At 70.6% G+C, this 909,293-nt stretch carries 868 protein-coding genes, 9 tRNA genes, 1 other RNA gene, 24 pseudogenes and 3 riboswitches; of the genes and pseudogenes, 601 read left to right on the top strand and 301 right to left on the bottom strand.

Going from position 1 to position 909,293, the window contains the following annotated elements:
• The first annotated feature begins 339 nt into the window (after positions 1 to 339).
• Positions 340 to 1,029, top strand: coding sequence for a lytic transglycosylase domain-containing protein (locus tag CFI00_RS18755; protein WP_207082501.1), 690 nt, complete (start codon positions 340 to 342; stop codon positions 1,027 to 1,029).
• A 12-nt stretch (positions 1,030 to 1,041) separates the two neighbouring features.
• Here CFI00_RS18755 and CFI00_RS18750 read toward each other — a convergent pair whose 3' ends face one another.
• Together CFI00_RS18750 and CFI00_RS18745 are read right to left on the bottom strand one after the other, a co-directional pair.
• Positions 1,042 to 1,557 carry a DUF4396 domain-containing protein gene (locus tag CFI00_RS18750; protein ID WP_207082500.1) on the bottom strand — a complete coding sequence of 172 codons (516 nt, stop codon included), beginning with the start codon at positions 1,555 to 1,557 and terminating at the stop codon, positions 1,042 to 1,044.
• A gap of 197 nt (positions 1,558 to 1,754) precedes the next feature.
• Positions 1,755 to 3,170: a class II fumarate hydratase gene (locus CFI00_RS18745; protein WP_207082499.1), complete on the bottom strand. Its 1,416-nt coding sequence runs from the start codon at positions 3,168 to 3,170 to the stop codon at positions 1,755 to 1,757.
• Here CFI00_RS18745 and CFI00_RS18740 point away from each other — a divergent pair.
• Positions 3,169 to 5,058, top strand: a complete 1,890-nt coding sequence (locus tag CFI00_RS18740; protein ID WP_207082498.1) for a penicillin-binding transpeptidase domain-containing protein — start codon at positions 3,169 to 3,171, stop codon at positions 5,056 to 5,058. The genes CFI00_RS18745 and CFI00_RS18740 overlap by 2 nt on opposite strands.
• Positions 5,059 to 5,062: 4 nt before the next feature.
• Here the strand turns inward: CFI00_RS18740 and CFI00_RS18735 are convergent, their stop codons facing one another.
• The gene (locus CFI00_RS18735; protein ID WP_242532499.1) at positions 5,063 to 5,743 is read right to left on the bottom strand and encodes a hypothetical protein; all 681 of its coding nucleotides are present in this window, start codon (positions 5,741 to 5,743) and stop codon (positions 5,063 to 5,065) included.
• Positions 5,744 to 5,847: 104 nt separating this feature from the next.
• Here CFI00_RS18735 and CFI00_RS18730 point away from each other — a divergent pair, with 104 nt between their 5' ends.
• The gene (locus tag CFI00_RS18730) at positions 5,848 to 6,726 is read left to right on the top strand and encodes a MerR family transcriptional regulator (protein ID WP_207082497.1); all 879 of its coding nucleotides are present in this window, start codon (positions 5,848 to 5,850) and stop codon (positions 6,724 to 6,726) included.
• A 5-nt stretch (positions 6,727 to 6,731) separates the two neighbouring features.
• On the opposite strand, the gene CFI00_RS18725 is transcribed toward CFI00_RS18730, so the two are convergent.
• Entirely contained in the window at positions 6,732 to 6,968 is a 237-nt protein-coding gene (locus tag CFI00_RS18725) for a hypothetical protein (protein ID WP_207082496.1), read from the bottom strand.
• Positions 6,969 to 7,068: 100 nt separating this feature from the next.
• On the opposite strand from CFI00_RS18725, the gene CFI00_RS18720 reads away from it, so the two are divergent.
• Entirely contained in the window at positions 7,069 to 7,932 is an 864-nt protein-coding gene (locus tag CFI00_RS18720; protein WP_207082495.1) for a MerR family transcriptional regulator, read from the top strand.
• 4 nt (positions 7,933 to 7,936) lie between these two features.
• Here the strand turns inward: CFI00_RS18720 and CFI00_RS18715 are convergent, their stop codons facing one another.
• Together CFI00_RS18715 and CFI00_RS18710 are read right to left on the bottom strand one after the other, a co-directional pair.
• Positions 7,937 to 9,658, bottom strand: coding sequence for a fumarate hydratase (locus CFI00_RS18715; RefSeq protein WP_207082494.1), 1,722 nt, complete (start codon positions 9,656 to 9,658; stop codon positions 7,937 to 7,939).
• A gap of 44 nt (positions 9,659 to 9,702) precedes the next feature.
• Entirely contained in the window at positions 9,703 to 10,428 is a 726-nt protein-coding gene (locus CFI00_RS18710; protein WP_207082493.1) for a PLD nuclease N-terminal domain-containing protein, read from the bottom strand.
• 251 nt (positions 10,429 to 10,679) lie between these two features.
• Here CFI00_RS18710 and CFI00_RS18705 point away from each other — a divergent pair, with 251 nt between their 5' ends.
• The 4 genes from CFI00_RS18705 (at position 10,680) to CFI00_RS18690 (ending at position 14,519) form a co-directional block, all read left to right on the top strand.
• The gene (locus tag CFI00_RS18705) at positions 10,680 to 11,804 is read left to right on the top strand and encodes an ABC transporter substrate-binding protein (RefSeq protein ID WP_242532498.1); all 1,125 of its coding nucleotides are present in this window, start codon (positions 10,680 to 10,682) and stop codon (positions 11,802 to 11,804) included.
• A gap of 74 nt (positions 11,805 to 11,878) precedes the next feature.
• Entirely contained in the window at positions 11,879 to 12,682 is an 804-nt protein-coding gene (locus CFI00_RS18700) for an ABC transporter permease subunit (protein ID WP_242532497.1), read from the top strand.
• Positions 12,679 to 13,473, top strand: a complete 795-nt coding sequence (locus CFI00_RS18695) for an ABC transporter permease subunit (protein WP_207082492.1) — start codon at positions 12,679 to 12,681, stop codon at positions 13,471 to 13,473. Before CFI00_RS18700 ends, CFI00_RS18695 begins: the two co-directional genes overlap by 4 nt.
• Positions 13,470 to 14,519 carry an ABC transporter ATP-binding protein gene (locus tag CFI00_RS18690; RefSeq protein WP_207082491.1) on the top strand — a complete coding sequence of 350 codons (1,050 nt, stop codon included), beginning with the start codon at positions 13,470 to 13,472 and terminating at the stop codon, positions 14,517 to 14,519. Before CFI00_RS18695 ends, CFI00_RS18690 begins: the two co-directional genes overlap by 4 nt.
• A 7-nt stretch (positions 14,520 to 14,526) precedes the next feature.
• On the opposite strand, the gene CFI00_RS18685 is transcribed toward CFI00_RS18690, so the two are convergent.
• Positions 14,527 to 15,288 carry an isocitrate lyase/phosphoenolpyruvate mutase family protein gene (locus tag CFI00_RS18685; RefSeq protein ID WP_207082490.1) on the bottom strand — a complete coding sequence of 254 codons (762 nt, stop codon included), beginning with the start codon at positions 15,286 to 15,288 and terminating at the stop codon, positions 14,527 to 14,529.
• Positions 15,289 to 15,334: 46 nt separating this feature from the next.
• Here CFI00_RS18685 and CFI00_RS18680 point away from each other — a divergent pair, with 46 nt between their 5' ends.
• Genes CFI00_RS18680 through CFI00_RS18670 form a run of 3 tightly spaced genes read left to right on the top strand, consistent with a single transcriptional unit; the run spans position 15,335 to position 18,870 of the window.
• A complete protein-coding gene (locus tag CFI00_RS18680) occupies positions 15,335 to 16,423 on the top strand; it encodes an NAD(P)/FAD-dependent oxidoreductase (protein WP_242532496.1) in 1,089 nt (362 codons plus the stop codon).
• A gap of 58 nt (positions 16,424 to 16,481) precedes the next feature.
• Positions 16,482 to 18,176: a CapA family protein gene (locus CFI00_RS18675; protein ID WP_207082489.1), complete on the top strand. Its 1,695-nt coding sequence runs from the start codon at positions 16,482 to 16,484 to the stop codon at positions 18,174 to 18,176.
• Between the two features lie 46 nt (positions 18,177 to 18,222).
• A complete protein-coding gene (locus CFI00_RS18670) occupies positions 18,223 to 18,870 on the top strand; it encodes a DUF1707 domain-containing protein (protein WP_207082488.1) in 648 nt (215 codons plus the stop codon).
• A 15-nt stretch (positions 18,871 to 18,885) separates the two neighbouring features.
• Here the strand turns inward: CFI00_RS18670 and CFI00_RS18665 are convergent, their stop codons facing one another.
• Positions 18,886 to 19,974, bottom strand: a complete 1,089-nt coding sequence (locus CFI00_RS18665) for a LacI family DNA-binding transcriptional regulator (protein ID WP_207082487.1) — start codon at positions 19,972 to 19,974, stop codon at positions 18,886 to 18,888.
• Positions 19,975 to 20,012: 38 nt separating this feature from the next.
• On the opposite strand from CFI00_RS18665, the gene CFI00_RS18660 reads away from it, so the two are divergent.
• Positions 20,013 to 21,395, top strand: coding sequence for a GH1 family beta-glucosidase (locus CFI00_RS18660; protein ID WP_242532495.1), 1,383 nt, complete (start codon positions 20,013 to 20,015; stop codon positions 21,393 to 21,395).
• On the opposite strand, the gene CFI00_RS18655 is transcribed toward CFI00_RS18660, so the two are convergent.
• The 3 genes from CFI00_RS18655 to CFI00_RS18645 form a co-directional block, all read right to left on the bottom strand.
• Positions 21,385 to 22,332, bottom strand: coding sequence for a carbohydrate ABC transporter permease (locus CFI00_RS18655; RefSeq protein ID WP_207082485.1), 948 nt, complete (start codon positions 22,330 to 22,332; stop codon positions 21,385 to 21,387). The two genes, CFI00_RS18660 and CFI00_RS18655, sit on opposite strands and share 11 nt — an antisense overlap.
• Entirely contained in the window at positions 22,329 to 23,318 is a 990-nt protein-coding gene (locus CFI00_RS18650) for a sugar ABC transporter permease (RefSeq protein WP_207082484.1), read from the bottom strand. Before CFI00_RS18650 ends, CFI00_RS18655 begins: the two co-directional genes overlap by 4 nt.
• A 71-nt stretch (positions 23,319 to 23,389) precedes the next feature.
• Entirely contained in the window at positions 23,390 to 24,718 is a 1,329-nt protein-coding gene (locus CFI00_RS18645; protein WP_242532906.1) for an ABC transporter substrate-binding protein, read from the bottom strand.
• 367 nt (positions 24,719 to 25,085) lie between these two features.
• Between CFI00_RS18645 and ugpC (CFI00_RS18640) the strand changes: the two genes are divergently transcribed.
• Together ugpC (CFI00_RS18640) and CFI00_RS18635 are read left to right on the top strand one after the other, a co-directional pair.
• The gene (ugpC, locus tag CFI00_RS18640) at positions 25,086 to 26,171 is read left to right on the top strand and encodes a sn-glycerol-3-phosphate ABC transporter ATP-binding protein UgpC (protein ID WP_207082482.1); all 1,086 of its coding nucleotides are present in this window, start codon (positions 25,086 to 25,088) and stop codon (positions 26,169 to 26,171) included.
• Between the two features lie 84 nt (positions 26,172 to 26,255).
• Positions 26,256 to 28,109, top strand: coding sequence for an alpha-amylase family protein (locus CFI00_RS18635; RefSeq protein ID WP_207082481.1), 1,854 nt, complete (start codon positions 26,256 to 26,258; stop codon positions 28,107 to 28,109).
• 94 nt (positions 28,110 to 28,203) lie between these two features.
• On the opposite strand, the gene ugpC (CFI00_RS18630) is transcribed toward CFI00_RS18635, so the two are convergent.
• The 4 genes from ugpC (CFI00_RS18630) to CFI00_RS18615 are packed head-to-tail and all read right to left on the bottom strand — an operon-like array spanning position 28,204 to position 32,539.
• A complete protein-coding gene (gene ugpC / locus CFI00_RS18630; RefSeq protein ID WP_207082480.1) occupies positions 28,204 to 29,469 on the bottom strand; it encodes a sn-glycerol-3-phosphate ABC transporter ATP-binding protein UgpC in 1,266 nt (421 codons plus the stop codon).
• A gap of 7 nt (positions 29,470 to 29,476) precedes the next feature.
• Complete coding sequence (locus tag CFI00_RS18625) at positions 29,477 to 30,316, bottom strand: carbohydrate ABC transporter permease (RefSeq protein WP_207082479.1); 840 nt, start codon at positions 30,314 to 30,316, stop codon at positions 29,477 to 29,479.
• A gap of 1 nt (position 30,317) precedes the next feature.
• The gene (locus CFI00_RS18620; RefSeq protein WP_242532494.1) at positions 30,318 to 31,265 is read right to left on the bottom strand and encodes a sugar ABC transporter permease; all 948 of its coding nucleotides are present in this window, start codon (positions 31,263 to 31,265) and stop codon (positions 30,318 to 30,320) included.
• Positions 31,262 to 32,539: an extracellular solute-binding protein gene (locus CFI00_RS18615; RefSeq protein WP_207082478.1), complete on the bottom strand. Its 1,278-nt coding sequence runs from the start codon at positions 32,537 to 32,539 to the stop codon at positions 31,262 to 31,264. The genes CFI00_RS18620 and CFI00_RS18615 overlap by 4 nt, the downstream gene beginning before the upstream one ends.
• 165 nt (positions 32,540 to 32,704) lie before the next feature.
• On the opposite strand from CFI00_RS18615, the gene galK reads away from it, so the two are divergent.
• Complete coding sequence (gene galK / locus CFI00_RS18610; RefSeq protein WP_207082477.1) at positions 32,705 to 33,817, top strand: galactokinase; 1,113 nt, start codon at positions 32,705 to 32,707, stop codon at positions 33,815 to 33,817.
• 67 nt (positions 33,818 to 33,884) lie between these two features.
• Here the strand turns inward: galK and CFI00_RS18605 are convergent, their stop codons facing one another.
• Complete coding sequence (locus CFI00_RS18605; RefSeq protein WP_207082476.1) at positions 33,885 to 34,808, bottom strand: alpha/beta hydrolase; 924 nt, start codon at positions 34,806 to 34,808, stop codon at positions 33,885 to 33,887.
• Between the two features lie 91 nt (positions 34,809 to 34,899).
• On the opposite strand from CFI00_RS18605, the gene CFI00_RS18600 reads away from it, so the two are divergent.
• Positions 34,900 to 35,733 (top strand): alpha/beta fold hydrolase, encoded by an 834-nt coding sequence (locus CFI00_RS18600; protein WP_207082475.1) that lies wholly within the window; start codon positions 34,900 to 34,902, stop codon positions 35,731 to 35,733.
• On the opposite strand, the gene glpX is transcribed toward CFI00_RS18600, so the two are convergent.
• From glpX to CFI00_RS18575, 5 genes are read right to left on the bottom strand one after another with little or no spacing between them, the layout of a single operon-like run.
• Positions 35,698 to 36,702, bottom strand: a complete 1,005-nt coding sequence (glpX, locus tag CFI00_RS18595; protein ID WP_207082474.1) for a class II fructose-bisphosphatase — start codon at positions 36,700 to 36,702, stop codon at positions 35,698 to 35,700. The two genes, CFI00_RS18600 and glpX, sit on opposite strands and share 36 nt — an antisense overlap.
• A 30-nt stretch (positions 36,703 to 36,732) precedes the next feature.
• A complete protein-coding gene (locus CFI00_RS18590) occupies positions 36,733 to 37,683 on the bottom strand; it encodes an ATP-binding cassette domain-containing protein (RefSeq protein ID WP_207085607.1) in 951 nt (316 codons plus the stop codon).
• Positions 37,683 to 38,465 carry a molybdate ABC transporter permease subunit gene (gene modB / locus CFI00_RS18585; RefSeq protein WP_242532492.1) on the bottom strand — a complete coding sequence of 261 codons (783 nt, stop codon included), beginning with the start codon at positions 38,463 to 38,465 and terminating at the stop codon, positions 37,683 to 37,685. The genes CFI00_RS18590 and modB overlap by 1 nt, the downstream gene beginning before the upstream one ends.
• A complete protein-coding gene (gene modA / locus CFI00_RS18580; protein ID WP_207082473.1) occupies positions 38,462 to 39,235 on the bottom strand; it encodes a molybdate ABC transporter substrate-binding protein in 774 nt (257 codons plus the stop codon). Before modA ends, modB begins: the two co-directional genes overlap by 4 nt.
• Positions 39,232 to 39,639, bottom strand: coding sequence for a helix-turn-helix transcriptional regulator (locus tag CFI00_RS18575; protein ID WP_207082472.1), 408 nt, complete (start codon positions 39,637 to 39,639; stop codon positions 39,232 to 39,234). The genes modA and CFI00_RS18575 overlap by 4 nt, the downstream gene beginning before the upstream one ends.
• A 110-nt stretch (positions 39,640 to 39,749) precedes the next feature.
• Here CFI00_RS18575 and CFI00_RS18570 point away from each other — a divergent pair, with 110 nt between their 5' ends.
• Positions 39,750 to 40,292, top strand: coding sequence for a DUF4245 domain-containing protein (locus CFI00_RS18570; protein WP_207082471.1), 543 nt, complete (start codon positions 39,750 to 39,752; stop codon positions 40,290 to 40,292).
• On the opposite strand, the gene CFI00_RS18565 is transcribed toward CFI00_RS18570, so the two are convergent.
• Positions 40,289 to 40,513, bottom strand: coding sequence for an exodeoxyribonuclease VII small subunit (locus CFI00_RS18565; protein ID WP_207082470.1), 225 nt, complete (start codon positions 40,511 to 40,513; stop codon positions 40,289 to 40,291). The two genes, CFI00_RS18570 and CFI00_RS18565, sit on opposite strands and share 4 nt — an antisense overlap.
• Complete coding sequence (gene xseA, locus CFI00_RS18560; protein WP_207082469.1) at positions 40,506 to 41,771, bottom strand: exodeoxyribonuclease VII large subunit; 1,266 nt, start codon at positions 41,769 to 41,771, stop codon at positions 40,506 to 40,508. The genes CFI00_RS18565 and xseA overlap by 8 nt, the downstream gene beginning before the upstream one ends.
• 57 nt (positions 41,772 to 41,828) lie before the next feature.
• Here xseA and CFI00_RS18555 point away from each other — a divergent pair, with 57 nt between their 5' ends.
• Together CFI00_RS18555 and CFI00_RS18550 are read left to right on the top strand one after the other, a co-directional pair.
• Positions 41,829 to 42,827, top strand: a complete 999-nt coding sequence (locus CFI00_RS18555) for a 4-hydroxy-3-methylbut-2-enyl diphosphate reductase (protein ID WP_207082468.1) — start codon at positions 41,829 to 41,831, stop codon at positions 42,825 to 42,827.
• Between the two features lie 14 nt (positions 42,828 to 42,841).
• Positions 42,842 to 43,465 (top strand): L-threonylcarbamoyladenylate synthase, encoded by a 624-nt coding sequence (locus CFI00_RS18550; protein WP_207082467.1) that lies wholly within the window; start codon positions 42,842 to 42,844, stop codon positions 43,463 to 43,465.
• A gap of 131 nt (positions 43,466 to 43,596) precedes the next feature.
• On the opposite strand, the gene CFI00_RS18545 is transcribed toward CFI00_RS18550, so the two are convergent.
• From CFI00_RS18545 to CFI00_RS18535, 3 genes are all read right to left on the bottom strand, one after another.
• Entirely contained in the window at positions 43,597 to 44,043 is a 447-nt protein-coding gene (locus CFI00_RS18545) for a DUF6542 domain-containing protein (RefSeq protein WP_207082466.1), read from the bottom strand.
• A gap of 22 nt (positions 44,044 to 44,065) precedes the next feature.
• Positions 44,066 to 45,223 carry a DNA recombination protein RmuC gene (locus CFI00_RS18540; protein WP_242532491.1) on the bottom strand — a complete coding sequence of 386 codons (1,158 nt, stop codon included), beginning with the start codon at positions 45,221 to 45,223 and terminating at the stop codon, positions 44,066 to 44,068.
• A gap of 65 nt (positions 45,224 to 45,288) precedes the next feature.
• The gene (locus CFI00_RS18535) at positions 45,289 to 46,236 is read right to left on the bottom strand and encodes an aldo/keto reductase (RefSeq protein ID WP_207082465.1); all 948 of its coding nucleotides are present in this window, start codon (positions 46,234 to 46,236) and stop codon (positions 45,289 to 45,291) included.
• A gap of 164 nt (positions 46,237 to 46,400) precedes the next feature.
• On the opposite strand from CFI00_RS18535, the gene CFI00_RS18530 reads away from it, so the two are divergent.
• Positions 46,401 to 47,729, top strand: coding sequence for an MFS transporter (locus CFI00_RS18530; protein WP_242532490.1), 1,329 nt, complete (start codon positions 46,401 to 46,403; stop codon positions 47,727 to 47,729).
• On the opposite strand, the gene CFI00_RS18525 is transcribed toward CFI00_RS18530, so the two are convergent.
• A complete protein-coding gene (locus tag CFI00_RS18525; protein ID WP_207082464.1) occupies positions 47,722 to 48,501 on the bottom strand; it encodes an exodeoxyribonuclease III in 780 nt (259 codons plus the stop codon). The two genes, CFI00_RS18530 and CFI00_RS18525, sit on opposite strands and share 8 nt — an antisense overlap.
• 197 nt (positions 48,502 to 48,698) lie before the next feature.
• On the opposite strand from CFI00_RS18525, the gene CFI00_RS18520 reads away from it, so the two are divergent.
• Both CFI00_RS18520 and CFI00_RS18515 read left to right on the top strand, forming a co-directional pair.
• Positions 48,699 to 49,511 (top strand): M57 family metalloprotease, encoded by an 813-nt coding sequence (locus CFI00_RS18520; RefSeq protein ID WP_207082463.1) that lies wholly within the window; start codon positions 48,699 to 48,701, stop codon positions 49,509 to 49,511.
• A gap of 96 nt (positions 49,512 to 49,607) precedes the next feature.
• Positions 49,608 to 51,401: an acyl-CoA dehydrogenase gene (locus CFI00_RS18515; protein WP_207082462.1), complete on the top strand. Its 1,794-nt coding sequence runs from the start codon at positions 49,608 to 49,610 to the stop codon at positions 51,399 to 51,401.
• A gap of 13 nt (positions 51,402 to 51,414) precedes the next feature.
• On the opposite strand, the gene CFI00_RS18510 is transcribed toward CFI00_RS18515, so the two are convergent.
• Positions 51,415 to 52,926 (bottom strand): PH domain-containing protein, encoded by a 1,512-nt coding sequence (locus CFI00_RS18510; protein WP_207082461.1) that lies wholly within the window; start codon positions 52,924 to 52,926, stop codon positions 51,415 to 51,417.
• Positions 52,923 to 53,426 (bottom strand): PH domain-containing protein, encoded by a 504-nt coding sequence (locus CFI00_RS18505; RefSeq protein WP_207082460.1) that lies wholly within the window; start codon positions 53,424 to 53,426, stop codon positions 52,923 to 52,925. The genes CFI00_RS18510 and CFI00_RS18505 overlap by 4 nt, the downstream gene beginning before the upstream one ends.
• Before the next feature lie 111 nt (positions 53,427 to 53,537).
• Between CFI00_RS18505 and ychF the strand changes: the two genes are divergently transcribed.
• The 3 genes from ychF to CFI00_RS18490 all read left to right on the top strand — a co-directional run bounded on the left by ychF (position 53,538) and on the right by CFI00_RS18490 (position 55,380).
• Complete coding sequence (ychF, locus tag CFI00_RS18500) at positions 53,538 to 54,614, top strand: redox-regulated ATPase YchF (RefSeq protein ID WP_207082459.1); 1,077 nt, start codon at positions 53,538 to 53,540, stop codon at positions 54,612 to 54,614.
• Positions 54,615 to 54,872: 258 nt separating this feature from the next.
• On the top strand, positions 54,873 to 55,121 hold the full coding sequence (locus tag CFI00_RS18495) for a type II toxin-antitoxin system prevent-host-death family antitoxin (protein ID WP_224274431.1): 249 nt from the start codon (positions 54,873 to 54,875) through the stop codon (positions 55,119 to 55,121).
• Between the two features lies 1 nt (position 55,122).
• Complete coding sequence (locus tag CFI00_RS18490; RefSeq protein WP_207082458.1) at positions 55,123 to 55,380, top strand: Txe/YoeB family addiction module toxin; 258 nt, start codon at positions 55,123 to 55,125, stop codon at positions 55,378 to 55,380.
• A 118-nt stretch (positions 55,381 to 55,498) separates the two neighbouring features.
• Here the strand turns inward: CFI00_RS18490 and CFI00_RS18485 are convergent, their stop codons facing one another.
• Positions 55,499 to 56,569, bottom strand: coding sequence for a helix-turn-helix domain-containing protein (locus CFI00_RS18485; RefSeq protein WP_207082457.1), 1,071 nt, complete (start codon positions 56,567 to 56,569; stop codon positions 55,499 to 55,501).
• A gap of 36 nt (positions 56,570 to 56,605) precedes the next feature.
• A complete protein-coding gene (locus tag CFI00_RS18480) occupies positions 56,606 to 57,580 on the bottom strand; it encodes an alpha/beta hydrolase (protein WP_207082456.1) in 975 nt (324 codons plus the stop codon).
• A gap of 201 nt (positions 57,581 to 57,781) precedes the next feature.
• Between CFI00_RS18480 and CFI00_RS18475 the strand changes: the two genes are divergently transcribed.
• The gene (locus tag CFI00_RS18475) at positions 57,782 to 58,957 is read left to right on the top strand and encodes a serine hydrolase domain-containing protein (protein WP_207082455.1); all 1,176 of its coding nucleotides are present in this window, start codon (positions 57,782 to 57,784) and stop codon (positions 58,955 to 58,957) included.
• Between the two features lie 628 nt (positions 58,958 to 59,585).
• Here the strand turns inward: CFI00_RS18475 and CFI00_RS18470 are convergent.
• Positions 59,586 to 60,527 carry a helix-turn-helix domain-containing protein gene (locus CFI00_RS18470; protein ID WP_207082454.1) on the bottom strand — a complete coding sequence of 314 codons (942 nt, stop codon included), beginning with the start codon at positions 60,525 to 60,527 and terminating at the stop codon, positions 59,586 to 59,588.
• Positions 60,528 to 60,634: 107 nt separating this feature from the next.
• Here CFI00_RS18470 and CFI00_RS18465 point away from each other — a divergent pair, with 107 nt between their 5' ends.
• From CFI00_RS18465 to CFI00_RS18450, 4 genes are all read left to right on the top strand, one after another.
• Complete coding sequence (locus tag CFI00_RS18465; RefSeq protein ID WP_006247389.1) at positions 60,635 to 60,946, top strand: antibiotic biosynthesis monooxygenase; 312 nt, start codon at positions 60,635 to 60,637, stop codon at positions 60,944 to 60,946.
• 874 nt (positions 60,947 to 61,820) lie between these two features.
• Entirely contained in the window at positions 61,821 to 62,066 is a 246-nt protein-coding gene (locus tag CFI00_RS18460; protein WP_207082453.1) for a hypothetical protein, read from the top strand.
• Positions 62,063 to 62,380 carry a type II toxin-antitoxin system RelE/ParE family toxin gene (locus tag CFI00_RS18455; protein ID WP_207082452.1) on the top strand — a complete coding sequence of 106 codons (318 nt, stop codon included), beginning with the start codon at positions 62,063 to 62,065 and terminating at the stop codon, positions 62,378 to 62,380. The genes CFI00_RS18460 and CFI00_RS18455 overlap by 4 nt, the downstream gene beginning before the upstream one ends.
• 351 nt (positions 62,381 to 62,731) lie before the next feature.
• A complete protein-coding gene (locus CFI00_RS18450) occupies positions 62,732 to 63,580 on the top strand; it encodes an alpha/beta fold hydrolase (protein WP_207082451.1) in 849 nt (282 codons plus the stop codon).
• Here the strand turns inward: CFI00_RS18450 and CFI00_RS18445 are convergent.
• Positions 63,566 to 64,135, bottom strand: a complete 570-nt coding sequence (locus CFI00_RS18445) for a GNAT family protein (RefSeq protein ID WP_207082450.1) — start codon at positions 64,133 to 64,135, stop codon at positions 63,566 to 63,568. The genes CFI00_RS18450 and CFI00_RS18445 overlap by 15 nt on opposite strands.
• Complete coding sequence (locus tag CFI00_RS18440; protein ID WP_207082449.1) at positions 64,132 to 64,548, bottom strand: VOC family protein; 417 nt, start codon at positions 64,546 to 64,548, stop codon at positions 64,132 to 64,134. Before CFI00_RS18440 ends, CFI00_RS18445 begins: the two co-directional genes overlap by 4 nt.
• A 32-nt stretch (positions 64,549 to 64,580) precedes the next feature.
• Between CFI00_RS18440 and CFI00_RS18435 the strand changes: the two genes are divergently transcribed.
• Positions 64,581 to 64,868 carry a glutaredoxin domain-containing protein gene (locus CFI00_RS18435; RefSeq protein WP_207082448.1) on the top strand — a complete coding sequence of 96 codons (288 nt, stop codon included), beginning with the start codon at positions 64,581 to 64,583 and terminating at the stop codon, positions 64,866 to 64,868.
• A 2-nt stretch (positions 64,869 to 64,870) separates the two neighbouring features.
• Here CFI00_RS18435 and CFI00_RS18430 read toward each other — a convergent pair whose 3' ends face one another.
• Both CFI00_RS18430 and CFI00_RS18425 read right to left on the bottom strand, forming a co-directional pair.
• A complete protein-coding gene (locus CFI00_RS18430) occupies positions 64,871 to 65,776 on the bottom strand; it encodes a pseudouridine-5'-phosphate glycosidase (protein ID WP_207082447.1) in 906 nt (301 codons plus the stop codon).
• Positions 65,773 to 66,675, bottom strand: a complete 903-nt coding sequence (locus CFI00_RS18425; protein WP_242532489.1) for a carbohydrate kinase family protein — start codon at positions 66,673 to 66,675, stop codon at positions 65,773 to 65,775. The genes CFI00_RS18430 and CFI00_RS18425 overlap by 4 nt, the downstream gene beginning before the upstream one ends.
• A gap of 46 nt (positions 66,676 to 66,721) precedes the next feature.
• On the opposite strand from CFI00_RS18425, the gene CFI00_RS18420 reads away from it, so the two are divergent.
• Entirely contained in the window at positions 66,722 to 66,922 is a 201-nt protein-coding gene (locus tag CFI00_RS18420) for a hypothetical protein (protein WP_207082445.1), read from the top strand.
• Here the strand turns inward: CFI00_RS18420 and CFI00_RS18415 are convergent, their stop codons facing one another.
• Together CFI00_RS18415 and CFI00_RS18410 are read right to left on the bottom strand one after the other, a co-directional pair.
• Positions 66,923 to 68,131, bottom strand: coding sequence for an MFS transporter (locus CFI00_RS18415; RefSeq protein ID WP_207082444.1), 1,209 nt, complete (start codon positions 68,129 to 68,131; stop codon positions 66,923 to 66,925). It lies immediately after the preceding gene.
• The gene (locus tag CFI00_RS18410) at positions 68,118 to 68,465 is read right to left on the bottom strand and encodes a DUF3054 domain-containing protein (protein WP_207082443.1); all 348 of its coding nucleotides are present in this window, start codon (positions 68,463 to 68,465) and stop codon (positions 68,118 to 68,120) included. The genes CFI00_RS18415 and CFI00_RS18410 overlap by 14 nt, the downstream gene beginning before the upstream one ends.
• A 52-nt stretch (positions 68,466 to 68,517) precedes the next feature.
• Here CFI00_RS18410 and CFI00_RS18405 point away from each other — a divergent pair, with 52 nt between their 5' ends.
• The 4 genes from CFI00_RS18405 (at position 68,518) to CFI00_RS18390 (ending at position 73,018) form a co-directional block, all read left to right on the top strand.
• Positions 68,518 to 69,804 carry a cytochrome P450 gene (locus CFI00_RS18405; protein WP_242532488.1) on the top strand — a complete coding sequence of 429 codons (1,287 nt, stop codon included), beginning with the start codon at positions 68,518 to 68,520 and terminating at the stop codon, positions 69,802 to 69,804.
• Positions 69,805 to 69,833: 29 nt separating this feature from the next.
• Positions 69,834 to 70,883 carry a glycoside hydrolase family 43 protein gene (locus CFI00_RS18400; RefSeq protein ID WP_207082441.1) on the top strand — a complete coding sequence of 350 codons (1,050 nt, stop codon included), beginning with the start codon at positions 69,834 to 69,836 and terminating at the stop codon, positions 70,881 to 70,883.
• A 25-nt stretch (positions 70,884 to 70,908) separates the two neighbouring features.
• Positions 70,909 to 71,715, top strand: coding sequence for a thioesterase family protein (locus tag CFI00_RS18395; protein ID WP_207082440.1), 807 nt, complete (start codon positions 70,909 to 70,911; stop codon positions 71,713 to 71,715).
• 223 nt (positions 71,716 to 71,938) lie between these two features.
• Positions 71,939 to 73,018 carry an IS110 family transposase gene (locus tag CFI00_RS18390; RefSeq protein ID WP_242532487.1) on the top strand — a complete coding sequence of 360 codons (1,080 nt, stop codon included), beginning with the start codon at positions 71,939 to 71,941 and terminating at the stop codon, positions 73,016 to 73,018.
• 284 nt (positions 73,019 to 73,302) lie between these two features.
• Here CFI00_RS18390 and CFI00_RS18385 read toward each other — a convergent pair whose 3' ends face one another.
• Positions 73,303 to 74,409 (bottom strand): hypothetical protein, encoded by a 1,107-nt coding sequence (locus tag CFI00_RS18385; protein WP_207082439.1) that lies wholly within the window; start codon positions 74,407 to 74,409, stop codon positions 73,303 to 73,305.
• A gap of 42 nt (positions 74,410 to 74,451) precedes the next feature.
• Here CFI00_RS18385 and CFI00_RS18380 point away from each other — a divergent pair, with 42 nt between their 5' ends.
• The 4 genes from CFI00_RS18380 to CFI00_RS18365 are packed head-to-tail and all read left to right on the top strand — an operon-like array spanning position 74,452 to position 77,788.
• Positions 74,452 to 74,754 (top strand): hypothetical protein, encoded by a 303-nt coding sequence (locus CFI00_RS18380; protein WP_242532486.1) that lies wholly within the window; start codon positions 74,452 to 74,454, stop codon positions 74,752 to 74,754.
• Between the two features lie 5 nt (positions 74,755 to 74,759).
• Positions 74,760 to 75,662: an N-acetyl-1-D-myo-inositol-2-amino-2-deoxy-alpha-D-glucopyranoside deacetylase gene (mshB, locus tag CFI00_RS18375; protein WP_207082438.1), complete on the top strand. Its 903-nt coding sequence runs from the start codon at positions 74,760 to 74,762 to the stop codon at positions 75,660 to 75,662.
• Positions 75,659 to 76,024 carry a hypothetical protein gene (locus CFI00_RS18370; RefSeq protein ID WP_207082437.1) on the top strand — a complete coding sequence of 122 codons (366 nt, stop codon included), beginning with the start codon at positions 75,659 to 75,661 and terminating at the stop codon, positions 76,022 to 76,024. Before mshB ends, CFI00_RS18370 begins: the two co-directional genes overlap by 4 nt.
• A gap of 9 nt (positions 76,025 to 76,033) precedes the next feature.
• Positions 76,034 to 77,788, top strand: coding sequence for a VanW family protein (locus CFI00_RS18365; RefSeq protein WP_207082436.1), 1,755 nt, complete (start codon positions 76,034 to 76,036; stop codon positions 77,786 to 77,788).
• A gap of 18 nt (positions 77,789 to 77,806) precedes the next feature.
• Here CFI00_RS18365 and CFI00_RS18360 read toward each other — a convergent pair whose 3' ends face one another.
• Positions 77,807 to 78,685: a GNAT family N-acetyltransferase gene (locus tag CFI00_RS18360; RefSeq protein WP_207082435.1), complete on the bottom strand. Its 879-nt coding sequence runs from the start codon at positions 78,683 to 78,685 to the stop codon at positions 77,807 to 77,809.
• A 93-nt stretch (positions 78,686 to 78,778) separates the two neighbouring features.
• Here CFI00_RS18360 and fdxA point away from each other — a divergent pair, with 93 nt between their 5' ends.
• Both fdxA and dapC read left to right on the top strand, forming a co-directional pair.
• Positions 78,779 to 79,105 carry a ferredoxin gene (gene fdxA / locus CFI00_RS18355; protein ID WP_056604759.1) on the top strand — a complete coding sequence of 109 codons (327 nt, stop codon included), beginning with the start codon at positions 78,779 to 78,781 and terminating at the stop codon, positions 79,103 to 79,105.
• Positions 79,102 to 80,253, top strand: coding sequence for a succinyldiaminopimelate transaminase (gene dapC / locus CFI00_RS18350; protein WP_277988320.1), 1,152 nt, complete (start codon positions 79,102 to 79,104; stop codon positions 80,251 to 80,253). The genes fdxA and dapC overlap by 4 nt, the downstream gene beginning before the upstream one ends.
• Positions 80,254 to 80,257: 4 nt before the next feature.
• Here the strand turns inward: dapC and CFI00_RS18345 are convergent, their stop codons facing one another.
• From CFI00_RS18345 to CFI00_RS18335, 3 genes are read right to left on the bottom strand one after another with little or no spacing between them, the layout of a single operon-like run.
• On the bottom strand, positions 80,258 to 81,226 hold the full coding sequence (locus CFI00_RS18345; protein ID WP_207082434.1) for a hypothetical protein: 969 nt from the start codon (positions 81,224 to 81,226) through the stop codon (positions 80,258 to 80,260).
• A gap of 2 nt (positions 81,227 to 81,228) precedes the next feature.
• The gene (gene dapD, locus CFI00_RS18340) at positions 81,229 to 82,158 is read right to left on the bottom strand and encodes a 2,3,4,5-tetrahydropyridine-2,6-dicarboxylate N-succinyltransferase (RefSeq protein WP_207082433.1); all 930 of its coding nucleotides are present in this window, start codon (positions 82,156 to 82,158) and stop codon (positions 81,229 to 81,231) included.
• A gap of 43 nt (positions 82,159 to 82,201) precedes the next feature.
• Positions 82,202 to 82,747, bottom strand: coding sequence for a DinB family protein (locus CFI00_RS18335; RefSeq protein WP_207082432.1), 546 nt, complete (start codon positions 82,745 to 82,747; stop codon positions 82,202 to 82,204).
• 364 nt (positions 82,748 to 83,111) lie between these two features.
• Between CFI00_RS18335 and ileS the strand changes: the two genes are divergently transcribed.
• The 8 genes from ileS to CFI00_RS18295 are packed head-to-tail and all read left to right on the top strand — an operon-like array spanning position 83,112 to position 92,099.
• Positions 83,112 to 86,327, top strand: coding sequence for an isoleucine--tRNA ligase (gene ileS / locus CFI00_RS18330; RefSeq protein ID WP_207082431.1), 3,216 nt, complete (start codon positions 83,112 to 83,114; stop codon positions 86,325 to 86,327).
• Positions 86,328 to 86,355: 28 nt separating this feature from the next.
• The gene (locus tag CFI00_RS18325; RefSeq protein ID WP_207082430.1) at positions 86,356 to 87,621 is read left to right on the top strand and encodes a hypothetical protein; all 1,266 of its coding nucleotides are present in this window, start codon (positions 86,356 to 86,358) and stop codon (positions 87,619 to 87,621) included.
• Positions 87,618 to 88,316 (top strand): hypothetical protein, encoded by a 699-nt coding sequence (locus tag CFI00_RS18320; RefSeq protein WP_207082429.1) that lies wholly within the window; start codon positions 87,618 to 87,620, stop codon positions 88,314 to 88,316. The genes CFI00_RS18325 and CFI00_RS18320 overlap by 4 nt, the downstream gene beginning before the upstream one ends.
• On the top strand, positions 88,316 to 89,521 hold the full coding sequence (locus tag CFI00_RS18315) for a hypothetical protein (protein WP_207082428.1): 1,206 nt from the start codon (positions 88,316 to 88,318) through the stop codon (positions 89,519 to 89,521). Before CFI00_RS18320 ends, CFI00_RS18315 begins: the two co-directional genes overlap by 1 nt.
• An 8-nt stretch (positions 89,522 to 89,529) precedes the next feature.
• The gene (dapE, locus tag CFI00_RS18310; RefSeq protein ID WP_207082427.1) at positions 89,530 to 90,588 is read left to right on the top strand and encodes a succinyl-diaminopimelate desuccinylase; all 1,059 of its coding nucleotides are present in this window, start codon (positions 89,530 to 89,532) and stop codon (positions 90,586 to 90,588) included.
• Positions 90,585 to 91,355 carry a TIGR00730 family Rossman fold protein gene (locus tag CFI00_RS18305; RefSeq protein WP_207082426.1) on the top strand — a complete coding sequence of 257 codons (771 nt, stop codon included), beginning with the start codon at positions 90,585 to 90,587 and terminating at the stop codon, positions 91,353 to 91,355. Before dapE ends, CFI00_RS18305 begins: the two co-directional genes overlap by 4 nt.
• Entirely contained in the window at positions 91,352 to 91,660 is a 309-nt protein-coding gene (locus tag CFI00_RS18300) for a DivIVA domain-containing protein (protein WP_242532485.1), read from the top strand. Before CFI00_RS18305 ends, CFI00_RS18300 begins: the two co-directional genes overlap by 4 nt.
• Positions 91,661 to 91,676: 16 nt before the next feature.
• The gene (locus CFI00_RS18295; protein ID WP_207082425.1) at positions 91,677 to 92,099 is read left to right on the top strand and encodes a hypothetical protein; all 423 of its coding nucleotides are present in this window, start codon (positions 91,677 to 91,679) and stop codon (positions 92,097 to 92,099) included.
• Between the two features lie 51 nt (positions 92,100 to 92,150).
• Here the strand turns inward: CFI00_RS18295 and CFI00_RS18290 are convergent, their stop codons facing one another.
• Positions 92,151 to 92,948 (bottom strand): enoyl-CoA hydratase-related protein, encoded by a 798-nt coding sequence (locus tag CFI00_RS18290; RefSeq protein ID WP_207082424.1) that lies wholly within the window; start codon positions 92,946 to 92,948, stop codon positions 92,151 to 92,153.
• A 184-nt stretch (positions 92,949 to 93,132) separates the two neighbouring features.
• Between CFI00_RS18290 and CFI00_RS18285 the strand changes: the two genes are divergently transcribed.
• Genes CFI00_RS18285 through CFI00_RS18275 form a run of 3 tightly spaced genes read left to right on the top strand, consistent with a single transcriptional unit; the run spans position 93,133 to position 95,190 of the window.
• On the top strand, positions 93,133 to 93,300 hold the full coding sequence (locus CFI00_RS18285) for a DUF3117 domain-containing protein (protein WP_082587569.1): 168 nt from the start codon (positions 93,133 to 93,135) through the stop codon (positions 93,298 to 93,300).
• Between the two features lie 2 nt (positions 93,301 to 93,302).
• Positions 93,303 to 94,835 (top strand): leucyl aminopeptidase family protein, encoded by a 1,533-nt coding sequence (locus CFI00_RS18280; protein ID WP_207082423.1) that lies wholly within the window; start codon positions 93,303 to 93,305, stop codon positions 94,833 to 94,835.
• Between the two features lie 16 nt (positions 94,836 to 94,851).
• Positions 94,852 to 95,190, top strand: a complete 339-nt coding sequence (locus CFI00_RS18275) for a hypothetical protein (RefSeq protein ID WP_207082422.1) — start codon at positions 94,852 to 94,854, stop codon at positions 95,188 to 95,190.
• Positions 95,191 to 95,211: 21 nt separating this feature from the next.
• Here CFI00_RS18275 and CFI00_RS18270 read toward each other — a convergent pair whose 3' ends face one another.
• A complete protein-coding gene (locus CFI00_RS18270; protein ID WP_231250078.1) occupies positions 95,212 to 95,871 on the bottom strand; it encodes an O-methyltransferase in 660 nt (219 codons plus the stop codon).
• Positions 95,872 to 96,062: 191 nt separating this feature from the next.
• Here CFI00_RS18270 and sigE point away from each other — a divergent pair, with 191 nt between their 5' ends.
• Genes sigE through CFI00_RS18255 form a run of 3 tightly spaced genes read left to right on the top strand, consistent with a single transcriptional unit; the run spans position 96,063 to position 98,718 of the window.
• A complete protein-coding gene (gene sigE, locus CFI00_RS18265) occupies positions 96,063 to 96,686 on the top strand; it encodes an RNA polymerase sigma factor SigE (RefSeq protein ID WP_207085599.1) in 624 nt (207 codons plus the stop codon).
• A complete protein-coding gene (locus tag CFI00_RS18260; RefSeq protein ID WP_207082421.1) occupies positions 96,683 to 97,198 on the top strand; it encodes a zf-HC2 domain-containing protein in 516 nt (171 codons plus the stop codon). Before sigE ends, CFI00_RS18260 begins: the two co-directional genes overlap by 4 nt.
• Positions 97,195 to 98,718, top strand: a complete 1,524-nt coding sequence (locus CFI00_RS18255) for a trypsin-like peptidase domain-containing protein (RefSeq protein WP_207082420.1) — start codon at positions 97,195 to 97,197, stop codon at positions 98,716 to 98,718. Before CFI00_RS18260 ends, CFI00_RS18255 begins: the two co-directional genes overlap by 4 nt.
• Here the strand turns inward: CFI00_RS18255 and CFI00_RS18250 are convergent, their stop codons facing one another.
• Positions 98,719 to 98,970, bottom strand: coding sequence for a helix-turn-helix domain-containing protein (locus tag CFI00_RS18250; protein ID WP_207082419.1), 252 nt, complete (start codon positions 98,968 to 98,970; stop codon positions 98,719 to 98,721). It lies immediately after the preceding gene.
• A gap of 100 nt (positions 98,971 to 99,070) precedes the next feature.
• On the opposite strand from CFI00_RS18250, the gene CFI00_RS18245 reads away from it, so the two are divergent.
• Genes CFI00_RS18245 through CFI00_RS18235 form a run of 3 tightly spaced genes read left to right on the top strand, consistent with a single transcriptional unit; the run spans position 99,071 to position 102,014 of the window.
• Entirely contained in the window at positions 99,071 to 99,790 is a 720-nt protein-coding gene (locus CFI00_RS18245; protein WP_207082418.1) for a hypothetical protein, read from the top strand.
• Between the two features lie 4 nt (positions 99,791 to 99,794).
• Positions 99,795 to 101,072, top strand: coding sequence for a hypothetical protein (locus CFI00_RS18240; protein ID WP_207082417.1), 1,278 nt, complete (start codon positions 99,795 to 99,797; stop codon positions 101,070 to 101,072).
• A 60-nt stretch (positions 101,073 to 101,132) separates the two neighbouring features.
• Positions 101,133 to 102,014 (top strand): calcium-binding protein, encoded by an 882-nt coding sequence (locus CFI00_RS18235; protein WP_207082416.1) that lies wholly within the window; start codon positions 101,133 to 101,135, stop codon positions 102,012 to 102,014.
• On the opposite strand, the gene CFI00_RS18230 is transcribed toward CFI00_RS18235, so the two are convergent.
• Both CFI00_RS18230 and CFI00_RS18225 read right to left on the bottom strand, forming a co-directional pair.
• Complete coding sequence (locus CFI00_RS18230) at positions 101,993 to 103,327, bottom strand: hypothetical protein (protein WP_242532483.1); 1,335 nt, start codon at positions 103,325 to 103,327, stop codon at positions 101,993 to 101,995. The genes CFI00_RS18235 and CFI00_RS18230 overlap by 22 nt on opposite strands.
• The gene (locus CFI00_RS18225) at positions 103,324 to 103,791 is read right to left on the bottom strand and encodes a hypothetical protein (protein ID WP_207082415.1); all 468 of its coding nucleotides are present in this window, start codon (positions 103,789 to 103,791) and stop codon (positions 103,324 to 103,326) included. The genes CFI00_RS18230 and CFI00_RS18225 overlap by 4 nt, the downstream gene beginning before the upstream one ends.
• 149 nt (positions 103,792 to 103,940) lie before the next feature.
• On the opposite strand from CFI00_RS18225, the gene CFI00_RS18220 reads away from it, so the two are divergent.
• Genes CFI00_RS18220 through CFI00_RS18205 form a run of 4 tightly spaced genes read left to right on the top strand, consistent with a single transcriptional unit; the run spans position 103,941 to position 107,630 of the window.
• Positions 103,941 to 105,371 (top strand): wax ester/triacylglycerol synthase family O-acyltransferase, encoded by a 1,431-nt coding sequence (locus CFI00_RS18220; protein WP_207082414.1) that lies wholly within the window; start codon positions 103,941 to 103,943, stop codon positions 105,369 to 105,371.
• Positions 105,368 to 105,712 (top strand): hypothetical protein, encoded by a 345-nt coding sequence (locus tag CFI00_RS18215; RefSeq protein WP_207082413.1) that lies wholly within the window; start codon positions 105,368 to 105,370, stop codon positions 105,710 to 105,712. The genes CFI00_RS18220 and CFI00_RS18215 overlap by 4 nt, the downstream gene beginning before the upstream one ends.
• 45 nt (positions 105,713 to 105,757) lie before the next feature.
• A complete protein-coding gene (gene pruA, locus CFI00_RS18210) occupies positions 105,758 to 107,386 on the top strand; it encodes an L-glutamate gamma-semialdehyde dehydrogenase (protein ID WP_207082412.1) in 1,629 nt (542 codons plus the stop codon).
• Between the two features lie 37 nt (positions 107,387 to 107,423).
• A complete protein-coding gene (locus CFI00_RS18205) occupies positions 107,424 to 107,630 on the top strand; it encodes a hypothetical protein (RefSeq protein ID WP_207082411.1) in 207 nt (68 codons plus the stop codon).
• On the opposite strand, the gene CFI00_RS18200 is transcribed toward CFI00_RS18205, so the two are convergent.
• On the bottom strand, positions 107,620 to 108,087 hold the full coding sequence (locus CFI00_RS18200; RefSeq protein ID WP_207082410.1) for a DUF2505 domain-containing protein: 468 nt from the start codon (positions 108,085 to 108,087) through the stop codon (positions 107,620 to 107,622). The two genes, CFI00_RS18205 and CFI00_RS18200, sit on opposite strands and share 11 nt — an antisense overlap.
• 74 nt (positions 108,088 to 108,161) lie before the next feature.
• On the opposite strand from CFI00_RS18200, the gene CFI00_RS18195 reads away from it, so the two are divergent.
• Positions 108,162 to 113,027, top strand: a complete 4,866-nt coding sequence (locus tag CFI00_RS18195) for an NAD-glutamate dehydrogenase (RefSeq protein ID WP_242532482.1) — start codon at positions 108,162 to 108,164, stop codon at positions 113,025 to 113,027.
• A gap of 78 nt (positions 113,028 to 113,105) precedes the next feature.
• Here the strand turns inward: CFI00_RS18195 and CFI00_RS18190 are convergent, their stop codons facing one another.
• Complete coding sequence (locus CFI00_RS18190; protein ID WP_207082408.1) at positions 113,106 to 113,876, bottom strand: sulfite exporter TauE/SafE family protein; 771 nt, start codon at positions 113,874 to 113,876, stop codon at positions 113,106 to 113,108.
• A 268-nt stretch (positions 113,877 to 114,144) separates the two neighbouring features.
• On the opposite strand from CFI00_RS18190, the gene CFI00_RS18185 reads away from it, so the two are divergent.
• Positions 114,145 to 115,320, top strand: a complete 1,176-nt coding sequence (locus CFI00_RS18185) for a CoA transferase (protein ID WP_207082407.1) — start codon at positions 114,145 to 114,147, stop codon at positions 115,318 to 115,320.
• Complete coding sequence (locus CFI00_RS18180; RefSeq protein WP_242532481.1) at positions 115,317 to 116,762, top strand: acetyl-CoA carboxylase carboxyltransferase subunit alpha/beta; 1,446 nt, start codon at positions 115,317 to 115,319, stop codon at positions 116,760 to 116,762. Before CFI00_RS18185 ends, CFI00_RS18180 begins: the two co-directional genes overlap by 4 nt.
• 25 nt (positions 116,763 to 116,787) lie before the next feature.
• Here the strand turns inward: CFI00_RS18180 and CFI00_RS18175 are convergent, their stop codons facing one another.
• Complete coding sequence (locus tag CFI00_RS18175) at positions 116,788 to 117,738, bottom strand: Ku protein (protein WP_207082406.1); 951 nt, start codon at positions 117,736 to 117,738, stop codon at positions 116,788 to 116,790.
• A gap of 16 nt (positions 117,739 to 117,754) precedes the next feature.
• Here CFI00_RS18175 and CFI00_RS18170 point away from each other — a divergent pair, with 16 nt between their 5' ends.
• The 14 genes and pseudogenes from CFI00_RS18170 (at position 117,755) to CFI00_RS18110 (ending at position 134,108) form a co-directional block, all read left to right on the top strand.
• Entirely contained in the window at positions 117,755 to 118,684 is a 930-nt protein-coding gene (locus CFI00_RS18170; RefSeq protein WP_207082405.1) for an RNA ligase family protein, read from the top strand.
• The gene (gene ligD / locus CFI00_RS18165; RefSeq protein WP_207082404.1) at positions 118,681 to 119,586 is read left to right on the top strand and encodes a non-homologous end-joining DNA ligase; all 906 of its coding nucleotides are present in this window, start codon (positions 118,681 to 118,683) and stop codon (positions 119,584 to 119,586) included. Before CFI00_RS18170 ends, ligD begins: the two co-directional genes overlap by 4 nt.
• A gap of 121 nt (positions 119,587 to 119,707) precedes the next feature.
• A complete protein-coding gene (locus CFI00_RS18160) occupies positions 119,708 to 119,854 on the top strand; it encodes a hypothetical protein (RefSeq protein ID WP_207082403.1) in 147 nt (48 codons plus the stop codon).
• 25 nt (positions 119,855 to 119,879) lie between these two features.
• Complete coding sequence (locus CFI00_RS18155) at positions 119,880 to 120,569, top strand: response regulator transcription factor (protein ID WP_207085596.1); 690 nt, start codon at positions 119,880 to 119,882, stop codon at positions 120,567 to 120,569.
• Between the two features lie 149 nt (positions 120,570 to 120,718).
• A complete protein-coding gene (locus CFI00_RS23710; protein WP_242532479.1) occupies positions 120,719 to 121,423 on the top strand; it encodes a hypothetical protein in 705 nt (234 codons plus the stop codon).
• Positions 121,323 to 123,011, top strand: coding sequence for a recombinase family protein (locus tag CFI00_RS18150; protein WP_242532905.1), 1,689 nt, complete (start codon positions 121,323 to 121,325; stop codon positions 123,009 to 123,011). The genes CFI00_RS23710 and CFI00_RS18150 overlap by 101 nt, the downstream gene beginning before the upstream one ends.
• 762 nt (positions 123,012 to 123,773) lie before the next feature.
• Positions 123,774 to 124,514 carry a hypothetical protein gene (locus tag CFI00_RS18145; RefSeq protein WP_207082401.1) on the top strand — a complete coding sequence of 247 codons (741 nt, stop codon included), beginning with the start codon at positions 123,774 to 123,776 and terminating at the stop codon, positions 124,512 to 124,514.
• A 405-nt stretch (positions 124,515 to 124,919) separates the two neighbouring features.
• Positions 124,920 to 126,860 (top strand): AAA family ATPase, encoded by a 1,941-nt coding sequence (locus CFI00_RS18140; protein WP_207082400.1) that lies wholly within the window; start codon positions 124,920 to 124,922, stop codon positions 126,858 to 126,860.
• A gap of 410 nt (positions 126,861 to 127,270) precedes the next feature.
• A pseudogene (locus CFI00_RS18135) lies at positions 127,271 to 128,244 on the top strand (IS3 family transposase); the annotation flags it as partial.
• Between the two features lie 290 nt (positions 128,245 to 128,534).
• On the top strand, positions 128,535 to 129,734 hold the full coding sequence (locus tag CFI00_RS18130) for an IS30 family transposase (protein ID WP_207082267.1): 1,200 nt from the start codon (positions 128,535 to 128,537) through the stop codon (positions 129,732 to 129,734).
• Between the two features lie 7 nt (positions 129,735 to 129,741).
• Positions 129,742 to 130,032 (top strand): annotated as a pseudogene (locus CFI00_RS18125) (integrase core domain-containing protein); the annotation flags it as partial.
• Between the two features lie 541 nt (positions 130,033 to 130,573).
• The gene (locus CFI00_RS18120; protein ID WP_207082399.1) at positions 130,574 to 131,992 is read left to right on the top strand and encodes a hypothetical protein; all 1,419 of its coding nucleotides are present in this window, start codon (positions 130,574 to 130,576) and stop codon (positions 131,990 to 131,992) included.
• A gap of 62 nt (positions 131,993 to 132,054) precedes the next feature.
• A complete protein-coding gene (locus CFI00_RS18115; protein ID WP_207082398.1) occupies positions 132,055 to 133,056 on the top strand; it encodes an IS481 family transposase in 1,002 nt (333 codons plus the stop codon).
• A gap of 176 nt (positions 133,057 to 133,232) precedes the next feature.
• Positions 133,233 to 134,108, top strand: coding sequence for an AAA family ATPase (locus CFI00_RS18110; protein WP_207082397.1), 876 nt, complete (start codon positions 133,233 to 133,235; stop codon positions 134,106 to 134,108).
• Positions 134,109 to 134,389: 281 nt separating this feature from the next.
• Here the strand turns inward: CFI00_RS18110 and CFI00_RS18105 are convergent, their stop codons facing one another.
• Both CFI00_RS18105 and CFI00_RS18100 read right to left on the bottom strand, forming a co-directional pair.
• A complete protein-coding gene (locus CFI00_RS18105) occupies positions 134,390 to 135,451 on the bottom strand; it encodes a hypothetical protein (protein WP_207082396.1) in 1,062 nt (353 codons plus the stop codon).
• A gap of 259 nt (positions 135,452 to 135,710) precedes the next feature.
• On the bottom strand, positions 135,711 to 136,235 hold the full coding sequence (locus tag CFI00_RS18100; RefSeq protein WP_207082395.1) for a hypothetical protein: 525 nt from the start codon (positions 136,233 to 136,235) through the stop codon (positions 135,711 to 135,713).
• Between the two features lie 132 nt (positions 136,236 to 136,367).
• Between CFI00_RS18100 and CFI00_RS18095 the strand changes: the two genes are divergently transcribed.
• The 21 genes from CFI00_RS18095 to CFI00_RS17995 all read left to right on the top strand — a co-directional run bounded on the left by CFI00_RS18095 (position 136,368) and on the right by CFI00_RS17995 (position 158,483).
• Positions 136,368 to 137,801, top strand: a complete 1,434-nt coding sequence (locus tag CFI00_RS18095; protein WP_207082367.1) for an IS1380 family transposase — start codon at positions 136,368 to 136,370, stop codon at positions 137,799 to 137,801.
• A 302-nt stretch (positions 137,802 to 138,103) separates the two neighbouring features.
• The gene (locus CFI00_RS18090) at positions 138,104 to 139,261 is read left to right on the top strand and encodes an acyl-CoA dehydrogenase family protein (protein ID WP_006901483.1); all 1,158 of its coding nucleotides are present in this window, start codon (positions 138,104 to 138,106) and stop codon (positions 139,259 to 139,261) included.
• A 23-nt stretch (positions 139,262 to 139,284) separates the two neighbouring features.
• Positions 139,285 to 140,955, top strand: a complete 1,671-nt coding sequence (locus CFI00_RS18085) for a class I adenylate-forming enzyme family protein (RefSeq protein WP_006901482.1) — start codon at positions 139,285 to 139,287, stop codon at positions 140,953 to 140,955.
• A gap of 3 nt (positions 140,956 to 140,958) precedes the next feature.
• A complete protein-coding gene (locus CFI00_RS18080; RefSeq protein ID WP_207082394.1) occupies positions 140,959 to 142,557 on the top strand; it encodes a carboxyl transferase domain-containing protein in 1,599 nt (532 codons plus the stop codon).
• 5 nt (positions 142,558 to 142,562) lie between these two features.
• On the top strand, positions 142,563 to 144,575 hold the full coding sequence (locus CFI00_RS18075; RefSeq protein WP_207082393.1) for a biotin carboxylase N-terminal domain-containing protein: 2,013 nt from the start codon (positions 142,563 to 142,565) through the stop codon (positions 144,573 to 144,575).
• A 50-nt stretch (positions 144,576 to 144,625) separates the two neighbouring features.
• Positions 144,626 to 145,465: an SDR family oxidoreductase gene (locus CFI00_RS18070; protein ID WP_157211707.1), complete on the top strand. Its 840-nt coding sequence runs from the start codon at positions 144,626 to 144,628 to the stop codon at positions 145,463 to 145,465.
• Positions 145,462 to 146,823 carry an acyclic terpene utilization AtuA family protein gene (locus CFI00_RS18065; RefSeq protein ID WP_235738380.1) on the top strand — a complete coding sequence of 454 codons (1,362 nt, stop codon included), beginning with the start codon at positions 145,462 to 145,464 and terminating at the stop codon, positions 146,821 to 146,823. The genes CFI00_RS18070 and CFI00_RS18065 overlap by 4 nt, the downstream gene beginning before the upstream one ends.
• A gap of 4 nt (positions 146,824 to 146,827) precedes the next feature.
• Positions 146,828 to 147,166, top strand: a complete 339-nt coding sequence (locus tag CFI00_RS18060; RefSeq protein WP_207082391.1) for a hypothetical protein — start codon at positions 146,828 to 146,830, stop codon at positions 147,164 to 147,166.
• A complete protein-coding gene (locus CFI00_RS18055) occupies positions 147,163 to 147,984 on the top strand; it encodes an enoyl-CoA hydratase-related protein (protein WP_207082390.1) in 822 nt (273 codons plus the stop codon). The genes CFI00_RS18060 and CFI00_RS18055 overlap by 4 nt, the downstream gene beginning before the upstream one ends.
• Positions 147,981 to 148,808, top strand: a complete 828-nt coding sequence (locus CFI00_RS18050; protein WP_051997243.1) for an IclR family transcriptional regulator — start codon at positions 147,981 to 147,983, stop codon at positions 148,806 to 148,808. The genes CFI00_RS18055 and CFI00_RS18050 overlap by 4 nt, the downstream gene beginning before the upstream one ends.
• Positions 148,805 to 149,890, top strand: a complete 1,086-nt coding sequence (locus CFI00_RS18045; protein WP_207082389.1) for a CoA transferase — start codon at positions 148,805 to 148,807, stop codon at positions 149,888 to 149,890. The genes CFI00_RS18050 and CFI00_RS18045 overlap by 4 nt, the downstream gene beginning before the upstream one ends.
• A gap of 11 nt (positions 149,891 to 149,901) precedes the next feature.
• Positions 149,902 to 150,627, top strand: coding sequence for an SDR family NAD(P)-dependent oxidoreductase (locus tag CFI00_RS18040; protein WP_207082388.1), 726 nt, complete (start codon positions 149,902 to 149,904; stop codon positions 150,625 to 150,627).
• 20 nt (positions 150,628 to 150,647) lie between these two features.
• Positions 150,648 to 151,109 (top strand): MaoC/PaaZ C-terminal domain-containing protein, encoded by a 462-nt coding sequence (locus tag CFI00_RS18035; RefSeq protein ID WP_207082387.1) that lies wholly within the window; start codon positions 150,648 to 150,650, stop codon positions 151,107 to 151,109.
• A complete protein-coding gene (locus CFI00_RS18030) occupies positions 151,106 to 152,251 on the top strand; it encodes an acyl-CoA dehydrogenase family protein (protein ID WP_207082386.1) in 1,146 nt (381 codons plus the stop codon). Before CFI00_RS18035 ends, CFI00_RS18030 begins: the two co-directional genes overlap by 4 nt.
• A 21-nt stretch (positions 152,252 to 152,272) precedes the next feature.
• Positions 152,273 to 153,439 (top strand): thiolase family protein, encoded by a 1,167-nt coding sequence (locus CFI00_RS18025; protein WP_207082385.1) that lies wholly within the window; start codon positions 152,273 to 152,275, stop codon positions 153,437 to 153,439.
• Positions 153,440 to 153,498: 59 nt separating this feature from the next.
• Entirely contained in the window at positions 153,499 to 154,278 is a 780-nt protein-coding gene (locus CFI00_RS18020; protein ID WP_204144775.1) for a citryl-CoA lyase, read from the top strand.
• Positions 154,279 to 154,280: 2 nt separating this feature from the next.
• A complete protein-coding gene (locus tag CFI00_RS18015) occupies positions 154,281 to 155,048 on the top strand; it encodes an enoyl-CoA hydratase-related protein (protein WP_204144776.1) in 768 nt (255 codons plus the stop codon).
• A 22-nt stretch (positions 155,049 to 155,070) separates the two neighbouring features.
• Entirely contained in the window at positions 155,071 to 156,738 is a 1,668-nt protein-coding gene (locus CFI00_RS18010) for a class I adenylate-forming enzyme family protein (protein WP_207082384.1), read from the top strand.
• A gap of 127 nt (positions 156,739 to 156,865) precedes the next feature.
• A complete protein-coding gene (locus CFI00_RS18005; protein ID WP_006901466.1) occupies positions 156,866 to 157,564 on the top strand; it encodes a transglutaminase-like domain-containing protein in 699 nt (232 codons plus the stop codon).
• Positions 157,561 to 157,998 carry a hypothetical protein gene (locus tag CFI00_RS18000; RefSeq protein ID WP_242532477.1) on the top strand — a complete coding sequence of 146 codons (438 nt, stop codon included), beginning with the start codon at positions 157,561 to 157,563 and terminating at the stop codon, positions 157,996 to 157,998. Before CFI00_RS18005 ends, CFI00_RS18000 begins: the two co-directional genes overlap by 4 nt.
• A 152-nt stretch (positions 157,999 to 158,150) precedes the next feature.
• Entirely contained in the window at positions 158,151 to 158,483 is a 333-nt protein-coding gene (locus CFI00_RS17995) for a PaaI family thioesterase (protein ID WP_242532476.1), read from the top strand.
• A gap of 363 nt (positions 158,484 to 158,846) precedes the next feature.
• Here CFI00_RS17995 and CFI00_RS17990 read toward each other — a convergent pair whose 3' ends face one another.
• The 3 genes and pseudogenes from CFI00_RS17990 to CFI00_RS17975 all read right to left on the bottom strand — a co-directional run.
• Positions 158,847 to 159,470 (bottom strand): ATP-binding protein, encoded by a 624-nt coding sequence (locus tag CFI00_RS17990; protein WP_006901463.1) that lies wholly within the window; start codon positions 159,468 to 159,470, stop codon positions 158,847 to 158,849.
• Between the two features lie 132 nt (positions 159,471 to 159,602).
• Positions 159,603 to 160,673 (bottom strand): annotated as a pseudogene (locus tag CFI00_RS17980) (IS110 family transposase).
• A 313-nt stretch (positions 160,674 to 160,986) separates the two neighbouring features.
• Positions 160,987 to 162,195, bottom strand: a pseudogene (locus CFI00_RS17975) (ISL3 family transposase); the annotation flags it as partial.
• Between the two features lie 236 nt (positions 162,196 to 162,431).
• Between CFI00_RS17975 and CFI00_RS17970 the strand changes: the two are divergent.
• Positions 162,432 to 163,865 (top strand): IS1380 family transposase, encoded by a 1,434-nt coding sequence (locus CFI00_RS17970; RefSeq protein WP_207081531.1) that lies wholly within the window; start codon positions 162,432 to 162,434, stop codon positions 163,863 to 163,865.
• An 87-nt stretch (positions 163,866 to 163,952) separates the two neighbouring features.
• Here the strand turns inward: CFI00_RS17970 and CFI00_RS17965 are convergent, their stop codons facing one another.
• Positions 163,953 to 164,216 carry a hypothetical protein gene (locus CFI00_RS17965; RefSeq protein ID WP_207082382.1) on the bottom strand — a complete coding sequence of 88 codons (264 nt, stop codon included), beginning with the start codon at positions 164,214 to 164,216 and terminating at the stop codon, positions 163,953 to 163,955.
• A gap of 244 nt (positions 164,217 to 164,460) precedes the next feature.
• Between CFI00_RS17965 and CFI00_RS17960 the strand changes: the two genes are divergently transcribed.
• A complete protein-coding gene (locus CFI00_RS17960; RefSeq protein WP_207082381.1) occupies positions 164,461 to 164,808 on the top strand; it encodes a sulfate permease in 348 nt (115 codons plus the stop codon).
• A 214-nt stretch (positions 164,809 to 165,022) separates the two neighbouring features.
• Here CFI00_RS17960 and CFI00_RS17955 read toward each other — a convergent pair whose 3' ends face one another.
• Both CFI00_RS17955 and CFI00_RS17950 read right to left on the bottom strand, forming a co-directional pair.
• Positions 165,023 to 166,012: a DUF4192 domain-containing protein gene (locus CFI00_RS17955; RefSeq protein ID WP_277988382.1), complete on the bottom strand. Its 990-nt coding sequence runs from the start codon at positions 166,010 to 166,012 to the stop codon at positions 165,023 to 165,025.
• Between the two features lie 346 nt (positions 166,013 to 166,358).
• Entirely contained in the window at positions 166,359 to 166,904 is a 546-nt protein-coding gene (locus tag CFI00_RS17950; RefSeq protein WP_207082379.1) for a TetR/AcrR family transcriptional regulator, read from the bottom strand.
• Positions 166,905 to 167,126: 222 nt separating this feature from the next.
• On the opposite strand from CFI00_RS17950, the gene CFI00_RS17945 reads away from it, so the two are divergent.
• Complete coding sequence (locus CFI00_RS17945; RefSeq protein WP_166191369.1) at positions 167,127 to 168,425, top strand: cytochrome P450; 1,299 nt, start codon at positions 167,127 to 167,129, stop codon at positions 168,423 to 168,425.
• Here the strand turns inward: CFI00_RS17945 and CFI00_RS17940 are convergent.
• Positions 168,415 to 169,545: a helix-turn-helix domain-containing protein gene (locus tag CFI00_RS17940; protein WP_207082378.1), complete on the bottom strand. Its 1,131-nt coding sequence runs from the start codon at positions 169,543 to 169,545 to the stop codon at positions 168,415 to 168,417. The genes CFI00_RS17945 and CFI00_RS17940 overlap by 11 nt on opposite strands.
• A 104-nt stretch (positions 169,546 to 169,649) precedes the next feature.
• Here CFI00_RS17940 and CFI00_RS17935 point away from each other — a divergent pair, with 104 nt between their 5' ends.
• The 4 genes from CFI00_RS17935 to CFI00_RS17920 all read left to right on the top strand — a co-directional run bounded on the left by CFI00_RS17935 (position 169,650) and on the right by CFI00_RS17920 (position 173,046).
• On the top strand, positions 169,650 to 169,970 hold the full coding sequence (locus tag CFI00_RS17935; RefSeq protein WP_166191373.1) for a 2Fe-2S iron-sulfur cluster-binding protein: 321 nt from the start codon (positions 169,650 to 169,652) through the stop codon (positions 169,968 to 169,970).
• 22 nt (positions 169,971 to 169,992) lie between these two features.
• Positions 169,993 to 171,393, top strand: a complete 1,401-nt coding sequence (locus tag CFI00_RS17930; RefSeq protein ID WP_166191375.1) for a cytochrome P450 — start codon at positions 169,993 to 169,995, stop codon at positions 171,391 to 171,393.
• On the top strand, positions 171,390 to 172,592 hold the full coding sequence (locus CFI00_RS17925; protein ID WP_207082377.1) for an FAD-dependent oxidoreductase: 1,203 nt from the start codon (positions 171,390 to 171,392) through the stop codon (positions 172,590 to 172,592). Before CFI00_RS17930 ends, CFI00_RS17925 begins: the two co-directional genes overlap by 4 nt.
• 226 nt (positions 172,593 to 172,818) lie before the next feature.
• Complete coding sequence (locus CFI00_RS17920) at positions 172,819 to 173,046, top strand: 1-acyl-sn-glycerol-3-phosphate acyltransferase (protein WP_242532474.1); 228 nt, start codon at positions 172,819 to 172,821, stop codon at positions 173,044 to 173,046.
• A gap of 9 nt (positions 173,047 to 173,055) precedes the next feature.
• Here the strand turns inward: CFI00_RS17920 and CFI00_RS17915 are convergent, their stop codons facing one another.
• Complete coding sequence (locus CFI00_RS17915) at positions 173,056 to 173,727, bottom strand: transglutaminase family protein (RefSeq protein WP_207082376.1); 672 nt, start codon at positions 173,725 to 173,727, stop codon at positions 173,056 to 173,058.
• The gene (locus CFI00_RS17910) at positions 173,727 to 174,803 is read right to left on the bottom strand and encodes a BtrH N-terminal domain-containing protein (protein ID WP_207082375.1); all 1,077 of its coding nucleotides are present in this window, start codon (positions 174,801 to 174,803) and stop codon (positions 173,727 to 173,729) included. Before CFI00_RS17910 ends, CFI00_RS17915 begins: the two co-directional genes overlap by 1 nt.
• 123 nt (positions 174,804 to 174,926) lie before the next feature.
• On the opposite strand from CFI00_RS17910, the gene CFI00_RS17905 reads away from it, so the two are divergent.
• Positions 174,927 to 175,553, top strand: a complete 627-nt coding sequence (locus tag CFI00_RS17905; RefSeq protein ID WP_242532473.1) for a TetR family transcriptional regulator — start codon at positions 174,927 to 174,929, stop codon at positions 175,551 to 175,553.
• 337 nt (positions 175,554 to 175,890) lie between these two features.
• Here CFI00_RS17905 and CFI00_RS17900 read toward each other — a convergent pair.
• The 6 genes and pseudogenes from CFI00_RS17900 to istA (CFI00_RS17875) all read right to left on the bottom strand — a co-directional run.
• Positions 175,891 to 176,520: pseudogene (locus tag CFI00_RS17900) on the bottom strand (transposase); the annotation flags it as partial.
• Entirely contained in the window at positions 176,505 to 177,164 is a 660-nt protein-coding gene (locus CFI00_RS17895; RefSeq protein WP_207082374.1) for a transposase family protein, read from the bottom strand. The gene CFI00_RS17895 and the pseudogene CFI00_RS17900, both read right to left, overlap by 16 nt.
• 102 nt (positions 177,165 to 177,266) lie before the next feature.
• Positions 177,267 to 178,127, bottom strand: a complete 861-nt coding sequence (locus CFI00_RS17890) for an IS3 family transposase (RefSeq protein WP_207082373.1) — start codon at positions 178,125 to 178,127, stop codon at positions 177,267 to 177,269.
• Positions 178,127 to 178,414 (bottom strand): transposase, encoded by a 288-nt coding sequence (locus CFI00_RS17885; protein ID WP_166191394.1) that lies wholly within the window; start codon positions 178,412 to 178,414, stop codon positions 178,127 to 178,129. The genes CFI00_RS17890 and CFI00_RS17885 overlap by 1 nt, the downstream gene beginning before the upstream one ends.
• 286 nt (positions 178,415 to 178,700) lie before the next feature.
• On the bottom strand, positions 178,701 to 179,480 hold the full coding sequence (istB, locus tag CFI00_RS17880; RefSeq protein WP_242532459.1) for an IS21-like element helper ATPase IstB: 780 nt from the start codon (positions 179,478 to 179,480) through the stop codon (positions 178,701 to 178,703).
• Entirely contained in the window at positions 179,477 to 181,054 is a 1,578-nt protein-coding gene (istA, locus tag CFI00_RS17875; protein WP_242532858.1) for an IS21 family transposase, read from the bottom strand. The genes istB (CFI00_RS17880) and istA (CFI00_RS17875) overlap by 4 nt, the downstream gene beginning before the upstream one ends.
• 893 nt (positions 181,055 to 181,947) lie before the next feature.
• Between istA (CFI00_RS17875) and CFI00_RS17870 the strand changes: the two genes are divergently transcribed.
• Positions 181,948 to 182,562 carry a TetR/AcrR family transcriptional regulator gene (locus CFI00_RS17870; RefSeq protein ID WP_166191397.1) on the top strand — a complete coding sequence of 205 codons (615 nt, stop codon included), beginning with the start codon at positions 181,948 to 181,950 and terminating at the stop codon, positions 182,560 to 182,562.
• 71 nt (positions 182,563 to 182,633) lie between these two features.
• Here the strand turns inward: CFI00_RS17870 and CFI00_RS23705 are convergent, their stop codons facing one another.
• The gene (locus CFI00_RS23705) at positions 182,634 to 182,771 is read right to left on the bottom strand and encodes a hypothetical protein (RefSeq protein ID WP_242532472.1); all 138 of its coding nucleotides are present in this window, start codon (positions 182,769 to 182,771) and stop codon (positions 182,634 to 182,636) included.
• Between the two features lie 9 nt (positions 182,772 to 182,780).
• Here CFI00_RS23705 and CFI00_RS23700 point away from each other — a divergent pair, with 9 nt between their 5' ends.
• From CFI00_RS23700 to istB (CFI00_RS17850), 5 genes and pseudogenes are all read left to right on the top strand, one after another.
• Positions 182,781 to 183,122 (top strand): hypothetical protein, encoded by a 342-nt coding sequence (locus tag CFI00_RS23700; protein WP_242532471.1) that lies wholly within the window; start codon positions 182,781 to 182,783, stop codon positions 183,120 to 183,122.
• A gap of 73 nt (positions 183,123 to 183,195) precedes the next feature.
• A pseudogene (locus CFI00_RS23695) lies at positions 183,196 to 183,567 on the top strand (BtrH N-terminal domain-containing protein); the annotation flags it as partial.
• Between the two features lie 68 nt (positions 183,568 to 183,635).
• Positions 183,636 to 184,283 carry a DUF4872 domain-containing protein gene (locus CFI00_RS23690; protein WP_242532470.1) on the top strand — a complete coding sequence of 216 codons (648 nt, stop codon included), beginning with the start codon at positions 183,636 to 183,638 and terminating at the stop codon, positions 184,281 to 184,283.
• A gap of 685 nt (positions 184,284 to 184,968) precedes the next feature.
• Positions 184,969 to 186,615, top strand: a complete 1,647-nt coding sequence (gene istA / locus CFI00_RS17855) for an IS21 family transposase (protein WP_207082371.1) — start codon at positions 184,969 to 184,971, stop codon at positions 186,613 to 186,615.
• A complete protein-coding gene (gene istB, locus CFI00_RS17850; RefSeq protein WP_207082265.1) occupies positions 186,612 to 187,415 on the top strand; it encodes an IS21-like element helper ATPase IstB in 804 nt (267 codons plus the stop codon). The genes istA (CFI00_RS17855) and istB (CFI00_RS17850) overlap by 4 nt, the downstream gene beginning before the upstream one ends.
• Before the next feature lie 752 nt (positions 187,416 to 188,167).
• Here the strand turns inward: istB (CFI00_RS17850) and CFI00_RS17845 are convergent.
• A complete protein-coding gene (locus CFI00_RS17845) occupies positions 188,168 to 190,486 on the bottom strand; it encodes an MMPL family transporter (RefSeq protein WP_207082370.1) in 2,319 nt (772 codons plus the stop codon).
• Between the two features lie 43 nt (positions 190,487 to 190,529).
• Positions 190,530 to 191,132: a TetR/AcrR family transcriptional regulator gene (locus CFI00_RS17840; RefSeq protein WP_207082369.1), complete on the bottom strand. Its 603-nt coding sequence runs from the start codon at positions 191,130 to 191,132 to the stop codon at positions 190,530 to 190,532.
• Between the two features lie 185 nt (positions 191,133 to 191,317).
• On the opposite strand from CFI00_RS17840, the gene CFI00_RS17835 reads away from it, so the two are divergent.
• Positions 191,318 to 191,776, top strand: a complete 459-nt coding sequence (locus CFI00_RS17835; protein ID WP_207082368.1) for a MarR family transcriptional regulator — start codon at positions 191,318 to 191,320, stop codon at positions 191,774 to 191,776.
• Positions 191,777 to 192,398: 622 nt separating this feature from the next.
• Here CFI00_RS17835 and CFI00_RS17830 read toward each other — a convergent pair.
• Positions 192,399 to 193,832: an IS1380 family transposase gene (locus tag CFI00_RS17830; protein WP_207082367.1), complete on the bottom strand. Its 1,434-nt coding sequence runs from the start codon at positions 193,830 to 193,832 to the stop codon at positions 192,399 to 192,401.
• Positions 193,833 to 193,945: 113 nt separating this feature from the next.
• Here CFI00_RS17830 and CFI00_RS17820 point away from each other — a divergent pair.
• The 3 genes and pseudogenes from CFI00_RS17820 to CFI00_RS17810 all read left to right on the top strand — a co-directional run.
• A pseudogene (locus tag CFI00_RS17820) lies at positions 193,946 to 194,865 on the top strand (IS3 family transposase); the annotation flags it as partial.
• Positions 194,866 to 195,155: 290 nt separating this feature from the next.
• Positions 195,156 to 196,355 carry an IS30 family transposase gene (locus CFI00_RS17815; protein ID WP_207082267.1) on the top strand — a complete coding sequence of 400 codons (1,200 nt, stop codon included), beginning with the start codon at positions 195,156 to 195,158 and terminating at the stop codon, positions 196,353 to 196,355.
• Between the two features lie 7 nt (positions 196,356 to 196,362).
• Positions 196,363 to 196,653 (top strand): annotated as a pseudogene (locus CFI00_RS17810) (IS3 family transposase); the annotation flags it as partial.
• On the opposite strand, the gene CFI00_RS17805 reads toward CFI00_RS17810, so the two are convergent.
• Genes CFI00_RS17805 through CFI00_RS17795 form a run of 3 tightly spaced genes read right to left on the bottom strand, consistent with a single transcriptional unit; the run spans position 196,622 to position 198,376 of the window.
• The gene (locus CFI00_RS17805) at positions 196,622 to 196,936 is read right to left on the bottom strand and encodes a hypothetical protein (RefSeq protein WP_207082364.1); all 315 of its coding nucleotides are present in this window, start codon (positions 196,934 to 196,936) and stop codon (positions 196,622 to 196,624) included. The pseudogene CFI00_RS17810 and the gene CFI00_RS17805 overlap by 32 nt on opposite strands.
• A 38-nt stretch (positions 196,937 to 196,974) precedes the next feature.
• Positions 196,975 to 198,153: a cytochrome P450 gene (locus CFI00_RS17800; protein WP_166196714.1), complete on the bottom strand. Its 1,179-nt coding sequence runs from the start codon at positions 198,151 to 198,153 to the stop codon at positions 196,975 to 196,977.
• A 22-nt stretch (positions 198,154 to 198,175) separates the two neighbouring features.
• Positions 198,176 to 198,376: an MMPL family transporter gene (locus CFI00_RS17795; RefSeq protein ID WP_235738417.1), complete on the bottom strand. Its 201-nt coding sequence runs from the start codon at positions 198,374 to 198,376 to the stop codon at positions 198,176 to 198,178.
• A gap of 142 nt (positions 198,377 to 198,518) precedes the next feature.
• Between CFI00_RS17795 and CFI00_RS17790 the strand changes: the two genes are divergently transcribed.
• On the top strand, positions 198,519 to 199,139 hold the full coding sequence (locus CFI00_RS17790) for a TetR/AcrR family transcriptional regulator (protein ID WP_166196716.1): 621 nt from the start codon (positions 198,519 to 198,521) through the stop codon (positions 199,137 to 199,139).
• A 190-nt stretch (positions 199,140 to 199,329) separates the two neighbouring features.
• Here CFI00_RS17790 and CFI00_RS17785 read toward each other — a convergent pair whose 3' ends face one another.
• On the bottom strand, positions 199,330 to 200,760 hold the full coding sequence (locus tag CFI00_RS17785; protein ID WP_207082363.1) for a hypothetical protein: 1,431 nt from the start codon (positions 200,758 to 200,760) through the stop codon (positions 199,330 to 199,332).
• Positions 200,757 to 202,085 (bottom strand): DUF4365 domain-containing protein, encoded by a 1,329-nt coding sequence (locus CFI00_RS17780; protein WP_207082362.1) that lies wholly within the window; start codon positions 202,083 to 202,085, stop codon positions 200,757 to 200,759. The genes CFI00_RS17785 and CFI00_RS17780 overlap by 4 nt, the downstream gene beginning before the upstream one ends.
• Positions 202,086 to 203,156: 1,071 nt before the next feature.
• Between CFI00_RS17780 and CFI00_RS17770 the strand changes: the two genes are divergently transcribed.
• From CFI00_RS17770 to CFI00_RS17710, 13 genes are all read left to right on the top strand, one after another.
• A complete protein-coding gene (locus CFI00_RS17770; protein WP_207082361.1) occupies positions 203,157 to 203,831 on the top strand; it encodes an SAF domain-containing protein in 675 nt (224 codons plus the stop codon).
• 3 nt (positions 203,832 to 203,834) lie between these two features.
• Entirely contained in the window at positions 203,835 to 204,674 is an 840-nt protein-coding gene (locus CFI00_RS17765) for a hypothetical protein (RefSeq protein WP_207082360.1), read from the top strand.
• A complete protein-coding gene (locus CFI00_RS17760) occupies positions 204,671 to 206,350 on the top strand; it encodes a CpaF/VirB11 family protein (protein ID WP_207082359.1) in 1,680 nt (559 codons plus the stop codon). Before CFI00_RS17765 ends, CFI00_RS17760 begins: the two co-directional genes overlap by 4 nt.
• Positions 206,347 to 207,276 carry a type II secretion system F family protein gene (locus CFI00_RS17755; protein WP_207082358.1) on the top strand — a complete coding sequence of 310 codons (930 nt, stop codon included), beginning with the start codon at positions 206,347 to 206,349 and terminating at the stop codon, positions 207,274 to 207,276. Before CFI00_RS17760 ends, CFI00_RS17755 begins: the two co-directional genes overlap by 4 nt.
• Positions 207,273 to 208,190 (top strand): type II secretion system F family protein, encoded by a 918-nt coding sequence (locus CFI00_RS17750; protein ID WP_207082357.1) that lies wholly within the window; start codon positions 207,273 to 207,275, stop codon positions 208,188 to 208,190. The genes CFI00_RS17755 and CFI00_RS17750 overlap by 4 nt, the downstream gene beginning before the upstream one ends.
• A gap of 74 nt (positions 208,191 to 208,264) precedes the next feature.
• On the top strand, positions 208,265 to 208,468 hold the full coding sequence (locus CFI00_RS17745; protein ID WP_011755675.1) for a hypothetical protein: 204 nt from the start codon (positions 208,265 to 208,267) through the stop codon (positions 208,466 to 208,468).
• A 6-nt stretch (positions 208,469 to 208,474) separates the two neighbouring features.
• Entirely contained in the window at positions 208,475 to 208,870 is a 396-nt protein-coding gene (locus tag CFI00_RS17740; protein ID WP_056680593.1) for a TadE family protein, read from the top strand.
• Positions 208,867 to 209,325 (top strand): TadE/TadG family type IV pilus assembly protein, encoded by a 459-nt coding sequence (locus CFI00_RS17735; protein WP_166196732.1) that lies wholly within the window; start codon positions 208,867 to 208,869, stop codon positions 209,323 to 209,325. The genes CFI00_RS17740 and CFI00_RS17735 overlap by 4 nt, the downstream gene beginning before the upstream one ends.
• Positions 209,322 to 209,774, top strand: a complete 453-nt coding sequence (locus tag CFI00_RS17730) for a pilus assembly protein TadG-related protein (RefSeq protein ID WP_207082356.1) — start codon at positions 209,322 to 209,324, stop codon at positions 209,772 to 209,774. The genes CFI00_RS17735 and CFI00_RS17730 overlap by 4 nt, the downstream gene beginning before the upstream one ends.
• Positions 209,771 to 213,031: a LysM peptidoglycan-binding domain-containing protein gene (locus tag CFI00_RS17725; protein WP_207082355.1), complete on the top strand. Its 3,261-nt coding sequence runs from the start codon at positions 209,771 to 209,773 to the stop codon at positions 213,029 to 213,031. Before CFI00_RS17730 ends, CFI00_RS17725 begins: the two co-directional genes overlap by 4 nt.
• Positions 213,032 to 213,053: 22 nt before the next feature.
• Positions 213,054 to 213,329: a hypothetical protein gene (locus tag CFI00_RS17720; protein ID WP_207082354.1), complete on the top strand. Its 276-nt coding sequence runs from the start codon at positions 213,054 to 213,056 to the stop codon at positions 213,327 to 213,329.
• 26 nt (positions 213,330 to 213,355) lie between these two features.
• A complete protein-coding gene (locus tag CFI00_RS17715) occupies positions 213,356 to 213,892 on the top strand; it encodes a hypothetical protein (protein WP_207082353.1) in 537 nt (178 codons plus the stop codon).
• A gap of 47 nt (positions 213,893 to 213,939) precedes the next feature.
• On the top strand, positions 213,940 to 214,782 hold the full coding sequence (locus tag CFI00_RS17710) for a hypothetical protein (RefSeq protein WP_207082352.1): 843 nt from the start codon (positions 213,940 to 213,942) through the stop codon (positions 214,780 to 214,782).
• Positions 214,783 to 215,049: 267 nt separating this feature from the next.
• On the opposite strand, the gene CFI00_RS17705 is transcribed toward CFI00_RS17710, so the two are convergent.
• Positions 215,050 to 215,892 carry a hypothetical protein gene (locus CFI00_RS17705; RefSeq protein ID WP_207082351.1) on the bottom strand — a complete coding sequence of 281 codons (843 nt, stop codon included), beginning with the start codon at positions 215,890 to 215,892 and terminating at the stop codon, positions 215,050 to 215,052.
• A 354-nt stretch (positions 215,893 to 216,246) separates the two neighbouring features.
• Here CFI00_RS17705 and CFI00_RS17700 point away from each other — a divergent pair, with 354 nt between their 5' ends.
• From CFI00_RS17700 to CFI00_RS17640, 13 genes are all read left to right on the top strand, one after another.
• Complete coding sequence (locus tag CFI00_RS17700; RefSeq protein ID WP_207082350.1) at positions 216,247 to 216,558, top strand: hypothetical protein; 312 nt, start codon at positions 216,247 to 216,249, stop codon at positions 216,556 to 216,558.
• On the top strand, positions 216,551 to 217,429 hold the full coding sequence (locus CFI00_RS17695; RefSeq protein ID WP_207082349.1) for a hypothetical protein: 879 nt from the start codon (positions 216,551 to 216,553) through the stop codon (positions 217,427 to 217,429). The genes CFI00_RS17700 and CFI00_RS17695 overlap by 8 nt, the downstream gene beginning before the upstream one ends.
• 71 nt (positions 217,430 to 217,500) lie before the next feature.
• Positions 217,501 to 220,446, top strand: a complete 2,946-nt coding sequence (locus CFI00_RS17690; RefSeq protein ID WP_207082348.1) for a UvrD-helicase domain-containing protein — start codon at positions 217,501 to 217,503, stop codon at positions 220,444 to 220,446.
• 443 nt (positions 220,447 to 220,889) lie between these two features.
• Entirely contained in the window at positions 220,890 to 221,843 is a 954-nt protein-coding gene (locus tag CFI00_RS17685; protein WP_207082347.1) for a hypothetical protein, read from the top strand.
• Between the two features lie 61 nt (positions 221,844 to 221,904).
• Positions 221,905 to 222,126, top strand: a complete 222-nt coding sequence (locus CFI00_RS17680; RefSeq protein ID WP_207082346.1) for a hypothetical protein — start codon at positions 221,905 to 221,907, stop codon at positions 222,124 to 222,126.
• Entirely contained in the window at positions 222,123 to 222,971 is an 849-nt protein-coding gene (locus CFI00_RS17675) for a hypothetical protein (protein WP_207082345.1), read from the top strand. Before CFI00_RS17680 ends, CFI00_RS17675 begins: the two co-directional genes overlap by 4 nt.
• Before the next feature lie 48 nt (positions 222,972 to 223,019).
• On the top strand, positions 223,020 to 223,304 hold the full coding sequence (locus tag CFI00_RS17670; RefSeq protein WP_041547548.1) for a hypothetical protein: 285 nt from the start codon (positions 223,020 to 223,022) through the stop codon (positions 223,302 to 223,304).
• Positions 223,304 to 224,170, top strand: coding sequence for a hypothetical protein (locus CFI00_RS17665; RefSeq protein ID WP_207082344.1), 867 nt, complete (start codon positions 223,304 to 223,306; stop codon positions 224,168 to 224,170). Before CFI00_RS17670 ends, CFI00_RS17665 begins: the two co-directional genes overlap by 1 nt.
• Positions 224,170 to 224,943: a hypothetical protein gene (locus CFI00_RS17660; protein WP_207082343.1), complete on the top strand. Its 774-nt coding sequence runs from the start codon at positions 224,170 to 224,172 to the stop codon at positions 224,941 to 224,943. Before CFI00_RS17665 ends, CFI00_RS17660 begins: the two co-directional genes overlap by 1 nt.
• The gene (locus CFI00_RS23905; protein ID WP_207082342.1) at positions 224,940 to 226,901 is read left to right on the top strand and encodes a type IV secretion system protein; all 1,962 of its coding nucleotides are present in this window, start codon (positions 224,940 to 224,942) and stop codon (positions 226,899 to 226,901) included. Before CFI00_RS17660 ends, CFI00_RS23905 begins: the two co-directional genes overlap by 4 nt.
• Positions 226,902 to 226,975: 74 nt before the next feature.
• The gene (locus tag CFI00_RS17650) at positions 226,976 to 228,481 is read left to right on the top strand and encodes an SCO6880 family protein (protein ID WP_207082341.1); all 1,506 of its coding nucleotides are present in this window, start codon (positions 226,976 to 226,978) and stop codon (positions 228,479 to 228,481) included.
• On the top strand, positions 228,481 to 230,016 hold the full coding sequence (locus tag CFI00_RS17645) for an ATP-binding protein (RefSeq protein WP_242532469.1): 1,536 nt from the start codon (positions 228,481 to 228,483) through the stop codon (positions 230,014 to 230,016). Before CFI00_RS17650 ends, CFI00_RS17645 begins: the two co-directional genes overlap by 1 nt.
• Positions 230,017 to 230,409: 393 nt before the next feature.
• On the top strand, positions 230,410 to 230,670 hold the full coding sequence (locus CFI00_RS17640) for a hypothetical protein (protein ID WP_207082340.1): 261 nt from the start codon (positions 230,410 to 230,412) through the stop codon (positions 230,668 to 230,670).
• 18 nt (positions 230,671 to 230,688) lie between these two features.
• On the opposite strand, the gene CFI00_RS17635 is transcribed toward CFI00_RS17640, so the two are convergent.
• From CFI00_RS17635 to CFI00_RS17600, 8 genes are read right to left on the bottom strand one after another with little or no spacing between them, the layout of a single operon-like run.
• The gene (locus tag CFI00_RS17635; protein WP_207082339.1) at positions 230,689 to 231,753 is read right to left on the bottom strand and encodes an MBL fold metallo-hydrolase; all 1,065 of its coding nucleotides are present in this window, start codon (positions 231,751 to 231,753) and stop codon (positions 230,689 to 230,691) included.
• Complete coding sequence (locus tag CFI00_RS17630) at positions 231,750 to 232,157, bottom strand: acyl-CoA dehydrogenase family protein (protein WP_277988319.1); 408 nt, start codon at positions 232,155 to 232,157, stop codon at positions 231,750 to 231,752. Before CFI00_RS17630 ends, CFI00_RS17635 begins: the two co-directional genes overlap by 4 nt.
• Before the next feature lie 20 nt (positions 232,158 to 232,177).
• Positions 232,178 to 233,323: a thiolase family protein gene (locus tag CFI00_RS17625; protein ID WP_207082337.1), complete on the bottom strand. Its 1,146-nt coding sequence runs from the start codon at positions 233,321 to 233,323 to the stop codon at positions 232,178 to 232,180.
• Positions 233,316 to 233,735, bottom strand: coding sequence for a zinc ribbon domain-containing protein (locus CFI00_RS17620; protein ID WP_207082336.1), 420 nt, complete (start codon positions 233,733 to 233,735; stop codon positions 233,316 to 233,318). Before CFI00_RS17620 ends, CFI00_RS17625 begins: the two co-directional genes overlap by 8 nt.
• A 43-nt stretch (positions 233,736 to 233,778) precedes the next feature.
• On the bottom strand, positions 233,779 to 234,549 hold the full coding sequence (locus CFI00_RS17615; RefSeq protein WP_207082335.1) for an SDR family NAD(P)-dependent oxidoreductase: 771 nt from the start codon (positions 234,547 to 234,549) through the stop codon (positions 233,779 to 233,781).
• A 37-nt stretch (positions 234,550 to 234,586) separates the two neighbouring features.
• Positions 234,587 to 235,723, bottom strand: a complete 1,137-nt coding sequence (locus tag CFI00_RS17610) for an acyl-CoA dehydrogenase family protein (RefSeq protein ID WP_207082334.1) — start codon at positions 235,721 to 235,723, stop codon at positions 234,587 to 234,589.
• Complete coding sequence (locus CFI00_RS17605; RefSeq protein WP_207082333.1) at positions 235,720 to 236,535, bottom strand: enoyl-CoA hydratase/isomerase family protein; 816 nt, start codon at positions 236,533 to 236,535, stop codon at positions 235,720 to 235,722. Before CFI00_RS17605 ends, CFI00_RS17610 begins: the two co-directional genes overlap by 4 nt.
• Positions 236,532 to 238,115 carry an AMP-binding protein gene (locus tag CFI00_RS17600; RefSeq protein WP_207082332.1) on the bottom strand — a complete coding sequence of 528 codons (1,584 nt, stop codon included), beginning with the start codon at positions 238,113 to 238,115 and terminating at the stop codon, positions 236,532 to 236,534. Before CFI00_RS17600 ends, CFI00_RS17605 begins: the two co-directional genes overlap by 4 nt.
• A 128-nt stretch (positions 238,116 to 238,243) precedes the next feature.
• Here CFI00_RS17600 and CFI00_RS17595 point away from each other — a divergent pair, with 128 nt between their 5' ends.
• Together CFI00_RS17595 and CFI00_RS17590 are read left to right on the top strand one after the other, a co-directional pair.
• Complete coding sequence (locus tag CFI00_RS17595; RefSeq protein WP_207082331.1) at positions 238,244 to 238,729, top strand: MaoC/PaaZ C-terminal domain-containing protein; 486 nt, start codon at positions 238,244 to 238,246, stop codon at positions 238,727 to 238,729.
• A gap of 32 nt (positions 238,730 to 238,761) precedes the next feature.
• On the top strand, positions 238,762 to 239,361 hold the full coding sequence (locus CFI00_RS17590; RefSeq protein ID WP_207082330.1) for a TetR/AcrR family transcriptional regulator: 600 nt from the start codon (positions 238,762 to 238,764) through the stop codon (positions 239,359 to 239,361).
• A 918-nt stretch (positions 239,362 to 240,279) separates the two neighbouring features.
• Here CFI00_RS17590 and CFI00_RS17585 read toward each other — a convergent pair.
• From CFI00_RS17585 to CFI00_RS17575, 3 genes are read right to left on the bottom strand one after another with little or no spacing between them, the layout of a single operon-like run.
• A complete protein-coding gene (locus tag CFI00_RS17585; protein ID WP_207082329.1) occupies positions 240,280 to 242,073 on the bottom strand; it encodes a hypothetical protein in 1,794 nt (597 codons plus the stop codon).
• Between the two features lie 47 nt (positions 242,074 to 242,120).
• The gene (locus tag CFI00_RS17580) at positions 242,121 to 242,477 is read right to left on the bottom strand and encodes a helix-turn-helix transcriptional regulator (RefSeq protein ID WP_207082328.1); all 357 of its coding nucleotides are present in this window, start codon (positions 242,475 to 242,477) and stop codon (positions 242,121 to 242,123) included.
• A gap of 49 nt (positions 242,478 to 242,526) precedes the next feature.
• Positions 242,527 to 243,612, bottom strand: a complete 1,086-nt coding sequence (locus CFI00_RS17575; RefSeq protein WP_207082327.1) for a tyrosine-type recombinase/integrase — start codon at positions 243,610 to 243,612, stop codon at positions 242,527 to 242,529.
• Positions 243,613 to 243,816: 204 nt separating this feature from the next.
• On the opposite strand from CFI00_RS17575, the gene CFI00_RS17570 reads away from it, so the two are divergent.
• The 7 genes from CFI00_RS17570 (at position 243,817) to CFI00_RS17540 (ending at position 251,390) form a co-directional block, all read left to right on the top strand.
• On the top strand, positions 243,817 to 246,960 hold the full coding sequence (locus CFI00_RS17570) for a peptidoglycan DD-metalloendopeptidase family protein (protein ID WP_207082326.1): 3,144 nt from the start codon (positions 243,817 to 243,819) through the stop codon (positions 246,958 to 246,960).
• Positions 246,961 to 247,037: 77 nt separating this feature from the next.
• Complete coding sequence (locus CFI00_RS17565) at positions 247,038 to 247,640, top strand: hypothetical protein (protein WP_207082325.1); 603 nt, start codon at positions 247,038 to 247,040, stop codon at positions 247,638 to 247,640.
• Entirely contained in the window at positions 247,637 to 247,918 is a 282-nt protein-coding gene (locus CFI00_RS17560; protein ID WP_207082324.1) for a hypothetical protein, read from the top strand. The genes CFI00_RS17565 and CFI00_RS17560 overlap by 4 nt, the downstream gene beginning before the upstream one ends.
• On the top strand, positions 247,915 to 249,393 hold the full coding sequence (locus tag CFI00_RS17555) for a TraM recognition domain-containing protein (protein WP_242532468.1): 1,479 nt from the start codon (positions 247,915 to 247,917) through the stop codon (positions 249,391 to 249,393). The genes CFI00_RS17560 and CFI00_RS17555 overlap by 4 nt, the downstream gene beginning before the upstream one ends.
• Positions 249,390 to 250,091 carry a hypothetical protein gene (locus CFI00_RS17550; protein ID WP_207082322.1) on the top strand — a complete coding sequence of 234 codons (702 nt, stop codon included), beginning with the start codon at positions 249,390 to 249,392 and terminating at the stop codon, positions 250,089 to 250,091. The genes CFI00_RS17555 and CFI00_RS17550 overlap by 4 nt, the downstream gene beginning before the upstream one ends.
• A gap of 5 nt (positions 250,092 to 250,096) precedes the next feature.
• On the top strand, positions 250,097 to 250,444 hold the full coding sequence (locus tag CFI00_RS17545; protein ID WP_207082321.1) for a hypothetical protein: 348 nt from the start codon (positions 250,097 to 250,099) through the stop codon (positions 250,442 to 250,444).
• Positions 250,445 to 250,586: 142 nt separating this feature from the next.
• Positions 250,587 to 251,390 (top strand): M48 family metalloprotease, encoded by an 804-nt coding sequence (locus CFI00_RS17540; RefSeq protein WP_207082320.1) that lies wholly within the window; start codon positions 250,587 to 250,589, stop codon positions 251,388 to 251,390.
• Between the two features lie 464 nt (positions 251,391 to 251,854).
• On the opposite strand, the gene mobF (CFI00_RS17535) is transcribed toward CFI00_RS17540, so the two are convergent.
• The gene (mobF, locus tag CFI00_RS17535) at positions 251,855 to 257,764 is read right to left on the bottom strand and encodes a MobF family relaxase (RefSeq protein WP_207082319.1); all 5,910 of its coding nucleotides are present in this window, start codon (positions 257,762 to 257,764) and stop codon (positions 251,855 to 251,857) included.
• Positions 257,765 to 258,075: 311 nt separating this feature from the next.
• On the opposite strand from mobF (CFI00_RS17535), the gene CFI00_RS17530 reads away from it, so the two are divergent.
• Positions 258,076 to 258,459: a hypothetical protein gene (locus CFI00_RS17530; protein WP_207619304.1), complete on the top strand. Its 384-nt coding sequence runs from the start codon at positions 258,076 to 258,078 to the stop codon at positions 258,457 to 258,459.
• Positions 258,437 to 258,964: a hypothetical protein gene (locus tag CFI00_RS17525; RefSeq protein WP_207082318.1), complete on the top strand. Its 528-nt coding sequence runs from the start codon at positions 258,437 to 258,439 to the stop codon at positions 258,962 to 258,964. The genes CFI00_RS17530 and CFI00_RS17525 overlap by 23 nt, the downstream gene beginning before the upstream one ends.
• A 65-nt stretch (positions 258,965 to 259,029) precedes the next feature.
• Here CFI00_RS17525 and CFI00_RS17520 read toward each other — a convergent pair whose 3' ends face one another.
• From CFI00_RS17520 to CFI00_RS17490, 7 genes are all read right to left on the bottom strand, one after another.
• On the bottom strand, positions 259,030 to 259,380 hold the full coding sequence (locus CFI00_RS17520; RefSeq protein WP_207082317.1) for a hypothetical protein: 351 nt from the start codon (positions 259,378 to 259,380) through the stop codon (positions 259,030 to 259,032).
• Positions 259,377 to 259,619 (bottom strand): hypothetical protein, encoded by a 243-nt coding sequence (locus CFI00_RS17515; RefSeq protein WP_010832688.1) that lies wholly within the window; start codon positions 259,617 to 259,619, stop codon positions 259,377 to 259,379. Before CFI00_RS17515 ends, CFI00_RS17520 begins: the two co-directional genes overlap by 4 nt.
• Positions 259,616 to 259,918, bottom strand: coding sequence for a hypothetical protein (locus tag CFI00_RS17510; RefSeq protein ID WP_207082316.1), 303 nt, complete (start codon positions 259,916 to 259,918; stop codon positions 259,616 to 259,618). The genes CFI00_RS17515 and CFI00_RS17510 overlap by 4 nt, the downstream gene beginning before the upstream one ends.
• Positions 259,915 to 260,166, bottom strand: a complete 252-nt coding sequence (locus CFI00_RS17505; RefSeq protein WP_207082315.1) for a hypothetical protein — start codon at positions 260,164 to 260,166, stop codon at positions 259,915 to 259,917. The genes CFI00_RS17510 and CFI00_RS17505 overlap by 4 nt, the downstream gene beginning before the upstream one ends.
• Positions 260,163 to 260,459, bottom strand: coding sequence for a hypothetical protein (locus tag CFI00_RS17500; protein WP_207082314.1), 297 nt, complete (start codon positions 260,457 to 260,459; stop codon positions 260,163 to 260,165). The genes CFI00_RS17505 and CFI00_RS17500 overlap by 4 nt, the downstream gene beginning before the upstream one ends.
• A 76-nt stretch (positions 260,460 to 260,535) precedes the next feature.
• A complete protein-coding gene (locus CFI00_RS17495; RefSeq protein ID WP_207082313.1) occupies positions 260,536 to 261,540 on the bottom strand; it encodes a DUF932 domain-containing protein in 1,005 nt (334 codons plus the stop codon).
• 116 nt (positions 261,541 to 261,656) lie between these two features.
• Positions 261,657 to 263,246: a ParB N-terminal domain-containing protein gene (locus tag CFI00_RS17490; protein WP_207082312.1), complete on the bottom strand. Its 1,590-nt coding sequence runs from the start codon at positions 263,244 to 263,246 to the stop codon at positions 261,657 to 261,659.
• Positions 263,247 to 263,556: 310 nt separating this feature from the next.
• On the opposite strand from CFI00_RS17490, the gene CFI00_RS17485 reads away from it, so the two are divergent.
• Together CFI00_RS17485 and brxC are read left to right on the top strand one after the other, a co-directional pair.
• Positions 263,557 to 264,012, top strand: a complete 456-nt coding sequence (locus CFI00_RS17485; protein WP_207082311.1) for a hypothetical protein — start codon at positions 263,557 to 263,559, stop codon at positions 264,010 to 264,012.
• Positions 264,013 to 264,285: 273 nt separating this feature from the next.
• On the top strand, positions 264,286 to 265,671 hold the full coding sequence (brxC, locus tag CFI00_RS17480; RefSeq protein WP_207082310.1) for a BREX system P-loop protein BrxC: 1,386 nt from the start codon (positions 264,286 to 264,288) through the stop codon (positions 265,669 to 265,671).
• On the opposite strand, the gene CFI00_RS17475 is transcribed toward brxC, so the two are convergent.
• From CFI00_RS17475 to CFI00_RS17460, 4 genes and pseudogenes are all read right to left on the bottom strand, one after another.
• The gene (locus CFI00_RS17475; RefSeq protein WP_242532467.1) at positions 265,668 to 266,906 is read right to left on the bottom strand and encodes an MFS transporter; all 1,239 of its coding nucleotides are present in this window, start codon (positions 266,904 to 266,906) and stop codon (positions 265,668 to 265,670) included. The genes brxC and CFI00_RS17475 overlap by 4 nt on opposite strands.
• Complete coding sequence (locus CFI00_RS17470) at positions 266,903 to 267,304, bottom strand: MarR family transcriptional regulator (protein WP_207082309.1); 402 nt, start codon at positions 267,302 to 267,304, stop codon at positions 266,903 to 266,905. The genes CFI00_RS17475 and CFI00_RS17470 overlap by 4 nt, the downstream gene beginning before the upstream one ends.
• Positions 267,305 to 268,174: 870 nt before the next feature.
• Positions 268,175 to 268,960, bottom strand: a pseudogene (locus CFI00_RS17465) (IS3 family transposase); the annotation flags it as partial.
• A 177-nt stretch (positions 268,961 to 269,137) separates the two neighbouring features.
• Positions 269,138 to 269,719: pseudogene (locus CFI00_RS17460) on the bottom strand (transposase); the annotation flags it as partial.
• 165 nt (positions 269,720 to 269,884) lie between these two features.
• On the opposite strand from CFI00_RS17460, the pseudogene CFI00_RS17455 reads away from it, so the two are divergent.
• Positions 269,885 to 270,870, top strand: a pseudogene (locus CFI00_RS17455) (IS1380 family transposase); the annotation flags it as partial.
• A 409-nt stretch (positions 270,871 to 271,279) separates the two neighbouring features.
• Here the strand turns inward: CFI00_RS17455 and CFI00_RS17450 are convergent.
• Together CFI00_RS17450 and CFI00_RS17445 are read right to left on the bottom strand one after the other, a co-directional pair.
• Positions 271,280 to 271,516, bottom strand: a pseudogene (locus CFI00_RS17450) (tyrosine-type recombinase/integrase); the annotation flags it as partial.
• Between the two features lie 255 nt (positions 271,517 to 271,771).
• Positions 271,772 to 273,745 (bottom strand): NAD(P)/FAD-dependent oxidoreductase, encoded by a 1,974-nt coding sequence (locus CFI00_RS17445; protein WP_242532901.1) that lies wholly within the window; start codon positions 273,743 to 273,745, stop codon positions 271,772 to 271,774.
• A 349-nt stretch (positions 273,746 to 274,094) separates the two neighbouring features.
• On the opposite strand from CFI00_RS17445, the gene CFI00_RS17440 reads away from it, so the two are divergent.
• The 17 genes from CFI00_RS17440 to CFI00_RS17360 all read left to right on the top strand — a co-directional run bounded on the left by CFI00_RS17440 (position 274,095) and on the right by CFI00_RS17360 (position 292,034).
• Positions 274,095 to 275,399, top strand: coding sequence for an ABC transporter substrate-binding protein (locus tag CFI00_RS17440; protein WP_277988381.1), 1,305 nt, complete (start codon positions 274,095 to 274,097; stop codon positions 275,397 to 275,399).
• A 55-nt stretch (positions 275,400 to 275,454) separates the two neighbouring features.
• Complete coding sequence (locus tag CFI00_RS17435; protein WP_207082305.1) at positions 275,455 to 276,627, top strand: acyl-CoA dehydrogenase family protein; 1,173 nt, start codon at positions 275,455 to 275,457, stop codon at positions 276,625 to 276,627.
• 48 nt (positions 276,628 to 276,675) lie between these two features.
• The gene (locus CFI00_RS17430) at positions 276,676 to 277,824 is read left to right on the top strand and encodes a thiolase (RefSeq protein WP_207082304.1); all 1,149 of its coding nucleotides are present in this window, start codon (positions 276,676 to 276,678) and stop codon (positions 277,822 to 277,824) included.
• A 123-nt stretch (positions 277,825 to 277,947) separates the two neighbouring features.
• A complete protein-coding gene (locus CFI00_RS17425) occupies positions 277,948 to 278,247 on the top strand; it encodes an OB-fold domain-containing protein (protein ID WP_242532900.1) in 300 nt (99 codons plus the stop codon).
• A 284-nt stretch (positions 278,248 to 278,531) separates the two neighbouring features.
• The gene (locus tag CFI00_RS17420; protein ID WP_207082302.1) at positions 278,532 to 279,176 is read left to right on the top strand and encodes a cyclase family protein; all 645 of its coding nucleotides are present in this window, start codon (positions 278,532 to 278,534) and stop codon (positions 279,174 to 279,176) included.
• 53 nt (positions 279,177 to 279,229) lie between these two features.
• Positions 279,230 to 280,384, top strand: coding sequence for an acyl-CoA dehydrogenase family protein (locus CFI00_RS17415; protein WP_207082301.1), 1,155 nt, complete (start codon positions 279,230 to 279,232; stop codon positions 280,382 to 280,384).
• Entirely contained in the window at positions 280,381 to 281,124 is a 744-nt protein-coding gene (locus tag CFI00_RS17410; protein ID WP_347401885.1) for an ATP-binding cassette domain-containing protein, read from the top strand. The genes CFI00_RS17415 and CFI00_RS17410 overlap by 4 nt, the downstream gene beginning before the upstream one ends.
• Before the next feature lie 21 nt (positions 281,125 to 281,145).
• Entirely contained in the window at positions 281,146 to 281,856 is a 711-nt protein-coding gene (locus CFI00_RS17405; RefSeq protein WP_207082299.1) for an ABC transporter ATP-binding protein, read from the top strand.
• Between the two features lie 9 nt (positions 281,857 to 281,865).
• Complete coding sequence (locus CFI00_RS17400) at positions 281,866 to 282,729, top strand: branched-chain amino acid ABC transporter permease (protein WP_207082298.1); 864 nt, start codon at positions 281,866 to 281,868, stop codon at positions 282,727 to 282,729.
• Between the two features lie 14 nt (positions 282,730 to 282,743).
• Positions 282,744 to 283,721: a branched-chain amino acid ABC transporter permease gene (locus CFI00_RS17395; protein ID WP_207082297.1), complete on the top strand. Its 978-nt coding sequence runs from the start codon at positions 282,744 to 282,746 to the stop codon at positions 283,719 to 283,721.
• Positions 283,718 to 284,827 (top strand): CaiB/BaiF CoA-transferase family protein, encoded by a 1,110-nt coding sequence (locus CFI00_RS17390; protein ID WP_277988318.1) that lies wholly within the window; start codon positions 283,718 to 283,720, stop codon positions 284,825 to 284,827. The genes CFI00_RS17395 and CFI00_RS17390 overlap by 4 nt, the downstream gene beginning before the upstream one ends.
• Positions 284,824 to 285,654, top strand: a complete 831-nt coding sequence (locus tag CFI00_RS17385) for a CoA-transferase (protein WP_207082295.1) — start codon at positions 284,824 to 284,826, stop codon at positions 285,652 to 285,654. The genes CFI00_RS17390 and CFI00_RS17385 overlap by 4 nt, the downstream gene beginning before the upstream one ends.
• 464 nt (positions 285,655 to 286,118) lie before the next feature.
• Positions 286,119 to 286,526: a hypothetical protein gene (locus CFI00_RS17380; protein WP_207082294.1), complete on the top strand. Its 408-nt coding sequence runs from the start codon at positions 286,119 to 286,121 to the stop codon at positions 286,524 to 286,526.
• Between the two features lie 86 nt (positions 286,527 to 286,612).
• Positions 286,613 to 288,736, top strand: a complete 2,124-nt coding sequence (locus CFI00_RS17375; protein ID WP_207082293.1) for an acetate--CoA ligase family protein — start codon at positions 286,613 to 286,615, stop codon at positions 288,734 to 288,736.
• Positions 288,737 to 288,919: 183 nt separating this feature from the next.
• Positions 288,920 to 290,089, top strand: coding sequence for an acetyl-CoA hydrolase/transferase C-terminal domain-containing protein (locus CFI00_RS17370; protein WP_207082292.1), 1,170 nt, complete (start codon positions 288,920 to 288,922; stop codon positions 290,087 to 290,089).
• A 148-nt stretch (positions 290,090 to 290,237) separates the two neighbouring features.
• Entirely contained in the window at positions 290,238 to 290,708 is a 471-nt protein-coding gene (locus CFI00_RS17365; RefSeq protein ID WP_207082291.1) for a MaoC family dehydratase, read from the top strand.
• A gap of 132 nt (positions 290,709 to 290,840) precedes the next feature.
• The gene (locus tag CFI00_RS17360; RefSeq protein ID WP_207082290.1) at positions 290,841 to 292,034 is read left to right on the top strand and encodes an acyl-CoA dehydrogenase family protein; all 1,194 of its coding nucleotides are present in this window, start codon (positions 290,841 to 290,843) and stop codon (positions 292,032 to 292,034) included.
• A gap of 66 nt (positions 292,035 to 292,100) precedes the next feature.
• Here the strand turns inward: CFI00_RS17360 and CFI00_RS17355 are convergent, their stop codons facing one another.
• Both CFI00_RS17355 and CFI00_RS17350 read right to left on the bottom strand, forming a co-directional pair.
• Positions 292,101 to 293,297 (bottom strand): IS110 family transposase, encoded by a 1,197-nt coding sequence (locus CFI00_RS17355; RefSeq protein WP_277988380.1) that lies wholly within the window; start codon positions 293,295 to 293,297, stop codon positions 292,101 to 292,103.
• Between the two features lie 5 nt (positions 293,298 to 293,302).
• On the bottom strand, positions 293,303 to 294,484 hold the full coding sequence (locus CFI00_RS17350; RefSeq protein ID WP_207082288.1) for an IS30 family transposase: 1,182 nt from the start codon (positions 294,482 to 294,484) through the stop codon (positions 293,303 to 293,305).
• Positions 294,485 to 294,531: 47 nt separating this feature from the next.
• Between CFI00_RS17350 and CFI00_RS17345 the strand changes: the two are divergent.
• A pseudogene (locus tag CFI00_RS17345) lies at positions 294,532 to 295,567 on the top strand (IS3 family transposase); the annotation flags it as partial.
• Positions 295,568 to 295,612: 45 nt separating this feature from the next.
• Here the strand turns inward: CFI00_RS17345 and CFI00_RS17340 are convergent.
• Positions 295,613 to 295,774 (bottom strand): annotated as a pseudogene (locus CFI00_RS17340) (transposase); the annotation flags it as partial.
• Between the two features lie 129 nt (positions 295,775 to 295,903).
• Between CFI00_RS17340 and CFI00_RS17335 the strand changes: the two are divergent.
• Positions 295,904 to 296,161 (top strand): annotated as a pseudogene (locus CFI00_RS17335) (transposase); the annotation flags it as partial.
• 106 nt (positions 296,162 to 296,267) lie between these two features.
• On the opposite strand, the gene CFI00_RS17330 reads toward CFI00_RS17335, so the two are convergent.
• Positions 296,268 to 296,924: a tyrosine-type recombinase/integrase gene (locus CFI00_RS17330; RefSeq protein ID WP_242532465.1), complete on the bottom strand. Its 657-nt coding sequence runs from the start codon at positions 296,922 to 296,924 to the stop codon at positions 296,268 to 296,270.
• Between the two features lies 1 nt (position 296,925).
• Here CFI00_RS17330 and CFI00_RS17325 point away from each other — a divergent pair.
• The 5 genes and pseudogenes from CFI00_RS17325 to CFI00_RS17305 form a co-directional block, all read left to right on the top strand.
• A pseudogene (locus CFI00_RS17325) lies at positions 296,926 to 297,711 on the top strand (IS256 family transposase); the annotation flags it as partial.
• A gap of 111 nt (positions 297,712 to 297,822) precedes the next feature.
• Entirely contained in the window at positions 297,823 to 298,413 is a 591-nt protein-coding gene (locus CFI00_RS17320; protein ID WP_347401884.1) for a hypothetical protein, read from the top strand.
• Positions 298,414 to 298,537: 124 nt separating this feature from the next.
• Positions 298,538 to 298,888, top strand: a pseudogene (locus tag CFI00_RS17315) (TetR/AcrR family transcriptional regulator C-terminal domain-containing protein); the annotation flags it as partial.
• A 236-nt stretch (positions 298,889 to 299,124) separates the two neighbouring features.
• Positions 299,125 to 299,892 carry an enoyl-CoA hydratase-related protein gene (locus CFI00_RS17310; protein ID WP_207082285.1) on the top strand — a complete coding sequence of 256 codons (768 nt, stop codon included), beginning with the start codon at positions 299,125 to 299,127 and terminating at the stop codon, positions 299,890 to 299,892.
• A 61-nt stretch (positions 299,893 to 299,953) separates the two neighbouring features.
• Positions 299,954 to 300,691: an FCD domain-containing protein gene (locus tag CFI00_RS17305; RefSeq protein WP_207082284.1), complete on the top strand. Its 738-nt coding sequence runs from the start codon at positions 299,954 to 299,956 to the stop codon at positions 300,689 to 300,691.
• A gap of 80 nt (positions 300,692 to 300,771) precedes the next feature.
• Here the strand turns inward: CFI00_RS17305 and CFI00_RS17300 are convergent, their stop codons facing one another.
• From CFI00_RS17300 to CFI00_RS17290, 3 genes are read right to left on the bottom strand one after another with little or no spacing between them, the layout of a single operon-like run.
• Complete coding sequence (locus tag CFI00_RS17300; RefSeq protein WP_207082283.1) at positions 300,772 to 301,548, bottom strand: crotonase/enoyl-CoA hydratase family protein; 777 nt, start codon at positions 301,546 to 301,548, stop codon at positions 300,772 to 300,774.
• The gene (locus CFI00_RS17295) at positions 301,545 to 302,312 is read right to left on the bottom strand and encodes an SDR family oxidoreductase (RefSeq protein WP_207082282.1); all 768 of its coding nucleotides are present in this window, start codon (positions 302,310 to 302,312) and stop codon (positions 301,545 to 301,547) included. The genes CFI00_RS17300 and CFI00_RS17295 overlap by 4 nt, the downstream gene beginning before the upstream one ends.
• Before the next feature lie 31 nt (positions 302,313 to 302,343).
• Positions 302,344 to 303,534: an acyl-CoA dehydrogenase family protein gene (locus tag CFI00_RS17290; protein ID WP_242532463.1), complete on the bottom strand. Its 1,191-nt coding sequence runs from the start codon at positions 303,532 to 303,534 to the stop codon at positions 302,344 to 302,346.
• 149 nt (positions 303,535 to 303,683) lie between these two features.
• Here CFI00_RS17290 and CFI00_RS17285 point away from each other — a divergent pair, with 149 nt between their 5' ends.
• The 7 genes from CFI00_RS17285 to CFI00_RS17255 all read left to right on the top strand — a co-directional run bounded on the left by CFI00_RS17285 (position 303,684) and on the right by CFI00_RS17255 (position 311,135).
• Positions 303,684 to 304,829, top strand: coding sequence for an acyl-CoA dehydrogenase family protein (locus CFI00_RS17285; protein ID WP_242532462.1), 1,146 nt, complete (start codon positions 303,684 to 303,686; stop codon positions 304,827 to 304,829).
• Entirely contained in the window at positions 304,826 to 305,881 is a 1,056-nt protein-coding gene (locus CFI00_RS17280; RefSeq protein WP_207082281.1) for an acyl-CoA dehydrogenase family protein, read from the top strand. Before CFI00_RS17285 ends, CFI00_RS17280 begins: the two co-directional genes overlap by 4 nt.
• Positions 305,882 to 305,895: 14 nt before the next feature.
• Entirely contained in the window at positions 305,896 to 307,083 is a 1,188-nt protein-coding gene (locus CFI00_RS17275) for an OB-fold domain-containing protein (RefSeq protein ID WP_207082280.1), read from the top strand.
• Positions 307,080 to 308,240 (top strand): thiolase family protein, encoded by a 1,161-nt coding sequence (locus tag CFI00_RS17270; protein ID WP_207082279.1) that lies wholly within the window; start codon positions 307,080 to 307,082, stop codon positions 308,238 to 308,240. Before CFI00_RS17275 ends, CFI00_RS17270 begins: the two co-directional genes overlap by 4 nt.
• 19 nt (positions 308,241 to 308,259) lie before the next feature.
• Positions 308,260 to 308,988, top strand: coding sequence for an SDR family NAD(P)-dependent oxidoreductase (locus CFI00_RS17265; RefSeq protein WP_207082278.1), 729 nt, complete (start codon positions 308,260 to 308,262; stop codon positions 308,986 to 308,988).
• 157 nt (positions 308,989 to 309,145) lie between these two features.
• Complete coding sequence (locus CFI00_RS17260) at positions 309,146 to 310,741, top strand: AMP-binding protein (RefSeq protein ID WP_207082277.1); 1,596 nt, start codon at positions 309,146 to 309,148, stop codon at positions 310,739 to 310,741.
• Positions 310,725 to 311,135, top strand: a complete 411-nt coding sequence (locus CFI00_RS17255; RefSeq protein WP_207082276.1) for a PaaI family thioesterase — start codon at positions 310,725 to 310,727, stop codon at positions 311,133 to 311,135. Before CFI00_RS17260 ends, CFI00_RS17255 begins: the two co-directional genes overlap by 17 nt.
• Positions 311,136 to 311,418: 283 nt before the next feature.
• Here CFI00_RS17255 and CFI00_RS17250 read toward each other — a convergent pair whose 3' ends face one another.
• On the bottom strand, positions 311,419 to 311,907 hold the full coding sequence (locus CFI00_RS17250) for a transposase (protein WP_207082275.1): 489 nt from the start codon (positions 311,905 to 311,907) through the stop codon (positions 311,419 to 311,421).
• Between CFI00_RS17250 and CFI00_RS17245 the strand changes: the two are divergent.
• The 4 genes and pseudogenes from CFI00_RS17245 (at position 311,906) to CFI00_RS23895 (ending at position 316,316) form a co-directional block, all read left to right on the top strand.
• Positions 311,906 to 313,016 (top strand): annotated as a pseudogene (locus tag CFI00_RS17245) (IS3 family transposase). The gene CFI00_RS17250 and the pseudogene CFI00_RS17245 sit on opposite strands and share 2 nt — an antisense overlap.
• A 129-nt stretch (positions 313,017 to 313,145) precedes the next feature.
• A protein-coding gene (locus CFI00_RS17240; RefSeq protein WP_207082274.1) for an IS3 family transposase occupies positions 313,146 to 314,404 on the top strand; the annotation gives its coding sequence in 2 pieces (ribosomal slippage) (positions 313,146 to 313,491 and positions 313,491 to 314,404; 1,260 coding nt in all).
• A gap of 729 nt (positions 314,405 to 315,133) precedes the next feature.
• Positions 315,134 to 315,892 (top strand): annotated as a pseudogene (locus CFI00_RS23900) (IS30 family transposase); the annotation flags it as partial.
• Positions 315,855 to 316,316, top strand: coding sequence for an IS30 family transposase (locus CFI00_RS23895; protein WP_277988316.1), 462 nt, complete (start codon positions 315,855 to 315,857; stop codon positions 316,314 to 316,316). The pseudogene CFI00_RS23900 and the gene CFI00_RS23895, both read left to right, overlap by 38 nt.
• A 58-nt stretch (positions 316,317 to 316,374) precedes the next feature.
• On the opposite strand, the pseudogene istB (CFI00_RS17225) reads toward CFI00_RS23895, so the two are convergent.
• The 3 genes and pseudogenes from istB (CFI00_RS17225) to CFI00_RS17210 form a co-directional block, all read right to left on the bottom strand.
• Positions 316,375 to 316,958: pseudogene (gene istB, locus CFI00_RS17225) on the bottom strand (IS21-like element helper ATPase IstB); the annotation flags it as partial.
• A 9-nt stretch (positions 316,959 to 316,967) separates the two neighbouring features.
• Positions 316,968 to 318,011, bottom strand: a pseudogene (istA, locus tag CFI00_RS17220) (IS21 family transposase); the annotation flags it as partial.
• Between the two features lie 446 nt (positions 318,012 to 318,457).
• On the bottom strand, positions 318,458 to 318,691 hold the full coding sequence (locus CFI00_RS17210; protein ID WP_207082271.1) for a hypothetical protein: 234 nt from the start codon (positions 318,689 to 318,691) through the stop codon (positions 318,458 to 318,460).
• A 656-nt stretch (positions 318,692 to 319,347) separates the two neighbouring features.
• Between CFI00_RS17210 and CFI00_RS17205 the strand changes: the two genes are divergently transcribed.
• The 4 genes and pseudogenes from CFI00_RS17205 (at position 319,348) to CFI00_RS17195 (ending at position 322,966) form a co-directional block, all read left to right on the top strand.
• Positions 319,348 to 320,106 carry an SDR family NAD(P)-dependent oxidoreductase gene (locus CFI00_RS17205; RefSeq protein WP_207082270.1) on the top strand — a complete coding sequence of 253 codons (759 nt, stop codon included), beginning with the start codon at positions 319,348 to 319,350 and terminating at the stop codon, positions 320,104 to 320,106.
• Positions 320,107 to 320,262: 156 nt separating this feature from the next.
• A pseudogene (locus CFI00_RS23675) lies at positions 320,263 to 320,493 on the top strand (SDR family NAD(P)-dependent oxidoreductase); the annotation flags it as partial.
• A 100-nt stretch (positions 320,494 to 320,593) separates the two neighbouring features.
• A complete protein-coding gene (locus tag CFI00_RS23670) occupies positions 320,594 to 320,890 on the top strand; it encodes an SDR family oxidoreductase (RefSeq protein ID WP_242532461.1) in 297 nt (98 codons plus the stop codon).
• Between the two features lie 858 nt (positions 320,891 to 321,748).
• Positions 321,749 to 322,966, top strand: a complete 1,218-nt coding sequence (locus CFI00_RS17195) for an acetyl-CoA C-acetyltransferase (RefSeq protein ID WP_207082269.1) — start codon at positions 321,749 to 321,751, stop codon at positions 322,964 to 322,966.
• Positions 322,967 to 323,274: 308 nt separating this feature from the next.
• On the opposite strand, the gene CFI00_RS23665 is transcribed toward CFI00_RS17195, so the two are convergent.
• From CFI00_RS23665 to istA (CFI00_RS17180), 3 genes are all read right to left on the bottom strand, one after another.
• Complete coding sequence (locus tag CFI00_RS23665) at positions 323,275 to 323,955, bottom strand: acetyl-CoA hydrolase/transferase C-terminal domain-containing protein (RefSeq protein ID WP_242532460.1); 681 nt, start codon at positions 323,953 to 323,955, stop codon at positions 323,275 to 323,277.
• A 1,414-nt stretch (positions 323,956 to 325,369) separates the two neighbouring features.
• Positions 325,370 to 326,149: an IS21-like element helper ATPase IstB gene (gene istB / locus CFI00_RS17185; protein WP_242532459.1), complete on the bottom strand. Its 780-nt coding sequence runs from the start codon at positions 326,147 to 326,149 to the stop codon at positions 325,370 to 325,372.
• Positions 326,146 to 327,723, bottom strand: coding sequence for an IS21 family transposase (gene istA, locus CFI00_RS17180; protein ID WP_242532858.1), 1,578 nt, complete (start codon positions 327,721 to 327,723; stop codon positions 326,146 to 326,148). The genes istB (CFI00_RS17185) and istA (CFI00_RS17180) overlap by 4 nt, the downstream gene beginning before the upstream one ends.
• A 529-nt stretch (positions 327,724 to 328,252) precedes the next feature.
• Between istA (CFI00_RS17180) and CFI00_RS17175 the strand changes: the two genes are divergently transcribed.
• From CFI00_RS17175 to istB (CFI00_RS17150), 6 genes and pseudogenes are all read left to right on the top strand, one after another.
• Complete coding sequence (locus CFI00_RS17175; RefSeq protein WP_207082268.1) at positions 328,253 to 329,017, top strand: transposase; 765 nt, start codon at positions 328,253 to 328,255, stop codon at positions 329,015 to 329,017.
• A 64-nt stretch (positions 329,018 to 329,081) separates the two neighbouring features.
• Positions 329,082 to 330,055 (top strand): annotated as a pseudogene (locus tag CFI00_RS17170) (IS3 family transposase); the annotation flags it as partial.
• 290 nt (positions 330,056 to 330,345) lie between these two features.
• Positions 330,346 to 331,545, top strand: coding sequence for an IS30 family transposase (locus CFI00_RS17165; RefSeq protein WP_207082267.1), 1,200 nt, complete (start codon positions 330,346 to 330,348; stop codon positions 331,543 to 331,545).
• A gap of 7 nt (positions 331,546 to 331,552) precedes the next feature.
• Positions 331,553 to 331,843 (top strand): annotated as a pseudogene (locus tag CFI00_RS17160) (integrase core domain-containing protein); the annotation flags it as partial.
• Positions 331,844 to 331,905: 62 nt separating this feature from the next.
• Positions 331,906 to 332,772, top strand: coding sequence for a hypothetical protein (locus CFI00_RS17155; RefSeq protein WP_207082266.1), 867 nt, complete (start codon positions 331,906 to 331,908; stop codon positions 332,770 to 332,772).
• The gene (gene istB / locus CFI00_RS17150) at positions 332,769 to 333,572 is read left to right on the top strand and encodes an IS21-like element helper ATPase IstB (RefSeq protein ID WP_207082265.1); all 804 of its coding nucleotides are present in this window, start codon (positions 332,769 to 332,771) and stop codon (positions 333,570 to 333,572) included. The genes CFI00_RS17155 and istB (CFI00_RS17150) overlap by 4 nt, the downstream gene beginning before the upstream one ends.
• Before the next feature lie 518 nt (positions 333,573 to 334,090).
• Here istB (CFI00_RS17150) and CFI00_RS17140 read toward each other — a convergent pair.
• On the bottom strand, positions 334,091 to 335,344 hold the full coding sequence (locus CFI00_RS17140; RefSeq protein ID WP_277988315.1) for a TetR family transcriptional regulator: 1,254 nt from the start codon (positions 335,342 to 335,344) through the stop codon (positions 334,091 to 334,093).
• A complete protein-coding gene (locus CFI00_RS17135) occupies positions 335,308 to 335,841 on the bottom strand; it encodes an RNA polymerase sigma factor (protein ID WP_207082262.1) in 534 nt (177 codons plus the stop codon). The genes CFI00_RS17140 and CFI00_RS17135 overlap by 37 nt, the downstream gene beginning before the upstream one ends.
• 638 nt (positions 335,842 to 336,479) lie before the next feature.
• Here CFI00_RS17135 and CFI00_RS17130 point away from each other — a divergent pair.
• Genes CFI00_RS17130 through CFI00_RS17100 form a run of 7 tightly spaced genes read left to right on the top strand, consistent with a single transcriptional unit; the run spans position 336,480 to position 340,625 of the window.
• Positions 336,480 to 337,262 (top strand): CpaF/VirB11 family protein, encoded by a 783-nt coding sequence (locus CFI00_RS17130; RefSeq protein ID WP_242532457.1) that lies wholly within the window; start codon positions 336,480 to 336,482, stop codon positions 337,260 to 337,262.
• Complete coding sequence (locus CFI00_RS17125; RefSeq protein WP_207082261.1) at positions 337,262 to 338,116, top strand: type II secretion system F family protein; 855 nt, start codon at positions 337,262 to 337,264, stop codon at positions 338,114 to 338,116. The genes CFI00_RS17130 and CFI00_RS17125 overlap by 1 nt, the downstream gene beginning before the upstream one ends.
• The gene (locus CFI00_RS17120) at positions 338,113 to 339,054 is read left to right on the top strand and encodes a type II secretion system F family protein (protein ID WP_242532456.1); all 942 of its coding nucleotides are present in this window, start codon (positions 338,113 to 338,115) and stop codon (positions 339,052 to 339,054) included. Before CFI00_RS17125 ends, CFI00_RS17120 begins: the two co-directional genes overlap by 4 nt.
• A gap of 52 nt (positions 339,055 to 339,106) precedes the next feature.
• Complete coding sequence (locus CFI00_RS17115; protein ID WP_207082260.1) at positions 339,107 to 339,304, top strand: hypothetical protein; 198 nt, start codon at positions 339,107 to 339,109, stop codon at positions 339,302 to 339,304.
• Between the two features lie 9 nt (positions 339,305 to 339,313).
• Entirely contained in the window at positions 339,314 to 339,715 is a 402-nt protein-coding gene (locus CFI00_RS17110) for a TadE/TadG family type IV pilus assembly protein (protein WP_207082259.1), read from the top strand.
• Entirely contained in the window at positions 339,712 to 340,179 is a 468-nt protein-coding gene (locus CFI00_RS17105) for a hypothetical protein (RefSeq protein ID WP_207082258.1), read from the top strand. Before CFI00_RS17110 ends, CFI00_RS17105 begins: the two co-directional genes overlap by 4 nt.
• Entirely contained in the window at positions 340,176 to 340,625 is a 450-nt protein-coding gene (locus CFI00_RS17100; protein ID WP_207082257.1) for a pilus assembly protein TadG-related protein, read from the top strand. The genes CFI00_RS17105 and CFI00_RS17100 overlap by 4 nt, the downstream gene beginning before the upstream one ends.
• Positions 340,626 to 340,974: 349 nt before the next feature.
• On the opposite strand, the gene CFI00_RS17095 is transcribed toward CFI00_RS17100, so the two are convergent.
• Positions 340,975 to 342,381, bottom strand: a complete 1,407-nt coding sequence (locus CFI00_RS17095) for a matrixin family metalloprotease (protein ID WP_207082256.1) — start codon at positions 342,379 to 342,381, stop codon at positions 340,975 to 340,977.
• 636 nt (positions 342,382 to 343,017) lie between these two features.
• Between CFI00_RS17095 and CFI00_RS17090 the strand changes: the two genes are divergently transcribed.
• The 14 genes from CFI00_RS17090 to CFI00_RS17025 all read left to right on the top strand — a co-directional run bounded on the left by CFI00_RS17090 (position 343,018) and on the right by CFI00_RS17025 (position 359,771).
• On the top strand, positions 343,018 to 344,040 hold the full coding sequence (locus tag CFI00_RS17090) for a carboxypeptidase-like regulatory domain-containing protein (protein ID WP_207082255.1): 1,023 nt from the start codon (positions 343,018 to 343,020) through the stop codon (positions 344,038 to 344,040).
• A gap of 101 nt (positions 344,041 to 344,141) precedes the next feature.
• Positions 344,142 to 346,322, top strand: coding sequence for a glycogen debranching protein GlgX (gene glgX / locus CFI00_RS17085; protein ID WP_207082254.1), 2,181 nt, complete (start codon positions 344,142 to 344,144; stop codon positions 346,320 to 346,322).
• Positions 346,319 to 348,628, top strand: a complete 2,310-nt coding sequence (gene treY, locus CFI00_RS17080) for a malto-oligosyltrehalose synthase (RefSeq protein ID WP_242532455.1) — start codon at positions 346,319 to 346,321, stop codon at positions 348,626 to 348,628. Before glgX ends, treY begins: the two co-directional genes overlap by 4 nt.
• Before the next feature lie 5 nt (positions 348,629 to 348,633).
• A complete protein-coding gene (treZ, locus tag CFI00_RS17075; protein ID WP_207082253.1) occupies positions 348,634 to 350,358 on the top strand; it encodes a malto-oligosyltrehalose trehalohydrolase in 1,725 nt (574 codons plus the stop codon).
• Positions 350,359 to 350,430: 72 nt separating this feature from the next.
• Positions 350,431 to 351,210: a hypothetical protein gene (locus CFI00_RS17070; RefSeq protein ID WP_207082252.1), complete on the top strand. Its 780-nt coding sequence runs from the start codon at positions 350,431 to 350,433 to the stop codon at positions 351,208 to 351,210.
• 139 nt (positions 351,211 to 351,349) lie between these two features.
• A complete protein-coding gene (gene prfB, locus CFI00_RS17065) occupies positions 351,350 to 352,465 on the top strand; it encodes a peptide chain release factor 2 (RefSeq protein ID WP_207082251.1) in 1,116 nt (371 codons plus the stop codon).
• A 61-nt stretch (positions 352,466 to 352,526) separates the two neighbouring features.
• Positions 352,527 to 353,216 carry a cell division ATP-binding protein FtsE gene (ftsE, locus tag CFI00_RS17060; protein WP_207082250.1) on the top strand — a complete coding sequence of 230 codons (690 nt, stop codon included), beginning with the start codon at positions 352,527 to 352,529 and terminating at the stop codon, positions 353,214 to 353,216.
• Positions 353,217 to 353,278: 62 nt separating this feature from the next.
• Complete coding sequence (ftsX, locus tag CFI00_RS17055) at positions 353,279 to 354,190, top strand: permease-like cell division protein FtsX (RefSeq protein ID WP_207082249.1); 912 nt, start codon at positions 353,279 to 353,281, stop codon at positions 354,188 to 354,190.
• Positions 354,191 to 354,244: 54 nt separating this feature from the next.
• Entirely contained in the window at positions 354,245 to 355,528 is a 1,284-nt protein-coding gene (locus tag CFI00_RS17050) for a M23 family metallopeptidase (protein WP_207082248.1), read from the top strand.
• Between the two features lie 31 nt (positions 355,529 to 355,559).
• Positions 355,560 to 356,039, top strand: a complete 480-nt coding sequence (gene smpB, locus CFI00_RS17045) for an SsrA-binding protein SmpB (RefSeq protein WP_191196367.1) — start codon at positions 355,560 to 355,562, stop codon at positions 356,037 to 356,039.
• 4 nt (positions 356,040 to 356,043) lie between these two features.
• A complete protein-coding gene (locus CFI00_RS17040) occupies positions 356,044 to 356,922 on the top strand; it encodes an amidohydrolase family protein (protein ID WP_207082247.1) in 879 nt (292 codons plus the stop codon).
• Between the two features lie 35 nt (positions 356,923 to 356,957).
• A complete protein-coding gene (locus tag CFI00_RS17035; RefSeq protein ID WP_207082246.1) occupies positions 356,958 to 358,718 on the top strand; it encodes a hemolysin family protein in 1,761 nt (586 codons plus the stop codon).
• Between the two features lie 76 nt (positions 358,719 to 358,794).
• Positions 358,795 to 359,164, top strand: a transfer-messenger RNA (tmRNA) gene (ssrA, locus tag CFI00_RS17030).
• A gap of 115 nt (positions 359,165 to 359,279) precedes the next feature.
• Positions 359,280 to 359,771 carry a GNAT family N-acetyltransferase gene (locus CFI00_RS17025; protein WP_242532454.1) on the top strand — a complete coding sequence of 164 codons (492 nt, stop codon included), beginning with the start codon at positions 359,280 to 359,282 and terminating at the stop codon, positions 359,769 to 359,771.
• 6 nt (positions 359,772 to 359,777) lie between these two features.
• Here CFI00_RS17025 and CFI00_RS17020 read toward each other — a convergent pair whose 3' ends face one another.
• The gene (locus CFI00_RS17020; protein WP_207082245.1) at positions 359,778 to 361,064 is read right to left on the bottom strand and encodes a glycosyltransferase; all 1,287 of its coding nucleotides are present in this window, start codon (positions 361,062 to 361,064) and stop codon (positions 359,778 to 359,780) included.
• A gap of 13 nt (positions 361,065 to 361,077) precedes the next feature.
• On the bottom strand, positions 361,078 to 363,189 hold the full coding sequence (locus tag CFI00_RS17015) for a glycosyltransferase (protein ID WP_207082244.1): 2,112 nt from the start codon (positions 363,187 to 363,189) through the stop codon (positions 361,078 to 361,080).
• Between the two features lie 89 nt (positions 363,190 to 363,278).
• On the opposite strand from CFI00_RS17015, the gene CFI00_RS17010 reads away from it, so the two are divergent.
• A complete protein-coding gene (locus CFI00_RS17010) occupies positions 363,279 to 363,770 on the top strand; it encodes a GNAT family N-acetyltransferase (protein ID WP_207082243.1) in 492 nt (163 codons plus the stop codon).
• A 7-nt stretch (positions 363,771 to 363,777) separates the two neighbouring features.
• Here the strand turns inward: CFI00_RS17010 and CFI00_RS17005 are convergent, their stop codons facing one another.
• The 5 genes from CFI00_RS17005 to CFI00_RS16985 all read right to left on the bottom strand — a co-directional run bounded on the left by CFI00_RS17005 (position 363,778) and on the right by CFI00_RS16985 (position 369,109).
• Positions 363,778 to 364,965, bottom strand: coding sequence for a glycoside hydrolase family 6 protein (locus CFI00_RS17005; RefSeq protein WP_207082242.1), 1,188 nt, complete (start codon positions 364,963 to 364,965; stop codon positions 363,778 to 363,780).
• Positions 364,966 to 365,030: 65 nt separating this feature from the next.
• A complete protein-coding gene (locus tag CFI00_RS17000) occupies positions 365,031 to 366,182 on the bottom strand; it encodes a hypothetical protein (protein WP_207082241.1) in 1,152 nt (383 codons plus the stop codon).
• 1 nt (position 366,183) lies between these two features.
• Positions 366,184 to 366,750 (bottom strand): SigE family RNA polymerase sigma factor, encoded by a 567-nt coding sequence (locus tag CFI00_RS16995; RefSeq protein ID WP_242532453.1) that lies wholly within the window; start codon positions 366,748 to 366,750, stop codon positions 366,184 to 366,186.
• Positions 366,751 to 366,865: 115 nt separating this feature from the next.
• Positions 366,866 to 367,738 (bottom strand): cobalamin-binding protein, encoded by an 873-nt coding sequence (locus tag CFI00_RS16990; RefSeq protein ID WP_207082240.1) that lies wholly within the window; start codon positions 367,736 to 367,738, stop codon positions 366,866 to 366,868.
• A 9-nt stretch (positions 367,739 to 367,747) separates the two neighbouring features.
• Entirely contained in the window at positions 367,748 to 369,109 is a 1,362-nt protein-coding gene (locus CFI00_RS16985; RefSeq protein ID WP_207082239.1) for a hypothetical protein, read from the bottom strand.
• 110 nt (positions 369,110 to 369,219) lie between these two features.
• Between CFI00_RS16985 and uvrA the strand changes: the two genes are divergently transcribed.
• Both uvrA and CFI00_RS16975 read left to right on the top strand, forming a co-directional pair.
• Positions 369,220 to 371,646 (top strand): excinuclease ABC subunit UvrA, encoded by a 2,427-nt coding sequence (uvrA, locus tag CFI00_RS16980; protein ID WP_207082238.1) that lies wholly within the window; start codon positions 369,220 to 369,222, stop codon positions 371,644 to 371,646.
• Positions 371,647 to 371,662: 16 nt separating this feature from the next.
• The gene (locus CFI00_RS16975) at positions 371,663 to 372,079 is read left to right on the top strand and encodes an HIT family protein (protein ID WP_207082237.1); all 417 of its coding nucleotides are present in this window, start codon (positions 371,663 to 371,665) and stop codon (positions 372,077 to 372,079) included.
• Here CFI00_RS16975 and CFI00_RS16970 read toward each other — a convergent pair.
• Positions 372,076 to 373,122 carry a phosphatase PAP2 family protein gene (locus CFI00_RS16970; RefSeq protein WP_207082236.1) on the bottom strand — a complete coding sequence of 349 codons (1,047 nt, stop codon included), beginning with the start codon at positions 373,120 to 373,122 and terminating at the stop codon, positions 372,076 to 372,078. The two genes, CFI00_RS16975 and CFI00_RS16970, sit on opposite strands and share 4 nt — an antisense overlap.
• A 71-nt stretch (positions 373,123 to 373,193) precedes the next feature.
• Between CFI00_RS16970 and fabG the strand changes: the two genes are divergently transcribed.
• The 3 genes from fabG to CFI00_RS16955 all read left to right on the top strand — a co-directional run bounded on the left by fabG (position 373,194) and on the right by CFI00_RS16955 (position 376,006).
• On the top strand, positions 373,194 to 373,961 hold the full coding sequence (gene fabG, locus CFI00_RS16965) for a 3-oxoacyl-ACP reductase FabG (RefSeq protein WP_207082235.1): 768 nt from the start codon (positions 373,194 to 373,196) through the stop codon (positions 373,959 to 373,961).
• A 199-nt stretch (positions 373,962 to 374,160) separates the two neighbouring features.
• A riboswitch (cyclic di-AMP (ydaO/yuaA leader) is annotated at positions 374,161 to 374,330 on the top strand.
• Between the two features lie 5 nt (positions 374,331 to 374,335).
• Entirely contained in the window at positions 374,336 to 374,908 is a 573-nt protein-coding gene (locus tag CFI00_RS16960; RefSeq protein ID WP_207082234.1) for a C40 family peptidase, read from the top strand.
• A gap of 87 nt (positions 374,909 to 374,995) precedes the next feature.
• Entirely contained in the window at positions 374,996 to 376,006 is a 1,011-nt protein-coding gene (locus tag CFI00_RS16955) for a DUF3048 domain-containing protein (protein WP_207082233.1), read from the top strand.
• Here CFI00_RS16955 and CFI00_RS16950 read toward each other — a convergent pair.
• On the bottom strand, positions 375,990 to 376,613 hold the full coding sequence (locus CFI00_RS16950; RefSeq protein WP_242532452.1) for a TetR/AcrR family transcriptional regulator: 624 nt from the start codon (positions 376,611 to 376,613) through the stop codon (positions 375,990 to 375,992). The genes CFI00_RS16955 and CFI00_RS16950 overlap by 17 nt on opposite strands.
• Before the next feature lie 121 nt (positions 376,614 to 376,734).
• Between CFI00_RS16950 and CFI00_RS16945 the strand changes: the two genes are divergently transcribed.
• From CFI00_RS16945 to CFI00_RS16925, 5 genes are all read left to right on the top strand, one after another.
• Complete coding sequence (locus CFI00_RS16945) at positions 376,735 to 377,262, top strand: hypothetical protein (protein WP_207082231.1); 528 nt, start codon at positions 376,735 to 376,737, stop codon at positions 377,260 to 377,262.
• A gap of 118 nt (positions 377,263 to 377,380) precedes the next feature.
• Positions 377,381 to 377,935 carry a YqgE/AlgH family protein gene (locus tag CFI00_RS16940; RefSeq protein WP_347401883.1) on the top strand — a complete coding sequence of 185 codons (555 nt, stop codon included), beginning with the start codon at positions 377,381 to 377,383 and terminating at the stop codon, positions 377,933 to 377,935.
• 23 nt (positions 377,936 to 377,958) lie between these two features.
• The gene (locus tag CFI00_RS16935; protein ID WP_207082229.1) at positions 377,959 to 378,240 is read left to right on the top strand and encodes a DUF3039 domain-containing protein; all 282 of its coding nucleotides are present in this window, start codon (positions 377,959 to 377,961) and stop codon (positions 378,238 to 378,240) included.
• Entirely contained in the window at positions 378,237 to 380,015 is a 1,779-nt protein-coding gene (locus CFI00_RS16930) for a DEAD/DEAH box helicase (RefSeq protein WP_207082228.1), read from the top strand. The genes CFI00_RS16935 and CFI00_RS16930 overlap by 4 nt, the downstream gene beginning before the upstream one ends.
• Before the next feature lie 55 nt (positions 380,016 to 380,070).
• Positions 380,071 to 380,706: a helix-turn-helix domain-containing protein gene (locus CFI00_RS16925; RefSeq protein ID WP_207082227.1), complete on the top strand. Its 636-nt coding sequence runs from the start codon at positions 380,071 to 380,073 to the stop codon at positions 380,704 to 380,706.
• A 60-nt stretch (positions 380,707 to 380,766) separates the two neighbouring features.
• On the opposite strand, the gene CFI00_RS16920 is transcribed toward CFI00_RS16925, so the two are convergent.
• Positions 380,767 to 381,252 carry an Lrp/AsnC family transcriptional regulator gene (locus CFI00_RS16920; RefSeq protein WP_207082226.1) on the bottom strand — a complete coding sequence of 162 codons (486 nt, stop codon included), beginning with the start codon at positions 381,250 to 381,252 and terminating at the stop codon, positions 380,767 to 380,769.
• A gap of 82 nt (positions 381,253 to 381,334) precedes the next feature.
• On the opposite strand from CFI00_RS16920, the gene hppD reads away from it, so the two are divergent.
• The 4 genes from hppD (at position 381,335) to CFI00_RS23655 (ending at position 384,424) form a co-directional block, all read left to right on the top strand.
• Positions 381,335 to 382,567: a 4-hydroxyphenylpyruvate dioxygenase gene (gene hppD, locus CFI00_RS16915; RefSeq protein ID WP_242532451.1), complete on the top strand. Its 1,233-nt coding sequence runs from the start codon at positions 381,335 to 381,337 to the stop codon at positions 382,565 to 382,567.
• Positions 382,568 to 382,727: 160 nt separating this feature from the next.
• Positions 382,728 to 383,360, top strand: a complete 633-nt coding sequence (locus CFI00_RS16910; protein WP_207082225.1) for a DUF2975 domain-containing protein — start codon at positions 382,728 to 382,730, stop codon at positions 383,358 to 383,360.
• Positions 383,360 to 383,614 carry a helix-turn-helix transcriptional regulator gene (locus CFI00_RS23890; protein ID WP_207082224.1) on the top strand — a complete coding sequence of 85 codons (255 nt, stop codon included), beginning with the start codon at positions 383,360 to 383,362 and terminating at the stop codon, positions 383,612 to 383,614. The genes CFI00_RS16910 and CFI00_RS23890 overlap by 1 nt, the downstream gene beginning before the upstream one ends.
• Positions 383,615 to 383,626: 12 nt before the next feature.
• Positions 383,627 to 384,424, top strand: coding sequence for a helix-hairpin-helix domain-containing protein (locus tag CFI00_RS23655; RefSeq protein WP_242532450.1), 798 nt, complete (start codon positions 383,627 to 383,629; stop codon positions 384,422 to 384,424).
• Positions 384,425 to 384,438: 14 nt separating this feature from the next.
• Here the strand turns inward: CFI00_RS23655 and CFI00_RS16895 are convergent, their stop codons facing one another.
• A complete protein-coding gene (locus CFI00_RS16895; RefSeq protein WP_207082223.1) occupies positions 384,439 to 385,038 on the bottom strand; it encodes a LysE family transporter in 600 nt (199 codons plus the stop codon).
• Between the two features lie 72 nt (positions 385,039 to 385,110).
• Here CFI00_RS16895 and CFI00_RS16890 point away from each other — a divergent pair, with 72 nt between their 5' ends.
• The 3 genes from CFI00_RS16890 (at position 385,111) to CFI00_RS16880 (ending at position 387,515) form a co-directional block, all read left to right on the top strand.
• Entirely contained in the window at positions 385,111 to 386,022 is a 912-nt protein-coding gene (locus CFI00_RS16890; RefSeq protein WP_207082222.1) for a LysR family transcriptional regulator ArgP, read from the top strand.
• A 110-nt stretch (positions 386,023 to 386,132) separates the two neighbouring features.
• A complete protein-coding gene (locus tag CFI00_RS16885) occupies positions 386,133 to 386,939 on the top strand; it encodes a hypothetical protein (RefSeq protein WP_207082221.1) in 807 nt (268 codons plus the stop codon).
• Between the two features lie 36 nt (positions 386,940 to 386,975).
• Positions 386,976 to 387,515, top strand: a complete 540-nt coding sequence (locus CFI00_RS16880) for a DUF1697 domain-containing protein (RefSeq protein WP_207082220.1) — start codon at positions 386,976 to 386,978, stop codon at positions 387,513 to 387,515.
• 3 nt (positions 387,516 to 387,518) lie between these two features.
• Here the strand turns inward: CFI00_RS16880 and CFI00_RS16875 are convergent, their stop codons facing one another.
• Together CFI00_RS16875 and CFI00_RS16870 are read right to left on the bottom strand one after the other, a co-directional pair.
• Entirely contained in the window at positions 387,519 to 388,094 is a 576-nt protein-coding gene (locus CFI00_RS16875; protein WP_207082219.1) for an isochorismatase family protein, read from the bottom strand.
• 9 nt (positions 388,095 to 388,103) lie between these two features.
• Entirely contained in the window at positions 388,104 to 389,417 is a 1,314-nt protein-coding gene (locus CFI00_RS16870) for a nicotinate phosphoribosyltransferase (protein ID WP_207082218.1), read from the bottom strand.
• Between the two features lie 62 nt (positions 389,418 to 389,479).
• Here CFI00_RS16870 and clpS point away from each other — a divergent pair, with 62 nt between their 5' ends.
• The 3 genes from clpS to CFI00_RS16855 are packed head-to-tail and all read left to right on the top strand — an operon-like array spanning position 389,480 to position 391,528.
• Entirely contained in the window at positions 389,480 to 389,740 is a 261-nt protein-coding gene (gene clpS / locus CFI00_RS16865; RefSeq protein WP_242532894.1) for an ATP-dependent Clp protease adapter ClpS, read from the top strand.
• A gap of 1 nt (position 389,741) precedes the next feature.
• Positions 389,742 to 390,332 (top strand): DUF2017 domain-containing protein, encoded by a 591-nt coding sequence (locus CFI00_RS16860; RefSeq protein ID WP_207082216.1) that lies wholly within the window; start codon positions 389,742 to 389,744, stop codon positions 390,330 to 390,332.
• A complete protein-coding gene (locus tag CFI00_RS16855; protein WP_207082215.1) occupies positions 390,329 to 391,528 on the top strand; it encodes a DUF429 domain-containing protein in 1,200 nt (399 codons plus the stop codon). Before CFI00_RS16860 ends, CFI00_RS16855 begins: the two co-directional genes overlap by 4 nt.
• Here CFI00_RS16855 and CFI00_RS16850 read toward each other — a convergent pair.
• Both CFI00_RS16850 and CFI00_RS16845 read right to left on the bottom strand, forming a co-directional pair.
• The gene (locus tag CFI00_RS16850; RefSeq protein ID WP_207082214.1) at positions 391,515 to 392,072 is read right to left on the bottom strand and encodes a hypothetical protein; all 558 of its coding nucleotides are present in this window, start codon (positions 392,070 to 392,072) and stop codon (positions 391,515 to 391,517) included. The two genes, CFI00_RS16855 and CFI00_RS16850, sit on opposite strands and share 14 nt — an antisense overlap.
• Before the next feature lie 161 nt (positions 392,073 to 392,233).
• On the bottom strand, positions 392,234 to 393,484 hold the full coding sequence (locus CFI00_RS16845) for an MFS transporter (RefSeq protein WP_207082213.1): 1,251 nt from the start codon (positions 393,482 to 393,484) through the stop codon (positions 392,234 to 392,236).
• Between the two features lie 86 nt (positions 393,485 to 393,570).
• Between CFI00_RS16845 and CFI00_RS16840 the strand changes: the two genes are divergently transcribed.
• From CFI00_RS16840 to CFI00_RS16825, 4 genes are all read left to right on the top strand, one after another.
• The gene (locus CFI00_RS16840) at positions 393,571 to 394,023 is read left to right on the top strand and encodes a M67 family metallopeptidase (protein WP_207082212.1); all 453 of its coding nucleotides are present in this window, start codon (positions 393,571 to 393,573) and stop codon (positions 394,021 to 394,023) included.
• Positions 394,023 to 394,319 (top strand): MoaD/ThiS family protein, encoded by a 297-nt coding sequence (locus CFI00_RS16835; protein WP_207082211.1) that lies wholly within the window; start codon positions 394,023 to 394,025, stop codon positions 394,317 to 394,319. Before CFI00_RS16840 ends, CFI00_RS16835 begins: the two co-directional genes overlap by 1 nt.
• Positions 394,319 to 395,284, top strand: coding sequence for a pyridoxal-phosphate dependent enzyme (locus CFI00_RS16830; protein WP_207082210.1), 966 nt, complete (start codon positions 394,319 to 394,321; stop codon positions 395,282 to 395,284). Before CFI00_RS16835 ends, CFI00_RS16830 begins: the two co-directional genes overlap by 1 nt.
• A 112-nt stretch (positions 395,285 to 395,396) precedes the next feature.
• Positions 395,397 to 396,941, top strand: coding sequence for a CotH kinase family protein (locus CFI00_RS16825; RefSeq protein WP_207082209.1), 1,545 nt, complete (start codon positions 395,397 to 395,399; stop codon positions 396,939 to 396,941).
• A 21-nt stretch (positions 396,942 to 396,962) separates the two neighbouring features.
• Here the strand turns inward: CFI00_RS16825 and CFI00_RS16820 are convergent, their stop codons facing one another.
• The gene (locus CFI00_RS16820) at positions 396,963 to 398,009 is read right to left on the bottom strand and encodes an alkaline phosphatase family protein (RefSeq protein ID WP_207082208.1); all 1,047 of its coding nucleotides are present in this window, start codon (positions 398,007 to 398,009) and stop codon (positions 396,963 to 396,965) included.
• Positions 398,010 to 398,112: 103 nt separating this feature from the next.
• Here CFI00_RS16820 and murI point away from each other — a divergent pair, with 103 nt between their 5' ends.
• Both murI and CFI00_RS16810 read left to right on the top strand, forming a co-directional pair.
• Positions 398,113 to 398,925 (top strand): glutamate racemase, encoded by an 813-nt coding sequence (gene murI / locus CFI00_RS16815; RefSeq protein ID WP_207085584.1) that lies wholly within the window; start codon positions 398,113 to 398,115, stop codon positions 398,923 to 398,925.
• Positions 398,922 to 399,692, top strand: coding sequence for an MBL fold metallo-hydrolase (locus CFI00_RS16810; RefSeq protein ID WP_207082207.1), 771 nt, complete (start codon positions 398,922 to 398,924; stop codon positions 399,690 to 399,692). Before murI ends, CFI00_RS16810 begins: the two co-directional genes overlap by 4 nt.
• 1 nt (position 399,693) lies before the next feature.
• Here CFI00_RS16810 and CFI00_RS16805 read toward each other — a convergent pair whose 3' ends face one another.
• Both CFI00_RS16805 and CFI00_RS16800 read right to left on the bottom strand, forming a co-directional pair.
• On the bottom strand, positions 399,694 to 400,362 hold the full coding sequence (locus CFI00_RS16805) for a response regulator transcription factor (protein WP_207082206.1): 669 nt from the start codon (positions 400,360 to 400,362) through the stop codon (positions 399,694 to 399,696).
• Positions 400,341 to 401,510, bottom strand: coding sequence for a histidine kinase (locus tag CFI00_RS16800; protein ID WP_242532449.1), 1,170 nt, complete (start codon positions 401,508 to 401,510; stop codon positions 400,341 to 400,343). Before CFI00_RS16800 ends, CFI00_RS16805 begins: the two co-directional genes overlap by 22 nt.
• A 232-nt stretch (positions 401,511 to 401,742) precedes the next feature.
• Here CFI00_RS16800 and rph point away from each other — a divergent pair, with 232 nt between their 5' ends.
• Positions 401,743 to 402,483: a ribonuclease PH gene (gene rph / locus CFI00_RS16795; protein WP_207082205.1), complete on the top strand. Its 741-nt coding sequence runs from the start codon at positions 401,743 to 401,745 to the stop codon at positions 402,481 to 402,483.
• A complete protein-coding gene (rdgB, locus tag CFI00_RS16790; RefSeq protein WP_207082204.1) occupies positions 402,480 to 403,094 on the top strand; it encodes an RdgB/HAM1 family non-canonical purine NTP pyrophosphatase in 615 nt (204 codons plus the stop codon). Before rph ends, rdgB begins: the two co-directional genes overlap by 4 nt.
• Here the strand turns inward: rdgB and CFI00_RS16785 are convergent.
• The 3 genes from CFI00_RS16785 to bcp all read right to left on the bottom strand — a co-directional run bounded on the left by CFI00_RS16785 (position 403,086) and on the right by bcp (position 404,569).
• Entirely contained in the window at positions 403,086 to 403,958 is an 873-nt protein-coding gene (locus CFI00_RS16785) for a bile acid:sodium symporter family protein (protein WP_207082203.1), read from the bottom strand. The genes rdgB and CFI00_RS16785 overlap by 9 nt on opposite strands.
• Before the next feature lie 54 nt (positions 403,959 to 404,012).
• Positions 404,013 to 404,088, bottom strand: a tRNA-Leu gene (locus CFI00_RS16780).
• Between the two features lie 10 nt (positions 404,089 to 404,098).
• Positions 404,099 to 404,569, bottom strand: a complete 471-nt coding sequence (gene bcp, locus CFI00_RS16775) for a thioredoxin-dependent thiol peroxidase (protein ID WP_207082202.1) — start codon at positions 404,567 to 404,569, stop codon at positions 404,099 to 404,101.
• Between the two features lie 168 nt (positions 404,570 to 404,737).
• Between bcp and CFI00_RS16770 the strand changes: the two genes are divergently transcribed.
• The 9 genes from CFI00_RS16770 (at position 404,738) to CFI00_RS16730 (ending at position 409,974) form a co-directional block, all read left to right on the top strand.
• The gene (locus CFI00_RS16770) at positions 404,738 to 405,427 is read left to right on the top strand and encodes an energy-coupling factor ABC transporter permease (protein WP_207085582.1); all 690 of its coding nucleotides are present in this window, start codon (positions 404,738 to 404,740) and stop codon (positions 405,425 to 405,427) included.
• The gene (locus tag CFI00_RS16765; RefSeq protein WP_207082201.1) at positions 405,424 to 405,765 is read left to right on the top strand and encodes a PDGLE domain-containing protein; all 342 of its coding nucleotides are present in this window, start codon (positions 405,424 to 405,426) and stop codon (positions 405,763 to 405,765) included. The genes CFI00_RS16770 and CFI00_RS16765 overlap by 4 nt, the downstream gene beginning before the upstream one ends.
• On the top strand, positions 405,765 to 406,448 hold the full coding sequence (cbiQ, locus tag CFI00_RS16760; protein WP_207082200.1) for a cobalt ECF transporter T component CbiQ: 684 nt from the start codon (positions 405,765 to 405,767) through the stop codon (positions 406,446 to 406,448). The genes CFI00_RS16765 and cbiQ overlap by 1 nt, the downstream gene beginning before the upstream one ends.
• The gene (locus CFI00_RS16755; protein WP_207082199.1) at positions 406,445 to 407,200 is read left to right on the top strand and encodes an ABC transporter ATP-binding protein; all 756 of its coding nucleotides are present in this window, start codon (positions 406,445 to 406,447) and stop codon (positions 407,198 to 407,200) included. Before cbiQ ends, CFI00_RS16755 begins: the two co-directional genes overlap by 4 nt.
• Positions 407,197 to 407,445, top strand: a complete 249-nt coding sequence (locus tag CFI00_RS16750; RefSeq protein ID WP_207082198.1) for a DUF3618 domain-containing protein — start codon at positions 407,197 to 407,199, stop codon at positions 407,443 to 407,445. Before CFI00_RS16755 ends, CFI00_RS16750 begins: the two co-directional genes overlap by 4 nt.
• 17 nt (positions 407,446 to 407,462) lie before the next feature.
• On the top strand, positions 407,463 to 407,762 hold the full coding sequence (locus tag CFI00_RS16745; RefSeq protein ID WP_207082197.1) for a co-chaperone GroES: 300 nt from the start codon (positions 407,463 to 407,465) through the stop codon (positions 407,760 to 407,762).
• Between the two features lie 31 nt (positions 407,763 to 407,793).
• Positions 407,794 to 409,167 carry an NAD(P)-binding domain-containing protein gene (locus CFI00_RS16740; RefSeq protein WP_207082196.1) on the top strand — a complete coding sequence of 458 codons (1,374 nt, stop codon included), beginning with the start codon at positions 407,794 to 407,796 and terminating at the stop codon, positions 409,165 to 409,167.
• Positions 409,154 to 409,714, top strand: coding sequence for a 1-acyl-sn-glycerol-3-phosphate acyltransferase (locus CFI00_RS16735; RefSeq protein ID WP_242532448.1), 561 nt, complete (start codon positions 409,154 to 409,156; stop codon positions 409,712 to 409,714). Before CFI00_RS16740 ends, CFI00_RS16735 begins: the two co-directional genes overlap by 14 nt.
• 116 nt (positions 409,715 to 409,830) lie before the next feature.
• Positions 409,831 to 409,974: a GPGG-motif small membrane protein gene (locus CFI00_RS16730; RefSeq protein ID WP_207082194.1), complete on the top strand. Its 144-nt coding sequence runs from the start codon at positions 409,831 to 409,833 to the stop codon at positions 409,972 to 409,974.
• Positions 409,975 to 410,049: 75 nt separating this feature from the next.
• Here CFI00_RS16730 and CFI00_RS16725 read toward each other — a convergent pair whose 3' ends face one another.
• From CFI00_RS16725 to CFI00_RS16685, 9 genes are all read right to left on the bottom strand, one after another.
• On the bottom strand, positions 410,050 to 411,588 hold the full coding sequence (locus CFI00_RS16725) for a PTS ascorbate transporter subunit IIC (RefSeq protein WP_207082193.1): 1,539 nt from the start codon (positions 411,586 to 411,588) through the stop codon (positions 410,050 to 410,052).
• Between the two features lie 19 nt (positions 411,589 to 411,607).
• Entirely contained in the window at positions 411,608 to 412,432 is an 825-nt protein-coding gene (locus CFI00_RS16720; RefSeq protein WP_207082192.1) for a PTS sugar transporter subunit IIA, read from the bottom strand.
• Complete coding sequence (locus CFI00_RS16715) at positions 412,429 to 413,712, bottom strand: zinc-binding dehydrogenase (RefSeq protein WP_207082191.1); 1,284 nt, start codon at positions 413,710 to 413,712, stop codon at positions 412,429 to 412,431. The genes CFI00_RS16720 and CFI00_RS16715 overlap by 4 nt, the downstream gene beginning before the upstream one ends.
• On the bottom strand, positions 413,699 to 415,177 hold the full coding sequence (locus CFI00_RS16710) for a PTS mannitol transporter subunit IICB (RefSeq protein WP_207082190.1): 1,479 nt from the start codon (positions 415,175 to 415,177) through the stop codon (positions 413,699 to 413,701). Before CFI00_RS16710 ends, CFI00_RS16715 begins: the two co-directional genes overlap by 14 nt.
• Entirely contained in the window at positions 415,177 to 415,935 is a 759-nt protein-coding gene (locus CFI00_RS16705; protein WP_207082189.1) for a nucleoside/nucleotide kinase family protein, read from the bottom strand. Before CFI00_RS16705 ends, CFI00_RS16710 begins: the two co-directional genes overlap by 1 nt.
• 144 nt (positions 415,936 to 416,079) lie before the next feature.
• Positions 416,080 to 417,015, bottom strand: a complete 936-nt coding sequence (locus CFI00_RS16700; protein WP_207082188.1) for a sugar-binding domain-containing protein — start codon at positions 417,013 to 417,015, stop codon at positions 416,080 to 416,082.
• Between the two features lie 75 nt (positions 417,016 to 417,090).
• A tRNA-Lys gene (locus CFI00_RS16695) sits at positions 417,091 to 417,166 on the bottom strand.
• A gap of 55 nt (positions 417,167 to 417,221) precedes the next feature.
• Entirely contained in the window at positions 417,222 to 418,793 is a 1,572-nt protein-coding gene (locus tag CFI00_RS16690) for an NAD(P)/FAD-dependent oxidoreductase (protein WP_207082187.1), read from the bottom strand.
• A 52-nt stretch (positions 418,794 to 418,845) separates the two neighbouring features.
• Positions 418,846 to 419,910 (bottom strand): NAD(P)-dependent alcohol dehydrogenase, encoded by a 1,065-nt coding sequence (locus CFI00_RS16685; RefSeq protein WP_207082186.1) that lies wholly within the window; start codon positions 419,908 to 419,910, stop codon positions 418,846 to 418,848.
• Between the two features lie 159 nt (positions 419,911 to 420,069).
• On the opposite strand from CFI00_RS16685, the gene CFI00_RS16680 reads away from it, so the two are divergent.
• Complete coding sequence (locus CFI00_RS16680) at positions 420,070 to 420,996, top strand: universal stress protein (RefSeq protein WP_207082185.1); 927 nt, start codon at positions 420,070 to 420,072, stop codon at positions 420,994 to 420,996.
• A 131-nt stretch (positions 420,997 to 421,127) separates the two neighbouring features.
• Here the strand turns inward: CFI00_RS16680 and CFI00_RS16675 are convergent, their stop codons facing one another.
• The 5 genes from CFI00_RS16675 to CFI00_RS16655 are packed head-to-tail and all read right to left on the bottom strand — an operon-like array spanning position 421,128 to position 426,115.
• Positions 421,128 to 421,313 carry a hypothetical protein gene (locus tag CFI00_RS16675; protein ID WP_207082184.1) on the bottom strand — a complete coding sequence of 62 codons (186 nt, stop codon included), beginning with the start codon at positions 421,311 to 421,313 and terminating at the stop codon, positions 421,128 to 421,130.
• A gap of 49 nt (positions 421,314 to 421,362) precedes the next feature.
• The gene (locus CFI00_RS16670) at positions 421,363 to 423,549 is read right to left on the bottom strand and encodes an MMPL family transporter (protein ID WP_207082183.1); all 2,187 of its coding nucleotides are present in this window, start codon (positions 423,547 to 423,549) and stop codon (positions 421,363 to 421,365) included.
• 39 nt (positions 423,550 to 423,588) lie between these two features.
• The gene (locus CFI00_RS16665) at positions 423,589 to 424,410 is read right to left on the bottom strand and encodes a sulfite exporter TauE/SafE family protein (RefSeq protein WP_207082182.1); all 822 of its coding nucleotides are present in this window, start codon (positions 424,408 to 424,410) and stop codon (positions 423,589 to 423,591) included.
• Positions 424,407 to 425,798: an MBL fold metallo-hydrolase gene (locus CFI00_RS16660; protein ID WP_207082181.1), complete on the bottom strand. Its 1,392-nt coding sequence runs from the start codon at positions 425,796 to 425,798 to the stop codon at positions 424,407 to 424,409. Before CFI00_RS16660 ends, CFI00_RS16665 begins: the two co-directional genes overlap by 4 nt.
• Complete coding sequence (locus tag CFI00_RS16655) at positions 425,798 to 426,115, bottom strand: rhodanese-like domain-containing protein (protein WP_207082180.1); 318 nt, start codon at positions 426,113 to 426,115, stop codon at positions 425,798 to 425,800. The genes CFI00_RS16660 and CFI00_RS16655 overlap by 1 nt, the downstream gene beginning before the upstream one ends.
• Before the next feature lie 117 nt (positions 426,116 to 426,232).
• Between CFI00_RS16655 and trxA the strand changes: the two genes are divergently transcribed.
• The 4 genes from trxA to CFI00_RS16635 all read left to right on the top strand — a co-directional run bounded on the left by trxA (position 426,233) and on the right by CFI00_RS16635 (position 428,472).
• Positions 426,233 to 426,607, top strand: a complete 375-nt coding sequence (gene trxA / locus CFI00_RS16650) for a thioredoxin (RefSeq protein ID WP_207082179.1) — start codon at positions 426,233 to 426,235, stop codon at positions 426,605 to 426,607.
• Positions 426,607 to 427,017, top strand: a complete 411-nt coding sequence (locus CFI00_RS16645; protein WP_207082178.1) for a DUF302 domain-containing protein — start codon at positions 426,607 to 426,609, stop codon at positions 427,015 to 427,017. The genes trxA and CFI00_RS16645 overlap by 1 nt, the downstream gene beginning before the upstream one ends.
• Positions 427,017 to 427,280, top strand: a complete 264-nt coding sequence (locus tag CFI00_RS16640; protein WP_207082177.1) for a metal-sensitive transcriptional regulator — start codon at positions 427,017 to 427,019, stop codon at positions 427,278 to 427,280. Before CFI00_RS16645 ends, CFI00_RS16640 begins: the two co-directional genes overlap by 1 nt.
• Before the next feature lie 76 nt (positions 427,281 to 427,356).
• Positions 427,357 to 428,472 carry an aromatic acid exporter family protein gene (locus tag CFI00_RS16635; RefSeq protein WP_207082176.1) on the top strand — a complete coding sequence of 372 codons (1,116 nt, stop codon included), beginning with the start codon at positions 427,357 to 427,359 and terminating at the stop codon, positions 428,470 to 428,472.
• Positions 428,473 to 428,539: 67 nt separating this feature from the next.
• Here CFI00_RS16635 and CFI00_RS16630 read toward each other — a convergent pair.
• Positions 428,540 to 428,615: transfer RNA gene (locus CFI00_RS16630), tRNA-His, on the bottom strand.
• 47 nt (positions 428,616 to 428,662) lie between these two features.
• A complete protein-coding gene (gene orn / locus CFI00_RS16625; protein ID WP_207082175.1) occupies positions 428,663 to 429,307 on the bottom strand; it encodes an oligoribonuclease in 645 nt (214 codons plus the stop codon).
• Between the two features lie 75 nt (positions 429,308 to 429,382).
• Here orn and CFI00_RS16620 point away from each other — a divergent pair, with 75 nt between their 5' ends.
• The 3 genes from CFI00_RS16620 to CFI00_RS16610 are packed head-to-tail and all read left to right on the top strand — an operon-like array spanning position 429,383 to position 431,709.
• The gene (locus CFI00_RS16620; protein WP_207082174.1) at positions 429,383 to 429,931 is read left to right on the top strand and encodes a MauE/DoxX family redox-associated membrane protein; all 549 of its coding nucleotides are present in this window, start codon (positions 429,383 to 429,385) and stop codon (positions 429,929 to 429,931) included.
• Positions 429,897 to 430,670, top strand: coding sequence for a thioredoxin domain-containing protein (locus CFI00_RS16615; RefSeq protein ID WP_207082173.1), 774 nt, complete (start codon positions 429,897 to 429,899; stop codon positions 430,668 to 430,670). The genes CFI00_RS16620 and CFI00_RS16615 overlap by 35 nt, the downstream gene beginning before the upstream one ends.
• Positions 430,671 to 430,692: 22 nt before the next feature.
• Entirely contained in the window at positions 430,693 to 431,709 is a 1,017-nt protein-coding gene (locus tag CFI00_RS16610) for an adenosine deaminase (RefSeq protein WP_207082172.1), read from the top strand.
• Between the two features lie 165 nt (positions 431,710 to 431,874).
• Here CFI00_RS16610 and CFI00_RS23885 read toward each other — a convergent pair whose 3' ends face one another.
• From CFI00_RS23885 to CFI00_RS16600, 3 genes are all read right to left on the bottom strand, one after another.
• On the bottom strand, positions 431,875 to 432,006 hold the full coding sequence (locus CFI00_RS23885) for a hypothetical protein (RefSeq protein WP_277988314.1): 132 nt from the start codon (positions 432,004 to 432,006) through the stop codon (positions 431,875 to 431,877).
• A 217-nt stretch (positions 432,007 to 432,223) separates the two neighbouring features.
• Positions 432,224 to 432,299, bottom strand: a tRNA-Arg gene (locus tag CFI00_RS16605).
• Between the two features lie 61 nt (positions 432,300 to 432,360).
• The gene (locus CFI00_RS16600; protein WP_207082171.1) at positions 432,361 to 433,758 is read right to left on the bottom strand and encodes a dicarboxylate/amino acid:cation symporter; all 1,398 of its coding nucleotides are present in this window, start codon (positions 433,756 to 433,758) and stop codon (positions 432,361 to 432,363) included.
• 276 nt (positions 433,759 to 434,034) lie between these two features.
• Here CFI00_RS16600 and CFI00_RS16595 point away from each other — a divergent pair, with 276 nt between their 5' ends.
• The 4 genes from CFI00_RS16595 (at position 434,035) to CFI00_RS16580 (ending at position 438,246) form a co-directional block, all read left to right on the top strand.
• Complete coding sequence (locus CFI00_RS16595) at positions 434,035 to 434,637, top strand: hypothetical protein (RefSeq protein WP_207082170.1); 603 nt, start codon at positions 434,035 to 434,037, stop codon at positions 434,635 to 434,637.
• A gap of 110 nt (positions 434,638 to 434,747) precedes the next feature.
• Positions 434,748 to 435,716, top strand: coding sequence for a TIGR03885 family FMN-dependent LLM class oxidoreductase (locus CFI00_RS16590; protein ID WP_207082169.1), 969 nt, complete (start codon positions 434,748 to 434,750; stop codon positions 435,714 to 435,716).
• Positions 435,717 to 435,718: 2 nt separating this feature from the next.
• Positions 435,719 to 437,392 (top strand): alpha-amylase family protein, encoded by a 1,674-nt coding sequence (locus tag CFI00_RS16585; protein WP_207082168.1) that lies wholly within the window; start codon positions 435,719 to 435,721, stop codon positions 437,390 to 437,392.
• Positions 437,393 to 437,454: 62 nt separating this feature from the next.
• On the top strand, positions 437,455 to 438,246 hold the full coding sequence (locus CFI00_RS16580) for an SDR family oxidoreductase (protein WP_207082167.1): 792 nt from the start codon (positions 437,455 to 437,457) through the stop codon (positions 438,244 to 438,246).
• 3 nt (positions 438,247 to 438,249) lie between these two features.
• On the opposite strand, the gene rlmC is transcribed toward CFI00_RS16580, so the two are convergent.
• Together rlmC and CFI00_RS16570 are read right to left on the bottom strand one after the other, a co-directional pair.
• On the bottom strand, positions 438,250 to 439,365 hold the full coding sequence (gene rlmC / locus CFI00_RS16575) for a 23S rRNA (uracil(747)-C(5))-methyltransferase RlmC (protein WP_207082166.1): 1,116 nt from the start codon (positions 439,363 to 439,365) through the stop codon (positions 438,250 to 438,252).
• Between the two features lie 29 nt (positions 439,366 to 439,394).
• Positions 439,395 to 440,789, bottom strand: a complete 1,395-nt coding sequence (locus tag CFI00_RS16570) for an aminopeptidase P family protein (RefSeq protein ID WP_242532447.1) — start codon at positions 440,787 to 440,789, stop codon at positions 439,395 to 439,397.
• 107 nt (positions 440,790 to 440,896) lie between these two features.
• Here CFI00_RS16570 and CFI00_RS16565 point away from each other — a divergent pair, with 107 nt between their 5' ends.
• From CFI00_RS16565 to CFI00_RS16550, 4 genes are all read left to right on the top strand, one after another.
• The gene (locus CFI00_RS16565) at positions 440,897 to 442,006 is read left to right on the top strand and encodes a PrsW family intramembrane metalloprotease (RefSeq protein ID WP_207082165.1); all 1,110 of its coding nucleotides are present in this window, start codon (positions 440,897 to 440,899) and stop codon (positions 442,004 to 442,006) included.
• The gene (locus CFI00_RS16560) at positions 442,003 to 443,796 is read left to right on the top strand and encodes a GTPase domain-containing protein (protein ID WP_242532446.1); all 1,794 of its coding nucleotides are present in this window, start codon (positions 442,003 to 442,005) and stop codon (positions 443,794 to 443,796) included. Before CFI00_RS16565 ends, CFI00_RS16560 begins: the two co-directional genes overlap by 4 nt.
• 43 nt (positions 443,797 to 443,839) lie before the next feature.
• Positions 443,840 to 445,495: a YfjP family GTPase gene (locus CFI00_RS16555; protein ID WP_207082164.1), complete on the top strand. Its 1,656-nt coding sequence runs from the start codon at positions 443,840 to 443,842 to the stop codon at positions 445,493 to 445,495.
• A 160-nt stretch (positions 445,496 to 445,655) separates the two neighbouring features.
• Positions 445,656 to 446,066: a single-stranded DNA-binding protein gene (locus tag CFI00_RS16550; RefSeq protein WP_207082163.1), complete on the top strand. Its 411-nt coding sequence runs from the start codon at positions 445,656 to 445,658 to the stop codon at positions 446,064 to 446,066.
• 2 nt (positions 446,067 to 446,068) lie between these two features.
• On the opposite strand, the gene CFI00_RS16545 is transcribed toward CFI00_RS16550, so the two are convergent.
• Positions 446,069 to 446,941 carry a hypothetical protein gene (locus CFI00_RS16545; protein ID WP_207082162.1) on the bottom strand — a complete coding sequence of 291 codons (873 nt, stop codon included), beginning with the start codon at positions 446,939 to 446,941 and terminating at the stop codon, positions 446,069 to 446,071.
• Positions 446,938 to 447,459, bottom strand: coding sequence for a SigE family RNA polymerase sigma factor (locus CFI00_RS16540; RefSeq protein ID WP_207082161.1), 522 nt, complete (start codon positions 447,457 to 447,459; stop codon positions 446,938 to 446,940). Before CFI00_RS16540 ends, CFI00_RS16545 begins: the two co-directional genes overlap by 4 nt.
• 137 nt (positions 447,460 to 447,596) lie before the next feature.
• On the opposite strand from CFI00_RS16540, the gene ettA reads away from it, so the two are divergent.
• Complete coding sequence (gene ettA / locus CFI00_RS16535) at positions 447,597 to 449,279, top strand: energy-dependent translational throttle protein EttA (RefSeq protein WP_207082160.1); 1,683 nt, start codon at positions 447,597 to 447,599, stop codon at positions 449,277 to 449,279.
• Between the two features lie 59 nt (positions 449,280 to 449,338).
• On the opposite strand, the gene CFI00_RS16530 is transcribed toward ettA, so the two are convergent.
• Positions 449,339 to 449,833 (bottom strand): MarR family transcriptional regulator, encoded by a 495-nt coding sequence (locus CFI00_RS16530; protein WP_207082159.1) that lies wholly within the window; start codon positions 449,831 to 449,833, stop codon positions 449,339 to 449,341.
• Between the two features lie 35 nt (positions 449,834 to 449,868).
• Positions 449,869 to 451,083, bottom strand: a complete 1,215-nt coding sequence (locus CFI00_RS16525) for an acetyl-CoA C-acetyltransferase (RefSeq protein WP_207082158.1) — start codon at positions 451,081 to 451,083, stop codon at positions 449,869 to 449,871.
• Between the two features lie 154 nt (positions 451,084 to 451,237).
• Between CFI00_RS16525 and CFI00_RS16520 the strand changes: the two genes are divergently transcribed.
• Complete coding sequence (locus CFI00_RS16520; protein ID WP_207082157.1) at positions 451,238 to 452,086, top strand: thioesterase family protein; 849 nt, start codon at positions 451,238 to 451,240, stop codon at positions 452,084 to 452,086.
• Here CFI00_RS16520 and CFI00_RS16515 read toward each other — a convergent pair.
• Together CFI00_RS16515 and CFI00_RS16510 are read right to left on the bottom strand one after the other, a co-directional pair.
• Positions 452,070 to 452,447, bottom strand: a complete 378-nt coding sequence (locus CFI00_RS16515) for a globin (protein WP_207082156.1) — start codon at positions 452,445 to 452,447, stop codon at positions 452,070 to 452,072. The two genes, CFI00_RS16520 and CFI00_RS16515, sit on opposite strands and share 17 nt — an antisense overlap.
• A gap of 43 nt (positions 452,448 to 452,490) precedes the next feature.
• Complete coding sequence (locus CFI00_RS16510) at positions 452,491 to 453,615, bottom strand: mechanosensitive ion channel family protein (protein ID WP_207082155.1); 1,125 nt, start codon at positions 453,613 to 453,615, stop codon at positions 452,491 to 452,493.
• 31 nt (positions 453,616 to 453,646) lie between these two features.
• Between CFI00_RS16510 and CFI00_RS16505 the strand changes: the two genes are divergently transcribed.
• Positions 453,647 to 454,048: a hypothetical protein gene (locus CFI00_RS16505; RefSeq protein ID WP_207082154.1), complete on the top strand. Its 402-nt coding sequence runs from the start codon at positions 453,647 to 453,649 to the stop codon at positions 454,046 to 454,048.
• Complete coding sequence (locus tag CFI00_RS16500; RefSeq protein WP_207082153.1) at positions 454,035 to 454,418, top strand: DUF5130 family protein; 384 nt, start codon at positions 454,035 to 454,037, stop codon at positions 454,416 to 454,418. Before CFI00_RS16505 ends, CFI00_RS16500 begins: the two co-directional genes overlap by 14 nt.
• 133 nt (positions 454,419 to 454,551) lie before the next feature.
• Here the strand turns inward: CFI00_RS16500 and pepN are convergent, their stop codons facing one another.
• Entirely contained in the window at positions 454,552 to 457,107 is a 2,556-nt protein-coding gene (gene pepN, locus CFI00_RS16495; RefSeq protein ID WP_207082152.1) for an aminopeptidase N, read from the bottom strand.
• Positions 457,108 to 457,186: 79 nt separating this feature from the next.
• Between pepN and CFI00_RS16490 the strand changes: the two genes are divergently transcribed.
• The 15 genes from CFI00_RS16490 to CFI00_RS16420 all read left to right on the top strand — a co-directional run bounded on the left by CFI00_RS16490 (position 457,187) and on the right by CFI00_RS16420 (position 469,533).
• The gene (locus CFI00_RS16490; RefSeq protein WP_207082151.1) at positions 457,187 to 457,786 is read left to right on the top strand and encodes a DsbA family protein; all 600 of its coding nucleotides are present in this window, start codon (positions 457,187 to 457,189) and stop codon (positions 457,784 to 457,786) included.
• A 66-nt stretch (positions 457,787 to 457,852) separates the two neighbouring features.
• Positions 457,853 to 458,116 (top strand): hypothetical protein, encoded by a 264-nt coding sequence (locus tag CFI00_RS16485; RefSeq protein WP_207082150.1) that lies wholly within the window; start codon positions 457,853 to 457,855, stop codon positions 458,114 to 458,116.
• 66 nt (positions 458,117 to 458,182) lie between these two features.
• Positions 458,183 to 459,985: a methionine--tRNA ligase gene (gene metG / locus CFI00_RS16480; protein ID WP_207082149.1), complete on the top strand. Its 1,803-nt coding sequence runs from the start codon at positions 458,183 to 458,185 to the stop codon at positions 459,983 to 459,985.
• 13 nt (positions 459,986 to 459,998) lie between these two features.
• Entirely contained in the window at positions 459,999 to 460,580 is a 582-nt protein-coding gene (locus CFI00_RS16475; RefSeq protein WP_242532445.1) for a hypothetical protein, read from the top strand.
• Positions 460,580 to 461,473 carry an alpha/beta hydrolase gene (locus tag CFI00_RS16470; protein ID WP_207082148.1) on the top strand — a complete coding sequence of 298 codons (894 nt, stop codon included), beginning with the start codon at positions 460,580 to 460,582 and terminating at the stop codon, positions 461,471 to 461,473. Before CFI00_RS16475 ends, CFI00_RS16470 begins: the two co-directional genes overlap by 1 nt.
• A 21-nt stretch (positions 461,474 to 461,494) precedes the next feature.
• Complete coding sequence (locus CFI00_RS16465; protein ID WP_207082147.1) at positions 461,495 to 462,031, top strand: ribose-5-phosphate isomerase; 537 nt, start codon at positions 461,495 to 461,497, stop codon at positions 462,029 to 462,031.
• Positions 462,024 to 462,914: an Fpg/Nei family DNA glycosylase gene (locus CFI00_RS16460; RefSeq protein ID WP_207082146.1), complete on the top strand. Its 891-nt coding sequence runs from the start codon at positions 462,024 to 462,026 to the stop codon at positions 462,912 to 462,914. The genes CFI00_RS16465 and CFI00_RS16460 overlap by 8 nt, the downstream gene beginning before the upstream one ends.
• Positions 462,911 to 463,999 carry a PP2C family protein-serine/threonine phosphatase gene (locus CFI00_RS16455; protein ID WP_242532444.1) on the top strand — a complete coding sequence of 363 codons (1,089 nt, stop codon included), beginning with the start codon at positions 462,911 to 462,913 and terminating at the stop codon, positions 463,997 to 463,999. The genes CFI00_RS16460 and CFI00_RS16455 overlap by 4 nt, the downstream gene beginning before the upstream one ends.
• Positions 464,000 to 464,095: 96 nt before the next feature.
• Positions 464,096 to 464,169, top strand: a tRNA-Gly gene (locus CFI00_RS16450).
• A 46-nt stretch (positions 464,170 to 464,215) separates the two neighbouring features.
• Positions 464,216 to 464,288, top strand: a tRNA-Pro gene (locus tag CFI00_RS16445).
• A 137-nt stretch (positions 464,289 to 464,425) separates the two neighbouring features.
• The gene (gene tig / locus CFI00_RS16440) at positions 464,426 to 465,847 is read left to right on the top strand and encodes a trigger factor (RefSeq protein ID WP_207082144.1); all 1,422 of its coding nucleotides are present in this window, start codon (positions 464,426 to 464,428) and stop codon (positions 465,845 to 465,847) included.
• A gap of 229 nt (positions 465,848 to 466,076) precedes the next feature.
• Positions 466,077 to 466,664 (top strand): ATP-dependent Clp protease proteolytic subunit, encoded by a 588-nt coding sequence (locus tag CFI00_RS16435; protein ID WP_269209741.1) that lies wholly within the window; start codon positions 466,077 to 466,079, stop codon positions 466,662 to 466,664.
• 1 nt (position 466,665) lies between these two features.
• Positions 466,666 to 467,274 (top strand): ATP-dependent Clp protease proteolytic subunit, encoded by a 609-nt coding sequence (locus CFI00_RS16430; protein WP_207082143.1) that lies wholly within the window; start codon positions 466,666 to 466,668, stop codon positions 467,272 to 467,274.
• Positions 467,275 to 467,420: 146 nt separating this feature from the next.
• Positions 467,421 to 468,701 carry an ATP-dependent Clp protease ATP-binding subunit ClpX gene (clpX, locus tag CFI00_RS16425; protein ID WP_207082142.1) on the top strand — a complete coding sequence of 427 codons (1,281 nt, stop codon included), beginning with the start codon at positions 467,421 to 467,423 and terminating at the stop codon, positions 468,699 to 468,701.
• Between the two features lie 169 nt (positions 468,702 to 468,870).
• Positions 468,871 to 469,533 carry a hypothetical protein gene (locus tag CFI00_RS16420; protein ID WP_207082141.1) on the top strand — a complete coding sequence of 221 codons (663 nt, stop codon included), beginning with the start codon at positions 468,871 to 468,873 and terminating at the stop codon, positions 469,531 to 469,533.
• Positions 469,534 to 469,630: 97 nt separating this feature from the next.
• On the opposite strand, the gene valS is transcribed toward CFI00_RS16420, so the two are convergent.
• Positions 469,631 to 472,249: a valine--tRNA ligase gene (valS, locus tag CFI00_RS16415; RefSeq protein WP_207082140.1), complete on the bottom strand. Its 2,619-nt coding sequence runs from the start codon at positions 472,247 to 472,249 to the stop codon at positions 469,631 to 469,633.
• A gap of 77 nt (positions 472,250 to 472,326) precedes the next feature.
• Here valS and CFI00_RS16410 point away from each other — a divergent pair, with 77 nt between their 5' ends.
• From CFI00_RS16410 to CFI00_RS16355, 12 genes are all read left to right on the top strand, one after another.
• Complete coding sequence (locus CFI00_RS16410; RefSeq protein ID WP_207082139.1) at positions 472,327 to 473,232, top strand: GNAT family N-acetyltransferase; 906 nt, start codon at positions 472,327 to 472,329, stop codon at positions 473,230 to 473,232.
• Positions 473,233 to 473,266: 34 nt separating this feature from the next.
• Complete coding sequence (locus tag CFI00_RS16405) at positions 473,267 to 474,652, top strand: cyanophycin synthetase (RefSeq protein WP_207082138.1); 1,386 nt, start codon at positions 473,267 to 473,269, stop codon at positions 474,650 to 474,652.
• Positions 474,649 to 475,065, top strand: coding sequence for a DUF4233 domain-containing protein (locus CFI00_RS16400; protein ID WP_242532443.1), 417 nt, complete (start codon positions 474,649 to 474,651; stop codon positions 475,063 to 475,065). Before CFI00_RS16405 ends, CFI00_RS16400 begins: the two co-directional genes overlap by 4 nt.
• A 37-nt stretch (positions 475,066 to 475,102) precedes the next feature.
• Entirely contained in the window at positions 475,103 to 475,534 is a 432-nt protein-coding gene (gene ndk / locus CFI00_RS16395) for a nucleoside-diphosphate kinase (protein WP_207082137.1), read from the top strand.
• Positions 475,535 to 475,703: 169 nt separating this feature from the next.
• The gene (locus CFI00_RS16390) at positions 475,704 to 476,747 is read left to right on the top strand and encodes a rod shape-determining protein (RefSeq protein WP_207082136.1); all 1,044 of its coding nucleotides are present in this window, start codon (positions 475,704 to 475,706) and stop codon (positions 476,745 to 476,747) included.
• Entirely contained in the window at positions 476,747 to 477,685 is a 939-nt protein-coding gene (mreC, locus tag CFI00_RS16385) for a rod shape-determining protein MreC (RefSeq protein WP_207082135.1), read from the top strand. The genes CFI00_RS16390 and mreC overlap by 1 nt, the downstream gene beginning before the upstream one ends.
• Positions 477,682 to 478,194, top strand: a complete 513-nt coding sequence (gene mreD, locus CFI00_RS16380; RefSeq protein ID WP_207082134.1) for a rod shape-determining protein MreD — start codon at positions 477,682 to 477,684, stop codon at positions 478,192 to 478,194. The genes mreC and mreD overlap by 4 nt, the downstream gene beginning before the upstream one ends.
• Entirely contained in the window at positions 478,191 to 480,323 is a 2,133-nt protein-coding gene (mrdA, locus tag CFI00_RS16375) for a penicillin-binding protein 2 (RefSeq protein ID WP_207082133.1), read from the top strand. The genes mreD and mrdA overlap by 4 nt, the downstream gene beginning before the upstream one ends.
• A gap of 64 nt (positions 480,324 to 480,387) precedes the next feature.
• Positions 480,388 to 481,530 carry a rod shape-determining protein RodA gene (rodA, locus tag CFI00_RS16370; RefSeq protein ID WP_207082132.1) on the top strand — a complete coding sequence of 381 codons (1,143 nt, stop codon included), beginning with the start codon at positions 480,388 to 480,390 and terminating at the stop codon, positions 481,528 to 481,530.
• A gap of 115 nt (positions 481,531 to 481,645) precedes the next feature.
• Positions 481,646 to 483,619 (top strand): TIGR03960 family B12-binding radical SAM protein, encoded by a 1,974-nt coding sequence (locus CFI00_RS16365; protein ID WP_207082131.1) that lies wholly within the window; start codon positions 481,646 to 481,648, stop codon positions 483,617 to 483,619.
• Between the two features lie 97 nt (positions 483,620 to 483,716).
• A complete protein-coding gene (locus tag CFI00_RS16360) occupies positions 483,717 to 484,766 on the top strand; it encodes a class I SAM-dependent methyltransferase (RefSeq protein ID WP_207082130.1) in 1,050 nt (349 codons plus the stop codon).
• Complete coding sequence (locus CFI00_RS16355) at positions 484,763 to 486,391, top strand: glycosyltransferase (protein WP_207082129.1); 1,629 nt, start codon at positions 484,763 to 484,765, stop codon at positions 486,389 to 486,391. Before CFI00_RS16360 ends, CFI00_RS16355 begins: the two co-directional genes overlap by 4 nt.
• A 25-nt stretch (positions 486,392 to 486,416) precedes the next feature.
• Here CFI00_RS16355 and CFI00_RS16350 read toward each other — a convergent pair whose 3' ends face one another.
• The 4 genes from CFI00_RS16350 to CFI00_RS16335 are packed head-to-tail and all read right to left on the bottom strand — an operon-like array spanning position 486,417 to position 492,898.
• Positions 486,417 to 487,607: a glycosyltransferase gene (locus CFI00_RS16350; protein ID WP_207082128.1), complete on the bottom strand. Its 1,191-nt coding sequence runs from the start codon at positions 487,605 to 487,607 to the stop codon at positions 486,417 to 486,419.
• Positions 487,597 to 489,381, bottom strand: coding sequence for a hypothetical protein (locus CFI00_RS16345; protein ID WP_207082127.1), 1,785 nt, complete (start codon positions 489,379 to 489,381; stop codon positions 487,597 to 487,599). The genes CFI00_RS16350 and CFI00_RS16345 overlap by 11 nt, the downstream gene beginning before the upstream one ends.
• A gap of 53 nt (positions 489,382 to 489,434) precedes the next feature.
• A complete protein-coding gene (locus tag CFI00_RS16340) occupies positions 489,435 to 491,546 on the bottom strand; it encodes an acyltransferase family protein (protein ID WP_207082126.1) in 2,112 nt (703 codons plus the stop codon).
• Positions 491,543 to 492,898: a glycosyltransferase family 39 protein gene (locus tag CFI00_RS16335; RefSeq protein ID WP_207082125.1), complete on the bottom strand. Its 1,356-nt coding sequence runs from the start codon at positions 492,896 to 492,898 to the stop codon at positions 491,543 to 491,545. The genes CFI00_RS16340 and CFI00_RS16335 overlap by 4 nt, the downstream gene beginning before the upstream one ends.
• Before the next feature lie 90 nt (positions 492,899 to 492,988).
• Between CFI00_RS16335 and CFI00_RS16330 the strand changes: the two genes are divergently transcribed.
• From CFI00_RS16330 to CFI00_RS16320, 3 genes are read left to right on the top strand one after another with little or no spacing between them, the layout of a single operon-like run.
• The gene (locus CFI00_RS16330) at positions 492,989 to 493,864 is read left to right on the top strand and encodes a class I SAM-dependent methyltransferase (RefSeq protein WP_207082124.1); all 876 of its coding nucleotides are present in this window, start codon (positions 492,989 to 492,991) and stop codon (positions 493,862 to 493,864) included.
• Positions 493,865 to 493,874: 10 nt separating this feature from the next.
• Complete coding sequence (locus CFI00_RS16325) at positions 493,875 to 495,125, top strand: hypothetical protein (protein WP_207082123.1); 1,251 nt, start codon at positions 493,875 to 493,877, stop codon at positions 495,123 to 495,125.
• Positions 495,122 to 496,228 carry a glycosyltransferase family 1 protein gene (locus CFI00_RS16320; protein WP_207082122.1) on the top strand — a complete coding sequence of 369 codons (1,107 nt, stop codon included), beginning with the start codon at positions 495,122 to 495,124 and terminating at the stop codon, positions 496,226 to 496,228. Before CFI00_RS16325 ends, CFI00_RS16320 begins: the two co-directional genes overlap by 4 nt.
• A 3-nt stretch (positions 496,229 to 496,231) precedes the next feature.
• Here CFI00_RS16320 and CFI00_RS16315 read toward each other — a convergent pair whose 3' ends face one another.
• From CFI00_RS16315 to CFI00_RS16305, 3 genes are read right to left on the bottom strand one after another with little or no spacing between them, the layout of a single operon-like run.
• The gene (locus CFI00_RS16315; RefSeq protein ID WP_207082121.1) at positions 496,232 to 497,119 is read right to left on the bottom strand and encodes a glycosyltransferase; all 888 of its coding nucleotides are present in this window, start codon (positions 497,117 to 497,119) and stop codon (positions 496,232 to 496,234) included.
• Positions 497,112 to 497,528 (bottom strand): DUF2304 domain-containing protein, encoded by a 417-nt coding sequence (locus tag CFI00_RS16310; RefSeq protein ID WP_207082120.1) that lies wholly within the window; start codon positions 497,526 to 497,528, stop codon positions 497,112 to 497,114. The genes CFI00_RS16315 and CFI00_RS16310 overlap by 8 nt, the downstream gene beginning before the upstream one ends.
• Positions 497,528 to 498,205: a glycosyltransferase family 2 protein gene (locus CFI00_RS16305; protein ID WP_207082119.1), complete on the bottom strand. Its 678-nt coding sequence runs from the start codon at positions 498,203 to 498,205 to the stop codon at positions 497,528 to 497,530. The genes CFI00_RS16310 and CFI00_RS16305 overlap by 1 nt, the downstream gene beginning before the upstream one ends.
• Positions 498,206 to 498,269: 64 nt before the next feature.
• On the opposite strand from CFI00_RS16305, the gene CFI00_RS16300 reads away from it, so the two are divergent.
• The 8 genes from CFI00_RS16300 to CFI00_RS16265 all read left to right on the top strand — a co-directional run bounded on the left by CFI00_RS16300 (position 498,270) and on the right by CFI00_RS16265 (position 508,555).
• Entirely contained in the window at positions 498,270 to 498,995 is a 726-nt protein-coding gene (locus CFI00_RS16300) for a TIGR03936 family radical SAM-associated protein (protein WP_207082118.1), read from the top strand.
• Positions 498,996 to 499,319: 324 nt separating this feature from the next.
• On the top strand, positions 499,320 to 502,652 hold the full coding sequence (locus CFI00_RS16295; protein WP_207082117.1) for an Rne/Rng family ribonuclease: 3,333 nt from the start codon (positions 499,320 to 499,322) through the stop codon (positions 502,650 to 502,652).
• 185 nt (positions 502,653 to 502,837) lie between these two features.
• Positions 502,838 to 503,137 (top strand): 50S ribosomal protein L21, encoded by a 300-nt coding sequence (rplU, locus tag CFI00_RS16290; RefSeq protein WP_207082116.1) that lies wholly within the window; start codon positions 502,838 to 502,840, stop codon positions 503,135 to 503,137.
• A gap of 56 nt (positions 503,138 to 503,193) precedes the next feature.
• Entirely contained in the window at positions 503,194 to 503,448 is a 255-nt protein-coding gene (rpmA, locus tag CFI00_RS16285) for a 50S ribosomal protein L27 (RefSeq protein WP_135840891.1), read from the top strand.
• An 87-nt stretch (positions 503,449 to 503,535) separates the two neighbouring features.
• Positions 503,536 to 505,101: a GTPase ObgE gene (gene obgE / locus CFI00_RS16280; protein ID WP_242532442.1), complete on the top strand. Its 1,566-nt coding sequence runs from the start codon at positions 503,536 to 503,538 to the stop codon at positions 505,099 to 505,101.
• Positions 505,091 to 506,215, top strand: coding sequence for a glutamate 5-kinase (gene proB, locus CFI00_RS16275; RefSeq protein WP_207082115.1), 1,125 nt, complete (start codon positions 505,091 to 505,093; stop codon positions 506,213 to 506,215). Before obgE ends, proB begins: the two co-directional genes overlap by 11 nt.
• Positions 506,216 to 506,605: 390 nt before the next feature.
• Positions 506,606 to 507,868: an HNH endonuclease signature motif containing protein gene (locus tag CFI00_RS16270; RefSeq protein WP_207082114.1), complete on the top strand. Its 1,263-nt coding sequence runs from the start codon at positions 506,606 to 506,608 to the stop codon at positions 507,866 to 507,868.
• 75 nt (positions 507,869 to 507,943) lie between these two features.
• Positions 507,944 to 508,555 (top strand): hypothetical protein, encoded by a 612-nt coding sequence (locus tag CFI00_RS16265; protein WP_207082113.1) that lies wholly within the window; start codon positions 507,944 to 507,946, stop codon positions 508,553 to 508,555.
• Positions 508,556 to 508,605: 50 nt separating this feature from the next.
• Here the strand turns inward: CFI00_RS16265 and CFI00_RS16260 are convergent, their stop codons facing one another.
• Both CFI00_RS16260 and CFI00_RS16255 read right to left on the bottom strand, forming a co-directional pair.
• Positions 508,606 to 508,827, bottom strand: a complete 222-nt coding sequence (locus CFI00_RS16260; protein ID WP_207082112.1) for a MazG nucleotide pyrophosphohydrolase domain-containing protein — start codon at positions 508,825 to 508,827, stop codon at positions 508,606 to 508,608.
• A gap of 115 nt (positions 508,828 to 508,942) precedes the next feature.
• On the bottom strand, positions 508,943 to 509,419 hold the full coding sequence (locus CFI00_RS16255; protein WP_207082111.1) for an HIT family protein: 477 nt from the start codon (positions 509,417 to 509,419) through the stop codon (positions 508,943 to 508,945).
• Between the two features lie 40 nt (positions 509,420 to 509,459).
• On the opposite strand from CFI00_RS16255, the gene CFI00_RS16250 reads away from it, so the two are divergent.
• Positions 509,460 to 510,119, top strand: a complete 660-nt coding sequence (locus CFI00_RS16250; protein WP_207082110.1) for a hypothetical protein — start codon at positions 509,460 to 509,462, stop codon at positions 510,117 to 510,119.
• A 6-nt stretch (positions 510,120 to 510,125) separates the two neighbouring features.
• Here CFI00_RS16250 and CFI00_RS16245 read toward each other — a convergent pair whose 3' ends face one another.
• Positions 510,126 to 511,373, bottom strand: a complete 1,248-nt coding sequence (locus tag CFI00_RS16245; protein WP_207082109.1) for a hypothetical protein — start codon at positions 511,371 to 511,373, stop codon at positions 510,126 to 510,128.
• A gap of 73 nt (positions 511,374 to 511,446) precedes the next feature.
• Here CFI00_RS16245 and CFI00_RS16240 point away from each other — a divergent pair, with 73 nt between their 5' ends.
• Genes CFI00_RS16240 through CFI00_RS16225 form a run of 4 tightly spaced genes read left to right on the top strand, consistent with a single transcriptional unit; the run spans position 511,447 to position 515,675 of the window.
• Positions 511,447 to 512,628 carry a cysteine desulfurase family protein gene (locus tag CFI00_RS16240; protein ID WP_207082108.1) on the top strand — a complete coding sequence of 394 codons (1,182 nt, stop codon included), beginning with the start codon at positions 511,447 to 511,449 and terminating at the stop codon, positions 512,626 to 512,628.
• A gap of 10 nt (positions 512,629 to 512,638) precedes the next feature.
• Positions 512,639 to 513,742 carry a tRNA 2-thiouridine(34) synthase MnmA gene (gene mnmA, locus CFI00_RS16235; protein WP_207082107.1) on the top strand — a complete coding sequence of 368 codons (1,104 nt, stop codon included), beginning with the start codon at positions 512,639 to 512,641 and terminating at the stop codon, positions 513,740 to 513,742.
• On the top strand, positions 513,739 to 514,689 hold the full coding sequence (locus CFI00_RS16230) for a serine hydrolase domain-containing protein (protein ID WP_207082106.1): 951 nt from the start codon (positions 513,739 to 513,741) through the stop codon (positions 514,687 to 514,689). Before mnmA ends, CFI00_RS16230 begins: the two co-directional genes overlap by 4 nt.
• Positions 514,686 to 515,675 (top strand): methionine synthase, encoded by a 990-nt coding sequence (locus CFI00_RS16225; protein WP_207082105.1) that lies wholly within the window; start codon positions 514,686 to 514,688, stop codon positions 515,673 to 515,675. The genes CFI00_RS16230 and CFI00_RS16225 overlap by 4 nt, the downstream gene beginning before the upstream one ends.
• Before the next feature lie 48 nt (positions 515,676 to 515,723).
• Here the strand turns inward: CFI00_RS16225 and CFI00_RS16220 are convergent, their stop codons facing one another.
• The 3 genes from CFI00_RS16220 to CFI00_RS16210 are packed head-to-tail and all read right to left on the bottom strand — an operon-like array spanning position 515,724 to position 518,691.
• Positions 515,724 to 516,362: an alpha/beta fold hydrolase gene (locus tag CFI00_RS16220; RefSeq protein ID WP_207082104.1), complete on the bottom strand. Its 639-nt coding sequence runs from the start codon at positions 516,360 to 516,362 to the stop codon at positions 515,724 to 515,726.
• A gap of 50 nt (positions 516,363 to 516,412) precedes the next feature.
• Positions 516,413 to 518,032 (bottom strand): MFS transporter, encoded by a 1,620-nt coding sequence (locus CFI00_RS16215; protein ID WP_207082103.1) that lies wholly within the window; start codon positions 518,030 to 518,032, stop codon positions 516,413 to 516,415.
• Between the two features lie 44 nt (positions 518,033 to 518,076).
• A complete protein-coding gene (locus tag CFI00_RS16210) occupies positions 518,077 to 518,691 on the bottom strand; it encodes a TetR/AcrR family transcriptional regulator (protein WP_242532441.1) in 615 nt (204 codons plus the stop codon).
• 174 nt (positions 518,692 to 518,865) lie between these two features.
• On the opposite strand from CFI00_RS16210, the gene ligA reads away from it, so the two are divergent.
• The 11 genes from ligA to CFI00_RS16155 all read left to right on the top strand — a co-directional run bounded on the left by ligA (position 518,866) and on the right by CFI00_RS16155 (position 533,997).
• Positions 518,866 to 521,028: an NAD-dependent DNA ligase LigA gene (gene ligA, locus CFI00_RS16205; protein WP_207082102.1), complete on the top strand. Its 2,163-nt coding sequence runs from the start codon at positions 518,866 to 518,868 to the stop codon at positions 521,026 to 521,028.
• 91 nt (positions 521,029 to 521,119) lie between these two features.
• Positions 521,120 to 522,367 carry a calcium-binding protein gene (locus CFI00_RS16200; RefSeq protein WP_207082101.1) on the top strand — a complete coding sequence of 416 codons (1,248 nt, stop codon included), beginning with the start codon at positions 521,120 to 521,122 and terminating at the stop codon, positions 522,365 to 522,367.
• A gap of 108 nt (positions 522,368 to 522,475) precedes the next feature.
• Entirely contained in the window at positions 522,476 to 522,775 is a 300-nt protein-coding gene (gatC, locus tag CFI00_RS16195) for an Asp-tRNA(Asn)/Glu-tRNA(Gln) amidotransferase subunit GatC (RefSeq protein ID WP_207082100.1), read from the top strand.
• Complete coding sequence (gene gatA, locus CFI00_RS16190; RefSeq protein ID WP_207082099.1) at positions 522,775 to 524,316, top strand: Asp-tRNA(Asn)/Glu-tRNA(Gln) amidotransferase subunit GatA; 1,542 nt, start codon at positions 522,775 to 522,777, stop codon at positions 524,314 to 524,316. The genes gatC and gatA overlap by 1 nt, the downstream gene beginning before the upstream one ends.
• A complete protein-coding gene (gene gatB, locus CFI00_RS16185; protein ID WP_207082098.1) occupies positions 524,313 to 525,821 on the top strand; it encodes an Asp-tRNA(Asn)/Glu-tRNA(Gln) amidotransferase subunit GatB in 1,509 nt (502 codons plus the stop codon). Before gatA ends, gatB begins: the two co-directional genes overlap by 4 nt.
• 157 nt (positions 525,822 to 525,978) lie before the next feature.
• On the top strand, positions 525,979 to 527,388 hold the full coding sequence (locus tag CFI00_RS16180) for a prenyltransferase/squalene oxidase repeat-containing protein (RefSeq protein WP_207082097.1): 1,410 nt from the start codon (positions 525,979 to 525,981) through the stop codon (positions 527,386 to 527,388).
• Positions 527,389 to 527,491: 103 nt separating this feature from the next.
• Positions 527,492 to 527,631: riboswitch (cobalamin riboswitch) on the top strand.
• A 75-nt stretch (positions 527,632 to 527,706) separates the two neighbouring features.
• Entirely contained in the window at positions 527,707 to 529,431 is a 1,725-nt protein-coding gene (locus CFI00_RS16175; RefSeq protein ID WP_207082096.1) for a hypothetical protein, read from the top strand.
• 5 nt (positions 529,432 to 529,436) lie between these two features.
• Positions 529,437 to 530,471 (top strand): hypothetical protein, encoded by a 1,035-nt coding sequence (locus CFI00_RS16170; RefSeq protein WP_207082095.1) that lies wholly within the window; start codon positions 529,437 to 529,439, stop codon positions 530,469 to 530,471.
• Positions 530,472 to 530,477: 6 nt separating this feature from the next.
• Positions 530,478 to 531,590, top strand: a complete 1,113-nt coding sequence (locus CFI00_RS16165; protein WP_207082094.1) for an energy-coupling factor transporter transmembrane component T — start codon at positions 530,478 to 530,480, stop codon at positions 531,588 to 531,590.
• The gene (locus CFI00_RS16160) at positions 531,587 to 533,179 is read left to right on the top strand and encodes an ABC transporter ATP-binding protein (RefSeq protein WP_207082093.1); all 1,593 of its coding nucleotides are present in this window, start codon (positions 531,587 to 531,589) and stop codon (positions 533,177 to 533,179) included. The genes CFI00_RS16165 and CFI00_RS16160 overlap by 4 nt, the downstream gene beginning before the upstream one ends.
• A complete protein-coding gene (locus CFI00_RS16155) occupies positions 533,176 to 533,997 on the top strand; it encodes an ECF transporter S component (RefSeq protein ID WP_347401876.1) in 822 nt (273 codons plus the stop codon). The genes CFI00_RS16160 and CFI00_RS16155 overlap by 4 nt, the downstream gene beginning before the upstream one ends.
• Before the next feature lie 15 nt (positions 533,998 to 534,012).
• On the opposite strand, the gene CFI00_RS16150 is transcribed toward CFI00_RS16155, so the two are convergent.
• From CFI00_RS16150 to CFI00_RS16140, 3 genes are read right to left on the bottom strand one after another with little or no spacing between them, the layout of a single operon-like run.
• Entirely contained in the window at positions 534,013 to 535,158 is a 1,146-nt protein-coding gene (locus tag CFI00_RS16150; protein ID WP_207082092.1) for a PQQ-dependent sugar dehydrogenase, read from the bottom strand.
• Complete coding sequence (locus CFI00_RS16145; protein WP_242532440.1) at positions 535,155 to 536,066, bottom strand: EamA family transporter; 912 nt, start codon at positions 536,064 to 536,066, stop codon at positions 535,155 to 535,157. The genes CFI00_RS16150 and CFI00_RS16145 overlap by 4 nt, the downstream gene beginning before the upstream one ends.
• A gap of 9 nt (positions 536,067 to 536,075) precedes the next feature.
• Positions 536,076 to 536,657, bottom strand: coding sequence for a PadR family transcriptional regulator (locus CFI00_RS16140; protein ID WP_207082091.1), 582 nt, complete (start codon positions 536,655 to 536,657; stop codon positions 536,076 to 536,078).
• Positions 536,658 to 536,731: 74 nt separating this feature from the next.
• On the opposite strand from CFI00_RS16140, the gene CFI00_RS16135 reads away from it, so the two are divergent.
• From CFI00_RS16135 to CFI00_RS16105, 7 genes are all read left to right on the top strand, one after another.
• Positions 536,732 to 537,835 (top strand): exo-alpha-sialidase, encoded by a 1,104-nt coding sequence (locus tag CFI00_RS16135; protein ID WP_207082090.1) that lies wholly within the window; start codon positions 536,732 to 536,734, stop codon positions 537,833 to 537,835.
• A gap of 294 nt (positions 537,836 to 538,129) precedes the next feature.
• Entirely contained in the window at positions 538,130 to 538,750 is a 621-nt protein-coding gene (locus CFI00_RS16130) for a helix-turn-helix transcriptional regulator (protein WP_207082089.1), read from the top strand.
• 54 nt (positions 538,751 to 538,804) lie between these two features.
• A complete protein-coding gene (ilvD, locus tag CFI00_RS16125; RefSeq protein WP_207082088.1) occupies positions 538,805 to 540,496 on the top strand; it encodes a dihydroxy-acid dehydratase in 1,692 nt (563 codons plus the stop codon).
• 55 nt (positions 540,497 to 540,551) lie between these two features.
• Complete coding sequence (kynU, locus tag CFI00_RS16120) at positions 540,552 to 541,757, top strand: kynureninase (RefSeq protein WP_207082087.1); 1,206 nt, start codon at positions 540,552 to 540,554, stop codon at positions 541,755 to 541,757.
• A 14-nt stretch (positions 541,758 to 541,771) separates the two neighbouring features.
• Entirely contained in the window at positions 541,772 to 542,506 is a 735-nt protein-coding gene (locus CFI00_RS16115) for a GNAT family protein (RefSeq protein WP_242532439.1), read from the top strand.
• Complete coding sequence (locus tag CFI00_RS16110) at positions 542,507 to 542,923, top strand: VOC family protein (RefSeq protein WP_207082085.1); 417 nt, start codon at positions 542,507 to 542,509, stop codon at positions 542,921 to 542,923.
• Positions 542,920 to 543,360, top strand: a complete 441-nt coding sequence (locus CFI00_RS16105; RefSeq protein WP_207082084.1) for a deaminase — start codon at positions 542,920 to 542,922, stop codon at positions 543,358 to 543,360. The genes CFI00_RS16110 and CFI00_RS16105 overlap by 4 nt, the downstream gene beginning before the upstream one ends.
• Here CFI00_RS16105 and CFI00_RS16100 read toward each other — a convergent pair whose 3' ends face one another.
• Positions 543,361 to 543,804, bottom strand: a complete 444-nt coding sequence (locus CFI00_RS16100) for a hypothetical protein (protein ID WP_207082083.1) — start codon at positions 543,802 to 543,804, stop codon at positions 543,361 to 543,363.
• A gap of 25 nt (positions 543,805 to 543,829) precedes the next feature.
• Here CFI00_RS16100 and CFI00_RS16095 point away from each other — a divergent pair, with 25 nt between their 5' ends.
• The 7 genes from CFI00_RS16095 to CFI00_RS16065 all read left to right on the top strand — a co-directional run bounded on the left by CFI00_RS16095 (position 543,830) and on the right by CFI00_RS16065 (position 551,623).
• Complete coding sequence (locus CFI00_RS16095) at positions 543,830 to 544,846, top strand: S66 peptidase family protein (RefSeq protein ID WP_242532438.1); 1,017 nt, start codon at positions 543,830 to 543,832, stop codon at positions 544,844 to 544,846.
• 49 nt (positions 544,847 to 544,895) lie between these two features.
• The gene (locus tag CFI00_RS16090; protein ID WP_207082082.1) at positions 544,896 to 545,588 is read left to right on the top strand and encodes a 4a-hydroxytetrahydrobiopterin dehydratase; all 693 of its coding nucleotides are present in this window, start codon (positions 544,896 to 544,898) and stop codon (positions 545,586 to 545,588) included.
• A gap of 231 nt (positions 545,589 to 545,819) precedes the next feature.
• The gene (locus CFI00_RS16085) at positions 545,820 to 547,577 is read left to right on the top strand and encodes an acetolactate synthase large subunit (protein ID WP_207082081.1); all 1,758 of its coding nucleotides are present in this window, start codon (positions 545,820 to 545,822) and stop codon (positions 547,575 to 547,577) included.
• Positions 547,577 to 548,128, top strand: coding sequence for an acetolactate synthase small subunit (gene ilvN, locus CFI00_RS16080; protein ID WP_207082080.1), 552 nt, complete (start codon positions 547,577 to 547,579; stop codon positions 548,126 to 548,128). The genes CFI00_RS16085 and ilvN overlap by 1 nt, the downstream gene beginning before the upstream one ends.
• Positions 548,129 to 548,204: 76 nt before the next feature.
• Positions 548,205 to 549,233, top strand: coding sequence for a ketol-acid reductoisomerase (gene ilvC / locus CFI00_RS16075; protein WP_277988306.1), 1,029 nt, complete (start codon positions 548,205 to 548,207; stop codon positions 549,231 to 549,233).
• Between the two features lie 92 nt (positions 549,234 to 549,325).
• Positions 549,326 to 550,798 carry a cytosine permease gene (locus tag CFI00_RS16070; protein WP_207082079.1) on the top strand — a complete coding sequence of 491 codons (1,473 nt, stop codon included), beginning with the start codon at positions 549,326 to 549,328 and terminating at the stop codon, positions 550,796 to 550,798.
• 108 nt (positions 550,799 to 550,906) lie between these two features.
• The gene (locus CFI00_RS16065; protein ID WP_207082078.1) at positions 550,907 to 551,623 is read left to right on the top strand and encodes a DsbA family oxidoreductase; all 717 of its coding nucleotides are present in this window, start codon (positions 550,907 to 550,909) and stop codon (positions 551,621 to 551,623) included.
• 15 nt (positions 551,624 to 551,638) lie between these two features.
• Here CFI00_RS16065 and CFI00_RS16060 read toward each other — a convergent pair whose 3' ends face one another.
• Complete coding sequence (locus CFI00_RS16060; protein WP_207082077.1) at positions 551,639 to 552,214, bottom strand: YdeI/OmpD-associated family protein; 576 nt, start codon at positions 552,212 to 552,214, stop codon at positions 551,639 to 551,641.
• Positions 552,215 to 552,393: 179 nt separating this feature from the next.
• Between CFI00_RS16060 and serA the strand changes: the two genes are divergently transcribed.
• Positions 552,394 to 553,989 (top strand): phosphoglycerate dehydrogenase, encoded by a 1,596-nt coding sequence (serA, locus tag CFI00_RS16055; RefSeq protein WP_207082076.1) that lies wholly within the window; start codon positions 552,394 to 552,396, stop codon positions 553,987 to 553,989.
• Between the two features lie 12 nt (positions 553,990 to 554,001).
• Here the strand turns inward: serA and CFI00_RS16050 are convergent, their stop codons facing one another.
• Entirely contained in the window at positions 554,002 to 555,462 is a 1,461-nt protein-coding gene (locus CFI00_RS16050) for a PLP-dependent aminotransferase family protein (RefSeq protein WP_207082075.1), read from the bottom strand.
• Positions 555,463 to 555,523: 61 nt separating this feature from the next.
• On the opposite strand from CFI00_RS16050, the gene CFI00_RS16045 reads away from it, so the two are divergent.
• Positions 555,524 to 556,201 (top strand): hypothetical protein, encoded by a 678-nt coding sequence (locus CFI00_RS16045; protein WP_207082074.1) that lies wholly within the window; start codon positions 555,524 to 555,526, stop codon positions 556,199 to 556,201.
• Between the two features lie 3 nt (positions 556,202 to 556,204).
• Here CFI00_RS16045 and CFI00_RS16040 read toward each other — a convergent pair whose 3' ends face one another.
• The 4 genes from CFI00_RS16040 to CFI00_RS16025 all read right to left on the bottom strand — a co-directional run bounded on the left by CFI00_RS16040 (position 556,205) and on the right by CFI00_RS16025 (position 560,569).
• Positions 556,205 to 557,695 carry a signal peptidase I gene (locus tag CFI00_RS16040; protein ID WP_207082073.1) on the bottom strand — a complete coding sequence of 497 codons (1,491 nt, stop codon included), beginning with the start codon at positions 557,693 to 557,695 and terminating at the stop codon, positions 556,205 to 556,207.
• A 20-nt stretch (positions 557,696 to 557,715) separates the two neighbouring features.
• On the bottom strand, positions 557,716 to 558,324 hold the full coding sequence (locus tag CFI00_RS16035) for a hypothetical protein (RefSeq protein WP_207082072.1): 609 nt from the start codon (positions 558,322 to 558,324) through the stop codon (positions 557,716 to 557,718).
• 160 nt (positions 558,325 to 558,484) lie between these two features.
• Positions 558,485 to 559,960 carry a gamma-glutamyltransferase gene (locus CFI00_RS16030; protein ID WP_207082071.1) on the bottom strand — a complete coding sequence of 492 codons (1,476 nt, stop codon included), beginning with the start codon at positions 559,958 to 559,960 and terminating at the stop codon, positions 558,485 to 558,487.
• Between the two features lie 18 nt (positions 559,961 to 559,978).
• Positions 559,979 to 560,569, bottom strand: a complete 591-nt coding sequence (locus tag CFI00_RS16025) for a class I SAM-dependent methyltransferase (RefSeq protein ID WP_347401875.1) — start codon at positions 560,567 to 560,569, stop codon at positions 559,979 to 559,981.
• A gap of 373 nt (positions 560,570 to 560,942) precedes the next feature.
• Here CFI00_RS16025 and CFI00_RS16020 point away from each other — a divergent pair, with 373 nt between their 5' ends.
• The 4 genes from CFI00_RS16020 to CFI00_RS16005 all read left to right on the top strand — a co-directional run bounded on the left by CFI00_RS16020 (position 560,943) and on the right by CFI00_RS16005 (position 564,066).
• Positions 560,943 to 561,083 (top strand): hypothetical protein, encoded by a 141-nt coding sequence (locus tag CFI00_RS16020; protein ID WP_207082070.1) that lies wholly within the window; start codon positions 560,943 to 560,945, stop codon positions 561,081 to 561,083.
• A gap of 10 nt (positions 561,084 to 561,093) precedes the next feature.
• Complete coding sequence (locus tag CFI00_RS16015; protein ID WP_207082069.1) at positions 561,094 to 562,185, top strand: 3-isopropylmalate dehydrogenase; 1,092 nt, start codon at positions 561,094 to 561,096, stop codon at positions 562,183 to 562,185.
• Between the two features lie 14 nt (positions 562,186 to 562,199).
• Entirely contained in the window at positions 562,200 to 563,273 is a 1,074-nt protein-coding gene (locus CFI00_RS16010; RefSeq protein ID WP_207082068.1) for a branched-chain amino acid aminotransferase, read from the top strand.
• 133 nt (positions 563,274 to 563,406) lie between these two features.
• A complete protein-coding gene (locus CFI00_RS16005; protein WP_207082067.1) occupies positions 563,407 to 564,066 on the top strand; it encodes a DUF2306 domain-containing protein in 660 nt (219 codons plus the stop codon).
• A 9-nt stretch (positions 564,067 to 564,075) separates the two neighbouring features.
• On the opposite strand, the gene CFI00_RS16000 is transcribed toward CFI00_RS16005, so the two are convergent.
• On the bottom strand, positions 564,076 to 565,800 hold the full coding sequence (locus CFI00_RS16000; RefSeq protein ID WP_242532437.1) for a DEAD/DEAH box helicase: 1,725 nt from the start codon (positions 565,798 to 565,800) through the stop codon (positions 564,076 to 564,078).
• 41 nt (positions 565,801 to 565,841) lie between these two features.
• Positions 565,842 to 566,183, bottom strand: coding sequence for a TraR/DksA C4-type zinc finger protein (locus CFI00_RS15995; RefSeq protein ID WP_207082066.1), 342 nt, complete (start codon positions 566,181 to 566,183; stop codon positions 565,842 to 565,844).
• Between the two features lie 77 nt (positions 566,184 to 566,260).
• Between CFI00_RS15995 and CFI00_RS15990 the strand changes: the two genes are divergently transcribed.
• The 4 genes from CFI00_RS15990 (at position 566,261) to CFI00_RS15975 (ending at position 570,582) form a co-directional block, all read left to right on the top strand.
• Positions 566,261 to 567,976 carry a serine/threonine-protein kinase gene (locus tag CFI00_RS15990; RefSeq protein ID WP_207082065.1) on the top strand — a complete coding sequence of 572 codons (1,716 nt, stop codon included), beginning with the start codon at positions 566,261 to 566,263 and terminating at the stop codon, positions 567,974 to 567,976.
• Between the two features lie 59 nt (positions 567,977 to 568,035).
• Complete coding sequence (locus tag CFI00_RS15985) at positions 568,036 to 568,350, top strand: HNH endonuclease (RefSeq protein ID WP_207082064.1); 315 nt, start codon at positions 568,036 to 568,038, stop codon at positions 568,348 to 568,350.
• 260 nt (positions 568,351 to 568,610) lie between these two features.
• Complete coding sequence (gene cimA / locus CFI00_RS15980; RefSeq protein WP_207082063.1) at positions 568,611 to 570,203, top strand: citramalate synthase; 1,593 nt, start codon at positions 568,611 to 568,613, stop codon at positions 570,201 to 570,203.
• Between the two features lie 19 nt (positions 570,204 to 570,222).
• A complete protein-coding gene (locus tag CFI00_RS15975) occupies positions 570,223 to 570,582 on the top strand; it encodes a DUF6264 family protein (RefSeq protein WP_207082062.1) in 360 nt (119 codons plus the stop codon).
• 21 nt (positions 570,583 to 570,603) lie between these two features.
• Here CFI00_RS15975 and CFI00_RS15970 read toward each other — a convergent pair whose 3' ends face one another.
• Complete coding sequence (locus tag CFI00_RS15970) at positions 570,604 to 571,191, bottom strand: helix-turn-helix domain-containing protein (protein WP_242532436.1); 588 nt, start codon at positions 571,189 to 571,191, stop codon at positions 570,604 to 570,606.
• 71 nt (positions 571,192 to 571,262) lie between these two features.
• Between CFI00_RS15970 and CFI00_RS15965 the strand changes: the two genes are divergently transcribed.
• A complete protein-coding gene (locus tag CFI00_RS15965; protein WP_207082061.1) occupies positions 571,263 to 571,853 on the top strand; it encodes an NAD(P)H-dependent oxidoreductase in 591 nt (196 codons plus the stop codon).
• On the top strand, positions 571,835 to 573,244 hold the full coding sequence (locus tag CFI00_RS15960) for an amidase (protein WP_207082060.1): 1,410 nt from the start codon (positions 571,835 to 571,837) through the stop codon (positions 573,242 to 573,244). Before CFI00_RS15965 ends, CFI00_RS15960 begins: the two co-directional genes overlap by 19 nt.
• 3 nt (positions 573,245 to 573,247) lie before the next feature.
• Here the strand turns inward: CFI00_RS15960 and CFI00_RS15955 are convergent, their stop codons facing one another.
• Genes CFI00_RS15955 through CFI00_RS15945 form a run of 3 tightly spaced genes read right to left on the bottom strand, consistent with a single transcriptional unit; the run spans position 573,248 to position 575,169 of the window.
• On the bottom strand, positions 573,248 to 573,859 hold the full coding sequence (locus CFI00_RS15955; protein WP_242532435.1) for a CbiQ family ECF transporter T component: 612 nt from the start codon (positions 573,857 to 573,859) through the stop codon (positions 573,248 to 573,250).
• Entirely contained in the window at positions 573,856 to 574,554 is a 699-nt protein-coding gene (locus tag CFI00_RS15950; RefSeq protein ID WP_207082059.1) for an ABC transporter ATP-binding protein, read from the bottom strand. Before CFI00_RS15950 ends, CFI00_RS15955 begins: the two co-directional genes overlap by 4 nt.
• A 6-nt stretch (positions 574,555 to 574,560) precedes the next feature.
• Entirely contained in the window at positions 574,561 to 575,169 is a 609-nt protein-coding gene (locus CFI00_RS15945) for a biotin transporter BioY (RefSeq protein ID WP_207082058.1), read from the bottom strand.
• A 97-nt stretch (positions 575,170 to 575,266) separates the two neighbouring features.
• On the opposite strand from CFI00_RS15945, the gene CFI00_RS15940 reads away from it, so the two are divergent.
• On the top strand, positions 575,267 to 575,818 hold the full coding sequence (locus CFI00_RS15940) for a TetR family transcriptional regulator (protein WP_207082057.1): 552 nt from the start codon (positions 575,267 to 575,269) through the stop codon (positions 575,816 to 575,818).
• A 5-nt stretch (positions 575,819 to 575,823) separates the two neighbouring features.
• On the opposite strand, the gene CFI00_RS15935 is transcribed toward CFI00_RS15940, so the two are convergent.
• Positions 575,824 to 576,432 (bottom strand): pentapeptide repeat-containing protein, encoded by a 609-nt coding sequence (locus CFI00_RS15935; protein WP_207082056.1) that lies wholly within the window; start codon positions 576,430 to 576,432, stop codon positions 575,824 to 575,826.
• Positions 576,433 to 576,474: 42 nt separating this feature from the next.
• Here CFI00_RS15935 and CFI00_RS15930 point away from each other — a divergent pair, with 42 nt between their 5' ends.
• Together CFI00_RS15930 and CFI00_RS15925 are read left to right on the top strand one after the other, a co-directional pair.
• Positions 576,475 to 577,116 (top strand): sulfotransferase family 2 domain-containing protein, encoded by a 642-nt coding sequence (locus CFI00_RS15930; RefSeq protein WP_207082055.1) that lies wholly within the window; start codon positions 576,475 to 576,477, stop codon positions 577,114 to 577,116.
• A 69-nt stretch (positions 577,117 to 577,185) separates the two neighbouring features.
• Positions 577,186 to 577,596 (top strand): hypothetical protein, encoded by a 411-nt coding sequence (locus CFI00_RS15925; protein WP_207082054.1) that lies wholly within the window; start codon positions 577,186 to 577,188, stop codon positions 577,594 to 577,596.
• Here the strand turns inward: CFI00_RS15925 and CFI00_RS15920 are convergent.
• A complete protein-coding gene (locus tag CFI00_RS15920; RefSeq protein ID WP_207082053.1) occupies positions 577,593 to 578,459 on the bottom strand; it encodes a 3-methyladenine DNA glycosylase in 867 nt (288 codons plus the stop codon). The genes CFI00_RS15925 and CFI00_RS15920 overlap by 4 nt on opposite strands.
• 112 nt (positions 578,460 to 578,571) lie before the next feature.
• On the opposite strand from CFI00_RS15920, the gene CFI00_RS15915 reads away from it, so the two are divergent.
• From CFI00_RS15915 to CFI00_RS15890, 6 genes are all read left to right on the top strand, one after another.
• Positions 578,572 to 579,384, top strand: a complete 813-nt coding sequence (locus tag CFI00_RS15915; protein WP_207082052.1) for a fumarylacetoacetate hydrolase family protein — start codon at positions 578,572 to 578,574, stop codon at positions 579,382 to 579,384.
• A gap of 6 nt (positions 579,385 to 579,390) precedes the next feature.
• Positions 579,391 to 580,857, top strand: a complete 1,467-nt coding sequence (gene gltX, locus CFI00_RS15910) for a glutamate--tRNA ligase (protein ID WP_207082051.1) — start codon at positions 579,391 to 579,393, stop codon at positions 580,855 to 580,857.
• A gap of 7 nt (positions 580,858 to 580,864) precedes the next feature.
• Positions 580,865 to 581,866 carry a CPBP family intramembrane glutamic endopeptidase gene (locus CFI00_RS15905; RefSeq protein WP_207082050.1) on the top strand — a complete coding sequence of 334 codons (1,002 nt, stop codon included), beginning with the start codon at positions 580,865 to 580,867 and terminating at the stop codon, positions 581,864 to 581,866.
• Positions 581,867 to 581,938: 72 nt separating this feature from the next.
• A tRNA-Gln gene (locus CFI00_RS15900) sits at positions 581,939 to 582,010 on the top strand.
• Positions 582,011 to 582,096: 86 nt separating this feature from the next.
• Positions 582,097 to 582,172: transfer RNA gene (locus CFI00_RS15895), tRNA-Glu, on the top strand.
• A 114-nt stretch (positions 582,173 to 582,286) separates the two neighbouring features.
• Entirely contained in the window at positions 582,287 to 582,700 is a 414-nt protein-coding gene (locus CFI00_RS15890) for a hypothetical protein (RefSeq protein WP_207082049.1), read from the top strand.
• An 80-nt stretch (positions 582,701 to 582,780) separates the two neighbouring features.
• Here CFI00_RS15890 and CFI00_RS15885 read toward each other — a convergent pair whose 3' ends face one another.
• Positions 582,781 to 583,188, bottom strand: coding sequence for a universal stress protein (locus CFI00_RS15885; protein ID WP_207082048.1), 408 nt, complete (start codon positions 583,186 to 583,188; stop codon positions 582,781 to 582,783).
• On the bottom strand, positions 583,185 to 584,531 hold the full coding sequence (locus CFI00_RS15880) for a tripartite tricarboxylate transporter permease (protein WP_277988305.1): 1,347 nt from the start codon (positions 584,529 to 584,531) through the stop codon (positions 583,185 to 583,187). The genes CFI00_RS15885 and CFI00_RS15880 overlap by 4 nt, the downstream gene beginning before the upstream one ends.
• Between CFI00_RS15880 and CFI00_RS15875 the strand changes: the two genes are divergently transcribed.
• The 3 genes from CFI00_RS15875 to CFI00_RS15865 all read left to right on the top strand — a co-directional run bounded on the left by CFI00_RS15875 (position 584,513) and on the right by CFI00_RS15865 (position 587,056).
• Positions 584,513 to 584,983, top strand: a complete 471-nt coding sequence (locus CFI00_RS15875) for a hypothetical protein (protein ID WP_207082047.1) — start codon at positions 584,513 to 584,515, stop codon at positions 584,981 to 584,983. The genes CFI00_RS15880 and CFI00_RS15875 overlap by 19 nt on opposite strands.
• Positions 584,984 to 585,045: 62 nt before the next feature.
• A complete protein-coding gene (locus CFI00_RS15870) occupies positions 585,046 to 586,572 on the top strand; it encodes an Ada metal-binding domain-containing protein (protein ID WP_207082046.1) in 1,527 nt (508 codons plus the stop codon).
• 1 nt (position 586,573) lies between these two features.
• Positions 586,574 to 587,056, top strand: coding sequence for a methylated-DNA--[protein]-cysteine S-methyltransferase (locus tag CFI00_RS15865; protein WP_207082045.1), 483 nt, complete (start codon positions 586,574 to 586,576; stop codon positions 587,054 to 587,056).
• A gap of 12 nt (positions 587,057 to 587,068) precedes the next feature.
• Here CFI00_RS15865 and CFI00_RS15860 read toward each other — a convergent pair whose 3' ends face one another.
• Both CFI00_RS15860 and CFI00_RS15855 read right to left on the bottom strand, forming a co-directional pair.
• On the bottom strand, positions 587,069 to 587,470 hold the full coding sequence (locus tag CFI00_RS15860; protein WP_207082044.1) for a hypothetical protein: 402 nt from the start codon (positions 587,468 to 587,470) through the stop codon (positions 587,069 to 587,071).
• A 56-nt stretch (positions 587,471 to 587,526) separates the two neighbouring features.
• On the bottom strand, positions 587,527 to 588,249 hold the full coding sequence (locus tag CFI00_RS15855; RefSeq protein WP_207082043.1) for an IclR family transcriptional regulator: 723 nt from the start codon (positions 588,247 to 588,249) through the stop codon (positions 587,527 to 587,529).
• Positions 588,250 to 588,329: 80 nt separating this feature from the next.
• Between CFI00_RS15855 and leuC the strand changes: the two genes are divergently transcribed.
• The 3 genes from leuC to CFI00_RS15840 all read left to right on the top strand — a co-directional run bounded on the left by leuC (position 588,330) and on the right by CFI00_RS15840 (position 591,165).
• The gene (gene leuC, locus CFI00_RS15850) at positions 588,330 to 589,742 is read left to right on the top strand and encodes a 3-isopropylmalate dehydratase large subunit (RefSeq protein WP_207082042.1); all 1,413 of its coding nucleotides are present in this window, start codon (positions 588,330 to 588,332) and stop codon (positions 589,740 to 589,742) included.
• Positions 589,743 to 589,744: 2 nt separating this feature from the next.
• Positions 589,745 to 590,344, top strand: a complete 600-nt coding sequence (gene leuD / locus CFI00_RS15845) for a 3-isopropylmalate dehydratase small subunit (protein ID WP_207082041.1) — start codon at positions 589,745 to 589,747, stop codon at positions 590,342 to 590,344.
• Positions 590,345 to 590,460: 116 nt separating this feature from the next.
• On the top strand, positions 590,461 to 591,165 hold the full coding sequence (locus CFI00_RS15840) for an HU family DNA-binding protein (protein ID WP_207082040.1): 705 nt from the start codon (positions 590,461 to 590,463) through the stop codon (positions 591,163 to 591,165).
• Positions 591,166 to 591,198: 33 nt separating this feature from the next.
• Here CFI00_RS15840 and cofC read toward each other — a convergent pair whose 3' ends face one another.
• On the bottom strand, positions 591,199 to 591,873 hold the full coding sequence (cofC, locus tag CFI00_RS15835; RefSeq protein WP_207082039.1) for a 2-phospho-L-lactate guanylyltransferase: 675 nt from the start codon (positions 591,871 to 591,873) through the stop codon (positions 591,199 to 591,201).
• A 120-nt stretch (positions 591,874 to 591,993) separates the two neighbouring features.
• On the opposite strand from cofC, the gene CFI00_RS15830 reads away from it, so the two are divergent.
• Together CFI00_RS15830 and CFI00_RS15825 are read left to right on the top strand one after the other, a co-directional pair.
• Positions 591,994 to 592,770 (top strand): lysophospholipid acyltransferase family protein, encoded by a 777-nt coding sequence (locus CFI00_RS15830; protein ID WP_207082038.1) that lies wholly within the window; start codon positions 591,994 to 591,996, stop codon positions 592,768 to 592,770.
• Positions 592,767 to 593,768, top strand: coding sequence for an NAD(P)H-dependent glycerol-3-phosphate dehydrogenase (locus CFI00_RS15825; protein WP_207082037.1), 1,002 nt, complete (start codon positions 592,767 to 592,769; stop codon positions 593,766 to 593,768). The genes CFI00_RS15830 and CFI00_RS15825 overlap by 4 nt, the downstream gene beginning before the upstream one ends.
• Positions 593,769 to 593,796: 28 nt before the next feature.
• Here the strand turns inward: CFI00_RS15825 and CFI00_RS15820 are convergent, their stop codons facing one another.
• From CFI00_RS15820 to CFI00_RS15810, 3 genes are read right to left on the bottom strand one after another with little or no spacing between them, the layout of a single operon-like run.
• Positions 593,797 to 594,408, bottom strand: a complete 612-nt coding sequence (locus tag CFI00_RS15820) for a hypothetical protein (RefSeq protein WP_207082036.1) — start codon at positions 594,406 to 594,408, stop codon at positions 593,797 to 593,799.
• A complete protein-coding gene (locus tag CFI00_RS15815) occupies positions 594,405 to 594,962 on the bottom strand; it encodes an RNA polymerase sigma factor (protein ID WP_207082035.1) in 558 nt (185 codons plus the stop codon). Before CFI00_RS15815 ends, CFI00_RS15820 begins: the two co-directional genes overlap by 4 nt.
• Positions 594,963 to 595,014: 52 nt before the next feature.
• Complete coding sequence (locus tag CFI00_RS15810) at positions 595,015 to 596,088, bottom strand: PLP-dependent transferase (RefSeq protein ID WP_207082034.1); 1,074 nt, start codon at positions 596,086 to 596,088, stop codon at positions 595,015 to 595,017.
• 32 nt (positions 596,089 to 596,120) lie between these two features.
• Here CFI00_RS15810 and CFI00_RS15805 point away from each other — a divergent pair, with 32 nt between their 5' ends.
• Positions 596,121 to 597,254: a D-alanine--D-alanine ligase family protein gene (locus CFI00_RS15805; RefSeq protein WP_207082033.1), complete on the top strand. Its 1,134-nt coding sequence runs from the start codon at positions 596,121 to 596,123 to the stop codon at positions 597,252 to 597,254.
• Between the two features lie 10 nt (positions 597,255 to 597,264).
• Here the strand turns inward: CFI00_RS15805 and CFI00_RS15800 are convergent, their stop codons facing one another.
• Together CFI00_RS15800 and CFI00_RS15795 are read right to left on the bottom strand one after the other, a co-directional pair.
• Positions 597,265 to 597,771, bottom strand: coding sequence for a DUF3515 domain-containing protein (locus CFI00_RS15800; RefSeq protein ID WP_207082032.1), 507 nt, complete (start codon positions 597,769 to 597,771; stop codon positions 597,265 to 597,267).
• 20 nt (positions 597,772 to 597,791) lie between these two features.
• Complete coding sequence (locus CFI00_RS15795) at positions 597,792 to 598,028, bottom strand: Lrp/AsnC ligand binding domain-containing protein (RefSeq protein WP_091196254.1); 237 nt, start codon at positions 598,026 to 598,028, stop codon at positions 597,792 to 597,794.
• Positions 598,029 to 598,144: 116 nt separating this feature from the next.
• On the opposite strand from CFI00_RS15795, the gene CFI00_RS15790 reads away from it, so the two are divergent.
• A complete protein-coding gene (locus CFI00_RS15790) occupies positions 598,145 to 599,095 on the top strand; it encodes a thiamine-phosphate kinase (RefSeq protein WP_207082031.1) in 951 nt (316 codons plus the stop codon).
• A gap of 172 nt (positions 599,096 to 599,267) precedes the next feature.
• Here CFI00_RS15790 and rpmB read toward each other — a convergent pair whose 3' ends face one another.
• Positions 599,268 to 599,453 (bottom strand): 50S ribosomal protein L28, encoded by a 186-nt coding sequence (gene rpmB / locus CFI00_RS15785; RefSeq protein WP_056602600.1) that lies wholly within the window; start codon positions 599,451 to 599,453, stop codon positions 599,268 to 599,270.
• Between the two features lie 242 nt (positions 599,454 to 599,695).
• Between rpmB and CFI00_RS15780 the strand changes: the two genes are divergently transcribed.
• The 10 genes from CFI00_RS15780 (at position 599,696) to CFI00_RS15735 (ending at position 608,774) form a co-directional block, all read left to right on the top strand.
• Positions 599,696 to 601,354, top strand: a complete 1,659-nt coding sequence (locus tag CFI00_RS15780) for a DAK2 domain-containing protein (protein WP_207082030.1) — start codon at positions 599,696 to 599,698, stop codon at positions 601,352 to 601,354.
• A 9-nt stretch (positions 601,355 to 601,363) separates the two neighbouring features.
• Positions 601,364 to 603,571, top strand: a complete 2,208-nt coding sequence (locus CFI00_RS15775; RefSeq protein WP_207082029.1) for an ATP-dependent DNA helicase RecG — start codon at positions 601,364 to 601,366, stop codon at positions 603,569 to 603,571.
• A 10-nt stretch (positions 603,572 to 603,581) separates the two neighbouring features.
• Positions 603,582 to 604,151, top strand: coding sequence for a 16S rRNA (guanine(966)-N(2))-methyltransferase RsmD (rsmD, locus tag CFI00_RS15770; protein ID WP_207082028.1), 570 nt, complete (start codon positions 603,582 to 603,584; stop codon positions 604,149 to 604,151).
• A 31-nt stretch (positions 604,152 to 604,182) separates the two neighbouring features.
• Positions 604,183 to 604,668 (top strand): pantetheine-phosphate adenylyltransferase, encoded by a 486-nt coding sequence (gene coaD / locus CFI00_RS15765; RefSeq protein ID WP_207082027.1) that lies wholly within the window; start codon positions 604,183 to 604,185, stop codon positions 604,666 to 604,668.
• A gap of 88 nt (positions 604,669 to 604,756) precedes the next feature.
• A complete protein-coding gene (locus CFI00_RS15760; RefSeq protein WP_207082026.1) occupies positions 604,757 to 605,344 on the top strand; it encodes a YceD family protein in 588 nt (195 codons plus the stop codon).
• Positions 605,345 to 605,410: 66 nt separating this feature from the next.
• On the top strand, positions 605,411 to 605,596 hold the full coding sequence (rpmF, locus tag CFI00_RS15755) for a 50S ribosomal protein L32 (RefSeq protein WP_207082025.1): 186 nt from the start codon (positions 605,411 to 605,413) through the stop codon (positions 605,594 to 605,596).
• Complete coding sequence (rnc, locus tag CFI00_RS15750) at positions 605,593 to 606,324, top strand: ribonuclease III (protein ID WP_347401903.1); 732 nt, start codon at positions 605,593 to 605,595, stop codon at positions 606,322 to 606,324. The genes rpmF and rnc overlap by 4 nt, the downstream gene beginning before the upstream one ends.
• 3 nt (positions 606,325 to 606,327) lie before the next feature.
• Positions 606,328 to 607,185: a bifunctional DNA-formamidopyrimidine glycosylase/DNA-(apurinic or apyrimidinic site) lyase gene (gene mutM / locus CFI00_RS15745; protein WP_207082023.1), complete on the top strand. Its 858-nt coding sequence runs from the start codon at positions 606,328 to 606,330 to the stop codon at positions 607,183 to 607,185.
• A 100-nt stretch (positions 607,186 to 607,285) separates the two neighbouring features.
• The gene (locus CFI00_RS15740; protein WP_207082022.1) at positions 607,286 to 607,480 is read left to right on the top strand and encodes a hypothetical protein; all 195 of its coding nucleotides are present in this window, start codon (positions 607,286 to 607,288) and stop codon (positions 607,478 to 607,480) included.
• 49 nt (positions 607,481 to 607,529) lie between these two features.
• Entirely contained in the window at positions 607,530 to 608,774 is a 1,245-nt protein-coding gene (locus tag CFI00_RS15735) for an MFS transporter (RefSeq protein WP_207082021.1), read from the top strand.
• 14 nt (positions 608,775 to 608,788) lie between these two features.
• Here the strand turns inward: CFI00_RS15735 and CFI00_RS15730 are convergent, their stop codons facing one another.
• Together CFI00_RS15730 and CFI00_RS15725 are read right to left on the bottom strand one after the other, a co-directional pair.
• On the bottom strand, positions 608,789 to 609,946 hold the full coding sequence (locus CFI00_RS15730; RefSeq protein ID WP_207082020.1) for a methyltransferase domain-containing protein: 1,158 nt from the start codon (positions 609,944 to 609,946) through the stop codon (positions 608,789 to 608,791).
• 9 nt (positions 609,947 to 609,955) lie between these two features.
• The gene (locus tag CFI00_RS15725; RefSeq protein ID WP_207082019.1) at positions 609,956 to 611,200 is read right to left on the bottom strand and encodes a methyltransferase domain-containing protein; all 1,245 of its coding nucleotides are present in this window, start codon (positions 611,198 to 611,200) and stop codon (positions 609,956 to 609,958) included.
• Positions 611,201 to 611,283: 83 nt separating this feature from the next.
• On the opposite strand from CFI00_RS15725, the gene CFI00_RS15720 reads away from it, so the two are divergent.
• The 3 genes from CFI00_RS15720 (at position 611,284) to CFI00_RS15710 (ending at position 614,331) form a co-directional block, all read left to right on the top strand.
• Positions 611,284 to 612,645, top strand: coding sequence for an FAD-linked oxidase C-terminal domain-containing protein (locus tag CFI00_RS15720; RefSeq protein ID WP_207082018.1), 1,362 nt, complete (start codon positions 611,284 to 611,286; stop codon positions 612,643 to 612,645).
• Between the two features lie 28 nt (positions 612,646 to 612,673).
• A complete protein-coding gene (locus CFI00_RS15715; RefSeq protein WP_207082017.1) occupies positions 612,674 to 613,762 on the top strand; it encodes an alanine--glyoxylate aminotransferase family protein in 1,089 nt (362 codons plus the stop codon).
• An 83-nt stretch (positions 613,763 to 613,845) separates the two neighbouring features.
• Entirely contained in the window at positions 613,846 to 614,331 is a 486-nt protein-coding gene (locus CFI00_RS15710) for a DUF1707 domain-containing protein (RefSeq protein WP_207082016.1), read from the top strand.
• A 25-nt stretch (positions 614,332 to 614,356) separates the two neighbouring features.
• On the opposite strand, the gene CFI00_RS15705 is transcribed toward CFI00_RS15710, so the two are convergent.
• Entirely contained in the window at positions 614,357 to 614,995 is a 639-nt protein-coding gene (locus tag CFI00_RS15705) for a hypothetical protein (protein ID WP_207082015.1), read from the bottom strand.
• A 141-nt stretch (positions 614,996 to 615,136) separates the two neighbouring features.
• Here CFI00_RS15705 and smc point away from each other — a divergent pair, with 141 nt between their 5' ends.
• The 16 genes from smc (at position 615,137) to ftsY (ending at position 634,366) form a co-directional block, all read left to right on the top strand.
• Positions 615,137 to 618,691, top strand: coding sequence for a chromosome segregation protein SMC (smc, locus tag CFI00_RS15700; protein ID WP_207082014.1), 3,555 nt, complete (start codon positions 615,137 to 615,139; stop codon positions 618,689 to 618,691).
• On the top strand, positions 618,688 to 619,182 hold the full coding sequence (uraD, locus tag CFI00_RS15695) for a 2-oxo-4-hydroxy-4-carboxy-5-ureidoimidazoline decarboxylase (protein ID WP_207082013.1): 495 nt from the start codon (positions 618,688 to 618,690) through the stop codon (positions 619,180 to 619,182). The genes smc and uraD overlap by 4 nt, the downstream gene beginning before the upstream one ends.
• 140 nt (positions 619,183 to 619,322) lie before the next feature.
• The gene (uraH, locus tag CFI00_RS15690) at positions 619,323 to 619,643 is read left to right on the top strand and encodes a hydroxyisourate hydrolase (RefSeq protein WP_207082012.1); all 321 of its coding nucleotides are present in this window, start codon (positions 619,323 to 619,325) and stop codon (positions 619,641 to 619,643) included.
• 1 nt (position 619,644) lies between these two features.
• Positions 619,645 to 620,553 carry a factor-independent urate hydroxylase gene (gene pucL, locus CFI00_RS15685; protein WP_242532434.1) on the top strand — a complete coding sequence of 303 codons (909 nt, stop codon included), beginning with the start codon at positions 619,645 to 619,647 and terminating at the stop codon, positions 620,551 to 620,553.
• Positions 620,553 to 621,917 (top strand): allantoinase AllB, encoded by a 1,365-nt coding sequence (gene allB, locus CFI00_RS15680; RefSeq protein WP_207082010.1) that lies wholly within the window; start codon positions 620,553 to 620,555, stop codon positions 621,915 to 621,917. The genes pucL and allB overlap by 1 nt, the downstream gene beginning before the upstream one ends.
• Positions 621,918 to 621,943: 26 nt before the next feature.
• On the top strand, positions 621,944 to 623,164 hold the full coding sequence (locus CFI00_RS15675; protein WP_242532433.1) for an alanine--glyoxylate aminotransferase family protein: 1,221 nt from the start codon (positions 621,944 to 621,946) through the stop codon (positions 623,162 to 623,164).
• On the top strand, positions 623,161 to 624,411 hold the full coding sequence (locus tag CFI00_RS15670; protein ID WP_207082009.1) for an allantoate amidohydrolase: 1,251 nt from the start codon (positions 623,161 to 623,163) through the stop codon (positions 624,409 to 624,411). The genes CFI00_RS15675 and CFI00_RS15670 overlap by 4 nt, the downstream gene beginning before the upstream one ends.
• Complete coding sequence (locus CFI00_RS15665; RefSeq protein WP_207082008.1) at positions 624,408 to 625,247, top strand: MurR/RpiR family transcriptional regulator; 840 nt, start codon at positions 624,408 to 624,410, stop codon at positions 625,245 to 625,247. The genes CFI00_RS15670 and CFI00_RS15665 overlap by 4 nt, the downstream gene beginning before the upstream one ends.
• A 76-nt stretch (positions 625,248 to 625,323) precedes the next feature.
• Positions 625,324 to 626,796, top strand: a complete 1,473-nt coding sequence (locus CFI00_RS15660; RefSeq protein WP_207082007.1) for an FAD binding domain-containing protein — start codon at positions 625,324 to 625,326, stop codon at positions 626,794 to 626,796.
• Positions 626,793 to 629,228, top strand: a complete 2,436-nt coding sequence (xdhB, locus tag CFI00_RS15655; RefSeq protein WP_207082006.1) for a xanthine dehydrogenase molybdopterin binding subunit — start codon at positions 626,793 to 626,795, stop codon at positions 629,226 to 629,228. Before CFI00_RS15660 ends, xdhB begins: the two co-directional genes overlap by 4 nt.
• Entirely contained in the window at positions 629,228 to 630,082 is an 855-nt protein-coding gene (xdhC, locus tag CFI00_RS15650) for a xanthine dehydrogenase accessory protein XdhC (RefSeq protein ID WP_207082005.1), read from the top strand. The genes xdhB and xdhC overlap by 1 nt, the downstream gene beginning before the upstream one ends.
• On the top strand, positions 630,079 to 631,425 hold the full coding sequence (gene guaD / locus CFI00_RS15645) for a guanine deaminase (RefSeq protein WP_207082004.1): 1,347 nt from the start codon (positions 630,079 to 630,081) through the stop codon (positions 631,423 to 631,425). Before xdhC ends, guaD begins: the two co-directional genes overlap by 4 nt.
• A 10-nt stretch (positions 631,426 to 631,435) precedes the next feature.
• Positions 631,436 to 631,933, top strand: a complete 498-nt coding sequence (locus CFI00_RS15640) for a thioesterase family protein (RefSeq protein WP_242532432.1) — start codon at positions 631,436 to 631,438, stop codon at positions 631,931 to 631,933.
• Positions 631,934 to 632,035: 102 nt separating this feature from the next.
• The gene (locus CFI00_RS15635; protein WP_207082003.1) at positions 632,036 to 632,212 is read left to right on the top strand and encodes a hypothetical protein; all 177 of its coding nucleotides are present in this window, start codon (positions 632,036 to 632,038) and stop codon (positions 632,210 to 632,212) included.
• Between the two features lie 74 nt (positions 632,213 to 632,286).
• Positions 632,287 to 633,198 carry a methyltransferase domain-containing protein gene (locus CFI00_RS15630; RefSeq protein ID WP_207082002.1) on the top strand — a complete coding sequence of 304 codons (912 nt, stop codon included), beginning with the start codon at positions 632,287 to 632,289 and terminating at the stop codon, positions 633,196 to 633,198.
• A 13-nt stretch (positions 633,199 to 633,211) separates the two neighbouring features.
• Positions 633,212 to 634,366 carry a signal recognition particle-docking protein FtsY gene (ftsY, locus tag CFI00_RS15625; protein ID WP_207082001.1) on the top strand — a complete coding sequence of 385 codons (1,155 nt, stop codon included), beginning with the start codon at positions 633,212 to 633,214 and terminating at the stop codon, positions 634,364 to 634,366.
• Between the two features lie 144 nt (positions 634,367 to 634,510).
• Here the strand turns inward: ftsY and CFI00_RS15620 are convergent, their stop codons facing one another.
• Positions 634,511 to 637,498, bottom strand: a complete 2,988-nt coding sequence (locus tag CFI00_RS15620) for a glycosyltransferase (protein ID WP_207082000.1) — start codon at positions 637,496 to 637,498, stop codon at positions 634,511 to 634,513.
• Positions 637,488 to 638,432 (bottom strand): rhamnan synthesis F family protein, encoded by a 945-nt coding sequence (locus CFI00_RS15615; RefSeq protein WP_207081999.1) that lies wholly within the window; start codon positions 638,430 to 638,432, stop codon positions 637,488 to 637,490. The genes CFI00_RS15620 and CFI00_RS15615 overlap by 11 nt, the downstream gene beginning before the upstream one ends.
• A gap of 203 nt (positions 638,433 to 638,635) precedes the next feature.
• On the opposite strand from CFI00_RS15615, the gene CFI00_RS15610 reads away from it, so the two are divergent.
• From CFI00_RS15610 to CFI00_RS15590, 5 genes are all read left to right on the top strand, one after another.
• Positions 638,636 to 639,943, top strand: coding sequence for an ammonium transporter (locus CFI00_RS15610; protein WP_242532431.1), 1,308 nt, complete (start codon positions 638,636 to 638,638; stop codon positions 639,941 to 639,943).
• Positions 639,940 to 640,278, top strand: coding sequence for a P-II family nitrogen regulator (locus CFI00_RS15605; protein ID WP_121138992.1), 339 nt, complete (start codon positions 639,940 to 639,942; stop codon positions 640,276 to 640,278). The genes CFI00_RS15610 and CFI00_RS15605 overlap by 4 nt, the downstream gene beginning before the upstream one ends.
• A gap of 25 nt (positions 640,279 to 640,303) precedes the next feature.
• Entirely contained in the window at positions 640,304 to 642,526 is a 2,223-nt protein-coding gene (locus CFI00_RS15600; RefSeq protein ID WP_207081997.1) for a [protein-PII] uridylyltransferase, read from the top strand.
• 126 nt (positions 642,527 to 642,652) lie between these two features.
• Complete coding sequence (gene ffh / locus CFI00_RS15595; protein ID WP_207081996.1) at positions 642,653 to 644,224, top strand: signal recognition particle protein; 1,572 nt, start codon at positions 642,653 to 642,655, stop codon at positions 644,222 to 644,224.
• Complete coding sequence (locus CFI00_RS15590) at positions 644,221 to 644,580, top strand: hypothetical protein (protein ID WP_207081995.1); 360 nt, start codon at positions 644,221 to 644,223, stop codon at positions 644,578 to 644,580. Before ffh ends, CFI00_RS15590 begins: the two co-directional genes overlap by 4 nt.
• A gap of 65 nt (positions 644,581 to 644,645) precedes the next feature.
• Here CFI00_RS15590 and CFI00_RS15585 read toward each other — a convergent pair whose 3' ends face one another.
• The gene (locus CFI00_RS15585; protein WP_207081994.1) at positions 644,646 to 645,284 is read right to left on the bottom strand and encodes a hypothetical protein; all 639 of its coding nucleotides are present in this window, start codon (positions 645,282 to 645,284) and stop codon (positions 644,646 to 644,648) included.
• Between the two features lie 169 nt (positions 645,285 to 645,453).
• Between CFI00_RS15585 and CFI00_RS15580 the strand changes: the two genes are divergently transcribed.
• Positions 645,454 to 646,527, top strand: a complete 1,074-nt coding sequence (locus CFI00_RS15580) for an amidohydrolase family protein (RefSeq protein WP_207081993.1) — start codon at positions 645,454 to 645,456, stop codon at positions 646,525 to 646,527.
• On the opposite strand, the gene CFI00_RS15575 is transcribed toward CFI00_RS15580, so the two are convergent.
• Complete coding sequence (locus tag CFI00_RS15575) at positions 646,511 to 647,392, bottom strand: VanW family protein (protein ID WP_207081992.1); 882 nt, start codon at positions 647,390 to 647,392, stop codon at positions 646,511 to 646,513. The two genes, CFI00_RS15580 and CFI00_RS15575, sit on opposite strands and share 17 nt — an antisense overlap.
• 116 nt (positions 647,393 to 647,508) lie before the next feature.
• Complete coding sequence (locus CFI00_RS15570) at positions 647,509 to 648,084, bottom strand: hypothetical protein (RefSeq protein ID WP_207081991.1); 576 nt, start codon at positions 648,082 to 648,084, stop codon at positions 647,509 to 647,511.
• A gap of 167 nt (positions 648,085 to 648,251) precedes the next feature.
• On the opposite strand from CFI00_RS15570, the gene CFI00_RS15565 reads away from it, so the two are divergent.
• From CFI00_RS15565 to CFI00_RS15505, 13 genes are all read left to right on the top strand, one after another.
• Complete coding sequence (locus CFI00_RS15565; protein WP_207081990.1) at positions 648,252 to 648,908, top strand: GNAT family protein; 657 nt, start codon at positions 648,252 to 648,254, stop codon at positions 648,906 to 648,908.
• 170 nt (positions 648,909 to 649,078) lie between these two features.
• The gene (gene rpsP, locus CFI00_RS15560; RefSeq protein WP_207081989.1) at positions 649,079 to 649,612 is read left to right on the top strand and encodes a 30S ribosomal protein S16; all 534 of its coding nucleotides are present in this window, start codon (positions 649,079 to 649,081) and stop codon (positions 649,610 to 649,612) included.
• Positions 649,613 to 649,617: 5 nt separating this feature from the next.
• Positions 649,618 to 649,860, top strand: coding sequence for an RNA-binding protein (locus tag CFI00_RS15555; protein ID WP_121139827.1), 243 nt, complete (start codon positions 649,618 to 649,620; stop codon positions 649,858 to 649,860).
• Positions 649,861 to 650,058: 198 nt separating this feature from the next.
• Positions 650,059 to 650,643 carry a ribosome maturation factor RimM gene (gene rimM / locus CFI00_RS15550; RefSeq protein ID WP_242532430.1) on the top strand — a complete coding sequence of 195 codons (585 nt, stop codon included), beginning with the start codon at positions 650,059 to 650,061 and terminating at the stop codon, positions 650,641 to 650,643.
• Complete coding sequence (trmD, locus tag CFI00_RS15545) at positions 650,640 to 651,818, top strand: tRNA (guanosine(37)-N1)-methyltransferase TrmD (protein ID WP_207081988.1); 1,179 nt, start codon at positions 650,640 to 650,642, stop codon at positions 651,816 to 651,818. The genes rimM and trmD overlap by 4 nt, the downstream gene beginning before the upstream one ends.
• A 197-nt stretch (positions 651,819 to 652,015) precedes the next feature.
• Positions 652,016 to 652,366, top strand: coding sequence for a 50S ribosomal protein L19 (gene rplS / locus CFI00_RS15540; protein WP_207081987.1), 351 nt, complete (start codon positions 652,016 to 652,018; stop codon positions 652,364 to 652,366).
• 58 nt (positions 652,367 to 652,424) lie between these two features.
• A complete protein-coding gene (lepB, locus tag CFI00_RS15535; RefSeq protein ID WP_207081986.1) occupies positions 652,425 to 653,222 on the top strand; it encodes a signal peptidase I in 798 nt (265 codons plus the stop codon).
• A gap of 29 nt (positions 653,223 to 653,251) precedes the next feature.
• Positions 653,252 to 654,004 carry a ribonuclease HII gene (locus CFI00_RS15530; RefSeq protein ID WP_207085563.1) on the top strand — a complete coding sequence of 251 codons (753 nt, stop codon included), beginning with the start codon at positions 653,252 to 653,254 and terminating at the stop codon, positions 654,002 to 654,004.
• A complete protein-coding gene (locus CFI00_RS15525) occupies positions 654,001 to 654,309 on the top strand; it encodes a DUF2469 domain-containing protein (protein ID WP_207081985.1) in 309 nt (102 codons plus the stop codon). Before CFI00_RS15530 ends, CFI00_RS15525 begins: the two co-directional genes overlap by 4 nt.
• 142 nt (positions 654,310 to 654,451) lie before the next feature.
• Complete coding sequence (locus CFI00_RS15520) at positions 654,452 to 654,853, top strand: YraN family protein (protein ID WP_207081984.1); 402 nt, start codon at positions 654,452 to 654,454, stop codon at positions 654,851 to 654,853.
• Positions 654,853 to 656,457: a YifB family Mg chelatase-like AAA ATPase gene (locus CFI00_RS15515; RefSeq protein ID WP_207081983.1), complete on the top strand. Its 1,605-nt coding sequence runs from the start codon at positions 654,853 to 654,855 to the stop codon at positions 656,455 to 656,457. Before CFI00_RS15520 ends, CFI00_RS15515 begins: the two co-directional genes overlap by 1 nt.
• Before the next feature lie 29 nt (positions 656,458 to 656,486).
• On the top strand, positions 656,487 to 657,623 hold the full coding sequence (gene dprA / locus CFI00_RS15510; protein ID WP_207081982.1) for a DNA-processing protein DprA: 1,137 nt from the start codon (positions 656,487 to 656,489) through the stop codon (positions 657,621 to 657,623).
• A gap of 28 nt (positions 657,624 to 657,651) precedes the next feature.
• The gene (locus CFI00_RS15505) at positions 657,652 to 658,605 is read left to right on the top strand and encodes a tyrosine recombinase XerC (RefSeq protein ID WP_207081981.1); all 954 of its coding nucleotides are present in this window, start codon (positions 657,652 to 657,654) and stop codon (positions 658,603 to 658,605) included.
• Between the two features lie 35 nt (positions 658,606 to 658,640).
• Here the strand turns inward: CFI00_RS15505 and CFI00_RS15500 are convergent, their stop codons facing one another.
• Positions 658,641 to 659,231 carry a M23 family metallopeptidase gene (locus CFI00_RS15500; RefSeq protein ID WP_207081980.1) on the bottom strand — a complete coding sequence of 197 codons (591 nt, stop codon included), beginning with the start codon at positions 659,229 to 659,231 and terminating at the stop codon, positions 658,641 to 658,643.
• Between the two features lie 447 nt (positions 659,232 to 659,678).
• Between CFI00_RS15500 and rpsB the strand changes: the two genes are divergently transcribed.
• The 10 genes from rpsB (at position 659,679) to CFI00_RS15450 (ending at position 667,483) form a co-directional block, all read left to right on the top strand.
• A complete protein-coding gene (rpsB, locus tag CFI00_RS15495; protein WP_207081979.1) occupies positions 659,679 to 660,710 on the top strand; it encodes a 30S ribosomal protein S2 in 1,032 nt (343 codons plus the stop codon).
• A gap of 130 nt (positions 660,711 to 660,840) precedes the next feature.
• The gene (gene tsf, locus CFI00_RS15490) at positions 660,841 to 661,653 is read left to right on the top strand and encodes a translation elongation factor Ts (protein ID WP_207081978.1); all 813 of its coding nucleotides are present in this window, start codon (positions 660,841 to 660,843) and stop codon (positions 661,651 to 661,653) included.
• 154 nt (positions 661,654 to 661,807) lie between these two features.
• On the top strand, positions 661,808 to 662,521 hold the full coding sequence (gene pyrH / locus CFI00_RS15485; RefSeq protein WP_207081977.1) for a UMP kinase: 714 nt from the start codon (positions 661,808 to 661,810) through the stop codon (positions 662,519 to 662,521).
• Between the two features lie 51 nt (positions 662,522 to 662,572).
• Positions 662,573 to 663,127 carry a ribosome recycling factor gene (frr, locus tag CFI00_RS15480; RefSeq protein ID WP_207085562.1) on the top strand — a complete coding sequence of 185 codons (555 nt, stop codon included), beginning with the start codon at positions 662,573 to 662,575 and terminating at the stop codon, positions 663,125 to 663,127.
• 10 nt (positions 663,128 to 663,137) lie between these two features.
• Positions 663,138 to 664,046, top strand: a complete 909-nt coding sequence (locus CFI00_RS15475) for a phosphatidate cytidylyltransferase (protein ID WP_207081976.1) — start codon at positions 663,138 to 663,140, stop codon at positions 664,044 to 664,046.
• 8 nt (positions 664,047 to 664,054) lie between these two features.
• A complete protein-coding gene (locus CFI00_RS15470) occupies positions 664,055 to 664,378 on the top strand; it encodes a hypothetical protein (RefSeq protein ID WP_207081975.1) in 324 nt (107 codons plus the stop codon).
• Positions 664,348 to 664,566: a histidine phosphatase family protein gene (locus CFI00_RS15465; protein ID WP_242532429.1), complete on the top strand. Its 219-nt coding sequence runs from the start codon at positions 664,348 to 664,350 to the stop codon at positions 664,564 to 664,566. Before CFI00_RS15470 ends, CFI00_RS15465 begins: the two co-directional genes overlap by 31 nt.
• 72 nt (positions 664,567 to 664,638) lie before the next feature.
• Positions 664,639 to 664,986, top strand: coding sequence for a hypothetical protein (locus CFI00_RS15460; protein ID WP_207081973.1), 348 nt, complete (start codon positions 664,639 to 664,641; stop codon positions 664,984 to 664,986).
• A gap of 46 nt (positions 664,987 to 665,032) precedes the next feature.
• On the top strand, positions 665,033 to 666,181 hold the full coding sequence (gene rlmN / locus CFI00_RS15455) for a 23S rRNA (adenine(2503)-C(2))-methyltransferase RlmN (protein ID WP_207081972.1): 1,149 nt from the start codon (positions 665,033 to 665,035) through the stop codon (positions 666,179 to 666,181).
• Positions 666,182 to 666,274: 93 nt separating this feature from the next.
• The gene (locus CFI00_RS15450) at positions 666,275 to 667,483 is read left to right on the top strand and encodes a glycosyltransferase family 1 protein (RefSeq protein ID WP_242532428.1); all 1,209 of its coding nucleotides are present in this window, start codon (positions 666,275 to 666,277) and stop codon (positions 667,481 to 667,483) included.
• Here the strand turns inward: CFI00_RS15450 and CFI00_RS15445 are convergent.
• Positions 667,446 to 668,558: a Rossmann fold nucleotide-binding protein gene (locus CFI00_RS15445; RefSeq protein ID WP_207081971.1), complete on the bottom strand. Its 1,113-nt coding sequence runs from the start codon at positions 668,556 to 668,558 to the stop codon at positions 667,446 to 667,448. The genes CFI00_RS15450 and CFI00_RS15445 overlap by 38 nt on opposite strands.
• A 60-nt stretch (positions 668,559 to 668,618) precedes the next feature.
• The gene (locus CFI00_RS15440) at positions 668,619 to 669,512 is read right to left on the bottom strand and encodes an RIO1 family regulatory kinase/ATPase (protein ID WP_207081970.1); all 894 of its coding nucleotides are present in this window, start codon (positions 669,510 to 669,512) and stop codon (positions 668,619 to 668,621) included.
• Between the two features lie 212 nt (positions 669,513 to 669,724).
• Between CFI00_RS15440 and CFI00_RS15435 the strand changes: the two genes are divergently transcribed.
• From CFI00_RS15435 to CFI00_RS15400, 8 genes are all read left to right on the top strand, one after another.
• Positions 669,725 to 671,152, top strand: a complete 1,428-nt coding sequence (locus CFI00_RS15435; protein ID WP_207081969.1) for a M1 family metallopeptidase — start codon at positions 669,725 to 669,727, stop codon at positions 671,150 to 671,152.
• A 3-nt stretch (positions 671,153 to 671,155) separates the two neighbouring features.
• Positions 671,156 to 671,752, top strand: a complete 597-nt coding sequence (locus CFI00_RS15430; RefSeq protein ID WP_207081968.1) for an AMP-binding protein — start codon at positions 671,156 to 671,158, stop codon at positions 671,750 to 671,752.
• A gap of 49 nt (positions 671,753 to 671,801) precedes the next feature.
• Positions 671,802 to 672,896 carry a 1-deoxy-D-xylulose-5-phosphate reductoisomerase gene (gene dxr, locus CFI00_RS15425; protein WP_207081967.1) on the top strand — a complete coding sequence of 365 codons (1,095 nt, stop codon included), beginning with the start codon at positions 671,802 to 671,804 and terminating at the stop codon, positions 672,894 to 672,896.
• Between the two features lie 57 nt (positions 672,897 to 672,953).
• Complete coding sequence (locus CFI00_RS15420) at positions 672,954 to 674,300, top strand: M50 family metallopeptidase (protein WP_207081966.1); 1,347 nt, start codon at positions 672,954 to 672,956, stop codon at positions 674,298 to 674,300.
• Between the two features lie 93 nt (positions 674,301 to 674,393).
• Complete coding sequence (gene ispG, locus CFI00_RS15415) at positions 674,394 to 675,545, top strand: flavodoxin-dependent (E)-4-hydroxy-3-methylbut-2-enyl-diphosphate synthase (RefSeq protein WP_207081965.1); 1,152 nt, start codon at positions 674,394 to 674,396, stop codon at positions 675,543 to 675,545.
• Between the two features lie 55 nt (positions 675,546 to 675,600).
• Entirely contained in the window at positions 675,601 to 676,458 is an 858-nt protein-coding gene (locus CFI00_RS15410) for a GNAT family N-acetyltransferase (RefSeq protein ID WP_242532427.1), read from the top strand.
• A gap of 90 nt (positions 676,459 to 676,548) precedes the next feature.
• Entirely contained in the window at positions 676,549 to 677,142 is a 594-nt protein-coding gene (locus CFI00_RS15405) for a sigma-70 family RNA polymerase sigma factor (protein WP_207081964.1), read from the top strand.
• Positions 677,139 to 677,600, top strand: a complete 462-nt coding sequence (locus tag CFI00_RS15400; RefSeq protein ID WP_207081963.1) for a hypothetical protein — start codon at positions 677,139 to 677,141, stop codon at positions 677,598 to 677,600. The genes CFI00_RS15405 and CFI00_RS15400 overlap by 4 nt, the downstream gene beginning before the upstream one ends.
• A gap of 24 nt (positions 677,601 to 677,624) precedes the next feature.
• Here the strand turns inward: CFI00_RS15400 and CFI00_RS15395 are convergent, their stop codons facing one another.
• Positions 677,625 to 678,905: a S8/S53 family peptidase gene (locus tag CFI00_RS15395; RefSeq protein ID WP_207081962.1), complete on the bottom strand. Its 1,281-nt coding sequence runs from the start codon at positions 678,903 to 678,905 to the stop codon at positions 677,625 to 677,627.
• An 83-nt stretch (positions 678,906 to 678,988) separates the two neighbouring features.
• On the opposite strand from CFI00_RS15395, the gene CFI00_RS15390 reads away from it, so the two are divergent.
• On the top strand, positions 678,989 to 681,577 hold the full coding sequence (locus tag CFI00_RS15390) for a CHAT domain-containing protein (RefSeq protein WP_207081961.1): 2,589 nt from the start codon (positions 678,989 to 678,991) through the stop codon (positions 681,575 to 681,577).
• 9 nt (positions 681,578 to 681,586) lie between these two features.
• On the opposite strand, the gene CFI00_RS15385 is transcribed toward CFI00_RS15390, so the two are convergent.
• On the bottom strand, positions 681,587 to 681,910 hold the full coding sequence (locus CFI00_RS15385; RefSeq protein WP_207081960.1) for a hypothetical protein: 324 nt from the start codon (positions 681,908 to 681,910) through the stop codon (positions 681,587 to 681,589).
• Positions 681,911 to 681,970: 60 nt separating this feature from the next.
• A complete protein-coding gene (locus CFI00_RS15380; RefSeq protein WP_207081959.1) occupies positions 681,971 to 682,942 on the bottom strand; it encodes a hypothetical protein in 972 nt (323 codons plus the stop codon).
• A 128-nt stretch (positions 682,943 to 683,070) separates the two neighbouring features.
• Between CFI00_RS15380 and CFI00_RS15375 the strand changes: the two genes are divergently transcribed.
• Positions 683,071 to 684,849: a proline--tRNA ligase gene (locus CFI00_RS15375; RefSeq protein WP_242532426.1), complete on the top strand. Its 1,779-nt coding sequence runs from the start codon at positions 683,071 to 683,073 to the stop codon at positions 684,847 to 684,849.
• A gap of 2 nt (positions 684,850 to 684,851) precedes the next feature.
• Here CFI00_RS15375 and CFI00_RS15370 read toward each other — a convergent pair whose 3' ends face one another.
• Positions 684,852 to 685,787, bottom strand: coding sequence for a hypothetical protein (locus tag CFI00_RS15370; RefSeq protein ID WP_207081958.1), 936 nt, complete (start codon positions 685,785 to 685,787; stop codon positions 684,852 to 684,854).
• Positions 685,784 to 686,296 carry a SigE family RNA polymerase sigma factor gene (locus CFI00_RS15365; RefSeq protein WP_242532425.1) on the bottom strand — a complete coding sequence of 171 codons (513 nt, stop codon included), beginning with the start codon at positions 686,294 to 686,296 and terminating at the stop codon, positions 685,784 to 685,786. Before CFI00_RS15365 ends, CFI00_RS15370 begins: the two co-directional genes overlap by 4 nt.
• Before the next feature lie 76 nt (positions 686,297 to 686,372).
• Between CFI00_RS15365 and CFI00_RS15360 the strand changes: the two genes are divergently transcribed.
• The gene (locus CFI00_RS15360) at positions 686,373 to 687,089 is read left to right on the top strand and encodes an HAD family hydrolase (RefSeq protein WP_207081956.1); all 717 of its coding nucleotides are present in this window, start codon (positions 686,373 to 686,375) and stop codon (positions 687,087 to 687,089) included.
• Positions 687,090 to 687,339: 250 nt separating this feature from the next.
• On the opposite strand, the gene CFI00_RS15355 is transcribed toward CFI00_RS15360, so the two are convergent.
• The gene (locus CFI00_RS15355; protein WP_207081955.1) at positions 687,340 to 687,768 is read right to left on the bottom strand and encodes a DUF4439 domain-containing protein; all 429 of its coding nucleotides are present in this window, start codon (positions 687,766 to 687,768) and stop codon (positions 687,340 to 687,342) included.
• Positions 687,765 to 688,259, bottom strand: a complete 495-nt coding sequence (locus CFI00_RS15350) for a hypothetical protein (protein ID WP_207081954.1) — start codon at positions 688,257 to 688,259, stop codon at positions 687,765 to 687,767. Before CFI00_RS15350 ends, CFI00_RS15355 begins: the two co-directional genes overlap by 4 nt.
• Positions 688,260 to 688,374: 115 nt before the next feature.
• On the opposite strand from CFI00_RS15350, the gene rimP reads away from it, so the two are divergent.
• The 8 genes from rimP to CFI00_RS15310 all read left to right on the top strand — a co-directional run bounded on the left by rimP (position 688,375) and on the right by CFI00_RS15310 (position 696,567).
• Entirely contained in the window at positions 688,375 to 688,863 is a 489-nt protein-coding gene (gene rimP, locus CFI00_RS15345) for a ribosome maturation factor RimP (protein ID WP_207081953.1), read from the top strand.
• Positions 688,863 to 689,852 (top strand): transcription termination factor NusA, encoded by a 990-nt coding sequence (nusA, locus tag CFI00_RS15340; protein WP_207081952.1) that lies wholly within the window; start codon positions 688,863 to 688,865, stop codon positions 689,850 to 689,852. Before rimP ends, nusA begins: the two co-directional genes overlap by 1 nt.
• Before the next feature lie 46 nt (positions 689,853 to 689,898).
• Positions 689,899 to 690,243, top strand: coding sequence for a YlxR family protein (locus tag CFI00_RS15335; protein ID WP_347401873.1), 345 nt, complete (start codon positions 689,899 to 689,901; stop codon positions 690,241 to 690,243).
• A 97-nt stretch (positions 690,244 to 690,340) separates the two neighbouring features.
• Positions 690,341 to 693,136, top strand: coding sequence for a translation initiation factor IF-2 (gene infB, locus CFI00_RS15330; RefSeq protein WP_207081951.1), 2,796 nt, complete (start codon positions 690,341 to 690,343; stop codon positions 693,134 to 693,136).
• A 135-nt stretch (positions 693,137 to 693,271) separates the two neighbouring features.
• The gene (gene rbfA, locus CFI00_RS15325) at positions 693,272 to 693,751 is read left to right on the top strand and encodes a 30S ribosome-binding factor RbfA (RefSeq protein WP_207081950.1); all 480 of its coding nucleotides are present in this window, start codon (positions 693,272 to 693,274) and stop codon (positions 693,749 to 693,751) included.
• On the top strand, positions 693,751 to 694,626 hold the full coding sequence (gene truB / locus CFI00_RS15320; RefSeq protein ID WP_207081949.1) for a tRNA pseudouridine(55) synthase TruB: 876 nt from the start codon (positions 693,751 to 693,753) through the stop codon (positions 694,624 to 694,626). Before rbfA ends, truB begins: the two co-directional genes overlap by 1 nt.
• A 47-nt stretch (positions 694,627 to 694,673) precedes the next feature.
• Positions 694,674 to 695,612 (top strand): bifunctional riboflavin kinase/FAD synthetase, encoded by a 939-nt coding sequence (locus CFI00_RS15315; protein WP_207081948.1) that lies wholly within the window; start codon positions 694,674 to 694,676, stop codon positions 695,610 to 695,612.
• Positions 695,605 to 696,567, top strand: a complete 963-nt coding sequence (locus CFI00_RS15310; protein WP_207081947.1) for a hypothetical protein — start codon at positions 695,605 to 695,607, stop codon at positions 696,565 to 696,567. The genes CFI00_RS15315 and CFI00_RS15310 overlap by 8 nt, the downstream gene beginning before the upstream one ends.
• Before the next feature lie 87 nt (positions 696,568 to 696,654).
• Here CFI00_RS15310 and CFI00_RS15305 read toward each other — a convergent pair whose 3' ends face one another.
• The 4 genes from CFI00_RS15305 to CFI00_RS15290 are packed head-to-tail and all read right to left on the bottom strand — an operon-like array spanning position 696,655 to position 700,799.
• On the bottom strand, positions 696,655 to 696,897 hold the full coding sequence (locus tag CFI00_RS15305; protein ID WP_129425779.1) for an HPr family phosphocarrier protein: 243 nt from the start codon (positions 696,895 to 696,897) through the stop codon (positions 696,655 to 696,657).
• Between the two features lie 37 nt (positions 696,898 to 696,934).
• Complete coding sequence (locus tag CFI00_RS15300; RefSeq protein WP_207081946.1) at positions 696,935 to 699,085, bottom strand: fructose-specific PTS transporter subunit EIIC; 2,151 nt, start codon at positions 699,083 to 699,085, stop codon at positions 696,935 to 696,937.
• Positions 699,082 to 700,035: a 1-phosphofructokinase family hexose kinase gene (locus tag CFI00_RS15295; RefSeq protein ID WP_207081945.1), complete on the bottom strand. Its 954-nt coding sequence runs from the start codon at positions 700,033 to 700,035 to the stop codon at positions 699,082 to 699,084. Before CFI00_RS15295 ends, CFI00_RS15300 begins: the two co-directional genes overlap by 4 nt.
• Positions 700,032 to 700,799, bottom strand: coding sequence for a DeoR/GlpR family DNA-binding transcription regulator (locus tag CFI00_RS15290; protein WP_207081944.1), 768 nt, complete (start codon positions 700,797 to 700,799; stop codon positions 700,032 to 700,034). The genes CFI00_RS15295 and CFI00_RS15290 overlap by 4 nt, the downstream gene beginning before the upstream one ends.
• A gap of 86 nt (positions 700,800 to 700,885) precedes the next feature.
• Here CFI00_RS15290 and ptsP point away from each other — a divergent pair, with 86 nt between their 5' ends.
• The 4 genes from ptsP to CFI00_RS15270 all read left to right on the top strand — a co-directional run bounded on the left by ptsP (position 700,886) and on the right by CFI00_RS15270 (position 706,591).
• A complete protein-coding gene (ptsP, locus tag CFI00_RS15285; protein ID WP_207081943.1) occupies positions 700,886 to 702,565 on the top strand; it encodes a phosphoenolpyruvate--protein phosphotransferase in 1,680 nt (559 codons plus the stop codon).
• 58 nt (positions 702,566 to 702,623) lie between these two features.
• Positions 702,624 to 704,360, top strand: coding sequence for an alcohol dehydrogenase catalytic domain-containing protein (locus CFI00_RS15280; protein ID WP_207081942.1), 1,737 nt, complete (start codon positions 702,624 to 702,626; stop codon positions 704,358 to 704,360).
• A gap of 140 nt (positions 704,361 to 704,500) precedes the next feature.
• Positions 704,501 to 706,030, top strand: a complete 1,530-nt coding sequence (locus CFI00_RS15275) for a PTS transporter subunit EIIC (protein ID WP_207081941.1) — start codon at positions 704,501 to 704,503, stop codon at positions 706,028 to 706,030.
• 129 nt (positions 706,031 to 706,159) lie between these two features.
• The gene (locus tag CFI00_RS15270; protein ID WP_207081940.1) at positions 706,160 to 706,591 is read left to right on the top strand and encodes a PTS sugar transporter subunit IIA; all 432 of its coding nucleotides are present in this window, start codon (positions 706,160 to 706,162) and stop codon (positions 706,589 to 706,591) included.
• A 101-nt stretch (positions 706,592 to 706,692) separates the two neighbouring features.
• Here CFI00_RS15270 and CFI00_RS15265 read toward each other — a convergent pair whose 3' ends face one another.
• Positions 706,693 to 708,834, bottom strand: a complete 2,142-nt coding sequence (locus CFI00_RS15265; protein WP_207081939.1) for a molybdopterin-dependent oxidoreductase — start codon at positions 708,832 to 708,834, stop codon at positions 706,693 to 706,695.
• A 113-nt stretch (positions 708,835 to 708,947) separates the two neighbouring features.
• Between CFI00_RS15265 and CFI00_RS15260 the strand changes: the two genes are divergently transcribed.
• The 4 genes from CFI00_RS15260 to CFI00_RS15245 all read left to right on the top strand — a co-directional run bounded on the left by CFI00_RS15260 (position 708,948) and on the right by CFI00_RS15245 (position 713,585).
• The gene (locus tag CFI00_RS15260) at positions 708,948 to 709,214 is read left to right on the top strand and encodes a DUF6458 family protein (RefSeq protein WP_207081938.1); all 267 of its coding nucleotides are present in this window, start codon (positions 708,948 to 708,950) and stop codon (positions 709,212 to 709,214) included.
• A gap of 170 nt (positions 709,215 to 709,384) precedes the next feature.
• Positions 709,385 to 709,660: a 30S ribosomal protein S15 gene (gene rpsO, locus CFI00_RS15255; RefSeq protein WP_135840703.1), complete on the top strand. Its 276-nt coding sequence runs from the start codon at positions 709,385 to 709,387 to the stop codon at positions 709,658 to 709,660.
• A gap of 295 nt (positions 709,661 to 709,955) precedes the next feature.
• Entirely contained in the window at positions 709,956 to 712,190 is a 2,235-nt protein-coding gene (locus CFI00_RS15250; protein ID WP_207081937.1) for a polyribonucleotide nucleotidyltransferase, read from the top strand.
• Between the two features lie 87 nt (positions 712,191 to 712,277).
• The gene (locus tag CFI00_RS15245; RefSeq protein WP_207081936.1) at positions 712,278 to 713,585 is read left to right on the top strand and encodes a pitrilysin family protein; all 1,308 of its coding nucleotides are present in this window, start codon (positions 712,278 to 712,280) and stop codon (positions 713,583 to 713,585) included.
• A gap of 161 nt (positions 713,586 to 713,746) precedes the next feature.
• Here the strand turns inward: CFI00_RS15245 and CFI00_RS15240 are convergent, their stop codons facing one another.
• Positions 713,747 to 714,262, bottom strand: a complete 516-nt coding sequence (locus CFI00_RS15240; RefSeq protein WP_207081935.1) for a class I SAM-dependent methyltransferase — start codon at positions 714,260 to 714,262, stop codon at positions 713,747 to 713,749.
• Between the two features lie 115 nt (positions 714,263 to 714,377).
• Between CFI00_RS15240 and dapB the strand changes: the two genes are divergently transcribed.
• Positions 714,378 to 715,121 (top strand): 4-hydroxy-tetrahydrodipicolinate reductase, encoded by a 744-nt coding sequence (gene dapB, locus CFI00_RS15235; protein WP_207085557.1) that lies wholly within the window; start codon positions 714,378 to 714,380, stop codon positions 715,119 to 715,121.
• Positions 715,122 to 715,150: 29 nt separating this feature from the next.
• On the opposite strand, the gene CFI00_RS15230 is transcribed toward dapB, so the two are convergent.
• The 5 genes from CFI00_RS15230 to CFI00_RS15210 all read right to left on the bottom strand — a co-directional run bounded on the left by CFI00_RS15230 (position 715,151) and on the right by CFI00_RS15210 (position 717,702).
• Positions 715,151 to 715,447: an AzlD domain-containing protein gene (locus tag CFI00_RS15230; RefSeq protein WP_207081934.1), complete on the bottom strand. Its 297-nt coding sequence runs from the start codon at positions 715,445 to 715,447 to the stop codon at positions 715,151 to 715,153.
• Positions 715,447 to 716,178, bottom strand: a complete 732-nt coding sequence (locus CFI00_RS15225; protein ID WP_207081933.1) for an AzlC family ABC transporter permease — start codon at positions 716,176 to 716,178, stop codon at positions 715,447 to 715,449. The genes CFI00_RS15230 and CFI00_RS15225 overlap by 1 nt, the downstream gene beginning before the upstream one ends.
• A 52-nt stretch (positions 716,179 to 716,230) precedes the next feature.
• A complete protein-coding gene (locus tag CFI00_RS15220) occupies positions 716,231 to 716,458 on the bottom strand; it encodes an OapA N-terminal domain-containing protein (protein ID WP_207081932.1) in 228 nt (75 codons plus the stop codon).
• A gap of 105 nt (positions 716,459 to 716,563) precedes the next feature.
• Positions 716,564 to 717,124 (bottom strand): GNAT family N-acetyltransferase, encoded by a 561-nt coding sequence (locus CFI00_RS15215; RefSeq protein WP_207081931.1) that lies wholly within the window; start codon positions 717,122 to 717,124, stop codon positions 716,564 to 716,566.
• Positions 717,121 to 717,702 (bottom strand): DUF3043 domain-containing protein, encoded by a 582-nt coding sequence (locus CFI00_RS15210; protein ID WP_207081930.1) that lies wholly within the window; start codon positions 717,700 to 717,702, stop codon positions 717,121 to 717,123. Before CFI00_RS15210 ends, CFI00_RS15215 begins: the two co-directional genes overlap by 4 nt.
• A 150-nt stretch (positions 717,703 to 717,852) precedes the next feature.
• Here CFI00_RS15210 and CFI00_RS15205 point away from each other — a divergent pair, with 150 nt between their 5' ends.
• From CFI00_RS15205 to CFI00_RS15185, 5 genes are read left to right on the top strand one after another with little or no spacing between them, the layout of a single operon-like run.
• Positions 717,853 to 718,653, top strand: a complete 801-nt coding sequence (locus CFI00_RS15205; protein ID WP_207081929.1) for a PspA/IM30 family protein — start codon at positions 717,853 to 717,855, stop codon at positions 718,651 to 718,653.
• Entirely contained in the window at positions 718,650 to 718,928 is a 279-nt protein-coding gene (locus tag CFI00_RS15200) for a hypothetical protein (RefSeq protein WP_207081928.1), read from the top strand. The genes CFI00_RS15205 and CFI00_RS15200 overlap by 4 nt, the downstream gene beginning before the upstream one ends.
• Before the next feature lie 10 nt (positions 718,929 to 718,938).
• The gene (gene htpX / locus CFI00_RS15195; RefSeq protein ID WP_207081927.1) at positions 718,939 to 719,847 is read left to right on the top strand and encodes a zinc metalloprotease HtpX; all 909 of its coding nucleotides are present in this window, start codon (positions 718,939 to 718,941) and stop codon (positions 719,845 to 719,847) included.
• A gap of 6 nt (positions 719,848 to 719,853) precedes the next feature.
• Complete coding sequence (locus CFI00_RS15190; protein ID WP_207081926.1) at positions 719,854 to 720,426, top strand: hypothetical protein; 573 nt, start codon at positions 719,854 to 719,856, stop codon at positions 720,424 to 720,426.
• Positions 720,423 to 721,607, top strand: a complete 1,185-nt coding sequence (locus CFI00_RS15185; RefSeq protein ID WP_207081925.1) for a GAF domain-containing sensor histidine kinase — start codon at positions 720,423 to 720,425, stop codon at positions 721,605 to 721,607. Before CFI00_RS15190 ends, CFI00_RS15185 begins: the two co-directional genes overlap by 4 nt.
• Here the strand turns inward: CFI00_RS15185 and CFI00_RS15180 are convergent.
• Together CFI00_RS15180 and nadA are read right to left on the bottom strand one after the other, a co-directional pair.
• The gene (locus CFI00_RS15180) at positions 721,604 to 722,800 is read right to left on the bottom strand and encodes a winged helix DNA-binding domain-containing protein (protein ID WP_242532424.1); all 1,197 of its coding nucleotides are present in this window, start codon (positions 722,798 to 722,800) and stop codon (positions 721,604 to 721,606) included. The genes CFI00_RS15185 and CFI00_RS15180 overlap by 4 nt on opposite strands.
• Positions 722,801 to 722,806: 6 nt before the next feature.
• Entirely contained in the window at positions 722,807 to 723,985 is a 1,179-nt protein-coding gene (gene nadA / locus CFI00_RS15175) for a quinolinate synthase NadA (RefSeq protein ID WP_207081924.1), read from the bottom strand.
• A gap of 90 nt (positions 723,986 to 724,075) precedes the next feature.
• On the opposite strand from nadA, the gene CFI00_RS15170 reads away from it, so the two are divergent.
• The gene (locus CFI00_RS15170; RefSeq protein ID WP_207081923.1) at positions 724,076 to 725,317 is read left to right on the top strand and encodes a sugar phosphate nucleotidyltransferase; all 1,242 of its coding nucleotides are present in this window, start codon (positions 724,076 to 724,078) and stop codon (positions 725,315 to 725,317) included.
• A gap of 16 nt (positions 725,318 to 725,333) precedes the next feature.
• Here the strand turns inward: CFI00_RS15170 and CFI00_RS15165 are convergent, their stop codons facing one another.
• Both CFI00_RS15165 and CFI00_RS15160 read right to left on the bottom strand, forming a co-directional pair.
• Positions 725,334 to 726,197: a GNAT family N-acetyltransferase gene (locus tag CFI00_RS15165; RefSeq protein WP_207081922.1), complete on the bottom strand. Its 864-nt coding sequence runs from the start codon at positions 726,195 to 726,197 to the stop codon at positions 725,334 to 725,336.
• Positions 726,198 to 726,217: 20 nt separating this feature from the next.
• On the bottom strand, positions 726,218 to 726,649 hold the full coding sequence (locus CFI00_RS15160) for an SRPBCC domain-containing protein (RefSeq protein WP_207081921.1): 432 nt from the start codon (positions 726,647 to 726,649) through the stop codon (positions 726,218 to 726,220).
• 38 nt (positions 726,650 to 726,687) lie between these two features.
• Here CFI00_RS15160 and CFI00_RS15155 point away from each other — a divergent pair, with 38 nt between their 5' ends.
• Entirely contained in the window at positions 726,688 to 727,770 is a 1,083-nt protein-coding gene (locus CFI00_RS15155) for a glycerate kinase (RefSeq protein WP_207081920.1), read from the top strand.
• Positions 727,771 to 727,858: 88 nt separating this feature from the next.
• Positions 727,859 to 728,218 carry an iron-sulfur cluster insertion protein ErpA gene (gene erpA, locus CFI00_RS15150; protein WP_207081919.1) on the top strand — a complete coding sequence of 120 codons (360 nt, stop codon included), beginning with the start codon at positions 727,859 to 727,861 and terminating at the stop codon, positions 728,216 to 728,218.
• 57 nt (positions 728,219 to 728,275) lie between these two features.
• Here erpA and CFI00_RS15145 read toward each other — a convergent pair whose 3' ends face one another.
• Positions 728,276 to 728,518 carry a hypothetical protein gene (locus tag CFI00_RS15145; protein WP_207081918.1) on the bottom strand — a complete coding sequence of 81 codons (243 nt, stop codon included), beginning with the start codon at positions 728,516 to 728,518 and terminating at the stop codon, positions 728,276 to 728,278.
• A 64-nt stretch (positions 728,519 to 728,582) separates the two neighbouring features.
• Between CFI00_RS15145 and CFI00_RS15140 the strand changes: the two genes are divergently transcribed.
• On the top strand, positions 728,583 to 729,569 hold the full coding sequence (locus CFI00_RS15140) for a carbohydrate kinase family protein (RefSeq protein WP_207081917.1): 987 nt from the start codon (positions 728,583 to 728,585) through the stop codon (positions 729,567 to 729,569).
• Positions 729,570 to 729,584: 15 nt separating this feature from the next.
• Here the strand turns inward: CFI00_RS15140 and CFI00_RS15135 are convergent, their stop codons facing one another.
• Both CFI00_RS15135 and CFI00_RS15130 read right to left on the bottom strand, forming a co-directional pair.
• Positions 729,585 to 729,824 (bottom strand): sulfurtransferase TusA family protein, encoded by a 240-nt coding sequence (locus tag CFI00_RS15135; protein ID WP_242532423.1) that lies wholly within the window; start codon positions 729,822 to 729,824, stop codon positions 729,585 to 729,587.
• 1 nt (position 729,825) lies between these two features.
• On the bottom strand, positions 729,826 to 730,953 hold the full coding sequence (locus tag CFI00_RS15130) for an aminotransferase class V-fold PLP-dependent enzyme (protein ID WP_242532422.1): 1,128 nt from the start codon (positions 730,951 to 730,953) through the stop codon (positions 729,826 to 729,828).
• A 176-nt stretch (positions 730,954 to 731,129) separates the two neighbouring features.
• Between CFI00_RS15130 and coxB the strand changes: the two genes are divergently transcribed.
• The 5 genes from coxB (at position 731,130) to CFI00_RS15105 (ending at position 736,835) form a co-directional block, all read left to right on the top strand.
• Positions 731,130 to 732,005 carry a cytochrome c oxidase subunit II gene (coxB, locus tag CFI00_RS15125; protein ID WP_224279485.1) on the top strand — a complete coding sequence of 292 codons (876 nt, stop codon included), beginning with the start codon at positions 731,130 to 731,132 and terminating at the stop codon, positions 732,003 to 732,005.
• A complete protein-coding gene (gene ctaD / locus CFI00_RS15120; RefSeq protein WP_207081915.1) occupies positions 732,002 to 733,768 on the top strand; it encodes a cytochrome c oxidase subunit I in 1,767 nt (588 codons plus the stop codon). The genes coxB and ctaD overlap by 4 nt, the downstream gene beginning before the upstream one ends.
• Positions 733,765 to 734,163: a cytochrome c oxidase subunit 4 gene (locus tag CFI00_RS15115; protein WP_207081914.1), complete on the top strand. Its 399-nt coding sequence runs from the start codon at positions 733,765 to 733,767 to the stop codon at positions 734,161 to 734,163. The genes ctaD and CFI00_RS15115 overlap by 4 nt, the downstream gene beginning before the upstream one ends.
• Positions 734,164 to 734,268: 105 nt before the next feature.
• On the top strand, positions 734,269 to 735,495 hold the full coding sequence (locus CFI00_RS15110) for an Ig-like domain-containing protein (RefSeq protein WP_207081913.1): 1,227 nt from the start codon (positions 734,269 to 734,271) through the stop codon (positions 735,493 to 735,495).
• A 332-nt stretch (positions 735,496 to 735,827) separates the two neighbouring features.
• Positions 735,828 to 736,835 carry a hypothetical protein gene (locus CFI00_RS15105; protein WP_207081912.1) on the top strand — a complete coding sequence of 336 codons (1,008 nt, stop codon included), beginning with the start codon at positions 735,828 to 735,830 and terminating at the stop codon, positions 736,833 to 736,835.
• A 264-nt stretch (positions 736,836 to 737,099) separates the two neighbouring features.
• Here the strand turns inward: CFI00_RS15105 and CFI00_RS15100 are convergent, their stop codons facing one another.
• The 4 genes from CFI00_RS15100 to CFI00_RS15085 all read right to left on the bottom strand — a co-directional run bounded on the left by CFI00_RS15100 (position 737,100) and on the right by CFI00_RS15085 (position 741,489).
• The gene (locus CFI00_RS15100; RefSeq protein WP_242532889.1) at positions 737,100 to 738,773 is read right to left on the bottom strand and encodes a ubiquinol-cytochrome c reductase cytochrome b subunit; all 1,674 of its coding nucleotides are present in this window, start codon (positions 738,771 to 738,773) and stop codon (positions 737,100 to 737,102) included.
• Positions 738,774 to 738,850: 77 nt separating this feature from the next.
• Entirely contained in the window at positions 738,851 to 739,969 is a 1,119-nt protein-coding gene (locus CFI00_RS15095) for a Rieske 2Fe-2S domain-containing protein (RefSeq protein ID WP_242532421.1), read from the bottom strand.
• Complete coding sequence (locus tag CFI00_RS15090; RefSeq protein ID WP_242532888.1) at positions 739,966 to 740,829, bottom strand: cytochrome c; 864 nt, start codon at positions 740,827 to 740,829, stop codon at positions 739,966 to 739,968. Before CFI00_RS15090 ends, CFI00_RS15095 begins: the two co-directional genes overlap by 4 nt.
• Before the next feature lie 54 nt (positions 740,830 to 740,883).
• Entirely contained in the window at positions 740,884 to 741,489 is a 606-nt protein-coding gene (locus CFI00_RS15085) for a heme-copper oxidase subunit III (protein ID WP_268929053.1), read from the bottom strand.
• A 107-nt stretch (positions 741,490 to 741,596) separates the two neighbouring features.
• Between CFI00_RS15085 and CFI00_RS15080 the strand changes: the two genes are divergently transcribed.
• The 3 genes from CFI00_RS15080 to trpD are packed head-to-tail and all read left to right on the top strand — an operon-like array spanning position 741,597 to position 744,058.
• Complete coding sequence (locus CFI00_RS15080) at positions 741,597 to 742,529, top strand: cytochrome c oxidase assembly protein (RefSeq protein ID WP_242532419.1); 933 nt, start codon at positions 741,597 to 741,599, stop codon at positions 742,527 to 742,529.
• Between the two features lie 29 nt (positions 742,530 to 742,558).
• On the top strand, positions 742,559 to 742,969 hold the full coding sequence (locus tag CFI00_RS15075; protein WP_207081908.1) for a response regulator transcription factor: 411 nt from the start codon (positions 742,559 to 742,561) through the stop codon (positions 742,967 to 742,969).
• A gap of 42 nt (positions 742,970 to 743,011) precedes the next feature.
• Positions 743,012 to 744,058, top strand: a complete 1,047-nt coding sequence (gene trpD, locus CFI00_RS15070) for an anthranilate phosphoribosyltransferase (RefSeq protein WP_207081907.1) — start codon at positions 743,012 to 743,014, stop codon at positions 744,056 to 744,058.
• On the opposite strand, the gene CFI00_RS15065 is transcribed toward trpD, so the two are convergent.
• The 7 genes from CFI00_RS15065 to CFI00_RS15035 form a co-directional block, all read right to left on the bottom strand.
• Positions 744,040 to 744,663 (bottom strand): hypothetical protein, encoded by a 624-nt coding sequence (locus CFI00_RS15065; RefSeq protein ID WP_207081906.1) that lies wholly within the window; start codon positions 744,661 to 744,663, stop codon positions 744,040 to 744,042. The genes trpD and CFI00_RS15065 overlap by 19 nt on opposite strands.
• A 393-nt stretch (positions 744,664 to 745,056) precedes the next feature.
• A protein-coding gene (locus CFI00_RS15060) for an IS3 family transposase (RefSeq protein WP_242532418.1) occupies positions 745,057 to 746,246 on the bottom strand; the annotation gives its coding sequence in 2 pieces (ribosomal slippage) (positions 745,057 to 745,965 and positions 745,968 to 746,246; 1,188 coding nt in all).
• Positions 746,247 to 746,277: 31 nt separating this feature from the next.
• Entirely contained in the window at positions 746,278 to 746,766 is a 489-nt protein-coding gene (locus tag CFI00_RS15055) for a hypothetical protein (protein ID WP_207081905.1), read from the bottom strand.
• Positions 746,767 to 746,924: 158 nt separating this feature from the next.
• Entirely contained in the window at positions 746,925 to 747,884 is a 960-nt protein-coding gene (locus tag CFI00_RS15050; protein WP_207085551.1) for an IS481 family transposase, read from the bottom strand.
• A 63-nt stretch (positions 747,885 to 747,947) separates the two neighbouring features.
• A complete protein-coding gene (locus tag CFI00_RS15045) occupies positions 747,948 to 749,252 on the bottom strand; it encodes a hypothetical protein (protein WP_207081904.1) in 1,305 nt (434 codons plus the stop codon).
• Between the two features lie 192 nt (positions 749,253 to 749,444).
• Positions 749,445 to 749,723 carry an Lrp/AsnC ligand binding domain-containing protein gene (locus CFI00_RS15040; RefSeq protein WP_207081903.1) on the bottom strand — a complete coding sequence of 93 codons (279 nt, stop codon included), beginning with the start codon at positions 749,721 to 749,723 and terminating at the stop codon, positions 749,445 to 749,447.
• A 9-nt stretch (positions 749,724 to 749,732) separates the two neighbouring features.
• Positions 749,733 to 751,523 carry a DEDD exonuclease domain-containing protein gene (locus CFI00_RS15035; protein WP_207081902.1) on the bottom strand — a complete coding sequence of 597 codons (1,791 nt, stop codon included), beginning with the start codon at positions 751,521 to 751,523 and terminating at the stop codon, positions 749,733 to 749,735.
• 115 nt (positions 751,524 to 751,638) lie between these two features.
• On the opposite strand from CFI00_RS15035, the gene CFI00_RS15030 reads away from it, so the two are divergent.
• The 6 genes from CFI00_RS15030 (at position 751,639) to CFI00_RS15005 (ending at position 757,369) form a co-directional block, all read left to right on the top strand.
• Positions 751,639 to 751,926, top strand: a complete 288-nt coding sequence (locus CFI00_RS15030) for a hypothetical protein (RefSeq protein WP_207081901.1) — start codon at positions 751,639 to 751,641, stop codon at positions 751,924 to 751,926.
• A gap of 10 nt (positions 751,927 to 751,936) precedes the next feature.
• The gene (locus CFI00_RS15025) at positions 751,937 to 753,175 is read left to right on the top strand and encodes an NYN domain-containing protein (protein ID WP_207081900.1); all 1,239 of its coding nucleotides are present in this window, start codon (positions 751,937 to 751,939) and stop codon (positions 753,173 to 753,175) included.
• Complete coding sequence (locus tag CFI00_RS15020) at positions 753,172 to 754,557, top strand: hypothetical protein (RefSeq protein WP_207081899.1); 1,386 nt, start codon at positions 753,172 to 753,174, stop codon at positions 754,555 to 754,557. Before CFI00_RS15025 ends, CFI00_RS15020 begins: the two co-directional genes overlap by 4 nt.
• Positions 754,558 to 754,637: 80 nt before the next feature.
• Positions 754,638 to 754,844: a hypothetical protein gene (locus CFI00_RS15015; RefSeq protein ID WP_207081898.1), complete on the top strand. Its 207-nt coding sequence runs from the start codon at positions 754,638 to 754,640 to the stop codon at positions 754,842 to 754,844.
• 106 nt (positions 754,845 to 754,950) lie between these two features.
• Positions 754,951 to 755,111, top strand: a riboswitch (cyclic di-AMP (ydaO/yuaA leader).
• Positions 755,112 to 755,139: 28 nt separating this feature from the next.
• Entirely contained in the window at positions 755,140 to 756,129 is a 990-nt protein-coding gene (locus CFI00_RS15010; RefSeq protein ID WP_207081897.1) for a C40 family peptidase, read from the top strand.
• Between the two features lie 61 nt (positions 756,130 to 756,190).
• A complete protein-coding gene (locus CFI00_RS15005; RefSeq protein WP_207081896.1) occupies positions 756,191 to 757,369 on the top strand; it encodes a hypothetical protein in 1,179 nt (392 codons plus the stop codon).
• Positions 757,370 to 757,806: 437 nt separating this feature from the next.
• On the opposite strand, the gene CFI00_RS15000 is transcribed toward CFI00_RS15005, so the two are convergent.
• The 10 genes from CFI00_RS15000 to CFI00_RS14955 form a co-directional block, all read right to left on the bottom strand.
• Positions 757,807 to 757,977, bottom strand: a complete 171-nt coding sequence (locus CFI00_RS15000; RefSeq protein WP_207081895.1) for a Flp family type IVb pilin — start codon at positions 757,975 to 757,977, stop codon at positions 757,807 to 757,809.
• Between the two features lie 306 nt (positions 757,978 to 758,283).
• The gene (locus CFI00_RS14995; RefSeq protein ID WP_207081894.1) at positions 758,284 to 758,457 is read right to left on the bottom strand and encodes a Flp family type IVb pilin; all 174 of its coding nucleotides are present in this window, start codon (positions 758,455 to 758,457) and stop codon (positions 758,284 to 758,286) included.
• A gap of 180 nt (positions 758,458 to 758,637) precedes the next feature.
• The gene (locus CFI00_RS14990; protein ID WP_207081893.1) at positions 758,638 to 759,285 is read right to left on the bottom strand and encodes a response regulator transcription factor; all 648 of its coding nucleotides are present in this window, start codon (positions 759,283 to 759,285) and stop codon (positions 758,638 to 758,640) included.
• On the bottom strand, positions 759,260 to 760,837 hold the full coding sequence (locus tag CFI00_RS14985) for a histidine kinase (RefSeq protein WP_207081892.1): 1,578 nt from the start codon (positions 760,835 to 760,837) through the stop codon (positions 759,260 to 759,262). The genes CFI00_RS14990 and CFI00_RS14985 overlap by 26 nt, the downstream gene beginning before the upstream one ends.
• A 7-nt stretch (positions 760,838 to 760,844) precedes the next feature.
• A complete protein-coding gene (locus CFI00_RS14980; protein ID WP_207081891.1) occupies positions 760,845 to 761,780 on the bottom strand; it encodes a type II secretion system F family protein in 936 nt (311 codons plus the stop codon).
• A 1-nt stretch (position 761,781) separates the two neighbouring features.
• Positions 761,782 to 763,623 carry a type II secretion system F family protein gene (locus CFI00_RS14975; RefSeq protein ID WP_207081890.1) on the bottom strand — a complete coding sequence of 614 codons (1,842 nt, stop codon included), beginning with the start codon at positions 763,621 to 763,623 and terminating at the stop codon, positions 761,782 to 761,784.
• Positions 763,624 to 763,667: 44 nt separating this feature from the next.
• The gene (locus CFI00_RS14970) at positions 763,668 to 765,110 is read right to left on the bottom strand and encodes a CpaF family protein (RefSeq protein WP_242532417.1); all 1,443 of its coding nucleotides are present in this window, start codon (positions 765,108 to 765,110) and stop codon (positions 763,668 to 763,670) included.
• A gap of 1 nt (position 765,111) precedes the next feature.
• The gene (locus tag CFI00_RS14965; RefSeq protein ID WP_207081888.1) at positions 765,112 to 766,371 is read right to left on the bottom strand and encodes a P-loop NTPase; all 1,260 of its coding nucleotides are present in this window, start codon (positions 766,369 to 766,371) and stop codon (positions 765,112 to 765,114) included.
• Entirely contained in the window at positions 766,368 to 767,150 is a 783-nt protein-coding gene (gene cpaB / locus CFI00_RS14960) for a Flp pilus assembly protein CpaB (RefSeq protein WP_207081887.1), read from the bottom strand. Before cpaB ends, CFI00_RS14965 begins: the two co-directional genes overlap by 4 nt.
• A gap of 239 nt (positions 767,151 to 767,389) precedes the next feature.
• Complete coding sequence (locus tag CFI00_RS14955; protein WP_207081886.1) at positions 767,390 to 769,186, bottom strand: AMP-dependent synthetase/ligase; 1,797 nt, start codon at positions 769,184 to 769,186, stop codon at positions 767,390 to 767,392.
• Between the two features lie 151 nt (positions 769,187 to 769,337).
• Here CFI00_RS14955 and CFI00_RS14950 point away from each other — a divergent pair, with 151 nt between their 5' ends.
• Genes CFI00_RS14950 through CFI00_RS14940 form a run of 3 tightly spaced genes read left to right on the top strand, consistent with a single transcriptional unit; the run spans position 769,338 to position 771,345 of the window.
• Positions 769,338 to 769,775: an SRPBCC family protein gene (locus CFI00_RS14950; RefSeq protein WP_207081885.1), complete on the top strand. Its 438-nt coding sequence runs from the start codon at positions 769,338 to 769,340 to the stop codon at positions 769,773 to 769,775.
• A 14-nt stretch (positions 769,776 to 769,789) separates the two neighbouring features.
• Complete coding sequence (locus CFI00_RS14945) at positions 769,790 to 770,962, top strand: ArsA family ATPase (protein ID WP_207081884.1); 1,173 nt, start codon at positions 769,790 to 769,792, stop codon at positions 770,960 to 770,962.
• Complete coding sequence (locus CFI00_RS14940; protein ID WP_207081883.1) at positions 770,959 to 771,345, top strand: hypothetical protein; 387 nt, start codon at positions 770,959 to 770,961, stop codon at positions 771,343 to 771,345. The genes CFI00_RS14945 and CFI00_RS14940 overlap by 4 nt, the downstream gene beginning before the upstream one ends.
• A 10-nt stretch (positions 771,346 to 771,355) precedes the next feature.
• On the opposite strand, the gene CFI00_RS14935 is transcribed toward CFI00_RS14940, so the two are convergent.
• Entirely contained in the window at positions 771,356 to 772,648 is a 1,293-nt protein-coding gene (locus tag CFI00_RS14935; RefSeq protein ID WP_277988304.1) for a TadE/TadG family type IV pilus assembly protein, read from the bottom strand.
• Positions 772,639 to 773,055 (bottom strand): TadE/TadG family type IV pilus assembly protein, encoded by a 417-nt coding sequence (locus CFI00_RS14930; RefSeq protein ID WP_207081881.1) that lies wholly within the window; start codon positions 773,053 to 773,055, stop codon positions 772,639 to 772,641. Before CFI00_RS14930 ends, CFI00_RS14935 begins: the two co-directional genes overlap by 10 nt.
• Positions 773,056 to 773,268: 213 nt before the next feature.
• On the opposite strand from CFI00_RS14930, the gene CFI00_RS14925 reads away from it, so the two are divergent.
• The gene (locus CFI00_RS14925) at positions 773,269 to 774,228 is read left to right on the top strand and encodes an ROK family protein (RefSeq protein WP_242532416.1); all 960 of its coding nucleotides are present in this window, start codon (positions 773,269 to 773,271) and stop codon (positions 774,226 to 774,228) included.
• Here CFI00_RS14925 and CFI00_RS14920 read toward each other — a convergent pair.
• Both CFI00_RS14920 and CFI00_RS14915 read right to left on the bottom strand, forming a co-directional pair.
• Complete coding sequence (locus tag CFI00_RS14920; protein ID WP_207081879.1) at positions 774,213 to 775,448, bottom strand: TIGR00300 family protein; 1,236 nt, start codon at positions 775,446 to 775,448, stop codon at positions 774,213 to 774,215. The two genes, CFI00_RS14925 and CFI00_RS14920, sit on opposite strands and share 16 nt — an antisense overlap.
• 75 nt (positions 775,449 to 775,523) lie before the next feature.
• Entirely contained in the window at positions 775,524 to 776,003 is a 480-nt protein-coding gene (locus CFI00_RS14915; RefSeq protein WP_207081878.1) for a hypothetical protein, read from the bottom strand.
• Between the two features lie 83 nt (positions 776,004 to 776,086).
• On the opposite strand from CFI00_RS14915, the gene CFI00_RS14910 reads away from it, so the two are divergent.
• From CFI00_RS14910 to CFI00_RS14890, 5 genes are read left to right on the top strand one after another with little or no spacing between them, the layout of a single operon-like run.
• Complete coding sequence (locus CFI00_RS14910) at positions 776,087 to 776,899, top strand: alpha/beta fold hydrolase (protein ID WP_242532415.1); 813 nt, start codon at positions 776,087 to 776,089, stop codon at positions 776,897 to 776,899.
• 9 nt (positions 776,900 to 776,908) lie between these two features.
• Positions 776,909 to 777,661: a lysophospholipid acyltransferase family protein gene (locus CFI00_RS14905; protein WP_207081877.1), complete on the top strand. Its 753-nt coding sequence runs from the start codon at positions 776,909 to 776,911 to the stop codon at positions 777,659 to 777,661.
• Positions 777,658 to 778,812: a DUF5931 domain-containing protein gene (locus tag CFI00_RS14900; RefSeq protein WP_207085549.1), complete on the top strand. Its 1,155-nt coding sequence runs from the start codon at positions 777,658 to 777,660 to the stop codon at positions 778,810 to 778,812. Before CFI00_RS14905 ends, CFI00_RS14900 begins: the two co-directional genes overlap by 4 nt.
• A gap of 4 nt (positions 778,813 to 778,816) precedes the next feature.
• The gene (locus CFI00_RS14895) at positions 778,817 to 779,326 is read left to right on the top strand and encodes a flavin reductase (RefSeq protein WP_207081876.1); all 510 of its coding nucleotides are present in this window, start codon (positions 778,817 to 778,819) and stop codon (positions 779,324 to 779,326) included.
• Between the two features lie 36 nt (positions 779,327 to 779,362).
• Entirely contained in the window at positions 779,363 to 780,010 is a 648-nt protein-coding gene (locus CFI00_RS14890) for a response regulator transcription factor (protein WP_207081875.1), read from the top strand.
• Positions 780,011 to 780,027: 17 nt separating this feature from the next.
• On the opposite strand, the gene CFI00_RS23880 is transcribed toward CFI00_RS14890, so the two are convergent.
• On the bottom strand, positions 780,028 to 780,153 hold the full coding sequence (locus tag CFI00_RS23880; RefSeq protein WP_277988303.1) for a hypothetical protein: 126 nt from the start codon (positions 780,151 to 780,153) through the stop codon (positions 780,028 to 780,030).
• A 162-nt stretch (positions 780,154 to 780,315) separates the two neighbouring features.
• Here CFI00_RS23880 and CFI00_RS14885 point away from each other — a divergent pair, with 162 nt between their 5' ends.
• From CFI00_RS14885 to CFI00_RS14875, 3 genes are read left to right on the top strand one after another with little or no spacing between them, the layout of a single operon-like run.
• Positions 780,316 to 781,218, top strand: coding sequence for an arylamine N-acetyltransferase (locus CFI00_RS14885; RefSeq protein ID WP_207081874.1), 903 nt, complete (start codon positions 780,316 to 780,318; stop codon positions 781,216 to 781,218).
• The gene (locus CFI00_RS14880; protein WP_207081873.1) at positions 781,215 to 781,670 is read left to right on the top strand and encodes a GNAT family N-acetyltransferase; all 456 of its coding nucleotides are present in this window, start codon (positions 781,215 to 781,217) and stop codon (positions 781,668 to 781,670) included. The genes CFI00_RS14885 and CFI00_RS14880 overlap by 4 nt, the downstream gene beginning before the upstream one ends.
• A 9-nt stretch (positions 781,671 to 781,679) precedes the next feature.
• The gene (locus CFI00_RS14875) at positions 781,680 to 782,585 is read left to right on the top strand and encodes a hypothetical protein (protein ID WP_207081872.1); all 906 of its coding nucleotides are present in this window, start codon (positions 781,680 to 781,682) and stop codon (positions 782,583 to 782,585) included.
• Between the two features lie 13 nt (positions 782,586 to 782,598).
• Here the strand turns inward: CFI00_RS14875 and glpK are convergent, their stop codons facing one another.
• On the bottom strand, positions 782,599 to 784,068 hold the full coding sequence (gene glpK, locus CFI00_RS14870) for a glycerol kinase GlpK (protein WP_207081871.1): 1,470 nt from the start codon (positions 784,066 to 784,068) through the stop codon (positions 782,599 to 782,601).
• On the bottom strand, positions 784,065 to 784,910 hold the full coding sequence (locus tag CFI00_RS14865) for a DUF1028 domain-containing protein (protein ID WP_207081870.1): 846 nt from the start codon (positions 784,908 to 784,910) through the stop codon (positions 784,065 to 784,067). The genes glpK and CFI00_RS14865 overlap by 4 nt, the downstream gene beginning before the upstream one ends.
• A 68-nt stretch (positions 784,911 to 784,978) precedes the next feature.
• Here CFI00_RS14865 and CFI00_RS14860 point away from each other — a divergent pair, with 68 nt between their 5' ends.
• Complete coding sequence (locus CFI00_RS14860; RefSeq protein ID WP_207081869.1) at positions 784,979 to 786,217, top strand: MFS transporter; 1,239 nt, start codon at positions 784,979 to 784,981, stop codon at positions 786,215 to 786,217.
• 209 nt (positions 786,218 to 786,426) lie between these two features.
• On the opposite strand, the gene CFI00_RS14855 is transcribed toward CFI00_RS14860, so the two are convergent.
• Positions 786,427 to 787,623, bottom strand: a complete 1,197-nt coding sequence (locus CFI00_RS14855) for a pyrophosphate--fructose-6-phosphate 1-phosphotransferase (protein WP_207081868.1) — start codon at positions 787,621 to 787,623, stop codon at positions 786,427 to 786,429.
• A 167-nt stretch (positions 787,624 to 787,790) separates the two neighbouring features.
• Between CFI00_RS14855 and CFI00_RS14850 the strand changes: the two genes are divergently transcribed.
• Positions 787,791 to 789,254, top strand: a complete 1,464-nt coding sequence (locus CFI00_RS14850) for an APC family permease (protein WP_207081867.1) — start codon at positions 787,791 to 787,793, stop codon at positions 789,252 to 789,254.
• A gap of 79 nt (positions 789,255 to 789,333) precedes the next feature.
• The gene (locus CFI00_RS14845; RefSeq protein WP_207081866.1) at positions 789,334 to 790,773 is read left to right on the top strand and encodes a metallophosphoesterase; all 1,440 of its coding nucleotides are present in this window, start codon (positions 789,334 to 789,336) and stop codon (positions 790,771 to 790,773) included.
• 27 nt (positions 790,774 to 790,800) lie between these two features.
• On the opposite strand, the gene CFI00_RS14840 is transcribed toward CFI00_RS14845, so the two are convergent.
• Entirely contained in the window at positions 790,801 to 792,033 is a 1,233-nt protein-coding gene (locus CFI00_RS14840; RefSeq protein ID WP_207081865.1) for a helix-turn-helix domain-containing protein, read from the bottom strand.
• A gap of 191 nt (positions 792,034 to 792,224) precedes the next feature.
• Here CFI00_RS14840 and CFI00_RS14835 point away from each other — a divergent pair, with 191 nt between their 5' ends.
• The 8 genes from CFI00_RS14835 to CFI00_RS14800 all read left to right on the top strand — a co-directional run bounded on the left by CFI00_RS14835 (position 792,225) and on the right by CFI00_RS14800 (position 801,686).
• Positions 792,225 to 793,013, top strand: a complete 789-nt coding sequence (locus CFI00_RS14835) for an ABC transporter ATP-binding protein (protein WP_207081864.1) — start codon at positions 792,225 to 792,227, stop codon at positions 793,011 to 793,013.
• Positions 793,010 to 793,804 (top strand): ABC transporter ATP-binding protein, encoded by a 795-nt coding sequence (locus CFI00_RS14830; protein WP_207081863.1) that lies wholly within the window; start codon positions 793,010 to 793,012, stop codon positions 793,802 to 793,804. The genes CFI00_RS14835 and CFI00_RS14830 overlap by 4 nt, the downstream gene beginning before the upstream one ends.
• The gene (locus tag CFI00_RS14825) at positions 793,801 to 795,633 is read left to right on the top strand and encodes an AMP-binding protein (protein WP_242532413.1); all 1,833 of its coding nucleotides are present in this window, start codon (positions 793,801 to 793,803) and stop codon (positions 795,631 to 795,633) included. Before CFI00_RS14830 ends, CFI00_RS14825 begins: the two co-directional genes overlap by 4 nt.
• On the top strand, positions 795,630 to 796,541 hold the full coding sequence (locus CFI00_RS14820; RefSeq protein ID WP_207081862.1) for a branched-chain amino acid ABC transporter permease: 912 nt from the start codon (positions 795,630 to 795,632) through the stop codon (positions 796,539 to 796,541). The genes CFI00_RS14825 and CFI00_RS14820 overlap by 4 nt, the downstream gene beginning before the upstream one ends.
• On the top strand, positions 796,538 to 797,710 hold the full coding sequence (locus CFI00_RS14815) for a branched-chain amino acid ABC transporter permease (RefSeq protein ID WP_242532412.1): 1,173 nt from the start codon (positions 796,538 to 796,540) through the stop codon (positions 797,708 to 797,710). Before CFI00_RS14820 ends, CFI00_RS14815 begins: the two co-directional genes overlap by 4 nt.
• Before the next feature lie 29 nt (positions 797,711 to 797,739).
• Entirely contained in the window at positions 797,740 to 799,029 is a 1,290-nt protein-coding gene (locus CFI00_RS14810; RefSeq protein ID WP_242532411.1) for an ABC transporter substrate-binding protein, read from the top strand.
• Positions 799,030 to 799,122: 93 nt separating this feature from the next.
• Complete coding sequence (locus tag CFI00_RS14805; RefSeq protein ID WP_207081861.1) at positions 799,123 to 800,511, top strand: 3-deoxy-7-phosphoheptulonate synthase class II; 1,389 nt, start codon at positions 799,123 to 799,125, stop codon at positions 800,509 to 800,511.
• A 173-nt stretch (positions 800,512 to 800,684) separates the two neighbouring features.
• On the top strand, positions 800,685 to 801,686 hold the full coding sequence (locus CFI00_RS14800; RefSeq protein ID WP_207081860.1) for a GntG family PLP-dependent aldolase: 1,002 nt from the start codon (positions 800,685 to 800,687) through the stop codon (positions 801,684 to 801,686).
• Here CFI00_RS14800 and CFI00_RS14795 read toward each other — a convergent pair.
• The 5 genes from CFI00_RS14795 to CFI00_RS14775 form a co-directional block, all read right to left on the bottom strand.
• Positions 801,664 to 802,665 (bottom strand): zinc ribbon domain-containing protein, encoded by a 1,002-nt coding sequence (locus CFI00_RS14795; RefSeq protein ID WP_207081859.1) that lies wholly within the window; start codon positions 802,663 to 802,665, stop codon positions 801,664 to 801,666. The genes CFI00_RS14800 and CFI00_RS14795 overlap by 23 nt on opposite strands.
• 71 nt (positions 802,666 to 802,736) lie before the next feature.
• The gene (locus CFI00_RS14790; protein ID WP_207081858.1) at positions 802,737 to 803,636 is read right to left on the bottom strand and encodes a DMT family transporter; all 900 of its coding nucleotides are present in this window, start codon (positions 803,634 to 803,636) and stop codon (positions 802,737 to 802,739) included.
• A 17-nt stretch (positions 803,637 to 803,653) separates the two neighbouring features.
• Positions 803,654 to 805,816, bottom strand: a complete 2,163-nt coding sequence (locus CFI00_RS14785) for a PASTA domain-containing protein (RefSeq protein ID WP_207081857.1) — start codon at positions 805,814 to 805,816, stop codon at positions 803,654 to 803,656.
• 131 nt (positions 805,817 to 805,947) lie between these two features.
• A complete protein-coding gene (locus CFI00_RS14780) occupies positions 805,948 to 806,742 on the bottom strand; it encodes a transglycosylase SLT domain-containing protein (RefSeq protein WP_207081856.1) in 795 nt (264 codons plus the stop codon).
• A 172-nt stretch (positions 806,743 to 806,914) separates the two neighbouring features.
• On the bottom strand, positions 806,915 to 807,715 hold the full coding sequence (locus tag CFI00_RS14775; RefSeq protein WP_207081855.1) for a glycoside hydrolase family 16 protein: 801 nt from the start codon (positions 807,713 to 807,715) through the stop codon (positions 806,915 to 806,917).
• Between the two features lie 113 nt (positions 807,716 to 807,828).
• Between CFI00_RS14775 and CFI00_RS14770 the strand changes: the two genes are divergently transcribed.
• From CFI00_RS14770 to CFI00_RS14760, 3 genes are read left to right on the top strand one after another with little or no spacing between them, the layout of a single operon-like run.
• Positions 807,829 to 808,233 (top strand): Rv2175c family DNA-binding protein, encoded by a 405-nt coding sequence (locus tag CFI00_RS14770; RefSeq protein ID WP_207081854.1) that lies wholly within the window; start codon positions 807,829 to 807,831, stop codon positions 808,231 to 808,233.
• Positions 808,233 to 808,736 carry a ribonuclease domain-containing protein gene (locus CFI00_RS14765; RefSeq protein ID WP_242532410.1) on the top strand — a complete coding sequence of 168 codons (504 nt, stop codon included), beginning with the start codon at positions 808,233 to 808,235 and terminating at the stop codon, positions 808,734 to 808,736. The genes CFI00_RS14770 and CFI00_RS14765 overlap by 1 nt, the downstream gene beginning before the upstream one ends.
• Positions 808,733 to 809,167 (top strand): barstar family protein, encoded by a 435-nt coding sequence (locus CFI00_RS14760; RefSeq protein ID WP_207081853.1) that lies wholly within the window; start codon positions 808,733 to 808,735, stop codon positions 809,165 to 809,167. The genes CFI00_RS14765 and CFI00_RS14760 overlap by 4 nt, the downstream gene beginning before the upstream one ends.
• Before the next feature lie 13 nt (positions 809,168 to 809,180).
• On the opposite strand, the gene CFI00_RS14755 is transcribed toward CFI00_RS14760, so the two are convergent.
• Entirely contained in the window at positions 809,181 to 810,245 is a 1,065-nt protein-coding gene (locus CFI00_RS14755) for a polyprenyl synthetase family protein (RefSeq protein WP_242532409.1), read from the bottom strand.
• Between the two features lie 64 nt (positions 810,246 to 810,309).
• Between CFI00_RS14755 and metF the strand changes: the two genes are divergently transcribed.
• Together metF and CFI00_RS14745 are read left to right on the top strand one after the other, a co-directional pair.
• Positions 810,310 to 811,200: a methylenetetrahydrofolate reductase [NAD(P)H] gene (gene metF / locus CFI00_RS14750; RefSeq protein WP_207081851.1), complete on the top strand. Its 891-nt coding sequence runs from the start codon at positions 810,310 to 810,312 to the stop codon at positions 811,198 to 811,200.
• A 36-nt stretch (positions 811,201 to 811,236) separates the two neighbouring features.
• Complete coding sequence (locus tag CFI00_RS14745) at positions 811,237 to 811,845, top strand: SIMPL domain-containing protein (protein ID WP_207081850.1); 609 nt, start codon at positions 811,237 to 811,239, stop codon at positions 811,843 to 811,845.
• Between the two features lie 9 nt (positions 811,846 to 811,854).
• Here CFI00_RS14745 and CFI00_RS14740 read toward each other — a convergent pair whose 3' ends face one another.
• The 3 genes from CFI00_RS14740 to CFI00_RS14730 are packed head-to-tail and all read right to left on the bottom strand — an operon-like array spanning position 811,855 to position 814,284.
• Positions 811,855 to 813,156, bottom strand: coding sequence for an FAD-dependent oxidoreductase (locus CFI00_RS14740; RefSeq protein ID WP_207081849.1), 1,302 nt, complete (start codon positions 813,154 to 813,156; stop codon positions 811,855 to 811,857).
• Between the two features lie 9 nt (positions 813,157 to 813,165).
• Positions 813,166 to 813,768 carry a DUF4126 domain-containing protein gene (locus CFI00_RS14735; RefSeq protein ID WP_207081848.1) on the bottom strand — a complete coding sequence of 201 codons (603 nt, stop codon included), beginning with the start codon at positions 813,766 to 813,768 and terminating at the stop codon, positions 813,166 to 813,168.
• Positions 813,769 to 813,771: 3 nt separating this feature from the next.
• Positions 813,772 to 814,284 carry a YbaK/EbsC family protein gene (locus CFI00_RS14730; protein WP_207081847.1) on the bottom strand — a complete coding sequence of 171 codons (513 nt, stop codon included), beginning with the start codon at positions 814,282 to 814,284 and terminating at the stop codon, positions 813,772 to 813,774.
• A 45-nt stretch (positions 814,285 to 814,329) separates the two neighbouring features.
• On the opposite strand from CFI00_RS14730, the gene CFI00_RS14725 reads away from it, so the two are divergent.
• The 6 genes from CFI00_RS14725 (at position 814,330) to CFI00_RS14700 (ending at position 818,361) form a co-directional block, all read left to right on the top strand.
• Positions 814,330 to 814,797 (top strand): hypothetical protein, encoded by a 468-nt coding sequence (locus CFI00_RS14725; RefSeq protein WP_207081846.1) that lies wholly within the window; start codon positions 814,330 to 814,332, stop codon positions 814,795 to 814,797.
• Between the two features lie 168 nt (positions 814,798 to 814,965).
• A complete protein-coding gene (locus CFI00_RS14720) occupies positions 814,966 to 815,292 on the top strand; it encodes a DUF6504 family protein (RefSeq protein ID WP_207081845.1) in 327 nt (108 codons plus the stop codon).
• Between the two features lie 9 nt (positions 815,293 to 815,301).
• A complete protein-coding gene (locus CFI00_RS14715; protein ID WP_207081844.1) occupies positions 815,302 to 815,715 on the top strand; it encodes an SAV_6107 family HEPN domain-containing protein in 414 nt (137 codons plus the stop codon).
• A 116-nt stretch (positions 815,716 to 815,831) separates the two neighbouring features.
• On the top strand, positions 815,832 to 816,584 hold the full coding sequence (locus CFI00_RS14710) for a methyltransferase domain-containing protein (RefSeq protein ID WP_207081843.1): 753 nt from the start codon (positions 815,832 to 815,834) through the stop codon (positions 816,582 to 816,584).
• A gap of 24 nt (positions 816,585 to 816,608) precedes the next feature.
• A complete protein-coding gene (dinB, locus tag CFI00_RS14705; RefSeq protein WP_242532408.1) occupies positions 816,609 to 817,787 on the top strand; it encodes a DNA polymerase IV in 1,179 nt (392 codons plus the stop codon).
• Between the two features lie 127 nt (positions 817,788 to 817,914).
• Entirely contained in the window at positions 817,915 to 818,361 is a 447-nt protein-coding gene (locus tag CFI00_RS14700) for a DUF3040 domain-containing protein (protein ID WP_207081842.1), read from the top strand.
• Between the two features lie 193 nt (positions 818,362 to 818,554).
• On the opposite strand, the gene CFI00_RS14695 is transcribed toward CFI00_RS14700, so the two are convergent.
• The 3 genes from CFI00_RS14695 to CFI00_RS14685 are packed head-to-tail and all read right to left on the bottom strand — an operon-like array spanning position 818,555 to position 823,174.
• Positions 818,555 to 820,924, bottom strand: a complete 2,370-nt coding sequence (locus tag CFI00_RS14695) for a DUF3488 and transglutaminase-like domain-containing protein (RefSeq protein WP_207081841.1) — start codon at positions 820,922 to 820,924, stop codon at positions 818,555 to 818,557.
• Positions 820,921 to 822,189, bottom strand: coding sequence for a DUF58 domain-containing protein (locus CFI00_RS14690; RefSeq protein WP_207081840.1), 1,269 nt, complete (start codon positions 822,187 to 822,189; stop codon positions 820,921 to 820,923). Before CFI00_RS14690 ends, CFI00_RS14695 begins: the two co-directional genes overlap by 4 nt.
• On the bottom strand, positions 822,182 to 823,174 hold the full coding sequence (locus CFI00_RS14685; protein ID WP_207081839.1) for a MoxR family ATPase: 993 nt from the start codon (positions 823,172 to 823,174) through the stop codon (positions 822,182 to 822,184). Before CFI00_RS14685 ends, CFI00_RS14690 begins: the two co-directional genes overlap by 8 nt.
• A 364-nt stretch (positions 823,175 to 823,538) precedes the next feature.
• Between CFI00_RS14685 and mraZ the strand changes: the two genes are divergently transcribed.
• From mraZ to CFI00_RS14545, 28 genes are all read left to right on the top strand, one after another.
• On the top strand, positions 823,539 to 823,967 hold the full coding sequence (gene mraZ / locus CFI00_RS14680) for a division/cell wall cluster transcriptional repressor MraZ (protein WP_056607086.1): 429 nt from the start codon (positions 823,539 to 823,541) through the stop codon (positions 823,965 to 823,967).
• 262 nt (positions 823,968 to 824,229) lie between these two features.
• A complete protein-coding gene (locus CFI00_RS14675; protein ID WP_207081838.1) occupies positions 824,230 to 824,388 on the top strand; it encodes a hypothetical protein in 159 nt (52 codons plus the stop codon).
• 4 nt (positions 824,389 to 824,392) lie between these two features.
• Positions 824,393 to 825,385 (top strand): 16S rRNA (cytosine(1402)-N(4))-methyltransferase RsmH, encoded by a 993-nt coding sequence (gene rsmH, locus CFI00_RS14670; protein ID WP_207081837.1) that lies wholly within the window; start codon positions 824,393 to 824,395, stop codon positions 825,383 to 825,385.
• Positions 825,382 to 825,942 (top strand): hypothetical protein, encoded by a 561-nt coding sequence (locus CFI00_RS14665; protein ID WP_207081836.1) that lies wholly within the window; start codon positions 825,382 to 825,384, stop codon positions 825,940 to 825,942. Before rsmH ends, CFI00_RS14665 begins: the two co-directional genes overlap by 4 nt.
• Before the next feature lie 90 nt (positions 825,943 to 826,032).
• Positions 826,033 to 827,814 carry a penicillin-binding protein 2 gene (locus CFI00_RS14660; RefSeq protein ID WP_242532407.1) on the top strand — a complete coding sequence of 594 codons (1,782 nt, stop codon included), beginning with the start codon at positions 826,033 to 826,035 and terminating at the stop codon, positions 827,812 to 827,814.
• 17 nt (positions 827,815 to 827,831) lie between these two features.
• On the top strand, positions 827,832 to 829,376 hold the full coding sequence (locus tag CFI00_RS14655; protein ID WP_242532406.1) for a UDP-N-acetylmuramoyl-L-alanyl-D-glutamate--2,6-diaminopimelate ligase: 1,545 nt from the start codon (positions 827,832 to 827,834) through the stop codon (positions 829,374 to 829,376).
• Positions 829,373 to 830,761, top strand: coding sequence for a UDP-N-acetylmuramoyl-tripeptide--D-alanyl-D-alanine ligase (gene murF, locus CFI00_RS14650; protein WP_207081835.1), 1,389 nt, complete (start codon positions 829,373 to 829,375; stop codon positions 830,759 to 830,761). Before CFI00_RS14655 ends, murF begins: the two co-directional genes overlap by 4 nt.
• Entirely contained in the window at positions 830,758 to 831,870 is a 1,113-nt protein-coding gene (gene mraY, locus CFI00_RS14645; protein ID WP_207081834.1) for a phospho-N-acetylmuramoyl-pentapeptide-transferase, read from the top strand. The genes murF and mraY overlap by 4 nt, the downstream gene beginning before the upstream one ends.
• Positions 831,871 to 831,936: 66 nt before the next feature.
• Positions 831,937 to 833,418 carry a UDP-N-acetylmuramoyl-L-alanine--D-glutamate ligase gene (murD, locus tag CFI00_RS14640; protein ID WP_207081833.1) on the top strand — a complete coding sequence of 494 codons (1,482 nt, stop codon included), beginning with the start codon at positions 831,937 to 831,939 and terminating at the stop codon, positions 833,416 to 833,418.
• Positions 833,419 to 833,444: 26 nt separating this feature from the next.
• Positions 833,445 to 834,761, top strand: a complete 1,317-nt coding sequence (ftsW, locus tag CFI00_RS14635; RefSeq protein ID WP_207081832.1) for a putative lipid II flippase FtsW — start codon at positions 833,445 to 833,447, stop codon at positions 834,759 to 834,761.
• A 10-nt stretch (positions 834,762 to 834,771) separates the two neighbouring features.
• Entirely contained in the window at positions 834,772 to 835,857 is a 1,086-nt protein-coding gene (murG, locus tag CFI00_RS14630) for an undecaprenyldiphospho-muramoylpentapeptide beta-N-acetylglucosaminyltransferase (RefSeq protein ID WP_207081831.1), read from the top strand.
• A complete protein-coding gene (murC, locus tag CFI00_RS14625; RefSeq protein WP_207081830.1) occupies positions 835,854 to 837,266 on the top strand; it encodes a UDP-N-acetylmuramate--L-alanine ligase in 1,413 nt (470 codons plus the stop codon). The genes murG and murC overlap by 4 nt, the downstream gene beginning before the upstream one ends.
• Positions 837,267 to 838,001 (top strand): FtsQ-type POTRA domain-containing protein, encoded by a 735-nt coding sequence (locus CFI00_RS14620; RefSeq protein WP_207081829.1) that lies wholly within the window; start codon positions 837,267 to 837,269, stop codon positions 837,999 to 838,001.
• 209 nt (positions 838,002 to 838,210) lie between these two features.
• Positions 838,211 to 839,485 (top strand): cell division protein FtsZ, encoded by a 1,275-nt coding sequence (gene ftsZ, locus CFI00_RS14615; protein ID WP_207081828.1) that lies wholly within the window; start codon positions 838,211 to 838,213, stop codon positions 839,483 to 839,485.
• A gap of 4 nt (positions 839,486 to 839,489) precedes the next feature.
• Positions 839,490 to 840,176, top strand: a complete 687-nt coding sequence (locus tag CFI00_RS14610; protein WP_207081827.1) for a polyphenol oxidase family protein — start codon at positions 839,490 to 839,492, stop codon at positions 840,174 to 840,176.
• Positions 840,173 to 840,874 carry a YggS family pyridoxal phosphate-dependent enzyme gene (locus CFI00_RS14605; protein ID WP_207081826.1) on the top strand — a complete coding sequence of 234 codons (702 nt, stop codon included), beginning with the start codon at positions 840,173 to 840,175 and terminating at the stop codon, positions 840,872 to 840,874. The genes CFI00_RS14610 and CFI00_RS14605 overlap by 4 nt, the downstream gene beginning before the upstream one ends.
• A 61-nt stretch (positions 840,875 to 840,935) precedes the next feature.
• Positions 840,936 to 841,421: a cell division protein SepF gene (gene sepF / locus CFI00_RS14600; protein WP_207081825.1), complete on the top strand. Its 486-nt coding sequence runs from the start codon at positions 840,936 to 840,938 to the stop codon at positions 841,419 to 841,421.
• A gap of 14 nt (positions 841,422 to 841,435) precedes the next feature.
• Positions 841,436 to 841,732 carry a YggT family protein gene (locus CFI00_RS14595; protein ID WP_207081824.1) on the top strand — a complete coding sequence of 99 codons (297 nt, stop codon included), beginning with the start codon at positions 841,436 to 841,438 and terminating at the stop codon, positions 841,730 to 841,732.
• Positions 841,733 to 841,840: 108 nt separating this feature from the next.
• Positions 841,841 to 842,596 carry a DivIVA domain-containing protein gene (locus CFI00_RS14590; RefSeq protein WP_207081823.1) on the top strand — a complete coding sequence of 252 codons (756 nt, stop codon included), beginning with the start codon at positions 841,841 to 841,843 and terminating at the stop codon, positions 842,594 to 842,596.
• Positions 842,597 to 842,765: 169 nt separating this feature from the next.
• Positions 842,766 to 843,656, top strand: a complete 891-nt coding sequence (locus CFI00_RS14585; protein WP_207081822.1) for a TraR/DksA family transcriptional regulator — start codon at positions 842,766 to 842,768, stop codon at positions 843,654 to 843,656.
• Positions 843,629 to 844,180, top strand: a complete 552-nt coding sequence (lspA, locus tag CFI00_RS14580) for a signal peptidase II (RefSeq protein ID WP_207081821.1) — start codon at positions 843,629 to 843,631, stop codon at positions 844,178 to 844,180. The genes CFI00_RS14585 and lspA overlap by 28 nt, the downstream gene beginning before the upstream one ends.
• Positions 844,177 to 845,115 carry an RluA family pseudouridine synthase gene (locus CFI00_RS14575; RefSeq protein ID WP_207081820.1) on the top strand — a complete coding sequence of 313 codons (939 nt, stop codon included), beginning with the start codon at positions 844,177 to 844,179 and terminating at the stop codon, positions 845,113 to 845,115. The genes lspA and CFI00_RS14575 overlap by 4 nt, the downstream gene beginning before the upstream one ends.
• Before the next feature lie 28 nt (positions 845,116 to 845,143).
• Positions 845,144 to 845,875, top strand: a complete 732-nt coding sequence (locus tag CFI00_RS14570) for a GNAT family N-acetyltransferase (protein WP_207081819.1) — start codon at positions 845,144 to 845,146, stop codon at positions 845,873 to 845,875.
• 48 nt (positions 845,876 to 845,923) lie between these two features.
• Positions 845,924 to 846,436: a DUF6886 family protein gene (locus CFI00_RS14565; RefSeq protein ID WP_207081818.1), complete on the top strand. Its 513-nt coding sequence runs from the start codon at positions 845,924 to 845,926 to the stop codon at positions 846,434 to 846,436.
• Positions 846,437 to 846,466: 30 nt separating this feature from the next.
• Positions 846,467 to 847,429 (top strand): DUF2332 domain-containing protein, encoded by a 963-nt coding sequence (locus CFI00_RS14560; protein WP_207081817.1) that lies wholly within the window; start codon positions 846,467 to 846,469, stop codon positions 847,427 to 847,429.
• Between the two features lie 158 nt (positions 847,430 to 847,587).
• On the top strand, positions 847,588 to 851,157 hold the full coding sequence (gene dnaE / locus CFI00_RS14555) for a DNA polymerase III subunit alpha (protein ID WP_207081816.1): 3,570 nt from the start codon (positions 847,588 to 847,590) through the stop codon (positions 851,155 to 851,157).
• Entirely contained in the window at positions 851,154 to 851,723 is a 570-nt protein-coding gene (locus CFI00_RS14550; RefSeq protein ID WP_207081815.1) for a hypothetical protein, read from the top strand. Before dnaE ends, CFI00_RS14550 begins: the two co-directional genes overlap by 4 nt.
• Before the next feature lie 68 nt (positions 851,724 to 851,791).
• Positions 851,792 to 853,516 (top strand): DUF3352 domain-containing protein, encoded by a 1,725-nt coding sequence (locus CFI00_RS14545; protein ID WP_207081814.1) that lies wholly within the window; start codon positions 851,792 to 851,794, stop codon positions 853,514 to 853,516.
• A gap of 15 nt (positions 853,517 to 853,531) precedes the next feature.
• On the opposite strand, the gene ybaK is transcribed toward CFI00_RS14545, so the two are convergent.
• Both ybaK and CFI00_RS14535 read right to left on the bottom strand, forming a co-directional pair.
• Positions 853,532 to 854,020, bottom strand: coding sequence for a Cys-tRNA(Pro) deacylase (gene ybaK, locus CFI00_RS14540; protein WP_207081813.1), 489 nt, complete (start codon positions 854,018 to 854,020; stop codon positions 853,532 to 853,534).
• Between the two features lie 29 nt (positions 854,021 to 854,049).
• Entirely contained in the window at positions 854,050 to 854,715 is a 666-nt protein-coding gene (locus CFI00_RS14535) for an LON peptidase substrate-binding domain-containing protein (RefSeq protein WP_207081812.1), read from the bottom strand.
• A gap of 78 nt (positions 854,716 to 854,793) precedes the next feature.
• Here CFI00_RS14535 and hisD point away from each other — a divergent pair, with 78 nt between their 5' ends.
• The 5 genes from hisD to CFI00_RS14510 all read left to right on the top strand — a co-directional run bounded on the left by hisD (position 854,794) and on the right by CFI00_RS14510 (position 859,489).
• Complete coding sequence (gene hisD, locus CFI00_RS14530) at positions 854,794 to 856,116, top strand: histidinol dehydrogenase (RefSeq protein ID WP_207081811.1); 1,323 nt, start codon at positions 854,794 to 854,796, stop codon at positions 856,114 to 856,116.
• A complete protein-coding gene (locus tag CFI00_RS14525) occupies positions 856,113 to 857,243 on the top strand; it encodes a histidinol-phosphate transaminase (protein ID WP_207081810.1) in 1,131 nt (376 codons plus the stop codon). The genes hisD and CFI00_RS14525 overlap by 4 nt, the downstream gene beginning before the upstream one ends.
• Positions 857,240 to 857,848, top strand: a complete 609-nt coding sequence (gene hisB, locus CFI00_RS14520; RefSeq protein ID WP_207081809.1) for an imidazoleglycerol-phosphate dehydratase HisB — start codon at positions 857,240 to 857,242, stop codon at positions 857,846 to 857,848. Before CFI00_RS14525 ends, hisB begins: the two co-directional genes overlap by 4 nt.
• Positions 857,845 to 858,483 (top strand): imidazole glycerol phosphate synthase subunit HisH, encoded by a 639-nt coding sequence (gene hisH / locus CFI00_RS14515; protein WP_207081808.1) that lies wholly within the window; start codon positions 857,845 to 857,847, stop codon positions 858,481 to 858,483. Before hisB ends, hisH begins: the two co-directional genes overlap by 4 nt.
• A gap of 67 nt (positions 858,484 to 858,550) precedes the next feature.
• Entirely contained in the window at positions 858,551 to 859,489 is a 939-nt protein-coding gene (locus CFI00_RS14510; RefSeq protein WP_242532405.1) for an L-lactate dehydrogenase, read from the top strand.
• On the opposite strand, the gene CFI00_RS14505 is transcribed toward CFI00_RS14510, so the two are convergent.
• The gene (locus CFI00_RS14505) at positions 859,486 to 859,977 is read right to left on the bottom strand and encodes a hypothetical protein (RefSeq protein ID WP_207081806.1); all 492 of its coding nucleotides are present in this window, start codon (positions 859,975 to 859,977) and stop codon (positions 859,486 to 859,488) included. The two genes, CFI00_RS14510 and CFI00_RS14505, sit on opposite strands and share 4 nt — an antisense overlap.
• Positions 859,978 to 860,210: 233 nt before the next feature.
• Between CFI00_RS14505 and CFI00_RS14500 the strand changes: the two genes are divergently transcribed.
• The 11 genes from CFI00_RS14500 to CFI00_RS14450 all read left to right on the top strand — a co-directional run bounded on the left by CFI00_RS14500 (position 860,211) and on the right by CFI00_RS14450 (position 871,765).
• Positions 860,211 to 861,653 carry an HNH endonuclease signature motif containing protein gene (locus CFI00_RS14500; protein ID WP_207081805.1) on the top strand — a complete coding sequence of 481 codons (1,443 nt, stop codon included), beginning with the start codon at positions 860,211 to 860,213 and terminating at the stop codon, positions 861,651 to 861,653.
• A 229-nt stretch (positions 861,654 to 861,882) separates the two neighbouring features.
• Positions 861,883 to 862,713 (top strand): PRC and DUF2382 domain-containing protein, encoded by an 831-nt coding sequence (locus tag CFI00_RS14495; protein ID WP_207081804.1) that lies wholly within the window; start codon positions 861,883 to 861,885, stop codon positions 862,711 to 862,713.
• Positions 862,710 to 863,372, top strand: coding sequence for a hypothetical protein (locus CFI00_RS14490; protein WP_207081803.1), 663 nt, complete (start codon positions 862,710 to 862,712; stop codon positions 863,370 to 863,372). The genes CFI00_RS14495 and CFI00_RS14490 overlap by 4 nt, the downstream gene beginning before the upstream one ends.
• 113 nt (positions 863,373 to 863,485) lie before the next feature.
• Positions 863,486 to 864,235, top strand: a complete 750-nt coding sequence (priA, locus tag CFI00_RS14485; protein WP_207081802.1) for a bifunctional 1-(5-phosphoribosyl)-5-((5-phosphoribosylamino)methylideneamino)imidazole-4-carboxamide isomerase/phosphoribosylanthranilate isomerase PriA — start codon at positions 863,486 to 863,488, stop codon at positions 864,233 to 864,235.
• Positions 864,232 to 864,684, top strand: coding sequence for an NUDIX hydrolase (locus CFI00_RS14480; RefSeq protein WP_207081801.1), 453 nt, complete (start codon positions 864,232 to 864,234; stop codon positions 864,682 to 864,684). The genes priA and CFI00_RS14480 overlap by 4 nt, the downstream gene beginning before the upstream one ends.
• Positions 864,681 to 865,472 carry an imidazole glycerol phosphate synthase subunit HisF gene (gene hisF, locus CFI00_RS14475; RefSeq protein ID WP_207081800.1) on the top strand — a complete coding sequence of 264 codons (792 nt, stop codon included), beginning with the start codon at positions 864,681 to 864,683 and terminating at the stop codon, positions 865,470 to 865,472. The genes CFI00_RS14480 and hisF overlap by 4 nt, the downstream gene beginning before the upstream one ends.
• Before the next feature lie 9 nt (positions 865,473 to 865,481).
• Positions 865,482 to 866,387: an ABC transporter substrate-binding protein gene (locus tag CFI00_RS14470; RefSeq protein WP_207081799.1), complete on the top strand. Its 906-nt coding sequence runs from the start codon at positions 865,482 to 865,484 to the stop codon at positions 866,385 to 866,387.
• Positions 866,387 to 867,262: an amino acid ABC transporter permease gene (locus CFI00_RS14465; protein ID WP_207081798.1), complete on the top strand. Its 876-nt coding sequence runs from the start codon at positions 866,387 to 866,389 to the stop codon at positions 867,260 to 867,262. Before CFI00_RS14470 ends, CFI00_RS14465 begins: the two co-directional genes overlap by 1 nt.
• Positions 867,259 to 868,005 (top strand): amino acid ABC transporter ATP-binding protein, encoded by a 747-nt coding sequence (locus CFI00_RS14460; protein WP_277988302.1) that lies wholly within the window; start codon positions 867,259 to 867,261, stop codon positions 868,003 to 868,005. The genes CFI00_RS14465 and CFI00_RS14460 overlap by 4 nt, the downstream gene beginning before the upstream one ends.
• Before the next feature lie 131 nt (positions 868,006 to 868,136).
• On the top strand, positions 868,137 to 869,960 hold the full coding sequence (locus tag CFI00_RS14455; protein ID WP_242532404.1) for an ABC transporter ATP-binding protein: 1,824 nt from the start codon (positions 868,137 to 868,139) through the stop codon (positions 869,958 to 869,960).
• Positions 869,957 to 871,765 (top strand): ABC transporter ATP-binding protein, encoded by a 1,809-nt coding sequence (locus CFI00_RS14450; protein ID WP_207081797.1) that lies wholly within the window; start codon positions 869,957 to 869,959, stop codon positions 871,763 to 871,765. The genes CFI00_RS14455 and CFI00_RS14450 overlap by 4 nt, the downstream gene beginning before the upstream one ends.
• A 20-nt stretch (positions 871,766 to 871,785) precedes the next feature.
• Here CFI00_RS14450 and CFI00_RS14445 read toward each other — a convergent pair whose 3' ends face one another.
• Complete coding sequence (locus CFI00_RS14445; RefSeq protein ID WP_207081796.1) at positions 871,786 to 872,220, bottom strand: SsgA family sporulation/cell division regulator; 435 nt, start codon at positions 872,218 to 872,220, stop codon at positions 871,786 to 871,788.
• Positions 872,221 to 872,424: 204 nt separating this feature from the next.
• Between CFI00_RS14445 and CFI00_RS14440 the strand changes: the two genes are divergently transcribed.
• Complete coding sequence (locus CFI00_RS14440) at positions 872,425 to 872,922, top strand: PGPGW domain-containing protein (RefSeq protein ID WP_207081795.1); 498 nt, start codon at positions 872,425 to 872,427, stop codon at positions 872,920 to 872,922.
• Between the two features lie 61 nt (positions 872,923 to 872,983).
• A tRNA-Val gene (locus tag CFI00_RS14435) sits at positions 872,984 to 873,055 on the top strand.
• 155 nt (positions 873,056 to 873,210) lie between these two features.
• Here the strand turns inward: CFI00_RS14435 and CFI00_RS14430 are convergent.
• The 4 genes from CFI00_RS14430 to CFI00_RS23650 form a co-directional block, all read right to left on the bottom strand.
• A complete protein-coding gene (locus CFI00_RS14430) occupies positions 873,211 to 873,408 on the bottom strand; it encodes a helix-turn-helix domain-containing protein (RefSeq protein ID WP_191279129.1) in 198 nt (65 codons plus the stop codon).
• Positions 873,401 to 873,640 (bottom strand): hypothetical protein, encoded by a 240-nt coding sequence (locus tag CFI00_RS14425; protein WP_191279128.1) that lies wholly within the window; start codon positions 873,638 to 873,640, stop codon positions 873,401 to 873,403. Before CFI00_RS14425 ends, CFI00_RS14430 begins: the two co-directional genes overlap by 8 nt.
• 191 nt (positions 873,641 to 873,831) lie before the next feature.
• Positions 873,832 to 876,393 carry a MobF family relaxase gene (mobF, locus tag CFI00_RS14420; RefSeq protein ID WP_242532403.1) on the bottom strand — a complete coding sequence of 854 codons (2,562 nt, stop codon included), beginning with the start codon at positions 876,391 to 876,393 and terminating at the stop codon, positions 873,832 to 873,834.
• The gene (locus CFI00_RS23650; RefSeq protein WP_242532942.1) at positions 876,303 to 876,590 is read right to left on the bottom strand and encodes a hypothetical protein; all 288 of its coding nucleotides are present in this window, start codon (positions 876,588 to 876,590) and stop codon (positions 876,303 to 876,305) included. The genes mobF (CFI00_RS14420) and CFI00_RS23650 overlap by 91 nt, the downstream gene beginning before the upstream one ends.
• Positions 876,591 to 877,507: 917 nt before the next feature.
• On the opposite strand from CFI00_RS23650, the gene CFI00_RS14415 reads away from it, so the two are divergent.
• From CFI00_RS14415 to CFI00_RS14370, 10 genes are all read left to right on the top strand, one after another.
• Complete coding sequence (locus tag CFI00_RS14415; protein WP_068324862.1) at positions 877,508 to 878,596, top strand: calcium/sodium antiporter; 1,089 nt, start codon at positions 877,508 to 877,510, stop codon at positions 878,594 to 878,596.
• A 43-nt stretch (positions 878,597 to 878,639) separates the two neighbouring features.
• Positions 878,640 to 881,378, top strand: coding sequence for a hydrogen gas-evolving membrane-bound hydrogenase subunit E (mbhE, locus tag CFI00_RS14410; RefSeq protein WP_207081794.1), 2,739 nt, complete (start codon positions 878,640 to 878,642; stop codon positions 881,376 to 881,378).
• Positions 881,375 to 881,731 carry an NADH-quinone oxidoreductase subunit K gene (locus CFI00_RS14405; protein WP_179661762.1) on the top strand — a complete coding sequence of 119 codons (357 nt, stop codon included), beginning with the start codon at positions 881,375 to 881,377 and terminating at the stop codon, positions 881,729 to 881,731. Before mbhE ends, CFI00_RS14405 begins: the two co-directional genes overlap by 4 nt.
• On the top strand, positions 881,728 to 883,308 hold the full coding sequence (locus CFI00_RS14400; RefSeq protein WP_207081793.1) for a monovalent cation/H+ antiporter subunit D family protein: 1,581 nt from the start codon (positions 881,728 to 881,730) through the stop codon (positions 883,306 to 883,308). Before CFI00_RS14405 ends, CFI00_RS14400 begins: the two co-directional genes overlap by 4 nt.
• The gene (locus CFI00_RS14395) at positions 883,305 to 883,688 is read left to right on the top strand and encodes a Na+/H+ antiporter subunit E (RefSeq protein WP_277988301.1); all 384 of its coding nucleotides are present in this window, start codon (positions 883,305 to 883,307) and stop codon (positions 883,686 to 883,688) included. The genes CFI00_RS14400 and CFI00_RS14395 overlap by 4 nt, the downstream gene beginning before the upstream one ends.
• 5 nt (positions 883,689 to 883,693) lie before the next feature.
• Positions 883,694 to 883,966, top strand: coding sequence for a monovalent cation/H+ antiporter complex subunit F (locus CFI00_RS14390; RefSeq protein ID WP_207081791.1), 273 nt, complete (start codon positions 883,694 to 883,696; stop codon positions 883,964 to 883,966).
• Positions 883,963 to 884,289: a monovalent cation/H(+) antiporter subunit G gene (gene mnhG, locus CFI00_RS14385; RefSeq protein WP_056885376.1), complete on the top strand. Its 327-nt coding sequence runs from the start codon at positions 883,963 to 883,965 to the stop codon at positions 884,287 to 884,289. The genes CFI00_RS14390 and mnhG overlap by 4 nt, the downstream gene beginning before the upstream one ends.
• Before the next feature lie 444 nt (positions 884,290 to 884,733).
• Positions 884,734 to 885,420 (top strand): universal stress protein, encoded by a 687-nt coding sequence (locus CFI00_RS14380; protein WP_068324856.1) that lies wholly within the window; start codon positions 884,734 to 884,736, stop codon positions 885,418 to 885,420.
• Positions 885,421 to 886,168: 748 nt separating this feature from the next.
• A complete protein-coding gene (locus tag CFI00_RS14375) occupies positions 886,169 to 886,588 on the top strand; it encodes a DUF2784 domain-containing protein (RefSeq protein WP_207081790.1) in 420 nt (139 codons plus the stop codon).
• The gene (locus tag CFI00_RS14370; RefSeq protein ID WP_191279126.1) at positions 886,588 to 888,156 is read left to right on the top strand and encodes a hypothetical protein; all 1,569 of its coding nucleotides are present in this window, start codon (positions 886,588 to 886,590) and stop codon (positions 888,154 to 888,156) included. The genes CFI00_RS14375 and CFI00_RS14370 overlap by 1 nt, the downstream gene beginning before the upstream one ends.
• 15 nt (positions 888,157 to 888,171) lie before the next feature.
• Here CFI00_RS14370 and heR read toward each other — a convergent pair whose 3' ends face one another.
• Positions 888,172 to 888,972 carry a heliorhodopsin HeR gene (gene heR, locus CFI00_RS14365; protein ID WP_169701888.1) on the bottom strand — a complete coding sequence of 267 codons (801 nt, stop codon included), beginning with the start codon at positions 888,970 to 888,972 and terminating at the stop codon, positions 888,172 to 888,174.
• A gap of 216 nt (positions 888,973 to 889,188) precedes the next feature.
• Between heR and CFI00_RS14360 the strand changes: the two genes are divergently transcribed.
• The 18 genes from CFI00_RS14360 to CFI00_RS14275 all read left to right on the top strand — a co-directional run bounded on the left by CFI00_RS14360 (position 889,189) and on the right by CFI00_RS14275 (position 906,827).
• Entirely contained in the window at positions 889,189 to 890,160 is a 972-nt protein-coding gene (locus tag CFI00_RS14360) for a TerC family protein (protein ID WP_068324852.1), read from the top strand.
• Complete coding sequence (locus tag CFI00_RS14355) at positions 890,157 to 891,290, top strand: hypothetical protein (protein WP_169701887.1); 1,134 nt, start codon at positions 890,157 to 890,159, stop codon at positions 891,288 to 891,290. The genes CFI00_RS14360 and CFI00_RS14355 overlap by 4 nt, the downstream gene beginning before the upstream one ends.
• Positions 891,291 to 891,546: 256 nt before the next feature.
• On the top strand, positions 891,547 to 892,233 hold the full coding sequence (locus CFI00_RS14350) for a V-type ATP synthase subunit D (protein WP_068324850.1): 687 nt from the start codon (positions 891,547 to 891,549) through the stop codon (positions 892,231 to 892,233).
• Positions 892,230 to 892,637 carry a hypothetical protein gene (locus CFI00_RS14345; RefSeq protein WP_068324849.1) on the top strand — a complete coding sequence of 136 codons (408 nt, stop codon included), beginning with the start codon at positions 892,230 to 892,232 and terminating at the stop codon, positions 892,635 to 892,637. The genes CFI00_RS14350 and CFI00_RS14345 overlap by 4 nt, the downstream gene beginning before the upstream one ends.
• Positions 892,634 to 894,727 carry a V-type ATPase 116kDa subunit family protein gene (locus CFI00_RS14340; RefSeq protein ID WP_068324848.1) on the top strand — a complete coding sequence of 698 codons (2,094 nt, stop codon included), beginning with the start codon at positions 892,634 to 892,636 and terminating at the stop codon, positions 894,725 to 894,727. The genes CFI00_RS14345 and CFI00_RS14340 overlap by 4 nt, the downstream gene beginning before the upstream one ends.
• Before the next feature lie 5 nt (positions 894,728 to 894,732).
• Entirely contained in the window at positions 894,733 to 894,954 is a 222-nt protein-coding gene (locus CFI00_RS14335; protein ID WP_053208071.1) for an ATPase, read from the top strand.
• A gap of 1 nt (position 894,955) precedes the next feature.
• On the top strand, positions 894,956 to 895,588 hold the full coding sequence (locus tag CFI00_RS14330; RefSeq protein ID WP_056886718.1) for a hypothetical protein: 633 nt from the start codon (positions 894,956 to 894,958) through the stop codon (positions 895,586 to 895,588).
• A complete protein-coding gene (locus CFI00_RS14325) occupies positions 895,585 to 896,469 on the top strand; it encodes a V-type ATPase subunit (protein WP_207081789.1) in 885 nt (294 codons plus the stop codon). The genes CFI00_RS14330 and CFI00_RS14325 overlap by 4 nt, the downstream gene beginning before the upstream one ends.
• Before the next feature lie 29 nt (positions 896,470 to 896,498).
• Positions 896,499 to 896,882 (top strand): hypothetical protein, encoded by a 384-nt coding sequence (locus CFI00_RS14320; protein WP_207081788.1) that lies wholly within the window; start codon positions 896,499 to 896,501, stop codon positions 896,880 to 896,882.
• Positions 896,879 to 898,729, top strand: coding sequence for a V-type ATP synthase subunit A (locus CFI00_RS14315; RefSeq protein WP_169701885.1), 1,851 nt, complete (start codon positions 896,879 to 896,881; stop codon positions 898,727 to 898,729). Before CFI00_RS14320 ends, CFI00_RS14315 begins: the two co-directional genes overlap by 4 nt.
• The gene (locus tag CFI00_RS14310) at positions 898,726 to 900,276 is read left to right on the top strand and encodes a V-type ATP synthase subunit B (RefSeq protein ID WP_207081787.1); all 1,551 of its coding nucleotides are present in this window, start codon (positions 898,726 to 898,728) and stop codon (positions 900,274 to 900,276) included. Before CFI00_RS14315 ends, CFI00_RS14310 begins: the two co-directional genes overlap by 4 nt.
• Complete coding sequence (locus CFI00_RS14305) at positions 900,273 to 902,996, top strand: HAD-IC family P-type ATPase (protein WP_191279123.1); 2,724 nt, start codon at positions 900,273 to 900,275, stop codon at positions 902,994 to 902,996. The genes CFI00_RS14310 and CFI00_RS14305 overlap by 4 nt, the downstream gene beginning before the upstream one ends.
• A gap of 47 nt (positions 902,997 to 903,043) precedes the next feature.
• Positions 903,044 to 903,337 carry a winged helix-turn-helix domain-containing protein gene (locus CFI00_RS14300; protein WP_191279122.1) on the top strand — a complete coding sequence of 98 codons (294 nt, stop codon included), beginning with the start codon at positions 903,044 to 903,046 and terminating at the stop codon, positions 903,335 to 903,337.
• Positions 903,338 to 903,534: 197 nt separating this feature from the next.
• Entirely contained in the window at positions 903,535 to 903,732 is a 198-nt protein-coding gene (locus CFI00_RS14295; protein ID WP_191279121.1) for a hypothetical protein, read from the top strand.
• Between the two features lie 632 nt (positions 903,733 to 904,364).
• Complete coding sequence (locus CFI00_RS14290) at positions 904,365 to 904,508, top strand: hypothetical protein (RefSeq protein WP_207081785.1); 144 nt, start codon at positions 904,365 to 904,367, stop codon at positions 904,506 to 904,508.
• Positions 904,509 to 904,605: 97 nt separating this feature from the next.
• Positions 904,606 to 905,739, top strand: a complete 1,134-nt coding sequence (locus tag CFI00_RS14285) for a hypothetical protein (RefSeq protein WP_207081784.1) — start codon at positions 904,606 to 904,608, stop codon at positions 905,737 to 905,739.
• A gap of 211 nt (positions 905,740 to 905,950) precedes the next feature.
• A complete protein-coding gene (locus CFI00_RS14280; protein ID WP_191279119.1) occupies positions 905,951 to 906,259 on the top strand; it encodes a hypothetical protein in 309 nt (102 codons plus the stop codon).
• Positions 906,260 to 906,365: 106 nt separating this feature from the next.
• Positions 906,366 to 906,827, top strand: coding sequence for a YqhA family protein (locus CFI00_RS14275; protein ID WP_191279118.1), 462 nt, complete (start codon positions 906,366 to 906,368; stop codon positions 906,825 to 906,827).
• Positions 906,828 to 907,009: 182 nt separating this feature from the next.
• On the opposite strand, the gene CFI00_RS14270 is transcribed toward CFI00_RS14275, so the two are convergent.
• The gene (locus tag CFI00_RS14270) at positions 907,010 to 908,020 is read right to left on the bottom strand and encodes a site-specific integrase (RefSeq protein WP_207081783.1); all 1,011 of its coding nucleotides are present in this window, start codon (positions 908,018 to 908,020) and stop codon (positions 907,010 to 907,012) included.
• A gap of 542 nt (positions 908,021 to 908,562) precedes the next feature.
• A complete protein-coding gene (locus CFI00_RS14265; protein ID WP_207081782.1) occupies positions 908,563 to 908,856 on the bottom strand; it encodes a hypothetical protein in 294 nt (97 codons plus the stop codon).
• A 159-nt stretch (positions 908,857 to 909,015) separates the two neighbouring features.
• Between CFI00_RS14265 and CFI00_RS14260 the strand changes: the two genes are divergently transcribed.
• Positions 909,016 to 909,207, top strand: coding sequence for a hypothetical protein (locus CFI00_RS14260; RefSeq protein WP_207081781.1), 192 nt, complete (start codon positions 909,016 to 909,018; stop codon positions 909,205 to 909,207).
• The last annotated feature ends 86 nt before the right edge of the window (positions 909,208 to 909,293 follow it).

Here is a 909,293-nt window from a genome sequence, read left to right as displayed (position 1 = left end):
TGATTCCGTAGGTTGTCAGGCTCTGCAAAGGCCGACAACGTGCGGGATCACCGGCCGACCGGGGATCCCGAAGGCGCGCCCCGGACCGCGCACCGAGGGGCGGATGGGGTCGGAGCGACCCCAGGGGCCCATGTGACGGATGACGCGTGAGCAGTTGTGGGGTTCGGTTTGCACGGCCTCCGCGCCTCATGCATGGTTGCTCGTGACCGTTTCGTGATCTTGGTCGTCGGCAGGGTCGGGGGACCGTGCCAGCACCTCGTTCCGTCGCCCGGGGCCGGGACGGTCGACCGCGCGTCCTCGTGGCGCGTGCACCCCCGTCGTCGACCCCCGTGAGCTCTCGTGCCCAAGCCCGACACGTACGTCCCCACGCACCGCGCCCCTGGCAAGCACAAGGCCGCGCGTGCCCCGCGCCGAGCCCTGCGCACCGGCCTCGTCCTGTCCGGCCTCGCGGCCGCGGCGACCGGCGTGAGCGTCAGCGGCGGCCTGGCTGCGCAGGACCCCGACGTGCTCACCCCGGCTGCTGCCGACGTCGCCGAGCCGACGGCCGCCGAGGTCTCCAGTGGTACGCAGGCCACCGACGGGTCCGGTGTGGCCGGCGGCGGCGCGGCCGGAGCCGAGCAGCCCCGGGAGCGCACGACGGTCTCCCGCTCCGCGCGCCGGACCGACGCCACCAAGGCCACGGCCCTCGCGATGTCCGCGGGCTCCGCAGTGACCCGCTCCGAGACGCTGTCCGAGGGCGACCCGCGCGACATCGCCCGCGCGCTGCTGCCGGCGTACGGTTTCTCCTCCGACCAGTTCTCCTGCCTCGACTCGCTCTACGTCAGCGAGTCCGACTGGCGCGTTGACGCCGACAACCCGACGTCGTCGGCGTACGGCATCCCGCAGGCGCTGACGCAGCTCCACGACCTGCCGGCCGACTACATGACCTCCGCGGAGTCCCAGATCCGGTGGGGGCTGGAGTACATCCAGGACACCTACGGCACCCCGTGCAGCGCGTGGAGCTTCAAGCAGGGCAACAACTGGTACTGATCGGGACGGTCCTCATCGGAGCGCGGACGCCGAGTGCGGCGACGTCGGCTCCGCGTCCAGGTCGTCGGCGACGGAGACCACGAGCCCGCCGAGCATGAAGGCCGTGATGGCGGCCACCAGCGTCGGCGTCGCCAGGTCGGGGATGAAGCGACGGGCCCCGCTGGGCTCGGCGCCGTGGTACTCGTGGGTCAGCGCGTGGCCCTTGCCGCGGGCCAGCAGGTAGCGGTTGACCGGCCACGCCGCGAAGAAGGCCACGGTCAGCGCGAGCATCATCGACAGCCAGAAGACCGGGTTGACCAGGCCCGCCTCCATCGCGCCGGGCACCAGGGCCATGACGGAGTTGTCGACCAGCTCCATCGTCGCGATCGAGAGCGTGTCGGCGGCGAGCACGATGCCGAGCGCGGCGCCGACGCCGAGCCCGGCCCGCAGCAGCGGCAGCGTCGACAGGACGTAGCCGAAGAGGAAGGCCAGGCCCACCGCGATCCCGATCGTGGCCCACGTGCCCAGTCCGAGCGCGGTGCCGATCATCAGGCCGAGGATCTCGCCGATGGCGCAGCCGGTGAGGCAGCAGGGTTGCGGAGAGCGCCATGGCGTTGGTGCCCATGTCGTGGTGCATGTCGTGGTGCGAGTCGTGGTCCCCCTCGGGGTGCACGTCGTGGCGGGTGGTGTGTTCCATGGTTCGGAACATACCCCCGGGGGGTATGAAGGTCAAGAGGAAGAGCGGTTCAGCGTCCGGTCATCGAGTCCACGTCGAGTGCTGCGTCGAGCTGTTCCTCGGTGAGCTCGCCGCGCTGGACGAAGCCCATCGCGATCACCGTCTCGCGGATGGTCGCGCCGTCGGCGAGCGCCTTCTTCGCCACCGTGGCGGCCTGCTCGTAGCCGATGTGCGCGTTGAGCGGCGTCACGACCGACGGCGACGACTCGGCGTAGCGCCGCATCCGCTCGCTGTCGGCAGTGATGCCGTCGACGCAGCGCTCGGCGAGCAGGACCGTCGACGTGGACAGGACGTGGACCGACTCCAGGAGCGCGTGCGCCATCACCGGCATCATCACGTTGAGCTCGAAGCTGCCCGACGCGCCGGCCCACGCGATCGTCGCGTCGTTGCCGACCACCCGGGCGCAGACCATGAGGGTCGCCTCGGGCAGGACCGGGTTCACCTTGCCGGGCATGATGCTCGACCCGGGCTGCAGGTCGGGCAGGTGGATCTCGGCCAGGCCCGTGGTCGGTCCCGACGACATCCAGCGCAGGTCGTTGCAGATCTTGGTCAGGCCGACCGCGACCGTGCGCAGCACCCCGGACAGCTCGACGAGCGAGTCGCGGGTGCCCTGGGCCTCGAAGTGGTCGCGAGCCTCGGTGAAGGGTTGCCCGGTGCGCTCCGCCAGCGCAGCGATGGCGCGCTCGGCAAAGGCGGCGGGGGTGTTGATCCCGGTGCCGACCGCGGTGCCGCCCAGCGGCAGCTCGCGCACGCGCGGCAGCACCGCCTCGAGCCGTTCGACGCCGAGGCGCAGCGTGGCGGCGTACGCCCCCATCTCCTGGCCGAGGGTCACCGGGGTGGCGTCCATGAGGTGGGTGCGCCCGGCCTTGACCGTGTCGGCGAACTCCTCGGCCTTCGCCTCGAACGACGACGCGAGGCGCTCCAGGGCCGGGACGAGGTCGTCGACCACGGCCAGCGTCGCCGCGACGTGGATGCTCGTCGGGAAGGTGTCGTTGCTGCTCTGCGAGGCGTTGACGTGGTCGTTGGGGTGCACCTCGACGCCGGCCTGCGCGGCGAGGGTGGCGATCACCTCGTTGGCGTTCATGTTGGAGCTGGTGCCCGAGCCGGTCTGGAACACGTCGAGGGGGAACTCGCCGTCGTGCTCCCCGGCGACGATCGCGTCGGCGGCCGCCACGATCGCATGGGCCTGCTCGTGGCTGACGACGCCGAGCGCGGCGTTCGCGCTCGCGGCCGCCGCCTTCACGTGCGCCAGCGCCTGGACGTGGCGCGGCTGGAGGGTCAGGCCACTGATCGGGAAGTTCTCGATCGCGCGCTGCGTCTGCGCCCGCCAGAGTGCCTCGCGAGGAACCTCGACCTCGCCCATCGAGTCGTGCTCGGTGCGTGTCTCGCTCACGACATCGACCGTACCCCGGCACGATGGAGCCATGCGCTCACTCCGTCTCGGGATGACCGCCGTGCTCGTGGGGGTCGCCTCGGCCTGCTCCGCGCTCGGCGGCGACGACACCGACCCCGCCGCCGACCTCGCCGACGACCTCGCCGCGGCGCTCTCGGAGCACTCGCTGGGTGAGGTGCCGCTGGGTGACGAGGCGCAGAGGACCGCCTTCGCCGAGCTGGTCGCGCCACTCGACGAGGTGCCGGTCGCCGTCGAGGCCACCTCGGTCGAGGTGGTCGAGGAGGAGGGCTGGGCCGACGTCACGCTCGCGTGGCGGTGGGACGTGACCGCCGACGCGCCCTGGGAGTACGACACCTCCGTACGCCTCGCGCAGGGCGGCGAGGACCCCCAGGAGTGGCGGGTCGAGTGGTCTCCCGAGGCGTTCGCCCCCGGGCTCGCCGAGGGCGAGACGGTCGGGTTGCGGACGCTGACGTCCCAGCGCGGTGACATCACCGGCGACGGGGGAGCGGTGCTCGTCACCGAGCGCCCGGTCCTGCGCTACGGCCTCGACAAGACGAAGGTCGAGGGCCCGCAGGTCGCGCGCAGCGCGCGGCGGATCGCCCGCATCCTCGACGTCGACGCGGCGGCGTACGCCGAGCGCGCGGAGGCGATGGGGGCAGAGGCCTTCGTCGAGGCGGTGGTGCTCCGCGAGGACGACGCCCTCGACGTGCTGCCCGCCTTCCGTCGGGTGCCCGGCGCCCTCGCGGTGCGCGACACCCTCCCGCTGGCCCCGACCCGCGAGTTCGCCGCAGCCCTGCTCGGCCGCGTGGGCCCCGCGACCGCCGAGGTGGTCGAGGAGTCCGGTGGCAGCATCGTCGCCGGCGACGAGGTCGGGCTGTCCGGCCTCCAGGCGCGCTACGACGACCAGCTGCGCGGCAGTCCCGGCACGGCCGTGGTCGCCCGGGGCGCCGACGACGTGCTCCGCACGCTCTTCGAGGTGCCGGCCACCGATGGCGCCGACCTGGTCACCACGCTGTCCCCGGACCTCCAGCAGCGTGCAGAGGACGCGCTCGCCACCCTCGGCGCCGGTGCTCCGGCTGCGGCGCTGGTCGCGATCCGTCCCTCGGACGGGGCGATCCTCGCCACCGCCAACGGCGAGGGCGCCGCCGGCGCCGACCTCGCCGCGACCGGGCAGTACGCCCCGGGCTCGACCTTCAAGGTGGTCAGCTCGCTGGCGCTGCTGCGCAGCGGGCTCGCCGTCGACGACACCGTGTCCTGCCCGGCGACCACGGTGGTCGACGGCCGCTCCTTCAAGAACTACGACGACTACCCGTCCTCCGCGCTCGGCGACATCCCCTTCGTCCAGGCGATCGCGCAGTCGTGCAACACCGCCCTCATCGCCAACGCCGACCGCCTCGGCCCGGGCGACCTCTCCGCCGCGGCGGCCGCGCTGGGGCTCGGGGTCGACCACGACCTCGGCTTCGGCGTCTACTTCGGCCAGGTGCCGCCGGCCGAGACCGAGACCGGCGCTGCGGCCGACCTGATCGGCCAGGGGACGGTGCTCGCCAGCCCGTTCGCGATGGCCACCGTCGCCTCCTCCGTCGCCGCGGGCCGCACGGTCCTGCCGGTCCTGCTGCCGGACCACGAGGTGCAGCAGGTGGCGCCGGAGGTGCCGCTGACCGGCCAGGAGGCCGGCACCCTCCGCGGGCTGATGCGGGCCGTGGTGACCACGGGCTCGGGGCGGTTCCTGCTCGACGTACCGGGGGAGGTCGGGGCCAAGACCGGCACCGCGGAGTACGGCGAGCCCGGTGCGGCCGGTGACCTGCCCACCCACGCCTGGATGATCGCCACCCGCGGCGACCTCGCGGTGGCGGTGTTCGTGGAGACCGGCGTCTCGGGGTCGCAGACCGCCGGCCCGGTGCTGGAGGCGTTCCTGCGCTGAGGCCTCAGGTGCGGCGTGCGAGGTAGAGGAAGTAGTCCTCGGGACGGTCCTGGAGCAGCACGTGGTGGGCCTGCTCCTCGGCTGCTCCGAAGACGTCGCGCAGCACTGCCAGCAGCTCCGGTGCGGCGCTGGCCGACCACACCACGAGCACCCCGCCGGGGCTCAGCAGCTCGCGGCAGCGGGTGAGGAACTCGGCCTCGTAGACCGACTCGTTGCCGTCGTGGACGAGGTAGCCCGGTCCGTTGTCGACGTCGAGCAGCACGAGGTCGTAGGTCGAGCGGGCCTCGGCGATCGCCATCGTGATGTCGGCGTTGAGCACCGTCGCGCGGGTGTCGGCGAGCACCGCGGGGCCGTGGGGCACGGTGCCGTCGCGCATCCAGCGGACGAGGACCTCCTCGATCTCGACCACCACCGCGCGCTCCACGCGGGGGTCGGCGAGGACACGCTGGAGGGTGAAGCCCAGCCCCAGACCGCCGATGAGCACCGACGAGGGCTGCTCGACGAGGGCGAGCGCCTGCGCGGCCAGCTCGATCTCGCTGGTCGTCTCGAGGGTGTCCATCACGAAGACGCCGTTGACGCGCAGCTCCAGCACGTCGGCGGCGCTGTCGGACGTACGACGGCGCAGCACGACCTCTCCGCGCTCGGTCTCGGCCCGGGCGATCTCGACGCTGTCCACACTGTCCACTCCGCCATCCTGCCCACGTCGCGGCGGTGGGGCCTCACCCCGGGGTGCTGGCGGACGGTGCGAAAGTCCTTCTCGCGGGGCCGTTCGCGTTCTACGGTGGTCAGGTGTACACCGTCGGGAGGACCGCTGAGCTCACCGGCGTGCCGACCGGCACGCTGCGCAAGTGGGAGCAGCGCTACGGCGTGGTGGTCCCGCAGCGGTCCGCGGGCAACTACCGGCTCTACAACGACGACGCGGTGCGCCGCCTCAGCGTCATGCGCAGCCTGGTCGACGCCGGGTGGTCGGCGCAGGAGGCCGCGCGGCACGTGGTCGAGGACCCGGCGGCGGCTGAGGCGCAGCTGCCCCGCCGGGAGGCGACCAGCACCGACGCGCGCGTCGAGGAGCTCGTGGCGTGCGCGGTCGACTTCGACGTCCCGCGGCTGGAGCGGCTGCTCGCCGGCGCCTTCGCCGACCCCTACCTCGCTCGCGTCGTCGACGACTGGCTGATGCCGGCGTTGGGTGGCCTGGGGCGGGCGTGGCAGCGCGGCGAGGTGTCGGTGGCCGGCGAGCACTTCGTGACGGCTGCGGTGCACCGCAGGCTCGGCCTGCTCTTCCAGACGCTCCCGCCTGCTCCTCCTGCGAGTCCTCGCGTGGTCGTCGGCCTGGCGCGCGGGTCCCGGCACGAGATGGGTGTCCTCGCCTTCGCGACGGTGCTCCGCTCGCGTGGCGTCGCGGTCACCTACCTCGGCGCGGACCTGCCGCTGGAGGCCTGGCTCGGGGCGGTCGGGCTGATCGAGCCCGCAGCCGCCGTGCTCGCCGTGCCGTCGGTGGAGGACCTGCCCGCGGTGCGCGAGGCGGCGGAGGCCCTCGGGGCGTTGACGCAGGTGCTGCTCGGCGGGGCCCACCAGGACGCGGTGGCCGCGGGGGAGCACCTCGGCCACCTGCCGGGTGCGGCGGCCGTGGCGCTGGCACACCGGCTCAGCGGCATCCCTGTGCGGGCCTGACGACTTCAGTTCGCGGCGCTCTCCGCGGCTCCCTCTGCTGCGTCCTCGCAGCCCTGGCCGGTCCAGGCGTCGCCGACGACCTTGATCTGGCAGGTGCTGTCGGTGCCGGGCACCTCGGAGGCGGCCGGGTGGGCGTAGAGGACCGAGCCGAGGGCAGCGGCGGCGATGACTGTGATGCCGGCGGAGCGCAGCCACACGCCGAGGCGCTGGTCCTCTGCGGTGAGCTGGTAGGTGTCCGACATGTCGCGCTCCCGGGTTGTCCACAGTTTGTCCACTGTTGTGGGTAAGCTGAACGTAGAGGGTATGTACAGGGTTTGTCCAACGTGGTGTACCTTTTGGGGTGTGTACACCGTCGGCCGCACCTCGCAGCTCACCGGCGTACCCCGCGAGACGCTCCGCAAGTGGGAGCAGCGCTACGGGGTCGTCGAGCCCGTGCGCTCCGAGGGCAACTACCGCCTGTACGACGACGAGGCGGTGCGGCGACTGGCCGTTATGCGTGACCTCGTCGACTCCGGGTGGGCCCCGCGCGAGGCCGCCAGGAGGGTCCTCGAGGACCGGTCGGGCGCCATCGCCGGCGCCGCACCGCCCCCGGGCTCGCCGCTGTCGCACCTCGACGAGCTCGTGACCTGCGGGCAGGGCTTCGACCTCGTGCGCCTCGAGAGCACCCTGGACAAGGTCTTCGCGCAGGCCGACCTCGCCGACGTGGTGGACGAGTGGCTGATGCCCTCGCTGGTGCGGCTGGGCGAGGCCTGGCAGCGCGGTGACGTGACGGTGGCCGGGGAGCACTTCGTCAGCGCCGCGGTGCTGCGACGCCTCTCGCAGGCCTTCCACCAGCTCCCGCACCCCGACGGTGAGTCGCCTCGTGTGCTGGTCGGGCTGGCGCGCGGCTCGCGTCACGAGCTCGGCGTGATGGGCTTCGCGATGGTGCTCCGCAGCCGCGGGGTGCAGGTCACCTACCTCGGGGCCGACCTGCCCGTCGAGGCCTGGGTCGAGACCGTGCGCGAGCTGGGCCCGGACGCCGTGGTGCTCGCCGTCCCGACGGTCGAGGACCTCCCGGCGGTCCGCGAGGCGGTGGAGGCGATCTGCACCTCGACGACCGTCCTCCTCGGTGGTGCCCACCAGGGGCGCATCGAGGGTGCCGAGGCGCTCGGCCACCAGCCCGGCGCGGCGGCCGCGTCACTGGCCGACCGCCTCACCGCGGGCTGAGGGACTACTCCGCCGAGCGCACCCGGATCCCGGCTCCGGTCAACGAGCTCAGCGGCACGGTCACGGCTCCGGACGGGTCGGTGAAGAAGTCGTTGCCCTTGTCGTCGACGACGATGAAGGCGGGGAAGTCCTCGACCTCGATCTTCCAGACCGCCTCCATGCCGAGCTCCTCGTACTCCACGACCTCCACGGACCGGATGCAGTCCTGGGCGAGGCGGGCGGCCGGGCCACCGATGGAGCCGAGGTAGAAGCCGCCGTGCGTGCCGCACGCCTCGGTGACCTGTTTGGAGCGGTTGCCCTTGGCGAGCATCACCATCGAGCCGCCCGCGGCCTGGAACTGCTCGACGTAGGAGTCCATGCGTCCGGCGGTGGTCGGGCCGAACGAGCCCGACGGCATGCCCTCAGGGGTCTTGGCCGGACCGGCGTAGTAGACCGGGTGGTCCTTCAGGTAGGCCGGCATCTCCTCGCCGGCGTCGAGGCGCTCCTTGATCTTGGCGTGCGCGATGTCGCGCGCCACGACGAGCGGCCCGGTCAGCGAGAGGCGGGTCTTGACCGGGTGCTTCGACAGCTCGGCGAGGATGTCCGGCATCGGCTGGTTGAGGTCGATCGGCACGACCGCGCCGCCCTCGATGTCGTGGGCGAGGCCGGCGTCGGGCATGTAGTGCGCCGGGTCGGTCTCGAGCTGCTCGAGGAAGACGCCCTCCGGCGTGATCCTGCCGAGCGCCTGCCGGTCCGCCGAGCACGAGACGGCGATCGCGACGGGGCACGAGGCGCCGTGGCGGGGCAGGCGCACGACCCGGACGTCGTGGCAGAAGTACTTGCCGCCGAACTGCGCGCCGATGCCGAAGGACTGGGTCAGCTCGAAGACCTTCTCCTCCAGCTCGACGTCGCGGATGCCGTGCGCGCTCATCGACCCCTCGGTCGGGAGGTCGTCGAGGTAGTGCGCGGAGGCGTACTTCGCGGTCTTGAGCGCGAACTCCGCGCTCGTGCCGCCGATGACGACGGCGAGGTGGTAGGGCGGGCAGGCGGCGGTGCCGAGGGAGCGGATCTTCTCGTCGAGGAACTCCATCAGGCGCGTCGGGTTGAGGACGGCCTTGGTCTCCTGGAAGAGGAACGACTTGTTGGCCGACCCGCCGCCCTTGGCCATGAAGAGGAACTTGTACTCCGGCACGTCCTTCGCGGGGGTGGAGTAGAGCTCGATCTGGGCCGGGAGGTTGGTGCCGGTGTTCTTCTCCTCGAAGGTCGTCAGCGGCGCGAGCTGGGAGTAGCGGAGGTTGAGCCGGGTGTAGGCGTCGTACACGCCGCGGCTGATCGCCTCGCCGTCGTCGGCGCCGGTCAGCACGCCCTCGGACTTCTTGCCCATCACGATCGCGGTGCCGGTGTCCTGGCACATCGGCAGCACGCCGCCGGCGGAGATGTTGACGTTCTTGAGCAGGTCGAGCGCGACGAAGCGGTCGTTGCCCGAGGCCTCGGGGTCGTCGATGATCTTGCGCAGCTGCGCGAGGTGGCCGGGGCGCAGGTAGTGGCTGATGTCGTGCATCGCCTCCTCGGTGAGCCGGCGGATCGCCTCGGGCTCGACCTTCAGGAAGGTGCGTCCGTCGACCTCGGTCGTGGAGACGCCCTCGGTGGTGATCAACCGGTAGGGGGTCTCGTCCGCGCCGTTGGACCCGGCGGTGGGGAGGAGGTCGGAGTAGTGGAACTCGGGGCCGGCGGCAGCGGTCGTCACGGGACCTGAGCGTACGCCGCGCTCGGGCCGTGGTGCGACGCGGCTCAGGTCCCGTCGTGCTCCCGGACGTGCACGCTCGCCCCGAGCTTCCTGAGCTCCTCGCGCAGGATCCGGCGCATCGTCTCTCCCATGGCGGGATCGATCCCGCCCTTGCAGTCGACGTAGCCGCGGACGCCGGCATCGGTCACGACCGGGTCGGCGGTGTAGTTGGGGGTGTAGAGGTCCCCCTCGTCGTGGGCCTCGAACGCGGCGTCGAGCGCCGCGCCGTCGGCGTGCTCGCGCCCTAGCTCGTCCACGAGCATGAACCGGTCGTTGGCCCGCCTGATCGCTGCGACCACGGCCGACTCCGGGGCGGCGCTGGAGACCAGGAAGGACTCCGACTCCGCGTCCAGGACGCCCTCGTCGATGACGACCTGCGGCGCCGGTGCCGGCTCCGGCTTCGCCGTGCCGCGCCGCTGGCTCTCCGCGCGCTCACTCACCTTCCGCAGGAACTCCTCGTCCGCAGCCGGGTCCGATGCCGCGAAACGACCGGGACGGTCGTACTCGGGGTAGGCGCTCGCTGCCTGCTGGTGGGGACCGTGGTGGCGCGGGCCGCGCTGCGGTCGTCCGGCGACGAGCCAGGCGACCGACCCGACGACGGGGAAGAACAGGATCAGCAGGACCCACCACGTCTTCTGGAGGTGGCGCACCTCGTCGTCGCGGCTGGTGATTGCGTCGACGAGGCAGTAGATGCCCAGCACGAGTGGGACGAGGAACAGCACGATCCGCATGTCAGGACCCCCGCAGGTCGGCCCTGCCGGGGCCGCGGACGCCGACGACGGTCCAGCGCGGCGGCAGCCTAGCGCTCAGGGGTCGTCGCCAGTGGCTCATCCGCGCGCCCGGACCGGTGCGACCGAGGACCGGGTGTTCACTGGTCGGACGCGTGGCGGCCATCCGGGAGTAGCCTCCGCAACGACGGGACCTACGAGGCTCCGCGCGGCACACCCCGCCGATCCCCCGGCAGATGCTCACTGGAGGTCCGATGAACACCCGCAAGATGCTCGTCTCGCTCACGGCGACGGCCACGCTCATGTCCGTGGCGGCCTGCGCCGCTCCCGAGGAGGAGAACGACACCACCACCGAGAGCGGGGTGGACGCTGCGGCGGCCACGTCGGCCGAGGACTTCGGTGGCATGGACGAGCTCGTCCGGGCCGCCCAGGACGAGGGCGAGCTCAACGTCATCGCCCTCCCGCCGGACTGGGCCAACTACGGCGAGGTGATCTCGACCTTCGAGGAGAAGTACGACATCGAGGTCAACTCCGCCCAGCCCGACGCCGCCTCGCAGGACGAGATCAATGCCGCCAACGAGCTCGCCGGCACCGACCGCGCGCCCGACGTCTTCGACCTCGGCCAGTCGGTCGCCCTCGCCAACACCGACATGTTCGCGCCCTACCAGGTCGAGACCTGGGACGACATCCCCGACGAGTTCAAGGACGCGGACGGCGCCTGGGTCAACGACTACGGCGGCTACATGTCGATCGGCTACGACTCGGCCGTGGTCCCCGAGGTGACGTCGCTGTCCGACCTGCTGGGGCCCGAGTTCGAGGGCAAGGTCGCCCTCAACGGTGACCCGACGCAGGCAGGCGCGGCCTTCAGCGGCGTGATGATGGCGGCCATCGCCAACGGCGGGTCCGCCGACGACATCGCACCCGGCGTGGACTTCTTCACCGAGCTCAAGGAGGCCGGCAACTTCCTCACCGTCGACCCCGACTCGACCACCATCGAGCAGGGCACGACGCCGGTCGTCATCGACTGGGACTACCTCGGCGCGGCCGCCGCGGCCAACGTCGACACCTGGAGGACCGTGGTCCCTGAGGAGGCCGTCGTCGCCGGCTACTACTTCCAGGCCATCAACGCCGACGCGCCGAACCCGGCCGCCGCGCGGCTGTGGCAGGAGTTCCTCTACAGCGACGAGGGGCAGAACCTCTGGCTCGAGGGCGGCGCCCGCCCGGTCCGCGGCGACGCGATGGCCGAGGCCGGCACGATCGACGCCGAGCTCTGGGGTGCCCTCCCGGAGGTCAGCGGCGACCCGGTGGTCCCGACCGACGAGCAGACCGTCACGGCCGGTGAGTACCTCGCAGCGAACTGGTCCAAGGCCATCCGCTGAGCACGCCGACCACTTCTGAGGGGCGGGGACGACGGCTCGCCGTCGCTCCCGCCCTTCCGCTGCTGCCGTTCCTCGTGTTCGTCCTGGTGTTCCTCGTCGTCCCGACGCTCACCGTCGTCCTCGGCGCGTTCCAGGACGAGGACGGCGCGCTGACGCTGGGCAACCTCGACGCCCTGACGGGCGACGCGGCCGTCTCGGCGCTGAAGGGGTCGCTGATCCTGTCGGCGTCCACAGCGGTGATCGGCGCCGTGCTCGGCGCGCTCCTCGCCTACCTCATCGTCTCGATGCCCGCGCACAGCCTGCCGCGCCGAGCCACGCTCGCCGTGAGCGGCGTGCTCGCCCAGTTCGGCGGTGTCGTCCTCGCCTTCGCCTGGATCGCGACCATCGGCCCGGTGGGTGTCGTCACCAACGCGGTCATGGAGCTCACCGGCGTCGATCTCTACGGTTCTGGCTGGCTCTTCGGGCTTCCCGGGCTGGTCGTCGTCTACAGCTACTTCCAGATCCCGCTCATGGTGATCGTCTTCGCTCCCGCCTTCGAGGGCCTGCGCCCGCAGTGGCGCGAGGCCGCGGTCAACCTCGGCGCGAGCACGTGGGCCTACTGGAGGCACGTGGCGATCCCCCTGCTGACCCCCGCCTTCCTCGGCGCGTTGCTGCTGCTCTTCGCCAACGCCTTCGCGGCCTACGCCACTGCCGCCGTGCTGGTCAGCCAGGGGCAGCCGATCGTGCCGCTCCTCATCCGCCAGGCCATCACGAGCGAGGTCCTCCTGGGCCAGGCCAACGTGGGCTACGCGCTCGCGCTGGAGATGATCGTCGTGGTGACCATGGTGATGGTGGCCTACAACCTGCTCCTCAGGCGCACGTCGAGGTGGATGCGATGAAGGCGTCGCCCGTCTCCCGCGTCGTCCGCGCAGTGCTGCTGCTGGCGTTCGCGGCCTACTTCTTCGTCCCGCTGCTGGCGATGTTCGACTTCTCCACCCAGGTCCGCGGAAGCGCCCCGGGGCGCACGTGGGACAACTGGACCTTCATGTTCCGCGACGAGGACCTGCGCTCGTCGATCGTCGCCTCGCTCCTGCTCGCGCTCTTCACCGTCGTGCTGATGGTCGCCCTGCTGGTGCCGACGATGGTGTGGGTCCGGCTGCGCGTCCCCCGCGCGAAGGGGCTGATCGAGTTCCTGTGCCTGCTCCCGCTGACCATCCCGGCGCTGGTGATCGTGGTGGGCATCGGCAACGTCTACTCGTGGGTGACCTACCTGCTGGGCGACAGCGCGCTGGTGCTGACCTTCGCCTACGTCGTGCTGGTGCTGCCCTACTCGTTCCGCGCCGTGGACGCCTCGCTCTCGGGGATCGATGCGACCACGCTGTCGGAGGCGGCCCGGTCGCTCGGCGCCGGGTGGTTCACCGTCATCGTGCGGGTCATCATGCCCAACATCGCCGGCGGCATCCTCGGTGCCGCGTTCATCTCAGTCGCCCTGGTGCTCGGGGAGTACGTCTTCGCCTCGCTGCTCCGCTTCGACACCCTGCCGGTGGCGATGGCCGCCCTCTACAAGAGCAACGGGCCCGCTGCCATGGCCGCCGCGCTGGCCTCGATGCTGCTGGTGTCCGTGCTGCTCGTCGGCCTCACCTTCCTCAGCCGTGACCGGCACCGGCGCAACCAAGGAGTCTCCTCATGACCGACCAGACCTCGTCGCGCGGTCTCGCCGTCGCCCTGTCCGACCTCACCCGCGTCTACGGTCCCGTGAAGGCGTTGGACGGGTTCACCCTGGACCTCGCGCCCGGCGAGCTCGTCGCCCTGCTCGGCCCCTCCGGCTGCGGCAAGACCACGGCGCTGCGCATCCTTGCGGGGCTCGACCGTGCCACGTCGGGCACGGTGTCGGTTGGCGGCAAGGACCTGACCCGGGTGCCGGCCAGCAAGCGCGACATGGGGATGGTGTTCCAGGCCTACAGCCTCTTCCCGCACATGACGGTGATCGACAACGTCGCCTTCGGCCTCAAGATGCGCGGGCGCGACGGCGCCACCCGTCGTGGGCGCGCGGGCGACATGCTCGAGCTGGTGGGCCTCGGCGAGCACGCAGACCGCTACGCCCACCAGCTCTCCGGCGGCCAGCAGCAGCGGGTGGCCCTGGCCCGGGCGCTGGCGATCGAGCCGTCCGTCCTGCTCCTCGACGAGCCGCTGTCGGCCCTCGACGCCAAGGTGCGGGTGCAGCTGCGCGACGAGATCAGGCGCGTCCAGATCGAGGTCGGCACCACGACGCTCTTCGTCACCCACGACCAGGAGGAGGCGCTCGCCGTCGCCGACCGGGTCGGAGTGATGAACGCAGGCCGCCTCGAGCAGCTGGCTCCGCCTGCCGAGCTCTACTCCGCCCCGGCCAGCCGCTTCGTGGGGGAGTTCGTCGGACTCAGCAACCGGCTTCCGGCCCAGGTGAGGGACGGTGTCGCCGCGGTGCTGGGGCGCGAGGTGCCGGTCCTGCCCGGGTCGACGACCGGTGCGGGACATGCGCTCGTCCGGCCCGAGTCGGTGTCGGTGGTGGCGGACGCTGCCGGCACCGCCACCGTGGCGACCGTGATGTTCCTCGGCCCGCTGTCGCGCGTCACCAGCACCCTGGCCGACGGGACGGACGTCGTCGCCCAGCTGGCCAGCCCGGACGCGCTGCGGCTGCAGCCGGGCGACGCCGTACGCCTCGAGGTGGCTGCGGTGCCCGTCCTGGTCGTGGCCTGACGGCGTCCTACGCCCAGGGGGCGACGAGCGCGGCGAGGTCGGGCGCCAGCTCTTTCTGCAGCAGCGGCCCGAAGGTGACCCGGTGCACGCCCATGACCTGGAGGTCCTCCAGCGAGCCGGCCGCCGAGCCCGTGCGGGGGTTGGCGATGACGTTCACCGGCCCGGACAGGGCGTCGAGGATCCGCTGGAGGGAAGCGGCATCGGGGACCTTGACGGGGTAGACGCATCGGGCGCCCGCCTCCTCGCAGGCCCGGAGCCGGGTGATCGCCTCGGCCACCGGGTCCTCGAAGCGGTCGGCCTTGATGAAGGCGTCGGTGCGGGCGTTGACCACGAGGTCGACCCCTGCCGCGTCGGCCGCCTGGCGCAGCCCACCGATGTAGTCGGCGTGCTCGGCGACCGACCGCAGCCGGCCACCCTCGGAGTGCACGGTGTCCTCGACGTTGAGGCCGACGGCCCCGGCCTCGAGCAGCCGCTCGACCAGCTCGGCGGGGGAGACGCCGTAGCCGGCCTCCATGTCGGCGGTGACCGGCACGTCGGGCACCGCCGAGCAGATGCGGCGTACGCCGTCGAGGGCGTCGTCGAGCGTCATGTCCTCGTTGTCGCCCTGCCCCCGCGAGTCGGCGAGCGGGTGGCTGCCGATGCTCAGGGCGGCGAAGCCGGCGTCGGCGACGACGCGCGCCGACCAGGCGTCCCAGACGTTGGGCAGGACCAGCGTGGAGCCGGTGTGGTGGAGCTCGAGGAGGGTGGTGGCGCGAGTGGCGGTGTCCATGCCCCGAGGCTGCCACGGTGCTGGGCGCGGCGACAGGCGGGCATAGATGCTCCTCGCCGGGCGTTCTGCCGGCGTGGAGGTCTGGGACTCGCTCGTCGTCGGCGCCGGACAGGCCGGCCTCGCGTCGTCGTACTTCCTGCGTCGCCGCGGGATCGAGCACCGGGTGCTCGACGCCAACCCGCGTGCCGGGGGCGCCTGGCAGCACCGTTGGGAGTCGCTCGGCATGGACGACGTGCACGGTGTCGCGGACCTCCCCGGCTCCGAGGCGCCGCAGGTCTCACGGCTGCCGGCCAACGTCGTGGTGCCGGACTGGTTCGACGACTACGAGCGACGTCACGACCTGCCGGTGGTGCGTCCGGTGCGCGTCGATCGCGTCGACAGCGAGGACGACCTGCTGGTCGTGCGGACCGACCGCGGGGAGTGGCGGACCCGCACGCTGGTCAACGCCACCGGCACCTGGACCCGGCCGTTCGTGCCCTACTACCCGGGCATCGACACCTTCGCGGGCGAGCAGGTGCACACCGCCGACTACCCCGGGCCCGCGCACTTCCGCGGCCGGAGGGTGCTGGTGGTGGGCGGTGGTGCGTCCGCGGTGCAGCACCTCGGCGAGCTCGCGCCGGTGGCCGACACCCTGTGGGTGACGCGGCGCGAGCCGGTGTGGAGGGACGGCTTCGACGCCGCCGCCGGGCTCGCCGCGGTGACCGCGGTCGAGGAGCGCGTACGCCGCGGGCTGCCGCCGGCCAGCGTGGTCAGCGTGACCGGTCTGGCGCTGCGGCCCCAGGAGCAGGAGGCGGCCCGGCTCGGGGCGTACGACCGGCTGCCGGTGTTCGCGCGCATCGAGGCCGACGGCGTGCGCTGGGCAGACGGCCGCTTCGAGGCGGTCGACGCGATCGTGTGGGCCACCGGCTTCCGTCCCGCGCTCGACCACCTGGCCCCGCTGGGCCTGCGTTCGGCCGCTGGCGGGATCGCCCTCGAGCCGGTGCGCGGCAACGTGCAGGGCGCGACCACGGCCGTGCGGGACCCGCGGGTGCAGCTGGTCGGCTACGGGCCCTCGGCCAGCACCGTCGGTGCATCCCGCGCGGGTCGCCAGGCGGCTCTCGCGGTGTCGCGACACCTGGCCGCGGCCGCCGCCTGAGGCGGAGCCCGAGCAAGGCTGGACAAACCTTCAACCACCCCCGGGGCACAATCGAGGGATGGAGGGACGGGGTCGTCACCGTGCAGCAGTGGTGGTGTGCGCGCTCGCGCTCTCGGCCTGCACCTCGGCCACGCCCGCCGACACCCGCACCGGGGAAGATGACCCCGCCCGGGTGGCCGAAGACGTGGCCGCGGCCCCGGCGACGCCGTCGGGCGAGGTGACCCTGGCCTTCGGGGGCGACGTCCACTTCGAGGCGCACGTGGGCGCCCTGCTGCGGCGCGGCCTCGGCCCGATCGCGCGGACGCTGCGCTCGGCCGACGTGGCGATGGTGAACCTCGAGACGCCGGTCACCGAGCGGGGACGCCGCGACCCCAAGGAGCTGGAGTTCGCCACCGACCGCTACTACTTCCGCACCCCGCCCCGCGCGCTGGGCGCGCTGGCCGACGCCGGCATCGACGTGGTGACCGTCGCCAACAACCACGCCGGCGACTACGGACAGGTGGGGCTGGCGGACACGATCCGGGCCGCCCGACGCAACCGGGTCGCGGTGGTCGGTGGCGGGCGAGACGCCGCGGAGGCGTTCGCGCCGCACGTGGTCCGGGTCGACGGCCTCGACGTGGCCTTCCTCGGCGCCGACACCGTGCAGCGCGAGGGCGGCAGTGACGTGTGGTCCGCCGGCCCGGACACCCCCGGCATCGCCGCGGCCCGCGGAAGTCGTACCGACCAGCTCCTCGGCGCCGTCGAGAAGGCGTCCGTGCGCCAGGACCTGGTGGTCGTCTACCTCCACTGGGGCCGGGAGAACGAGGCCTGCCCGACCCAGAGCCAGCGGGAGCTCTCGCGCGACCTAGCGGCCGCGGGGGCCGACGTCGTCGTCGGCAGCCACTCCCACGTGGTCGGCGGCGCCGGCTTCTCCGGCGACACCTACGTCTCCTACGGCCTGGGAAACTTCGTCTGGTACCACTCGCGCCAGCCCGACACCGGCGTGCTGGTGCTGCGCCTCGACGCCGACGGCGTGGTCGAGGAGGAGTGGGTGCCGGCGCGCATCGCCGCTGACGGCCGTCCGCTGCCCGTGACGGGAGCGGCGCGGTCCGCGGCCGTCCGCGACTGGCGGGCCGGTGCGCGGTGCGCCGGCCTGGGCGCCGAGCGCGGCGAGGCGCAGACCGACGACCCGGAGTACGCAGCGACCATCGCGCCGATCGACGCCGAGCTCGCCGCCCGGATGCGAGGCAGCAGCCACCGGGCGGGCTGCCCGGTCAGGCTGGCCGACCTGCGCCACCTCACCATGACCTACCGCGGGTTCGGCGGCCTGGCCCGCACCGGCGAGATGGTGGTGCACCGCCGCTTCGCCCGCGACGTGACCGAGGTCTTCGGCAGGTTGTACGACGTGGGCTACCCGATCGCACGGATGCGGCTCGTCGACCACTACGACGGCGACGACGACGCGTCGATGGCCGACAACAACACCTCGGGCTACAACTGCCGACGCGTCGCGGGCCAGACGAGCTGGTCCGACCACGCGCGCGGGGCGGCCATCGACATCAACCCGGTGCAGAACCCCTACGTCCGCGCGGGCTCGATCGACCCGCCGGCCGGTCGCCGCTACGCCTTCATCGACCGCGGCCGCTCGGCGCCGGTGCCGACGGGGGTGATCCGCGAGGGCGACCTGCTGGTCCGCGAGTTCGACCGCATCGGCTGGGAGTGGGGCGGCTCATGGGTCAGCTCCAAGGACTACCAGCACTTCGCAGGCCCCTGACGACTGTCACGGAGCAGTCCCGCGCGGCCTCGCTATCCTGACCGGCATGGGGGAGATCGAGAACCGCCCGTACGACCCGTCGCAGATGCGCATCTCCGACGCCGACCGCCAGCGCGTGGCCGACGTGCTGCGCGACGCCGCGGGAGAGGGACGCATCGACCTCGACGAGCTCGAGGAGCGGCTGGAGCTGACCTGGCAGGCCAAGACCTACGGCGAGCTGGTGCCCATCACCCTCGACCTGCAGGCCGCCGGACCGGTCGCGCCCCCGGCTGCGGCTCCCGTGCGGCGTACGCCGTCCGGGGTGCCCGCCGTCGGCCACGCCTCGTCCGTCGCGATCATGGGCGACTGCAAGCGGCGCGGCGTGTGGCACGTCCCCGAGAACCACTCGGCGTTCTCCCTGATGGGCAGCGTCGTGCTCGACCTGCGCGAGGCGATCCTGGCCGGACCGCACACCCAGATCAACGCCAGCGCGATCATGGGCGACGTGAAGATCCCGGTCCCCGCGCACATGCACGTGGTCGTCGACGGCACGCCCATCATGGGCGACTACGGCGAGGCCAAGGACCGGGTGCCGGCCGAGCTGGGACCCGACTCGCCGACCGTGCGGGTGCGCGGCGTCGCGCTCATGGGCTCGGTCCAGGTGCAGCGCCTGCCCGCGCCCGGCACGCCCCGCAAGTACCTCGGCACCTACTGAGGGACCGCGCGCGGGCTAGTGGCGGACCTGCTGGCGTCCGCTGCTGCGCGAGCGCGCCGGCGCCGCGGTGGACCCGCGCACGACCAGGTGGGTGGGGAGCGTGAGGCGGTCCTGGGCGAGGTCGTGTCCGGCGAGGAGGTCCAGCACCATCGTGCTCGCGGCCCGCGCCTGCTCGACGACGTGCTGGTCGATGGTGGTCAGGTCGAAGAGGGCGCCGAGGGCGTGGCCGTCGACACCGACGAGCGACATGTCCTCCGGCACCCGCAGCCCGTGGTGGCGCAGCGACGTGGTCGCGGCGACCGCGATGTCGTCGGAGTAGCAGAAGACCGCGGTCGGCGGGTCGGGAAGCGCCAGCAGCTGCTCCATGCCCACGGCGCCCGCGTCCACGCCGTAGGCGGCCGTCACGACGAGCGCCGGGTCGAGCGGCAGTCCGTGGCGCGCCAGCGCCTCGAGGTAGCCGGCGCGCCGGTGCGCGTCGCTGGCCCACGTGGCGCCGTCGGTGTCGCTGGTGCGGATCATGCCGATGCGGGTGTGGCCCAGCGCGACCAGGTGTTCGACCGCCTCACGGCCGATCGCCACGTCGTCGACGCTGACCGAGGGGAAGTCGCGCAGCCGTGACCCCGCCACGACGACCTCGACGCCCATCAGGTCGAGCCGCTCCTCCTCCTCGGCACGGATCGGCAGGGTGATCAGCACGACCGCGTCGACCTTGCGGCGGGTGGGCAGGTCGCGGAAGAAGTGGCTGCGCTTCTCCTCGGTGCCGACCTGGTAGACGAGCACGTCGAGGTCGGCCTGCCGCAGCGTCGACTCGACGGTGGCGAGCATCGTGGAGGAGAACCAGCTGTCGAGGCGGGGGAGCACGACCGCGACCCGACGCGTCGCGCCGCGCAGCGAGGACGCGGCGGGGGAGACGACGTAGTCGAGCTCCTCGACCGTGGACAGCACCCGGCTGCGGGTGCGCGGGCTGACACCGGGCAGCCCGCGCAGGGCACGCGAGACGGTGGCGATCGACACCCCCGCCCGACGCGCCACGTCGGCCATGTTCACCTGGCTGGTGACCTGGCCGGTGTGCGTGCCGGGGGCGGGATCTGGCTCGCCGGTCATCAGCGTCCGCTCTTCCGCCGCGCCACTAGGGTGTGAGCGTGAACACGCCCACCACTCCGTCCCCGCTGTCCCTCGGCGTCGCCACGGCGTCCTACCAGATCGAGGGAGCGGTGGCCGAGGACGGCCGCGGCCCGTCGATCTGGGACACCTTCACCGCCGAGCCCGGCCGGGTCGTCGGCGGCGACGACGGTGCCGAGGCGTGCGACTCCTACCACCGCGTCGAGGACGACATCGCGCTCATCCGCGGCCTGGGGGTGGACGCCTACCGCTTCTCCCTGGCGTGGCCGCGCATCCTTCCCGAGGGCCGTGGCCGCGTCGAGACGCGCGGCCTCGACTACTACGAGCGCCTCGTCGACGGGCTGCTGGAGGCCGGCATCGAGCCGGTCGCCACGCTCTACCACTGGGACCTGCCCCAGGCGCTCGAGGACGAGGGCGGCTGGCTCGAGCGGCGGACCGCCGAGGCGTTCGTCGAGTACGCCGGCGTGGTGCACCAGCGACTCGGCGACCGGGTGACGTCGTGGGCGACCCACAACGAGCCGTGGTGCGCGGCCTACCTCGGCTACGCCGCCGGCGTGCACGCGCCGGGCCGCAGCGAGGGCGCGGCCGGGCACCGGGCCGCCCACCACCTGCTGCTGGGCCACGCCTGGGCCCGCGAGGCGCTGCCGGGCGCCCACGTCGGGATCGTGCTCAACCTGGCGCCCGTCTGGCCGGAGTCGCCCGAGGCCGCGGACGTCGCCGACGGCGTCGACGCCATCCGCAACCGCGTGTGGCTGGGGCCGCTGGTCGACGGGGCGTACGACGAGCGCCTGCTCGCGATCGCGCCCGTCCTGTCCGACCCCGAGCTGGTCCGCCCCGGCGACCTCGACGCGATCAAGGGCTCCGCCGACTGGCTCGGCATCAACTACTACACGCCGATCCGGCCCGCGCTGGGGACCGGCGAGGGCGAGCACCCCGAGCAGGGTGCCTACCCCGGCGTCGAACGACTCGACCTGGCGGTGCGCGAGCCGCGCACCGACATCGGCTGGGAGGTCGAGCCCCGCGGGCTCGAGGAGCTGCTGGTCGACACCCACCGCCGCACCGGGCTGCCGCTGGTGATCACCGAGAACGGCGCCGCGTGCGCCGACACCGACGTCGTCGACGGCCGGGTCGAGGACACCGACCGCATCGACTACCTGCGCGGCCACCTGGCCGCGGTGGACCGGGCACGCGACGCCGGCGCCGACGTGCGTGGCTACTTCGTGTGGACCCTCCTCGACAACTTCGAGTGGGCCGAGGGGTACGCCAAGACGTTCGGCCTGGTCCACGTCGACCGCTCCTCTCCGTCTCTCACGCGGACGCCCAAGGCGTCCTACCACTGGTTCGCCGAGCAGGTGGCGGCGCCCGCTCAGGGGCGAGGCGCCGCCGGCCTGCTCACCCCTTGACGCTGCCGGCCAGCAGGCCGCGCACGAAGTAGCGCTGCAGCGACAGGAACACGATCAGCGGGACCACCAGGGAGACGAACGCGCCTGCCGACAGCAGGTGCCAGTCCTCTCCCCGCTGGCCGGCCAGGGCCGCCAGGCGCACCGTCAACGGCGACACCGACGGGTTGCCGCCGGCGAAGACGAGCGCGACCAGGAGGTCGTTCCAGACCCACAGGAACTGGAAGATGCCGAACGCCGCGATCGCCGGCGTCATCAGCGGGAGCATGATCTTCGAGAAGATCTGCACGTGCCCGGCGCCGTCGACGCGGGCCGACTCGATCAGCTCCCCGGGGATCTCCCGCATGAAGTTGTGCAGCAGGAAGATCGCCAGCGGCAGCGCGAAGATCGTGTGCGAGAGCCACACGGTGTAGAAGCCGCCCCCCGGGGCATCGTTGCCCGCCAGCGGCATCAGGTTGAACGGCGGGTCCACGTAGAGGCGCAGCAGCGGGATCATCGTCACCTGGATGGGGACGATCTGCAGCGCGAAGACCGCGACGAAGAGCGTGTCACGGCCCTTGAACGGGATCCACGCAAAGGCGTAGGCCGCCATCACCGCCAGGCTGATCGGGATCAGGACCGCGGGGATCGTGATGACCACCGAGTTGATCAGATAGGTGGCCAGGTCGATGTCCGCGCCGCTGATGACCTGCCGGTAGGAGTCGAGCGTGAACTGCGGGTCGGTGACGGCGTTCCACCAGCCGTTGGTCTTGACCTCTCCCTCCGGGCGGAACGAGGAGACCAGGAGGCCGAAGGTGGGCAGGGTCCAGAGCACGGCGATCACGATCGCCGCGGCCGAGGCCCACCGTCCGGACAGGCTCTCCCGGGCCGCGCTGCTCGCGCTCCTGGGGGGAGCGGTCTTGAGCCCGGCCTGCGGAGCCGTGGGTGTCGTGGTGGTCATCGTGCCTCCAGGCGACGCATCTGACGGATGTTGTAGACGACGATCGGGGTCACCAGGACGAAGATCAGCGTCGCGAGCGCCGCACCCAGCCCGAAGTCGAAGGAGCGGAAGCTCTGGACGTAGAACTCGTAGGCCAGGACGCTCGTGCCGAACTGGCCGCCCGTGGCGGTGCGGACGATGTCGAACACCTTCAGGGTGGTGATGCTGATCGTGGTGAGCACGACGATCAGCGAAGGCCGGATGCTGGGGACCGTGATGTAGCGGAACAGCTTGAGCCCGTTGACGCCGTCGAGCTTGGCCGCCTCGACGATGTCGTCGGGGATCGCCTTGATCGCCGCGGAGAGGATCGTCATGGCGAAGCCGGCCTGGACCCAGACGATGATCACGATCAGGAAGAACGTGTTCCACGGCTCGGTGAGCAGGAAGCGGTAGGTGTCGAAACCGACGGCCTTGAGCAGGGCGTTGAGGACGCCGAGCTGGTCCTGGTCGGTGCCCTTGTAGTCGTACATGAACTTCCAGATGATCGACGCACCGACCAGGGAGATCGCCATCGGCAGGAAGATCAGCGCCTTGGCGACCTTCTCGAAGCGCGAGCGGTCGATGAGCACCGCGTAGACCAGCCCGATGGTCGTCGCCACCAGCGGTGTCAGCACCACCCACAAGGCAGTGTTCTGCAGGACCTGGAGCAGGTCGCCGTTGGTGAAGATCCTGCGGTAGTTGTCCAGGCCGACGAAGTTGCCCTCGTTACCGCCGCCGAGGATCGGTTGGTAGGACGAGCCGAAGAAGGACTGGTAGATGGTGCCGACCGCCGGGTAGAGCAGCCCCACGGCGATCAGCAGGAGCGAGGGGGCGATGAAGGCGGCGGCCTGGACCCGCTCCCCGTTGCGCGAGCGCAGCCGGGCGGTGAGGACCAGGATCAGGCCGGTCACGGCGAAGAAGAGCACGACGGCGATCGCCATCTGGATGAGCTTGTCAGTGGATGTCATCCGGACCTCCTGGGTCGGGGGAGAGAGGGAACGGGGCGCCCGGGCCTGGCCCGAGCGCCCCGTTCACCTGGTCAGCTCGGCCAGGAGTCCTCGATGTTGTCGAGGGTGGCCTGGGTCTCCGCCCCCGTGATCCAGTTGGTCATCTCGGACCAGAAGGACCCGGCACCCACGGCACCCGGCATCTGGTCGGAGCCGTCGAAGCGGAAGACCGCCTCGGGGTCCTGCAGGATCTCCGCCGACAGCTGGTCGATCGGGCTCTTCAGGTTGGCGATGTCGAGGCCGGTGTTGGCGCTCACCCAGCCGCCCGGCGTCGCGATGGCCTTCTCGTTGGCCCAGACGTCGGAGGACAGGTAGGTCTGGAACGCCTGGACCTCCGGCTCGTCGGAGAACGCCGCCACGAACTCGCCGCCGCCGAGGACCGGGGTGCCGAACTCGTCGCTGGTGGTCGGCAGGTAGAAGGCGAACACGTCGCCGGTCTCCGACACGTCGGTGCCCTCGGGCCACTGCGCGGCGTAGAAGGACGCCTGGCGGTGCAGGCCGCACTCACCGTCGAGGATCGGCAGGCCGCCCTCCTGGAACGCGGTGGTCGCGATCGACTTCACGTCGCCGATGCCGCCGTTGACGTAGTCCTCGTTCTTGAGGATGCCGCCGACGCGGTCGAGCGACTCGACGATCGCCGGGTCGTTGAAGGGGATGTCGTGGTTGACCCACTGGTCGTAGACGTCCGGGCCGGCGTCGCGCAGGACCGCGTCCTCGAGCCAGTCGGTGGCCGGCCAGCCGGTCGCGTCGCCGGACTCGATGCCCGCGCACCAGGGCTTGACGCCCGCGTCGACCATCTCGTCGGACAGGGCGAGCATGTCGTCCCAGGTCTCGGGGACCTCCCAGCCGTTCTCCTCGAACTGGCTGGGGGAGTACCACACGAAGGACTTCACGTTGGCGCCGAGCGGCGCGGCGTAGAAGGTGTCGTCGACCGTGCCGTAGGCCTTCCAGTCCTCGCCGAAGAACTCGTCGACGTTCTCGGACACGCTGTCGGGCGCTGCGACCACGGCGTCGGTGTCGCGCACCAACGTCTGGAGCAGGCCGGGCTGCGGGATGTAGGCGATGTCGGGGGCGTTGCCGCCCTGGACGCGCACGACCAGCTGGGCCTCGAACTCCGAGGAGCCCTCGTAGGCGACGGTCGCGCCGGTGCACTCCTCGAAGACCTTGTAGGACTCCTTGTGGACGGCGTCCTCCGGGGCGATGATCGAGGTGTAGACGCTCACCTCGCGACCGCTCAGGTCGCCGAACTCCTCGAGCTGGGCGCACTCCTCGCGCCCAGCACCGGGGGCGGTGCCGCCGGCTTCGTTGCTGCCGCCGTCGCTGCTGTCGTCGGCGCATGCGGCGAGTCCGAGTCCGGACATCGCCACGACTGCGATCGTCGCGATGCCCTTTCGGGTCCGAATGTTTCTCATGTCGCGGTTTCCCTCTCCTCTGGGTGCGGCCACGGCGGGATCTGCGCCCCGGCTCCTGGTCTGCGCGGGTGGCCGTCCCTGGATGTGACAGCCGTCACCGAAGATGAAAACGTTTGCGTGACGGTACGTCAACGCTGGGCGATGTCACGGTTGGATAACTCTGGACCAGTGGGAGTCCGTCGGGCCACCGCCCGATGACGGCGGCGCCGGTGGGGGCTAGGGTGTCGGCACGTGTGACACGCATCACGCGCGTCCACGCCACACCTTCCACTCGGATCGTCCGGCACGTGCCTGCCGGTGAAGGAGAAGAACAGCTATGGCAACAGTGACGTTCGACAAGGCCCAGCGGTGGTATCCCGGGGCCGACGAGCCGGCAGTCCCCGGCATCAGCCTCGAGATCAAGGACGGCGAGTTCATGGTGCTCGTCGGCCCGTCGGGCTGCGGCAAGTCCACCACGCTGCGCATGCTCGCGGGCCTCGAGGAGGTCAACGAGGGGCACATCTACATCGGTGACCGCGACGTCACCAACGTCCCGCCCAAGGACCGCGACATCGCGATGGTGTTCCAGAACTACGCCCTCTACCCGCACATGTCGGTCGAGGAGAACATGGCGTTCTCGCTCAAGATGGCCAAGGTCCCTACCGAGGAGCGCAAGCAGCGCGTCGCGAAGGCCGCCGAGATCCTCGGCCTGACCGAGTTCCTCCAGCGCAAGCCCAAGGCGCTCTCGGGCGGTCAGCGCCAGCGCGTGGCGATGGGCCGTGCGATCGTGCGCGCCCCACAGGTCTTCTGCATGGACGAGCCGCTGTCCAACCTCGACGCGAAGATGCGCGTGCAGACCCGCACCGACATCGCGCGCCTCCAGCAGGACCTCGGCGTCACCACCGTCTACGTCACCCACGACCAGGTCGAGGCGATGACGATGGGCGACCGCGTGGCCGTCATGAAGCTCGGCGTGCTCCAGCAGGTCGACACCCCGCTCAAGCTCTACGACAAGCCCGCCAACCTCTTCGTCGCCAGCTTCATCGGCTCGCCGCAGATGAATCTCCTCGAGGGCGTCGCTGCCGAGGACGGCACCGTCAAGGTCGGCGGCTACGCCGTGCCGGTGGACCCCGCGGCGGAGAAGAAGATGCGCGGCAAGGTGACCGTCGGCGTACGCCCCGAGAACTGGCGCCTGGTCACGCCCGAGGAGGGCGGTCTGCCTGTCAAGGTCACGGTCGTGGAGGAGCTCGGCGCCGACAGCTTCGTCTACGGCACCTGCGACGTGGAGGGCGTGCCCTCCAACGTGATCGTCCGGATCGCCGGGCGCCACCACCCGCAGAAGGGCGAGATGCTCCACGTCACCACCGACCCCGAGCACGTCCACGCGTTCGACACCGAGACCGGTGAGCGCCTGTCGGACTGAGCGTCCCCGGTCCGTGGCGCGCGGGTCCCAGCGACCAGCGCGCCACGACCCGGCGCCACCGGACAGCGCGTCCCCTCCGCTCCCGTGACCACCCCTGACCCGGGTCCCGACCCGGCCTTCGCCGCCCGGCTCCAGGCCCACCTGCCCGACCTCCGCGCCACCCTCGAGCGGGTCTACGGCGACGCCGCACCCGACGTCGCCGAGCGCCTGGTCGCGATCGCGCGCGCGGCCCATGCCGAGCGCCCCGACGACCTGCGCGCGCTCGATGACCAGCGGCTGCGCCAGCCGGACTGGTTCCAGCGACCCTCGATGGTCGGCTACGCCGCCTACGCGGACCGCTTCGCCGGCACGCTGCGCGGCGTGGGCGAGCGCACGGCGTACCTCCGCGACCTGGGGGTGGGCTACCTCCACCTGATGCCGCTGCTGACGCCGCGGCCGGCCCCCAACGACGGCGGCTACGCCGTCATGGACTACCGCTCCGTGCGCCCCGACCTCGGCGACGTCGACGACCTGCGCGCGCTCGCCACGACCCTGCGCGCCGAGGGCATCAGCCTGTGCCTGGACCTGGTGCTCAACCACGTGGCCCGCGAGCACGCCTGGGCCGCGGCCGCGCGCGCCGGCGACCGGGACCGTCGCGCCTACTTCCACGTCCACGAGGACCGGGCCGTGCCCGATGCCTACGAGGCCACGCTGCCGGAGGTGTTCCCGGACTTCGCGCCCGGAAGCTTCACCTTCGACGACGAGCTCGACGCCTGGGTGTGGACCACCTTCAACGACTACCAGTGGGACCTCGACTGGTCGAACCCCGCCGTGCTGTGCGAGTTCGCCGACATCATCCTGGCTCTGGCCAACGTCGGCGTCGAGGTGTTCCGCCTCGACGCGATCGCCTTCCTCTGGAAGCGGCTGGGCACCGACTGCCAGAACCAGCCGGAGGTGCACGAGCTGACCCGGGCGCTGCGCACGGTGGCCCGGGTGGCCGCGCCCGCAGTGGCCTTCAAGGCCGAGGCGATCGTCGGTCCTGCTGACCTGCCGGCCTACCTCGGTGTCGGCGAGCACGCCGGTCGGGTGAGCGACCTGGCCTACCACAACGGGCTGATGGTCCAGGTCTGGTCGATGCTCGCCTCGGGGGAGGTGCGCCTCGCCACCCACGCCCTCCAGCGGCTCCCGCAGCCGCCCTCCACCACCGCCTGGATCACCTACGTCCGCTGCCACGACGACATCGGTTGGGCGATCGCCGACGACGACGCGCGCGCGGTCGGCATCGACCCGTCCGCGCACCGCCGCTTCCTGTCCGACTGGTACAGCGGGTCCTTCCCGGGCTCGTGGGCGCGCGGCCTGGTCTTCCAGCACAACGAGACGACCGGCGACCGTCGTATCTCCGGCAGCACCGCGTCCCTCGCCGGCCTCGAGGCCGGCGACCCGGGGGCGGCGGCGCGGATCCTGCTGGCGTACGCCGTGGTGTGCTCCTTCGGCGGCATCCCCGTGGTCTGGATGGGCGACGAGCTCGGCCTGCTCAACGACCCCGACTGGGCCGACGACCCGGCGCGCGCCGACGACAACCGCTGGGTGCACCGCCCCCGGATGCCGTGGGACGTCGTCGCGGCGGGGGAGGACCCGCACGGCATCACGGCCGGCCTGCGGCACCTGCTCGACGTACGTGCTCGCCTGCCGCAGCTGCACGCGGCCTCGCCCACCGAGGTCTGGGACCCCCGCGACCCGCGGGTGCTGCTGGTCGTGCGCCGCCACCCCGACGGTCCCCTGCTGGCCGCGCACAACGTGTCGGGCGAGGAGGCCTGGGTGGCCGCCGACGTCCTGCTGTGGCTCGGCCTCGACCCGGATGACCTGCACGACGCGCTGACGGGTGCGGCGCCCTCGGTGCACGAAGGGGCCGTGCGACTCGCACCGTACGCCGCCGCCTGGCTGCACGCGGGCTCCTGACGCGGCTCCCGACGTGGCGGGGCCCCGCGAGCAGCGCTCGCGGGGCCCCGGTTCCGCGCCGACCTGCGGGGCCGGACGTCGTCGTGCGGTGGGGTCAGCTCGTGGCCTGCTCGGACGCGGGCTTGACGTCGTCCTGCTCGTGCCCGACCTCCTCGGCCTTCGCCATCGCGTTGCCGCCGGGGATGATCCCGGCGTTGTCGAGGTCGATGGTGAGGTTGTCACCCGTCGCCGGGTCGAAGAGGTGCATCTTGCGGGCATCGACCCAGATGGTGGCCTCGTCACCCTCGGCGACCCGGCTGGCGCCGTCGAGCGACACCACCAGCTGGGTGCGCAGCGACTCGCCGTCGAGGTCCTTCTCCAGCTGCGCCAGCTGTTCGCGGACCTCGTCGGGTGCCTCGAACGGGATGTAGGCGTAGGCCTCGTTGCCGAGCCACTCCACGACGTCGATGGTGGCCTTGAAGGTCGCCTCGTCGGTGACCTTGTCGGGGTCCACGACGCTCGCGTCCTCGAAGTGCTCGGGACGGATGCCGGCGATCAGCAGGTCCTTGCCCTGGGCCTTGGCGGCCCGCTCCTCGGGGATCGTCACCGTGCCGAACGGCAGCTCGACCCGGTTGCCCTCGACCCTCGCCGGCAGGAAGTTCATCGGCGGCGAGCCGATGAAGCCGGCGACGAAGAGGTTGGCGGGGTTCTCGTAGAGCTCGCGCGGGGTGGCGTGCTGCTGGAGCACACCGCGCTTGAGCACCGCGACCCGGTCGCCCAGCGTCATCGCCTCGGTCTGGTCGTGCGTGACGTAGACCGTGGTGATGCCCAGGCGCTTCTGCAGGCGGGAGATCTCGGTGCGCATCTGCCCGCGGAGCTTGGCGTCGAGGTTGGACAGCGGCTCGTCGAAGAGGAACGCCTCCGCGTCTCGCACGATCGCGCGGCCCATCGCCACGCGCTGGCGCTGACCTCCCGACAGGTTGCCGGGCTTGCGCTCGAGGTGCTCGTCGAGCTCGAGCGTCTTGGACGCCTCGCGCACCTTCTCGTCGACCTCGGCGTCCGACTTGTTGGCCAGCCGCAGCGGGAAGGCGATGTTCTCGTAGACGGTGAGGTGGGGGTAGAGCGCGTAGTTCTGGAACACCATCGACAGGTTGCGCTCACGCGGGGCGAGGTCGTTGACCTTCTTTCCACCGATCATCATGTCGCCGTCGGTGATGTCCTCCAGTCCCACGATCATCCGCAACAGGGTCGACTTCCCGCACCCCGAGGGCCCGACCAGGATCAGGAACTCGCCGTCCTCCACGTCGATGCTCACGTCGTTGACGGCGGGGAAGCCGTCGCCGTACTGCTTGACGATGTTCTTCATCTCGATGCCAGCCATGAGCTGATCACCCCTTCACTGCGCCGGAGGTGAGGCCGGCGACGATCTTGCGCTGGAACAGCAGGACAATGACGATGATCGGAATCGTCGAGACGACGGCTCCTGCGGCCAGCAGCGAGGCGGGCCGGTTGAACGGGTCGGAGCCGACGAAGAACGACAGCGCCGCCGGGATCGGCCGCGCGTTCTCCGTGGACGTCAGCGAGATGCCGAAGACGAAGTCGTTCCACGCGAAGAAGAACGTGAGGATCGCCGCGGTGAACACCCCCGGCGCAGCCAGGGGGACGATCACCTTCCGGAACGCCTGCCACGACGTGGCGCCGTCGACCTGCGCCGCCTGCTCCATCTCCCACGGGATCTCGCGGAAGAAGGCCGACAGCGTCCAGATCGCCAGCGGGAGGGTGAAGGACATGTAGGGGATGATCAGTCCCGGCCACGTGTCGTAGATGCCGAAGGTGCGCCACATGTCGAACAGCGGACCCACCAGCGACACCACGGGGAACATCGCGATGACCAGCGCGAGCGTCAGCACGAACTTCTTGCCGGTGAACTCCAGGCGCGCGACGGCGTACGCCGCCAGGGTGGCGATGATCACCGAGAGCAGCGTGGCGATCAGCGAGATGCCGATCGAGTTCAGGATCGCGCGCAGGAACTGGTCGTCGGCCAGCACGTCACGGTAGTTCTGCCAGCCGGCCCCGCCACCCTCGGACGGGAAGAAGCCGGGGCTGCCGTTGGTGATGGCCGCCTGGCTCTTGAACGACAGCGAGATGATCCACGCGACGGGCAGCAGGCACCACACGAGGATGAGCACGGCACCGACGACGATGCCGATCTTGTTCTTGGCAGACATGTCATCCCTCCTGTCGGGCCGAGGCCAGGTCGACGCGGAATATCTTGACGATCAGGAACGCGATGATCAGCACCGAGATGAACAACAGCACCGACAGCGCCGACCCGATCCCGAGCTGGAACTGCTCGATGACTTGTCGATAGGTCAGGAACGAGATCGACTCGGTGCCCTGGGCGCCCGCGGTCATGACGTAGATGTTGTCGAAGATGCGGTAGGCGTCGAGGGCACGGAAGAGCACCGCGACCATGATCGCCGAGCGCATGTTGGGCAGGATCACCTTCCACAGCCGCTGCCACCAGGTGGCTCCGTCGACCTTGGCCGCCTCGAGCATGTCCTCGGAGACCTGGGCCAGGCCGGCCAGGAGCAGCAGCGACATGAAGGGCGTCGTCTTCCAGATCTCCGAGACCATGATCGCCGCCATGGCCGAGCCGTACTGGCCGAACCAGTTGAAGCCGTCCTCGACGAACGGCAGCCACGCGTTGACGAAGCCGTTGTTGTTGCTGAACGCGAACTGCCAGGCGAAGCCCGAGACGACGGTGATGATGCCGTAGGGGATCAGGATCGAGGTGCGGATGATGCCGCGCGCGAAGATCACCCGGTGCATCACCATCGCGAAGGCGAAGCCGATCACGAGCTCGAACGCGACCGTCACGACCATGATGAAGACCGTGTTGAGGGTCGTCTCCCAGAACAGCGGGTCGGTCAGGGCCGTCCAGTAGTTGGCCAGCCCGAGGAACTCACGCTCCTCGGGTGAGGTGAGGCTGTAGTCGAAGAGACTGAGGTAGAGCGCGCGCAGCATGGGGAACGCAGTCACCAGCAGCATCAGGAAGATGGCCGGGGCCACCAGCTTCATGCCGAGGTTGTTCTCCGCCTTGGACCGGTCGCTGGCAGCGACCTTGTTGGCCTTGCGCACCTCGCGCTTGTCGTCGGGTGCCACGGTCGTGCTCACAGCAGTCTCCTTCCGGCGAGGACGTCGGTGAGGAACTCGGCCGACTCCTCCGGGGTCGAGTCGGGGTCGACCGACGTCGGCGAGTGCCAGACCGACTGCACGGCACTGGAGATCTGGCTGTAGAACGGGCTCTTGGGGCGAGGCCCGCCCTCGTCGACGCTGGTGCGGTAGAGCTCGAGGAGGTCCTCGGGGAACTCGCCGCTGGCCGCGACCTCGTCATAGGCGGAGTTGGTCGACGGCATCAGGCCGTCGTTGATCGCCAGGTCGACCTGCGCCTCGGTCGAGGTGATGCACTGGGCCGCCTCCATGGCCCAGTCGGCGTTCTCGGAGAACGCACCGACGCCGATGTCGATCCCGCCGATCGGCGGCCTGGACGTCTCGCCCTCGACCGTCTGGGGGTAGCGCGCCCAGCCGAGGTCCTCGAACTCCTGCTCGTCCGCAGGACCGCCGGGGGAGCCGACGAGACCCTTGTAGTTGGCGTAGACGAAGGTCCAGTTCACCATGAACTCCCCGGGGCCCTCCTCGGGGAACATCTGGCCCAGGCTGGTGCCCTCGTTGGAGACCGTGAGGTCGGTCTGGGCGGCCTCGCTGTCGGCGAGCTTCTGGATGATCGCCGCCGCCTGCTGGCCGGCCTCGCTGTCGAGCTCGACGTTCGCCTCGCGACCGGCCTCGGTGTCGGTGACGATCGCGCCGCCCGCGCCCTGCATCAGCGCGTTGATCCACACGACGTAGGCCTCGTAGCGGTTGGCCTGCACACCGACGGTGCCGCCCTCGGCGGCCGCGGCCTCGATGACCTGGTCCCAGGTGACGGGGTTGCCCATGTCGAGGCCGGCGGCCTCGGCGAGCGACTTGCGGTACCAGAGGACCTGCGTGTTGGCCCAGAGCGGGATCGCGTAGACGGTCTCGTCCCACACGACGGTGTCCGCAGCGCCCTCGAGGTAGTCGTCACCGTCGGTGATCTTCGAGGCGAGCTCCTCAGGCACTTCCTCGAGCCAGCCGGCGTTGGCGAACTCCGCGACGAAGACCGGGTCCAGGTTCATCAGGTCGGTCGAGGAGTCCTCGGCCGCCAGGCGCCGCGCGAGCTGGGTGCGCTGGTCGGTCGCGCTGGCCGGCAGCTGCTGGACCGCGATGTCGTACTGGTCGGTGCTGCACTCCTCGGCATAGGTGCGGAAGGTGTCCACCCCGTCGGGGTTGACGTACCAGTTCAGGCTCGCCTTGCCGCCGTCGCCTCCGCAGGCGGCGAGCAGGCTGCTCGCAAGGGCGAGCGCGGCCACCGACCCTCCGATCCGCCTCGCTCCTGGTCGACCTCGTGTGCGGGTCGTGGATCGGGATGTCATGCGTCCTCCTCATGAGTGACTCGGGTCACTGGTCTAGCGGCTGGCGATAGGGTTTGGCAACCGCACCACCGCCCTTCGCATGAGCCCCCGGAAGGACCTGTCGTGAGTCGCTGGATCGCGCCCGGACGCATCAACCTCATCGGTGAGCACACCGACTACAACGACGGCTTCGTCCTGCCCTTCGCCCTCGAGGCCGGGTGCACCGCCACGGTGACCGACGCGTCCGACGGCTGGGCGGTCTCCTCCGCACAGGCGGCCGGCGACGTGGTCGTGCGGCCCTCCGGTCTGTCCGGCCGGCAGTCGGTCCCGGACTGGGCGGCGTACGTCCTCGGTGCACTGTGGCTGCTGCACGACGACGGCGTGGACGTCCCGGCGCTGCGCATCGAGGTCGACTCCGACGTCCCGACCGGCGCCGGCCTGTCGTCCTCGGCCGCGCTGGTCTGCTCGGTCGTGTGTGCGCTCGACGACCACCTCGGCCTCGACCTCGGCCCCGACGGCCGGCTCTCGCTGAGCCGCCGGGTGGAGAACGACGCCGTCGGTGCGCCCACCGGCGGGATGGACCAGCTGGCCAGCCTGCGCGGAGAGGCCGGCCACGTGCTCTTCTGCGACATGCGCGACCTCACGTCGGAGTCCGTGCCCTTCGACCCCGCGGCCTCGGGGCTCGCGGTGCTGGTCGTCGACACCCGCGCACCGCACCGCCACGCCGACGGGGAGTACGCCGCGCGCCGCGACGGCTGCGAGGAGGCTGCTCGCCGCCTCGGCGTGCCGGCGCTGCGCGACGTGGGCGAGGCCGACCTCGACGCCGCGCTCGCCGAGCTGAACGACGACGAGCTGCGGCGCTACGTCCGCCACGTCGTGACCGAGGACGCGCGGGTCCTCGCGGCCGTCGAGGTGCTGCGCGAGGGTCGTGTGGAGGACCTCGGCCCACTGCTGAGCGCCTCCCACGTCTCGATGCGCGAGGACTTCCGCATCACCGTGCCCGAGGTCGACACCGCGGTCGACGCCCTCCACGAGTCGGGGGCGCTCGGCGCCCGGATGACCGGCGGCGGGTTCGGCGGCTGCGTGATCGGCCTGGTGCCCGACACGCTGCTCGACGCGGCCGGCGACGGCGTACGCCGTGCCTTCGCGGAGGCCGGCTTCGGCGAGCCGAGCCTGTTCACCGCGGCGCCCGCGGCGGGGGCGCGGTCGCTTTCCCCGGATATCCGGGGAAACTGAAGCCTCACCCCCGAAACTTCGCACTGGAACCTCCAGAGTCCCCGGATATCCGGGGATCCCTCGAGGGTCAGGACGCCCGGTCGGCGGTCCGCGCGATCGCCTCGACGAACGTCTCGAACAGCTCCGCCGGCAGGTCGTGGCCCATGCCGTCGACCAGCAGCAGCTCGGCGCCGGGGATCGCGGAGGCGGTGGAGCGGCCGCCGCTGACGTGGACCATCTTGTCGGCCGTCCCGTGGATCACGAGTGCCGGGACCCGCAGGCTGCGCAGCCGCGGGGTGCGGTCGTCCTGGGTCAGGATGGCCAGCATCTGGCGCACCGCACCGCTGGCGCTGACGCCGCGGTCGAAGGTGGCCTCCGCCCGGGTGCGCAGCACGTCGGGGTCCGAGGCATAGGCGGCGGAGCCGATCAGCGACCACATCGCCAGGCTGCTCTCGACGTAGGCGTCGCGCCCGGCCTTGCGGGGGGCGATGAGGCGGGGCAGCAGCGAGGGATGCTGCCATCCGACCGTCCGGCGACCCGTCGTGGAGCTGATGCTCGTCAGGGAGCGCACCCGGGCGTTGTGCTCGATGGCGACGGTCTGGGCGATCATCCCGCCCATCGACACGCCCACGAGGTGCGCCGACTCCAGGCCGAGGTGGTCGAGCAGCGCGACGGCGTCGGCGGCCAGGTCCGACATCGTGTACGGCGTGCTGGCCCGGCCGGTGGCGAACGCCTTGACCAGCTGGTCCGGGCGGGCCGGCGCGTTGATCCGCGAGGAGCGGCCGGTGTCGCGGTTGTCGTAGCGCACCACGTGGAAGCCGGCCGCGGCGAGGTGGGCGCAGAAGGCCTCGTCCCACCACGTCATAGGTCCGCTGAGGCCCATCACGAGCAGCAGCGGCTCGCCGTCGGGGTCCCCGAAGGTCTGGTAGCACAGCTCGACCTCGCTGCCGACGGGCGCGAACAGCTCCGCCGAGACGGAAGGATCCTCGGTGCTGGGGCGACGCGGTGACATGCCTCCAGTGAACACGACGCATCACCCCAACAGGGGGAAGAGTGACCCACGTCCCCCGTTCCTTGCGGGTTCTGGGCTAGGTTCGATGATTGTGACCCAGCGCACAGTGGCGTCGTTCCTGACACCGGAAGGCTTCTCCCAGCCGTCGGTGGCAGCGGTGCTGCGCGAGGGGTCGCTGGTGACAGAGGCCTCGCGCTACGCCGTGCAGGCCCTCACGACACGCGGTGCCCGACGGCGTACGCCCTACGGCTCGCGCCCGGTGCGCGTCGGCGAGCCCGTGCTGCTGGTCCCGGGCTTCCTCGCCGGCGACTCCTCGCTCGCGCCGATGAGCCGCACCCTGCGCCATGCGGGCTTCCGCACCTACCGCGCCGACATCCGCGCCAACGTCGGGTGCACCCTGGCGGCCGCGGCCCAGCTCGAGGAACGGCTGGAGGAGATCTCCCAGCGCCGTGGCTCGCGGGTGCGCGTCGTGGGCCACAGCCTCGGCGGCATGCTCGCGCGCGGCGTCGCGGCCCGGCGCCCGGACCTCGTGTCCGGCATCGTGACCATGGGCAGCCCGATGCTCGCTCCCGGCGCGCACCACGCGTCGCTGGCGCGCAGCGTCGACCTGCTGGTGCGGCTCAACCGTGCGGGCCTGCGCAACCTGATGGCCGAGGACTGCGTCGCCGGACAGTGCGCGCAGGAGAGCTTCGAGCAGGCACGCGCGGTGCTCGTCGCCGACGTCGACTTCACCGCGATCTTCTCGCGCCGCGACGGCATCGTCGACTGGCGCGCGTGCGTCGACCCCGCGGCCGTCGCCGTCGAGGTCCGCTCGTCCCACGTGGGCATGGCCTTCGACCCGGTGGTGATCACCGCGGTCGCGGCCGCGCTGCGGCCGGTCGGCGTGGCTTCAGTTGTCGAAGTCGATCGTGGAGAGATCGCGTAGCTTCGAGAGCCGGTGCTCGGCGGTGATCGAGCGGACGGTGCCGCTGCGCGAGCGCATCACCAGCGAGTGCGTCGTGACGCCCTCGCCGCGGTAGCGCACACCGCGCATCAGCTCGCCGTCGGTGATGCCGGTCGCCACGAAGAAGGCGTCGTCGCCGGTCACGAGGTCGTCGGTGCCGAGCACGAAGTCGGCGTCGAGGTTGTGTCCCGCGTCCAGCGCGCGCTGGCGCTCGTCGTCGTCCTGCGGCCACAGCTTGCCCTGGATCTTGCCGCCGATGCACTTCATCGCGCAGGCCGCGATGATGCCCTCCGGTGTGCCGCCGACGCCGAGCATCAGGTCGACGCCGGTGTCGGGGCGGGCCGCCATGATCGCTCCGGCCACGTCGCCGTCGGTGATGTACTTGATGCGGGCGCCGGTCTCGCGGATGTCCTCCACCAGCCTTGCGTGGCGCGGGCGGTCGAGCAGCACGACGGTGACGTCGTGGATCGAGAGGCCCTTGGCCTTCGCCACGCGGGCGATGTTCTCCTTCACCGGAAGGCGGATGTCGACGACGTCGGCGGCCTCGGGCCCGGCGACCAGCTTGTCCATGTAGAAGACCGCGCTGGGGTCGTACATCGTGCCTCGCGGCGACACCGCGAGCACGGCGATGGCGTTGTTCATGCCCTTGGCGGTCAGCGTGGTGCCGTCGATCGGGTCGACCGCGACGTCGCACTCGGGGCCGGTGCCGTCGCCGACCTCCTCGCCGTTGAAGAGCATCGGGGCGTTGTCCTTCTCGCCCTCGCCGATCACGACGGTGCCGCGCATGCCGATGGTGGAGATCATCTCGCGCATCGCCTCGACGGCCACGCCGTCGGCGTCGTTCTTGTCGCCGCGGCCCACCCAGCGGCCCGCAGCCATGGCGGCGGCCTCGGTGACCCGCACCAGCTCGAGGGCGAGGTTGCGGTCGGGCTTGCCTGCAGAGGGGCTCATGGGGCGCATGTTATCGACCGTTCGCCGCGGTCAGGAACGGGCTCCGTAGCGGCTCACCGCCGTCGCCTTGGCCGACAGCCAGACCTCGCGCCCGGGCGCGAGGCCCAGCTCGGCCGCCGCGGCCGGGGTGAGGTCGGCGAGCAGGTCGGGGGAGGCGTGCACCAGCAGGCGTACGGCGTCCCCGTGCGGCGCGAGGGTGGCGACCGTGCCGCGCCAGCGAAGCCGCGACGACCCCTCCGGCTCCGTCAGCGACACCGTGACCGCGTCGGGGGTGAAGGCGATCAGCTCGTCACCGTCGCGGACGAGGTTGAGCCCGACCAGGCGGGCGACGTGGGGCGTACGCGGTTCGGCGGCGACCTCGACCGGAGGTCCGACCTGGGCCACCCGGCCCCCGTCGAGCACGAGCACCCGGTCGGCCAGGGTGACGGCGTCGATCGCGTCGTGGCTGACGAGCAGGGTGACGCCGGCGAAGTCGCGAAGATGCTCGCCGAGCTCGTTGCGCAGCGCCATCTGCGCCGACACGTCGAGGCCGGTGAAGGGCTCGTCGAGGAGCAGCACGTCCGGGTCGGTGGCCAGTGCCCGGGCGATGGCCACGCGCTGCGCCTGGCCGCCGGAGAGCTCACGCGGTCGGCGACCGGCGAGGTCGGCGATCCCGAAGCGCTCCAGCCACGCGCGGGCGGCGGCGTCGGCCTCGCGCCGGCTGCGCCCGCGCGCCCGCGGTCCGAAGGCGACGTTGTCGAGGGCCGAGAGGTGCGGGAAGAGGCTCTGGTCCTGGAAGACGTAGCCCACCCGGCGTCGGGGGACGTCGCGGTCGGTCCAGTCGTCGTCCCCGACCCGGACCCGTCCGGGCTCGAGGCCGGCGATCGCGCGCAGCAGGGTGGACTTGCCGGCGCCGTTGGGTCCGATGACCACCAGCACCTCACCGGCAGCGGCGCTCACCCCGGCGCACACCCGACCCGGGAGGTCGACCTCGACGTGCATCACCGGCCCACCGCCCAGCGCTCGCGCAGCAGCACCAGCACGCCGACCGACAGCACCAGCAGGATCAGGCTGAGGGTGCGTGCGACCGTGGGGTCGGAGTTGAGGGCGACGTAGATCAGGCTCGGCATCGTCTGGGTGGTGCCGGGGTAGTTGCCCGCGAAGGTGATCGTCGCGCCGAACTCGCCAAGGCTGCGCGCCCACGCCAGCGCGCTGCCCGCGAGCACCCCCGGCAGCGCGAGCGGCAGGGTGACGCGGCGGAAGGCGGTCCACCGGTCGGCGCCCAGCGTCGCGGCCACGACGTCGTACGAGGCCCCGTGGGTGCGCAACGCCCCCTCCACGGCGAGCACGTAGAACGGGAGGGACACGAAGGTGTGGGCCACGACGACGCCGGCGGTCGTGTAGGGGAGCGTGAACGGCAGGTGCTGCCCGATGAGTCCGCTGCGCCCGAGCGCGGTGACCAGCGCGACGCCCGCCACGACCGGGGGCAGGACCAGGGGGACCAGCACGAGGGCACGCACGACGCGTCGGCCGCGGAAGTCGACGCGGGCCAGCAGCCAGGCCAGGGGGGTGCCGAGCAGGACGCACGCCACCACGGTCAGGAGGCTGCTGAGCGCGGTGATCACCAGCGCCTCGCGCACCACCCGTGACCCGAGGTGCTCGGGCAGGGTGCGCCACGGGGTGGTCAGGACGAGGGTGGCCAGTGGCACCACGAGCAGCGCGACGCCGACCACGGCAGGGATGAGCAGGACCGCGGGTGCGCGGCCGAGGCGGGGGCCGGTCACGTGCGCGCGACCCCACCGAAGCCGGCGTCGGTGAAGACCTCGAGTGCCGCGTTGCTGCGCACGAGAGTGACGAACTCGGCGGCCAGGTCGGCGCGCTGCGCGTCGTCCGACACCAGCGGGGCGACGAAGTAGTTGGTGGCGTAGGCGGCTGCGTAGTCGTCGATGTCCGAGCCCGAGACCTCGGTGACGTCGTCGCCGGCCGCCACGGCGTCCGTGCGGTAGACCAGCCCCGCGTCGGCCTCCCCCTGGACGACGCGAGCCAGCACGGCCCTGACGTCGACCTCCTCGCTGGCCGGGCTGGCACTGACTCCCGCGTCCTCCAGGACCGCAACGGCGACGGCCCCGCAGGGGGCGGTGTCAGCGCACACGACGTAGTCGACGTCCGGGTCGTCGAGGTCGGCCAGGGACTCGACCCCGGCGGGGTTGCCGGGCGGGGTGATGAGTGCGATCCGGTTGCTGACGAAGCTGTCGGGGACCTCCGCGAGGGCGTTGCCGTCCTCAGCGAGCGTCATCGACATCTCGTCGGCGGTGGCCAGGACGTCGCCCGGCGCGCCGTCGGCCGCCTGCTCGGCGAGCATGGTCGACGAGCCGAGGACGAGCTGCACGTCGACCCCGGGGTGCTCGTCCTCGAAGGTCTCGGCCAGCTCGGTGAACGTCTCGGTGAGGCTGGCGGCGGCGAGCACGGTCAGGGTCTGCCCGTCGTCGCCGTCCCCGCCGCAGGCGGCGAGCGGCAGGAGCAGCAGAAGCCCGGGGAGCGCCGCCTTCCTCACGAAGGGACCTCGACGATCACGTTGGTCGACTTCACGCTGGCGATGGCCCGGACGCCCGGCTCGAGCCCGAGCTCGTCGGAGGCGTCGCTGCTCATCAGGGACACCACGCGGTAGGGCCCGCAGATCATCTCGACCTGGGCCATCACGTGGTCGCGCTTGACCCGGGTCACGATGCCGCTCATCCGGTTGCGGGCGCTCACCGAGCTGGCCCGGGTCCGGTCGCGCTCGGCGACCTCGCCGGTCTCGGCCAGGTGCTCGGCCAGCTCCGCGAGGTCCGTCCCGGCCACCGTGGTGCGCCCGCCGTCGCGCTGGGAGGGGAGCCGGCCGGCGTCCACCCAGCGGCGTACGGTGTCGTCGCTGACCGCCAGGATCTCCGCGGCTTCCGCGATTCGGTAGGTGATCACGCTGCCAGTATGCCGCACGTGCGGGTCCAAGGGCAGGGATCGCTCCGTGCCTGCGCATCCACGTCGCCCCGCTGCCCTCCGGACTACCGGGGGGCTGGGAGGATGAGCCCGTGAGTGCGCAAGGACAGCCGGGCAGGTACAACCGTTCCTTCGGCGGCATGACCGGCGCACTGATCGTGACCGTGCTCTTCGTGCTCGCGTTCGTGACCTGGCGGGGGCTGTTCCGCGGCGAGGTCGACGACACCCCGGTGGCCGTCGACTGGCGCGACAGCGTGCAGGTCGCCGAGCAGGCGAACCTGTCCGTCGTGCACCCGCGCGACCTGCCAGCCGGGTGGACGGCCACGAGCGTCGACCTGTCCGCCGGCGACGACCCGCGGTGGGGTCTCGGGGTGCTCACCGACGAGGGCGACTTCGTCGGCATCCGCCAGCAGGACACCTCGGTCGACGACCTCGTGGAGCTGTACGTCGACGAGGACGCGGACGCCGGGGACGAGGCGAGCGTGACCTCCGACATCAGTGACACCTGGCAGACCTTCACCGACGACGGCGGGGACACCGGCTACGCCACGGAGATCGGGGACGAGGCGGTGCTGGTCTACGGCTCCGCGCCGGCGGGGGACATCGAGACGTTCATGGGGCTGCTGACCCGTTAGTCCTCGGGCTCGTTGCCGATTGCCTCGTCGAGCCGGGTGCGGGCGCCGTCGAGCCAGGACTGGCAGACCTTGGCGAGCGCCTCGCCGCGCTCCCACAGGGCGAGCGACTCCTCGAGGGTCGTGCCGCCGGCCTCGAGGGTGCGGACCACCTCGATGAGCTCCTCGCGTGCCTCCTCGTAGCTGAGCTGGTCCGGGGCGGGCTGGGCGGGAGCGTCACTCATCGGGGTCCTCCTGGGCGGGGTCTGACGTGCGGGCGTCGGGCTCGACGCGGTCGGTGGTGGCGTGGATCCGGCCGTCGGCGACCCGGACCGAGACGTCCGCGCCCGCGGTGGCCTGCGCGACGGACGTGACGACGTGACCGTCGGCGTCCTGGAGCACGGCGTAGCCCCGCTGGAGGGTGGCGAGCGGCGAGAGGGCCTGGGCCCGGGCGCGCTGGTGGCCGATGTCGTCGGCAGCGCGGTCGAGGCGGTGCGAGAGCGTACGCCGGGCGCGCGCCAGCAGCTCGTCGACCTCGTCGGACCGCACGGCGAGCAGGTTGCGCGGGTCGGCCATCGCCGGGCGCGAGCGGACCTGGACGAGCCACTCCTGCTCGCGCGCGATGCGCTGGGTGATGACCTGCCGCAGGCGCTCGCGCGCCCAGGTGACGCCCTGCGCCTCCTCGGCCATGTCGGGCACGACCAGCTTGGCGGCGTCGGTGGGGGTGGAGGCGCGCACGTCGGCGACGAGGTCGAGCAGCGGCTGGTCGGGCTCGTGGCCGATGGCCGACACGACCGGGGTGCGCATGGCGTGGACCGCGCGGATGACGGCCTCGTCGGAGAAGGGCAGCAGGTCCTCGATCGAGCCGCCGCCGCGGGCGACCACGACGACGTCGACGTCTGCGTTGCGCTCGAGCCGCTGCAGTGCCTCGATCACCTCGGCCGCGCACCGCTGGCCCTGCATCGCGGCGTAGGCCACCTCGAACTGCACGGCCGGCCAGCGGCGGCGCGCATTCTCCAGGACGTCGCGCTCTGCAGCGCTGTTGGGCGCGGTCACCAGGCCGACCCGGCCGGGGAGGAACGGCAGGTCCCGCTTGAGCTCGGGGGCGAAGAGCCCCTCGGCGGCCAGCAGCTGGCGGCGGCGCTCGAGACGGGCGAGGAGCTCGCCGAGGCCGACCATCTTGATCTCGCGCGCGGCCAGCGAGAAGGAACCGCGGTTGGCGTAGAAGCTGGGGCGGGCGTGGACCACGACGCTCGCCCCTTCGACCAGGGGCGGGTTCATCGAGTCGAAGAGCGATCGCGCGCACGTGAGCGTCACCGAGATGTCGGCGACGGTGTCGCGCAGGGTCATGAAGACGGTGTTGACCCCGGGCCGCCGGTTGACCTGGGCGATCTGTCCCTCCACCCATACGCCGCCGAGCTTGTCGATCCACTGGGCCACCGCGTTGGCCACCGCGCGCACCGGGGCCGGGGACTCGGCCGTGGCGTCGCGGAGTGAGGGCACGCGGCGAGGATAGGCGAGGGGAGGGACAGTGGCGGGTGGGCCCGTAGACTCGCACCCATGAGCACCGACCTCGGCCTTCCTCCCGTCCTCGACCCCGAGAGCGCGAAGAACGTGCTGCTGGCGGCCCCCCGCGGCTACTGCGCCGGCGTGGACCGGGCCGTCATCACCGTGGAGAAGGCACTCGACCTCTACGGCGCGCCGGTCTACGTCCGCAAGCAGATCGTGCACAACAAGCACGTCGTGGCCAACCTCGAGTCCCGCGGGGCGATCTTCGTCGAGGAGCTCGACGAGGTGCCGGAGGGCCAGACCGTGGTGTTCTCCGCCCACGGCGTCTCGCCCGCCGTCCACGCGCAGGCCGCGGAGCGCAGTCTCAAGACCATTGACGCCACGTGCCCGCTGGTGACCAAGGTCCACCACGAGGCGCGTCGCTTCGCCTCCGACGACTACGACATCCTGCTCATCGGCCACGAGGGGCACGAGGAGGTGGAGGGCACCGCGGGCGAGGCTCCCGACCACATCCAGCTGGTGCAGAGCCCCGACGACGTGGACGGCATCGTCGTACGCGACCCGGCGAAGGTCGCCTGGCTCTCGCAGACCACGCTGAGCGTCGACGAGACCCTCGAGACGGTGGCGGCGATCCGCAAGAAGTTCCCGCTGCTGCTCGACCCGCCGAGCGACGACATCTGCTACGCCACCCAGAACCGCCAGCTCGCGGTGAAGGAGATCTCGCCGGCCGCCGACCTCGTGATCGTGGTCGGCTCACGCAACTCGTCGAACTCGGTGCGCCTGGTCGAGGTGGCCCTCGAGGCCGGCGCGAAGGCGTCCTACCTCGTCGACGACCACACCGAGATCGACGAGGCGTGGCTCGACGGCGTCGAGACGGTGTCGGTGACCTCGGGCGCATCGGTGCCGGAGGACCTCGTCGAGGGCGTGCTCGCCTACCTCTCCGAGCGCGGCTACCCCGACGCCAAGGCGGTGCACTCCGCGGAGGAGTCGCTGATCTTCGCGCTGCCCCCGGAGCTGCGCCGCGACATGCGCGCCGCCCAGAAGGCCTGAGCGAGGAGCCGGTCATGGCCCGCTTCGTCGACATCCACCCCGACAACCCGCAGCCGCGGCTCGTGACCCAGGTCGTCGACGCGCTCCGCGACGACCAGCTCATCGCCTATCCCACCGACTCCGGCTACGCCCTCGGTGCGCGGCTCGGCAACCGGGACGGGCGCGACCGCATCCTCCGCATCCGCGAGCTCGACGACCGCCACCACTTCACCCTGATGTGCAAGGACTTCTCCCAGCTCGGGCAGTTCGTCCACGTCGACAACGCCGCGTTCCGCGCGATCAAGGCGGCCACGCCGGGGCCTTACACCTTCATCCTGCCCGCCACCACCGAGGTGCCGAAGCGGCTGATGCACCCCAAGAAGCGCACCGTCGGGGTCCGCATCCCCGACCACACGCTCGTGTGCGCCCTGCTCGAGGAGCTCGGCGAGCCGATCCTCACCAGCACGCTGATCCTGCCGGGCGAGACCGAGGCGCGGACCATGGGCTGGGAGATCAAGGAGGACCTCGACCACGTCGTCGACGTGGTGGTCGAGTCCGGCGAGGTCACCGCCGAGCCGACCTCGGTCATCGACTGGTCGGAGGCCGAGCCTGTCGTCGTACGCCGCGGGGCGGGCGACGTGGAGCGCTTCGAGGCCTGAGCCCGAGCGGGCACCTCCTCGCGCTGGGACCCGCCGAGCGGGCACTTCCTCGCGAAACGGATCGCCCGGTCGACCGGGTGCACCGCCACGAAGTGCCCGGTCGGCCAGGTTCAGCGCCACGAAGCGCCCGGTCAGCCGGTCGGCTGGGTCAGCTCGCGCTCGAGCTCGGTGGCGATGTCGGCCTCGCCCTCGCGGTGCAGGCGCCAGGCGAGCCAGCCCAGGCACAACGCGTAGCCGACGCCGAGGGCGATGCCGTGGGTGGCGACCCCGGAGATGACGGCCTGCAGCACGCTGTCGCTGGGGTCGGCGATCGCGTCGCGGGCCACCAGCGCCATGAAGCCGAAGACGGCCGTCAGCAGCGCGGGCGGCAGCAGCGCCACCATGAAGAAGTCGCGCCGGCGCACCAGCGCGGCCAGGCCCAAGCAGAGCACCATGAAGCACAGGTCGAAGAACAGCGTCAGCCGTCCGACGAGCAGCACGTCGATGCTCACCGCGGTGAGGGTGACGGCGACGCCGAGGGACACCACCTGACGGCCGGGCTCGCGCCCGACCTGCCACCACGCCTCGGCCAGTGTCACGTCCTTCAACCTAGGACCGGTCTCACGCTCCCCGGGCGCGGCGCGCCGGGGGCTCCGTGGCCTGCTGGGAGAGCAGGTCGTCGATCGTGGGCTCCTGCGTCGCACCTCGTACGCCGTCGAGCGCGGCCAGCTCGGGGGCCGCGGCCGAGCGCGGGACGGTCTCGACCTGGCGCGGCTCGTCGAGCGGCTCCGAGGTGACGCCGAGCTCGGCGAAGCGGCGTGCGGACACCAGCACACGCCCCTCGAGGGAGCCCATCGCCTGGTTGTAGGCGACGACGCTCGCGTTGAGGGACCGGCCGACCTTGTCGAGGTGGCCGGCCATCGAGCCGAGCCGGGCGTGGAGCTCCTGGCCGAGCCGCTGCACGGCCTGGGCCTGCTCGTTGAGCACCTCGTGCTGCCAGCCCTGGGCCACGGTGCGCAGCAGCGCGATGAGGGTGGACGGCGTGGCCAGCACGACGTTCTTCGCCGAGGCCTGCTCGACCAGGTCGGGCACCGCCTGCAGCGCCGCCTGGAGGATCGCCTCGCCGGGCACGAACAGCACGACGAACTCCGGCGTGCCGGCCAGCGCCTCCCAGTAGCGGCGCGAGCCGAGGTCGGTGATGTGGGTGCGCATGTGCTCGCCGAGCCGGGCGAGCGCCCGGTCGTGCTCGGCCGCGTCGTCGGTCGCGGTGAGGTCGAGGAACGCGGCGAGCGGCGCCTTGGCGTCGACGGCGATGGTGCGCCCGCCGGCGAGGGTCACCACGAGGTCGGGTCGCAGGCGTCCGTCGTCCATCCGCACCTGCTCGGCGAAGTCGCAGTGGTCCACCAGCCCGGCCAGCTCGACGGTGCGGCGCAGGTGCAGCTCGCCCCACTGGCCGCGCACCTGCGGCTTGCGCAGAGCGGTGGCGAGGGAGGTCGTCTCGCGGCGCAGCGTCTCGGTGGACAGCCGCATGTCGGCGACCTGCTGGTGCAGCTGGGCCTGCCACGCGACCCGGTCGTGGGCGAGGTCGCTGAGCTGGTCCTGGAGCCGCTCGAGGCCGTCCTGCACCACCGCGTGGTCGGCCACCCGTTGCTCGAGCGCGGCGACGGCAGCGTCGTCGCCGGGGCGGCTGCGGGCCCACAGCACGCCGATCAGCGCACCGAGGGCGAGACCGACCGCCAGGACCAGGGCCAGGACCATCAGGAGGGGGAAGGTGTCCATGGGCCCAGCATGGATGGGCCCACCGACATCACGGCGTCACCATGCGGCAGCCGTCCCTCGCGGCGTCAGCCGAGAGGGACGGACGCCGCGCCCAGGAGGGCGAGCTCGGCAGGGCTCAGCACGACCGTGCTCGAGGCGACCAGCTGGTCCAGCTGGTCTCCGTCAGTGGCCGACGCCAGGGGTGCGACCACGTGGGGCTGCTGCCTGAGCCAGGCCACCGCGACGCTCGCCGCTGCGACCCCGTGGTCACGCGCGACCGCCTCGACGACGTCGAGCAGGCGCAGGCCGTCCGCGGTCAGGAGTGGTGCCACGTTGGCGCCGCGGGCCCTTCCCTCAGTGTCTGCGGGGGTCCGGTACTTGCCGGACAGGAACCCGCCTCCGAGCGCACGATAGGGAAGCACAGCGAGGTCGGAGGCGGCCGCGACGGTGGCCAGCCCGGTCTCGAACGGCTGTCGGTGCACCAGGCTGTAATGGGGCTGCAGAGCGACGGGCGCCGCAAGTCCGCCGTCGTAGGCCGCCTGGACCCAGGCTGCGGCCGTGTCGACGTCGAAGTTCGACAACCCGATGGCACGGACCTTGCCGGAGCGGACCAGCGCGTCGAACGCCGCAGCGCTCTCCTCGACGGGCGTCCGGTCGTCCTGGTAGTGGGCGAAGCAGAGGTCGACGTGGTCGGTGTCGAGGCGGCGCAACGACTCCTCGACCGCTGCCGTCACCACGGGAGCGGACAGTCCGTCGAAGCGCGAATGGTTGCCGACCTTGGTCGCCACGACCATCTGGTCGCGATTGCCCCGCTGTCGCATCCACGTGCCGAGGATCGACTCCGCGGCCCCGTCGGAGTAGGTGTCCGCAGTGTCCACCAGCGTGCCGCCCGCGGACGCGAAGCTGTCGAGGACGGCATGGGAGGCGGCGGCGTCGGTCGTCCTGCCGAAGGTGTTGGTGCCCAGCCCCAGGGGGAGCTCGAGCGCCTCCTCCCACAGCCGGTCGGAGCGGTCGCTCGGGCGCGGCCAGGTCATGTGGTCTCCTCGGGGATCGGCATGCGCCACACCACACCACACGGCACCGACAGCTCCTTGCGGGGCGGCGGGCTCGTCACGCGACGACAGATGGCCGAAACCGTTCCCCGGGTGGCAGTTCGGGCACTCGCGACCGAGCGTGGTCGTGGCCGACACTGATCGACGTGACGACCACGAGTGCCTCCACGCCCGCCTCCCCGGGGCCCGCGGACCCCGACCAGCGTGTGCACTGGGCGTGGGTGGTGGCGGGCGTCGCCTTCGTCACCCTCGTCGGTGCCGCGGCCTTCCGCTCGGTCCCGGGGGTGCTGATCGAGCCGCTGAACGAGGAGTTCGGCTGGTCCCACGGCCTGATCGGCTCGGCGGTCTCGCTCAACCTCATGCTCTTCGGCCTGATGTCGCCGTTCGCGGCCGCGCTCATGGACCGCTTCGGCGTACGCCGGGTCGTCACCGTCGCGCTCACCCTCGTCGCGCTCGGAAGCGGCCTGACCGTGTTCATGACCGAGCCCTGGCAGCTGATCCTGTGCTGGGGACTGCTCGTCGGGCTGGGCACCGGCTCCATGTCGATGGCCTTCGTCGCCACGATCACCAGCCGCTGGTTCGTCGCTCGCCGTGGACTGGTCAGCGGCATCCTGACCGCCGGCAACGCGACCGGCCAGCTGGTCTTCCTGCCGGTCGTGGCCTGGCTGGCGACCGAGCACGGCTGGCGTACGGCGGCGCTCCTCGCGGCCGTCGCCGCGCTGGCAGTGATCCCACTGGTGCTGCTGCTCCTGCGCAACCACCCGGCCGACCTCGGCCTGCGTGCCTACGGTGCCACCGACGCCGACCGCGGCCCGCCGCCGCACCAGCAGGTAGGGTCCAGCGCCGGACGCGCGCTCGGCGTGCTGCGCGACGTCGCGCGGAGTCGTACGTTCTGGCTGCTGTCCGGTGGCTTCGCGATCTGCGGGATGACCACCAACGGCCTCATCGCCACCCACTTCGTGCCTGCCGCGCACGACCACGGCATGCCGGCCACGACCGCGGCGTCGCTCCTGGCGGTGGTCGGGATCTTCGACGTCGTGGGCACGATCGCGTCGGGCTGGCTCACCGACAAGATCGACCCGCGACTGCTGCTCGTCGGCTACTACGTCCTGCGCGGGGTCGGCCTGATGACGCTGCCGGCCCTGATGTCGCCGCACGTGCAGCCCACCATGTGGGTCTTCATCATCGTCTACGGCCTCGACTGGGTCGCGACCGTGCCGCCGACCGTGGCGCTGTGCCGGGAGTGGTTCGGCGCGTCCGCCGGGCCGATCGTCTTCGGCTGGGTCTTCGCCAGCCACCAGGTCGGCGCCGCGATCGCCGCGACCGGAGCCGGAGTCGTCCGCGACGTCACGGGCGGCTACGACCCGGCGTTCTACGCAGCCGCCGGTCTCTGCGCGCTCGCCGCGGTGATGTCGTACGCCATCCGCCGCACGCCGGTGCCGGAGGCCGCGCGACCCCCGGCCGCGGTCATGTGAGGTCGACGACCACCGGGGCGTGGTCCGACGGCGAGCCCGTGCCCTGGGCCGGGTCGCGCTCGTCGCGGTCGATGAACGCGCCGGTGACGCGCGAGGCCAGTGCCGGCGAACCGAGGACGAAGTCGATCTTCAGCCCGCGGTCGCGCTCGAAGCGCTGGCGGTAGTAGTCCCAGTAGGTGTAGCCCGGCGCGTGGGCGCGGGTCGTCTCCACCCACCCGTCGTCGAGGAAGCCCTGGAAGGCGGCGCGCTCGGGCGGGGTCACGTGGGTCGACTTCGCGAACTGGCGGACGTCGAAGACGTCGTCGTCGGTCGGGCAGATGTTCCAGTCGCCGACGAGCGCGGTGGGCACGTCGAGCCAGTCGCGGGCACTCGCGCGCAACCGGGCCAGCCAGTCGAGCTTGTAGGCGTAGTGCGGGTCGTCGGGCTTGCGCCCGTTGGGGACGTACAGCGACCACACACGCACCCCGCCGCAGGTGGCCCCGATCGCGCGCGCCTCTGCGGCGGCAGGGTCGCCGTACGGTGGCATGTCGGCGAAGCCGACCTCGACGTCCTCGAGCCCGACCCGCGAGAGCAGCGCGACGCCGTTCCACTGGTTCAGCCCGGCCACGGCGACCTCGTAGCCGAGGGCCTGGAGGCCCATCAGCGGTAGCTGGTCCTCGCGCGCCTTGGTCTCCTGCAGGGCGAGGACGTCGACCTCGTGACGCTGGAGGAACGCCTCGACGCGGTCGATGCGGGAGCGGAGGGAGTTGACGTTCCAGGTGGCGATGCGCACCGCTCCACCCTAGGGAAGGGGTCCCGCGCCGGACATCACGGGGCAGATGAGGCTTTGTGCAGGAAACCCTTTACAGATGCGGCCCCCGTGGGGGAGGTTCATCCGCAACGCACTGGTCTCGGGAACTCGTGCCCACCTGCTCGACCCTTTCCGAGATGGCGTGTGTCCACATCCCCCCATCTAGGAGAACAACCACCATGCAGCGCACTCGACTCGGGGCGATCGCCCTCGGTGCAACGGCCCTCCTCGGCACCGCCCTGGCCCCCTCGGCCGTGGCGGGCACGGACCCGGAGATCCCGACGTTCCAGCAGTTCCAGTCCTCGACGTTCAAGGACACCGACCAGCAGTACATCGTCAACGGCGACGAGCCCATCTCCAACAGCGGTGACCTGAAGGCCTACTACGACCGCATGATCCACGGTTCGGAGGAGGCCATGGAGGAGGGCCTGGTCGTCAACACCGTCTACGGCGTGGACGACAAGTGGTCGACCTCGCAGGTCGGCAACCTGACCTACTGCGTGAGCACCAAGTTCGGCTCGCGCTACACCGACGTCGTCAACGCGATGGCGGCCGGCGCCCAGCTGTGGGAGGACGCCTCCTCGCGCATCGACTACGTCCACCTGCCGTCGCAGGACGCGAGCTGCACCACGCGCAACAAGTCGGTGTTGTTCTCCGTCGAGCCCGTGCAGACCACGCAGTACATCGCCCGCGCGTTCTTCCCGAGCACGCCCAAGCGCTCGCGCAACGTCCTGGTCGACGACTCGATCTGGACCTCGGGCTCCTGGACCCCGGCGAACATCATGGGCCACGAGCTCGGCCACACGCTCGGCTTCCGCCACGAGCACACCCGTCCCGAGTCCGGCACCTGCTTCGAGGACAACAACTGGCGCCCGCTGACGCCTTACGACTCCTCCTCGATCATGCACTACCCCCAGTGCAACGGCACGTCGGACAACCTGAGCATGACCGCGACGGACCGTCAGGGCGCAGCCGCCCTCTACGGCGCCTGATCGGCTAGGCTCGACCGTAGTCGCGAACGCCCCTTTCGTCCCGAGCGGAGGGGGCGTTCGTCATGTCCGCACCACCGCGGCCGGTAGCGTCGTCGCGTGTCCACCATCCTCTCCGCCCGTGACCTGGAGTTCCTCCTCTTCGAGTGGCTCCACGTCGAGGACCTCAGCGCGCGCCCGCGCTTCGCCGAGCACGACCGTGAGTCGTACGACGCCCTGCTCGGGCTGTGCGAGGAGATCGCCACCGAGCACTTCGCCCCCCACTACCGCAAGAGCGACACCGAGGAGCCGGTGTTCGACGGCGAGAAGGTGCGGCTGATCCCCGAGATCGAGTCCGCGCTGCAGAAGTTCGCCCAGGCAGACCTCATGGGGCTCACCATCGACGAGGAGCACGGCGGGCTCCAGCTGCCGCACGCGGTGGCCTCGGCCTGCATGGCGTGGTTCACCGCGGCCAACATCGGCACCGCGGCGTACTCCTTCCTCACCGTCGCCAACGCCGGGCTGCTGCTGGCCCACGGCACGCCCGAGCAGGTCGAGCGCTACGTCCAGCCGATGCTCGAGGGCCGCTTCTTCGGCACCATGACGCTCTCGGAGCCGCACGCCGGCTCGAGCCTGGGCGACGTGACCACCCGCGCGGTGCCCGCCGACGACGGCACCCACCGCATCTTCGGCAGCAAGATGTGGATCTCCGGCGGCGACCACGAGATGGGCGACAACATCGTCCACCTGGTGCTAGCCAAGCTGCCCGACGCCCCAGCCGGGTCGCGCGGCATCTCCCTCTTCATCGTGCCCAAGCACCTCGTCGGCGAGGACGGCTCGATCGGGGAGCGCAACGACGTCGTGCTCGCCGGCATCAACCACAAGCTCGGCAGCCGCGGCACGGTCAACACCGCGCCGGTCTTCGGCAGCGGCGCCTTCTCGCCGGGCGGGGCCGCCGGCGCGGTCGGCTACCTCGTCGGCGAGCCCCACAAGGGCCTGTCCTACATGTTCCACATGATGAACGCCGCTCGCCTCGGCGTGGGCATGTCGGCGACCACGACGGCCTACACGGCCTACCTGAAGTCGCTGGACTACGCCCGCACCCGGCCGCAGGGCCGCTCGCTGACCGCCGCCGACCCGGCAGGCCCGCAGGTGCCGATCATCCAGCACGCCGACGTGCGCCGGATGCTGCTGGCGCAGAAGTCCTACGTCGAGGGCGCGCTGGCGCTGAACCTCTACTGCTCGCGCCTGCTCGACGAGCAGGCGAGCGCCGAGGACGACGCCGAGCGTCTCGCGACGGGTCAGCTGCTCGACGTGCTGACGCCGATCGCCAAGTCGTGGCCCTCGCAGTGGGGGCAGGAGAGCTGCAGCCTCGCGATCCAGGTGCTCGGCGGCTCTGGCTACACCCGCGACCACGACCTCGAGGCCCACTGGCGCGACCAGCGGCTCAACCCGATCCACGAGGGCACCCACGGCATCCAGGCGCTCGACCTGCTGGGTCGAAAGATCCTCGGCGGGGGAGGCGTCGCGCTGATGGCCCTCGCCGGGCGGATCGAGCAGACCGTCGCCCGCGCGGGCGACCTGGGCGGGGAGCCGGCGGCGTACGCCGACGCGCTGAAGGCCGCGGTCGACCGCCTCGGCGAGGTCACCATGGGCCTGGCCGGCCTCGGCGACCCGGACCGGATGCTCGCCAACGCCACCGTCTACCTCGAGGCCGCCGGTCACGTGGTGATCGCCTGGATGTGGCTCGAGCAGCTGGTGGCCGTGGGGGAGCGGACCGGCGACTTCTACGACGGCAAGCGGGCGGCCGCGCGCTACTTCTTCCGCTGGGAGCTGCCGAAGGTGGCGCCCCAGCTCGACCTGCTCGCCTCCGGCGACACCACGACGCTGGAGATGCGCGAGGACTGGTTCTAGGCAGGCCCGAGCTCTAGACGGGCTCGAGGAAGTCGGTGAGCAGCCCGGGCGTCGCCCGGTCGGCGAGCGCGACGGCCACGTCGAGACGTACGTCCCGCACGAGCACCCGCTCGGTGCCGGCAGCGGTGGTGGCGATCAGGTCGGCCAGGCCGATCCGGCGCTGCCACCACGACTGGGAGACCACCCAGCCGATGATGCCGTCGGTCTCGAGCACGGTGCGCACCCGCGCCAGCGTGCCGCTGCCCGCCACGAGGTGCCGCTCGTGCAGGGCGTGTCCGAGGTGGCGGTACGACGCCTCGCCCGCCGCCGCGGCAAGGAGCAGCGCGGTGACGGCGACGCCGAGCACCCACAGCCACGAGAAGTCGAGGAACCACCAGGCGACCGCCACCACGACCGTGACGTCGACGGCGTTGACGAGCTGGCGGAACCACGCCCGGCGGTGGGCGCGGGGCCCGTGCTCGACGAGCGGCGCGGTCAGCGGGCCCGGCTGGTCGAGCACCGACTCGCCGACGCCGACCGCGACCTCGCGCGGGCACGGAGGCAGCACCTGGGTGACGCCGTCCTCCACGCCCGTGGCGAGGGTGGAGAGCTCCGCTCCGCCCACGAGGCGCATCAGGAGCGGGTCGACCAGCTCGACACCGCGCACCTTGGCCTCCTCGACGGTGATCGAGCGGGTCGTGAAGAGCCCGGAGGTCAGGTGGAGCGAGCCGTGCTCACGCACCAGGCGGAAGCCCCACCACTGCACGACGTAGCCCGCCACGGACACGACGAGCCACAGGACGAGCCCGCCCACGGCGAGCGCGAGGGCGACCATCGCGACAGCGAACTGGGTCACCCACTGCCACGCCGACGTCGCGGTCTCCTCGTTCCAGATGGGCAGGTCGTCGCCGAACTGCGCCACCACGCCGACGGCTCCGGCGAGCAGGACGAGGCGCGCGAGGCTGAAGGGCGCGAAGCGCAGCCAGGACCAGTCGATGCGCGCGAGCAGGGCGGGCGCCGGCACCGGGGCCACGGGTGCGGGGGCGACGGTGCCGTCCTCGGCTGCCGGGACGGGGGCCTGCTGCTCGGCCTCGCGCCGGCGCAGGAGCGTCGTACGCAGTGCCTGGGCGTCGGCGAGCCTCAGGGCATCGAGGGTGATCCGGTCGTCATCGACGCCGGTGCCGACCTGCACCTTCTGCAGGCCCAGGACGCGGTGGAGCAGGGAGGCCTCGAGGTCGACGCTGCGCACCCGGTCGAGCGGCGCGGTCGACGTCGTCTTGTTGAGCACCCCGCTGCGCACCTGGATCTGCGAGTCGGTGAGCCGGTAGTGCGTGGTGAGCCAGGGCAGGGCGCCGAACAGGAGCGGCGCGATGACCACGAGGGGGAAGACGAACGGCCAGAAGCGGGTGTCGCTCTGGCTGATCCCGATCAGCGCGACCACCACGGGCACGATCGCCTGGCCGATCGCCTTGACCGGGTCGAGCAGGAGCTTGCGGGGGCTGAGCCTCGACCACCCTTCGCCCGGCGAGCCGGGGGCGGGGATCACGTCGCGTCGTCCTCGGTCGTGGCGGTGATCGCCGTCAGCCGCGCCACGACGTGGCGTGCGGTGTCGGCGTCGAGGCAGTCGACGGTGATGGGGCCCGCGGCCGACGCAGTTGTGACGGTGATCGACGCGAGGCCGAACATCCGTTGCAGCGCGCCCTGCCGCGAGTCGACGGTCTGCACCCGGCTGATCGGTGCGATCCGGGTCTGCCGGCCGATCCAGCCCTCGCGGGTGTGGACGGCGGTGTCCGTGACTTCCCAGCGGTGCACGCGGAAGCGGATCCGCGGCATCAGCACGACGTGGGCGACCGCGACGACGGCGAGCAGGAGGACCACGAGCCCGACCCAGCCCGGCGCGCCCGGGACGACCAGCCAGGCGACGAGCGCGCCGAGGACCAGCAGCCCGTCGCCGATGACCGCCGACACCGTCCAGAAGCCGATCGCCTGCGGCGAGACCTGGTGCGCCGGCTCCCGCAGGACCGGCGTACCCCCCACGTGACTCATGGGGCGAGTCTTGCAGGTGGCCGTGGAGGGCCGTCACTGCGCCGGCGGCCCCTCCGCGGCGCCGGGGCACGTTTCGTCCGGGGGAGCGCCACGCCCGTAGACTCCCCGCCCGTGGCTCTCACCATCGGCATCGTCGGTCTCCCCAACGCGGGCAAGTCGACGCTCTTCAACGCACTGACCAAGAACGACGTCCTCGCGGCGAACTACCCGTTCGCGACGATCGAGCCCAACGTGGGCGTCGTGGGGGTCCCCGACGAGCGGCTGCCGCAGCTTGCGGAGGTGTTCGAGTCGGCCAAGCAGCTGCCGGCCACCGTCGAGTTCGTCGACATCGCGGGCATCGTCCGCGGCGCCTCGCAGGGCGAGGGCCTGGGCAACAAGTTCCTCGCCCACATCCGCGAGTCCGCCGCGATCTGCCAGGTCACGCGCGTCTTCCGCGACGAGGACGTCACCCACGTCGACGGCGAGGTCAACCCCGCCAACGACATCTCGACCATCCAGACCGAGCTGATCTTCGCCGACCTCGAGACCGTCGAGAAGGCCATCGCCCGCCTGGAGAAGGAGTCGCGCAAGGTCAAGGACCTCGTCGCGAACCTCGAGGCCGCGAAGGCCGCCAAGGACGCGCTGGAGTCCGGCACCCCGGTCATCGCCACCGACATCGACCGCTCCCTGCTGCGCGAGCTGTCGCTGCTGACGGCCAAGCCGTTCATCTACGTCTTCAACTGCGACGCCGACGAGCTCGCCGACGAGGCCCTCAAGGACAAGATGCGCGCGATCATCGCGCCGGCCGAGGCGATCTTCCTCGACGCCAAGTTCGAGGCCGACCTCGCCGAGATGGACGACGACGAGATGGCGCACGAGATGCTCGCGGAGATGGGCATCACCGAGTCCGGCCTCGACCAGCTCGCCCGCGTCGGCTTCGACACCCTCGGCCTCCAGACCTACCTGACCGCCGGCCCCAAGGAGACGCGGGCCTGGACGATCAGGAAGGGCGCCACCGCCCCGGAGGCCGCCGGTGTCATCCACACCGACTTCCAGAAGGGCTTCATCAAGGCCGAGGTCGTCTCCTTCGACGACCTGATGGCTGCCGGCTCCATGCTCAAGGCCAAGGAGGCCGGCAAGGTGCGCATGGAGGGCAAGGACTACGTCATGGCCGACGGCGACGTGGTGGAGTTCCGCTTCAACGTCTGAATCGACGCAAAACTGCAGGTCGGGCGGGGTGTGACCGCTTCCAGTCCGCACAGAGTCCGCAACAATCCTGGCGTGATGGGCTCGAGCTGGCCGCTCGGAGGGCCGATCCGGACCCCGGGTGCTGCCAGTGACCCACCCGCGAGGTGCCTCTCTGGCGACGGATTCGGCGCCGCGGTCGAGCAGGGCTGACCAATCGGCTTGCCGCTACGCCAACACGGACGTACACTTTTCTGTACAGAAAGGTGGACCATGAAGACGATGAGCTACACCGAGTCCCGAGCCCGCTACGCCGAGGTACTCGACAGCGTCACCGACGACCGTGAAGAGGTCGTCATCACCCGCGCCGGTCACGAGCCCGTTGTCATCGTCTCGCTCGAGGACTACGAGTCCCTGCGCGAAACTGCCTACCTGATGCGCTCACCTGCGAATGCTCGACGACTCCTGGATGCGATGGAGAGGTTGGAAGCCGGTCACGGCGAAGCTCACGACCTGCTCGAGACCGACTGACGTGCTGCTCGTCTGGGACGAGAACGCCCGGCAGGACTACCTGTGGTGGCAGGCACAGGATCGCAAGGTCCTCAAACGGATCAACACCCTCCTCGCAGACATCCAGCGCAACGGCAACCAGGGCATCGGCAAGCCGGAGCCGCTCAAGCACGATTTCGCCGGCTACTGGTCGCGACGCATAACCGATGAACACCGTCTGGTGTACAAGATCGCGGATCAGGAAGTGCGCATAGCCGCGTGTCGCTACCACTATGGATAGCGCCCCGGGCCCTGTGACAACCAGGCCCCACCGCCGCTGACATTCACTCGGGACCGGTCCGATCGCGGCGGAAAGACGCAATAGCCGGGGGCGTTCAGATACCGGTGTGATCGCGGATCTAGCCGAACCGACCGTCAGAACCCTCAGGTGTGGCGGTGGGCGCGGGTAGGTCCAAGACGCGCGAGTGGCGCAGGCGCCAGACGAGGTACGCCGTTCCAAGGCGTGTGCGCCCGTAGCCCTCGAATGGGTCGAACCCGAGGGTCGCGTTCACGGTCTCGAGGCGCGACTGCATCGTGCTGTGGTGCACGCCGGCTTCGCGAGCTGCCTGCCGCAACGAGTGCGACCGGACGACCGAAGCCAAGGTCTCCGCGCCCCACGCATAGGCCATCACCGCGTCGACCAGCGCGACGTCGGGCTGGAAGGAGCCGTCCGGCGCGTCGGCGAGCAGCCCGATCAGTCCGCCGAAGTCGTCGGCCAGGACCGACCCGACCGCCGGCGGATCGCACAGCCGCAGCGCGACGAGAGCTGTGCGGAAGGAGTGGTGAAGGTCCTCCACCTCGGTGGCCACCCCGACCCCGCTGGGTACAGCGCTCACCTCGTGTGCACTGGCCGGTAGGACCAGCGCGTGGATTGCACCGAAACGCGTTGCAACGACGTCCTCGGGGCCCTGCGGGTGCTCGGGCCACACGGCGAAGAGCGGCGCACAGACCACTCGGTAGCGCGTCCCCGGACGCAGTCCGAGGGTGATCGCCGAGACGCAGCGGGCCTGAACGTCCACGTCGGGATCGAGCAGCAGGCTCAGGTCGCGGCGGTGGTCGCTCTCACGCCCGCGGCCGTGCCGCATGCGAACCGCCAGGGCGAGTCGCTCCAGCACGATGGCGTCGTTGGGCTGCCGCGCCCCGTTCCGCTCCAACCACACTGTCAGTCCGTCGCTCACATCCTGCTGGAAGGCCGGGTCCACCTCCGGTCGTACGCCGTCCGCGTGATGGCCGCGGTGATCGATGCGCACGGTCCGGGCCGGCGTCTCGGAGTGGAAGCCAGCGACGCAGCCAGAGAGCGATGCGGCAGCGGCAAGCAGCGCGCGCGTGTTGACGTTGCCGACCATGAGCTCGTCGAAGCAGGCGATGACGCGCAGCCCGAGGCTCGCGCTCGGGTCGAGCCGGGCAATGCGGCCGAGCAGCTCCTGCACGACGACCTCCTTCTGCGAGCGAGCGTAGTCCGGTTCTCAGTCGGCGATGATCCGCTCGACCCAGTCGTTCCTAGCCCGGATCATGGCGCGGCCGACGGAGGTATGGGCGGCAAAGATGTCGCATGCGTGGAAGGCCCCCGACCACACGTGCAGCTCCGCGTCACCGCCCGCACGCCAGATCCCGTCTGCGTAGGCGATCGCCTCGTCGCGGAAGATCTCGGCGGCACCCACGTCGATGAACGCCGGAGGCAGGCCCGAGAGGTCCCTTGCGCGGGCGGGGGCGGCGTATTCTGACACCGCCTCGGTGCCGCGGGCGTCGCCGAGCAGAGCGGTCCAGCCGGTCTCGTTGCTGACGCGGTCCCACACGCCGATGCCGTCGAACTGGTGGGTCGAGGCCGTGGTGCCGCGGTCGTCGAGCATCGGGTAGTCGAGTACCTGACCCCGTAGCGCCGGTCCGTCCCGGTCGCGGGCTGCGAGCGCAAGGCCTGCTGCGAGCCCACCTCCGGCGCTCGCTCCTGCGACCACGAGGCGGTCACGCCGCAGGCCCCAATCCCCTGCACGCGAGGCAGCGGCCTCGAGCGCGGTGTACATGTCGTCGAAGGGGTACGGGTGCCGGTGCTCGGGTGCCAAGCGATACTCCACTGTCACGAGGACCGCGCCGAAGTCGGACACCCAGTCGAGGACCAGGTCGATCCCGCTGAAGCGGTCGCCGAACATCAGCCCGCCCGAGTGCGCATACACCACGCCCGGGCGCTCACCAGGCGCATCCTTGGGACGCAGCACCGACACGGCGACCTCATGCCCGTCCGGAGCGACGACCACGTCGTCGGTGCAGACGATGCCCTTGGCAAGGAGGAGGTCATCGATCGGCGGCGCCGCGTAGGACGTACGCATGAAATCAATGAGGTCGGGCGTGATCGTCGGCGGGAACATGCCGCCGACCACCGTCAGGCCGGCCCGCAGCTCGGCGTCGAACGGCGGGCGCGCGACGGGCTGCACCTCGGCTGTCACAGGTCTCTCCGCATCTTGTGCAATCAGCGAATCGCAGTTTGGGCGTCTCAGTAGATCGGCTGGCTCGCCAGCCTGCCACCGCCATGTGGCGGTCGTCACTCCTCCGACCCAGACGTCTTGTCGGTTCCCACTCGCCACCGGTTGGAAGACGGTGGTCGGCAGCCGGACGGAGAAACCGTCCCCGCATTCTGAGGAGCAGCCATGGCCACACACATCGACGGATCCGGGATCGACCGCGTGCTCGCCGACGCCGTGTCGGACGGCGCAGTGCCGCACGTCGCAGCGATCGTCGCCGACCGCGACGGCGTCCTTTACGAGGGCGGCGCCGGGATCCGCATAGCGGGAGAGTCTGATGACCCGGTCGGCACCTCCACCCACTTCCGCATCATGTCGATGACCAAGATGGTCTGCACCGTCGCTGCGCTGCAGCAGAAGGAACGTGGCGAGCTCGACTTCGACGCTCCGGTGGAGGAGTACGTCCCGGACTTCGCCGACGTCAAGGTGCTCGAGGGGTTCGACGGGGACGAGCCCATCCTGGTCGAGCCGCGCACGAAGGCCACGGTTCACCACCTCGTGACGCACACCTCTGGCCTGGGGTACTGGTTCTGGAACGACCAGCTCGTGAAGTACGAAGCGGCGACTGGCGTCCCGAACGTCGTACCCGGGTCGATGGCCGCCTTCGGTGCGCCCATGACGGCGCACCCCGGGGAGAAGTACGTGTACGGCATCAACACCGACTGGCTCGGCCGCGTCGTGGAGGCCGTCGCCGGCAAGAAGCTGGACGCAGTCATTGACGAGGGCATCGCTGGCCCGCTCGGCATGAGCAGCACCACATTTCACCCGGACCAGACGCAGATGGACAACGCCGTCACCGTCCACGTGAAGGGCGAGGACGGCACATGGGCGTCTGCTGGCAACATCCTCAACCCCGAACCCGACTGGTGGGCGGGCGGCCACGGCCTCTTCTCCACCCCCCGCGACTACATCCGCTTCGAGCAGGCGCTCCTGCGAGGTGGCGAGCTCAACGGCATGCGCATCCTGGACGAAGCCACGGTCGACGCCGCCTTCACCAACCAAATCGGCGACCTCGACTTCCCCGCCGAGATCCCGACTGCCGACCCGCCGATCACCGACACGATGTATGCCGGACCCGGCCACAAATGGGGCTACGGACTCCTGCTCAACAGCCACGACATCCCTGGCCGCCGCCGCGCCGGCACCGGGTCGTGGGCAGGGCTCTTCAACACCCACTTCTTCATCGACCGCACGACCGGTATCTGCGCCTCGATCTACACCAACTCGCTGCCCTTCATCACGCGTCACGAGGCCTGGAAGCTCTACGGAGACTTTGAGGAGGCGGTGTACGCCGCGCTCTGATCGGACCGAGCGTGGAACCCATGATGCTCGGGGGTAAGGGAAAGACCGAGGCTCTCGTGCACGTCTATCGCCCTAGCCGCCTAGCCGCCTGGTGTAGCGGCGACGTCACCACTCGCCGACTCGCTCGTGGTGAAACCTGGAGAGGTAAGAATGGTCCAGTCGCGAAAGACCGAGTCCTCGAGGAGATTGGCCGACCGTCGCGCACTCATGCCGGCAGGTCCAGAAGCTGCGAGCGTCCCCGACAGGCGGCGCTGTGACGTGACACCGGCTCACGCGCGGGCGACGTGCGTCTGCGATCAGGGGCCACGGCTCACTCGGCCGGACTCGTCACCAACCTGACCGGGTCCGCGGTTGGCTCGCCGAGCGACGCGGCCATGATCGACTCTGCCGCCTTCCTCGTACGGTCCTCGGCAGTCGGCCAGAGGTGTGCGTAGGTGTTCAGCGTCGTGGTTGCCTTCGCGTGGCCGAGCGAACGTTGGACGGTGACCACGTCGCACCCGGCCGCGATGAGGGGTGCTGCGGGCGTGTCGAGTGGGCCGTCCAGGGGCGACGCAGGAGCGTCGACGCGACGTGCTGAGAGGTGGTTCCAACCGGGCGCTAGGACACCGGCTACAGGCATGGCGATAGGTCAGGAACGGCGTCGCTCCCTGCGCAGGAGGGAGCGCAGAGTCTCGGCGTTCGCGTAGCCGACCCGTAGCGCGATCTCGGCGGAGGTGAGGTCCGTGGTTGCTGAGAGGTGCCGAGCTCGTTCGATGCGAAGCCGTTGGACGAAGCCGAGCGGAGTGAGGTTGAGCGCCGCACGGACTCGTCGTTCGAGGGTGCGCCGGCTGGTGCCGAGCGACTGCGCGACGAAGGCGACGTTGAACGGTTCGTCCAGGCGGGCGCGCACGAAGCGTTCGAACTCGACGACGATCGGGTCATCGTGCCGGAGATGTTCGTAGGCGACGAAGGCCGCCTGCGACGGACGCTCGTCGATGAGGAGGAGCTTGGCGACATGTTGGGCCAGGTCGGGGCTGATCGATCGCACGAGTGAGAGCGCGAGGTCGATGTGGGCGAACGCGGCGCCGGCGGTGACGAGGTTCCCGTCCACGACGACCATGGTGTCGAGATCGAGGGCGACGGTCGGATAGCGCTTCAGGAACTCCGGTCCCAGGAACCAGCTGGTCGTCGCCCGCCGATGATGCATCCGTCCGGTCTCGGCGACGGCGAACACGCCGGTGCACGCCGCGGCGATCCGGGTGGTCGCGTCGTCGAGGCGCCCGAGCGAGGCGATGACCGAACGAGCATCTCGGCTCTGGAGGGCGTCGTTGGTAGCGGCGGCCGTGAGGGTTCCAAGCGCAGGGACGACGACCACGTCGAACTCTCCGGACGCCGACAGCGGGTGGTCAACCGACAGGGTCATCGATGCCGTCGTGGTCACTCGCCGTTTCGGTCCGAGGATGGCGAGTTCGATCGGGTCGATCCGCGGGTCGATATCGCCGCGGGCTCCGTCGGCCACCCGCACGATGTCGATGACCGACGCGACAGCCGAACCGAAGCAGCCGTCGATCGCGATCAGTCCGATACGCATGGCGCGAACAATAGCAATACTGTCGTATACGCCACTCCCCATCGGCCCTCGCTCGTCATACGCTGAACTCGCCCCACGAAGAACCCCGACTTCAAGGAGAACCCCTCATGTCCACACCCGCATCACTTCCGTATGCCTTCGTCGCCAAGATCGTCGCGGCCGATGGACAGCACGACGCGCTCGCCGATCTGCTCGCCGGCGCTGTCGCACTCGCCAACGAAGAAGTGGGAACGATTGTCTGGTTCGCGGCTAGAACCCACGCCGACACCTTTTGGATCTTCGATGCATTCCCCGACGAGGCCGCTCGCGACGCCCACGCCAACGGCGCCATCGTCGCAGCCCTGATGGCCAACCAGCACCTCCTCGGCGCAGCACCCGAGATCCTGGCGGCCGACGTCCTCGCGTCCAAGCTCCCGTAGTCCGCCAACGCACGAGACGATCGCGCCCCGCCGAGCCGTCGGACCCGACCGCCTTGACACCCGCACCACGTTGACGATCCCCGACGGGCCGATCACGAGGGGGGCCAGGCAACACCAGGCGCAAGCCTGGAGCGGCACTGGTTCACCGGTGGTCATCGAGAGAGCCAGCGCGGTTCCATGGCAGCGCAACTGTGTCAACTTGCCCTCCGTCCCGCTAGGCGCCGTGGGCGGGTCTTGGTTGCGATCCGTTGCCGTGACGGGAGACGCGTTGCGCGTCGCAGCGATGACGGGGCGTTGGCGTTCCGGGGCGTTGCGTTCGTGCGCGTCGCCCGTGCGGCATGGAACATCTCGCTGCGCACACAACGATCGCTGCGCCGACGCACCGTTGACACCTCGCACGTCCAGGTCGCGACACAACGCCACGCCGCGTTGCCGAGCGGAGCGAGGCCTATCGGCACACGGACAGGATGCCGGCCGCGAGCGCTCAGCCGGCGAGGGGTCCGTCGCAGAGGAGAGCGACGTCGGTGTCGGGCAGAGCCGTGAGGCCAGCGCATCGCGCGACCACCAGAACCGAACCGCCCCTGCCCTGCGTTTCCGCAGGTCAGGGGCTGTTCGCCAGAGCCGCCTGTCGGAATCGAACCGACGACCTAATCACGTCGGCTTTGCGTCTATCGCTTGATGCGCCCACTGGGCGAACGAGCCGCTGACCTGCGCAAACGCCGAGAGTGGGGGGCGCCGCCATCCGGTGGTGACCGACGACGACCGACCAGTACCGACCGTTTCACCGGAGGTCGAGGCCCTACTGGACCACATCAGCAGCAGCGGCGTCCCGATCTTCTGGGGCTGACCTCGGCGCTCGGAGTAATCTGACGTCATGGCGCTGAGCGAATCGGAGTTCTACGAGGCCGGGATGTCCCTGCCTCCTGACGTGCGCAAGCACGTCGCTCTCCGATTGCTCGAATCAGTCGACCCGCAGGAGGCGTTCGACCTTGGCTCGGATTCGTGGCTGCACTCCGAGGCCGCCGCCGCCTACGACGGGCTTAAGGCGGACCCATCCAAAGCGATCCCTGCTGAGACCGTCCGTGCCAGCTTCGCGGCCAAGTGGGCCGCCCGTCTATGACGGGCCGGATCAACTACACCCCTCAGGCCCAGCAGCAGCTGCACGCTCTCGACGCATGGATCACCGAGAAGGCGTCGCCGGACGTGGCAGAGCGCTTCGTCTCGGCGATCCTCGATTACATCGACGGCATCCTCGTCTTCCCTCGCGCTGGCCGAGCGCGCGACGACGTCAGACCGGGCATGCGGACGACCACCTTCAAGCAGCGCACGCTGATGGCCTACGAAGTCGACGAGTCCTCCGGTGGGCTCGTGGTGAACGTCCTCGGTGTGTTCCACGGCGGCCAGGATTGGGAGGCGTCGCTCCGCCACGAATGAACCGCCACGGCCGCCGACTTTCGACCAGATCCGGAGGGTCTCGGGTCGTCCAGCGGTCCGCAAATAGTCCGCAAGAAGTCCGGCGGAGACCGATTCTCACCGACGACGTCCAACGGTCTCGCAAACGCGTTTCCGCAGGTCAGACCGCCTTCTCCGGTCTCAACCAGCGGTGACCGTCAACACCCGAAACCCCCGGTTTTCGTTCCGCTTCAACGTGTGAGGGACGCGGGAGGACGGGGCCAGCCCCGGTGACAGGTCTGGGGAACGCTCGGGTTGCCCAGGTCGGAGGTCCACGACCCGACGGTTCCCCGCTACCGTGGAGTAACCACCCACGACCGCAAGGACCCCACGATGACCCGACTGGCGCCGGACACGGTCGTGCTCCACGGCCACGAGCTCTCGTACGTCGACAGCGGCGAGGGTCCCGCTGTCCTCTTCATCCACGGCATCCTCGGCTCGCAGCGGCAGTGGGCCCACCTGGTCGACGAGGTCGACGAGGACCACCGCGTGGTGGTGCCGGACCTCTTCGGCCACGGCGCCTCGGCGAAGCCGACCGGCGACTACTCGCTGAGCTCGCACGCCGCCACGCTGCGCGACCTGCTCGACCACCTCGGCATCGACCGCGTCACCCTCGTCGGGCACTCGCTCGGCGGCGGGATCGCGATGCAGTTCTACTACCTCTTCCCCGAGCGGGTGGACCGCCTGGTGCTCGTCTCGAGCGGCGGCCTCGGGCGCGAGGTCAACCTCGTGCTGCGCTCGGCGACCCTCCCCGGCGCCGAGCAGGTGCTGAGCGTGATCGCGTCGGCGCCGGTGCTCGACAAGGTGGAGGCGGTGGGCCGCAGCGCGCAGAAGGTCGGCTGGAAGCCGGGCGCCGACATCGGCGCGATCTGGCGCGGCTTCACCTCCCTCGGCGACCGCCAGAGCCGCCGCGCCTTCCTGGCCACCACCCGCGCGGTGATCGACTTCGGTGGGCAGAGCATCAGCGCCCACGACCACCTCGGCGCGGTGACCCCGCCGCCGACGCTGATCGTGTGGGGGTCGAAGGACCGGATGATCCCCGCCTGGCACGCGCTCAGCGCGCAGCGGGCCGTGCCGGGCTGCCGGGTCGAGCTGTTCGAGGGGGCCGGGCACTTCCCGCACCTCGACGACCCCGACCGCTTCGCGCGGGTGCTGCGGGAGTTCATGTCAGCCGACGGCTGAGGGCTCGCGCCAGTCGTCCTCCAGGAGGGCGAACACCAGCTGGGTGGCCCAGACGCCCTTGAAGTGCGCGCCGTCGACGTGGCGCGCCTCCTGGCGGAACCCGAGGCGACCGAGCAGACGGGCGGACGCGTCGTTGCCCTCGATGACGACGGCGCTGACGCGGTGGAACCCCAGCCCGTCGAAGGCGAGGTCGAGCACCGCGGTCGCGGCCTCGGCGGCGTACCCCTGCCCGTGGACGTCGTGGGCGAAGGCGAAGCCCAGCTCGCCCTGGCGCTCGGAGGCCCACTTCAGCAGCACCTCGCCGATGACGCGGCCGGTCTCGCGCTGCTCGACGGCCAGCACCAGCCACTGCCCGGGCTCGCGCAGCTCGGCCTGGTCGAGCTTGACCGCCAGCGTCTCGCCGGTGGCCACGCGGTCGCGCACCGGCCAGGGGACGAATCGGACCACGTCCGGATCGCTGTGGAAGGCCAGGAGGTCATCGAGGTCGTCCGGACCGTGCGCTCGCAGGAGCAGCCGCTCGGTCGCGATGGGCAGCGGCACGTCGAGCGGGCTCACAGGGCGAAGTGCCCCGGCGCCAGGCTGCGCAGCACGCAGAACTCGTTGCCCTCCGGGTCGGCCAGCACCACCCACGACTCCTCGCCCGTCTGCCCGACGTCGGCGTGGGTGGCGCCCAGCGCCAGCAGCCGCTCGACCTCCTCGTCGCGCGAGCGGTCGACGGGGGAGAGGTCGAGGTGCATCCGGTTCTTCGCCACCTTGTCCTCGGCGACCGCGGCCAGGAACATCGTCGGCGGCACCGGCCCGGTGCGTACGGCGTCGAGCAGGGCCTGGTCGCTCGCGCGCGCCGGACCGATCTCCACCAGCCCGGGCTCCCGGTCGAGCACCACCCAGTCGAGGGCCGCGGTCCAGAAGTCGGCGAGCCGGTCGGGGTCGTGGCAGTCGAGGGAGATCTCGGTCAGTCGGGAGGCCATGGGTCGATCCAAGCACGGCGCATACTGGTCGGGTGTTCGCCCGCAAGCCCGCCTCCGTGTCCGCCGCCGAGGGCGCCCGCGCGGCCGACGAGGGCCGCGTCGTCGTCTACTGGCGCAAGGGCTGCCCGTTCTGCAAGCGGCTCCAGCTCGCCCTGGGTCGCAGGGTGCGCGACGTGGTGTGGGTCGACGTGTGGGCCGACGACGAGGCCTCGGCCTACGTCAGGAGCGTGAACGGCGGCGACGAGGTCGTGCCGACCGTCGTCATCGCCGGCGCGCCGCACACGAACCCGCCGCCTCGAGAGGTGCTCGCCGCGCTCTGAGGTCAACCAGCCGCGTACTCCCGCGCGATCGCCGCGCCGAGGCGCGCGTTGTGCTCCACGAGCGCGATGTTGGCCGTCAGCGAGCTGCCCTCGGTGATCTCGACGATCCTCCCCAGGAGGTAGGGGGTCGCGTCCTTGCCGCGAATGCCGAGGGCGTCCATGTCGGCGAGCGCGCGGTCGATGATCGCGCCGATGTCCTCGGCCGGGATCTCCGACTCCTCCGGGATCGGGTTGGCGACGACGACTCCGCCGGCCAGCCCGAGGTCCCACTTGGCGCGCATCAGCGCGGCGACGTCGGCGGGGGAGTCGAGGCGCATCGGCGCTGCGAAGCCCGACCAGCGGGAGAAGAACGACGGGAAGTCGTCGGTGCCGTAGCCGACCACCGGCACGCCGAGGGTCTCGAGCTTCTCCAGTGTGAGCCCGATGTCGAGGATGCTCTTCACACCGGCGCAGACCACGGCCACCGACGTGGTGGAGAGCTCGGTGAGGTCGGCCGAGACGTCGTACGTCGTCTCCGCGCCGCGGTGCACCCCGCCCAGCCCGCCGGTGACGAAGACGCCGATGCCGGCCAGGGCCGCGAGCCGCATCGTCGAGGCGACGGTCGTCGCGCCGTGCAGGCCGCGCGAGACGACGTAGGGCAGGTCGCGGATGGAGACCTTGATGACCGAGTCGTCGGAGGCGAGGAGCTCGAGGTCGTCGGCGGACAGCCCGATGGTGGGCCGACCGCGCAGGACGGCGATCGTCGCGGGGACGGCCCCGCCCTCGCGGACGATGTTCTCGACGGTGCGGGCCATCTCGACGTTCTGCGGGTAGGGCATGCCGTGGCTGATGATGGTGCTCTCCAGCGCGACGACGGGCTGCCCGGACGCGAGTGCGTCGCGGACCTCGTCGGTGACGGTCAGGTTCAACGGTGCTCCCTCGTGAGGTGGTGCATGGCCTCGGCCAGGTCCGGCCGGACGGTGTGGGGGCTCTCGATGGTCGCGGCTGCGGCCCGGTGGCCGTCGCGTGCCGCCTCGACGGGGTCGTCGCCACGCAGCCAGGCCGCGACCCAGGCGGCGAGCATCGCATCACCGGCGCCGGTGACGTCGACGACCTCGGCCGGGGCGGCGGGCAGGTGCACCGGGTCGTTCCCGCGGCTGCACATCCACGAGCCGTCGGCCCCGTGGCGGACCCACACGTGCTCGACGCCGCGGGCGTGGAGGTCGGCGACCGAGTCGCGCCAGTCGGTCGCGGCGCGGCCGGTCAGCGCCGCGAGCTCGTCGGTGTTCGGCGTGACGAGGAAGAGGTCGTGCACCAGGTCGGCCAGCCGGGCGGCCTTCGCCACCGAGACCGGCTCGAAGGCCAGCGGCACCCCTGCCTGCGCGGCGGCCGCGACCACGCGCGTGGCCTGGCCGTGCGCGAGGTTGCCGTCGAGGACGACGAGCGCCGCGTCGGTGAGGTGCACGGTCTCGAGGACCAGCTCGTCGACCACCGCCATGTCGGACACCGCGGCCACCAGCTCGCCGCGGTCGTCGAGGACCGCGGTGTAGGTGCCGGTCGCGCCCGGTGCCCGGCGTACGGCCGCCACGTCCGCGCCGCACGCCGCGGTGACCCGCAGCGCCTCGTCGCCGAAGGTGTCGTCGCCGACCGCCGACACCAGTCGCACCGGCGCGCCGAGCAGGCCGAGGCAGGCGGCGATGTTGCGCCCGACCCCGCCGGGGGAGATGCGGGTGCGGCCCGGGTTGCTGGTCGCGGGGACGAGCGGGGCGGACGTGCGCGCGACGACGTCCATGTTGGTGCCGCCGACGACCACCACCCACTGCTTCACGACGCAGATCCTGACAGACGCCACCCGTCGGCGTACGGTCGCTGACATGGTCTGGCTCGGAGTGGCCCTCTTGGTCGCAGCACTCGTCGCGGTGGTCAGCGAGCGGCGACGCAGGCGGGACTGGCAGGACCTCACGCGACCCGGCATGCCGGCGCGCCGACGGCAGCAGGACCGTGGCGTCGGCCACCTCGGCGAGGCGCCCGTCGCGATCCACCACCGGCTCGGCGGCCGCAGCAGCGACGACTGATCAGATCTCGTCGTCGACGTACGCCGGGCTCGCCACGCGCAGTCCGGCGAGGGTCAGCGGCACCGAGGTCAGCGCGAGCAGCACGAGCACCAGCTGCCAGTCGCCCGTCGCGTCGTGGAGCAGCCCGACCGCGAAGGGGCCGACCGCGGCGAGCGCGTAGCCGATGGGCTGCACGAATCCGGAGAGCTGCGCGGTGACGGACGGGTGGCGGGTGCGCGCGGTGATCAGGGCGATCGCGGTCGGGAAGGCCAGGCCGGAGAAGCCGAGGGCCAGCGCCCACAGCCACGGGACGGTGGCCGGGGCGACGAGCAGCCCGGCGTACCCCAGGAAGAGCATGACGCCGAAGGACACCATCCAGGCGTGCAGCCCGCGGTCCCGGGCGATCACCGTCGGCATGGCCAGGGCGCCGAGGATGCCGACCCCCGACAGCAGCGCCTGCAGGGCGCCCGCGGAGGAGGCGGACATGCCCGCGTCGCGGTAGATCTGGGGCAGCCAGCCGAACTGGACGTAGGCGTGCATCGACTGGATGCCGAAGAGCACGGTCAACGCGACCGCGGTGCGCGAGTGGGCGATCCGCCCGCTCGGGGCGGGACCGCTGCTGACGCGGTGCTCGGCAGGGGAGCGCCGCTCGCGCAGGGCCAACCACCCCCACAGCGGGGCCGCCACCAGCAGGACCAGCCCCCACATGCCCAGCCCGGCACGCCAGGAGCCGGTCGCCTCGGTCACCGGCGCGGTGGCGAGCGAGCCGAGGGTGGCGCCGACGACGAGGCCGGTGCCGTAGACGGTCATCAGCACCACGGCGTGCCCGTGGGCCTTGATCCACCCCGGGACGATCACGTTGCACACCGCCATGCCGGCCAGTGCCAGCACGGTGAGGACGAGAAAGAGCGGCACGCTGTCGGTCGTCACCCGCAGCAACAGGCCGACCCCGGCGGCGGCGAGGCCGACCGCGACGGCCGCGGTCATGCCGACCCGGCGCGCGAACCCGACGGCCAGCGCCCCGACCAGGCCGAAGCACAGGCCCGGCAGGCCGGTCATCGCCCCGGCCACGCCGGCGGTCATGCCCAGGCCCGCGCGCAGCTCCTCCAGGACCGGTCCGGGCGAGGACGCGCCGGCGCGCAGGTTGAGCGAGACGAGGACGACGGCGACGAGGAGGAGCCCGAAGGGGACGGCGGCGGTGCGGGTGGGGCGGGTGTCAGCGTCGGGCACGTGCACCGACACTAGACAGCACCGGTCGGGGCAGCACCAGCAGTGCGCCCAGGACGAGGGTCGCGACGACCACGAAGGCCGTCGCCGTGCCCTGCCCGGCGACCTGCCGCAGCACCATGCCGCCGAGGAGCGCGCCGAGCCAGACCACCACCCCGGAGGTCAGGGCCGCAGGCGAGCGTCTCGTCGCGACCAGGAGCGCCCAGCCGAGCAGTGCGCCGACGAGGAACGGCCACGCCGTCGACCACCAGCCACCGACGGTGAGGGCGCCGTAGTGGCTGAGCCGGCCGACGACCGCGAAGACGCCGACGAGCAGGAGGTCGATCAGCAGCCACATGCGAGCAAGCCTAGGCAGGACGCGGATAGTGTCGGTGCATGAGGTGGGGCGCATGAGGTCGACGGTCCACTGGGGTGTGGCACACGGCCTGCCGACGCTCCTGCTGCGCCGAGCCGCCGACCGCGGCGACCTCCAGGCGCAGCTCATCCGGGTCGGCTCACTCGGCACCGACGACGTCTTCGACCTCGTCGAGGAGATCCGGTCGCGCGGCCCGCTCTACCGCTCGCGGATCGGCCACGTCGCCACCAGCCACGCCGCCGTGCGCCACGTGCTCACCAGCGACGACTTCCGCACCGGCCTGCCGACGACGCAGGGCCCGATCGGGCGGATCTCGCGGTGGGCGGCGCCGACCACCCTCCACCCGGTCGAGCCGCCGTCGCTGCTGGTCACCGAGCCCCCGGACCACACCCGCTACCGCAGGCTGGTCACACGGGTCTTCACGATGCGCGCCGTCGAGCGGCTGCGCGAGCGCACCGAGGAGATCGCCGCGGACCTGCTCGACGCCCTGGAGCCGCGCGCGGCCGGCCCGGTGGACCTCGTCGAGGCCTACTGCGCGCAGCTGCCGGTCACCGTCATCGCCGAGGTCCTCGGGGTGCCCGAGCGCGACCGCGCCCGCGTCCTGGACTTCGGTTCGGCCGCGGCGCCCAGCCTCGACCTGGGGCTCGGGCTGCGGCGGTACCGCTCGGTGTCGCGGGCGCTGGCGGAGTTCGACGCCTGGCTGGGACACCACCTCGACCACCTGCGGCGCCACCCCGGCGACGACCTCCTCAGCCAGCTGGTCGCCGTACGCGACGACGGTGCCGGCCTGAGCGAGACCGAGCTCAAGGCCACGGCGGGCCTCGTGCTCGCCGCGGGCTTCGAGACCACGGTCAACCTGCTGGGCAACGGCATCGCGCTGCTCCACGACCACCCCGACGAGCGGGCGCAGGTGGTCGCCGACCCGTCGCTGTGGACCAACGTCGTCGAGGAGGCCCTGCGCCTCGACCCGCCGGTGCTGCTCACCGGCCGGATGGCCGTGCGCGACACCGAGGTGGCCGGGCAGCCGGTGCGCGCGGGCTCGATGGTCACCGCGATCCTCGCCGGCGCCAACCGCGACCCCGAGGTCTTCGCCGACCCGACCCGGTTCGACGTGGCGCGCGCCAACGCGCGCGAGCACATCTCCTTCTCCGCCGGACGCCACCACTGCCTCGGTGCGCAGCTGGCGCGGATGGAGGGGGAGGTGGGGCTGCGGGCGATCTGGCAGCGCTTCCCCGACCTGCGCCTCGAGGCGGGGGCGCGGCGCCGCGAGACCCGCATCCTGCGCGGCTTCGAGACCCTTCCCGCCACGTTGCGACCCTGAGGGACCACCCGACGGGGTAGGTTCCCCCGGTGCCGATCCGGGGAGCAGTACGCCTGCTCGTGCTGCTGCTGACCGCTGGGGTCCTGTCCGTCGCGGGTCCCGCGACGGCTGTCGACCCCGTCCCGCGCCCCGTCCTCGACGTCGACTTCCCGGACCCCGCGGTCGTGTCCGCGCCGGGCGGGCTGGTGGCGTACGCGACCGGCGACCGGGTGCCGCACGCGTGGTCGCGCAGCGCCGACGGGCCGTGGCGGCGCGGCGGTGGGCTGCTATCCCACCGTCCCTCGTGGTCGCGCGACGGCGGCATCTGGGCCGTCGACGTGGCGCGGGTGCGGGGGCGCTGGCTGCTCTACTACGCCACCCCGGTGAAGGGGATGGGGGAGCACGGGCGCTGCATCGGAGTCGCCCGCTCGCGCTCGGCTCGTGGCCCGTTCCGCCCGGTCGGCCGCGGCCCGCTCGTCTGCCCGTCCTACGCCGGCACGCCGACCGCCCAGGACCCGCTGCTGCCGCGCGACCCCACGCTGCCGCGTGCCGGCGTGATCGACCCGTCCTTCTTCCGCGACGTCGACGGGACGGCGTACCTGCTCTACAAGACCGACCGGATCCCCTCCACGCTGCGGATCGTGGCGCTGACGCGCGACGGGCAGTCGGTGGGCAGGGGCGCGACGAGCGTGGAGCTGGTGCGCTCCGCCGGCGTCATCGAGAACCCCGTGCTCACGCCGCGCCCCGAGGGCTACGTGCTGCTCGCCTCGGAGGGTGACTGGACCCGGTGTGGCTACCGCACCCGCTGGCTGCGCTCGACGTCGCTGCTCGACTGGACGCTCGCGGAGAGCGGGACCCTTCTCGACACCGCCACGACCGGGCTGTGCGGCCCCGGCGGCGCGGACTTGGTCGAGACGCCCGACGGGCGCACGCTCGCCTTCCTGCACGGCTGGACCTGCCGTGGCACCACGCTCCCGTGCGCCGGCACCGGCAAGTGGGACCACAAGCCGCGCCAGCGCGGCCGCCGGTCGATGTACGCCGCCCGCCTCGACTGGGTCGGCGGACTGCCCGTGGTCGCGGAGTGGCTCCGCGCCCGCTGAGGCTCCCTCGACCTAGGCTCGGGCCATGGCCTCCGAGTGGGACACCCACACCGCCCTGACCACGACTGCCGACGGAACCCACACCGCCGAGCTCGATGCCGGGTGGGTCGTCGGCGGCGGCGTCAACGGTGGCTACCTCCTCGGCGTGGTCGGCACGGCGATCGCGGAGGCGTTGCCGGCCAAGCCGCACCCGCTCGCGGTGAGCGCCTACTACCTGTCTGCCGCGCGGCCGGGACCGGCGCAGGTCTCGACGGAGGTGCTGCGCGAGGGCGGCTCCGTCGCGACCGTGTCCGCCGAGCTCGCCCAGGACGGGGTCGCCCGCATCCGCGTCCTGGCGACGTACGGCGACCTGCGTGCGATGCCGTCCGACGTCGCCACCACGGCTGAGCCCCCGCAGCTTCCCCCGGTCGAGGAGTGCGTGGCCGGCTCGCTCGCACCGGAGGAGACGCGGCGGGTGGCTCCGGTGATGGAGCGCTTCGACATGCGGTTCGACCCGGCGTGCATCGGCTGGGCCATGGGTGCCCCCAGCGGTCGCGGGCACATCCAGGCCTGGTTCCGGATGGTCGACGGCCACGACGTCGACCCGGTCGGCCTGCTCATGGTCTGCGACGCGCTGCCGCCGGTCACCTTCGACCTGGGGCGGCCGGGCTGGGCCCCGACGCTCGAGCTCACCGTCCACGTCCGTGCCGTCCCGGCGCCGGGGTGGCTGCGGGTCTCGCACCGGACCCGCAACATCGCCGGTGGCATGTTCGAGGAGGACTGCGAGGTCTGGGACTCGACCGGCCGCCTGGTCGCGCAGAGCCGCCAGCTGGCGATGCAGCCACGCGCCTGACCTGCACCCTTGCGGTTGAGTCGCTCAGAGACTCAACCTGCATCCCGGGCGTGTCGCGGCGGACTCGCCCCTGAGTCTCCCAGCGACTCAACGCCGAGTCAGACGGTATGACGTGACCGCCTCGGCGTGAGGGGGTTGCGGGCCGGGGCCTCTCACATGCATGTACGTGGGTTGTCGGGCAGGAGTGGCCTGCTCGACCTATCCACAGGCATAGGAGGCCCCGGTGATTTCTGAGCGTACGAGCGTCGGGCTCGATGTGCACGCACGATCGGTGATGGCAGCCGGTCTTGACGCAATGACCGGTGAGGTGTTCAAGCAGAAGCTCGTCCCGGCCAGCGAGGTGGTCGTGGACTGGTTGCGGGGGCTGCCGGGCCCGGTGGCGGTGACCTATGAGGCCGGACCGACCGGATTCGGCCTCTACCGGGCGATCACCGCAGCCGGGATCCGCTGCGAAGTGGCTGCGCCATCGAAGCTGAACCGGCCGCCCGGGGATCGCGTCAAGACCGACGCCAAGGACGCCCTGCTCCTCGCGCAACTGCTCCAAGTCGGACAGATCGTTCCGGTCAGGGTTCCCACCATCACCGAGGAAGCCGCCCGCGACCTGGTCCGGGCTCGTGAAGATGTCCGCGGCGACCTGATGCGGGCCCGGCACCGAGTCTCGAAGTTGCTGCTGCGCCACGGCCACGTCTACTACGGCGGGAACGCCTGGACCGGCAAGCACCAGGCGTGGCTGCACGGCATCCGGTTCGACCAGCCCGGCACTCGCGCCGCCTACGAGGCCGACCTCGAAGCGGTCGAGTTCACCCTGGCCCGCCGCAACCGGCTCGACGCTGCGATCACCGCGATGGCTGCCGACAGCGAGTTCACCGACCTGACCCGACGCCTGTGCTGCCTACGGGGGATCTCCACCCTGACCGGGTTCGCACTCGCGGTCGAACTGGGCGACTGGACCAGGTTCACCGGCTCCAGCATCGGCGCCTACCTCGGTCTGGTGCCCTCCGAGCACTCCAGCGGCGACTCGCGCAGGCAGGGTGGAATCACCAAGACCGGCAACACCCACGCCCGCCGTCTGCTGATCGAGGCCGCATGGCACCACCAGCCCCGCTACACCGTCGGGCCCACCATGCAGGCCCGGTGGGAACAGGCCACCCCCGCCGCCAGAGTCCGCGGACACGCCGGCAACCAGCGGCTGCACCACCAATGGGCCAAGTACACGGCCCGGAAGAAGAAGCACACCGTGGCCAACACCGCGATCGCCCGCGAACTCGCCGGCTGGTGCTGGTCACTGGCCACCCTCGAGTAGCCACACCCCTGACTTGATCTGGAACCGGTCCCTGCGTGCAGCGCGAGGAGCCGACCCGCGATTCGACTGTGAGCCACGAGCCCGACTCGTGACGCTCGACCTCAGAGAAGCGGAGCGCTCCTGCCGAACGCCGTCCTGCGGTACCCAACCCGCGCATATCAGTCTCGACCGCGCGTCGCGAAGACACGCTGCGCAGACGACCAGATCCAGACCAAGCGAGGCGCCGTCAGGCCACCCAGGCCCGACGGCGCCTCACCCTGCCCTTGACAGGCGCGCCCTACATATCAGTCGAACCAGGCCCGGTCCATCGCGACGATCCAGCGCCGCCGCGGGTGCTCGGTGAGCGACCAGATCCGGTCGGTGGAGGGCCAGTAGGACAGGTCCTCCGGACCCATCGGCAGCACCCAGCGCCGCTGCCGCATCGACCCCGGCCGTCCGGCGTACACGCTGCCGGGCATCCAGGGTCCGTGGGAGACGGTGGCGTGGTAGCGGCCGGCGGCGATCACCGCACCCTGCATCTGCCGCACCCCGCCGTCGTCGAGGGCCAGGGGCCGGGAGAACCCGTCGTCGCCGGTGGAGAGCTGCCACGTCGTCGGGTCGAGGGGGTAGCGGGCCAGGCGCGTGGTGGCGCCGGCGCGGAGGGCGTACTCGCCCGCCACGAGCGCCGGCGGGTCCGAGCCCCGATCGAGCGACATGAAGGAGTAGCGGAGCTTCTCGTGCCCCTCGTCGGTGAAGGCCTGGTGGGTGAAGCGCACCGGCAGGACGTAGCGGTGGCCGAAGGAGTGGACCGCGGTGCCCTCGACGCCGAGCTTCTCCGGGTGGTCGTCGTCGCCGGGGACCCGCATGATGTCGTCGACGCGCGCGGTGACGAACCCGCGGCTGGTGGCCGCGACGTGGAGGTAGGGCCCGGCCCACACGATGCCGCCGGCGTGGATGTTCATCGGCCGCAGCACCAGCCGGCCGTCCTCGTCGAGCACCGGCGAGACCAGCAGCACGTGGCGGTAGGTGCCTGAGTCGAGGTCGACGAAGGTCACCCGCGACCCGCGCTTGATGCCGTCGCGGCCGGTCGAGTACCACGTCGTGACCAGCACCCGGCGGCCGTCGACGTCCTCGGTGTCGGAGGCGTCGGCGCTCGTCGAGATGCCCTGGGGGTACCACTGCTCGTCCCGCTCGTCGTAATCGTCCCAGCGCCACGCCTCCCGCACCGCGCGCCCGAGCAGCCGGGGCAGCACCCGGGCGCGCCGGACGCGGTACTTCAGGTCACCGAGGAGCCCCCCGAGGCCGGCGGCCTCGCCGAGGAGCTCGGCGAGGGCGGCGATCTCGCGCACGTTCTCGTCCGTGCGCTGCAGGTGCACGCCCTCGACGTACGGCATCTCCGACGCGGTGGACATGGGGTGACCATAGCCAGCCGGGGGAGGGGCACAATCACCCCCGTGAGGGCGATCTTCTTCGACGAGGACGACGCGCAGGCGGTCGTCGCGCGGCTACGCGCGGACGGCTTCGAGGCGCGCGTGGAGCGCGAGCGACTGGCCGGCGAGGACGACGACGAGGACCACCCGTGGGCAGTGGTGAGCGACGCCCCGGGGTTCATGCTGGAGGTCCTGGTGGACACCCACGACGGCTGGCTCGACGAGGACGACGGAGGTCCCGCCACGGGGGAGGAACACGGTGACCCCCTGCCGCCGTTGCACCTCCCGACCGCGCCGAAGCGCATCAAGCGCCCCGACCTAGGCTGAGGAACATGACCGACCGCCGCATCCTGCTCGTCCACGCCCACCCCGACGACGAGTGCATCGGCACCGGAGCCACCATGGCCCGCTACGTCGACGAGGGCGTCGGCGTCACCCTCGTCACCTGCACCGCCGGTGAGATGGGGGAGGTGCTGGTGCCGGACCTGTCCCACCTGGCCTACGACGAGTCGGGCGGGCTGGGCGAGCACCGTCGCGGCGAGCTCGACGAGGCGATGAAGGTCCTCGGCGTCACCGACCACCGCTTCCTCGGCGGCTTCGGCCGCTTCCACGACTCCGGCATGGCCTGGCACGCCGACGGTCATGCGGTCGCGGCCGAGAAGATCCCCGACAACGCCTTCTGGACCGCTGACCTCAACGAGGCCGCCGACGAGCTGGTGACGGTGATCCGCGAGGTCCGTCCCCAGGTGCTGGTGACCTACGACCAGTTCGGCGGCTACGGCCACCCCGACCACATCCAGGCCCACCGCGTCGCGATGTACGCCGCCCAGCTGGCGGCCGCGCCCTCCTACAAGCGTGAGCTCGGCGAACCCCATGACATCGCGAAGATCTACTGGACGGCGATGAGCGAGTCGCGGATGCGCGCGAGCCTGCGGGCGCTGCGCGAGTCCGGCGACACCGAGACCTTCAAGGGCATGGAGCCCGACGGCAAGCTGCCTGCCTTCGTGACCCCGGACGAGCTCATCAGCGCCCGCGTCGACGGCTCCAAGACCGTCCAGCGCAAGATGGACGCCCTCGCCAAGCACGACACGCAGGTGGAGACGGACGGGGGCTTCTTCTCAGGCGCCGAGAGCGGCCACGCGTGGTGGTCGGAGGAGTTCTACCGCCTCGTCAAGGGCACCCCCGGCCCGATCGACGCGGACGGCTTCGAGGACGACCTGTTCGCAGGTCTGTGAGGCCGCTGGCCGCTGTCCCGGCCGCGCTCCTCGTCGGCGCCGTCTCCGGTGCCGCAGGGACGCTGCTGCACCAGCAGTGGTGGGGACTATCCCTCGCCATGGTCACCGGTCTGGTCGTGCTGGCCTGGCTGCCGCCCGGGGTGGTCCGCCTCGCCTTCGCCCTCGGGTGGTGGGTCCCCGTCGCCCGCGGGGCTCTGGAGCGCCCGGCCGGCGGCTTCCTGATCTCCGCCGATACCGCCGGCTGGTCCTTCCTCGCCGGCTCCGCGGTCCTGCTCCTCGCCGCCCTCGCGACGGTCGCGTCGGGTCGTCGGCGCCCCGCGGACCGTTCCGGGGATCACGGGGTTCGGCGCACGGCGACCTAAACTCGCGGCGTGCCGAAGAACCAGCAGCGTCCCGACGGCCAGCCCCGCGACAAGGCTGGCGCCTCTGTCGTCGTGTGGCTGCTGCTCGGCCTCGTGGTCCTGTTCGGCGGGCTCTACGTCGCCGCGCACTACGTCGCGGGCGACAAGGTGCCGCGCAACACCACCGTGTCCGGCGTACGCATCGGCGGGCACCCGCAGGGCGAGGCCGCGCAGCGCCTGCAGGCAGGGCTCGCGGACCGGGTGAACCGGCCCATCGCCACCACCATCGAGGGCGAGCAGGTCGCGATCGACCCGGCCCGCGCGGGCCTGGCGGTCGACTACGACGCCTCGGTCGCCGAGGCCGGCGGCGAGCGCAGCTGGGACCCGGTGCGCCTGTGGAACTACTTCACCGGCGGCGACGCCTTCGAGGCCGAGGTGGAGGTCGACGAGACGGCGTACGACGCCCAGCTCGCCGAGCTCGACCAGCAGCACGGCGCCACGCCCCGCGACGGCGCCGTCACCTTCGACGGCATCGACATCCGCACCACCAAGGCGCGCACGGGCAAGGCGCTCGACCCGAGCGAGACCCTCGCCGCGCTGCAGGAGGCCTACCTCGAGGACTCCCCGGAGGTCGTCGCGCTCGAGATGTCGGAGGTCTCCCCCGACATCGACGCCGGTGACGTGCAGGAGGCGCTCGACGGCTTCGCCTCACCCGCTGTCGCGGCGCCGGTGACGCTGGTGTTCGAGGGCTCCGAGGTCAAGGTCTTCCCCGAGGACTACACCGCCGCGCTGAGCCTGGTCGCCACCGACGGTGAGCTCGTGCCCACCCTGGACGCGAAGGCGCTGACCGCGGTCGTCGACACCCGGGTCACCAGCGGCGCCCCGGTCGACGCGACCGTCGCCCTCGTCGACGGGCGCCCGCAGGTGGTGCCGGCCCGTCCGGGCGTGACCTTCGACCCCGCCGAGCTCGAGGCAGGCTTCCTCGACGCGGTCGCCCGTCCGCAGGGCGAGCGCCGCATCGACCTCACCGCCACGGTCGCGAAGCCGGACTTCACCACCAAGGAGGCGCGGGCGCTGAAGGTCCGCGAGGAGGTCTCGTCCTTCACCACCTACTTCCCCTACGCGGAGTACCGCAACATCAACATCGGCCGCGCCGCGGAGATCATCGACGGCACCCTGCTGAAGCCGGGCGAGACCTTCTCGATGAACGACATCGTCGGGGAGCGCACCGAGGCCAACGGCTTCACCGAGGGTTTCGTCATCAACGACGGCATCCTCGTGGAGGACCTCGGTGGCGGTGTCTCCCAGATGGCGACCACGCTGTTCAACGCGATGTTCTTCGCCGGCCTCGAGGACGTCGAGCACAAGCCGCACTCCTTCTACATCGACCGCTACCCGGTCGGCCGCGAGGCCACGGTCGCGTGGGGGGCCATCGACCTGCGCTTCACCAACGACACCCCCTACGGCGTGCTGGTCGACACCTCGTTCACGAACTCGACCCCGTCGTCGTCGGGAGCGGTGACCGTGACGATGTACTCCACGAAGTACTGGGACGTCACGACCACCACAGGCGAGCGCTACAACATCACCAAGCCCGAGACCCGGCGCATCGACGACCTCACCTGCCACCCCAACGAGGGCTACGGCGGCTTCGACATCGACGTCGTGCGCTACTTCACCCCGGTCAACGGCAACCGCGAGACCCGCGACGACGAGGTCTTCAGCACGACCTACACGCCGAGCGACACCGTCATCTGCACCAACCCCGACGCCGTCGACGAGTAGGCAGGTGGTCGGCCTCCCTCAGCGCGCGACGAGGTAGCGGCTGGTGTGGTGGGTGGTGAAGCCGTGCTGCTCGTAGAGCGCGAGTGCGCCCGCGTTGTCGGTCTCGACGTGCAGCAGCGCCGTGGTGGCGCCGAGCGAGGCGCCCCAGTCGAGGACCTCCGCCAGCACGGCGGTGGCCAGACCGCGGCGCCGACTGCCCGGGTCCACGAGGAGCGACTCGACGAGCAGCCAGTCCCCGGACAGCACCCCGCGCCCGGAGGCCGCACCTCCGTCGAGGGACACCACCACGGAGCCCGGCACCTCCTCGAGCTCGGCCGGGACGTCCGGAGCGACCGACCGCACCGACCGCAGGGCGCGCGCCACGGACGCCAGCTGGGCGTGCGCGTCGCCGTCACCCATCGGCGCGAAGCCGAGGGGGGCCAGCGTCTGCTCGACGTGCGAGCCGCGCTGCACCTGGACCGTCGGCACCTGGTCGAGGGCGTCGTAGAAGCGGCGTACGCCCCATGCCGCGTCCGCCCACCCGATGCCCGGGTCGTCCATCGCGAGCGCGGAGTTGCCGCGTCGGCGCAGCCGCCCGCCGTGCGGGGGAGAGGCCCGCAGCTGCCACTGCCCCAGCGGCTCGGTGGTGATCGACGTCCAGAGCGCCGCGACGTGCTGCTCGACCTCCTGGGCGGCGACGCGGGCGCGCACCGACGCGCGCGGCGGCACGGGCTTTCCAGTGACCACCTCGGCCAGCGGGATCGTCACGGGACCGTGCCCCTCCCGGTCGACCGTGAGCGAGTCCGCGCCCCACTCCGTGCAGGTGCCGAGGACGTCGGTGGCGCGGCCGTCAGGGAGCAGGTGGCGCACCACGACGCGCTGCCCGACGACGTGGGGACCGAGGCCGTGCCTGCCCATGCCAGTCTCGTGTGACTGGGGTTCCGGCGCATCGGTCATGGCGAGATACTAAGGTTGCCCGCGTCCCACCCCGTGCCCCCTCAGGAGGATCCGGTGACCTACGTCATCGCCCAGCCGTGCGTCGACCTCAAGGACCGCGCGTGCGTCGACGAGTGCCCCGTCGACTGCATCTACGAGGGCAAGCGGATGCTCTACATCCACCCCGACGAGTGCGTCGACTGCGGCGCCTGTGAGCCGGTCTGCCCGGTCGAGGCGATCTTCTACGAGGACGACACCCCGGAGGAGTGGAAGGGCTACTACGACGCCAACGTGCACTTCTTCGACGACCTCGGCTCGCCCGGTGGCGCGGCCAAGATGGGCGTCATCGACAAGGACCACGAGCTCGTCGCCGCGCTGCCCCCGCAGGAGCACGACGAGTGACCGACCTTCCGTTGGTCGAGGAGGTCGCCCCGCGACCGTCACGAGACCACCGGAAGGTCTCGCAGCGGCTCCCGGACTTCCCCTGGGACAAGCTCACCACTCACGGGGCCACGGCCCGCTCGCACCCCGACGGGGTGTGCGACCTGTCGGTGGGCACCCCGGTCGACCCGACTCCGCAGGTCGTCCAGGACGCGCTGCGCGAGGCCGCGGACTCCCCGGGCTACCCGACGACCATCGGCCTCGAGGCCACCCGTCGGGCAGCGATCGACTGGCTGGCCCGCCGCCACGGCGTGAGCGGGCTCGGGCTCGACGGCGTGCTGCCGGTGATCGGCTCCAAGGAGCTCATCGCCTCGATGGCGGTGCACCTCGGCATCGGTGCCGGCGACCTGGTCGGCTACCCGGCGCTGGCCTATCCGACGTACGAGGTCGGCGCGGCGCTCGCGGGCGCCGAGAGCCTCGCCACCGACTCGCTGACCGCGTTCGGCCCGCGCACCCCGCGGCTGCTGTGGATCAACAGCCCGGCCAACCCCAGCGGCCGGGTGCTGCCCCTGGAGCACCTGCGCAAGGTGGTCGACTGGTGCCGCGAGCGCGGCACGCTCCTGGTCTCCGACGAGTGCTACCTCGAGTGCGCCTGGGAGGGTGACGCGCCGCTGTCGGTCCTCGACCCGCAGGTCAACGGCGGCTCGCTGGACGGCATCCTCGCCGTCCACTCGCTGTCCAAGCGGTCCAACCTCGCGGGCTACCGGTGCGCCTTCGTCGCCGGTGACCCGGCGGTCGTGGGTGAGCTGCTCGCGGTCCGCAAGAACCTCGGCCTCCAGATGCCCGCACCCCAGCAGCGCGCGATGATCGCCGCGCTGGAGGACGACGACCACGTCGCCGAGCAGCACGCCCGCTACGCCGCGCGGCGCGCGACCCTGCGGACGGCGCTGGAGTCGGCGGGCTTCCGCATCGACCACTCCGAGGCCTCGCTCTACCTCTGGGCGACCCGCGGCCAGGACTGCTGGACGACCGTGTCCGAGCTGGCCGAGCAAGGGATCCTCGTGGCTCCCGGCGAGTTCTACGGACGGGCCGGGCACGAGCACGTACGCGTCGCCTTCACCGCCACCGACGAACGGGTCGAGGCGGCCGCCGCGCGTCTGCGCGGCTGAGGAGTCAGTCGAAGACGTCCACGTGGACGTGGTCGCGGTGCTCGAGGATCGCCCGGTCGCCGCCCGACGACGACGGCACGCGGTAGTCGCGCCACCCGTCGCCCGCCCACGACCCGGCCCGCCAGATGCGGTCGTCGAAGATGATGGTCCGGATGTCGAGGCGGTCGGCGTTGGCGACGAGGTAGGAGGCGATCGCCCAGCCCCGCTTGGTGTTCTCGGCGTTGATCGGGCGGAAGAACACGTCGACCGCGCGACCCTCGTAGTGCGCCGACCCCTCCATGTGGCCGCTCGAGACGCCGCCGGGCTCGAAGCCGCCGAGCGACAGCGGGCCGAAGCGCTGCTCGAGGTCACGGCGTACGACGGTCGCGCGCGGCACCAGGCCGGTCTCGTCGAGCCCGTCGCCGGCCTCCTCGGCGTCCCCCGGCACGTCGCACCACAGCGCGCCCGGCGAGTTGCCCGTCAGCGCGGAGGCGAGGGTGCGGCCGTCCTTCTCGTGGTCTGCGTAGGCGTCGGGGTAGGCCGAGCGCTGCACCTCCTGCGCGGCGACCGTGATCTCCATCGTGTCGTAGCCGTCGACCTGCGCGAGGGCGTCGTAGAAGGCGTTCGTGGCGTAGACGGGATCCGTCAGCTGCTCGACGGTGCCCCAGCCCTGCGACGGCCGCTGCTGGAACAGGCCGACGGAGTCGCGGTCGCCGTAGTCGATGTTGTAGAGCTTCGACTCCTGGTAGGCCGTGGCCAGCGCGATGCTCGCGGCGCGCGCGGGCATGCCGCGCTCGACCGCCACGGCCGTGATGAGCGCGGCGTTCTCGGCCTGCTCGAGGTCGACCTCGACGGTGTGGCCGTCGACCTCCGCGGTGCACCCTTTGGTGTCGAGGATCGACGGCACCCCGCCGCGGTCGACCACGACGAGCGCGGTCGCCACCGCGCCGGCGGCCACGACCGCGCCGATCGCGGCCTGGCGCAGGGACGGCATGGCTAGTTGGCGTGCAGGGCGGCGTTGAGGGCGATCCCGTCGCCCTTCCACGGCACTGCCTCGATGGCGCCGCTGACCGAGTTGCGACGGAAGAGGATGTTGTCGACCCCCGAGAGCGTGGCCGCCTTGACCACCTGCGGCTTGCCGTCGATGTCGTCGACGGTGACCTTGGTGCCGGCCGTGACGTAGCAGCCGGCCTCGACGACGCAGTCGTCACCGAGGGAGATGCCGATCCCGGCGTTCGCGCCGAGCAGGCAGCGCTCGCCGACGGAGATGACCTCCTTGCCGCCTCCCGACAGCGTGCCCATGATCGAGGACCCGCCGCCGACGTCGGAGCCGTCACCGACGAGCACGCCGGCGGAGATGCGGCCCTCGACCATCGACGTGCCGAGGGTGCCGGCGTTGAAGTTGACGAAGCCCTCGTGCATGACGGTGGTGCCCTCGGCGAGGTGGGCGCCGAGCCGGACGCGGTCCGCGTCGGCGATGCGTACGCCGCTGGGCACGACGTAGTCGACCAGCCGGGGGAACTTGTCGACCCCGAAGACGGTGACGTGCTGGCCCGAGGCACGCAGCCGGGAGCGGGTCGTCTCGAATCCCTCGACCGCGCAGGGCCCGGCAGACGTCCACACGACGTTGGTGAGCAGGCCGAAGACGCCGTCCATCGACATGCCGTGCGGCTTCACCAGCCGCGTCGAGAGCAGGTGCAGCCGCAGCCACACGTCCTCGGTCGTGGCCGGGGCGTCGTCGAGGTCGGCGATCTCGACCAGTCGCACCTCACGGCGTACGCCGCGGGCCTCGTCGTCGCCCTCGAGCACGGTCAGCTCCGCAGGCGCCTCGCCCTCGGTGGCGCCGAGGACGGGGGAGGGGAACCACGCGTCGAGGACGGTGTCGCCGTGCAGGGTCACGAGGCCGTAGCCGGAAGCAGCAGTCACGCCGCAAGGGTACGGAAGCGGCCCCACCCGGCCGGGTGGAGGGCTACTGCCCGGCGCGGCCGTCCACGCACTCGCGCACGAGGTCGGCGTGCCCGCAGTGGCGGGCGTACTCCTCGATCATGTGGACCACGATGTCGCGCACCTCGACGGGATCACCGTGCACGTCGACCACCCGGTCGAGGTCGGTGCGCGCGAGGACCTCGCGGGCGTGGGCGACCTCGTCCTGCCAGAGCGCGTGCGACTCACGCACCAGCTCGTCGTCGGCCTCGGGGAAGGTGAACCCGGCGTCCTCGGCCTCGTCGCCGAACAGCCGTGGCAGGTCCATCCGCGCCTCGATCACCCGGCGGAACCAGCTCTGCTCGACCCGCGCCATGTGCCGCACCAGCCCGAGCAGCGAGATGTTCGACGGCGGCACCGCCTTCGTCGCCAGCTGCGCGGCGTCGAGGCCGTCGCACTTCAGCGCCAGCGTCTGGCGGTAGTGCTCGAGGTAGCCGACCAGGCACTCGCGCTCGCCGCGCGTCGGCCCCATCTGCATCCGGGGGTCCTGGTCGGTGGGGAGCCACATGCCGTCGTACCCGGGGTTCGCCATGGGCCCAGCCAAGCGGGTCCCCGGCTCGATCCGCAATCGGGTGGTCGCGACAGTGGAGCCCGGGGCCGCTAGGTCCGGTCGGGGGCTCCACTGTCGCTCGTCCGCCAACTGATTCGCGCGTGCCCGAGCACACGCCGTACGATCGCCGCAGGCGTCTGAGCCGTCATCAGCGGCGAGCCTCGGGAAGAACGGGTACGGCGATCCGGCCGCGGCCCCACTAGACCCCGACGGGTGCGGCCCGACACAGCCGGAACGAGCGGTCGTCTCCCCGCCGGGGAGCGGCAAGCGAGGTGGTACCGCGGTCTGCAGATCGTCCTCGTGGTGAAGACCCGAGACGTACGACGCACCGCGAGGAGCACCCCAGATGGCCTACCCCAAGGTCTCGCACACCGACGCCACGACCGTCGCGAGCAGCCCCCGCTTCCCCGAGATCGAGGAGGCCGTGCTGGCCTACTGGGAGGCCGACGACACCTTCCGCGCGAGCGTCGAGCAGCGCGAGGCGGGCGCGAGCGGCGACAACGAGTTCGTCTTCTACGACGGCCCGCCCTTCGCCAACGGCCTGCCGCACTACGGCCACCTGCTCACCGGCTACGTCAAGGACCTCATCCCGCGCTACCAGACGATGCGCGGCAAGCGCGTCGAGCGCCGCTTCGGGTGGGACACCCACGGCCTGCCGGCCGAGCTGGAGGCGATGCGCCTCAACGGCATCAAGACCACCGACGAGATCGTCGAGCTGGGCATCGAGAAGTTCAACGAGGCCTGCCGCCAGAGCGTGCTGAAGTACACCGGCGAGTGGCGCGACTACGTCACCCGCCAGGCGCGCTGGGTCGACTTCGACAACGACTACCGCACGATGAACCCCGAATTCATGGAGTCGGTCATCTGGGCCTTCAAGCAGCTGCACGACAAGGGCCTGGTCTACGAGGGCTTCCGCGTCCTGCCCTACTGCTGGCAGGACGAGACGCCGCTCTCCAACCACGAGCTGCGCATGGACGACGACGTCTACCAGATGCGCCAGGACCCGGCCGTCACCGTCGGCTACGACGTCACCACGGACGGACCGTTCAGGGGCGTCAAGGTCCTCGTCTGGACGACGACCCCGTGGACCCTGCCGTCCAACCTCGCGGTGATGGTCGGCGAGGACATCGACTACGTCGTCGTCACCTCCGACGGACCCACCGGCAGCCCCGAGCGCTACCTCATCGCCGAGGCCCGCCTGGCGTCGTACGCCCGCGAGCTGGGGGAGGCGCCCGAGGTCACCTGGCGTGGGACGGGCGCCGACCTCGTCGGCCTCGAGTACGCCCCGCCGTTCAGCTACTACGCCGGCCACGAGCGCGCCTTCCGCCTCGTGCCCGCCGAGTTCGTCACGACCACGGACGGCACCGGGCTGGTGCACACCGCCGGCGCGTTCGGTGAGGACGACAAGGTCGTCACCGACCGCGAGGGCATCGAGGCGGTCATGCCGGTCGGCAAGGACGGGCGCTTCACGTTCCCGGTCACCGACTACGAGGGCATGCAGGTCTTCGACGCCAACCTCCACGTCATCGACCACCTCAAGGCCGCCACGCGCGGCGACGGCCCCACCGGCTCCGTCACCCCCGGCACCGTCCTCGTGCGCCGCGAGACCTACGACCACTCCTACCCGCACTGCTGGCGCTGCCGGCAGCCCCTGATCTACAAGGGCGTCTCGTCGTGGTTCGTCGAGGTGACCAAGGTCAAGGAGCGCCTCATGGCGCTCAACCAGGACATCCGCTGGGTGCCCGACCACATCAAGGACGGCCAGTTCGGCAAGTGGCTGGAGAACGCCCGTGACTGGTCGATCACCCGCAACCGCTTCTGGGGCAGCCCGGTCCCGGTGTGGAAGTCCGACGACGAGCACCACCCGCGCATCGACGTCTACGGCTCCTTCGAGGAGATCGAGCGCGACTTCGGCACCCTGCCCCGCGACAAGGACGGCAACCCCGACCTCCACCGCCCGTTCGTCGACGAGCTGACGCGTCCCAACCCGGACGACCCGACCGGGAAGTCCACGATGCGTCGCGTCACCGACGTCCTCGACGTGTGGTTCGACTCGGGCTCGATGAGCTTCGCGCAGGTGCACTACCCGTTCGAGAACAAGGACTGGTTCGACCACCACTTCCCCGGCGACTTCATCGTCGAGTACATCGGCCAGACCCGCGGCTGGTTCTACACGATGCACGTCCTGGCCGGCGCGATCTTCGACCGACCGGCCTTCTCGACGTGCCTGAGCCACGGCATCGTCCTGGGCAACGACGGCCAGAAGATGTCGAAGTCCCTGCGCAACTACCCCGACGTCCGCGAGGTCTTCGACCGCGACGGCGCCGACGCGATGCGGTGGTTCCTGATGTCGAGCCCGATCCTGCGCGGCGGCAACCTCGTCGTCACCGAGCAGGGAATCCGCGACTCGGTGCGGCAGGTGCTGATCCCGCTGTGGAACAGCTGGTCCTTCTTCACCCTGTACGCGAACGCGGCGGGCGGCGGCGCCGGCCACGAGGCCCGGAGTGTGCTGGGGCGCACCGACGCCATGTCGAACCCGATCGACCGCCACATCCTGGCCAAGCTGCGCGACTACGTCGCCGCGATGACCGACCAGCTCGACAACTACGAGGTGGCGGCGGCGTGCGACTCCACGCGCAGCTTCCTCGACGTGCTGACCAACTGGTACATCCGTCGCTCCCGCGAGCGGTTCTGGGACGAGGACGCCGACGCCTTCGACACCCTCTACACCGTGCTCGAGGTCGTCTGCCGGGTCACCGCGCCGCTGATGCCGCTCACGACCGAGGAGGTCTGGCGCGGCCTCACCGGCGAGCGCTCGGTGCACCTGGCCGACTGGCCCGCCGCCGAGGACCTGCCGGCCGACGAGGCGCTGGTCGCGTCGATGGACACCGTCCGCGACGTCTGCTCGGCCGGATCGGCGCTGCGCAAGGCCGCCCACCTCCGCAACCGGCTGCCGCTCTCGCGCCTGACGGTGGTCACCGAGGCCGACCTCACCGGCTTCGAGTCGCTGGTGGCCGACGAGCTCAACCTCAAGTCCGTCGAGCTCTTCGCGACCGACGCGCCCGAGGCGGCGGCGTACGGCGTCTCGCAGCGGCTCACCGTCAACGCCCGCGCGGCCGGTCCGCGCCTGGGCAAGGACGTCCAGCTCGCGATCAAGGGCTCCAAGTCCGGTGACTGGTCGGTGGCGGAGGACGGCACCGTCACCGCCGGCGGGCTCACGCTCGTCGAGGGGGAGTACGCCCTGGAGACCGTGGCCGGCTCGTCGGCCGACGACACCGCCATCGGCATGCTGCCGCGTGGCGGCTTCGTCGTCCTCGACACCGCCGTGACGCCCGAGCTGGAGGCGGAGGGCACCGCCCGCGACCTGGTGCGGGCGGTCCAGCAGGCCCGCAAGGACGCCGGGCTCCAGGTGAGCGACCGGATCGTGCTGACGATCTCGGCGCCCGTCAGCACCCTGGACGCCGCGCGGACCCACGAGGCCCTGATCGCGGAGGAGACGCTCGCCACCAGCGTTGCGTACGCCGACGCCGACGAGGTGGCCGTCGAGGTCGCCCGGGCCTGACGCACACGACATCTCGGGGAGCTGCAGCATGGACGGACCGACCGACATCGACGCGCTGGCGGAGGCGCTGCGCGAGGACGGCGTGGTCATCGACCGCGCCATGGGCAGCGGCGAGGCGCAGGAGTCCGAGGACCGCATCTCCGCGCTCGTGCGGGAGGTGCCGTTCCCGGTGTACGTCGCGCTCGTCGAGACTCCGGAGGGACTGCCCGACGACGGGCCTGCGGCGAGCGACGCGCTGGCCGGTCTGCTCAACCGCCGGCTGGGCGACGGCCTCTACGTGATCCGGCTCCCGCTGGCCGGGCAGCAGGTCTGGTCCTACGGACTGGGCGCCGACCCGTCCCGGCTGAGCCTGGCGGACTACGCCAACCGCGACGTCCTCGAGGCGTCGATCGCCGAGCTGGCCGGCCCGCGCGGCACCGAGGACTATGTCTCCGCGCCACCGGCGGTCGTGGCAGAGGTGTCCGCGCTCACCGCCGAGGACATCGTCGAGGTGGGACGCCAGGAGCCGAGCAGCGGCTACCCCGCGACCCTGGACCAGGTCGCCGCCGATCGCCTCGCCGAGCGGGCGGTGGAGCTCGCCGCGTCGGCGAGCTGGCGGCCCGGGCGCGACGACTACGTCCCGGTGCGGACCGCGTCCGCCGGGCTGTCCGCTGTGGTCGGCGGTCTCGTCGGTCTCTGCGTCGCGCTCCTGCTCGGCCAGACGCTGGTCGGCTGGCCCCGCCGTCGCCGCGCCGCGGAGCCCGAGCCGCCGGCGAAGGTCGTCGCGCCGCCGCCACCGCCGCCCGACGTGCACGCCGAGCGCCGGATCGCCCGGTCGCAGGCCGATGCCCTCGCGAAGGCGCTCTCCGACACCGACTGGAACGCCGTGCGCGACCGTGACACCGCCGGGCGCGCGCTCACGGCACGGGACGCGGTGGAGCAGCTGCTGACCTCGCGCGACGTGGCCGACCTGGTCGGTGCGCAGGTGGTGGCCCGCGCCGGCTCGCGCGACCTCTCCCGCGGTCGTCGCGGGACGGGCGAGTCCCTCCGCACCTGCTTCTTCGATCCCCGCCACTCCGGGGCCACCGCCACGGCGAGCTGGCGCCTGGGCGACGGCGACGTCGAGGTGCCCTGCTGCGCGGTCTGCGCGAGCGCGGTGGCCGAGGGCGAGGTCCCGGCACACCTGCGCCTTGCGACCCGTCGCGGATCCCAGCCCTACTGGGAGCGCGACGACGTGTGGGCCCGGACGGGCTTCGGCGCCATCAGCGACTTCCTCGCTCGTGACGTGCTGGCCGATCGCGAGGCTTCCCGGTGACGCCCCGGTCGCGGCGGATCGCGGGCTGGAGCACCGGAGCCCTGGTCGGCGTCGTCGCAGGCGTGCTGCTGGGCACCGCGACGCACGACTGGCAGGAGGAGCGCGAGGCGCGCGACATCGAGCTCCGGGCCGAGGAGTTCGCGCGCACCGACGTGGTGCCGCCGCCGGGCGACGCCGTACGCGCGCTGGTCGAGCAGGACGCGCTCGTCGCTGTCGACCCGCTCCTAGTCGACCGCGTGCCCGAGGACGACGTACGCCGCGCCGAGGCGATCCTCGAGGAGGCGTCGGTGCCGGCACGGATCGCCTACCTGACCTACCCGGACACCAGCGACGCCGGCTACACACCGGGCGGAGCGCCGGTCCAGTGGAGCACCGCGGTCGGCGAGGAGGGCCACTACGTCGTGCTCTGGGACAACGGGACGAACACCTCCGTGGCGGTCGGTCTCGAGCCGCCCTACCTCGAGGCCGGCACCCAGGGCCAGCCCGGTCCGGCCCTGGTCCGCATCGCTGCGGAGATGGCCGCCTGGGAGGCCGAGCCCCTCCCGACGGCGCCCGAGGAGCCGAGCGACTTCGACTACTACGACGGCATCGGCGGCGGCATCACGGCGGCGCTCCTGTTCGGCGCCCTCGGCGTCGTGCCGGCCTTCCTCCTGCTCCGGTGGTTCGTGGGATCCCGACGACGAGAGGTCGCGTGATGGACCAGATCAGTGACGCCACGATCACCGAGATCGAGGAGGAGCTCGCCGGCGACGGGGTGTGGATCGATCCCGCCTTCGCGCGGAGCCAGGACATCTCCGCCGACGACGAGGCCCGCATCGAGGAGGCGGTCGCCTCCGCGGAGCAGGCCGACCTCAAGGTGGTGCTCGTCGAGGTCGACACCCAGGACGAACGCTTCCAGGGCAGCTTCTCCAGCCTCACCGCCTGGCTGCAGGACAGCACGGGTGGCCGCCACACGACGTACGTCGGTTGGCAGGACTACAGCGAGCCGGCGCTCCAGGTGGACGCCTACGGCGACCAGCCCGACACGACGTACGTCGACAACGTGGCTGCCCACGAGAACCCCGACGACTTCGTCGACCAGGTCGTCCGGGTGCAGGAGCTGCTCGACGACGGCAACGCCGACGCGCTGTGGGACGAGGTCCCCGACGACGAGAAGTACTCCTGGACCGCCGACGAGGGCGTGCAGGCCTCCGAGGTCGTCGGTGGGTTCGGCATCGTCGTGGCCCTCGCGGTGGTCGTGGCCGGGATCGTGGCATGGCGTCGCCGGCGCCGCGCCCGCCCTGCCGGTTTCACCCTTCCCGCCACCGTGCTGCACACGGTGCGCGCCGCGGAGGACCGGCGGCTGCGCCAGCAGGCCGACGCCGAGGTGCTCGCGCTGGGGGAGGCGATCGGTCGCGGCGAGCCGCGTGGGTCCGCCGACGCGCTGGCCGCGTGGCAGCAGGCGCTGGACCACTACGCCGCCGCGCGCTCGATCCTGTCGCAGGGCGCGGCGCCGGCCGACGTCGTCGGGGCGCTCGTCCTGACCCGCCGGGGCGAGGACGCCCGCGCGAGCGCCCAGGACACGTCGTCGTCGACCTGGGAGCCGCTGCCGGGATGCTGGTTCAATCCGCTGCACGACGGCCCGACCACCAGGGCCACGTGGCGGGAGGAGGGGCACGCGGTCGACGTACCCTCCTGCCGCGCCTGTGCGGCGGACGTGCGCGCCGGACGCGAGCCGCGCGACGTCCTCGACTTCATCGAGGGTGACCGGACCGTGCACTACTTCCGCCTCGACCTCGGTCCGTGGAGCCGGACCGGCTACGGCACGCTCGAGCCCGACCTGCTCGGCGCGCTCGGCTCGAGCCGGAGCAGCGCGCTGCGCGGCCGGGGGACGCGGGCCCGCCGCGGCCCGACTGGTTGAATCGAGCCATGGCCCACCTCGACCTGTCCGCCGACGTCGTCACCCTGACCCAGCAGCTCGTCGACATCTTCTCGGTGTCCCACGAGGAGGAAGAGATCGCCGACGCGGTCGAGTCCGCCCTGCGCGGGCTCCCGCACCTCACCGTCACCCGGCGCGGCCACACGATCGTGGCGCGCACCGACCTCGGCCGCGGCGAGCGCGTCGTCATCGCGGGTCACATCGACACCGTTCCGCTCAACGACAACCTGCCCTCGCGCCAGGAGGACGGCGTCCTCCACGGCCTCGGCAGCTGCGACATGAAGGGCGGCGACGCGGTGATGCTCAAGCTCGCCGCCGACGTGACCGAGCCCAACCGCGACCTGACCTTCGTCTTCTACGAGGCCGAGGAGGTCGACTCGGTCCACAACGGCCTGCGCAAGCTCACCGAGAGCGACCCGCACCTGCTGGAGGCCGACTTCGCGATCCTCATGGAACCCAGCAACGCCGCCGTCGAGGCCGGCTGCCAGGGCACCCTGCGCGTCGACGTCCGCACCACCGGCGAGCGCTCCCACAGCGCGCGGAGCTGGAAGGGTGTCAACGCCATCCACCTCGCCGGGCCGGTGCTGGCGCGGCTCAACGACTACGTCGCGCGGGAGCCGGAGATCGACGGACTGACCTACCACGAGGGTCTCAACGCCACCGGGATCCGCGGCGGCGTCGCCGGCAACGTGATCCCCGACGAGTGCGTCGTCGAGGTCAACTTCCGTTTCGCCCCCGACCGCAGCGAGGCCGACGCCGAGGCCTTCGTCCGCGACTTCTTCGAGGGCTACGACGTCACGGTGACCGACCTGGCCGCCGGGGCGTTGCCCGGGCTCGACCGCCCGGCTGCCAAGGCGTTCGTCGAGGCGGTCGGCGGGGAGGTGGCGCCGAAGTTCGGCTGGACCGACGTCGCGCAGTTCACGAAGCTCGGGATCCCGGCGGTGAACTTCGGTCCCGGCGACCCGATGTTCGCCCACAAGCAGGACGAGCACGTGCCCATCGAGCACATCGAGCGCTGCGAGCGCCTGCTGAAGGACTGGCTGGCATGAGTGACCGCTCGCACGACCGGATGAAGGGTCCGGTCATGACGCGCCGCAGCCAGGTCGAGGAGGGCACCACCACCGACCAGCGCCTGCTCGACTCGCGCGGGCCCAGCGACTGGGTCCACACCGACCCGTGGCGCGTGCTCCGCATCCAGGCCGAGTTCGTCGAGGGCTTCGGCGCGCTCGCCGAGCTCGGGCCGGCGATCGCCGTCTTCGGCTCGGCCCGCACCCCGGCCGACCACCCGTTCTACGCGATCGGCGAGGAGGCGGGCCGCAAGCTGGTCGAGGCCGGCTTCGCGGTGATCACCGGTGGCGGCCCCGGCGCGATGGAGGCGGCCAACAAGGGCGCCTGCGAGGCCGGGGGAGTCAGCGTGGGTCTCGGCATCGAGCTGCCCTTCGAGTCCGGCCTCAACCAGTGGGTCGACAAGGGCATCAACTTCCGCTACTTCTTCGCCCGCAAGACCATGTTCGTCAAGTACTCCCAGGGCTTCGTGGTGCTGCCCGGCGGGCTCGGCACCTTCGACGAGCTGTTCGAGGCGCTCACGCTGGTGCAGACCCGGAAGGTCACCTCGTTCCCGATCGTGCTGATCGGCAGGTCCTACTGGCAGGGTCTGCTCGACTGGCTGCGCGGCACGGTGCTCGCCGAGGGCAAGATCAACGCTGCGGACCTCGACATGCTCGTGGTGACCGACGACGTCGACGAGGCCGTGGCGCTGATGGTCGCCGCCCGCCAGGACCGCTTCCCCACGCCGCCCCCGGAGCGTCCCGAATGATGTGGCTGTTCGCGGCGCTGATCGTCCTCGCCATGGCCGGCGTGGCGATGGTGGCCTCCGGCCACGGTGGGTCCATGGCACCGGCGTACGGCGACCGCCCCGACCTCGCGCTGCCCCAGGACCGGTCCCTGGAGGCGCGGGACCTGCGCCGGGTGCGGTTCCCCCTCGCGCTGCGCGGCTACCGGATGTCCGACGTCGACGCGCTGCTCGCGCGCCTGGCCACCGAGCTCGAGGACCGGCGTGAGGACCGGACCGACCACGGCCCCACCGCCGACGGCTCGTCTGGCGAGCCGGCTCGCGACTAGGGCAGACTGCACGGCCATGTCGTTCCCGATCGTCGTGTGGATCCTCACGGCACTCGCCGCCGTGGCGATCGTGCTGACCCGCCTCCGCCTGCGGAATGACGCGGCGGCCGGGCAGTTCGCGATCAGCAGGCGGGTGCCGCTCGCCCACTTCGTGTCCGGCACGCTCGCGCTGGTGCTGTGGCTGGGGGTGCTCGTGGCCCCGGAGGACTCGTTCGTCGGCGGTCCGTTCGTGGGCATCCTGGCGATCGCCTGCTGGTGGGTGACCGCCATCTGCGGACTGCTGGTCCTGGCGCGCTGGCTGCCGTCGCGTGGTCGGCACGTGCCCGCCGCGGCGGGCGACAGCTGGAGCGACGGGCCCGGCCTCTCCCTGCTGGCCCACCTCGGCATGGTGGTCGGCGTGCTGGTCTTCACCTACGCCTACCTCACCGCAGCGGTCTGATGGCCCGCAGCCGGTGCCGGGACCGGACCGCGCGCGGCTGACCCCCTCGCATCAGCAGCCCCGGAAGACCGGCTTCTCCTTGGCCATGAAGGCCGTGACGGCGGCGAGGTGGTCCTCGGTGCCGCCAGTGAGCGCCATCTTCTCCGCCTCGAAGGTCAGGGCCTCCTCGAGCGGGTGCGAGGCGGCGTACGCCACTGCCTGCCGGATCGAGCCGAACGCGACGGTCGGTCCCGCGGCGAGGCGCGCCGCGAGCTGCCCGACAGTGGCGGCCAGCTCGGCCTCCGGCACGACCTGCGTGGCCAGGCCGAGCTCGAGCGCCTCGGCGGCCGGGACGGTGCGGGGGAAGTAGAGCAGCTCCATCGCCCTGGCGCGGCCGACCAGGCGAGGCAGCGTCCAGCTCGACCCGGTGTCGCAGGACAGCGCGACCCCGGCGAAGGAGGTGTTGTAGCCGGCCGTGTCGACCAGGATCCGGAAGTCGGCGGCGAATGCCAGGCTCGCCCCGGCGCCTGCGGCGACGCCGTTGACCGCGGCGATCACGGGCTTCGGCATCGTGGACAGCGCCAGCATGATCGGGTTGTAGTGCTTCTCCACCGTGTCCGACAGCGGCACGTCGGCCTCTCCGGTGAGGCCCGCGAGGTGCTCCTTGAGGTCCTGCCCGACGCAGAACGCGCGGCCGCTGCCGGTGAGCACGACGCAGCGCACGGCCGGGTCGTCGGCGACGCGTCGCACGGTCTCGAGGAGCAGGTCCTTGGTGGCGACGTCGAGGCCGTTCATCGCCTCGGGCCGGTTGAGGGTGATGGTCGCGACGGCGTCGGAGACGTCGAGGAGGACGGGAGCAGGGCTGGTCATGGGGGCAGTCTGCCCGACGCAGTTCGCCTGTCCGGGTGCCCTGTGGTGCCGATCACCCCGTTCATGGGGGATAATGGAGGAGTACGACGCCGATCGAGGTGGCCAGGCACGACTCAGCCGCCTCGATTCGCATGTGATGAGCCACCATCGCCGAACCGATGGCAGAACAGGAAGAGGTGCGCCGATGGCCGCCATGAAGCCCCGCACGGGCGACGGACCCCTCGAGGTCACCAAGGAGGGGCGCGGCATCGTCATGCGCGTCCCGCTCGAGGGCGGTGGGCGTCTGGTCGTCGAGCTGAACGCCGACGAGGCACGCGCTCTCGGCGACGCCCTCAAGGACGTCGTCGGCTGATCGTGGCCATCCCCCAGCTGCCGACGCAGGTCTCCCCGCCCGAGTTCGCCCTCAGCCCGGCGCTTCCCCACCAGGTCGGTGGCGCCGAGGTCTGGGCCTTCCCGGTCCTCCCCGGCGACGACGGACCCCTGCTCGGGCCCGGCGCCGACGAGGCCTCGGAGCTCCTCGGGACCGACCTCCTCGCCGCGCTCGAGGCCGCCCGGGCCACCGGGCGCACGGGTGAGGTCACCACGGTCCCCGTGGCCGGTCTCCCGTCGGCCGACGACGTGAGCGTCGTGCTCCTCGTCGGTGTGGGTGAGGCCTCGGTGACCGACTTCCGGCGCGCCGGCGCCGCCCTGGCGCGGGCGACCAAGGACCGCGTCAGCGTCGTCACCTCGGTCGCGGCGATCGCGCCCGAGGACGGGCTCGGTGCCTTCGTGGTCGGGGCCATGCTCGGCTCGTTCGCCTTCCACTGGCGCTCCACCGGACCGCGTGAGCGGCCGGTCGCGCGCATCGTGCTGGCCGACGTCACCGACGACGGTGCCGACGACGAGCTCGCCCGGGCGATCGCCCTCGGCGGGGCCGGGTGGCGCTCGCGGGCGCTGGCCACGGTCCCGGCGAACCTGAAGACACCCGCGTGGCTGGCCGAGCAGGCCGTCGAGGTCGGCGAGGCCGCAGGCCTCGAGGTGCGCGTCTGGGACACCGACCAGCTCGCCGCCGAGGGGTTCGGCGGCATCCTCGCCGTCGGCGGCGCCTCGGCCCACGGACCGCGCCTGATCCGCATGGACTACACCCCCCGCGGGGCGACGAAGAAGGTCCCCACCGTCGTCCTCGTCGGCAAGGGCATCACCTTCGACACCGGTGGTCTCGACATCAAGCCCAGCGAGGGCATGCTGACGATGAAGCGCGACATGAGCGGCGGCGGCGCGGTCATCGCCGCCATGGGCGCCCTGCGCGACGTCGACTGCCCGGTGCGCGTCATCGGTCTGGTCCCGGCGGCCGAGAACGCCGTCAGCGGCACGGCCATGCGCCCCGGTGACGTGATCACCCACTTCGGCGGACGCACCTCCGAGGTCAACAACACCGACGCCGAGGGCCGTCTCGTCCTCGCCGACGCGATGGCGTACGCCGTCTCCGAGCTCGCGCCGACCGTCCTGGTCGACGTCGCCACCCTGACCGGCGCGATGAAGGTCTCGCTCGGGCAGTGGACCGGCGGCTACTTCGCCAACCACGAGGGCCTCGCCGCGCAGGTCGAGGCAGCCGCGTCCGCCTCGGGCGAGAGCGTCTGGCGGATGCCGCTGGTCAAGGACTACGAGGAGCGCGTCGCGTCCAAGATCGCCGACGGCGACAACGCCGCCGGGGGCGCGGGCGCGATCACCGCGGCCCTGTTCCTCCAGCACTTCGCCGGCGACGTCCCCTGGGCGCACGTCGACTTCGCCTCTGCCGCCGAGTCCCCGGCCGACCGTCACGAGTGGACGGCCGGACCCAGCGGCTTCGGGCCCCGGCTGCTGCTCGCCTGGCTGGGCTCCGAGGACCCCCTGGCCGGGATCGCCTGATGCAGGGCCTCGGCTGATGCTGGGCCTCACGGTCCGCTGGTCGCTCGTCGACGCCGCCGAGGGCGTGGAGCAGGAGCTCGCGACCTACGTCGCGGAGACCTCGCACGCGCGCTTCACCGGCATGTCCGGGCTGCGCTTCAAGACGTGGCGGTGCGTGCCGGGGGAGTGGTTCGAGGGCTGCTACGTCTTCGCGACCGACGAGGCGCGCGAGGAGTTCCAGCGCACCTTCACCGCGGGCGCGGACGAGTCGCCGGGGTCGCGCATCATCGGCTCGTCGCCGGTCCTCGTCGAGGCGTGCGACATCGTCGCGGTCGCCGAGGGCTGGGACGGCTTCGTCGCCGCACCGCGCGCCTGAGCGCCGCCCAGGGGCCCGGGGTCAGGCCTCCGGCGCCCACTCCTTCTTGGCCGCCAGCAGGCCGTCGCCGACGGGCAGCAGCACCGGCACCAGCGCCTCGTGCTCGAGGATCGTGCGACCGAGCTCGCGGATGGTGACGGTCTCGTCGTCGCGCTGCGCCGGGTCCGCGACGCGGTCGTGCCACAGGGCGTTGTCGAAGGCCACGATGCCCCCGGGGCGCAGCAGGCGCAGGGCCTCCTTGAGGTAGGCGGCGTACTCACGCTTGTCGCCGTCGCAGAAGACGAGGTCGTAGTGGCCATCGGTGAGGCGGGGGAGCACGTCGAGCCCGGCACCGGCGATGGTGCGGGCACGGTTGCCGGGGATCCCGGCCTCGGTGAACGTCTCCTTGGCCAGGCGCTGGTGCTCGGCCTCGATGTCCACCGTCGTCAGCACGCCGTCGGCGCGCATGCCGCGCAGCAGCCAGAGCCCGGAGACGCCCGTGCCGGTGCCGATCTCCACGACGGCGCGGGCGTCGAGCACGGAGGCCAGGAAGCGCAACGCGGCTCCCACGCCGGGACCGACGGGCGAGACGCCCACCTCGTCGGCACGGCTGCGGGCGGCGGCCAGGATCTCGTCCTCGGCCACGAACGACTCGGCGTAGGACCAGCTCGCGGGCTTGATCGGGGTGGTGTGGTGGGGCACGGGCGGACTCTATCGCGCGCCCGGCGTCGCGCGTGGCCGGGAACACACGCACCACCCCGCTCGTTGGAGGCAGTGCGCCCGCGACACCGCGGGTGGCCGGACCCCCGAAGTTCTTGGGTGGACCGCATGAGGTTCACAGGGAACTCTCAGGCGTGACGCCTAGCGTCAGGAAGGACAGCGAACCGTTGCAGCTGCGGTCGAGGAAGTCGAGCCAGGGAGCGCCCGTGGGCGAGCAGGTCGGCACCACCACGAGTCAGGTCCCGACCTGGGACGAGGTCGTCGAGCAGCACTCCGACCGCGTCTTCCGCCTGGCCTACCGCCTCACCGGCAACCGGCCCGACGCCGAGGACCTCACGCAGGAGGTCTTCGTGCGCGTGTTCCGGTCGCTCGACACCTACACCCCCGGCACGTTCGAGGGCTGGCTGCACCGCATCACCACCAACCTCTTCCTCGACGGTGCGCGTCGCAAGCAGCGGATCCGCTTCGACCCGCTGTCCGACGAGCGCGCCGCCCGGCTCACCAGCACCACCCCGGCCCCGGAGCTGGCCTTCGCCGACCGGACCTTCGACGACGACATCGAGACCGCGCTCGCCACGCTGCCGCCGGACTTCCGCGCCGCCGTCGTGCTGTGCGACGTGGAGGGCCTGAGCTACGAGGAGATCGCCGAGATCATGGGCGCCAAGCTCGGCACGGTCCGCTCCCGCATCCACCGCGGCCGCACCATGCTGCGCACTGCCCTCGCGCATCGCGAGCCCACCGAGGGACGGCAGCGCTACTCCGGTCCTCACCACCCGCGTGGGACGGTGTCGGGATGAGCCACCTCGGATCCCGGGTCAGCGCCCTCCTCGACGGCCGCCTAGCGCCGGAGGAGGAGGAGCGGTGCTGGAGCCACGTCCATGGCTGCCACAGCTGCCGCGACCTCGTCGAGCAGGAGGGCTGGGTCAAGACCCAGCTCGCCCAGCTCTCGATGGGCGACTCGTCGGCCTCCCACGACTTCAAGACCTCGCTGCTTGGTCGCTGCGCCGCGGCCTCCGGCTCGCCGCTGACGCCCGCCGCCTTCCCGGTCGCGGGCCACCGTCCGCGCCGTGGACTGGTGGCCATCGGCGGCGGCGCGGCGAGCGCCTGTGTCGTCGGTGTCCTCGTCCTCGGGGCCGCCGGTGCGCCCCGCGTGGACCCGCGACCGCCGACCACCGACCTCAGCCGCCCGAGCATGCCGGCGACCCCGGTGGTCAGCGCCGACGACCGGTCCGCCCGCGGACCCGTCTCACCCTCCCGGACGCCCCTGGCCGAGCGCCTCGTGGCGATCCGGGAGAAGATTGCTCCGTGAGCGACGAGCGCGAGCCGGACGACCAGGCGTACGACGACCCGACCCACGACGGGACGGAGCCGACGCAGCCCCTCGCGGGGTGGCGCGACCCCGCGTCGCGGACCGAGGAGCCCGCGCCCCGCGCTGAGCCCGCGCCCCGGGCCGAGCCCGCGCCCCGGGCCGAGCCCGCGCTCGATGCCGAGCCGGCGGTGCAGCCCGACGGCCTGCCCTACGGCCACGACGAGGCGATGCTCGCCGGACCGCCCCCGTCCGTCGCGCAGCCTCCCCACGAGCCGACCGCGCCGACCGTCCCGATGCGGCAGGGCCCCGGCCCGTGGTTCGGTCCGGGCCCCAGCCCTTCCGGCCAGGCTCCGTACGGTCAGGCTCCGTACGGCCAGTCGCCCTACGCGCGTTCTCCCTACGCCCGGGCCGCGTCCACGCGCCGGCTCTCGCTGTGGGTGTGGCCGGCCGTCGCGTGCCTCGCCCTCGTCGTGGGCATCCTCGGCGGCCTCGCCGGCGGCGCGCTCCAGGACGAGCTGGCCTCGCCGCGCGGCACCAACGACAACGGGCTCGGGGGAGTGCGCACCCAGGCTGCGGCGCCGCTCGAGGCGGACAACGGCTCGGTCTCGGCCGTCGCGCAGGCGCTGCTCCCGAGCACGGTGCAGATCCTCGCCGAGCTCGACGGCCGGGTCGCCGGCGCCACCGGCTCCGGGTTCGTGCTGGACCGCGACGGCCACGTGGTCACCAACAACCACGTCGTCGCGTCGGCTGCCGCCGACGGCGGGTCGATCATCGTCATCGACCAGGCGGGTGAGCGCCGCGAGGCGACCGTGCTGGGCCGCAGTGCGGTCTACGACCTCGCCGTGCTGAACGTCGAGGACGCCGGGTCGCTGGAGCCCGCCGCGCTCGGGGCGTCCCAGGTGCTGCGCGTCGGTGAGTCCGTCGTCGCCTTCGGTGCCCCGCTCGGCCTGAGCCAGACCGTCACCTCCGGCATCGTCAGCGCCCTCAACCGGCCGGTCACCACGTCGGGCGAGTCCGACGACGAGTCGTCGTACATCAACGCCGTGCAGACCGACGCCGCGATCAACCCGGGCAACTCCGGCGGTCCGCTGGTCAACCTCGCCGGGGAGGTGGTGGGGGTCAACTCCGCCATCGCGACCACCGGTGGTGCGTCCGGCGAGTCGGGCAACATCGGCGTGGGCTTCGCAATCCCGATCGAGCAGGTCCGCACGACGGTGGACCAGATCCTGCGCACCGGCAAGGCGGAGTACCCCGTCATCGGGGCCCAGGTCCGCACCGGCGGCGAGCCCGACGCGGAGGGCGCGACCATCACCGAGGTCGTGCCCGACACCCCGGCCGAGCGCGCCGGCCTCCAGCAGGACGACGTCATCACCTCGGTCGACGACCAGCCGGTCAACGACGGCATCGCCCTCATCGTGGCGATCCGTACGCACCTGCCGGGCGAGACCGTCGAGATGTCGGTCCTGCGAGGTGGCGAGGAGCGGGTCGTGCAGGTCGAGCTCGACGGCAAGGTCGGCTAATCAGTCCTTGGCCGGGTCCGTCCCGGCGTCCGCCTCGACGAACGGGTGCTGGTCGACGAAGCTGCGCGTCTCGGCGTACATCCGCTGGATGAAGTCCTCGAGCTGCACCCGCTCCACGCGCCACTGGCCGCGCCCGCCGATCTTGATCGCCGGCAGGTCGCCGCGACGCACGAGCGCGTAGACCTGCGCGCTCGAGGTGTTGAGCACCTCGGCCACGTCGGCGAGCGTCAGGAAGCGGGGGTCGTCGGCCATGGGGTCATGGTGCCACCGAGACGGTCGCGCCCGTGCCCGACCTCCCGGGGCCTGTGGAGAGACAGGTGTGAACTCGGCCCGGCGTGGCAATGATGGCCCTGTGTCTCGGAACCTGTCTCGGAACCTGTCTCGGAACTCCTCCCACGACCCCGCCCGCACCTCCGGGGGCCTCGACGTGCCGCCGGCGACGCGTGCCACCCGTCCGGGCTGGCGTGACCCGCGGTTGTGGATCGGTGTCGCCCTCGTCACCGGCTCGGTCGTGGCCGGCGCCCGGATCCTCGCCGGCGCCGACGACATGACCCAGGTCTGGTCGGCCTCCACCGACCTCGTCGCCGGCCAGACGGTGGACGCCGACGACCTCGAGGCGACACGGATCCGCTTCGGCGACGACCTCGACCGTGAGCGCTACCTCGCGGTCGATGACGAGCTCCCTGCCTCCCTGACGCTGACCCGCCCGCTGGCGGCCGGCGAGCTCGTGCCGGCGGCCGCGCTGGGGGAGGCCACCGACGAGGACGCGGTGGCGGTGTCGATCGCCGTGGCCGCCGAGCACGTGCCGCCCGACGTGGTCCGCGGCTCACGAGTCGACGTCTGGGTGATCGGTGACCGCACCGTCGGCGTCGGCGGGGGACGACGCGGAGCGGGTGCCGAGGCGGTGCTCGAGGACATCGTCGTGCTCGACGCACCCGTCGTCTCGGACTCGTTCGCCTCCGCGACCAGCCGGCAGCTGGTGCTGTCGGTCCCCGCGGACGAGGACGAGTCGCTCGGCCTCGTCCTCGCGGCCAGCGGCGACGACCGCGTGCGGGTCGTCGGCCGGGGGTGAGGTCGTGATCTGCGTGCTCGTCATGGCCGCGGGCGAGGCCTGGGAGTCGCCCGCCCTGGCCGACCTCGAGGCCCGCTCGGGCGTCGTCGTGCTCAAGCGCTGCGTCGACGTGGACGACCTTCTCGCGGCCGTGTCCAGCGGGCAGGCCGACGTGGCGGTCGTGTCCCTCGACGCTCCCGGGCTGGACCCCGCGTCGGTGTCGCACCTGCGCCGCCACGCCGTGCGTCCGGTCGCCGTGACCACGTCCGCCTCGAGCGACGTCGACGTGCGCGAGCGCGCCCAGCGGCTGGGCGTCGCCGCGGTGATCGGCTCGGGGGAGCTCGCGACACTGCCCGACGTCGTGGTGGCGGTCGACGACCTGTCGGACACCAGGGTGCGACCCGCCGACCCCGCACCCGACCGGCCGACGGCCGAACCCGTCCCTGAAGGGTCCGCGAGGGCAGCAGGCCGGGTGGTGGCCGTGTGGGGCCCCGCCGGCGCCCCCGGACGGACGACCGTCGCCACCCACCTCGCCTGCGAGCTCGCCGGTCGTGGGACAGACGTGGTCCTGGCGGACCTCGACCCCTACGGCGGCGCGGTCGCCCAGCAGCTCGGGATCCTCGACGAGGTCTCGGGCCTGCTCTCGGCCGCGCGACTGGCGGCGGCCGGGCACCTCGCCGAGCGGTTCACCTCGGTGTGCCGCGGGGTGGGCGACCACCTCGCGGTGGTCACCGGCCTGCCACGGGCGGACCGGTGGCGCGAGGTCCGGGCAGCGCAGGCCGAGCAGCTGCTCGAGCGCTCACGCGACCTCGGCCACGTCGTGGTCGACACGGGCTTCTGCCTCGAGGACGACACGACCTCCGACTTCGGCGGGCGTCCCAGCCGCAATGCCCTGACGCTGACCGCCCTCGAGCAGGCCGACGAGATCGTGGTGGTGGGCGCCGCCGACCCGGTCGGCCTCGCGCGGCTGGCACGCGGGCTGGTCGACCTGCGTGCGCAGGCGTACGCCGCCCCGGTGCGGGTCGTCGTCAACCGGATGCGCCCCTCGATCGGCTGGTCGGAGAAGGAGATCGCTGGCATGGTCGAGGGGTTCACGCGGGCCGCGGGGCTGCACTTCCTGCCCGAGGACCGGCCCGGTCTGGACCGCGCGCTGGTCGCGGGGCTGCCCGTGCGCGACGTCGGGGACTCCGCGCTGGGCAGGGCCCTCGCCACGCTCGCCGATGCGGTGTTCGCGGAATCGGTCGTGCCCGAGCAGGGCCGGAACAGGAGGAGCTCCCAGGCACGCCGGAGACGAACCCGGTAGAAATGGTGCTAAACCTCAAGATTCAACCTAGATTGGGTTCTGATTCCAAGGAGAACCCACGTGATTTCTACTCCCCGCGCCGGCGTCCTCGCCCTGACGGCGCTTGCCCTGACCGCCACGCCCGCCCTCGCGGCCCCCGTGGCGCGCGGCACGACGACCAACGACGTCATCGTGGGCCGGGCCAAGGCGGACCGGATCATGTCGCTCGGCGGGCGCGACCGCGTGCGCGGCTACGGTGGCGACGACACCATCTACGCCGGCAAGGGCCACGACGTCGTCTACGGCGACGGCGGCAATGACTGGATCACCCTCCAGCCGGGCGACGACTGGGTCGCGGGCGGCCTCGGCAACGACAAGGTCGACGGCGGCCAGGGCGACGACGTGATGTACGGCGGCGAGGGCGACGACCTCCTTGCCTCCAGCATCGGCAACGACGTCGTCTACGGCGAGGCCGGCAACGACATCGTCGGCGGCAACGACGGCGAGGACCGACTCTTCGGCGGCGAGGGCTCCGACAAGCACATCGGCGGAGCCGGCAACGACTGGATCGACGGCGGAGCCGGGGACGACGGCGCGATCCAGGGCGGTCCCGGTGATGACGTGCTCATCGACGGTGACGGCAACGACATGGCGATCAAGGGCGACGAGGGCAACGACGTCGTCTTCCTCGGCCCGGGCGCCGACAAGGTCTTCACCGAGCAGGGCAACGACACCATCTACGTCCTGGCCGACGGGTTCGTCGACAAGATCCACTGCGACGACCCGACGCAGAGCGACAACGGTGACAGCGACCGGGTGGTCTTCGTCGGCCAGCGCGACCCGCTCGACGTGATCGACTACCGCGGATCCTGCGAGTTCGTCATGAACGTGACCGACCTGCCCGCCGGCTGGCCCTACGGCCCGGTCGCCCCGCCTGCGCGTCAGGCTGCGAACAACAGGTAGAGCCCGCCCACGGTGAAGCCGACCATGGCCACGAGCAGCGGGAGCTGACCGGTCAGCTGGTGGCGCCGGGGGAGCAGCTTGACGGCGCGGTCGTGCGCTGCGACGACACCGACGACGTGCCCGAGCGCGACCGCCACGACCTTCGTCACGGCGAGGAACGTCGGGTGCATCGAGAGCCAGTAGTTGATCTGCAGGTCGGCCGTGCCGAGGTAGTCGTCACCGCGGCTGAACGGGTCGCTCAGCTGGATCAGCGTCTGCTGGCCGTACTCGACGAAGTAGGTCAGGTAGTGGGCGACGATGTAGCCCACGATGATCGGCACGACCGAGTGGGCGAAGAGGTCGGGCAGGGCCCGGCGTGGGGTCTCGCTGGTGACGCCGGTGGCCATCGTGGCCAGCGTCAGCACGAGCGCGACGCCGGCGGAGAAGCACACCAGGGCCAGGGTGTCGGGCAGCACCCGTGACGACGACATCGACTGCACGAGCTTGAGCCACGGCGACGACTCGCGGAAGGAGTCGAAGGCCGTGCTGCCGAAGAGGATGCCGACGACGGCGACCAGGCCCGGGCGCGCGACCAGGGTGTCGAGGTTGGCCAGCGGGCTGCGGATCACGACCGTTCCGTTGCGCCGTCCCCAGACCGACAGCTTCGCGACGAGCGAGGAGTAGACCTCGAAGGGGTCGGCGCGGGCGAGGAACGTCGTGCCCCACACCGCGGAGCCGATCAGCATGATGCCCAGGTAGGCCGCGACCCACAGCCGTACGGGGCCGAGGTCGGTGGAGGCGGGATAGACCAGCTCGAGCCACACGAAGGCGAAGAGCCCCGCCGCCGCGGGCCAGTAGCCCAGGCGCGCCGGGTAGGCGTACAGGCCCTGCCCCTCCGGGACGCCGGAGACCCTGGCGAAGAGCATCGCGATCGTGCGCACCGGGCTCACGGCCTTGAAGAACTCGCCGAACAGCAGGGAGGCGGGCACCAGCCCGACCCACAGCAGCACGTAGAAGGTGCCGAGGAACGGGTTGATGAGGCTGTCCTTGCCGAAGACGGCCGCGGCCCCGACGTAGAGGAAGAACGCCATGCCCAGCACCCGCGCCGCGACGGCCAGCGCCCGGGACGACACGAGCCGGTCGAGCCAGGCGGGTGCGGGCCTGCCGCTGGTCGCGGCGTCGTAGCGCGGTTCGCGCCACGCGACCGCCAGGACGGTGAAGGAGATGACCAGCGCGGCGACCGCGCCGGCGATGGCCAGCTCGGAGGGGATCGGGAGGTCCTTGGCGCCGCCCAGCCCGTGGGCCGAGATCGCGCCGCCGGCGCCCGGGCTCAACGGACTTCGAGCTGGAGCACGATCGAGTCGGGGTCGTGGCTCTCGACCTCGACCACGCCGGGACGGTCGACGGTGATCTCGTGCTCGGAGGTGCCGGCGTCGTAGGCCAGGTCCTGCTCCGGCGTGCTGTGGACGTGGAGCTCGCCGGCCTCGTCGGCGGTGACCTGCAGGACGAGCGTCTGGCCGACGGCGAGCTCGACGCGCTCACCGTTCGGCGTGAAGGTGTCGCCCTCGCGGGTCAGCTCGAGGGTCACGGTGTCGTCCGCGGCGTCGTCGCTGCCGGACTCGTCCTCGGGGCCCGAGGAGCTGGGGGAAGAGCTGGGGGAAGAGCTGGGCGAGGAGCTGGGAGACTCGCTCGCCGCCGTGCTGCCGGTCGAGGGATCGGCGTCGTCACCGCAGGCGCTGAGGCTCCCGGCGAGGACGAGGACGAGGGGGACGAGGCGCGCGAGACCGCGACCGGACACAGGTTTCTCCTTCAGGCTGTTCCACGAATGACGGTGGCCACGGCTCACGCCGTGCCAGCGCCTCTGCCAGAATCCCATGCGGGACAAGCCAACGACGACTCGGCCTCAGGAAGGGGCGAACCCCATGAGCGAGCGCAGCGAGCACGTGCATGAGTGATCGGCTCGGGCCGCGGGACCTGGCGATCCTGGCCGCCGAGTCCCCGACGACGCCCATGCACAACGCCACGGTCGAGATCTTCGACCCGGGCGACTCCGGCTTCGACCACGACCGGCTGGTCGAGCTGATCGCCGACCGCATCGCGTTCGTGCCGCGCTACCGCCAGCGGCTCCAGCTGGTGCCGGGACGGCTGGCCAACCCGGCCTGGGTGGACGACGAGAACTTCGACCTCGGCTACCACGTACGCCGCTCCGCGCTGCCGCGCCCGGGCACGATGGACCAGCTCCGTGAGCTCGTCGCCCGCATCGCCTCGCGCCCGCTCGACCGCAGCCGTCCGCTGTGGGAGTGCTACTTCGTCGAGGGCCTCGCCCACGGACGCATCGCGCTGCTCACCAAGAGCCACCAGATCCTCGTCGACGGTCGCGAGACCGTCGACATCGGGCAGGTGCTGCTCGACACCTCGCCCGACCGCTCGACCCTCGGGCACGACGACGACTGGCGCCCCCGTCGTCCGGCCGGTCCGGTGGCGACCGCTCTCACCGCCGTCACCGACAGCCTGGAGAGCCCCCGCACGCTGTGGTCGACGACCCGCGCCAACGCCGAGGCGGTCGGGCGGCAGGCCTCGGCCTCCGGAGCCCGCGTCGCGGAGGTCGCGAGCGCGCTCGCCGGGCGGGGCCCGGTGCACTCCACGCCGCTGCACCGCAAGCTCTCGCAGCAGCGCCGCTTCGTCGCCGTACGCACCGAGCTGGCCGACTACCGCGCGATCCGCGAGGTCCACGGGGGCACCGTCAACGACGTCGTCCTCGCCACGATCACCGGCGGTCTGCGCGGCTGGCTGATGGCGCGCGCGGAGTCGATGGCGGGACTGCGGACCATCAAGGCGATCGTGCCGATGTCGGTCATCGACGACGAGCTCGAGGCCACCTCCCTCGGGACGCAGATCACCGGCCACCTCGTGAACCTCCCGGTCAGCGAGCCGAGCCCGGTCGTGCGCCTGCACCAGGTGAGCTACGACCTCAAGGCGCACCGCGACAACGGTCGCAACGTCTCGGCCCGGCGGCTCTCGGGCATCGCCGGCTTCGCCCCCACGACGTTCCACGCGCTCGGGTCGCGGCTGGCCGCGGCCGAGCTGCGCAACGGGTTCCACGTCTCGATCACCAACGTGCCGGGCCCGCAGTTCCCCCTCTACGCGGACGGTGCGCGGATGCTGGAGTCCTACCCCGTCCACCCGCTCCTGCCCGACCACCCGCTGGCCATCGGCGTGACGTCCTACGACGGAGGGGTGTTCTACGGCATCACCGCCGACCGCGACGCCGTCGCAGACGCCGACACGCTCGGCCAGTGCGTGCTCGAGTCGTTGGAGGAGCTCAAGGACTCCGCCTCCGACTCACGCCCGCGCGCACCGCGAGGACGCAAGAAGTGACCCGCCGCTACGTGCCGAGCACCCTGCCCCGCCTGGCCGAGGACTGGGAGCGCGAGGGCCCGTCCCTGCTCGACCCCGTCCTCGCCGGGGACGAGGGCGAGGAGACGGAGTACGCCGCCCTGATGACCGCCGCGGACGCGTCGGCGGAGCTCGTGGCGGGCCTTCCCGACGGCCGGCGCCGCCGGGTGGTGGTGGTCGTCGAGACGGCCGGCCCCGACGGGCCCGCGACGTGGCGCGACGTGGTGGCCGTCCACGTCGACGACCGTGACGACGCGCACCCCGACGACGACCTGGCCTGGTGGGCGACGCAGGAGGTGGGCGGCCTCCTCGCGGGTCCCTAGCCAGGCACTTTGAGGCGCACGTCAGTCTCTGACACGATCAGCGGCATGGACGCGATCACCTTCCCGCCGGCCCCGACGAACGAACCCAACCTCACCTACGCCCCCGGCAGCCCGGAGCGCGAGGACCTGGTCGCGGAGCTGGCGCGGCTCGAGGGGGAGGAGCGCAGCTTCCCGGCCGTCATCGGCGGGGAGCACCGCGACGGTGGCGGCGCGGAGGTCGAGGTCGTGCAGCCCCACGACCACGCGCACGTGCTCGGCACGCTGAAGAACTCCACGACCTCGGACGCCGAGGCGGCGGTCAGGGCCGCGGCCGACGCCGCGCCCGCCTGGCAGGCGATGCCGTTCGACGAGCGCTGCGCGATCCTGCTCAAGGCCGCCGACCTGCTCGCTGGGCCGTGGCGCCAGCGCCTGAACGCCGCGACCATGCTCGGTCAGTCCAAGACGGCCTTCCAGGCCGAGATCGACGCGGCCTGCGAGCTGATCGACTTCTGGCGCTTCAACGTCCACTACGCCAAGCAGATCCTCACCGACCAGCCGATCGCCAACAGCCCCGGCATCTGGAACCGCACCGACCACCGCCCGCTCGAGGGCTTCGTCTACGCGATCACGCCGTTCAACTTCACCGCGATCGCCGGCAACCTGCCCACCGCCCCGGCGCTGATGGGCAACACGGTCATCTGGAAGCCGTCGCCGACCCAGCAGCTCGCTGCGTCGTTGACGATGGAGCTGCTCGAGGAGGCCGGCATGCCGCCGGGCGTCATCAACATGCTGCCCGGTGACGGCCTCGACGTGTCGAAGGTGGTCATGCCGCACCGCGACCTGGCCGGCATCCACTTCACCGGCTCGACGCCGACGTTCCAGCACCTGTGGCGCACCATCGGGGAGAACATCGAGGGCTACCGCGCCTACCCGCGGATCGTCGGCGAGACCGGCGGCAAGGACTTCATCGTCGCGCACCCCTCCGCCGACCCCGACGTGCTGCGCGTGGCGATGATGCGCGGTGCGTTCGAGTTCCAGGGCCAGAAGTGCTCGGCCGCGTCGCGCGCCTACGTCCCGCGCTCGGTCTGGGTGCGGATCAAGGACCAGCTGATCGCCGACACCGAGGCGCTGTCGATGGGCGACGTCACCGACCTGTCCCACTTCATGGGCGCGGTGATCGACCAGCGGGCCTTCGACAAGCACAAGACGGCCATCGAGCGGGCCCGGGCCACCGACGGCCTCGACATCCTGACCGGCGGCCAGGTCGACGACTCGGAGGGCTTCTTCGTGCGCCCCACGATCGTCGAGGGCGGCGACCCGACCGACGAGATGTTCAGCACCGAGTACTTCGGCCCGATCCTCGCCGTCCACGTCTACGACGACGCCGACTTCGAGCAGGTCGTGGCGCAGATGGAGTCGTTCGCGCCCTACGCCCTCACCGGGGCGATCATCGCCCAGGACCGTGCGGCCGTCGCGTGGGCGCGCAAGACGCTGCGCTTCGCGGCCGGCAACTTCTACATCAACGACAAGCCGACCGGTGCGGTCGTGGGCCAGCAGCCGTTCGGCGGTGGCCGGGCGTCGGGCACCAACGACAAGGCCGGCGCCGCGGTCAACCTGCTGCGGTGGACCTCACCGCGCTCGATCAAGGAGACGTTCGTGCCGCCGAAGGACCACCTCTACCCGCACCAGGGCTGAGGTCGCCCTCCCCGACGCGGTGGGGGAGGATGGGGTCGTGATCGACCCCGTCCTCCGCCCGCTGTGGCACATGGGTGCCCTGCACCCCTTCGAGCAGGCACTGACGTTGCTGCTGGCCTTCGGGCCGTTCGTGGTGCTGTGGCTCGTCGTCCGGGCGCGCCGGCGCGAGGACGCAGCCGAGGAGGCGCGTGAGGCGCGTGAGGCGCTCGCGCCTGACGACGCCCGGCCCGACGTCAGCGGCTGAGCCACTCCACGCCGACCTGGTGCTCGACGTCGAGCGCGTGGCCGACCATGTCGGCGATCATCGCCTCGATCTTGCCGCCGACCAGGGGGATCCGCACACTGACGTCGAGCTCGACGGTCTCGGTGGTCGTGTCGCCGGACTCGACGAGCACGAGCGTGCCGACGGCCTCGCCGGGCTTGCCGGGGATCGCGAGCTCCACGTCGGCGCCGTGGGCGGAGGTCCACGTCTCGGTCTGCACGATCACGATCTCGTCGCCGACGAACTTCCGCGCGAAGGACGGGATGTCGTCGCCGGAGCGCACCTGCTCGATCCGCGCCACGTCGCCGTCGATGGCGACGGTGCCGCGCTTGACGCGCTGGCGCTCGAGGACCGCCTCGCGGAACGCGGGGTCGTCGAGCATGGCGGCCACGGCGTCGGCGGAGGCGTCGTAGGTGAGCTGCTTGGAGAGCTTCTTCATGGCACCCATCATGGCCCAGCAACAGCCTCCACCCCCCTGTTGTGAGCGTCACACGCGGGTCCTATGGTCGGAGCGTGGCCACGCCCGAGGAGACCAAGGACCAGCAGCTCGACGCCGCGACCCGGGCACGCCCCGCATGGGGTGACCTGCTCCGCGCCTACTACCGGCACGTCGCGCCGGAGGAGGTCGCCGAGCGCTCGCCCGAGGACCTGCTCGGCGCCGTCGCGTCGCACCACGAGCTGGCCACCTCCCGGCCGCAGGGCACCGCCGCGGTCCGCGTCGTCACCCCCACCAGCGCCGACTCCGGCTGGTCGGCCTCGGGCCGCTCGGTCGTCGAGGTCGTGACCGACGACATGCCGTTCCTCGTCGACTCGGTGACGATGGAGCTCAACCGCCAGGGCCACAACGTGCACGCGGTGATCCACCCGCAGTTCACGGTCGAGCGCGACATCACCGGCGAGCTGCAGGAGGTGGCGGTCCACGTGGTCGAGCCGCGTGCCGGCACGGCCGAGTCCGGCGCCGAGTCCTGGATGCACGTCGAGATCGACCGCACCGACGACGACGAGGCCGCGGAGATCACCGAGGGCGTGCAGCGGGTGCTGCGCGACGTACGCGAGTCGGTGGAGGACTGGGCCAAGATGCACGCCCAGGTGCTGACGGTGGTCGACCAGCTCGACCAGGACCCGCCGCCGCTGGCGGACGCCGAGCTGCGCGAGGGCCGCGACTTCCTCACCTGGCTGGCCGACGACCACTTCACGTTCCTCGGCTACCGCGAGTACCTCCTCGAGGCCGAGGAGGGGGCCCCGGACGAGTGCGGGCTGCGTGCCGTGCCCGGCTCCGGGCTCGGCATCCTGCGCAGCGACCAGGACCTGTCGAGCTCCTTCGCCAAGCTGCCGCCGCTGGCGAAGGCCAAGGCACGCGAGAAGACGCTGCTGGTGCTGGCCAAGGCCAACTCGCGGGCGACCGTGCACCGTCCGGCGTACCTCGACTACGTCGGCGTCAAGACCTTCGGCGCGGGCGGCGAGGTCGTCGGCGAGCGCCGCTTCCTCGGCCTGTTCTCCAGCGCGGCCTACACCGAGTCCGTCACCCGCATCCCGGTGCTGCGCGAGAAGGTCAACGAGGTCATGCGCCACGCCGGCTTCGACCCGCGAAGCCACGCCGGCAAGGCGCTGATGGACACCCTGGAGAACTACCCCCGCGACGAGCTGTTCCACACCTCGCCCGACGAGCTCGCCCCGATCGCGCAGGACGTGATGTTCGCCCGCGAGCGACGGCAGCTGCGCGCCTTCGTGCGCCGCGACACCTACGGTCGCTACGTCTCCGTCCTCGTCTACCTGCCGCGCGACCGCTACAGCACCGCCGTGCGCGAGCGCTTCTCCGACATCCTGCGCGAGGACCTCGGCGGCGAGCACGTCGAGTTCACCGCCCGGGTCAACGAGTCCACCACCGCGCGCGTGCACTTCGTGGTCCACCCGCCCAAGGGCGACCACATCCCCGAGATCAACGTCGCCGACCTCGAGCGTCGCCTGACGGAGGCGTCGCGCTCGTGGCGCGACGACTTCATGACGGCCGTGGTGAGCGAGTACGGCGAGGACCGCGGGTCGCGGCTGGCCCGGGCCTGGGCCGATGCGTTCCCCGAGGCCTACAAGGAGGACTACCACCCCCAGCGCGGGTCCGCCGACCTCGGACGCATCGAGGCGATCGAGGGCCCGGTGGGCATCGACCTCGCGCTCTTCGACCAGGACCAGCAGTCCGGCCACTACCGCCGCGGCGAGTCGCGCCTCAAGGTCTTCCGCGTCGGGGAGCCGCTGTCGCTGAGCACGATGCTCCCGATGCTCACCTCGATGGGCGTCGAGGTCGTCGACGAGCGCCCCTACGAGCTCTCGGGCCTGGGCCGGCCCACCTACATCTACGAGTTCGGCCTGCGCCACGGGCGCACGCTCCCGCCGCACGAGCGCACCCTCTTCGCCGAGGCGCTGCGGGCGGTGTGGGACGGCTACAACGAGATCGACGGGTTCAACCAGCTCGTCCTGGCCGCCGGACTGACGTGGCGCCAGGCCACGGTGCTCCGCGCCTACGCGAAGTACCTCAAGCAGGGCAACTCGCCCTTCGCCCTCGACTACATCGAGGAGGCGCTGCGCAACAACGTCGACATCACCCGGCTGCTCGTCGAGCTGTTCGAGGCACGCTTCGACCCGGGCCGCACCGAGGGCCGGGTCCTCGCGGCGGACGCGGAGGCGCGCACCGCCAAGGTGGAGGCGATCGAGGAGCGGTTGGCCAAGGCGCTCGACGACGTCGTGAGCCTCGACCACGACCGCATCCTGCGCTCCTACCGCACGCTCGTGCGCGCCACGCTCCGCACGAACTTCTTCCAGCGCACCGCCGCGGGGCAGGTGCACCCCTACATCTCCTTCAAGCTCGAGCCGTCGGCGATCCCAGACCTGCCCGAGCCGCGCCCGCGCTACGAGATCTTCGTCTACAGCCCGCGCGTGGAGGGCTCGCACCTGCGCTTCGGCGCCGTCGCCCGCGGTGGCCTGCGCTGGTCCGACCGCCGCGACGACTTCCGCACCGAGGTGCTCGGCCTGGTCAAGGCGCAGATGGTGAAGAACACCGTGATCGTCCCGGTCGGTGCGAAGGGCGCGTTCTTCTGCAAGCAGCTGCCTGACCCCTCCGACCGCGACGCGTGGCTGGCCGAGGGCGTGGCCTGCTACAAGACCTTCATCTCCGGTCTGCTCGACATCACCGACAACCTCGTCGACGGCAAGAGCGTGCCGCCGACCGGGGTGGTGCGCCACGACGGCGACGACTCCTACCTCGTGGTGGCCGCCGACAAGGGCACCGCGACCTTCTCCGACATCGCCAACGGCGTGGCCAAGGACTACGGCTTCTGGCTCGGCGACGCCTTCGCCTCCGGCGGCTCCGTGGGCTACGACCACAAGGCGATGGGCATCACCGCCCGCGGCGCGTGGGTCTCGGTGCAGCGACACTTCCGCGAGATGGGCATCGACTGCCAGCGTGAGGACTTCACCGCGGTCGGCATCGGCGACATGTCCGGCGACGTCTTCGGCAACGGCATGCTCTGCTCCGAGCACACCCGGCTGGTCGCGGCGTTCGACCACCGCGACATCTTCATCGACCCGGCGCCCGACGCCGCGTCGTCGTACGCCGAGCGGCGCCGCCTCTTCGACCTCCCGCGCTCGAGCTGGAAGGACTACGACGCCTCGCTGATCTCCGAGGGCGGCGGCGTGTGGCCGCGCTCGGCGAAGTCGATCCCGATCTCGGCGCAGGTGCGCGAGGTGCTCGGCCTCGGCTCCGGCGTCACCGCGCTCACGCCCGCCGAGCTGATGAAGGCGATCCTGCTGGCGCCGGTCGACCTGCTGTGGAACGGCGGCATCGGCACCTACGTGAAGTCGTCGGAGGAGACCGACGCCGACGCCGGCGACAAGGCCAACGACGCCATCCGCGTCAACGGCGGGGACCTGCGCGCCCGCTGCATCGGCGAGGGCGGCAACCTCGGCTTCACCCAGCTCGGCCGGGTCGAGTACGCGCGCTACGGCGCCGGCGGCAAGGGCGGGCGGATGAACACCGACTTCATCGACAACTCCGCCGGCGTGGACACCTCGGACCACGAGGTCAACATCAAGATCCTGCTCGACCGCGTGGTGCGCTCGGAAGCGATGGACGAGCCGTCGCGGAACGAGCTGCTCGCCGCGATGACCGACGAGGTCGGCGCGCTGGTGCTGCGCGACAACTACGAGCAGAACCTCGCGCTCGCCAACGCCGAGGCCCACGCGCCGTCGCTGCTGCACGTGCACGAGGACTGGATGCGCGCGCTCGAGCGGCGCGGGGTGCTCAACCGCGACCTCGAGGGCCTGCCCAGCACCCGCCAGGTCAAGCGCCGCCTCGACCGCAAGCAGGCGCTGTCGGCGCCCGAGCTGTCGGTGCTGATGGCGTGGACCAAGATCGTGCTGGCCGACGAGCTGATCGGCTCGGACCTGCCGGACGACCCCTACCTGCGCGAGGACCTGCTGGCCTACTTCCCGAAGCAGATGGTGCCGGACCTCCAGCAGGCGATCGAGGACCACCCGCTGCGTCGCGAGATCATCGTGACCCAGGTCGTCAACGACCTGGTCAACGGTGCCGGGATGACCTTCTGGCCGCGCCTGCAGGGCGAGACGGGCGCCAGCCCGGCCGAGCTGACGCGTGCCAACTTCGTCGCGCGCGAGATCTTCGGGTCGCTGCCGCTGCGCCAGGAGATCGCCGCCCTCGACAACCAGGTGCCGGCCGAGCGCCAGACCCGGATGCGCATCGAGATGCGCACCCTCGTCGAGCGCGCCTCGCGCTGGCTGGTCACCAACCGCCGGCCTCCGCTCGACTCGAGTGCGACCGTCGAGTTCTTCCGCGGTCCGGTGCAGACGGTGATGGCCGAGCTGCCCGGCATCATGAGCGGGCGTGAGCTCGACGACTACCGCGCCCGGGAGAAGCGGCTCACCGACCACGGAGTGCCCGCCGACCTCGCCTCGCGCGTGGCGGTGCTCGCGTCGGCGTACGCCCTGCTCGGGATCGTGGAGACCGCCGACCGGCTCGGCCTCGCCCCGGTCGAGGTGGCCCGCGTCCACTTCGCCCTCGGCGAACGGCTCGGCCTGCCCGCGCTGGTCGAGCGGATCTTCGCCCTGCCGCGCGACGACCGCTGGCAGACCATGGCCCGCGCCGCGGTGCGCGACGACCTCTACGGCGTGCACCAGCAGCTCACCGCCCAGGTGCTGGAGTCGACGAGCGCCGACGACAGCGCACCGGCCCGGGTCGCTGCGTGGGAGGACTCCGAGGAGGAGCTGGTCGCCCGTGCGGCTGCCACCCTCGAGGAGATCTGCCGCGAGGAGACCGCGGAGCTGGCCCGGCTGTCGGTCGGCCTGCGGGTAGTGCGCGGCCTGCTCTCCTGACGTACGCCCCGACGTGAGCCCCGGACGTCATGGCGGGTGGTCGTCCGGGCGACCACCCGCCATGACGTCCGGCGCGGGTCAGAAGAGCAGCAGTGCGGCGACGACCCCGGCAGCCACGACGGCCCAGCGGAAGACCGCGTCGGGCAGCTTGCGCCCGATGCGGGCGCCGACGTAGCCGCCGACCAGGGAGCCTGCGGCGAGCGTCACCACGACGTCCCAGCGCGGCTCGGCCACGACGATGAAGATGAGGCCGGCGACGACGTTGCCGACCATCAGCGACAGCGTCTTGAGGCCGTTCACGACCCGGAGCTCGAGGTCGGTGCCGAGCCCGAGGACGGCGACCATCATGACGCCGGCACCGGCGCCGAAGTAGCCGCCGTAGACGCCGGTCATCGTGGCGAACGCCGTCGTGGCAGGGGACATGTGGCGGCGCTCGGCGCGGGCCTCGCCGTGGTGTGCCTCGTGCCGCTGGCGCAGCCACCGGGCGACCCGGGGCTGCACACCGACCAGCAGGCAGGTGAAGAGGATCAGCCACGGCACGATCGCCTCGAAGACGCCGGGCGGCAGGCCGATCAGCAGCGCGGCACCGGCGATGGCGCCCAGGGCGCAGACGAGGACGATCGCCCGGGCGATCGGACCGGCCTCGCGGACCTCGTCGCGATAGCCCAGGACGCCGCCCAGCCCGCCGGGGATCAGGCCGAGGGTGTTGGAGACGTTGGCGACGACCGGCGGCAGCCCGAGGGCGACCAGGACCGGGAAGCTGAGCAGGGAGGCGACCCCGACCGTGGATGACAGCACGCCGGCGCCGAATCCGGTCGCGACGACCAGGATCCCTTCGAGCAGGGTCACTGCGTGCTGCGGGCCGGTGGCGGGCAGAGAACTCCCGCTACCAACACACTGTGGAGTGCGGGGTCGAGGTCACGCCAAGAGCGTCGCAAGGACGACCAGCGCCAGTGTCGTGAAGACCTTCATGGTGAACCCCCGAGTGGTTTGTGTGTGAGCTTGATCCTAGGGACTGCGCACGCGTGCGGGGAAGCCGTTTTGCCAGTCACGGGTGTCCGGTCGCGTCGGAAGTTGCCGTGGCAGCCCTCGGAGACCCTGCGGGAGGATGGCCCGCATGACCGGCCCCCTCTCCGACCTGCTCGTCGTCGACCTCACCCGCGCGCTCGCCGGACCGCACGCCACGCAGATGCTGGGCGACCTCGGTGCCCGCGTGATCAAGGTGGAGGCGCCCGGCACCGGCGACGACACCCGCGGCTGGGGCCCGCCGTTCGTCGGCGAGCCCGACGCGCGCCAGTCGACCTACTTCCTGTGCACCAACCGCAACAAGGAGTCCATCGCCCTCGACCTCAAGGATGCGACCGACAAGGACGTCCTGGTCGGGCTCGTCGAGCGCGCCGACGTGCTCGTCGAGAACTTCCGCACCGGCGTGCTCGAGCGCCTCGGCCTGGGGATCGAGGAGCTGATGCGCCGCAACCCGCGCCTGGTCGTCCTCTCGATCACCGGCTTCGGCCACGACGGTCCGGAGGGTGGTCGCGCCGGCTACGACCAGATCGCGCAGGGCGAGGCCGGCCTGATGTCGCTGACCGGCTCGGGTCCCGACGACCCGCAGCGCGTCGGCGTACCGATCGCGGACCTGCTGTCGGGGATGTACGGCGCCTACGGCGTGATGGCGGCGCTGCACGAGCGCGAGCGCACCGGCAAGGGCACCGTGGTGCGTACGTCGCTGCTGGCCTCGGTCGTCGGGGTGCACGCCTTCCAGGGCACCCGCTGGACCGTGGCCGGCGAGGTCGGCCGTGCGCAGGGCAACCACCACCCCTCGATCGCGCCCTACGGCCTGTTCCACTGCCGCGACGGCGCGGTGCAGATCGCGCTCGGCAGCGAGGGGCTATGGAAGAAGTTCTGCGCGGGCTTCGGGCTCGACCCCGACGCCGAGGGCCTGGCCACCAACGGCGAGCGCGTCGCGCGCCGCGAGGACGTCATCGCGCTCGTCGAGCAGGCCTTCGCCGACTGGGACGCCGAGCCGCTGCTGGCCCGCCTGGCCGAGATCGGGATCCCCGCGGGCAAGGTGCGCAGCCTCGACGAGGTCTACGAGTGGGACCAGGTCGCCAGCCAGGGCCTGCTCGTCGACGTCGAGCACCCCACGCTCGGCGAGATCACCCTGCCGGGCCCGCCCCTGCGCTTCTTCGACGCCGACGGCGCCGAGGTCACGCGGCGCGACCACGTCGCCCCGCCTCTGCTCGACCAGCACGCCGACGAGATCCGCGCGTGGGTCGGCGGAGGTGGCGCGTGAAGCGCTGGACCTCCCACGAGATGCTCGACCTGGTGCTCGACGAGGGCACCTTCACCTCCTGGGACTTACCGATCGACCTCTCCGGGGTCGACCCGGCCTACCGCGCGGTGCTCGAGGCCGCCGCGCAGAAGGCCGGCACCGACGAGTCGGTGGTGACCGGCCGCGGTGAGGTGCGCGGGCGCCCCGTGGCCGTCGTGGTCAACGAGTTCGCCTTCCTCGCCGGCTCCATCGGCCGCGCCGCCGCGGACCGCATCACCGCAGCCGTACGCCGCGCGACGGCCGAGGGGCTCCCGCTCCTGGCCAGCACCGCGTCGGGTGGCACCCGGATGCAGGAGGGCACGCCCGCCTTCGTCCGGATGGTCGAGATCTCGCGGGCGCTGATGGACCACCGCGCCGCCGGGCTGCCCTACCTCGTGCACCTGCGCCACCCCACGACCGGTGGCGTCTACGCTTCCTGGGGCTCGCTGGGCCACGTCACCGTGGCCGAGCCGGGCGCACTGGTCGGCTTCCTCGGACCGAAGGTCTACGAAGCGCTCAACGGCCGGCCCTTCCGGCCCGGCGTCCAGGTCGCGGAGAACCTCGCCGCGGCCGGTGTCATCGACGGCGTCGTCGGCGCCGAGGACCTGCCCGCGATGGTCGACGCGGCCCTCGCCGTGCTCGTCGACGGCCCCGGCCCCGGTCTGCTCGAGCCGCGGGCGCCGCGCACGGTCGGGGACCACGCCGCCTGGGACAGCGTCGAGCGCACGCGGCGTACGGACCGGGCGGGTGTGCGCGACCTGCTCGCCCACGGCGCCACCGGCACCCTCCAGCTGCGCGGCACCGACGAGGGCGAGCGCGACTCCACCGTGCTCGTGGCGCTGACCCGCCTCGACGGCCAGCCGTGCGTCGTGATCGGGCAGGACCGCTCCCGCCAGACACCGGGCCACGCCATGGGTCCCGGCGCGCTCCGCGAGGCGCGACGCGGCATGCGCCTGGCCGAGGAGCTCGGGCTGCCGCTGGTCAGCGTCATCGACACCCCGGGCGCCGAGCTGTCGCCGGAGGCTGAGGAGCGCGCCATCGCCGGCGAGATCGCCCGCTGCATCGCGACCCTGACCACCATGACGGTGCCGACGGTGTCGGTGATCCTGGGTCAGGGCTGCGGGGGAGGGGCGCTGGCGTTCCTGCCGGCCCGGGCGGTGGTCGCCACCGAGCACGCGTGGCTCTCGCCGCTGCCGCCCGAGGGCGCGAGCGTCATCGTCCACGGCGACGTCACCCACGCCGCCGAGATGGCGCAGCGCCAGCGGGTGCGCGCCACGGACCTGCTCGCCGACGGCGTCGTGCACCGCGTGGTGCCCGAGATCGACGGGGAATCGCCGCGCGAGCTGGCGGTCGCCGTCGCCGCCGAGGTGTCCGCGCTGCTGCGCGAGCTCACCGGGCGTACGCCGGTCGCTGCCGCGAGCTGAGCTCTGTGGCACGACGTGCGGGCCGCTAGCTGGCCTTCTTCGCCCGCTTCTTCGTAGCGGTCTTCTTGGCGGGAGCCTTCTTCGCAGCAGTGGTCTTCTTGGCCGCAGCCTTCTTGGCGGGAGCCTTCTTCGCGGGAGCCTTCTTCGCGGCAGCCGACTTCTTGGCCGGAGCCGTCTTCGCCGCGGGTTCGTCGGCCTCCTCGCCGCGGGCGGACTTCGCCGCCGCCACCGACTTCTGGAGCGCCGCGAGCAGGTCGACGACCTCGCCGGAGGTCTTGGTGGAGGTCTCGGTGCGCTTGATCTCGCCGCCCTCGATCTTCGACTTCACCAGGGCCTCGACGGCGCCGGCGTAGTCGTCCTCGAACTCGCTGGCGTCGAAGTCGCCGGCGAGCGTCTCGACGAGCATGTGGGCCATCTTGACCTCGGAGTCCTTGACGTCGCCGGCCTCGACCGAGAAGTCGGGGGTGCGGATCTCGTCGGGCCACATCATGGTCTGCAGCACGATCACGTCGTCCTTGACCCGCAGCACCGCGATGCTGGTGCGCTGGCGCAGCGCCACGGTCACGACCGCCATCCGGTCGGCGTCGAGCAGCGCCTGGCGCAGCAGGGCGTACGGCTTGGCGCCGGCGCCCTCGGGCTCGAGGTAGTAGGACTTCTCGAAGAGCAGCGGGTCGATCTGGTCGCGCGGGACGAACTTCTCCACCGCGATCTCGCGCGACGACGTCGACGGCAGCTCGGCCATGTCGTCGTCGGTGAGGATGACCATCTCGCCGTCCTCGGTCTCATAGCCCTTGGCGATGTCGGCGTACGCCACCTCCTCGCCGTCGAGGGAGCAGACGCGCTGGTACTTGATGCGACCGCCGTCCTTGGCGTGCACCTGGCGGAACGAGACGTCGTGGCTCTCGGTCGCGGCGTAGAGCTTGACCGGCACCGACACCAGGCCGAAGGAGACTGCGCCCTTCCAGATGGCTCGCATGGGGTAAGCATGTCCCATGCGTCCCATGCTCGCCACCAAGGGAGACGTCGTCCCCACGGGCGACGAGTGGTCCCACGAGGTCAAGTGGGACGGCGTACGCATGCTCGCCGACGTGCCGGCAGGCGGCGACCGGGCCCGGCTGACCACCCGCAACGGCAACGACGCCACTGTCGCGTGGCCCGACCTCAGCCCCGCCCCGATGGGTGGGCGCGACCTCCTCGTCGACGGCGAGGTCATCGGCATCAACGACGCAGGGGTGCCGGACTTCGCGGTGATCCAGGAGCGGATGCACGTCCGCTCCGCGACGACCGCGGCCCGGCTCGCGAAGAGCGTGCCGGCGACCTTCATGGTGTTCGACGTGATGCGCCTCGACGGCCGCGACCTGACCGGGCTGCCGCTGGCGGAGCGCCGCGAGATCCTCGAGGGGCTCGACCTCGGCGGTTGGCAGGTGCCGCCGACGTACGACGACGGGGCGATGCTGCGCGAGGCCACGCTGACGCAGGGGCTCGAGGGGATCGTGTCGAAGCGGCTGACCTCGACCTACCAGCCCGGGGTGCGGAGCAAGGCGTGGCTGAAGTTCGCCCACCGGCACCGCTTCTCCTTCGTCGTCGGCGGCTGGCGCCCGCAGGAGGGGACCAAGGACCGCCTCGCCGCGCTGCTGGTGGGGAAGCCGACCGCGGAGGGGCTGCTCTACCGCGGGCGCGTCGGCAGCGGCATCGGCGGCGCCGCGAGCCGGCTGCTCGGTGAGCAGCTCGCGGGCCGGGAGGTCGGGGTCAGCCCCTTCGCCGACGACGTGCCGGCCGCGGACGCGCGCGGCACGCGGTGGGTGGAGCCGTTCCTCGTCGTCGACGTCGACTCGCTGAACAAGATGCCCGTCACCCGCCTGCGGCAGCCGTCCTACCGCGGCGTCCGCACCGACATCGGACCCGAGGACGTGAGCGGATGACCGAGGTCCAGGTCGACGTCGAGGGCCGCACGCTGACGATCAGCAACCTCGACAAGGTGCTCTACCCACGCACGGGCACGACGAAGGGGGAGGTGCTCAACTACTACGCCCAGGTCTCGCCGGTGCTCCTGCCGCACCTCAGGGACCGCGCCGTCACCCGCATCCGCTGGCCGCACGGCGTGGAGGGGTCGAGCTTCTTCGAGAAGAACGCCCCGCCCGGCACCCCGTCGTGGGTGCGCACCGTCGAGGTGCCGACCACCGGCTCGCGATCCGGCAAGGGCGACGGCACCATCCGCTTCCCGATCTGCGACGACCTCGCGACGCTCACGTGGCTGGCCAACCTCGCCGCCCTCGAGCTGCACGTCCACCAGTGGCGGGTCGACCCCGACGGCACGCCGCGCCACCCCGACCGGCTGGTCATCGACCTCGACCCCGGCGAGCCCGCCGGTCTCCACGAGTGCGCGCAGGTCGCACTCATGGTCCGCGAGGCGCTCGCTGAGCGCGACCTGGTCTGTACGCCGGTCACCAGCGGCAGCAAGGGCCTGCACCTCTACGCCCACCTGCCGGCCACTGGACGGTCGAGCCTCGACAGCGACGGCACCACGGCGCTGGCCAAGGAGGTGGCCGAGGGGCTCCAGAAGGAGCACCCCGACCTGGTGACGGCGACCATGACCAAGGCGAAGCGCCCCGGCAAGGTGTTCCTCGACTGGTCGCAGAACTCCGGGTCCAAGACGACGGTCTCGCCCTACTCCCTGCGCGGGCGCGAGCGGCCCACCGTGGCGACCCCGCTCACCTGGGACGAGGTCGAGGCCGGGGCCGAGGACGAGCTCGCCCTTGAGCAGCTCACGCTCGAGCAGGTGCTCGCCCGGGTGGGGGAGCTGGGCGACGTCTTCGACGCGTGATCGGCGCACCGGAACCGTCACCCCCGGTTACACCCACTTGTGACCGTTCAGGTTTCAAGTATTCCCCTTGTGTGACCGCTCTGAGGATCCGGTGTGGATGTGTCCGCCACATGCTTTACCCATGTCCCGCATCCTCCTGGTCCCCGTCGCAGTCCTCCTGGCTGCCGGTGGCGTCGTGCTCGGCCCGGGCGAGCAGGCCCCGGCGCAGCCCGCCACCACGGTGGTCTCGACGACGGTCGACTCGGGCGTTCAGTCCACCAACCGCTGACCCTGCCTCTATGCTCGCTTGCATGGTGCAGGACGTGTTGGTGGTTGAGGACGAGGAAGACATCGCAGTACCCCTCATGCGCACCCTCGAGCGTGAGGGCTACGAGGTCAGCCGCGCCTCCGGCGGCGCCGAGGCGGTGTCCTTCGCCGTCGCCAACGACCCGGCGGTCGTGATCCTCGACCTGGGCCTGCCCGACATGGACGGCCTCGACGTGTGCCGTCAGATGCGCTCCGGCGGCTACGAGGGCGGGATCATCATGGTCACCGCCCGTGCCGGCGAGCTCGACCGCGTGGTCGGCCTCGACGTCGGCGCCGACGACTACCTCGCCAAGCCCTTCGGCCTCGCCGAGCTGCTGGCCCGGGTGCGTGCCCTGCTGCGCCGCAGCGGTACGCCGACCGCGACCGGCGACACGACCGTGACCACGTCCTCTGGGCTGCGCATCGACGCCGGCTCGCGCCGCGTCCACCTCAACGAGCGCGAGATCGCGCTGACGGCCAAGGAGTTCGACGTCCTGGCCGTGCTGGCGTCCAACCACGACAAGGTCGTGCCGCGCGAGACGCTGATGAACCAGGTGTGGGACCAGAACTGGTACGGCTCGACCAAGACGCTGGACGTCACCATCGGTCGCCTGCGCAGCAAGCTCGAGGCGGCCGACGCCGGCGAGAAGGTCGTCGCCATCCGCGGCGTCGGCTTCCGCCTCGAGACCGGCACCTGAGAGCGCGTCCTCCCCGCGGGGTGCGGACTGCGACCCACGAGGTCCGCGTCCGCCCGATGGTTGTCCACAACCTTTACCGGTGACCTGTTTTCGGCCCCGTCCTGCTGGGTAGCGTCCCCAGTGCACGATCTCGGGGAAGCAGGTAGGCCATGGCAGTGGACCGTCTGGCGGTCGATCGACCGCACGAGCGCACGCCCGTGCGCGACGACCTCGTCGAACGCCTCGACGCGTCGGTGCGCGAGCGGGTTCGGCGCGAGGGCGTCGACCCGCAGCGCGAGGCACTCGTCGTGCGCCGCATCGCTGAGGACGTGGTCCGCGACCACGACCAGCTCAGCCTGACCGGCGCCGTCGCGCCGATCGCCGACGACGAGGCGATGGTGGGCGAGCTGGTCGCTCGGGTGTCCGGCTTCGGCCCGCTCCAGCCCTTCCTCGACGACCCCGAGGTGGAGGAGGTCTGGATCAACTCCCCGGAGCGGGTCTTCATCGCGCGTCGCGGTCGCCACGAGCTGACCAACCTGCGCCTCGACGCCGCCCAGGTGGACGAGCTGGTCGAGCGGATGCTGAAGTCGAGCGGGCGCCGCCTCGACATCAGCACGCCCTTCGTGGACGCGATGCTGCCCGAGGGGCACCGTCTCCACGTCGTGCTCGAGGGCATCACGCGCGGCTTCACGGCCGTCAAGACCGCAGTGATGAAAACCACTGCTATAGTCAGATTGTATGGCACACCCGCGCGGAGTTCCTCAAGCGCCTGCTATCTACGCGCGAATCAGCCTCGACCGCACAGGGCAAGCGCTCGGCGTTCAGAGGCAAGTCGAGGAGTGCCGAGAACGATGCCGGTCGCTCGGCTGGCCTGAGCCGAAGGTCTACTCCGACAACGACATTTCGGCACGCTCGGGCAAACGGCGGCCGAGCTTCGAGCAGCTTCTGCTCGATGTCGAGTCCGGATACGTCGATGGGATCGTCGCGTGGCACCTCGACCGGGTGTTGCGACGAGTCGTCGACCTTGAGCGAGTGCTCGACGCAATCGAGTCGCAGAAGGCTGCGGTCCCCGTGGTCTTTCTTCAAGCTGGTGAGATCGACTTGATGACACCTTCTGGGCGCCTCCTCGCTCGAATACTCGCTGCAGTCGCCGCCAATGAAGGTGACGTGAAGTCCGCACGCCTATCTGCACAGCGGGCGCAGGCCGCACAGTCAGGCCAGGCCCATGGGCCGCTCGGCTACGGATACGACGACCATCAGCGAATCATTCCGGAGGAAGCAGAAGTCATCCGAGAGGTCGCACAGCGCGTTCTCGACCGTGAGACGCTTTACTCGATCGCCTCTGACCTCAACGCTCGCGGCGTCGCCACCCCCGGGAGTGGCCGATGGGACGCGAGGCGCGTCGATCGCGCGGTTGAGCGCAATCAGCGCCCCGAGGTAGTAGCGGTCATCGCCGCGGTGCGTGGCAACGCCGCGGTCGCCGCTGGCGCGCTCGCCCGGATGTTGCGAAGGGCTGGTGGGACGCCGGCGCTCTGCACGGCTGCGTGGGTGCGTGACCAGCCTTGGGTGGACCACGTCAGTTCCGGGGACCATGGGCTGGATGACTCCACCGTTGCACGCCTGCTTGCGTCCGCTGGAATTCCGGCGGACCGTTCGTACTGGCGAGCCGCGAACGTCCGAGCGATGGTTCGCCGCGGATCGCTCTGCGGGTGGCGTGAGTTCAGCCCTGGCCAGCGTGGGGGATACGGAGAACTGGTTTCGCAAGGAGATTGGACGCCAATTCTCTCGAAGGCAGTGATTGAGGACATCCGGCGCATTACAGACCGGCCGTCTGCGAGGAGGGGCCGTGAGCCGAAGTACCTCCTGGCAGGAATCTTGAAGTGCGGGAAGTGCGGCTCCAGCCTGGCCGGCTCGCCGACCGGCAACGGCGGTTTCCGTTATGCGTGTTCGAAACAGCCTGGTCGATCCCATACGTGCGGTGGTCTCACGATAACGGGACCTCAGACTGACGTGGTCATCTCCATGGCGATCATCGACGCAGTCGCGGAAGCCAAGGTTCGATCAGGTGCGATCAAGCGTCGTAGTGGCAACGGCAGCGCCGCTGCCGTTGCCGCCGCAGAGACCGAGATCGTTGAACTGGCTCGACTTCGCAAGCACTACGGTCTCGAGTTCGCAGCGAATCGGCTTCACGAAGATGAGTGGGATGCTCTGAGGGAAGGGTGGGCGATCCGGCAGCGTGAGGCCGAGCGGGTGCTTGGGCAGTGGACCCCAAACTTGCATGCTGTCCTGTCGGACGTGCCAAAGAAGCGAGCCGACATCGAGTCATGGTGGAACACGGCGCCGATGCGGCGGCGCCGGGACATCGTGCGGGCGCTGGTTGAGAGCATCGAGATCGCGCCGCGTGGTAAGTCGAACAACCGGTTCGATGACTCGCGGATAGGCGAGCCGATATGGCGAGCCTAAGCGGCGGGCTGATCCTCCGGCCGGACAGCGGGGACTTCAGCGGCCATGATCTCTGCGATTCGGTTGAGAACGTTGGCGCCCGCGATCACGGGTGGCTTGCCCTGCTCGACTCGGGCTTTCCGCGCCCGCCGTGAGTAGGCGTCTGCCATCTCACGAAGCGAGCGCTGTTGATCCGCCTGAGCACTCCCTCCTTTAGCGCCGTGTAGTTGCTCGTTCATTGCGTGGCTCCCGAGGTGACTAGTGGGTGGCTAGTCACCTAGGTGTCTCTACGGCTCGGCTGCGATCAGTCTTCAGCGACCTATTTCGCACGGAGTGCACCGACATGAGACTGACGGCTTGAACCGCCCACTCTCTCCCGGGCCGGTCCGGGGATGGCGGTCAGTCAGATGTCGTAAGTCTGACTGGCTCACTCGCCTTGACCTGCGGAAACGCCGCCATCCGGGCTGCTGGTGACACACTGGTGACACATTCCGGTCCGCTAGATCTACTTGGTCTTGGTCAGTGGACATCTTGATCGGGATCGCGCCGGGCCAACCCTCAGCCTGGCCGGGCTCTCGGCATGCCGTCCGTCTAGATATCAGTAGGTACACGGGTTCCGCCGACGAGTCGAGGCGCACAAGCATTAATAGACGCACGACGTTCTCAGGCTTCACTTTGACAGACTGGTCGTCCGCAAGTGTGGGCGAATGGACCGCTTCAGCAGGCTCAGTGTTGCTCTGTTTGTGCCTACGTAACAAGAGACCACGTACACGAGAGGCAAGCATGTTCGAGAGCACAGCAACATATCCCGCCGCCTACGTCTCCGACAACGTCGAACCGGCAGAGGCGCTTCGATTGGCATTGGCCTGGGTGGCGGATCAATCGGGCGTGAAGCCGCTCATCCTCATGCACGCCAAGAAGATGAAGGGCAACGATCCGCAGGTTGCGAAGATTATCGACAGGCACGGCCTGAGCGTTGAGTCACCGAATTCTAGTGCCGCTGGTCAGCATTCCGCTCCCGTCATTGCCATCTGGCCGAGCGATGCGGTCATCGAGCACATCGACTCGCGTCACCGACGCACGCCCGCGGCTGTGTGCCTCATCAAGTCTTCTCGTCCGGGCGCGCAGGATGGCTGGATCGCTGCTCATCAGGCCGTTGACTTGGTGTCGGGCGGGGCAGCCGAGCGTCCCACGCTCGCAGACCCTGTGGTGGAGCACGCCATGCGCCAAGCGGGGAACGACATCAACCACAACAACATGCTTGTCACGCAAGACGATAAGGCATACGTGGTGCGGACTCTTCAGGAACTCGACCGCAGCGGACACACGTTCGATGTCGAACCGCTGTGCTCCTGGGCGCTTGCCAACGGATGGCCTGGGGACGAGGTGGCCGAGCTCCGCAAGATCGCTATCCGAGTGAAGGCGGGTTCAAAGTTTGTCCTTCGAGACACCTGGGGTCCCAAGGCGGGCGCTGCAAGACAGTGGGAGGCGGAGGTGCATAACGGCGCCGGTGGCGGAGCCTGACCGGCTTGTCGTAGGCGCGGTGCAACTGACAGGGACGTCTTCGCTGGGTGACGGCACGAATCGGGATTCGCGCAGACACTCGTAAAGACGCGGGGACGTCACCTCGCACGGCTGCGGAGTTCCTTCCGGCCCAGCTATCCCTCAGATAGAAGCTCGGGTGGCCTTGACCTCGTTTGGTGGACACCGGACTACGGAGCAAGAGTCGACCTTCCGGGGCAGTCCGACGCCACGTCTGGATCGACTGCTCCGAACTCCCTCGCTGCGTCGGATCCCGTCGGTAGAGTTGTCAGTGAGCCAGGAGGGTTCCAGAGCCGGACGCTCCGACGCTGCCCCAATCGCGAGCTGAACGTCCACGCCAAATCGGGAGGATGTGACCGACCAGCCCAACGGACCGGAGGACGTTGTATGAGACTCATCTCCGCACGAGTCCGCGGCGCCGGCCGACTCCTCGATACAACGATCAAGCTCGACCAGAAGCTCGTCGCGATCGTTGGACCAAACGAAGCAGGCAAGACGACGCTCCTCAAAGCACTTGCCTACGTGGAGGCATCCGAAGCTCTTCCTCCGGCACAGCGGTCGCGCGCATCGGCGGGTGTCGCCGACTCCACTCCAGTCGTCAGCTTGCGCTACCGCGTCAGCGACGAGGACCGCAAGGAGCTGGAAGATCTCGGACTCGAGGAAGCTCCAACCGAGTTCTTCGTCAGCCGTCGCGCCGACGGCGACGGCCCCAACTTCACGGTCAAGCCCGCGCCTCGCAAGTCCGAGGCGGCACTGAAGCAACTGGCAGTCGAACTGAGCGAGGCTCTGGCAGTGACCATCGTCCTAGAGCCACTTCCCATCGACGTGAACGAGGACGAAGAAGCACCCGAACCGCCCGATGGCGCACCGCTGCTCGGCGAGCTTCGCCTGCTACAGCAAGACCTCGATACCTACCTCGCCGCCCCGGTCGGTGAACGAGATCCGATCGACAACTTGCGCGAACGCGCCGATGAGGACATCGAAGCACTGAAGGCATTCACCGGCACCGACGTCCTGCAGCGGCTGCTCTCATCACTCGGGGCGTGGATCGATCGTGAGGACCCCGCGGAGACGACCAAGAAGGAACTCTGGAAGCTCACCCCCGACGTGGTGATGTTCACCGAGGCCGACCGCACGCTGGCCTCTACTTACACCCTCGATGATGCCCTGCTTGGCGACGTGCCAGCAGCGCTCGCGAACCTGGCTCGGCTGGCCGACCTTGACCTGAATGCCCTAACCCAGGCGGTGCAGACCGGCCAGGTATCTCGACGAGACACCATCAAGAACAAGGCGAACATCACGCTCGCCAACTACTTCAAGAACGCGTGGCAGCAGTCCGACCTAAAGGTCGAGCTGAACGTTGAGAACAAGCTTCTCCGGATCGGTCTCGTCGAAGATGGCGTACACGCATCAGTCTTCGACGAACGAAGCGCCGGGCTCCGGATGTTCGTCGCTTTGACCTCCTTCCTCGCTGCGCGAGACACCGGACGTGCGACGATCCTCTTGATCGACGAGGCCGAGACCCACCTTCACATTGACGCTCAGGCCGACCTCGTGCAGATGTTCGCCAAACAGGACAAAGCCGACAAGATCATCTACACCACTCACTCGCCGGGCTGCCTGCCCGCCGATCTTGGTGTCGGTATCCGCGCCGTCGTGCCCGACAGTGAGGAGACGAGCCACGTAGAGAACAGCTTCTGGCGGCAAGAGGGCGGCGGATTCACCTCCCTGATGTTCGCGATGGGAGCTTCGGCCGCAGCGTTTACGCCGGCACGTTGCGCGGTCATCGCGGAAGGTGCCACCGACATGATCTTGCTCCCGACCTTGATGCGCGCTGCTACTGGACAAGACAGCCTGCCGTACCAGGTGGCACCCGGCCTCTCGGAGATGCCCAAGGACTCCTACCCGGACCTGGACTTCCAGGCGGCCAAGGTCGCGTTCCTCGTCGACGGTGACGGCGGCGGACAAAGGCTTGCCGAGACCATCGGTCGCGCCATACCTGACGACCGGGTCGTCACCCTCGACGTCCACGGCATTGAGAACACCCTGGACCCAGACCTCTACCGGGACACTTTTACCGCGCAGCTCCGCGATCTCAACGCCACCGTCACCATCGGCGACCCACCAACTCTGCCCGATGCGACGGCTGGACCGTGGTCTACGACTCTGGACACCTGGGCTGCCAGCCAGGGATGGCGGGCGCCAACGAAGCAGGAGATCGCGAACCACCTCATTGAACTCGACGAGGTGGTGCTGAGCCCGCACGGCCTCCTCGCGCTGAAACAGGCCCATGCTGCGCTGCTCGCCGCATTGGGGATCACATCGTGACACCCGCGAACGCCCTGGCGACCTGGGTGGCTGAACGCACCGCGCTCAGCATCAGCCGGCGACTGACCTTCGCTGGTACGGGCCCGACGTTCATCGACGCTGACAACGCCAGCAGGGGGTCCGGGTTTCCCCGTCTTGTCTGCCAGGCCGTCACCGCCCGAGCCAAGGGCTCGTCGAGCACGATCGATGTCCCGGGTTGCGTCCCGCGGCAGCAACAGCTGAGCCCGGACGAAGCAGGCCGATACATCCACTCCCAGCAGTTCAAACCTCCGACGAGCCGCTCAGTCAGAGAGTTGGGTACCCGGTGAAGTCGCAAGCGGATCCACGAGGCGCGGTGGGGGCCTGACCCCGGTTCTTGGACACGCTGAATCCAGCATCTGGTGCTGGGGAAGCGAGATGATCCGAGAATCATGGCCAGGAAGAACTACTCCGAGGAGTTCCGTCGTCAGGCCGTCGACTTGTACGAGTCCACCCCGGGCGCCACGGTCCGCGGCATCACCGATGACCTCGGCATCGTGCGCGGCACGCTGCGGCACTGGCTCGAGGCCTACGGGACCGGCAAGAAGACCGCCGCTGACGGGACGCTGACCTCCAGCCCACTGCAGTCCAAGAGCTCGTCCAGGAGCCCGTCGGCGGCGCCCGAGGAGACACCGGAACAGAAGATCGCCCGGCTTCAGGCCCGGGTGAACGAGCTCGAGGTCGAGACAACCAAGCTCACCACCGAGCGCGAGATCCTCCAACGGGCGGCCAAATATTTCGCCGGGGAGACGCGCTGGTGAGTCGCTTCCAGTTCGTCGCCGACAACTCCACCACCTTCGAGGTGAAGCGACTGTGCGAGCTCGTCGAGATCGAGCGCTCGTCCTACTACGCCTGGCTCAAGGCGGCCCCAGCACGCGAGGAGCGCACCCGAGCCGATGCCGAGCTCGCGGAACGGATCAGAGCGGTGCATGCCGAGGACAGCACCCAGGGTGCGCCACGGATCACCGCTGAGCTCAACGACGGCGCACCTGCCGGCGACCGCGTGAACCACAAGCGCGTCGCCCGGGTGATGCGCCTTGAGGGCATCCGTGGCTATGTGAAGAAGCGTCGAGTGCGGACCACGATCCCCGAGCCATCGGGGCAGAAGTACCCCGACCTGCTCAACCGGGACTTCACCGCCGAAGCCCCGAACGAACGCTACGTCGGGGACATCACCTACCTGCCGTTGGCCGACGGGACGAACCTGTACCTGGCGACCGTCATCGACTGCTACTCACGTCGCCTCGCCGGCTGGGCCGTCGCCGACCACATGCGCACCGAGCTCGTCGAGGACGCCTTGAAGGCTGCTGCCGGAACCCGCGGCACCCTCAAGGGCGCGATCTTCCACAGCGACCACGGGTCGGTCGGCGAAATCAACCGGTCGTCGCAACACCTTGAGTTCGGAGGTGTTCGAGCATGGCGACAGCGGACTGGAGCAAGAAGACCAGCGACGCGCCAGAGGAGCTTCGCCGGCAGTGGCGTGCTGACCGGGCGTTGCGGCCAGCGATGCGCTCGCCCGGGCGTCCTGACCCGTCCCGAGCGGTGCAACGGCAGTTCTGGCGGCTGATCGCCACGGGCATCACGTCGGCAGAAGCGGCGCTGGCGGTCGGTGTGTCAGTGCCGGTTGGGACCCGCTGGTTTCGCCACGCTGGCGGCATGCCGCCCATTTCGCTGGCCGAGCCCACCGGCCGCTATCTGAGCTTCGAGGAACGTGAGGAGATCGCCATCCTGCACGCCCAGGACAAGGGCGTTCGCGAGATCGCCCGCGCGATCGGGCGTGATCCCGGAACGGTCTCACGCGAGTTGCGCCGCAACGCTGCGACTCGTGGGGGGAAGCAGGAGTACCGGGCCACCGTGGCGCAGTGGAAGGCACAGCAGGCGGCCAAGCGCCCCAAGACCGCGAAGCTGCTCGAGAACCCGAAACTGCGGGAGTACGTCCAAGATCGGCTCGCCGGCAACGTTCGCCGGCCCGACGGCACGATCGTCACTGGCCCCACACCGGCCCCCTGGAAGGGGCTGAACAAGCCGCACCGTGCCGACCGGCGTTGGTCGCTGGCCTGGAGCCCGGAGCAGATCGCACAGCGGTTGAAGGTCGACTTCCCCGATGATGAGTCCATGCGCATCAGCCACGAGGCGATCTACCAGTCGCTGTTCATTGAGGGGCGTGGTGCGCTCAAGCGCGAGCTGGTCACGTGTCTGCGCACCGGACGTGCGCTACGGCAGCCGAGGGCCCGATCGCAGAACAAGCCCGGTGGGCATGTCACGGCCGATGTGGTTCTCAGCGAGCGCCCCGCTGAAGCCGAAGACCGCGCCGTCCCGGGTCACTGGGAGGGCGACCTGATCATCGGCACTGGCCGGTCGGCGATCGGGACGATCGTTGAGCGCAGCAGCCGCTCAACGATCCTGGTCCACCTGCCACGCATGGAGGGCTGGGGCGAGAAGCCCTACGTGAAGAACGGTCCATCGCTCGGCGGCTACGGGGCCGTCGCGATGAACGCGGCGCTGAGTGCGTCGATCACCAAGCTGCCCGAGCAGCTGCGCAAGACCCTGACCTGGGATCGCGGCAAGGAGCTCTCGGGTCACGCGCAGTTCGCGTTGGAGACCGGCACGAAGGTGTTCTTCGCCGACCCCCACTCGCCGTGGCAGCGGCCGAGCAACGAGAACACCAACGGCCTGCTGCGCCAGTACTTCCCCAAAGGCACGGACCTGTCGCGTTGGTCCGCCGAGGACCTCGAGGCCGTCGCTCACGCGCTCAACAACCGGCCCCGCAAGATCCTTGGGTGGAAGACACCTGCCGAGGTGTTCGATGAGCAACTACGCTCGCTTCAACAACCCAGTGTTGCATCGACTGGTTGAACCCAAGGTCTACTGCTCGAAGGACTACGCCAAGCTCTGCAAGAGGCTCGGCGTCACCCAGTCGATGGGTGCGGTCGGCTCCTCGGCCGACAACGCGTTGGCGGAGTCGTTCAACGCCACGATGAAGCGCGAGATCCTCCAAGACGCCGCCTGCTGGAGCGACGAGGCGACGTGTCGCCGGCAGGTCTTCAAGTGGCTCGTGCGCTACAACACCCGCCGACGCCATTCCTGGTGCCGCTACCTGTCCCCGTCCACCTACGAGTCCAACTACGCCGCTACGCTGCAACCCGCTGCGTAATCACACCCTGTGTCCAAGATCCGGGGGCAGGGCCCGTGTGGCGTCGATGGGACCCGCACATCCACACGCCAGGTACCGCCATGAACAACCAGTTCGGGCAGGATGCTTGGGACGCCTACCTCACACGCATAGAACAGGAAGAGCCGAAGATCGAGGCCCTCGGCGTTACGGACTATTGCAGTATTGACGAGTACGAGAAAGTGCGCGAGTTCCAGACGGCGGGCCGTCTTCCCGATGTGGGCCTTGTCTTCCCGAACATCGAGCTGCGTCTACCGACTGCCACGAAGAACGACCACCCCGTCAATATCCACCTGCTCGTTTCACCAGAGGACCCCAATCACGTCGAAGAGGCACGACGATTCCTGCGGACGCTCAAGTTTTCGGCGGGACGAGAGTCGTACGTATGTGACCCGGCCGACTTGATCCGCCTTGGCAAAGCTCACGACTCGTCGATCAAGGATGATGGTGCCGCACGGGCGGCCGGTACCAACCTCTTCAAAGTATCGCTTGACAACCTCAAGCAGTCGCTGGGCGAGAGCGCTTGGCACAACAGAACATCATCATCGGGGTGGCAGCCGGTAGTACCGATGGCACCTCCGGTGTTCGTGATGACGGCGGCTCGCTCGAAGCCGTTCGTGTTGAGATCGAGCGTCTGGCTCGCGTGATCTTCGCGAGTTCGCCAGCGCAGCGCACCTTCTGGTTGGGCGAGGGTGCGTTGAGTATCGACAAGCTCACCAAGAAGTATGACGGGCGCAAGGTGTGCCTGCATGGCAGCGACGCCCACAAGCTCGACCGCGTGGGGAAACCGGATGGTGATCGCTACACGTGGATCAAGGGGGACGCGACTTTCGAGAGCCTTCGACAAGCCTGCCTCGAACCGAAGGAGCGGGCGATCGTTGGTGAGCAGCCACAGAAGGGCGCACTCGACTACCGGGTCATCGAACGCATCATCGTGTCCGATGCGGACTGGATGGCGACGCCTGAAATTGAGCTTGCTCCCGGACTGGTCGCGATCATCGGGGCCAGGGGATCCGGCAAGACCGCGCTGGCAGATCTCATCGCTGCCGGCGCCGGAGCCGCGAGCACCAACGAGTCCGACCAGACTTTCTTGCAGCGTGCTCGAAGTCATCTCGCCGGGAGCAAGGTCGAGCTGACGTGGGCTGACGGCGAGACCTCTGACACCGAGCTTCCGCCCAACTTCTCCTTCGATCACGACGTGCCGCGTGTCCAGTATCTATCGCAGCAGTTCGTTGAACGCCTCTGCTCGTCCGAAGGAATCACCGATGAGCTGCTGGCCGAAATCGAGCGGGTCATCTTCGAGGCGCATCTCTACGAGGACCGGCTCGGGGCATCGAGCTTCCGCGAGCTTCTCGATCTGCGGGCGAGTCACGGACGCGACCTTCGGCGGTTCGCCCAGAACGAGATGGAGGACCTCGCAGAGCAGATCGAGACCGAACGCGTCGCGGGTGACGAACTGCCAGGTCTCAAGAAGGAGCAGGTGCGACTCACTGCCTTGCTAGCGGAGGACAAGCGGGCACGTGGGGGTTTGGTCGTCGTCGGTGGCGAGGCCCGAGCCCAGCGCCTCGAAGCCGTTAACGGCGCAGTCGTGGCAAAACAGGCAGAGGTCGATGCCCTCAAGCGACGCGATAAGTCGCTCTCGGACCTGGCTGACGCCATCAAGGATGTCACCGATCGGCGGCTACCCGCGATCCGCGTAGAGCTGGAACGTGACTATGCAAGTGCGGGTCTTACCACAACCGAATGGCAGAACTTCGACCTTCGCTTCACCGGCGATCCTGCGTCGATCGTTGAGCAGCGCCTGACTGCGGTACATAAGGCAACCGGTGAACTGGTCGGCCCCGGGGTTCCCAAGCCCACCAAACCAGCCCACGAACTGCCACCGTATGTCGCCGACGATGTCGAGCTAGCTGTAGTTCCCCAGCAGGTTGTGAACGTGTGACGTGAGGTGAGGACCTCCGGTATCAAAGGGGTTACCACACCAACCTTCACCCGGAGGTCCTCGTGACTCACGCTAATGCCCCGCTGACTCCTGTCGGTCGTGAACGTCTTGCCCGCCTGATCGTCCACGACAGGTGGCCGGTCGCTCGGGCTGCTGAACGGTTCCAGGTCTCGTCGGCGACGGCTTCGAAGTGGGCCCACCGCTACCGCGCTGGCGAACCGATGATGGACAGGTCGTCGCGGCCGCACTACTCGCCCACGAGATGCTCCGCACATCTGGAGCGGCGGATCATCAAGCTGCGGTTCTGCCGGCAGTGGGGACCGCACCGGATCAGCTACCGGTTGAAGGTTCCGCGTTCCACGGTCGGGCGGGTCCTGGCCCGATACCGGATGCCGCTGCTGGCGCACGTCGATCGGGCCACCGGCCTGCCGGTCCGCCAGCCCGAGACGGTCCGCTACGAAGCGTCCGCGCCGGGTGAGCTGGTGCACGTCGACATCAAGAAGCTCGGCCGGATCCCCGACGGTGGTGGTTGGCGCGCTTTCGGTCTCGGCTCGCCTCAGGCACGTCAAGCGGCGTTGGCGCGCAAGCAAGCCGCCCGAGCCGGCGCGCCAAGCTCGCGCGGCTACACGTTCCTGCATCACGCCGTCGATTCCTACTCCCGCCTCGCCTACTCCGAACAGCTGGCCGACGAGCGAAAGGAGACCGCCGCAGGATTTTGGGAACGCGCTCGAGCCTTCTTCGCCGAGGCAGGGTTCGAGGTCACCGTGGTCATGACCGACAACGGCGCCTGCTACCGCTCACACGCCTTCAAAGCCGCCCTCGGCGACGGAGTGAAGCACCGCCGCACCAGGCCTTACCGGCCCCAGACCAACGGCAAAGTCGAACGGTTCAACCGCACCCTGGCCGCCGAGTGGGCCTACGCCCAGGCCTACACCTCAGACACCGCGCGCGCAGCGACCTACGCCGACTGGATCCATCACTACAATCATCACCGTCCCCACACCGGCATCGACGGCCTCACCCCCGCACAACGCATTCACAACCTGCTGGGGAACTACAGCTAGCGACCGGGACCCTGAATGTTCTCCGCGCCGAGGCGTGGCGACTCAGTGAGCTGATCGGGCTGGACGCCAACAAGCAGAGACAGCTGCAAACGCTCAACGACAAGATCGCCAAGACGGAGGCGGCCCTCGTCTCCCTCAACGCGAGTATCAAGCAGGCGGAAGGCGCTTCCGATCGGGTGAAGGCACTGATGCTCAAGCGCAAGCACGCCTACGCGTCACTCTTCGACGGCTTTTCCCAGGAACAGGAGCAGCTTGAGGCGATGTATTCGCCTCTCAGGCAGATGCTCGGTGAAGAGTCGGGGACGCTCGGCAAGCTCACGTTCAGCGTCAAGCGAGTGGTCGACATCGAGGCCTGGGCGAAACAGGGCGAAGCCTTGCTAGACCTGCGCACGGGCGAGTTCCGCGGTCACGGTGAGCTGCTCAACGAGGTGCGTGAGAAGCTGTTGCCTGCATGGGAGTCTGGCGCCAGTGCCGAGGTAGCCGAGGCGATGGCGCGTTTCAGGGACGAGCACGACCAGCACTTCATCCAGCAAGCCAAGGCACCGCGAGCGGACAAGCAGGCCTTCCGTAAGTGGGCGGACGGGATTGCGTCGTGGCTCAACGACACCGCGCACATCTCGATCAAGTACGGCGTTCAGTACGACGGCGTGGAGATCGAGCAGCTATCACCGGGCACGCGAGGCATCGTCTTACTGCTGCTCTACCTTGCTGTCGACCAGGCGGACGACCGTCCCCTGATCGTCGACCAGCCCGAAGAGAACTTGGATCCGAAGTCGATCTTCGACGAGCTCGTCGGACGGTTTGTTGAGACCAGACGTCGTCGGCAGATCATCATCGTGACCCACAACGCGAACCTAGTGGTCAACACGGATGCCGATCAGGTGATTGTTGCCGACGCCAGCGCCCACAGACCCGGAGCGCTACCGGAGATTACCTACACCACTGGCGGACTCGAGAATCCGACAGTTCGGAACGAAGTTTGCGAGATCCTCGAAGGTGGCCAGCACGCGTTCGAGGAACGGGCCCGTCGACTGCGGATCCGCTTGGCGTGATCGGCGAGGGCGTGCCCGAAGCCGGACGACACGGATCGGTTCTGTTCGTATGCGAACGCTATGCATGAGGCGTTCGCATGAGTCAAGGATTGTATTCCCGCCTGATGGCCACAACAGTCGGCGGGCAGCGGTGTGCGCGGCCGGGATGGTCCCCACCGAGATGATGCATGGAGCTGCTGCACGGATTGGTCAAACCGAAGTCACCGGTTCATGCAGCACAGCAGACTCGTTGAACTCACCTCAACCAACCGCTGCCACGCGGTTGCTGGTCCGGGCACGGGCTAGCGCGGCGGCACCTGGGCGTACAGCCGGAACGCCCGGCGTTGCTCGTACGCAACATAGTCCGGGAGCCAACCCGGGTGCTCGACAGAGACGATGTGCCGCCAACTGTCGGGGTCAAAGCCGGTCATCCAGTCCGTTCCATAGCTGGTCTGGGTGAGTGGGGTTGCCCAGGTCGCCACGTCCTTGGGGCTGCGCAGTACGGCACCGTCTGGGGGCATGGGGAACTTGTCGGTGACGTTCTCCACGTTGGCGGCTACGTCGCCCCGGAGGTAGGCGAACCCTGTGGCCATGTCGTAGGTGACCTGCTCAGGTGTTTCGACGAACGGGGAGAAAGAAAGTTGGTCGGCGAAAGTGAACCCGACAAGGTAGGGCGTCTCCTCCATTGTGAACTGGCCAATGACGACTCGTAGGTCCCCGTTTGGGCGGCGCCCATTGAGCCAGACGTTCGCGGCCGCGATGTCGCCGACAGGCTCCTCGGGATGCAAGGGATCACCGACCGCGGGCTGGCTCTTGAGTGGGAAGCCGGTCCACTCACCGCGGTGGTCGCGGTGCACGACCTGCGGCGCGATGTCGGCGAAGAAACGGAGTACGGCAAGCATCGTGCCCGTCAGCTCCTTGCCCTCCATGTTCGCCTGGTACGCGGGCAGAAGAGCCTGCGTTCCCGGACGCAGCTCAGTGTGGGTGGCGGCAGGGATGGGGCGCCAGCAGCCGTAGGTCCGCATGCCGTGGGCGCCACCGATAAGGACGTCCTCGCTCGGTGAGACCTCGAACATCAGGTGTTGGTCCACGTTGCGGGCGTACTTGACCGCGTTGATGAGCTCGGCTCCGGGTGTCGGCGTGGGCTTGAACAGCGCCAGATAGGTGGCCTTGTCGCCGAGCCGTTCGGTGAGTAGGTCGTTGAGGTTCTGGACCCGGCTGAGCCAGTTGCGGGCGTGCACGCCGAGGTCACCGCCTCGGGCGGTTTCGGCGTAGTACGCGGCGACGTCCTTCTGGATGTCCTTCATGACCTGGCGCAGGCGTGGCTCTTCGGCCGACGTGATGGTTAGGGTTGTGGTGCTCATCGTTCGTGTCTCCAGGTCTTGGGCGGGCGCCCGAATGCTTCTATACCTGCACAGTCTGACGGAATCAGTTCCCCGCAGGAATCTGCAGATCAAGCCAGAAATTTTGACCTTGGATCTGCGAGCCGGCGCCTTGCGACTTAAGCGAGAAGCGAGAAGGGGAGAAAGCATGCTCGGGCTGAGCTTCTAGTTCGGGCGCGTCGTTCCGTGGCCGAAGGTCCGCACGTCGACTTAGGTTCCGTGAGCACGACTCGCCGAACCGCTACCCGTCTCCGGCGGCCTCGACGGCAGCTGGAGCGGCCGGGTTGATGCGGAGGTGCCAGAGCGGAAGCCGGTCCGACTGGAGGTCGGTCGGCACGAGTCGCGGAAGGGTGCCGGGTTCGACGTCGATGCTGAGCTTGGTCGTCTCGTCTTCTAGGGATGTGGTGCCGGAGTAGAACATCCGGGTGTACAGCTCGCTTAGGCCGCCGATGATGTCAAAGTCCTGCGCGTCGTGGCTCTCGTCGGGCGTCATTGTGAACACCATCTCCCACACGCCGTCGCCGACGTCCTGCATCTTCTCCTCGCAGGGCCAACGCGCGTGCTGGATGAGGAACCAGATAAGCGCCGTCTCGCTCTCGTCGACCATCTCCTTGCCGCCGGCGAACATTCGGACACCGGTAGTAACCAGGGACAAGTTCGTCGTTCCATCCTCTCCAGGCGTACGTTCAGCTTCGGTGGCACCATCCTCGTCCGGTACCTCTTGCATCGTGAGGCGGAACTCCAGCGGGGGTTTCAGCCCAAGCATGCGGTCGTTAAGCCCGGATCCACCGATGAACTTGGTCTGGTGAGCGCGCCGTAAACGAGAATGCCCTTGTGTAGCGGGAGAATCGGAGTTCTTGAGGCAACGATTCGACCGAACACAAGGGACATCTCTGAGGTGAAACTCTCTCACACGTCGCGGGCGACGTCGGCGGTCTTCGATGATCCGAATCTCGTGTCGGCCGGTGGTCTGGTTCCGGTGCTCGCGTTGGCCGAGTCCGCTGGGCTGCGTGATCTGGCGGATCAGCACTTGACGGTGCCGGGCGACAAGGGCGCGAACGCCGGGTTGAAGGTCGCCTCGCTGGTCGGTGGGATGGTCGCTGGTGCCGATTCGATCGATGACATGGCGCTGTTGCGTCACGGCGGCATGGGGAGGGTATTCGCCCGCGCCTACGCGCCTTCGACGTTGGGTTCCTTCCTGCGGGCGTTCACCTTCGGGCACGTGCGTCAGCTCGACGCGATCGCGTCGAGGTTCCTCATCGCGCTGGCAGGACTCACCGAGCTGTTGCGTCCGTCAGCCGAGGTGAGCCCGGATGCAGACGCGAGTGCTGACTACGCGTTGCTCGATGTCGACGACACGATCATCGAGGTCCATGGCCACGCCAAGCAGGGCGCCGGGTTCGGCTACTCAGGTGTCCGTGGCCTCAACGCCCTGCTCGCCACCCTCACCATCGCCGGCGCCGTCCCGGTGATCGTGGCCCAACGGCTCCGCAAGGGCTCGACTGGGTCACCACGCGGTGCGAAGCGACTGGTCGGCGATGCGGTGCGGACCGCCCGACGACTGCTCGACAAGTCCCACCCGGTCCTAGTGCGGATGGATTCGGCGTTCTACGGCCGCGGACCAGTTCACGCCGCCCTCAAGGGTGGGGCCGCGGTGTCGGTGACCGTGCGGATGGACAAGCGGGTCAAGGCCGCCATCGCCACCATCGACGACGATGCGTGGACCACCATCGAGTACACCGATGCCGTCTTCGACGAAGCCAGTGGCCGGTGGGTCTCACGGGCCGAGGTCGCCGAGATCGGTTTCACCGCGTTTGCCGCCCAGAAGAAGACCGACCACGTGCCGGGCCGGCTGGTGGTCCGGCGGATCCCGGACTTCAACGCCGAGAAGAACAAGGCAGCCGGCCAAGACACCCTGTTTGACACCTGGCGGTTCCATGCGTTCTTCACCACCACCGACGCCGACGTGCTCGACACCGTCGCCGCCGATGCGATCCACCGCCATCACGCGGTCATCGAGCAGGTCCACGCTGACCTCAAACACGCAGCGTTGGCGCACCTGCCGTCCGGGGTGTTCACTGCCAACGCGGCCTGGTTGGTGCTCGCCGTGATGGCGTTCAACCTCACCCGAGCCGCCGCCAGCCTCACCGACCCGCAGATCGCGAAGGCCACCACCGCCACGATCCGTCGCAAGCTGATCACCGTGCCAGCACGGGTCGCGACCTCAGCACGACGGGTCACTCTGCATCTGCCACAAGCCTGGCCCTGGGAGACCGCCTGGACTGCCTTGTTTGACCGAGTCAGCGACCCGCCACCCGCCCTCGCGGCCTGACCAACCAGCAGCCACAGCTGCGCGACGAGGAACAACGTGGAACACCCCGGACAGTGAGGTCCGGCAGATCATCGCGCCCCGGCGCCCTCACCCGGAACCGACCACCATCACCTCATCCCGGCCATGCCGATCGGTGGATCCGGGCTTAAGGCTCGAAGGGCGACGCCGGCGGGTCTTGATGGAGGCCGACCACCGTGCCCTCGGAGCGATACTGCTCAATATGTTGAACGACTTGCCAGTATGTTGAATAGGCCCTAAGGTGATTCACCTCAGCTCACTAACTTTCAGGTAAGGGGTACGTCGTGTCGCTACTGGAATCGGACGAGCAGAACTCGATCCGTGAGTCAGTCAGGGCCATTGCCGGGCCCTACGATCACGCGTGGTACGTCGATCGCGCCCGCAACGGGCGGAAGGTTGACGAGTTGTGGAAGGCGATCGGCGAAGCCGGCTTTATCGGTGTCAACCTGCCCGAGGAGTACGGCGGCGGCGGGATGGGCATCGAGGAGCTCGCGATCGTGGCCGAGGAGCTGGCGGCCCTGGGGTCGCCGCTGTTGATGATGATCGTGTCGCCGGCTATCTGCGGATCGGTGATCGCTCGATTCGGTTCGGCCGACCAGAAGGAGCGCTGGCTGCCGGGCTTGGCCACCGGCGACATCAAAATGGCCTTTGCGATCACCGAGCCCGACGCCGGGTCGAACAGCCATCTGATCTCCACCGCCGCCCGGCGCGACGGGGACGAGTGGGTGCTGAACGGGAAGAAGTACTACTGCTCGGGGGTCGACGAGGCTGATGCGGTGCTCGTGGTGGTGAGGACCTCGATGGACGACTCCAGCGGCCGCGCGAGGCTCTCGCTGTTCATCGTCCCCACGGACAGCCCGGGGCTGAGCATGACGGTCATCCCTGTCGAGGTGGTGGCCCCCGAGAAGCAGTTCACCTTGTACTTCGACGACCTCCGCCTCGGCGAGGACGCCCTGCTGGGCGAGGTGGACAACGGCCTGCGCCAGATCTTCTTCGGTCTCAACCCCGAACGGATCATGAGCGCCGCCACATCCAACGGTATCGGGCGGTTCGCTCTTGAGCGGGGCGCGCGCTACGCCCGCGAGCGTTCGGTCTGGGGTGGCACCCCGATTGGCGCCCACCAGGGCATCAGCCACCCGCTGGCTGAGGCTCACATGCACGTTGAGCTGGCCCGACTGATGACCCGCCAGGCGGCCTGGCTCTACGACCACCAGCACCCCGCCGGTGAGGCGTCGAACATTGCCAAGTTCGCGGCCGCCGACGCTGCGATCGAGGCACTGGATCGGGCCATCCAGACCCACGGCGGCAACGGCATGGCGACCGAGTACGGGCTTGCTGATGCATGGGGCTTCGCTCGTGTTCTCAAGATCGCGCCCGTCTCTCGCGAGATGGTGCTCAACTTCATCGCCCAGCATTCGCTTGGGCTGCCACGCAGCTACTGAGACAGTCCGAAAGGGGAGCCCAGATGAGGCCGTACGCAGATGCGCTGACCGCGCGGTACCACGAGGCAGGGGTGTGGCAGGACCGCACCTGGAGTTCCTACGTCGCGGAGCACGCCGCGAACCGTGGCGACCGGGAAGCGATCGTCGACCAACCGGACAAGCAGCAACTCATGGGCCGTGCGCCGATGCGACTGTCGTGGGCTGAGGTCAAGCGCCACGTAGACGCGCTCGCGCTGGGCCTTCTCGACGCGGGCGTGGAGCAGGGTGACGTGGTCTTCGTCCAACTGCCCAACAGCGTGGAGTTCGTGCTCGCCCACCTCGCCCTGGACCGAATCGGCGCCGTGGGCACCTTTGCGCCGATGCGGCAGCGTTCCTCGGAGATCACCTATGCCATCACCAAGACGAAGGCCACTGCGGCCATCTGCATGGGTGAGTTCAGGGGCGAGGACTTCCTCGCCATGGTCCACGGCGCCAAAGACGCCGAGGGCTCGTTGCTGAAAACCGTCGTCGCCCTCGGCGCCGAGGATCGGGCCGAGGCCGACTTCGCGCTCGAGCCCATGCTCCACGGGAACCCGAGCGACACAGCGGTGCTGGACGCGCTTGAGGTGTCGGCCGATGAGGCGCTCACACTTTGTCTGACGACCGGGACGGAGAGCAAGCCGAAGGTCGTGCCCCGTACGCCCAACTCCTGGATGGTCACGGTTCGTGCGATTCTGCGTGCCTCGGGACACGGGGCCGACTCGGTCTTCTCCGGTCCCTTCCCCTACGCCAACATGGGCGGTCTGGGTGTCGAGATGTACCCGTGGATCATGGCGGGCGGCAAGTTCGTCACCCACGAGCCTTTCGACGTTGACGTCTTCCTGCAGCAGATCACGGCCGAGCGAGTCAATTACATAATCGCCGTCCCCGCGATCTACTTCGCGATGCTGAGTCACCCCGAGCTCGACGAGAAGTACGACATCTCTTCCCTCAACGTGGTCGGCTGTGGCGGTGAGGCCCCCCCGCACACGATCATCGAGATGCTGGACGAACGCGGCATCACGGTTATCAACGAGTTCGGAGCCACCGAGGGATGGTTCTTCTTCACCCTGCCCGGTCAGCCCCTGGAGGAGCGCAAGGACCTGTTCAGGGTCGACCAGCTCGAGGAGTTCCTACCGATGACCCAGTTCCGGGCGCTCGACCCAGAGACCGGTAAGGACGCGGCCCCGGGTCAGCCGGGCGAGTTGGCGGTCCGCGGACCGTCAGTGTTCGCCGGTTACTTGGACGCCGACGTGATCAACGAACGGTCCTTCACCACCGACGGGCTCTTTTGCACCGGCGACCTCGTGACCATCGGCGCCGACCGGAGCCTGCGGTACGTCGGACGGCTCAAGGACATGATCATCCGCGGCGGGCAGAACATTAGCCCGGCAGAGGTGGAGCTGATCATCCAGCGGCACCCCAGCGTCTACGAGGTCTCGGTCATCGGGCTCTCCCACCCGGAGCGCGGTCAAGAGGTGTGCGCGGTGGCCTCGCTGAAGACCGGCGCCACGCTGTCCTTGGAGGAACTCCAGCAGTTCATGCGTGACCAGGGAGTCGCCCGGTACAAGATCCCCGAGGCGCTGGAGATCGTCGAGGAGCTTCCCAAGGGTCCGAGCGGAAAGATCCTCAAGCGGTCGTTGCGCGACCGCTACGACACCCGAAAGTTGGGATAGCTGATGCCAATGCTTACCCCTCAGGTGGACAAGAGTTCCGAGGCGTTCGCGCGGAACAGGTCCAGCCTGCTGCAACGGATCGCACTGCTGGATGAGCAATTGGCCGCAGCGCGTGCCGGCGGTGGCGACAAGTATGTCGAACGACACCGTTCCCGCGACAAGATGCCGGTGCGGGAGCGACTCGATCTCCTTCTGGACCGTGGCTCGCCGTTCCTCGAGCTCTCCGCACTGGCGGGCTGGGGGAGCGAGTTCACCGTCGGCGCCAGCGTCGTCACCGGGATTGGGGTCGTCTCGGGCGTTGAGTGCGTGATCGTCGGGAACGACCCGACCGTGCGTGGCGGGGCATCGAACCCGTTCACGTGGAAGAAGATCATCCGTGCCCTCGAGATCGCCCGGCACAACCGGCTGCCGGTGATCAATCTGGTGGAGTCCGGCGGCGCCGACCTGCCCACCCAGGTCGAGGCCTTCGTGCCGGGTGGAGCACTCTTCCGCGACCTGACGCGCCTGTCGGCTGCCGGTGTCCCGACCGTAGCCATCGTCTTCGGCAACTCCACCGCCGGTGGCGCGTATGTCCCGGGCATGTGCGACTACTCGATCATGGTCAAGGAGCGGGCCAAGGTGTTCCTGGGCGGCCCGCCGCTGGTGCGGATGGCGACCGGTGAGGTGTCGACGGACGAGGAGTTGGGCGGCGCGGAGATGCACTCCCGGACCTCGGGCCTCTCGGACTATCTCGCCGTCGACGAACGCGACGCGATCCGTCTGGGGCGGCAGGTGATGGCCGACATCAACTGGCGCAAGTTAGGTCCGGGCCCCACGCAGCCGGCACGTCCGCCTCGGTGCGACCCGGAGGATCTTCTGGGTGTCGTCTCGAGCGACCTCCGGGTCCCGTTCCGACCCCACGACGTGCTCGCCCACGTCCTCGACGACTCCCGCTTCGACGAGTACAAGCCGACCTACGGCACTAGCCTCGTCACGGGCTGGGGGCACCTGCACGGCTACCCCGTGGGTATCTTGGCCAACGCCAACGGCGTCATCTTCCCGGAGGAGGCCGAGAAGGCTGCGGAATTCATCCTCCTCGCCAACCAGGTCGACGTGCCGCTGCTGTTCTTGCAGAACACGACCGGCTTCATCGTCGGTAAGGTCTATGAACAGGCTGGGATGATCAAAGACGGCGCCAAGATGATCAACGCTGTAGCGAACAGCAGCGTCCCGCACATCACGCTACTGATGGGCGCTTCCTACGGGGCCGGCAACTACGCCATGTCCGGACGGGCCTACGAGCCCCGCTTCGTGTTCTCCTGGCCGAACTCCAAGACCGCGGTGATGGGACCTCAACAGCTTGCCGGCGTCCTGTCCATCGTCGCCCAGCAAGCCGCGGCCGCATCCGGTCGGGAGTTCGACGAGGCGGCGGATGCGGAGCGGCGGGCCTCGGTGGAGCAGCAGATCGAGCGCGAATCCGACAGCTTCTTCATGAGCGGGCGTGTCTACGACGACGGCGTGATCGACCCACGGGACACCCGGACGGTGCTGGGGATCGCGCTCTCCGCCGCCCATTCCAACCAGATCAAGGGCACCCGCGGCTTCGGTGTCTTCAGGATGTAAGGCAGATGATGACGCAAAAGTTCAGGTCCGTACTCGTCGCCAACCGGGGCGAGATCGCCCGACGGGTGATGCGCTCCTGCCGCGAGGCAGGCCTGCGCACGGTGGCGGTCTTCTCCGATGCCGACGAGGATGAACCTTTCGTCACCGAAGCCGACCTAGCGGTGCGGCTGCCGGGTGTCACGGCCACCGACACCTACCTGCGCGCCGACCTGATCATCGAGGCGGCTCGGCGCACGGGGGCAGAGGCGATCCACCCGGGATACGGCTTCCTCTCCGAGAACGCCGACTTCGCGCGGGCCACGCTCGACGCGGGCCTGGTGTTCATCGGTCCCCCGCCCGAGGCGATGGAGCTGATGGGTGACAAGCTCAGGAGCAAGACCCGGATGCAGGAGTTGGGCGTACCCGTCCTGCCCGCGATTGAGGTCACCCACCTCGCCGCGGGGGAGCTTCGCAAGGCTGCCACAGACATTGGCTTCCCGCTCTTGGTCAAGGCCTCCGCTGGCGGTGGTGGTCGAGGCATGCGCATCGTGCGCGACCTCGAGCAGACCTCGGATGCGGTCGCGGCGGCCCGCCGCGAGGCTCAGTCCGCCTTCGGTGACGAGACGGTTTTCCTAGAGCGCTACCTGGAAGCGCCGCGGCATATCGAGATCCAGGTCTTCGCCGACGACCACGACCAGGTGGTGGCGCTGTTTGAGCGGGAGTGCTCGATCCAGCGTCGACACCAGAAAATTGTCGAGGAGTGTCCCTCTCCAGCTGTGAACGACACCTTGCGCAAGCAACTGAGCGAGGCCGCCGTCACCACGGCCCGGGCCGCGGACTACCGGGGCGCCGGCACCGTGGAGTTCGTGCTGGCCGAGGACGGGTCCTTCTACTTCTTGGAGATGAACACCAGGCTGCAGGTCGAGCACCCGGTGACCGAGGCCGTCACCGGTCTCGATCTCGTGCGCCTTCAACTGGAGGTGGCTCAGGGCCTCCCTCTGCCGGAGGAGGCGCTGTCCCCGACGATGAGCGGGCACGCCATCGAAGTCCGCCTGTACGCCGAGGACCCCGCCAACGGTTTCCTGCCGACGGCAGGCCGGATCCACGACTTCTCCTTCGAGTCGACGCCGGGCCTCCGCGTCGATGCTGGCGTCCGAGCCGGGTCCGTGGTCAGCACGTACTACGACTCGATGTTGGCGAAGGTCATCGCGCACGCGGTTGACCGCACGACGGCAGCCGGCGTGCTGGCCAAGTCCCTACGGCTGATGCACGTCGACGGCGTGGTGACCAACCGGCAGCTGCTGGTCGACGTGCTGGAGCACCCCCGGTTCCTGGCTGGCACGACGCCGACCTCCTTCCTCGACGACCACCCCGATCTGCTGGCCGCTCGAGCGGTGGACGAGCGGCTGCGGCTGCACGCCCTCGTGGCGGCCCTCAGCGGTTACGCGTGCGCCCCCGAGGAGCACTCGGTGCTGCCTGCGGTGCCGGCGGGATGGCGCAACAACCCCCCTATGCGCTCCCATGACCGCGCTCTCGAGCGCGTGCAGTACGCCGTGCAGGACACCACCGTGAACATCGGGTTCTCCGTCGCCGGTCGCGAGGTGACGGCCGAGGTTGACGGTGAACGGGTCGACGCGGTCGCCCTCCACCTGTCAGCTGACGTCGTCGACCTGGAGGTCGCGGGGATCCGGCGGACCTACACGGTGCTTGCGGTGGACGACGTGGTCCACGTCCACGACGCGGACGGCATGACCACGCTCGGCGAGCTCTCGCGCTTCCCGGCACCCGATGCTGGGGGGCATGCCGGGTCCGCGACGGCACCGATGCCCGGCGTGGTCCTCGACGTGCTGGTCAGCCAGGGCTGCGTCGTCTCGACCGGAGACCGTCTGGTCGTGCTCGAGGCCATGAAGATGGAGCACACCGTGACCAGCCCCACTGACGGGACCGTCGCCGAGGTGCTGGTCGTCAGCGGCGACCAGGTGGAGGCGGGCGCGGTCTTGGTCGTGCTCGCCGACGACGCCGACGCGACACCAGAATGACCACCCGCACTCGCGGGATCAAGACTGATGAGAACTCCCAGGAGGAAGACATGCCCCAACCAGACGTGACCGGCCAGGACGGTCGAAAGGTCGCTCTGATTACCGGCTCATCGAGAGGACTGGGCCGAGCGATCGCCGAGCACCTCGCGCGGTCGGGGCACGACATCGTGGTGAACTACCGGCGCAACGCCGACTTGGCCCAGGAGTCCGTGCACAGCCTGGAGCAGCTGGGCGCTCGCGCCATCGCGATCCAGGCCGACCTTGAGAGCACCGATGAGATCGACGCGATGTTCGCGGGCGTGCAGGCCCAGTTCGGCCGGCTCGACGTCCTGGTCAACAACGCGGCGGCAACGGCGTTCAAGCCCCTGCTGGAGCTCAACGACACCAACGTGCAACGAACTCTCCGGCTGAGCGTCAACGGCTTCGTCCGCTGCGTCCAGCAGGCAGTGCCGCTCATGGAGGGACGACCAGGACGGGTGGTCGCCATCAGCGGTGTCGACAGCAGCCACTACATGCCCGGCCACGGTCTGCTGGGTGCTGCCAAGGCTGCCGTGGAGAGCCTGGTGCGCGCCTTCGCGCTCGAGCTCGGTCCCCGAGGCATCACGGTCAACGGCGTGCGGCCGGGTGGTTTCGAGACCGACTCCTCTCGCATCTATGGCGGCTCGCAGTACGAGTTCCTCCGCGAACGTTTCATCGCTCAGTCGGGGATCAAGGACTTCGGCACCGTGGACGACATGGCAGGGGCCGTTGACTACCTGGTCTCGCCTGCGGCGCGGTACGTCACCGGGCACGTGATCGTCGTCGACGGCGGCCTCACAGCGAACCTCGGCGAGCTCGACGCCATCAACGACGCCACCCGCAACCACCACATGGGAAGGGTCAACTCATGAAGACCGTGCGCATGGGAGCAGGATCCGGCTACTGGGGAGACTTGCTCGAGCCCGCCATCGACCTCGCCAAGCGCGGGGAGCTGGACTACCTCGGCTTCGACTTCCTCGCCGAGCTGACCATGTCGTTGCTGCAGCGGGCGAAGCGCAGGAACCCCGACACAGGCTACATCCCCGACGTAGTTCCGTGGATGCGTGCGCTGTTGCCCATCACCCACGGCAACGGCACCAGGATGGTCCTCAACGGCGGCGGCACGAATTGTGCAGCCGCAGCCGAGGCAGTCCTGCGCGTGGCAAGGGACGCAGACCTCACCCAGCTGAGAGTCGCCGCGATCAGCGGTGACGACCTGACATCCCGGATCGGGGAGTTCCGCCAGGCTGGGGTGACCTTGGCCAACATGGAGACCGGGGAACGGTCCATCGACGAGATCGCGGACCGGATCGTGTCTGCACACGCCTACATCGGGTCCGAGGGGATTGTTGAAGCTTTGGACGGCGGTGCTGAGGTCGTCATCGGCGGCCGCCTCGCGGACAGCTCGGTCTACGTCGGCCCGCTGATGCACGAGTTCGGCTGGTCGTTCGAGGACGCCGATTGGAACCTGCTCGGGGCGGCGATCACCGTGGCGCATGTGATCGAGTGCGCCGGGATCTGCTGCGGTGGCATGAGCTCGCAGTGGAAGAACGTTCCCGAGCCGTGGAACATGGGCTTCCCGATCGCTGACTTCCGGCAGGACGGCACCGCCGAGATCTCCAAGCTGCCGAATACCGGTGGCCTGATCAACCAGTGGACGATCAAGGAGCACCTGCTCTACGAGACGCACAACCCCGCCGACTACCGGATGCCCGACGGCATCGCGGATCTGACCACGACGCGGCTGGAGGAGACGGGGTCGGATCGTGTGCGCCTGTGGGACATGAGCGGCCGGGAGCGACCGGACATGCTTAAGGTCCAGATCGGGTACACCGACGGCTGGATCGGCGAGGCGCGGGTCCTCCTGCCTTGGCCGGACACGATGGCAAAGGCTGATCGTTGCGAAGAGATCATCCGCAAGCGCCTGGACATTGTCGGGGTGACGCCTCGTGAGCTGCGCTTCGACCGAGTCGGCATCGACGCCTTGGCCGGCCCGCTGGCGCGGCGCCCGCGGCGTGACCCAGAGGAGATCGAGTTGCGGGTGACCGCCCGTGTGGACACCCGGGAGGAAGCCGCCATGGTGAACCGCGAGGTGACCCATGTCTCCACGATCGGGCCGGTCGGTACGGCGTTCGGCCCACCTGTGAAGCCGCGCGAGGTCATCGCCCTGTGGCCCACGCTCGTGCCACGCGACATGGTGCCCGTCAACGTGACGTTCGAGGAGATTTGAGTTCATGATGACCACACTCAACGAGCTCGCCTACACCCGATCCGGCGACAAGGGCGACATCTCCAACGTCGGGATCATGGCCTTCGGAGCGGCTGAGTACGAGGCACTGCGGACCTGGGTCACTCCCGAGCGGCTGCGCTCGTTCTTCGCCGGTGTCGTGCTCGGCCCCATCCAGGTGTACGAGCTGCCCAGGATCCAGTCCTTGCAGGTCGTCCTGCACGACGCCCTCGGCGGCGGAGCCACGCAGACCCTGAGGTTCGACGAGACCGGCAAGTCGATGGCCGCCCTGATGAGCCGGATGGAGATCCCCACCGCCCTGCTCACGAAGGGAGATGCCGGATGACGGCGGACCTAGCGCCCGAGGTCGGCATCATCGTCGAGGAGGTTGCGCCCGCGGTGTCGGTGGTGTGGCTGAACCGGCCGGCACAGCTGAACGCCCTGTCCTCGACGGTCATGGCCGAACTCAGGGACGCCCTGGGCGCCGTGGGGCGGGACTCCCGGGCGGTCGTCTTGAGCGGTCGTGGCCGGGCGTTCTGCGCGGGCGGTGATCTCAAGGAGTTGCACCCCTTGTTGTCCGAGGCCGACATCAACGTCCGACGCCTGCAGATGCGCGCCTTCCAGGAGGTCGTCACCGCGATCCGATCCGTCCCGTGCCCGGTGGTCGCCGCCGTCAACGGGGCGTGTGCCGGTGCCGGGATCAGCCTCGCCCTGGCCAGTGACTTAGTCGTGGCGGGTGCGGACGTCCAGTTCCACCCGACCTTCACCAGGGCGGGCCTGCTGCCGGACCTCGGGTCGCTCCACCTGTGGACCCAGGCCGTGGGACCTCGGCGAGCCAAGGAGATGGCCTTCCTACCCGAACCGATCGGCGCGGAGGACGCCCGCGCTGCCGGGATGGTCAACCGCGTCGTCGCTCCCGGACAGGCCGTCGAGGCCGCAGTCGAGTTGGCCCGCCGGCTGGCCGCCGGGCCCCGAGCAGCGCTGCAGATGATCAAGGACATCATCAACCGCGAGGACCAGGCCGAGCTCGACGCCTCGATGGTGCTGGAGTCCTACGCGCAGGCGGCGGCCTTCTCCACCGGCGAGGTGGACGAAGGCGTCGCGGCCTTCCTCGACGGTCGTACGCCCCGCTTCGGTACCACCGAGACCGAAGGCACATCGTGAGCCGCGGAGAGGCCGCCCAGACCGCGAAGGCCTACCAGGTTCCCGCGATCGAGCGCAGCATGCTGATCTTGGAGGCGCTGCAGCAGCACGGGCCCCTCGGGCTGGCCGATCTGGTGAGTGCGACCGGCCTGTCACGCACCACGTGCTACTACCTGGTGCGAACCATGGCCAAGGCACGGCTGGTCGAGTCCGACGGCGAGACGCGGAAGATCCACCTGGGGATCAGGCTCGTCGAGCTGGGGTCGGCGGCAACCGAGCAGATCGGTTACCTGGGCGTGATCAAGCGCTACATCCTGGACCTCCTCGACGAGATGGACGCCACGTTCGTTATCTACCGGCGCATGGACCACGAACGGGTCACCATCGTGGACAAGGTCGAGCCGCGGCACCGGCTGCGAGTCACGGTGCCCCTGGGCAGTACCCTGGCCATCCAGGGCGGCTCCTTCGGGAGATGCTTCCTGGCCTATGACGACCCGGCCCTGGTGCGGGAGATCCTCAGCGCAGGCCTCCAGCGGTACACCGAGCACAGCATCACCGACGTCGAGCGGTTCCTCGGCGAGATCGAGGACGTCCGCGACCGAGGCTGGGCCATGGACCGCGAAGGCTTCGCCCTCGGGGTCAGCACGGTGGCGGCGCCAGTCCTCCATCAAGGCCGACCACTGCTGGTCGTCGCAGCGCTGACCATGGCGGGGACCCTGGCCGACGACTCCACGGCCGAGCGTTGGGGGCGCCGACTCCGCGAGATCTGCGACATCGCATCGGCCACCTTGCAGCAGCACCATCGCGCGCCCGTCGCAGTGCACCTGGCCGAGGACGAGCGATGACGACGATCGACGGTGCGCAACCCTTGGACGGCGTTCGCGTCGTCGACCTGTCGCTGCTCATCCCCGGTCCGTGGGCGACCTCCATGCTCGCGGATCTCGGCGCGGATGTCGTGCACGTGCAGCCTCCCGGCGGTGACCCCCTGCAGGACATGATGCCGGGCGCCTACCGCGTCGTCGGTCGGGGGAAAAGGGTCGTGCGACTGGACCTGAAGTCGGAGGAGGGTCGTGGCCGTCTCCTCGACCTGCTCAGGGACTGCGACGTCCTCGTCGAGGGCTTCCGACCCGGAACGCTGCAACGGCTGAGGTTCGCCCCCGACTCGATAATGGCGACCTTTCCCCGGCTGATCGTGTGCTCCCTCAACGGCTATGGCAGCCAAGGCCCCTACCGCGACCGCCCCGGGCACGACCTGAACTACCTGGCAGCCAGTGGTCTGCTGTCGATGAGCGGCGAGCCGAGCGGGAGACCGTATCCGGGTGGAGGTGTACCCGTCGCGGACCTCGCGGGCAGCCTCTTCGCGACGCAGGGCATTCTGGCGGCGCTGCTGCTCCGCCAGCAGACAGGCGTCGGCTCCATGTTCGACGTGCCGCTGGCAGCCGCGGCGCTGAAGTTGTCCGAGCCGAGGATGGCCGAGTACGACGAGCGGGGCGGACCGTCCAAGGCTGAGCTGATGTCCCGGGGTGCCTATGACGTCTTCCGATGCCGAGATGGGTCCTGGCTGGCCGTGGCCTGCATGGAAGACCGCTTCTGGCGAGGCCTCTGCCGGGTGCTGGGTCGCGAGGACTGGCTGGAGCGCGAGGAGTACTCCAGCTACAGCGGCCGCTGCCACCACGCCGAGCGACTAAACGCGGACCTGGCCGACGAGTTCGCCCGGGCGGACCGTGAGACATGGGTGGAACGCTGCGTGGCCGCGGACCTGCCCGTTAACGCCGTCCTGGACTTCGGTGAGGTCGGCGACGACGTACACATGCGGCAATGGCTCGACCGGGTGCCGAACGGGAGCGGGCGGTCGGTCCGGCTTCCTTATGCCGGCCTCGTAGCCCGGCCCACAACGACGACTCAAGATGCAGGGAGAACAAGATGACGAACTCGCGTGTGGCACTGGTGACCGGTGGTGCGGGTGGTCTCGGCCGCGAGATCGGCCGGCGGCTGGCGGCCAGCGGCCACCGGGTGGTGCTGGTCGACATCGACGAGGAGGCTGTCACCACGGCGGCCCATGAGCTGGCCGCTGACGGCCTCCTAGTGGAGCCAGCCGTCGCTGACGTCACCGACCGTCGTCAGGTGGACGGACTCGTGGCCGAGATCGGTGCGAGCGGCGGAGCCGTCGACGTGCTGGTGAACAATGCAGGCTTTCCCATCGACGCGCCGTTGGTGAAGATGACCGACGAGGACTTCCGTCGAGTCGTCGACGTCTGTCTGTTCGGGACCTTCGTGTGCTCGCGAGCCGTCGTTCCGGGCATGATCGAACGCTCTCAGGGGCGCATCGTCAACGTGGCGTCTCGGGCCTACCTGGGCAATCCCGGACAGGCGAACTACGCGGCGGCCAAGGCTGGCGTCGTCGGTCTGACCCGGGCCTTGGCCAAGGAGCTGGGCAAGCGCGGGATCACCGTGAACGCCGTTGCTCCGGGTTTGATCGACACTCCTGCGGTGCAGCGCCACCCGAAGCACGACCTGCTCGTGGAGCTGGCCGGGAAGCACAACTCGGTGCCCCGGCTCGGGGTCCCCCAAGACGTGGCGTCTGCCATCGCTTTCCTTGCTTCCGACGAGGCCTCGTTCATCACCGGCGACGTGATTCACGTGTCGGGCGGGCGGTACACATGATGGAACAGGCTGGTGGCCGGTTGACCGACCTGGCTGTGGGAACCACCACGACCTCCCCGCGCCGTACGGTGACCGAGGCCGACGTCGTCGGCTTCGCCGGTCTGTCCGGCGACTTCAACGCCTTGCACACCGACGAGGTGGCAGCCTCTGCGACGCCGTTCGGCACCCGGATCGCGCACGGGCTGCTCGGTGCCGCGATCGCCTCGGGCCTGTTCACCCGAACTGCCCTGTCGACCTCCCTGCAGGAGTCGCTCGTTGCCCTGCTCGGCGTCGACTGCCGTTTCGTCAACCCCCTGCGGATCGGCGACACCGTGCACGTCGAGGCCGAGATCATCGAGCTGCGCCCGACCAGCGACCCTTGCCGAGGAGTCGTGATCGTGGAGCGTCGGCTCGTCAACCACGAGGGTGCCGTGGTCCAGGTGATCACCACCCCCATGCTCATCGACACCACCCATCCCGATCAAGGAGACACCCCCACATGACCATGCTGACTGAAGAAGAGCTGGACCTGCAGCGTTCCGTCCGTTCCTTCCTCGACGCCAAGGTCGCTCCGCTCGTCGCCGAGCACGAGCAGGCCCGGACGTTCCCTTGGGAGATCCTGCCCTCGCTGCATGAGTTCGGCTACGTCGGTGGCCTGGTGAGTCCCGACGACGGGGGCGACGACCTCAGCTACTCGATGCTCGCCATCTTGATGGAGGAGGCCGGCCGGTGCTGGGGGTCGCTGCGCACTACGCTGAACATCCTCACCATCGTTCCGTACCTGATCTCCGCGTTCGGCACCGAGGAGCAGAAGAGCCGCTTCCTGCCCGACCTCCTCTCCGGACGGCGCCGTGCGTGGTTCGCGATGACCGAGCCGGACGCAGGATCCGACGCCGGGTCGCTGCGGACCCGTGCGAGCAAGGAGGGCGACTCCTGGGTGCTGCAGGGCCGCAAAATCTACATCACGAACGCGCTCCACGCCGATGTCGGCATCGTCATGGCCACGGTCGACCCGGAGGCCGGACCCAAGGGGATCACTGCCTTCCTCGTCGACGGCACGGAGTCCGACTACGCCGTCCACGACATTCCGCACATGCCGGTCAGGGGCACGAGCAGCTGTGAGCTCGTGTTTGACGACACGCGCATCCCCGAGCACAACGTCCTGGGCGAGGTGGGCCGGGGACTGTCGACGGCCATGAAGGCGATCAACGTCGGCAGGCTGAACATGGCCATGGGCGCGGTCGGCCTGAGCCAGGCGGCCCTCGAGGAGTCGATCAAGTTCGCCACCACCCGCCAGCAGTTCGGTCGACCCCTGGGTGGGTTCCAACTGGTGCAGGAGATGGTCGTCGAGATCGCCACCCTGACGCAGACCAGCCGACTCCTCGGCATGCACGCCGCCCGCGCCCTGGACGCGGGCGACTCCGCGAGGCAGGAGTGCTCGATGGCGAAGTACTACTGCGGCGAGTCCGCGAACAAGGCCGCCTCGCTGGCACTGCAGGTGCACGGTGGAGCCGGCCTGATGGAGGAATCACCCGTGGAGCGGATCTTCCGCGACGCTCGCGAAGCGACGATCCCCGAGGGCACCTCACAGATCCAAATCCTCCAGATGGGCCGTGCCCTGCTGGGCCAGTCGGCCCTGCGATGAACGATCACCAGGAGACAGCTCATGACTGACGCCTACATCCTCGGCACGGTGCGCAGCCCCCTGGGCAGACGTGACGGCGCACTTGCCGACACCCGCCCCGACGAACTGCTGGCACTGACCCTTCGCGAGCTGGTCGACCGGCACGCGGTCGATCCTCGTGAGATAGAGGACGTCCTGGTGGGTTGCGTCAACGCTGTCGGCGAGCAAGGACGCAACGTCGGAAGGTTGGCGGTCCTCGCCGCCGGCTTCCCCGAGGAGGTCCCCGCAGTAACCATGAACCGCATGTGCGGTTCGAGTCAGCAAGCACTCAACTTCGCCGCCCAGGCCGTGATGTCTGGCCAGCAGTCGCTCGTGCTGGCAGCCGGCGTGGAATCCATGAGCCGCGTCCCGCTGGGATCGGACGCCGCCGGAGTCGACCCCTCCCCGGCCGTCACCGAGCGCTACGAGCTCGTGAACCAGGGCCTCGCGGCAGAGATGATCGCCCGCCGCTGGTCGCTCACCCGCGAGGAACTCGACGAGTTCAGCGTCGAGAGTCATCGTCGAGCCGCTCGCGCATGGGACAGTGGCGTCTTAGCGGAGGAGGTTTTCGGCGTCATGAGTCAGCCGGCCGAGCACCTGCTGGGCCGCGACGGCGGTCCGGTCGTCCTCGACCGGGACGAGGGCATCCGGCCTGACACGAGCGTCGAGGCACTCGCCCGACTCCGGCCCGCGTACACCGAGGACGGCCTCATCCACGCCGGGAACTCCAGCCAGATCACCGACGGGGCGTCGGCGGTCCTCATCGGGGACGCAGATGCGGCACAACGGCTGGGTCTGGAACCACAGGCGCGGATCCTGGCCACCCAGGTGGTCGGGGTGGACCCGGTAATGATGCTGCACGGCGTCATCGATGCAACCAGACGGGTGCTGGACCGGGTGCGCCTGGAGGCCTCCGAGATCGACCTCTACGAAGTCAACGAGGCGTTCGCCAGCGTCGTACTGGCCTGGCAGCGAGAGCTGCGGGTCCCTCTGGAGCGGGTCAACGTCAACGGCGGGGCGATCGCCCTGGGTCATCCCACCGGCTGCTCCGGCACCCGCCTGATGACCACTCTGGTGCACGAGATGCAGCGGCGAGGCGTCCGCTACGGCCTCCAGACCATGTGCATCGGACAGGGCATGGCGACGGCAACGGTCATCGAGGCCATTTGACGAGTACGCGCGAGGCCTTCGTGGCATCGCGTCCCCTGGCAACAATCCAAGGAGAAGCAGTGACAGACCCTGGCATCGGTACCCAGATCGCCACCTCAACGGTCGATCAGATCTACATCCGCGGGCGCAGCCTGGTCGACGACCTGATGGGGTCTACCGACTTCACCAGCATGGTGTTTTTCCACCTGAGGGGCCGGCTCCCCACCGAGGGCGAGAAGGCGGTGGTGAACGCATGTCTGGTTGGGGTGATGGAGCACGGGCTGACTCCCAGCTCGATCGCGGCCCGACTGATCTACTCCAGCTCCCCCGAAGCGATGCAGGCGGCCGTCGCCGGTGGACTGCTCGGGGCCGGCAGCGCCTTCCTTGGGGTGATGGAGGAGTCGGCCCAGATGCTGCAGGAGGGCCGGGACCTGGTGCGGCGGGGCGAGACCACGGCCGAGGAGTTCGCCCGCGACCGGCTCTCCGAGCTGCTCGCGGCGGGCCGTCCGATCCCGGGCTTCGGCCACCACATCCATCGCCCGGACGACCCCCGCACCCCGAAGCTCCTCGAGATCGCCGAAGAGCATGGTGTGAGCGGCGAGCACGCGGAGCTCTTGAAGGCACTCAGCCGCGTCATGGACGAGCTCAAAGGCCGGCACGTCACGGTGAACGCCACGGGTGCCGTGGCAGCGGTCCTGTCCGACATCGGTTTCTCCTACCGGATCGTGCGCGGCTTTGCCCTCATCGGTCGCTGCGCCGGCCTGGTCGGCCACATCGCCGAGGAGCAGGAAACACCTCTCGGGCGGGTGCTGTGGGACATGGCTGACGAGCACGTCCCCTACCTGGGCGAGGGGGTGTGAGAATGGCCGAGGCGCTGCGCTACGAGCGCGACGAGCACGGGATCGGCTGGATCACTATCGATCGACCGGACGCCGCCAATGCATTGGACAGCACCGCGCGAGCCGCGCTGTGGACATGCTTTCGCCAGTTCCGGGACGATGAGGCTGCCGGAGTTGCCGTGATCACAGGAACCGGGGACAAGGCCTTCTGCGCCGGGGGCGACCTCAAGGAGATGTCCTCCTCTCAACTAGGTGTTCCCCCAGCGGACTTCCTCCCGCAGCTCAACCGCAACTTCCAGCTGGACAAGCCGGTCATCGCCGCAGTCAACGGCGTCGCCCTCGGTGGCGGCTTCCTCCTCGCCCAGATGGCTGACCTGTGTGTCGCGGCTGACCATGCGAAGTTCGCCATCAGCGAGGCGAAGTGGGGCCGCGGAGCACCCTGGGCTGCTCCGCTGCCATGGCTCATCCCGCCCCGTGTGGCCTTGGAGATGCTGATGACCGGAGACAGCATCTCCGCGGCGCGGGCCTACGAGTTGGGGCTGGTCAACAAGGTGGTGCCGTCCGTCGAGCTCCGAGCCACCGCGGTCGAGCTGGCCCGGTCAATCCTCGCCAACGCACCACTCACCGTGCGGGCCAGCAGACAGATGGTGCACGCGGCGGCCGAGCCCTCCCTCGCCTACAGCTTTGCGCGAGCCGAGCAGCTGTTCGAGGGCGTCTATCTCAGCGCGGACGCCCAGGAGGGTCCGCGCGCGTTCCTGGAGCGACGTCCCCCGCAGTGGTCGGGCAAGTAACAATCCCAGTTAGGAGAAACCCATGTATCAAGAAGCACTCGGTCAGACCGTCAACCGGACCTTCGACTACACATGCGACGAGGGGGGAGACCGGGAGGCTCTCGTCTACCATGGCCCCGACGTTGAGGAGCGCCTGAGCTACTTCCAACTCCGGCGTAGGGTGGCCGCCCTTACCGACGGCTTGCAGCAAGCAGGGGTCCGTAAGGGCGACCGAGTGGCCTTCCTCCTGGGCGTCACCACCGAGTGGGCGACAGTCTTCTACGCAGCGATGCGCCTGGGGGCCATCGCGGTTCCGCTCAACCTCGTCTGGACCGCCCGCGAGATCGAGGAAGGACTGTCTCTCACCGAGGCGAACGTACTGATCGCCACCGACTCCTTCCGCGGTCGCAACTACCTGCACGAACTCCAGGAGCATCTGCCGGGTCTCAACGCCTCCAAGCCCGGTGAGCTGTCGATCGAGACCCTTCCGCACCTGCGCAGCGTCATCGCCGAGAGTCGCAGCGGGCAACGCTATGCATTCGCCGGCGACCTCGGCGATATCGCCCGTAGCGGTGAGAACTACTCCGCCGAGGGCTTCGCCGCCCTGAGCGCGGAAGTCCGGCCGGACGACTTCTCGATCATGCTACTGACCTCCGGCACGACCAGTTTCCCCAAACCGGTCCTGCACACCCATCAGAGCCTGATGGTGGGGGTGGCCGGGTACGCCGACGGCATCGAGACTGAGTCCGCGGACAAGATGCTGATCGTCGCGCCGAACTACCACGTCGCCGGCTATCTCACGCTGCTCATGCCGCACCTGCGGGGTGCCGCCGTGCACCTCATGGAGTTCTACGACGTCGGCCTGGCACTCAAGGTAATCGAACGTGAGCGCATCTCGATGATGTTCGGATTCGATGTCCATTACCTGATGATGAACCGGCATCCCCACTTCGCTATGCACGACATCTCCAGTCTCACCAAGACCATGATCGGGTCCTCGCCGGGGTCCTACGACGAGATCAAGAGTATGGGGATCACCCACCACGGGAACATCTACGGCTCCAGCGAGTACGTCGCTTCGCAAGCATACCTGCCCTACCGGGACCGCCACGACGAGTCAGTCATGCGACTCTCCCACGGCCGGCCGATGCTGGGCACAGACCTGGTGATCAAGGACCCGGCCACCAACCGCGTTCTCGGGCCCGACCAGCCGGGCGAGATTTGCTTCAAGGGTCCGGCGCTGTTCAGCGGTTACTACAACATGCCCGAGGAGACAGCAAAGTCGTTCGACACCGACGGCTACTTCCACAGCGGCGATTACGGTTGGGTCGACCAGCGCGGGTACGTGTACTACCGCGGTCGCTTCAAGGAAACGATCAAGAGTGGCGGGGAGAACGTCAGCGCCCAGGAGGTCGAGCTCTTCTTGCAGATGGAGCTTCCGTGGATCCTCAAGGCGATGGTGGTCGCCGTGCCCGATCCCAAGTGGGGGGAGGCAGTCACGGCCGTTGTCCAACTCAAGCCGGAAGTCGACGTTGACGAGGAGGGAATTCGCGAGGCCTGCCGAGGCAAGCTGGCCGGCTACAAGATCCCGAAGCACGTCATCTTCGTCTCCGACGAGGACTGGGTGGCGACGCCGACCGGCAAGTTCGATCGCGATGCCATGACCAGCCTGGCGCTTCGCAGAATGGAAATCCAGGAGCCGTCACAATGATCGGAGGCACCGTGTCCCCTGCGGGCACAACTAAACCGTGCGTTAGGCGCCCGCCGCGGTCATCCGGTTCGGCCCGGTCTGATCGTTCCGTTCCGGTTGACGCTCTGCTGGGCATTTTGAGGCGTCGATGACGCCGACAGCGGGGTCGTGTCTGGAGCCGACCTACTTCCTCGATCACGACCACCCGACAGTCCGCGACTTCACGCACGACGTAATCGCGTCCGCGGCGAACCCACGAGAGCGTGCCACCATGCTCTTCGCCGCGGTGCGGGACCGCATCTGGTACGACCCATACTCGGTGTCCCGAGTCCCCGAACACTACCGCGCCAGCGAAGTCCTCAAGGTTGAACGCGCCTACTGCATTCCCAAGGCAGTGCTCCTGACCGCAGTACTGCGCGCTGCTGGCCTCCCTGCCCGAGTCGGCTTCGCCGACGTGCGCAACCACCTGCAGACCGACACATTGCGCGCGTTAATGGGAGGGACCGACCTGTTCGTCTACCACGGCTACTCCAGCGTCTACCTCGACGGACGATGGTGGAAGGCGACGCCCGCCTTCAACGTCGAGCTTTGTGCGCGCTTCGACGTACCCCCAATCGACTTCGACGGACGGAGCGACGCGCTCATGCACGCCTTCACCGCGGACGGCACTCGGCACATGGAGTACGTACGGGACCACGGCACCTTCGACGACCTGCCCCTGGACCGCATCCTGGCGGCGCTCGACCAGGCTTACGGACCTATCGTCACCGCCGCCGCGGGGGTTGACGACGCCTTCTCCCGCCGCCAACCCGGAACCACCCGTCCACCCAAGACGGGACGCGCATGATGGTCGGGGCCGGGGGTGTTGCGGTAGCGAGCTCCGAGAACGCGCGAACCCGGCTCGAGGCGGCTGTGCTGGCGCACCTGGGCGTGATGCTCGAGCACCCGTCCTTGTGTCGGGCACTGGTCGGCGACCTCGGACGCGCGACCCGGCTGCCCGAGTTGGCGGCGGCACTGCGGACTGCCTTCTACGAACCGATCGAGCAAGTATTGGCTGAGGGTGTCTCCGACGGGTCGCTGCGCCAGGTCGCCGATCCGGGCGCCGTGGCCTTGAGCGTCTTCGGTGCCATCACCGTCGCTGGCCTCAGGGCGGCCGTGGAGGGGCCGTCCGCCGACCGATCCGCCGACGCAACGCGTTTCTCTGCCGCGGTCAGCGAGCTGGTCCTCGACGGTCTCGCGACACCTGGCAGTCGTGTTCAGCGGCGGGGTGACCCGCTGTGAGCAGCATGGAGGAGCTCCTCGCTAGCTGGAAGGAGAAGTTCCGGCCGCACGCTGATGGTGCTCAGCTTCCGCCGCACCACACCCACTGCCTCGCCTGTGGACCCGACAACCCGCACGGCCACCACCTCGCCGTCCGTCGTCGAGGCGAGGAGGTGCACGCGACCCACGTCTTCGATGAACGTCACGTGGGCGCACCCGGGATCGCCCACGGCGGTGCCGTAGCAACCGTTTTCGACGACCTCTTCGGGTTCCTGCTCTACCTCACGGGCGGTCCTGCGGTGACCCGGAAACTCGAGGTGCTCTACGACTCACCGGTCATCCTCGGCAGCACCTACGATCTCGCGGCCAGGATCACCCGGACAGAAGGGCGCAAGTTCTTCATGGAAGCCGACATGAAGCAGCTCGGTGGGTCACGTGTCGCCTCCGCCTCGGCCCTGTTCCTTTCGGTGGAGGTGACCCACTTCAACCAGGGCATGCCGCGATGACGAGGACAGCGTCGGGCGCTGTGTGCTTCCGACGCCCGTGTTCGGAAGTCCGCGGTCCCGTGTGTGCCGATCCCGGCGGCGGGTTTCCGGGAGTCTGAGCAGCGGCTGGTGCACCTGAGCGGCACGGCAGTCCGACAACGCGCCTAGCGCGGGCACGAGGGCCTGCCCCGCCTCGGTCGGGGCATACTCGACCAGAGATACTCATCCACGACGACGAACCGGGCGGCGTCGGCGCCGGCCAGCACCCACGCCTCGTCTTGCTCCACGAGCCGAAGATCAAGGGAGTGTCCGAGAAACGGTGTAAACGCTCCCCGAATGTTGGGCCGGTTCTGCTCTTTGAAAGTTAGGCCACTTCGGTGTTGGTCATTGTGCCGTGTTCTCGGCTCGTGCTGAGGGAAGTGTCGCGATGCCGGTGTCTTTGAGCCGGTAGGAGCTGCCTTTCAGGGTGAGGACGTCGGCGTGGTGGACGATGCGGACGATCATGGCTGCGGCGACGACCTGGTCGCCGAACACGTCGCCCCATCGGGCGAAGGGCAGGTTGCTGGTCAGGATCAGTGAGGCGTGTTCGTAGCGTGAGGAGACGAGCTGGAAGAAGAGGTTCGCGGCGTCTTGCTCGAAGGGGATGTAGCCGACCTCGTCGACGATGATCAGGCCGTAGCGGCGTAGCCGAGCGAGTTCGTTGCTGAGTCGTCCGGCGGCGTGTGCTTCTTGGAGTCGGGTGACCCGGTCGGTGGCTGTCGCGAACAGCACTCGGTGTCCGGCGTGGGCGGCCTTGATCCCCAGTCCGATGGCCAGGTGGGTCTTCCCGGTGCCGGGCGCGCCGAGGAGCACCAGGTTCTGGGTGAGTATGACAACCCCATTTGGCCCACTGTGCTGTTTTGATTTGGCCCCACCCTCCGGGTTGATGGTCGGTGCCCGGGTTGGCCACCGGGTCAGGTGGAGGCGGGCTCCTTTCTGGCTCGGGTGGTGGCGTTGAGGGCTCTTCACAATCCAGGGTGTAGTTGGGGTCTGAAGCCTCCGGACTCGAGCAGGCAGCGGGCGATGTAGTTGGTGAGGTTGCGGAACCCGAGCGCTGAGCCGCGGAGGTGCTCGAGTCGTCCGTTGAATCTCCTATGTTTGTCAAGCGGCTGTCGGTAGGGCTGTCGCGGCGTTGAGTTGGCGGTAGATCTGGCGGGAGAGGTAGCGCTTGAGCGAGCGTCGAATCTCGCGCAGGGTGCGTCCTTCCGCGATGCGCTTCTCGACGTAGACGCGGGTGTCGGGGTCCATGCGCATGCGGGTGATCACGGCCATGTGTAGGGCACGGTTGAGACGCCGGTCTCCTCCGCGGTTGATGCGGTGGCGAACGGTGTTGCCGGACGAGGCGGGAAATCGGGTTGACACCGGCGAGGCTTGCGAACGCGGCTTCGGAGCGGACGCGTCCGGGGTGTGACCATGCGGCGAACGCGATAGCTGCTGTGACTGGCCCGATGCCGGGCTTGTCGAGCAGCCCTGCTGCGGGGCTCGTCTTGAGTAGGGCGGTCATCTGGCGAGTGACGGCGGACAGTTCCTCGTCCGCTGCGCGTACCCGCTTGGCCAGTCTGACGGCTTCGGCGCGAGCGATGCCGGTGGCAAGTTCTTCGGTACGGCTCCGCCATGCCGCGATGGCAGTGATCTGGCTGGCGTTGATGGTGCCGCGGGCGTCTACGCCAAGATCGACCACGCGGAGGAGCGCGAGAAGGGCGTTGATCGCCGCCGTGCGTTCGTTGTTGATGTGGTCGCGGGAGGCGATGAGGACACGGAGCGCAGCGCGCACGCCGTCGTCGCTACGGGGCCGACGCAGCTGAGCATCCTCGAGTGGCAAGACCGCTTGCGCGATGCGGCGCGCGTCAAGGAGGTCGGACTTGCCGATGCCGCGGTTGGCACGCGCATTCATCCTGGCGGCCTCGACCACGAAGTATCCGGCGTCGGCCGCGGCACGGGCGAGTCGGGCGCCGTAGGTGCCGACGCCTTCGATGGCCCACAGGGTGGCAAGGTCGGCTCCCGTGCGGCGGGCGACCCAGGCGATGGCACGCTGAAGCCAGCGGCCGTTGCTGGGAACTGGCCCTCGTCGAGGACCTCGCCGGTCGGGCAGGCAAGGATCGCAAGGGCATGGGTTCGGGCATGGGCATCCACGCCGATGACGAATGGACGGGTGTGCGCGACGATCGAGATGGTGGTCGACGTTCCTTCCTTGTAACGGGATCTGATGTGTCGGTCGCCAAGCGGCCGGCACCGGTCCGGGTAGAGGTCACGTCGGGGCATATCTGTGATGGGTCACGACGCCGATGAGCCGTTTGGGGTCGGACAGTCTCCTGATCAGGTCACCGAGGTGGGCCGGATGGTGCCGGCCGCGCTTCCCAGCGTGGACAATTCAACGGAAGAGCACCGCAGTAGCGGGCCAATTGCTTCGAGAGTCACACGCAGGTCAGCACGACCGGAACCATCCTGACCAGCCGGTCCCGGACCAGCCATCACTAGACTCACAGATCGCCTCGGTCGGGCCGTTGGACGTGCCGGGTCGGTCGAAGTAGGCGAGCACGTCGTCGGCTCGCTTCTTCAGGGTCCGTCCCAGGGTGATGATCTCGCTCAGCGCGGCCGGGACACCGCTGGTGACCGACTCGATCAGCTTGCTCATCAGCTCGCGTGCCTTGGGGCGGTCGGGTTCGCGGTAGGCGGCGATCATCCGCTGGTAGATGCCCCAGGTGGCCTCGACCTCGACGTGCTCCTCGGCCGCGAACAGCGCGGCGAGTCGGTCCTTCTGCTTGTCTGTCAGCAACCCGGAGCCGGTGTGCAGCGTGCGACGTGCGGAGTAGAGCGGGTCGCCCTTGTGGCCACGGTGACCATGAACAGCCTGCTGGACCCGACGCCGGCAACGGTCCAGAGCGTCGCCGGCCAAGCGCACCACATGAAAAGGGTCCATCACCGCGACCGCGTCGGGGAGCTCCTCGGCAGTGGCGCTCTTGAAGCCGCTGAACCCGTCCATCGCGACGACCTCCACGCCCTGGCGCCAGGCCTCGGGACGCTCTGCGAGCCAGGTCTTGAAGACCTGCTTGGAGCGGCCCTCGACCATGTCCAACAGCCGGGCTGGGCCGGTGCCCTCACGGATCCCGGTCAGGTCGATGATCACGGTGACGTACTTGTCACCGCGGCGGGTGTGGCGCCACACCCGCTCGTCGACGCCGAGGACCTTGACGCCGTCGAACCTGGTGGTGTCGTCGATCAGGACCCGCTTGCCCTCGGCCAGGACGGCGTCGTTGGCGGTGTTCCACGCGACTCCGAGCCCTTCAGCGACCCGAGCGACGGTGAGGTGGGCGAGCACGATGCCTTCGAGTGCCCACCGCAGCCCACGACGCGAGAGCTTCGAGCGGGCCTCGGCCACGGAGGAGGTGTCTTGGCGCCACACGTGCCCGCAGTCGCCGCACCGGTAGCGGCGGATCGTGACCAACAGCGTCGTTGGGCGCCACCCGAGTGGTTCATGGGCCAGCTGCCGGGTGACGGTGTCGCGCGGGGCGCCTTCGCAGCCGCAGCGACGACACCACTGGTCGGGTGCGACGACGCGACAGGCCAGCACCGCCCGGTCGGGCTCGAGGCGCTGGCCGGTGACGACGAGGCCGAGCTCGTCGAGACGGCAGAAGGTGGACAGATCGGGGTGGGCGAACGCAACTGAGCGCTCGCCGACGGTAGCGTCGGGCACGTCGAGGTCTTCCAGATGGCTGGCGTAGGAACCGCCATCTTCGGGAGACCTCGACGCCTATCCCGGGACCGACGCGCCAACGCGACCTACACCCTCAACTGTGATGAGCCCCTTAACCCGGATCCACCGATGAACTTGGTCTGGTGAGCGCGCCGTAAACGAGAATGCCCTTGTGTAGCGGGAGAATCGGAGTTCTTGAGGCAACGATTCGACCGAACACAAGGGACATCTCTGAGGTGAAACTCTCTCACACGTCGCGGGCGACGTCGGCGGTCTTCGATGATCCGAATCTCGTGTCGGCCGGTGGTCTGGTTCCGGTGCTCGCGTTGGCCGAGTCCGCTGGGCTGCGTGATCTGGCGGATCAGCACTTGACGGTGCCGGGCGACAAGGGCGCGAACGCCGGGTTGAAGGTCGCCTCGCTGGTCGGTGGGATGGTCGCTGGTGCCGATTCGATCGATGACATGGCGCTGTTGCGTCACGGCGGCATGGGGAGGGTATTCGCCCGCGCCTACGCGCCTTCGACGTTGGGTTCCTTCCTGCGGGCGTTCACCTTCGGGCACGTGCGTCAGCTCGACGCGATCGCGTCGAGGTTCCTCATCGCGCTGGCAGGACTCACCGAGCTGTTGCGTCCGTCAGCCGAGGTGAGCCCGGATGCAGACGCGAGTGCTGACTACGCGTTGCTCGATGTCGACGACACGATCATCGAGGTCCATGGCCACGCCAAGCAGGGCGCCGGGTTCGGCTACTCAGGTGTCCGTGGCCTCAACGCCCTGCTCGCCACCCTCACCATCGCCGGCGCCGTCCCGGTGATCGTGGCCCAACGGCTCCGCAAGGGCTCGACTGGGTCACCACGCGGTGCGAAGCGACTGGTCGGCGATGCGGTGCGGACCGCCCGACGACTGCTCGACAAGTCCCACCCGGTCCTAGTGCGGATGGATTCGGCGTTCTACGGCCGCGGACCAGTTCACGCCGCCCTCAAGGGTGGGGCCGCGGTGTCGGTGACCGTGCGGATGGACAAGCGGGTCAAGGCCGCCATCGCCACCATCGACGACGATGCGTGGACCACCATCGAGTACACCGATGCCGTCTTCGACGAAGCCAGTGGCCGGTGGGTCTCACGGGCCGAGGTCGCCGAGATCGGTTTCACCGCGTTTGCCGCCCAGAAGAAGACCGACCACGTGCCGGGCCGGCTGGTGGTCCGGCGGATCCCGGACTTCAACGCCGAGAAGAACAAGGCAGCCGGCCAAGACACCCTGTTTGACACCTGGCGGTTCCATGCGTTCTTCACCACCACCGACGCCGACGTGCTCGACACCGTCGCCGCCGATGCGATCCACCGCCATCACGCGGTCATCGAGCAGGTCCACGCTGACCTCAAACACGCAGCGTTGGCGCACCTGCCGTCCGGGGTGTTCACTGCCAACGCGGCCTGGTTGGTGCTCGCCGTGATGGCGTTCAACCTCACCCGAGCCGCCGCCAGCCTCACCCACCCGCAGATCGCGAAGGCCACCACCGCCACGATCCGTCGCAAGCTGATCACCGTGCCAGCACGGGTCGCGACCTCAGCACGACGGGTCACTCTGCATCTGCCACAAGCCTGGCCCTGGGAGACCGCCTGGACTGCCTTGTTTGACCGAGTCAGCGACCCGCCACCCGCCCTCGCGGCCTGACCAACCAGCAGCCACAGCTGCGCGACGAGGAACAACGTGGAACACCCCGGACAGTGAGGTCCGGCAGATCATCGCGCCCCGGCGCCCTCACCCGGAACCGACCACCATCACCTCATCCCGGCCATGCCGATCGGTGGATCCGGGCTTAGAGGGGACGTAGTGCTCGGGACATCCGTGCCAATAGCAGCCGTCGATGAAGACGGCGATGCGCTTTGCGCGGAACACGATGTCGGCCGTTCTCCGGACCTCGGGAAGCGGACGTGCGTTGACGCGGTAGCGCAGGCCCTCGGCGTGCAACAGCCGCCTTACTGCGAGCTCTGGCTTCGTGTCGCGCGACCGATTGCCCCGCATGACGCTGGCGGAGTGTGCGGTGCTGGCCCACGAACCTGTTTGCACACCTCAACGTTACGACGACCGGGTGTGCCGCGGCCTCAGCGCCGAGAGGGTTCCACCTGTCCGTGCTCGGGCGTATGGTGGGAGAAAGGCGACTTCTTCTAAGGTTCGCCACCGCGCCCGACGTGGTGGCACGGCCGTCCGGCTCGCTGGGCAGTCCTTCAAGGTTCTCTGTCGCCAGACCCGAGAGAGGACTGCCGTCATGCTTCGACTCATCTGGACCGCCAGCGAACACGCCCGGTACTACCTGCGCTTCTACATGCCCACCAACATCGCGCTCGACCTGATCCGCACCCGCCGGGGTTTGAAGTGGGGCGTCCCAGCGATGCTCTTGGCCGTGCCGTACCTCTACGCCGCGAGCGTCTGCACCACGATCGTCCGCGACGGTGGACCGGGTTGGCTCAACGTGTTCGTGCTGCTGTTCATCTGGAACGCGATGAAGTTCGCCATCATGGGGCCGGTCAGTCTCGTGTTGCTGGTGCGAGTTCGTCTGCACGAGTTCAAGGAGCGTCGCGCCGCCTCCCGCTACGCCCCGATGGTCTCCGCGTAGGCCCTACACGCAACGGGCGCTACGTCAGAATGACCGCTCGTCGCCGCTCTGCGCGCCTTTGTCGAGCCACACAATCTCGTAACTGCGCATCACATCGACAGGCGCACGGGAGCCCTTCGTTGGTCGCGCTCGGAGCCTCACCCGTCGGGTGAGGCGGCGCTCCAATCGGCTTGGGGGCTGTCGACGGCGCGGAGTCTCCATCGGAGCTGCCTTCTCAGAGTGCGGGCGCGGGTCGGATGGGATTGTTCCGTGGTCCCGGCTGCGGTGCGGCGAAGTCGGCATCTTGGCCGATCCTCTTGACCGACTCCCACTCGCGCGGGTGCATAGCCGACTCCACGACCGCGACCACCAACCCGGCGAGCGGGTAGCGGCTGTTGCGCGGCACCTGCTCCACCGCGCACAGAGCCTTGGCACCGTCTCCGCTCAGCCATGAGGCGAGGCCCAACAGCGAGGCGGGAGCGGAGCGCACCTGGTCGGGAGCCCTCCGGGTCAGGTTGGTCCACAGGGCGACGTGCGAGTCCGCGTTGTCGGTGTTCATGTCGTCCCACAGTCGGTCACGAATCGGGATCGTCTCGACGGCGACGAGCAGCCGAGCCGCGTCAAGATCAGAAAGCGGTTGACTGTCGGCGTGAAACTGCCGAAGCCGTCCGACAGCCCACTTGGCCTCGGCGCGTAGTGTCGTCGTCTCGGCGGCTTCCCGAGCCTCGGACAAGAGCTCCGCGACGGGTTCCCGGTCGCCGACCAACGATGATGCCAACGACGCACGGCTGGCCGCAGGCCGTGGGCGGCCTGTCGGGGCCATCTCGGCAGCGACATACCCGCGCGCCGCTTCGGTCTGATGGCCAGACTCGCCCAGGTGGTAGTCATGCCACTCGGAGTCGTTCGCCCACAGCATGAGCGCGGTGTCGATGCCGATGGTGTCGAGTCGAGCGGCGAAGTCCTGGACGACTCGATCCGCTTCTTCGCGGTTCGCTGTGACGCAGACGATGCCCACGCTGGCTCCTGGCTGGGCGTAGCGGCCGAGAGGGGAGCGGATAGCCTCCCAGGCCGCGTCGCGGTCTCGCGGAGTGGTCGGAAGGTCGATGCGAGCGATGGGTAGGTCGGCGGTCATCGGCACGAACACGACCGACTCCTCGGGCTTGAACCCGAGCAAGTGGGGGAGTGCCGCGGTCAGCTCGTCGGGGGAGTGAACGGAGAACCTCATACCCCCTAGGTGAGCCGCCCGGTCCGGCGATATCCGCCGGTGCCGTCGACACACTGGTGACACACAACAACGAAAAACGGCGACTGACGCTGGAAGACGTCGAAAGACGTTTCCGCAGGTCAGCCGCCGTTTTCGGCAACTACTGACAGGGGATGAGAACCCTCGGATCAGATGTCGTAGTAGTGACTGACTGACCCATGCTGACCTGCGCAAACTCTAGGAGATCTTGGTTACTTGTACCACGCTTGTAACGGAGGGCGGTTCCTTCTCGGGCGGCGCCGGGTTGGCGTCGTCATCGATGGTTGCACCCCGAGGCGCGAATCTAGTTCGAACAGGGTGTCCGCCATCAGAAGGCGGCACCTACGTAGCGTTCGATCAGTTCTCGCTCGGTGGTGGGGTCGTCCACGGGCCAAGTGATCATGCTGAGTACGACTCGAATGAGCCATTCGGCGCCGAGATCGGGTTCTTCGCCGAGGTCCATCAGAGACGCAGCGAGACGGTTCAGCATTTCGGAGTGGGTGAAGTAGGTGTCGTCGAAAGCCGGGGGTGACTTGACGAACTCAGCCAGGGTGCGGTCGCTGCGAATCGCTTGGACTCCGGCAAGGATCGACTCGATGACCAGTTGTTTGCCCTGCATCCCGCGAGTCTGCGTTCGCACCTGTTCGACCACGGTAGTCGCGGCTAGGCCTACCAGTGTGTCCACAAGGCTGCGCTTGTTGCCCACGAACCGGTAGACGGTCGCGCGTGAGCACCCTGCTCTGCGGGCGACCTCTTCCAAGCTGAACGTCTTGGGACCGCGCTCGCGCAGGACGTCGCTGCCGGCTGCGTAGATGCGTTCCAGGGCGGCTTCCCTTCGACTGCCAGGAATGAGCCATGCGTCGGAATCTGGCATTTTGTACCCTGACGTTACTGAGCGATTTAGTCTCACGGTGAGACGATTGTAAGGCTAGCGAAGACCCCGGTCCCGGGCGGCCTGGTGGCCTCCAAGAGGCGGCGCGCTTGGTCTGAGACGGCCTCCCGATGACTCGTCCCCGCCAGGCGTCTCAGTCATTCAAGAGGCCTTGTGGGTGCACGTCTCCGCGGTTGAGGATTGCTCCTGAGACGGAGGATCGTGATGACAACCCGCACACGCACAGACGGTGCCCCTGACCTGTTCAAGGTGGTCGGGACTGCAGCATGGCTGAACTTCGAGGGTGCCGCGCGCACCGTGATCCGCGGCCGTCGCGGCTGGGTGGGGGCGGTCAATACCGACTACGATCCCTTGGATCCACGGACGGCGGCCCAGCCGCATGCGGCGTATCGACGCCTTCATGAGACGGGGCGGGTGCACTACAACCCGCGTCGGGCCATGTGGGTCCTCTCGCGCCTCGACGACGTCCGCGCCACACTGAGAGCCACCGACAAGGTGACCAGCAGTCAGGGGGTCACCCGGTTACGGATCCAGGCGCCGCTCGTCGTCCTCACTGACGGCGAGGAGCACGCCCGGCTACGCAAGCAGATACAGCCCATGTTCACCACAGGTGCGATGGCCTCCTGGCGCGCGATGGCGGAGAAGCTGGCCTCCGAGATGGTCGACGAACTCGTGCGTGCTCCCGGCTCGGACGTGATGACGACACTGGCCACTCCGCTACCGATGAGCCTGATCGCTCACATCATGGGTGTCTCCGATGGCGACTTCGACGACTTCCGCCGATGGTCGGAGACGACGGTGCGCATCATGGACGCGAATGCGACGCCGCTGGGCATCCGGCACGCACGAGATGCCGCGACAGGCCTGGCGTCCCTGCGGCGGTACTTCACCGAGCAGTTCGACGCTGGGAGGATTCGGGAGTCTGACTCGGCTCTCGGTCGACTCATGAACCACAGTGAGAACGGTGCTCTCACCGGCAACGACCTGTTCATGATCGCGATGCTGCTCCTCGTGGCTGGTAACGAGACCACGACGAACCTGCTGGGCGGGATGTTCGAGACGTTTGCTCGCAATCCGGAGGAGTACGACCGCGTTCGACAGGATCCTGGTCTGGTCCCGATGGCGATCGAGGAACACCTGCGGTTCTCCAGCCCCATCCAGAATCTGTACCGCTACACGCGCGCTGACTACGACATCGCCGGTGTCACCATCCCGCGAGGGTCCAGGGTGTTGCTGTCCTTCGGTGCTGCGAATCGGGACCCCGAGGCGTTCGAGGAGCCCGACACCTATCGGGCTGACCGCAACCCCAGGATGCACGTCGGGTTCGGGCACGGCGCACACCTGTGCGTCGGAGCACCGCTCGCTCGGATGGAGGCCCATGTCGTGCTCACCGAGCTCCTCGGTCGCGTCTCGAGGATCGAGCTGTCCGGTGACCCGACATGGTCGACCAACAGCTCGTTGCGCGGGCCCACCAGACTCCCCGTTCGACTGGTCACCACGTGATGCGCCTCGCCTGTCGCCGCTTCGCGGATAGCCCGCTCCGGTCGTAGACGTGGCGCCGAGTGCGCCGAGCTAAGGGCGGCCGCTCCCGCTCAGGGGCCGACCCCCCTGGTCCGAGGCGCCCCACGTTGCGGAACTCGCTCGGCGACTGCCCGGTCCAGCGCTTGAAGGCGTGGGAGAAGTTCCCAGGATCGCCATAGCCGAGATCGACCGCGATCTGACTGATCGTCAGGGAGTGGTCGAGAAGCAGCACGATGGCTCTCTCGCGCAGCAGGGACTGTCGGACCTGACGGAATGTCGTGCCCTCGTCCTCGAGCCGTCTCTTCATGGTGCTGGTGGAGACGTCGAGGAGTGCGGCGATGTCCCGGCTGCTCGACCGTCCTGGGTCCTGCTCGAGCAGTCGTCGCACCCGCTCCGTCACGCTGGTGGCACTGGTACTGCGGTCGAGCATGCGGCGCAGCTCGGCGATGGCCAAGCCGTAGGCGACCGGGTCCGGGAACCGGCAGCGGACACGAAGGGCCTCGGCCGGCACGTCGATGAAGGACGTGTGCGCGTCGAAGTCCAACCGTTCGCTCATTAGGTCGGTGCGAGTCTCCACAACTCCGGGGGCAGGCCATGCCAGCTGCAACGTCACCCCTGGTAGCGGGCCGGCCAGCAGGTCGAGTAGTCGAAGCAGCGCCGCACCACCGTAGGTGATGACCAGGCAGTCGAGATCGGGATCGCCGGTCTGACCGCTCAGCCCCACTGTCAAGCCGTGCTCGCCCGGGTGGAAGTGAGGGCGAAGAGCGCCGGAGATCACGGGCAGATACCCCAGCAACTGGAAGATCTCGTCCACCGAGCCAGCGCTGACCAAGGGCAGGCTCAGCGGGCCGAACGAGGTCAGCTGGGCCTTCTCGGCGAAAGCGAGCCCGAGGTAGGTAGCACCGTCGGGGTCGAGGTCCGGGTAGACCTCGCGGAACCATCGGATGGGCACTTGCCGGTCGCGCTGTACCAGCTCGACCTCCGAAGTGCCCTGGAGTTCGATGATCCGACGGAAGTGCGCGACGGCGCTGGGCTCAAGCGCGTCGCTGTTGAGGAGCTGGACGAACGCCAGCGGAGGCACGCCGGGTTCGGGAACTCTCACTGCACCTCCTGAGCCGAAATCACAATATGTTGACGTAGGTGACCATAGCCACAGCCTGACGGGGAGACACAGGATTGAGGGCCGGTCTACCAAGGAGTTTCTTCATGTCCGTTGTCACCTTCATCTCCCACGACGGGGAGAAGCACGAGACACCACTGGAAGAGGGTGTCTCGCTGATGCAGGTCGCCGTCGACAACATGGTTCCTGGAATCGACGGGGACTGCGGCGGCGAAGCCGCCTGCGGTACGTGCCACGTGGTCGTCGAGGACGGATGGATCGACCAGGTCGGCCGTTCGGGTCCCGTGGAGGAAGAGATGCTCGCCATGAACCCCGAGCGCGAGGCGAATTCCCGGCTGTCGTGCCAGATGCGGTTGAGCGACAGCCTGGACGGCCTTGTCGTCCGGCTCCCCGAGTTCCAGCTGTGACTGTCGAGAGGAACACCGCACCATGACGACCCTGACCACCGTGACCGACGCCATGACCGAGCGAGCTCAGTCCATCGTCCCCATGAGCATGCAGATCCGCGGGGCGCACCTGTACGACCGGGCGCGTCGCTTCGTGACCCGGACCAACGGGCAGAAGATCTTCGTCGAGAAGCCGATCCCCCCCGTGGAGCAGGTTGCCCTGGTCGACATCGACCTGAGCAACCCGTTCCTCTACCGGCAGGGCAAGTGGCAGTCGTACTTCGAGCGGGTGCGCAACGAGGCTCCCGTCCACTTCCAGGCCAACAGCCCGTTCGGTCCCTTCTGGTCGGTCACCCGCCACGCTGACATCATCGCGGTCGACAAGGACCATGAGACGTTCTCGGCTGAGCCGTTCATCATCATCGGCGAGCCGCCGCGGTTCATGGATGTCGCCATGTTCATCGCCATGGACCCGCCCAAGCACGACCGGCAGCGCGCCGCCGTCCAGGGCGTCGTGGCTCCGAAGAACCTGCGCGAGATGGAGAGCCTGATCCGCTCGCGGGTCCAAGAGGTGCTGGACGACCTCCCGATCGGTGAGCCCTTCAACTGGGTCGACCGCGTCTCCATCGAGCTGACTGCGCGGATGTTGGCGACACTGCTGGACTTCCCCTACGAGCAGCGCCGCAAGCTCGTCGAGTGGTCGGACCTGGCCAGCTCCATGGAGCAGGCCAACGGCGGCCCCTCGGACAACGACGAGGTGTTCCGCGGATTCGTCGACGCAGCGCAGGGGCTGAGTGCTCTGTGGCGCGACAAGGAGGCGCGGCTGGCGGGGGGAGAAGAGCCTGGCTTCGACCTGATCACGATGCTGCAGCGCAACGAGGACACCAAGGACCTCATCGATCGTCCCATGGAGTTCCTGGGCAACCTCGTCCTGCTCATCGTGGGTGGCAACGACACGACGCGGAACTCCATGAGCGGTGGGATCCTCGCCATGAACCGGTTCCCGGACCAGTTCGAGAAGCTCAAGGCCAACCCGGACCTCATCCCCAATGCGGTCTCGGAGATCATCCGGTGGCAGACACCTCTGGCCTACATGCGGCGGGTCGCCAAGAAGGACACGGTGCTCAACGGACAGTTCATCCGCAAGGGCGACAAGGTGGTCATGTGGTACGCCTCGGGCAACCGTGACGAGCGAGTCTTCGACCGGCCCGACGACCTGATCATCGACCGCAGCAACGCACGCAACCACATCTCCTTCGGCTTCGGAGTCCACCGCTGCATGGGCAACCGGCTGGCGGAGATGCAGCTCAAGATCCTCTGGGAGGAGCTGCTGCCGCGCTTCGAGAAGATCGAGGTCGTCGAAGAGCCTGAGTACGTCCAGTCCAACTTCGTGCGCGGCATCAGCAGGCTGATGGTCACCCTGACGCCGAAGACCCAGGCGTGACCGAGGGGAGGGCGCTGGTCGTCGGCGCCAGCCACGCCGGTGTCCAGGTGGCGGCCGGCCTGCGGCAGCAGGGCTGGTCAGGAGAGGTCGTCGTGGTCGGCGACGAGCCAGCGCTGCCCTATCACCGTCCTCCCCTCTCCAAGGCCTACCTCGCCGGCACGAGCAGCCTGCAAGACCTCGCTCTGCGCAAGGCGGAGTTCTACGCCAAGCACGACATCCGCCTGGTGCAGTCGACGGTCACGCAGGTCGATCGTGCCGCGCAGGAGGTGGGGCTGAACGACGGCACCACGATGGGCTACACCCATCTCGCCCTGTGCACGGGTGGCCGGGTGCGCACCCTGGACGTGTCCGGTATCGACATGCCCGGGGTGTTCTACCTTCGGACCTTCGCAGACGTCGAGTCGATCCGGGCCTCGGCGGCTTCCGGCAGCCACGCCGTCATCGTGGGCGGCGGGTACGTCGGCTTGGAGACAGCCGCGTCCCTGCGCGCTCTCGGCCTGGACGTGACAGTCCTGGAGGCCGCCGAGCGCGTGCTGGAGCGGGTCACAGCACCCGAGGTCTCGGCGTTCTACGAGCGGGTCCACCGCGACGCCGGCGTCGTGATCCGGACGGGCGCCCAGGTCAGCGCCATGGCCGGCGACGAACGCGTGCGTGAGGTGGTCCTGCGGGGTGGTGAGCGGATCCCGGCCGATCTCGTCGTCGTCGGAGTGGGCTTGGTTCCCAACACCGAGCTGGCAGCCGAGGCTGGCCTGCACGTCGAGAACGGGATCGTGATCGACGACCTGGCTCGCACCAGCGACCCCCGCATCGTCGCAGCCGGCGACTGTGCCAGCCACCGGATGGCTCGCTACGACCGCCTCGTGAGGTTGGAGTCCGTGCCCAGCGCCGGGGAGCAGGCGAAGACGGCCGCCGCGACACTGTGCGGCAAGGAGAGGCCGATCGCAGCGCTGCCTTGGTTCTGGTCCGACCAGTACGACCTCAAGCTGCAGATCGCGGGGTTGAATGTCGGCTACGACGAGCTCGTGGTGAGGGGCGACCCCTCTCGAGATCGCGACTTCACCTGCTACTACCTCCAGCAGGGACGGCTGCTGGCCGCGGACTGCGTGAACCGACCGCGGGACTTCCTGAAGGCCAAGCTGCTGATCAGTCAGGGCGAGAGAGTCGATCGAGCAGAGTTCGAGGCCGCCGCCGCTTCCTGAGGGCCGGCATCGTCGTGGGCCCTGCCCGTCCCGCTGGCTTGCCGCCGCGTCCCGGCCTCTGGTGTCTACGATCACCGAGGTGCGGCCGACCTTGACTCTGCGGCGTGGATCGACGCACCAGGACCGACGTGGACTGGCTGGCAGTGGCGGTCTGCAAAGCGGCCCTGGTGGTGCTGCGACGCCTGACTGGCGCGGGTCATAGGGCATTCCCGGGGTCGGTGGCGTCGTGCTGGCTGCCAACCACGTCTCGCACCTTGACCCGTTGCTGGTCGCGGAGATGGTGCTGGCCGAGGTGGCGGGTGCCACGGTTTCGGCCAAGGACAGCCTCTTCAACAAGCCGGTCGTGGGCAGGTGGTTCCGTGCCGCGGGGCACGTCGAGGTCGACCGCGCCGCCGGCCGCGCCGGGTGCGGCGAGGCGGTGAGCGCGGCGCGCAACGGGAGACTCCTCCAGTGAGATGGGCGTTCACGACCGGAAGCGGGGATCCTGGGGGCGCGGGGTGTCGGAGCCGCGCACCATGGCGGAACCGTAGGTCTCCAGCAGCGTTGCCATGAGGCCGTCGAACGGCAGGTCCACGAACATGCCCCGTTCGCGGACGTACTCCATGTGACGTCGGCCGGCGCCGTCGGCTGCATGGAGCAACGCGTCCTGCGACCCGTCGAACTCCAACGGGGGTACTCCGAAGCGACGGCACAGCTCGGAGTTGAAGGCCGGCGACCCCTTGCGCCACTGGCCGTCGACGTACACCGCGCTCCACCCGTGGAACACGAACAGATCCGTGCCCATCAGCTCCAGCAGCGCGGCGCTGTTGAGGTGGTTGCGCACGTCGGAGAATCCGAGCACTGCCGGGATCCCCGCAGCGCGCAGACTCGCGGTGAGCAGTACCGCCTTGGGCACGCACCACGTGGGGCCACCGTCGAGGATCGCGCTGGCCTGGTAGTCAGGGGGTTCGGTGGTGACGCTGTAGGGGTCGTAGCGGAGCCGGTCCCGGACCGCGGTGAACAGCAGTCCCGTCCGTTCTCGAGGATCCCGGATGCCACCCACGACGGACTTGGTGAAGTCCCGGACGTCAGGGTGGTCGCTGTCGACGAACCGGCTCGGGGCCAGGGCCTGCCGAGGATCGAGCTTGCCCCTCATCAGGTGGCGGTCCCGAGGTTCTGGCGCGCCCCCGCGATCTCGAGGGCGGTGACGAGGTCCCGCTCGAGCGAGGGGAGTACGGCGGCCGAGCGAGCTGCCTGCTCCACGCGCTCTCGTGCTGGGCCGTCCTGACGGGCCAGCGACGCGATGAGGGACCATGTTTCCGCGCACAGGTGCGCAGCGGCGGCGACCTCGCTCGCCCGCGCGTCCCCGGTCAGGCGCACGATGTCGGCGGCGCCGCTGGAGAGCAGTCGGCGGAACAGCCCGCCGCCGGTGCCGGCCTTCTCGACGAAGGCGCTGAGTCCTTGGAGGACCAGGTCCAGGATGTCGTCGGGGAAGACCTCTGGCCATCGAGCGAGGTCCTCGGCGAAGAGGTCGACGGCGGCCAGTCCGGTGGCCCCGACCGCCGCATCCCTTCCGGTGACGATAGAGCTGCCGGTGGAGCTAGTCATCGCAGCCGCCGCCTGGGCGAACGCCGCCTGCGCGATCTCTGACAGGTCGGGCAGCCGGTCGGGCCAGGCGATGTCGAAGTAGGTGTGACGCGTCGGGACCGGGAACCCCTGCGAGGACCGGGCTCGGGCCAGTGCCGGGTAGGGCACGAGCTGCACCTCTTCCCGGTCGTTGTCGACGACGTGCGCGACCTGCTGCTCGTCGTCATAACCGATGACGACGATGTCGTGGCGACTCATCTGCAGGCGTACGCGGAGGTAGGGAAGTTCCGCGATGTCGGCCCACACCAAGGCGGGACGGCCCTCGCGCACGGCGTCGCGCACCCACGCCCAGCCCTCCTGTGGGTCGTCCGTCGCATGCACGGAGACCTCGGCGCCCAGTCGCGTCGGGAGGTCCGTCTCCAGGTCGCCTCCCCGCCCGACGAGGTATACCGGTGGCATGAGTGCCGCGTCCCTGACGTAGGAGAGATCCAAGGCGCCGCTCAGGGCAAAGACAAGGCCTTCGTCAGGGGGGCCCTCCCAACCGAGTCCGGCCCACTCCAGGAGGTCCCGCATGGCTCCGGAGCCGCAGTGGCCGCCGCGTCGGTGCGGGTACTCGACCACTTCGGTGTCGCTCGAGTTGACCATGAGGCTTCCTTCTGGAGACAACTAGTGACTTTTGTTCAAACCTAAGGCACCGCCCTGAGAATGTCATCACGCGGCCCAGTTGACGCGTGTCCGCAGTCGGACATTGTCGATACTCTGTCCACCATGTCGTCCCCCTCCATGCGAGAACGCTATCGCGAGCACGTTCGTGCAGCGGTGCTGGAGACTGCCCATGACCTGATCGCTGAGCGGGGCTGGGAGCGGGTGCGCATGGGCGAGATCGCCGAGGCGGTCGGCGTCTCGCGCGCACTGCTGTACAAGGAGTTCGGCGACAAGCCCGGTTTGGGGGAAGCCGTCGTCCTGAGGGAGGCGGCGCGCTTCATCGAGGGCATCGAGAACGTGCTCGCGCATCACGGCTCCGACGCTTCAAGCGGCCTCGCGGCGTCGGTGGGCTTCGTGCTGGAGGAGGCCGAGAACAGTCCCTTGCTTAGAGCGGTCCTGATCTCCAACCGCGATTCCCCACCACCCGCCACGGGCATCCTCCCCCTCCTCACCACGTCTGCGCAGCTGTTGGAGCTCGCGTCCGGCTCCCTGGCCCGGTGGCTCACCTCCCACGTGGCCGGTTTGCGGGCGGATGAGGTGTCCGACGCCGCCGAAGCCCTGGTGCGGCTCACCGTGAGCCACCTCGCCCTACCGACCAGGTCCCGGGCGGACACCGCCCGGAAGATCACTGAGGTGGGACTCAGGTGCCTCGGGCTTCCCATCACGCCGAAGCAGGGAATCGCGACGTGACGGTTGCTCAGGTTGCGGGATCGCCGGCGACCCCGAGGACCAGTAGTTGGTCAATGGCACGGTCGCGCCCAGGGGTGGCCCGGGGACTCGCTGCTGCCGCGGTTTCGCCGAGTGCGCGGCTGAGGCTGTTCTCCGGTGGTGCGGTGGCCCGCCAGCAGTCCCTCGGGGATCAGCTCTGCAAGTGAATCGCCTGGGTCTGGTAGAGGTTCTGGGGTGCCCCTCGGATCTGTCGTGATTGAGAGCCATGGCAGCGCCCAGGCGCACCACGACAAGCCTCGGGAAGCGCGCTACCGGGATGGCGGTCGATGCGCGGATGAGCCCGGTTATCAGGCTCTTATTACCTGAGGTGGGGGCTGGCGAGTCCGCCCCCGATCAGCAGCATCCGAAGGCGGTAGCTCTCGCGGTTGCGGAACCCGCGGGCGACGCGGTGGAGCTCGATGAGGCCGTTCATGGCTTCGGTGCCGCCGTTGTTCGAGCGGGCGGTGTCGAAGTAGGCCAGGAACGCCTGCCGCCAGCGCTTCAACGTGCGGCCCAGGCGGGCGATCTCGGGGATCGGGCAGGACGCGAACGTGGCGAGGACCTTCTCGGCGATCTTGCGGCCCTCGGCGGTGTTGGGGTGGCGGTAGGCCGAGCGGAGCTGCTGGGCGCACGACGCAACGTAGACGACCAGGTGCTCCTCGAGGCGGGCGGCGATCGCGTTCTCGAACCTGGTCCATTGCTTGTCGGTGAGCTTCTCCGCACCGGCGCGTAGGAGCTTCTGGATGCCGTAGAGCGGGTCGCCCTTGCGGCCACGGTGGCCGAGGGTCTCCTGCTGGATCCGGCGGCGGCACTCATCGACCGCGGCGGTGCCGAGCTTGACGACATGGAAGGCGTCGAGGACTGCGACGGCGTCCTCGAGCTGGTCATTGATCGCGCTCTTGTAGCCCTGGAACGGGTCCAGGGCCGCGATCTTCACACCGGCGCGGAACCCCTGACCGCGCTCAGCGAGCCAGTCGGCGTAAGCCTTCCCGGATCGTCCCGGGACGAGGCGAGGAGCCGGGCGCGGACGCGTCCGTGCTGGTCACGGCTCAGGTCGACCATCCCGGTCAGCTCCTTCGGCCCACGTCCACCCTGGTCGACGGGCTTGGTCGAGACGTGGTGCCAGATGTGCTCATCGACGCCCAAGACCTCTAAGTTGTCGAACCTGGTCGGGTCGGCGGCCATCTGTTCGAGCAGGGGCTTGATCGAGCGCCACACCGTGCGCCACGAGGTGCCCAACTGGCGGGCGAGAACAGCCACCGAGGCGTGCTCGCGACGGATCTGAGCGATCGGCCACCAGCACGCCCGCACCGTGAGCAGCGCCCGCGGCCGGGCCAACCCGTCGTGCTGCTCGCTCCACCCGCCGGCCCTGCACTTCGGCTCAACGCAGCGCCAGGTCCGCTTGCGCCACACAAGTCGCACCGGGCGGCCGAAGGAGGGCACGTCGACCAGGCGGACCTCGCGCCGGCCATGGCTCGCGGCGATCACACCGCACGCGTGGCAGCCCGCCGGTGCGGGGTCGGACTCGACCACCACGCGTAGATGACGCAGCTGCTCGGTGACCTCGATGACGTGGAACCCCTCCAGGCCCACGAGGAGATCGCAGCGCTGTGAAGTGCCCCCGGTTCCCCGGACTACTGGGGTTGGGTGGATCTGATCATGCAGCGGTCTCGCTTGGGGGTCCAGCAGGCGTCCTCAATGCGTGCTGGGTCTCGTAGTCGGCGGGGCTGAGGTAGCCGAGCGTCGAGTGACGCCGGCGCGGGTTGTAGAAGCCGTGACGAAGCTGAAGATCGCGTTCGCCAGGACTTCACGGGTCGGCCAGGTCGAGCGGTCGAGCAGCTCGGTCTGCAGGGTCGCGAAGAAGCTCTCGGCCACGGAGTTGTCGAAACAGTCGCCGATCGTGCCCATCGATCCGAGCAACCCTGCTTCGCGCAGCCGGTGACCGAAGGCCCAGCTGGTGTAGGTCGACCCGTGGTCGCTGTGATGGACCGCCCCGGCCGGTGGGCGACGGTTCCAGATCGCCATCTGCAACGCATCGACCACCAGCTCGGAGCGGATGTGGTCCGCGATCGACCAGCCCACGACGCGGCGGCTGAAGCAGTCGATGACGACCGCGAAGTACAACCACCCCTCACCTGTGCGGTGCTGGGTCACGTCGGCGACGTAGAGCCTGTCTGGGGCATCGGGGCGGAAGTTCCGCTCGACCAGGTCCTCCGATGGTGTCGCGGCCTGATCGCGGCGGGTGCAGCCCCGCAGCCTGCGTCGGTGCACGCCCTGCAGGCCGGTGGAGCGCATCAGTCGCTCGACACGGCCGTGGCTGACCTCCAGACGCCGGCCCATGGTCAGCTCGGCATGGACCCGGCGGTGGCCGTAGGTGCCGTAGGAGGCGGCGTGCACGTCGTGGATCGCGGCCATCAGGTAGGCCTGCTCGAGGTCACGACGGCTCGCTCGGCGCCGCGCCCATTCGTAGTAGCCCGAGGTCGAGACGTTCAGCACCCGGCAGGTCACCGCGACCGGAACACCGTCCGCGGCAAGCTCCTGGACTACCGGGAACACTATTTTGGGAGCACGTTCTCCCGAGCGAAGTAGGCACTGGCCCGCTTCAAGATCTCGATCTCCATCTCGAGCACCCGCTTGTCACGGCGCAGCTGGACCAGCTCGGCCCGCTCATCAGAGGTCAGGCCGTCTTGGACGCCGTCGTCGATGTCGGCCTGCTTCATCCAGCGACGCAGACCGGACTCGGCAATGCCGAGATCCTTCGCGATCTGAGCGATCGGCTTCTCACGCAGCCGCGCCAGCTCGACTGCTCGACGACGGAACTCAGGACTCTTCGGTGCAGGCACAGGGACTCCTCTCGGGCGACCATCGTCGCCTCACTCAAGGTGTCCGGGCTAGCGGGGGCACTTCACTGGCAGTAGGACGGATCTGGACACGAACGCGCGCGATCGCACGCCGTAGGCTGCGACATCGTCGAGGCCTTCCGGTTCGGTTGCTTGGTCGCACCAAACTTTGGAAGGTCTCGACCCATCTCCGGGTCAGCTCAGCGGCGCGTGTCGCCTACCCCCTGTCAATGGCCAAGTCGTGGTCCCCACTGGTGGCCAACTGAAAGTCCCCACCCCTCGTGGGTTCTCAGTTGCTCTTGAGGCGGGTTCCTCCGTTCGCTCGGGCCTGTTTCATTCGGTAGGAGTCGCCGTCGGTGACGACGGTGTGGCAGTGGTGCAGGAGCCGGTCGAGCATGCTGACCGCGGTGGTGTGCTCGGGCAGGAACCGTCCCCAGGACTCGAAGGGCCAGTGGGACGCGATCCCGAGCGAGCGGCGTTCGTAGGCAGCCGCGACGAACCGGAACAGCAGCTGCGCGCCGGTGTCGTCCAGCGGCGCGAACCCGAGCTCGTCGACCAGGAGCAGGTCGTGGCGCAGCAGGTTCTCGATGACCTTCCCGACGGAGTTGTCGGCCAGCCCGCGGTAGAGGGTCTCGACGAGTTCGGCGGCGGTGAAGTAACGGACCCGGTGACCTGTTTCGACTGCCGCGATCCCGAGTGCGATCAGGGTGTGTGACTTCCCCGTCCCGGCGGGCCCGATCAGGCACACGTTCTCGGCGGCGCGGATCCACTCCAGGCTGGCGAGGTAGTCGAACGTGGCCGGTGGGATCGAGGATGCGGCGACGTCGAACTCCTCGAGTCGTTTGGTGACCGGGAAGCCGGCTTGTCGCATCCGGGTACGCCGGTTGGACTCATCACGTGAGGCGATCTCGGCCTCGATGAGGGTGCGGAGGAACTCCTCGGGGTTCCAGCGTTGGGTCTTCGCGGTGAGGAGCAGCTCGGGTGCCAGGCGGCGCATCGCGGCCATCTTGAGCCGCTTCAGTCCGTCGTTCAGGTCGGTGGCCAGCGGCGGCGGGGTCGTGGCGGTCACGACACGTCACCGCCGTCCACGGCTTCGTCCAGGAGCGGTCCTGCGGCTGGTCGGGCGTCGGGATTGATCCGGTAGGCGTCCAGCGTTCGGGTCGGGACGGTGGGCAGGGTCATCACCAGCGCCTGCCCGGCCGGGGTGGGTCGGGGTGCGTGTCCGTTGGTGGCCAGGATCGACCGGACGTCGTCGGAACGCCACCTCCCGAACGCCACCGCACGTTCCAGCGCCGCTTGCAGTGCGTCGGTGCCGTGGGCGGCGCCCAGGTCCAGCACCGTGGCTATCTCGGTGTTGAGCTTGGTGACCCCGGCCGCGGCGGCACCGACCAGGAACTGCTCGGCCACTGGACCCAGGGCCAAGAACTGCTTCTCGGCCACGGTCCGGCCCCGCGCCCGACGCTCGGGTGTGGCCGGTCGGGGCCGGTCGTAGTGGGCGTCGTCGATGCTGGTCTCACCCGGCGCCACCAGCCCGTGCTCGGCGTGGACTTCGCCGGTGATCGGCTCGATCACGCGCAGGATCCGGTCGCGTTCGTCGACCAGCACCGTCACGATCCGCCCGATCAGCCGGTTCGGGACCGAGTAGCGCGCGGACCCGAATCGGATGCAGGAGAGCTTGTCCACCTTCCTGGTGATCGGGGCGGGACCCACCTCGAGCCGTAGCGACGGCAGCTCGCCGAGCAGGTCACGCTCGGTGACCAGCCGGTCGTCCGGGATCGCGTGGATCTCGCTGTGCCGGCGGCCGTTGACCTCCGTGCACCAGGCTCGCGCGCGGGTGTTCAGTCCGGCATAGCCGCCTGCCCACACGGTCGCGTCGTCCTCAAGCCTCAAGGGGACGAGGAGGTCGTCCTTGGCGTAGCCGACGAGGTTCTCCACGATGCCCTTGGATTCCGGATCGCTCGCGTGGCAGAAGTCGGGCCGGAACCGGTAGTGGGCGGCGAACCGGACGTAGTCCGGTGCCGGGACGACCACGTTCGCGACCACGTTGCCCTTCAGACAGGCCATCCGGTCGGCCAGCACCAGCTTCGGCACCCCGCCGAGCTCCTCGAAGCACTCGGCCAGCAGCGCCAGGGTGGTGGTTTGCTGCTCATCGGGGCCGAACCGGACGAACCGGTAGCGCGACCAGGCCAGCACCGCACAGAACACGTGCACCCGTCGGCCGGCCACGATCTCGGTGCCCCAGTCGATGGCGAGTACCTCACCCGGGGTCCACACCGCCGGTCGGCGTCCGCCAGCACGGGCCTGCCCGATGCGCCACTCGCGCTTCGCGTCCGCGACCAGCCGCCGGAAGTTCCGGTCCGACCCCTCATACCCAGCCGCACGCGCGGCCGGCAGCAGCCGCTTCGCGCTGATCTTGCCGACGGTGTCGTTGACCTTCTCCGCGACCAGGTGGGCGACCGAGTCGTAGTTGCGACCCCGCTCCACCCGCGGCGCCGGCGGCTCGCCGCGACTGCTGGCCTGGTGGGCGTCGATGACCCGACGCACCGTCTTGTGGGTCGTGCCGCACAACTCGGCCGCTCCCCGGTAAGTGCCCACCTCGCGGTAGGCCGAAATGATGTCCATTCGTTCTCTCTCGTTCTTCAATGAAGACCCCTGCGTGGTGACGACGGCTGACCAGACATCGCCAACCGTCACCACGCAGGGCCCTCACGAGCCGTTACAACACGCGAAGAACGAGGAGCGGGGACTTCGACCTGGCCATCACCGGGGACCCGACATGGCCACCAGTGGGGACCGCTACCTGGCCACCAGTGGGGACTTTTTCATGGCCACGGACACCCCCACCGCAAGTACCAAGGGCCCCATTTCCTACACGACCACAGCGACTTCCGAGGGCTAGTCTCCAACACACGCCGAGCAGCTAGGCCTTGCGTCCCTACGTCGTCCCTACGTGCGTCACCATCGATCGGAGGACACTCGGCATGACTTGCAACGGTGCCACGGACTCTGGTCACGACAAGTCGGGGCGTGCTCTCCGGGACCACGGCCACGAACTCGGGCGCGGTCGAGGGCATGGCGCCGGCGCCCCGCTCCTTCGTGATCCGCTTGGCGGAGGTCAGCAGCAGTAGATCGGTGCGCCGCGCCGTTCTCAGGTGAACTGCTGCTCGGCGCCGCCGGGAGTGCAGTGCATCGCGTCTCCGCACGGGCCAAAGGGGAAGGCGGGCGCGAAGGAGACGGCGAGGTCGTCGGCCAAGTGACGGGCCGTTGGCTGGCCCGAGAAAGACGGGGTCCCGTCGGGGCCGAACGTGGCCGGGACAAGTAGGCCACCGGGGGAGAGGGCGCGGGTGGCGAGATCGACACATATGCCGCCTGGTTGGCCGGGAGAGCCTGCTGCCAGCGCGCCAGCAGATGGCATTGTCCGCGGTCCGTTACCTAGCAACGGCTTTCGGCACGGTGTCTGGCGCGCTAGGAGTGCGAAGGCGAGCACTGCTCCACCTAGAGCGCATACATGCATGTATGTATGTACAGTGTTCAACATGACCGCTGGCGTGCAGGATCGACAGGTTCGGGCGGTCGCAACCCGCCGGCTGCTGCTGGACACCACGGTGGCTTGCTTGGCGGAGCTGGGGTACGCGGGGACCACTGGCCCTGCCGTGGCCGAGCGAGCTGGCTTGTCGCGAGGCGCTCAGCTCCACCACTTCGGCACGCGAGACCAGATGGTCGTGGCGGCGGTCGAGCATTTGGCTCAGCAACGTCTCACGCATGTTCAAGACAGTCTCGCGATACGGATCGGAGACAGTCTGGACCCCTCGGCTCAACCGACCAGAGCGGCAGCACTGGCGGCCCTGGAGCTCCTCGCTGAGGCGTTGTCCGGGCCGCTGTACGGAGCCACGTTGGAGTTATGGGCCGCGGCACGCACCGACGAGGACCTTCGACGCCAGCTGGTTCCGGCGGAGGAGCGGGTGCACGCCGAGCTTCGGGAGGTATGTCGCGTCTGGATCACCACGGATCCGGTTCTGATCCAGTTGACGCTGGATCTCCTGTTAGGTCGAGGAGTGAGCGGGATGCTCGTCCCGCATCCTTCTAAGTGGCAGCGTGATGTCCTCGAACGCTGGATCGACACTGTCATGGCAGGCGGGGTAGCGGGATGAGTCGATTTGATGACCTGATCGCGACGTTTGCAGAGAAGTTCCGTCCTCCTGACGACGGGGCTCGCCTTGCCTCACACCACGCCAACTGTCTGGGCTGCGGCGAGGACAATCCGCATGGTCACCATCTCGAGGTGCGACGTGCGGGGGACGGCGTGGTCGCTGCGCACGCCTTCGACCGCCGGCACGAGGGCGCGCCGGGGATCGCTCATGGTGGGGCGTTGGCGACGGTCATCGACGACCTCTATGGATTCCTCCAGTACTTAGTTGGCGGCCCGGCGGTGACTCGACGCCTCGAGATCGAGTACCTGCAGCCTGTCCTCTTGGACGTCACCTATCGGTTGGACGCCCACCTCACCGGTCGCGATGGGCGTCGACTTCAGGTTGAAGCCACCATCACCGACCCGGAGGGGCAGAGGGTGCTCACCTCGACCGCAATGTTCGTGCTCGTTGACGTCGCCCACTTCGCTGCTGCGTACGCACGGAGCCTGGAGAGCGCCATCACCAAGACCGCCGAGGAGACCGGCGGTCCGAGAGGCGTTGAGAGAGAGCCGAGGCCGTGATCGTTCAGCGAGCAGAGGTTGACTGCTACCGATCACCGTCCGACACGCAGGCTCGGATGCGAAAGACGGCTTCATGACTACTAGTCATGCCGCCGCACAGGTGTCGCCCTACCCGCATCGGATCGGTGGGCACTGTGGGTCCGGCGCTCTGCGAGACCTGCTGGAGTGGGCCGGACTCGGATGGGACGGCCCTCCCAGCGAAGGTCTGGTGTTCGCTCTCGGCGGCGCGCTCGGTCTCTCCTGTGTGCGCTCGGTAGGCCTTTTCCCACCCCTGTACCTGGTTGGCCGTGGCGGAGAGCTCGAGCTGGATCTGCCTCGTCGGCTTGGCGCAGCGGCCGAGCAGCGGGTTACTGATGATCCCGCCGAGGGGTGGAGCTGGGTACGCGCCGAGATCGAGGGCGGTCGTCCAGTCATGCTCTGGGCTGACATTGCCGAGCTGCCATATCTGCGCGTCAAACTTTCGATGAGCCGCCACGACATCGTGGTCATCGGGTTCGATGACCATGCGCTCTGGTGGTCGACAACGATCGCGAAGACGTCCAGGAGGTCCCCTACGAGGCCCTTGCGCGGGCCCGCAGTTCCACGTCGTTCCCGCAACCGACGCGACACACGCTGTATGACATCAGGTGGCCCGCCGAGCTGCCGGATCTGGCGTCCGCGGCGGCTGAGGCATTCGCCCAGTCAGCCCAAGCGGTGAGCAATCCCACCAGCGCCACCAGAGTCTTCGACGAGCTACCCTCAGAACCGGGTGACGCCGCCGGTCTGATGGTCCGCAGCGCAGGAGTCGCCGCAGCGCATGCCTTTGCCACGGACATTGCGGGCTGGGAGCGCCACGACGACGAGGAACTCGAAATCATGTTGTTCAGCCTCGGCGCGTTCATCGAGAAGGCAGGCACAGGCGGCGGCCTCTTCCGCCGGCTGCTGGCCCAGGGGGCTTTCGAGATCGCCCAGATGACCGGGGATGAAGCAACCACCTCATCGGCGCGGTCAGCCAGCCGAGCCGCAGAGGCCTGGACGACGGTGGCCCGTTCGGCCACCGCCCGGGATAAGCCGGCACGCAGTGGAGTTCGCGACGCCGCGCAGTCGGCCTTGGCCCTTCCGGAGCTCGAGGCCATGCTGACCCAAGACCTCCACGGCGCTGCGGCGTCACTTCGAACCTGAGGGTGCACGGCATCAGTCGTCCAAACTTCACCTGCTCTATCTGAGGCGTCCCCATTTCTGACTCCCACTTCAGTGGGTAGCGCTCGTTTTGACGTCGAACATCAACCCGGCTCAGGCGCCGCTGCATCTGCGATGTCGAGGAGCGCATGGCCTCGATTCTGCGGGGCCAAATCGATGTTCCCGGTTGTTTGGCGCCGAGACAGCGCACGTTGGTGAGACAGCTCGACTGGGGAGTTCGTGGGGGGTGGTGGGGTGGGGGGTTGAATCCTTGGTGACCTGCGGATGGAGGCCCGCCGACGAAGGCGCTCCGCCTCTCAGAGTTGGGCCACCGATGCCTGAGCTTTGTACTAGCGACGGCGCTCGCCTTGCTCCGCCAAGCGACTGCAAGGCGTCGTTCTCTCGGCGGCGGGCTCGGTCGGTCGGGGTGTTCGTCCTGGTCGATCATATTGGCGTCTGGCTCTGCTGCCTGGCAGCGGCCGTGGGTAGCGCTCAGTGCCGCCTGTCGCCTGCCATGAGCATGGGACCGCTCTGAGCGGTTTTCTGCCAGGTTCATGGGACCACCTGGATTGCCAGTCATGGGACCACCCGGCGCGCCTGGCCGGTGGGTCCTCGGTTCGGCCGTTGGATCGCCGCGTCAGGTCAGTCGGCGCGGAGGTCGTCAGCGGTGGGATTCAGGGAGGTCAGCGTGGTTGAGGTGTTCGAGGTGCTGCGGGCGTGGCTCGCGGGGTTGGGGCTGCGGAAGGTCGCCGAGCGGGCCGGTGTGGACCGGAAGACCGCTCGCCGGTACGTGGCCGCGGCCGAGGCCGCCGGCCTGTCGCGCGACGCGGGTGTCGAGGCGCTCACCGATGAGCTGGTCGGTGTCGTGGTCGAGGCGGTGCGGCCGGCACGGCCGAACGGGCACGGCGCTTCGTGGGAGCTACTGCTGGCTCACGAGGAGCAGATCAGCGCCTGGGTCAAGGGCGGCGACGGCGCCGAGCCGTTGAGCATCGTGAAGATCGAGGAGTTGCTCGCCCGGCAGGGGTGCGTGGTGTCGTACCGGACGCTGCACCGGTTCGCGGTCGAGCGGTGCGGATTCCGACCGAAGAGGACCACGGTGCGGGTCGCCGACGGCGAGCCGGGCGTGGAGTGCCAGGTCGACTTCGCCCAGATGGGCTACCTGACCGACCCGGAGACCGGTCGCCGGCGGAAGGTGCACGCGCTGATCTTCACTGCCGTGGTCAGCAGGCACATGTTCGTGTGGTTGACCTACTCCCAGACGCTCGTCGCGGTGATCGCCGGCTGCGAGGCAGCCTGGCGGTTCTTCGGCGGCGCCTTCAAGGTGCTGATCCCGGACAACCTCAAGCCGGTCGTGACCGACGCCGACGCGGTGAACCCGACGCTGAACGTGGGCTGGTTGGACTACGCCCAGCACGTCGGGTTCGGGACCGACCCGGCCCGGATCCGCTCGCCGCAGGACAAGCCGCGGGTGGAGCGGGTGGTGCAGTACGTGCGCGGCAACTTCTGGGCCGGGGAGTCCTTCACCGACCTCGCCGATGCGCAGGCTCGCGTCGAGGCATGGTGTGCGCAGCGGGCCGGGATGCGGATCCACGGCACCACCCAGGCCCGACCGGCCGAGGCGTTCGCCGAGCTCGAAGCGAGCTGCCTGTTGCCGGCCCCGGAGCCCTATGACGTGCCGGTGTTCAAGCGGGTCAAGGTGCACCGCGACTTCCACGTCGAGGTCGCCAAGGCGCTCTACTCGGTGCCCGAGCCATACCTGGGCCGCCAGCTGGACGCTCGCGCCGACAGCGAGCTGGTCAAGCTCTACACCACCGGCCGGACCGGCCAGGTGGGACCGGGCCGGCTGGTCAAGACCCACCCACGGCAGCCGCCCGGCGGACGGTCCACGGACCGTGAGGACCTGCCCGAGGAGAAGACCGGCTACGCGCTGCGAGACCTCACCAAGCTGATCGGCGTGTGCGCCGGGCACGGGGAGAACATCGGGATCTATGCCGAGCGGCTGCTCGACGATCCGCTGCCCTGGACGAGGATGCGCAGCGTGTACCGGCTACAAGGTCTGGTCCGCCGCTACGGCCCAGAGCCGGTCGAGAACGCCTGCGCACGAGCGCTGGACCTCGACGTGGTCAGCGTGTCGAAGATCGCCTCGATGCTCGAGAAGGCCACCGAGCGCGAACAGCCGGTGCTGCCTGCCGCAGCCGGCTCCGGCCACAACGCCCAGGGCGGCCGGTTCGCTCGCGACCCCAAGGAGTACTCCGGTCGCGGCAGCGTCCGGCTCACCCTCATCCCCGGCGGCCGGGTCGCCGGGGATGGCACAGACCTGGAGCCCACCCGATGAGCACAACGACCAAGGTCGGGCCGGTCGATCCGGTCGGGACCGACCTGATGCGGACACTGAAGGCGCTCAAGCTCGGCGGTCTGAAGGACACCCTGCCCGAGCGGCTCGCGCTGGCCAAGCAACGCAAGATGGGCCATGCCGCGTTCCTCGAGCTGGTGCTGGCCGACGAGATCACTCGCCGGGAGTCCCGCTCGGCGATGCTGCGCGCCCGCACCGCCGGGCTGGACCCCACGATGCGGCTGGAAGCCTGGGACGAGCTCGACGACCTCTCCTACGACCGGACCCTGCTGTCGGACCTGACCAGCCTGCGGTTCACCGAGGCCGGCCACGGCGCCCTGATCCTCGGCCCGGTCGGCGTCGGGAAGACCCACCTCGCATCAGCGCTCGGCCACACCGCTATCCGACGCCGGCTCAGCGTCCACTTCGCCCGCGCCGACAAGCTGTTCACCCGGCTCCGCGCCGCCCGACTCGACAACACCCTCGAGGCCGAGATCCGCAAGCTCGCCCGCGTCGACGTGCTGATCATCGACGACTTCGCGCTACGACGGCTCGAGGCCACCGAGACCAACGACTTCTACGAGATCATCGTCGAACGCCACCGCCGCGCGAGCACCATCGTGACCTCGAACCGGGACCCCGCCGAGTGGCTGGCCATGATGAGCGACGCGCTGCTCGCCCAGTCCGCGATCGACCGACTCACCTCAGGCGCGCACACCCTGGTCATCGAAGGCCCCTCCTACCGGCAACGAGACCGACTCAACCAGCGCGCCGACATTGACCCAGGAAGCGAGGCCCTGTGATGCTCACCCACACCTTCGGGTGGTCCCATGCTCATGGCAACGAGGTGGTCCCATCACCGTGGCAAGCGACACCGCCAAACTACCCTTTTCCCCCTATGTATTTCGGCGTACTCTGACCTCAACCCCTGCGTGCATGGTGATCATGAACCACCGGGTTCGGCCGCTAGGGCTGGAGGTGGGTGGAGTGAGATATTGGGATCCGAACGGGCCAGCTTGGCAACATCTGGGGAACGCCCTATGGGATGTGCTGGCAGTCGTGTGGTGGACGTTAGTGGGCGGCCTCGTCGCTGCCGGTGCATGCTGGTACGTGGGGGAGTCCATCTATGGTGAGTGGGCTCGCGTACACCCCCGGCCACGCCTCCGGTTTTTGGCCGAACGAAAGCTCCGTCGAGATCTCGCCCGGGGGCTTGCTGATCTTGAGGAATACTTGCGCGAACACGATCCAGCACAGGTGAACGGAAAGCCGGCACGTCATGGCCGGTCGCGCAATTGGAGACGCCACGGGCGGCGCCGACCTTGAGGCGGCCTCCGATATTTCGGACACTAACCGGGCCGGAAAGTCCAGGTTGTCCGCTGGGTGAAGGGTCTGTTCCCTCCGGCAGATGAGGTCGACGCGCATCACGGGGTGGCGAAGAGATCGCAGCCTCTTGCTCCGCGGCCTTCTCCGCGCAGCGGATCCTGGAGCGCGAACCCGGCCGAAGCACGACGCACCTTTGGCGGTCTGTTCTCCATCAGCCTGGGATCTTGATGTCCTATCGGTCAGTGACTCCGGCCTGCTCGTCGAGCATGGTCAGGAGCTTGTCGCCCTCGATGTCGAGGTCCGGCAGTAGCCGGTCGAGCCAGGGGGGAAGCCACCATGCTCTGTCGTCGAAGACGGCCATGAGCGCCGGTACGAGGGTCAACCGGACGATGAATGCGTCGATCAGGATGCCGGCGGCGAGTGCGAAGCCGACCTGCTTGATCATGATGTCGTGGCTGAAGATGAAGCCGGAGAACACCGCGACCATGATGATGGCGGCTGCGACGACGACCCGGCTGGCGTGGTCGAAGCCGTGGACGACGCTTGGTCGCGCTGCCTGGCCGTGGATGTGTGCCTCGCGCATCGAGGAGACCAGGAAGACCTCGTAGTCCATGGCGAGTCCGTAGAGGATGCCGGTCACGATGATCGGCATGAAGCTCATGAGCGGACCGCCGGTGTCGAAGCCGAAGAGTTCGCTGACCCAGCCCCACTGGAAGACTGCGGTGGTGGCACCGAAGGTGGCCAGGATGCTGAGCAGGAAGCCGGCTGTGGCCTTGATCGGGACGACCACCGAGCGGAAAACGACCATCAGAATCAGGACGGAAAGCACGATGATGATGCCGAGGTAGAGCGGAAGCACGCTGGCGATCTTGTCGGACATGTCGATTCCGATGGCGGTGAAGCCGGTCACGCCCAACTGCACCTGGTTGTCCTGGGCGATCGCGCTGTCGCGCTCGCGAAGTGACTTCACGAGGTCGCTGGTCGCCTCGTCGCTGGGGCCTGAGGTGGGGATGATGCTGAACACGGCGAGGTCGCCGGCCTCGTTGATGCCGACGGGGGTGGCCAGCACGATGTCGTCTCGGTCCTGGAACCCAGTGATCAGTTTCGCGGTCAGCTCGGGGGTGACACGTCCTGCGGTGCCGGTGGGCTCTGCGGTGACTAGGAGGGGGCCGTTGAATCCCTCACCGAAGCCTTGGGAGACGGCCTCGTAGCTCTGCCGAGCGGCGGTGTCCTGGTTCGCGGTCGCGCCGGAGGGGATGCCCAGGTTCATGCTGGCTGCGGGGATCGCCATCACGCCCAGGATCGCGACCACGCCGGCGATGACGGGCCACCTGAACCTGATCACAGTCTTCACCCAGTGGTCGGCGACGCTGTGCGACTCCGCGTCCTCCTTGGCGCGGCGCCGGCCTCGGGCCTTGTCCGAGCAGATCCGCTCCCCGACTAGGCCTAGCAGCGCGGGCAGCAGGCTGAGGGCGATGAGCACTGCCAGGGCCACCGTGGACGCAGCGACCAGGGCCATAGTCGACAACGTCGCGATGCCGATGACGGTCAGGGCGGTCAGCGCGATGAGGACGGTCAGGCCGGCGAAGAACACGGCGCTGCCCGCAGTGCCGACTGCTCTGCCGGCTGCCTCCCGGGCGGTGAGCCCTCGGTCGAGGATCAGCCGACGCTGCCGGTTGACGACGAAGAGCGCGTAATCGATGCCGACCGCGAGGCCGACCATGAGACCCAGGACGGGGGTGGCGGAGTTCATCTCGACGACCGTCGAGAGCGCGTACGCGCCACCCACCCCGATGCCGACGCCGACCAGCGCGGTGACCAGGGGCAGACCGGCCGCGATCAGGGAACCCAACGTGAGCACCAGCACCAGGGCGGCGACGGCGAGACCGATCACCTCACCGATACCGACCGGGATCTCGATGGCCTTCAGCGAGTCGCTCGGGAGCACGGTGATGCCCGTTCCCTGCTCGGCACGCTCCACCACCTCGACCACCGAGGTAACGTCGTCATCGGTCAACGAGGTCGAGGCGACCGTGAACTGGAACTGGAACAGCGCGACCTGCCCGTCCGAGGACACCAGCACCCCGGGCACCGGTGCCCCATCCACCAGCAGCGGCTGGTAGGGAGGCGCCTGCCCCTGGTCCGACCCGGCCAGGGGATCGACCGGTGCATTGTCTGGCGGAGTGCCCGGGGCGCCCTCCTCGGCGGCACCCAGCGCGGCGTCGAGGGGGTTGACGACCTTCTCCAGGTCATAGACGTCGCCGACGGTGCCGCTGATCACCGCGAGTCGCTCCGGAGTGTCGAGCCGCTCACCGTCCGGGGCAGTGAAGACCACGCTGGCCTGACCCCCGGAGGCCTCGGGGAGCTCATCGGCTACGCGGTCGAGCACGGTCTGGGCCTCGGTGCCCTCGATCTTCATCTCGGAGCTGACGCTCACCCCGTTGATGGCCACGGCACCGATGACCACCGTGAGGACGGCGAGCCAGCCCGCAATGAACAGCCACGGCCTGCCGAACGCAGTTCGTCCGAGCCGGTACAAGAAAGTGGACATGGGTCTGGTGCTCCTTGAGGGCGAGAGGCGGCGGCGTCTAGATCTAGAGGCCGTGGCGCAGGTAGTCGAAGGTGATGTCGAGGAACGAGCTGTAGTCCATCGACGCGGGGGTGGCGTGGCTCTCGGCGCCCAGGTGCACGTCGAGGGTTCCCTCGAGGGCGGCCATCACGGCGCCGTACACGGCACCGAACAGCAGGGGCACGTAGACGGTGGGGTACCGGTCCCCGGCTGCCGACCCCAAGAGTTCCTGGGCAGTGTGGCGCATGCGTTGCTGAACGCCTAGGACGTAGGGCTCCAGGGTCGGGTACTCCCGCGCCATCGCCATCAGCTCGCGCATCCTCACCAACGTGTCCGCAGTGAGCTGATCCTTCATGACGGCCAGGAGGGCATCGAGCAACGGCAGATCCGCGGGCAGGCCGGCCAGGATCGCGCTGGCGTCCTCGACACCACCGAACGCGACTGACGCGACTGCCTCCTCCTTGCAGGAGAAGTGGTTCGCAAACGTGCGACGCGAGTAGCCAGCACGCTGCACGAGATCCGCGGTGACGAACCCGAACAGCCCGCGCTCACGGGTCAGCTCGAAGGCGGCTTGGGCGAGCGCCCGTCCCGTCGCCTCGCGCTTGAGGTCCCGCAACCCACGATCCATGCCCTGAGTATGACGCCTGTTGCCCAATGAGCAACATTGCCTATTGAGCAGTTAGATACCCATTGTTGCCGCTGGCCCAGCAGTTGTCCGTCGAGGGCAGGCCGGTAGCGTGACGCAACATATGGTCGCCGATCGCCCTCGGCGCCGGTGTTGTCAATGAGTGGCCATGGACTACGGGAGCTCGTATGGGTGCTGGTGGTGAAGTGGTCGCCGCGGACAGCGGAAGCCAGTTTGCTGATGCGGTGCTGGCTCTGCTCGCGGTCGCGCGGCGGACCAGGGGACGCCTGCAGCCGCTCTTCGAAGACGTCACCGTGCCGCAGTTGGTCTTGCTGGATGCTGTGCAGATCTGCGGTCTTGAGGGCATCGGCGCCATTTCGACGTACACGCTGTTGAGCCAGCCGACGGTGACCCAACAGGCGGCCAGCCTGGAAAGCGCAGGTCTGCTGCGCCGCATCCCGGCTGAGGACGACCGCCGCCGGCGCGTGCTCACGCTCACCGAGCGAGGTGAGCAACTTCTGGCCGCCAAGCGCGGCCTTGTCGCCGACCGACTCTCGGTGGCCTGGAGATCTCTCACGGCTGAGGAGCAAGCCATCGCGGTTCCACTGCTGCGCCACATCACGGATCTCGTGGCGGAACTGACCTGACTGAGTCCAATGGCGACTGGGTGGGCGTCGTGTGTCGAACCGACCCAGAGTCCTGCGGGCTCGCCGTCGCTCCGGCAGAACCGGATGGGCGAGCGGAATCGGTAGAGGCTTTGGGGAGCACTCGCCCGACGAGATGAGCCATCAGTGTGCCGAGCAATGATGGCGCCAGAGACTTGTTGGCTGGGCTCTGTTCCGTGAGGTTGCGTCGTCGCGCCTCAAGTTCGAGGCGCTGGCCGACCCGAGCTCCTAGCTCGTCGATGCCGCTGGCCAGTCCGGCTGCGATGGCCATGGCAGCCCAGTCGTTACGAGCGGTGGCCAGCACGGCGTGGGCAATGACGTCGGTGGGCGGGTCCTCCGCCATCTCGTCTATGACTTTGCGTACGCCCGAGTAGGTCCGGGAGGGACTGCTGCATGGATAGGTGACATCTGATCTGTGGTGCCGAGAGGTGCCGCTGGAAGGATGTACACCGTGCCTAAGCCCGGATCCACCGATCGGCATGGCCGGGATGAGGTGATGGTGGTCGGTTCCGGGTGAGGGCGCCGGGGCGCGATGATCTGCCGGACCTCACTGTCCGGGGTGTTCCACGTTGTTCCTCGTCGCGCAGCTGTGGCTGCTGGTTGGTCAGGCCGCGAGGGCGGGTGGCGGGTCGCTGACTCGGTCAAACAAGGCAGTCCAGGCGGTCTCCCAGGGCCAGGCTTGTGGCAGATGCAGAGTGACCCGTCGTGCTGAGGTCGCGACCCGTGCTGGCACGGTGATCAGCTTGCGACGGATCGTGGCGGTGGTGGCCTTCGCGATCTGCGGGTCGGTGAGGCTGGCGGCGGCTCGGGTGAGGTTGAACGCCATCACGGCGAGCACCAACCAGGCCGCGTTGGCAGTGAACACCCCGGACGGCAGGTGCGCCAACGCTGCGTGTTTGAGGTCAGCGTGGACCTGCTCGATGACCGCGTGATGGCGGTGGATCGCATCGGCGGCGACGGTGTCGAGCACGTCGGCGTCGGTGGTGGTGAAGAACGCATGGAACCGCCAGGTGTCAAACAGGGTGTCTTGGCCGGCTGCCTTGTTCTTCTCGGCGTTGAAGTCCGGGATCCGCCGGACCACCAGCCGGCCCGGCACGTGGTCGGTCTTCTTCTGGGCGGCAAACGCGGTGAAACCGATCTCGGCGACCTCGGCCCGTGAGACCCACCGGCCACTGGCTTCGTCGAAGACGGCATCGGTGTACTCGATGGTGGTCCACGCATCGTCGTCGATGGTGGCGATGGCGGCCTTGACCCGCTTGTCCATCCGCACGGTCACCGACACCGCGGCCCCACCCTTGAGGGCGGCGTGAACTGGTCCGCGGCCGTAGAACGCCGAATCCATCCGCACTAGGACCGGGTGGGACTTGTCGAGCAGTCGTCGGGCGGTCCGCACCGCATCGCCGACCAGTCGCTTCGCACCGCGTGGTGACCCAGTCGAGCCCTTGCGGAGCCGTTGGGCCACGATCACCGGGACGGCGCCGGCGATGGTGAGGGTGGCGAGCAGGGCGTTGAGGCCACGGACACCTGAGTAGCCGAACCCGGCGCCCTGCTTGGCGTGGCCATGGACCTCGATGATCGTGTCGTCGACATCGAGCAACGCGTAGTCAGCACTCGCGTCTGCATCCGGGCTCACCTCGGCTGACGGACGCAACAGCTCGGTGAGTCCTGCCAGCGCGATGAGGAACCTCGACGCGATCGCGTCGAGCTGACGCACGTGCCCGAAGGTGAACGCCCGCAGGAAGGAACCCAACGTCGAAGGCGCGTAGGCGCGGGCGAATACCCTCCCCATGCCGCCGTGACGCAACAGCGCCATGTCATCGATCGAATCGGCACCAGCGACCATCCCACCGACCAGCGAGGCGACCTTCAACCCGGCGTTCGCGCCCTTGTCGCCCGGCACCGTCAAGTGCTGATCCGCCAGATCACGCAGCCCAGCGGACTCGGCCAACGCGAGCACCGGAACCAGACCACCGGCCGACACGAGATTCGGATCATCGAAGACCGCCGACGTCGCCCGCGACGTGTGAGAGAGTTTCACCTCAGAGATGTCCCTTGTGTTCGGTCGAATCGTTGCCTCAAGAACTCCGATTCTCCCGCTACACAAGGGCATTCTCGTTTACGGCGCGCTCACCAGACCAAGTTCATCGGTGGATCCGGGCTAAGCCCTACCCCCAGGAGTTCCGTGACGATGTCGTGCGCGTCGCCAGGAACCGTGAGCCAGGCGTCCACCTCAAGCAGATCGCGGCAGACTTCGGGATCAGCGAGTCCTGTCTGACGGGCTGGATGAAGAAGGCCGACGTCGAGGACGGCGCCAAGCCCGGCCCGACGAGCGAGCAGGCTGCTGAGAACCGCGACCTTCGTAAGCGGTTGCGGCTGCTGGAGCAGGAGAACGAGGTCCTGCGTCGCGCAGCGGCCTATCTCTCCCAGGCCAACCTGCCGGGAAAATGATGTACCCGCTCGTCCGCGAGCTGGCCGCCAAGGACGCCCCGATCCGGGTGCCCGTGACGGTGACGTGCCGGGTGCTCAAGATCGCTCGCCAGCCCTACTACCGCTGGCTCACAGCACCCATCAGCGACGCCGAGTTGATCGAGGCATACCGTGCCAACGCGCTGTTCGACGCCCACCGCGATGACCCCGAGTTCGGCTATCGCTTCCTGGTCGATGAGGCCCTCGAGGCGGGTGAGGCGATGACCGCGCGCACCGCGTGGCGGATCTGCTCGAGCAACGGCTGGTGGAGCGCGTTCGGCAAGCCCAAGCGGGGCAAGGCCAAGAAGCCAGGCCCGCCGGTCCACGACGACCTGTGCGCCGTGGTCGACAAGCACGGCGTGACCCGCCACGAGTTCAATGCCGATGCGGTGAACGAGCTCTGGCTGACCGACATCACTGAGCACCGCACCGGCGAGGGCAAGCTGTACCTCTGCGCGATCAAGGACGTCTACTCCAACCGGATCGTGGGCTACTCCATCGACTCGCGCATGAAGTCCCGCCTGGCCGTCGCGGCGCTCAACAACGCGGTGGCCCGACGAGGCGACGTCGCCGGCTGCGTGGTCCATAGCGACCGCGGATCCCAGGGCGAAATCAACCGGTCGTCGCAACACCTTGAGTTCGGAGGTGTTCGAGCATGGCGACAGCGGACTGGAGCAAGAAGACCAGCGACGCGCCAGAGGAGCTTCGCCGGCAGTGGCGTGCTGACCGGGCGTTGCGGCCAGCGATGCGCTCGCCCGGGCGTCCTGACCCGTCCCGAGCGGTGCAACGGCAGTTCTGGCGGCTGATCGCCACGGGCATCACGTCGGCAGAAGCGGCGCTGGCGGTCGGTGTGTCAGTGCCGGTTGGGACCCGCTGGTTTCGCCACGCTGGCGGCATGCCGCCCATTTCGCTGGCCGAGCCCACCGGCCGCTATCTGAGCTTCGAGGAACGTGAGGAGATCGCCATCCTGCACGCCCAGGACAAGGGCGTTCGCGAGATCGCCCGCGCGATCGGGCGTGATCCCGGAACGGTCTCACGCGAGTTGCGCCGCAACGCTGCGACTCGTGGGGGGAAGCAGGAGTACCGGGCCACCGTGGCGCAGTGGAAGGCACAGCAGGCGGCCAAGCGCCCCAAGACCGCGAAGCTGCTCGAGAACCCGAAACTGCGGGAGTACGTCCAAGATCGGCTCGCCGGCAACGTTCGCCGGCCCGACGGCACGATCGTCACTGGCCCCACACCGGCCCCCTGGAAGGGGCTGAACAAGCCGCACCGTGCCGACCGGCGTTGGTCGCTGGCCTGGAGCCCGGAGCAGATCGCACAGCGGTTGAAGGTCGACTTCCCCGATGATGAGTCCATGCGCATCAGCCACGAGGCGATCTACCAGTCGCTGTTCATTGAGGGGCGTGGTGCGCTCAAGCGCGAGCTGGTCACGTGTCTGCGCACCGGACGTGCGCTACGGCAGCCGAGGGCCCGATCGCAGAACAAGCCCGGTGGGCATGTCACGGCCGATGTGGTTCTCAGCGAGCGCCCCGCTGAAGCCGAAGACCGCGCCGTCCCGGGTCACTGGGAGGGCGACCTGATCATCGGCACTGGCCGGTCGGCGATCGGGACGATCGTTGAGCGCAGCAGCCGCTCAACGATCCTGGTCCACCTGCCACGCATGGAGGGCTGGGGCGAGAAGCCCTACGTGAAGAACGGTCCATCGCTCGGCGGCTACGGGGCCGTCGCGATGAACGCGGCGCTGAGTGCGTCGATCACCAAGCTGCCCGAGCAGCTGCGCAAGACCCTGACCTGGGATCGCGGCAAGGAGCTCTCGGGTCACGCGCAGTTCGCGTTGGAGACCGGCACGAAGGTGTTCTTCGCCGACCCCCACTCGCCGTGGCAGCGGCCGAGCAACGAGAACACCAACGGCCTGCTGCGCCAGTACTTCCCCAAAGGCACGGACCTGTCGCGTTGGTCCGCCGAGGACCTCGAGGCCGTCGCTCACGCGCTCAACAACCGGCCCCGCAAGATCCTTGGGTGGAAGACACCTGCCGAGGTGTTCGATGAGCAACTACGCTCGCTTCAACAACCCAGTGTTGCATCGACTGGTTGAACCCAAGCAGTTCCGCAGCAGGAAATTTGTGCACGCGTTGAACCGCCACGCCATGGTCGGATCGATGGGCCGCGTCGGGGCAGCCGGCGACAATGCGGCCATGGAGAGCTTCTTCGCGCTCCTGCAGAAGAACGTCCTCGACCGGCGCTCCTGGGCCACCCGCGAGGAGCTCCGCATCGCCATCGTCCAGTGGATCGAACGGACCTACCACCGACGCCGCCGACAAGCCACGCTCGGCCGATTGACCCCCATCGAGTACGAGACCATCATGACCACACCAGCCACTCAGGCTGCGTAACCAACCTGTCACCTACTCGTGCAGCAGTCCCGGAGGCGTGCCGCCAGGCTTCGATGACGGCCTCCCTGCGGTCTTCAGGGTCGTCGACGAGGCCGCGTTCTAGGGATGCCACGAGACGGGTGTGCCAGCGGAGCAGGAGCGCGTTCGCGAGGTCCTCCACATTGTTGAAGTAGGTGTCGGTGCCTTCGATGTTGGTGGGGATGTGCCCATCGTTTCGGGTGAGGATGGCCTCGATCAGATTGTGGAGGACTGTTGCGCGGCTCGGCTTGGGTCGGTCCTTCACGGGTACTCCTTCGTGGGACTGGATGGTGAGTGGCTGACCTACTGAATGGGTAGCGATGCGAACCCGCGGATCGGGCCTGAGCGGAGTCGGACCGCGGAGTCGATGTCGACATCCCAGTCACGGCGGCGGGTGAGGAGTGCTCGCAGAGCGATGCGTGCTTCGAGGCGGGCCAGGGATGCGCCGAGACAGAAGTGGATGCCGCGCCCGAACGCGACTTGTCGTTCGGGGCCACGGTGGATGTCGAAGTGGTCTGCGTCGGGAAACGCGTGGTCGTCGCGGTTGGCTGAGCCGAAGAGCAGCAGCACGGTGTCGCCGGCTGCCATAGCCTGACCGTGCAGATCGACCTGTCGGGTCAGGGTGCGTGCCAGGCCCTGGACCGGTGAGTCGTAGCGAAGCAGCTCTTCGACGGCTGCTGGCACGAGTTCGGGCTCGTCGGCCAGAGCGCGTCGGTCCTCAGGGTGTTGGGCGAGGATGACAGCGCTGTTGGACAGCAGGTTGGTCGTCGTTTCGTGCCCGGCGACGAGCAGCAGCAGGCAGAACCCGAGAAGTTCTTCCTCGGTGAGGTGCTCGCCGTCCACCTCGGCTTGGACGAGCGCTGTCATGAGGTCGTCTTGTGGGTGCGCGCGTCGGTCAGCGAGGAATGCGGAGAAGTACTCGTAGAGGGCTGCAGCGGCGTCCAGCCCGGCGCCGAATTCGCCTCGCACCGGGTTGGACTGGATCAGGGTGGTGGACCAGGTCCGAAAGCGGTCGCGGTCTTCACGCGGCACGCCGAGCATGTCGGCGATCACGATCGCGGGCAGAGGTCCGGAGAACTCAGAGACGAAGTCCCAGGGGCCGGTCTCGGGGGTTGTGTCCAGGAGGTCGTCGACAAGGGTCTGGATGTGTCCTTCGAGCCCTGCGATGCGACGCGGGGTAAAGGCCTTGCTGACGAGTTGGCGCAGCTGCGTGTGCCGGGGTGGGTCGCTCATGATGAGCATGGGCAGGAACAGCTCGGTCATGTCCACGCCGGGTGGGGTGGGGAAGATGCCGGACGCCGAGGAGTACGTCGTTGGGTCGGCCAGGGCCGCCGAGACGTCCTCGTGCCTGCTGAGCACCCAGGTGCTTGCCTCCGGCGACCAGTGCGCCGGGGCGTGATCGCGAAGCTGCCGATAGACGGGGTAGGGATCCTCCATCACTGTGGGGTCGAACGGGCTGTAGGTGAGCTGCTGGCTAGTCATGACTTCTCTCTGGTCATCGGGTTCACGGGTGCCTGGGAGGTGTTGGGGCTGGCTCTACGGCTGCCGGGGCGTGGGCCGGCCGGGGGTGTGGCCACCAGCTGCCCTCCTCGAACAGCGCGGCGCAAGCCGGGACGACGAGAGTGCGCACGACGAACGTGTCGAGAAGGAGCCCGGCCGCGACAGCGAAGCCGGTCTGGGCGAGCGCCTCGACCGGTGAGAACAGCAGTCCCGGCCCGATCGTCTCGACTCACTGAACACAACCGATCGTCTAGATCACTGGTTTGTACTTCCAGTACAACATACGATGTGCACGACGTCGATACCGCACGGCCGCACCGGCGGGCGGCAGAGAACAGAGGTGCGTGATGAGGAAGCTGCCGGCGAAGCTGGCCAGCCAGTTGTACGGCGCGGCCGAGCTGATCGCGGAGCGCGGTCTGGACGGCACCAAGATCGAAGACATCGCCGAGGCCACCGGCATCCCGAAGGCCACGATCTACTACCACCTCGACGGCAAGAACGCCGTGCTGGAGTTTCTCCTCAGCGACCTGCTGGACATGATCGCCGGCGCCGTCGGCGTTGCCGTCTTGAGCGCCGAGGATGCGCGGACTCGACTCGAGGCCGCTGTCGTGGCGCAGCTGGGGGTAATGCTCGAGCACCCGTTCCTGTGTCGGGCACTGGTCGGCGACCTTGGGCGCGCGACTCGGCTGCCCGAGCTGGCGCTGGCATTGCGGGCTGCGTTCTACGAACCGATCGAGCAGTTGTTGGCCGACGGCGTGGCTGATGGGTCGCTACGCCAGGTCCCCAACCCGGGCGCCGTGGCCTTGAGCGTCTTCGGTGCCATCACGGTCGCCGGCCTCACTGCGGCGGTGGAGGGGCCATCTGACGACCCGTCCGCAGACGCAGTGCGCTTGTCTGCGTCGATCAGCGAGTTGATCTTCGACGGCCTGGCGACGCGTCCCCGTCGCGCTGACGACAAGCCCCAGTGACCAACCGGAGTGATCTCCGCACGTTATCGACAGCGGAAGCGGCTTCCGTGCGCTCCGGCCGGAAGGGCTTTCCAGGCAATGACCGGGCCTTCGTGCAGGACAGGTGCGGGCGCGCATGCTGGTCGGGGGACTTGTCCATGCGAGTCGCGGAAGCGACCAGGTCAAACCGAGCTACGAGCACCGAGCCGAGTCACATGTAGTAGGCGTATCGCGGCGCCGGGCGTTCGTTCGGGCCGAGGTGCTTCAGGATCCGGCCGGTCGAGTCAGCTGTGCGCAGCGTGATGGGCACCCGTCCGTCGAGTTGGGTGGCGTTCCAGTTCATCTTGGAGAGCGCGAGCAGCTCAGTCGCGATCTCGGCCGCGCTCGACTGCACTTCGACAAGGCGGAAGGGGAGTGCCGACGGCACGTACATCCCTGGGTAAGTCCGGTAGAACGGAACGCTCCCACGGGTGTAGAGCAGGTGCCGGGTGTCAGTGAGCGACAGGAGCGTGCCTCGTAGGGTTGTCTGCTCGCCTTGCCGAAACAGCCGGGGGGAGTCCTCGCGTGGGATCCAGACGAGTTCGAGCATGGCCAGGCGCTCCGCCTCGGCGGCAGCCCGGAAGCCCTCCAACTCTTCAGGCGTGAACGAAGAGGTCTTGTGCAGCATGACGCGTGCGGGTGCCGTCTTGTGCTCGATGCGGTAACGGGCCAGCGACTGCTCAAGGAGGTCCTTGGCGTCGTCGCCGGTGAGGTGTGGCTGTCGGTCGTCCTTCGACTGAGTGGCCTGGGTGCCACGGACGATCACGCCGTCGCCGCGCTCGTTGAAAACCTGCGCCACGCTCGTCTGCAGTGTTTCGTTGTCGGTGCTCCGGTAGAAGGCGACGCCGACGTAGCAGGTCGTGAGGTCCCGGACATGGCGGGTCATCCGCCATGGCACGCCGCCGGCCTTGTAGTACAGCGCCGTGTGCAGGTTCCAGGCCTTGGTTGCCTCGTCCTGCTGGCGTCGCCTGTCGCGGCCCTTCGGCTTGTAGGTCGGGTCCCAGGTCTCGCGCCGGATAATTTGGATGGGACGACTACCGCTCAGCGAGCGTGCCTTCAGCAGTTCGTGGAAGTCGAAGCCGATAGACGCAGCTTTTGGTTGCTCCCACGGTCGGTCAGGGTTGGTCTTCGGCTCCTCGCGTTCCGGCAGATCGTCGGGACGGCAGACGATGATCACGTCGCAGTTGGGTTCCTCATCGAGCGTTCTCAGCTCGGCCTCGTACAGTTCGACGCCCTTCTGCACAGCCTGCAGCGGACTCAGCGTTGCGATGTTCTCCAGGGCTCGTTTGTCGAGTGTGCGCTCCAGCCGCCCGTTCCAGATGATCGTCGAGCGGAAGCCGACGCTGGTGTGAAACCCAGGAAACGGCAAGTAGAGGTGCGATAGCGGGCTTTCTTTGGGTGCAATTGGTTCGCGGCAGCGGTCGAGCCATGCCTTGACCCCACCGATGGCCGCCTTGGTGCCGACGATGCCGATCTGGATCGTCCGAACTCCCGTATTGCTCAGGTCGGCCGGACCGTAGTTGTTGATGCCGCTACGTGGGTCGATGTGGCGGCTGCCGTTGCCGAATTCCAGGTCCGGTTCTTCGATGAACGTGAGTTTCATGCCGTCTCCGCCAGCTCCCCGTCAGCCAGAGGATCGGTCGGGTCCGACGCCTCTGCCGCTCGCTTCCACTTCGCCTCGTCGATGCCGCGGTCGGTGTCGAAGGTGACGAGTTTGCCGAAGTCGAGGATGCGCTCGTTCTGGCTGAACAAGCTGTCATGGCCGCCCTCGCGACCGGCGAGGATGGCGGCCCACATGCGGGTCTCGCCGAGCACAGCGGGGTTACGTTCGAGCCGCTTGATGCCGCTCAGGTACTGGGCTGTGAACCGTGACTCGCGGTAGCCGTCGATCGAGTAGTAGTAGTCGGGCGTCAGGGCGCAGAACCACTCGTCGTCGAGGTTGAGGAACTGCCACTTGAGGCCGGCGTGCTTGTAGTAGCTGACCTGCAATGGGTTGGTCTTCTTGGCGTGCGGCTTGAAGACGGAGCGCCAATGGGTGCCGCTGGTGTTCCAGCTCCGTTGCGACAGGTCGTCGGTGGCGCGGAAGTAGAGCATGTGGCGCTTGCCGTGGAAGGCGCAGTCATCGCGGAGGTCTTGCCGGAAGGCGTTGTTGAGCAAGCGCACCAGTATTCGCTCGCTGTCCGGGCTGCCGTGGAGCAGTTCGCCGGTGGCCTCGATCGTCGGGTCACCGTTCACCGCGCCCGCCAGCGCGGTGTCCTCGACGGGGCTCCACGTCAGCAGCCGGCCGCCGAAGAGGGTGAAGTCGTCTCGGATGTCGAGGCTGCTCTCGCGCTGTAGGTCGTAGACCTTCCGGGGGAGTGTGACCGCGGCGTCGTATGCCCAGAACACGTCGGGCATCGTCACAGGCAGCAGGTTCGACTCCAGGGTTTCATCACGCAGATCAGCGACGGGCGTGTGCGCGCGGCCGTGAGGATCCGCAACCGCGAACAGCCGGTCGGAGACGTCCCCTTCAAGGGACATGGTGATCTTGTTGAAGTCCACACGTCCGCTGGCGCGACGGGCGGGATCCGCGAAGTAGGACTGGATGTGCGCCCACCAGGCTTCGCCCCGCTTGGGGTGTGAGCAGACCAGCAGGACGGGCATTGAAGACTTCATCCAGTAGTCCAGGTCGCGCTCGTCGCAGTCGTAGTGGAACCGGTCGGCGGTTTCACCGGGGAAGTCGTTGTCGCTGGCCTTGCTTTGCACCTGGAGGTGGCAGTTGCTGACTTCGCCCGTCGCAGGGTCGCGCAGCTCGATCGTGCCATCGATCCCGGCGTCGACTGTGCGCTCGTGCCAGACGTGATCCATGGCGCTGACCCGCTGGTGGATAAGGGCAATACCAGCATCGCCGATGTGCGCGCTGCGGCTGACCTGCTTACCGCTTCCCACCCGGTCACCTCGCTTCTGCCGAGGAATCTGGAGAGCCTCGGCTCTTTGAGGGTACGAGTCGCCACCGACAGTACGAGGCAGGCGCGGTTCAGAGGCGGTGCTACCTGCGGGCGTCCGGATTTGATGAGGCCCACGCCTTTCGAGAGGACCGGTAGGCATCGTCGTTGTCACGCTCCACCTCGAGTCAGCGGCGTGTCCCAGCGCCCTCTGCCCAGCGCGGGTATCACGTAGGTCGCTCAACTTGTGGGGAGATTCGCGGCGGGGGCTCCCGCTTGCTCCGACTAGTGTCTGTCAGCGATGGTTTCCGGAATCGACCCCTCAGTGCTGCGCGCCGCTCGCGAGAAGGCGGGCCTGACCCAGCATGAGTTGGCGCGTCTAGTTGGTGCCGCCGGTGGGGAGCGCATATCTCGTTGGGAGCTGGGCGCGTCGGTTCCTCGGCCGGACTTCTTGGTCAAGCTTGCTAGAGCGCTCGACATCCCGACCCTTCGTCTAATTCACATGGAGGGTGAGGTTCCTGATCTCAGAGCACTGCGTTTGAAGGCGGGGCTGACGGTGCCCGAGTTGGCTGCGGCCGTCAACGTGGCTGTGCCGACCTACTACGCCTGGGAGCAAGGCCGTTGGACCCGACTCCCAGCAGCCAGGCAGCTTGAGAGTCTCGCGCGTGGGTTGGGGGACACAGTCGACGTCGTCGCCGCGGCCTTCCAGGAAGCCCGGCAGCAGCGTCTGCGGCGCGGGTAGGTCTAGCGCCGTAGATGGGGGCGCGCCTGGCGCCGAGTTGAACGTAATCCACAGGGAGATATTCCTCCCGAAAAGTCCGCATGATTTGTGGTCCTATTGACCTGGATGTTCGGTGCGTGCGAGCGCTCAGTCCCATCGGGGGGATTGGGCCACGCAACCACTTCCGGTCAGGACTCGGGCGATGACATCTCGGAATCGGTCAGCTGTGGATACCGATTCTCTCGATAGAAATGCACTAGTGTGTTTCTATCGAGTCGGGCTCGCGATGACCGCTCCCGGCACGTCTTGACACGTAGGTGATTGAGACAAGAGAGGACTCGGGGATCCATGTCGATGAACACTGCTCAACATGCACGGGACGAGGTTGGCGCCAGTATCAAGGCACCTCCCGACCACAACCATTTCCCACGGCTGAGGCGCCGCCGCAGGCGTTGGGTCCTGGCACTCTGCGCGGCTCTTGTCGCTGCCGGCGGCCTGGGGACCGCGTTCGCGTTCACCTCGGTTAACGACACCCAAGAGGTCCTGGTCGTCAGCAACGACATCAAGCGTGGCGAGACCATCGAGGCCGGCGACCTCGCCGTCGTGCGGGTCAGCGTCGACCCGGCGTTGACCCCGGTCCCCGGCAGCCAGAAGGCCGAGCTCGAGGGCAGCCGCGCTGCCGTCGACCTGTGGGCCGGCACTCTGCTCACCGCGCAGGCAGTCACCGACAACCTGGTGCCGGGGGAGGGAGAGTCCCTGGTGGGCATCAGCCTTACTCCCGCGCAGATGCCGTCAGAGCCGCTCTACGGCGGCGACGTCGTCCGGATCGTCACCACGCCCGGCGACCAGGGCGAGGTCACCGACAGGGAGCCGGTCACCATCGAGGCCACCGTCGTTGGTGTTAACCGGGTCGAGGAGACGGGGGAGACCGTCGTCGACGTCGCGGTGCCCGAAGCCGAGGCGGCCGAACTGGCTGCCCGGGCTGCCACCGGACGGGTCGCACTCGTCCTGGACGCCCGGCAGCGCTGAGGCATGGCGGTGATCGTCCTGGCCTCCGCGAGCGGTTCGCCCGGCGTGTCCACCACGGCGCTCGGGCTAACCCTCAACTGGCACCGACCCGTGCTCCTGGTCGACGCAGACCCGACCGGATCCTCCTCGGTCTTCGCTGGCTACTTCCAGGGCGCCCAGGAGCCGACCGGCGGCCTGATCAACCTCGCTCTCTCCCTGCGCGAGGGAACGCTGGCGGACGCACTGCCCCGGGAGACGCTGCTGCTGGACCCCGAGGCGCCGGCCGAGCGGTCTGCTTGGTTCCTACCCGGCATCCGGGCCCACGAGCAGGCCCCCAGCCTGCTGCCCCTGTGGGAACCGCTCACCGAGCAACTGCGCGCCCTCGACCGCAACGGCCAGGACGTCATCGTCGACGCCGGACGACTCGGCCTCGCGGGCTGGCCCCAGCCGCTGATCGCTGCCTCCGACCTGACCCTGCTCGTCACCCGCAGCTCGCTGCCGGCCCTGGCCGGTGCCACCAGCTGGGCCAAGACCCTGCGGGCACAGTTCGCCGCGGTCGGTGGGCTCTCCCGTCTCGGGGGATTCCTCGTCGACGAGGAGCGACGCTGGCCCTCGCTTCCCACCGGCGCCCGAGTCCGGCCCTACACCGCACGCCACATCGCCAAGGCCCTCCAGATCCCCGTGGTCGCCTCCGTGGACTGGGAGCCCGAGGTGGCCGAGGTCTACTCCCACGGCGCCCGCAAGCCACGCAAGTTCGAGTCCTCCGGACTGCGGCGCGGCTACCGGGGCAGCACCGCCGCAATCGAGTCCATCCTCGGCGCCAACCAGGCCGCCCTCGCTCCCACGAACGGAGGCCACGCATGAGCACCAACGGACACCACCCGGAGACCAACGGCCGCGACCCGCTGCGCGCAGACGAGTGGCTTGAGGCCCGCCATGCCGCGAACCGTGAGCAGACCTCGCCGTTCGCCCGAGGACGCGGTTCCAACGGCACCCCGCCGCCCCCGCCGGTCGTCGAGGACGACGACCCGACCTCGCTGCCGATCTTCGCCGGCGCCTGGACCAGCGAAGGCGAGGGCCAGCTGCCTGGCCGCGCCCGCTCGGAGTTCAGCCTGCGCCCGCTTGTGGCGCCCGCACCGGAGGAGCACCAAGACACCCGCGGCACGGATGGCGAGGTCGAGCTGGACTGGGAGCTGATCGCGCAGTACCGCGCTGAGATCTCGTCGCGACTAACCGCCCGGCTCGACAAGGAAGGTGGTCGGGTCACTGAGGAGGACCGCGAGCAGATGGGCCTCGACGTCATCGAGGAGCTCATCAAATCCGAGGCCGAGACGTTGGTCTCGACCGGCCGTCCGCCGTGGACGAAGGACCACGAGAAGGCACTCAAGTCCGCCCTCCACGCCGCCCTGTTCGGTCTGGGCCGCCTGCAGCCCCTGGTCGAGCGCGAGGACGTCGAGAACATCATCGTAATTGCCCGCGGCCCGGTCTGCTCGGTGTGGCTGGAGCTGGTCGACGGCACCCTTGTGGAGGCCGCCCCGATCGCCGACTCCGAGGACGAGCTGCGCGAGTTCCTCTCCGACCTCGGCTCCCGGCAGAACCGGCCCTTCACCGAGGCCCGGCCGCACCTGGACCTCCGGCTGCCCGGGGGAGCGCGGCTCGCGGCCGGCTCCTGGGTGATGGCCTACACCTCCGTCGTGATCCGTCGCCACGGGATGCGCGAGGTGTCGATGGACGAGATGGTCTACGACCGCAAGGCGTGCGGCGCGGTCTTGGCCGACTTCGTCGCAACCTGCGTGCGCGCGGGCAAGAGCATCGTCGTCTCCGGGGTCCAAGGCAGCGGCAAGACCACTTGGGTCCGGGCCCTGTGCTCGTGCATCCCGCCCTGGGAGATGATCGGCACCTTCGAGACCGAGTTCGAGCTGCACCTGCACGAGCTGGTCGACCGGCACAAGATCGTCCACGCGTGGGAGCACCGGCCCGGATCCGGCGAGGTCGGCATCGACGGCCGCCAGGCCGGTGAGTTCAGCCTCGAGGAGGCCATCCACCACTCCTTCCGGTTCAACCTCGCCCGCCAGATCGTCGGTGAGGTCCGCGGCCCGGAGGTCTGGAACATGCTCAAGGCCATGGAGTCCGGGCCGGGCTCGATCAGCACCACCCATGCCCGCAGTGCCGAGCACACGATCGAGAAGCTCGTCTCCTGCGCCATGGAGAAGGGCCCGCAGGTCACCCGCGAGTTGGCAATCAGCAAGCTGGCCGCCGCGATCGACATCGTGATGTACCTGCGCTCGGAGGTCGTCGCCAATCCCGACGGCACCTTCCGCAAGCAGCGCTGGGTCGAGGAGGTCCTGGTCGTCCAGCCCAGCATCGACGCGGCCCGCGGGTATGCGACCACCCCGATCTTCGCCCCGAACCAGCTCGGCCAGGCCGTCGCGACCGGGAAGCTCGACAACTTCCTCGCCCAGGAGCTCGCGCGCCACGGGTTCGACCTCGAGGCGTACAAGGCCGAGTCCCAGGCAAACCCGGGGGTGGCGATCTCATGACCGCCTTCCTGCCCGCCGTCTTCGGGGCGCTCATCGTCATCGGCCTGATCGGCATGGTCTACGCGCTGATCCCCGCACCTCCGAAGCCGCCGCGGCCCGCCCGGACCGTCACCCCGTTCGGCCGGGCGGGTGGCTGGTTCACCCGGCTCAACCCGCGCACCCGGATGCTGGTCATCGGCGGCGCTGTCGCCGGCCTCCTGGTCGCGCTGCTGACCGGCTGGGTGATCGCGATCGTGCTCGTCCCGGCCGCGATCGTCGGCATCCCGCTGCTGCTCACGCCCCCGCCGGCGGCCGCGAGCGTCGAGAAGCTCGAGGCGCTCGAGGAGTGGACCCGGTCACTGTCCGGCAAGCTGACGGCCGGACAGTCGCTGCGCTCGGCGCTCATCAAGTCGCTGCAGTCGGTGCCGGCGCCCATCGAGCGCGAGGTCGGCCTGATGGTCTCCCGGCTCTGGAACAACACCGCCACCACCGAGGACGTGCTGCGCGCCTTCGCTGAGGACCTCAACGACTCCACCGGAGACGTGGTGGCCAGCCAGCTGATCCTCGCCGCCAGCGGTCGCGGGCAGGCCGGCCTGGCCAAGGCGCTGGACGCCCTCGCCGAGACCGTCGCGGCCGACGTGCGCGCCCGCCGCCAGATCGCCGCCGACCAGGCCAAGCCGCGCACCACCGCCCGCACGGTCACCGTGATCACCCTCGGCGTCCTGGGCATGCTCGCCCTCACCGGCGACTACATCGAGCCGTACGGCAGCCCGCTCGGCCAGGTCATCCTCGCCGTCCTGCTGACCGCCTACGTGGCCACGCTGCTGTGGATGCGCCGGATGGCGGTAGCCAAGCCGCTCCCGCGCTTCCTCGACCTCCAGGCCCGCAACGCGCACCGAGCGGCGCACGGAGCGGCGCGCGGGGAGAAGGAAGGAGCACTCGCATGACGGGCCTCCAGCTCGCGCTCGCCAGCGGCACCCTCCTCGGGCTCGCCGTTGCCCTGCTCGTGTGGCGCCTGGCCCCGTCCGACCCCGACCTCGCCGACGCCCTGGACCGGCTCTCGCCCGGCCACGTCGTACCCCGACGCAGCGCCGGCCCGCTCGACGTCGAGGAGAGCACCGAATCCGGATCGTTCGTCGACCGGATCGGCGTGTGGGCGATCAAGAACCTGCCCGGGGGAGCGTGGGCACACACACCGCGCAAGGACCTGGCCATCCTCCAGATCAGCGAGACCAGGTTCTACGGCGAGAAGGTCGTTTGGGCGCTGCTCGGCCTGGCCATGCCGCCGCTGTTCGCGGCGTTCTTCGCGCTGATCGGGCTCCCGCTCCCGTTCGTGATCCCCACCTTCGGGTCGCTCGGGCTCGCCGCACTGTTCTGGTTCATGCCCAACTACAACGCCACTGACGACGCCAAGAAGGCCCGCATCGAGTTCAGCCGGGCCCTGGGCGCCTACATCGACATGGTCGCCACCGGAGTCCGCGACGGCTCCAGCGGCCAGCAGGCGCTGCGCTCCGCGGCCGAGGTCGGCGACAAGTGGGTGTTCAAGCGAATCGAGAGCGAGCTGCGCCGCGCCCGCTACATGACCCGCGCCCCCTGGGACTTCCTGCACGGGCTAGCCGATGACCTCGGCGTCCCCGAGCTCGACGACCTCGCCGACATCATGCAGCAGTCCGGCCAGGACGGCGCCCAGATCTACAACAACCTCCGCGCCCGCGCCGCCGCCCTTCGCTCGGCGATGCTCAGCGCCGAACTCGGGAAGGCCAACGCCGTCTCCGAGCGCATGTACATCCCCGCCAGCCTGCTCGGCATCGTCTTCATGGCGATCCTCGTCACCCCCTCCCTGCTCCGTTTCACCACCTGACCGACCTAACACCGACCCCAAAGAACCAGGGTCACCCAGACCGCAAACCGAACAACAAGGAAGGAAGAACCCCGATGTTGAAGCTCTTCATCGCCCTCCAGATGGCGGCGCTGACCTCGCTCGCCTCCCTCGAGGACCGCGTCACCCGGCAGCGCGACGAGCGCGGCTCCGTCACGATCGAGCAGGTCCTGTGGGCCGGCGCCGTGATCGTCATCGTCGGCATCGTCGTCGCGGCCATCAAGTTCTTCGTGACCAGCGAGTCCGCCAAGATCAAGTAGGCCGCCATGTTCGCCAGCCTCCACCGCCGCAGCCGGGACGAGCGCGGGTCGGTGACCATCCAGATGGTCTTCCTGATGCCCGCGCTGTTCCTGCTGATGTTCCTCGGCCTCCAAGGCGCCCTTTACTACCACGCGAAGCAGGTAGCGCTCGCGGCCGCGCAGGAGGGCGCCCGCGAGGCAGGCAGCGAGACCGGCACCCGCGACGCCGGTGTGGCCACGGCGAACACGTTCCTCCACGACGCCGGAGGCTCCGACGTGATGACCTCCACCAGCGTCTCCGGATCACGGACCACGACCACCGCCACGATCACCGTCACGGGCAAGTCCATGAGCGTCATCCCCGGCTGGCACGTGACCGTCACCCAGAGCGCCAGCGTCCCGGTCGAGAGGCTCACCGAATGACCAGGCAGACGAGGCGGACCAGCGCACGCCGCCGGCGCCGGGACGAGCGCGGGTCGGTGGCCATTGAGGCCGCGATCGGCGTCCCGGCCTTCGGCCTGTTCGTGGCGATGATCATCCTCGGCGGCCGCGTGGAGATCGCCAAGCAGTCCGTGGACGCAGCCGCCTACGAGGCGGCGCGAGCGGCCTCCATCGAGCGGACCCAGAGCGAGGCCATCACCTCCGGCAAGTCCGCGGCCACCAGCAGCCTGCACGACCAGGGCCTGCAGTGCACGACCACCAACATCACGATCAACGCTGCGGCCTTCAACGCCCCGCTGGGAACCACCGCCCAGGTCACCGCCACCGTGACCTGCAAGGTCGACGTGGCGGACCTGAGCATCCCCGGCCTGCCCGGCACCCGGACGATCACCGCCACCGCCAGCAGCCCCGTCGACGCCTACCGGGAGCGCCGATGATGACCGCCCGCATCCGAAGTCGCACGACGCGGCGCTCGCGTGATGAGCGCGGCTCCATCAGCGTCTGGTTCGCTACCGCAGCACTGGCGATGATCATCCTCGTCGGGATGGCCGTCGACCTCGGCGGCAAGGTCCACACCCAGCAGCAAGCCCGCAGCGCTGCCGCCCAGGCCGCCCGCACCGGCGCCCAGGAGGTTCAGGGCTCGACCGCAGTCCGCGGCGAGGACCTCCGCGTCGACCTCACCGCCGCCAAGACGGCCGCCATGGACTATCTCCGCGCCGCCGGCGTGGAGGGAACCGTCCGCGTCGTCGACGGCGACACCCTGATTGTCACCACCACCGACACATACACCAGCAAGTTCCTCGGGATCATCGGCCTGGACACGATGCAGGTCACCGGGGAGGCGTCCGCGCGGCTCATCCGCGCCGAAGGAGGCATCGAGAGATGACCACGCCCACCCATCCCACCCTGGGCCAGCGGCTCACCGGCCTCGCAGCCTTGGTCGCCGTACTCGGCATCGTCCTCGGGCTGCCCGCACTATTCCTCGCGATCAGTGCCAGCCCAATCCCGGACCACGTCCCGACCCTGGACGGCATCAAGAATGCGCTCATGGCGCCCGACGACGGCACCCTCGTCCTCGGCCTGTTCAAGGTGATCGGCTGGGTCGCGTGGGCCTTCATGGCGCTGAGCCTGGTCGTGGAGGCCATCGCACGGCTCCGCAAGGTCCAGGCGCCCCGGCTGCCGGGCCTGGGCCGGCCGCAGGCTGCAGCACGCGGCCTCATCGGCCTCGCCGCTCTGCTGTTCATCGCCGCGCCCATCGCCGCCCAGACAGCCACGATCACCACGGCCGCCGGGGCGCCGGTGACGGTGGGACATGTCAACGCCGGTGCCGCCGACCAGGCACCCGCCCAGCAGGACGTCAAGGTCGAGACGAAGCAGGAGCGCCAGCGCAAGACCGTCGACCACGCTGTGAAGCCGGGGGAGAGCCTGTGGTCGATCGCCGACGACCACTTCGGCGACGGTGCCCGCTACAAGGAGCTCGTCGAGCTCAACCGCGACCTCCTCGGCGCGCAGCCGAGCTTCCTCGAGCCCGGTTGGGTACTCAAACTGCCCGCGGTCAACGGCGGGGCACCGGCGCACGACTACACGGTGCAGCCCACCGACACCCTCAGCGAGATCGCCCAAGAGCAGCTCGGCGACGCCGACCGCTGGCCCGAGATCTACCAGGCCTCCACCGGCATCACCCAGCCCGGCGGGGCCCAGCTGACCGACCCCGACGTCATCGACGTCGGCTGGAAGCTCAGCATCCCCGGCGCCGAGCAGGGGGGCAGTCACGACGACACCCGACACCAGCAGCCGCGCGACGTCGAGCCCGAGACGCCCGCCAGCCCCGAGGACCAGCGGCCCGTCGACCCGCCGGCCGAGGAGGAGCCGCCGGTCGCCCACGAGCCTGAGGTGCCCGAGGTACCCGAGACGGCCGTGCCCGACGCGCCGCCCCAAGCCGAGGAGCCGGCGGCGCCGGCCGCCGACGTCGACCAGGTCGACGACGCTGACGACTCGATCCTCGACGCGCCGTGGGTCCTCGCCGGTCTGACCGGCGGGGGCGTCCTGCTGTCCGGGGCGCTGCTCATGGCCCTGCGGTCCCGCCGCCGCGCCGGCTACCGGAACCGGACACCCGGCCGCGCGATCGCCGCGCCGCCTCCGGAGCTCGCGCCGGTCGAGATGACCCTGAACGCCACCGGTGCCGCGGCCGCGGCGACCGTGGAGTTCGCCGACGAGGCGCTGCGTCGCCTCGCGGCCGCCGTCGGCGCGCAGGGCGCCACGATGCCGCCGCTCGCTGCCGTGGAGTTCGCGCACGGCAAGCTGACCCTGCACCTGAGCGCGCCGGCCGCAGTCCCGGCGCCCTGGGTGGGCAGCCCGGATCAGACCCACTGGCACGTCAGCACGGACACCGCCGTCGATGAGCTCGGCCCCGACACAGGGAATGTCGAGCCGCCCTACCCGCTCCTGGCCACCATCGGCATGAGCGACACAGGGGAGACGTGGCTGCTCAACTGCGAGGAGCTGTCCACACTCACCATCAGCGGCGATCCGACCTACGGCCGGGACTTCGCTCGCCACCTCGCGGCGCAGCTCGCCGTCAACCCGTGGTCGCGCCGCGTCCAGGTCGACTGCATCGGCGTGGCTGAGGAAGCCGTCGGCATGGACGAGCGGATCAGCTACTACCCGACCGGAGCAGCCGGGTCACCCGCGACCGCGGATGCCCTCGCGGCCGCCGTCACCACGGTCGACCGGGCGAAGCGACACGACACCGACGCGTCCACGGCGCGCACCGGCAGCGTCGACGACGACACCTGGCCCGCCCGCATGCTGTTGCTCGACGCGGCTGCCGGAGACCCCGAGGACCTCGAGCAGCTGCTGCAGCTGGTCAACGACCACGTCGGGCAGTCCGCCACATCCATCGTTGTTGCCGGCGAGCGACCCAACACACCGGGCGCCGTTCTGCACATGACGAACACCGGCCGCGTCGTCCTCGAGCACGTCGGCCTCAACCTCATCGCCGTCGGCCTCACCAGCGACGAAGCCCGCGGCTGCGCACTGGTCTACGCACAGAGCGAGGTCGCCGAGGACGTACCTGTTCCGGTCGACGAGACCGCCACCGACGGCTGGGAGGCCTACACCGACCAGTCCGGGGCACTGCGCCGCGAGTACACCCTGCCGCGCAACACCCCCGCGGACACCGTCGACGAGCCGCTGTCCTCCCTCCTGGAGGGCGACGACGAGGACTACATCCGGCAGAGCGCGATCGTGCAGGAGGACCTCGAGACGCTGGCGCCGAAGGTGCCCGAGCACGTCCGAGCCGAGGTCGAACAGAGCGACCCCACTCTCGACCGAGACATCGCCGACTGGTTCTCGACCAACTGCGAGCGTCCACGGCTCAGCCTGCTCGGCCCGGTCACAGCGCGCACCCACGGCAAGGCGCTGGCCAAGCGCAAGCCCTACTTCACCGAGCTGCTCGCGTACCTGGCCATACACCGCAAGCACGGAGCCACCCGCGAGGAAATCGGCGAGGCATTCGGGATCACCCCGGGCAAGGTGCGCGACTACACCAACACCGTCCGCGAGTGGCTGGGCGCCAACCCCACCACTGGAGAGCCCCACCTGCCCCACGCCGACAAGGCCCCTGCCACCAAGCTCCGCGGCGTCAACGTCTACCAGGTCGACGACGGTCTCCTGGTCGATCTCCAGCTCTTCCTCCGGCTGCGCAAGCGCGGGCAGGCCCGTGGCGGAGCGGAAGGCGTCGCCGACCTCTGCACTGCGCTTGAGCTGGTCGGCGAGGCGAAGCCCTTCAGCCAACTGCGTGAAGAGGGATGGTCTTGGCTTGTCAACGAGCCCGACCGGGTCGACCTCATGGCGTCCGGCTGGATCGCCGACGTCGCCCTCATCGTTGTCACCGAGGCTCTCGCCGCCGGCGACCTGGTCAAGGCCCGCTCCGCCGCCTTCGTCGCCAACCGGGCCGACCCTGACGGCGAGAGCACCCGCCTGTGCCTGGCGCACGTCATGAAGGCCGAGGGCGACCAGCTCGAGGCCGACCGGATCCTGCGCGAGGAGATCTGCAACCGGTCCGACGACGGCGACGCCCCCATGGAACTGTCGGAGCGCACGAAGACCATCATCAGTACCCACGGCTGGCTCGCGAGCTGACTCGGGAAGGGAGCACCAGCACATGACCACGTTCGACCAGGAGGTCACCGGCCGCTACGTCGCGGCCGGCGCCGACCGCCCCGACCTCGACGCCCGACGCGTGGGCAGGGCCGTCTTCGTGCGCGACACCATCCGCGCCCTCTACAACGCCGACAAGCAGTTCGGCATCGACCCCGCCGACAACGGCTCTCTCGCCGAGCTCGTCGACGCCGCCGAAGAACACCTCGAGCACATTGCCACCGACGTCAGCCAGCGATCAGTCATGGCGCCGCCCAACACAGGAGGAGACACCGCATGAGGAAGCACCACTCCGCACTCGGGGGAGTGGCCCTCGCCCTCGCCCTCATCCTCACGGGCTGCTCGGACGACGGCACTGACCCCGAGGCCGAGGACACGCCGACCGCTACGCCGAGCTCGAGCCCGACGAGCACTGCGCCGACGCCGCAGACTCCCGAGGAGAGAGCGGCGGCCCAGCTGGCGATGTACCTCGAGGTACGCGACCTCGCTTACCGGAAGCGGGATATCAACTTCAAGACGCTCAATCCGGTCGCGACCGGTGAGGAGTTTCTGCAGTTGCAGCACACCGTCGCGAGCATGATGAATGAAAACGTCACGGTGACCGGGGATTACGCACACACGCTCGACGAGCCGCGGAATCGCGGGACCTCGATTCTGATCATCGACTGCGAGGACCGCACCAAGGTCACCTGGAAGAACGACGGGGCGATCCGGCAACCGGACTTCACCGACCCCAACGGAAACCCGCTCCGCAACCCCGCCCCGGTTGAGTACACGCTCGCCAAGGACAAGGGTGCGTGGAAGGTCTCCGACTCGGACCTGCTTTGGGACCAACCATGCTGAGGAGACTTATTGCTCTCATGGTGGCGTTGGCAGGGTCGCTCGTCATCGTGTTCGTCACCGCCTCCGCCGCGAGCGCTGACTGCACAGCAGACCCGGTGACCGGCGAAGTTGTCTGTGACGACGAGGATGGCGGCAACGACGGCGGCGGCGGCGGTGACACCGGTGGCTCGTCGACTTGCTCGACCTCGGACGGTACGGAGATCCCGTGCACTGGCCCGGGCGGGTCGGTATGGAGCAGCAGCCATCAGTGCTGGGTCGGCGACGTCTGGGATCCGGGTGGGGAGGGCCCACTGCCGCCCCCTGGACAGACCAACGAGGACGGTGCGTGGCACATCTGCTACTGGCCGCCCCCAGGCTCCTCATGGGATCCGGTCTGGATCCAGAACGGCACGGTCACGATCGATCCGGTGGTTCTCGCCAACCGCGCGATCGCGTCGATGGACCTGGATCCGATCAGGATCGGCATCGTTCCCGAGCCCGGCCCCAACCGGGTCGGAATCGTTGGTCTGCCGGTGTGGATGTGGGTCGACAGCCCGACCGATGACACGTTCGGACCGATCACCGCGTCCGCCAGCGAAGGGCCGGTCTCGGTCAGCGCCACCGCCAGCGTCTCCAGCATCGTGTGGAACATGGGCGACGGCACCAAGGTGACATGCACCGGCAAGGGGACGCCGTACGCCGATCACTACGGCAAGCAGGACTCCCCGACCTGCGGGCACCGCTACGCGAAGATGTCGACCGACCAGCCCGAGGGTGCGTACCAGGTCACCGCGGCCAGTCACTGGGTGGTCGAGTGGACCGGTGGCGGCCAGTCCGGAACCATCGAGTTCGACCTGGCCACCGAGCCCCTCCCGATCCGCATCGGGGAGGCCCAGGTGCTGACCCAGTGACGCTGTATTAGCTGACCGACCACCGACGCCGGTCTCCGTACTCGCAGCAGGTAGGGGACCTGTGTCGTTCGCTGCCCGAGCGCGCCCGGAGGCACCGGGCCCGCCGAGCTGAGCTGCTCATGCTGCCGCTGCTGGACGTGAAAGAGCCCCAGGCGTCTCGGGTCACCTGGGGCTCGCGAGAAGTAGAGCATGGGGTGGCTCGCCCGCGCAGATGAATAGGAAATCGCGCAGACCTAAACGCTCGCATTCGTGGTGCCAGCTGGCCCGTCACGTGACCTGGGTGCCGCCCTCCTGGCGGTCGACGAGGCGGGGACCCGGGCCAGCGCCGCGCCGACCTGGTTGGCCCGGCGAGAGGAAGCCGCGCCTTCGTGCTGTGCCGATCCAGTCCCGCACTGTCGGCTCGGGGCGCCCGAACTTCGTGGCGAGCCGACCCGTTAGCCCCGGCCCGTTGGCGGCTTCCTGGAGGTACGCGCGCGCTACGTCCTCGAGCAGCGTGTCCGGTAGGCCCGGTCGGCCGCGGCGCTTGCCTGCCGCGGAGCTCGTCGCAGTCTGCAATGCGCTGAGTTCCTCGGGCAGGAGATCCTCTACCGCGATGTCCCGCCGGCCATCGAGGCCGAGCTGGGTGACGCCCTCACTCCGCCAGTCGTCTTGGGCGAGAGTCGCCTGAGCGCGAGCGACGATCTTGCCGAGAGGGATGCGGCGAAGGAGATCGCTCGTGATGAGCTGGCCAGGCTCCGCGCCGCGATCGTGGTCGGTTGCAGCGCGGTCCTCGTCGCCGCCGTCCTCGTATCGCCAGGTCAGTTTGAAGAGCTCGAGCTCCGCAACCTCCAGGCCGCGGCCGCGGTTGACCAGGATCCCGTAGACCCGGACCGGGAGGTCTCGCGACGTGTAGACGAAGTCCGCCACGTAGCCGGCGCCGCGCGCGCGGCTCTTCATGTAGAGCTCGAGGCGATCCGGCGGCGGCGCGTCGCCGGGAGAGTCCTCAAAGCCGGGATCGAAAAGAGACTGCTTGAACAGGTCGTACATCTGGCGCGTCCGCGTGAAGTCGTACGACAGGTCGCGGACCTCGAGGTGGTCGTCAGGCAAGTGATCGGTGGCGTTCTCGGTCATGGTCTCGACGGTATGCCAGCAGGGCCGCGAACCATATGGAAAAACCGTCCGACTTGCGCCGCTCGATTAGTCGTACGCCTGCGACTGTCGCGGCGTGCACGGAAGAGGAGGCGGGGCGCTGACGTAGCGCGCACCCCCAGGTGACCCCTCGCGCGCACGACGTCCAGAGGCCGGAGAATAGAAGCAACAGGTGTTGAGATGCAGTGAAGATTGGCGTGCCTCCCGCAGGGTAGTTTGACGAAGACGCCCTTCTGGTCAGCGGCCGTCAACGTGGCACCCTCGCTTGCGGCTGAAATCGGTAGGCCGGTGAAGTGAAGTAGGAGCGACCGCCACAGGAGCCCGTAGCCTGACATCGTGCGGATGGGGTCTTTGTTCACTCCGGAGCCGGAGCAGTGGGGACTGCGCGGTGACTCCCACCTCTGGCGAGCACTTCGCGAGGCGCTCGAGGAAACGTCGATCCCGGCGACGGAAGACGCTGTCGCCAGCCTGCTTGTCGACCGCATCAAGGACCTGGCGGACGTCGACATCCTGTTGGAACGACAGGAGGCGGTGTATCGGGAGCAGTTCGCGCACGGAGGGATGTCGAGTGGGCAGATCCACATTCCGACCTGGAGGGATCGGCTCATCCCACTGTTGATCGCCAGAGCCGCAGGCAGCCGTGCCTGATTCGCGAGATCAGCAGCTTGGGGTCGATCTGTCGGCAACGAGAAGGCGCACCACGAGGCTGCAGCAGTACGTCGCGGGCAATCTTTTGGCGGATGGTGAGTTCATCTGTCGGCACTTCCAGCAATGCGTCGAGTCGCGGCGCGTGGGCGATGACTTCCGGGAGGGCATCATGAGCCACGTCGGACGACGGTTCGATCTGACGCTCGACGGGCAGCCGTTGCGCATCGTGGTCGTGGGTCAGGAATCGGGGCTTCCCAAAGGTCCTTCGGTTGCCACCTTTGGCCGCAGGGTCACGTTGCAAGTCCGGTACCGGCAGACGTTGAACGGGGCGGGGCTCGAGCGCCGCTACTACGCGCAGGACGGCCACCGCGGACGCAATCCCCATATGCGAGGCACGACGACAGCGCTGAGGTTGCTCCTGGGAACCGGGCTCGGAACGGACTACGAGGGTGAGTTCGTCCGCCCGATCAAGGGACGACCCTTCCACATCTTCGACGGCTTCGCCCTCGTGAATCGGCTGCTCTGCTCTGCCGGGCCACCCGGAGGCAGCCAAGGGCGCCCAACGAGCACCATGGCTCGGAACTGCGGCATCCACTTCGCCGCCACACTGTCGATCCTCGAACCAACAATCGTGATCTTGCAGGGCGCCAAGCTCGCCAAGTGGGCGGCCGGTGTTCTTTCCCCGGCGCGACACCAGACGGACTACCTGTATGAGGCCATGCACGATGGTCGCCGGGTTGCAGTCTGCACCTTCTCCCACCCTTCCGCTCACGGCTCAGTCAGATGGGGAGATCGACCGGATGCTCCGTACGTCTCTCAGGTGGTTGCCCCAACGTTGCAGGCAGCGCTCCAGCTCAGTCGAGACCGCTGACAGGCACCACAGCAGGTTGGTCTTCGGGTTTGCCCGGCGTTCGTCGGCACTGGTCGCTAGCGTGGTCCGCCATGGAGGGCGAGGACGTCAACAAGGCGCTCCTCATGGCTGTTCTCCACATCATCGAGACGTGGGTCGAGCGGGATAAGGCCGCGCTCGCACGCGTCAACGGCATGGCAGCGGCGCCCGACTCCGTGACGGGAGAGAAGGGCAAGCGTGCGTACGCGGTCCTGAAGCGGTACCTACCGGCTTACGCCCATACGAACCTGGTGGCGGGCATCGCGAACATCGCTCCTCGCGACAGAGACGCGGTGGGTGAGACGGCGCGCCGCTGGGCGCGTCCTGAGCGCCGGGTGGAGGTCGCGCGGTCGCTGCTGGCTGCTGCGGCTCGTGCACAACGGGCGGCCAAGGAGCGGGAGGAGGCGGCGCGGCTGGCCGCCGAGCAGGAGGCCGCCCGGCTCGCTGCAGAGGCCGAGCGGCTCGCCGCCGCAGAGGCCCGCAGGGTCGCGGAAGCCGAGGCAGAAGCCCTCCGGAGAGCCCAGCGGGCTGCTGCTCTGGAGCGGTTCCGGGTCGAGGCCGAGGCGACGTTCCAGCGCGACTTTCTCGCCGCCGACGCCTGGTTCGACTCCTGGAAGACCGACGGCCAGGTCACGCGGAGCGACTTCGAGGACTGGAAGGCCGCCTTCGTCCGACAGTGGGTCCGCAACGCCCTCGGCGACGACAAGTTCGACATCCAGCAGGCTCGGGCAGTCGCCACCACGTCGAACGACCTGAGGCTCGTTGCGCGGGCAGGCAGCGGCAAGACCCGCACGATCGTCACCCGCGCCCTCTTCCTGCAACTGCACTGCCGAGTCGACCCTGGCGCGATCGTGCTGGTCGCCTTCAACCGCAAAGCGGTCGAGGAGATCAGCAACCGCCTCCGCGCAGCCCTCCCACCCGGTGTCCGGCTGCCGCACGTCGTCACATTCCATGCCCTGGCCTACGCCCTGCTGCGCCCCGAGGAGGAGCTCGTCTTCGACGACGAGGACTCGGAGTCCCTCGCCCAGTCCAAGAAGGTCCAGGCGGTCGTCAACGACCTGCTCGTGGAGCGAAAGGACGACGTGCGACGGGCCATGCTCGGCCACTTCACCGATGACTGGAAGCGAATCCAACAGCGCGGGCTACACACGACGCGCGAAGAGTTCTTCGCCAGCCGCGCCGAAGTCACCCGAGTGACGCTAGGCGGGGAGTACGTGAAGTCCTTCGGAGAGCGGCTGATCGCAAACGTGCTCTTCGAACACGGCGTCGACTACAAGTACGAGCGCAACTTCACCCGTGGCGGGTTCAACTACCGACCCGACTTCACAGTCCTGGCCAGCCGGAAACCCCGCGTGGTCATCGAGTACTTCGGCATCGTTGGCGACCCGCAATACCAGCGCAACGCCGACCGCAAGCGGGAGTTCTGGAGCACGCAGACCGACGTGGCGTTCGTCGAGTTCAACCCCTCCCAGATCGTCTCCCTCGGCGAAGACGGCTTCCGCCGCGTCGTGCTAGCGGCGCTTGATCAGGCCGAGATCCCGTACCGCCGCCTGAGCGAGGACGAGATCTGGGAACGCGTCCGGCAGCGGGCAATCGACACATTCAGCAAGGCCTTGCGGGGCTTCGTGAACCGGGCACGGCAGCTGAACCTCAGCCCAGAAGACATTCGGCAGCGTATGTACGCGCTGGAAGATCCAAACGAAAACGTCGTCGCGTTCCTCGAACTCGCAGCTGACGTACACGAGGAGTACCTCGTCCGCAGTCATCGCGAAGGCTTCGAGGACTTCAGTGGCGTCATGTGGCGAGCAGCTGCCGAGGTACGTAATGGACGAGTCACGTGGACCCGAGCGGGTGGGAAGGAGCGCGGCGACCTCCGCGACCTCAGGTTTATCCATGTCGACGAGTTCCAGGACTTCTCCTTGATGTTCATGGAGTTCATCCGGGCAATCCGCAGCCAAGCGCCCAGCGCAGTCCTGGGCTGCGTCGGCGATGACTGGCAGGCCATCAACGGGTTCGCCGGAGCCGACCTGCGGTTCTTCGAGAACTTCGAGACTGACTTCCCGTCCTCAACCACCCACCAGTTGGTGACCAACTACCGCTCAGGCAGCCGGATCGTGTCGGCTGGCAACGCGGTAATGGACGGGTTCGGCGAACCCGCTCGCTCCTTCCAATCGGCACCCGGCCGCATCCAGATCGCCCGGCTGACTACCTTCGACCCATCACCGACTGAGCGCCGCGTCTTCGAGGGCGACGCCGGCACACCAGCGCTGCTTCGGCTGATCAAGCACGCGCTCACCGAGACTGAGGGCACGGTCGCAGTCTTGTTCAGGCGCAACACGGTCCCGTGGTTCACCAACACCGGCCAAGGGGCGTTCGGGCGGAAGCTCGACGGCTATCTCACCCACCTCCGAGGACACTTCACCGAGGAGGAAGGCAAGCGCCTTGAGGTCAGTACCTCCCACAAGTACAAGGGTAGGGAAGCTGGCTTCGTCATCGTCGCCGACGCGGACAAGAAGTCCTATCCGCTGATTCACCCCACCACCGAACTCTTCGAAGTGTTCGGCGACACCGTAGACAGCCTCACCGACGCCGAACGGCGCCTGTTCTACGTCGCCACCACGCGCGCGGAAGCCTCGCTCTGCTACCTCGTCACTACCGAGGACCCCTCGCCCTTCCTCGGAGTGATCATGGCCACCGGCGATCCCGTCCGCTGGGAAACACTCCCTGTCGCGGTCACCAACACCGACGCCGAAGTCGAGGTCCGCATTTACGACGGCTACGACGTCCGCCAGACGCTCAAGGACGCGTTCGGGTTCAAGTACGACGAGTCGAACAAGACCTGGTACGCCTTTCGCCCCGCGGACGGGTTCGACTTCCAGGTCGTGCGTAGCGTCCTCTCCTTCATCGGCCCACGACTCATCGAGGTGCGCGACGAAGACCAACGCGTCATCCACCGCGCAGGTGCCCGCCTCGACCGCGGCCCGCACGTGCCGTCCTAGAGATTGGCGGCGCACACGACGCGGTTGAGCGCGTGCCACCTGAGCCTGCTCAACAGGCTCGTACGCGAGTGATTCCAACCCGCCCCCCGACAAGTTTCGAACCCCTCGGTTTCCCCGGACATCGCCACCAGGTGCTCTGCTCAGGCTCGGCGCCTCGGGGAGGCCGAGCGCCCCGCGCGCCGCCTGTCTGAATGTCTACCGAGCCAGTGCTCTTGAGGCGAAAGTTCTGACGCCTCGCTTTGGCTGCATCTCGACAACAGGCCCCGCGCCGCCCTGGTCAAGAAGTTTTCTGCAACTTTCGGGGGGACGCCCTCTGACCTGCGGAAACGCGCGTCCCCCCTCTGCGTCCCCCCTCCAAATCGGGGGTTTGGGGGGACGGATGCGGGGACGCCCGCTCGCGACCTTTCTGCCGTGCACAGCCACGGACGAAAGGAGCGAGTGCGATGAGTGTGGGCGACCAGCTCGGCCTCGACGACAACAGCGAACTGCTCGACCAGGCCCGCCAGAAGTGGCCGACTTGGGTGGCCGCTGATCCGCGGCTTGGAGCCGTCGAGGAGCTCGACGATCTCCGGGCCTGGCTGCCCTCGGTGGACAGCGCAGCCTCTGACGAGGTCCTCCTGGCGCTGGCCATGCTGGCGGCTCCCGATGGCGGTGACGACATCGCCGCCGCTGCCGCGCTCGCCAAGTGCCTGCTGCCCGGCGCGTGCCGGCTCGCCGGCTGGCTCAGCACCCTCCCTCCCCGCGAGGTCTTCCGCGACAGCCAGCCCGTCGCAGCCGGCTCCTGGTCGGCCGTCGAGCGGATCGACGAGCTGGTGGCCTCCCAGCTGTGGATCGAAGTCCGGACCTTCAAGTGGCGCCGGCTGCGCAAGGTCGCCGCGAACATCCTGATCAACACCCGCGTCGGCGTCCTCCGCGAGGTCGGGGACTTCTTCTACGTCTCCCGCGCCGACCGCACGTGGGCGAACACCACCCTCGTGGAGTCCTTCTCCTCCGGCGACCTGGCCGACGGCGACGCAGGAACGTGGAGCGCCACCGCGATGCCGACCGAACGGGTTGCCGGCGTCCTATTCCACCGGCCCGAGATCCTCGCCGACGCCGGACCGGAGCAGGAGGAGCCATCGGCCACCGAGGAGCTGCTGGAGCTGCTGGCGTGGGCCTGCGAGAACCAGGTGATCAGCGCGGCCGACCGCTACCTGCTGCTCTGCCTGGTCGACGAGGCCGACCGGGTCGAGACCCGCAACCTCGCCCGCGGATATGGCGGCCTGCTCAGCAACGAGGTGTCCAGCCGGGTCGCACCGCGGGTCGGGTTGTCCGAGGCAACCGTCCGTCGCCACGGCTCGCGCAGCATGCGCGCCCTCGCCGCCGCCGTCCCGAGGAAGTTCGGCCGTGACGAATGAGCGCAACCGTGATCGCTCCCACCGCCCCACGACACATAGGCGACTGGAGGTGGTGAAGCCCATGACAAACACCCAGGACGACGGCGAGCGCCGGACGCCCGAGAAGATCTCCGAGCTGTTCGCGATCGCCGGCCGCGAGATCGAGGCGATCGAGCAGCTCACCGGCTGCGTCGCCCAGCTGCACGAAGTCCAGGCCGCCAAGGCAGAGCTGGCAAGCCTGACCCCGGCTGAGGTCCGTGCCGCACTCGAGTTCCGCCGCGGCAGTATCGGGGAGGCCAAGTGAGCACCCAGACCTCGAGCCGCCCGGTCGGCGTCGACGAGCTCAAGCGAGCCTGGGACGCCGTGAACGCCGGCGAGTTCCGCGCCGGCGCCGCCGCCGACAAGGGACCCCGCGGCCGCGGCACCGCCGCCGCGGGCGACTGGTCGCCAGCCGCGGGGGAGCACACCATCGCCGTGATCGGATGCGCCGGGTCCGCAGGTGCCAGCACCATCGCCCTAGCAGCCGGCCTGGCCGCCGCCGCCCCGGTCCGGGTGATCGAGTGCTGCTCGGTCACCGCCTCTGGTCTCGCCGCTGCGAGCACCGCCGAGCTCGGCCTTCACCCGACCGACTGGCGTCAGGGCAAGCGCGACCACGTCCTGCTCGAGCGGGCCAGCGAGGTCCTCGCCGGCGTCGACGAGATCCCGCTGCCGATCGACGCAGAGAACGAGACCCAGCTGACGATCCTCGACGTCGGCTGGGAAGCCGGTCAGCTGCTGGCCACCGACTGCTGGCTCGCCGAGGCCGTCCGCACCGCCGACCAGGTCGTCCTGGTCACCACCGCCACCGTCCCCGGGATGCGCCGCGCCTCGGTCGCCCTCGAGCTGCTGGCTAACCACTGGCAGCCCGAGCAGATCGCCCTCGCCGTGCGCGGGCCGCGCCGCAAGAAGTGGCCCCGCGGTCTCGAGCACGCCGGCGGCTCCGCCGTACGTCGCGCCCTGGTCGCGGACCGATGCGTGGAGATCCCCGAGGACCGCGAGCTCGCGGTCAACGGCCTGGACTCCCGGCCCGTCCCGGCCCCCCTCATCTCGGCAGCCCGTCAGCTGCTCGAGCCCGCCCACCTGCCCACCGACACCAGCGAAAGCGCCTGATCCGCACCGGGTCAGGAAACCCAGAAGGGAAGTCCACCCATGGACGTCATGACCGCTCTCCTCCCGATGGCCGCCCAGGTCTGCCCGAAGGCGCCGCCGGGTGCCGTCGGACCCACCAACGAGATCACCAGCTACGTGCTGTGGGGCGTCATCGTCCTGTTCGGCCTCGGCATCGTGATCGCCATCGGCGCGATCATCGCCGGCCGCGTGTTCTCCCTGCCGCACGCCTCCAAGGTCGGGGTGATCTCGGTGGTGGTCGTGTTCGCCTGCGCGATCGCCTACCTGGTCCTGCCCGGCATGCTCAACGGGATCCTCGGCAAGGGCTGCATCTGATGCGGCGCGCAGCCACGAAGAAGGCCGAAGGCGCCATGGAGTGGGGCCGGCGCCGCCTGCTCGGAATCCTGGTCGCCGCCGTCGTCGTGGCTGCGCTCCTGCTCGGTGGCCTCGCCTACGCGGTCTACCTGGCCGTCGCCGGGATCGGCGAGGAAGCTAGCGCCAACACCGACGTCGCCACCGGCGAGACCGATCGCTCGACGGTTGCCCAGGGTGCCGTTCACCGCGACGAGGTAGCGGCCGAGCCGATGCTGGCCGTTCCCGAGAGCGCCGCCTTCCCGGCCGAGACCACCAGCGCCAAGGCGCCCGTCATCAAGATCCCGGCTGGCACCGGTGTGAACGGACCGGCGTTCGTGATGACCGGGTTCCCGCACACCCCCGAGGGCGCGATCGGGCAGCTCGCGCAAATCGACCTCGCGGTGCTGCAGTCGATGAGCCTGACCACGGCGGCGGAGGTCTACAACGCCTGGGCACTGCCCGGCGGGGTCCGCGCCGAGGAGTGGTGGATCACCGCCAGCGTCCAGGCCTTCTTGACCAGCACCGGAATGGGCGAGGTCAAGGACCCAAGCTCCTCGGTCTCCCTCGAGCCGGCCGCCGCGCTCGTGAAGGGCACCGACGGGCCCGACTGGACCACCGTCTGCGTGCTGATGAAGGTCACCGCCTCCTACAAGCAGGAAGGCCAGATCGCCTTCGCCCACTGCGAGCGCATGCAGTGGATCGGCGGTCGCTGGATGGTCGCCCCCGGCGCCCCGCCCGCACCCGCCCCCGCGACCTGGCCCGGCACGCAGCTGGCCACCGAGGCCGGCTGGCGCACCTGGTCGACCGACGACACCACTGACCCTGACCACATCGAAGGGGACCACTGATGAAGAACCTGACAAGCGGCAACGACGACTCGCGGGCCACCCTGGTGCGCATCGGCATCCTGGTGGCGATCGCCTGCATGGTGGCCACCGTCGTCTGGCTCGGTGCTCGCACCCGGGCCGACGACTCCGGCGGCCTCGACACCACCGGCGGGGACAACTCGAGCCAGACGGTCGAGAACGCATCGGTCGAGCAGGTCGCACCGGACACCGCGCCGGCCGACGGCGTCGTGATCCCAACCGGCGACGACCAGGTCGACGGCTACCCGACCGGATTTCCGGCCACCGACCTGGGCGCCGTGGCGCTGCAGGTCGAGCTGGCCAAGGCACAGCTCGGGTTCGACTACGACCAGGCCGTCACCGTCGCCCGCCTCTACGCCAACCCCGAGGACAAGGCCGTCTTCGAGGAGCGCTCCCGCGCCGCAGTCGCGCTGCGCCGCCAGCAGGCCGGCGTCGCGAAGGAGGGCGACGTGCCCGCCCCCGCATCGTACGCCGTCACCCCGGTCGCCTACACCCTCGAGGAGCTCGACACCGGCTACTACTCGGTGAACCTGCTCAGCTACGTCACCCTCACCACCGCCGACGGCCAGGTCAAGGACAGCCTCTACGCCGGCACCCAGCTGATGCGGTGGCTCGACGGTGACTGGCGACTGGTCCAGGGCAGCGAAGCGGACATCGAGCACCTGGTCTCGGAGGGCCAGCCGCAGGCGGTGGCGCCCGGCACCCCCGGGTTCGAGAAGGCCGGCTGGATCCGGATCAACGGAGCTCCCCAGTGAGCACCGTCATCACCGCCGTGCGCCGGGCGAGCCGACTCGGCATCGCCGCCCTGGCGCTCCTGGTACTCACCACGCTCCTCGGAGCTGCCTCGACCCTCCAGCCTCCCGCCGCAGCAGCCAGCGAGCCGGCCGTCAGCGCGGCGCACCTCGCCCCGGTGGCGACCAGCGGCACCCTGCCGACCCGCAACGTCAAGATGGGCTGCCCGGGGCCCGACGCCCTGTGCGACCTCGGCGGCGACGCCGTCGACTGCGCCAAGGACCCGATCGATTGCGGCAAGGACGCCGCCGGCGACGTGAAGGACGGTGCCGGCGACCTGCTCGACGGCGCAGGAGATCTGCTCCCCGACGGCTGCGGGATCCTCGACGCGATCTGCGGCAACATCGGCGGGCTGCCCGGGCTTCCGGGCGTCCCTGGGCTGCCCGGGATCCCCGGTCTGCCGAACGTCGGTGACCTCTTCGGCGGCGGCATCCCCCGGCTGGGCGACATCCCCAACCCGTTCGAGGCCATCGGCGACGTCATCGCCAAGGCCGCGGCCGACGCCTGGACCGCGGCCATGCTCGCGATCTGGAACTCCGGCCTGTTCGTGCTGCGCATCGTGCTCACGTTCAGTGAGCTGTTCTTGACTCCGGACCTGAGCGCCGACGGCCCGGGCAAGGGCGTCTACGCCTTCACCCTGTGGCTGGCGCTGGCCCTGGTGGTCATCTTGGCGATGATCCAGCTCGGCGCCGCGGCCTTCAAGCGCGAGGGCAAGAGCCTCGTCCGGGCCTTCATCGGGTCCGGCCAGTTCGTCTTGGTGTGCGCATGCTGGTTCGGGTACTGCGTCATGATCATCGCGGCCTGCGGGGCGCTGACCAAGGCGCTGATGAAGTCGCTGCTCAAGGTGCAGACCTGGCCCGACTGGGACCCGCTCGGCGGACTCGGCATCGACGACATCACCGACGCCGGCGTGGCCACCGCTCTTGCCTTCCTCGGGATCTTCCTGTGGCTGGCCGCCATCGGGCACGTCCTGGTCTACCTGGCACGCGCGGCGTCCCTGCTGGTGCTCACCGCCACGGGGCCGCTCGCGGCCGCCGGCCTGGTCTCGGAGTTCACCCGTTCCTGGTTCTGGAAGTCGCTGCGCTGGTTCCACGCCGCGGCGTTCACCCCGGTGCTGATGGTGATGGTGCTGGGCATCGGCGTGCAGTTCGCCAACGGAGTCGCCGCCCACCTGGCCGAAGACACGGCCAAGGCGTTCGGCACCGCGCTGCCGGCCGTGATGACAATCCTGATCAGCGTCGTCGCCCCGCTGTCCCTGTTCAAGCTCCTGGCCTTCGTCGAGCCCGGCACCCCCAGCGGCGCGTCGTTCCGCCAGGGCATGGCCATCCAGGGCGGCCTCCAGGGCCTGCTCAGCGGCAGCGGCGGCGCAGGTGGCGGCTCGTCCGCTGCGTCGACCACCGACGCCAACGGCCGCTCCTCGGGCGAGCAGAGCGCCGAAGCCTCGACCGGCGACCGGTTCAGCAAGTCGACCCAGGGCGCCCTGGGCAGCTTCGGCCCAGTCGGCCAGGCCCTGTCGACCGGCATGGGCTGGATCAACTCCGCCGGCGCGAAGGCAACCTCTCTGATGTCGGACGAGACCAATCAGGTCGGTGTCGGCCAGAGCACCTACGGCCCCGACTTCAGCGGCTTGGGTGGACGGCAGTCCGGTGGCCAGTCCGGCGGCCAGGGCGGGACCCACCCCGGGTCGCAGAACGGCGACCAGAGCGACGAGGACTCGTCGATGCCGACCCCGCCCACGCCTCCTGCGCCGCCCACCCCGCCGACGCTGCCCACCGGCGGCCCCGGCGGCGGTTCAGGCGGCCAAGGCGGCGGAGGAGCTGACGCAGCTCCCAAGACCCCGGCCGCCGGCGGTGGGGGAGCGGCCGGCGGCGCCGGCGGCGCCGGCGCGGCAGCTGGCGGCATCCCACCGGTGGCGGTGTAACCGATGCGCCGACCGCCCCACCTCGAGCACCGATCGACACCCACCGACCTCACTGACCAGAAGGGAAGCCGACGATGACCACCTACGCCGACTACCAGCGCGACCGTATCGGCTGGTTCTTCGGCCTCTCCGGAGGCCAGCTGATGTTCCTGGCGCTGGCCAGCCTGCCGGCGTTCTGGGCAATCAGCCGCGGAGCGTGGTTCTCCGCGTTCCTGTTCGCCCTGGTCTGGGTGTTCCTGCTGGCCATCACCGTGATCCCGGTGCGCGGCCGCTCGGCCACCGGCTGGGTGTTCGCCTCGACGATGTACGCCGTCGGCGGCCTCTTCGGCTGGACCTCGTTCCGCGCCAAGGCCACCCAGGGCCGCGGCGACGACCTCGACACCCCGGACCTGCCCGGGGTCCTCCAGGGCGTCCAGATCCACGACGGCCCGCCACACGGCTCGCAGCTGCAGCGCGTAGCGATCATCGAGGACCACGCCATGAAGACCTGGGCGGTCACGGCCTCGATCGTGCACCCCGGCATCGGCATGAAGGACACCGAAGAGCGCGCCCGCTACGGCGAGGCCCTGGCCGGGCTGCTCGACGTCGCCGGTCGCACAGAGAAGGTCGACGAGATCCTCTTCATGGTGCGCACCGTCCCCGAGGACGGCGCCGAGCGCGACCTGTGGGTCAACCGCCACCGCCGCCCCAACGCCCCGGAGCTGTCGGAGGTCGTCAACAGCGACCTGGCCCACGGCCTCACCCAGGCATCGGTGCGCACCGAGCAGTTCGTGACGATCCTGGTCCCGGAGACCCGGATCGCGAGGTCGGCCAAAGAGTCCGGGGGCGGCTTCGAGGGCCGCTGCCGCGAGCTCTACCTGCTCATGGCCGAGATCGAGGCCCAGCTGCGCGGCCCGATGGGGATGACGACGGTGCGCTGGCTCACCAGCCCCGAGCTCGCGCTGGCCTGCCGGACCGGATTCGCCCCCGGCGACCGCGCCGGCATCGTCGAGGCCCTCTCGCTGCGGGAGAAGGACCCAAGCGTCAACGCCGACGTCCCGTGGGCGATGGCCGGCCCCTCGGGTGCCGACGCCACAGTGCGGCACTACAGCCACGACGCCTGGAACTCGGTCAGCGCCACCATCAGGCTGCCGACCCGCGGCGTCGCGATGGGTGCCCTGGCACCGATCCTCACCCCCAGCGAGTTCGGTGAGCGGCGATCGTTCGTCGTCGCGTACCCGATCGTTTCCCAGACCAAGGCCGACCGGCAGTCCGGCAACGCCGAGTGGGCCGCCGACCTGGCCGAGGGGATGAACGAGAAGCTCGGCCGCAAGACCCGCGCCAAGCAGCGCGACGAAGCCCACAAGGCCCGCGGCCTGGACGCCAAGCTGGCCCGCGGCAACTCGCTGACCCGGCCCTACGGCGTGTGCACGGTCACCGTCCCCAAGTCGATGCGGATCACCGAGTTCGGGCGCCGCCTGGACGCCTCGGTCCGACGCGCCGGGTTCGCACCGCTGCGCCTCGACCTCGCCCAGGACGTCGGGTTCGCCGCGTCCACCATCCCCCTCGGCACGAGCCTGACCCGGAGCGGAGACGCCTGATGACCACCACCCGCCGGAACCGCCGTGGCGGCCGCGACATGGCTGCCCTGCTCTCCGACTTCGGGCACGACCTGCCCACGATCCCCACGCTCGCCCCGGAGGCCAAGGAGCCCCGGCTCTTCCGCTACGCGCCGCGCCGCGGTGCCACCCGCCGGGGCCGAGGCTGGGCCGCCGCCACCGCCCCGGCGATGGCCTGGCGGATGACCAGCGACCAGGCCCCGGTGTTCTGGCCCTTCGTCTCCGCTCCCGCGCTGCCCCCGACGGGCGCCCAGATGGGCGTCGACCAGCTCTCCGGCGGCAGCTTCTACTGCGACCCGTTCGGTTGGGTGCTGCGCGACGACGTGCCCGCGACTAACCCCAACATCTTCCAGTTCGCCAAGCCGGGAAGTGGCAAGTCCGGCACCACCAAGGCGTTCTGCACCCGGATGATGCCGTTCGGCTACCGCACCCTGGTCACTGGCGACGTCAAGGACGAGTACGAGTCGCTGTGCCGCGCGCTCGGTGTCGAACCCTTCGTCATCGCCCCCGGCTTCTGGGCCCGGGTCAACCCGCTGTCCATGGGGCCGCTCGGCGACGGGTGGGAGAAGCTCTCGGCCGAGGAGGCGCAGCGCCGCGCCACGATCATCTTCAAGCGGTGGCTCGTCCTGGTCCGAGGCCTGGTCGGCAGCATGAAGATCGACGACGAGCGCCGGGTGCCGTTCGGCCCCGACGAGAGCGACGTCGTGCGCAACGCGCTGGCGATCCTCACCGGCTACGCCGCCGGCAACAGCGTCCTGCAGGAGACGACCATCCCGCGCCTGTGGGACCTGCTCCGTAACCCCACCGAGGAGCTCGTCCGGGCCTGCGAATACGCGAACACCCGCCAGTTCCTCGACCAGACCCGGCTGCTGCGCAACGCGCTCGGCGAGCTGGTCACCGGCACCCTCGCCGGCCTCTTCGACGACTTCACCAACATCGAGGTCGACTGGCGGGCCCCGATCCAGTCGTTCAGCCTCTCCCGGCTCGACGGCCTGGGCGATGAGGCCGTGGGCATCGCGCTGCTGTGCATGAACTCCTGGGGGCGTGGTCTGCGGGAGATCGCCGAGCCAGGCGACCTGCGCATCGTGGTGCGCGACGAGGTCTGGAAGCAGATGCGCCTCGGAACCGCCGCAGTGGCGAGTTTCGACGCCGACCTGCGGCTCTCACGCGGCATGGCCGGCAAGGGCGGCGACATCCAGTTCTGCAACCTCCACAAGCCCTCCGACCTGCTCTCGGTTGGCGACGCCGACTCCCAGGCCGCGATGATCGCCAAGGACCTCCTCGAGCTGGCCGACATCAAGATCCTCGGTGCCCAGAAGCCCCGTGTCGCCCGAGAGCTCGACTCCATGCTCGGGCTCGGCCCGATCGCCCAAGACCTCGTCTCCGGGTGGGCCATGCAGGACAAGGGCCGCGCCCTGTGGTGCATCGGCGACGCCACCTACAAGGTCCAGACGGTGCTCCACCCGCTGGAGAAGAAGCTCTACTACACCAACGAGGCCATCGAGTCCGCCTCTTAGAAGTTCGCGCGAATTTTGACGGTTCTGCGACGAACCTGAGCATACGCAACGGCCTCGACCGAGGAGCGCACTCAGGTTCGGAGAGTGCGTGGGGGAGACGCGTCGCGTTCCGAATAGGCAGCCGTCACCGAGAACCTCTCCGGGCGTGGCATCACCGGGCGTGGCATCTTTGGGCGTGGCATCCGGGACGCATGAGGAGCGACGGGTGTGCCGGCCTGCGGCTTCACCGTTGCGGGTTGGCCTTCAGGGACGAATGTGAACATCAGGACAGGGCCGACCGCCGATTGGGAATAGCGCGCAACGGGGTAGAGGTACCTGTCTGTCCACTGATTGACGCGCGCCGCGCGGGAGGCGCGCCGACTGGCCCGTTGATCAGCGCTTCCCTAGCGCGGTATGGACGGCCTCATCCGACTACAGGAGCTGGGCCAGGCGGATCCGCTGCTGCCGCCGCGGGCGACGGCAAGCGCCCTGGGCGCCATGGTCGAGTCCTTCGCCCACCTGTGGCAGGACCCGGTCGAGGGGTTGGACGAGGCGGAGGCCGTCGACGTCCTTACTCGGTTGTGGGCCGGGGCGATCGGCCTCGCGCCGCAAGCCTGGCCAGGGGGAGACCGAGCGGGCGCAGCGGCCACGGCCACCGAGGCGCTCCTCGAGTGAGCGGCACACGATGCCCCGTCAGCGCTGCTCCCAGCGCCACGGGGTGTCGCTGGTGCGCGCCACCCGTCCCCTGCTCTCCAGCAGGACCAGGTGCGCCAGGGTCTCCGCCACAGCCGCTCTGCGCATGAAGCCGGAGACCTGGTCCCAGGGGCGCGACCAGGTCAGCGCCGCGGTCAGCTCCCAGGTCGTCGGTGCCGTGGTGAGGGCGGCGTGAATCTCCTCCAACCGTGCGTCGTGGTGGCCCAGCAGCGTCGACACGCGCGCCGCGAGGCCGGCGAAGCGGTACTCGTGCGCGGGCAGCACCTCGTCCAGCTCGTGGTCCAGTCCGCCGACACGTGCCAGGGAGTCGACGAAGTCTGCAAGCGGGTTGCCGCTCGACTGCGCGTGCACCCCGATGTTGGGTGTGATGCGAGGAAGGACGTGGTCCCCGGAGAAGAGGACGCGACGCCGGTGCTCGTGGAAGCACAGGTGGCCGGGCGAGTGGCCGGGCGTGTGGACCGCTCGCAGATCCCAGCCGGGCAACGGCAGCCGGTCGCCGTCTCGGATGAGGCGGTCGGGCTCGGTCTGGCGGACGTAGGCCGCGATCGGCAGCGAAGCGCGCGACAGGGTCTGCAACTCGTCGTCGGGTATCCCGCAGTTCTGCAACAGTCTGGCCATGTCGTCGAGCAGGTCGGTCATCCCCGCCCCGTACCGGGCGGGAAGCAGGGCCGCGTCGTCGGGGTGGAGTCCCACCCAGGCACCCGATGCCTCGCGGATCCGTCCAGCCAGGCCGTAGTGGTCGGGATGGATGTGCGTCACCATCACGCCGCGGACGTCGCCGATGGCGTGCCCGGCCGTCGCCAACCCGTCGGTCAAGGCCTGCCACGCCTCATCGGTGTCCCACCCGGCGTCGATGAGCGCCACCCCGTCGTCCATCTCGAGTGAGTAGACCAGGACGTAGCGCAGCGGGTTGTCGGGGATGGGGACGGGGATCGACCACAGCCCAGGCTGCACCTGTTCCACCGGGGGCAGGAGCTTCTCCGCCCACGCCCGCTTCTGCTCGGTGCCGGTGACCCGAAACGGGCGGGCCGGCTCGGCAGTCACAGACCGATCCTCTTGCTGATGACTTCGTTCATGATCTCGTTCGTCCCGCCGCCGATGCCCAGGATCCGCGCGTCCCGGTAGTGCCGCTCGACCTCGGACTCGCGCATGTAGCCCATGCCGCCGAAGATCTGCACGGCCTCGTTCACCACGAAGTCGCACGCGTACACGGCCGTGTTCTTCGCCATCGACACCTCGGTGACGACGTCCTCGCCGGCGAGGAACCCCTGCGTCACGGCCCGGGTGTAGCACCGCGCGACGTCGACCTGGCGGGCCATCTCGGCGAGCTTGTGCCGGATGACCTGACGCGAGGACAGCGGTCGCCCGAACGTCTCCCGGTCCCGCGCCCACCCTGACCAAGAGCGCCGAACAGATCCTCGAATCGCTCGCTCGGACAACTTGTTCACCCAACTACAGACATAGGACACTAGACCGTCAGGATGTGGACGCTGCCGGCTGCCGCGTCCAGCCCGGTGGCGACGCCGCCCAGCATCTGGGCAAGGCCGACCTTGGCGCCAGGTACCTGGCTGGCTCCGCTGCGCCCGCGCAGCTGGTCGGTGATGTCGCAGATGACTCGGACGCCGGATGCGGCCAGTGGGTGGCCGAGGGACAGTAGCCCACCGCTCGGGTTCACGGGGATGCGCCCGCCTATCGAGGTGGCGCCGGAGCGGAGCAGACCCACGCCATCACCGCGCGCGCACAGCCCTAGGTCCTCGTAGTGGACGATCTCTTCGCTCGCGAAGGCGTCGTGCAACTCGACGACGTCCACGTCGGAGGGTGCCACACCGGCCTGCTCGTAGGCGCGGGCCGCCGCCCGCGCGCCGAGCTCGAGGGTCGTGATGTCGGAGCGCCGGAAATCGTAGTCGCCGGAGACTAGCGCTGATCCTGCGATGCGGACCGGTGCTTCGGAGTACTTCTTCGCCACGTCGGCGGACGCCATGACCACGGCGGCGGCTCCGTCGGTGTTGGGGCAGCACTGGAGCAGCGTGATGGGGTCGGCGATCATCCGGGAGGCCAGTACTTCTTCGACGGTGAAGCGCCTCTGGTACTGCGCCCGCGGGTTCAGGGCGCCGAAGTCATGCGCCTTGACCGAGACCTGGGCGAAGTCCTCAGGTGTCGCGCCGTGGGTCTCCATGAGACGTTGCGCCTGAAGCGCGAACAGCACGGGCATGCTGAGTCCGAGCTGACCGTCGAGGTCGTCCCTGTCCGGCGGGATCAGCTTCCCGGCGATCGGACTTGTGGTCATCGACTCGACGCCGATGGCGATGCCGAGGTCGACGAAGCCGGCGGCGATGTCCTTATAGAGGCTGCGGATCGCTGTCGATCCACCCGCGCACGCATTCTCCACGTTGACCATCTCGACGCGGGTGACGCCGAGGTCCTTCATGATGGTCTGGCTGGTGATCATGGCGTCGTAGACCCGGGAGGAGAAGACGGCCTGTATTTGGGCGGAGTTAATGCCTGCGTCGGCGATCGCGGCACGGGCGGCCTGGCCTCCCAGGTCGGCGATGCTGCGCTCGGGCATTTTGCCGAAGTCGCTCTGTCCCACTCCGAGGACGAAGACCTCACGCATGGGCGGATTCCTTTCCGGGCGCAGGGACGAAGCGGTAGGCGAGCACGTCCTGCTCCTGCTCACGCCACATCGGCACGATCTCGAGCGTCATCGGTGTGCCGGGCGCCGGGAGGTCCTCGCCGGCGGAGATCGCGAGTTGGGCGAAGACCCTCACGCCGTGGGGCATGGTCACGTAGCCGACGGTGTAGCCAGGTGGGTAGCGGTTGTTGCCCATGTGCACGACGGTCGCGCAGAGTAGCTCGCCGTCCGAGCCGAGTTCCACGGGCTCCTGCGCTTCGCTGCCGCAGTCGAGGCAGCGAGGGGCGGGCGGATACGACGTGTGGCCGCAGGCGGTGCAGCAGCTCGCGAGCAGGGTCGGACCTGCCGCTGTCTCGCGGAAGAGTCCTTCGCGCAGGGGAACGGGGTTGGTCACGTCGATGCTCCTGGTTCTAGGTCGCGGTCCATGGGAGGACGGGTCAGCTCGGCGGGAGGATCATCCCGGCGTCCAGCCGGATCGAACGGCCGTTGTGCATGGGGTTTCGGACGATCTCTTCGATCAACATCGCGAACTCCGCGGGCTCGCCCATGCGCCGTGGGAAGAGTGACTGGGCGGCGAGCTCCTCCTTCAGTGCGGGAGGGACCTGGTCGTAGATCGGCGTGTCGAAGGCACCGGGCGCTACGGTCATGACACGGATTCCGTGCTGGGCGAGCTCACGGAACAGCGGCATCGTCAGGCCGACGAGGGCGGCTTTGGAGGCGCTGTAGGCAATCTGCCCGATCTGGCCCTCCCACGCCGCGCCGGAGGCGACGTTGATGATGACACCACGTTCCCCGTCGGCGGTAGGCTCGTTGGTCGCCATGCCGGGGACGACACTGCGCATCACATGGATCGGGCCGTAGAGGTTCACCTTGATCCCCTTGTCGAAGACCTCCATTGGCAGCGGTCCGCGGCTGGACAGGAGCTTGGCGGGGGCGGCGACGGCGGCGGCGTTCACCACGACCTGGACGGCACTGTGCTCGGACTCGACGGCCGCCACGGCCGTCTCGACCTGGTCGAGTTGGCTGACGTCAACGTTGTGGTAGCGGTAGCGCTCCCCCATCTCGGCGCGGAGGGCGGCGCCGCGCTCGTCGTTGAGGTCGAACGCGGCGACTGCCCGGGCTCCGAGCTCGAGCAGGCGGCGGGCGGCGGCCTCACCTAGGCCGGAGGCGCCACCGGTCACGATGGCCACGGCGTTCTCTATCTTCACGGCTTCTCCTGGGAGCGTTGTGGTTCTCGGTGCCGGGTCATCGGCCCATGACCTCGCGGCCGATGGCGGACCGGGCGATGATGAGCTTCTGGATCTGTGGCGTGCCGTCACCGATTTGGAAGCCGGACACGTCGCGCAGCAATGCCTGCAGCGGCATCTCCTCCGACCAGCCGACATGGCCGTGGAGCACGATGCAGTCCTGCACCGCCTGGAAGCCGACCTGGGGTGCCCACCACTTGAGCATTGCCGCCTCGACGGTGTGCGGCCTTCCGTTGCTGCGTGCCTCGAGCGAGGACGTGGCCAGGGCTCGGATGGCAGTGAGGTACGTCAGGTGTTCGGCGATCGGGAAGGTCACGCCCTGGTAGTGGCTCAGCGGCTTGCCGAAGCTCGTGCGGGTCTTGATGTGCTCGATGGTCAGGTCGATGGCCCGCTGGGCGATGCCGACGACCATGAACGCGATGAGGGTGCGCGTCAGGTCGAACTCGTTCATGATCATTGCGAACCCCGCGCCGCCCTGACCGAGTTGGTGCGAGTGTGGAACGAAGACACCCTCCATGGCGATCGAACCGCGGCCGACCGGCCGGAATCCAGGGTCGGCGAAGCGCTGGCCGGAGAGGCCGGGTGAGTCCATGGGCACGAGGAACGCACTGATGCCTCCCGTGTCGGTCTGACGCGCGACGATGATCGCGAGGTCTGCATCGGGCCCCTGGGTGATCGAGGTCTTCTCACCCGACAGCTCCCAGCCGCCGTCCACGGGAACGGCCTTGGCGCTCAGCGCTTGGGCGTCGGACCCGGACCCGGGCTCGGTGAGTGCGATGGCGCAGACTGCTTCCCCTGCGATCACCGGTCCGAGCCAGCGACGGACTGCCTCTTCCGAAGCGGACTTGACCAGCAGGTCGGCCGTGACGTTGGTGGCGAACACCTGGTAGCCGCAGGCAGCGTCGGCGTAGCTGACTTCTTCGCAGGCGATTCCGAGGGCTTGCAGGTCCGATCCCTGACCTCCCTGCTCCTCGGGGACGCAAAGGCCGAGTAGCCCGTTCCTTCCGAGGTCCCTAAGGGTATCCCGCGGGTAGGGGCCACCGTGAGCGCGCTCGAGATACCCCTCGAGGAAGGATTTGCGGGCAAACGCGCGAACGCTGTCGCGGAAGTCAGCGAGCTCGTCATGGTCCGTCATCGCGTGCCTCCTGAGGTCGTATTGAACAGCGGCGCACGCTTCTCGGCGAAGGCTCTGAGCCCCTCGTCGACATCGCCGCTGTGCAGGTGCTCGGCGGTGACGAGTCGCTCGAGGCGCAAGGCGCTGGCGAGCGGCTGGTCGAGGCCGTCGTCGATCGCCTGCTTGAACAGGCGCAATGCGCTCGGGCTGCGCCGCGCGATCGTCGTGGCAAGCTCTTCGGTTCGCGCCACAAGCTGGTCGGCCGGGACGACCTCGTTGACCAGGCCCATCGCCTGCGCCTCCTCCGCAGTGACCAGCTCACCGGTGAAGGCGAGGTACTTGGCGCGGGTGGGGCCGACCACCCGTGGCAGCCGGGCTGCCCCGCCGGCGCCGGGGAGGAGGCCGTAGTTGATGTGGCCGTCGCCGAGGCGCGCTTCGGCCGAGGCGACGACTAGATCGCAGTGAAGCGCAAGCTCCAGTCCACCCGCCATCGTGATCCCGTTCAGCGCAGCGATGACTGGCTTCGGCAGCGAGGCGAGGGTGTCGAAGGTCTCGGCCGCCCCCTTCTCGAAGGCCAGCAGTCGAGCGGGATCCACCTTGCCGTCCGGGCCGAGGACCTCCTTGAGATCTGCGCCGGCGCAGAAGGCACGGCCCGTGGCCGTGACGACGACGACACGCACGTCTCGCTCGTCCTTGATGTCAGACAGATGGGCGGCAAGATCATCCAGCATGCGTTCGTTAAGGGCGTTCATCGCCTCGGCCCGGTTGAGCGACAACCAGGCCACGGGGCCCTTGTCGATACGAGTGACGGCGGCTTGCGTCACTGCGCTCATCGATCCCCACCCTCCGCGCCGATCTCTGCACCCATGGCACGCAGACGCTTCTTGTCGATCTTCCCGACGAGGGTGGCGGGCAGCGCGTCGACGAGGTGGATCACCTTGGGTGCCTGGTGCGCGCCCTTCGCGTCGCGCACGAGCCGCTTGAGCTCGGTCTTGTCGATGGTGGCTCCCGCATGGGGCACAACGAACGCGGTGACCGCCTCGCCCCACTTGTCGTCAGCCATGCCTACGACCGCCACCGCGGCGACGTCGGGATGCGCCGCGATCACGTCCTCGACTTCCTTCGGATAGACGTTGAATCCGCCTGAGATCACCATGTCCTTCTTGCGGTCCACGATGTGGAGGTAGCCCTGCTCGTCACGGATCGCCATATCGCCGGTATGCAGCCACCCATTGCGCAGAGTCTCCTCGGTCAGCTCGGGCAGTTTCCAGTAGCCGGACATGACGGCTCGTGAGCGGACACAGAGCTCACCGGGGGTCCCGTCAGGGACCGGCTGGTCGGCTTCGTCGACGATCCTCGTCATGGTGCCGATGGCCGGACGCCCGCAAGAAGTAAGCAGGTCCGGACGCCCAACCGGGTCGTGCTCCTCACGCAGGAGGCTCGTCGTAAGGCCTATGCACTCCGTTTGACCAAAGCACTGGACGAACTTCTGCCCGAACCGGTTCAAGGCTTGGGCGAGCCGGGAGGGCGAGATCGGTGCTGCCCCATAAATGAAGGTCTCGAGAGAGCTCAGGTCCGCCTCCTCCGGTGTGGTGTGGTCGAGCAGGGCGTTGATCATCGTCGGCACCGCGAAGGTGCAGTTGGCCCGCTCCTTTTCGATCGCCTGCACGAAGGACTTTGGCTCGAAGCCTTGGAGCAGGATGACCGTGCCGCCGCGGGCCAGGGTTGGGAAGAGGGGCAGCACCCCGGCGTGCGTGATCGGCGGTGCGACCAGGTAGCGGGGCTTGGTGGGCATTTGCCAGCTCGTCAGCACCCCCTTGCACTGCTCGACCATCGCTCGGTGCGAGAGCATGACGCCCTTTGGCGTGCCGGTGGTGCCGCCGGTGTACTGCAGCCAAGCAATGTCCTCCTCTCCGGCCGGGCCCGGCTCGAGCGGCTTCGGGCTGTAGCCCTCGATCAGCTCGAACAGGTTTTGCCCAGCGTCGGACTCACCGAATACGAGCAGGTGCTTCACCGTCTTGGAGCGCTCGGCGACAGCGGCTCCCACCTCCGCGAACGTCGGATGCACAACGAGGACCTCGATCTCGGCGTCGTCGCAGATCCAGACGTGATCCTCGACGGACCCCATTGGGTGCAGGCCGGTGTAGTGGGCGCCGGTGAGATAGGTCGCCGCCTGGGTCAGCCAGACCTCGGGGATGTTGACACTGAGCGCCCCCACAGAAGACCCATGAGTGATGCCGCGGTCGACGAGCAGCTGCTGTATGCGACTCATGGAGTCGGCCGCTTCGGCGAACGTCATGCGTTGCTCGCCGAGCACGAACGCCTCGTTGTCCGCGAAGCGCTGAAACGCCTCGACGATGAGGTCGCTATAGGTCGCTCCACGCGAGGCTAGGAGGTCGAGGGTGTCTGCCATGTCGACGCCTTCCGCTGGTGCTCGTGGTATCGTAACTACCCAGTGAGTGTAGTTTGATCGCCAGCATAGTCGAGTGTCCGCGTGCGTCAAGGTCGAGTACGACCTAGTTCGAGAAGGGTGTCACGTCGATGAGCAGTGAAGGCCCAGTTCCGATCGAGGGCGGTCTGCTATACGCCGAAGACCTCGCTGCGCGGGTCGGAGTACTGACTTCGCTCGGCCCCGCCACCATGACCGAGGCGGAGATCCGCGCTTTCGCGCAGCGGTGGGACCCGCTTCCAATCCACGTCGGCGACGGGGGGCCTTTCGGCGGTGTCATCGCCAGCGGGCTCCACACTTTTGCAGTGTTCCAGCGGCTCGCCGTCGACGCGGCGTACTGCTCCTGGGCCGTCGTCGCGGGACGTGCCATCCGGGAGATGGTGCTGCCGCAGCCGGTCTTCCCTGGGGACGTCCTGACCGGCTGGGTCCGCGTCAACGGCGCATCTCCCCCGCGCAACGGCATGGCGCAACTCGAGGTGGAGGGCCACCTGGAGAATCAGCACGGCAAGACGGTCCTCACTCTGCGCCTCGACAGTTATGTTCGCACCCGCACGGGCCCTGAGGCACCGGTCGAGTAACCTACAGCGGTCCGGATCTGGAGGGAGCACGTGTGGCCAGGCAACGGGCGACGACCACGGCTGACGTCATTGAAGCCGCCGCTCGCGTATTCCAGACCAAGGGCTACCGAAGCTCGACCATCGACGACATCTGCCTCGAGGCCGGGATCTCCCGTCCGACGATCTACAAGTACATCGAGAGCAAGGCGTGGCTCCTGGACCAGATGGTGGCGCACGTCACGGAGGAGCTCGGCGAGAAGCTGCAGGACCTGCTCACCAGCACCCTCTCGCCCCGCGAGAAGGTTCGGGCGGTCGTAAACCTCCATATCGAGTCAGCGACCAGCAAACGTGTCTTCTACGCCACCGTCTGGGGTGAACAACCGGAACTCTCGGAGGTCACGCTCCAGTCCTTCCGATCCTGGTCCCACACCGTTACCCACGATTTCGCCGAGCTCCTCGATGATTACCGCAAGACCGAGAAACTCCAGCCGAAAGCGGATGTCACGGTCGTGGCAAACCTAACCCTGACCATGCTCACCAGCCTCTTCCGGTGGTACGACCCACTGGGATCTACCACTCCCGAGGACCTAGCCCGCCACGTGCTGGCGATGCTGTCGGGTCCCCTTCCGGCAATTGACCAAGACGGCGCCTGAGATGAACTCGCCGTCGCTCAACAGGTGCTCGGTGACGTAGCGACGGAGCCTCTTGAACCGCGCGAGTCGCCGACGGGTCGACCTCTATTACTGGCTGCCTCGTCGACATACGCCCAGTGCGCCGACCAGGTTGACCGCTCAGGGCGCAGATCCGTGAGATCGGCCGCCCCTCAGGCCTCGACACGAGGGTGTCACCGCGGATGCTGGCATCGTGACCGGACGGGTGGTGTTGCTGGCCCCCCTTTCCCTCCGATCTGAAACACGCGAGGACGCCACGCCGGAGATCACGACGACACTTGCTTGAGGTGCGCCCGGTCGAGCTCGCCGAGCGTCCCCTCGCCCCCGGCGTAGGGAGCGAGCATTGGCTCGCAGACCGGCGGCACGATCGACGCTAGGGCGCGCCCGAGTGCCTACAGAGGAAGAAGCACATGAAGCACCGCTGAACTGCTGGGGCACTCTCTCCTCCGACCGGGCCAGCGATCAACCTTCCGCGTGGCGCCCGGACTTGAACGAAGACAGGTGCCAGCTCCCGACCCTGTGCAACATTCTCGGAAGCCGGACGGCGTGCGGCGCCCCCGGCCGCAGGTCGTCACTTGCCGCGGCCGTCAGTCCTCATCGCCGAAAAGGGATCCGCTTGCGAGACGTCTCTTCCACAACTCGAGCCACCGGCTCGGAATCTCTTTGAAGTTTGGGGGGGACGCTGCCTGACCTGCGTAAATGCGGCTCGGGGCGCCACGTCCTCCCGGCGTTCGGCGGTTCGGGGGGACGGATGCGGGGACGCTGAGCCGCCACGCTGCGGCCGTGACCAGAGTCAGCAGGGCCCGAGTGTCCGAATCGTGCGCGCCGTGGTTGCTTATCGGTGGCGTGAGGATGTTGCGACAACTCTCGAGCCGCGCCGCGCGGTACGTAAGGACACGGTCATGGCCGGGTGCCAGGCTGGTCTTCGTTCCTCAGGTCGGGGTGCTCGACGGTCTTGAGGTAGCGGGTGGCGCCTTCGACGCTGAGTCCGAAGAGGTCGTAGATGCGGCGTACGTCGCCGCCGGTGGCGTGGATCTCGTGCAGGATGCGGTCTTCGCGCAGGGCGCGCGGGCGGATGCGGCTCTCCTTCCAGGGAAAGGATGGGCCGCTGGGGACGAGGCGCGGCGCGGTGCGTCGGTTGATGAGCAGGTGTGGGTTCGCGGTGGACGGCCAGGTTCGGTTGCGGTGGTCGAGCCAGGCGCTGAGCCGGGTCCTCACGGGTGCGGCGAGCGGGATGTCGCGACCGTCGAGGTGGAGCCGGCCGTCGACGATGTCAGTCAGCTGCAGCTCCCGGACCTGCTTGCCGGTCAGTCCATGGAAGGCCACCAAAGCGACAGCGAGCGCGACCGCCGGGTTCGGCGAGTCGAGCTCGGCGCGGATCAACTCGGTGTCCAGCGGGAGTGGAATGTTGGTGGCGACGCGGGTGAGGTCGATGCCGCGCATGGGGTTGGTGAAGACGAGGCGTCGTCCTTTGAGGATCTTGAACAGAGACTTCAGGCCGTTCTCGGCGAAGTGGCGTTGGCTGGTGCCGGCGGGCAGGGCCGCGAGGGCGGCCAGGATGTCGTGCTTGCTGATCTCGGCGAACGACTGGCGCCCGGCTTCGACCCACGTCTGCACGACGGGCGCGAGACCTTCGATGTGGAGCTCGACGGTCTCGGGTTCGCGGGGCAGCTGGCGTGGTGCATGGCGGGATCCGCCGAGCATGATCTGAAGCCACTGCTGGAGGTGCTCGCGCATGGTGTCCGGGAGGGCTCCGGACGCGATGAACTTGGCGTTGAAGTACCGCTCGACCCGGGTGGGGACGTCCTCGATCAGGAGTCCGGCTTCGGCGAGGACGTCGAGGGTGGAGGTGATGGTGCCGTCGTAGCGGCGCAACGCCACGACGTCACTGGCGCGGACCTTCGCGGTGGGAGTGGGCCGCAGGATCTGCAGCAGCCGCAGGGACTGGATCACGGCATTGCGCTGCCTGACGCTCCAGCCGTAGCGGCGGGCGTGGTCGGCGACGATGGCCGCGCAGTACCGGGTCAGTTCGCTGTCCTCGACCAGGAGGCGTTGGCGCAGCACCTCGGGGTCGGGGTCCATGTCGAACAGGGTCAGCTGTTCGAGCGCATCGTCGTCGAAGCTGGTGCCAGGTTCGTAGGGCAGCTGGTTCTTGTTCTTCGTCGACCACCGGCCATCCCAGCGGACGTAGTCGGGCACCGGTGTCGCGCGCCGCTTGAAGACCATGTTGGCGAAGAACAGCTGCTGGCTGTGCTGGTTCGTCGCGCCGACGTCGGGTGCTCGGCCGGGCTTCTGTTCGAGTCGGGCGTTCTCGAGGCACAGGCGACAGGCTTGGCGGTCGCTGACGTGGCTGGCGCGGCCGCAGTAGGCGCAGGTGCCCTTCGGGTAGTGGCTCTGCCACCAGCGACACGACCAGCAGGTCCAGTTGTGGCGGGGGTAGACGCCCCAGGCCAGGCAGCCCTTGCAGGATCCGATGTGCTGGGGGCTGCGGGGATGGCACCGGCTGCACAGCCCCTGGCTGAAGTAGTCGGTGCGGGCGCGGCAGCGGTTGCACGGTGGAGCCGCGAATGGGCCGCCGGGCAGGCACTGATAGCAGAAGTCGACTCTGGGGCTGGTCCACGCGACGCGGTTGCTCTGGCAGGCGTTGCACTTGGGCGGCAGCCGCAACGCCGCGTTGGGGCCGGGCGCGGGCATCCCGATCCTCTCCAGCTCGTCGTGTCCGTCAGCGGTGGCGGTGCGGGCTACAGCGGCGGGGTCGAGCGGGGCTTGCCGAGCCGTGGTGTGACCGCGGGTGGCGTGCCGCCGCCGTTGCCGTTCGGATCGCCATCCCCGTTTCCGCCGTTGGCGGCGTCGGTGTTGCGGGGACGGCGCGCGGCGACCTTGTCCGGCTCGGGGGTCATCAGGTCGTTCGGGGTGCATTCGAGCACGGCGCACAGCACGTCGAGCTCTTCGAGGCGCATCGTCGGCGGGGTCCCGGCCCACCACGACGACATCTTCCCGGCGGAGATCTCGAGCCCGGCATCTGCCAGCATCCGGCGCAGTTCTGCGGACTTCCAGATCCCTCGTTCGGCGGCCCGCAGCCGCAGGCTCCACTGCATCTGGATCCTCTCCTTCGATTCGTCAGTCGATTCGGTCTGGTCAGTTCAATCAGTCGGTACGAAGGCCCAGGCGGGCTTCAACGCGGCCGCTCGCGGTGTTCCAGGCGCGTTCGATGTGGTCACTGCGGACGTGGAGGTAGCCCGAGGTCGTGGCCAGCCACTGGTGGCCAAGGAGCTCTTGGAGGGCCTTGATGTCCATCCCGGCCGCGTACAGCGACGAGGCGCAGTAGTGCCGCAGCACGTGTGGGGTCATTCGCCCCGACCACGCCGGGAGCCACTGGTCGACCTGGATTCCCAGCGCTCGGCGCAGCGCGTTCGCACCGACGCGTCCACAGCGGTCCAAGTCGCGGTCGAACCGCTCGGAGGGGAGCAGTGGCGCGTCCGGGTCGGCCCAGTCGTGGCCGTACTGGGGGCGGACCTCGGCCAGCCACCAGTCGATCAACTGGTTCGCGCCGTTGATTCCGGGCACCAGCCGTGGCTTGGGTCCGCGGCCGCCGGAGCCCTTGCCGTGGCGGACGTGGAGCTTGCCGAACTCGCCCAGATCGGGGCGCCAGTCGCGGATGTCGAGCATGACGGTCTCGTTGATGCGCAGCCCGAGTCGGCGCCACAGCGAGGCGGCGAAGTAGTCGCGGGCCGCGGGAAGGTACTTGCGCGCTTGGGTGACCGACCCGCGCCAGGCGGTGAACAGCGAGTCGATCTCCTCATCCGACGGCGGCACCCGGACCTTGCCCAGCGATGCCCCGGACTGGCGATTGAACTCATCGATCGGCTGCTCGACCAAGACACCGGTCGTGCGGCGGATCGTGCCCTCGTAGCGGGCGATCACGAACTCGTAGAAGCCCGCCAGTGCTCCGGCCTTGCCGGCCCGGGTCGACACGCTGAGCCCCAGCCGCCGCTGCTGGGCCAAGAACGCGTCCGCGTCCGCACAGGTGGCCTCCCACAGCGGAGTCGACAGCGAGCGAGCGAACTCGATGACGATCGCCCGAGTCCCGCCGATGTGGCGGTCCGTCAGACCTGCCGCCGACATCGCCAGCGCGTACTGGTCCACCAGCTCCTGCTCGAAGTCCTGGGCCGCCTGCGCACCTATCAGTGCCGGATCAACAGCGCTGCCACCCGGCAGCGCCACCAAACCCATCAGTCACCATCTTCAAGCGAGGCGATCATGCATCGATGCTACAGCCAAACCGTCATTTGGGGTGACGGTTCGTCGATTCAGGCTCTTCCGGGGATTCAACCAACGCCCCCTGCACAAACGCAGATCGGAGCGCATGGACGTCTGATCGAACCTGAGTTCCTAGAGATTCCGCCTGAGCGCGCGCGACCTCGGGACTGACCTGTCATGAAGAAGCTGCTGCTCGCGGGACTGCCCGTCCTGATCATCTTCATGGGGCTGCCATTCCTAGTGACGCTGATGGTGGTGATGACGACCACCGCGGCCGCCGAGTGCCGCACCCAGAGCAGCCAAGGCACCGTGCCTACCGAGCTCGGTGACCTCGGAGCCATCGACGGCCCGGTGGGCGGCCCGGTCAACGGCAAGATCACCATGGCGCAGGCCAACATCCCGCGCCGCTCCGGCCTCGACGGGTTCCGGGCCTCCATGCCCAAGGTCCTGTCCAAGAACCCCGAGTTCGTCACCCTCAACGAGGCCAGCGGCTGGAGCCTGGAGCAGATCGAAGCCGCCGCGCCGGGCTACTCAGCCTTCCGGGTGGAAGCCCCGGCGGGCACCGGCACCGGCGCCGAGCAGGCCATGGGCAACGTCGTCCTCTGGAAGAACGCGACCTGGACGAAGGTCAACGGCGGCCGGGTCCAACTCGTCGACGACGACAAGACCTTCTACGACGGGCGTCCGGTCACGTGGGACCGCTTCGCGACATGGGTGATGCTGCGCCGCGCCGACGGCTCCGTGGTCTCGGTGGTCTCCACCCACCACATGACCAACCCGCACCGTTGGCCGAAGCAGCACGGCAACCCGCCGCTGACCCGGCCCCAGCAGTACGGCGCCGGAATGGACATCCTGCTGCAGCTGCGCAACTCACTGACCGCCCACGGTCCGGTGCTGATCGGCGGCGACATGAACACCCAAGCCTCCTACACCGACATCCCCTGGACAGCGGCCGCGAAGATGAAGGCCGCCGGCTACGGACGGCACAACCACGGAGTCGACTTCATCTTCTTCCCGCACCACCAGGGCGCCCGCCTCGAGCAAGGCTGGGACGGCACGATGGTGTCGGACCACCACTGGCTCTCGGCACGCATCGCCATGAACGGCGCCGGCCCGGAGAGCGCGCCCGAGACCACCACCACGACCGACGGGATCGTGCCCGCGGCGACCACCGCCCGGACGTCCGCCGAGCCGCCGGCCGGCGACGTGCTCGCCCAGCTGATGCGCCTGCGGTTCGCGTCCAGCTACCCGACCATGACCGCCGACCAGGCCCGCAACGCGATCACCATCGCCCAGGTCGCCCGCGACCTCGAGATTCCCCGCTACGGGCTGCAGATCGCGATCGCCGCCGCGATCCAGGAGTCCAAGCTCGTCAACCTCACCGGAGGTGACCGCGACTCCGGCGGCCTGTTCCAGCAGCGCCCCTCGGCCGGCTGGGGAAGCCGGGCCGAGATCACCAACCCCGTCCTCGCGGCCCGCGCGTTCTTCGGCCAGGCCCAGCAAACCGGCAACCCCGGCCTCCTCGACATCCCCGGCTGGCAGAACATGCCGCTCACCCAGGCCGCGCAGGCCGTCCAGCGCTCGGGCTACCCAGACGCCTACGCCCAGTGGGAGGACGTCGCCGGCGACATCACCGATCTGCTCGGCGGCGACCTGCCGGACCTGCCCGACGACGGCTCCACCACGAACGTGGCCAACTGCCAGGGCGAGACAGTCAACCCGATCACCGTCGGCACCCTCAACCTGCTCGGCGCCGGCCACACCGACAAGCCGGGGGAGCGGCCGGGGTACGACACCTGGGACAAGCGACTGCCCGGCGCCATGCGCACGATCGAGAACGCCGACATCTCGATCGCCGGCCTCCAGGAGGTGCATGGCCCGCAGGCCCAAGCGCTGGAGAACCAGTACGCGGCCAAGTGGGGGATGTACCCGGCCAGCGGGAAGGCACAGAACCGGGTGATCTGGGACCGCAACGAGTGGGAGCAGACCGACGGCCGCCTCGTCGACATCCCCTACTTCGGCGGCAAGGACGTCGGCATGCCCCTGGTGCAACTGACCTCGACGACCACCGGGCAGGTGATCTGGGTCTGGAGCATCCACAACCCGGCCAACACTCAAGGAAACGCCGCCGGGCACCGCCAGGAGGCGCTGCGCCGCCAGCTGGCCACGATGACCGAGCTCGCAGGCGCCGGCACCCCTGCGGTGATCCTGGGCGACTTCAACGACGGCAAGGACGGCACCAACTCCTCGCACTGCGCACTGACCCCTGAGCTGAGCAACGCCTTCGGCGGCTCTGCCGAGCCCTGCAAGAAGCCCAAGCAGGACGCGCCGATCGACCACGTCTACGGTGCCAACCTCACCTGGGCCAGCGCCGCGGTCGACACCAGCACCCAGGCCAGCAAGATCGCCGACCACCCGCTGGTGATCGCCACCACCGCCGGTAGCAGCGCCGGGTGCGCAGTTGACTCCGGCACCGCGGAGGCCAAGTACAACCTCGGCCCGGTCAAGCCGCAGCTGACCCAGCTGGTCAACATCCTCGGCCCCATGTTCGACATCAAGACCGTCGGCGGCTACCGCGAGAGCGCCACCGACCCCAACGGCCACCCGGCCGGGCTCGCGGCCGACTTCATGGTGCCACTCACCGCGGCGGGCCGCGCGCAGGGCGACCGTCTCGCCGCCTACGCCAAGGCCAATGCCCAGAAGCTCGGCATCGACTACATCATCTGGTACCAGCGGATCTGGTCGGTCGCCCGCGCAGGCGAGGGCTGGCGGCCGATGGAGGACCGCGGTAGCGCTACCGAGAACCACCTCGACCATGTCCACATCAACGTCAAGCCCGGCGCCTCCGTCCAGCCGGTCGGCCTCGAGGGCGCCTCCTGCGACGAGGTCGTCTATCCGGTGCCCGCGCAGTACGTCGGGACCGACAACCACAACTGGCACGAGACCGGCCCTTACTGGTCCAAGTGGCACACCGGCACCGACTTCTCCGCACCCTGCGGAACCACCGTCTACGCCGCCCACGCCGGCACCATCGAGATCGACACCACCCAGCGTTGGGCTGGGCCACAGCTGGTCAAGGTCACCACCGGCGCCGGGTCCCTGACCACCTGGTACGCCCACATGGCGACCGTCAGCGTCAGCCGCGGCCAGACCGTCGCAGCCGGCGAGCCGATCGGCCAGGTCGGCAAGGAGGGCAACGTCTCCGGCTGCCACCTCCACTTCGAGGTCCACCTCAAGAACGGCTCCATCTACGGCCCCGACAACGTCGACCCCTCGACCTGGCTCGCAGAGAACGCATCACGCCCGAGTCACGCCGTGTGATCGCACCGGACCCCTGACAGCACATAGGTGACCAGCGAGGCCCAACGACCCACGACCGCCTGGAGGTGGCCAGACCGATGCAGCGTGAGCGACGACGAGACCCCTACCCGTGGACCTGGGAGATCCCAGTCGCGGTAGCCCTGGCGACCCTGTTCGTCATCGTCATCGGCATCCAACTCGGACGATCAGTCGCCAATCTGCTCGCCCGCGCCGGATGGACATGGCCCGACGCCAACGCCGGCGCGTTCCCCTCACCCATCGGCACCGCCTTCTGGACCAGCCTTCCCGGCGTCCTCGGCGGACACGCCGACGCCGGGCTGCCCAGCCCCACTCCCGACGGTCTGGCCGGTCGCGGCCTGGTCTGGGTCAGCCTCGCCCTGACTGAGATCGCGCTGCTTACCGCGACCGTCTGGCTCGGCGCGTGGGCCTACCAGCGCTGGGGCCCGGGCCGCATGCGCGGCATGGCGACCGCAGCCGAGGCCGAGAAGCTGCTCGGCGTCACCCGGCTCCGCAAGGTCGCCGGCATCGTCCGCCCGGACCTCTACGGCAAGCACGCCGCTGCGACACCAGCACCGGTCCAGCGCACCGCCGGCGACCTCACCGAACAACCCGGCCCGCATCTGGGCCACGGCCTCAGCCCGTGGCTCCTGCACGGCCGGCGAACGAAGGAAGACCGATGAGCAACGAGACCCCACTGCACGGCAACCCGACACTTCGCACTCGCGGCCGGCGCCTGGGCGGCAGCCGCTGTCGCCGCCGCGGACACTGGCCGGTCCTCGTCGAGCGCCACTACGTGGCTGCCGGCCAGGTGGAACTCCTCTGCGAGGCGCGCGACCTGCTGTCCGACGCCTCTTTCCTGCTCCTCGGTCGCCGAGCAGAAGAACGCCGCGGCAGTGCGGTGATCTGCCGTCGATGCCTCGCCCCGTGCGGGGACACCGTTCCCGAGGTGGCGGGATGAAGCTGAGGTTCGACCCCTGGGACGTGGGCTGGCGCATCGGTGATGCCCACGAGCCGCGAGGCGGCGAGCTGTGGGTGCCGTGGGACCGCACCGCCGGCGTAATCGGCCCGCAGGGATCCGGAAAGACCCTCGACCTGCTCACCCCTGCGCTGCTCGGCGCGCCGGGTGCCGCCCTGGTGACACTGACGAAGGTCGAGGACCTCCTGCTCAGCCTCACCGAGCGCTCCCGCGACGACCGGCCCTGCGTGGTGCTGGACCCCTTCGGCCTGGCCGAGGGCGTCATCGACGAGCTGATCTGGGACCCGATCGCCGGCTGCGTGGACCCGAAGGTCGCCGAGCGGCGCGCCAAGGCTTTCACCGCCGGCACCGTCAAGGGCGCGATCAACGGCGGCACCGGCGACGATGCTGCGCGGTTCTACGCCGCCGAGTCCGCGAAGGTGCTGCAGGGCTACTTCCACGCCGCGGCGCTGACCGGTAGGACGCTCGAGGACGTGCTGCAGTGGGTCGCCAACCCCACGGCAGCCACCCAGCCGATGGAGATCCTGCGGCGGCACCCGCACGCCGAGGCGTTCTGGCACGGCCTCCTGCACGGGGCGCTGAACGGTGACGACCGCACCGCCGGAAACACCGTCACCACGGTCCAGCAGTCGGTCTCGCTGTTCTTCCAGGCCGACATTCGACGACGCTGCACTCCCAGCCCCGGACGGCCAGCCACCGATTTGGCCGACGCCATCCGGCGCCGCGGCACCATCTACCTGCTCGGCCGCGAAGACCCCTACGCCTCGGCGAGCCCGCTGATGACCGCCGTCGCCGAGCACGTCTTGGACACCGGCCTGCTGCTGGCCAACAGCTCCTCGTGGGGAGGCCGCCTGTGCCCGCCCCTGGTCTCGGTGCTCGATGAGCTGCCCTCGACCGCACCGCTGCCTACGCTGCGCACCCGGATGGCCAACGAACGCGCCCAGGGGCTGTCGTTCATCTGGGCCGCCCAGACTCGGCCCCAGCTGACCAGCATCTTCGGCGAGCACGAGGCACGAGCACTGCTCGGCCTCACCAACGCCCTGGTGATGTTCGGCGGCTCCAAGGACGTCGCCTTCAACCAGGAGATCTCCGACCTCCTCGGAACCGTCCGCATCGGCCGGGTCACCCATTCCTCAGGCGGGTTCAACGGCGGCGGCCGGAGCTTCTCCGGCGACGACATCCCGATCATGCGGCCCGAGGAAGTCCGGCAACTGCCCGAACGCCAAGCTCTGGTCGTCGCCGAGAACGGCAAGCCGATCATCGCCAAGTTGCACCGCTGCGTCGAAGGCAAGGCGGGCGAACGACTGCTGGCCGACCAGCGGGCGCTGCGCGAGCGCCTCACCAACGACCGGCGCATGGTCATCACCCCCGAGGCCCGAGCCACCGCCGCGCTCGTCGAGGCACGCCGTCTCGGCTTCGTCGACGACGAGACCGACCACGCAAGGAGTGAACTGTGACCACCGAGCAACAGACCGGCCGGGCGGCACCCACGCTGATGGTCTTCCCGTTCCCCGTCCCCGGGGACCACGTCCGGCTCGCCTACCGCGAGCTCCACATCGCCATCAACGGCACCGAGGAGGAGAAGAAGGCCCTCGGCCACCACGCGCTGCTGTCGCGGCCCTGGGAGCCGGCGACCTGCCTGGACCCCGAGCTGCGTCACGACCTGTGGGAGTGGCTCGAGGACGTCGTGATCTGGCTCAACCGCGAGTACACCTGGGACGTCTCCGGGCTCATCCCCAGTTGCTGGCCTCTGCACCCGCACCTGGTCCACGAGATCGCCGTCCTGGCCGACCAGCGCCGGCGGGCCGGCCTGGCGATGACCAGCGACGCGCTCGAGGAGTGGCACCGCTACTCCCTGCCGGGGTTCACGGACCGGATGCGCAACAGGCTGCGCACCCACTGCGACGACGAGCACAAGAGCTGGCCGGCCAAGCCGCGCCACAGTGAGCACCTGGCCGACACCAGCCGCCAGCGCCGCGAGAACACGTTCGCCCACGACATCGACGCTCTGCCCGTCAACCGGCGGGCACACGAACAACCCCCGGCCGGTCCACCGCGGCTCGGCCTCGTCGACCTCGACACCGGCGAAATCCACGACGACGAGCGGGGCGGCGCTCAGCCGCGCACCCGCACCGAGAAGGGACCCCGCGAATGATGCAGGTGAACGAACGCTCCGAGGCCATCGGCCGAGCCCAGCGCGCCCTCAAGGCTCTCGGCGAGCACCCGCGCTCAAGCAAAAGGGAGCTCGGCCACGCCCGCGAACACGTCAACGCCTGCTACTCCCACGGCTCGGGTGAGTACGTGTGGAACGCCGTTGCACAGGTCGAGGCGATGGCCGAACGCCGCTACGGCGTATCGAGCACAGAGGAGCAGCGTCAGCTGGTCGAGGCGACCGAGGACCTCGAGGAGCCTGCGACAGCCGCCCGCGGCCGAGCGGCGGAGGACCGCGCAGTCCCGTCGACGGGGTCGACCCCAGACGTGGAGCTCGCGCCCACTGCATCGCGATGAAGTGGGCACGACGGGCTCAAGACGGCGTTAGAACGCCGCTGAGAGAACGGAAACCCCTGCCAGCGGGTAGTCAGACACCGCTTCGTTGTGGGAGAGCCATTCTGAGCGTTCTCGCCCCTTCGACCTCCCAGGCGTAGAACTGATGCCGGATCAGCTGACCTCAGCGCTCCTCATCGTGGTGGCTATCGCCTACCTCGGCGGAGCCGTTCTGTTGGTCGTGGCGCTTGCAAAGGTCCTGCTCGCCTGGTCGGTCAGCTGGCGCGCCAGCGGGCAAACAAGCCCGGTCGACGTCGTGCTGCAGCAGCGGGCCGCCGCGGCGATGGCCGCCGTCGCCGCAGTCGCGAACGTCCCGCCTCCGGCAACCGACGTCGTTGCGATCCTGGGCGCCCCGGTCGCCGGGGAAGCCGATGGGACCGTGGGCGATGGTGGTCTCGCGGTGACCCGCTTCCGGGCTGGTCGTCCCCCCACCGTGGTGTTCGCGCGGGCCGCGCTCACCGGCCTCAGCGCCGGCGCAGTGCAGAGCCTGGCCGCCCACGAGCTCGGCCACGTCATCCGCCGCGAACGCAGTTCGGCCGCGGCGCGGTACTCGTGGCTGGTCGGTTACCTACTCCTCGTGTTGGCAGGCGCTGGTCTCACTGCAGCTGCACTTGCGGCCTCGCCCCAGCTGGCCGGCCCCTCGTTGCTGGCCACGATGAGTGCGGCCGTGGCGTTTCTCGGTCTCCGCTTCACCTTCGACCGACGCGAGGAGGCCGCCGCCGATCTCTTCGCCATCGACCTGACTCGCGACCTGGACGCGGCCGCCGAGCTGATGCGGTTCTACGAGAAAAGCCTGGCGCGGCCGACGCCCGACGGCGGCCCCGCATGGTCGCGGCTGGAGCGGCGGTGGTTCGCAACCCACCCCGAGCCGCAGGCGCGACTCGCAGCCATGCGCCGTCGCCTTGGGTGACTTCTCGAACGCGGCGGCGAACACCTCTGGTAGCAGCCGGGCCGACCCGTTGGCCCGTTCAGCGGCTGGCAGCCGACGTTGTCCATCCGGTCGGCCGCGGCCTGGGTAGACCCTGGCTTCTTCGCTGCGTGAGGATGACGATCGTGACTCCAACCGATCTGGGACCAGTTTGGCGGCAGCACAATTGCTCACGTAAGCACAGGACCTATCTGACGATGGCGAAGTGCATCTGGAACGACGCTCCGTGGGTCTCCGGCGAAGGAGCTATCGCGTTGGTGGCGTGCAGACCTTCTGGGCCTGTCAGGTACCGGCACGGAGCCGTGTCCCTGCACCAGACGGCTGATAGTGCGTTGGGGGCCAAGACGTTGATCGACGAGACCGGCTGCGGAGGCCGCTGTCACCGCGACCACAGGATCGTGCAGCTGGTCTTACCGTGACGCCAGCCTGCGGGCTTCCGGAACGGCTCAGCGGCGTGGGGTACCGCGGCGGGGCGGCCCCGGACGGTTCACGTCCTGCCGATCTCGTGCCACGCCCGGCGACTGGGTCGGCGCCGGGGGGCCTTCGCCGGTGTCGATCGGGATCTCGAGGCGGGACACGATCCGGTAGCGCAGGTCACGCGCAGGGCTGTCGCCCAGGGGCTTCTCAGCGACCAGGCCGCGCGTGGCGGCGCCGACGTCGTGACCCTGCTCGTGGGCCTGCTGCAGCATCGCGGCGGTGGTCGGCCAGTCGCCCTGCTCGAGCAGCCGCGGGTCGAGCTCGCGAGCCAAGGTGGCCCACCGCTCGGCCGGGGTCTTCTCGGCCGCGGCCGAGAGCCGTGCGCGAACCTCGCTGCTCTTGTGGAGCTCGGCCAGTGCCGCCTTCCGCGGGTCGGCATCCCAGGTCTTGATCGCGTCGCGCAGGTCGCGTCGTGCCTGCAAATGGGAGAGCTGCAGCCGGGCCCGGACCTGGTTGACGCCCGGCTCCCAGGCGCGGCTGGGACGTGCCGAGATGACCCGCATGGCGGCCAGATGTGCCTGCTCCGGGGCGAGGTTGTCCAGCCGCTCGGTGAGCAATTGGTCACCGAGCGAGCGGAAGGCGGGCTGGCCGCTGGCCACCGCGGCAGTGAGCGCGGCGGGCCCACGCTGGGCGAGCAGGTCGGCGGGGTCGAGGCCGTCGGGGAACCGCGCGAAGCCGGGGTCGAGGCCGTGCGGGGTGAGCATCCAGAAGCCCCGCTCGGCCGCGACCTGGCCAGCGAGGTCGGCGTCGGTGGCCAGGATCGGGTCGCGGCCGACGCCAGCCAGCTGGGCGGCCTGCTCATCGGTCAGCGACGTGCCGAGCGGCGCCACGCCGAGGTAGAGGCCAGCGCTGGCCAGCGTGACCGCTATGGCGTCCGTCGGGCCCTCGACGATCACCGGGACCGCACCCTCGGCGAGCAGTTCGTCGACGACACCGAATAGCTGGGCGCCCTTGTGGAACAGCGGGGTGTCGGCTGTGTTGAGGTACTTCGGGCCGCCCTTGTCGGCGTCGGTGAGGTCGGGCCGGCGGCGGCCGACGAATCCGAGCACTTCGCCCTGGTGGATCACCGGGAACATCACCCGATCGCGGAACCGGTCGATGAGGCGACCGGTGCTGGCCTCGGTGGCGACGCCGGTGGCCACCATCTCGGCGTCGCTGACACCGTGGCAGCGCAGGTGGTCGACCAGGTTGGTCCACCCGGCTGGCGCCTGACCGGGACGGAACCGCTCGTCGCCGGCGAGGTCGAAGCCGAACCGTCCGGTGAGGTAGTCGCGGCCCCACGAGTCGGTGAACCGGGCCTCGAAGAAGGCCTGTGCCATGTCGTTGATCTCGAGCATGCGCTCACGCGAGACGGGGGAGGAGTGCCACTCGTCGGCCCGCTGGTACATGACCCGGAGGTCGGCGTCGGTGCGCTCCAGTCGGCTGCCGCCGAGGTCGCGGATGTAGGCGGCCAGCGTCAGGTCGGGCTCGACGAACTGGTCCTCGTCGACGTCGACCAGGTCGCCAGCGACGGCGTCGACCACGTGCTCGTCGGCCGCGTGCTCGTCGTTCGGGCCGGGGTCCTCGGCGAGCGGCCAGTCGGCCCAGTCGGTGTCTGCGGCGTGGTCGACGAGCGTCGCCGGGTCCGGCTCGATCCCGTCCCACAGGTCTGCGGGCGGCTCGTCGAAGTGGTACTCGTGCGCGTGCTCGTCGGGAGCGGTCTCCAGCGCGATCGAGGTCCGCCAGACCAGCGCCTGGCACTCGTCGACGCCCTCCCAGCCGTCGCTCGGCATCGCCCGCCCGGCACCCAGCAGAGCCTCGACCTGCCAGCCGCGCTGCACGCCGTGGTCCACGTTCGCGACGAGCGCGGGCCACCAGGTGCTGGCCTGGATGCTCGCGGCGCGCTCGGGACCGAGCAGATCCGCGAGCCGCGGAGTCCACTCGGTGGTGACGCTCTCACCGTGGGAACCGTCGCCGATCTGGGAGGCAACGGCCGGGGTGAGCTGACGGGCCATGCGCCACCACACGGCCGCCGCGGCGTGCTCATCGGGCAGCGGCCCGGCCGGGTGATCGGCCGCAGTGGCGGTGCGCAGCAGCTCGTGGGCGGTGACGCCCGCGCGGGACATCGCGGCCAGCCGCTCGGCGAGCAGCGGAGTGAACTCGTCGTCGCGGACCTGCGGGGCCAGCGAGTAGAGCAGCTGGCGCCATTCCTTGAGCGCCGGCGTGTGGTCGCCGGTGACGGCGCGGTTGAGCCGTCGCTGCCAGGTCGCGGAGGCCTTCTGCAGCTGCGGTGCACCGGTCGGTCGCCGGTCGTCGACCGGGACCTGCATGGCGGCCCGCCAGACCTCGACGTTGGCGACCGTGGCGGCCTCGGGCCGGAGGCCGTTCTGTGCCCACGCCGGCAGTGCTGCCTGGTCGGTCGCCCGCGTTCCGACATGGTCGGCGAGCTGCTCGACCAGGTGAGCGCGCTGGGAGAGGTAGGCGCCCCAGTGCGGGTCCTCAACCAGGCGGGCCGGGACCGCGGGCATCCACGGCAGCGGCCCTGCGCCGGCGTTGCGCAGGCCGGAGGCGTCCAGTCGCCAGTCGAGGACCGCGGCGCGGTCGTGCGCGGTCTCCAGCTCCCGGTCGCCGGCGGCCGCCCGGAGCGCGTCGACGGGGTTCTCGCCGGCCGCGCCGAGCAGCAGCAGATGGGCACGCAAGGTTGGCCAGGCGGCCTCCTCCGAGAGCCCGGGGACGAGCGTTTCGACCGCGTTGTCCAGGGCGCTGACCACGTTGATCGGGGCGCCGTTGGCGTCCTGGCCGACGTGGTCATGGCCCAGGAGGTCCTCCGCGGCGACGTAGAGGCTGTCGAGGTAGCGCTGTGCGGCCTCGCCGAGCCGGGTGGCCGGATCGGCCTGCTCGCGCAGCAGGCTGGTCGCGGACCGCTGCGTGTTGTCGCGCGCCAGCATCGACTCGAGGATGTCGGTCGGCGTGAGCGGCCGGACCAGCGTCGGGTGGATCACCGAGTGCGGGTCGCCGTCGCCGACGACCTCGAGGTAGACGTGGTTCGCGTGCGCGCCGCGGGTCATCATCGTGTAGAGCTGCTGGCGCGACTCGCTGCCGGTGGCCAGGCCGTGCATCGTGTCGGCGGTGACGCCCTGGGCGGTGTGCACGGTGCACGCGTAGCCGAGCTCGGAGGATCGGGCGACGTAGTCAGCGGTCAGCCGCACGGTGCGGCCGTGCTGGGTGTGCTGGACGGTCAGGTCGCCGCCGTCGTGGATCTCCAGCACGTTCCAGCGGTCGCCGTTCTTCACCCAGTCGGTGGCCGAAGTACGCAGCCGGCGGTCGTTCTCGCGGGTGATGATCAGTTCGCCGATCGAGGCCTCGTTGCCGTCGGCGAGCCGGCGGCCCGGCCCGCTGGCGGCAACGTCGGCCGGGTCGATTCCTTCGAGCCGGTGGGCGCGGGCCTGCTGGTTCAGCTCGCTGACCAGGTCGCGGGTAGGGGCGAGCATGATCGAGTCCAGGCCGGCGGCACGGTCGGCCTGCCAGGCCGCGAAGACGTCCTCGGTCATGGTGGCCAGGTCGCCTACGTGGACGCGGTCGCGGTCGAGGTAGAAGCCGAGCGACTCGGGCTTGCCCTCGCGCAGCGCGAGCGAGGCGGCGCCCTCGGCGGGGTCCTTGAACCGGACGAGCTCGGTCAGCTGCAGTGCCCCGTGGGTGGCGCGGATGTCGCGCAGCACGCCGCCGGCGCCGATCGCGGAGAGCTGCTGGTCGTCGCCGATCAGTCGGACGCTGCCGCCGCGCTCGAGGATGTAGGAGACCGCCGCGTCCAGCGAGAGGGTGTCGGCCATCCCCGCCTCGTCGATGACCACGAGGGTGGAGGAGTCGATGTTGGCGACCCAGGCGGGCATCGCGGCGCCGGACTCGCGGGCCTGCTCGAGCGAATGGGTCAGCTTGGCCAGGGTGTCGGTCTGGGTGTCGATTTGGGAGCGCAGCGCGTCCGCGGCCGCTGCTGAGGGAGCCAGGCCGATGATGGTGCCGCCGCCATCAGCCCAGGCGCTGGCCAGGGCTCGCATCGCGGTGGTCTTGCCGGATCCGGCGGGCGCGATCGCCAGCTGTAGCCGGGCGCCGGAGGTGGCCATCTCGCGGACCAGCGTGGCCTGTCCGGCGTTGAGGGTGATGCCGTTGGCGGTCGACTCGAGCAGCGCCAGGTCGACCGAGTCGGTCGTGACGGCGTACCCGTCGTGCCGGCCGGCGACCTCGACCAGGCGCTGCTCGGCGGCGAGTACCTTGCCCGAGGTGAACAGCACGGCGCCGCTCTGGGTGTAGACCGAGGCCCCGTCCGCGCGCCGCAGTTCGACCGGCTCGCTGATGGCGTCCCAGTGTCGAGCCATGCTCACCGAGCGGCCGTCGAGGACCTCGCTGACGAGCAGGTCGACGACGTGGGGGACCTGGTTGGTGGGCACGTTGGCGCCCCGGACCTGCCTCTGGGCCTCGGCGTAGACGTGCCAGAACTGCCAGGTGCTCCGAGCTCCCTCCATCGTCGCCACGATCCGGTCGGTCGTCTTGGCGAACCAGGCCGAGTCGGCCAGCGACCGCGCTGCGCCCTTCGGGTTCAGTGCGCCGTGGACCATCTGCTTGACCCGCTGAGGGGTGCCCAGCACCTCGATGGCCTCACGGCTCCAGGTCTCGCGCTGCTCGGCCAGCGAGCGCGGCTCGTGCTTGGCCTCGCGGGTCTCCAGCGTCGCCTGCTGGGACAGCTGGATGGTCTCCACCGGCGTCGGCGGGCGGCCGTGGGTGGCCTGAAACGCGGCCGCGAGGACCTTGCGGCGGTCCTCGACGCTGGCGCGGCGCTTAGAGAAGCGGCGGTTCAGCTCGGGGTCGACGCCGACGATCTCGCGCACCGGCCGCTTGCGGGCGTCCTCGTTCGGCCGCTCCTCGAACCGCACGCCGAGGGCGTCGACCAGGTGCCGCTCGAGCGCGGTGTTGTAGGTCTCCGAGGCCGAGACCACCGCCTTGTGCAGCGGCCGGCCATCGATGGCCAGCCACTTGCCGTCGAGCGTCTGGACCTTGTTCGCCACGGCGACGTGCGTATGCAAGTCAGGGTCTCCCGCGCGGGAGTCGCGGTGGGTGAACGCCGTGGCGACCAGGCCGCGGACGTCAACCTGGCGGACGCCGTTGGTGCCCCGGCGGGTGAACAGTGCCTTGGATTCGATGAAGCCCAGCGCGTCCTTGATCGCCGCCTGGTGGGCCCGCTCGATCACCGCGGCGGTCTTCGGGTCGGAGATCGCCCACAGCACCGAGACGCTCTTGACCGGGGAGAAGGTCAGGTCGTAGCCGGCCACCGCGTTGGTCTTCGGTCGGGAGTGCTTGGCGATCGCGGCGGCCAGCTCGCGTGCGTCGGCGGGTTCGCGGCCGTGCTCAGCACGGAAGAACTCGGTGCCGACCCCGGTGCGGACCTTGGCCCGGTTGGCCGCGGGGACCGGCCAGTCACCCGGCAGGCCGGCGGCCTCGTTGAGGGCCGCGATGCGCTTGGCGACCTCGATCCGGAACGGGCTGATGTCGTTCTCGTAGACCTTGTACGGCGTGCCGAGTTGGCGGGCCGTCTTGTAGACCGCGTCGGTCGGCCGGTCGACGCCGTCGCGGCCGATGCGTAGGTCCAGGTCCTTGGTCCGCTGGGTGGCCAGCGGGTGGTGACCGGAGCCGAACAGGCTCTGCATGTGGTCAGCGGTGACGACGTCGCCGGCGTCGAGCCCTTCGAGTCCCTCCATGCCGGAGCCGACCCACACGCCGGGAGTCTCGCCCTTCTCGGTGTAGTAGCTCGCGAGGCCGGTGTGGCCCTTGTCCGTGGCGTCCATCGCTGCGACCTGGCGGGTCAGGTAGTCGTACCCCGACCCCGCCGTCAGCTTGTGGAGGCTCATCGTCACGGTCACCTACGTGCGCGCGGGCGGGCTGTGCGATCACTTCCGGCCAGATTTCTGCTCTGTTCTTTCTATTCGGCAGACCGAGAATGCAAGAGGTGTGTGGCACTTGGGAGTTCGCGGAAAACCGGGGGGACGCTGAGGGGCGTCGGTGACGGCTGGGGCGTCGGGTTCGGATCAGGTGGCTGGACGGGCTGCGCTGGATCGGCTGGGGGAGCGGTTTGAAGGTTTTGGGGGTTCGGTGATCGCTCGGGGTCCGGGAAATGTCGTAGGTGACTGTCAGAGTCCATGTCGACACGAGTGAGGACCGGATGAGTCAGCAGACGATCAAGCAGCAGGCGCGGCGTACGGCGCGGGAGATGGCCGAGAAGCGGCGCAAGGAGCGCGAAGAGCGAGAGCGCCGGGTGATCGACCTGGCCGAGCAGGTCATGGTCGCGATCGGTGAGCGCGACGCGGCGGTGGCCGAGACCGAGAAGCGCGCCGGTGAGGCGCTGCGAGAGTTGACCGAGGCTGAGGGCCTGTCGCTGGGCGAGGCCGTCGAGTGGTGCGGCGAGACCGTCACCGTGCGCGAGGCGACGCGGCTGCGGCGGCTCGCTAGCGAGCCCCAGGCCGACGACGGCGACCAGGGCGGCGACGGCGCGGTGCTTGCGACCGCTGGGAGTGGGGGAGCGGGTGCCGGTTCGTCGGCTGGATAACGCCGGCCTCACGGCGGTCGCGGCCGCGATCAGCGATCCGGGGGTGCTCGTACGGTACCGGGCGAAGGTCGCCACGGTTCCGGGCAGTGAGTGCCTGTGGTGGACCGGCGCGGTGTCCGGTCGGTCTGAGCGCGAGCGCACGGACGGTGGTGGCCATGGCCGGTTCTGGTACGCGCCGGGGCGGGTCATCATCGCGCACCGATTCGCGTTCGCGGTGATGCACGGCGTGGAGGCGCTCGCGGAGGCGCGGCTGCTCGGGCACCGCTGTCACAACCCGCTGTGTCAGCGGATCTCGCCGGACCACGTCGTGGTGTCGAGCGCGGCGCAGAATCGCCGGGAGTGGTCGGTGCAGCGACGGCTGCCCTACAGCCCGCTGGCCGACCCGCGCGGACCGCGTCGGCGTGCGCGGGAACTGCGCGACCTGGCGCGTGAGGACCCGCAGCTGGTGGCCGACGACCTCGCGCGGCTCCAGGAACTGCTGGGCGAGCAACTGACGCTCTGGTGAGAGCGTGCCGACGCAGAAGGCCGCCCGCAGCGGACAGCGCTACGGGCGGCCTTCTGGCTGCCGGGTCAGGCGAGCTCGCCGTCGAGGAGTCCACCGAGCGTCTCCCAAAGGTCGACGTAGCCGTCAGCATCAACCGGCGACTGCTCGCCCCACTTGGCGTGAAGATCGCGGATGCGGTCGAGTCGGTCGAGGCGGTCGGGGAGCGCGTCACGGGCGGCGGCGATGAACTCGACATCGGCGGCATGGCCGGTGGTCTTGAGGCCGAGCCGGTGGTCGTGCCCGGTGTAGTAGGCCACCACGATGGTGTCGGGCAGCAGGGCATCGGCGGCGGCGGCGCGGATCTTGTCACCGTCCGGTGTCCAGGGGCCGGGGGTGGCGCGTGCCGCCAGAGCACGCAGGGCGGGGTCGTCGCTCATGCGGGTTGGTCCTCCCGGGCGGCGAGGTCGAGCCGCCCGGATGCGGCGGTCGCCACGGCGGTGATCCGGGCGGCCAGCGCCCGCAACTCGGCGGGCGTGCCCTGGATCGCCACCACGTCGTCACCGGCCAGCGTCAGCACCGGCTGACGATGCTCACCGGCACCCACCCAGTCCTCGCCGGGGGTGAACACCTGGACGCTGGTCTCCCGAGCGGCTAGCCACTCGATGTGCGCGCTCACGGGGTCACCTCGGCGGGCGCGGTGCCGAGGAGGCGGCGGAACGCCTCCACGTCGGCCTCGAGGGAGAACAGGCGGCGCCGGTGCTTGTCGCTCTCGGCCGCGACCTCGCCCAGGACTTCCGCGAGGCCCTCCATGAAGGCCACGACGGCGTCGGCGTCGACGACATCGCCCATGGCAACCCACGGCTTGGGCACCCGCTCGGTGGCGGCGTAGGGCATCGCGGACATGGCGGCTCGGATGCGGCGCTGGTCGCGCTCGCTGATCACCGTCATGGTTGAAGCTGCGTCGTGGTTCGTCATGACTGCTCCTGTTCGGTGGTGCGGTGGGCGTACTCGGCGTGCAGGGCGTCCAGCGCCGTGGCGACGCTGGACAGGGCCGCGTCCAGTTGGGCGCGGGCGGGCTCGGGGGTCCACCGGCGCACATCGCGCAGCCGGTGCTCGATGACGATCAGGTCGCAGGCCGTCTCGCTGAGGGTGTGCCGGTCCCGAGTGCTGGTGGGGTCGGCGCTGGCCTCGGCGTCAGCGGCGGTGGTGGTCGGCTGGCTCATCGCAGGACGTCCTCGACGGCGCGGCGCTTGGCCTCGTCGAGCGTGGCGGCGCGCATCCCCCAGCGCTGCCCGTAGCCGCCGTCCACGTCGGCATAGAGGCCCGGCGCGAGGTAGGTCGCGCAGTCTCCCGGGGTGATCCGGATCAGGTAGATGCGCCCGTGCGCGTGGACGCTGGCGGAGTGCGCGGTCCAGCGACCCGGCCACCGGTCGTCGGCGTCCACGGCGTGCCACTCCACCGGCGTGCTGTCGGGCGTCGTCGGTGCTGCGCTTGCGTGGGTGGTCGTGTCGGTCATGGCTCCTCCTTCGGTTGGGCCGGTGGCGGGCCGGACTCGGGGTCTCAGCCCGCCACCGGAGGAACTGGCGAGACGGTCAGGCCGGGGCGAGCGCGGTCCAGGCTCGGCGCTTGATCCGGTCGGGGTCATCGCTCGTGAGCACCCGCGTGGCGCGGGCGGTGTGCTCGTCGCCCTTGGTGCGGACCGGGGCGTAGTGGTCGACGTACTCCGCCACGGCCTGGTAGCCGGCCCACGCGGTGTCGCGGATGCCGGCCTGCGTCTCGGCGTCGGCGAACAGCCAGTGCAGCCGGGAGCGGCGGCGGCGTTCGGTCTCGCGGACTCGCTTGGTTGCGTTCGCCTCGGCCTTGCCGAACGTGGCGTCGATCAGGGCGTCGAACGCGGCGTCGGTCATGGTCTGCTGGATCAGCCGCTCGGCCTCAACCTGGAACGCGTCGACGTAGGTGAACGTCAGCCCGAGCGCGTCGCGGGCGGCCTGCACGGCAGCCTTGGCGTTGCGGGTGTGCCGGATCGAGAACGACGACTCGTGGTTGCGCAGGGCCGCGCTCTGGGTGTTCGCGCACACGACGCGGACCGGGGTGACGAGGATGCGGAACGCGCTGGAGCCGTCGTGGCTGTTGAGCGCGGCGATGTTGACGTCGACGCGGTCGGTGCCGCCGACCGTGAGCGAGTCCGGCAGCTGCATGGTGATGAACACCTGCCGTCCGCCGCGCAGTGACCCGGCGGTGTCGAAGATCGCGCCCGACTCATCGGCCAGCAGGTTCAGGAACTCGGCGTGGTCCTCGTTCTGCAGCGGGGTGTAGCCGCCGCCGACGACGCCGAGCGCCTCGGGCGCTCCGGTGCACGGGTTGGTGCGCACCGTGGCGAAGCCGGGGACCTCGATCGCGGTGACGCCGCCCTCGCTGACCTCGGCGGTGGTGAGCGGCAACTTGCGGACGTCCCAGCCGCCCAGGTGGCCGAGCCTCATGGCCTCCTCGGCGGTGAACGCGCGGTCACGGACGGTGGTACCCAGGCGGTGCCAGGCGTCCTTGCGGGCGAAGACGGCTGCGGCCTGCATGCCGTGGGTCTCGATCTCGTGTGACATGTCGGGGTCCTCCCGGGTAGCGGATCAAACGAACTGAGTTCATTCTATGGTTTCTATTCCACTGAGGGCGGTTCTCCACAGGAAGGACCGCCCTCAGGTGGGGGGAGTGGAGCCGATCAGGCGGCGCTGTCGCTGGCCTCGTCGGCGTCGTCCTCGCTGTCGTCCTCGGTGCTCGGCTGCGGCTCCTCGCCGAGCAGGATCCGCTCGACCTCGCTGGGCTGGTAGCCCCACTCCACGAGCGCGCCGAGCACGCGGGCGTCCCACGCGGTCGGGTTGCGCCATGAGTGCTTGCCGGTCGTGGCCTCCCATGCGGCGACGATCGCGGCGAGGGTGGTCATGGTCGCGGCCTTCGGCGTGCTCGCCTTGGTCGCGATCTTGTGGCACTCCTCGTACCCCGCGCCGTAGTAGCCGGTCGGGACGTCGATCCCGAGCAGCGTGAAGAGCATCGGGTGCCGGTGGTCCATGGCCTTGCTCAGCGAGTGGTGGCCGGTCACGACGGCCTCGCAGATCAGGGCCTCGGCAGCCTTCGGGGCCGTCTTGCGGGCCACGAACGTGGCCAGCCACTCCCGGCGCACCGTCTCCGCGCTCGCCCAGGCCTTGTTGTTGGCGATCACGCGGCGGCGCTCCTCACGGCGGGCCTCGGCCTCCTCCTCGCTCTCGGTCTCGTCCCCGCTGTCGGTGGTGGTGCTGCCGGACCCGCCGCCGCGACGATGCAGGCCGGAGGCGGCGAGGTCGGTGACGACCCACACCGGCACGTACTGCTGGTAGGGCTCGGCGGGCTCGGCGGGCTCGGCGTCCTCGTGCTCCTCGTCGCTGTCGTCCTCGCTCTCCTCGTCGTACTCGTCCTCGGGGTAGACCCATTCCTTGACGACCTTGACGCGAGCGCCGGGAACGTTGGGCCACTCCTCCTCGGGCAGCGACTCGCCGTCCTCGGTGACCAGCCGCTCGATGCGCAGCACCTCGTCGGCCTCCGCGGCCTCCTCGGCGCTCAGCACCGGCAGACCCTCGGCGCGCAGCCGCTCGACCTCGGCGGCGTCGGCCTCGCGCTCGGCGGCCTCGTCGCGCAGCCGCTGGGCCTCGTGCGCGAGCGAGCGACGCCACCGCTTGGCGTTCTCCAGGCGCTCGACGGCCTCGGGGTCGTGCTCGAACTCGGTGAAGATCGCGGCCTCCTCCAACGTCAGGTCACCGGAGTCGAGCCGGTTGCGGCTCTGGTCGGCCTTGGTGACCACCAGGGCGGCGTTCACGGTCGGGCGGTCGATGCTGGTGCGCTTGGCGATCTGCGCGGCGCTCACGCCGAGCAGGGCCAGCTGCTCCACGCCCGCGACGATCTCGGCCTCGCGCATCCCGGCGCGGTGGATGTTCTCGACCATCTGGTCACCGATCCGGTCGGCATCGGCGGGCTGGGGCACGACGCGGGCAGGGATCATGCCGGTGGGGGTGCCGACCTCGGCGGCGGTCACGGTCCGGCGCTGGCCACGCAGCAGGACGTACTGGCCGTCCTCGTTGCGGTAGACCGTGACGGCCTCCAGCACACCGCGCTCCTTGATCGACTTTCGGAACTCCTTGTGGTCGGCGCGCAGGTCGGTTCGGACGTTCGTGCCGATGATGATCTCGGCGGGGTCGAGGTACGCGAACTCCTCAGCCTGGACGGCCTCAGAGGCCTCGTCGGTGGCGGTCGCGGCGGGGGTCTGGATGGTGTCGGTCATGCGGCTGTCCTCCATGAGTAGAATAGAAAGAACTGACAGGACAAAGTCTCCCAACGGGGGCCGACGCCAACCGGACCACAGGGCGGACCTGTGGGAAGGTGGGCACTCGGCGAGGGTGGGGAAAACCCGGCCTCACCGGGCGCGGACTCCGCTGCGGCGGCGCGGCGCAGCTGCACCTCGTAGCTGGTTGGAACGAAAGGAATCGAGTGAGGGTGGGAACGGCTGCGCAGGGCCCCGACCGGGAATGCAGCGGCGTTGGTGTTAGCCGCTGCAGCTCGACGCCGGCGGAGGAGACCAGGGGAGTGGTCAGGTGACGAGCCAGACCACGATCCCGGTCGGGGTCTACTGGAAACCCGGCGTGTGGGACCTCGCACGATCGGCCTACATCGCAGACCTAGACACCGACGCCGACTCACCCGGCTCGTTCGTCGGCTGGCTCGCCCAGGCGCTCGAGCTCCACGCCCGGCGCTCACCGCAGCGACGGGCCGAGCTCGCGGCCGAGGGTGAGAAGCATCCCGCCTTGGTCAGCGTGACCCGCAAGAGCTTCAACAAGAAGCACGACCTGCCAGCCTCGACCATCGAGGCGGTCGAAGACGCGCTCGTGGCCGACCGTCAGGAGCTCGGCCGGATGCTCGCCCGCTCGGCGTTCGCCCAGCAGGCAGTGATCGCCGCGGCCGAGGACGCCCGCCGCCGCCTGGGCCGCGAGCTGCCGCCGCCACCGCAGAAACTCAGCAACCGACCGCCGCGGCGCCGGCCTGCCCGGTAGCCGGCAAGGACGACGCCGGCAGTTTGGGTCGGCACCTGGACCTAGCGTGCTTCCCAGCACCCCGATCCGGTACCCGAGAGCCGGTCGGGGCGCTTCTTTTGCGCCCTCGTTGATCGCCCCGGGCCTCTGCGCGGACCTAGGTGACCGCGGGGCCGGCCTGCGTCCCGCCCGAACCGAGGAGGAACGTATGTCCAGATCACCCCACCGCGCTCGACGCGGCTCAACCCACCGAGCAGCCCTCGCCGTCCTTGCCGCTGTCCTGGTCTCCGCACTGTGCCTGACCGCCACCTCGCCGGCGGCCGCGGCCGAGCCGGGTCCAACACCCACCTGATGCTCAACCTCCAGACCATCGCCGAGAGCCTCAACACCAAGTGCGGCGGCCGGGCCTGGGTCTTCGTGGCCTCTCAGGAGGACATGGACAAGGTCGTCGGTGACCGCACCAAGCAGCAAGGCAACGACTTCTCCAAGATCCAGGCCCGGTTCAAGACCCGCGTCCACCTCACCAGCGCCGACGTCGAGGAGGTCATCCGCAAGCGCCTGCTCGAGAAGAACGACGCCGGAGCCGTCGCGCTCCGAGAGATCTACGCCACCGAGTCGGCCAACTTCAAGACACTGTTCGATTTCGTCGACGGCGCGAAGAAATACCGCAACTACACCGACGAGGAGCATTTCGTCGGCACCTACCCCTTCGTCAGCTACCAGTTCCCTCTCTTCCAGGCCGCGATTATCGGGATCTCGGAGCACAACGCGTTCGAAGGCCGCAACAGCTCCGTCGGAGAGCGGTCCATGCTCGGCGTCGTCCAGGACGTCGCGAAGGTTGTCGGCACCGGCGAGCTCGGAACGCTCGCCACCTTTGACCGCATGTTCGAAGGCATCCGTGCCTCGCTCAAGGCACTGGCCCAGCAGCAGATCCTCGTCGCCGAGCGCAACCTCGACAACGAGTTGGCCATCCGGCTCCTTAAGGCGCTCTTCCTCGTCAAGTACGTCGAGAGCTTCCAGGCCACCGCCCGCAACCTCACCGTGCTCGTCTACGACCGCTTCGGGCTCGACCTGCCGGCGCTGGCCGAGGACGTCAAGGGAGCGCTCGCCGAGCTGGAGCGGCAGACCTACATCCAGCGCAACGGTCAGGTTTACGAGTACCTCACCAACGAAGAGCAGGTCATCGAGGAGGAGATCAAGAACGTCGACATCGACTCCTCCGAGGTCAGCTCCCAGCTGTTCAAGGTCCTCTCTGCCGACGTCATCAAGACCAACAAGGTCCGCTACGCCAAGAACGGCCAGGACTTCCCGTTCGGGTTCAAGCTCGACGACCAAGTCCACGGGCAGCAAAAGGAACTCTCGGTCCACTTCATCACCCCGGACTACCCCTACACCGCGGACGAGACCCGGATGCACAGCGCCGGAAAGACGAGCTACGGGTCGTGCTCGACCCCGACGAGCGCGTGCTCTCAGACCTGCGGCTGCAGCAGACCCCGATGTCGATCGGTGATGTTTGAGCGTAGGTCTCCGGCTGGGAAAGCTGACAGCGCGGTTCGCACACTGCGGCGGACGCATTGGTGTTCGGGGCACGCCGGTTGCGTAGTGCACCGGGCCAAGTTGCTGGCAATCCCTCCTTGGGATCCGGTGATATCCGGTGGGTTGGTGCCGAGCGCTCATTAGTCGAAGTCTCCAACTGCGAGCACCTCCGCCTGATGGGTGCTGTCGCCAGGTGAAGGGCGTTCGGCGTCCGGCTTGAGGGTGTTGCGGCCGGCGAGGAGCACAGCCACCGCGACCAGGACGACCCCAGCGCCCATCCAGAAGGGGGCGTGGACGTTGACATGCTGGCCGAGCAGCCCGGCGACCCACGGGGCGATGGCGCCACCAGTGAAGCGGACGAAAGAGTACGCCGCGGAGGCGACCGGACGCTCGACCGGGGCCGCTCCCATCACGGCCTCGGTGATCAGGGTGTTGTTGACCCCGAGGAAGGCTCCGGCGACGATGACGCCGACGACCAGTGCGGTCTTGTGCTCGGCCAAGACCGCCATCGCCGCGAGGTTGAGTGCGAACAAGATGAGCGAGCCGACGATGGTGGGGATAGTTCCGAAGCGGCGCTGCAGCCACGGGGCAGCGAACACCGAGGTGAATGCGAGCAGCAGGCCCCACCCGAAGAACACCCAGCCGACCTGGGAGGCGCTCATGTCCAGCGGGAACGGGGTGAACGCCAGCAGGGTGAAGAACCCCATGTTGTAGAACAGGGCGGTCACCGCGACGGTCCGCAAGCCCCGATGGCGCAGCGCCTTGAACGGATCGCTCACCGAGGTCTTGCGCGGCGACGGCGGGGTTGTGGGCAACAAGAACGCGGTGGCCACCAACGCGATCGTCATCAACACCGCAACGCCGAAGAACGGCGCCCGCCACGAGATCGACCCGAGCTGGCCGCCGAGGACCGGGCCGGTGGCGATGCCGACCCCGAGGGCGGCCTCGAACAAGATGATCGCCTGGGCGGTCGAGCCGTTGGACGCGGAGACGATGGTGGCCAGGGCGGTGGCGATGAACAGGGCGTTGCCCAGACCCCAGCCGGCCCGGAAGCCGACGATCGCCCAGACGCTGTCCGACGCGCCGGCGAGCGCGGCGAAGACGATGATCAGCGCAAGGCCGCCGAGCAGGGTGCGCTTGGCGCCGATCCGGCTGGAGACCACCCCGGTGATCAACATCGCGAGGCCCATCACCACCATGTAGCTGGTGAACAGCAGCGACACCTGGCTGGGGGAGGCGCCCATCTCCTCGGCGATCGGTTTCAGGATCGGGTTGACCAGACCCAGACCCATGAAGGCGACCACGCAGGCGAAGGCCACGGCCCACACCGCGCGCGGTTGTCTCAGGATGGACGCTTCGTTGAGGTTCTCGATGCTCACGAGCTTTCCCGGTCCGTTGGCACCAGCAGGTGCCGCAGGAGTACGACCGCGGCCTCGATCTCGGTCAGGCCGTGGCACGGGTCCGCGTCGAGCCGGTTGGCGATCACCGCACCGTTGTCACGTCGGGCCCGATCCAGCACGCGGGCGCCTTCGGCGGTGAGCTCGACTAGCGCCCCTCGCGCATCGCGCGGGTTCGGCGTCTTGACCGCCCAACCCTTCTCCACGAGGTGTTGCACCGCGGAGGAAATCGTTGGTTGGGAGCAACCATCAGCCTTGGCAAGCTCACTGACACCGACCGGGGCGAGCTCATCGAGCCGGGAGAGCAGGCGCAGCATTGCCGCCGGTACGCCGGTAGCGGCGTATCGGATCACGGAACGGTTCAGGCGTGCGGCATACATCAGCAGAGAAGCGCCAGCCTCTTCCAGACCGGGGGGGCGGCTCGGTGGGGTTACTCTCACCCATACAAACTACATAGGATACCGATGTAGTGTCATGCAACCCACATTGAGAGCCTTGTCACTCGGCTGGTTTCTCGTGAGCGAGGAACCACAGGCGCCTTGTGACGGTGAGACTCGGCTGGCAGGGGCGAACGAGTGGCCAACGCACTGACCCCAGATGGCACGCCATCGGTCTACCCGTCGTCCGCACGGCCCCACGACGGCCTCGCGGAATGTGCCGCCACCATCGCGCCCGACTCCCCGCCACCTCGTCAGCGCGGCCACCGCCGAGTCCTTGATCTGGCGGACCATAGGACATCACCTACCTGCCGCTGGCCGAGTCGGCGGGTGGCGGCAACCACTATCTGGCCACCGTGATCGACTGCTACAGTCAGCCCGCGCTGGACCCGCATCCACGTGCACCACTCGGTCACCTTGCCACCTACGTCGCGGCCGCAGTGATCGCCTGTCCCGGCCTCGCCGGCAAGCACGTCACGATGCACACCCTGAGACACACCGCAGCGATGAACTGCTCGCCGCCGGGGTTGCGTCGCCGTCATCGCGCTGTGGCTCGGGCACGCCGACACCCGCAGCACCGACGCATACCTCCACGCCGACATGGCCATCGAGCAAGCAGCCCTCGACCGAACACGACCACCAGACGTAAAGCCCGGGGTCTACCGCCCCGAGCCCGGCATCCTCGCCTGGCTCGCAGCCCTCTGACTATGCCGACCATCCCGCGCCGAATGCCCCACCACCACAGCCCGTCACAACGACCGTCGGCATAGTCCGGAGGTCGGCATAGGACATCCAATGCCGACGTCGGCATTGCATGTCACCGACGTAGCGACGGTTCGGCGCACCAGCGGTGAAGTCCCGCTTGAGCAGGTCCGGCACCTTCTGATCCGAGGGCTCGGGCACGGTTGTGCGGACCTTGCGCTTCTTGACGTAGCCGGCGATCCCGGCGGTGCGCATCACCCCGCGCGACCCGCTTGTGGTTCACGCGCTCGCTCTCGGGTGCGCCGTCGTTGAGCTCGGCGGTGATCCGCGGCGCCCCGCAGGTCTTGTCCTCGTCGTGCACCTTCTTGATCCTCTCGACGAGCTCGGCGTCCGCAGCAGCCCGCTCGGCCCGTGCTGGTGCCCCTGCCTTCCACGCGTAGAACGATGAGCGCGTCACCTCGACGAGCTCGCACAGTCGCTTCACCGAGTAGGTGGCGGAGTTGTCGGCGACGAACTGGAAGCGACTCACCAGCGCGTCTCCCCGGCGAAATACTTGGCCGCCCGCTGGAGGATCTCCCGCTCGGTGGTCAACTTCGTCGTCTCGACCTCAAGCTCACGGACCCGCGCCTCGAGCCGGGCGACCTTCTGCTCAGGCGTCTCGTCCGCTGGAGCCGACAAGGTCGATGAGCTGGGTGTCTTGGACTGCAGCGGACTGGTGGTCAGCGTCCCGTCGCCAGCGGTCTTCTTGCCGGTCCCGTGCGCCTCAAGCCAATGGCGCAACGTGCCACGCACGATGCCCAGGTCCTCAGCGATGCCGCGGAGCGTGGCTCCTGGCGTGGACTCGTACAAGTCGACGGCCTGACGACGGAACTCCTCGGAGTAGTTCTTCCTGGCCATAATTCTCGGATCATCTCGCTTCCCCAGCAACAGGTGCTGGATTCAGCGCGTCCAAGAACCGGGGCTAGGCCCCACTCGACCCTGGGAAACGTCCCACCCGTCGAGTACGAGCAAGCCCACTACGCTGCTCTCAACCGAGAGCCGCACCCCGTATAGGAACGGCCGAGAACCTGGGGCGCTTCCCTTGTTGATCACGTGCGCGCCGTCGCGGACCTTGACCACGATCGCATCGAGGTAGACCACCGGGTAGAACGCCTCGAGGGGGGCGGGCCTGCCACTCCAGGATCTCCTCGGCGATCGCGTCGGTGATGTTCGAGATCGTCTCGTGCGACAGCTCGGTCCCGATCGTCGAGGCGAGGTGATGGCCGATGTCCCGCACGGTCATCCCGCCGACGTAGAGCGAGATGATCATCTCGTCCAGCCCCGAAAGACGTCGGCTGCCCTTCGGGACCAGCGTGGGGGTGAACGTCCCGTTGCGGTCGCGCGGGATCGCCAGATCGACGTCCCCGGTCTGAGTGCCGGCCTTCGGCGTCGTGCCGTTCCTCGAGTTCGACACAGCCGACGCTTCCGGCGCGCCCTTCTCGTACCCAGGTGCGAGGTGAGCTCGGCCTGGAGCCCGCGTTCGAGGGTGGCCTTGATCAGCCCCGGGATGAACCCGCCGTCGCCAGTCAGCTCGATCTCGCCGGAGTCGATCTTCGCGAACAGCCCATCCAGAGCCCCCGACGCCGCGAGCTCGGCAGCAGCCTTCGACCCTGGCATCTCCGCACGATCAGCACGCCGCTCGGCGGCCGCCTTCTTGTAGTCCGGTCGCCCGGTCCCTTCGGTCACAGCACTCATCATCGTTCCTTTGCTGAGACCGACCCCTTACACAGACCATCTGACACCCCCCTGGTTGTCACGGCCGAGGTCGGTGAGCGGGTGATGATCGATATCGACGACACCATCATCGAGGTCCACGGCTACGCGAAGCAGGGCTCGGGCTACGGCTACTCCGGCGTCCGCGGACTCAACGCCCTGCTCGCAGTCGTCAGCACGACCAAGTCCGCGCCGGTGATCGTCGCCCAGCGACTCCGGAAGGGATCGTGCGGGTCGCCGCGGGGCGCGAAACGCCTGGTCGCTGACGCGTTGAAGACAGCCCGCAACTCTTGTCGACGTCTGCGACCCAGCGGCCGCTGGTGCGTGCCGATTCAGAGTTCTACGGCGCCGAGGTCGTCAACGCTGTCCTGCGTGGTGGCGCCGACGTCTCTGTCACCGTGCGCATGGATCCGAAGGTCAAGACGGCCATGGCCACCATCGGTGACGATGCGTGGACCACGATCGAGTACACCGACGCCGTCTACGACGAGTCCACCAAGACCTGGGTCTCTCGCGCCGAGGTCGCCGAGATTCCGTTCACCGCGTTCACCTCGAAGAAGAAGGCCGAGCAGGTCACCGGACGGCTCGTGGTCTGCCGCATCCCGGACCTCAACCCCAAAGCCAACGGTGGGCAGGAGACGTTGTTCGACACCTGGCGATTCCACGCGTTCTTCACCACCACAGCGCGCGAGGTGCGGGACACGGTGGTCGCGGACAAGACCCACGCGGGCACGCGATCATCGAGCTGGTCCACGCCGACCTCAAGGGCTCTGCGCTGGCGCACCTGCCGTCCGGCAAGTCAACGCGAACGCAGCCTGGCTCGTGCTGGCCGTGATCGCGTTCAACCTCACCCGCGCCGCCGCCACCCTCACCGGACCCGCCCTCGCACGCGCGACCACCGCAACGACCCGCCGCAAGCTGATCGCGGTCCCTGCCCGCATCGCGTCCTCAGCACGACGAGTCACTCTGCACCTCCGACCGCGTGGCCCTGGCAAGACGCCTGGCTACAATTCTTCGCTCACGGCCATGGTCCGCCGCCGATCGCGACCACCTGACCACCCGCCGACCTCGGCACAACCCAGGACACAAATGGAACGGCCCGGCAGCGAGGCCGGGGCACAACCACGCCCGCACTCGCTACCAGCGCCGTGACCAATGCCGACCCACACCGCCCCTGCTCATCGGTGGATCGAGGCTTAGCTGGGGCGCTTCAATCAGCTCTGCCCGCAGCCGGCCACCTCGAGCTTCTTCGTGTCGATCCGCGGCCCCCGGATCATCTACCGGGTCGTACAGGAGACCTTCCGCCGCCTGTGTGACAACGCCGGGATCGGCCATGACGCCGCCAGCCGGCCACGCATCCACGACCTTCGACATTAGGCGGACGGCGGGGTTATGTGCCCTGCCAGGGTGTTTCGGCGGGGGCGGTGCCGGCGGTGGTCTTGTCCGCATCATCGCCGGCTGGGTTCAACGCCCCAACGAGTCGAGCCAGCTGATGAGGGAGGCGTCCAGGGTCCAGTCGGGCAAGACGTCGGGGGTGAGTGGCTCGTAGGGGTTCTCGATCGCTTTGCGTTTGGTCTCGGCGTCTGCACGGGCGTAGATCTCGGTGGTGGACACGTCGGCGTGGCCGAGCAGGTCGCGGATGTAGATCAAGTGGACGCCTGCCTGGATCAGGTGCATGGCCCTGGAGCGCCGCAGCGTGTGGGGGTGTGACCTGCAGTCCGGGAGCCCAGTTGGGGTCGCGCGCCCGGACGGATGACTTCACACCTGAATTCAACTGTCACCCGGTCCCTGGAACCCACCGGACGAGCAGGGCACGACGGACCATGCGTGGAAGCCGGCGCCCAACCGCGCGTTCGCGATCACCTTCGCCGACCGCTGGCCGGGAACCGACACCCGCCCGAGAGAACCCGGAAACACGGTTGGTGAGACAGTCTCGGTGTGGTGCGCGAAGCGCGATCAACCAACGCCAGGCCCGTGCCCAGGCTCGCGGCCGCACCGTGACGTGACTTTTCCAACGACTGGCTCGCACACGAAGTCGTCGAGTTCGGCATCCCGTGTCATTCTCCAGTAGTCGACGATCCTCCATGGCGAGTTGGTAACGACGCGACCTCTCTCATTGCGGTACCACGTGTCCATGCCACGATGGCTCCAGATCATCTTCGAATGTGCCTCATCGACACGTCTGTTGTAGTCATCATGAACGTCCTTACGGCACTCGACGGAGCCGATTGACTGCTCACCCATCTTGACTGCTAGGTCCCGGATGTATCGGGCCTGTCGTTCAGCGAAGAACATGTAGCTCCCGCCGTGACCTAGGTTGGTGTTGGGCCCGTACATCACGAACATGTTCGGGAAACCCGGTACGGTCAAACCGAGGTAGGCACTGGCGTCGTCCTCGCCCCAGACATCCCGAAGGGTTATCCCGTTGCGGCCGCGGATATCCAGCGGGTGAAGGAGTCGCTGCGCCTGGAAGCCGGTGGCGAACACGACGATGTCCACCTCGACCTCGGTGCCCGCGGTCGTTCGGAACCCGTTCTCCGTAACCTCCTCGACGCTGCCGGTCAGTAGGTCCACATGCGGCCTCTTCAGGGAGGCGAACCAGCCGTTGTCGAGAAGCATGCGCTTCCCGAACGGCGGATAGGTGGGGAGAGCCTTGGCCAGCAGGTCCTCGCGATCTCCAAGCTGGGAGACAATATACTCTGTGAAAAAGCGGCGATGCCCATCGTTTATGGCGTTGACTGCGCGCTCGGGGTGCGGCCAGTCCGGGTCGATTTGGAGGGATGCGTGGATGCGGTCGTTGTTGATCCAAGCTAGGCGGAGCCGGTACCACGCGTGGTAGAACGGGACATTCTCGAGTAGCCAGTTGACCTCACTTGTCACTGGTTTGAAGTAGTTCTCGCTCGGTGCCACCCACTGAGGTGATCGCTGAACGACTGTCAACCGGCTCACCTGATCCACAATGGCCGGAACGATCTGCATCGCGCTGGCACCTGTGCCTATGACTCCCACCCGTTTGCCAGAGATATCCAGGTCGGACGGCCAGCGCGACGAGTGGAACAGCGGTTTGGAGAATCGCTCCATTCCTGGAACTAAAGGCACCTTTGGCCGGTTCAGCTGTCCGACTGCCGTGATCAACATGTTTGTAGAGAGCTCCTCCACAGCGCCGTCGTACCCGCGTGCGGTAACAGTCCAACACTGCCCCGCCTCGTCGTAGCATGCTGATAGAACTTCTGTCTGGAACCGGATGTCCGATGTGAGATGGAATGTGCTCGCCATGTCGCGCATGTACTCGGCGAGCTCGTCCCGTTTGCCGTAGTGGCTCGACCACCGCCGTGGAAAGAACGAGAAGCTGTATAGGTGGCTCGGGGTGTCGACACCGCAACCGGGGTATCGGTTCTCGAACCAGGTGCCGCCGACGTCGGGATTCTTCTCGAGGATCGTGTAAGTGATCCCAGCGCGCTTCAGTTCGAGCCCCGCCATGAGACCCGAGACACCAGCTCCAACAATAATCGCAGAGAACTCCGGCCGCATCCTCCCCGTAGAATCCCTGGGCTGCGCCTGTGGCCCTTTCAGCCCCGGCTCCTCCGCGATCATCTCCCCGTACTCCTGCGGCACGTTCTCTCCCATGCAGCAGCCCAGCATCTGTACGAGGGTCTGTTGGTCCGGAGACGGTAGGGCAACTTCCTGTCCCTCAGACCATGCCACAATCGCCGTGACGGCTTGTTCGCGGATCATCTCCTGGTCCGACTGTGAGAACCCTCCTGAGTCGTTGTCGCTCATGCCCTTGCCGCGCGTCGGTCGAAAGGGGTCACGGAGCCATCGGTCATCGGCGGTCAGCTGGTAAAGAACCATGAGCAGGGTAGGCAGATTCGCCTGTGAAACTGCCTGCTGGACGCGGTCGCGCGCGAGACGTCCGCGATCGGGGATCATGGGCACGGGCTATTCCTCCAGAACACTTGAGATGGCTCAGAACAGGGGTCGGCACCGTCAGCGTCACGGTCACGGCTCCACAGGGCCGCGGCCATAGCGGGACCTGCGTTCGACCTCGCCCGGCTTCATGCGGCGCGCGTTGCCGTCGGCCGTGCCTTGGCCTCCCGAAGATTCAGAAGTGGCGCGTCCCAGGCTCTGGAGGCTGCGATTCCGCTATAGATACCGACCTGGACTCGATCCGAGAATAGTCACCTGACCGGTCAGTTGACAAGTGATCTTCGTTACGCCTACCGTCGGGTCCACCGAGAGGTCGGTGATTCGTGACCCGAGAGCTCATCCGGAGGCAAGCATGTCCAATAGCCCACTCGCCCCTAGAGGCAACGTTCGTCGCCTGTCTGGTAGACGGCTGTATGCGATCGGCGCTGCGGCCTCGCTGTTGGCGATAACGGCCTGCGGCGCCGACAGCGGTGATGCGGGCGGCGCTGGCGAGCCAGCGAAGGTCGGGGTGGCCCTTGCCCGGAGCGGGCCGTCCGCCACATACGGGGAAGGCCTGGTGGCCGGTCTTGAGTTCGAGACCGACCGAATCAACGAACAGGGCGGCGTCGAGTGTCTCGACGATGCGCCCATCGAGCTGGTGTTCGCCGACACTGCCAGCGACCAAGCGACGGCGGCCAACGAGGCTCGCCGGCTGGTCACGCAGGAGGACGTCAGTGCGCTGGTCGCGGGAACCATCACCCCCGAGGGGCAGGCAGTGTTGCCTGTGGCACAGCGTGAGGGACTGCCGGTACTGTTCGGCATCCTCGCCAGCAACCTCGGGTACGAGAACGGTTTCACGCATGGACTCCCCTACCCGAACTATGCCTCGGGAATGATGGACTTCGCCGCTTACCTCCGTGACGAGGTCGGGGCCGGCATCAAGGACGTGGTCCTCACCACCACCACGACGGAAGCTGGCTCGGGGATCCTGGACGCCCTCGAGGCGAAGGCCGAAGAACTCGGCTTCAACGTCATCGAATCCATCGGGATCCCACCGGAGCAGGAGGACTACACCAGTACCGTCCTCCGGATCCGCGCATTGGCGCCGGACGCCGTCATCTCATTCCTTTACACGGAGGACGGGCTGCGCATGGGAGAGGCGAGGCACGCACTTGGTTACACGGGTACGAACGCCCCGATATTCATCGGAGGAACGGGCGGTTACACCGACCCCAAGCTCTGGGACCAGATGGGTGAAGAAATCGCCGCCCCGGCTCTCGTTGATACCGATGTGTTCGGCCTGGCCATCATCGCGGTGAACGCGGAATACGAGCCCATGCAGCAGCTCCTGTCGGACGCCGAAGCGGCCGGCGCTAAGCCGCTGGATTCCAACTTCGTCGCGGGAGCCCAAATCGCCCGGTCGCTGTGGGCCGCACTGAGCGAGGCCTGCTCAACTGATCCGCAGGACATCACTGAAGCCCTGCGCTCCCTCGAGATCCCAGCGGGTGACCCGCACCTGTACATGCCGACGGTCGCCGAGTCAGGGCTGTCGTTCAGCGACGCGGGAACCCTGAATAACATCGTGTCGCCCATCGAGGTTTGGCAGAGCGACGGAACGACCGCCGTCGTGTATCCGACCTCGCAGGCCACGCTTGAGGGCGGCATCGAGCTGAACTAGTCAACAGGATGCGGGTGGGGACCCAGAACGTGCGGACATGAGGAGATGACTACAAATGGTCGAATGGTCGCATCGAGCCGTCGACAAGGAGTTGGTCGAGGCCACTCGGGAAGTGTGCAAAGACTTCTCGCTGGACTATTGGCGCGAGTGCGACCAGAACTCTCGCTATCCCGAGGAGTTCTTCCGGGCGGCCGGTGAAGCAGGTTGGCTCGGTGCGCTCCTGCCAACGAAGTACGGAGGTACCGAACTAGGTCTCCCGCGAATGGTGGACGTGCTCGAAACGATCACACGTTCCGGTGCCGGTATGACCGGTGGCATCACGGTGAATCAGGCGCTCTTTCCCATCCAGCCGCTCCTGAGATTTGGCACTGAGGCACAGAGGGAAAAGTACCTACCGCTGGTTGCGACCGGAGACCTCCATGTCGCATTCGCTGTGACTGAGCCTGACGCGGGCATCGACACCAGCCGCATCACCACTCGGGCGGTCCTAACGGGGGAGCGCTACACCGTTAATGGGCAGAAGGTTTACATCAGCAAGGCACAGCGGGCAGACCGCATCGTTCTGCTGACGCGCACGATGGCGCGTGAGGCGGTGTCGAAGCCGACTGATGGTATGACCCTTCTGTTCGCGGAGAACAATCGGAGCGCCATCTCTATCCACCCGATGGACAAGCTGGGAACTGGCGCCATCGACACAAACACTATGTTTATCGACGGCCTCGAGGTCGACGCGTCAGACCGGATCGGCGACGAGAGCGATGGCTTCACGGCGCTGACAGCGGGACTTAACGCTGAGCGGATCGTCCTCTCCGCCGAGGCCCTGGGAACTGGCATGGCCGCGATCGATGCTGCCGTCAAGTACGCCGGTGAACGCGTCGTCTTCGGGCGTCCAATCGGGCAGAACCAGGGTATTCAGTTTCCCCTCGCGGAAGCGTACGGGGCGATCGAGGCGGCCCGGGGGCTCACGCGCGAAGCAGCCGAGGCGTACGAGGCTGGTGCCCCCAACACGGCAGTGACCGCCAACCTCGCGCTATTGACGGCTGCTCGTGCAGCGTTCCAGGCTTGCGATTCTGCGCTCCAGGTGCACGGCGGCGCGGGGTACATGAAGGATTTCCATATCGAGCGACTGTGGCGCGAGGTTCGACTCGTGCAACTCGCCCCCGTCAGCCAGGAGATGATCAAGAACTTCCTGGCCCAGCGAGTCCTGGGACTTCCCCGTGCTTACTGACAAATCCAATGGCCGGCGCGCCGGTAACCGCCGCAGAAGGGTGCTCTCATGGTGAGGACGTATATCCGTGCGATTGGTGAATCCGCGGTAGGGGTGGCGCACGACAAGACGTCATTCGAGCTTCACTTCGACGCGTTCCTCGCGGCCTTGGCGGACGCGGCCATGGACTTCGCTGAGGTAGACGGTTTGATCACCTGTGGGTCTATGATCGATACGTTCCCGCGACACGCGGTGGCTCTTGCCGAACATTTGGGAATTCTCTCCCAGCTGTCGTTCTGTCAATCCATCCATCTGGGTGGTTCCTCGAGTACGGCGGCGATCGGGCTCGCTTCCGATCTGGTGAAGCAGGGCCGATGCAAGAACGTCGCTATTGTGACTGGTGAGGCGCAGTTGTCGGGCCTGACCCGCAACCGGGCGGTCCAGGAGATGGCAGGTTTCAGACACGACTTCTTCGAGGCGCCTTTCGGCCCGTCGAACCCGTCCTGTTTCGCGCTGCTGGCCACGCGCCACATGCACGAGCACGGGACCACGTCGGAGGACCTGGCCACCGTAGCGGTCGTTCAGCGTCGTCATGCCGGGCTGACTGCGAAGGCTCACCAACGCGCACCGCTGACCGTGGACGAGGTGCTCTCGTCCAAGATGATCTCGAGTCCGTTCCATCTCTTCGACTGCTCCCTGATCTCGGACGGAGGGGCCGCCGTCATCGTGTCGGGGGACGCGGGGGCCAAGGGAGTCACGATCCTCGGCCATGGCGACGGTTACGCCAGGCACGATCACATTAGCGAAGTGCACAGCCTTGGGCCAGAGGACATGGGCGCCGCTGCCTCCGGGGCAAGGGCGTTCGCCGCAGCCGGCCTGTCCCCTCAGGACGTTGACGTCGCGATGCTCTACGACTGCTTCACCATCACCCCCATGCTCTTGCTCGAGCATCTCGGGTTGTGCCCGGAAGGACAGTCGAAGGACTTCGTGCGGGACGGTGGCATGTCGCTCGGTAGCAGCCTTCCGGTGAACACCCACGGAGGTCTTCTCTCCTATGCGCACTCCGGCTATCCGTCAACGATGTTCGGCGTCGTGGAGGCGTGTAGGCAATTGCGTCACGAATGTGACGAGCGGCAGGTGGCCGGCGCCAGTACGGCCTTGGTCCACGGCCTAGGTGGGATGTTCTCATGCCACTCGACTGTGTTGCTGGGAGGTTGAGGAATCGTGGGTAGGTCGTCGGTTCAGGAAGAGGTCAAGGGGGTCACCGGACCCTACTGGCAGTCGTTGCGCGAGGGTCAGCTGAGCGTGCAGCGCTGCAGCCGCTGCGGAACGCACATCTTTATGCCTCGCATCTGCTGCCCGCGTTGCCACGGCACGGAGCTCTCGTGGGTTCCGGTCTCGGGAAGGGGCTCGGTTTGGTCATCGACCGAGGTCCACCGAGCGCCTTCCGCCGAGTTCAAGGCCAGGACCCCGTACTGGGTCGTCCTCGTCCGGCTGGACGAGGGGCCCACCGTCATGGCCCACTACTTGCCGGCGGATGCGGCCGACCGGCCGCTGCCGGATACGCGCGTGGACGCCGAAGTGCAAGACCCGATGGAAGGCAGCGGCATGCCGTTGTTGGCATTTCGGAGGCACGCATGAGAGAGGACCGACACGTGAGTGGGGACGGACAGCAGGGACAGACGCGGCCTGGAAACTGGGGCAGGTGGGGGCCGGACGACCAGCGCGGAGCGCTCAATCTGATCGATGCTGCGGCGGTTCGTCGCGGCGTGGCAGCGGTGAAGCAGGGACGCGTGCTGGCCCTCGGGCTCGAGCTGGGTCGTCGAGGTCTTCCCCTTGCCCCACCCCGTCAGCCACCTATACATCTCATGAGCGTTGACGGGGGTGCATACCTTGCTGGCGCGAAGGCCGAGGGGGGCGCTGAGATGGCCGACTCCTTCCTCATTACGGGGACCCAGGTCGGGACGCACATGGACGCGTTGGGGCACATCTGGGATCAGGGCCAGATGTACAACGGATTCTCTCGTTCGGAGGTCAGGAGCACTTCGGGGGCTCGCCGCCTGGGGATCGAGAATGTCAAGGGTATCGTCACCCGGGGAATCTTCATCGACATTCCTCGCGATCTCGGCCGCGACCATCTGGAACCCGGCTTCCAAATCACAGATGACATGTTAGCTCAGTCCCTGGAGCGCGACGGACTCACGCTGCAGCCCGGTGACGCCGTTCTGATCCGCACCGGCTTTCTCAAGGATTTCCGGGAAGGCGTCGCGGACGTGCACGGGTGGCCTGGACTGAGCGTCAGTGGGGGCCGCTTCCTGGCCCGGTACGACGTCGCCGTCATCCTCTCCGACAACCTGGCGATCGAAGCCGTCCCTTGGGACACGTCGATCGAGCGAAAAGTTGCTCCGGTCCACCTGGAACTCATCAGGGATCATGGCATCTACTTCGTCGAGGCGGCGGACTTGGAGGAGGTCGCGGCATGCGGTGAACGAGAGGTCCTCTTCATGGCCGCACCCTTGCCCATCAAAGGTGGAACGGGCAGCCCTACCAATCCCCTCGTGGTCATCTAAGGCCACGGTCTGCCTAGAGCCGAACTAGCTAGCGGAAGTCGAGAGGCAATTCGATGTTGTCATTCAGTCTCAACCCCGACCAAGAAGAAATGAGAAAGGTCGCGGCGGAGTTCGCACGTCGCGAGATCGAACCCAGGTGGCGTGAGGCCGACGAGAAGGCGGAGTTCCCCCTGGAATTGTTGTCTCTCGCTTACGAGCAGGGACTCATGGGGATCGCTGCCCCTACGAGTCTTGGCGGTTTGGGCCTGGGCGCTACAGAGGAAGTCATCTTCACGGAAGAGATGGCGAAGGTGAATCCCAATCTTGCGGTCGGGCTCATCCTCCAGGGGTCGCTGGCGCCGAGCATCCTGTGGAACTTCGCCTCCCAAGAGCAGCAGCAGGAGTTCGTCCCGCCCGTACTCAGAGGCGAAAAGATCCTGGCCATGGCCATTACCGAGCCGACGGCAGGCAGCGACGTCAGCAACGTGCGCACAACGGCCCGTCGCAATGGCCCCGACACGTGGCTTCTGTCCGGAGAGAAGTGCTTCATCACTCTCGGCGAGTACGCGCAGCAGTCGTTGGTCCTCGCGCGCACGGACGAGGCCGAAGGTATAGATGGCATGCGCTTCTTTATCGTGGACACGGACGCACCAGGATTCCGGGTTAAGAAGATGGACATGTGGGCAAACCGGCCGGCACCGACGAGCCAGCTGTTCTTGCAGGACGTCGAGGTGCCGGAGAGTCGGCGCCTAGATGCTGGCTTCCGCGAGATCATGGCCACCTTCAATAAGGAGCGCATCCTCGTTGCTGCCCGTTGGCTGGGACACTCGCAGCACGCTTTCTCGTGGGCCATGGAGTATGCGACCACGAGAGAGCAGTTTGGAAAGCGTATCGGGGATTTCCAGAGCATTGCTTTCCAGTTTGCCGATGCGCATGTGGCGATTGAGGCGGTCCGCTGGCTGACGTACCGCGCGGCGTGGATGTGGGACGAAGGTCTTCCCATCAAGGATCTCATGCTCGATGTGTCCGCAGCCAAGTTGCTTTCCACGCAGACCGCCGAGAAAGTGAGCCAGATGGCGCTGCACATCGGCGGCGGGTGGGGGCTGGTGAAGGACGAGCTGCCTGTTGCCCGCATGGCCATCGACGCCTTTATTGCACCGGTCACGGTGGGGAGCTATGAGGTTCAGAAGCGAATCATCGCGCGCAAACTCGGGCTGCGGACGGAGTGATATCTGTGTCAGCTCCAGCACTCGAGGTCCGTGGGATCTCAAAGGCCTTCGGCGGACTCCAGGCGTTGTCCGAAACGACTTTCTCAATCGAACCGGGCGAAAGCGTCGGCGTTATCGGACCGAATGGGGCGGGAAAGTCGACCCTACTCAGCCTGATCAGTGGATACCAGCGGCCGGATGCCGGCAGCGTGATACTCGAGGGACAGGAGGTGACTCGACGGCCCGCCTGGCGCCGGGCTCGGGCTGGCCTCGTCCGGGCGGGCCAGGACTCCGCCCTGTTCGACTCGCTCACCGTGCGTGAGACCCTGACGCTGGCGCTTGCGGCCCGCCGTGTCCGCGACGAGGGGGATACTGGGACATTGTCGGAGATCGTCAACCGGATGGGGCTCGGGCCAAGTCTTGACGTCTACCCGGCCGAGTTGTCCCTGCCTGACAGGCGGCACCTGGAACTCGCCAAGTGCATCGCTGCTCGTCCGAGCATGCTGGTCATGGACGAACCCCTCGCCGGACTGAACCGTGAGCAGGCAGTAGGACCCATCGGCCTTATCAACGAGCTGCACCGTAGCGGCACCACAGTGTTAATCGTCGAGCACGTGCTTCCCCTGTTGTGGCAGATCGTCGATCGAGTCATCGTGCTCAACTTCGGGAAGGTCCTCGCCGACGGAACCCCTGAAGAGATCGTCCGGGATCCGGCCGTCCGTGAATCGTATCTAGGACTGGAGTACAAACACGATGCATAACTCCTTTGAGTCCGTCGGGAGATGTCCATGCTGGAAGTAAGGGGCATGAATGCGTGGTATGGCGACATTCCCGTCCTTCACGACGTCTGCCTCACCGTCGCGCCTCAAGAAATTGTGGTCGTTCTCGGCGCCAACAACGCAGGAAAGTCCACCCTCGTCGACGCCATCAGCGGTGTCGGCCCGCGAACTGAGGGGACCGTCAGTTGGAATGGCGTGTCGCTGTCGGGTCTGTCCGCTCCGGCGATCGTGGGCCAAGGGGTCGTCCAGGTGCCCGAGGGGCGGCTATTGTTCCCGAACATGTCTGTGCTCGAGAACCTCCTCGTAGGCAGCTCCCACAGGCGTTCCCGCCAGAACCGGAACGAAAACCTCGAGCGCGTATTCTCTCTTTTCCCACAACTCGAAGACAGACGCCGGCAGCAGGCCGGATCATTGTCCGGTGGCGAACAGCAGATGCTGAGCATCGGTCGGTCCCTGATGGCGTCCCCGCAGTTGCTGATCCTCGATGAGCCCTCGCTCGGGCTTGCACCGCTCATCGTGGAACGAATCATCGAGACCTTGGCCGTGTTGCGACGGCAAGGCTTGACCGTGCTGATGATCGAGCAGAACGTCACCGCCGGGCTCGGCCTAGCAGACCGCGGCTACGTCCTCGATCAGGGTCGCGTAGTCATGTCCGGAACCGCGCAGGAACTGCGCGATGAGGGAAACCTCAGTCAAGCTTACTTCGGGAGTTAGTGGCTCGGTATGGAACTCTTTCTTCAGGCACTCTTCCACGGCCTTCTCCTCGGCGCTACGTACAGCATCATCGGCCTAGGATTCAACCTCCTCTACAGCGTGACCGGCTTGATCAACTTTGGGCACGGCAGCTTCCTTGTGCTTTCCCTTTACGCGATCCTGCAGTTGCAGAGGTCCTTCGACATTGGGGAACCGTACTGGGCAGCCCTTATCGTTCTGCCAGCGTTCTTCGCCCTCGGATACATCCTCTACATCACACTCCTCCGACCGCTCATCGGGCGGAACGTTCTTCTCGCGGCTCAACTCACATTGGGGTTGCTGTTCGTCATTGACAGTGCGCTGTTGATGACGTTCGGGGCTGACCGGCAGCGAGTCTCCAGCTCCGTCCGGGCGGACGTCATCTCCCTTGGTCCGGTGTCCCTCCGCGTAGCAGTGCTCATCGCCGCCGTCAGCTCCATGATCCTGACCATCCTCTTCTTCTGGATGCTGCACAGAACCAACTTCGGACGCTCAATCCGCGCCGTGCACGAGAACGGCAAAGCAGCCGCTCTGTGCGGTATATCGATCGAGCGGGTGAGGGCGCCCGCAATGGGTCTGTCTCTGGCGGCGGTGGCGGTGGCGGGGGTGCTCCTGTCGCCCACGGCCGTTCTCTCGACGAGCGCCGGCCTGCACTACACGCTGATCGCGCTGATTATCGTGGTGCTGGGTGGCTTGGGCAGCTTCGAGGGGACGTTCGTGGCCGCGTTGGTCGTGGGCGTCGCGGAATCCCTGGGGGCGGCCTTCTTCGGCTCGACTGTCGCAGCCATGCTGCCGTTCATCGTCTTTGGTGTCGTTCTCATGATCAAACCCGGCGGGCTGGTGAGCAATCGATGATACAAACCGAATCCGTGGCCGAGGTCAGGGTCGAGAGAACCCGGCCGCGGTCGCGCCCCTGGACCAGGGTCGCCGCCTGGGTGGGGATCCTCTCGGCCGCCACGGCCCTCGGACTTCTGCTGCCGGAATACCAACTTGGTATTGCAGTGACGGCACTCGTGTTCGGCGCACTGTGTCAGGCATGGCACATCCAGGGTGGCCTAGCCGGGCAGTTCAGCTTTGCGCACGGCCTGTACATAGGTTGTGGTGCTTACTCCACCGTCATCCTCAGCGGAGAACACGGGTGGCCATTCTTCGCTGCTGTCGCCGTCGCTGTCGTAATGGCCGTCGCATTTTCCTCACTCCTCGATGCGCTGGGGGAGCGGTTCGGCCTGAAACACCTGTCCTTCGCTCTCCTAACGCTCGCCGTCGGCGAAGTCGGGCTTCTCGCGGTCCAGGGAACGGAAGCTTTGGGCGGGCATGCTGGGATTGTGTGGCTAAGTTCTCCGCTCGACCTGGACACCCGCGGCTTCTTCTTCGTCCTGCTGGGCTTGAACGTGGTCACCCTTCTCGTCGTCCTGTACGTCTGGCCGCGTCGATTGGGTCTGGAGTTTCGAGCAGTCGCATCGAATGAGGTCGCCGCGAGCGGAATCGGCGTTGCACCCCTGCGCGTTCGGCTCGCAGCCGGCGCCCTGAGCGCTGGCTTCACGGCCATTGCGGGCGCGTTCTACGGCCTCTTCATTGGGTACGTCGACCCGTTGACGTTCGCCGGGGTCACTCTGGTTATCCAGATCGTTCTCTACACTGTGATCGGCGGCGCGGGGACGCGTTACGGTCCGCTCATTGGTCCCCTTGTCGCGGTGCCGGTGGTGGAGGTGCTCCGCGCGGAGTTCGCCGAACTGCCCGGTCTGGCGTTCGTGATCTTCGGTCTGGCGGTCGTGGCTGTGATCCTTCTATTGCCGGGTGGCCTGGCCGGCCTGGGCTCTCGTCTACGGTCTGGTCGGCGAGCATGAGTTGGCATCCGCTGGAAGGAGTCATTGTTGTGGACCTCGGGCAGCTCACGCCCGGGTGCTACAGCACGCTGCTCCTGGCCGAGCTCGGAGCCCGTGTCATCAAGGTAGAGCGGCCCGGTGGAGATCCTGTGCGACAGCTCATCCCTGGAAGCCACGAGTGGCTGAACCGGGGGAAGGAGAGTGTCGTCCTGGACCTTAAGGCCGAGAAGGGGCGGACTGCGCTACACGACCTCGTATCAGTCGGCGACGTGGTGGTGGAGAATTTTCGTGAGGAAGCTGCCAACCGCCTCGGGGTCACGTACGCGGCGATCCGGCGGGCCAACCCCCGCTGCTCACTCGTGTCGCTGCGGGCAGACTCTCGTCACCCCCACAAGCCGGGACATGACCTGACGGTCCAAGCGGAAAGTGGCCTGCTCTCGTTTCACCACTCCGACGCCGGTACGGCACCGCGGCTGGCGACTCTGGACCTCGCGGCGGCGACCGTTACCGTGGTTGCCTGCGTCGGGGCGGCTCTAAGGGCAGTGACCACGGGAGAGGGCTCACACGTCGTAGTGGGCATGCAGGACGTGGGGGCTTCCTGGCTGGGAAGATATGCCGCTGAAGCAAATGCTCTTGGAATAGGCGAGCTGGCCGGAGGACCCCGGGGGGCGCGTGCCCTCCAAGAGCGCGCCGCGTACGGCACCTTCCGCACGCGCGATGACCGACAGGTCGCCATCGCGTGCATCGAGCCGCACTATTGGTTCCGGCTCGTCGATGCCATCGCTGATCGGAATCTGGTCGCCTATCGGAATCCGGAGAAAAGGGACGGGGCCGTGGCAGACGTGAATCGGTTGCTTGCCCGAATAGTCGCCGCACAGGACCTGTCCAGGTGGCTCGAGATCGGACGCTCGAAGCGACTACCGATAGCCCAAGTTCGCTCCCTGCCGTCACTGGACGAAATCCCAGCGACATTGTTCTCGACCGGGAGCAGGTCTCCCGGTGCAGAGCTCTCACCGGCGCCTGCGCTCGGGCAGGACACAGACGGCGTCCTCCAGTGGTTGGCCGCACGTCGTTCGGGCGCGGCGAGCGCGGCACTCGATGATCAGAGCCAGGGGAACGGCCGATGACTTCCAAGGTGTGCTCGCTGGAAGAGGCAGTCGCTTCTATACCGGATGGCGCCGCAATCGGCATTGGCGGTGGCCCGATGAGTCGACGGCCCATGTCGCTGGTGCGGGAGGTAATTCGGCAGGGCCGCAAGGGTCTGACTCTCGTTACCTATACGGGCGGCATCGACGTGGACGCGCTGCTCGCGGCTGGCGCGGCATCGATTGTTCGGGCGCCGTACGTAGGCTTCGAGTACTTAGGACTCGCACCTCACTACCAACCGACCGGCAATTTGACTATCGTCGTCGAGACCATCGCTTCGCTGGCTTCAGGGCTGCGGGCGGGCGCGGGCGGTCTGCCCTTTCTGCCCGCGCGACCGAGCACTGCGTCCGACGTGCTGGAAGTCCGCACGGACGTTCGTCGCGTAACCTGCCCCTATACTGGAGCGACCCTGGTGGCTTGGCCGGCGATAACCGTTGATGTGGCCCTGCTGCACGTCGCGGACAGTGATCCGTTCGGCTGTGCAACGCTCGGGGACTCGGTGTCGATGGACGAGGTACTGGCCGACGCGGCCGAGCGGGTCATCATCTCGGCCGAGAGCATCGGTTCTAAACCGTCGTCTCCGCGTAGCCTGGAAGGCTCGAGCGTCTCCCACGTGGTCCACGCGCGGCACGGAGCCCATCCCACTGCCTTTCCCCCCCTCTACGACGCTGACGTCCCGGAGCTCCTCGGATATCTGGACCTTGCGCGGAAGCCGCCTTCCACCCACTGGCTAGCCGACTGGGCCGGGCCCTCCGAATCCGAGTACGGAAAGCGCTTCAACACGCCCGAAGGGGGAGTTGGCCCGTGACGCTGCTCGGAGACCCACTGCCCGACGAAGGACCTGACGCCCCCGCGGACGCAACAGAATATTCCACTGCCGAACTCATGGTTTGCTGCCTCGCACGAGAAGTCACCCAAGACCGTGTCTGGGGCCTTGGACTCGGCACGTCCCTGCCGGCTGTCGGCATCACATTGGCCCGGCTGACCCACGCACCAGACGTCGTCCTATACTCGTCGGCTGCCAGTGCCTACTCGAGAGGCGGCTCTCGGAGGTATTGGTTGACACGGGTAACCAATTTGGGGGGCGCAGCTGCGCGGACGTCCGCGGACCGGCTGATGCTGCAAGGACTTCACAGAAGTCACGGCGAGTTCTTCCGTCCTGCGCAGTTGGACGCGGAAGGTCGGGTCAACGTCACGCTGCTCGGACGTGAGGCCCCGGACGAAGCACGCCCCCCGCACCGGATGATTGCGGGCGGTACGGGGATTCCTGATGTGTTCGGCTTCTACCGGGATATCTACATCTACGTTCCCAGGCACGACCGACGCACGTTCGTCACCAAGGTGGACTTCGCGACGGCAGTACCTCCAGAGCCGTCCCGCGGGCAGGGGCGGAAACCATATCGGGTGGTGAGCAACTTGGGCGTGTTCTGGTTCGTGCCCGGCAAAGGACTGGAGGTTGAGTCGTTGCATTCGGGCGTGGCCATCGACGACGTCCGGGACGCGACCTCCTTCCCAGTCATCTCCGGGGGTGGCCGGATCACCAGTCCGCCGACCACTACAGACTTGGACTTCATCAGGGAAGTGATCGACCCGCTGGGCGCGCGAGATCTCGAGTTCATGGACTCGAGATCGCGTCGGGACTTGATCCGCACGATCTACGCAAAGGAAAGGCTGTCTTAAAGCTCTCGGCGGGTAGTAGCCAGGACTGCGGAGATACCGGTTCTGTACCGACCCGGCCCTCAACTGAATTGACAGGAAGAAACAAAATGAATGATCTCGAGGCGCTTTTCTGTCCCTCTGTGGTGGCAGTGGTTGGCGCATCTAGCGATACCCGCAAGATCTCAGGGAAGATCGTCCGCCTTCTGGGCAGGCACGAGTTCAAGGGCCGCGTTTATCCGGTGAACCCGAATCGCGACACGATCGTCGGCGTAAAGGCTTATCCGTCCTTAGACAAGATCCCGGAGAAGATCGACGTCTGCTTCATCTATTTGAAGCCGCAACTGGTGCCGGAGTGCATCACGCTGTGCGGCCAAGCAGGTGTCGCCTTTGCGGTCATACTCTCCGGAGGATTCGCGGAGCTTGGCGAAGAAGGCGAACGTTTGCAGATGGAGGTAAGTGCCCGTGCTCAAGAGGGAGGCGTCAGGGTCGTTGGGCCGAACTGCGCCGGCTTGGCCTCGGTTCCGAACTCTTTCATCGGCTACGGCACGACCTCGCTCTTCGAAGCGGACATGATCCCCGCCGGCCCAATCTCGCTCATCTCGCAGAGCGGCGGGATGGGAAACACGGTCATGAGTCTTCTCTTCGAGAGGTCGCTCGGGGTATCTCGAGTCGTGTCCTCCGGAAACGAGATGGATATCGGCCTCGGTGATTACATTCAATACCTCGCCCACGACGAAAAAACGTCGACCATCCTCGTGTTCGCCGAAGGCTTCCGCGACCTCCCTTCAGTCTTGCGCACGGTTGAAACCGCCACGGGATTAGGGAAACGGGTCGTGGTCCTCAGGACGGGGAGGACAACGCTAGGGCAGACAGCCGCCGCCAGTCATACTGGGGCGCTCGCCCGAGACTCGGCAGTGGTCGACGCTGCGCTGAGGCATGCTGGCGCAATCCTAGTCGAGGACCTGTCCGACCTTGTTGATCAGGCAGTCCTCACGACCCGTGCCCCCGCCCTGTCCGGGCGCCGAGTCGGAATCTTCACGCTACCGGGTGGTGCAGCTGCCCTCACCTCGGACCTTGTGGCGGAGTCGGGCATGGAGCTCGCCCACTTCGACGAGGCCACCACGTCCCGCCTTAGGCAAGACCTACCCCCAGTCGCCGTGGTTGCGAACCCCGTCGACCCCACCGCCGATGTCCTCCTGCGCGAAGGCCTGGTTGCGTCGACCCTCAAGATCGTAGCTGACGACGAGAACGTTGATGTGTGCGTCGTACTACCTCACGTCGGCCAGCGCAAGATTGCGGAGGACATGGCTGCGGAGGTCGTGAGCGTTGCCGCTCGGACGAAGACTCCCATCGTCGCCCTCTGGCCTGCCGATGACAGCATTAGGCCCGCGTGGGAGATGATCGACCGCGGAGGCGTAGCATTGTTCACCAGCCCACGTGCCTGTTTTCGGGAACTCCAGCGCGCCTGCGAAGCTGATCACGTCCGCGACCTCTTGCGTGGCGGGAGCGAGCCCCTCGATCTGAACTTGGACCGAGAAGAGGCGGCAGCGAGGGCCGCTGCTCTCATCAAGGCGAACGGGCCCGGGACCTTGTCCGAATCCGTCAGCAAGCAGGTGCTCGCTGCATATGGTGTGCCGGTCACCCGGGACCTGGTCGTAGAGGCACCCCCCGAGGCCGTAGGGGCCGCTGCGAAGATCGGTTATCCCGTGGCCGTGAAGATCCTCTCATCCGAGGTCGCGCACAAGTCGGACCTCGGGCTGGTGCAACTGGGTATCAGCAATGAGAGCGATCTGCGGTCCGCATGCGAGTCCCTGGTGAGCCGCGCGGCGCGCCACGGTCTCCAGGACGTCCGCCTGCTGCTCTCGGAGATGGTCGGACCGTCCGCCGAGTTGATGCTCGGTGCGCGCACCCGAGTCGAAGGGTGTGTGGCGCTGACCGTGGGATTGGGTGGGACGTGGGTCGAGATGCTGGGGGACGTGTCTATCGGTGTCGCGCCGGTCGGGTCGGCGAAGGCGCAACTCATGTTGGGCGAACTACGTCACTTCCGGCAGATCGAACACGGCTGGCGCGGCCTGCCCCCGGTGAGCAGCGCCGAACTGGTGGCTCTGCTCTGTCGATTGAGTGCGCTTGCGGAGGACCTGGCGGATGTGATCTCCGAGATCGATGTTAACCCGGTGATGGTCGGCCCGCGAGGGCTAACCGCGGTCGACGCCCTGGTAGTCGCATCGTGACGGACTGCGGAGTCCTTGTGGTCATGGCGTCTCTGTCGCGCGGCGCGCAAACTACCAGGGCGATACTCAAGTCCCCGGAGCGTCCCGGTGTACAATGAGGTCTCACTGCGTTCTGCCTTGCGCGGTGTCCGGTCGGGCGCGAGAGTAGTCGCCTCCCCGAGTTGCGGGACGCCGGAGACACTGTTGGCCACCCTTGGTGAGCACACACTGTCCAATCCGGTTGTTACGCTTTCCGCAGGGCTGCTGCTCGGGGACCTGCCGTTCGAGTCCGCGGTCCGCGCTGGCGCGTTGCGCTTTCGTACCTGGCACATCCCGGGCTCAGGACGGCTGCTGGCCGGCGACGGGCTGATCGATTATCTCCCGCTGCGAGCCTCCGATGTGATTGCGTGCATTCGTCCCGGAGACGTCGCGCTCGTCCGCTGCACCCCCCCCGATCGTCATGGGCGTTGTAGCCTTGGACCATCCGCATCGTACGGCTCCCACCTGGTGCACACGGCCGGTCTCGTCGTGGCCGAGGTCGACCCGGACCTGCCATGGACCCATGGGGACACCGTCATTCCTGCATCCCGTGTTGACCGGTTCGTAGCCTCCGCGCAGCCTACCTTGGAGTACTCCCGGGAGAGGAGCGACGACCCGCGCCTCAAGACGATCGCCGCACGAGTATGCGAGGTCGTACCCACTGGCGCTACGGTGCAACTCGGTATCGGGGCAGTCAGTGAGGCAGTGTCTCAACAATTGGCTCCCCTTGCAGAGGAGAAGCAGTTGGGGCTCCTGGGCCTGATCACCGATGCGACTTGGCCGCTGGTCGAGGCCGTCTGTCGCTCCGGGCGCGGCCCCGTTCTCGCCATCGAGATCATGGGTTCTTCTGCGCTGATGGCCGCGGTGCACCGGCACCCAGGTATTGAGATGTTGTCGTCACAGCGCGGGCACGACCCGGTAACAATAGGACGCCTGCCGAAGTTGATCTCGATCAACTCCGCCCTCGCGGTCAGTCTCACCGGCCACGTCTACGCCGACACCGTGGGAGGTCGCCTGATCGCGGGCGTAGGCGGCAGCGTCGACTTCTTCGAAGGTGCCCACATGTCGGCAGGTGGGCTCCGGGTGATCGCGTTGACATCAACCGACCGCCGGGGGAACTCGACGATCCTCGACGATGCGACCGTTGACGGCGGGGTGACGATCCCGCACCATTCCGTCGACATGGTCGTCACTGAGCACGGGGTAGCGCCGCTCACCGGCCGGTCCTTAAGGGAGCGGCGCCAGGCCCTGATCGGGGTGGCCGCCCCCGAGCACCGAGAACGACTGTCGGCGTCTCCGGTCGGCCTTCCCAGGGCAGGCGGGACGAGACCGTGACTGCGCAGCCTCGCTCGTCGCCCGAGCGTCGGCGACCGTTGCCCGCCGGCAGCCAGGTCGAGTTGTGGCGTGTCGAGGCCGCGCCCTGGACAGCGGGGCGTCCCGATCAGCTGCCGCATCTCCGTTGGCTTCAAGCAGGAGGATCTCCGTGAGTGCGGAACCTATGGGAAGTTGGTTCGAGGATCTGCCGATTGGGACCGTCGCGCGCCATGCGATACGGCGCACCGTGACAGAGACAGACAACGTGCTGTTCAGCACCATGACCATGAACCCCCAACCGTTACACCTGGACGCACAGTTTGCGGCAAGCACCGAGTTCGGTCGTCCCCTAGTCAATTCCTTGTTCACGCTGGCCCTAGTCGTGGGACTATCGGTGCCTGAGCTCACCCTCGGCACGACCGTCGCCAATCTGGGGTTCTCCTCGATCGATCTGCCGCGCCCGGTGTTTATTGGCGACACAATCCATGTGGTGTCTGAGGTCACGGCCGCTCGCCGATCGTCGTCGCGGCATCGGAACGGCATCGTGGAATTTCGCCACGATGGCTACAACCAGGACGGTGAGCTCGTGTGCCGGGCGCATCGAGCAGCGCTCATGCTCTGCCGCCCGGGCGGCGGGTAACAGTCGTGATGGCGGAGCCGCCATGTCCGTCCGATGCGTGGAGTTGGGCAGACCACATGGACGGGAGCCGCGCCCTCGATCCGTTCAGGAGCCGGCCGTGCAAGCAGCCCAGTGCAGTCGGACAGGCGGCTCATGGACAAGGAAAGGGTGACGATCGCGGTGGATTTCAGTGAGAGTGATGAGCTAACCAGCATCCGGCAGGCCGTCAGAAGTGTATGCGCTGCGTTCGGAGACGAATACTGGCGCTCGTGCGACGAGAGTCACTCGTTTCCTTGGGATTTCTATCATGCGATGGCCTCTGCCGGATGGCTGGGCATGGCCATCCCGGAGGAGTTCGGGGGCGGGGGCGCAGGTATCACGGAAGCATCGGTGCTGGTGGAGGAGGTGGCGGCATCCGGTGCGGCGATGAACGGCGCGAGCGCACTGCACGTCTCGATATTCGGTATGAACCCGGTGGTCAAGCACGGTTCCGAGGAGATGCGGCGCAAGTACCTACCGTTGGTGGCTTCGGGAGAGCTCCATGTCGCCTTCGGTGTCACCGAACCGGACGCCGGCACCGATACGTCCGCCATCAAGACGCGCGCCCGCCGGGAGGATGACCACTACGTCGTCGACGGCCAGAAGGTTTGGACGACCAAAGCTGAACAGAGTGACAGGGTGCTCCTGCTATGTCGTACAACGCCATTGGAGCAATGCGTTCGACGCACAGACGGCTTGACCTTGCTGCTGGCCGACCTCAAGCGGCCCGAGGTCTCCATCACACCGATCCCCAAGATAGCCCGCAACGCCGTCGGTTCATGCGAAACCCGCTACGACGGACTGGTCGTCGACGTCAGCGATCGGGTCGGCGAGGAAGGGAAGGGCTTCTCATATCTTCTCGACGGGCTGAATCCGGAGCGAATACTCATCGCGTCCGAGGCTCTTGGTATCGGCAGAGCGGCGCTTCACCGCGCTGTCGAGTACGCGAATGCGCGCACCGTCTTCGGCCGTCCGATTGGCAAGAACCAGGGTGTGTCGTTCCCTCTCGCGGAGGCGCACATGCGCCTGAGAGCCTCCGAGTTGTCCGTCCGCGAGGCTGCCTGGCGCTATGACGCCGGTCTGCCCTGCGGCGAGCAGGCCAATGCGGCCAAGTTCCTGGCATCCGATGCTGCATTCTTCGCCGCCGATCGTGCAATGCAGACCCTCGGTGGGTACTCCTTCGCGAAGGAGTACGACGTGGGTCGTTACTGGGCAGAGTCAAGGCTTATGAAAATCGCGCCCGTCCCGCAGGAAATGGTCCTAAACTACGTATCTGAACACGTGCTCGGTCTTCCCCGCTCCTACTAGTCCGAAAATGGCCCCAGCCAGGCAGGCGGCAGCATCCGGCGGAGCCGGATATCGAGGTGGTGTGACTCAGGCGGCGGGTTCGATAATGACTCGGTAGCCCAGTGACTCGAGCTGGCGGATGTGGTTGCGCTTCTTGGACTCGGTGTTGACGTGGCGGCCGTAGTAGTCGCTGCCGAGGTCGGTGTAGCGGGCATCGGGGTCGTTGAGAAGGTGCCAGACGATGACGAGAATCGAGCGGCTGACCGCGACGATCGCCCTGCACTTGCCGCGTCGTCGGGCGATGCGTCGGTACCGCTCGCCGAGGAAGGTGTCGCTGCGCCCGATGACGACGGCGGTCTCGCCGAGAACGCGGGCGAGGTAACGGTTGCCGTGCCCGGTCGAGCTGTTTCCCTTGGTCTTACCGGCCGATGACTTGATGCCCGGAGAGACCTTGGCCCACGAGCACAGATGGCCGGCGGTGGGGAACCGGGACATGTCGGTGCCGACCTCGGCCAGGATGATCGCCGCTGAGATCGGTCCTACCCCGGGGATCTCATCGAGCCGCTCGGCCGCCTGGGCGAAAGGGGCGATCAGCGTCTCGATCTTCTCCTCGACCCGCGCGATGTCGGCGTCCAGCCCGTCGATCCTGCTCAGCATCTGCTCCAGGAGGAACCGATGGTGCTCATCGAAGTGACCAGTGAACGCTTCTCGCAGCGCGGGAATCTTGCGACGCATCGCGGTGCGGGCCATCTCGGCCAGCACGGCCGGGTCCCGCTCCCCGGCGATCAGGGCGGCCATCATCTCCCGACCTGAGACCCCGAAGATGTCGGTGGCGACCACCGAGAGCTTGATGCAGGCGTCTTCGGGCAGCTTCTCGACCCGGCTCTTCTCCGCGGTCCTTGCCTCGATCAGATCCACCCGGTAGCGAGTCAGGTCCCGCAACTGCCGGATCGGCCGTGGCGGCACGAAGCTCGGCCGCAGCATCTGCCGTTCGGCGACCTTGCACAACCACACCGCGTCCAGGACGTCGGTCTTGGGCCGTCCGGGCAGGTGTGGCGTGACCCCCTCTGTTCGGTCCGGGTCGAGTGAGAGTCTTGATGCCCGCGTGTGCGGGCGGAGAGGCTCGACCCATGACAACAAGGAAGCGACACACCACCGAGCAGGTGGTCCGCAAGCTTCAGGACGCTGACCGGCTTCTGGCCCAGGGTGTGTCGCTGCCGGGTGAATCCTGACCCCCTGGTGCCGGGCGAGTTCCAGGGCGGATTCGAGATGGGGTCGCAACACCAAGGTCACGACGAGGCTAGCGAAGCACTGAGGACTTGAGTCGGAGTGATCCACCCAAGCGTCTTTCGAGGGCGGGTGTTCAAGCGCTCTTCCACCCTGCGGAGGTCGTCCACCGTGTATGCGCGCAGGTCGCTGCCCTTGGGGAAGTACTGGCGCAAGAGACCATTGCTGTTCTCGTTGGTCGGCCGCTGCCAGGGCTTGCCTGCGTGGGCGAAGAACACACCCTCGGCGAACAGGTCTGCGACTTGATCATGGCCGGCCATCTCCGAGCCCTGGTCCCAGGTCAGCGTGAGTCGCACCGACTCGGGCAACTCCGCCAAGGTCTCGCGCAGCCCGATGACGAGGTCCTCGGCGGTGCGCCGACCGGGCAGGTGGACGAGCTTGATGTAGCGGCCTCGCCGACAGACCAGAGTGCCGATCGCGGATTGACCGGCACGACCGGTGATCAGGTCCCCTTCCCAGTCACCGACTCGGCTGCGCTCCGCCGCCTCGGCAGGGCGGTGGTCGATCAACAGCGCCGGCGCGATGAAACGGGGCGTCCGCTCCTGTGCGCGTCGACGACGCTTGCGCAGTGGCCGTCCAGTACGGAGCTTCTTGGTCAGTTGCCTGCTCAGGCCGCCTTTCGCGCCGCTGTAGAGCGCCTGATAGATCGTCTCGTGACACACATGCCACCGTGGCCGACCCGGGTACTCGGCGCGAAGCCAGGCCGCGATCTGCTCCGGGCTCCACTCCAGTTCTAGCTTGGACTGGACCGCCTCGCGCAACCCCGGAACGGTCGCTAGCCGACCGCCGCGCGGACGCTCCACACGCTCCCTGGCGCGGCTGTGCGCCAGATCTCCGTCGTACCCGCCGACGTCATGCAGGGACGTGTTGCGGCGCAGTTCACGGCTGATCGTGGAGGGCGCGCGGAAGAGCTGGCGAGCGATCTCGCGTATCGAGAGGCCATGGCGCCGCAGCGTGGCGATGCGTTGCCGCTCCAGCAGTGACAGGTAGCGATCAGAGCGCTGGTGCTCGACGCGGCGCAGCGGTGGGAGGCCACCGCGCTCGGCTCGCCACCGGTACCCGGTCTTTCGGCCAACGCCGACCAGCTTGCAGGCCTCCACCGTGCCCACCCCGGCCAGGATCAACTGCCAGTACTCGTCCTCGACTCCTAGACGCCGCTTGCGGCCCCGTCTGCCCATCGTCATGCCCCTTCATCTAGCAGGGGTGTTGCGACGTGGTCTGGAACTCGCCGGGTGCCGAGGTGGCCGAGGTCGCCCGGCAGCTGGGGGTCTCTGAGCAGACCTACTTCCGGTGGCGTAACCAGTTCGGCGGGCTCAAGGCCCAAGACGCCAAGCGGCTCAAGGAGCTCGAGCGGGAGAACGCCACCTTGAAGCGGCTGCTGGCCGAGGCCGAGCTGGAGAAGGCGGCATTGAAGGAGATCGCCAAGGGGGAATTCTGAGCCCGGCCCGCCGGCGGGCAGCCGTTCACCACCTCGTCGAGGTACTCGGGGTCAGTGAACGGTTCGTTTGCCGGGTGGTCGGGCAGCACTGATCGACACAACGCCACCAGCCGGTCTCCCAAACGACCGAGGACCCGGACGCGGCACTTCGGGAGTGGCTACGGGAGTACGCCGGCAAGCACCCGCGGTGGGGTCACCGGCGGGCCTACCACGACGCCCGCGGTGAGGGCTGGACGGTGAACCACAAGAAGATCCAGCGGCTGTGGCGCGAGGAAGGCCTGCGCGTGGTCGTGCGTCGACGCAAGCGGGCCGGGTCCTCCACCAGCGGCCCGGTCCCGGTCGCGGACGCACCCAACAAGTGTGGGCCATCGACTTCCAGTTCGACTCCACCACCGACGGCCGTCCGATCAAGATCCTCTCGGTCATCGATGAGCACACCCGTGAATGCCTCGGCGGCCTGGTCGAGCGGTCCATCACCGCCGAGAAGCTCTCCGACGAGCTCGACCGGATCGTGCGCAGCCGGCGGACCGCACCCGCGGTGCTACGGCTCGACAACGGACCCGAGATGAACGCGACCACGCTGGCCGACTGGGCCTACGGCCGGACCGGGATGTTGTTCATCCCGCCCGGCGAGCCCTGGAAGAACCCCTTCATCGAGTCGTTCAACGGAACGCTCCGCGACGAATGCCTCAACATCAACCTGTTCTGGTCCCTGGCCCACGCCAAGGTCGTCATCGGCGACTGGAAGGAGGAATACAACCACCACCGGCGGCACTCATCCCTGGGCTACCTCACCCCGGCTCGATACGCTGCCGCCTGCATCCACTGAACCGGCTCTCACACGAGCCGGACCGATTCATGGGGTCCTGTCACCGGCATCGACCCCGATGTGGGCCTTCATCCCGAAGTACCACTGGTTGCCCTTCTTAGTCTGATGCATCTCTGGGTCACGCTCACCAGAGACGTTCTTCGTCGAGGACGGCGCAGCGATGATCGTGGCGTCCACGATCGACCCGCCGCGCATGATCCAGCCCTGCACTTCGAAGATCTCGTTCTGCGCGGTCAGCAGTTTCTCCCCCAGTTCGTGCTGTTGGGGCCTGGCCCCGGTTCTTGGACGCGCTGAATCCAGCACCTGTTGCTGGGGAAGCGAGATGACCCGAGAATTATGGCCAGGAAGAACTACTCCGAGGAGTTCCGTCGTCAGGCCGTCGACTTGTACGAGTCCACGCCAGGAGCCACGCTCCGCGGCATCGCTGAGGACCTGGGCATCGTGCGTGGCACGTTGCGCCATTGGCTTGAGGCGTACGGGACCGGCAAGAAGACCGCTGGCGACGGGACGCTGACCACCAGTCCGCTGCAGTCCAAGACACCCAGCTCATCGACCTTGTCGGCTCCAGCGGACGAGACGCCTGAGCAGAAGGTGCCGGACCTGCTCAAGCGGGACTTCACCGCTGGTGCGCCGAACCGTCGCTACGTCGGTGACATGCAATGCCGACGTCGGCATTGGATGTCCTATGCCGACCTCCGGACTATGCCGACGGTCGTTGTGACGGGCTGTGGTGGTGGGGCATTCGGCGCGGGATGGTCGGCATAGTCAGAGGGCTGCGAGCCAGGCGAGGATGCCGGGCTCGGGGCGGTAGACCCCGGGCTTTACGTCTGGTGGTCGTGTTCGGTCGAGGGCTGCTTGCTCGATGGCCATGTCGGCGTGGAGGTATGCGTCGGTGCTGCGGGTGTCGGCGTGCCCGAGCCACAGCGCGATGACGGCGACGCAACCCCGGCGGCGAGCAGTTCATCGCTGCGGTGTGTCTCAGGGTGTGCATCGTGACGTGCTTGCCGGCGAGGCCGGGACAGGCGATCACTGCGGCCGCGACGTAGGTGGCAAGGCGATGCTCGAGTGCATCGCGGGACAGGGCCTGTCCGCGGGGACCGCAGAACAGCGCGGTTCCGGGCCGGGCGGTCCGCTCAGTGAAGTAGGCCGTCATCACGCTCACGGTTGCACTGGTCAAGGGCGTGATGCGTTGCCGTCGTCCTTTGCCGGTGCAGGTGACGTGAGGCCCAGTGCCGAGATAGACGTCGTCGATCGTGAGTGAGCAGACCTCGCTGACGCGAAGGCCGGTCTGCACGGTCACCGCTGCGGGGGGTGTCAGATCTTCTGTGTAAGGGATCGGTCCATCTGAAAGGAACATGATGGACCTCGTGACCGACGAACAGTCTGATCGTCGTGGCTCTGACGTCGCTGCTGAGATGGCGGCGTCCGGAGCTCTGGACGACATCTTCGCCCGCATCGATGCCGGCGATCTGGAACTGACCGGCGATGGCGGCTTCATCCCCGGTCTGATCAAGGCCGCGCTCGAGCGCGGCCTACAAGCCGAGCTGTCCGATCATCTGGGCTACGAGAAGGGCTCGGCCGAGGCGTCGCTGTTCGCCAACTCCCGCAACGGCGCCACTCCCAAGACGATGGCCTCACAGGTGGGCGAGGTGCCGCTGGAGGTCCCGCGGGACCGGGACGGGACGTTCATTCCGCGGCTGGTTCCGAAGGGCTCACGCCGGCTCGGTGGGCTCGACGAGATGATCATCAGCCTCTACGCGGGCGGGATGACGCTGCGCGACATCCAGCACCACCTCGCGACCACGATCGGCACCGACCTCTCTCACGAGACGATCAGCAAGATCACCGACGAGATCGGCGAGGAGATCTTGGCCTGGCAGCGGCGCCCGCTCGAGTCGCTGTATCCGGTCATCTACCTCGACGCGCTGGTCGTGAAGGTCCGTGACGGCGCGCACGTGATCAACAAAGCCGCGCACATCGCGGTCGGCGTCGACATGGACGGCATCAAGCACGTCCTGCGCATCTGGATCCAGGCCACTGAGGGCGCGAAGTTCTGGGCCGGCGTCTGTGCGGACCTGGCCAACCGCGGCGTCCGCGACGTGCTGATCGTGTGCTGTGACGGGCTCACCGGTTTCGCCGAGGCGCAATGGAGAACCCATGTGAAACGCCCGGACGGCGAGGTCCGGCCGACCATCGCGCCCTGATCCCCTCATACCGCCGCGGCCACGATCACGCGATCCTCACCAACCCCATCGGTGGATCGAGGCCGGTGCACAACCACGCCCGCACTCGCTACAAGCGCCGTGACCAATGCCGACCCACGCCGCCCCTGCTCATCGGTAGATCGAGGCTTAGTACGCCGCCACGTGCAGCTGGTCACCGATCACCAGACGGAGATCAGCGTGTTCTTCGAGGAGCGCAAACACCTCGGTGCTGACCGCCGGCTGCTCGTCGAACAGCGCCGAGATGCGTACGAGTCCTATGCGGTCTCGTTGATCCAAGCAGGCATCTCGCGCGGAGTATTCGTGGACCTCGATCCGCGACTGGTGGCGCAGGCCGTCCTGAGCGCGATGACGGAGATGTACCACTGGTACAGCCCTGCAGGGGCGTTGACTCCTTCGCAAATCGCGGACGAGTACATCGATCTCTTCCTCCATGGAGCCGTGGTCGATCGCGCCAAGGGTCTTGGTGCCACCCGGGTCAAGAAGAAGCGCAGTGGCAACGCCGGCGCGACCAGCGCCACCGCCACGGCGCGGGAACGTGTTCGCGCCGCGGCAGTCGTCAGCTTCGTCAGGCCGGCTACCACGCGACATCCATGCGTGATCTTGCCGCAGCGGCCGACGTGACCAAGGGTGGTCATGTACCACGCCAGGTACAAACAACATCTCCTGGAGGAGATCCATCGCGCGACCATCGAGGAGGGGATAGACGCGCTGGAGAAGGCTATGGGCCCCTGGCGACAGCGCCCTCGAGAAGCTGTACCGGTTGGTCTCCGCTCATATGGACTTCGTCGCCACCCATCGGGATGCCATCGCCGTTGTCAACGAGAACCTCCGGTACCTCGAGCATGAGGGCTACGAGCGCATCGACAAACTGCGTCGTGAATGGCTTTCGGTGTTCCGGAGCGTCATTGAGCTCGGCATGAAGGCCGGTGAGCTCAGGGATCTGAACTCGGAATTCCTGACGCGCACGCTCGTCGGCATGCTCAACTCGTCGGCGCGATGGTACAACCCGGAGGGTTCGCGTCAGCCCGCGGAGATCGCCGAGATCTATGCGCACCTCCTTCTCTATGGCCTTTCCACTTCGAGGCCTGCCAGCTGAATCCGCCTTCCTTACGTCCCTGTGGCTCCTGCGAGATCACCACGCGGGCGTCGCTGGCTCAAGGCCGTGCCTTCGCGGCAGTGTGCGTCGTGCGTGGCACCTCCGTCGGCGGGCCAAGGCAGCGCCGGCGGCGTTGGCCAAGATGGTCGCTGGCCCTGCCCCGGGCCTGGGAGCAAGTGTCGTGTATTGTTTATAAGGAATAATACCTGCTTGTTTAGTCGCCAGAAGGAGTTCCCATGTCTGAGGTTGTGGTCAAGAAGCGCGAGGACGGTGTTGCCACGCTGACACTTTCAGCGCCCTCGCGGCGGAATGCACTGACGTCGGAGATGGCTGACTCCATTCTGGCCGCCTGTGACGACATCGACGAAGACCCGTCGGTGGGCGCAGTGGTGATCCTGAGTGACGGGCCGACCTTCTGCGCGGGTGCCCATCGTGACGTGCTCGCTGCCGTGGCCCAGAATCCCGTAGCTGACGAGGCGTACCGGACGCTGGACCGGATCTACCAGTCGTTCTTGCGGATCACTCGGTTACTTCCCCCCACGGTGGCTGCCGTGCGTGGGGCCGCCGTCGGCGCCGGCCTGAATCTCGTGCTTTCAACAGATCTGCGCATCGTTGCGGATGATGCCAAGCTGGTCTCGGGGTTCATCCCCTTGGGTGCACATCCCGGCGGCGGTCACTTCACACTGCTCACACGCTCGGCTGGTCGCGAGGCAGCGGCAGCAATCGGCCTCTTCGGCGACAGCCTCACCGGCGCACAGGCTGTCGCGATCGGGATGGCTTGGCGATGCGCGCCGAGCGATGAGGTCGAAGGGTTGGCGTTCGAACTCGCGGCCACGGCCGCGGCGGACCCAGCGCTCGCCCGCAGGACGGCCCGTTCCTTCCGCCTTGAGGCGAACTCGATCGGCATGGCGCTGGACGCGGCGGTGCAGGCCGAGCAGTCGGTGCAGATGTGGTCGTTCCACAGAGGGACGCTTCGGGATCAGGCAACGGCGACACAAGCATGATCGGTACGTTCCGTGGCATGCCACTGGGCGATACTGGCTGCATGTCACAAGTAGGTCCCCGATGACCAGCACCCCGCGCGCCGTCCGACCCATGCGTCGTCTCCCCAAGGCCGCGGAGGTCCTAGCGGCGGAGTTGCGAGGGCAGATTCTCGCTCAGTCGCTGGAGACGGGAACGCAGCTCACCACGGAGTCGGAGTTGATCGAAGGCCACGGCTTCAGTCGTGGGACCGTGCGGGAGGCCCTTCGCCTGCTCGAGACCGAAGGTCTCATCACGATCCAGCGCGGCCCGCGAGGGGGTGTCCGGGTAGCACGTCCGGACCTCAGCCAGGTGAGTCGCACGCTCTCGTTGCTGTTCACACTCGACCAGACGCCGCTCGAAGACTTCTTCCAGTTCCGCAAGATCGTGGAGCCGCAGGCCGCCCGGCTCGCCGCAACGTCAGACGACGCCGACGTGCGCTACCGTCTGCTGGCCTACGTCAAGCAGGGGCAGGAAGATCCGGAACGTGCAACTCACTTCCATCGTGAGCTCGCCGAGTGCACAGGCAACGAGATTCTCCGCGTCATGCTGGTTGCCCTGCATGAGGTGCTGGACCGCCACGTCAGGTTGGAGACCATCGACGAGCGGGAGGTCTCAGCCGTGGCCAAGGCTCATCTGCGGATCGCGCAAGCAGTGGCCGACGGGGACCCTGACAGAGCCGAAGAGGTGATGCGAAAGCATCTCGACGCCTTCGAGAAGTTGCTCAGCGGCCAGGGTCGACTGCAGGAACCCATCGTCCCGCGGTCCCGCTGGCGCGACTGAGGCCTCCTTGACACCGCTTCCAAGCGCGCCCGCACCGCGGTCCTGGCGCACCGGCCGACGAAGGAGGCCGGCGGAAGGCATCAGCTGCCTGTCCAGCGAGGTGCGCGGCGCTCGGCGAAGGCAGAGGCTCCTTCTCGTGCGTCATTGGAGGCGAATACCGGGTCGGTTAAGGAGGGCTGCCGCTCGAACGCCTCATCGTCGGTCCATGTTCGGGCGGCGCGAGAAAGAGCCTTGCTGGCCCGTACCGCGAGAGGAGCGTTGGCGCCAATCGCTGTCGCGATCACTGTGGCTTTCTCGACGGCCTTCCCCTCGTCCACGAGGTGATTTACGAGTCCCAGCGCATGCCCTTTTTGGGCGTCAATCGGCTCGCCGGTCAACAGCATCTCGAGGGCGATGGCGCGAGGTAGGGCCTGGGCAACGCGAAAGATACCGCCAGCTCGCGCCACGAGACCGCGCTTAACCTCGGGCAATCCGAACTTCGCCGTCTGGCTCGCGACCACGAGGTCGCAGGCCAGTACAAGTTCGAACCCCCCGCCAAGGGCCCAGCCTTCGACTGCGGCGATGAGCGGCTTGTCGGGCGGACACTCGACGAGCCCTCCGAAGCCCCGTCCCTCGATGAACGGCCGTTCGCCGGACTGGAAGCGTTTGAGGTCCATCCCGGCGCAGAAGACTCCGCCTGCTCCGGTGAGCACTCCCACCCTGAGATTGGGGTCGTTGTCGAGCCGCCTCATCGATGACGCGACAACGCGCGCGATGTCGAGGGTCATCGCATTGCGCTGCGCAGGCCGATTCAGCGTGATGATGAGAACACCACTTTCGGCGGTGACGACGACGTCATCCTCCCGCGGTTTAGTCATCGGGCCGCCATGCGAATGCTGCCGTCCAGACGGATGGTCTCGCCGTTTACGTACGGGTTTTGCAACAGTTGCAGCGCCATCTGGGCGTATTCTTCCGGGTTACCCAGTCGCTTGGGAAAGGGCACTTCCGCAGCGAGCCCCTCACGGATATCGCTGCGCAACCGAGCGAGCATGGGGGTGTCGAACACTCCTGGCGCGATGGTGTTGACGCGGATGGCGGAACTGGCCAGGTCGCGCGCCGCGACGAGCGTGAGGCCGTGCACCCCAGCCTTCGACGCGGTGTAGGACGTCTGCCCAATCTGGCCGTCGAATGCCGCGACGGATGCGGTGAGGACGATCGCGCCGCGTTCGCCGTCGAGCAGATCGTTACATGCCATCCGTGCTGCGGCCAGGCGCAGCACGTTGTACGTGCCGATCAGGTTGATGTCGAGAACGTTGCGGAAACTGTCTAGCGGGCTGGGGTTGTCCTCCCCGTCGAGAATACGTAGCCGATCACCGCCGCGTCCCGCACAGTGCACCACACCTCGCAGGGGACCGTGGCGCTCTGCCTCGTCGAAGGCGGCTGCGACAGTCTCCTCGTCGGTGATATCGATGGGCGCGAACTCGACGGCGTCACCAAGCCGATTCGCGGTCTCTTCACCACCGGACGTCGGTAGATCACCGATGACGACGTGTGCTCCCGCGGCAACGAGAGCCTCGGTGGTGGCTTCTCCCAGTCCGGAGGCGCCTCCGGTCACGAAGAAGGTCTGGTCTTGGAGCCGCATGATGGGTCCTTTCTGTCCGAACTGCACGTCTTCATGAACGGTTCTGCTGGGCGATCTCGCGGCCGATGATCTCCTTCATGATCTCGGTGGTGCCGCCGACGATTGTCTGAACCCGAGCGTCGGCGAACGCGCGTGAGATCCGGTACTCGTCCATGTAGCCGTAACCGCCGTGCAGCTGCAGACAGCCGTTGACGACACGGTTCTGGAGTTCCGTCGTCCACCACTTCGCCTTGGCACCGAGACTGGCGCCGAACGAACCCTCGTTGTAGGCGCGAACGGACTGCTCGAGGAAGGCTCGAGTGATGTCGATCTCCGTCGACATCTCAGCGAGGCGGAAACGAGTGTTCTGGAAGTCGATGATCCGCTGACCGAACGCCATGCGCTCGCTGGTGTGCCTCACGGTCCAGGCGAACGCCGCCTCAGAGGCGCACAGTGCACGCCAGGCTATGGAGAGACGCTCCAAGGGCAGCTGCGCGGTGAGGTGATGAAATCCCCGATCCTCCTCGCCGACGAGGTTGAGGGCAGGCACACGCACGTCGTCGAAGGCCAGCTCGGCCGTGTCTTGAGCGTGAAGTCCGAGCTTGCGGAGCTTCTTGCCGCGACTGAACCCTGGCGTGCTGGTCGGCACGAGGATCAATGACAGTTGGGGGCGTCCGTCTCGCTCGCCCGTACGTGCAACGACGAGTACGACGTCGGAGGAGTAGCCGCTGGTGATGAACGTCTTCGCGCCGTTGATGACCCACTGGTCGCCATCCCGCACCGCGGTGGTCTTGATTCCGCGCAGGTCACTCCCCGCGGCGGGCTCCGACATGGCGATCGAGGCGACCAGCGACCCGTCTGCCATCTTGGGCAACCACTCCGACTTCTGCTCATCAGTGCCGAACGCCCCGAGATAAGAGGCGACGACGTCTTCGTTGATGGAGAATCCGGAGGCGAGTGCGGCGGCGCCGACCTGCGCGAGCTCGTCCTGGACCACGCATCGGAACCGGTAGTCGCTGACCCCGCCGCCGCCGTACTCCTCAGGGATCCGGATGCCGAGAATGCCTTGTGCGCCCGCCGTCCTCCAGGTTTCGCGGTCTATGAGGCGTTCCTCCTCCCAACGGTCGAGATGGGGGACGACTCCGCGGGTGACAAACTCGCGTACGACGAGGCGAAACTCCTCATGGTCGGGTTGGTAGAACGACTGCGACACCGAATCTCCTTCGCTCATGCCGGCGAGCACTTTGGGTCTGTGCGATTGCGGGGGTTCACAGCACCAGTGCCAGCGGACCCTCCCTCCCGAAGGACGAGAGGGTTCTGGCAGCCTCCCACAATTCCTGATACTTTAACCAATACTCATCCTGATTATAAGAAAGAGTCAAAGGAGCGCGCGTGCAATCGGTGCTTGACCTGCCCTTGGCCGTGCTGCCGGAGACCGTCCCCGGCCTGCGGGCCGAGGTGCGTGCCTTCCTGCAGAGCGAGCAGCAGGAAGGCACGTTCCGGCCCGGAGTCGACACGTGGCTGGCCGGTTTCAACCCCGAGTTCAGCAAGAGGTTGGGTGCCCGGGGCTGGCTGGGCATGACGTGGCCACGGCAGTACGGCGGGGGTGAACGCTCTGCGCTGGAGAGATTCGTCGTAGTCGAGGAACTGCTGGCGGCAGGCGCACCCGTGGCAGCACACTGGGTGGCCGATCGACAGTCAGGCGGAGCCGTGCTGCGCTTCGGCACCGAGAAACAGCGCCGTGGCCTCATACCGCCGATCGCTCGCGGCGAGTCCTACTGGGCTATCGGGATGTCCGAGCCGGACAGCGGCTCAGACCTCGCATCCGTGCGCACCAAAGCCGTGCAGGTCGAGGGCGGCTGGCGACTGAACGGCACCAAAGTGTGGACCAGTGGCGCCCATAGCTGCCACTTCATGATCACACTGTGTCGGACCTCGGGCGCGACGAGCGACCGACACGTCGGGCTGTCGCAACTCATGGTCGACCTTTCGTCCCCAGGTGTCCAGATCCGGCCGATCTACCTCCTCACGGGCGAGCACCACTTCAACGAGGTCGTGCTCGACGATGTGTTTGTCCCCGATGACATGGTCCTCGGACGTGTCGGGGGCGGTTGGGAGCAGGTCACCTCGGAGCTGGCTTTCGAACGAAGTGGACCCGAGCGGTTCCTGAGCACCATGCAGTTGCTGGTCGAGTTCGTCCGGATCTTGGAGCCTTGCTCAGACCCCCGTTCTCTAGCGACCGCGGGCCAGCTCGTCGCCCAGCTGTGGTCGATTCGTCAGTTGTCCTTGCGGGTAGCGGCTGCCCTCGACGGGGGATCGACTCCCAACGTCCAGGCCGCCCTGGTCAAGGAGATCGGCACTCGTTTTGAGGGCGAGGTCATCGAGGCCGTCCGCAAGGCCGCTCTGCACGGTGCGGATGAGCACGGTGCCTTCAGGCAGTTGCTGACGAACGCTGTGATGCACGCACCCGGCTTCACCCTGCGTGGTGGCACGAACGAGATCCTGCGAGGGATTGTGGCGAAGGGACTCGGGCTGTGACCGACGAACGCGACGAGCTGCGGCAGATGCTGACCAGCGTCCTGTCCGACGCCTGCTCCCCGGAGCGAGTGGAGGCCGCAGAAGGGACCCTGGACAGCGAGCTGTGGAAGACTCTGACCGAGCTCGAGCTGCTGGAGGTGGGGCGCCCTGAGGCTGAGGGAGGTGCCGGGGGTGACCTGACCGACGCGGCAGCCATCGTCAGGCTCTGTGCAGCGTTCGCCGCGCCGGTCCCTGTTGGAGACGCACTCCTGGTAGCGCCGTGGCTACGGGCGCGGACCGGCCTGCCTCACCGCAGTGGGGCCGTTGTCGTGGTTTCCGGATCCGGCCTGCGTGCTGACAGCACAGATCAAGGCTGGCTGATCACGGGATCCGTGAGCGACGTCCCATGGGCAGCAGTCTCGGACTCGATGATCCTGCTGGCCGAGTCCTCAGAGGGCCTTGTCATCACCGAAGTGGACTCGTCGAGCACCAATGTCGAGGCAGGCACGAACGCGGCTGGCGAACCTTGCGGTCGCGTGACGTTGGACGCCCACGTCTTCAAGGCATCCGTTCGTGAGGTCGAGTCGCGGCTGGGCTCCGAGCTCGACGTACGCCGGGCACTTGCCACCTCGTTGTTGCTGGCGGGAGCGCTGGACCGGGTTCTCGACCTGTGTGTCCGGTACGTGAAGGAACGTGAGCAGTTCGGAAAGCCCCTGGCGTCGTTCCAGTCGGTACGGCAACAGATCTCGCTTCTCACCGGTGAGGTGCTGGTGGCCGGAGCTTCCGCCGAGGGTGCCGTGCAGGCAGCCATGTCCGAAGGACCGGAAGCTCAGTTGGCGATCCTTTCCGCAAGGGTCCGCAGCGCGCGGTCCGCGACGACGGTGGCCACGATCGCCCACCAGATCCACGGAGCCATCGGCTTTACGCGTGAGCACCGCCTGCAGCATTTCACTCGGCGGCTCTGGTCCTGGCGCGACGAGAACGGGACCGAAGGCCAGTGGGAGCAACGCCTGGGGGAGCTCGTGAGGGACCAAGGTGCGGACGCCCTCTGGCCGTCTGTGACCCAAACATGAACAGGGGAGAAGCAGTGGAGATCAGTGCCCTCGCAACATATCGCCCGGTCTGGGCTGACAAGCGTGGTCGTCGGATGGCGGGGAACGATGAGGACTCCGCAACCCTGGCCATCTCGTCGGGACGCCTGCTCGGGTCGCACCTCGCGTCCGTCGACCGGGTGGTCCTGGTGGGCCGTCGCCCGGACGCCTTGCTCGGGACCACACCAGAGGTGGTACTCGAAGGCCTTGGGCTCGACCCGGGCACGCCTCTCGTCGAGAGGCTCGGTGGCGCCCCCGAAACCCTGGACGCGCTGCTCTCGTCTGCTCCCGGGACTCTGGTGATCGCTATCGACCAGAAGACCCCCACCGCCTCTGCGGCAGCGCTGGTAGGTCCGGGCCCGGTCTCGATCGAGCGATGCGGCCAGGTGCGCCACAGCGTCCCGGTGCGCACGGTGCCACTGCCGGGTGCCGCCGATCTGCTGTATGACGATCCCCGGCTGTTGCGGGAGCGCGGCTGGAAGCGCGTGATCCAGGGACTCGCCGACGACCTCGAACCGGAATCGCTCGCTGTAGCCGGCGTCCCGGAGCAGGAGGTCCGAAGGCTCGCACCGAAGGCAGAGCACGGCGTCGCGGAGGTGGAAGCGGCATCCCCACTGCTCGTCCTGGCTTGCCTGTCCGACGTCACGGGGTCCACCCGCCTGGTCGGCGTCGAAAACGGCCACGGACTGGCTGTCCGGGTGACGGTCGACGGTGCCCTGCCGGTGTTCGTCGAGGAACGAGAGCCCTGGCCTGCCGGTGCGGCGCAGACTCCTGTGGGTTCGATCGAGCTCCCGGCGTCCCTGGCTGCGTACGAGCGAGCATTCGAGGCCAAGGTCGGATTGAAGGCCGGTGTTTGTCCCTGCGGAACGGTGCACTATCCACCACGGGTCCGCTGCCAGACGTGCGGTTCGATGTACTCCCAGAGCCTAAAGCCGCTGCCTCGCGCCGCGAGCATCTACTCCGTCGTCACCGTCAGGGCAGCCGTGCCTGGCAAGACCGTCCCTTACTCACTCGCCGTGGTCGACCTCGCCGGCAGCGATGTCCGCGTCCTGGCGCACGTGACAGATCACGAGCCGGGCCGAGCCGGCATCGGCGCCACAGGACAGCTGGTGCTTCGGCGGATCGCCACGAGAGCCGGCATCCCCGACTACGGGTACGCCTTTCAACCTGAGGAGCAGTCATGAGAGAGGTCGCGATCGTCGGCGCCGGGATGATCCCGTTCGGCGAGCTCTTCCACCAGAGCCTCAAGGACATGGTCGCGAAGGCGTTCCAGGCGACGTTGGACAGCGTCGACAAGGGCATGCGGGCCGACGAGATCGGCGCCGCGTGGTTTAGCGAGGTCCAAAGCGTGGACGGTTTCCCGGCTGGACTGCTCGCGGACACGTGCGGGCTCCTCGACATCCCGGTGACCAGGGTCGAGAACGCTTGTGCCAGTGGGAACGACGCGATCCGGCAGGCGGTGTACGCCGTCGGCGGAGGGTATGTCAACGTCGCACTCGTCCTGGGCGCCGACAAAGTGCGTGACACCTCGTCCAGCTCGACCTTCTGGGAATGGATGTCCACCAACCGAGACATGGCGTGGGACCTTCCGCTCGGGCTCATCTCACCGGGAAGCTTCGCTCTTCACGTGGCTCGGTACATGCATGAGTTCGGGGCAACCCGCGAGCACCTGGCTCGTGTAGCGATGAAGAACCATCACAACGGTGCCACGAACCCCCACGCACACCTCCGGTTCGAGGTGAGCATGGAACAGGTGCTCAATGCACCCATGGTCGTCGAGCCGTTCGGTCTTCTCGACTGTGTGCCGCAGAGTGACGGCGCGGCCGCCGTCCTTCTGGTCAGCAAGGACATCGCCAACCGGTACACCGATCACCCGGTGTGGGTTCGCGGAGTCGGCACTGGGATGGACAGGATCATGCACGCCCACAAGGAGGATCTCTCTTCGTTCGCAGCGACCAGGCGGGCTGCGAAGCAAGCCTTCGCGATGGCGGGCATCGGCCCGCAGGACATCAATGTCGCCGAGGTGCACGACTGCTTCACGGGCGTGGAGATGATGACGTACGAGGACCTCGGTTTCTGCGGTCGGGGTGAGGCGCCGCGTCTGCTCGAGAAGGAGGAGACGTCCATCGGCGGCTCGCTCCCGGTCAACCCGAGCGGCGGGCTTCTGTCCAAAGGACACCCACCGGGCGCCACCGGAATCGCTCAGTGCACCGAGCTGTTCGAGCAGCTACGTGGCCATGCGGTCAATCAGGTCGATGGGGCCAAATGGGCCCTTGCTCACAATGTAGGCGGACCGACAGCAGTGTCCGCGATAACCGTGCTGGAGGGCCCTAGTGCGTGATCTCAACGGACGAGCGGCCGTGGTGACCGGCGCCGCGCAGGGCATCGGCCTAGCCGTTGCAACCGCGCTGGCTGAGGCTGGTGCCGGGGTGGTGCTGGTCGACCGCGACGAGGACGCGGTTCATGCCGCCGTGGAAAAGCTCAACGAGCTCGGCCACCGCGTCGTGGCAGTTGTGGCAGACGTGGGTGACGAGGGCGACGTGGCGCGCATCGCACAGGCCGTTGTCCCACACCTGGGCGTACTAGGAGTCTGGGTCAACAATGCAGGTGTCACTCGTCCGGCCATGCTCTACAGGATGGAGGTGGACGACTTCGACCTCGTCATCCGCGTCCATGTCCGTGGCACCTTCCTCGGCACGAGGGAAGCGGCCCGCGCCATGAGGGCGACCGGGGCTGGAGGGTCGATCATCAATGTCACGTCGTCCGCCGGCCTGGCCGGCACGGTGGGCCAGATCAACTACGCGGCGGCCAAGGGCGCGATCACGGCGATCACCAAGTCCGCTGCCCGTGAGCTCGGCCGGTGCGGAATCCGGGTCAACGCGGTATCGCCGGCCGCAGCCACGAAGATGACGGAGACTATCCGCACCGACGAACGGTTCGCGCAGCAGTACCTCGACCGGATTCCGCTCCGCCGCTGGGCGGAGACCGACGAGGTGGCTCAGGCCTTCCAGTTCCTTGCCAGCGAAGCCGCGAGCTACGTCACCGGACAGGTGCTGTGCGTCGACGGTGGTAGCTACATGGCGAGCTGACGTGAGCGCCAGGACTGACGCTGAGGGCGGGAACCTTGCACGCGATGAGCTGACTGCAGAGGAACAGGTCGGGATGCACCCCTATCCCGCCTCGCATGGCGGCAACCGGCAACTGGCACAGAACTGATTCACGTAGAATGGAAGAGGAGCACTAGCGATGATGACGATCGATCTGAGTGAGGCTACGATCGGGGAACTGCTGGAGAGCGCGGTTGAGCGGTTCGGCGATCGCGAGGCGTACGTCTTCGGTGACCAGCGGCGCACCTTCCAGAGACTTGCGGAGGAAGCCGACGTCTGGGCCAGGGCGCTAATGGCCGCGGGTATCTCGCACGGCGACAGAGTCTCGTTGATGATGACCAACCGGTTGGAGTGGGTCCTGATTCACCTGGCTCTTGCTCAGATCGGGGCTGCGCTGGTCCCCGTCAACACCGCCTTCCAGGTGGACGAGATCGGCTATGTCGTCGGCCAGTCGGACTCAGTGATGTTCATTGTGGGGGGGCAGGTGCGCGGGCGCTCGCTGGCAGACGAGGGCCTGAGGGTGCTGCGGGACGATCGGGTGAGCGCGAGGACGTTGGTAGTTGTGGGCGCGACAGTGCCGACGGGTGCGATTGGCGCCGAAGAGTTGCTGGCGCGCGCGGACGAGGTAAGCCCGGAGGCGCTGGCCGAGCGCAAGGCGTCGGTCGGACCGGACGACGTGGTGCTAACGCTGTACACGTCAGGAACCACGGGGTTCCCGAAGGGCGCGATGCACTCGCACGCGGTCATTCGTAACATGGCAGACGCCGCGGATCGGATGCAGCTGTCGCCGCAGGACGCCGTGGTTCTCTACTTGCCGCTCTATCATGTCTTCGGAGCTGCGGCGGTGGTCACATATTTGTACGCTGGGGGGAAGATTGTTCTGGTCGAGGAGTACGACGTAGCCAGGTCGCTGGAGTTAATGGAGCGCGAGCGGGCCACTGTGGTCTACGGCATCAGCACTATGTACTACGACCAGATGCAGCATGAGGATTTCGACAAGCGTGACTTGTCCTCGGTCCGACTCTGCCTCACCCCGGGAACCGGGGACCTGGTGCGGCTAACGACGGAGAGGATGGGGCCAGCCGTCAATGTCTACGGAATGACCGAGACAACATCGATCACCACCCTTTGCACTCTGGACGATCCGATGGGGTTCCGCGCCGATACCGTCGGCAAGCCACTTCCTGGCTTTGAGGTGAAGGTCGTCGGCCCGGATGGCGAGACACTCAGTTCGGACACCGTCGGCGAGCTAGTTGTCCGGGGGCACCCGGTGATGCTCGGCTACTACAAGAAGCCGGCGGCCACGGAGGAGGTTCTCGACAGCGAGGGCTGGTTCCGCACCGGGGACGCGGCGTCGATCACTCCCGAGGGCTTTGTCCGTTTTGCGGGCAGGATCAAGGAGATCCTGCGCGTCGGCGGCGAAAACGTCGACCCCATCGAGGTGGAGACTCTGCTCATGCGGCACCCAGCCGTGGCGATGGCCGCGCTGATCGGGGTGCCAGACGAGCGGCTGGATGAGGTCGGTGTCGCGTACGTGCAGCTATTGCCTGCCGCGAGCGCCAGCCCGGAGGCCCTTCGGGCGCACCTGAAGGAGCGACTCGCGTGGTTCAAGGTGCCCCGTCATATCGTCCTTATAGACGAATTCCCAAAGACCGGAAGTGGCAAGATTCAGAAGTTCGTGCTGAAGCAGCGGTTCCTCCAGGAGGACGGGTCGACTAGTGACCGAATCGTTTGACGAGTTGATGGACCTGGGTTTCGCTCCGCATCTCCTGGCGGGTCACATGGGGGTCCGCGTTCTCTCCTGCGCAAACGGAAAGGCCCGGCTGCGGATGCCGTTCCGGTCTCACTACCTGCAGATGCTCGGGGTCGTCCAGGGCGGGGTGATCGCAACGCTATGCGACATGACCATGGGCTGGTCCGTGCTGTCCGTCGTGCACCCAAGACTGGGGCCGACAATCGACCTATCCGTCAGTTACCTGCGATCGGCAGCGGCGCACGACCTCGAGTGCGATGCGGTCGTGCTGCGTGCCGGACGGTCGATCGCTCATGCGCGTGCCGAAGTTCTTAACCTCGACGGTGTCTTGATCGCCACCGCGTCCGGAAGTTTCCTGCTCCGTGACCGCCAGTAAGGGGCTTTCGGCTGAGACTCCCCCGCACCGGCATGCGCATGATACGGGGCGCAGTCCTGCCGGAAATCACGAACTACTCCCCGCCATCAAATGGTGACCGTTGGCTGACCAGCGGGAGGTGTCTCTAGGGATGCGCTGATCAACAGGCCAGTTCGCGTGCGAGGGAGCCGACCGCAGCCATTGGGTGACGCTGAGGGGGCTGTCAGAGCCCTGGTACGGCACCCCGGGGCCCGGTGTTCGGAGCGCTGGTGGGAGGTTTCGGCTGGCTGACGCCTGGCCGTCATCACATTGGAGCGACGGCACGTGCCCGCATCAACCAGTTCGCCGAGGCGAACAGCATGTGTAGGTGGTTCAGGTTCTTCCCGATGCCGCAGTAGCGGGTCTTGGTGAACCCGAAGTCACGCTTGACGATCAAGACCGGATGCTCGACCGTCGCCCGCACCGACGCCTTGCGCGACTCCAACGCGCCGTCGTGATCGGTCATCGTCTCCAGCACGCCCTTGCGAGCAGCGACTCGCCACTCGTCCCCCGATAGATGCTCGTCCCCGGCGATCTCGGGCCGCTTCTCGGCTCCTTGGTAGCCGGCATCGGCGTAGACGACCTCGTCATCGGCACGCACCAGATTGACCGCCTCGTCCAGGTCGTGGATGTTCGCCGCGGTCGCGGTGACCGAGTGGACGTACCCGGTGCCGGTGGCGTGACCCCCTCTGGTCGGTCCGGGTCGAGTGAGAGTCTTGATGCCCGCGTGTGCGGGCGGAGAGGCTCGACCCATGACAACAAGGAAGCGACACACCACCGAGCAGGTGGTCCGCAAGCTTCAGGACGCTGACCGGCTTCTGGCCCAGGGTGCCGAGGTGGCCGAGGTCGCCCGGCAGCTGGGGGTCTCTGAGCAGACCTACTTCCGGTGGCGTAACCAGTTCGGCGGGCTCAAGGCCCAAGACGCCAAGCGGCTCAAGGAGCTCGAGCGGGAGAACGCCACCTTGAAGCGGCTGCTGGCCGAGGCCGAGCTGGAGAAGGCGGCATTGAAGGAGATCGCCAAGGGGGAATTCTGAGCCCGGCCCGCCGGCGGGCAGCCGTTCACCACCTCGTCGAGGTACTCGGGGTCAGTGAACGGTTCGTTTGCCGGGTGGTCGGGCAGCACTGATCGACACAACGCCACCAGCCGGTCTCCCAAACGACCGAGGACCCGGACGCGGCACTTCGGGAGTGGCTACGGGAGTACGCCGGCAAGCACCCGCGGTGGGGTCACCGGCGGGCCTACCACGACGCCCGCGGTGAGGGCTGGACGGTGAACCACAAGAAGATCCAGCGGCTGTGGCGCGAGGAAGGCCTGCGCGTGGTCGTGCGTCGACGCAAGCGGGCCGGGTCCTCCACCAGCGGCCCGGTCCCGGTCGCGGACGCACCCAACAAGTGTGGGCCATCGACTTCCAGTTCGACTCCACCACCGACGGCCGTCCGATCAAGATCCTCTCGGTCATCGATGAGCACACCCGTGAATGCCTCGGCGGCCTGGTCGAGCGGTCCATCACCGCCGAGAAGCTCTCCGACGAGCTCGACCGGATCGTGCGCAGCCGGCGGACCGCACCCGCGGTGCTACGGCTCGACAACGGACCCGAGATGAACGCGACCACGCTGGCCGACTGGGCCTACGGCCGGACCGGGATGTTGTTCATCCCGCCCGGCGAGCCCTGGAAGAACCCCTTCATCGAGTCGTTCAACGGAACGCTCCGCGACGAATGCCTCAACATCAACCTGTTCTGGTCCCTGGCCCACGCCAAGGTCGTCATCGGCGACTGGAAGGAGGAATACAACCACCACCGGCGGCACTCATCCCTGGGCTACCTCACCCCGGCTCGATACGCTGCCGCCTGCATCCACTGAACCGGCTCTCACACGAGCCGGACCGATTCATGGGGTCCTGTCAGGTGCTTGACGTCCTTGGGGCCTGACCCCGGTTCTTGGACACGCTGAATCCAGCACCTGCTGGGGAAGCGAGATGATCCAGGAATCATGGCCAGGAAGAACTACTCCGAGGAGTTCCGTCGTCAGGCCGTCGACTTGTACGAGTCCACCCCGGGAGCCACGGTCCGCGGTATCGCCGAGGATCTCGGCATCGTGCGCGGCACGTTGCGGCACTGGCTCGAGGTCTACGGGACCGGCAAGAAGACGGCTGCTGATGGGACGTTGACCTCGACCCCGTTGCAGTCCAAGTCGACGACCAGCTCATCGCCGCCGGCCGGTGAGACACTGGAGCAGAAGATCGCCCGGCTCGAGGCCGAGAACGCGGCGCTGCGGGCCGAGACGACGAAGCTGACCACAGAGCGGGAGATCTTGCAGCGGGCGGCTAAGTATTTCGCCGGGGAGACGCGCTGGTGAGTCGCTTCCAGTTCGTCGCCGACAACTCCGCCACCTTCGAGGTGAAGCGACTGTGCGCGCTCGTCGAGATCGAGCGCTCCTCCTACTACGCCTGGCTCAAGGCCACCCCGGCACGCGAGGAGCGGGCTCGCGCTGATGCCGAGCTCGCGACGCGGATCAGGGCGTTGCATGCCGAGGACAACACCTGCGGCGCGCCGCGGATCACCGCCGAGCTCAACGACAGCGCGCCGGCCGGTGAGCGGGTGAACCACAAGCGCGTCGCGCGGGTGATGCGGGCCGAGGGCATCCGTGGCTACGTGAAGAAGCGGCGGGTGCAAACCACGATCCCGGAGCCGTCAGGGCAGAAGTACCCGGATCTGCTCAAGCGGGACTTCACCGCCAAGACCCCGAACCGGCGCTACGTCGGGGACATCACCTACCTGCCGCTCGCGGACGGGACGAACCTGTATCTGGCGACCGTGATCGACTGCTACTCCCGTCGGCTGGCCGGGTGGGCGATCGCCGACCACATGCGCACCGGGCTGGTCGAGGACGCCCTCAAGTCCGCCGCCGCAACCCGGGGCAGCCTCAAGGGCGCGATCTTTCACAGCGACCACGGGTCGGTCTACTGCTCGAAGGCGTACGCCAAGCTCTGCAGGAAACTCGGCGTGACCCAGTCAATGGGTGCGGTCGGGTCGTCGGCCGACAACGCGCTCGCGGAGTCGTTCAACGCCACGATGAAGCGCGAGGTCCTCCAAGACGCCGCCTGCTGGAACGACGAACTGACGTGCCGCAGGCAGGTCTTCAGGTGGCTTGTCCGCTACAACACCAAGCGACGCCATTCCTGGTGCCGCTACACCTCGCCGGTCGCCTACGAGACCGGCTACACCGCTACGCTGCCCAGGGCTGCGTAATCACACCCCGTGTCCAAGAACCGGGGGTAAGGCCCCTTGGCGTTGACCAGCCATGGCTCGAGGCCATGGGCTTCGAGCAGGTAGAAACACCGGTCTCCAGTAGTCGCTGGTGGCCTCCATCACCACCCGCTCGACCCGCAGGTCGACCAACCTGTTGGCCAGCTCGGCCAGCGACCGGGTCATCGTCGAATGCGTCGAGACCTCTTGCTGGCGTCGTTCCCGCCACCAGCCGCCGGGACCCGGACGCAGCAGACCAGCTCGGCCTTGCCGCTGTCCAGGGCTGCAACCCTCGCGATGATCTGCTCCTCATCGGTCGACTCAGCAAACATCGTCGTTCATCTCCCACCTCCGCTTGTTGATGAAGGTGGTCGCCCGTGGGAGCCGCTGGGCGGAACGAAATCTAGTCCTCGTGCTCAACGGCAACAATGAAGGGCCCATGACGCGACTCCCGCACCCGGCTAGCCTGCGGCCTCGAGGGACCATAGAGCGACGGCACGGCGTCGACGGGCGACCACACGACCATTTTCACGCCCACCAGGGCGCCCCGACAGGGGCATATTGGCTAGCCTCGGCGTTTCATGCCGCTGTGTGGATTGGAGTTGACCCCGGTTCGGTGGACCCCTTCATCTTGGGCATAGTGCCCGAGGTGTCAACGACGGTCAAAAACTGACCCCTTTCCGACGGGCGGGTTCCAGACCACGTCGCAACACCCCTGCTAGATGAAGGGGCATGACGATGGGCAGACGAGGACGTAAGCGGCGTTTGGGACTCGAGGACGAGTACTGGCATCTGATCCTGGCCGGGGTGGGCACGGTGGAGGCCTGCAAGCTGGTCGGCGTGGGTCGAAAGACCGGGTATCGGTGGCGGGCCGAGCGGGGCGGCCTGCCGCCTCTGCGACGAGTCGAGCACGAGCGCTCTGGCCGCTACCTGTCGCTGCTGGAACGACAGCCGATCGCCACCCTGCGGCGACAGGGTCTCTCGATACGCGACGTTGCCCGCCAGCTCGGCCGCGCGCCCTCGACGATCAGCCGCGAACTGCGTCGGAACACGTCGAGACATGACATTGGCGGCTACGACGGCGATCTGGCGCACAGCCGCGCCCAGGAGCGCGTCGAGCGTCCACGCGGCGGGCGCCTGGCCGCCGATCCCGAGTTGCGCGAGGCGGTCCAGCGCAAGCTGAAGCTGGAGTGGAGCCCAGAGCAGATCGCAGCGTGGCTACGGACTGAGTACCCGAGTCGGCCGCGGTGGCACGTGTGCCACGAGACGATCTACCAAGCCCTCTACAACGGCGCGAAGGGCGGCCTGAGCAGGCAACTCACCAAGAACTTGCGCACCGGACGGCCGCTGCGAAAGCGGCGCCGACGCGCGCACGAGCGCTCGCCCCGCTTCATCGCGCCAGCGCTGTTGATCGATCACCGCCCAGCCGAAGCGACCGAGCGGAGCCGAGTCGGTGACTGGGAAGGCGACCTCATCACCGGTCGCGGCGGCCTATCCGCGATCGGCCACGCTGGTCTGCCGGCGAAGTCGCTACATCAAACTCATCCACCTACCGGGTCGGCGCACCGCCGAGGACCTCATCACCGGACTACACGAAACCCTCGCGGAGCTGCCCCCATCGGTGCGACTCACCCTCACCTGGGACCAAGGCTCGGAGATGGCCGGCCATGACCAAGTCGCAGACCTGTTCGCCGAGGGCGTGTTCTTCGCCCACGCCGGCAAGCCCTGGCAGCGACCGACCAACGAGAACAGCAACGGCCTGCTGCGCCAGTACTTCCCCAAGGGCAGCGATCTGCGCACCTACACAGTCGAGGACCTCCGCAGGGTCGAGGAGCGCCTCAACACACGGCCCCGCAAGACGCTCGATTGGATCACGCCGGCTCAGGTCCTGGCCTCTTCGCTAGCCTCGTCATGACCTTGGTGTTGCGACCCAAGCTCGAATCCGCCACGGTTGAAAGTTGACCCCCTCGGTCTTAGTTCTCTTCGGTGACGGCCGCTGGGACGCGGCCGAGGTCTCGGTTCTTCAGCCGGTAGGAGTCGCCCTTCAAGGCGATGACCTCGGCGTGGTGGACGAGCCGGTCGATCATCGCGGCGGCGACGGTGTCGTCGCCGAAGACCTCGCCCCAGCGGGCGAAGTTCTTGTTCGACGTCACGATCAGGCTCGCACGTTCGTAGCGGGATGAGACGAGCTGGAGAAACAGATTGGCGGCCTCGGGCTCGAACGGGATGTAGCCGACCTCATCGATGACCAGCACCGGATACCTGACCAGCCGGAATAGTTCGTCTTGCAGCCGTCCGGCGTGGTGGGCTTCGGCAAGCCGATCGACCCACTGCGATGCGGTGGCGAACTGAGCCCGGTGCCCGGCCTGGCAGGCCCGGATCGCCAGGCAGGTGGCCAGGTGGGTCTTCCCGGTGCCGGGCGGACCGAGGAAGATCACGTTCTCCTTGCCGGCGACGAAGTCCAAGGTGCCCAGGGGGCGATGGTCTCGCGTTTCAGGCCGCGGGCATGGTCGTAGTCGAAGTCCTCCAACGACTTACGGCCCGGGAACCGGGCGGCCATCCACTCATCCTCACCAACACCATGGGCACGGACCCACACCGTCGCAGCCAACAGGGCGTGGGGAACCGAGTACTGGCCAGACTCGAACATCACCATCGGCGTGTTCGCCGGCACCACCCGGGTGGTGCCGAACGCGACCGTGTGCGGCGTCGTCGGTACTGGATGAAGCCGGGCACGTTCCTCGGCGAGCATCTCGGTGGCCGACAGGTGACCCGGTGCTGCCGGGTGGTGACCTTCTCGCAGAACTCCACACATGCCGCCTCGAGCTCGGCGAACGAGGCGTACTCCTCGCGCAGGTTGGTGTCCTTGGGGACGACGTCGGCCTTGCTGATCTTCACCGACGACTCGGTGCCGCCCTTGGACGCCGGGTCCGCCGGCACGCAGGTGTGGACGACCACCGAGTAGTGCTCGGCGAACGCCACCAGCTGCGGATTCCGGACCGGGATCCCGGCGATGTGCTCGACCGTGACGGTCTTCTCGTTGTCGGTCAGCACGTAGGTCGGCACCCCGCCCAGTCGTCGGAACGTCACGTCCAGGGCCGCGAACACCGAGCGCATCGTCATGTCACGGATCGGGAGCACGACCCGGAACCGCGACCAGGCCAGGCCAGCCAGGCCACGAACAGCACGGTCTTCACGCCGTCCACGACGGGGCCGTCGCCGTAGTCGTACTGCAGCCACATCCCCGGCTCGGTGACCACGGCCGGTGCACTCGCACATGTCCTGCCCAGTAGGCCTTCTTGACCTTCGCGACCGCACGGCGGGTGGTCCGCTCCGAACCCTTGTAGCCCAACGCGAGCAGCTTCTCGTGGGCCACATCGGCACGGACCTTCCCGAAGGACCGCTCGACCCACTCCTCGACCTTGGGTAGGTACTCATCGATCAACTGCGGCCGGGCCGCCGCCTTGTCCAGCTCACCTCCGGCAGCACGCCGCTCGACATAGTGCTTGACCGTGTGGTGGGAGCAGCCGGCCAGCTCGCCGGCATCACGCAACGACCCTGTCAGGTCGTAGGAATCCAGGATTTTCATGATCTCCTCGGCAGACTTCAACTCATCCCTTCCTCGGGAGCGATATAGGGCGCATCAGCCCCGCTCATCGCACCCGAGGAAGGGGCCTCAACCGCGCAACGCGGCGAGGCAGACGACGTCGTGTCGGGCAGATCCCATGACCGTCAGTGGGCAGCTTCGTGGCCGTCTCCGGGCAGTTTCTCGTGGCCGCCGACAGACTTGTTCGGATGGGCACGCAGTGCCCACCGGTAGAGGCGTCCCCACAGGTTAATGATCGATCGCGGAGAACACGTCCTTCGAAACCACTCCCCGGTAGTAGGCGGCCCACCCCGGATGATCGGGTTGAGCCTGCGGATCACCGCAATGGCGTTGCCCCCGTTCAGGGAGTGCACCTCCGCGGCGAGCCGTTACCGGATTCAGTCGATCTCCACGAACCCCCGGAACAGCGTCGTCCCAGTCGGCCCACGTCCGGATCGGGATCTGGGGCTTCACAAGCTCCCGGGCCTGGTGTGGGAGCGGCCCCGCGGCATCATCTTGTCCCGCTCGCCGGCCAACCGGCGATCAGTGGTCGCCGCGCTCATCGCGACCAGCAACGCGGCCTCATCGTCGGTCAGGTCGAGCTCCCCGTCGCGGCGCAGCAGCGGCACCAGGAACGGCAGCATCGGCGCGAGACGCTTGCCCGCCGGGGCGCGCAGCACCGCCCAGCACTTGATCAGAGCCACGCCGATCCTCGGCCCGTATGTCGATCCCCGGCGCGCCCGCGGCTTGGCGACCTTCAACTTCAGCGTGTCGCGCAGCGCCGCCGGCGCATAGTCGCGATGCTAACCCGTCAGCTCGACCAACTCGTCGAGGATCGCCGTCTTCTTGGCCCGCGCGGCACCGGCATAAGAGCGCGGCCTTCGCCTTGGTCACTGCCTGTGGCGCTGACTCATCATAAACCCATCTTCTGGGCGTATCCCCGACACCCACGCGGACACCAGTGACCGACACCCTGCTCCGCGGAGGCTTTCAGGTGAGGCAACGTATCGAGCTACGCGGAGGTCTTCGTGAGTCAACGCGGGCTCTGGCAATTGGGATGAGTAGTAGATAAAGTATCCTCAACCTTCAGGCGGGAGTAAGGCGTGGCACGGTCGTCCCCGTCGTTTGATCCTTTGCGAAACGCTGCAGGATCTCAGGCCCACCATGGCCCGCCGAGTCGTGGTCGCGCGAGCTCGGGGCTGCTTGGTGAAGGCGCCAGGAGTCGGTTCATCGCCCGGGTGGTTTGGACGTCATCAACGGGGACAACGGGTCTTATGGGCTTCCTTCGCCCACGACACGCAGTGGATCAGGAGTGGCGCATCGCAGTCGGGATGCCTCGCTCTACCGATCGGGAGCTCAGATGAGACTGAATGGTCAGACCTTTCTCGTGACCGGAGGTGCGTCGGGGCTCGGCGCGGCGACGTGTCACGCCCTTGTCGGCGCGGGGGCGAGGGTCATCATCGGCGACCTCGCGAACTCCAATGGGTTGGCCCTTGCTGGCCGACTCGGCAGTTCCGCTGAATTCGTCGAGATGGATATTACGAACGAGGCCGAGTGTGAGCAGGCCTTCGAACTTGCTGGCCCGCTTCGTGGAGTCGTGCACTGCGCCGGCCGTGGTGGCGACAGGCTGAGGATCCTGGACCATGAGGGAAATCCCAACTCGCTCGCCAGCTTCCGAGAAGTGCTCGACGTCAATCTGGTCGGCACGTACAACGTCCTACGCCTGGCAGCGGCACGGATCGCGGTCAATGATCTCCGTGAGGGAGAGCGCGGAGCGATCGTACTCACCGCATCCGTCGCAGCCTTCGATGGTCAGATCGGCCAGACGTCATACGCTGCCTCCAAGGCAGCAGTCCACGGGATGACGCTTGTGGCAGCCCGGGACCTGGCGAGTTCGGCGATTCGCGTGAACACTATCGCTCCTGGCGTGTTCAACACGGCGATGCTCGCCCGGTTGCGGGTGGAGATCCGTGAGAGTTTGGAGGCAAACGTGCCCTTCCCGAGGCGCCTGGGACATCCGGGCGAATATGCACAAATGGCCCTTCAACTTCTGGAAAACCCCTATGTGAACGGTGAGACCGTCCGGCTCGATGGCGCCCTTCGATTGGCTCCGCGGTGACTTTCCGCAGCTCCAGGCGACTGTAGCGTGGAGGTTGACATTGGGGTAAATGCTCCGAACGCCCCGCTGATGATCGTCGGCGAGCGGCACCAATGAGATCCAGCGCAACCTGATCGCCGCCCAACTGGCGGCGCAAGACGAGAAGGGAAGCAACTGATGGGACGACTGCTCGCGGGCAAGGCTGCCGCAGCACTTGGCGAGGACGTCGCTACCGGCATCGCGTGTGACGTGGTGAGCGCCGAGGACGTCCAACGTGCCCTCGACGCCGTGGTGACGGCTTACGGCTCGCTCGACGTCGTCGTCAACAACGCCGGCATCACGCGCGACGCGACGATGCGCACGATGACCGAGGTCCAGTTCGACCCGGTCATCGCGGTCCACCTCAAGGATTGCTGGAACGGCACCCGGCTGGCCGCCGCGATCATGCGCGAGCAGAAGGTCGGGAGCGATCATCAACATCTCGTCCATCTCCGGCAAGGTGGGGCTGATGGGGCAGACCAACTACTCCGCCGCCAAGGCCGGCATCGTCGGCCTGACCAAGGCCGCGGCCAAGGAGGTGGCCCACCACGGTGTGCGCGTCAACGCGATCCAGCTCGGACTGATCCGCTCGGCGATGACCGAGGCGATGCCGCGGAGGGTGTGGGACGCCAAGATGGCCGAGATCCCGATCGGGCGCGCCGGCGAGGCGTCCGAGATCGCGTCGGTGGCGCTGTTCCTGGGCTCGGAGCTGTCGTCCTACGTGACCGGCACGGTCAGCGAGGTTACGGGCGGGCGGCACATGTGACCGGCTGGACGTCTCGCACCGACCGCTCGGTCGAGTTGATCGACCCGGCGCCGGTGGAAGCCCCGACCGCGCGGCTCGACAGCGGTGCCCCTGCGGTGGCGGCCGTCGACGTACTGCCGCTGCTGCTTCACTGGGTGGCACTGCCCCGCTGGCCGGCCTCCTCCGTCATCGGCCCGACGGGCATCCGCGCCGCGGCGGCTCCTTGCTGCCGATCGACATGCCGCGCCGGATGTTCGCGGGCGGCGAGGTGATGTTGCACGGCGACCTGTGGGTCGGGCTCCGAGGTGGTCCGCGAGGCCGTCGTCGACTCGGTCGAGGAGAAGAGGGGTCGTACCGTGGCGAGGGCGACCACCCGCCTCAGCGAGCCGGACGGCGCCCTGCTGCTGATCCGGCGGCAGGACTTGTGCTACCACGAGGCCGCTCCCGCGCCAACGGCATACACCGATTCGTCACCTGCCTCGGCGCACGCCTGCCGGGCCGCCACCGATCGCCGATGGTGAGCGGGCGTGGACTTTTCACCACCGATCCGACGCCGCTGATGCGCTTCATCGCGGCGACCGCCAAACCCCATCGCATCCACTACGTCTGGCCGCACACTACCCGCGTCGAGGGCTACCCCTGGCTCGTCGTGCACGGCCCGCTCTCGACGCTCCTGCTCACGGAGGCGCTGCGATTCGCGGCGCCCTCGGACGACGTATGCGCTCTTCGACACCGCAACCCGGCCCCGCTGTTCTGTGGCCACCCGGCCAGGTTGATCTTCGCGCTCGCGGATGACAGCGCGAGTCTCCCTCCGCGGCTCCGACGAGACCCCGCCGGCCGCGCTGTCGGCTGACCTGACCACCCACGAAAGGCCATGACATGAGCGCACGTGACGTCGTCATCTGCGAACCCGTCCGCACCCCGATCGGCCGCTACGGCGGCATGTTCGTCGACGTCACACCGGTCGACCTCGGCGTGATCGCGGTGCAGGGCCTATTCGAGCGCACCGGCATCGGCTACGACCAGGTCGACGACGTGATCGTCGGCCACTGCTATCCCAACCCCGAGGCTCCGGCGATCGGCCGGGTCATCGCGCTCGACGCCGGCCTGCCGATCACCGTGGGTGGCCAGCAGGTCGATCGCCGCTGCGGGTCGGGCCTGCAGGCCGTGATCAACGCGGTGATGCAGGTCGGCACGGGGGCCAGCGATGTCGTCATCGCCGGTGGTGCCGAGTCCATGAGCAACGTCGCGTTCTACTCCCTCGACATGCGCTGGGGCGGTGCCCGTTCCGGCGTGAGGATCCGCGACGGCCTGACACGTGGTAGGCAGACGGCCGGCGGTCGGCACTACCCCGTGCCCGGTGGAATGCTCGAGACGGCGGAGAACCTACGGCGCGAGTACGCCATCCCCCGCGAGGAGCAAGACGCGCTCGCCCTTGCCTCCCACAAACGGGCCGTCGCTGCGCAGGCCGCGGGCGTCTTCGCAGAGGAGATCGTGCCGGTTACCGTGGTGGGCCGGAAGGGCGAGCAGGTCTTCGACACCGACGAGCACCCGCGCGCCGAAACGACAATGGAGAGCCTGGCTCAGCTCAGGCCGATCCTGGCCTCATCCGACCCGGATGCGACCGTGACCGCAGGCAACGCCAGCGGCCAGAACGACGCCGCCGCCGCCTGCCTGGTCACCACCGCCGACAGGGCGGCCGATCTCGGCCTGGCTCCCCTGGTCCGCATGGTCAGCTGGTCGGCCAACGGCGTGCCGCCGAACCTCATGGGTATCGGCCCTGTGCCGGCGACCGCCGCGGCCCTCGCGCGCGCCGGGCTCACCCTTGCTGACATCGACGTCATCGAGCTCAACGAGGCCTTCGCCGCCCAGGCGCTGGCGGTGATGCGCGAGTGGGGGTTCACCGAGCCCGACCACGAGCGCACCAACGTTCACGGCTCCGGCATCTCACTCGGCCACCCCGTCGGCGCGACCGGCGCGCGGATGCTGGGCACCTTGGCACGCGAGCTGCACCGGCGCGAGGCGCGATACGGCCTGGAGACGATGTGCATCGGCGGCGGCCAAGGCCTCGCAGCGATCTTCGAGCGCGTAAGCTGATGGAACCCCGCCTGTTTCCTCGATCGTCGAGATCGAGGCGGCGATCGGCGAGACGCTCGGCACCACCGACTAGGTACCATAACTCAGGACACAGTAAACCGCTTCGCAGACATGACCAGGGACCACCAGTGGATCCACGTCGACATCGAGCGAGCCGCCCCTCGCCGTTCGGCGGGACCATCGCCCACGGGTACCTTACGACGTTGATGCTGCCCGGCCTCAGCAAGGACGTCTACGCCTTGGAGGCAGGATCCGCGAGAGCAGCCCCGTCCCGCAGGTGTTGTTCGCCTCCTCATAGCCAAAGTCACTCAGGACGGGTCGGAACCCCAGATCGACCGCAGGGCTCTGGTCCGCTCGGCATCGCTGAGACCGCGGAGATCCGCGATCCCGTTCTCGGTCACCACGACGTCAACGTCGGACCGCGTCGTTGACGTGGGCGTGCTGAGCCGGTCGACCAGCGTGCGCCGACCTCCCCGTACGGTCGGTAGTGCGACCACGCTCAACCCGTCGATCGCCTGCACCGCTGCTCCGGCGTAGTCCGGATGACCCCCGACACCGGCGATCACGTCCGCACCGAAGCCCTCGACGTTGACCTGACCTGTGAGATCGATTTCCAGGGCTGTGCTCATCGCCACCAGCTCCTGGTTGGCCAGCCGGGTGAGGTTGTGGGTGTGCTCGACCCGCGCGAGTATGCGCCGCGTGTCAGCCCATCGATATACCACGCCGCTCCCCGCGAGGTACGTCGCGAGCGGACTGTCCAGGATGAGACCCCGCGCATCCAGGTCCACGTCCGCATCGCCCGCGGTTCCGGAGTCGATCCTCACCGGCACGTCGAGTGCACGCAAGAAGGCGTCCCCCACGCCTCCGGGACTGAATTGCAGGCTGTCGCCAGGTCTGACCAGCGTCGCAGCCAGCCGCCCGAACTCATCGGTGACCTCGGTGCGCCCGGGCAGCGAAAGCTCGAGCGGAGCACGGTTCGTCTCGTGCACCACCGTCACTCTTCCCCGCGCGAAGGCCGGGTCCCGTGATGCCTTGGGGCAGACCGTGGTTGATCTCTGCGATCACGTGCGCACCGGTATCGACGGCCGCACGCATCCATGCCACCTCGCTGCCGAACCCGAGACCGTCCTGGCAGGGACGCAGAGGGCGATCACGACGTCCGGACGCAGCGAAGTGTGCAGCAGGGCAGGAACCGAACTCAGACGCACCGGTAGGTATTGAACATGTTCCCGGAACTGTCTGCGCAGTCCGTAACCGCCGACCAGTGCACGCACATCGGGGAATGCCGCGGCGTCCAGCTCGACCGGCACCTGGAAGGACCAGCCGAGAACCAGCCGTACGCCGCCGACGTCATAAGCAGCCTGGGTGAGCGCGCGGCTAAGTCCGACTGGCGCACGGCCCGTCCGCGAACCACACCGTCGACCCAGCTCTCAGGTGCGGCCTGATCCGCTCCGAGATGGCCGCCTCCATCATTCCTCGCCCAACTCTCGGGCACAGGCCCGAGCGACGTCAGCTGCGTGAGCATTGACCCTCAGCATCGACGAGAGCTGTCCGCGTTGTCGCACCCAGGTCCGCGGCCTCAAGTCACCGGGGACGTACCTCTCACCAAGGGACGAGCCTCCAACCACTGTCATGTGCAACTCCGAACTCCGACCGGTCTGCGCTTCGGCCCCAGTCCTAGCCGCCGAGGATGGACAAGTGACTGCTCAAGCTGCGCTCCGTGCAGCGCGTGGCAGGCGCGACTCGGACAAGGAAGTCTCCTACCATTCATAGCCTATTCCTGATACTTTTGCTACATTGAGTTTGATTATAAGAAAGCAAGGGGTGGTGCATCCATGCTTCAACCTTCCAGCGGCCACATAGCCACCCGCAGCGGATAGTCTGCGCGCTGAAGTGCGGTCGTTCCTGCGCGATCAACTGGCCCGAGGGGCCTTCGTCCCCGGGCGTTGACTCGTGGCTGGGTGGCCTCGACCCAGACTTCAGCCGTGCCCTTGGCAACCGCGGCTGGAAAGAGATGGCATGGCCGCATGAGTACGGCGGTGGGGCACGTAGCTCATACTCAGCCGAGCACTCGCCCCGCACTGTTGGCGCCAAGGGACCCACCGGTATCCGCGGAACTCGATCCGCGTGCGGCCGGGCCGTCGGCGATCTTCTCGTGACGGAACTCACCTCCAGACACTCCGTGTCTGCAGCGTGACGACTATGCGGCTATGCCGACCTTCCGAACCTCAGTACCGCTCATGACCTGCGCCCTTGGCGGGCTGGTCGGCATAGACCGGAGATCGGCATAGGACATCAAATGCCGACGTCGGCATTTGATGTCGCCGACCCAGACCTAGTGTCAATGGCCAAGTCGTGGTCCCCACTGGTGGCCAACTGAAAGTCCCCACCCCTCGTGGGTTCTCAGTTGCTCTTGAGGCGGGTTCCTCCGTTCGCTCGGGCCTGTTTCATTCGGTAGGAGTCGCCGTCGGTGACGACGGTGTGGCAGTGGTGCAGGAGCCGGTCGAGCATGCTGACCGCGGTGGTGTGCTCGGGCAGGAACCGTCCCCAGGACTCGAAGGGCCAGTGGGACGCGATCCCGAGCGAGCGGCGTTCGTAGGCAGCCGCGACGAACCGGAACAGCAGCTGCGCGCCGGTGTCGTCCAGCGGCGCGAACCCGAGCTCGTCGACCAGGAGCAGGTCGTGGCGCAGCAGGTTCTCGATGACCTTCCCGACGGAGTTGTCGGCCAGCCCGCGGTAGAGGGTCTCGACGAGTTCGGCGGCGGTGAAGTAACGGACCCGGTGACCTGTTTCGACTGCCGCGATCCCGAGTGCGATCAGGGTGTGTGACTTCCCCGTCCCGGCGGGCCCGATCAGGCACACGTTCTCGGCGGCGCGGATCCACTCCAGGCTGGCGAGGTAGTCGAACGTGGCCGGTGGGATCGAGGATGCGGCGACGTCGAACTCCTCGAGTCGTTTGGTGACCGGGAAGCCGGCTTGTCGCATCCGGGTACGCCGGTTGGACTCATCACGTGAGGCGATCTCGGCCTCGATGAGGGTGCGGAGGAACTCCTCGGGGTTCCAGCGTTGGGTCTTCGCGGTGAGGAGCAGCTCGGGTGCCAGGCGGCGCATCGCGGCCATCTTGAGCCGCTTCAGTCCGTCGTTCAGGTCGGTGGCCAGCGGCGGCGGGGTCGTGGCGGTCACGACACGTCACCGCCGTCCACGGCTTCGTCCAGGAGCGGTCCTGCGGCTGGTCGGGCGTCGGGATTGATCCGGTAGGCGTCCAGCGTTCGGGTCGGGACGGTGGGCAGGGTCATCACCAGCGCCTGCCCGGCCGGGGTGGGTCGGGGTGCGTGTCCGTTGGTGGCCAGGATCGACCGGACGTCGTCGGAACGCCACCTCCCGAACGCCACCGCACGTTCCAGCGCCGCTTGCAGTGCGTCGGTGCCGTGGGCGGCGCCCAGGTCCAGCACCGTGGCTATCTCGGTGTTGAGCTTGGTGACCCCGGCCGCGGCGGCACCGACCAGGAACTGCTCGGCCACTGGACCCAGGGCCAAGAACTGCTTCTCGGCCACGGTCCGGCCCCGCGCCCGACGCTCGGGTGTGGCCGGTCGGGGCCGGTCGTAGTGGGCGTCGTCGATGCTGGTCTCACCCGGCGCCACCAGCCCGTGCTCGGCGTGGACTTCGCCGGTGATCGGCTCGATCACGCGCAGGATCCGGTCGCGTTCGTCGACCAGCACCGTCACGATCCGCCCGATCAGCCGGTTCGGGACCGAGTAGCGCGCGGACCCGAATCGGATGCAGGAGAGCTTGTCCACCTTCCTGGTGATCGGGGCGGGACCCACCTCGAGCCGTAGCGACGGCAGCTCGCCGAGCAGGTCACGCTCGGTGACCAGCCGGTCGTCCGGGATCGCGTGGATCTCGCTGTGCCGGCGGCCGTTGACCTCCGTGCACCAGGCTCGCGCGCGGGTGTTCAGTCCGGCATAGCCGCCTGCCCACACGGTCGCGTCGTCCTCAAGCCTCAAGGGGACGAGGAGGTCGTCCTTGGCGTAGCCGACGAGGTTCTCCACGATGCCCTTGGATTCCGGATCGCTCGCGTGGCAGAAGTCGGGCCGGAACCGGTAGTGGGCGGCGAACCGGACGTAGTCCGGTGCCGGGACGACCACGTTCGCGACCACGTTGCCCTTCAGACAGGCCATCCGGTCGGCCAGCACCAGCTTCGGCACCCCGCCGAGCTCCTCGAAGCACTCGGCCAGCAGCGCCAGGGTGGTGGTTTGCTGCTCATCGGGGCCGAACCGGACGAACCGGTAGCGCGACCAGGCCAGCACCGCACAGAACACGTGCACCCGTCGGCCGGCCACGATCTCGGTGCCCCAGTCGATGGCGAGTACCTCACCCGGGGTCCACACCGCCGGTCGGCGTCCGCCAGCACGGGCCTGCCCGATGCGCCACTCGCGCTTCGCGTCCGCGACCAGCCGCCGGAAGTTCCGGTCCGACCCCTCATACCCAGCCGCACGCGCGGCCGGCAGCAGCCGCTTCGCGCTGATCTTGCCGACGGTGTCGTTGACCTTCTCCGCGACCAGGTGGGCGACCGAGTCGTAGTTGCGACCCCGCTCCACCCGCGGCGCCGGCGGCTCGCCGCGACTGCTGGCCTGGTGGGCGTCGATGACCCGACGCACCGTCTTGTGGGTCGTGCCGCACAACTCGGCCGCTCCCCGGTAAGTGCCCACCTCGCGGTAGGCCGAAATGATGTCCATTCGTTCTCTCTCGTTCTTCAATGAAGACCCCTGCGTGGTGACGACGGCTGACCAGACATCGCCAACCGTCACCACGCAGGGCCCTCACGAGCCGTTACAACACGCGAAGAACGAGGAGCGGGGACTTCGACCTGGCCATCACCGGGGACCCGACATGGCCACCAGTGGGGACCGCTACCTGGCCACCAGTGGGGACTTTTTCATGGCCACGGACAACCTAGACGGGTGTTGGGGCCCGGTGTCCCACTGCCGGTTGACCGCATCCGCACAGCGCCGGGTTTTGCGACAGCTTGGTCTCTCCTTGGGGCGATGTCGTCGTTCGTGGGCGGCCCGGTGCGCGACCGGGGCCCAGTGGGAGCCGTCAGTGTCGCCTGCCATGAGCATGGGACCGCTCTGAGCGGTTTTCTGCCAGGTTCATGGGACCACCTGGATTGCCAGTCATGGGACCACCCGGCGCGCCTGGCCGGTGGGTCCTCGGTTCGGCCGTTGGATCGCCGCGTCAGGTCAGTCGGCGCGGAGGTCGTCAGCGGTGGGATTCAGGGAGGTCAGCGTGGTTGAGGTGTTCGAGGTGCTGCGGGCGTGGCTCGCGGGGTTGGGGCTGCGGAAGGTCGCCGAGCGGGCCGGTGTGGACCGGAAGACCGCTCGCCGGTACGTGGCCGCGGCCGAGGCCGCCGGCCTGTCGCGCGACGCGGGTGTCGAGGCGCTCACCGATGAGCTGGTCGGTGTCGTGGTCGAGGCGGTGCGGCCGGCACGGCCGAACGGGCACGGCGCTTCGTGGGAGCTACTGCTGGCTCACGAGGAGCAGATCAGCGCCTGGGTCAAGGGCGGCGACGGCGCCGAGCCGTTGAGCATCGTGAAGATCGAGGAGTTGCTCGCCCGGCAGGGGTGCGTGGTGTCGTACCGGACGCTGCACCGGTTCGCGGTCGAGCGGTGCGGATTCCGACCGAAGAGGACCACGGTGCGGGTCGCCGACGGCGAGCCGGGCGTGGAGTGCCAGGTCGACTTCGCCCAGATGGGCTACCTGACCGACCCGGAGACCGGTCGCCGGCGGAAGGTGCACGCGCTGATCTTCACTGCCGTGGTCAGCAGGCACATGTTCGTGTGGTTGACCTACTCCCAGACGCTCGTCGCGGTGATCGCCGGCTGCGAGGCAGCCTGGCGGTTCTTCGGCGGCGCCTTCAAGGTGCTGATCCCGGACAACCTCAAGCCGGTCGTGACCGACGCCGACGCGGTGAACCCGACGCTGAACGTGGGCTGGTTGGACTACGCCCAGCACGTCGGGTTCGGGACCGACCCGGCCCGGATCGGGGCCTGACCCCGGTTCTTGGACACGCTGAATCCAGCATCTGGTGCTGGGGAAGCGAGATGATCCGAGAATCATGGCCAGGAAGAACTACTCCGAGGAGTTCCGTCGTCAGGCCGTCGACTTGTACGAGTCCACCCCGGGCGCCACGGTCCGCGGCATCACCGATGACCTCGGCATCGTGCGCGGCACGCTGCGGCACTGGCTCGAGGCCTACGGGACCGGCAAGAAGACCGCCGCTGACGGGACGCTGACCTCCAGCCCACTGCAGTCCAAGAGCTCGTCCAGGAGCCCGTCGGCGGCGCCCGAGGAGACACCGGAACAGAAGATCGCCCGGCTTCAGGCCCGGGTGAACGAGCTCGAGGTCGAGACAACCAAGCTCACCACCGAGCGCGAGATCCTCCAACGGGCGGCCAAATATTTCGCCGGGGAGACGCGCTGGTGAGTCGCTTCCAGTTCGTCGCCGACAACTCCACCACCTTCGAGGTGAAGCGACTGTGCGAGCTCGTCGAGATCGAGCGCTCGTCCTACTACGCCTGGCTCAAGGCGGCCCCAGCACGCGAGGAGCGCACCCGAGCCGATGCCGAGCTCGCGGAACGGATCAGAGCGGTGCATGCCGAGGACAGCACCCAGGGTGCGCCACGGATCACCGCTGAGCTCAACGACGGCGCACCTGCCGGCGACCGCGTGAACCACAAGCGCGTCGCCCGGGTGATGCGCCTTGAGGGCATCCGTGGCTATGTGAAGAAGCGTCGAGTGCGGACCACGATCCCCGAGCCATCGGGGCAGAAGTACCCCGACCTGCTCAACCGGGACTTCACCGCCGAAGCCCCGAACGAACGCTACGTCGGGGACATCACCTACCTGCCGTTGGCCGACGGGACGAACCTGTACCTGGCGACCGTCATCGACTGCTACTCACGTCGCCTCGCCGGCTGGGCCGTCGCCGACCACATGCGCACCGAGCTCGTCGAGGACGCCTTGAAGGCTGCTGCCGGAACCCGCGGCACCCTCAAGGGCGCGATCTTCCACAGCGACCACGGGTCGGTCGGCGAAATCAACCGGTCGTCGCAACACCTTGAGTTCGGAGGTGTTCGAGCATGGCGACAGCGGACTGGAGCAAGAAGACCAGCGACGCGCCAGAGGAGCTTCGCCGGCAGTGGCGTGCTGACCGGGCGTTGCGGCCAGCGATGCGCTCGCCCGGGCGTCCTGACCCGTCCCGAGCGGTGCAACGGCAGTTCTGGCGGCTGATCGCCACGGGCATCACGTCGGCAGAAGCGGCGCTGGCGGTCGGTGTGTCAGTGCCGGTTGGGACCCGCTGGTTTCGCCACGCTGGCGGCATGCCGCCCATTTCGCTGGCCGAGCCCACCGGCCGCTATCTGAGCTTCGAGGAACGTGAGGAGATCGCCATCCTGCACGCCCAGGACAAGGGCGTTCGCGAGATCGCCCGCGCGATCGGGCGTGATCCCGGAACGGTCTCACGCGAGTTGCGCCGCAACGCTGCGACTCGTGGGGGGAAGCAGGAGTACCGGGCCACCGTGGCGCAGTGGAAGGCACAGCAGGCGGCCAAGCGCCCCAAGACCGCGAAGCTGCTCGAGAACCCGAAACTGCGGGAGTACGTCCAAGATCGGCTCGCCGGCAACGTTCGCCGGCCCGACGGCACGATCGTCACTGGCCCCACACCGGCCCCCTGGAAGGGGCTGAACAAGCCGCACCGTGCCGACCGGCGTTGGTCGCTGGCCTGGAGCCCGGAGCAGATCGCACAGCGGTTGAAGGTCGACTTCCCCGATGATGAGTCCATGCGCATCAGCCACGAGGCGATCTACCAGTCGCTGTTCATTGAGGGGCGTGGTGCGCTCAAGCGCGAGCTGGTCACGTGTCTGCGCACCGGACGTGCGCTACGGCAGCCGAGGGCCCGATCGCAGAACAAGCCCGGTGGGCATGTCACGGCCGATGTGGTTCTCAGCGAGCGCCCCGCTGAAGCCGAAGACCGCGCCGTCCCGGGTCACTGGGAGGGCGACCTGATCATCGGCACTGGCCGGTCGGCGATCGGGACGATCGTTGAGCGCAGCAGCCGCTCAACGATCCTGGTCCACCTGCCACGCATGGAGGGCTGGGGCGAGAAGCCCTACGTGAAGAACGGTCCATCGCTCGGCGGCTACGGGGCCGTCGCGATGAACGCGGCGCTGAGTGCGTCGATCACCAAGCTGCCCGAGCAGCTGCGCAAGACCCTGACCTGGGATCGCGGCAAGGAGCTCTCGGGTCACGCGCAGTTCGCGTTGGAGACCGGCACGAAGGTGTTCTTCGCCGACCCCCACTCGCCGTGGCAGCGGCCGAGCAACGAGAACACCAACGGCCTGCTGCGCCAGTACTTCCCCAAAGGCACGGACCTGTCGCGTTGGTCCGCCGAGGACCTCGAGGCCGTCGCTCACGCGCTCAACAACCGGCCCCGCAAGATCCTTGGGTGGAAGACACCTGCCGAGGTGTTCGATGAGCAACTACGCTCGCTTCAACAACCCAGTGTTGCATCGACTGGTTGAACCCAAGGTCTACTGCTCGAAGGACTACGCCAAGCTCTGCAAGAGGCTCGGCGTCACCCAGTCGATGGGTGCGGTCGGCTCCTCGGCCGACAACGCGTTGGCGGAGTCGTTCAACGCCACGATGAAGCGCGAGATCCTCCAAGACGCCGCCTGCTGGAGCGACGAGGCGACGTGTCGCCGGCAGGTCTTCAAGTGGCTCGTGCGCTACAACACCCGCCGACGCCATTCCTGGTGCCGCTACCTGTCCCCGTCCACCTACGAGTCCAACTACGCCGCTACGCTGCAACCCGCTGCGTAATCACACCCTGTGTCCAAGATCCGGGGGCAGGGCCCATCCGCTCGCCGCAGGACAAGCCGCGGGTGGAGCGGGTGGTGCAGTACGTGCGCGGCAACTTCTGGGCCGGGGAGTCCTTCACCGACCTCGCCGATGCGCAGGCTCGCGTCGAGGCATGGTGTGCGCAGCGGGCCGGGATGCGGATCCACGGCACCACCCAGGCCCGACCGGCCGAGGCGTTCGCCGAGCTCGAAGCGAGCTGCCTGTTGCCGGCCCCGGAGCCCTATGACGTGCCGGTGTTCAAGCGGGTCAAGGTGCACCGCGACTTCCACGTCGAGGTCGCCAAGGCGCTCTACTCGGTGCCCGAGCCATACCTGGGCCGCCAGCTGGACGCTCGCGCCGACAGCGAGCTGGTCAAGCTCTACACCACCGGCCGGACCGGCCAGGTGGGACCGGGCCGGCTGGTCAAGACCCACCCACGGCAGCCGCCCGGCGGACGGTCCACGGACCGTGAGGACCTGCCCGAGGAGAAGACCGGCTACGCGCTGCGAGACCTCACCAAGCTGATCGGCGTGTGCGCCGGGCACGGGGAGAACATCGGGATCTATGCCGAGCGGCTGCTCGACGATCCGCTGCCCTGGACGAGGATGCGCAGCGTGTACCGGCTACAAGGTCTGGTCCGCCGCTACGGCCCAGAGCCGGTCGAGAACGCCTGCGCACGAGCGCTGGACCTCGACGTGGTCAGCGTGTCGAAGATCGCCTCGATGCTCGAGAAGGCCACCGAGCGCGAACAGCCGGTGCTGCCTGCCGCAGCCGGCTCCGGCCACAACGCCCAGGGCGGCCGGTTCGCTCGCGACCCCAAGGAGTACTCCGGTCGCGGCAGCGTCCGGCTCACCCTCATCCCCGGCGGCCGGGTCGCCGGGGATGGCACAGACCTGGAGCCCACCCGATGAGCACAACGACCAAGGTCGGGCCGGTCGATCCGGTCGGGACCGACCTGATGCGGACACTGAAGGCGCTCAAGCTCGGCGGTCTGAAGGACACCCTGCCCGAGCGGCTCGCGCTGGCCAAGCAACGCAAGATGGGCCATGCCGCGTTCCTCGAGCTGGTGCTGGCCGACGAGATCACTCGCCGGGAGTCCCGCTCGGCGATGCTGCGCGCCCGCACCGCCGGGCTGGACCCCACGATGCGGCTGGAAGCCTGGGACGAGCTCGACGACCTCTCCTACGACCGGACCCTGCTGTCGGACCTGACCAGCCTGCGGTTCACCGAGGCCGGCCACGGCGCCCTGATCCTCGGCCCGGTCGGCGTCGGGAAGACCCACCTCGCATCAGCGCTCGGCCACACCGCTATCCGACGCCGGCTCAGCGTCCACTTCGCCCGCGCCGACAAGCTGTTCACCCGGCTCCGCGCCGCCCGACTCGACAACACCCTCGAGGCCGAGATCCGCAAGCTCGCCCGCGTCGACGTGCTGATCATCGACGACTTCGCGCTACGACGGCTCGAGGCCACCGAGACCAACGACTTCTACGAGATCATCGTCGAACGCCACCGCCGCGCGAGCACCATCGTGACCTCGAACCGGGACCCCGCCGAGTGGCTGGCCATGATGAGCGACGCGCTGCTCGCCCAGTCCGCGATCGACCGACTCACCTCAGGCGCGCACACCCTGGTCATCGAAGGCCCCTCCTACCGGCAACGAGACCGACTCAACCAGCGCGCCGACATTGACCCAGGAAGCGAGGCCCTGTGATGCTCACCCACACCTTCGGGTGGTCCCATGCTCATGGCAACGAGGTGGTCCCATCACCGTGGCAAGCGACAGTCAGGTCCGCGGTTGCGGGCGACCTCACGGCACACCATCGACTTGTCGCGCCCGATCATCGACCCGATCTGGGCATAGGAGCAGCCACACATCAGACCGACTGCGATCGCTGAGCGATCCTCACCGGTCAAGGGCCGTAGTTGCCGTGCGGGCTCGTCGGGGCCGACAACGCCGGGCACCGTCGGCGCAGCGCTGCCGGGCAGGCCTCCGGTCGCGCCAAACTGGATCACAGGACTCATGAGGCCCGAGCGTCGCCACACCTGGTTGCCGCGTCATCCGACACGCCGAGCAACCGCGCCGCACGAGACACCGGCACCCCGCCGCAGACCAGTTCGAAGAACTCCTCATAGACCTCGTAGGCAAACACCTTCGACACTCACAACACCGCCTCACACTCAGCGTTGCTTTGACCGGTGGATTCCGCCCCGAAGCATTCCTCAATATGGTCAGGATTCAGGCCTGACGTCGAGGCCATGCAGCAGTAGAAGAGTGCTCACCCGTGCCAAGTCATCGGGGGTAAGGGAGCCCCCCGGTTTGTACCACAGCGCTACGGAATTCAGCATGCCTACAACTGTACGAGTCGCGAAATCAGGCTCGACGTTTCGGTAGGAACCAACCTCAATACCCCTCATGATCGCGGCCTCGAAGTACGACTTCCATTCGCTCTGAAGTTCGTCTACTCGGTGGTAGGCCGGGCCATCGAGATACCTCATGTTCTGGTTGACGACGGCCACGCCGTCGAGGCGATCGGCCGTAAACCGGAGATGGGCAGCGACCAGCCCGAACAACTCATCAGACGGCGATACGCCGGGGCACCCCGATACGCTTCGGAGCGCCGCGATCGCTGCAGAGAAGGTCTCTCGGTGAATTTCCTCAAGGAGACGTTGTTTGGACCCCGTGTGATACATAACAGCACTCTTAGTGGCGCCGGCGGCCCGGGCGAGATCCTGCATCGAGGTCGCGTGAAACCCTCGCCTTGCGAACTCCTGAATGGCCGCCCTCCGTACCCGCTCTCCAGGACTCATATCGGCCTCATCCAATCTTACAGGAAGGGGGCCGGCCGGCAGACTGGGGACATCTAGGCGACGCTCGCGGGCGATGCCACGAAGAAACAGATCGATATAGCGGTCCGCGAACTCCATCGGTGTCGAATCGCCCTGAGGCCGGTACCAGTGATACATCTCAGTCAGGGCACCGAGAACCAATTGCGCAACAAGCCTCGGGTTTAGGTCGAGGAAGACATCGCGACCAGCCCCCTGTTCGATGAGCGCGACGGCGTACCGCTCATATGCGTCTCGTCGAAGTTCCACCAACCGCTGACGCTCTTGGCTGAGGTGCTTACGCTCTTCAAAGAAGACACCAATCTCCGTCTGATGCTCCGTGACAATCTCGACGTGGCGACGAACCAGCGCTATGAATGCGTCGACAGGATCCATGTCCGAACTGATTCCAGCGACCAGCGACTCGCTCGCGAACGTGTCATGAATATCGAACAGCAATTGGTCTTTTGAAGTGACGTAGCGGTACAAGGTGCGTTTTGTGATGTGAGATGCGTCAGCGATCTCATCCATCGTCGTGCTTGGAAAGCCTTGCCGAGCGAACAACACTGCGGCCTGGCGCAAGATCAACGAGCGGCGAAACCCTTTGGTCGGCCGCGCCCCAGTCAACCCCGTCGCCCCGCGGACGTACCTACTTGCCACGTGCAAGAGTATACCGGGGTCGCATGAGCCACCTCGGCATAGGAGTTTCTCGACGGTCTGCTCCGCCGCGACCTCGCAGCAGCCATCGATGCGCTCGCCGAGCCGTTCCGGACCGTCGTCATCCTGGTCGACATCGCCGAGATGACCTGCTCAGGGTTTCCCCACCACAGCAGGATCGGCTGATGGAGCCGCTCGAACAGGGAGAAGTCACCGGCGTCTCCTCTCAGGCTCTCCACCTCGGGGCGCGACTTCGCCGCGCGGTGCTGAATCATATGGGTGAGAATGCGCAACAGCCATGCGGGGAAGGCCTGCCGGTCAGCCAGCGTCGGCAACTTCTGCCAAGCCTTCGCCAGCGCCTCGGCGACCAAGTCTTCAGCATTGCAACGGTCGTGGCACAGGCGCACCGCCGCGCCGTACAGCGACGGCAGCAGCGCGCGGACCTCGCCGGAGAACCACGCGTGGTCCGCCGCCGTGATCGATTGTGTTGCGGTCGTCACTGACTCTCCTATGGCTGCACAACGGACTCGGCGAAGATGAGCATCGAGCCCACCTGGGCGGTCTGCAGAGCGGACGTCGCTCAACGCGAGCCGACCTTGGCGCAGGAATCCTGTGCTGGTGAACTGAGTCGTAATCAACTACGCGCTCCAGTGTGATCTAGGTCACGTTATGTGACCGAGCAGTAGCCGCTAGCGTCAAAGATTGGCAGCTGCAGTCTGTGCCGGACGACGCCCCCCTTAGGTCGGTTAGGGCTTGTCGTGTGCCGTGCGGCCTCGACGAGATATTCCCCCCAACCCCTCGACGGGGCCGCACAAACTCTCGGGATTTCCTGTCGTCTGAACGAGAGACCACGACCATGGTGATCGAGAAGTTCGAACCGGAGCCTAACTGTAACCGCGGGTTGGCGCCCTTGCTCCATCAGTTGGAGCAGTACGGCGGCACACTCACGTTCGAGGACCAGGAATCGTCCGTGCCTGGCTCAAGGGCACCGCGCCTTCACCTCCCAGAGGACGAGTATCAAGAGAAAAAGTGCCAAGAGATCATCACGGCTTGGCACAGTACATAGCTGACCTTGCGGGCGCCTCCCACCCCGAGGGCCTTTTAGATCGCCCCGTCACATCTTTGCAGGTCAACCTGCGTGGTTTTACTCACTGCGGTCAACATCCGCAAGTTCCTCCTCCGCGCGCACCGCCTGTCCGATCTCGTGGCGCTGGGCAGCCTCACGCCGCAGGCGGCGGCGTTCCTCGAGGCGTCGGTGCGGGCGGGGATGAACATCCTCGTCGCCGGAGGCACCCAGGCCGGCAAGACCACGATGCTCAACTGCCTCGCCGCGGCCGTGCCGGGCGGCGAGCGGGTCATCAGTGCCGAGGAGGTCTTCGAGCTCCGCTTCAACCACCCCGACTGGGTCGCCATGCAGACCCGCCAGGCAGGCCTCGAGCAGACCGGCGCGATCGTGCTGCGCGACCTGGTCAAGGAGGCGCTCCGGATGCGGCCGAGCCGGATCCTGGTCGGGGAGGTGCGTGCCGCGGAGTGCCTCGACCTCCTGCTGGCGCTCAACTCCGGGCTGCCGGGCATGTGCACCCTCCACGCCAACAGTGCGCGCGAGGCGCTGGTGAAGATGTGCACGCTGCCGCTGCTCGCCGGCGACAACATCTCGGCGCGCTTTGTCGTGCCGACGGTGGCGAGCTCGGTGGACCTCGTCGTCCACCTCGGTCTCGGCGCCGACGGCGTACGCCGTGTCAACGAGGTCGTGGCCGTCCCGGGCCGCGTCGAGGCGGACGTCATCGAGGTGGAGCCGGTCTTCGTGCGCGACGGCGCTGAGCTGCGTCGCACCGGGGGAGTGCCCCCGAAGGTCGAGCGCTACGAGCGCGTGGGCATCGACATCCACCAGGTCCTGACGAGCACGGCCGGGGAGCACTGATGGGCGCGCTGGTCGGACTCGGCGTGGGCGTGGGGCTGCTGCTGGTCTGGTCGGCCTTCGCGCTGCCGCGCCAGCCGCGCACCCCGACGCCCACGTCGACGGCGCTGGGGAGGCTGCTCGGCCGGGCGGGTCTGGGAGACGTCACCTCCGCGAGCGTGCTGTCGCTGTGCGCCGTCCTCTTCGTGGTCGCCTTCGTGCTGGTGCAGGCCGTCTCCCGCACCGCTCCGGTGGCCGTCGTCTTCGCCGCGATGGCGGCCTACCTGCCGATCGCGGTCCTGCGCCAGCGGGCTGCCCGGCGACTGCGCGACTTCGCCGAGGTGTGGCCCGAGGCGGTCGACAACCTCGCCAGCGCCGTACGCGCGGGGCTGTCCCTGCCCGACGCCGTCGCCGCGCTCGGCACCACCGGCCCCGAGGCGCTGCGCGCCGACTTCGCCCGCTTCGCCCTCGACTACCAGGTCACCGGCCGCTTCGGCGAGTGCCTCGACCGGCTCAAGGACCGCCTCGCCGACCCCGTCGGGGACAGGGTGATCGAGGGCCTGCGGCTCGCCCGCGAGGTGGGTGGCGGCGACCTCGGCCGCCTGCTGCGCAACCTCTCGGGCTTCCTGCGCGACGACGCCCGCACGCGCTCGGAGCTCGAGTCGCGTCAGGCGTGGACGGTCAACGGCGCCCGCCTCGCGGTCTCGGCGCCCTGGATCGTGCTGCTGCTGATGTCGTTCCAGACCACGGCCATCCGGCAGTACGCGTCGCCCGGCGGCGTGATCGTCCTCGGGATCGGAGCAGGGGTCTGCGTGCTCGCCTACACCGCGATGATGCGCATCGGCCGGCTCCCGGTCGAGAAGCGGATCCTGTCGTGAGCACCGCGATCTGGGGCGGAGCGCTCGGCGGCGTCGCCGCGGTCGGCCTGCTCATGGTCGTGCTCCGGGTGATGGTGCTGCGCCGTCCGCAGCTCGACGTGCGGGTTATGCCCTACCTCCGTGACGTCCCGCTCCGCGACCAGCCGCGGGCGCTCCACCCAGCGCCCAGCAGCCCGACATCGGCCGCCGCCGGGATCTTCGGACCCGTGCTGCGTTCGGCCGCCGACCTCGTCGAGCGCGTCCTCGGTGGCAGCAGTTCCGTACGCCGTCGCCTGCAGCGCGCCGGGCTCGACCGGACCGTGCAGGACTTCCGCATCGAGCAGGTGGTGTGGGGTCTGGTCGGCTTCGGCGCAGCCGCCGCGATCGCGCTGCTCCGGGCTCTGGGAGGTGTCGGCGGCGTCGGGTCCGCGGTGGTGTTCTGCCTCCTCGGCTTCGTCTGCGGTGTCTTCCTGCGCGACAACCGGCTCAGCACCCAGGTGAAGAACCGCGAGCGCCAGGTGCTCACCGAGTTCCCCACCGTCGCCGAGCTGCTTGCGCTCTCGGTCGCGGCGGGCGAGAGCCCGGTCGCCGCGCTCGACCGGGTCGTACGCCGCAGCCACGGCGCGCTGTCGGAGGATCTGGCCCAGGTGCTGGCGCGGATCCGCACCGGTGAGCCGGTCGGCCAGGCCTTCGAGTCCCTCGCTCGCTCCACAGGTCTGCCGATCGTGGCGCGCTTCGCCACCGGCATCACTGTCGCGATGGAGCGCGGCACACCACTGGCCGACGTGCTGCACGCCCAGGCCGCCGACGTACGCGAGGCCGGACGCCGACTGCTGATCGAGACCGCCGCGCGCAAGGAGATCGCGATGATGGCGCCCGTCGTCTTCTTCGTGCTCCCGGTGACCATCCTGTTCGCCTTCTACCCCGGCGTGCTGGGCCTGCGCCTCACCACGCCCTGACCCCGCCGACTCTTCTTCACCGCCGACCTGTCGCACCACGGAAGGACACGACATGCACCACTTCATCTCGGGACTCCTCCTCCAGATCGCCCTCCCGGCGCCCGACCGACCACGCGACGACCGGGGCGACGTCCCCGGCTGGGTGATGGTCACCCTGATGACCGCCATCGTGGTCGCCGCGCTGACGCCGTTCGTGAGTGACGAGCTCATGCGGCTGCTGCGCCAGGCCTTCTCGATGGTGCAGGGCTAGGCCGGACCCGTGTCGGCTCGCGCCCGGACCGGGGAGCGCGGGGCGGCGGTCGTGGACTTCGTCCTCGTCCTGCTGGTCCTGCTGCCGCTGGTCCTCGGCATCCTCCAGCTCGCGCTGGTGCTGCACGTGCGCAACACCCTCGCCTCGGCTGCGGCCGAGGGGGCGCGCCACGCAGCAGTCGCGGGGTCGTCGGCGCCCGCCGGCGCGGCCAAGGTGCAGGAGCTGGTCGACGGCGCGCTCTCCGAGGAGTTCTCCCGCTCGGTCAGTGTGCGACCTGCCCTGGTCGGTGGCGCCCCGGGCTACGAGGCGGTCATCGAGGCGAAGGTCGCCGTCCTCGGACTGGGGGAAGCCGGGATCCGTGTCCGCGTCGAGGGCCACGCCATCGCCGAGCAGGCCGCGGTGCAGCCGTGAGGCGCCGCGACGACTCCGGCTCCGCGCTCGTCGAGTTCAGCTGGCTCGCGATCATCCTGATCGTCCCGCTGATGTGGATCATCCTGTCGGTCTTCGAGGTGCAGCAGGGCGCGTTCGCCACGACCGCGGCCGCGCGTGCGGCCGGACGGGCGTACGCCCTCGCGCCCGACGACGCGACCGGCCAGGCGCGGGCCGAGGCGGTGGTGCAGCAGGTCCTTGCCGACCAGGGCGCTCCCGGCCAGCGGGCTCGCGTCCAGGTCACGTGCGAGTCGCCGACCGGGAGCTGCCACGCCGGCACGGCGGTCATCACCGTGCGGGTCGACTCCGGTGTGGACCTCCCGTTCTTCCCGGCGATCTTCGACGCGGAGGGCGCACCCAGCTTCTCTCTCGACGCCACGCACACGGTGCCCATCGGCCAGTACGTGGTGAGCGCGCCGGACGACGACGAGGAGCTCGGCCCGTGAAGGGGAGGGCGCGCGACGAGGCCGGTCAGGTCACGATGCTGATCCTCGGCTTCGCCGGCATCCTGGTGATGGCCATCGTGGTCGTCGTGGACGCCTCGGCGGCGTACCTCCAGCGGCAGGGGCTCGACAACCTCGCCGACGGGGCCGCCCTCTACGGCGCGGACCTCGGGTCGGCCGGCATCTACGAGCAGGGCCTCGACGGGCAGCGTCTGCTCCAGCAGGAGGCTGCGGTCGAGGCGGCCGTCCGCGACTACCTCGGCCGAGCCGAGGCGGGGGCGAAGTACCCCGGCATCGACGTGGCCGTGCGGGTCGACCCGGCCGGTCGCTCGGTCACGGTGCTCCTGCGGGCGCCGCTCGACCTGCCGCTGCGGATCCCGGGCTCGCCTGCCAGCCCGCGGATCGGGGCCAGCAGCACGGCCGCGGTGACCGTGGTGCCGGGCGGGTGAGGTGCTGGTGATCCGGTCATCCTGCGTCATGCGAACCCGCACTGATGAGTGCAGGAACGTATGAAGCAGGCGAGGGACGCAGGGAGGGCGACGGCCGGGGTGTGGACGACCATCTTTCCGCACGCCCACCCAAGCCCGCCGGGTGCTGTTGGAAGAGGGGTGCTCCGCGCACGCCATCGACCTGGTCCTGAGCTACGCGCTCAACCGCGAGCGCTCCCGGGTCCTGGGCTGGACTCTGCCACGACCTGTACCGGCCTCAGGGTTGGTCACGAGCAAACGGTCTAGAACGGGCTGTGCGGTCCGCCTCGCCGTCCGCGTCGAACACTCCCTTGACGCACCGCTGGGTGCATTACGGGAGCACCACCCGGCGGACCTCGGCGGTCGTGCTGCGGCGGTGGTCGGGGGCGGTGCGGGTGGAGGCGCGGCCCCACAGGTCGGGATCGCCGGTGCAGGCGCCTGCTCCGGCGCCGAGCGCGGCGAGTCCGACCAGGTCGCCCTTCTGGTAGCGGGTCTTGCCGATCGCTCCAGAGGCCATGACCTGACGCTTGTCGCCGACGTGGCCGAGCCCGATGACGTGGCCGATCTCGTGGAGCACGACCTCGCGCCAGACCTTCCTGGACGCCTTCTGGGCCACGTCGAGGGTGACGCCACCCTCGAAGGCGACGCTGCCGGAGTACGCCGCGCCGCCGAGACCGATGGTGGATCCTGTGAGGCCCGGGACCTGTTTCGGGGTCGAGAACGCGAAGACGAGGTCGAGGGTCTCTGGGAAGTCGGTCTCCTTGCGCGCCCAGGGGACGTGGGTGGTGGTGGACCCGGTGTCGGCGAACCGCAGGCCGGTGGCGGCGGAGACCTCGCGCAGCGCGTAGCGGACCTCGGATCGGGCCCACTTCGGCATCCGGGACGTGTTGAAGCCGTAGCGGATGGGCGTGCAAGCGTTCCAGCGGGGGCCGCGGCCGAACAGGAAGTTGTGCGCCTTGGTTCCCGTCGGCTTGTAGGTGCGCGTGACCTTCAGGCTGCTGGTCCTGGTGCCGTCGACGGCGGCCGAGGACCCGTGCGCGGGGGCGTGGGCGCGGTAGGTGTGGTTGCCGACCCAGAACGTGGGGACGGCCAGGGTGTAGCCGCCGTTGGCGGCCGAGGTGGTCTCCGCGACCGTGACCCAGGCGCCGTCCTTGGCGCGCACCTGGAGGTGCACGGGCCGGGGCCCTCCGGTCACGGTGCCGGTGGCCGGGGTCGCCTTCGCGCCGACCTTCACGACGCGGCCCGGAGGCAGGTCGGAGGTCAGGGAGGACGCGACAGCCGGGACGAAGGCGCTGAAGTCGTCGGAGACGTAGAGGCCCACGGCGTCGTAGTCGTCGACCCAGACCGAGTAGTCGAGGTCGCCGACGCCGTCGAGGACGAAGGTGGTCGAAGCGGCCAGCGAGCCGGGCCCGACGGTGAGCGATGCGACCTGGACCTCGTTGTCGCCATCGTCGGTGTAGCGGGTGATGGGGACCGTGACGGGACGCAGCAGGTCGGCACCCGTCGCGGTGACGGTGACGGTCTGCCCGTAGTGGAACGGGCCGCTCGGCCACGTGAACTCCACCTCCGGGTCGAGCCAGGGGTAGCCGTCGGTGTTGAAGGCCAGGCAGGCGGGGGAAGTGTTGTCATCGTGGACGTCGCAGCCGTTGATGACGTCGGCCTGTGCCGACGAGATCGTGGCGAGCGGGACGAGGAGGGCTGCGGCAACGGTGCCGAAGACGGCGGGTCGGCGGGGCATGGGGGAGCGTGACTCCTTGTGCGAGCATCGTCGGGACGCGGACAGCAGGGTTGCGGACACCATGAGCCCCGGGGCTTGTTCCGCCTCACGACGCATGGAGCTACGTCGAGAGCCAAGACTGGCAGTCTTCGCCGGTCGCTGTGCGGGATCGTGCGAATGCTCTCGCGAACATGACGGGCTGTACCCCGCTTCTGGGACCAATGGGTCAAAAGGGCTGCCTGCTCGTGACTCATCGAGCCGGCCGAAAATGACCCGTGTCGTTGCTGATGCGCCCCAAGGGTGAAGCCGTCGAGGCTTCGGGCCACCCAGCGACCTCTGGCCAGGGCGCAAGACGGACACCAAGATCCATGATCTGCGCCAGTCTGAGGACGCCGAGCGACTCCACAGCTGCCCTTCATTCTCGCGGCAAGGTCGGTCCCTCACCTCCAGTGGTCTGCCGTTCCAGGTGGCGGCGTAGACGGTCGCCAGAACTGCTTGCGCGAAGACGCCCAGGAAGATGAACAAGGCACCGATGCTCAGGTAGTCGTGAGCCCAGCACGGGGGGTCCTTGTGCCCTGCCGGACGCGACGTTCGCTCCTTCCACCTGATGCGGGCCGCGGCGAGGCTGGAACCACACGGACAGTGAGGAAGACCGCCATGGGATCCCTACGCCTGCCAGCCCGGCCCACCGCGGGCCTGACCGCAGCACTCGCCGGAGCAGTACTCGTGCTGGGCGTGCTGGCTCCTGCGCCCACCGCCTCCGGCCTTCCTCCGGGCAGCATCGCCGGGGTGGTCAGGGATGACATCGGGGCGCCCTTCGAGGGCATCGAGGTCACCGTCTGGGACAACGTGGGCTACGGGGAGATCGTGGTCGGGCAGGACGTCACTGGGGCCGACGGTGCCTACCAGGTGGACGGGATCGACCCGGACGCCTACTACAAGGTCCGGTTCAGCGACCAGGACGCCGCGTACGCCACCGAGTGGCACCGCAACGTCGTCGCGGGCACCTTCGCGACCTGGGTCCCGGTGGCCGAGGGCGAGGTGAACACGCTGCCCGACACCGAGCTCGAGCCGGGCGGCAGCATCTCGGGACGGCTCACCGTCGGAGCCGGCACTCCGGTCGACCAAGGGACGGTCTCCGTGTGGTGGCAGTACGCCCCGCGGTCCTATGCCTGGATGGAGGAGCACACCACGGACAGTGACGGGCGCTACGTGATCCCCGCGCTGCCGGCCGCCACGTACGCGCTGTCGTTCCGGGACCCGGCGTCCGGGGCCACGGAGACCTGGAACGACCAGGGCGACATCACGAGCGCGACCTCGATCGTCGTCGCCAGCGGTGACCACGTCACGGGGATCGGCGCGCTCCTGGGCGGCGTCGTCACCGAACCGCCGGCACCTCCGGTCGCGGCGGTCGTCAACCACCGGCTCCCGCTCATCAGAGGCATCCTGCGCGTCGGCCGGACCATCCGGGTGACGAAGGGAATCTGGACACCGGCCCCGAGCCGGCTCGACTACGCCTGGTACGCCAGCGGCCGGCTCATCAAGCGCGCGGACCGGCCGCGACTCACGCTGACGAGGAAGCACCTCGGCAAGCGGATGACCGTGCGGGTCACTGCCTCGGCGCCGTCGTACCAGTCCCTCACTGTCCGCACTGCCCGGACGGCCAAGGTCCGCCGCTGACCCGGTGGGACCCGGCGGAGGCTGGTGACGGTCGTCACCGGCCCTCACCCCGGTGGATGGACGCTGGCGGAATCCACGCCGGTCGCCGGTAGCGTCGTGCCATGACCGAGACCTGGCCCGGCAACGCCTACCCCCTGGGTGCCACCTTCGACGGCAGCGGCACGAACTTCGCGCTCTTCAGCGAGGTCGCCGAGCGCGTCGAGCTGTGCCTGTTCGACCCCGACCCGGACAACCCCGGCCGCTTCGTGGAGACGAAGCTCGAGGTCACCGAGGTCGACGCCTACGTCTGGCACTGCTACATCCCCACCGTGCAGCCCGGCCAGCGCTACGGCTACCGCGTCCACGGCCCGTGGGACCCGACGCAGGGGCTGCGCTGCAACCCCAGCAAGCTGCTCCTCGACCCCTACGCCAAGGCCACGGCCGGCGAGATCGACTGGGACCAGTCGCTGTTCGCCTACAACTTCGGCGACGAGGACAGCAGGAACGACGACGACTCCGCGGCGCACATGACCCACGGCGTGGTCATCAACCCGTTCTTCGACTGGGAGGGCGACCGCCGCCTCGCCATCCCCTACAACGAGTCCTTCATCTACGAGGCGCACGTCAAGGGCCTGACCCAGCTGCACCCCGACGTGCCCGAGGAGCAGCGCGGGACGTACGCCGGTCTGGCGCACCCCGCGATCACCGGCCACCTCGCCAAGCTCGGCGTCACCGCCATCGAGCTCATGCCGGTGCACCAGTTCGTCCAGGACTCCACCCTGCTCGACCAGGGCCTGCGCAACTACTGGGGCTACAACACCCTCGGCTTCTTCGCCCCGCACGCCGACTACGCCTCGAGCCAGCAGGGCCAGCAGGTCCAGGAGTTCAAGGCGATGGTCAAGGCCATGCACGCGGCGGGCATCGAGGTCATCCTCGACGTGGTCTACAACCACACCGCCGAGGGCAACCACCTAGGCCCCACGCTGAGCTTCAAGGGCATCGACAACGCGGCCTACTACCGCCTCGTCGAGGACGACCAGCGCTACTACATGGACTACACCGGCACCGGCAACACCCTCAACGTGCGCCACCCGCACTCGGTGCAGCTGATCATGGACTCCCTGCGCTACTGGGTCACCGAGATGCACGTCGACGGCTTCCGCTTCGACCTCGCCGCGACCCTGGCCCGCGAGTTCTACGACGTCGACAAGCTCTCCACCTTCTTCGAGATGGTGCAGCAGGACCCGGTCGTCAGCCAGGTGAAGCTGATCGCCGAGCCGTGGGACATCGGCCCCGGCGGCTACCAGGTCGGCGGGTTCCCGCCCCAGTGGACCGAGTGGAACGGCGCCTACCGCGACACCGTGCGCGACTTCTGGCGCGGCGAGCCCTCGCTGGGCGACTTCGCCTCGCGCCTGTCGGGGTCCTCCGACCTCTACGAGCACTCCGGCCGGCGCCCCTTCGCGAGCATCAACTTCGTCACCGCCCACGACGGCTTCACGCTGCGCGACCTGGTGTCCTACAACGAGAAGCACAACGACGCCAACGGCGAGGACAACAACGACGGCGAGAGCCACAACCGCTCGTGGAACCACGGCGTCGAGGGCCCGACCGACGACGCCGAGATCCTCGGGGCGCGGGCCCGGGAGCAGCGCAACTTCATCGCCACCCTGCTGCTCAGCCAGGGCGTGCCGATGCTGCTCCACGGCGACGAGCTCAGCCGCACCCAGGACGGCAACAACAACACCTACGCCCAGGACAGCGAGATCAGCTGGGTCCACTGGGACGACGCCGACAAGCCGCTCATCGAGTTCACCGCCGCGGTCGCCAAGCTGCGCGCGGAGCACCCGACCTTCCACCGCAAGCGCTTCTTCACCGGCACCACGGTGCGCACCGGTGACGGCGAGCGCCTCAACGACATCGTGTGGCTCGACCTCGACGGCGAGCCGATGGAGGACCAGGACTGGGAGGGCGGCAAGGCGATCGGCATGTACCTCAACGGCAACGGCATCGCCGGCAAGGACGCCCGCGGCGGCGCCATCACCGACGACCACTTCCTGCTCTACTTCAACGCCGACGGGGACGCGCAGGTGACGCTGCCGACCGAGGAGTACGCCGCCGCGTGGGACGTCGTGATCGACACCGGCGGTGACGCCGACTCCGAGGCGACGCTGGAGGCCGGCGGCACGGTCGCGCTCGGCACCCACAGCCTCGTCGTGCTCCGCGAGCACTCCGAGCCCGAGGCCAGCCCGGACCACTCGGTCGCCGCATCGCTGGCCGCCCGGTCGGGTACGGACGCTCCGTGACCGATCCCGCCCGCGCGATGCGTACGCCCCACAGCACCTACCGGCTCCAGGTCAGCCCCGACTTCGACCTCCACGCCGCGGCGCGGGTGCTGCCCTACCTCCACGACCTCGGCGTGGACTGGGTCTACCTCTCGCCGATCCTGGCGTCCGAGCCGGGAAGCACCCACGGCTACGACGTGGTCGCCTTCGACCACATCGACGAGGAGCGCGGCGGCGAGGCCGGCCTGGCCGCGGTCTCCGCCGAGGCACGCCGCCTCGGCATGGGGATCCTGGTCGACATCGTGCCCAACCACGTCGGTGTGGCCACGCCGAGCGAGGACCCGTGGTGGTGGGACGTGCTGCGCCTGGGCCGTGCCTCCGAGCACGCCAACGCCTTCGACGTCGACTGGGCCGCAGGTGACGGTCGCATCGTGATCCCCGTCATCGGTGACGACGACGAGGACGCCATCAAGATCGTGCCCTCGGCCAAGGGTGGGGGCGAGGTCCGCTACCACGACCAGCGCTTCCCGCTCGCGCCCGGCACCACGACGCTGGAGGAGCAGCACTACGAGCTGGTCAACTGGCGCGCGGCCGACGAGGACCTCAACTACCGCCGCTTCTTCGCGGTCAACACCCTCGCCGCCGTGCGCGTCGAGGACCCCGAGGTCTTCGCCGAGACCCACGTGGAGATCAAGCGCTGGTTCGACGAGGGGCTCGTCGACGGCCTCCGCGTCGACCACCCCGACGGCCTGCGCGACCCGAAGCGCTACCTCGACGACCTCGCTGCCCTGACCGGCGGCGCCTACGTCCTGGTCGAGAAGATCCTCGAGCCGGGGGAGGAGCTGCCGTCCGAGTGGGCGACCGCCGGCACCACCGGCTACGACGCGCTCGCGCTCGTCGACCGCGTGCTCACCGACCCCGCCGGCAAGGCGCCCCTGACGGCGCTCGAGGACCGGCTGCGCGGGGCCCCCGTCGACTGGGCGCGGATGGTCCATGACAACAAGCGCGCCGTCGCCGACGGGATCCTGCACTCGGAGGTCCTGCGGATCACCCGCGAGGTGGGCACCTACCTCGAGGCCCGGGACGAGAGCGCCGACGAGGACGCCGTCGCCGACGCGATCGGTGAGCTCCTCGCGTGCTTCCCCGTCTACCGCTCCTACCTCCCCGAGGGCCGCCACCACCTCGACGAGGCCTTCGCTGCCGCTCGCGCCGAGCGGCCCGACCTCGCGGAGACCTACGACGTCCTCGAGCCGGTGATGAACGACGAGTGGGGCCAGCCGGCCCGCCGCTTCCAGCAGACCTCCGGCATGGTGATGGCCAAGGGCGTCGAGGACTGCTCGTTCTACCGCTGGTCGCGCCTCACCTCGCTCAACGAGGTCGGCGCCGACCCGTCGGTCTTCTCCGTCGACGTTGAGGCCTTCCACGACGCGATGGCCTCCCGCCAGCGCGACTGGCCGGTCTCGATGACCACCCTGTCGACCCACGACACCAAGCGCGGCGAGGACGTCCGCGCCCGCATCACCGTGCTGGCCGAGGAGCCCGGCCACTGGGAGCAGGCGCTCGACGAGCTGCTGCGCCTCGCGCCCGTCTCCGACCCGGCGTTCGGCTCGCTGCTGTGGCAGGCCGTGCTCGGCGCGTGGACCCCCGACCACCTCCCCGATCTTCCCGAGCGACTCCACGGCTACGCCGAGAAGGCGATGCGCGAGGCCGGCGACCACACCACGTGGACCGAGCCCGACGAGGCGTACGAGGCTGCGGTGCACGCCGCGGTCGACGCGGTCTTCGCCTCCGACGAGGTCCGCGCGGTGCTGACCGAGCTCGCGGCCCGCATCGACGCCCCCGCGCAGGCCAACTCGCTGGCAGCCAAGCTGCTCGCCCTGACGATGCCGGGCGTGCCCGACGTCTACCAGGGCAGCGAGCTGTGGGAGACCTCGCTGGTCGACCCCGACAACCGCCGCCCGGTCGACTTCGAGCACCGCGCCGCGGTGCTCGCCGGCACGGCCGAGGACGACGCCGCGACCAAGCTGCACGTCACCTGCTCGGCGCTCACCCTGCGCCGCGAGCGGCCCGAGCTGTTCACCGGCTACACCCCGGTCGGCGCGACCGGCTCCGCGGCGGGCCACGCGGTGGCGTACGACCGCGGCGGTGCGATCGCGGTCGTCACCCGGCTCCCCGTCGGCCTCGAGGCCGCCGGCGGCTGGGGCGACACCACGCTCGACCTCCCGCCCGGGACGTGGCACGACGTGCTCACCGGGCTCGACACCGACGGCCGGCTGGCCGACCTGCTGGCGGTGCACCCCGTCGCCCTGCTGGTGAGGAAGGACTGATCCGCATGCGCGGTCCGTACGACGTCTGGGCCCCGCGGCCCGAGCGCGTCCGCCTGCACGTGGCCGGCGAGGTCGTCGCGATGACGCGCGGCGACGACGACTGGTGGTCGCCGGCCGGCCCGGTGCCGGACGGGGCGGTCGACTACGGCTACCTCCTCGACGACGACCCGGACCCGCGGCCCGACCCGCGCTCGCGCCGCCAGCCCGACGGCGTGCACGGGCTGTCGCGGCGCGACGCGACGGCGTACGAGTGGGCCGACGCCTCCTGGACCGGGCGCCAGCTCGCCGGGTCGGTGATCTACGAGCTGCACGTGGGCACGTTTACCCCCGGCGGCACGCTCGACTCCGCGGTCGAGCGGCTCGACCACCTCGTCGACCTCGGTGTGGACCTCGTCGAGGTGATGCCGGTCAACGCGTTCAACGGCACCCACAACTGGGGCTACGACGGCGTCGCCTGGTTCGCGGTCGCCGAGTCCTACGGCGGGCCGGACGCCTACCGCCGCTTCGTCGACGCGTGCCACGCCCGCGGGCTGGGCGTCGTGCAGGACGTGGTGCACAACCACCTCGGTCCTTCGGGCAACTACCTCCCGCTCTTCGGGCCCTACCTCAAGGCCGGGCGCAACACGTGGGGCGACCTGGTCAACCTGGACGGCGAGGGCTCGGCCGAGGTGCGGCGCTACATCCTCGACAACGTGCGGATGTGGTTCGAGGACTTCCACGTCGACGCGCTCCGCCTCGACGCGGTGCACGCGCTGAGCGACACCTCCGAGGTGCACCTCCTCGAGGAGATGGCGATCGAGACCGCCGCGCTGTCCGCGCACCTGCGCCGGCCGCTGACGCTCATCGCCGAGTCCGACCTCAACGACACCACCCTCGTCACCCCGCGCGAGGCCGGCGGCCGGGGCCTCGACGCGCAGTGGAGCGACGACTTCCACCACGCCGTCCACGTCGCGCTGACCGGCGAGACCACCGGCTACTACGCCGACTTCGAGCCGCTCGAGGCGCTGGCCAAGGTGTGCGAGAAGGGCTTCTTCCACGACGGGACCTTCTCCTCCTTCCGCGACCGCGACCACGGCCGGCCGGTCGACACCGCGCACATGCCCACGTGGCGCCTCGTGGTCGCCAACCAGAACCACGACCAGGTCGGCAACCGTGCGCGCGGCGACCGCCCGGCCGAGCACCTCGACGACGACCAGGTCGCCTGCGCGGCGCTGCTGACGCTGGCCGGTCCGTTCACCCCGATGCTCTTCATGGGGGAGGAGTGGGCGGCGTCCTCGCCCTTCGCCTTCTTCACCTCCCACCCCGAGCCGGAGCTCGGCAGGGCGACGGCGGACGGCCGGATCGCGGAGTTCGAGCAGATGGGATGGGACCCCGACGAGGTGCTCGACCCCCAGGACCCCGAGACCTTCCATCGCTCGCGCCTCGACTGGGACGAGCGGGCCGGCGGCCGCCACGCGGTGGTCCTCGACTGCTACCGCCGCCTCGGCCGGCTGCGACGCGAGCTGCCCCAGCTCACCGACCCGGACTTCGGTGCCGTGTCGTGCACCGTGGACGGGCGGCTGTTCACCATGCGGCGCGGCGACCTGCTCGTCGTGGTCAACACCGGGGAGGTGGCGACCGAGGTGGAGGTCGGGGACCGCGAGGTGCTCTTCGAGACCCCTGCAGGAGTCGTCGTACGCGACGGGGTGCTGTCGGTGCCTTCCCACGCGGGTGCGCTGCTGGGGGTCTGACAACTTTGTCCGGGTATCCGGCGTCTCCCTCGTGAACGGCCCGCACCCGGGCCCCACACGACGGGGAACGTCATGAACCGCATCACCGCACTCGCCGCCACCGTGGCACTCGCCGCCGGCTCGCTCGCCCTGACCGCTCCCGCCGCCCAGGCGGCGCCCGCGAAGTACAAGGTCACCGCGAAGGCCAACACCGAGATCGCCATCGTCAAGGAGGACACGGTCAAGATCCGTGGCCGCGTGACCCCGAAGGCCGCCGGCCAGAAGGTCGTCCTCCAGCAGCGCGTGGGCAACAAGAAGTCCTGGAAGGTCACCGCGAGTGCCAAGGTCAAGGGCAACGGCACCTACGTCCTGAAGGACAAGCCGACCACGCCCGGGTCGCGCGAGTACCGCGTGGTCAAGGCGGCCAGCAACGGCGTGCAGAAGGGCATCAGCAAGTCGATGCCCGTCGAGGTCTACAAGTGGGAGAAGCTCGTCGGCCGCGACGCCGGACCCGCGACCAACTTCGCCGGCCCCGCCGGCGTCAACATCGGCGCCGAGTACTACGGCTCGAGCCTCGCCACCACCACCGCCGGCACGCCGTCCTCGGTGGAGTACACCCTGGGCCGCAAGTGCATCGAGATGCGCGCGTCGTACGCCCTGACCGACGAGTCCGCGTCGGGCGCCACCGGCTCGGTGACCGTCGCCGGCGACGGTGCCGTCCTGGCCAGCCACGCGCTCGCGATCGGCACCCTCGTGGCCGACGAGACCCTCGACCTCGCCGGCATCTTCCGCCTCAAGGTCGACGCCATCACCAGCGCGACCCCGGCCGCGACGGCCGCCGTCGCCACCCCGGAGGTCCTCTGCACCCGCTGACCGGGAGCAGCACGGTCCCCAGCGGCGGGCGCCACCGGGAATCACAGGCCCCGGCGGCGTCCGCCGTTGCACGTCCCGTCCGCCGAGCCCGGACCACCGATCAGCAGCGCGCACGGGTTTGCCCGTAGGCTTGGCTCTTGTGGCAGGCATCGACTACGAAGCAGAGATCAAGCAGCTCCAGGCGACGATGAAGACCATCGGCTCGGTGCTGAACATCGACCGGATGCGCGGGGAGATCGCCGACCTCAGCGAGCAGGTCGCCGCACCGGACCTCTGGGACGACGTCGCGAGCGCGACCCGCATCACGGGCCGCCTGTCCGCGCTCCAGGGCGAGCTCGACCGCTTCACCGGTCTCGAGACCCGCATCGAGGACCTCGGCCTGATGGTCGAGATGGCCCAGGAGGAGGGCGACGCCGACTCGCTCGCCGACTCCGAGCGTGAGCTCAACCGGATCAAGAAGTCGGTGGAGTCCCTCGAGATCCGCACCCTGCTGTCGGGGGAGTACGACGAGCGCGAGGCGATCGTGACGATCCGCTCGGGCGCCGGTGGCGTCGACGCCGCCGACTTCGCCGAGATGCTGATGCGGATGTACACGCGCTGGGCCGAGCAGCACAAGTACGGCGTCGAGGTCTACGAGGTGTCCTACGCCGAGGAGGCGGGCATCAAGTCCGCCGAGTTCGCCATCCACGCGCCCTACGCCTACGGCACGCTCTCGGTCGAGGCCGGCACCCACCGCCTGGTGCGGATCAGCCCCTTCGACAACCAGGGCCGCCGCCAGACCTCCTTCGCTGCCGTCGAGGTGGTGCCCATGCTCGAGCAGACCGACGAGATCGAGGTCGACGAGAACGAGATCCGCACCGACGTCTTCCGCTCGGGCGGTCCCGGCGGCCAGTCGGTCAACACGACCGACTCCGCGGTCCGACTGACGCACATCCCCACCGGCATCGTCGTGTCCTGCCAGAACGAGAAGTCGCAGCTGCAGAACAAGGCCTCCGCGATGGTCGTGCTCAAGGCCAAGCTCCTCGCCCGCAAGAAGGCCGAGGAGGCCGCGCTCAAGAAGGACCTCAAGGGCGACGTCCAGGCCAGCTGGGGCGACCAGATGCGCAACTACGTCCTCAACCCCTACCAGGTCGTCAAGGACCTCCGGACGGGCCACGAGTCGGGCAACCCCAGCGCCGTCTTCGACGGCGACCTCGACGACTTCATGGAGGCCGGCATCCGTTGGCGGCGCGGGGCGGACAAGGTCGACGCCTGAGTGCGGCAGCGCCGCGGGCGCGTTTCGGGCCTGCGTCCACCACTGACGTAGCCTCGACGCCGTGATTCGCTTCGAGAAGGTCACCAAGGCCTACCCCGGCCACCCCCACCCCGCCCTCGACAACATCTCGGTCGACGTGGAGAAGGGGGAGTTCGTCTTCCTCGTCGGGTCCTCGGGCTCCGGCAAGTCGACCTTCCTGCGGCTGGTGCTCCGGGAGTACCGCCCCACCTCGGGCCGGGTCTACGTCGCGGGCAAGGAGATCAACCGGCTGGCCAGCTGGAAGGTCCCGCGGCTGCGCCGCGACATCGGCACCGTCTTCCAGGACTTCCGGCTGCTGCCCAACAAGACCGTCACCGAGAACGTCGCCTTCGCGCTCCAGGTGATCGGCAAGTCGCGCAAGGAGATCAAGGACCTGGTCCCCGAGACGCTCGAGCTGGTCGGCCTCAGCGGCAAGGGCGACCGGATGCCCGACGAGCTCTCCGGTGGCGAGCAGCAGCGCGTGGCCGTGGCCCGTGCCTTCGTCAACCGACCGATGATCCTCATCGCCGACGAGCCGACCGGAAACCTGGACCCGACCACGTCGGTCGGGATCATGAAGCTCCTCGACCGCATCAACCGCACCGGCACGACCGTCGTCATGGCGACCCACGACTCCGGCGTCGTCGACCAGATGCGCAAGCGCGTCATCGAGCTCGAGAACGGCCACGTCGTGCGCGACCAGGCGCAGGGCGTCTACGGCCACCAGACCTGACGCGCTCGCGTGCGCTGACAACCCCCAGATCTTCGACGCAACAGATCGAGAGCCTCCCCTCCATGCAGCTTCGCTACGTCTCCTCCGAGCTCGGCCAGGGCCTGCGGCGCAACGTGTCCATGCACCTCGCCGTGGTGCTGACCCTCTTCGTCTCGCTCACGCTCGTCGGCGTCGGCGTCCTGTTCAACCAGCAGGCGTCCAAGGCCGCCGACCACTGGGGCAACCAGCTCCAGATCACGGTCTACCTGTGCCGGGTCAACGACAGCAGCGCGGTGTGCCCCAACGCGGTCACCGACGCGCAGAAGACCGAGATCGCCGCCGTCGTCGAGGACAACCCGGAGGTCGCGGACTACCACTTCGAGTCCAGCGAGCAGGCGCTCGGCAAGGCCCGCGAGCTCTACGGTGACGAGCTGTTCACCGGTGAGAACCCCGCGATCACCGCCGAGGACATGCCGCAGACGTTGTGGATCACGCTGCAGGACCCCGACGAGTACGAAGGCATCACCAGTGCCGTGCAGGGCCTCGACGGCGTCTCCAAGGTGCGCGACATGCGCGAGCAGGTGGCTCCGATCCTGGAGTCGATCAACATGCTCCAGTGGGTCGCGCTCGGCACCGCCGCCTTCCTGGTGTTCGCCGCCCTGCTCCTGGTGGCCAACACGATCAGGCTCGCGGCCTTCGCCAGGCGCAAGGAGATCGGCATCATGCGGCTGGTGGGCGCCTCGACGCTCTACATCGCGCTGCCCTTCCTCCTCGAGGCACTGGTGACCGCCCTGATCGGCGTCGTGCTGGCCGGCGGCGCGCTCTGGGGCTTCATGTACTTCGGCATCGACGAGCTCTCCGCGAACCGGCTGAAGTTCGTCCCGTGGATCGGCTGGGACGAGTTCTGGCTGGCCGCCGGGTCGGTCGCGATCCTCGGCCCGCTGCTCACGCTGCTCCCGACACTCGTGTTGACGCGCAAATACCTCAAAGTGTGATCCGCGGGGGTTAGCGTCGGGGTGTTCCCTTCCCCGAACACAAAGGCTCCTCCGGTGCGTTCCTTCCCCCGTACCGCTCATCGCCGCACGGCCGCAGCACTTGTCGCCGTCATGGCCCTGGGCGTCTCCGCCGCGCACGCCGACGACCTCAAGGACAAGCAGGACAAGGTCGAGCGACAGCTCGAGAGCGCCCAGGACGACCTCGGCGAGTCGAGCTCGCAGCTGCGCCGCGCCAGTGCCCGGCTCCAGGCCGCCCAGGCCCAGCTAGCCGACGCCAAGACCCAGCTGGCCACGGCGCGGGGCAAGGTCGAGGTCGCCCGCGAGCGAGACGCCCGGATGCAGGCCGAGCTCGCCACTGCCGAGGCCGAGCTGGCGTCCGCGGAGGAGGCGCTGGAGCAGGGCCAGGTCGACCGTGAGGAGCAGCGCGAGCGCGTCGCGGCGACGATCGCCGACATGTACTCCGAGGGCGACCCCGAGCTGATCGCCTTCTCGTCGCTCATCGACGCCGAGACGACCGAGGAGCTCACCCGCCGCGACGGCGTACGCGACGTCATCGTCGGGCAGGAGGCCCGGGCGTACGACGAGCTCACGGCCGCCGAGGTGCTGCTCGAGGTCCGCGAGCAGGAGGTCACCGAGGCGCGCGACGACGTGGCCGCCAAGCGCGAGGCAGCCGCCGAGCACCTCCTCCTCATGCAGCAGCTCGAGGCCGAGGAGCAGTCGGCCAAGGACTCCGTCGTCTCGATGGTCGTCGAGCGTCGCGACGCCCGGGTCGGCGCCCGCGAGGCGCGTGCGGCCGACGTGGCCAAGCTCCGCAAGCTGCAGCGGGAGCAGGAGCAGATCGAGGAGATGCTGCGCAAGCGGGCCCTCGCCGCCCTGCGCCGCCAGCGCGCAGAGGCAGCGAAGGCCCGGTCACAGGCGCGATCGCAGGCGGCCGCCCCGAGCCCCGGTCTGCTGGCCTACCCGGTCGATGGCTACGTCACCTCCCCCTTCGGCTACCGCACCCACCCGATCTACCGCTACTGGGGCCTCCACGACGGCGTCGACTTCGGTGGCGGCTGCGGGACCCCGCTGCGCGCGGCCGCTCCCGGCAGGGTGGTGTCGTCCTACTTCAGCGGCGTCTACGGCAACCGGCTGATCATCGACCACGGCGTCCTCGGCGGCCGCGGCATCGCCACGATCTACAACCACGCCAGCGGCTACAACGTCGGCGTGGGCGACCGGGTGGCCGAGGGACAGGTCATCGGCTTCGAGGGGAGCACCGGCTGGTCCACGGGCTGCCACCTGCACTTCACCGTGATGGCCAACGGCCGGGCCGTCGACCCGATGAACTGGCTGTAAGGCGCTGGACACCGCCTGAGAGAATGGCTCCATGGCGAAGGAGCAGGGCCAGAAGATGGTCGCGCAGAACAAGAAGGCCCGCCACGACTACCACATCGAGGACACCTGGGAGGCCGGGCTGGTCCTGATGGGCACCGAGGTGAAGTCGTTGCGCCAGGGCCGCGCGTCCCTCGTCGACGGCTTCGCCGAGATCGACAACGGCGAGGCATGGCTGCTCGGCGTGCACATCCCGGAGTACAGCCAGGGCACCTGGACCAACCACTCCGCGCGCCGCCGCCGCAAGCTGCTGCTCAACCGCTCCGAGATCGACAAGATCGAGCGCAAGATCACCGACAAGGGCTACACGATCGTCCCGCTCGCCCTCTACTTCAAGGACGGCCGCGCGAAGGTCGAGATCGCGCTCGCGAAGGGCAAGAAGTCCTACGACAAGCGCCACACCCTCGCCGAGCGCACGGCCAACCGCGAGAAGGTGGAGGCGGTGCAGCGTCGCCTCAAGGGTCACCGGGACTGACCCGATGAGGGACCCCGTCGCGTTCGCCGGGTCGCTCGGGCTCCCGGGCCTGCTCGACCTGCACACCCACTTCCTGCCGCCGCGGGTGATGGCCAAGGTGCGCGCGCAGTTCGACGCCGCCGGGCCGCTGATCGGACGTCCGTGGCCGCTGCACTACCGCGACGACGACGAGGCGCTGGTCGAGACGCTGCGCTCGTTCGGCGTACGCCGCTTCACCGCCCTGCCCTACGCCCACCGGCCGGACATGGCCGAGTTCCTCAACGACTGGGCCGCCGATTTCGCCGCACGGGTGCCCGAGGCCCTCGTGTGCGGGACGTTCTTCCCCGAGCCCGGCGTCGCGGCGTACGTCGCCTCCCGCTCCGCGCCGTCGCCGCACCGGGTGCAGGTCTGGAAGGTCCACGTGCAGGTCGGCGCGTTCGACGTCACCGACCCGCTGCTCGACGAGGCGTGGGGGATCGTCGCCGACACCGGCACCCCGGTCGTGCTCCACGCCGGGAGCGGGCCCGTCCCCACTGAGCACACCGGTCCCGCGCCGGTCGCCGCGCTGCTGGCGCGCCACCCGCGGCTGCGACTGGTGATCGCCCACGCCGGCGCACCGGAGTACGCCGAGTTCCTCGCCCTCGCCGAGGCCCACGAGCGGGTCGCGCTCGACACCACGATGGCGTTCACGCCGTTCTTCGAGGAGATGGGCGGCGCCTACCCACCCGAGCTGCTGCCGCGGCTGCGCGATCTCGGGCTGGCCGGCAGGGTCCACCTCGGGAGCGACTTCCCCAACATCCCCTACCCCTACGCCACCCAGCTCGACGCGCTCGAGCGGCTCGACCTGGGCGAGGAGTGGCTGCGCGCGGTGTGCTGGACCAACACCGAGGCCCTGCTCGGATGAGGGCCCCTCTCAGGTTCCGCCGATAGGTTCGTGCCGTGGAACCCGGCACCTGGATCGACGTCCTGCTCGTCCTCGCGTTCATCCTCGTGGGCGGTGTGTTCGCCGCGACCGAGATCGCGTTGGTCTCGCTGCGCTCGGGACAGGTGGACCGGCTGGAGACCGAGGGTGGCCGTGGTCACTCGGTGGCCTCGTTGTCACGCGACCCGAACCGCTTCCTCTCGGCAGTGCAGATCGGCGTCACGGTGGCGGGCTTCTTCTCCGCCGCCTTCGGCGCCTCGACGCTCGCGCCGTCCTTCGCGCCGGTCTTCGAGGGGCTCGGCCTGCCGGGCCCGGACACGGTGTCGCTCGTCGTGACGACCCTCGTGGTGTCCTACCTCTCGCTCGTGCTCGGTGAGCTCGTGCCCAAGAGGCTCGCGCTCCAGCGCTCGGTCGGCGTGGCCAAGCTCTTCGCCCCGCCGCTGGGTCGCTTCGCCACCGTCATGACGCCCGTCATCTGGCTGCTCTCGCTCTCGACCAACCTGCTCGTCCGGCTGCTGGGCGGCAACCCCGACGCCGCAGGCGACGAGGTGGACGAGGAGGAGCTGCGGATGATGATCTCGGGCCACGAGAACATCCCCGAGGGCGAGCGCCGCCTCGTCGACGACGTCTTCGAGGCCGGCGACCGCTCGCTGAGCGAGGTGATGAAGCCGCGCGGTGACGTCGTCTTCCTCGCCGGTGACCTCACGCTGGCCGAGGCGGTCGCGGTGATCGTCACCGAGCCCTACACGCGCTACCCGGTCACGGGGGAGTCGTTCGACGAGATCCTGGGCTACCTCCACCTGCGAGACGTGCTGGGCCGCGCCGACGACCACGCGACCACGGTGGGCGACATCGTCCGCGACCTGCCGGTGCTGCCGCGCACCAACCGCGTGCTGCCCTCGATCGACCAGCTGCGCAGCCAGGGCGCCCACATCGCGCTGGTCGTCGACGAGTACGGCGGCACCGACGGCATCGTGACCCTCGAGGACCTGATGGAGGAGCTCGTCGGCGAGATCCACGACGAGTACGACCGCGACGCCGAGATCGCCGCCTCCGCCGACCCCGAGACGGTCGACGCGGGCCTGACGATCGAGGAGTTCGGCGAGCGCACCGGTGTCGAGCTGGTGGACGGGCCGTACGAGACGGTGGCCGGCTTCGTGCTCCACCGCCTGGCCCGGATGGCCGACGTGGGCGACAAGGTTCCGGTCGGCGAGCACACCCTCGAGGTGGCCGAGGTCGACGGGCACCGCATCACGCGCGTACGCGTCCACGAGCCCGTGGCACCCGGCGTGCCCGCCGAGGTCGGCGACGCCCACCTGGGCGCCCAGCAGGTCGCCTTCGCCCGCCACTTCGCCGTGTGGGGGCTCTTCCTGCCCGACGAGGCGGTCGCGAGCCGCGCCGACGGCCACGTCCACGGGCACGGCTGGCTCGTGCGCTTCCGCTGGCAGCCCGACGGGGGCCTCCTGGTGCGCGCGGACCACCGGATGACGAGCGAGCGGCTCTTCGTCATCACCCCCGACGGCCGGGAGGAGTCCGCGGACCTCGACGTCCCGGCCGAGGTGATGGTGATTCCACCGCAGGCGACGTCCGAGGAGAAGGCGGTCATCGAGCGCGACCACCGCACCGCCTGGACGGCCTACCGCCACGCGATCGCGGAGCGTGGGCTCGCCTTCGACACCGGCAGCGTCCCGCACGCGCTCCCGTCCGGTCCTGATCGCCAGGTCTGGCGCCTCGACGACGGCGAGTGGCACAGCGACCCGGTGCTCGCGGCGGAATAGCGTTCGCCGCCGGTCGGTTGAGGCACGTAGACTGTGGGTGCAGGCCAGCGCCACCGGTCTGCTTGACAACACAAGAGGGGCTGATCGGTTTCGACTTGGGACGTTAGTTCCAGGAGAAGCGGGTCGAGAAGCCAGCGTCATCTCGTAAACGACCGCTGGAAAACACAGTTGCCGACACCAATCGCAACGACTTCGCTCTCGCTGCCTGAGCAGTGATCGAAGGGTCTGACCGGGCACCCGTCTCCGTCCCGGACCCAGGCCTCATCTAGGAGACTTGCTGGTCGCTCTCTGTCAGGAGGGGCGGCCGGGACTCAATCCTGACTGAGCCTGTCGGTGACCTGTCCGTGGGAGCACCGAGGCCGAGAAAAGCGACAGCACGGACTGCACCCGGAGAAGACCTGGATCGACGCTCGAGGACCGGGGTTCGATTCCCCGCAGCTCCACGCACGCACGCGCAGCCCTCTTGACGAGAGCCGTCCCGACACCCGTCGGGGCGGCTCTCGTGCGTCAGGACCATGACGCCCACCTGCTCGCTGTCGTGGGTAGGGCACCATCGGGGACGTGACCGAACTGGCAGCACTCCGAACGACCAACGGCACCGCCAGCTTGCGGCGTGCTGTCATCGAGGACGTTCCGAGCATCGTGGAGCTCTTGGCGGACGACCGGCTGGGCGCATCACGGGACGGTCATGATGACTCGGGCGGGCTGCAGCGCTACCTCCACGCCTTCGCGGCCGTTGACGCGGACCCTGCGCACCTGCTGCTGGTGGCCGAGAGGCACGGCAAGGTCGTGGCCACCATGCAGCTGAGCTTCCTCCCGGGACTCGCACGTCGCGGCGCCCTCCGAGCACAGATCGAGGCGGTGAGGGTCCACGCCGACCTGCGCAACAGCGGTCTGGGGCGGGCCCTTCTCCTGTGGGCGAGGGGAGAGGCTGCGCGTCGCGGTTGTGCACTGATCCAGCTCACGAGCGACAAGCAGCGCCCCGAGGCGCACCGCTTCTACTCAGGACTCGGGTTCACCGCTTCGCACGAGGGCTTCAAGCTGGAGCTGTAGGACCGCTCAGCCGAGCATGGCGGCGCGGGCCACGTCGCGGCCGGGCTCCCGGCGCAGCTCCTCGCCGAGCGTGCGGGCCAGGCGCGGCGCGGGGCCGTCGAGGACGGCGCGCACGGCGGCAGTCAGCTCCGCGGACGTCGCCGTGTTCGGGGCGAGCGCCACCCCCAGCCCGGCGGCCTCGATCGCCGCCGCCCCCGCGAACTGGTCGGTGGAGAAGGGCAGCACCACCATCGGCACCCCGGCGGTGAGCGCCTCCGTCACGCTGTTGTTGCCGCCGTGCGTGACCGCCACCGCCGCGCGGTCCAGCAGCGCGACCTGCGGCAGGTAGGCACGCACCAGCCAGTCCGACGGGACGTCCGGCAGCCCGGTGGCGGAACCGGTCGCCACTGCGACCCGGAGGCCGAGCGGGCGCAGCGCCTCCAGCACCGTCGCCAGCACGTCGCCGCGTGCCGAGAGGAAGCTGCCGAAGCTCACGTAGACCACCGGCCGGTCGTCGGCCGCCAGCCAGTCCCGGACGTCGTCGTCCGCCGGCTCGGCCCGCACCGCGGACCCGAGGAACGCGTGCGGCGACAGCTTCGCCGTACGAGCCGGGTCGTGCAGGGCCGCCGGGTAGTTCAGCAGCAGCAGGTCGCCGTGCTCCGCGAACGCGTCCTGCGACGGCGCGACGCCGGGTGCGAGCACGTGCATGGCGGCGTTCCACTCCTCGGTGAAGGCGTCGCGGACCTCGCAGCACAGCCGGTGCAGCGCGGTGAGCTCGGGCTCCGGAGCGTCGAGGGCGGCCGGCCAGGCAGTCGGGTAGCCGTACACCTCGTCGCCGACCGGGAGCGCGGACGGGTGGCCGAGGACGACGTCGGCGTGCGGGACGCCCGCCGCGACGAGCGCGAGACGGGCGCTGAACGCGAGGTGGTCGACGACGACCTGGTCGGGCCTGACCCGGTCGACGACGTCCAGGACGGCGCGGGCCCGTCCCACCGGGTCCCACAGCAGGTCGTTGCGCCGGACCTCGGCCTGGTAGCGCAGCGTCGCCACCATGCCGCGCCGGGTGGCGTCGAAGAAGCCACGCAGTGCCCGGTCCTCACCGGGTGGTTGCTCCTCGGCCCGGATGACACCGGGGTTCGAGCCGCGGCCCAGCACCAGGTCGGCACGGTCGAAGCCGAAGTCGGCGACGATGCCCGCGGTCGCCGGCCCGGTCGCCACCACCACCGACTCGCCGGCGTCGCGCCAGGCCGTCGCGAGGGTCGCCAGCGGCAACAGGTGCGAGGCGTAGTCCGGGCTGATCACCAACAGGGTCATGAGGGCAACGCTGTCACGAGCGAGCGGCGGTCCGGACAGCGCCGGCGTAGATGGTGCTCAGCCGCTCGGCCATCGCCTGGACGGTGAAGTCGGCCTCGATCCGCTCCCGGGCCCGGCTCATCCTGTCGGCCTGGTCCGGCGCGGTGGCGAGGTCGAAGGCCGCCTTGACCGCGCGGGCCACCTCGTCGGGCCGGCGGGTGTCGACCAGCATCCCGGTCACCCCGTCGTCTATGTAGGTGGCCGGACCACCCGCTGCCGGACCCACCACCACCAGGCCGGAGGCCAGGGCCTCCAGGAGGGCCAGGCCGAACTCCTCCTTGAGGCTGCTGCAGACGTAGACCCCGGCCGGGCCGATGCCGCCCGCCCGACCCTCGCGAGCGGCCGCGAGCCACACCGCGACGACGTCGTTGGGGCGGTGGCCGGGCATCAGCAGGCCGTCGGCCGCACCGGGGAACCGTGCGAGCACCTCGGCGATGCGGTCCAGCTGCTCGCGCTCGTCCTGGGACGGGTCGGCGAGGTCCCCGCCGACGACGAGCAGGTTGCACCGCTCGGCCAGCTCCGGATCACCGGCCCAGGCCTCGACCAGCGTCGCCATCCCCTTGACCCGGTGCAGGCGCCCCACGCTGATGACCAGCGGCAGCCCCCGGCGGTGCTCGGGCAGCGCGGCGACGAGCACGTCGAGCTCGGCCAGTGCCGATCCGGGCGCTCCGGGTCGCTCCAGCTCGGCGGCGGCCGCTGCGCTGACCCGCAGGTCGATGCCCTCCGGCACCACGGTGAACCTGCCGGGCTGCCCGTTCACGTCGAGGCCCAGCAGCTCGCGCATGTCGTGCTGGAGCTCCGGGCGGGGGAAGAGGACGACGTGGGCTGAGTCCTCGGCCAGTCGCTGCACGAGCCGGGCGCGGAACCAGTAGTGCTCGCGTTCGTCCTCGGTGCCGAAGTTGCCCCGATGGAGGCCGCCGGTCATGTCCAGGGCATGGACGACGGCGTGCGGGTCGGGCGCGAGGGTGAACACCACCGGGATGCCCAGCTCGCGGGCCACGTCGGCGGCTGCCAGGCTGCCCACCTCGGCCATCCGCAGGTGCAGGACGTCGGCGCGGTGCGTGCGCAGCACGCGACGGATTCCCCGTTCGGCCGCGATCCGCGACGGCCATGCCTGCGGGGCGGAGGTGGCCTCGGCAAGGAGGGGCACCGGGGTCAGCAAGTGCCCGTCGGCCGGTGCCAGCGCCTCCAGGGCGTCACGTGCGGTGCCGCGGGACAGGGTCAGCACCCGGCCGACACCCGACCCCGTCGCCAGCGCGTCGCCCAGCCGGACCAGCAGGGTCGCGACCCCTCCGTTGTCGCCGGCGCCCGCCCGGCTGATGTCGCGGTCGATGTCGGCGTGCAGGAAGAGCTGGGCGACGGTCAGGCCGGTCCGGGACTCGCCGTGCTCGACGGCGTCGAGGCCGAGGTCGATCGCGGCGAGCCGGGCCACGTCGCCCAGGTCACCCTCGGCCGTGCCCAGGTCACGGACCACCTCGACTGCGGCGGCGTCGGACGGGCGGTCGCCGAGCGCGGCGACGGCGGCCAATCGTGCCGCGGGGTGCTCGTGGGCATCGGTGGCGTGCGCGAGCAACGCGCGGCCGGCGAGCGGGCCGGGCACCAGCCCGAGGGTCTCGACCAGCCGGCCGCGGACCGACGGACCGGACGCACCGGCGAGCGCACCCTCGACGGCGAGGGCGACCTGCTCGGGCGCGCAGACGCCCCACTGGCCGAGCGTGCGCTGCGCGAGGACGCCGGAGAACCCCCCGGTGACCACGACCCCGACCAGCCTGCCGATCGCATCGATGCGGGGAAGACGCCGCTGGAGGGCCCAGCTCGCGTGCTCCCGCAGGAAGGGCCGGGGATGCGACAGCAGCTCCGTCAGCACGGCGTCCGCGCCGTCGTCGAACACCCGGGCCAGTGCGTGCACGGCGGCGATCGCGGTCAGCTCGTCGGGCTCCTGGATCACCGAGGCGAGCAGGCGGACCGCGTCCGCCCCGCCCTCGCCGCCCGCGGCAGCCGCCAGACGATCCCCGCTGCGCAGCACGTCCACGACGAACGGCGCCTGCTGGACCTCGTCGAGAGCGCGCTGCAGAGACTGGGTCATGTGCGGTGTTCGGTGCCGAAGCGACATCGGATGGCTGCGATCGACTGGTCTGGACCAGTCCGCCGCGGACCTGGTGGGAGCATGCGCGGGTGCCTCCTCCCGTCGACCTCGCGTCCATCCGCATCGCGCCGCTGACCCGCGCGCACGCCGAGGACATCGTCACGTGGCGCTACGCCGCGCCGTACGGCGTCTACGACATGGCGGACGCCCAGCCCGACGACCTGCTCGACCCGGCGTTGGGCTTCCACGCGGTCCTGGCAGGAGATGAGCTGATCGGCTTCCGGTCCTTCGGACCGGACGGCCGGGTGCCCGGCTGGGACTACGACGACTCCGCCCTGGACACCGGGGGAGGCCTGAGGCCGTCGCTGACCGGGCAGGGCCTGGGCAGGGCGGCGATCGCGGCCGGGCTCGACTTCGGGCGCGCGCGGTTCGCGCCTGCCGCCTTCCGGGTCACGGTCGCGTCCTTCAACGCCCGCGCGCGGCGTACGGTCGAGTCGCTCGGGTTCGAGGTGGTCGGCTCGTTCGCCGCCCGTCGCGACGGACGGCCGTTCGACGTGCTGGTCCGCGACGAGAGGAGCTGACGGGTCGTCAGCGGGGGCCGGTGGCCGTCCAGGGCGTCGTCCGGGCCATGTCGAGCGCGCGACGGGCCACGAACGGGTCGGCCTGGTTGTAGAGCCACGGGCGGCCGAACCAGACGAAGCCGTCGACGGACTTCGCGGCGACCGCGCGCTGCTCGGGCGGCAACCCCCACTGCGGGTCGGCGGGGCGCGGGGTCGGCGGGATCCCGAGGGTGACGCAGCGCTCCATCGTCCGGGTCCGGCACGTGCGCGCGTTGTCCTTCAGGTCCCTCTTCGTCGCCGGGACCATGTCGCGCCACAGGGTGGGCCGGCCGGACTTCGCGGTGTCGACGATGAAGTGCTTCTCGCCGTAGCCGTCGGCTTCGAGCAGCGCCAGGATCTCGCTGCCGCGGTCGATGTTCTCGACCGGGCCGGCGTAGTGGGTGGAGTCGAGCGCGAAGCCGCGGGCGTACTGGATGCCCGACAGCTTCAGGATCTCGGCGCAGCGGAACGACTCCTGCGCGGTCCCGTTCTCGCACCAGTCGGCCGCGCCCGCGTCGATGTAGACGTTGGTGTTCGGCAGGGCGCTCAGCGTCTGGGTGGCCCACGTGAGCAGCTCGGACTTCACTGCACGGTCCGGCGCGCAGAGGAGGAACGGTCCGTCGGGCTGCATCACCACGAGCGTGTGCGCGCTGCCGATGCCCGCGGCGAGCTCGGTGATCCAGGCGCGGTAGCTCGCCGCCTCGGCGGGCGTCGTGGGCCGCTTGCAGGCCTCGCCCTCCCACGGCTTCATCCGGAAGACGGCCATCTGCGCCAGGGTCTCGGGGTTGCCGTCCTGAGCGGACGCGATGTAGCCGGTCACCGTCGTGCGGATGCGGTGGTCGGGAACGAACGCGCCGTACCACTTGGTGCGGGGTCGCTCGGCGATGACGGCGAGCGCCTCCCGCTTGCGTCCGGTCGCCTTCGTGAAGGGTCGCCACACCTGGTCCTGCGGACCCTCGTAGACGCCCCACAGCCGTCCCGCGAGCGGGTTCGTCGGGTTCTCGGCGTGGGGGCTCACGGGTGCGAGCCAGACCGGGAGCGACGACGTACGCGCCGGGGCCGGTGCAGCGTCGGACACCGTCGGGGCCGGTGCCGCGGGACTCGCCCCCGGCACGGCCAGGGGCGCCGCCACCAGGACGGTGGCAGCGAGGGCGCGGACGAGCGGGGCGAGGAGCATGGTCCGCCCATGGTGCGCGAGCGCGTCGACCGGTGTCGGTGTTTTCGCGATTTCGGGCCGCTGGCTCAGGGGGCCCCGAGCAGGACGCACTCCTGCAGCGCGGGGCTGCAGCGCACCATCCGCTCCTGCTGCCCGTCCGTCACCCGGGCGACGAGGAACTGGTCGTCCTCGAAGGTGAAGGCGGTGTTGACGAAGCGCCACCCCCGCGGCGGAGCCAGTACGCCCTCGCGCTCGCCGTCGAGGTCGCGGACCTGGATCTCCTCGTACTCAGGGACGTCACCCGACACCACGTCCGCCCGCGCCCATGCCACCCACTCCCTGGAGACGTCGGCGATCCCGAAATTCGGCAGCTCCGCGATCTCGACGAGCTCGCCGTCGGCACTCATGTCGGCGAGGTAGACGCGGCCGTCCGCCGGGTCGCGGGAGCCGTCAGTCCCGTCGACCACCACGAGGCCGGCGTCCGTCGCCTTCCAGACCAGCTGGCCGGGAGCGGTCCGGGTCAGGTCGACCGGGTCGGCACCGTCGAAGGGGCGCCACAGGACGCCGACACCCCGGCCGCTCGCGATCACCCAGCCGTCGTCGGTGACAGCCCCGATGCGGGTGCCGACCCCGTCGTCGTCCCGGACGGGGACCGGCACCGGGAGGCCCATCCCCTCGCCCGCCGGTGCGGTCTCGAACCCGTTCAGGTCGCCCTCGCTGGAGAGGTAGGCGACGTACTGACCGTTGGGTGACACGACGGGCGGCTGCTCGAGGGCGACGTCCAGCACGTTCGGTGCTCCACCGTTGCTCCACGCCCACACGAACGGCGGCTCCACCGCCAACCAACCCTGCGTCGTGCCGTCGACCTCGTAGTAGCCGGGGGACGAGTCCCCGGGGAACGAGTCCCCTCCCACGTGCACGACGCCGTCGAGGACGTACGGCACCCGGGGCTGCCCGGTGGGCACCTCCGTCGGCAGCGGATCGGTCGCGTCGTCGGTGACCACCTCGGTCGGCTGCGGGGTCGGCTCCGGGGCCGGATCGAGCCTGGCGCTCCGACCCGCCGGGTCGGCGACCAGGAAGACCAGCGCGACCAGGACAGCGGCGGCCACCGCCACGAGTGGAGCCCAGAGGAACCGGGACGGCGGTCGTGCGGGCAGGTGCGGCCGGGCAGGGACGTCCAGGCCGTCGGCGACCTCACGCAGCTCGCGGGTCAGGATCGTCTCGATGTCGTCGTGCATGTCAGCCCTCCCTCCCTTCGGAGTCGAGTCTGTCCTGGTCGTCGAGCGCGGACCGCAGGCTCTTGAGCGCGCGGTGGGCGGTGGACTTCACGGTGCCGCGCGAGCAACCGAGCGTCTCGGCGATCTCCGCCTCGCTCAGGTCCTCGTAGTAGCGCAGCACGACCACCGCACGCTGTTGCGGCGGGAGCTCCCTGACGTGCGGCCACAGCGCCATCCGGTCGTCGGGGCTCCCGGCGGTCGCGGTGGACTCCGGGAGCGCGTCGGTCAGCAGCTCCAGCCGTCGCCCTCGGGGCCGCTTGGAGGAGAGGAAGGCGTTGGTGAGGATCCGCCGCACGTAGGCGTCCATCGAGTCCGAGGCGCGCACCCTGCCCCACGCGCCGTGGGCCTTGATCAGCGTCTGCTGTGCGAGGTCCTCGGCATCCGCGTGGTTGCCCGCCAGCAGGTAGGCGCTGCGGTAGAGCCGTGGCCACGAGACGGCGGCGTACTCCTCGAACGAGGGCACCTGCGTGTCGGTCGCCGAGAACATCCCCACCCCCGCCTCACCCGGCACCACAGCGGTGCCGTCCACCTCTCCTGACTCCCGATGTCGCCATGAGGTTGCGTCCGGTCTGGATCTGATCGATCCGCTGCCTGGACGAGCTCATCGCCTGGGCCGTGCTCAACGCCTCGTCAGGGTCGGGGCGTCAGACCTGACGGGCGTCCGGCGAGGGCTCCTGGACCTCCGGGTGCAGGATGCCTGCCAGCACCTCGACCCCGTCGACGAGCCGCGGGCCCGGGCGGGCGAACTGCCCGTCGGCGTCGACGGCCCAGACGGGCACGCCGGGGAAGCGGTGGCGTACGTCCTCGGCGAGCGCCGCGCTGCCCGCGAGGTCGAAGCCGCAGGGCGCGCACACCACGACGTCGGGCTGCGAGCCGGTGGCGTCGTCCCACGTGATCCGGGTCGACTTCGCGCCGGTGACGCCGATGGTGGGCTCGCCGCCGGCGCGCTCGACCATCTCGGGGATCCAGTGCCCCGGCGCGAAGGGCGGGTCGGTCCACTCGAGGACCAGCACCCGGGGTCGCGTTCGACCGGCGACCCGCTCGGCCACCGCGGCCAGACGCTCCTCGAGGGAGCGCACCACCTCGGCGGCCCCGGACTCCCGGCCGGTCAGCCGGCCGATCTCGGTGATCGAGCCCAGCACGTCGTCGAGGATGTGTGGGTCGATCGTCGCGACCTCTGCCCGGCAGCCGAGGTGGGAGAGGGCGTCGTCGACGGTGGACACGTCCACGGCGCACACCGCGCACAGGTCCTGGGTGACCACGAGGTCGGCGTCGATCTCGGCGAGCGCGCCGGCGTCGAGGCGGTAGAGGTCCTCGCCGGCCGCCATCGCAGCCCCGACGAAGTCGTCGATCTCCTTGGGCGTCAGGCCCTCGGGCATCGCCGAGGTCGACACCACGCGCCGCTCGCGCGCCGCGGGCGGGTGGTCGCACTCGAAGGTCACCCCGACCACGTCGTCCCCGGCACCGACCGCGAAGAGGATCTCCGTCGCGGACGGGATCAGGGAGACGATGCGCATCCCGCGAGCCTAGGGGCTGGCGGTCACCAGTCGCAGGCTCACCGTGCCGGTGGCCCCGGGTGCGGGCAGGGCGACCGCGACCGGCTCGCGCAGGAAGAAGTACGACGTCGCGACAGGCACTGACGCGGAGACCGCGGCGAAGCCGTTGTCAGCGCATCCCATCGGCCCACCGGGCTCGTGTCCGCAGGTCCAGGGGGAGCGGGAACCCAGCTCCACCGACCACCCCTCGTCGGCGCCCAGGTCTCGTGAGGTGCTTTCCAGCCGGCGCCCGGTGCCGATCGCGAAGGAGTAGAGGCGCGTCCCGGAGCCGTCGAGGGCGATGTCGAATGCCGGGCCGTCGGTGACGAGGTCCGCCACCCGGATGCCCTTGCGCAGGCGGACGGTGGCGGTGCGCGAGCCGCGCACGGCGTCGGTCACGGTCGAGACCTCGGTCGCACCAGAGGTGCGAATGACGAAGCTCTCGGACCCGCCGTCGGAATGGCTGATCAACCCCGGGTGCGTGGCGCCCCAACGGTTGAGCGCGCTGTCGCCGTCGCTGAGTCGCGCACCCGTGATGTCGTCGACGTAGACCAGGTCGTCGGCCGCCCCGTCGAAGGTGAGGACGACCTCGCGCAGCGCGCGGCGCTCGGCCGAGACGGTGACGGGCGCGCCGTCGGGCTGCGCGGCCACCTCGACGGCGCGGGCGGCGGTGACGCGACGGCCCGAGCGCACCCGCACCAGCGTCCGGCCCGGCAGGGCCTCGTCGCAGACGGCCGAGACGTCGTTTGCCACCCGGATGTCATGTCCGGGGCGCAGCAGCAGGGGCCCGCCGTAGCCGACGCAGGAGGTCCCGTCCGGCAGGTAGACCCGCTGCTCGTCGCGGCCGCTGTCCACGGTCACGCGGTCGCCACGACGGAGGCGCATCGCCGCGAGGTCGATGTAGCCGCGGCGGTTCGACGTGCGGAGCGCTCGGCCGTCGACGGCCAGGTCGTGGACGCGGGCCTTGACCAGGCTCACCTCCTGCCGGGCGAACCGGTTGGCGGGCACCCGGAAGGTGAAGCGCCCGTTGCGCGGCAACCGGTGGAGGTCGCTGTCCTCCCAGGCCGGACGCACCGCCCGCCCGCGGGAGAACAGCCGCGCGAAGCGATTCGTCGTGACGAGGTCGCCACGACGACCCTCGAAGCTCAGGAAGAGCCGGCTTCCCTTGGGTGTCCACACGGCCTCGTCGCCGTAGGCCACGAACTTCCGCAGGACGGGTGCGGCAGCAGCGCTCGACGCGACCGTGGACTGCGCGGCGCCGGGGGCCGCGGCGGCGTATGGTGCGACGGCCGTCAGCGGAGTCGTGAGTCCGGCGGCCAGGACCGATGCGACGAGCGCCCGCGTGCGGATCATGGAGGTCTCCCCGGAAGTGACGTGATGTGGTGTCAGCGGATCAGACGCACCGTAGCGGGCGAAAGTTGCCCCGCGCGCGCGTCAGTTCCCCGACGAGGTAGGAATGCCGGGTGACCCATGACCCGACGGACCACTTCGTCCACGTCCGCGGGGCGAGCGAGAACAACCTGCGCGACGTCGACCTCGACATCCCACGCGACGCGATGGTGGCCTTCACCGGCGTCTCCGGGTCCGGCAAGTCGTCCCTCGCCTTCGGCACCCTCTACGCCGAGGCTCAGCGGCGCTACTTCGAGTCCGTGGCGCCGTACGCCCGTCGCCTGCTGCAGCAGGTCGGCGCTCCGCACGTGCAGGAGATCACCGGGCTGCCACCGGCCGTGGCCCTCCAGCAGCGGCGCGGCGCGCCCAGCTCGCGCTCGAGCGTCGGGACGCTGACGACGCTGTCCAACCTGGTCCGGATCCTCTACTCGCGGGCCGGCACCTACCCGGAGGGAGCCGAGAGACTGGCGGCCGAGGCGTTCTCGCCGAACACGGCCGCGGGAGCGTGCCCCACCTGTCACGGACTGGGACAGGCGCACGACGTCGCCGAGGACCTCCTCGTGCCCGACGAGTCGCTGAGCATCCGGGAGGGCGCGATCGCGGCCTGGCCCGGCGCCTGGCAGGGCAAGAACCTGCTGCGGGTGACCAGGGCGGTCGGCATCGACGTCGACGTGCCGTGGCGGGAGCTGTCCCGCAAGGACCGCGACTGGCTGCTCTACACCGACGAGCAGCCGCGCGTCCTCATCGACCGGCGCGGCGAGGCCGACGACACGACCGGGCGCGACTACCACGGCACCTTCTGGAGCGCGCGCAAGCACGTGCGCCACACGCTGGCCGACACCAAGAGCCAGATGATGCGCGACAAGGCGATGCGCTTCGTCCGCAGCACCGTCTGCCCGGTCTGCCACGGCTCCGGGCTGCGGCCCGAGGCCCTCGCGGTGACCTTCCGGGGGTTGGGCATCGCCGAGACCAACGCCCTCTCCTTCGTAGAGCTCGCGGCCCTGCTGCGCCCGTTGGAGGGCGAGACGGAGGTCGCGGTGCGTCTCTGCGCGGACGTCGTCGAACGGGTGGAGGTGCTCCTCGACCTGGGACTCGGCTACCTCGCGCTGGGCCGCAGCTCCACCACGCTCTCGCCCGGGGAGGCCCAGCGGCTCCGGATCGCGACCCAGCTGCGCTCGGGCCTCTTCGGGGTCGTCTACGTGCTCGACGAGCCGTCCGCCGGGCTGCACCCCGCCGACGCCGCGCCGCTGCTCGACGTGCTCGACCGCCTGAAGGGCTCGGGCAACTCGCTGTTCGTCGTCGAGCACGACCTCGACGTCGTCCGTCGGGCCGACTGGATCGTCGACATCGGCCCGGGCGCGGGCGAGGCCGGGGGACAGGTGCTCTACTCCGGACCGGTCGAGGGGCTCGAGGACGTCGCAGAGTCGGTGACGGGGGCCCACCTGTTCGGCCGCGTGGCTCCGCTCGAGCGCCACGGCCGCACCCCGCACGGCTGGCTCCACCTGCGCGGCATCAGCAGGCACAACCTGACCGACCTCTCGGTCGACCTCCCGCTGTGCGTGCTCACGGCGGTCACCGGTGTCTCCGGGTCGGGCAAGTCCACGCTGGTCACCCAGGTGCTCGCCGAGCTCGTACGCCGCCACCTCGGCCAGGCCCCGGACGATGCCGAGGAGAGCGAGCTCGAGATCGACGTGGACGAGGCAACGGGAATCGAGGCCTTTGATCGTCTCGTGCGGGTGGACCAGCGTCCGATCGGTCGCACACCACGGTCCAACCTGGCGACCTACACCGGTCTCTTCGACGCCGTCCGCAAGGTGTTCGCCGCCACACCCGAGGCGAAGGCCCGCGGCTACGGCGTGGGCCGGTTCTCCTTCAACGTCGCCGAGGGTCGTTGCGAGACCTGCCAGGGCGAGGGGTTCGTCTCGGTCGAGCTGCTCTTCCTCCCCGGGACCTACGCGCCGTGCCCGACGTGCCACAGCGCGCGCTACAACGCCGAGACACTCGAGGTCACCTGGCACGACCTGACCGTCGCCGACGTGCTCGGTCTCACCGTCGAGCAGGCGGCCGACGCGCTGGCCGACGTGCCGGCCGCGGCACGCAGCCTCCAGACCCTGCAGGAGGTCGGTCTCGGCTACCTCCGCCTGGGCCAGCCGGCCACGGAGCTCAGTGGCGGCGAGGCGCAGCGCATCAAGCTCGCGACCGAGCTGCAGCGCGCCCGGCGCGGGCACGCGCTCTACCTGCTGGACGAGCCCACCGCCGGCTTGCACCCCGCCGACACCGCGCTGCTGCTGCGCCAGCTCCACAGGCTGGTCGACGCCGGCAACACCGTGGTGCTCGTCGAGCACGACCTGGACACCATCGCCACGGCCGACTGGGTCATCGACCTCGGCCCCGGCGGCGGGGACCGGGGCGGCACGGTGGTGGCCACCGGGACACCGCACGACATCGCCGCAGCACCCGGCAGCGCCACCGGGTCCTACCTGGCCCGGCACCTGGCCTGACGGGCACACTGGCGCCATGGCTGCCTGCGTCTTCTGCCGGATCGTGTCCGGCGACCTGCCCGGCCACCTCGTGCTGGAGACCGACGACCTCGTCGCCTTCCTCGACATCCGGCCGGTCTTCAAGGGCCACGTCCTGCTCGTCCCGCGCGAGCACGTCGAGACCCTGCCGGACCTGCCGGCCGGGCTGCGCGACGGCTTCCTCGCCGCCGCGCAGCGGATCGCGACCGCGGTCGAGGACGGCCTCGGCGCGCAAGGATCCTTCGTCGCGATCAACAACACGGTCAGCCAGTCCGTGCCCCACCTGCACCTCCACGTCGTCCCGCGCACCAAGGGCGACGGGCTGCGCGGCTTCTTCTGGCCCCGCACGAAGTACGCCGACGGCGAGGAGGCGGCGTACGCCGAGCGCCTGCGCGGCGCCCTCGGCGACGTCTAGACCGCGCGGGTCACCTCGTCGGCGGGCTCCGGCCGCAGGGTCCACGCCTCCTCGCGCCGTCGCAGCGAGTTGCCCGTGACGTGGGCGGCGAGGGCGACCGACGCGCACCCGACGGCGATCCCGCCGAGGACGTCGACGAAGAAGTGCCAGCCGAGGTAGACCGTCGCCACGATCGTGAGGACGAGGAAGGTCCAGCTCGCGACCCGCACGACGAGCGGCAGCCGGATCAGCTCGCTCACCAGGCAGATCGTCACCATCACCGCCACGTGCAGCGAGGCGAAGGCCGCGATCGTCTGCACGGCCGAGGTGTCCCACGGCCCGGCGAGCACCTCGACGCGGTCCGACAGCAGCAGGTCGCGCACCGAGGTGTTGGGGGTGCGGGCCAGGTCCGCGAACCACGCGGGGGAGGAGTACGTCGGTCCCAGCGACGGCACGGCGTAGTAGAGCAGGGCACCGAGGCACCAGTTGAGCGACGTGGCGGTGACGTACCACGCACCCGCCGTCGAGCGACGCGTCCACACCAGCGCGATGGCCAGGGTGGCCGGCACCAGGCCGATCCACACCAGGTAGACCGCGGCCATCACCCAGTTGGCCCAGCCGGTGCCGAGGGCGTCGTGCAGGACGAGAGCCGGGTCGTTGCCGAGCCACATGAAGCGGTCCAGCCGGGCCAGCTCCTCGTCGTGGAGGCGGTCGGTGACGAAGGGGACGTAGCCCTTCAGGTTGCGGAACGCGACGTAGGCGACGTACCAGGTGAGCAGTCCGCTGGCGGTGAACCGGACCTGGTCGCGGTCCCAGCGCTCGCGCACCACCTCGCGCAGCGTCGCCCGGGCCGCCACGCCGCGGCGGCGGACCAGCAGCGCCCACCGCGCCAGCACGTCGAGGGCGACGGCGGACGCGACGATCACCGGCAGCCGGAACCACGTGGGCAGGTTCGCGCCGTCGGGGTCGCGCAGCGGCAGGTGGTGGGTCCACGCCACGAGGGCGGCTGCGAGCGCCATCACGGCAGCCACGACCGCAGCGGCGCGGAACTCCCCCCGACCCATCTGCCCACCGTAGCGACTAGCCTCGGCCTCGATCTGTCTCCCGACCTCCCACATACCCCAAGGAGTTCCCCATGGGCCGGTTCGACCGCCGCGTCGCCGTCATCACCGGAGCAGCCCGAGGCATCGGCTTCGGCATCGCCCAGCGCCTCGCCAGCGAGGGCGCGTCCGTCGCGATCCTCGACCTCGACGAGTCGGCCGCCGCCGACGCCGCGGGCCGCCTCGAGCTCGCCGACGGCGCCCGCGCGGTCGGCATCGGGTGCGACGTCGTCGACTCCGCCGCCGCGGAGGCCGCGGTGCAGCGCGTGGTCGACGAGCTCGGCGGGATCCACGTCCTGGTCAACAACGCTGGCGTCACCCGTGACAACCTGCTCTTCAAGATGACCGAGGAGGACTGGGACCTCGTCATGAACGTCCACCTCAAGGGCGTCTTCAACATGACCAAGGCCGCGCAGTCGCGGTTCGTGGAGCAGAAGTACGGCAAGATCCTCAACCTCTCCAGCGTCTCCGCGCTGGGCAACCGCGGCCAGGCCAACTACTCGGCCGCCAAGATGGGCATCCAGGGCCTCACCCGCACCCTCGGGATCGAGCTCGGCCCGTTCGGCGTGACCGCCAACGCCATCGCGCCCGGATTCATCGTCACCGAGATGACCGACGCCACCGCGCGCCGGCTCAAGATGGAGCCCGAGGAGCTGCAGCGGCTCAACGCCGAGGCCACCCCCGTGCGCCGGGTGGGGCAGCCCGAGGACATCGCCGCGGCTGCCGCCTTCCTGTGCAGCGACGAGGCGTCCTTCATCACCGGCCAGACGTTGTACGTCGACGGCGGGCGCAAGCTCGGCTGAGCGTGATCTCGGCCACGACCCACGCGCGTCGGGTCGTGGCCGGGTTTGCGCGTCTCGGGGGCCTCTGTCACCTTGTCGGAGGAGTCGAGAGACCCACAGGACGGCTCGGGTCGCCCTGCTGGCGTCGGACTCCGTCACGAAGATCGTGTCTGACGACACCCGCCCCGGGCGACGCCGAGTCCTGCCCCGCCGGAGCGGCCCCCCGAGAAGATCGAGGGCAGGAGTGGGGGACCCACAGGTTCCACCGCCGCTGCGTGCGACCGCGCGCCACGGCTAGGGGTGAAGCCACCCCCTCCTCCGGGAGGACGGCGGCGGGACACCTTCCAGTCCCAACCCGACAGCTCACCTCACAGGCGTGGGAAAGGACCCACCTCATGCCTGCAACCCCTCGCACGCTGCGCACCTGCGCGCTCGCCCTCGCCGGGCTCGGACTCTCCGCCTCGACGCTGACGGCCCTGCCCGCCGCCGCGGCCGACGGCGACCCGGGATCGGCCACCACGACCACGACGGCCACCAAGACGACCACGAAGACGACCACGAAGAGGACCGCGAAGCGCACCGCTGCCCGTCGCGTGTCCTCCCGCGTGCTCAGCGCCCGTGACATCGCCATGCGCCAGCGCGGTGACGCCTACGCCTACGGTGCCGCCGGCCCGCACCGCTTCGACTGCTCCGGGCTGATCCGCTACAGCTACGCCCGCGCCGGCTTCGACGTGCCGCGTACGTCCAGGGCCCAGGCGGGCCACACCCGCCGCATCGCGAAGAAGAACATGCGTGCCGGCGACCTGATGTTCTTCTACGGCAGCGGCGGGGTCTACCACGCCGGGATCTTCCTGCGCTGGTCGAAGGGCCACGCCCTGATGCTGCACTCGCCCGGCTCGGGCCAGCGCGTCCGCATCTCCGCCCCGTGGACCTCGCAGTGGTTCGGTGGGACCCTGCGCCGCCGCTGATCTACCCTGTGGCGCGCCTTCCCCGAACGGGGAGGGCGCGCCGCCACACTTTCCAGGCAGAGTCCCCCGCTCGATCGGAGTTCCCCCGTGCGTCACCGTCTCCCCACCTCCGTCGCCGCGCTCGTCGCGGCCTCGCTCCTCCTGGCCGGCTGCGGCGGCGGGGACGAGCAGGAGGCGCCGGCGGGCGCCGCTCCGTCCTCGGAGCCGACGGCCTCCGCGACGAGCGAGCCGCCGGAGCCGACGTACTGGCCCCTCACCGGGCTCGAGCGCACGGGCAAGGCCCCGAAGCACCCGGTGATCGTGACCAAGGTCGACAACACCTCCTCGAGTGCGCCGCAGGTCGGCCTGGGTGCGGCCGACCTCGTCGTCGAGGAGCTCGTCGAGGGCGGCTACACCCGCCTGGCGGCGTTCTACTACTCCAAGGTGCCCGCCAGCATCGGCCCGGTGCGCTCGATGCGTGCCAGCGACATCGGGATCGTGCCCGAGGGGGCCACGGTCGTGACCAGTGGTGCTGCGCCGATCACCATCAAGCGGGTCAACGGCGCCGGGATCCCGTGGATCACCGAGGGTGCCGCCGGCGTCTACCGCGAGACCACCCGCTCGGCGCCCTACAACCTCTTCGCCCGCCTCGGCGAGATCTCCCGGCGGCTGAAGGCCGAGGAGGAGCCGCCCGCCTACCTGCCGTGGGGCACGCCGGCCGACCTCCCCAAGGGCGCGAAGGCCCGCACCCTGACCGCCGACTTCGGCGCCCACTCCACGAGCTGGCAGTTCCAGGGCGGTCGCTACGTCAACACCGACTCCTACGCCGCCGAGGGTGACGAGTTCCCGGCCGACTCCGTGCTCGTCCTGCGGGTGCAGGTCGGCGACGCCGGCTACCGCGACCCGGCGGGCTACCCCGTCCCGGAGACCAAGTTCGAGGGCAAGGGCGCCGCGCTGCTCTTCCACGGCGGCCGCGTCATCCGTGGCACCTGGTCCAAGGACGGCCTCACCGGCGCCATCGAGCTCGCCACGAAGGGCGGCGAGCTCGCCGTGCCGGCCGGCAAGGTCTGGGTCGAGCTCGTGCCGGCGGTCAACGGCAACGTCACCTTCGCGAAGTAGCGCCGCTGTCCAGGAGCTGGCGCAGCCCGGCCATGATGGTGCCGATCGCGAACTCCACGCGGGCGGCCGCGGCCGCGGGGTCCTGGCTCACCGCGACGGCACCGCCGGCAGCCGACATCGCACCGAAGAAGATCCGGGTGAAGGTGTCGAGCATCGCGTCGTCGAGGTCGTAGGCGTCGGTGCCGAGCGCGGAGCGGACGATCTCGTCGACGATGGCGTACGTCGAGCGCTCCTCCTGCTCGCGGAACCGCTCGTGCCCGAGCACCGAGGGCCCGTCGGAGATGACGACCTGGCGGTAGGCCGGCTCCTGCACGGCCTCGAGGAAGGCGCGCAGTCCTGCCTGCGCCTTCTCCCACGGGTCGTCGCGCCCCTCGGTCGCGTGGGCGATGCCGCTGCTGGCGCGTGACTCGACCCGCTCGAAGGCGGCCTCGAAGATCGCCTGCTTGCCGCTGAAGTGGTGGTAGAGCGCGCCCTTGGTGACGTCCGCGCCGGCGACGATCGCGTCGAGCGAGGTGGCGGAGTAGCCGTGGGTGGTGAAGAGCTGCTCGGCGACGTCGACGAGTGCGCGCTTGGTCGAGTCCGAGTAGCGCTGCCGGCGCGTCCTCACTGGCGTGTCCCCATGGGCGCAGCCTAGGTGACCCGGCTCACGCTCGGAGTGGTTGGAGCGCGGTGGAGCGCTGGGCATACTGAAAGTACGTACCGCCGGTATGTCAGCTGAGGAGACCGCCATGACCTGGACGTCCCACCACCGACGCGCAGACGTGCTCCGCGCCGTGATCAGTGCCGCCGACACCCGCCTCGACGCCCGCCTGCCCCTCGACGTCGACGGGGTCGCCGAGACCTTCGGCGACGACCAGACCCTGCTCGGCGCGCTGCAGCTGCGCTGGCACACCCGCCTGGCCGGCCACATCGAGCGCGAGCTCGCCGACCAGCCGCTCGACCTCGAGAACGCCGTCGCCCTCGCGTGGTTGCGCGCCGCCGAGGACATGCCCGGGATCCGGGCGGTCCTCGACCACCACGTCGACCACCCGACGAGCCCGGAGATGGCCCGAGCCACGGCGGTCGCGACCGGCAAGGAGCACGAGATGCTCGCCCTGATGGCCGGGCGGGCGAGTGCGCCCGGGGCGGCCGCCCAGCGCGTCGGCCGTGCGATCGAGCGCGCTGCGCGGGCGTCGTACGTCCCGGGTGCGCGGCCCGGCAGGGCCACCCGCCCTGCCTCGCTCGTGCAGCGGCTCCGCGCAGTCATCGCCGCCTGAGCCGCTGGCGTTCAGCCGCGGCGCTCGCACGAGCGGAGCCGCTCGCCCCGGAGGCACCGGTCGGCCTTGGGATGCGACCTGGGCGCGGAAAGTTGCGGCATCGGCCATGATGGACCGTATGCAGCTGGCATCGGGGATGCTGCTGGTGGCGACGCCGGCCCTGCAGGATCCCAACTTCGTCGACACGGTGGTGCTGCTGCTCGACGTCACCGACGACGGCGCCCTGGGCGTCGTGCTCAACCGTCCCTCGCAGGTCCTGGTGGCCGACGTGCTCGAGCCGTGGAGCGACGTCGTGGCCGCCCCCGAGGTCCTGTTCCGCGGCGGACCCGTCGGCACCGACGGTGCGCTCGCCGTGGCCCGGCTGTCCGACCCCGACGACCCGCCCGTGGGCTGGCGCCCGGTCGCGGGACTGCTCGGCATGGTCGACCTCGACACCCCCGCCGAGCTCGTCGACGGCTCGCTCGCCGCGATGCGGGTCTACGCCGGCTACGCCGGGTGGGGTGTCGGGCAGCTCGCCGGGGAGATCGAGGAGGGCAGCTGGTACGTCGTCAGCGGCGAGGCCGGCGACGCCTTCCGTGGTGAGACGGACGGGCTGCGCCGCGACGTCATGCGACGCCAGCCCGGGATGCTCGCCTGGCACGTGAACCGGCCCGTCGATCCGGACATGAACTGAGCTCCGCGTTAGGCTTGTCCATCATGAGCACCATCGGATTCTCCCCGGGCAGCCAGACGATCGAAGAGCGTCAGACCGTCCCGACGGACGAGGGTGACCACGAGCGGTTCTCCCACTACGTCCCGAAGGACAAGCTCACCGAGGCGATGGTCATGGGCACCCCCGTGATCGCGCTGTGCGGCAAGGTGTGGGTGCCCTCACGGGCGCCGGAGAAGTTCCCGGTGTGCCCGGAGTGCAAGGAAGTCTGGGAGTCCATGAAGTCCGGGGACGGCTCGGGTTCGGACGGCTCGGGTCCCGAGGCGTGACGGGGCGCCCAGACGCGCCGCTGCCTCCCGCGTGGCCCGACCGGGCCGCCTGGGGCACCGCGCCCTCGCTGCGTGCCTGGCAGCAGGCGGCGATGGACCTCTACGCCTCGCGCCAGCCGCGTGACTTCCTCGCGGTCGCGACCCCGGGTGCCGGCAAGACGACCTTCGCGCTGACCGTCGCCGCCGACCTCCTCGGTCGGCGCGTCGTCGACCGCATCATCGTGGTCGCCCCGACCGAGCACCTGAAGACCCAGTGGGCCGAGGCCGCCGCACGTGCGGGCATCCCGATCGACCCCGCCTACTCCGCCGGCAAGGGGCGCACCTCCGACGACTACGTCGGGATCGCGGTCACCTACGCCGGCGTCGCGGTCAACCCGCTCGCGATGCGGATCCGCACCGAGCGCTCGAAGACCCTGGTCATCCTCGACGAGATCCACCACGCCGGCGACGCCCTGTCCTGGGGCGAGGGCGTGCGCGAGGCGTTCGACCCCGCGACCCGCCGGCTCTCGCTGACCGGCACCCCGTTCCGCTCCGACATCAACCCGATCCCGTTCGTCACCTACGCCCCGGGCGACGACGGCATCCCCACCTCGGTCGCCGACTACACCTACGGCTACGCCCACGCGCTGTCGGACCACGTCGTGCGCCCGGTGCTGTTCATGGCCTACTCGGGCGAGATGCAGTGGCGCACCCGCGCCGGCGACGAGATCACCGCGCGCCTCGGCGAGCCGCTCACCAAGGACATGCACGCCCACGCGCTGCGTACGGCACTGGACCCGAAGGGGTCGTGGATGCCGGCGGTGCTGCAGGCCGCCGACCGACGCCTGTCGGAGGTACGCCGCCACGTCCCCGACGCCGGCGGGATGGTCATCGCCAGCGACCAGGAGACCGCGCGCGCCTACGCCGGGCTGCTGAAGAAGATCTCCGGCGAGTCGCCCACCGTGGTGCTCTCGGACGAGAAGGGCGCGTCGAAGAAGATCGCGACCTTCACCGACTCCGACAAGCGCTGGCTGGTGGCCGTGCGCATGGTCTCCGAGGGCGTGGACGTGCCGCGCCTGGCCGTCGGCGTGTGGGCGACCACCACCTCGACGCCGCTGTTCTTCGCCCAGGCCGTGGGCCGCTTCGTGCGTGCCCGTTCGCGCGGTGAGACGGCGTCGGTCTTCCTGCCGTCGGTGCCACACCTGCTCGAGTTCGCCTCCGACATGGAGGCGCAGCGCGACCACGTCCTGGGGCGCCGCGTCACCGACGAGGGCGACATCTTCGCCGCCGAGGACGACCTGCTCGCCCAGGCCAACGCCGAGGAGGGGACGTCCGAGGAGCTGGAGATGTCGTGGGAGGCGCTCGGGTCCACCGCGTCCTTCGACCACGTCCTCTACGAGGGCGCCCAGTTCGGCCACTCCGGCGAGGTGCACGCAGGCTCGGAGGAGGAGATGGACTTCCTCGGCATCCCCGGCCTGCTCGAGCCGGACCAGGTGCGCGAGCTCCTGCACTCGCGCCAGAGCGAGCGGGCGCGCAAGCAGCGCGCCGACGGCGGGGGAGACCGCGTGGTGGAGTCGGTGGCGCAGATGAGCACCCACCAGCAGCTCGGGGTGCTGCGCCGCGAGCTCAACGGTCTCGTCGCCGCGTGGCACCACCGCACCGGCCAGGCGCACGGCATCACCCACTCGGCGCTGCGCAAGGAGTGCGGCGGGCCGCCCGCCGCCGTCGCCAACGCGGAGCAGCTGCACGAGCGGATCAACCGGATCCGCGAGTGGGCGATGCGTCAGACGTCCTGAGGACCTCCCTCGTCACGCCGGGTGCGACTCCGTCGCCCCCGGCTAGGCTCGTGACATGCCCTCGGAGACCTCGCAGACGCTCGACCGCGGGCTGAGGGTGCTGCGGGTCCTCTCCGAGAGCCCCGACGGACTCACCGTCACCGAGCTGTCGGGACGCCTCCAGGTCAACCGCACGGTCGTCTACCGCCTCGTCAGCACCCTCGAGCAGCACGGGCTCGTACGCCGCGACGCCCGTTCGCGCCTCTTCGTCGGGCTGGGCGTGCTGCACCTGGCCAGCGGGGTCCAGCCGCTGCTGCGCGACCTCGCGATGCCGGTGCTCCGCCGCCTCGCCGAGTCGGTCGGCTCCACCGCGCACCTCACCGTCGCCGACGGTGACGAGGCGCTGGCGCTCGCGGTCGTGGAGCCCACGTGGACCGACTTCCACGTGTCCTACCGCGTCGGCGCCCGCCATCCGCTCTCGCAGGGTGCGGCCGGCAAGGCGATCGCGCTCACCGACCCGGCCGGGTCGGCGTACGCCGTCACGAGCGGCGAGCTGCAGTCCGGCGCGCGCGGCCTCGCCGCCCCCGTGCTGGGCGTCGAGGGCCTGCACGCCAGCGTGGGCGTGGTGACCTTGGACGGCGCGATCGACGAGGACGTCGTGGCGCCGCAGGTGATGGCAGCGGCGCACGAGGTGGCCGAGCGGTTGCGGTGACGGCTCCGCTCACCGACGCCTCCGGCAGGCTCGTCGCCCACGCCACCTCGACCTGCCTGGTCATGCAGGTGGAGGACTGGCTGCCGACCGTGCCAGCGGCAGCACCCGGTGGGGGATCTGGGTGGCGAGCGCGATCACGGTCGTCGAGCGATCGATCGCGGGCTCGGTGAGCACCAGGTCGATCACCCGCTGGAGGTCGGCGTTGGACCGCGCGACCACGCGTGCCCACATGTCGCCGGCGCCGGTGATCGTGTAGGCCTCCAGCACCTCCGGGATCCGCGCGAGGTGGGCCGCGACCGCGTCGTGGCCACCCGCGCTGCCCGAGCCCTGGCGGATCTCCAGGGTCAGGAAGGCCATCACTGGGTAGCCGAGCGCCTCGGGGGAGAGATCCGGGCCCCAGCCGGTGATGACGCCCGAGGCGGCGAGCTTGTCGAGCCGGGCCTGCACCGTGCCGCGCGCGATGCCCAGCCGGCGGCTCGCCTCCAGGACGCCGAGCCGGGGCTCGCCGGCGAACAGATCGATCACCTTGCCGTCGATCTCGTCCATCTTCTGCTCCTCGACTGTGCAACCTGTCCAACGTTTCGACGTACTGTTGCACATCTTGCCTGTCGTTGGCAGGGTTCGAGCCATGACGACTGACATCGCCTCGACCGGTGGCGCCCTGACCGTGGACGAGATGAAGGCCGACCTCTCGCTGGAGCAGCTGCGCCAGCTCGTCGGCCTCGTGGAGTACGACGCCGACGCCGACCCCTTCCCGGTGACCGGCTGGGACGCGATCTGCTTCGTGGTCGGCAACGCGACGCAGGCCGCCCACTACTACGCCTCCGCCTGGGGCATGGAGCTCGTCGCCTACTCGGGCCCCGAGAACGGCAACCGCGACCACAAGTCCTTCGTGCTGAAGTCCGGGTCCATCAGGTTCGTGCTCAGCGGCGCGGTCTCGCCCGACAGCGACCTGGTGCAGCACCACGCGCGCCACGGTGACGGCGTCGTCGACATCGCACTCGAGGTGCCGGACGTCGACCAGTGCATCGCCCAGGCCCGCGCGGCCGGCGCGACGGTCCTGCAGGAGCCGACGACCGTCACCGACGAGCACGGCTCGGTGCGCATCGCCGCGATCGCGACCTACGGCGAGACCCGGCACACCCTCGTGCAGCGCACCGTGGACGGCCGGGCGTACGCCGGTCCCTACCTTCCCGGCTACGTCGCGGTCGCGCCGCGCTGGGAGAAGAAGGACGACCAGCCCAAGCGCCTGTTCCAGGCACTCGACCACATCGTCGGCAACGTCGAGCTCGGGAAGATGGACGAGTGGGTCACCTTCTACAACAAGGTGATGGGCTTCGTGAACATGGCCGAGTTCATCGGTGACGACATCGCCACCGACTACTCCGCGCTGATGTCGAAGGTCGTCGCCAATGGCAACCACCGGGTGAAGTTCCCGCTCAACGAGCCGGCCGTTGCGAAGAAGAAGTCGCAGATCGACGAGTACCTCGAGTTCTACAACGGACCCGGCGCCCAGCACCTCGCGCTCGCGACCGGTGACATCCTGGCCACCGTCGACGCCCTGCGTGCCAACGGCGTGGAGTTCCTCAACACCCCGGACTCCTACTACGAGGACCCCGAGCTGCGTGCCCGCATCGGCGAGGTCCGGGTGCCGATCGAGGAGCTGAAGAAGCGCGGCATCCTCGTCGACCGCGACGAGGACGGCTACCTCCTCCAGATCTTCACCAAGCCGCTCGGCGACCGGCCGACGGTCTTCTTCGAGCTTATCGAGCGCCACGGCTCGCTCGGCTTCGGCAAGGGGAACTTCAAGGCGCTCTTCGAGGCCATCGAGCGCGAGCAGGACGCCCGCGGGAACCTCTGACCCCGGCCCGCTGCCGAGCGGTGAGGGAGACAGGTTTCCGTGCGGCGAAACCTGTCTCACTCACCGCCGGGGAGAGCGTCGTACGCCGATCCGTTGACGCATCGAAAAACGATGCCCTATCGTTTGTCGACAGCATCGACATTCGACATGCGGGGGATCCATGGACGGCACGCGCGGCAACGACCCACTGAGGACCCTCGAGCTCCTGGTCGGGGTGATCGTCTCGCTGATGGCCCTGCTCGCCGGCCTCGTGCTGCTGGGCACCATCGTCGGCACCGGGACCATCCCGGGGGTCAATGCCGAGGTGTGCGCCTCCACGGCGGGGGACGCCCCTGCCTTCCGCAGGGCCGAGGGCGACTCGACCGGTCCGGTGGGCCTCGGCGAGGGAATCACGTGGCGTGCCGACGAGGTGCAGATCTGCGACCCCGACCCAGACGGTGGCACGCGGGCGCTCGCGGCGGTCGGCCTCGTGGTGTGGGCCGGGGCGCCCCTGCTCTTCTTCTCGCTGCTCTGGCGCCTGCTGCGCCGCGCGCGCCGCGAGGGAGTCTTCGCCGACCGGGTGCCGGGCGGGCTCCGCACCCTCGGACGGATCCTGGTCGCGTGGGCAGTGCTCGACTTCTTCGTGTCCGGGCTGGTCGACGCCGCGTTGCTCACCCGGATGACCGACAGCACCGTGATCCTGTCCGGGGACGTCCCCTGGCTGCCCGTTCTGGTCGGTGTCACCCTGCTCGCGCTGGCACGCGTCATCGCGCAGGCCGTCGACCTGCGGCGTGACGCCGAGGCCACGATCTGATGGCGAGACGAGCCGCGGGCCGGTCCGCGACCGAGCCGGAGCCCGACGAGCCGCACGGCGTGAGCGTCCACCTCGACGCGGTCCTGGCCGCGCGGGGCATGACACTGACCGAGCTGGCCGACCGGGTCGGCGTCACCGTGGTCAACCTCAGCGTGCTGAAGAACGGGCGGGCCAAGGCGGTGCGCTTCAGCACCCTCACCGGGATCTGCCGCGCACTGGACTGCCAGCCGGGAGACATCCTCCGGGTCGACTGAGAAACTGCCGTCATGATGATCCGACCGGCCGAGCTGGCCGCCATCAGGGCCGGCACCGTCGACCTCGCCTTCCGTCGCTGGGCGAGGCCGCGCGTCGTGGTCGGCACCAGGATGCGTACGGCGGTCGGGCTGGTCGAGGTCACCTCGGTCGAGCAGGTCGGCGTCGCGAGCCTGCGCGCCGAGGACGCCCGCCGGGCCGGCGCACCGTCGCTGGCCGCGCTCCGGGAGGCGCTCGCCGCCCGACCGGACGACCCCGCCTGGCGCATCGGGTTGGCGTACGCCGGTCCCGACCCGCGTGAGCTGCTGCGGGAGAGCATCCCGGACGCCGACGAGATCGCCGCGATCAACGCTCGGCTCGACCGCCTTGACGCCGCCTCGGCCCACGGGGCGTGGACACGGGAGACGCTCGACCTGATCGACCTCCACGGAGGCGTGCGCGCGCCCGACCTCGCCGCCCGGGTGGGGCGCGAGACGCCGGACTTCAAGAAGGACGTGCGCAAGCTCAAGGAGCTCGGGCTGACCGAGTCCCTGGCGATCGGCTACCTGCTGTCGCCGCGGGGCCGGGCCGTCGTCGACGCCGGCCTCCCCGAGCCGCGCGTACGCCGACCGCGCGAGGAGGGCACCCCGCTGCCGCGCGGCATCGGCGCTCCGGCCACCCGCGCACTGCGGGAGGCCGGGTTGACCACGCTCGAGCAGGTGGCCACGCGCTCCGCCGCGGAGCTGGCCGCCATGCACGGGGTCGGGCCGATCGCGATCACCCGGCTGCGCGAGGCGCTCGCCGAGCAGGGCGCCGGCCTGGCGGGGGAGTAGGACCGTCGGGTGGCTCAGTGGGCGAGCAGGCCCACGCCGAGCACGCCCATGAAGACGGCGATGCCGGAGTCCAGCACGCGCCACGCGCTCGGACGGGAGAAGACGCCGCGCAGCAGGCGGGCGCCGAAGCCGAGCCCGAAGAACCACAGCACGCTCGCCACGAGGGTCCCGGAGACGAACCACCAGCGGTCGTCGCCGAAGCTGTTGGCGACCGTGCCCAGCATGAGGACGGCGTCGAGGTAGAAGTGCGGGTTGAGCCAGGTCAGCGCCAGCGTGAGCAGGACCGCCTTGCCGGGGGTGAGGGCAGTGCCCTCGCCGGTGTCGAGCGCGGTCGGGCGCCACGCGCGCATGGCGGCGTGCAGGCCGAAGGCGATCAGGTAGATCCCGCCGAGGACCTGCGCCACCGGCAGCACCGACGGCCAGCGCTCGAGCACGACGCCGAGGCCCGCGACGCCGGCGGTGATGGCGACGACGTCGGAGACCAGGCAGGTCAGCACGATGGGCAGGACCTGCTCGCCGCGGATCCCCTGACGGAGCAGGAACGCGTTCTGTGCGCCGACGGCGATGATGAGAGCGAGTCCGGTGAGCAGACCGGTGAGAGCAACCTGGAACATGCGATCAACGCTAGGTGCTGGATGTGCTTCAATCCAGCGAACTATTTTCACTAATCATTAGGATGTCTAAGTATGAAAGACATCACCCAGCTCGACCCTGTGGCCCTGCGCACACTGGCCGTCGCCGTGCGCCTCGGCACGTTCGAGGCGGCGGCCCGCGAGCTCCACGTGACCCCCTCCGCGGTGAGCCAGCGCATCAAGGCGCTGGAGACGCGCATCGGTCGGGTGCTGCTGCACCGCGTGAAGCCGCTGGAGCCCACCGAGGCCGGGCTGGTCCTGGTGCGACTGGCGACCCAGACCGAGCTGCTGGAGCGCGAGGCCGTCGCCGAGCTGGTGGAGGAGGACGACGGCGACGGGACGTCGTACGCCTCCCTGCCGATCGCAGTGAACGCCGACGCGCTCTACGGCTGGTTCGTCGACGCGCTGGCCGAGGTGCAGGGCAGGCACCGGGTGGTCTTCGAGGTGGTGCGCGAGGACCACACCCGCACCGCGGAGCGGCTGCGCCGCGGCGAGGTGGTGGCCGCCATCACCGGGGAGCCCAAGCCGGTCCCGGGGTGCCGGGTCGTGCGCCTGGGCCGCCTGCGCTACGTCGCGGTCGCGACCCGCGACTTCCACGCGGCCCACTTCGGCGACGGGGTGGGGTCGGCCTCCCTCGCCGAGGCGCCGATCGTGGCCTTCGACCGCAGCGACTCCCTCCAGCACGACTTCATCCGGCGCGTGACCCGTCGCCACCTCGCGCCACCGGTGACCTACCTGCCGTCGGTGCGCGAGTTCGACCGTGCCATCCGGGTGGGCATGGGGTGGGGGCTGCTGCCCGAGTCCGACGTCGCAGGGCAGCTGGCGAGCGGGGACCTGGTCGAGCTGGTCCCGGGGCGCCGTCCTGAGGTGGCGCTGTTCTGGCAGCACTGGCGGCTGGGTTCCGGGCTGGTGGACGACCTGACCGAGGCGGTGGTCGGCGCAGCACGCGGCTGGATGGCGAGCTGAGCGTGGCCTTGACGAGATCTTCGGTTCGCCTGACAGGTTCCTCCGGGCGGTCCTAGGCTCCGGGCGGGATCGAGCACGGAGCTCATCACGGACCGGAACGGGGAAACCCTGTGGCACGTCGCAGCAGCACAGCATGGGCCGGGGCCCTGGGGGCCGGTCTCCTCGTCGCCCTGACCGGGTGCGGCGGGTCCGGCGAGGCTGTGGCCAGCAAGGGCGACACGGTCGTCCTGGAGGGCGAGCAGCTCGAGGGCCTGGTCTCGCAGGTGAGCAAGATGGGCATCGTGGAGTGGCACGGCCAGCTGCTCACCAAGAACCCCGACAACGGCGGCAAGCGGATCTTCGACCTCGACGGCCGCTTCAGCCCCTCCACGGGCTACAGCGAGCTGTCGATGGACTCGGTCATCGACGGCAACGCCCAGCAGGTCGACTACCTCGTCGTCGCCGGGCGCACCTACTTCAACAGCGAGTCGTGGGGCCCCAACGCCGCCACCTGCTACGTCGACATCACCGACGACGCCGATCGCAGCTGGGCGCTCCCGACCGACCTCGACCCGACCTGGCCGGTCACCGCGGCCCGGGCGATCCGCCTGGCCGGCGACGGCGTGAGCGTCGGCGTACCCGCGAAGGACGTCATCACCGGCATGCCCCGCGGGCTGTTCCCCGACGTCCCCGCGGCGCTCGACGGCGTCGAGGCGAAGGCGGTCATCACCCCGCACGGCCACCTCATCGAGGTCGGCGTCGACGTGGTCAACATGTGGGGCGAGGTGCCCCCGGCCGAGCTCGCCAAGATCGACACGCGCAAGGCCGGTTGGTGGGCGATGACGATGAAGGAGTCGCAGAACGGCGCCAACATCGTGCCCCCGCAGCACGTCTTCGACCCCGCCGTGACCCCGCCCAGCCAGTGCAAGCGCGCCTGAGCGACAGGTCCCCGTCCGGCCAGGCATGATCGGGCCATGCCCACCTACGTCGCGTTCCTGCGCGCGATCAACCTCGGCGCGAGGCGCAAGTTCCCCAAGGACGCGATCAGGGCCGCCACCGAGGCCGCCGGCGGCACCGGGGTCGAGACCTACATCAACACCGGCAACGTCCGCCTGACGCACCCCGCCCGGTCCGCGGCGAAGGTGCGCCGGGTCCTCGAGGAGGCGTACGCCGCCGAGGCCGGCTTCGAGGTGCCGACGGTCGTCTTCACGACCGCCGAGCTCGCTGCCCTAACGGCTCGCGGCGAGGAGCTGCACGCCGGTCATGCCGGCGAGGTCGGCAACCACTACGTGACCCTCTTCGCCGACCCGCCGACCGCTTCCGCGGTCGAGGCCGCGCACGCCCTCGAGCACGCGGGGGAGACCGTGGTGGTCGAGGGCCGGGCGGCGTACGTGCTGCTGGCGGGCGACATCCACACCTCGAAGGCGCTGTCCAGCAAGCAGTTCAACGCGCTCGGTCAGGGCACCGCGCGCACCGTCAAGGTGCTGCGCACCGTCACCGCGAAGTGGTGCTGATGCTCACGCGATCTCGACTCCGGCGCCGCTCATCTCGGTGATCGCCGCCGCCGTGGAGTCGTCGGCCACCCCGGCGCAGAGCGGGAGCAGCACACGGGTCGCGAAGCCCGCGCCCGCGCTGTCGAGCGCCGTGGCCCGCACGCAGTGGTCCGTGGCGATGCCGCACACGTCGACCTCCTCGACCTGCCGGGCGCGCAACCAGTCCGTGAGGGCCTCGCCCGACGACGTACGCCCCTCGAAGCCGCTGTAGGCGGCCTCGTGCTCACCCTTGTAGAACACCTCGTCGAAGGGTTGCGGGTCGAGGTTGGGGTGGAAGCCCGCACCCTCGGTGCCGACCTTGCAGTGCACCGGCCACGACTCGGCGAAGTCCGGCTTGAGCGACCAGTGGGCGCCGGGGTCGACGTGGTGGTCCTTGGTGGCCACCACGACGTCGTACGCCGGCGCGTCGGCCGCCTTCGAGTGCCAGCGGTGCAGCAGCGCACCGATGTCGGCGGCGATGCGTGCGCCCCCCGACACGGCGAGGGACCCGCCCTCGCAGAAGTCGTTCTGGACGTCGACCACGATCAGCGCTCGGCTCATCTGCTGAGGCTACTGCTCGAAGACCGTGGGGATCACCGGCTCCCCGGCCGACATCATCGTCACCGCGCGCGGCAGCTCGGCGACCGACGCGCGGTGGCGCGCCCTGGCCTCCTCGAGGCTCGCGCGCCCGACGACCTCGCCGGCCGCGACCAGCGGCACGAGCAGTGACCGGTCGCTGGTGCCTGTCGAGCTGGCGTCGTCCCGGGGCCGCTCACCGATGCCCACGACCTCGGCCTGGGCCGTCCCGGCGGGGGAGCAGCGGCGCAGGGCGTACTTCCGCCCGCCCACTGACGCCTTGTCGGTCGAGCGCTTGGCGACCGACACGAGCTCACCGTCCGCCCCCTCGCGAGCGACGAGCTTGTAGACGAAGCCGCAGGTCGGGTGGCCCGAGCCGGTGACGAGCTGGGTGCCGACGCCGTACGCGTCGACCGGTGCGGCGGCCAGGGCGGCGATCGCGTGCTCGTCGAGGTCGCTGGTCACCACGATCCGGGTGGACGTCGCGCCGAGGGAGTCGAGCTGGGCCCGCACGTCGCGGGCGACCAGTCCGAGGTCGCCCGAGTCGAGGCGCACGGCACCGAGGTTGGTCCCGGCGACCTCGACCGCGAGGCGCACCGCCTCGGTCACGTCGTAGGTGTCGACCAGGAGCGTGGTGCCGACCCCGAGCGTCTGCACCTGGGCCCGGAAGGCGTCGGCCTCGGTGTCGTGGAGCAGGGTGAAGGAGTGCGCGGCGGTGCCGGCCGACGGGACGCCGTGGGCCGCCCGCGCGGCCAGGTTGCTCGTCGCGTCGAACCCGGCGACGTACGCCGCTCGCGCCGCCGCGACGGCCGCCTGCTCGTGGGTGCGTCGCGAACCCATCTCGATGCACGGGCGACCGCCAGCGGCCAGCGTCATCCGCGACGCGGCCGAGGCGATGGCGGAGTCGTGGTTGTAGATGGACAGCAGCACCGTCTCCAGCAGCACCGCCTCGGCGAAGGTGCCCTCGACGACCAGCAGCGGCGAGTGGGGGAAGTAGGCCTCGCCCTCGGCGTAGCCCCACACGTCGCCGGAGAAGCGGTAGGAGGCCAGCCACTCGAGCATGTCGGCGTCGACGACGCCCTCCAGCGCGGCGAGGGCGGCGCCGTCGAAGCGGAAGGCCTCGATCGCGTCGAGCGCCCGGCCGACGCCCGCCACCACGCCGTACCTCCGCCCCTCGGGCAGCCGGCGCGGGAACAGCTCGAAGACCGAGCGCCGAGCGGCAGTGCCCGCCTGCCGGGCGGCCTGCACCATGGTGAGCTCGTAGTGGTCGGTCAGCAGCGCCGTGGACGCCGGGGGTGGGCTCGTCACGACCGACACTGTGCCACGATGGCCTCGTGTCAGCCGCCAGTCCCGTAGAGGTCGAGCCGACCCTGACGCCCGACGAGATCACCTTCCTGGCCAAGCCGTGGGTGACGCTGGTCTGGGACGACCCGGTGAACCTCATGTCCTATGTGTCCTACGTGTTCCAGAAGTACTTCGGCTATGACAAGTTGAAGGCCGAGAAGCTGATGCTCGAGGTGCACACCGAGGGTCGCTCGGTCGTCTCGACGGGCACCCGCGAGGAGATGGAGCGCGACGTCCAGGCGATGCACGAGTACGGCCTGTGGGCGACGATGGAGAAGGCGTCCTGAGGTGAGCGGTTTCGAGCGTCACCGGCGGTCCGCGCGCGTCATTGCCACCTTCACCGGCTTCGAGGCCGACCTGCTGCGCTCGCTCGCCTCGCAGATGGTGGAGCTGCTGCGCAACGAGCGTGCCGAGCCGGCCGCCCCCTCCGCAGATGCCTTCGAGGCGCTCATGGCGGAGTTCTCCGGTGCCACGACCATCCCCGAGGACCCCGTGCTCGCGCGGCTGTTCCCGACGGCCTACCCCGACGACGAGGAGGCGGCCGCGGACTTCCGCCGCTTCACCGAGGGCGGCCTGCGCGACGGCAAGGCCGGCGCGGCAGCGCAGATCATCGACACCCTCGAGGACGCGGGTCTGCCCGAGGAGCTGCGCGAGGACGGGTTGGTGATCGACGTCGAGCTGACGCCCGAGGACGCCGAGACGTGGATGCGTGCCTTCACCGACATCCGGCTCGCGCTCGCGACCCGCCTCGGCGTCGAGGCAGGCGACGAGGACTACTGGCACTCCCTGCCCGAGGACGACCCGCGGGCCCAGGCGCACGACATCTACGAGTGGGTCGGCTACCTCCAGGAGACGATCGTCGAAGCGCTGACGTCGTGAGCCCGGTCCCCGACTTCGTCGTCGCGATCCGCGAGAAGATCGGCCACGACCCGCTGTGGCTGCCCGGCGTCACCGCGGTCGTGCGCCGCGGCGACGAGGTGCTGCTCGTCAAGCGTGCCGACAACGGGCACTGGACGCCCGTCACGGGGATCCCGGACCCCGGCGAGGAGCCTGCTGTCGCCGCAGCGCGCGAGGCGCTGGAGGAGACCGGCACGCGGATCCGGGTCGACCGGCTCGCCTCGACCGCCGTCCACGGCGAGGTCGTGCACGCCAACGGCGACCGCGCGACCTATCTCGACCTCACCTTCGCCTGCACCTGGCTCGAGGGGGAGGCCCACGTCGCCGACGACGAGTCGAGCGACGTGAGGTGGTGGCCGGTGGCCGCGCTCCCGGAGATGTCGGACGTGATGCTCGAGCGCATCGCCGCGGGGTTCAGCGACGAGGGTGCGGCGCGCTTCGTGGTGCCACCGGACCAGCCCCCACCGGTCGAGGTGCTGACCCCGGACGTGCCGGTCCTCGGGGTGGACGCGTGCCCCGGCGGCTGGGTCGGCGTGCTCATCGACACCGCTGGCCGGGCGTCGGTCTTCGTCGACGCCTCCATCAGCGGGCTGGTCGCGCTCGTGCGCGAGAGAACCCCTGTCGCCGTCGTCGCGATCGACATCCCCATCGGCCTGCCCGACTCCTCGGGCCGGCTCGCGGACGCCGAGGCCCGCCGCCAGCTGGCCGGCAAGTCCTCCTCGGTCTTCTCCACGCCGACCCGCACCGCGCTCGAGGCCGGGTCGTACGCCGCCGCCCGCGCGGCCAACCTCGCCGCCACCGGCGGGCGTACGAGCGTCAGCGCGCAGGCCTACGCGCTGCGGGAGAAGGTGCTGGAGGTCGACGCGTGGGTGCGCTCACGCCCCGGCGCCACGGTCATCGAGGTCCACCCCGAGGTGAGCTTCGCGCGGATGGCCGGCTCCCCGGTGCTTGCCCGGAAGAAGGACGCCGACGGGGTGGCTGCACGCCGTGGGGCGCTGGCCGTGCACGGGATCGTCGCGCCGCCGTGGTTCCGTGGCGCCGGCTTCGGCGAGGACGACCTGCTCGACGCCTGCGCGGCCGCGTGGTCCGCCGTACGCCACTCGCTCGGCGTCTCGGAGTCCTTCCCAGCGACGCCCGAGGTGTTCTCCGACGGGATTCCGGCGGCTATCCGCGTCTGAACCCGTGGACGAACGTGAGGACCAGGTCCACCTCGCGTTCGAGGCTCGCGAGCTCGTCGTGACGTGACGCCTCGAGCAGTCCGCGGATCAGGTCCCTCTCCCGCGATCGGATGGCAGCCACCGAGGAGCCGATCGCATCGTCCCAGCGACCGGCCTCGACGATGGTCAGCCAGATGCCGTCGAACACCTCCTCGAGCCACGACTGCGGGAGGAGCGCCAGCGCGACGTCCGGGAGGGTCAACCCGGCCCCGCCCAAGGATGCCGAGAACGTCCGGGCCCGTGCGAGGTTGCCACGCTCGCGGATCCATCGGTCACCGTAGACCGCCGCTACGGCCGCACGCATCGCCGCCACCGAGGGGAACCATGCGGCGATGGCCTGCGGCGTGACGTTGGCGGCAGAGGCCACGTTGCGCAGCGTGAGCGCCGGCCAACCGCCGTCGGCCAGGATCGGAATGGCGAGGTCGGTGGCCATCTGGGCCTTCGCGGGGCTGCTGCGGGAGAACATCGGGCCCGAACGAGGGATGAAGCGGGTGTCGGCGTCCATGGCAACCAGCACAGCAGACCATCGGGGCTGGCGGATCGCTCTTCCACAGGCACCGGGCGACGCCCATCAGTGAGTTGAATTGACGTCAATTCAACTCGCGATCGAGGGCATTCGCGCACCGCGCGGGCGGGTCTGCGGGCGGGTAGCCGGGCGGAGCTGGGCTACCCCGAGTGGGTCAGCACGCCGTAGCGCTCGCGGGAGGCCAGCGCCCAGCGTGAGACCGGCACCGACACCAGCGCGATGGCCATCATCATCGCGGCGAGCACGAGCCAGCCGGTCTCACCCATCTCGACGCACAGCAGCGTCACGACCGGCGGCCCGATGACCGCGACCACGCTGAAGCCGAGGCCGGCGAAGCCCTGGTACTGGCCCTGCCGCTCGTGGGGTGCGAGCCCCATCTGGAGCCCCCACTGACCGCCGGAGCCGATCATCTCGCCGACGACGTGCACCAGCGACCCGATGACGAGCACGACGATCGCGAACGTCGCGTCGCCACGGTCGGCCAGCGCGACGATCGCGAACCCGGCGGCGATCCACACCGCACCGCGCACGAGGGCGCGGGCGCCCGCCTCGACCGAGTCGGCGCGCCGGGACAGCCGGACCTGGAAGAGCGCGACGGCCGCCGTGTTCACGACCAGCAGGATCGCCACCATCACGGGCGGGGCCGACGTCCGCTCGGAGATGTAGAGCGCCAGGCCGAGCTCCATGACGAAGAAGTGCATCGAGAACAGGCCCGTGATCGCCACCACGACGACGTAGGGCCAGTCGCGCAGCACCGCGAGCCGCGGCTCTCCCTCGATCCGCACGTAGGGCGGGAGCTCGGGCAGGCGCGTGCTGTTCCACGCGGCGAAGCCGGTGAAGACGGCGTTGAGGACGAAGACGGCGACGTAGGCCCAGGTCTCGTCGATCACCAGCGCGGCGCCGCCGAAGACGGAGCCGAGGCCGATAGCGGTGTTGGTGACCGCACGCAGGTAGGCCTTGAAGAGCACGCCCCGCCCGCCCGTCGCGAGCTGGGCGATCACACCCTGCTGGACGGAGCCGGCGGACCGCTCGAAGAGCGCCAGCAGGCCGAGGAGCAGCGCGAGCTGCCACGGCGTACGCGCCAGGACCGGCAGCGCGCTCGTGAGCGCGGCGCCGACCATGCACCAGGTGAGCACCCGGCGCGGGCCGCGGGTGTCGCCGAGGTGTCCGGCGGGGACCTGGACGACGATGCCCACGATCGCGGCCACCGACAGCGCCAGTGCCACCTCGGCGGCGGAGAAGCCGACCTGGCGGGTGAAGTAGAGGGCGCTGGTCGTCATCACCGCGCCGGCGCCGAACCGGTTGGCGAAGGAACCGATCGCCAGCACCCGCAGGTCGCGCTCGAGCGGGATGCCCCGGCGGGTCAGTGGCGGAGCCTCGTGCAGCGTCATGCGGTCTTTCCCCCCAGTGTCTCGACGTCAAGACTAAGCCGTGAGACGTGTGCGGGGCACTTCGGTCGGCTGCCTAGGGTGGAGCCGTGCTGACCATCGCCCAGGAGACGTACGACGCCATCGTGGCGCACGCCAAGCGCGACCACCCCGACGAGGCGTGCGGCGTCGTCGCCGGCCCCGAGGGCAGTGACCGAGCCGAGCGCTTCATCCCGATGGTCAACGCCGCCGGCAGCCCGACGTTCTACGAGTTCGACTCCACCGAGCTGCTCGCGCTCTACAAGGACATGGACGCCCGCGACGAGGAGCCGGTGGTCGTCTACCACTCCCACACCGCCACCGAGGCCTACCCGAGCCGGACCGACATCGGCCTGGCCAGCGAGCCGAACGCCCACTACGTGCTCGTCAGCACACGCGAGCACGGGAATAGTGACGGCCCGGTGGAGTTCAGGTCCTACAGAATCATCGACGGAGTCGTGACCGAGGAAGAGGTCACGATCACGCCCACCGGCACCGCAGACCAGAGAGAGAGCACCCCCTGATGGCCATCGAGGTCCGGATCCCCACCATCCTGCGCACCTACACCGACGGCGCCAAGGCCGTCGAGGGCTCGGGCGGCACGCTGTCCGCGCTCATCGACGACCTCGACGGCAACCACCCCGGCATCAAGGACCGCCTCGTCGAGGACAAGTCCGGCGCGGTGGACCTGCGCCGCTTCGTCAACGTCTACATCAACGACGAGGACGTCCGCTTCATCGGCGGGCTCGACGCCGAGCTCTCCGACGGCGACCAGGTCGTCGTCCTGCCCGCCGTCGCCGGCGGGGCCCTGCCCGCCTGATGACCCGCTACGACGACCTGCTCGCCTCCGTCGGCAGCACGCCGCTGGTCGGCCTGCCGCGGTTGTCGCCGGGGCGACAGGCCAACGGCACCGAGGTACGCCTCTGGGCGAAGCTGGAGGACCGCAACCCGACCGGCTCGATCAAGGACCGCCCGGCCCTGAAGATGATCGAGCAGGCCGAGGCCGACGGCACGCTGCGACCGGGCTGCACGATCCTCGAGCCCACCAGCGGCAACACCGGCATCTCGCTGGCCATGGCCGCCAAGCTCAAGGGCTACCGCATCGTGTGCGTGATGCCCGAGAACACCTCCGAGGAGCGGCGCCAGCTGCTGCGGATGTGGGGCGCCGAGATCGTGTCCTCGCCCGCCGCGGGCGGCTCGAACGAGGCCGTGCGCGTCGCGAAGAAGATCGCGGGAGAGCACCCCGACTGGGTGATGCTCTACCAGTACGGGAACCAGGCCAACGCGCTCTCGCACGAGGAGGCGACCGGCCCCGAGCTGCTCGCGGACCTGCCGTCGATCACCCACTTCGTCGCCGGCCTCGGCACCACCGGCACGCTCATGGGCGTCTCGCGCTTCTTCCGCCGCGCCAAGGCCGAGGTGAAGATCGTGGCCGCGGAGCCGCGCTACGGCGAGCTGGTCTACGGCCTGCGCAACCTCGACGAGGGCTTCGTGCCCGAGCTCTACGACGCCTCGCTGATCGACTCGCGCTTCAGCGTGGGCCCGCGCGACGCCGTACGCCGGGTGCGCGAGCTGCTCGAGCTCGAGGGCATCTTCGCCGGCATCTCGACCGGCGCGATCCTCCACGCCGCGCTCGGCCAGGCCGCCAAGGCGGTCAAGGCGGGGGAGTCGGCCGACATCGCCTTCATCGTGTGCGACGGCGGCTGGAAGTACCTCTCGACCGGTGCCTACGAGGGCACGGTCGACGACGCGGAGGACGCCCTCGACGGACAGCTCTGGGCCTGAGTCGAGCCCGCCGCCGGACGCCCGGCAACGCGTGAGACCACTCTCACGAAGTCGGCCATCTTCGCGGTGTACCGTGCGACGCTCCACGACTTTCTCCACCCGGGGGCCCCGCATGATCCGTACGTCGTCCGTCGTCGCACTGGTGGTCGCGCTCGCGCTGCCACTCGTGCCCTCCTCCACCGTCGCCGCGGCCCCGACTGCCGCGCAGGCGAAGGCGGCCGAGTCGGTGTGGCCACCGGCGCCTCCCACTCAGCTCGTCATCACCACCGAGGGCGTTGCGGAGGTGGTCAGCAAGGACGACTACCTCGACGCGACGATCAGCCTCGACGGCGTCGAGCACGTCGGTGAGATCAAGGGTCGCGGCAACTCCACCTGGGGTTGGGCCAAGAAGCCCTACAAGCTCAAGCTCGAGGAGGACGCCGCACTGGTCGGCGAGCGTCCGTACGACGAGTGGGTGCTGCTCGCCAACTACGCCGACCGCAGTGCGCTCCGCACCGCGGCGGCCTTCGCGATCGCCGAGCGCACCACGATGAAGTGGACGCCGCAGTTCCGCTTCGTCGAGGTCGTCCTCAACGGTCAGCCCCGCGGTCTCTACCTGCTCACCGAGCAGGTGGAGGTCGGCGAGGGCCGCGTGGACCTGCCCGACTCCGGCTTCCTGCTGGAGATCAACCAGCGCTACCTCCGCGACGACGAGCCGGGCTTCCGCACCAGGCGCGGCATCCCGGTCGCGTTCAAGGACCCCGACGAGGTGACCCGCAAGCAGCGGCGCACGGTGCGGCGCGCCGTCCGCAGGTTCGAGAACGCGCTCTACAGCCCCGGCTTCGCCGACCGCAGGAAGGGCTACGCGGCCCACGTCAACGTCAAGAGCGTCATCGACTGGTACCTCGTCCAGGAGCTCTTCCGCAACCAGGACTCCAACTTCCAGTCCAGCGTCCACTTCAGCTGGAAGCCGGGCGGTCGCTTCCGCTTCGGCCCCGTGTGGGACTTCGACCTGAGCGGGGGCACCCGCTTCCGCGCGCAGGACGAGCCGCAGGGATGGCACACGCGCGTCGGGCGACACTGGATCAGCCGCATGCTCGAAGACCCGACCTTCTCGGCCCGGGTCAAGAGTCGCTGGGCCCGCCTCAAGCCGGTCGTCGAGCAGGTGGTGGCCGAGCTGCCCGCAGCGGGTCGGACACTGGCGCCGTCGGCGCAGGCCGACTGGCAGATGTGGCACGCCGACGGCAGCGACCTGCCGTGGAGCCGCCACGCGGACGACCACGCCGGCGAGATCGAGTTCCTCCGCTCGTGGCTGACCGTGCGGTCGCGGTGGCTCAGCAGGAACGAGGTCCGCTTCGGGACCGACCTGATGCGGACGCCCGAGCGCGCTCGTACGGTCTGGGTGCCGGTGCAGCTCCAGTCGCCCGCACCGAGGGACCTCTCGGTGGACTACCGCGTGCTGACGGGAACGGCGACCTCGGGGGCGGACTTCGAGCCCGGCCCCGGGCGCGTGCAGTTCGCGGCCGGCGACAAGGTCCGCTACATCCCGCTGCAGATCCTCGCCGACTCGCTGGTGGAGCGCACGGAGACCATCGTGCTCGGGCTCGACGAGACGCGGACCGACCTCGTCGTCGGCTCGCCCCGCGTCGTACGGGTCAAGATCAACGCGCCACGCTGAGCCACACCGCTCCCGGTGCAGCTAGCCGGCGGGGGTGACGTCGAGGTCGAGCGTCGCGTTGTGCTCGCTCCCGGGCAGCGCGTCGAGGTCGAGCAGGTCGAGCGCGAGGTTGGCCAGGTCGCCGTTGCGGACCGGCTGGAGCGCGTCGGCGTACCTCGTGCGGCGCGCGCCCGGGTCCTGCAGGTCGTCGGGGTTGAGCGCGTAGAGGTCGGTGCCGGGCATCACGCCCGGGCCGGCGACCATGAAGGGGATGCGGTAGTTGGGCAGGCGGCGGGCGTCGGAGTGGCTGGTGCCGAGTCCGCCGTGGTCGCTGGTGAGGATGATCGCCGTGCTGCCGTCGAGCCCGGGGTCGGAGCCCACCGTGTCGACGAGTTCGCCGACCAGCGCGTCGACCTGCTCGACCGCGCGCAGGTAGGGCTTGGACATGAAGCCGCGCGCGTGGCCGACCTGGTCGGGCAGCGAGAAGTGCACGAACCGGAAGACGCGGTCGCGGCGCTGCAGGTCGCGCCGCACGGAGCGGGCCAAGGTGGTGTTGTCGAGCCTGATCCGGGTGGTGTCGATGCTCAGCGGCCAGCTGCGCTTCCACAGGGAGAACTTGGTCTTGCTGGCGAAGAGCGCGGTCGAGCCGCCAGCCTCGTGGATAGAGGTGAAGACCGACTCCACGCGCTTGCCGGCCGCGGCCTGGACGGTCGAGGGGCGGCGCCGGTCGTCGTTCCAGGTCACGCCGTGACCGCCGCCCGAGGCGTCGACGCGACGGCCGGTGACCATCCCGGTGTGGTTGGGCAGGGTGATGGTGAGCTCGTTCTCGGTGCGTGCGTTCAGGGTGGAGGCACCGGCGTCCATGAGCGCGTGGAGGTGGGGGGTGCCGTCGCGGCCCAGGATGCGCAGGGCCTCGGGGTTGAGCCCGTCGACCGTCATCGCGAGCACCGACTCCACCGCGTCGTCGGCGGAGACGCGCGCCGCGCCGGCGCTCGGGCCGCCGGCAGGGACCTGGGCCGGGGCTGCGGTCAGGGAGAAGCCGACCGCGGAGCAGGCGAGGACGGAGGCGAGCACGGAGCGCAGGGTCACGCGCCGACCCTAACCCGACGAGGGCGGTGTGACGGGCCCGACGCCCGCAACGGCGTGACCGGTGACGGGGCGAGCGCCTAGCCTGCTGCCTGTGCCGACTCCCATGCCGCGGTTGACCGCCGACGCCCCGATCGGCATCTTCGACTCCGGCTTCGGCGGCCTGACGGTCGCGCGCTCGGTCATCGACCAGCTCCCGCACGAGTCGGTGGTCTACCTCGGCGACACCGCCCGCCAGCCCTACGGCCAGAAGCCGATCGGCGAGGTCCGCGAGTACGCCCTCGAGTGCCTCGACCACCTCTACGCCGAGGGCGTGAAGGCGCTGGTCATCGCGTGCAACTCCGCGAGCGCCGCCATGCTCCGCGACGCGCGGGAGCGCTACGACGTGCCGGTCGTCGAGGTGATCCTGCCCGCCGCGCGCCGCGCCGCGGCCGCCACGCGCAACGACCGCGTCGGGGTGATCTGCACGCGTGCGACCGCGAGCTCGATGGCGTACGACGACGCCTTCGCCGCGGCGCCCCACCTCGACCTGCACATCCAGGCCTGCCCGAGCTTCGTCGACTTCGTCGAGCAGGGTGTCACCGGCGGCGAGGAGCTGCTCGCCGCGGCCCACGACTACCTCGACCCGCTCGCCGCCGCGGGCGTCGACACCCTCATCCTCGGCTGCACCCACTACCCCCTCCTCACGGGCGTCATCTCCTACGTCATGGGCGACGGCGTGACCCTGGTGAGCTCGGCGGAGGAGTGCGCGAAGGACGTCTACAAGATGCTCGCGCGCACCGGCCTGATGCGCGAGGGCGGTGAGCCGGCCTACACCTTCTCGACCACCGGCAGCCCCGAGGACTTCGCCACCATCGGCCGGCGCTTCCTCGGCTCGGAGCTGCTCAGCGCCACCCAGTTCGCCGGAGGAGTGCGATGAGGCTCACCGTCGTCGGCTGCTCCGGGTCCTACCCCGGGCCCGAGTCGCCCGCCAGCTGCTACCTCGTGGAGGCCGAGCACGCCTCGGAGTCGGGGGAGACCCGCACGTGGCGGATCCTGCTCGACCTCGGCAACGGCGCGCTGGGCCAGCTGCACCGCTACGCCGACCCGCTCGGGATCGACGCGGTCTTCCTGAGCCACCTCCACGCCGACCACTGCCTGGACCTCTGCGGCTACTACGTCATGCGCAAGTACCACCCCACCGGCCCGCAGCCGCGGATCCCGGTCTGGGGCCCGGCCGGCACGGCCGAGCGGATGGCGCGCGCCTACGACCTGCCGCTCGAGCCCGGCATGACCGAGGAGTTCGACTTCACCGAGCACGACGGGCCCGTCGACCTGGGGCCCTTCCGCGTCGAGGCACGCGAGGTCGTCCACCCCGTCGCCGCCTTCGCGCTCACCGTCACCGCCGACGACCGCACCCTCGTCTACTCCGGCGACACCGGCCCGTGCGAGGCGCTCGACGAGGCGGCCGCCGGGGCGCACCTGCTGCTCGCGGAGGCGTCCTTCCGCAGCGGCGACGACAACCCGCCCGACCTGCACATGACCGGCGCCGACTGCGGGCGTACGGCGGCGCGCGCGGGTGTGGAGCGCCTCGTGCTCACCCACGTCCCGCCGTGGCACGACCCGGCCGCCGCCGAGGCCGAGGCGCGGGCCGAGTGGGCCGGGCCGGTCGAGCTGGCGCGCGCCGGCGCGACGTACGAGGTCTGAGTCAGACCAGCCCGGCGTCGTGCACGACCATGGCCACCTGGACCCGGTTGGTGCTGCCCAGCTTGGTCAGCAGCCGCGAGACGTGGGACTTCACCGTCGGGATCGAGAGGTAGAGCTCGGAGGCGATCTCGGAGTTGCTGAGCCCGCGCCCCACGCAGACCGCGACCTCGAGCTCGCGCTCGGTGAGCACGGTCAGCCGGTCGGCGGCGTGGGTGACGCGGTCGTTGGCGGTCATGCCCCGCAGTCGTGACACGAGGCTGCGCGTGGCCGACGGGGAGAGCATCGCGTCGCCGGAGGCGACGGTGCGGATCGCGCTGACGATGTCCGCGGGCGGGGTGTCCTTGAGGAGGAAGCCGTCGGCGCCGGCGGCGATCGCGCGCACGACGTGGTCGTCGGCGTCGAAGGTGGTCAGCACCACCACCGACGGCGGGGAGGGTCGCTCGTGCAGCGCCTTCGTGGCCTCGAGGCCGTCCATGACCGGCATCCGGATGTCCATGAGGACCACGTCGGGCTCGAGCTCGCCCACGAGTGCGAGGCCGGCCTCCCCGTGCGGGGCCTCACCCACCACGTCGATGTCGGACTGGCCGCCGAGCATCAGCGACAGGGCGGAGCGCACGAGCGGGTCGTCGTCGACGAGCAGGACGCGGATCACGCCGACCACGGTAGCCATGCCTCCAGCACGAACGCCGACCCCTCCGTGCGCTGCTCCAGCCGCCCGCCGCGCAGCTCGGTGCGCTCGCGGAGCCCGACGAGGCCCAGCCCGGCCCCCGGGGCGCCGGTGGGGCGGAGCCGCTCGGCGAGCGGATTGGCGAGCGTCACGGTGATGCCCGAGCGCGGGTCGCCCGACGAGCGGATCGCGACCGCGGAGCCCGGAGCGTGCTTGCGGACGTTGGTGATGCCCTCCTGCACGATGCGGTAGACCGTGCGGCCCGTCGCCGCGGGCACCGGCGTCGTGGCGTCCAGGTCGTCGGCGAAGTCGACGTCGAGGCCGAGCGACCGCGCCTCGTCGACGAGAGCGGCGATGTCGTCGTACGTCGGTTGCGGGCGCGCCGTGGGGGTGCCGGGGTCGTCCTCGCGCAGCACCCCGAGCACGTCGCGCAGCTCGTGGAGGGCGTCGTTGGCCTGGCCCTGGATCTGGGCCAGCCCGTCGCGCAACCGGTCGCTGTCGAGGTCGTCGCGGAAGGCCAGGGCGCCGGCCTGCATCGAGACCTGGGTGATGCGGTGGGCCAGCACGTCGTGCATCTCGCGGGCGATGCGGGTCCGCTCGGTGGTGCGCGCCTGGGACACCCGCAGCTCCTGCTCGCGCTCGGCCCGCTCGGCGCGGGTGCGCAGGTTCCAGATGATCTCGCGGCGCGAGCCGATGTAGAGGCCCCAGCCCATCATCCCGGCGTTGACGGCGACGTTGACCAGCGTGGTGATCACGGGGTCGTTGTCGACGAAGGGGGCGATGGACGTGTAGGTCTGCGCGGCTGCCAGGTTCGCGGCACCGACCGTCACGACCTGGCGGGCGTCGCGGCGCGTGGCGACCGAGACGGCGGCGAGCGTCGCCGGACCCGCCGCCACGCCCGAGAGCGCGCTCATCGCCGCGATCGCCAGCGCGATCGGCACGGGGGCCCGGCGGCGGAAGTGGACCAGGACGTAGGCGCACGCACCCAGGACGAGCTCGGCGACGAACAGCAGCCGCTGCTCACGCCACTCGATGGCCGCGACCGACTGCCAGACCGCCGCCGAGATCGCCAGGCACAGCGCGTAGCGCCACGCGTGCCCGACCCGCGTGAGCTCGGGCTGCGTCTCGGCGAGGCTGGGGCGGGGCTCCACGGCGCACAGCGTAGTCACCGCGATTCCTACTTTGGTCGGGGTCGCGGGGAGCCTCAGGGCCGATGCGCCGGCGTGCCGACGCGTCGCACCCTTGGGGCACCACCGCGCGGGGGAGCCGCGCGGGGCGGGACCGTGCACCGATGGCGGGACCGCCGGGGAGGGACATCGAGTCGGGTCCGGTGACACACGGGGGTGACCGGACCCGGCTCTGTCAGCCCTCTACCCTCGTGCCATGACTTCTGCTGCGACCCCCGCGCCCCGCGCCGACGGCCGGTCCGACGACGAGCTCCGCCCGATCACCATCACCCGCCACTGGCTCGACCACGCCGCCGGCTCGGTCCTGGTCGAGTTCGGCGGCACCAAGGTGCTGTGCGCGGCGTCGGCGTCCGTGGGCGTGCCGCGCTGGCGCAAGGGCTCGGGCCTGGGCTGGGTCACCGCGGAGTACGCGATGCTCCCCGCCGCCACCAACACCCGCTCCGACCGGGAGTCGGTCAAGGGTCGCGTCGGCGGACGCACCCACGAGATCTCGCGCCTGATCGGGCGCTCGCTGCGCGCCGTCATCGACTACGAGGCGCTCGGCGAGAACACGATCGTCCTCGACTGCGACGTCCTCCAGGCCGACGGCGGCACCCGCACCGCGGCCATCACCGGGGCGTACGTCGCCCTCGCGGACGCGGTCGCGCACCTGCGGGGCAACGGCGCGCTGACCGGCGAGCCGCTCACCGGATCGGTCGCCGCGGTCAGCGTCGGGATCATCGACGGCGTGCCGCGCCTCGACCTGCCCTACGTCGAGGACGTGCGCGCCGAGACCGACATGAACGTCGTGATGACCGGCGAGGGGAAGTTCGTCGAGGTGCAGGGCACCGCCGAGGGCGCCGCCTTCGACCGCGCCGAGCTCGACGCCCTGCTCGCGCTCGCCGAGAAGGGCTGCGCCGACCTGACCCGCATGCAGCAGGAGGCCCTCGCCCGATGAAGGTCTTCCTGGCCTCGGCCAACGCGAAGAAGATCCTCGAGATGCAGCGCATCCTGGCCGAGCACGTGCCCGACATCGAGGTGCTCGGCATCGGCGACATCGACGGCTACGTCGAGCCGGTCGAGGACGAGCCGACCTTCGAGGGCAACGCGCTGCTCAAGGCGCGCGCCGGCGTCGCCGCGACCGGGCTTCCCTCGATCGCCGACGACAGCGGGCTGTGCGTCGACGCCCTCAACGGGATGCCCGGCGTGCTGTCGGCGCGGTGGTCGGGACGCGAGAAGTCCGACGCCCGCAACAACGAGCTGCTGCTCGACCAGCTTCACGACGTAGCTGACGAGCGTCGCGGCGCCCACTTCGCCTGCGCGGTCGCTTGGGTGCTGCCCGACGGGCGCGAGCGCGTGGTCGAGGGCCGCATGGACGGCCACATCATCCGCGAGGTGCGGGGGAGCGGCGGCTTCGGCTACGACGTCGTCTTCGTCGCCGTCGAGCACGCCGCCGAGGGGCTGACCTCGGCCGAGCTCGGGCCCGGCGAGAAGGACCTCATCTCCCACCGTGGGCGGGCGCTGCGCGAGCTCGCCCCGCAGGTCGCCGCGGACCTCGCCTCAGGCTGACGCGGTCTCCCGCTCGGCCACCTGCCGCGAGACCCAGGTGCCCCACAGGGCCGCGAAGAGGAACATCACGAGCGAGTAGACCGCCGCCGGCACCGAGATCTCGACCTCGTCGAGCACCTCGACCGCCACGAAGATCGCGAGGGTGGCGTTGTGCACGCCCACCTCCATCGACGAGGCGATGGCCTGCGGGCCGGTGACGCCGAACGCCTTGGGCACGTAGAACCCCACCACGAGGCTGATCGCGCAGAAGAGCGCCGTGATCAGGCCGACGTCGGCGAGGTAGTCGCCGACGTTCTCCCGTTGGTCGAGCAGGATGCCGAGCACGAGGACGGCCAGGATCACGGCCGAGCCGATCCGCACCGGCCTGTCCATGCGGCGGGCGAAGTCGGGCGCTCGGTTGTTGACCACCATCCCGATGCCGACGGGCAGCAGGATCAGGGCGAAGACCTTGACGATCTCGACCAGCGGCATCGTCACGTCGTCCTGGCGGTCGTAGAACGCGATGGCCAGGCCGGTGATCAGCGGCAGGGTGACGACCGCGATGACGGTGTTGATCGCCGTCAGGGTGATGTTCAGCGCGACGTCGCCGCGGAACAGGTGGCTGAAGAGGTTGGCGGTCGTGCCGCCCGGCGATGCGGCGAGGAGCAGCATGCCGATCCCCAGCAGGGCCGGCAGGTCGAAGAGCACGACCAGCCCGAAGCAGATGGCCGGCAGCAGCACGACCTGGCACGCCAGCGCGACGGCCACGGCCTTCGGTGCACGTCCGACCCGCTTGAAGTCGGCGACCGTCAGGTCGAGGCCGAGGCCGAACATGATGATCGCCAGTGCGAGGGGCAGCCCGACGGTGGTCAGTGCGGAGTCCATGCGCGGACCCTAGTGGTGACGGGCGTCACACGGGAGGGACTCGCGGTGGAACGGTGGTGCGCTCGGAGAGATTCGAACTCTCACTGGCCACGACCTAAACGTGGTGCCTCTGCCGTTGGGCTACGAGCGCTGGCTGGTGATCAGTCCAACCCTAGGTCCCGGCGCAGCTTGGCGACGTGGCCGGTCGCCTTGACGTTGTACTGCGCGAGCTCGACCGTGCCGTCCTCGTCGATCACGAAGGTCGAGCGGATGACCCCCTCGACCTCCTTTCCGTAGAGCTTCTTGGTGCCGAAGGCGCCGTAGGTCCGGTGCACGTCGAGGTCCTCGTCGGAGAGCAGGGTGAGGGTGAGATCGTCGCGCTCGCGGAACTTCGCGAGCTTGGCCGGCTTGTCCTTGGACACGCCGAGCACCTCGTAGCCGGCGCCGCGCAGCGAGTCGAGGGACTCGGAGAAGTCGCAGGCCTGCTTGGTGCAGCCCGGGGTCATCGCAGCGGGGTAGAAGTAGAGGATCACCTTCTTGCCGCGCAGGCCCGACAGGCTCACCTCCTCCTCGGTGTCGCTGGTCAGGGTGAAGTCGGGGGCGGCGTCGCCGGGGGCGAGGCGGTCGGTCATCGCGTTCCTTCTCTCGTGCCGGTGGCGGGGGTGTGGAATATCGCACCAATCCGATCCGTTGGCTGTTGCGAACTGCTTGCAATAAGGTGGTGGTGGCGGTCGGCACCGGGGGGAGCCGGCCGCCACCATCCAAGCACCAGGCCGATGCGGCCAGGACGGACGAAGCCGATGCACGTGCCCGACGGATTCCTCGACGCCCCGACGTCGCTGGCGACAGGAGTGGTCGCTGCGGCCGCGGTCGCGGTGTCGCTGCGCGCCGCGCGGCGCGAGCTCGACGACCGTACGGCGCCCATGGCGGGCCTGGTGGCGACCTTCGTCTTCGCGGCGCAGATGATCAACTTCCCCGTCGGTGCCGGCACGAGCGGGCACCTGATGGGGGGAGCGCTCGCAGCGGTGCTCGTCGGGCCCTGGACGGCGGTGCTGTGCCTGTCGGTCGTGCTCGTCGTGCAGGCGCTGCTCATGGCGGACGGCGGCATCACCGCCATCGGCACCAACATCTCGCTCATCGGGATCGTCACCGTGGCCGTGGGCTGGGCCGTGTTCGTCCTCCTGCGCAAGGTGCTCCCCGCGCGGATCTCGATCGTCGCCCCGGCGGCCGCGGCCGGTGCGCTGCTGAGCGTGCCGGCGGCGGCGCTGCTCTTCACCGGGCTCTTCGCCATCGGCGGCAACGCGCCGGTCGACCTCGGCGCCCTCACCGCCACGATGCTCGGCTGGCACACCCTGATCGGCATCGGGGAGGCCGCTGTGACGGGCCTGGTCGTGGCCAGCGTCGTCGCCGCCCGCCCCGACCTCGTCCACGGCGCGCGCCCGCTCCTGACGGAGCGCGTCCTCGAGACCCGCGCGGCGGTGGCGTCGTGAGCCGCCGCCGCTTCTTCGTCGTCGCGCTGCTGGTGAGCCTGCTCGTCGCCGGCGTCGCGAGCTACTACGCCAGCTCGCACCCCGACGGCCTCGAGTACGTCGCCGAGCGGACCGGCATCATCGACGCGGGCGAGGACTCCGCCACCAGCGACAGCCCGCTCGCGGACTACCGGACCACCGGCATCGACGATGCACGGCTCAGCGGCGGGGTTGCCGGTGTGGTCGGCGTCCTCGTGATGCTCCTCCTCAGCACCGGGCTCTTCTGGCTGATCCGGCGCCGCGACAGTGGCGCCGACAGCGACGCGCCCCAGGGCGAGACCCACGACGTGGACGCCTGATGGGCGCCGGGCACGGGCACCGCCTCCACTTCCACGGCCACAGCCCCGTCCACCGCGCGCCCGCGCACCTCAAGGTCCTGGCCCTGCTGGGCTTCATGCTCGTCGTGGTCGCGACCCCGCGCGAGGCGTACGCCGTCTTCGCGCTGTGGGCGGTCGCGCTCCTCGGCGTGATCGCCCTCTCCCGGGTGCCCCTGACCTACCTGCTGCCGCGGATGGTCGTCGAGGTGCCCTTCGCGATCTTCGCGGTGCTGATGCCCTTCATCTCCCACGGCCCGCGCACCGAGGTCCTCGGCGTCAGCGTCTCCGAGCCCGGCCTGGTCGCAGGCATCGCGCTGCTCGTCAAGGGCAGCGTCGGCGTGCTGGCCTCCCTCACCCTCGCCGCCACGACCGAGCCGCAGGACCTGCTGCGCGGCCTCCAGCGGCTGCGGATGCCCGACCTGGTCGTGCAGATCATGGGCTTCATGATCCGCTACCTCGACGTCGTCACCGCCGAGCTCGGTCGGATGATGACGGCGCTGCGCTCGCGCGGCTGCGACCCGCGCTCGCCGCGCCACTGGCCGGTGCTCGCGCGGTCGCTGGGAGCGCTGTTCATCCGCTCCTACGAGCGTGGGGAGCGGGTGCACCTCGCGATGCTGTCGCGGGGCTACGACGGCTCCCTCCCGCAGGCGGGGGAGGCGCGATGAGCGTCCCCGTGCTCGAGGTCCAGGACCTCGCCTTCGCCTACCCCGACGGCCACCAGGCGCTCTTCGGCGTCGACCTCCACGTCCACCGCGGCGAGCGGGTGGCGCTGCTCGGGCCCAACGGCGCCGGCAAGACCACCCTGGTGCTGCACCTCAACGGCATCCTGAGCGCCGGTCGAGGCACGGTCTCGGTCAGCGGCCTGCCGGTCGCCAAGGAGCACCTGAAGGAGATCCGGCGCCGGGTCGGCATCGTCTTCCAGGACCCCGACGACCAGCTCTTCCTCGGCACCGTCCGCCAGGACGTCGCCTTCGGGCCGGCCAACCTCGGCCTCAAGGGTGCCGCGCTCGACCGCCGGGTGATGGAGGCGCTGAACCGCGTCGGCATGGCCGACTTCGTCGACCGCCCGCCCCACCACCTGTCCTACGGCCAGCGCCGCCGCGTCGCGGTCGCCACGGTGCTCGCGATGGAGCCCGAGATCCTCGTGCTCGACGAGCCGTCCTCCAACCTCGACCCCGCCTCGCGGCGCGAGCTCGCCGACATCCTGCGCAGCCTCGACGTGACGGTGCTGATGGTCACCCACGACCTCCCCTACGCCCTCGAGCTGTGCCCGCGCAGCGTGGTGCTCAGCCGGGGAGTGGTGGTGGCGGACCGCCCCACGCTCGAGGTGCTGACCGACGACGAGCTGATGGGTGCCCACCGGCTCGAGCTGCCGTGGGGCTTCGACCCCCGGCGCATTGATAGCCTGCCCGCGTGACCCAGGACATGCGCGCGCTCGAGCGCGAGATCGAGGAGACGCGCCAGCGCCTCGCCTCGACCATCGACCAGCTCGCCCACCGCGCCCACCCCAAGACGATCGTCGGACGCCAGGTGACGACGGTGAAGTCGCACTTCGTCGAGCTCGACTCCGGCGCCCCGCGCACCGACAACATCCTCAAGGTCGCCGGTGCCGTCGTCGGCGTCGTCGTCCTGCTCGCCGTCGTGCGCAAGGTCGCCCGCTGAGCACCGCCCCGATCAAGATGCTGCACGACCGCCTTCTGGTCGAGGTCGACCAGGAGGCGGGCGAGCGGCGCTCGTCCGGCGGCATCGTGATCCCTGCGACCGCGGCGATGGGTGCGCGGCGGCTGGCCTGGTCGCGGGTGATCGCGGTCGGGCCGCACGCCCGCGCCGTCGAGGTCGGCGACCGGGTGCTCTTCGACCCCGAGGACAAGGCCGAGGTCGAGGTGCAGGGCGAGGTCTACGTCGTCATGCGCGAGCGCGACGTCCATGCGGTCGCCGCCGAGCGCCTCGAGGCCGGCTCGACCGGTCTCTACCTCTGACCGCTCCGCCGATCGCCACCCAGGAGGGCTGATGGGATACCTCGTCAAGCAGTCGCACCGGGCTCCTGCCAACGGGCCCGTGCCGGCCGACGAGTCGCTGCCGCGCGCGTGCGTCATCGGGGCCGGCTCGTCGGGGATCGCGGCCGCCAAGCACCTGCACCAGGCCGGCGTGCCCTTCGACTGCTTCGAGATGGGCAGCGACATCGGCGGCACGTGGGTGCTCGACAACTCCAACGGCCAGTCGGCGTGCTACGACACCCTCGAGATCAACACCTCGTGCGCGCGGATGGCCTACTCCGACTTCCCGATGCCGGCCGACTACCCGGCCTACGCACGCCACGACCAGGTGCGCGCCTACTTCGAGCAGTACGTCGACCACTTCGGCTTCCGCCACACGATCACCTTCGACACGACCGTCGAGGACGTCTCGCGGACCGCGGACGGACGGTGGGACGTACGCACCAGCGGGCCGGACGGCACCGCGACCCGCACCTACGATGCCGTGCTGGTCGCCAACGGCCACCACTGGGACGCGCGGTGGCCGGAGCCTGCCTACCCCGGCACCTTCGCCGGTGAGCAGATCCACGCCCACGACTACCGCTCCGGCGACCAGCTCGAGGGCCGCGACGTCGTCGTGGTGGGGGCCGGCAACTCCGCCATGGACATCGCCGTCGAGGCGTCCTTCCGGGCGCGTACGACGACGTGGTCGGTGCGACGCGCGGAGTGGGTGCTGGGCAAGTGGTTCCTCGGCAAGCCCAGCGACCAGGGCCTGCTGCCGCCCGGCTGGGTGCCGTGGTGGGTCACGGCGCTGCGGCTGCGCATCGGCGCGACCGTGGCCGGCGGCAGCATGGAAGAGCACGGCCTGCCGCGCCCGCAGCACACGCCCGGCCAGTCCCACCCCGTGCAGTCGGAGCGGATCCGTGAGCGCCTCGCGGCGGGCGCGGTGACCGCGCGGCCGGCGATCGAGCGCCTCGACGGCGACCGGGTCGTCTTCGTCGACCAGACGAGCGCGCCGGCCGACCTCCTCGTGTGGGCCACCGGCTACCGCGTCACCTTCCCGTTCCTCGACCCCGCGCTCGTGTCGGCACAGGACAACGACCTGCCGTTGTGGAAGCGCACCGTGCACCCCGACCTCCCGGGCCTCTACTTCCTCGGCCTGCTCCAGCCGCTCGGGGCGGTGATGCCGCTGGCCGAGGCGCAGGCGGCGTGGATCGCCGAGACGCTGCGCGGCGACTACGTGCCGCCGTCCCGCGACGTCGTACGCCGCCAGATGGCGGCGGAGCACCGGCGCGACACCCGCCAGTTCTACGACTCCCCACGCCACACGATGGAGGTCGACTTCGACCACTACCTGTGGGACCTCGCGCGCGAGCGCAAGAAAGGACGTGCCCGTGCTTCGTCGTAGCATCGCCGGCCTCGCGCTGCGCGCCGTGCGCTGGAAGGCCGTCGGTGACGTGCCCCAGCGCGGCGTGCTCGTGGGCGCACCGCACACCTCCAACTGGGACTGGGTGCTCACGATGCTCCTGGCCTGGCGCTACGGCATCACGATCCGGCTGCTGGTCAAGAGGGAGCTCTTCGTCGGCCCCCTGGGCTGGCTGCTGCGCCGCACCGGTGCGGTTGAGCTGGACCGCACGAACCCCGGCGGGACGATCAAGGAGCTCCTGGCCGAGTCCGAGGGCGACGACCCGTGGCTCCTCGGCCTCGCGGCGGAGGGCACCCGCTCGCGCGGCACGCACTGGAAGTCCGGCTTCTACCGGATCGCCCAGCAGACCGGCCTGCCGATCACGCTGGCCTTCATCGACACCCCCTCGCGCACCGTCGGCTGGGGCCCCACGTTCCACCCCACGGGCGACGTCACCGCCGACATGGACCTCGTCCGCGACTTCTACGCCGACAAGACCGGCATCCGACCGGAGAACTTCACCCCGCCGCGGTTGCGCGAGGAGGGCTGACGCCGCCTCCCACGCTCCTCGGCGGCCTGCGTGTCCGCTATCCGAAAGGGTGTGGGCGACTTTCGGCGAGAGCCGGAGATGGCTAGGTTGAAGTTCCCAACCGAAGGGAGCATGACATGGCTTTGCTGCTGTGGATCCTCGCCGTCATCCTCGTGGTGTCCGGCATCGTCTCGCTGATCCGGGGCCAGATGCTGTGGGGAATCGTCCTCATCATCATCGGCCTGCTGGTCGGCCCCGGTGGGGTCAGCATCTTCACGTAGGCCCCCGTCCCGGGAATTGCGCGCAGGGAGTCGGTCCGTCAGGACCGGCTCCCTGCGTGCGTCCGGGGACGGCCGTCAGTCGTGCGGCGGAGGAGGTGGCGTGGGCGCACCCTGCGGGGGAGCGATCTTCGCCGCGGCCGCCGACACTGGGGTACGTCGATCGCCCGTGCCCGCCGTGCCCTCCCGGACCCCGCGGTGCGGCGCCGGGTCCCACCCCGTGTCGACCACGCGCTTCTGCCACATGATCGCCGCGCCCAGGATGACGGCGCCGACGAGGACGATGAGCGGGATGCCGGCGGCGCCGAGCATGGCGGGGTAGCCGGTCGCGATGCCGACCCAGCCGAAGTCGGTGTCCCCGAACGTGGTGTTCGCGTCGCCGAAGTCGCCCAGCACCTCCAGCAGGAGCGCCGGCAGGAACGTGATCATCAGCCCGTTGAGGAAGCCGCCCACGAGGGCACCGAGGCGGCCGCCCGAGGCGTTGCCGTAGACGCCGGCGGCTCCACCGGTGAAGAAGTGGGGCACCAGGCCGGGCAGGATGAGGGCCAGGCCCAGCCAGGGGTTGAGCCACAACGACAGCACGGCCAGCCCGATCAGCCCGCCGGTGAAGCTCGAGAGGAAGCCGATGAGCACGGCGTTCTGGGCGTAGGGGAAGACGATCGGGGCGTCGAGGGCCGGGATCGCTCCGGGCACGGCCTTGTTCGCGATGCCCTGGAAGGCCGGCACGAGCTCGGCCAGGATGGTCCGGACCCCGAAGAGGATGACCGCGACCGCGACACCGAACTGGAGCCCCTGGGTGACCGACTGCATGATGTAGTCGCCCACTCCCGTCGCGCCGCCGTCGAACGCGGTGAAGGCGGTCTCCTGGCCGCGTCGGGCGAGGAAGGTGACCGCGAGCACGACGTACATGATCACCATCGACAGGGCGGTCGCGACCATCGAGTCCCGCAGGAAGCGGAGCGACTCGGGCAGCCGGAGGTCCTCCGTCGAGCGGCTGTTGCGCCCGATCCGGGCACCCACGGCCCCGGCGGTGACGTAGGCCGCGGTGCCGAAGTGGCCGATGGCGATGCTGTCGTCGCCGGTGATCCGACGCGTCCACGGGTGGGCGAAGGCCGGCAGCGACACCATGAGGATGCCGAGGATGACGCCGCCGAGCCCGACGACGAGGGCAGGTGAGTAGTCGGCGGAGGCGAGCACGATGGTGAGCAGGGTCGCCATGAACAGCATGTGGTGGCCGGTGAGGAACACGTAGCGCAGGGGCGTGAACCGGGCGAGCAGGAGGCTCACCGCGAAGCCGAGGATCATGAGCCACGAGACCTGCGCGCCGTACTGCTCCTGGGCGATGCCGGCGATCGCCTCGTTGGTCGGCACCACGCCCTGGGCTCCGGTCGCACCCTCGATCATGAGCCCGAGGGGCGTGAGCGAGGCCACGACCAGGGTGGCGCCGGCTCCGATCAGCAGGAAGCCCAGTGTCGCCTTGAGGGCGCTGCCGACGACCTGGCCGACGGGTCGGCGCAGGGCTGCGAGCCCCGCTGCGGTGATGATGCCGATGAGGAAGGCCGGGACGCTGAGGACCTCGTTGACGAGGAACTGCGCGGCGCTGAGGAGCCAGTCCATGTCGATCTCCTTGCTGCCTCTAGATGTCGTACGACGCGCGGAGGGCTGCGTCGATCTCGCGCTGGCTGGTGAAGTTCTCGATCACGACGATCGGTGTGCCGACGTCCCCGAGCGCGCGGGCGATCTCGCCCGAGGTGAGGATGAGGTCGGCGTCCTTGGCCTTGCCGCGGGCCGAGACGGTGTCGGTCGCCTCCACCGTGATCAGGCGGCCCCAGCCCCACCGGTCGAGGACCTGCTCGAGGGTGTTCTTCAGGAACAGGCTGGTCCCGAGGCCGTTGCCGCACACGGTCAGGATGTGGTCGCGGGTGCGGCCCCCGCCTGCGCCTCCTCCTGCGGCGCGCGCCTGCTCCGCGTCGTCGGCCTCGGCCGCGGGGTCGGGCGCGGGGTCGGGCGGGCTGTCCCCGCTGAGGATGGCGTGCACCTGCGCGGGCGTCGACGCCGCGTCGAGCGAGGCTCGCCGCGAGGTGTCGGTGAGCAGCGTCGCGAGCGAGGCCATCGCCTGCTGGTGGGTGGAGCTGTCGGTGGCCGCCAGCGCCACCACCAGGGTGACGGGATCGTTGGCCTTGCTCCCGAACTCCACCGGGGACGCCAGGCGCACCCACGACATTCCGGTCCGGTGCACCGCCTCCGAGGGCCGTGCGTGGGGGAACGCGAAGCCCGGTGCCAGCACGATGTAGGGCCCGTTCTGGTGCACGCTGTCGATCATCGCCTGGGTGTACGCCGGCTCGGCGATGCCGGCCGACTCGAGCAGGCCGCCTGCGAGCCGGATGGCGTCCTGCCAGTCGTCGGCGCGCTCGTCGAGGGCGATGGTCTCGTGGGTGAGGAGCTCGCTGAGCGCGGTCACGTGCGTGCCTCCGCCGTGAAGGCCTGGAGCACGTAGTCCTCGGCGGCGTGGTTCCAGATGTCGTCCCGGTCGGCGCAGAGCCGCGCCAGCCGGTCGAACCGTGGGTCGTGCCGGCCGAGCTCGCCGAAGTCGGCGATGGCGGTGAGGTCCATGTCGATGTGCGGGTAGATGAGGATCTTTCCTCCGGTGAAGGTCGGCAGGTCGGACAGCGCGTCGGGCACGGCGTCCAGCCCGCCGACGTGCGTCACCATGCGCGACGGGTTGATGGCGCCGGACGCCGACAGCTCCAGGCTCTCCTCCATGTCGCTGCGGGAGCCCCCGGACGTGCCGACGAGGTGGGTGCTCTCGTAGTGGATGTTGTAGAGGTTCAGCGAGGCGGAGAACGCCCGGTCGGTCGGGCCGGCGAAGAAGTTCAGGCAGCCGTCGTGGGCGAGGACGGCGTCGCCGGCCTCGACGAGCTGCGTGATCGCGGCGAACACGACGACGTCGTCGAAGCCGTCCGGGGAGATGGCCCGAAGCAGCTCCACGGTGTCCTGGCCGCTCGCGTCCACCACCTCGAGCCGGCACCCGCGCCGCTCGGCCTCCTCCGCGGGAAAGAGCCGGCGGAGCCGGTCCAGCCGCTCCGCGTCGACGTCGACGGCGACGACCACGCTGGGCGTGAACGGCCCGTTGAGGGCGTAGTCCAGCGCCCCGATGCCCATCGCACCGCCGCTGCCGAGGAGGGCGAGCCGCCCGCCCGGCTTCAGGCCCATCTGGTGCTCCCACACCAGCGGCTCGGTGTGGTAGTTGGACCGGAAGGCGCCGATGATGCACGACATGGGCTCGGCCAGCGACCCGTTGGCGTAGTAGCCGTCGTCGTACGGCAGCACGCAGCCCTTCTCCACCGCGATCGCCGGGATGATGCAGTAGGTCGCGTCGCCGCCGAACCAGGGGTAGCTGTAGCCGGGGGACCAGCCGCTCGGCAGGCCCATGGTGGGCAGGATCGCCACGCTCTGCCCGACGCTGAACCGGTCCGCGAGCTCGTCCCCGACCTCCTCGAGCACGCCGGCGAACTCGTGGCCGGTGATGACGGGGTCCGTGGAGATCGTGTCGGGGACGCGCTTGTGGTCGCTGCCCAGGGACATGGCCTTGTAGGTCGAGAGGCACATGCTGCTGCTCACGACCCGCAGGAGCAGCTCGTCCGGCCCGATGTCGGGGAGGCCGAACTCGCTCACGGCGACCTTGTGGGCCCCGTGGATGCGGGCCGCCCGGGTGAGGCGTCCGTGGTCACTGGTCGGCATCGCTGGTGGTCCTCTCGGTCAGGCGGTCGTTGAGCGTGTCGAGTGCGGGGTCGCCGAGGTAGCTCTGGATGGTGACGATCTCCACGTTCGGTCGCGCCGCCTTCGCCCGGCGGGCGAGGTCCTGGTGCACCACGACCAGGTCGGCGTCGGCAGGCACGGACTCGATCGCTGCGTGGGTCACGCGGACGTCGTCGCGTCCGGCGTCGCGCAACCGCTTGCCGAAGGCGCTCGCGCCCATGGCGCTGCTGCCCATGCCGGCGTCGCAGGCGAAGACGATCCGGCGTACGTCGCCACGGGCGGCGTCGCTGCCCGAGCCGCCCATGGCGCCGGTGAGCACCGCGCTGCCCTCGGCCTTCATCGCCCGGGAGCGCTCGGCGTGCTCCTCCAGATCGGCGTCGTCGTCGTCCGCGTTGCTGCTGAGCTTCAGGATGGCAGCCGTGATGACGAAGCTGACCGCGGCTGCGACGAGGACGCCCGCGATGACGCCGACGTGGTCGCCGGGGGGAGTAAGCGCCAGGTAGGCGAAGATCGAGCCCGGGCTGGGTCCCGCGGTGAGGCCGACGCCGAACGCCATGAACGTGGCGATGCCGGACGCACCGCCGGCGATCATCGCGATGATGGTGGACGGCTTCATCAGCACGTAGGGGAAGTAGATCTCGTGGATGCCGCCCAGGAAGTGGATGATGATGGCGCCCGGCGCGCTGTCGCGGATGACCCGGTTGTGGCCGAAGAGCCAGAAGGCCAGCAGCAGGCCCAGGCCGGGACCGGGGTTGGACGCCACCATGAAGAAGATCGACTTGCCCTCGTCGGCGGCGACCTGGAGCCCGAGCGGGTAGTAGATCCCCTGGTCGATGACGTTGTTGAGGAACAGGACCTTGGCCGGCTCGTTCAGCAGCGAGAGCAGGGGGAGGGCGCCGGTGTCCACGAGCGCGTTGATCGCCCGGAGGAGCTGGTCGTTGAGCGCGCTGATGACCGGGCCGATGACCCGGTAGGTGGCCACGATCAGGCCCAGGCCGAGGAAGCCGAGCGTGAAGTTGTTGACCACCATCTCGAAGCCGGAGCGGATCCGGGGCTCGAGGACGCGGTCCACCTGCTTGATGAGCCAGGCGCTGAGCGGCCCCATGATCATGGCGCCGAGGAACATCGGGATGTCCGCACCGACGATGAGGCCGATCGTGCCCACTGCCCCGGCGACGCCGCCGCGGTGGCCGTGGACCAGCTTACCGCCGGTGAAGGCGAGGAGCAGGGGCAGCACGTAGGTGATCATCGGCCCGATGGGTTCGGCCAGGTCCTCGTTGGGCAGCCACCCCGTCGGGATGAACAGGGCGGTGAGGAGGCCCCAGGCGATGAACGCCCCCACGTTGGGGATCACCATCGCGGTCAGGAACCCGCCGAACGCCTGGATGCGTGCGCGCAGGCTCGTGCCGGAGTCGGCCGGAAGCCCGCCGTCGATCGATTGACTCATCACATCTCTCCTTGCTGGATGGATCCGTCGGCCTGGACCACCAGCGTCAGGTCGACCTTGCTGAAGTCGGAGGAGCCCATGACCCGCTGCACGTTGAGCCGGTCACTGCGCTCGTAGAAGGCCTCTGCCTCGGCAGGGGTGAGGCCGCCGCGGACCTTCCGCTCGACCAACCGGTCGCGCAGCAGGTCGGCGTCGGCGGTGAGGAGCACGACGTAGTGGGCGTGGCGCGCGAGGTCGCGCCACCCCGGCTCGTCGAGCAGCAGCCAGTTGCCCTCGATGACCACGAGGTCGGCGCTGAGCGGGTGGGTGCCTGCCACGACGTCGTGCACCCTGCGGTCGTACGTCGGCCACACCACGTCCTGGTCCGCGGCGGCCGCGAGGTGCTCGGCGAGCGCCTCGACGTCGAAGGTCTCGGGTGCCCCCTTGATGGTGCTGAGTGGGACCGTACCGTCGGAGGTGCGCACGTGGTGCGACTCGAGGTGGCTCTGCGGGAAGTGGAAGCCGTCGATGCCGACGACGTCCAGTCGCGTCGGTGCCGGGAGACGGCGGCTCCCGGCCTCGGCCAGGACCGCGGCCAGCGTCGACTTCCCGACTCCGGGAGGACCGACCAGGAACACGAATGCCCGTCGCTGGGCCCGCGGGCGCGAAGCCGCTACGTCGAGTGCGGGGAGCAACGTCTCCTCGACCAGCCGTCGGTCGACGTCGACCTCCACCTCCAGGCCGTTCACGAGCATCTCGGCGAACCTCCATGCGCTCATTTGAGCAGTGCTGCACGTTTGAGAGTGACATGGATTACAGCACTGCCGCGGGAGCGCGTCAAGGGTGCGCAGGATCGCCAGCGCGGTGAGGAGGTGGTCCGCGGGGGCGGGGAAGGTGGCCCGGAAGAAGGCCTCAGCGCGCCGTCAGCGCACGGGGAGACGCAGCAGCGCGGTGGCCGCGCGGTCGTCGGTGACGAGGCTGCTCAGGAGCCCGGAACGACAGACCGCGGCGATGGCGGCGGCCTTCTCCGCCGAGCCGGCGACGGCCATCACGCGGGGCGTACGGCTCAGCTCCGCGGCGCTCACCGAGATGCGGCGGCGGCTCACGTCGGTCTCGATGACCGAGCCGTCCGCGCGGAAGAAGATGCCGGCGACCTCGGCCACCACGCCCTCGCGCTCGAGCTCGGCGCGCTCGTGGGCCCGCAGCAGCGGGCCGAGCTGGGTGATGGGCGGGTCCCAGGACCCGACGGCCACCACGGCGAGGGACAGGTCGGCGTAGCGACTGAGTGCGGCCTCGATCGAGGGGTCGCTCCGGAAGGTGTCGGCAGCGTCCTCTGAGGCGGCGAAGAGGGGCGCGAAGACGGCCACCGCCTCGACGCTCGACCGTCCGCTGATGCGGCGGATGACCTCGACGGGGGACTGGCGCAGGTCGTTGCCCACGGTCCCGGTCAGTTGGATGACGGTGCTCGGCGGGAGCGCCGGGAGCTCCTCGCCGATGGCCACGAGCGTCCGACCCCAGGTGAGACCGAGGACGTCGCCCTCGCGGATGCTCCGCGCGATGCGGGGCGCGGCGGCCCTGGCCAGTCGACGCCGGTTGTCGTCACCGGTGTCGCCCGCCTTCACGACCACGCACTCGTCGAGGCCGAGGTGGGCGGCGAGGTCGGCGGACAGCGCGTCGCGCGGCTCGTCGCGGTCGTGGATCTCGATCGTCACCACGCCCTGCTCGCGGGCCTGCTGGAGGAGCCGGGCCACCCGGAAGCGACTGATCGCGAACTCGTCGGCGAGCTCGGTCTTGGAGGCGTCCTCGAGGTAGAAGCGACGTGCGATCGATGACAGCAGCCGCCACTGCGCCTCGTCCATCCGACCCCCCGCCTCGCTCGTGCGTTGTCCGACGACAGAAGGCCAGGTCCCGGTCGGGGCCTGGCCTTCGTCGAGTGGTACGCCATCAGGGACTCGAACCCCGAACCCGCTGATTAAGAGTCAGCTGCTCTGCCAATTGAGCTAATGGCGCGTGCGGTGAAGCGAGGAAAACCTTACCCCGTGTCGACCGGAGGGCGAAATCGAGGTCAGAGCTCGGCGAGCACGGCCTGGGCGGCGTTGTGGCCGCCGAGCCCGGAGACCGCTCCACCGCGTCGCGCACCCGACCCGCAGAGCAGCACGGAGTCGTGCCCGGTCTGCACGCCCCACTGCTGGGCGGGGGTTTCGAGCCGCGAGCGGTTGGGCGCCCACGGCCACTCGAGGTCGCCGTGGAAGATGTGTCCGCCGGGCATGGCGAGGTCCTTCTCGACGTCCTGCGGGACCTTGGCCTCGATGCAGGGGTTGCCGTCGGCGTCGCGGGCCAGGCAGTCCTCGATGGGCTCGGCCAGCACCGCGTTCAGCGAGGCGAGGGCGCGCTCCACGGCCAGGTCGCGGGCGGACGGGTCGGCGTCGAAGAGGGCGGCGGGGGTGTGCAGGCCGAAGTAGGTCAACGTGTGCGCCGAGCCGGCCCGCTCGCCCAGGATCGAGGGGTCGCTGAGACTGTGGCAGTAGACCTCGCCCGGCAGCGGGTCCGGCACCGCGCCGCCGGCCGCGGCGGCGTACGCCTGCTCGAGGCGGCTGTAGTCCTCGTCGAGGTGCAGCGTGCCGGCGAACGCGACCGCCGGGTCCGCGCCGGAGCGCAGGGCGGGCAGGCGGTCGAGGAGGAAGTTGATCTTGAGCTGCGAGCCGGCCGGCTTGGTCGCGGCGTCCTCGCCCTCACCGAGCAGGATCCGCAGCACCCACGGTGCGACGCCCGACAGGACGCGGCGTCCGATGACGGACCGGTCCCGGGTGCCGTCGTGGAAGGTGACCTCGGCGCCGTCGGGGCCGGGCGCGATCGCGCTGACGCCGGCGTCGGTGACGATCTCCGCACCCGCCTCGACCGCGGCCCGGGCGAGGGCGTCCGTCACCGCGCCCATGCCGCCGACCGGCACGCGCCACTCGCCGGTGCCGTTGCCGACCAGGTGATAGAGGAAGCAGCGGTTCTGGATCAGCGACGGGTCGTCCATCGAGGCGAAGGTGCCGATCAGCGCGTCCGTCGCCACGACGCCGCGCACGGTGTCGTCGGCGAAGCGCGAGGTGATCGCCGCTCCCAGCGGGTCGGTGACCACGTCGGTCCAGATCCGCTCGTCGACGAGGGCGCGGACGTCCTTCTCGAGGGGGAGGGGCTGCATCAGGGTCGGCGCGACCACCTCGGCGAGCTGGCCGACCTCGGCGTAGAACGCCTGCCAGGCGGCGTACTCCTCGTCGCTGCCGGTGAGCTCGCGGAACGACGCGCGTGTCGCCTCGCTCTCGGGTCGCTCGACCAGCAGCCCGCCGGAGCGCCCCTCACGCGTCCAGGGCGTGTACGACGCGGTGGTGCGCGAGGTCAGGCGCACGTCGAGCGCCAGGTCCGCCATCAGCTGCTCGGGCATCAGGCTGACGAGGTAGGAGTAGCGCGAGAGGCGGGCCGGCTGGCCGGCGAACGGCTCGATCGAGACGGCGGCGCCGCCGGTGTGGCCGAGGCGCTCGAGCACGACGACCGAGAGGCCGGCGCGCGCGAGGTAGGCGGCGCTGACCAGGGCGTTGTGGCCGCCGCCGACCACGACGACGTCATAGGTGCTGTGGGTGCCGGAATTCACCGACCCAACGTAGACCCTGACGCCGCCGCGGACCGACGACGGCACGCCTCGCTCAGCGCGTGAACGTGTCGTTCGGCACGATGACCGCCCGCCCGGTCACCCGGCCGTGGGCCAGGTCGTCGTACGCCGCCACGGCGTCCTCGAGCGGGTAGATCGTCGTGGCGGCGTGCAGCAGGCCGCGCGCGGCGAGGTCGAGCACCTCGACCAGCTCGCCGCGGTTGCCCCAGTAGGTCGTCTGGACGCTGGCCTCGTAGGGGAGGCCGAAGAACGACACCGGCAGGGTCCCGCCCGCGATCCCGACGATCGTGAGGTCGCCGAGCTGCCGCATCGCGGCCGCAGCGGTGGCCAGGGTCTCGTCGGAGCCGACGAAGTCGAGCACCACGTCCGCGCCCCGCCCGCCGGTCGCCTCGCGGATGCGCTCGGCCGTGTCCGCGCCCGGTTCGAGCACCAGGTCGGCGCCGAGGGCGGAGGCCTGGGCACGGGCGCTCTCCCGACCGTCGACGGCGATGACGCGCGTCGCGGTGATCGCCTTGAGCACCTGCACGCCGAGGTGGCCGAGCCCACCCGCGCCGATCACGACCGCCGTGGTGCCGGGGCCGAGCTTGCCCAGCGAGCGGCGTACGGCGTGGTAGGGCGTGAGCGCGGCGTCGGTCAGCGGCGCGGCGTCGACGACCTCGAGGCCGTCGGGCAGCGGGACGAGGTGGCGCGCCGCCGGGACGAGCAGGTAGTCGGCCATGCCGCCGTCCATGCCGAGCCCGCCCCCACCGCCGGCCACCGGCGCCAGGTCGGGGCGCTCGCAGTAGGTCTCCAGGCCCGCGAGGCAGTGCGCGCAGGTGCCGCAGCCCCAGGCGCCGACGACCGCGACGGCCTGCCCGACCTCGAGCCCGGTCACGCCCTCGCCGAGGGTGTGCACCCAGCCGGCGTTCTCGTGCCCGAGCGTGAAGGGCGGGTTCCACGGGAGGGTCCCCGGCTCGAACTCGTGCATCAGGTGCAGGTCGGAGTGGCACGCGCCCGCGGCCCCCACCTGCACCAGCACCTCGCCGGGACCGGGCACCGGCACCGGCACCTCCGTGAGCACCGGCTCGCTCCTCCAGTCCTGGAGCTGCAACGCGCGCATGTCGACCTCCTCAGGTTCACTCCCAGCATCGCGGGAACGGCTGGTGGACAGCAGGGCCCTTTGCCGCAGCCCCTCGGGCCCAACGGCCCTTCGTGGTCGGCTCCCGGCGGCGAAGAGTGGAGGTGCGGGCCCACCGCGCCGCGCCACCAGGAGGACGCCATGACCGAGCAGAGCACAGCCACCGCCCACGTCGCCACCGACCGTTCCGCCATCGTGGTCGGGGTCGGCCCCGAGGAGGTGGACTCGGCGCTCGCGTTCGCCGCCGAGGAGGCGATCCGCGCGCGGTGCGGCCTGCACCTGGTGCATGCCGTGCAGGTCCCGCCCCCGGGACCCGAGAGCGTCCTGGTCACCGACGTCCACGTCGACGTCGAGAAGTGGGGGCGCGAGGTCCTCGACCTCGCTGTCAAGCGTGCCGAGGACCTGGTCGACGGCGCGGTGCCGGTGACGCACGAGCTGCACCGAGGCGCGCCCGTGCACGTGCTGGTCGAGGCGGGCCGCTCCGCGCGCATGGTCGTGCTCGAGCACCGCCACCTGTCGCGGCTCTCACGCGTCGTGAACCGCACGGTCGCCGGGGGTGTCGCCGCCCGTCTGCCGGTGCCGGTCGTGGCCGTGCCGAGCGGCTGGACGCCGACGGACGGCCCGAAGGTCGTCGTCGCCGGCGTCGACGTGCCGGAGCGCTCCGACGAGGTGCTGCGCACCGCCGTCGCCGAGGCGCACGCCCGCGGGGCGTCGCTGAAGGTCGTGCACGCCTGGTCGTGGCCGGCGTACGACGCCGAGGCGACGTCGTACAACGACGAGCGCCGGCGCTGGTCGGACCGCTCGCGCGCCGAGGTGCGCGCGGCGCTCGACCGGCTGGGCGACGAGTCGGTGGCGATGGAGGCCGACGTCGAGGTGCACCCCGGGCGCGTCATCGAGGCGATCCTGGGTGCGTCGGAGGGCGCCGACCTGCTGGTCATCGGGCGCCACGACCCGCTCGTGCCCGTCGGCTCGCACATCGGTCCGGTCGCCCGTGCCGTGCTGCGCGAGGCCGCGTGCCCCGTGCTGCTCGCGAACCCGCGACCGCACCGGGCGGTCTACCACCCCTGAGCGCCTCGGGCGACCCGGCCGCCTCGGGATCCCCGGTCGGCCGGGGATCCCCGAGGTTGTCAGGCTCTGCAGGGCCTGACAACGTGCGGGAGAGCCGGTCAGCCGGGGATCCCGAAGGCGGGGCAGGGGAGTCAGCCCTTGCCGAAGAGCCGGGAGAGGAAGCCGCCGCCGGAGCCGCCGGCCTGCTTCTCCGCAGCGGTGTGCTGGCCGTTGCACCAGTCCTTGGCGGGGACGCCGGCCCGCACCTGACCGACGTGCTGGCCGCAACCGGCCCAGGTGGTCTTGCCGCAGGTCTTGCATCGCACTGCTCGGCACATGTGGATCTCCTTCTGTGTGGGATTGCTCGGGGTGTGGGGTCGGCCGGGATCAGCCGTGGGAGAACGTGATGGTGGGCAGCACTCGGGTCAGCCAGCGCGGGCTCCACCATGCCGCGCGGCCGGTGAGCCGGAGCATGACCGGCAGCAGCACCAGCCGCACGAGGAAGGCGTCGAGCAGGACGGCGACGCCGAGAACGATGCCCATCTCCTTGGGCGGAAGCGGCCCGGACAGGGCGAAGGTGAAGAACACCGCGACCATGACCGCGCCCGCGGCGAAGATGACGCGTCCGGAGTGGGCCAGGGAGCCGACCATCGCCTCATGCGGGTCGTCCGAGCGCTCGTAGTGCTCCTTTGCCGAGGCGAGGAGGAAGACGGTGTAGTCCATGGCGATCGCGAAGATCATCGCGAAGAAGAACACCGGGGCCCACGCGTCGAGGAAGCCCTGCGACTCGAAGCCGAGCAGGTCGGCCCCGATCCCGTCCTGGAAGACCAGGCGGGCCACGCCGAAGGCGGCGGCGGTCGAGAGCAGGCTCGCGAGCGTGCCGAGCAACGAGATCAGCGGCGCCTGGAGCGCGACGAGCAGCAGCAGGAAGCCGAGCGCCAGCACCACGCCGATGACCAGCGGGGTCGACTCGTCGAGCTGGGTCTTGAGGTCGAGGTTCTCCACCGCGGCGCCCCCGACGAGTGCGCTCGCGGGGAGCTCCGCGCGCAGCCGGTCGACGGTCTCGCCGAGCGCGGGGTCGGACGGATCCACCGTCGGCACCGCCTGGAACAGCACGGTCCCGCTGTCGTCGGTCGCGGGCTGGGCGGGCATGGCACCGGCGATGCCGGCATCGGCCACCAGGGCGTCGTACGTCGTCTCGGCGTCGGCCTTGTCGGCGACGACCTGCAGCGTGCCCGGGGCACCTTCGCCGAAGGCCTCCTGGACCCGGTCGTAGCCGACGCGGGCGCTGGCCTCCTCGGGCAGGACCTGGATGGACGGCATCGCCGTGCGCAGGCCCATGACGGGTGCTGCGAGGGCCAGCAGCACGACGAGGGCGGCCAGGCCGAAGGCGACCGGCCGCTTCCACAGCCGCTCACCCCAGGCGGCGAACTTCGGCGAGCGGTGCTCGCCCGTGTGCACCCACTTCAGGGCCAGCTTGTTGATGCGGTGGTCGAGCGAGAAGAGCACGAGTGGCAGCAGCGTCAGTGTCGCCGCCAGCACGAACGTCACCGCGAGCATGATGCCGCCGGCCATCGAGCGGAACGACGGTGAGGGCACGAGCATCACGGCCGAGAGCGAGACGAGCACGGTGATGCCGGAGAGCAGGACCGCCTTGCCGGCGGTGTCCATGGTCTCGGCGATCGCCTGGCGGGCGGTCTCGTGGTGGCCCATGCGGGCGGCGCGGAAGCGGACCACGAGGAAGAGCGCGTAGTCGATGCCGAGCGCGAGGGCGAACATCATCGCGAAGTTCATCGCCCAGATGGAGACCGGGACGAGCTCGTTGATGAGCACGAGCGAGCCGGCCGACGCCACGAGGCCGGCGAGGGTGAGGATCAGCGGGAGGCCGGCGGCGACGAGCGCGCCGAAGGCCAGGACGAGGATGGCCAGGGTCACCGGCCACGAAAGCATCTCCGACTTCAGCATCGCCTCGAGGTTGGCCTCGTTGAAGTCCGACCACAGCAGGGAGGCGCCGGTCGGGTTGACCTCGACGCCGTCGCCGGACAGGGCCTCGAGCTCGCCCTTGATGTCGTCGGCGACCCGTACCATCTCGTTCGGGTCGGCCCCGGCGCCGGCGAGGACGACGGCGGTGCTGCCGTCCTGGCTGAGGGACGCACCCGGTTGGGGGGCGATCACCTCGGCGATGCGGGGCTCGGACTCGAGGAGCGCGGTGACCTCGTCGAGGACGTCGCCCCCGCGACCCTCGGTGACGGGACCGTCGGTGCTGTGCACGACGACCTGGATCGCCGAGCTGGCGTTGCCGCCGAAGCTCTCGGTGGCCAGCTCGCGCACCGCGACCGACTCCGAGCCGTCGGCCTGCCAGCCGGCGCCGGAGAGGTTGGCCTCCACCTTGGGGGCGAAGACGCCGAGGCCGACGACCAGGAGCACCCAGATCGCTGCGGTGAGGCGGCGGTGGTGGGTGACCCAGACGCCGAGGCGGCCCAGGGGGCCGGGACGGTAGCCGAGGTCGTCCGGGTCGGGGAGCCGGTCCGGGGAGCGGTGGGCAGCGTGGCGGCGGGTGGCCGTCGACGTCATCGAAGGAGGTCCTGTTCGTGTGGGGGTGGGTGGATCGGGTCAGACGAGTGCGGGGAGTGCGGTGGCCGCGGTCCACGCGGCGACGACCAGCACGAGGGCGGTGAAGGCTGCCGAGAGCCGGCGGGTGTCGATGCGGGCCGCGAGGCGCGCGCCGGCGACGGCGGCCAGGGCAGCCGCGACGGTGAGGGCCGCCACGAGCGTCCAGTCGGGGGTGGCGCCCGCTCCGGCACGCGCCGCAAGGGCGACGGTGCTGGTGATCGTGATGACCACGAGCGAGGTGCCGGCGGCGAAGTCGATGGGCAGGCTGAGCGCCACCAGGAGGGCGGGGACGACCAGGAAGCCGCCCCCGACGCCGAGGAACCCGGTGAGCAGGCCGACGGCGGTCGCGGTCACCAGCACCTTGAGGGCGCGAGGGCACTGACAGGCGAACGTCGGGCTGAAGGTGATGATCGGGTCGTCGAAGCCGCTCGGACGCTTCGCTCGGCCGTCGCCGCCCTGCCGACCACGCCACTGGCGTACGGCCAGGAGCACACCGACGCCCAGCATCAGCGCGGCGAAGGCGCCGAGCAGCACGGGCTCGGCGACCAGCGTCGATGCGCGCGCCCCGGCGATCGCGCCACCGGTCGCGACCAGCCCGAAGGCCAGGCCGCGCGCCAGCAGCACGTTGCCGGAGCGGTACGCCGTCAGCGCGCCGGCCAGTGACGTCACCCCCACCACCACCAGGGACCCGGTGGTCGCCTGCGCGGGTCCCTGGCCCAGGGCCACGAGCACGGGGACGGCGAGGATGGAGCCGCCACCGCCGAGCGCGCCCAGGCTGAGCCCGATGAGCGCGCCGGCGGCGACGGCGAGGGCGAGGCTCACGCCTCGGGCCCCACCAGGTGGAGGCCGACCTTCTCGGCGTTGTCGAACGAGTCGTCGATCGCGACGAGGCTGCGACCGGCCGCGTCGAGCATCGACGCGGCCACCGAGGCGCGGTAGCCGCCGGCGCAGTGCACCCAGACCTCGCCCGAGGGCACCTCGTCGAGGCGGTCCATGAGCTCGTGGAGCGGGACGTTGACGGCTCCGGCGATGCGGGCCGCGTCGTGCTCGTCGGCACGGCGTACGTCGAGGACGACGACATCGCGGTGGTGGCGCACCTGGGCCAGGTCGGCGAAGGTCGCGGTGGCGAAGGAGCTCAGCGGCCGGTCGCTCCAGTCCTCGGGCTTGCCGGTGGCGTGCGCAGCGGGACGGTCGATGCCGATCCTGACCAGCTCGCGCTGAGCCTCGGCCACGTCGTCGGCGCTCTCGCCGAGCAGCGTGATCGGGGTGCCCCACGAGATCAGCCAGCCGAGGTAGGTGGCGAAGCCGCCGTCCAGGCCGAAGTTGAGCGTGCCGGGTGCGTGCCCGGCCGCGAAGGCGGTGCGGCTGCGCAGGTCGACGACCCACTCGCCGGCCTCGATGCGGCGCCGCAGCTCGGCGGCGTCGGCGAGCCCGGGCGGGCTGAGGTCGGGCTCGGACGGTCCGGCGGCGTTGGCCGGCGCCATGTGGGCGTAGTAGGCCGGCCACGGGCCGAGGCCGGCCAGGAGCTCGTCGACGTAGGTCTGCTCGTCCTGGGTCAGGACGGGGTTGGCCTGCTTCTCGCGCCCGATCGTCGAGGAGCTCGCGTCGGACTGGGTGGCGGAGCAGAACGAGCCGAAGCCGTGGGTCGGGTAGACCTCGGCCTCGTCCGGCAGCAGCTCGGCCAGCCGGTGCGCGGAGGCGTGCTGGTGGTGCACCAGGTCGTGCGTGTGCTCCGGGCCGAGCAGGTCGGGGCGACCCGTCGCGCCGAAGAGCAGCGAGCCTCCGGAGAAGACGCCGACGGCCCGGTCGAGGCCGTCGTCGCCGCGACTGCCGGCATCGGTCAAGGCATAAGAGAGGTGGGTGAACGTGTGGCCGGGGGTTGCCAGCGCAGTGATGCGCATACGTCCACCCACCTCGACGACCTGTCCGTCCGCTACGGGGGTGCGGATGAAGGACACGTCGTCCTCGCCATTGACGAGGTACTGGGCACCGGTGCGCTGCGCGAGCGCGAGGCCACCGGTGACGTAGTCGTTGTGGATGTGGGTCTCGACGACGTGGGTGAGGCGTACGCCGTGCTCGTCGAGCAGGGCCAGCACCCGGTCGATGTCGCGTTGCGGGTCGACCACCAGCGCCACCTCGCCGTCGTGCACGAGGTAGCTGCGGTCGCCGAGCGTCGGGGTCTCGATCGCGATGACGGTGAGCTCGGACATCACAGACCCACCCCCACGGCGCGACCGGAGGCGATCCAGGCCTGCGTGCCGCCGGCCACCGACACCGCGTCGAAGCCCTGGGCCACGAGCAGGTCGGTCATCGCCTTCGAGCGGTTGCCGGACGCGCAGATGACGTGCACGCGGGACGAGCGGTCGATCTCACCGAGGCGCGAGGCGAGCTGGCCCATCGGCACGAGGACGGCACCGGGCACGTGGGCCTGGGCGTACTCGGCGCGCTCGCGGACGTCGACGGTGGTGCCGTGGTCGCGCTCGGCGGCGTAGTCCTCGATCGAGATCTCGGGCGTCTGCTGGGACATGCGATTCCTCTCCTGGGAGTGGGTCCGGGCTGTTGAGAAATACCCTAGGGGGTATGTACGATGAATGCAAAACACCCCGGGGGGTATTCCCCATCGCATCAGCAGGAGGAGCCAGCCATGAGCACCCGAGACCTGGGAGCCGAGACCTTCGAGTCCACGGTCAACGAGCACGAGATCGTGCTCGTCGACTTCTGGGCGGCCTGGTGCGGCCCGTGCCGCCAGTTCGCCCCCGTCTACGAGCGCGTCAGCGAGGCGCACCCCGACATCGTGTTCGGCAAGGTCGACACCGAGGCGGAGCAGTCGCTGTCGGCGGCGGCCGGGATCACCTCGATCCCCACGCTGATGGCCTTCAAGAAGGGCGTGCTGGTCTTCTCGCAGCCCGGTGCCCTCCCGGCGCCTAGTCTGGAGCAGCTGGTCACCGCCGTCCGCGAGCTCGACGTGGACGCGGCACTCGCCGCCGCATCGAGCACCGCCGAGGAGAGGAGTGCCTGATGGGCACCTACACGCTGTCTGCCACGATCGCCCGCCCGTACGCCGAGGTGGTCGACGCCACCCGCGAGGCCCTCACCGAGCAGGGCTTCGGCATCCTCACCGAGATCGACCTCGCCGCCACGATGAAGGCCAAGGTCGACGTCGACCTGCCGCCCCAGGTGATCCTGGGCGCCTGCCGGCCGCCCTTGGCGTACGAGGCGATCCAGGTCGACCCGTCGATCGCCGCCGTGCTGCCGTGCAACGTGGTGGTCCGCGCCCTCGACGACGCCACCACCCTGGTCGAGGCCTTCGACCCGGACGCGATGATGGGGCTGTCCGACAGTGGCGCCCTCGACTCCGTGGCCGCTGACGCCAAGCAACGACTCAGCGCGGCCCTCGCCGCCCTGTCCGCCCCGCCCGAGGAGAACTGATGGAGCTCGACCCGACCCAGATGACGCCGGTCATCAACCGCATCAAGCGTGCGCAGGGGCAGCTGGCGGGCGTGCTGCGCCTGCTCGAGGAGGGCCGCGACTGCGAGGACGTCGTCACCCAGCTCGCCGCCGTGTCGAAGGCGCTCGACCGCGCCGGCTTCGCGATCGTGGCCAGCGGGCTCCAGCAGTGCCTGGTCGAGGGCGACGGTGTCGACAGCGTGGACGTGAAGAAGATGGAGAAGCTCTTCCTCTCCCTCGCCTGATCGCGGCCCGACTGCGACGTTGTGCCACTCCCCACCGTCACCCGTAGTGTCGGTCGGCGGGAGAGGGAGGCACGACATGAGGGAACGACTGACGAAAGAGATCAATGACCGGATCGGTGACCCGATCTGGTGGAACGACGTGCTCCACCTGGTGAAGACGGTGCTGGCCGCCGTCACCGCCTGGGTGATCGCGGCGAGCGTGCTCGAGCTGCCCCAGCCGTTCCTGGCTCCGTGGGCGGCGCTGCTGGTGGTGCACGCGACCGTCTACCGCACCTTCTCCAAGGGCTCCCAGCAGGTCGCTGCGACGGTCGTCGCAGTGCTGCTGGCCACCGCGGTCGGGGAGACACTGGGCCTCTCGACCGGGGCTGTCGCGCTGCTCCTCGTGCTCGCCCTGCTGCTGGGAGCCGTCCCGTGGCTGGGCGCCGAGGTCACGACCATCGCCACCACCGGGCTCGTCGTCCTCACCACGGGCTTCGAGAGCGACGTGCTGCTCATCTCGCGGCTGCTCGACACGGCCATCGGCGTGGCCGTCGGCCTGCTCGTCAACGTGATCGTGTGGCCGCCGCTGCGTCGGCGTACCGCCGCCGACGCGATGGACCGCATCGACGACGAGATCGGAGAGCTGCTGGTCGACATCGCCGGCGGGCTCGGCGACGGGTGCCAGGAGGAGGACGTCACGGGGTGGATCGACCGCACCCGTGACCTCGACGGTGACCTCGAGCACGCGTGGGCCCTGGTGCGGCAGGCGCAGGAGAGCGCCCGGATGAACCCGCGCCGCCAGGCACGCGAGATGAAGAACCCCGAGCGATGGCACGAGCTGCTGCGCCGGATGGAGCAGGCCGTCGCCGAGACGCGCAGCCTGGCGCGCACCCTCGGCGGCCAGCGGGCCCACCGCGAGACCTGGGGGGAGGCCTTCGCCGACCCGTGGATCTCGATGCTCGGTGACGCCGGCCGAGCCGCGGGCGGCGCGGACCCTGCGGCCCTGACAGACGTACGCCGCCGGCTCGAGGCCTTCACCGAGGAGCTGCGGGCCACCGAGCGCTCTCCGGAGTGGCCGATCTACGGCGCGCTGATCATCAACCTGCGCAACATCGTCGACTCGATGGGAAAGGTGGCGGAGGCGCACCCGATCCGCGGCAACCGGCTGCCCCTGCAGGTGCCGCAGGTCCGGGGGAGCGCGGCGCCCGGCTGAGCCGACGTGCTTGGCAGCACGAGACGGATCGAGCCCCCGACCGGTGCGGTCGGGGGCTCGATCTGACTGGGGTGAGTAACGGGACTTGAACCCGCGACATCCGCCACCACAAGGCGGCGCTCTACCAGCTGAGCTATACCCACCATGCCTGCTCGCCCGAGAGGCGAGGACGACGAGAAGTGTAGGGCAATCAGGCCTCGGAGCCGGAATCGGCCCCCGCGTCGGGACCGAGGCCGGTCAGCTGGCCACCGTGGCGGGCCGCGATCTCCCTGGCCTGCGCGCTGTCGGGCCCGGGCTGCGGCACGAAGACGGCCTCGCGGTAGTAGCGCAGCTCCTCGATGCTCTCCTGGATGTCGGCGAGCGCACGGTGGTTGCCACGCTTGGTCGGCGCGGAGAAGTAGGCGCGGGGGTACCACCGACGCGAGAGCTCCTTGATCGAGGAGACGTCGACGATCCGGTAGTGCAGGAACGACTCCAGCCCGGGCATGTCGCGGGCGAGGAAGGCGCGGTCGGTGGCGACCGTGTTGCCGGCGAGCGGCGGGCGGCTGCCGTCGGGGCAGTGCTCCTTGATGTAGGCCAGCACCTGCTCCTCGGCGTCGGCCAGCGTCATGCCGCTGGCGAGCTCCTCGAGCAGGCCGGACTTCTCGTGCATGCTGTGCACGAACTCGACCATCTGGTCCAGCGACTCCTGCGAGGGCTTGATGATCACGTCGACGCCCTCGCCGAGCACGTTGAGCTCGAAGTCGGTGACCAGGGCCGCGACCTCGATCAGCGCGTCGGCGCCCAGGTCGAGGCCGGTCATCTCGCAGTCGATCCACACCAGTCTGTCGTTCACGAGCGGCACCCTACCCACCGGTGCCCGAGCGGCCCTCTCAGCCTCGATTCAGGCTGACCTCCTAACCTCAGGGGTGTGAAGGACTGGTTCGGGCTCGTTGCGCGCCTGGTGACGGGCGGCGTGTGGATCGTGGCGGGGGCGCTCAAGCTGCCCCACCCCGACGAGAGCGTGCGTGCCGTACGCGCCTACGACCTGCTGCCGGAGGCGATCGTCCCGGCGGTCGGGCACCTGCTGCCGGTCCTCGAGGTGGTCATCGGCCTGTGCCTGGTGCTCGGGGTGGTGGTGCGCGGGACCTCCGTGGTCTCCGCGCTGCTCTTCGTGGCCTTCATCATCGGCATCGCCAGCGCGTGGGCGCGAGGGATGTCGATCGACTGCGGCTGCTTCGGCGGCGGCGGCGAGATCCCCGACGCGGCCGCCAAGTACCCGGGCGAGATCGCCCGCGACGTCGGGCTCCTCGCCCTGAGCCTCTGGCTCGTGGTGCGACCCGCGTCGCGCCTGGCCCTGGAGAACGTGCTGTTCCCCTCCTCGACCCACCACACCGACGACGACATCCCCGACGACGACATCCCCGACGACGAAGGAAGCCTCCATGGCGCAGAAGAAGACCTCGCACAGGACCGCTGAGGAGAAGGCGGCGACGCAGGCCAGGCGGGAGGCGCGCCGCGCGCGCACCGAGCGTGCCCGCGCCGAGGCCGAGGAGCGCCGCAAGGCCGCCAAGCGCAAGGAGCAGCTCACCCGTGGCGGCCTGATCGCCGGCGTGCTGGTGCTGGTCGTCGGCGGCTTCTTCTTCGTCACCAACCTGGGCTCGGACAAGCCCGACACCGCGCCCGCTGGCGCGAGCGGCTCCTACGGCCTGCGCATCGGCGACGCCGACGCACCCAAGGAGATCGTGGTCTACGAGGACTTCCTCTGCCCCTTCTGTGGCCAGCTCGAGCTCACCGTGCGCGACCAGCTCGACGCCGCGGTCGAGGCCGGTGAGGTCAGCGTGGAGTACCGCCCGCTCGGGTTCCTGGAGCGGATCAGCGACTACTCGCCCGAGTCGGCCAACGCGTTCGCCGTGGTCCTCGACGAGTCCGGTCCCGAGGTCGCGAAGGCCTTCCACGACCTGCTCTTCGACAACCAGCCGTCCGAGGAGGGTCCGTTCCCCGACGCCGACGACCTGGTCGACCTCGCCGTCGAGGCGGGCGCGACCGAGGCCGACGTCCGTCCCGGCATCGAGGACATGGCCTTCGAGGGCTGGGTCGACGCCGCCAACGACGCCGCCTCGCGCGAGGGCGTGAACTCCACCCCGACGGTGCTCGTCGACGGCGAGGTCGTCGAGGGCGACACGCTGCAGGAGATCGCCGCGCAGATGGTCGGCTGAGGTCTCTGAGACACTGCGGGGCGTGAGCCTCGCACCCTTCATCGCCGGCCTGCCCAAGGCCGAGCTTCACGTCCACCACGTCGGGTCGGCGTCGCCGCGGATCGTCTCCGAGCTCGCGGCGCGCCACCCCGGCGCTGGAGTCCCCTCCGACCTGGAGGAGCTCCGGGACTTCTTCACCTTCCGCGACTTCGCCCACTTCATCGAGGTCTACCTCGCGGTCGTCGACCTCATCCGCACGCCCGAGGACGTCCGGCTGCTGACCTACGAGGTCGCACGTGAGATGGCCCAGGGCCAGAACCTCAGGTACGCCGAGCTCACCTGCACGCCGTACACGTCCGTGGCCCGCGGCATCGCCATCGAGGCCTACACCGAGGCCATCGAGGACGCGCGCGTCGCGGCGGAGCGCGACTTCGGCCTGGTGCTGCAGTGGATCTACGACATCCCCGGCGAGTCGGGCCTCCCGGCCGCCGACGCGACGCTGGCGTACGCCCTCGAGCACCGCACCGACGCCCTCGTCGGCTTCGGCCTGGGCGGGCCGGAGATCGGGGTCCCGCGGGCGCAGTTCGAGCCGCACTTCACCACCGCGCGGGCGGCGGGCCTGCGCTCGGTGCCGCACGCGGGGGAGACCACCGGGCCGGAGACGATCTGGGAGTCCGTGCGGTTGCTGGGCGCCGAGCGCATCGGCCACGGCTGCTCCGCCGCGCAGGACCCCGGCCTGCTCGCCCACCTCGCCGACACAGGCGTCGTGCTCGAGGTGTGCCCGACGTCCAACGTCGCGACGCGCGCGGTCGCCCGGATCGAGGACCACCCGCTGCGCACGTTCGTCGAGGCGGGGGTCATGGTGACGATCAACTCCGACGACCCACCGATGTTCGCCACCACGCTCAACAACGACTACGAGGTCGCGGCCGGGCTCCTCGACCTCGACGAGCGCGGGGTCGCCGACCTGGCGCGTGCGGCCGTCGACGCGTCGTTCGCCCCTGCCGAGGTGAAGGCGCGCATCGGCGCCGAGATCGAGGCGTACGCCGCCGACGCATGATGCGGCGTGTCGGACCCGACACGCCGCGCACCGCGAGGAAGCCCGGCGAAAGAGCCGTCCGCCCCCTTGCGCGGCCGGTGCCGCAGGCGTAGAACTGAGGTGTTGGAAGGACTCCGGTCCGGAAGACACCGAAGCCCCACCAACTCATACTTGGTGGGGCTTCACCTATTTCTTGCGCGGGAGGTTCTCCCGCGGGACGTTCGTCGGGTCGAGCGCGGTCAGCAGGACCAGCAGGGCGGCGAGGCCGGCCAGGACGCCGATCACCGTCAACAGTCCCGTCCCCAGTTCGTTCGCCATCGTGGTGCTCCATCTCGTGGGTGCAGGACGCTGGTCGTACCCGATGAGGGGCAGGTCCATGAGCGGGCACCACCCCTGGGAAGGGACGGGCGGGTGTGGCAGGAATGTGTGCGGCCCCGCTACCTCATACGTGGCGGGGCCTGGTCACATACTGCGACGGCGGCCGCTCGCTGCGGGGGAGGCTCGCCGTGTCTCGCGGATGTCCTGCGACATCACATGGCGCCCCCGGCAGGATTCGAACCTGCAACCAGCGGAGTAGAAATCCGGTGCGCTATCCGTTGCGCCACGGGGGCCGTCGGCGCCAAGTATCCCAAGCCCGGCCCCCGTTCGTGCGGAGGGCCGGGCCGGGGACGGTCAGGCCGCGGCGGAGGCCGTGGCCGGACGCGCCTCGAGGTCCGCGTCCTCGCGCCACGCGCCGCGCCCGCGCGGGGCGTCGTACGCCTCCTGGTCGAGGATGCCCTCCCGCTTGGCGACCAGCGTCGGCACGAGGGCCTGACCGGTCACGTTGACCGCGGTGCGGCCCATGTCGAGGATCGGGTCGATGGCGAGCAAGAGGCCGACGCCCTCGAGCGGCAGGCCCAGCGTCGACAGCGTCAGGGTCAGCATCACCGTCGCGCCGGTGACGCCGGCGGTGGCTGCCGAGCCGATGACCGAGACGAAGGCGATCAGGACGTAGTCGGTGAGCGAGAGGTCGATGCCGAAGAACTGCGCGACGAAGATCGCCGAGATCGCGGGGTAGATCGAGGCGCACCCGTCCATCTTGGTGGTCGCGCCGAGCGGCACCGCGAAGGAGGCGTACGCCCGGGGGACGCCCAGGTTGCGCTCGGTCACGCTCTGGGTGACGGGCATCGTGCCCACCGAGGAGCGCGACACGAAGGCCAGGGTCATCGCGGGCCACGCGCCGGTGAAGAACTGCTTGACCGAGAGGCCGTTGAGCAGCAGCAGGGACGGGTAGACGCCGAGCAGGACGATCAGCAGGCCCGCGTAGATCGCGAGGGTGAACGTGCCGAGCGAGCCCAGGGCGTCCCAGCCATAGCTGGCGACCGCGTTGCCCAGCAGGCCGACCGTCGCGATCGGGGCGAGCAGGATGATCCACCACAGCACCTTCTGCACGACCGCGAGCGCCGAGCGGACGAAGGTGAGGAACGCGTCTGCAGCCTCGCCGACCTTGAGGGTCGCGATGCCGATGGCGATGGCGACGACGAGGATCTGCAGCACGTTGAACGACATCGACACGCTGCCGTCGTCGCCCGCGGAGCCCTCGAGGCCCAGCACGTTGGCCGGGACGAGGCCGGAGAGGAAGTCGAGCCACGAGCCGGTCGACGACGGGGCCGCGGCGGCGTCGGAGGCCACGCTGGTGTGGTCGCCGGGCTGGACGACCAGGCCGAGGACGATCCCGATGCCCACGGCGATCAGCGCGGTGATCGCGAACCAGGCCAGCGTCTTCCAGGCCAGGCGGGCAGCGCCCGTGACGTCACGCAGGTTCGCGATGGAGGCGACGATCGCCAGGAACACCAGCGGTGGGACGACCGCGCGCAGCAGCGTCACGAACGTGCCACCGATGGTGCTGAGGGTCTCGGTGAGCCAGTTGGGGTCGACCTCGCCGGTCGTGGCATCGACACCGTCGGCGCCCATGCTGCGGGCCACCAGGCCCAGGACGACGCCCAGCACGAGTCCGATCAGGACCTGCGTGCCGAACGACGGGAGGCGGAAGCGGGTGGGCTTCTCGGTCTCGCTGACAGAAGTGCTCATGAGGGAGGGACAACCTTTCGAGGACGGCGCGCGGGGACCGCGGTCGCCGGGAAGCGCAGGTGCGCAGGTCAGTCGGCGTCGAGCGGGAGGCGACAGAGCGCGCTCTCCGTCCGCGCGAGGTCCACGACGCGACGCTGCGTCAGCAGGTCGCCGACGGTCGCGGGAACCGTCGGCGAAGGGATGGAAGGCGCGCTCACGTCCGGTGCAACCGATACTTTCGGCTACCTGTTCCGTGGTCCGCCTCACACGCGGCGCACCAGTCCCTAGGATCCGCCCATGGCCCCTCGTCTCGGCGCGCGTCTTGCTGCCCTCCTCGTCCCCGCGGCCCTCCTGCTGCCCGGGGCCGCGCACGCGGAGAAGGTGGTGACCGAGGACAGCGTGGGTGACGTCGTCACCCTCGCCGACGAGTCCACCGACCTCGAGGACGCCGTCCCCGCCCCGAGCCACGGGGGCGTCGACGTGGTCCGGACCTCGGTCGCGCACGGTGCCAACCGGCTGCGGCTGACCGTCAGCTTCCGGGCGCTGGAGCGCGACCCCTTCCAGTTCACGGTGTTCCGCGTCAGCACTCCGAAGGGCCAGGTCGACGTCCTCGTCGAGCGCCTCGGCGGGAAGCCGATCTCCAGCATCGACCGGCGGGGGACGACGGTGGAGTGCGGCGGGCTCAGGTCCAAGGTGGACCGGGGTGCCGACACGCTGACGACCTCGCTGCCCACCTCCTGCCTGGATGCCCCCCGCTGGGTGCAGGTCGGCGTGGGCGCCGTCGGCATCGCCGCCGACGTGGCGTCGCCCGAGCTCGCGGCCATCTACGCCGACGACGCACACCGCGACGGGACCGTCCGCGACGCCCTCGCCAAGGGCCCAAAGGTCCGTCGCGGCTGACCCCGACCGGCGACTGCCGGGACGCGAGGAGCCACCCGGCGGGAGGAGCAGGCGGATCCGCCGACGTGCTGGTGGTTGCGGCTCCGGCCGCGCTGCGGTGTGGTGGGTCCATGACCCGGATCGGCTTCCACGCCTCCCACGAGCAGATCTCCCCGAGCGACCTGCTGAGCGACGTCCAGCATGCCGAGCAGGCAGGTTTCGACATGGCGATGTGCTCGGACCACCTCGGACCGTGGAGCGCCCGCCAGGGCCACTCCGGCTACGCCTGGTCGTGGCTGGGCGCAGCGCTGGCCACCACCGGCCTCGCCATCGGGTGCGTCTCGGCTCCCGGTCAGCGCTACCACCCGGCGGTGCACGCCCAGAAGATCGCCACCCTGGCCGGCATGTTCCCGGGCCGCTTCTGGGTCGCTCTCGGCAGCGGCGAGGCGAGCAACGAGCACGTCACCGGCGACCGGTGGCCGGCCAAGGAGGACCGCACCCGCCGGCTCGAGGAGTGCGTCGACATCATCCGCCGCCTCCTCGGTGGCGAGGAGGTGAGCCACGACGGCCGCGTGCGGGTCGATCGGGCGAGGCTGTGGGACGTCCCTGACGAGCCGCCGCTCCTCGTCGGTCCCGCCGTCAGCGTGGCGTCGGCGGCGCGGGTGGCCTCGTGGGCGGACGGCCTGGTCACCATCAACCAGCCGCACGAGACGCTGCGGCGCCTCGTCGCGGCCTACCGGGACAGCGGCGGTCGGGGCCGGCTCGCGCTCCAGGTCCACCTCTCCTGGGCTCCCACCGAGGCCGAGGCCGAGGCGATCGCGTTCGACCAGTGGCGTACGAACGTGCTGGGCGGCGACGTCCCGTGGGACCTCGAGACGCCGGCTGCGTTCGACGCGGTGGGGGAGCACATCACCATGGAGTCCGTCCGGCACGCAGTGCGGATCTCTGCCGACCCAGCGCAGCACGCTGCCTGGCTGGCCGAGTACGCGGACCTCGGCTTCGACGACCTCTACCTCCACCACGTGGGGCAGGAGCAGGAGCGCTTCATCGACACCTTCGCCGACCGGGTGCTGCCGCAGGTGCGCGGGGAAGGGAGCTGACCGTGCAGATCACCGACACCAGTGACGTGTGGTGGAAGACGGCGGTGGTCTACTGCCTCGACGTCGAGACCTTCTACGACCTCGACGGCAACGGCGTCGGCGACCTGGCCGGCCTGGCCGAGCGCATCGACTACCTCGCCGAGCTCGGGATCACGTGCTTGTGGCTGATGCCCTTCTACCCCACTCCCGACCGGGACGACGGCTACGACATCGTCGACCTCTACGGGGTGGACCAGCGCCTGGGCAACCACGGACAGCTCGTCGAGGTGCTCCGCACGGCCCACGACCGCGGGATCAACGTCATCGCGGACCTCGTCGTCAACCACACCTCCGACCGCCACCCGTGGTTCAAGGCCGCGCGCCGCAGCACCGACAACCCCTTCCGTGACTACTACGTGTGGCGCGACACCCAGCCGCCCGACACGTCCGGGTCCGTCGTGTTCCCCGACCAGGAGGACTCCATCTGGGAGCTCGACGAGCGGACGGGCGAGTGGTACCTGCACCACTTCTACAAGCACCAGCCGGACCTCAACCTCGCCAACCCCCGGGTGGTCGAGGAGATCCTGCGCGTGGTGGGCTTCTGGCTCGAGCTCGGCTTCGACGGCTTCCGGGTCGACGGGATCCCCTTCCTCCAGCAGACGGTCGACGACGTGGGCGACCCGGACCTCGTGGTCGACCCGCACGACCTGGTGCGGCGCATCCGGGCGTTCCTCAACCGGCGCGCCGGCCACGCGATGATGCTGGGGGAGGTGAACCTCCCGCACGCCCAGCAGCTGGAGTTCTTCGGCGGTGAGGCCGGCAACGAGCTGCAGATGCAGTTCGACTTCATCGGCATGCAGGCCACCTACCTGGCGCTGGCCCGCGAGGACGCCGCGCCGCTCGTCAAGGCCCTGGAGGCCAGGCCGGGCATCCACCCGAACTGCCAGTGGGCGACCTTCCTGCGCAACCACGACGAGCTCACCCTCGACAAGCTGAGCCACAGCGAGCGGGAGGAGGTCTTCGCAGCGTTCGGGCCCGATCCCGAGATGCAGCTCTTCGGTCGGGGCCTCAAGCGACGGGTGCCGCCCATGATGGGCGGCGACCCGCGGCGCGTCCGGATGGCCTACAGCCTGTTGTTCACGCTCCCCGGAACCCCGACGCTCTACTACGGCGAAGAGATCGGGATGGGTGAGGACCCGGCCGCGGAGGGCCGGATGGCCGTGCGTACGCCGATGCAGTGGACCCCAGGCCGCAACGGAGGCTTCTCGCAGGCGGCACCCGGCAGGCTGGTGCAGCGCGTGGTGCCGGACGGCTACGGCCCCGCACACGTCAACGTCGCCGAGCAGCGCCGCGACCCCGACTCCCTGTGGAGCTTCATGCGGACCCTCATCGGCACCTACCGGATGTGCCCCGAGCTCGGCTGGGGTGACTTCTCCGTGATCGAGCAGGCCGAGAGCCGCGTGCTCGCCCACCGCTGCGACCTCGACGACGTCGCCCTCGTCGCCGTGCACAACCTCGGCGCCGATCCGGTGGTGGTCGACCTCGCGGTGGACGGGTTCGACGAGACCCGTGAGCTCGTCGACCTGCTCCACGACGAGCAGGTGGCCGTGACCGACGGTTCGGTCGAGGTGAGCCTCGAGGGCTACGGGTTCCGGTGGTACCGCCTGCGGCCCCGGGACGGGCTGCACCTCCCCTGAGCCGTGCCCGGCGCCTCCACGGACGGATGCATGGCACGGCCTCCTGCGGGTACGCCACCGACATGAGCAACCACCATCCCCGGCTCGCGATCGTGACCGGCAGCGACTCGGGCATCGGACAGGCGACCGCCACCCTCCTGGCGAGCGAGGGCTTCGACGTCGGGCTCACCTTCCACAGCGACGAGGCCGGAATCCGGGAGACCGCCGAGGAGGTCACGAGGCGCGGACAGCGCAGCTTCGTCGAGCCGTTCGACGCCTCCTCGCCCGATGCCGGCGAGGTCGTCGACCGGCTGGCCGAGCAGCTCGGCGGCGTCGGTGTCCTGGTCAACGTCGCGGGGACCGGCCACTCCGACCGCGTGCTCGACCTCGATCCCGACACCTGGCGCCACGTCCTGGCGACCGACCTCGACGGACCGTTCCTGTGTGCCCAGCGCGCGGCGCGCCGGATGGTGCAGCAGGCCTCCGGCGGTCGCATCGTCAACGTGACGAGCGTGCACGAGCACCTCCCGCGCTACGGTGCCGCGGCCTACTGCGCCGCCAAGGGTGGGCTGGGCATGCTCACCAAGGTGCTCGCCCTCGAGCTGGCCGAGCACGGCATCACCGTCAACTCGGTCGCTCCCGGCGAGATCTCCACACCCATGACCGGCCAGGACGAGTCCGAGGCCTACCACCAGGACCGGCCGGGCAACCCGGTCGGCCGACCCGGGCACGTGGCGGAGGTCGCCTCGGTCATCGGCTTCCTGGCCTCGCCGCGGTCGGCGTACGTCACAGGCTCGTCCTACACCGTCGACGGTGGTCTCAGCCTGATGGCCGCGCACGGGCACGACTCCGCCACGGGGTGGCGGGGGCTCTGAGGCTCACCGGCCCAGCAGCACGAGCACCTCGTAGTGGCTCGTGTGCGGGAACATGTCGAGCACCCGCGCCTCCACCGGGAGCAGCGACGGCATGAGCGCGAGGTCGCGCGCCAGTGACTCGGCGTTGCACGAGGAGTAGACGACATGGCCCACCGCTGACGACTCGAGCCAGGCCGCCAGCTCGGGGCCGATCCCGCGCCGGGGCGGGTTGACCACGACCAGGTCGGGCGTCTCGGCGGAGCCCAGGGCGTACGCCGTCGCGTCGGCGGCCACGAACGCGGCCGTCACCCCCAGCTCGGCCGCCGTGGCGCCTGCAGCGGCGATCGCGTCGGCCGAGACCTCGACCCCGACCACCTCGCGGTCGGGACGGGCGAGGTGGAGCGCGAAGCCGCCGACCCCGCAGTAGAGGTCCCACACGCGCTGGACGTCCGGCAGCGCGTCCACCCACGCCCGCGCCTGGGCGTACAACGCCTCCGCGACGGGGGTGTTGGTCTGGAAGAACGACCGCGGGCCGAGCCGCAGCGTCACCCCGGTCGCCAGCCGCATCGGCAATGCGGAGGATTCGGTGAGCACGACCTCCCGCTCGCCCTCGAGCACCGCCTTGTGCTCGGGCTGGACGTTGATCGTCACCACCCGCAGGCCCGGCACGGCCCCGAGCAGGGCGGTCAGCCGCGAGCGGACCCGCGCCTCGAGCGCCGTCGAGCGCATCACCAACCGGAGCATCAGCTCCCCGTCGGGGGACTCGGTGAGCAGGACGTGCTTCAGCTCACCGCTGCGCGTCGCCACGTCGTACGGCGTCAGCCCGGCGTCACTGATCCACGCAGCGACCCGGCCCAGGGCCGCCGTCAGGCCGGGGGAGTGCAGGCCGCAGTCACGCAGGTCCACCCCCGCGAGGTCGCGGTCGAGGATGCCGAGGGTCGGGGCCTCGGCGGTGCCCCCGACGGCCATCTTGGCCTTGTTGCGGAAGCCGGCCTCCGCGCCGGCGACCGTCGGCAGCCACACGGGGGAGTCGACCAGCGAGCGCGCGTGCTCCTCCTTGTCGGAGAGCTGACGCGCCCGAGGGACCTCGAGCAGGGTGCACGAGCGGCAGCGGAAGGCGTCGTAGTGGTGGCAGTCCATGGTTTCGAGACGGTCGCTGAGCGACCTCCTCAACCAGCGGACCTGTGCCTGCCCATCCACTCCTCGACGTCCGCCGACGAGCGGGGCAGGGAGGCAGAGAGGTTGGTGTGGCCGTCGGCGGTGACGAGGATGTCGTCCTCGATCCGGATGCCGATGCCGCGCAGCTCCGAAGGCACGAGCAGGTCGTCCTCCTGGAAGTAGAGCCCCGGCTCGACGGTGAGCACCATGCCCTCGGCGAGGTCGCCCTTGGGGTAGATGTCGGCCGAGGCGCGGCCGCAGTCGTGCACGTCCATGCCGAGCATGTGGGAGGTGCCGTGCAGCGTCCAGCGGGCGTAGACCTTCGACTCCGGGTCGAGCGCCTCCTGGGCCGACACCGGGAGCAGGCCGAGGTCCTCGAGCCCGTGCGCCAGCACCTCCATCGCCGCGTGGTGCGCGGCGAGGAACGGGACGCCCGGGCGCACGGCCTCGATGCCCTTCTGCTGGGCGGTGAAGACCAGGTCGTAGAGGTCGCGCTGCAGCGGCGTGAAGGTGCCGTCGACGGGGAGCGTGCGGGTCACGTCGGCGGTGTAGAGGTTGCTGCCCTCGACGCCCATGTCGAGCAGCACGAGCTTGCCGGGCTCGATGGAGCCGGTGTTGTCGATCCAGTGCAGCGTCGTGGCGTGCGAGCCGCCCGCGCAGATCGAGTCGTAGCCGATGTCGTTGCCCATCGCGCGGGCGCGGCGGAAGAACGTGCCCTCGATCCAGCGCTCGCCGAACTCCAGCACCCGGTCCCACTCGCGCACCGAGTCCTCGAAGCCGAGCGTGGTGATGTCGCAGGCTTCCTGGAGCTCGCCGATCTCCCACTCGTCCTTGACCAGGCGCAGCTCGTCCGCCACCCGGGCGAGGTCCTCGTCGGTGGTGACGTCGCGGGTCTTGCGGTCGTCATCGAAGGACGGCAGGTCCTTCATGTGGCGCACCTCGATGCCGAGCGAGTCGGAGATCTCCTGCGCCGAGGGACGGCGCCCGGCCCACAGCTCGCCGTACTGCCGGTCGCGGAAGAACTCGTCGGTGTCGCGCTCGGAGCGCGGCCGGGCGTAGAGCACCGACTCGCCGTCCTCGACCACCAGCACGGCGTCGGAGGTCTGGTTGCCGGTGAAGTAGGTGTGCGCGGTGTCCGGGCGGAACCGGTAGTCGGTGTCGTTGGCACGGACCTTGTAGGTCCCGGCGGGAAGGACGAGCCGGTCGTCGGGGAAGGCCTGCGCCAGCGCGGCACGGCGGGCCGCGGCGTGGTCGGCGACGGGGTGCCGCGGCATGTCCAGCGCCCGGTCACCCCAGCCCTCGCGCATGAAGGCGGCGTAGGCGGCAGGCACCGCCGGGTCGTGCGACTCGGTCCGCGGCTCGTCGGCGGGATTCTCGACAGGGTTCTCTGCGGTGGGCTCGCTCACGCGGTCACTGTACGACGCGGAGGCGTCGGCCCACGAGGGCGTCGGTGCACGCCCCTTGGGGTGCGGCAACCACGGTCGAAGTGCCTTGCTCCGTTAGGGTTCATACCATGCATCGACGCCGCCGGGACAGCGTTGCCTTCACGGTCGTGGTGGCAGTCCTGGTGCTCGTCGGCGCCGCTGCGATGGCGCTCAACTTCGCCCTCGCAGGGGCCCCTGGGACCCTCGCGCTGGCCGCCCTCCTCGCGGCCCTGCCGGTGGGTCCGCTGGTCGGGTGCTTCATGTGGCTCGACCGCTACGAGCCCGAGCCGCGGGGCCTGCTCGCCGCGGGCCTGCTGTGGGGTGCGTTCGTCGCGACCGCCGCGGCGCTGGTGCTGCAGGTCCTCGGCATGTTCGGCGGCGCGAGCGAGTCCGACTCGCTCTCGGTCGTCGCCCCGGTCACCGAGGAGGTCACCAAGGGCGCCTTCCTCGTGCTGCTGCTGTGGTGGCGCCGCCACGAGCTCGACGGCGTGCTCGACGGCATCGTCTACGCCGGGATGGTCGGCATCGGCTTCGCCTTCACCGAGAACATCCTCTACCTCGCCGCCGCCTACAGCGGGACCGACGGGCTCGAGGGCGGCTCGGTGGCGCTGACCGCCACCTTCATCGTCCGGTGCCTGCTGAGCCCGTTCGCGCACCCGCTCTTCACGGTGTTCACCGGCATCGGCGTGGGGCTCGCGATCTCCAGCTCCCGCCCGCTCGTACGCCGCCTCGCCCCCGTGGTGGGGCTCGCGCTTGCCGCTCTGCTGCACGGACTGTGGAACTACTCCACGATCCAGGGCACCTTCATCGTCGTCTACGCCACATTGATGCTCCCGGCCTTCCTCGGCGTCGTGGCGTTCGCCGTCTACCGCCGGCGCTCCGAGCACCCGCTCCTGGCCGAGGCGCTCCAGGACGCCGCCGGGCGCGGGCTGCTGCCCGCCACCGACATCCCGTGGCTGGTGGACCTGCGCGCCCGCCGGCAAGCGCGCCGCTGGGCGCTGCACCACGGAGGCAAGCAGGCCGAGCGCGCCATGCGCGAGTACCAGGCGGCGGCCATCGAGCTCGGCTACCTCCACCACCGCTACCTCCGCGGCACCGCTCCGGACGACTTCGCCGTCCGCGGGCAGGAGCACGTCGAGGAGCTGCGGCTCATCCGCCCCTACATCTCCTTCCCCGGACAGGTGGTACCCACCCGATGAGCGAGCCCGAGGCGGACCAGACGCCGTTCCCCGGCCGTCGTACGCCCGACGCCACGACCGCGATGGTGACCGCCCTCGTGCGGCTGCGCGGTGCGCTGCAGGAGGCCCGGCTGCCGCTGGAGCTGCCCGGCGCCGACGAGCAGCGGGCCGCGCGTGACGAGATGGTCGACCAGCTCGAGGACTACGTCATCCCGCGCCTGATGACCCTCGACGCACCGCTGCTCGCGGTCGTCGGTGGCTCCACCGGCGCCGGCAAGTCGACCCTGGTGAACTCCCTCGTCGGCACCCGCGTCACCACGCCCGGCGTGCTCCGCCCCACCACCCGCTCGCCGGTGCTGGTGCACCACCCCGACGACGCGAAGTGGTTCGGCCAGGACCGCCTGCTCCCCGAGCTCGAGCGCGTCACGCGCCAGACCAACGACCCCGAGGCCCTCCAGCTGGTCGCCTCGTCAGCGATGTCGCCGGGGCTGGCGATCCTCGACGCCCCCGACATCGACTCGGTGGAGGAGCGCAACCGCGTGCTCGCGGCCCAGCTGCTCGCCGCCGCCGACCTGTGGCTCTTCGTCACCTCGGCCGCCAGGTACGCCGACCAGGTGCCGTGGGACTTCCTGCGCAAGGCCGCCGAGCGCTCGGCCGCCGTGGCGATCGTGCTCGACCGCACACCCGCCGATGCGGTGGACACCATCGCCACCCACCTCGCGCGGATGCTCGCCAGCCGCGGGCTGAAGGACTCCCCGCTCTTCACCGTCGAGGAGGGCGAGGTCTCCGAGATGGGGCTGCTGTCCTCGGACTCGGTGATCGACATCCGCCGCTGGCTCCAGGCCCTGGCCGACGACCAGGACGCCCGCGCCGCGGTCGTCCAGCAGACGCTCGACGGCGCGATCCGCACGCTGGGCCGGCGTACGCACACCGTCGCCGACGCCGCGACCGAGCAGACCGATGCCGTACGCCGCCTCCGCGAGGACGCCAACGAGGCCTACGACCGTGCCGTGAAGGCGGTCGGCGAGGCCTCGGCCGACGGCTCGCTGCTGCGCGGCGAGGTGCTGGCCCGCTGGCAGGAGTTCGTCGGCACCGGAGAGCTGCTCAAGACGCTCGAGACGCGCGTCGGCTGGATCCGCGACCGGGTCGTCAACGCGGTCAAGGGCAAGCCGCAGCAGGCCGAGCGCGTCACCGTCGCCGTCGAGTCGGGTCTCGAGACGCTCATCCTCGAGCACGCCGAGGCCGCCGCGGAGCGCGCCGAGGCGTCCTGGCGGGGCACCGCTGCGGGCCAGATCCTGCTCCGCGACGCGGGCGAGGACCTCGGTCGCGCGTCCCGCGACTTCCGCCGTCGCGCCGAGCGCGCCGTGCGCGACTGGCAGGACGACGTGCTGGAGATGGTGCGCAGCGAGGGTGCTGACAAGCGCTCCACCGCGCGCTTCCTGGCCTTCGGCGTCAACGGCCTCGCCGTCGCGCTGATGATCGTCGTCTTCGCCCACACCGGTGGCCTCCTGGTCGGTGCCGAGGCCGGCATCGCCGGCGGCTCGGCGCTCCTGGGGCAGAAGCTCCTCGAGGCCGTCTTCGGCGACCAGGCGGTGCGCAGCCTCGCGGAGCGCGCCCGCCAGCGGCTCGAGGCCTCGATGAGCGACCTGCTCGACGCCGAGCGCCGTCGCTACACCGACCTCCTCGACAGCCTCGAGATCTCGCCCGAGGCGCCCGAGCGGATGCGCTCCGCGGCCCGCAAGGTCGACGACCTGCGCTACGCCGCGACGCAGCAGCCCCAGGGTTCGGACGCCGCCGGGAGCGCCCCCTAGGGTTGAGTCCCCAACAACCGCACCACCCAACCGTGAGGGAGCCATGACGTCGTTGCTCGAAGGGGCCAAGAAGCTGGTCACCAGGAGCTCTGACATCGGCGCCCGCGTCGACGGGCTCGAGCGCGCCGCCACGGCCGCCCGCGGACGGGTCGACGACGCCGTCGTGGACGACGCGGAGAAGGTCGCCGCCCGTGCGGCGGGCCGCCTCAAGCTGTCCGCCGACCACACCGTCGTCGCCCTTGCCGGCGCGACCGGCTCGGGCAAGTCCTCCACCTTCAACGCGCTGAGCGGGCTCGAGCTCGCCGCGGTCGGCGTACGCCGCCCCACCACGTCGTGGGCCACCGCGTGCGTGTGGGGCAAGGAGGGCGCCGAGGAGCTGCTCGAGTGGCTCGGCATCCCCTCGCGCCACCAGGTCACCCGTGACTCGATGCTCTCCAAGGCCGACGAGGACGTCGAGCTGCGCGGCGTCGTGCTCCTCGACCTGCCCGACCACGACTCCACCGAGGTCTCCCACCACCTCGAGGTCGAGCGCCTGGTGCAGCTCGCCGACATGCTGGTGTGGGTGCTCGATCCGCAGAAGTACGCCGACGCCGCCATCCACGACCGCTTCCTCAAGCCGCTGTCGGGGCACCGCGACGTGATGCTGGTGGTGCTCAACCACATCGACACCGTGGCGGAGGACCGGCGCGCCTCGATGCTCGACGACGTACGCCGCCTGCTCGAGGCCGACGGCCTGGCCGGCGTCCCGGTGCTGGGCGTGAGCGCGCGCCACGGCTGGGGCGTCGACGAGCTGCGCGGCATGATCGCCGAGCGCGTCGCGGCCAAGAAGGTCACCCGCTCGCGGCTCGAGGCCGACGTGAAGAGCGCCGCCCAGCGCCTCCAGGAGGCCACCGGCACCGGCAAGGCACCGACCTTGTCGAAGGAGCGGATCGCCGCCCTCGACGACGCCTTCGCCGAAGCCGCCGGCGTGCCGACCGTCGTGAAGGCCGTCGCCGACTCCACCCGCCTGCGGGCCAACCGGGCGACCGGGTGGCCGGTGACCGCCTGGTTCTCCCGGCTCAAGCCCGACCCGCTCAAGCGACTCCACCTCGACCTCGGCGCGTCCGGCAAGGAGCTCACCGGCACCGCGCGCACGTCGGTGCCCAAGGCCACAGGTGTCCAGCGTGCCCGGGTCGACACCGAGGTCCGGGCCCTGGCCGACCACGTCGGGGAGGGCATGGCCCCGGCCTGGGCCTCCGCCGTCCGCGCAGCCTCCGTCTCGCGCCTGCCCGACCTGGGTGACCGGCTCGACCGGGCGGTCGCCTCGACCGACCTCGGCGCCGCGAAGATCCCGGTGTGGGCCGGCCTCGTCCGCGTCCTGCAGTACGTCCTGATCGTCTCCGCCGTCCTCGGCGCCGGGTGGCTGGCACTGCTCGCCTTCGGCTCCTACGCCCGGCTGCCCGAGCCCCCGACCCCGGAGGTCGGCGCCTTCCCGCTGCCCACGCTGATGCTGCTGGGCGGGGTGGGCCTGGGCATCCTCCTGGCACTGGTGTGCCGCTGGCTCGTGTCGCTCACCGCGAAGGCGCGGGCGCGCTCGGCCGACAAGCGCCTGCGCGAGGCGATCTCAGAGGTGTCCGCGGAGGTCGTCGTCGCCCCGATCCAGGCCGAGCTCGCGTCCTACGCCGAGGTCCGCGACGGCCTCACCACCGCGCTGCGCTGACGGTCTCCGGCCACATCGCGGGCCACGAGGCGTCCACAGGGACGCGTCAGGCGGGCTTCTCCACAGGTCGGCGCTCCCTCGGGTCGAGGTTGTCGGCCCCGGTGCACAGCCTTGGGGGACCGCGGCGGAACCACCGCCGCCGAGTCCAGGAGACACCCCGATGTACGACACCCAGATCACCCTGACCGGCTGGATCGGCGGCGACGTGACGCTGCGCGAGCTCACCGAGGGCCGCCAGGTCGCCTCGTTCCGCGTCGCCTGCACGCCCAGCCGCTACCGCGACGGCGAGTGGGTCCGCGGCACCACCTCGTGGCACACCGTGAAGGCGTGGAACCGGCTCGCGCGCCACGTCGCCGACTCGCTGAGCAGCGGCGACCCCGTCGTCGTGCATGGTCGGCTCGTCGCCGACGTGTGGGAGCGCGAGGGCAAGCCGCAGACCTCCTTCGAGGTGGTCGCCACCTCCGTCGGCCACGACCTGAGCCACGGCACGACCAGGTTCGCCAAGGCCGTGGCGCCTGAGGTCGCCGAGGTGCAGCCGATGACGAGCGCTGAGGAGCCGCAGGCGGCCTGAGGTCACGGCCGGTACGACGTCCACGCCTCGTCGCGCACGATCGCCTCGAGCTGCGCCATCGTCAGGGGCGGTCGGGGCGCGGTGACGGGGGACTCGGCGCCCCACTTGTCGTCGTCGGTGTTGGCGGTGGCGCCGTAGACGATGCCGTCGCCGGAGACCACGACCACCTCGACGATCCTGACGTCCCCCATCGCCGTGGTGCTGCGGCGACCGGTCCGTTCGCCGCCGGGGCCGCGGATCTCGGTGCAGGAGGTCGTGCTGGGTCCCAGATCCCCCGGGCAGGTGAGCCAGCCGGCCTGCACGCCCACCTCGAAGGTGGCCTCCTCCGCGCCGACGCCCTCCAGCGCGACTGGGGCCGTCCTTGCCGGCCACATCATGATGTTCACGTTGCCCGTGGCGACCTCGCCGCCGGCAGAAACGCCGAGGGTCGAGTTGATGAAGCCGTGGCTGGGGCCGCCCTGCTCGGTGTCGCCCGCGAGCGGGCCCGTAGCGGTGAGGATCACCCCGTCGGGCAGGATCCCGGTCAGGGTCTCGACCATCTCGTTGGCTGGCATGTCCCACCAGCCGCTCGGCGTCTGCGGCAACCCCGGCTCGGGCGCTGCCGGCTGCGTCGCGACGAGGTCGCTGCTCCGGGTGGCGGCTCCGTCCCCGGCAGCCAGCCACGGCCCCGCCGCGCCGACCGCGAGTCCGGCGGCGACGGCGGCCGCGGCGACGGTCACCCGGCGGCGGGCACGCAGCCGCCGGCCTCGGGCAAGTGCTGCGCCCGGCAGGTCGAGAGGGGGCCGCGCGTCTGCCATGGCGGCCTCGATGACGGTGCGGACGTAGGCCTCGTCGGAGCCGGGCAGGGGGGCGGCGTCGGTGCGGTGGGTGCTCATCGGGAACCCTTCGGGAGCAGGAACGGGTCGCGCACGTCGTCGAGCTGGGCGCGCAGGGTGGCAAGGGCACGCAGCGAACGGTTCTTCACCGCGGCGCTGCTCAGGTGGAGCGTGCGGGCGGTCTCCTCCACGGAGCGGTCCTCCCAGTAGCGCAGCACGACCACCGCGCGGTCGAGCGGCGCCAGCGTGCGGAGGGCGGCCAGCAGCGTCAGGCGCAGCGCCGGGTCGTCGTCCTCCGTGCTGACGTCGTCGACCTCCGCCACTGCCACCTCGGTGCTGCTGCGGCGGCGCCGGTCGCTGAGGAAGGTCTTCAGCACGATGCCGCTCACGTAGGCGGTCGGGTCGTCGGCCGCGCTCACCCGGCGCCAGTGGACGTACGCCTTGGCCAGCGCCGTCTGGAGCAGGTCCTCGGCCGCGACCGACGACGTGGTCAGCAACCACGCCTTGCGGTGGAGCTGGGGTGAGGCGGACGCGACGAACGAGGTGAACTCCTCGTCGACGCCGGTGCTCCCACGCATGGCATCCCCCTTCTGCAGGCCCCCTCGGTGGCGGCCCTCACCCTGCTCGACGCGGTGACCGCGGTGGATGGTCTCAGGTCCGCTGCGTCCCGGGCGCGATTGTCGGGCGGGGTCCGGTTCCCCGTAGGCTCGCCCGCATGGCTGAGTACGTCTTCACACTGCGCAATGTGCGCAAGGCCCACGGTGACAAGGTCGTCCTCGACAACGTCACCCTCTCGTTCCTCCACGGCGCCAAGATCGGCGTCGTCGGACCCAACGGCACGGGCAAGTCCTCGCTGCTCAAGATCATGGCGCAGCTCGACCACGCCAACAACGGCGACGCGATCCTTGACCCCGAGGCCACCGTCGGCATGCTCCAGCAGGAGCCCCCGCTGAGCGAGGGCAAGACCGTCCTGGAGAACGTCGAGGAGGCCGTGGGCGAGCTCAAGGCCAAGATGAAGCGCCTCGAGGACGCCTACATGGAGATGGGCGAGCCCGACGCCGACCAGGACGCGCTGATGGAGGAGACCGGCAACCTCCAGACCGAGCTCGACAACGCCAACGCGTGGGACCTCGACAGCCGCCTCGACCAGGCCATGGATGCGCTCCGCTGCCCGCCGCCGGACGTCCTGGTGGACAACCTGTCCGGTGGTGAGCGCCGCCGCGTCGCGCTGTGCAAGCTGCTGCTCCAGCAGCCCGACCTGCTGCTCCTCGACGAGCCCACCAACCACCTCGACGCCGAGTCGGTGCAGTGGCTCGAGGGCCACCTCGCCTCCTACCCCGGTGCCGTCCTGGCCGTCACCCACGACCGCTACTTCCTCGACAACGTCGCGCAGTGGATCCTCGAGCTCGACCGCGGCAAGGCGCACCCCTACGAGGGCAACTACACGACCTACCTCGAGACCAAGAAGGACCGGCTCAAGATCGAGGGCCAGAAGGACGCCAAGCGCGCCAAGGTCCTCGAGCGCGAGCTCGAGTGGGTCCGCTCCAACGCCAAGGCCCGCCAGACCAAGAGCAAGTCGCGTCTCGCGCGCTACGAGGAGATGGCGGCCGAGGCCGACCGGATGCGCAAGATCGACACCTCCGAGATCAACATCCCGGCCGGTCCGCGCCTCGGCGACGTCGTGCTGGAGGCCGACGGGCTCGGCAAGGGCTTCGAGGGTCGCACCCTGATGCACGACGTGTCCTTCAAGCTCCCGCGCGCCGGCATCGTGGGCGTCATCGGCCCCAACGGCGTCGGCAAGACCACGCTGTTCCGGATGATCACGGGCGAGGAGCAGCCCGACACCGGCGACCTCAAGGTCGGCCAGACGGTCAAGCTCTCCTACGTCGACCAGAGCCGCGGCGGCATCGACCCCAACAAGAACGTCTGGGAGGTCGTCTCCGACGGCCTGGACTTCATCAAGGTCGCCAACTTCGAGATGAACAGCCGCGCCTACGTCGCCTCCTTCGGCTTCAAGGGCCCGGACCAGCAGAAGAAGGCCGGCGTGCTCTCCGGCGGTGAGCGCAACCGCCTCAACCTCGCGCTGACGCTGAAGATGGGCGGCAACATGCTGCTCCTCGACGAGCCCACCAACGACCTCGACGTCGAGACCCTGTCCTCGCTCGAGGACGCGCTGCTCGACTTCCCCGGCTGTGCCGTGGTCACCTCCCACGACCGGTGGTTCCTCGACCGCGTCGCGACCCACATCCTGGCGTGGGAGGGCGACGACGAGGACCCGGCCAAGTGGTTCTGGTTCGAGGGCAACTTCGCGGCCTACGAGGAGAACAAGATCGAGCGTCTCGGCATCGAGGCGGCGCGTCCGCACCGCGTGACGCACCGCCGCCTCACCCGCGACTGATCTGACAGAGCCGCCCGCGAGGAAACCTCGCGGGCGGCTCTCGTCTGCTCGGGGTGCTGCTACTGCGTACGGATCTCCGACTCCGGGTGCCGCGTCACGAGGTGGTCGGCCACCCGGTCGAAGACCCGCCCCACCGCGGCGAAGTCGTCGTCGGCGACGAGGTCGACGATGTTGCGGCGCACGCTCTCCACGTGGCACGGCGCGGCCCGCTCGAGCAGCTCGTAGCCCTGGTCGGTCATCGTCGCGACGACGCCGCGACCGTCCTCGGGCGTCGTGCCGCGGGTGACGTAGCCGACGGCCTCCATCCGGGCGACGGTGTGCGTCACCCGGCTGCGTGAGTGCGCCATCGCATCGGCCAGCTGCGCCATCCGCATCGCCCGGCCCGGCCGCTCGGAGAGCCGCACCAGCACCTCGTACTCGGTGAGCGACATCCCGAACTCGCGGCGCAGGTCGTCGTCGAGACGTTCCAGCAGCAGCGTCATGCCCATCATCAGGGCACGCCACGAGTGCTGCTGCGTGTCGTCGAGCCAGCGCGGTTCCCCCGTGGTGGTCATGGCGCCAGCCTAGTGCCGTGCAGTGCCGGGACCCGTCAGCCGACGCGCTCGAGGATCATCGCCATGCCCTGGCCGCCGCCGACGCACATGGTGATGAGGCCGGTCGACTTGTCGTGCCAGTCCAGGCTGTTGAGCATCGTGTTCTGCAGGCGGGCACCCGTCATGCCGAAGGGGTGGCCGACCGCGATGGCGCCGCCGTTGACGTTGAGGCGGTCCAGGTCGATGCCGAGGTCCTGGTAGGACGGCACGACCTGCGCGGCGAACGCCTCGTTGATCTCGACCAGGTCGATGTCGCCGATGCTCATCCCGGCGTGCTTGAGGGCGTTCTTGGTCGCCTCGACCGGGCCGAGGCCCATGATCTCGGGGGAGAGCCCCGAGACGCCGGTGGACACGATCCGCGCGAGCGGGGTCAGGCCGAGCTCGGCGGCCTTGGTGTCGGACATGACGACCACGGCGGCGGCGCCGTCGTTCAGCGCGCAGCAGTTGCCGGCCGTGACCACGCCGTCGGGGCGGAAGACCGGGTCGAGGCCGGCGATGGCGTCGTACGTCACTCCGGCGCGCGGTCCGTCGTCCTTGGTCACGACCGTGCCGTCGGGCGTGGTGACCGGGGTGATCTCACGCTCCCAGAAGCCGTCGGTGATCGCCTTCTCGGCGAGGTTCTGCGAGCGGACGGCGAACTCGTCGAGCTCCTTGCGGTCCAGGCCGCGCATCCGCGCGACGTTCTCGGCCGTCTGGCCCATCGCGATGTAGATGTCGGGCAGCTGGCCGTCCTCGCGGGGGTCGTGCCAGTCCCGGCCACCCTTGGCGTACTCGTCGGTGCGCGCAGCGGCGTCCTCGAAGAGCGGGTTGCGCGTGCCGGGGATGTGGTCGGAGGTGCCCTTGGCGAAGCGCGAGACGGTCTCGACGCCGGCGGAGACGAAGATGTCGCCCTCGCCGGCCTTGATCGCGTGGAAGGCCATGCGGGTCGTCTGCACCGACGAGGAGCAGTAGCGGGTCACCGTGGCACCGGGCACCTCGAGGCCGAGGAGCGTGGTCACGACGCGGGCCATGTTGTTGCCCGACTCGCCACCGGGGAGCCCGCAACCGAGGAGCAGGTCCTCGATCGTCGTCGGGTCCAGGTCGGGGATCTTGTCCAGCGCGGCCTGCACGGCGAGCGCGGTGAGGTCGTCGGGGCGGAAGTCCTTGAGCGAGCCCTTGTTGGCCCGGCCGATGGGGGTACGCGCTGCGGAAACGATCACTGCCTCGGGCATGGGAACTCCGGTTACTCGTGGGTTGGCACGGTCTCCCGGCACCCTAGTCCGCCGTCCCCCGGCGCGGCACCGGCCCGGGTGTGGCCTACGTCATGACCCCCGGGTCCGGCGGGCGGCGTACGCCTGCGCGCGGCGGCTCTGCGACGATCAGGACGTGCGCCACCTCTACCGCTGCCCGCTCAGGTGGGCCGACCTCGACCTGCTCGGCCACGTCAACAACGTCACCTACGTCGACTACATGCAGGAGGCGCGGGTCGACATGTTCCGCACCCACGCCCCCGACAGCCGGGCCGACGACCTGGCCGAGGGCGTGGTCGTGGTGCGCCACGAGGTCACCTACGTCTCCTCGCTGACCTTCTCCTTCGAGCCGGTCGCCATCGAGTGCTGGGTCACCGAGATCCGCGCCGCGAGCTTCACCATGGGCTACGAGATCTTCGCCGAGGACGCCGCCGGGGAGCGCACGGTCTTCCTGCGTGCGCGCACCGTGCTGACGCCGTACGTCTTCGCGACCGAGCGGCCGCGCCGCCTGCATGCGGGGGAGAAGGAGTCGCTGACCCGCCTCCTCGAGCCGGACGAGCCCGTGCGTCCACCGTCACCGGTCGAGGTCGTGGAGGTGCCCGGCGGCACCTACCCGGTGCACGTGCGCTTCAGCGACGTGGACATCTACGGCCACGTCAACAACGTGAAGTACTTCGAGTACTTCCAGGAGGCCCGCATCCAGCTGATGGTGTCGCAGGCCGGCGAGCTCGGCGAGGGCTACCACCTCGTGGTCGCCCAGACCGACGTCGACTACCGGCGCCCGATCCTGTTCCGGCCCGAGCCCTACGACTGCCGCACGTGGGTCTCCCGCATCGGTCGGACCTCGGTCGTCTTCGAGTCCGTGGTGCGCGACGGCGACGACGTGCTGGCCCGCGCCCGCGTCGTGGGGGTGTGCATCGACAACGCCACGGGCCGGCCCGCACCCGTGCCGGACGCCTACCGGGAGCTCACTCCAGGGTGTTGACCATGAACTGGGCGGCGTGGGTGACGTAGTCCCAGAACCGCTCGTCCTGCTCCGGCGTCAGGCTCGCTGCGTCGAGGCCGGCCCGGAAGTGGACCAGCCAGCGCTGCGCGGCCGCCGGGGTGACCTGGAAGGGCGCGTGCCGCATCCGCAGGCGCGGGTGCCCGCGGGTCTCGGAGTACGTCGAGGGCCCGCCCCAGTACTGCACGAGGAACAGCGCGAAGCGCTCCTCCGCCGGACCGAGGTCGGCCTCGGGGTACATCGGGCGCAGCAGCTCGTCGTCGGCCACACCCTTGTAGAAGCGGTGGACGATCGTGCGGATCGTCTGCTCGCCGCCGATCTCGTCGTAGAAGGTGGTGGTCACCCGACCATTGTGTCCCGTGCGCCGGAACGCACCGGAGGCGCCCTCAGGCAGGTCCCTCCGCGCGCGCGGGTCCCTCGGCGGGCGCCGCGCCGGGCGGGGGCTCGGCGGGGGAGTCCGCCGCGTCACCGGCAGCCCGGGGGTCGCCGTCGCGCATCCACAGCACGCGCTGGGCGAAGGGGATCTCGATGCCCTCGTGGTCGAAGCGGTACTTGATCCGCTGCCGCATCTCGCGGGCCACGGCCCACTGCTCGAGCGGCGCGGTCTTCAGCGCGACGCGGACCAGGACGGCGTCCGGGCCGAGGTCCTGCACGCCCCAGACCGACGGCTCCTCGATGATCCGGCCCTTGAAGTCCTCGTCCTCCCACAGGTCGTGCGCCACGTCCGCGAGCACGCTCCGCACACGGGCGAGGTCCTCGCCGTAGCCGACGCTCACGTCGAGCACCGTGCGCGCCCAGTTCTGGCTCATGTTGCCCACGCGGAGGATCTCGCCGTTGCGGACGTACCAGACCGTGCCGTTGACGTCGCGCAGGCGCGTGACGCGCAGGCTCACGGCCTCGACGGTGCCGACGGCCTCGCCGAGGTCGACCTCGTCACCCACGCCGTACTGGTCCTCGAAGATCATGAAGATGCCGGACAGGAAGTCCTTGACCAGCGTCTGCGAGCCGAAGCCGATCGCGACGCCGATGATGCCGGCGCTGGCGATCAGCGGGGCGATGTCGTAGCCGAGCTCGGCGATGAACATCAGCGCGATCACGACCATGACGACGCCGGTGACGATGCTCTTCAGCAGCGAGCCCATGGTCGCCGCGCGCTGCACGCGGCGGGTGTGGGAGGGATCCTCGGTCAGGTTCAGCGCGGCACCCATCCGTCCGCCGGTCATCGCCTTGCTGACGCGGTTGGGGAGTATGCCCACCTCGGCGCGCTTCACGACGCGGTCGATGACCCGGTGGAGCACCCACCGGACCACGAGTCCGATCAGGATCAGTCCCACGAGGGCGCTCGGCTTCCCGACAATCCAGTCCGCCGCGTTGGCGAGATCCTGGTTGCCGGTCCACTCGAGCACCCGGGTGCAGAGGAACTCGTCGGTCGAGCATGCGGTGAGGGTGTTGGTCTCGCTCCCGGAGACCCTGGTCACGTCGATGATCTGGGTGGTGAGGGGGTGAGGCATGCCCGCCAGTATGGGCGATACCCTTGTGCCCGTGACCACGCCCGTCAGCCTCTCCACCCGCACCCGGCGCTCCCGTCCCCGGCGGACCGGCCGCGCCGCCGCCGTCTCCAGCGCCGTCCTCGGCGCTCCTGTGCTGGCCCTGCTGGCCGCGCCGGCCCACGCCGACGTGCCGGAAGGCTGGGCAGGTCAGGACGAGGTCAACAACCTCGACTTCCTCGGCGCGCTCGCGCTCTACGCCGGTGCGCCGCTGCTGCTGTTCGTGCTCATCGGGCTCGCGGTCTACCTGCCGGCGATGGTCCGTGGCGAGAAGCTGCTGCCCGACCACTCCGGTGGCGAGGCCCAGTGGATCGGCGGACCCCGTCAGGGTGTCGCCGAGCTCCCTGCCCCCGACGGCGACGACTCCCGAGCGGGTGGCGCCAGTGGCAGCTGGTGAGCTGCTGAGCGAGGGCGACCGTCTCGCCCTCGACAAGGCGATCCGCGTCGCCGAGCAGTCCTGCCGCTTCGAGTTCTCCGTCTACGCCGGTCCGGCCGAGGGCGACGACACGCGCGCCTGGGCGACCCGGCTGCACAACCGGCTCGTGGCGCCCGCGCGCAGCGTGCTGATCATGGTCGACCCCGGACGCCGAGTCACCGAGGTGGTCACCGGGGGAGACGTACGCCGTCACCTCACCGACGCCGAGGTGGAGCTGGCCGTGCTGGCCATGACGTCGGAGTTCGCCTCCGGCAAGCTGCTGAGCGGGCTCCAGCGGGGCATCGCGATGCTCGCCGAGCACGCCCGCCCGCAGAACACCCTCCACGCCTGAGCGGGCGCCTCGTTTCGCTGAGGTGCGCCGACCGGGCAGCTCCTCGCGCTGAAATGTGCTGACCGGGCAGTTCCTCGCGCTGCAGCGCGAGGAACCGCCCGGTCGACGTGGTCCACCGCGAGGAAGTGCCCGCTCAGCGGGCGTCGCAGGCCTGGGCGGCGAGCGCCCGGGCGATCTCGGAGCGTGCCTCCCCGACGTAGCGCTGCGCACCCTTGGGGGCGCGGTTGTCGGCCAGCCACGCGTCGAGGCGGTCCAGCGTCGCCTGCGAGCCGAGGGGCTTGGGGAAGCCGTACTCGAGCACCGTCGAGGCCTTGTGGAAGCCGAGGGTGTCGATGACCGTGTCGGCGGCGGTGAGGAACTTCTCAAGGTAGGGCTCGAGCACGTCCTCCTGGCCGAAGCGGAAGATGGAGAAGACCATCTCGCGCGACGTCTCGTTGGGCGTGGCCGGGTCGAGGATGGCGTTCCAGCCGGCCTCCTTGGCCTCTGCGGTGGGCTGCGAGACCCGGGCCGCGGCAGCCTGCTCCTTGCCGGAGATGGTCTTGTCGACCTCGAGCTCGGCGTCGATCTCGGCGTCGCCGAAGCGACCCGACTTCGCCAGGGCGGTGATGAGCACCCAGCGCATGTCCTGGTCGACGGCCAGGCCCTCGATCGTGAAGGAACCGTCGAGCAGGCCGACGAGGTCGTCGAGCGCGGCGTCGCTGTGCGCCGCGGCGGCGTACGACCGGGCGAAGGTCAGCTGATGGTCGCTGCCGGCCTCGGCGGCGAGCAGCAGCTCTCGCAGTCCGCGCTCCCAGGTCGCGCGCAGCTCGGCGCGGTGCGCGGGGTCGGAGTAGGAGTGGACCGCGAGCGCGGTGGACGCGGGGATCCGGGTCACGGCCCAGGCGTCGGTCTCCTCACCGATGTTGGCGAGGACCAGGTCGACCCAGTCGCGCGCCCGCATCTCGCCGTCGCGGGTCATGTCCCACGTGGCGCCCCACACGAGTGCGCGGGGGAGCGAGTCCTCGAAGGTCGACAGCGCGGAGATCGCGGTGGCCAGGGACCGCTCGTCGAGGCGGATCTTGGCGTAGGCGTGGTCCTCGTCGTTGAGCAGCAGCAGCGCGGGCTGCTGGACGCCGACCAGCTCGGGGACGTCGGTGGTGGCGCCCTCGACGTCGACCTCGAGGTAGTCGCGGCGCACGAGACGGCCCGAGGCGTCGGCGTCGTACAGGCCGATGCCGAGGCGGTGGCGACGCAGCGTCGGCCACTCCTGCGCCGCGGTCTGCGCGACGGCGAAGGAGGAGTAGGTGCCGTCCTCGCCCAGCTCGAACGACGGGGAGAGGGTGTTCACGCCAGCGGTCTGGAGCCACTCCTGCGCCCAGCCCTGGAGCTCGCGGCCGGAGGACTCCTCGAGCGTGGCGAGCAGGTCCTTGAACTCCGGGTTGCCGTACTCCCACTCCTTGAAGTAGACGCGCAGGCCCTTGAGGAAGGGCTCGAGGCCCACCCACGCGACGAGCTGCTTGAGCACCGACGCGCCCTTGGCGTAGGTGATCATGTCGAAGTTGACCTCGACGGCGTGCAGGTCGACGTTGTCGGCCGCGATCGGGTGCGTCGAGGGCAGCTGGTCGGCGCGGTAGCCGGTCTGCTTGCGGGCGTTGGCGAAGCCGGTCCAGGCGTCGGTGAAGTCGGTCGCGTTGGCCTCGCACCAGTAGCAGGCCCACTCCGCGAACGACTCGTTGAGCCAGAGGTCGTCCCACCACTTCATGGTCACCAGGTCGCCGAACCACATGTGCGCCATCTCGTGGGTGATCACCGAGGTGCGGAACTCGAAGAACGAGCGCGGCTGGCGGCTGCGGGGGAGGTACTCGTCGCGCAGGGTCACGCAGCCGGCGTTCTCCATCGCGCCGGCGTTGTACTCCGGGACGTAGAGCTGGTCGTACTTGCCGAAGGGGTAGGGGTAGTCGAACTGCTCCTCGAACCACGCGAAGCTCTGCTTGGTCAGCGCGACCAGCTCGGCGGTGTCCATGTGCTCCTTGAGCGACTGGCGGCAGTAGTGGCCGAGCGGGATCGTGCCGAACCTGCCCTCGTAGGTGTCGAACTCGCCGTGGTACTCACCGGCCACGACGGCGGTGATGTAGGTCGACATCTTCTTGGTGGTGGGGAAGCTCCACACCGAGGCGCCGTCGCGCACCTCGCGGGGCTCGGGGGTCTCGGCGTTGGAGACCACGACCCAGTGCGAGGGGGCGGTGACGTTGAAGGTGAAGACCGACTTGAGGTCGGGCTGCTCGAAGGTGGTGAAGACGCGGCGGGCGTCGGGCACCTCGAACTGGCTGTAGAGGTAGACCTTGTCGTCGGCCGGGTCGACGAAGCGGTGCAGGCCCTCGCCGGTGTTGGAGTAGGCGCAGTCGGCGGTCACGACGAGCGTGTTGGTCGTCTCGAGGTCGTCGAGCGCGATGCGGCTGTCGACGTACGCCGTCGCGGGGTCGAGGCTGCGGCCGTTGAGGGTGATCTCGCGGACCGTGGGCGCGACGAGGTCGGCGAAGGTGCTCGAGCCGGGCTCGCGGCAGGTGAACTCCAGCGTGGTGGTGGAGGAGAACGTGCCCTGGTCGGGCTGGGTGGCGCTCGTGAGGTCCAGGTCGATGGTGTACGACGTGACGTCCAGGAGGGCGGCGCGGGTGGCGGCCTCGTCCCGGGTGAGGTTGGTTCCAGGCATGCGGGCATCCTGCCACCGGGGAGGGGGTCGACCGACACCGGTGGGGAATAGGTGGCCGGGGCGAGGGATTGATGTGGACATGGCTACCGCTGACCTCTGGTTCGACCCGCTCTGCCCGTTCGCCTGGATCACCTCGCGCTGGATCCGCGAGGTCGAGCAGGTCCGTGACATCGAGGTGCAGTGGCACGTGATGTCGCTGGCCTACCTCAACAAGGACAAGGACATCCCGGCCGACTACCGCGAGATGCTGCAGGGCACCGAGAAGCCCGTGCGCGTCGCGATCAAGATCGCCCAGGAGCACGACAACGCGGTCCTCGGGCAGTGGTACACCGCCGTCGGCACCCGTCACCACAACAACGGCGAGGAGCTGACGCGCGAGACCGTCGCCGCCTCCCTGGCCGACGTGGGCCTGCCCCCCGAGCTGATCGAGGCCTGGGACGACGCGTCCCTCGACGAGGCCGTGGCCACGAGCCACCACGAGGGCATGGACCCGGTCGGCGACGACGTCGGCACCCCGACGATCCACATCAACGGCTCGGCCTTCTTCGGTCCGGTGCTGTCGAAGATCCCGCGCGGCGAGGAGGCCGGCGAGCTCTGGGACGGCGCCGTCGCGGTCGCGAAGTTCCCCTACTTCTACGAGCTCAAGCGCTCGCGGACCGGCGACCTCGACTTCAGCTGAGTCCTTCCTCCGCCCCTCGTCGCGGGAGTAGCCTCGGGCTACCGCACGAGGGACCGGGGGACTCATATGCTCGCCACACTGCTGGTGGCCGTCGCGATGGCGACGTGCCTGGGGGTGGCCGCCCTCGCACGCGGCAGCGCACCGACGCGAGCGCGCGTGCTGGGCACGACGATGGTGGGGATCGCGGCAGCGGTGCTCGCCTGGATCCTCGTCGGCACGGTCGCCACCGTCCCGGAGTCCGGCGTCGTGGGGCTGAGCCTGTTCCTCACCTGCCTGTCGGTCGGACTGGTGCGGTCCGGCCTGCGTCCACCCACGCCGGGGCGTGCCTGAGCGCTCGACCGTCCGCGCGTCGTACCGCCGTGAAGACGTCGTGCGACCCTCACTAGGCTGGCGCCCATGACTCGTGTCCTGTCCGCCGTCGCCTGGCCGTACACCAACGGCCCGCGCCACATCGGCCACGTGGCCGGTTTCGGTGTGCCCTCCGACGTGTTCAGCCGGTTCATGCGGATGGCGGGCCACGACGTGCTGATGGTGAGCGGCACCGACGAGCACGGGACGCCGATCCTGGTGCTCGCCGACAACGAGGGCGTGCCCGCCCGCGAGCTGGTCGACACGTACAACCAGGTCATCGTCGACGACCTCTGCGGCCTGGGCCTGTCCTACGACCTGTTCACCCGCACGACCAGCGGCAACCACTACGCCGTGGTCCAGGAGATGTTCGAGACCTGCCGCCGCAACGGCTACATGGTCGAGGAGACGACGCAGACCGCGATCAGCCCCTCCACCGGTCGCACCCTGCCGGACCGCTACATCGAGGGCACCTGCCCGATCTGCAAGTACGCCGGTGCGCGCGGCGACCAGTGCGACAACTGCGGCAACCAGCTCGACCCCACCGACCTGATCGACCCGAAGTCGCGGATCAACGGCGAGACACCGGAGTTCAGGGACACCCAGCACTGGTTCCTCGACCTGCCCTCGCTCGCCGAGGCGCTGGGGGAGTGGCTCGACCAGCGTGAGGCGACCGGTCTGTGGCGCCCCAACGTCATCAAGTTCAGCCAGAACATCCTCAAGGAGATCCGGCCGCGGGCGATGACCCGCGACATCGACTGGGGCATCCCGGTTCCGGGCTGGGAGGACCAGCCGACCAAGCGCCTCTACGTCTGGTTCGACGCCGTCATCGGCTACCTCTCGGCCTCCATCGAGTGGGCCCGCCGCCTCGGCGAGCCGGACAAGTGGCGTGAGTGGTGGAACGACGCCGACGCCGAGTCCTACTACTTCATGGGCAAGGACAACATCGTCTTCCACTCGCAGATCTGGCCCGCGGAGCTCCTCGCCTACAACGGCCAGGGCTCGCGCGGCGGTGACGCCGGGACGTTCGGCACCCTCAACCTGCCGACCGAGGTGGTCTCCAGCGAGTTCCTCACCTTCGGCGACTCACAGTTCTCCACCAGCCGCGGCAACGTCATCTACGTCGGCGACTTCCTGGCCCGCTACGGCCCCGACGCGCTGCGCTACTACATCTGTGCCGCCGGTCCGGAGACCTCCGACGCCGCCTTCACCTGGGCCGACTTCGTCACCCGCAACAACTCCGAGCTCGTGGCCGGCTGGGGCAACCTGGTCAACCGCACCGCGACGATGATCGCGAAGAGCTTCGGCGAGATCCCCGCCGCGGGCCCTCTCGAGGAGGTCGACGAGCAGGTGCTCACGACCGTCCGCGACGGCTTCACCTCCGTCGGCGACCTGGTGGAGAAGCACCGGCTGCGGGCCGCCGTCGCCGAGGCGATGCGCATCGTCGGCGAGGTGAACAAATACCTCACCGTCACCGAGCCCTACAAGATGAAGGACGAGTCGCAGCGCGAGCGCCTCGGCACCGTCCTGCACGTCGCGGCCCAGTGCGTCAGCGACTGCAACACGCTGCTGTCGCCGTTCCTGCCGCACTCGGCCAACAAGGTGCACACCGTGCTCGGCGGGGAGGGCGAGTTCATGCCGATGCCCCGCATCGAGCAGGTCGACGAGCTCGAGCCCGACAACGGCGCGGGCCACACGTCGTACTCCGTCATCACCGGCGACTACGCCTCGACGCCGGCGTGGGAGTCGCGCCCGGTCGTGGTGGGCGCGAAGGTGGACAAGCCGACGCCGGTCTTCACCAAGCTCGACCCCTCGGTGGTCGAGGAGGAGCTCGCCCGCGTCAGCGGCTGACTAGGCTCTGCGCATGTCGTCCGAGAGCCGTGCCGAGATGTATCTGCCGCACTTCGTGGTCAAGCAGAAGCTGACCATGATGATCAACCGCTACGAGGTCTCCGAGTCAGACGCGGCCGGCAACCCCACGCGCCTGATGGCGCTGGCGGAGCAGAAGCGGATGGCCTTCAAGGAGCAGGTGACCTTCTTCGCCGACACCGGCAAGTCCCGGGCGGTGTTCGGCTTCAAGGCCCGCAGGAAGCTCGACCTCAACGCCGGCTACGACATCACCGACGAGTCCGGCGCGCAGATCGGCTTCTTCAAGAAGGACTTCGGCGCCTCGCTGCTGCGCTCGACCTTCCACATCGAGGGTCCGGGCTACAGCGGCACCGGCCAGGAGCGCAACGCCGTCGTCGGTCTCCTGCGCCGCTTCGCCGACCTCGACTTCATCCCCATCCACTTCGACTTCGTCGACGCCCAGGGCGCCCCGCTCTTCTCGGTGGAGCGCAAGATGTCGTTCGGCGATCGCTACCGCGTCACCGTCCCCGACCAGCGCGTCGACTTCCGCGTCGCCGCCGCGGTCGCGGTGGCGCTCGACGCGCTCATGTCGCGCTGATGTACCCCGAGGTGCGGGCTGCGGTCGAGGCCGATGCCGGCCCGGTCCTCGGTGCGCCCGGCTTCGACCTCGCCGCCCACCGCGAGGAGGCCCGGCAGGCGAACCTTCGTCTGCCGCGCGAGGACGTCGCTGCGGTGGAGGACCTCGACGCGGACGGCGTACGCTGCCGCCTCTTCACGCCCGACGACGCCCTCCCGGGCCTGGTCGTGCACGCCCACGGCGGTGGCTTCGTGCTCAACGACGTCGACGTCCACGACGGGATCTGCCGGCGCTTCGCCAACCGCCTGCGCCGCCCGGTGCTGAGCGTGGACTACCGGCGCCCGCCCGAGGACCCGTTCCCCGCTGCGCCGGACGACCTCGACACCGTGGTGGGCTGGCTCCGTCGTGAGGGGGCCGACCCCGGTCTGGCCGGGCCGTACGCCGTCCACGGCGACTCCGCCGGCGCCAACCTCGCGCTGGTCGCGGCCCTGCGCAACCCGGGGTTCTTCCGCGCGGTCGCGCTGGTCTACCCCTTCCTCGACCCGCACAACAGCTTCCCGTCGTGGAGCGAGGGGCCGGGGTCGGGCTTCGACCCCTCCGAGGCGCGCTGGTACTGGGAGCAGTACGCCCGCACCGAGGCCGACTTCGACGACCCCGACCTGGCGCCGCTGCTCTCCGACCGCCTCCGCACGCTGCCGGCGACCTTCGTCGCGACCGCCGAGCACGACCCGCTGCGCGACGAGGGCGAGGAGCTCGCGCGCCGCTGCGCCGAGGCCGGCGTGGAGACCGTCGGCATCCGCTGCCTGGGCCAGACCCACGGCTTCTGGCGCCACGCGCACTTCACCGCCTCCGAGCCGCTGGTGCGGCAGGTCGCGGGCTGGCTCGACCAGCACCTCGAGCGCGTCGGTCCGTAGGGCCTTGAGATGATGTCGGCCATGCGCGTTCACCTGGGCTCCGACCATGCCGGCCTCGAGCTGAAGGACCACCTCACCGCGTGGTTGCTCGACCACGACCACGAGGTCGTCGACCACGGACCGTTCGTCTACGACGCCCTCGACGACTACCCCGTCTTCTGCCTGCGCGCGGGCGAGGGCGTGGTCGCGGACCGGGCCGAGGGGAGGATGAGTCTCGGCGTGGTCATCGGGGGCTCCGGCAACGGCGAGCAGATCGCCGCCAACAAGGTGACCGGTGTGCGCTGCGCCCTCGTGTGGTCGGAGGAGACGGCCGTCCTCGCCCGTGAGCACAACGACGCCAACGTCGTCTCGGTGGGCGGCCGGATGCACTCGCTGGAGGACATGACCCGCTTCGTCGAGGTCTTCCTCGCCACCCCGTTCCCCGGCGACGAGCGCCACGTGCGCCGCATCGGCCAGCTGTCGGTCTACGACGAGACCCGCGAGCTGCCGCCGCTGCCCGAGTCGGCGCTGCGCGGCCCGGGCGGGGCGGACTCCTCGTCCGAGACCGCGGATGCCTGAGGGGCACACCCTCCGCAAGCTGGCAGACGACCTCGCCGCTGCCTTCGCCGGGCACACGGTCCGGGTGAGCTCGCCGCAGGGCCGCTTCGCCGCGGACGCCGAGCAGCTCGACGGCGCGCGCCTGCTCGGCGCCGACTCCGCCGGCAAGCACCTGTTCGTCGAGCTCGAGGGCGAGCGGTTCGTCCACGTCCACCTCGGCCTCATCGGCACCTTCGCGGTGCACACGGGGGTCGAGGAGGTGCCCGACCCCGTCGGGCAGGTGCGGCTGCGACTGGTCGCGGCGGATCCGGGGACGCTGTCGTACGCCGACCTCCGCGGCGCGATCGTGTGCGACCTGATCGGCCCGGAGCGGCGCGCGGAGGTCCTCGGTCGCCTCGGCCCCGACCCTCTGCGTCCCGACGCCGACCCCGACCGCGCGTGGCACCGCATCTCGCGCAGCCCGCGGGCGATCGGCGACCTGCTGATGGACCAGAAGGTCCTTGCGGGCGTGGGCAACGTCTACCGCGCCGAGGTGCTCTTCCGTCACCGCATCCACCCCCCGCGTCCAGGCAGCACGCTGCGGGTCGGGCAGTGGCGCGCCATGTGGGCGGACCTGGTGGAGCTGATGGCCGAGGGCGTGCGGACCGGCCGCATCGACACGGTCCGCCCCGAGCACACCCCCGAGGCGATGGGCCGCGCTCCGCGCCGCGACGACCACGGGGGAGAGGTCTACGTCTATCGCCGCACCTCGATGCCGTGCCTGGTCTGCGGGGCGGAAGTCCGCACCGCAGAGCTGGCCGGACGCAACTCGTTCTGGTGTCCGAAATGTCAGCCCACGTTCCGCTCGCGAGCCGTACAGTCAGCAGCCAAGGCCACTGCGACGTCGCGAGGAGCTCGACCGTGAGTTCTGCGCGCGAGCACCTCCCCGGGCCCGACCTGCGGCAGCGGGCCGCGAGCCTGGTCAACCGCGTGGTGCCGCGCGGGTCCCGGATCCTCGTGCTGCTGGTCGTGGTGACGGCGGCGCTCGGCCCAGCGATCTGGTTCTTCCCCGACTACGTCCCGCTGGTGAGCCTGCTGGTCCCGCTCGTGCTGTCCAGCCTGGTGCTCGGCCCGCGGCAACTGCCGTGGTTCGTCGTGTTCGTGCTCTTCGTGCTCGCCGTGGTGGTGATCCGGCAGGAGCCCTTCAACCCCCGGATCATCACCACCGTGGTCATCATCTTCGGCATCGGCCTCGTGGTCATGATGTCGTCCTTCCGCCGCTCACGGCTCGGCGTGGCCGGCCTCCAGGGCGAGACGATGTTCGTCGACCTGCGCGACCGCATCCTGCGCCAGGGCGGCATCCCCGCCCTGCCGGCCGAGTGGTACGCCGCCGCCGAGCTGCGGTCCGCCGGCGGCACGCCGTTCGCCGGGGACTTCGTCGTCGCCTCCCGGGTCGGTCAGCGCCTCGAGGTGGCCGTGGTCGACGTCTCCGGCAAGGGCCAGGGTGCCGGCACCCGCGCGCTCCTCCTCTCGGGAGCCATCGGTGGCCTCCTGAGCGCGCTGCCCCCGAGCGAGTTCCTGCCCGCCGCCAACACCTTCCTGCTCCGCCAGGACTGGGACGAGGGCTTCGCGACCGCGATCCACCTCTCGCTGGACCTCGCGACCGGCCGCTACGACATCCGCAGCGCCGGGCACCCGCCCGCCGCCGTACGCCATGCCGGCTCCGGTCGCTGGGAGGTCATCGAGTCCGAGGGGCCCGTCCTCGGCCTCATCGACGGGGCGGACTTCGTCGCGGTGTCGGGCGAGATGCGCCACGGTGACGCCCTCCTGCTCTACACCGACGGCATGGTCGAGACCCGCAACCGCGACATCGCGCTCGGCATCGACCGGATGCTCGGGCAGGCCGAACGGCTGCTGCGCGGCGAGTTCGAGGGTGGCGCGAAGCGGCTCGTGGAGTCACTGGGCTCCCGCAACGACGACCGCGCCCTGCTGCTCGTGCACCGCCGCTGACGACGGGCCTGCGCCTCGGCGGCACTGGCTGGGAGAGCGGACCGCGGGTGTGGCACCATGACTCCCGCACCGGCGTCGACGACGTCGTGGCGACGCGCGGATGTAGCTCAATGGTAGAGCCCCAGTCTTCCAAACTGGCTACGCGGGTTCGATTCCCGTCATCCGCTCCAAGCAGGCTCCCGGAACCGCCCACGAGGCGGCCCGGGGCCGGTTTGGCGGGGCGTAGCGTAGTGGCTAGCGCGCCTGCTTTGGGAGCAGGAGACCGCAGGTTCGAGTCCTGTCGCCCCGACCCTCCACCACCGCTGCGCACGGCGTGATTCGGCCTGCGCCGACGCCCTCGATAGACTCGCATGGTTTGCGGTCGCCGGGTGTCAGCCCAGGCACTGCCGCACGCCCCCCTCAGCCGATCAGCACCAGGAGACATTTGTGAAGAGCGCCGTCGAGAACTTGAGCCCGACCCGGGCCAAGCTGACCGTCGAGGTGCCCTTCGAGGAGCTCAAGCCGAGCCTCGACGCGGCGTACCAGAAGATCGCGAAGCAGATCAACGTCCCGGGCTTCCGCCGGGGCAAGGTGCCGCCGGCGGTCATCGACCGTCAGATCGGCCGCGGCCCGGTCCTCGACGAGGCGATCAACGCCGTCGTCCCCCAGCAGTACATGGCCGCGCTCCAGGAGCACGACCTCGAGCCGCTGGCCCAGCCGGAGATCGAGGTGACGAAGTTCGAGGACAACGAGTCCCTCGAGTTCACCGCCGAGGTCGACGTGAAGCCCGACTTCGAGCTGCCCTCCTACGAGGGCCTCGAGGCCAGCGTCGAGGACGTCGAGATCAGCGACGACGACGTCGACGAGCAGGTCGAGGCGCTGCGTGAGCGCTTCGGCACCCTCGTCCCCGTCGAGCGCGCTGCCGCCGACGGCGACTTCGTCACCATCGACCTGGTCGCGGCCAAGGACGGCGAGACCGTCGAGGGCGGCGAGGTCACCGGCATGTCCTACAAGGTCGGCCGCGGCGGCATGATCGACGGCCTCGACGAGGCCCTGGTCGGCCTCAGCGCCGGCGAGGACGCGACCTTCGACTCCGAGCTCGTCGGTGGCGGCCTGGTCGGCGAGCCCGTCCAGGTGACCGTCAAGGTCTCCGCGGTGCAGGAGCAGCAGCTCCCGGAGTACGACGACGAGTTCGCCCAGCTCGCCTCCGAGTTCGACACCGCCGAGGAGCTGACCGCCGACGTGCGTGAGCGCCTCGGCCGTGGCAAGCGCCTCGAGCAGGCCGCCGCCGCCCGCGACGCGGTCCTCGAGGCCCTGCTGGAGAAGGTCGAGATCCCGCTGCCCGAGATCATGGTGACCGACGAGCTCAACGCCCGTCGCGCCAACGTCGAGCAGCAGCTCGCCATGGCCGGCATCACCATGGAGAAGTACCTCGAGGACGAGGGTCAGACCACCGAGGAGTTCGAGGCCGACCTCGAGCGCCGGGTGCGTGACGCCGTCGCCGCGCAGTTCATCCTCGACAAGATCGCCAAGAAGGAGGAGTTCGGCATCGACCAGGCCGAGCTCTCCGAGCACCTCGTGCGTCGCGCCCAGCAGTCCGGGCAGGACCCGCAGGAGTTCGCCAACCACATGTTCGAGCACAACCACATCCCCGAGCTCGTGCAGGAGATCCTGCGCGGCAAGGCCCTCGCGACGATCGTCGAGGCGGCGACCGTCAAGGACGCCTCGGGCAACGTGGTCGAGCTGAAGAACCTGCGCCCCGACGGCACCATCGGTGAGCCCGTCGCCGAGGAGGCTGCTGACGAGGCGGCCGAGGAGACCACCGAGGACGGCGCCGACGAGGCCGCCCCGGAGGACGGCAAGGCCTGATCGGCGCCGCACCGCCGTACGACCGGCGCCCACCCTCGGGTGGGCGCCGGTCGTCATTTGTCCCGTCGAGGGCCGCGGCGGTGTGTCGCTCCCGGCGGGGCGGACGAATCCGCTCTGGGCGAACAGGGTGGGTCAGCGCGTGGAAGTGTCCGACCTTCCGGCTAATGTCGCCAGCGTGAACCAGAACTCCAGCCCAGCCCTCTCGCCCGAGATGAACGGCGCCGGTGGGATGTATGGCCTCGACGACCACATCTACCAGCGCCTCCTCCGTGAGCGCATCGTCTTCCTCGGCTCCGAGGTGCGCGACCAGAACGCCAACGCGATCTGCGCGCAGCTCCTGCTGCTCTCCGCCGAGGACCCGGAGGCCGACATCTTCCTCCACATCAACAGCCCCGGCGGCTCCGTCGACGCCGGCATGGCGATCTACGACACGATGAACTACATCCCCAACGACGTGGCGACCGTCGGCATGGGCCTGGCGGCCTCCATGGGCCAGTTCCTGCTCTGCGCCGGCACCAAGGGCAAGCGCTACGCCCTGCCCCACGCGCGCATCATGATGCACCAGCCCTCCTCGGGCATGGGCGGCTCCGCCTCGGACATCAAGATCCAGGCCCAGCAGTCCCTGCACATCAAGAAGGTGCTGCTCGACCTCATCGCCGACCACACCGGCCAGAGCGTCGAGCAGGTCGTCGCCGACGCCGACCGCGACCGCTGGTTCACCGCCGAGCAGGCCGTCGAGTACGGCCTGGTCGACAAGGTGGTCACCAATGCCCGCGAAGCCGCAGACGAGGGCCGCCCGGCCAGGACGAAGGACTGACATGAACTACTACATCCCGCAGTGGGAAGAGCGGACGTCCTACGGCTTCCGTCGCATCGACCCCTACGCCAAGCTCTTCGAAGAGCGCATCATCTACCTCGGCACGCCGATCAGCGACGACGTCGCCAACGCGGTCATCGCCCAGCTCATGTGCCTGGAGACGATGAACCCCGACACCGACATCAGCATCTACATCAACAGCCCCGGTGGCTCGTTCACCGCGCTGACCGCGATCTACGACACGATGCGCTTCATCAAGCCCGACGTGCAGACCGTGTGCCTGGGTCAGGCGGCCTCGGCGGCGGCGATCCTGCTCGGTGCCGGCGCGAAGGGCAAGCGGATGGCGCTGCCCAACAGCCGCATCCTGATCCACCAGCCCTACACGGAGGGCACGTTCGGCCAGACCTCGGACATCGAGATCCAGGCCAACGAGATCCTCCGCATGCGCGAGCTGCTCGAGCAGATGATCGCCGACTCCAGCGGCAAGAGCATCGAGCAGGTCAGCTCCGACATCGAGCGCGACAAGATCCTGACGGCCGCGCAGGCGGTCGAGTACGGCCTCATCGACGCCGTCATCGAGTCCCGCAAGGGTGCTCCCGCCCTCACCTGAGGTGCACAAAGAGGCTCGCCGACATCCCGTGTCCGGCCCCCGCCGGGGGCCGGGTCGGGGTACCGTCGTGGGGCTTGTGACAAGGAAGCAGTGCAAGGCGTTGAACGCCGGGAACCCCCACCCGGCGAGACTGGAGGACACGACTCGTGGCACGTATCGGTGACGGCGGCGACCTGCTGAAGTGCAACTTCTGTGGCAAGAGCCAGAAGCAGGTCAAGAAGCTCATCGCTGGACCCAACGTCTACATCTGCGACGAGTGCATCGAGCTCTGCAACGAGATCATCGAGGAGGAGCTCGCCGAGGGCTCCGAGGTCAGCCTCGAGGAGCTGCCCAAGCCCAAGGAGATCTTCGAGTTCCTCAACTCCTACGTGATCGGCCAGGAGCACGCCAAGAAGTCGCTCGCCGTCGCGGTCTACAACCACTACAAGCGCGTCCAGGCCGGCCTCCAGCCGGTGACGGGCAAGGCGCGCGAGGACGTCGTCGAGGTGGCGAAGTCCAACATCCTCGTCATCGGCCCCACGGGCTGCGGCAAGACCTACCTCGCCCAGACCCTCGCGCGGATGCTCAACGTCCCCTTCGCGATCGCCGACGCCACGGCGCTGACCGAGGCCGGCTACGTCGGTGAGGACGTCGAGAACATCCTCCTCAAGCTCATCCAGGCGGCCGACTACGACGTCAAGAAGGCCGAGACCGGCATCATCTACATCGACGAGATCGACAAGGTGGCCCGCAAGTCGGAGAACCCCTCGATCACGCGCGACGTCTCCGGCGAGGGCGTCCAGCAGGCACTGCTCAAGATGCTGGAGGGCACCACCGCGTCGGTGCCTCCGCAGGGTGGTCGCAAGCACCCGCACCAGGAGTTCATCCAGATCGACACCACCAACATCCTCTTCATCGTGGGTGGTGCCTTCGCCGGGCTCGAGCAGATCGTCGAGCAGCGCGTGGGCAAGAAGTCCCTCGGGTTCACCGCCGAGATGCGCAGCCAGGCCGAGCGCGACAGCGACGACCTGCTCGCCCAGGTCCGTCCCGAGGACCTCACGAAGTTCGGCCTGATCCCCGAGTTCATCGGGCGCCTCCCGCTGATCGCGAGCGTGAGCAAGCTCGACCGCGAGGCTCTCGTGCAGATCCTCACCGAGCCGCGCAACGCCCTGGTCAAGCAGTACCAGAAGCTCTTCGACCTCGACGGCGTCGAGCTCGAGTTCACCGACGAGGCGATCGACTCCATCGCCGACGCCGCGCTGGAGCGCGGCACCGGCGCCCGCGGCCTGCGCGCGATCATCGAGGAGGTCCTCCTCTACGTGATGTACGACGTGCCGTCGCGCGGTGACGTCGCCAAGGTCATCGTCACCCGCGAGACCGTCGAGGACGACGTGGCCCCGACGCTCGTGCTCCGCGAGGCCGAGGGCCGGAAGAAGAAGTCGGCCTGACCCCTCCGAGTAGTCCGTAGTGACTGGTCCGAACTAGTCATTTCGGACTATTCCGGGCCATCTGCTGTGATCACGCGTCATGACCCGGACACACTGACGTCTCGTCAGCATGTGGGAAGGGGAACCGGTGGGGGTTGACCAGAAGCGGCCGCTCGTGGGGTTCGCTCTCGTGGCTGTGCTCTGCGCCGTCCTGATGACCCTGTCCATCGGCCGGGGCTGGGCGCTCGAGGACCTGTTCCAGCCCGCCAGGCCCATCGCCGCCGCGGTCGTCGAACCGCCGGCCGAGGCGTCGCCGGCGACGGCTGAGCCCGCCGCGGTGAGCCTGCCGGCCGAGCTGAGCGCGCAGCCGATCGGCGGGACGGCGCCGTCCGCCGCTCCGGCCCCCGCGACCACGTCGGCGGCGACCCTGAAGGCGCCGAAGGTCGCTCGTGCCGCGGTCACCGTGCCCGCCAACCCGACACCGACGGCAGCGTCGGACAAGGCGGACCGCAAGGCTGAGCGTGCGGCCGCGAAGGCGCAGCGGAAGGCTGAGCGCGAAGCCGCGAAGGCGCAGCAGAAGGCCGAGCGCGAGGCTGCCAAGGCGGACCGCAAGGCTCAGCGTGAGGCTGCCAAGGCGCAGCAGAAGGCCGAGCGCGAGGCTGCCAAGGCGGACCGCAAGGCTCAGCGTGAGGCTGCCAAGGCGCAGCAGAAGGCCGAGCGCGAGGCTGCCAAGGCGGACCGCAAGACTCAGCGTGAGGCTGCCAAGGCGCAGCGGAAGGCCGAGCGCGAGGCTGCCAAGGCGGACCGCAAGGCCGAGCGCGACGCCGCGAAGGGTGCTCGCTCGCACCGCTGAGCGCCGGGCCCCCGGCCCCCAACGCGCACCAACGGTGCCCCAGCCACGTCCGAGGGCTCGGGAGGCTCAGGCACCGCTCGTGACGGTCAGGCCCCGGTCACTCCTCCGTCGGGGCGAGCTCGGCGGTGACCCGCAGCTCGGTGGTCGAGTCGTCGGTGACGAAGACGAGCTCGCCGACGATGGTGCCGACGGCACGCAGGTCGTCCTGCGCCTGCTGGGCTGCCTCGACGAGCGAGGCGGGGCCGGTGATCTCCACCCGCGACAGCGGAGCGCGCATCTTGGCCTTCGCCTGCGACTTGGCGCCCCGGATGCCGGTGAGCGCGTTGGCGACGGCATCGAGGACCAGCGGCTGCGCCGCGGCTGCCGCGCCGAGGTCGGCCGCGGTGGGCCAGGCGGCGTGGTGGATGGACCCGTCCTGCCACCACGACCAGACCTCCTCGGTGGCGTAGGGCAGGAACGGCGCCAGCAGTCGCAGCTGGGTGTGCAGCGCGATCGCGAGCGTGGCCTTGGCCGACTCGGTCGCGGCGCCGCCGTCGGTGTCGTAGGCGCGCTCCTTGACCAGCTCGAGGTAGTCGTCGCAGAACTCCCAGAAGAACTTCTCGGTGACCTCGAGCGCGGTGGTGTAGTCGTAGGCGTCGAAGGCCTCCGTCGCGCGGCGCACGACGATCTCGAGGCCGCCGAGCAGGGCACAGTCGACCGGCGCGCTGACGGCGCTCGGGACGATCTCGGTCGCGCCGACGTTGCCGAGGACGAACTTGGAGGCGTTGAGCACCTTCATCGCCAGGCGGCGCCCGATCTTCATCTGCGACTCGTCGAACGGCGAGTCCATGCCGGGACGGCCGATCGCCGCACGCCAGCGCACCGCGTCGGCGCCGTACTTGTCGAGGATGTCGGTCGGGACGACGACGTTGCCCTTCGACTTCGACATCTTCTTGCGGTCCGGGTCGACGATGAAGCCCGAGATCATCGCGTGCGACCACGGCACCACCTGGTGCTCGAAGTCGGAGCGGACGACCCGGGAGAACAGCCAGGTGCGGATGATGTCGTGCGCCTGGGTGGCCAGGTCGTAGGGGAAGACGCGCGAGAACAGGTCCTCGTCGACGCCCCACTGGCCCGCGATCTGGGGGGTGAGGGACGAGGTCGCCCAGGTGTCCATCACGTCCGGGTCCCCGACGAAGCCGCCGGGCTTGCCGCGCTGGTCCTCGGTGTAGCCCTCCGGGGCCTGCGTGGACGGGTCGACCGGGAGCTGGTCCTCCGACGGCATCAGCGGGTGGTCGTGGTCGGGCTCGCCGTCGGCGTCGAGGGGGTACCAGACCGGGAACGGGATGCCGAAGAAGCGCTGTCGCGAGACCAGCCAGTCGCCGTTGAGGCCGCCGACCCAGTTGTCGTAGCGGTGCTTCATGTGGGTGGGGATCCAGGTGATCTCCTCCCCGCGCACCAGCATCTCCTTGCGCAGCGCCGCGTCCCGGCCGCCGTTCTTGATGTACCACTGGCGGGTGGCGACGATCTCGAGCGGCTTGTCGCCCTTCTCGTAGAAGTTCGCCATCCGCTGGGTCGCCTTGGGCTCGCCGTCGAGGTCGCCGGTCCCGCGGAGCAGGCCGACCATCGCCTCGCGGGCGCTGAACGTCGTCTTGCCCGCCAGCTCGGCGTACGCCGTGGAGGCCGCCTCGGAGGCGAGCCACTCGGGCGTCTCGCGCAGCAGCCGCCCGTCGCGTCCGACCACGGTGCGGACCGGGAGGCTCAGCTCGCGCCACCACATGACGTCGGTGAGGTCGCCGAAGGTGCAGCACATCGCGATGCCGGCGCCCTTGTCGGGCTCGGCCGCGTGGTGGGCGAGGACCGGGATCTCGACGCCGAAGACCGGCGAGGTGACCGTGGTGCCGAAGACGTCCTGGTAGCGCTCGTCGTCGGGGTGCGCGATCAGCGCCACGACGCTCGGGATCAGCTCGGGGCGGGTGGTCTCGATGTGGATGGGGCTGCCGTCGGGCTTGTGGAACGCCACGCGGTGGTAGGCGCCCGGGTAGTCGCGGGCCTCGAGCTCGGCCTGGGCCACCGCGGTCTGGAAGGTGACGTCCCACAGGGTCGGCGCCTCGGAGAGGTACGCCTCGCCGCGGGCGTAGTTGCGCAGGAACGCGCGCTGGCTGACAGTGCGCGAGTGGTCGCCGATCGTGGTGTAGGTCGGGTTCCACTGGACCGAGAGGCCGAGCTGGCGCCACAGCGCCTCGAAGGCCTTCTCGTCCTCGACCACGAGCTGCTCGCACAGCTCGATGAAGTTGGGCCGGCTGATCGGCACCTGCTTCTTCGGGTCCGGCTTCTCCGGCGGCGTGAAGTCGGCGTCGTAGGGCAGGGCCGGGTCGCAGCGCACGCCGAAGTAGTTCTGCACGCGGCGCTCGGTCGGCAGGCCGTTGTCGTCCCAGCCGATGGGGTAGAAGACGGCCTTGCCCTGCATGCGCTGGTAGCGCGCAATGAGGTCGGTGTGGCTGTAGGAGTAGACGTGGCCGACGTGCAGCGAGCCGCTCACGGTCGGGGGCGGGGTGTCGATGGAGTAGACGTTCTCCCGCGGCTGGGTGCGGTCGAAGGCGTAGGTGTCGTCGTCGGCCCACGCCCGGGACCACTTGTCCTCCAGGCCCTCCAGCGCCGGACGCTCGGGTACGACGACGGCACGCTGGTCGGTGCTCGTGGTCGCGTCCGGGGTCTGGGTGGGGTTCTCAGTCATGCCGGGAGTCTATTGACGGGCCTCCGGCCTGCGAAAACGAGTATCACCCCGACTGCCGTGGTCGCTAGCGTCGCGCCATGGAGCTGGAGTTCTTCGACACCCCACGACCCTTCCTCGACGCGGCCGGCGGGCTGCTCGCCCAGGACCCGGACCTCGGCAGCGTGATCGCCAGCGTGAGCCAGCGGACGGCCCGTGAGCTGGCCGACGGCCACGACTCCTGGGCCGCGGTGGACGCCCCCTTCGCCCGCTGGTGGGTGGTCGTGCGTGACGACGCCGGGACGGTGGTGTCGGCCGCCATGCGCACCGCCCCCTTCCGTCCGCACCCGACCTTCGCGATGCCGATGGACGACGAGGCCGCCGGGGCACTGGCCGAGGCGCTGCACGAGCGCGGGGAGCTCCTCGGCGGGTCCAACGGCGCCCTGCCCGGTGCGGCGACGCTGGCGCGGGAGACGGCCCGGCTGGCCGGGGGAGAGGTGGTCACCGGCAAGGCGACCCGGCTGTGGGAGGCCATCTCGGTCGAGGTGCCGCCGCCCCCGGACGGCCGGCTGCGGCGGGCCACCGAGGACGACGCGGGGCTGGTGCTGTCGTGGTTCGAGGCGTTCCGCGCCGAGGCCGACGAGCAAGCCGGCCGCGAGCCCGACCCGACCTCGGGGGAGCACAACACGCTCGACAGCGTCCTGGTCCGGATCCGCGAGGGCATCGAGTGGCTGTGGGAGCTGCCGGACGGGACCGTTGCCCACCTCAGCGGCGCGGGACTGCCGACGTACGGCGTCTCGCGGATCGGCCCGGTCTTCACGCCGCGGGAGCACCGCGGGCACGGCATCGCGTCGTACGTCGTCGGCGAGCTCACCCGGCGGGGCCTCGAGGCCGGGCACCGGATGTGCCTGTTCACCGACCTGTCCAACCCGACGTCCAACAAGATCTACAGCGGCCTCGGCTACGCCCCGGTGGTCGACATGGCCGAGCACGTCGTGCGGATCTGAGCCCTCGGGCGCGCGGCCCTAGACTCGGGGCGAGATGACTGACCCCGACGTTGAGCCCCACGCAGCCCCCGGCGACGCCCCGCGCCTCGCCCAGACCTTCGACGAGGTCGAGGACGCGCTGCTGTCGCGCTGGCCCGAGACCCGCCTCGAGCCCAGCCTGGACCGCATCCAGGCCTTCACCGAGCTCCTCGGCGAGCCCCAGCGGTCCTTCCGCGCGGTGCACCTCACCGGCACCAACGGCAAGACCAGCACCAGCCGGATGATCGAGACGCTCCTGCGGGCCCTCGACCTGCGCACCGGACGCTTCACCTCCCCGCACCTGGAGCGGATGAGCGAGCGGATCAGCATCGACGGCGAGCCCCTCGACGACGAGGCCTTCGTGCGGGCCTTCAACGAGGTCGCCCCCTACACCCACCTCGTCGACGCGGACCAGGACCACCCGCTCAGCTTCTTCGAGACCATCGTGGCGATGGCCTTCGCCGCCTTCGCCGACGCTCCCGTCGACGTCGCCGTGGTCGAGGTCGGGATGGGCGGCAGCTGGGACGCCACCAACGTGGTCGACGCCGACGTGGCCGTCGTGCTCCCGGTCGCGGTCGACCACGCCAAGTACCTCGGCGACGACCCGGTCGCCATCGCGCGCGAGAAGGCCGGGATCATCAAGCCCGGCTCGGTCGCGGTGCTCGCCGAGCAGACCCCCGAGGTCGCAGCAGTCCTCCTGGAGCGCGCGGCCGAGGTCGGCGCGACCGTCGCCCGCGAGGGCGTCGAGTTCGGCGTCCTGTCCCGCACGCCCGCCGTCGGCGGTCAGATGGTGTCGCTGCAAGGCCTGCGGGGGGCGTACGACGACGTGTTCCTGCCGCTCTACGGCGCCCACCAGGCGCAGAACGCGGCCGTGGCCCTGGCGGCCGTCGAGGCCTTCGCGGGCAGCGGCGAGCTCGACGAGGACCTCGTGCGCGCCGCGTTCGCCGAGGTGACCTCCCCGGGACGGCTGGAGATCATCCGGCGCAGCCCCACCATCGTCCTCGACGCCGCCCACAACCCGCACGGCGCCGAGGCCCTCGCCGCCGCACTGGAGGACTCGTTCGCCTTCAGCCCGCTGGTGGGCGTGATGGGCGTGATGGAGGACAAGGACCACGAGGGCCTGCTGAACGTGCTGGAGCCCCACCTGGCCTACCTGGTCTGCACGCAGAACTCGACCCCGCGCTCGATGTCGGCGGCTGCGCTCGGCCGGGCCGCGGTCGAGGTCTTCGGCGAGGACCGGGTCAGCGTCGTGCCCGACCTGTCCGACGCCATCGAGCGCGGCGCCACCCTCGCCGAGGCGGGGGAGGCGATCGACGTCTCGATCGGCTCCGGCGCCGTCCTCGTCACGGGGTCGGTGGTCACGGTCGGCGAGGCGCGCAGCCTGCTGAAGGGACGACGATGAGCGACACCGCACCCGACACCGCGCCCGACCCCACGCCCGACCCCGCCAACACGCAGCGCTCGCCGCGGCGCGGCATGTGTGCGGCGGTCCTCAGCCTCGAGGCGATCACCCTCGGGCTGACCACGCCCGTGATGATCACCATCGCCGGTGTCGCCGCCGGCACCGCGATCACCATCGGCCTCGGTCTGGCCGTCGTGTGCCTGCTGCTGGCCGGGATGCTGCGCGCCGAGTGGGCCTACCTGGTCGGCTATGCCGTCCAGGTCGGCGCGATCGCGCTGGGCTTCGTGGTGCCGGTGATGTTCGGCCTCGGGCTCGTCTTCGCCGTGCTCTGGGCCACCGCTGACGGCCTGGGTCGCAAGATCGAGCGCGAGCGCGCCGCGGCGTGGGCGGCGTACCGAGCCGAGCAGGGCTAGCCGCCACCCGTCGGCCCGGCCTCGCTAGGCTGCGGCCATGACCGACGTCCAGCGCTCCCTCGTCCTCGTCAAGCCCGACGGCGTACGCCGTGGCCTCTCGGGCGAGGTCCTCCGCCGGATCGAGGCCAAGGGCTACACGCTCGCGGCCGTCGAGCTGCGCAGCGCGACCCCCGAGATCCTCGCCGAGCACTACGCCGAGCACGAGGGCAAGCCGTTCTACACCCCGCTGGTGGAGTTCATGCTCTCCGGCCCGGTGCTTGCCGTGGTCATCGAGGGCGAGCGCTGCATCGAGGGCTTCCGCTCCCTCGCCGGCGCCACCGACCCGACCGTTGCCGCGCCCGGCACCATCCGCGGCGATCTGGGCCGCGACTGGGGCGTGGCGGTCCAGCAGAACATCGTGCACGGCTCCGACTCCCCGGAGTCGGCGGCGCGTGAGATCGGGATCTGGTTCTCCGAGCTCCCGGACTGACGCGAGCTCGCTCGCGGTTCCCGTGAGCGAGGCATCTTTCACCTGAGTCCCACCTGCCCCGCGCGTGTCCTCCCGGGAACAGGCGACGCTGCTCCTTAACCTGAGTCAGGGTCGGCGGGAGGGCTGCTGACCCCTCTTCCCGGCACGACCGACCTGAGGGCACAGCGGCATGGCACTGAACAGAACGACTGGGGGCATCATCGGCCGCGACATGGCCGTCGACCTCGGCACGGCCAACACGCTGGTCTACGTCCGCGGCAAGGGCGTCGTGCTCGACGAGCCGTCGGTCGTCGCGATGAACACCACCACCGGCGAGGTCCTCGCCGTGGGCCACGAGGCCAAGCGGATGATCGGGCGCACGCCCGACAACATCGCCGCCATCCGCCCCCTCAAGGACGGCGTCATCGCCGACTTCGAGGCGACCGAGCAGATGCTGCGCTACTTCATCCACCAGGTGCACCGCCGCCGCTACTTCGCCAAGCCCCGCATGGTCATCTGCGTGCCCAGCGGCATCACCGCGGTCGAGCAGCGCGCGGTCAAGGAGGCCGGCTACCAGGCCGGCGCCCGCAAGGTCTACATCGTCGAGGAGCCGATGGCCGCCGCGATCGGCGCCGGGCTGCCCGTCCACGAGGCCACCGGCAACATGGTCGTCGACGTCGGCGGCGGCACCACCGAGGTGGCCGTGATCAGCCTCGGCGGCATCGTCACCAGCATCTCGGTGCGCACCGCGGGCGACGACCTCGACCAGGCGATCATCGCGTGGATGAAGAAGGAGTACTCCCTGATGCTGGGGGAGCGCACCGCCGAGGAGATGAAGATGACCCTCGGCTCGGCCTTCCCGCTCCCCACCGAGCCGGACGCCGAGATCCGCGGGCGTGACATGGTCTCCGGCCTGCCGCGCACCGTGGTCGTCTCCAGCTCCGAGCTGCGCCAGGCGCTCGAGGAGCCGCTGCACAACATCATCGACGCCGTCCGCACCACTCTCGACCAGACGCCGCCCGAGCTGGCCGGCGACATCATGGACCGCGGGATCGTGCTCACCGGCGGCGGTGCGATGCTCCGCGGCCTCGACGAGCGGCTGCGCCACGAGACCGGCATGCCCGTGCACGTCGCCGAGGACCCGCTCTCCTCGGTCGCCTACGGCGCCGGCAAGTGCGTGGAGGAGTTCGAGGCGCTCCAGCAGGTGCTCGTGTCGGACCCGAGGCGCTTCTGATGGGTGCCTGGGGGGGACACGACGGCCGGGAGCGCCGCTGGAAGGGCCTCGACCGGCTCGAGTCGCGCAACCGCGCGCCGCGCTCGCTGCTGGTGGCCCTCGTGCTGGCCAGCATCACGCTCATCACGCTCGACGTCTCGGGTGGTGGTGACTCGCCGCTGGAGCCGGCGCGCCGCGTGGTCGGGGAGGCCCTCGGCCCCGCCGAGTCCGCCGCGGCCACCGCCGTACGCCCCTTCACCGCGGTGCCGGACTGGTTCCGCAGCAAGGGCGACCTCGCCGAGGAGGTGCGCGAGCTGGAGGCCAGCAACGCCGAGCTGCGCGGCCAGGTCGAGCTGGCCGGCTTCGATCGCAACCGCCTCGAGCAGTACGACGGCCTCACCGCCGCCGCGGCCGACCTGGGCTCGGCCCTCGTCCCGGCCCGCGTGGTGGCGATGGGTCCGCGCCAGGCGCAGAGCCTCACGGTCACCATCGACGCCGGCTCCGCCGCCGGGCTCGGTCCGGACATGACGGTCGTCAACGACGAGGGCCTCGTCGGCCGGGTGCTCCGGGTCACCCGCAGCACCGCGACCGTGCTGCTGGTCATCGACCCCGACTCCACGGTCGGCGGTCGCGTCGGGTCGAGCATGGAGATCGGCTTCGTCACCGGCAGCGGCTCGCTCGACCAGGAGACCGGGCTCGACCTGCGCCTGGTCGACGACGCCTCCGTCCCGGCCCGCGGCGACACGGTCGTGACGTGGGGGAGCACCACCGGCCCCTACGCCCCCGGTGTGCCGATCGGCACGATCACCGACGTCTACAGCTCGCTGCGCGAGGCCTCCCAGCGCGCGGTCGTCAAGCCCTTCGTCGACTTCTCCGCCCTCGACGTGGTGGGCGTGATGGTGCCCAGCGGCTCCGGGAGCGACCGCGCCGTCATCGAGGCCGACGGGAGCCTGAGATGACCCAGCTGCGCTGGCTCGCCGCGCTCGGTGCGGTGCTCGTCGCCCTCGTCGTGCAGGTCTCCCTCTTCCCGCACCTGGCGTGGAACGGCATCGTGCCCAACCTCTGCCTCCTGGTCGTCGTCGCGGCGGCGCTGACCGTCGAGGCGCCGTTCGCGCTGGTCCTCGGCTTCACCGCCGGCCTCGTGCTCGACCTCGCCCCGCCGGCCGACCACGTCGCCGGGCGGTGGGCGCTGGCCCTGACGATCGCGGCCTTCCTCGCCGCACGGGTGCGCCAGGACGTACGCCCCAGCGCGCTCGCCGTGGTGGGCACCGTCGCGGCCGCGTCCTTCGCGGCCACCTCGATCTTCGCCCTGTCCGGGATCCTGCTCGACGACCCGGCGATGTCGGTCTCGGGCCTGCTCGAGGTCGTGTTGGTCGCCCTCGTGTGGGACGTGCTGCTCACGCCCTTCGTGCTGCCGCCGCTGATGAAGCTCTTCGCCCGCCTCGCTCCCCAGTGGGCGACCACGTGAGCCCGTCCAGCCAGCGGAGCCGGCTGCGCCTGGTCGTGGTGCAGGTGCTGGCCTTCTCGCTGTTCGCCACGCTCTTCGTCCGCCTCTACTACCTCCAGGTCATCGGCGGCGAGTCCTACCAGGCCCAGGCCGCCGACCAGTCGGTGCGCGACATCGTCGTCCAGCCGCAGCGCGGGCTCATCGTCGACAGCCAGGGCCGCCCGCTCGTGGCCAACCGGACCTCGTGGGTGATCTCGGTCGACCGGACCCTGCTCGGCAAGCTCGAGGAGCGCCAGCGCACCGAGCTGGTGCGCCGCGTGGCCGTCGCGGTGGAGACCGACCCCGCCGACGTGGAGGCGAGCCTGGTCACGTGCGGCGACCCCGGCAGCGTCCCCGAGGTGTGCTGGAACGGCTCGCCCTACCAGCCCGTCCCGGTCGCCACCGACGTCTCCAAGGACGTGGCGCTGCGGGTGCTCGAGCAGCCCGAGGACTACCCCGGCGTCCTGGCCGAGCAGCAGAGCGTGCGGTCCTACCCGCGCCCCTTCGGCATCAACCTCGCCCACGTCCTGGGCTACCTCAGCCCCGTCACCGAGGACGAGTACGACCTCGCCGCCGAGCGTGACGACCGTTCCCTCAACGGCGCCTCGGTCGTCGGCCGCGCCGGCGTCGAGAAGCAGTACGACGAGTGGTTGCGCGGGCTGCCCGGCTACCGCCGCGTCGCCGTCGACTCGATGGGCCGCGTGCTGGGCGACGACTCGCTCGTCGAGAGCACCCCCGGCGACACCCTGGTCACCTCGATCGACGCGAAGGTGCAGTCGGTCGTGGAGCGCCAGCTCGCCGAGCGGATCGCCTTCCAGCGCACCCAGCTCGACTCGGTGACCGGGCGCAAGTACGCCGCGGACTCCGGTGCCGCGGTGGTGCTCGACGCGAAGACCGGCCGGGTCGTCGCCATGGCCAGCCAACCGACGTACGACCCCGACGTGTGGACCGGCGGCATCAGCGAGTCCCAGCTCGCCCGCCTCTACTCCGAGGAGGCCGGCACCCCGCTGCTCTCACGCGTCACGCAGGGCCAGTTCGCCCCCGGCTCGACGTGGAAGCCCTTCATGACCGCCGGCGCGCTGACCAACGGCTACGCGATGGACACCACGCTCCCGTGCTCCTCGGGCTTCCAGGTCGGCAACCGGGTCTTCAAGAACTACGAGTCCGGCGCCTACGGCAACATCGGCTTCGCCAAGGCGCTCGAGGTCTCCTGCAACACGTTCTTCTACCGCATCGGCTACGACTTCTGGCAGCGCTACGGCAGCGACCCCGCCGACATCGGGGCGCGCGACCCGCTCGTGGAGGAGGCCAAGGAGTTCGGGTTCGGCTCCCGCACCGGCATCGACCTGCCCGGCGAGGCGCCCGGCCGCATCGCGGACCGGCAGTGGAAGCAGGACTACTACGAGTCCCAGAAGGACTACTACTGCGACCTGAGCGAGAAGCCGCAGACCGAGGACACCAGCGACTTCGTCTACACGTTCGCCCGGGAGTTCTGCCTCGAGGGCAACCTCTACCGCGCCGGCGACGCGGTGAACTTCTCGATCGGCCAGGGCGACACGATCGTCACCCCGCTCCAGCTCGCCCGCGCCTACGGAGCCCTCAGCAACGGCGGCATCCTCTGGGAGCCGACCGTCGCCAAGGCGATCGTCAGCCCCGAGGGCGAGGTGCTGCGCCGCATCGCGCCGCGCAGGTCCGGTCGCGTGGACGTGCCGAAGAAGTACCTCGACTACATCGACAGCGCGCTCGAGAACGTCTCGCGGGTGGGCACGATGGCGTGGAAGCTCGGCGGCTTCCCGATCGACGAGGTCACCATCCGCGCCAAGACCGGCTCCGCCGAGGTCTACGGCAAGCAGTCGACCGGCTGGGTCGCGTCCTACTCCGAGGACTACGTCGTGGTGATGATGATCAGCCAGGGCGGCACCGGGTCCGGCTCCACCGGCGACGGGATCCGCGCGATCTGGGAGGCGCTCTACGGCATCGAGGGCGAGACCGTGCGCCCTGCCCGCGCCGCCACCCCCGGGACCGTTCCGCCCGCCCGGCTGCCGCAGTTCCTCGAGGACGGCTCGATCATGCCGCCGGCCGTGAAGCCGTCGGCCGAGGCAGGGGAGTGACGCCGTGACCGTCCTCAGCAACCGTCCCGCCGCGCGTCCCGGGCGCCCGGGCCAGTCTGCAGGCATGCGGGCACCCGGCCTCGACTGGCTGCTGCTGGGCGCCGCGCTGGCGCTGGTCACCGTCGGCACGCTGCTCGTCTGGTCGGCGACCACGACGCGCGCGGACCTCACCGGGGGCGACCCGGACGCCTACCTGCGCAAGCAGCTGGTCAACGTCGCGATCGGGCTGGTGCTGATGGTGGCCGTCGTGGCCACCGACCACCGCTGGGTGCGCATCCTCGCGCCCCTGGCGTACGTCGCCAGCGTGTGCGGTCTCGTGATGGTGCTCGTCGCCGGCTCGACCATCAACGGCTCGCGCTCGTGGCTCCAGGTCGGCGGCATGTCGATCCAGCCGTCGGAGTTCGCCAAGCTCGCGGTGGTCATCGGCATGGCCCTCGTCGTCGCCGAGCGCACCGAGCGCCGCTGGGGCCGTGGCGTGGGCAGCCTCGAGGTGGCGGCGATGCTCGCCATCGCCGGCATCCCGGCCGTCCTCATCCTGCTCCAGCCCGACCTCGGCACCATGCTGGTGCTCACCGCCACCGTCTTCGGGGTCCTCGCGGTCGCCGGCGCCTCGCGGCGCTGGCTGGTCGGGCTCACCCTCGCCGGGGGCGGCGGAGCGATCGCCGCCGTCTCGATGGGGGTGCTCAAGCCCTACCAGGTCGACCGCTTCCTGGCCTTCACCGACCCGACGCTCGACCCGCGCGGGGCCGGCTACAACACCGAGCAGGCGCGCATCGCGGTCGGCAACGGCGGCCTGTTCGGGCAGGGGCTCTTCGACGGCTCGCAGACCCGGTCGGGCTTCGTGCCCGAGCAGCACACCGACTTCATCTTCACCGTGGCCGGTGAGGAGCTCGGCCTGGTCGGGGCGGGCATCCTGATCCTGCTGCTGGCCGTCGTCATCTGGCGCGCGCTCGCGATCTCCGCCCAGGCCGGTGACCTCTTCGGCCGGGTCGCAGCGGCCGGCATCGCCTGCTGGTGGGGCTTCCAGGGCTTCCAGAACATCGGCATGTGCCTGGGGATCATGCCCGTCACGGGCGTCCCGCTGCCGTTCGTCTCCTACGGCGGCAGCTCGCTCTTCGCCGGCATGCTCGCCCTCGGCCTGCTGCAGAACATCCACCTGCGCTCCGCGGGCGCGGTGCCCACCCGCCTGCTCCCCGCACCTCGCTGAGTAGGCCGCGCCGGGCGCGGCGACGTACCCTTGCGGATCGAGGCGTCGCGCCGTCCGGTCGACGTCCGCGCCCTGCCTCCCCTGTTCCCCACCCCCGATCGAGGTGTTCCCGAGCATGTCAGTCGCGTCGGTCTTCCCGCGCCTGGAGGGCAAGCTGCCGTCGGTGCAGAAGCCCATCCAGTACGTCGGCGGCGAGCTCAACTCCGTCGTCAAGGACTGGGACTGCGCCGCCAGCTCCGAGACCGGTGGCCCCACCGTGCGGTGGGCGCTGATGTACCCCGACGCCTACGAGGTGGGCCTGCCCAACCAGGGCGTGCAGATCCTCTACGAGGTGCTCAACGAGCGCGACTGGATCCTCGCCGAGCGCACCTACTCGGTGTGGCCCGACATGGAGCAGGTGATGCGCACCGGTGACGAGCAGGGCCCGATCCCGCAGTTCACGGTGGACAGCCACCGTCCCGTCGGCGCCTTCGACCTGTTCGGCCTGAGCTTCTCCACCGAGCTCGGCTACACCAACATGCTCAACGCCCTCGACCTCGCAGGCATCCCCCTGCACGCTGCCGACCGGACCGAGGACCACCCCGTCGTCATCGCCGGCGGCCACGCCGCCTTCAACCCCGAGCCCATCGCCGACTTCGTCGACGCCGCGGTGCTCGGTGACGGCGAGGAGGTCGTGCTCGCGATCTCCGACGTGGTGCGCGAGTGGAAGGCCGAGGGCCGCCCCGGCGGTCGCGAGGAGCTGCTGCGCCGCCTCGCGGTGACCGGCAACATCTACGTCCCGCGCTTCTACGACGTCGCCTACGCCGCCGACGGCTCGATCGAGGCCGTGGTGCCCAACCGTCCGGGCATCCCGTTCCGGGTGCGCAAGCACACGCTGATGGACCTCGACCAGTGGCCCTACCCGGCCAACCCGCTCGTGCCGCTCGCCGAGACGGTGCACGAACGCTTCTCGGTCGAGATCTTCCGCGGCTGCACCCGCGGCTGCCGCTTCTGCCAGGCGGGCATGATCACCCGCCCGGTGCGCGAGCGCTCGATCGAGACCATCGGCGCGATGGTCGAGAACGGCATCCGCAAGTCCGGCTTCGAGGAGGTCGGCCTGCTGTCGCTGTCCAGCGCCGACCACACCGAGATCGGGGAGGTCGCCAAGGGCCTCGCCGACCGCTACGAGGGCACCAACGTCTCCCTCTCGCTGCCCAGCACGCGTGTCGACGCCTTCAACATCACCCTCGCCAACGAGTTCTCCCGCAACGGTCGCCGCTCGGGCCTGACGTTCGCACCCGAGGGCGGCTCGGAGCGGATGCGCAAGGTCATCAACAAGATGGTCAGCGAGGAGGACCTGATCCGCACGGTCGCGGCGGCGTACTCCCACGGCTGGCGCCAGGTGAAGCTCTACTTCATGGTCGGCCTGCCCACCGAGACCGACGAGGACGTGCTGCAGGTCGCCGAGCTCGCCAAGCGCGTGATCGCCACCGGCCGCGAGGTCTCCGGCCGCAACGACATCCGCTGCACCGTCTCCATCGGCGGGTTCGTGCCCAAGCCGCACACGCCGTTCCAGTGGGCGGCACAGCTCGACCACGAGGCCACCGACGCGCGGCTGAAGAAGCTGCGCGACACCGTGCGTGACGACAAGTTGTTCGCTCGCGCGATCGGCTTCCGCTACCACGACGGCAAGCCCGGCATCGTCGAGGGACTGCTCTCGCGAGGCGACCGGCGCGTCGGGCGGGTCATCGAGGAGGTCTGGCGTGACGGCGGCCGCTTCGACGGCTGGAGCGAGCACTTCTCCTACGACCGCTGGATGGAGGCCGCCGGGCGCGGTCTCGCCGGCACGGGCGTCGACGTCGACTGGTACACCACCCGCGAGCGCGACTACGACGAGGTGCTGCCCTGGGAGCACCTCGACTCTGGCCTCGACAAGGACTGGCTGTGGGGTGACTGGGAGGACGCCCTCGCGGCCGCCGACGGTGCCGACATCGAGATCGAGGACTGCCGCTGGACCCCGTGCTACGACTGCGGGGTGTGCCCGGAGATGGGCACCGAGATCCAGGTCGGCCCGACGGGCCAGACGCTGCTGCCGCTCTCGGTCGTCTGACCGCCGGGTCGCACCCTTTGGTGGGGGGCGACGCGCTGGACTGCCGCGGTCCGGATGTGGGTTAACCTGCGTGCCGGGAACGCGACGAAGGAGTCTGATGACCCACGAGGGAACGACGTCGGTCGACTACGGCCAGGCCTACTACAACGAGGCCCACCTGGGTGGTCACGGGGACTACTCCTGGGACAACGAGCACTGGCGCAGCTTCTTCATGTCGGTCGCCGACCGGCTCATCGGGGCGTTCAACCCCGGCTCGGTCCTCGACGTGGGGTGCGCCCGCGGGCTGCTCGTCCAGTCGTTCACGGTGCAGGGTGTCGAGGCGCACGGACTGGACATCTCCGCACATGCCGTCGCCAGTGCCCACGAGGACGTGCGCGACCGCTTGAGCGTCGCCTCCGCCACCGAGCCCATCGCGGGGCGCTACGACCTGGTCACGTGCATCGAGGTGCTCGAGCACATGTCGGAGGGCGACGCGCAGCTGGCGATCGACCACCTCACCGCGGTCACCGACCGGGTGCTGTTCTCCTCGAGCCCCGAGGACCACGACGAGCCCACCCACGTCAACACCAACCCCGGCGAGCAGTGGGCGGCCTGGTTCGCCGAGCGTGGCTTCTTCCGTCGGGTGGACGTCGACGTCAGCATGATCGCCCCCTGGGCCGTGGTGTTCGAGCGCGGTGAGCCGACCCTCCACGACCTCACCAAGCGCTACGAGCAGCAGTACGCCCGCGTGCGGACCGAGCTGCTCGAGAAGAGGCGCGCGCTCCTCGAGGCCGACCGTGAGCTCAACGTCCTGCGCGGTCAGCTCGACGAGCGTCCTGTCGACAGCTCCGAGGCCGACCGGCTGAGGGCCGAGGTCGCCCACGCGCGCCACAGCGTGCTGGTCAACCGTGACCACGTCATCGGGCTGGAGGCACAGAACGGGCGCCTGCAGCGCGACCTCAGCCTCGTCACGCTGGAGCTCAAGAAGGCACAGCGCCGGGTCAAGGGCCTGTCCAAGCGCCGCGACGAGCTCACGGGGAGGCTGCAGGAGACCCGCCAGCGCCTCGAGCGCACCCGCAAGCGGGTAGTCGAGCTCGAAGCCGCCCCTCCTGCGCGGGCGTCGATCCCGCGGCGCGTCGTGCGTCGTGCCCGCAGGGCGCTGCGGTGAGCCCTCGCCGTCCGGCGCCGCTGTTCAGCATCGTCACGCCGGTCTACGACCCGCCGCTCAACGTGCTCAAGGAGTGCATCGAGTCGGTGCTGGCCCAGGACTTCGAGGACTGGGAGATGATCCTGGTCGACGACCTCTCGCCCAACGAGGCCGTGCCCACCGTCATCGCGCGCTACGCAGCCGAGGACGCTCGGATCCGCCTGATCGAGCGCGACACCAACGGCCACATCGTCGTCGCGTCCAACGACGGGCTCGACGCGGCGAGGGGAGAGTTCGTCGCGCTCCTCGACCACGACGACCTCCTCGCCGCCACCGCCCTGTCGCGGGTCGCCGCCGAGATCGAGCGCCACGACGACGTCGACTACGTCTACACCGACGAGGACAAGGTCGGGGCAGACGGCAGGTTCTACGCCACCTTCCACAAGCCGGACTGGTCGCCCGAGCGCCTGCGCGGCCAGATGTACACCTCCCACCTCTCGGTGCTCCGCACCGAGCTGGTGCGGGAGGTCGGCGGGTTCCGGGAGGGGTTCGAGGGCTCGCAGGACCACGACCTCGTGCTCAGGGTCACCGAGCAGGCGCGCCGGGTCGTCCACGTCCCCGAGGTGCTCTACCACTGGCGGGCGGTCGAGGGATCCACCGCCGTCGACATCGAGGCCAAGCCCTACGCCAACGACGCCGGGCTGAGAGCCGTGCAGGACCACCTCGACCGGCTGGGGGTCGCGGCCACCGCCGTCGCCGGCGCGGAGCCGGGCCGCTACGAGATCAGGCGTGCGCTCGACCCGGCGGTCCGGGTCTCGCTGGTCATCCCCACCATGGGCCAGTCCGCCGTCATCCTCGGCGAGTCCCGCGTCCTCGTCGTGGAGGCGGTGCGTTCGGCGCTCGCCCGCACCGACCACGAGGACGTGGAGGTGGTCGTGGTGCACGACGCACCGACGCCGGCCTACGTCCTGGACCAGCTGCGCGAGGTCGCCGGCGAGCGGCTGGTGCTCGTGCCCTTCGACGCCCCGTTCAACTTCAGCACCAAGATGAACCTCGGGGTCAGCCACGCCTCGGGGGAGCGCATCGTCTTCCTCAACGACGACGTCGAGGCCATCTCCGACGGTTGGCTCGAGCAGCTCGTGGCCCCGCTCGACGAGCCGGGCGTCGGCCTCACCGGTGCCAAGCTCTACTACGCCGACCAGACCGTGCAGCACGCCGGCCACGCCTACTTCAACGCCGGCTACCACCACCCCTTCCGGTTCCGCACGCGTGACGAGGCCGGCCCGTTCGGGGAGCTGTTCGTCAGCCGCGAGGTGACGGGCGTGACGGCGGCCTGCGCGGCGATGACCCGCGAGGCCTACGTCGAGATCGGCGGGTTCACCGAGACGCTCCCGGCCAACTTCAACGACGTCGACCTCTGCTACAAGGTCGGACGCGCCGGCCTCCGTGTCCTGTTCATCGCCAACAGCGAGCTCTTCCACTACGAGTCGCAGACCCGTGTGCCGCAGGTGGCTGAGTGGGAGCGGCTCGCGGTGGTGAGCAGGTGGGGGACCCCGACAGAGGACGCCTACCTGCGCAGCGAGCTCGCGATGCCCAACCTTCGCCGGGTGCGAGAGGTGACCCCCGAGCTGCTCGGCGACTCCTGACCCGGGGCCGCCCGGGGTGGGAGCCTCAGCGGGACCGCAGGTAGGGCTCGAGGGCCTGGGCCAGCGGTTCCGCCACGGAGCTCCATGCCCAGCGGGAGTGGGCCTGCTCGGCTGCCGGCGTCATGCGGTCGGCGTACGCCTGCCGGTCCCGGGCCAGGTGGACGGCCTCGCGCAGGGCACCGTCCCACTCGTGGGCCTTGGCCAGGCGACCTGTGACGCCGTCCTCCACGGCCTCGTCGAGCGAGGGCGTGTGCGAGGCGACCGTCCACGTGCCCACCGCAGCAGCCTCGAAGAACTTGAGGTCGGACTTGCAGATGTTGAAGGGGGTGTGGGAGAGCGGGGCGATGTTGACCTCGACCTCGGCGATCGAGCGCTGCAGCTCGACGTAGTGCATGAACTTCTGGAACTCCACGCGTTCCCGGTGCGGCTCGAGTGCGCCCAGGTCGTCGAGGTAGCCCACGATGCGCACCGAGACGTCGTCGTCCTCGTCGAGCAGCCGCGCCAGCGCGGGGCCGGCGATGGCGAAGTCACGCACGTGCGACGGCGTACCGCTGAAGTAGCCGATCGTGACCGGCCCGGTGCGCCGGAACGCTCCACCGACCTTGGCGTCGAGCAGCTCGCGGGAGTAGGCCTGCTGGGCCCGGTTGAGCACGTTGGGCACGATGGACGGCGCGTGCTCGACGTAGGGCGCGAGCCGACGCGCCAGGAGGGCGTTCGTCGTCATCGCTCCGCGGCAGGCCGACAGGGACGCGTTGAGGCGTCCCATGTAGGCGAACCACACGTCCCACTCGGCGTTGACGTCCTGGTCCTTGCCGAGCGAGCTCATCACCAGCTCGGCGAACCCGACGTCGAAGACCAGGTCGTCGCAGTCGAAGACCAGTGGTACGTCGTGCGCCTCGGCCTTCTGGACGAGCTCGCGCAGCGCGGCACCGTAGGGGTAGCGCGCGACGACGATCGCGTCGAGCTCCGGCACGATCCGCGTGAGGGCGCGCAGCTCGTCGTCGCAGAACCACCCTGCGCGGAGCCGTCTGTCGGGGGTGTGGTTGAGCGCGTCGACGGTGTTCGCGACGCGGTAGCGGAACGTGCTGGTGTCGGGGGTCCGGTAGACGAACGCGACGCGGTGCTCGCCGTCGAGCATGGTGCCGACGCGCGTGGCCATGGAGCTGTCCCACAGGTCGCGGACCTCGCCGGGAGGCTCGGGCAGGTCAGTGAACATCCGGGACGATGCTCTCCTCGCTGGTCCCCTCACCGGGTGCGCCCGCGCCGGTCGTGGCACGGAAGCGGTCCATCACCCAGTCGACGACCGGCACCAGGGTCGCCTCCCAGTCGCGGTTGATGTGGTCGGCGGCGACGTTCGCGGCCCGCTGGTCGGGGTCACGTGCCAGCTCGACCATCCGGCGCAGACCATCGAGGAGACCGTCGACGGTCGAGGGCGCCACGATGATGTTGTCGGAGATGTCGGACAGATCGGTCTTGATGCCGTGGGAGTTGGTGAGCACCGCGGCACCCACCGACGCGAGGTCGTAGGGCGGGTACGACGGGTGCGGGGTGTCCATCAGGACCAGGGCGGCGTCCATCGAGGCGACGAAGTCCTGGTAGTCGGTCCAGCCCATGCCCTCGGTGATGGTGACGTGGACGTCGCGCGGCAGGGTGAGATCGGGGGTGCCGCGACCGACGAAGTGGAACTCCCACTCGTCGGGGTCGAGGATCCGTGCCTCGACGGCGCGTGCGATGACCTGGGCGCCACGCCAGAACAGGTTGCGGGCGTTGAGCGGGCGGGAGTAGAAGAACAGGTTGCGCTTCGCGCCGCCGGAGCCTGCGGGCACGACCGAGGCGTCGCGCGTGGGGAAGGCCGGCTCGAGCGCGATGGCGCTTTCGCGCAGGTGCGGCAGCCCGCCGGGTCCCGAGAGGTGCTCGAGCAGACGCGAGGTGTTGACCACGACCGCGAGGTCCGGCTCGGCGAGGGTCTCCTGGCAGAGCAGGCGCTCGTCGCCGTAGGCGTAGAACATCCGCTCGTCCTCCTGGAGCAGGTAGAGCACCTGGTCGCGGGGGATGTCGCTGTCCAGCACTGCGCGGGTCGTCCACCACGACGTGGTCATGACGATGTCGCGGTCGGTGAACTGGAGCCGCTGGCTGCCGTCGACCGACACCTGCTCGAGCTCGAGGATGCCGTCGAGGCTGATGCCGGTGGCCTCCTCGAGGAGCGCGATGACCTGGCCGTCGGGCTCGTCGGTGCGCGTCACCAGCCGCAGGGTCCCGTTGCCGAGGCGGTTGGCGACCTGGACGCCCAGGATGATCGCGGTGCCGACGCCGCCGAAGAGGCTGTGCGGCGCGACGCTGTCGGTGACGATGCTGATGCGGTGCTCGCCGCCCGGGAGCCGGGTCACCGGCATCGGGGCGATGGACTGCCAGCGCTCGGCGTAGAGCGCGTCGACGTACGGCTCGCGCAGGGCACCGCGCGGGGCGATGCGGCCCTCGGCGCGACCGTGGCGCAGGTAGTGGACGAGCGGGTTCCAGTGCGTCTTGGCGACGTCGGGGTTCTGGCGCAGGTATCCGGAGGTGGAGAACTTCTCGCTGGGATCGAGGCCCTCACGCGCGCCGAAGCGGATGAAGTGCTTGACCACGTCGCGGTCGGTCGGCAGGTCCGGGCGGAAGTGGCGGTAGTAGTCCTCGTCGAAGAAGCCGGACTCGCGCACCAGCCGGGCGTCGTCCTCGGCGGGGTTGAGCACCCGTCCCTCGGCCCTGCCGGTGCGGAGGTAGTGGACGAGCGGGTTCATCCCGGACGCCGCCACGTCGCCGTTGCGGCGCAGGTAGGCGTTCGTCGAGAACTCCTTCGACGGGTTGCGGCCGTCACGCGCGCCCTGCCGGAGGTAGTGGAGCACCGGGTCGACACCGGACGTGCGCACGTCCGGGTTCTTCTTCAGGTAGAAGTCGGTGTCGAAGAGCTCCGACTCCCGCAGCAGGTCTGCGTCGGTCTTCTTCTCGCTCAAGTCCTACCCCTTCGTGGCTTCACGTGCGGCGCCACCCTAGTCCCTCGAGCCGGTCAGTCGCCTGTCGCCATCGCCTCGAGCGCGGCCGGCTCGAGGTAGGGGGCGAGGGTCGCGGAGTACGTCGCCGAGAGGTGGTTGTAGTCGGCGTAGACGATCACTCCGCCGATCACCGCCGGGCACACGTCCTCGCGGCAGATGTGGTCCTCGAGGTCGACGGTGGTGACGAGGTCCGAGTCGAGGGCCTCCGCGGCCTCGGTGAGCGGGTCCTGCCCCACCCACTCCTCGGGGGTGCCGTCGCAGGCCGTGGTGTCCTCGAGGTGCTCGCTCACGCAGGCGACCGTGTCGTAGTCGGGGTCCATCGGTGCCGGCGTGTCACGGATGACGAGCACGGGCACGCCGGCGTCGGTGAGGCGGCGCAGGGTGGCCTCGTAGATGTCGGGGGAGGTCGAGTCGCGGTCGAGGGTCGACATCACGACCAGGTCGTGCTCGGCGACGATGCGGTCGAGGGCCTCGTCGACCAGCGCGTCGCAGGTGTCGGTCTCGGCGGGGTCGACCGAGGGCGCCGCCGCATTGTCGGTGGTGGGCTGGCACACCCCGATGACGTAGGTGTCGACCTGCCACTGGTGCTCCTGGGCGATCGCGGTCAGGGCCGGCTCCCAGTGGCCGGCGTGCGAGTTGCCCAGCAGCGCCACCTTGCGCTCGGGTTGGGTCGTGTCGCCGACGGGGCAGCTGACCAGCTCGCCGAACGGCGGCCAGTTGATGCACTGGCCGACGATGACCGAGAGCGGCAGGTCGCCCCGGGTGAACTCCGGCGTGGTGACCAGCTCGGTGGGCTCCTCGCAGTCGAGGTCGGGGTCGAGCGCACCCGCTCCGACGCAGGTCGGCTCCAGGGAGGTGGGGACGAGGTCGCGGACCCGGTCCTCGGAGGCGCGCACGGCCGACTCGGACGCACGGAGCATCGACCAGGCGATGCCCACGACGAGCAGGGAGCACACGGCGAGCACCAGCACCGCGCGCCGGCCGACGAACGTCGTGCCGGAGCGCGGGCGCAGGGCGTTCTCGACGTAGCGCGTCGACGCCCACGACAGTGCCAGCGTGAGGCCGATGAGCGCGAGGGACAGGACCAGGCCGCGCTGCACGCCGAGCACGCCGGGGGCCAGGACGACGATGGGCCAGTGCCACAGGTAGATGGCGTAGGAGCAGTCACCCACCAGCTGCACCGGACGTGAGTGGGTCAGGCGACGCAGGGAGAGCGGGCCGTCGGGGTCGTCGGCATGGATCAGGAGTGCCGCCGCGAGGGTCGGCACCAGCGCCGCCCAGCCCGGGTAGACCGTCTCACCGGTGATGAGCAGGGAGCTCGCGAGGACCAGTGCGAGGCCGGCCAGCGCGTAGGCGCCGCGGACGTTCGCGCCGGGGCGACGGCGCTGGTGGAGCAGCATCCACGCCAGCACGCCGCCGGCGCCGAGCTGCCACATGCGGGCCGGCGTGGCGAAGTAGGCCTCGGCGGGCTCGCTCCAGGACAGGGTGAGGCTCCACAGGAGGCTGGCCGCCGTGACCGTGCCGAGCAGCACGAGGACCGCGACCCCGGCGCGTCGCAGCCGTCGGTCCAGCAGGGCGCCCAGCCCGACGAGCAGCGGCCACAGGACGTAGAACTGCTCCTCGATCGACAGCGACCAGAAGTGCTGGAACGGAGACGCGGTGGCGTTGGCCCGGAGGTAGTCGGTGGCGTCGGAGATGAGCCGCCAGTTCTCGACGTAGAACATCGAGGTGAGTCCGTGCCGTGCGGCAGGCGCCCACTCCGGTGTCGGCCGGAACGCCCACACCACCACCAGCGTCACCGCGATCGTCAGCGCGGCCGCGGGGATCAGCCGCAGGATGCGCCGCGCCCAGAAGGCGCCCAGGTCCCGGACGCCCTCCGGCGGTCGGCGCAGCAGCGCGCTGGTGATGAGGAAGCCCGAGATGACGAAGAAGACGTCCACCCCGACGAAACCGCCGGGGATGCTCGCCGGCCAGAAGTGGTAGGCCACCACCAGGGTCACGGCGAGCGCACGAAGAGCCTGGATGTCCGGGCGGTGGTGGGTGGGAACGGCCGTGTGGTCGGGCCGCACCACCGTCGGGTCGGACTGACCGACCTCGTCGGTGGGCGCGGACGTCGTACGGCTCACGTGGGGGGCACCCAGGGCAACCCGGCGAGGCGGACGACGGACACGGTGGCGGCCAGCACGGCGAGGGTGAGGACCACGCCCACGGAGATGCGGCTGCGCAGCATGGAGGCCGTCACGACCGCTGCCGGCGCGACGATCGCCACGCCGTAGCGGTTGGGGAGCGGGAAGTACATCTGGGACGTCGCGTAGCCGAGCACCACCAGGCCGAGCGAGAACACCACCGCCGCGACCAGGAGCGACCTGGCCAGGAGCGTCTCGCGCCTGCGGTCGGTGACGAACAGGGCAGCGGCGACGAGCCCCGCCGTCAGGACCAGGTGCGCCAGGGTGTTGCTGAAGAACATCAGCGTCGGGTCGCCCACGCTCACCCACGGGGACTGCAGGGGCTGGGCCAGCGAGAAGGCGTTGTCGAAGAGCCCGCGCCAGGGGAACGCGTCGACGGCGAACCTGGTCGCCATGTCGGGCAGGTCGTCAGGGTCCTGGTGGTTGCGCGCGTTGCTGGACACCGTCCAGGCGGCGGCGGCGAAGAGGGCGAAGGCGCCGGTGGCCAGGGCGACGACCGTGCGGGACCGGCCGCTGACGGGCGGTGTCGCAGCGTGCCCTGTGTCGGTCTCGCTCCTCGCGGCACGGGCACGGTTGAGGAGCAGGTAGAGCGCCACCGCCGCGACGACGACGAAGTTGGTGAGCTTGATCAGGGCCACGATCGCCGCGACGGCGACCAGCACGGCCGCCCGGGCCTTCGTCGGACGCTCCTCCCATCGCAGTGCCGCGAGCAGCACCACGGCGCCGACCACGAGACCGAGGGCGTCAGGGGTGACGGTGGCACTGGCGTACGTCGTCGCCGGCGACGCCACGACGAGGCCGAGCACGCCGGCGAGCGGCAGCATCCCCACGCCCATGCGGCGGCCCGCCAGCGCCGTCAGCACGACGCCCAGCGCGAGCCACAGGCCGCCCGCCATGCGGCCGGCGATGAAGAGGCTGTCGACCGGCGTCGCCACCCGGATCACCTCGGCCACGGCCCGGTCGGCGGCGTAGTAGATCGGCGTGTTCGTGGCGGCGGTGTTGTAACCGGACTCCTGGTACACGTCAGGGTCGTAGACAGTGCCCCGCTTGCACGGGTTGGGGTCGAAACCCTCGGCGTCGACGCCCCGGCACGCCTGGATGTGCATGGCGTCCTGCCCGACCTTGTCGCCGGGGTCGAGCAGCGTGGGGGAGCGCAGCATGTAGTCGAGGTGGGAGAGCTCGTCGATCGGGCTGAGGCGGGGGTAGGACAGCACCTGGATCACCGACAGGACCAGTCCGACACCGACCACCGCCAAGAGTGGGAGGACGGCAAGGCGTGGGCGTGCTGGCATGACGTGGAGGATCCCCCGGCGGTCGGTCCGACTGGCGGCGTGCAGTATACGGTCGGGTCGACGAGGGACGTAGACGCGGAGGATCCGAGCGTGACGAACGAGTGCAGGGCCTGCCAGGGGACGACGAGGGAGTTCGCACGGGACCAGGTGCTGGGGCACGTGCCGGCGCTCTACCTGCGGTGCGACGTGTGCGGAGCGGTCCAGGCCGCCGACCCCACGTGGCTCGAGGAGGCCTACAGCGACGCCATCGCCAAGCTCGACATCGGCTTGCTGGACCGGTGCCAGATCCTCGCCAGCATCACGGCGACGGTGCTGCGCTCCGAGCGGCTGCGGGGTGGCACGTTCCTGGACTGGGCCGGCGGCTACGGCACCCTCACCCGTCTCATGCGGGACCGCGGCTTCGACTTCGCCCACACCGACCCGTTCGCGACCAACATCTTCGCCGAGGGCCACGAGTCCTCCCCGGTCACCGACGCCGCCGGACCCGGTGGTCAGCGGTACGATCTCGTCACGGCCTTCGAGGTGTTGGAGCACCTCGAGGATCCCGTGTCCGCACTGGCTCCGCTCTCGCAGCGCACCGACCTGCTGCTGACGACCACCCAGGTCCTGCCGGACCCGGCGCCCGGCCCTCGGGAGTGGGACTACTACACGCTCGAGACCGGCCAGCACATCACCTTCTACACGCGTGCCTCCCTCGAGCACCTCGCGAGACGGCTCGGGTTCGACGGCGTGGTCACCAGCAACCTCGTCCACCTCTTCCACCGGGGCAAGGTGTCCGCGGCGACCCGCGCACTCGTGCGCCGGCCCGGTGTCGCCTACGGGCTCGGTCACCTGGCCGCTCTGCCGGACCGCCGCCACTCGCTGATGATGCGCGACTACCAGCGCGTCAGCACCTCGCTCAGCAGTCCGAGCGAGCCCAGCCGGGGGTCCGTGCCCGATCCCGCCCGGGGGACACCGGACACCTAGGATGCCTCGCGTGCCCCCCGAACAGTCGACGAGCCGAGTCGAAGGGGGCAGCGTCCTCGCCGCAGCAGTGGTCAGCGGGGTGGCTGGCTACGGCGTGCTGCTGCTGACAGCGCGGATGCTCTCAGCTGAGTCCAACGCGCAGTTCCTGGTCTTCTGGGGCGCGCTGTTCTCCATCTTCGGAGTCCTCATCGGCATCACCACCGAGACGACACGAGCCGTGCTGGTGGCTGGTCCCGATGCTGCGGGACCGGCAGTTGTGCCGCACACCACGATGCTCGGACTCGGGCTCGTGGTCGTGACAGGCCTCTCCGGTCCATGGTGGGCGCCGCGCCTCTTCGAGTCCGAGTGGCGGCTCCTCCTGGCCGCCCTCCTCGGGGGCACTGCCCTGTTCGTCGTGCACGCTGGCATCGCAGGCGCGGTGGGCGGGCGCCGGATGTGGGGTGCCTACTCGACGCTGGTGGGCGTCGAGGCAGCGACCCGCCTCGTGCTCGTCGTGGTGGCCACGATGCTCGCGACCGGACTCGTGGGTTTCGCCTGGGCCGCGGCAGTGAGTGCGGGAGCGTGGGTCCTGCTCGCGCTGGCTTCACCCCGACTGCGGGGCGCGTGGCACACCCGTGTCGCAGTCGGGCGTCGTGGGCTCAGCCTCAGGGTCGGTGCATCCTGCGTCGCTGCGGGTGCGTCGGCCCTGCTGCTGGTCGGCTACCCGGTGCTGCTCAAGGCGACGACCTCGGACGCTGTCTTCGACGGTGCGGCGCCGATCCTCCTGGCGGTCTCGCTCTCGCGCGCCCCCCTGCTCGTGCCCCTCGGGGCCTACCAGAACGTCGCGGTCGCCAAGGTCGTGCGCCACGGCATCCGCGCCCTCGTGCCCGTCTGGACGGCCCTGGCCGTGGTCTGCGCGGTCGGGTCCGGCGCCGCCTGGCTGGTCGGACCGTGGCTCCTGCGGCTCATCAATGCCGACTACCACGTCTCCGGCCCGGTCTTCGCAGCGCTGGTGGTCGCTGCGGGACTGGTCGCCCTGCTCACCTTGACCGGGGCTGCGACGGTCGCGGTGGATGCCCACGCCGTCTACCTCGGCGGCTGGATCGGCGCCACCGTCGTGTCCTTGGTCGTGTTGACGCTTCCCGGCACCCTGGAGCACCGGGTGCTCGCCTCCTTGTTCGCGGGCCCGGTGGTCGGGGTGCTGCTGCACCTCGGGCTCGCCTGGTCGCGCCTCGCCCGTTCCACGGCCCCGCACCCGGCCCCTTCGAGAGGACACGCATGAACCGCCCCACCGTCTTCGTCGACATGCTCTCCTACACCGGCACCAAGGGGGGGATGGAGACCTACACCCGCGAGCTCTACCGCGAGATCGGCTCGATGGACACCGCGTTCGACTTCGTCGCGCTCGCCAGCGCGGAGGGCGGCCGGATGGACCTGTCGTGGTTCCCGGGCGAGGTGATCCGCTCGCGGATCAGTGGCGAGAACCGCTTCGTCTGGGCCGCTGGAGAGCTCGTCGCGTCCAGCCTCCACGCGCGCAGGCGGCACGCGGACCTGGTGCACTGCCCGGCCACGCTCGGCCCCGTGCGTACGTCGATGCCGACCGTGCTGACGATCCACGACATGCTCTACTGGAGCCACCCCGACTCGATGGTGACGCCGTTCTACACCAAGCCCGTGATGTGGATGGAGCGGCGGGCCGCGGCCAACGCCGCGCGCATCATCACCGACTCGGCCGTCTCCGCCGCCGAGATCCACAAGTACCTCGGCTTCCCGACCGACCGGCTGCACGTCGTGCCGCTGGCAGCCAAGGCTCCCGGCCCGGTCCAGCGCGACGGCGTGGGGGAGAACCTCGTCCTGGCCAGTGGCCAGCGGCGGCCCTACAAGAACTGGGACGCCCTCGTACGAGCGCTCGCGCTGGTGGATGAGTCGGTGCGCCCGCGCCTGGTGATCACCGGGGCAGGCCCCGGACCCGACCCGCTGGAGGACGTCGTCCGCCGCACCGGGATGGAGCCGTGGGTCGAGCTCAAGGGCTGGATCGACAGTGCCGAGCTGGACGACCTGCGTCGGCGCGCCCGGGCGATGGCGTACCCCACGCTCGCGGAGGGCTTCGGGCTTCCGGTGCTCGAGGCCATGTCGATCGGCCTGCCGCTGATCGCCTCGGACCTGCCGGTGCTGCGTGAGGTCGGGGGCGACGCCGCGCTGTGGTTCGACCCGCTGGACGACGCCTCGATCGCGGCCGCGATCACCACTCTGGCGACCCGGCCCGAGGTGGCGCAGCGCCTGGCGCGCGACGGTCTCGCGCAGGCGGCGACGTTCAGCTGGCGTCGTGTCGCCGAGGAGACGCTCGAGGTGTTCGAGCGCACCCTGCGCGAGAGCGCTCGCTGAGGCTCAGCGCCCGAAGGCGTGCCGGCCGAGGGCGCCGACTGCTGTCCAGGCCCGCCCGCCGAGCGCCTGCGGCAGACGACTCGCTGCATAGAGGCGCGACGCCGCGTGCACCCGGGCGGCCCGCCGTGCGCGCGTCCAGCCACGAGCCGCGGTCCGGTCGGCCGCGATCGCGAAGTACGCGCGCTCGCCCGCGAACCGTCCGCCGTCGTCGACGGTGGCCGACGACGCGCTGGCCGAGTGGCGACGGTAGGCGAACACGACGTCCGGCAGCACGAGCATCTTCGACCCGCCCAGCGCGAGGTCGACCAGGAGCGCGAGGTCCTGGACGAGAGGGAAGCCGTCGAGGAAGTCGTGGCGCCGCAGCGCCTCGGTGCGAAAGGCGAGCGAGGGCCAGTAGGTCCAGTTGCCCCGCAGCACCGACACTGCGAGGTCCTCGCCGCCGAGCACCAGCGGGCCGTCGAGGCGGGGAGCGAACAGCGTTCGCTTCACCCGGTCCACCAGCGGGTCCACGCGCACGGAGTGCTCATCGACGACCTCGACGCCGGGCTGCACGACATCGACGTCCGGATCGGCGGTGGCGATGGCGGCGCGGACCGTGGCGACGTACTCCGGCAGCATCACGTCGTCGCAGCCGAGGAACACCATCCACTCCGCGGTCGCGAGCTCCAGGCAACGGCGGTAGTTGTCGGTGATGCCGAGGTTGGTCTCGTTGCGCAGGTAGCGCACGCGGGCGTCGTCGAGCGCCGCGAACCACGTGGCGACGGCATCGTCGGGGTAGCAGTCGTCGACGACCGTGAGACGCCAGTCCGGGTCGGACTGGGCGCGCACGCTCTCGACCGCCTCGAACAGGAGCGCGGGCTCGCCCCAGAACGGGATGCAGACCTCAAGCATGCGGGGCCCGAGGCTCGGTGTCGGACGGCGGCTCCCCGGGCAGCGGGGCGTCGAGCACGGTGAGACGCTCCATGCCGTAGCGCTCCTGGGCCTCGAGGATCGCGATCCGACGCGCGAGCTGGTGGAGCTGGTGGCGCGCCTCCTGGGCGCGGAGGTACTGGTTGACGACGTAGAAGCCGAACGTCACCGACACCATGTAGAGCACGAGGTCGGTCCCGCGCCCCACGCCGACGAGCTGCGCCACGATGCTGACCAGGTCGGGGGCGAGGACGGCGATCACCACGAGGACCATCAGCAGGACGAACGCCATCTTCTTCCACGCGTTGACGCTGTGCGCACTGCGGCTGCGGAGCGCCTTGAAGAAGATGAAGGCGAATGCTGCGATCAGGAGGACCTGGACGAGGACCATCAGCGGCTGACCTTCCGGAGGAGGGTGTCGAAGGCGATGTTCACGGCGTTGACGGCCGGCTGGCCCTTGGCCACGGAGTAGTCCGAGTAGTCGATGGTCACGCCGACCTCGACGAAGCGGTACTTGTTCTTCGCGATCAGCTCGATGATCTCGCTGGCGTGCGTCATGTCGGGGGCGGTGATGCGCAGGGTGTCGGCGACGTGGCGGTTGAACACCCGCAGCCCGTTGTGCGCGTCGGTCAGGCGGACGCCCGACGTGACGTTGCTGAACCGCACCGCGGCCTTGAGCAGCAGCCGCTTGAGACGGCTGGCTCCGACGGCCTCGCCGAGGAACCTCGAGCCCAGGACGATGTCGACGTCCGTGGTGTCGAGCACGCGGAGCATCCGCACCGCGTCCTCGACCCGGTGCTGGCCGTCGGCGTCGAAGGTCACGAACCGGGTGACGCCCGGCAGGAGCCGCGCGAACTCGATGCCGGTCTGCAGGGCCGCGCCCTGACCCATGTTGATGGGGTGGTTGACCAGGTAGCCGCCCGCGCGCAGGATCTCGTCGGCGGAGGTGTCGGAGCTGCCGTCGTTCACGCACACGACGTGCGGGCAGGTCTCGCGGACCTCCGCGACCACCGAGGCGATGACCTCCGCTTCGTTGTAGACGGGCACAACGAAAGCGACGTCTCTCACCGGCGTGAATATACCGTCCTGCGGCGGTGCGACCTATCCGACACCGCTCGCCTAGGCTCTGCGCGTGCGTCAGCAGCCCGAGCAGCAGGCCCCGCCCGTCCAGCGCCTCCGGGTGCGCTACGCCAAGCGCGGCCGGCTCCGCTTCACCAGCCACCGTGACTTCAGCCGCGCCTTCGAGCGCGCGGTCTTCCGCGCGCGGATCCCGATGGCGTACTCCTCGGGCTTCAACCCGCACCCGCGCATCTCCTACGCCGGCGCCGCCCCGACCGGCTCGGCCAGCGAGGCGGAGTACCTCGAGCTCGCGCTGGCCCAGGTCGTGGTGCCGCGCGACGTCCACGCGATGCTCGACGAGGCGTTGCCGCCAGGCCTCGACGTCCTCGAGGTGGTGGAGTCGTCCGGCGGGTCGCTGTCGGACCTGCTCGAGGGCAGCCGCTGGCGGATCGCGGTGGACGCCGACCCGGCCACCGCGACCGAGGCCGTGAGCCGCTTCCTCGCAGCCGGCGAGGCGCTCGTGGAGCGGATGACGAAGAAGGGCATGCGCGAGTTCGACGCCCGGGGCGCCGTGGTGTCCCTCGTCGTGCTCGACGGCGACGAGGCCGCTGCAGGGCGTACGACGCTCGACGTGGTGCTGCGTCACGGCACCCCGGCCGTGCGCCCCGACGACGTGCTGCGCGGGCTCGCGAACGTCGCCGGGCTGGCGGCGGGGGAGGCCCCGCTGATGACCCGGCTCGCCCAGGGACCGTTGCTCGACTCCGGTGAGGTCGGCGACCCGCTTGCGCCTCGGGCATAGCGCCGCGCCGGGTTCGGTGTGCGATACTCGCCACGTTCGACGCCCTGGCAACCGTCAGGATCCGTCGAGCCGACGACGTTCTCGCCGGTCACTCCGATGTGGTCGGCACCCCGGGTGGGTGGACGTCACCGGACCGCGACGCGGCCACTGAGTCGGTGACAGCGACTCAGCAGTGGCCCGGCGACCGCGGCAGGTGGCGGACGGCTTCTCGGAGACGCACACGCGGAGGGTGTCGCCGCCACAGAAGCTTTGCGTCTCCCGTGATCGCCGATCGAGAGCGGTGGACGCCGTATCGGCACCACCTCGGTGCCCGAGGAGCACCACATGCTCGATGACGACCAGCCCGACCGCACCACCGACACCGGCGCCGACACCGGCCCGGGCACCCCGGAGGCGCCGCCCGCGCCCGTCGTGACGAGGCGTACGCGCAAGGCGCCCGCCAAGAAGGCCGCTGCCGCGCCCGAGGCCGCCGCCCCTGCCGAGGCTGCACCGCAGGCCGCCGCCGAGCCTGCTGCCGAGTCGGCCGAGGCCGCCACCGAGGCCCCGGTGGCGAAGAAGACCGCACGCCGGGCGCCGGCGAAGAAGGCCGCGCCCCGCAAGACGGCCGCGAAGAAGACCGCCGCCGCACCCGGCGGGGCGACCACGCCGGCCCCCGAGGCCGCTGCTCCGGAGGCCGCTGCCGCCGGCGACGAGGTCGCACCCGCGACCGCTCCCGCCAAGCGCGCCCCGCGCAAGCGTGCCGCCAAGAAGACCGCCGCGCCCGCCGCGGAGTCCGCCGCTGCCGTCGACGCTCCGGCCGACGCCGCGGCTGGCACCGACACGGACGAGACCTCCGACGACGCTGCTCCCGCCGTGCTGTTCCAGGCACCGGTGGTCACGACCACCACACGACGCACGCGCAAGAAGCCCGCGCCGGCCGCCGTCGAGACGGTCGAGGGTGATGAGCCCGCCGCCGCCGAGACCGCTGCGGAGACCGCCGGCGAGGAGCCTGCCGCCCAGCGGCCCGTCAGGAAGGCTGCCGCCAAGAAGTCCACGAGCAAGTCCGCCGGCAAGAAGGCGTCGGGCTCCGGCAGGGGCAGGGGCAAGGCCGCCGAGGCCACCGAGGCCGTCGCCGCCGAGGCCCCCGAGGACGAGGACGCGACCGAGGAGGCCGCTGCCGACGCCGAGGGCGTGACCGAGGAGGCCCCCGAGGTCGCCGCCGACGCCGACGAGTCGGCCTCGGCCGACGAGGGCGAGGGCGAGGGCGAGGACGGCGAGGGCGGTTCCGCCCGTCGCCGCCGCCGCCGCGGTGGCCGCCGCCGCCGCAAGTCGTCCGACTCCTCCGCCGACAACGGCGACACCGACCAGGAGTCCGCCGACTCCTCCGACGACGCGGCCGAGGCCGGCGCGTCGGGCGACGGTGACTCCGGTCCCGACTCCGGTCCCGACGCCGGTGAGGGCAACGGCGACGGCTCGTCGCGTCGCCGTCGTCGCCGCCGCCGTTCGGGCGACGACGCCGAGTCGTCCGACGACGAGCCCAACACCGTCACCCGCGTGCGGCGTACGCGCTCCGCCGAGGACCAGATCACCTCGGTCGCCGGCTCCACCCGCCTCGAGGCGAAGAAGCAGCGTCGCCGCGAGGGCCGCGAGGCCGGTCGCCGTCGTGCGCCCATCGTGAGCGAGGCCGAGTTCCTGGCCCGTCGCGAGTCCGTGGAGCGCGTCATGGTGATCCGCCAGCGCGAGGACCTCACCCAGATCGGCGTGCTCGAGGACAAGGTGCTCGTCGAGCACTACGTCGCCCGCGAGTCGCAGACCTCGATCATCGGCAACGTCTACCTCGGCCGCGTGCAGAACGTGCTGCCCTCGATGGAGGCCGCCTTCATCGACATCGGCAAGGGCCGCAACGCCGTGCTCTACGCCGGTGAGGTGAACTGGTCCGCACTCGGTCACAAGGAGGGCGCGCCGCGCAAGATCGAGTCCGTGCTCTCCAGCGGCCAGATGATCCTGGTGCAGGTCACCAAGGACCCGATCGGCCACAAGGGTGCCCGCCTCACCAGCCAGGTCAGCCTGGCCGGCCGCTTCCTCGTCTACGTCCCCGACGGCACCACCTCGGGCATCTCGCGCAAGCTGCCCGACACCGAGCGCAACCGTCTGAAGAACCTCCTCAAGGAGATCGTCCCCGACACCGCCGGTGTGATCGTGCGCACCGCTGCCGAGGGCGCCAGCGAGGAGGAGCTGACCCGCGACGTGGAGCGGCTCAAGGCGCGCTGGGAGGACATCGAGAAGAAGTCCGCCAACCGCGGCTCCGGCCCGCAGCTGCTCTACGGAGAGCCCGACCTGACGCTCAAGGTGGTCCGCGACCTCTTCACCGAGGACTTCTCCAAGCTCGTCATCGAGGGCGACGCTGCGTGGGAGACCGTGTCGGCGTACGTCGAGTCGGTGGCCCCGGACCTCGCCGAGCGCGTGCAGCGCTTCGAGCGCGGGAGCACCGGCGGCGACATCTTCGCGACCTACCGCGTCAACGAGCAGATCCAGAAGGGCCTGGACCGCAAGGTCTGGCTGCCCTCGGGCGGCTCGCTGGTCATCGACCGCACCGAGGCCATGACGGTGGTCGACGTCAACACCGGCAAGTTCACCGGCTCCGGTGGCAACCTGGAGGAGACGGTCACCAAGAACAACCTCGAGGCGGCCGAGGAGATCGTGCGCCAGCTCCGGCTGCGCGACATCGGCGGCATCATCGTGGTCGACTTCATCGACATGGTCCTGGAGTCCAACCGTGACCTCGTCGTACGCCGTCTGGTCGAGTGCCTGGGCCGTGACCGCACCCGCCACCAGGTCGCCGAGGTCACCTCGCTCGGCCTGGTCCAGATGACGCGCAAGCGCATCGGCACCGGTCTGCTCGAGTCGTTCAGCGAGAACTGCGAGCACTGCCACGGTCGCGGCGTCGTCATCAAGGACCAGCCGGTCGACCCCGACGCGAAGTCAGACGACGGCGAGGGCCGTCGCAGCTCCCGCCGTCGCGGTCGCCGCGGCGCCAGCGGTGAGAACGACAACGGCAGCGGCGGTGGCAACGGGGGCAACGGGGGAGGCAGCGACTCGTCCTCCGACCACCACGGCCACGCCCCGTCGCCCAAGGACGTGGCCGCCATGGCGCGCCACGAGAAGCCGGTTGACGAGAAGCCGGCCGACGAGAAGCCGGTTGACGAGAAGCCGGCCGACGAGGCTGCTCCCAGCGTGGCGGAGCCGGCTGACGAGCCCGCTGCCTCCGCGGAGGAGCCGACGGCGAAACCCGCTGCCGAGGCTCCGGCCGAGGCTGCCCAGGAGGTTCCGGCCGAGGCCGCTGACGAGCCCGCTGCCGAGACCCCGGTCGAGGCGCCTGCCAAAGGGGCTGCTGAGGAGCCTGCTGCGCCGGCTCCCGTCGAGGACGAGAAGCCGCGCGTCGTCACCCGCACCCGACGCCGCTCCGCGAGCCGTCCCGCCGGTCCGCCGGCCGCCGTCTCCGTGACCGAGCCGGTCGCGACCGACGGCTCGGGCCAGGTGCCGGGTGTGCTCTCCGGTGCTGCCGGCACCGTCCCGGACACGGGCGCGGTCGAGCCCGGCACTGCCGGCTCCGAGCCGGTGGACGCACCCGTCGTGGAGCACGTGCCGATCAAGAAGAAGGGCTCGCGCAAGCGCTGAGCACCGTGGGACGGGGGCGGCCGGACGTCGTTTTGCCGGTCGTCACCCGATCCCGTAGTCTTGACCCTCGGTGTTCGACACACCATCCCTGCGCGCCCGCCACGCGGCGTACTCGCCCTTCCAGGCGGTGTCGTGCGCAGGTAGAAGTTCCCCCAGTTTTCCGCAGTCTGATGAGGAGAGTGGCCGTGTACGCGATCGTGCGCGCTGGCAGCAAGCAGCAGAAGGTTGCCGTGGGCGACGTCATCGAGATCGACGCGATGGGCGCCGCGGGCGACACCCTCACCCTTCCGGTGGTGATGGTCGTCGATGGCGAGAAGGTCACCGCGACCGGCCTGGACAAGGCGAGCGTGACCGTCGAGGTCACCGGCCGGACCAAGGGCCCCAAGATCATCATCCAGAAGTACAAGAACAAGACCGGCTACAAGAAGCGCCAGGGTCACCGCCAGAAGTACACCCAGGTCAAGGTCACCGACATCTCCCTCTGAGCGTTCGCTCGAGGTCGACACGTCTCTCTCCAGCTCAATCGTCAAAGGACTGAACAATGGCTCACAAGAAGGGTGCCGCGAGCACCAAGAACGGTCGTGACTCGAACTCGCAGCGCCTCGGCGTGAAGCGTTTCGGCGGCCAGGTCGTCGGCGCCGGCGAGATCATCGTCCGCCAGCGCGGCACGCACTTCCACCCGGGCACCGGCGTGGGCCGTGGCGGCGACGACACCCTGTTCGCCCTGCAGGCCGGCGCCGTCGAGTTCGGCACCCGCCGCGGTCGCAAGGTCGTCAACATCGTCCCCGGCGAGTGACCTCCCCGCGACACTGAGCACTTCTGCGAAGGGCGTCCCGATTCCGGGGCGCCCTTCGTGCTTTCACCCACCGATGCAAGGAATCTGATGGCCATCCCCACGTTCGTCGACCAGGTGACGCTGCACCTCGCGGCCGGACGAGGTGGCAACGGCGTGGCCTCCGTCAAGCGCGAGAAGTTCAAGCCGCTCGGTGGTCCTGACGGCGGCAACGGCGGCCAGGGCGGATCGATCATCCTGCAGGTGGACACCAGCGTCACCACCCTCGTCGACTACCACCACAGCCCCAAGCGCCGCGCCGACAACGGCGGACAGGGCGCCGGTGACCACAAGAACGGCGGCAACGGCAAGGACCTCGTCCTCACCGTCCCCGACGGCACCCTGGTCAAGGACGCCGACGGCAACGAGCTCGCCGACCTGATCGGCCACGGCACGACCATGGTGGTCGCCCAGGGCGGTCGGGGCGGCCTCGGCAACGCGGCGCTGGCCTCCTCCAAGCGCAAGGCCCCCGGCTTCGCGCTGCTGGGCGAGCCCGGGGACGAGCTCGTCGTACGCCTCGAGCTGAAGGTCGTCGCCGACATCGGCCTCGTCGGGTTCCCGAGCGCCGGCAAGTCCTCGCTCATCGCCGCGATCTCGCGGGCCCGGCCCAAGATCGCCGACTACCCCTTCACCACGCTGATCCCCAACCTCGGCGTGGTCACCGCGGGCGAGACCACCTTCGTGGTCGCCGACGTCCCCGGCCTGATCGAGGGTGCCGCGGAGGGCCGCGGCCTGGGCCACGACTTCCTGCGCCACATCGAGCGCTGCGCGGCGCTGGTCCACGTCGTCGACACGGCGTCGATCGAGCCCGGTCGCAACCCGCTCGACGACCTGGAGGTCATCGAGGGCGAGCTGGCCCGCTACGGCGGTCTCGAGGACCGCCCGCGACTGGTCGCGCTCAACAAGGTCGACGTGCCGGACGGCCAGGACATCGCCGACATGGTGGTCGAGGAGCTGCGCGGTCGTGGGCTGCGGGTCTTCGAGGTCAGTGCTGCGTCCGGTGCCGGTCTGCGCGAGCTGACGTTCGCGATGGCCGAGATCGTCGTCGCGTCGCGCGAGGTCGCCCCCGACGTCGCGCCCGAGCGGATCGTGCTGCGGCCGAAGGCCGTCGACGCCAGTGACGACTTCGAGGTCGTCCGGACCGATGACGGGTGGCGCGTGCGCGGCACCAAGCCCGAGCGCTGGGTGCGCCAGACCGACTTCAGCAACGAGGAGGCGGTGGGCTTCCTCGCCGACCGTCTCAACCGGCTCGGCGTGGAGATCAAGCTCGCGCGCATGGGCGCCGAGGAGGGCGACGCCGTCATCATCGGCCCCGAGAACAACTCCGTGGTCTTCGACTTCAAGCCCAGCATCGAGGCGGGCGCCGAGATGCTCGGTCGCCGTGGTGAGGACGAGCGGCTCCGTGAGAACCGCCCGGCCCGCGAGCGCCGTCGCGACATCGCCGAGGCGATGGAGACCAAGAGCGAGGAGGAGGCGCGCGCCGACGTCGCCCGCCGCCTCGACGAGGAGCGCAAGAAGAAGGGCCCCAACCGCAGCAGCGGCAGCTCGGGAGTCGGTCCGATGTCCTACGAGATCGGCAGCAAGGACGACCCCGACTGGGACGGCAGTGACGACTGACCGCTCGACCCTGGTCCGCGCCGCCCGGCGCATCGTGGTCAAGGTCGGGTCGTCGTCGCTGACCACGGCCGCGGGTGGGATCGACCCCGATCGCGTACGCCGTCTCGTCGAGGTCCTCGCGACGGCGCGAGGCAGCGGCGCCGAGGTGGTCCTGGTGTCGTCGGGCGCCATTGCAGCCGGCCTGGCGCCGCTCGGCTTCAGCACCCGCCCGCGCGCCCTGGCGGCCCAGCAGGCGGCGGCGTCCGTGGGGCAGGGGCTGCTGGCCCACCGCTACCAGGAGGAGTTCGCCAGGCACGGCATCGTGACCGGCCAGGTCCTGCTCACCGTTGACGACGTGGTGCGCCGCGCCCACTACCGCAACGCGCACCAGACCCTCGCCAAGCTGCTCGAGCTCGGGGTGGTGCCGATCGTCAACGAGAACGACACCGTCGCCACCTCCGAGATCCGCTTCGGCGACAACGACCGGCTCGCGGCGCTGGTGGCGCACCTGGTGCACGCCGACCTGCTCGTGCTGCTCTCCGACGTCGACGGTCTCTACGACGGCCCGCCGAGCCGGTCCGGTGCGCAGCTGCTGCCCGTGGTGCGCTCCGAGGACGACCTCGCGGCGGTCACCATCGGTGCGGCTGGCTCGTCCGGCGTCGGCACCGGGGGCATGACGACCAAGGTGGAGGCCGCCCGCATCGCGACCGGCGCCGGCATCCCGGTCGTGCTCACTTCTGCCGAGCAGGGTGCTGCGGCGCTCGCGGGTGCCGAGGTCGGCACCCTCTTCGAGGCCACCGGCAAGCGTCGCCCGGCACGTCAGCTCTGGCTGGCGCACGCCACCACGGGCCTCGGCTCGCTGACCCTCGACGCCGGAGCCGTACGCGCCGTGGTGTCCCGCGGGGCCTCGTTGCTGCCCGCCGGCATCACCTCGGTGGCCGGCAGCTTCGTGGCCGGTGACCCCGTCGACCTGCTCGATCCCGACGGGGGAGTGGTGGCCCGGGGGCTGGTGAACTTCGACTCCGAGGAGCTGCCCGCGCTCCTCGGCCGCTCCACCGGTGACCTGAAGGAGTCGCTGGGAGCGGCGTACGAGCGCGAGGTCGTGCACCGCGACGACCTGGTGCTGCTGGGCTAGACGGCTTCGCCTGGCTGTCCCGTGGGGGACGTGTCGAGGCAGTGGTCCGAGTGGACGGTGAAGCCCTCGTGCGGCCGGAGCGCGAGCAGCGTCTGCTCGACCCTTGATGGCCGCGTCGGACGCGGAGGACCGCCCGTCGAGTCCCGGACGAGTCGTCTCCGCACAACGGGCGGATCCTGATGCGTTCTTGATCGAACGTGTGTTCTAAATATGGTCGAGCCGGGGTAGAGTCGGGTTCACGTTCCACAGTCACCGGGTAGTCGTGATGCCGAGCTGGTGGGGCGAGTTGCGAGGGTGAGTAATAGTCCGGTGATCCGGGCCTCCAGGAGCGACGACCGTAGAGCCACACGCACGTGCGTGGGGTACGCCGTCGTCGGAAGGAGGCCAGCCGTGAACCACCCGATCCTTGTTGCTGCCTCCGACATCCGGAGCCTGCTGAAGGGCGTCGCAGGGACGAACCCGACGTTCATGTCCACCTCCGAGAAGGCGGCCGCTCTCCGTGAGCTCGTCGCGGCCGAGGCGCAGCTGGTCGAGCTCCGGCTGAGGGTCCTGGCCGACGCGGGCGACCTCGCCGACGCGACGGGTGCGAAGGACGCCGCGGGGTGGCTGGCGCACCAGACTCGTGCCCGGTACGCCGACGCACGGGCCGATCTCGCCCTCGCTGGGGCGTTGGACCGGGAGCGGCCGGTGCTGGCGGTGGGGATGCGCGAGGGCGCCGTGACCCTGGCCCAGGCGCACGTGATCCGCCGAGCCCTCGACGCCCTTCCCGTTGCGGTGGACGCCGACACCGTTGACCGCGCTGAAGCCCACCTGGTCGCGTGCGCGGCGGAGTTCGGGCCGAAGGAGCTGGGGCGGATCGGGCGGCGGGTCCTCGACGTGGTCGCCCCCGAGATCGCCGAGGCTGCGGAAGCCGCCCGGCTGGCCGATCTCGAAGCCCGCGCCGCGGACAAGACGCGGATGACGATGCGCCGCCAGGGCGACGGCACCACCCGCATCAGCGCGCTGGTGCCGGACGCGGTCGCGACCCGGCTCGCGACCTACCTCGAAGCGTTCGCCAACCCCCGCGCACCCCACGAAAAGACGGGCGGGGACGGCGATCCGTTCACCCGGCTGCCCTACCCCCGCCGCATGGGTGAGGCGTTCGCCCGGTTCCTCGAAGCAGCCGACCCGACCCGGCTGCCCGTCCACGGCGGCGACGCGACCACGGTCGTCGTGACCATCCCCTTGGCGTCGCTGCGGGCCGAGCTCGCCACCGCCGACCTCATCGGCGCCGGCCTCGTCCCGGGCGATGACCTCACCGGCGACCGCATCACCGCCAGCCAGGCACGCCGGCTCGCGTGCACCGCGAAGATCCTCCCCACCGTCCTCGACGGCACCAGCCTCCCGGTCGACCTCGGCCGCGCGAAACGACTCTTCACACCCGCTCAACGCAAGGCGCTGCTGATCCGCGACCGCACCTGTCGCGCCGAAGGATGCGACACCCCCGGCACCTGGTGCGACGCCCACCACCTCGACCCCTGGCACACCGGCGGACCCACCGACCTCGACAACGCGATCCTGCTCTGCCCGCACCACCACCACCGCGCCCACGACACCGGCTACCGCACCGACCGCCTCCCCAACGGCGACCTCAGGTTCCACCGGCGGACGTAGGAGCCGGCGCGGTGGGCGTGCGGACCTGCAGCGACGCGGACGGAACCCCTACCTCGGAGCTGCCGTCAGAAGGCCATGCCATTCCTCCGTGCCCTGGTGCTGACGGTGTTCGTCGTACCGGGTCTGGTCGTGACGTGGGGATCAGGACCAGCCGTCGCATGTTCCTGTGCCTATCGAGGGGTTCCAGACGCCGTTGCCGGTGCGGACGAGATCTTCGCCGGGACGTTGGTCGGCATGGAGGACCCGCCCCAGCAGGCCGTGATGAGCAGCGCCGACCCGATCACCTACACCGTGGCCGTGGATGCCGTCTATCGAGGCGACATCGGAACGTCGACCACCTTCGAGTCGCCGATGTCCGGTGCGTCGTGCGGCTTGGAGGGCATGATCGTCGACCGCCGCTACCTCGTCTTCCTCAGCAGCGACGGGGCACGCCGTACGGCAAGCCTGTGCGACGGCACAGCACTGGCCACTCCCAAGCGGATCAAGGCCGTGGCGCGGCTGACCGGGGCCCCGGCGCACCCCACGCAGGCGGCGGCGACTGGGGCGGCTCCAGCTGACGGTGAGTCCCCGGTGGCAGGGACCTCCGCCTGGGTGATCGGCGGCGGCGTCGCCGGGGTTGGCGGACTCCTCGGTGTCTGGTTCCAGCGAAGGCGTCGCGCGGCCCGTACGCACGCTGTTCCACTCTGACCTCGTCGGTGCGCCTGAGTGTGGGTCGTCGGGAGAGGCACCCGTCACCCTCAGGCCTCCGGTGACGACAACGACTCCTCGAGCTCGTCCATGGTGCTGGCGAAGGCGCCGGCCAGGTCGACGTCGTACGCGTCGGCGAGCGTGAGCACGCTCCACAGGCAGTCTGCGAGCTCGTGGGCGAGCGCCTCGTCGAGGTCGTCGCGCGGGCGCACGCCGGCCTTGCCCTGCACGAGCTTGGCGAGGTCGCCGACGTCGCCGAGGAAGCCGAGCATGATCTCCTCGGTGGTCCACGAGCGGCCGTAGGTGGCGGCCTCGACGTCTGCTAGCGGGCGCGGACGGCACGGGCGCGGTCCTGCATCTGGTGGAAGTCCATGGGGTGATCCTGCCTCAGCCGAAGGTGCGGGGCAGGCCGAGCGCACCGGCGAGCCGGTCGGCGTACGGCTCCCGCTCCTGCGGTGTCACCCACCGCGTCGAGCGGTGCTGCTCGTAGAGGTGGTCGTCGCCGTGGCGCGGGAAGACGTGGACGTGCAGGTGCCACACGTCCTGGTTGCCGGCGGGCTCGTTGTGCTGGCGCGTCGAGGTGCCCTCGCAGTCGTACGCCGTCCGCATCGCGACCGCGACCCGCTGGGTCAGGTCCCAGACGGCGTGGCCGACCTCGGTGGGGATGGAGTAGAGGTTCTCGTGGTGACCGCGGGGGATGACCAGCGCGGCGCCGGGGTTGCCCGGCCACCACTTGGGCGAGATGCGCGCATAGGCGAGGTCGGTGACGGCGACGACGTCCTCGGGCTGGTTGTGCTCGTCGTGGCCGCCCCGCTGGATCCGGCAGAAGGGGCAGTCGTATCCGTCGGGCTCGTGGGTGCGCACGCGGCAACCCTGCCACCGCGCCGGACGCTAGCGTCGGAGCATGGACGACGCGCGCGAGCCGCTGCACCGGACGGCGGAGGAGGTCGCGGAGGACGAGGAGTTCTTCGGTTGGTACGGGCCGTGGGCGCCGCTCGACCCCGACGGGCTGGTGGACTTCATGGCCGGCTTCGACCGTCTGTGGTGGATCGTCGGCGGATGGGCGATCGAGGCGTTCACCGGCGTCCGGCGCGAGCACGAGGACGTCGACCTGTCCCTGCTGGCCTGCGACCTGGGAGCGTTCCGCGAGCACGTCGGAGACCGGTGGCACCTCTGGAGCATCCACGGCGGCACGCTGCGGCCCTTCAACGACCGTCACCCCGAGGTGCTGGACGTCCGCAGCCAGGTGTGGGTCCGGCGCAGTGCGCTGGACCCTTGGGTCATCGACCTGGTCATCACCCCTGACCGGGACGGGCTGTGGACCAGCAAGCGGGACCCCGACCATGTCGCGCCCCTCGACGACGTGACCTGGGTCGACGACGGGGGGGTGCGCTGGCTGAGGCCGGAGGTCGCGCTGCTCTACAAGGCTGCGCTGCACCGGCCCAAGGACGACCGGGACCTGACGGTGGCGTGGCCGCTGCTCGAGGAGGCCGAGCGGGAGTGGCTCCGCGACGCCGCCACCCGGCTGTACCCGGAGCACCCGTGGCTGGAGCGGATGGCCTGAGTCGGTTCAGGCCGAGCGGGCCCAGGCCAGTGCCTGTGCACTGAGCTCGTCGGTCGAGAGGCCGAGCTCACGGCGTACGACGTCCTCCGACTCCGCCCACGTCGAGAACCGCGCCGTCCGGAAGGTGCGCACGAGGTCCCAGAGCACGTCCTCGCCGCGGGTGCTGGCGAGGAAGTCGCACACGAGGGACGACAGGGCGTAGTTCACGCCGGCGTCGCGGGTGTAGAAGCGGCGGCTGGGCTCGAGCGCCCGGCCGGCGACGCCGAACAGCTCCTGCGCCGCGATGCGCCGACGGTCGTCGACGGGGAGGACCGAACGCGCGACGTACTCGGCCGTGCCCTCCACGAGCCACAGGGGCGAGCGGTCGTCGGTGGTGCCGAGGGCGACGTGGACCAGCTCGTGGCGGAAGACCCGTCCGCGCGCGAGCACGTCGCCGACCACGGTGGGGTTCACCGCGAAGCGGTAGGCCGCTGCCGGACCGCCCGGGCGGGACATGACAGGGAAGGCGACGGCAGCGGTGTCGGCCACCGTCATCGCGCTCATCCGGTCGAGCGCGGTGACGTCGGAGATGCCGTAGGCCACGAACTTCCCGGACCATCCGGGCAGGTGGCTACGCACGACGGCGGTCGCCTCGGCGAGGTCGCTCATGACGTAGGAGCCGTGCTCGGCGGTGTCCTCGTCGAAGACCGCGAGGATCCCGTCGGAGCGGCGTACGTCGATGTGGGCGAGGTCCCACGGGGCCGGCGTCCAACCGGTCTGGGCGTCGATCTGGGTGTTGCGGTCCTCGACCAGCAGCGCGTCGTCGCCGCTGCGCACGAAGGTCCACACCATCCGCTGGGTCACCGGCCGGCGGTCGAAGCCGCGCAGCCGCATCGTGAAGTCGACCGGGAGCTGGAGGTCGCCCTCGCCGGCGACCCGCGTCATCACGTCCTCGTCGCCGAGCTCGTAGGACACGTCGGTCACCGGGAGCTGAGCCAGGTTGTCGAACCAGCGCGCCTGCGTCGCGGAGAAGCCGAGCTCGTCGGGGTCGACGGTCGCCAGGAACGCCTCCCGGTCACCGTCGACGAGCGCGCGCTCGCGGGCCTCGACCACCTCGAGCGCGGCGTCGCGCAGGGACTGGTCCATCCCCGCCGGTGTCCCGCTGCTGTCCGGCAGGTCGCGCGGCGAGGGGCCGTCGTCGGCGGGTGGCTGCGCCTGGCAGGCCAGCAGCGGCACCAGCAGGAGGCTGGTCAGCCAGGCCCGGGACATGCGCACCTCGCGAGCCTAGGCGCAGGCGGGGACATGCGGGGCCGGTTCGCGCACGGAGGCCCCGTACGCTTGGCAGGTCATGACCCAGCCGCTCGTCTACCTCGACCACGCCGCGACCACGCCCATGCTGCCGGCCGCGATCGAGGCCATGACCCGGCACCTGACCGGCGTGGGCAACGCGAGCTCGCTGCACGCCTCGGGGCGCGGGGCGCGACGCATCGTGGAGGAGTCGCGCGAGACGATCGCGGGCGTCATCGGCGCCCGGCCCGGCGACGTCGTCTTCACCTCCGGCGGCACGGAGTCGGACAACCTCGCGTTGAAGGGCATCTTCTGGGCGCGCCGCGAGCAGGACCCGCGCCGCACCCGCATCCTGTCCACGGCGATCGAGCACCACGCCGTGCTCGACCCGCTGGACTGGTTGGCGACCTACGACGGTGCCGACGTCGAGCTCCTGCCCGTCTCGTCCCAGGGGATCCTCGACGTCGAGGCGCTCCGGGCCTCCATCGCGCGCGACCCGGCGTCCGTGGCACTCGTGTCGGTGATGTGGGCCAACAACGAGGTCGGCTCGCTCCAGCCGATCGACGAGGTGGTCGCGATCGCCGCCGAGCACCAGGTCCCCGTGCACACCGACGCCGTGCAGGCGCTCGGGCAGGTGCCGGTCGACTTCGCCGCCTCGGGCGTCGACGCGCTGACCTTCACCGGCCACAAGGTGGGCGGTCCCTACGGCGTGGGCGCCCTCGTCGTACGCCGCGACCTGGCCGTCAGTGCGCTCGTGCACGGAGGCGGGCAGGAGCGCGACATCCGCAGCGGCACGCTCGACGTCCCCGCGATCGCGGGGCTCGCCGCCGCGGTGGAGGAGTCGGTGAAGCACCAGCACGACCACGCCGCCCGCGTCTCCGCGCTGCGTGACGACCTGCTGCGCCGGGTGGTGGAGGTCGTCCCCGACGCCCACCTCCACGGCGCCCCGCCCGGCCCGCTCCGGCTGCCCGGCAACGCCCACATCGGCTTCCCGGGCTGCGAGGGCGACTCGCTGCTGATGCTCCTCGACGCGCGCGGCATCGAGTGCTCCACGGGGTCGGCCTGTTCCGCCGGCGTCCCGCAGCCGTCCCACGTGCTGCTCGCGATGGGCTGCGACGACGACCAGGCGCGCCACTCGCTGCGCTTCTCCCTCGGCCACAGCACCACCCCCGCCGACATCGACCGCCTCGTGGAGGCGATCGGCCCCGTGGTGGAGCGCGCGCGGGCCGCCCGGGCCCGATGAAGGGGAACCGATGAGGGTCGTCGCCGCCATGTCCGGCGGGGTGGACTCCGCCGTCGCCGCAGCGCGCGCCGTCGAGGCCGGTCACGACGTCACCGGCGTGCACCTGGCGCTGAGCCGCAACCCCGCGTCGTACCGCTCCGGCGCCCGTGGCTGCTGCACCATCGAGGACAGCAACGACGCGCGCCGCGCGGCCGACGTCATCGGCATCCCGTTCTACGTCTGGGACCTGTCCGAGCGGTTCCACGAGGACGTCGTGGAGGACTTCATGGACGAGTACGCCGCCGGCCGCACGCCCAACCCCTGCCTGCGGTGCAACGAGAAGATCAAGTTCGCCGCGGTGCTGGACCGGGCCCTGGCGCTGGGCTTCGACGCGGTGGCGACCGGCCACTACGCCCAGCTGCGCACCGGCGCCGACGGCCTGGTCGAGATGCACCGGGCCACCGACCACGGCAAGGACCAGTCCTACGTCCTCGGCGTGCTCGACCAGCAGCAGCTGCGGCACTCCCTGTTCCCGCTGGGGGACACCCCCAAGCCCCTGGTGCGCGAGGAGGCCGCACGGCGCGGGCTGCTCGTGGCCGACAAGCCCGACTCCCACGACATCTGCTTCGTCGCCGACGGCGACAACGCCGGCTGGCTGCGCGAGAAGCTCGGCGATCGCGCGCCCAACCACGGCGGCGACATCGTCGACGCCACCACCGGGGAGACGGTGGGCACGCACACCGGCACCTACGGCTTCACCATCGGACAGCGCCGAGGGCTGCGCCTGGGCACCCCCGCCCCGGACGGCAAGCCCCGCTTCGTGCTGGACATCGAGCCGGTCAGCGCCACCGTGACCGTCGGACCGCGCGAACAGCTCGCGGTCGACCGCGTCGAGGGCATCCGGCCGCGGTGGTGCGGGACGGTGCCCGAGCGTGTCGAGGGGACCGTGCAGCTGCGCGCCCACGGCGCGGAGCACCGTGCGGTGGTCGTCGTCGAGGGGGACCACGTCGTCGTCGACCTGCTCGACCCCGCCGAGGGCATCGCCCCCGGACAGGCCGTGGTGATCTACGACGGCACCCGGGTCGTCGGTTCGGCCACCATCGCTGCGACCCGCCCCGTCGGGGTCCACACGTGAGCACCCTCGGTGAGAAGGCCGGCGAGCTGCTCGGGCCGAAGCACACGACGTACGTCGTCGCGCGGGTCACCCCTGGCGGCGCCGAGGTCGACGCGGTCGGTGCGGACGTCCACGACGACGTGGAGCTCGGGTCGGTCTCCAAGGGCGTGACCGGGTTCCTGTGGCGCGACGCCGTCGCCCGCGGCACCCTCGCCGAGGACGCACGCCTGGGCGAGCACCTCGCCGTCCCGCCGGCACTGGCGGACGTCCGGCTGTCCGCGCTCGCCACCCATACCTCCGGGCTGCCCCGGCTGGCCGGCGGCGACGTGCTCCGTCGCACGTGGGCGCTCTGGCGCTCGGGGCGCAACCCCTACCGCGAGGACCTCAGCGGCCTCCTGGCACACCTCGACGGCGTGGAGCCCGGCAAGCCCGGGCCGGCCTACTCCAACCTCGGGTTCCAGCTGCTCGGGCACGCGGTCGCGTCCGCTGCCGCGACGCCCTACCCCGACCTCGTCGCGCAGCGGATCGCCGAGCCGCTCGGCCTGGTCGACACCTACGTCCCGCTCGCGCCCCACCAGCTCCGCCCCGGTGCGGTCGCACCCCGCAACCGCGCAGGCCGCGAGGTCGAGCCGTGGGCCAACGACGCGATCGCTCCCGCCGGCGGCGTCCGCGCGTCGGCCGCGGACCTGGCGGTGCTGCTGCGCGCGATGCTCGACCGGACGGTCGCGGGTGCCGACGCCCTCGAACCCACCGCCCCGTTCGTGGGCACGATGCGGATCGGGGCGGGCTGGCTCACCGGACCGATGCTGCGCCGGACCGTGACCTGGCACAACGGCGGGACGGGCGGCTTCCGGTCGTTCGTCGGGATCGACCGCGACCACGGCGTCGGGGTAGCGCTGGTCAGCGCCTCGACCCGCTCCGTCGACGGCGCCGGGGCGCGGCTGCTGGTCGAGGCAGGTGAGGCATGAGCACCGCGACCGGCATCGGGTCCGTGCCCGGCACGACCGACGACGACTTCGCCGAGGCGACGCGCCTCGTGCTCGGGGAGCTCCCCGACCTCCCGCACGTGCCGGAGCTGCCGGGCCGTGGGGTGGGCGCCCAGATGACTGGTCGCGGCCTCGCCGTGGTCGCCGGCCTGGCGGCCGACCTCCAGCCCGCCGGCTGGCGGCTGACCGACGCCAGCGGCGCCGACCACCGACGCGCTCGCTCCCTGCTGGCCCAGGACCTCGACACCGTCGAGGAGCTCGCGCAGGACTACGTCGGCGCCTTCAAGACGCAGGTGGCCGGGCCGTGGACGCTCGCGGCCACCGTCGAGAAGCCGCGCGGCGACAAGGTGCTCAGCGACCACGGCGCCCGCCGCGAGCTCGCCCAGGCGCTGGCCGAGGGCATCGGCGAGCACCTCGCCGACCTGCGCCGGCGCCTGCGCGGCGTCGAGCGCTGGGTCGTGCAGGTCGACGAACCAGCCCTGGCCGCGGTCGTCAATGCCCAGGTCCCCACCGCCAGCGGGTTCGGCCGCCACCGCAAGGTCGACCTCCCCGAGGCATCGGCGCACCTGGAGTGGGTCGTCTCCGCGATCACCGCTGCCGGCGCCGAGGCCTGGGTGCACTCCTGCGCGCCGCAGGTGCCGTGGTCGCTGGTCGCCGGCACCGGAGTGAGCGGGCTGTCGGCCGACCTCGACATGCTCGGCGCGGGCGACCTCGACACCTTCGCGGAGGTCCTCGAGTCGGGGCGTACGGCTGTGCTGGGCGTGGTGCCCTCGACCGAGCCGTCCGCCGACCCGTCGGACGCCCGGATCACCGAGCGGGTCCAGCGTTGGCTCGACATGCTCGGCCTCGACCCGGAGGTGGTGCGGGAGCGGCTCGTCGTCAGCCCGACCTGCGGGCTCGCGGGCGCGACGCCCGCCTGGGCTGCGCGTGCGGTGCGCCTCTCGGCGACAGTCGCCCGCAACCTCTGACCGGCCGACGAGCCTGACGGGACGGGCGACGGCCGTCCCGGACGTGCCTCAGTGCTCGGAGGAAGTGACGTGGCTGCCGAGCACCTCGAGCGAGGCCCCGATCGCCCAGTCGTGCCACCGGCGTGAGCCGGTGAGCATGTAGTGCCCGAGGGCGCCCATGTCGTGCAGGTCAGCCGCGTCGGCCACGGCCCGCGCCCGCTCGACGTAGCGGGCGGTCTCGCGGAAGGACGTGATGCGGTCGCGACGGCCGTGGGCGGCCCGGAGCGTGCGCCCCGCGAGCGTGTCGACCGGGTCCTCCGCCGACCACCACGGGGCCAGGCCGACGACGCCCACCACGGACGGGTCGTCGGCGACGTGCACGGCGACCCGCGCACCCATCGAGTGGCCCAGCAGCACGATCGGGACCTCGCCGTGCGCATCGCGCACCGCGTCGAGGGCCCAGCGGGCGTCGGCCGCCCGGTCGACGCCGCCGTTCCACCCCCGCTGGCGGTAGCGCACCAGCCACACGCCCGCGCCCGCCTCGTGCGCCCGGTCGGCGATCTCGCGCTGCAGCCACAGCGCCCGGCGCCACGACGCGCTGCGCCCGTCGATCGTCTGCGCCGAGCGCGGCTTCCCGCCGTGGAGGACCAGGATCATCGCGCGGGCGCGTTCGTGGGCGTCGTACGTCGTCAGGTGCGGGTCGGTCACGACTCTCCTTCGGTGCGGTGGCGGGTTCGGATGGGCGGGCCGAGCACTGCTCAGTGGACGCCGACGCCCTCGGGGGCAGCCTCGGTGGCGAGCTCCTCGTGCTTGACGTCGAGGAACAGCCACACGATCGCCGAGGCGGCGAGCATCATCAGGGCGCCGACGAAGAAGGCCATCGTCGCGCCCTCGGTGAACGCGCCCAGCGAGGCCAGCTGGCCGAGCGCGGCGGGGTCGAGGTCCGGCGCGGCCGCGGCGATCGACGGTGCGATGTCGTCGGCGCGGGTCTGGGCGAAGTGCAGCGACACCGTGCTCAGGGTCGCCAGGCCGAGCGCACCGCCGACCTGCTGCATCGTGTTGAGCACGCCGGAGCCGATGCCGGTGTCCTGGGCACGGAGGTGGTGCACCGCGACCAGGGTCAGCGGCACGAAGTTGAGCCCCATGCCGAAGGCCATCAGCACGATGAACGGCAGGATCTGGGTCCAGTAGTTGACGCCGTCTCCCAGGGCCACGCCCTGTCCGCCCAGGGCGGTCGGCATCGACGCGAGGATCGAGGACGGGTCCTCGGGGACGGTGATCCGGCTGAAGCCGTAGAGGGCGGCGCCCGAGAGGAGGGTGCCGACGCCGGAGAGGTAGCGCGGGTCGACGAAGCCGATCAGCTTGGAGGCTGTCGTCGCCGAGATGATCATCGCGATCGAGAACGGCAGGAACGCCACGCCCGTCTGGAGCGGGCTGTAGCCGACCACGAGCTGGATGAAGAGCGAGAGGAAGAAGAACATCGCGAACATCGCGGCCGGGACGATCATCATCACGGCGAACGCGGCGGCACGGTTCTTGCTCCGGAAGATCCGGAACGGCATGAGCGGGTGCTGGACGCGGGACTCGACCAGGAGGAAGAGCCCGAGCAGCGCGACTCCCACGACGAGGCTGGCGATGGTGGTGGTGTCGTCCCAGCCGTAGCGCTCGTCGCCGGCACGCGAGAGGCCGTAGACGATGGCGAGCAGGCCGCCCGTGCCGGTGATGGCGCCCGGGACGTCCAGCCAGCCGGTGTGCGGCTCGGACTCGTCGAAGAAGCGCGGCGCGAAGAAGGCGGCGGCCAGGCCGATCGGCACGACGATGAGGAAGGTGTAGCGCCAGCCCTCGAGGCCGAGGATCGGGTCGAGGCCGGTCAGCCAGCCACCCAGGATCAGGCCGACGGCGGCGCCGACGCCCGCCATGGCGGCGTACACGGCGAAGGCGCGGTTGCGCTCGCGGCCGGCGGGGAACGTCGTGGTGATCAGGGCGAGCGCGGCGGGGGAGGCCATGGCGGCGCCGATGCCCTGCAGGGCTCGCGCGGAGAGCAGCATGACCTCGTTGTAGGCGAAGCCGCCGATGAGCGAGGCGACGGCGAAGACCAGGACGCCGACGATGAAGATCCGGCGGCGGCCGTAGAGGTCGGCCAGGCGCCCGCCGAGCAGCAGGAAGCCGCCGAAGGTGAGGGCGTAGCCGGTGACGATCCACGACAGGTTGGCCTGGTCGATGTCGAGGTCGGCGCCGATGAAGGGGAGCGCGATGTTGGCGATGGTGGAGTCGAGCACCACCATCAGCTGGGCGAGCGAGATGAGCACGAGCGCCCAGCGCAGGCGCTTGTGCTGCTCGGGAGTCACCTCGTCGGCAACGGGAGCGAGGTCGGTCATGGGGAGTCCTTCGGAGCGGGTCGGGTACGAGTGCAGCAGAGGGGTCAGACAGTGGGGCGGGGCGCGGACGCCGGGCCGTGGAGTGCGGCGGGAAGGACGACCTGGTCGAGGATCCGTTCCACCAGGTCGGGGGTCACCGCCTCGCCGAGCAGGAACGCCCGGTGCAGGACGATGCCCGCCAGCGCCGGGGCGAGGACGTCGAGGTCGACGTCCGGGTGGACCTCGCCACGAGCGCGGGCGCGGTCGTAGATCGCGCGGGAGACCGCGATCTTGGGGCCGATGAAGTCGCGCCGGTAGACCTCGGCGAACTCCGGGTCGCGGCCCATCGCGATCACGACCGCGGACAGCACGGACTTCGCGAGCGGGTCGTTGAGGCCCCCGCTGCCGCAGTAGGCGGCGAGCAGGTCGCCACGCAGGCTCCCGGTGTCGGGCACGACGGTCTCGCCCTTGTGGGCCATGATCGCGGCCACGACGAGCTCGGGCTTGCCCTTCCACCGGCGGTAGAGCGTGGCCTTCGACGCCTTCGCCCGGGCGGCGACCGCGTCCATGGTCAACAGGTCGTAGCCGACCTCGTCGAGCACCTCGAGGGTCGCCTCGAGGATCTCCATCTCGCGCTCGCCCGCCACGCGGGGGCGGGTGCCGGTCTCGACTGGGGTCACGCGGACCTCCGGGCAGTGTTGGATGAAACGGAACGGTTCCGTTTCGCTCCAACCGCGCTGTCGCCCCGTCCATTCCCGATGGAACGTGGCAGTTACGTCCGGTCCAGACCACGGCCGGACCCGCACGGTCCGAGCCTCGTCCCGGATGTCGGTGGCGACGGGCAGACTGTGCCCATGAGCACGTCCGACGCAGCCGCCCGCGACGCCGCTGTCGCCTCTGCTCCTCCCGAGGCGCTGGAGCGCCACCGCGAGCTCAGCGAGCAGGTCGACGACGCCCGCTGGCGCTACTACGTCCTCGACGACCCGACGCTGTCCGACGCCGACTTCGACGCGCGCCTGCGTGAGCTCGAGGCGCTCGAGGACGACTACCCCGAGCTGCGCACCCCCGACTCGCCGACCCAGAAGGTCGGGGGAGCGGTCTCGACGGAGTTCACCGCGGTCGACCACCTCCAGCGCATGGAGTCCCTCGACAACGCCTTCTCCTTCGACGAGCTCGGCGCGTGGCACGCCCGCATCCTCCGCGAGGGCATCGACGCCCCGGCCCTGCTGTGCGAGCTCAAGGTCGACGGCCTGGCGATCAACCTCCTCTACGAGCAGGGCCGCCTCGTGCGCGCGCTCACCCGCGGCGACGGGCGTACGGGGGAGGACGTGACGCCCAACGTCAAGACGATCGCCTCGGTTCCGCACCGCCTCTCCGGCAGCGACGAGCACCCCGTGCCCGCGCTCGTCGAGGTCAGGGGAGAGGTCTTCCTGCCCATCGACGCCTTCGAGCGGCTCAACGCCGCAATGGTCGAGGCTGGCAAGCCGATGTTCGCCAACCCCCGCAACGCCGCCGCCGGATCCCTGCGCCAGAAGGACCCGCGCGTGACCGCGACGCGCGACCTCGGCATGGTCTGCCACGGCATCGGCGCGCGCGAGGGCTTCGAGCCGACGGCGCAGAGCGCGGCGTACGACGCCCTGCAGGCGTGGGGGCTGCCGACCTCGGAGCAGGTCCGGGTGGTGTCCACGCTGGCGGAGGTGGAGGAGTTCATCACCCACGTCGGCGAGCACCGCCACACCATCGTCGGGCACGAGATCGACGGCCTGGTCGTGAAGGTCGACGACGTCTCGCTGCAGCGGAGGCTCGGTTCCACCAGCCGCGCGCCGCGATGGGCGATCGCCTTCAAGTACCCGCCCGAGGAGGTCAACACGCTCCTCAGGTCGATCGAGGTCAACGTCGGCCGCACCGGGCGCGTCACCCCCTACGGCGTCATGGAGCCCACGAAGGTGGCGGGCTCCACCGTCGAGAACGCCACCCTCCACAACGCCCACGAGGTCAAGCGCAAGGACGTGCGCCCCGGCGACACCGTCATCCTGCGCAAGGCCGGCGACGTGATCCCCGAGATCCTCGGACCGGTGCTGGCACTGCGCCCGAAGGGGCTCAGGCCGTGGCGGATGCCCACGAGGTGCCCTGCGTGCCGCACGCCGCTGGCACAGCAGAAGGAGGGCGACAAGGACCTCCGCTGCCCCAACCACGAGAAGTGCCCCGCCCAGGTGCGCGAGCGGGTCTTCCACGTCGCCGGGCGGGGTGCCTTCGACATCGAGGGCCTCGGCTACGAGGCGGCGGTCGCGCTGCTCGACGCCGGCGTGATCACGAACGAGGGCGACCTGTTCGACCTCGACGAGGCGGCCCTGCTCAGGGCGCCGCTCTTCACCCGGGCGCCGAAGAAGGGCGAGGAGGGGCCGCAGCTGTCGGCCAACGGCGCACGCCTGCTGGCCAACCTCCGCGAGCGCAGGGCCGCGGTGCCGCTGTGGCGGGTGCTGGTGGCGCTCTCGATCCGCCACGTCGGGCCGACGGCGGCCCGGGCGCTGGCCACCGAGTTCGGCTCGATGACCGCGATCCGCGAGGCCTCGGAGGAGGCGTTGGCCGCCACCGACGGTGTCGGACCGACCATCGCGGCATCGGTGCGCGAGTGGTTCCACGGGGCGAGCGTCGGTGACGCCGAGTCCGAGGAGGTCGGCGACAACGCCGAGTGGCACAACGCGATCGTCGACGCCTGGGCCGCTGCGGGTGTCTCGATGGCCGACCAGCGCGACGAGTCCGTGCCCCGCACGCTCGAGGGCCTGACCGTCGTCGCCACCGGCTCGCTCCAGCAGTTCACGCGCGACTCGGTCAAGGAAGCGATCATCAGCCGCGGTGGCAAGGCAGCAGGGTCGGTCTCGAAGAAGACCGACTACGTCGTGGTGGGCGAGAACGCCGGGTCCAAGGCCGACAAGGCCGAGCAGCTCGGGGTCCCGGTGCTCGACGAGGAGCAGTTCACGGTCCTGCTGGAGAAGGGGCCCGCGGGCCTGGAGTGACCCCCGGACCCGGATCCGGGGACCGGGCGAGGTTTGGGACGCACCGTTTGCGGTCAGGAGGCCCTGAACGATCCGAACCCTGGGAGTCAGCATGCGCATCGTCCGATCACTCGTCCCGGCCCTCGTCGCCACGGCCGGCCTCGCCGCACCGCTCGCGGTCGTCCCGACCGCACAGGCGGCGGCCGTCAGCTGCGGTGGCCTCAGGGCGACCATCGTGGGCAACAACAAGGCCAACGTCCTCACCGGTACGGCGCGGCGCGACGTGATCGTCGCCCGCGGAGGCAACGACACCATCCGCGGCATCGGGGGCAACGACGTGATCTGCGCGGGCGACGGCGCGGACACGGTCGCCGGGGGCGACGGCGACGACCGCCTCTTCGGCGAGACCGACTCGCTGCGCATCGACCAGTTCGGCCGGGTGCTGAAGAAGGGCGACACGATCACCGGCGGCGCCGGCGACGACACCATCGACCTCGGTTACGACCCGCGAGCCGCCTCCGACGGCACCCGCGTGGTCCTCGACGGGGTGTCCTACGCCCAGGCTCCTGCCCCGGTCGTGGTCGACTTCCGGGCTGCCGGCACCGTCCCGGTGGCCGCCGACGGAAACGACACCGTCACCGGCTACGACGACGGTGTACGCGTCGTCGGCACCGCGCTGGGCGACACGATCAAGGGCACCAACTCCGACGACGCGATCTTCGTCCGCGGCGGCGACGACACGGTCTTCGGACGCGGTGGGGACGACACCATCGCGGCGGACGCCTCCGGGGCCACCGGCAACGACCGCCTCTACGGTGACGCCGGCGACGACGACCTCAGCGGCACGCTGGGCAACGACCAGTTCGTCGGCGGCAGCGGCAACGACACCCTCACGTCCGCCTCCCAGCTGCGCCAGGTGATGCGCGGCGGGAGCGGGCTCGACACGATCACCTTCCCGATCCCGGGGGAGTCCGGCTTCGTCGCCAAGGGCTACGGCGGCCAGGACAAGCTGCGCCTGCTGCCCAACTCGAACCTCGCGATCAAGCCCACGGTGCGCATCGACCAGGTGAGGAAGACCACCATCCGCGACCTCCCCTACACGATCGAGGGAGTCATCAACGGCTTCAGCGACGTGATCCTGCCGGCGCGGGCGCTGTCGGTCTTCAAGGGCAGCAACGAGTCCGAGGTCATCACCGCGCACCCCGACTACCGCGCGATGATCTACGGCCGCGGCGGCGCCGACGTGCTGACCGGCTCCGACGAGCCCGACCGCCTCGAGGGCGGCAACGGCTTCGACATCGTCCGCGGTCGCGGCGGCAACGACACCTGCAAGTCGGCCGAGAAGCGCTCCAGCTGCTGAGCCGCCGGTGCCGCGTCACCGCACCGGAGCGGCGTACGCCGACTCCGCCCGGGTCCCCGCAGGAGACCCGGGCGGAGCCGCGCCGCGAACCTCCCTAGGATTGGCCCCATGCCCGAGATCACTCGCGAGGAGGTGGCCCACCTGGCCACCCTCGCCCGCATCGACCTCTCCGACGCCGAGCTCGACCACCTGGCGCCCCAGCTGAGCGTCATCCTCGAGTCCGTCGCCTCCATCAACGGGGTCGCCGGGGACGACGTGCCGCCCACCTCGCACGCGATCCCGCTGACCAACGTCTTCCGCGAGGACGTCGTCGTGCCCGGCCTCAGCGCCGAGGAGGCGCTGTCCGGCGCACCGGCGGTGGAGGAGCAGCGCTTCTCGGTCCCGCGGATCCTGGGCGAGGAGGCCTGATGAGCACCCACGACAGGACCCGGTCGACCGCGGCGGAGCTCGTCGACGAGCTCGGCGCCGGCACCGTGACCTCGGTCGAGCTGACCGAGGCGCACCTCGACCGCATCGACGCCGTCGACGGCGCGGTGCACGCCTTCCTCCACGTCGACCGTGAGGGCGCGCTGCTCCAGGCCGCTGCCTCGGACGAGCGTCGTGAGCGCGGCGAGGCCCGCGGGCCCCTCGACGGCGTACCGATCGCGGTCAAGGACGTGCTGGCCACCCGCGGCCTGCCGACCACCTGCGGCTCGAAGATCCTCGAGGGCTGGATCCCGCCCTACGACGCGACCGTCGTCGAGCGCCTGCGCGCCGCGGGCCTGCCGATCCTCGGCAAGACCAACATGGACGAGTTCGCGATGGGCTCCTCCACCGAGCACTCCGCCTACGGTCCCACCCGCAACCCGTGGGACCTCGACCGCATCCCCGGCGGGTCCGGCGGCGGCTCCGCCGCTGCCGTCGCCGCCTTCGAGGCCCCTCTGGCCATCGGCACCGACACCGGCGGCTCGATCCGCCAGCCGGGCGCCGTGACCGGCACCGTCGGCGTGAAGCCGACCTACGGCGGCGTCTCGCGCTACGGCCTCGTCGCACTGGCCAACAGCCTCGACCAGGCCGGTCCGGTCACCCGGACCGTCCTCGACGCCGCGATGCTCCACGACGTCATCGGCGGGCACGACCTGCGCGACTCCACCTCGATCAAGACCGAGTGGCCCTCCTTCACCGAGGCCGCGCGGCACGGCGCCACGGGCGACATGACCGGGGTCAAGGTCGGCGTCATCACCGAGCTCGCCGGCGACGGCTGGCAGGACGGGGTGATGAACCGCTTCAACGAGTCGGTCGAGCTCCTCGTGCAGGCCGGCGCCGAGGTCGTCGAGGTCTCGTGCCCGTCCTTCGTGCACGCGCTCGCGGCCTACTACCTCATCCTCCCGGCCGAGGCGTCGAGCAACCTCGCGAAGTTCGACGCGATGCGCTTCGGCCTGCGGGTCACCCCCGAGGGCAACCCCAGCGCCGAGGAGGTCATGCGCGCGACCCGCGACGCCGGCTTCGGCGACGAGGTCAAGCGCCGCATCATCCTCGGCACCTACGCGCTGTCCAGCGGCTACTACGACGCCTACTACGGCCAGGCGCAGAAGATCCGCACGCTGATCAGCCGCGACTTCGACGCCGCCTTCGCGCAGGTCGACGTGCTGGTCTCGCCGACCGCGCCCACCGCGGCCTTCCGGATCGGGGAGAAGCTCGACGACCCGATGGCGATGTACCTCAACGACCTCGCCACCATCCCCGCCAACCTCGCCGGCGTTCCGGGCATCTCGGTGCCCAGCGGGCTCGTCGACGAGGAGCCGCTCCCCGCGGGCTTCCAGGTGCTCGCCCCGGCACTCGCCGACGACCGCGTCTACCGCGTCGGCGCCGCGCTGGAGAAGCTGCTGACCGACAGGTGGGGCGGACCCCTGCTCGACCGGGCGCCCGCCCTCGACACGAAGCCCGACACGAAGGAGGTTGTGCGATGACCGAGAACCTGATGTCCTTCGACGACGTGCTGGCGGCGTACGACCCGGCGCTGGGTCTGGAGGTCCACGTCGAGCTCAACACCGCCTCGAAGATGTTCTGCGGCTGCCCGGCGACGTTCGGCGGTGAGCCCAACGCGGGTGTGTGCCCGACCTGCCTGGGCCTGCCGGGCGCGATGCCGGTGGTCAACGCCAAGGCCGTCGAGTCGGCGATCCGGATCGGCCTCGCACTGCACTGCGACATCGCCGAGTGGTGCCGCTTCGCGCGGAAGAACTACTTCTACCCGGACATGCCGAAGAACTTCCAGACCTCGCAGTACGACGAGCCGATCTGCTTCGACGGCTGGATGGACGTCGACCTGCAGAACGACGACGGGGAGACCGAGACGTTCCGCGTCGAGATCGAGCGCGCCCACATGGAGGAGGACACCGGCAAGTCGCTGCACGTCGGCGGCTCCACCGGCCGCATCCACGGCGCTGACTACTCCCTCGTGGACTACAACCGCGCCGGGATCCCGCTCATCGAGATCGTCACCCGCCCGATCATGGGTGCGGGCGAGCGCGCACCCGAGGTCGCCAAGGCGTACGTCGCCCAGCTCCGTGAGCTGATCGTGGCGCTCGGCGTCTCCGAGGCCCGGATGGACCAGGGGAACCTGCGAGCCGACGTCAACCTGTCTCTGGCGCCCAGGGGCAGCGGAACCCTCGGCACCCGCACCGAGACCAAGAACGTCAACTCGTTCCGGTCCGTCGAGCGGGCCGTGCGCTACGAGATGCAGCGCCACGGCGCGATCCTCAGCGGGGGCGGCACGATCCTGCAGGAGACCCGCCACTGGCACGAGGACACCGGGATCACCACGAGCGGGCGCGAGAAGTCCGACGCGGAGGACTACCGCTACTTCCCCGAGCCCGACCTCGTGCCGGTCGCCCCCAGCCGGGAGTGGGTCGAGGAGCTGCGCGGCACGCTGCCGGAGAACCCGACCGCCCGTCGGGCCCGGCTGCAGGCCGAGTGGGGCTTCAGCGACATGGAGATGCGCGACACCGTCGGCGCCGGTGCGCTCGGGCTGGTCGAGCAGACCATCGCCGAGGGCGCGGCCCCGCAGGCCGCCCGCAAGTGGTGGCTCGGCGAGCTGGCCCGTCGCAGCAACGAGGACGGGGTCGACATCGTCGACCTCCCCATCACCCCCGCCCAGGTCGCCCGCATCCAGGCGCTGGTCGACGAGAAGGTCGTCAACGACAAGCTCGCTCGCCAGGTCTTCGAGGGCGTGCTGGCCGGTGAGGGCACTCCCGACGAGGTCGTCGAGAAGCGCGGTCTGGCCGTGGTCTCCGACGACGGGGCGCTGGGCGCAGCGGTCGACAACGCGATCGCGGCCAACCCCGACGTCGCCGACAAGATCCGCGACGGGAAGCACGCCGCCGCCGGAGCGCTCATCGGTGCGGTGATGAAGGAGATGCGCGGGCAGGCCGACGCCGGCCGGGTGCGCGAGCTGATCCTGGAGAAGCTGGGCTGAGCCTCCCCCCCGGCACGTCCCGACCGGTCTAGACAACTTGTTAGGGTCGACGCGAGTCACATTGGTCACATCACCAACCAACGCTCGCACCAACCGGGGGACGACGTCGTCGTCAGACGTCGACGCGCGCCTTCCCCTCGCGGGCGGGAAGGAAGTCATGCACCATCGCATTCGACCCATCCGATCGGCAGCGGTCGTCCTGTCGACCGTCGCCCTCGGGGCAGGCGTGCTCGCCGCCCCGCCGGCCTCCGCCGACCCGTCGCCCGCCCTGCGGGCGGCCAAGGCCGCGACCTCCACGGACAGCACGCCGTCCACGATCGCCGCCGAGTGGCTGGCCGGCGAGCTCACGAACGGCCTCATGGTCGGCGACGGCGGCCCCGACTTCGGTCTCACGATCGACACCGGCATGGCCCTGTCGACGGTCCGCGGCCAGGGTGACGTCAACGTGGCGATCACCACGGCCCTCGAAGCCCGCATCGGCGAGTACGTCGGCGACGGCACCAAGGAGTCCTACGCCGGGCCGCTGGCCAAGGCCGCCGCCTACGCCAAGGTGGCGAAGCAGAACCCGACGAACTACGGCGGGGTCAACCTCATCACCCGCCTCGAGGAGCGCACCGCCAACGTGCCTGCTGACCCCGCGGCAGAGCCGCAGGCCGCGGCGATCGCCGGGCGGATCTCCGACAAGTCGGAGTTCGGCAGCTACGCCAACGTCGTGGGCCAGTCCTACGCCGTGCGAGCCCTGTCGCAGGCCCGGTCCACCGAGGCGGCCGCGGCGCGTGACTTCCTGCTCAAGCAGCAGTGCGCGTCGGGCTTCTTCCGCGCGAGCTTCGAGAAGGCCGACGCGCCCAACCAGTCGTGCACCGAGGGCGCTCCGGGCAGTGAGGCCGACCCCGACGCCACTGCGCTGGCGGTGATCAACCTGGTCGAGTCGGACGACAAGACCCCCGCCGTCACGGCGGCGCTCGACAAGGCCCGCGCCTGGCTCGTCGACCGGCAGCGAGGGAGCGGGGCGTTCCGCGCCGCCGCGCCGATCAGCAAGATCAACACCAACTCGACGGCGATCGCCGGGTTCGCCCTCGGCCTGCTGAAGGAGCGCGACGCAGCCCTGAAGGCGGCGCTGTGGGTGCGCAAGAACCAGCCGGTCGACAAGTACAGGTGCCGCACCGCGCTGACCAAGGACACCGGCGCGGTGGCCTACCGCAGAGACCGGGTGAAGGCCTCCGCGACGACGGGGATCCCGACCGAGGCGCGGGACGAGTGGCGCCGCGCCACCGCCCAGGCGGTGCTGGGCCTGCAGTTCGCGCCGGCCAGCAAGGACAAGCTCGAGGTCGTCTCGGTGCGCAAGAGCGCCCGTGCCGGTGAGCGTGTCCAGTTCCGTGTCTTCGGCCTCGCTCCCAGCGAGAGCGCCTGCCTGCAGGTGAAGGGCGACTTCGTCCGGGTGAAGGGCAAGAGGTCCGGCGACAAGATCGTGCGCAAGCTGCAGCTGCCCGCGGGCAACCAGCGACGCGTCGGCCTGGTCAAGACCTCCGACGACGAGGCGCGTACGTCCCTCCGGGTCCGCAACTGACCCACCAGCTCCACCTGACACACCACCGCGGCCCGGCGTCCACTGGTTTCATCTCGTGGCGCCGGGCCGAGGTGCGCCCGGGGCACGACGAGGGTTACGCTGCGACCGCCGCACCCGTCCGGGTCGGCACCACACACGCCCGAGGTGGGGAAAGCCGGTCCGAATCCGGCGCTGACCCGCAACCGTAGGCACGGGAGAGATCCCGTGCGAGCCGGAACACCCGCCCCGACGCGTCATGACCACCATCGCTGTCGAGGAATGCAGCGGGGCAGACCGGCGCACGCCGTCCTCCCTCGCTGTCGCAGCGAGGAAGGAACAATGAAGCTCATCTCAGGGCTTGCGGCCGTCACGCTCGCCGCAGCCACTCTCACAGCCGGCACCCTCGTCGCTGCCGCTCCCTCCACCGCGGCTGCCGGCCAGTCGGCCGGCGATCGCGCCGTGTCCGCGGGCGCGACCTGGCTGCGGTCACAGATCACCAACGGGATCGTCGTCGGCGAGTTCGACGGCTACGTCTACGACGACTTCGGCCTCTCCGCAGACGTCGCCTTCGCCCTCGACGCCGTCGGCGGCCAGGACGCCACCGTTGTCGCAATCGCCGACGCCGTGGCGCCGAAGGTCACCCAGTGGTACGACTTTGCGCCCACCGTCTACACCGGGTCCGCAGCGAAAGCGATCGCGCTCGCGCAGGTCGCGGGCAGCGACGCCACCAACTTCGGTGGCACAGACCTCCAGTCGGTGGTCGAGGGGAACGTCGCCACGACCCCTCCGATCGAGGGCCGCGTCCAGAACGTCGGCGAGACCGACTACACGACCGGTGACCCGACCGACTCGCTCAACGTCATCAGCCAGTCCTGGGCCGCCCGCGCGCTGGGCGGACAGGGCTCCGACCTCGCGGACGAGGTCATGGCCTTCCTCCTCGAGCAGCAGTGCGACGACGGCTCGTTCCGGGCGGATCTCACCAAGGACAAGGCGGCGCCCGAACAGGGCTGCGCCGCCGACAAGGTCGGTGAGGTCGACACCACGGCGCTCGCGGTGCTCAACATCCTTGAAACCCCGGACGCATCCCTCGCCGCCAAGGGCGCCGCCTTCTTCGCCGCCAGCTGGCTAAGGAAGCAGCAGGCCTCGGACGGCTCGTTCAGCGCCGGTGCGCTCGGGACCAACGCGAACACCACCGGCCTCGCCGGCTGGGCCCTCGCCGAGGCGGGCCATGACGGCGCCGCCACCAAGGCTGCAGGCTGGCTACGCGGGCTCCAGGTCGCCGACCTCGCGCCGTGCGCGACCACGCTGTCGGCCCACAACGGTGCGATCGCCTACAAGGCCGCCGACATCGCCGCCGCGAGGGCCGCGGGGACGATCCCGGTCGCCCTGCAGGACGGGTTCAGGCGCGCCAGCGCCCAGGCGCTCCCCGCCATGGCCCACGTCCCCGCCGGGACCGACGTAGTCGTCTCAGCGCCTGCGATCGCGGTCGAGAAGAGCGCCGTCACGGTCGACGTGTCTGGCCTTGGCGCCGGCGAGCCCGCCTGCGTCAGCCTCGGCGGGCGGGCCACGGCCGTCACCGGCACCGGCACCGGCTCGACCGTCCCCGTCGCATTCACGCTTCCCGCCGGTGCCCTCGCGCACACGTTCAGGGTCACGACGCTCAACGGGTCCGCCACCGCCAGCACTACCGCGACCGCCGCCGCAGCTTCCACCCCGTTCCCGGCCACACCGGTCGTCGGTGACCTGGCAGTGGCGAAGGTCGAGAAGGTGGGCCGGAACAATCGCTTCAAGGTCTCCGTCACGTGCGACGCAGCCCAGGCCTGCACCGGCAAGATCAAGGTCCGTACGGCCGCGAAGGTCGAGCGCGCCAACGGCAAGAGGTCCCGGCTGGTCGTGGCGAAGTCGGCGTACGAGGTCGAGCCCGGCCGGACCTCCCGGGTCACGCTCAAGCTCACCAAGCCGGCGCGTGCCGTCCTCGGCGCGAAGCGGATGCGCGTCGTGGCCACCCAGACCGCCCGTGGTGCCGAGCCCGTCGCCACCAAGTTCTGGTTGCGTCGGAAGTGACCTCGATGGGAACCCGTGCCCGGCGGGTCGCCGCCGCGCTCGCCGTCCTGGCCGCGAGCGTGGTCGGAGGCGGCGTGGTGCTCGGCCTCGGGCCGACGGCCGTCCTGCCCGCGGCCGGAGCGGCCACCTGCACCTCCGGCGGGGGCGTCAGCGTCGTCGTCGACTACCGCGAGCTCGGCGGGGGAGTCACGACGGCCTGCGCGGCGGACGGCGGTGGCAAGAGCGCCACGGCGATCGTCGCGTCCGTCGGGGTGAGCCTCACGTACGCCCAGCGCCAGCCCGGGTTCGTGTGTCGCGTCAACGGCGTCCCGACCAGCGACCCCTGCCAGAACACCTCGCCGGTCGACGCGTACTGGGGGCTGTGGTGGTCCGACGGGAAGTCCGGCTCGTGGGCCTACTCGTCCTACAGCTCGGGCTCCCTGACCGTCCCGGCCGGAGGCTCGGTCGGCTGGGCGTGGAAGCAGGGCAGCGGAAACGCCACACCTCCCGCCGTCGCCCCGCCGGTGCTCGCGGCCTCTCCGTCGCCGACACCATCGCCGTCCTCCACGCCGACCAGCACACCGTCCTCCTCACCCACGTCCTCGCCGTCATCGAGCCCGTCGGGCGACGGTGGCTCGAACAGCGGGCCGGGGAGCGGGTCGCAGTCCAGCAGTCCCACGCCCAGCGCGTCGCCGACCTCGCCCAACTCCCCGACCTCGTCGCCCGGGAGCACGCCGTCGGAGTCCGCGGCATCCGACCCGTCCGAGTCGCCCCTGGCCCCTGAGTCTCCCAGCGACTCACGCACGAAGAAGGGCGTCGGGGACCCGTCGGAGAAGGACGAGCGCGAGGGTGGCGCGAGCGCGGGCGCCGACCCGGAGGACCCCGCCCTGGCGGCTGAGTCTCCTGGAGACTCAACCCCGAGCGAGCCCGCCGACGCGACCGCGCCCACCGCGGACCAGCCGGCCCGCGTGCCCGCGGTCGTCACCTGGGGAGTCGTCGCCCTGATCGCTGTCGCGATCGCGGTCAGTGGCGTCGTGGCGCGTCGCAGACGGGGGGTCTGACGCGTCGTGACCGGACCGGCTGCGCCGTTGTCGGGGCTGCCACGTGACCTGCACCCGATCGCCTGGTGGACCTGGGCGATCGGGCTGGCCACGGCAGCGTCCCTGACGACCAACCCGCTGTTGCTGCTCCTCGTCATGGGGTCGGCGACGGTCGTGGTGATGGCGCGCCGGTCCGGTCATCCGTTCGGCCGCTCGTTCCGCCTCTACGTCTGGCTGGCGGTGCTGACCGTCGTGCTCCGCGTGGTCTTCCGCATCGTCTTCGGCGGCCAGGAGATCGGCCACGTGCTCCTCGACCTCCCGGAGATCCCGCTGCCGGACTGGGCGGCAGGGGTCCGTCTGCTCGGGCCGGTGACGCGCGAGGCGCTGCTCGCCGGACTCTACGACGGGCTCCGGCTCGCCGCCGTCCTCCTGTGCGTCGGGGCCGCCAACTCGCTCGCCAACCCCAAGCGCCTGCTCGCCTCCGTGCCGCCGGCACTCTACGAGATCGGCACCGCCCTCGTGGTCGCCGTGACGATCTTCCCCCAGCTGGCTGACAGCGCCCGACGCGTCCGGGCGGCTCAGGCACTGCGCGGCGGCGCGACCTCCGGCGTCGGTCGGCTGCGCCGCTTCCTCGTCCCGGTCCTCGAGGACGCGCTCGAGCGCTCCCTCTCCCTGGCCGCAGGCATGGACACCCGCGGCTACGGACGCTCCGGCGGGGCGACCCGAGGGGAGCGCCGATTGACCGGCTCGCTGCTCCTGCTCGCGCTGATCGGCATCTGCGTGGGGACGTACGCCTGGCTGGACCCGACCGCGCCGCAGGTGCTGGCGCTGCCGATGCTCGGAGGCGGGGTGGTCGTCGCAGCCCTCGGCCTGGTGAGCGCCGGCCGCCGTGTGCACCGCACCCGCTACCGCCCCGACCCGTGGCGTACGCCCGAGCTGGTCACCGTGGGCACCGGCCTGGTGGTCGCGGTCCTCGGCTGGTGGATCGGGCACGCCCAGGTGGTGGTGGCCTATCCCGGCGTGGACGTCGCGCCCTACCTGTCGCCGGCCGCGCTGCTCGTCGGCGTCCTCGGCATGGTCCCGGCCGTCGCGACCCCGGTCCCGGCCAGCGCCCCGGTCCGTCGGGAGGTGCTCGCATGATCGAGCTGCGCGGCATCGGCTTCCGCTACGACGAGCACGAGGTGCTCCGCGACGTCGACCTCACCCTCGAGGAGGGCGAGCTCGTCCTCGTCTCGGGTCGCACCGGCGTCGGCAAGTCCACGCTGCTCGGGGTCGTGACCGGCCTCGTGCCGCGCTTCACCGGCGGCGTGCTGACCGGTGACGTGCTCCTCGACGGCACCAGCATCGTCGAGCAGCCGCCGCGCGAACGCGCGCACCTCGTGGGCTACGTCGGGCAGGACCCCCTCGCCGGGTTCGTGGCGGACACCGTCGAGGAGGAGCTCGCCTACGTGATGGAGCAGCTGGCGATCGCGCCGGAGACGATGCGCCGCCGCGTCGAGGAGACGCTCGACCTGCTCGGCATCGCCGACCTGCGCTCACGTGACCTCCGCACGCTGTCCGGAGGGCAGCAGCAGCGGGTCGCGATCGGTTCCGTGCTGACCACCCACCCGCGGGTGCTCGTGCTCGACGAGCCGACCTCCGCCCTCGATCCCACCGCGGCCGAGGACGTGCTCGCCACCCTCACCCGCCTCGTCCACGACCTCGGCCTGACCGTCCTGCTGGCCGAGCACCGCCTCGAACGGGTCGTGCCCTTCGCTGACCGGATCGCCCTGGTCACCGGTGACGGCGGCATCCGCACCGGTGCCCCCGAGGTGGTGCTGGCGGACTCGCCCGTCGTGCCGCCGCTCGTCGAGCTCGGTCGGCTCGCCCGGTGGGAGCCGCTCCCGCTCACCGTGCGCGACGCCCGGCGGCGCGCACGCGAGCTCCCACCGATGGTCGCTCCCGCACCCGTCGCCGCACGCGAGTCCGCGCCGCTGCTGACCGCGCGTGGCGTGACGGTCCTCCACGGTAGCCACGTCGCGGTCCGCGAGGTCGACCTGACGCTGTCGGTCGGCCGGGTCACCGTGCTGATGGGTCGCAACGGATCGGGCAAGTCCAGCCTCATCTGGGCGCTGCAGGGGACCGGCACGCGTGCCTCCGGCAGCGTCGACGTCGACGGCGAGGACCCCGCCGCGCTGGCGCCCACGCAGCGGCGTACGCATGTCGGGCTGGTCCCGCAGACCGCCGCCGACCTGCTCTACCTCGAGACCGTCGCCGACGAGTGCGCGGCCGCCGACTCCGGTGCCGAGGCCGAGCCGGGCACCTGCCGGGGGCTCCTCGACCGCCTCGCGCCGGGGATCGACGACGCGATCCACCCGCGCGACCTCTCCGAGGGCCAGCGCCTGGCGCTCGCGCTGTCGATCGTGCTCACCGCCCGGCCCCCGGTCGTGCTGCTCGACGAGCCCACCCGCGGGCTGGACTACGCCGGCAAGGCCGAGCTCGCGCGGATCGTCGCCGACCTCGCCACACACGGCCGCGCGGTCCTGCTCGCCACGCACGACGTCGAGTTCGCCGCCCACGTGGCGGACGAGGTCGTGGTGCTGGCCGACGGCGAGATCGTCTCCAGCGGTCCGCCGCGCCGGGTGCTCGCCGAGTCGCCGTCGTTCGCCCCGCAGGTCACCAAGGTGCTCGGTGCCCCGTGGCTGGTCGTCGAGGAAGTGGCCGCCGCCCTCGCAGGAGGTGCCCGGTGAGCGCGCTCCAGGACCGGCCCCGGACCCGCACCGACGTCGCGGTGCCGATCGGACCGCGTACGGCGGCCGTGCTCGTCCTCGCGTCCCTCGCCGGCCTGATGATGCTCTGCTGGCCGCTGCTGCTGGTCGCGCAGCCGGGTGAGCGGGTCGAGCCGCCCTTCCTCTTCCTCGTCCTGCTCCCGCTGGTCGTCGTGGTGGTCCTCGCGGAGATGGGCGAGGGCGGGATGGACTCCCGGGTCCTGGCGGTCCTGGGCGTGCTGTCGGCGATCAACGCGGTCATGCGCGGGCTGGGGGCGGGGACGGCCGGCATCGAGCTGGTCTTCTTCCTGCTGGTGCTCGGCGGCCGGGTCTTCGGACCGGGCTTCGGCTTCGTGCTCGGATGCACGTCGCTGTTCGCGTCGGCGCTGCTGACCGCCGGCGTGGGCCCGTGGCTGCCGTTCCAGATGATCTGCGCCGCGTGGGTCGGGATGGGCGCGGGACTGCTGCCGCGGCGCGTCGGCGGACGTGCGGAGATCGCGATGCTGGTCGCCTACGCGGTCGTGGCCTCCTACCTCTACGGCTTGCTGATGAACCTCAGCTCGTGGCCGTTCACGCTGGGCATCGTGGTGCCCGGCCACGAGGGCTCGCTCGCCTACGTCGCGGGTGCTCCTGTGCTCGAGAACGCCCACCGGTTCCTCGTCTACACGCTGCTGACCTCGACCGGTGGCTGGGACACCGGCCGGGCGATCACGACCGGGGTCGCGATCGTCGTGCTCGGGCCGGCGATCCTGACCACGCTGCGCCGAGCAGCGCGTCGCGCGGTCGTACGCCCCGGCTGAGCCCGCTCTCCCGGTTCAGGGTCGGACGAGGATGATCCGGTCGTCCGCGGGCGTCGGCTCGCCGCGTCCGTCCTGGTTGGACGTGGTGAGCCAGAGGAGGCCGTCGGGTGCGGTGACGACGGTGCGCAGGCGGCCGTAGTCCTCGGTGAAGAAGGCGGTCGGGTCCGACGCCCGGCCACGGCCTGAGACGTCGATGCGCCACAGACGCTGCCCGCGCAGGCCGGCCATCCACAGGTGACCGTCGGCGTACGCCAACCCGCTGGGGGAGGCGTCCTCGACGGGCCAGACGACCTGCGGGTCGACGAAGCGGTCGTCCTCGCCCTTGCCCTCGACCTCGGGCCAGCCGTAGTTGCCGCCCTTCTCGACGAGGTTGAGCTCGTCCCAGGTCGAGTCGCCGAACTCCGAGGCCCACAGCCGGCCCTCGTCGTCCCACGCCAGGCCCTGCACGTTGCGGTGGCCGAGGGAGTACACGGGGGAGTCGGGGTCGGGGTTGCCCGGAGCGGGCTCGCCGTCGGCGGTGATGCGGAGGATCTTGCCGGCCAGGCTGTCGGGGTCCTGGGCCAACGCCGGGTCGCCCGTCTCGCCCGTGGTGACGTAGAGGTGGCCGTCGGGGCCGAAGGCGATGCGGCCACCGTCGTGGATGAAGCCGGCCGGGATGCCGTCGAGGACGACCGTCGGCGTCCCGAGTGACGCCCCGTCGAGCTCGGCGCGCACGACCCGGTTGTCGGTGCCGGTGGTGAGGTAGAAGAAGAGCGAGCGGTCCTGCTCGAAGTCCGGGGAGACCGCCACGCCGAGGAGCCCGGCCTCGCCCTGTGGGACGACGGCGCCGATCGCCCCCAGCCGGGCCAGGTCGCCGTCGGCCGTGACGCGCAGGACCCGACCGGTCATCCGCTCGGTCACGACTGCCGCGCCGTCGGGGAAAAAGTCGACGCCCCACGGCACCTCGAGCAGGTCCACGAGCGTGCCCTCGGCGCGGGGCGGGCCGGCCCCCTCGCCGTCGCTCCCGGTCTGTTCCGGTTGCTCGGTGGGGGTCGGGGTCGGCTGGCTGGGTAGGTCCGTGGGCTGGGTGACGCGCGGGATCGGCTCCTGCGTGGTGTCGGAGCAGCCGGTCGCGACGAGGGCGACCAGCGTCAGCGAGCACAGGGCCAGACGCGATCTCATGTGGCGATTGTGCCGTGCGCCGCCGAACGGTCCTCGTCCGTCGCCCCCGGCGGCTCGCCCGGCGAGGCACCCGAGCGGGTCGCCCCGATCGAGGCGGCCACCACGCAGGCGATGGCCAGCCACTGGACCGTGGAGAGGTGCTCCTCGAGCACGACGATCGCTGCCAGCGCGGCGGCGGCGGGCTCGAGGCTCATCAGGATCCCGAACACGGCGGGCCGTAGGCTGCGCAGCGCGACGAGCTCGCAGCTGTAGGGGATCACCGAGCTCAGCAGGCCCACGAGCGCGCCGATCAGCAGCACGCGGGCGTCCCAGAGACCAGTACCCGCGCTGAGCAGTGCCGGGAGCGTCATCGCCGTCGCCCCGACGATGCTCGCGACCGCCAGCCCGTCGAACCCGGCCCACCGCCGGCCGGTGCTGGCGCTGAGCAGGATGTACGCCGCCCACGCGACGCCGGCGAGCAGGGCGTACGCCACGCCGACGAGGTCGAGGTCGCTGCGCTGGAAGCCGAGCAGCGCGACGCCCAGGCCTGCGAGCCCCACCCAGATCACGTCGCGGGCGCGTCGCGAGCCGAGGACCGCCAGCGTCAGGGGGCCGATGAACTCGATGGTGACCGCGATGCCGAGCGGGATCCGCGCGAAGGACTGGTAGATCGCCCAGTTCATCGTCGCCAGGCTGGCGCCGAAGCCGAGCACGACGATCCAGTCCTGTCGGCTGCGACCGGACAGCCGCGGCCGGGCGACGGCAGCGAGGACCAGTGCGCTGGTGGCCAGGCGCAGCCACACCATCGCGGTCGGGGAGATCTCCCCGAACAGATCCTTGGCGATGGCGGCGCCGAGCTGGACCGAGAGGATCCCGACCAGCACCAGGCCCACCGGGCCGAGCAGGGCGGAGCTCGGTCGAGTCGTCACGGCGCCAGCCTAGGCAGTCGCGTCGGTGTCCCCGGGGTCGGTCTCATCGAGGCTCGCCAGGGCTCGGTGCGTGTGCCGGCGCTCGGCGTCGAAGTAGTCGAGTCCCCACTCGGCGACCAGCGACGGGAACCTGAACGGCTGGCCCGGTCGGTCGGCCCCGCGCAGGCTCTCGCGCACCTGACCGAGGTCGGCGAGCGCCTGGTCGAGCTCGGCGACGTACTCGTGCAGCATCTGTCGGGTCTGGTGGGGCTCGGTCACGTGGCCGACGAGCAGTCGGAGCAGCACCGGGTGCTTGAGCACCGGGAAGCCTGCCGGGGTGGTGTCCATCCACTCACGCAGCTCCGCCTGCCCCGCAGCGGTGATCGCGTACGTCGTCACGTCCCGCCCGCCGTCGGTGCGTACGTCGGCCGCGACGAGGCCGTGGTCGCTGAGCCGCCGCAGCTCGGTGTAGATCTGGCTCATCGCGGGGGAGACCCAGTAGAAGCGGAGCGTGACGTCGGCGCGCTGCTTGATCTCGTACCCCGTCAGCTCGTCGCCGAAGGTGAGGAGGCCGAGGATCGCGTATCCGGTGACCGGGATGTCTTGACTCATCTCCGGCCAAGAGTAGTGTTCCTAATCGGAATAGTCATAGCGACTCCCCGCTCACACCCGGTCCTGGAGGTCCGATGTCGCGCACGCTGCTCATGGTCGGGACCCGCAAGGGCATGTGGCTCGGCACCTCCGACGAGGCGCGTACGTCGTGGGAGTGGAGCGGCCCGCACTTCCCGATGGAGGAGGTCTACTCCGTCATGGTCGACACCCGCGGGCCGACCCCGCGGCTGCTGGCGGGAGCCTCGTCGAGCTGGCTCGGGCCGCAGGTGTGGCGCTCCGACGACCTGGGCGCGACCTGGGAGGAGACGCCCAACGGCGCGGCTCGCTTTCCGGAGGACACCGGCGCGACGCTCGCGCGGGTCTGGCAGCTCCAGCCCGGCCGGTCCGCCGACGGCGGTGACCAGGTGGTGTGGGCCGGCACCGAGCCCGGGGCGGTGTTCCGGTCCGAGGACCGGGGTGAGACCTTCTCGCTCGTGCGCGGGCTGTGGGACCACCCGCACCGCGAGGAGTGGAACGAGGGCTTCGGCAAGCAGGCCTTCCACACGATCCTGCCGCACCCCGACGACCCCGATCGCGTCCTCGCGGCGCTCTCCACCGGCGGCGTCTACGTGACCTCCGACGGCGGGGAGAGCTGGACCGCGTCCAACAGCGGGGTGAAGGCGGAGTTCTTCCCCGGGGAGCGCAACTACCCGGAGTTCGGCCAGTGCGTCCACAAGGTCGCCCGCGACGCCGTGGACCCCGAACGGCTCTACCTGCAGAACCACGGCGGCGTCTACCGCTCCGACGACGGCGGCGCCAGCTGGCAGGACATCGCTCCGGGGCTGCCCACCGAGTTCGGCTTCGCGATCATGGCCCACCCCCACCGCGCCGACACGGCGTACAACTTCCCGATCACCGGCGCCGAGGCCCGCTGGCCGGTGGACGGCAAGGCGCGCGTCTACCGCACCACCGACGCGGGCGCGTCGTGGGAGCCGCTCGGGGAGGGCGACCTGCCGGACGGCTACTACGCCGCTGTCATGCGCGACGCGATGTGTGCCGACGACCACGAGCAGGCCGGCCTCTACTTCGGTGGGCGCAACGGCGGCGTGTGGGCCTCCCCGGACGAGGGCGACTCGTGGCGTGAGATCCACAAGGACCTGCCGGACGTGATGGTGGTGCGCGCCGCCCGGATCGACTGAGCCCACCCCGTCCGAACTGCTTCCTCCCTCGCAGCGCCCGCACCCACGCCGGCACGGCGGATGGTCCACGCGCTCGGCGGGCCCTCCCGTCGGACACTCCGGGTTGAGTCGCTCAGAGACTCAACCGCCAGTGGTGAGAGCCCGCGCGGGAGGCCCGGCTGTGTGACCACGAATCGTCCACAGGGCGGCCGTTCCACGCGAGGGTGGTGCTGCCTGTGGATGACGGGTGCGCCGTTGTCACCAGTCCTGGCTGGGATGGAGGGAACGACACATGCGACCAGTCAGGGGGCAGCGATGGGCACGACGGGGACGGTCACGCAGTTCGCGACGAAGGAGGAGCTCGAGTGGCTCGAGATGGGGCCGTTCGACGGGGGCATCCCTGGTCTCGTACGCCGGATCAGACGGATCCTCGACGTGTCCCAGCGGGGGCTGGCTGCGCGGATCGACGTGTCCCAGTCGGTCGTGGCGCGGTGGGAGACCGGGCGCACCAGCCCGAGGGCGAGCGTGCTGCAGGCGCTCTTGAGGCTTGCCGGTCTGGTGCCGAGGGTCCACAGCGCCGAGACCGGCGAGGAGGTCGGACCGATGCGCGACGACGGCGCCCGGCAGCACGGCGGCAACCGGTTCCCCGCCCACACCGACCTGCGGGTGACCGGGTGGTGGGTGCCGTCCGGGGTGCCGTCGACCTCGAGCGGCTACTACGACTGGATCGACCGGTCGCGTGCGGCGAAGGACCCGATGATCAGGTTCCGCACCTGCGCGCACGACCGTCGGCTCGAGCGCATGGTCCGGGGTACGCCGGTCGACCACCCGTCGCTGCGACAGCTGGCGGCCGAGGCGGAGCACCTCGACGAGCACCTCGACGAGCAGCGGGAGACGAGGCGTGTGGTGTGGGGCCGCAGGGTGCCCGCGGCGTGAGCGCACGTTGAGACGCTGCTCCACGAACGGGGAGCGGCGCACTAGCCTGACGGCATGACCCATGCCGCCAACGGACCCGACATCAAGCCCCGCAGCCGCGCCGTCACGGACGGTCTGGAGGCGACCGCGGCACGGGGCATGCTCCGCGCGGTGGGCATGGGTGACGACGACTGGGAGAAGCCGCAGATCGGGGTCGCGTCGAGCTGGAACGAGATCACGCCCTGCAACCTGTCGCTCGACCGGTTGGCCAAGGCAGTGAAGAACGGCGTGCACGCGTCCGGCGGCTACCCGTTGGAGTTCGGCACCATCTCGGTCTCCGACGGCATCTCCATGGGCCACGAGGGCATGCACTTCTCCCTGGTGAGCCGCGAGGTGATCGCGGACTCCGTCGAGACGGTGATGATGGCCGAGCGACTCGACGGGTCGGTCCTGCTGGCCGGGTGCGACAAGTCGCTGCCCGGCATGCTCATGGCGGCTGCCCGCCTCGACCTGGCAAGCGTCTTCCTCTACGCCGGCACCATCATGCCCGGGCAGGTCGACGGCAAGGACGTCACGATCATCGACGCCTTCGAGGCCGTCGGCGCCTGCCTGGCCGGCAAGATCACCCGCGAGAAGGTCGACGAGATCGAGCGTGCGATCTGTCCCGGCGAGGGCGCCTGCGGTGGGGCGTACACCGCCAACACGATGGCCAGCGTCGCCGAGGCGCTAGGGATGAGCCTCCCCGGCAGCTCCTCTCCGCCGGCGGTGGACCGCCGCCGCGACGGGTTCGCGCACAAGTCCGGCGAGGCCGTCGTGGAGATGCTGCGCCAGGGCATCACCGCGCGTCACATCATGACCAAGCCGGCCTTCGAGAACGCGATCGCGATGGCGATGGCCCTCGGCGGTTCCACCAACGCCGTCCTCCACCTGCTGGCCATCGCCCGCGAGGCCGAGGTGGACCTGACGCTCGACGACTTCACCCGCATCGGCAAGAACGTCCCGCACCTGGCCGACATGAAGCCCTTCGGCCGCTTCGTGTGGACCGACTTCGACCGTGTCGGCGGCATCCCCGTGCTGCTGCGCGCGCTGCTCGACGCGGGGCACCTGCACGGCGACGTGCTCACCTGCACCGGCAAGACGATGGCGGAGAACCTCGCCGAGCTCGACCCGAAGCCCCTCGACGGCGAGATCCTGCGCCAGCTCGAGCGCCCGATCCACGCGACCGGCGGCCTGACCATCCTCAAGGGCTCGCTCGCTCCCGACGGGGCGGTGGTCAAGAGCGCCGGCTTCGACGACTCGACCTTCACCGGCACCGCGCGGGTCTTCGACGGCGAGCGCAAGGCCCTCGACGCCCTGGCCGAGGGGCAGATCGAGGCCGGCGACGTGGTGGTCATCCGCTACGAGGGCCCGAAGGGGGGCCCGGGCATGCGCGAGATGCTCGCCATCACCGGCGCGATCAAGGGCGCGGGCCTCGGCAAGGACGTCCTGCTGATCACCGACGGGCGCTTCTCCGGCGGCACGACCGGGCTCTGTGTGGGGCACATCGCCCCCGAGGCGAGCGACGGCGGCCCGATCGCGTTCCTCGCCGACGGCGACCAGATCACGCTCGACGTGGCCAACATGACCCTCGACGTCCACGTCGACGAGGCCGAGCTGGCCCGGCGTGCGCAGGGCTGGGAGCCGCTGCCGCCGAAGTACACCCGCGGCGTGCTCGGCAAGTACCGCAAGGTGGTGCAGTCCGCGGCCCACGGCGCGGTCTGCTACTGACGCAGGCTGGACGGCGGGGACGGGCGTCGGAGCGTCGACGGATAGGTTGCGGAGCGTGAGCACCGCAACCGACCTCGACGCTGCCGACCCGCTGGCGCGCTTCCGCGAGCGCTTCGTCGGCGCATCCTCCGACCTCGTGTACTTCGACGGCAACTCGCTCGGCCGGCCCGTCGCAGCGACGGCCGAGCGGCTCAGCACGTTCGTCGAGCAGGAGTGGGGTGGGCGCCTGATCCGCGGCTGGGACGAGCGCTGGATGGACCTCCCCACAACCCTCGGCGACGACCTGGCCCGCATCTGCCTGGGCGCCACCTCTGGCCAGACCGCGATCGGCGACTCGACCACCGTCTGGCTCTACAAGCTGATGCGCGCCGCGGTCGACCACGTCGCCCGCACCGACCCGGACCGCACCGAGATCGTCATCGACACCGACAACTTCCCCACCGACCGCTACGTCGCCGAGGGGATCGCCGCCGAGCGCGGGCTGTCCCTGCGCTGGATCGAGGTCGACACCTCCGCCGGCGTCACGTCCGAGCAGCTGCGCGAGGTCGTGGGGGAGCGCACGGCCCTCGTCGTGCTGAACCACGTGGCCTACCGCTCGGCGTGGCTGGCCGACGCTCCCGAGCTGACCCGGATCGCCCACGACGCGGGCGCGCTGGTGCTCTGGGACCTGTGCCACTCGGCCGGAGCCGTCGAGGTCGAGCTCGACGCGTGGGACGTCGACCTCGCTGTCGGGTGCAGCTACAAGTACCTCAACGGAGGCCCCGGCTCACCCGCCTTCGGCTACGTGGCCGAGCGCCTCCAGGACGAGCTCACACAGCCGATCCAGGGCTGGATGGGCCACGCCGACCCGTTCCTGATGGGGCCGGGCTACACGCCGGCCGCCGGCGTCAGGCGGTTCATCTCCGGCACGCCCCCGATCCTCGGCATGGTCGCGATGCAGGCGATGCTCGAGCTCGTCGAGGAGGCCGGCATCGAGGCGATCCGCGCCAAGTCCGTCGCGCTGACGTCGTACGCCGTCGAGCTCGCCGACGCCGTGCTGCCCGAGGTCACCCTCGCGTCGCCGCGCGACCCGGCCCGGCGCGGAGGGCACGTCACGCTCCACCACGACCGGATGCGCGAGGTCACCGCACGCCTGTGGCAGCGCGACGTCATCCCCGACTACCGCGACCCCGGCGGCCTGCGGATCGGCCTGTCCCCGTTGTCCACGTCGTTCGACGAGGTCGAGCGCGGCGTCGCCGCAGTTGCGGAGGCCCTGCGATGAGCCAGCCTGTAGGAGTGCGACTCTCCGCGACGCGGACCCGGAGCACCAACGACCACGGCCAGCGCATCGGCCGCCCTGTCGACTGGACCCCGGCACGGGTCCCCGACCGTGACACGGTCCTCGAGGGCAGGGGCGTACGCCTCGAGCCGGCCGGCGCGCAGCACGTCGACGACCTGTTCGCGGCCCTGTGCCGCTCCGACGACGACCCCATCTGGACGTACCTCTTCTGGGAACGCCCCCGTGACCGTGACGAGCTGGCGCGGATCCTCGACGCGAGCCGCGAGGCGGGGCAGGTGACCTTCGCCATCGTGGCCTCCGAGACCGACCGCGCAGTGGGCTTCTGCTCGCTCATGCGCGTCGATCCTGCGATGGGGTCGATCGAGGTGGGTGGGATCGCGTTCGGCCGCCAGCTCCAGCGCAGCCGTGCGGCCACGGAGGCGATGGCGCTGCTGATGCGCCACGTCTTCGACGACCTCGGCTACCGACGCTACGAGTGGAAGTGCGACAGCCTCAACGCGCCGTCGCGCCGCGCCGCCATCCGGCTGGGCTTCATCTGGGAGGGCCGCTTCCGCAACGCCGTGGTCTACAAGGGCCGCAACCGCGACACCGACTGGTTCTCGATCACCGACCTCGAGTGGCCACGGGTCAGCAGGGCTCTCGACGCGTGGCTGGACGACGACAACTTCGACGACATGGGACGCCAGCGCACACCCCTCGCCGCACGCCCGCCCGAGAAGACGGAGGACTGAATGGACCAGCGCGTCAGCTTCATCACCCTCGCGGTGGCCGACCTCGGCGCCTCGCGCCGCTTCTACGTCGACGGCCTCGGGTGGGACCCGGAGCTCGACGAACCGGACGAGGTCCTCATGTTCCGGGTCGCGGACAAGGTCGTGCTGAGCCTGTGGGACGAGCGCGGCTTCACCGCCGAGATCGGACACCCGCCCGCCCGCGGCGGCGTACCCCCGATCACGCTCGCCCACAACGTCGCCACCGCCCGCGGCGTCGACACGGTGCTCGAGCAGGCCCGGGTGGCCGGGGCCAGCGAGGTGGGGGAGGCCGCGAAGCGCGAGTGGGGTGGCTACACCGGCTACTTCGCCGACCCCGACGGCTTCCGCTGGGAAGTCGCCTACAACCCCGGCGAGATCGGGCAGTCTGTCCTCCCGTGAGCCAGCCCCCCGCGGTCCCCGGCTGGGACGACTACTTCCTCGGCATCGCCTCGGCCGTCTCGGCGCGCGCCAAGTGCACGCGCCGCCGCGTCGGCGCGGTGCTGACGATCGAGCACCGCATCATCGCCACCGGCTACAACGGCGCGGCGCCCGGCGAGGACGACTGCCTGGCGGGCGCCTGCCCTCGCGGACGCCTGGGGTACGACGACGTGCCCGGCCTCGGTGACTACGACCGGCCCGGCACGCCCGGGTTCTGCATCGCCATCCACGCCGAGGTCAACGCGCTGCTGTTCGCCACTCGCGACACCAAGGGCGCCACGGCCTACATCACCGACCCGCCCTGCCCCGGCTGCCGCAAGGCGCTCGCCGCGGCGGGCGTGGTGCGCGCGGTGTGGCCGGACGGCGAGCACGACCGCGAAGGCCTCACCGCCTGGTGACTACCTCACCCACACCAGCTCGTCGGCCTCCCACTTCGCCAGCGCCACCGGCACCAGGCTCGCCATCGCCTCGCCGGGGGTGAGTGGCCGCAGGTCCTCGGCGTGCTCGGCGCCGTAGGCCCGGCCGACCTCGTTGTTGTGCGTGTCGATGCGCGAGTCCCTGCGGCTCGGCGTACCGGCCTCCTGCGCGGCCGCGATCGTGCGGGCCGCGTCGACCCCGAAGCGCGCCGTCAGGACCGCCTGCCACATGAAGTGCCGCATCGCGTTGGCCCGTCCCGGCACGCCCCGCCCGTGCTGGGCGGCGCTGGTCATCGCGTCGCGGGAGATGCGGAGCGCCTCGAACGTGTCCGAGGTCCCCAGCCCGGCCTTCCTCGCGGCGACGTAGAGGCGCGGCACCGCGCTCGAGGAGTGGATGGCCTGGCCCACGACGTCACCGAAACCCATGGACACAGGGTGGCAGACTCCGGGGATGGACATGCCGCTGCGCTTCCCGCGCCCACTCCGTGCCGGTGACCGCATCGGCGTCACCTCGCCGTCGGCCGGGGTGGCGGGCCCCGCCGCTGCGCGTATCGACTTCTGCGTCGGGTGGCTCCGCGAGAGGGGGTACGACGTCGTGGTGGGAGAGTGCATGGACGGCACCGGCCTGACCTCCGCGCCGGCCGCCGCGCGCGCCGCCGAGCTCAGCCGGATGCTCGCCGACCCCGACATCGCCTGCGTCGTCCCACCGTGGGGAGGCGAGACCGCGATCGACCTGGTCGACCTGCTCGACTGGGACGCCCTCGCCGCGGCGGAGCCGACGTGGCTGGTCGGCTTCTCCGACCTCTCCACCGTCATGCTCCCGATCACCACCCGCCTCGGGTGGGCCACCGTCCACGGCGACAACCTGGCCGACACCCCGTACGCCGTCCCCGACGGGCTGCTGCACTGGCTCGACGTCGTCAGCGGTGAGGGGCCCTTCACCCAGCGCGGCTCCGGCGTCGTCACCGACTGGTGGCGCTTCGAGGAGGACCCGCTGGCCACGACGTGGAAGCACGTGGGCACGGGCGCCTGGGAGATCCACGAGGGAGGCGGCCTCGACGTGTCGGGGAGGCTGATCGGTGGCTGCATCGACACGATCGGCCACCTCGCCGGGACGCCGTACGGCGATGTGCGGGGCTGGGCGGAGGCGCTGGACGAGCCGACGATCGTCTACGTCGAGGCGTGCGAGGACCACGCCGTCGACATCTGCCGCTTCCTGCACGGCATGCGGCTGGCCGGGTGGTTCGACCGCGCGGCAGCAGTGCTGGTGGGCAGCACCCGAGCACCGGACCACCCCGACCTGACGCAGCGGGAGGCGGTGCTCGACGCGCTCGGCCGGCTCGACCTGCCGATCGTGTGGGACCTCGAGATCGGGCACGTGCCACCGCACCTGCCGTTGGTCAACGGTGCCCTGGCCCGCGTCGTGGTTGACCGGGACCGTCAGGAGATCACCCAGACCCTCACCTGATCCCGGCAGGGGGTGGCCGCTGTCGGTGCTCCGTGGCAGGGTCGATCGCATGAGCGACTCGACCGCTGACCCGAAGGCACGCCTGACCCACGACGACGTCCTCGCAGCCGGCCTCGACGACTGGCGCACGGTGCTCAACCGGCTCCGGGCGCGTTTCCGCACCGGCGACTTCGCCACCGGCGTGGCCCTGGTCGACCGGATCGGCGCGGCCGCCGACGAGGCCGACCACCACCCCGACGTCTCTGTGACCTACCCCGAGGTCATCGTGACCCTGTCCAGCCACGACGTCGGCGGCATCACCAGCCGCGACATCGACCTCGCCCGGCAGATCAGCGGCTTCGCCGCCGAGCTGGGCGCTTCGGCGGACGTCTCCGGTCTGACCCAGGTCGAGCCCGGCCTCGACACCGCGGACGGCGCGCGGCTCGCCCCGTTCTACGCAGCGCTCATCGGTGGTGAGGTCCAGGACGGGGAGCCCGTCGATCCCAGTGGTCAGGTGTCGACGCTGTGGTTCCAGGAGCCCGCCACGAGCGAGGACGAGACCGGGCCCGAGCTGCCCGCCCAGGACCACGACCAGCGCTGGCACCTCGACGTGTGGGTGCCGCACGACGAGGGGGAGCGTCGGCTCCAAGCCGTCCTCGACGCGGGCGGGAGGCTCGTCAGCGACGCGGCCGCGCCGTCGTACTGGGTGGTCGAGGACGCCGACGGCAACCGCTCGTGCATCTGCACCCCGCTGGACCGCTGACCGCGTCCGACGTGCCACATCGTGGGACTCGTGTTCCACATGTTGGGACGACTGTCACACTTGCTTGACGCCGGAGGCCCCCGGCGACGACGGTTGTCGCATGCGCACCGAGATTCTTGTACGCACGCGACGCGTGAGCTGAGGCCCCAGGCCGCAGGCACACGCGTCACCCCTCGTCGCCCACCGGGCCGAGGGGTTTTTTGTTGGGCCGAACACGACGGAAGAAGAACCATGACGGAGCAGGGCGGACAGGTCAGCGGATCGGTCACGGGAGCGCAGAGCCTCGTGACGTCCCTGGAGGCGGCCGGTGTGACCGACATCTTCGGCATCCCCGGCGGCGCGATCCTCCCGGCGTACGACCCCCTGATGGACTCCACGCGGATCCGGCACATCCTGGTCCGCCACGAGCAGGGTGCCGGGCACGCCGCGCAGGGGTACGCCTCGGCGACCGGGCGCGTCGGCGTCTGCATGGCCACCTCGGGGCCGGGCGCGACCAACCTGGTGACGCCACTGGCCGACGCGCACATGGACTCGGTGCCGATGGTCGCCGTCACCGGGCAGGTCGGCGCCGCGATGATCGGGACCGACGCCTTCCAGGAGGCCGACATCCGCGGCATCACGATGCCGATCACCAAGCACAACTTCCTGGTCACCGACCCGGACGACATCCCGCGCACGATCGCCGAGGCCTTCCACATCGCCTCGACCGGTCGCCCCGGACCGGTCCTCGTCGACGTCGCCAAGTCGGCGCTGCAGGCGCAGACGACGTTCGCGTGGCCGACCGAGCTGCAGCTGCCGGGCTACCGGCCCGTCACCACGCCGCACGCCAAGCAGATCAAGGAGGCCGTGCGCCTGATCCGCGAGGCGCGCCGTCCGGTGCTCTACGTCGGCGGCGGCGTGATCCGCGCCCGCGCCTCGCGCGAGCTGGCCCAGCTGGCGGCGCTCACCGGCATCCCGGTCGTCACGACGCTGATGGCGCGCGGGGCCTTTCCCGACAGCAACCCGCAGCACCTGGGCATGCCCGGCATGCACGGCACGGTGGCCGCGGTCGCGGGCCTGCAGAAGAGCGACCTCATCATCAGCCTCGGAGCGCGGTTCGACGACCGCGTCACCGGCAATCTTGACTCCTTTGCCCCGAACGCGCTGGTCATCCACGCCGACATCGACCCGGCCGAGATCGGCAAGAACCGCCACGCCGACGTGCCGATCGTCGGTGACTGCCGCGAGGTCATCGCCCAGCTCGTCGCCCTGCTGCAGGCCGAGGGCGCCGACGGTGACTACGAGTCCTGGATCGCCTTCCTCGCCGGGCTGAAGAAGAGCTACCCGCTCGGCTACGACGCGCCTGCCGACGGCTCGCTGTCCCCGCAGTACGTCATCGAGCGCCTCGGCGCGATCGCCGGTCCCGAGACGATCTTCACCTCGGGGGTCGGCCAGCACCAGATGTGGGCGGCCCACTTCATCGACTACGAGCGGCCCAACACGTGGCTGAACTCCGGTGGCCTCGGCACGATGGGCTTCTCGGTGCCGGCCGCGATGGGTGCCAAGGTCGGCATGCCCGACTCATGCGTCTGGGCGATCGACGGCGACGGCTGCTTCCAGATGACGAACCAGGAGCTCGCCACCTGCGCGATCAACGACATCCCGATCAAGGTCGCGATCATCAACAACGAGTCGCTCGGCATGGTGCGCCAGTGGCAGACGTTGTTCTACAACGAGCGCTACTCCAACACCGACCTGCACTCCAAGCGGATCCCCGACTTCGTCAAGCTCGCCGACGCCTACGGCTGCGTGGGCCTGGCGTGCGAGTCGCCCGAGGAGGTCGACGCCACGATCGAGAAGGCGATGTCGATCGACGACCAGCCCGTCGTGGTCGACTTCCGCGTCCACCGCGACGCGATGGTCTGGCCGATGGTCGCAGCAGGCAGCAGCAACGACGAGATCCAGTACGCGCGCGACCTCGCGCCCCAGTTCGACGAGGATGACCTCTGATGTCCAAGCACACGCTCAGCGTCCTGGTCGAGAACAAGCCGGGCGTCCTGGCCCGCATCGCAGGGCTGTTCTCGCGCCGCGGCTTCAACATCGACAGCCTCGCCGTCGGCCCTACCGAGCACACCGAGATCTCGCGGATGACCATCGTGGTCAACGTCGAGGAGTCCCCGCTCGAGCAGGTCACCAAGCAGCTCAACAAGCTCGTCGAGGTCATCAAGATCGTCGAGCTCGACGGCTCCGCCTCGGTCAACCGTGAGCTCCTGCTCGTCAAGGTCCGTGCCGACGCCACCACGCGCGGTGCGGTCCTCGACGCCGTGCAGCTGTTCCGTGCCAAGGTGGTCGACGTGGCGCCGGACGCGGTCACGGTCCAGGCCGTCGGCAACGCCGACAAGCTCGCCGACCTGCTCCGCGTGCTGGAGCCGTTCGGCATCCGCGAGCTCGTCCAGTCCGGCATGGTCGCGATCGGTCGCGGCTCGCGCTCGATCAGCGAGCGACCGCAGCGCACCGTCACCGTCCCTGCCCCCGTTTCCGCGATCACGATCGCTGGTTGAGGTGCGAGGCCGTCCGCGGCCGAGCCTCGAAACCAGACCAGTCAGCACCACCCCAACCCATGAAGGAGAGCCCCCAGTGGCTGAGATGTTCTACGACGACGACGCCGACCTGAGCCTGATCCAGGGCAAGAACGTCGCGGTGATCGGCTACGGCAGCCAGGGCCACGCCCACGCGCTGTCCCTGCGCGACTCCGGCGTCGACGTCCGGATCGGCCTGCAGCCCGGGTCGAAGAGCCGCGACAAGGCCGAGGCCGAGGGCCTGCGCGTCCTCACGCCCCGCGAGGCGGCGGAGGAGGCCGACCTGATCGTCATCCTCGCCCCCGACCAGCACCAGCGGAAGCTCTACGCCGAGGAGATCGAGCCCGCACTCACCCCCGGCGACACCCTCGTCTTCGGCCACGGCTTCAACATCCGCTTCGGCTACATCACCCCGCCCGCCGGCGTCGACGTCTTCATGGTCGCGCCCAAGGGCCCCGGCCACCTCGTGCGTCGCGAGTACGTCGACGGGCGCGGCGTGCCGGTCCTCGTCGCGGTCGAGAAGGACGAGTCCGGCAAGGCCTGGGACCTCGCGCTGTCCTACGCCAAGGCGATCGGCGGCCTGCGTGCCGGTGGCATCAAGACCACCTTCACCGAGGAGACCGAGACCGACCTGTTCGGTGAGCAGGCCGTGCTCTGCGGCGGCGCCTCGCAGCTCGTGCAGTACGGCTTCGAGGTGCTCACCGAGGCCGGCTACCAGCCCGAGGTGGCCTACTTCGAGTGCCTCCACGAGCTCAAGCTCATCGTCGACCTGATGTACGAGGGCGGCATCGCCAAGCAGCGCTGGTCGGTCTCCGACACCGCCGAGTTCGGTGACTACGTCTCCGGCCCGCGCGTGATCACCCCGGACGTGAAGAAGAACATGGAGGACGTGCTCGCCGACATCAAGAACGGCGCGTTCGCCGAGCGCTTCATCACCGACATGGACAACGGTTCGCCGGAGTTCACCGAGTTCCGCAAGAAGGGTGAGTCCCACCCCATCGAGCAGACCGGCCGGGAGCTGCGCAAGCTCATGGCCTGGGTGAAGTCCCACGACACCGACTACGTCGAGGGCACCGCCGCGCGCTGACGCGACACCCGCGCACACCTCGTACGGCGCGCCGGGCAGGACCGACCTCCTGCCCGGCGCGCCGTCGTCGTTCCGCGGCCTACGATTCACCCATGAGCAACACAGCGACCACCGGCTCGGGGCTCGAGCAGACCCGCCGTCTCGGCGTGGAGACCACCGGCATCGAGATCATCGAGGAGTCGGCGCGGACCGCACGGCCTCGCGACCTGTTCTGGCCGTGGTTCGCCGCCAACGTGTCGGTCTTCGGCCTGAGCTACGCCTCGTTCGTCCTCTACTTCGGGATCTCGTTCTGGCAGGGCGTGCTGGTCTCGGTCGTCGGCATCGTCGTGTCCTTCGCCCTGTGCGGAGTGATCGCGATCGCCGGCAAGCGCGGCTCGGCGCCGACCATGATCCTCAGCCGCGCGGCGTTCGGCGTGCAGGGCCAGAAGGTGCCCGGCGTGATCTCGTGGCTGGTCTCGATCGGCTGGGAGACCTTCCTCGCCATCCTCGCGGTCCTCGCGACGTCGACGATCTTCACGCGTCTCGGGTGGGGCGGCGGGACCGGGACCAAGATCGTGGCGGCAGTGGTGGTGGCCGCGCTCATCGTCGCGGCGAGCGTCGCGGGCTACCACGTCATCATGCGGATGCAGTCGGTGCTGACGTGGATCACCGGCGCGGTGACGGTGCTCTACATGGTGCTCACCCTCGACGACATCGACTGGTCGGCGGTGCAGGCCATCCCGGCCGGCTCCACCCAGGCGGTGATCGGTGCGCTGGTGATGGTGATGACAGGCTTCGGCCTCGGCTGGATCAACATCGCGGCCGACTGGTCGCGCTACCAGAAGCGCACCGCCTCCGGCCCCTCGATCGTCGCGTGGAACACGTTCGGCGGCGCGCTGGCCCCGGTGGTGCTGGTGCTCTTCGGCCTCGCCCTGGCGGGCTCCTCGACCGAGATCCTCGACGGCGTGGCGGGCGACCCGATCGGCACCCTGGCCACGCTGCTCCCGACGTGGTTCCTCGTCCCGTTCCTGCTCGCCGCAGTCCTCTCGCTGGTCAGCGGTGCGGTGCTCGGCATCTACTCCTCGGGCCTCACGTTGCTCTCGCTCGGGGTGAGGCTCACGCGCCCCCAGGCTGCTGCCGTCGACGGCGTGCTGCTGACGCTCGGCACGTTCTACGTCGTGTTCATCGCCCAGGACTTCGCCGGACCGTTCCAGAGCTTCCTCATCACCCTCGGCGTCCCGCTCGCGGCCTGGGCGGGCATCATGATCGCCGACCTCGCCCTGCGTCGCCGCGACTACGACGAGGAGGCACTCTTCGACGCCTCGGGCCGCTACGGCGCCTTCGACTGGACCTCGATCGCCACGATGGCCGTCGCCTCGCTGGTCGGATGGGGACTGGTCATCAACTCGTTCAGTGACGCCGCCTCGTGGAACAACTGGCAGGGCTACCTCCTCGGCCCGCTCGGCCTCGGCGGGCGTGACGGCGCCTGGGCCTTCGCCAACCTCGGCGTGCTGTTCTCGCTGGTCATCGGCCTGTCCGGCGGCTACCTCCTGCGGCGGCACACGGTCGCCCGCCAGGAGTCCTGACCTCCGCTGCCCGGGCGCGACACGCCCGGGATACGGGTTGAGTCTCCCAGCGACTCAACCCCGAGGACGCGCGGGAACACCCGGGCCGACGCCGGTGTTGGAGCACACGTGTTGATCGAGATCTGGTCCGACGTCGTCTGCCCGTGGTGCTACATCGGCAAGCGCCGCATCGAGAACGCCCTGGCTGCGTTCGACCACGCCGACGAGGTGGAGGTGCACTGGCGCTCCTACCAGCTCGACCCCGGCGCGCCCACCGAGCCGACCGAGCGCGCGGTGGAGATGATCGCCCGCAAGTACGGCCAGTCGGCCGCCGGTGCGCAGCAGATGCAGGACCGCGTCGAGGCCGTCGCGGCCGAGGAGGGGCTGGTCTACCGGCTCTCCCAGACCCTGCACCTCAACACTGTCGACGCGCACCGCCTGATCCACCTCGCCCACGCCGAGGGCGGCAACCCGCTCCAGGGCCGGGTGAAGGAGGCGCTGCTCGCGGCGTACTTCACCGAGGCGCGCAACGTCGCCGACCACGCGGTGCTGCGCGAGGTCGCCGTCGGTGCCGGCCTCGACGCGGCCCGGGTGGAGGAGGTGCTGGCCTCGCGTGAGTTCGAGGCCGACGTGCACGCCGACGTCGAGCAGGCGCAGGCGTACGGCGCCAGCGGGGTGCCGTTCTTCGTCATCGACCAGAAGTACGGCGTCTCCGGGGCGCAGCCGACCGAGACGTTCACCCAGGTGCTCGAGCGGGCCTGGTCGGAGTCGCACCCCCCGATCGAGGTGCTCGCCACCGGCGGCGAGGGCGCCCAGGAGTGCGGCCCCGACGGCTGCCCCGTCTGAGGCTCTGCGGCGGCACTAGGGTCGGGACTTCTCCCCACGGGCCGCCTTCTCGGCCGTGGTGGCCACGCGCGCGGCCCGGGTCTCGGGTCGCTTGGCCAGCACGACCCACGTCAGGATCATCTTCTGCGCGGACGCCGACCACGACTCCCAGTGCTCGCGCGAGCCCGGGTGCCGGTCGAGGGCCGCGGCCAGGTCGTCCGGCACGACGCAGTCCTCGACGGCGTCCATCAGCGTCCACATGCCCGTCTCCTTCGCGACCACAACAGCAGCAGCCCCGGCCGGCTCCATCAGCCCGGCCTCCTCGAGGCGGGCGACCCGGGCCTTGTTGATCCGGGTCCACATGCTGCCGGCGCGGCGCGGGGCGAACCACTGCATCGAGCGGTGCTCGTCGACGGGCCGCACGGTCGAGTCGACCCAGCCGAAGCGCAGCGCCTCCACGACGGCCGCCTCGTAGGAGAAGGGTCGGTCGCCGGCCCTGCGAGGGCTCACCAGCCACACCCCGGACGGCTGCGCGTGGTGCTCGCGCAGCCAGTCGCTCCACTGCTCGACCGCCGCCGGCTCGAGCTGCTCGGCGTCGTCCATCGCACCCATCCGGCCATCGTAGGAGCGCCCACCGACACCGAAGCGGGACCGCGGGGGAGGGGGCTGTGACCTGAGGAGTGGGACGGGTTCGGCCGTCCTCGGACTCGCAGGTAGTGTGGGCCGGGCACAGCGTCGTGCAGTCCCGGATCTTCCATGATCGTTTGTGATCTTCCACTGAGGACCCCGCTGTGAACGTACCCGCCAAGCCTGTCGTACTCATCGCCGAAGAGCTGAGCCCCGCCACGATCGAGGCGCTCGGTCCCGACTTCGAGATCCGCCACTGCAACGGCGCCGACCGCGCCGAGCTGATCCCCGCGATCGCTGATGTCGACGCGATCCTGGTCCGCTCCGCGACCAAGGTCGACGCCGAGGCGCTCGCCGCAGCGGGGAAGCTCAAGGTCGTCGCCCGCGCAGGCGTCGGCCTCGACAACGTCGACGTCAAGGCCTCCACCCAGGCCGGCGTGATGGTCGTCAACGCGCCGACCTCCAACATCGTCAGCGCCGCCGAGCTCGCCGTCGCGCTGATGCTCGCCGCAGCCCGCCACCTCAGCCCTGCGCACGCGGCGCTGAAGAACGGCGAGTGGAAGCGCTCGAAGTACACCGGCATCGAGCTCTACGAGAAGACCGTCGGCATCGTCGGCCTCGGCCGGATCGGCGTCCTGGTCGCGCAGCGCCTCAGCGCCTTCGGCATGAAGGTCATCGCCTACGACCCCTACGTCCAGGCCGGACGCGCCGCGCAGATGGGCGTACGTCTCGTCGACCTCGACACGCTGCTCGCGGAGTCGGACTTCATGAGCGTGCACCTGCCCAAGACGCCCGAGACGGTCGGACTCATCGGCGCCGAGCAGCTCGCGGCCGCCAAGCAGAGCCTCGTCCTGGTCAACGCCGCCCGCGGTGGCATCGTCGACGAGGCCGCCCTCTACGACGCCCTGAAGACGGGCCAGATCGCCGCCGCCGGCCTCGACGTCTTCGCCAGCGAGCCCTGCACCGACAGCCCGCTCTTCGAGCTCGAGAACGTCGTCGCGACGCCCCACCTCGGTGCGTCCACCGACGAGGCGCAGGAGAAGGCCGGCATCGCCGTGGCTCGCTCGGTGCGCCTCGCGCTCAGCGGCGAGCTCGTGCCCGACGCGGTGAACGTCCAGGGTGGGGTCATCGCCGAGGACGTACGCCCCGGCATCCCGCTGACCGAGAAGCTCGGCCGCGTCTTCACCGCGCTGGCCGGTGAGGTCGCGAGTGCGCTCGACGTGGAGGTGCGCGGCGAGATCACCGAGTACGACGTCAAGGTGCTCGAGCTGGCTGCTCTCAAGGGCGTCTTCGCCGACATCGTCGAGGAGCAGGTCTCCTACGTCAACGCGCCGCTCCTCGCCGCCGAGCGTGGCACCGAGGTGCGCCTGGTGACGGAGTCGGAGAGCCCCGACCACCGCAACCTGATCACGCTGCGCGGCACGCTCGCCGACGGCACCCAGGTCTCCGTGAGCGGCACCCTCGTGGGACTCGCCCAGAAGGAGCGCCTGGTCGAGGTCAACGGCTTCGACGTCGACATCGAGCCGACCACCCACCTGGCGTTCCTCACCTACGAGGACCGTCCGGGCATGGTCGGCACCGTCGGCGGCATCCTCGGCGCCGCCGCGGTCAACATCGCCGGCATGCAGGTCTCACGCCAGGACAAGGGCGGCGCCGCCCTCGTCGCGCTCAGCGTCGACTCGGCCATCCCGGCCGAGACGTTGGCCGAGATCGAGACGGCCATGCAGGCCGCCTCGGTGCGCGCGGTCGACCTGAGCTGAGCCGGACCGGACCTACGCGACCATCACCCGGCCGGCACCTTCCCGGCGCGACCGGCTCGACGCCGGCCGGGTGGAGGTCGACACGTGCTCCCACGCGTCGGCGAGTCGGCGTACGGCCTCGGTGAGGGTCTCCGGCGACGCGGTCCACGGGATCCGGACGTAGCGGTCGAGGCCGCCCTCCACGGTGAAGACCGGCCCGGGTGCGACCACGACGCCGCGGCGCTCGGCCTCGGCGGACGTGGCGGTGCCCAGCGCCTCGGGCAGCTCGCACCACAGCGCGAGACCGCCGTCGGGGACGCGGAAGCGCCACTCCGGCAGGTGCTCGCGCAGGCCCGTCACCAGCGCGTCGCGCCCCGCGACCAGGCGCTCGCGGTGCAGGGGGAGCACCTCGTCGGCGTGGTCCATCAGGTCCGCCAGCACGAGCTGCTCGAAGACCGGCGCTCCGAGGTCGAGGCCGATGCGGGCATGGATGAGCCGGTCCATGTCCGCGAGCGGCGCGCGCACCCAGCCCAGCCGCAGCCCGCCCCAGAAGGACTTGCTCGCGCTGCCGATGGTGATCGCGTCGTCGGCGTACGCCGCCAGCGGCCGGGGCATCGCCGCCGCCAGGCCGGGCGTGAGCGCCAGGGCCTGGTGGGCCTCGTCGGCGACCACCACGGTGCGGGTGCGGGCCAGCGCGGCAGCCAGCTCCTCGCGCTGCGCCTCGGACATCAGGTGGCCGGTCGGGTTCTGGAAGTCGGGGATCAGGTAGGCCAGCCGCGGGGCCGACTGCCGGAGCGTCGCCGCGAGCGCGTCGAGGTCCCAGCCCTCGGGGTCCACCGCCGCGGGGACCAGCCGAGCGCCCGCGTGGCGCACCGCTTGCGTGGCGTTGGGGTAGGTCGGCGACTCCACCACGACGCGGTCGCCGGGGGAGGTGTAGGCCTGGGCCACGATCGACGCAGCGGCGAGCGCGCCGGCGGTGACCATGACCTGCTCCGGCACCGTGGGCAGCCCGCGGGCCTCGTACGCCGCCGCGATGCGCGCCTGCAGCGCAGGGACCCCGAGCGGGAAGTATCCCGGGCCGCTGAGGTAGGCCGGCAGCTCCTCGGTCGCGCGCTGGTAGGCCTCCACGAGCCCGGGGGGTGCGGAGTGCGCGGCGCAGTTGAGGTCGATGATGTCCTCGCCCCCGGTCCCGGGCAGCAGCGAGCGGTCGTGGGCGCGGCGGTGCCCGCCCGGCACGGTGGTGAAGGTCCCCGACCCGCGACGCGCCTCGGCGTACCCCGACTCGCGCAGCACCTCGTAGGCCCGCGTGATCGTCGTGCGGGAGACGTCGAGCGCGCCGGTGAGCTCGCGCTCGCTCGGCAGGCGTACGCCGATCCCGATCCGGCCGTCGCCGATGAGCACGCGCAGGCTCTCCGCCAGCCCGAGGTAGGCGGGGGAGCGGGGGAAGTCGCCGGTGAGAGTGGCTATGCGCTGGGCACTGATCACCGGGCTCATGCAGGCCACTGTTCCACGATTGGCTATGTCGGACAAGGCCAATCATGGTCACCATGGACCCATGAGCACCACGCCCTGCGACATCCCCACCGGCACCGTCATCGCCCCTCGCGGCGGACTGGTCGACCTCGGCCCGTTGGCCCAGCTGCGCGCCGGGCGGCTCGCCCGCCGCCTGCCCCAGCTCTACGTCGGGCTGTTCCTCTACGGCGTCTCCCTCGCAATGATGGTGCGCGGCACGCTCGGGCTCGCGCCGTGGGACGTGCTGCACTCCGGCTTCGTGCGCCACGTGCCGATGTCGCTGGGGCAGGCCGTGGTGCTCTTCAGCTTCGTGGTGCTCCTGCTCTGGATCCCGCTGCGCGAGATGCCCGGCCTGGGCACCATCAGCAACGCCCTGGTCGTCGGCCTCTCCGCCGACGCGACGCTCGCGGTGCTGGCCGATCCCGACGCGATCGCGGCGCGCATCGCGCTGATGGTCGGCGGCGTGGTGCTGTGCGGCTTGGCGAGCGCCCTCTACATCGGCGCCCAGCTGGGCCGCGGGCCCCGCGACGGCCTGATGACCGGCCTCGCCCGCCGCACCGGGCTGTCCCTGCGGCTGGTCCGCACCGGGCTGGAGGTCACCGTCGTGGTGATCGGACTGCTGCTCGGTGGCGTGCTCGGCATCGGCACCGTCGCCTACGCGCTGGCCATCGGACCGCTCACGCAGCTGATGCTGCCGTGGTTCACCGTCGACCTGGACTGAGACCTAGCGTGCCGCCCAGTGCGCCGCGACCCGGGTCGCCGGCAGGGTGGAGTGGTAGATCGCGACGTTGTCGAGGTCGCCGGTGAACGACGCGGTGAAGCCGTTCTGGTTGCCCGTGCTGCCCTGCCCCACCCGCCAGTACCCCGGGTAGCTCTCGACGTAGGAGCTCGTCCCGCTGACGACGCGCACCCCGTCGACGTACACGGTGGAGAAGCGCGACGGCGTGCTCGTGACGACCAGGTGGTGCCACGCGCCGTCGTTGTAGGGCGCGGCAGTGGTGAGGGGAAGGTCCCCGTTCTTCCAGGTGCCGAAGGTGATGTGCCCGGACGGGGTCATGGACACGATCCGGTCCGCGGCCGCGCCACGCCAGTTGTCGTCCCGGTCGTCCTCGAAGCCGGCGAGGTAGGCCTGCGTCCTCGCCGTCGTGCGGAACCACAGCTCGATGGAGTACGCCGACGGCGCCGCGACCGCCTGCGTGCCGAGGACCGCCCGCCCGCCGGCGTTGTCGATCGCGGTGCCGGGGTTGCGGGGGAGCCCGCCGGGGGTGCCGAGGGCGAGGTTGCCGTAGTACTGCCCGGTGCGGTCGTTGCCCGACCGGTCCGAGGCGTACTGACCGCTGGTCTCGTCGAGCAACCAGAAGCCGTACGGCCTGTCGGCCAGGACGGCGGTGACGTAGGGCTGCGTCCACGACCCTGCCGTCCAGTCCGAACCGCTGTTCCTCGTGTGCCCGGTGAAGCCGGCGCTGGCGGTCGAGGCGAGCGTGCCGACGACGACCAACGAGGCCACGGCCAGGAGCGGGGTGCGCGAGCGGCGTACGCCGTCCCTGGGTGGTGGCCCGGGCTCGGTCCCGCCTGACGAGGAGGGTCCGTCCGGAGGGGGACGCGAGGTGAAGCGGTCGCGAAGGATGCGGAGCAGCCGCCACCGTGGCGGCTCGCCGTCGAGCCTGCGGGTGGCGAGCGCGAAGGCCGCCACCGTCACGAGGAGCCACGCGGCGAGCGGGAGCCACCGTCCGGCCTGGAGCCAGGTGACCGGCAGCCCGGCGTGGGGGACCAGGAGCACGGCGGTCGCCCGGATGTCGCTGCGTGGGAGCGGGGTGACGTCGGTGAGCTCGTTGGCGTCGCCGGCGGTGGTGTAGTCGCCGTCGTCACGCAGCTCCACGACGCGGTGGACCATCAGGTGCGGTCGCGTCGTGGCCGGGTCGTCGTAGACGAACACCCGCCCGACCCGGACCCGGTGGTCGTCGGCCCAGGGCTTGGCGACGACGACGTCGCCGACCCGGATGGACGGCTCCATGGACCCGGACCGGACGACGTAGGACCCCCACCCGAGCACGACGGGAGCGACCGCGATGACCACCAGCCCGAGGACGAACGTGCGGTAGATGCGGGCCAGCAGCACCCCCGCGAGACGGGTCCAGTCGCGGACCTCCGAGGCGTGCCGAGGCGAGGCCGCGGGGCGCTGGAGGTCCCCGTCGAGGACGGACGTGGCGGTCATGGGAACGGGAGCGGCGCCTGTCAGTTGCTCTGCATCTCCCACTGCATGTCGATGCCGGTCTTGGCGCCCTGCATGGCGTCGATCTGGGCCTGGCTCATGCCGGTGGTGTCGAACCTCCACGTCATGCGGTAGGTCTTGGACGAGACGCCGGGGTCGACGACCCATCCGCCGAAGCCCTGCTCGAAGGTGTTGACCTGGGCGATGGCCGACAGCGGCTGATTGGTCACGTGCGCCGGTCCGCCTGCGACGAAGCCGGTGCAGTCGGCGAACGAGCCGCCGGTGCCGGACTCGATCGTCACGAGGACCCTGTTCTCCAGGCCCGCGGTCGAGGTCACCGGGTTGATGGCGTAGCCCTTGACGGTGCTCGGGACCGAGGCGTCGGCGGTGACGGTGATGCACTTGGTCTGGGTGTCGCCCGGCAGCATGTTCGCCACGCGGAAGCGAGCGGCGCCGTTGTCGTCGTCGGTCAGCTTGACCGACCCGGTCGCCCACTCGTTGCCCGAGTTGCGGGTCTGGCCGGTGAAGGCGGCGTACGACGCCTGGTAGACGGACGCGCCGAGTGCGACGAGGGCGAGGGGGGTGGCGACGACGGCGAGGGCCTGGGTCGTCTTCTTGCCGGGGGACTTCATGTGAGGGATTCCTTCGTGACGCGGGTGGCGGCAGCCGGTGCTGCCCGCCGGGGCAGCCACACCCTAGGAACGGCACGGCAAAGAAATCCGCCGAATGAGTAATAAACGTCACACGGGTCTTGACATCGAGCGGACCGATCGCGCACGGAAGCGGCGGGTGCTACCGGCCGACGAGCCGGGCCACGCCCTCGCGCCGCGGGTCCGCGACCGCCTCGAGGTGCCCGTCGGCGCCGGTGAGCGCCGCGCCCACCCCGCCGAAGTACATCGACAGCTCGTCCTCGACGCGCACCTCCTCGTCGGCCAGGCCGGCCCGGTGGACGTGCACGCGCGGGTGCGCGACCGCGGTCGCGAGGTCGAGGCCTCCGTTGAGGAAGCCCGCCAGGGCCGACACCACGGCGGTCGTGATGCGGTCCGCGCCGGGGGAGCCGATCGCCAGGGTGGCGCCGTCGTCGTGCCGGCCGACGGTGGGCGCCATGTTGGACAGCAGCCGGGAGCCGGGCGCGAGGGGCCGTCCGGGCGGGTTGAGCTCCTGCTCGCCGAGGCAGTTGTTGAGCCAGATGCCGGTGCCGGCGGCGATCATCCCGGCGCCGTAGCCCGACGACACGGTGATCGAGCACGCGCCGCCCTCGGCGTCGGAGACCGACACGTGCGCGGTCGAGCCCGACTCCAGCACCGCGCGGTGGTCGGCGTCGACGCGATCAAGCCACGCCCGCGACGCCGCGTCCAGGTCGGACGCCGTCTCGAGCACCTCGCGTCGGTGGCCCAGCACCGCGCGCTGCACCCGCACGAGGTGCTCCACGTCGGCCTCGTCCCACCCGGCCAGCGGGTGCCCGTCGAGCAGCCGCAGCATCGAGGCGACCACGACGCCGCCCACCGACGGGGGAGGGGTGGTGGCGAGGCGCCAGCCGCCGACGCGCGTGGTCAGGGGCGCGCGCACGACCGGGGCGTACGCCGCGAGGTCGGCCGCGCCGAGCAGCCCGCCGCGCGCCTGCAGGTCCGCGGCGACGAGCGCGGCGAGGTCGCCCTCGTGCAGGGCGCGCGGGCCGGCGTCGGCGACGTGCTCGAGCGTGCCGGCGAGGTCCGCGACCACCACCCGGTCCGTGGTCACGCGTCCGTCGGCGTCGTGCAACGCGTCGTGGCTGGCGCGGTCCCAGCCGAAGACGGTCTCGTGGACGTGGTCGAGGTAGTAGCGCGACGCCGAGCCGAGCCGGAAGCCGCCCCGGGCCACGTCGACGGAAGGTGCCACGAGCTCGCGCCACGGCAGCCGTCCGTCGCGGGCGTGCGCCTCGCCGAAGGCCGCCAGCGAACCGTGCGTGGCGACCGAGCCGGGCCCGATCGTGATCGTCACCCCGCCGCCGTAGGCCGTCGTCACGTCCCAGGTGCGCGCCTGCTCCGCGTCGGGTCCGCGCCCGATCCCGGGGCGGTCGACCCACCCGTCCACGGTGTACGCCGATCCTGCCGCCGGCTGCACCGCGACGAAGCCGCCCGAGCTGAGCGAGACGAGGCCGACCTCGTTGACCATCGCGACCAGCGCGGCGGCGATCGCGGCGTCGACGGCGGAGCCCCCGGCGCGCGCGACCTGCTCGGCGGCGTCGGCCGCGGCGGGGTTCGGGGCGGCGACGGCCAGTCCGGTCATGGTCCGGTCATCGGGGGGTCAGCGACGCGTCGCGATCACGGCCGAGGCGTCGGCGGCGACCATCACCTCGACCGCGGTGAAGCGGTCGTCGGTGAGCCACTGCTCGCGCAGTGTGTCGACACGGCCGTAGGTGATCGGCGGCCACGACTCGCAGGGCGCGAAGTCGTCGAGCACCACGATGCCGCCGGGCTCGACGAGGTCGATCACCGACTCCACGCCCACCTCGGACGGGGAGCCGGAGTCGAGGAAGAGCAGGGAGAAGGGGCCGCGGTCGCGCAGCACGTTCCAGTCGGCGGCGAGCACCTCGACCTTGGCGTCGTCGTCGAAGATCTTGGCGGCGGCGCCGGCGAGCGACTCGTCGAGCTCGGCGGTCAGGATCCGCGCCCCGTTGCGTACGCCGCTGCGCAGCCAGGCGGTGCCGACGCCGCAGCCGGTGCCGAACTCGGCCATCGTGCCCCCGCGCGTGGCGGCGAGCGTGGCCAGCAGCCGGCCGGTCTCGTTGCGGCAGAAGGCGACGTAGCCGGCCTGGCGGCACACGTCGAAGGCGCGCTGGACGACGTCGGGGAGTTCGGGGGGAGCAGACATGAGGTCGCCGAGTGTGTCATCCATCTGCGCCCGTCTCGGTGACCGAGCGGGAGTCTCACGATCTGACACGTTCCCGGAAAACGGATGCGCGCGTCCGCTGGGCGGTCGTACAGTCCTTCCATCATGCGGAGCGTCTTCGTACTTATCGTTCGCCGCGGCGGGGCCTGACAGAAGGCCACCTCGTCGCGGTGTTCGGCGTTGACGAGGTTCCGCCGCCCGGCCTTCTTCGACTCAGTCGAGCTCGAAGCCGCCGCCTCTGCGGCGGGTCCGCCAGTCACGCGTGATCCGCCCTCCTGTCGGCCGGCAGCCGGGTGCCCGGGCGATCCCCGCACTCCCGCTCCCTCACCCGCCGCGGTGTCGGTGGCTCCGAGCTCACGACCTTCCAGGAGTGAGACCCATGTACGACCTGTATCCCGACGCCTGGGGCCCGGCGGCCCACGACCCGGAGAACCCGCGCAGCCTCGAGAACACGGCAGCTGCCCTGCAGACCGCGCTTGACCTGCGAGACAACGGCGGCATGCGCCCGGACGACAACTAACGTTCGCGGCATGCCAGACACCCCGCAGACTGCGTCCGACACCGGCAGCCCTCGGAGCCAGACCCTCGCCGTCATCCCCGGCGACGGGATCGGCCCGGAGGTGACCGCCGAGGCCCTCAAGGTCCTCGAGGCGGCCTCCCCGGTGACGTTCGAGTCCACGCGCTACGACCTCGGCGCGGAGCGCTACCTCGCCACCGGCGAGGTGCTGCCCGACTCGGTGCTCGCGGAGATCCGCGAGCACGACGCGATCCTGCTGGGAGCCGTCGGCGGCAAGCCCAACGACCCGAACCTGCCCCCCGGCATCCTCGAGCGCGGGCTGCTGCTCAAGCTGCGCTTCGAGCTCGACCACTACGTCAACCTCCGCCCGTCGCGGCTCTACCCCGGCTCGGCCTCACCCCTGGCCGACTCCGTGCTCGAGCGCGGCGAGATCGACTTCGTCGTCGTGCGCGAGGGCACCGAGGGCCCCTACACGGGCAACGGCGGTGCCCTGCGCGTCGGCACCCCGGCGGAGGTCGCCACCGAGGTCTCGGTCAACACGGCGTACGGCGTCGAGCGGGTGGTCCGCGACGCCTTCGCCCGCGCCGAGAAGCGACCGCGGAGGAAGGTGACCCTGGTCCACAAGACCAACGTGCTCACCAACGCCGGCTCGCTGTGGTGGCGCCTCTTCCAGTCGGTCGCCGCGGAGCACCCGGGCGTGGAGACCGACTACATCCACATCGACGCGGCCATGATCTTCATGGTCACCGACCCCGCCCGCTTCGACGTGATCGTCACCGACAACCTCTTCGGCGACATCGTCACCGACCTCGCCGCCGCCATCACCGGTGGCATCGGGCTGGCCGCCTCCGGCAACGTCAACCCCGACCGGACGGCGCCGTCGATGTTCGAGCCGGTCCACGGATCCGCCCCCGACATCGCCGGGCAGCAGAAGGCCGACCCGACCGCCGCGATCCTCTCCGGCGCGCTGCTGCTCGACCACCTCGGCCACCCCGAGGCGGCGGCGCGGATCGAGAAAGCCGTGCTGGGCGACCTCTCCGAGCGCACGCCCGGCACCACCCGGCGTACGAGCGAGGTCGGGGACGCCATCGCCGCCCGACTCTGAGTAGGTTTGCCCCCATGCAGATCAGCACCATCGCGACCACCACGCCCGTCGACGACGCCCGCCTGGCCGAGGTCCTCGCCAACCCGGGCTTCGGCCAGCACTTCACCGACCACATGCTCACGGTGGAGTGGACGCCGGAGCAGGGCTGGCACGACGCGCGCATCACGCCCTACGGCCCCCTGACGCTGGACCCCGCGACCGCGGTGCTGCACTACGCGCAGGAGACGTTCGAGGGCATGAAGGCCTACCGTCACGACGACGGATCGATCTGGACCTTCCGTCCCGAGCAGAACGCGGCGCGGATGGTGCGCTCCTCGCAGCGCCTGGCCTTCCCCGAGCTGCCGGTCGAGGACTTCGTGGAGTGCGTCGACGCGCTCGTGGCGGTCGACCAGCGGTGGGTGCCCGGCAGCGAGGGGGAGAAGTCGCTCTACCTGCGGCCCTTCATGTTCGCCTCCGAGACCTTCCTCGGAGTGCGGCCGGCGCAGCACGTGACCTTCATGGTCATCGCCTCCCCCGCGGGCGCCTACTTCAAGGGCGGCATCAAGCCGGTCAACCTCTGGCTCTCGGAGACCTACACCCGCGCCGGCCGTGGTGGCATGGGCGCGGCCAAGACCGGTGGCAACTACGCCGCGTCGCTCGCCGCGCAGCGCGAGGCCATCGAGCAGGGCTGCGACCAGGTGGTGTTCCTCGACGACCAGGAGTTCCGCTACATCGAGGAGCTCGGCGGGATGAATCTCTTCTTCGTCCACGCCGACGGCCACGTCGTCACCCCGGAGACCGGCACGATCCTCGAGGGCATCACCCGCGCCTCGATCATCGAGCTCGCAGGCTCGCTGGGCCACGCCGTGGAGGAGCGGAAGTTCTCCCTCGACGAGTGGCGCGACGGCGTCGCCTCGGGCGAGATCACCGAGGTCTTCGCCTGCGGCACCGCCGCCGTCGTGACCCCCGTCGGTGAGCTCCGCTCGCCGGAGGGAGTGACCCCCGCCCCGTCGAGCACCGAGCTGACGATGCGGATCCGCGAGGCGCTGGTGGGCATGCAGTTCGGCCGCACCGAGGACACCTTCGGCTGGATGCACCGGGTGGTCTGACCCCGAGCCTCGTGCCCCTCGGCGGTCGAGGTGCGAGCGGAGCGAGCCTCGAGACCAGCTCGTCCGATCGGCCGACCCGGAGCCGGCCTCGAGGCCGATGCGGCGCACGCCTGCCGCGACGAGGCTCGTCGGCATGACGACCACCGCCGCCCGCCCCACCGCCCCGCCCCGCGCCCGCCGCGACTGGGGGATCCCCGCGAGCCTGCTGCTGCTCGCGGCCATCCCGTCGGCGTCCGGCGTCGCCCGCCTGGTCGACCTGTCGGGCGGGCGGACCGAGGAGAACGCCCGGTTCTTCGACCTCCCGCTGCCGATCCTCGTGCACATCCTCGGCGCGACGACGTACCTCGTGCTGGGCGCCTTCCAGCTCATGCCGTCGCTGCGGCGCACGCGCCCGCGCTGGCACCGGTGGAGCGGACGGGTCCTCGTCCCGGCAGGCGTGGCCGGCGGGCTGAGCGGCATGTGGATGGCGGTGTGGTCGGACCTCCCGGCCTACGACAACGAGGCGCTGATGTGGCTGCGGCTGCTCTTCGGCTCGGTCATGGTCGGCGGACTGGTGCTCGGGCTCCTCGCGATCCGTCGCCGCGACGTGAGCACCCACCAGCGCTGGATGGCCCGGGCGTACGCCGTCGCGCAGGGCGCCGGCACGCAGGCGCTCGTCCTCGGCCCGGTCGTCGTGGTCGCCGGTCAGCCGAGCGGCAACCTGAAGGCCCTGGGCATGGGTGCTGCGTGGGTGATCAACCTCGTGGTCGCCGAGTGGCTGGTGCGGAGGTCGGAGGCGGGCCGTCGTGGCTGAGGCGCCGGATCAGGCGTCCTCCGTCAGGGTCGTGGCGGGCAGCCAGTCGGCCCCGAGGAGCCGGGCGACGCCGGTGAGGCCGGTGGTGTCGCCGCCGACGGTGTCGGATGCCGCGGCGATCCGCTCCACCATCACCTTGCCGACCTGCTCCTCGACGGTGCCCTCGGCATAGGCGATGTGCCACGGCGACACCTGGTGGTCGCGGTGCGTGCGGCCGGTCACCTGTCGGCCGGCGATGCCCGAGAAGCGGGCCTGGTGGAAGACACCGACGCGCGGCTCGGTGCTCGCACGTCGACCGTCGGCGAGGGCCTCGCCGGCGTGCAGGCTCATCGAGGCGACCGCGGTGAAGACGCAGACCTTCGCCTCGCCGGTCTGGAACCGGAGCCGCTCGGCCTCCGGGTCGAACCGGTCGCGGCCGTAGATCGTGGCGACGTCGATGCCGGAGTCGCGCAGCCGGTCGGCGATCGGGTCGGCCGCGGTCCCGACGAACTCGACCGAGCACGCCACCTGGCGCTCCGCCTCGACCTGCTGGGCGATCCAGGCGACCGTCGAGTCGACCCGCAGCAGCCCGGCCTTCTGCCGGAAGCGCAGCAGCGCGGCCCGTCCCTTGGCCACGTTGCGTCCACGTCGGGCGATGTCCATCTCACGGCAGAACTCGCCCCACTCGGCCTCGTACGCCGTGCGCTCCGACGGCGTGAGCGTCACCGGCATGCCCGAGATCGGCACGGGTCCCCACGGTGCCGCGCGGTGCAGCATCGCCGCGGGCCGCTCGTCGGCCAGCCACCCGCGCACGAGCGCGAGGTCCGAGGCGCGTCGCTCCGGGTCGGCGGTCCACGTGGCGCCGTAGCGACCCCGGTCGACCCCGACGCCGTGGCGCTCGAGCGCGCCGGCGAACACCTCGCCGGGCCGGGTCGTGGAGGTCCATTCCTTCACCGGCTCGCCCAGCACCTGGGCGTACGCCGGTGCGAGGTAGGGCAGCTCGAGCGGCGTGTGGCCGGGGGTCGCCGTTGTCGCGATGACGAACGGTGCGCGGTCGTGCGCCTTGCCGTGCCCGGAGATCCGGGCCCAGAGCTTCCACCGCTTCGTCGTCGTACGCCGCAGCGCGTGGGCTTCGTCGGCGATGATCACGTCCCAGGTGTGGTCCGCGACCTTGTCCAGCCGGTCCCACGTGATCACCACCCACTCCAGCCCGCCGCTGCCGAGCGCGGTGATCGTGCGGCACCAGTGGCCGATCGTGATCGCCGCGGGCCGGTCCGCGACGACGAGCACCCGCCGCGCCCCGCGGAGGTCGCCCGCCGCGATCGCCCCGAGGACGGCGGAGATCGTCTTGCCCACGCCCGGCTCGTCGGCGAGCAGGAAGGCCCGCCCGCCCGCGGCGGCGCGATCCGCGATCGCGTCGGCCGCCTCGAACTGGATCCTCCGGGGCTCGAGCGCGTCGCCCGGCTCGGGGTCCGGAGTCGGTCGGTGGGGGTTCAGGGTGTTCTCGATGAAGCGGCCGAGCGTCCACGGCCCCGGTGCGTAGGGCTCGAGGTGGGCGGGCAGGGCGCGCCCGACGTGGAGGTGGGTCCGCACGGCCGGGTGCCAGGTGGCGCCGTCGACCTGCGTCCCGTAGGGGACGTCGAGCACCCACAGCCGCTCGCCGGGCCCGGCGACCGGCAGGGGCCGCTCCTGCCGTCGGGTGCCGCCCCGGCGAGCGCTGGATCGGCGGGAGCGGGACTGCCGGGAGCTGGGCATCCGCGGACGCTACCGGGCCGGAGTGCGGGGCCAGGGGCGGCTCACCCGGCCGCCGCGCACCGGATGCAGAACCGCGCGGCCGGGAGCGCGTCGAGCCGGTCCGTGCCGATCGGCGCGCCGCAGCGCTCGCAGACCCCGTAGGTCCCGGCGTCGACCCGCTCGATCGCGTCGTCGACCTCGGCGAGGTGGTGGCGCACCTGTCGGGCGAGGGCCCCGATCTGAGATCGCTCGAAGGCGATGGTCGCGCCCTCGGGGTCGTGCTCGTCGTCGGCGTTGGTGTCCAGCGACGCCGCGACCACGGCGTCGTGGTCGGCGGTCAGGCTCGCCAGCCGCGCGAGGGTCGTGCTGCGCTCCTCGGCCAGGCGCCGGCGTACGTCGTCCATCACCCCATCCTCGCGCGCACCTCCGACAGCGTGCCGGATGAGGGGCTTCGAGGTCCTCCGGCCGTATCCTCGTGTGCGTGACGACGTCCCCGAAGGCGCCGCCGCCGGGTCTGACCGTGGGCGGCTACGCGCTGCGTGCCCGCCTCGGCGAGGGTGGCATGGGCGTGGTCCACCTCGGGCAGAAGCCGGGGGAGCGGCCCGTCGCGATCAAGGTGCTGCGCCCCCACGTCGTCGGCGACGACGAGGCCCGCCGCCGGCTGGCCCGCGAGGTCAGCTCCCTGACCCGGGTCCGCAGCCGCCGCATCGCCGAGATCGTCGACGCCGACCCGTGGGGCGAGATCCCCTACGTCGCCACCCGCTACGTCCCCGGCCTCTCGCTGCACGACCACGTGCAGGAGGAGGGTGCGCTCTCCGGCGACGACCTGCTCTGGTTCGCCGACTGCCTCGCCGAGGCCATCGAGGCCGTCCACGCCGTCGGCGTGCTGCACCGCGACATCAAGCCGTCCAACGTGATCATGGAGGGGCGCACCCCGATCCTCATCGACTTCGGGCTCGCCCGCGTCGCCGAGGACTCCCGCATCACCATGAACGGCTGGCTGCTCGGCACCCCGGGCTACCTCGCCCCCGAGATCCTCTACGGCGACGACGCCTCGGCCGCCTCCGACGTGCACGCCTGGGCCGCCACGGTGGCGTACGCCGGCACCGGCCGCGCACCGTTCGGCCGCGGGCCGTCGGTGGCGATCATGGACCGCGTGCGCCGAGGCGAGCACGACCTGTCCGGCCTCGACCCGAAGGTGCTGCCGCTGGTCGAGGAGGCGCTGGCCCCCGCCGCGGAGGACCGCCCGTCGCTGGAGGAGGTGCGCGACTGGCTCGAGGACCTCGCCGACCCCGAGGCCCTTGTCGAGGACGACCGGCCGCGCGAGCGCTTCGCCGCCAGCCCCGTCACGCTGCCGTACGCCGCCGTGGCGCACGAGGACGCCGCCGCCCCGACCCGCGTCGGCACGGGCGTCGCGCCCCGACCGACAGGGTCGCACCCGTCGGAGCCGGTGCACTGGTCGGACGAGTGGGACGCGCAGGACGACGACACCCACCACGACCTCCCGGCCCACGGCTGGGGTGACGACGGGACGGTCCCGCACCGACAGACGCGCGTGCTGCCCGACGGCACCACCGAGTACGTCGCCGACTACGGTCCGCCGGTGCGCGAGCGCGCCCCGGCCGCGGAGCGCCTGCGCCGCTCCGGCACCCTGCTCGCCCTCGGCGGGGTCGTCGCCGGCGGCATCACCGTCGCCCCCTACCTCGCGCTCGCCGTCCTCTTCATCGGCGTCTGGCTGCTGCGCAGCGGCTCGATGGCGGCCAGCTCGGTCGGCAACCGCCGCAGCCGCCGCGGGATCAAGTGGTACGACGGCATCCAGCTGCTGCTCGCCGCGCCGTGGCACGTGGTGGCCGGCCTCGGCGGCACGCTCCTGCTCCTCCTGTGGAGCCTGGGCATCGCCGCCGCGATCGCCCTGCTCTGCTTCGCCGCGTCCCTCTCGATGCTGACCTCGCTGGGCGCCATCGGCGTCTCCTTCGCCGTCGGCCTGTGGTGGGGACCTGGCTCGGAGCGGCTGCGCTCGCCGGTCCACCGGGTCGTCGACCCGCTCGCCCGGCAGGGCGTGCCGTGGCTGCTCGTCACCCTCCTCGTCGCTGCCGGTGCCTCCGGCCTCGGCGCCGCGGCCTCGGCGCAGGGGACGTCGTGGGCGCCCGACGACGCGGCGCCGCTCAGCGACGTACGCCTCCCCGGCTGGCTCTGACACCCGTGGCGGCGCGCAACAGCCGGCAGGTGCGATCGGCCAGGCGCCGCAAGAGGCGCATGGACAGCGTGGTCCACGACCTCGGCGTCGCCCAGTGGGAGGCGCTCCAGGCGGCGTGGGGCGGCTGCGCCTACTGCGGCAGCACCGACGGCCCGCTCCAGCGCGACTGCGTCCTCCCGATCTCGCGCGGCGGGCGCTACACGCTCACCAACATCGTGCCGGCGTGCCGGTCCTGCAACGCCAGCAAGTGCAACGACGAGGTCACCGGCTGGCTGCGCCGCAAGAAGCTCGACGAGCGGGCCTTCCTGGTGCGGCACGCCGAGATCCAGGCCGTACTGCGTCCCTCCGCGCCGGGTGCAGGGTCCGAAGCCTGACCGAGGTCGCTCCACGGGTCTTCTGCCGGACCCTGTCGCGGGGTCGGGTTCCTCCCTGCTGGAAGGCCGGTGCAGCCGTCGGGACCGCATCGCGAGACGCGCGTCTCATGGAAGGTGCCGCAGTGGCACGATTCATCCCATGAGCACCAGCACGACCATCATTTCCTAGCGCGGCGGGACACCCCGCCGCGCCGACCTCCTGCACCCCAGGAGGTCTTTTTGTTTCCCGAGCACCCAGCAGCCCGACCGAGAGAAGACCGATGGACCTCCACGGCGCGTTCCACGTCTACGACACCACCCTGCGCGACGGCGCCCAGCAGGAGGGCCTCAACCTCTCGGTCGCGGACAAGCTCAGCATCGCCCGGCAGCTCGACGACCTGGGCGTGGGCTACATCGAGGGCGGGTGGCCGGGTGCGAACCCCAAGGACACCGAGTTCTTCCGCCGCGCTGCGGCCGAGCTGGACCTGCGCCACGCGCGGCTCGCCGCCTTCGGTGCGACCCGCCGCGCCGGCGTACGCGCTGCCGACGACCCGCTGGTCGCGGCCCTGCGCGACAGCGGAGCCGGTGTGGTCACGCTGGTCGCGAAGTCCCACGACCGCCACGTGGAGCTCGCGCTGCGCACCACGCTGGAGGAGAACCTCGCGATGGTGCGCGACACCGTGACCCACCTGCGCGAGGAGGGACAGACGGTCTTCCTCGACGCCGAGCACTTCTTCGACGGCTACCGCGGCAACCGGGCGTACGCCCTCGAGGTGCTGCGCACCGCCGCCGAGGCCGGCGCGGAGGTGGTGGCGCTCTGCGACACCAACGGCGGCATGCTGCCCGACTGGGTCTCCGACGTGGTGCTCGACGTGATCGAGACGACGGGGGCGCGCGTGGGCATCCACGCCCACAACGACAGCGGCTGCGCGGTCGCCAACTCGCTGGCCGCGGTCGCGGCAGGTGCGACGCACGTGCAGGGCTGCATCAACGGCTACGGCGAGCGCACCGGCAACGCCGACCTCGTCACGGTCGTGGCCAACCTCGAGCTCAAGCTGGACCGCAGCGTCCTGCCCCAGGGCCTGCTGCGCGAGGCGACCCGCATCGCCCACGCCGTCGCGGAGGTCACCAACGTCCCGCCCGCCTCGCGCCAGCCGTACGTCGGCACCTCGGCGTTCGCGCACAAGGCGGGGCTGCACGCCAGCGCGATCAAGGTCGACCCGAACCTCTACCAGCACCTCGACCCGCTGGTCGTCGGCAACGACATGCGCCTGCTCGTCTCCGACATGGCCGGTCGTGCGTCGATCGAGCTGAAGGGTCGAGAGCTCGGCTACGACCTCTCCGACGGCTCGCCCGAGATGAGGGAGCTCGTCACCCGCGTCACCGCACGCGTCAAGGAGATGGAGCAGCACGGCCACACCTTCGAGGCCGCCGACGCGTCCTTCGAGCTGCTGCTCGCCGAGGAGGTCGAGGGGATGCGTCCGTCGTACTTCGACGTCGAGTCGTGGCGCGTCATCACCGAGACCCGCACCGACGGCGAGGCCATCTCGGAGGCGACGGTGAAGCTCCGGGCCGAGGGCGTGAGGTACGTCGTCACGGGGGAGGGCAACGGCCCGGTCAACGCCCTCGACGCGGCCCTGCGCGAGGCCATCGGGCAGGCCTACCCCGAGGTCGCCAAGTTCGAGCTGATCGACTACAAGGTGCGCATCCTCGACCAGGGCCACGGCACGGACGCGATCACGCGGGTGCTCATCGAGACCACCGACGGCGAGTCGTCGTGGGTGACCGTCGGCGTGGGCGCCAACGTCATCGAGGCGTCGTGGGGCGCGCTCGTCGACGGGCTGACGTTCGGCCTGCGGCGCCAGCACCGCTGAGTGACCTAGGCTCGCCCGCGTGAGCGAACAGGCGACGTACGCCGACCGGACGCGTGCGGTCTCGCCGGCCGACCGCGTCGTCACCGTCCTGCTCCTCGTCGGCCTCGCGGTGCTCGTGCCGATCGCGGGCTTCATGGGCCTGCTCACCTCGATGGCCTCCGACGGCTGCATGGCCAACGCCTGCAACGCCGACCTGATGTCGGTGGGGATCTTCACCTCGGCGCTCTCGCCCGCCGTGGTCTTCCTGGTGGCCCTCGCGTGGGTGGTCAGGCGGTGGCGCCGCGCCCGCTCGACCTGGTGGATCCCGCTCGTCGCGCTGGTGGCGGGCGCCGTGGTCTGGTTCGGTGGCGCGCTGATCACCTTCAGCGCCGTCGGCTGAGGCGGACCCGGTCCGTCGGGCTCAGCCCACCACGCGCCGCACCAGGTCGTCCCAGCCGACCTCGATGCGCTCGAGCGAGATGTCGTCGGCCTGCTGCTGCTCGACGACCACGACGTCGAGCGGCGCCAGGAGCGCGATCGAGAGCAGGAGGAGGTCGCCGCTGACCCCGAGCTCGCCGAGCAGGTGGCGCACGTGCATCACCGCGAAGGACGCCGCGGCCCGCGAGCGCGCCGAGCTCGACCCGGTCGCGGCCTTGATGAGCGCGGCATGGGTGACGTTGGTCCGCAGTCGGGAGTGGCCGAAGGCCAGCAGCCGATCCAGCGGGGGAGCGCCGGGTCCGAGCGGTGGCGGACCGGAGATCACGCTCGCCTGCCATGCGGTCTCGGACTCGTTGAGCACCGCTGCCATGAGGCCCTCGCGGGTCTCGAAGCGCCGGAAGACGGTGCCCTTGCCCACGCCCGCCTCGGAGGCGACGTTCTCCATGGTCACGCAGTCGACCCCTCGGGCCTGCACCAGGCGCAGCGCGGCTGCGAGGATGGCCTCGCGGTTGCGCGCAGCGTCGGCCCGCTCGGGAGCGGGCTCGCCGGCCATCGGGAGCAGTCGGGTCACGCGCGCCAGCCTAGGTGGAGGAATCCGGTGATCCGCAGGAATAGAAACGGACCGCGGTCCGTTTAGTGGTCATGACCACTGACCAGCAGACCCGCGTCGCCGTCCTCCTGGGCTCCACCCGCGCCGGGAGCCTCAACCGTCGCATCGCCGAGCACCTGCGCGACCACGCGCCCGCCGGCGTGACCGTCGACGTCGTGGAGGGCCTCGACGCCGTCCCGTTCTACAACGAGGAGATCGACGGCGAGACCGCCCCCGCGAGCGCCACCGCGCTGCGCGAGTCGGTCGCGGCCGCGGACCGCGTCCTCGCCGTCACCCCGGAGTACAACGGCACCATGCCCGCGGTGCTCAACAACGCCATCGACTGGCTCTCGCGCCCCTACGGCCAGGGCGCCATCGTCGGCAAGCCCTTCGCGGCCATCGGCGCCACCCCCACGAGTGGTCGCACGAGCACGCCCGCCACTCCGCCACCATCGCCGGCGCGGTCGTCGTCGAGGGCATCGTCGTCGACGAGTCGGCCGTCGCGGGCGACCCGCTGGAGGACGAGGCCGCCGTGCAGCGCTTCCTCGGTGCGCTCGACGCGCTCGTCGCGCACGAGGTCGAGGTCGCGGCCTGATCCCCGCCCGGCCGTGAGTAGGTTCGTGGAGTGCCCCTCCACGACCTGACCGCGCTCGAGCAGGGCGACGCCGTGCGCAACGGTGACGTGTCGCCGCTCGAGCTGGTCGAGCACTACGCCGGGCGTGCCTCTGATCCCGTTCGTGGGGCAGTGGGTGCGTTCGTCACGACCACCCACGACCAGGCGCGCGAGCACGCCCGCCGACTGATGACGGCGGGACGCCCCACGGACGCAGGTCCGCTCTGGGGCGTCCCGACCGGCATCAAGGACCTCCATCCCACCGCGGGGGTGCGCACCACCTTCGGCTCGGCGGCGTACGACGACTTCGTGCCCGACGCGTCCGACGACCTCGTCCTCACCGTCGAGGCCGCCGGGATGCCGAGCCTGGGCAAGACGAGCACGCCGGAGTTCGGGTCTCCCTGCTACACCGAGCCCGACGTCGCCCCGCCGTCCGTGACGCCGTGGGACACCACCCGCACCGCCGGCGGTTCGTCCGGCGGGGCCGCCGCCGCGGTCGCCGCCGGCCTGCTGCCGGTCGCGCCCGGCTCCGACGGCGGCGGGTCGATCCGGATCCCGGCCTCCTGCTGCGGGCTGGTCGGCCTCAAGCCGTCGCGCGGGCGGATCAGCGGTGCGCCGCGCTACGGCGACCCGGTCGGGCTCGCCACGCCGGGCACGCTCGCCCGCACCGTCCGCGACGCCGCCGCGCTGCTCGACGTCCTGGCCGGGCGGCGGGTGGGCGACCCCTTCTGGGCGCCACCGCCCAGCGGCACGTTCCTCGAGGCCTGCGACCGGGAGCCGGGCCGCCTGCGGGTCGCCCGCTTCGTCGCCCCCGTCATCGCGGACGTCGAGGTGCACCCCGCGTCCGTGGCCGCGTGGGACGACGCCTCCCGACTGCTCGCGAGCCTCGGCCACGACGTCGAGGACGTCCCCGTGCCGATCCCGCACGACGCGGTCGCCGACTTCGAGGCCTGCTGGGCGGTGCTCACCGCCCTCTCCGCCGCACCTCCCGGACGCGAGGACCGGCTGCGTCCGCTGACCCGCTGGCTCTCCGCGCGCGGCCACGGCGTCAGCGGACCGGAGTTCGGCCTGGCCATCGGCCGCCTGCGCCAGCACGCCGCTGCGGCGCTCGCCGCGCTGGCGGCGTACGACGTCGTCCTCACGCCCACCCTCGCGAGCCCGCCCGTGCCCGTGGGGTCGCTGCGCGACGACGCCGATCCCGAGCGCGACTTCGAGGCGCAGAAGGCCTTCACCCCGTGGACCAGTGCGTGGAACGTCACCGGCATGCCGGCGGTCTCGCTGCCGCTGCACTGGACCGACGACGGCCTGCCGGTCGGCGTGATGCTCGCGGCCCGTCCGGCCGAGGAGGAGCTGCTGCTCTCGGTGTCCGCGCAGGTCGAGGTCGCGGCGCCCTGGGCGGACAGGCGCCCGCCCGGCTGGTGAGCCTCAGTCGTCGCCGATCCCGCGGGCGTGCAGTGCGTCGCCCGACTCGTGGGCGCGGGCGACGACGCGGATCACGAAGGGGGAGAGGTACGCCCGGGGGTTGCGGTCGAGGCCGCGGGCCCGCGCCGCGTCACGGGTCTCCCGCGCGATCGCGATCGTGCCCGGCAGGGCCCCGATCGTCAGCGCCACGGTCAGCGCCACACGGTCGGGGTCGACCCCGAGGACCCGCAGCGGTCGCGCCCACCGGGCAAGGGCGTCGACCATCTCGTTGACCTCGGTGGTGGCGGTCAGCGCCAGTGCGGCCAGGCCCAGGCTGAGGAGGTCGAGGAAGGTCTCCGCGGCCTTCGCGCCGCCGTACCACCGCCACTGCAGCAGGCCCGCGACCACCGCGATCACCAGCACGCCCCGCGCCGCGCGCCACACCGACCGCAGTGGCACCCGGGCGAGCGCCGCGAGCAGCAGCGTGACGACCAGGAAGACCGGGGCGGCGCGGACGTCGCGGACCAGCACGATGGACAGGCTCAGTGCCGCGAGCCCCAGGACCTTGGCGCCCACGGGGAGGCGGTGCAGGACCGTGTCGCCCGGCTGGTGCAGCCCGGCCATGAGGTCGCTCACCGGTCGACGAGCCCGGTGTAGTGCGCGATCGATTCCGACGGTGAGCCGTCGGCGACCACCCGTGCCGCGTCGACCACGAGCACCCGGTCACAGCGCGCCGCGAGGTCGAGGTCGTGGGTGACGAGCACGAGCTGCTGGTCGAGGCCGAAGAGGGTGTCGCCGACCCGACGGGTGTTGGCGCGGTCGAGCAGCGTGGTGGGTTCGTCGGCGACGACGACGGTGGGCTCGAGCGCGAGCACGCCGGCGAGGGCGAGCAGCTGGCGCTGGCCGCCGGAGAGCGAGTGCACCGAGTCGTGCGCGTGGTCGGCCAGGCCGTTGGCGGCGAGCACCTCCATCGCCCGCGCGCGCCGCGTCGACCCGTCGGCGACGCGACGGCGCAGCGAGAGCTCGATGTCCTCCACGCACGTCGGCATCACCAGCTGGGCGGCCGGGTCGGTGAAGCAGAAGCCCACCAGGCGGCGCACGGCCGCGCCGTCGCGCACCACGTCGCGGCCCTCGACGCGCACCCGGCCCGAGGTGGGGCGGACCAGGCCGTTGAGCAGCCGCGCCAGCGTCGACTTGCCCGAGCCGTTGGCACCGATCACCCCGACCCGACGCTCGGTGAGCGTCAGGGTCGTGGGTGCGAGCACCTCGCGCTCGCCGCGGCCCGGAAGGGGGACGCGGACGCTGGCCTGGTCGAGCTCGATCGTGGGCAAGGAGGCTCAGTCGCGCTGCAGCAGCTGCGGGAAGGCGCGGTGCACCTCGGCGGCGATCATCGCCACGAGCGACGTCTTCACCACGTCGCCCAGCCAGAACGGCATGTCCCACGCGGCGGCCTCGAGGAACGAGACGTCGAAGTGCAGCATCATCCCGAGGATGCCGAGCGGGTGGATGACCAGGATGCTCGCGGCGATGGAGCACGCGAAGACGACCAGCGCGCGCGTGCGCCGCTCGCGCGCGACGTGGGCCACCAGGAACCCGCCGAGCGCCGCGGCGATCGGGAACGACAGCAGGTAGCCGCCGCTGGGTCCGGTGAAGACGCCGATGCCCGAGGAGTGCTCGGCGAAGACCGGCAGGCCGACCGCGCCGAGCGCGAGGTAGAGGGTGACGGCGGAGAAGCCGCGGACCGGACCCAGGATGCAGCCGGCCAGCATGACCGTCAGGGTCTGCAGGGTGATCGGCACGCCGGCGCTGCCGACCGGAATCGCTCCGACGTAGGCGCTGGCGCTGATGAGCGCGGCGAAGGCGGCGACCAGGGCGATGTCGCGCGTCGGCGACGAGGACCCGCCGGTGGTCTCGGGGCGGGTCTCGGGCTGGGCGGTGGCAGTCATCGGGGTCCTTGCTGAGCGCTGCGGGCAACCTGAACAGTGTTCAGGTTAGAGTGGCTGCGAAGCCAGCGTCAACGTCGTCCGAGGACCGGGAGGGTGCGTGGCCCACCATCGCAGCGACGTGCTCGCCCACGCCGTCACCCTGCTCGACGCCCACGGCCTCTCGGCGCTGACGATGCGCCGCCTCGGCGCCGAGCTCGACGTGCAGCCGAGCGCGATCTACCACCACTTCGCCAGCAAGCAGGCCCTGCTCGCCGCGGTCGCCGACGAGATCCTCGCGCGCGGGACGCGACCGCGACAGGCGGTGGCGTGGCCCGACCGGCTGCGCGAGGTGTGCGCCGAGCTGCGCCACGCGATGCTCGCAGTGACCGACGGCGCCGACGTGGTCGCCACCGTGTGGGCCTTCGGGCTCGGCGCCGCCGCCCCGGTGGCGGAGATGGAGGAGGTCCTGGCCGACGCCGACGTGCCCGACGAGCTGGTCGCCGTCGCGTCGCGGACGCTCGTCCACTACGTCTTCGGCCACGCCTTCGAGGAGCAGACCGCCCGGCAGGCGGTGAGCCTCGGCGCGGTCGAGCGCTCCCTGGAGTCGTTGCCGGACTTCGACCTCGGGCTCGACCTGGTGATTGACGGCCTGCGGGCGCGCCTCGCCTGAGTCGGTCAGGCGGAGGTGTCCACGTCCGCCCCGTGGAGCTCGGCCAGCAGCACCGCACCGGTGAGGTCGAGGTGGGTCCGCCTCAGCACGGCGGACGCGAGGTCCACGCCGTCGAGGCTCGCGCCCCGCAGGTCGGTGCGGTCCAGCACGGACTGCCGCAGCAGCGCGCGGTCCAGCCGCGCCCGGGCCAGCGAGGTGAGGGTGAGGTCCGACATCGAGAGGTCGGCCTCGCGGAGGTCGACGCCGGCGAGATCGAGCCGGGAGAGGTTGGTGCCGCGGATCGTCACCCCGAGCCACGAGCCGCCGACGACGGTGAGCGGTCGTAGCGTGCACTCGGAGAAGGTGCTGCCGACCAGCTTGCAACCGTCGAGCGTGGCGTCGAAGAACGACGTACGCCGGAAGTCGCAGCCCACGAACGCGGTGGCGGTGTGGGTGGAGGCGTTGAAGCGCCCGCCGTGGAAGGTGCACCGCTCGAAGACCGCCCCCGAGGTGGTGGCCTCCGACAGGTCGAGGTCGGTGAAGGTGCACTCGACGAACCTGGCGGCACCGAGGTCGTCGCCCCACCAGTCCTCGCCGCGGAAGTGGGTGCCTGTTGCTGTCTGGGCCTCGGTCACGGCAGCCACCGTATCCGCGGCCGGACGGATAGGGTTCTGCCCGTGATCGCGTCCCACCAGCACCGCTTCATCTTCCTCAAGACCCGCAAGACCGCGGGCACGAGCGTGGAGATCGCGTTGTCGAAGGTGTGCGGGCCCGACGACATCATCACCGAGATCAGCCCCGAGGACGAGGCTCTGCGCGCCGCCGCCGGGGGCCGTGCGCCGCAGAACTTCGCGTCACCGCCGCTGCCGCGCAAGGCGTACAACCACATGGGCGCCAGGGCCACCCGCGACCTGGTCGGGGCGCAGGCCTTCGACGACTACTACACCTTCGCGATCGAGCGGAACCCGTGGGACGCGGTGGTCTCGCTCTACTTCTGGAAGTACAAGGACCGCCCCGCGCTGCCGGACTTCGAGGCCTACGTCCAGGAGATCTGGATCGAGCAGCTCGCCAACAACCGTCGCCTCTACCGCATCCGCGGCCAGATGGTGCTCGACCGGGTCCTGCGCTACGAGAACCTCGACGCCGAGCTCGGCGAGGTCTGGGACCAGCTCGGCCTGCCGGGGCGCCCCGACCTGCCTCGCGCGAAGGGCAACGCCCGCCCCGCCGGGCACTACCGCGAGCTCTACTCCGACGCCTCGCGCCAGCGGGTCGCCGACGTCTTCGCGGACACGATCGAGGCCTTCGGCTACGAGTTCTGACCCGCTCCTGGGTCGGGGCCGCCGGACCGCCGGGGCCGGGGGACGTCGCGGGCACCTAGAGTCCGCACCATGACTCCGTCCGCCAGGCCGCAGGGGCTCACGACGTGGGCCGTCCTCGCAGGGATCGCCCTGCTCTTCGCTGCGGCCACCCCGCTCGTGCTGGCACTCGACTCCCGCATCGACCGGACCCGGCCGATGCACCACGACCGGGTCGAGATGCTGTGGCTGCAGCACCTGGCCGTGCAGACGACCGGAGGTTCCGTGCCGGTCGAGCTGTCCGACGACGAGTCGGTGGAGCTCGCGGGGGAGACGTTCTCGCCCTCGGCGGGGGGGAGCGTGGAGGTGCGTGCCGACGAGCCGACGCGTCCCTGCGTTCGCACCAGCAACGAGCACGGCGACGTCACCGAGTGGGCCTGCCTCGACCCGGCCGCACCGCCGGCCGACCCCGACCCCGAGGACCCGGACCTGGGCGTCGGCTAGCTGCCCCCGCGGTCCGCCGCGGCCAGCAGCCGCTCGCACTCGGCGACCAGCCGCGCCCGCAGCGGCGCGCCGCGCTCGGCGAACCCGCGCTGCGCCTCGACGTACGCCGCCTTGCCCTCGGCCGTCTCGATCCGCACGGGCTCGACGCCGAGGTCGGCGAGGTCGTACGGCGCCGCGCGCATGTCGAGCACCCGGATGTCGCGGGCCAGCTCGAAGCAGTCGGCGACCAGGTCGCTGCCGATCATCGGCGAGAGCCGGAAGGCGTGCTTGTAGAGGTCCATCCCGGCGTGGAGGCACCCCGGCTGCTCGAAGGCCGGCCGGTCGTCGCGGCCGGGCTGGAGGGTGTTGAGCCCGCGCGCCGAGGGGGTGAAGAAGCGGAAGGCGTCGAAGTGCGAGCAGCCGATCCGGTGTGACTCGACGACGGCGTCGGTGCCCTCCTGGCCCAGCCGCAGGGGCCAGTCGTGGCGGGTGCCGTGCTCGGACGCGCGGTGCACCATCGCCCACTCGTGCAGGCCGAAGCAGCCGAACTGCGGCGCCCGGCCGGCGGTCGCCGACAGCAGGGTGTGCAGCCGGGTGAGCAGCGAGCGCTGCGAGACGACGTACGCGGCGGTGACCGCGACCGGGTCGGGTCCGTAGCCCTTGAGGCCGGCGTGGTCCGGGGCGTCCTCGAGCGCGACGCCGAAGCCGGGGTGCCAGCGGCGCAGCTGGGCGGGGCGGTGGGAGTAGTAGGTGAAGAGGAAGTCGTGGACGGGGTGCTTGACCTGCTCCGAGCGCCGGGCGAGGTGCGGCTCGACGAACGCGTCCACGCGCGCGGCGTGGGCGTCGGCCAGGGGACGCCACTCGGCCGCAGGAAGCACCTTCACCGGTCCGAGGCTAGTGGCGCCCCGTCGCGGGCCACCGCCGCGCCCACCCCCGAGGGCGTCGACCACCCGTCTCGATGCGCTGCGGCGCGCGGCCGCTCGATAGGCTCGGGTCATGCGCATCTGTCGGTTCAGCACGGGCGAGGAGCCGCGGTTCGGCGTCGTGACGGGGGAGGTCGACGAGTTCGGCCAGCCTGCCGAGGACTCCGTCGTCGTCGCCCTCGCCGGTGACCCCCTCTACGTCGGGATCAAGGTGCTCGAGGAGCAGTACGCGCTGAGCGACGTACGCCTGCTCGCGCCGATCATCCCGCGCAGCAAGGTCGTCGGGATCGGCAAGAACTACGCCGCCCACGCCGCGGAGATGGGCGGTGAGGTGCCGGCCGAGCCACTGATGTTCCTCAAGCCCAACACCACGGTCGTCGGGCCCGGCGACCCGATCCAGTACCCGGCGCAGACCAGCGACCTCCACTACGAGGGCGAGCTCGCCGTCGTCATCGGGCGCATCTGCCGCGACGTCCCGGTCGAGCAGGCCACGGACGTGATCTTCGGCTACACGATCGCCAACGACGTGACGGCGCGCGACCTGCAGAAGTCCGACGGACAGTTCACCCGCGCCAAGGGCTTCGACTCCTTCTGCCCGCTGGGGCCCTGGATCGAGACCGACCTCGACCCGCAGGACTTCGCCGACGGCCGCGCCGTGCAGACCTTCCTCAACGGCGACGTGGTCCAGGACGGCACCACCGCCGACATGATCTTCGACGTCCCCGCGCTGGTCGCGTACGTGTCGTCGGTGATGACGCTGCTGCCCGGCGACGTCATCCTCACCGGCACCCCCGAGGGTGTCGGCCCCATGCAGGTCGGTGACGAGGTCGAGATCTCGATCGCCGGCATCGGCGCCCTGACCAACACCGTCTCCAAGAGGAACTGACACCCCATGACGAGCCCCGTCCGCGTCCGCTTCTGTCCCTCGCCCACCGGGTCGCCGCACGTCGGCCTGGTGCGCACCGCCCTGTTCAACTGGGCCTTCGCGCGCCACCACGGCGGGTCGATCGTCTTCCGGATGGAGGACACCGACAAGGAGCGCAGCACCCAGGAGTCGTACGACGCCATCGTCGAGCTGTGGCGCTGGCTCGGCCTCGACTGGGACGAGGGCATCGAGGTCGGCGGGCCGCACGGCCCCTACAAGCAGAGCGAGCGCGGCGACATCTACCGCGACGTGCTGGCGCAGCTCCGCGACTCGTCCTACTCCTACGACTGCTTCTGCACGAACGACGAGGTCACCGCCCGCCGGCAGGCGTCGGGCTCGAAGATGCAGGGCTACGACGGGTTCTGCCGCGACCTGTCCGCCGAGCAGCGCGCCGCCTTCGAGGCCGACGGCCGTTCGCCGATCGTGCGCTTCCGGATGCCGGACGGCTCGATCACCTGGACCGACGCTGTCCGCGGCGACATCACCTTCGAGACCGAGAACGTCCCCGACTTCGCCCTGTCGCGCGCCAACGGTGACCCGCTCTACACGCTCGTGAACCCGATCGACGACGCGCTGATGGAGATCACCCACGTCCTGCGCGGCGAGGACCTGTTGTCCAGCACCCCGCGCCAGCTGGCGCTCTTCGAGGCGTTGGTCGCGCTCGGCGTCGCCAAGGAGGTGCCGACCTACGGCCACCTGCCCTACGTCATGGGCCAGGGCAACAAGAAGCTCTCCAAGCGCGACCCCGAGGCGCACGCACTGGCCTACCGCGAGCAGGGCTTCCTGCCCGAGGGCCTGCTCAACTACCTCGCGCTGCTCGGCTGGGCGATCTCGGGCGACCGCGACGTCTTCTCGATGGCGGAGATGGTGGAGGCGTTCGACATCAAGGACGTCAACCCCAACCCGGCGCGCTTCGACCTCAAGAAGGCCGAGGCGATCAACACCGCCCAGATGCGGCTGCTCCCGCTCGACGACATCACCCACCGGGTGCTGCCGTTCCTCAAGGAGGCCGGCGTCGTCGGTGACCCGGTCAACGACGCCGACGCGCAGCTGCTGGAGCTGGCGATGCCGCTCGTGGGTGAGCGCATCAACAAGCTCACCGAGGCCGCTCCGATGCTGGGCTTCCTCTTCGTCGACGAGGCCGACTTCGAGCGCGACCCCGACGACGTCGCCAAGCTGCTCGACGAGACCGGCCGCGGCGTCGTCCGGGCGGCGTACGACGCCCTCTCGGGGTTGCACGAGTGGTCGACCGCCGCCATCGAGGAGGCGCTGCGCGTGGCGCTGATCGAGGGCATGGAGCTCAAGCCGCGGGTGGCCTTCGGGCCGGTGCGGGTGGCGGTGTCCGGCAAGCGCATCAGCCCGCCGCTGTTCGAGTCGATGGAGCTGCTCGGTCGTGAGCGCAGCCTGTCGCGGCTGCAGTCCGCGGTGGCGTGACGACGCCATGACCACTGAGCTCGCGCCCGACTTCCGGCCGCGCTACCACGAGCTCCACCGGGTCGGGCGCGGCGGCTGGTGGCGCTCCCTGGCCGGGTCCGCGGTGCTCCTGGTGATGGTCTTCGGGATCGTTCCGGCCGTGCTGGGCCTGGTCGCGCTGGTGGCCCTGATCGTGGGCGGCACCAGCGTCGAGGACGCCGGGTCACTGCTCGACGTCACCCAGGGCGTCACGCCGATGGGCCTGGCGGTGCTGAACCTCCTGCTCGGCTCGGCCATCGCGTCCAGCTGGCTCGTGCTGTGGCTCTTCCACCGGCTCAAGCCGCGCTGGCTCTCGTCGGTGGCGCCCCGCCTGCGCTGGCGCTTCCTGCTGGCCTGCCTGCCGCTGTCGGTCGTCGCGCTGGTGGCCAGCCTGGGCGTGGCGCTGTTCCTGCCGGTGGCGGACGGCGCCGAGCCCGTGGGGGCGGTCAACGACTTCACGACCACCACCCGCGACTTCCTGCTGGTGATCGCCCTGCTGACGCCGCTGCAGGCAGCGGGGGAGGAGTACGTCTTCCGCGGCTACCTCACCCAGGCGTTCGGCTCGTTGCTGCGGTGGCGGCGGGTGTCGCTCGTGCTGGCGGTGGTCGTGCCGTCGCTGCTCTTCGCACTCGCGCACGGGGTCGGGCAGAGCGCGCCGGTGTTCTTCGACCGGTTCGCCTTCGGCGTGGTGGCGGGCATCCTCGTCATCCGCACCGGTGGCCTCGAGGCGGCCATCGCGATGCACGTGCTCAACAACTTCCTTGCCTACGGCATGGCGCTGGCGTTCGGCGACATGACCGAGGCGCTCAACGCGACGGGTCCGGCGAGCCCCTGGATGATCGTGTCCACGCTGGTCCAGTCGCTGGTCTACCTCGGGCTCGCGTCCTGGGTCGCGAAGGCGATGGGCCTGATGAACGTCGGGCCGCCGGTCGGGGGAGTGCCTGCCCGTGTGGAGGACCCCGTTTTGGAGGGCTCGCCCCCGCGCGTGTAACGTTCGGGATCGGTTCCGCAAGGAACTGCGTGGTGGTCGGGATGATCGCAAGCGATCTGCTCGATACCCCCATGGGGTATGGTGTAATTGGCAACACGGCTGGTTCTGGTCCAGTTGTTCTAGGTTCGAGTCCTAGTACCCCAGCGAATCCGGACCGCACGGCCCGGATTTGGAGCGGGACATCATCTTCGATAATGTTCTCTCCGCCGCTCAGTGAGCGGCATCTGCAAGCCCCCGTCGTCTAGCGGCCTAGGACGTCGCCCTCTCACGGCGGTAACGCCGGTTCAAATCCGGTCGGGGGTACCAACGCAGAACGAAGGGCCCGGTCTTCGGACCGGGCCCTTCGTCGTTGGTCGACCTTCCTCCGGCGCTGCCGCCCTGGTCCCGCGCTTCGCCCGAAGCACCGCCTACGTTGGCCCCGTGACCCCACGGCCGAACCCCACCACGCCGGCCCGGCTGCGACTGGGCATCGCCGTCGCCGTCGTCGCGTCGATCGCGCTGCTCGCCCTGGCGGTGACCGTCGCCCTCATCGGTGGTCGCGACCCGGAGGTCGCGGGATCGTTCGTCCTGACCGTCCTGGCGTTGCTGCTGCTCTCCGGGGCGGCGATCGGGGTGGCACGGCTGATCCACGGCGACGACCCCGAGACGGTCGACGTGGCTGCTGGGAGGGCCACGACGAGGCGGCTGTTCGGTGCGATCGCACTCCTCGGTGGCGTGCTCACCGGGTTCCTCGCGATCCTGACGCCCTTCCCGCACGTGCTCGCCGCGGCCATCCCGCTCGTCATGGTGGTCGTGCTCGCCCGCGGGCCGCTCGTGCGCACGGAGGCCGGCTGAGCGCGTCGGCGCACCGAGGACGCACGAACGAAGGGCCCGGTCACCAGACCGGGCCCTTCGACGTCGCGCAGCAGGTGGGATCAGTGCGGCGGCTTGACCGCCAGCACCGCGCACTCGGCACCGAGCAGGATGCGTTGCGCGACGCTGCCCATGAGCAACTTGCCCACCGGCGAGCGCCGGCGCAGGCCGATGACGATCAGGTCGGCGGACACGTCGCCGGCGACGGCGAGCACCTGGTCGCCGACGTCGGCGCCCATCGAGCGGCGTACGTCGACCTCGACGCCGCTGGCGGCCAGCTCGGTCGCCAGCCGGGCGAGCTGGTCCTCGTCGGCGTATCGGTCGTCGACGAGCGCGTCACCGCGGGTGGCGTTGACCACCACGATCCGACCCTGACGCAGCCTCGCCTCCTCGACGGCTCGCGCCAGGGCGGCCTCGCCGAACTCGTCGGGGGACCAGCCCACCACGATCACGGTCGCACGGTCGTTCATCGCACCTTCTCCTCTTCGACGGCAGGGATGTCGAGCCCCTCGGCCTCCACCACGTCGGCGGGGACAGGGCGCACGGCCTTGAGCACGAGCGGTGCCACGACCGCGAGGGCCACGAGCACGTAGATCACCACGGCGAGCGGCTCGCTCCAGAGCCCGGAGACCTCTCCGCCGGAGATGGACATCGCCTCGCGCAGCCGGAACTCCATGAGCGGGCCCAGGATCACGCCGAGGATCAGCGGCAGCACTGGCAGCCCGAAGCGGCGCATCGCCAGGCCCAGCAGGCCGAGCAGCAGCAGCAGGAACAGGTCGAAGGCCTGCAGGTTGGCAGCGTAGGCACCGAGCGCGGCGAAGAACAGGATGCCGGCGTAGAGCTGCGGCCGGGGGATGCGCAGGAGCTTGGCCCACACCGGGGCGAGCGGCAGGTTGAGCACCAGCAGCAGCGCGTTGCCGACGAGCAGGCTGGCCAGCAGCGCCCACACCAGCTCAGGCTGGTCGGTCATCAGGCCCGGGCCGGGCTCGATGCCGTAGCCCTGCAGGGCAGCGAGCATCACCGCGGAGGTGGCGGTGACTGGCAGGCCGAGCGCCAGCAGGGGCACGAAGGTGCCGGCCGCCGAGGCGTTGTTCGCCGCCTCCGGACCTGCGACGCCCTCGATCGCGCCGTGGCCGAACTCGTCGTGGCCGTTGCGCTTCGCGATCCGCTTCTCGGTCAGGTAGGACAGGAAGGTCGGGATCTCTGCGCCGCCTGCGGGTAGCGCGCCGAACGGGAAGCCGTACGCCGTGCCGCGCAGCCACGGACCCCACGACCGACGGAGGTCGGCGCGGCCCATCCAGGGCCGGCCGACGGGGATGACGTGCAGTGGGCTGCGACGCAGGTGCGCGGCCACCCAGAGCGCCTCGCCGAGGGCGAAGATGCCGACCGCGACCACGACGACGTCGATGCGGTCCGCGAGCAGCGGCTGGTCGAAGCTCAGCCGCGGCTGGCCGGTGTTGAGGTCGAGGCCGACCAGACCGATGGTGAGGCCGACGAAGAGCGCGATGAAGCCGCGCAGCCACGAGCGACCCAGCACGCTGGTCACCATGACCATGGCGAGCACCATCAGCGCGAAGTAGGACGGCGCGCCGATCTCGACCGCCACCGATGCGAGCGCCGGGGCGAAGAAGACCACCAGCAAGGTGCCGATGGTACCGGCGATGAAGGACCCGATGGCGGCGGTGGCCAGCGCCTGTGCCGCCCGTCCCGCCCGGGCCATCAGGTTGCCCTCCAGCGCCGTCATCACGGAGGCCGACTCACCCGGGGTGTTCGTGCTCGTCAGCAGCGACTTCGGTGGCCGTGAACGTCGCATCGACCTGTCCGGCAGCACCGTGCAGCAGGGGCGCACGTGGACCGGGGACGTGGCGCGCCGCAGCGTCCAGTGGAGCGGTCCACTACCTCGTCAAGCCCTTCGACTACGACGACCTGCGGGTGCGCCTGGAGTCCTTCCGCTCCGCCCACCTGGCCCTGTCGGGTCCGGCGGCGCCGGGCCAGCAGGACATCGACGCCGTGTTCGGCTCGGCCGCGCCCGCACCCGCGGCGACGCTGCCGAAGGGGCTGAGCCCGCAGACGGCCGACCTCGTCGCGTCGGCGTTGGGGGAGGCCGGTGAGCTCTCCGCGGCGGAGTGTGCCGAGGTCGTCGGCATCTCCCGGGTCTCGGCCCGCCGCTACCTCGAGCACTTCGTGGCTCGCGGGTCGGCGTCGGTGCGCCTGCAGTACGGCGGTGCCGGGCGTCCCGAGCGTCGCTACCGTCCCGGCGCCTGAGCGCGGACGGCCGTGTCCGATTTCCGCTGGTGTGTCATGCCCCGAGTCGTCAGACTCGAGGCATGACGCCGTCCGGACACCTCGACACCGACGCGTGCTACCGCGCGGTGCAGAGCCGGGACCGGCGCTTCGACGGCGTGTTCTACACCGCCGTGCGCACCACCGGGATCTACTGCCGGCCCTCCTGCCCGGCGCGCACCCCGGCGGTCGCCAACGTCAGCTTCCACGCCACGGCCGCCAGCGCCCACGCTGCCGGCTACCGCGCCTGCAAGCGCTGCCTGCCCGACGCCACACCGGGCAGCCCCGAGTGGGACGTCGCCGCCGACGTCGCCGGACGCGCCATGCGCCTGATCGCCGACGGGCTCGTCGATCGCGAGGGGGTGGACGGCCTGGCGCGCCGGGTCGGCTACACCCCGCGGCACCTCGGCCGCCTGCTCAGCCAGGAGCTGGGCGCCACGCCGCTCGCCCTGGCCCGCGCCCGTCGTGCGCAGACCGCGAGGACCCTGCTGGAGACCACCGACCTGGCCATCACCGACGTGGCCTTCGCCGCCGGGTTCGCCAGCGTGCGGCAGTTCAACGAGACCGTGCGCGAGGTCTACGACGCCTCGCCGAGCCTGCTGCGGGGGAGCAGACGCACTCCGCGTGACGGCCGCGCGTCGGGCTCCCTGGCCATGCGGCTGGCGGTGCGCACTCCTTTCGCGGGGCGACGGCTCCTGGACTTCCTCGCCTACCACCTCGTCCCGGGCGTCGAGGTGGCCGCACCCGGCTGCTACGCCCGCACCCTCGACCTCCCGCACGGCCCCGGCACGGTCCGCCTCCACCTCGACGACCTGGCGGGCGCCGGGGGCACCGGCTTCGTGGAGGCCGAGTTCTGGCTCGCCGACCTCCGCGACACCGCCGCGGCCAGCGAGCGCGCACGCCGCCTGCTCGACGCCGACTGCGACCCCGGCGCCGTCGACGCGCACCTCGGCGCCGACCCCGTGCTCGGTGACCTCGTGCGCGCCACGCCGGGACTGCGCGTCCCGGGGCAGGTCGACGGAGACGAGACCGCCGTGCGCACCGTGATCGGCCAGCAGGTCAGCGTCACCGGTGCGCGCACCGTGGCCGGACGAATCGTGGCCGCCCACGGCCGCCCGGTCGACTCGCCCGTCCCCGGCCTCACGCACCTGTTCCCGGACGCTGCCACGCTGGCCGGGGTCGATCCCGAGACCCTGCCGATGCCGCGGGCACGCGGCCGCGCGCTCGTCGGGCTGGCGAGCGCCCTGGCGGCCGGCGAGGTCGTGCTCGACCGCGGCCCCGACCGCGACGGCGTACGCCGGGCGCTGCTCGCGCTGCCCGGGATCGGACCATGGACCGCGGACTACGTCGCCATGCGGGCGCTCGGGCACCCTGACGTCTTCCTGCCCACCGACCTCGCCGTGCGCCGGGTGCTCGCGGACCTGGGTGCCGGCGGCACCGAGCCTGACCCGCACTCCTGGCAACCGTGGCGCTCCTACGCCCTGATGCACCTGTGGAACCCGCTCATGCCGCCCACGCCCGCCCCCGACCACCACCCGACCGCGGCCCCCCGCCCGGCGAAGGAGAACTGACATGTGGACCGTGCTGCCCTCGCCCATCGGCGACCTGCGCATCGTGGAGCGCGACGGCTCGATCGTGGCGATCGAGTTCTCACCGTTCCGTCCGCCCGCCGACGGGCGCCCGCGGGGTGCCCGCTCCGACGACGAGCCCGTGCTGGTCGAGGCGAGGCGTCAGCTGACGGCGTACTTCGACCGGGAGCTCACCGACTTCGACCTGCCGCTGGCGCCCATCGGCACCGACTTCCAGCAGCGGGTGTGGGAGCAGCTCGGCCATATCGGCTACGGCGAGACCGCGTCCTACGGCGAGGTCGCCGGCCGTCTCGGCATGACGAACGCCGCCTCGCGCGCCGTCGGCCTGGCCAACGGTCGCAACCCGATCCCGATCGTCGTGCCCTGCCACCGGGTGATCGGCGCCAACGGCACCCTCACCGGCTATGCCGGCGGCCTCGAGCGCAAGCAGCAGCTGCTGGAGCTCGAGCAGGACGCGCTGTTCTGAGTCGCGAGCTCCTCACTCCGGGCTGCGCAGCCTGTCACCGAGCGCCGCCCCCAGAGCAGCAGGCACGAGCACGAGGCCTGCGGTGAAGACGACCAGGAAGGCATCGAGCCTGAGCCGGTCGACCAGGGTCATGCTGTCGTCCGCCTCGAGGGTGGCGAGCCTGACGAGCCACAGCACTCCGAACGCGACCGCGACGATGGCCCAGGTTGCGATCGTGGACGACGCTCCGCGGCGTCGGGCATCGGCGAAGGCCCAGCCGAGGCTCACCACGACGATGCCGCCGAACGCGAGGAGACCGGCTCCGATGTTGGCGTCGGTGGAGCCCGGGAAGAGGGCGGGCAGGGCCGCATAGTAGGCGGCGAGGCCAACTCCCAGCGCGACCAGACGGACGATGGCGGCCAGGAGGAGTCTCATGGGCTCATCCTCGCGCCGGCGACCGGACGCCGCACAGAGCCGCGATGCTCAGTCGCCTACTCCGCCGCAGCGCGGCGCAGCGACTCCGAGAGCCGGTCGGCGGCGGCGAGCACGGCGGGTGCGTGCATGCGGCCGGGCTGGCGCGAGAGGCGCTCGAGCGGGCCGGAGACCGAGACGGCGGCGATGACCTTGCCGCCGGGGGAGCGGACCGGAGCCGACACGGACGCGACGCCCTGCTCGCGCTCACCCACCGACTGCGACCAGCCACGGCGACGGATGCCCGAGAGCGCGGTGGCGGAGAAGGCGGCGTTCTGGAGGCCGCGGTGCATGCGCTCCGGGTCCTCCCAGGCCAGCAGTATCTGCGCGGCCGAGCCGGCGTTCATCGTCAGCTGCGAGCCGACCGGGATGGTGTCGCGCAGACCGGAGGGGCGCTCGGCGGCGGCGACGCAGACGCGGTGCTCACCCTGGCGGCGCCAGAGCTGGGCGGACTCGCCGGTGATGTCGCGCAGTCGCGCCAGGACCGGACCGGCGGCCGCCAGCAGGCGGTCCTCGCCCGCGGCCGCGGAGAGCTCGGACAGGCGGGGGCCGAGCACGAAGCGGCCCTGCATGTCGCGGGCGACGAGACGGTGGTGCTCGAGCGCGACCGCGAGGCGGTGGGCGGTCGGGCGGGCCAGCCCGGTGCCGGCGACGAGCCCGGCCAGGGTGGCCGGTCCGGCCTCGAGGGCCGCGAGCACGAGGGCCGCCTTGTCCAGCACGCCGACACCAGATCCGTTGTCCATATGCCGATATTCTCATCTCAGGGAGTGGGATGCAAGATGTAGCGTCGTCCTACCGCAATGGAGCAGAAGGAGTTTGTGTCATGGGCAAGACCCTGTCCGAGAAGGTCTGGGACGAGCACGTCGTCCGGAGCGCCCCGGGAGAGCCCGACCTGCTCTACATCGACCTCCACCTCCTCCACGAAGTGACCTCGCCGCAGGCCTTCGACGGCCTGCGCCTCGCCGACCGCACGGTCCGCCGCCCCGACCTGACGCTGGCGACCGAGGACCACAACGTCCCTACGGTCGACTGGGACAAGCCGATCGCCGACCCGGTGAGCCGTACGCAGGTCGAGACGCTGCGCAAGAACTGTGCCGACTTCGGTGTCCGCCTCCACCCGCTCGGCGACGTCGAGCAGGGCATCGTGCACGTCGTCGGTCCGCAGCTCGGCCTGACGCAGCCCGGGATGACGATCGTGTGCGGTGACTCGCACACCTCCACGCACGGCGCCTTCGGTGCGATCGCCTTCGGCATCGGCACCTCCGAGGTCGAGCACGTGCTCGCCACCCAGACGCTGACGCAGGCCCGCCCGAAGACGATGGCCGTCACGATCAACGGCAGCCTGCCCGAGGGCGTCACCGCCAAGGACATGGTGCTCACCCTCATCACGCACACCGGCACCGGCGGGGGCCAGGGCTACATCGTGGAGTACCGAGGCCAGGCCATCGAGGAGCTCTCCATGGAGGGCCGGATGACCGTGTGCAACATGTCGATCGAGTGGGGCGCCAAGGCCGGGCTCATCGCGCCTGACCAGACGACCTTCGACTACATCGAGGGCAAGCCCGAGGCCCCGAAGGGTGCCGACTGGGACGCTGCCGTCGCTCACTGGAAGACCCTGCGCACCGACGACGACGCAGTCTTCGATCGTGAGATCGAGCTCGACGCGTCCACGATGACGCCGTTCGTCACGTGGGGCACCAACCCCGGCCAGGGTGCGCCGCTGGGCGCCACCATCCCGAGCCCCGACGACTTCGACGAGCCCAACGACAAGGTCGCGACCGAGAAGGCCCTGCACTACATGGGTCTCGAGGCCGGCACGCCGCTGCGCGAGGTCAAGGTCGACACCGTCTTCGTCGGCTCCTGCACCAACGGCCGCATCGAGGACCTGCGCCTGGCGGCGTCGATCCTCGAGGGTCGCCACGTCGCCGACGACACCCGCCTGCTGGTGGTGCCGGGCTCGGTGCGCGTACGCCTCCAGGCCGAGGCCGAGGGACTCGACCAGGTCTTCCTCGCAGCGGGCGCGGAGTGGCGCGGGGCCGGCTGCTCGATGTGCCTGGGCATGAACCCCGACCAGCTCGCCCCGGGCGAGCGCAGCGCATCGACGTCGAACCGCAACTTCGAGGGACGGCAGGGCAAGGGCGGTCGTACGCACCTGGTGTCCGTGCCCGTCGCCGCCGCCACCGCCGTGCGCGGCACCCTCTCGTCGCCCGCCGACCTCACGCCGATCGGAGCCTGACCATGGACAAGTTCACCACCCACACCGGCGTCGGCGTCCCGCTGAAGCGCAGCAACGTCGACACCGACCAGATCATCCCCGCGGTCTACCTCAAGCGCGTGACCCGCACCGGCTTCGAGGACGGGCTGTTCGCCGCCTGGCGCAACGACCCCGACTTCGTGCTCAACGACCCCACCTACGCCAGTGGCTCCGTGCTGGTCGCGGGTCCCGACTTCGGCACCGGCAGCTCGCGCGAGCACGCCGTGTGGGCGCTGCAGAACTACGGCTTCCGGGCCGTCATCTCCTCGCGCTTCGCCGACATCTTCCGCGGCAACTCCGGCAAGGCCGGCCTGGTCGCCGCGCAGGTCGACGAGAAGGTCGTGCAGCGCCTGTGGGACTGGCTCGAGGACAACCCGGGCGGAGAGATCACCGTCGACCTGGAGAGCCGTACGGTCCGCGCCGGCGCGGGTGAGGACGCCGTCGAGGACTCCTTCGACATCGACGACTACACCCGCTGGCGGCTGCTGGAGGGGCTCGACGACATCGGGATCACCCTCGGCCACGACACCGACATCGCCGACTTCGAGGCGTCGCGACCGAGCTGGAAGCCCGTCACTGCCTGAAAAAGCCCCACAAACAGGGGCGATGGTGATTGTCCTCACCCTCCCATGTGCCTAGCGTGCCTTGCAGAAGGTCGAGCACGAGCTCGGCTTCGGAGGTTCATTGGGAAGGGAAGCTAGTGAACAAGTCAGAGCTCATCGACGCGCTCGCCGCGCGTTACGAGGGGAACCGCAAGCAGGCGGCCCACGCACTGGAGTCGGTGCTCGACACCATCACCCGTGAGGTGGCCAAGGGCGAGAAGGTCGCCATCACCGGCTTCGGCTCGTTCGAGAAGGCCGTGCGCAACGCGCGCTGGGTCCGCAACCCGCAGACCGGCGAGCGGATGAAGTCCAAGAAGAAGGCCGTGCCGAAGTTCTCCGCAGGCAAGGAGCTCAAGGACGTCGTCGCCGGTGCGAAGAAGCTGCCGAAGCTGACGGCCGCCACCATGCCCAGGCCGCCGGCCAGCGTGCGTGCGGCTGCTGCCGCCGTCACCGGTGCCGCGACCAAGAAGTCGGCGCCGGCGAAGAAGGCCGCCCCGGCCACGAAGACGACCGCCACGAAGGCGCCCGCCAAGAAGGCGACGCCGGCGAAGAAGACGACGCCGGCCAAGAAGACCGCTGCCAAGAAGACCCCGGCCACCAAGGCGTCGGCGTCGAAGGCCACCACGGCGAAGAAGGCGACGCCGGCCAAGAAGACGACGACTGCTTCCACGTCGGCCACGAAGAAGGCGACCCCGGCCAAGAAGACGGCTGCGAAGTCGACGGCTGCCAAGGCTCCGGCCAAGAAGGCGGCCCCGGCCAAGAAGACCGCGGCGAAGAAGGCGACCCCGGCGAAGAAGGCCTGACGCCCCAGCACTCCTGGACCGCGACGAGGCGGGTCACCCCGACGGGGTGGCCCGCCTCCCGCTTGCCCGGGTGGTGTGCGGGCCCACGCCCCCGGCGAGGACGGCGCCGAGGTCGACCAGGTCGTCGACGTCGGCGCGCAGGCTGCGCGCGGCCGCACCCACCTCGATCGCGCCCGAGGCCGCGTGGCGCGCCGCGGACTCGACGCCGAACTGCGGTGCGAAGTGCGCGGCAGGAGCGGCGTACGTCGTGGTGCCCGTGCCGGCGCGGTCCCTCACGAAGGCGGCGTGACCGGCATCCACCTGCGCCACCACGTCCTGCAGGACCGCGGCGAGCTCGGCGGAGCGCAGGCCCGGGAGGTCGGCGCACAGCGCGACCGGGACCGCGCCCGGCCAGCGGCGTACGACCTCCGCGACGGCCTGGACGAGGGCCTCGTTGAGGTCCTCGCTGGCCCCGTCGGGCATCACCTCGGCGCCGAGGGCGCGCATGGGCGCGGCCAGGCGGAAGTCGTCGGTGACCACGAGCACCTGCGCGACGCCGGGGGTCGCGACGGCGGCCTGCACGGTGTCGAGCGCGAACGCCTCGGCCAGCTGTCGGCGCTGCTCGTCGTCGAGCCCCACGAGGCGGGACTTGCCGTGCGCCGGCGGCTTGACGGGTACGACGACCACGCAGCGCGGCGTGTCGGCATCGGTCGGCAGGGAGCTGGACATCACGTCGAATCCTGCCACCCGGGACCAGCGTGCCGCTGGGGTCGCGGGAGGCAGGTGACCGAGTAGCCTGCTGGCGACGCAGGGAGCGTCCGGGCGAGGCTCGTGGTGCGGGAGGTGACGGTGCGCGTCAGGAAGCTGGAACAGCCGCGCGGCTGGGCGATCACCTTCGCGGCCTCGATCCTCAAGCCGACCCTGCTGACCGCCACGTCGCGCACCTGGATCGACGGCGAGAAGATCCCTGCCACCGGCGGGTGCATCATCGCCCTCAACCACATCTCCCACGTCGACCCGCTGCTGTCCGCGCACTTCGTCTACGACCACGGACGGGTGCCGCGCTACCTCGCCAAGTCGGGGCTCTTCCGGAACAGGTACCTCGGCGGCCTGCTCACCGCCGCCGGGCAGATCCCGGTCGAGCGGCTGACGCGCAACGCGGTGGGTGCCTACGACGCCGCCGTCCGCGCGATCGGCGAGGGCGAGTGCATCGTCATCTATCCCGAAGGGACGCTGACCCGCGACCCGCACCTGTGGCCGATGAAGGGCAAGACCGGCGCCGCGCGCATCGCGCTGGCCACGGGCTGTCCGGTGATCCCCGTCGGCCAGTGGGGCGCGCACGAGGTCCTGCCTCCCTACACCAAGCGCCCGCACCTCGTGCCGCGCAAGAACATCGTGATGAAGGCCGGCGACCCGGTGCAGCTCGACGACCTGGTCGCCGGGCCGCACTCGCCGGAGACCACGGCGCAGGCCACCGAGCGCATCATGGCGGCGATCACCGCCGTCGTGGCCGACCTCCGTGGCGAGACACCCCCGACCGACCGGTTCGACCCGCGCCGCAGCGGCGTACGCGAGACCGGCAACCCGTACGACCCCCACCGGACGAAGAGGAAGCACACCCGATGACGAAGATCGCAGTGTTCAGTGCCGGATCGTGGGGCACCGCCTTCTCGCTGGTCCTCGCCGATGCCGGCAACGACGTGTCCCTGTGGGCGCGCCGTGACGAGGTGGTCGAGGCGGTCAACGAGCGCCGGGAGAACACCGACTACCTCCCCGGGATCGAGCTGCCGCCGTCGATCCGTGCGTCGACCGACCCCGAGGAGGTCGCCGCCGACGCCGACGTCGTCGTGCTCACCGTGCCGTCGCAGTCGCTGCGGGAGAACCTCAGCGCGTGGGCGCCGATCCTGCCCGAGAAGGCGACGCTGGTGTCCTTGATGAAGGGCGTCGAGCTCGGGACCCTGATGCGGATGAGCGAGGTGATCCAGGAGGTCACCGACGCCTCCGCGAACCGCATCGCGGTGATCAGCGGACCCAACCTCGCCCGCGAGATCGCGCGCCGTGAGCCGGCCGCGTCCGTCGTGGCCTGCGTCGACGAGGAGCGCGCCAAGCACCTCCAGGCGATCACGCACGGCCCGTCGTGGCGGCCCTACACCTCAGTCGACGTGCTCGGGTGCGAGATCGGCGGCGCCTACAAGAACGTCGTCGGTCTCGCGGTCGGCATGGCCGTCGGGCTGGGCTTCGGCGACAACACCACCGCCTCCGTGATCACCCGCGGGCTCGCCGAGACCGCCCGCCTCGCCACCGCGCAGGGCGCCAATCCGCTGACCCTGATGGGCCTGGCCGGGCTCGGCGACCTCGTCGCCACCTGCTCCTCGCCGCTCTCGCGCAACCGCACCTTCGGCGAGCGCCTCGGTCAGGGGATGACGACCGAGGAGATCTACGCCTCCACCCGCCAGGTCGCCGAGGGCGCCAAGTCCTGCAAGTCGCTGCTCGCGCTGGCCGACAGCGTCGGCGTCGACGCGCCGATCGCGCAGGCCGTCGACGCGGTCGTGGACGGCCGGATGACCGCGCTCGACATGATGAACTCCTTCATCGCGCGCGACACCAAGCCCGAGCTGCACTGAGCGTGTGACGCCCAGCCGGGTGGCAGCCTCAGCCAGCCGACGGCACCACCTCGCACGGCCGCACCTCCCCGGCCGCGACCTCCGCGGAAACCGACGATCGGGTGCCCTCGATGACCAGCTGGCCCTCACGATCGCTGACGTCCGCGAGCTCGTCCCGTGTCATCGCCTCCACCGAGAGCACCATCACGAAGGTCTCGCCGTCACGGACCGCGCCGGGCGCCAGGGTCACGCGCACGAGGTCCTCGCCGATCGACAGCGACAGGCCGACCTCTCGATCGACCTCGGCGAATCGGCCGGACGCGCACTCCTGCAGGTGCGACAGGTACGTGATGTCCGCAGCGACACCGCGCTCCTGGAGCGCCTGCTCGAGACCCGCGGCGTCCTCGGGACGGTTCACCTCGACCACGATCTCCCCGGCGTTGCCCTCCTGCACGGAATAGGCCCTCGTCGTGCCCAGCCCGGGCGCGAGGACGACGCCGACGACGGCTGCCGCGGCGGCGCCTGCCGCGACTGCCAGGCCCCGACGACGCGTACGTCCGGGAGCCGGGGTGTCGACCACCGCGACCTCACGGCGCAGCTCGGCCAGCAGGCGTGACTCGAAGGGGTCGAGATCGGACGGGGGAGTGGTCTGCGTGCTCATGCGATCACCTCGAAGGGGCTCGGAAGGACGTCCTGGAGCTGTTTGCGCGCCCGGTGGTAGCGAACGCGGGCGTTGCCGGCCGAGATGCCGAGCGCACAGGCGGCCTCGGTGAGGTTGAGCCCGTCGATGGCGACGAGCTCGACGACCGCGCGCTGGTTGTCCGGAAGTGCCTCGAGCGAGCGGTAGAGCTCGCGTGCCAGGCGCTCACCGTCGATGCGGTCCGAGAGGAGCTCGGCGGAGTGTTCGTCGAGCAGGGCGCGACCGCTGATGCGGGCGTGCGCGCGGCCCTCGCGGGCACGGCGACGATGGTGGCCGGCGACGACGTTGCGGGAGATCCCCGCCAGCCATGCCGTAGGACTGCCGTCGTCAGGCCGGTAGCCGGCCGCACCGTCGATGACCGCGAGGAAGACGTCGGCCGTCAGGTCCGCCGCGGTGTGGGGGTCGTCGACGCGACGCGCCACGAATCGGCGCACCCACGGGAGGTGCTGGCGGTAGAACGCCTCGAGGGCGTCAGGGTCGCGGCCGATGATGGCGACGTCGGGCGGTGGCTCCATGCCCGTTCTTCGCCTCATGGAGCCGAAGCGTTACACAGAGGTCACGGCTGCCTCAGCCGACGCACCCGTCGAGCGCGTCGCGCAGGTCGTCCCAGAGGTCCTCGACGTCCTCGACGCCGACCGACAGGCGCACCAGTCCCTCGGGGATGGTCGCGGCCTCGGCCTTCCAGCGCCGGCGGCGCTCGAGCGTCGACTCGACCCCGCCGAGAGAGGTGGCGTGCACCCACAGGCGGGTCTTGCGGCAGAGCAGGTCGGCCGCCATCTCGCCCTGCGCTAGCACGATGCTCACGATGCCGCCGAAGCCCGGGTAGCGGACCTCCGACAGCGCGGGGTGCTCGCCGAGCCGGCGTACGAGCTCCTCGGCGTTGGACTGGGCACGCTCGACACGCAGGTGCAGCGTGCGCAGACCGCGCAGCGTCAGCCACGCCTCGAACGGCCCCGGGACCGCACCGACCAGGTCGCGGCGTCCCTTGAGCACCGTCCAGAGGTCGTCGTCGCCGGTGACGATCGCACCCATCTGCACGTCGGAGTGGCCGGCGAGGTACTTCGTCGCGGAGTGCACGACGAGGTCGACGCCGTGCTCGAGCGGACGCTGGAGCAGGGGAGTGGCGAAGGTGTTGTCCACCACGACGTAGGCGCCGGCCTCGTGGGCGGCGGCCGTGATGGTCGCGATGTCAGCCACCTCGAGCGCCGGGTTGGTGGGCGACTCCAGCCAGACGAGGGCGGCGTCGGCGCAGGCGGCGACGACGGCCTCGGTGTCGGTGATGTCGACCAGCTCGGCGCGCAGCCGCCCGCGCGACTCGAGGTCGCCGAGCTGCATGATCGTGCCGGTGTAGGCGTGCCGCGGCACGACGACCTTGCCGTCCGCGCCGACGAGGTCGAGCACCGTCGCCACGGCCGCAAGGCCGGAGGCGAAGGTCAGGCAGCGGCCACCCTCGAGCGCGCCGAGCGCGTCCTCCAGGGCGGTCCAGGTCGGGTTGCCGTAGCGGCCGTACTCCACCTCGCCGCCCGCGACGTAGGTCGCGGCCATGGTGATCGGGGTGTTGAGCGGAGCGTCGGGCGCCTTCTCGGGGCGCCCGGCCGTGACGGCGATGGTGGCGGGCCGGTGCTGCGGGTCGTGAGCCATGGCAGCAAGCGTAGGTGGATAGGGTCGTGCCGATGAACGACACCTCCTCGCACACGACCGGTCGCAAGCCCCGGGTCGCCGTCGTCTTCGGCGGCCGCTCCTCCGAGCACGGCATCTCGTGCGTCACCGCGGGGAGCGTGCTGGCCGCGATCGACCGCGAGGCGTACGACGTGGTGCCGGTCGGCATCGCCGCCGACGGGCGGTGGGTGCTCGAGGTCGACGAGCCCGGCAGGCTCGCGATCCGCGGCAGCGACCTGCCCGCCGTCGACGGCGCACGCTCACCCGTCGCGCTGATGGGCGCCACCACCGGCACCGACCTCGTGGTCACGGATCCGGCCAGCGTGCCGTCGGTCATCGGCGAGGTCGACGTCGTCTTCCCGCTGCTGCACGGTCCCTGGGGCGAGGACGGCACCCTGCAGGGGATGCTGGAGATGGCGGGTGTGCGCTACGTCGGCTCCGGCGTGCTGGCCTCCGCGGTCGGCATGGACAAGGCCTACATGAAGGTCGTGCTCCAGTCCGCCGGGCTCCCGGTGACGCCCGGCATCGTCGTGACCCGCTCGGAGTGGGAGCAGGACCCCGTCGGCTGCCGCTCGCGGATCGAGGACCTGGGCTTCCCCTCCTTCGCCAAGCCTGCCCGCGCCGGTTCGAGCATGGGCATCAGCAAGCTCCACGACGCCGGCGAGGTCGAGGCGGCGCTGGAGGAGGCGTTCCGCCACGACCCGAAGGTGCTCGTCGAGCAGTCGATGGAGGGCGGGCGCGAGGTGGAGTGCGGCGTGCTCGGCACGTTCGAGGGCCCGCCGGAGACGTCGCGGCCCGGCGAGGTCCGCACGGGCGGCGACCACGAGTTCTACGACTTCGAGGCCAAGTACCTCCCTGACCAGCTCACCGAGATCGACATCCCGGCCGCGCTCCCCGCCGAGACCGAGCAGGAGCTGCGGGCGATGGCCGTGCGCGCCTTCGAGGCGCTCTCCTGCGAGGGCCTGGCCCGCGTGGACTTCTTCGTGATGCCCGACGGCTCGTTGGTGATCAACGAGCTCAACACGATGCCCGGCTTCACGCCGACGTCGATGTACCCCCAGCTCTGGGCGGCGACGGGGATGTCCTACCCCGAGCTCGTCGACCGGCTGCTGCAGCTCGCGTTGCGGCGGGACACCGGCCTGCGCTGACGCGCCGGGGCTAGAGGCAAGGCACGCCTTCGTCCAGGTGCTCCTCCAGGAGCGGCGCGAGCTCGGCGAGGGCACGGTCGATGCCCTCGGTGCGGTAGTCGGCAGGAACCCGCACCTCGACGTAGGGCGTACGGGTCAGCGCGATCGGTGTCGCGTCCTCGGACAGGTCGCTGAGCTGGTCGTCGGTGACGTACCACCCCACGCCCGCGATGACGCTGCACTCGGCGGTCGGCTCGTAGTCGTCGGGCTCCGGGACACCGCACGTGAGGACGTACGCCGGATCGCCCCACGCCGCACCCGGCCCGCCGTCGGGCTCGACCTCGGTCTGCGTCTGGCCGGCGAGGGTGTCGGGCAGGTCCGCGACGAGCGCTTCGCACGCTGCCCGGTCGGCAGCGGAGAGGTCGTGCTGCTCGATGCTGACCGCCCCGGGACTGCAGGCCGCCAGGGCGAGGCAGGCGGCCGCGGACGCGACGACGCCCCGGCCCGTGGAGGGGCCGAGGCGTCGGCGAGGGTGCACGTGGTTCGTGTCGGTGCGGATCAGATGTGGACGACCGGGCAGGTCAGGGTGCGGGTGATGCCGTCGAGGTTCTGCACCTTCGACACCACCAGCTTGCCCAGCTCGTCGACGTTCTTCGCCTCGGCGCGGACGATCACGTCGTAGGGACCGGTGACGTCCTCAGCAAGCGTGACGCCGCTGACCTGCGCGATGGCCTTGGCCACCTCGGCGGCCTTGCCGACGTCGGTCTGGATCAGGATGTAGGCCTGGACGACCATCGTGGACTCCTCGGTCTCGTTCAGCGGGTGTGTCGGGGTCAACCTACCGCGCGGCGCGGGCGGGCCGACAGGGGATGGGTGACTGTGATCACCGCGCTGTCTGGTGGGATGGAGCCATGGCCCTCACTCCGGACGCGACCCTCGGCGAGGCAGGTGAGTTCGGCCTGATCTCCGAGCTCGTGAAGATCTTCGAGGGCGACGAGCACGTGCTGGTCGGACCGGGCGACGACGCCGCCGTCCTGCGCATCAAGCACGGCCACGTGGTGGTGTCGACGGACCTGGTCGTCGAGGGTCGCCACTTCCGCCGCGACTGGGCCAGCGCCGCCGACGTCGGCCACCGCGCCGCGGCCCAGAACCTCTCCGACATCAACGCCATGGGCGGCACCGCGCGCCACCTCACGATCGGTCTGGCCGCCCCTGCAGACCTGCCCGTGGCGTGGGCGCTCGACTTCGCCCGGGGCTTCGCCGAGGAGTGCGCGAGCGTCGGCGCCACCGTGGTCGGCGGCGACCTCACCCGCGCCGACCAGTTGGTGATCGCGGTGACCGTGCTGGGGCAGTGCACCCAGGCGCCCGTGCTCCGCTCCGGTGCCCAGCCGGGCGACGTCCTCGCCCTTGTCGGTCGGCAGGGCTGGGCCGCCGGTGGCCTGGCCGTCCTCGGGCGCGGGTTCCGCTCGCCGCGGGTGCTCGTCGAGGCCTACCGCCGCCCCGAGCCGCCGTACGCCGCCGGCAAGCAGGCCGCCGAGGCCGGCGCGACCTCCCTCATCGACATCTCCGACGGACTCGTCGCCGAGGCCGGTCACCTGGCGGAGTCGAGCGGCGTGGCCATCGACGTACGCACCGACGCCTTCGCGATCCCCGAGCCGCTCCAGGCGGTCGGCGCCGCGCTGGGCGCGGACCCGATGCAGTTCATCCTCGGCGGGGGAGACGACCATGCACTTCTCGCGACCTTCCCCGACACGGCGGCCGTGCCGGGCGGCTGGCAGGTCGTCGGCGACGTGCGCGAGGGCGAGGGCGTGACGGTCGACGGCGCGGCGTACGACGGGCCCACCGGCTGGACCCACTTCTGAGCTCGTTGAGGGATCCCCGGCTGACCGGGGATCGCTGAGGTTGTCGGCCCTTGCACGGCCTGACAACCTCAGGAAGAGCCGGTCAGCCGGGGATCACGAAACAGGACTGACTCCCCACACGCACAAGACCCCCGCCGCAGCGCGACGGGGGTCTTGCAGAAGTCTGGTCAGGTCAGCGGGAGACCTTGCCGGCCTTGAGGCAGCCGGTGCAGACGTTGAGGCGCTTGGGCGTGCCGTTCACGGTCGCCCGGACGCGCTGGATGTTGGGGTTGAAGCGACGCTTCGTGATCTTGCGCGACCAGGGACGGTTGTTTCCGAAGCCCGGCTTCTTGGCGCAGATGTCGCAGACGGCAGCCACCGTGCACTCCGATCCGTTCGAGGTTTGATAGAGAGATCCACAGCCTGCACACCGCCAGGTGGCAGCAACAGGCAACCGCAGAAGAGTAGCCGAGGACCGTCCGGGGGAGGAAATCGCAGGCACGGTCGGACAGGGGCACTACCCTGTGGCGCGCGACACATGGTCGCACCAGCCAGGCCCAGCACACCAGACACGACCGACCCGCACGGCGGCCGGAGCACACCCGGGAGCACACCGACTCGATGGAGCCAGTCACCCACGGCATCACCCTCGACGCGGTCGCCCGGTTCGTCGACATCGCCACCGACGCGCTGTCCTCGGCGCGCGAGGAGATCGACGCGCTCAACGTCTACCCCGTGCCCGACGGTGACACCGGCACCAACATGTTCCTCACCGTCTCCGCGGCCCGCGACGAGCTGCGCGCCGCCCGTGCAGCCGATCCCGACCTGGCTCTCGAGGCGGGCATGGCGCTCCTGGCGCGCGCCGCGCTGATGGGGGCGCGCGGCAACTCGGGCGTGATCCTCAGCCAGATGCTCCGCGGCTACGTCACCCACCTCGCCGCCGCGGGGCTGGAGGACCGTCGCGCCCGGACCGTCGCCGCGGCGATGGCCGCGGCCACCGACGCCAGCTACGCCGCGGTCGGCGTGCCGGTCGAGGGCACCATCCTCACCGTCGCCCGCGCCGCGTCCGACGCCGCGCTGGCCGTCGCCGAACGTTCGGGCGCCCGAGCCCGCGACGTCTTCACCGCGGCTGCGGCAGCGGCCCGCACCGCTCTTGCGCGTACGCCGGAGCAGCTGGCCGTGCTGGCCCAGGCGGGCGTCGTCGACGCGGGGGGCCGCGGCCTCACGGTCGTGCTCGACGCGGTCGAGACCACCGCGACCGGTCGCCGACCGATGCCGTGGACCACGCCCATCGGCACCCACCTCATCCCCGTCGCAGCCCCTGCCGTGCCCGGCGACGACCTCACCGAGGACGGCCCCGGCTACGAGGTGATGTACCTCCTCGACGTCGGCGTGGACGTCGAGGACGAGCGCATCGGCGAGCTGCGCCGCGCCCTGGCGGGCCTGGGTGACAGCCTCGTCGTGGTCGGCGGCGACGGGTTGTGGAACGTCCACGTCCACGTCGACGACGTCGGTGCCGCGATCGAGGCCGGGATCAGCGCCGGCCGCCCGCACCGGATCCGCGTCACCCACTTCGCCGAGCAGGTGGCCGCCGCACGCCAGCGCACGTCGGACCGCGCCGGGCGCAGGGTCGTCGCCGTGGCGGCCGGCCCCGGCCTGGCCGAGCTCTTCGAGTCAGCGGGTGCGGTCGTGGTCGAGGGCGGGCCGGGCCAGCGTCCCTCGACCGGGCAGCTGCTCGAGGCCATCACCGGGTGCGGTGCTGCGGAGGTCGTCGTGCTGCCCAACGACAGCGACACCGTCCGTGCCGCGGAGATCGCCGCGCGCACCGCCGAGGCCGAGCACGACATCTCCGTGGAGGTGATCTCCACCCAGGCGCAGGTGCAGGGCCTGGCCGCGATCTCCGTGCACGAGCCCGGGCGCGCGTTCGACGCCGACGTCCGGGAGATGACCGCGACCGCCCGCCACGCGCGCCACGGCGCGGTCACCGTCGCCGCGCGCCAGGCCATCACGATGGCCGGCCCGTGCGAGCCCGGTGACGCGCTCGGCGTGGTGGCCGGTGACTTCGCCGTCGTCGGCTCCGACCTCGAGGTGGTGGCCGACGAGGTCCTCGAGCGGCTGCTCGCCGGTGGCGGCGAGCTGGTCACGATCGTCTCCGGCGAGGGTGGGGTCGAGCTCGCTGCGGCCGTCGCGGCCCATGTCGAGGAGCGCCACCCCCACGTCGACGTCGCCGTCCACCACGGAGGCCAGCCCCGCTACCCGCTGCTCGTCAGCGTCGAGTGAGCGCCGTCCATGGTCGCCATCACGCCGGACAGCCCGATCGGGGCGGTCTTCGGCAGCTCGCACAAGAAGCGCAAGCTCGCCGAGGAGGGCCTCGGCCTGCGCACGGTCGGTGACCTGCTGCGCCACTTCCCGCGCCGCTACGTCGCCGCCACCGAGCTCTCCGAGGTCGCCACCCCGGTCGTCGGCGAGCAGCTCACCATCGTGGGGGAGGTGCGCTCGTGCTCCAGCGCCCCGTTCAGCGCCGGCAACCGTCGCCAGTGGCGTACGACGATCCGCCTGCGCACCGACGGCCCCGACTTCTCGGTGACGCTGTTCAGCCCCTACAAGAACCTCGCGGACCGGCACGAGGCCGAGTTCGGGTGGGGGAGCAGGGCGCTGTTCACCGGCAAGGCCAAGCAGTTCCGCGGCAGCTGGCAGCTCGAGCAGGCCCACGGCTTCGCCCTCGACGGTGACGAGGGGGCGATGCTCAGCAAGCTGATCCCGGTCTACCCGCTCACCGCGAAGCTCTACACGTGGGACCTCCAGAAGGTCATCGCCGCCACCCTCGACCTGGTCACCGGTGTGCCCGACGTCTTCACCCCCGAGCTCCGGGAGCGCTTCGAGCTGCTGACGGTGATGCAGGCACTCCGGTGGATCCACGGTCCCGACGACTGGAGCCAGCTCGGAGCGGCGCAGAAGCGGTTCCGCTTCGAGGAGGCGCTGGTGCTCCAGCTGGTGCTTGCGCGGCGCCGCGCCGCGCACCGCGAACAAGGTGCCCGCTCGCGCGCCGGTCGGCCCGACGGGCTGCTGGCGGCCTTCGACGCACGGCTGCCGTTCGAGCTCACCGGGGGACAGCGTGAGATCGGCGAGGTGGTCGCCGGCGAGCTGGCCCGCGACCACCCGATGAACCGTCTGCTCCAGGGCGAGGTCGGCTCCGGCAAGACGTTGGTGGCGCTGCGCGCGATGCTCCAGGTCGTCGACTCCGGCGGTCAGGCGGCGCTGCTCGCCCCGACCGAGGTCCTGGCCCAGCAGCACCACCGCTCCATCTCCGCGATGCTCGGCGACCTCGCGCAGGGCGGGATGCTCGGTGGGGCCGCCGAGGCCACCTCCGTCGTGCTGCTCACCGGCTCGATGGGTCGCGCGGCCCGCCAGGAGGCGATGCTGCGGATCGTGACGGGCGAGGCCGGGATCGTCATCGGCACCCACGCACTGCTGCAGGACACCGTGGAGTTCGCCGACCTCGGTCTGGTCGTGGTCGACGAGCAGCACCGCTTCGGCGTGGAGCAGCGGGCCGCCCTGACCGACAAGGCCGGCACCCCGCCGCACGTGCTGGTCATGACGGCGACGCCGATCCCGCGCACGGTCGCGATGACCGTCTTCGGCGACCTCGAGACCTCGGTGCTGGCCGAGCTGCCTGCGGGACGCGCCCCCATCCAGACCAACGTGGTCCCGCTCGCCGACCAGCCGACCTGGATCGACCGCGTCTGGCAACGCGTGCGCGAGGAGGTCGAGCAGGGCCACCAGGTCTACGTCGTGTGCCCGCGCATCTCCGGCGACGCGGGCGAGGAGGGGGAGCGCGACCAGCTCGACCTCGACGAGGACGGCGCCGAGATCGCGCCGAAGCGCTCGCTGGCCGCGGTCGAGGAGGTGCACGCGGAGCTCGCGGAGGGGCCGCTCGCGGGGCTGCGCAGCGCCGTGCTCCACGGCCGACTGGCCCCCGACGACAAGGACCGCACGATGCGCGCCTTCGCCGCGGGCCAGGTCGACGTGCTCGTCTCCACGACCGTCATCGAGGTCGGCGTCGACGTGCACAACGCCACCACGATGGTGCTCCTCGACGCCGACCGCTTCGGCGTCTCCCAGCTGCACCAGCTGCGCGGTCGCGTCGGCCGCGGCGGCCTGCCGGGGCTGTGCCTGCTGGTCTCCCACGCCGAGCTCGGCTCGCCCGCACGCGACCGGCTCGACGCCGTCGCGTCCACCACCGACGGCTTCGAGCTGAGCCGGGTCGACCTCGAGCAGCGGCGCGAGGGCGACGTGCTCGGCGCCAGCCAGTCCGGCTTCCGCTCAGGGCTCGTCTCCTTGCGCGTCCTGCGCGACGAGAAGACGATCGTGCGTGCCCGCGAGGCCGCGGAGGCGCTACTCTCCGAAGATCCTGCGCTGGCGCAGGCGCCCGACATCGCCGACGCCGTCGCCGAGGTCGAGCGCTCGGCGGCGTCGGAGTTCATGGAGAAGGGCTGAGCACGGGCAGATGACTCGCATCATCGGGGGAACGGCCGGCGGTCGGCGTCTGGAGACGCCCCGCGGCCAGACGACGCGACCCACGAGCGACCGGGTGCGCGAGGCGCTGTTCTCGGCCGTCGAGTCGCGCACCGGCTCCCTCGACGGGCTGCGGTTCCTCGACCTCTACGCCGGCTCCGGGGCCGTCGGCCTCGAGGCGTGGTCGCGCGGCGCGGGCGTGGTGACGATGGTCGAGCAGGACCGGCGCACGGCCGCCCTCATCACCCGCAACGCCGCCACGCTCGGCTTCTCCCGGGCCCGGGTGATCGCCGGCACGGTCGCCACGGTGCTCTCCTCGCCGCCGGCAGCCCCCTACGACGTGGTCTTCTCCGACCCGCCCTACCCGATGCCCGACGTCGACGTGACCGCCGACCTCACCGCGCTCGTCGCCCACGGGTGGCTCGTCCCCGGCGCCCTCGTGATCGTCGAGCGGGCCGCGAAGCGCAGCAAGGTCACGTGGCCGGACGGGATCGAGGAGGACCGTGCGAAGCGCTACGGCGAGACCGCGCTTTGGTACGGTCACGCCATCCCGGCGCCCTGACCGGGACCGTTCCACGACGGGAAGGACGCCTGTGCGTCGCGCTGTCTGCCCCGGGTCCTTCGACCCGGTGACCAACGGCCACCTCGACATCATCGGGCGGGCCGCCCGACTGTTCGACGAGGTCGTGGTCGCGATCGGCGTCAACATGAGCAAGAACCGCCTCTTCACCCCCGACGAGCGCATCGCGATGCTCGAGGAGGCCACCTCGTCGATCGCCAACGTCCGGGTCGCCGGCTTCGACGGCCTGATCGTGGACTTCTGCCGCGAGAGCGACGCTGTCGCGATCGTCAAGGGCCTGCGTGGCGCCGTCGACTACGAGTACGAGCTCCCGATGGCCCAGATGAACTCACACCTCACCGACGTCGAGACAGTCTTCCTCCCCGGTGCGGTCGGCAACGCGTTCGTGTCCTCCAGCCTGATCAAGGAGGTCGCGGCGCTGGGTGGCGACGTACGCGGCCTGGTGCCCGAGCCGGTCCGCGAGCAGCTGGTGCGCCGGCTGGCCGAGCGCCGGGGATGAGCGACCCGTCCCCCACCCGTTTTGCCCCGCCACACCGTGACGGATACGATTCTCCGGTTGTGTCTGTGTCCAGTAGTGGGAGTTCGTCTTGACCAGCCTGGACCCGAGGGCGCCGCTCGTGCTTGACACCCGCGAGCTCGGCCGCCGCCCGGGGTCCCAGCGTGAAGTCGAGCTGACAGTGCCGGCGCCGGCAGAACTTGGCATCGAAGTCCTCTCTGTCCCCGAAGGATCGCCGGTCGACCTCGACCTGCGCCTGGAGGCGGTCATGGAGGGCGTGCTGCTCACGGGCACGGCCACGGCCACGCTCGCGGGGGAGTGCGTACGGTGCCTGGAGCCGATCGAGGACGAGATCCACGCGCGGCTGCAGGAGCTCTACGTCTACCCCGACCAGCACGACAGGGCCACGGAGCACGACGACCGTGACCTCGACGACGAGACCAGCCGGCTCGAGGACGACATGGTCGACCTCGAGCCCCTGCTGCGGGACGCGGTGGTGCTCGCACTGCCGTTCCAGCCGCTGTGCTCCGAGGACTGCCCCGGACTGTGCACCGAGTGTGGTGCGCGGCTCGCGGACGACCCGGACCACTCGCACGACGCACCGATCGACCCGCGCTGGGCGGGGCTGCAGGACCTCCAGCAGGACACCGAGCACGACCCCCAGCACGACCAGGACTGACTCCGTCCGGGAATCCCCGGACGGAGACGCAAGGCCAAGCAAGCCGACGTAAGTAGGAGACACACCATGGCTGTTCCGAAGCGGAAGATGTCGCGCAGCAACACGCGTCACCGCCGTTCGCAGTGGAAGGCCGTCGCGCCTGCCCTCGCGACCTGCGCCAACCCCGCCTGCGGTGCCAAGCACCTCCCGCACCGTGCGTGCGGCCAGTGCGGCCAGTACGGCGCCAAGGCCGACCGTCGCCAGGTCCTCTGACCACCGACGAGCTCCGCGCAGCGCTCGGTGATCCGGTCCTGGATCCCGAGCTGCTGCAGCGTGCCCTGACGCACCGCTCGTTCGCCTACGAGAACGGGCAGATCCCGACCAACGAGCGCCTGGAGTTCCTCGGGGACTCCGTGCTCGGGATCGTGGTCACCGAGACGCTCTACCGCGCCCACCCGGACTTCTCCGAGGGCCGGCTGGCCAAGCTGCGGGCCGCGGTCGTCAACGCCCGCGCCCTGGCCGACGTCGCGCGGGAGATCGGCCTCGGCCAGCACATCATGCTGGGCCGCGGCGAGGAGACCACCGGCGGTCGCGACAAGGCCTCGATCCTGTCCGACACCGTCGAGGCGGTGATCGGCGCGATCCACCTCAGCGGCGGCATCGACGAGGCCGCCAAGGTCGTCCACCGGCTCTTCGACCCGGTGATGGAGGCTGCCGCGTCCATGGGCGCCGGTCTCGACTGGAAGACCTCCCTGCAGGAGCTGTCGGCCGACCTGGGCCTCGGCGTCCCGGAATACCTCATCGAGGACGACGGCCCCGACCACATGAAGACCTTCGTCGCGCGCGTCCGCGTCGGCGAGCAGGTCCTCGGCAACGGCAACGGCCGCTCCAAGAAGGAGGCCGAGCAGGGCGCCGCCGAGACGGCCTACCGCGAGATCGAGGCCGCCCGCCCGGTCGCGGAGGCCGACACGACGGTGGACGTCACCACCGCCGACGCCTGAGACGTGCCCGAGCTCCCCGAGGTCGAGGTCGTCCGCGCCGGCCTCGAGCGCCACGTCGTCGGCGCCACGATCGGGGCTGTCGAGGTGCTGCACCCGCGGCCCGTGCGTCGTGACCACCGCGGCTCCACCGGCTTCGTCGCCGCCCTCGTGGGCCGCCGCATCGAGGCGGTCCGGCGCCGCGGCAAGTACTTCTGGATCGCGCTGGACAACGGTGACGCGCTCCTCGGCCACCTCGGCATGAGCGGGCAGATGCTCCTCCACGAGCCGGGCGCCCCCGACGAGCGGCACCTGCGGGTGCGCTTCACCCTCGCGACCCCCGAGGCACGCCCGCTGGAGATGCGCTTCGTCGACCAGCGGATGTTCGGGGGCCTCGCCGTCTCCGCCGGCGGCGCCGAGCTCCCGACCGAGATCGTGCACATCGCCCGCGACCCGATCGACCCCGACTTCGACGACGCCGAGTTCGTGCGCCGCGCGCGACGGCGTACGTCCGCGATCAAGCGGCTCCTCCTCGACCAGGGGCTCATCTCCGGCGTCGGCAACATCTACGCCGACGAGGCGCTGTGGCGCGCCCGGCTGCACGGCGAGCGGCCGGGTGACCGGCTCACCGGGCCGGTGCTGCGCGAGCTGCTCGGCCACGTCCGTGACGTGATGGGGGAGGCGCTCGCCCAGGGCGGCACGTCCTTCGACGCGCTCTACGTCAACGTCAACGGGGAGTCCGGCTACTTCGACCGCTCGCTCGACGCCTACGGCCAGGAGGGCGAGCCGTGCCGGCGCTGCGGGACCCCGATCCGACGGGTGGCGTTCATGAACCGCTCGTCCTACTTCTGCCCGCGCTGCCAGCGGCCGCCACGCACTCGCTGACGGGCCGCCGACCCCGGCGTTGACCCGCCGCGACAGTGGTGGGACTCTGGTAGACGGCCGGATGTCGCGGCCGTCGAGACCGGTCGTGGAAAGGCTCCCCATGGCGAAGGCGCTGTTGGGCCATGTGAACAGTGATGCGCGGACCACCTCGGTCCTCGCGGTGGAGAACCGGCGCCTGCGCCGGCGCGTCGAGGACCTCGAGTCGCTGGTGCTGCGACTCCAGGCCGACAACGACCGCCTCGCCGCGGCCGTGCGCGATGACCGCCTGGCTGCCGAGGACCTGCAGCCGGTCTGAGAAAACCCGCGTGCGCGCGTCCGGTGGGGCGCCGTAGGCTCCGGCGCTTGTGAGCAGGCTCGGCGAGACGATCATCCCGGCACGTCTCGGACCCCGTTTCCGCTGGCTGCTCGTGTCGTCGTGGACGACCAACATCGGCGACGGCATCGCCATGGCGGCCGGTCCGCTGCTGGTGGCCTCGCAGACCGACGACGCGCGCCTGGTGGCGCTGGCAGGGCTGCTGCGCGGGCTGCCCTGGTTGCTCGTCGGGCTGTACGCCGGAGCGCTGGCCGACCGGCTCGACCGGCGTACGGTCGTGGTGGTGGCCAACGCGGTCCGCAGCGTCGTGCTGGCGCTGCTGTGCGGCTCGATCGCCACCGGGCACGTGTCGATCGGCGTGGTGCTGGTCGCCGTGTTCGCCCTGGGCATGGCCGAGGTGTTCGCCGACTCGACGTCGAGCACCCTCACCCCGATGTTCGTCGACAAGCCCGACCTCGGCATCGCCAACTCGCGCATGCAGGCCGGCTTCCTCACCGCCAACCAGCTGGTGGGACCACCCGTCGGCGCCTTCCTGTTCGCCGCCGGGATGGCGTGGCCGTTCGTCACCCAGCTGGTGTGCGTGGTGCTGGGCGTGGTGCTGGTCGCGCGGATCGGCTCCACGCGCGAGCAGGTGCCGGCGTCGGTCGACACCCACGTGCGGCAGGACATCGTCGAGGGCATCCGCTGGCTCTGGGCCCACGCGGCCATCCGGACCCTGGCGATCGTGATCCTGACCTTCAACATCACCTGGGGCGCAGCGTGGTCGATCCTCGTGCTCTGGTCGCTGGACCGGGTCGGGATGGGCGAGGTGGGGTTCGGCCTGCTGACCACCGCGTCGGCGCTCGGGGGGATCGTCGGCACGGCCTGCTACGGCTGGCTCGAGCGCCGCTTCGACCTCGCGGTGCTGATGAAGACCTGCCTGCTCCTCGAGGTGCTGATGCACCTCGCGCTCGCCCTCACCACGGCGCCGTGGCTGGCGCTGCTCATCATGTTCGGCTTCGGCGCCTACGCCTTCGTGTGGCTCAACGTCTCCCAGGTCGTGCGCCAGCGGGCGGTGCCGACCGAGTTCCAGGGCCGCGTGGGCTCGGTCTACCTCATCTTCGTCTTCGGCGGGATGGTGATCGGGCAGGGCATCGGCGGCCTCATCGCCGAGCAGTGGGGCCTGGCCGCGCCCTTCTGGTTCGCCTTCGTCGGCTCGGGGATCACCCTGGCGCTGGTCTGGTCGCGGCTGTCGAGCATCGCGCACGCCGACGAGACCCCCGCCGAGATCGCCTGAGGCGGCAGGACCGGTCAGCGTCGCGGGAGCAGCCGGCGCAGTCGCCGCCGCACGCGACGGCCGAGCCGGGAGCGGTCCTCCTCGAGGAGACCGGCGAGCAGCGCGGCGCGCGCCCTGGCACGATCGCGCTGCTCGCGCGCGCGGTCGCGCTGGACCCGTGCGCGGTCGCGGGCTCCGGTGACGGCGGCGAGGCTTCGTTCGGCACGCGCCAGTCGGCGCTCGAGCACCGCCTGGCGCTCGAGGAGCTGGGCCTCGCGCACCTGGTGCGGCCAGGTTCGCTCCTCCTCCGGCAGCGACGCACGGATCTCGCCGAGGCGCGCGAGTGCGTCGGTCACGTGCTCGTCCCGATCGGCGGTGCGGGGGATGCGGCGGAGCGTCACGTAGAACTCGTGGTGGCCGTACGGCGTGGCGGTGACGCGCTCGACCGCGAAGTCGACCAGCCCGAGCTCGACGAGGTCGACGAAGACGTCGACGAAGCGGACCGGCGTCAGGGGCCAGACGTGGCAGTCGACGTACTCGCCCCGTTGCTGCCGCTCGACCAGGGACCTGACGCGCGGCATCGGGTTGACCCGTTCCTCCGGTGGCCATGCCCCTGCCCACGCCGGCGCGGCCGGGAACGGCACGGCCGTGCGGGCATAGTCGTAGACCGCGCGGTAGGACGGGATGCGGTCCTGGTCGAGGTGCGCCTGCACGATCTGGCCCACCGTGGCAGCGGGACGGAGCGCGTCGAAGCTGAAGCGGAGGTCGGGGACGGCGAGCAGGAGGTCGCCCCCGTCGACGAGGACCTCGGCCACGTCGCGCAACCACCCGACCATGTCGGGCACGTGCTCGATCACGTGGCTCGCCACCACGTGGTGGAAGGGCGCGTCGGTGGCCACAGTCTCGGCGAGGGTGGCCACTGTCCCGTCGTCGCGCGTGAGCCAGTGGTCGATCTCGGGGATGAGGTCGGTGTCCACGGTCGGGTCGGACCCGTAGTGGGCCACCAGCCCGGCGCGGTCCACGACGTCGACGTAGCGCACGTCGGCCATCGCCCGCGTCACGAACGGCGAGGCCAGGGGCCCGATCTCCAGGGTGCGGCCAGCCTCGAGGTCGACGTCACCCAGGATCAGCTCCCGCCGCATCTCCAGCACCTGGTCCGTGGCCGCCTGCTCGGGACCGTCGCGTTCCCCCATGCCGAGATCCTAGGGAAGTCGACGCGCCACGGCCCGGGACAGTCGCGACGCGAGCCGCGCTCGTTCTCGACGGAGCTGGCCCGTCAGCCGCTCGGCTCGCGCCCTCGCGCGGTCACGCTCGCGGGTCGCCTGCCGTCCTTGCTCTCGCCACCGGTCACGCTGTGCGCGCGCCAGGTCGCGCTCCTCCCGGGCGCGGTTGCGCTGCTCCCACGCCCGGTCGCGGGCCGCTCGCAGGCTGTCTCGCTCCTCGCCGGTGCGAGCGAGCTCGGCCTCGAGCTCGCCGAGCTGCCGCTCGAGGTCGAGCCGCTGCTCCACGAGCCGCCCCTCGCGGACCTGCTGGGGCCAGGTGCGGACCTCGTCGGGGAGGGAGTCGCGGACCCGTGACAGGTGCCGCAGGGCACTCGTCACCATCTCGTCCCGTGCCCCGTCGCGGGGGAACCGTCGCAAGGTCGCGTAGAACTCGTGGTGCCCGTGGGGCGTGGCGGTGACGCGTTCGACCGCGAGGTCGATCAACCCGAGCTCGAGGAGGTCGGCGAAGATGTCGACGAAGCGAACCGGTGTCATCGGCCACACGTGGCAGTCGACGTACTCGCCCCGGCGCTGGCGCTCCACCATCGCACTGACCCGCGCCATCGGGTTGACCCGTTCCTCCGGCGGCCACGCGCCGTCCCAGGCCGACGCGGCAGGGAACGGCACCGCCGTGCGGGCGAAGTCGTAGACCGCGCGGATCGACGGGACCCGGTCGCCGTCCTGGTGGGCCTGGAGCACCTGCCCCACGGTCGCCCCCGGGCGGAGCGCGTCGAAGCAGAAGCGCAGGTCGGGCACGACCAGCACGAGCTCGCCGTCGTCGTCCAGCACGTCGGCCACGTCGTGCAGCCAGCCGATCATGTCCGGAACGTGCTCGATGACGTGGCTGGCGACCACGCGACGGAACGGGGCGCCCGCCGCCACGGCCTCGGCGAGGGTGCCGACGGTTCCGTCGTCGCGGGTGAGCCAGAAGTCGATCTCCGGGATGAGCTCGGTCCGGACCGAGGTGTCCTCGCGGTAGTAGGCGACCGTGCCCGCGCGGTCGCGGACGTCGACGTAGTACACCTCGCCCATGTCGCGCGTGAGGAGCGCAGCGTCCAGCGGGCCGATCTCGAGCGAGCGACCGGCAGTGAGGTCGGCACCGCCGAAGATCCTGGCGCGCCGCTCGGCCGTGGCCGGGTCGTGCCCTGGGTCTGGCATGGCGCTCTGGGCACCGGAGGCTCGCATGGGTGGATCGTAGGGACCATCGGCCGCCCGGGGGAGACACCGGCCGGACCCGGCGCGCCCGTCCGCCGTGGTTCGATGGGCCGATGAAGGCCCTCGCCGAGCTCGTGGAGTCCCTGCCCGACGGGGTCGTCGTCACCGACGCCGGGCGCACCGAGAAGTACCGGTGGGACCGCTCGCAGGACCCGCACGCCGGCACGCCGCTGGCGGTGGTGCGCGCCGAGGACGCCGACCAGGTGCGTACGACGATCCGCTGGGCCGCGCGGCACGGGGTGCCCGTGGTGCCCCGCGGGGCCGGCACCGGCCTGTCCGGCGGGGCGAGCGCTGTGGACGGCGGGATCGTGCTCAGCCTGGAGCGGATGACGGCGATCGAGGTCGACCCGGTCTGCCAGGTGGCCGTCGTCGAGCCCGGTGCGCTCAACAAGGACGTGAAGGCCGCGGCCGCCGAGCACGGGCTCTGGTACCCGCCCGACCCGTCGTCGTACGAGATCTGCTCGATCGGCGGCAACGTCGCCACCAACGCCGGGGGCCTGTGCTGCGTGAAGTACGGCGTCACCACCGACTACGTGCTCGGCCTCGACGTGGTGCTGGCCGACGGCACGCTCATCACCCTGGGTGGCACCCGCATCAAGGACGTCGCCGGGCTCTCGCTCCTCAAGCTCTTCGTCGGCAGCGAGGGCACGCTCGGCGTCGTCACGCGTGCCACGATGCGGCTCGTGCCCGCCCAGGTCGTCGGCGCGACGCTCGTGGCGGCCTTCCCCACGATGACCGCGGCCGCCGAGGCGGTGGTCGCGATCCGGCGTACGCTCCGGCCCTCCATGCTCGAGCTGATGGACCAGCCCTCCATCCGCGCGGTCGAGGCGCACCGCCCGATGGGCCTCGACACGGATGCCGGCGCGCTCCTCGTGGCGCAGAGCGACGCCCTCGGCTCTGCCTGCGGTGCCGAGGTCGAGGCGATGGGCGCTGCCTGCCGGGCCGCGGGGGCGTCAGAGGTCTTCGTGACCCAGGACGTCGAGGAGGGCGAGCAGTTCGTCCAGGCGCGCCGGATGGTGATCCCCGCCGTCGAGGTGCTCGGCGAGCTGATGCTCGAGGACGTCGGCGTCCCGGTCCCGCGCCTGCCCGAGCTGGTCGAGGCGGTGGCGCGCATCGCCGAGCGCCACGACCTGCTCATCCCGGTCGTCGCCCACGCCGGCGACGGCAACACCCACCCGCTGGTCGTGGTGCCGCGCGGCGACGAGGCGGCACGGCTGCGGGCGCTCGCGGCGTTCGAGGAGATCATGCACGCCGCCATCGCCCTCGACGGCACGATCACCGGCGAGCACGGGGTGGGCCGGACCAAGAAGGCGGCGCTGCCCGCGCAGCTCGGTGACGACGTGATGGCGCTGACCCGTCGGGTCAAGGACGCCCTCGACCCCGACGGCATCCTCAACCCCGGGGCGGTGCTGTGACGCCCGCCGGTTGGTTACCGTCGACCCCATGATCCGCGAGCGCCACCTCTTCGGTCCCGGTCCGTCCAACCCCTACCCCGAGGCCACGCGCGCCCTGGCCGACCCGCTGCTCGGCCACCTCGACCCCGAGTTCCTGCGGATCATGGACGAGACCTGCGAGATGCTGCGTGAGGCGTGGGGGACCTCCAACGCCCGCACCCTGCCGCTCAGCGCGACCGGCTCGGCCGGCATGGAGGCGGCGTTCGTCAACACCGTCCACCCGGGTGACGTGGTGGTCGTGGCGGTCAACGGCCTCTTCGGTCAGCGGATGACCGACGTCGCCGCGCGCTGCGGCGCCGAGGTCGTCGCGGTCGAGCACGAGTGGGGCCAGCCGGTCGACGTCGACCGGGTGCTGTCCGCCCACCCGTCGCCGGCGATCATCGCCGCCGTGCACGCCGAGACCTCGACCGGCGTGCGCTCCGACATCGCCGCGCTCGGCGCCGGCAAGGGTGACGCGCTGCTGCTCACCGACGCGGTCACCTCCATCGGCGGCATCGAGCTGCGCGCCGACGACTGGGGCGTGGACATCGGCTACGCCGGCACCCAGAAGTGCCTCGGCGTGGCCCCGGGCCTGGCGCCCTTCACCATCAACGACCGCGCCTTCGACCGCCGGGTCGAGGAGCCGCGGTCGTGGTACCTCGACCTCGGCATGCTCGGCGGCTACGTCGGCGAGGCGGGCGGCAAGGCCCAGCGGACCTACCACCACACCGCGCCGACCGCGATGGTCGCCAGCCTCCACGCCGGCCTCACCCGCATCCTCGACGAGGGCCTCGGGGCCGTCTGGGCGCGCCACCAGGCGGCGGGTGACGCGCTCCAGGCCGGCCTGGAAGAGATGGGCCTCGAGCTCTTCGCCGCCGAGGGGCACCGGCTGCCCGACCTGACGACCGTCCGGGTCCCCGAGGGCGTCGACTCCGCGGCGGTGCGCCGCGAGCTGCTCGAGCGCCACAACATCGAGATCGGCGCCGGCGCCGGCGCGTACGCCACCACGGTGTGGCGCATCGGGCTGATGGGCCACAACGCCCGGCCGGACGCCGCGCTCCTCGTGCGCGCGGCGCTGGAGGACGTGCTCGGTCGCTGACGGCTCGGACAGTCCTGCTCGACCGCGTCACCGAGTCGGCGAAGTCGCCACGCAGGAGCAGGGCGCGGGACTAGCCTTGGGCCATGACCATGCCGTACGGCGCGCCCGGCGCGGGCGACGAGGCCTACCGCCACTGGCTGCGGTCGCAGAGCGAGGCCGAGGCCGCCCAGGACGCGCTCCTCGCCTCCGACACCGAGCGGGACCAGGTCTGTCGGCGGCTGGCATCCGCGTTCGGCGAGGGCCGGATCACCTCCACCGAGCTCGACGAGCGCACCTCGCAGGCACTGGCCGCGCGGACCCACGGCGACCTCGACGCGGTGATGCGGGGACTGACCGTCCCGGTGGTGCCCGCTCCACCCGTCCCGCCGGCCCCCCTCGGCTACGCCCCGCCGGCTGCGCAGGCCCCGTGGAGCGTGAACCCGCGGATGGTGTTCTGGATCGTGTGCTTCTTCATGGCACCGTCCCTCCTCACCGGGCTCTTCTCGCAGGGGCCCAGCGGGCTCCTCCCGGTCCTGGTCCTCGGGCCGATCCTCTTCCTGGTCTACCGTCGCCTCTACCCGCGCACCTGAGTCACCGCCACGCCTGTCGGTGCGTTCAGCGCAGCCGGTCCGCCGCCAGCTCACCCAGCGTCACGACCCCTGCCTTCGGTGGGCGGTCGTCGGTGAAGTCGACGTCGAGCACCGACACCGTCCGCCCGACGCGTACGGCCAGCACCCGGCGCCAGTCGACCGAGCCGCGCGAGAACCAGCCGATCAGCATCCCGGCGGACTGGTCGCCGACGCGCGGCGGGAACCAGGCCCGGTTCTTGAGCAGGACCCGGCCGCCCTCGCCGTCGTCGGTGCGTACGTCGCCCACGCACTCCTCGCTGAAGAGGCGGTAGCGGCGGACGAGTGCGCGCGCCTCCCGGCGGGACTCGAAGCGCACCAGGTTCTGGTCGATCAGCGCGACGGAGCGTCGGCGTACGCCCGGGGAGACGCTGCCCTGGATGCGGCTGCTGCCGCGCACCACGAGCGCCCGGTCGTCGCACCCGCGCGGCGCGAAGAGCGGCGAGCGGAGCACCGAGCGGGAGAGGTCGCGCATGTCGGGGTAGACGCCCACGTAGTCGTCGCTGGTGAGCAGGTGCGTCCGGGTGAGCGGGTCCTCCGGTGCGGCACCGGCCGTCACCGGGGAGGGAGCGACGAGCACACCCACGGAGACCACGGCAGCGAGCGTGACGGCGAGCGTGCGGCGCATCTGCCCAGCATGGGACGTGGCACGCGTCGCGCGCAACGGTTCTGGCGGCGGCGGGTGTCGTAGGGTGAGCCGCGCTGAGCTTCCCCAGTTTTCAGTGGCCCGTCGCGAGGGCCTGGCCATGACCCGGTGAGGAGCACGCGTTTGTACCTGAAGAGCCTGACCCTCAAGGGGTTCAAGTCCTTCGCCTCCTCGACGACGATGCAGCTCGAGCCGGGCATCACGTGCATCGTCGGCCCCAACGGCTCGGGCAAGTCCAACGTCGTCGACGCCCTCGCCTGGGTGATGGGCGAGCAGGGCGCCAAGAGCCTGCGCGGCGGCAAGATGGAGGACGTCATCTTCGCCGGTACCTCCGGCCGTCCGCCGCTGGGCCGCGCCGAGGTGCAGCTGACCATCGACAACTCCGACGGCGCGCTGCCGATCGACTACGCCGAGGTCACGATCAGCCGCACGATGTTCCGCAACGGCGGCTCGGAGTACGCGATCAACGGCAGCGGGTGCCGCCTGCTCGACGTGCAGGAGCTGCTGAGCGACTCCGGCATCGGGCGCGAGATGCACGTGATCGTCGGGCAGGGCCAGCTCGACTCGATCCTGCACGCCACCCCCGAGGACCGCCGCGGCTTCATCGAGGAGGCGGCCGGCGTCCTCAAGCACCGCAAGCGCAAGGAGAAGGCGCTCCGCAAGCTCGACGCCACCGACGGCAACCTGACCCGGCTGGCGGACCTGCTGTCGGAGATCCGCCGCCAGCTCAAGCCGCTGGGTCGCCAGGCCGAGGTCGCGCGCCAGGCGCAGACCGTGCAGGCCGACGTCCGCGACGCCCGCGCACGCCTGCTCGCCGACGACCTGGTCACCGCGCGCACCGCGCTGGAGACCGAGCTGGCCGACGAGTCGGTGCTGCTGGAGCGCCGCGAGGAGGTCGAGGCCGCGATCGCCGAGGGCCGCGAGCGCGAGTCGGCCCTCGAGGCGACGCTGCGCGACGACCTGCCGCGGCTGGCTGCCGCGCAGGAGACCTGGTTCGCCCTCTCGGGGCTGAAGGAGCGCCTGCGCGGCACCGCCTCGCTGGCCGACGAGCGCATCCGCAACGCCGCCGGTGCCGCCGAGGGCGACACCGTCGACTCCGGTCGCGACCCCGACGACCTCGAGGCCCAGGCCGAGCGGGTGCGGCGCCAGGAGACCGAGATCGCCGAGCAGGTCGCGCAGCACCGCACGGCCCTCGAGGCCGCGGTGACGGCCAAGCGCACGGCCGAGGAGGCCGCCGCCGAGGAGGACAAGCGCATCTCCGGGCTGCTGCGGGCCGCCGCCGACCGCCGCGAGGGCCTGGCCCGGCTCGCCGGGCAGGTCAACGCCCTCACCTCGCGGGCCGAGGCGGCCGACGCGGAGATCCAGCGCCTGACCGAGGCCCGTGAGGAGGCCGCCGCCCGGGCCGAGCGCGCCCAGCGCGACTTCACCGCCCTCGAGACCCGCGTCGCCGGTCTCGACGCCGGCGAGGAGGGTCTCGACTCCGAGCACGAGGACGCGGTCGCCGTGCTCGACGAGGTCGACGAGCAGCTGGCCCGCGCCCGTGAGGACGCCCAGCAGGCCGACCGCGAGCGGGCCGGGCTCATCGCCCGCCGCGACGCCCTCGAGATCGGCCTCAACCGCAAGGACGGCGCCGGCGCACTGCTGGCCGCCACCGACACCGTCGACGGGTTGCTCGGATCCGTGGCCGCGCTGCTCGACGTCGACCACGGCTACGAGACGGCCGTCGCGGCCGCCCTCGGCAGCGCCGCCGACGCCGTGGTGGTCACCGGGTCGCAGGCCGCGGTCGACGCCATCACCCACCTCAAGCACGACGACCTCGGCCGCGCCGGGCTCCTGCTCGGCGGAGCACCTGCCGCCGACCGCGACTGGCCCGCGCTGCCGGACGGGGCGGCGTACGCCGTCGACGTGGTGTCCGCGCCCTCCGACGTACGCCCCGCGCTCGCGCGGCTGCTGGAGCGGGTCGCCGTCGTGGACGACCTCGCGGCCGCGCGGCGCCTCGTCGCCGACCTGCCCGACGTCGTCGCGGTGACCCGCGACGGCGACCTGCTCGGCACCCACTTCGCGGCCGGGGGCTCGTCCAGCCAGCCCAGCCTCATCGAGGTCCAGGCCGCCGTCGACGAGGCGACCGAGCAGCTGGCCGCCGCGACCGCGACCACCGAGCGGCTCGGCTTCGAGATCTCCCGCCTCGAGGCCGCACGCCACGACGCCCTCAAGCGCGTCGACGTCGCGCTGGCCCGCCTCCACGAGTCCGACGCGACGCTGGCCGCAGTGGCCGAGGAGCTCGGCCAGCACGGCTCCCAGGCGCGCGCGGCCAAGGGGGAGGCCGACCGGCTCGAGCGGGCCATCGTCACCGCCCGCGAGGCCCGCGCGGCCGACCTCGCCGGGCTCGCGGACCTTCAGTCCCGGCTCGCCGCGGCCGAGGACGTCACCGACGAGGAGCCCGACACCTCCGAGCGCGAGCGCCTCGCCGACGCCGCCCGCGGGGCCCGCCAGGGCGAGATGGACGCACGCCTCGCGCTGCGCACCGCCGAGGAGCGCGCCCGCGCGCTGCACGGCCGCGCCGACTCGCTGCTGCGCGCGGCGCAGGCCGAGCGCGAGTCCCGGGCGCGCGCCGCCGAGCGACGCGAGCGGCTGGTCCGCGAGGGCCGGGCGGCCCAGGCGGTGTCGGTGGCCGTGCGCGTCGTGCTCCACCAGCTCGAGCGCTCGGTCATGGAGGCCGCCGACGAGCGCGCCGCCGTCGAGGAGTCCCGGCAGGGGAGCGAGCAGCAGCTCATGGCCGTCCGCACCCGGCTGCGCGACCTCGGGCGCGAGCACGACGAGCTGGTGAGCTCCGTGCACCGCGACGAGATGGCGCGCACCCAGCAGAAGATGCGCATCCAGCAGCTCGAGGAGCGTGCGCTCGAGGAGCTCGGGCTCGACGCCGACGGCCTCGTCGCCGACTACGGCCCGACCACGCTGATCCCCTTCAGCGGCGAGGTCCCCGAGGGCGAGGAGGCCCCGGAGCCGGCCGCGTTCGTGCGCGAGGAGCAGGTCAAGCGCCTGCGCACCGCCGAGCGTGCCCTCTCGATGCTCGGGCGGGTGAACCCGCTCGCGCTCGAGGAGTTCTCCGCGATGGAGGAGCGGCACAAGTTCCTCACCGAGCAGCTCGAGGACCTCAAGCGCACCCGCAAGGACCTGCTCGACATCGTCCGCGAGGTCGACGCCCGGGTGGAGCAGGTCTTCACCGAGGCCTACGCCGACGTGGAGAAGGCGTTCGACTCGACCTTCGCCCGGCTCTTCCCCGGCGGCGAGGGCCGCCTCGTCCTCACCGACCCTGGCGACATGCTCAACACCGGCATCGAGGTCGAGGCCCGCCCGGCCGGCAAGAAGGTCAAGCGGCTCTCGCTGCTCTCCGGAGGCGAGCGGTCCCTCGTCGCGGTCGCCTTCCTGGTCGCGCTCTTCAAGGCGCGCCCGTCCCCGTTCTACATCCTCGACGAGGTCGAGGCGGCGCTCGACGACACCAACCTGGGCCGCCTGCTGGAGATCTACGAGGAGCTCCGTGAGAACTCCCAGCTGCTCGTGATCACCCACCAGAAGCGCACCATGGAGGTCGGTGACGCGCTCTACGGCGTCACCATGCGCGGTGACGGCGTGTCGGCCGTGATCAGCCAGCGCCTGCGCGACGCGGAGCCGGCATGAGCGCGTGCGCCTTCGACGACCTCGCGGAGCCCGAGGCGCGCGCCGTGCTCGCCGAGTGCCTCGACGTCGACCGGTTCGTCGAGCAGGTGCTGGCTGGCCGTCCCTACAGCGACGCCGACCGGGTCCGCGCAGCCGCGTCCGCGGCAGCGTCCTCGCTCGACGACGCCGAGCTCGAGCGGGCCCTGGCCCGCCACCCGCGCATCGGCGAGCGGGCGCAGGCCGACCGGCACGACGCCGCCCACTCCGCCCGCGAGCAGTCCGGTGTCGACCGTGACGACGCGGATCTCGCGGCACGGCTGCTGGCCGGCAACCGGGCCTACGAGAAGCGCTTCGACCGGGTCTTCCTGATCCGCGCCGCCGGCCGCAGCGGCCCCGAGATCCTCGCCGAGCTCGAGCGGCGGCTGGGCAACGACGACGTGACCGAGCGCGCCGAGACGGTCGACCAGCTGCGCCAGATCGCGCTGCTGCGCCTCGAGCCGCACCTCGGCTGAGGCCGAGACCTCTCGCTGACGGTGACCGACGGCCTTCCGTGCAGGGTCGGTCTCGTCGGGCCCGTGGGCAGCGACCACGCTCTGCGGCCCTTCCGACGCGGCTCGCCGCGACGGGCCCGACCGGGACGTAGCATCCGCCCATGACCAGCACCTGCTCGACCCACGTGCTCGACTCGGCGCGCGGCCGGCCCGCCGCCGGCATCGGCCTGCGGCTGCTCGACGCCGACGGTGCGACCGTGGCCGACACCCGGGCCGACGACGACGGCCGGGCGCGGTTCGAGGGCGAGGTCTCCCCGGGCCGGCACACCCTGGTCGTGGACTCCGGCGCCTACTTCGCCGCGCAGGAGCGCGACACCTTCTACCCCGAGGTCGTCGTCGCGTTCGACGTCGCTGCGGGGGAGCACCACCATGTGGCGGTGCTGCTGGCGCCGTTCGCCTACACCACCTACCGAGGGAGCTGAGTTGAGCGAGCACCGGATCGTCCTGGGGGACAACCAGTACGGCAAGGCCGAGTGCCGGCTGGTGCGCGTCACCCGGGACACCCCGGTGCACACCATCGCCGACCTCAACGTCACCAGCCAGCTGCGGGGCGACTTCGAGGCCGCGCACACCCACGGCGACAACTCCCGGGTGGTGGCCACCGACACGCAGAAGAACACCGTCTACGCCTTCGCCCGCGAGCACGGGGTGGTGAGTCCCGAGTCCTTCCTGCTGCGCCTGGCCGCGCACTTCACCGGCGAGTTCGACTGGGTGACGGGTGGCCGCTGGTCGGCCGAGCAGTACGCGTGGGACCGCATCGTGACCGGCGACGGTCCGCACGACCACGCCTTCGTCCGCAGCGGTCGCTCCACGCGTACGGCCCTGGTCCACGTCGACGAGGACGGCACCACGGTGCTCGCCGGGCTCCGGGACTGCACGGTGCTCAAGAGCACCGGCTCGGAGTTCCACGGGTTCCCACGCGACCGCTTCACCACGCTCGCCGAGACCGACGACCGAGTGCTCGCGACGTCGGTGACGGCGTGGTGGCGCTACGCCGACGTCGACCCCGCACGTGACCACGACGCCCTCCACGCCTCGGTCGAGGCGCTGCTGCTCGTCACGTTCGCCGAGGGGCGCTCGCTGGGGCTCCAGCAGACGGTGCACGCGATGGGTCGCGCCGTGCTGGAGGCTCACCCGGAGATCGTCGAGATCCGCATCTCGTGCCCCAACAAGCACCACTTCCTGGTCGACCTCGTGCCCTTCGGCCTCGACAACCCGGGCGAGGTCTTCTTCGCCGCCGACCGCCCCTACGGGCTGATCGAGGCCAGCCTGACCCGGGAGGGGCAGCCGCCCGCACCGGCCGCGTGGGCCTCGGTCACCGGGTTCTGCTGATGCGACTGGACGCCGTCGTCGCCGACCGGGTGCTCGTCGGCGACGACGTACGCCCCGCGACGGTGCTGCTCGCAGACGGGAAGGTGCGGTCGGTGGCGCCGGTCGACCACCCCGTGTCAGGTGAGGTGCTGCGCGTCGGACCGTCGTCGATCGTGCTCCCCGGGGTGGTGGACACCCACGTCCACGTGAACGAGCCGGGCCGCACCGAGTGGGAGGGTTTCGCGACCGCCACCCGGGCCGCCGCCCTCGGAGGTGTCACGACGCTGGTCGACATGCCGCTGAACTCCGTGCCACCGACCACGACGCTCGCGGGCCTGGCCGCCAAGCGCGCGGCCGCCGACGCCCAGCTCACCGTCGACGTCGGGCTGTGGGGTGGCGCGGTGCCCGGCAACCTCGACGACCTCGAGCCGCTCTGGGAGGCGGGCGTCTTCGGCTTCAAGTGCTTCCTCTCGCCCTCCGGCGTGGACGAGTTCCCCCCGCTCGAACCGGCGGGCTTCCGCGCAGCCCTGGCCCGCGTCGCCGACCTCGGGGCGCTGATGGTGGTGCACGCCGAGGACCCCGGCGTGCTGGACGCGGCCCCCCACCCACCGAGCCGGGCGTACGCCGACTTCCTCCTCTCGCGGCCGGACCGGGCCGAGACCGAGGCCGTCGCCCGGGTCATCGCCGGCGCGCGCGAGAGCGGCGCCCGGCTGCACGTGCTGCACCTCTCGAGCGCGCGGGCCCTCGACCTGCTCGCCGATGCGCGGGCCGAAGGGCTGGCCGTCACGGTCGAGACCTGTCCGCACTACCTCTGCTTCGACGCGGGGTCGGTGCCCGACGCCGCGCCGGAGTTCAAGTGCTGTCCGCCGATCCGCGACGCGGGCAACCGCGAGGCCCTGTGGCAGGGCCTGCTGGACGGTGTCGTCGACATGGTCGTGACCGACCACTCACCGGCGACCGCGGCGGAGAAGGGGCGCGGCGACGGCGACCTGCAGCGGGCCTGGGGCGGCATCGCCGGGCTCCAGGTCGGCTTCACCGCCGTGGTGGACGAGGCGCGCCGGCGCGGGATCGGGCCCGAGGTGGTGAGCCGCTGGATGTCGCGGGCGACCGCCGACCTGGTCGGCCTCGGTGCCAAGGGGCGGATCGAGGTCGGGGCCGACGCCGACCTCGTGGTGCTCGACGAGGCGGCGACCACCGACGTCGACGTGTCCCGGCTGGCGCACCGCAACCCGATCTCGGCCTACGACGGCCGGTCGCTGGCCGGAGCGGTCACGACGACCGTCCTGCGCGGCGAGCTGCTCGACCGCGACGACCCCGCACGGCCGACCGGGCGGCTGGTGGTCCGTCCCGGCGCGCGAGGCGTGACACAGATGAAACAGCGCTGAAACAGTAGTTTCAGTAGCATGCGGGAATGACGTCGTCCCCGCCGCTCGTGCCGCCGCCCCGCCTCCTGATGGGGCCGGGCCCGATCACCGCTCACCCCAGGGTGCTCCAGGCGATGTCGCAGCAGCTCGTCGGGCAGTTCGACCCGGCGATGACGGGCTGGATGAACGACACGATGGACCTCTACCGCCAGGTCTTCCGCACCGCCAACGAGCAGACCTTCCTCGTCGACGGCACGTCGCGCGCCGGCATCGAGGCCGCCCTGGTGAGCCTGCTCGAGCCCGGCGACCGCCTGCTCGTCCCGGTCTTCGGTCGCTTCGGCCACCTGCTCCGCGAGATCGGGGAGCGGTGCGGAGCCGAGGTGCACACCATCGAGCGCCCCTGGGGAGAGGTCTTCGACGCCGACGAGGTCGCGTCCGCGGTCGCCCGCGTCCGGCCCAAGGTCCTCGCCCTCGTGCAGGGCGACACCTCCACCACGATGAACCAGCCGCTCGCGGGCCTGGCCGAGGCACTGGCCGGGGACGACGTGATCGTCTACTGCGACGCGACGGCCAGCCTCGGTGGCAACGAGCTGGCGACCGACGCGTGGGGCCTGGACGTCGTCACCGCAGGCCTGCAGAAGTGCCTCGGCGGCCCGTCGGGCAGCGCTCCCATCACCATGTCCCCGCGTGCCGTGGAGCTCGTCCAGGGCCGCCGGCACGTCGAGGCAGGCATCCGCGAGGACGGTGACACGGCGCGCGGCACGCGCATCGCCAGCAACTACCTCGACCTCGCGATGCTCATCGACTACTGGGGGCCGCGCAGGCTCAACCACCACACCGAGGCCACCACCATGCTCTACGGCGCGCGCGAGTGCGCCCGCGTGCTCCTCGACGAGGGGCTCGTGGAGTCGGTCGAGCGGCACCGGCTCCACGGCGCGGCGATGCTCGCCGGCGTGCAGGGCCTGGGGCTCGCCGTCTTCGGCGACCAGGCCCACAAGATGCACAACGTGGTGGCGGTGGAGATCCCCGACGGCGTGGACGGTGACGCCGTGCGCGCCGGCATGCTCACCGACTACGGCATCGAGATCGGCACCTCGTTCGGTCCGCTGCACGGCCGGGTCTGGCGCATCGGCACGATGGGCTGGAACGCACGCCGCGACGCGGTGCTCACCACGCTGGCCGCCCTCGAGCAGGTGCTCCGCGAGGGGGGCGCGGCGATCACGGCCGGTGGCGGCACGGGTGCCGCGCGCGAGGTGTACGCCGGATGAGCGGCGCAGCCGGCGCCGCGCGGGTGCTCGGCCGCTGCGCCGACCTCGACCTGCTGAGCGCGACTCCCGGCGTCCTGCAGCGCACCCACCTCACGCCCGAGCACGCCCGGGCCAACCAGGCCGTGGCCGGGTGGCTGCGCGCGGCCGGGGCCACCTCCACCTGGCAGGACGCCGCCGGCAACCAGTGGGGTCGCCGCGAGGGCCGTCGCCCCGGCCTGCCGGCGCTCGTGCTCGGCTCGCACGTCGACACCGTCCCCGACGCCGGCAGCTTCGACGGCATGCTCGGCGTCCTCATGGCCGTCGAGGTGCTCGAGCGGCTGGGCGACCGGGTGGACGGGCTGCCGTTCGCGGTGGAGGTGGTGGCGTTCAGCGACGAGGAGGGGACCCGGTTCGGCTCCGCCCTGCTGGGGAGCAAGGCGGTCGCGGGGCTGTGGGACGAGGCCGACTGGGACCTGCGCGACCGCGACGGCACGACGCTGCACCAGGCCTTCCTCGACTTCGGGCTCGACCCGCGTGCCGTGGGTGACGCAGCCCGCGACCCCGCCAGCATGGTCGGCTACCTCGAGGCGCACATCGAGCAGGGCCCCTACCTCGAGGCCGCGGGAGCCTCCCTGGGCAACGTCACGTCGATCGCGGGCGCACGACGCTTCCAGCTGGTCTTCACCGGCGAGGCCCGGCACGCCGGCGGTACGCCGTACCCCCGGCGTCGCGACGCGCTGGTGGGCGCGTCCGAGGCGATCGTGGCGATCGAGAGGATCGCCCGTGAGCGCGACTGCATCGCCACCGTCGGCCGCATCGAGGTCTCGCCCGGTGCCGTCAACGTCATCCCCGGTCGCGCGGTGATCAGCCTCGACCTGCGTGCCGAAACCGACGTCGAGCGCGACGCCACGTGGGCCGAGCTCGAGCGCGTGCTCGGTGAGATCTGCGGGCGGCGCAACCTCGACCTCGACGTGGTCGAGGCCCACCGCGCCGACTCCGCGCCCTGCGCCCCCTGGTTGCAGCGGGCCGTCACCGCAGGCATCCGCGCCACCGGCGACGACGCGCCGATGGACCTGTGGAGCCGGGCCGGCCACGACGCGATGGTCATGGCATCGGTGACCGACATCGGGATGCTCTTCGTGCGGTGCGCCGACGGCATCAGCCACCACCCCGACGAGGACGTCCGAGCGGTGGACGTGGAGGCCGGCCTGGTCGCCCTCGAGCGCGCGGTCCTCGAGGTGGCCGCCGCGGTGGAGGACCCGACATGAGCGCGACCGAGGTCGAGCTCCCGGCCGGGCCGCGCATCGACGAGCGGATCGCCCGGCACCACGCCCACCTCTCGCCTCAGGAGCAGCGTGCCGCCGCGACCCTGCTCGCGCACCTCGACGACCTCGCGACCTACCGGGCCTCGGAGCTCGCCGACCTGGCGGGGGTGTCCAAGGCGACGATGAGCCGCCTCTTCCGCAGCCTCGGCTTCGCGGGCTTCGACGAGGTGCGCGACCACCTGCGCTCGCTGCGCTCCGCGGGGGAGCCGCGCCGCGTCGACGAGGGCGGCACCCCGGCGGAGCAGGCACAGTCGGACGCCTCGGCGATCGCCGTCGCCCTCGGCCAGCCCTCCATCGCCCGCGCGGTCGAGCTGCTCTCCGACGCCGACCGGGTGCTCGTCGTCGGTTGGCGCAACGGCCACGTCGTCGCCCTCCACCTGCGCCAGCAGCTCGCGCAGGTCCGCCCCGACGTCCGGCTGGCGCCGCTCCCCGGCCAGGTGGTCGGCGAGGAGCTCGCCGACCTCGGGCCGCGTGACGTCGTGGTGCTGATGGGCTTCCGGCGCCGGCCCCGCGGGTTCTCCCAGCTGCTGGAGCAAGCGGGTGCCACGGGGGCCGGGGTCGTCCTCGTCGCCGACCCGACCGCCTCCGGTCACGCGTCCGCCGCGACGGTCTTCCTCGAGTGCCCGGTCCACAGCGGCCTGGCCTTCGACTCCTACGCCGCGGCGATGAGCCTGGTCAGCGTCCTCGCCGACGGCGTCCTGCGCCGCGTGGGCCGCGCCGGGTCCGAGCGCACGGCCCGGATCAGCCGGACCTACCAGGACCTGAGCGAGGTCGAGTGAGCCGGCCGCACGACCACCCGCCCGCGATCCGTCCCGACCACCCGGGGCCTGCCCAAGGAGCACCTAGCCTGTGACGATGGAGATGCACGTGAACGGCCGGCAGCACGCGCTGCCTGCCCGGCCGCACGTCAACCTGCTCGACTACCTGCGCGGTCTGGGACTGACGGGTGCCAAGGAGGGCTGCGCCGAGGGGGAGTGCGGCGCGTGCGCCGTCCTGGTCGCCCGCCCCACCGCCGACGGTGGGGGAGCGACCTGGACCGCCCTCAACTCCTGCCTGCCGGCGAGCGTGGCGCTGGCGGGCCAGGAGGTCGTCACGGCCGAGGGCCTCGGGTCCCCGCAGGCGCTGCACCCCGTGCAGCGCGAGATGGCCGAGCGCGGCGGCTCGCAGTGTGGCTACTGCACGCCCGGATTCGTGTGCAGCATGGCCGCGGAGTTCTACCGCGCCGACCGCACGCCCGTCGACGAGGGGCAGGAGCCGTCGGAGGAGCACGGTCCCAACGGCTTCGACCTGCACGCCCTCTCGGGCAACCTCTGCCGCTGCACCGGTTACCGCCCGATCCGCGACGCGGCGTACGCCCTGGGGGAGCCGGCGGCCGGCGACCCGCTCGCCGGGCGCTGCGCGGCACCGGCGCCCCGCCCGGTCGTCACCGACGCGTCCGACGACAGCGGTCGCTACGTGCGCCCCGCCTCGCTGACCGAGGTCCTCGACCTGCTCGCGGGCGACCCGACGGCCGTCCCGGTGGCCGGGGCGACCGACCACGGTGTCGAGGTGAACCTGCGCGGGCGGCGCGACCGTCTCGTGGTCGGCATCGACCGGTTGGCCGAGCTGCGTGGGCTGGAGGTCGGCGACGACGCCGTCGAGATCGGAGCCGCGCTGACCCTCACCGAGGTCGAGGAGCGGCTGGCCGGCCGCGTCCCGCTGCTCGACGCGCTCGTGCCGCAGTTCGCCTCGCGGCTGATCCGCAACGCCGCGACGCTCGGTGGCAACCTCGGCACCGCCTCGCCCATCGGCGACGCCGCCCCCGTCCTGCTCGCGCTGGACGCCTCCCTCGTGCTGGCCCACGCCGACGGTGAGCGGGAGGTGGCGCTGGCCGACTACTTCACCGGCTACCGCGAGACCGTACGCCGACCCGGTGAGCTGATCCGCGCCGTCCGGGTGCCGTTGCCCACCGCGTCGATGACGGCGTTCCACAAGATCGCGAAGCGACGCTTCGACGACATCTCCTCCGTCGCGGTGGCCTTCGCCCTCGACCTCGGTCCCACCGACGGCGGCGCTCCCGTCGTACGACGTGCCCGGGTCGGGCTCGGCGGCGTGGCGGCCGTGCCGCTGCGCGCCCTGGCCACCGAGCAGGCGCTCGAGGGCCGTCCCTGGACCGAGGAGACCGTCGAGCACGCTGCCCGCGTGCTGCGCGGGGAGGGCACCCCGCTGAGCGACCAGCGCGCCAGCGCCGACTACCGCAGCGCCATGCTCGGCAACGCTCTCCGTCGCCTCTGGGCGGAGTCGCACGAGCCCGGCCCCACCACCCGGAGCGGGGGAGCAGGTCGATGAGCGAGCTGTCCCGACGTCCCGACGAGGGCGTCGTCGTGGGCCGAGCCCTGCCGCACGAGAGTGCCGGCCTGCACGTCACCGGCCACGCGCTCTACACCGACGACCTGGTGGCGACCCGTGCCGACGTGCTGCACGCCCACCCGGTGCCCGCACCCCACGCCCACGCGCGGGTGCTCCGCCTCGACGTGGCCCCGGCGATGGCCGTGCCCGGCGTGGAGCGCGTGCTCACCGCCGCCGACGTCCCCGGCACCAACGACTCGGGCGTCAAGCACGACGAGCCGCTGTTCCCCGACACGGTGATGTTCCACGGCCAGGCCGTCGCCTGGGTGCTGGGGGAGACCCTGGAGGCGGCGCGGCTCGGCGCCGCGGCGGTGCAGGTCGACTACGAGCCGCTGCCCGCGGTGCTGACCCTCGCCGAGGCGATCGAGGCGGGCTCCTACCAGGGTGGGCGGCCCACGGTGGAGCGCGGTGACGTCGAGTGCGGCTTCGCCGAGGCGGCGCACGTGTTCAGCGGAGTCACCGAGATGGCCGGTCAGGAGCACTTCTACCTCGAGACGCAGGCCTCCCTGGCCGTGGTCGACGAGGCCGGGCAGGTGTTCCTCCAGTGCAGCACCCAGCACCCGACCGAGACGCAGGAGATCGTCGCCCACGTCCTGGGGCTGCGCAGCCACGAGGTCACCGTCCAGTGCCTGCGGATGGGCGGCGGGTTCGGCGGCAAGGAGATGCAGCCGCACGGCTACGCGGCCGTCGCTGCGCTGGGGGCAGTGCTCACCGGTCGCCCCGTGCGGCTCCGGCTCACCCGCCAGCAGGACGTCACGATGACCGGCAAGCGTCACGGCTTCCACGCCGAGTGGCGTGCGGGCTTCGACACCGAGGGTCGGCTGCTCGCCCTCGACGCCACCCTCACCTCCGACGGCGGGTGGAGCCTCGACCTGTCCGAGCCGGTCCTGGCCCGGGCGCTGTGCCACGTCGACAACGCCTACTGGCTGCCGCACGTACGCCTCCACGGCCGGGTGGCCCGCACCCACAAGACGTCCCAGACCGCGTTCCGCGGCTTCGGCGGCCCACAGGGGATGCTGGTCGTCGAGGACGTCATCGGGCGGTGTGCGCCGCTGCTCGGGCTCGACGCGCGTGAGGTGCGTCGCCGCAACTTCTACGTCGACGGCCAGGAGACGCCCTACGGCCAGCCGGTCCGGCACGCCGAGCGGCTGGCCGCCGCGTGGCAGCAGCTCCACGACGAGGCCGACGTCCAACGACGCCTCGCGGAGGTCGCAGCCTTCAACGCCGCGCACGCCCACACCAAGCGGGCGCTGGCGCTCACGCCGGTGAAGTTCGGCATCTCCTTCAACTTCACCGCCTTCAACCAGGGCGGCGCCCTCGTCCACGTCTACAAGGACGGGTCGGTGCTGGTGAACCACGGCGGCACCGAGATGGGCCAGGGCCTGCACACCAAGATGCTCCAGGTGGCCGCGACCGCGCTGGGCGTGCCCCTCGAGCTGGTGCGCCTGGCACCGACCCGCACCGACAAGGTCCCCAACACCTCCGCCACCGCGGCCAGTGCGGGGGCCGACCTCAACGGCGGCGCCGTCAAGGACGCCTGCGAGCAGATCCTGCGCCGTCTGGTCGAGGTCGACGCCGGCCGCGGCCTGCCGTGGCACGACCTGGTCCAGGCCGCCTACTTCGCACGGGTGCAGCTCTGGGCGGCCGGTTTCTACCGCACCGAGGGACTCCACTGGGACTCCACCGCGATGCGCGGGCACCCGTTCAAGTACTTCGCCTACGGCGTCTGCGCCGCCGAGGTCGAGGTCGACGGCTTCACCGGAGCCCACCGCACCCGGCGCGTCGACATCGTCCACGACGTCGGCGACTCGCTCTCGCCGCTGGTCGACCTCGGTCAGGTCGAGGGCGGCTTCGTCCAGGGGGCGGGGTGGCTGACCCTGGAGGACCTGCGCTGGGACACCTCGGCGGGACCGCAGCGCGGCCGGCTGGCCACGCAGGCTGCCTCGACCTACAAGCTCCCCTCGTTCTCCGAGATGCCGGGCGACTTCCGGGTCTCCCTCCTGCAGCACGCCCACGAGGACGGTGCCGTCTACGGCTCCAAGGCCGTGGGCGAGCCGCCCGTGATGCTGGCGTTCGCGGTGCGCGAGGCGTTGCGGGCAGCCGCCGCGGCCTTCGCGCCTGACGGTGGCGCCGGCACCTCGGTGGACCTGGCGTCGCCCGCGACGCCGGAGGCGGTGTTCTGGGCCGTCGAGGACGCCCGATCCGGCGACCCCGACCGCGCTCGCCTGGTGCGGGGCGGGCTCGGCGTCGTGCCGGACCAGCCCGGTCCCGATGAGCCGGCGCTGCACCCGCGCTCCGAGCAGGTCCAGCGCGGCCTGCTCGGCCGCGAGCCCGGTGCCGACGCCTCGCCGGCCGACCCGGTGGAGGCCTGATGTCCTGGGTCCGCGCCGTCACGGCCCTGCGCGAGCAGCGCCTGCCCGGGGTGCTGGTGACCGTCGTCGCCGTGCGCGGGCACGCCCCGCGCGACCCGGGCGCCCGCATGGTCGTCGGGCCTGACCGGGCCTGGGGCTCGGTCGGCGGCGGCAACCTCGAGGCGACCGTCCTGGATCGTGCGCGGGAGCTCCTCGACTCGGGCGCGACGGCAGTGGAGCGCTGCCGCTTCGACCTCCACGAGCGGGCCCGCACCGACCACGGCCGCCAGTGCTGTGGTGGTGAGGTCGAGGTCCTCCTCGAGCCGCTCCCGGTGGTGCCCTCGGTCGCGGTGGTCGGCCTCGGCCACGTGGGCCTCGAGCTCGCCCGGCTGCTCTCGCGCCACGACCTCGACCTGCACCTGGTCGACTCGCGTGCCGCGCACGTGGACGCCGTACGCGACCACCCGGCCCTCGCGGACGCCGTGGCCACGGTGCACCTGCACCACGCGCCGCTGCCCGAGGTGGCGCTCGGGCTGGTGCCCGCCGGCACCCACCTGCTGGTGATGAGCCACGACCACGCCGAGGACCTCGCGGTGTGCGACGCGGCGCTGCGCACCGGTCCGGGCCACCTGGCCTCGATCGGCGTCATCGGCTCGGCCGCGAAGGCCCGCAGGTTCGCCAAGGCGCTGCGCGAGGAGGGGCACCCGCCCGAGCTCGTCGCGCGGGTCCGCTGCCCGATCGGGACCCCGGGGCCCGGCAAGGAGCCGGCGGTGATCGCCCTCGGCGTCGCGGCCGACGTGCTCGGCCTCACCCGGGCGGCGTACGCCGACGCGGACGGCCGGCCCGACGGGCGCGGAGCGGCGGTCACCACGTGACCCTCTTCCGGGCCCGCGTGCTGGACACGCCGGGGGACCCGTTCGTCGGCGACCCCCGCGACCCGTCCCACCTCCGGGCCGGTGAGGACGTCGGGATCGTGGTGGAGGACGGCACGATCACCGAGCGCGACGACTTCGCCGTCGTGCGCGAAGCGCATCCCGACGAGGCAGTCATCGACCTGCGCGACGGCTGGCTGCTGCCCGGGCTGGTCGACACCCACGTCCACTACCCGCAGGTGCGGGTGATCGGTGCCCTCGGGATGCCGCTGCTGGAGTGGCTCGAGCGCTGCGCGTTGCCCGAGGAGCAGCGGCTGGCGGATGCTGGCTACGCCGCCGAGGTCGCCACGGAGTTCGTGGGCTCCCTGGTCGCCGCGGGCACCACGACGGCCCTGGTCTTCGGCTCGCACTTCCCGGCCGCGGTCGACGCGTTGTTCACCGAGGCGGCCCGCTACGGGCTGCGGATCACGAGCGGGCTCGTGGTCTCCGATCGCGGCCTGCCCGAGCCGCTGCTCGTCGACCCACGCCGCGCGGCGGCCGACCAGGCGGCGCTCGCGTCGCGCTGGCACGGGGTGGGTCGGGCGCGCTACGCCGTGACGCCGCGCTTCTCCTACTCCGCCTCGGACGCCATGCTCGACGCCTGCGCGGAGGCCGCGGACTCGGTGCCCGACGCGTGGTTCACCTCCCACGTCAACGAGAACCCCGCCGAGGTGGCCGAGGTCGGACGCCTCTTCCGCAGCGCCGAGCACTATGTCGACACCTACGACCGCCACGGCCTCCTGGGGCCTCGCTCTGTGCTCGCCCACAACGTCCACGCCAGCGACGCCGAGCTCGCCGTGCTCGCCGCGGCAGGCAGCGCCGTCGCGCACTGCCCCTCGTCGAACTCCGCCCTGGGCTCCGGGCTGTTCCCCCTGCGGCGGCACCTGGTCCACGGCGTCCCGGTGGCGCTCGGCTCGGACGTCGGGGCCGGGACCGGCTTCTCGATGTTCAAGGAGGGCCTGCAGGCGTGCTTCGTGCAGGGACTGCTCGGTGCCGAGGGGGTGGCGTTGTCGGCCGCGCAGCTGCTCTGGCTCGCCACCCGGGGCGGCGCGCGGGCGCTCGGCCTCGACGACCAGGTGGGCGACCTGTCGGTGGGGCGCCAGTTCGACGCGATCTGCGTGCGACCTCGTGGGGGCACCGCGCTCGACATCGGGCTGCGGCACGTCGGGTCGCCCGCCGAGGCGCTGGGCAAGATCTTCGCGCTCGCCGGCGACCCGGACGTGGCCGACGTGTGGGTGGCGGGCGAGCAGGTCGCCGCAGCGGGCTTGCGCCGTCCGGCTCCCGTCGCGGGACCACCCGCTCGCTAGGGTTCCGCGCATGAGCCAGGCGATGGGTGACCAGGGCCAGCGGCGCGTGCCCACGCGCGAGTCGTACGTCCTGTGGCGCACCGCCACCACGCGGTGGCGCGACGACGACGCCTACGGGCACCTCAACAACGCGACCTACTACGAGCTCTTCGACACGGCCGTCAACGCCTACCTCTACGACGCGACCGGTGTCGACGTCCGCACGCTGCCGCAGATCGGCGTGGTGGCCGAGACGGGCTGTCGCTACTTCCGCGAGATCGGCTTTCCCGAGCCGATCGAGATGGGCCTGGTCGCCGACAAGGTGGGGACGAGCTCGGTGGTCTACCGCATCGGCCTGTTCCAGGGCGACTCCGAGCACGCGGCCGCCGAGGGACGCTTCGTCCACGTCTACGTCGACAACTCCCGCGGCGCCGGCGACCGGCCGGTGACGCCGATCCCGGACGTCATCCGCGACGCCGTCGTACGCCTGCTGCGACCCGACGGACCCGACGCACCCCCGGAGGGGTGACGGTCACCACCCCGACGCGCCGGTGGCGGACGTCGATGCGAGCAGGCGCTGCGCGGTGTGTCATGTTGGGGACGACCTGACCGGACCACCTCGGAGGAACCCGTGCTAGCGATCATCCTGATGATGAGCCTCGGCGTGCTCGTCGCCGCCGCCGTGGCCGTCTACGTCGCCTACCCCCACCGGGGCGAGGAGATGCCGGTCGTCCCGCAGTTGGGCGACGCGATGCGCAAGGGCGTCGACTCCCTGCCGACCCTCGAGGACTCCGAGTCGCGCGTCTGAGCCGGTGAGCGACTCGTGTGCCCGTCCCGGCGTGGCACACCGCACCGGCGCCGCCGGGGGCTAGCGTGCAAGGCGTGACCGGCTCACGCCACGACCAGCACCGGACCTACTGCGCGGCCTGCGGGGCCCGCGTGTCCCGGGAGTTCCGCCCGGGACCGGACGGACGCCCGGGTGCCAAGTGCCCGCGCTGCGGGAGCCTGGAGCGGCACCGCTTCCTCTCCCTGCTGCTCGGGGCGCTCGGACCTGACCTGCGCGACCTCGACACGGTGGTGGAGATCGCGCCGTCCCGGCAGTCGACGCCGCTGATCGACCGGCTGGGTGCCCGGCACCGGGTGCGCCTCGACCTCGGCCACGACAAGCGGGACGTCGACGCGCTCGCCTGCCTCACCGCGCTGCCGCTGCGCGACGCCTCGGTGGACCTCCTGGTCTGCTACCACGTCCTCGAGCACGTGCCCGACGACCGCGCGGCCATGGCCGAGATCGCCCGTGTCCTCAGCCCCCGCGGGATCGCCCTGCTCGAGGTCCCGGTCAGGACCGGGGTGGCGACCGACGAGGACCCGACCGCGTCGCCGGAGGAGTGCCTGCGCCGCTTCGGCCAGGCCGACCACGTGCGGTGGTACGGCGACGACGTCGACGAGCGGCTCTCGCAGGCCGGCCTGGCGACCCTGCGGGTCACGCCTCCGGCGCTGCTCGGCGAGGCGGCGGTCGAGTGGTTCAACCTGATGCCGCACGAGGTGGTGTGGATCGCCCGGCCCGGGCACGGTGCTGCGTCGCCGATGGTGGCGTGTGCTGCGTCGGGCCTGACCGCGGCCTTCGACGCGGTCCTCGGCGAGCTGGCGCACACGCGCGAGCAGCTCGGCCGCGCCCGCGCGCGGGGCGACCGGCTGGCCCACGAGCGGGACGGGCTGCGCGCGCGGCTCGACCAGGTGCTGGCCCGGCACGAGCCCGCGGTCCTCACCCGACTTCGGCGCGTGGCCCGCCTCTGATTGGATTGGCCCCATGGGTGCCCTGGGTGAATGGCTCTATCTGATCGTCGCCATCGCGGTCGTCGGCGTGCTGACGCTTGCCGGACTGCTGACCGCGGGTCGACGCCGTCGCGTCGAGCCACCGGCGGGTGGCACCGACGTCATCGCGCCGCCACCGACCGAGGGGGAGGTCGCCACCGAGGCGCCGCCGGAGCCCGCCGTCGACACGGCGGAGCCGACGGTCGAGGCGCCGCCCGCGCTGGAGAAGCCCGAGGGCACCGCGTCGCGGCTGGTGCGGCTGCGCCAGCGCCTCTCCCGCTCGCAGGGCGGCCTGGGCAAGGGCCTGCTGGCCCTCCTGAGCCGTGACCGTCTCGACGAGGACACGTGGGAGGAGATCGAGGACACCCTCCTCACCGCCGACATCGGCGTCGCACCCACCCAGGCCCTCGTGGAGCGACTGCGTGCGCGGCTCCGGGTCGAGGGCGGGCAGTCGCCCGACCCGCGCACGGTGCTGCGTGAGGAGCTCATCGAGCTCGTCGGCACCGACATGGACCGCCGGGTCCAGGTCACCGGCACCGACGGCAACCCCGGTGTCGTGCTCGTCGTCGGCGTCAACGGCGCCGGCAAGACCACCACGGTCGGCAAGATCGCGCGCATCCTCGTCGCCGAGGACCTCACCGTCACGCTGGGCGCAGCCGACACCTTCCGCGCCGCGGCGGTCGACCAGCTCGCCACCTGGGGCGAGCGCGTCGGCGTCGAGGTCGTCCGCGGCCCCGAGGGCGGCGACCCCGCGAGCGTGGCCTTCGACGCGGTCAAGCACGGTGTGGAGCACGGCGTCGACACGGTGCTCGTCGACACCGCCGGCCGCCTGCAGAACAAGGCCGGGCTGATGGACGAGCTCGGCAAGGTCAAGCGCGTCATCGAGAAGCAGGCCCCCGTCACCGAGGTGCTGCTCGTCCTCGACGCCACCACCGGCCAGAACGGCCTCATCCAGGCCCGCGTCTTCAGTGAGATCGTCGACGTGACGGGCATCGTGCTGACCAAGCTCGACGGCTCCGCCAAGGGCGGCATCGTCGTGCAGGTCCAGCGCGAGCTCGGCGTGCCGGTCAAGCTCGTCGGCCTCGGCGAGGGTGCCGACGACATGGCGCCCTTCGACGCCGCGGCGTTCGTCGACGCGCTCCTCGGCTGAGCGGGCACTTCCTCGCGTCAGACGGCGCCGACCGGGCACTTCCTCGCGCCGGACGACGCCGACCGGGCACTTCGTGCCGCACGGCAGCGGCGCGCGCGCAACGAAGTGCCCGGTCGGGGCCTGTGGGTGAAACGAAGTGCCCGGTCAGCGACGGGCGAGGAGCGCGCGCATCGCGTCGTCGATGAGCGTCTCGGCGCGCTTGTCGAAGCTGTGCTCGGCGATGATGCGCGTGGCGATCTGGCGCCGGGTCTCGTCGTCGGGGAAGGCGTCGTACGGCGGCTCCACCAGGCGGGCCAGCTCGTGCTCGTCGTCGAAGGGGACCACGAGCCCGGAGAAGGTCTCGTCCAGGCCGTCGATGCGGTCGCTGAGGATCCGCGCGCCGCAGGCCGCGGCGTCGAAGAGCCGGTTGGACGCGAAGCTGTCGCGTCGCATGTCGAGGTGGTGGTCGTTGAGCACGATGCCGGCCGAGGCGTAGAGCGCACCGACCTCTTCGTTGGCCACTCCGCCGGAGGCGATCTGCTCGCGCTCGACGAACTCGGTCCAGTCGTTGCCGTGGAGCGTGAGGTCGGCGCCGATCGCGAGCGCGCTGCGCACGGCGTAGCGGTAGACCCCGCGCGAGTTGCCGACGAACAGCAGCGCGGGTCCGGTGTCGGGCGCGGCGCGGTCGGGGTGGAACCAGCGGGTGTCGGTGCACTGGAGCAGCGGCTCGATCTGCGTGCCCCAGGCTCGCGTCATCCGCTCCGACCAGCTGGTGCTGGCGGCGTAGACCAGGTCGAAGCCGGCGACCTCGTCCGGCTCGATCATGTCGGGGTGGCTGATGATCCACTCCACGTTGAGCAGCCCGGGCCTGGGCGCGACCCGGTCGAGCCCGCGCAGGACCAGCAGCACGTCGTCGTGGTCGCGCGAGTCGCGCTCGCGCGCGTCGCGCCGGTCGATGGCCACGTGCTGGCCGCGTCGCTCGAGCGCGTCGGCGAGCGAGCGTGCGAAGTAGGTGTCGCCCCAGCGGTCGCCGCGCGGCGCGGCGGGCGCTGCGATGTCGACGGCCCACCGCAGCCGCGGGGGTGACTCGTGGATGCCGTCGAGGGCGCGCACGACCAGCTGCGGCACCAGCACCGCGGGTGCGCTGCGGTCCTCGGGGTCGGCCGACACCCGGCGCTGGCGCTCGTCGGTGACCTCGAGCCCCGCGCGCAGCAGCAGCTCGATCGCGGGGTCGGGCGAAGAAGGTGCCGCCTGCGCGGTCGAGCGCAGCGACGACAGGGCGCCGATCAGCTCCTCGTCCCCGGCGTACGCCGTGCGGGAGGTGATCACGGTGTCGGGCACCACCACGGCGTGACCGAGGCCGGCCTGCTCGGCCCGCAGGCCGAGGTCGGTCTCGGCGAGCACGGAGTGGAAGCGCGCGTCGAGGCCGCGCAGCACGAGCGCCGTGCTCGTGCGCACCGCCACCACCGGGGCGGCGGGGGCGGCGACGGCGCTCAGCCCGATGCGTACGGCGTCGCTGGAGGGCAGCCCAGCGAGGAACAGCTCGGGGTGGGGGTTGTCCGCGCCGAACCTCGCGCCGGCGCTCAGCACCACCCCGTCGAGGTCCACGACCAGGGGCTGGGCCACCGCGACGTCGTCCTCGCGGAGCACCTCGGCCAGGCGCTGGGCGATCGGCTGTCGCGGCGGCATCGCCTCGGGCCGGACCAGCAGCACCGTGCTGCCCGCGGCCTGCGCGAGGCCGACGTTGGTGGCCGCCGACATCGAGACCGCCGCCGGCACGGAGACGAAGCGCGCACCGGAGATGACCGAGGCGATCGAGGCCGCCAGCACGTGGTGGGCGCGACGCAGCCGGACGCCGACGAGGATCAGCTCGGCACCCTCGCGCGGCACCGAGCCCAGCCACTCGACGGTGCGCCGCGGCTCGGGCCCCACCGGCATGACGTGGCTGACCAGGTCCTCGGAGGTCTCGCGCGCCGCGGCCGCCTCCCAGTCGACCAGCTGGCGCTCGAGCACCACCGATCCCCAGTCGTCACCGTGGCCGACCGGGACCGGCTCGGGCCGACGCAGGACGGGTACGTCGACCGCCACCGGTTCGCTCGTGCGGGTCAGGCGCAGCAGCAGGTCGCGCTCGACCGCGCCGCCGAGGGACTCGTCGAAGCCGCCCACGTCCTTGACCGCGTCGCGGAGCAGCAGCGCGGTCGCCAGGTCGACCGGGCGGCCTCCGAGCAGCTCGTGGCGCGAGCGGCCCACGGCGCCGATCCCGGCCAGGACGCATGCGGCGCCGCTCTGCCGGGCGCGCGCGAGCAGGTCGCCGAGCATGTCCGGCAGCCATTCGCGGCCCAGGGGGAGGAACGCCACGTGGTCGCCCGTGCCGTGCTCGAGGGCGACGTTGAGGGCACGCGCCTCGCCGCAGCGCGACTCGCGCACGAGCGTGATGCGGTCGTCGAAGGCCGCCATGCCCTGGAGGACGGCTGAGGTGTCGTCCACCGAGCCGCGGTCCACCGCGACGAGGTGCCAGTCGGTGAAGGTCTGGGCCTGGAGCGACGCGACCGTGCGGTGGACGAGCGGACCGGCGTCCTGGGTGGCCATCACGACCGTCACGGCGGGGGAGGAGCCTGCGACCGGGGTGAGGGCAGGTGCGGGGCCGACGAGCTCGGGTCGCTGCACCACGACCTCCTCGCGCCAGCCGGCGGCCGCCTCGATCGCCGCGGCGCGGTAGGTGCCCCACGACACCCGCTTGGGCAGGATCCGCGTCGGCAGGGGGGTCCCCGGCCCGGACACCGAGAGCCAGTAGGACAGCGCGCCGTAGGGGTGGTGCCGCGCCTCGGGGTGGGCGGCGAAGATGATCCGCGGGTCGACCAGCGGATGGGGAGCGATCCGGTTGCGGCGCCGGCGCTCGGCGACGTACCAGAGCACCGGGTGCTGGCCCAGGCGCTGCCAGGACCGGCGCCGGCCGATCCACTGCGCCTCGAAGAGCGGGTGCGGCGAGACGTCGCCGGCCTCGACGACCGCGCGCGCGGCGTCCTCCGGCGAGTCGAACGCGGTCCCGAGCTGCGCGGCGACGTAGTCGACGTCGACGAGCCCGGCCTCGACCATGACCTGCGCGGCGTCGTCGAACCTCACCTGCCCCGCGCGGCGACGATCACCGCGCATCCGAGTACCTCACGCGCGGGAACAGCGGCTCGAGCGCCAACGGTGTCGGCAGCAGCCGCTCCGTGTCGCGCAACGGGTAGTGCTGGGCGGTCTCCTCGAGGAACTCGCGCACGCCCTCGAAGCGCTGGGGGAAACGGCGCTCGCACAGCTCGAGGAGCCGGTCGGCGTCGAGGTTGTAGGGGTCGTAGCGCAGGGTGTCGATCTTGACGTAGGGCAGGCGGGCGTTGTCGAGGACGCGGTCGGCCAGGCTGCGGGCCGGGTTCCACGGCTCGTTGGCGCGCTCGCGCCACTCGCGCACCTCCGCGCGCGTGCGGGGGAAGTGGGAGCGGTGCGCGGCCCACCACCGCATGCGCTCGCGGGCGATACGCCGGTCCTCGGGTGTCTCGACGAAGTAGGTGTCGGAGACGAACCCCGCGTCGTAGAGGCGCCGGGACATGCCGACCTCGTAGCGGCGGATGACCTGGCGTCGCTTGGAGATCGGCTCCATCTCCTCCCAGAACGTGGTGAAGGCGCGCGAGGCGACGACCCAGGGGCGGAAGGCGATGAAGAAGGACTGGATGTGCGGGGCGACGCGCTCGGCGCCGGTGAGTCCCCAGAAGTCGCACGGCCGCGTCGCCATCTCCTCGAAGACGCGGTCGTAGGAGTCGAGGGCGAAGACGTAGGTGTCGTTGCAGACCACCACCTCGTCGTACGCCGTCAGGTCACCCGCGGCGTCGAGGCCGACCTTGTAGCTGAAGAAGTCGTAGCCGTAGTTGGCCCGCTCGACCAGCACCGCGCGCTCGCTCAGCCAGGCGCGGGCGGACTCCCGCAGCTGGGCGGTCGTGCAGACCAGCAGGGTGTCGACCGAGGCGGCCAGCGCCTCCACCTGCCCGCGCACGTGCGGTCGCAGCTCCCCGGCGACGTCGTAGTGCGCCATCACGGCCAGTCTGGACACGGCCGAACACTAACAAGGCGGGCGCGCCGCCCGATCCGTTCACACACCTGTAACACGAGGTGCGATTCCGTTGCCTGCCCGCAACATCCGTCGCGGACGGGTGAAACCTCCTCCCCGCAGGCTGCGGAGCATCGCGTGGGCCCCGCCATGACAGCGGCGTCATGAGCCACGGGCCCACACCCTGTTCGTTTCCTGGAGGTTCTGTGGACGGCTATTACGCCTTCATGCTGGTGGCGACTGCCTTCGTCCTGATGATGACGGTGCCCGCCCTGGCCCTGTTCTACGGCGGCATGTCACGGTCGAAGTCCGTGCTCAACATGATGATGATGTCCTACGTCGCCGCGGCGATCGTCGGCATCCTGTACGTCGCTGTCGGCTGGTCGATGGGCTTCGGCGGGGACGGCACGTTCTTCGCCAACCCGTTCGAGCTGCTCTGGCTCGACGGCGTCTCGACCGGTGACTACATCTTCGTGATGTTCCAGATGACCTTCGCGATCATCACCGCTGCGCTCATCAGCGGCGCCGTCGCCGACCGGATGAAGTTCTCGGCCTGGGTGCTGTTCGTCCCGCTGTGGGCGGTCATCGTCTACTTCCCGATGGCCCACATGGTCTTCAGCTGCACCGAGGACTCCCTCATCTGCGGCCGTATCGGCGCCCAGGACTACGCGGGCGGCACCGCCGTCCACATCAACGCCGGCGTCGCGGCCCTCGTGCTGGTGCTGCTGCTCGGCAAGCGCATCGGCTGGCCGCGGGAGCAGATGCGTCCGCACAACCTGACGCTGACCATGCTCGGCGCCGGTCTGCTGTGGATGGGCTGGTACGGCTTCAACGTCGGCTCGATCGTCTTCGGCGACGACCCGGAGACCCAGTTCCCGCTCGAGACCGGCCGCACCTTCGCCACCACCACGCTGGCCACGATGGCCGCGATCCTCGGGTGGCTGGCCGTCGAGCGCCTGATCCACAAGAAGGCCACCTCGCTGGGCGCTGCGTCCGGCATCGTCGCCGGCCTCGTGGCGATCACCCCGGCCACGGGCGCGGTCAACCTGTCCGGTGCCGTGGCCATCGGCGCCATCGCCGGCGGGGTCTGCGCCTGGGCCGTGGGCCTGAAGTACAAGCTCGGCTACGACGACTCGCTCGACGTGGTCGGCGTCCACCTGGTCGGTGGCATCATCGGGACCGTGCTGATCGGCGTGTTCTCGACGTCGGAGGGCGCCGGCGGCGTCGACGGCCTGATCTACGGTGGCGGTTTCGGCTCGCTCGGCGACCAGGCACTCGGTGTGGTCGTCGCGGTCATCTACTCCGGCATCCTCACCGCCGTCATCGCGCTGGCCATCAAGTACACGATCGGCCTGCGCCTCGACGAGGAGGACGAGGTCAACGGCATCGACCTCGTCGCCCACGGCGAGTCGGCGTACGACCTGCACAGCGGCACCAGCGGCAGCGGCAGCGTCCTCGCCGCCTCGACCGCCGCCGCCCCCACCAAGACCTCCTCCGAAGGAGCCAACGCATGAAGCTCGTGACCGCGGTCATCAAGCCGCACAAGTGGGAGGACGTCCGCGAGGCGCTCGAGACCTTCGGGGTCGCCGGCATGACGGTCTCCGAGGTGAGCGGCTACGGCCGCCAGAAGGGCCACACCGAGGTCTACCGCGGCGCTGAGTACGACATCGCGCTGGTGCCCAAGATCCGCATCGAGATCGTGGTCGACGACGCCGACGCCGACGACGTGGTGGGGATCGTGGTCAAGACCGCGCAGACCGGTCGCATCGGCGACGGCAAGGTCTGGGTCAGCCCGGTCGACACCGTGGTGCGCGTGCGCACCGGCGAGCAGGACGCGTCCGCGCTCTGATGGCGACCGTCTCGGGATCGCAGCAGTGACCGCGGCGCAGCGACAGACCAGGGCCACCTCGGCCGACGAGCTCTGCAGGGAGGCATACGCTGCCTCCGCAGGGCCCGCCACCGGGGTGGCCCTGGTCGCGGTCGGCGGCTACGGGCGCGGCGAGCTCGCCCCGCACTCCGACCTCGACGTGGTGCTCGTCCACGACGACGGAGTCGACCTCGGTGAGCTCGGCAGCACGCTCTGGTACCCCCTCTGGGACTCCGGGCGCCGGCTCGACCACTCGGTGCGCTCGATGGGCGAGGTGGTCGAGGCGGCCGCCGACCTGCGGGTCGCGCTAGGGCTGCTCGACGCCCGCCACCTCGCCGGCGACCCCGGTCTCAGCCTGCGCCTGCGCACCACGATGCTCGCCGACTGGCGCCGCCAGGCGCGGACCCGCCTGCCGGAGCTCAGGGCGATGACCCTCAAGCGCCACGACGTCACCGGTGAGCTCGCCCACGCCTCCGTGCCGGACGTGAAGGAGTCCGAGGGCGGGCTCCGCGACGCCGGGGTGCTCAAGGCGATCGAGACGAGCTGGCTCGTCGACGCCTCCACGCCCGCGCTGGAGTCGGCACGTCAGATGCTGCTCGACGTCCGCGACGAGGTCCACGACCTCGCGGGCCGTCCCAGCGATCGGATCGCCCCCGAGATGTGGGGTCCGCTCGCGCAGCGCCTCGGGCTCGCCGACGCCGGTGCCGCGCAGCGCCACGTGCGCTCGCTCGGACGCCGGATCGCGCACCTCTCGCGCCTGGCGTGGCGGCGTACGGACGCGGTGACGGCGCGCGCGACGGGGGAGAAGGGGCGGCGCACGCCCGCCCTCGAGCGCATCGCTCCCGGCATCGCGGTGTCCCGTGGCGAGGTCGTCCTGGATGCGGGCACCCGTCCCGGCGACGACCCGACGCTGCTGCTGCGCGCGGCCGCGGAGGCCGCCGGTCGCGACCTGGTGCTGGCGCCCTCGACCGCGGCCCGCCTGGTGCGCGAGGGCGCCGAGCTGCCGGTCCCGTGGCCGGCCCCCGCGCGCGACGCCCTGGTGCGCCTGCTCGCCAGTGGTGACGGCCTGCTGCCGGTGTGGGAGACCCTCGACGAGATCGACGGCATCGAGACCTTCCTGCCCGAGTGGGAGCAGATCCGGCTCCTGCCGCACGCCTCGGCGATCCACCGCTTCACCGTCGACCGCCACGTCGTGGAGACCTGCGCGGAGGCCGGTGCGCTGATCCGGGGCGTACGCCGTCCCGACCTGCTGCTGGTCGCGGCGCTGCTCCACGACATCGGCAAGGGCTCGCTGCACGACCACTCCGTCGCCGGCGAGCCGCTGGCCCGCAAGATCGTGGCGCGGATGGGCTTCACCGACCTGGACGCCGAGGTGGTCGCCTCCCTCGTGCGCTGGCACCTGCTGCTGGCGACCCTCGCCACCACCCGCGACCCCGACGACCCGGCAACCACCGCCGAGCTCCTCACCCACGTGCCCGACGGCGCCAGCCTCGAGCTGCTGCGCGCCCTCACCGAGGCCGACGCCCGTGCCGCGTCGCCGGCGGCCTGGACGGCGTGGCGGGCCTCGCTCGTCGACCGGCTGGTCGCGCGCGCGGGCACCGCGCTCGGTGCGGAGATCGCCCACGCCGTCCCTGTCGAGACGCTGCCCGTGCCCGACGCCGTACGCCGTGACGCCACCGCCGTGTCCGTCGACGTCGCCCCGCACGAGGTCGGTGCGACCGTCACCGTCATCGCCGCCGACCGGGTCGGGCTGCTCGCCGACGTCGCCGGCGGGCTCGCGGCGCTGAGGGTGCCCGTGCACGCCGCCCGAGCGTGGTCGCAGATGGACGCGGAGGGTGAGTGGGGCGTCAGCGCGTGGGAGGTGCCCGACGCCTACCTCGACGCCGCGGTCGTGCGGGAGCGGATCCGGCGGGTCGTCGAGGGCAGCCAGCAGCTTCCCGAGCTGGGCGCGCGTCCGGACGGCGAGCTGCCGCCGATCGTCGAGGTGCGTCCCGACGCCTCGCGCGCCTCGCTCGTGCTCGAGATCCGCACCTCCGACCGCCCCGGGGTGGTCCACCGGGTGCTCACCATTCTCGCGCGGCTGGGGCTCACCGTCGCGTCCGCGCACGTCTCCACGCTGGGGCCACAGGCCGTGGACGTGTTCTACGTGCAGGAGGTCGGGGGGGTGCGACCCACCGAGGAGCGCGCCGCTGCCGCCGCGCACGCCGTACGCACCGCGCTCGGCGGTTGAGCGCCCGGCGGTCGGCCGGGCTCGCGGCACGGGCGTCGCCGAGGCGGGACGCGGCGGGTCCGGCGGCTAGGCTTGCGCGTCGTAGCACCCTGATCCAGCCATCGATGCGAGGGATTGACCCACACCGTGTTCGCCACACTCTCCGACCGCCTTGCCGACACCTTCAAGAACCTGCGCGGCAAGGGACGGCTCTCCGAGGCCGACATCGACGCGACCGCGCGCGAGATCCGCATCGCGCTGCTCGAGGCCGACGTCGCCCTGCCGGTCGTCAAGGAGTTCGTCGGCGCGGTGAAGGAGCGGGCCCGCTCCGAGGAGGTCAGCGGGGCGCTCAACCCGGCCCAGCAGATCATCAAGATCGTCCACGAGGAGCTCGTGACGGTCCTCGGCGGCGAGACCCGCCGGCTGCGCTACGCCAAGTCCGGTCCGACGGTCATCATGCTCGCCGGCCTCCAGGGTGCCGGCAAGACGACGCTCGCGGCCAAGCTCGCGCTCTGGCTCAAGGAGCAGGACAAGACCCCCATGCTGGTCGCGGCCGACCTGCAGCGCCCCAACGCGGTGCAGCAGCTCCAGGTCAACGGCGAGCGCGCCGGCGTCCCGGTCTTCGCGCCCTCGCCCGGCAACGGCACCGGCGACCCCGTCGAGGTCGCCCGCGCCTCCATCGAGGAGGCCCGCCGCAAGCTCCACGACGTCGTGATCATCGACACCGCCGGCCGCCTCGGTGTCGACCAGACCCTGATGCAGCAGGCCGCCGACATCCGCGACGCGGTGCAGCCCGACGAGGTGCTCTTCGTCGTCGACGCGATGATCGGCCAGGACGCGGTCACCACCGCGCAGGCCTTCCTCGACGGCGTCGGCTTCGACGGCGTCGTGCTCACCAAGCTCGACGGTGACGCCCGCGGTGGTGCGGCCCTGTCGATCCGCTCGATCACCGGCAAGCCCGTCATGTTCGCCTCCAGCGGCGAGAAGATGACCGACTTCGACACCTTCCACCCCGACCGGATGGCCTCGCGCATCCTCGACATGGGCGACATGCTCACCCTGATCGAGCAGGCGGAGAAGGCCTTCGACTCCGAGCAGTCGATGAAGGCGGCCGAGAAGCTCGCGACCAAGGGCGGCTTCACCCTGGAGGACTTCCTCCAGCAGATGATGCAGATCCGCAAGCTCGGCTCGATGACCAAGATCATGGGGATGCTCCCGGGCATGGGGCAGTTCCGCGACCAGCTCGAGAACTTCGACGAGCGCGAGATCGACCGCATCCAGGCGATCATCCAGTCGATGACCCCCGCCGAGCGGGAGAACCCCAAGATCATCGACGGCTCGCGCCGCGCCCGCATCGCCAAGGGCTCCGGCCGCCAGGTCTCCGACGTCAACCAGCTCGTCGACCGCTTCTTCGAGGCGCGCAAGATGATGGAGTCGATGGCCCGCGGGGGCGGGATGCCCGGGATGCCCGGGATGCCGGGACTGCCCGGCGCCGGCGGCAAGCGCGGCGGTGCCAAGCAGCCGGCCAAGGGCAAGAAGGGCAAGAAGCGCGTCTCGGGCAACCCGGCGAAGGCCGCCCAGCAGAAGGCCGCCGAGCAGGCCGCCGCTGCGGAGAAGGCCGGCAACCCGTTCGGCAACCCCGACGGTGCCGAGGTCGACTACGAGAAGGCTGCTGAGCAGCTCAACCTGCCCAAGGACTTCTCGCAGTTCCTCAAGTGACGGTCCTGGTCGTCGATGGCGCGAACGTCGTCGGGTCCGTGCCCGACGGCTGGTGGAAGGACCGCGCGGGCGCCGCGCGGCGCCTGCACGAGCGCCTGCTGGTCGCCGACACGGCGTACGACGAGATCGTGCTGGTGCTCGAGGGACAGGCCAAGGGCGGCGTCCGCGCGGGACGCGATGCGCACGTGAGGACGGTGCACGCCTCGCGCGACGGCGACCGCGAGATCCGCGAGCAGGCGCGCATCGCCGCGGAGTCGGGCGCCCGGGTCACCGTGGTGACCGCCGACCGGGCGCTGGCTGCGAACGTGTCGCCGGCGCAGGTGGTCAGCCCGTCGTGGCTGCTGGACCGCATCTGAGACGACGTCGGTCCCGGGTGGTGGCGCCGCCCCCAGGCCGGCGCCACCGATGGTGACTGGTGCGGTCAGACCCCGAGGTTCAGTGCGCCGAGGATCTGGTTGAGCAGGGTGGTGAGCTGGCCCAGGATGCCGGCGAGCAGGCCACCGTCGAGCAGCCCGGCCACGGCGCAGAGCAGGTTGCCGAGCAGCTGCCCGGCACCCGACACGGCGACGATGTCGAGCACGACGCGCTGGAGGCTCACCTGGAGCCCCAGGACGTTGAGGTCGAGCGGGCCGAGCACGAGGTTCAGGACGTCGCAGGCCGCAGCGCGGGCCGACGTACGTGCACCGGCAGCCGACTGGCCGTTGATCTTCTTGACCGGCATCTTCTTGATGCCGCTGAACTTCGTGACCTTGCCACCCTTCGTGACGATCTTGCCCTCGAGGAACCCCTTGGCGTAGAGCGTGCCGTCACGCTCGACGAAGCGGGTCGGGGTGAAGGTGCCCTTCACCCTGTCGCCCTCGGACGTGCGCCCGACGACCTTGCTGGTCATCTTCCCCTGGTCGGACTTGCCCACGACCGTCTTCGGCGAGGGCGTGCCCGGCGCGGCGGAGGCCGCTCCGATGCCGACCGATGTGAGGCCCACGGCCATCACGAGGGCGAGGACGCTGGTGGTGAGCGCCGTTGAGACGCGACTGGAGATGCTTCGTGCGTTGTTGGTCATGCTTTTTTCCTCCCAAGACGATGCCCGTCGCGACCGGCTGGGGGCCAGGTCGTCCGGTGCCGCGTTCCCTCCCGGAACAAGGTGGCCGGCACCCGGACATCGGTTCGACGGTAAGTGGTCTGGACCACCCCTCCCACACCCGTGCGGGTGCGTGACTAGGGTCGGTCACATGACTGCCCAGCGCTTCCGTGGCCCGGTCCTGCCCGACGGAGAGGCCCGCGACCTCTACGTCGTCGACGGTCGGATCACCTACGAGCCGCAGCCCGGCGCCGACACCGTGGCGGAGGGATGGATCGTGCCGGGCCTGGTCGACGCGCACTGCCACCTCGGGCTCGACGACTTCGGGGCGACCGACGACGAGGCCACCGAGCAGCAGGCGCTCGCCGACCGCGACGGGGGAGCGCTCCTCATCCGCGACGCGGGATCGGCTGCCGACACCCGTTGGATCCACGACCGCGACGACCTGCCCCGGCTGATCCGCTGCGGGCGCCACATCGCCGCGACGCGGCGCTACATCCGCGGCTACGCCCACGAGGTCGAGCCCGCCGACCTGGCGACGTACGCCGCGCAGGAGGCGCGCAACGGCGACGGCTGGATCAAGCTGGTCGGCGACTGGATCTCCCGCGACGAGGGCGACCTCGCCCCGTCGTTCCCCGCGGAGGCCTTCGCCGCTGCGATCGACGCCGCCCACGCCGAGGGGGCCAAGGTCACCGCCCACTGCTTCGGCCACGGCGTGCTGCCCGGTCTGATCGAGGCCGGCATCGACTGCATCGAGCACGGCACGGGCCTCACCGAGGACCTCATCGACGTCATGGTCGAGCACGGCACCAGGCTGGTGCCGACGGTCATGCAGCTCGACAAGTTCCCCGAGCACGCGGCGGCGGGTGCGGAGAAGTTCCCGGCCTACGCCTCGACGATGACCGACCTCTACGCCCGGATGCCCGGAACGATCATGGCCGCCCACGAGGCGGGCGTGCCGATCTACGCCGGCTCCGACGGGGGCGGGATCAGCCGCCACGGCAACATCGCGGGCGAGGTCGAGGCGCTCGTGCGCATCGGGATGTCGCCCCACGACGCCCTGGGGGCGGCGAGCTGGCGTGCCCGCGAGTGGCTCGGGGTCGACGGCCTGACCGAGGGCGCCTCCGCGGACTTCGTGGTCTACGACCGCGACCCGCGTGCGGACCTGTCGGTGCTGCGTACGCCGACCGCGGTGGTGCTGCGCGGCGTCAGCCGAGGTCGATGACCTCGACGTCCGGCCCGGGCTCGTAGACCACGAGCGCGCAGTTGCTCTTCACCAGCTCCTTGCCGACCTGCTCGCCGGTGCGTCGGTCGAGGACGCGTCGCCAGATCTGGTTGCGGCGGTAGACCCGGTCGTCGCGGCGCAGGAACTGCTCGCCGCGCGCCTCCACGGCGTAGGAGTGCACGGGCGGCTCGTCGGTGCGCAGCTGGCCATGGAGGTAGCGGTCGCCGACCCAGGCCCGCAGCTGGAACGGGTGCGCGGTGTCGTTGCGCACGACCAGGTCGACGTAGTTGTAGACGATCGAGCAGCCCACGCCCCAGGGCAGCACCCGCCCGGTGTCGGGAAAGGGGTCGAAGGAGTGCTCGGAGCGCTCCACGACGGTCAGCGGCGAGTGCAGCACCATCCAGTGGACGAGGTTGGCCAGCTGGCAGATGCCGCCGCCGACACCGGCCTCGGCCAGGCCGTCGGCCAGCCTCATCCCGTCGACGTAGCCCTTGCGCCGGGTGCAGTTGCCCACCACGCGGTTGAAGGAGAAGGTCTCGCCGGGCCCGATCACGATCCCGTCCAGCCTCTGGGCGGCGAGGCGGAGGTTGGTCACCTTGCTGTGCTGGAGCCGCATCTGGTCGGGCGCGAGCTCGCGCAGCAGCAGTGAGCCGTGCTGCTTCACCCGAACCGGGAGGTCCACGGTGTCGCGGCGGGCCGCCCACGCCACCCGGCCCGACCACCCGTCCCGCACCCACTGCGTACGCCGTCGAGTGCGGTGGGCGAGCTTCGCGACGGGCAGCAGCCACGGGTGGCGCTGGGTCAGGCGCGGAGGAGCGGTGAGGCGGGCCGGCAGCGGCAACGGCCCGGTCGGCGCGGTGGTCATGCTGAGGAGACGCCGCGGGAAGCGATCTGGTTGCGTTCCCGACCGGCGTCCGGAAATGACGACGGGCGGCCCATCCCCCCAGAGATGGACCGCCCGTCGCGGTGAGAGGGCCGGACTCAGGCGGTGGCGCCCTCGGTCTCGGTCTCCGTGTCGCCCTCGAGCTCGGCCTGCGCCGCCTGGACGTGCGCGCGCACGGCGCGGATGTCGGCCTTGGTGCTGGTGGCGGTGATCTCCAGCGCAGCGGCCTCGGCAGCGGCGAGGTGCACGACGGCCTCGGGGTCGGCGGCGGCAGCCTCCTCGAGGCGCTCCACCTTCTTCACCACGTTGACGACGATGCGGAAGTTCTCGACCCGGAAGGAGCGCAGCTCCTTGCGTGCCGCACGGGTGTCGACCGTGCTGTCCGCGGCCTCGACCGTGGTCGCGAGGTCGGCCAGGGCCGTCCGCGCGTCGGTCACGTTGGCGACGACCTCGGCCTCGGTGTCGTCGGCGAGGCCCTCGACGGCGTTGCTGGTGGCCATGCGGGCGAGGCGCTTGTCCTTGCCCGCGATGTCCTTGAGCAGCTGCTTGGACTGGGACTTGACCGTCTTGGCCGGCTTGTCGGGCCGGGCCTCGGCCGTGCTGGCCAGGGCGGACGGGGCAGCCAGGGCGGCCGTCGCGAGCAGGGTGGCGGTGATACGCCGGTTGCGGTTCATCAGAGTGCTCCTGTGTGGTTGGGGGACGGAGTACGCGCCCGAGTGTGTCCCAACCCACTGGTCCAGACAACTCCACGAACGGTCGCGATCCGTGGTCATTTCGGGCCATGCAGCCCCCCAGAGGTATTGCATTTGTGCGCGGCACGCCCAGCCGCTGGGATGGAGCCATGACCACCACCGCTGACCTGTTCCCGCCGCTCGCGCTGCGCGTGGTCGCGGGCCCGCTGGAGCTGCGCGGCCTGAGCGACGAGCTCATCGTCGAGCTGTGCGACCTCGCTGAGGCCGGCATCCACGACCCGGGCGAGATGCCGTTCTACTTCCCGTGGACCGCAGTCCCGTCCGGGCAGCTGTCGCGCAACACCGCGGCCTACCACTGGGGCAAGCGCGCCGCCTTCTCGCCCGACGACTTCTGCCTCGACCTCGCCGTCCTGCTCGAGGGCCGGGTGATCGGCTGCCAGGGCGTCACGGCCAGGCACTTCCCGGTGACCCGCACCGGTGAGACAGGCTCGTGGCTCGGCCGCGAGTTCCAGGGACGCGGCCTGGGCACCGCGATGCGCCGCGCGATGTGCGCCCTGCTCTTCGACCACCTCGGGTTCGAGGAGATCACCTCCGCCGCGTTCCTCGACAACCCCGCCTCCCTCGGCGTCTCACGCAACGTGGGCTACCGGCCGACCGTGGTCAGCCGGATCAAGCGGCGCGAGGGCGAGCTCGCGCTCAACCAGGGCCTGGTGCTCACGCCGGAGGCGTTCGTCCGCGGCGACGTGCCGGTCGAGGTCACCGGCGCAGCCGCGGTCCGGTCCTTCATCGGCCTCGACGCGGACTGAGCCCCGGGCGATTGGTGGCCCACGGCGTACGTCTGGCAGAATCCCTCCTCGTGTCCTGCGCGCCCGGACCCTCTCATCCGTGCGACGCAGCGCCCATCGAGCGGCCAGACCCGGTCCCCACCTGGCGAGGGTCGCTCAACCACGACAATTCCTGAGGAGACACCACAAACGTGGCCGTCAAGATTCGTTTGAAGCGCCTGGGCAAGATCCGGGTGCCGCAGTACCGCATCGTCGTCGTCGACTCGCGCAAGAAGCGCGACGGTCGGGTGCTCGAGGAGATCGGCAAGTACCACCCGAAGGAGGAGCCCTCCTTCATCGAGGTGACCTCCGACCGGGCGCAGTACTGGCTCGGCGTGGGCGCGCAGCCCTCCGAGGCCGTCGAGGCCATCCTCAAGGTCACCGGTGACTGGCAGAAGTTCAAGGGCCTGCCGGGCGCCGAGGGCACCCTCAAGGTGAAGGAGCCCAAGCGCTCCAAGCTCGACATCTTCAACGAGGCCCTCAAGGAGGCCGCCGCCGAGCCCAAGGGCGCCGCGACGACCACCAAGAAGAAGGCCGAGAAGAAGACCGAGGAGCCTGCCGCTGCCGAGGCCACCACCGAGGCCCCGGCCGAGGTGCCTGCCTCGGAGACCCCCGAGGGTGCTGCCGACGCCGCGGAGGCCACCGAGACGGTGACCGCCGAGGACGCCGGCAAGAGCGAGGCGTGAGCGACGTGCTGGCCGAGGCTCTCGAGCACCTGGTGCGTGGCATCGTCGACCACCCCGACGACGTCATCGTCCGCGACAAGCAGATGCGTCGTGGCTCGATCCTCGAGGTCCGGGTCCACCCCGACGACCTCGGCAAGGTGATCGGCCGCAACGGCCGCACCGCGACTGCCTTCCGCACCGTCGTCTCGGCCCTCGCGGGCCGTGGCGGGGCCCGGGTCGACTTCGTCGACACCGACCGCCGCCGCTGAGCGACGTACGCACGCACTGATCGTCGGGCGCCACCCCAGCCGGGGTGGCGCCCGACGGGCATTTTCCGGTTGTCCGTGGACCCGGTCGCGTTCCCCGGGTACCCGGGGAAACTGGAGGTTCCGGTGCGAAGCTTCGGGGGTGAGGCTCGAGGTTCCCCGGGTGGCCGGGGATCCCGACGAGAGCGATAGCCTCGCCCCGTGAGCGACAAGCAGCCCGGCGAGATCGAGGTCGTGGTCGGCCGCATCGGCAAGCCCCACGGCATCCGCGGCGAGGTCACCCTCGACGTCCGCACCGACGAGCCCGATCGCCGCTTCGCCCCCGGTACGACGCTGCGCGCCGAGGCCCCGGCCGGCGCGGACCGGCGACCCGCGAGCCTCACCGTCGCCCGCGCCCGCTGGCACCAGAGCACCCTCCTGGTCACCTTCGAGGAGCTCGCCGACCGCAACGCGGCCGAGGCCGCGCGCGGCACGGTCCTCCACGCCACCATCGGGCCCGACGACATGCCCGAGGACCCCGACGAGTACTACGACCACCAGCTGGTGGGCCTCGACGTCGTCGACCTCGACGGGACCCTGCTGGGCCAGGTGAAGGCCCTCGTGCACGGGTCCGCGCAGGACCTGCTGACCGTGCGCACCCCCGACGGGCGCGACACGCTCGTGCCCTTCGTCTCCGCGCTCGTGCCGGAGGTCGACCTCGACGCAGGCCGGATCGTCGTCGCCGACCGGCCTGGGCTGGTGACGCCGTTCCCCGACGACAGCGACGGGCAGGACGCCGCACCGTGAGGATCGACGTCGTCACGATCTTCCCCGACTACCTCGCCCCCCTCGAGCTCAGCCTGCCCGGCAAGGCGCGCGCCAAGGGCCTGCTCGACATCGGCGTGCACGACCTGCGGCAGTGGACCACCGACCGTCACCACACCGTCGACGACACCCCGTACGGCGGCGGCGCCGGGATGGTCATGAAGCCCGAGCCCTGGGGCCACGCGCTCGACGACGTCGCGCACGGTGCCACGATCATCTTCACCACGCCCAGCGGTGAGCCCTTCACCCAGCAGCTCGCCCACGAGCTGAGCACGCACGAGCACCTCGTGTTCGCCTGCGGGCGCTACGAGGGCATCGACCAGCGCGTCATCGAGCACGCCGCCACCCTCGGCACGGTGCGGGAGGTGTCGCTGGGCGACTACGTCCTCAACGGCGGCGAGGTCGCGGCGCTGGCGATCACCGAGGCCGTCGTACGGCTCATCCCGGGGTTCATGGGCAATGCGGAGTCCCTCGTCGAGGAGTCCCATGCCGACGGCCTGCTGGAGTACCCCGTCTACACCAAGCCCGCCTCGTGGCAGGGTCGCGAGGTGCCCGAGGTGCTCCTCTCCGGCGACCACGGGCGCATCGCGGCGTGGCGCCGCGAGCAGGCCGAGCACCGCACCGCCGAGCGCCGTCCGGACTTGCTGCCGTCGACCGCCGCCGTGCGCGGCCTCGCCGACCTCGACGTACGCCCTGCGGTCCTGGCCGACGCCGGCGAGCTCTACACCCTCCAGCGGGCCTGCTGGCTCCAGGAGCTCATCGCCAACCCCGGCGTGGAGATCCCGGCGCTCACCGAGTCGCTCGACGACGTACGCCGCTGGCTGGGGGAGTGGGCCGTGATGGTCGCGCGCGACCCGGGCTCGGGGCGGCTGGTCGGTGCGGTCCGGGGCCGCCTCGACGCCCACGGCGAGTGGGACATCGGCCGCATCATGGTCGCCCCGGACCTCCAGGGCCGTGGCCTGGGCCGCGCGCTGCTGGAGCTGGTCGAGGACCTCGCGCCGCGCGAGGCGCAGACCTACGTGCTCTTCACGGGCGCCGGGTCGGTGGACAACCTGCGGATGTACAAGAAGGCCGGCTTCCGGCTCCGGCCGGACCGCGAGGCCCCGCGCGGCGCCGTCGTGCTCACCAAGAGGGCCGGTCAGCGGATTTCACGCTGACGGCACGCTCTGGCAGACTTCTGCACTGGTCCGCTCGAGGCCAGGGTCGCCCGGACGCATCGCAGATGCACCGCCCCGGGGTCCCGTCGAACCGCACCTGCCACAGGGGGCGCGCCGGCCGGCCACGTCGAGCACCAGCCGAATCCACCCACCCGAAGATTCCGCGGCTGACCTGTGGCACTCGCGAGGAGCACGTCATGACCAATGTCATCGCCGAACTCGGCAACTCCCTCAAGCGTGACGACGTCCCGGCCTTCCGCGCCGGCGACAACATCAAGGTCCACGTCAAGGTCATCGAGGGCAGCCGCTCGCGTGTCCAGGTGTTCCAGGGCGTCGTGATCCGGATCCACGGCTCGGGCGTCGGCCGCACCTTCACCGTCCGCAAGGTCTCCTTCGGCGTCGGCGTCGAGCGCACCTTCCCGCTGAACTCCCCGATCTTCGAGAAGATCGAGGTCGTGACCCGCGGTGACGTCCGTCGCGCCAAGCTCTACTACCTGCGCAACCTGCGCGGCAAGGCTGCCAAGATCAAGGAGCGCCGCGAGGCGTGAGCTGGTGGGCTGCGCGCCTGACGCGTGGCTTCGCCCAGTGACTGGTTAGTCTCTGCGAGTGACTTCTGATGACCGCGGTTCCACGTCGATCTCCACCGACGAGGAACCGCGGTCGTCGCGTTCTGGGGTGACCCGCTCGGGCAAGCCGAAGCGCAAGCAGCTGCCGCTGTGGCAGGAGACCGTGCTGCTGCTGAGCGTGGCGCTCGTGCTGGCGGTGGTCATCAAGACGTTCTTCGTCCAGGCCTTCTACATCCCCTCGGAGTCGATGGAGCCGGGCCTCATCCTCAACGACCGGATCCTCATCGAGAAGGTGTCCTACTGGGGCGGTGAGCCCGAGCGCGGCGACGTGGTCGTCTTCAAGGACCCGGGCGGCTGGCTCCCCCCCATGGACAGTGCCGGTCCCACCAACCCGATCGCGAAGGGGATGGCCAAGATCGGCCTGTACCCGACCGGCGGGCACCTGGTGAAGCGCGTCATCGGCGTCGCCGGCGACACCATCGAGTGCTGCGACGACCAGGGCCGGCTCCTGGTCAACGGTGAGCCCCTCGACGAGGGCGCCTACGTCAAGCGCGGCAAGAAGTCGTGCGCCGGGCCGATGCCGACGGACTGCACCGAGGACTGGGAGGTCGGTCCGATCCCCGAGGGACACGTCTTCGTGATGGGCGACAACCGCTCCCAGTCGGCGGACTCCTCGGCCAAGATGTGCCGCCCCGACGCGACCGAGTGCGTGCCCGGCGACGAGTTCGTGCCGGTCGACCTCGTCGTCGGCAAGGTGTTCGTGCTGCTCTGGCCGGCCGACCGCTTCCGCTGGAACCCCCGCCCGGACACGTTCGAGGACGTCCCGGACGCGTCGTGAGCCAGCCGCCCCCCTCCCTGCAGGGCGGCGTGACCGTACGCCGCGACGCCGGGCTCTACGGCTACGAGCGTGCGTTGCGCCGCGCCGGCCTCGAGCCGATCGCCGGGGTCGACGAGGCCGGGCGCGGAGCCTGCGCCGGACCGCTGGTAGCCGGTGCGGTCGTGCTGCCGCCGGGCCGTGCCGGGATCGTGCCGGGCCTGGCCGACAGCAAGCTGCTCACCGAGGCGGCACGCGAGCGGGTCTATGCCCAGGTCGTACGCCGCGCACTGGCGTGGTCGGTCGTGGTGATCGACAACGAGGAGTGCGACCGGCTCGGCATGCACGTCGCCAACGTCGAGGCGCTGCGCCGCGCGGTCGCCCGGCTCGACACCCGTCCGGCGTACGTCCTCACCGACGGCTTCCCGGTCGACGGGCTCGGCGTGCCGGGCCTGGCGGTGTGGAAGGGCGACCGCGTCGCCGCCTGCATCGCGGCCGCGTCGGTCATCGCCAAGGTGACACGCGACCGTCTGATGGTGGAGCTGCACGAGGACTGGCCGGCCTACGACTTCGCGACCCACAAGGGCTACATCACCACCGAGCACGAGGCCGCCCTGATCGAGCACGGCCCCTCGCCGGTGCACCGCATGCGCTTCGTCAACGTACGCCGCGCCGCCGGCCTCGAGCCGCCGCCGGACCTGCCGCTGGATCCGGCCACTAGTCTCGGGCCGGGGTCGCCGGCCACACCCGGTGGCGAACCGGAGCCGGACAGCACGGAGCCCGACACGACGGAGGAGGACGCATGAGCGCCGAGGATCTCGAGAAGTACGAGACCGAGATGGAGCTCACCCTCTATCGCGAGTACCGCGACGTCGTGGGGATCTTCAAGTACGTCGTGGAGACCGACCGGCGGTTCTACCTCTGCAACCAGGTCGACGTGAAGGCCCGCTCGGAGAGCGGCGACGTCTTCTTCGAGGTGTCGATGACCGACGCCTGGGTCTGGGACATGTACCGCCCCGCGCGCTTCGCCAAGAACGTCAAGGTGCTGACCTTCAAGGACGTCAACGTGGAGGAGCTCGCGCCGCAGGAGATCGACCCGCCCAAGGACTGACCGCCGGACGCGGGCCACCAACCGTCCACAGGCGACGCCCAGCGGCCGTTGTCCACAGCCACGGGGCCGCGCCCCGGGCCGGTGTCGGTTCGCCGATGTGTGCTGGTGCCTTCCCGATCTGTCCGACCGGAAGGCACCCACGATGGCCCGCACCGCAGCCGCCTCACCCTTCGCGCCCGACCCTGCCGCCGAGCACCGACGCCTGCTCGGCGAGCGCGGCGAGACCATCGCCGCCCGCCACCTGACGCGCCTGGGCCTGGTGCTCGTCGACCGCAACTGGCGCTGCGACGCCGGGGAGATCGACCTCGTCCTGCGCGACGGCGCGGTCCTGGTGATCTGCGAGGTGAAGACCCGCACCTCGACCGACTACGGCGACCCGCTCGAGGCAGTCACGCCGGCCAAGGTGGCGCGGCTGCGACGCCTCGCCGCGCGGTGGCTCCGGGTCCATGACTGCCACCCCGAGGACATCCGCATCGACATGGTCGGCGTCCTGGCCCCGCCGGGTCGCCCGGTCGAGGTCGAGCACGTGGAAGGCATCGGCTGATGGCCTTCGCGACGGCACGGTCGCTGGCCCTCAAGGGGCCGGACGGGCACGTGATCGACGTGCAGGTCGACGTCTCGCCGGGCGTCGTCGGCACCACACTGGTCGGCCGGGTCGACAAGAGCCTGTCCGAGGCCCGCGACCGCGTGCGGATGGCGATCAACAACGACTGCGGCCGGTTCCCGGCCACCAAGCGGGTCACGATCCTGCTCTCGCCGGCCGACCTGCCCAAGGGCGGCACCCACTACGACCTCGCCATCGCCGTCGCGGTGATGGCGGCCGACAAGTCCCACAAGGACCTCACCCCCGACCTCCTCGAGGGATGGGCCTTCGTCGGCGAGCTCTCCGTCTCGGGCGGCCTCCGCCCGGTGCCGGGGGTGCTCCCGATGGTCATCGCCGCGGCCTCCCACGGCATCACCCGGGTCTTCGTGCCGGAGCCACAGGCGGCCGAGGCCGGGCTGGTCCCGGGCATGACCGTGTTCGGCGTGCGCTCACTCGCCCAGGTCTCCGCCGTGCTGCGCGGCGCCGAGGTGCCCCAGGCGCCTCCGGTGGTTGGGCCGTCGGGCAGCCCGCTGGCCACCTGGCGCGGCGAGGACCGCCTCGACGACCTCGACCTGCGCGACCTCGACGGACTCGAGGACGTCCGCTACGCCGTCGAGGTCGCGGCCGCGGGCGGACACCCGCTGATGCTGGTCGGGCCCCGCGGCACCGGCAAGACATCGATCGCCGAGCGGATCCCGACGATCCTGCCCGACCTGACCACCGAGCAGTCGCTCGAGGTGTCCGCGCTGCACTCGGTGGCTGGCATCCTGCCGCAGGGGGCCGGCCTGCTGCGCCGCCCACCGTGGTTCGCGCCCCACCACGGTGCGTCGGCGGCGAGCGTCCTGGGCGGCGGGTCGGGACGTGTGCACCCCGGGCAGGTGAGCCTGGCCCACCACGGGGTGCTCTTCCTCGACGAGTTCCCCCACTTCCGCACCGACGTCATCGAGGCGATGCGCCAGCCGCTGGAGTCCGGGGAGGTGACCATCGCCCGCGGCGACGAGTCCGCCACCTACCCCGCCCGGTCCCTCGTCGTGCTCGCCGCCAACCCGTGCCCGTGCGGCAACTTCCACGCGCAGGCGCCGCAGGCGTGCGACTGCACCGAGGTCCAGCGATCCCACTACCAGCGCAAGCTCAGCGGGCCGATCCTCGACCGCGTCGACATCTGGATGGAGGTGCGTCCCCAGCTGGGTCCGCGCGGCCAGGGCTTCGGACCGGCTCCGGAGTCGTCGGCCGACGTCAGGGCCCGCGTCGAGGACGCCCGGATGCGTCAGGCGCGGCGGTTCCGCGACTGCGCCTGGTTGGTCAACGCGTCCGTGCCCGGCCCGGTCCTCGCCGAGAGGTGGCCGTTGGAGCCCGACGCCCAGCGACTCGTCGACGACCAGCTGGGCGACGGGACGCTCACCCGCCGGGGTCTCACCCGGGTCCAGCGCCTCGCGTGGACCGTGGCCGACTGTGCTGGTGTGCCGCGCCCGGGTGTCGCGGAGGCGACGCTCGCGCTGGCCCTGCGCTCCAGCAGCTCCGCCTGCACCCTCCCCGCCCGCGTGGTGACGGCAGCCGCCTCGTGAGCCCGCTGAGCAGAGCGGGGAGCACCCCGGTGAGCACCACGGTGAGCAGCCCGGTGAGAGAGGACGACCGCCTGGCCCGTGTGGTGCTCAGCTGCGGCGTGGAGCCGGGCGACCGCACCACCTCGTCGCTGGTCCGCCAGCTGGGCGCACGCCGGGCGCTGGAGGTCCAGCTGGTGCCCAAGCCCGGCAGCGGGCTGGCCGAGCGCCTGTCGGTCGTCGACCCCGCCCGACAGCTCGAGCAGGCGGCGCGTTGCGGCATCCGGTTCCTGGTCCCCGGCGACCCGGAGTGGCCAGTGGGGCTCGACGACCTCGACCACGGGGCTGAGGTCCAGGAGCTCGGCGGCACCCCACCGGGGATCTGGGTCAGGGGACCGATGCCCCTCACCGCGCTCGCCGCCTCGGTCGCCGTCGTGGGGTCGCGCTCCGCCTCCACCTACGGTGCCGAGGTCACCCGAGGTGTCGCCGGGCACCTCGCGGGCGCAGGGGTGCCCGTGGTCTCGGGCGGCGCCAAGGGCATCGACTTCGTCGCCCACGACGCCGCGCTGCTGGCCGGCGGGGCGTCGGTCGCCGTGCTGGCCTGCGGGGTCGACCGGGTCTACCCCGAGCAGAACCGCCGCCTGCTGGCCCACCTCGCCGCCGAGTTCGCGGTGGTCTCGGAGCAGCCGCCCGGGTCGGCCCCCACCCGCATCCGCTTCCTCGCCCGCAACCGGCTCATCGCGGCCCTCACCCGGGGGACCGTGCTGGTCGAGGCCGCGCTGCGCAGCGGAGCATTGAACACCGTCGCCTGGGCCGAGGGGCTCAGCCGCCATGTGATGTGCGTGCCCGGACCCGTCACGAGCTACACCTCCCAGGGCGTGCACCACTGGTTCCGGCGCAGCACCGCCACGCTGGTCACGCACGGCTCGGAGGTGCTCGAGGTGGTGGGCGAGTCCGGCGAGCACCTCGTGGTCGACCCGCGCGGGCCTGAGCGCCCGCGCGACCGGCTGTCGTCGGTCGAGCGGCGGGTGCTGGAGTGGGTGCCCGTCAGCAGGCCCGCCGAGGTCGACTCGATCGCCCGCCTGAGCGACGTCCACGTCCGCGACGCCGACCCGACGCTGCGACGCCTCGAGAAGGCGGGCTTCGTGTGCGCCGTCGACGGTGGGTGGCGACTCGCAGGTGCCGGATGAGGAGGTGTGCCGCGCCTAGGATCGGAGCGTGGACGAGGATCGGGCAGCGGAGCAGGCGGAGCCCGAAGGCCTGCCGGAGCCCTTCGTCCGGCTCCTCGGCGACTACGAGCGCCACCTCGTCTCCGAGCGAGACCTGGCCCCGCACACGGTGCGGGCCTACCTCGGCGACGTCTCCGGCCTGCTCGACCACTGCGGGCGCCTGGGCATCGACGACGTCGCCGACCTGGACCTCCGCGCGCTGCGCAGCTGGCTGGCGCGCCTGCAGACCACGGGCCGGAGCCGTACGACGATCGCGCGGCGGGCCACGGCCGCCCGGGTGTTTACCGCCTGGCTGCACCGCACCGGCCGGGTGCCGACCGACCCGGGCGCCGCGCTGGGGTCGCCGAAGAAGCACAAGACGCTGCCGCCGGTGCTGCGTGCCGACGAGGCCCAGGCACTCATCCGCTCGGTGGCCGACCTGGCCGACGACGGCACCCCGGTCGGGCTGCGGGACGTGGCGATGGTGGAGCTGCTCTACGCCACCGGGATCCGGGTGGGCGAGCTGGTCGGCCTCGACATCGACGACGTCGACGCCGAGCGGCGGGTCGTGCGGGTCTTCGGCAAGGGCCGCAAGGAGCGTGCCGTCCCCTACGGCGTCCCCGCGGGCCGGGCGGTCGAGCGCTGGCTCGCCGCCGGCCGTCCGTCGCTGCGGGTCGAGGGCTCCGGACCGGCGCTGTTCCTCGGCGTGCGGGGCCGCCGCATCGACCAGAGGGCGGTCCGCGACCTGGTCCACCGCCGCATCGCCGACGTCCCGGGCGCGCCGGACATCGGGCCCCACGGGCTGCGGCACACCGCCGCCACCCACCTCCTCGAGGGCGGGGCGGACCTGCGCTCGGTGCAGGAGCTGCTCGGCCACGCCTCCCTGGCCACCACGCAGCTCTACACCCACGTCACCACCGACCGGCTCCGCAAGGCCTACCAGCAGGCCCACCCGCGCGCCTGAGGTCTGAGGCGTAGGCCGGACCCGACGCTGCCTGCTCAGGCAAGGAAGTCCAGCGGACGCCTCCAGCGCCCCATCGGGGGAGTCCACGGGACCCGCACGGACACCGGCTCCTCGCGCCACAGCGGCAGCAGGCGCACCGGGCCCCCGCCGACCAGTGTCAGCGGGTCGGCGTACTCCTCCTCGGCGCCGGTGCCCTCGATCAGTCCCCAGTGCAGGCACGCGACGGGGAAGCAGTGGCTGTCCGTCACCACGAGGCGTCCGAGCACGTCGCCGGTCGCCACCTCGTCGCCACGCGAGACCGATGCGACGACCGGCTCGTAGGTCGTACGCCGACCTCCGTGCCGCACGGTCACGACCGGCTTGCCTGCGATCGACCCCGCGAAGCCCACCGTGCCGGCGAGGGCCGCTAGCACCGGCTGTCCGGGACGCCCGGCCAGGTCCACGCCGCGATGGCCCGGGGCGTACGGGTGCGGGGGCGGCGAGAAGCCCTGCACGACCTCCGGCTCGGGGTCGAGGGGCCAGACCCCGACCGGCTGCTCGGGAGCAGCCGCGGCGGGCGAGAGGCCCGAGGGGGAGGGGAGGCCGAGGACCAGGGCGAGCAGGAGGGCACCGACGACGGGTCGCATCCGCCGATGCTGGCGCGCTCGGGCTCCGGGCGACAGCGGCCCGGACCACGCCTGTGGACGAGCGTCCCGGGGCCCGGGCTGTGGACGATCCGTGGCCCCGGATCCACGCGTGGCCCACGCTCGCGCGAGGACGTCCGCAGCGGATTCGCCGCGTGCCGAATCCGTGGCCTACGATGTCCGGAGCAGTCCTCATGGACTGACTTCGCACGTCCACCGGCCACGTCGGGATGCATCCCTGGTCCCGAGTCACCCGTGGGCGTCGGCCCTCAGTTCTGCACCAGCTCCAGGTCCATCGGAGCGGGCGCGGATCGGACCGGCGCGTGGACGTCAGGGCTCCCGGCACCCGTCGGGCGCAGCAACTGAAACCAACAGGAGTCACGCTCCCGGTCCGCACCTGCGACAAGGTCGGGCACAACGGCGAGCGCCTCCGTCACCACAGGAGAACCCATGGCAGTCGTCACCATGCGCCAGCTGCTCGAGAGCGGCGTCCACTTCGGTCACCAGACCCGTCGCTGGAACCCCAAGATGAAGCGCTTCATCATGACCGAGCGCAACGGCATCTACATCATCGACCTGCAGCAGTCGCTCGCCTACATCGACCGCTCCTACGCCTTCGTCAAGGAGACCGTCGCCCGCGGTGGCGTCGTGATGTTCGTCGGCACCAAGAAGCAGGCCCAGGAGGCCATCGCCGAGCAGGCCACCCGCGTCGGCATGCCCTACGTCAACCAGCGCTGGCTCGGCGGCATGCTCACCAACTTCCAGACCGTGCACCAGCGGATCAACCGCCTCAAGGAGCTCGACGACGTCGACTTCGAGACGGTGGCCGGCTCGGGTCGCACGAAGAAGGAGCTCCTGCAGATGAAGCGGGAGCACACCAAGCTCGAGAAGACCCTCGGCGGCATCCGTGAGATGACGAAGGTCCCCTCCGCGGTGTGGATCGTCGACACCAACAAGGAGCACCTCGCCGTCGAGGAGGCGCGCAAGCTGCGGATCCCGATCATCGGCATCCTCGACTCCAACTGCGACCCCGACCTCGTCGACTTCCCGATCCCGGGCAACGACGACGCCATCCGCGCGGTCGGCCTGCTGACCCGCGTGGTTGCCGACGCCGTCGCCGAGGGCCTCATCGCCCGCTCGGGTGCCAAGGGCGGCGACGCCGACGCGACCGTCGGTGCCGAGGAGCCCCTCGCCGAGTGGGAGCGCGAGCTCCTCGAGGGCGACGCCGAGAAGACGGCCGCGGCCGCCACCGGTGACGCCGCCGCCGAGACCCCGGCCTCCGAGGCCACCGGCGCGTCCTCCGAGGCCCCCGCGGCCGAGGCTGCCGCCGACGCCGCGACCGAGGCCCCCGCGGCCGAGGCCACCGAGACCGAGGCGCCCGCCGAGACCGAGGCCCCCGCGGCCGAGGCCACCGAGGCTCCCGTCGAGGCCGAGGCCGAGGCTGCGACCGAGGCCCCCGCCGAGGCCGAGAAGAAGAACTGATCGCGGTCGGCCGGTCGCGGGTCCTGCCCGCGACCGGCCGCCGTGCTGTTCGTTCCACCCACCGCCCGCACTCCGCCCCGATCTGACCCCGATCCCGGAGCCGGGCCCCTGACACCAAGGAAGAGGGACCATGGCCAACTTCACCGCTGCTGACGTCAAGAAGCTCCGTGAGCTGACCCAGGCCGGGATGATGGACTGCAAGAAGGCGCTGACCGAGTCCGACGGCGACTTCGACAAGGCCGTCGAGCTGCTCCGCGTCAAGGGTGCCGCCAAGGCCGCCGCCCGCGGCGCCGAGCGCGAGACCGCCGCCGGCCTCGTCGCCACCGCCGGCAACGCGCTGGTCGAGCTCAAGAGCGAGACCGACTTCGTCGCCAAGAACGAGGACTTCATCGCCAAGGCGCAGCAGATCGCCGAGGTCGCCAACGAGGTCAAGGCCGCCGACACCGCGGCGCTGAAGGCCGCCGAGCTCGACGGCAAGACCGTCGGCGAGGTCGTCGAGGACCTGGCCATCACCATCGGCGAGAAGATCGAGCTGGGCGAGGTCGCCTACTTCGAGGGCACCACCGTCACCTACATGCACAAGCGTGCCGCCGACCTGCCGCCCGCCGTCGGCGTGCTCGTCGAGTTCGAGGGTGACGAGACCGCCGCTCGCGCCGCCGCGATGCAGATCGCCGCGATGAAGGCCCAGTACCTCACCCGCGACGAGGTCCCCGCCGACGTCGTCGAGTCCGAGCGCTCCATCGCCGAGCAGAAGACCCGCGAGGAGGGCAAGCCCGAGCAGGCGATCGCGAAGATCGTCGAGGGTCGCCTGGGCGGGTTCTTCAAGGAGATCGTCCTGCTCGAGCAGGAGTCGGTCACCGAGTCGAAGAAGTCGGTCAAGGCCGTCCTCGACGCGGCCGGCACCACCGTGAAGCGGTTCGCCCGCTTCGAGGTCGGCGCCTGACCCGCTCCACCCCAGCACCCGACAGGGGCCCGTACGCCTGGCGTACGGGCCCCTGCGGCATCTCCCGGCACACCTCGGGGTGTGTGGGTTCGACCGGCGAGGTCCGCGGCCGGTAGGTTTCTCGCCGACCGCGTGTGTGTGCGAAGGGAACCAAGTGACGGCCTACAACCGAGTCCTCCTCAAGCTCTCCGGTGAAGTGTTCGGCGGCGGTGAGGTCGGGCTCGACCTCGACGTCATCAACGCACTGGCCGCCGAGGTCGCCGAGGTCGCCAAGTCGGGCGTGCAGATCGCCATCGTCGTGGGCGGCGGCAACTTCTTCCGCGGCGCCGAGCTGCAGCAGCGCGGCATGGAGCGCGCCCGCGCCGACTACATGGGCATGCTGGGCACGGTGATGAACTGCCTCGCGCTCCAGGACTTCGTCGAGAAGCACGGCGTCGAGACCCGCGTGCAGACCGCCATCACGATGGGCCAGGTCGCCGAGCCCTACATCCCGCGCCGCGCGATCCGCCACATGGAGAAGGGCCGCGTCGTGATCTTCGGCGCCGGCGCCGGCATGCCGTTCTTCTCCACCGACACGGTCGCCGCCCAGCGTGCGCTCGAGACGCGTTGCGAGGTCATCCTGATGGGCAAGCAGGGCGTCGACGGGGTCTACGACTCGGACCCGAAGACCAACCCGGCAGCGGTGAAGTTCGACACCCTGACCTACGACGAGTACCTCGCCCGCGACCTCAAGGTCGCCGATGCCACCGGCATCGCGATGGCGCGAGACAACAAGATGGACATGGTCTTCTTCAACCTCTCCACGCCGGGCACGATCGTGCGCGCCGTGCGGGGTGAGAAGATCGGCACGCTGGTGACCTCGGCCTGACGCAGGCCGCCGCACCCGCACCCAGACGTACGAGGAGAGAGAGCCGCTGTGATCAACGACGTCATGAACGATGCCGACGCCAAGATGGGCAAGTCCGTGGAGGCGACCCGCGAGGAGTTCGCCACGATCCGCGCCGGTCGCGCCAACCCCGCGATGTTCGCGAAGATCACGGCCGACTACTACGGCACCCAGACCCCGCTGCAGCAGCTCGCGAGCTTCACCTCGCAGGACGCGCGCACGATCCTGATCCAGGTCTTCGACCAGGGCGCGATGCCGGCGGTTGAGCGGGCGATCCGCGACTCCGACCTCGGCGTCAACCCCGCCAACGACGGCAAGGTGCTGCGCTGCGTGTTCCCCGAGCTCACCGAGGAGCGGCGCAAGGAGTACATCAAGCTCGCCAAGGGCAAGGCCGAGGACGGCCGGGTGTCGGTGCGCAACATCCGCCGCACCGCCAAGCAGGCCCTGGAGAAGCTCGAGAAGGACGGCGAGGTCGGCAAGGACGACGTCACGGGTGCGGAGAAGCGCCTCGACGCGATGACCAAGACCCACACGGACAAGATCGACGACCTGCTCAAGCACAAGGAAGCCGAGCTGCTCGAGGTCTGAGCATCCACCCATGACCTCCTCCGACCCGTCCGCCTCGGGCGAACCCCAGCCGCCGTCCGAGGCGATCAAGAAGGACCACGGCCGTGCCGGCCGCGACCTTCCGACCGCCGTCGGCTCCGCCGTGGTGCTGGTCGGGGCGATCCTGCTGTCGCTGCTGTTCTGGAAGACCGCCTTCATGGCGATCGTGGCAGGGGCCGTGGTCGTGGCGATCTGGGAGCTGCACAAGGGGCTCGGGGCCAAGGACATCGACATCCCCGAGCAGCCGCTCATGCTCGGCGGCGTCGTGATGGTGGTCGTGGCCTACTTCTGGGGCGCGCCCGCGCTGGTGACCGCGACGGCGGTGACGGCGCTGGTGATCATGCTGTGGCTGCTGCGGCGGGGGGTCGACGGCTACGTCAAGAACGCCACCGCGGCGGTCTTCACCCTCGTCTACGTCCCGTTCCTCGGCTCGTTCGTCGCGCTGCTGCTCTCCGAGGGCGGCCACAACCCGGCCTTCGGCCTCGACACCGACGACAACGGCGTCCGCGCGATCATCGTCTTCATCGCCATCACGGTCGCCTCGGACACCGGCGGTTATGTCGCCGGTGTGCTGTTCGGCAAGCACCCGATGGCGCCCGTGATCTCGCCGAAGAAGTCGTGGGAGGGCTTCGCCGGCTCGATCGTCGCGACGATCGCCGTCGGTGCCTGGCTGGTCACCTCCTTCCTCGGGGGTGACTGGTGGGTCGGCGTGCTGCTCGGGATCATCGCCGCAGTGATGGCCACGCTCGGCGACCTCTGCGAGTCGGTGATCAAGCGCGACCTCGGCATCAAGGACATGAGCCAGGTCATCCCCGGCCACGGCGGGCTGATGGACCGCCTCGACTCGCTGCTCGCGACGGTCGCGCCGATCTGGCTGGTCCTCTACTACCTCGTCTTCTGAGGCCGGCGTTGACGCTCCACCTCGTCCGCCACGGCCGCCCGGCGATGACGCGCGGCGTCCCCGCCGCGGAGTGGGACCTCGACGCAGGCGCGTACGACGACGTGTGGGCGCTGCGTGCCTCCGGTCGCCTGCCGGCACGTGCCGCGTGGTTCACCTCACCGGAGCCGAAGGCGGTGCAGACCGCTCAGCTGCTCACCGACGCGCAGGTCGGCGTGCTGCCGCAGCTGCGCGAGCACGAGCGGACGGGGAGTGGGTCGAGGACTTCCCGGCCGCGGTGCGTCGCGCGTTTGCCCGGCCCGACGTGCCGGCCCTCGCCGGGTGGGAGCCGCTGACCGCGTGCCGCGAGCGGGTCGTCCCCGCCGTACGCCGCGTGCTGGACGTGCACGGTGACGAGGACGTGGTCCTCGTGGGGCACGGCACCGCCTGGACCCTGGTGGTGGCCGAGCTGACCGGGCAGCCGCCCGACCTCGATCGGTGGGAGTCGCTCGCGATGCCTGACCTGCTGACCGTCGACACCTGAGAAGACGACCGACCTCGACGACCACCGCGTGCCCCGTCGGGCTGACCGCACCGGAGCACCTAGGCTGGTCCCGTGGAGACCGAACAGGCCCGGGAGTCCGAGGCGGAGCAGGGCGAGCGTCTCGGGTGGTGGCACCACAGCCACCCGACCTTCGCCGGCATCACCGGCTTCTTCGCCGGCATGCTCTTCGTCACCGCGCTTCCCGGCGCCTTCGCCGGTCTGCTGCGGCTGCTCTTCGACTACGACACCGCGGAGAAGCTCTTCCCCTTCGTGCTGCTCGCACTGGCGCTGCCGATCGCGATGCTGGTCAAGCGCAAGACGCGCCGCTTCGCGCAGTTCATGTTCGTCGGGATGGTGGTGACCGCGCTCGTCGTCCTGGGCGTGGCCTCGCTGGTGCTCTACTTCATGGTCGACGCCTGAGCCGCTGAATCGACCGGTCGTGGCCCAAGATGGGAGGATCGACGCGATGTCCGACTCCACTCCCCATGCGGCCCCCGAGCCGATCAAGACGCTGCCGCTCGTCTTCGACGAGCCCCGCGGGCGCAAGAAGCCGCCGCGGCACCTCGCCGACCTCGACGAGCCGGGCCGCAAGGCGCTCCTCGAGGAGATGGGCCTGCCGGGCTTCCGCGCCAAGCAGCTCTCCACCCACTACTTCGGACGCCTCGTCGACGACCCGGAGCAGATGACCGACCTGCCGGCCGGCCAGCGCGACGACCTCGTGTCCGCGCTCCTGCCGGACCTGATGACGCCGCTGCGCACCATGGAGGCCGACAAGGGCACCACGCGCAAGACGCTGTGGAAGCTCTTCGACGGCGCGCTCGTCGAGTCCGTGCTGATGCGCTACCCCGACCGCGCCACGGTCTGCGTGTCCAGCCAGGCCGGTTGCGGCATGGCGTGCCCCTTCTGCGCGACCGGCATGGGTGGGCTCCAGCGCAACATGTCGACCGCCGAGATCGTCGAGCAGGTCGTCGCCGGTGCGCGCACGATGGCTCGCGGTGACGTCCCCGGCGGTCCCGGTCGCGTCTCCAACGTCGTGTTCATGGGCATGGGCGAGCCGCTGGCCAACTACAAGGCCGTCATCGGTGCCGTACGCCGCCTCACCGACCCCGCTCCCGCCGGCCTCGGCATGAGCGCCCGTGGCATCACCGTCTCCACCGTCGGCCTGGTGCCCCGCATCCGTCAGCTGACAGATGAGGGCATCCCGGTCACCCTCGCGCTGAGCCTCCACGCACCGGACGACGAGCTGCGCAACGAGCTGGTCCCGATCAACACCCGCTTCTCGGTCGCCGAGACGGTCGAGGCGGCGTGGGACTACGCCCGCGTCACCAAGCGCCGGGTCTCGATCGAGTACGCGATGATGCGCGGCATCAACGACCAGGCGTGGCGCGCCGACCTGCTGGGCGACGTGCTCAACTCCTACGGCGACTGGGGCTGGGTGCACGTCAACCTGATCCCGCTCAACCCTGTCGAGGGGTCGAAGTGGACCGCCTCCGACCCGGCTGACGAGCGCGAGTTCGTGCGGCGGCTCGAGGGCAAGGGCATCTCGACGACGGTCCGTGACACGCGCGGTCGCGAGATCGACGGTGCCTGCGGCCAGCTGGCCGCCAAGGAGTAGCCAGCCCGGGCGCACCGCCGCGTCGCGGAGCGTTCACGTGTCGGCCCCTCGGGGCGGGGCGTGCGTTGCGGCGCGCTCCCTAGCGTCCGCGGCATGGACCTGCTCGAGAGGCGGCGTCGCAGCCGCCCCGCCCCGACGTACCTCCCCGCTCCCGTCCTCGCGCCGACCTCGGAGCCGCGCCTGCGTGTGCTGGTGGTCAGCGAGTCCTTCCTGCCCCAGGTCAACGGCGTCACCAACTCCGTGCGCCGGGTGCTGGAGCACCTCGCGGCCGAGGGCCACGAGGCCGAGCTGGTGGCGCCGACCGGCCCGGCGACGTACGCCGGCTTCCCGGTCATCCACGCGCGCGGGGCGAGCCTGCCGTTCTACGCCGACTTCCGGATCGGCCTCGAGACGCGGCGCCGGCTCCGCGCGGTGATGGAGCGCTTCCGCCCGGACGTCGTGCACGTCGCCTCGCCGGCCACGCTCGGCTACCAGGCGGTGCGCGCCGCGCGCTCGCTCGGCATCCCGACCGTCGCGATCTACCAGACCGACCTGGTCGGCTTCGCGGACAGGTACGCCGTCCCCGGTGGCGCCCGCGCGATGGAGTCGCTCACCCGCCGCATCCACCTCGGGGTGGACCGCACGCTCGCGCCGTCGACCGCGAGCATCGAGCAGCTGCGCCGGCTCGGCGTCCCGGACCTCGTGCGCTGGCCCCGTGGCGTGGACCAGGAGCTCTTCGAGCCCGGCAGGCGGGACGAGGTGCTGCACGCCGAGCTCGCCCCGGACGGCGAGGTGCTGGTCGGCTACGTCGGCCGACTCGCCGCGGAGAAGGAGCTGGAGCTGCTCGTGCACGTCGACCGGCTCCCCGGCACCCGCCTGGTGCTGGTCGGCGGCGGCCCCGAGGAGGCTCGCCTGCGCCAGCTGCTGCCGCGAGCCGCGTTCCTCGGGGTGCTGCACGGCGACGAGCTCGCCCGGGCGTACGCCACGCTCGACGTCTTCGTGCACACCGGGCGGCACGAGACCTACTGCCAGTCCGCGCAGGAGGCGCTCGCCAGCGGCGTACCGGTCGTGGCGCCGCGGGCCGGGGGACTGGTCGACGTCGTCGAGGACACGGTCGCCGGTTACCTCTACGAGCCCGGTGACGCCGGGGAGCTGGTCGCCCACGTCGAGCGGCTCGTGACCCGTCCGGTGCTGCGACGGCGGATGTCGCTCGCCGCCCGCCGCAGCGTGCAGGGCCGCACCTGGCAGGCGGTCAACGACCTCCTGCTGGGCCACTACCGCGACGTCAGCGCCCCGGCTGCGGGCCGTCGTCGCGCCGGCTGAGCCGGATCGCCGCGACAGCCTCCTCGAGGCTGTCGACGAGGTGGACGTGCGGCTCCATGGCGCGCCCCCGCGCCAAGGCTTGCAGGAGCGGCCACGCGGGCACGTCCTCGGTCCAGTGGCGTACGCCCACCAGCACCATCGGCGCGATGGTCGAGGGGTCGCCGTAGTAGTTCTCGCACGCGTCCTGGAAGACCTCCTGGACGGTGCCGGCCGCCCCGGGCAGGAAGGCGATGCCGGCGTCGCACACCTCCAGCAGGATCGCCTCGCGCGTGGCGTTGCGGAAGTACTTCGCGATCGCGGTGGCGAACGGGTTGGGCGGCTCGTGGCCGTAGTGCCAGGTCGGCACGCCGAGGGAGTCGTGGCCCGGGTGGGAGTCCAGGACCTCGAAGGCGGTGCGCGCCCAGGCGCCGATGTCGTGGCGGAACGACGGCGCGGTCGCGAGGCGTGCCAGCGCGTCGTCGACGGCCGTTGCCGGCTCTTCGGCGAGGAAGGCGCCGAGGTTGGCGGCCTCCATCGCACCCGGACCGCCGCCCGTCGCGACCGTCAGGGCCGAGCCCAGGCCGTGGCCGAGGTGGGCCGCGGCGGCGTACTGCTCGCTCCCGCGCTCGAGGGCGTGCCCGCCCATCACGCCGACCACCGAGCGCCCGCGGAGCCAGGCGGCCAGTGCCACGTCGACGGAGTGGTCGTGCAGGTCCATCGCGAGCTGGTCGTCGGTCCCGGCGTGGCCCTGCGACCAGGCGTACGCCCTGGCGTCGAGGGAGTCGCGGTAGTGCGGGGTGTCGTAGAGCTCGCGCGGTGCGTAGAGCGACGCGCGGTAGGGGTCGACCGGGGCGTCGGGGATGGTCGGCAGCACCACGCCGCCGGCGCGCTGGACGGCCTCGGCGTCCCCGTCGCCGAAGGTGCAGCCCAGGAAGAGCGCCTCCTCGACCGAGCGGTCGAGCAGCGCCCCGGCCCGGTCGGTGAGGTCGAGCCGGACCAGCCGCCAGCCCGCGAGCGATCGGGCGCCGCCCGCGAGCCGGCGGTCGAGGTCGTCGAGGGTGGTCACGTCGACGACGCGACCTCGGGTGTGCTTCACGCGCACAACCTATGTGCCTGTCCCTTGAGTCACTCAGCGACTCAAGGGACAGCGACGACTTCAAAAGGCGTGCGCCATCAGCTCCCCGAACAGCTCCTGCTCGTCGACATCGAGCCCGCGCGAGCGGAACCAGGCGCACATGTTGGCGCAGTCGCGCAGCAGGAAGTCCATGCCGCGCGGGTTGCCCACCAGGTCGACCACCTGCGGGAGGTCGATGATGACGAGCCGGTCGCCGGCGGCGAGGGTGTTGTAGGGCGACAGGTCGCCGTGCACGATCCCCGCCTGCACCATCGTGGCGAGGGCGTCGCGGAGCTGGTCGTAGTAGCCCTCGACGACGGTCCGCCCGGGGCGGACCTGGGCCACCCGCGGCGCGGTCCCGACCTCCCCGTCGACGGTGTGGGTGACCCACTCCATGAGGATCTCGGTCTCGTCGATCTGCACGGGGTAGGGGACCGGCAGGCCGAGCTCCCAGCAGCGGCGCAGCGCGTTCCACTCCGAGATCGCCCACTCGCCGGCCGCGACCTGCCGGCCCCAGGTCGACTTCCGCTTGAGGGCGCGCTCGTCGCGCGAGCGCTTCATCGAGCGACCCTCGGTGTAGGCCGCGGCCCGGTGGAAGGTGCGGTGGTCGGTGTCGCGGTAGCGCTTGGCGGCCATCACGACCGCGCCGTCGGGGCGGTGCGGGTCGGCGCGCTCGAGCAGGAAGACGTCGGCCTCCTTGCCGGTCTTGAGGACGCCGAGGTCGGTGTCGATCGCGCCGTTGGAGGTCACGACCCAGTCGGGTCGCGGCTCGGGGCCGCGCATCAGGGCCTCGAGGTCCTCCCAGCGCGACCAGCGCTGGCCCTCGCCGAGCTCGTCGGCGTAGGTGTCGTAGTCGAAGACGAACGACGCGTCGATCCCCTCGAGGGGCGCGCGGTCGTCAGGCCGGAGGAAGTCCTCCGGGAATCGTGGGTGCATGTCGTGCGACAAGGCGGGTGCTCCGTGTGTGTGAAAGGTGGTCGGCGGGCAGGCCGAGGACAGTGATCGACATGTCACGGCTCCTTTCACGACGGGCACGGCGTGCGGGCAGCACGACGAGGGCGGGACGCCGTGGCCATCGTCGAGGACGTGGCCCGGGCTGCGCAACGCATTTGTCCGGACCCGGCACGCGCTAGGTTCGGGGAGTGCCCATGCGAACTCTCTCTCGGACCGTGCTCGCCGCCTCGCTGGTCGGCGCCCTGGCGGTCGGGCTCACCGGTGCCACGGCGAACGCACGCACGTCGGAGCCGGTCGACGGGGCGTCCGGCATCGGCGACCCCTACTGGCCGCTCGACGGCAACGGCGGCATCGACGTGGCGTCGTACGCCATCTCGCACCGCTACGTGCTGGCGACCAAGCGGCTCAGCGGCCGCACGCGGATCGAGCTCACCGCCACGCAGGACCTGCGGAGCTTCTCGCTGGACTTCCTGCTCGACGTCTCGAAGATTACCGTAGACGGTGAGCGGGCGGCGTACGCGAAGACGGACGGCGGCCACGAGCTCCGGATCACCCCGGCACAGCCGCTGGCTGCGGGCACGGAGCACCGCGTCGTGGTGACGTACGCCGACAAGCCGGGCCGGCACGGCTACGCCGGGGAGCGCAACTGGCTGGCCAGATCGCGCGAGGTCGTGACGATGAACGAGCCGCACATGGCGCCGTGGTGGTTCCCGGCCAACGACCACCCGCTCGACAAGGCGCTCGTCGACGTGAGGGTGCAGGTGCCCCGGGGTCGCGAGGTGGTCTCCAACGGCGAGCTCAAGGGTCGTGAGGTCGGCAAGCGGTGGACCACCTGGCACTGGCGCGCCGACGAGCCGATGGTGCCCTACCTCGCCTTCTTCGCCGCCGGCGACTTCGCCATCGAGAAGGGCACGCACCGTGGCCTGCCGTGGCTGGTGGCGGTCTCGGAGCTGCTCAGCCCGCGCGACCAGCGAGCCAGCATGCGACTGATGAAGCGGACCCCGGAGGTCGTGGCCGCACTGGAGAAGGACCTCGGCGACTACCCGTTCTCCGTCGTCGGCGGTCTCACCACGGGCCTCGCCCCGGGCTTCGCGCTGGAGAACCAGACCCGTCCGACCTACCCGGCCGTCGGCGGCAGCTACGTCAGCCTCGTCGTGCACGAGCTCGCGCACCAGTGGTTCGGCGACGACATCGCGGTCCAGCACTGGCGCGACATCTGGCTCAACGAGGGCTTCGCCAGCTTCATGGAGTGGCGCTGGACCGAGACCCACGGCGGTCGCTCCGGCGCGGAGACGCTGCGCAGCTACTACGACGGCGTCGGCGCCGGCTCGGGATTCTGGGACGTCGTCGTCGGTGACCCGGGCGCCGAGCGCGTCTTCGACCCGGCGGTCTACGGCCGCGGCGCGATGACGCTCCAGGCGCTGCGCAACCGCGTGGGCGACCAGGTCTTCTGGGAGGTGCTGCGCACCTGGATCCGCGAGCAGCGGGGCGGCAACGGCTCGAGCGCGGAGTTCGAGGCGCTGGCCGCGCGCGTCAGCGGTCAGGACCTCACCTCGTTCTTCCAGGCCTGGCTCCGGACGCCGGAGAAGCCGGCTGCGACCGCCGACAACGGGCTGGTCTGAGCGATGGTGGACGTCGCGTGGTTCCGCACGCCTGCCGACGGTGATCCCGGCACCCTGAACGCCTGCTACGTCGCGCTCGACCTGCCGGTGATCCGCGGTCGCGCCGACGACGTCGCGCTCGTCATCGACGGCACCGACCACACCTTTGCCCGGCTGCTCACCGAGGTCGCGGCCTGCGCCGGGGTGCTGCGCGCCTTCGGCGTCGAGGTGGGTGATGAGGTCGCGCTCGGCCGGCTGCCGGCGGAGACGGCGGTCGTCGCCGCCCTCGCGGTGGCCCGCGTCGGCGGCGTGGCGTCGTACGACGAGTCCCCGAGCCCCTCGGCGAAGGTGCGGCTCTCGGCGACGGCGGCGGGCGTCGTCCTGGCGGCTGGTGGTGACGAGGTGGCGTGGGACGTCGCGATGCGGGCCGGTCGCACCGACCCGGCCGGCTGCGCCGACGTCGCCGGTGACGCGGTGCTGGCCCGCCGCGGCGAGTCTGCGCTGACGGTGCTGACCGCCCTCGGCGCGTCGGACGACCAGGTGCCGTCGGCGCCCCCGGGCGGCACGCTCGTCGAGGTCGGCCCGCTGAGGTTGTGGTCGTTCGACGCGCCGGAGGCCTGACCGGGTCGGGGGCAGCCGGGCGAGCGCACCGCCCTGCCACACTGGCGCCGTGACTGTCCGCGACATCGTGATCCTCGGCTCGACCGGGTCGATCGGCACCCAGGCCCTCGACCTCGTCCGCGCCCACCCCGACCGGTTCCGCGTGGTCGGACTGACCGCCGGCGGGTCGAACCCCGACCTCTTCGCCGCGCAGGTCGAGGAGTTCGGCCCGACGTTCTCCGGGCTGGGGGAGGAGGCCTCGACCGAGGCGGCCGCCCGTCCGTGCGACGTGGTGCTCAACGGGATCACCGGCGCGGTCGGCCTGCGCCCCACGCTCGCCGCCCTCGACGCCGGCACCACGCTCGCGCTGGCCAACAAGGAGTCGCTCATCATCGGCGGCCCGTTGGTCCGGGAGCGGGCCCGTCCCGGGCAGATCGTGCCCGTCGACTCCGAGCACAGCGCCATCGCGCAGAGCCTGCGCGCCGGCAGCGCCGGGGAGGTACGCCGACTCGTGCTGACCGCGTCGGGCGGTCCGTTCCGCGGCCGCAGCGCCGCCGAGCTCGCCGACGTCACGCCCGAGCAGGCGCTGGCCCACCCGAACTTCTCGATGGGCCGGGTGATCACCATTAACTCCGCGACCCTGGTCAACAAGGGGCTCGAGGTGATCGAGGCGCACCTGCTCTTCGACGTCCCTTTCGACCGCATCGACGTGGTCGTGCACCCGCAGCAGCTGATCCACTCGATGGTCGAGTTCGTCGACGGTGCGGTCGTCGCCCAGCTGGGCCTGCCGACGATGCTCGTGCCGATCTCGCTCGGCATGGGGTGGCCGGACCGGGTGCCCGACGCGGAGACCCCGATCGACTGGACGAAGGCGGCCGACTGGCGCTTCGAGCCGCTCGACGACGAGGTCTTCCCGGCCGTCACCCTCGCCCGCACTGCAGGCGAGCGGGGCGGGACCGCCCCAGCGGTCTACAACGCCGCCAACGAGGTGGCCGTCGACGCCTTCCACCAGGGCCGGCTCCGTTTTCCCGACATCGTGGCCACGGTTTCGCAGGTCCTGGCCGCCCACGACGTACCATCGAAGCAGCACCTCACGGTGGACGACGTCCTCGCCGCCGATGCCTGGGCGCGTGCCGAGGCCTCCGAACTGATCCGGCAGCCCTGATCTGAGCCCTCCCCGCACTCCGCCCCAGCCAGCCCCGCACCCGAAGGACCTGCCTGCATGACCGCCCTCCTCTACACCCTGGGTGTCGTCGCCTTCGTGCTGTCGATCCTGGTCTCGATCGGGCTCCACGAGTTCGGTCACCTCGTGCCGGCCAAGAAGTTCGGCTGCAAGGTCCCGCAGTGGTTCATCGGCTTCGGGCCGACGGTGTGGAGCAAGCAGATCGGCGAGACCGAGTACGGCGTCAAGGCCATCCCGCTCGGCGGCTACGTCAAGATCGTCGGGATGCTCCCCCCGGGCGCCGAGGGCCTCGTCGAGGAGACGACGTACGACGAGAACGGCGACGCGGTGCACAAGGTGCGCCGATCCAACACCGGCATGTTCACGCAGCTGATCTCCGACGCGCGCGCCGCTGAGTGGGAGTACGTCAAGCAGCACGACACCGACCGGCTCTTCTACCGCCTGCCGTGGTGGAAGAAGGTGATCGTGATGGCGGGTGGCCCGATGGTCAACATCGCCATCGCCTTCTCGCTCTTCGTGCTGCTCTTCGCGACCTACGGCAATCCGCGCGACGAGGTCGTCGAGCCCACCGTCGCCGGCGTGCCCGAGTGCGTGATCCCGGTCGAGGAGCTGCCGCGCGACTGCACGGCCGAGGACCCGCCGACGCCCGCCAAGGAGGCCGGCCTCCAGCCGGGCGACGAGATCCTCAGCTTCAACGGCACCCCCTTCAGGGACTGGGACAGCTTCCAGTCGCAGATCCGCGGCAACGCCGATGGTGACGCGGTCCTCGAGGTGCGCCGCGGCGACGAGCAGCTCACGCTCACGACCAACACGACCGTCACGCTGCGCCAGACCTCGCTGGAGGACGAGACCCTCACCGAGGTCGGCTTCCTCGGCGTGCAGCCCGTGACGCGGCTCGAGACCGGCGGTGTGCTCTACACCACCAAGCAGATGGGCACGATGACGGTCGAGACCGCCCAGGCGCTGGCCCAGCTGCCGGTCAAGGTCTACGAGGTCGGCCGCGCGATCGTGGGGCTCCAGGAGCGCGATCCCGAGAGCCCCGTCTCGATCGTCGGTGGTGGCCGGTTCGCCGGCGAGGCAGCCTCCAGCGAGGCCTTCCCGCTGACCGAGAAGATCGTCACGCTGCTCTTCCTCATCGCGAGCTTCAACTTCTTCATCGGCATGTTCAACTTCGTGCCGTTGCTGCCGCTCGACGGCGGCCACATCGCCGGTGCCCTCTACGAGGGCGCCAAGCGCGGCGTCGCCCGGCTGCGCGGACGTCCCGACCCTGGGCACGTCGACGTCGCCAAGCTGTTGCCCGTGGCGTACGTCGTGGGGCTGGCGATGCTCGTGATGGGCGTCGTGCTCATCGTGGCCGACATCGTCGTGCCGCTGCGCCTGAGCTGAGCGGCGTACGCCTCTGCGTGTGTCCCGTTCACCGCCCCGGCCGACGCAACCGCGGCGGGAGGACCTGACGCCCCGGCCCGTACGATGGGGGCCATGACCGCCGTCGGCCTCGGCATGCCTGCCCTCCCGCCCCCCGTCCTCGCTCCGCGTCGCAAGACCCGCCAGATCAAGGTCGGCTCCGTGGGGGTCGGCAGCGACTCGCCGATCTCGGTGCAGTCGATGACCACGACGCTCACCTCCGACGTCAACGCCACGCTCCAGCAGATCGCGGAGCTCACCGCCACCGGGTGCGACATCGTCCGCGTCGCGTGCCCGAGCCAGGACGACGCCGACGCGCTGCCGGCGATCGCGCAGAAGTCGCAGATCCCGGTCATCGCCGACATCCACTTCCAGCCGAAGTACGTCTTCGCGGCGATCGACGCCGGCTGCGCGGCGGTCCGGGTCAACCCCGGCAACATCCGCAAGTTCGACGACCAGGTCAAGGAGATCGCGCGGGCCGCCAAGGACCGCGGCACCTCGATCCGCATCGGCGTCAACGCCGGCTCGCTCGACAAGCGGATCATGGACAAGTACGGCAAGGCCACGCCCGAGGCGCTGGTCGAGTCGGCTGTCTGGGAGGCGAGCCTGTTCGAGGAGCACGACTTCCACGACTTCAAGATCTCGGTCAAGCACAACGACCCCGTCGTGATGGTCCGCGCCTACGAGCTGCTCGCCGAGGCCGGCGACTGGCCGCTGCACCTCGGCGTCACCGAGGCCGGCCCCGCCTTCCAGGGCACGATCAAGTCCTCGGTCGCCTTCGGCCACCTGCTCAGCAAGGGCATCGGCGACACGATCCGCGTCTCGCTGTCCGCGCCGCCGGTCGAGGAGGTCAAGGTCGGCCTCCAGATCCTGGAGTCGCTCAACCTCAAGCCGCGTCGCCTCGAGATCGTCTCGTGCCCGAGCTGCGGTCGTGCGCAGGTCGACGTCTACAAGCTCGCCGAGGAGGTCACCGCCGGCCTCGAGGGCATGGAGGTGCCGCTGCGCGTCGCCGTCATGGGCTGCGTCGTCAACGGCCCGGGCGAGGCCCGCGAGGCCGACCTCGGCGTCGCCTCCGGCAACGGCAAGGGCCAGATCTTCGTCAAGGGCGAGGTCATCAAGACCGTCCCGGAGTCGCAGATCGTGGAGACCCTCATCGAGGAGGCCCTGCGCCTCGCCGAGGGCATGGAACCGGTCGAGGGCTCCGAGGCCTCCGTCAGCGTCAGCTGACGCCCATCCCGTGGTCCGACGGGTGCGGTGACCGCCACGGCCCTAGGCTCACAGCGTGCTGAGGACCCGCGGACTAGGACACGTGCGCGTGCTGGGCCCGGGCGACCGGGACCGGTTCGTCGCGCTCGCGGAGCAGGACCCGGTGGTCAACGTCTTCGCCGACTACCGCGCGCGCCTGACCAACCTCGACGAGCGCTGGCTCGGCGGGCAGGTCTGGGGCCGGTTCGACGGCGACGAGCTCGTCGCCGGCTGCCACCTGGGCGCCAACCTGGTCCCGGTGCAGTGCACGCCCGACGACGTCGGTGTCTTTGCCGACGCGGCACTGCGCCGTCGTGGCCACGTCGGCACGATCGTGGGCCCGAGCGATGTCGTCTCCGCGCTCTGGGAGGTCCTCGAGCCGCGGTGGACCCGCCCGCGCGAGGTGCGCCTGCGCCAGCCCCACCTCGAGATCGACCACGTGCCCGAGGTCGCGCCCGCCACGGACGTGCGCCTCACGACCCCCGGCGACCTCGAGCTGCTCTACCCGGCCTGCGTGGCGATGTACACCGAGGAGGTCGGGGTCTCCCCGGAGAACGACGCCGGCGGCGGCGACCTCTACCGCGCCCGCGTGCAGCAGCTCATCGGTCGCGGCTGGTCGATGGCGAGCTTCGACGAGGCCGGGGTGGTCTTCAAGGCCGAGATCGCCTGCGTCACCCCGTACGCCGCCCAGGTGCAGGGGGTGTGGGTGCGACCCGACCGCCGGGGCGAGGGGCTCGCGGTGAGCGGGATGGCCGCCGTGGTCGCGCAGGTCCTCGGCTCGGGCATGGCGCCGGTGGTCTCGCTCTACGTCAACGAGTGGAACACGCCCGCGCGAGCGGCGTACGCCCGTGTCGGCTTCGAGCAGACGGCGACCTTCGCGACCCTGATGTTCTAGTCGCGATCGGCCCGGCAAAAAGAAATCCGGCCGGGACGTATCAGCACGGCGCGTGCCGCCTCCTGTGAAGACATGGGGACAATGGTCACCATGTCAGAGGACCGAAGGGCTGAGGGGCAGCCCGACCAGTCACCGTGGGACATGGCCAGTGGGGCGTTCATCGCCTGGCGTGCAGGGGACGCCGGTGCGGTGGACGAGCTGGTTGCCGCGATGACACCGGTGCTCTGGCACGTGGTGAGGGCATACGGGCACGACCGACAGTCGGCCGAGGACGTGATCCAGGCGACCTGGCTGGGATTCGTGCGGCTCCACCAGACCATCGAGGACCCCAAGGCGGTCGCGTCCTGGCTGATCACCTCAGCCAGGCGCGGCGCAGCCGCCCACGCCCGGACCGCACGCCGTGCGGCCCCGGTGGAGGACGAGACGCTGCACGCTGTGCTCCCGGACGCGGAGTCGGCGGAGGCGATCGCCCAGCGTGACGACGAGGCGGCACGGCTGTGGGGAGCCGTGGCGTCCGTCGACGAACGGTGCCGCAAGCTCCTGAGGGTCGTGGCCTTCATGGACCGACCCGACTACCAGTCCCTGAGCCAGGAGCTCGACATGCCTGTCGGGAGCATCGGGCCCACACGGGCGCGGTGCCTGGCCAAGGTCCGATCCGCCCTGATGAGAGGAGGCGAGCGATGACCACCGGTGACGATGCCGCTCTCCTCGAGGAGCTGCGAGCCATGTGGACGACCTACGACCCGCCGCCGCCCGACCTGATCCCGACGATGATCGCCGTCGTGGCGGCCGTCGACCTCGACGCCGAGTGGGAGCTGCTCGTCCTGGTGCGCGACTCGGCCGACGAGCCTGCCGCCCAGGTGAGGGGGCTGGGCACGTCCCGGATCCTCTACTTCACCGCTGCGGAGGGCTGGTCGCTCGACGCCGAGCTCGATGGGGGCCAGGTGCGCGGCCAGCTGCTCGACTTCGACCGTGACCTGGGGTCCGTCGAGGTCGTCGTCGAGACCACAGACGGACAGAGCTGGACGACCGGCCTCGACGAGGTGGGGTTCTTCGCGATCGCCGCCGAGCCGACGGGGTCGATCCGCTTCACGGTCCGCTACCGCCGCAGGGCGATCAGCAGCCGCTGGGTCGAGCTCTGAGAACTGCCCGGCGGGCCGGGCCCGTCAGGGACGGGGATAGGGCTGCCGCAGCTCCATCATCGGGCCGATCGTCGGGTCGGAGTCGTAGTCAGCCCGGGTCAGCACCACGTCGCGCGCGTCCTTGGCAGACGCCCCGGTCTCGCTGATCTCGCGGGCGATCAGGCCCGCCACGACCGGGGCGGCGAAGGACGTGCCGCTCCACCGGGCCATCCCACTGTCGAAGACCCGGATGTCTCCCTTGTCGGGCGTCTCGTTGCACTCGAAGGTCCCGTCGGGGAAGGCGTTGACCAGGTTGCGCCCGAGCGCGTAGACGTCGGCGGAGACGCCGAAGTTGGAGTACGCCGAGACCCGGCCGTTGCGGTCGAGCGAGCCGACCCCGACGCACCAGTCGAAGGCGGCCGGCCAGAAGGGCGCCGCCCACGAGTCGTTGCCGGCAGCGGCCACCAGCACGCAGTCCACCTTCTGGAGCCGGGTGCGGTAGAACGTCTCGAACGCGATCGACGGCAGGTCGAGCCGGGTGCGGCAGCCGGCGGAGAGGTTGATGACCTGCGGGTCGTGGGCGAGGGCCTCCTCGAGCTGCTCCACGAGGTCGGACTCGAGGATGCCGCCGCCACCGACGCCGCCGATGGCGAACCCCTCGACGAACACCTTCGTCACCGGGGCCACGCACCGCACGACACCGGCGATGAACGTGCCGTGGCCGGCGTACGGGCGCAGGGCCGGGCCGTTGAGCTCGTCGTCCCCGTCGACGCCCTTCAGCCACGGCGTACGGGGGTCGTTCGCGGCGGGTGGGTGCCAGCCGGTGTCGACGACCACCACGCTGACCTCCTGCCCCTTCTCCTGCGGCGCGACGGGCGGCCACGGCTCGGTCAGGCCGGTCTCCTGGGGCTCGATCGCGGGACACGCACTGCCGCCCGGGCCGCCGGGGCTGATGTGCACCCAGTGGTCGGGGGAGGCGGCTCCGAGAGGAAGGCCGGACTCCTCGAGAAGCTCCAGCACCTCGATCACCGTACGATCCTCGGCCCGGTCGGGCAGGAGGTAGCGGACCAGCTCGCCGTCGAGGAGCCGGGTGTCGTCGCGCACCGGTTCGCCGAGGAGGACACCCTTGGCAAGGCGCGCCACGGCCTGGTCGAACCCCTCCACGTCCGAGGCGCGGACGAGGATCCGGTCCGGGTGGTAGAGGAAGGTGAAGTCGGCGGGCGCCTCGGTGTCCCAGGCCACCTGCCCGTCGTTGGCCTCGCGGAGGCTCTGAAGCTGGTCCGTGCTGCGTCGTCGTCGGTCGTCGCCGATCTTCCAGTCACCCATGGAACCGACGCTAGCCCCGCGGGGTACGGGTGTGAGCGGCTTTCGCGAATTACCGGCCACCGATCGGCGAGGATGGCCCCACCATGATGACCAGAGGCGAGGCAGAGGAGCTGCTGCGCACGCTCTTCGCCGACCCCGAGGCCGCGCGGAGGAGAGCACTGGCCGAGCTGGTGCCGGCTCCGGACGCCGCACTCGCGTCGATCGGTCACCAGGTGGTCGGGATCGTGCTGCGTGACACCGGTGAGACGGACGACGCACTGGCGCACCTGCGCCGTGCGCTGGCCCTCGCTCGACGTGTCGGCCGGGAGCGTGAGGCTGACGTCAGAGCGACGTTGGGCGGCACCTTGGTCTACGTCGGACGTTCGCGCGAGGGCCTGGTCCAGCTGGACCGTGCTGCCGCAGAGCTCGACGGGCTGCCGCTGGCACGCGTGCTGGTCCGGCGCGCACGGGTCCTCAGCTTCAACCTCGAGCGGTTCGAGGAGGGAGCGGAGGACCTGCGGCGAGCCCTGTCGATCCTGGACCGCTCGGACGACGACGTGTGGCGGGCGCGCGCACTCCACCTCGCCGGCCTGACCCGGACCGGGCTCGGTGACCTCGACGCAGCTCGCCGTGCCTTCAACGAGGCGCTCGAGATCCACTCGGCGCTCGGACTGACGTTCGACGTCGCCGCGGGGGTGCACAGCCAGGGCTGGCTCGCCTTCCTGACCGGCGACCTGCCGACCGCCTTCGAGCGCTACGCAGAAGCGAGCGTCGGGTACGGCGACGCCGGGTTCACGAACGTGGACCTCGTCTTCGACCAGTGCAGCGCGTTCCTCGCCGCGGGCTTGGGCGCGGACGCCCTCGACGTCGTGGAGCGCGCGCTGGTGGCGCGTCCGTTGCTCGAGGGCGAGCAGGCCGACCTGTTGCTGGCCCTGTCGGGGGCTGCGCTGGCCGCGAACGACCCGGAGCGTGCTCGGTCGGCGGCAGATGATGCGCGTCGCCTCTTCCGGCGACAGGGGCGCCAGCAGCACTGGCTGCGGGCCGAGCTCTTCGCCATCTCGGCACGGAGCGCGGCCGGGTCCCGGCCGGACCGGCTGCTGCCGCGCATCCGGACCCTCGTCGCGTTGGCTCGCGAGTCCGGCGCCCCCGAGCTGCCCCAGGTCCTGATGGTGGGCGTCGAGGTGGGGAGCCGCGTGCGCTCGGCGCGCGCCAGGGCGTGGGTCGACGAGTGGCTCGAGGAGGCGTCGTCCTTCCGTGACTCAGCGATGGGTACGACGCGTGCGCTCGGCTGGCTGGCGCTCGCGCGGCGTCGCGCGACCGTGGGCGAGACTGCCGGGGTGCTGAGTGCCTGCGAGCGGGGGCTCGCCGCGCTCGACGCGCACCAGGCCACGTTCGGCAGCCACGAGCTCCGCGCGCTGTCGGCGGGCCACGGAGCCGACCTGGCCGAGCTCGGGACCCGCACGGCGCTCGGCTCGGGTGACGCGCGCAGGCTGCTGCGGTGGTCCGAGCGCTGGCGTGCCACGGCGCTGACGATCCCGACGGCCACGAGCGAGCACGACGCGGCGACCTCGGCCGACCTGACCGCGCTGCGTGCCCAGCACAGCCGCCTCGCAGAGGCTCGCGTCCACGGCATGCCGACCGAGCGGCTCCAGGCGCGCGCCACGCGACTCGAGCAGTCGGTCCGGCAGCGGCTCTTCCACGCGCACGGATCGGGGCAGGTCGCCTCTGCCCTCGACGTCGGCGCCCTCCTCGACGCCCTGCGCGAGGACGACACGGTCCTGGTCGAGCTGACCGAGATCGACGGAGTCCTCCACGCGCTCGTCGCGGGACGTGGACGCGTACGGCACCGCGTCGTCGGCGACGCTGCTGCCGCCGCGACGGCCGTCGACTTCGCACTCTTCACGCTGCGCCAGGCCGCGCGCGGTCGCCGGGCCCAGCTGGACGTCGCCGGGGCCCGGCTCGAACGCTCCCTGCTGGGCGCGGCGCTCGACGGCGTGGGGGAGTCGCGCGTCGTCGTGTCCGGCACCGCTGCGCTGCAGGGCGTGCCGTGGGGGCTGCTGCCCTCCCTCGCGCACCGGCCTGTGACCAGTACGCCGTCAGCCCGCCTGTGGCTGCGGGCTCGCGCGGCCGTTCCCGCCGAAGACGACCGTCGCGTGATGCTCGTCGGGCCGGGGCTGGGCAGCGGCGGTGCCGAGGTGCCCGCGGTCGCCGCGGAGGACCCCGGCGCCCAGGTGCTCGACGGGGACGCCGCGTCCGTGGCGGCCGCCCTCGCCGCCCTCGACGGGGCCTCGTTGGCCCACGTCGCGGCCCACGGTCACTTCCGCGAGGACAGCCCGCTCTTCTCCTCGCTCACCCTCGCCGACGGTCCGCTGCTGGTCCACGACCTCCAGCGCCTCGAGCGCCCGCCGCACCGCGTGGTGCTGTCGGCCTGCGAGTCCGGCGTGATGGCGCCCGTGGGCGACCAGGAGCTGCTCGGGCTGGCCGCGGCGCTCCTGTCGATGGGCACCGCCGGTGTCGTGTCGAGCCTCGCCGAGGTCGACGACGCCGCGACGGTCGAGGTGATGGTGGCTCTGCACGCCCGGCTCCGCTCCGGTGGCGGGCTCGGCGATGCGCTGCTCGCGGCGCGGACCGTGGCCGCCGGCGACCCGGTGCTGGCCGCCACCGCTGCGTCGTTCACGGTGCTCGGCACCTAGCCGGAGCGCTCAGTCGGGATGGGTGAACGAGACCGGCTTGCCGGTGGCGCGGGCGTAGGCGATCTCCCGGCTCGTCGACTCACCGACGTAGCCGCCCGGGTTCACCACCAGGACCCGGTCGGCCAGGTCGATCTTGCGCAGGTGGAGCTCGTCCAGCGCCGCCTTCTGCTCCGGGGTGACCGAGGCGTCCGCGCCGCGGTCCTCCACGCGCAGGAAGACGCCCGGCGCGAGGACGATCGCGCCGGCGAAGGTGAGGTCCCGGTTGGCCGTGGTCATCTCGTCGACGAAGCGGGTGGAGCCGCAGATGCAGACGATCTCGGGGCGTTCGGGCACGGCTCGGTCCTTGGGGTTCGCACGGTGGAGGAGCCGGCAGTCTAGGCACCGGTCCGCGGGCTAGGGGGCAGTGGCGTCCACCGGGTCGGTGGCGTTCTCGCAGCGTGCCGTCGTGCAGCGTACGACCGCCGCCTTGCGCCTGCCGTTGGTCTCGAGCAGCACCGTGCCGGGTGACTCCCATGACCAGGCGCTGAACCAGCCCGTGGTCCAGGTGGCCAGGAGCGTGCCGTCGATCTCGCGCAGCCGGATCGCACCGGGGCCGAGGCCGTCGGTGAGGATGTCGTAGGTCAGCATCTGGGCGCCGTCGGGGGAGAAGGCGGCGACCCGGTCGGCGCACGAGCTCCAGCGCTTCACCTTCGGTCGACTCAGCCGGACCACCCGCGTGCAGCCGCCGAGGTAGGGGTCCCTGGTGAAGGTGGTGAGCAGGTCGTGCGTGCTGCTGGCCGGTCCGGTGAGCCTGGTAGTCAGTGGGCGGCGCACCTCGTTCCGCGCGAAGTTCCACCAGAAGGTACGGGTGGTGGTGCGCACCAGTGCCTTCGCTCCGTCCGCCGTGACGACCTCCGGGTGTCCTCGGAAGGTCCGCGTCGCGACCACCGAGCCGTCGATCGGTGCCCACACCTTCACCTTCGCCCGTGAGCGACCGGTGTCGGGGACCCCGAGCAGCGAGCTGCCGTCCTCCGAGACCGAGATGTCGGCGGGGTCCACGTCGCGCAGCACCGTGCGCACCTCGTCGCCGGGAAGCACGTGCACGACCCGCCCGCCGCGCCTCTCGCCGACGGCGTTGGTGCGGTGGGTGCCGACCATCCACCCGCCCATCGACGGTCCGATCACGCGGGCGACGGTGCCGGGCAGCTCGATGCGCCGCTCCCCGTCGACGAAGTAGCCGTCCTCGATGTGGGGCACGGCGATGTCGGGTCCGCGGGTGAGTGTCTGGGGCTGGAGGTCGCTGCTCGGAGCGCCGGCTGCTGCCGGGGAGGCCAGGGCGGCACCCGCGACGACGGCGATGACGAGTGCGGTGGTGGTGCGTCGCATGACGGGCTCCCCGAGGTGGTCTGGCGCGGTCTCACTGGGGGAGACGTCGACGGTGCCCGCGGGGTTGCGCCCGGGCACGGACGAATCTGGTGTGCGGTGCCGCGCGGCGCGCACCTATCCTTGCGCCCATGACTGGCCGCCTCCTCCGCATGTCGACCCTGTTCGTGCGCACCCTGCGCGACGACCCCAACGACGCCGAGGTCCCGAGCCACCGCTTGCTGGTCCGCGCCGGCTACATCCGCCGCGTCGCGCCGGGCATGTACACCTGGCTGCCCCTGGGCCTGCGCGTGCTGCGCCGCATCGAGGCCATCATCCGCGACGAGATGGACGACATGGGCGCCCAGGAGCTGTCGTTCCCCGCGCTGCTGCCCAAGGAGCCCTACGAGGCGACCGGCCGCTGGACCGACTACGGCCCCAACATCTTCCGCCTCCAGGACCGCAAGGGCGCCGACTACCTCCTCGGCCCCACGCACGAGGAGATGTTCACCCTCGTGGTGAAGGACCTCTACTCCTCCTACAAGGACCTGCCCCTCTCGATCTACCAGATCCAGACCAAGTACCGCGACGAAGCGCGGCCGCGCGCCGGGCTCCTGCGCGGGCGCGAGTTCGTGATGAAGGACTCCTACTCCTTCGACATCGACGACGCCGGGCTCGAGAAGTCCTACCAGCAGCACCGTGACGCCTACATCCGGATCTTCGACCGGCTCGGCTTCGACTACGTGATCGTCAAGGCGACGTCGGGTGCGATGGGCGGGTCGGCGAGCGAGGAGTTCCTCGCCAAGGCCGAGGTCGGCGAGGACACCTACGTCCGTTGCACCGCGTGCGACTACGCCGCCAACGTCGAGGCGGTCCGGGTGCGCGCGCCCGAGGCCATCTCGTACGCCGACGCGCCCGCCGCGCACGCGGAGGACACCCCCGACACCCCCACCATCGACACGCTGGTCGACCACCTCAACGCCACGTTCCCCCGCGACGACCGGCCCTGGGTCGCCGGCGACACCCTGAAGAACGTGCTCGTCGTGCTCAAGCACCCCGACGGCACCCGCGAGCCCCTCGCCATCGGCGTGCCCGGGGACCGCGAGGTCGACCAGAAGCGCCTCGAGGGCCAGCTCGAGCCCATCGAGGTCGAGCCGATGGACGAGGGCGAGCTGGCCAAGCACCCCGCGCTGGTCAAGGGCTACATCGGCCCCGAGGCTCTTGGCGAGGAGTCGAAGTCCGGTATCCGCTACGTCGTCGACCCGCGCGTCGTCGAGGGCACCCGCTGGGTGACCGGCGCCAACGTCTCTGGCTCCCACGTCGTCGACCTGGTCGTCGGTCGTGACTTCACGCCTGACGGCACCATCGAGGCCGCGGACGTGCGCGACGGTGACGAGTGCCCCAACTGCACCGAGGGCACGCTCGAGTCGGCGCGCGGCGTGGAGATGGGCCACATCTTCCAGCTCGGTCGCAAGTACGCCGAGGCGCTCGGGCTCAAGGTGCTCGACGAGAACGGCAAGCTCGTCACCGTCACGATGGGCTCCTACGGCATCGGTCCCTCGCGCGCCGTGGCCGCCATCGCCGAGGGCACCCTCGACGACATCGGCCTGTGCTGGCCGCGCAACGTCGCGCCGGCCGACGTCCACGTCGTGGCCGCCGGAAAGGACGACGCGATCTTCGAGGCGGCCGAGAAGCTCGCCGCGGATCTCACCGCACAGGGCGTCGAGGTGCTCCTCGACGACCGTCGCGGCAAGGTCAGCCCGGGCGTGAAGTTCAAGGACGCCGAGCTCATCGGCGTGCCCACGATCGTCACCGTCGGCCGCGGCCTGGCCGACGGCACCGTCGAGGTGCGCGACCGCCGGACCGGCGAGCGCGAGGAGGTCGCGGTCGACGCTGCCGCCGCGCGCGTGGTCGAGGCCGTCAGGTCCTGACGTCAGCCGGCAGGCGTGAGTGACACCGCGATCCGGAAGTTCTCGAGGTGCAGGTACGTCCGCGGACCGGACTGCGTGACGTGCCGGACGTTCTCGAGGATCGCGGTGAGGGGCGCCGAGCGCTCGCACCCCGGCTCGCTCCTGTACTCGATCTCGAAGGGTGTGGTCAGGGCGAAGGCGCCGTCCTCGAGGCTGTATCCGGCACCCAGGTCGCGGCATCCGTCGTGGACCTGCACGGAGCTTCGGTAGAACGTGACGTGCAGGTCCACGTCGCGGAAGGTGTCGTACTGCTCCTTGCCCCCGCTGCTGATTCCCGCGATGAGCGCTGTCCAGTCACCCTCCACGTCGGTCGCGTCCGCGCCGCCCGCGGGTGGAGGTGGATCCGTCACTCCGTCGGCGACCGTGGTGCCGGGTGACTGCGTGAAGGTGTCGATGCGGGTGACCCCGTCGGACTCGTAGACCGGCGTGGAGCGCGGCGCGACACCGCCCGCGCCCGGCTCCCACGGAGGCGGCTCGCCGAAGGCGTCCCGCTCGATGTAGCCGGTGCGTCCGCAGTCGCCGATGGCTGCGATCAGATCGGGCTGCCGCGCGTTGTCGCGCGCGCTGCCGTAGGTCTGGCCCGAGGCGTTCGTCGGATAGTCGGGACCGCTCGGCACCGGCTCGGAGCGCGGCTGCGGGTCCTGCTTGTCGCAGGGAGCATCCGGAGCGGTGTCGGCGATCCGGTCCGGCGAGCGCTCGGCTCCACCGGGCGCGAACTGCTGCGCGGCGACGCCCGCTGTGCCGGCAAGGACCAGGGCGCCGGCCGCCAGCGCGACGTTGCGGCGCGTACGCCTCCGGCGACCCTCGTGCGCCGCCCGCACGAGCTCGGGGAGCGGCGCCGGCCGGTCGGGGAACGTCTCGGCCAGCCTTTCGAGGAGCCGGGTGGTGTCGTCGGTCATCGCGTCGTCCCGTCGCGGAGGGTGGTGAGGTGCTCGTCGTGGGCGAGCCGGTGGTGGGCGCGGGACAGGCGGCTCTTGACCGTGCCGACCGCGATCCCCAGTGCGTCGGCGATCTCCCGGTCGCTGAGGTGGGCGTAGTAGCGCAGCACCACGACCTCGCGCTGGCCGGCCCCGAGGCCGTCGAGGGCGCGGGCCACTGCGTCGGCCCCGTCGACACGGACTGAAGCATCCTGGTCGCCGTGCTCGGGCAGCTCGGCGGTGGGGCGCTCCTGCCACCACCGGCGTCGCCGCGAGCTGCGGAACTCGTTGAGCAGGATCTTCATGACGTACGCGTCCGGGTGGGTCGCGCCGCTGACCTTCGCCCACGAGACGTAGCACCGCATGAGCGCGGTCTGCGCCAGGTCCTCCGCCTCGTGGTGGCCGGCACCGAGGAGCACGGCGGAGCGTGCGAGCACCAGCCAGCGCGCGCTGGCGAACTCGGCGAACTCGTCGTCGCGGTCCTGTCCCACCGTTCCCCCCTTCCTGCCCCTGAGATGACGCCGGACCCCCGAAAGGTTCCCGTCCGGCTCCGATAGGTTCGCGCACATGGCGATCCGGGCAGTGATCTTCGACTGGGGCGGCACGCTCACGCGCTGGCACGACATCGACTTCCACGCCGAGTCGCTCGCGCTCGCCCAGGCCGTACGACGGACGCCGAGCACTGACGACGACCACCACGCCCACGCCGCGCGGCTGCACAGCGCGGGCGACGTGGTCTGGGGGCGCAGCCGTGACCACCAGCAGAGCGCGACGATCGCGGACCTCTTCGCCGAGGCCGGTCTCGACCACGACCCCGACCTGCTGCCGGCCTACTACGAGTTCTGGGAGTTGCACACCCAGACCGACCCCGAGGTGGGGCCGATGTGGGAGGAGCTGCGGGGGATGGGTGTGAGGGTCGGCGTGCTGTCCAACACCCTGTGGCCGCGTGAGTGGCACCGCGGCTTCTTCGAGCGCGACGGCGTGCTGCACCTCCTCGACGGCGACGTCTACTCCAGCGAGATCCCGTGGACCAAGCCGTCGCCGCACGCGTTCGCCGCGGCGATGGAAGCCGTGGGGGTCACCGATCCCGCTGCGTGCGTCTACGTCGGCGACCGGCTCTTCGACGACGTCTGGGGCGCCCACAACGCCGGGCTGCGCGCGATACACGTGCCGCACAGCACCATCCCGCCCGGCCAGGTGGGGCACACCGAGGGCGAGCCCGACGCGAGCGTCGACTCGCTCGCCGAGATCCCTGCCGTCGTGCGCGCCTGGGGTGACGCCTGAGCCGGAGCGTCCGGAGGGGTGGTCCTGCAAGTTTGTGCGTTGCAGGAACATGCAAGTCGGATGTGCTTTCCCAACCCGCCAATCGAATGCATGATTGTGCATGTGGCCACCACTACCCCACAAGTGGGCCACAACGGGTGATGCTGACCAACCCCATGTAGCGGTCCGCGTCCTCGGCCTTTGGGAGAGATCTCGGGACTTTCCCAAAGGCTGAGGCCGCGGGCCGTTTCCCTTTCCACGGCATCAGCGCTCAGCCGAGCTCGGGGGCTCCGGGCCAGGCCCGGGGTTCGCCGCCCAGCTCCAGCTGCCACGCGGCCGACCACGTCGACTCGGTGAGTGCCCACTCCCGGACCGTCCCGGTCGACCGGGCCACCAGGGCCAGCATCGTGGCCACGCCGGTCACCTCGAGCTCCAGCGCCGCGGCCTGCACCTGCGCGGGACGCACCGGTCGACCGTCCAGGTCGTACGCCGCTGCTGCCGCCACGGGCTCGCCCCCGGCCTCCGCGACCAGGAGCCGCAGCCGGTCCCGACGAGCGCGGTGCCGGCGGTAGCCCGCGGTGAGGACGTCGTAGAGCTCGGGCGTCGCGGCCTGCGAGGTGCGCGCGCCCAGCACGCCGTAGGTGTAGAGGGCAGCGTGCTCGGTCGCGAGGGTCTCCTGGAGGGCGTCGAGGACGGTCATGCTGCCGTCCCGGAGCCCAGGGCGGCGGAGTGCTGGGCGGTCGACGCGGCCACGCTGGCCAGCACGCGCGCGAGGTCGCCGCTGGCCGCACCCACGCAGGCCCCGCGCAGCTCCCGCAGCAGGCGCTGCTCGGAGCGACGTACGGCCGCCAGTGCCCGGTCCGGCGCGTCCGGGACGCGGACGGACGAGGCGCCGGGCAGCTCGGCGTCGGCGACCGCGCCCGCGAGCAGCTCGCGGTGGGCGGCGTGCGCGGCGACCAAGGGCTCGAGCCGGGCCACGAGTCCCGGCGCTGCGGCAGCTGCCAGCACGCCCTCGGCGCGCACCAGCTCGGCGACGACGGAGGCCACCAGCTCGGCGTCCTCCGGGGGCGGCGGCGACGCGGGCGACGCGTCGTCCCGGGTCGGCGGGTCGATGTCGCACGCCGCCAGGACCAGGGGCGCTGCGAGCGCCGAGCCCACTGCCGTACGGCGGGAGAGCGGGCGTCCGGGCACCCCCGAACCCTACCCACCACCCGCCGCGGTCCGGACCGGTCGGCGGTGGATGAGCCGGCTCCGGCACCGGCCGCTAGGGTGATCCTTCGACAACAGCACAAGGAGGTCGCACCCGATGAGCACACCCCGTCAGGACGCCACCCGGGACCGCATCGAGGCGGAGCTGGTCGACCCCCTGAGCGTGATGGGCCTCGACGTCGAGGCCGTCGAGGTCACCCCCGCCGGCAAGCGTCGCGTGCTGCGCGTCGCGGTCGACAAGGACGGTGGCGTGACGCTCGACGACGTCGCCGACGCCACCCGCGAGGTCTCGCGGGTGCTCGACGAGTCCGACGTCATGGGCGAGATGCCCTACACGCTCGAGGTCACCTCCCGAGGCGTCGACCGCCCCCTGACCCTGCCGCGCCACTGGCGCCGCAACTCCGACCGGCTCGTAAAGGCCACGCTGGCCGACGGCACGACCGTGACCGGCCGCATCACCGACTCCTCGCAAGCGTCGGTCACCCTCGACGTGTCGGGGGAGATGCACGAGGTCGCCTACGCCGACGTCGCGAAGGCCTTCGTGCAGGTCGAGTTCAACCGCAAGAGCGAGAAGAAGGACGACTGATGGACATCGATCTGAGCATCCTGAGGATGCTGGAGCGCGAGAAGGAGATCTCCTTCGAGGTGCTGGCCGAGGCCATCGAGCAGGCCCTGCTGACCGCCTACCAGCGTGCCACGGAGTCGCAGCACCCCGCGCGCGTCGAGCTGGACCGCAAGACCGGCCACGTGACCGTGTGGGCTCGCGAGGTCGATGAGGACGGCGTCGCCGGACCCGAGTACGACGACACTCCCGCCGGTTTCGGCCGGATCGCGGCCACCACCGCCAAGCAGGTCATGCTCCAGCGGCTGCGCGACGCGGAGGACGAGAAGACCTTCGGCGAGTTCTCCGGCAAGGAGGGCGACATCATCTCGGGCATCATCCAGCAGGGCCGCAACCCCGACGACGTGATGGTCGACCTCGGCAAGCTCGAGGCGATCCTGCCGATCAGCGAGCGGGTGCCGGGGGAGAGCTACGTCCACGGAGAGCGCATCAAGTGCCTGGTCATCTCGGTGCGCAAGGGCATGCGTGGACCGCAGGTCACCCTGTCCCGCTCGCACCCCACGTTGGTCAAGAAGCTCTTCGCGCTCGAGGTGCCCGAGATCGCCGACGGCACGGTCGAGATCGCCGGCATCGCCCGCGAGGCCGGTCACCGCACCAAGATCGCGGTCCACTCCACCATCCCGGGGGTCAACGCCAAGGGCGCCTGCATCGGTCCGATGGGTCAGCGGGTGCGCAACGTGATGAGCGAGCTGCACGGCGAGAAGATCGACATCGTCGACTGGGCCGAGGACCCGGCCGAGCTGGTCGCCCACGCCCTGTCGCCGGCCCGGGTCAACTCCGTGGAGATCGTCGACCTGGCCGCCCGGTCCGCGCGGGTGGTCGTCCCGGACTTCCAGCTGTCGCTGGCGATCGGCAAGGAGGGGCAGAACGCCCGCCTCGCCGCCCGCCTCACCGGATGGCGCATCGACATCCGCTCGGACGAGGCTCCCGATCCGGAGTCGGCCGCCGAGTGAGCCTCAGTTCGTAAACCACTGGCCCCACGCAGTAGAGTGACCCGTAGTGGCCATCACGTCTGACACCCCTGCGCCCGGACCCGTCCGGACCTGCGTGGGTTGCCGGGCCAGGGCCGCTGCGAGCGAGCTGCTGCGAGTGGTCGCAGGCTCGGACGCCGGGGGCACGCCCGCCCTGGTGCCCGATCCGGACCGCCGAGCACCCGGTCGTGGGGCGCACCTGCACCCCACGCTCGAGTGTTGGGAGCTCGCGGCGCGACGCCGAGCATTCCCCCGGGCCCTGCGCTCGGGAGTCCCGCTCGCCGGAGCGCCGGTGGAGGACTACCTCGCCTCGCTGCACCACCAATCCGATCCACAGCACGACCGACCAGAAACTGGAGCACGCAGCTCATGAGCACTCGATGAGTAACTCGTAATGAGTGTGCACACCCACTAGCTGTTCCGTTTCCCCTCCTTCTGGGGTCACGGACCAGAAGGAGTAGTTACCAACCGTGGCAAAGACCCGAGTCCACGAACTCGCCAAGGAGTTCGGAGTCGAGAGCAAGTTCGTTCTCGAGAAGCTCAAGGAGATGGGTGAGTTCGTCAAGTCGGCATCGTCGACCGTCGAGCCTCCCGTCGAGATGCGCTTCAAGAAGCAGTACGGCGATGAGCTGAAGGCCGCTGCGGCCTCCGCTCCCGCCGCCGACACCGCGACCGAGGCGCCGGCCAAGAAGGCCGCACCCAAGCCCGGTCCCAAGCCCCCGGCTGCGCCTGCCGCGACCGAGGCCCCCGCCGAGACGCCTGCCGAGGCTCCTGCCCCGGCACCCGTCGAGGAGGCAGCCCCGGCTGCCAGGCCCGGCCCCAAGCCCGGTCCCAAGGCGCCTGCCGCCGAGCCGAAGGCCCCGGCCGCAGAGCCCGAGCCGCCCGCGGCGCCGGCTGCTCCGGCTGCTCCGGCTGCCAAGGCCCCGTCACCGGCACCGCGCCCGGTGGGTCGCCCCGGCGCCCCGCGCCCGGGCAACAACCCGTTCGCCCCGAGCCAGGGCATGGGCTCGCGCCCGGCGCCGCGCACGCCCGGTGGCGACGACAACCGTCCGCCGCGTCCGCCGGCCGGTGGTGGCGACGCACGCCCCGGCATGCCGCGCCCCAACCCGGCGATGATGCCGAAGTCGCCCGCTGCCTTCGGCAACGGTCCCGGCGCCCGTCCGGCCCGCGGTGGCCCCGGTGGCGGCCCCGGTCGTCCGGGTGCTCCCGGTCGCGGTGGCGCTCCGGGTCGTCCCGGTGCCGGTGGCGGTGCTCCCGGCGGCGCTCCCGGTCGTCCCGGTGGCTTCGGCCCGTCCGGTGGCGGTCGCCCCGGTGGCGGTCGTCCCGGTCAGCGTGGCCAGACCCAGGGTGCCTTCGGGCGCGCTGGTGGCCCGTCGCGTCGAGGACGGAAGTCCAAGCGTGCGCGTCGCATGGAGTTCGAGGCCATGGAGGCCCCGACGATCGGTGGCGTGCGCGTCCGCAAGGGCAACGGCGAGACCGTCCGTCTGCCGCGTGGTGCCTCGCTGACCGACTTCGCCGAGAAGATCAACGTCGACGCCGCTGCGCTGGTGCAGATGCTGTTCTCGCTCGGCGAGATGGTGACCTCCACGCAGTCCGTGGGTGACGAGACGTTCGAGCTGCTCGCCGACGAGCTCAACTACGTCGTGGTCATCGTGTCCCCCGAGGACGAGGACCGTGAGCTGCTCGAGACGTTCGACCTCGAGTTCGGTGCCGACGAGGGTGACGAGTCCGACCTGGTCATCCGCCCGCCGGTGGTGACCGTCATGGGTCACGTCGACCACGGAAAGACCAAGCTCCTCGACGCGCTGCGCAACGCCAACGTCGTCGACAAGGAGGCCGGTGGCATCACCCAGCACATCGGTGCCTACCAGGTCCACACCGAGGTCGACGGCGACGACCGTCGCATCACCCTCATCGACACCCCCGGTCACGAGGCGTTCACCGCCATGCGTGCCCGTGGTGCCCAGGCCACCGACATCGCGATCCTGGTCGTCGCGGCCGACGACGGCGTCATGCCGCAGACGGTCGAGGCGCTCAACCACGCCAAGGCGGCAGGCGTGCCGATCGTGGTGGCGGTCAACAAGATCGACAAGCCGGAGGCCGACTCGACGAAGGTCCGCGGCCAGCTCACCGAGTACGGCCTGATCCCCGAGGAGTACGGCGGCGACGCGATGTTCGTCGACGTCTCGGCCAAGGCGGGGCTCAACCTCGACAAGCTGCTCGAGGCCGTGGTCCTGACCGCGGACGCCTCGCTCGACCTGCGGGCCAACCCCACGCAGGACGCCCAGGGCCTCGTGGTCGAGGCGCACCTCGACCGTGGTCGCGGTCCGGTCGCCACGGTCCTCGTCCAGCGCGGAACGCTGCGCGTGGGTGACTCGATCGTCGCCGGTCCTGCCCACGGTCGTGTCCGCGCCATGCTCGACGAGCACGGCAACGAGATCACCGAGGCAGACCCGTCGCGTCCCGCGATGGTGCTGGGCCTGAGCGCCGTCCCCGGTGCGGGCCAGAACTTCATCGTGGTCGAGGACGACCGCATGGCCCGCCAGATCGCCGAGAAGCGAGAGGCGCGCGAGCGTGCGGCCATGCAGGCCAAGCGTCGCGTGCGTCGCAGCCTCGAGGACTTCATGGCCTCCATGGAGAAGGGCGAGAGCCAGGAGCTCAACCTCATCCTCAAGGGCGACGTGTCCGGTTCGGTCGAGGCCCTCGAGGACGCCCTGTCGCAGATCGACGTGGGCGAGGAGGTCTCGCTGCGGGTCATCGACCGCGGTGTCGGTGCGATCACCGAGACCAACGTCGACCTGGCTGCCGCCTCGGACGCCATCATCATCGGCTTCAACGTCCGCCCCCAGGGCAAGGCGAGCCAGATGGCCGACAAGGAAGGTGTCGAGATCCGCTACTACTCGGTCATCTACCAGGCGATCGAGGAGATCGAGGCCGCGCTCAAGGGCATGCTCAAGCCCGTCTACGAGGAGTCGACCCTCGGCCAGGCGGAGATCCGCGAGATCTTCCGTTCGTCCAAGGCCGGCAACATCGCAGGCTGCATGGTCACCTCCGGCCTCATCCGCCGCAACGCCAAGGTGCGCGTGCTGCGTGACGGAGCGGTGGTGGCCGACAACCTCGACCTGTCCTCGCTCCGCCGCGAGAAGGACGACGCCTCCGAGGTCCGCGAGGGCTTCGAGTGCGGTCTGGTGCTCAAGAACTACCAGAACATCCAGATCGGCGACATCGTCGAGTCCTTCGAGATGCGCGAGATCCCGCGCAGCTGATCGTCGAGCGGGCACTTGCTCGCGCTGCACAGAGTCGACCGGGCGGTTCCTCGCGCTACACCGCGAGGAACCGCCCGGTCAGCGCGTGTCAGCGCGAGGAAGTGCCCGGTCACCACTGTTTGAGAGAGTGAGCCCATGAGCAACCCCCGCGTCCGCAAGATCGCCGACCGGATCCAGGTCATCGTCGCCGAGATGCTCGAGCGTCGGATCAAGGACCCGCGCCTCGGTTTCGTCACCGTCACCGACGTCCGCGTCACGGGCGACTCGCAGCAGGCCTCGATCTTCTACACCGTCCTCGGTGCCGAGGAGGAGCGCGCCAGCACCGCCGCCGCTCTCGAGTCGGCCAAGGGCGTCATCCGTTCCGAGGTCGCCAAGCAGCTCGGCATGCGCATCGTGCCGACCCTCACCTTCATCCCCGACGCCCTCCCCGAGAGCGCCCGCGAGCTGGAGGAGGTCCTGGCCCGCGCGAAGCAGCAGGACGAGGAGGTCGCGGCCCGCCGCGTCGAGGCGTACGCCGGCGAGGCCGACCCCTACAAGAAGCCCCGCGTGATCGACGAGGACGACGACCTCGACGACGACGAGGACGACCTCGACGACGAGGACGACCGCGCCTGATGGTCGACCCCGGACTGGTCGTGGTCGACAAGTCCCCGGGCATGACGTCGCACGACGTCGTGGCGCGGGTACGTCGGCTGGCAGGCACCCGCAAGGTGGGGCACGCCGGCACCCTCGACCCGATGGCCACCGGCGTGCTGGTGCTCGGCGTCGACCGCGCCACCCGGCTGCTCGGCCACCTGATGCTGACCGAGAAGTCGTACGACGCCACGGTGCGGCTCGGCTCCTCGACCACGACGGACGACGCGGAGGGCGAGGTCGTCGCGGTGAGTGACATCGGCGCCTCGTGGTTGCAGCCGGGCCTCGTCCAGACCGAGTTCGAGGAGCTCGTGGGCGACATCGAGCAGGTCCCCACTGCCGTCAGCGCGATCAAGGTCGACGGCAAGCGGGCCTACGCCCGCGTACGTGACGGCGAGCAGGTGGAGCTGAAGGCGCGGCCGGTGACGATCCACGCGCTCGAGGTCCACGACCAGCGGGTCGTGGGCGAGTTCCTCGACGTCGACGTCTCGGTTCGGTGCTCCTCGGGCACCTACATCCGCGCGATCGCGCGGGACGTCGGCGCCGCGCTCGGGGTGGGTGGGCACCTGACGGCGCTGCGGCGTACGGCAGTGGGCCCCTTCGGACTCGACGTCGCACGCACCCTCGACGAGCTGTCCGACGACTTCACCGTCGTGCCGATCGCGGTGGCCGCCCGGGCGAGCTTCCCCGCTGTCGACCTCGACGAGGAGCAGGCCGCCGACGTGCGGGTCGGACGTGCCCTGGACCTCACCCTGCCCGCGGACGCACCCCACGCGGTGTTCGCGCCGGACGGACAGTTCCTCGCGCTCTACGAGCAGCGCGGCGAACGAGCCCGCGCCGTGGCCGTCTTCGTCTGAGCGGGGGACCGCCCGGACCGCGCGTCGTGCGCCAGTAGGCTTCCGCCGTGCAGATCTGGCGAGACGTCGACGACGTGCCGGCCGACCTCGGCCGCACGGTGGTCAGCATCGGCAACTTCGACGGCGTGCACCTGGGCCACGCCCACGTGCTCCGCGAGGCCCGTGAGACCGCCGAGCGCCTCGGCGTCGACACGGTGGTGGCGGTCACCTTCGATCCCCACCCGATGGCTGTGCTGCGCCCGGAGCACGCACCGCCGACCTTGACCTCCATCCGCACCCGGGCGCGCCTGCTGGAGCACGCCGGGGTCGACGCGATCCTGGTGGTCGCCTTCGACCGGGAGGTCGCGTGCTGGTCGCCGCAGGACTTCATCGACCGGATCCTGGTCGGCACGCTCCACGCCGCTGCCGTCGTCGTGGGCGCCAACTTCCGCTTCGGCGCCAAGGCCGCGGGAGAGGTCGCGACGCTCGTCGAGGCCGGCGCGACGCGCGGCTTCGAGACGATCGGCGTCACCCTCGACGGGGGTCCGCAGGTGTGGAGCTCGACCTACGTCCGGCAGTGCCTGGCCACCGGCGACGTGGCCGGTGCCTCGGAGGCCCTGGGGCGTCCGTTCACCGTGCGCGGCACCGTGGTCGAGGGCGACAAGCGCGGCCGCGAGCTCGGCTACCCGACCGCCAACGTGCCGGTCCCGCCGGTCGACGCGGCACCGGCCGACGGCGTCTACGCCGGCTGGCTCACGCGGCTCGACACCGGCGAGCGCTACCCGGCGGCGATCTCGGTCGGCACCAACCCCACCTTCGACGGCGAGCGCGAGCGGCGCGTGGAGTCCTACGTGCTCGACCGCGACGACCTCGAGCTCTACGGTGTCGAGGTGGAGGTGGCCTTCGTCGACCGGCTGCGCGGGATGGTGAAGTTCGAGGGCATCGAGGCGCTGGTGGAGACCATGCACGACGACGTACGCCGGGCGCGCGAGGTGCTGCGTGGTTGATCCGCGGCTGGTGGCGACCGACTCGTGGTTCCTCGCCCACGGACTGCCGTACTTCGTGCCGGAGCAGCGTGCCGGCGCCCGGGACGCGCTCCGGCTCGGACGCACCGTGCCTCTTGTCGTGCTGACCGGCTTGGCCGCAGCAGGCGCCGGGGTCGCTCTCGCCATCGTCTCCGGCCAGCTGACCCTCGCCCCGGCGACCGCCGTGACGCTCGGCATGCTCGCGGCCGGCTGGTACGCCCTGACCGCGCTCAACGCCCGCCCGATCCTGCGGTGGGCGCTGCATCGTGCCTTCGGCAGCCTGCGGACCGTGCTGCCGATGATGACGCGCGCCCTTCCGCTCCTCCTGATCTTCGTGACGTTCCTCTTCATCAACGCCGAGGTCTGGCAGGTCTCGTCGCGCCAGGACGGCGCCGCGCTGTGGCTCGTCGCCCTCCTCTTCGGGGTCCTCGCCACCCTGTTCCTGCTGGTGCGCCTGCCCGAGGAGGTCGACCGGACGGACGACCAGGTCGACGACGCGTTGCTGCTCCTCGCGTGCCGAGGCACTCCGCTGGAGGGCGCTGCGCGTGACCTGGTCGAGGACCCTGAGGCCGACCCGGCGGCCTACGCCGAGGTCCACGGCTTCGAGCGCTGGAACCTGGTGCTGGTGCTGCTGGTGATCCAGGCGGTCCAGGTCCTGCTGCTCTCGGCCACGGTCTTCCTGTTCTTCATGCTCTTCGGCTCGATGGTCATGCGTGACGACGTCGTCGAGACCTGGATCGGCGAGCCGACCGCGAACCTCACCATCGAGCTGTTCCAGGTCTCGATCTTCCTGGCAGCGTTCTCGGCGCTCTACCTCACGGTCGCCACCGTCACCGACGAGACCTATCGCGAGCAGTTCTTCGGCACCGTGCTGCACGAGATGGAACGAGCCGTCGGCATCCGTGCCGTGTACCTGGCCCTGCGCGAGCACGGCTGACGCGCGCGGGCGACGTACGAGGTCGACCCCGGCGCAGCTCGGGGTCCCGCTCGTACGCCGCCCACGGCGGTCAGGGGAGGAGGGGCCTCAGGCGTCGAGGTCCTGCTCGACGAGCGCAGCGATCGTGTCGACGGCGGCCTGGTCGTCCCCGGCCACCTCGACGGTGTCGCCGTTGCCGGCTCCCAGGGTCATGATCATCAGCGACGAGCTCGCGTCGACACCGTTGATGGTGACGTCGGAGCCGAGCTCACCGGCCTTCTCGGCGATGATCGCGGCGGGACGGGCGTGGAGGCCGACGGCGGAGCCGACGACGACGGACTTGCTGGGCATGGTTCTCCTAGGTGTCTTGGTCGAGCGGACTGGTGGGTCAGACAGTAGCGACGTCGGCGTCGCTGCTGCCGACGCTCTTCAGGGCGGTGACCAGCCCAGCACCCACGAGGACGCCCGCGGCCAGCGAGATCAGGTAGCCGACGATGTTGGACACCGCGAAGAGCACGAAGATGCCTCCGTGGGGAGCGCGGACGGAGACGTCGAGGGCCATGGACAGCCCGCCCGTGACGGCGCTGCCGGCCATGATCGCCGGGATCACCCGCAGCGGGTCGGCGGCCGCGAAGGGGATCGCGCCCTCCGTGATGAAGGATGCGCCGAGCAGCCAGCCGGCCTTGCCGTTCTCCCGCTCGGCCTGGGTGTAGAGCCCGGGGCGCACCACGGTGGACAGCGCCAGCGCGATGGGCGGCACCATGCCGGCCAGCATCACCGCGGCCATGATCTTCAGCTCGGGGGCGTCCGCGGAGGCGGCTGCAGCGGTGCCGACACCGGCGGCCGCGAAGCTGTAGGCCACCTTGTTGAGGGGGCCACCCATGTCGAAGGCCATCATCAGGCCGAGGATGACGCCGAGCGCCACGGCATTCGAGCCGCTCATGCTGTTGAGGCCGTCGCTGAGCTGGGTCATCAGCCACGCGATCGGCTTGCCGAAGACGAGGACCATCAGGAGGCCGGCGATGATCGAGGTGACCAGCGGGATCACCAGGACGGGCATCAGGCCGCGCGCCCAGGTGGGCACCTTGCGCTGCTGGAGCCAGTGCGCGATCACGCCGGCGAGCACGCCGCCGACGATGGCGCCGAGGAACCCGGTCTGGGCCAGGCCGACCGGGTCGTCGCCGGACGTCTGCACGTTGAAGATGTTGATCGCGAGGCCGCCCATCACGAAGCCGGGCGCGATGCCGGGGCGGTCCGCGATGGCGTAGGCGATGTAGCCGGCCAGGGCGGGCACGAAGAACATGAACGCCGTCTTGCCGATGATGAAGAAGATGGCCCCGATGTAGGCCAGCACCCCTGAGCCGAACAGCGCGTGGTCGAGGCCGAGGGCGTCGACGTCGGGCGGGTCGAGGAGGGTGTTGTCCACGGCGATGTCGCCGTAGGGGCCGACGATCTCGTAGCCGCCGAGCAGGAAGCTGAGCGCGATCAGCAGGCCGCCCGCCGCGACGAAGGGGATCATGTAGGAGACACCGGTCATCAGCACGCGCCGGGTGCGCCCGCCCCAGGTCTCCTGCCCGGTGGCGGCGGAGTCGGCGGTGCCCGCCTCGCCCTCGACCCTCGGGGAGCCCGACGGGTCGGCGGCGTAGCGCAGCGCCTCGGCGATCATCGCGTCGGCATCGTCGATCGGACGCTTGACGCTCGAGCTCACCATCGGCTTGCCAGCGAAGCGGGACCGGTCGCGCACGCCCACGTCGACGGCGAAGATCACGGCGCCGGCAGCAGCGATCGTCGCCGGAGCCAGCGGGGTCGATCCGGCCGAGCCCTGCGTCTCGACGTGGAGCTCGACGCCGGCGCGCTCGGCGGCGGCCTCCAGAGCCTCGGCCGCCATGTAAGTGTGCGCGATCCCCGTCGGGCAGGCGGTGACGGCGACCAGGGAGGGCTTGACGCCCGCAGCATCGGTGGTGGTGGCGACGTCCCCGGCGCTGGGGGTCGACGCGTCGGCCTGGCCCGGCACGGTGGTCTCGCCACCGGTCGGGGTGGCCGCCCCGGACGGTGCACCCGAGGCGGGCGCGGGCCTGGTGGCGGCGGGCTCGCCGAGCTCGTGGGCGATGAGGTCGACGACCTCCTCGTCCGACCCGGCGGCGCGCAGGGCGTCGGTGAAGGCGGGCTTCACCAGCGCGCGGGCCAGCTTGGTGAGGATGGTGAGGTGGTCGGCGTCGCCGCCGGCGGGTGCGGCGATGAGGAAGGCGAGGTCGGCCGGGCCGTCCTTGGCGCCGAAGTCGACCGGCGGCTCGAGGCGGGCGAAGGCGAGGGTCGGGACCTCCACGCCGGTGGTCCGGCAGTGGGGGATCGCGATCGCGCCGGGCAGTCCGGTCGCGGACGTCGCCTCGCGGGCGAAGGCGTCCTCGACGAGCTGGTCGACCGACGTGGCGCGTCCGGCGTCGCCGACCACGGCGGCCAGCGCACGGATCACGTCGTGCTTGTCGGACCCCCAGTCGGCACTCAGCCGGACGAGGTCTGTGGTGATGAGGGCGGTCATGCGGTGCCTCCGAGTGGAGTGACGCCGACGAGCTCGGTGCGTAGCTGCGACGGCTGGGGGATGGTGGTTCCTGGTAGTCCTGCGGCGGCGCTGCCGTAGGCGACGGCCAGTGCCAGGCGCTCCGGGGCGGGCAGGCCCCGGATGTCGCCGAGCAGGTAGCCGAAGAGGCTGGAGTCGCCCGCACCGACGGTGCTCACGACCGTGGTGGGGGGAGGGGTGGCGTGCCACGCGCCCTCGGGGGTCACCAGCACGGCGCCGTTGCCACCGAGGGTGGCGAGCACCGCGCCCACGCCGCGCTCGAGGAGCTGGCGGGCGGCGACGGCGGTCGCGGCCGGGTCCGCCTCGAGCTCGTCGGGGTCGCCGCCGGTGAAGGAGGCCAGCTCCTCGCCGTTGGGTTTCATCAGGTCGGGGGCCGCCTCCGGCAGCGCGTCGACGAGCGCCCGGAGCGGCGCGTCGCTGGTGTCGACGGCGACGTGCCCGCCGACGGCGCGCAGGCGGCGTACGAGGTCGGCGTAGAAGTCGACCGGGGCACCGGCCGGCAGCGAGCCCGCGAGCACGGTCCACGCGGCGTTGCCGGCGCGGGCCAGCACCGCCTCCGCCATCCGCTCGAGGTCGTCGCGCGACACCTCGGCGCCGGGGGAGTTGAGCTTGGTGGTGGTGCCGTCGGGCTCGGTGATGGTGAGGTTGACGCGTACGTCGCCCGCGGGCCGCACCGGGCGGCAGTCGATGCCGGCGCCGAGCAGCTCGAGCACGAAGGCGTCGTCCTTGAGGGCAGGTACGACGGCGATGCTGGGGATGTGGGCGCTGACGGCCGCGCGGGAGATGTTGACCCCCTTGCCCCCCGCCTGGGAGGTCACCGAGAGGACCCGGTGGACCTGGCCGCGGGCCAGCTCGCCGTCGAGGGCGACGGTCCGGTCGAAGCTGGGGTTCGGCGTCAGCGTCAGGATCATGCGACCACTACCTCTAAACCGGTGGATTCCAGCGCGCGGCGGTCCGCGGCCTCGATGTCGCTGTCGGTGACGAGCACGTCCAGGCTGTCGAGCGTGGCGAAGCGCACGGCCGTCTCCACGCCCAGCTTGCTCGAGTCGGCCAGCACGACCGTGCGACGCGCGCACGCGATCATGGCGCGCTTGGTGGCCGCCTCGTCGCTGTCGGGCGTCGTCAGGCCGTGGCCCACGGTGAGGCCGTTGGTGGCGATGAACGCCACGTCCGCGCGCAGGTCGGCGAGGGCGGCGACGGTGCCGGAGCCGACGGCGGCGTGGGTGGTGGGGCGCACCTTGCCGGGCAGCAGGTGCAGCTCGATCTGGGGCAGGCCCGCGAGCCTGGTGGCCACCGGGACCGCGTGCGTGATCACGATCAGGCGGTGGTCGCGCGGCAGCGCGGCGGCGAAGCGGGCGGTGGTGGTGCCGGCGTCGATGACGACGACCGAGTCGGGCGGGGGCAGGAGCGCGACGGCGGCGTTGGCGATGGCTTCCTTGGCCTGGGTGTTGGACTGGTCGCGCTCGACGATGCCGGACTCGATGACCGTGAGGGAGCCCGCGGGGACGGCGCCCCCGTGCACACGACGGACCAGTCCCATCCGGTCGAGGGTGGAGAGGTCGCGACGAACCGTCTCGGTCGTGACCTCGAACTCCTCGGCCAGCTGGACCACCGACAGGCGCCCGCGGCGGCTGATGAGGTGGGCCATCGCCTGCTGGCGTTCCTCGGCGTACATCGGTCCCCTTCCGGCGAATCTGTGTATGTGTTGTTTTAGTCCCGAATGTGTTGCTTGTCAACAACGCGGTGATCTACGGTGTGTCCATGACCACAGCCGAGCACGTCCTGAGCGGGACCCCGGTCGTGCCGGGTGTCGCCGCGGGCCCCGTCCTCCACGTCCGTGGCGAGGTCTCGCCCGACGCGATCGCCCGCTACGGCGACGGCGACTTCGCCGACGCCGACGCCGCGCTGGCGGCGTACGACGACGCGGCAGCGGCCGTGGCGGAGACCTTCTCCACCAAGGCGGTCGCCGCGCAGGGCGCCGCCGCCGAGGTGCTCACCGCCAGCGCCGGCCTCGCCCGCGACAAGGGCCTGCGCTCGGCGGTGGCCAAGAACCTCAATGCCGGTCAGGGTCCGGTCGCGGCCGTGCAGGGCGCGGTGGAGCAGTTCGCCACGATCTTCACCAACATGGGCGGCCTGATGGCCGAGCGGGTGACCGACCTGCGTGACATCGAGCGCCGGGTCGTGGCGCACCTCGTCGGCGAGCCCGCACCCGGAGTGCCCACGCCGACGGAGCCGTCGATCCTCGTGGCCGAGGACCTCGCGCCCAGCGACACCTCCGGCCTCGACCCCGAGCTCGTCACCGCCCTCGTCACCGAGCGGGGCGGCGCCACGAGCCACACCGCGATCATCGCCCGCCAGCTCGGCATCCCCTGCGTGGTCGGGGCGGCCGGTGTCATGGAGCTCGCGAGCGGGACCTTCGTCGTCGTCGACGGCGAGACCGGCTCGATCGAGCAGGGCGCCGACCCCGAGGAGGCACGCACCCGGGTCGAGGAGAGCCGGCGGCTGCGCGAGGAGCTGGCCCACTGGAGCGGTCCGGCCGCCACGGCCGACGGCCTGCCGGTCAAGCTGCTCGCCAACGTCGCCGACGGGCCCTCGTCCGCCTCGGCCGGCGCCGAGCCGGTCCAGGGTGTGGGACTGTTCCGCACCGAGCTGTGCTTCCTCAACCGCAAGGACGAGCCGAGCGTGGAGGAGCAGACCGACATCTACGCGAGCGTCCTCTCGCCCTACTCCGACGGCCGTTACGTCGTCGTCCGCACCCTCGACGCAGGCTCCGACAAGCCGATCGCGTTCGCCACGCAGGAGGGCGAGGAGAACCCCGCCCTCGGCGTGCGCGGCCTGCGGCTCAGCTTCGGCAACCCCGGCCTCATGGACCGCCAGCTCGACGCGGTCGCCGCCGCGGCCGAGCGCACCGGCACCGAGACCTGGGTGATGGCGCCGATGGTCGCCACGGTCGCGGAGGCCGCCGACTTCGCGGCGAAGGTGCACGCCCGGGGGCTCAAGGCCGGCGTGATGGTCGAGATCCCCAGCGCCGCGCTCCTGGCGCACCGGATGCTCGAGGTCGTCGACTTCCTCTCGATCGGCACCAACGACCTCACCCAGTACGCCATGGCCGCCGACCGCATGGCCACCGACCTGGCGCACCTCACCGACCCGTGGCAGCCCGCGGTGCTCCAGCTGATCGCGATCACCGCGCACGCCGGCACCGAGGCGGGCAAGCCCGTCGGCGTCTGCGGTGAGGCCGCCGCCGACCCGCTGCTCGCGACGGCGCTCATCGGCATGGGCATCTCGTCGCTGTCGATGGCTGCCCGCGCCGTACGCCCTGTCGGGGCGCAGCTCGGCAAGGTGACCCTCGAGACCTGCGAGGCCGCCGCCGAGGCGGCCCTCGGTGCCGCGGACCCGATGGCCGGACGTGCCGCGGTCCGCGAGCTGCTGGGCCACTGAGCCCGCTGGCGCTCTGGGCCCCGTCCCCTGACATCCACCACCTCACCACGGAGGAAGCATGACCTCACAGTACGACCGCTACCGCGCAGCCGACGTCGACCTCCCGGAGCAGGGCTGGGCCTGGCACCTGTGGGGTGCGGGCGAGGACAACATGGGCAGGGACGACCAGCCCGAGCTGGTGCCGGTGCCCCGGCCCGACGCCGACCACATGCTGGTGCGCATCGACAGCGTGGGCCTGTGCTTCTCGGACGTGAAGATCATGCGCCAGGGCGGCAGCCACCCGAAGCTCTACGACCGCGACCTGTCCGCCGAGCCCACCCGTCTCGGGCACGAGGTGAGCCTCACCGTCATCGAGGTCGGCGACAACCTCCAGGACCGCTACCACGCCGGCCAGCGCCTGGCCGTGCAGCCCGACATCTACCAGGACGGCACGAGCACGGCCTACGGCTACACCATCCCCGGAGGACTCATCCAGTACCACCTCATGGGCGCGGAGATGCTCGAGACCGACGACGGGGCGTGCCTGCTGCCGCTCCCTGACACGATGGGCTACGCCGAGGCGTCCACGCTGGAGCCCTGGGGTTGTGTGATGGCGGCCTACACCCAGCGTCGACGCCTCGAGCCCAGGGTCGGCGGGACGATGTGGATCATCGGCCGGCCCGGCGACGAGCGGGAGTACGCCTTCTCCTCCGGCCTGGACGCGCCGGACACGATCGTGCTGACCGACGTGCCCGCCTCGGTGGCGCGGCTCGTGGAGGGCACCTCGACCAGGACGATCGTGCGCGACGGTCTCGGCCCCGAGGACTTCCAGGCGCTGGTGGACGAGCTGACCGACGGCGCCGGCTTCGACGACATCGTCATGCTCGACCCGCGGTCCGCGGCGACGGCGGGTGCCGTGGCCACGCGCATCGCCCGACGGGGCACCCTCAACCTGGTGGGGGAGACCGCCCTGGACGGCCTGGTGGACCTCGACGTGGGTCGGCTCCACTACGACTACACCGCCTACCTCGGTGGTCGGGGACCGGACATCGCCGCCTCCTACGGAGAGGCGCGCAACCGCTGCGACCTGCGGCCGCGTGGCACCACCGTGTTCGTGGGCGCCGGCGGCCCCATGGGCCTCATGCACGTCCAGCGGGCCATCCAGCAGCCCGACGGTCCCCGCACGATCGTCGCCACCGAGGTGAGCGACGAGCGGCTGAAGAGCCTCGAGGACCGGCTGGCCCACCTCGCGGAGGCCAACGACTGCGAGCTGGTGACCTTCAACTCCCAGACCTCGGAGCAGTCCCTCCACGACTTCGTCATGGGGCTCACCGACGGCCGGGGGGCCGACGACGTGGTGGTCAGCGTGCCCATCGCCGACGTGATGGCCGAGGCCGACACCCTGATGAACCCCGACGGCATGCTCGTCTTCTTCGCAGGCGTGCCCAACGGCACCCTGGCGCCGTTGAACCTGAGCGCGGTCTACCTCGACAACGCGCAGTACACCGGGACCTCGGGACTCACCATCCACGACCAGCAGCAGGTGGTGGACCTGGCCAACCGGGGTGAGCTCTCGCCGGGGTCGATCGTGGGTGCAGTCGGCGGCATGCGGGCGGCCAAGGACGGCCTCCGGGCCCTGGTGGAGGGCAGCTACTCCGGGAAGGTCCTCATCTTCCCCCAGATCCACGACCTGCCTCTGATGGGGCTCGACGAGCTGCAGGAGACGCTGCCGCAGGTCGCCGAGAAGCTGTCGCCCGGCGGCACGTGGAACGACGAGGCGGAGAAGGCGCTCTTCGACAGCCAGCTGAGCAGCTAGTGGCGGGCCTCCAGGCTCGGTAAAGCCACAGACTCGGGCACAATTCATGCCCGAATGCTTGGCAACGTGCCCGATCGTGAGGTTTAATCACGACATCATGTGATGGGGGTCACCCCCGCGCACACCTGGAGGACATCAGCATGGCGACGACATCCACACCCGCGGCCCGCACCGGAGCCCGCGTGCACGTGCAGCGTTTCGGCACGTTTCTCTCCAACATGGTCCTGCCGAACATCGGCGCCTTCATCGCCTGGGGCCTGATCACCGCTCTCTTCATCGAGAACGGCTGGCTCAACCTCGGCGGCGGCGACAACGCCTGGCTCGGCTCCGGCAGCTGGGTCGCCGAGTTCGGCGGCTGGGGCGACTTCGCCGGTGGCGGCGTCGTCGGACCGATGATCACCTATCTCCTGCCGCTGCTCATCGGCTACACCGGCGGCCGGATGATGTACGACAACAACATCCGCGGTGGCGTCGTCGGCGCCATCGCAACCATGGGCGCCATCGCCGGCGCCGGCGTGCCGATGTTCCTCGGCGCGATGATCATGGGCCCGCTCGGCGGCTGGTCGATGAAGAAGCTCGACGCCCTGTGGACGCACAAGATCCGACCGGGCTTCGAGATGCTGGTCAACAACTTCTCCGCCGGCATCTGGGGCATGATCCTGGCGATCGTCGGCTTCGTGGTCGCAGGCCCGTTCGTGACGTGGTTCAGCGCTCGCGCCGAGGAGGTCATCGACTTCCTCGTCAGCAACAGCCTGCTGCCCCTGACCTCGGTCTTCATCGAGCCGGCCAAGGTGCTCTTCCTCAACAACGCGATCAACCAGGGCATCCTCACCCCGCTCGGAACCAACGAGGCGGCCAGCGAGGGCCAGTCGATCCTGTTCCTGCTCGAGGCGAACCCCGCCGCGGGCGCCGGCCTGCTCCTGGCCTTCATGTTCTTCGGCAAGGGCGCGGCCAGGGCCTCGGCACCCGGCGCGCTGCTCATCCACTTCGTCGGCGGCATCCACGAGATCTACTTCCCCTACGTGCTGATGAAGCCGAAGCTGATCCTGGCGATGATCGCCGGTGGCATGACGCAGATCTTCATCAACCTGGCGTTCGACTCCGGGCTCCGCGCGCCGGCTGCCCCGGGATCCATCATCGCGGTGCTGATCCAGACGCCGGGTGGGAGCTACATCGGCGTCATCCTGTCGGTCATCGGTGGAGCTGCCGCGTCGTTCGCGGTCGCGGCCGTCCTGCTGAAGATGGACAAGGCCGAGGACGAGGGCGACCTGGCCGCTGCGACGACCAGCATGGAGTCGATGAAGGGCAAGACGTCGATCGCCTCCTCTGCGCTCGGCGGCGGTGGGGCCGTGGCCACGGCTGCCACCGCGACGCAGGAGATCCGCACGATCGTCTTCGCCTGCGACGCCGGCATGGGTTCGTCGGCGATGGGCGCCTCGGTGCTCCGGAAGAAGATCCACGACGCCGGTCACACCGAGGTGACGGTGGTCAACAAGGCCATCTCCAACCTCGAGGACGACGTCGACCTGGTGGTCACCCACCAGGACCTCACCGACCGGGCCCGCCTGAAGACCCCGTCCGCCGTGCACGTCTCGGTCGACAACTTCATGGGCAGCCCGCGCTACGAGGAGATCGTCGAGATGGTCCAGCAGAACAACCGCACCACCTGATCGACCCCGAGGCCCGGTCCCCGCACGACGGGGGCCGGGTCCTCGGCCCAGGGCCCCCGCGCCCGCCCGTGTGGTCTGATGGCTGCACGCGACACCGACAGCTGACCCACTGCGAGAGAGAGGCGCCAGATGAGTGACGTACTGAGCCGTGAGGCGATCGTCCTGGGCGGTCAGGCCCGCGACCGCGAGGCCGCGATCACCGAGGCCGGGCAGCTGCTCGTGGCCGCCGGCGCCGTCGACCAGGCGTACGTCGACGCGATGCACGAGCGCGAGACCTCGGTCTCCACCTTCATGGGCAACGGCCTCGCCATCCCGCACGGCACCAACGAGGCCAAGTCGCTCATCCGGCACACGGCCATCTCGTTCATCCGCTACGACGAGCCGATCGACTGGAAGGGCAGCCCGGCGACCTACGTCGTCGGCATCGCCGGCGCCGGGGACGACCACCTCACGGTGCTCCAGGCCCTCGCCGGCGCGTTCACCGACGACGCCAGCCTCGCCGCGCTCGCCGCCGCGAAGACGCCCGACGACGTGCTCGCCGTCCTGGCCGAGAAGGTCTAGGTCCCGGCTGGGTGGAGGCTGACCCCCGTCCCTCCACCCCGTCGCACCAGGAGCCCCCGCCGACCAGCCTCGGCGGGGGCTCCGCTGCGTCGAGGAGCGCGTCAGCAGGCAGTGACGGCGACCGGCACGCCGTTGAGCGCGGCGTTGCCGGACACGTCGAGGAGCTCGGGGTCGGTGAGGTCGTTGACCGAGACCCCCGGCACCTCGCGGCTGCGCTCCATGCGTACGCCGTCGCGCGCGTGGCCGTAGCCGTGGGGGAGCGAGACCACCCCGGGCATGAGGTCGTCGGAGGCGGCCACGTCCACCTCCACCGACCCCACCCGGGAGGTGACGCGCACCCGGGAGCCGTCGGTGATGTCGCGGTCGGCGAGGTCGGCGGGGTTCATCAGCAGCTGGTGGCGCGGGCGGCCGCGGGTCAGCCGCTCGGAGTTGTGCATCCAGGAGTTGCAGTCGCGCTGGTGGCGCCGCCCGATGAGCAGCAGCCCGTCGCCGCCCGGTGCCTCCACGGCGGCCAACCGCGCGACGTCGCGGACCACGAGGTCGGGGGCGAGGTCCACCCGCTTGCCCCTCGACGGCAGTCGAGCGGGCAGCTGTCCGCCGCGGAGCGGCCCCAGGTCGATGCCCTGCGGGCGCGCCCGCAGCTTCTTCAGCGTGACGCCGCTCGAGCCGCGACGCAGGAGCTGGCCCACGAGGAAGGTCGGGCTCGCGGTCAGCCGGGCGCGCTGGACCAGGCGCTTCTTGAGCGGCGCCTTGCGCTCCAGTCGCGCAGTCGTGCGCAGCGTGATCTCCCGGAAGATCTGCCAGTCGTGGCGCTGGTCGGCCTCCTTCTCGAAGACCGCCGGGGTGAACCGCGCGGTGTCGCGCACCGCCAGCAGGTGGAAGACCAGGTCGTAGTGGTCGCGCTCGAGCGCGGTGGTCGGCGGCAGGATGACGTCGGCGTGGCGGGTGGTCTCGTTGACGTAGATGTCGACCGCCGCCATGAAGTCGAGCCCGCGCAGCGCCGTGTCCAGGCGGGCGCCGTCGGGGGTCGACAGCACCGGGTTTCCGGCCACGGTCAGCACCGCGCGCACCTGGCCCTCGCCGGGCGTCTCGATCTCCTCGCGCAGCGCCGAGACCGGCAGCTCGCCGGCGGTCTCCGGCAGGTCGCGGACCCGCGAGCGCCACGCGTCGTGGTGGCCGCGCCCGATCAGGCCGGTGCCGACCGCGTCGATCGCCGGCGTGGTGAACATCGCCCCGCCCACGCGGTCGAGGTTGCCGGTGAGGATGTTGAGGCAGTTGACCGCCCACTGGCAGACCGTGCCCCACGGACCCGCGGAGACGCCGATCCGGCTGTAGACCACGCCCGCGTCGGCCGCCGCCAGCTCGCGGGCCAGGCGCCGGACCTCCTCGGCCGGCAGCCCGCTCATCGCCTCGGCCCGCTCGGGGGTGAAGTCGGCGACCAGGTCGACGACCGTCGCCAGCCCGTCGGCGTACGCGGCCACGGACGGGCCACCCTCCGGCTGAGCCTCGGTCGTCAGGACGTGCAGCATCGCGAGGAGCACCCACGCGTCGGTGCCGGGACGCACGAAGTGGTGCTCGTCGGCGACCTTCGCGGTCTCGGTGCGACGCGGGTCGACGACGACCATCCGCCCTCCGCGCGCGTGCAGGTCGCGCACGCGCTGGGGGAAGTCCGGCACCGTCATCAGCGAGCCGTTGGAGGCCATCGGGTTCGCCCCGACGACCAGGAACCACGACGTCCGGTCGATGTCGGGGACCGGGAGGAAGAGCTGGTGGCCGAACATCAGGTGCGCCACGAGCTGGTGGGGGAGCTGGTCCACCGAGGTCGCGGAGTAGCGGTTCTTCGTCCGGAAGGACTTGAACATCGCGGTGCCGTGGGTCATCGAGCCGAGGCTGTGGGCGTTGGGGTTGCCGAGGTAGACCCCCAGCGCGTCGTCACCGTGCTCGTTGATGACGGCGGCCAGCCGGTCGGCGACCAGGTCGAAGGCCTCGTCCCAGCCGATCTCCTCCCAGCGCGCGTCCGGACCCTCGCCGACACGGCGCACGGGCCGGCGCAACCGGTCGGGGTCGGCGTACACGTCGCCGATGGCCACTCCCTTGGGGCACACGTGCCCGCGCGAGAGCGGGTCGGCGGGGTTGCCGCGCACGCCGACGACCTCGCGCCCCTCGATCGTGATCTCGAGGCCGCAGATGGCCTCGCAGAGGTTGCACACGCCGATCCGCTTCTCCGCCGACTTCTCCGCCATGAGGGCGATCGTCGCACGCCGCACCCCGGAGGGGGGTGACACACGACGCCGCGCAGGCCAGACTCTGCCGCGCCCGGTCACCACCGGGCGTACCCAACAGAATGGAGCTCGTCATGGGTTTCGGAGGGCCGATCGGCCTGATCGTCGTAGGACTGATCCTCGCGCTGGCGTTCAACGACCAGCAGGTGGGACCCCTGGAGGTCATCACGCTCGGCTGGATCCTCGTGCTCGCCGGCGTGCTCTGGCTGGTGCTGACGGTGGTGCAGCAGAACACCAAGCGTCGTCACACCACCACCGCCACCACCACCGACGCGCAGGGCCGCCAGGCCAGCGCCCAGCGCACGAGCGAGTCGGACCCGCCGCCCCCGCCGGCGGTCTGAGGCACCCGCAGCTCCCCGTTGCGCGGCGCGGATTGGGCCCACCGATCAGCGCCTCGATATGCTTCTGCGGTTGCCCGCGAGGGTGACGTGCCGTCATGACGGCCGCGGATCCACAGTGCCCCGGTGAACAGGCCCGGGCGCGCCGCGCAACGAGAACCGAAGGAGCCCCCATGTCGATTGGTACCGACGCGGAGACCAAGAAGAAGATCATCGCCGAGTACGCCCTGACCGAGGGTGACACCGGTTCCCCCGAGGTCCAGATCGCGCTGCTCAGCCACCGCATCTCGCACCTCACCGAGCACCTCAAGACGCACAAGCACGACCACCACAGCCGTCGTGGTCTGCTGCTGCTCGTCGGCCAGCGCCGTCGTCTGCTCAACTACCTGCAGAAGACCGAGATCGAGCGCTACCGCTCGATCATCGAGCGCCTCGGCCTCCGCCGCTGATCCCCGGAGCGGCCTCCCGCACGCGGGGGGCCGCTCCTGCGGTTTCCGGACGTCCCGGGCGCGCTCACGGCGCGCTAGTGTCGGTCCCGGAGCACTCCACAACTGAACACACAACCATCAGGAGCGACCCGCACGTCCGGCCCGGTCCTCGGTAGTGGCCTTCAGATCCCGCGCGACGACCGCGCACACGATCTGCGGGCCTCGATCGAAGACCGGCCCCCGCGGGGCCTGACGCCCCACCACCGAGTGGACGCGCGCGGATCGCTCCGCGAAGAGAAAGCAGGATCCTGCTTCCATGAGTGAACCCATCATCTCCGCCGTCGAGACCGTTCTCGACAACGGCAAGTTCGGCACGCGCACCGTCAAGTTCGAGACCGGCCTGCTGGCCCGTCAGGCTGCCGGCTCCGTCACGGCCTACCTCGACGACGAGACCATGCTGCTCTCGGCGACGACCGCGGGCAAGACGCCCAAGGACCACTTCGACTTCTTCCCCCTCACGATCGACGTCGAGGAGCGGATGTACGCCGTGGGCCAGATCCCCGGCTCCTTCTTCCGCTCCGAGGGTCGCCCGGGCGAGGACGCGATCCTCACCTGCCGCCTCATCGACCGTCCGCTGCGCCCGACCTTCAAGAAGGGTCTGCGCAACGAGGTCCAGGTCGTCATCACCGTCATGGCGCTCGACCCCGACCAGCCCTACGACGTGCTGGCCATCAACGCCGCGTCGCTGTCGACCCAGCTCTCCGGCCTGCCCTTCTCGGGCCCCGTCGGTGGCGTCCGCGTGGCGCTCATCGAGGGCCAGTGGGTGGCGTTCCCGAGCCACTCGCAGCTCGAGTCGGCCGTGTTCGACATGGTCGTCGCCGGTCGCGTCACCGAGTCCGGTGACGTCGCCATCATGATGGTCGAGGCCGAGGCGCCCGAGGACACCATCGCGCTCGTGCAGAACGGCGCCACGGCGCCCACCGAGGAGATCGTCGCCCAGGGTCTCGACGCCGCCAAGCCCTTCATCAAGCAGCTCGTCGAGGCGCAGGCCCAGCTCGCCGCCGAGGCCGCCAAGCCGGTCCAGGACTTCCCGGTCTTCCTCGACTACGAGGACGACGTCTACGCAGCCGTCGAGTCGGCCGCCAAGGACGACACCGCCGCCGCGCTGACGATCGCCGACAAGCAGGAGCGCGAGACCAGGGTCGACGAGATCAAGGTCGCCCTGCTCGAGAAGCTCTCCGGCCAGTTCGAGGGTCGCGAGAAGGAGATCGGCGCCGCGTTCCGCTCGCTCAACAAGTCCGTGATGCGCCAGCGCGTGCTGCGCGACAAGATCCGCATGGACGGTCGCGGCCTCGCCGACATCCGTCCGCTGCACGCCGAGGTCGACGTGATCCCGCGCGTCCACGGCTCGGCACTGTTCGAGCGTGGCGAGACCCAGATCCTGGGTGTCACGACGCTGAACATGCTCAAGCTGGAGCAGCAGCTCGACACGCTGTCGCCGGAGAAGCACCGTCGCTACATGCACAAGTACGTCTTCCCGCCGTTCTCCACCGGTGAGACCGGCCGCGTGGGCTCGCCCAAGCGTCGCGAGGTCGGCCACGGCGCCCTGGCGCGTCGCGCCCTCCTGCCGGTGCTGCCGTCGCGCGAGGAGTTCCCCTACGCGATCCGTCAGCTCTCCGAGGCCATGGGCTCCAACGGCTCCACCTCGATGGGCTCTGTCTGCGCCTCGACCCTGTCGCTGCTGCAGGCCGGTGTGCCGCTCAAGGCCTCCGTCGCCGGCATCGCGATGGGCCTCATCTCCGACGAGGTCGACGGCAAGACCGAGTACGTCGCGCTGACCGACATCCTCGGTGCCGAGGACGCCTTCGGCGACATGGACTTCAAGGTCGCCGGCACCCGTGAGTTCGTCACTGCGCTGCAGCTCGACACCAAGCTCGACGGCATCCCCGCCGAGGTGCTGGCCGCCGCGCTGACCCAGGCCCGCGACGCGCGCCTGGCGATCCTCGACGTCATGGCCGAGGCCATCGACGCCCCGGAGGAGATGTCGATCCACGCGCCGCGCATCATCACCGTGCGCGTGCCCGTCGACAAGATCGGCGAGGTGATCGGGCCCAAGGGCAAGGTCATCAACCAGATCCAGGACGACACGGGCGCGACGCTGTCCATCGAGGACGACGGCACGGTCTACATCGGTGCGACCAACGGCGAGGCTGCCGAGGCGGCCAAGGCCGCGGTCAACGCGATCGCCAACCCGACCATGCCCGAGGTCGGCGAGCGCTACCTCGGCACCGTCGTGAAGACCACGAACTTCGGTGCCTTCGTCTCGCTCATGCCCGGCAAGGACGGCCTGCTGCACATCAGCAAGCTGCGCGCCCTCGCCGGCGGCAAGCGCGTCGAGGCCGTCGAGGACGTGCTCTCGGTGGGCCAGAAGGTCCAGGTCTCGATCGCCGAGATCGACGACCGCGGCAAGCTCTCGCTGGTCCCCGTCGTCGACGAGGCCGAGGGCGACTCCGAGGAGTCGGCCGAGGTCGAGGCCGCCGACGCCGAGTGACCTGATGCTCCATCCGCGACCGGCCGGCAGCCATGCCGGCCGGTCGCGGCATTTCACCCCCGGCTCCACCGGTTCGGAAGGACCCCAGTGCAGAAGAACGGCACCACCCGCACGCTCCACACCGTCAAGGACGCCGACGGCGCGGTGACCTCACGCGTACGCCGCACCGTGCTGCCCAGCGGCTTGCGCGTCGTCACCGAGCAGATGGCCGGCACCCGCTCGGCCAGCATCGGCGTGTGGGTCAACGTGGGCTCGCGCGACGAGACGCCCGCGCTCCACGGATGCTCACACTTCCTCGAGCACCTGCTCTTCAAGGGCACCCCCGAGCGCTCGGCGATGGAGATCTCGGTCGCGCTCGACGCGGTGGGGGGCGAGTTCAACGCCTTCACCACCAAGGAGTACACCGTCTTCCACGCCCGGGTCCTCGACGAGGACCTCGCGACCGCCGTCGACGTGCTGGGCGACATGGTCACCGCCTCGACCATCACCGCCGCCGACGTCGAGGCCGAGCGCGACGTGATCCTCGACGAGATCGCGATGCACGACGACGACCCCGACGACGTGGTGCACAACCTCTTCGCTCACCAGGCGTGGGGTGACACGCCCCTCGGGCGTCCGATCGCCGGCACCGAGGCCTCCATCACCGCGATGACCCGGGCCCAGATCCACCGCTTCTACCGTCGCCACTACCGCGCCGACAACATGGTCGTCTCCGTGGCCGGCAACGTCGACCACGCCGACGTGGTGCGCCAGGTCAGGAAGGCCTTCGGCCGCGAGGGGTTCCTCGACGGTGAGGCCGTCCCCACGCCGCCCGCGCAGAGCGAGCACGCACGCAAGGTCCACCCCGGCGAGACGCGTACGGTCCGCCCGCAGGAGCAGGTGAACCTCGTCCTCGGCGTGAAGGGCATGACCCGCACGGACCCGCGCCGCTACGCCCTCGGCGTGCTCAACACCGCGCTCGGTGGCGGCACGTCGTCGCGGATGTTCCAGGAGGTGCGCGAGCTGCGCGGCCTGGCCTACTCCGTCTACTCCTTCGCCAGCCACCACGCCGACGCCGGCGTGGTCGGGGTCTCCGTGGGCTGCCTGCCGGGCAAGTACGACGCCGTGCTGGAGACCGTGCGCGGCGAGCTCGCCAAGGTGGCCGCCGAGGGGCTCACCGAGGAAGAGGTCGAGCGCGGCAAGGGCCAGCTCAAGGGTGGTCTCGTCCTCGGCCTGGAGGACTCCGGCTCGCGCATGTCACGCATCGGCAAGGCCGAGCTGGTCTACGACGAGCTGCTCACCATCGACGAGGTGGTGGGCCGGATCGAGGCCGTCACCCACGAGGACGTGTGCGCGCTCGCCCGCGAGCTCTTCACCCAGCCCGAGCTGCTGGCGGTCGTGGGCCCGACCGCCTGACCGAGCGGGCACTTCGTTCCGCTACGACATGCCGAGCGGGCACTTACTTGCGCTGAGCACAGCTGCCACAGCAACGAAGTGCCCGCTCAGCGCGTTCCAGCGCGAGGAAGTGCCGGGTCAGCGCCTGGTCAGCGCCTGGTCAGCGCCTGGTCAGCGCCGGGTCAGCGCCGGGCGATGATGCCGATGACCGGGGGAGCCTTCTGCTCGACCACGCTCACCCGGAAGCCGCCGCGCAGGAGGTTCTCCGACGCCTTCTTCACGATGTTGGGCACCAGCTCGGGGCGGGCGGCCTCGTAGAAGAGGTAGACCGCGCCGCCGGGGACCACGCGCTCGTGGAGCAGGGCGATCTCGTCCTCGCACGCGCGGACCCAGAAGAGGTTCACGTTGAAGGCGAAGACCTTGTTGAGCCGCTTGACCGGCACCCGCAGCGTGGCGAGGTCGATCTGGCGCACGACGAGCCGGCCGGCGTCGACGTACTTCTGGTTGCGCCTCTTGGTGCGATCGACGCCCGACTCCGAGCGGTCGATGGCGAAGAGCTTGCCGGTCTCCAGCTTGGCGCAGATGGCCTCGGCGCCGGCGCCGGGACCGCATCCGATCTCGAGGACCTGGTCGCCCGGCTGGACGTCCATGAGGTCGACGGCCCACTTGATGCGCGGCGGGATGGTCGGGGAGGGCATGGCGCACAGCCTGCCAGACCCGCGTTCACGAGTCAGCCACCGCCACCCGCGACCCTGCGCCCGACGGTAGGTTGAGCCCGTGAGCACGCCTGCACCCGAGCCCCAGGACACCCCCGTGAAGGTCGGCGTGCTCGGCGCGCGCGGCAAGGTCGGCGCCGAGGTGTGCCGCGCCGTCGAGGCGGCTGCCGACACCGAGCTCGTCGCCGCGGTCGACGCGGGCGACGACGTCGAGCAGCTGGTCACGGCCGGCGCGCAGGTGGTCGTCGACTTCACCCACCCCGACGTGGTGATGGATCACCTCCGGTTCTGCATCGAGCACGGCATCCATGTCGTCGTCGGCACCACCGGCTTCGACCGGCCCCGGCTCGACCAGCTGGAGGCGTGGCTGGCCGACGCGCCGCAGGTCGGCGTCCTGATCGCCCCCAACTTCTCCATCGGCGCGATCCTGATGATGCGCTTCGCCGCCGTCGCGGCCCCCTTCTTCGAGTCGGTGGAGGTCGTCGAGCTGCACCACCCCGACAAGGCCGACGCCCCGTCCGGCACCGCCCGGCGCACCGCGGAGATGATCGCCGCGGCGCGTCGTGACGCCGGCAGCGCGCCGATGCCCGACGCGACGTCGACGGGCCTCGACGGTGCGCGCGGGGCCGACGTCGAGGGCGTACGCGTCCACGGGCTGCGGGTGCGCGGACTGGTCGCCCACCAGGAGGTCGTCCTCGGTGCGCCGGGGGAGACCCTCACCATCCGGCACGACTCGCTCGACCGGGTCTCCTTCACCCCCGGCGTCCTCACCGGCGTGCGCTCGATCGCGGCGCACCCCGGCCTCACGGTCGGCCTCGAGCACTTCCTCGACCTCGACTGACTGATCCCGACCGCGGTCAGGGGCAGACGTCAGACCACGCGCGCGAGCGCGGCCACCACGGCTGCGCCCACCACCACGACGAGGAACGGCGCACGCAGCAGCAGCGCGACGAAGGCGAAGCCGAGACCCAGCGCCCGTGCGTCGAGGGCGAGGGCGGGGCCCTCGGAGAAGGCCTGCACCGCGACCAGCGCGGCCAGCAGCGCCACCGGGATGAGGTCGGCCACCCGCTCGACGGTCGGGTGGGCGAGCACCCGCTCCGGCAGGGACAGCCCGGCCAGCTTGAGCAGGTAGCAGCCGGCGCCGGCCAGCAGGATCGCGGTCCACATCAGTGGTGCCCACCCGCCACGTCGTCGGGCCCGGGGATCTCCGTGGGATCCTGCCGGCGTGCCAGGACGCCGACGAGCAGGGCGACGCCCCCAGCGGCCAGGACGGGCACGCCCGCGGCGCTGACCGGCACCATCGACAGCGCGACCGCTGCGGCCAGCACGCCGACGAGCACGTTGCGCCGGTCCTTGAGCCGGGGCCACAGCAGCGCCAGGAAGGCGGCGGCGACGGCGGCGTCGAGACCGAAGGTCCGCGGGTCGCCGACGGCCCCGCCGGCGAGTGCTCCCACCAGGGTGGCGAGGTTCCACAGGACGAAGACGGCGATCCCGGTGGCGAGGAAGCCGAGCCGGGCCGCGGGGGTGCTGTCGCGACCCACCGACATCGCGGTCGACTCGTCGATGAGGACGTGGGCCGCACCCGCGCGGCGCCAGCCCCGCCACTGCAGCAGCGGCGCCATCCGGAGGCCGTAGAGCGTGTTGCGGGTGCCGAGCAGGAGCGCGGTCGCGGCGCCCGAGAGGGGGCTCCCGCCGGCGGCCACGACGCCCACCAGCGCGAACTGGCTGGCCCCGGTGAACATCAGCAGCGACAGCACGCACGTCTGGGCGACGCTGAGGCCGGACGCGACCGAGACGGCGCCGAACCCGAGCCCGTACGCACCGGTCGCCACGCCCACGGCGAGGCTGTCGCGGAGGATCCCGGAGCGCTCGGCGGGATCGAGCACGACGTCACTCACGCCGGAAGGCTAGGACATGCCGCGCCCCGGTCCGACGCCGGCGGGGTGCCGGCTACGGCTCGTGGCGGCGTACGCGCACGGGCGGCCGCTGCCGCCGGTGGAAGTCGTGGACCAGGACGAATGCCGCAGCGATGCCGGCACCGGCGCCGGCCACCAGGCCGACCCTGATGTTGAGCGGGATCTCCGGGACGGCGCCGACCCAGAAGCCGATCCCCATGCAGACGAGGACCGCGGCGAGGACGAGCACCCACTTGTGGAGTGGTGGAAGCGGACCGAACATGTCGAACCCCCGTGCTGGACCGGCGAAGTGGCCGGACCTCCATAGTGACGGCAGTCACAGGAAAAGCAAGACACCCAGGGGTGGGTTGGCGCGCCGGGGTGCGGCTCAGGCGATCGCGGTGTGGAGCCGCACCTGCTTGACCGTCGTCGTCCCGGTCCCGTCGAGGTCGAGCTCGCGGTGCGCGGAGTCGGCCGCCCACCCGGCGTCGGTGAAGAACGTGCGCAGCCCGTCGTCGCCGGCATTGACCCAGGTGACGGCGCGGGTGAACCGGTCGGCGGCGAGGGTGTCGACTGCAGCCTGCAGCAGCCGTGACCCGTGACCCTTGGCCCGTTCGGCGGGGTCGAGGGTGACCTCGGCGACCTCCCCGTCGGCGACCGGGTCGCAGTCGGGGTCGAGCGCGGGGGAGGTGAGCGCGAAGCCGACCACGCGGTTGCGCTCCAGGGCGACGAGCACGCGGTTGCGGGCGTCGGCGGGCCGGGCAAGCACCTGGCGCCACTGCGCCGACACGGCGTCGACGTCGCTCGGCAGCACCTCGGCGGGCAGCACGCCGGCGTAGAGCTCGGGCCACGCGCGCACCTGCACCGCGGCGATCGCCTCGGCGTCGTCGGCCCAGGCGATGCGCACGGACACGTCGGCGGTCGGGCCGCCCGCGTGCGAGTGGCTCATCGGTAGGTCTCGGGCAGCTTCTCGCCGATCCTGACCTGGGCCTTGGGCAGGCGCAGGAACTTCATCTGCAGCGAGCGCATGGCGGCGTACAGCGTGGAGCCCTTGGTGGACTCGTCGGGGAAGCGTCGGGCGAGCTCGCGGCGCAGCCTGAAGCGCAGCATGACGATGTCGACGATGATCACCATGATCGTGGTGAACAGGACCGTGTTGCCGAGCTGGACCATGCCGTTGTTGCCGGAGTAGCCCAGCACCATCGAGACGATGAGCAGCGGCACCATGAGCTCGATGAAGGAGAAGCGGGCGTCGACGAAGTCGCGGATGAAGCGGCGCACGGGCCCGCGGTCGCGGCTGGGCAGGTAGCGCTCGTCGCCGGTCTTCATCGCCTCGCGCATCTTGCGGGACGTGTCGCCACGAGCGGCACGCTGCGCGGCCGCCTGCTCCTTGCGGGTCCGGGGCACCTTCGCGCGGGCGCGAGCGGCCGCCTCGGCCTCCTTGCGCGAGGGCGTGGGGCGGCCCTTGCCGCCCACCTTCTCGGGAGAGAGGGGGGTCTCCGGCTGGGACTGGGTACGTCGGAACACGCGTGCTGCCTTCACTGGATCGGATGCTCCCCCCAGCCTATCGCCGTACGCCCGCGCGGACGCGGTCGCGGGATGTCCTACCTCCGGCTTGGGTTTGGTCCTAGGGTGAGAGGGACGACCCAGCCGTACCGAGAGAGGGTTTCCACCCCGATGAGTCTCATGAAGCGCATCAGCCTGATCTTCCGCTCCAAGGCCAACACGGCCCTGGACAAGGCGGAGGACCCCCGCGAGACCCTCGACTACAGCTACCAGCGCCAGCTCGAGCTGCTCTCGAAGGTCCGGCGGGGTGTCGCGGACGTCGCCACCAGCCGCAAGCGCGTCGAGCTCCAGGTCAACCAGCTCGAGCAGCAGGCCGCCAAGCTCCAGGGTCAGGCCGAGAAGGCCATCGGGGCCGGTCGCGAGGACCTGGCGCGCGAGGCGCTGACCCGCAAGTCGGGCCTGGCGTCGCAGATCACCGCGCTCAAGGAGCAGCAGGCCACGCTCCAGGGCGAGGAGGAGAAGCTCGTCCTGGCCCAGCAGCGGCTCCAGGCCAAGGTCGAGGCGTTCCGCACGCGCAAGGAGACCATCAAGGCCACCTACACCGCCGCCGAGGCGCAGACGCGCATCGGCGAGGCGATGTCGGGCATCGGCGAGGAGATGGGCGACGTCGGCCTGGCGATCCAGCGCGCCGAGGACAAGACCGCACAGATGCAGGCACGCGGCCAGGCGATCGACGAGCTGATCGCCTCCGGCGCGCTCGACGATGCCTCGCAGCTCAACGCCGGCGACGACATCTCCCGCGAGCTCGACGCCCTGAGCTCCGGCTCCGACGTCGAGTCCGAGCTGGCCCGGCTCAAGGCGGGCAGCGCCCAGCCGCAGGCGATCGAGGGCTCCGACGGCGGCGACATCCTCGCCGCCGAGCCCGAGGCCGTGAAGGCCGACCCCGAGTCGACGGAGGGCGGTCGGGCATGATCGTCCGCATCCTCGGCGAGGGTCAGTACGACCTCGACGACCACGCCCTCGACGCCCTCAACGGCCTCGACAACCAGATCGAGCAGGCCATCGAGTCCGGCGACGAGGCGATGTTCCGCACCGCGCTCCAGGGACTCCTGTCCGCGGTCCGCTCCAGCGGCACGCACCACGAGCTGGACTCCCTCGACGAGTCCGACCTCATCCTGCCGCCACCGGACGCCACCATCGACGAGGTCCGCGAGCTCCTGGGTGACGACGGCCTGATCCCCGGCTGACCGGTCCTCGATGGCCTCGTCGCGCTTCATCAAGGACACCGGACTCACCGTCCGGATGACCCTCACCCTCTTCCTCCTCGGCGCGCTCTACGTCGGTCTCGTCGTCGCCGTCATCGCCTTCGTCCGCAGCCCGGGCGGGGCGGTCGCGGTCGCCCTGATCGCGATCGGCATGGCGTTCTGGCAGTGGTGGAGCTCGGACAAGGTCGCCATGCGTGCCATGCGCGCCCGCGAGGTGACGCCCGAGGAGGCGCCGGAGCTGCACGGGATGATCGACCGGCTCTGCGCCCTGGCCGACATGCCCAAGCCCCGCGTGGGTGTCGCGGACCTGGCCGTGCCCAACGCGTTCGCCACCGGCCGCTCTCCCGAACGGTCGGTCGTGTGCGTGACGACCGGGATCCTCCAGACCCTCGACGCCGAGGAGCTCGAGGCGGTGCTGGCGCACGAGCTGAGCCACGTCGCCCACCGCGACGTGCTGGTCATGACGGTCGCCTCGTCCGCCGGCATCGCAGCCGGCCTGCTGATGCGCTTCGCCCAGTTCGGCGGCATGGGGCGTTCGCGCAACAACAACAGCGCGCTGCCGGCCGTGCTGATCGCCGTCGTGGTCGCCCTCGTGGTCTACGCCGTCAGCTTCCTGTCGCTGCGCCTGCTCTCGCGCTACCGCGAGCTGAGCGCCGACCGGGCCGGCGCCTACCTGACGCTGAAACCCGCCGCGCTCGCCAGCGCCCTGCAGAAGATCAGCGGCGAGGCCGCCGCCATCCCCACCCGTGACCTGCGGGCCGCCAGCGCAGCCAGCGCCCTGTGCATCGTCCCCGCCCTGAGCGGAGGCCTGAGCGGCCTGATGGCCACCCACCCACCCCTGGAGCGCCGGCTGTCCCAGCTCGCGCGGATCCAGGCCGAGCTCAGCCGGCCGGCGGGCTGAGGGCCGATGGGTCTCTGGGAGGCGATGCGGGCCAGGACGCAGCCGAAGCGCAACAACCTCGACGCGCTGTTCCTCGTGCCGAGCGCCGCGATCACGCTCCAGACCGCGCTCGGCTTCGAGCCGACGGGGTCCGGCTCGGTCTGCTACCGCTCGGCCGCGGGGGCCGCGTTCGCGCAGACCCAGCAGGACGTGGTGGCGCTGCTGCGCGACGACGCCGAGGCGCCGCAGGTCAGCGTGAACCAGGACGACTTCGGCTTCACCTGGCTGGTGGTGACGGGCGACCCGAGCGACATGTCCGGCCTCTGCACCGACCTCCACGCCGTCAACACCACCCTCGAGCTCAACGGCTTCGACAGTGGCCTCCTCTGCTCGATGGTGCCCTTCGCCAACGCCTCCGGCCAGCGCTTCGGGCTCACCTACCTCTACAAGCAGGGCACCTTCTACCCCTTCTCACCCAGCGGCCCCCAGTCGCGCGACACCCTGCTGGAGCTCTCCGTGCGCGACCTGCTTGCCGACGAGCTGCCGATGGAGCCGGACCTGCAGCGCTGGCTCGCCGTCTGGAAGGCGCCGGGCCTGTGACGGCACTGCAGGACGCCGACGCCAGGCGCGAGCGGGTGCTGGCGGCGTACGACGCCCTCGACCGCCCGCCGCGCCGCGAGCTCGACGCGCTCGTGGAGCTCGCGGCCCGGGTGGCCGGCGTGCCCTTCGCCGCCGTCAACCTCTTCTCCGCCGACACCCAGCACCAGGTCGCCACGACCGGTTTCGAGGGGCAGGACTCCGCGCGTGAGGACGCGTTGTGCCGCGTGGTCGTGGAGTCCGGCGAGCCGGTGATGCTCGAGGACGCCGGGCGCGACGCCCGCTTCGCCCACAGCCCCTGGACGACCGGCGAGATCGGCGACGTGAAGTTCTACGGCTCCCACCCGCTGACCACTCCCTCCGGCGTCGTCATCGGCACCCTCTGCGTCTTCGACAGCGCGACGCACGAGGTGGACGACGAGGCTGCCCGCGGCCTCGCCCAGCTCGCCGACCGCGTCGTCGACGTGCTGGAGCTCGAGCTCGCGTCGCGGCGGTTGCAGGAGGTCAACGCCCGGCTGGCGACCTCCAACGAGCGCCTGGCGCACTTCGCCGGACAGGTCAGCCACGACCTGAAGAACCCGCTGACCTCGATCTCGCTCTCCCTGGAGAGCCTCGAGCTCGAGGTGACCGACCCCTACCAGGTCGACACGGTCGCCCGCGCGCGCCGCGGTGTGACGCGGATGACGGACATGATCGGCGGCCTGCTGGACTTCGCCGCGCAGGGCGCGGCGCCCGGGGACGACCTCGTCGACCTGGACGCGGAGCTCGACGCGGCCCTCGACGACCTCGCGGGGCGGGTCGACCGCACCCACGTCGCCGTGGGCACGCTCCCCACCGTTCGCGGTGACGGCCCGCAGCTGCGGTCGGTGCTGATGAACCTCGTGGACAACGCAGCGAAGTTCAGCCCTGCCGGTGCGGCGCCGGACATCGAGGTCGACGCGCGCGCCCTCGACAAGCACCACCGCGTCGAGGTGCGCGACCGCGGGCGCGGCATTCCTGCCGACCAGCACGAGCGCGTCTTCGCGCCGCTCGCCCGCCTCGACAAGACCGTCGACGGCTCGGGGATCGGGCTGGCGACCTGCCGTCGCATCGTCGAGGCACACGGCGGGTCCATGGGGGTCGAGGACCGCCCCGGGGGTGGCTCGGTCTTCTGGTTCGAGCTCCCCGTGCCGGGCCGCACCTAGGCCGACGGGGCGAGCCGGGCCTGCTTCATCTGCGGTGAGGAGTAGACGGTCCCCACCACGGTGCCGTCGAGCCACCGGGTCAGCCGGTCGGCCTCCTGCTCCAGCGCGGCACGGCCCGCAGGGTCGACGTCCTCGAGCAGCGAGAGGCGTACGGCTCCGGAGTCGTCCTGCACCCAGCAGCCCACGACCCGGCCGTCCCACCACGCGGTGGTGCCGGCGTTGCCGTTGGTGTCGAAGAGCCGCGGCACGTGGACGGGGTCGAGGTAGAAGTCGCGCGACTTCCAGCCCATCACCGTCGGGTCGAGCGTCGGCAGCAGCGCGGCCCACGGCTCCACAGGAGGGGTGTCGTCGATGTCGTCGGGCAGCACCCAGCCGGTCGTCGCGTCGTCGAGGGCGACCTCCACAGCACCGACGTCGGCCAGGGCGCGGGTCACGGCGGTCTTGGTCGAGCCGAGCCACCACTGGACGTCGGCGGCGGTGCCGGGGCCGAAGGTGGCCAGCCAGCGGCGGACCAGCTCCGCGTAGCCGGCGGCCTCGTCCCACGGAGTCTCCGTCGTGCCGAGCCACTCCTCGGCCGTGGCCCAGGTCGGCTTGTTGACCCGCCAGTGGCCGGCGTTGGGACCGCGGAACACGGCACCGGTCAGGCCGAGGTGGGTCAGCACCCAGGGGGCGACGGGCACCGGCCGGTCGTAGGGCTTGTCGCTGTCGCCACCGACGGAGCCTGCGAGCTCGGGCACCTGCGCGCGGAGCTCGGCCGTGGTCGCGGGACCGTCGGCGAGCCGGGCCAGGGTGGCGGCGCGGGCGGCATCGAGCCACGCGGCACCGTCGGCGGCCAGCCCGGCCTGCTCCACCATCCTGGCGACCCGCTTGCGCTCCGCCGTCGCAACGCGTGCCGACGCGCTGCCCCACGCCGCGGGCAGGAGGTCGCGGGGGAGGACGAAGAGCGTGCGCCGCATGGCCAGCTGCTTGACGACGCTGCGCTCGTCGTAGAGCGCGTGGTCGACGTCGTCGACATGGAGGCCCTCGGCCCGGGCAGCGACGGCGAGGTGCACGGTTGCGGCCTCGGTCGCGTGCAGCACGGTCATCGCCCGGGTGACCGCCTCGACGGTGTCGAGCCGGTGGGCGGGAGCCACCGCGTGGCGTACGGCGATCCGGCGACGACGCTCGGCGTCACTGATCCTCGGCAGGGCCACCTCGGCTCAGTCGCGGTGCGACTTGCCGGGCAGGTCGAGCATCCGCTGCAGCGCCACGAGCGCGTCCGCCTCGGTCTCCGGGTCGACCGTGACCTGGTTGACGACCGTGCCGGCGACGAGGTTCTCCAGGGCCCAGACCAGGTGGGGCAGGTCGATGCGGTTCATCGTCGAGCAGTAGCAGACGTTGCGGTCGAGGAAGACGATCGTCTTGTCGGGGTGCGCGTCGGCCAGGCGCTTGACCAGGTTGAGCTCGGTGCCGATCGCCCACACCGTGCCGGGCTCGGCGGCCTCGATGGTCTTGATGATGAACTCGGTCGACCCGACGAGGTCGGCCTTGAGCACGACCTCGTGCGTGCACTCGGGGTGGACCAGGATGTTGATCCCGGGGTGCTGGGCGCGCAGCTCGTCGACGACGTCCGCGGAGAAGCGGCCGTGCACCGAGCAGTGACCCTTCCACAGGATCATCCGGGCGTCGCGGAGCTCGTCGGCGCTCAGGCCGCCACCCGGTTGGTGGGGGTCCCACACCACGCACTCGTCCAGGGCGATGCCCATCTGGAGGACCGCGGTGTTGCGGCCGAGGTGCTGGTCGGGCAGGAAGAGCACCTTGGCGTCGCCGTCGCCCTTCTGGGAGAACGCCCAGTCCAGCGCGACGTCGGCGTTGGACGACGTGCAGACCACGCCCCCGTTGCGCCCGCAGAAGGCCTTGATGTCGGCGCTGGAGTTCATGTAGGTCACCGGGACGACGACGTCCTGGATGCCGGCGTCGGCCATCGCGTCCCACGCGTCCTCGACCTGGCGCAGGCGGGCCATGTCGGCCATCGAGCACCCGGCCGCGAGGTCGGGCAGCACGACCTGCTGCGCCGACGAGGTGAGGATGTCGGCCGACTCGGCCATGAAGTGCACGCCGCAGAAGACGATGAACTCGGCAGCGGGCCGCGCCGCGGCGTCGCGAGCGAGCTTGAAGGAGTCGCCGGTGACGTCGGCGAACTGGATGACCTCGTCGCGCTGGTAGTGGTGGCCCAGGACGAACACGCGCTCGCCGAGGGCCGCCTTGGCGGCGCGGGCGCGCTCCACGAGGCCGGGGTCGGACGCTGCCGGGAGGTCACCGGGACACTCCACGCCGCGCTCGGCGTCGAGGTCGCGGCCCTTGCCGAGCGGGAGGAGCGGCAGGTCGACGAGGCTCATGGGTCGATCCTAGGCCGCGTCGGGGACAGCTCCACGTCCTACCCGGAGGGAGGGACGTCCGGCACCGGTCCACGTGCCATGCTTCGCCCCATGCCACGACGCGGAGAGGTGCTGGCCCTGGTCCAGGCGGGCGGGCAGGGCTCCCGCATGGACGTGCTGACCCGGGAGCGCGCCAAGCCCGCCCTGCCGTACGGCGGTGTGCACCGGCTCATCGACTTCGCCATGTCGGCGATGGTGCACGCCGACCTCGCCGACGTCTGGGTGTCGCTGGAGTACCAGGTCACCTCGATCGACGACTACCTCTCCGGTGGTCGGCCGTGGTCGTTGGACCGCAACAGGGGAGGCTTCCGCCGGATCATCCCGCAGACCGGCACGGGGCCCGCGACCGAGAGCGGCTTCGCCTTCGGCAACGGTGACCTGCTGCTGCGGGTGTCCGCCGACATCGCGGCCTTCGGGGCGCGCACCCTGGTGGTCTGCAGTGCCGACCACGTCTTCAACATGGACCTCGGTCCCGTCGTGGACGAGCACGTCGCCTCGGGCCGAGTGGCCACGGTGCTCACCAGCGAGGTGACCAAGAAGGACGCCTCCGACAACGTCGTCGTGCTCGCCGGGCGCGACGGCACCGTGACCGGTGTGGAGCACAAGCCGTCGCGACCCTCGGCCGGCACGGTGGCGACCGAGATCTTCGTCTACGACACCGAGGTGCTGCTCGACACCCTCCAGGACCTGCGTCGCGAGCTGGCCCCCGAGCAGGACCCCCAGGACACGGCTGCCGGCGACAGCGGGATCGGCGACTTCGGCGAGCACCTGCTCCCGCGCCTCGTCGAGGGCGGCAAGGTCGCCGCCGTCCCCCTCACCGGCTACTGGCGCGACGTCGGGCAGCCCGGCCTCTACCTCCAGTCCCACCGCGACCTGCTGCAGGACCGGGTCGACGTCTTCGACCACCCGGGCCGTCCCGTGATCTCCCACTGGCCCGACCGCCCCGCCGCGCGGGTGCGGGCAGCGGGGGAGTGCCGCGACTCGGTGCTCTCGCCGGGTGCCGACGTCTCCGGCCTCGTCGTCGGCAGCGTGCTCGGCCCCGGTGTCGTGGTCGAGAAGGGCGCCGAGGTGCACGACAGCGTGCTCATGGAGGACTGCGTGGTCCGCGCCGGCGCCGTGGTGCGTACGTCCGTGCTGGACGAGCGCGGCGAGGTGGCGGCACGCGCCCGGGTCGGTGCCGAGCCGTCGGCGCGGCTGGCGCGCGACGAGGACGTGGTCCTGGTCGGGCGCGACTCACGCGTCGCAGGAGACGTCGCTGCCGGTGCGCGGCTCGAGCCGGGCTCGCAGCTGTAGGACGTCGCCGTCGGCCTCAGAGCAGGCTGCCGTGGTGCAGGTAGGGCGTCGGAGGCTTCATCCGCCGCACGCACAGGTAGCCGTTCTGGTGGATCGCCATTCGTGCTGCGAGTCCCACGTCGAGCGCCCATTGGTTCGCCGCGGTGATGTGCTGCACGGAGACCTCCTCGTCCGGTCGTGACGAGGCGAGCGCCTCCCACATCAGCCCCGACGCCGTACGCCGGTTCGTGGCCGCGAGCAGGGTCGGCGCCCCGTCGTCGTCGACGTAGGCGTAGCCGGATCCCGTGGTGTGGTCGGTGACGACGAGGCGGAACTGGGCGAGCAGGAGCTCGTGGTCCGACAGGTGCGCGGCGCCACGGGTCTGCCGGTCGACGGAGTCGAGCAGGTCGATGTCGGCCGCGTTGCCCTCCCGCACGCGGTCCACGACCGGGATCGCGCTCCGGTCGACGCTGCCGCGCAGGAGCATCTGCGGGTGGAGGTCGAAGCCGGCCAGTCGGTAGCGGCGTACGGCACCGGGGTCGGCGCTGGCGGCGAACATGCCGCGCAGGCACCCGCGGCCGTGGTGCAGCGCCGCGACCATCAGCTGGGCGCCGATGCCCTGGCCCTGCTGGTCGGGCCGGACCGCGAAGGAGGCGAGGATCCACATCAGCTCGCGCACCCGCGAGACGGCTCCGCCCACCACCTCGCCGTCGACCTCGGCCACCCAGCAGCCGCCCGCGTCGGTCACGAGGGCCGCCCGGGTGCGGTCGATCCAGGCGCTAGTGCGCCCGGGAGGACGGCGTACGGGGTCGGGCCACGAGCGCGGGTAGGAGCGGACGTCGACCTGGTGGTAGCTGGTCGCGGTGATCTCGCCGAACGCCTCGAGGTCGTCCTCGCGCATCGGTCGGACGAGCGCCCCGCTCACGACACGTGCGCGGCGTAGCGATCGAGGAGCCGCTGCCAGTCGGCGTAGCCGGCGCGGAGGTCCTCGGTGCCGGGCAGCCAGCCGCTGTGCACCAGTCGTACGAGGGTGGCGCCGCCCTCCGCCTCGGTGAAGCGGACGTCGAGGACGGTCGCCTCGTCCTCGGGATGACCGAGCCAGAACTCCTGGGTGTAGCGCCCGATCGGGTCCCACTCCATGACCCGGCCCCACGGGAAGTGCTCGTCGCCGTGGAGCATCTCGACGGGACCGTCGGGGTCGATCGCGATGCCGCTGTAGGTGGCCGGCTCGGGGGTCACTGCCGGGTCCCACCACTCGCCCATCTGGGCGGTGAAGCCGACGAAGGCCTCGGTCGGGGTCACGGGCACGATGACCTCCGCGACGATGGGGGCGAGCTGCGAGTCGTCGGGCATGCGCACAGCATGCCCGTTCCCTGGTGGAGGATGGCGCCATGCGCGTGCTCATCGCCCCGGACAAGTTCGCCGGCACCCTCACCGCGGTGCAGGCCGCGGACGCCATCGCCGAGGGCTGGCGCCGGCATGCGCCCGGCGACGAGCTCGACCTCGCGCCGATGGCGGACGGGGGACCGGGCTTCGTCGACGTGCTCCACGCCGCACTGGGCGGGGAGCTGTCGGCGGTCACCGTCAGCGGGCCAAACGGCGCGCCGGTGCCGGCCGTGGTGCTGCGGGTCGGTGACACGGCGTACGTCGAGAGCGCGCAGGCCGCCGGCCTGCACCTGGTCGACGGCGACCCGGAGACGGCGACCAGCCGCGGGGTGGGGGAGCTGCTGCTGGCCGCGGTGGACGCCGGTGCCCGGACCGTCGTGGTCGGGCTCGGCGGCACGGGCACCAACGACGGCGGAGCCGGGTTGCTCGCGGCGCTCGGGGCCACTGCGGACGTTGCGCTCGACGCCGGGCCGGCGGCCCTGGCAGGCGCGGGCGGCGTCGACCTGTCCGCGGCCCGCGCACGCCTCGACGGCGTCACCCTCGTGGCCGCCAGCGACGTCGACATCCCCCTCACCGGGCTCTTCGGGGCCACCAAGACCTTCGGGCCGCAGAAGGGCATCGCCGAGGAGCGGATCGCCGAGGTGGACGGCTGGCTCGAGGCGTTCGCCACCGCCACCGACCGGCGTACGTCCCTGGACAAGGGCGCCGGGGCCGCCGGTGGCATCGGCTACGCCCTCCTGGTCCTCGGCGCCTCCCGGGAGCCGGGCATCGACCTGGTCACCGCGGCGGTCTCGCTCGCCGAGCGGGCCGGACGCTGCGACCTCGTGGTCACCGGCGAGGGGGCCTTCGACTTCTCCAGCCGCGCCGGCAAGGTGCCCTACGGCGTGGCCGGGGTGGCCTCGGAGGCGCTGCGGCCCTGCATCGCGCTGGCCGGTCAGGTGCTGGTCGGCTCGCGGGAGATGCGCGCGCTGGGGATCGAGTCGGCGTACTCCCTGGTCGAGCTGGTGGGGGAGGAGCGGGCGTACGCCGCCCCGGCCGAGGCGCTGGCCGACCTCGCGCAGCGCGTGGCGCGGACCTGGTCGCGTTGAGGCCCGGTCGCCTCGTGGGGTCGGGGAATATCCCCGGGTGTGCGACCATTGGAACGAGCGAGACCCCGATACTTTCTGGAGTGATGAGATGACCGAGCAGGTCGAGACCACTGAGCGCCGCACCGACCAGATCAACCTGTCCGACGTCGCTGCCGGCAAGATCAAGAGCCTCCTCGAGCAGGAGGGTCGCGACGACCTGGCCCTGCGCATCTCCGTGCAGCCCGGTGGCTGCTCGGGCCTGCGCTACCAGCTCTTCTTCGACGAGCGCACGCTCGACGGCGACGTGACCACCGACTTCGACGGCGTGACCGTCGTCGTCGACCGGATGAGCGTCCCCTACCTCAACGGTGCCGAGATCGACTTCGTCGACACCATCGAGAAGCAGGGCTTCACGATCGACAACCCCAACGCGACCGGTTCGTGCGCGTGCGGTGACTCGTTCCACTGATGTGACGCACGAAGGGCCCCAGCCGATCGGCTGGGGCCCTTCGTCGTTCCTGACCGGTCAGTCGAGGTGCAGGTGCAGCGCGTTCGCGATGCGCGCGGCGGCGTCGGAGACCCGGATCTCGCGCTTGCCGACCTCGGCGGGGTAGTCCTCGTAGCGGATGCTGGGGGGCGCCGCGACGGCCGCACGTGCGGCGCGCTCCAGGCGCAGGTGGCGGCCGACCGCCCGGCAGTCGGCGGCCATCTCGTCGGGGGTCCCCAGCTCGGCGTGGACCAGGTGCGCGGGGTGTGGTGACGTCGTCATGGCCACGACGCTATTGGCTACTGCGTGGTATCCCGAGGTGTACCGGAAGGTAGTCTTCCGCGTCGTGTCCCTCCTCGTTGCCGGATCCATCGCGACCGACCACCTGATGTCCTTCCCGGGCAGGTTCTCCGACAGCCTGGTCGTCGACCAGCTCGACAAGCTGTCGGTGTCCTTCCTGGTCGAGGACCTGGAGGTGCGCCGCGGTGGTTGTGCCGCCAACATCTGCTTCGGACTCGGCAACCTGGGCCTGCGCCCGGTGCTGGTCGGGGCGGTCGGCGAGGACTTCGCCGACTACCGCGCCTGGCTCCAGCGCCACAACGTCGACTGCGACTCCGTGCACGTGTCCGAGACGCGCCACACCGCGCGCTTCGTGTGCACCAACGACAGCGCGCACGCGCAGATCGCGAGCTTCTACGCCGGCGCCATGAGCGAGTCGCGCGAGATCGAGCTCAAGCCGATCGTCGACCGCGTCGGCGATCCCGACTACGTGATCATCGGCCCCGACGACCCGCAGGGGATGCTGCGCCACACCGAGGAGTGCCGCCAGCGCGGCTACCGCTTCCTCGCCGACCCCTCGCAGCAGCTCGCCTTCGGCGACGGCGACCTGATCCGGCCGCTGATCGACGGCGCCGAGATCCTGTTCTCCAACGAGTACGAGGCCAGCCTCATCACGCAGAAGACCGGCTGGAGCGCCGAGGAGGTCCTCTCGCGCGTCGGCACATGGGTGGTGACCCTCGGCCCCGCCGGCGTCCGCATCGACCGCCAGGGCGAGGAGTCCGTCGTCGTCCAGGCCGTCCCCGAGATCGAGAAGGTCGAGCCCACCGGCGTGGGTGACGCCTTCCGCGCCGGCTTCCTCGCCGCCCTCAGCTGGGGCCTGGGCCACGAGCGCGCCGCCCAGCTCGGCTGCCTGCTCGCCGTCTACGTCGTCGAGCAGGTCGGCACCCAGGAGTACGAGATCTCCCGCAGCGCCTTCCTGGCCCGCTGCGCGGCGACCTACGGCGACGAGGCCGTCGCCGACTTCGAGCCGCACCTCGAGACGATCCGTCCCTGAGGTCGTCGCAGCGCGTCAGCTGAGACGGCGTACGACGTAGCGCGGGACGCCGTCGTCGGCGGTGTCCGCACCGACGTAGTCCTGCTGCTTCATCCGGCACCACGCCGGCACGTCGACGGCCGCCGCCGGGTCGCGCGCGACGACGGCCAGCAGCTGGCCGACCTCGACGTCGCCGAGGTGGCGGGCGAGCTCGATCACCGGCATCGGGCACGGCATCTCGCGGCAGTCGAGCTCGAGGTCGGCGGTGTGGGCCACGTCAGAGCCCCACGCGCGCACGGATCTCGGCCACGACGCCCGGGAGCGCGTCGCAGAAGGCGTCCACGTCGGCGCGCGTCGTGTCGCGCCCGAGCGAGAGCCGCACGTTGCCGTGCGTCAGCACCCCCATCGCCTCGAGGACGTGGCTGGGGGTGAGGGTCGAGGCGGTGCAGGCCGACCCGCTGGCGATGCCGAAGCCGAGCCGGTCCAGCTCGGTCACCAGCGCCTCGCCGTCGACGTAGAGGCAGGAGAAGGTCACCAGGTGGGGGAGTCGCCGGTCGGGGTCGCCGACCACCTCGACGTCGGGCACCTCAGCGGCCACGCGACGGCGTACGACGTCGACGAGCGCGTGCTGGCGGGCGTTGACCTCGTCGCGCTCGGCCACCACCGCCTGCAGGGCCGCGGCCGCGGCGAGCACGGCCGGGACGTTCTCGAACCCGGTCGAGCGCTCGTCGACCCGGTCGTCGCCGGGGAAGGGGTTGCGCCAGCGGGCGCGCTTGCGCACCAGCAGGACGCCGACACCTGCCGGTCCGCCCCACTTGTGCGCGGAGCCTGCGGCTGCGGCCCAACCGTCGGGCAACGGCAGCCGGCCCATCGACGAGCAGGCGTCGGTGAAGAGCGGGACGTCGTCGGGCAGCTCGAAGTCTCCGACGTCCTGGACCGTGCCGACCTCGTGGTTGGCCGTCTGGAGTGCGACCACCGCGGTCCCGGGGGCGATTGCTCCCTGGACGAGATCGCCGTCGTAGACGCGGCCGTCGCCCATGACGCCCACCTCCTCGCCCGTGGCGCCCCACGCGACGGCGTGCCGCACGGCGGAGTGCTCGACGGCCGAGTAGACCACGACGTCGCCGCGTCGCGAGCCGCGCACCAGCCCCAGCAGCCCCAGGTGCACCGCGTGGGTGCCGGTGGGGGTGAAGGTCACCTCGTCGGGACGTACGCCGAGGGCGTCCGCGGTGGCCTCGCGCGCGTTGTCGAGCAGGAGGCGAGCAGAGCGCCCGGCGCGGTGGAGCCGGCGGGGGTCGGCGTACCCCTGGTCGAGGGCGGCGAGCAGCACGTCTCGGGCGGCCGGGTGGAGCGGGGAGGCGGACGCGCTGTCGAGGTATCCCTCGCCCGTCACAGCCCCGCTCACAGGAGCAACCTATGCCACGGGGCCGGTCGGCCACGCGCGGTGATCGGGCGGATCGACCGACACCTGACCCTGCCCGGGACGTTGGGGGCGGTTGGGGATACTCTTCTTACGTCGACAAGGACCTAGAGAGAGGCTCGTCAGTGGGTCTGCAAGTCCCCAAGCTTTCGGGTGCGCCGGTGCGGCGCAGCCTGAAGATCGCGCTGCTGGGCGTGACGATTCTCGTGCTGGCTGGATGCTCCGAGGCCGACCAGCGCCAGATCCGAAACCTGGCGATGCCTGACCGCGCCAGCGCCGAAGGCCCCTTCACCTACGAGCTGTGGAAGTGGGCCTGGGTCGCAGCCATGGCGACCGGCATCCTCGTATGGGGCCTGATCTTCTACGCCGTGGTCAAGTTCCGACGGCGCAGTGACGATGAGGTGCCGCGCCAGACGCGCTACAACCTGCCCCTCGAGGTCTTCTACACGATCGCCCCCGTGCTGATGTGCGTGGTGTTCTTCTTCCACACCGTCCGGGTGCAGGACGTCATGACCGAGCGCGACCCCGAGCCTGACCTGACGGTGGAGGTGACGGGGCAGCAGTGGTCCTGGACCTTCAACCACGGAGTCGGTGAGCAGGACACGTCGGCCACCGGCGAGGACGACGACTTCGCCTACGACTCCTACGTCTACACCTCCGGCACCGGCGCGGACATCCCGACGCTGGTCCTCCCGGTGGACAGGACCGTCCAGTTCAACCTCCACTCCGCAGACGTGATCCACTCGTTCGGGGTGCCGTCGTTCCTGACCAAGCTCGACGTCATCCCGGGGCGCGTCAACAAGCTCCAGGTCACCCCGACTGTCGAGGGCACCTATCCCGGCAAGTGCTACGAGCTCTGTGGCGTGTCCCACTCGCGCATGCTGTTCAACGTCGAGGTGGTCAGCCAGGCCGAGTACGACGCCTATCTCGCCGAACTTGCCGAGGCGGGCCAGACCGCCGACGACCCGCTGCTCGGCGGGAGCGACGTCGAGGACCAGGTCGGTCTCGACGAGGACTCCGAAGGGAGCAACGAATGAGCGCCCCAACCACCGCCGCGCCACACGCTGCGGTGCCACCGCAGCCGGAGCGCAAGCCTCTCGGCGAGCAGGTCGTCCGGATCCTCACCACCACCGATCACAAGCTGATCGGCAAGATGTACCTGATCACCTCGTTCGCGTGGTTCCTCATCGCGGGCCTGATGGCCATGCTGATCCGCTCCGAGCTGGCCTACCCCGGGTCGCAGATCGTCAACGACCAGCTCTACAACCAGCTGTTCACGATGCACGGCACGATCATGCTGCTGCTCTTCGCGACGCCGTTGTTCTTCGGCTTCGCCAACGTGATCATGCCGCTGCAGATCGGCGCACCTGACGTGGCGTTCCCCCGGCTGAACATGTTCAGCTACTGGCTGTTCCTGTTCGGTGGGCTCATCGCGGCGTCCGGCTTCCTGACCCCCGGCGGCGCTGCCGACTTCGGCTGGTTCGCCTACACGCCGCTCTCGGATGCGGTGCGCAGTCCCGGCGTAGGCGGTGACCTCTGGATCATGGGCCTCTGGATGGCAGGCCTCGGCTCCATCCTGGGAGGCGTCAACTTCATCACCACCATCATCTGCATGCGGGCGCCCGGCATGACGATGTTCCGGATGCCGATCTTCGTATGGAACACCCTGATCACCAGCATGCTGGTCATCATGGTCTTCCCGATCCTGGCAGGTGCCCTCCTCATGCTGGAAGCCGACCGGATCCTGGGCGCCAACGTCTTCAACCCGGCGCACGGTGGACCGATCCTCTGGCAGCACCTGTTCTGGTTCTTCGGCCACCCAGAGGTCTACATCATCGCCCTGCCGTTCTTCGGCATCATCTCCGAGATCCTGCCCGTCTTCAGCCGCAAGCCGATCTTCGGCTACGTCGGCCTGGTGGCCGCGACCCTCGGCATCGCGATGCTGTCGGTGGCCGTGTGGGCCCACCACATGTACGTCACCGGTGCGGTCGACCTGCCGTTCTTCTCCGGCATGACCTTCCTCATCGCCGTGCCGACAGGTGTGAAGTTCTTCAACTGGATCGGCACGATGTGGGGCGGATCCCTGTCCTTCGACACCCCGATGCTCTGGTCGGTCGGCTTCCTGACGACCTTCCTCTTCGGTGGTCTCACCGGTGTGATCCTGGCCAGCCCGCCGCTGGACTTCCACGTCTCCGACTCCTACTTCGTGGTGGCGCACTTCCACTACGTGGTCTTCGGCACCGTGGTGTTCGCGATGTTCGCCGGCTTCTACTTCTGGTGGCCGAAGATGACGGGCAAGATGCTCGACGAGCGCCTGGGCAAGCTCCACTTCTGGATCCTGTTCATCGGCTTCCACCTCACCTTCCTGGTGCAGCACTGGCTCGGTGTCGAGGGCATGCCCCGTCGCTACGCCGACTACCTGCCCGAGGACGGCTTCACCACGCTCAACCAGATCTCCACGGTGGGTGCCTTCCTGCTGGGCGCCTCCACGCTCCCGTTCTTCTACAACGTCTACGTGTCCGCCAAGGGCCCGAAGGTGCTGGTCGACGACCCGTGGGGCTGGGGCCGCTCGCTCGAGTGGGCCACCAGCTGCCCGCCGCCGCGCCACAACTTCGTCAGCCTGCCGCGCATCCGTTCGGAGTCCCCGGCGTTCGACCTGCACCACCCCGAGGTCGCGCTGATGGAGCTGGGCGACAACGAGGCCGAGCGCAACGGCGAGGTCGCCGACGCACCCGACGTGCAGGGACGCGAGGGGATGCTCCGCGACCGTGTCGAGGACAACGAGGAGGACGGTCGATGAAGGCCGAGGCTTGGATCTTCGGGATCACCGCACTGTTCATCTCGGTCGTCGCACCGGCGTACTGGTTCCTCTCCGAGGACTGGACCGGCACGTCCGCCCTGGTCATGACCGCGCTGCTCTTCGGCATGGTCACCCTCTACCTCGGCTTCCACGCCGCGCGCATGGACCCGCGTCCCGAGGACCGCAAGGAGGGCGAGATCGCGGAGGGTGCCGGCGAGCTGGGCTTCTTCCCGCCCTACTCCTGGTGGCCCCTGTGGTGTGCGCTCGCGCTCGGCGTGATCGTCTACGGCACCGCGTTCGCTGCGTGGTGGCTGGTGATCATCGGCTTCACCGTCGGCGCGGTCGTCACCTGCGGCTTCGTCTTCGAGTACTACCGGGGTGAGCACGCCCACTGAGCGTCGTCGCTCGCTGGCTTCGGAAGAGCCCGTCCACGCCGTAGGCTGGACGGGCTCTTCCTGTTCCACCTGCTCGTCAGTCGCTTCACCTGGGGGATTAGTCAGATGCCTGCTCGCGCGCCCGCACCGCTGCCCGCCACGCACCCGCTCCGACGGCGTACGTCGGTGGCCGTGGCCCTGCTCGCCCTGGCCGGCACGCTCCTCGCCTGCTCGGCGGACGGCAGCGCCTCGGGTGGGGACCGTCCCGGCGCCTCCGCGACGTCCGCGACGCCCGCCCCGGAGCCCGTACGCCTCACCACCAGCTTCGCCGACCCGACGGGCGTGCCGATCGACGCGCCGGTCACCGTCGGCACGTCGGGCGGCACCCTGGACGGCGTACGCGTCACCTCGGCGGCCGGGTCGGTCGACGGCTCGGTCGCCGGAGGCCGGTGGACCGCATCGACGCTGCTCGAGCCCGGCACCGACTACACGATCACCGCATCCGCGACCCGGTCCGACGGCCGCAGCGTCAAGCGCACGCGGACCTTCAGAACCGTCGACCTGACCCTGGACGAGCAGACCTTCGCCGCCGTGGCGCCCCTGGACGGGGAGACCGTCGGCGTCGGGATGCCGGTCGTGGTCACCTTCGACCTGCCCGTCACCGACCGTGCCCTGTTCGAGAAGCACATGCAGGTCAGCAGCACGCCGTCGCAGCGCGGTTCGTGGTACTGGTTGAGCGACCGCGAGGCCCACTGGCGCCCGGCGACCTACTGGAAGCCCGGCACCGACGTCTCCGTCGACCTCGACATCAACAGCCTCCCGGCTGGCAACGGCATCTACGGCCAGGAGTCGCGCAGCATCGACTTCTCCATCGGCGACGCGGTGGTCAGCAAGGTGGACGTGCGCACCCACACCATGCGCACCTTCATCAACGGCGAGCTCGCCCGCACCATGCCGATCAGTGCCGGCAAGGCCGGCTGGGAAACCCGCTCGGGCACCAAGGTCATCATCGAGAAGTTCCGCCGCAAGCGGATGAACGCCGCGACGATCGGCGTCGACGAGAGCGATCCGGAGTACTACGACCTCGCCAACGTGCAGTACGCCCTGCGCGTGACCTACTCCGGCGAGTTCCTCCACGCCGCGCCCTGGTCCACGGGCTCGCAGGGCAGCGCCAACGTGTCCCACGGCTGCGTCGGGATGAGCGTGGCCGACGCGGCCTGGCTCTACGAGCGCACCAGCCGGGGAGACGTCGTCGAGGTGGTCGGCTCCGAGCGCCAGATGACTCTCGAGAACGGCTACGGCGACTGGAACCTCTCGCCGGCGGACTGGAAGTCCGGCTCCGCCCTCTCCTGAGTTGCTGGGCGTGCCCGCTCCCGAGGGTGGCGGCACACAACAACCGTGTGTCGGCGGGTGGCGGCACATGACAACCGTGTGTTGGCGGGTGGCGGCACATGACAACCGTGTGTCGGTGGGTGGCGGCACATGACAACGATCGCGTGGTCGGGCACGTCGTCTGCCGCCACGAAGGCGCGCCGTCATGTCGTGTGCCGCCACCCCGGGGCTGACGCACCACGGCGCCAGCGACGTAGCCCCCAACCGTCCACAGAGCCGGGTGAACGACCGTCCTCCACAGGCCGGCGCGCGATCCACGGCACGACGACCACCACGTGCCTGACAGTGGGGCGATGCACGACCATCACCCGGCTCACACCGGTGCAACGATCCGCCCAGTCTCCCGGCGTACGCACGAGCTCCCGGCGGCGGTTCGCGGTCATCCCCGCCTGGCTGCGTACGTTCGCGAGTCCTACTCCGTGCACCGCAGGACCGATCTGGGTGACGACCTGGCGGCGAGTCTTCGCGCGTGGCAGCTCCTCATGCCGGACGACGGATGCTTCACCGCGCTGACCTCGGCCGCGCTCCGGGGATGGTGGCTACCGCCCATCCCGGCCGGTGCGCCTGTCTTCATGGCCATGGGTCTGGACGACCCACGTCCGATCCGCGCCGGCGTCAGGACCAGCCGGCACACGCGCCCGATCGCGTTCGAGTGCATCGGCGGTGTCAGGGCGGCGTCCGTCCCCGAGACCCTGCTCTCGTGCGCGCGATGGCTGAGCCTCGTCGACATGGTCGTATTGATGGACTGCGTGCTGCAGCGGGGGGAGTGCACCGGCCGGGAGATCGAGGCGGTGGTCCGCCCTCGCCGGCCGGGCGCGGCCCCGCTGAGGCGCGCGCTCGCGCTCGCTGACAGGAGGTCGGAGTCGGCATACGAGACCTTGCTCCGACTCCTCCACGTCCTGTGCGGCATCGAGGTCGAGCCGCAGTACGTCGTCGTCGACGAGGATGGCGTCGTCGTGGCGCGGGCGGACCTGCGGATCGCCGGTACGCAGGCACTGCACGAGTACGACGGCGATGAGCACGAGGAGGCCCCGCGACGGGTCAGGGACCGCCGGCGGGACCGTGACATCGAGCGGGCGGCCCACGTACGTCGGGGCTACACCGCGGGCGACGTGCTGCATCGAAGTGGATCGGTGCTGCGCGACGCCGAGCGCTCCCTGGGGCTCGCACACGACCCAGGCAGGATCCGGCCATGGCTCGCTGAGCTGCGGAAGTCGCTGTTCACCCCGAGCGGGCAGGCCGAGTTCGTACGCCGGGCGAACCCGCGACTACCCGTGAGGGAACGGGGTGCGACTGCTTGATGACGAGGTCGACTGCCTCGGCAGGCTCAGGGGAGTGGCGGCACACGACATCAGGTCGTCGACGCTGGCGGCACATCACACGTCTTGGGGGCGGCAGGATGTCGTGTGCCGCCACCCCCGGGCGGCGCCACGTCGTGTGCCGCCACCCTCGGGCGGCGCCATGTCGTGTGCCGCCACCCTGCGTCGATGCGCAGCCACAGCAACGACGAAGGCCCGCCGGGCTCATCCCGGCGGGCCTTCGTCGTGTGACGTCCTACGAGCGACTCAGTGGTCGCGGAGCGGAACCTCGTCGGCGTCGCGCAGGCGGTGGTCGTCGAACTGGTGACCGTCGACCGGCTGGTCGAGACCCGACTGGAGCTCCGCCTCGTGCTCGGCGTGGTGGTGAGCCGCCTCGAGCTCGGCCCGCGTGGGCTTCTGCACGTTGTGGACGTACATCCACGACGACAGCCTGGCCCGCAGCTTCTCCGAGCGCGTGTTGGGCGCGGCCACGCCGGCGGCGTCGGTGTCGCCGTGGGCGTGGAAGACCTCGTCGCGGTCACGCGCGGTGAGCGTGTAGGCGGCCGTCTCGCTGATCGGCAGGTGCCGCTCGGCGTACGCCCCGTCGGGGGAGCGGGTGATGATGCCCGTCTCGTAGCCGTGCAGCAGCTTGTCGTTGTCGTGGCGCTGCAGCGAGATGCACCAGCGGCGCGTGATCCAGAACGCCAGCAGCGGGCCGAGGAAGATCGCGACACGCATGAAGTAGGTGATCTGGTTGATGCTCGCGTCGAGCGTGATGGCGATGATGTCGTTGCCACCGGCAGCCCAGGCGAGACCGTAGAAGGTCATCAGGGCGACCATCACCGCGGTGCGCGTGGGCGCGTTGCGCGGACGCTGCAGCAGGTGGTGGTCCCGCTTGTCTCCGGTGATCCAGCCCTCGATGAAGGGCAGGAGCATCAGGATGACCAGCATGAGCGGGGGAACGATGAGGATCGGCAGCATCACGTTCCACGAGATGGTGTAGCCGAAGATGACCGACTCCCAGCCCGTGGGGATGATGCGCAGGAGCCCGTCGGGCCAGCCCATGTACCAGTCGGGCTGCGAGCCCGCCGTGACCTTGGTGGGGTCGTAGGGGCCGAACTTCCACACCGGGTTGATCGACATCAGCCCGCCCATGAGGGCGATGACGCCGAAGACCATGAAGAAGAAGCCACCGGCCTTGGCGGCGTACACGGGCAGCATCGGGAAGCCGACGACGTTCTGCTCGGTGCGGCCGGGCCCGGGCCACTGCGTGTGCTTGTGGTAGACGAGCAGCAGCATGTGGGCCGCGATCAGGGCCAGCAGGATCCCGGGGATCAGCAGGACGTGGATGATGTAGAGGCGCGGGATGATCGACTCACCCGGGAACTCACCGCCGAAGAGCAGGAACGACATGTACGTCCCGACCACCGGCGTGGCCTTCAGGAAGCCGTCCGCGGCGCGGACGCCGGTGCCCGAGAGCAGGTCGTCGGGCAGCGAGTAGCCGGTGAAGCCCTCGAGGGTGCCGAGGAGCAGCAGCAGGCAGCCGATGACCCAGTTGAGCTCGCGGGGCTTGCGGTAGGCGCCGGTGAAGGCGACACGCAGCAGGTGGACCATCATCGAGGCCACGAAGACCGTGGCTGCCCAGTGGTGCATCTGGCGCATCAGGAGCCCGCCGCGCACGTCGAAGGAGATGTGCAGGGTCGAGGCCATCGACTCCGACATCCCGACCCCGCGGAGCTGGTCGTAGGAGCCCTCGTAGGTGATGTGACCCATCGACGGGTTGAACCACAGGGTGAGGAACACGCCGGTGAGGAGCAGGACGACGAAGCTCCACAGCGCGATCTCACCGAGCATGAACGACCAGTGGTCGGGGAAGACCTTGCGCAGGTTCTTCTTCATCGCCGTGGCCAGGCCGAGGCGGTCGTCGGCCCACGTGGCCAGCGAGCCGGCAGGGCCGGGCTTGGAGGCGGTGGCCGCCTTGGTGCCGTTGCTCGAGGCAACCTTGCTGGTGTCGATGCTCACAGCTTCTCACGCTCCCAAAAGCTGGCCCCGATGGGCTCAGTGAAGTCGCTCTGAGCGACCAGGTAGCCCTCTTCGTCCACCTTGATCGGCAGCTGGGGGAGGGGGCGGGCAGCCGGACCGAAGACGACCTTGGCGCCGTCCGCCAGGTCGAAGGTCGACTGATGGCACGGGCACAGCACGTGGTGCGTGGTGCGCTCGTAGAGGGAGATTGGGCAACCCACGTGGGTGCAGATCTTGGAGTAGCAGATGATGCCGTCGACGGTCCACTTGTCCGGCTGCGTGGCCGGCGTCAGCTCATCGGGGTCCATGCGGACGATGATGATGGCGCCCTTGGCCTTCTCCGACTGCTCCTCCGCGCCCTCGAGCTCGGGGTAGCCGTTCTCCTCGGAGGGGAACATCGCCTCGGGGGCGGCGTTGATGAGGTCACCGACCTCGATCTCGCTGGCCAGGATCGGGGTGCCGACGACGTCGCGCACGAGGCGCATGTCCGGCTTCCAGAGGGTGTGGGCGAGCTTGTCGATGTCGAGGGCGTCACCGGGGGCCAGGTCGCGCAGCAGCACGACGGCGGGCAGACCCAGGACGCCGACGGCGCCGATCATGGTGTTGCGCACGAGCGGGCGACGGCCGATGCCGGCCTCGTCGAGCCCGGCGTTGAGGGCAGCGACGGTGGCCTCGCGGTCCTCCGGCGGGGAGGCGGCCGGGTGGCGCATCTCGACCATCTCGGCGTCGGCCATGAGCTTGCGCGCGAGGTGGATGATGCCGGTGCCGATGAGCAGCAGGCTGACCCCGAGGGTGACGCCGAGCGAGACCGTCGAGGCACCCATCCCGAGGAACGTGTCCCAGTTGTCGCCGACCGAGAAGGAGAAGTAGGCGACGACGAAGAGGACGGCGCTGATCATGGCGGCGATGAACATCGCCGCGATCTGGCGCTCGGCACGCTTCTCGGCCTTGGGGTCGACGTCGGTCGGGCGCCACGTGTGCGGCGGCAGGCCGGGGTCGGCGATCGGGTCGGCGGCGAGGTGTGCGGGCACGTGGGCCTCGGCGCCCTTCTCGTCGCTGTAGGGCATCGGCGTCCCGTCGGGGCCGTTGACCGGACGGTTGTCGTCGTTGCTCACGCGTTCACCTTGCTCTTCTTCGTCCGCGTCGTGTGCGAGGCGATCCAGACTGCCGCGCCCACGAGGCCACCGATGCCGACCAGCCACCCGAACAGGCCCTCGGACACCGGTCCGAGGCCGCCCAGCGTGAACCCGGCGTACTCAGGCGTGTCCTCGAGGCTGTCGAGGTAGGCGATGACGTCACGCTTCTCCTCGGGGGAGAGGTTGCCGTTGCTGAAGTTCGGCATGTTCTGCGGTCCGGTCAGCATGGCTTCGTAGATGTACTTGCCCTCGACGCCGTGCAGGCTCGGGGCGTAGCCGCCGCGGGGCATCGCACCACCCGCGCCGTTGAAGTTGTGGCAGGCGGTGCAGTTGGTGAGGAAGATCTGGCCGCCACGCGCGATCGCCTCCTCACGCTCAGCTTCGGACAGTCCGTCGATCGAGTAGTCGGACTCGTCCGGGATGGCCGGACCGGGCCCCAGCGAGGCGACGTACGCCGCGAGCGCCGCCGTCTCCTCTTCGTCGAAGACCACCTGCTTGCGGGGCGCCTGCTGTTCCGGCCGTGCCATGGGCATGCGCCCGGTGCCGACCTGGAAGTCGACTGCCGCGGCACCCACGCCGACCAGCGACGGGCCGAGCTGGTAGCCGTCGCGCACGGTGGGTACGCCCTCACCGTTCTGCCCGTGGCAGGTCGCGCAGCTGACGAGGAAGAGCTCCTTGCCCTTGGCGACCTGCTCTGTGGCGCTGGCCTGGTCCTGCGCCTGGGCGGGGGCCAGGGCGGTGTAGAGCGACCCGCTGATCAGCAGGCCGAGCAGCAGCACGGCGAGGCCAGCCAGGGGGCCGCGGCGGTGCCGGGAGAGGCGACCAGCGGTTCGGTTCAGCAAACGCACTTTTGAGTCCTTGCCGGTTGCGACGGTGGTGACTGTCGGGGGTGCTTACTTGATGACGTAGATGGTGAAGAACAGGCCGATCCAGACCACGTCGACGAAGTGCCAGTAGTAGGACACGACGATCGCGGTCACGGCTTGCTCGTGGGTGAAGCGGCGGGCGAGATAGGTGCGGCCGAGCACGAAGAGGAAGGCGATGAGCCCGCCCGTCACGTGGAGGCCGTGGAACCCGGTGGTGAGGTAGAACATCGAGCCGTAGGCCGAGCTGCTCATCGTCAGGCCCTCGTGCACCAGCTCGGCGTACTCCAGCGCCTGGCCGCCGATGAAGATCGCGCCCATGACGTAGGTGAGGATGAACCACTCGCGTAGGCCCCACTTGGAGAAGTTGAGCAGCGAGCCGGTCCGCCCGGCCTGGCCGCGCTCGGCGGCGAAGACGCCCCACTGGCACGCGAAGGACGACGCCACGAGGATCGCGGTGTTGGCGGTCGCGAAGGGCACGTTGAGCAGCGCCGTCTCCTGGGCCCACAGCTCGGGGCTCACTGCGCGGATCGTGAAGTAGGCCGCGAACAGCGCGGCGAAGAACATCAGCTCGCTCGAGAGCCAGATGATGGTGCCCACGCTGACCATGCTGGGTCGGTCGTGGTGCCCGTGCAGTCGGGATGCCGGAATCGCTGTTGCTGTCGCCACGCGAACATTATGGCTGCTGGGGTGAAGGGAGGGCACCCCGACCCCCTGTGATCTCACGTCATAAAGTTCACATCGTGCTGCTTCCCCTGCCCCTCGCCTCGGAGGACGCCCTCGAGACGCTCCCGCGATTCACGCTCGGGCGGGTGTTCACCGACTGGGGGATCGACCCGATTCCCTTCGTGGTGACCGTGTGGGCCGTCGGCCTGTACGCCCTCGGCGTGGCCGTCCTGCGCCGTCGCGGTGACCACTGGCCGGTGGGCCGGACGCTGTCGTTCGTCGGGCTCGGGATGGGGTCGTTCGTGTTCGCGACCATGTCGGGGCTCGGGCGCTACGACACCACCCTGCTGAGCGTGCACATGGTCCAGCACATGCTGCTGTCGATGGTGGTGCCGCTCGCACTCGCGCTCGGCGCGCCGGTCACCCTGGCGTTGCGGACGCTCCCGCCGGCGCCACGCCGCTGGTTGCTGGCGGTCATCCACTCCAGAGTCGCGAAGGTGCTGGCCTTCGCCCCTCTGGCGTTCGTGCTCTACATCGCCTCGCCGTGGGCGCTCTACTTCAGCCCCTGGTACGACGCCAGCCTGAGCTCGTCGTTCGTGCACCAGATGATGCACATCCACCTCGTGCTGGTCGGCACGCTCTTCTTCTGGCCGCTGATGGGCGTCGACCCGGTGCCCGGGCGGGTGAGCCACCCGTTCCGGGTGCTGCTCACGCTCATGACCCTGCCCTTCCACGCCTTTCTCGGCGTCACGATCATGGGCCAGGAGACCTTGATCGGCGGTGAGCACTACCTCGCGCTGCGCGAGGGTCCGATGGGCTCGTGGCTGCCGCCGGCGCTCGAGGACCAGCACCTGGCGGGCGGCATCCTGTGGGCGAGCGGCGACCTGATCGGCGTGCTGTTCTTCGCCGTGCTGTTCACGCAGTGGGTGCGCTCCTCCATGCAGGAGGCCAGGCGCGAGGACCGCCGCCTGGACCGGGAGGAGCGGCGTACGCCCACTCCCGGAGGCTGAGGGTGAGCCAGCCCGGTTACGATGCCCCCGTGACTGACGCACAGCGCCCCCTGAAGGTCCTGGTCTACAGCGACGACGTGAACACCCGCCAGCAGGTCATCCTGGCGCTGGGCCGCCGTCCGCACCCCGACCTCCCGGAGCTCGAGTACGTCGAGGTCGCCACCGAACCGGTCGTGCTCCAGAACATGGACGCTGGCGACATCGCGCTCGCGATCCTCGACGGCGAGGCCGTACCAGCCGGCGGCATGGGCATCGCCAAGCAGCTCAAGGACGAGATCTACGAGTGCCCGCCGGTCGTCGTGCTGACCGGACGCCCCCAGGACGCGTGGCTCGCCACGTGGTCGCGCGCCGAGGCTGCCGTGCCGCACCCGCTCGACCCGATCCAGCTCGCCGAGGCCGTCATCGGCCTGCTGCGCCCGTCGGTCCCGGCCACCTCCTGACACCGCTCGGGGGCGTCCCCGTCGCGCCACTAGCCTGATCCCATGTCCCACACCTGGCCCGACGTCCTCTCCACGCTGGTCGCCGGGCGCGACCTGACGACCGAGCAGGCGCGATGGGCGATGGACGAGGTCTTCGCCGGCGCCGCCACCCCGGTGCAGCTCGCCGGGCTCGTCGTCGCGCTGCGCGCCAAGGGCGAGACGGTCGAGGAGGTCTCCGGCATCGCGGCCGCCATGCTGGCCGCCGCCAACCCGATCTCCGTGCCGGGCCGCCTGCTCGACATCGTCGGCACCGGGGGTGACCGCTCGATGTCGGTCAACATCTCCACCATGTCGGCGATCGTCGCCGCGGGCGCCGGGGCCCGGGTCGTCAAGCACGGCAACCGCTCCGCGTCGTCGCAGTCCGGCTCCGCCGACGTCCTCGAGGCCCTCGGCATCCGGCTCGACCTGCCCCCGGCGCGCGTGGCCGAGGTGGCCGAGGAGGCGGGCATCACCTTCTGCTTCTCGGCGGCCTTCCACCCTGCGATGCGCCACGCAGCCGTGCCGCGTCGTGAGCTCGGCATCGCCACGACCTTCAACATCCTCGGGCCGCTGACCAACCCGGCCCGCCCACAGGCACAGGCCATCGGGTGCGCCGACGTGCGGATGGCGCCGGTCATGGCCGGGGTGCTCGCCCAGCGCGGCATCGACGCCTGGGTCTTCCGCGGCGACGACGGCCTCGACGAGCTCACCACCACCACCACGTCCACGCTCTGGCGCGTGCACGACGGTGAGGTCTCGCAGACCTCGGTCGACCCCGCCGCGCTCGGCATCCCCCGCGCCACCACCGAGGACCTTCGGGGCGGCGACGCGGCGCACAACGCGGACGTCGTACGCCGCCTGCTGGCCGGCGAGACCGGTCCGGTCCGCGACGCAGTGGTGCTCAACACCGGGGCTGCGCTGGCGGTCTACGACTCACCCGACGACGACGTCGAGAGCGCCCTCGCCGCGGGGGTGGCGAAGGCTGCAGAGGCGATCGACTCGGGCGCCGCTGAGGCCGCCCTCGAGCGCTGGGTTCGGGCGACCGGGACGCGTCAGAGCCCGAGCGTGTAGGAGTCGCCCTCGCGACGGAAGCCGACGCGGTCGTAGTAGGCGCCGACCATGCCGGGGCGGGTCACCACGCGGCGGATGCCGTGCTCGGTGAGCATGCCGCTGCGGCGCCAGACGAACTCGCCGGGGGAGAAGTCGCGGTAGCGCGGCGTCACGTAGTCGAGCAGCACGTCGGCGGTGTCGCCGGTCGTGCGCAGGAGCACCACGCCCACGGTCTCGTCGCCCTTCTGCACGAGGAACGCGTCATCCGTCGTGGCCGGGTCGTGGACGAAGCCGGGGTTGAACCTCAGGATGTCGGCGCCGTGCACCCGCAGCGTGTGGCGCAGGTACTCGTCGGCCGGACCGACCTCGAGGACCTCGAACGCCGACTCGTCGTGACGCTCACGGAGCAGCTGGACGATGAACCAGGCGTTGATGGCGACCAGGACGGTGTTCATGCCGACCATCGGCCAGACCGACAGCGCCGCGTTGAAGACGATGAGCAGGACGCAGGCGATCGCGTTGAGCACCCGGAGGCGGAGCACGCTGGCCTGGAGCAGGGAGTAGACGAGCAGGGCGCTGCCGCCCCACCCGAGGATGTCGAGCCAGTGGTCGGCGAGCCAGTTCACGGCGGGAGACTATCGCCGAGACAAGCCGTTGACTCACATGCGGCCAATGCTTCGCGTGCGGGCCACGCGTCTGGGTTCCAATTGCCCGTGTGACTGTGTTCATAGGTTCATGCCATGGCAGCTCACCTAACCCGCTGGCTGGACAGTTGAGTCCACGGGCGTGGTGTACGGCGGGCCCGTCCTGAGCGTGGCGTCCTGACACAGCGACGGCCACCGCGTGATCCTTCAGAAGACCTGCGAAAGCACAACTGAAGGAGAACCAAACGATGACCGTCGACCCCAACTCTATTGACCTACCCACGTTCATGGCCGAGCACCTCCAGCGCGCCGAACCCGACCTGCTCCGATCGAGGGTCTGCCCCGGATCTGGTTGACACTCGGGGTTTGTAGTAGTCAGGCCGCTGCTGCGGTCGCGTAGATCATCTCAAACTCGACTGGGGTGAGCTTGCCGAGGGCTCGTTGGCGACGGCGGCGGTTGTACTTGGTTTCGATCCAGGTGACGATCGCGAGCCGCAGCTCCTCGCGGGAGTCCCAGCGGCGGGTGTCGAGCACGTTCTTCTGCAACAGGGAGAAGAAGCTCTCCATGCTGGCGTTGTCCCCGGCGCCGTAAGAGCGGCCCATCGAACCGACCAGGTCGTTGTTCGCCAGCAGCCGCTGGGTCTTCTTCGCTCGAAATTGACCGCCCCTGTCGGAGTGGCAGATCGTGCCATCCGGCGAGCGCAGCGCGATCGCGTTACGCATCGCTGCCCGAGCCAGACTCGACTTCATCCGTGAGTCGATGGAGTAGCCGACGATCTTGTTGCTGAACACGTCCTTGATCGCGCAGATGTAGAGCTTCCCTTCCCGCGTGGGGTGCTCGGAGATGTCCCAGAGCCAGACCTTGTTTGGCGCGTCGGCGACGAACTCGTGCCGGACCACGCCGTGCTCGTCGACGACTGCGAGGAGGTCGTCGTGCGGCGCCGGCCCGGTCGATCCGGCCTTGGACCGCTTCTTGTGGTGGCTGGCGGTGATCCCGGCGATGCGGCAGAGCCGGTGCACGCGGTTCTCGCCGGTCTTGATGCCGTGCTCGAGTTCGAGCTCGTCGGTGAGGAACCTGTAGCCCAGGGTCGCGTCGTCCTCATGAAGGTCGTAGAGGACGTCGATAACGTGGGCGTCGTCCCAGTCCCGCTGGCACACGGGATCTTTGAGCCACTTGTAGTACCCCGCAGTCGTCAGACCCAGCATCCTGCACGCCACCGCGACCGGCACCCTGATCAGGGCACCGGCCGAGGCCATCTCATGGACGAGCGGGAAGACTATTTTCCCGGCAGGTTCGCCTGCGACAGGTAGGCGGCCGCCCTGCGGAGGACCTCATTCTCCTGCTCCAGGAGCCGGATCCGCTTGTTCGCTTCGCGCAGTTCCTTGCGGTCGTCGTCGCTCACACCGGGACGCTTGCCGTCCTCGATATCGGCGCGCTTCATCCAGTTCGCCAGCGAGCCTTCAGAGATGCCGAAGTCCTTCGCGATCTGGGACAGGGGCGCCTGGCCCTTGCGGGCCACGGCCACGACGTCGTCGCGGAACTCTTTGGGGTAGGGCTTTGCCACGGGGGACATCCTTCCGCCTGAGGCCGAAACCTCAGAGGTCAGGTGTCAACCGAACTCGGGGCAGACCCAATGACCGCGAAGCCATGCGCTCCAGGAGCAGCGCGATGGAGCCCAAACTGAACGAGAGGGCGAAGAAACCTCGCGACATGTCGTAGTTCAGGAGGTAGGCCGTCATGGTGACTGCTGCTGCAGCCCACGCAGTGCCCTTCAGGACGGCCCGGAACTCATCAGTTCCTCGCGCGAACTGACGGCGACTGTAGGAGTCGCTTGCGGCTAGGGCGCACAACCAGAATGGAACAAGCCAGCCGAAGTCGACGAAGGGCAGACCGGTGTACGAGTCGACTCCCTCCGGTGCGGACAGACTCAGCCCGAACTTGAGCTGGATGGCGGCAATGACCGCGGCCGAGATCACGACTCCGTCCGCAACGGCTACGGCTGCTATCACGTGACCGATCCGGAGGCGCGGGGGGTTCGCAGGCATGTTTGCCGCGTGGGGCTGCATGGCAACGGCAGTGCTCACGGGACCTCCCCCATCTGTTGCGCGGCCACGGACCTGATGGAAGAGCCTATGGCTGGTGGATGTGGATCGACATCGGTCGTTACGATGGAACCTCCGTCCGAGAGGACTACGCCGATCGCCACCTGAACTAGTCCGTTCGAACTAGTTGTACCCGGCCATCAGGTTGGTAGCAGCCGGCTGACCGGTGGCTTGCCTCCGAGTGCGCTGTGGCGGCGTTCAGTGTTGTAGTGCTCGAGCCATGGCGCAAGGGCGGCTGCTCGTTCGTCGTTGGTGAGGAAGATCTGTCGGTAGGCCCATTCGGTGGCCAGGGTGCGGTTGAGTCGCTCGACCTTGCCGTTCTGCCAGGGGCAGTGGGGCCTGATGAACTTCTGGACGATGCTGTGCTCGGCACACATTTCGCGTAGCGACCACCGATAGGCCCAGGCGTTGTCGGTCATCAGCCGCTCGATTCGGGTGATGCCGTGGGCAGCGAAGTAGTCGATCGCACGACCGAGGAATGCCGCGCACGTTGTGCCCTTCTCGTCGGGCAGGATCTCTGAGTAGGCCAGCCGGGAGTGGTCGTCGACGAGCGAGTGCACGTAGTCGTAGCCGATCTTGACCTTGCGGTCATGGTTGCCGTTCGCCCGCCCGTGGGCCCGCCAGCCGCCGCCGTCGGGAATCTTGCCGAGCTTCTTGACGTCCATGTGGACCAGCTCGCCGGGGCGTTCGCGCTCGTAACGGACCGCAGTCTGTTTCGAGGACCGGATCACCTCACCGGTCATCGGGTCACACTCACGCAGGTAGGGCACGTCGTGGCGGCGCAGGATCCGCGACACCGTCCGCGCGGGCACCCCAACCTTCGCGCTGAGCACGTCGGGACCGTCGCGATGCTCGGCGCGGGCAGCCAGGACCTTCTGCTCGACCTCGTCGCTGGTCTTGGTGGGCATCGTGTGCGGGCGCGAGGACCGCGTGAGCAGACCGGCTTCGCCTTCGGCGTCGTAGCGATCGATCCACTTCTTCACACACCTGCGAGACACGCCCATCGCCGCGGCGATGTGGGCCTGGGGCATGCCGTCGTCATGGCGCTGAACGATCAGCCGACGACCGTGGACAGTCAAACGGGCATTACCGTGGGACACGAGAACCTCCGGGTTGGAGTGGGCCTTAGACAAGCCACATCCCATCCGGGGGTTCTCGTTCGTTCAACCAGGCTCGCCGCTACCAACGTCCTGGCCGGGTACAACTAGACGGTCTTCTGCGTCGGCCTCTTGCGGCACGGCGCGGAGGGAGAAATCGCGCCACGCCAGGCCGACGACCGTCACCAGAGCCGCCACGAGGAGCGCTATGACGCCCAGCGCTGGCGCCAGCTCGACTCCGACGAGGAAGGCATTGTCGGTCCAGCCGTAGCTGACCGCGGGCGCCGGCCCCTCAAGCACAGCGCCGAGGCCGATCACCGCCACTTGGAGCCCCACGAGGGGAACGACCGCAGCGCGGGCGAAAGCTTTCATCCGGTGCGCGGATAGGAGATATGCCGGCGCCACTGCGGCGAGGAGCTCGAGCCCGAGGCGGTAGGCGTAGTGGGCGCCGCCGCCCGTGTAGTGGTTCAGCTGGCCTTGGAGCAGCATGTAGGGGATCGCCCCGAGCGCGAGCCAGCGCGACCAGTCCGGCAGGTCCCGCCAGTTCCTGACCACGGCCGGCAGCAGCAGGAGCAGCGCGGGCGTCCAGACCAGAACGCCCTTGTCGGGTGACACCCAGAGACCTAGCTGGCTGAGGAGCGGGGACGGCGGGTCCGGGTATCGCTCGCCGCCGACGATGCCCTGGGTCGTCATGTTGTAGCCCACGCCCGGGAGCCACGTGCCGTATACCCAGTAGGTCCAGGCACAGGCCGCCGCCAGGAAAGTGGCACTCGGAATGCCCACCTTGACCGCGATCCCTGGGTGCTTGCGCGCGAGTGCGACCCCGACGCCTAGGACGGCCACGATCAGTGCGACGTGCAAACGGCCGCAGAGCGCGATCCCACCGAAGACTCCGACGAGCCACCACCGCTCACGCGAGGCGGCCCAGGCCATCCCCATGATGCCGAACACCGTCAGCGTGTGGGTCCACATGGCGTTCGCGGCGACCGACCACATCGGGGTGCCGAGAGCCACCACCACCGCTCCGGCAATGGCCCAAGGAGCGTCGATGCGTCGTCTCAGCGCCAGAAACAGCAGCACGATCGCCCCTGAACTGATCAGTGCCGCAGTGACAGCCTCCGGAGCCAGCGAGAAGTCGTCGGGCTCGGAGCCACCCCTTGCGACCCAGTACGCGGGCACTGCGGCAGCCACCACGCCCGGTAGTCGCAGGGACACCCGGTGCCCGTTCGGTGCCTCGCCGATGAAGACCGTCTGGTCGGGCAGGCTTCCGTAGCCCTCGATCCGGCCGGTGTCGAAGCCGTCGAGCCACGGCTCCCCGGTCTGCGCGATGCGCCACGCGGCCAAGGAGGACGAGTACACGTCGACGCTCACCTTCGAAGACGTCTGCACGGTCAGGCCGTAGACCAAGAACATCGAACAGAACAGCGCGACTGGCACTGCCCAGCGAGCGCTGTGGGATGACCTGCGTCTGGGACGAGGACCTGGCTCGAAGCTCATGTCCGCGATTATGTGCGAATCGCCGTCCCGCGATGTCGAAACCGCGATGTCGGCGTGCAGGTGGTGTCAGTCGAGACCGATCGCGAAGGCAGACTCGAGGTCGTGCCTGGAGTAGGCGCGGAACGCGATGTGGGTCTCGGTCGACGATACACCCGGGACCTTGTTGAGCTGGTCGGCAACCACGGCCGCGACCGCTTCGTGCTCCTTCACCCGCACCAGGGCGATGAGGTCGATCTGTCCCGTCACGGAATAGACCTCGCTGACTCCGTCGATGGCGGCGATGGCCTCCGCGACCTCGGGGATCGAGGCGACGTCAGCCTTGACGAAAACGATGGCGGTGATCATGGCCTGACCCTAGCGAGTCGGCCGGTGCACGGGGCGGACCAATCCCTGCTCGTCGAAGGGAACCAACGACAGTCGCGACTGGTGCGCGGCGTCGTAGAGCGCGAGGTGGCGCGCCGCGCCACCGAGCGGGCACACCCACTCGCCCTCGACGTCGACGAGCCGGACGCCCGGTGACTCAAGCCAGCGCAGGATCTTCTCCGACTCCTCGGCCGTCGCGGCCGGCACGGGTCCGGGAGCGCCGCTGACGGTCTCCGCGCTGGCGGTGAGCTCGCGGACGTATCGGTGGGCGTCGGCACCGGACGGGATCACGCCCGCGGCGGCAAGCCGGCCGTGTCGCACGACGTGGACCGACCAGCGGCCGCTGTCCTCGCGGCGGGCGGCGATGATCTCCGGGCACCGGGTCAGCGCCGACAGCCGCTGGGTGCGGGCCGCGGCGCGGACGAAGGTGGCGAGGCGGTCGCGGTGCACCCCCGCCTCCTCAAACCGCTCGTGCTCGGCGAGAGCGCTCATCCGGGCGTTGATCGTCTCGACGACGTCCTGCGGGCTGCGCAGCAGCGTATCGCGCAGCTGACGCACCACGGCGGCGTAGGTCGTCTCGTCGGTCGAGCCGTCGCAGGGGGAGAGGCACCGTCCCATCTCGGCCAGCACGCACGCCGTCCCGGTCGGGACGCGCGGCATCCGCCCGCTGCACTGCCGGACGGGAAACGTCTCGTGCAGCGCAGCGAGGCACTTCTCGGCCGTCTTCTTCGAGGAGAACGGGCCGAGGTAGTCGGCGTCGTCGTCGAGCACCGTGCGCACCAGCGAGAGGCGCGGCCACGCCTCGCGAGTCAGCTTGAGGAAGTGGACCTTCTCGGGGAAGCGCGAACGGCGGTTGTACTTCGGCTTGTGCTCGGCGATCAGGCGCAGTTCGCGGACCTCGGCCTCGAGCGGCGTCGCGCACTCGATGCCCGTGACGGTGGTCGCCAGGCCGACCATCTCGCCCATCCGGGTGCGCGTCTCGGAGGCCGTGAAGTAGGTGCGGACGCGGGTGCGCAGGTCGCGCGAGGTGCCGACGTAGAGGACCCGGGAGCGGTCGTCGCGGAAGAGGTAGACCCCTGGGGCGTGGGGGAGCCCCTCGGCGAGGTGGCGCTTGCGCCGCTGGGCGGTGCTGACGCGGGAGGAGAAGGTCTGCAGCTCCTCGAGCGTGTGCACGCCGAGGCCGCCGAGCCGCTCCATCAGGCCGTGGAGCACCTCGACCGTGGCCCGGGCGTCGGAGAGCGCGCGGTGGTTGGGCGTCGTCGAGGAACCGAACAGCGTGGCCAGCGAGGACAGCTTGCAGTTCGGTGCGTCGTCGCGGGTGATCACGCGACGGGCGAGCTTCGCGGTGTCGAGGACCTCGAGCTTCGGCCACGGCCGCCCCTGCTGACGGGCGAAGTGCTGGAGGAAGCCGACGTCGAAGGGGGCATTGTGGGCCACCAGGACACAGCCGGCGGCGAACTCCAGGAACGCCGGCAGCGCCGACTCGATGGGGGGCGCGTCATGGACCATGGAGTTGCTGATCCCGGTCAGCACCGCGATGAACGCAGGGATCTCGGCGTGGGGGTTGACCAGCGTCTGGAACTCCCCGATCACCTCGCCCCCGCGCACCTTGACCGCACCGATCTCGGTGATCATCGAGCCCGCGGCGGCCGATCCTCCGGTCGTCTCCAGGTCGACTACGCAGAACGTGAGATCACGCAGGGGGCGCCCCAGTTCGTCGAAGCTGCGCTGCGCCTCCCAGTGGGACGTCTCCCGCGTCGGGCGGTGGGCGGTGGTGCTCATGGACGTCGACGCTAGACGTGGGTTCCGACAATGGCGTGACGGCGCGCGCACTACGCTGACCGCGCCCCACCGTTCAGTCATGCCGACGCAGGACCCACCCAGAGGAGCACCCCCCGTGGCCGACCAGACCGCCGACCTCCGCGTACCCGCCGACGGCGAGCGGTGGCGCTGCGCCGGCTGCGGCAACCTGACCCGGTTCGACGTGACGCGCACCCGCCGCACGACCGAGTACTGGCACTTCGACCTCGCCGGTGAGCACCAGGTCGAGGAGGAGACCGTCCGCTCCGAGGACGTCGAGGCGGTCTCGTGCCGCTGGTGCGGCCGCTCCGACGCGATCGAGGTGGTCGACCGGGCTTCGGCCGACACCACGGCCGACCCCGCTTCCGATTCCGCCGCCGGCTGACGGGTCGTCCGTGACCGACCCGGCGTCGCTGCCCGAGCGGCTCCGCCTGCGCGTGGTCGCGCTGGTGTCCGCCGTGCTGCCGTCGGTGGCGCCGGTGCCCCCTGCGTTGCGCAAGATCGCCGGCTTCGCACCCGCGCGCCGTGCCCGGCTGGGCGGGAGCGCCATCTGGACCGCGCTCGCCGACGACGACTTCCGCCACCACGCCGCGGTTCAGGTGGCTGCGCTGCCGGTCGCGGACGACGATGCCCTCGAGGCAGCCGCGCGCGCCTGGCTGAGCCGCGACGACGGCTGGGAGGCGGTCGTCGCGGACGCCTCCGCGGCGCTCTCGGGCGACGAGGCACGCGACGACCAGGACCGCGCCGAGCTCGGTCGGCTCACCGCGCAGGTGGCCGCGCTCCAGGCCGAGCTGGGCACGCTCCGGTCGCAGCACCGCGAGGAGCTCGACCGCGCCAAGGCCGACCACAAGGTGCTGCGCCAGCGGCTGGGGGAGGCCCGCAGCGTGCTGCGGTCCGCGCAGGAGGAGCGCGACGCCGCGTACGCCGAGCGCGACGAGGCCGTGGCGGCAGCAAGGACGGCGACCGCGGCCGCCGAGGCCGACGTACGCCGCCTGCGGTCCCAGCTCGACGAGGCGGAGGCCGCAGTGGCGGCAGGCCGCCGGGACACGCGCACCGAGCGCGACGCCGCCAGCATCCGTGCCCGCCTGCTCCTCGACGCCGTGGTGGAGTCGGCCACCGGCCTGCGCCGCGAGCTCGGCCTGCCTGCTGTGGTCGGCGCGCCCGGCGACGCCGTCGAGGCAGGGCTGGCGGGCGTGGAGTCCGCCCCGACTTCGAGCGCCCCGGCCACGGCCGCCTCGCTCGAGCAGCTGCTCAGCCTGCCGCGTGCCCGGCTGCTCGTCGACGGCTACAACGTCACCAAGGCCGCCTGGCCCACCGCGAGCCTCGAGGCCCAGCGCAGCCGCCTGGTCGCGGCCCTGGGCCCCGTCGTCGCCCGGTCCGGGGCCGAGACGACGGTCGTCTTCGACGCCGCCGAGTCGAGCGCGCGAACCGTCATGCCGGCACCACGTGGCGTCCGGGTGGTCTTCAGTCCTGAGGGCGTCATCGCCGACGACGTGATCCGCCAGCTGGTCGCGGCCGAGCCGCGTGGCCGGGTGGTCGTCGTGGTGAGCGACGACCAGGCGGTGGTGCGCGACGTCGCGAGGGCCGGGGCCCGTGCGGTCCCGACCGCGTCGCTGCTGGGCGTGCTGGCGTGACGCGTCGCACCAGCGTCATGTGGGCGGGACTGGTCACGTGGCGTTGGTCCGTCGTGGCCGTGGTCGCGTCGGTGAGCCTGGTCGCCCTGTTCGTGCGCGTCGGGGCCGACTGGGACTGGCTCGTCGCGATGGGCAATCACGTCCGCTCCACGCGGACCGTGCCGGACGAGGTCCCCTTCGCCGTCGCCGAGACGAGCGGATGGCACAACGTGCCGGTGCTGGCCGAGGTCACTGCCTCGCTGCTGCGCGATGGCGGGGAGAGGGTTCCGGTCCTGGCCCACCTGGCTGCCGTGACGGCGACGCTGGTGGTGCTGGCACGGTCCGCACGAGCCCGTGGCGGTAGCGATGCCTACGTGGCCTGTGCCGTGGCACTGCTCTGCCTCGGCGGGTTGGCCACCTTCGGGGTGCTCCGGGCGCAGACGCTGTCCTTCGTGCCCTTCGCGCTCATGGTGGCGCTGGTGTGCAGCCAGGCCCGGCATCCAGACCGTCGGATCTGGTGGGCGGTGCCGCTCGTCGTGCTGTGGGGCAACCTCCACGGTGCCGCCCTTCTCGGGGTGTGTGTCCTCGGCGCCTACCTCCTCGTCCAGCGCACGCGTACGCACCTCGTTGAGAGCGTGGGCGTCGGCGTGGCGAGCCTGCTCGCCCTCTGCCTCACCCCGCAGCTGTGGATGACCCCGTTCTACTACGCGGAGGTCTTCGACAACGTCTCGGCCCAGCGTGGCGAGGGCCTGTGGGCCCGGCCCAGCCTGACGATGCCTTTCGACGTAATGATGGTGGTGGGGGCCGGGATCCTGCTCGTCGTCCTGCTCCGCTCGCGCCGCACTGCATGGGAGTACGTCGCCGTGCTGGGGTTGTGTGTGACCACGGCGAGCGCGGCCCGGCACGGGGTGTGGTTGCTGTGCCTGTTGGTCGTCCTGGCAGCGAGGCCGTCGGAGCTCCGTGGTGAAGGGGCCGCCCGCGAGAACCCGCTGCTGCCGGCGGGACGGCCCGCCGTTGTGGTCGCAGCGATCACGCTCTTGGTGGCGCTCCCGATCGCGCTCAGCCGCGGCGAGAACGTGCTGGGGCAACCGTCGGCGGTCGTGCGCCAGGTCGCGGCACAGGTCGGGGAGGAGGTTGCGCTGGTCCCGGCACCATTGTCGGAGGCGCTCGCTGTGGAGGACGTGCGTCTGTGGGCGTCGAACCCGCTGGACGCCTTCACCCATCGCGACCAGGCCGCCTATCTCGACTTCCTCGACGGGCGCCCGGGGGGCTTGGTGGCCGTGGCCGCCGTCGACGTCGTGGTGGCACGTGAAGGCTCGGCGCAGGCTGCCCTGGTCGAGGAAGACGAGGAGTTCGAGTCCCGGCCGTGCGGGGACGACTGGATCTGCTTCGTGCGGCGCTGAGCGTCGTCCTCGCTGCGGCGACACACCGAGGACGACACGCCGTAGACCCGTTGTCGGTGGTCCCTGTCACCGTTCGGGACATGACGACACGGATCGATTGCGACACCTGCGTGGTGCGCGGACTGCACTGCCACGACTGCGTGGTGACGGTGCTGCTGGGCCCGCCACCGGAGCTGACCATCGACGACGACGAGAGGGCGGCGCTCGACGCGCTGGCCACGGGCGGACTGGTGCCGCCGCTGAGGCTCGTGGAGCCCGTCCCGGGCCCGGTCGTGGAATCGGCCTGAGACACATCTCGAGAAGTTGTCGCGAAGATTGGCGGGGCCTGCACCTCCGGTCTAGGGTGTGGGCTGACGTCCGTGGCAGTGGGTCACCAGGCCCGCGCGGGCGTCGCGCCGAATTGTCGACCACACCCCCGCACCACCCGTGGTCGACGAGCCGGGGAACCAACCTTCCCCCTGGGGTGAATCCCTTGTGAGGCGCACTGCGCGAGCGGTGCGTGGAGCAGGGGTAGGACACGTCGTGCCGAACCCGTCAGCTCACCCGGTAGGCGTACGACACCCTGAGGGAGTACCCCCGCTCGTGGCTCACACCCGCAAGCGAGCTGGCGCGACCGTTCTCGGCCTGACCGCGATCGCCGCCATCTCATTCGTGCCCGCGACCCCCGCGCAGGCCGAACCCGACATCGAGGACGTCAAGGTCCGCGTCGACCGTCTCTACCACGAGGCCGAGGTCGCCCAGGAGCGCCTCCACGACGCGACTCTCGACCTCGCTGAACTGCGCCGTGACCTGTCTGGCCTGCGGGCCGACCAGGAGCGGCAGGACGAGCGCCTCGAGACCGTCCGTGACCAGGTGTCCGACGCGGTGGTCCGCCAGCTCGAGGGCGAGGGCATCTCGACGGTCGGCCAGATCGTCGTCTCCGAGGACCCGGGCTCCTTCCTCGACACGCTCTCCACCATGTCGTCCTTCAACGACCTCCAGTCCTCGCTGCTCTCCGACTACGACACCGAGCTGGAGGCCCTCGCCATCCGGCAGGAGGCCACCGACGCCCGCGCGGACGAGATCGCTGAGCTCACCGAGCAGCTGAGCACTGAGAAGGAGACGGTCGACGACAATCTCGCCGAGGCCAAGGAGCTGCTCGCCGACCTCGAGGCCGAGGAGCGCGAGCGCGTGCTCGCCTCGCGCGGCAGCACCACCCGGGTCCCCGCTTCCGTCCCGGCCTCGGGGCGTGCCGCCGCGGCCATCCAGTACGCCATGGCCCAGGTGGGCGATGCCTACGTCTACGGCGCGATGGGTGAGAACGCCTTCGACTGCAGCGGGCTCACCATGCGGGCGTGGGCGCAGGCCGGTGTCTCGCTGCCGCACTCCTCCAGCGCCCAGTTCAGCTCCGGTCCGCGCATCGCTGCGAGCGACCTGCAGCCCGGCGACCTGGTGTTCTACTACAGCCCGATCAGCCACGTCGGCATGTACATCGGCAACGGCATGATCGTTCACGCCGCCAACCCCGGCACCGGTGTCGCGGTCGCAGGCCTCCACTCGATGCCCTACGTCGGCGCGGTCCGTCCTGGCTGACGCACCGACCTCGAAGGCCGGTCGCCCACTCTGGTGGGCGGCCGGCCTTCTGCTGTTCGTAGTGGCCGCGGTCCTGGTCACTTTGGTGCAGGGCGGGCGCCACGACGTCGATCCTGCGCCCGTCGACGTGCCGCGGGCGAGCCCACGCGACGCAGCCGAGGCGCTGGCGAGCTTCGTGGACGGTGTCGCGTCCCGGGACGCCGATGTGCTGGCCTCGCTTGCGCCTGCCGGGGACGCCGTCGTCGGTGAGAGGTTCGCGGGGATCGCCGACACAGCAGCCGACCTCGACCTGCGCGCGCTCTCCGCGCGCTACGTCGACCAGGTCGGGACAGTCGCGAGCGACGGGACGTGGTCGGGGACCGTCGACCTCACCTGGCAGGTCGCGCGTCTCGATGCTGCGCCCGCTCGGGCCGAGGTGGTCGTCACCTTCGTCCCGGACGACGACGGGCTGGCGATCGCCGACTTCAGCGCCGGCGGTACCGCCCGGGTGCCGCTGTGGCTTCGCGGTCGTCTGTCCGTGGCGACCGCCCGTGGGGTGCTGGTCATGGTGGACGGCACCCCGTCCGAGGCGAAGGCGGTGGTGCGGCGGGTGGAGCGCGGCATCGACGTCGTACGTCGCGTGCTGCCCGAACGCATCGGTCCGGTGGTGGTCGAGGTCCCCGCCAGTGCGGGTGACCTCGACGACACGCTCGGCGTGCAGCCCGGGACCTACGCCGGCATCGCCGCCGTCACGGCACCGGTCGGCAGCACGGCGGAGCAGGACGCGCCGGTGCACGTCTTCTTGAACCCCGACGTCACCTCGCGCCTCCGTCGCGCGGGCGCACAGGTCGTGATGAGCCACGAGCTGGTCCACGTCGCCACCGACGCGGTCCGCAGGCCCGTCGAACCGTGGCTGCTGGAGGGCTTCGCCGACTACGTCGCACTGCGTGACACGCGGCTGCCCGACCGCACGACCCTCGGGCGGGCGATCGAGGTGGCCCGGCGTAACGGCGTACCTAGGTCCCTCCCCTCGGCCAAGGACTTCGACACGCGTGCACCTGACCTCCAGGCCCGCTACGAGGAAGCCTGGCTCGCCTGTCGGATCATCGCAGAGCGGCTGGGGGAACGGCGGCTGGTCGGGATCTACAAGCGCGTCGACGCGGATTCTGAGCTCGCTGTCGAACTGCGCAGCGCGGGCGTGACCGGACTGGCGTTGCTACGCGCGTGGCAAGCGCGTCTTCACGACTTGGCGGGGACGTAGGAACCCAACCACCGCATCGGGACCCCGAATTTGTGATCGCAACAGGGCGACCGTTGACCGGGTCGCCCTCAGCAACTCGTCGACGTTCGGTGCTGTGGCTGTTGGCGGATCGACGCACCGGCATCGCTTACGCGCTGATGATCGCCTCAACGCCCACCCTGCGGGAACCACTGCGCCGCTGTGACTCGTTCGACCTCAGGGCCAGATGTTGGGAAAGTTCATGAACACCGCAGCGACAGCTCGACCGAAGAACCCCACGGATGTTGCGATGACCACAGCGATGAACCCCCCCAGTAGCGCGTACTCCGTAGCGGTGGCGCCGCAATCTTCACGGCTCGGCATCACAAATAGCGACATACCTTTACCCGTCCTTCCAGACGCTGGAATGAAGAGAGGCCGGTGGTGAGCGTGCGACACCGGTCTCCGAGATGCAAACGTCAGATCGCGGCACCAATCTGACGGAAGAGACCGTCCAGTGCACCGCCCAGGAACTGGACGGCACCAATGATGAACACGGCGATCAGCGCAACCATGAGAGCGTACTCCACTGCGGTGGCGCCCTTCTCTTCGTCGCGACTAAGCATAAGGGTGATGAACTTGTCGAACATGGATTCCCCTTGCAGTGATAAGAATGAATTGGCGAGCCTTTCAGACCCGTCCGAGACAAGCATGTCGCCTCACGACGGTGCCGCGGGTCAGGCGATCGGCTCCAACGCGATAGTTCGTTAGGGCCACTTGCGAGTCACCTTCTCCGTTCCTGGGCAGCCCGGCGGTGACCGTGGGAAAAACTCACCAACGCCGCTCTTCGGGGAACGACGGACCGGGGCGAAGCGGGGCCAATGCGCTTGGAAGAGCAGACGTCGAGGGCCGGCGTCGATATGGACACCGGCCCTCGAAGATCTGTTTTGTGCGCGTCAGACCGCGCCACCAATCCGACGGAACAGGCCGTCGAGCGCACCGCCGAGGAACTGGACGGCGCCGATGATGAACACGGCGATGAGCGCAACCATGAGGGCGTACTCCACTGCGGTGGCGCCCTTCTCCTCGTCGCGGCCAACAAGCATGAGGGTGATGAACTTCTCGAGCATGGTGTTTCCCCTTGGTGTATGTGTGATGAGTCTCGGTTCCGAGTCCACGAGGACCCGTCGAGAGAACTCTGCCAAGTTCCGGCACTTGTTGAATCGGGTGATCGGCCTCCTCTGGATAGTCCCTTGTGACTATCTGCCGACCACCCGCGCAGGGCCGGGGGACACCACTCGGTCGCTGGCTCAGAACCGTTGCGGTGAGGTGTGGTCGAGGAGCCCGAGCCGCATGGCCGTCACCAGCGCCTGGGCGCGGTTCGCGGCGCCCAGCTTCTGGTAGATGTGGGTGATGTGGGTCTTGGCCGTCGACTCGCTCATGAAGAGCGAGCCGGCGATCTCACCGGTGCCGAGCCCGTCGGCCAGCAGCGCGAGGACCTCCGACTCGCGTCCCGACAGCCTGGGCGGCGCAGGTGAGGTTGCCCGGCGCATCACGGCCCGGCTGAGGCCGGCGCAGAGGAACGTGCGTGGGGCCACTGCCGCGTGCTTGGCAGCGCTCACCACCTCGGTGGCACGGGTGTCCTTGCCCACGAAGGCCGACGCTCCCGCCTCCATGGCGGCGAAGATCTGGTCGTCGCCCGCGTGCATGGTGAGGACCACGACGCCGGTGGTGTCGCTCTTCGCGCGGATCGCGCGCACGACGTCGAGGCCACTGCCGTCCGGCATCTGGAGGTCGGTAACGACCACGTCGGGCTGGAGGTCATCCCAGAAGGAGATGCCCCCCTCGACGCTGCCCGCCTGGCCGATCACGGTCATGTCGACGTCGCGCTCGAAGGCACGGGCGAGGCCCTGCCGGATCAGCTCGTGGTCGTCAACCAGTAGCACGGTGGTGCCCATGGGCGTTGTCTCCTTCGGGGGGAGCGGTCGTCGGCGACCGCAGGCTGACGACGGTTCCGCCGTCGTGGCGGGGGGTGACCGCGAGCTGGGCGCCGACAGTGGCAGCACGCTCCCGCATCGTCTGGAGTCCCCAGTGGTGATCGCGGGGCTCGGCGTTGCCGATCCCATCGTCCGCGACCTCGAGCCGCAGTGACGATCCGTCGGAGTCGAGGGTGACCCAGAGGTTCTCGGCGCGGGCGTGCTTGCGGACGTTGCCGATGGCCTCCTGCGCCACCCGCAGCACCTCGGTGGCGGTCCGGGGAGGCAGAGGGGGGCCGGACTCGGCCAGCGAGAGGTGGACCCGGAGGCCGGTCGCATGGCTGACCTCGCGCGCGTAGTCGGCCAACGGGCTAGACAGGCGGCCGTCAGTGACCTCGTGGCGCAGGTCGAAGATGGAGAAGCGGATCTCCGAGACGAGTCGGGTGATCTCCTCGCGCAGCTCCGAGGCCAGCGCCCTGGTCTGCTCGTGGTCGCTCATGGACTCGATCTCGTCAACGATGTAGCCCAGGCCCACGATCTCCTGGGCGACCCCGTCGTGCATCTCGCGCGCGATCCTGGTGCGCTCCTCGGAGGTGGCCAGGACGCGGATGTCGTCGAAGAGAATCGCCGTGTCGAGTCGTAGGGCGAACTCGTCGGCGACCTCGAGTGCTCGCTCGTCCAGCTCCGCCGTCCAACGAGGCACGCCGACGAGGACGCAGTAGCCCAGCACCTGCTGGGAGCCGCGTAGAGGCACCACCGCCGCGCCCGGGGTGCGCTCCCACTCCGGAAGCCCGATCTCCGTCGCCAGTCGCTCGGCGTCGTCCCCGGCGTTCAGCGAGCGGAGCGTCTCGTCGGGATCCACGACGAAGACCGTCGACCTGGCGCACCCACTGGCTCGCTGCATGGCGCTGTCGAGGTCGGAGGCGAGCGCGGCGCTGTCGAGCCCGAGGTTGCCCGAGCGTGCGAGACGGTGGATGCGTTCCATGAGCTGGTGGGCGGTGGCGTACGGCGCCTGGCGCGCCGCCATCGTGCGGGTCGAGCGCGACTGGAGGCTCGCGAGCAGCCCCACGCCCAATCCGATCGCGAGCCAGAGCACCGTCTCGCCCATCCGCCGAAGGGTGTCGGAGGCGGGATCTGTCGCGACCGTCGCCGCGACGGTCAGGACGGACACGAGGGTCACGTTGAGAGTGGTGACGAGACCGTGGCGGACCCCGGCAGCGATCGGTGGCACGGCGAGGTAGGCGCCGAGCTCGAACGTGGACTGGGTGGCGACGAGCAGGGCGGTCACCGCCACGGCCTCAGCCACGACATGCCAGTGCAGAGGGCGGTTGCGAGTCACCCACTCGACCAGCGAGGTGACCGCGGCAGTCATGACGAGCACCACCAGGATCGGGGTGGACTGGACGAAGACACCGCTGCTGAGTGCCGTGCCCGTGGCCAGGGCCAGGGCGAACACGCGCACGGCTGTCGTCGTGCGCCAGGACGTGAGCGCGGGGCTGGGCGCACTGCCGTCCTGCGGCGCGGTGGGGGTCATCAACGGGTCACATGTTCGAGAACGAGTCGGCAATCTGGATGCCGGCAGGTCCCAGGATGACGATGAAGAGGCACGGCAGGATGAACAGGACGAGGGGAATCATGATTCGGATAGGCACCTGCTGCGCTTTTTCCTCGGCCCGTTGACGGCGCTTGGTGCGCATTTCCTGGCTTTGGATGCGCAGGACTCGTGCGATCGGGATTCCGAGGCTGTCGGCCTGCACCATGGCGCTACAAAACGACTTCAGGTCTGCGAGTGACGAGCGTTCGGCCATGGCGCGCATGGCATCCGTCCGACCGACACCGAGCTGCATCTCCTGCAAGAGGCGGGTGAACTCCATGTTCAAGGGTCCGTCGCCGTTCTTGGCGACGCGACTCACGGCAGCGTCGAACCCAAGACCAGCCTCTACTGAGATGGTGAGGAGGTCCATGGCGTCCGGTAGAGCGTTGCGCATGAGTGTCTCGCGCTTTGATCCGGCGTTGTAAAGCAGCACGTTCGGCAGTACGTAGCCGAAGCCCGCGGCCAGGCCGGTCGCGATGACCACCCGGTAGAACGGCCAGCCCGTGCCCAAGAGGTATAGAAAGGAGAGCGGACCAAAGACAGCCAGACCAAGAATTTTGAGGCCCAGGATGCGATTCACGTCCCACGCTGGCGGATTACCTGCGATGTCGAGGCGGTACTGGAGCTTCACTGCGGTGTCAGCACGGACAAGTCTTCGCCCAATGCCGACGAGCCGCTCGCCGAGAGGCGCAATCACGCGCTCGGCGAACGATTGATCGATCTCCTCCTTCAGCACGGCCGGGGCTGAGTCGAGTGCCTGTACGGCAGCCACGGACCGAGCGACGCCACGCCGCTCGGCGGTCACCACTCCGATAACTGACAGAGCAAGAACAGTAGCGACACAGAGCAGGCCTGCGCCTGCCAACAACGTCATCTCGGTCATCTCAAACCTCGACCTTCGCGAGCTTGGACATGGCGAACGAGCCGACCCCCAGCAACAGAGCAGCGGCCCCGAGTAGGATGAATCCGGGCAACGTGGTGTAGAGCAGAGCAACGTAATCGGGGTTGGCGAACAGCATGTAGAGGCCGATCAGCGGTGGCAGACCGGTCAGAATGTAACCGGACAGCCGCCCCTCGGCGCTCAGCGCCTTGACCTGGCGGCGCAGATACTCTCGTTCACGAAGGGTGTCAGCCACAGTGTGCAGGATCTCAGCGAGGTTGCCGCCGACCTCGCGTTGAATCCGGATGGCCATGACGATCCAATTGAAGTCTTCGCTGTCCATGCGGAAACCGACACCTTCGAGGGCGTCGGTGATGTCGACCCCCAAGCGCTGCTCGATCAGGGCACGCCGGAGTTCACCTGCCATCGGTTCGATGCCCTCGCGGACCACGCTGTCGATGGCTTGAGGAAGGGACAAGCCGGCTTGGAGGCCACCTGCCATCAGGCCCAGCGTCTCGGCCAGCTGGCCGTTGAAACGATTCAGGCGCCGAGAGTGGCGGAACTTCAGGTAGACCCACGGCACGATGATGCCAAGGACGAGGCCGAGTCCGGCGAGGCCGGGCCCCCTCAGGACGAATCCCACGAGGGCCGACGCGACGGCGATGCCGGCGTGCAGTAGCAGCCACTCCGAGGCTGTCAGCGCGGATCCGGCGCCCGCGAGGCGCTGGGAGATCCGGGACTCGAGGTCCGCGGAGACGACCTTGTCGGTGAGCGCTACCGCCGACCCCTTGAGGTCCGCCGTTGTGTCCGATTTCCGCTTCCCGCTCTTGCCGTCACCGCCGAAGTACGCGTCGAGGCGTCGGTCGGCGGACGACTTGTTCGGTCCTGCGAGGACGACGGCCAAGATGCCAGCGAAGCCGAGGCCGAGCGCGACGGCGCCCATCAGCATGCCTGGTGTGCCCACGAGCGAGCGGCCTGACGACACAAGGTCAGGGGCGGCGGGTGCCGCACCGATCGAGATGAAGGCGGAGTCCGTGTACGTCGCCTCGGCAGTGTCGACGCTCACGCCGAGGTTGACCTCGCTCGACGCGTCCTCGGGGCGGTCGAAGGCGACCAGCAGCTGCTTGGCCAGCGCGTCGGCCTGCGCGGAGAACACTGACGAGAGGGCGTCCTGCTCGGCTGGGATCACCTGACCGCCCGTGTCCTCGGCCAGCTCCAACATGGTCTCGGCGTTCTTGGGGTTCGCGAGCGACACGACGTCGACGACCACGCCGACGTCGGTGGCGTCGTTGCTGACCACGTCGAGCGTCGTCGAACTGCTGGTGTCACCGCCGTCGGAAAGCACGAGGAGCGAGCGCGAGCCTTCCGCGCCGACCAAGTCGAGACCCTCGGCGATGCCGTCGTAGACGGCTGTGCCCTTCCGGAGCTCGATGCTGGTGAGGGCAGCCTGCACGGAGGCGTGGTCGGTGGTGGGCTGCACCACCGTGCCGATGTCGCCGGCAAAGGCGACAAGTCCGATCCGGATGTCGTCGGGGGCGGATGCGAGGAAGGTGTCGACGGCGCTGGTGGCCGCGGTGAACTTGTCGCCCTGGCGCATGCTGTTGCTGGCATCGAGCACCAGCACCGTCGTCCGCTCTACGTCGCCGGCGGAGATCAGCTTGGCGGTGGACTCCACGGCCCGGCCGTCGACCTCCACGCGCACGGAGGAGGCATCGACGTCGCTGTCGCCGGGGATGCCGTCGACCGCGAGCACGAGCGACACCTGTCCGTCGACCGACTCGATGTGGTCGATGTTGACCTCGTCCTCCGCGTGGGCGGGAAGTGTGGTGCCGAGCGCGAGCAGCACACCGACCGCCAGGGTCGCCGCCGCTCGGGTGGTGCGTGACGACTTCATCGCAGGGTTCCGCCTGTGGCGAAGATGGCCGGGTCCACGTGCACGCCGTGGTCGGTCAGGCGCTCGAGGAAGCGGGGCCGCAGGCCCATGGACTTCAGGCCGCCCTGGAACCTGCCGTTCTCGTCCACACCCGCGGCGTAGTCGAACATGAACACGTCCTGGGTGGTGATGATGTCGCCCTCCATGCCGACGATCTCGGTGATCGCGGTGATGCGACGGGTGCCGTCCTTGAGACGGGTCTGCTGGATGATCAGGTCGACAGCGCTGGCGACCTGCTCGCGGATGGCGCGCACGGGCAGGTCCATGCCGGCCATGAGCACCATGGTCTCCAGACGGGCCAGGGCGTCACGCGGTGTGTTGGCGTGCAGGGTCGAGATCGAGCCGTCGTGGCCGGTGTTCATCGCTTGAAGCATGTCGAGCGCGGCAGCGTCACGGATCTCGCCGACGACCACCCGGTCGGGCCGCATGCGCAGGGAGTTCTTCACCAGGTCGCGGATAGTGACCGCGCCCTTGCCCTCAATGTTGGCCGGGCGCGACTCCAGGCGCAGCACGTGGTCCTGACCGAGCCGCAGCTCGGCGGCGTCCTCGATGGTGACGATGCGCTCGTCCTCGGGGATGAAGGACGAGAGCACGTTGAGCGTGGTCGTTTTTCCGGAGCCCGTTCCACCTGAGACCAGGATGTTGAGACGACCCCGCACGCAGCCCTCGAGCAGACCGGCTGACGCCGGGGTGAGCGTGCCGAAGTTGATCAGGTCGTCAACGGTGTAGGGGTCCTCGGAGAACTTGCGGATGGTGAGCTTGGAGCCGTCGAGGGCCAGCGGAGGGATGATCGCGTTGACACGGCTGCCGTCGGGCAGGCGGGCGTCGCACATCGGACTCGTCTCGTCGACGCGGCGGCCGATCTTGCTGACGATCTTGTCGATGGTGCGACGCAGGTGGGCCTCGTCGGTGAACGACGTGTCCACCCGGACGAGTTTGCCGCTGCGCTCGACGTAGATGTCCTGGTAGGAGTTGACCATGACCTCAGACAGGCTGGAGTCGCGCAGCAGCGGCTCGATGGGTCCGTAACCGAGGATGTCGTCGGCGATCTCCTGCGAGACGCGGGTGCGATCCGCGGACGACATGGGGATGTCGGCGTCGGCGATGGCCGTCTGGAGGGCCAGCCGCACCTGCTGCTCGAGCTCCGACTGCGTCATGTGGGCGTCGTACAGCTTGGGTCCGAGCGACTCCACGAGCCGTTGGTGCACGATCCGCTTCAGGTCCTGGAAGGGGTCGGACTTGGGCGAGGCTGGCTTGCGCTTGGCCCCTCCGCCCGACGGTGCCGCAGTCGCGGTAGGCACGGTGGTGGGGGCGCCCGCAACAGCGCCCGGCGCCGGTGGCTTGTCAATGGTCTCGGGGCCACGGCCGCGTGCTGCGGCCAGTCGGTCTGTCAGGCTCACGTCAGCCCCTCCTGAGGCGGAGCCGGGAGCCACTGGACTTCCGGCTGGACGGGTCGGCCGCGCCGTCGGCGGCGCCGAGGGCGTCGGTCACGTTGCGGGAGAACGCGACCAGGGCCTTGCTGTTGGGATGTCCGGGGTAGGCGCTCACGAGCGCCTCGCCCCGGTTGACGGCTGCGAGCACCTCGCGGCTCGACACGAGCGAGCAGTCCGCCTTGAGGTCCAGGGTCTTCTCGTACTCGTCGGAGGTCAGGCCGACCTTGCCGTCGGCACGGTTGAGCACGAACTTCCACGTGGCCTTGGGGAAGTTGAGCATGTCGAGCGTGCTAGTGGCGAGCTTGAGCGCCTTGAGCGACGGGATGTCGAGAGTGCCGACCAGCACGATCATGTCTGAGCGGTCGAGGGCGCACAGTGCGTTGTCGTCGAAGACCCCGGAGGTGTCGACGACCACGAAGTCGACCATCCGCCGCAGCGCGTCGAGCAGCTTGCCGATGTCGTCGACCGAGGCCTGGTCGGGGGAGTCGAGGCGCACCGGTGCAGCGACCACCGACAGGTTGTCGGAGTGATGCGTGAGGATTGTCGAGATCCCTTCGGCGTCGATGACGCCGTTGAAGCCGACGAGGTCGTTGATCGTGCGCTGGGGTGTCAGCTGGAGCATGATCGCCACGTCGCCGCTGTTGACGTCGAGGTCCACCAGGCACGTCGAGCGTCCGCTGCTGGACATCGCCACCCCGAGGTTGGTCGCGACCAGACTCTTGCCGACGCCGCCCTTGGTGGAGAACACGGTGATGACCTTGCCGCGCGGTGCGTCCGCCTCCGCCTGAGCGACGGCTGCGGCCTCCGCGACCTCCGCCGCGACCTCCGCCCGCGCCGTCTGTGCGGCCGCTTGGACCTCGTCCATCAGGGTCTGCCCGATGGCGTTGGCCACGCTGCGCGCTCGCGCCACCGCCGTGGTGATGCCGGCGAGGTCACGGGCGGCCACGACCTCGCGCATGCCGCTCCGCAAGGCCAGGGAGAGCGTGTTGCTGTCGATGTCGTTGCGCAGCAGGATCACGCCGAGGTCCGGACGGTGCACGCGGGCCCACTGCGCCAGCTCGGCTGCCGCGTCACCCGGCACCGACGGACCGATGACGACGGCGAACTCGTTGGCTGTGGTGCGGATGTGCCCGTCGAGGCCCTCCACGTCGGCGAAGGCCACCGACCCGTGGAGCATCGCCTGGAGGATCGCCCGCTGGGCGCCGTCGGGTTCGAGTACGGCGGTCACGGCTGGAGTCCGCGGAAGAGCTCGGGGTACAGGTCGCCCGGCCGGATCCCCGCGTTGTCCTCTACCTTGGACTCGTCTGTCAATAACGCGAAGGTGATGTCGGAGTTACGGTCGGCCTGGATGAGCAGTTCGGCCTCTTCCTGGGTGACCGCGAGAGTCAGGATCGTGCGCGCGACCTGCTCGGCGACTTGGTCGCCGTCCTCGGTCTTGGTGGTGGTCGACGTTACGCTCGTGGTGCCGACCCCGAGAACAGGAACGCGCGTCAGCAGGATGCGGGTGTAGTCGCCCAACGGCCTGTCCTTGCCGTCGGGAAGGAGTGCCGTGAGGTCCTGTGGTGTTGCGAAGACGGCGACCTCGTCGCCGGGGTTGACGAAGCCCGCCACGCGCTCGAAGTCGGTGAGTTCGACCGAGACTGCCATCTTGCCGTCCGGGACGACCAAGCTCTGGGTGTCACCGAGGCTGCCGAACTTCTTGGCGATGAGCTGCTCGCCGGGGTAGATCGTGCCGACGGCGACAAGGTCGGAGATCGAGGACGTGGACGAGAGGCTGCCCTCGACCAGGTCCACGAGCCGGACCTCGGACTTCTCGATCTTGCCGGCCTCTTGAGCCGCGGAGACCGACTCGCCGGTGTCGATCGTCTCGGTGGCGACGAGCACCTCGACCAGCTCCTGGTCCTTTGTGGCGCGGGCGTCGATGCCCTGGACGTAGAGCACGATCATGGCCGTGCCGGCGAGGGCGATGAGGGCGGCGACGAGGAGGAGTACTGAACGGCGAGCCATGGTGCGATCCTTCGCGGGGGTCGTGGGACCCCCACGGTCGGAGATCCCGGGCGCGCAGGTGGTTCCAGGGTCTTGCGTGAAATCGGCCCCGGTGCCTCCCAGCGATGCGAATCTAGGGGCGTCTCGCGGAGGTCGCGGGCTAAACCGCCCAAACCACCCGGACGTGGCCCATGCGCCACCCGAAATGACTATCCGGGCATGGTCATTCCCGGTCCCGACGGCTCACCGAACGGTCCGTCTCACCCGAGGTAGAGCGCCTCGATCTCCGCACGTGCCTCGCGCACCACGACGTTGCGCTTGAGCTTCAAGCTGGGCGTCAGCTGACCGCCCTCCTCGGTCCACTCGCCCGGCAGGATCGTGAACTTCCGGATCGCCTCGGCCTTCGACACCGCCTTGTTCGCCTCGTCGACGGCGTTCTGGACGGCCGCCACGAGGTCCGGGTCGTCGAGGAGGTCGCCGACGGCGCCGGACTTGCCGTGCTGCTGGGCCCAGCCCGGGAAGGTCTCCCGGTCGATCGTCACGAGGGCGCCGATGAAGGGTTGCCCGTCCCCGACGACGAGGCACTGGTCGACCAGCGCGTGCCCGCGCAGCCGGTCCTCGAGGACGGCCGGGGCGACGTTCTTGCCGCCCGCGGTCACCAGGATCTCCTTCTTGCGCCCGGTGATCCGCACGAAGCCCTCGTCGTCGACCTCGCCGACGTCACCGGTGTGGAACCAGCCCTCGCCGTCGATCGCCTCGTGCGTGGCGGCGTCGTTGCCCCAGTAGCCCGCGAACACCTGGCCACCCGTGAAGAGCAGCTCGCCGTCGTCGCCGACGCGCACGCTGGTGCCCGGGATCGGACGCCCGACGGTGCCGATCTTCTGGGCGTCGGGGAGGTTCACGGTCAGCGCGGCCGTGGTCTCCGTCAGGCCGTAGCCCTCGAGCACCGTCAGCCCGATGCCGCGATAGAAGTGGCCGAGCCGGTCGCCCAGCGGCGCTCCGCCGGAGACGGCGTACGTGCAGCTGCCGCCGAGGGCCTGCCGGAGCTTTCCGTAGACCAGCTTGTCGAAGACGGCGTGCTGGGCCCGCAGCCGCAGAGGGACCTTCGAGCCGTCGAGCGCGCGTGACCAGGCGATCGCGACGTCGGACGCGCGGTCGAAGACCTTGCCGCGGCCGTCGGCGGTCGCGCGCTGCGACGCGGTGTTGAAGACCTTCTCGAACACCCGCGGGACGGCGAGGATGAAGGTCGGGCGGAACTCGCCCAGGTCGGCGACCAGGTTCTTGATGTCGGAGCTGTGCCCGAGCCGGGCCCGGCTCTTCACCGCGCCGATCTGGATGATCCGCGCGAAGACGTGCGCCAGCGGGAGGAACAGCAGCGTGGAGGCCTCGTCGGTGTCGAAGAGGTCGGACAGCTCCTCGACTGCGACGCCCAGCTCGAACATGAAGTTCCCGTGCGTGAGCATGCAGCCCTTGGGCCGGCCCGTGGTGCCGCTCGTGTAGATGAGGGTGGCCAGGTCGCCCGGGCCTGCGGTCGTGCGCCGCTGCTCGAGGACCTCGTCGGAGATGTCTGAGCCCAGGCGCGTCAGCACGTCGACGGCGTTGTCCTGGAGCGACCAGACGTGCTGCAGCTCGGGCAGGTCGTGGGTTTGGCGTGCCTCGCGGACGCGGGCGAGGTGGTCGGGGCCCTCGGCCACGACCGCGCGGGTGCCGGAGTCATGGAGGATCCAGCCGATCTGCTCGGCCGACGACGTCTCGTAGATCGGCACCGTCACGGCGCCGGCGAACCAGATGGCGTAGTCGAGGAGGGTCCACTCGTAGCGCGTCTTCGACAGCAGCGCGACGCGGTCCCCGACCTCGACGCCCGCGGCGACGAGACCCTTGGCGACCGCGCAGACCTCGCTGTGGAACTGCTCCGCGGTGATGTCGATCCACCCGTCAGGGGTGGCGCGGCTGAAGACCGCCGTGGAGGCGGCCTCCCGGGCGTTGGTGACGACGTCGTCGGTGAGGTTCCCCGTCGTGGGGATGGAGAGGGAGAGCGGCGTGGAGAACTCACGCACGGTGGAACCTCCTGGATCGGGCGGTCGACTGCGAAGCGCAGGCTATCGCCTGAGGGATCTCGTCCGGCTTGCCGGGCGAGCAGCCCGAGCCTCACAGCCGCTTGCGGCACGAGGTCCTGAACACGTCCGGGCGGTGGGCTAGGCTCCGGCCATGGCCGAACAGACCTCCTCGTCGATCACGATCGATGCTCCTCCGGCCGACGTCATGGCCGTCATCGCCGACTTCGAGTCCTACCCTGAGTGGGCCAAGGGCGTGCAGGTGGCCGAGGTGACCGAGGCCGGGACCGGCGGTCGTGCCGAGCAGGTCTACTTCTCCCTCGACGTCTCGCCCATCAAGGACGAGTACACCCTCGCCTACGACTGGGACGCCGACCGCGAGGTGACCTGGACCCTGGTCGAGGGCAACATGCTCAAGGCCCTCGACGGCGCCTACACGCTGGTCGACCACGGCGACGGCAGCACCGAGGTGACCTACCGCCTCGCCCTCGACGTGAGCATCCCGCTGATCGGTATGCTGAAGCGTAAGGGCGAGAAGATCCTCATCGACACCGCGCTGAAAGGCCTCAAGAAGCGCGTCGAGTCACTCTGACGCCCGGGTCCGGCGTGCGGATCCTCCTCTTCACCGGCAAGGGCGGCGTCGGCAAGTCGACGCTCGCCGCGGCCACGGCCTGCCGTACGGCGTCCGCCGGGCACCGGACCCTGGTGCTGTCTACGGACGCGGCGCACTCGCTGGCGGACGCCCTCGACGTCCTGGCCACGAGCGAGCCGACCGAGGCGGCGCCGAACCTCTGGGTGCAGCACGTCGACGCCCAGCAGCGCTTCGAGCAGTCGTGGCGCGACATCCAGGGTTACCTGCTGAGCGTGCTCGACGTGGCCGGGGTCGACCCTGTAGCCGCCGAGGAGCTGACCGTCATCCCGGGGGCCGAGGAGGTGCTGGCCCTCCTCGAGGTCCGGACCCAGGCGCGGTCGGGGGAGTGGGACGTCCTGGTTGTGGACTGCGCCCCGACGGCGGAGACGCTGCGCCTGCTCGCGCTGCCCGAGGCGCTCGGCTGGTACATGACGCGGGTGCTGCCCGTGGAGCGCCGCGTCGTGAAGGCCCTCAAGCCCGTGCTTTCGCGCGCGGCCGGCGTGCCGATGCCGGGCGACTCGGTCTTCGACGCCATCGAGCGCCTGCACGCCGAGCTCGACGACGTACGCACGCTCCTGACGGGGCCGGACGCGTCGGTGCGCCTCGTGCTGACCCCGGAGTCGGTGGTGCTCGCCGAGGCCCGCCGCGCCTACACCTTCCTCACGCTCTTCGGCTACGCCGTCGACGCGGCAGTGGTGAACCGCGTCTTCCCTGAGGGCGGGGCGGACGCCTGGCGTACGACCTGGGTCCGGGCGCAGCAGCAGGTGCTGGCCGACGCGGCCGACTCCTTCGCGGGGCTGGACCTGCGCACGTCGGTCTACCGCGACATCGAGCCGGTCGGCCGCGCCGAGCTGCTCGAACTGGCGGGCGCCGTCTACGGCGGTGACGACCCGCTGGCGCGACGGGCGGGACGCCCGCCCCTGGACGTACGCCAAGAGGCTGGCGGTCGTGTCCTGGCGCTGCCCCTGCCGCTGGCCAGCCGGGACGACGTACGCCTCGCGCGCAAGGGCGACGAGCTGGTCGTCTCGGTCGCGTCGTATCGTCGCCTGCTGACGCTTCCCCCCGGGCTGGCTCGGCTCCGCGTGGCGGGGGCGCGCGTGCAGGACGGGGAGCTCCAGGTCAGGTTCGTCGACGAGGAGACCACGTGAGTGAGCCGGGGGACCCATACGAGGTCGGGTCGTTGGGCGAGGAGGCCGCCAAGCTCTTCGGCGCCCTCTCCGGCTGGGCGCGTGAGCACGTCGGAGACGCGGGAGAGGGGTTGTCGGGGTTCGCGGCCCACGCCGCAGCCACGGTGCACGACCTCGACGACCACCTGTCGACGGGATCGGCCAAGTGCACGGTGTGCCCCCTCTGCCGCACGGTCCATGCTGTACGCCGGTTGAGCCCGGAGGTCAAGGGCCACCTGAGCGGCGCGGCGGAGTCGCTCGCCCACGCCGCGGCCGCCTTCATGGCGACGGTCGAGAACCAGCAGCCTTCAGCGGCAGACGTCCAGCACATCGACCTCGACGACGACTGGCCAGCGGACGGTTGATGTCGCCGGATCACTGATCCAGGTGCAGGTTGTTGGGCGGCAGCTGCACGTTGGCGCCCTGCACGTAGGTGGACGTGAGGCATGACGGGTTGCCGTCAAACCCGAGATCCTTCACGATGATCAGCGCGTTGGTGTTGCTGCACCCGTTGCCGCTCATGCGGAGCTCGATGGACTGGCCGTAGATGGTGCCGGAGAATGCGCCAAGCCCGTTGCCGTGCAGGTGCGCCTCCTCAGTGTTGTTGCGGTCGAACCACAACGCCATGCCCTTGTAGTTCCCCGTCGTCGGCGCCGTGATCGACAGCACGCCATTGCCTCCGGTGTCGATCGTGCCGCCGTCCTCGCCGCCCTGCGCGCACGCTGTGACCGAACTGGTGGTGCCGCACGCGAAGAAGAGGGTCACGCCAGTGCCGGCGATGGTGCCGCCGGAGCCGCCCATCTTCCACAGGCCAGTGATCACATAGAGGCCCGGCGACAGGTTGCACGTACCTCCGTTGACAGTGAGATCTCCGTAGATTCCGGGGCCCGAGGTGCACGGGTCCGACCCAGCCGTGAGCCCGGACATGTCGGGGCGCTCGTAGTAGTCCTCGAGCGGATCTGCGATGGCATTGGCGCCGGTCGTCGGCGCGGGTTGATAGCTGCTCGACGGACCGGTTGCAGTGCCCTCGACGGTGATCTCGCCGTTCGTGGCCACGAGCCCGTTGGCAGATGCGTTGACATTGCCGTTGAAGTGGATGTCTGCACCCGTGACGGTGACGTCACCGTTCTGGATGTCGTGCGTCGAGCCACTACCGAGGACGCACAGGCCGCAGTCGCTCGCACTGTCCCTCTCGATCGTGGCCCGCGCCGTCGCGGACACCGCGAGTTCATTGACTCCGATGACGCGGGCGAACGAGGTGCCGACGGTGCGGGTCGGGATCACTACTCGTACGCGTGCTCGTGAGGTCGTCACCTCGAAGGAGATGCACGGTGTCCCAGAACTGATCGGTAGCGGCGTCGAGTCGGAGCACGACGCCCAGTCCGCATTCGAGAGCCCCAGGTTCTGGGTCGCGTAGCTCTTGACCGCGTCTCGTGCCGCGTTGTAGTCCGGCGTGGTCGGGTTCGCGGCGAACAGAACGTTGCCCCCAGCCAGCGCGGACGCGTCGGCGGTGGCTTGCACGGTTCGACGTTCGGCGCGGCCCATGCCCAGGTCTACAACGAGCGCCGACACGATGAACAGGACGATGGCCAGGATGGCGACCAACACTAGGACAGCACCGCGCTCGTCGCGAGGGCTCCGAGTGCGGCTCCGGGGGATCAGCACCATGACCAGTCTCCGGTATCCGCGGTCGAGAGGGCCCCTGAGGGCGGCAAGGTCTGTGTCTCGATCGACATCTCGACCCGCGAACGAAGATTGTCAGGCAAGGGGACGAAATTGATCAACCCTGGGTTGGGAATCGAGGCGCAGACGATGAGGGGTGCGCCTCGCTCCCACTTGTTCCCGGGAACATAGATCTTCACAGACGCAGTGCCTGTGATGGCCCCGATCTCCGCCTTGGCCTGTGTCTTCAGGGTCTCGAGCGTTGCGCCACTCCCAAAGTCGGAGACAACGCCCTGCCGGGCCGCTTCGCGAATCCCGTTTCGGGTGCTTACTGAATCGTTGAAGACCAGTCCGTAGTCGATGATCCCGCAGAGCAGTGCAGCGAGAAGAGGTACGACGAGCGCGAACTCCACCGCGGAGGCACCTCGCTCGGTGCGTCCGTGGATATGTGTGCGCCTGCGCATGAAGTCCCCTTCTCCGAACTGTCCGCCTGTCACCGTACGAGTCGGTGGTCCGGCTGTCGCTGGAATGACGGCACTTCGGCCGGGTGGTGACGGAAGATGGTCAGAAGTGACTAGACCGATGACCCGATCGGCCCATGGAGCGGGTGCGCGAGGATGAGCGCCATGAGCGAGGGCGTCGTGGTCGGTGTGGACATCGGTGGCACCAAGGTGCTGGCCGGCGTGGTCCGGGCCGACGGATCGGTGACCCAGACCGCGCGCCGTACGACACCGGGGCGGCGCGTCGTCGCCAGCCAGGTCGAGGACGCGCTGGTCGCCGCGGTCCAGGACGCGGCTGCGGGGAGCCTGCTCGCCGGTGTCGGGGTCGCCGCCGCCGGCTTCGTGGACTCGCGTGGCGAACGGGTGATGTTCGCACCGCACCTGCCGTGGCAGGGGGAGCCCCTGCGCGACCTGCTGGAGGCGCGCCTGGGCTGCCCGGTGCTGCTCGACAACGACGCCAACTGCGCGGCCCGTGCGGAGGCCCACCACGGCGCGGCCGGGGGAGCGTCGTCGGCGCTGATGATCACGATGGGCACCGGCATCGGCGGTGCCGTGCTCGTCGGCGGCGAGGTGCTCCGCGGCGCCAACGGCATGGCTGGGGAGTTCGGGCACATGCAGGTCGTCCCGGACGGCCAGCCCTGCGAGTGCGGACGCCGAGGCTGCTGGGAGCAGTACTCCTCCGGCAACGCCCTCGTCCGCAACGCCCGCACGCTGATGGCCGAGCAACCGTCGGTGCTGTCCGACATGAGCGGCGGCCACCCCGACCGGGTGACGGGACCGATGGTCACCGCGGCGGCCGAGGAGGGCGACCTCGTCGCGCGGCGCGCGTTCGCCTCCGTGGGGGACTGGCTCGGGGTGGGCACCGCGAACCTCGTGGCCGCGCTGGACCCCGAGGTGGTCGTGATCGGCGGTGGGGTGTCGGCGGCCGGCGACAAGCTGCTGGACCCGGCCCGGGCAGCGCTGCGGCGTACGCTCGTGGGCGCCGCGCACCGCAGCGTGCCCGCCCTCGTCGCCGCCCGTCTTGGGCCCGAGGCAGGCATGGTGGGAGCGGCGCTCCTGGTGGCCGGACCTCAGTCGCGCGGGTAGCCCGGCACCAGCTCGAGCGCGAGCTGCTCGAGGAAGAGCCCGACGTCGGTCACGATGCCGCGGCCCCGGCTGGTGCCGCGGTCGACGATCCGGGTCACCGTGGCCGGGTCCAGGTCGACGCACACGAGCGGCACCGACGCCGGCAGGATGCTGACAGTGGCGATCGCGTGCAGCTGCGCGGCCAGCATCAGGCAGTAACCCACGTCGCGGATCTCGGCCCGCATCGCACGCTGTCCTGCGAGCACGTCGGTGTGGACGTCCGGCAGTGGTCCGTCGTCGCGCACCGAACCGACGAGCACGAACGGCTTCCGGTCCGTGACCAGTGCGTGCATGATCCCGCTCGTCAGGGTGCCCTCGGCCACCGCCGCCTCGATCGAGCCAGCCTTGCGGATGGTGTTGAGGGCGCGCACGCGGTGCTCGTGGCCGTGCTCGCCGCCCTGGGTGGACACCTCGACACCGATGCTCGTGCCGTAGAGAGCGGTCTCGATGTCGCGCGTGGCGAGTGCGTTGCCGGCGAAGAGCACGTCGACGAACCCCGCACGGACGAGGGCGACCAGCGCGGGGACGGCCCCGGTGTGGACCACCCCCGGCCCGACGACCCAGAGCAGCCGCTTGCCGTCGGCGCGCGCCTGTCGCATGCCGTCGGCGACCTGGCGCACGAGCACGGCCTGCGGGCGCTCGCCCGCGAGCTCGGCCTCGACGGTGGCGAACCTGTCGACCCCGTCGTCGCGGTCCGGGACCGACACCTTGATGCCGGCCGTGCCGACGACGACGCGCATGCCGGTGCGGACGTCGGTCATCGGGACGGTGCGGACCCGCAGGGCCGGTGGCGAGGGGTCCACGACGAGCCCGCAGTCCATCTCGGGGTTCTCCACGTCGTGCCACGCGCCGTCGATGTGCACGCGCGTGTCGAGGTTCGTGGTGGCGTAGAAGCCGTCCGGGAGGACCCCGTCGCGCTCGGCTGGGCACGTCGAGGCCTCTGCCAGGCTCATCGGGTTGACCCCACGGGTCTGCAGGCGCATCAGGAGCCGCTGGAGCGACTCGTCGTCGTCGGCCTCGACGGTGATGCGCGCGCTGCTGGGGTCGTGGGTCTCGTGGCCGACCTCGAACTGGTCGAGGACGTAGTCGCCGCCGTAGTCGCGGATGTCGTCGAGGATGCGCGACAGGATGCCGGTGTCCATGAGGTGGCCCGTGACCTCCACCGTCTCCTTCGCACCCACCGTCGTGACCCTACTCCCGGGCCGCTCCTGAGGGGTTGTCCGTCCCGGTGGACTGATCCACCCGGCGGGGAGTGCTCAGACGCGCGAGCCGTCGTCCCACGGGTCGCGCCCGCGCGGCATCTCGTGGACGAGGTAGGCGAACCCTCCGACGAACCACCCCACGAGCGCCCAGCCGACCAGTGGTGTCACCCACAGCGAGAACAGCGCGACCACGAGGGCGAGGAGCGGGGCGACGAAGATGCCTGCCCAGGCCAGCCCGCGCTGCCAGGTCCGAGGGACCGGGAAGGGCGGCGCGGGCGGGGGGCGGAAGCGCTCCGCCTCGGCGATCGCCCGCTCGCGGATCTCGACCTCGTCGTCGTCGACGAGGTGGTCCGGGAGGGGTGCGTCTGCGCCGCCCGGTGCCTCGGCCTCGGCGTCGGTAGAGGAGGCGGAGGAGGGGGTGGCGGGCGAGGACCCGGACGCGTCGTCGTCGGGCAGCACGACGCGCTCGCCGTAGTTGTCGACGATCTCGCGCCACGCCAGCTCGGTGCGGCTCTCGTCGCCTGGCGTCGTCACGCGGCAACGGTACCCGCACCCCCAGCAGGACCTCAGTCGGTTTCGCACCTCGAACCGGGGCCGGAGTGGTGCACACTGTGCGCGTGAGGATCCCCTTCCGTGGCGCCCAGGAGGCGCCCCTCGACCCCGCACTGGTCGCTCCGATGTCCACCGCCGCCAGGCCCGAGCTCACCGGCGGGCGCCGCATCGGCGTACTGGTGCAGCACGGCTTCACCGGCAACCCGGTCTCCATGCGGCCCTGGGCCGAGGACCTCGCCGCCCGCGGCTACGCGGTCGAGATGCCGCTGCTGCCGGGGCACGGGACGCGCTGGCAGGACCTCAACAAGGTGACGTGGGCGGACTGGGTCGCCACCGTCGAGGGCGCGCTCGACAAGCTGGCGGCGGAGAACGACGCGGTCGTCGCCGTCGGGTTGTCCATGGGCGGCGCGCTGTGCCTGCGCCTGGCGGCCGACCACGGCGACCAGCTCGCCGGCATCGTGATCGTCAACGCCGCCGTCGACACGCTGCGCAAGGACGTCAAGCTGCTGCCGGCGCTCAAGCACCTCGTGCCCGGCTTCCCCGGGATCGCGAACGACATCAAGAAGCCCGGAGCGGACGAGCACGGCTACCCCACGACGCCCCTGAAGGCGGCCGCCTCGATGTTCGCCGGCTACGCCGAGCTGCGTCGCGACCTGCCGCGGATCACGATCCCGGTGCTGTTCTTCCGCTCGGCCGAGGACCACGTCGTGGACATCTCGTCCTCGCGCGCGCTCAACGCCGGCCTGTCCTCGAAGGACTTCGAGGAGCGCGTGCTCGAGGACAGCTATCACGTCGCCACCCTCGACAACGACGCCCCGCGGATCTTCGCGGAGTCGGCGGAGTTCATCGAGCGGGTCACCGCCGAGCAGCAGGGATAGTCTCGGCCCGTGCTCTATTGGTTCCTGAAGTGGATCGCCCTCGGGCCGGTGCTGCGACTCGTCTTCCGGCCCAAGGCCTTCGGCGTCGGCCACGTGCCGGAGGAGGGTCCGGCCATCCTCGCCAGCAACCACCTGTCCTACGCCGACTGGCTGTTCATGCCGCTCACGCTCAACCGGCGCGTCACCTTCGTGGCCAAGGCGGAGTACTTCACCTCGCCCGGCATCAAGGGCTGGTTCCAGAAGAAGTTCTTCTCCGGCGCCGGCCAGGTGCCGATCGACCGCTCCGGCGCCAACGCCGCTGAAGGGGCCATGAAGTCCGCGATGAAGATCCTCGCCGAGGGCGACCTCTTCGGGATCTACCCCGAGGGCACCCGCTCGCACGACGGCAAGCTCTACCGCGGCAAGACCGGCGTCGCCCGCCTCGCGCTCGAGACCGGTGCACCGGTGATCCCGTGCGCGGTCGTCGGCACCGACGTGGTCGCACCGGCAGGCAAGGTCTACGGGTCGTGGACGCGTCCGGTGGTGAGGTTCGGCAAGCCGCTCGACTTCTCGCGCTACGCCGGGATGGAGAACGACCGCTACATCCTGCGTTCGATCACCGACGAGATCATGTACGAGATCATGCGGCTCTCGGGCCAGGAGTACGTCGACCTCTACGCCAGCAAGGCCAAGGAGCTCGACAAGGAGAAGGCCCGCAAGGCGGCCGCAGAGCAGGTCGAGCGGGACAAGGCCGGCAGCGGGCCGGAGCAGAAGGCGTCCTGACCACGCGCGGGGGGTCGCCGGCAGCGGAGCCGCGGACCGACTCGGCCTTCGCCGTCGAGGACCGGCTCTACGCAGCGCTCGCGCTGGTGCGTGTGGTGGTCACGCTCAACATGGTCGGCCTCAACGCCTACCGCCGCGACAACTTCGACCACCCCACGGTCGGCCTGGCGATCGTGGTAACGCTCGCCCTCTGGACGGGCGTCGCGATCTGGCTCTACCACGACCGCGCACGGCGTACGCCTGCGCTGCTGCTCGTCGACCTGGCCATCGTGCTGGCTGCGATGGCGGTGACGCCGTGGGTGAAGTCGCCCGACTTCAACGTCACCATCCCGGGCTTCTGGGTGATGGGCGCCCTGCTTGCCTGGGCCATCCACTGGCACTGGCGCGGCGGCCTCGTCGCCGCCGTCCTCATCGCCGCCTCCGACCTCCTGCCGCGCTCGGAGGTCGACCAGGGCATCTACGGCAACGTCTTCCTGATCCTCATCGGGGGGCCGATCGTCGGCTTCATGTGCGCCTCGCTCCAGCGGATGGCGCGCGAGCGTGACGCCGCCGAGCGCGCGGCCGCGGCCGCGGAGGAGCGCACCCGGCTGGCGCGAGCCGTGCACGACGGGGTGCTCCAGGTGCTGGCGATGACGCAGCGGCGCGGGGCGGCGGCCGGCGGGGAGTGGGCCGAGCTCGGCAGGCTCGCGGGGGAGCAGGAGAGGAGCCTGCGCTCGCTCATCCGCCAGCAGGACACCGTGCCGGCGGCCACCGGCGGCCGGGTCGACCTGGCCGGGGCGCTGGAGGCGATGGCGACCGCGCACCCGGTGCGCGTCGAGGTGGCCACGCCGGGAGGTGCGGTGCTCGTCGACGCGCACGTGGTGTCCGAGACCGTCGCGGCCGTGCGCGCGTGCCTGGACAACGTCGCGGCGCACGCGGGCGACGGTGCGGCTGCGTGGGTGCTGGCGCAGGCGGGTCGCGACGAGATCACGGTCTCGGTGCGTGACGACGGCCCCGGCATCGACCCGGGGCGCCTCCGGGAAGCGGCTGCGGAGGGACGGCTGGGCGTGGTGTCGTCGATCGCGGGCCGCATCGAGGAGCTCGGTGGCACCGCGACGGTCCAGAGCGGGTCGTGGGGGACCGAGTGGGAGCTGACGGTCCCGCTAGCGTGAACGGGTGACCATCCACCCGGGCCACCCGTTCCCGACCCCCGACGACCCCGTACGCCGCCTGCGCGGACGGATCGGCGCAACCGTGTCGCTGTGGACGGCCGGCACCTCCGACGACGACCGGGCCGGGCTGACGGTGTCGTCGTGGCTGGTGGCGGGCGGCGAGCCCGGTCGGGTGCTGGGTCTGCTCGACCCCGACGCCGACCTCACCGACGTGCTGCTCGGGACCGGACGCGGGGTCGTCCAGGTGCTCGGCTGGCCGGACCGCGACCTGGCCGACGTCTTCGCGGGCACCGCACCTGCGCCCGGCGGCCCGTGGCGGACCACCGGGTGGGAGTGGACCGACCACGGCCCGCGCCTGGCGCACGCGACCACGTGGGCCACGGTGGAGGTCGAGCAGGACGTCGAGGTCGGGTGGTCGCGACTGGTGACCTGCGTGCTGCGCGAGGTCGAGGTCGGCGACGACGACGCGCCGCTCGTCCACCGGCGGGGTCGTTACCTCCCTCCGGGTGACTAGGAGGTCTACGATCTCCTCAACTTCGGAGGGGGAGCCATGGTGAGGGTGATGGTGGTCGACGACCACCCGATGTGGCGCGATGCCGTCGAGCGCGACCTGCAGGCCGCCGGGCACGACGTCGTGGCGGTCGCGTCCAACGGCCGTGAGGCGATGGCGCGCTTCCCCGCGTCCGCGCCGCAGGTCGTCGTGCTCGACCTCCAGCTGCCGGACCACAGCGGGGTGCAGGTCACGAGCATGATGCTCGAGCACGACCCGACCGCGCGGGTGCTGATCCTGTCGGCGAGCGGCGAGCAGGCCGACGTCCTCGAGGCGATCAAGGCCGGTGCCACCGGCTACCTGGTGAAGTCTGCGTCCAGCGCCGAGCTCATCGACGCGGTCACCCGTGTCGCCGACGGCGACACCGTCTTCACGCCCGGCCTCGCCGGGCTGGTCCTCGGCGAGTTCCGCCGCATCGCCGACGGTCCGGCCGACGACCCTCGCGACCAGCTCACCGAGCGCGAGACCGAGATCCTCAAGATGGTCGCCACCGGCATGAGCTACAAGCAGATCGCCGCGCGGCTGGTGCTCTCGCACCGCACGGTGCAGAACCACGTCCAGAACACGCTGCGCAAGCTGCAGATGAACAACCGCGTCCAGCTCACCCGCTGGGCCATCGAGCACGGCCTCGACGAAGGCCCTGCCTGACGCAGGGCCGCGCCGGGTCAGCCGACGCCGACGCTCGTCCCGGGATGCGGCGCGCTCGCCTCGGACCTCGCCTGCGAGCTGGCAGCACTCAGTCCCAGCACCGCGAGCAGCGTGGCCAGGCACGAGAGAACGAGTCGGCGCATCTGTCTTCACCCCTGTCGAACGACCCCTGGTCCGGGGACTGTCTCCACCTGAACACCGGCGCAGAAGTGGCTCAACCCCGATATGGGGTACGCCCCGGCCCGACGCCCCTCTGCGGGTACGTTGCGGCGGCAGACGTACGGCGGAGCGCGGAGGAGGACGACATGGACGGCACGGCACCGGAGGAGCTCCTCGAGCGCTACCTCGCCAGGATCGGCCTCGACGCACCTCCGGCGGTAGGACTGGCCGGGCTGCAGGAGCTGCACCGTGCGCACGTCGCGCGGATCCCCTACGACAACCTCTCCACGATGCTCGACCGGCCCGACCCGGCCGATCCGGCCTCGGCTGTCGCCCGGGCGGCGTCCGGGGCGCGCGTCGGCTACTGCTTCCAGCAGAACGCCGCGCTGGAGACGCTGCTGACGGCGCTCGGGTTCGCAGTGAGTCGCCGGCACGGCCACGTCTGGACGCGTCCCGAGGACGAGCTCGGCACGCGCCTGAATCACCTCGTCCTGGTCGTGTCGGGGCTGCCGTCGACCGGCAACCCCGGTGGTCACTGGTGGGTCGACGCCGGTCTGGGGGAGGGCTTCGCCGAGCCGCTGCCGCTCGTGCGGGGTGAGCACGAGGTGGACGGCTGGACCTTCCGGATCGGCGCCGGCTTCGGCGCGCAGGCCGCCGGGCGTCCCACCGGTCCTGCTGCGTGGACCTACCACCACTTCCCGGACGGGGGCCTGCGCGGCGTCGTGGTGACGTCGCGCGACCACTCCGCCGACGCCGTCGCCGAGTCGCACCGCTGGTTGACCACGGCCGACGAGTCGCCCTTCCGTCGCTTCGTCGTGGTGCAGCGCATCGAGCGGGGCGTGCAGCGGGCCGTGCGCAACCTCGTGCAGCAGGTGACGACCCCGACGGGTCGTGAGGCGCGCGACCTGACGTCGTACGACGACTGGCGCGGCGCGCTGGTCGACGACCTCCTGCTGCCCGTGGCCGACGTGACCTCCGAGGAGTGGTCCGGCCTGTGGGAGCACGCGCTGGCGTCGCACCGCGCGTGGGACGAGGCGGGCCGCCCGTGACGTCGGCCCGCAGGCAGTGGCGCCGCGCCACCTCGGACGACGTGGTCGCGCTGCGCGACCTCGAGCGCGCGGCCAGCCGCGCCGGGCTCGCGCACGTCTTCGGCGCCCTGCCCTACCCCGACGACGACGTGCTGGCGCGGTGGGTGCTGCTCCTCGACGACCCGGAGGTCGTCGTGGAGGTCGTCGAGGACGACGCCGGGCTGGTCGCCCTGGCAGCGCACGACGGCAGCAGCCTGCGCCACCTGGCCGTGCGGCCGGACCACTGGGGCAGCGGCCTGGGACGCGAGGGCTTCGCCCGGGCCGAGGCCGCGGGTGCCCGCCGGCTGTGGGTGCTGGCGGACAACGGCCGGGCGCGGGCGCTCTACGAGTCGTGCGGCTGGCGACCCAGCGGGACGAGCCAGGAGTGCCCGTGGCCACCCTTCCCCACCGAGCTCGAGTACGCCGCTCCCTAGGATCGAGCCATGCCGGAGACCAGGCACGACCCGCTGCTGGAGATCGCCGACGACCTCTACGCGCTCCCGCTCGCCGACTTCACGCCCGCGCGCGACGCCCTGGCCAAGGAGCACAAGGCCGACAAGCACCTCGCGGCGGCGATCAAGGGCCTGCGCAAGGCCTCGGTCGCGGCCTGGGTGGTGAACCTGCTGGTCCGGCGAGACCCCGACCAGGTCGACCAGGTGCTCGCCGTCGGCGTCGCCCTGCGTGACGCGCAGGACAACCTCGACGCCGCACAGCTGAAGGAGTTCACCAAGCAGCGTCGCCAGCTGACGGCATCGGTGACCACCACCGCGCGGCGGATGGCGCGCGAGGAGGGCGTGAAGACCACGCAGGCGGTCGCCGACCAGGTCGAGGCGACGCTGACCGCGGCCATGCTGGAGCCCGACGCGGCGAAGGCGGTGCGCAGCGGGCTGCTCGTCACGGCGATCGCCGCCACCGGTCTCGGCGACCTGGACCTGGGCGGCGCGGTCGCCGTGCCGGAGGCCCTCGGCTTCAGCGCCACCGCCCGGCCCGCGGCCCCGCCGGACCCCGCGCGCCGGCCCCAGCTGCACGTCGTGCCCGACCCGGACGCCGACAAGAAGGCGCGGGCGGCCGCCGACGCGCGCGTCGCCGAGGCGCGCGCTGCGTTGGGGGAGGCCGAGAAGGAGCACCGTTCCACGCGTCGCACGGTCGAGAAGCTGCGGGCGCGGACGCTGCAGCTCCAGGCGGAGATCGACGAGCTGCGCGCCCGGATGGCCGACCTCGAGGCCGAGGTCGAGGAGGTCGACGACGAGCTCGACGAGGCGCAGGCGCTGCAGGAGGAGGCCCAGGAGGCCGTCGTCGCTGCGACGGCCGAGGTGGAGACGGCCCGCGCCGCGCGCGAGCGCCTGTAGCGATCCGCCCGGGCTACTCCGTCCAGCCCTTCGCGCGCTCGACGGCCCGGCTCCACAGCGCGTACGACGCGTCGAGCGCCCCGCGGTCGCCGCCGGGCTCGAAGCGTCGGTCGAGTGCCCAGGTCTCGCGCAGGTCGTCCGTCGAGCCCCACACGCCCGTGCCCAGCCCGGCGAGGAAGGCCGCGCCCAGGGCGGTGGTCTCCACGATCTCGGGCCGCTCCACCGCGCGCCCGACCTGGTCGGCCTGGAACTGGCAGAGCAGGTCGTTGGCGGCCGCGCCGCCGTCCACGCGAAGCGTGGTCAGCTCGGGCAGGGTCTCCAGCACGTCGCGCACCTCGAAGGCGATCGCCTCGAGGGTGGCGCGCACCAGGTGCGCGCGCGTCGTGCCGCGGGTGATGCCGATGATCATCCCGCGCGCGTGCGGGTCCCAGTGCGGAGCACCGAGACCGGTCAGCGCCGGCACGAACACCACGCCGTCGGTGTCATCGACCGTCTGCGCGATGGCGGCGGTCTCGGCGGCGTTGCCGACGATCTGCAGGCCGTCACGCAGCCACTGCACCGCCGACCCGGTCACGAAGATCGCGCCCTCGAGGGCGTACGTCATCTCACCCTCGGGGGAGCGCCAGGCGGCGGTCGACAGCAGCCCGGCATCGCTGCGCACGACCGACGAACCGGTGTTGGTGAGGATGAAGGAGCCGGTGCCGTAGGTGCACTTCGACTCGCCGTCGGCGAAGCAGGTCTGGCCGAAGAGCGCCGACTGCTGGTCGCCGGCGATCCCCGCGATCGGCAGCGACAGGCCGAGGAAGGACTTCGGGTCGGTGGGGGCGACCTCGCCCCAGTTGGGGACCAGGTCGGGCAGTGCGTCGCGCGGCACCCCGAAGAGGCTGCACAGCTCCTCGGACCAGTCGCCCGCCTCGAGGTCGAAGAGCAGGGTGCGGCAGGCGTTGGAGACGTCCGTGACGTGCCAGGTGCCGCGCGTCATCCGGGCGATGAGGTAGGAGTCGACCGTGCCCACGGCGTAGCGCCCCGACTCGACGAGCGCCCACGTGTGGGGTTCGTTCTCGGCGAGCCACATCAGCTTCGTGCCCGAGAAGTAGGGGTCCAGCCGGAGGCCGGTCAGCTCGGCGACGCGGTCCTCGTGGCCCTCCTCGCGCAGCCGGTCGCAGATCGAGGCCGTACGCCGGTCCTGCCAGACGATGGCGCGGCGCGGGGAGCCGAGCGTCTCGCGGTCCCAGAGCACGATCGTCTCGCGCTGGTTGGTGATGCCGACCGCGGTGAGCTCGGAGCCGTCGACCTTGCCGAGCACCTCGCGGGTGGCCTCCAGGGTGGCCTGCCAGATCTCCTCCGCCGAGTGCTCGACCCATCCCGGCTGGGGGAAGTGCTGGCGGAACTCCTGGTAGCCCTTGGCCTGGATCCGACCGTCGGGGGTGACGACCACGGCGGTGACTCCCGTGGTGCCCGCGTCGATCGCCAACACGCTCATACGGCGTCCTCCTCGCCGCGGATGATCGCCAGGATCCGTCGGTCGATCCACTCCGGGCGCGCGCCGGGGCTGACACGCATCTCGTAGTTACCCGACCCGACCCACATGTGGAAGCTGTCCTTGCCGTCAGCCTTGGCCAGCGCCTCGAGCTCCATCATCAGCGCGTCGTCGACCGGCACCTGCTCCTCGGGCGTCGACGCGGTGAGGTAGAGCTCGTTGAGGTCGACCAGCCGGGCCAGCTCGGCGACGGGCTCGGTGTGGTCGTCGACCCGCAGGTCGACCGCGACGTCGTCGTGACCGCCGTAGCCCGCGCCGTCGCGCACGACGAGCAGTGCCGCCGACTGTCGCCCACGGCTGTCGCCGCCCGCGTCGTCACCCGCGGCGAGCGCCTCGAGCAGGCGCCGCTCGAGCGGGCGGTCGGCCGAGGCGAGCCAGGCGCGCTCCATCGCCTCCACCACCTCGGGGCCGGTGAGGATGTTGCCCTGGATGGCGTAGCCACCGCGCTCGCCGCTGCGGCCGGTGGTCCCGCCGGCCCACGCGAAGCACTCCGAACCGGTCCACGTGGCGGCGTTGCCGTCGGAGTCGACGACGCCGGCCTGCCGGTGCTCGCGACCCTCGTCCTCCTCGAGCAGCCGGTCGAGGGCGACCTGCGCGGTGGCGCCCTCGTCGAGGTGGGCGAGGGCGAGGTACTTGTAGGCGATGTTGGCGTCAGCCTGGGTGGCGATGGCACCCACCCCCGCGGCCGCCGCCGGCACCGCGGAGCCCACGGCCAGGAACTTGGAGGCCACCGCGACACCCCAGGACTCGCCGTCGTCGGACCGGGCCACGATCGAGAAGGTCATGTGCCGAACATAGCGGCAGCCAGGCACGAGCTGCCGCTGTGTCAGACCCGGGTGCGAGGATGCGCTCCGTGCTGACCCGTCTCGGATTCCCCCGCGTCGGGGAGCACCGCAGGTTCGTCACGGCCATCGTCGCCGACACCGTCGGCAGCGGGCTGTTCATGCCGATGACGTTGCTCTACTTCCTCGCGATGACCGACCTGTCGCTGGTGCAGATCGGGTCGGCGTTGTCGCTGTCGGCCCTGCTCACCATGCCGGGCGCCTTCGTCATCGGCAGCCTGGTCGACCACTTCGGCCCACGCCGGATGATGCTCGTGGGCAACCTCGTCCAGGCGGTCGGCATGCTGGCCTACCTCTGGGCCGACTCGCTGCTGGTGGTCGCGCTGTGGACGACGCTGCTCAACATCGGCCGCCAGGCCTTCTGGGGGTCGTTCGGCAACGTCGTCGCCGCCATCTCGGCGCCGGGGGAGCGCGAGCTGTGGTTCGGCTTCCTCCAGGCGGTCCGCAACCTCGGCTACTCGGTCGGCGGCGTGCTGGCCGGAGTCGCCCTGCAGGTCGGCACGGACCTGGCCTACCAGTCGGTGGTGGTGCTCAACGCCCTGACGTTCGTCGTGGCCTTCGTGCTCCTGCTCGACGTGCCCGACCACCGCGTCGCGCGGGCGCACGACGCGCCCGTCGAGGGCTGGGGCGTCGTGCTGCGCGACCGGGCCTACCTCCGCCTCGTGCTCGGACAGCTCGGCTTCGTCGCCGGGATGATGGTGCTCAACTTCGCGCTGCCGGTCTACGCCGCCGAGACCATCGACCTGCCCGGCTGGGTGGTGGGGGCGATCTTCACCGTGAACACCGCGCTCGTCGGGCTCGGCCAGGGACTCGTCGTACGCCGCATGACCGGGCAGGTCCGCGCCCGGATGATGGGCCTGGCGCAGCTCGTCTTCGTCGCCAGCTACGTGCTCTTCGTCGTGGCCGGGTGGTTGCCGGTGTGGCTCGGCGTGGTCGTCATCCTCGTCGGCGCTGCCGTCTACACCTTCGGCGAGCTCACCGGCGGTCCGGTCTTCAGCGCCACCGCCGCCGAGGCTGCGCCCGACCACCTCCGCGGCCGCTACCTCGGCCTGTTCCAGCTCGGTTGGGGCCTCGGCGGCGCCGTGGCGCCGGTCGCGTTCACCTGGCTGCTCGCCCACGGACCGACCACGTTGTGGTCCGTGCTCGTGGTGATCGCCCTCGCCAGTGCGGCGTACCTCCAGACGCTGCCGCGGGTGCTGCCCGCGTCGGGCCTGCGGGTCACCCAGCGCGTGGAGGCGCCCCCGGCCTGATGGCGGCGGGAGGGCGCTGGCACGTGACCTACCCCGGCGCCAGGGTGGCGGCACCTGACGTACGCCGGCATCAGGGTGGCGGCAGACAACATGCGCGGGGCCGGAAACGATGTTGTGTGCCGCCACGGTGGACGCACGGGATGTCGTGTGCCGCCACCCCAGATCGGCACGAGGGGAGACAGCGGCACGAGGCCCCGGCGTGAGCGCCCTCAGGCTTGGCCGGTGCTCACCAGCAGCTCGGTGAACCACTCCTGCGAGTCGTCGAACGGCTTGTGCCCGGCGATCCGCTCGAACTCGATCGAGCGGAGCTCGTCACCGCGGTCCTCGTCGTGCCCGATGACGCCGGGGCGGCCGTCGAGGGCGCAGGTGACGGCCAGCTCGGCCATCTCCCGGATCAGCGCGAGGTCGGTCTCGTTGGCCGGTGCCGAGCGGGAGAAGTAGCCGGACTTCTGCACCATGTGCTTCTCGGCGCCGATCTCCTGGGAGAAGCGCTCGGCGAAGTAGCGTCCCGGGTTGATCGTGTCGATCTTGACGTGGCCGAAGGGGTCGCGCCCCACGGTCTCGCCGGCGGCCTCGAGGTCGGCGACGATGTCGTCGATGCCGGCCCCCTCGGCGAGGAAGATGTTGACGCAGCCGATCTCGTCCATGACCGCACGCAGGCGGGTCGCCTCCGCCGCGAGGTCGATGCCGCGCTCGGGGACGTAGACCGCGTGGATGGCCCACTTGCGGCCGTCGAGGCCGATGCCGGGCAGCCACTCCTGCCCCGCGTGCCACGCCATGTAGTCGCGCGCGGCGGCCGCGGTGAGCCAGCCGCTCGCGCGCCCCATCACCTCGTGCACGATGAGCATGCGCGGGTTCGAGCCGTGCTCGGCGAGCACGTTCTGCGCGAAGCGCGAGGCCTGCTCGGCCGCGGACTGGGCACCGAGGCTCTGGCGGATCGGGACGATGTCGTTGTCGATGGTCTTGGGCAGGCCCACGACGGTGAGCTCGGAGCCCTGCTCGCGGAGGTACGCCGCCAGGTCGGCCGCCGCGGTGTTGGTGTCGTCGCCGCCGATGGTGTGCAGCACGTCGACGCCGTCCGCCTGCAACCTTGCCGCGGCGACCTGCAGGGCCGTCTCGCCCTCGCCGATCAGCCCGCGCCTGCGGCAGTCGTCGTCGTTGGTGAGCTTGACCCGGCTGTTGCCGATCGGGCTGCCGCCGAAGCGGTGCAGCAGGGCGGCGCCCGCCCGCTCCTCGGGGCCGATCACGACGCTGGTGCCGGTGAGCAGGCCGTGGTAGCCGTGCTTGTAGGCGATCAGCTCGATGTCGGGGTCGGTGGCGTCGTAGGTCTCGATCAGGGCACCCACGGCGGAGGACAGGCACGGGGCGTAGCCACCGGCCGTCAGGAGTGCAACACGCTTCGGCATGGGAGCAGGGTAGTTTGATCGATCCAAGTGTGGAAGTCCGTCCACCGGGGCGTTCGAGGCCCGCGACGCGACCCCCGTCCACCCGCACGGTGGTTGCCCCGTCGCGCACCGTCGCGACATGGTGTGCTCTCACCGTGTCGTGGCACGGACCGACCAGGGGAGTCTCGATGAGTGCGACACAGGCCAGCCAGCAGGACACCAACGGGCCGGGGGAGACCGAGCTCAAGCGGGTCATCGGGCCCCGGTTGCTGCTGTTGTTCATCGTGGGCGACATCCTCGGCACGGGCGTCTACGCCCTCACCGGCAGCGTCGCCGGCGAGGTCGGCGGAGCCGCCTGGGCGCCGTTCCTCGTCGCCTTCGCGGTCGCGACCATCACCGCGTTCTCCTACCTCGAGCTCGTGACCCGCTATCCGCAGGCCGCCGGTGCCGCGCTCTACACGCACAAGGCCTTCGGCGTGCACTTCGTGACGTTCCTCGTCGCGTTCACCGTCATGTGCTCGGGCATCACCTCGGCCTCCACCGCCTCCAACGCGTTCGCCGGCTTCCTCAACGACGGCTTCGACCTCGGCTTCGAGGTCGGCGGCGTCGGCATCCTGGTCACGGCGCTCGCCTTCATGACCCTCGTGGCGGCGGTCAACTTCCGCGGTGTGGGGGAGAGCGTCAAGGCCAACGTCGTGCTCACCCTCGTCGAGCTGTCCGGCCTCCTGATGATCATCTTCATCGGTCTCTTCGCCGTGACCCAGGGCAACGCCGACTTCTCGCGCGTCGTGGTCTTCGACAGCCCCAGCGACAAGAGCACGTTCTTCGCGATCACGGCCGCGACGTCGCTGGCGTTCTTCGCGATGGTCGGCTTCGAGGACTCGGTCAACATGGCCGAGGAGTGCACGGACCCCGTCCGCGACTTCCCCAAGATGATGCTCACGGGCCTCGGGGTCACCGGCGTGATCTACATCCTGGTCTCGATCACCGCGGTCGCCCTCGTGCCGGTCGGCGACCTGACCGACCCCGACAAGGGTCAGGCCCTGACCCAGGTCGTGGCCGCCGGCGCCCCGGACTTCCCCTTCGACACGATCTTCCCGTTCATCGGCATGTTCGCCGTCGCCAACTCCGCCCTCATCAACATGCTGATGGCGAGCCGGTTGCTCTACGGCATGGCCAACCAGGACGTCCTGCCGCGTGTGCTCGGCAAGGTGCACCGCTCGCGTCGTACGCCGTGGGTCTCGATCCTGTTCACCACGGCCGTCTCCTTCGCCCTGATCATCTACGTCGTGCGGGCCAGCGCCTCGTCCGACGGCGCGTCGTCGGTGGCGCTGCTCGGCGGCACGACCGCGCTGCTGCTGCTGTGCGTCTTCGCCATCGTCAACATCGCGCTCATCGTCATCCGGCGCCGGCCCACCGACCAGGAGCACCCGCACTTCACGGCCCCGACCGTGCTGCCCTACGTCGGCGCGGTCACCTGCGCGTTCCTCGCGGGGCCGTGGGCACGCAGTGACGAGCAGCAGGAGCAGTACGTCATCGCCGGCTTCCTGCTCGCCGCGGGGATCGTGCTGTGGGCGCTCACCTGGCTGACCAACCGCGGCGTCCGGGCCAAGAAGACCGGGTTCCGCGACATCGACCATCTCGGCGAGTGAGCGAGGCCGCCGCGACACCGCCGGGTCCCGTGCCGGGTCCTGTGCCCGCAGGTCGCTCGCGCCGTCTACGGTTGGTCGAGTGACACGACGACCTCTCGGACCGCTCTCCGCGCTGCTGGTCGTCGGCGCGCTCTGCTGCACCACGCTCACCCCGCCGGCGGAGCCCGCCGGCGCGGCGCCGGGCTCCGACTACCCGCCGCCCACGATCGACACGGCCCCTCGTGAGGCACGCGAGACGCCCGCCGGGGCCGACGGTGAGGACGAGGACGGGTCGGAGCGGGAGCAGGTCGTGCCCCGCGCCGAGCCGCTCGTCGAGACGACGGCCCGCGGCCCGCGCGAGCGCCCCGCCATGCCACCCGCACCCGAGCTCACCGGTGGCTACCGCTTCATCTCCGCACCCGACTTCCTCAACCAGGACGTCGCCGACCTCACGGCGGACGGCCGCAAGCAGTACGTCGTCGAGGCGACCGGCCGGGTGGCCAACTCCACCAACGCCTCCTACGAGACGGCGCTGGACCGGGTGCTGGACGAGATGGCCGGCCACGGCACGCGTGACGTGCTGGTCGCCGGCGACCTGGTCGAGGGCCGCTGGGGACGCGACGACTCGCGCACCGGCGTCTTCGGCCCGGTCCGCACCCAGGCGCAGCGGCTGCGGGCCTGGCGGCGTGCCGCCGACGTCTACTACCCCGCGTGGCTCCAGCGCTTCGACGACCACGGGCTGAGGACCTATCCCGCCGTCGGCGACCACGAGGTCGGTGACGACCCGTGGCGGGTCCGTGGACGCCACCCGTGGGTGGACTTCAAGCGACGCCACGTGCCGGAGTTCAAGAAGATCTTCGCCGACCACGCGCTGAGCGGCAGCGACGGCCGCCCGCGGTTCGCCGATCGGCCCCGCCGCGGGCCGGCCCGGCACACGGCGTACGCCGTCCGCCTCGACGCCGACGTGCTGCTGGTGACGCTCGACGTCTTCGAGCGCCGCGGGGGAGACGTGCACATGTCCGTCGACGCCGCCCAGCTCGCCTGGCTCGAGCGCGTGCTCCGCAAGGCGCGCCGCGACGAGGTGCCGTGGGTGATGGTGCAGGGCCACACGCCGATGCCGGGCCCGGTCCGGGTCCGCAACTCCACGCACCTGGTCTACGAGAAGGGCCGGTCCTCGAAGCTGTGGCGGACGATGGTCGACGGAGGCGTCGACGTCTACCTCAGCGGCGAGGTGCACGACCAGACCGTCCGCCAGCGCGACGGCATCCTCGAGGTCTCGCACGGCTCGCTGTTCTACCGCGGGGAGGCGTCCTACGTCCTCGGCCAGGCGACGGCCGGGCGGCTGGTCCTGGAGAACCACCAGTTCCGGGGCACGGTCGGCTACGCCGACCGCCTGTGGACCACGTCGCGCCAGGGCGCGCCCGGGACGATCTCCTACCCGCTCCCGTCGGTCGTCACCGGCACCCTCGTCGCCAGCCGCACCCGCTCCGGCGGGCTGCGGGTCGAGGACGCCGCAGGCGTGCTCGCGCCGAGACGCTGACCCTGGTCCTGGTCCTGCCCCGGACCCTCAGGGCGCCTCGGCACGGACCAGGCGCACGGCCAGCAGCAGGTCGATGAGGTCCTCGACCCGGCGTACGTCGCAGCCGGTGCGCTCGGCGATCCGGTCGAGGCGGTAGTAGACGGTGTTGGCGTGCACGTGCAGGTGCATCGCGGTGAGCTTGGCGTTGAGGTCGTGGGAGACGTAGGTGCTGAGCGTCTCGACCAGGATCCCGCCGGTCGCGAGGTCCTCCTCGACGAAGGCCCGCACCTCGGGCGGCACGAGCCGTGCGTTCTTCTGGCTCGAGATGAGCAGGTCCAGGGTCGACATCTCGTCCATGGCGCGCACGCCGGCACGGCCGAGCAGCGAGCCCATCGCGGTCCGGGCGTCCTCGTAGGCCCAGGGGATCTCGCGGAACCCGGTGCGGGCAGAGCTGAGCCCCACGCTGGTCAGGATGCCGTCGCCGAGGAGCGAGACCACGGCCGTCCGGACGCCGTCCACGACCTGGACCGGCCCGTGGGGCCCCACCGGCAGCAAGGCCACCACCTCGTGGTGCCGCGCGACGACCATGCCCCGGCCGGCCACCGTGAGCGCCGCTCGCAGCCGGGCCCGCTGCTCGGCCCCGACCAGCTTGGAGGGCAGGGTCGCCACGAGGGCGACGAGGGGCTCGTCGTCGGCCAGACCCATCTGGGCCAGCGCCAGCTGGCGCTCCTCCACCGTCGGCGGCTTCCCGGCGAGCAGGTCCTCGAGGAGGTCACGGGCCAGGCGGGCGGAGTCGGCCAGCTGGTACTGCTGGGCCTCGAGGTAGGCCTCGGCTGCTGCGGTGCTCCCGACCTCGATCGTGCGCATCACCTGGTTGACGAGCAGGAGCGCGGCGTCCTTGGTCGAGGGCCACTCGTTGACGCCCGCGAGGATGTCGTCCCACAGGGTCAGCTGGCCCACGCGGAAGGCCTTCATGAAGTCGGACAGGGTGATGCCCAGCTCGACGCGGCGCATCGCGTGCTGCCCGCTCCAGGGGAAGTCGGACCTGAGCGGATGACGCCGCTCGTTGACGCTGGCGAGGAACGCGGCGAAGACCTGCCGGCAGTGGGCCTCGACGTCATCACGCAGTCCCGCGTCCGCTCGGGTGCCGTACGCCGGCACCTGGTGCCAGATCGTGTTGGTCGCGTCGTGCGCGATCACCGACTCGCGCCGCTGCACCCACTGGGCGAGCTTGTCCGCGCCGTGCGCCTCGCCGGCCAGCGCCACCGTCCCGTTCGTCACCGAGTCTCCCCTCGAGCTGATCGCCCATGGTGACTCGCGATCGCGGTTGCGCCACCCCCCCTCATCGCCTTGTGATCCGGTCACAGGGCGGGCGCCCGGGCCTTTGGGCCGACGACCAGTGACACCGACCGCACAGCGGGTCCACGATGTGACTGTCGTCACTTTGCCTCTCGGAAGGAACTCGGTCCACGATGCTCTCCGCCCGCAACCTCGAGGTCGTCTACGACGACGTCGTCCTGGCCCTGCGCGGAGTGAGCATCGACGTGCCCGAGGACGGCATCGTCGCACTCCTCGGCTCCAACGGGGCCGGCAAGACGACCCTGCTGCGCGCCCTCACCGGGCTGCTGGACATCCACCAGGGCGAGGTCACCAAGGGGCGCGTGACGCTGGACGACAAGCCGATCCACCGGATCAGCCCCGAGCGGGTCGTGCGCCAGGGAGTGCGCCAGGTGCTCGAGGGCCGTCGCGTGTTCGTGGAGCTCAGCGTCGAGGAGAACCTCAAGGTCGGTGCGCACACCGCCCGCTCGCGCATGGCGGACAACCTCGAGCGGGTGTACGCCCTGTTCCCGGTGCTGGGCGACCGGCGGGCCGCGACCGCGGGCTACCTCTCCGGCGGTGAGCAGCAGATGCTGGCCATCGGGCGCGCGATGATGTCCGAGCCGCGCTACCTCCTCCTCGACGAGCCGACCCTGGGCCTGGCGCCCAAGATGGTGGAGAACATCCGCGACGTGGTGCTCGAGATCAACAAGGGCGGCACCGCCGTCCTGCTGGTCGAGCAGAACGCGACCATGGCCCTCTCGATCGCCCACCACGGCTACGTCATGGAGACCGGCCGGGTCGTCCTCGACAAGCCGGCTGACGCCCTGCTGAAGGACGACGACGTGCGCGAGTTCTACCTCGGCCTCCACCCCGGCGAGGACGGCCGCAAGTCCTTCCGCGACACCAAGCACTACCGGCGCAAGAAGAGGTGGTCGGCATGACGGAGCAGGCACCGCACCCGGCACCCGTGGCCCGGCTCGACGACGTGCACCTGTCCTTCGCCGGCGTGAAGGCCGTCAACGGCGTGAGCTTCGAGGTGCGACCCGGCGAGCTGTTCGCGATCATCGGTCCCAACGGCGCGGGCAAGACGTCGCTGTTCAACGTGCTCTCCGGCGTCTACCGACCGCAGCAGGGGTCGGTGGAGTTCATGGGCGAGAGCATCCTGGGTCGCCGCCCGCACCGGATCGCCGCCATGGGGATGGCCCGGACGTTCCAGAACATCGCGCTGTTCGAGCACCTCACCGTGCTCGACAACCTCATGCTGGGCCGTCACCAGCACATCACCTACGGCTTCCTGCAGGCTTTCGCCTGGGTGGGCGCAGCCCGCCGCCAGGAGGTCGAGCACCGTCGCGCGGTCGAGGAGATCGTGGACTTCCTCGAGCTCGAGCAGTGGCGCAGCATGCCGGTCGGGCTGCTGCCGTACGGCGTGCAGAAGCGCGTCGAGCTCGGCCGGGCGCTCGCCATGGAGCCCAAGCTGCTGCTGCTCGACGAGCCGGTGGCCGGGATGAACCAGGAGGAGACCGAGGACACCGCCCGCTTCGTCCTCGACATCCGAGACGAGCTCGACGTCCCGATCATCATGGTCGAGCACGACATGGGCCTGGTCATGGACCTCGCCGACCGGGTGCTGGTCGTCGACTTCGGCACGCCGATCGTCACGGGCACGCCCGACGAGGTGCAGCGCCACCCCGACGTGGTGCGCGCCTACCTCGGCAGCGAGGTGGGGTCGTGACCAGCCCCGTCACCCGGATCCGGGCGCACGCCGAGTCGATGCCCGACGCGGTGGCGCTGCGCGACAAGCACCTCGGCGTCTGGCGGGAGTGGACTTGGGCGTCCTACTGGGAGCACGTCCAGCTGGCCGGCCACGCCTACCTCGCCCTGGGCGTCGTGCCCGGCGACCGTGTCGCCATCCACTCCGAGAACCGGCCGGAGTGGCTGATCTCCGACATGGGGGCGCTGGCCGCCCGTGCGGCGTCGGTGGGCGTCTATCCCACGAACCCCGCCGCCGAGGTGGGCTTCCTGCTCAACGACTCCGGGGCCAAGGTGCTCGTCGCGGAGGACCAGGAGCAGGTCGACAAGACCTTCGCCGTGCTCGACCAGGCGCCGAACCTGGTCCGCGTCGTCTACCTCGAGCCGCGAGGCATCCGTCACCGCTACGACAGCGAGCTGCTGCTCTCGTGGGAGGACTTCCTCGAGCTCGGCCGCGACCACCGGGAGTCCCACCCGGACGCGCTCGCTCAAGCGCTGGCCCAGCAGGAGCCCTCCGACCTCGCCACGTTGATCTACACCTCCGGCACCACCGGCCCCCCGAAGGGGGCGATGCTCACCGTCAGCAACGTGGAGTGCGCGATCGAGGTCCTCGTCGAGCAGGGCGCCTTCACCGACCCGCCGCCCGGGCCGGGGGACCTGACCCTGTCCTACCTGCCCCTGGCGCACGTCGCGGAGCGGATCTTCTCCACCTGGTTCAACGCCGCCGCGGGGACGCAGGTCAACTTCGCCGAGTCCATCGAGACGGTCCCGGTCAACCTCCGCGAGGTGCAGCCGACGATCCTGTTCGGCGTACCCCGCATCTGGGAGAAGCTGCTGGCCGGCGTGGAGACGCGGCTGTCCGGCGCCTCCTGGCTCAAGCGCACGGTGTCGCGGTTCTGGCTGGGCGTCGCGGAGGACATCGGACAGCGCCTGGTCGCGCAGGGCGGTGTGCACAGCACGTCGACGCGCCTGCGCTACGCCGTGGGCTACGTGTTCTTCTACCGCGCGCTCAAGGACCGGCTCGGCATGAGGAAGGTCCGCTACGCCGCGTCCGGGGCCGCCCCGATCGCGCCGGAGGTGCTGCGGTTCTTCATGGGGATCGGGGTGCCGATGCACGAGGTCTACGGGATGACGGAGAACACCGCGGTCGCCACCGGCAACCGTCCGGGCCGGATCCGCCTCGGCACCGTGGGCGAGGTGCACCCCGGCACCGAGCTGCGGATCGACGAGGAGACGGGGGAGATCCTCACCCGCAGCGGGGCGACCTTCGCCGGCTACTGGCAGCGCGAGGAGGCGACCCGGATGGCGCTGACCCCGGACGGCTGGCTGCACACCGGCGACGTCGGGGAGTGGGTCGAGGGGACGCACGTGAAGATCACCGACCGGATGAAGGACATCATCATCACCGCGGGCGGCAAGAACATCTCGCCGTCGATGATCGAGAACGAGCTCAAGGCCTCGCCGTTCATCCGCGAGGCGATCGTGATCGGCGACGGCCGCAAGTTCCTCACCGCCCTGATCGGCATCGAGCTCGACACCGTGGGCGAGTGGGCGCAGCGCCGCCAGCTCGGCTACAGCACCTACCGCGACCTGAGCGCCAAGCCGGAGGTCGTGGAGCTGGTCTCCGGCGTGGTCGACGCGGTCAACGCCAACCTGTCGCAGGTGGAGCGCATCAAGGTCTTCCGGCTGCTGCCCAAGGAGCTCGACCACGAGGACGGTGAGCTGACCGCCACGCAGAAGGTCAAGCGCTCCGCGATCTCCCAGATGTTCGAGGACACCGTCAGCGACATGTACACCGGAGCGACACGATGACCCAGTTCCTGGAAGTGGTCCTGCGCGGGCTCGGCTCGGGCTCGATCTACGCGCTGCTGGCCCTCGGCTTCGTGATCATCTACAAGTCCACCGGCGTGATCAGCTTCGCCCAGCCCGCGATGATGCTGACCGGCGCGACGATCACCAGCTACGTCGGTCCCGCCCTGGGCGTGATGCTCTTCACCGGCTTCTCCTTCTTCATGTCGATGGCCGTCGCGGCGCTCCTCACCGCGGTCCTCGCGCTGGTGATCGAACGAGGTGCGATCCGGCCGATGGTGGGACGCCCGGCCTTCGTGGTCGCGATCATCACCATCGGGATCGACATCGTGGTCCGCGTGGTGACCAGCGGCTTCATCGGCCTGGGCGCCCGCAACATCCCCAACCCGTGGGGCCTCGAGCGGGTCGAGCTGGCCGGCCTGCGGGTCCAGGAGCGACACCTGGTGTCGCTGGCCACGCTGGCCATCGTGGTGGCGGTCCTCTTCTGGTTCTACCGCTACACGCGCTACGGCCTCGCCATGCGGGCCGCCGCCTTCGACCAGGAGGCAGCGCTCACCCAGGGCGTCAGCGTCGGCAGCGTCTTCGCCCTGTCGTGGGCGATGGCGGGCGCCCTCGCCGCCGTGGCGGGGTCGCTGCTCGCCATCTCCGCGGGAGTCGACCGGCAGATCTGGATCGTGGCCCTGGTCGCGCTCCCCGCGATCATCCTCGGCGGCCTCGACTCGCTCGAGGGCGCCGTGGTCGGCGGGCTCGCCATCGGGGTCGTGGAGTCCCTGGTCGGCACCTACCAGCGCGACTACGCGCCCTGGCTGGGCGACAACTTCGCCGTCGTCTCGCCCTACGTCCTGATGCTGCTGGTGCTGCTCGCCAAGCCCTACGGCATCTTCGGAACACCGGAGGTGAGGCGCGTATGACCACCCTCTCGACGGGCTCGGATCGAGCCCCCCGCCAGGCCGCGACCCGCGCGCGACGCGGCGCACGGCTGTCCGGACGACCCCAGCTCTACCGGTCGTACGCCCAGGAGCTGGCCCTCTTCAACACCCGGCCCAAGCGGATCTGGGTCGGCCTCATCGTGCTGGTCGCCCTCGGGCTCTCGCTGATGCTGACCGACAACCACCTCAACACCCTGGCGCTGGCGTACGCCTTCGCGATCGGCGCGCTCGGCCTCAACATCATCACCGGCCTGGCCGGGCAGGTGTCCCTGGGTCACGCCTTCTTCCTCGGCGTCGGCGCCTACACGGCGGCGGCGATCTCCGGGGACCCGGACGGCCGCACGATCGGCTTCGGCATCACCAACATCCTGGTCTGGCTGCCCGCCGCCGGTCTGGTGGCCGGGCTCGCGGGCGTGCTGGTGGCGCCGCTGGCGACGCGGCTGCGCGGGCTCTACCTCGCCATCGTCACCCTCGGGCTGGTGTTCATCGGCGAGCACCTGTTCCGCGAGTGGAGCGACCTGACCGGTGGCGCCGGCGTGGGTCGGGAGGCTGCCGTGCCGGAGCTCTTCGGCATCGAGTTCGCCCGCGACGGCGACTACCTGACCTCGGACCAGAAGTTCTACCTGCTGATGCTGGTGCTGATGCTGGTGTTCGCGCTGGGCGCCCGCAACCTGGCGCGCTCGCGCACCGGGCGGTCCTTCGCCGCGGTCCGGGACCGCGACATGGCCGCGGAGATGATGGCCATCAACCTGCCGCGCGCCAAGACGGTGGCCTTCGCGATCTCGTCGTTCTACGCCGGCTGCTCGGGCGCGCTGATCTACAGCATCATCGGGTTCTTCGAGCCGTCCAGCTTCGGGCTCCTGCTGTCGGTGCAGTTCATCGCGATGGTGCTGATCGGGGGAGCGGGCACGGTAAGCGGCGCCATCATGGGCGCGCTGTTCATCACGCTGCTGCCGACCCTGACGCGCGAGCTCCCGGCGTACCTGCCCTTCATCTCGGGCCAGGTCACCGACACCCCCAACGTCTTCCAGCTCGAGCAGGTCCTCTACGGCCTCCTCATCGTCGGCTTCCTGCTGTTCGAGCCACGCGGACTCTTCGGCATCTGGATCCGGATTCGCAACTACTGGAAAGGCTGGCCCTTCAGCTACTGAGCGGCCGGACACACACAAAGGAGAGCACCGTGAAGTCAAGGAAGTCAGCAGTGCTGCTGGTCGCGCTGGCGCTGCTCGCCACCGGTTGTCGCGGTGGCGGGGAGGAGGACGGCGGATCGTCAGCCGTCAGCGCACCGGGGGTCACCGACGAGGCGTGCCCGGATGCGGTCAACGCCGACAACGGCTGCATCTACCTCGGCACCATCTCCGACCTGACCCAGGGACCGTTCGCCCCGCTGGGCGTGCCGATCACCGAGGCGCAGGCCGCGTTCTGGAACCGCGTCAACGAGGACGGCGGCATCGGTGGCTACGACATCGACGTCACCACCTACGTCAAGGACAACCTCTACAACCCGCAGACCCACCAGCAGGTCTACGGCGAGATCGAGGGCGAGGTGCTGGCGCTCGCGCAGACGCTGGGCTCGCCGACCACGCTGGCGATCATCCCCGACATGGACCGCGACGAGATGGTCGGCGCCCCGGCGTCGTGGACCTCGCTGTGGGCCTTCGAGGACGCGATCCTGGAGTCCGGAGCCAACTACTGCGTCGAGGGGATGAACGCCGTCGACTTCATGGTGGCGGAGAACGACATCTCCTCGGTGATGGCGGTCGGCTTCCCCGGCGACTACGGCGGTGACGGGGCGGCGGGAGCCGAGATCGCCGCCGAGGCCAACGGCATCGAGTTCACCGGCGTCGAGACCGCACCCGGCCAGGAGGCCCAGGCGGGCGCCATCAGCGCCATCGTGAAGCAGAAGCCCGGACTCGTGATCCTCGGGACCGGCCCCACCGAGACCGCCGTCATCGTCGGTCAGGCGGCCGCGCAGGGCTTCACGGGTCAGTTCATCGGCCTCGGCCCGACGTGGAACCCGGCGCTGCTGGAGACCCCGGCCGCCCCGGCCCTCGAGGCGCTCTACATGCAGTCCGGCTACTGGGGACCCTTCGGCACCGACACGCCCGGCCACCAGGCCATGCGCGACGCACTGGGCGACGTCGCCCAGCCCAACGACGGCTACACGGCCGGTTGGGCGTGGTCCTACCCGCTGAAGGCGGCGCTGGAGGAGTGGCTCGAGGGCGACTACGACAAGGACCGCGGCGGACTGCTCGAGGCGGTGCAGTCGCTGGAGACGATCGACTACGAGGGGATGCTCCCGGAGGAGGCCGGCAACAGGACCGGTGACCCCGACGAGACGATCTTCCGCGAGTCGGTGCTGAGCAAGGTCGACCCGTCCGCGCCGTCCGGCGTGGCCATCGTCGAAGACTTCGGCGCCGGCCCCACGGTGTCCGAGCACACCTTCGAAGGCGCGTGCTTCGAGGGCTGATCCGACGTCGGGCAGAGCCCGTGCCCGAACCCTGACCGCCCGGAGAGCGGTCAGGGTTCGGGTGCGGTCGCCCCGCCGCCGTACCCTTGTGGGGTGAGTGCCATCCCCACCCTCGAGCAGCTGCACGCGCTCGGGCCCCTCCAGCAGCCCACCTACCCCGACTCCGGGGCGGTCGATGCTGCCGTGGCCCGACTGAGGACCGCGCCGCCGCTGGTGTTTGCGGGCGAATGCGACGACCTCACCGCGAAGATCGCCGCGGTCTCCCGCGGGGAGGCGTTCCTGCTCCAGGGCGGCGACTGCGCCGAGACCTTCGCCGGCGTCACGGCCGACAACGTCCGCAACAAGCTGCGGGTGCTGCTCCAGATGGCCGTCGTGCTGACGTACGCCGCCTCGGTGCCCGTCGTGAAGCTCGGCCGCCTCGCCGGGCAGTACGCCAAGCCGCGCAGCAGCGACTTCGAGACCCGTCCGTCGCCCGACGGCCCGGTGACGCTGCCGGCCTACCGTGGCGACGCGGTCAACGGCTACGACTTCACTCCCGAGTCGCGCGTGCCGGACCCGCAGCGCCTCGTCGACGTCTACAACTCCTCGGCCGCGACGCTCAACCTGGTGCGCGCGTTCGTCACCGGCGGCTACGCCGACCTGCGCCAGGTGCACACCTGGAACACCGACTTCGTGCAGTCGTCGCCCTTCGGCCAGCGCTACGAGGCGATGGCGGACGAGATCGAGCGCGCGCTGACCTTCATGAAGGCCATCGGCGCCGACCCCGACGAGTTCCACCGCGTCGACTTCCACTCCAGCCACGAGGCGCTCCTCCTGGAGTACGAGCAGGCCCTGACCCGCATCGACTCGCGCACCGACGAGCCCTACAACGTCTCGGCCCACTTCGTGTGGATCGGCGAGCGCACCCGCCAGCTCGACGGTGCCCACATCGAGCTGCTGTCGAAGATCAAGAACCCCATCGGCATCAAGCTCGGGCCCTCCACGACCCCCGACGACGCGCTGGCCTACTCCGCGCGCCTCAACCCCGACAACATCCCGGGTCGCCTCACCTTCATCACCCGCTTCGGCGCCGGCAAGATCCGCGACGGGCTCCCCGCGCTGGTGGAGAAGGTCACCGCCGAGGGCCTCAACGTGGCGTGGGTCTGCGACCCGATGCACGGCAACACCTTCGAGGCGTCCTCGGGCTACAAGACGCGGCGCTTCGACGACGTGATCGAGGAGGTCCAGGGCTTCTTCGACGTGCACCGCAGCCTCGGCACCTGGCCCGGCGGCGTCCACGTCGAGCTCACCGGCGACGACGTCACCGAGTGCGTCGGCGGCGGCGAGGAGATCGACGAGGCCCAGCTGGCCAACCGCTACGAGTCCGTCTGCGACCCCCGCCTCAATCGGGTCCAGTCCCTCGAGCTGTCGTTCCTCGTCGCAGAGATGCTGCGAGCAGCCGGTCGCGAGGGACGAGCGAGCGGCGTGCGCGAGCAGGGTTGAGCAGCCCCGCCGGGTGAGCCTGCGAACCCGGACGACGGGCGTGACGAAACACGGCCCCGGAGGCAGAGACCCCCGGGAGCGGTGCGTGAGACAGGTCCTGGGCGTTCGGAACGTGTCTGGCTCACCGCCGCCCGGCGGGTCGGCTCCGCCGTGCCCCGGGTAGGTTCGCCCCCGTGATCGACCTGCGCTCCGACACCCTCACCCGTCCGACCGAGGCGATGCGGGCCGCGATGGCCCGTGCCGAGGTCGGCGACGACGTCTATGGCGAGGACCCGACGGTCACCGCCCTGCAGGAGCACGTGGCCGGGCTGTTCGGCCACGAGGCCGCGCTCTTCACGCCGACCGGGTCGATGGCCAACGTGCTCGCCGTGGCGAGCGTCGTGCAGCCGGGCGAGGAGGTGCTGTGCGAGTCGTCGGCCCACATCGCCCGCGCCGAGCTGGGCGCGCACGGCGCGATCAGCGGCATCACGATGCGTACGTGGACCGGTGAGCGCGGCCGTGTCGACCTCGCGGCGATCGAGGGCCTGCACGCGCCCGACATGGGGCCGTTCTTCGTGCGCACGGCGGCGGTGTCGGTGGAGAACACCCACAACTTCGCGGGCGGCACGGTCGTCCCGATCGACGACCTGCGCGACCTGCGCGCCTGGGCGGACACGACCGGCACGCGGGTGCACCTCGACGGAGCCCGGCTGTGGAACGCCCACGTCGCCACCGGCACGCCGCTGGCGGACTACGGCCGGATCGCCGACGTCCTCGCGGTCTGCCTCTCCAAGGGCCTCGGCGCGCCGGTGGGATCGCTCATGGTCGGCTCGGCCGACGCCATCGACCAGGCCCGCGTGCGGCGCAAGCGGATGGGCGGCGGGATGCGCCAGGTCGGCATCCTGGCCGCGGCAGGGGCGTACGCCCTCGCGCACCACGTCGAGCGGCTGGCCGACGACCACGCCCACGCCCGGCTGCTCGGCGAGGCGCTGGGCCTCGACCCGGCCGCCGTCGACACCAACATCGTGGTCGTCGACCGTCCCGACGCTGCGTCGTTCGTGGCGCGCGCGGCCGAGGACGGCGTGCGGATCGCGGCGGTCGGTCCCCGGGCCGTACGGCTCGTGACGCACCTCGACGTGTCGCGGGCCGACGCCGAGCGGGCCGCGGTGGTGCTCAGCCGGCTCGGCGACCGATGACCGAGACCTCGCTGATCGCGGTGTAGTCGCGGCCCAGGGTGCCGCTGCCCGGCGGCGTCACCGAGGTGATCGTCACGGTGACCGTCGAGGTCTCCACCGGCGGCAGCTTCAGCAGCTGCATGGCGGGCCGCTCCGCGAAGGTCTGCTCGACCTCGGTGCCGTCGTCGAAGGTCCAGGTGACGGCGAGGATGCGCCGGTTGTTGGGGTACCAGTCGACACCGGCGACCTGCTTGGCGTAGCCGTTGACCAGCCCGACGCGAGTGACCACGCCCGGCTCGGAGAGGGTGATGACGACCTGCCCGCCGGTGGCGTCGCCGGCGGTGCGCCACGTCGTGGCCGGGTTGCCGTCGGCCATCTGGGAGGCCTCGTAGGCCACCAGGGTGCCGTCGAGGTCGTTGGTCGCAGGAGCGGTCGCCGGCACCCCGAAGGTCGCGGAGTCCGCGAGGTCGAGGCGCTTGCCGACACCCGTCGGGACGTCGTTCGCAGCGTCAGACGGGTCCTCCTCGACCGGGGCACCGGCGCTCGTCGGGTCGGTGCCGGGGTCGGACGCGGTCGCGTCGCCGTCGGTGCCGAGCACACGGATCAGCACGACCACCAGCACCACCAGGGCGACGGCGAACGCGACCCAGACGGCCCACGCCCACCCGTGCACCGGGTCGTCGGCCGCGAGGTCGTCGACCTCCTCGTACGGGAGCAGGTCGTCGCGCGGGTCCCACGTGCTCCTGCGTGCGGGGCGTACGTCGGCAGGCGGGGGCTCGACGGGACCGGCCGGCGGGACCGGGGTCGGGTCGGCCGCCTGCACCGGCACCTCCACCGGCTGCTCGGCCTCCGCTGCGACAGGGGGCGGGGCAGGGGCCGGGGCGGGCGCGGGCGGGGGAGCGGTGGCAGGGGCGGGCGCCGGCGCACCGATCGGGTGCCCGCAGTTGAGGCAGAACCGGCCCACGCCGAGCTCTGCCCCGCATGCCACGCAGCTGTCCACGGCCCCACCCTAGGCGGGCGGATCCACCGCGTCCCGTGGTCTGCGAACGTCGGGGGCCGTGCGGCGGGGCCTCAGACCACGATGTGCGGGACCTCGCCCTCGACCACACGACGGGGGGCGAGCTCGACGGTCAGCATCGCGACGAGCACCATCGACCCGCCCAGCAGCAGGCGCGTGGTGACGTCCTCCCCGCCCAGCCAGACGGCGAAGAGCGAGGCGAAGACGGGCTCCATGCTCATGATGATGGCGCTGCGCGTCGGTGGCAGGTGGGCCTGCGCCCAGGTCTGGGCGAGCAGTCCGAGCGCACCGACGACGACGGCCATGTAGACGACCGAGACCCAGTCGCTCGTGCGGTCGGGGAGCACGATCCCGTCGTGGGCGGTGGCCGCGGTGCAGATCACCGCGATCACGATGATCTGCAGGATCGTCATGCCGACCGCGTCCTGGGCCGTCGACCAGGCGCCGAGCCCCACGATGTGCAGGGCGTAGAGGACCGCGGAGGCGAGCGTGATGAGCTCGCCGTAGCCGATGCTGAAGCCGCGCAGGGCCAGCACGCCGAGGCCGATCGTGGCCAGCAGCACGGCGGCCCACGTGATCGGCGGGATCCGGGTGCGGAGGATCGCGGCGGCGAGCAGCGGGGTGAAGACGACGTACAGCCCGGTCACGAAGCCGCTGATGCTCGCCGGCGTGTGCGCGAGCCCGGCGGTCTGCAGGATCTGCGCGATGCCGTAGAGCACGCCGAGGACGACGGCGTGGCGGCGCACCACCGGGGAGAGCCGACCGAGCGCGCGGGGTGCGACGAGCAGCAGCACGACCGCCGCGATGCTGAACCGCACGGCGAGGAAGTCGAGCGTCGGCACCCGGTCGAGCAGGTCCTTGATGAGGAAGAACGTCGAGCCCCAGCAGGCCGCGATGGCCAGCAGCGCGGCCGCCGCGAGCAGGGTCGTACGCCGGTTCTGCTCGTGCTCCACGGAGGAAGGCTAGGACGTCAGATGAGGAACAACGTGATCGTCGAGCCCTTCGGCACCGACTCCCCGGACCCCGGGTCGGAGCTGAAGACGAAGCCGAGTCCGAGGTATCCGTCGGCCTCGTCGGTCTCGACCGCGAAGCCGAGCCCTTCGAGCAGCGACGTCGCTGCCTCGACGCCCATCGCCCGCACGCGCGGGACCTCGACGAGCTCGGGGCCCTGGGAGACGACGAAGGAGACCGTGTCGCCGCGGAAGAGGGTGCCGCCGGTCGGGTCCTGGGAGATCACGAACCCCTCGGGAACCGTGTCGCTGAACTCCTCGCCGGCCACGCTCACCTCGAGGCGCCGCGCCTCGAGCGCGTCGCGGGCGTCGTCGAACGACTTCCCGGTGAAGTCCCTGACCTCGATCGGCTTGCGGCCGCGGCTGAGCACCAGGTCGACGACCGCGCCCGGCTTGAGCGTGGTGCCGGCCTTGGGCGAGGTGCGGATCACCTGCCCCTCGGGCACCGTCTCGCTCCACCTGCCGCGGCTCTCGCCGAAGACGAGGTTGGTCGCGGCCAGCGCGTCCTGCGCCTGGTCCTCGGTGCTCCCCTCGAGGGCAGGTACGTCGTAGCGCTCCGGTCCCAGGGACAGGACGAGCGCGACGGTCCCTCCGCTGAGGACCCGGTCGCCAGGGCCGGGGTCGGTGCCGATGACGAGGCCGGGGGCGACGTTCTCGGAGTAGGCCGGCTCGCCCTCCTCGACCTCCAGGCCGGCGGCCTCGAGCTCGGCGGTCGCGGCGGCCTGGTCGAGGTTCAGCACAGCGGGGGTGGTGGTGTAGCGCGCCCAGCCGAACCAGTAGGCACCGACGCCGATGCCGGCCACCAGCAGGAGCGCGAGCAGCAGGAGGATCGGGCCCTTCGCCGAACGGCGCCGCGCGGTCGTCCCGACCGGCGCGACCCTGGACGGGGCGCGCCCCGGTGCGGGGCGCGGGGCGGAGGCCGCAGCCGTCGGGCGCGCGGCTGCGGTCATCGGCTCGGTCACCGGGGCGGGCTCCGGCGCGGTGGGAGCAGGAGCAGCAGAGGTCGGCACGAGGTGGCGCTCGAGCGCGGTCGTGCGGTCGGGGCTGCCGTCGTCGACCAGCCCGGAGTCGCGGGGGTCGACCTCGGTCAGGAGCGCGAGGGCGCCGGCGTCGAACGGCTCGGGGGTGGTGTCGTTGCCGACCGGGCCGGCGTCGTCGGCCTCGGGCGTACGCCGGGGGAGCAGGTCGGAGGTCAGGTCGGGGTCCGAGGCCAGGCCGTCACGCAGCGCCTGCTCGACGCGGTGCAGCTGGTGCAGCAGCACGCCTGCGTCGGCGGCGCGGTGCTCGCGGTCGCGCGAGGTGGCGCGCGCGACGAGCGCGTCGACGTAGTCGGGGATGCCGGGCTGCACCACCGAGGGCATCGGCACGTCGTGGTGGACGTGGCGGTAGGCGACCTGGATCGGCGACTCGCCCTCGTGGGGCTTGCTGCCGGTGAGCAGCTCGTAGAGGACGACGCCGGCGGCGTAGACGTCCGCCCGCGCGTCGGCCCGCCCGTCGACGACCAGCTCGGGCGCGAGGTAGGACACCGTGCCGATCAGCACGCCGCCGGTCGCGGTGTGCTGGGTGTCGGCGCTGACGGCCTTGGCCAGGCCGAAGTCGGCGACCTTGACGCGACCGCCGTGGGCCTCGTCGGCGATGAGCACGTTCTCGGGCTTGACGTCGCGGTGGATCAGGCCGGCACGGTGGGCGGCGGCGAGGGCGGACACGACCGGCTCGAGCAGCGCCAGCGCCCGGGCCGGCGGCATCGGCGCCTCCTTGCGGATCACGTCGCGCAGGGTGTGCCCGGGGACGTACTCCATGACGAGGAAGACGGTGTCCTGCCCGTCGGAGGTGTCGTCGCCCTGGTCGTAGACCCCCACCACGTGGGGGTGGTTGAGCCGGGCCGCGGCGCGGGCCTCGCGGACGAAGCGCTCGGCGAACTCGCGGTCGTCACCGAGGCCGGGGTGCATCACCTTGACCGCGACCGTGCGGTCGAGGCGGGTGTCGGTGGCCTCGTAGACACTGGCCATGCCACCGCGGGCCACGCGCGGGCCGATGCGGTAGCGACCGTCGAGCAGCCGGCCGACCAAGGGGTCGCCGGAGCCGCCGGACGCAGCCGCGCGGGCGTGCTCGGATGGCTCCACTGCTCGACCTCCAGCGCCGGATCGCACAAGCGGACGGGGAAGGATCCGGCGTGCTCATCGTACGGAAGTGCGGGGCGCGGCCACGCGCAGGCGCGGTCCCGGCGTGGCGCGCCGCACCCGGCCCGCCACGCTCAGGACGGCGGGCGGCCGTCCTCGAGGCGGCGCTTGATGGCCTCCACGTTGTCGACGTAGGTGCGGGTCTCGTCGTAGAGCCCGTGGCGCTGCACCGCGCCGAGGCCCTGGTAGTAGGCGCCGATCTTGTGCGTACGCCGCTGTGTGTGCGCCGACAGCACCTTGAGCAGCAGCACGCCGGCCTGTGCGTTGTCGCCGAGCTTGCGCAGCCGCAGCGAGCGTCCGGCGTACTGCTCCATCCACCGCGCGGTCGACGGCAGGACCTGCATGGCGCCGATGGCGTTGGCGCTGGAGACCACGCCCATCTGCCAGCCGGACTCCTGCCACGACACGGCCAGGGCGAGCTGGGGGTCGACGCCGTGGCGGCGCGCGGCTCCCGCGACCACCCGCCGGACCTTCTCCCGGTCCGCGTCGGGGTGCTGCCACATCGAGGTGGCACGCCCGCCGTCGCGACCGTCGCCGTTGTTTCCGTCGCCGGTGCGCCCGACCACGGGGATCTCGATCCGGTCGCCGACGCGCAGCGAACCGCCGCCGTCGAGGTGGTTGTGGGAGACGATCTCGGCCGTCCACGCGTGGAAGCGCACGGCGAGGCCCGACGCGGTGTCGCCGGGCTGGACGACGTGGGACCGCAGGGTCCGGTCGGCGGGCAGCCGCTCGTGCTCGGCATGGGCGGGTGCCGCGCTCAGCACCGTCGCGAGCGAGGCGGCGAGGACGCCGACCGCGGTGGCGAGCGCGCGGGCTCGAGCTCGGTCGTGTCGGGGGTGGGGATGTCGGGGGTGGTCTGCTCGGGGCACGGGGGTCTGCTCCTCGTCCCGTCCGCTGCGCCCGGGGCACGAGGTCCCGGGAGGGAAGCGCGCGAACGAAGCAATCGACGCTACCGACCGCCGTACGTCGAACGCGAACGGCGGCCGGGTCGGGCGTGTCGCCCGACCCGGCCGCCGAGGCGGTGGTCGTGTGGTGCGGCGGTCAGCAGGCGCCGTTGAAGGTGCTGAGCTCGAGCTGCGGGGCCTTGATCGACTTCTCGTTGGGCGCGCGCATCGACCAGTAACGCATCCAGTCCATCTGCATCCGGGCCGGGTCCATCTTCTTGCCGCCCTGCGCGCGCAGCTCGAACTTCAGCTGCCGCGGCACCGGGTCCAGCGCGTCGGCGCGGCGCTCGGTGTTGATGACGTGTCCGTCGACGAACCAGGAGACGTGGTCCTTCGCGACCTCGACTCCGTAGGTGTGCCAGCGGTCGTTGCGCAGGTGGCGGCCGAGGAAGCCGCGGTAGGAGCTGCTCGGCAGGGTGTGGACGTAGGACTTCACGGTGTTAGTGCCGAGGGTGAAATTCTCGAGGCCGATGTCGCGTCCGCCGCAGTGCTGGTCGCGGGTGCCGCCGGGGACGAGCTCGGTGACGACCTTGAAGGGCTTGCCGCCCTTGACCTTCGACATGGTGCGGGCCCGCATCCGGATCTCCCAGCGGCCGTAGGTGTGGCCCTTGAGGTCGAGCGTGGCGGACACGCTGCCGCGCCGGGTGCTCATCAGCGTGAGCATGCCGTTCTGGGTGCGGACGACCCCGCGGCCCTTCTTCTTCCAGAAGGCCGGCTTGGGCCCGATGAACTCCTGGCGGAACACGCCGTGCTGGTACCAGCCGAAGGTGTTGCCGGCGTGGACCGGTCCGGGGGCGCCGTCGTAGTGGTCGGCCGAGGCGGGGGCGACGACGGGGGAGAGTGCCAGGGCGAGCATGCCCACGAGGGCTGCGGCGAGGGCAGATCGGAGGGGGTGCATCCACGACACGCTACGGATCCGGTGCCGGGGCGACAACTCCGTCCACGGTCCCTCAGCGTGTGCCGGTGCGCCGCGACTCACCGCCTGCGTCCCTCCTCGCCTAGGCTGCGGGCATGAGCGAGCGCAGTGAGCCGGCCACCCCCGGCACGAGTGACGTCCCCCTCGCCGAGCGTGACCTCGCCGCCCTCGTCACCGAGTGGCTGGACTGGGGCCAGGTGGCGGCCCTGCTGGGCGTGACGCCGGCCAAGGTCCGCACGATGATCCGCGAGCACGAGCTCGCCGCCGCCGTACCCAGGCCGGGTGCGGGCCCGTGCGTGCCGGCCGACTTCTTCCAGGACGGGCTGATCGTGAAGGGCCTGCCCGGCCTCCTCACGCTGCTGCACGACCACCGCTTCGACGACCGCGAGTGCATCGCGTGGCTCTTCACCGACGACGACCTCCCGGGGCGCCCGATCGACGCGCTGCGTGAGAACCGCGGCAGCGAGGTCAAGCGGCGCGCGCAGGTGCTGGAGTACTGATGCCGGCCTCGGCCGCACGGCAGCGCTACCGGTGGGTGGTGCTGCTCGCCGCGGCCGTGATCCTGCTGGTCTCGATGTTCATCCCGGCCGACCGGGACGGCACCGACCCCAGCGCCGGCAGCGGGACCAGCGACGCGCCGTCAGAGCTGTTGCCGCAGCTGGACGAGGCGGTCTCCGACGCCCCGACCACCTTCCCGTCCACCGGCTCGGCGAGCGGCCTCCCGCTCGTCGGGCTCTCCGACCTCCCGCCGGAGGCCGCCCGGACGGTCGAGCTGATCGAAACCGGCGGGCCGTTCCCCGAGCCCGAGCACGACGGCGGGGTGTTCGGCAACCGCGAAGAGCTCCTGCCCGACCGACCCCGCGGCTACTACCGCGAGTACACCGTGCCGACGCCCGGCTCGTACGACCGTGGCGCGCGCCGCATCGTGGCCGGCTCGCCCGGCGAGTACTACTGGACCGACGACCACTACAGCTCCTTCGCCCGCGTGGACGTGGACTCGTGAGCGGGCTCGCCGCGGTGCTGGCCGGGCGCGAGGCCCCCGGCATCCACACGTGGCACGGCGCCTTCGACGCCGCCGACGTACGCCACAGCGTCGAGCACGCCGGGTGGGGCTTCGCCCACGTCGACGGCTGGACCCGGGGGGACACCAAGGCAGGCTTCCTCGACGCCGTCGGGGATGCCCTCGACTTCCCCGCGCACTACGGCCGGAACTTCGACGCCCTCGCCGACTGCCTGCACGACATCGGCGCCGGGCGCGACGGGGTCGTCCTGCTCTGGGACGGGTGGGCCACCCTCGCCCGCGCCGACGAGCGGGCGTTCAGCATCGCCCTCAGCGTCCTCGGCTCCCGGGTCAACGACGACCGGGGTGTGCCGTTCGCGGTGCTGCTGCGCGGCGAGGGCCCGGTGCTCCCCGGGATCACGAGCCTCGACTGAGGCCCCTGCGCGCTCAGACGGTGCGCTGGGTCGCTGCGGCCGCGAGCTCGGTGAGCACCACGCGGGCACCGCCGTCGATCTCGGCCGCGTGCAACGTCTCGACGGCATGGTCGGCCAACGAGCCGATCACCGCCTCGACCTGCGCGCGGGCGCCGGAGTCCTCGATGATCGCGCGCAGCTCCTCGACGTCGGCCGCGTCGAGCGGGGTGCCGAGCGCGGCGTCGAGGCGCCGGGCGGCCGCCGGGGGAGCGGCGTCGAGGGCGAGCGCGACGAGCACGGTGCGCTTGCCCTCCACCAGGTCGTCGCCGGCCGGCTTGCCGGTCTCCGCCGGGTCGCCGAAGACACCGAGCACGTCGTCGCGCAGCTGGAAGGCCTCGCCGAGCGGCAGGCCGAAGCGGCCCAGCTGCTCGAGCTGCGCGTCGGTGGCGCCGGCGAGACCGGCACCGATGTGGAGCGGCCGCTCGATGCTGTACTTCGCGGACTTGTAGCGCAGCACGGTCATCGCCGTGTCGACGTCGGCGTGGCCGCGGGCCTGGACCGAGACGTCGAGGAACTGCCCGGCGATCACCTCGGTGCGGCAGAGCTCGAGGAGCGCCATGCCGGAGGCGACGTCGTCGGCGGCGAAGCCGGAGCCCCGCAGCAGGTCGCCGGACCAGCCGAGCAGCAGATCGCCGAGCAGGATCGCGGCAGCGGCGCCGTACTGCTCCGGACTCCCTCGCCAGCCGGCCGCGCGGTGCTCGCCCTCGAAGGCGCGGTGCGTGGCCGGACGGCCGCGCCGCGTGTCGGAGGCGTCCATCAGGTCGTCGTGGACCAGCGCACTCGCGTGCAGCACCTCCAGCGACGCGCACGCGCGGGCCAGCGCAGCGTCGTCGGTGACGTCCGGCCGCACCGCGCGGTAGCCCCAGTGGCAGAAGGCGGCACGGAACCGCTTGCCGCCGCGCACCGCCGTACGCGCCTCGTCGATCAGGCGACCGGCGTCGGGGCCCAGCGGCGCGAGCTCGGCGGCGCGGCGGTCGAGGAAGGCATCCAGCACCTGCTGGACCTGGTCGCGGAAGGGTGCGGGGTCCCAGGTCGTCACGTCATGGAGCCTAATCAGTGGACAAGGGCACCGGCGCATCGCGGGGCTCCGTAGGCTTGCGCCCATGAGCGACGGACGGGGCCTGAGCATGCGCGACCTGCTCGCGCGCGGCGAGCGGTCCTTCTCCTTCGAGTTCTTCCCGCCGAAGGACGAGGCCGGCGAGGAGCAGCTGTGGCAGGCCATCACCGACCTGGAGCCCTACGGTCCGACCTTCGTCTCGGTGACCTACGGCGCCGGCGGCACCACGCGCGACCGCACCGTCGCCATCACCGAGCGCATCGCCCGCGAGACCAGCATGCTGCCGGTCGCGCACCTGACCTGCGTCGGCCACACGGTCGAGGAGCTCACCACGATCCTCGACGACCTCAGCCGGGCCGGCGTGCACCACGTGATGGCGCTGCGTGGTGACCCGCCGAGCGGTCCCGGGAGCCCCTGGACGCCGACCGAGGGCGGACTGACCTACGCCAACGAGCTGGTCGCGCTGATCCGCGAGCGGGCCGACATGCGCATCGGCGTCGCGGCCTTCCCCGAGGGCCACGTCGACGCGGTGGACCTCGAGACCGACGCGCGCGTGCTGAAGGCCAAGCACGACGCCGGTGCCGAGTTCGCCGTGACCGACATGGTGCTGCGCGCCTCCGACTACGTCGGCCTGGTCGAGCGGGCGCGGGCGGTGGGGGCCGACCTGCCGATCATCCCGGGCATCATGCCGATCCTGAACCTGCGCTCGATGCAGCGGATGGTCGAGTTCTCGCGCCGCCAGCTTCCCGCGGAGATCACCTCCCGGCTCGAGCCCCTCGCGGACGAGCCCGAGCGCCTGCGGGCGGAGGGCATCGCGATCGCGACCGAGCTGTGCCGCGACCTGCTCGAGGCGGGCGCCCCGGGTCTGCACTTCTACACCCTCAACCGCTCGAAGGCGACGCGCGAGATCTTCGCCAACCTGCGCATCACCGTGTGACCTGGCGCCGCCACGGCTCCGGCTACGGTGACTCGCATGATGACCGTCACCGTCACGGGGACCGGCACCGCCCGCGTCGCGCCCGACAGCGCTGTCGTCCGACTGTCCGCGGTCGCCCGCGGCGACGGCGTCGCGGAGGCCTACGAGTCCATGTCGTCGGCGGCCGGCGCGGTAGTCGAGGTGGCGCGGCGCCACACCGAGCAGCGCCGGATCGCCTCGGTGGGGATCACGGTGTGGCCCTGGCACGACCACTCCGGCACTCGCCTGGGCTACGAGGCCCGCCACGCCTTCGCCATCGGCTGCGCCGACCTGGCATCAGCCGGCGCGATGCTCGGCGAGCTCGCGGCCGGCATCGGCGACGCCCTCGCGGTCGACGGCGTCGGGCTCGAGGTCACCGAGGACCACGGCGCGGGCGACAAGGCGCGCGAGGCCGCGTTCCACGATGCCCGCGACCGCGCCGCAGCCCTCGCCCGGCTGGCCGGTGCCGGCCTGGGCGCCGTGCAGACGATCGTCGAGGGCGACGCAGGACAGGGCGGCCCGGGACCGATGCCCCGGATGGCGATGGCGCACGGCGGCGGCGCGATCGAGCCGGGGGAGGCGACGGTGACCAGCACGGTCACGGTCGTCTGGGAGCTCGCCTACTGACCGGACGCGTCAGGCGCGGCCGACCACCTCGGCCACCAGCGCGGCGCTGAGGCCGGCGAAGGGGAGCCCCGAGCCGGTGGTCGCGTGCGCCCCGGCGGTGAGCACGCCCGGGATCGGCGTACGTGGTCCGAGCCGGTCGCGCGACGTGCGCGGTCCCTGCCACAGCACGCCGTACGGCGAGCCGCCCCACTGCTCGACGAGGTCTCGGGGGGTGCGGTCGACGCGGGCGACGACCTGCTTGCGCACGTCGATGCCCTGGCGGGCCAGCGCCAGCAGCACGTCCTCGGCGATGCGGCCGCGGCCCAGCACGGTCCAGGCCGCGGCGCCGTCGGGTGCCCGGCCCCCGGTGCGCACGACCAGCAGCGGGTCGCCGTGCACCACCACCTCGTGCGGGATGTCCGGGACGTCACCGGCCAGGCCGACGTGGCAGACCACGGGCGGCATCGCCGGCATCGTGCGCCGGACGTACGACGCCAGCGCGGGCAGGCGGCGCGGGTCGATCGCCACCACCACGTGGTCGGCGTCCAGCTCGCCGTCGGCGGTCCGGACGGCCGCCACCCGTCCGTCGCGCACGACGAGGTCGAGTGCCTCGGTCCCGGTCAGGACCGTGACGCCGCGCAGCTCGAGCCGTGCGGCCATCGCGGTGCCGAGGGCGGCGAGGCCACCGGGGACGGTCCAGGCGCCGAAGCGCTGCTCGAGGTAGACGTCGACGCCGGCGTGCACCGGGGCGTTGCGCGGGTCGTGGCCGGCCATGACCAGCCGGTGCCCGGCGACCAGCCGCAGCCGCTCGTCGCGGAACGTCCGACGCAGCCTCTTGTCCAGCGACTCGCGTCGCCCGAGGAGGTCGATCAGCTCGCGCGGCGCGACGTCGGCGTCGAAGGCTCGCTCGAACCACTCCTTGCGCAGCAGCTCCCACGCCTCGCCGTACGACGCCACGTGGTCGACCCACTGCTGCCCCAGGCCCGGACCCAGGCCCTCGAAGGCCGCGAGCTGGGCGGCGCGGGAACCGCCGGGGACCCGGACCGACGACCCGTCGCCGAAGCGGTGCTCGCGGACCGGGTCGAGCGGCTGCAGGTCGAGCTCGCGCTCCAGCGGACGGCCCGACTTGCGGAACAGGTCGCGGACCACGGCGGGGAGCAGGGTGCTCGCGGGACCGGCGTCCCACGCGAAGCCGTCGTGCTCGACCGGGGTCAGGGCGCCGCCCGGGCGGTCGGTGCGCTCCAGGAGGGTGACGTCGTGGCCCAGCTTGGCCAGCCGCGCTGCCGCTGCCATGCCGCCGAACCCGCCACCGACCACCACCACGCGCGCCACGGGTGAACCCTAGGCGACCGGACCTCCGACGCCCGCGCGTGTCGGACCAGCCTTCCACCGACGCCAGCCGCGGCGGATCAGGCGGGAGAGGAAGAACAGCATGACCAGCCCGAGCAGGAGCAGCACGCCGGCCACGGCTGCCGCGGCTCGCGGGTGCTCGAGCGAGAACCACACGACGGCCAGCACCGCGGCGTCCTCGGTGAGGCTGGCCAGGATGTTGGTCGCGGGCTCGGGGGAGGTGTTGATCGCCAGCCGCCCGCCGGCCTTGGCGAGGTGGCTGAGCAGCGCGGTGCCGCCACCGACGACGCCGAGGACCGCCTGGTCGAGCGACGAGGCCTCGCCGGCCAGCAGCACGCCGATCACGGCGCCGGCGGTGGGACGGATCGCGGTGGAGATCGCGTCCCAGGTGGAGTCGATGTAGGGGATCTTGTCGGCGATGAACTCCATCGCGTAGAGGAAGCCCGCAACCACCAGCACGTCCCACCGCCCCAGCGCGTCCGGGATCTCCGCGACCGTGCCCACCCGGTCGGCGGTGCCCAGCACGAGGACGACGAGGTAGGCGTTGATGCCGCTCGCCCACCCGCTGGAGAAGGTCAGGGACAGCGCGTCCACGGGTCAGGCACCGTCCTGCGGGCTCGCGTCCGGCTCGGGGTCGGGCTCCACGTCGACCTCGACCGCGCCTGTCATCGCCACGAGCTCGTCGTACGTCGTGGAGAAGACTGCAGCAGGGTGGCCCGCCGCGGCCCAGACGACGTCGTGGCGGCGCAGCCACGGGTCGATCCAGGTGCGGACCGGGTCCGGGTGGTCGATGGGGGAGACGCCGCCGATGACCTGCCCGGTGTGACGGCGCACGAACTCGGGGTCCGCGCGCCTCAACCGGCCGACACCGATCCGTTGCGCGACCGCTGCGGTGTCGACCCGGTGCGCCCCCGAGGTGAGGATCAGGACCGGCGCGCCCCCGGCGTCGAACAGCAGGCTGTTGGCGATGGCGCCCACCTCACACCCCAGTGCCGCCGCGGCAAGTGCCGCAGTGTGGGCGCTGTCGGGCAGGATGACCACGTCACCTGTCCCGCCGCGCCGGGTGAGCTCGCCTCGAAAAGAGGTGATCGATGTGTGCTCGGTCGACATGATGCGAGCCTAGCGACGACAACCGATGAGCTTCAGGAGTGATGGATGGCGCGCGACGTGCCCCGGTCCGTGACCAACAGCGTGCGAGTGCTGGGCCTGATCGTGGCCACCTCGGGCGTGATCACCCTGCTGACGTGGCTGATGCGCGACGAGGTGATCCTCGGCTGGGCCCAGGGCAACCCGACGGCGCAGGAGCTCCTGGCCCAGGGCGGGATCGAGCAGCTGCGCGACGACCCGATCGTGCCGGGCTTCGTGGCGCTGGCAGTGGTGGCGTTCGTGGGCTTCGCCCTGCTGGCGATGGTCCTCGCCTCGTTCTTCCTGGGCGGCCACGCGTGGACCCGTCCGGTGCTCACCGCGACCGCAGGTGTCGGTGTGCTGGTGGGGGCGGTCTGCCTCGACTCCCACCTCCCCACGATCTTCGTGGTGCTGTCGGCGCTGGTCATCCTCGAGGGCCTGGTGCTCTCGTTCTTCCTCTGGCAGCGCGAGACCACCGCCCACCTCCGCGACGTCTGAGCGCCTCCTGCCTCCCCGCCCGCCCGACTGCTCTTGACGCGTTGTCGGTGGGGAGGAGTAACGTTCGGGGTGTTCGAACAGATGTTCGATGCGACCCGGGCGGTGGTGACCTCGACCCCCATCTCCGCCCGGGTCGGCCCCGGGGTCGACGGAGCGTGAGGAGGCGTGATGAGGCAGTACGACGACCCCGTCGAGGTGCGACGTGGCGAGGAGCAGGACCCCGACCAGTTCCTGTGGCGCGGCCGGCTGTGGAAGGTGCGCGCAGTGGTCGCGCACTGGGTGGAGACCGGACCGTGGTGGCAGGGCGCCACCGACCGCGACGGCGCCGCGGGCGACCTGCTGGCCGAGCGGGAGCTGTGGCGGGTGGAGGCCGGGCGCGGTGCCCCGCCCGCCCGTCCTGTGCCCGACGAGGAGTCCTCGCCGTCCTACGGCGTGTTCGACCTCTCCTTCGACTGGACCGACGGGCGCTGGCAGCTCGTCGGCTGCCTGGACTGAGGTGCTGGCATGGACCACACCCTGAGCCCCCACCTCATCCCCGCGTCCGCCCACTCCTACCTCCAGCGCTCGGCCACCTCGCTCCACGACGCCATCACTGCGCGTGACGTGCCCACCCGCTATGCCTGCGCCCACGTCGCCGCGCTGTGCGCAGCAGCCGCCCTGCTCGCGGCGCGGGCCAAGCCGGCGCCACGGGGCCGACGGCAGAAGAACGCCTGGGTCCTGCTCGCCGAGGTCGCACCCGAGCTCACCGAGTGGGCGAGCTTCTTCGCCTCGGGTGCCGCCAAGCGCGCCGCCGCCGAGGCGGGCTCCACCCGCGCCGTCAGCGAGCGAGAGGCCGACGACCTGGTGCGCGACGCCGACCGGTTCCTGGCCGTCATCGAGCAGGCGCTCGGCCTGGTCCCGCACGCCAGCGTGGCGTGAGGTGGCGCCGGAGCCGGCAGGCGCGCGGACCGGCCTCTCGCGCAGCCTGTGGCACGGCAGCCCCGTGAGCCCGGGATGAGCCCTGCCGCACCACCGCTCCCACTAGGGTTGCTCCCATGCCGCAGCCCTCTGCCAGCTCCTCCGCCAGCGAGCGTCGCCAGTCCGTGCGGTCAGGCGTGGTCTGGGACGGCGTGCGCCGGGTGCTCGACGCGCCCGGTGCATTCCCCGAGCAGCAGGCGCGGATCGTGGACGTCGGCGGCGGCACCGGCGGCTTCGCCGTTCCCCTCGCCGAGCTCGGCCACACCGTGCAGGTCATCGATCCCAGTCCCGACGCGCTGGCATCGCTCGACCGTCGCGCGCGCGAGCGTGGCGTCGCCGACCGGGTCACCGGGCAGCAGGGCGACCTGTCCGACCTGCCCGGGCTCGTCGAGGACGCCGACCTGGTCCTGTGCCACGGCGTGCTGGAGATGGTCGACGACCCCGCGGCGTCCTTGTCCGCGATCGCCGGGGTGCTGCGTCCCGGCGGCCACCTCAGTCTCCTCGTCGCCCAGCGCCACGCCGCCGTCGTGGCCCGCGCGATGGCCGGCCACTTCCAGGCCGCGCGCGAGCTGCTCGACGGCGACCCCACCTCCGCCGCTCGCACCGGGCACCGCTTCACCCACGACGAGCTCGTGGACCTGCTCGTCGGGGCCGGCCTCCAGCCCGCCGCCGTCCAGGCCGTGCGGGTCTTCGCCGACCTCGTCCCCGGGAGCCTTCTCGACCTCGAGCCCGGCGCCACCGCGGCGCTGGTCGAGCTCGAGCGGGCCGTGGCCACCCGCCCGGAATACCTCCCTCTCGCCGCACAGCTGCACGTCATCTCCACCCGCTGAACGGCCGGTCACCGGGGGTGTCCGGTGACCGACACGCCGCTGCTGCACGTGGACATGGACGCGTTCTACGCCTCCGTCGCGCTGCGCGAGCGCCCCGACCTCGTGGACCAGCCAGTGGTCGTCGGCGGCAGCGGGCGCGGGGTGGTGCTCGCTGCCAACTACGTCGCCCGCCGCTACGGCGTCCGCTCGGCCCTGCCGATGACGCGCGTACGCCGCCTGTGCCCGCACGTCGTGGTGCTCGCGCCCGACTACGCCACCTTCGCGAGCGTCTCCGCCTCGGTCATGGAGACCTTCCGCGAGGTCACACCACTGGTGGAGGCGCTGTCCCTCGACGAGGCGTTCCTGGACGTGCGCGGGTCCGCGCGGCGCCTCGGCACGCCACGACAGATCGCCGAGCGGCTGCGCTCGGTGATCCACGACGAGCAGGGCATCACCTGCTCGGTCGGCGTGGCGGCGTCGGTGTCGGTGGCGAAGGTCGCCAGCCGGCGCGCGAAGCCCGACGGTGTCGTCGTGGTGCCACCCGCGGAGGTCACGTCCTTCCTCCATCCGCTCGACGTGGGCGAGCTCTACGGCGTGGGGGAGAAGACCCAGGCGCTGCTGCACCGTTGCGGCCTCCTCACCGTCGGCGACGTGGCCCACACGCCGCTGGCCACCCTCCAGCGCGCCGTGGGTGTCCACCTCGGCCGCCAGCTCCACCATCTCGCCTGGGGCACCGACCGCGGCGAGCTCACCGTCCGGTCCGAGCCCTACCAGCCGGAGCGCTCGATGGGCGCCGACGAGACCTTCGCCCGCGACACCGACGACCGCGACGTGGTCGTGCGCGAGCTCCTGCGGCTGTCGGCACGGGTGGCCGGACGCATGCGCTCGGCCCAGGTGGCCGGGCGCACGATCACCCTCAAGGTCCGCTTCTCCGACTTCACCACCCTCACCCGGTCACGCACGTTGGCCGAGGCCACCGACGTGACCGTCGAGATCCACCGTGCCGTGACCTGGCTCTACGACGCACTCGGCCTCCGGCGCGCGCGCCTCCGCCTGGTCGGCGTACGCGTGGAGGGACTCGTGCCGCGCGCGACGGTCCACCACCAGCTGGCGCTCGGGGAGCCCGAGCGGGGGTGGGCAGAGGCCGACCGCGCGGTTGACCGGGCGACGCGCAGGTTCGGCGCCGCCGCGGTGCGTCCGGCGAGCCTCGTCCGTCGGGACTGACCGCTCGCACGGTGCAGGAGGGACCCCTACGGGTGGTTCGCGTGCCCGGGTCGGGGGAATTTCACCATCACGCCTACCGTAGGTGCAGGACCGTGCCTAGACTTGAGGCACGAGGTGAGGAGGAACCGTGGAGCTCTCCGAGGAAGAACTGCGACTGCTCGAGCAGATGGAGCGCGCGCTCGTCGAAGAGGACCCCAAGTTCGCCTCGACCCTGCGCGGCACCTCGTTCCAGCGCGCCGCCCGTCGCCGCATGGTGCTCGGTGGCGGCATCCTCCTCGTGGGCGTCGGCGCGCTCATCGGGGCCGTGCTCCTGGGTGACAACCCGCTGGTCCGCACCGGCCTGGGTGTTCTCGGCTTCGTCGTGATGCTCGGCGGCGCGATCCTGGCGCTGACCTCGGCCCGCAACCCCGGTCACCCAGCGCCCAAGGTGCGCGCCTCCGGCAAGACCGGCCTCGGCGTCGTCGACGGCGGTCGTCAGCACCGCCCGGGGCGTCAGGGTCGCCAGCGCTCCAGTGCTCCCTTCATGCAGCGCATGGAGGAGCGGTGGCGCCGCCGCCGCGAACGCGGTTTCTGAGCACCCGGCCCTGACCGGGCACTTCCTCGCGCTGAGACTCGCCCACCGGGCAGTTCGTCGCGCTGAGCGCCGCTGACCGGTCAGCTGCTCGCGCTGAGAGTTGCTGACCGGGCGGTTCCGTGCGTCCGGAGTGCCGCCCTCGACGGCAAGGAAGGTGCCCGCTCGGCACGCGCCAGCGCGACGAAGTGCCCGCTCAGCCGACGAGCTCGTCGACCGTCCGGCTGGTCTCGTGGTCCGGGGTCTCAGTCTGGGCCGTGCCGGCGCGACTGCGCGGGCGCCAGGTCGTACGCCGTCCGACGACCGAGGCCGGCCACCAGGAGGCACGACGGACCTCGCGCGGCGTCACGCCGGCGACCAGCGCCTGCTCGACCAGGTCCGCGTCGTGGGCGTGCTGGGCGGCGGTGAAGGACTCCGGGTCGCGGGCGTAGCGGCTGCGCTCGAGCGCGACGACGAGCCGGTCGAGGGCGTACGCCGCCTCGGGCGCCTGGTCGCGCCCGCGGCGTGGACGGTCCGGGCGGGGCCCCTCCGTCGCGGGGGCGGCGAGCAGGCGACCCAGCCAGTCGCCGACGCGACGCGGTGAGCGGCCCACGGGCCAGGCATGGCCGAGGTCGCGGGCAACGTCGCGCAGCTCGACCCAGAGGTCCTCGATGTCGCCTGCGAACCGGTGGCGGCGGCGGGCGTCGCGCACGAGGCGCGGAGTCAGCAGCAGGAGCCCCAGCAGGGCGAGGCCCAGCGCGGACGCGATGATCGGCACCCACGGGATCGAGGTGGTGTCCGCGTCGGCCGCGCCCGTGTCGGCGCTGGGCTCGTCCCCGCGCTCGGGGAGGAGCTCGGTGGAGCGGCTCGCGCTGGGGCTGGGGCTCTCGGTGACGGCCTCGAACTCGGCTTCGGTGTAGGCGGGCGGCTCGGTGGCGCGCGCCTGCGGCGTGGGCTCGAAGCGCACCCAGCCCGACCCGGGGAAGTAGAGCTCGGGCCACGCGTGCAGGTCGTGGGAGGAGAACTCCCAGGCGCCGTTGGTCGACCTGTCCGGGGCGAGGAAGCCGACGGCCACCCGGCTCGGGATGCCGATGACGCGCGCCATGATGGCCATCGAGGCGGCGAACTGCTCGCAGTAGCCGACCCGGTCGTCGAGCAGGAACGCCCGCAGGTCGGCCCCGCCGCTGCCGGCGGACTCGGCCTGCGCGACGTCGTAGCGGAACCCGCCGTCGGTGCGGAACCACTGCTGCAGCAGCTGGGCCTTCTGGAAGCGGGTCTGGCCGTCCGCAGTCACGGTCGCGGCCAGGCGCTCGATCTCGTTGTTGAGCGACGACGGCACGTCGGTGAAGGTGCCGGCCACGCTGCCGGCTCCCGACACGGCGTCGTTCATCGCCTGGGCGTCGTAGTCGAGCTGGACGCCGGTGAAGTCGTAGGTTCGGTCGGCGGTCGTGACCTCGTCACGGGCACCGATGAAGTCGCGCGTGTTGACGTCGTAGCGCCAGTCGGTGCCGGCCGCGATGCGGCTCACCTGGGCGGTGGTGGGCAGCCAGGTGGACTCGAAGTCCGGCCCGATGCGTACGTCGTACTTGTGCTCCTTGCGCGCCACGGCCGTGCTCACCCCGTCCAGCGGCGGGAGGGCGCCGGTGGCGGTCTGGGTGTCGGGGATCTCGCGATCGCCGGGGGTCCACGACGACCCGTTGAAACGGGTCAGCACCGAGAGGCGGAGGTAGGTCGGACGCGGGCCGGCGGTGGTCACCCAGAGCAGCGGGATGTCCTGGCCGCGGCTCAGGTCGCGGCGCAGGTCCACCATCGGGTCCTGCACCTCGACCTCGCGGGTGCCGGGGCCGTTGCCGTCGAAGACGCTCATGCTCATCGTCGGCACGGCCGCCGGCACGACCACGGCCAGCGCGATCGCGGCGGCGCCCAGCGCGACGGCGGTGTTGCCGATCGCGCCGGTGCGCACGGAGAAGGACGACCTGTCCGCGTCGGGCGAGCGGCCCCAGCTGGTGACGTGGTCGCTGTGCTGGACGAAGACGAGGGTGAGGAAGAGGGCCGCGATCGCGGCGAAGAGCCACCACGAGACCGCCTCGCCGGTGACGGCCACCGGGAGGGTGTACGCCGCCAGCAGCACGAGACCGGCGACCGGGGCGCGGCGCAGGGTGCAGGCGATGACGTCGACCAGGAGCACGATGAGCGTGCCGCCGATGAGCAGCAGCGGGTGCACCGGCGGCACCCCGAGCTGCACGGGCGCGGCATAGCTGCGCGAGCTCTCCAGTGCGCCGTCGAGGGCGAGCAGGAAGGCGTCGACGTTGGCGGGCGTGGGCAGGGGGGAGCCCGTGGTGGTGCCGAGGACGAGCAGCGCGCCGAGCACGACCTGCGCAGCGACGATCGCCGCGGCGGGGAGTCGCGCCCAGCGGGCGAGGGCGCCGCCTGCGGAGAGGACGACGCCGATCATGAGCAGCGGGATGCCGACGCGGGCGAAGCCGGCGGTCAGCACGCTCCACGACAGCACCGTGACCCACGCGGCGAGGAGGGCGATCCCCCCGATCCGGAGCTGGTGCGGCAGCGTGCTCCACGACGACCTCATCGGGCGGCTCCTGTCGGTGCGACGGCACGGCTCTGCATCATCCCGAGCTCCTGCCACGAGGTGTCGAGGCGGTCGCGCGGGCCGAGGGTGACCGAGCGCCACCCGCTGGCGGTCAGGTGGGTGGTGGCGCCGACGCCGGGCTGCACAGGCAGGTGGGGCGCCCAGGCGTCGACGTCGAGGGCGATGGCCAGGCTCGACGACGCGTGGTGCTGGAGCCGGCGCAGGAAGGGCAGGTCGCGCTCGCCGAGCGCGCCGAAGACGCCGATCGTCAGGCCCCCGTGGCCGGGCTCGGCGAGCCACTGGGTGTCGGGGGCGGGGGAGTGGTCGAGCTGCACGACGGCCAGCGCCTCGAGCAACGGGATCGTGCTGGCCTCGGCGGTCTGGGAGTGCCACTGCGTCTCGCGGCTGTCGCCGGACGCGGTCACCAGCCGGACGGTGTAGCCGTGGTGGGCCAGGTGGACCGCGATCGAGGCGGCGGCGGACACGGCTCCCTCGAGCGAGCTCGCCGCGCCCTGTCCGCGGTGCGAGGTGCCGCGGTTGTCGAGGAAGACCGTCGCGCGCGACTGCCAGGGCTGCTCCTCGCGGCGCACCATCAGCTCGCCGGTGCGCGCCGAGCTGCGCCAGTGCACGCGTCGTAGGTCGTCGCCGCGGCGGTACTCGCGGACGGTGACGTCCTCGGCGCTTCCGGTGGCGAAGGCGCGCGGACGGTTGTCGCCCGAGCCCGTCCACGCGCCGCCCATCGGGATGCTGGGCAGCGGGATCGTGCGGGGGGTGACGGTCAGGCGGGTGGTGGCGTGGAACGTACGCCCGAGCTCGACGAGCCCGAACGGATCGGTCACCCGCACCGACATCGGGCCGATGTCGAACTGGCCGCGCAGCTCCGAGCGGACCTGGTAGGTCGCGTGGCGGCGCCACCCGTGGCCCAGGCCCTCGAGCACGAAGCGCGGTCGGGTGCCCAGGACGTAGGGGAGGCGCTCCTCCAGCAGGAGCACGCCGGTGGGGGTGCGCGACTCGTTGGCGACGGTGAGCTCGACGGTCGCGGGCTGGCCGGCGACGACGAGCTGGGGGGAGACCGTGCGGACCAGCGCCAGCCGGTAGCGCGAGCGCCCGACCCACCACGCGGTCAGCAGCGGAAGGACCGCGACCAGCACGCCGATGCGGACCACGGAGGAGTGGCCGACCACGATGGCCGCCACGATCGTGGCGGTGCCGGCGGCCAGGAACGCCCGTCCACGGACGGTCAGGGCAGCGAGTGCCTCACGCACGGCTGGTGGCGTCGGGGACGGGGACCGACTCGATGATCCCCGACAGGATCGCCGCAGTGGTGCGCCCGCTCATCGTCGCCTCGACGTTGGGCAGGAGGCGGTGCGCGAGCACCGGCGAGGTGATCCCGTGGATGTCGTCGGGCAGGACGTAGTCGCGACCCTGCGTCGCCGCGACGGCCTTGGCGGCGCGCACCAGGTGGAGCGTGGCGCGCGGTGAGGCACCGAGGTGGAGGTCGTTGCTCGTGCGGGTCGCGGTGGTCAGCGCGACGGCGTAGCGGTGGACGGCCGAGGAGACGTGGACCCGGCCGACGATCTCGATCACCTTGCGCAGCTCCCCGGCGTCGGTGACCGGCTCGAGGTCGTCGAGCGGGTTGTGCGCGGTGTGGCCCTCGAGCATGGCGATCTCGGCGGCCTCGACGGGGTAGCCGACCGAGACCCGCGCCATGAAGCGGTCGCGCTGGGCCTCGGGAAGGGCGTAGGTGCCCTCCATCTCGATGGGGTTCTGGGTGGCGATGACCATGAACGGCTTCTCGAGCATGTAGGTCGCGTTGTCGACGGTGACCTGTCGCTCCTCCATCGCCTCGAGCAGCGCGGACTGCGTCTTGGGGGAGGCGCGGTTGATCTCGTCGCCGACCACGATGTTGGCGAAGACGCCGCCGGGGCGGAACTCGAACTCGCGGGTGTCCTGGTTGAAGACCGAGACACCGGTGACGTCGGAGGGCAGCAGGTCCGGGGTGAACTGGATGCGGCGCACCGAGCAGTCGATGCTGCGCGCCAGCGCCTTGCTCAGCTGGGTCTTGCCCACGCCCGGCACGTCCTCGATGAGGAGGTGGCCCTCGGCGAGCAGGACGACGAGGGCGGCGTTGACGACGTCGGGCTTGCCCGCGATCACGCGCTCGATGTTCTGGCGTACGGCGCCGGTCACCCGGCGCACTGTGTCCAGGTCAGGTGCCTGCCCGGTTGCCCCAGTGGTCACGTGTGCCATCCCCTCGTTCGGTCGCCACCACGGTATGTGGTGCGCGCAACATACCCGTCCACAGCGACGGCTCGCGGGGGCTGCGAGCTGCCTTCCCCACTTCCCACCACCCGGCGCGCCCACCTTCCCCCACCGACGCTCCACCGGAGTCGCCCGGACGCCCGGAACTGGCCGATCTGAGCGTGGATGTGCCGCGCCGCGCGCTCCGCGCCGGGAGGCGTACGCCGCCCGCCCGGCGCGGCGACGACTGGGAACTCGCCGAAATTCCCGCGTGGGACACGCTCGATCTGGTTGACGGTGGAGCGAAGTGGAGTACTGTGGTGCGAAGTGGGGGACAGGGTCGATCTTCCCGCCGAGCAAGGGGAGGTGCCGGATGTTCTTCGGCACCTACACGCCCAAGCTCGACGAGAAGGGCCGGCTCTTCCTCCCGGCGAAGTTCAGGGACGAGCTGACGGAGGGACTCGTGGTGACCAGGGGGCAGGAGCGCTGCCTCACCGTCTGGTCGCTGGAGGACTTCGGCCGGCTCACCGATCGGCTCCGCGAGGCGCCGGTCACGCAGAAGAACACCCGTGACTACGTCCGCATGCTGTTCGCCGCCGCCAGCCAGGAGGTGCCGGACAAGCAGGGACGCATCAACATCCCGGCTCCCCTGCGGGAGTACGCCTCGCTCCGCAAGGAGTGCGTCGTCATCGGGTCGATGAACCGGATCGAGATCTGGGACCCGACCGCGTGGGCGACCTACTCCGAGGAGCAGGAGCAGAAGTTCTCCGAGCTCAGCGACGAGGTCTTCCCCGGCATCTGAGAACCACCGGCAGCACAGCACTCCAACTCCACAGCTGACGTCGCGACCCGTATCACCAGGTCTCGAGCCCGCTCCCTCGCGTGGCCATCTGGGGCACTTCCCCGGCACCAGAGGGCCTCCCCAAAGCAGGGAGCGGGCAGGGACCTGGTGCGGCGGCTCGCCCCGTGCCACACGGCGGGGAGTGTCAGCCGCACCGCCAGCACCGTCAGCACCCGTCAGCCAGCACGCACCAGCACCACCGAGCACCAGTGGGGTCGAGACCATGAGCAGCACCCAGCCCTTGGGACGCACCGCGGCGAGGCCGCTGCGGGTGCGCGACCAGGCGCGCGAGGCGGCTGCCCTGATCGCGTTCTCGGCCGCCACGGCCTCCTGCCTCGCAGTGGCGCTCCTGCTGCTCACCCACCTGGGCTCCCAGGGCTGACTCGATGATCACTCCCAGCCACGCCCCGGTGCTGCTCGACCGGGTCGTCGCCCTGCTGGCGCCTGCGCTCGAGGCACCCGGCTCGGTCTACGTCGACTGCACGCTCGGCCTCGGCGGCCACAGCGAGGCGGTCCTCGAGCGCATCCCGCACGCCCGGGTCATCGGCATCGACCGCGACCCCGAGGCGCTGCGGATGTCCTCGGAGCGCCTGGCCTCCCACGGCGACCGCTTCACCGCCGTCCACGCCGTCTACGACGAGCTCCCCGAGGTGGTCGGGTCGCTGGGCCTCGACCACGTCGACGCGGTCTTCTTCGACCTCGGCGTCTCCTCCATGCAGCTCGACGTGCGCGAGCGCGGCTTCGCCTACTCCGAGGACGCGCCGCTCGACATGCGCATGGACCCCACCGCGGGCCCGACCGCGGCAGACCTGCTCAACACCGCCACCCCGCAGGAGCTCACCCGCATCCTGCGTGAGTACGGCGAGGAGAAGTTCGCCAGCAAGATCGCCCGCGAGGTCGTACGCCGCCGCGACACCACCCCGTTCACCACGAGCGCCGACCTCGTCGAGCTGCTCTACGCGACCATCCCCGCCCCGGCACGCCGTACGGGCGGCCACCCGGCGAAGCGCACCTTCCAGGCCCTGCGGATGGCGGTCAACGACGAGCTCGCCGTGCTGCGCCGCGCCATCCCTGCCTCCCTCGAGGTGATCGGGGTGGGCGGTCGCGTGGTCGTGGAGTCCTACCACTCCCTCGAGGACCGGCTGGTCAAGCGCGCCTTCGCCGACGCCACGCGCCTCGACGTGCCCCACGACCTGCCCTTCGTGCCAGAGGGCGCCGAGCCTGCCCTGCGCCTGGTCACCCGGGGCGCCGAGCAGGCCGACGAGCACGAGATCGCCGAGAACCCCCGGGCCGCCTCCGTCCGGCTGCGCGCCGTCGAGCGCGTGCGTCCCACCACACGACCCGCCTCCCGCTTCCTTCCCCCTGGAGCCGTCAGATGAGCAGTCCCGTCCCGCAGCCCCGGACCCGCGTCACCCGGATCGCCCAGGAGGCCGTCGACAAGGCGCGCCTCTCGGTCGTGCCCCGGGTCCGCACGCGCGCGCCCCGGGTGCCGTTCGTGACGCTGGTCAGCCTGGTGCTGGTCGGTGGCATCGTCGGGCTCCTCCTCTTCAACACCTCGATGCAGCAGGCGTCCTTCACAGCGTCGGCGCTGGAGACCCAGGCCGACACCCTCGCCGGTCGTGAGCAGACGCTGCGCATGGAGCTGGACGAGCTGCGCGACCCGCAGCGCGTGGCGCTGCAGGCCCAGCAGATGGGCATGGTGATCCCGCCGGCGCCGGTCTTCCTCGACCTCGAGACCGGGAAGACCAGCGGGGTCCGCACGCCGGCCACGAAGGACGACGCGATCCAGCTGGTCCCGCCCGCCCCGCCCATGCCCGCCGTGCTCGCACCGGCGCCGACGGTCGTCGAGGTCCCGCCGGCGGCGGCCGCAACGGAGCCGGTGGTGGAGGAGCAGGCCCAGGCCACCGAGCGCCGGAAGAAGAACCGCGACCGGTGACGGCGCGGTCCCACGGATCCACGCCGCACCGCCCATAGATTTGCTGTCAGGCACCGGAGCAAGCGCCGGGGCCGGGAACGAGGGAGACCAGTGCCGAGCAACCGCACCGGCCATGGCAAGCGCGGCGCCTCACGCGGAGCGCCGATGCTGCGACTGCGCATCGGGTTCGTCCTCATCGCGATCGTCCTGTCGTTCTTCGGTGCGCGGCTGGTCCAGCTCCAGGGCGTCGACCCCCAGGCGTACGCCCTGCGCGCCGCCGCCGAGGGTGCGGCACGGGTGACGCTGGTCGCCGAGCGCGGCGACATCCTCGACCGCAACGGCGTCCCGCTCGCGGACTCCATCAAGGGCAAGATGGTCGTCGCTGACCCCACGCTCACCGCCGACCGCGCCCCCGAGATCGCCCGTCTGCTGTCCGACCGGCTCTCCGTCGACTACTTCCGGACGCTGACGGCTCTGCGGGGTCGGCAGGAGGGAAGCCGCTACGAGTACGTCGCGCGCCGCGTCCCGAGCACGCTCGCCAGCGACACCCTCGCCGAGATCGACGCGGCCGGCTTCTCCGGCATCAGCCTCCAGGACGACCCGATCCGCGACTACCCGGCCGGCGACGTCGCGGCCAACCTGCTCGGCTACATGGGCACCGACGAGCCGCTCGGCGGCTTCGAGCGCACCTTCGACGAGCAGCTGGCCGGCGTCGACGGCGAGGCCACCTGGCAGTCCACCTCCGGCAAGGGCGTACGCATCCCGCTGCGCGAGAGCACCCTCAAGGCCGCGCAGAACGGCGCGCCGCTGCGCACCACCATCGACCGCGACCTCCAGTGGTTCACCCAGAAGGTGCTCGCCGAGACGATCCAGCAGTACCGCGCCGCGAGCGGCAGCGCCATCGTGATGGACACCCGCACCGGCGAGATCCTCGCCCTGGCCGACGTCCCCACCTTCGACGCCAACGAGCCGTCCGAGGCCGACGAGGAGGACCTCGGCTCCCGGGCCATGAACGACACCTACGAGCCCGGCTCGGTGCAGAAGGTGCTCACCGCCGCCTCGCTCATCGATGCCGACAAGGCCTTCGCCCGCCAGAGGTTCAAGGTGCCGGGCAGCCTGCCGCGCCAGGACCGGGTCATCGGCGACTGGTTCGACCACGGCAACATCCGCCTCACCCTGGCCGGCATCATCGCCAAGTCGTCCAACATCGGCACGGTCCTGGCCGCCGACGCCTTCTCCCCGGTGGAGCTGGTCTCCTACCTCCAGCGCTTCGGCCTGGGCCAGCGCACCGACATCGGCGTGCGCGGCGAGACGGCCGGCATCCTGACCGCGGGCGAGGCGATGACCTCGCAGACGAAGGACCGCGTCGCCTTCGGCCAGTCGCTGTCGGTCAACGTCGCCCAGATGGCTGCCGCGGTCAACACCATCGCCAACGGCGGTGTCCTGGTCTCCCCGAGCATCATCTCCGGCTCCGCGGTCACCGACGACGGGACGACGGTCGGCACCGACGTCGCCACCCGCACCCGCGTGGTCAGCAAGCAGGCTGCGCGCGCCACGGCGAAGATGATGGAGAAGGTCGTCGACCCCGAGGACGGCGTCGCGCCGGCCGCGCAGGTCCCGGGCTACCTCGTCGCGGGCAAGACCGGCACGGCGCAGCGGGTCAACCCCGACACCGGTCTCTACGACGGCAGCACCTCGGTCTCCTTCGGCGGGTTCGCCCCGGCCGACGACGCCCGCTTCACCGTCTACGTCGTCATCCACGCACCCAAGGGCGATGCCGGCGGCGGCTCGACGGCCGGCCCGGTCTTCTCCCGGATCATGGGCTACGTCCTGGGCCGCTACGGCGTGGAGCCGACCGGCGGGAAGCCGTCGCGTCTCCCCGTCGAGTGGTGAGTCGATACGCTCCCTCGGTGGACCATCCAGTCGACCAGCCCGCCGAGGCGACGAGTGCCACCCGGCCCCTTCTGCCCCCGGCGACGCCCGCCACGGAGCTCGCCGAGTGGCTCGCGACCGTGACCGACGTGGACGTCCACGGCGACCTGGGCGCCGGGGTGTCCGGCGTCTCGCTCAGCACGGCCCGGGTGCAGCCCGGTGACCTGTACGCCGCCCTCCCGGGCACGCGTGCCCACGGCGCGACCTTCGCCGGCCAGGCGATCGAGGCGGGCGCGGTCGCGGTGCTGACCGACCCGGCCGGCCTCGACCTGCTGCCGCAGGGCACGCCGGCGATCGTCGTGCCCAACCCCCGCCTCGTGCTGGGACGCCTCTCGGCCCGGGTCTACGGCGACCCGGCGCGCGGGCTGCGCGTCATCGGCGTCACCGGCACCCAGGGCAAGACCACCACCACCCGCATCCTCGAGCAGGGCCTCACCACCTCCGGCGTGACGTCGGCCGTGATCGGCACCGTCGGCACCCGCATCGCCGGGCACGACGTGAAGACCCAGCTCACCACCCCCGAGGCGCCGGACCTGCACGGGCTCTTCGGCCTCATGCGCGAGCGCGGGGTGGAGGCCTGCGCGATGGAGGTCTCCAGCCACGCCCTCGTGCTCGGCCGCGTCGACGGCGTGGTCTTCGACGTCGCGACCTTCCTCAACCTCGGGCGCGACCACCTCGACTTCCACTCCGACCTCGACGACTACTTCGCCGCCAAGGCCGGTCTCTTCACCCCGGGGCGCGCACAGGTGGGCCTGACCAACGTCGACGACGAGTTCGGTCGCCGGCTGCTCGACGTGGCGACGATCCCCATGTCGACCTACTCCTCCCGTGGCGCGGACGCCGACTGGCGTGCGGTCGACGTCGCGCTGACCCCGTCGGGCGCGACCTTCACCGTGGTCGGACCGGGCGTGGAGGTCCCCGCGGGGATCGGCATCCCCGGGGAGTTCAACGTCTCCAACGCCCTCGCCGCGATCGCGTCCGCGGCCCTCGCCGGCCTCGACCCCCGCTCGGTCGCCGACGGCATCGCCGGCGTGAGCGGTGTGCCCGGCCGGCTCGAGCCGGTGGCGGCCGGCCAGGACTTCACCGTGGTCGTCGACTACGCCCACAAGCCCGACGCCCTCGAGGCCGTGCTCACCACCCTGCGTCCGCTGACGGACGGACAGGTGATCGCCGTCGTCGGCGCCGGCGGTGACCGCGACACCCTCAAGCGTCCACTCATGGGCGAGATCGCCTCACGGCTGGCCGACGTGCTGGTCGTGACCGACGACAACCCCCGCACCGAGGACCCCGCCGCCATCCGTGCCGCCGTGCTGGCGGGCGCAGACGGCCCGGCCGAGGTGCTGGAGATCGGCGACCGCCGCCTGGCGATCCGCGAGGCCGTACGCCGCGCTGCTCCCGGCGACGTCGTGCTGGTCGCCGGCAAGGGCCACGAGAGCGGCCAGGAGGTCCACGGCGTGGTGCAGCCCTTCGACGACCGCGTGGTGGCCCGCGAGGAGATCGCGGCCCGGGAGGACCTCCGATGATCGAGATGACCCTGGCCGAGGTCGCCGACGTCGTCGGGGGCACCGCGCACGGCGACGCCGTCGTCACCGGCGGCGCGTTCCTCGACACCCGCACCCCCGAGCCCGGAGGCCTGTTCGTCGCGCTCGTCGGCGACCGCGTCGACGGGCACGGCTTCGCCGCCGCGGCAGGGGAGGCCGGTGCCGTGGCCGTGCTCGGCAGCCGTCCCACCGACCTGCCGACCGTCGTGGTCGACGACGTGACCGTCGCGCTGGGCCTGCTGGCGCGCCACGTCGTGGACCGCCTGGACGTGGTCGTGCTGGCGATGACCGGCTCCCAGGGCAAGACCGGCACCAAGGACTACCTCGCCCACCTCCTCGCCGAGTCCGGTCCGACGGTCGCCACCCGCGGGAACTTCAACAACGAGCTCGGGGTGCCGCTGACGGTGCTGCGCGCGACGCCCGAGACCCGCTTCCTCGTCGTGGAGATGGGCGCGCGCGGCGTCGGCCACATCGCCCGGCTCTGCGACATCGCGCCCCCGCACGTGGCCGCGGTGCTCAACGTCGGCACCGCGCACATCGGCGAGTTCGGCAGCCGGGAGGCGATCGCCGAGGCCAAGAGCGAGATCGTCGAGGCGCTCGCGCCGGACGGCACCGCGGTGCTCAACGCCGACGACGACCTCGTGCGTGCCATGGCAGCGCGCACCTCCGCAGGAGTCACGACGTTCGGCGTCGAGGGGGCTGACGTCGCCGTCGGCGAGGTCACCACCGACGACCTCGGTCGGCAGTCCTTCGAGCTCGTCCACCGCGGGTCGGGGGCCACGGTCCACCTCGCCCAGGTCGGGGCCTTCCAGTGGCACAACGCCGCGGCCGCCGCGGCCATGGCTCTCGCGGTCGGCCTCGACCTCGACACCGTGGCCGACGCGCTCGGCGACGCCGAGCCCGCGAGCCGGTGGCGCATGGAGCTCGGTGAGCGCGCCGACGGCCTCGTCGTGCTCAACGACTCCTACAACGCCAACCCCGAGTCGGTCCGCGCTGCGCTCGACACGCTCGCCGGGATCGGCGCGCGCAGTGGTCGGCGTACGGTCGCGGTGCTGGGGGAGATGCTCGAGCTCGGTGACGGCGCCCGGGCGGCCCACCACGACGTCGGGGCGTACGCCGCCGAGGTCGGCGTCGACGTGCTGGTCACGGTCGGCCCGGCCGCGGACCCCATCAGCGAGGGCCACGACGCCGCCGGAGGCGGGGGAGTGAGCATCCCCACGGCGGGGCGTGACGCGGCGATCGACTGGCTGCGGCACAATGTCTCGGCTGCTGATGTCGTCCTGGTGAAGGCATCACGGGGGGCGGCGCTGGAACTGATCGCCGAGGAGCTCCTCCTGCCGGAGGACGAAGGGAGTCGCACCAGATGAGAGCCATCCTGTTCGGAGGAGGACTCTCCCTGCTGATCTCCCTCCTCGGCACCCGCTACGCGATCCGCTTCTTCACGCGCCAGGGGTTCGGCCAGCCGATCCGCGACGACGGCCCCACCACCCATCACGTCAAGCGCGGGACCCCGACCATGGGCGGCGCGGTGATCATCCTCGCGACCGTCATCGGCTACTTCGCCGCCAAGCTCATCACCGGCCAGGCGCCCACGGCCTCGGCCCTCCTGCTGCTCTTCCTGCTCGTCGGGATCGGCGCGGTCGGCTTCCTGGACGACTTCCTCAAGGTCAGCCGCCAGCACAACCTCGGCCTGCGCAGCCGCGCCAAGATGATCGGCCAGACCGTCGTCGGGCTGGTCTTCGCCTACCTGGCCCTCTCGCCGGCGCTCGAGGACGAGCGCGGCTGGCGACCGGCGTCGGACCACCTCTCCTTCATCCGCGACTACGAGGGGATCACCCTCCCCGCAGTGCTGGCGATCCTGCTGATCTGGCTCATCGTCACGGGCGCGAGCAACGCGGTGAACCTCGCCGACGGACTCGACGGGCTCGCGGCCGGTGCCTCGATCCTGGTCTTCGCGGCCTACACGCTGGTCAACATCTGGCAGAACAGCCAGTCGTGCGCCCTCGAGGCGGGCCCCAAGTGCTACGAGGTGCGCGACCCGCTCGACCTCGCGGTCGTCGCCGCGGCGATCACGGGTGCCTGCTTCGGCTTCCTGTGGTGGAACGCCTCGCCCGCCCAGATCATGATGGGCGACACCGGCTCGCTCGCCCTCGGCGGCGCGATGGCCGGCTTCGCGATCATGACCCGCACCGAGCTCCTCCTCGTCGTCATCGGCGGGCTGTTCGTGGCCATCACCCTGTCGGTGATGATCCAGGTCTCGGTCTTCAAGCTCAGCCGCGCCAGCGGGCTGGTCCGGTCGGTCTTCAACATCCAGGCCGGCCACCGCGTCTTCCGGATGACCCCGCTGCACCACCACTTCGAGATGCTCGGCTGGGAGCAGGTCACCATCGTGATCCGCTTCTGGATCGTCACCGGCCTCGCGGTCGCCACCGGCCTCGGCCTCTTCTACGCCGAGTGGGTCGCGGGCGTTGGATAGTCACCCCACGACGTTCTTCGTCTCCTCCGCTTCGCTCCTCCGCCGAACAACGCCGCGGGGACCCCGATGACGGCCGATGTCCTCGGGCTGGGTGGGACCAGCGACTGGTCCGGCGTACGCGTCGTGGTCGCCGGCTTCGGCGTCTCCGGCTACGCCGCGGCCGACAACCTGCTCTTCCTCGGGGCCCAGGTCACCGCGCTCGACGAGACCACGAGCGAGGAGAAGGCCGAGAAGGCCCAGCTCCTCGAGACGCTGGGGGCCACCGTCCGCCTCGAGCCCGGGGCCACCGACGTGCTGCCCGACGGTGTCGACCTGGTCGTGACCTCGCCCGGCTGGCGCCCGACCGCGCCGCTCCTGGCGCAGGCCGCCGAGCGTGGCGTCCCGGTCTGGGGCGAGGTGGAGCTCGCCTGGCGCCTGCGCGACCCCGAGCACCAGGCCCCCTGGCTCGCGGTCACCGGCACCAACGGCAAGACCACGACCGTGCAGATGCTGCAGTCGATCCTCACCGCCGCCGGCCTGCGCGCCGCCGCGGTCGGCAACGTCGGACTGCCGATCGTCGAGGCCGTGATGGACCCCGAGCCCTACGACGTGCTCGCCGTGGAGCTGTCGAGCTTCCAGCTCCACTACACCCACTCGATGTCCGCGGAGTCGGCCGTCGTGCTCAACGTCGCCGAGGACCACCTCGACTGGTACGCAGACGAGCCGGGCGCCCCGTCGGGGATGGACCGCTACGCCGCCGACAAGGCGCGCATCTACGAGCGCGTGCAGCGCGCCTGCGTCTACAACCTCGCCGACCCCGCCACCGAGGCGATGGTGCGCGAGGCCGACGTGGTCGAGGGGGCCCGCGCCGTCGGCTTCACCCTCGGCACGCCGTCGTCGGGTGACGTCGGGATCGTCGACGACCTCCTCGTCGACCGGGCGTTCATCGACGACCGCGCCTCCAGCGCCGCCGAGCTCTGCACCCTCGCCGACCTGGCCTCGCCCGCGCCCCACTTCGTCGCCAACGCGCTCGCCGCGGCGGCGCTCGCCCGCGCCCACGGCGTCAGCCAGCAGGCGGTGCGCGACGGGCTGCGTGCCTTCCGCCCCGACGGGCACCGCATCGCCCACGTCGCCGAGTCGCAGGGAGTGACCTGGATCGACGACTCCAAGGCCACGAACCCGCACGCCGCGCAGTCGTCGCTCGGGGCATTCGAGCACGTCGTCTGGGTCGCCGGCGGTCTGGCCAAGGGCGCACGCTTCGACGACCTGGTGCTCGCCGCCCGCGACCGGTTGCGCGGCGTGGTGCTGCTCGGTCGGGACCGCGCGGTCATCGCCGACGCTCTTTCGCGACACGCGCCCGATGTGCCCGTCATCGACGTGGGCGCGGACGAGAATGGTGCTCCGATGGAGCGCGTGGTCGACGCCGCAGCCGGGCTCGCCAGGTCCGGTGACACGGTGCTGCTGGCGCCGGGATGCGCCTCCATGGACATGTTCCTCAACTACGGCGCGCGCGGCGATGCGTTCGCGGACGCCGTGCACGCCCACATCGCCCGCCACGACCAGACCTGACTGCCATCCGGAGGGGAGCCGCGACGATGACCACCGCGAACCCCGAGGACGTCGCCGTCGGCCCCGAGGCCTCGACCGCCGGTGTGCGAGCGCCGCTGGGCTCCGGGATCGCCGCCGCGTGGCGGTGGGTCCGCGACGCGGTCGCCTCGACCACGGGTGCGGTGCGTGACGCGCTGGAGAAGCCGCTGGCCTCCTACTACCTGCTGCTGGGCTCCTCGGCGCTGCTGCTCACGATCGGCCTCATCATGGTGCTGAGCGCGTCCAGCGTGCGGTCGTTCCTCCTCTACGACGACTCCTACGCCGTGGTGAAACGCCAGCTGCTCTGGGTGGTGGTCGGGCTGCCGTGCGCGTGGGTCGCTTCGCGCCTGCCGATCAAGCACGTGCGCCGCCTGGCCTATCCCGGCTTCCTGCTGACGCTCGTGCTGCTGGCGCTCGTGGCCCGCTTCGGCGTGCTGATCAACGGCAACAAGAACTGGCTGGCCGTCGGCCCCTTCACCATGCAGCCGGCCGAGGTGGCCAAGCTCGCCATCGTGCTGTGGGCGGCCAACATCTACGCCCACAAGGAGCGCCGGCTGCGCGAGCTCCACCACCTCCTCGTGCCGGTGGTGCCCGGCCTCTTCGCCGTCATCGGGCTCGTGCTCGTCGGTCGCGACCTCGGCACCGCGATGGTCCTCGCCGCGATCCTGCTCGGCATGCTCTGGGTGGTGGGTGCCCCCATGCGGCTCTTCGGCCTGAGCCTGTCGGTGCTCGGCGTCGCCGGTGTCGCGCTCGCCGCGACCGACGGCGAGCGACTCCAGCGCATCACCCACTTCACCGATCCGTTCAAGGACTACACCGACGCCGGGTGGCAGCCCGCGCACGGCCTCTACGCCCTGTCCAGCGGGGGCTGGCTGGGACAGGGGATCGGCGCCTCGACCCAGAAGTGGGGCGACCTTCCCGAGGCCCACACCGACTTCATCTTCGCGGTGCTCGGCGAGGAGCTCGGCCTGGTCGGCACGCTGCTGGTCATCGCGCTGTTCTTCACCATCGCCTATGCCGCGATCCGCGTCGCGCTCACCACGCAGGACCCGTTCGTGCGCTACGCGACCTTCGGCATCGTGGTCTGGCTGCTCGGGCAGATGATGATCAACGTCGGCATGGTGCTGGCCGTCCTGCCCGTCATCGGCATCCCGCTGCCGATCGTCTCCTACGGCGGCTCGGCGCTGCTGCCGTCGCTGGTGGCGCTCGGCCTGGTGATCGGCTTCGCCCGCCGCGAGCCCGAGGCGGCGGCCGCGCTGGCGGCGCGCCGGCGCAACCGCTCCGCGGGGCTGTCCGCCGCGACCCCCTCCGACCCGCATCGCTAGATTTGCCCTGATGCGCGTACTCCTCGCCGGCGGCGGCTCCGCCGGCCACACCTCACCCCTGCTCGCCACCGCCGACGCCCTGCGCCGCCTGGACCCGGCGACGGAGGTGACCTGCCTCGGCACCCGGGAGGGGCTGGAGGCCCGACTGGTGCCGGAGGCCGGCCTGCCGCTCGAGCTCGTGCCTCGGGTCCCGCTGCCGCGTCGCCCGGGCGCCGACCTGCTCCGTACGCCGACCCGCCTCCGCGCCGCGCGTGCCGCCGCCCTCGAGGTGGTCGACCGGGTGCGTCCCGACGTCGTCGTCGGCTTCGGCGGCTACGTCTCGGTCCCGGCCTATCTCGCCGCACGCAAGCGGGGGTTGCCCATCGTGGTCCACGAGGGCAACGCGATCCCCGGCATCGCCAACAAGCTCGGCGCGCGCATGACGCAGCACGTCGCCACCAGCTTCCCCGGCACCGACCTGCCCCACGCGGTCTGCACCGGCCTGCCCATCCGGCGGCTCGTCTCGACGCTGGACCGCGGTGCCCTGCGCAGCGAGGCGCTCGCGTCGTTCGGCCTGCGCGACGACCTGCCCACCCTCCTGGTGACCGGCGGCTCGCAGGGAGCCGCCCGCATCAACGCCGCCGTCTCCGGTGCAGCACCCGCGCTCGCCGCGGCCGGCGTACAGGTGCTCCACATCGTCGGGCCGAAGAACGAGCTCGAGGTCGCGTCGGGCGAGGTCCCCTACGTCGTGGTCAACTACGTCGACCGGATGGACCTGGCCTACGCCGCCGCCGACGCGGTGCTGTGCCGCTCCGGCAGCAACACCGTCACCGAGGTCTCCGGGGTCGGCCTGCCCGCGATCTACGTCCCGCTCCCGATCGGCAACGGCGAGCAGGCGCTCAACGCCCGTCCCGTCGTCGACGCCGGTGGGGGCCTGCTGGTCGCAGATGCCGCCCTGACCCCGGAGTGGGTCGCGGCGAGCGTGCCGGGGCTGATGACCGACGCCGCACGCCTGGCGGCGATGGGGGCTGCGGCCCGCGGGGTCATCCCGCTCGACGCCGACGAGCTGCTCGCGCGGATGATCCTCGATGCCGCTGCAACGGGAGCGACCCCGTGAGGATCCCGGTCCCCGACGAGATCCTTCCCGCCTCCGATCTCGGACGCGTCCACTGCGTCGGCATCGGCGGGGCGGGCATCTCCGCGATCGCCCGCATCATGGCCGCCCAGGGCGTGCCCGTGACGGGCAGCGACGACCACGACACCCCCTTCCTGCCTGCGCTGCGCGAGCTCGGCGTCACCTGCCACCTCGGCTACGACGCCGCGCACGTCGGCGACGCCGACACGCTCGTGGTCACCACCGCCGCCCGCGAGGACAACCCGGAGGTCCTCGAGGCGCGGCGCCGCGGCCTGCGGATCCTGCCGCGCTCGGCCGGGCTCGCCGCCGTGATGGCCGGCTCCCGGGTGCTCGCGGTCGCCGGCACGCACGGCAAGACGACGACCACCGGCCTGCTCACCTCGGCCCTCCTCGCCGCCGGCGTCGACCCGTCGTACGCCGTGGGTGGGGTGCTGACCGCCACGGGCCGCAACGCCGACGCGGGCAGCGACGACCTCTTCGTGGCCGAGGCCGACGAGAGCGACGGCGCCTTCCTGGTCTACCGGCCCCACGCGGCGATCGTCACCAACGTCGAGGCGGACCACCTCGACAACTGGGGCACCGAGGAGGCCTACCACCGCGCCTTCGACGACTTCGCCGACACCATCGACCGCGCCGGCTTCCTGGTGTGCGTCGTGGACGACCCGGGCGCCGCGCTCCTGGCCGGACGCGCACGTGCCGCGGGCCTCGAGGTCGTCACCGTGGGGGAGTCGGACGACGCCGACCTCCGCATCGAGGGCCTCACCCTCGACGGATCCACGTCCGTGTGCCGCGTCCGCCGCGACGGCGCGGATCTCGGCGAGCTGCGCCTGCGCATCCCGGGTCGCCACTACGTCCTCGACGCCGTCGCCGCCCTGGCCATGGGCCTGCGCCTCGGCTGCGCCTTCGACGACCTCGTCGCCGGCCTCGGCGCCTTCACCGGGACCGGCCGGCGCATGGAGCTCAAGGGCGAGGTCGGGGGAGTGCGGGTCTACGACTCCTACGCCCACCACCCCGTCGAGATCCGCGGCGACCTCGAGGCCGCCCGCGCGCTGGCCGGCGAGGGGCGCGTCGTGGCCGCGTTCCAGCCGCACCTGGTCTCCCGCACCCGGATCTTCGGGGAGGCGATGGGTGCGGCCCTCGGGGCGGCCGACGAGGTCGTGGTGCTCGACGTCTACGTCGCCCGCGAGGAGCCCGACCCGGCCGTCACCGGACGGCTCGTCGCCGACGCCGTCCCGCTGCCGGCCGGGCAGGTCGCCTACGTCGACGGGCTGACGTCCGCTGCCCACGCCCTCGCCGAGCGGGCCCGTCCCGGCGACCTCGTCATCACCCTGGGCGCCGGCGACATCACCGGCGTCGGACCGCAGGTCCTCGACCTCCTCGGGGGTGCGTGAGTGGAGCGCGAGGAGCGCACCTCCCAGCGCACCCGCCGCCGCTTCGCGCGCCGCCAGTGGGCCCGTCGCTGGCTCTCGCTGCGCTACGTCCTCGTCGTGCTCGCGCTGGTGGGGCTCCTCGCCACCTCGGCCTGGCTGGTGTTCTTCTCCGCGACCCTGCAGGTGCAGAAGGTCGAGGTGGTCGGCAACGACCTGCTCAGCGACGCGCGGGTGCGTGAGATGGCGGACCTGCCGCTGGGGGAGCAGCTCGCCCTCGTCGACCTCGACCGCGCCGACGCGCGCGTCGGCTCGCTGGCCGAGGTCCGATCGGTCGACGTCACGCGCGCCTGGCCGGACGGCGTACGCATCGAGGTGGTGGAGCGCACGGCCGTGGCCGTCGTCGACATCTCCGGACGACTGCGCGGGCTCGACGCCGACGGCGTGGTGTTCCGCGAGTACCGCACGGCGCCGAAGGGCATGCCGCGCATCCGCCCCGGCGCCGCGGCCGGCACCGACGCGTTGAAGGAGGCCGCGACCGTCGTCTCGGCCCTGCCGCAGGACCTCGCCTCACGCGTCGACCACGTCGAGGTGGCCACCGTCGACCAGATCACCCTGGTGATGCGCGACCAGCGTCGGGTGATGTGGGGGAGCGCGGAGGAGTCCGCGCTCAAGGCCCAGGTGGTCGACCGGCTGCTGGCCGCGCAGCAGGCGTCGGTGTACGACGTCAGCGTGCCCGGCAACCCGACGATCCGCTGAGGGTCCGACTACTGCTGAAACACGCAGATCGGTGGGCGTGTCCACCGGGCTTTCGGCGTGCCCGGTGCCTAGGGTCTAGCGAAAGGCGAGGTTGACATAACTATAACCCTCAGGTTCACGGTTAGGGTTCCGCGGATCCCGAGGGCAGCAGTCGAGCAACCCGTCACCAGAACTTTCTCAGCACACCTCTCAAGGAAGGCCCCGGAGCCGTGGCAGCAGCGCAGAACTACCTGGCGATCATCAAGGTCGTGGGCATCGGTGGCGGCGGCGTCAACGCCGTCAACCGGATGATCGAGGTCGGCCTCAAGGGCGTCGAGTTCATCGCGATCAACACCGACGCCCAGGCACTCCTCATGAGCGACGCCGACGTCAAGCTCGACATCGGCCGCGAGCTCACCCGCGGCCTCGGCGCCGGCGCCAACCCCGACGTGGGCGCCAAGGCGGCCGAGGACCACGCCGACGAGATCGAAGAGGTCATCAAGGGCGCCGACATGGTGTTCGTGACGGCCGGTGAGGGTGGTGGCACCGGCACCGGCGGCGCCCCCGTCGTGGCGCGCATCGCGCGCTCGCTGGGCGCGCTGACCATCGGCGTCGTGACCCGTCCGTTCGCCTTCGAGGGGCGTCGTCGCGCCAACTCCGCGGAGGAGGGCATCAGCCAGCTCCGCGAGGAGGTCGACACCCTCATCGTGATCCCCAACGACCGGCTGCTCTCGATCACCGACCGCAGCGTGTCGATCCTCGACGCCTTCAAGCAGGCCGACCAGGTGCTGCTCCAGGGTGTCTCGGGCATCACCGACCTGATCACCACGCCCGGCCTGATCAACCTCGACTTCGCCGACGTGAAGTCCGTCATGGCCAACGCCGGCTCGGCCCTGATGGGCATCGGCTCGGCGCGTGGCGAGGACCGTGCGGTCGCCGCGGCCGAGATGGCCGTCTCCAGCCCGCTGCTCGAGGCGAGCATCGAGGGCGCGCACGGCGTGCTCCTGTCGATCGCCGGCGGCTCCGACCTCGGCCTGTTCGAGATCAACGAGGCCGCGGCGCTGGTCTCGCAGGCCGCGCACGCCGAGGCCAACATCATCTTCGGCGCCACCATCGACGACGCGCTCGGTGACGAGGTGCGGGTGACCGTCATCGCCGCCGGCTTCGACGGCGGCATGCCGAAGCGACGCTCCGACGGCAACGTGCTGCGTCAGGGCCAGCCCGCCCAGACGCAGGAGCAGACCCGCGCCGCCGCCCAGCAGCTGGCCGGGGGCTCGTCGACGCCGTCCGGCCACGGTGCTGGCCAGCAGGGGCAGGGCCGACCCTCGGCCCCCGCCCAGACGACGTTCGCCCCCTCGGCTCCGTCCCAGCAGTCCGCTCCGTCCCAGCAGTCCGCTCCGTCGCCGTCCTCCACCCCGTCGCCGGCCGCCCCCGCGCAGCCGCGCCAGGCGCGCCAGGTGCAGTTCGACGACGACGAGCTCGACGTGCCCGACTTCTTGAAGTGAGCACGTGAACCTGCGCCACCGCGACCGGATCGAAGGCGACCTCGTGATCGAGGTCGCCTTCACCGACGTCTCCCTCAGCCTCGGCGACGCCGCCGAGCCGGCCGTCCGTGACGAGGCGCTGCGCCTGGTCGCGGAGGAGTCGGGTGCGACCCCGGTGCTCATGCACCAGGTCCACGGTGCCGGCGTCGAGCTGGTCGAGGCCCAGGGCGTCGCGCCCACCTGCGACGCCCTGGTCACCTCGCGGTCGGGCGTCGCCCTGGTCGCCCGTGCCGCCGACTGCGTCCCGGTGCTGCTGGCCGACCCCGCCTCCGGCTGGATCGCCGCCGTGCACAGCGGCCGCCCCGGCCTCGCCGCCGGCGTGGTGCCCTCGGCGATCGCCGCCCTGCGCGAGCACGGTGCGGACCCGAGCGTCGCCTGGATCGGACCCCACGTGTGCGGCGCCTGCTACGAGGTCCCCGCCGACCTGCAGGACGAGGTCGCCGCCGTCGTGCCGGAGTCCCGCTCCACCACCTCGTGGGGCACTGCGGCGCTCGACCTCGGCGCCGGTGTCCGCGCGCAGCTCGCCTCCGCCGGCATCGCCGACGTCCGCTCGGTCGACGCCTGCACGCGCGAGGACACCTCGTGGCCGTCCCACCGGCGCGACGGTGCCGCCTCGACCCGCTTCGCCGGCGTCATCTGGAGCCACCCGTGACCGCCCGTGCGGACGAGGTCGCCGCCCGCCTCGACGACGTACGCCGTCGCATCCGCGACGCCTGCGCGGAGGCCGGGCGACCGGACGGCGACGTGTCGCTCGTGGTGGTCACCAAGTTCTTCCCCGCCTCCGACGTGCGGCTGCTGGCCGACCTCGGCGTCACCGACGTCGGCGAGAACCGCCACCAGGAGGCCGAGGCCAAGGCGCGCGAGTGCGCGGACCTCGGCCTGCGCTGGCACTTCATCGGCGGCCTCCAGTCCAACAAGGCGGCCGCCGTGGCGTCGTACGCCGACGTGGTGGAGTCGCTCGACCGCACCAAGCTCGTCGGGCCGCTCGCGCGGGGCGCCGGTGCGCGAGGGCAGGAGGTCGACGTGCTCCTCCAGGTCAGCCTCGACCCACCGGGGGCGGGCCACCGTGCCGGTGCCGACCCCGAGGACCTGGCTCTGCTCGCCGACGCGGTGGGGGAGTCCGCGGACCTGCGGCTGCGCGGGCTGATGGCCGTGGCGCCGCTCGGGGAGGACCCCGCAGAGGCCTTCGCGCGCCTGGCGCGGATCCGCACCACCTTCCTCGAGGCCCACCCGGACGCCACGGTGCTGTCCGCGGGGATGAGCGGCGACCTCGAGCAGGCCATCAGCCACGGCGCGACACACGTGCGTGTCGGGTCCGCGGTCCTCGGTGAGAGGCCCGCGGTCAAGTAGTGTCCACATCAGTCAAGTGGCGCCCGGACCCGGGCGCCCGGTCTACCGGAGGATCTGTCTCATGAGCGGCGCGATGCGCAAGATCGGCGAGTACCTCGGCCTGCTCGAGGACACGGGCCACTACGACGACTACGACAGCGACACCGAGACGACGACCCAGGAGGCTGTCGACCAGCGTCCGGTCGCGCGCGAGCGTCGCCCTGCCCCCGTGTCCGACCTCGCCGAGCGCCGTCGTCCGGCCCCGGTCCAGACAGGAGTCGTGGCTGAGTTGAGCCGCATCACCACCCTGCACCCCCGCAACTACAACGAGGCCCGCCTCATCGGTGAGAACTACCGTGACGGCACGCCCGTGATCATGAACCTCAGCGAGATGGACGACAACGACGCCAAGCGTCTCGTCGACTTCGCCGCCGGCCTCATCTTCGCGACCCGGGGCACGATCGAGCGGGTGACTAACAAGGTCTTCCTGCTCTCGCCGCCCAACGTCGCGGTCTCGGCCGAGGACAAGCAGCGGATCGCCGAGGACGGCTTCTTCAACCAGAGCTGAGGCACTCTCTACCCGTGTACTACTTCGGCCTCACCCTCTACGTCGTCCTCTACCTGTTCATCGCGCTGCTCTGGATCCGGTTCATCGTCGACTGGGTCCAGGTCTTCGCGCGGCAGTGGGAGCCCCGTGGTCCCCTGCTCGTGGCGCTGGAAGGCGTCTACTCCGCGACGGACCCGCCGATCGTGGCCCTGCGCCGCGTGATCCCGCCGCTGCGGATCGGCTCGGTCGCCCTCGACCTGAGCTTCATCCTCGTGCTCGTCACGGCCTGGCTGCTGCTGAGGGTGGTCGCCACCCTCTTCCTGTCGGCCTAGGCTGAACCATCCGCCACACGGGTCACTGTGCCCTGTGGATCCCCGGGCGCTATTGTCTCCTGACAGCAGAGCCACCGTGATATCGATCGTGAAAGTTTGGGTGAGGTCATGCCGCTGACGCCTGAGGACGTGAGCAACAAGCGCTTTACGCCCGTACGCCTCCGTGAGGGCTACGACATGGGCGAGGTCGACCAGTTCCTCGACGAGGTCGAGGCAGAGCTCGCGCGGCTCACCAAGGAGAACGACGACCTGCGGTCGAAGCTCTCCGCTGCCCAGTCCGGCGCGTCCGCTCCTGCACCTGCGACCACGTCGTTCGCGCCGGCCGCACCCGAGCCGGAGCGGGAGCCCGAGCCCGAGCCCGAGCCGGAGCGCGCCGCCCCGGCGGCCGTCGCCGCCGCGCCGGTCCAGACGGCTCGCGTCAGCAACATCGCCGACGCGTCCAACGCCGCAGCCCGTCTGCTCGAGATCGCCACGCGCAACGCCGACGAGCTCGTCGAGGACGCCAAGAACGAGGCCGACCGCATCGTCGGCGCCGCGCGCACCAAGGCCGAGCGCCTCGAGGCCGAGTCGAAGACCAAGGCCGACCGCATGGAGGCCGACGCCCGCCAGCGTTCGCAGATGCTCGACTCCGAGACGGCCGAGCGTCGCCAGCAGATGTTCGGCGACCTGGAGAAGGAGCGCGACAAGCTCAACAGCGACGTCGAGACCCTTCGCCAGTTCGAGCGCGAGTACCGCTCCCGCCTGAAGACCTACTTCACGCAGCAGCTCGAGGCCCTGGCCAACGGCAGCGAGAGCCAGGCTCCGGTCGACAGCTCGAGCGCGCCGAAGCGCCTGCGCTCGGTGCTCGGCGACGACGAGAGCTGAGCACGTCACGCAGGCTCGAACACGCCTGTGAACAGGAGGACGGTCACCCGAGAGGGTGGCCGTCCTCGCATTTCGGCGAGCCAGTGTTGGAACCCCCGCCCCCAGCGGCTAACCTCCCTGCCACGTGTGGTTCCCGCCACACCCGATGCATGGCTGGAGGCCCTCGGAGATGGCTGGCACGCGCAAGTCCCTGGCCGGCACTGCCGCGGCCGCTGCCAAGCGGGTGATCGGTCGCCGCGGCGCCGCACCCGAGGCCCCCGCGCCGGAGGCCGCGCCGGCGAAGAAGGCGGCGCCGGCCAAGAAGGCCCCGGCCAAGAAGGCGGCGCCGGCCAAGAAGGCCCCGGCCAAGAAGGCCCCGGCCAAGAAGGCTGCCGCGAAGAAGGCGGCTCCCGCGAAGGAGGCGGCGCCCGCGAAGAAGGCGGCGCCCGCGAAGAAGGCGGCGCCCGCGAAGAAGGCGGCGCCCGCGAAGAAGGCGGCGCCCGCGAAGAAGGCGGCGCCCGCGAAGAAGGCGGCGCCCGCGAAGAAGGCTCCGGCCAAGAAGGCTCCGGCCAAGAAGACTGCTCCAACCTCGTCCGCCCCGACCCCGAAGGCTGCTCCTGTGACCAAGGCCGTCCCCGCGTCCGCCGAGAAGGCTGCGCCCGTGAAGAAGGCCCGCAAGGCCACCCCCTCCACCCTCGTCGTGCTCGAGGGCGAGGACGCCTGGACCCGCGCCGAGCTCAACGAGGTCGTCAAGGACCTGCGCGAGCACCGCGAGCGCCTCGCCACCTCGGTGGACCAGGCCGAGGAGGAGCTGGCCAACCTCATGCGCGACGCCGGCGACGGCGCGGGCCACGACCAGGCCGACGTCGGCGCCACGAGCTTCGAGCGCGACCACGAGCTCACGGTGCTGGCCAAGGAGCGCGAGACCCTCGGGCAGCTCGACCGGGCCCTGGCCCACATCGACGACGGCACCTACGGCGTCTGCGACTCCTGCGGCAACCCCATCGGCAAGAATCGGTTGATGGCGGTGCCCCATGCCACACTGTGCCTGACATGCAAGCAGCGCGAGGAGCGTCGCTGAGTTCCAGCGACACAGTCCAGGACGACCCGTCCCGTCGGCGTCCCCGTGCCCTGCTGCTGTTCGCGTCCGTCGCGTTGGTGGCGTACGCCCTCGACCTCGGGTCGAAGCAGTGGGCACTCGCCGAGCTGGCCGACGGTGACATCGCGGTGCTGGGCGACTGGTTCGTCCTCCACCTGACGTTCAACCCCGGCGCGGCGTTCAGCACGGGCACCGACTTCACCATCGTGTTCACCGGCCTGGCCGTGGTCGCGGTCGTGGTGGTCCTGTGGCTGAGCCGTCGCATCGCCAGCACGGGCTGGGCGCTGGCCCTGGGCTTTTTGCTCGGTGGCGTCGCCGGCAACCTCACCGACCGCCTGGTGCGCCAGCCCGAGCCGCTGCACGGGCACGTCGTCGACTTCCTGATGCTGCCCAACTGGCCGGTCTTCAACATCGCCGACATCTGCATCAACCTCGCGGCCGGGTTGATCATCCTGCAGACCTTCCGCGGGATCGCCCTCGACGGCACCCGGGAGTCCGACGCATGAGCACCCACACCGAGCAGCGCACCGTGCTGGTGCCCGACGGCCTGGCCGGCGAGCGCGTCGACGCTGCCATGGCGCGGATGTTCGGGTTCTCCCGCACCAAGGCCGCCGACCTCATCGCGCAGGGCCACGTGCTGGTCGACGGCTCGGGCGTCGGCAAGAGCGACCGGGTCCACGCCGGCTCCATGCTCGACGTCACCATCCCGGCCGAGCGCGACCCGCTGGAGGTGAAGGCGGAGATCGTCGAGGGCATCCGGATCATCCACGACGACGACGCCATCGTGGTGATCGACAAGCCGGTCGGCGTGGCCGTCCATCCGTCGCCGGGCTGGCGCGGTCCGACCGTCGTGGGCCACCTCGCCGGCGCCGGCTACCGCATCTCGACCTCCGGTGCGAAGGAGCGCGAGGGCATCGTCCAGCGACTCGACGTCGGCACGTCCGGTGTCATGGTCATCGCGAAGTCCGAGCGCGCCTACTCGGTGCTCAAGAACGCTTTCCGCCACCGCACGGTCGACAAGACCTACCACGCGCTCGTGCAGGGCCACCCGGACCCGCTGTCCGGCACGGTCGACGCCCCCATCGGGCGCCACCCCCAGCACGACTACAAGTTCGCCGTGATGGGCGACGGTCGCCACAGCATCACCCACTACGAGACCCTCGAGGCCCACCGGTTCGCCAGCCTGCTGGAGGTCCACCTCGAGACCGGTCGCACCCACCAGATCCGGGTGCACATGAGTGCGCTGAAGCACCCCTGCGTCGGTGACCTGACCTACGGCGCCGACCCGACCCTCGCCCAGCGGCTCGGGCTCGAGCGCCAGTGGCTGCACGCGATGCGCCTCGGCTTCGAGCACCCCGAGACCGGCGACCACGTCACCTACGAGTCCACCTACCCCGACGACCTCGCGCACGCGCTCGAGGTCATCCGTGACTTGTCCTGAGGAACGAGCGAAGCGAGTGTCTCGAAGGGTGAGCACCGAGCCGGTCCTGCGTCCGGCCACGGCCGCTGACCTCCCGGCACTCGCCGAGGTCCACCTCGCCGCCCGTGCGGCAGCGGGTGCGGCCTTCCCGCCCGCGGTGCACCCCGACCACGAGGTGCGCACGTGGGTCGCCGGCTGGGACCTGGCGGCGTACGACGTCCGCGTGGCCGAGCTCGACGGCCGGGTCGTCGGCTACTCCCGGGCCACGCCGACGTGGCTCGACGACCTCTACGTCGCCCCCGGCGCGCAGGGCAGGGGAGTGGGCACCGCCCTGCTGCGCGACGCGCTGGCGGGGCACCCCGACGGTGTCGGGCTGTGGGTCTTCGAGTCCAACCGGCCCGCTCGCGACTTCTACGCCCGCCACGGCTTCGTCGCCCTCGAGCGCACCGACGGGTCGGCCAACGAGGAGCGCGCGCCCGACATCCGGCTCGTGTGGCCCGGCAACGACCCGGTGGCCTGCTTCCGCGCGATGATCGACGAGGTCGACCTCGTGCTCGGCGACGTGCTCGCGCGGCGTACGGCGCTCACGCGGGCCGTGCAGGCCGTCAGGCCCACCGGTGAGCGGGACCCCCGCCGCGAGGCCGAGATCGCCCGACGGATCGCCGAGGTCGTCCCCGAGCTCGGCCAGGATCGTGTGGCACGCATCGTCGACGTGATCATCACCGAGTCCCTCGACGCCGCCCGGAGTGACGCCGCCGAGGGTGGAGCCGCCGGTCGCTAGGTCGGGCCGTACGCTCCACTGTCCGGTGCTGTGGGGCACGATGGTTCGGTGCTGCCGCGTCCCGGGGAGGTCCTCCACTTCAGCGAGGACGCGGCGATCGAGCGATTCGTGCCGCACGTGGCGGCCACCGCCCAGCAGCCGGAGGCCTACGTGTGGTCGGTCGACGCCCTCAACGCCCCCTGCTACTGGTTCCCGCGACAGTGCCCCCGGGTCTGCTCGTGGGGCGACGGCGTGCAGAGGGTCCACGCGATCGAGGACGCCTGGCTCGACGCGATGCGGGCGACGCGGCTGTACGCCTACCGCTTCGCCGCCACGGACTTCGAGGCCTTCGGTGACCGACCGCACGCCCACGTGACCACCCGGCCGGTGTCGCCGCTGGGGCCGCCCGATGAGGTGGGCGACCTCGTCCGGCTGCACCACGAGCAGGGCATCGAGCTGCTGGTGCTGCCCGACCTGGACGACCACTTCGCCGGCGTGCGCGCGCAGGGGCTGGAGTTCTCCGGGATCCGCCTGGGCAACGCCGGCGTCGGCCCGGCCGGTCCGTTCCCGGCCCAGCGCTGAGCCCGCGGCCGACAGGGGCAGGATGGGCCCGTGCTGCTCCACGACGACGTGATCGCCGAGTACCTCGACTTCGCGGCCTACGCCGCCGGCGACTCGCCCTGCTTCGAGGAGTGGGCGCGGGGCGTCGCCGACGACCCCGAGGTGCTGGCCTGGCTGGGCACGCTCCCGGCGATCAAGCGGCAGCCCAACCTGGTCTTCGCGGCCGCCCGCTGGCACGGCGCTCCCGCGCCCGGACCGTACGCCGGCCTGCGCCGGGTGCTGCTCGAGCAGGAGCCGGACGTGCGCGCGACCGTCATGGCCCGCGCCACCCAGACCAACGAGGTGGGCCGCCTCGCGACGCTGGTGCCGGTGCTGGCGCTCGTGGACGGCCCGCTGGCGCTGGTCGAGGTCGGTGCGAGCGCCGGCCTGTGCCTGTTCCCCGACCGCTACGACTACGCCTGGCCGCCGCTGGGCGGCTTGCGGGGGAGCCGCGGGCCGGTGCTCACCGCGCAGGCCACGGGACCGCTGCCGCTGCCCGTGCGGCACCCGGAGGTGGCCTGGCGTGCCGGGATCGACCTCAACCCCCTCGACGTGTCCGACCCGGACGCGACGGCGTGGCTGGAGAACCTGGTCTGGCCCGAGCAGGACGAGCGACGCCGGCGGCTGCGCGCAGCGGTCGACGTGGCCCGCCTGGACCCACCGCTTCTCGTGCGCGGCGACCTCCTCGACCGGCTGCCCGACCTGCTGGACCGGGCGGCTCCCCACGGCACCCCGGTCGTCCTCCACTCGGCCGTGGTCGCCTACCTCGACGACCCTGACCGACGCCGCTTCCAGGCACTCATGATGGACCTGGTCGCGGCCGGTCGGTGCCGCTGGATCAGCAACGAGGGACCACAGGTACTCCCGGACGTGACCGGTGACCGAGCGGTGCCGCCGGGTCGCTTCGTGACCGCGCTCGACGGCGTCCCGGTGGCCCTCAGCCACGGCCACGGCCACACCGTCGACTGGCTCTGATCGGACCCGGCGCAGGGCCGGGTGTCCTGTCGGTGGGGCCGTGCACACTGACGTAGGCTGACGGCCTTCCCCCATCTGGACACGAGGGCTGAGCAGTCAGCGCGACCCCCAGAAATGACACCGTCAGCGACTCCTCGAAAGGTGCGGAAGTCTCCTCCATGTCGGCCGGCTCATCCTCACGCTCCTCGGACAGCTTCGTGCACCTGCACGTCCACACCGAGTACTCCATGCTCGACGGGGCGTCGCTGCTCGACGGCCTGTTCAGCCGCACCAGCGAGCTCGGCATGCCGGCCATCGCGATGACCGATCACGGCAACCTCCACGGCGCCTACGACTTCTACTCCAAGGCGCGCAAGCACGGGGTGAAGCCGATCATCGGCATCGAGGCCTACGTCACCCCCGGCACCCAGCGCGGCGAGCGCCGCCGGGTGCGCTGGGGTCAGGGCGACCTCGCCGAGGAGGGTGGCAACGACGTCGCAGGCGGCGGGGCCTACACCCACATGACGATGTGGGCCGAGAGCACCGAGGGCATGCACAACCTGTTCCGGCTCTCGTCGCGCTCGAGCCTCGAGGGCTACTACTTCAAGCCCCGGATGGACAAGGAGATCCTCGCCGAGCACAGCAAGGGCCTCATCGTCAGCACCGGCTGCCCCAGCGGCGCGATCCAGACCCGCCTGCGCCTGGGCCAGTACGACGAGGCGGTCCGCGAGGCCGCCGAGCTCCAGGACATCTTCGGTCGCGACAACGTGTTCCTCGAGCTGATGGACCACGGCATCGACATCGAGAAGCGCGTCCGCGACGACCTGCTGCGGCTCGGCAAGCAGATGGGCCTGCCGCCCATCGCCACCAACGACTCCCACTACAACAACCCCGAGGACGCCGCCGCCCACGACGCCCTCATCTGTGTCGCGTCCGGCAAGCGGCTCTCCGACACCAACCGGCTCAAGTTCGACGGCGGCGGCTACTACATCAAGTCGGCCGCCGAGATGCGCGAGCTGTGGGGCGACCGCTTCGGGATGCCCGAGGCGTGCGACAACACCCTCGCGATCGCGGAGCGCTGCGAGGTCGAGTTCACCGAGTCCACCGGCGGCTACATGGCGCGCGCCGACGTGCCGGCCGACGAGACCGAGGAGTCGTGGTTCCGCAAGGAGGTGTGGCGCGGCATCGAGGCCCGCTACCCCGGCGAGCTGACGACCCAGGAGGTCCGTGACCGGGTCGAGATGGAGCTCGCGATCATCTCGCAGAAGGGCTACTGCGGCTACTACCTCGTGGTCGCCGACTTCATCAACTGGGCCAAGGACAACGGCATCCGCGTCGGACCCGGTCGTGGCTCGGGTGCGGGCTCGATCGCGGCCTACGCGCTGCGGATCACCGACCTGTGCCCGCTCGAGCACGGGCTGTTCTTCGAGCGGTTCCTCAACCCCGAGCGACCCTCGATGCCCGACTTCGACATCGACTTCGACGACGCCCGCCGCGGCGAGGTCATCCACTACGTCAGCGAGAAGTACGGCGCCGACCGCGTCGCCCAGATCGCGACGTTCGGACGGCTCAAGGCCAAGGCCGCCATCAAGGACGCCGCTCGCGTCCTCGACCACGGCTTCGCGATCGGCGACCGGATCACCAAGGCCTACCCGGCCGACGTGATGGGCAAGGGAGTCGCGCTCAAGGACATCTTCAACGCCGACCACAAGCGCTACAACGACGGCGGCGAGTTCCGCGCGCTGCACGGTCAGGACCCCGACGTCCGCACGATCTACGAGACCGCGGTCGGGCTCGAGGGGCAGATCCGCAACTGGGGCGTGCACGCCGCCGGCGTGATCATGTCGAGCGAGCCGCTCATCGACATCGTGCCGATCATGGCCAGGCCGCAGGACGGCGCGGTCATCACCCAGTTCGACTACCCGATGTGCGAGTCGCTCGGCCTGGTCAAGATGGACTTCCTCGGCCTGTCCAACCTCCGGATCCTCGACGACGCGATCAGCAACATCGAGGTCAACCGGGGCGAGACGGTCGTCCTGGAGGAGCTCGGCTTCGAGGACCGGGCGACCTACGAGCTGATGGGCCGCGGTGACACCCTCGGGGTCTTCCAGCTCGACGGCTCGGGCATGCGGTCGCTGCTCCGCTCGCTGCAGCCCGACGCGTTCGCCGACATCACGGCCGTGAGCGCGCTCTACCGCCCAGGCCCGATGGGCGCCGACTCGCACAACAAGTACGCCCGCCGCAAGAACGGTCGCGAGGCGATCGAGCCGATCCACCCGGCGCTTGCCGAGGCGCTCGAGCCGGTGCTGGGGGAGACCTACGGCCTGATCGTCTACCAGGAGCAGGTGATGGCGATCGCGCAGGTGCTCGCCGGCTTCACCCTGGGTGCCGCCGACAACCTGCGCCGCGCGATGGGCAAGAAGAAGAAGGAGGAGCTCGACAAGCAGTACGCCGGGTTCCAGGCCGGCATGCTCGAGCGGGGCTTCCCGCAGGTCGCGATCGACAAGCTGTGGGAGATCCTGCTCCCGTTCTCCGACTACGCCTTCAACAAGTCGCACTCCGCCGCCTACGGCGTCATCACCTACTGGACCGCCTACCTCAAGGCCAACTACCCGACCGAATACATGGCCGCGCTCCTCACCTCGGTGAAGGACGACAAGGACAAGATGGCGATCTACCTCAACGAGTGTCGTCGGATGAAGATCCAGGTGCTGCCGCCCGACGTCAACGAGTCCCACGCCAACTTCACCCCCGTCGGCACCGACATCCGCTTCGGCCTCACCGCGGTGCGCAACGTCGGCAGCAACGTCGTCGACGGGATCGCCTCCGCCCGCGAGCAGAAGGGCCGCTACGCCGACTTCAACGACTTCATGGAGAAGGTCCCCGCGCTGGTGTGCAACAAGCGCGTGGTCGAGTCGCTGATCAAGGCCGGTGCGTTCGACGACATGAAGCACAAGCGGCGCGCCCTGGTGGCGGTGCACGAGACCGCGGTCGACCAGTTCGTCGACCTCAAGAAGAACGAGGCCATCGGCCAGGACTCCCTCTTCGGAGGCCTGAGCGAGGACGACGCCGGCTTCGGGGTGAGCGTGACCATCCCCGACATCGACGACTGGGACAAGATGACCCTGCTCGGCCACGAGCGGGAGATGCTCGGGCTCTACGTCTCCGACCACCCGCTCCTCGGCCTCGAGCACGTGCTGTCCCAGGGCACCGACTGCACCATCGGCCAGCTCATGCTCGACGAGGACCGCCCCCACGGCACCACCCTCACGGTCAGCGGCCTGATCACGTCCGTCGCGCGCAAGATCACCAAGCGCGGTGACCCGTGGGCGACCATCACGCTCGAGGACCTCGACGGCGCCATCGACGTGCTGCTGTTCCCCAGCGCCTACACCCTCGCGTCGACGCTCCTGGTCGAGGACCAGATCGTGCGGATCAAGGGGCAGCTCTCGCGCGACAAGGACCAGCCGGAGCTGCGCGCCCAGGAGGTCAGCGCACCCGACCTGACGCACGGTCCGACCGGGCCGGTCGTGATCAGCCTCCCGTCGACCCGTTGCACCCCGCCGGTCGTCGCCCAGCTCCGCGACGTCCTCGGCACGCACCCAGGGATGACCGAGGTCCAGCTGCGCCTGCTGACCCGTAGCTCCACGAAGGTGCTGCGCCTCGACGACAACCTGCGCGTCAGCCCCAGCCCGGCGCTGTTCGCCGACCTCAAGCAGCTGCTCGGCCCGGGGTGCCTGACCGGATGAGCGAGCAGGGGACGGTCCACGAGGAGGTCCACGACGGCGCGGGGATCGGCGGGGCGCTCACCCGTCTCGGTGTCCTGGTCGCGGTGTTCGTCGCCGCCGGCGCCGGCGCGGGCGTGGTCTGGGAGCGGTTGTGGGACGCGCCGGACGGCCTGACCTACCAGGGTCAGTGGTACCTCGAGCCCGCCGGCCCCGACGTCTCGTTCGAGGGCGTCGCGCTCTTCGTCCTCATTGCCTTCCCCTTGGGCCTGGTGCTGGCCGTGCTGGCCGGGCTGTGGCGTGGCCGCGAGGTGGTGACCGTCGTCGGCGTGCTCGCCGGCGCGGCGCTCGCCGCCGTGGTGATGTACGCCGTCGGTAGCGCCCTGGGACCGACCGACCCGCAGGCCCTGGCGGCCGGAACGCCGGACTACACCCCGCTCTCGGGCGACCTCGCGCTCACCGCCCCCGACGCCGACCGGGAGCCCTGGTTCTCGACCGCGCTGGTCGCTTTCCCGGCGGGCGCGATGGCTGGTCTGGTCGGCACCTACCTGTTGGGAAGTCGGGGATTGCGACGGCCCTCCCGCGGGTAGGCTGACCCGCGACCACACTGGCAGTCCCGAGCACCTCGGGACGCTGCACACGGGGGAGCGGGACCAAGATGAGCATGTCACCGGGTGGACCGGAGTACCTCGAGGGATCGGGGCCGACCACGTCCGCCTCCGACAACGACAACCGCAAGCGGCTGATCGCGCTCGGCGCCATCGTCGCCGGCGGGGCGGTGGTCGCCGGTGGCGCCTGGGCGGCCACCAGCTTCTTCGCCACCGGCGAACAGCCCGCCGAGGCGTTGCCCGCCTCGACCGTCGCCTACATGAGCGTCGACCTCGACCCGAGCGGCGGGCAGAAGATCGAGGCGATCCGCACGCTGCGCAAGTTCCCGGCGTTCACCGACGAGATCGACCTCGAGACCGACGACGACCTCCGCGAGCGCCTGTTCGAGGAGATCACCTCCTCCGGCGAGTGCCAGGGCCTCGACTACGCCGAGGACGTCGCGCCGTGGCTGGGCTCGCGCGCCGCCGTGGCAGCGGTCGACCTCGGTGAGGACCAGCCGGCGCCGGTCGCGGTGGTCCAGGTGACCGACGCGGGCGCGGCCGAGGAAGGCGTCCAGACCCTGATCGACACCTGCGGGGGAAGCGAAGAGGGCGGTGACGAGGCCAGCGACGTGGGCGGCTGGACCGTCGAGGGCGACTGGCTCGTGCTGGCCGAGACCGACGAGATCGCCGACCAGGTGGTCGAGGCCGGTGGCTCCGGCACGCTCGCCGACGACGCCGCCTACGGCAAGTGGACCGGCGAGGCCGGCGACGACGGCTTCATGTCCTTCTACGTCGCCAAGAGCGCCGCGCAGTACCTCGGCGACGTGGCCGAGCTGGGCGCGCCGCTGACCGGGATGTCCTCGGACTCCATGGGAGGCTTCGGCGAGCCGTTCGACCAGGAGTGCGTCGACGCCGCCACCACGGCCGAGGAGCTCGACGCCTGCTTCTCCGAGACGACCGACCCGTCCTCCGGGAGCGACAACGCTGAGGTCCCGCCGGAGCTCCAGCAGATGATCGACGACTTCGACGGCATGGCGGCCACGGTCCGCTTCGACGAGGGCTCGGTGGAGATCGAGTACGCGGTGTCCAACTACCAGCCCGACATGACGAAGTTCATCGACTCCGACGAGGGTGCCTCGATGGTGGCCGACCTTCCCGACGACACCGTGGCCGCGCTCGGCTTCTCGCTCGAGGAGGGCTGGGCCGAGGCGTTCGTCGACTACCTGAAGACCACGCTGCCCGACGACGCATCGTCGATCGACGACGGGATCGCGGAGATGGAGAGCGAGACCGGGCTGGCCTTCCCCGAGGACATCGAGACGCTGATGGGCGAGGGCGTGACGATCTCGATCGGCGGAGGGATCGACCCTGACGCGATCGCGAACGGCGGTCCCGGTGAGCTCCCCGCGGGCATCACCATCAAGGGCGACGCCGACGAGATCCAGGCGGTGCTCGACAAGATCGCCGACCAGGTGCCCGCGGAGATGACTCCGATGATGGAGGTGACCGAGGGCGACGGCTATGCGGTCCTGGCGTTCCAGGATGACTACCGCGGCAAGCTGGAGTCCGGCGGCGACCTCGGCGGCACCGACGACTACGGCAGGGTCGTGGAGGACGGCGACGCCCAGTCGGTCCTCTACGTCAACTTCGACGCCGACGACAACTGGCTGGTCCGCGTGACCGACGACATGCCCGAGGTGAGCGAGAACCTCGAGCCGTTGTCGGCCTTCGCGGTCAGCAGCTGGGTCGACGACGACGTGCTGCACGGCAAGCTCGAGCTGACGACCGACTGAGTCGTTCGTACTTCCTCAGCGACCGATGGTGGCGGTCACCGCACCGGTGACCGCCACCAGGTCCGTCGGGGCGAGCTCGAGGTCGAAGCCGCGTCGACCACCGGAGACCAGGATCGTGTCGTGCTCGAGGGCCGAGGCGTCCAGCACGGTCGGGTGGGGACGCTTCTGGCCGATGGGGGAGATGCCTCCCGCGACGTAGCCGGTGGCCCGCTCGGCGGCTGCGACGTCGGCCATCACCGCCTTGCTCCCGCCGAGGGCGCGCGCCAGCGCCTTGAGGTCCAGCTGCCCCGAGACCGGGACGATCCCGACGACCAGCCGGCCGTCAAGCGAGGCGAGCAGCGTCTTGAAGACCCGTGCCGGCTCGACGCCCAGCGCCTCGGCCGCCTCGAGACCGTACGACGCCGCGCGCGGGTCGTGCTCGTAGGCGCGCACCTCGTAGGCGATGCCGGCCGCGCCGAGGGCCACCGTGGCCGGCGTACCTCCGGGGGTCTTCCGTTTCGCCATGGTTCGTTCCTCGCCGCAGCTGCGTGCTCTCAGTTCGGCGACCACGCGGTGCGCGCGACCTGGGTCGCGGGCAGCGAGGGGATGACGTTGATCGCGCGGAGCTCCTCGGTGAGCAGGCGCGTCACCAGCTGGAGCCGCTCGGTGGCGTCGGGGGCCTCGAGCAGCGACTGGCGCTCGGCCATCGGCAGGGGGGTGAGGGCGGACAGCGTCCAGGCCAGGTAGTCGGGGTCGCGCGGCAGCGTGCCGCTGAACGGGTCGCCCTGGAGCTCGGTCATCGCCGCGCGGAAGGCGGTGAAGGTCGAGCGCGCGCGGTCCAGCACGTCGGTGGGCACCTCGACCTCGGGCTCCGGCATCACCGCGACCATGCCCTGGGGGAACTCGTCGCCGCGCGACATCTCCTCCAGCTTCAGTCGCTCGCGCGCGACCGCGACGATGTCGAAGGTGCCGTCCTCGCGACGGTCGACCTCGGTGAGCTGCAGCACGCAGCCCACGCGGTAGACCGACTGGGCGCCGTGGTCGCCGACCTCGTAGCCCTCGCGGATCGCCACGGTGCCGAAGACCCGTGCCGCCGGGTCGTCCACCGTCAGCAGGTGCCGCACGAGCATGCGGTAGCGGTCCTCGAAGACGTGGAGCGGCAGGCTCATCCCCGGGAACACGACGGTGTTCAGCGGGAACATCGGCAGCGGGTCGCTCACGTGGCGAGACTAGCCGGGGGTGTCCACCCGGCACCCGCGACTTCGGTCCGACCCGCCGGGGAACCTAGACTCAGGGGCATGTCCCTCATCCGCCGCATCGACCTGCGGGACGCCGACCGGGCGTCCGTCGACTATCGCGCGAGCGTGCCTCGCGCCGAGTTCGACGTCGAGGCCGCGACGCATCAGGTGCAGCCGATCATCGACGCCGTCCGGGCCCGGGGCGTCGACGCGATCACCGAGTTCTCCGCCCGCTTCGACGGCGTCGAGACCGAGGACATCACCGTGCCGCGCGAGGCCATCCGGGCCGCGCTCGACGGGCTCGACGCGGGCGTCCGCGCCGCGCTGGAGGAGTCGATCCGCCGGCTGCGGATGACGTCGGAGGCCGAGCTCGAGCACGACGTGACCAGCGAGGTCGCGCCGGGGGCGACCGTGACCCACCGCAAGGTGGCCATCGACCGCGTCGGTCTCTACGTCCCCGGCGGGCTCGCGCCGCTGGTGAGCAGCGTCGTGATGAACGTCGTCCCGGCCCAGGTCGCCGGGGTGCGTTCGATCGCCCTCGCCAGCCCGCCGCAGAAGAGCAACGGCGGGCTGCCGGAGCCGGCGATCCTGGCCGCGTGCGCGCTGCTCGGGGTCGACGAGGTCTACGCCGTGGGCGGCGCCCAGGCGATCGCGATGTTCGCCTACGGCGCCGGCCCCTGCGCGCCGGTCAACCTCGTGACGGGTCCCGGCAACATCTACGTCGCGGCGGCCAAGCGGCTGCTGCGCGGGGTGGTCGGCATCGACTCCGAGGCCGGGCCCACCGAGATCGCCATCCTCGCCGACGACAGCGCCGACCCGGCCTACGTCGCCGCAGACATGGTCAGCCAGGCAGAGCACGACCCGATGGCCGCCTCCGTGCTGGTCACCGACTCGCTCGCGCTCGCCGACGCGGTCGAGGCCGAGCTCGACAAGCAGGTCCACGCGACCCGGCACACTGAGCGGATCCTCACCGCGCTCGGCGGGCGCCAGTCCGGCATCGTGCTGGTCGACGACATGGACCAGGGCGTCGCCGTCGTCGACGCCTACGCCGCCGAGCACCTCGAGATCCAGACGCGCGACTCCGCCGGGCACGCCGCGCGGGTGCGCAACGCGGGCGCGATCTTCGTCGGCCCGTGGTCCCCGGTGTCCCTGGGCGACTACTGCGCCGGCTCCAACCACGTGCTGCCCACCGCCGGCTGTGCCTGCCACTCCAGCGGCCTGTCCGTGCGCGCCTTCACCAAGTCGGTCCACGTCATCGACTACTCGCGTGAGGCGCTCGCCGAGGTCGCCGACCACGTGGTGACGCTGTCGGGCGCCGAGGACCTGCCCGGCCACGGCCAGGCGGTCAGCGTCCGCTTCGACGCCGAGCCCACGCAGCCGTGAGCGGCCGGTTCCCACCCCTGCGCGAGGAGCTGCAGGGGATCGAGCCCTACGGTGCGCCCCAGCTCACGCTCGAGCAGGCGCCCGTCCAGCTCAACGTCAACGAGAACCCCTACGGTCCCTCGCCGGAGGCGGCGGCCGACATCGCGCGTGCCGTCGGCGAGGCTGCGGTGACGCTGAACCGCTACCCCGACCGTGAGTTCGTCGAGCTGCGCGAGGCGCTGGCGGCGTACCTCAACACGTCGGGCGGCTCGGGCATCACGCCCGCGATGGTGTGGGCGGCCAACGGGTCCAACGAGGTGATGCTGCAGCTGCTGCAGGCCTTCGGCGGCCCCGGACGCGTCGCGCTGTCGTTCGCGCCGACGTACTCGATGTATCCCGAGTACGCCCGCGACACGATGACCGAGTGGGTGGCCGGCCACCGGGCCGAGGACTTCTCCCTCGACCTCGACGCCGCGCGGGACCTCGTCCTCGGGCGCAAGCCGTCGGTGGTGCTGCTGCCGAGCCCGAACAACCCCACCGGCACGGCCCTCCCGCCCGAGGCGGTGTCCATGCTCTGCGAGGCGGCTGCTTCCTACGAGCCCGGGGGACTGGTGGTGGTCGACGAGGCCTACGGAGAGTTCCGCCGTGCCGGTACGCCGAGCGCGCTGGAGCTGCTGCCCGAGCACCGCAACCTCGTGGTGACGCGCACGATGAGCAAGGCGTTCGCGCTGGCGGGCGGGCGGCTGGGCTACCTCGCCGCGGACCCCGCCATCGGCGACGCGATCCGGGTGGTGCGGCTGCCCTACCACCTCTCGGCCGTCACCCAGGCGACCGCGCTCGCCGCGCTGCGCCACGCCCCGGAGCTGCTCGGCCGGGTCGACGACCTGCGCGCCGAGCGTGACGCCACCGTTGCCTGGCTGCGCGAGCAGGGCTTCGAGGTCGCCGACTCCGACGCCAACTTCGTGCTGTTCGGCCGCTTCGGCGACCGGCACGCGGTCTGGCAGGGGCTGGTCGACCGCGGGGTGCTGATCCGCGAGACAGGACCCGAGGGCTGGCTGCGCGTCTCGGTCGGCACCCCCGACGAGATGGCAGCATTCAGGAAGGCACTGATGGACGTGACCATCGACGCGAACGAGGAGCAAGCATGAGCCGCACCGCCAGGATCGAGCGCACCACCAAGGAGTCGAAGGTGCTCGTCGAGGTCGACCTCGACGGGACCGGTCGCTCCGAGGTGTCCACCGGCGTGGGGTTCTACGACCACATGCTCGACGCCTTCTCGCGCCACTCGCTGACCGACCTCGTCGTGCGCACCGAGGGCGACACCCACATCGACGCCCACCACACCGTCGAGGACACCGCGATCGTGCTCGGCCAGGCTTTGCGCGAGGCGCTGGGCGACAAGTCCGGCATCCGCCGCTTCGGTGACGCGACCGTGCCGCTCGACGAGGCGCTCGTGCAGGCCGTCGTCGACGTCTCCGGCCGCCCCTACTGCGTGCACACCGGCGAGCCCGAGGGCCAGGTCTACGTCGCGATCGGCGGCACCGGTGCGGCGTACCAGGGCTCGCTGACCCGCCACGTCTTCGAGACCATCTCCTTCCACGCCCACCTCGCGCTGCACGTGCGCGTGCTCGCCGGCCGCGACCCGCACCACCTCGTGGAGGCGCAGTTCAAGGCGTTCGCCCGGGCGTTCCGCGACGCGGTCGCGATCGACCCGCGCGAGACGGGTGTGCCGTCGACCAAGGGCAGCCTGTGACCCCTGACGTCGTCGTCCTCGACTACGGCTCGGGCAACCTGCGCTCGGTCGTGCGGGCCGTCGAGCGCGCCGGCGCCGAGGTCACCCTCACCGGCGACTTCGACACCGCGCTCGCGGCAGACGGCCTCGTCGTGCCCGGCGTGGGGGCGTACGCCGCCTGCATGGAGGGCCTGCGCGCCATCAAGGGCGACCGCATCATCGGGCGCCGGCTCGCCGGCGGCCGGCCGGTGCTCGGCATCTGCGTCGGCATGCAGGTGCTCTTCGCCGGCGGTGTCGAGCACGGCGTGGAGACCGACGGCTGCGGCGAGTGGTCCGGCCTGGTCACCCGGCTCGAGGCCGACGTGGTGCCGCACATGGGCTGGAACACCGTCGAGGTGCCGTCCGGGTCGCGGCTGTTCAGCGGCGTCGAGGACGAGCGGTTCTACTTCGTCCACTCCTACGCCGCGCGGTCGTGGGACCTGGTCACCAACGACCGCACCCGCGCACCGCTGGTGACGTGGGCCGAGCACGGGGGGGACCGCTTCGTGGCGGCGGTGGAGAACGGGCCGCTGGCAGCGACCCAGTTCCACCCCGAGAAGTCCGGCGACGCCGGCGCCGAGCTCCTCAAGAACTGGGTCGCGTCGCTGCGCGCGTGAGTCGTTCGCGCCGGCTGCGGTCTGCACCAGTGGTCGCGGCCTGCCGCGACGTGCCACAGTGTCGTCCGTGTCCAAGGTCGCAGTGGTCGGAGCCGGGGCGGTCGGGACCGCCATCGCCTATGCAGCGCAGATCCGCGGCACCTGCCGCGAGCTCGCGCTCTTCGACCTCAACGCCGGCAAGGTGCGTGCCGAGGTGCTCGACCTCAACCACGGCCTCCAGTTCACCCCGATGGCCCGCATCACCGGCAGCGACGACCTCGAGGTTTGCGCCGGGGCCGACGTCGTCGTCATCACCGCCGGCGCCAAGCAGGACCCCGGCCAGACCCGGCTCGACCTGGCCGCGGCCAACGTGGCGATGTGCCGAGAGCTCGTGCCCGAGCTGGTGCGCCTGGCGCCCGACGCCCTGCTGCTGGTGGTGACCAACCCGGTCGACGTCGTGACCTACGCGGCCCTGGAGTTCTCCGGGCTGCCCTCGCACCGGGTCTTCGGCTCTGGCACGGTGCTGGACTCCTCGCGCCTGCGCTTCCTCATCGCCGAGCACACCCGCGTCGCCGTGCAGAACGTGCACGCCTACATCGCCGGGGAGCACGGCGACTCCGAGGTCCCGCTGTGGTCCACCGCCACCATCGGGGGCGTGCCGGTGAAGGACTGGGAGGGCAACGGCGTACGCACCCTCGACGAGGAGGTGCGCACCCGGATCCACCACCAGGTGGTCTCCTCGGCCTACGAGATCATCGCCGGAAAAGGCGCCACCAGCCTCGCGGTCGGCCTGGCCGTGTCCCGGATCCTGGAGGCGGTGCTCAACGACGAACACCGGGTGCTGCCGGTGACCTCACGCCTCGACGACGTGCACGGGCTCGCCGACGTCTGCCTCTCGATGCCGTCGGTGGTCGGGCGCAACGGCATCGAGAGCGTGCTCGCCACCCCGCTGAGCGACGACGAGCTGGAGGCGCTGACCTCGTCCGCCGCGGCGGTCACGGCAGTGGCGCGGAGCCTGGGGCTCTAGTCCGACTCAGCGAGTGCCTTCAGCGTCAGCAGCTGCTTGCGAGCCATCACCAGGTCGCCGACCGACAGCGCCGGCGCGAAGGCGCGGTGGGTGCGCGCGGCTACCTTCAGCAACAGCCGGGTGCCCGTGTCCTGCGGCACGACGGCGTACGACATGTACGCCGACATGATCCGCGCCGTCAGCTCGCGGCCGGGGTCGACCGCCAGCACGTGCCCCTGGTCGATCCCGAAGGCCCGGGTGAACGGGTCACCGGGGGAGGGCTCCGGCACGTCGCGCAGCTCGCGCGGCGAGCGACGCCCGAGGTTGTCGACGAGGTCGTAGGAGTACGGCGCGATCCGCACCTGCCGCAGCCGCGCCCACACCTTGTCGGCGTCGGCGTGCACGGTGACTCCCCGCCATGCCTCCAGCGTGGGGTCGGTGACGAGCGCGTCGCATCCGTAGCGTCGCTCCACCTCTGCCTGCGTCACGCCCCACCGATCGCCGATCACGCGTCCACGCTAGTCGGCGCTCCCGCACCGGTCCTCCACGTTGGTTGAGGTGCGAGCGAGCGAGCCTTCGTTCTCCCGGTGGTCGAAGAGCCCAGCCTCCTCGGTGGTCGAACAGGGACGAGCGAGGCGTATCGAGACCCCTCCACAAGAACTTGCCAGTTCGAGGTGACTGTCAACGATGTCCGTCAGTTTTAGAGACGCCGTTGTCGGACCCATTCTCTAGAATCGAATGCATGATCGAGGTACTGGAAGCAGGGGCAGAGGCCGGGGCGGACGCCCTCGGCCCCGCAGCCCTGCTCGCCTCGATCAAGACGTCCCGCTCCATCGAGAACACCGAAGCCGCCCGCCAGCTCGACCTCGCCGCCAGGTGGGCCGACCTCCACCCTCCCGAGTCGATCCACTGCGCCGCAACCTTCACCGTGCCGGGGTGTGAGCACGAGGAGCCCATCGCGGGACCGGGTACGCCGCTGGTCGCGGAGTTCTGCGTCGCCGAGCTCGGCACGGTCCTCGGCATCACCTCGGTGTCGGCGAAGAAGCTCATCGGCCACGCCCTCGAGCTGCGCCACCGCCTCCCACGCTTGTGGGCGCAGGTCCACGCCGGGCGGGTCCCCGCCTGGCGGGCCCGGGCGGTTGCCGAGGTGACGATCCACTCGACGCCGGAGCTGACGGTCGAGGCGGCACGGTTCGTCGACACCCAGGTCGCCGCGGTCGCCGGTCGGATCGGACCGGCGCAGCTGGATCGCCTCGTTGCCGAGACGATCAAGAGGTTCGACCTCGCAGGCGTGGATCCTGCGGCGGACCCCGACGACGGGTACCTCCACGTCGACCCGCGCCACGTCACGATCCACGACGAGGACGTCCACTTCGCCGGCACCGTGCGGCTCGAGGCAGAGATCGACCTCGTCGACGGCCTCGACCTCCACCACGCCCTCGCCCACGGCGCCGCCACCCAGAAAGCCCTCGGCTCCCAGGAGCCGCTCAACGCGAGACGGGCCAAGGCGCTGGGTGACCTGGCCCGGACGCAGACTGCGCTCGACCTCTTCCAGCAGAACAACTCTGCCGATAGCGGTTTCGAGGCTCGCTCCGCTCGCACCTCAACCACCGATGACTTGCCCGCGGCGCGCGAGGTCGTCCTCCACGCCCACTTCGACGCCACCATGGCCGGCGACGCCACGGTCTTCGCACCCACGGGACGGCTCGAGGAAGGGCAGCGGCTCCTCCTGCTCGAGCAGCTGAAGTCCTGGTGTGGCGACTCGCGTACCAAAGTCACCGTCAAGCCCGTCATCGACCTCAACCAGGAGAAGGCCGCGCCCGGTTACGAGATCCCGGACCGCATCCGTGAGCACGTGGTCCTCCGCGACCGCGCGTGCGTCTTCCCATTCTGTGGCCGTCCAGCCCGGGGTTGCGACGTCGATCACGTCGTCGAGTACGACCACGACGCCGAGGCGGAAGGCAGACCCCAGCCCGGACCCACGGAGACCGACAACCTGGGCGCCCTGTGCCGGTTCCACCACCGGGTCAAGACCCACACCGCCTGGCGCTACGACATGGTCGTCCCCGGGGTGTTCGAGTGGACCAGCCCTCACGGGCACCGCTACCGCCGCGACCCCGCCGGGACCACTGCCCTTGACCCACCGGACCCCGGCCCACCCCGGATTCCACGACCTCGAAGATGACCCCGCCCCACACCCCGCCACCCACGTGATGGCGGGGCCACAGGCACGCCCGGCGGGCGACGGACGGCGACTCCCGGATCGTGTGGCGCCGGGGCCGCTCACCGCGACAGGTCGCACCTCTCTCCATGGCACTTCACCCCTACGTGCGAGAGCGAGTCATACGACTCGGAGGCGACGGGTACGACGCGAACTCAGCATCAATGCATCCATCCACCCCCCAGGAGGAACAGTGATCAACGAGAACGAGATCCAGCAGGTCGTCGGCCGCACCGCCTACGACAGCAACGGAGACAAGATCGGGAGCGTCGGGCACGTGTTCCTCGACGATGAGACCGGCCAGCCGGAGTTCGCCTCGGTCAACACCGGCCTCTTCGGCATGAACGAGAGCTTCGTCCCGCTCGCCGACGCGAGGGTGGAGGGCGAGCGTCTCGTCGTCCCCTTCGCGAAGGACCAGGTCAAGGACGCGCCCAACGTCGACGTCGACAGCGGCCACCTCGACCAGTCTGAGGAGCGACGCCTCTACGAGCACTACGGCATGACCTACACCGAGCGCACCAGTGACTCGGGCCTCGCGGGCGACGGCGTCGGCACGACGGGCACCACCGGGACGACCGACACCGCCGGGACCGCCGGGACGACGTTCGCCGAGGGGCACGACACGTCCGGCCCCACCACGGACGACGCGATGACCCGCTCCGAGGAGCGCCTCGACGTCGGCACCACCCGCGAGGAGGCCGGTCGGGCCCGCCTGCGCAAGTACGTCACCACCGAGCAGGAGACCGTGACGGTGCCGGTGAAGAAGGAGCGCGCTGTCCTCGAGACCGAGCCGATCACCGAGGCGAACCGCGACGAGGCGCTCAGCGGTCCGGCCATCTCCGAGGAGGAGCACGAGGTCGTCCTCCAGGAGGAGCGGCCCGTGGTGGGCAAGACCGCCGAGCCCGTCGAGCGGGTGCGCCTCGGCACCGAGACCGTCACTGACGAGGAGACCGTCACCGAGGAGGTCCGCAAGGAGCACATCGAGACCGACGGGGACCTCACCGACCGCCGGAGCACCCGATGAGCACCAGCAGCGAGCAACCACGAGATCGCACCCTCGATCGCGACGGAGACGGCCACGTCGATGGCCGTCCCGACCTCGACCGGGACGGAGTGCCGGACCGGCACACCGTCGTCGCCCGTGAGAAGGAGGAGCACGGCGGCATCAAGTGGGGCTCCGCCTTCTTCGGGTGGCTCACCGCCGCCGGCACCGCCATCCTCGTCACCGCGCTGCTCAGCGCCATCGGCGCGGCTGTCGGCCTCGGTGCGCTGTCCGGACCGCAGCAGGCGCAGCAGGAGGCCAACCAGAACGCGGAGACCGTCGGCATCGTCGGCGGCATCGCGATCCTGGTCGTGCTCTTCGTCGCCTACTACGCGGGTGGCTACGTCGCGGGGCGCATGGCGCGCTTCGACGGCGCCAAGCAGGGACTGGCTGTGTGGCTGTGGGCGCTGGTGATCGCGATCATCGTCGCGATCGTGGTCGCCGTCGCGGGCAGCGAGTACAACGTGCTCTCGCAGCTCAACAGCCTGCCCCGGGTGCCGATCAGCGAGGGCGACCTCGCCACCGGCGGCATCATCACTGCCGTCGCAGCCATCGCGGCCAGCCTCGGCGGGGCGATCCTCGGCGGGCTCGCCGGGATGCGGTTCCACCGCAAGGTCGACCGCACGGGCCTGGGCGGCTGACGACCGTTCGACCCACGGCCGGTGGTCGGTACCCCTCGGGTGCCGGCCACCGGCCGTCTCGCGCCAGCGAGGGCCCTCCCGGGCCGCCACCGCGCGACTCCTAGGATTCACCCATGCCCAGCACCCCCGAGCAGCCCTACCTCGAGCTCCTGCCCGCCGTCGACATCAAGGGCGGCCAGGCCGTCCAGCTGGTGCAGGGCGTGGACGGGTCGGAGAAGCGCTTCGGCGACCCGGTCGAGGCCGCGCTGCGCTGGCAGGAGGCGGGCGCCGAGTGGATCCACCTCGTGGACCTCGACGCGGCCTTCGGGCACGGGCACAACCGCGAGCTCCAGGCCAGGATCGTCGGCGCGCTCGACATCCAGGTCGAGATGAGCGGCGGCATCCGCGACGACGAGTCGCTCGAGGCCGCGATGGCCACCGGCTGCCGGCGCGTCAACATCGGCACCGCCGCGCTCGAGCAGCCCGAGTGGTGCGCGAAGGCGATCGCGACGTACGGCGACCGCGTGGCCGTGGGCCTCGACGTGCGGGGCACCACGCTGGCCGCGCGCGGCTGGACCCGCGAGGGCGGCGACCTCTACGAGACGCTCGCCCGTCTCGACTCCGAGGGGTGCGCACGCTACGTCGTCACCGACGTCAACAAGGACGGGATGCTCCAGGGGCCCAACCTCCAGCTGCTGCGCGACGTGTGCGCCGCCACCGACAAGCCCGTCGTGGCGAGCGGCGGCGTCACGACCCTCGACGACATCCGCGCCCTGATGACGCTCGTCGGCGACGGAGTCGAGGGCGCGATCGCCGGCACGGCGCTCTACGAGGGTCGCTTCACCCTCGAGGACGCGCTCGCTCTGACGAGGCCGGCGTCGTGAGCCTGGAGTTCACCGACTACCACACCCGGCTGGCGGCGTACGCCCTGCTGGTGGACGAGGACGAGCGGGTGCTGCTCGCGTGGTGGAACGGTGAGGGCCACAGCGACCCCGAGTGGTCGCTGCCCGGCGGCGGCATCGAGTTCGACGAGTCCATCACCGACGGGCTGGTGCGGGAGGTCTTCGAGGAGACCGGCTACCGCGTCGAGCCGGGCGCGCTCGTCACCGACCACCACTTCACCGCCCGTGGCCGGACCTTCGACGGCTGGATCCGCTCGCAGCGGTTCGTCTTCGAGGCGACCATCACCGGGGGAGAGCTCGGCACCACCGAGGTCGGCGGCTCGACCGACCGCGCCGCGTGGGTGCCGCTCGCCGATCTCGAGAGCCAGCCCCGCTCCGAGATCGTCGACGTCGCGCTGGCCGCCCGGCGGACCCAGGGGGCACGCGCATGAGCGTCGCGATCCGCGTCATCCCGTGCCTCGACGTCGACGGCGGCCGCGTCGTCAAGGGCGTCAACTTCACCGAGCTCCGCGACGCCGGCGACCCGGTCGAGCTCGCCCGGCTCTACGACGCCGAGGGTGCCGACGAGCTGACCTTCCTCGACATCTCCGCCTCCCACGAGGGCCGCGCGACGACGATGGAGGTCGTCAGCCGCTGCGCCGAGGAGGTCTTCATCCCGCTCACGGTCGGTGGGGGGGTCAGCAGCGTCGACGACGTCGACCGCCTGCTGCGCGCCGGTGCCGACAAGGTCGCGGTCAACACCGCCGCCATCCACCGCCCCGAGCTCGTCGCCGAGATCGCCGACCGCTTCGGCAACCAGGTGCTGGTGCTCAGCGTGGACGCCCGCCGTGTCGGCCCCGACCACGAGGGCACGGCCAGCGGCTTCGAGGTGACCACCCACGGGGGGCGCAAGAGCGCTGGCCTCGACGCCATCGAGTGGGCCGTGCGCGCCGCAGAGCTGGGCGCGGGCGAGATCCTCCTCAACGCCATGGACGCCGACGGCACCACCGACGGCTTCGACCTCGAGCTGATCCGGGCCGTACGCCGCGAGGTGAGCATCCCGGTCATCGCGAGCGGGGGAGCAGGCGCGGTCGAGCACTTCGCGCCGGCCGTCGACGCGGGCGCCGACGCGGTCCTGGCCGCGACGGTCTTCCACTTCGGCACCCTGCGCATCGGCGACGTCAAGGCCGGTCTGTCCACGGCCGGCCACCCCGTCCGCTGGGCGGCGCACGCGCCGTAGGATCAGCCCATGCTGAAGACCGCCCGGCCGCGCTCGCTGCGGCACCTCGTCCTCGCGGCGACCGCGACCGCGACCCTCGCCCTGACGGCGTGCGCCCCCACCGACGAGGCCGACTCCGGCTCGGACAGCGCCGCCGACGGCTCCTCGGAGTCGCCCGCGGCCGACGAGTGCACGCCCGACTCGATGGAGACCGTCGCCGACGGCACCCTGACGATCGCCACCGACGACCCGGCCTACGAGCCGTGGTTCGTCGACAACGACCCGACCAACGGCGAGGGCTACGAGTCCGCGGTGGCGTACGCCATCGCCGAGCAGCTCGGCTACACCCAGGACCAGGTCACCTGGGTCACGGTGCCGTTCAACAAGGTCGTCCAGCCGGGCCCGAAGGACTTCGACTTCGACGTCAACCAGGTCTCCATCACCGAGGCGCGCCGCAAGGCTGTCGACTTCTCCTCCGGCTACTACGACGTCGTGCAGACGGTCATCACCAACAAGGGCAGCTCGATCGACGGCGTCACCAGCATCGCGGACCTCGCCGACGCCAAGCTCGGCGCCCAGGTGGGCACCACGAGCTACACCGCGATCACCGACCAGATCCAGCCCGCGGAGGAGCCGGCCGTCTTCGACACCAACGACCAGGCGGTGCAGGCGCTCAACAACGGCCAGATCGACGGCATCGTCGTCGACCTGCCCACCGCGTACTTCATGACGGCCGTCCAGCTCGACGACGGCACGATCGTCGGCCAGCTGCCGCTGCCCGACGGCGAGCCCGAGCAGTTCGGCGCGGTGCTCGACAAGGGCAGCCCGCTGACCGATTGCGTGTCGGGTGCCGTCGACGCCCTGCGTGAGGACGGCATCCTCGACCAGATCGGCCAGGAGTGGCTGGCGCAGCAGGGCGCTCCCGAGCTGTCCTGATGCCGGAACGGGTGGCCTCCACGGCCGCTGGGGACTGGGCGCCGTCCGCGGTCCAGCGCGACCGCGACGAGTGGCGGAGGCGTCGTACGCTCCGCAGCGCAGCGATCGCGGCGGTCAGCACCCTGCTCCTGCTCGGCGCGCTCGCTGCCGCCGTGGTCAGCTCACCGGGCTGGGACCGGGTCCGCGAGACCTACTTCAGCTGGGACAAGGCGGTCTCGTCGTTCCCGGCGGTGCTCGACGGGCTCTGGCTCAACATCCGGGTCATGGCGATCTGCTGGGTCCTGATCCTGGTGCTCAGCCTCACGGTTGCGGTGGTGCGGACGCTCCGCGGCCCCGTGGCGTTCCCGCTGCGGCTCCTCGGGACGGCGTACGTCGACATCTTCCGCGGCCTGCCACTGCTGCTCGTCATCTTCCTGCTCGGCTTCGGCGGCCCCGCCCTGCGTCTGCAGGGGCTGCCCACCTCGCCCCTGTTCTGGGGCGGCACCGCGCTCGTGCTGTCCTACTCCGCCTACGTCGCCGAGGTCTTCCGGTCCGGAATCGAGTCGGTGCACCCCAGTCAGCGGCTCGCCGGTCGCTCGCTCGGGCTGTCCTACGGCCAGACGCTGCGCCACGTGGTGCTGCCGCAGGCGTGGCGGCGGGTGATCCCTGCCCTGATGAACGACCTGGTCTCGCTGCAGAAGGACTCCGGACTGATCGCGGTCCTCGGTGTCTACGACGCCATCCGCAGGGCGCAGATCGAGACGTCGCTCGACTTCAACTACACGCCGTACGTCGTCGCGGGCGCGCTGTTCTGCTGCCTCACGATCCCGATGGCCCGGCTCACCGACCGCTACGCCCGCAAGAAGGGCTACCACGGAGCAGGAGGCCACCTGTGAACGCTCCACCGGCCGAGCTGCTCACGCTCAGGGGCGTGCGCAAGTCCTTCGGCGACCACGTCGTGCTCAGCGACGTCGACCTCGCGGTGGAGCCCGGACAGTGCGTGGTGCTCATCGGTGCCTCGGGCTCGGGCAAGTCGACGCTGCTGCGCTGCGTCAACCTCCTCGAGGTCGTCGACGACGGCGTGATCACCTTCGAGGGCCGCGACATCACCGACCCGCGGGTCGACGGTGACGAGGTGCGCTCGCGGATGGGCTTGGTGTTCCAGGCCTACAACCTCTTCCCACACCTCGACGTCATCGGCAACGTCACCCTCGCCCTCAGGCTGGTGCACGGCGTCGGGTCCGAGGAGGCGCGCACCCGCGGCCTGGCCATGCTCGAGCGCGTGGGCCTCGCCGAGAAGGCCACCGCCCGCCCCGACGACCTCTCCGGCGGCCAGCAGCAGCGCGTGGCCATCGCCCGCGCGCTCGTGGCCAGCCCGCGCCTGATGCTCCTCGACGAGGTGACCAGCGCGCTCGACCCCGAGCTGGTGGGGGAGGTCCTCGACCTGCTCGGCGAGCTCAAGGACGAGGGCGTCACCATGCTGCTCAACACCCACGAGATGGGCTTCGCCCGCGAGGTCGCCGACCAGGTCTGCTTCCTGCACGCGGGACGCATCCACGAGCAGGGCAGCCCCGAGCAGGTGCTCGGCGACCCCCAGCAGGAGCGCACCCGCGGCTTCCTGTCCCGCATCCGCGCCTGACCCCACCCGTCCGGTCGATCCGATTCGTCCGCTGTCGGTGCCGAGGAATAGCCTGACCCGGCTGGTTGGTTGCGCTCGGCAACCGACGTGGTCGGCGGACGAGACGGACAGGCGAGGGGCGGGCGACACCGGTGGGCGAGGACGCGGAGCTGAAGGGCACCACCACGCGCGACGGCTTCCGGGTCCTGTGGGTCGGCATCAAGCGCGAGCCCAAGGTCTTCACGGTCGCCACCCTCGGCGCGGTGCTCTTCGGCGTGCTCACCGTCGCGGACGCCTGGGTGCTCGGCTGGTCCACGGAGAACGTGCTGATCCCGGCCTTCGACAACGGCGAGATCGGCACCGACATGCTGGTCTGGGTCTTCGCGCTCTTCATGGGCGTGGCCATCCTGCGCGCCGTCGGCATCGTGGCGCGGCGCCTCGGCGGCGGCATCATGTACTACCGGATGCAGTCCCACACCCGTCGCGCGGTGACCAGGCAGTACCTCTCCCTGCCGATGGAGTGGCACCAGCGCCACCCGACCGGCCAGCTGCTCTCCAACGCCTCCTCCGACATCGAGGCCGCGTGGTCGCCGATCATGCCGCTGCCGATGGCGCTCGGCACCGTCGTGATGATGGTCATCGCCGTCATCCAGATGTTCGTCGCCGACACCGTGCTGGCGCTGGTCGGGCTGCTGGTCTTCCCGGCCGTCGTGGGGGCCAACCTGCTCTACCAGCACTACTCCTCGCCCCTGATGACCCGTGCGCAGGGCCTGCGCGCCGAGGTCAGCGAGATCGCCCACGAGTCCTTCGACGGTGCCATGGTCGTCAAGACCCTCGGCCGCGAGACCGAGGAGACCGACCGCTTCGGTGCCAAGGCCCGTGAGCTGCGCGACGTCAACATCCGCGCCGGTCGCATCCGCGCGATCTTCGACCCGGCCCTGGCCAGCCTCCCGGGCCTCGGTGTCCTCGTGGTCCTGTCCGTCGGCGTCGCGCGCGTCACCAGTGGCGCGACCGACGCGGGCGACGTCGTCACCGTCGCCTACCTCCTCACCATCGTCTCCTTCCCGATCCGCGCGATCGGCTGGTTGCTGGGCGAGTTCCCGCGCTCGGTCGTGGGCTACCGCCGCGCCAAGGCCGTCCTGGACGCGCAGGGGTCGATGCGCTGGGGCGACGCGGAGCTGCCCCGCACCGACGAGGGCGCCCTCCTCGAGGTGCAGGACCTCCACTACTCCTACGACGCCGGGGCGCCGCTGCTGCGCGGCGTCGACTTCGACGTACGCCCGGGGCGCACCGTCGCGCTCGTCGGTGCGACCGCGTCGGGCAAGAGCACCCTGACCAGCCTCATGACGCGCCTGGTCGACCCCGACTCGGGCACGGTCCGCGTCGACGGGCGCGACGTGACCGGCCTGCGCAAGGGCGAGCTCTCGCGCAGCGTCTCGCTGGTGCCGCAGACCGCCTTCATGTTCGACGACACGGTCCGCGACAACGTCACCCTGGGTGCCGACGTCTCCGACGAGGACGTGTGGGCGGCCCTGCGGACCGCCCAGGCCGACGGTTTCGTCGCGGCCCTGCCCGGAGGGCTGGACTCCCTGCTGGGCGAGCGTGGCACGTCGCTGTCCGGTGGGCAGCGCCAGCGGCTCTCCCTCGCCCGCGCGCTGGTCCGCCGGCCCCGGCTGCTGATCCTCGACGACGCCACCTCCGCAGTGGACCCCGAGGTCGAGGCCCGCATCCTCGCCTCCCTGCGCGACGATGTCGGCGGGTCCGCCGCGTCGCTGGTGGTCGTCGCCTACCGCAAGGCCACCATCTCCCTGGCCGACGAGGTCATCCACCTCGACGGCGGCCGGGTCGTGGGCCGCGGCACCCACGCGGAGCTGCTGGCCACCAGCCCGGCCTACGCCCAGCTCGTCAACGCCTACGAGGTCGACGCAGACGCCGACGCAGACGCCGGGGCCGGCGCAGAGGGGACCACCCGATGAGCGCCACTGCACCCACCTCCGGCACCAAGATGGACTCCGGGGAGGAGATCGGCGCCTGGGCCACGATCCGCCTCGGCATGAAGTACTCCCCGGAGCTCCGCGAGGGCCTCGGCTGGACGCTCGTCCTGGCCGTCGTCGCCTCGTGCGGGCAGATCGTGGTGCCGATCGCGGTCCAGCAGACCCTCGACAAGGGCCTCAACGGCCCCGGCGGCCCGCGCTTCGACTACGTCGCGTGGATGGGCGTGCTGGCAGCGCTCGCGATCGTCGTCACCAGCGTCGCGTCCTACGCGATGACCAACCGGCTCTTCACCACCTCCGAGCACGGCCTGGCCACGCTGCGCACCAAGGCCTTCCGCCACGTCCACGACCTGCCGCTGCTGACGCAGAACACCGAGCGCCGCGGCGCGCTGGTCTCCCGCGTCACCTCCGACGTCGACCAGGTGAGCCAGTTCCTGGTCTTCGGCGGCCTGATCTTCGTGGTGAGCATCGGCCAGATGCTGGTGGCGACCGTCCTGATGCTCGTCTACAGCTGGGAGCTCGCCGCGGTCGTGTGGCTGTGCTTCGCGCCGCTCTTCTTGTCGATCCGCTGGTTCCAGAAGAAGCTCTCGGCCGCCTACACCGTCGTACGCCGGCAGGTGGGCGTGCTGCTCGGCGCGATCTCCGAGCCGGTCGTCGGCGCCGCGGTGGTCCGCACCTACGGCGTCGAGGACCGCACCCAGCACCGCATCGACACCGCGATCTCGGACTGGCAGAACGCCTACACCCACGCCCAGACCTACACCGTCACGTCGTTCTCGCTCGGCGGCCTCTCCGCCGGCCTGGCCAACGCCGGCGTCATCATCGTGGGCATCCTGCTGGGCTTCACCTCCGACATGACGCCGGGACGGGTGCTCGCCTTCGCCTTCCTCGTCACCCTGTTCGTCGGCCCGGTGCAGATGGGCACCCAGATCCTCACCGACGCGCAGAACGCCATCGCCAGCTGGCGTCGCGTCCTCGGCATCCTCGAGACGCCTGCCGACCTCATCGACCCGGGCCCCGAGGGCGAGGCGCTGCCGCGCGGCCCCATCGACGTGCGCTTCGACCACGTCACCTTCGCCTACCCCGCCGGACCGCCCGTGCTGCGCGACATCGACCTCACCATCGAGGCCGGCACCCGAGTGGCGATCGTGGGGGAGACCGGGTCGGGCAAGTCGACCTTCGCCAAGCTGCTGACCCGCCTGATGGACCCCACCGACGGCTCGGTGCTGCTCGACGGCATCGACGTACGCCGCATCGACGCCGGGTCGCTGCGCCGCAGCGTCGTCCTGGTGCCGCAGGAGGGCTTCCTCTTCGACGACACGATCGCGGCCAACGTGCGCTACGGCAAGCTCGACGCGACCGAGGACGAGATCCGTGCCTCCGCCGTCGAGCTCGGCATCGACGACTGGCTGGCCGGCCTCCCGCGCGGCCTGCACACCCAGGTCGGCCAGCGCGGTGAGTCGCTCTCGGCCGGCGAGCGCCAGCTCGTGGCGCTGCTGCGGGCCCACCTCGCCGACCCTGACCTGCTGGTCCTCGACGAGGCGACCAGCGCGGTGGACCCCTCGCTGGAGATGCAGATCGGCCGCGCGCTCGAGCGGCTCATGCAGTCGCGGACGTCGGTGACGATCGCGCACCGGCTCTCGACCGCCGAGAGCGCGGACGAGGTCATCGTGGTGGACAAGGGCCGCGTCGTGCAGCGCGGGCCGCACGACGAGCTGGTCGGGCAGCGCGGCAGCGTCTACTCAGGGCTCCACCGCAGCTGGATCGCCCAGCACTCCCACGGCTGAGCCGAGGACCGGGGCTGGCCTCAGGAGGCGAGGACCTGGCTGATGAGCAGATCGGCGTCGAAGAAGTCCGACTCGGTGCCGGGCGCGACGAGGGCCGAGGTGCGGGCGATGAAGTCGTGGATGTCGCCGGCCCGCGCCAGCAGCACGAGGTGGCCGTCGGGGGAGCTCAGCTCGATGCTGACCATCGCTCGGCCGCTGACCCCGATGGTGGGGGAGACGTGCACGTCGCCGTCGCCGGAGGGGCTCTCGGTGCCGCGGATCAGCAGGTCGCGACCGAAGGTCCACACCAGGTTGCCGTCGGAGGTGATGAACGTCATCGCCACGGCGAAGGGGTCGGAGCTGCGGTAGCCGAGGACGGTGTCGATCTCGTGGCGGATGCCGCGCTCGTCCATGCACTCGACCGTGATGTCCAACGCGACATCGGACAGGGTGTGCCCGCTACCGGACATGTTCATGGAGGCTCCTAGGGGTGCGCCCGGGGGTGAGGCCGGGTTGAGTTGCTCATGAGACGGCATCCGACCCCCCTCGTGATGCGAAACGGCAAAAAATGGTCAACACTGGATTAGACCGGATCTTGACCCGGACTCATGACGAACTTGACGTTACATGCGATTAGCGCCCTGCGTGCGCGTGTGGCGCAGCCCGGTAGGTTTTCCCCCATGACAGGGGCAGCGAAGCGGATCGCTCTCGAGACCCTGGGGTGGGTGCTCCTCCTCCTGGGCATGGCCGCGATCTTCCTGCCCGGCCCGGGGCTGCTCGGCATCTTCGCCGGGCTCGCTCTGCTCTCGCAGCAGTACGAGTGGGCTGAGCGTCGTGTCGAGCCCGTGCGCCTGCGCGCGCTGGTCGGTGCGGCCGAGGGCGTGGAGACGTGGCCGCGCATCATCGCCTCCTGCCTGGGCGCCGTGGCGCTCGCCGCGTGCGGCGTGCTCTGGATCGTGAAGCCGCCGGCGCCCGAGTGGTGGCCCGTGTCGGAGACGTGGTGGCTGCCGGGCGGGATCTGGACCGGCATCACCCAGGTCGCCTCGGCGTTCATCGCGATCGCGCTGATCGTCTACAGCTACCGTCGCTTCCACGGCCACCCGGAGAAGGCCGAGGACCTGCGCCGCCAGATCAAGGGCGAGGGCTCCGAGCGCCAGCGGGCCACCGACCGGTCCTGAGCGCGACCACGCCCCCTGATTGCGGTGGCGCTGCCGCCATGGGATATCGTTTCGGCGTCGCGGGCGATTGGCGCAGTGGTAGCGCGCTTCGTTCACACCGAAGAGGTCACTGGTTCGAACCCAGTATCGCCCACCCGAGTAACTGCAGGTGAGAGGCCCTTTCCCATCTGGGGAAGGGCCTCTCGTGCAACATACGTGCAACAAGGCCGACGCTGATCCGGCCGATGATTGGCATGACTTGTTGTGTCGTTCGGCGGTCCGGCCGCTTTCAGCGGGGCCCACCGATCGTCAGGAATGCCCGGCGGGAATTTGCCGAGGGGTGGCCTCGAGGTCCTCGAGCTTGATCCGGATGGCGCGCTTGCCACAGCGGTACGCCGGGAGGGTGCCGGCGGCGATCCAGCGGCGAATGGTCTTGGTCGAGACCGACATGGCCTCGGCGGCTTCCTCGAGGCTGAGGTAGACGGGGATGGTGCGTCGTTCAGCCATCGGAGCCCACCTCCGTGTGCGTGACGGTGGCTGAGGCGAGGAAGCGTCGGGCTTCGGCGACGGTTATGTAGAGCCGCCCGACGCCTTGGAAGCGGGTCCACCTGGGGCCGACGCCACGTCGGCGCCAGTCGCGGACGGTGCGTTGGGGTGTGCGGATGAGGTCGCAGAACTCTTCGAACAGGATCAGGTTGTTGTCGTCCCAGTCGTCGGGGATGCCGATGGGTGTCACCATCACGTCGCCTCTCGTCGTGGCCGTCGACGGATTCGAGGGCCTTCTCCCGGAAAAGCAACGGCCTGCTGTGCGGATCGGACATCTGCTGGCCATCCGTTGGTCATGCGATGGTCATCCGTGTCGAGGTCGGCGTCTCCGTAGTCACCTATGTCGTCGCTGGTCCCTTGAGCGATCACCCTGGGGGAACCGGGTCAGCGACCGATCCCGCGGGACGGCGGCACGGTGGATGGGACCGGCGGGGTTGGGCGCCGCGGCCCGTCGCGCAGTGCCGCAGCCTGCAGTGCGGCCGCGGGTGAGGGCGCCGGTGTGGTTGCGGGTGGGGGCGTGTTCGGTCCATACCGGTCGATGTTTTCCGCGGCCCTCTGGGCGGCGTGGGCGGGTCCGAGGTCGGCACGGTCACGGCTGAAGACCTCAACCCACTGGCTGCGGGCGTCGTCGATCGTCGCGGCGACGAGGTGGGCGACGTTGTTGTGACGGCCCCGGGTCATAGCGACGTACGCCGACGCCGCGCCGGTGGTCTCACCGAGGGCGAAGTGTGCCGAGTCGACGGTCTCGCCCTGAGCCCCGTAGGCAGTGGTGGTGAACGCCAGCTCGACGTGCTTGCGGACGTACTCGGCGGGAAGCGCGCGCTGCCCGGCGCGACCGACCACCAAGAGGCTGCCGTCCTCACCGACACCGGCGACGGTCCAGGTGTCGCGGTTGGCGACCTCGAGGTCGCGGTCGTTGCGTCGGGTCGCGACTCGGTCGCCGAGACCGATCCGCTCACCACGACGCGTGACAGGCTCGCCAGCGCTGTCCCCAGCCCGCTCACCAGATGGCTCACCAAATCGTGCGTCAGAGTCGTGCCGCCGGTCGCGGATGGCTGCGTTCAGGGCACTCACTTGGTCGCGGGTGTCAGCGATAACGAGTCGGTCACCATCACCGCTACTGACATTGGCACGGTCGGCGCCAATGTCGGCCAGGGCTGCGGTGCGTTCGACCTCGCTGGCGTGGAGGACGATCTGGCCTCGCTCCAGAAGGTCGTCGAAAACTTCACCAGAGCGCTCGCCGGTGCGCATGAGAAGCGAAAGGTCGGCGTATGCGGGGTCGGTGAACCGGTGGACCGACTCGAGCTCCAGGTGGGCTGCGGGTGACACCCACCTTATTGCGAGGTCGAGGACGCCGCCACGCCCAACAGCTGGGAGCTGGTGGCGGTCACCAAGAAGCGCCACCCTGGCGTGTGCTCGGTCGGCGATCGCGAACAGTGCGCGAGCGGTGTCCTGGTCCAGCATCCCAGCCTCGTCGACGAGCAGCACGTCACCGGGAGACAACCGCGCACGCAGCGCATTACGAAGCTCGGGTACGGCGTCCGGGCCAGTGTCGACTCGCGTCCAGCGGCCGTCCTCATCCCACCGGTACCCGTGCTGGTGGACCATCCAGGCTGCGGAGAACGCGTCGGCACCGACCTGATCCTGCGCCGCCTGAGCGGCCTTGAGGGTGGGGGTGACGACCACGAGTCGACGGTCGTACGCGTCGAGTACGTCGCGTGCTGCGGCCAGCGTGGTGGTCTTCCCGGTGCCGGCGGCGCCCTCGATGACGATCAGACTGGTGTCGCTGGCCAGGGCGGCGACGACGTGCTGTTGTGCGGGGTCGAGGTGGTCGATGCCCCGGAGTCCGACGGCGACGGTGGCTGGCTGCGCTGCGCGCTCGTCGATGCTGTCGACAAGGTCGGCCTCAACCGCAAGGACCCGCTCGGACGTCAGGCTCCGGACATGCTCGGGGGCGTCGTCGCGTTCCAGCAATGGCACGCATCGTGTTTGGGCGCGCTCGGCGATGTCTTCGACCAGCTCGTGCCGGACCGCACGGTCGGCGACGACGCCGACGGAGGCGATCAGTCGTTCGACCTCGCCACGGATGTCGGGTGCGTTCCACGCCGACCGCTTGGACCCGAGCCGGGTGAGCACGAGATCGGCGGCGGCGTCGCGGTTGATCCGCCCGATCTGTAGCCCTGGTTCGGTCGCGGAAGCGGTGGGCGGGGTGAAGCCAAGGTCGTGCAGCTCGGTGTTCCACGCCGCGACGAGGTCGGCGCCGCTGCGGGGCACGACCTTGTCCGGTCGCGCGTCGGCCCACGCACAGCGGTCCCACGTCTGGCGCAGTCGCGGACCCGGCTCTTGGACGGGGTGCTCGGCCCGCCAAGCGGCCTCGTAGCGGTCGACGTTGCGACCGATCTGCGCGGCGCGCTGGCTGAACCGTCCGACGTACGGCGCGAGCTGCTCGATCTCGCCGTCGTTGTCCAGCGTGTACCCACGCGCAGCGAGAGCCGTCCGGAACTCCGGGTCGCACATCACCGCCGCGTGCCCGATCCCGTTGAGCGCCTCGATGCTGTCCACCACACCGACCGAGTGCAGACCACGCCACGCCCCGGACGCGAACACGCGAGCGTTGATCTGCACGTGCAGGTGACGGTGCGGGTCACCTGCACGCGAGGTGTAGTGCCGCACGACAGCTGCCTCGAGCTTCTCCACCGGGACCTGCACCTGCCGCCCACGTGGCCCGACGCGGGTGGTGGCGTGCGCGCCCATCCACCCGATGACCTCACCCGTCGCGCGGTCCATTGCCGCGTCGTACGCCATCGCAATCTCGGGGTGGAGTGCCGCGGCGAGCGACCAGGACTTCGGCCCGTTCACGACGACCTCGACGAACCGCAACGCACGCGCGTCGTCGCGCAGCCGACCCTCGCTGCGCCTGTCTCGACGTCGTAGCCGGCGACCCACCGTTCGTAGGCGTCACCGTCGAGCGTCCCCCCGCCCTGAACTGCGGTAACACCGCGTCCCCCCTCTACCAGCGAAGTCGCGGCGACGTACCGCTCGGCCACCCCTGTGCCCTCTGCGAGGTAGTAGTCGTCGACTCGGGAACGGTCGGCCTCGACGTAGGAGCGCGCGGCGGACGCCGATCCGCGGTAGAACTTCACCCCACCGCGCATCCCTCGTCACCTCCCGTCAGCACTCGTCACCTAGCCTCGAAATGACGCTCGGCCCGCCCCGAGGGGCGGACCGATCTACGAACCTTCGTAGCATGCGTGCCGCTCAGTATTGAAGGTCTTCGGAGGCGTCCAGGGGGAGCGGATCTTGGACTCGTCACTCTTCGTCATCGCATGACAATGAGGTTGGAAATGAAGCGGTAACGAGTCTGACTGGAGACGTCGGGCTCGAGGGTTCGCTACTCGGCTGCGTACTCCATCTCATCGACGAGGTTCGGCTCGACCGTTCAGTACCGGAAGTCCGCATTTCCGGCGGCGGACCCAAGAGGTGGGCCTCGCATTCTCGCTGCTGCATGTTCCGCGCGACGCCCCCGTCCCGGGGACGCCTCCGGACAGGGCTAACGGGACGAACCCGTCATCGCCACTCAGGGTCAACAGGGCTCGCCGCATACGGTTCCCGCTGCGGTCATTCCATGCGTGGGTATGCGACGCCGGCAGCGCCGCGTTGGTCGACGTACCTCGAGGCGAGGATGGCTGGGCTACGAGTGGTCGATTGACCCGGGCGACGCGGTGGCGTGGATTGCAACTTGGCTCACGTCCATTTGACATGCGCGGTAGGATTCGCGTGATTTGCTACGCATTGGAAGTGAGTTCAACACTGTGCCATCATCATTCCGGCCTGCATCTCCGCCCCAGTGTTCCGCCTCGACCGATCGACGTCGGGAGGACCTTACGAGACCGTCAGGAGCAGTGTCGATGTCCTTTTCGATCCGGCCAGTCAGGCAGCGCCAGTTGCCTGCGAGGATGGCAGTACTCATCGGCACCCGGACAGAGCTTGCCGCGCCGCTGATCGCGGACCGCCATTGCCTATCAGCGGCCGGGCGCGCTCAGAGTCTTGCTCTCAGCCTGTGAGCGCAGTCGACGTCGCTCTTGTGGCGATCGGGCTGGTCATCTTGGTCGGTGGCGGTGAGCTTCTGGTGAGGGGGGCATCGGATCTCGCGGCTCGTGTCGGCCTCTCCTCGCTGGTCATCGGGTTGACGGTGGTGGCCTTCTCCACGTCGTCGCCAGAGATGGCCGTCACTGTCGGCGCGGTCTTGGAAGGGCAACCCGACCTGGCGGTCGGCAACGTTGTGGGCAGCAACATCGTGAACGTCCTACTGATCCTGGGTGCCTCCGCGCTGCTCCTACCGTTGACGGTGCGCGCACAGTTGATTCGTCTGGACGTGCCGGTGATGGTCGGGGTGTCAATGTGCTTGTTGCTGCTGTCGCTGGACGGCCGCCTGAGCCTTGCTGACGGGTTCTTTCTGGTCACGGTGATAGTCGTCTACACCGCGGTGTCGGTCGTTGTGGGGCGACGCAGTGCGCCGTATGTCCGCGAGTCAACAGTGGGCGAGAAGGAACGACCGGTGTGGCTGCTCCTCCTGGCGGTGCTCGGCGGGGTGGCGCTGTTGGTCGTCGGAGCGCAGCTGCTGGTCGAGGGTGCGGTCGGCATCGCTGAGGGGTTTGGGGTGAGTGGCCTGGTGGTCGGGCTCACGGTGGTTGCGGTAGGTACCTCGCTCCCTGAGCTGGCGACGTCCCTCATTGCTGTTCGACGCGGTGAGCGCGACCTGGCGGTCGGCAACATCGTCGGCAGCAACATCTTCAACATCGCTGCTGTGCTGGGCGTCGCCGCCTTGGTGGCCGATGACGGGGTACCGGTCGCAGACGCGGCCGTGGCCCTCGACATCCCGCTCATGATCGCCGCAGCGGTCGCGCTGCTGCCCGTGGCTTTCACCGGGATGGCCATCGCCCGTTGGGAGGGCGCGCTGTTCGTCGGGTTGTACGCCGCGTTCACCGCTTACGTGGTGCTGGCAGCCACCGAGCACGACGCGCTCGGGGGCTTCACGGCCGTGATGATCTGGTTCACCTTGCCGTTGGTCGCGATCACCTTGGTCGTCCTCGGGGCCTACGAGATTGGTCGGCGTCGCGCGGCTCGCGAGCCGCTGGCGCCGTCCTGAGGCTCCGGATGTCCGACGAGCGTCACGACCCGAGGAGGCCGACGTGCTGCTCGCCCTTGGCGCGCTGACGGTCTTGGCCGTCCTGGCTCCGCTCCTGGCTCGCTTGGGTGGGGGCCGGGAGCTCGGCTACGTGTTCGCCGCTGGTTTCGCGGGGGTCGCGATCCTGATCGCGTTCCACGTGCCGCGCATCCTTGACGGGGGCACGGTCGAGACCTCCGTGGACTGGTTGCCGTCGTTGGGGGTCTCGTTCGCCCTGCGGCTCAACGGACTCTCGTCGCTGTTCGCGTTGATGGTGCTCGGCGTAGGCGCCTTGATCATGGCCTACTGCCCTCGCTACTTGAGCTCGCACGATCCCCATGGGGCCATCTACGGACTGCTCACGCTGTTCGCGGCCGCCATGCTGGGGCTGGTGCTTGCCGCCGATGTTGTGCTCCTCTTCGTGTTCTGGGAGGCCACCACCTACTGTTCCTTCCTGCTGCTCGGGCTGGCCGGGGGCCGGGCCACCCGGCCGGCCCGGCGGGCTCTGCTGATCACCGCAGCCGGCGGTCTGGCCCTGCTGGTAGCCGTGGTGCTCCTCACCGTGGTCACCGGGAGCACGGCAATCAGCGACATCCTGGCCGACCGCGAGGTGATCCTCGCGTCACCGCTGGCATTGCCGATCGGCGCCCTGATCGCGTTCGCCGCGTTTACCAAGTCGGCCCAGGTGCCGCTGCATTTCTGGCTACCCGGTGCGATGGTGGCGATGACCCCGGTCAGCGCCTTCCTGCATGCGGCGACGATGGTCAAGGCCGGTGTGTACCTGCTGATGCTGGTCTCGCCCATCTTCTCGGGCGTGCCCGCATGGTCGGCGCTCCTGGTCTCGATCGGATTGACCTCGGCGTTGTGGGGCGCCTTCATGGCCCTGCGCCAGCACGATCTGAAGGCCATCCTCGCCCACTCGACCGTCAGCCAGCTCGGGCTGCTGGTTGCCGCCATCGGCGTCGGCACCCCGATCGCTCTTGCCGCCGCTATGCTCCACACCATCGCCCACGCGCTGTTCAAGGCGACGTTGTTCATGCTCGTCGGAATCATCGACAAGGAGGCAGGTAGTCGCGACATCCGGGAGCTGTCCGGGCTGTGGCGGGTGATGCCGGTGACCGCGACGATGACAGCGCTGGCCGGACTCTCGATGGCCGGCATCGTGCCGATGCTCGGCTTCGTGAGCAAGGAATACCTCTTCCAAGGAATCTTCCAGGCCGACTTCGCCCCAGCGGCGGGGCTGGTCGCCGGCTCGATCGCAGTCGCCGCATCGGCGCTGACCACGGCCTACGGGCTGCGCATCGTCTACGGCGCTTTCGGCGGCAGCACTCACCAACCCGGCCTCTACGAGCCGTCGCCGGCGTTCCTGGCCCCTGCGGCGATCGCGGCGTTGGCCGGGTTGGTCCTGGGCGCCGGCATCGACTTGTTGAACCCGCTCGTGGCACGAGCCGGCGCCGATGTCGTGCCTGGCGAGCCATTGGGGGCGTTCCAGTTCTGGCACGGACTCAGTCCTGAGATCGTCATGTCGAGCATCGCATTCAGCTCTGGGCTGATGCTCTTCCTGCGTCGACACCAGGTGGACCGACTGCTCGACCGGGTCGTGGTTCCCGACGCCGGGGCAGCGTTCGACCGGGCCCACGCCGGACTGATTGCGTTCGGATACCGGGTCGGGCAGCCGGACCGCGCGGGCGGGACGATGAGCCACCTTGTCCGGCCCCTTGGTGGCGTCGTTTTTCTCGCGGCAGTCGGATTCGTGACGCTGCGCAACCTCCCGCCGGTGCGACCCGCCGACACGGTGGGTGACTGGGTGGTGGTCGGCTTGTTCGCTCTCGGCGTCGCGGCCGCCGTGGTCGCCCGTGACACCCTCGCGGCCGTTGCTGCGCTCGGGTTCGTCGGCTTGCTGATGGCGGCCCTGTTCGTGACCGCTGGCGCGCCGGACGTCGCGCTGACCCTCGTGCTGGTCGAGGTGTTGACCGCCGTCGTCGTGGTCTGGGTGCTGCGTCGGCTGCCGGCGCGGTTGCCCACCGGGGACGGGCCGCGAGTGCCGTGGTCGGTGCTGCTCGCGCTCGCCTGCGGGCTCGCCGCCGCATCGGCGACGTACGCCCTGACCGGGCGGCGAGGTCCGTCAACCGCCTCGTCGTTCTTTCTCGACAACGCCGAGGCGGCGACCGGAGGCACCAACGTGGTCAACACCATCCTGGTGGACTTCCGGGCGATGGACACCCTTGGCGAGGCAGTCGTTCTCGGCGCGGTCGCGCTCGGGCTGCTCGCTCTGCTCGGCTCCACCGCCGCAGATGATCACACCCCGGAGCCACCCGCCGACGCCGACCATCTCAGCGCCGCCGCATCGGTGTTCCTCCAAGTGAGCGCACGGCTGGTCGTGCCGGGCGCGGCGCTGGTGGCTGCCTACCTGCTCTACGTCGGCCACGACGCCCCCGGCGGAGGATTCATCGCCGCCCTCGTCGCAGGCGCCGCGGCCGCGACCCACCAGATCGCACACGGACGGCTACCGAGGTGGTCGCGACCTGAGCTGCTAGTCGGGAGTGGGATCTTGGTCTCCCTCGGCACCGGACTGCTGGCGAGCGCCAAGGGCGAGGCTGTGCTGGCGCCGTTCAAGCTGCCCGGACTGGACGCGGTCGGTGTCGGCTCGGCACTGCTGTTCGACATCGGTGTCATGCTCATGGTCCTCGGTATGCTGACGGCCGCCCTCGACCGCTTCGCGGCGCGCACCCACCGGCCCGAGTCGTCAAGGGTGCACCCGTGACCGCGGCGATCATCGTCGGCCTGCTGGTGGCCGGCGGGGTGTGGTTCCTCGCACAGCCCGGGCTCCTGCGCGTGATCCTCGGATTCGTGCTCCTGGGCCATGGCGTCAACGTGCTGTTGCTGGCGTCGGGTGGTCTCGATCGCCGCCGGGCGCCCTTCGTCGGCGATGGTGCCGGGGACCCCGCCGCCTTGGCGGACCCGCTGCCCCAGGCCTTCGTCCTGACCGCCGTGGTGATCACGTTCGGGGTCAGCGTCTATCTGCTGGCGATCCTGCGCGCGGAGTCCGTCGAAGACCCGGACGTGAGCGCAGCAGATGACATGGACGAGACGGACGAACCGAGGGCGGGCCGATGAGCCCGATGCTGCTGGCGCTGCCGGTCTTCGCTCCCTTGGCAGGCGTCGGAATGGTCCTGCTCCTGTCCCGACGCGGCGCGGGCTCGGCGGGTGCCCCGCCAAGGATCGCTCGAGCGGTCGGGTGGGGCGTCACGGTCGTTGTGCTGGTGGCGTCCATGGTGTTGCTGACTTCCGCCCTCGACGGGGACATAGCGACCCTGCGGCTCGGGGGCTGGCCGTCCGGCATCGCGATCGTGCTCGTCGCCGATGTCCTCGGCGCCCTCATGATGGCGGTCACGTCGCTGCTGGTGCTGCTGAGCCTCGTTTTCGCGGCTGCGACAGGCGAGGACGACGGCCACTTCGTCGCGTTGGCCCTGGTGCTCTCCACCGGTGTGTACGGCGCGATGCTCACCGGCGACCTGTTCTCGTTGTTCGTGTTCGTCGAGGTGATGCTGGTTCCGAGCTACGTGCTCCTGATCCGATCCGGAGGGCGGCGTCGGCTGGCGGCCGGACAACGCTACGTCAGCGTCAACCTGCTCGCCTCCACCCTGTTCCTGGCTGGCGTCGGCCTCCTCTACGGCGTCACAGGCACCGTCGACCTCGGCGAGCTGGCAGGTGCTGCCCGCAACCCGGCGGCTGCGCTCGCGACCGCAGTGGTGCTGTTGGCCCTGGGGATCAAGGCCGCGATCGTGCCCCTGCACAGCTGGCTCCCGAGCAGCTACGCCGTGGCCGGCCCCGCCGTGGTCGTCCTCTTCTCCGGTCTTCTCACCAAGGTTGGTGTCTATGCGCTGTTCCGGATCTATGCCGTCGTGTTCGACGGCGACCGACGCTGGTTGTGGATCTTCCTCGTCCTCGGGCTGCTCACCATGGTGGTCGGCGTCCTCGCTGCACTGGGGGAGCGCTCCGTTCGATCTGTGTTGACCTTTCACATGGTCAGCCAGATCGGCTACATGCTGCTCGGCCTGGGGTTGTTCACCACCGCCGGGCTGGCAGCCGGCATCTTCTTCCTCGTCCAGTACGTCCTGGTCAAGGCAGCGCTACTGATGTGCGCCGGCGCCATCGAGGTCCGCCACGGCACCGACGAGCTGCGCCTCTTGGGCGGAATCGGCCGCACGGAACCCGTGCTCGCGGGGGCATTCGGGATCTCCGCACTGGCACTGGTCGGTGTCCCGCCGCTCTCCGGCTTCGTCGCCAAGCTGAAACTCGTGCAGGCAGCCGTCGCCGAGCACCAGTACGCCGCAGTGGCAGCGGTGGCGGTCGTCAGCCTGCTCACCTTGGTCTCGATGCTGAAGTTGTGGAACGCCATCTTCACCCAGCCCGAGCCCCAGCCCCAGCCCGAGTCCCAGCCCGTGACGAGACCGGGTGCTGGCCCGTCGACCGAAGCAACGATCACGGTGGTCCCGTCGCGCTCTGGTCCGATCCTGCCCGCGGCCGGTGCGATCGCGTCGCGGCCGCTGCTGCTGGCCCCCGCGGTCGTCCTGGCCGGGGTGGCGGTGTCGCTCGGCCTCGCTGCGGAGCCGCTGCTCGTTGTCTGCGAGCGGGCGGCCGATGGTCTGGTCGACGTCGGAACGTATGTCGAGGCGGTGACGTCGCCATGACCGGGGCCCGTGCTCCTCGTCCTGTCCGCATGGCTCTGTTCGTGGTGGTCTACGGGTGGCACTACCTGAAGGCCAACGTGCAGGTCGCAGCGACCATCCTGACGGGCCGGCCGCGGCTCGCGCCGGCCCTGGTCGAGGTGCGGCTGCGGTGCCGGACCGACGCAGAGGTGGCCGCCTACATGGGCTTGATCACCCTGACTCCCGGCACTATGGCAGTCTCCCTCAGTCCTGACCGCACGCGGCTGATCGTGCACGGCATGCACGCCTCCGACACGACGGCATTTCGCGCAGACCTGGCGCGGCTCGAGGCGGAGCTGCTTGACGCCGTCCGCCGGCGGGAGCGGGGCGGCACGGCCCCGGACGAAAAGGAAAGAAGGTGAGTGGCGTGGAGCCGACTCTGGGCTCGGTGCTGGACCTCGCGCTGTTGGTGCTCGCGGGCACGCTCGTCGCGGCCATCGTGCGGATGGTGCGCGGCCCCACTGACGCCGACCGGGCACTGGTGGCCGACGTTGGCTTCGCGGTTCTCATCGCCGCCGTGGCACTCCTGGCGGCGCGACTCGACGAGCCGACCCTCTACAGCCTCGTCATGGTGGCAACCCTGGCCGGATTTCTCACCACCGTCGCGCTTGCGCGGCTGGTCGATCGGCGTTCGCCGTGAGTGCCCAGGAGCTGGCCGCTGGAGTGCTGGTGCTCGTGGGCGTCGCGCTGTTCGCGAGCGCCGCGGTAGGACTGCTGTGGCTGCCCGACGTGTACGCCCGGATCAACGCGGCCGCGAAGGCCGCCGGACTTGGCGTGGTCAGTGTGTTGCTCGGTGTCCTGATCCTCGACCCGAGTCCGGCCTCGGTGATCACTCTCAGCCTCGCGATCGTGCTACAGCTGCTCACCGTGCCTATTGCCGGCATCGCCATCGCCGAGGCGGCGTGGCTCTCGAGAGCCCCTCGGACACCAGGCACCCAGGACGAGCTCGAATCTCCACCCTGAAGGTCGTGCAGCCCATGAGGGGCGAGTTGGTTGTCGACGAGCGAGTGGGCCAGCGCGGGAACTGACGTAGCCACGCTCGCGGAGTGCCGTGATGACTTGGCCGTCAATCGCTGACCTGGGTCAGGTTGGGTACGACAGCCGAGTCCTTTCGGCGGCCAGGACGAGGAGCACGATTTTGAACGAACTAGAGTTCGTGATAACGTTGTCGCATGTGGGCTTGGGGGGTCCATCGCTGGATGAGACGGTCCTGATGCGTTGAACGTGCCCGGCTCGGGCTTCACTCCGGTGGCGGCTCGACCCGTTGATCCGGTTCCCGGCCGGCGCCCGCGCCTACTGCGACGGTGGTGATCTGCATGGTTGACCTTCGTGTCCTCGGCTGGCGAGCGATCCGGTCTCGTCGGTGGTCTGCTCGTGTCCTTGGTGTTGGGCGGGGATGGACCTGACATGAGCACAGACGAAGTTCTGATGGTCGCCGTGGGCTGGGTGCTCTTCGGGCTCGCCGTCGGGCTGTGGATGGCTCGTCGCGGACACGACCCCAGGTGGGCGGTCATCGCGGTGGCGTTCGGTCCGATCTTCGTCCCGATCGCGTTCGAGCGGGTCGAACGGCGTCCCCGTCTGGTCGTGCCGGGCCCGGCGTCACCCGGACAGGAGGCTGAGGCCGCGGACGGGCCCCGGGTGCTAATCGGTCTGGATGGCTCGGTGGAGGCGCAAGCGGCTCTCGACCGGGCGAACGATCTCCTCGGGTCTCATCTCGGACTGCTCGTGCTGGCGGAGGTGGTGTGCCACGACGCGACCGAGGATGCCAGCTACGCAGACATCGATGCCGCAACGCATCGGTTGAGGTCGTCAGCCGCACGGGTCCGCGGCGTCGGTGGCCAGGTAGGTTTCGCGGTGTTGGCCGGTCCGCCTGGTGAAGCCCTGCTGTGGTTTGCCGAGGACCGGGGCATGGATCTGATCGTGGTGGGACGCCGGGGTCGTGGACTGTCCACACGCCTGCTCGGCAGCGTCTCGTCGTGGTTGGTTCGCCACTCCCGTCTGCCGGTCCTGGTGGTCGAGTCTCGCTCACAGGCAGGCCGCGCCCGCTGGCAACGGCAGCGGCCGGGGGGTGCTCGTCGAGGTCGCTTGGGGTAGGCCGCTTGGGATGGGGGTGCGACCGGTGACCCCCTGGATTGGCGCGTGGGCTGCGTCCCGAGGCCGGCGCGCGTCTCTCGACTTGATCTGTCCGTGCAGCGACGTCCCGCTGGCATGATGAGATTTCTCCGACCCACGACAAGCCGCCCGATACGCTGGCAGGCTTCTGGCGCCGCTCAGTGCTCTCGCGGCCCCTGTGGTCATTGAAGGCCTTTCGCCGATGATGCGGTGGCAAGTGCGTCGTCGCACGGCGGCACCGTCAAGCCGATCCACGGCGCACCCCTTTGCAGCAGTCCGTATTCCGCCGCACCATCCTCAACCCCTGGTTTCGAGTCGTCCTCAGGTCGAATCCTTCCGTGCCGAACCCTTGAAAACGATGACGAAAGCATGAATACTGGTTTGTGCAATGGGGAGCATCCCCGTGGCGGGCTTCGTCAACACGGTGCCAACGGCTCCCGGAGCCCGGTCCCGCCAGGGACGGGAGAGACCATCCGCAGCGAGACGTAGGAACGGCTCGCCGAGATTCGGGTGGTGTCCATGATGTTCAAGATTCAGGTCTCCGGTCGGACCCAAGGGGCGTGGCCAACCTGGTTCGCCTCTCCAGGTGGTCGTCTCGTCAGTGCGGTCCGACGCATGGTCGTAGCGACCAAACCGCGGACGCCCCGCCAGCGGTGGATGTGACCGCCCCGGCGAGCGGCTCCGTCATCCTTGGCGTCACTGGCGGGCGAGGGCCGAGAGGGGTACTGCGATGGCCTGGACCCTGATGGCGTGGGCCGTCGTCCTCCTGCACCTGGCGTTCCTGGTCTTCCAGATGCTCGGCGCCCTGCTTGCCCTCGTGTCGCGGGTGTGGTTCGTCCCGCACCTCGCCGTGGTGTCGTGGGGGGTCGGCATCGTCATCACTCAGGGCAGCTGTCCCCTGACGGTGCTCGAGAAGGACCTGGTCGAACGCGCCGGTGGCACGCCGTACTCCGGTTCCTTCCTCGACCACTACGTCTTCGGGATCCTGCTCCCCGACGGCACCCAGACCTTCGTGTACGCGACCCACCTGGTGGTCATCCTCGCGACGTACGCCTACGTGGTGTTGCGGCTCCGACGGCGTGCGGAGCAGGGTGCCGGCGAACAAGCCGCGACGGCGAGCGCGAGCTCACCAGGAGCCGAGCCCGGGTGATGGACACCGCGCTGGCGGACCGCCCGGCAGCGCCCGGTCCCGCGAATCGGCCCGGTCGTTCGTACGACGAGCGCGTCACCACGCGTGTCCTGTGGCTGACCTGTGCGGCTGTAGTGGCGGTTCGCTCGGTCTTCGTGGCCCAGCCGATTCGTTCCGATGAGGGTGGGTACCTGCATGCTGCGCGCCACTGGGCGCCGGGCGAGGGCGAGTTCATCTACGGCGACTTCCACGTCGACCGGCCGCCGTTGCTGATGGCGTTCTTCCGCCTGGCGGCCCTGTGGGACACCGACGCGGCGATCCGGGTCATCACGATCCCGGTGGTCGTGGCGATCGTGCTGGCGACCGCTCGCGCCGCCGGCCTGCTGGCCGGCCCGGTCGCGGCGAGGTGGGCAGCGGTGGTGACGGCGGCTCTGATGTGCTCCCCGGCGCTGGCGGCCGATCAGGCCGACGGCGTGATGTTCGCGCTCCTCTTCGTCACGGGTAGCATCGCCGCGATTCTGCACGGTTGGCGAGCCGGTGACCTCCGCACGACCGTCGGCTGGGGGCTGGTCGCCGGTGTGCTCGCTGCCGCTGCGCCGTTGGCGAAGCAGAACTTCGTCGACGCGTTCGCCTTCGCCGGGGTGCTGATCGCGGTCTCGGCGCTGCGGCATCCGGGGTCTCGGACGCGGCTCGGCACGCTGGCCGCCGGCTTCGGTGCGGGCACCGTCGTCGTCGTCGCAGCGCTGGCGGCGTGGGCCCACCTCAAGGGGGTCGCGATGGACGTGATGTGGGAGGACGTGATCGCCTTCCGTGTCGAGGCGGGACAGGTGCTGGCCGCGTCCCACCACTCGGCACCGATGGAGCGCGCTCGGCTCCTCGTGCTCGCCGCCGTGGCCAGTGCGGCTGTGCCTGTCGTGATGACCTGGCTGGTTGGGTTGCTGCGTCGGCCTCGCCCTCTCGCGGCCGAGCAGTGGGCATTGCTCGCCCTGCTCGGGTGGAGCGCGATCGGCATCGTGGTCGGGGGGAGCTACTGGCTGGACTACCTGCAGGCGTTGGCTCCCGCTGCGGGCCTCGCGGCGGGTCTGGTGAGCGCCGGCCGTGGCGCCGGGCGGCGGCTGATGCGCGGCTTGGCGCTGTGGGCGGCGGTCGCGTCGCTGGGGGCAGTGGCCACCACCACGCTCGCCTACCAGGCCTCGCCGCGGCTGTGGTACCCCCAGCTCATCGGCGGGTGGGTGGCCGACTCCGCCGAGGAGGGCGACACGATGGTGGTCGCGTACGGGAACTCGCAGGTCGTGGAGGCGGCCGACCTGCCCACTCCCTACCCCTACCTCTGGAGCCTGCCGATGCGGACCCTCGACCCGGACCAGCAGCGCCTCGAGCGCCTGCTCGACGGACCCTCGCGGCCGACCTGGTTCGTCGTGTTGAACGGGGTGAACTCGTGGGACATCGATGACGACGGCCGACTCCGCTCCATGATCGAGGAGCACTACGAGCCGGCCGCCACGATCTGCGGGTACAACGTCCTGGTCCGCGCCGACGTCGAACGGCGACTCGCCGACGCTCCGAACTGCGGCAGCAGCCAGTGGTGAGCTCCAGTGGTGAGGTCAGCTGGCAAGGGTGCCGGCGAACACCTGCCAGGACAGCGCTGACTTCGCGACGAGGCTGAGCAGGATGTAGACCCGTTCGCCGAACAGGTAGTCGCGCCACCGTCCGAGGCCGCGGTACTGCAGCCATTGGTTGAGGGCGAAGACGTTGAAGAAGGCGAAGAGCGACACGAAGATGCCGTAGACGAAGGCGGGCGGCTCGGCCCCGGAGGTGGACTGCGGTGACACCAGGTAGACCGTGATCGCGAGCCACGGCACGATCCCGGCGGCACACCCGAAGATGAACGGCAGCCAGCCGCGCGAGCCCGGGTCCTCGTAGTGCTCTTGGAGCCACCCGAACAGGATCATCGAGGCGTTGACGCCGAACAGCGCCAGCAGGGCCGCGACGTCGGAGATCCCGACCAGCTGGGCGATCAGCACGATCATCAGCGACGAGGACACGGAGTACTCGATCCAGCGAGCCCGGTTGCGGCGTCGGGCGAGGTCGGCCCGGTAGCCGGCCCCCCAGGTGGTGGTGACGACGACGTGGGCCAGCGCGGACAACAGGAGGAACGCTGCCACCGCGGCACCGGTTGGGACGTCGAAGAGAACGACCTGCTCCTCCGGCGTCGTTCCGGGTGGGCCGGCGAGGTAGGTCCCGGTGACTGGGAGTGCGAAGCTGGTGGCCAGGGCGAGGACCGCGACGGCCTGGGCGAGGTGGAGCACGGCTGCTACCAGGTTGTCGCGTCGCAGTTTCGGAGCCAAGGCTTCCACCTCGGGAGCAAGCGGATCGGGAGATGGTTCGCGGTGCTGGCCGGACATGGTCGCTCCTCGTGTGCGGGACTTGACTTCCGAAGTGTGCTTCGTGAATACTGTAGCGCATGAGGGGAGTACCCCACCCTCGCTGACATCGACAGTTCGACCGGCCCTGCCCGGTCCGGTGCGGCGGTCGCCAGGTCCACGGACCGGGCGGCGGGGGAGACCTCCAACGTCACGCTCGGCTGTTGGTCGAGTGGTCACGCTGGAGGTATAGCTGTCATGGATGTTCCCTTCTGGGCCTGGGCGGCGGTGCTGGGCGTCATCGTCGTGATGCTGGCGATCGACCTGTTCGCCCACCGCACCGCTCACGTCGTCGGTGTCAAGGAGGCTGCCGCCTGGTCCGCGGTCTGGGTCAGCCTCGGCCTGACGTTCGGCGGCATCGTCTGGTGGGCCTACGGCGCCCAGGCCGGCGGCGAGTACTACGCCGGGTACCTGATCGAGAAGTCGCTGGCGGTCGACAACGTCTTCGTCTTCGCGCTGATCTTCACCTACTTCGCCGTGCCGCGGGAGTACCAGCACCGGGTCCTGTTCTACGGCGTCCTCGGGGCACTGGTCTTCCGGGCGATCTTCATCGCCGGTGGCGCGGTCCTGATCGAGAACTTCGCCTGGATCCTCTACCTCTTCGGCGCCTTCCTCGTATACACGGGCTGGAAGATGTTCCGCCACCGCGACGACCAGATGGACCTCTCGCGCAACAAGCTGCTGGCACTGGCCAAGAGGAAGATCCCCTCGACGGAGGAGTACCACGGGCAGAAGTTCTGGGTGAAGCAGGCGGGCAAGTGGGTGGCCACGCCGCTGTTCTTCGTCCTCATCATGGTCGAGACCACTGACATCATCTTCGCCGTCGACTCCATCCCCGCGATCTTCGCCGTCACCCAGGACCCGTTCCTGGTCTTCACCAGCAACGCCTTCGCCATCCTGGGCCTTCGAGCGATGTACTTCCTGCTCGCCGATCTCATCGACCGCTTCATCTACCTCAAGGCCGGCCTCGCCGCGATCTTGGTCTTCGTCGGCATCAAGATGCTGCTCCTCGACGTCTACAAGGTTCCGATCTGGCTCTCCCTCGGCGTGATCGCCAGCTGCATCGCCGTTGCGGTCATCGCCAGTCTCCGCGCGACTCGTGACCAGGCCACCGTCGCCCCCCACGCGACGCCGGCCCACGCGTCCGACGAGGACGAGGTGCTGCGATGAGCCCCCGCACGCGTCCCAAGGCGGGCGGTTCGCCGGTGGCGCTGAGGACCAGGGACATCGCCGACCTGGCGATCACCTCCGGCTTTCCGTGCATCTCGGTCCTCCTGCCGACGAAGCCGTCCCCGCGCATGACCAGGGAGGACCGGTCGAGGTTGGACGACCTGGTCCGAGACGTGGAACACACGCTCGCCGAGCGTGGCGTGATGAACCGGTCCGCGCTGCTGGACAAGCTGGCCGAGCAGGTCGACCGCGCGGGAGACCAGCCGACCGACCTGGGGCTGTGCATCTACGTGAACCGGGCCGTCGCCCGCTCGTTCCGGCTGCCACAGTCGGTGACCGCCCGGGCGGTGGTGGAGAGCACCTTCGCCACTCGGCCGCTCATCGCGGCCCTGCACCGCATGCCACCCCACGCCGTGCTGCTGCTACACCCCACGTGCGCCCACCTGTACGCCTCCGAGGACGGCGGACTGCGCCCAGTGGGACGGTCCGAGCCGTTTGGCTCGGGGCGGCCGATCCGGGTGCCGGGTGCCGGACAGCCGGGCGCCGCCGAGGCCCGAACGGAGCTGATGGCCAGGTTCCTGCGCAAGGTCGACCGGATGCTGGGCGACTACCGGGCCGACCACCCGAGCCCGCTCGTGCTGGTGGGTCCGCCGCGGTTGCTCGAGGAGTTCTGCTCCCTCAGTGCCAATCTGGAGCGGCTCGCCGGGCGGGTTGATGACCGCGACTGCGCCACGGCCCTCGACCTGGCCCTGGCCGGCATCACGTCCGTCGAGGCGTACCTGCGGACACGACGCGACGACGCACTCGCGCTGCTGCGCCAGGCAGAGTCGGATCGACCCACGGACGTGGCCTCGGGCATCGAGCAGTGCTGGCGGGCCCTCGGGCGACGCCTGCCCGCGATGCTGCTGGTCGAGGAGAACTTCATCAGTCCAGGCACGACGGCACCCGGACGCGGGGCTCCTGCGAACTCCTCAGGGAACGCCTCCGGGGATGCCTCCGGGGCCGGCGACGTGCATGACTTGGTGGACGACCTGATGGAGCAGGTGATCTTGATGGGCGGCCAGCTGGCGCTGGTGGCCGACGGCGACCTCGCGAACCATGACCGGATTGCGCTGGTCCTGCGGCGCTAGTGCCAACCTTGACACCGCAGCACGATTCACGTAATCTGATGCGTAAGAAACCCTTGAAGGGGAGTACCCCACCAACCGGCCATCGTCACTCCGGTCGTCCTGCGACCCGGTGGCCGACCACACCTCCCGGGGTGTGGCGGGGAAGACCTTCCGACCACTGTCGGGAGGCATTCTCCGTGAATACTCAGCTACTTCGTGACCGGCTGAAGGATCGGCGCCGTCCGCCCGGGCGGGTCGGCCCTGCGGGGTGGCGGCGATGACGGCCCTGACCGCGACCCGGACCGAGCTGCTGCGGCGTCGCTCGGCGATCGCCTTCGCGGCCCAGGGCCGTGACCTTCTGGTCGACAAGCGGATGGCCCTGGTGCGCGAGTTGCACCGTCTCGACGCAGACGTGTCCGCCCAGCGTGAGGCCGCCGCCGTCCTCGCCCGGGAGGCTCGCGCGCTGCTCGACGAGAGCACCGCCGACGAGGGCCCGGCCGCCGTCGCGGCGGTCGCGTCGGGTGCGGCCAACGGCGTCGTCGCCGAGCGCGAGGACCGCATGGTGGTCGGCGTGCGGGTCGTGACGGTGCAGGCCAACGACCTGCGACGGACGGCCGAGGAGCGCGGCGCGGCACCGGTGCTGGTGGCCCCGTCGATCGAGGCGGCGGCGGAGGCCTACGAGCGGTACCTCGAGCACGTCCTGCGCTTCGTGGCCCTCGAGGCCACGGTGCGCCGGCTCACCGAGGAAGTGGCCCGCACCACGCGCCAGGTCAACGCGCTCGAGAACGTCGTCATCCCCGGACTCGAGGAGGAGGCCGCCCACATCACCGCGGTCCTCGAGGAGCGCGAGCGTGAGGAGCACTCCCGCCTGAAGCGGGCGCGGGAGCGACGTCGCGTCCCGCAGGACCGACCGGCACCGGACCATCCTCCCGTGCCGCGACCCGACGAGGAGGAACGGCGATGACGCAGATGCAGGATCCGGCCGCGATGCGCCAGGTGCGCGAGCTAGAGCGGCTTATCGAGGCCCGTCTCGAGGAGGCGCGGCAGAGCAACGCCCGCGTTGTCGCGGCCCGGGAGCAGGCGGAGCTCCTCGTGGGGGAGTTCGCCGCGGAAGCCGCCGCGGAAGCCGACCGCCTGTCCGCGCGTATCTTGCAGGAGGCACGCGAATGGGTACAGGCCGACGAGGCCGAACAGCAGCGGATCGGCGTCGAGGTGACGCAGCGGGCCGTGCGCCTGCGGGAGGAGCTCGTCGCCGCCACCGTCGCCGCCGTCCTGACCGTCGCCCCGACCGTGACCCCGCCCGTGGCCCCGACCGTGGCCCCGACCGTGGCCCAGCGGGCCGACCGGACCCCGAAGGCGAGCCGATGATCCGCCGACTGCACCACGTCCAGCTCCTGGGCCGACGCGAGCAGCTGCTCGAGACGGTCGAGTCGCTCCAGCGAGCCGGGGTCGCCGAGGTGACGCCATCCGGGGCGCCGACCGGCAGTGCGGACAAGGCTGCGGACCCGGTTGCAGACCCGGCTGCGAACAAGGGTGAGGACCGTATGGCCAGGCGGGACCTGCTGGCCCGGGTGCAACGCCTGCTGGAGTGGGCGCCGTCAGATGCCTCGTTGGCACGCGAGTCGCCACGCCGGAGCGCGGACGCCGCACCGGTGGACCCGCGCGACGCCGACGTCAACATCGCGACGCTCGAGCTCGAGGTCGAGTCCCTGCGCGGGGCCCAGGCCTCGCTGGAGGAGGAGCGCGACGCGCTGGCGCGCTACGTGGACGTCCTCGCCCAGCTCGAGACCCTCGTGCCGGAGCTGACCTCGCTCTCCGATGCCGAGCTCGAGCTGCTGGGACTGGCGATGACCGCGCTGGTGCTCGACGACCCGGCCGGGGCCGTGGTCGGACTGCTCGAGACCCAGCTGCGGCAGCTCGCCGGCAACGGGTTCATGCTCCGCAGTACGGACGCCGGCCGCGCCCGCGGCTGCCTCCTGGTGGTGGCCCGCGACCGGCTGCCCGAGGTCCTCGGTCTCATGGGCGCGGATGAGATCAGCCGGGTCGAGGTACCCGAGGACTACGCCCACCTGTCCCTGCACACCACGCTCGTGCGGATGCGCGCCCGGCTCGTCGACCTCCAGGCCGACCTCGACGCCGTCCGCGCCGACCTCGACGCGCTCTGGCTCCGCGAGGCCCCCGGGCTGCGCGCCGCCGCGCGTGCGCTGCTCGTGCTGACCGAACGCGACGCCGCGGTCGCGGCCGCCGCGCTCTCCGAGCGCACCTTCCTCCTGCGCTGCTGGGTGCGGGCAGACCGTCGCCGCGAGGTGCGCGAGCAGCTCGACCGCGACGGCCTCGCCGACGTGGCCGTCGTCGACGCCCCGGCGGGCGAGGTCCCCGGCCCCTCCCCGGTGGAGCTGACCGGACGCGCCGCATGGTCCCCCTACCGCCGCCTGGTCGGGTTCCTCTCCTGGCCCTCCCCGAACGGGCTGGACCCGACCGGACTGATGGCGATCTTCTTGCCGTTCCTCTTCGGTGTCATGGTCGGCGACGTCGTCTACGGCGCCGCGCTCGCCGGCATCGGCTGGTGGCTGCGCCACCGGGCACGCACGCACGACCGCGGCGGTGTGGAAGGCGGGGTGATGGACGACGCCGGCCGCGTCCTGATCGCCGGCGGTGCGTGGGCGGTGCTGTGGGGCGTGATGTTCGGCGAGGCGCTCGGCAGCCTCGGCAACATGTGGGGGATGCCGGCGCTGTGGTTCTACCGCGGCGGACCCGAGGCCCTCGAGCCCCTCCTGCTCTTCGCCGTCGCCCTCGGCTGGTCCCACATCGTGCTCGGCCTGACCCTCGGCCTGGTGACCGCGCTGCGCCGTGGCGACCGGCACCGCACCCTCGAGGTGGGCGGCACCCTGGCCGTCCTGCTCGGCGCGACCGCGGCCATCGCGGCCACCATCCTGAACGCCCCCTCGTGGGTCACCCTCGCCGCGCTGGTCCCCGCCGTCGTGGGACTCGTGGCCACCAGCTCCGTGCACGGCCCCATCGGCGCCCTCCTCGGCCCACTCGAGCTCATCGGCACGGTCGGCAACGTCTTGTCCTACCTCCGGGTCGCCGCGGTGGGACTCGCCTCGGTCTACCTCGCCAACGTCGCCAACGAGCTCGCCACCGAGCTGCCCCTCCTCATCGGACTGTTCGTCGCCGTCCTGCTGCACCTGCTCAACCTGGGTCTGGCGGCGTTCAGCCCGATGGTCCAGGCCCTGCGACTGCACTACGTCGAGTTCTTCAGCAAGTTCCACGACGGCGAGGGCCAGGCCTTCCAACCCCTCGGCGCCCACGGGGCCCTCAACCCCCGCGCACTCCTGACCCCACCCCGCGACCGACCGCTCGGCCCACTCCTCACCCCAACCTTCGACCCGGTCGGCGTCCCGCCGCACGGCACCACCAACGGCGTCCGCATCGCCGACGCCACCCACGAAAGGTGACACACATGGAAACCGGACTCATCGCCCTCGGAGCAGGACTCGCCGTCGGCCTCGCCGCCCTCGCCACCGGCTACGCCCAGGCGCGGATCGGCGCGGCGGCCATGGGAGCCATCGCCGAGAAGCCCGAGCTCGCCGGTCGGGCCATCCTGCTCGTGGCCATCCCCGAGACGCTCGTCATCCTGGGCTTCGCGGTCGCGGCCATGATCGTGCTCCTGCTGGGCGGCTGACATGACCCTCCAGGCGCTGCTCGAGACCATGGAGCACGACGGTCGTCGCGACCTGGCCGACGTGCTCGCCCGGGACGAACATCGCGCCCGCGAGATCCTCCGGGAAGCCCACCAGGCGGCCGAGCGCGACCGCCTCGGCATCCTCACCCGAGCCGAGTCGACCGCCCGCGACCAGGCGCTCCGCGTCCGCTCCACCGGGGCAGCCGCGTCCCGCGCCCACGTTCGCGAGGTGGTCGACGCCGAGCTCGAACGGGTGCGCACGGCTGCCGGAAAGGAGCTGCAGGAACTGGTCGGCACAGGCCACGGGACTGCGGCCACGCTCGACCTCCTCGACGAGGCGATGGCTCTCCTGCCCTCGGCCACCTCCTGCACGGTCGATCCGGCCCACCTGGACGCCGTACGCCGCCACCGGCCCTGCCTCGTCGTGGAGACTGGACCCGTGGGGGTCGGCGTCGTGCTGCGCGACGCCCAGGGGCGAGCGGTGCACAACACCGCCGAAGGACGCCTTGACGCGGCGTGGCCGCTGCTGCGCCCGGTGCTGCGCGACGCGGTGTGCGAACCGCACCCGGAAGTGGACCCCGAAGCGGACGCGAAAGCTGACGCGGAAGTGGTCCCGGAGGTGGACCCGCGATGACGGCACCGCTGTACGTCGCCGGCTCGACGGCCCTGCGGGCCCGGATGTCGCGCCTGACCCCGGACGGAGCAGGCCAGGGTGATCGCGAGGAGAGCGAGGAGATGCGTCGGCTGCCGCAGCTGTTCGTGGGCGAGGCACGCGCGGTGGCACAGGTGCTGACGGGACGACACGACCTGCGCGACGCCCTCGCGCTGCTGCGCGGCGCGGCCTCGGGCCTCCCGCCTGAAGACCGGCTCCGGGGGGTGCGCGCGGTCGGTGCCATCACCCCCGAGCGGGCCGCCGAGCTCGCCCACACGCGGGACGAGGCGGGCGTCGTCGCCCTCCTCGAACGGCTGCGGCTGCCGACGCCGATCACGGCGGCGGCCCTGCCTCGGCTGTGGTCACGCTTCGAGCTGCACCGCGACGTCGAGGAGCTCGAGCTCGCAGTGACGGCCACGGCGCACGCCGAGTGGGGCGAACGCGCGGCCCACCCGCGTTCGCGTCCCGTCGCGGACCTCCTCGCCCGCGAGCGGGACCAGCGCAACCTGCTCATCGCGCTGGCCCGGTCGGACGTCGACCCCGGCCGGCTGATGCCGCTCGGGCGCCTCGGCGTCCGCGACCTGGAGCACGCGATCACTGGGCGCTGGGCTCCCGTTCTCGGCGTCTACCCACGCTGGCGGGCCGCCGCAGCGGCGTACGAGTTGCACGGGGATCTCGGCCATCTCGACCGGGACCTGCACGACGAGGCCACCGCCGGCGCCGCCGCGCGGCTGCGCCGCGGCGACGCCGAGAGCGCCGACCCGCTGGTGGGCTACGTGCTGCTGCTCGAGGAGCGCGCGCGCCGACACCGCCGAGCCGGACTGATCCTCGTCACCGGCGGAGCGGACCGGAGGACCCCGTGACGAACGCGCTTACCCCCTCAGCGCCACGGATGGACTCAGAAGTGGACTCGGAGGTCGTCGTGGTGGCTCCGCGAGACGTCGACGCGGGCTTCCGCCTCGCGGGCGCCGCGACGGTGGTGCCCGAGCCCGGCCCGGACGGGGAGATCGGAGCCGACGCCGTCAACAGAGCTGTCGAGACAGCTGTGCGCCTGCCCGGCGACGGCCGCGCGGTGGTCCTGGTGCACCACGACGCGTGGATTCGACTGCCACTCGCCGCCCGCGATGCCTGGGCCGAGCGCACCGACGTCCTCGTGGTCGGCCTCCCGCCCGACGCCCCGGCCGTGGACACCGAGCCCCACGACCAGCTCCAGCGACTGCTCGGACGAGCGGTCGGCTACGAGATCAGCTTCGTCCCCGAAGGAGACCACCCATGAGCACGACACCCACCACGATGCCGAGCACGACACACGGCGGCGCGCCGGCCGGTTCCGGCGACCAGGTCGGGACGGTGGTGCGGGTCTCGGGCCCAGTCCTCGAGGTCGCTGGCCTACCCGCGTGCCGGCTCTACGACGTGGTCAAGGTCGGCCCGCAGGACCTGCCCGGGGAGGTGATCCGCCTCGACGGCGCCCTGGCCACGGTACAGGTCTTCGAGGACACCTCGGGGCTGCGCGTCGGCGACCCCGTGACCGGCACCGGGGGACCGCTGACCATCGAACTCGGCCCCGGGCTGCTCGGCACCGTGTTCGACGGCACCCAGCGCCCGCTCGCCGCCCTGAACGCCGAACACGGCATCTACATCCCGCGCGGCGCCGACCTGCCCGGCCTCGACCGCTCCCGGACCTGGGAGTTCGTGCCGTCCGTGGTGGCGGGCGACCGCGTGGAGGCGGGCGACGAGCTCGGGACCGTGCAGGAGACCACAGCGCTGCGCCACCGCGTCCTGGTGCCGCCGGGCGTCCGCGGCGTGGTGGAGCACGTCGCGGAGGGGTCGCACCGCGTCGACGAGGTCATCGCCCGCGTCCAGGGCCACGACGTGCAAATGCTGCAACGCTGGCCGATCCGCAGGCCCCGTCCCGTGCGGGGACACCAGGCCCTGCACCGCCCGCTGCTCACCGGCCAGCGGGTCCTCGACAGCCTCTTCCCGATCGCCCTCGGCGGTGCCGGCATCATCCCCGGCGGATTCGGCACCGGCAAGACGGTGCTCGAGCAGGCGATCGCCAAGCACGCCGAGGCCGACGTGGTGGTCTACGTCGGCTGCGGCGAGCGGGGCAACGAGCTGACCGAGGTGCTCGAGGAGTTCCCACAGCTCTCTGACCCGCGCACCGGTCGCCCCCTGATGGAGCGGACCGTGCTCGTGGCCAACACCTCCAACATGCCGGTCGCGGCCCGGGAGGCCAGCGTCTACCTCGGCATCACGATGGCCGAGTACTACCGCGACCAAGGCCTGCACGCCGTCCTGCTCGCCGACTCCACCAGCCGCTGGGGCGAGGCACTGCGCGAGGTGTCGGGTCGTCTCGGCGAGATCCCGGCCGAGGACGGCTACCCCGCCTACCTCGCCACCCGCCTCGCGGCCTTCTATGAGCGCGCCGGGCTCGTCGACTGCCTCGGCTCCACCCCGCGTAGCGGGTCGGTCACCGTCGTCGGCGCCGTGTCGCCCGCAGGCGGGGACTTCTCCGAGCCGGTCACCCAGAACAGCCTGCGCGTGGCCGGATGCTTCTGGGCGCTCGATGCGAGCCTGGCCCGCAGCCGCCACTTCCCGTCGATCAACTGGACACGCAGCTACACCACCTACCGGCTGGGCGAGTGGTTCGACGAGCACGTCGCCGAGGACTGGTCGCGCCTCAGCGCCTGGGCCGTCCGCACGCTGCAGGAGGAAGGGAGCCTGCAGGAGGTGGTCAGCCTCCTGGGCGTGGAGGCGGTAGCGCCGCCCCAGCGAGTCACCCTGCGCGTGGGTCGCATGCTCCGCGAGGACTACCTGCAGCAGAACTCCTTCGACCCCGCCGACGCCAGCTGTCCGCCGGCCAAGCAGGTCACGATGCTGCGACTGATCAAGTCGGCCGAGGAGGCCATGACCGCTGCGGTCACCGCCGGGCGACCCGTCGCCGACGTCGTCGCCCACCCCGTCCTGCGCACGGTCGCCGCAGCACGTGGCTGGCCGGTCGACGACACGCTCGAGCGACACCTCGACGACGCCGTCTCGACCATGCACGCCGCACTCACCACCAAAGAGCGCGCTACTGAGGAGCGCGCGGCACTCACCACCGACGAGGAGGAGCAGCGATGACCACGCTGGACAGCTCCAAAGACAGCCCGGAAGACACCGCGGACACGATCACCCGCGCGCGGGACGCCGTCGCCGTCGCACCCGTGGGCATCCTGCCCACGATCGAGATGCGCGACGTACGCCGGGTGGCCGGGCCGCTGCTGCTGGTCGAGGGCGCCGAGGCCGTAGCGTTCGGCGACGTCGTCACCGTCGTCACCGACGACGGCACGGAACGCGACGGCCAGGTCCTCGAGGTGGACCGCTCCCGCGCGGTGGTTCAGGTGCTCGGCGGCACCGAGGGCATGGGCCGGGCCAACGTCGCCGTGCGCGCGCGGTTCCGCGCAGCGGTCACCGGCGTCGGGACCGACGTACTGGGACGCGTCCTCGACGGTGCCGGGCGTCCGCGGGACGGCCGGCCGGAGCCCACCGCCGAGGCGTACCGGCCGGTGAACGGGCTGCCGCTCAACCCCGTCGCGCGGATCCACCCCGACCAGTTCATCGAGACCGGCTTCTCGGCCATCGATGGCCTCAACACCCTGGTCCGTGGGCAGAAGCTGCCCGTCTTCACCGCGGCCGGGCTGCCCGCCGCTGAGGTGGCCGCCCGGATCGCCATCCAGGCCCGGGTGCCCGGCGAGGCCAGACACGACAACCAGGCCGACGGGACCGAGGGAGTAGTGGTCGTCTTCGCAGCGATGGGCGTCACGCGCCGCGAGGCCGACTTCTTCCGGGACCAGTTCGCCACCAGCGCATCAGGGCACCGCAATGTGCTGTTGCTCAACCTGGCCGACGACCCCACCATCGAGCGGTTGCTCACCCCCCGGGTGGCGCTGACGCTGGCCGAGTACCTCGCCTTCGAGAAGCACCTGCACGTCCTGGTGATCCTCACCGACATCACCGCGTACTGCGAGGCGCTGCGCGAGATCGCCGCGGCCCGCGAGGAGATGCCGGGGCGGCGCGGCTACCCCGGCTACATGTACACCGATCTGGCCTCCCTCTTCGAGCGGGCGGGACGGGTGCACGGCTCGACCGGCTCCTTGACCCAGCTGTCGCTGCTGACCATGCCCGACGGCGACATCACCCACCCGATCCCGGACCTCACCGGCTACATCACCGAGGGACAGGTGGTCCTCTCGCGCGACATGGCCGGACGCGGCGTCGACCCGCCCTTCGACGTCCTGCCGTCGCTGTCGCGGCTGATGAACGCCGGCGTCGGCGCGGGGCGTACGCGGGCCGACCACCGGGGTCTGGCCGACCAGCTCTACGCCTGCTACGCCCGCGGCGTCGAGGTACGGCGCCTGGTCTCGATCGTCGGCGAGAGCGGCCTGACGGCCGAGGACCGCCGCTACCTCGCGTTCGCCCGTCGCTTCGAGGAGGAGTTCGTCGGCCAGGGCGAGGCCCGGCGGACCATCACCCAGACCCTGGACCTGGGCTGGGAACTGCTCGGCGACTTCGAGCCCGACGAGCTAGGCCGGGTCGGGGCCGACCACGTCGCCCAGCACCACCGCACCACCACCACCACCGAGCGCACCGAGAGCACCGCCAAGAGCACCACCTGGAGCCAGCCATGACCGCGGCACCCGTCCCCAGCACCACCCCGCACAGCACCCCACTCAGCAACCCTCACGCCGCCAGCGCCGAGGAAGTGGCCATGACACTGGAGGTCGACCCCGCCCAAGGCCTGAGCAGCGAGGAGGCCCGGACACGGCTCGACCGGTTCGGCCCCAACCAGCTGGCCGAGCCCGTACGCCGACCGGTGCTGCTGCGCTTCCTCGACCAGTTCCGCAGCGTCCTGATCCTGGTGCTCATCGGTGCCGCGGTCCTCGCGGGCCTCGTGGGTGAGATCAAGGACACCATCGTCATCGCCGTGGTGCTCCTCATCAACGCCAGCATCGGGTTCTTCCAAGAGCAGCGAGCCGAGAAGAGCCTCGAGGCGCTACGCAACATGCTGAGCCCCTCGGCGCGGATCCGGCGCGACGGGCGAACCCTCGTCGTCGACGCCGGCGACCTCGTGCCCGGCGACGTCGTCCTGCTCGAGGCGGGCGACCGGGTGCCCGCGGACGCGCGCCTAATCCTCGCCTCCTCGGTGGAGGTCGACGAATCGGCCCTGACCGGTGAGTCCCAGCCCGTCCCCAAACGGGCCAACTCGACCGTAGAACACGACGCCCCCCTCGCAGATCGCGACGGCATGGTCCACATGAACACCGCGCTCACCCGCGGACGGGCCGAAGCGGTCGTGACCGCCACCGGCATGGAGACCTCCGTCGGCGCCATCGCCGAGATGCTCGCCACTGGCGAGGAGCCGCAGACCCCCCTGCAGCGGCAGCTCGACACCCTGGGCAAGCGGCTGGCCGTGATCGGGCTCGTCGCCGTGACGGTGTACGTCGCGCTGGCCCTGGCGCGGGGCGAGGCCCCCTCCGAGATCGCCCTGCGAGCCGTGGCGCTCGCGGTGGCGACCGTCCCGGAGGGCCTGCCGGCCGTACTGGCGCTGACGCTCGCGCTCGGCGTGCACCGGATGGCGGGCCGCAACGCGATCGTCAAGCGGCTGGCCTCGGTCGAGACACTGGGCTCGGCCACCGTCATCTGCAGCGACAAGACCGGCACCCTGACCCTCAACGAGATGACGGTCCGCGAGGTACGCGTGGGCGAGAACGTGCTCACGGTCCACGGCCAGGGATACGACACCGACGGCGAAATCCTCTACTCCGACGGCGCGCAAGCAAGCCTGCCGCCGCTGCTGCTCGACGCACTCGCCCTGTGCAGCGACGCCGAACTCAAGGCGGACGGCGACGGGGATGGGGATAGCGCCGGCATCATCGGCGACCCGACCGAGGGTGCGCTGGTCGTGCTGGCGGCCAAGGCGGGGCTCGACGTGACGGCGCGCCGTCAGGAGTGGCCGCGATCGGCGGAGATCCCCTTCGACGCCGACTACAAGTACATGGTCACCTACCACGACGAGGGTCCCGCTTCCCGCGTGCTGGCCAAGGGCGCGGCCGACGTGCTGCTGCGGCGTTGCGACTCGTGGCTGCTCGGCGGCGAGGAGGTTGCGCTCACCGCGTCCGACCGAGAGCGACTCGACGACGCCATCGCGGCAATGGGCGAGCGCGGACTGCGCGTGCTGGCCGTGGCCACCCGCCTGGTCGAGTCACCGTCATCCGAGCCACACTCCGACGTTGCGTCGCTGACCCTGCTCGGCCTGCTCGGGATCGCCGACCCACCGCGGCCCGAGGCGACCTCGGCGGTGGCCCTGTGCCACCGGGCCGGTGTGGGGGTGAAGATGATCACCGGCGACCACGTCGCGACCGCCGTCGCCATCGCCCGCGAGCTCGGCATCGAGGGCCGCGCGATGACCGGCGCCGAGCTCTCCGAGCTGTCGACCGAGGAGCTGGCCGACGTCGTCGACGAGGTGGCGGTGTTCGCCCGGGTGTCTCCCGAGCACAAGGTCGCCATCGTGAAGGCGCTCACCGCGCGGGGCCATGTCGTGGCCATGACTGGTGATGGCGTCAACGACGCCGCGGCGCTGCGCTCGGCGCACATCGGCGTGGCCATGGGTCTGACGGGAACCGAGGTCACCAAGGAGGCGGGCGACCTCATCCTCACCGACGACAACTTCACCACCATCGTCGGCGCCGTCGAGGAGGGTCGCTCGATCTACGACAACGTGGTGAAGTTCGTGCGCTTCCAGCTCTCCACCAACATGGGCGCCATCTCGACCTTCCTCGGCGCCTCGGTGATGGGGCTGCCGGCCCCGTTGACGGCCGTGCAGATCCTGTGGGTCAACATCATCATGGACGGCCCGCCCGCAATGGCGCTGGGCGTGGACCCGGCCCGGCCGGGGATCATGTCCGAGCCCCCGCGACGCAGCGGCGATCAGATCCTCTCCCCGGCGCGACTGATCAGGCTGGCCCGCGTGGGCCTGGTGATGGCGATCGGCACCCTCGCGGTCCTCATCCTCGCCCGCGAGGAGTGGGGCGAGGCCGTCAGCCTGACCATGGCCTTCACCACCTTCGTGCTCTTCCAGCTCGTCAACGCGCTCAACGCACGCGCGGAGCACGTCACCGTGTTCGCACCGCACACCTTCACCAACCGGTGGCTGTGGGTGTCCCTGACGACGGTGGCCCTGCTGCACATCGCAGCCGTGCACACGACGTGGGGCCAGGCGATCTTCGACACCGTCGCCCTCACACCCGAGCAGTGGGGAATCTGCATCGGAGTGGCGCTGTGCGTGCTGTTGGTCGAGGAGCTCGTCAAGCTCGGCCACCGCTGGGGCACGCGTCGACGAGAAGGCTGAGGACGACCCGGGACATACGAAACCAGAATCGCGTACCATGGCTCGTCATGACCCGCGACGACTGGACCTTCCTCTCCAACCACGGCCACGTCCTGGTCGCCCTCGCGCGCGACCCGGACGCGCGGACCCGCGACATCGCCGACGCCGTCGGCATCACCGAGAGGGCGGTGCAGCAGATCGTCGCGGACCTGGTCGAGCACGGCTACGTGGACAAGGAGAAGGTGGGTCGGCGCAACCGGTACCGGGTCACCCGCGACTCCCACTTCCGCCACGACCTCGAGTCCGGAGTCACCATCGGCGCCTTCGTCGACCTCGTCAACAAGACCACCGCCACCCCTTGACATGCGAAGAAAGCTTCGTGATACGATCTACGTACATCAGGGTTGGGGAGTACCCCACCTCCGGTCGCACGTCACCACGGCTGTCACCCCGACTGATCGGCCCGGCGACCGGGTCCCATAACCGGGACGGGAGAGACCACTCCTGATCACCATTCCGGGCAACGAGGCCCGGACCGACGACAACGGTGGTGATCAGCATGGACGACCTACTCATCCTCCTCGGACTGGCTCTCTGGCTCGGCCTCTGGGCGGCGCGCGAGCTCGGCTGGTGCGGTGTCAGGCGCGGGCAGGCGAGCGCAGCGGCACGTCGCAACCGGCGACACTCGTCCCACGGGTCCGTGCCCGAGGGTGGCTCCGACGGCCCGTACGTCGACGCGGCGGGGAGGCGTCCATGATGCTCCTCAGGCTGCCGGTTGCTGCGATGCCCGAGAGCGGCGACCCGTTCCACCCCCACGTGCGACTCCCTGTCTCGGGTGCCTGGTCGCGCACGGATCTCGACGAGGTCGTACGTCATCTCCAGGCAGGGTGCTGCGTGCACGTGACCCTGACGATCCCGCACCGCAGACTGCTCTCGTTCGTGCGACGGCGCAGCACTGCCACGGCGGACAGCAACCTTCGCGACCGTCTCGAAGACCTCGCGGGGGTTGCGGGACCCGACGCGAGTCGCGTGACGGTGAGGTTCGAACACGAGCCGAGCGCGTTGAGGGGGGCCTGGGGGGCCTGGGGGGCTTGGGCATGGCGGCGCGGCATCGGAGGACCTGGACACACGCGCTCGAACGAATGTGCGCTCGACACACTCCTGGCTCCGGCCGAGCCCCACCCCGCTGAAACGACGGCCCATCGGGCGAATCGACGCTGCGAGGGCAGGCCCCACGTGCGCGCCGACGCAGGAATGCCACTGTCATGGGACGTCGTCGATGAGCTCCACCGCTGGGTGTCCGTCGGCGACGAAGCCCACCTGGTGCTGACGGTGCCCCACTCCCCGGTCTCGCGCGACCCAGACCTCCACCTCCTGTGGGAACGACGCATGACACTCGACGTCGCCGACCGCGAAGGGGAGATTGCCCAGCTGTGGCCGGGAACCCCGCTCGTGCGGATCGACATCGTCAGGACCCACCCCACCGCGGGCCGCGTTCGAAGGGCACGCCGGTTCGCCCGGCGGACGCCATGACGGTCAGCGAGCGGCGTACCGCCGCAGTGCAAGGTCCGGAAGGAGAAGGATCATGATCCATAGTGACCGGCGCGGCGCCTCAGTCCACGCTCCCGATATGGAGGATTCGCCCCTCACCACGGATGCCGACCACGTCGGCGGGGGCGGCCGAGCCATTCCCCGGGACCTCACACCGGAGGCTGCCGCGCATTTGACCGCGGCCGGTGGTTACCCCTGCATCTCCGTGCTGATGCCGACGACCCCGGCTGCACGGATGGCGATCGCAGACCGCGAACGCCTCGAAGGCCTGCTCCTCGACGCCGAGCGACGCCTCGACGACCAACCGTTGGGCGACCGCGAGCGGTTGATGTACGAACTGCGACGACAGGCCCGCATCGCCCAGGACTCGAGCACGCAGAACGCTCTCGCGCTCTTCGTCAGCCACAGCGTGTCGCGAGCCTGGACGCTTCCGGTGGCGGTCCACCAGAAGGTCGTGGTCGAGTCCACCTTCGCCACCCGTGACCTGCTCCGGGCGCTGCACCGGACCCCACCGCACCTGGTCCTACGCGTCGACGAATTCGGAGCTCGCGTGTACTGGGTTGCCGCACGCGTCACGCTGCTCGACACGATTGAGCGTCTCCCCGTAGGCAGTGCGCGGCTGGTGGCCTCGCCGAATCTCGAAAGGCCCTACCCGGAGTCGGGGCTCGGGCTCGGCGCGGAGCGCGAGGCCGACGACCGCAGCGACCTGCTCGCCCGGATCGACCCCTGGATGGCAGGCCTGCGAGCAGAGCGCCCGGCTCCGCTCGTCCTGGCCGGCGACGCGGTGCTCGTGAACGAGCTGAGGAGCAGTGCGCGGTGGCTGCATCGGCTCGCGGGGGCCGTCGTCGGCCCCACGGCCAACAAACCTGACCAGCTGTTCACAGCGACAGCATTGTGTCTGGAGGACTACCTGCACCGACGGGGTCAGCAGACTCTGGAGACTCTGCGCGAGGCTGCCGTCAACGATCCCGAACAGGTAGTGGCCGGGCTGGACCAGTGCTGGACGGCCGTGGCAAGCCGGACCCCGGGCACCCTTGTCGTCGAGCAGGGCTACGTCCACCCTCGACCGCCCGGAGAAGGTGGGGGGCCTGTGTCCCACGACCTGATTGACGACCTCATCGAGCACGCAATTCAAGCCGGCAACCTCATCGCCTTCGTCGACGACGCACAGCTGCATGAGTTCGGGGGAATCGCCCTCCTGAGGTCCAGGTGAATGGAGGCCGCAACGGTGTTCGCCCGTCACGAACGCAGCGCACGAGGTGCGACACACGTGCGCCTACATCCGACATGCCACACGAACAGGAGGCCACGTGAGCGTCAGCCGATCGGGAGCTGATGGCAGTCACCCCACCGACCCCCGACGGCAGTCCACGGCACGCGAGGACTTCCCACCACTGGAACCATCTCGAGACATCGGATGGCTGTTGACCCTGCTGAGCGCAGTGGGAGCGCTGTGGTCCTCGTGGGGGCTGTTCCCCAACGATCCGGTGGGTAACGCCGCTGGGTATTGGGTCTCCGCCGCAACGACCATCGCCATCATCGGCACCATGTGGTTGCGCGCGACCGACGCCTCGTCGGCAGTAGCAGTCACGGCGCTAGCAGGTGGAACACTGCTACTCCTTGGCGCGCTTCGCGACTACCCCACCTCCGTCACCGTCACCATGGTGGGCGGTGGCGCCGGCATCGTCGTGGGCGCGATCATGCAGGTTCGTCACGCCCCCGGAACGCGTTAAGCTCACGCAAGGCCCACGCATTGCTGATCGCCGGGGACAGCCCACCCGCCGCAGACGGAACGCCAGGGCCCACGAGACATCCGCACCCACTGATCAGCCGCCAGGCATGACCAACCTCCAGCCCTGCGGCGCGTCCTGGAATCGACGCAGTATCTGGCCATTTTCGCTTGAGCAGGCGGAAGGCCATCCAGTTCATGGCAGCCGTGAACTTCGCACTGGCCCACGGGAGGACCCCTTGGTCTACCTCTTCGAGAGCATCGACACGGTCCTCGCCGGTGTTGTGCTGCTCCAAGTGGGCTTGGGATTGTGGGAGCTCTGTGTCGGCGACCTGGTTTTGCCGGAGAGTCTGGCAACCCACACCTTCGACGAACTAGAAGCCAAGGTCGCCGGAACTTTGGTGCTTGTGCTGGTGGTGCGCTTCCTGGAGGAACTCGTCCAGCACCCAGAGCCGCAACAGTTGCTCGGACGGCATCGCGGTCACTCTCGTCCGCGGGCTCCTAGTTCCTCTTCAGGCGCTGGCGCCACTGACCGGCGCCCACCGCCGTTCCAGCTGGAACTGTCCCGATGAGCGATCCCGCACCGGGTCGCTCCGCGAGCCCATCCCTCTGTGGCACGCTCCGCGTGCCGATCCATAGAGGGGACGGACAGCCGCTTCCGTGTTGCAAAGTTGGGGCGAGCGCTTGCGTGGCGTCACCACGTGCGGGACGGCGCGGGGGCGTGTCTTCTTGGCGCCCTGACGTTGGCTGTCGGTCAGCGGCTTTTGGTTGCCAGGTTCGACAGGGCCTGGGCGATGACCTTGTCGCGGTCTTGTGCGGCGTGTTGGTACCGCAGGGCTGCGCCGGCAGTGGAGTGTCCGAGGCGGGCCATGAGTTCGGCCAGGGTGGCTCCGGTGCTCGCGGCCAGGACGGCGCCGGTGTGGCGTAGGTCGTGGAACCGAAGATCGGGTCTGCCTGCCTCTTCGCGTGCCTTGTAGAAGACGCGGTAAAGCGTGGCCGGAGCCAGGTGTTTGGTCGGGTCGCCTGCGGACGGGAAGAGCAGACCGTCTCGACCGCCGGTGATGTTGTCGGCCAGGTGCGCCTTCACGACGGGGCACAGGTGCGGCGGGATCGCGACGTCGCGGCTGCCTGCGTCGGACTTCGGCGCACCGATGATGACCTCACCGTCGACGCGGACCACGGCTCGGCGGATCTTCACGACGCCGTTGGTCATGTCGAGGTCGTGGCGGCGTAGTTCGGTGATCTCACCGAAGCGGAGTCCGCACCAGGCGGCCAGAAGGATCATGAGTTGGTAGCGCTCGGGCATTGCCAGGGTCAGGGCCTCAAGCTCGGGCAAGGTGGCGGGGCCAATCTGTTTGACCCGTTTGGTGTTGCCCGCGCCTCGAATGTGGCAGGGGTTGTAATCGATCAGTCGGCGTTGCACGGCGTCGCTGAGGATCGTCCTCATGAGGCCGTAGGCGTGTGCGTTGGCGGTCGGGGTGGTCTCGCCCATCCGGTAGTACCAGTCGTCGATCAGGTCGGCGGTGACGTGCTTCAAGGCGACGTCGCCGAAGGTCGGCAAGATCCGCGCGTCGAGAATCTTGCGGTAGTGGTAGCGCGTGCGCGGCTTCAACTGGCGGTGCGTGAGCCAGCGCTCGGCGTGCTCGCCGAAGGTGAGTGGCTTCTTCGTGGTCGGCGGTGTCCAGTCCTCGTTCTTGATCTCTCGACGTCGATCCGTGAGCCACGCCTCGGCATCCTCTGCCGTCTCAAACGTGAAGGGGGCCATGTGTCGGAGGGTGTCCGGACCGAGGTAGGACGCTTGGTAGCGCTTGCTGGGAAGCTTCCTGATCGCACCGAATCCGCGCCTGCGTGGCATGTCCGCTCCCTATTTCGTGCAACAACGTGCAACAAGGATGGCAAAACATGTGTGGTTCTGTCCACGCGCCCGAGCGATGCTGGACGGTGTCTTCGCAGGTCAGGGCCGTTCTGTCCACCTGTGTCCAGTATCGCCGCATGTGCTGAAGTAAGATTCGAACCCAGTATCGCCCACCACCACGACCAGGTCTGAGCCCCCGATGGGGGTCTCTTTCCATGTCCGGTCCCCCCTAGGGGTGTACGTTTGGCGCGTCGGACAGTTTGCCCGCTCGCGGTGACACGCTCACCACCGTGGGTCGACCTTCGGCAGTCCCAACTGGGGACGCTCCTTTTCAAGAAGGCGGCGAGGAGCGTCACGCGCGGAACACGTGTGCCCTCCCTACGCAGCCCCCCGGGGGGCCGCATCTGGGGAGGGCTGGACACACCTCTCGGCGACCTGGTCGCTCGTCGCTCTCAGGGGCGCGGGTTGTCCCGACGCCACGGCTTGGTGTCGCGCCGCGCACCCATCCCGGCGGCGCACTTGCGGCACACCTCACGCACCTCGTCGGCGTCCCGTCCCGTGGCGGGCTGCGCGTCGACCCACTGCACGTGCGAGAACCGGTACAGCCGCGCCCTGCTGATCTGCACGCCGCAGACGGTCTGGTTGGTGCCACGCACCCACGCGTGCACGAGACCGGCCGGTGCGCGGAACCCGTCCGGGTCCACCCAGCTGTCCGACGCCGCGACGGCTGCGTCCTTCGGTGCCATGACCCCCGGTAACCACCACCCGGCCCTCCCATACCCGGCCCTGCGCACCCACAGGGACCTCGTGCAGGTCCGGGCCGTTCGGCCCTGTACGCCGCTGCGGCCGCGGAGCACCGTGGAGGGCAGGCCGGGAGGACCGGCCGGCCACACAGAGGGGTCGTCATGGACGAGCACCACGAAGCCGAGGAGCCCGCCGAGATGTCCAGCGCCGTGAGCTCCCGGTTCTGGGCGGGACTGAACCACGCGTCCGACCACGGGGCGGACGGACAGGAGCCCGACGTCGGCGAGGCGCAGCCGGGCGGGGCCGGCCCCACGGCACAGGAGTCCTCCGCATCTCAGGACCAAGGGCCCTGACCAGCCGACAGCGTGGCGCCTAGCGTCAGTGGTGCGCGCCGGACAGTCGGGGGACCAGATGACACGCGACGGGTCCGGGTCGCCGT

The organism is Nocardioides sp. S5, from assembly GCF_017310035.1.
Taxonomy (GTDB): domain Bacteria; phylum Actinomycetota; class Actinomycetes; order Propionibacteriales; family Nocardioidaceae; genus Nocardioides.
This window is presented reverse-complemented; position numbering and strand designations above follow the sequence as displayed.

Coding starts and splice junctions, on each gene's coding strand:
- CFI00_RS18750 (WP_207082500.1), bottom strand. CDS start 1,557: ATGATCGGCACCGCGCTCGGACTGGGCACGTGGGCCACGATCGGGATC.
- CFI00_RS18740 (WP_207082498.1), top strand. CDS start 3,169: ATGCGCTCACTCCGTCTCGGGATGACCGCCGTGCTCGTGGGGGTCGCC.
- CFI00_RS18745 (WP_207082499.1), bottom strand. CDS start 3,170: ATGGCTCCATCGTGCCGGGGTACGGTCGATGTCGTGAGCGAGACACGC.
- CFI00_RS18725 (WP_207082496.1), bottom strand. CDS start 6,968: ATGTCGGACACCTACCAGCTCACCGCAGAGGACCAGCGCCTCGGCGTG.
- CFI00_RS18710 (WP_207082493.1), bottom strand. CDS start 10,428: ATGCGGATCGTGCTGTTCCTCGTCCCACTCGTGCTGGGCATCTACTGC.
- CFI00_RS18705 (WP_242532498.1), top strand. CDS start 10,680: ATGAACACCCGCAAGATGCTCGTCTCGCTCACGGCGACGGCCACGCTC.
- CFI00_RS18695 (WP_207082492.1), top strand. CDS start 12,679: ATGAAGGCGTCGCCCGTCTCCCGCGTCGTCCGCGCAGTGCTGCTGCTG.
- CFI00_RS18690 (WP_207082491.1), top strand. CDS start 13,470: ATGACCGACCAGACCTCGTCGCGCGGTCTCGCCGTCGCCCTGTCCGAC.
- CFI00_RS18685 (WP_207082490.1), bottom strand. CDS start 15,288: ATGGACACCGCCACTCGCGCCACCACCCTCCTCGAGCTCCACCACACC.
- CFI00_RS18680 (WP_242532496.1), top strand. CDS start 15,335: ATGCTCCTCGCCGGGCGTTCTGCCGGCGTGGAGGTCTGGGACTCGCTC.
- CFI00_RS18675 (WP_207082489.1), top strand. CDS start 16,482: ATGGAGGGACGGGGTCGTCACCGTGCAGCAGTGGTGGTGTGCGCGCTC.
- CFI00_RS18670 (WP_207082488.1), top strand. CDS start 18,223: ATGGGGGAGATCGAGAACCGCCCGTACGACCCGTCGCAGATGCGCATC.
- CFI00_RS18665 (WP_207082487.1), bottom strand. CDS start 19,974: ATGACCGGCGAGCCAGATCCCGCCCCCGGCACGCACACCGGCCAGGTC.
- CFI00_RS18655 (WP_207082485.1), bottom strand. CDS start 22,332: ATGACCACCACGACACCCACGGCTCCGCAGGCCGGGCTCAAGACCGCT.
- CFI00_RS18650 (WP_207082484.1), bottom strand. CDS start 23,318: ATGACATCCACTGACAAGCTCATCCAGATGGCGATCGCCGTCGTGCTC.
- CFI00_RS18645 (WP_242532906.1), bottom strand. CDS start 24,718: ATGTCCGGACTCGGACTCGCCGCATGCGCCGACGACAGCAGCGACGGC.
- ugpC (WP_207082482.1), top strand. CDS start 25,086: ATGGCAACAGTGACGTTCGACAAGGCCCAGCGGTGGTATCCCGGGGCC.
- ugpC (WP_207082480.1), bottom strand. CDS start 29,469: ATGGCTGGCATCGAGATGAAGAACATCGTCAAGCAGTACGGCGACGGC.
- CFI00_RS18625 (WP_207082479.1), bottom strand. CDS start 30,316: ATGTCTGCCAAGAACAAGATCGGCATCGTCGTCGGTGCCGTGCTCATC.
- CFI00_RS18605 (WP_207082476.1), bottom strand. CDS start 34,808: ATGTCACCGCGTCGCCCCAGCACCGAGGATCCTTCCGTCTCGGCGGAG.
- glpX (WP_207082474.1), bottom strand. CDS start 36,702: ATGAGCCCCTCTGCAGGCAAGCCCGACCGCAACCTCGCCCTCGAGCTG.
- CFI00_RS18590 (WP_207085607.1), bottom strand. CDS start 37,683: ATGCACGTCGAGGTCGACCTCCCGGGTCGGGTGTGCGCCGGGGTGAGC.
- CFI00_RS18565 (WP_207082470.1), bottom strand. CDS start 40,513: ATGAGTGACGCTCCCGCCCAGCCCGCCCCGGACCAGCTCAGCTACGAG.
- CFI00_RS18555 (WP_207082468.1), top strand. CDS start 41,829: ATGAGCACCGACCTCGGCCTTCCTCCCGTCCTCGACCCCGAGAGCGCG.
- CFI00_RS18550 (WP_207082467.1), top strand. CDS start 42,842: ATGGCCCGCTTCGTCGACATCCACCCCGACAACCCGCAGCCGCGGCTC.
- CFI00_RS18540 (WP_242532491.1), bottom strand. CDS start 45,223: ATGGACACCTTCCCCCTCCTGATGGTCCTGGCCCTGGTCCTGGCGGTC.
- CFI00_RS18535 (WP_207082465.1), bottom strand. CDS start 46,236: ATGACCTGGCCGCGCCCGAGCGACCGCTCCGACCGGCTGTGGGAGGAG.
- CFI00_RS18520 (WP_207082463.1), top strand. CDS start 48,699: ATGCAGCGCACTCGACTCGGGGCGATCGCCCTCGGTGCAACGGCCCTC.
- CFI00_RS18505 (WP_207082460.1), bottom strand. CDS start 53,426: ATGAGTCACGTGGGGGGTACGCCGGTCCTGCGGGAGCCGGCGCACCAG.
- CFI00_RS18495 (WP_224274431.1), top strand. CDS start 54,873: ATGAGCTACACCGAGTCCCGAGCCCGCTACGCCGAGGTACTCGACAGC.
- CFI00_RS18475 (WP_207082455.1), top strand. CDS start 57,782: ATGGCCACACACATCGACGGATCCGGGATCGACCGCGTGCTCGCCGAC.
- CFI00_RS18470 (WP_207082454.1), bottom strand. CDS start 60,527: ATGCGTATCGGACTGATCGCGATCGACGGCTGCTTCGGTTCGGCTGTC.
- CFI00_RS18465 (WP_006247389.1), top strand. CDS start 60,635: ATGTCCACACCCGCATCACTTCCGTATGCCTTCGTCGCCAAGATCGTC.
- CFI00_RS18460 (WP_207082453.1), top strand. CDS start 61,821: ATGGCGCTGAGCGAATCGGAGTTCTACGAGGCCGGGATGTCCCTGCCT.
- CFI00_RS18455 (WP_207082452.1), top strand. CDS start 62,063: ATGACGGGCCGGATCAACTACACCCCTCAGGCCCAGCAGCAGCTGCAC.
- CFI00_RS18450 (WP_207082451.1), top strand. CDS start 62,732: ATGACCCGACTGGCGCCGGACACGGTCGTGCTCCACGGCCACGAGCTC.
- CFI00_RS18440 (WP_207082449.1), bottom strand. CDS start 64,548: ATGGCCTCCCGACTGACCGAGATCTCCCTCGACTGCCACGACCCCGAC.
- CFI00_RS18420 (WP_207082445.1), top strand. CDS start 66,722: ATGGTCTGGCTCGGAGTGGCCCTCTTGGTCGCAGCACTCGTCGCGGTG.
- CFI00_RS18410 (WP_207082443.1), bottom strand. CDS start 68,465: ATGTGGCTGCTGATCGACCTCCTGCTCGTCGGCGTCTTCGCGGTCGTC.
- CFI00_RS18405 (WP_242532488.1), top strand. CDS start 68,518: ATGAGGTCGACGGTCCACTGGGGTGTGGCACACGGCCTGCCGACGCTC.
- CFI00_RS18395 (WP_207082440.1), top strand. CDS start 70,909: ATGGCCTCCGAGTGGGACACCCACACCGCCCTGACCACGACTGCCGAC.
- CFI00_RS18385 (WP_207082439.1), bottom strand. CDS start 74,409: ATGTCCACCGCGTCGGAGATGCCGTACGTCGAGGGCGTGCACCTGCAG.
- mshB (WP_207082438.1), top strand. CDS start 74,760: ATGACCGACCGCCGCATCCTGCTCGTCCACGCCCACCCCGACGACGAG.
- CFI00_RS18360 (WP_207082435.1), bottom strand. CDS start 78,685: ATGGGCAGGCACGGCCTCGGTCCCCACGTCGTCGGGCAGCGCGTCGTG.
- CFI00_RS18345 (WP_207082434.1), bottom strand. CDS start 81,226: ATGCCGTCCCTGCGCCAGGCCGCGATCGGCGCGGTCGTGGCCGCCGGC.
- CFI00_RS18335 (WP_207082432.1), bottom strand. CDS start 82,747: ATGGCGAACCCCGGGTACGACGGCATGTGGCTCCCCACCGACCAGGAC.
- ileS (WP_207082431.1), top strand. CDS start 83,112: ATGGCCTACCCCAAGGTCTCGCACACCGACGCCACGACCGTCGCGAGC.
- CFI00_RS18325 (WP_207082430.1), top strand. CDS start 86,356: ATGGACGGACCGACCGACATCGACGCGCTGGCGGAGGCGCTGCGCGAG.
- CFI00_RS18315 (WP_207082428.1), top strand. CDS start 88,316: ATGGACCAGATCAGTGACGCCACGATCACCGAGATCGAGGAGGAGCTC.
- dapE (WP_207082427.1), top strand. CDS start 89,530: ATGGCCCACCTCGACCTGTCCGCCGACGTCGTCACCCTGACCCAGCAG.
- CFI00_RS18305 (WP_207082426.1), top strand. CDS start 90,585: ATGAGTGACCGCTCGCACGACCGGATGAAGGGTCCGGTCATGACGCGC.
- CFI00_RS18300 (WP_242532485.1), top strand. CDS start 91,352: ATGATGTGGCTGTTCGCGGCGCTGATCGTCCTCGCCATGGCCGGCGTG.
- CFI00_RS18295 (WP_207082425.1), top strand. CDS start 91,677: ATGTCGTTCCCGATCGTCGTGTGGATCCTCACGGCACTCGCCGCCGTG.
- CFI00_RS18290 (WP_207082424.1), bottom strand. CDS start 92,948: ATGACCAGCCCTGCTCCCGTCCTCCTCGACGTCTCCGACGCCGTCGCG.
- CFI00_RS18285 (WP_082587569.1), top strand. CDS start 93,133: ATGGCCGCCATGAAGCCCCGCACGGGCGACGGACCCCTCGAGGTCACC.
- CFI00_RS18275 (WP_207082422.1), top strand. CDS start 94,852: ATGCTGGGCCTCACGGTCCGCTGGTCGCTCGTCGACGCCGCCGAGGGC.
- CFI00_RS18260 (WP_207082421.1), top strand. CDS start 96,683: ATGAGCCACCTCGGATCCCGGGTCAGCGCCCTCCTCGACGGCCGCCTA.
- CFI00_RS18250 (WP_207082419.1), bottom strand. CDS start 98,970: ATGGCCGACGACCCCCGCTTCCTGACGCTCGCCGACGTGGCCGAGGTG.
- CFI00_RS18220 (WP_207082414.1), top strand. CDS start 103,941: ATGAGTGATCGGCTCGGGCCGCGGGACCTGGCGATCCTGGCCGCCGAG.
- pruA (WP_207082412.1), top strand. CDS start 105,758: ATGGACGCGATCACCTTCCCGCCGGCCCCGACGAACGAACCCAACCTC.
- CFI00_RS18200 (WP_207082410.1), bottom strand. CDS start 108,087: ATGAAGAAGCTCTCCAAGCAGCTCACCTACGACGCCTCCGCCGACGCC.
- CFI00_RS18185 (WP_207082407.1), top strand. CDS start 114,145: ATGACCGGCCCCCTCTCCGACCTGCTCGTCGTCGACCTCACCCGCGCG.
- CFI00_RS18175 (WP_207082406.1), bottom strand. CDS start 117,738: ATGCGAGCCATCTGGAAGGGCGCAGTCTCCTTCGGCCTGGTGTCGGTG.
- CFI00_RS18170 (WP_207082405.1), top strand. CDS start 117,755: ATGCGTCCCATGCTCGCCACCAAGGGAGACGTCGTCCCCACGGGCGAC.
- ligD (WP_207082404.1), top strand. CDS start 118,681: ATGACCGAGGTCCAGGTCGACGTCGAGGGCCGCACGCTGACGATCAGC.
- CFI00_RS18160 (WP_207082403.1), top strand. CDS start 119,708: ATGTCCCGCATCCTCCTGGTCCCCGTCGCAGTCCTCCTGGCTGCCGGT.
- CFI00_RS23710 (WP_242532479.1), top strand. CDS start 120,719: ATGGCAGTGGACCGTCTGGCGGTCGATCGACCGCACGAGCGCACGCCC.
- CFI00_RS18145 (WP_207082401.1), top strand. CDS start 123,774: ATGTTCGAGAGCACAGCAACATATCCCGCCGCCTACGTCTCCGACAAC.
- CFI00_RS18140 (WP_207082400.1), top strand. CDS start 124,920: ATGAGACTCATCTCCGCACGAGTCCGCGGCGCCGGCCGACTCCTCGAT.
- CFI00_RS18130 (WP_207082267.1), top strand. CDS start 128,535: ATGCCGCCCATTTCGCTGGCCGAGCCCACCGGCCGCTATCTGAGCTTC.
- CFI00_RS18105 (WP_207082396.1), bottom strand. CDS start 135,451: ATGAGCACCACAACCCTAACCATCACGTCGGCCGAAGAGCCACGCCTG.
- CFI00_RS18100 (WP_207082395.1), bottom strand. CDS start 136,235: ATGCTTGGGCTGAAACCCCCGCTGGAGTTCCGCCTCACGATGCAAGAG.
- CFI00_RS18085 (WP_006901482.1), top strand. CDS start 139,285: ATGAGGCCGTACGCAGATGCGCTGACCGCGCGGTACCACGAGGCAGGG.
- CFI00_RS18080 (WP_207082394.1), top strand. CDS start 140,959: ATGCCAATGCTTACCCCTCAGGTGGACAAGAGTTCCGAGGCGTTCGCG.
- CFI00_RS18075 (WP_207082393.1), top strand. CDS start 142,563: ATGATGACGCAAAAGTTCAGGTCCGTACTCGTCGCCAACCGGGGCGAG.
- CFI00_RS18070 (WP_157211707.1), top strand. CDS start 144,626: ATGCCCCAACCAGACGTGACCGGCCAGGACGGTCGAAAGGTCGCTCTG.
- CFI00_RS18065 (WP_235738380.1), top strand. CDS start 145,462: ATGAAGACCGTGCGCATGGGAGCAGGATCCGGCTACTGGGGAGACTTG.
- CFI00_RS18060 (WP_207082391.1), top strand. CDS start 146,828: ATGATGACCACACTCAACGAGCTCGCCTACACCCGATCCGGCGACAAG.
- CFI00_RS18055 (WP_207082390.1), top strand. CDS start 147,163: ATGACGGCGGACCTAGCGCCCGAGGTCGGCATCATCGTCGAGGAGGTT.
- CFI00_RS18045 (WP_207082389.1), top strand. CDS start 148,805: ATGACGACGATCGACGGTGCGCAACCCTTGGACGGCGTTCGCGTCGTC.
- CFI00_RS18030 (WP_207082386.1), top strand. CDS start 151,106: ATGACCATGCTGACTGAAGAAGAGCTGGACCTGCAGCGTTCCGTCCGT.
- CFI00_RS18025 (WP_207082385.1), top strand. CDS start 152,273: ATGACTGACGCCTACATCCTCGGCACGGTGCGCAGCCCCCTGGGCAGA.
- CFI00_RS18015 (WP_204144776.1), top strand. CDS start 154,281: ATGGCCGAGGCGCTGCGCTACGAGCGCGACGAGCACGGGATCGGCTGG.
- CFI00_RS18010 (WP_207082384.1), top strand. CDS start 155,071: ATGTATCAAGAAGCACTCGGTCAGACCGTCAACCGGACCTTCGACTAC.
- CFI00_RS18005 (WP_006901466.1), top strand. CDS start 156,866: ATGACGCCGACAGCGGGGTCGTGTCTGGAGCCGACCTACTTCCTCGAT.
- CFI00_RS18000 (WP_242532477.1), top strand. CDS start 157,561: ATGATGGTCGGGGCCGGGGGTGTTGCGGTAGCGAGCTCCGAGAACGCG.
- CFI00_RS17965 (WP_207082382.1), bottom strand. CDS start 164,216: ATGCGGGGCAATCGGTCGCGCGACACGAAGCCAGAGCTCGCAGTAAGG.
- CFI00_RS17960 (WP_207082381.1), top strand. CDS start 164,461: ATGCTTCGACTCATCTGGACCGCCAGCGAACACGCCCGGTACTACCTG.
- CFI00_RS17955 (WP_277988382.1), bottom strand. CDS start 166,012: ATGAGGTTCTCCGTTCACTCCCCCGACGAGCTGACCGCGGCACTCCCC.
- CFI00_RS17950 (WP_207082379.1), bottom strand. CDS start 166,904: ATGCCAGATTCCGACGCATGGCTCATTCCTGGCAGTCGAAGGGAAGCC.
- CFI00_RS17945 (WP_166191369.1), top strand. CDS start 167,127: ATGACAACCCGCACACGCACAGACGGTGCCCCTGACCTGTTCAAGGTG.
- CFI00_RS17935 (WP_166191373.1), top strand. CDS start 169,650: ATGTCCGTTGTCACCTTCATCTCCCACGACGGGGAGAAGCACGAGACA.
- CFI00_RS17930 (WP_166191375.1), top strand. CDS start 169,993: ATGACGACCCTGACCACCGTGACCGACGCCATGACCGAGCGAGCTCAG.
- CFI00_RS17915 (WP_207082376.1), bottom strand. CDS start 173,727: ATGAGGGGCAAGCTCGATCCTCGGCAGGCCCTGGCCCCGAGCCGGTTC.
- CFI00_RS17910 (WP_207082375.1), bottom strand. CDS start 174,803: ATGGTCAACTCGAGCGACACCGAAGTGGTCGAGTACCCGCACCGACGC.
- CFI00_RS17905 (WP_242532473.1), top strand. CDS start 174,927: ATGTCGTCCCCCTCCATGCGAGAACGCTATCGCGAGCACGTTCGTGCA.
- CFI00_RS17870 (WP_166191397.1), top strand. CDS start 181,948: ATGACCGCTGGCGTGCAGGATCGACAGGTTCGGGCGGTCGCAACCCGC.
- CFI00_RS23705 (WP_242532472.1), bottom strand. CDS start 182,771: ATGAGCGATCCCCGGCGCGCCCTCGTGCCGGCGGTCGAAGGCGTGCGC.
- istB (WP_207082265.1), top strand. CDS start 186,612: ATGAGCACAACGACCAAGGTCGGGCCGGTCGATCCGGTCGGGACCGAC.
- CFI00_RS17845 (WP_207082370.1), bottom strand. CDS start 190,486: ATGTCCACTTTCTTGTACCGGCTCGGACGAACTGCGTTCGGCAGGCCG.
- CFI00_RS17840 (WP_207082369.1), bottom strand. CDS start 191,132: ATGGATCGTGGGTTGCGGGACCTCAAGCGCGAGGCGACGGGACGGGCG.
- CFI00_RS17835 (WP_207082368.1), top strand. CDS start 191,318: ATGGGTGCTGGTGGTGAAGTGGTCGCCGCGGACAGCGGAAGCCAGTTT.
- CFI00_RS17815 (WP_207082267.1), top strand. CDS start 195,156: ATGCCGCCCATTTCGCTGGCCGAGCCCACCGGCCGCTATCTGAGCTTC.
- CFI00_RS17800 (WP_166196714.1), bottom strand. CDS start 198,153: ATGACTAGCCAGCAGCTCACCTACAGCCCGTTCGACCCCACAGTGATG.
- CFI00_RS17790 (WP_166196716.1), top strand. CDS start 198,519: ATGAGGAAGCTGCCGGCGAAGCTGGCCAGCCAGTTGTACGGCGCGGCC.
- CFI00_RS17785 (WP_207082363.1), bottom strand. CDS start 200,760: ATGAAACTCACGTTCATCGAAGAACCGGACCTGGAATTCGGCAACGGC.
- CFI00_RS17770 (WP_207082361.1), top strand. CDS start 203,157: ATGAACACTGCTCAACATGCACGGGACGAGGTTGGCGCCAGTATCAAG.
- CFI00_RS17765 (WP_207082360.1), top strand. CDS start 203,835: ATGGCGGTGATCGTCCTGGCCTCCGCGAGCGGTTCGCCCGGCGTGTCC.
- CFI00_RS17760 (WP_207082359.1), top strand. CDS start 204,671: ATGAGCACCAACGGACACCACCCGGAGACCAACGGCCGCGACCCGCTG.
- CFI00_RS17755 (WP_207082358.1), top strand. CDS start 206,347: ATGACCGCCTTCCTGCCCGCCGTCTTCGGGGCGCTCATCGTCATCGGC.
- CFI00_RS17750 (WP_207082357.1), top strand. CDS start 207,273: ATGACGGGCCTCCAGCTCGCGCTCGCCAGCGGCACCCTCCTCGGGCTC.
- CFI00_RS17745 (WP_011755675.1), top strand. CDS start 208,265: ATGTTGAAGCTCTTCATCGCCCTCCAGATGGCGGCGCTGACCTCGCTC.
- CFI00_RS17740 (WP_056680593.1), top strand. CDS start 208,475: ATGTTCGCCAGCCTCCACCGCCGCAGCCGGGACGAGCGCGGGTCGGTG.
- CFI00_RS17735 (WP_166196732.1), top strand. CDS start 208,867: ATGACCAGGCAGACGAGGCGGACCAGCGCACGCCGCCGGCGCCGGGAC.
- CFI00_RS17730 (WP_207082356.1), top strand. CDS start 209,322: ATGATGACCGCCCGCATCCGAAGTCGCACGACGCGGCGCTCGCGTGAT.
- CFI00_RS17725 (WP_207082355.1), top strand. CDS start 209,771: ATGACCACGCCCACCCATCCCACCCTGGGCCAGCGGCTCACCGGCCTC.
- CFI00_RS17720 (WP_207082354.1), top strand. CDS start 213,054: ATGACCACGTTCGACCAGGAGGTCACCGGCCGCTACGTCGCGGCCGGC.
- CFI00_RS17705 (WP_207082351.1), bottom strand. CDS start 215,892: ATGACCGAGAACGCCACCGATCACTTGCCTGACGACCACCTCGAGGTC.
- CFI00_RS17690 (WP_207082348.1), top strand. CDS start 217,501: ATGGAGGGCGAGGACGTCAACAAGGCGCTCCTCATGGCTGTTCTCCAC.
- CFI00_RS17685 (WP_207082347.1), top strand. CDS start 220,890: ATGAGTGTGGGCGACCAGCTCGGCCTCGACGACAACAGCGAACTGCTC.
- CFI00_RS17680 (WP_207082346.1), top strand. CDS start 221,905: ATGACAAACACCCAGGACGACGGCGAGCGCCGGACGCCCGAGAAGATC.
- CFI00_RS17670 (WP_041547548.1), top strand. CDS start 223,020: ATGACCGCTCTCCTCCCGATGGCCGCCCAGGTCTGCCCGAAGGCGCCG.
- CFI00_RS17665 (WP_207082344.1), top strand. CDS start 223,304: ATGCGGCGCGCAGCCACGAAGAAGGCCGAAGGCGCCATGGAGTGGGGC.
- CFI00_RS17660 (WP_207082343.1), top strand. CDS start 224,170: ATGAAGAACCTGACAAGCGGCAACGACGACTCGCGGGCCACCCTGGTG.
- CFI00_RS17650 (WP_207082341.1), top strand. CDS start 226,976: ATGACCACCTACGCCGACTACCAGCGCGACCGTATCGGCTGGTTCTTC.
- CFI00_RS17645 (WP_242532469.1), top strand. CDS start 228,481: ATGACCACCACCCGCCGGAACCGCCGTGGCGGCCGCGACATGGCTGCC.
- CFI00_RS17640 (WP_207082340.1), top strand. CDS start 230,410: ATGGACGGCCTCATCCGACTACAGGAGCTGGGCCAGGCGGATCCGCTG.
- CFI00_RS17625 (WP_207082337.1), bottom strand. CDS start 233,323: ATGCGTGAGGTCTTCGTCCTCGGAGTGGGACAGAGCGACTTCGGCAAA.
- CFI00_RS17610 (WP_207082334.1), bottom strand. CDS start 235,723: ATGACGGACCATGACGAGCTCGCTGACTTCCGCGACAGCGTTCGCGCG.
- CFI00_RS17605 (WP_207082333.1), bottom strand. CDS start 236,535: ATGAGCGCAGTGACGCAAGCCGCCGTCACTCGTATCGACAAGGGCCCC.
- CFI00_RS17600 (WP_207082332.1), bottom strand. CDS start 238,115: ATGGCAGACACCCTCGACCTCCTAGCCTCGCGTGGAGCGACCTATAGC.
- CFI00_RS17595 (WP_207082331.1), top strand. CDS start 238,244: ATGAGCAGTGAAGGCCCAGTTCCGATCGAGGGCGGTCTGCTATACGCC.
- CFI00_RS17585 (WP_207082329.1), bottom strand. CDS start 242,073: ATGCCCGCGCCCGGCCCCAACGCGGCGTTGCGGCTGCCGCCCAAGTGC.
- CFI00_RS17580 (WP_207082328.1), bottom strand. CDS start 242,477: ATGCAGTGGAGCCTGCGGCTGCGGGCCGCCGAACGAGGGATCTGGAAG.
- CFI00_RS17575 (WP_207082327.1), bottom strand. CDS start 243,612: ATGGGTTTGGTGGCGCTGCCGGGTGGCAGCGCTGTTGATCCGGCACTG.
- CFI00_RS17570 (WP_207082326.1), top strand. CDS start 243,817: ATGAAGAAGCTGCTGCTCGCGGGACTGCCCGTCCTGATCATCTTCATG.
- CFI00_RS17565 (WP_207082325.1), top strand. CDS start 247,038: ATGCAGCGTGAGCGACGACGAGACCCCTACCCGTGGACCTGGGAGATC.
- CFI00_RS17560 (WP_207082324.1), top strand. CDS start 247,637: ATGAGCAACGAGACCCCACTGCACGGCAACCCGACACTTCGCACTCGC.
- CFI00_RS17555 (WP_242532468.1), top strand. CDS start 247,915: ATGAAGCTGAGGTTCGACCCCTGGGACGTGGGCTGGCGCATCGGTGAT.
- CFI00_RS17540 (WP_207082320.1), top strand. CDS start 250,587: ATGCCGGATCAGCTGACCTCAGCGCTCCTCATCGTGGTGGCTATCGCC.
- mobF (WP_207082319.1), bottom strand. CDS start 257,764: ATGAGCCTCCACAAGCTGACGGCGGGGTCGGGGTACGACTACCTGACC.
- CFI00_RS17530 (WP_207619304.1), top strand. CDS start 258,076: ATGAGTCAGCAGACGATCAAGCAGCAGGCGCGGCGTACGGCGCGGGAG.
- CFI00_RS17520 (WP_207082317.1), bottom strand. CDS start 259,380: ATGAGCGACGACCCCGCCCTGCGTGCTCTGGCGGCACGCGCCACCCCC.
- CFI00_RS17510 (WP_207082316.1), bottom strand. CDS start 259,918: ATGACGAACCACGACGCAGCTTCAACCATGACGGTGATCAGCGAGCGC.
- CFI00_RS17505 (WP_207082315.1), bottom strand. CDS start 260,166: ATGAGCCAGCCGACCACCACCGCCGCTGACGCCGAGGCCAGCGCCGAC.
- CFI00_RS17500 (WP_207082314.1), bottom strand. CDS start 260,459: ATGACCGACACGACCACCCACGCAAGCGCAGCACCGACGACGCCCGAC.
- CFI00_RS17495 (WP_207082313.1), bottom strand. CDS start 261,540: ATGTCACACGAGATCGAGACCCACGGCATGCAGGCCGCAGCCGTCTTC.
- CFI00_RS17490 (WP_207082312.1), bottom strand. CDS start 263,246: ATGACCGACACCATCCAGACCCCCGCCGCGACCGCCACCGACGAGGCC.
- CFI00_RS17470 (WP_207082309.1), bottom strand. CDS start 267,304: ATGTATGCCGCACGCCTGAACCGTTCCGTGATCCGATACGCCGCTACC.
- CFI00_RS17445 (WP_242532901.1), bottom strand. CDS start 273,745: ATGATCCCCGATCGCGGACGTCTCGCGCGCGACCGCGTCCAGCAGGCA.
- CFI00_RS17440 (WP_277988381.1), top strand. CDS start 274,095: ATGTCCAATAGCCCACTCGCCCCTAGAGGCAACGTTCGTCGCCTGTCT.
- CFI00_RS17435 (WP_207082305.1), top strand. CDS start 275,455: ATGGTCGAATGGTCGCATCGAGCCGTCGACAAGGAGTTGGTCGAGGCC.
- CFI00_RS17430 (WP_207082304.1), top strand. CDS start 276,676: ATGGTGAGGACGTATATCCGTGCGATTGGTGAATCCGCGGTAGGGGTG.
- CFI00_RS17425 (WP_242532900.1), top strand. CDS start 277,948: ATGCCTCGCATCTGCTGCCCGCGTTGCCACGGCACGGAGCTCTCGTGG.
- CFI00_RS17420 (WP_207082302.1), top strand. CDS start 278,532: ATGGCCGACTCCTTCCTCATTACGGGGACCCAGGTCGGGACGCACATG.
- CFI00_RS17415 (WP_207082301.1), top strand. CDS start 279,230: ATGTTGTCATTCAGTCTCAACCCCGACCAAGAAGAAATGAGAAAGGTC.
- CFI00_RS17405 (WP_207082299.1), top strand. CDS start 281,146: ATGTCCATGCTGGAAGTAAGGGGCATGAATGCGTGGTATGGCGACATT.
- CFI00_RS17400 (WP_207082298.1), top strand. CDS start 281,866: ATGGAACTCTTTCTTCAGGCACTCTTCCACGGCCTTCTCCTCGGCGCT.
- CFI00_RS17390 (WP_277988318.1), top strand. CDS start 283,718: ATGAGTTGGCATCCGCTGGAAGGAGTCATTGTTGTGGACCTCGGGCAG.
- CFI00_RS17385 (WP_207082295.1), top strand. CDS start 284,824: ATGACTTCCAAGGTGTGCTCGCTGGAAGAGGCAGTCGCTTCTATACCG.
- CFI00_RS17375 (WP_207082293.1), top strand. CDS start 286,613: ATGAATGATCTCGAGGCGCTTTTCTGTCCCTCTGTGGTGGCAGTGGTT.
- CFI00_RS17360 (WP_207082290.1), top strand. CDS start 290,841: ATGGACAAGGAAAGGGTGACGATCGCGGTGGATTTCAGTGAGAGTGAT.
- CFI00_RS17350 (WP_207082288.1), bottom strand. CDS start 294,484: ATGACGATGGGCAGACGGGGCCGCAAGCGGCGTCTAGGAGTCGAGGAC.
- CFI00_RS17330 (WP_242532465.1), bottom strand. CDS start 296,924: ATGTTCCTTTCAGATGGACCGATCCCTTACACAGAAGATCTGACACCC.
- CFI00_RS17310 (WP_207082285.1), top strand. CDS start 299,125: ATGTCTGAGGTTGTGGTCAAGAAGCGCGAGGACGGTGTTGCCACGCTG.
- CFI00_RS17305 (WP_207082284.1), top strand. CDS start 299,954: ATGACCAGCACCCCGCGCGCCGTCCGACCCATGCGTCGTCTCCCCAAG.
- CFI00_RS17300 (WP_207082283.1), bottom strand. CDS start 301,548: ATGACTAAACCGCGGGAGGATGACGTCGTCGTCACCGCCGAAAGTGGT.
- CFI00_RS17295 (WP_207082282.1), bottom strand. CDS start 302,312: ATGCGGCTCCAAGACCAGACCTTCTTCGTGACCGGAGGCGCCTCCGGA.
- CFI00_RS17270 (WP_207082279.1), top strand. CDS start 307,080: ATGAGAGAGGTCGCGATCGTCGGCGCCGGGATGATCCCGTTCGGCGAG.
- CFI00_RS17260 (WP_207082277.1), top strand. CDS start 309,146: ATGATGACGATCGATCTGAGTGAGGCTACGATCGGGGAACTGCTGGAG.
- CFI00_RS17250 (WP_207082275.1), bottom strand. CDS start 311,907: ATGGGTCGAGCCTCTCCGCCCGCACACGCGGGCATCAAGACTCTCACT.
- CFI00_RS17205 (WP_207082270.1), top strand. CDS start 319,348: ATGAGACTGAATGGTCAGACCTTTCTCGTGACCGGAGGTGCGTCGGGG.
- CFI00_RS23670 (WP_242532461.1), top strand. CDS start 320,594: ATGGGGCAGACCAACTACTCCGCCGCCAAGGCCGGCATCGTCGGCCTG.
- CFI00_RS17195 (WP_207082269.1), top strand. CDS start 321,749: ATGAGCGCACGTGACGTCGTCATCTGCGAACCCGTCCGCACCCCGATC.
- CFI00_RS17165 (WP_207082267.1), top strand. CDS start 330,346: ATGCCGCCCATTTCGCTGGCCGAGCCCACCGGCCGCTATCTGAGCTTC.
- istB (WP_207082265.1), top strand. CDS start 332,769: ATGAGCACAACGACCAAGGTCGGGCCGGTCGATCCGGTCGGGACCGAC.
- CFI00_RS17125 (WP_207082261.1), top strand. CDS start 337,262: ATGGGCGCGCTGGTCGGACTCGGCGTGGGCGTGGGGCTGCTGCTGGTC.
- CFI00_RS17115 (WP_207082260.1), top strand. CDS start 339,107: ATGCACCACTTCATCTCGGGACTCCTCCTCCAGATCGCCCTCCCGGCG.
- CFI00_RS17095 (WP_207082256.1), bottom strand. CDS start 342,381: ATGCCCCGCCGACCCGCCGTCTTCGGCACCGTTGCCGCAGCCCTCCTC.
- CFI00_RS17090 (WP_207082255.1), top strand. CDS start 343,018: ATGGGATCCCTACGCCTGCCAGCCCGGCCCACCGCGGGCCTGACCGCA.
- glgX (WP_207082254.1), top strand. CDS start 344,142: ATGACCGAGACCTGGCCCGGCAACGCCTACCCCCTGGGTGCCACCTTC.
- treZ (WP_207082253.1), top strand. CDS start 348,634: ATGCGCGGTCCGTACGACGTCTGGGCCCCGCGGCCCGAGCGCGTCCGC.
- CFI00_RS17070 (WP_207082252.1), top strand. CDS start 350,431: ATGAACCGCATCACCGCACTCGCCGCCACCGTGGCACTCGCCGCCGGC.
- ftsX (WP_207082249.1), top strand. CDS start 353,279: ATGCAGCTTCGCTACGTCTCCTCCGAGCTCGGCCAGGGCCTGCGGCGC.
- smpB (WP_191196367.1), top strand. CDS start 355,560: ATGGCGAAGGAGCAGGGCCAGAAGATGGTCGCGCAGAACAAGAAGGCC.
- CFI00_RS17040 (WP_207082247.1), top strand. CDS start 356,044: ATGAGGGACCCCGTCGCGTTCGCCGGGTCGCTCGGGCTCCCGGGCCTG.
- CFI00_RS17020 (WP_207082245.1), bottom strand. CDS start 361,064: ATGACCCTGTTGGTGATCAGCCCGGACTACGCCTCGCACCTGTTGCCG.
- CFI00_RS17015 (WP_207082244.1), bottom strand. CDS start 363,189: ATGACCCAGTCTCTGCAGCGCGCTCTCGACGAGGTCCAGCAGGCGCCG.
- CFI00_RS17005 (WP_207082242.1), bottom strand. CDS start 364,965: ATGCTCCTCGCCCCGCTCGTCCGCGCCCTCGCTGCCACCGTCCTGGTG.
- CFI00_RS17000 (WP_207082241.1), bottom strand. CDS start 366,182: ATGCACGACGACATCGAGACGATCCTGACCCGCGAGCTGCGTGAGGTC.
- CFI00_RS16990 (WP_207082240.1), bottom strand. CDS start 367,738: ATGCGCATCGTCTCCCTGATCCCGTCCGCGACGGAGATCCTCTTCGCG.
- CFI00_RS16985 (WP_207082239.1), bottom strand. CDS start 369,109: ATGATCCGCACGCGGGCGCTCGTCGCATCGGTCCTGGCCGCCGGACTC.
- CFI00_RS16975 (WP_207082237.1), top strand. CDS start 371,663: ATGGCTGCCTGCGTCTTCTGCCGGATCGTGTCCGGCGACCTGCCCGGC.
- CFI00_RS16970 (WP_207082236.1), bottom strand. CDS start 373,122: ATGGGTCGGGGGGAGTTCCGCGCCGCTGCGGTCGTGGCTGCCGTGATG.
- fabG (WP_207082235.1), top strand. CDS start 373,194: ATGGGCCGGTTCGACCGCCGCGTCGCCGTCATCACCGGAGCAGCCCGA.
- CFI00_RS16960 (WP_207082234.1), top strand. CDS start 374,336: ATGCCTGCAACCCCTCGCACGCTGCGCACCTGCGCGCTCGCCCTCGCC.
- CFI00_RS16945 (WP_207082231.1), top strand. CDS start 376,735: ATGACCTGGACGTCCCACCACCGACGCGCAGACGTGCTCCGCGCCGTG.
- CFI00_RS16940 (WP_347401883.1), top strand. CDS start 377,381: ATGCAGCTGGCATCGGGGATGCTGCTGGTGGCGACGCCGGCCCTGCAG.
- CFI00_RS16935 (WP_207082229.1), top strand. CDS start 377,959: ATGAGCACCATCGGATTCTCCCCGGGCAGCCAGACGATCGAAGAGCGT.
- CFI00_RS16925 (WP_207082227.1), top strand. CDS start 380,071: ATGCCCTCGGAGACCTCGCAGACGCTCGACCGCGGGCTGAGGGTGCTG.
- CFI00_RS16920 (WP_207082226.1), bottom strand. CDS start 381,252: ATGGACGAGATCGACGGCAAGGTGATCGATCTGTTCGCCGGCGAGCCC.
- hppD (WP_242532451.1), top strand. CDS start 381,335: ATGACGACTGACATCGCCTCGACCGGTGGCGCCCTGACCGTGGACGAG.
- CFI00_RS16910 (WP_207082225.1), top strand. CDS start 382,728: ATGGACGGCACGCGCGGCAACGACCCACTGAGGACCCTCGAGCTCCTG.
- CFI00_RS23890 (WP_207082224.1), top strand. CDS start 383,360: ATGGCGAGACGAGCCGCGGGCCGGTCCGCGACCGAGCCGGAGCCCGAC.
- CFI00_RS23655 (WP_242532450.1), top strand. CDS start 383,627: ATGATGATCCGACCGGCCGAGCTGGCCGCCATCAGGGCCGGCACCGTC.
- CFI00_RS16895 (WP_207082223.1), bottom strand. CDS start 385,038: ATGTTCCAGGTTGCTCTCACCGGTCTGCTCACCGGACTCGCTCTCATC.
- CFI00_RS16890 (WP_207082222.1), top strand. CDS start 385,111: ATGAAAGACATCACCCAGCTCGACCCTGTGGCCCTGCGCACACTGGCC.
- CFI00_RS16880 (WP_207082220.1), top strand. CDS start 386,976: ATGCCCACCTACGTCGCGTTCCTGCGCGCGATCAACCTCGGCGCGAGG.
- CFI00_RS16875 (WP_207082219.1), bottom strand. CDS start 388,094: ATGAGCCGAGCGCTGATCGTGGTCGACGTCCAGAACGACTTCTGCGAG.
- CFI00_RS16850 (WP_207082214.1), bottom strand. CDS start 392,072: ATGGACGCCGACACCCGCTTCATCCCTCGTTCGGGCCCGATGTTCTCC.
- CFI00_RS16845 (WP_207082213.1), bottom strand. CDS start 393,484: ATGACGCTGCACGAGGCTCCGCCACTGACCCGCCGGGGCATCCCGCTC.
- CFI00_RS16835 (WP_207082211.1), top strand. CDS start 394,023: ATGGCCATCGAGGTCCGGATCCCCACCATCCTGCGCACCTACACCGAC.
- CFI00_RS16830 (WP_207082210.1), top strand. CDS start 394,319: ATGACCCGCTACGACGACCTGCTCGCCTCCGTCGGCAGCACGCCGCTG.
- CFI00_RS16825 (WP_207082209.1), top strand. CDS start 395,397: ATGATCCGTACGTCGTCCGTCGTCGCACTGGTGGTCGCGCTCGCGCTG.
- murI (WP_207085584.1), top strand. CDS start 398,113: ATGCCGCGGTTGACCGCCGACGCCCCGATCGGCATCTTCGACTCCGGC.
- CFI00_RS16810 (WP_207082207.1), top strand. CDS start 398,922: ATGAGGCTCACCGTCGTCGGCTGCTCCGGGTCCTACCCCGGGCCCGAG.
- CFI00_RS16805 (WP_207082206.1), bottom strand. CDS start 400,362: ATGGCTACCGTGGTCGGCGTGATCCGCGTCCTGCTCGTCGACGACGAC.
- rph (WP_207082205.1), top strand. CDS start 401,743: ATGACTTCTGCTGCGACCCCCGCGCCCCGCGCCGACGGCCGGTCCGAC.
- rdgB (WP_207082204.1), top strand. CDS start 402,480: ATGAAGGTCTTCCTGGCCTCGGCCAACGCGAAGAAGATCCTCGAGATG.
- CFI00_RS16785 (WP_207082203.1), bottom strand. CDS start 403,958: ATGGACTCCGCACTGACCACCGTCGGGCTGCCCCTCGCACTGGCGATC.
- bcp (WP_207082202.1), bottom strand. CDS start 404,569: ATGACCGACCGCCTCGCCCCCGGCGACGCCGCCCCCGACTTCACCCTG.
- CFI00_RS16770 (WP_207085582.1), top strand. CDS start 404,738: ATGCACGTGCCCGACGGATTCCTCGACGCCCCGACGTCGCTGGCGACA.
- cbiQ (WP_207082200.1), top strand. CDS start 405,765: ATGGGCGCCGGGCACGGGCACCGCCTCCACTTCCACGGCCACAGCCCC.
- CFI00_RS16755 (WP_207082199.1), top strand. CDS start 406,445: ATGAGCGTCCCCGTGCTCGAGGTCCAGGACCTCGCCTTCGCCTACCCC.
- CFI00_RS16745 (WP_207082197.1), top strand. CDS start 407,463: ATGCTGCACGACCGCCTTCTGGTCGAGGTCGACCAGGAGGCGGGCGAG.
- CFI00_RS16740 (WP_207082196.1), top strand. CDS start 407,794: ATGGGATACCTCGTCAAGCAGTCGCACCGGGCTCCTGCCAACGGGCCC.
- CFI00_RS16730 (WP_207082194.1), top strand. CDS start 409,831: ATGGCTTTGCTGCTGTGGATCCTCGCCGTCATCCTCGTGGTGTCCGGC.
- CFI00_RS16725 (WP_207082193.1), bottom strand. CDS start 411,588: ATGGACTGGCTCCTCAGCGCCGCGCAGTTCCTCGTCAACGAGGTCCTC.
- CFI00_RS16715 (WP_207082191.1), bottom strand. CDS start 413,712: ATGCCGACCAGTGACCACGGACGCCTCACCCGGGCGGCCCGCATCCAC.
- CFI00_RS16710 (WP_207082190.1), bottom strand. CDS start 415,177: ATGAGTCAATCGATCGACGGCGGGCTTCCGGCCGACTCCGGCACGAGC.
- CFI00_RS16705 (WP_207082189.1), bottom strand. CDS start 415,935: ATGAGCGCATGGAGGTTCGCCGAGATGCTCGTGAACGGCCTGGAGGTG.
- CFI00_RS16700 (WP_207082188.1), bottom strand. CDS start 417,015: ATGGACGAGGCGCAGTGGCGGCTGCTGTCATCGATCGCACGTCGCTTC.
- CFI00_RS16685 (WP_207082186.1), bottom strand. CDS start 419,910: ATGCGCGCGTTGCAGCTCCAGGACTGGAGGAGCGAGCCGGTGCTCACG.
- CFI00_RS16680 (WP_207082185.1), top strand. CDS start 420,070: ATGACCGAGCAGAGCACAGCCACCGCCCACGTCGCCACCGACCGTTCC.
- CFI00_RS16675 (WP_207082184.1), bottom strand. CDS start 421,313: ATGTGCCGAGCAGTGCGATGCAAGACCTGCGGCAAGACCACCTGGGCC.
- CFI00_RS16670 (WP_207082183.1), bottom strand. CDS start 423,549: ATGACGTCGACGGCCACCCGCCGCCACGCTGCCCACCGCTCCCCGGAC.
- CFI00_RS16660 (WP_207082181.1), bottom strand. CDS start 425,798: ATGTCCGAGCTCACCGTCATCGCGATCGAGACCCCGACGCTCGGCGAC.
- CFI00_RS16655 (WP_207082180.1), bottom strand. CDS start 426,115: ATGTCCCAGCAGACGCCCGAGATCTCGATCGAGGACTACGCCGCCGAG.
- trxA (WP_207082179.1), top strand. CDS start 426,233: ATGAGCACCCGAGACCTGGGAGCCGAGACCTTCGAGTCCACGGTCAAC.
- CFI00_RS16645 (WP_207082178.1), top strand. CDS start 426,607: ATGGGCACCTACACGCTGTCTGCCACGATCGCCCGCCCGTACGCCGAG.
- CFI00_RS16640 (WP_207082177.1), top strand. CDS start 427,017: ATGGAGCTCGACCCGACCCAGATGACGCCGGTCATCAACCGCATCAAG.
- CFI00_RS16635 (WP_207082176.1), top strand. CDS start 427,357: ATGAGGGAACGACTGACGAAAGAGATCAATGACCGGATCGGTGACCCG.
- CFI00_RS16615 (WP_207082173.1), top strand. CDS start 429,897: ATGGCGCAGAAGAAGACCTCGCACAGGACCGCTGAGGAGAAGGCGGCG.
- CFI00_RS23885 (WP_277988314.1), bottom strand. CDS start 432,006: ATGGCGAACGAACTGGGGACGGGACTGTTGACGGTGATCGGCGTCCTG.
- CFI00_RS16600 (WP_207082171.1), bottom strand. CDS start 433,758: ATGAGCACTTCTGTCAGCGAGACCGAGAAGCCCACCCGCTTCCGCCTC.
- CFI00_RS16595 (WP_207082170.1), top strand. CDS start 434,035: ATGGCCCCTCGTCTCGGCGCGCGTCTTGCTGCCCTCCTCGTCCCCGCG.
- CFI00_RS16590 (WP_207082169.1), top strand. CDS start 434,748: ATGACCCGGATCGGCTTCCACGCCTCCCACGAGCAGATCTCCCCGAGC.
- CFI00_RS16580 (WP_207082167.1), top strand. CDS start 437,455: ATGAGCAACCACCATCCCCGGCTCGCGATCGTGACCGGCAGCGACTCG.
- rlmC (WP_207082166.1), bottom strand. CDS start 439,365: ATGGACTGCCACCACTACGACGCCTTCCGCTGCCGCTCGTGCACCCTG.
- CFI00_RS16565 (WP_207082165.1), top strand. CDS start 440,897: ATGCATCGACGCCGCCGGGACAGCGTTGCCTTCACGGTCGTGGTGGCA.
- CFI00_RS16560 (WP_242532446.1), top strand. CDS start 442,003: ATGAGCGAGCCCGAGGCGGACCAGACGCCGTTCCCCGGCCGTCGTACG.
- CFI00_RS16555 (WP_207082164.1), top strand. CDS start 443,840: ATGACGTCGTTGCTCGAAGGGGCCAAGAAGCTGGTCACCAGGAGCTCT.
- CFI00_RS16550 (WP_207082163.1), top strand. CDS start 445,656: ATGTACGACACCCAGATCACCCTGACCGGCTGGATCGGCGGCGACGTG.
- CFI00_RS16545 (WP_207082162.1), bottom strand. CDS start 446,941: ATGAGCACCCACCGCACCGACGCCGCCCCCCTGCCCGGCTCCGACGAG.
- CFI00_RS16540 (WP_207082161.1), bottom strand. CDS start 447,459: ATGCGTGGGAGCACCGGCGTCGACGAGGAGTTCACCTCGTTCGTCGCG.
- ettA (WP_207082160.1), top strand. CDS start 447,597: ATGGCTGAGTACGTCTTCACACTGCGCAATGTGCGCAAGGCCCACGGT.
- CFI00_RS16530 (WP_207082159.1), bottom strand. CDS start 449,833: ATGACCACCACGGGGGAACCGCGCTGGCTCGACGACACGCAGCAGCAC.
- CFI00_RS16525 (WP_207082158.1), bottom strand. CDS start 451,083: ATGCCCGAGGCAGTGATCGTTTCCGCAGCGCGTACCCCCATCGGCCGG.
- CFI00_RS16510 (WP_207082155.1), bottom strand. CDS start 453,615: ATGCCTCACCCCCTCACCACCCAGATCATCGACGTGACCAGGGTCTCC.
- pepN (WP_207082152.1), bottom strand. CDS start 457,107: ATGCCTGGAACCAACCTCACCCGGGACGAGGCCGCCACCCGCGCCGCC.
- CFI00_RS16490 (WP_207082151.1), top strand. CDS start 457,187: ATGGCTACCGCTGACCTCTGGTTCGACCCGCTCTGCCCGTTCGCCTGG.
- CFI00_RS16485 (WP_207082150.1), top strand. CDS start 457,853: ATGCTCGCCACACTGCTGGTGGCCGTCGCGATGGCGACGTGCCTGGGG.
- metG (WP_207082149.1), top strand. CDS start 458,183: ATGACTCGTGTCCTGTCCGCCGTCGCCTGGCCGTACACCAACGGCCCG.
- CFI00_RS16475 (WP_242532445.1), top strand. CDS start 459,999: ATGTCGTCCGAGAGCCGTGCCGAGATGTATCTGCCGCACTTCGTGGTC.
- CFI00_RS16470 (WP_207082148.1), top strand. CDS start 460,580: ATGTACCCCGAGGTGCGGGCTGCGGTCGAGGCCGATGCCGGCCCGGTC.
- CFI00_RS16465 (WP_207082147.1), top strand. CDS start 461,495: ATGCGCGTTCACCTGGGCTCCGACCATGCCGGCCTCGAGCTGAAGGAC.
- CFI00_RS16460 (WP_207082146.1), top strand. CDS start 462,024: ATGCCTGAGGGGCACACCCTCCGCAAGCTGGCAGACGACCTCGCCGCT.
- CFI00_RS16435 (WP_269209741.1), top strand. CDS start 466,077: ATGTATGGCCTCGACGACCACATCTACCAGCGCCTCCTCCGTGAGCGC.
- CFI00_RS16430 (WP_207082143.1), top strand. CDS start 466,666: ATGAACTACTACATCCCGCAGTGGGAAGAGCGGACGTCCTACGGCTTC.
- valS (WP_207082140.1), bottom strand. CDS start 472,249: ATGACTGAGAACCCCACCCAGACCCCGGACGCGACCACGAGCACCGAC.
- CFI00_RS16410 (WP_207082139.1), top strand. CDS start 472,327: ATGGAGCTGGAGTTCTTCGACACCCCACGACCCTTCCTCGACGCGGCC.
- CFI00_RS16405 (WP_207082138.1), top strand. CDS start 473,267: ATGACTGACCCCGACGTTGAGCCCCACGCAGCCCCCGGCGACGCCCCG.
- CFI00_RS16400 (WP_242532443.1), top strand. CDS start 474,649: ATGAGCGACACCGCACCCGACACCGCGCCCGACCCCACGCCCGACCCC.
- ndk (WP_207082137.1), top strand. CDS start 475,103: ATGACCGACGTCCAGCGCTCCCTCGTCCTCGTCAAGCCCGACGGCGTA.
- CFI00_RS16390 (WP_207082136.1), top strand. CDS start 475,704: ATGGCACTGAACAGAACGACTGGGGGCATCATCGGCCGCGACATGGCC.
- mreC (WP_207082135.1), top strand. CDS start 476,747: ATGGGTGCCTGGGGGGGACACGACGGCCGGGAGCGCCGCTGGAAGGGC.
- mreD (WP_207082134.1), top strand. CDS start 477,682: ATGACCCAGCTGCGCTGGCTCGCCGCGCTCGGTGCGGTGCTCGTCGCC.
- rodA (WP_207082132.1), top strand. CDS start 480,388: ATGCGGGCACCCGGCCTCGACTGGCTGCTGCTGGGCGCCGCGCTGGCG.
- CFI00_RS16365 (WP_207082131.1), top strand. CDS start 481,646: ATGTCAGTCGCGTCGGTCTTCCCGCGCCTGGAGGGCAAGCTGCCGTCG.
- CFI00_RS16360 (WP_207082130.1), top strand. CDS start 483,717: ATGACCCACGAGGGAACGACGTCGGTCGACTACGGCCAGGCCTACTAC.
- CFI00_RS16350 (WP_207082128.1), bottom strand. CDS start 487,607: ATGTTCACTGACCTGCCCGAGCCTCCCGGCGAGGTCCGCGACCTGTGG.
- CFI00_RS16335 (WP_207082125.1), bottom strand. CDS start 492,898: ATGCCAGCACGCCCACGCCTTGCCGTCCTCCCACTCTTGGCGGTGGTC.
- CFI00_RS16320 (WP_207082122.1), top strand. CDS start 495,122: ATGAACCGCCCCACCGTCTTCGTCGACATGCTCTCCTACACCGGCACC.
- CFI00_RS16315 (WP_207082121.1), bottom strand. CDS start 497,119: ATGCTTGAGGTCTGCATCCCGTTCTGGGGCGAGCCCGCGCTCCTGTTC.
- CFI00_RS16310 (WP_207082120.1), bottom strand. CDS start 497,528: ATGGTCCTCGTCCAGGTCCTCCTGATCGCAGCATTCGCCTTCATCTTC.
- CFI00_RS16295 (WP_207082117.1), top strand. CDS start 499,320: ATGCTCGATGACGACCAGCCCGACCGCACCACCGACACCGGCGCCGAC.
- rpmA (WP_135840891.1), top strand. CDS start 503,194: ATGGCTCACAAGAAGGGTGCCGCGAGCACCAAGAACGGTCGTGACTCG.
- obgE (WP_242532442.1), top strand. CDS start 503,536: ATGGCCATCCCCACGTTCGTCGACCAGGTGACGCTGCACCTCGCGGCC.
- CFI00_RS16265 (WP_207082113.1), top strand. CDS start 507,944: ATGCCATTCCTCCGTGCCCTGGTGCTGACGGTGTTCGTCGTACCGGGT.
- CFI00_RS16260 (WP_207082112.1), bottom strand. CDS start 508,827: ATGCTCGGCTTCCTCGGCGACGTCGGCGACCTCGCCAAGCTCGTGCAG.
- CFI00_RS16250 (WP_207082110.1), top strand. CDS start 509,460: ATGGACGACGCGCGCGAGCCGCTGCACCGGACGGCGGAGGAGGTCGCG.
- CFI00_RS16240 (WP_207082108.1), top strand. CDS start 511,447: ATGACCCAGCCGCTCGTCTACCTCGACCACGCCGCGACCACGCCCATG.
- mnmA (WP_207082107.1), top strand. CDS start 512,639: ATGAGGGTCGTCGCCGCCATGTCCGGCGGGGTGGACTCCGCCGTCGCC.
- CFI00_RS16225 (WP_207082105.1), top strand. CDS start 514,686: ATGAGCACCGCGACCGGCATCGGGTCCGTGCCCGGCACGACCGACGAC.
- CFI00_RS16215 (WP_207082103.1), bottom strand. CDS start 518,032: ATGACCGACCTCGCTCCCGTTGCCGACGAGGTGACTCCCGAGCAGCAC.
- ligA (WP_207082102.1), top strand. CDS start 518,866: ATGAGCACGTCCGACGCAGCCGCCCGCGACGCCGCTGTCGCCTCTGCT.
- CFI00_RS16200 (WP_207082101.1), top strand. CDS start 521,120: ATGCGCATCGTCCGATCACTCGTCCCGGCCCTCGTCGCCACGGCCGGC.
- gatC (WP_207082100.1), top strand. CDS start 522,476: ATGCCCGAGATCACTCGCGAGGAGGTGGCCCACCTGGCCACCCTCGCC.
- gatA (WP_207082099.1), top strand. CDS start 522,775: ATGAGCACCCACGACAGGACCCGGTCGACCGCGGCGGAGCTCGTCGAC.
- gatB (WP_207082098.1), top strand. CDS start 524,313: ATGACCGAGAACCTGATGTCCTTCGACGACGTGCTGGCGGCGTACGAC.
- CFI00_RS16180 (WP_207082097.1), top strand. CDS start 525,979: ATGCACCATCGCATTCGACCCATCCGATCGGCAGCGGTCGTCCTGTCG.
- CFI00_RS16175 (WP_207082096.1), top strand. CDS start 527,707: ATGAAGCTCATCTCAGGGCTTGCGGCCGTCACGCTCGCCGCAGCCACT.
- CFI00_RS16170 (WP_207082095.1), top strand. CDS start 529,437: ATGGGAACCCGTGCCCGGCGGGTCGCCGCCGCGCTCGCCGTCCTGGCC.
- CFI00_RS16160 (WP_207082093.1), top strand. CDS start 531,587: ATGATCGAGCTGCGCGGCATCGGCTTCCGCTACGACGAGCACGAGGTG.
- CFI00_RS16150 (WP_207082092.1), bottom strand. CDS start 535,158: ATGAGATCGCGTCTGGCCCTGTGCTCGCTGACGCTGGTCGCCCTCGTC.
- CFI00_RS16140 (WP_207082091.1), bottom strand. CDS start 536,657: ATGAGTCAAGACATCCCGGTCACCGGATACGCGATCCTCGGCCTCCTC.
- CFI00_RS16135 (WP_207082090.1), top strand. CDS start 536,732: ATGTCGCGCACGCTGCTCATGGTCGGGACCCGCAAGGGCATGTGGCTC.
- CFI00_RS16130 (WP_207082089.1), top strand. CDS start 538,130: ATGGGCACGACGGGGACGGTCACGCAGTTCGCGACGAAGGAGGAGCTC.
- ilvD (WP_207082088.1), top strand. CDS start 538,805: ATGACCCATGCCGCCAACGGACCCGACATCAAGCCCCGCAGCCGCGCC.
- CFI00_RS16110 (WP_207082085.1), top strand. CDS start 542,507: ATGGACCAGCGCGTCAGCTTCATCACCCTCGCGGTGGCCGACCTCGGC.
- CFI00_RS16100 (WP_207082083.1), bottom strand. CDS start 543,804: ATGGGTTTCGGTGACGTCGTGGGCCAGGCCATCCACTCCTCGAGCGCG.
- CFI00_RS16095 (WP_242532438.1), top strand. CDS start 543,830: ATGGACATGCCGCTGCGCTTCCCGCGCCCACTCCGTGCCGGTGACCGC.
- CFI00_RS16090 (WP_207082082.1), top strand. CDS start 544,896: ATGAGCGACTCGACCGCTGACCCGAAGGCACGCCTGACCCACGACGAC.
- CFI00_RS16085 (WP_207082081.1), top strand. CDS start 545,820: ATGACGGAGCAGGGCGGACAGGTCAGCGGATCGGTCACGGGAGCGCAG.
- ilvN (WP_207082080.1), top strand. CDS start 547,577: ATGTCCAAGCACACGCTCAGCGTCCTGGTCGAGAACAAGCCGGGCGTC.
- CFI00_RS16070 (WP_207082079.1), top strand. CDS start 549,326: ATGAGCAACACAGCGACCACCGGCTCGGGGCTCGAGCAGACCCGCCGT.
- CFI00_RS16060 (WP_207082077.1), bottom strand. CDS start 552,214: ATGGGTGCGATGGACGACGCCGAGCAGCTCGAGCCGGCGGCGGTCGAG.
- CFI00_RS16050 (WP_207082075.1), bottom strand. CDS start 555,462: ATGAGCCCGGTGATCAGTGCCCAGCGCATAGCCACTCTCACCGGCGAC.
- CFI00_RS16045 (WP_207082074.1), top strand. CDS start 555,524: ATGAGCACCACGCCCTGCGACATCCCCACCGGCACCGTCATCGCCCCT.
- CFI00_RS16040 (WP_207082073.1), bottom strand. CDS start 557,695: ATGACCGCCACGTCCGTCCTCGACGGGGACCTCCAGCGCCCCGCGGCC.
- CFI00_RS16035 (WP_207082072.1), bottom strand. CDS start 558,324: ATGAAGTCCCCCGGCAAGAAGACGACCCAGGCCCTCGCCGTCGTCGCC.
- CFI00_RS16030 (WP_207082071.1), bottom strand. CDS start 559,960: ATGACCGGACTGGCCGTCGCCGCCCCGAACCCCGCCGCGGCCGACGCC.
- CFI00_RS16025 (WP_347401875.1), bottom strand. CDS start 560,569: ATGGATGACACACTCGGCGACCTCATGTCTGCTCCCCCCGAACTCCCC.
- CFI00_RS16020 (WP_207082070.1), top strand. CDS start 560,943: ATGTACGACCTGTATCCCGACGCCTGGGGCCCGGCGGCCCACGACCCG.
- CFI00_RS16015 (WP_207082069.1), top strand. CDS start 561,094: ATGCCAGACACCCCGCAGACTGCGTCCGACACCGGCAGCCCTCGGAGC.
- CFI00_RS16010 (WP_207082068.1), top strand. CDS start 562,200: ATGCAGATCAGCACCATCGCGACCACCACGCCCGTCGACGACGCCCGC.
- CFI00_RS16005 (WP_207082067.1), top strand. CDS start 563,407: ATGACGACCACCGCCGCCCGCCCCACCGCCCCGCCCCGCGCCCGCCGC.
- CFI00_RS16000 (WP_242532437.1), bottom strand. CDS start 565,800: ATGCCCAGCTCCCGGCAGTCCCGCTCCCGCCGATCCAGCGCTCGCCGG.
- CFI00_RS15995 (WP_207082066.1), bottom strand. CDS start 566,183: ATGGACGACGTACGCCGGCGCCTGGCCGAGGAGCGCAGCACGACCCTC.
- CFI00_RS15985 (WP_207082064.1), top strand. CDS start 568,036: ATGGACAGCGTGGTCCACGACCTCGGCGTCGCCCAGTGGGAGGCGCTC.
- cimA (WP_207082063.1), top strand. CDS start 568,611: ATGGACCTCCACGGCGCGTTCCACGTCTACGACACCACCCTGCGCGAC.
- CFI00_RS15965 (WP_207082061.1), top strand. CDS start 571,263: ATGACCACTGACCAGCAGACCCGCGTCGCCGTCCTCCTGGGCTCCACC.
- CFI00_RS15945 (WP_207082058.1), bottom strand. CDS start 575,169: ATGACTGCCACCGCCCAGCCCGAGACCCGCCCCGAGACCACCGGCGGG.
- CFI00_RS15925 (WP_207082054.1), top strand. CDS start 577,186: ATGACTCCGTCCGCCAGGCCGCAGGGGCTCACGACGTGGGCCGTCCTC.
- CFI00_RS15915 (WP_207082052.1), top strand. CDS start 578,572: ATGCGCATCTGTCGGTTCAGCACGGGCGAGGAGCCGCGGTTCGGCGTC.
- gltX (WP_207082051.1), top strand. CDS start 579,391: ATGACGAGCCCCGTCCGCGTCCGCTTCTGTCCCTCGCCCACCGGGTCG.
- CFI00_RS15905 (WP_207082050.1), top strand. CDS start 580,865: ATGACCACTGAGCTCGCGCCCGACTTCCGGCCGCGCTACCACGAGCTC.
- CFI00_RS15885 (WP_207082048.1), bottom strand. CDS start 583,188: ATGAACGACCGTGCGACCGTGATCGTGGTGGGCTGGTCCCCCGACGAG.
- CFI00_RS15880 (WP_277988305.1), bottom strand. CDS start 584,531: ATGCGACGTTCACGGCCACCGAAGTCGCTGCTGACGAGCACGAACACC.
- CFI00_RS15870 (WP_207082046.1), top strand. CDS start 585,046: ATGACGCCGTCCGGACACCTCGACACCGACGCGTGCTACCGCGCGGTG.
- CFI00_RS15865 (WP_207082045.1), top strand. CDS start 586,574: ATGTGGACCGTGCTGCCCTCGCCCATCGGCGACCTGCGCATCGTGGAG.
- CFI00_RS15860 (WP_207082044.1), bottom strand. CDS start 587,470: ATGAGACTCCTCCTGGCCGCCATCGTCCGTCTGGTCGCGCTGGGAGTT.
- CFI00_RS15855 (WP_207082043.1), bottom strand. CDS start 588,249: ATGGACAACGGATCTGGTGTCGGCGTGCTGGACAAGGCGGCCCTCGTG.
- leuC (WP_207082042.1), top strand. CDS start 588,330: ATGGGCAAGACCCTGTCCGAGAAGGTCTGGGACGAGCACGTCGTCCGG.
- leuD (WP_207082041.1), top strand. CDS start 589,745: ATGGACAAGTTCACCACCCACACCGGCGTCGGCGTCCCGCTGAAGCGC.
- cofC (WP_207082039.1), bottom strand. CDS start 591,873: ATGTCCAGCTCCCTGCCGACCGATGCCGACACGCCGCGCTGCGTGGTC.
- CFI00_RS15825 (WP_207082037.1), top strand. CDS start 592,767: ATGACGAAGATCGCAGTGTTCAGTGCCGGATCGTGGGGCACCGCCTTC.
- CFI00_RS15820 (WP_207082036.1), bottom strand. CDS start 594,408: ATGAGCACGCAGACCACTCCCCCGTCCGATCTCGACCCCTTCGAGTCA.
- CFI00_RS15815 (WP_207082035.1), bottom strand. CDS start 594,962: ATGGAGCCACCGCCCGACGTCGCCATCATCGGCCGCGACCCTGACGCC.
- CFI00_RS15810 (WP_207082034.1), bottom strand. CDS start 596,088: ATGGCTCACGACCCGCAGCACCGGCCCGCCACCATCGCCGTCACGGCC.
- CFI00_RS15805 (WP_207082033.1), top strand. CDS start 596,121: ATGAACGACACCTCCTCGCACACGACCGGTCGCAAGCCCCGGGTCGCC.
- CFI00_RS15795 (WP_091196254.1), bottom strand. CDS start 598,028: ATGGTCGTCCAGGCCTACATCCTGATCCAGACCGACGTCGGCAAGGCC.
- CFI00_RS15790 (WP_207082031.1), top strand. CDS start 598,145: ATGGCCCTCACTCCGGACGCGACCCTCGGCGAGGCAGGTGAGTTCGGC.
- CFI00_RS15780 (WP_207082030.1), top strand. CDS start 599,696: ATGGAGCCAGTCACCCACGGCATCACCCTCGACGCGGTCGCCCGGTTC.
- CFI00_RS15775 (WP_207082029.1), top strand. CDS start 601,364: ATGGTCGCCATCACGCCGGACAGCCCGATCGGGGCGGTCTTCGGCAGC.
- rsmD (WP_207082028.1), top strand. CDS start 603,582: ATGACTCGCATCATCGGGGGAACGGCCGGCGGTCGGCGTCTGGAGACG.
- rpmF (WP_207082025.1), top strand. CDS start 605,411: ATGGCTGTTCCGAAGCGGAAGATGTCGCGCAGCAACACGCGTCACCGC.
- CFI00_RS15740 (WP_207082022.1), top strand. CDS start 607,286: ATGGCGAAGGCGCTGTTGGGCCATGTGAACAGTGATGCGCGGACCACC.
- CFI00_RS15730 (WP_207082020.1), bottom strand. CDS start 609,946: ATGGGGGAACGCGACGGTCCCGAGCAGGCGGCCACGGACCAGGTGCTG.
- CFI00_RS15725 (WP_207082019.1), bottom strand. CDS start 611,200: ATGCGAGCCTCCGGTGCCCAGAGCGCCATGCCAGACCCAGGGCACGAC.
- CFI00_RS15720 (WP_207082018.1), top strand. CDS start 611,284: ATGAAGGCCCTCGCCGAGCTCGTGGAGTCCCTGCCCGACGGGGTCGTC.
- CFI00_RS15715 (WP_207082017.1), top strand. CDS start 612,674: ATGATCCGCGAGCGCCACCTCTTCGGTCCCGGTCCGTCCAACCCCTAC.
- CFI00_RS15710 (WP_207082016.1), top strand. CDS start 613,846: ATGACCATGCCGTACGGCGCGCCCGGCGCGGGCGACGAGGCCTACCGC.
- CFI00_RS15705 (WP_207082015.1), bottom strand. CDS start 614,995: ATGCGCCGCACGCTCGCCGTCACGCTCGCTGCCGTGGTCTCCGTGGGT.
- uraD (WP_207082013.1), top strand. CDS start 618,688: ATGAGCGCGTGCGCCTTCGACGACCTCGCGGAGCCCGAGGCGCGCGCC.
- uraH (WP_207082012.1), top strand. CDS start 619,323: ATGACCAGCACCTGCTCGACCCACGTGCTCGACTCGGCGCGCGGCCGG.
- allB (WP_207082010.1), top strand. CDS start 620,553: ATGCGACTGGACGCCGTCGTCGCCGACCGGGTGCTCGTCGGCGACGAC.
- CFI00_RS15675 (WP_242532433.1), top strand. CDS start 621,944: ATGACGTCGTCCCCGCCGCTCGTGCCGCCGCCCCGCCTCCTGATGGGG.
- CFI00_RS15670 (WP_207082009.1), top strand. CDS start 623,161: ATGAGCGGCGCAGCCGGCGCCGCGCGGGTGCTCGGCCGCTGCGCCGAC.
- CFI00_RS15665 (WP_207082008.1), top strand. CDS start 624,408: ATGAGCGCGACCGAGGTCGAGCTCCCGGCCGGGCCGCGCATCGACGAG.
- CFI00_RS15660 (WP_207082007.1), top strand. CDS start 625,324: ATGGAGATGCACGTGAACGGCCGGCAGCACGCGCTGCCTGCCCGGCCG.
- xdhB (WP_207082006.1), top strand. CDS start 626,793: ATGAGCGAGCTGTCCCGACGTCCCGACGAGGGCGTCGTCGTGGGCCGA.
- xdhC (WP_207082005.1), top strand. CDS start 629,228: ATGTCCTGGGTCCGCGCCGTCACGGCCCTGCGCGAGCAGCGCCTGCCC.
- CFI00_RS15640 (WP_242532432.1), top strand. CDS start 631,436: ATGAGCCAGGCGATGGGTGACCAGGGCCAGCGGCGCGTGCCCACGCGC.
- ftsY (WP_207082001.1), top strand. CDS start 633,212: ATGGGTGCCCTGGGTGAATGGCTCTATCTGATCGTCGCCATCGCGGTC.
- CFI00_RS15620 (WP_207082000.1), bottom strand. CDS start 637,498: ATGCGCGGTGATCGTCGCCGCGCGGGGCAGGTGAGGTTCGACGACGCC.
- CFI00_RS15605 (WP_121138992.1), top strand. CDS start 639,940: ATGAAGCTCGTGACCGCGGTCATCAAGCCGCACAAGTGGGAGGACGTC.
- CFI00_RS15585 (WP_207081994.1), bottom strand. CDS start 645,284: ATGACCAACAACGCACGAAGCATCTCCAGTCGCGTCTCAACGGCGCTC.
- CFI00_RS15580 (WP_207081993.1), top strand. CDS start 645,454: ATGACTGCCCAGCGCTTCCGTGGCCCGGTCCTGCCCGACGGAGAGGCC.
- CFI00_RS15575 (WP_207081992.1), bottom strand. CDS start 647,392: ATGACCACCGCGCCGACCGGGCCGTTGCCGCTGCCGGCCCGCCTCACC.
- CFI00_RS15570 (WP_207081991.1), bottom strand. CDS start 648,084: ATGAACCGCAACCGGCGTATCACCGCCACCCTGCTCGCGACGGCCGCC.
- CFI00_RS15565 (WP_207081990.1), top strand. CDS start 648,252: ATGACCACCACCGCTGACCTGTTCCCGCCGCTCGCGCTGCGCGTGGTC.
- rplS (WP_207081987.1), top strand. CDS start 652,016: ATGACCAATGTCATCGCCGAACTCGGCAACTCCCTCAAGCGTGACGAC.
- CFI00_RS15525 (WP_207081985.1), top strand. CDS start 654,001: ATGAGCGCCGAGGATCTCGAGAAGTACGAGACCGAGATGGAGCTCACC.
- CFI00_RS15520 (WP_207081984.1), top strand. CDS start 654,452: ATGGCCCGCACCGCAGCCGCCTCACCCTTCGCGCCCGACCCTGCCGCC.
- CFI00_RS15515 (WP_207081983.1), top strand. CDS start 654,853: ATGGCCTTCGCGACGGCACGGTCGCTGGCCCTCAAGGGGCCGGACGGG.
- CFI00_RS15500 (WP_207081980.1), bottom strand. CDS start 659,231: ATGCGACCCGTCGTCGGTGCCCTCCTGCTCGCCCTGGTCCTCGGCCTC.
- rpsB (WP_207081979.1), top strand. CDS start 659,679: ATGGCAGTCGTCACCATGCGCCAGCTGCTCGAGAGCGGCGTCCACTTC.
- tsf (WP_207081978.1), top strand. CDS start 660,841: ATGGCCAACTTCACCGCTGCTGACGTCAAGAAGCTCCGTGAGCTGACC.
- CFI00_RS15475 (WP_207081976.1), top strand. CDS start 663,138: ATGACCTCCTCCGACCCGTCCGCCTCGGGCGAACCCCAGCCGCCGTCC.
- rlmN (WP_207081972.1), top strand. CDS start 665,033: ATGTCCGACTCCACTCCCCATGCGGCCCCCGAGCCGATCAAGACGCTG.
- CFI00_RS15450 (WP_242532428.1), top strand. CDS start 666,275: ATGGACCTGCTCGAGAGGCGGCGTCGCAGCCGCCCCGCCCCGACGTAC.
- CFI00_RS15440 (WP_207081970.1), bottom strand. CDS start 669,512: ATGCACCCACGATTCCCGGAGGACTTCCTCCGGCCTGACGACCGCGCG.
- CFI00_RS15435 (WP_207081969.1), top strand. CDS start 669,725: ATGCGAACTCTCTCTCGGACCGTGCTCGCCGCCTCGCTGGTCGGCGCC.
- CFI00_RS15430 (WP_207081968.1), top strand. CDS start 671,156: ATGGTGGACGTCGCGTGGTTCCGCACGCCTGCCGACGGTGATCCCGGC.
- CFI00_RS15420 (WP_207081966.1), top strand. CDS start 672,954: ATGACCGCCCTCCTCTACACCCTGGGTGTCGTCGCCTTCGTGCTGTCG.
- ispG (WP_207081965.1), top strand. CDS start 674,394: ATGACCGCCGTCGGCCTCGGCATGCCTGCCCTCCCGCCCCCCGTCCTC.
- CFI00_RS15405 (WP_207081964.1), top strand. CDS start 676,549: ATGTCAGAGGACCGAAGGGCTGAGGGGCAGCCCGACCAGTCACCGTGG.
- CFI00_RS15400 (WP_207081963.1), top strand. CDS start 677,139: ATGACCACCGGTGACGATGCCGCTCTCCTCGAGGAGCTGCGAGCCATG.
- CFI00_RS15395 (WP_207081962.1), bottom strand. CDS start 678,905: ATGGGTGACTGGAAGATCGGCGACGACCGACGACGACGCAGCACGGAC.
- CFI00_RS15390 (WP_207081961.1), top strand. CDS start 678,989: ATGATGACCAGAGGCGAGGCAGAGGAGCTGCTGCGCACGCTCTTCGCC.
- CFI00_RS15380 (WP_207081959.1), bottom strand. CDS start 682,942: ATGCGACGCACCACCACCGCACTCGTCATCGCCGTCGTCGCGGGTGCC.
- CFI00_RS15375 (WP_242532426.1), top strand. CDS start 683,071: ATGACTGGCCGCCTCCTCCGCATGTCGACCCTGTTCGTGCGCACCCTG.
- CFI00_RS15370 (WP_207081958.1), bottom strand. CDS start 685,787: ATGACCGACGACACCACCCGGCTCCTCGAAAGGCTGGCCGAGACGTTC.
- CFI00_RS15360 (WP_207081956.1), top strand. CDS start 686,373: ATGGCGATCCGGGCAGTGATCTTCGACTGGGGCGGCACGCTCACGCGC.
- CFI00_RS15355 (WP_207081955.1), bottom strand. CDS start 687,768: ATGACCGTCCTCGACGCCCTCCAGGAGACCCTCGCGACCGAGCACGCT.
- rimP (WP_207081953.1), top strand. CDS start 688,375: ATGAGCACACCCCGTCAGGACGCCACCCGGGACCGCATCGAGGCGGAG.
- nusA (WP_207081952.1), top strand. CDS start 688,863: ATGGACATCGATCTGAGCATCCTGAGGATGCTGGAGCGCGAGAAGGAG.
- rbfA (WP_207081950.1), top strand. CDS start 693,272: ATGAGCAACCCCCGCGTCCGCAAGATCGCCGACCGGATCCAGGTCATC.
- truB (WP_207081949.1), top strand. CDS start 693,751: ATGGTCGACCCCGGACTGGTCGTGGTCGACAAGTCCCCGGGCATGACG.
- CFI00_RS15305 (WP_129425779.1), bottom strand. CDS start 696,897: ATGCCCAGCAAGTCCGTCGTCGTCGGCTCCGCCGTCGGCCTCCACGCC.
- CFI00_RS15300 (WP_207081946.1), bottom strand. CDS start 699,085: ATGACCGCCCTCATCACCACAGACCTCGTCCGGCTGAGTGCCGACTGG.
- CFI00_RS15295 (WP_207081945.1), bottom strand. CDS start 700,035: ATGATCCTGACGCTGACGCCGAACCCCAGCTTCGACCGGACCGTCGCC.
- CFI00_RS15290 (WP_207081944.1), bottom strand. CDS start 700,799: ATGTACGCCGAGGAACGCCAGCAGGCGATGGCCCACCTCATCAGCCGC.
- ptsP (WP_207081943.1), top strand. CDS start 700,886: ATGACCACAGCCGAGCACGTCCTGAGCGGGACCCCGGTCGTGCCGGGT.
- CFI00_RS15280 (WP_207081942.1), top strand. CDS start 702,624: ATGACCTCACAGTACGACCGCTACCGCGCAGCCGACGTCGACCTCCCG.
- CFI00_RS15275 (WP_207081941.1), top strand. CDS start 704,501: ATGGCGACGACATCCACACCCGCGGCCCGCACCGGAGCCCGCGTGCAC.
- CFI00_RS15270 (WP_207081940.1), top strand. CDS start 706,160: ATGAGTGACGTACTGAGCCGTGAGGCGATCGTCCTGGGCGGTCAGGCC.
- CFI00_RS15265 (WP_207081939.1), bottom strand. CDS start 708,834: ATGGCGGAGAAGTCGGCGGAGAAGCGGATCGGCGTGTGCAACCTCTGC.
- CFI00_RS15260 (WP_207081938.1), top strand. CDS start 708,948: ATGGGTTTCGGAGGGCCGATCGGCCTGATCGTCGTAGGACTGATCCTC.
- rpsO (WP_135840703.1), top strand. CDS start 709,385: ATGTCGATTGGTACCGACGCGGAGACCAAGAAGAAGATCATCGCCGAG.
- CFI00_RS15250 (WP_207081937.1), top strand. CDS start 709,956: ATGAGTGAACCCATCATCTCCGCCGTCGAGACCGTTCTCGACAACGGC.
- CFI00_RS15240 (WP_207081935.1), bottom strand. CDS start 714,262: ATGCCCTCCCCGACCATCCCGCCGCGCATCAAGTGGGCCGTCGACCTC.
- CFI00_RS15230 (WP_207081934.1), bottom strand. CDS start 715,447: ATGTGGACCGCGATCCTGCTGGCCGGCGCCGGCTGCTACCTGCTCAAG.
- CFI00_RS15220 (WP_207081932.1), bottom strand. CDS start 716,458: ATGTTCGGTCCGCTTCCACCACTCCACAAGTGGGTGCTCGTCCTCGCC.
- CFI00_RS15215 (WP_207081931.1), bottom strand. CDS start 717,124: ATGAGCCACTCGCACGCGGGCGGCCCGACCGCCGACGTGTCCGTGCGC.
- CFI00_RS15205 (WP_207081929.1), top strand. CDS start 717,853: ATGAGTCTCATGAAGCGCATCAGCCTGATCTTCCGCTCCAAGGCCAAC.
- CFI00_RS15200 (WP_207081928.1), top strand. CDS start 718,650: ATGATCGTCCGCATCCTCGGCGAGGGTCAGTACGACCTCGACGACCAC.
- htpX (WP_207081927.1), top strand. CDS start 718,939: ATGGCCTCGTCGCGCTTCATCAAGGACACCGGACTCACCGTCCGGATG.
- CFI00_RS15190 (WP_207081926.1), top strand. CDS start 719,854: ATGGGTCTCTGGGAGGCGATGCGGGCCAGGACGCAGCCGAAGCGCAAC.
- nadA (WP_207081924.1), bottom strand. CDS start 723,985: ATGAGCCTCGTCGACCTGCCGCTCCTCCCGCTCGGCAAGGGCCGCGAC.
- CFI00_RS15170 (WP_207081923.1), top strand. CDS start 724,076: ATGCCACGACGCGGAGAGGTGCTGGCCCTGGTCCAGGCGGGCGGGCAG.
- CFI00_RS15165 (WP_207081922.1), bottom strand. CDS start 726,197: ATGCGCGAGGACGACCTCGAGGCGTTCGGCGAGATCACCGCGACCAGC.
- CFI00_RS15160 (WP_207081921.1), bottom strand. CDS start 726,649: ATGCCCGACGACTCGCAGCTCGCCCCCATCGTCGCGGAGGTCATCGTG.
- CFI00_RS15155 (WP_207081920.1), top strand. CDS start 726,688: ATGCGCGTGCTCATCGCCCCGGACAAGTTCGCCGGCACCCTCACCGCG.
- erpA (WP_207081919.1), top strand. CDS start 727,859: ATGACCGAGCAGGTCGAGACCACTGAGCGCCGCACCGACCAGATCAAC.
- CFI00_RS15145 (WP_207081918.1), bottom strand. CDS start 728,518: ATGACGACGTCACCACACCCCGCGCACCTGGTCCACGCCGAGCTGGGG.
- ctaD (WP_207081915.1), top strand. CDS start 732,002: ATGAGCGCCCCAACCACCGCCGCGCCACACGCTGCGGTGCCACCGCAG.
- CFI00_RS15115 (WP_207081914.1), top strand. CDS start 733,765: ATGAAGGCCGAGGCTTGGATCTTCGGGATCACCGCACTGTTCATCTCG.
- CFI00_RS15110 (WP_207081913.1), top strand. CDS start 734,269: ATGCCTGCTCGCGCGCCCGCACCGCTGCCCGCCACGCACCCGCTCCGA.
- CFI00_RS15105 (WP_207081912.1), top strand. CDS start 735,828: ATGCACGACCATCACCCGGCTCACACCGGTGCAACGATCCGCCCAGTC.
- trpD (WP_207081907.1), top strand. CDS start 743,012: ATGTCCCACACCTGGCCCGACGTCCTCTCCACGCTGGTCGCCGGGCGC.
- CFI00_RS15040 (WP_207081903.1), bottom strand. CDS start 749,723: ATGATCACCGCCATCGTTTTCGTCAAGGCTGACGTCGCCTCGATCCCC.
- CFI00_RS15035 (WP_207081902.1), bottom strand. CDS start 751,523: ATGAGCACCACCGCCCACCGCCCGACGCGGGAGACGTCCCACTGGGAG.
- CFI00_RS15015 (WP_207081898.1), top strand. CDS start 754,638: ATGACGACACGGATCGATTGCGACACCTGCGTGGTGCGCGGACTGCAC.
- CFI00_RS15000 (WP_207081895.1), bottom strand. CDS start 757,977: ATGTTCGACAAGTTCATCACCCTTATGCTTAGTCGCGACGAAGAGAAG.
- CFI00_RS14995 (WP_207081894.1), bottom strand. CDS start 758,457: ATGCTCGAGAAGTTCATCACCCTCATGCTTGTTGGCCGCGACGAGGAG.
- CFI00_RS14990 (WP_207081893.1), bottom strand. CDS start 759,285: ATGGGCACCACCGTGCTACTGGTTGACGACCACGAGCTGATCCGGCAG.
- CFI00_RS14985 (WP_207081892.1), bottom strand. CDS start 760,837: ATGACCCCCACCGCGCCGCAGGACGGCAGTGCGCCCAGCCCCGCGCTC.
- CFI00_RS14980 (WP_207081891.1), bottom strand. CDS start 761,780: ATGACCGAGATGACGTTGTTGGCAGGCGCAGGCCTGCTCTGTGTCGCT.
- cpaB (WP_207081887.1), bottom strand. CDS start 767,150: ATGGCTCGCCGTTCAGTACTCCTCCTCGTCGCCGCCCTCATCGCCCTC.
- CFI00_RS14950 (WP_207081885.1), top strand. CDS start 769,338: ATGGCCGAACAGACCTCCTCGTCGATCACGATCGATGCTCCTCCGGCC.
- CFI00_RS14935 (WP_277988304.1), bottom strand. CDS start 772,648: ATGGTGCTGATCCCCCGGAGCCGCACTCGGAGCCCTCGCGACGAGCGC.
- CFI00_RS14925 (WP_242532416.1), top strand. CDS start 773,269: ATGAGCGAGGGCGTCGTGGTCGGTGTGGACATCGGTGGCACCAAGGTG.
- CFI00_RS14890 (WP_207081875.1), top strand. CDS start 779,363: ATGGTGAGGGTGATGGTGGTCGACGACCACCCGATGTGGCGCGATGCC.
- CFI00_RS23880 (WP_277988303.1), bottom strand. CDS start 780,153: ATGCGCCGACTCGTTCTCTCGTGCCTGGCCACGCTGCTCGCGGTGCTG.
- CFI00_RS14885 (WP_207081874.1), top strand. CDS start 780,316: ATGGACGGCACGGCACCGGAGGAGCTCCTCGAGCGCTACCTCGCCAGG.
- CFI00_RS14875 (WP_207081872.1), top strand. CDS start 781,680: ATGCCGGAGACCAGGCACGACCCGCTGCTGGAGATCGCCGACGACCTC.
- glpK (WP_207081871.1), bottom strand. CDS start 784,068: ATGAGCGTGTTGGCGATCGACGCGGGCACCACGGGAGTCACCGCCGTG.
- CFI00_RS14865 (WP_207081870.1), bottom strand. CDS start 784,910: ATGACCTTCTCGATCGTGGCCCGGTCCGACGACGGCGAGTCCTGGGGT.
- CFI00_RS14855 (WP_207081868.1), bottom strand. CDS start 787,623: ATGCCGAAGCGTGTTGCACTCCTGACGGCCGGTGGCTACGCCCCGTGC.
- CFI00_RS14850 (WP_207081867.1), top strand. CDS start 787,791: ATGAGTGCGACACAGGCCAGCCAGCAGGACACCAACGGGCCGGGGGAG.
- CFI00_RS14835 (WP_207081864.1), top strand. CDS start 792,225: ATGCTCTCCGCCCGCAACCTCGAGGTCGTCTACGACGACGTCGTCCTG.
- CFI00_RS14830 (WP_207081863.1), top strand. CDS start 793,010: ATGACGGAGCAGGCACCGCACCCGGCACCCGTGGCCCGGCTCGACGAC.
- CFI00_RS14820 (WP_207081862.1), top strand. CDS start 795,630: ATGACCCAGTTCCTGGAAGTGGTCCTGCGCGGGCTCGGCTCGGGCTCG.
- CFI00_RS14815 (WP_242532412.1), top strand. CDS start 796,538: ATGACCACCCTCTCGACGGGCTCGGATCGAGCCCCCCGCCAGGCCGCG.
- CFI00_RS14775 (WP_207081855.1), bottom strand. CDS start 807,715: ATGCACCCCCTCCGATCTGCCCTCGCCGCAGCCCTCGTGGGCATGCTC.
- CFI00_RS14770 (WP_207081854.1), top strand. CDS start 807,829: ATGAGCGAGCGCAGTGAGCCGGCCACCCCCGGCACGAGTGACGTCCCC.
- CFI00_RS14765 (WP_242532410.1), top strand. CDS start 808,233: ATGCCGGCCTCGGCCGCACGGCAGCGCTACCGGTGGGTGGTGCTGCTC.
- metF (WP_207081851.1), top strand. CDS start 810,310: ATGAGCGACGGACGGGGCCTGAGCATGCGCGACCTGCTCGCGCGCGGC.
- CFI00_RS14745 (WP_207081850.1), top strand. CDS start 811,237: ATGATGACCGTCACCGTCACGGGGACCGGCACCGCCCGCGTCGCGCCC.
- CFI00_RS14730 (WP_207081847.1), bottom strand. CDS start 814,284: ATGTCGACCGAGCACACATCGATCACCTCTTTTCGAGGCGAGCTCACC.
- CFI00_RS14725 (WP_207081846.1), top strand. CDS start 814,330: ATGGCGCGCGACGTGCCCCGGTCCGTGACCAACAGCGTGCGAGTGCTG.
- CFI00_RS14720 (WP_207081845.1), top strand. CDS start 814,966: ATGAGGCAGTACGACGACCCCGTCGAGGTGCGACGTGGCGAGGAGCAG.
- CFI00_RS14715 (WP_207081844.1), top strand. CDS start 815,302: ATGGACCACACCCTGAGCCCCCACCTCATCCCCGCGTCCGCCCACTCC.
- CFI00_RS14710 (WP_207081843.1), top strand. CDS start 815,832: ATGCCGCAGCCCTCTGCCAGCTCCTCCGCCAGCGAGCGTCGCCAGTCC.
- CFI00_RS14695 (WP_207081841.1), bottom strand. CDS start 820,924: ATGAGGTCGTCGTGGAGCACGCTGCCGCACCAGCTCCGGATCGGGGGG.
- CFI00_RS14685 (WP_207081839.1), bottom strand. CDS start 823,174: ATGGCACACGTGACCACTGGGGCAACCGGGCAGGCACCTGACCTGGAC.
- mraZ (WP_056607086.1), top strand. CDS start 823,539: ATGTTCTTCGGCACCTACACGCCCAAGCTCGACGAGAAGGGCCGGCTC.
- CFI00_RS14675 (WP_207081838.1), top strand. CDS start 824,230: ATGAGCAGCACCCAGCCCTTGGGACGCACCGCGGCGAGGCCGCTGCGG.
- rsmH (WP_207081837.1), top strand. CDS start 824,393: ATGATCACTCCCAGCCACGCCCCGGTGCTGCTCGACCGGGTCGTCGCC.
- CFI00_RS14665 (WP_207081836.1), top strand. CDS start 825,382: ATGAGCAGTCCCGTCCCGCAGCCCCGGACCCGCGTCACCCGGATCGCC.
- murF (WP_207081835.1), top strand. CDS start 829,373: ATGATCGAGATGACCCTGGCCGAGGTCGCCGACGTCGTCGGGGGCACC.
- mraY (WP_207081834.1), top strand. CDS start 830,758: ATGAGAGCCATCCTGTTCGGAGGAGGACTCTCCCTGCTGATCTCCCTC.
- murD (WP_207081833.1), top strand. CDS start 831,937: ATGACGGCCGATGTCCTCGGGCTGGGTGGGACCAGCGACTGGTCCGGC.
- ftsW (WP_207081832.1), top strand. CDS start 833,445: ATGACCACCGCGAACCCCGAGGACGTCGCCGTCGGCCCCGAGGCCTCG.
- murG (WP_207081831.1), top strand. CDS start 834,772: ATGCGCGTACTCCTCGCCGGCGGCGGCTCCGCCGGCCACACCTCACCC.
- sepF (WP_207081825.1), top strand. CDS start 840,936: ATGAGCGGCGCGATGCGCAAGATCGGCGAGTACCTCGGCCTGCTCGAG.
- CFI00_RS14590 (WP_207081823.1), top strand. CDS start 841,841: ATGCCGCTGACGCCTGAGGACGTGAGCAACAAGCGCTTTACGCCCGTA.
- CFI00_RS14585 (WP_207081822.1), top strand. CDS start 842,766: ATGGCTGGCACGCGCAAGTCCCTGGCCGGCACTGCCGCGGCCGCTGCC.
- lspA (WP_207081821.1), top strand. CDS start 843,629: ATGCAAGCAGCGCGAGGAGCGTCGCTGAGTTCCAGCGACACAGTCCAG.
- CFI00_RS14575 (WP_207081820.1), top strand. CDS start 844,177: ATGAGCACCCACACCGAGCAGCGCACCGTGCTGGTGCCCGACGGCCTG.
- dnaE (WP_207081816.1), top strand. CDS start 847,588: ATGTCGGCCGGCTCATCCTCACGCTCCTCGGACAGCTTCGTGCACCTG.
- CFI00_RS14550 (WP_207081815.1), top strand. CDS start 851,154: ATGAGCGAGCAGGGGACGGTCCACGAGGAGGTCCACGACGGCGCGGGG.
- CFI00_RS14545 (WP_207081814.1), top strand. CDS start 851,792: ATGAGCATGTCACCGGGTGGACCGGAGTACCTCGAGGGATCGGGGCCG.
- ybaK (WP_207081813.1), bottom strand. CDS start 854,020: ATGGCGAAACGGAAGACCCCCGGAGGTACGCCGGCCACGGTGGCCCTC.
- hisD (WP_207081811.1), top strand. CDS start 854,794: ATGTCCCTCATCCGCCGCATCGACCTGCGGGACGCCGACCGGGCGTCC.
- hisB (WP_207081809.1), top strand. CDS start 857,240: ATGAGCCGCACCGCCAGGATCGAGCGCACCACCAAGGAGTCGAAGGTG.
- CFI00_RS14500 (WP_207081805.1), top strand. CDS start 860,211: ATGATCGAGGTACTGGAAGCAGGGGCAGAGGCCGGGGCGGACGCCCTC.
- CFI00_RS14490 (WP_207081803.1), top strand. CDS start 862,710: ATGAGCACCAGCAGCGAGCAACCACGAGATCGCACCCTCGATCGCGAC.
- priA (WP_207081802.1), top strand. CDS start 863,486: ATGCCCAGCACCCCCGAGCAGCCCTACCTCGAGCTCCTGCCCGCCGTC.
- hisF (WP_207081800.1), top strand. CDS start 864,681: ATGAGCGTCGCGATCCGCGTCATCCCGTGCCTCGACGTCGACGGCGGC.
- CFI00_RS14470 (WP_207081799.1), top strand. CDS start 865,482: ATGCTGAAGACCGCCCGGCCGCGCTCGCTGCGGCACCTCGTCCTCGCG.
- CFI00_RS14465 (WP_207081798.1), top strand. CDS start 866,387: ATGCCGGAACGGGTGGCCTCCACGGCCGCTGGGGACTGGGCGCCGTCC.
- CFI00_RS14450 (WP_207081797.1), top strand. CDS start 869,957: ATGAGCGCCACTGCACCCACCTCCGGCACCAAGATGGACTCCGGGGAG.
- CFI00_RS14445 (WP_207081796.1), bottom strand. CDS start 872,220: ATGAACATGTCCGGTAGCGGGCACACCCTGTCCGATGTCGCGTTGGAC.
- CFI00_RS14440 (WP_207081795.1), top strand. CDS start 872,425: ATGACAGGGGCAGCGAAGCGGATCGCTCTCGAGACCCTGGGGTGGGTG.
- CFI00_RS14430 (WP_191279129.1), bottom strand. CDS start 873,408: ATGGCTGAACGACGCACCATCCCCGTCTACCTCAGCCTCGAGGAAGCC.
- CFI00_RS14425 (WP_191279128.1), bottom strand. CDS start 873,640: ATGGTGACACCCATCGGCATCCCCGACGACTGGGACGACAACAACCTG.
- CFI00_RS14400 (WP_207081793.1), top strand. CDS start 881,728: ATGAGCCCGATGCTGCTGGCGCTGCCGGTCTTCGCTCCCTTGGCAGGC.
- CFI00_RS14395 (WP_277988301.1), top strand. CDS start 883,305: ATGACCGGGGCCCGTGCTCCTCGTCCTGTCCGCATGGCTCTGTTCGTG.
- CFI00_RS14380 (WP_068324856.1), top strand. CDS start 884,734: ATGAGCACAGACGAAGTTCTGATGGTCGCCGTGGGCTGGGTGCTCTTC.
- CFI00_RS14375 (WP_207081790.1), top strand. CDS start 886,169: ATGGCCTGGACCCTGATGGCGTGGGCCGTCGTCCTCCTGCACCTGGCG.
- CFI00_RS14370 (WP_191279126.1), top strand. CDS start 886,588: ATGGACACCGCGCTGGCGGACCGCCCGGCAGCGCCCGGTCCCGCGAAT.
- heR (WP_169701888.1), bottom strand. CDS start 888,972: ATGTCCGGCCAGCACCGCGAACCATCTCCCGATCCGCTTGCTCCCGAG.
- CFI00_RS14360 (WP_068324852.1), top strand. CDS start 889,189: ATGGATGTTCCCTTCTGGGCCTGGGCGGCGGTGCTGGGCGTCATCGTC.
- CFI00_RS14355 (WP_169701887.1), top strand. CDS start 890,157: ATGAGCCCCCGCACGCGTCCCAAGGCGGGCGGTTCGCCGGTGGCGCTG.
- CFI00_RS14350 (WP_068324850.1), top strand. CDS start 891,547: ATGACGGCCCTGACCGCGACCCGGACCGAGCTGCTGCGGCGTCGCTCG.
- CFI00_RS14345 (WP_068324849.1), top strand. CDS start 892,230: ATGACGCAGATGCAGGATCCGGCCGCGATGCGCCAGGTGCGCGAGCTA.
- CFI00_RS14340 (WP_068324848.1), top strand. CDS start 892,634: ATGATCCGCCGACTGCACCACGTCCAGCTCCTGGGCCGACGCGAGCAG.
- CFI00_RS14335 (WP_053208071.1), top strand. CDS start 894,733: ATGGAAACCGGACTCATCGCCCTCGGAGCAGGACTCGCCGTCGGCCTC.
- CFI00_RS14330 (WP_056886718.1), top strand. CDS start 894,956: ATGACCCTCCAGGCGCTGCTCGAGACCATGGAGCACGACGGTCGTCGC.
- CFI00_RS14325 (WP_207081789.1), top strand. CDS start 895,585: ATGACGGCACCGCTGTACGTCGCCGGCTCGACGGCCCTGCGGGCCCGG.
- CFI00_RS14320 (WP_207081788.1), top strand. CDS start 896,499: ATGGACTCAGAAGTGGACTCGGAGGTCGTCGTGGTGGCTCCGCGAGAC.
- CFI00_RS14315 (WP_169701885.1), top strand. CDS start 896,879: ATGAGCACGACACCCACCACGATGCCGAGCACGACACACGGCGGCGCG.
- CFI00_RS14310 (WP_207081787.1), top strand. CDS start 898,726: ATGACCACGCTGGACAGCTCCAAAGACAGCCCGGAAGACACCGCGGAC.
- CFI00_RS14305 (WP_191279123.1), top strand. CDS start 900,273: ATGACCGCGGCACCCGTCCCCAGCACCACCCCGCACAGCACCCCACTC.
- CFI00_RS14300 (WP_191279122.1), top strand. CDS start 903,044: ATGACCCGCGACGACTGGACCTTCCTCTCCAACCACGGCCACGTCCTG.
- CFI00_RS14295 (WP_191279121.1), top strand. CDS start 903,535: ATGGACGACCTACTCATCCTCCTCGGACTGGCTCTCTGGCTCGGCCTC.
- CFI00_RS14290 (WP_207081785.1), top strand. CDS start 904,365: ATGACACTCGACGTCGCCGACCGCGAAGGGGAGATTGCCCAGCTGTGG.
- CFI00_RS14285 (WP_207081784.1), top strand. CDS start 904,606: ATGGAGGATTCGCCCCTCACCACGGATGCCGACCACGTCGGCGGGGGC.
- CFI00_RS14275 (WP_191279118.1), top strand. CDS start 906,366: ATGACCAACCTCCAGCCCTGCGGCGCGTCCTGGAATCGACGCAGTATC.
- CFI00_RS14270 (WP_207081783.1), bottom strand. CDS start 908,020: ATGGCCCCCTTCACGTTTGAGACGGCAGAGGATGCCGAGGCGTGGCTC.
- CFI00_RS14265 (WP_207081782.1), bottom strand. CDS start 908,856: ATGGCACCGAAGGACGCAGCCGTCGCGGCGTCGGACAGCTGGGTGGAC.
- CFI00_RS14260 (WP_207081781.1), top strand. CDS start 909,016: ATGGACGAGCACCACGAAGCCGAGGAGCCCGCCGAGATGTCCAGCGCC.